Raw genomic sequence first — 917,188 nt, 5'->3', positions numbered from 1 at the left:
AAGATGGACGCCATCACCACCCTTGCTGAGGAACTCTTCCTGTTGCAGACAATAGGAGACGACAGGGCGATCGCCGAAACCTATGTCGCGGGAAGTCCGGTGAAATCCGGTGTGTAGGCGCGGCGGTCAGAAGCCGGTTGGCAGAAATCAACTCATATGTAATAAGAGCATTCATATTTGATGCGGGAGGAGCTCATGTTTTCAGAGCCGTTGACCATTGCCGACCTGAAGAAACGTGCGAAATGGCGCGTGCCGAAGATGTTTTTCGACTATGCCGACAGCGGCGCATGGACGGAAAGCACCTACCGCGCCAACGAGACGGATTTCGCCAGGATCAACCTGCGCCAGCGCGTGCTGGTCGACATGACCGACCGCTCGCTGGAAACGACGATGATCGGCCGCAAGGTCTCGATGCCCGTCGCGCTCGCCCCGACCGGGCTTTGCGGCATGCAGCATGCCGATGGCGAAATCCTGGCGGCGCAGGCGGCCGAAGAGGCGGGCGTTCCCTTCACGCTGTCGACCATGAGCGTCTGCTCGATCGAGGATGTCGCGGAAAACACGAAAGAGCCCTTCTGGTTCCAGCTTTACGTGATGAAGGATCGCGGCTTCGTCGGCGATCTGATCGACCGGGCGAAGGCCGCCAAGTGCGGCGCACTGGTGCTCACACTTGACCTGCAGATCCTCGGCCAGCGTCACAAGGACCTCGTCAACGGGCTGTCGACTCCGCCGAAATTCACGCCGAAACATGTCTGGCAGGTGGGCACGCGGCCCTTCTGGGCGCTGGAGATGCTTCAGACCAAACGCCGCACCTTCCGCAACATCGTCGGCCATGCGCCGGCCTCCTCTGACCTTTCCTCGCTTGCGGTCTGGACCGCCGAGCAGTTCGACCCGAAGCTCTCCTGGGCCGATGTCGACTGGATCAAGGAACGCTGGGGCGGACCGCTGATCCTGAAGGGCGTGCTCGATGCCGAGGACGCGAAGATGGCGGCAAAGACCGGCGCGGACGCGATCATCGTCTCCAATCACGGCGGCCGCCAGCTTGATGGCGCCCGCTCCTCGATCTCTGTCCTGCCGGAAATCGTCGATGCGGTTCAGGGCGATATCGAAATCCACATGGATGGCGGCATCCGCTCCGGCCAGGACGTGCTGAAGGCCCGCGCGCTCGGCGCCAGGGGCACCTATATCGGCCGACCCTATCTTTACGGCCTTGGCGCCATGGGCAAGAAAGGCGTCACCCGCGCCCTCGACATCATCCGCAAGGAACTTGACGTGACCATGGCTCTTTGCGGCAAGCGCGATATCGAGGAGATCAATCGGGATATCATTGCGAAGGTGGGGTTTTGAGACGAAAATGTTTCGGCGCGCAAAGAGATGCAACGCTTTTTCTGCGTCATCCTCGTGCTTGACACGAGGATCCAGGCGGACGCGCAAAACCTTAGCAACAATGCTCAGTGCTGAATGAACTGGGCAGAATGGATGCTCGGATCAAGTCCGAGCATGACACAAGAGGATGCGGCGAAACCTCCTTCTTCTCTTCAACAAACGGTCGCGCAACAGCGCCTATTCGACCCGCCCCGTCGCGATCACACGCGCCCAGTCCTCATACCCTGCGTTTCGCGCCAGCGCGGCCATGCGGGATGTATCGTAGCGGACCTGATGGAAGCTCGGCTGCCAGCCGGCGTCGGTCTTCTCGACGATCGCGTAGCAGGCAAAGGGATGTGCCGTTTCCAGCTTGTGGTCGACAGGGATGTGGTAGGTAAAACCGGGACAGCCGACGGAGCCGGGATTGACGAGGATCCGGTCGCCGGAAAGCATCACCGAACGGGCAATGTGGGAATGGCCGCAGAGGATCAGCGGATAGGCAATCCCTTGCGCGAGCGCCTCGATTTCCGCCTGCTCCTTCAACGCGAAATGGCCGGACGGCAGCAGTTCCTCGGTCCACATCACGTCGTCCTTCTGCGGCGTGGCGTGACAGAGATAGACCTCACTCTCGACAACCAGCGCGCTTGGCATGTCGCGGATCCATTTCAGATGTCTGGCTGAAAGCTGCCGGAAGGCCGGGGCCTCCCAGTCGCCCATCTCGCTTTCCGGACGGTCGACCAGCCAGCGGTCATGATTGCCGCGCACCGTCGGCAGCGACAGCGGCAAAAGCCGGTCGGCGGTTTCGCCGGCCGCGAGCGGCGATGACAGGCTATCGCCGAGATTGACGATCATGTCCGGCTTGTGGCGCTCGAGATCGGCCAGCACCGCCTCCAGCGCATCGATATTGCCATGGATATCGGCGATTGCCGCGATTTTCATGGGAGTCAGCTTCCGCGATAGGTGGAATAAGCGTGGGCCGAAAGCAGCAGCGGCACGTGATAATGCGCCGTCACGTCCGCGATGGCGAAACGCAGCGGAATATCTTCCAGAAAGGCCGGCTCCGTCAGCGTCGCGCCGCTGCGCCTGAGATATTCGCCGGCGTGGAAGACCAGTTCATACTGCCCGACCTCCAGGTCATTCCCGGCAATGATCGGCCCGCCGTCGACGCGGCCGTCATCATTGGTATAGACCGTCTTGATGAAGTCTCGCTTCTCGCCGTGCAGACGGTAAAGATCGATCTTCATCTCCGAAGCAGGCTGCCCAAGTGCGGTGTCGAGAACATGTGTTGTCAGGCCGGTCAAAACGCAGTCTCCTCGATGGTGAACAGGGCGGGATAGATATATTCCTCCAGATTGTCGCCGGGTCCGTCGCGATCGACAACCAGAAAATCGCTCGGCTTCCCAAGCGCCATCAGCGGATGATGCCAGACATTGGCGCGGTAATTGACCCCCTGCCCGTTCTCCGCGAGAAACACGCGCGGCTTGGCCGGCGTGCCGCCGTGATCCTCGGCGACGACGACGAGGAAGGGACGGGGCGAAAGCGGCGAAAAGCTCTGGCTGCCGAGCGGGTGCCGCTCCATCATGTCCACCTGATAGGGAAAACGCCGCGGGCTCCCCCGGAAGATGCTGATGATCACCGCCGCATCCGTGCCATAGGCCTCGCAGGTGGCCAGCGCATGGAAGCGCGTGGTCGTGCCGCCATTGATCGTTCTTGCCGTTGCGGGGTCCGGCGCGATCACCGTGCCGAAGGGCGCGAAGGCCTCCGGGGTGAGTTTCTCAACGGGCAAGCTGATGCTCATCCTAGGCCTTCACTCCGTATAGCCGCAGGCGGCTGACCCCGCCGTCCGGGAAGATCGCCAGTCGGACATGGGTCACCGGGCCGATATTGTGCACCGAAGCGCCGGAAAATTCGTGGATATTGTCCGCCTGAAGCTTGGTCTCGTCCAGGATCGGCGCCCAGTTTTCCGAAGCCGCGAGCTCTTCCGGCGAGAACACGTCATTCTGCTCCGGCAGGTTGGCGCCGAGCAGCATGCAGGTATCGGGAAAATTGCCCTTGAAATGGGCCGTATCGACGACGATGCGGCGAATGATGCCCGGATGGCCGAGCTTCAGGATCATCCAGTCATGGCCGGGGCCGCGCCGGCGGGCGGTTTCCCAGCCGTCGCCCATATTGACGCCGCGTCCGGGCGCAAGCGTGCGGTCGGGATGGCCGTAATGGGCATCCGACCAGTGCAGCGCATGGGTGCCACCGAATATATAGGCGAGATCGACTTCCTCGCCGTCGCCGACCTTGTCCCAGTTGAAATAGGCCGAGCCATAGGCCCTGAGCCGGGCAATCCCTCCGTCGGGATAGATATGGACTCTGAGATGGGTGAAAACCTTCTGGCGGGTATCCTGCTCCATCTCGAAGAAATGGTGGCTGTCCGGCCCGAGATCGCGCCTTGCCAGAACCTCCTGCCAGTCGGCATTCTCGTCCGGGTCGCCGCTCTCCATGTAGCAGCCTTCGATCGAGCATTGCGGCGGATAATTGCCGGTGAAATGCGAGGTATCGACATCGAAGCCGCGGATGCGGCCCGGCATGGCAAGACGGATGATCGCCCAGTCATGGCCGGGCACGCGCTTGCGGCGGCTTTCCCAACCGTCCATCCACTTGCCGTGCTCGTCATACTCCCCGGGCAGGAAGACGGGCGAATCATCCTTGAGCATGCGCGCCAGCGGCGCAAAGAACTGGTCGGTCGCATAAATCGCGCGCGCGCCAAGCCGCGCCGAGGCAAGGTTGATCGCACCCACGGCGAAATCGGGCAGGGCCACACTCGTTTCTTGTTCGGACATCAATTACTCCGCGAGAAGGGACTGCAAGCGGAACCCGGCGATCTTCTCGACCTGGTGACAGGCGGTAGCCAGCTCCTCCTCGGCGGAATTGTCGATCCGGCGTTTGAAGGCGGCGAGAATATCGTCCTTATTGAGCCCGCTGACTGCAATAATGAAAGGAAATTGGAATTTCTCTATATAGGCGGAATTGAGTCCCGTAAACTCCGCATGCTCTTCCGGGCTCAGCTGATCAAGCCCGGCGCCGGCCTGTTCGCGCCTGCTTTCCTCCGTCAGTTCTCCCGAAACGGCAAGTTTCCCGGCAAGATCCGGATGCTCGCGCAGCACGCCGAGACGCTCCTCGTCGCTTGCCGCACGGAACACCGTGCACAGCGCCTGATGCACGCCATCGGCCGTCAGCGGTTCTTCGACAAGGCCCTGATCATAGGCGCGTTCGGCGATGAAAGGCGAATATTCGAATACGCCGCCGAACCGGCTGACAAACTCTTCGCGTGCGATCATGGGGCGTCTTCCTTCGGCAGATGATGGTCGTACCAGTGGCGGGCAATGTCGATGCGACGGGGGATCCACACCCTGTCGTGCGTCTGAACATATTCAAGAAAGCGTTTCAGCGCCGCCGTCCGGCCCGGCTTGCCGACAATCCGGCAATGGAGGCCGACCGACATCATCTTCGGCACGCCCTGCCGGCCTTCCTCGTAAAGCGTGTCGAAGGCGTCCTTAAGATAGGCGAAGAACTGTTCACCGGAATTGAAGCCCTGCGGCGTGGCAAAGCGCATGTCGTTATTGTCGAGCGTATAGGGAATGCGCAGGAAGGGCTTGCCGTCCGGCGTCCGCACCCAATAGGGCAAGTCATCGGCATAGGTGTCGGAGGAATAGAGAAAGCCGCCCTCCTCCATCACCAGATCGAGCGTATTGACCGAGGGCTTGCCCTGGTAAAGCCCGTAGGGCCGCTCGCCGGTCAATTCGGTGTGCAGCCGCACCGCCTCGCGGATATGGGCGCGCTCGGTCTCGATATCGAAATCCTTGTATTCGAGCCAGCGCAGGCCGTGGCTGGCGATCTCCCAGCCCGCTTCCCTCATCGCGGCTACGGCTTCCGGATTGCGCTCCATGGCGCGCGTGACGCCGTATACGGTGACCGGGATCTTCAACCCCGTGAACAGACGGTACAGCCGCCAGAAGCCGGCGCGCGAGCCGTATTCGTAAAGCGATTCCATGTTGAGATTGCGCTGGCCGGGCCAGGGCTCGGCGCCGACGATCTCCGACAGGAGGTTCTCCGACGCGGGATCACCGTCGAGAATGCAGCTCTCGCCGCCTTCCTCGTAATTGATGACGAATTGCACCGCGATGCGGGCATCTCCCGGCCATTTGGGATCCGGCGCATTGCGCCCATAGCCGATCAGTTCGCGCGGATACCCGCTCGTTTCAGCACTCATGCAAGCCTCGTTCTCAGTATCGCCCGAGGCTACTCCACCGGCCCGGACACCGAAAGAGGAAAGCCGCAAAAGTCACAGAAATCAAGCATCTCAGGCTGTCCGCCGGGCCGGAAGCGCGCCCATGGGATGGAGGGAGTGAACGCAGAACGGCGCGCCCGGCTCCTCCTCGACGAAAAGCGCGATATTCTCGAACTCCACGGGTTCGGCCAGGATCGGGCCGAAGAATTCCAGCGCCGCGCGTTCCATCCGCTCCATGTCGCGCGGCCGCAGCGGGCCGGTGAGCGGCATATGAAACGCGAAGGCCGACATCACGTCCGGCTCCCCCCAGCGGTGGAGATTGGCAAACTGCACCGGCGACAAGGCGCCGGTATCGCGCCGCTCCAGTTCCGCCTCGCTCAGGGGCGCGCGGAACGGATCGAATTCGGAAACCACGGCGGCGGCGAGATCATCGAGCGCGGGCACGGCGACGGCCGGAGCGAAGGCCAGGCTGTCGCGCCGCCGCACGACCTTCAGCGGCGGCAGGAAGAACGGCTTCCAACCCGTGGCGAACCGCATCAGCGCGTTGAGCAGCAAAGCCTCGCTTGTGCCTTCGGCAAGATGAAACGGCGATTTCAGCATGCCCTGAAAACCGTAACGGCGCGGCAGGGCAGTGTGAAAGGCGATCTCCGACAGCGACATGCCGCCGATCATCGGCGGCTCGATCGGCTGGCCGGAATAGGCGTTGCGGCCGACCCAGTTGGCCCCGACAATGCCGAGCGCCTCATGCGGCGCCGGGGTGAAGCTGATGGCATAACGTGGCTTGTCGGAGGGCATCGGGGTCACACGGAGAAATACAGATGAACATGCCTTCCGATACGCGATTCCGATGACACTGATACGACGAGATGAAGGGTTTTACTCACTCAACCGAGGTTTTTATTGGCGCGCCTCAAGTAAATTTCGGGGTTATATATATCCGGCAGGTCCTGCACCGAAACGGTGTTACCGCTGGCAAGGCCGATCGCGTGACCGGCGAGCCGGTTGGCGATACCGAAGCTTGTCTTGAAGCCGCCGCCGAGCGCGATCACGTCGGGCATGTTCTCCAGCGCCCCGATCATCGGTTCGCGGTGGACGCCGCGCGGGCGAAGCCCCGCCCAGCGCTCGACGACCGGCGCATCACTGAGCGCGGGAACGGCAATGCAGGCGGCGGCGATCAGGGCTTCAAGCTTGTCATCCGTCGTGAAAGCGGCGTCGAATTCGTCTTCCGAGGTGGAGCCTATCGCGACCCGGCCGCCGGCATGGGCAATCACGTAAAGGCCGTTGTCGAAGAAGATTGGCAAAGCCGGATCGCAATCGGCGGCGAGCAGCGCCGCCTGCCCCTTGACCGGCCGACCGAGCGGCTGGCCGTCAGGCGCCCACAAAGGCTGCAATAGCGAAAAAGCCCCCACGCCGGCAGAGACGATGGCCTTGCCAAAGCCAATACGTTCCCCGTCCGAAAGCACGATGCCGTGCGCTCCGGCATCGATTGCGGCGACTTCTTCGCGGATGATCCGGACATGGCGGGCGGTCGCGAGAAAGGCCTCGAGAGCGGCAACGACGCCGCGCGGGGCGACGTGGGCGGCGAGCGTTTCATGGACGTAGGCGAGCGCTCCCTCGCTCCCTGACGGCCAGCCCACATCCGGCAGTTCCTCGACCACTTTCCATTCGAAGCATTGATCACCGAGCCGCCAGTTCCTCGCCGCCTCTTCGGCGCGAAGCTGCGCCGTCTTCAACTGCCGCTCCTGATAGAGCGGCATGACCCGGCCCGAGCGGCGATAACCCGTTTGCAGCCCCGTCTCCTCTTCCAGCAGCCGCAGCTGACCCTCAAGCGCCGCCAGCGCCTCGAACTGGAACTGCTTCTTCTCGTCCCACTGGTCCGGCATATAGGCCATCAGCGCGCCGAGAAGCCCGTTGCTTGCGCCGCTTCCCAGGGCGTCGCGATCGATCAGCAGCGTCTCGATGCCCGCCTTCTCCGCATGATAGGCCGCCCAGAGCCCCATGATTCCGCCGCCGATGACCACAAGATCTGCGGATGTCTTTTGACGCGCGGTCATATTCGTATTATCGCCATTCATCATGGGCGATGCGGACCACAAACACGACGCTGATGCAAGCAAAACCGGCGCGGAGACGCTTGTCTGGCACGAAAGCGACATGCCGTTTTCGAATGCCTTTCAGGACCATTTCTATTCGAAGGCCGACGGACGGGCCGAGTGCGATCACGTCTTCATCGCCGCGAACCGTCTGCCGGAGCGGTGGCAGGCGGGCGGAACCTTTTCCATCGGCGAACTCGGCTTCGGCACGGGGCTCAATTTCTGCGAAACCCTGCGCCAGTGGAAGCGCCTCCGCTCGGCTGACGCGCGGCTCTGCTTCTCCTCGTTTGAGCTATACCCGATGAAGACAGTCGAGATTGACCGCGCGCTCTCGCCCTGGCCGGAGATCGCGGAAGAACGGCGTGCGCTCGTCTCGCGCTGGCCGGACGAACCTTCGGATACGATCGAGATCGAGATCGACCCGCAGACGCGGCTTGTCGTCCATTGCGGCGACGCGCTCACCTCGCTCACCGCATCAGCCGGGCGCTTCGACGCATGGTATCTCGACGGCTTCGCGCCATCCCGCAATCCCGACATGTGGTCCGCCGCGCTGATGCAGGCCGTTTTCGACCATACCGGACCGGGTGGCACATTCGGCACCTACACGGCGGCCGGTTTCGTGCGCCGCAACCTTCAGGCGGCGGGCTTTACGGTCAACCGGCAGTCCGGTTTTGCCGGAAAGCGGGAGATGCTGGCCGGCAAACGGCCCGAAAAGCCCTGATTTCCGGCGCGACGAACTTGCCGCTTGACTTTTGCCAGACCAAGCCTCATTTACGGCAAAGGCTTTCCACCTGTTCGCATGCCGCGTGAGCATGCCCGCCAAGATGAACCCAAGCGGTTCGGGCAAGGTCAGGTCAAGCGCTTGATGAAAGACCGGGCTCCCGCCCGGCGCGCGGAAGGCATTTTCCACCCATAAGATCCCACTTCACGCGGGGTTCTTGAAACCGAAATCACCGGCTTTGGGCATGAGGGCCAGGCTCAGGTGGCGTTTCGGCATGCCTTGAAAGGCGCAATTGATTTGACAGATTTTTCCACACTCGGCCTCTCCGCCCAGCTCGTCTCCCGCATCGCCGGCGAAGGCTATGAAAAGCCGACCCCGATCCAGGAAAAGGCGATCCCGCTGGTGCTTGAGGGCCGTGATGTCATGGGCCTTGCCCAGACCGGCACCGGCAAGACGGCCGCCTTCGGCCTGCCGCTGATCGACATGCTGCTGCAAAACGGCAAAAAGCCCGATCCGAAGACGGTCAAGACGCTGATCCTCGCTCCGACGCGCGAACTGGTGAACCAGATCGCAGAAAACCTGCGCATCTTCGCCCGCAAGACGCCGCTGAAGGTCAACATCGTCGTCGGCGGCGCATCCATCAACCGGCAGCAGCACCAGCTTGCCGCCGGCACCGATATTCTGGTCGCCACCCCCGGTCGCCTGCTCGACCTCCTGGACCGCCGCGCGCTCCGGCTTGACGCCGTGCGCTTCCTCGTCCTCGACGAGGCCGACCAGATGCTGGACCTCGGCTTCATTCACGACCTGAAGAAGATCGCCTCGCTGGTTCCCGACGAGCGCCAAACCATGCTGTTTTCGGCCACCATGCCGAAATCGATTGCCGATCTGTCGCAGCGCTTCCTCACCAATCCGCAGCGCGTCGAGGTTTCGCCTCCCGGCAAGACCGCCGACAAGGTGGACCAGGCGGTTCATTTCGTTGCCGGCAAGGCTGACAAGGTCGAACTCCTGCGTCAGGAACTGACCAGCCATCCGGAAGGCCGCGCCATCGTCTTCCTGCGCACCAAGCACGGCGCGGAGAAGCTGATGAAGCACCTCGACAGCCGCGGCTTTGCCACGGCCTCGATCCACGGCAACAAGAGCCAGGGTCAGCGCGAGCGCGCGCTGAAGGCCTTCAAGACCGGCGAGATCAACGTGCTGGTGGCAACGGACGTCGCCGCGCGCGGCATCGACGTGCCCGGCGTTACCCATGTCTATAACTACGACCTGCCGGAAGTGGCGGACGCTTATGTCCACCGCATCGGCCGCACCGCGCGCGCCGGCAATGACGGCAAGGCGATCGCCTTCTGCACGCCCGAGGAATCGGGCCTGCTGCGCGATATCCAGCGCCTGACGGGCATCGAGATCGCGGTTGCCTCCGGCGAGCCGCACGCCCATGCCGACCGTCCCGCCAAGGGTCGCGGCGGTCGTGGCCGCAGCAATGCCTCCGGCAAGCCCGCGCGTCGCGCCCGGCCCTCCGGCAACGGCGGCCAGCGTCACGCGGGTGATGCCCGCGAGAACGGTCATCGCGAAGGCGCCAATCGCAACAGCCCGGCGAAATCGCGTCCGCGCCGCCAGCGCAACCGCCAGAATGATCGCCGCCAGAGCGCCTGATCGCGCGGCGAGGTACTGATGTGAGAACCCCCGACGGCCCTGCCGTCGGGGGTTCTTCGTTTTCGGGACGCGCCGAGCGGGACGGGCCTTATCCGGCGCGCCATAATAGCGAAGGCTTCAGGCCGCGCTCAGGGCCTGCCGCAGCACTGCTTGTATTTCAGGCCGCTGCCGCAGGGGCAGCGGTCATTGCGGCCCGGCCGCCCCGCAACGGCCGAAGCACCGGGAAGCCGCCCCGATCTTCGCAGTTGCATGATATCCGAAGCCGGACGTCCCGAACGCACGAGGTGGGCCATGACCTTCATGGCGGGGCCTGCATGCCTGTTGAACCGGGCCATCGACCGGCAGTAATAATTGAGCCCGGGTTCTCCATCCTTCGTTTTCAGGAAACGATGCTTCGGACAGCCGCCATTGCAGGCGAACCGGAGATCGCAGCTCCGGCACTGGGCGGGCAGCGCTTCGCGCTTGTCCAGCCCGAACTGACGTTGCGCGTCGGAGGCCATCATCTCGGCAATCGGGATTTCCATTACGTTGCCGAGGCGGTACTCCGGATACACATAGTGATCGCAGGCATAGAGGTCGCCATTGTGCTCAAGCGCCGGGCCCTGGCCGCAGGTCTCGGCAAACCAGCACATCGTCGCCGGAGCGCCCATCCACAGGCCAAGCTGAAGGTCGAAGAACTGGACGAAAACGCGGCCGACATCCCGGCTGATCCATGCGTCGAAGATGCCGCAGAGGAAATCGCCATAGGCCCGCGGCAGCACGCTCCAGGCCGTCACGTCATAGGTGACGCCGTCCTCGTCGATCTGCGGCGCAGGCGCCAGAGAATGACCGTCGGCGGTCCGCTCGACAATCGGAATGAACTGAAGATAGGTGGAGCCGATATCCTTGAGGAACTGATAGATTTCCTCCGGATAGGCGGCATTCTCGCGGTTGACGACGGTCAGCGTGTTGAATTCGACGCCGTGCGCCTTCATCCGCTCGATCCCCGCCATCACGGCAGCATGACTCGGCCGGCCGTTGCGATAGGTGCGGAAACGGTCGTGGAGTTCGCGCGGGCCGTCTATGCTGACGCCGACGAGGAAATCATTGTCCTTCAGAAAAGCGCACCATTCGTCGTCCAGCAGCGTGCCGTTGGTCTGGATCGTGTTGGCGATCGTCTTGCCGCGCGGCAGATGTTTCCGCTGCAGATCGACGATGCGGCGGAAATAGTCGAGGCCGAGCATGGTCGGTTCGCCGCCCTGCCAGTTGAATCGTATCTCCCGGGAGGGAAAGCCGGCCTGCGAGGCGAGGTAGTCGCGGATATAGGCTTCAAGCACCGCATCCGGCATGGTGAAGCGCTTGACGTCCGGATAGAGCTCTTCCTTTTCCAGATAGTAGCAGTAGGTGCAATCGAGATTGCAGCGCGGACCGGTCGGCTTGCCCATGACCTGAAATGGCAGATGTTCTGTCAATCGCCTCCTCCTCCGTCGCCAGACACCGGCGCGGCCGAAAACGCAACTGACGGGCCGCTCAAACGCCCGAATAGACCGTCGACGAGAGGCTTTCCTTGATCGACATCATTTCTGGAGGAGGACCCGCGCGGCTTCCTTGCGGGGTCGCTCCGCGAGGCGCCTCAGCGGAAGCTGTCAGGGTAGCGACGACGGGCTTCGCGCTGAATGTCCTGGTAAGTCTCGATGAAATCGTGAATGCCGTGGGCGAAACGAACAAACGGATTGCGCGCGCGAGCGGCCTTGTCCTGGGTACGTCCGAAAGACATGACGTCTGCTCCTTGGGCGAATTGTGCTTTTACGTAATATAGTCCGGTCGGCAGCGACGAATATTGACAATATCTCATCGCAGCCATGCGCCGCGGGTCTGCCTCACAGCCGCGCCTGTCCATGACATGCTTCCGTCAGTTCGCGAGTTTACCGACACTGCTCCGCGCTGCCCTCGGCGCTGTTGAGGAACCAGGCGATGAGTTCGGCAGTGTTGGCAAGACCAAGCGCCCGCGTCATGCGCAGGCGGTGCATCTCGATGGTCCGGCGCGAAAGCCCCAGCTCCTCGGCGATCGCGGCATTGGTCTTGCCCTGGGCGACCAGCGTCAGGATCTGGCGCTGGCGGCCGGTCAACCCCCTGTTTGCCGTCGAAACCGGCCGTGCGATCGGCTCGAAACAATAGACGGCGGCGGCGAATGGATCGTCCATATTGTGCGAGCGCCCCCTGACCCGGCACCAGAAACGGCGCCCGTCGGTCGCGGCCATGATGCGCTCGTCGTAATAGACCGCGCCGCCCGGCAGATTGTCCCGCCACATCTCGCCTGTGCGCACGAAATCGTCGATCGCCGGGTAAAGGCGCGCGAAGCTCTTGTTGACGAGGGTGGCACGATCATAGCCGAACAGCACTGCGAATTCCGCGTTGCAGTCGCGGATCACACGATGCGTGGCAAAGACCAGCGGCACCGGAAGCTCGGACAGGGTGAAGGTGGTTTGAGCAGTATTCATGTCGTATAAATACGACTCTGCCCTTCCCCGCCGCAAGCCTTATTCTGCATCTGACAAAGTGCAATTTCTCTGGGAGGAGGCAATGCGGAAAGTCTATCAATCGGCGGCCGAGGCGCTCGCCGGACAGTTGCGGGACGGCATGGTGATCATGTCGGGCGGCTTCGGCCTGTGCGGCATTCCCGAAGCGCTGATCGACGCGGTCCTGCAGTCGGGCGCGCGCGACCTGACGGTCATCTCCAACAATGCCGGCGTCGACGGGATCGGCCTCGGCCGGCTTCTGGAAACCCGGCAGATCCGAAAGATGATCTCGTCCTATGTGGGCGAGAACAAGCTCTTCGCCGAACAATATCTCGGCGGCGAGCTGGAACTCGAATTCAACCCGCAGGGCACGCTCGCCGAACGCATCCGCGCCGGGGGCGCGGGCATTCCCGCCTTCTTCACCAAGACCGGCGTCGGCACGATGATCGCCGAGGGTAAGGAGATCCGCAGCTTCGGCGGCGAGGACTATGTGATGGAGACCGGCCTTTTCGCCGATGTCGCCCTCGTCCATGCCTACAAAGGCGATCACGAGGGCAATCTCGTCTATCGCAAGACCGCGCGCAATTTCAATCCGGACATGGCGACAGCCGCCCGGTTGACGGTTGCCGAAGTCGAGCATCTGGTTGCCCCGGGCGAGATCGATCCCGATCATATCCACACTCCCGGCATCTTCGTTTCCCGCATCGTTCATGTGCCGGACCCGGTGAAGCACATCGAGAAGCGAACCGTGCGCGAACGCAATTCGGAGGAGGCGTGACATGGCCTGGACACGTGACCAGATGGCGGCCCGCGCCGCCCGCGAACTTGAAGACGGCTTCTATGTCAATCTCGGCATCGGCATTCCGACCCTTGTCGCCAATTTCATTCCCGACGACATGGATGTGCGCCTGCAGAGCGAGAACGGCATGATGGGCATGGGGCCCTTCCCCTACGACGGCGAAGAAGATGCCGACCTGATCAATGCCGGCAAGCAGACGGTGACCGCGCTTCCCGAAACCAGCTTCTTTTCGAGTTCGGAAAGCTTCGCGATGATCCGCGGCGGCCATATCGACCTGTCGATTCTCGGCGCCATGCAGGTGGCCGAAAACGGCGATCTCGCAAACTGGATGATCCCGGGCAAGATGGTCAAGGGCATGGGCGGGGCGATGGATCTCGTCGCCGGCGTCAAGCGCGTCGTCGTGGTGATGGAGCATGAGGCGAAGGGTTCACCGAAGCTCCTGCGCGAATGTACCCTGCCGCTGACCGGCACCCGCGTGGCCGACATGGTGATCACCGATCTTGGCGTCTTCACCATTGCAAGGCAGGGACCGGTGAAGATGGTCCTGACCGAACTGGCCGATGGCGTCACGCTCGACGAGATCACCGCCAAGACAGAAGCGCGCTTCGAGGTCGGCCTTGATCGGGAGAGCGGCCAATGAGCGACGTCGTCATTGTTTCCGCCGCGCGCACGGCCGTCGGCGCCTTCATGAAGTCCTTCGCCGCTGTGCCTGCCCATCAGCTCGGCAGCACGGCGATCGCCGCAGCGCTTCAGCGCGCTGCCGTGAGCCCTGACGAAGTGGACGAAGTCATCCTCGGCCAGGTGCTGACGGCGGGCGCCGGGCAGAACCCGGCCCGCCAGGCGGCCATTGCCGCCGGCATTCCCGATAGCGCGACGGCCTTTCTGATCAATCAGGTCTGCGGTTCCGGCCTGCGCACCGTGGCGCTCGGCATGCAGCAGATCGCCATGGGCGATGCCCGCATCGTGGTGGCCGGGGGACAGGAATCCATGTCGCTCTCGCCCCATTGCGCCCATTTGCGCAGCGGCCACAAGATGGGCACGGCGAGCTTCGTCGACACCATGGTCGGCGACGGCCTGACGGATGCCTTCGGCGGCATGCATATGGGCATCACCGCCGAGAACATTGCCCGGCAATGCGGCATCGACCGCGCCCGCCAGGATGAATTCGCGCTTTCCAGCCATCGCAAGGCGACCGCCGCGCGCGCGGCCGGACGGTTTGCCGAGGAGATCGTGCCTTTCGCCGTGAAATCGCGCAGAAGCGAAACCATCGTCGATACCGACGAGCAGATCCGCCCCGACGCCAGCGCCGAGACGCTGGCCGCCCTTCGCCCGGCCTTCGACAAGGACGGCACGGTGACGGCGGGCAATGCCTCGGGCCTCAATGACGGCGCGGCCGCTCTCGTCCTGATGCATGCAGATGAAGCCGCCCGCCGCGGCCTGACGCCGCTTGCCCGGATCGCCTCCTGGGCAACCGCCGGCGTCGACCCTTCCATCATGGGCACCGGCCCGATCCCGGCCTCGCGCAAGGCGCTGGAAAAAGCCGGCTGGTCCGTCGGCGACCTCGACCTTGTCGAAGCCAACGAAGCCTTTGCCGCCCAGGCCTGCGCCGTCAATGACGGGCTCGGCTTTGACCCGGAAAAGGTCAACGTCAATGGCGGAGCGATCGCTATCGGCCATCCGATCGGCGCCTCCGGCGCGCGTATCCTCGTAACATTGCTGCACGAAATGAAGCGCCGCGACGCCCGCAAAGGCCTTGCGACGCTCTGCATCGGCGGCGGCATGGGCGTCGCGCTCTGCGTCGAGCGGGGCTAGGCGTTCACGCCTGAAATCAGGGTGTCGCACTGAACAGTCGCTTGCGGATCGGCAGGAGTGCGGCCCCCAGAACGTTCGGATCGGTCTCGATCTCGCTGATCAGCAGTTCGGGACCGGGAAACGGCAGGTTGATCTCGTCGACCGTGCGCGGGTTTGCCGCGTGCGCCAGACGCACCCTCAGGTCACGCGGCGCCTCGCCGCCGAAGACGATGGCCGCCGGATCGAGAATGCCGGTCATCGCCCTGAGCATCTGGTCAAGCGCGGGGGTGACCCTTTCGATCCAGCGGTCGATTTCCGGCCAGGACGGGTCATAGTGCCGCTTCAAAGCATTGACGGAGCCGATATCGCGCCCGGCCTCGCGCAGCATCGCAATCAGCGTTCTGAGCGCCGGACGGCGCTCCTGCTCTTCCGGCGTGTAGATCGAGGAAATTTCCGCCGCGTTCATATGGTGGCCTAGATAGGGCGCGCCGTTGATGACGACGCCGCCGCCGAAACCGAGATTGATCGACAGATAGGCGAAATTGTCGAAGCGCAGGCCGGCGCCGACCCAGTTTTCCGCTTCCGCGCCAAGGGTCGCGTTGTTCTCCGCCATCAGCGGCAGGCCAAACGCGCCTGCGAAAATCTCGCCCACATCGCGGTCACGCCAGGCGGCAATCTTCGGCGGCGGCACGAAGGCCAGGGAGCGCGTGCGGCGATAGCCCTGCATGGAAATGCCGACGCCCGCGATCCTGCGCCGGTCAAGCTTCAGCCCCGCGACGATCTCCGGCACGCGCTCAGCCGCCTCGTCGCGCACGCGCTCGGGGTCGTTCGGCTCGACGTCGAGGATCACGAGATGGAGGATATCGCCGACAATATTGGTGACGGCGACGCGCACCTCTTCGGTGTCGACGGCAATCCCGATCCCGTATGCGCCGTCCGGCGAGAGCGCCAGCCGCGGGCTCGGTTTGCCGCGTCCGGCGATCTTCGGCGCTTCCAGCCTGAGGAAGCCCTTTTCCAGAAGGTCTTCGGCGAGGCGGTGCACGCTTTGCTGGGATAGCGGCGTGCGTTCGGTGAGATCCGAGCGGGCGACCGAGCCGCCGCGCCGGATGGCGTCGAGAACCAGCGCGCCGCTGCGGCCGATCTCAAAGACCGGATTTACCCCTTCCGCACCGCTCATCTCTTCCGCCGAGCCCATTGCACGCCTCTTCTCCTACCTACCGCCAGAAGCCTTTGAGCATGTTTGTGCGCCGGAATCCAGATTTGCGGCCCTGGCGCGAACCCGGCTGTCAGGAAAATGCAGCACCATTGTCATATTAATTTTACTTACAATGAGTAATAAACTATCACCTCAACAGGGGGAGACATGAATGACAGGCATTTCAGCGGACCATCTGGTCATGCGTTTCGACCGTTTCACGGCCGTCAACGACATCAGTTTCGATGTCGCGCCGGGCGAGTTCGTGACGCTTCTCGGACCATCAGGCTGCGGCAAGACCACTCTGTTGAAGATGATTTCCGGCTTTCTGAAGCCGTCGTCCGGCCGCATTTTCCTCGGCGAGGAGGATGTGACAGACAGACCGCCGGAGGCGCGCGATACCGCGCTCTGCTTCCAGTCCTACGCGCTCTTTCCGCATCTGAGCGTGAAGGAAAATCTCGAATTCGGGCTGAAGCAGAAGAAAATTCCGCGCAAGGATCGCACCCTTCGCGTCGGCGAGGTGGCGGAAAAGCTCGGGCTGGAACCGCAGCTTGAGAAGCTTCCGAACCAGCTTTCCGGCGGCCAGCAGCAGCGCGTCTCGCTCGGTCGCGCGCTCGTCATGCGCCCCGGCGTCATCCTGTTCGACGAGCCGCTGTCGAACCTCGATGCCAAGCTGCGCGATCAGGTGCGCATCGAGATCCGCCGCATCCAGCAGGATTTCGCCCTCACCGCCATCTACGTGACCCATGACCAGGCCGAGGCGCTGGCGCTTTCCGACCGGATCTTCGTGATGAATGCCGGCAGGGTGGAACAGGCCGACACGCCGGAAACGCTCTACCGCAAGCCCGCCACCCGTTTCGTCGCCGATTTCATCGGCGGTGCCAACATCCTGCCGGCGAAGCTCAAGCCGCGCGACGGCGGCAAGGACCGGCTCATCGATACGCCAGCCGGCATCTTTTCGGTCTCAGGCGAGGCTGCCCTTCCCGAAGGAAATATCTGTCTCTGCTTCCGCCCGGAAACCGCGCGCCTGCTGAGCGGTCCTGCAGACGGCGCGCTTTCGGGCACGGTCGTGACCCGCGCCTTCCAGGGGCACTTCACCGATCTTATCGCCGAGACCAACGGCAGCTCCTACCGTATCCAGGCCCGTGAAACGGACTTGAGAGAAGGCGATACCGTCTATTTCACCGTCGCTCCGGAAGACGTGATTCTGCTGGGAGCGGAGACATGACCGCCCGTCGCTGGCTTGTGGTCGCAGCCCTTCTGACGCCCGGCCTAGGTCTGATCCTGGCGCTGATCGGCACGGTCATCTACATGGCGATCGCCCAGTCACTCGGCTATTTCAGTTTCGGGGCGGAAGGCCAGTTCTCGTTTGAATATTGGGGCGAGGTTTTCGGCCGCAGGCTGTTTTCCCGCTCGGTACGCTATTCGCTTTATATCGGCACGGTCAGCGCCATCCTCTCGGTCGCCCTTGCCTACCCGCTGGCGATCTGGCTGAGAAAACCCTTTTCCGGCTCGATGACCATCGGCTCCATGCTGAAGGCGCCGATGCTGGTGCATGGCCTGGTCGCAGCCTTCCTGTTCCTGAACATCATTGCCTATCACGGGCCGCTGAACCAGCTGATGCAGGCGCTCGGTATCTGGAGCGAACCGCACCGGCTGCAGAATGACCGTCACGGCATCGCCGTCCTCATCCTTCAGGTGTGGAAGAACCTGCCCTTTGCGCTCCTGCTGCTGACGGGGGCAGTGCAGGGCATTTCCGACGACGTGCTGGATGCGGCCCGCGACATGGGCGCCGGCGCATGGTCGCGCTTTCGCAAGGTCATCGCGCCGCTCTCGGTTTCCGCGATGCAGGCCGCCCTCGTCATCATCTTCATCGGCGCACTCGCTGACTTCTCCTTTCAGACGGTTGTCGGCCCCACCAATGTCCAGTCGCTCGCCCAACTGATGGTGTTCTTCAAGGGCCGCGGCGACTGGCATTCGGCCGCCGTCGTCGGCGTGTCGCTGATGGTGCTGGCGCTCGCCGGCTCCACGCTCCTGGCGATCGCGGCGCGTTTCATCATGAAGGGACGGCTGAAATGACCCGCAGGAAGCTCGTTTTCGCCCTTCTGATCCTGCTCTCGGTGGTCTTCATCATCTGGCTGATCATTCCCTTCGCCATCGCGGTTCTGTGGTCACTGACCGACCCGGCGGAACCGTGGACAGCCGCGACGCTTCTACCGCCGGTCATGTCCTTTGCCCGCTGGTCGGACATGTGGCAGCATTCGGGCCTCAAGCAGGCGCTCGTGACGTCCTATACGCTCGCCCCGACGGCTGCCGTCACCTGCCTGCTTCTGTCGCTGCCGACGGCGCTGGCGCTCGGGCGCTTTGCCTTTCCGGGCCGCGAGGTCGCCAAGATCCTCTGCCTTCTGCCGCTCGTCGTGCCGCCCTTCGTCACCTCGATCTTCTTTACCGCGCTTCTGTTCACGCTCGGGCTGCAGAACTTCCGTTTCGGCGCGATCGTCTTTGCCCATTCGGTGCTGTTCCTGCCCTATGCGATCCGGATCATGACGGTGAGCTTCGAACAGGTCCGCCAGGATCATATCGATGCCGCGCGCGATCTCGGCGCAAGCCCCTGGGCGCGGTTTACCGCCGCCTACCTGCCGGCGCTGCGGCCCGGCATCTTCGCCACGCTCCTCATCGTCTTCATCCAGTCGATCGAGGAGTTCGCCATCGCCTATATCGTCGGCTCGCCGGAAATCGTAACGGTCCCGACCCTTCTTTACGCAGCACTCGGCCAGGACTTCGTCCGCCCCAATGCCGCCGTGCTGTCACTCATCCTCGTCGTCCCCAATGTTCTGCTGATGCTGATCCTCGAGAAGCTTCTGAAGTCGGCAAATCCGACGCTTGCATCAGGCAAGGGATAACGCGGTCGCATGCCCAGGAAGAACCCCAACGGAGAGACTGTCAAAATGCTGAAAACGCTTATTCTTTCGACCACCGCACTGGCGTTTGGCGCAAGCGCCGCATTCGCTGCCGACATCACCGCGATGAGCTGGGACGACATCGTCGCCAAGGCCAAGCAGGAAGGCGAGGTCAACTGGTATGTCTGGTATTTCCAGGACGATTTCCGCAAGGTCGTCGCGCCTTTTGAAGAAAAATACGGCATCAAGGTGAACATCCCGGCCGGCGGCTCCGCCTCCGGCAATGCCGACAAGCTTCTCGCCGCAAGCGCCAGCGACACCGGCGACATCGACGTCTTCGCCTGGGGCTATGGCGACATGTCGACGCTCGATTTCGCCAAGCTCTTCACCCCGCTTTCCATGCTGCCCAAGGACGCCGGCCGCATCAACACGGTCAACAATATCGACGGCGGCGACTATGTTTACGCCTATTGGGGCAACCAGACCGGCATTGCCTATGACCCCGCCAAGGTCGACGAGAATGCCCTGCCCCAGACGCCGGAAGACTTCTCCGCTTTCTGGGAAGACAATCCCGGCAAGTTCGGCTTCAACTACGAGAATGGCGGCTCCGGCCCGTCCTTCTATTCCAACATCCTGCGCGTCCTTTCCGGCCTCGACTTCAACGACGGCGATGATTCCGCCGCCCGCATCGAGGCGCTTGAGCCCGGCTTCACCTTCTTCAACGATTATGCCGACGACTATGTAATCACCACGTCCAACGCCGACAGCATCATCCGCATGTCCGATGGCGAGCTGTTCATGGCACCGGTCTGGGAAGACCATCTGGCAAGCCTGCAGAAGAGCGGCGAGGCCCGCAAGGACCTCAAGCTCTACATCCCGGAAATGGGCATGAACGGCGGCGGCAACGGCGTTGCCATTCCCAAAAACGCCCCGCATCCGGCCGCCGCCGCCCTTCTGATCGACTGGCTGACATCGCCGGAAACCCAGACCACGTTCAACGCCACCTTCGGCACGGCGCCGATGAACGCCAATGCCGATGACAGCAACGCGCTGATCTCCAACGACCAGCGTCAGTATTCGGTCGCCGGCGCGGCCCAGCCGTTCAAGACGGCGATGGAAGAGGCCTTCGTCGACAACGTCATCCTCGAGCGCTGATTTCCGCGAAACACCCGGCCCGGCGGTCGAACCGGTTGCCGGGCTTTTCTCATTCCTGAAAAGAAAAACAAGAAAAGGCATGCTCTCATGAGCCCCCGACACTTCCATTCCGCGCGCACCGAGGCTGAACACGACAACTGGCTCAACCGCATCGACGAAACCGGCAAGGCGGGCAAACCCCTGCCGAGCATCACGTCTGACAACGGCGGGGGAAAATTCGCGACGGATGGACGCGTCCTGCCCTATCCCGGCAATACCTTCATCTGCCATATCGACAAGTCATCGCGCGAATACACGATCCTTTGCGAATTGCAGGAAAAGCTGAAGACGCTGCCGACGGCGCGTTACTTCACCTTCCTGCCGCATGAGAGCTTCCACATGACCGTGTTCTGCGGCATTTCCGGCAATCCGCTGGATACCGACGGCTGGCCGGACGGCTTGGAGCGCGGATTGTCGCTAGCCGAGATGAACCGTCATTTTCTCGCGGCTTCTGCGGATATAGAGGGCTTTTCCGGCGTCACCGTGCGTGCCGACCACCTGAAGGCCGGTTACTCCATCCACGCCGAACCCGCAGACCGCAAAAGCTTCGACGAACTCTGGCGGATGCGTGACCGGCTTGCCGAGGCGACGGGCCTGAAGCGCGAGGATCACGACCGCTACCAGTTCCACATCTCGTTCGCCTATCGCATCCGGCGCATGCCGGCTGAAACCGCGAAAGCCCACATCGAGCACTCATCGGCCTTGTTCGAGGCGGTCTATCCGGAGCTGCAGGAGATCCGTCTCGGCCCGGTGGAATTCTGCTCCTTTGAGACCATGCACCATTTCCGCACGGAAAAACGGCTGATGCCGAAGGGCTGATATGGGGCGGCCGGGACTTCGCTTTCCGCCTAGCGAATGCCCGCGCGCGGGGCGGAGCAGGCAGCGCCGCTCCGGTTGCCGCTCATACCAGATCTCCCTCCGGATAGCGCAGATCGACGCCTTCTGCCTCGATCAGCGCCGCCATTTCCGGCGTCGGCGGCCCGTCGAGCACGAGAATGTCGGCATCGCCCAACCGGCCGCGCTTGGCCGGCGCGGGGCGCGAGAACTTGGAACGGTCGGCAACCAGGATCGAGGTGCGGCAACTCATGCGGATCGCTTCGCGCGCGGCCGCCTCCTGCTGGTCGAAATCGACAAGCGCGCCGTCGGGTTCAACGCCGGCAACGCCATAGATGCCGAAATCGGCTCGGTAGCCGTTGAACATGGCCTCCACTTCCTGACCGATCAGGTCGCGGTCGGGAAGCCGGATCATGCCGCCGGGAATGAAGATACGGTTGGAGCTGTTCGGGCTGAGCGCCATGGCAACGTTCAGATTGTTGGTGACCACCGTGAGATCGTCATGATCGACCATGGCGGCCGCCACCATTTCCGGCGTCGTGCCGATCGAAAACATCACCGAGGCCCGGCTCGGGATCATCTGGGCGACGAGCTGGCCGATCCGGCGCTTTGCTTCGGGGTGCGACAGGCGACGGCTGTCATAGGAGAGATTGACACCGGCGCTCATCCGTTCCACACCGCCATGGCTGCGACGCAGCTGGTCGGCGCGGCAGAGCATGTTGACGTCGCGGCGGATCGTCTGCGGCGAAACGGAGAACTCCTCCGCCAGCGCCTCGATGGTCATCGACCCATGGGCCTCAACCAGAGCCAGGATTTTCGTTTGACGATCACTTATGTTCATTAGCGCCACTGAATTGCGATTTCGATGCGCGAACGAACATCCACTCGGCAAGTGACAGGGTTTTGAACCTATGATGACGTTTGAATGAAAGTGGCAGCGAACTCAGATATTGTTGCCGCGGTCTGGCGCTTCAGTCAGCCAAGCTGCATCAACAGATCCATTGACGGCTCGCCCGTAACGGCGAGACCGTTTGCACGCTGATAGGCCGAGATCGCCGCGCGCGTCTGCGTGCCGAAAACGCCGTCCACCGTGCCGGCGTCATAGCCCCTGGCTTCCAATCCCGCCTGCAGCGCCTTGCGCTGGTCGGCGGTGAAGCCGTAGCGATCCGGCGGGAACGTCCCGGCGATCGGGCCGGCGCCGGCAATGCGGTCGGCAAGGTGGCCGACGCCGATCGCGTAACTCGTCGAATTGTTGTAGCGCTTGATGACATCGAAATTGGGCCCGACGACGAAAACCGGCCCGCCGTCGTGCGGCTGAATGCGGCGACCGCCGGCGACGGATGCCCCCGGAGAGCCTGCCTCCCCGCCCCAGGGCTCGCCCGTGCGCCATCCGGACCGGTTGAGATAGGCGGCCGTGCTTGCCAGCGCGTCGGTCGGATCGTCGCTCCAGATATCGCGCCGCCCGTCGCCGTTGAAATCGACGGCATAGCCGAGATAGGAGGTGGGGATGAACTGGGTGTGACCCATGGCGCCGGCCCAGCTTCCGATCATCCGCTGCGGGCTGATATCGCCGTTCTGAAGGATTTTCAGAGCCCCCAGCAACTGGCTTTCGAAGAAACTGCCGCGGCGTCCCTCATAGGCGAGCGTCGACAGCGCCGAGACGACCGGCACATCGCCGCGCCGCTCGCCATACATGCTCTCCAGCCCCCAGACGGCGACGACCACGGTTCCGTCAACCCCGTAGACCGCCTCGATCTGCTCCAGCACATTCCGGTAGCGGGCATAATTGGCGCGCCCCTTGGCCACCCGCTCGTCGGAGGCGGCGATGGCGAGGTACTCCTCGAGCGTGCGGTTGAACTCGGTCTGGTTCCGGTCCTGTACGATGACGTCGGGCGTATAGCCCGCGTTGGCAAACGCCGCGTTCAGCGTCTGCCGCGAAATGCCCTTCGCCTCGGCGCGGGTCCTGAAATCCTCCACCCAGGCGTCCCATCCGGCATTGGCAATCGCGCCGGGGGGCGTCGAACCCGACGGCGACCCGCCGAACAGACTACTCGAACAGGCCGAGAGCAAGGTCCCTAGCGCCATAAGAGAAAATGCGCGTCTCGTCGCATGCATGCGCTGATCCACTCCGCTGCGTGTTCAAGGAAAGATTCTAGCGCAGAATGCAACGGCGGCAAGTCGGCCGAAGGGTCTGGCCAAAGGTTCGATATCAAAATCTGTTGACGTCTCTGTCTTGCCCGAGCACGCGCCTCTGCAGCGCTCGCGCCGAAGATGCGCAAGCGCGACGAGCCGCCTGCCCATTTATTCGGCGCATTTTGAGGGGAACTGCCCGAATTTCAGCGCGTTGGTTGTATTGGACCATGCAAATGCCGCCTTCCGCAGGAAGGCATGGTCCTTGCATTACTTCAGATGTTGTATTGATATGCGATAATAACAATCGGGGGATGAACGCTTTGCCATTCGATGAAATGATGACCGCGGACAACCAGCCGCGCGACCCTTACAAGGACTACTATGACTGGTACAGTCAGCAGAACCCCGCATCCCTGATTGCGAAATCGCGCGATGCGGAAAACATTTTCCGCAAGACGGGCATCACCTTCGCTGTTTACGGCCATGCCGACAGTTCGGAAAAGCTGATCCCCTTCGACATCGTGCCGCGCATCATTTCCGGCCGGGAATGGCGCAAGCTGGCAGCCGGCATCGAACAGCGCGTCATCGCGCTGAACGCCTTTCTCAAGGACATCTACCACAAGCAGGAGATCATCAAGGCCGGTCGCCTGCCGCGCCGTCTGATCGAGGAGAATGACGCCTTCCTGCCGCAGATGATCGGCTTCGAGCCGCCCGGCGGCGTCTATACCCACATTGTCGGCACCGATATCGTGCGCACCGGCGAGGACCAGTTCTACGTGCTGGAGGACAATGCCCGCACGCCGTCGGGCGTTTCCTACATGCTGGAAAACCGGGAAACCATGATGCAGATGTTTCCCGAGCTGTTCTACAAGAACCGGGTGCGCCGCGTGGAGGACTACCCCCAGCTTCTGCGCCAGAGCCTTGCGACGCTTGCGCCTCCCGGCTTCTCCGGCACCCGGCCGCGCGTCGGCGTACTGACGCCCGGCATCTACAACTCCGCCTATTACGAGCATTCCTTCCTCGCCGACATGATGGGCGTGGAACTGGTCGAGGGCCAGGATCTGCGCGTCATCGACGGCAAGGTGAAGATGCGCACCACGCGCGGCTACGAGGCGCTGGACGTCATCTATCGCCGCGTCGACGACGACTTCCTCGATCCCCTCACCTTCCGCCCGGACTCCGCGCTCGGCATTCCGGGCATAATGGATGTTTACCGCGCCGGCCATGTCACCATCGCCAACGCGCCGGGCACCGGCATTGCCGATGACAAGGCGATCTATTCCTACATGCCGGAAATCGTCGAATTCTACACCGGCCAGAAGCCGCTTCTGGAAAATGTGCCGACATGGCGCTGCTCGGAGCCGGAAAGCCTCGCCTATGTGCTCGACAATATTGCGAACCTCGTGGTCAAGGAAGTGCATGGCTCCGGCGGCTACGGCATGCTGGTCGGTCCGGCGGCGAGCAAGAAGGAGCTGGAAGACTTCACCGCCAAGCTTCGCGCAAGGCCCGCGAACTACATCGCCCAGCCGACGCTTTCGCTCTCCACCGTCCCGATCCTCGTCAAGAAAGGCATCGCCCCGCGCCATGTCGATTTGAGGCCCTATGTGCTGGTGTCGGACCGCGTGCGGATCATGCCCGGCGGGCTCACCCGCGTCGCATTGAAGGAAGGCTCCCTGGTGGTCAATTCCAGCCAGGGCGGCGGAACCAAGGATACATGGGTGCTGGAGGACTGATGATGCTTGGAAAAACCGCAAACGGCCTGTTCTGGATGTTCCGCTATTTCGAGCGCGCCGAGAACATCGCCCGCCTGATCGACGCCGGCCAGCGCGTGGCGCTGACGCGCTCCAACGGCGCGGATGACTGGGACGGCATCCTGCAGAGCGCCGGCGTCCAGGAAGCCTATTTCGAGGTGCACAGCAAGCTGACGGCCGACAATGCCATCGACTTCCTGTTGCGTGACCGCCGCAACCCTTCGAGCGTCGTCTCGTGCATCGACGCGGGCCGCAACAATGCCCGCCTGGTGCGCACCGCGCTGACGCGCGAGACATGGGAAGCCACCAATGAATGCTGGATCGAAAGCCGGAGCCTGCTTTCGGCCAAGCTGAGGCCGGCCGACCTGCCCAAGGCGATCGACTTGGTCAAGCACAAGACGGCGCTGATCCGCGGCACCTTCCACGGCTCGATGCTGCGCAACGAGATCTACAACTTCGCCCATATCGGCACGTTCATCGAGCGCGCGGACAATACCAGCCGCATTCTCGACGTGAAATATTACGTGCTGCTGCCGTCAGTCCACCATGTCGGCACCTCGCTCGACAATCTGCAGTGGGAATCGATCCTGCGTTCGGTCTCGGCCCACCGGGCCTATGGCTGGGTGCATAACGGCGAGTACCGCCCGAGCCAGATTGCCGAATTTCTGATCCTCGACGTGCAATTGCCGCGCTCGCTCGCCTATTCCTACGAGAAGATCGTGCTCAATCTGGACTATCTCGCCGCCGATTACGGCGAGCGGCTGGAGGCGCACGACACCGCGCATGCCATCCGCAGCACACTTCGCAGCCAGAAGATCAAGACGATCATGGACAACGGCCTGCACCAGTTCCTCGAGGACTTCGTCAGCCGCAACAACAAGCTCAGCCAGCAAATCAGCGAGGGGTATCGCTTCTACGCATGAGGGTGCGGAAAGGCGTGAAGGGACAAACGCGATGCTTTTGAACATCAACCATGTGACTGAATACAGTTACGAGACCCCGGTTCAGTTCTCGCTGCAGCGGCTGCGGCTGACGCCGGTCGATTCGGCCGGCCAGACAATCCGCGACTGGGCGGTGACCATCGAGGGCGCCAAGAACGAGGTCGCCTATACCGACCAGTACGAGAACCATGTCCGGCTCGTCTCCGTCGAGGGGGAACATCCGAGCGTTCGCCTGATCGCCTCGGGGACGGTGGAAACCCGCGACACGGACGGCATTTTCGGCCCGGCCTCGCCGGACATCCCGCTCTGGCTGTTCCTGCGGCAGACGCCGCTGACAACCGCCGACAAGCCGATTGAGAAGCTCGTCGAAAAGCTCGAGGGCGACTCGGACCTGGCCAAGCTTCATAACCTGATGGAGCGGCTGCACAAGACCATGACCTTCAAGCCCGGCACGACCAGCGTCGCGACTACGGCCGGCGAGGCGCTGGAGGCCAAATCCGGCGTCTGCCAGGACTATGCCCATATCGTGATTGCCTCAGCCCGCAAGATGAAGGTGCCGGCGCGCTATGTCTCCGGCTATCTCTATATGCCCGATCTGGAAAACCAGACGGCAAGCCACGCCTGGGCGGAGTGCTATCTGGAAGGCCTCGGCTGGGTCGGCTTCGACGCCGCAAACAAGGTCTGCCCGGACGAGCGCTATGTGCGGGTTGCCTCAGGCCTGGATTACAGGGATGCCGCGCCCGTTTCCGGCATGACGATCGGCGGCGGCAGGGAAAGCCTTGCGGTCAAGCTATCCGTCGCCAGCCAGAGCCAGTCGCAAAGCCAGAGCTGAGTTTTACGCCGCCGCAAAGAGACGACTGCGGCGGCGCATTGCCTGCTTCAACGGGCGCTCTTCAGCACCGGCAGCCCCACGCCTTCGCGCCAGCGATCGATCACCCTCGCATTGAGGATGCTTTCCTCGCCGCTCAGTGCCGGCCATGGCGCCGTCTTCAGCCCGGCGAGAATGGCGTTCGTCGCCGCTTCCGCCTCGAAGGCGAAGAGCTGGCGCGGATCGCGCAGCCATTCCTCGCGCGTCCCGTCCTCCGTCTCGATCACGATTTTCGCGTCGGAAGGACCGGCATTGCGGCCAGGACGCCAGGGAACGGGAAGGCGGATCGTGCCTCTGGTGCCGGTGAGCACCAGCGTGTCCTCCATCTCCCGGCGCAGCGCGCAGGCGATGCTTGCCGTCAGCCCGTCGCCGAAATCAAGCTCGGCATCGGCGATCTCGTCAACGCCGGTCGGTCCGATCTCGCCGGATGCCTCAAGGGTCACCGGCTCGGCATAGGGCAGGCCCTTCGCCGCCCCGGCGATCAGGCGCACGGTCGTCACCGGATAGCAGCCGATATCGAGAATGCCGCCGCCGCCGAGGGCGGGATCGAAGAGCCGCGAAGACGGATCCCGCTCCCTGAACCCGCCGTTCTTCGCCTCGATATGGGTGAGCTTTCCGATCACGCCATCGCGCACCAGTTCAACAAGCCGGGCGGTCTGCGGATGGCTCCGGCACTTGTAGGCCTCCATGAAAAAGACATCGGCCTTGCGCGCGGCCTCGACCAGCGTTTCGACATCGCTTGCGCCAAGACCCGCAGGCTTTTCCACCATGAGTCCCTTGCCGGCCTCGATCGCCAGAAGCCCGTGCGCCAGATGGAAGGAATGCGGGGTGGCGACATAGATGACGTCGAGATCGGGATCGGCGACGAGTTCCTCATAGGAGCCGTAGAGCCGTTCCACGCCATGGCGTTCGCCGAATGCCGCCAATCGGTTCGGCGTGCGTCCGCCGGCAGCCAGGAGTTTCGCCGAGGGCGTCTGCGACAGGCCGACGGCGAAGTTGTTGGCGATGGCGCCGGGGCCGAGAATGCCCCAGCAAACCTGTCTTCCTGTCATGCTCATGCGGCGCCGCCCGGATAGTTCGGGCTTTCGCGGGTAATGGTGACGTCATGGGCGTGGCTTTCGCGCAGCCCCGCATTGGAGATTTGCACGAAAGTCGCCTTTTCCTGGAAATCGACGATATCCTTGCCGCCGACATAGCCCATGGCGGCGCGCAGACCGCCCGCGAGCTGGTGCAGGACGCCGCCGGTCGGGCCCTTGTAGGGCACCTGGCCTTCAATGCCCTCGGGCACCAGTTTCAGCGTGTCGCGCACTTCCGCCTGGAAATAGCGGTCCGCAGAGCCGCGCGCCATGGCGCCGACGGAGCCCATGCCGCGATAGGCCTTGAAGGACCGGCCCTGATAAAGGAAGACCTCGCCCGGGCTTTCATCCGTGCCGGCGAGAAGCGAGCCGACCATGACGGCGGACGCGCCGGCGGCGATCGCCTTGGCCATGTCGCCGGAGAACTTGATGCCGCCGTCCGCGATCACCGGAATGCCGGCATCGCGGGCTGCCTCGGCAGCGGCCATCACGGCTGCAAGCTGCGGCACCCCGACGCCCGCGACAATGCGCGTGGTGCAGATCGAGCCCGGACCGATGCCGACCTTGACCGCGTCCGCGCCCGCATCGATCAGCGCCTTGGTGCCGTCGGTGGTGGCGACATTGCCGGCCATGATGCGCACCGAATTCGACAGCGTCTTCACCCGGCCGACCGCATCCAGCACCTTCTGCGAATGGCCATGGGCGGTGTCGATGACGATCAGGTCGACGCCGGCATCGACCAGCATCTCGGCGCGCTGGAAACCGTTATCGCCGACGGAGATGGCGGCGGCGGCGCGAAGCCGGCCCTGCGCGTCCTTGGAAGCGTTGGGATTGAGCTGCGATTTCTCGATGTCCTTGACGGTGATGAGGCCGACGCAATGACCGCGATCATCGACGACGAGCAGCTTTTCGATGCGATGGTGATGGAGAAGCCTCTTGGCTTCCTGCTGGTCGACGGTTTCACGAACCGTGATCAGGTTCTCCCGCGTCATCAGCTCGTAGATGCGCTGCTCGGGGTTGGAGGCAAAGCGGACGTCGCGGTTGGTCAGAATGCCGACGAGGCGGCCGGAGGTGTGGCCATCGCTGGTGCCCTGCTCGACCACCGGAATGCCGGATATGTGATGTGCCTTCATCAGCGCCAGCGCTTCGGCCAGAGTCGCGTCCGGGCCGATGGTGACCGGGTTGACCACCATGCCGCTTTCGAATTTCTTCACCTGGCGAACCTGTTCGGCCTGCTCGTGCGGGGTGAGGTTGCGGTGGATGACGCCGATGCCGCCGGCCTGTGCCATGGCGATTGCAAGCCGGGCCTCGGTAACCGTATCCATCGCGGAGGAGAGGATGGGCAGGTTGAGATTGATGTCGCGGGCGATCGTGGTCGAAACATCGACCTGTCCGGGCATCACCTCTGAATGACCCGGCTGCAGCAGCACATCATCAAAGGTGAGCGCCTGCATGCCGGTAGCGGCCTGAATAATCTGAGCCATGGCCAATTTCCTTTTTCAAATACGAAATGGCCGGGCGGTGCGTTCCGTCCGGTCCCTTGCAGATAAGTCTGGAAGTTGGCGAGTGCTCGTAACACGAAGATGACGCGTTGGAAATACCCAATCCGAAATGCGCATTCCGGATCGGGCGGATTGTGAAGGCGGCGCAATTGCGCCGCGTGTTTTCAGACCTTGAACTGGTACGTCTTCGGCATGAATTTGTAGCCGTCTCCGACCTTTTCCACATAGCCGACGGCAGGGAACGGCATGTGATAGCCGAGGAAAGGAATCCGCTCGGCGGCCACCATGTCGAAGACCTGCCTGCGGGTCGCGGCAGCCATCTCCTTGTCCATGTCGAAGCGCACATGCCAGTCCGGGCGCTGCAGAGAAAGCACGTACTGATTCGCGGTGTCGGCCGTCAGCAGCAGCCTCTCGTCGCCCGAACTGAGCATGAAGATCAGATGGCCGGGCGTGTGGCCGAAGGCGTCCATTGCCGTGATGCCGGGCACGACTTCATCGCCGCCGCCGATGAAGGTCGCCTGATCGACAAGCGGCGTGACGAGCTTCTTCACGCTCTGGTGGCCGCCTTCGGCGGGCGTGCCCATGCGCGCATCATCGCTCCAGAAGGCATATTCCTTCTCGCCGAAGACATAGCGCGCATTCGGAAAAGCCGGGCCGTCCTCTTCCATCAGCCCGTTGATATGATCGCCATGCATGTGGGTGATGACGACGATGTCGATGTCCTCCGGCTGGTAGCCATTGGCAATCAGCCCCTCCCGCAAACGCCCAGCGCCCCAGGAGCGGCCCGCAGGCCCCATGCCGGTGTCGAACAGCACGGTCTCATTACCGGTATCGACAAGCACCGGCGCAAACCCGTTGATCAGCTTGTCCGGCGGCAGGAAATTCTCCTCAAGCAGGGCGGCAACGGTCTCCGGGTCCTGCCCGGTACCGAAGGTCTCGCCCGGATTTTCCATCAGCCTCGTGCCGTCCTCGACGACGAGCAGCTTGAAGTCGCCGAGATCAAAACTGTCGCTCGGCGGCGCATCGACCATCTTCATGCGGTCGCCTTCCGTGCTCTGCGACTGGGCGCTTGCCGCACCGGTCACGAAGGGCGTGGCGATGGCGGCCAGTCCCGCGCCGGCCATCAGACGACGGCGGTTGATACCAGTATTCTCAGTCATCAATCGTCCTCCTGGAATGAAAATTCAACACCTCTGACCTTGGGGAGGATGCGTCGGTTTCAAGTCGGATGCATGTATTTGCCCTGACTGAAGCGTCACATTTGCGTGAGCGGGAAAAGGGCTTGGGCCATTGGCTTTTGCGCGAGCGCCAGATAGAACGTCTGCTCTTGTCACATTTTCCGAGTTGCCGAGAGATGAACCCGATCGTTCCGCTGATCATGGCCGTTGCGCTCTTCATGGAGCAGATGGATTCGACCGTCATCTCGACAGCGCTGCCGGCCATTGCCGCCGATCTGAACGTCGGTCCGATCACGCTGAAGCTGGCGCTGACCACCTATATGGTGGCGCTTGCGATCTTCATTCCCGTTTCCGGCTGGACGGCCGACCGTTTCGGGGCCAAACGCGTTTTTCGCGCGGCGATCATCGTTTTTTTGATCGGCTCCGTGTTCTGCGCGATCTCGAGCAATCTGATCGAGTTCGTGGCCTCGCGCTTCCTGCAGGGCATGGGCGGGGCGATGATGACGCCGGTCGGACGCCTGGTGATCCTGAGGACGACAAACCGCTCCGAACTGGTGCGCGCCATGGCGTTGCTGACCATCCCGGCGCTTCTGGGCCCGATGGCGGGACCGCCGCTCGGCGGCTTCCTCACCACCTATTTCTCATGGCACTGGATATTTCTCATCAACGTTCCGATCGGCATTGTCGGCCTGATCATGGCCGGCATCTTCCTGCCGCTGATCGAGGATGAACCGCCGTCGAACCTCGACTGGAAGGGCTTTTTCCTGGTAGCGCTTGCCGCCTCCGGCATCGTCTTCGGCCTGTCGGTGATCAGCCTGCCGGCCCTGCCGCCGGCGACCGGCTTCATCACCACCGCGATCGGCTTCCTGTCGGGATTCTGGTATATCCGTCACGCGCGTCGGGTCGAAAAGCCGCTTCTCAACCTGTCACTGTTTTCCAATGCGAGCTTCGCCGTTGCCACGTCTGCGGCGACGTTCTTCCGCATGGCGACGGGCGCCTTCCCCTTCCTGATGCCGCTGATGTTGCAGCTCGGTTTCGGCCTCAACCCGTTCGAATCCGGCATGATCACCTTTATCGGCGCGGCCGGCGCGCTTCTGACCAAATTCGTCGCGCCGAAGGTATTTTCCGCCTTCGGCTTCCGCACCGTGCTGATCACCGCATCGCTGGGCGCAGCGGTGCTGACCGTCACCTTCGCCTTCTTCGAGGCGACGACGCCGCATCTCGTCATTCTGGCAATCCTGTTCTGCTCGGGCCTGTTCCGCTCCTTCTTCTTCACAGGCGTCAACGCGCTTGCCTATGCCGATATCGAAAACAGCCAGGCGAGCCAGGCAACGGCGATAAGCTCAATGTTCCAGCAGGCGAGTTTCGCCCTCGGCGTTGCCTTCGCCGCCGTGATCCTCGAGCTTGCCGGCCATTTCACCGGCGGCGAGTTGACGGTCGCCCATTTCCACATCGCCTTCGCCGTCGTCGCGATTCTCTCGCTCATCTCGGTCTTTCCGCTGATGCGCCTGAGAGCGGATGCGGGAGCGGCAGTGTCCGGCCACAGAGCCGCGCAGGCTGCGGAATGAGATCAGGCAAAACGAACATTTGCGATCATATAATTTGACATTCCGAAGATTTGCGCGCATTCTGCCTTGCTAAATATCAAGAGCAGACGGGAGCTATCGCGATGCCACGCGCCGAAAATCCAGCCGAGCCGGTGGACATTTTCGTCATCGGCGGCGGCGTCAACGGCGTCGGTATTGCCCGCGATGCGGCCGGCCGCGGTCTTTCCGTGGCGCTCGCAGAAATGCATGATCTCGCCTCGGCGACCTCTTCCGCCTCGACCAAGCTGTTTCACGGCGGGCTGCGTTATCTGGAATATTACGAGTTCCGGCTGGTGCGCGAGGCGCTGATCGAGCGCGAGGTGCTTTTGAAGGCGATGCCGCATATCTCCTGGCCGATGCGCTTCGTGCTGCCGCACCACAAGGGCCTGCGCCCCTGGTGGCTGATCAGGCTCGGCCTGTTTCTCTACGACCATCTCGGCGGCCGCAAGATCCTGCCCGCCACCAAAAGCGTCGATCTGACGAATGATTCCGCCGGAAAAGCACTCAAAAGCGAATATCGGCGCGCATTCGAATATTCGGATTGCTGGGTGCAGGATGCGCGCCTCGTGAGCCTGATGGCCCGCGACGCGGCCGAGCGCGGCGTCAATGTCATGGTCAGGACAAAGGTCACGCGGGCAGAACAGGTGGATGCCCCTGCCGGCGGTGACCGCCTGTGGAAAATCGAACTCGAGGACGAACACGGTCCGCTTCAGCCGGTCCTTGCCCGCGCGCTGGTCAATGCCGGCGGTCCCTGGGTCGCCGATATCATCGCTGGCGCGCTTGGCATCAACACGTCAGAGAAGGTTCGCCTCGTGCGCGGCAGCCATATCGTGACGAAGAAGCTCTACGACCACGACCGCTGCTATTTCTTCCAGGGCAGCGACGGGCGCATCATCTTCGCCATTCCCTATGAGCAGGATTACACCCTGATCGGCACCACCGACAAGGACCATCAGGGCCCGGCATCCTCGGCGAAATGCACCGATGAGGAAGCGGATTATCTCTGCCGCTTTGCGTCTGAATATTTCGAAAAGCCGGTCACCCGCGAAGACGTCGTCTGGACCTATTCCGGCGTGCGCCCGCTCTATGACGACGGCGCCTCCTCGGCAACGGCGGCGACCCGCGACTACGTGCTTTCGCTGCGCAAGGAAGGCGCGCCGCTTCTCAGCGTTTTCGGCGGCAAGATCACCACCCACCGCAAGCTTGCCGAGGCCGCTCTCCACAAGTTATCCCCATTCTTTCCACAGGCCGGCGAGGACTGGACGGCGGGCGCGACGCTGCCCGGCGGAGATTTTCCGGTGAGCGACGCAGCCGCGCTTCCCAGCCGCCTTCGCGAGGATTATCCGTTTTTGAGCGAGGCGCAGGCGTTGCGCCTCATCCGCACCTATGGCACCGATTGCTGGAAGATGCTCGGCCATGCCTCCGGCCCCGAGGACCTCGGGCAGGCCTTCGGCGCCGGACTCTATGAGGCAGAGGTGCGCTGGCTCGTGGAGAACGAATTCGCGCGCCGGGCCGAGGATATCGTTTTCCGGCGCACGAAATTCGGCTTGCGCATGAGCGGGGAAGAGATCGCGGCGCTCGATGACTGGCTTGTCGCGCAGCAGGCACGATAGACTTCGAACGGGGAGGAGAAGGGCATGAGCCACATTCTGGCGATCGACCAGGGCACGACATCGAGCCGCGCGATCATTTTCGACGCGAACATGAAATTGGTGGCCTCGGCGCAGGAGGAGTTCCGGCAGTATTACCCGGCCTCGGGCCTTGTCGAGCACGCGCCGGCGGATATCTGGTCGACGGTTGCCGCGACCTGCCGCGAAGCGATCGAGCGCGCCGATATCCATGCCGCCGACATTGCCGCGATCGGCATCGCCAACCAGCGCGAGACCGCGCTGATCTGGGATCGCAAGACCGGGCGGCCGATCCACAAGGCGATCGTCTGGCAGGACCGCCGCACGGCAGATACCTGTGCCAGGCTGCGCGAAGAGGGCCACGAGGCTTTCATCACCTCCGCTACCGGCCTCATCCTCGATCCCTATTTTTCGGCGACCAAAATCGCATGGATGCTCGACAATGTGGAAGGCGCAAGGACGCTGGCGAAAAAGGGACGGCTCGCTTTCGGCACGGTCGACACCTATCTTATCTGGCGGCTGACCGACGGCAAGTCCCACGTCACCGACGCCACCAATGCCGCCCGCACCATGCTATACAATATCCGCGAGGGAAAGTGGGACGAGGACATCTGCGCGCTGCTCGATATCCCGATGTCGCTTCTGCCTGAAGTAAAGGATTGCGCCGCCGATTTCGGCATGACGCGCGATGACCTGTTCGGCCGAGAGATTCCGATTTTCGGCGTCGCCGGCGACCAGCAGGCGGCAACCGTCGGCCAGGCCTGTTTCGAGCCGGGCATGATCAAGTCGACCTATGGCACGGGCTGTTTCGCGCTTCTCAACACTGGCGACAAGTTCGTAAAAAGCGAAAGCCGGATGCTTTCCACCATCGCCTACCAGATGGACGGCAAGCCGACCTACGCGCTTGAGGGCTCGATCTTCATCGCCGGCGCCGTCGTGCAATGGTTGCGCGACGGGCTGAAGGTGATCCGCCACGCCCGCGAGACCGACGCGCTGGCAAACAGCGCCGACCGCGAACAGACGCTTTACATGGTGCCTGCCTTTACCGGTCTCGGCGCGCCCTACTGGGATGCCGAATGCCGCGGCGCGATCTACGGGCTCACCCGCAATTCCGGCCCGGCGGAATTTGCCCGCGCCGCGCTTCAAAGCGTCGGCTACCAGACGCGCGACCTGCTGGAGGCCATGCATGGCGACTGGGGAAGCCATGATTCGGCGAATATCCTCAGGGTCGATGGCGGCATGAGCGCCAATGACTGGACCATGCAGTTCCTCGCCGACATTCTGGGCGTGCCGGTCGACCGGCCGCAGGTCGTCGAAACCACGGCGCTGGGCGCGGCCTGGCTTGCGGGAAGCCGCGCCGGCCTCTATCCCGGCCTGAAGGAATTCGCTTCAGCCTGGGCCGTCGATCGCCAGTTCAAGCCGGCCATGGAAGCGGCAACCCGCGAGAAACTCTACAAGGGCTGGAAGAATGCGGTTCAGCGGACCCTCGGTCCGATCTGATCAGTCACCAAACCTGTACTGCATCGTCACCAGATCGAGCCAGCGGCCGAATTTTGTCCCGACTTCCGGATAGCGTCCGACGTGGAAAAAGCCGAGGCGTTCATGCAGCGCGATCGAGGTGATGTTCTCGCCCTCGATCGCGGCGATCATGGCATGTACACCATTTTCGCGCGCATGGTCGAGCAGCGCTTCCATGAGCCTGCGCCCTGCCCCGCCGCCGCGGCAATCCCTGTGCACATAGACCGAATGCTCGACCGTATGGCGATAGCCGTCAAACGGTCGCCAGTCGCCATAGCTTGCATAGCCGATCACCGCGCCGTCACGCTCGGCCGCCAGGACCGGAAAGCCGCGCGCCGCACGCGCTTCGAGCCAGGCCTTGCGGTTATCCAGATCGACGAGGATATCGTTCCAGATCGCCGTGGAATTGAGAACGGCATCATTGTAGATTTCGAGGATGGCCGGCAGATCGGCCTCCCGCGCGTTGCGTATCAGCATGGCTCAGAGGATCCCGGGAAGAGGCGTTTTCCGATTGGAACACCGATACCAGAGACCCCTGCGGCCCGAAAGCGCTATTCGGCGATCATCGCATATTTGAGGAAGAGCGCCTGATCGGCGGTGGTCTGCTGCCTGCAGCCGGCGGCAAGCGTCTTGCCCATCGTCCCGCCCTGGGACTGGCTCTCGACGAAGGCGCATCGCGCATCGCGGTATTTTATCCAGTCGCGTTCCATGGCGAGCAGCGCCTCGGCGATCGACGAACCGGAGACCGCTTCGTCGAGCTTTTTCGCCTGTTTCATGACCTTCTCGTAGGTGGCGTTCAGCTGCTTGTCCCAGAAGGCCGTCTCGCTCGCCGTGCAACGCACCATGCCGGCGGAGGTCTGGCCGAAATCGTTGGCGTTGATGCATTTTGCCGTCGAAAGGCCGATGCATTTTTCTCCCGCATCCACCGAACTGGCCTTGGCAAGGCATTGCGCGGTCGCCGCATCGGAATAGATGATCTCGTCGGCATGGGCGGCGACAGGCACAATGAGCAGCGTCGAAAAGGCAAGAAAGGTCGGCAGGCGCATCAAATCCTCCTGATCCATCTGTTCCGATTTCATCAGGATCATACGACAATTATACGTTGATCGGCAAAACCTGACACTCCGTGGCCGGAAAGCGCTATTGCCGGCGTTCCTTCACGCGAGCGGGCAAGATTGCAGCCTCGCTCAATAGGTCGGCCAGGAATTGTCCAGATAGATCGCCTGATCCGCGGTCATTCGCAACAGGCAGCCGGCATAGACCGGTCCGGCGATCGTGCCGCCCTGATACTGGTTGGCCTCGTACTCACAAGTTGCATCGCGAAAATTGATCCAGATCCGTTGCATGTCGCGAAGACTTTCGGCGAGTTCGCCATTGGCGCGCGGATCGTTCTCGGCCTCTGCATCGGCCGCCTTGGCGCGGGCGAGCAGTTCGCGATAGGTCCGGTTCAGCCATTCATCCCAGAATTTGGTTTCAAGCGCCGCGCATTCCTGCAGGCCGATCGTGGTCGACCCGTAGTCCGAGGCATTCTGGCAGGCCTCGGCGGAGACGCCCGCGCAGGCCCGCATTTCGGCCTCGGTCCCGGCAAGGCTCACGCACTCAGTCACGAGATCGTTGGAATAAACCACTTCCTCATCCGCCAGAGCGGGCGATGCGGACAACAGAGCCGTCGCCGCCAGAGCTTTCACAATATGCATGTCTCTCTCCCCGATGCTTTTCGCCGGCCTCTTTGCCAAAGCCGCGACCGGTCGCTTGAGTTCCGCCGTCTGCCGGCGTCAGCCTGCAAGGCTGAAACAGGTCAGTACCGCCGCATAATGCACGGCGGCGGCGGCAACGACAAATCCGTGCCAGATCGCGTTCTGGAACCTGAGCTTCTCCCACACATGAAACAGCACCCCGGCGGAATAGATCACGCCGCCGACGACGATCAGTATGCTGGTGGCTAGCGGCAGCAGCGGGAAAAGCGGTCGCGCGACGAGGACCCCGCTCCAGCCCATGGCGAGGTAGAGCAGGATCGCCAGACGGTCATAGCGGCCCGGGAAGAACACCTTCAGCGCGATGCCGAGCGCGGCAATGATCCAGACTCCGACGAACAGCGCCATGATCAGCGGATCGCCCATGCCGCGCTGAAGAAAGGGCGTATAGGTCGCGGCGATCAGGATGAAGATCGAGCTGTGGTCGAGCCGTTTCCAGATTGCCTTGGTGCGACCGGCCTTCGGCGGCCAGAGATTATAGGAAAACGAGATCGACAGCGTCAGCACCAGCCCGGCGGAATAGACGGCGGCGGCGGCGATCTGGGCCGCGCTCGTCCACACCGCGGCGTAGAAGATCAGCACCGTGGCGCCGACAAGCGCCATCACCACGCCGACGCCATGGACGATGCCGTCGGCAATCAGTTCGGCAAGGTCGTAGGGGCTGCCGCGGCGCGCGAACTGCTTCATTCGGAAAATCGTCTCCGGCGTTTCATCATCAACAAACGAGGATGGGGAACAGGTCCCGGCGAACCCGTTTGCTGCAAGCCTAACGCCAAAATGCGACCGGCGAAAGGCCGCATTGCAATGCAACCTTCCGCCGGTCTTCATCCGGTGCTGCGCCAGGCTTCAGTGAAGATCGGCCGCGCAGGTTTTGCAGAAAGGCGTGTAGGGCACGGCGTCCAGCCTTTCCTCGGCAATCGCGTCGCCGCATTTCACGCAGACGCCGAACGTGCCGTCCGCAACGCGCTGCAATGCAGCATCGATCGCCTTGATCTCGTCCGAGCCGACATGGCCGAACTCCTCGAGCACCTCGTCGTTTTCGGCTTCCATCGCCCGGTCCTGACTGTCCGGGTTGCGGGACCGGCCGAGGTCGGTATCGATCTTCTGAAGCCGGGTCAGTATCTCGGCCTTGCGCCCCTCCAACAGGGCCTTGTAGCGCATCGCGTCCATGTTTTCCTCCCTTGTTGCCGTCGGGCGTTCTCAAACGTCAGCGGCGAACGAGAACGGAGCAGGCGGCGTGGCGAACCACGCGGTCGGCCGTCGAGCCGATGAGATAGTTCGAGAAATCGGGCCGATGGGAGGCCACCAGAATGAGGTCTGCCTTGTGGGCCTTGGCCGAAGCCAGGATTTCACGCGCCGGCGGGCCGGTGCGCAACTCGATCTCGGCATCCACCTTGGCGCGGGACCTCAGTTCCTGCAGCTTGTCGCGCGCATCGTCAACGGCGCTGTCCATCAGATCCACCGGCACATCGATCGCCAGATAGGACGGGATTTCCTCGACCACGTGGAGCAGAACGATCTCGCCGGCGGGATCCAGCAATTCGCTGGCCTTGGTCAGAATGTCGAGTCCCCTGTCGAGCACGGAAATGTCGACCGGTACGATGATTTTCTTGAACATTGTTTCCTCCTTTCCCGGTTCCCCCCGTGATTGAGAGGGTACTCGCCTTTCAAGAGCATGACTGGCGACCCGGGTCTACTGGCTGTTGACCCGACAGTCGCGCCGCCGGTCGCCTTCCGCATTGATCAAGGTCAATTTCAGATTTGATGATTGTTAGTTTTATAGCGCAAATCATCGAACGGCGCGATTGAAATATACGCTATTGCGTATCTTCATAGAAATACATATCTATAAGTCAATTGGCACTGACCGGGAGCGGCGGTGACCGGAGGTCCGGGCCGGGCCCGTTTCCGCTTCGCCGGACCTGATCTTTAAGGGAGGAAAACATGGCACATATCGTAGTATTGGGCGCAGGCCTTGGAGGCACCATCGTCGCCTATGAATTGCGCGAGAAGCTCGGCCGCGAACATTCGGTCACCGTCATCAACAAGGGATCCGTCTATTCGTTCGTTCCGTCAAACCCCTGGGTGGCTGTCGGCTGGCGCACCGAGGAGGACGTCCAGGTCGACCTGGCGCCGGTTTTCGCCAAACGCAACATCACGCTGAGGCCCGAGGGCGCTGCGAAACTCCATGCGGCGGAAAACCGGGTCGAACTGACCGACGGCAGCATGGTCGATTACGACTACCTGGTCATCGCCACCGGCCCGGAACTTGCCTTTGACGAGATCGAGGGATTCGGCCCCGGCACGGGCTTTTCACAGTCAGTGTGCGAGACCGGCCATGCGGGAAAGGCAAAGTCCGCCTTTGACGCGCTTGTCGAAAACCCGGGACCGGTCGTCATCGGCGCCGTTCAGGGCGCATCGTGCTTCGGTCCGGCCTATGAATTCGCCTTCATCCTCGACAAGGCGCTGCGCGATGCCAGGGTGCGCGACCGGGTGCCGATGACCTTCGTCACGCCCGAACCCTATATCGGCCATCTCGGCCTCGACGGCGTCGGCGACACCAAGGGCCTGATGGAAAGCGAACTGCGCGACCGTCACATCAAGTGGATCACCAACGCCCGCGTCGACCACATGACGCAGGAGAGCGTTGTGGCCGAAGAGATCGGAGAGGACGGCGCGGTCAAGGAACGACACGAACTGCCGGCGACGTTCAAGATGATGCTTCCGGCCTTCCGCGGCGTGTCGGCCATTCGCGGCATCGAGGGGCTGACCAATCCGCGCGGCTTCGTTGTCATCGACAAGCACCAGCAGAATCCGACCTTTCAAAACATCTTCGCCATTGGCGTCTGCGTCGCGATTGCGCCGACAGGCAAGACCGCCGTTCCCGTTGGCGTGCCGAAGACCGGCTTCATGATCGAGTCGATGGCGACCGCCACTGTCGGCAATATCGCCCGGCTGATCGCAGGCGAAAAACCCAATGTCCAGGCCACTTGGAACGCCGTCTGCCTGGCCGATTTCGGCGATGGGGGCGTCGCCTTCGTGGCCCAGCCGCAAATACCGCCGCGCAACGTCAACTGGGCCTCGGAAGGCCGCTGGGTGCATGCGGCGAAGGTCGGTTTCGAGAAATACTTCCTGCGCAAGGTGAGGACCGGCGTCAGCGAACCGTTTTACGAAAAGCTCGCGCTGCAGGCGCTGAAGATCGACAAGCTGAAGGCCGTCACCTTCGACTGAGCCTTGAACGCGGCCGCGCGGAATGACCCCGCCGGCCGCTTGTTCTCATGGGTAGAGATAGTTCCGTTCCCATTCGGAGCGCGGAATTTCCGTGCCGATCTCGAAGCTGAAGGCCGTGACGTTCAGCGCACTGGCATCGGTTACGCAATGATAGCGCAGGTGATACCAGTGTTCGTGAGAGCGAAAGACGGCGCCGTCGGCATCGATCGTGTGCCCCTTCACCTCGGGCGTCGCGAAAGTATAGGCGATCACCTTGTCCGGCGTCATGTCGTCGCGGGCGGCATCGATGCGTGAAAGCGCCTCGACGTCGCAGCGCTGCTCCAGCTCCTCTTCGGGCTCGAGGCGCTCAAGTTCAGCGGCGATGCGCTTGTTGAGCGCCAGGGCCTGAGAGCCTGCCATAACCACGAATGCGGCCACGAGAACAGTCCTGAACACATTTACTCTCCCGACTGACATGTAACACTATTACTCTTCATATGCACAATCCGGCCGCCGGAAGCAAGTCTTCGGCCATCTGCTTGATGTCGCGTGGCGGCAGACTTATGTTCCGGCGACCTGACAACAACAAGGCCCGCCATCGTGACCGCGTTCAAGAACCTCCCCGCCCCGCCGAAAGCCAAAGCCAAGCCCGTGACCGACACCCGCCACGGCAAGACCCGCACCGACGACTATGCCTGGCTGCGCGCTGCAAACTGGCAGGCGATGTTCAAGGACCCCTCCATTCTCGAGGCCGATATCCGCGCGCATCTGGAGGCTGAAAACGCCTATATGAAAGCCGCCATGGCCGACACGGAAGCGTTTCAGAAGACGCTGTTTGCGGAAATGCGCGGGCGCATCAAGGAAGACGACAGCTCCGTGCCGATGAAGGATGGCGCCTACGCCTATGGCACGGCCTACCGCACGGGCGGAGAGCAGCCCTATTTCTTCCGTATCCCGCGCGACGGCGACTTGCATGATCCGGACCTGCGCGCGGTTCTTCTGGACGGCGACCGGGAGGGCGAAGGCAAGGCCTATTTCGATCTCGGCGGCTTCTTCCACACCACCGACCACACTCGCGCGCTGTGGAGCTTTGACGACAAGGGATCGGAATTCTACACCATCAAGGTGCGCGACCTTGCCGGCGGCAAAGATCTTGAAGACGTGATCGAGAACACCGGCGGCAGCGGTGTCTGGGCGCCGGACGGCAGGAGCTTCTTCTACACGGAAGTGGATGAGAACCACCGCCCCTCCAAGGTCTATCACCATGTCGTCGGCACGGCGCAAAGCGAGGACCGGCTTGTCTATGAGGAGGCCGATCCGGGCTTTTTCGTCGGCATCGGCGGGTCCTTGCTCGATGATTTCATTTTCATCGATGTCCATGACCACCAGACCTCGGAAGTCCACATCATCCCGACCAACGCGCTGGATGCCGCGCCGCAGATGGTCGCAAAGCGCGAGACGATGGTGGAGTATGACGTCACCGAGGGCGGCGACGTGTTCTTCATCCTGACCAATGACGGCGGCGCCAAGGATTTCAAGATCGTTGAAGCGCCCGTTTCCGCTCCGGCCAAGGAGAACTGGAAAGAGATCGTGCCGCATCAGGAAGGCCGGCTGATCCTCTCCCATATGGCGTTCAAGGACCATCTGGTACGGCTCGAACGCCTCGGCGGCCTGCCGCGCATCGTCATCCGCGATCGGAAGAGCGGCGAGGAACACGCCATCGCCTTTGACGAGGAAGCCTATGCGCTCGGTCTTCAGGGCGCGCAGGAGTACGAGACGGACACCATCCGCTTTTCCTATTCCTCGATGACCACGCCGAGCCAGCTCTTCGACTACAATATGGCGACGCGCGAACGCACACTCTTGAAGACCCAGGAAGTGCCCTCCGGCCACAATCCGGACGATTACGTGACCCGCCGCATTCAGGCGAAGGCGGCAGACGGCGAACTGGTGCCGGTCAGCCTCGTCTACCGCAAGGATACGCCGCTCGACGGCTCCGCCCCCTGCCTGCTTTACGGCTACGGCGCCTACGGCATCTCCATTCCGGCGTCCTTCTCCACCAATTGCCTGTCGCTGGTCGACCGCAGCTTCGTCTATGCCATTGCCCATATTCGCGGCGGCAAGGACAAAGGCTTTGCCTGGTATGAAAACGGCAAGATGTTTTCGAAGAAGAACACCTTCTCCGATTTCGTCGCGGCCGCCGACGCGCTGGTGGCGGAGAACTTCACGTCCTACGGCAAGATCGTCGCCGAGGGCGGTTCGGCCGGCGGCATGCTGATGGGCGCGGTCGCCAACATGGCGCCGGAAAAATTCTCCGGCATCATCGCCGCCGTACCCTTTGTCGACGTGCTCACCACCATGCTGGACGACACGCTGCCGCTGACGCCGCCCGAATGGCCGGAATGGGGCAACCCGATCGCCTCCGAAGCCGCCTACGACTACATCGCCAGCTACAGCCCCTACGACAATGTGGCCGCAAAGCCCTACCCCGCCATTCTGGCGCTTGCAGGTCTGACCGATCCGCGGGTGACCTATTGGGAACCGGCAAAGTGGGTGGCGCGGCTGCGCGACTTTACCACAGCCGAAAACCCGATCCTGCTGCGCACCAATATGGATGCCGGCCATGGCGGCGCGTCCGGGCGCTTCCAGCGGCTGGAGGAAATCGCGCTCGAATATGCCTTCGCGCTGAAGGTTTCGGGCAAGGCGGAGCACTGAGGGCCGGCAGACTCGGGCATCTGCCCCCGACGGAACCGACAGGCTCTGCCGGACGTTTCATGTCATGGCTGGAAGGGGCGGGGCTGAATGAAATTCGAGATGTCAAAGACCTGGTGGATGGTGCTCCAGGCGATGCGGCAGGTGTGGTTCGTCGCTTCGCTCTATTGTGTCGCCGCCATCATGACGGCCCTGCTCGGCATCATGGCCGATCCCCTCATCCCCGATGACCTTCAGGACATTATCGGAAGCAGCGCGGTCAACAGCCTGCTGACCATCATCGCCACGAGCATGCTTTCCGTGCTGGTGTTCTCGCTGAACACGCTGGTGCAGGCCTCGACGGCGGCTGCCAGCAATGCCACGCCGCGCGCCGTCGGCACGCTGTTGCAGGACCGAATCGCCCAGTGGGCGCTTTCGACCTTCCTCGGCGCCTTCATTTTCAGCCTTGTCGGCCTGATCGCGCTTAACACCTCGCTCTATGGCGGCGGCGGCCGGCTGATCCTGTTCCTCGTCACCATCGCGGTCATCGTGCTGATCGTGGTAACGATGCTGCGCTGGATCAACTATCTCGGCCATCTCGGTCAGGTCACGAAAACGATCTCGCAGGTGGAATCCGCCTCCTGCCCCTCGATGGAGCATTATCGCCGCGCACCATATCTGCATGCCCGCCCGCAGGAAGGCCCCGTTCCCCATGGGCTTTCGATGATCGAGCATGACCAGATCGGCTATCTGCGGTTTATCGACGTTCCCGCGCTCGACGATATCGCGGATCGGCTCGAGGCGAATATCCACGTATTCGAGCGCCCCGGCGCCTTCGTGACGCCCGGCCGCCATATCGCCGGGATCGCGCTTCCAGACGGCAGCGCGATCGACGACGAAACCCGTGAGGCCCTGCGCGGCGCCTTTACTATTGGCAATGCCCGCAGCTACGACCAGGACCCGCTTTACGGTCTTACCGTGCTCTCCCAGATCGCCATGCGTGCGCTCTCCCCGGGCATCAACGACCCGGGCACGGCGATCGACGTGATCGGCAATATCGTGCGCATCATGGCCTCGGGCAAAAAGGCCGAAGCGGAGGTGTATCACGGCCGCGTCTTCATCCCGGCGATCGAAACCGACGATTTCTTCGACGCGGCCTTTACCGGCATTTCCCGGGACGGAGCGGACAAGGTTGAGGTGGGAATGCGGCTGCAGCACGCATTCGAATCCCTCTCGCTGCTTCCTTTTGTCGGTTACGGCGAATGCGCGCGGGACTATTCGGCCCAGGCGTTGGAACGCGCGCGGAAGATGCTCGATTTCGACAACGATATCAAACGCCTGGAAGCCTCCGCGCGAAAGGGCCGCCTGTCGCCCTGATCCCTGGCATTATCCTGTCAGGAACATTCCGCCGTACGCGTCGTTATGCCTAGGTCCGCCCCGACTGGGGCCGGCTTTCCATGTCCGCGGATGACGCCGGCGTCATCTGCTTGAGACACGTGCATATGGGGACATTTTCAATGATTATTTTCACGACATTCATCTTTGCCGTGATTGGCCTGTTTCTGGGCGGCGGCGGCATCTGGCTGATCATGCTTGGCGGCAGTTGGTTTTATCTCATTGCGGGCGCCGCATTTCTGGCGACCGCCTTTTTTGTATTCACCCGCTCCGCGCTTGCTTACTGGGTCTACGCCGCAACCATATTGGTGACGCTGGTCTGGGCGCTGCTGGAGGTCGGTTTCGACTGGTGGCAGCTCGGCGCGCGCGGCGGCCTCGTCGTGCTGCTCGGCCTTTGGCTGCTTCTGCCCTGGGTGCGCCGGCCGATCCTGCGCGATGACTATGGCTTTCCAGAAAAAGACAAACCCGCCCGCGCCGGCCCGTGGCCGCTGGTGGCAGCCGTTCTGGTATCGGTTGTGGTCGCGGTCATCTCGCTGTTCACCGACCCGCATGCGATCGATGGGTCTCTGCCCGGCGCCCGCAGCGCCAGCGCCGAAACGGCGGACGCTGTTCCCAGCGGCGAATGGCATGGCTATGGCCGTACCGAAAGGGGGCAGCGCTGGTCGCCGCTCGACCAGATCACGCCGGAAAATGTCGGCGACCTGGAGCTTGCCTGGCAGATCCAGACCGGCGACATGAAGGGGCCGAACGACGTCGTCGAGACCACCTACGAAAATACCCCGCTGATGGTCGAAGACACGCTCTATGTCTGCACCCCGCATAGCTGGGCGATGGCGTTTGACGCGAAGACCGGCGAGGAGAAATGGAAGTTTGACCCGAAGGTTCCGGTTGATGGCAACCGCCAGCACCAGACCTGCCGCGGCGTGACCTATTACGACGACCCCGACATTGCCGAGGGCGAACGCTGCAAGACCCGCGTCTACCTGCCGACATCGGACGCCCGTCTGATTGCGCTCAATGCCGAAGACGGCACGATTTGCGAGGACTTCGCCGACAATGGCACGCTGCAACTTCAGAGAAACATGCCTTACAAGACGCAGGGCTACTATTACTCGACATCGCCGCCGCTGGCGATAAACGGCAAGATCGTAGTCGGCGGCTCGGTCAACGACAATTACTCGACCGACAGCCCCTCCGGCGTGATCCGCGCCTATGACATCGACACCGGCGAACTGATCTGGAACTTCGATACCGGCAATCCGGACCAGACCGAACCGCTCGGCCCGGACGAAACCTATACCAAGAATTCGCCGAACAGCTGGTCGGTGATGTCCGGCGACAGCGATCTCGGCCTGATCTACGCCCCGATCGGCAACCGCACGCCGGACCAGATCGGCCTCAACCGCTCGCCCGCGGTCGAGAAGTATTCTTCCTCGGTGGTGGCTCTCGATGCCGAGACCGGCGAGCCCGTCTGGAATTTCCAGGGCGTCCACCACGACCTCTGGGACATGGACGTGCCGGCCCAGCCGGCCCTTCTCGACCTGACGATTAACGGTGAGAGCGTGCCGGCGCTGGTGCAGGCGACCAAGCAGGGCGAAGTCTTCGTGCTGAACCGTGAAACGGGCGAGCCGATCCTTCCCGTGAAGGAGGTCCCAGCACCCCAGGAGGGCGGACTTGAGGGCGAGAACCTGTCGCTGACCCAGCCCGTCTCGGCGCTTTCCTTCAACCCGCCGAAGCTTGAGGGCAAGGACATGTGGGGGGCAAGCCTGCTCGACCAGCTCGTCTGCCGCATCAAGCTGAAACAGTATAATTACGAGGGCCGCTACACGCCGCCATCCGTTGACGGCACAATCGTCTATCCCGGCAATTTCGGCACGCTCAACTGGGGTTCGGTCGCCGTCGATCCGGAGCGGCAGGTGATGTTCGCCATGCCGGTCTACATGGCCTACACCTCGACGCTGGTGCCGAAATCAAAGCCCGGCGTGCCGACCCAGGGCATCAACTCCAATAACGGCGCCGACTATGCCGTTGCCTTCTCCACCCTGCTCGGCCCGCTTGGCGTGCCCTGCCAGGCCCCGCCATGGGGCTATGTCGCGGGCGCGGACCTGACCACCGGCGAGATCGTGTGGAAGCACAAGAACGGCACCATTCAGGACATGACGCCGCTGCCGCTCAAGATCAAGATGGGCGTTCCCGGCATCGGCGGCCCGATCATGACCAGGGGCGGCGTCGCCTTCCTCGGCGCGACAATGGACAATTACATCCGCGGCTATGACGTGACCACCGGCGAACAGCTATGGGAGGCTCGGCTGCCCGCCGGCGGCCAGGCAACGCCGATGACCTACGAGACCGCGGATGGAACCCAATACGTGCTGATCGTCGCCGGCGGCCATGGCTCGGTGGGCACCGAGACGGGCGATTATATCCTCGCCTACAAGCTGCCGGAGGGCTAGGATAGACTGGCCGGCGGACCTTCCGCCGGGGCAAGGGCGTACCGGAATGCCGCCGAACGCCCTTTCCTTCCGGCAATTTGCCCGGATATTTCCGGGCCCGACGGTTGCCCTTCCCGGAAGGGCTTCCTATGTAACCCGCAAGCGTCAATTTATTAACTGAGGAGTATTGAACATGGCTTTTGAACTTCCGGAACTGCCTTACGCCTACGACGCGCTCGCCCCCTACATGTCGGCCGAGACGCTTGAATTTCACCATGACAAGCACCACAACACCTATGTGACCACCGGCAACAAGCTGGCGGAAGAAGCCGGCCTCGGCAACCTTCCGGTGGAAGAAGTCATGGTCAAGGCATACGGTTCCAACCAGCCGCTCTTCAACAACGCCGCACAGCACTTCAACCACATGCATTTCTGGAAGTGGATGAAGAAGGACGGCGGCGGCACCAAGTTGCCGGGCGCGCTCGAAAGCGCGATCTCGTCCGATCTCGGCGGCTATGACAAGTTCAAGGCCGATTTCATCGCCGCAGGCGTCGGCCAGTTCGGTTCAGGCTGGGCGTGGCTCGCCGTCAAGGACGGCAAGCTCGAGATCATGAAGACCCCGAACGGCGAAAACCCGGTCGTTCATGGCGCGAAGCCGATCCTCGGCGTCGACGTGTGGGAGCATTCCTACTACATCGACTACCGCAACGCGCGCCCGAAATATCTGGAAGCCTTCGTCGACAGCCTCATCAACTGGGACTATGTCCTGGAACTCTACGAAGGCGCCACGAAATAAGATTCAGTCTTTGACGGAATGCGAAAGCTCGGTCCTTGCGCCGGGCTTTTTGCTGCTCAGGCCTTGCCGGCAAGGCCCGGCAGCACCCGCGCCATCGTGCGTTCGATCACGTCCACCATCACCATCGTCTGGTGGTCGACCTCGATGTTGAGCCGGTCGCCCGGCCTGTAGCGGGAAAAGGTCGTCTGTCGCAACGTCTCGGGAATCAAGTTGATCGTGAACAGGTTGTCCTCCACGTCGGCAACGGTCAGGCTGCAGCCATTGACCGCCAGGTAGCCGCGCGGAAAGATGTATTTCGCCCAGTCCTGCGGCACGCGGAAGCGGATGAAGGCCTTTTCCTCGGCGGTCGAAATCTCTTCCAGAACCGCCGTGGTCGCCACATGGCCGGCGATCGCGTGCCCGCCGTTCTCGTCCGTCATTTTCGCCGAGCGCTCGACATTGACAGACTGGCCCGCCTCAAGGTTCCCAAGATTGGTGCGCTCCAGCGTCGCGTTCATCGCATCGAAGGTGACGTTCCCGCCGTCAATGCCGGTGACCGAAAGGCAGGTGCCCTCGATATTGACGCTGGCGCCGAGCTTCAGGTCGACCAGCAGCCTGTCAGTAAAGGCAACGGTGAAGGTCTTGCCGCCCGGATAGGCAGCGATATCCGCAAGCGGACGGACGGCCTGGACGATGCCGGTATACATGGGGAGAGCCTCCTGTCGGCGATTGGCGTCAGCGATGGCGGCAATATGGTCGGCGGAGACACCGAAGACAAGCCTCGCTCCGGACACGCACTGTCCACCGACGACGTCCTACGATTTCGGCGGCAGTGAAAAGGCATTCTCCAGCGCGATCGACACCCATTCGTCGAAAACCGGATCGGACAGGTCATCAGCATCGAGATAGTAGAAGCCGGTCATCTTCCTTCCGCCATGAACCATCGGCTGCGGATGGCCCAGACGCGCGGCGGCCTCGGCGTTGCCTTTTCCGACACGAAAGAGAAAGCGCCTCTCGCCGGCCTTGCTGCGGCTTGCGGCGGCGACCATGTGGCCGTTGACGAGGAAGCAGAGCCCGCCGAACATCTTCTTCTCGCTCACGCCTTCAAGGCCCTCCAGCCGGTGGCGCAGCCGCGCCGCCAGTTCCTCGTCAATTGCCACGGTCTCAGTCTTTCAGGTTCTTCGGCGTGCCCGACAGAAAATCGATGAAGGCGTGGTAGTAATCGGGGTGCCAGCGCGACAGCGGCGGACGGTTCTCCACGATATCGCCCATCGCCCACATCATCCGTTTTTCGTCCGTCTCGCGGTCAACCTCGCCGTCCGGGCAGAGAATGTAGAAATCGCCGGCTTCCAGGCTTTTCAGCATGAAGTCGACCGTCTGCTCCGGCGTCCAGGCGCCCTCCGGCTTCTCGGTGCGCCCGCCCGCCGTCAGCGGGGTGAAGACGAAGCCGGGGATCAGGAGGTGCGCCTCGACCTTGCAGTTCTCGCGGTTCCTCAGATCATGCTGCAGCGCTTCGGTGAAAGCCTTCACGCCGGCTTTCGAGACATTATAGGCCGGGTTGCCGGGTGGCGTGGTGATGCCCTGTTTTGAGCCGGTATTGATGATCAGCGCCGGTTCGCCATGCGCGATCATGCCGGGCGTGAAGATGCGCGTGCCGTTGATCACACCCAGAAGATTGACATCAATGATCCGGTCCCAGGGCATCTGCTTGCCGAGAATATCGGTCGCCGGCTGGATGCCGGCATTGTTCATCAGCACGTGCACCTTGCCGAAGGCCTGGACGGCGGCGCATTCGAGTTCTTCCAGGGCCGAAAGGTCGGAGACATCGGCGGCCTGCGCCAGCGCCTTCACGCCCTTCTTCTCGGCAAGGGCCGCCAGTTCCGCGCCCGCTGCCTTCAGCTTCTCGCTCTTCATGTCGGCGATCATCACATTCATGCCGAGATCAATGAAGGCCTTGGCAGCGGCAAAACCGATGCCCGAGGCGCCACCGGTGATGACGGCGGAATTGCCCTCCTCAAGAGCAGGATGCAACGCTTTCTTCTGGCTCATGGCCTTCCTCCCATCGTCGTCAGACGGTCTTTGCCGCCGCCGGACCAAGGTCGCCTTGCGGAAACACCCGGCCCTTTTCATTCGCGCATGCAGGCTTCGGCGAAGCACGCGCGTGTCCTTGACCGACTGTTTTCGAGTTGCACTGCCCTGTCAATCTGCAAATTGACACAAGGGGGGACGGAAAGTCATGTCCAGCACGGGTTTTCCTTGCGTGGCGCGGCAAAGCCGGTAAAACGGCAGCAAACATGCCAAACAGCAGATGGACTTGATTAAGACAATGGCAACGCACAAAGACGTCAAGAAGGTCGTGCTCGCCTATTCCGGCGGCCTCGACACCTCGATCATCCTCAAATGGCTCCAGACCGAATTCGGCGCTGAAGTCGTGACCTTCACCGCCGATCTCGGCCAGGGCGAGGAACTGGAGCCTGCGCGCCTGAAGGCCGAGCAGGCCGGCGTGAAGGAAATCTTCATCGAGGATGTGCGCGAGGAATTCGTCCGCGACTTCGTCTTCCCGATGTTCCGCGCCAACGCCGTCTATGAAGGCGTCTATCTGCTCGGCACCTCGATCGCCCGCCCGCTGATCTCCAAGCGCCTGATCGAGATCGCAAGGGAAACCGGCGCCGACGCGATTGCCCATGGCGCGACCGGCAAGGGCAATGACCAGGTTCGTTTCGAGCTCTCGGCCTATGCGCTGAACCCGGACATCAAGATCATCGCGCCCTGGCGCGACTGGACCTTCAAGAGCCGCACCGACCTTCTGGAATTTGCCGAACGGCACCAGATCCAGATCGCCAAGAACAAGCGCGGCGAAGCGCCCTTCTCCGTTGACGCCAACCTGCTGCATTCTTCCTCGGAAGGGCGCGTGCTGGAAGATCCGGCGATCGAGGCGCCGGAATATGTGCATATGCGCACCGTCTCGCCGGAAGCAGCGCCCGACAAGGCGACCATCATCAAGATCGGCTTTGAGAAGGGCGATGCCGTGTCCATCAACGGCGAAAGGCTGAGCCCGGCAACGCTGCTCGCAAAACTCAATGATTACGGCCGCGACAACGGCATTGGCCGTCTTGACCTGGTCGAGAACCGCTTTGTCGGCATGAAGTCGCGCGGCGTTTACGAAACGCCCGGCGGCACCATTCTGCTGGCCGCCCACCGCGCCATGGAAAGCATCACGCTCGATCGGGGCGCCGCGCACCTCAAAGACGAGCTGATGCCGAAATATGCGGAGCTGATCTATTACGGATTCTGGTTCTCGCCCGAACGCTACATGCTGCAGGCCGCCATCGACAAGAGCCAGGAACATGTGGAAGGCGAAGTGACGCTGAAGCTCTACAAGGGCAATGTGATCGTCACCGGCCGCGAAAGCGACAAGTCGCTCTATTCCGAAGCCCTCGTCACCTTCGAGGACGACCACGGCGCCTACGACCAGAAGGACGCTGCCGGCTTCATCAAGCTGAACGCGCTGCGCCTCAGGACCCTTGCCAAGCGCGACAACGGCTGATCTCGCGATCAGACGCCTGGATTTGCAGAAAGGCGGGGCCATCGGCTCCGCTTTTTTCTTGTTGCCAGGTGCCGTATCCAATCGGGCATTTGCCGCAATCGATCCTCACCGATCAGGCAAGCGGTTCGGAGGCCTGGATGTCACCTTTCGGCGTTTCGTGTTTGACCGCGAGATGCGGGCGTTCGGCAATGCACAGCGAGACATAGCTCAAGACCGCTATCGCACCCATTGTCGGCACCACAACCTGAAGGGCGAAGACGGGCGAGCCGATGGCCGCTGCAATGATGCCGGTGACAAGGCCCGCGCCCATCTGCATGAAGCCCATCAATGCCGACGCCGAACCGGCGATTGCCGGGAACGGCAGCAATGCCGCGTTCATCGTATAGGGCATGACGAAGGCGATGCCGAAGGCGAAACTTGCGACCGGAAGCATGACCGAGAGGTAGCTGATCGGCAGAAACTCGACGGAAAGGGCAATTGCGGAAGCGCCGAAAGCGATGAAGAGCAGCCCGACCCTGACGAGGGAACGGGAGGAAAAACGGCCAAGGGCAAAGCGGAACACCACGGAACCGACGAAATAGGATCCGGTCTGCAGCAGCATGCCCATGCCGTATTGCGACGGTGTGAGGCCGGCGACCTTGATCAGCACGAAAGGCAGGATCGAAGCGAGCGCGTAGAGGGTGCCGGCCGAGGAGGCAATCAGAAGCGATGCGGCCATGAACCGTCCGCTTGCGAGAAGGCGGCCATAGGCCTTCAGCAAAGGCAGTGGCCGCGCCTTCCGTCGATCGGGCACGACGGTTTCCGACATCATGGTGACGAGGATGGCAGTAGAGGCCGCGCCGAAACCCGCCATTGTCAGGAAGATCGCCTTCCAGTCGAAGACGGACAGGATGAGGCCGCCAACGGTGGGCGCGATGGCGGGGCCCACGGCGAGCACGATGCCGATCATGTTCATGATGCGGGCCGCGGGCTCGCCGGTAAACTGGTCGCGGACAATGGCGCGCCCGACCGTCAGCCCGGCCGAGGCGCCGATGCCCTGGACCAGCCTTCCGAGAAGCAGCGAATTCACATCCCAGGCGAAGACGGCGAGGAGGCTGCCGATCATGTAGACCATCAGGAAGCCGATCGCCGTCTTCCTGCGGCCGAAGGCGTCTGCAAGCGGACCGGCAACCAGCATCGCGAAGGCGAACCCGCCGAAGAAGACGGAGAGTGACAGCTTGATCGCGGCATCCGTCGTGTCGAAAGCGATCGCAAGCGTCGGCATGGCTGGGGTATAGATGGCGAGCGAAAACGGGCCGAGCATGGTCATCATCGCGCCGATCAGGCTGGAGCGCCGCTCGCTCATCTTCGGCGTCGGCTGGGTCATTCCGTCGGTCATGGTCATTCCTGCAAGCGCTGCGAGAAATTGCCGCGCATGGTCTTCAGTGCGGTTCGCAGCATCTGTTTTTCTTGGTCGGAAAGGCCCTCCTCAACCTCTTCGATCAGTTCATCGGAGTGGCGCCGGATCGCGGATAAAACCGCGCCCGCGCGCCTGGTGGTGTGAATGCATTTCGCCCGGCCGTCGCTTGGATCGGAACGCCTTTCGATCAGTCCCGCCTTTTCCAGCCGATCAAGGTAGCGCGAGAGCGTCATCGGCTCGATACCGAGTTCCTCGGCGATCTCGCTTTGCCTGGCGCCCTTGCGCGCGGCAATGCGCGAAAGCGCGCGCGCCTCGCCCGGCGTGACGCCAAGGCCCGCGGCGCCGATCCTGCGCTCGAAGGCGGCGCGGAACAGGCGTGCGACGTCCGTCAGGAGGAAGCCAAGACGGTCGGCGTTGATTTCGCTATCCATCGAAAATCCGGCAAATGCAATTTAATAAGCCTTGCTTACTATTTCCGCTGACGATCATCAAGCCCCGCTTTTTTCGATCGCAGCAAGACAGCCCCCTTGTCAGAAGACCGGTGATGGCTCACACATCGAAAAACCGCGCTTGCGGACAGGCATGAGAACGGGAATGACGGTTATGGCAGACGCAAAAGAACGCAATCCGGCACTGACGACCTGGGACGGGGCTTTGGGCCTGCCGCATTTCGACCGGATATCGGACGAGGACTTCGCGCCCGCCTTCGAGCAGGCCATGGCCGACCATCTCGCCGAGATCGATGCAATTGCGGACAATTCCGAGGCGCCGAGCTTCGTCAACACCGTGGAGGCCCTGGAAGTCGCCGGCGACGCGCTGTCGCGGGTGGCGGCCATCTTCTTCACCCGCGCCGGCGCCGATACCAACCCGGCGATCCAGGCGCTGGAGCGCGAGATCGCGCCGAAGCTTCCGGCGCATTATTCGAAGATCGGCGCCAACAAGGCGCTGTTCTCCCGCATCGACGCGCTCTGGCAGGAGCGGCAGACACTTGACCTGAGCGAAGAACAGACAATCGTGCTGGAGCGCCACTGGAAGGGGCTTGTGCGCAGCGGCGCCCAACTTGCCGGGGACGAACAGCAACGACTTGCCGCGATCAACGGACGCCTCGCCGAACTCGGCACCCAGTTCGGCCAGAACGTGCTTGCCGACGAGAGCGAATGGGTCATGTTCCTGACCGAGGACGACGAGCTTGCCGGCCTTCCTGATTTCCTCACCGACGCCATGGCGGGCGCCGCCGCCGAGCGCGGCCGGCCGGATGCCCATGCCGTGACGTTGTCGCGTTCGATCGTCGAGCCGTTTCTCACCCTCTCGTCGCGGCGGGACCTGCGCGAAAAGGCCTTCCACGCATGGACCGCCCGCGGCCTCTCCGGCGGCGAATATGACAACCGCACCGTCATGAAGGAAACGCTGGCGCTTCGGGCCGAAAAGGCGAAGCTGCTCGGCTACGAGAATTTCGCGGCCCTGAAGCTCGACAACACCATGGCGAAGACCGCAGACGCGGTTGATACGTTGTTGATGGATGTCTGGGAAAAGGCCGTGGGCGCTGCGGGCGAAGACGAGAAGGAGCTTCAGGCGCTGGTCGCCGAAGAGGGCGCCAACCACGATATCGAGGCCTGGGACTGGCGCTATTACGCCGAGAAGCTCAGGACCCGCAAATTCGCCTTCTCCGAGAGCGAGGTGAAGCCCTATCTGCAGCTGGAAAAGATCCTTGAAGCCTGTTTTGCGGTGGCCGGGCGGCTGTTCGGCATCTCCGCCGTTCACCGTCCGGATATCATCGCCTATCACCCCGATGTCCGCGTCTATGAGATCCGCGACGACAAGGACGAGGCTTTCGCGATTTTTCTCGGCGACTATTTCAACCGCGCGACCAAGCGTTCCGGGGCCTGGATGAACGCCCTGCAAAGCCAGCACAAGCTGACGCTGCCGAACGGCAGCAAGGGCGAGCTGCCGATCGTCATCAATGTCTGCAATTTCGCCAAGCCGGCCGAGGGCAAGCCGGCACTGTTGTCTCTCGATGACGCGCATACGCTGTTTCACGAGTTCGGCCACGCGCTGCACGGCATGCTGTCCGACGTGACCTATCCGTCCGTCTCAGGAACGGGCGTCGACCGGGATTTCGTCGAACTCCCCTCACAGCTTTACGAACACTGGCTGACCGTGCCCGAGATCCTGCGCGCCTACGCCCTCAATTACCGCACCGGCGAAGCCATGCCTGACGCCCTGATGGAGAAGGTGCTCAAGGCGGCAAACTTCAATCAGGCGTTCGCCACCGTGGAATACACCGCCTGCGCCCTCGTCGACATGCATCTGCACACCGCTGCGACGCCTCCGGCCGACCCCGTGGCCTTCCAGGACGGCGTGCTCAACGCGATCGGCATGCCGAAGGCGATTGCCATGCGCCATGCGATACCGCACTTCCTGCATATCTTCGCCGGCGACGGCTATGCGGCCGGCTACTATTCCTACATGTGGTCGGAGGTGCTCGACGCCGATGCATTCGAGGCATTCGAGGAGACGGGCGACGTCTTTGATCCGCAGAAGGCCGAACGCCTCAGAAAGGAGATTCTCTCCAAGGGCGGATCGGTTCGCGCGGAAGAGGCCTATCGCGGTTTCAGGGGAAAGATGCCGAGCCCGGATGCGATGCTGCGCGGGCGCGGGCTGCTAGGCTGAGAAGCGAGGCTATGCCTCAGACGATGCCGTGAGAGAAGCAGGGCTGTCGGCTGCGGCCGACGGCAGCAGAAGCTGGTCGAACTCGACGCCGAGAAGACCCAGCAGAATGATGACAGCGATCAGGGCGAGTACAATCCAGAATGGCTTGCGGTTGTAGATGGGAGTAGGCCTGAAACAGTAGGAACAGGTCTTGGTCCCGAACCTTAACTCATGATGGCATGAACATTCGAACAGTCTGAGATTTTTCAACGTCTGTAAACCCAATTCTGGCTTGACCGTCCCGCGGGCGGCACAAGCACTTCCATCCCTTGGCTGAACATGGCCGTCATTCACGCGGCTTCTTGTCAGCTACATTCAACTTTGAATAGTCATTTATGAACGGTAGCTGAAACGCCCGCCTACCACATTTGGTTCCCCGAAAAAAAGTGAAAATTGTCGTCTGACAACAAAGACTTCTTTGTTAGCGCTATCGAGCGGCTGCCCGAGGGTAAGCCAGCTTTTTCGCTCCAGAGCGCATCCTGCGACGCATACTAAATGCCGACTATAGATTGAAAGCGCTATTTTTCATGATCGAACGTAAATGCCGGACCATGCGCAACTAAGAAAACGCAAACGATGTTTTTTTGTAATATTGCTGCCTTCGCCGCAGGTCTTTCGGATTCCTGCGCTGCGCCAAGAGCTATCACGCCTTCCGAAATCAGGAATTTCACAAATACGTGATTAAATCGGGTGGCGATGTTTTTCTCGGAAGGTGGGAATGCAGCGACATTCCTGTCATTCGCCATTCTGGGCTTACCGCTGATCGGGTATAGGTCTTTGCAACAGGCAGCGCCGCTGTCGTCTCCTTGTTCTGGTCAGGCAATAAAAACATGAACGTTTCTCCGCAAAAGCGCCTCGTCATCGGAATCAGCGGCGCCTCCGGCATCATATACGGGCTTCGCGCCCTTCAGGTCCTGCGCTCGCTTGATATCGAGACGCATCTTGTCATGACGACGTCGGCAAAGGTGACGCTCGGTCACGAAACTGATCTCAGTCTCGCCGACGTCCATGCCATGGCCGACGTCGTTTACGCCCCGGATGATATCGGCGCGGCGATTGCCAGCGGATCCTTTCGCACGATCGGCATGCTGGTCGCCCCCTGCTCGGTCCGCAGCCTGTCCGAGATCGCCACGGGCGTGACGGCCGGGCTCCTGAGCCGCGCCGCCGATGTCATGCTGAAGGACCGACGCCGGCTCGTGCTCATGGTGCGCGAGACCCCGCTCCACCTCGGCCATCTGCGCGCCATGACGCAGGCGACGGAGGCCGGCGCGATCATCATGCCGCCCGTGCCCGCCTTCTACGCCCGGCCGGAAAGTCTCGATGACATGGTGACCCAGACCGTGGCCCGCGCGCTCGATCTCTTCGGCATTGACAACGATCTGGTTCGACGTTGGGGCGAATGAGATGGCGAAGCCGCGCGTTATCAGGCTTTCCTTGCCTTCGCGCCGGTCGTATGCTCCTACCGGAAACCCGGCGCGCGAAAGCGACGGGCCCCAGAACAGGACACCACCGCCATGCAGCCCGAAATTTGCGTCCTGGACCTAGCCGAAATCGAAACGCTTCTCGAATGGGCGGCCGCCGAAGGCTGGAACCCCGGCCAACGCGATGCAACCCCTTTCAGGACCGCAGACCCCGAGGGGTTCTTCGGCTGTTTTGTCGAGGGGGCCATGGTCTCCGGCATTTCAGCCATTGCCTACAGCGACGACTTTGGCTTCATCGGCCTTTACATCACCCGAAAGGACTTGCGCGGCAGGGGCTATGGGCGGCTCGTCTGGGAACGCGCAATGGCCTATCTCGGAGGGCGCACCATCGGGCTTGACGGCGTGCCGGAGCAGCAGCCGAACTACGCCCGGATGGGATTTGCCGCCGACTATGGCACCGCGCGCTGGAGCGGCGTGATCGATGCCGCGCACTGCGCCGGCCATGCCGAAACCCGCAATGCCACCGAGACGGACCTGGACCGCATCGCCGCTTTCGACCCTGCCTTCTTCCCCGCGCCCCGGAAGGCATTCCTCGGCGCCTGGCTTGCGGCGGCGACGAGCGCGCGGCTGATCGAGAAGGACGGCGAAATCTTCGGTTATGGCGCTGTGCGACAATGTCGGGATGGCTCGAAGATCGGCCCGCTCTTTGCCAAGACCCCGCAGGCCGCCAAGGCGCTTCTGGCGGGGCTTGTCGCCGATATCGGCAGCGGTCGGGTCGATATCGACGTGCCCCTCATCCAGCTTGGCTTCATTGCCTGGCTGGAGGCTGCCGGCCTTGCCCGCGGCTTCGAGACCGCGCGGATGTATCGCGGAACCGCCCCGGCGCTGCATATGGCCGGCGTCTTCGCCGTCACCAGTCTCGAACTCGGATAGTCCCTCAACAAGCGGAAGGGCGACGACCGCTTCAGCAGTCGTCGCCCCTTATTGGGGTGGGCCGAAATGGAACCCGCGCCTACCAGGCGGTAAACCCGCCGTCGACGACAACGTTCGAGCCGGTCATGTAAGACGAGGCATCCGAGGCGAGGAAGCGGATCACGCCGTTATATTCATCGACCTCGGCCTGGCGACCGAGCGGCACGCGCTCCAGAAAGGCATCGATGAATTCCTTGTCGTAGGAACCGGTCTTCACGCCGCCAAACGAGATGATGTTGCAACGGACTTTCTTGGGCGCCCAATAGGTCGCAAGATAGCGCGTCAGGTTCAACAGGCCCGATTTCGATGCCGCATAGGAGACAGCCTTGACGAAGGGTACGCCGTCGCGCTCCAGCCGGTAGGCATAAAGCGCCTGGTTGGGCGAGACCATGCCGTACATCGAGCCGACATTGATGATCGACCCGCGCTCCTTCTCGGCCATCTTGGTGCCGACGACCTGGCTGGTGAGCATCACACCGGTGAGATTGGTGTCGATGATCTCGTCCCAGTACTTCTGCGGGTATTCCTCGAAGGGGGCGTTCTGGTCGGCGGCGCCATCGGGCTTGGAATCGATGCCGGCATTGTTGACGAGCACATGCGGCACGCCCCAGTCGGCGATCAACTGGTCGGTCGCGGCCTGAAGCGCCGCCTTGTCGGTGACCGAGGCCTCGTAGACCCTGATCCGGTCCTCGAGACCCGGAAATTTTTCCGCGATCTGGGCCTTCGAGAAAGGTCGGCGCGAGTAGATGGCGACCTTGGCGCCGGCCTCTGCCAGCGATTTCGAAAACTGGGTGCCGAGCTGGCCCAGCCCGCCGGTGACGACGATGATACGACCTTCAACGGAGAACATCTTGTCCATGGTTTTTCGTCCTTTCAGAAGGGTGGTGTTTGAATTGGCGGCGCACCCGCCGGGATGGATTTATTGCGGGCTCTGCACCGCGTCTTTTTCGCCCGGCGCGCCGCGCCGGAAATAGAGGATCGAACGGACAGCGGTCGCGACCAGAATGAGGCAGACGACCACGCCGAGGAAGGCAGCGATGGGACGTTCGAAGAAGCCGAGAAGGTTGCCGCCCGATATCTGCATCGACATGATGAAGTTGCGCTCCAGCACCGGCCCCAGAACAAGGCCGAGAATGACGGGGGCAATCGGAAAGCCGTTGCGTTCCATCAGATAGCCGACCACGCCGGCAATCAGCATGACCCAGACGCCGAACAGCGTGTTGTTGACCGCGTAGGAGCCGAGGAAGCAGCACACCAGAATGATCGGCACGATCACCGAGCGCGGGATCGACAGAACATGGCGGGCGAGCTTGATCGCGGCAAAGCCGAGCGGGAACAGCAGCAGGTTGGCGACAAAGAAGCAGAGAATGATCGCCGTCGGCATGGACGGGTTTTCGACAAAGAGCCGCGGGCCGGGATTAACGCCCTTCATGAACAGAACGCCGACGGCAATGGCGGTGACGGCATCGCCGGGAATACCGAAGACGAGCGCCGGGATCCAGGCGCTGGAAAGCCCGGCATTGTTCGATGAGGTCGACTCGATCAGCCCCTCCGGATGACCGGTTCCGTATTTCTCCGGCGTCTTGGAGAAGCGCTTGGACATGCCATAGGCAATCCAGGCCGCAAGGTCGCCGCCAATGCCCGGCAGCGCGCCGACAGCCGTGCCGAGCGAGGCGCCGCGCACGAAGGAGAACGGATATTTGCGGAACAGGCCGAATATGCCCTGATACGGCACGATCTTTCCAAGCTTCGGCATTTCAGCGCCGCTGCCGGTCTGGCCGGTGGTGAAGCCGCGCAGGATCTCCGAAAAGGCAAACATGCCGATCATCACCGGAATGAAGGAAACGCCGCCCATCAGTTCCATCTGGCCGAAGACGAAGCGCGGCGCGCCGGTGGTGATGTCGAGCCCGACCGTGGAGATCAGCAACCCGATCAGAAGCGAGGTGAAACCGCGTGCCGCATCGCTGCCGGAGACCAGCGCGCAGGTCAGAAGACCGAGCACGGCCAGCCAGAAGAATTCGAAACTGGAGAAATTGAGCGAAATCTTCGCCAGCAACGGGCCGGTGACGAGCAGGACGGTGGCGCCGACAAGGCCGCCCATGGCGGAAAAGAAGAAGCCGATGGAAAGCGCGGTCGACGCCTTGCCCTTCAGCGTCATCTGATAGGATTCGTCGGTATAGGCGGCCGATGCCGGTGTTCCGGGAATACGTAGGAGCGTGCCCGGCATGTCGCCGGCCGAGATCGCCATGGCCGTCGATGAGACGATCAACGCGATCGCCGGCACGGGCGCCATGTAGAAGGTGACCGGCACCAGAAGGGCGGTCGACATGGTCGCCGTCAGCCCCGGCAACGCGCCGATGAAAAGCCCGTAGACAGCGCCGAGCAGGATGGCGAGCAGCACATCCACCTGGAAGACGATCGAAAGGGCCTGAAGCAGCGTATCGGCACTCATGACAATATCCCTCCCAGAAGGCCGGCGGGAAGCGGCACCAGCAGGCCTTTTGAAAAGCCGACATAGAGAAGAAGCACGACCGTCGGGCTGACGATTACCGTGACCATCCAGGACGCGCCCATCAGCAGCATCAATACGGCCATGTAGATGAAGGCGTAGAGCGGAAAGCCCACGGTTTCGAACAGGAAGATGCCGAGCAAGAGGCCGGCAAGCGTCCAGACGGCCGCCAGTTTCTTGCGCATCGGCACATGCCATTCGGAAAGGTCGATGAGTTTCTGCCCGCCGCCGGCGATGAAGGCGCCCATGCTGATGGCAATGCCGAGCCCGATAAAGCCGATACCCACAAGCATGGGCATGAGGTCCGCACCGAAGCGCACGCCCGGAACCGTGGGGAGCTTCGTCGCCCCCACGATCACGGCCGCTCCGAAGAGCGACAAAGCGGGCCCGGTAATCCGGTCGCTGATTTTCATGTCAGTTCACTCCGACGACGTTACTTCGCCAGACCCAGAACCTTCATGGTCTCGGCAAGACCTTCATAGTCATTGTAGACCGTCTGCTTGAAGGTCGCGGCGTCCTGATAGGCGACGGAGAAACCGCGCGACGACATGAACTTCTGGAACTCGGCATCATCGCAGATTTCCTGAAGTGCTGCTTCGAGCTTCTCGACGGTTTCGGCCGGAAGACCGGCCGGACCCGCAAGGCCGCGGAACGGCATCGGCGACCACTGGACGTCAAGCGCCTCGGTCGTGGTCGGGATATCGGGGAAGAGCGGGCTGCGCTCATCGGCGATCAGCGCCAGTGTCGCGACTTCGCCGGCCTCGACCAGCGAACGGGCTTCGGCGGGCGATGTGGAGACCACGTCGATGGCGCCGGCGGCAAGTTGTTGCAGCGCGGGCGCTGACCCGTCGGAAGCAACCCAGGGGCTGGCGTCCGGCGCGATGTCGAGCTTGTTGAGAAGCCCGGCCCAGGCAAGATGCGAAAGACCGCCGCGATTGGCGCCCGAGGCGGTGATCGTGCCCGGGTTGGCCTTCACGTCATCGATCAGCGCCTGAACACCGTCATAACCGGCGTCGGCCTGAACATTGATGCCGATCGCATCGGCATTGTAGCGGCCGATATAGTCGTAGCTGTCCGGATTGACGCCCGGCAGGCCCTGCGTTTCGTACATCGTGCTTTCGATGGTGATGACGCCGATCGTGTAGCCGTCCGCCTTGGCGTTGGCGATGGCCGAGTGGCCGACAAGACCGCCGCCGCCGGTGCGGTTGACGACATTGAAGGGCTGGCCGAATTTTTCTTCCAGGTCGGCGGCAACGGCGCGCGCGGTGGCGTCGGTTCCGCCGCCGGCGGACCACGGCACGATCACCGTAACGGCGCGCTCCGGCCATTCGGCATGGGCAGCGCCCGCAAGCCCGAGAAGAGCCGCAGCGGCAACCGTGGTGTGGACAAGTGTCTTCAGAGTGGATTTCATATCTACCTCCCGTTGTGAGTCTTTCTTCGAACCCGCTTCTTAGGCGACCCCGCAGTGACATAACACTTGACTTATGACTCATGACATAAGTATTGTCAACCGAGCGAAAAGGAAACGGAACGCATGATGAGAACCGAAGCCGAAAAGGCGAATGGTGGACTGCTGAAACGACGCGAGCGGCTGCATTCGGAAGTATCGTCCATTCTTGAGAGCCGCATTCTGAACGGCGAACTCAAGGTCGGCGACCGGCTCGATTCCGAAAGCGCCATCGCCAACGAATTCGGCGTTTCCACCCGGTCGGTGCGCGAGGCGATCCAGGTACTGGAGACAAAGGGGCTGGTGCGTCGCCGCCATGGCGAGCGCACGGAAGTGGTGCGTGACGACGTCGACGGCTATCTCGAAACGCTGGCCGTCACAGTGCGCCAGCGCTTTTCGACCGATCCCGACTATCTGCTCCAGCTCATGGCCGTGCGCCGGATGATCGAGGCCGAGGTTCTGGAAATCCTGACGGACCTTGAAAGCCCGGTGACGCCGGAGATCGAGGCTGCGCTTCAAGCCATGCGCACCGCGCGCGACGATGGCGATTTTTCCGGCTTCGTCAATGCCGACGCCGCCTTCCACCTGGCGCTGGTGCATGCGACCGACAATCAGGTGCTGCAGCACATCTATGACAATCTTTCCGGCCTCATCAATGAAGTGATGCACATCTCGAGCCGCGTGCCGACCAAATCGCTCGACGAGGCCTATGCCGAACACGCCAGCATTTTCGACCTGATCATGGCCCGCGACAAGGCCGGATCCAAGGCGCTGCTGCGCGCGCAGATCGACAATTCCGCGGATTACCTGCGGCAGGCGATCGAGAAATCAAACCAGAAAAAAGCCAGAAAAGAGGAATGAAATGGCCGACTTCGATTATTCGGACACCGACTGGGAGGCAATCGAGCGTCTGAAGAAATGGTATTCCGGGGATATCCATGACAGCATGGAAGCGCTCGGACTATGGGGCTGCCTGGAGGGCATCTCGCTGCTTGGCGCGCTGGAGCCCGGCGACGTGGTCTGCGGCCCGGCCGTCACCGTCCTGTTCGAGCCGTCCGACCGCAAGGGCGAGCCCCAGGACGTCTACCACAACGCCATCGACAATGCGCCCAAGGGCGGCATCATGGTCTGCGACGCCTCCTGCGCGCCGGGCTCCTGCTCGGGCGAACTGATGAGCACCGGCGCCAAGACCCATGGCTGCGCGGCAACCGTCGTCAACGGCACGGTGCGCGATCTCGCCCAGGTGCGGGCGCTCGGCTATCCGCTGTTCGGCACCATGCCGAGCCCGATCGGCGTGACCGGCAAGAAGGAACCGAAAAAGAGCCAGGTGCCGCTCAAGATCGGCAAGGCGACCGTCAAGCCCGGCGACGTGATCTTCGGCGACATCGACGGCGTGGTCGTCATTCCGAAGGAACACGTCAAGGCCGTTGCCGATCAGGCAGACGCGCTCGGAAAGGAAGAGGCAACCAATCGCGACCGCATTCTTGCGGGCGAAAAGCTGCAGGCCATCTGGCCTGCAGAATAAGAAAAGTCTCCCTCCCCCACTGGCCCCGCAACGCGCATGCATTGCCGTTTCGGGGCCTTTCTTGTTCTTGCCCTACCGGGCCCTCAGGCTGGCTCCCCGTCCGCCTCGTCCCTGTCATCGCTTGGCACGAGCCTGTCGGGGTCATCGGGCAGATCCGCCACGATCGTATAGATCACGCCGGTCGGGCGGTATTCGATCTTCGCCGTTCCATCCATGGAATGGGCGACGATCTCCTCAATCATGCGGGAACCGAAGCCGCGTTTCTTCGGCGGCTCGACCGGTGGCCCGCCCATCTCGCTCCAGTGGAAATGCAGCGTGCGGTGGCCGTTCTTGACGATTTCCCAATGGATCGTCACGGAGCCGCCGGGCACCGAAAGTGCCCCGTATTTGGTGGCGTTGGTCGCCAGTTCGTAGAGTGCCAGCGACAGCGCGGAAACCGCCTGTTCGTTAAGGATGACGCGCGGTCCGCCGACCCTGATATCAGCGCCCTTGAACGGCTCCATCACGTCGCTGACAAGCGCTCGCAGCTCGGCGGAATTCCAGCCTTCCTTGGTCAGAAGGTCCTGTGCCGTCGACATGGCCCGGATGCGGCCGAACGCGATGCTCTGCGCCTCCTCAAGTGACTTGGCAGACTTCAGCGATTGCGCAAAGATCGACTGGGCGATCGCCAGCGAATTCTTGACCCGGTGGTTCAGCTCGCGGGCAAGCAGCTTGCGGTGCTCCTCGGCTTCCTTGCGCTCGGTGATATCCTGGGTGATGCCGCTGATGAACTGGTTGCCGCCGGGCGTGCCGGAAAGCTGGCCGCGCGCCTCCAGCCAGCGCAGCTCGCCCTTCGGTGTGCGGATCCGATAGACCAGATGGAGATCCTCCTCGCCGCGGATCGTGCGTTCCAGCCCCTTGCTCCAGGTTTCGAAATCCGCCGGATCGACAGCCTTGCGGGCATCCTCGAAATTCAGCCTGTCGGCCGGCGCGAGGCCGTAATTGGCCTTGGCCTGGGCAGAGGTGATCAGTCGCTTTGTCCCGAGTTCGAGCGTCCACGAACCCATCTTGGCGGCCTCGAGGATGAAGCGCAGCCGGTTTTCGGATGCCCTCAGGTCATGGATGCGCTGCTCGATCTGCTCTTCGAGTTCCTCCTGCGAGACGTGCATTTCGGCGATCCGGCGCCGCTCCGGCGTGACATCGAATTGCGAGGCGAAGAAATAGATGAGCTTGCCGTCGCTATCAAAGACCGGCGAGATCAGCACGCGGTTCCAGAAGCTGGAGCCGTCCTTGCGATAGTTGAGCAGGTCGATCTCGATCGATTCCTGCCGCGCAATCGCGTCGCGCACCTTGGTCACATCGTCGGAATTGGTGCCCGTGCCCTGCAGGAACCGGCAGTTCTGCCCGAGAATCTCGTCCCGGCCGTAACCCGTGAGCCGCAGAAAAGCGTCATTGGCAAAAACGACCGGATTGTCGGGCTGCCCCGGATCGGTGATCAGCATCGGCATCCGGGTGGTGCGGACGGCTGCGGCAAAAGGATCGTTTGAGGCCGCAACACGATGGAGTTCATGTTCGATCCGGGCTTCGTCTGGTTGGTTCATCTATTGCTTCTGACACGAAAAAGGTGGGTACTTCCCGCACCATAGCCATAAGACCAGCGCGCCGCCATTAGTTTTGAGGGTAAGGGTTCTTTTCCTGAACCGGTCCGCTCCCTCGCGCCGGAGCCGCTCCGGCGACTCCGTTTCAGCCGGATAGTCCGAAGCGCTCCGCGAATTCATCCATTGCTGTCGGCCTGCCGAACAGGAAGCCCTGCGCCTTCCGGCAGCCCATCTCCAAAAGGGCCAGACGCTGCGCCTCGGTTTCCACGCCTTCGGCCAGACATTCGACGCCGAGCTTTTCCGACATCGCGACGATGACCGAGCAGAGGGAACGGTTCGCCGTTTCCCCGGAAAGGTCGCGGACAAAGCTGCGGTCGATCTTCACCAAGCTGATGGGCAGGGTGTTGAGATGACCGAAGGAGGAATAGCCCGTGCCGAAATCGTCCAGCGAGATGCAAAAGCCCCGCCGTGAAAGCAGTTCGACCTGGCGAATGGCGACGCGGCCGTGCATGGCGATCGCCTCGGTTACTTCGAATTCCAGCGTCTGCGGGCCAAGGCCCAGCGCATCGACCCGGCGACAGAGCCATGCGGCAAAGCCCGGCACGTTCAGATCGGCCATGGACAGATTGACGGCAACGCGCAGCGGCTCCGCGTCCTCGCGCATGTGGGTCCGGGACCAATCGGCAACCTGCCGCAGCACAAATCCGGTCAGCGCCCGCGTCATGCCGGTGCGCTCGGCGATCGGAATGAACTCGTCCGGGGAGATCGCCTCATCGGCGACCCGCCAGCGCAACAGCGCCTCCGCGCCATACACCAGGCCGGTATCGAGCATGACCTTCGGCTGCAGGACGACGAAAAACCCCCTGCCCGTCTCCACGCTTGCCTTCAGCGCCTCCTCCAGTCGCCCCTGCCTTTCCCAGGCCCTGCGCTCCGCCTTTCCGTACCGCACATGGGCGCCGTCCTCGACGCTCCTGATGTGAATAAGCGCCGCCGTCGCGACGCTGACGGCGCGCGAGCGGTCCTCCGGCAGGTCATCCATCGGGATCATCACCGAGGTGGGGCGCGGCGCGAGCTCGATGCCGTCCACAAGATAGGCCTTATCCAGCACGCGCGACAGGCCGTGGGTGGAAAGCACGCCCTCCGGATCAACGATTCCGAATGCCCCTTCGGCGATCAGAGCGATCGTGCATTTTCCCTGGCAGAGCTGGTGCAGGCGGGTATAGGCCTCCTGCATAACCTTGTTGGCGACCAGGCTGCCGAAGGAGGCGACCATGGTCTGGTAGTCGCAGACGTGAACCTTGACGATATGACCGGCACGGGAGACATCGAGCGCTGTGCCAAGGGCGTGCTCGAAGGCATTGAGGTTCGGCAGGTCCAGGAAAGCATCGCGAAAGGCCAGCCGGTCAAGCGCCTCGATGAGCGCGAGATTCTGGAAGCCGACGGCGATGTTGCTTGCAAAGAGCCGGAGGAGGTCAAGCTCCGGCTGGCCGACGGCCCGATCCGTCCTGAGGGCTGCGAAAAGGCGGCCGTCCTTTCCAGCGTCAAACCAAAGGCCCATATAGCCGCCGGAAAAGACCGGCTCCAGGTTCGGCTCGCCCTCTTCGAACAGATCGGCGATGTCCGGCGCCGCTTCGGCAAAGGCGAGCGGCCCCGTGGCCGAGTAGCGGCCTATGCCGGCAACCACGCGCAGCACATCCCCGCGGGGACCGGCTGCCGCGACAAGACCGTCCGCATCCACCCGCAGGAGCGCCGCAATCTGGGTGAGCACGCCCTCGGCGAACATTTCCAGATTCCCGCGCCGGAAGAGCTGTCGGGCGCTCCTGACGATGAGCTCAAGCCCCTCGCGGCTGCGCGACATGGCCCGGATGCTGTCATAGGCGCGGATGGATGTGGTCAAAAGCGAGATCAGCCGCGTGCGCGTCAGTTCATCCTTGGTGTGATAGCCGTCGATCTCGTAATCGGTCACCACGGCAAGCTCAGGCGCATAGCCGGGATAGCCGGTGCGGAGAACCAGCCGCATATCCGAAAACCCTTTGTTTCTCAGAGCCTTGACGAGCTTCATCCCGGCATCGTCCGTTTCCATGACGACGTCGATCATCGAAACCGCGATATCCTCGTGCTCCTCGGCGCGCACAATCGCCTCATCGACGGAATGCGCCGAGATGGTCTTGAGCGGCCGTCCGAAGATCGAGACATCCTTCAGCGCATAATCCGTGGCAGCGTGAACATCCGGGTTGTCGTCGACCACAAGCACCTTCCAAGGCCGACCGGCAAACGCAGCGCCGTCATCGGCCGCGTCGTCGAAGAGTTCGAGCTCCAGATCATTGTTCATGGGCCCTGCTCCTTCATCTGATAGGCATTTGCGTCGACGCCGGAACCGGGCGAGACAAGCGGAAGCAAAAGGGTGATCCGCGTTCCGTCGCCCGGCGCGCTGTCGACCTCGATGTCGCCGCCGAGCACGCCGGTGACGATGTTGTGGACAATGACGAGGCCCAGTCCGCTGCCGCCTTTTCCGAACGAGGTGGAGAAGAAAGGGTCGAAGATCCTGTCCCTGTTTTCCGGCAAGATACCGCAACCATCGTCGGCAACGCTGATGGCCACGCCGCGCCTGCCCTTCCGTTCCGCCGAAACGGTTATGGTCCCGGCCGCGCCGTGCGGAAAGGCATGAAGGCGGGCGTTGTTGACCAGGTTTGTGACCGCCTGCCCGAGCGGCCCCGGAAAGCTGTGCATGCGAATCTCGTCCATCGGACCGGCGACAAGTCGCACATCGCCCTTTGAGAACTGCGGTTGGAGCAGCGAGATCGTGTCGTGAAGGTAGCGCGCGAGCGAAAACCGTCGACGACGGTCGCTCGCCTGATCAACAGCGATCTGCTTGAAATTGCCGATGATCTCCGCAGCCCCTTCCAGCGCCTCGCGGGTCATCCGGGTGCCCTGGCGGATATCGTCGAGCGCCCGGGCGAAGGCGTTGCGGCCGATCCGGCCTTCCTGAAGCGACTCCTGAAGGCTTTCCGCGCGCCGGTCGATCGTGGTCGCAACCATCATGGCATTGCCGATCGGCGTGTTCAGTTCATGCGCGACGCCGGCCACCAGACCGCCAAGGCCTGCGAGCCGGTCGATGCGCACCATCCGCGCTTCCGCCGCGCGAACCCGTGCATCCGCCGTCCTGCGATAGGCGATCAGCCGCGCGCCGAGCGCCGCAAACGCGGCCGAGGCGATGAAAAGCACGGCGAGGCCCGGCAGGTTCTCCGATGACAGAAAACCAGGTCTTAGCGGATAGACGATCAGGAGGTACCAGGGCGCGTCAGCCGTTTCGACATGATCGAAACCGGTGTCCTCGGCGATCGTCTCGCCAACCGGCAGGCGGGCAAAGACATAGTCCTGTGCATCGCTCCGGTGTTCGACCCCGGCCTTCATGTCCGCAAAGAGCCCCGGCGCACGCTCGGCGAGCGTCGTGTTCTTGCCGAACATGAAACCCCAGCGATCGCGCCGCGCCACGCCGCCCATCCAGTAACCGTCCGCATTCAGGAGTTGAATTCGGCTGACGAAGGGAGAGGTCAAGAGATCAAGCTTGACCAGAATGCTTGAGGCATCGAGATTGACAACGAGCACGCCGCGGCGGGCGCCGTCCGGTGAAAAAACCGGCGCGGCCAGGCGCAGCATCGGTCTCCAGGGTTCCTCGATCACGCCATCCTCGACATTGAGGTCGAGCCGGGAGAGATAAAGCGAACCGGCCGGCAGTGTGTTGGCGGCCTGAAAGTAATAGCGCGGGGATTTGTCCTGCAGGTCGGTAGCGCCGACCGGAACAATCGCATCCCCGACGCGGTCGACGCGAACCTCTTCCGTGCCGTCGACTGCGATATAGCGTAATTGCGCAATGTCGGGCTTCGCCCGCACCCAGGCGGAAAAATCCTGGATCAACGCTGCGGTTGCGCCCTCGTCTTCAAGCCGCATGCCGAGGGCATAACTGTCTCCGATTACATTGAGGTACTGCGCATATTCGGCGATGAAACCGCTGACCCAGATATCCGCGAGGCGCAGAGCGCCTTCAGCCTGCAACCGGGTGCGCTGCGCCTGAAGGCGCTGTTCCACGGTATAGGAAACATACCAGATGAGAAGGACGGCAACGAACAGACCGGCGAAGAGCGCCAGCATGAGCCGCCACTCAACCAAGGTCGGCTTGCGCACAATTCTGCCCAGGAAACTCGTGAGGGCGCCTCGCATATGATGTTTCCGTGTCTGTTGCAGCTTCGCTGACGTCTAGCATCAGCTTTCACTAATGAATGTATCGCCGAATTCACGGTTTTGTAGCCACCACACGTTGAATTTCTGGTTTTTCAGGTTCAAACTGGTTTATATTCCGAGAACCGTCCTAAGGTATCTACCTTTTTGAATAAATTATACATGGTATTGCATTAGAATCTCCCTTCGTTTTATTTCGCAACCGCGATATGCGCATCGGACACACCCATAGATTGCTAACAGAGAGAAACTAAATCGTTTTGTTTGCTTTCGCCCGAGCCGAAGGGTGCTCGCCGCGGCATTGGTCGGGCGGCCCTCACCTGCGCTGAGGCAGCCCCTTCTCAGGGATGGTGAACAGCAAACGATAGCGGGCAAAGATCACTGCCGTAAGCACCGCAATCCACGCCCCGTAGAACAAGCCGGTCGAGATATCGCTCGGATAATGCGCGCCGACGGCGACGCGGGCAAAGGCGAAGAAGATGGCCATGCTGGCAAAGACCGGTCCCATCCGGGGAAACAGCAATGCCAGCGCGGCAAAGACGGCGCCGGATGTCGTGGCGTGACCTGAGGGAAAGCTCGCATAGTCATAGGCCCAGCCGCCGAACTGGAAATGGAAGTCGCCGACATTGTCGAAAAGCGACGGGCGCGCCCTGCCGATCAGCCGCTTCACGACATTGACCGAGGCGCTGGCGAACGCAACGGTGGAAAAGACATAAATCGCCTGATGGGCGACATGGACGGCACGATATCGCGCCGACGTCCTGCCGGCGCGGGCAAGAACCGCAAGCGCGCCAAGCGTCACCGCTCCGCTGGTCACGAGAATCCAGGGCGAAGTCGTCAGATCCGTCAATCGCGCGGCAAGGTCCTGGAATGACGCCGACATCGCGTCGCGGGCGGAGGCCACCGGGCCGTCAAGGGCCGCGAAGGAAAGAAGCGCCATCGTCGCGGCAGGCAGAAGGAACCACGGCCAGCAGGTGGCCGAGAGCGAGAAAGGCTTCTGCGTCTTTCTCCGTCTCCAGAAGAGACGGAGCCTGGTCCGGTAGAGTGCGGGAGGGAGCGGGTGTTTGTCTGTCATCCGCTTCCATCTAGGGCGTCATGCTGAAAAGTGGATAGTTTTCTGGCGGAACGATCTTGGCGGCAGACCGCCGCCAAGCCTCCATGCCGGCCCGTGAAAGACCGGCGCCGAAGGACATCAGGCGGCGAGTTTCTTCGCAAGCGCGGCAAGCACCGCATCGCCCATTTCCGCGGTTCCGACCTTCCTGCACCCTTCGGCCATGATGTCGCCGGTGCGGTAGCCATCCTCCAGCACATCGGCGATCGCCGCTTCCAGCGCCTCGGCCTCGGCAATCATGTTGAAGGAGTATCGCAGGCACATGGCGAAGGAGGCGATCATGGCCAGCGGGTTGGCAACGCCCTGCCCGGCGATATCGGGCGCCGAGCCATGAACGGGCTCGTACATCGCCTTGCGCTTGCCGGTTTCCGGGTCTTCCGCGCCGAGCGAGGCCGACGGCAACATGCCGAGAGAACCGGTCAGCATGGCGGCGACGTCGGAGAGCATGTCGCCAAAGAGATTGTCGGTGACGATCACGTCGAACTGCTTGGGCGCGCGCACCAGCTGCATGCCGCCGGCATCGGCCAGCATGTGCGATAGCTTCACATCGGAGAATTTCTCGTCGTGAACGCGGGTGACGACCTGGTTCCAGAACAGGCCGGATTTCATCACATTGCGCTTTTCCATCGAGCAGACGCGATTGTCGCGGGTACGGGCGAGCTCGAAGGCGACGGCGGCGATGCGCTCGATCTCGTAGGTATCATAGACCTGCGTGTCGATGGCGCGCTGCTGACCGTTGTCGAGATCGATGATCTCCTTCGGCTCGCCGAAATAGACGCCGCCGGTCAGTTCGCGCACGATCAGGATATCGAGGCCCTCGACCAGTTCCGGCTTCAGCGAGGAGGAGGCGGCAAGCGCGGAATAGCAGATGGCCGGACGCAGATTGGCGAAGAGCTGCATGTCCTTGCGCAGCCGCAGAAGGCCAGCTTCGGGGCGCACGTCATAGGGCACATTGTCCCATTTGGGGCCGCCGACGGCGGCGAGAATGACGGCGTCGGCCGCCATGGCCCGCGCCATGTCCTCATCGGAGATCGCCACGCCGTGGGCATCATAGGCCGAACCGCCGACGAGGCCCTTTTCGACTTCGAAGCCGGCGCCGGCCTTGTCGTTCATGAAGGCAATGATCTTTTCGAGTTCCGCGGTGATTTCCGGACCAATGCCGTCGCCGGGCAGAAGAAAGAGTTTACGCTGGCTCAAGGAGGCCTCCCGTGTTGCTGAAAACCCGCGCGCCCGCTCAACCCCGGGAAGCGCATCAATGGCGTGCCGGTCACCATCGCAACCGCCGCAATGGCGCCGGTTCTAGACCGCATATGCCCCGTTTTCAAGCCGGTTCGCGCGCTTGCGGTACGCCCCGGATGCGGCCTAATCGCGGCCGCGCGAAAGACGCGCCATCAGCGTTTCGGGCGCTTCCTCGGGCGGACGGCCGTATTTTACCGTCACCACCTTGTAGCCTTCCGCCTCCAGCCGGTCCAGAAGCGGCCCGATGGCGCGCGCCGTGCGCCCCTGCAGGTCATGCATCAAAACGATCCCGCCGCCGCGTCGGGCAAGCCCGGTCATGATCCGGTTCACCAGAACATCGGTCGAGGCCTGTTCATAGTCGCGCGAATCAATGTCGATGCCGACCGGGATCACGCCGCGTTCCTGCAGCGCGCGATCGAGCGCGGCGCTCTCCGCCAGATAGGGAAAGCGGAAGAAGCGCGGATTGATGCCCGTCGCCGTTTCGACGGCGGCGATACCACGATCGATATTCGCGACCGCAACGGCATGGGACAGCGCCGGCAGGTGCGGGTGGGAATAGGTATGGCTGCCGATGGTCTGGTCGCTTTTGACGACCAGCTCGGCGACCTCCGGATGATAATGCGCCATTTCGCCGACCATGAAGAACAGGCCCTTCACGCCGTGCTCCTCGAGAGCCTGCAGCACGGCAGGCGTCCTGGCGGGAACCGGACCGTCATCAAAGGTCAGCACGACCTCCTTGGGGGCCAGCGTGATGTCGCGGGTCTCATCGAGATAGATCGTACGCCCGGCAAGAGGAAAATCCTTCACCGGCTTGCTGGCGACAAGGCGGACGGGACGCGCTACGGCTTCCGCATCCGCGCCCTCGACGATCCGCGAACGGATCGAACTGATCTTGAGCGGAGCCGCTTCCGCCGCCGCCGATTTGTCGATCGAGCCCGTCATCATCACCTCGATGGCCTCGGGGCTGCCTGAACCAGCCTCCGTCGGCCTTTCGGTCGCCACCAGCGCCGTCTGCAGGGTCACTGTATCACGGTGTCCGGTGGAAGCGCAGGAGGCGAGCGCGAGAACGCCAAGGCCGAAAAGGCCGTTCAGCAAACGGTGCATTGGTAATCCAGTTCAGCCAGAGACTCGACAAAAGCGAGCGACGCATTTCGCCGCCCGGCCCTTGATCAAAAAATGTGGCAATATGGTTACCAAACGGTAAAGCGCCGCGCACAGAAGCGCTCTATGGTTGCATATTTCGTCTGCAAACAGACCTGCCGGCTTACAGAACGAGGATCGCCCTGAAATCATTGACATTGGTCAGGGTGGGCCCGGTGATCACCTGATCGCCAAGCGCCTCGAAGAAACCGTGGCCGTCATTGTTTTCAAGGGACGCCCGCGCATCGATGCCGGCCTCGCGCGCCCGTTTCAGTGTATCGGGGTCGATCACCGCGCCGGCGACCTCCTCCCGCCCGTCCACCCCGTCCGTATCGCCGGAAAGCGCATGGACGCCCGCAAGGCCGTTGAGATGGACCGCAAGCGACAGCAGGAATTCGACATTGCGCCCGCCGCGCCCGTCGCCCTTTACGGTCACACTCGTCTCCCCGCCCGAGAGGACGAGCGCGGGTTTGGCAATGGGGATATCGTGATGGTGTATCGCCTCGGCGATGCCGGCATGGACGATGCCGACCTCGCTGGCCTCTCCCTCGATCGTATCGCCCAGCACGAGCACGTTGAGACCGGCGGACCGCGCCTTTTCGGCCGCCGCCTCCAGCGACATCAGCGGTGTCGCGATGATATGGTTCCCGGTCCTTGCCAGACGCGGGTCGTCCGGCTTCACGCACGCGGCAAGCGGAGAATCAAGATGCTGCGCGACATGGTCCGGCAGGTCGATGCGGTAGCGCCTGATGATCGCCTTCGCATCCTCGGCCGTCGTGCTCTCGCCGACCGTCGGCCCGGAAGCGATGATCGCCGGATCATCGCCCGGCACATCGGAGATCATAAGCGTGTGACAGCGCGCCGGATGGATGGCGGCGGCCAGCCGCCCGCCCTTGATGGCCGACAGGTGCTTGCGCACGCAGTTGACCTCGTCGATCGATGCCCCGCATCTGAGCAGCGCCCTGTTCACCGAAATCTTGTCTTCGAGCGTCAGACCGTCCGGCGGCAGGGACAGCAATGCCGAGCCGCCGCCGGAGATCAGCACGATGACCAGGTCGTCCTCCGTAAGGCCGGAGACCGTTTCCAGAATGCGTTTGGCCGCGCGTTCGCCGGCGGCATCCGGCACGGGATGGGAGGCGGAGAGGATCTCGATCTTCTCGCACGGCGCCTCGTGGCCATAGCGGGTCACGACCACACCTTCCAGCGGACCGTCCCAGCAGGCCTCGAGCGCCTCGGCCATGCGCGCCGAGCCCTTGCCGGCGCCAACAACCACGGTGCGGCCTTTCGGCGGCTCCGGGAGATAACGGGATACCTGTTTCATCGGATCGGCGGCCGCCACCGCCGTATCGAACAGAAAACGCAGGAAGCCTTTCGGATCGTCATTGAACTGCATGGTTAGTCCTGTAGGGCATGAATTGTGTTTCGCATTGTTCACATAAATCGGGGCTCCTCAAGTTTCTTCGGAACCAAAGCGCGATTGATGCGTTAGTTGAACGCTGGGCGTGCGCCCTTTCGTTTCTTCTGTCTGGAGGTTTCACTTCAGTCGACCATCATGTTTGATACAGAAACCGACCGCTGCGCGATGACGCCCGACGTATTGCAAGGAAGGATCCATTATGGCTCACATAAACGAGTCCGATAAATTTCCCAGTATCGCTCTTGTTTCCACCCACGGCTATGTTGCGGCCGATCCTCCGCTTGGCGCTGCCGATACCGGCGGCCAGGTCGTCTATATTCTCGAACTGTCAAAAAAGCTCGCGCAACTCGGCTTCTCCGTCGACATCTATACGCGCAGGTTCGAGGACCAGCCGGAAATCGACGAAGTGGACGAGCGGGTTCGCGTCGTGCGCATTCCCTGCGGCGGCAAGGAGTTCATTCCCAAGGAATATCTTTACAAGCACCTGCTCGAGTGGAGCGAGAACGCGCTGCGCTACATGCGCGAGCATGATCTGAGCTATAATTTCATCAATTCGCATTACTGGGACGCCGGCTATGCAGGCCTTCGACTCGCCGAGGCGCTCCACATTCCCCATCTCCACACGCCGCATTCGATTGGCCTGTGGAAGAAGCGGACGATGGAAACCGACTACCCGGATCAGAAGGAGCAGTTCGAGAAGGACTTCAACTTCACCGAGCGTATCAAGCATGAAAACAAGATCTACCGCGCCTGCGACAGCGTGATCGCGACCACCCCGCTCCAGGTCGATATGCTGGTGGAGGATTACGGCATTCGAGAGGACCGGGTTTACATGATTCCGCCCGGCTATGACGACAACCGCTTCTATCCAGTCTCCGGCGCCACCCGCAACATGCTGCGCGAACAGTTCGGCTTCAAGGGCAAGACGGTGCTGTCGCTCGGCAGGCTCGCCACCAACAAGGGCTATGACCTGTTGATCGAAGCGTTTTCGGTGATGGCCGAGCGCGTTCCCGACGCAGAACTTCATCTCGCCGTCGGCGGCGAGGATATGGACGAGCTCGAGACGCGCATTCTCGGTGAACTGAAGGACCAGGTCAAAACGCTCGGGCTTGAGGAGAAGGTCCACTTCTCCGGTTATGTCTCCGACGAAGCGTTGCCCGATATCTACCGCGCGGCCGACATGTTCGTGCTTTCGAGCCGTTACGAGCCCTTTGGCATGACAGCGATCGAGGCGATGGCCTCCGGCACGCCGACGGTCGTGACCACCAATGGCGGGCTCTACCGCGCCATTTCCTTCGGCCGCCACGCCCTGTTTGCCGATACGTTCGACAAATACGACCTCGGCATCATGATGATGAAGCCGTTCAAGCACCAGAGGCTTTACAACCGCCTTGCCCGCATGGGCGCGCACAAGGCGCGCAGCCTGTTCACCTGGACCGGCATCGCCCAGCAGATGATCTCGCTGGTGGAAGGCCGTCCCATGCGCCAGTCCTTGACCGACAGCGACTGGGCAGAGCCCTGGAATGACGGCGACTGAGCATGGCAATCAGGCTTTTTTCCTCCGATCTCGACGGCACGCTTGTCGGCGACAATGGTTCAACGGCGAGCTTCCGGGAGGCTTTCGAGGCCATTCCGGAAGAACAGCGGCCGATCCTCGTCTATAACAGCGGCCGGCTGGTCGACGATATCCGGTCGCTGATCGGCGCGGCCGGGCTTCCCGAGCCCGACTTTCTGATCGGCGGCGTCGGCACCATGGTGCACGACCACAAGGCCGATCGCGCGGTGGACGGTTTCAACGATCATCTCCGCGCGGGCTTTGATGCCGTCAAGGTCGCCCGGATTCTCGGAGAGGTCCCCGACCTCAGCTATCAGCCGAAGCGCTATCAGCATGACTTCAAGTCGAGCTGGTATCTGAACGATGCCAAGAAGAGCAGGCTTTCGGCGATCAGGGAGACGCTGTCCGCCGAGGGCCTCGACGTTAAGCTCGTCTATTCGTCGAACCGCGACCTCGATGTCCTGCCGCGGGCGGCCGACAAGGGCGCCTGCCTCTCCTGGCTCTGCGACCGGCTGGGCATTGCCCATCACGAGGTGGCGGTCGCCGGCGACACCGGCAATGACGCAGCCATGTTCGAGGTTCCGGGCGTGCGCGGCATCATTCCGGCCAACGGCTTTGACGAGCTGCGCGAGCTTGCCCGCGGCAATGGCGATATCTACGAGGCAAAGGGCGAGATCGCCGACGGCGTGATCGAGGGCCTTCGCCATTTCGGCGTGCCGATCTGAAAGACGAGTGCCGGGCGATGGCTCCGCGCCCGGCATGATCGGCCGGAACTGCCTCAGTCCCTGATGGATGAAGGGCAATCGTCGTAGGTGTCTACTTTGATTTCCTTGGTCCAGCCGGCACAGTCGTAGATGCAAATCTTGTCGAAACCGTCATCGTCTTCGCTCTTGAACGCACAGGTAAAGGCGAGTTTGCCGCGCGCCCACTCGCCGAGAGAGGTCTGCGCGCCTTGAGGTGCCTGCGTTTCGGCGGGCGCAAAAGACATAAGCGTAACCAGGAAAGCCGGTAGTAGGAAAATCCGGTACGACATTCTGCACCCTCCAAGAGCATCATCACGCGTAAATACTATCAAAGATTGCACGCAGCGACAATACTATTGTTAGGCTGCATCACCTTCTGGCTGAGCCAGGAGGACAGCCGCAGCGCAACAAAAAGGCCGATCGCCATAGCATTTCGCAGTCAGGTGGTAACACCTGACGTCCGCGAAAATGCGTCAAACAAAGAGAAAGACCGGCCTTTCCAAGGCAATGCGTAATATCGTCGGGATAATCAGGCCCAGGGGCGCTCGGCGGCGAGCCTGTCTTCGTAACTTGCGATGCTGTCGGCCTTTTCCAGCGTCAGCGAAATGTCGTCGAGGCCGTTCAGCAGGCAGTGGCGGCGGAAGGGATCGATCGAGAACTTGACCGAGCCGCCGTCCGGACCGGTGATTTCCTGATTCTCGAGGTCCACCGTAACAACGGCGTTCGAGCCGCGCTCGGCATCGTCCATCAGCTTGTCGAGCTCGGACTGCGACACGATGATCGGCAGGATGCCATTCTTGAAGCAGTTGTTGTAGAAGATATCGGCGAAGCTTGTGGAAATGACGCAACGGATGCCGAAATCCGCCAGCGCCCACGGCGCATGCTCGCGCGAGGAGCCGCAGCCGAAATTGTCGCCGGCAACAAGGATCTTGGCATTCCGATAGGCCGGTTGGTTCAGCACAAAATCCGGGTTTTCCGTGCCATCCTGATGGTAGCGCGCCTCGGCGAACAGGCCCTTGCCAAGGCCGGTGCGCTTGATCGTCTTGAGGTAATCCTTGGGAATGATCATGTCGGTGTCGACATTGACCACGGGCAGCGGCGCGGCAACGCCGGTCAGCTTGACGAATTTTTCCATGCTTGATCCCTCAGCGCGATTGAAGCTTGTTTCGCGTCCTGATCTAAAGCGCTTTTCCGGCGATTTCAACGAAAAACGGTACCTTGTGGTACGCACCCGAAAGGCGGCCCAAGGCCGCCCGGAACAATTACGATCTGGTTCGGCCCTAGAGGTCGATGATCTTGCCGCGGCCATCGTCCCAGACGCGCATGCCGTCGCGCTTGCGACAGTCACGGGTCCTGACCGGCACGGTTGCATGGTTGAGCTTGACTGCGATCATCCGCGCGACCGTCAAAACGGCGAGCACGGCAATCAGGGCAAGGCCAATGGAAGCGGCAAACACAGTCACGAACGCCACGGCGGCCAGACCGACAATTGCCATGAAAACAGTGCGGATATTTTCCATCGTCAAGTTCCTTTCACATTTGCTAATCTGGCGCTTCGCAAGGGCTTTCGCAAGAGGCCGGAGCCATTTTGTCTCATTGATTGCCGGAACGAATTTTGAAAAGCTTCAATTCGATGTGACTTGAACGAGAATGAGTCCGGATATTGTTAGGAATAAGGCCGTGAAAGAGATCAAGCTTTGGCGCTCCGCGCTGTCGGTGCCCGCCGTGAACCGTCGCGCACTGGAAAAATCGAAAACGCTGGCCGCCGACGCCGTCATCTACGACCTCGAGGACTCTGTTGCGCCGGGCCGCAAGGCCGAGGCGCGCGAAAACCTGGAGCAGTTCTTCACCCAGAGCCGCCCCGCGAACGTGACCACGGCGATCCGGATCAACCCGCTCGATACCGAGACCGGCCAGGAGGACATGAAAACCGCGCTCGCCTGCCAGCCGGACGCGATCCTGCTGCCCAAGGTGGAAACCATCGCCAATGTGGCCGCCGCCAGCGCCATGCTGACCCGGAACGGCGCGCCGCTGCGCATTCGCCTCTGGGCCATGCTGGAAACGCCGGCGGGCATCGTCAACGCCGCCGCCATCGCCGGCGCCTATTCACAGGCCTCGGCCGGCGGCAGGCTCGAGGCGCTGATCGTCGGCGTCAATGATCTGAGATCGGCAACCGGCGTTGCCGCCGCGCCCGGCCGCGCCTATCTGGTTCCATGGCTGATGCAGGTTGTGCTTGCCGCACGCGCCTATGATATCGCCGTGATCGACGGCGTCTATAATGACTTCGCCGACAGCGAAGGCTTTGCGACTGAGTGCGAGGAGGCCCGCGCCATGGGCTTTGACGGCAAGATGCTGATCCATCCGAACCAGATCGAGCCGGCAAACGCCCTTTTCAGCCCTTCAGAAGCAGCCCTTGCCGAAGCACGCGCCATCGTTGAAGCCTTTGCGAAACCGGAAGCGGAAGGGCTGAACGTCATCGATCTTGACGGCCGCATGGTCGAGCGCCTGCATCTTGAACAGGCCGAGGCGCTTCTCGCCAAGGCACAGAAATCCGAACAGGAAACCAAATGAAACTCTACCGCTTTCTCACCGGCCCCGATGACTCCAGCTTCTGCCACAAGGTTACCGCAGCCCTGAACAAGGGCTGGGAGCTCCATGGCTCCCCCTCGCTCACCTATGACCCGGTTCTCGGCAAGACCTATTGCGGCCAGGCCGTGGTGAAGGAAGTCGAGGGCAAGGACTATGACCCGTCGATCAAGCTTGGCGAACAGTAGGGCGCGAGGCCCTACTTCGCGCCCCAGAGCAGCTTGAAGCGGGCGTTGCGGTATTCCTCGCCGCTCTTCTTGCAGTTTTCGGAAAGCACCTCCTCGTAAGGCAGGCCTCGATTGGCGACCAGCAACAGCCGGCCGCCAGGCTTCAACGCGGTCGCGGCAGCCTTGACCAATGCCTTGCCAAGCGACGGCTCGGCTGCCTTTCCGGTATGGAAGGGCGGGTTCATGATGATCAGGTCATAGCGGATCTTGACCGGTTCGGAGGCCAGGTCCTGCCAGAAGAAGCGGGTTGCGGGTGCCGCCGCCGCAAGGTTGACCTTCGCCCGCTCCAGCGCGCGCCAGTCCGCCTCATAGAGATCAATGCCGACCGTCCCCGGCGCCCGCTCCGCCAGCATGGCCGAGAGATACCCCCAGCCCGCGCCGAAATCGGCCGCGAGACCGGCAAAATCTTCCGGCAAACGTTCGGCCAGAATGCGCGAGCCTTCATCCACGCGATCATGCGAAAACAGACCCGGTACGGTGGTGAACCGGCCGTCGATCTCCACGGTCGGATGGGTGAATGCGGCAACTGCCTCGCTTACATCGTCTGGACGGGTGAACCACAGCGCAACGCCGTGATATTTCGGCATGGCCTCCAGATCGGCAAACATCTTGCCGAGACGCTTGCGCATGGACTGCACGCCGTCTTCCTTGGAGCCGGCGATGACGATGAGGCCGCCGGGCACGGTTTTTTCCAGCGCTTCGGCTACGCGGTTTTCGTTTTCGCCGCGATGCTTGGTGAGAAGGATCAGCGTCGCCGAATAGGGCCCCTCGCCCGCCTCCGGCGAAACGGAAGCGCCTGTCCGCTCAAGCGCGGCATAATGCGAGCGAAATGGCTGGACGGCCGAGATATCTTCGGAGAAGCCTTCCGGCAGGCGATAGCCGGCTTCAGCGCCGAGAAACAGCACGGGGCCGGCGACCGGCTCGACCGTGCCGCCTTCGAAGGGATGGAAGAGTGTTTTCAGCGTCTCGCGAGCCATGATGTCACCTGTGAAAAAGGCGTGAGCCACAGCTGCTCACGCCTGGAATTGTCGGTCTGCCGGGCCGTGTCTCTCACAATCTCTCCCCTTGAGGGAGAGATGCCCCGGCAGGGGCAGAGAGGGTGAACCCTATCGGCAAGTGCGGAGCATCGGGTCTATTCCCCTGCCCCTCTCTGTCGCTTTCGCGACATCTCCCCCTCAAGGGGGAGATTGAAGGGAGAATCACTGCTCCGCAGGTTGGCACCTGACAATTTGCCGCCTTATTCGGCGGCGTCGTCCTTCTTGCGTTCGGGTTTGGCCAGTTCCTTGCCGGTTTCCTGGTCGACGACCTTCATCGACAGCTTGACCTTTCCACGCTCGTCAAAACCGATGAGCTTGACCCAGACCTTGTCGCCTTCCTTGACCACGTCGGTGGTCTTGGCAACGCGCTCGGAAGCAAGCTGCGAGATATGGACCAGACCGTCACGCGGGCCGAAGAAGTTGACGAAGGCGCCAAAGTCGGCGGTTTTGACGACCGTGCCTTCGTAGATGGCGTTCAGTTCCGGCTCGTCGACGATGGAGTGGATCCACTTCTTGGCGGCCTCGATCTCCTTGCCCGAGGAAGACGCGATCTTGATCGTGCCGTCATCGTCAATGTTGATCTTGGCACCGGTCTTTTCAACGATTTCGCGGATGATCTTGCCACCTGCGCCGATCACGTCGCGGATCTTGTCGACGGCAATCGTCATCATCTCGATACGCGGCGCGTATTCGCCGAGCTGCTCGCGACCTTCGGTGATGGCCTTGGCCATTTCGCCGAGGATGTGCTTGCGGCCGCCCTGGGCCTGGCCGAGCGCGACCTTCATGATCTCCTCGGTGATCCCGGCGATCTTGATGTCCATCTGCAGCGAGGTGATGCCATCGGACGTGCCGGCAACCTTGAAGTCCATGTCGCCGAGATGGTCTTCGTCACCGAGAATGTCGGAGAGAACCGCGAAGCGCTCGCCTTCCAGGATCAGGCCCATGGCGATGCCGGCAACAGGCTTTGCCAGCGGCACGCCGGCGTCCATGAGCGCCAGCGAGGTGCCGCAAACGGTCGCCATCGAGGACGAGCCGTTGGATTCGGTGATTTCCGAGACGACGCGCAGCGTGTAGGGGAACTGTTCCACCGTCGGCAGCATCGGGCGGATGGCGCGCCACGCAAGCTTGCCATGACCGATTTCGCGACGGCCCGGGGAGCCCATGCGGCCCGTCTCGCCGACCGAATAGGGCGGGAAGTTGTAGTGCAGCAGGAAACGTTCCTTGTACATGCCGGTCAGCGCGTCAACGAACTGCTCGTCCTCGCCGGTGCCGAGCGTGGCGACGACGAGTGCCTGCGTTTCCCCGCGGGTGAACAGCGCCGAACCATGGGTGCGCGGCAGAAGGCCAACCTCGGAGACGATCGGGCGGACGGTCTCGAGGTCACGGCCGTCGATACGGCTCTTGGTGTCGAGAATGTTCCAGCGGACGATCTTGGCCTGGAGGTGCTTGAAGACGGCGCCAATTTCCTCGGCCGTGTACTTCGCCTCTTCGCCTTCGGCCGGGGCATAGCGCTCCTTGACCTTGGCCTTGCAGGCGTCGACGGCGGCGTAGCGGGCGGCCTTCTCGGTGATCTTGTAGGCGTCGCGCAGTTCGCCTTCGATGAAGGAGAGCATGTCGGCTTCAAGCGCGGAATGGTCTTCCGGCTCGAATTCGCGCGGCTCCTTGGCGGCGACTTCGGCGAGCTTGATGATCGCGTCGATGACCGGCTGGAACCCCTTGTGGCCGAACATGACGGCGCCGAGCATGACGTCTTCCGGCAGTTCCTTGGCTTCCGACTCCACCATCAGAACGGCATCGCCCGTGCCGGCGACGACGAGGTCGAGCGCGGTCTCCGGCATTTCGTCGATATGCGGGTTCAGCACATATTCGCCGTTGATGTAGCCGACGCGCGCGCCGCCGATCGGGCCCATGAAGGGAACGCCCGAAAGCGTCAGCGCCGCCGACGTCGCGACCATGGCCAGAACGTCCGGGTTGTTCTCAAGGTCGTGCTGCAGAACGGTGACGACGACCTGTGTGTCGTTCTTGTAGCCTTCCGGGAAGAGCGGGCGAATCGGACGGTCGATCAGGCGGGAGACGAGCGTTTCGTTCTCGCTCGGACGGCCTTCGCGCTTGAAATAGCCGCCGGGGATGCGGCCGGCCGCATAGGTCTTCTCCTGGTAGTTAACCGTCAGCGGGAAGAAGTCCTGGCCGGGCTTGGCTTCCTTGGCGGAAACGACGGTGGCAAGAACAGCGGTTTCGCCATAGGTCGCGAGAACGGCGCCGTCTGCCTGACGGGCAACCTTGCCGGTCTCAAGCTTGAGCGTGCGTCCCGCCCACTCGATTTCCACTGTGTGGGTGTTGAACATGTCTTGTCCTTCAATAAGTGCGCGCGCTGCCCTTTCCTCATGAAAAGAGCGCAACGCGATCTCGACGTTACATTCGACGCGTCACGGGCAAGACAGCGCGCCGCTTCCGGTATCGAAGCGGCCAGCAATCCTGCCCCATGACAGGTCCGTTACGGCTTGCGCGGAACCGGAATGCCATCATCCCGGCTTCGCCTTTCAGATCCCTTCGCCCGCCACGGCTTGGGACCGGCGCATGTGATGCGCGAAATAAAAGCGGCGGACGCGAGGCGCCCGCCGGTCATGCGGCTTAGCGGCGAATGCCCAGACGACCGATAAGGGTCGTGTAACGGCTTTCGTCGATGCGCTTCAGATAGTCGAGCAGCGAACGGCGGGTCGAAACCAGCGTCAGCAGACCACGGCGGGAATGGTTGTCCTTCTTGTGGTCCTTGAAGTGCTCGGTCAGGTTGGTGATCCGCTCGGTGAGGATCGCAACCTGGACTTCCGGCGAACCGGTGTCGCCTTCCTTGGTTGCGAATTCCTTGATGAGTGCGGCCTTGCGCTCGGCAGTAATCGACATCAGGTCATCCTTTCGAAATGAGGGTGTTTTGGGTCGCCCGGGCCGGGATGTCGTCCAGCAAGGGCCGTTTAAACGCATTTATTCCAATGCTGGCCGCCATATAGGGCAAAAGCGCGGGATTGTCGAGAGCCAAGCCCGGCCGGCCATTCCGCCATTCAGGCGGGCACGGGCCGGTCGGCCTCACCCGCAGCAACGGCGGACGGCAGCCGCGCGGTCCCGGCGGCATCGGCGTCATCAAGAACCACCTGATCGCGACCATGCAGCTTGGCCTGATAGAGGGCCCCGTCGGCAATATCGAAGGCCCTTCGCATCGCAATCGGAGACGGGGTCCAGCAGATGCCGATGCTCGTCGTCAGGCCGGGCGCGTCGGCGCTCTTGCCGACCTCGACAACCGCACGGCGCAGTCGCTGGGCAATCATCATCGCATCCTCCCGACCGGTGTCGGGCAGACAGACGGCAAACTCCTCGCCGCCGAAACGCGCGGTCAGATCGAAATCCCTCAGCCGCGCGACGAGCTTCTCGGCAACGCCGACCAGCACGCGGTCGCCGGTCGCATGGCCATAGGTATCGTTCACCTGTTTGAAATGATCGAGGTCGATCAGGAGGAACGCCACGCCGAGCGTGGCAGACTGCGGCAGCACGGTCGTCTCGTAGGCAGCCTCGAAGGCCCTGCGGTTCTTGAGACCGGTCAAAGGATCGACGGAGGCCTGATCCTTGAGATGGTCCTCGCGCAGCCTGCGTCGCCTTTCCCTCTCGAGAAAGCCGCCGAGGACCAGGGTGCCGATCACATTGGTCGTCGTCAGGAACGGGATGGCCGAGGAAAACACCGTCCCCCAGTTCTCGCGCGGCAAGAGGAAGGTGCAGACATAGGACAGGCTGATGCCGAGCCCGAGAAGCAACAGATGGACCGCCCCCACCTGCCCGCGATTCCAGCACAGGGACCGCCAGGCAAGGCCCGCCGCCGTTGCAAGAAACAGGGACAGCACGCAGACATAGGCGGATGGATCGCCCTCATAATAGCGTGTTGCCGCAGCGATGGCGAAACTGATGGCCCCGCCGAGAGGCCCCGCGAAGGCGCCGGCGCAGCCGACGAAGAGATTGCGCGGATCGATCTGCAGGCCGTTGACGAACATGATCGGCTGCAGCGAGACGAAGGCTGCGCCAAGCCCCAACACGAGGCCAAACAGCACCTGCTGTGCGGGACGGCCGGCAACCGATTTCAGCACCAGGCCGAAGGCGATCGCCGTCAGGGCCATCAAACCGGCAAAATTGACCGTCATGATGACGTATTGAGACATGAATGCGGGACCTCCTACCCGGCAACGCGCCTTACGGAACGTAGCTTACGTCAAGATAATTTAAAACGATTTTTCGACCAAGCCTCCCGGCCCCAGCTCACCACGCCGCGTTGCATGGCGAGGAACGGCATGCGACAGTCTGCACGCACTGGAAGGATCAACCCCTATGGCATTTCGCAACATCATCGCCGCCGGCGCAATGACGGCGCTCGCGACGGCAACGCAGGCAATCGCGGGCCCGGCCGAAATCAAGGCCATCGAGACGCTCTGGCAGAACCCGCAGGATGCGGGCGCGCTGGTCTCCGAAAGCTTCGCGCGGGCGGTACCGGACGCGCAGCTGACCGCTCTTGTCGACCGCCTCGTCGAGCAGACCGGTCCGGCGCTCTCGGTCACGGGCGACAAGGGCGCCTATATGATCCGTACGGAGACCCACGAAATCCCGGTCGAGATCTCGCTCGATGACGACGGCAAGATCCTCGGCCTGTTCTTCAGCCCGCCGGAGGCCCTGACCGCCGGCCCGGAAGCCACGCTTGCCGCCTTCGAGGCCATGCCGGGTACGGTCTCCTATCTCGTGACGTCGGACGGAAAGACGCTCTTCGACAGACACTCGGATGCGCCGCTTGCGGTCGCCTCGGCCTTCAAGCTCGGCATCCTCAAGGTTCTGCTCGAGGATATCGATGCAGGCGGAAGCGACTGGCGGGACATCGCCACTCTGCAGCCGCAGGACAAATCCCTGCCAACCGGCCGCCTGCAGAATTTTCCGGACGGATCGCCGCTGACGCTGCATACGCTGGCAACGCTGATGATCGCCGAAAGCGACAACACCGCGACCGATATGCTGATGCGCGTCCTCGGCGCCGATCGCGTCGCGCATGCCCTCGGCCTTCCGACCGTTCTCACCACCCGTCAGGCCTTCGCGCTGAAGGCCGATCCCGCGCTTGCGCGGGACTACAACGCTGCGCCCGACAACGAGAAGCCGGCGATTGCCGAGAAGGCAGCTTCGGGCCCGCTGCCGCCCGTCTCCGCCGTGACGGGGCCAATGGCGACCGGCGTCGAATGGTCTCTTTCCAACGAAAAACTGTGCGCGCTGATGCACGCGGTCGCCGCGGCGGATGTCTTTTCCGTCAATCCCGGCCCGGTGCGCGCCGGCGACTGGCAATCGGTCGCCTACAAGGGCGGCAGCGAGACCGGCGTGCTGAACCTGACGGCGGACCTGACGGCCGGCGACGGCAGCCGCTTCTGCCTCTCCGTGACCATAAACGACAAGGCCGCCATCGATGAAACGAAGGCGGCCGGCCTGTTCACGCGGCTGGCGCATCAGATCGCGACTTCGGGTAAATGATCAGCCGAATACCCGGCGCGGACGGAACTGCCCCTGCGCGATCTCGCCGATGGCAACCAGACGCCCGCCGACGGAAGCGTAGGCCTCCGGCTCTTCGACCGGGGCATGCGCGCCGCGCAGGATGATCGGATTGCCGAGCTTGAGGCGGCGCGCCTGTTCGTCGGTCACCGGCACATGCGGCAGGCTCGTCAGCGCTTCCGAGGTATCGACAAGGAATTCTTCCAATGCGGCAAAGCGCTCGGAATCATCCTCGATGTCCTCCAGCGCCGTCAATTCCGAGAGCGGAACCAGCATATCCTCGGAGAACGGGGCGACAAACGGACGGCGCAGCGCCGAGATATGGCCGAAACAACCGAGGTCGCGCCCCATGTCACGGGCAAGCGCGCGCACATAGGTGCCCTTGCCGCACTCGACCTCGAAATCCGCCGAGTTCTCGTCCGGGCAGCCGATCAGAGTCAGCCGGTGGATCTCGACCTCGCGCGTCGGGATCTCGACCGTCTCGCCCTCGCGCGCAAGGTCATAGGCGCGGGCGCCGTCGATCTTGATGGCGGAGAACTGCGGCGGCACCTGCTCGATCACGCCGGTGTATTTTTCAAGCAAGGCCTCGATGTCGGCCCGCGCCGGGCGCTTGTCCGAGCTTTCGGTGACATCGCCCTCAAGATCGTCGGTCGCCCGCTCCTCGCCCCAGGTCACGGTGAATTCGTAGATCTTGCGGCCTTCCATGACATAGGGCACGGTCTTGGTCGCATCGCCGAGGGCGATCGGCAGCATGCCGGAGGCCAGCGGGTCGAGCGTGCCGGCATGGCCCGCCTTCTGCGCCTTGAACAGCCACTTGATCTTGGAGACGGCCTCGGTCGAGCCGAAATCGACGGGCTTGTCGAGGATCAGCCAACCGGAAACGGGACGGCCCTTGGGTTTTCTCTGTCGTGCCATGTCCGGTCTTATTCTTTGTCTTCGTTGTCGTCGTCGTGATCGAGATCGCGCGCCACTTCCGGCGAATGCAGAAGCTCGTCGATCTTGCGGAAATTCTCGAAGCTCGTGTCGTCACGGAAGCGCAGCTCGGGCATGTATTTCATCTGCCGGAGTTCGCGCGTGATGCGGCCGCGGATGAACTTCGCATGATGGTTCAGCGCGCGCACCGTCGCGTCGTGGTCGCGGTCGCCGAGCGGCGTCACATAAGCGGTCGCGACCTTCAGGTCCGGCGACATCCGCACCTCGGAAATCGAGACGACGGTCGTCTCCAGCAGCGGATCGAGCACTTCGCCGCGCTGAAGAACCTTGGTAATGGCGGCGCGGACCTGTTCGCCAACGCGAAGCATGCGCTGGGAGGGCGCCGAAGAGGAAGCTCTCGTCATATCAACCTTGTCTAGATCGTTCGTGTTTGTCTCGTGCCCGACCGTTTGACGGGGTTCGAACCCGCGCGGACATGTTCGATGACTGGCGGCCCGTTTAGCGCTTCGGCGGCGCAACGTCAATCGCCGCGCCCTGTTACGACGCGGTTGGCGCGATCCACATTTTCTGATCAATCAAATGATCATCCGAAAATTCGACTTTTCGATCGTCGAGGATAAATCATTTGATTCAGCGCAAATCGCTGACACGCATTAGCGGCTACAAACAGTTCCAGACCGATGAGGCAGGCAACTGCCGACCACACGGAAAGGAAATTCAAAGATCAGGGCGTTTCACGATCTCCTCCTCCTTCAATAGCTGAAACGCTTTGTAAGGCCGTCCCGCAGGCCGATCTCCCTCCTCTCAATTGCGGGAAAAGAACGGATCGCCGCAAACGATCCGTTTCAGTTCCGGTCAAACCGGAAAAGCCCGGCGCGCTGCTCCTCAAGAGTTGTTCGCCGGGCTTTCTGATTCTGGAGACGCGGCAAAATCCGCGCATGAAAAAACCGGCCGAAGCCGGTTCTCCCAATTCGCTTCCGCACACTGAAATCAGAGCGTGCGGGTGATATGCTCGACGCGGAAGGCCTCGATGACGTCGCCGGCGCGGATGTCCTCGTAGTTCTCGAAGGCCATGCCGCATTCCTGGCCGCCCGGCACTTCGGACACTTCGTCCTTGAAGCGCTTCAGCGTCTTCAGCTTGCCTTCGTGGATGACCACGTTGTCGCGGATCAGGCGTACGCCGGCGCCGCGTTCCATCTTGCCTTCGGTGACGCGGCAACCCGCGACCTTGCCGACCTTGGAAATGTTGAACACTTCCAGGATCTCGGCATTGCCGAGGAAGGTCTCGCGCCGCTCGGGCGACAGGAGACCCGACATCGCCGCCTTCACGTCATCCACCAGATCGTAGATGATGTTGTAATAGCGGATCTCGATGCCTGCCTGCTCGGCGGCGCGGCGGGCCTGCGCGTTCGCACGCACGTTGAAGCCGATGATCGCCGCGTCAGATGCCTCGGCAAGCGAGATATCCGATTCGGTGATGCCGCCTGCCGCCGCATGAACGACGCGGGCGCGCACTTCGTCGGTCCCGAGCTTTTCGAGCGCGGCGTTGATTGCCTCGACCGAGCCCTGGACATCGCCCTTGATCAACAGCGGGAATTCCTTGAGGCCGGTATCCTGCAGCTGGCTCATCATCTGCTCGAGCGAACCGCGCGAGCCGGACTGACGGGCCGCCGCCTTGTCGCGGGCAAGCCGCTGGCGATACTCGGAGACCTCACGCGCCTTCGATTCGTTCTCGACGACGGCGAAGCGGTCACCGGCAGACGGCGTTCCGCCAAGACCGAGGATTTCCACCGGCATGGACGGACCGGCTTCCTTCACATGTTCGCCGTGATCGTTGATCAGTGCGCGCACGCGGCCCCACTGGTCGCCGGCAACCAGAACCTGGCCCGGCTTCAGCGTGCCCTTCTGCACCAGGACCGTTGCGACGGAACCGCGACCGCGGTCAAGCTGGGCTTCGATGACAACGCCCTCGGCCGTGCGGTCGGCATTGGCCTTGAGGTCGAGAATTTCCGCCTGCAGCAGGATCGCTTCCAGAAGTTTATCGAGGTTCTGGCCGGTCTTGGCCGAAACTTCGACTTCCAGGGTCTCGCCGCCCATGGTTTCAACGAACACTTCGTGCTGAAGCAGTTCGGTGCGCACCTTCTGGGCATCTGCGGCGGGCTTGTCGATCTTGTTGATGGCAACGATGATCGGCACGCCGGCCGCCTTGGCGTGATTGATGGATTCGATCGTCTGCGGCATGACGCTGTCGTCAGCGGCGACCACCAGAATAGCAATATCCGTCACCTCGGCGCCGCGGGCACGCATCGCGGTAAAGGCGGCGTGACCGGGGGTGTCGATGAAGGTGATCTTCTGGCCGTCCTGCTCAACCTGGTAGGCGCCAATATGCTGGGTGATGCCGCCTGCCTCGCCGGAAACGACATTGGCATGACGAATCGCGTCAAGGAGCGAGGTCTTGCCGTGGTCGACGTGGCCCATGATGGTCACGACCGGCGCACGCGGCTCGAGATCGGCCTCGTCATCGCTGACGTCGAAGATACCCTCTTCAACGTCCGATTCGGCAACCCGCTTTACGGTATGGCCGAATTCGGTGGCGATCAGCTCGGCAAGATCCGCATCGATCACGTCGCCGGGCTTCATCATCTGCCCTTCCTTCATCAGGTACTTGATCACGTCGACAGCCCGTTCGGACATGCGCTGCGACAGTTCCTGAATGGTGATGGTCTCCGGCAGCACGACCTCGCGCAGAACCTTCTCGCGCGGCTCCTGCATCTGGGCGCGGCGCATCTTTTCCTGGCGGCGGCGCATGGCCGAAAGCGAACGGCCACGCTGGCTGCCGCCCTCGTCGTCGCCGGTGACCGCGGTCACCGTCAGCTTGCCGCGGCGGCGCTCACCCGCGCCTTTCGGGCGCGAAGCGGGCTTGGCGGGCGCCTCCGGGCGCAACGCCTTGCCGCGGGCGGGCCCGCCGGCGTCTTCACCCTCGCGGCGCGGCTTGCGTCCGCGGCCGGCGTCGCCCTCCTCGTCAGTCTCGGTGCGGGCCTGCGGGCGGTGGCGCGGGGCGGCACGGCTCGGCTTGGCATCGTCGCCCGGAGGCAGTTCCGCAGCGGCAGGCGCCTCAGCGGTCGCCACGGCTTCCGGAGCCTCGGGCTCCTCTTCCTTGACCGGCTGCTTCTTGGCCTCTTCGGCCTCGCGCCTGGCCTTTTCCTCGGCCTCGCGCTTGGCGGCCTCCTCGGCCACGCGGCGCTCTTCCGCTTCGCGCTTGCGGCGTTCGGCCTCTTCGGCCTCGCGCTGCTGCGCCATCACCAGGGCACGGCGGCGGGCATCCATCTCGCCCTGGGAAAGGTCATGCAGCACATTGCCGCGCTGGCGATTCTGGCCGCCATTGCCGCGATCGGGCTGCTGGCCGCCGCGCTGGCGGTTCTGGCCGCCCGGACGCGAAGGCTGGCCCTTCGGCTGGTTCTGGCGCGGCTGCCGGTTGGCATCGTCGGCGCGGCGGGCCTGCTGGCCCTCGGGCTGACGGGCCTGAGCGGAAGCGGGGTTGCGCTGTCCTGCCGCAGGCGCCGATGTTGTCTCTTCGCTCGGCTTGTGCAGCCGGCGTTTGCGTGTTTCCACCACGACCGCCTTGCTGCGACCGCGCCCCATATCCTGGCGCACGGTGCCCTGGCTGACACCCGACGGCTTAAGCTTCAGTGTCTTCTTGCCCGTATCGTTGGATGTCTTGTCGTCTTTACTGTCCGTCATTCGGTTCCCGTTCCTTGGCGCGGGAACCGCCGTCCTCTTCAGACGGACACAATTCCCGCTTTGAAATTCATGCTCTGGCGCACGGCCAAATTCCGTGACGTCGTCATTTGTTCGTCATCGCGGCTTTTCCTTCAGTTCCGGGAGCGGCCCGGTACCTTTGAAGCATCATCGCGCGCTTCACTACACCTTCTCCGGCCTTTCCCGCAAGCGCCGCGGCATGTTTAAACGCATTCTCATGCAAAAGAGTGTCGATTTCCGCTGCCCCGAAAGGGACAAACGCCGGAATCGGCCCTTCGGCCTCCATCTGAAGCCAGAAAGCCTTGCGGGCCTGGTCAAGCTTGCGCCTGCCATCGGCGGCGGCATCGGCGGCATGAAAGGTGGCAAGAGCCACGCCGCTTCTCACCGCAAGATCGACCTTGGCCGACCCAGCGACGAACTCGCCCGCCTTGCGGGCCATGTTCATCATACCCGCAAGCTGGCGCGCCATCAACATGTCGACGGTTGCGCCGAGATCGGCCGGCGCAACGACCTTCTGCTTGAGCGCCCGGGCATAAAACCCCTTGGCCACGGCCTTGTCGACCGCCCAGCGCTCGGCCGTTACCCAGCACCCCCTGCCCGGCAGTTCACGTTTCAGATCGGGAACCACCTGGCCGTCGGGACCGGCGACGAAGCGGATCAGATCATCCGGTCCGCCGGTCTTGCGGGTCACGATGCAGGTCCGATCGTTCATCGCCGCCTCTTCAGCCGCTTTGCGGGGCGTGGTCACCGGTCCTTACGCGCTCTTGCCGGCTTCGTCATCGGACGAAGCGGCCTCTTCGACGACGCCTTCCTCGGCAACGCCGTCTTCCGCCAGGCCGTCCTCGTCCTCGCTCGCCTCTTCGGCAACCGCGAGGTCTTCCTCGTTGATCCAGCCAACAGCCAGACGCGCCTGCACGACCATGTTCTCGGCTTCCACCCGCGACAGGTCAAAGCCCGAGAGCGTGCCTTCGAAACGCTTGGTCTGGCCGTTCTGACGCTCGGTCCAGCCGACAAGATCGTCAGCGGCGCAACCGGCGAAGTCTTCCATCGTCTTGATATCGTCCTCGCCAAGCGCGACCATCATCGCCAGCGTCATGCCGTCGATCTGGCGCAGGTCGTCGGAAACGCCGAGTTCGCGGCGCTTCTCGTCAAGTTCGGCTTCCTGGCGCTCGAGGAATTCCTTGGCGCGCATCTGGATTTCTTCCGCCGTCTCCTCGTCGAAGCCCTCGATCGAGGAAATTTCGTCAAGCTCGACATAAGCGAGTTCCTCGATGGCCGCAAAGCCTTCGGACGCCAGAACCTGTCCGACCATCTCGTCAACGTCCAGCGCATCCATGAACAGCTGCGACCGTTCGTTGAATTCCTTCTGACGGCGTTCGGATTCCTCGTTCTCCGTCATGATGTCGATGTCCCAGCCCGTCAGTTGCGAGGCGAGACGGACATTCTGGCCGCGACGGCCGATCGCCAGCGACAGCTGGTCGTCCGGAACAACAACGTCAATGCGCTCGGCGTCCTCGTCCAGCACCACCTTGGCGACTTCGGCCGGCTGCAGCGCGTTGACGATGAAGGAGGCCGGATCCTCCGACCACGGAATGATGTCGATCTTCTCGCCCTGCAGTTCGCCGACAACGGCCTGGACGCGGCTGCCGCGCATGCCGACGCAGGCGCCGACCGGGTCGATCGACGAATCCGACGAGATCACGGCGATCTTGGCGCGCGAACCCGGATCACGGGCAACCGACTTGATGGTGATGATGCCGTCATAGATTTCCGGCACTTCCATGGTGAAGAGCTTGACCATGAACTGCGGATGGGTGCGCGACAGGAAGATCTGCGGCCCGCGCTGCTCGCGGCGCACATCATAGACATAGGCGCGGATGCGGTCGCCGTAGCGCGGCACTTCGCGCGGGATCATCTCATCGCGGCGGATAATGGCTTCGCCACGGCCGAGATCGACGATGACATTGCCATATTCGACGCGCTTGACCGTGCCGTTGACGATCTCGCCGATGCGGTCCTTGTATTCGTCGTACTGGCGGTCGCGCTCGGCCTCGCGCACCTTCTGGACGATCACCTGCTTGGCCGACTGGGCGGCGATGCGACCGAAATCCATCGGCGGCAGCGGGTCGGCGATGAAATCGCCGAGCTTGGCTTCCGGGTTTCGGTCAAGCGCCAGCGCCAGCGGGATCTGCGTGCTGTAATCCTCGGCTTCCTCGACCACTTCGAGCAGGCGCTGAAGATGGATCTCGCCGGTCTTGGGATTGATGTCGGCGCGGATATTGGTCTCCGATCCGTAACGCGACTTGGCCGCCTTCTGGATGGCGTCGGCCATGGCGGTCAGGACGATCTCGCGATCGATCGATTTTTCACGCGCCACCGCATCGGCGATCTGCAACAGTTCCAGCCGGTTCGCACTTACTGCCATTTTACGGGTCTCCGTCCTTGCAAGCGGAACCGCGCCGGTTCCGTCAATATCCTGAAATCGCATGCCGCCCGTTCCGGGGCCATGGCGTCTGTCTTAATTGTCGTCGCCGTCGGCGACATCTTCCTCGTCGTCGTTTTCGTTCGCCGCCTTCTGCTTGGCGAGCTTGTCGGCCCTCAGCGCCTCACGGATCAGTTCGTCGGTCAGCACCAGCTTGGCATCCGAGAGCGCGGTGAAGGGAATGGTCACCTCGGGCGGCTCGCCGTAGGCAACGCCGTCGCGCAGAAGCGTGATGCCATCGACATCGGCTTCGATGATGCGGCCGCGGAAGCGCTTGCGGTCGTTGACGAGAACCGACGTCTCGCACTTCACGAGGTGACCCTTCCAGCGGTAGAAATCTGATTTGCGCACCATCGGCCGGTCGATGCCCGGCGAGGACACTTCCAGATGGTAGGCCCGGTTAATCGGGTCTTCCACATCGAGCACCGGCGAAACGGCCTGCGAGACCTCCTCGCAATCCTCCACCGTCATGGTGCCGTCGAAACGCTCGGCCATGATCTGCAGCGTCAGTCCGTTCTGGCCGGAAAGCCTGACGCGCACGAGCTTGAAGCCGATATCTTCCAGAACGGGCTCGATCATGTCGGCGATCTTCTTGTCGATGCCCGTTTCCACGATCAGCCGCTCTTCTCTTGCTTTGTCCGCCATCTGTGTCAAATCTGTCAAAAGTTGCTCCCGGCGGCCGCGACCGCCTCCCGCGCCAAACAAAAAAGAGCGGGTCCGCGAGGCCCCACTCTTCATCTGACGATCAAGAATTTCAGCCGTAAATAATCCCTTGCCGCGCAAATTGCAAGTTTTATCGCCATGGTGCCGGACCGGACCCGCTGCAGTGCGTATAGGCAAGCGGCACCGCAAGGGCCTATAGTGCGCTGCCGGAGACGCCCGGCAGATGCCCGGCATTTGGAAACAGAGAACATTGATGCAGCCCGCGCCAGACCCGAAATCACTCTTCGCGCCCTTTTCCCATCCGACCTTCCGCTATATCTGGCTCGCCTCGGTTGCCTCCAATCTCGGCAGCATGATCCAGAATGTCGGCGCGGCGTGGATGATGACGTCGATTTCCGCTTCGGAAAGCATGGTGGCCCTGGTGCAGGCGTCAACAACGTTGCCGGTGATGCTGTTTGCGCTTCTGGCCGGCGCGATCGCCGACGGCTTCGACCGCCGCAGGGTGATTCTCTCGGCCCAGGCATTCATGTTCACGGTTTCCGTGCTCCTGGCGATCGTCGCCATCAGCGGACTGATCACGCCGTGGCTGCTTCTGGCGTTCACCTTCCTCATCGGCTGCGGCAACGCGCTCAACAACCCCTCCTGGCAGGCCTCCGTCGGCGATATGGTGCCGCGTTCGGACCTGCCCGGCGCGGTCACGCTCAACTCCGTCGGCTTCAATATTACCCGCAGCCTCGGCCCGGCCATCGGCGGCACCATCGTGGCCATCGGCGGCGGGGCGGCCGCCTTCACGGTCAACGCCTTTTCCTATCTCGGCCTTCTCACCGTCGTCTACCGATGGAAATTCCGCCGCCCGGAAAGCCCGTTGCCGCGCGAGAAGATGACGACGGCCATCGGCGCGGGCCTGCGCTATGTCGTGATGTCGCCGAACATCCTGAAAGTGTTGCTGCGCGCCTTTATCTTTGGCCTTGCCTCGGTTTCGGTGCTGGCGCTTCTGCCGGTCGTGGCGCGTGACGTGATCGCCGGCGGACCGCAGACCTTCGGCATCATGCTCGGCGCCTTCGGCATCGGCGCGATCGGCGGCGCCTTTGCCAACGCGCATGCCCGCGCCCGCCTTTCAAACGAGGCGATCGTCGCCGTCTCCTTTCTGATCTTCGCGGCAAGCGCCGTCGCGATCGGCCTGTCGACCTCGCTCGTGCTCGATTGTCTCGCCCTGCTTTTCGCGGGGGCCTGCTGGGTCCTCACGCTTTCGCTGTTCAACACGGTGGTGCAGCTCACAACCCCGCGCTGGGTGGTCGGCCGGGCGCTGTCCCTCTACCAGACCGCCTCCTTCGGCGGCATGGCGCTTGGCAGCTGGCTCTGGGGCCAGGTGGCCGAGAACTATTCGATCACGCTTGCCTTCGTCGCCGCCGCCGGCGTGATGGCGCTTGGCGCGGCGATCGGCCTGTTCCTGAAGATGCCCGCGCTTGAAAGCCTCAATCTAGACCCTCTGAACCGATTCCAGACGCCCGAAACCAAGGTCGACATGCTGGCCCGCAGCGGTCCCATCGTGGTCGAGACCCGCTTTATCATCAGCCCGGACGACACGGAGGAGTTTCTGCGACTGATGATCGAGCGGCGCCGCATCCGCAAGCGCGACGGCGCGCGCAAATGGGCGCTGATGCGCGATATCGCCGATCCGGAGGTGTGGATCGAGACCTACCACGCACCGACCTGGGTGGATTACGTGCGCCACAACCAGCGCCGCACCGTCGCCGACGCCGAAAACCTGGACCGCATCCGCGAACTGCATCGTGGCGAGGGAAGGCCGGAAGTCCGCCGCATGATCGAGCGGCAGGCGATCCCGCCGCGCGACGAGGTGTTCAACCGCCCCTACCACATGCATCACCAGCATCACTGACGCGGGACTGACGTCGGGCTTTTGCATCATTTGCTCGAAGCTTACCCGCAAATGCCGGATATTCGCCAGCATCCCGCCAGGGCCGTTTGCGCGGCCGCACCAAGGGCGAAACGCATTGGTTTGACCGGAATCAACGTATGGATCGCCCGATATTCGTATCGATAAACCATGGTAGCAGCGACGAACAAAACCGAATTGCTGGCCGTCTTCGACGGGGAACTGGCGCGATTGAGGCAGACACTTGCGTCAGTTGACGAACAGACCTCAACCTTGTCGTCTCCTGAAGACACGACCACGATCAAAGGCATCATCGCGCACCGCACCCATTGGATGGGCATGTTCCACCAATGGTTCGAAGACGGCGTTGCCGGACGGGAGGTATCCGTGCCGGCAAAGGGCTACAAGTGGAACCAGCTCAAGGCCTATAACGCACCGCTTTATCTGAAGGGCAACGATACGCCGTGGGCAGATTTACTCCGTGAGTTTGAAACCGCCTGCAAGAAGCTGCGGTCCTTCATTGCCTCCCGGGAAGATCATGACCTCTACGCGCAAGGCGTTTATGCCTGAACCGGAAAATGGACGCTTGGCCGGTATGCCGAAGCCTCCGGGCCATCGCATTTCCGGTCTGCAAACACCTACATCCGGAAAACGTTGAGGGCCGCGCGACAGCTATAATTCCCCGGGCAGGGTCGCCCTCATCCGGCGGCACCTTCAAAATCCCGAAAGGACAATACTCAGCCTATCCGCGATTACCGCAGCAATTCGTTCTTCAGCTCAGGCGTCGGCCAGCAGGTCTGGCTCACACGGTTGCGCATCTGCCAGTCGCCGATGGAGCGGCGGGTCTTGTAGCCGACGAGGCCGTCGGCGCCGCCGGTGTCGTAGCCCATGCCCATCAGCTTCTTCTGCATGGCCGCGACATCGGAGCGCAGAAGCGTGCCGGTGCGCTGCCAGGGCTGAACGAAAGCGCCCATGCCATACTGGATGCGGTCTGCGAGGTTGCCGACGAAGAGGGCGTAGAGATCGGAATTGTTGTATTTCTTCAGCACGTAGAAATTCGGCGTGACGATGAATTCCGGCCCGTAGCGGCCCTGCGGCACCAGCATCAGGCCGGGTTCGCGCAATTCGTCCGCCGGAAAGCTCTTTCCCTGGACGCGGTCGATGCCCTGCTTGACCCAGGCCGAGATCGGCCGGGCATTGTCCGGCCCTTCCTGCGCACAGGAGACATTGTCGGGAATGACGGCCTCATAGCCCCAGTCACGGCCGCGCTCCCAACCGTCGCTTGCCAGATGCTTGGCGATGGTCGCAAGCGAATCCGGCACCGAGTCCCAGACGTCGATGACGCCGTCGCCGTCAAAATCGACCGCATAGTTCTGGAAGTTCGACGGCATCAGCTGCGGCTGGCCGAAAGCGCCGGCCCAGGAGGCCTTGCGCTTGTCGAGGGGGGCGGCGCCGCTCTGGATGATCTGGAGTGCAGCGATGAACTCGCGCTGGAACATCTGCTGGCGCGAGCCGGTCATGAACGCCTTGGTGCCGAGCACCTGGAGAATGTCGTATTTTTCCTCCGCCGCGCCGTAGCCCATTTCCCGCCCCCAGATGGCGAGCACGATGCGTCCCGGCACGCCGTAGCGCGCCTCGATCTGATCGAGAACCGGCTTGTACTGGTTGTAAAGCTGACGTCCCTTGACGGCGAGATAGTTCAGATTGTTTTCGGAGAAATAAGGTCCCGGCTCGGAGAATTCCGGCTGGGTCTGCGCGCGCTTTTGCGGCGGAGTCGTGCCCGGCGGCACGAGATCGGGGAGCGACCAGTTGATCGAAAGGCCTTGCGTGACGCGGTCATAGACATTTGCCGAGACGCCCGAACGCAGGGCGGCGCTGCGCATGTCGGTCGCCAGCCAGTTCCGGAACTGGCGGTCGACCTGGCCGCGGTCATAGGCGTTGGCGACGCTGGAAACCCCCGCGCCCGCCGCGAAGGCAAGCATGAAGGCGGCAAGCGCACACACGACGCGGACGGCATTGAGCAGTCGGAACCTGGACATCGGACGTCTCCTTCTCGCGCGTGATTCTGGAGAAAGATGGTTACCGAATGGTAAACGCAAAGGGCCTCACGCCACGCAGAAGACCCGCCTGCGATCACAGTCCGGTGAACGGCCGCGAGCCCGTTCGAAGACATCCGCCTTCAAACGCGCCTTACTTGCAAATACGCTGCGCCTCAGCCCTTCCCGGCTTCGACATCGGGACCGAAATCATTGGTCTGCGCCTGTCCCGGCTGGACGTACCAGAAAAGCAGCAGCAGGATGCCGATGCCGGTGAAGACAAGAAGCAGCCACCAGCCACTGTGGTTGACATCATGCAGACGGCGCGCGGCAACCGCAATATTCGGCACCAGGATGGCAAGGCTCCAGATACCGCCAAGAAAGCCCGGCTGCGAACTGCCGAAAAGGACATAGTCGATGCCGGACAAAATCACGCTGACGATCGCGGTCCCGAGCACCCAGAACCAGAAGGCGCCGCGTGATGACCGCCCGCGAAACAATGCGTAATTGCTGAAACCAAGTCGGAGAGCCTCACCGAAACCCACATTGCGGTGCTCTCTGCCGATATAACCTGTCTCTGTCATTTTGATCCCCTGCTCCTCAGTGTGACCCTTTGAAGGACAGGATACGCGCTCTTTGCATATTGGCAAGCAACGGCGTTTCGATCTCCGGCACGGAAAGTCACCATTAGCGTTCGCCGGCGCCACACAGCTTCCCAATAGCGCCCTGTTCGGCTACTAATGCCTGGCGGTCGTGAAACCGGTTTTGAAGGACGGGCCGCCATTTTTTCAAGATCGCGTTTTCAGCTACAGTTTTTCAGTGAGCAGGGATTTTCAAGCGCATGGATATCGGTTGGATCGAAGCCGCCTTTCTCGGCCTGTTGCAGGGCCTCACGGAATTTCTTCCCATTTCCTCAAGCGCGCATCTGCGCATTGCCGGCGAGTTCCTGCCTTCGGGCGCTGATCCCGGCGCGGCGTTTACGGCGATCACCCAGATCGGCACGGAAACGGCGGTTCTCGTCTATTTCTGGTCCGACATCATGCGCATCGCCAGCGCCTGGCTGGCCAAGAACCTGAAGCTCGGCGACTATCCCGGACGCCATTCTCCGGCAGACGTGCGCATGGGCTGGCTGATCATCATCGGCTCGGTCCCAATCGTCGTTCTCGGCCTGCTCTTCAAGGACCAGATCGAGCATTCGCTGCGCAACCTCTATATCACCGCCACCATGCTGATCGTCTTCGGCCTGATCATGGGCTATGCCGACAAGGTGGGCGCCAAGAAGGTCACGCTCGACAAGCTGTCCTGGCGCGACGGCATTCTCTACGGTTTTGCCCAGGCCATGGCGCTGATTCCCGGCGTCTCGCGCTCGGGCGGCACGATCAGCGCTGGCCTGCTGCTCGGCTACACCCGCGAGGCGGCGGCCCGCTATTCCTTCCTGCTCGCTGTGCCGGCCGTGTTCGGTTCCGGCTTCTATCAGCTTTTCAAGAGCATCGGCGAGGACAATCCGGTCGGCTGGGGCGCGACAGCGCTTGCGACCCTGATTGCCTTCGTCGTCGGCTATGCGGTGATCGTGTTCTTCCTCAAGCTCGTTTCCACCCGCAATTACATGCCCTTCGTCTATTATCGCGTGATCCTCGGCGGCGCGCTTCTCGTGCTTCTGGCGATGGGCGTGATCAGTCCCGGCGGTTAGGCCGGTCACCCATCGTTAATCCTTCGGCGATAGGATGGGCCCACTCGAACACGAACGAACGACCGCGCCAAACCTCTTGTCCGCGCCTGAAAACCGGATCGGGGGCATGATCGCGCCCCGTTTCATGCGACGAAAGCCAGATGTCTACGCTCTACCATCACCCCATGTCCGCCGCATCGCGTTTCATTCGCCTGGTCATCGGCGAATATGCTTTCGACGTTGACCTGATCGAGGAACGGCCCTGGGAGAAACGCAAGGCCTTTCTCACCGCCAATCCGGCCGGAACGCTTCCGGTCTATGTCGACGACAATATGCGTGCGCTCTGCGGCCCCTTCGTCATCGCCGAATTCATGGACGAGACCCATGGCGTGCTGCAGCGCGAGCGCCGGCTTCTTGCCGAGGAACCCTTCCAGCGCGCCGAGATCCGCCGGCTGACCGAATGGTTCCTGTTGAAACTGGAACAGGACGTAACCTACCCGCTCTGCCGCGAACGGGTCTACAAGCTGCAGATGGGAAGCGAGCACGGCGGGGGCGCGCCCGATTCGCGCATCCTGCGGGCTGCGCGCGCCAATATCCGCCAGCATATGAAATATCTTGCCTGGCTTGCCGGCAACCGCGGCTGGCTTGCGGGCAAGCGCATGAGCTATGCCGACCTTTCCGCCGGCGGCGCCATTTCGGCCCTCGACTATCTGGGCGAAATCAACTGGGACGAGGCGCCCGCGGCCAAGGAATGGTACCAGCGGCTGAAATCACGGCCCGCCTTCCGCGCGTTGCTGGCCGACCGCGTGCGCGGAGTCGTGCCGGTTTCCCATTACGCCGATCTGGATTTTTGAGCCGCAAGACGCCACGTTTATCAGAACGGCGCAACAGAGCGGTGGATCAATGGCTGAACGCCGGGAAAAACTGAAACGCTTCCTGCAGGAAGAGGCGCGGGCGATCGGCTTCGATGCCTGCCGGATCGCGCGCGCCGAGGACCTGCCGGAATCTGCCGCAGCGTTGAGGGCTTTCGTCGAAAACGGATATCACGGCGAAATGGCATGGATGGAAGAGACGCTTGAACGGCGATCCTCTCCGCTTGGCCTCTGGCCCGATGCCCGCTCCGTCATCATGCTGGCCATGAACTACGGGCCGGACGAAGATCCACGCCCGCTGCTGGAACAGCGCGATCGCGCCAATATCTCCGTCTATGCCCGCAACCGCGACTATCACGATGTCATCAAGGGCAAGCTGAAGCAGATGGCGGGCCGGTTCGCCGCGCGTTCCGGAGCGGATGTGAAGGTCTTCGTCGACACCGCGCCGGTGATGGAAAAGCCGCTTGCCGAAAAGGCCGGCATCGGCTGGCAGGGCAAGCACACCAATCTGGTGAGCCGCGACTATGGCTCCTGGCTGTTTCTCGGTTCGATCTTCACCACCGAGGAACTGGACCCCGATGGCGCGGACAAGGATCACTGCGGCTCCTGCCGCGCCTGTCTCGACGTCTGCCCGACCGAGGCCTTTCCCGCGCCCTACAGGCTGGATGCCCGGCGCTGCATCTCCTACCTCACCATCGAGCATCACGGCGTCATCCCTGAAGAATTCAGAAGCGCCATGGGCAACCGCATCTATGGCTGCGACGACTGCCTGGCCGCCTGCCCCTGGAACAAGTTCGCCGAGACCGCCTCAGAGATGAAGCTCGCCGCGCGCGAGGATCTGAAAGCCCCGGACCTTTCGATGTTCCTGCGTTTTGACGATGCCGCCTTCCGAAAATTCTTTTCCGGTTCGCCGGTCAAGCGGATCGGGCGCGACCGTTTTGTCCGCAACTGTCTGATCGCCGCCGGCAACAGCGGTCATCCGCATCTCGCAGGGGAGTGCCGTCGGCTTCTTGACGACGACAGCGCAGCGGTGCGCGCCATGGCGGTGTGGGCGCTCGCCCGCCTGCTCTCGAAAGCGGAATTTGCCGCATTGGCAAAGTCACGCTTACATGACACTGATGAAGATGTTCGCCGCGAATGGGAACGCGAGGAGGAAGTGCTATGCATCTAGTTGTTTTCGGCGCCGGCTATTCCGGTCGCGCGATCGCCTCGGCCCTGGCGCCGGCGTGCCATCATGTCGCCGGCACGACGCGGACGGCCGAGAACGCCGCCATGCTTGGCGCGTGCGGCATCGAAACCTTCATCTTCGATGGCGAAACCATCGACCGGTCGCTTGCCCGCAAGCTGCGCCAGGCGACGCATGTCGTGCAGACCATTCCGCCCGGCGAGGAAGGTGATCTTCTTCTCAACATCGCCCGCCGCGTGGTGCATTTCGAACTGCCGTCGTTGCAGTGGGTCTGCTACCTCTCCACGGTCGGGGTCTATGGCGACCATGAGGGCGCCTGGGTCGACGAGACGTCGGAATGCCGGCCGACATCGGGGCGTTCCAGGCGACGGCTCGAGGTCGAGCGGCAATGGCTGGAAACAGGCGAGGAGCACGGCATTCCGGTGGCGATCCTGAGGCTTTCCGGCATCTATGGTCCGGGCCGCAATGCCTTCCGCCGGCTGATGGAGGGCACGCAGAAGCGCATCATCAAGGAAAACCAGGTCTTCAACCGGATCCGGGTCGAGGATATCGGTTACGCCACCGCCTTCCTGGCCGAGCATGGCTTCGGCGGCATCTTCAATGTCACCGACAACGAACCTTCGCCGCCGCAGGACGTGATCGTGGAGGCCGCCCGGCTGATGGGCATCGAACCGCCGCCGGAAATCGCCTTCGAGGACGCCGACCTCTCGCCGATGGCGCGCTCCTTCTGGGGCGAGAACAAGCGCGTCAGCAACGCCAAGCTGAAGAAGCTCGGCTACGAATTCGAGTTTCCGAACTACCGGCAATCGCTCAGGCAGATGTGGGACATGAAGGCGTATTGAGGGATGGAGAGCTTCGTCGATCTCTACTGCGAACGGACGGCGGCCGGGTTCTGGAACGAGCCCGTCAACGCGCTCACCAACCTTGCCTTCATCATCGCCGCGATGATTGCCTGGCCGAAGGCCTGGCGTCGTGCCGAGCGTTCACTGATCGAGCTGACCGTGATCGCGCTGGTCTTCGCCATCGGCGTCGGATCGTTCCTGTTCCACACGCTGGCAACGCCGCTTTCCGGCGCGCTCGACGTGATCCCGATCTGGCTGTTCTTCTTTGCCTATATCCTGCTGATCTTCATCCGCGTCACTGGCGGCAAGAGTTTCGACATCATCGGCTACATGGTGGCGACCCTGTTCGGCTTCGTGGCGGTGGTCTATCTCGTCGGGCTTTTGGGGCGTAACGGCGCCGCACTCAACGGCTCGCTGCAATATGCGCCGGCGCTGATCGCCATGGCGCTTGCCAGCGCGATCGCCGCTTATCGCGGCCATCCGGTGTGGCGCTATTTCGCCGGCGCCACGGCGATCTTCATCATCTCGCTGACCTTCCGCAGCCTGGACCAGGCCTCATGCGCGATCACCGGCGGGCTCGGCACGCATTTTCTCTGGCATATCCTGAATGCAACGGTACTCGGCATTCTGCTGATGGGCGCAATCAACGCCATGCCGCCCGGCCCTTCCGCCGATCAGAGCGAGAAGTAACCCGTCACCGGCACATGGTCGGAGGGTTTTTCCCATCCGCGCGCATCGGCGAGGATCTCGAAGCCGCTAAAGGCGGGAACGAGATCGGCAGAAGACCAGATGTGATCGAGCCTGCGGCCGCGATTGGCGGCCTTCCAGTCCTTGGCGCGATAGCTCCACCAGGTGTAGAGCTTTTCGTCCTCCGGTGTGACGTGGCGCATCAGGTCGGTCCAGCCGCCTGCGGTGATCAGGTCGCGCATGCCCTCGGTTTCCACCGGCGTGTGGCTGACGACCTTCAGGAGTTGCTTGTGCGACCAGACATCATGCTCCATCGGCGCGATGTTGAGATCGCCGACCAGAATTGAGCTGACGCCATCCTCGGCATCCGCCTTCAGCGCCTTCATCTCTGCCAGAAAATCGAGCTTGTGGCGGAATTTCGGATTGACCTCCGGATCCGGTTCATCGCCGCCGGCCGGTACATAGAAATTGTGCAGGCGGATCTTCCGGCCGCCGACATCGATCACCGCCGCGATGTGCCGGGTGTCGCCCATGGCGCAGTAATCGGTCGAGAACCCTTCGCCGAGCGGCAGGCGCGAAACGATGGCAACGCCATGATAGCCTTTCTGGCCATGGACCGCGATATGCTCGTAACCGAGTTCGCGCAGCGCCTTGTAGGGGAACTGGTCGTTCAGACATTTGATTTCCTGAAGGCAGAGAACATCCGGCGCGTGCTCGTCAAGAAACCTGCTGACGATCGGCAGGCGCAGGCGCACCGAGTTGATGTTCCATGTGGTAAGCTTCAGTTCCAAGTCGACGCCTTTCCTGCCTTTGCCGAAGGGGCATCAGCAATAGGCGATTCTCGAGGCGACCGGAAGGCCGTCAGTTGCTGGAGCTGGGGCTTGCCATGATCTGGTCGTAGGGGATGCGGAAAACGGAGCGGCCGAATTCGACGCCGGTGCGGACGTTGGAGAGGATCACGGTCGTGTCCTTGCCCTGGGCATCTGTAATGGTCCACTGACGCAGCTCATAGGTCTTGCTGTCGAACATCAGCGTGATCACCTGGTCGCCGAAGATCGACTTGTCGCCAAGCACGATGATCGTCAGCCCGCTCTGCTGGCGCACATCGCGCACCATCCGGTTCTCGAGGTCGATCTGGTCAGCCAGGAGCAGGCTGAGCGGCGTGCGTGACAGGGGGTAGAAGTCCCAGGTATCGAGCTCGCCATTGCCGACGGCGACATTGCGGCCATCGGCGATCACCTTCAGCGTCGACGGAGGATCATAGTCGAAACGCAGCTTGCCCGGGCGCTCCAGATAGAACTTGCCGCCGGCCTGGTCGCCGCGCGGGCCGAACTGCATGAACTCACCGGTCATCGTCTTGACCGAGGAAAAATGGTTGGCGATCTTCTGGGCGGCATCGGCCGGCGCCGCCGTGGTGGCCTGCGCGACCTGCTGCGACCCGTCGCGTTTCGTCGGCAACGGTACGGTCGATGTCTGCGCGAAGACCGGAGCGGCAGCGCAGAACAGCATTGCCGCGCCGCCCGCGATCCCGCCCATGAACTGCCGGCGCGACCGTGTGGCGTTTGGGGGCGTGGTCACGTTGCGGTCACTCATCTGTCAATATCCTGAAACTCTGTTAAAGCGCTTCCTGCCCGGCCAAGACGGCGATTTCTGGGCAGGCGCCGGATTGTTCGTGCACTCAAAGATGGGGCGTCAATTGGACCCTTCAATGATATCGCGCTCCGTCGGCACCAGAATTTCGCGTTTTCCCGCGTGGTTTGCCGGGCCGATCACGCCTTCGCCCTCCATCCGCTCGATCAGGCTTGCCGCGCGGTTATAGCCAATGCCAAGCCGGCGCTGGACGTAGGACGTCGAGGCCTTGCCGTCGCGCAGCACGATGGCGACCGCCTGATCATAGGGGTCATCCGATTTGGAGAGGTTGGACGCGCTGCTGCCGTCGGAATCGACCATGTCGTCGTCATCATCCGCAGTGATCGCGTCGAGGTAGTCGGGCGTTCCCTGCGTCTTCAGATAGGCGACGATCTCTTCCACCTCCGGGTCGGAGACGAAGGGCCCGTGGACGCGCTGGATGCGCCCGCCACCGGCCATGTGCAGCATGTCGCCCTGGCCGAGAAGCTGTTCGGCGCCCTGCTCGCCCAGAATGGTGCGGCTGTCGATCTTGGACGTCACCTGGAAGGAGATGCGCGTCGGGAAGTTTGCCTTGATCGTGCCGGTGATCACATCGACCGACGGCCTCTGCGTGGCCATGATGACATGGATGCCGGCCGCGCGCGCCATCTGCGCCAGACGCTGGACGGCGCCTTCGATATCCTTGCCGGCAACCATCATCAGGTCGGCCATTTCGTCGATGATCACGACGATATAGGGCATCGGCTCGAGATCGAACTCCTCCGTCTCGTAGATCGCTTCGCCGGTTTCGCGGTCGAAACCAGTCTGGACGGTGCGCGACAGCGTTTCGCCCTTCTCGGCGGCCTGGCGCACGCGGCTGTTGAAGCCGTCGATATTGCGCACGCCGAGCTTCGCCATGTTCTTGTAGCGCTCTTCCATCTCGCGCACGGTCCATTTGAGCGCGACGACGGCCTTCTTTGGGTCGGTCACGACCGGCGACAAAAGATGCGGGATGCCGTCATAGACCGAAAGCTCGAGCATTTTCGGGTCGATCATGATCAGCCGGCACTCATCCGGCGACAGCCTGTAGAGCAGCGACAGGATCATGGTGTTGACGGCAACCGATTTACCCGAGCCGGTGGTGCCGGCAATCAGGAGATGCGGCATCTTGGCAAGATCGACCGTAACGCTTTCGCCGCCGATGGTCTTGCCGAGCGCCATGGCGAGCTTCGCCTTGGACTTTTCAAAGTCCTGACTGGCGATGATCTCGCGCAGGAACACGGTCTCGCGATGGGGGTTCGGCAGTTCGATGCCGATGGCGTTGCGTCCGGGAATGACGGCGACGCGGGCCGAGATCGCCGCCATCGAGCGGGCGATATCATCGGCAAGGCCGATGACGCGCGACGACTTGATGCCGGGCGCAGGCTCCAGTTCGTAAAGGGTGACGACAGGCCCCGGCCGCACATGAATGATCTCGCCCTTGACGCCGAAATCCTCCAGCACCTTCTCCAGTGTGCGGGCATTGTCCTCCAGCACCTCCTTCGAAAGCGCCTTGTCGCGCGCAAGTCCCTTGGGTTCGGCAAGAAGGCTGTGGGAGGGCAGCTCGAAATGGCCGGCGCTGCGATGGCTGTCGCGGGCCGGGCGGCGCACCGTCTCGGCGCTTGCCGGACGCGGCGGCGGCGCAGGTGCCGCCACCACAGGCGCGCGGGGGGCTTCGCGGGTGACCGTGGCGCGGCTTCCCGCCTCCATGTCGCTCCGCCGCGCGCCGGGCATGTCGAAATCGGCGCTCAGCACGCCGTCGGGAAGATAGTCGTCGTCATCATCGTCATAGCCCGGATCGAAACCCCTGCCTGCCTCGTCATAGTCGAAGGGCGGCGGATCGACCGGCGCGTAGCCGCGTTCACGCCGTGCTTCCGGGTCAACGAGGCTTGGCTCGCCGCGACTCTGGTAGGACGGACGCTCCTCTTCGTCGAGACGTTCGAAACTGTCCTCGTTGAAGTCATAGGGCTCGTCGAACAGGTCGTCTTCTTCATCGGCGCGCTTGCGGGCGAAGAGACGATTGAGGCGCGCGCGCGTTATGTACCAGGAATGCGCCATATGACCGATGAGCGGCGCGAGCGAGAAGAAACCGTCGCGCTCCTCGGAAAGATCGGCGACGGAGGGCGCTCCCGGATCATGATCCGTCTGCCGGACAGCGGGCTTTTCGACAACAACCGGCGGCTGACGCACGATCAGGCCGGCGGCGTAAAGCTGCAGAAAGAGGGCCGGCACCGCGAAGATCGCGCCGACAATCATGGCGGCGACGCCTGCCGGATACTGACCGAGGAACAGCGCCGGAAAGCGCAGGATCAGGTCGCCGGCAACGCCGCCGAGCCCGTTCGGCAGCGGCCAGGTGGGCGGCGCGGGAAAGCAGCCGAGCACGGCCGCCGTCACGAGACCTGCGCCGAACCAGGCAAACAGCCGCGAGGGCTTGCGATGGATGGGCCGACCAGCCATCAGCGCCAGCGCCCAGGACAGCACCGGCAGAAGCGCGAATACGCTCGCCAGACCGAAGGACTGCATCATGATGTCGGCGAAATCGGCGCCGGGATAGCCGAGAATATTGGTCGGCAGGCGGCCGGTGGCGTGCAGGCCGCTTGGATCGTCCACGTTCCATGTCGCAAGCGCGGCGATCGCCAGGCAGAGGGCAACGAACAGCGCGAAGCCGAAAAGGGCCGCAACATAGCGTCGCACAAAACCGGTGAAGGAGAACTCCCCGCTGCTCTTTTCCCCGTATCGCTCTGCTCGTGCCGCCATGTCTGTCCGTTCCTGAAACTCTGTTCTGATTCGGCCGCCCTGAACGCCGGCGCCTGTTCGGCAGCCGGCACAATGGGCATCGCCGGCAGGCTAGCAGCGATGGGTTAAAGCCTCTTTAACCATCGAAAAACGACGGCCATACCCCAACAAAAAACCCGGGCCGCGGGGCCCGGGTTCGCGCGGCCCGCATGATACGGGCCGTAGCTCTGAAGCGGAATTACATGAATTCCGGATAGGCCTCGACGCCGACTTCCGACTTGTCGAGCCCGTCCGCTTCCTCTTCCGGCGAGACACGGATGCCCATGACGGCCTTGAGGATGAACCAGACGATCAGCGATGCTACGAAAGTGAAGACGCCGATCGAGACAATACCGATGATCTGCGTGCCGAAGGACGTGCCGTCATTGGTGAGCGGAACGATGAAGGTTCCCCAGATACCGGCGATCAGGTGAACCGGGATGGCGCCGACAACGTCGTCGACCTTCAGCTTGTCGAGCAGCGGGACGAAGACGACGACGATAACGCCACCGATACCGCCGATGAAGAGCGCGGCCGGAACGGACGGCGTCAGCGGTTCGGCCGTGATCGAGACCAGACCGGCAAGCGCGCCGTTGAGGACCATGGTGACGTCGACCTTCTTGTAGATGATCTGCAGCAGGATCATCGCAACGACGGCACCGGCAGCAGCAGCCAGGTTGGTGTTGACGAAGATCTTGGAGACGTCGCCGGCATCCGCGATCGAGCCGATGGCAAGCTGCGAGCCGCCGTTGAAGCCGAACCAGCCGAGCCACAGGATGAAGGTACCGAGAACGGCGAGCGGGATGTTGGAACCCGGCATCGGGTGAACGGAACCGTCAGCGCCGTATTTGCCCGCACGCGCACCGAGAACGAGCGCGCCGGCAAGAGCGGCCCAGCCGCCGACAGAATGAACCAGCGTCGAACCGGCGAAGTCGGAGAAGCCCATTTCAGCGAGCCAGCCGCCGCCCCACTGCCAGGAACCTGTGATCGGATAGAGGATACCGGTCAGGATGACGGTGAAGATGATGAACGGCCAGAACTTGATACGCTCGGCAACCGTACCCGAAACGATCGAGGCGGTCGTGGCGCAGAAGACCATCTGGAAGAACCAGTCGGAAGCGACCGAATAGCCGGCGGAACCATCATCCATGCCGGGGCCCGGGAAGACGTAGGGGCCGAACGAGCCCATGAAGCCGCCGTCGACGCCGGAATACATCAGGTTGTAGCCGGTGAACCAGAACATGATGCCGCCGACCGAATAGAGGGCGATGTTCTTCAGGCCCTGCATGGAGGCGTTCTTCTTGCGCACCAGGCCCATTTCGAGCATGGCGAAGCCCGCTGCCATCCACATGACCAGGAAGCCGCCGATGAGGAACAGCATGGTGTTGAGGATTTCAGCGGTTGCCGGCGAAACGCCGGTTGCCGTCGTCAGGTCGATCACAGTTTCGTCCTGAGCCAGCGCGGGAAAGGCAAAGGAAGCTGCCGCAACCGCCGTGACGCCCGCAAAGAGTTTGAGTTTGGAAGACATAGACTGATTACCCCCTGCTGTCTTACAGCGCTTCGGAATCGGTTTCGCCGGTGCGGATGCGCACGGCCTGTTCGATGGAATAGACAAAGATCTTGCCGTCACCGATCTGGCCGGTCTTTGCGGAGGAGGCGATCGCCTCGACAGCCTTCTCAACCACATCGGCAGCAACCGCGACTTCGACCTTCAGCTTGGGAAGAAAGCTGACGGCATATTCCGTGCCGCGATAAATCTCGGTGTGCCCCTTCTGCCGACCGTACCCCTTGACCTCGGTAACGGTCAGGCCCTGAATGCCGACAGCGGTGAGGGCCTCACGCACCTCATCCAGCTTGAACGGCTTTATGATGGCCATCACAATTTTCATCTGGTTTCCCATCCTTTGTTTACCCTCGGCTCCCGAAGGAACCGAATCTCCTTACCGCTTGGACAGGCGAATCCGTCAGCGGCCTATCAGAGACATACAAAGTCCGTGCCAGATTCGAAGTTTTCTTATAATCAATTGATTTTTATGATGATTTTATATCGCCAAACACATGGCGGCAAAACTGCGGCAGCATTCGCACGCAGATGTGCGCAAATCACGGCAATTGCCTAATTTTTATGCATATGGCTGAATGGGCTGCAAGACACAGTGTCCGAAACGATGAAACCGCGCCGTTCCGCGGGCAGGAACCGCGCGTTGCCCCAGGGCGTGCACACCCGCACGGAACTGCGGTGTGCCCTCCAGAATTCACTCGTAGAAAGGCCGGACATTCTCGTTGAGCCGGATCAGTCCCTCCTGGGCCACGGAGGCCACCAGCGTGCCGTCGCGGGCAAAGATCTTGCCATAGGCAAGCCCGCGCGCGCCGTTGGCCGAGGGGCTTTCATGCACGTAGAGAAGCCAGTCGGAAATGTCGAAGGGGCGGTGGAACCAGACCGCGTGATCGAGGCTCGCACCCTGGATGCCGTCGGAAAACACCGAGCTCTCATGCGGATAGAGCGTCGTATCGAGAAGCGTCATGTCCGACATGTAGGAGAGAAAGGCGGTCTGGTAGGCGCGGCCCTTGGGCGGCATGCCGTTGCCGCGGATCCAGATGCTCTGGCGCGGCGAGCGCTTCTTGCGCCACAGGAACTGCTCCAGGTCCACGGGGCGCAATTCGATCGGCCTTTCGCGCTTCCAGTAGTTGCGGATCGGCGCGGGCGCGTGTTCGGCATCGTTCATGATGTCGCTGGCGACCAGTTCCTCCGGCGGCGGCACGTCCGGCATCACGTCCTGATGCTCGAACCCCTCCTCCTCGATCTGGAAGGAGGCCGCCATGATGAAGATCGGCTCGCCGTGCTGTATGGCGCGGACATTGCGGGTGGAAAAGCTGCGCCCGTCGCGCAGGCGCTCCACCTGGAAGACGATCGGCACCTTGGTGTCGCCCGGCCGCATGAAATAGCCGTGCAGCGAATGGACGAAGCGGCCGGGCGGCACCGTGCGCTGGGCGGCGACGAGCGACTGCGCCACCACCTGCCCGCCGAAGACGCGTTGCCAGGTCGTGACCGGACTCTGCCCGCGATAAAGATTCTCCTCCAGCCGCTCCAGATCGAGCAGATCTGCAAGCACGCTGTCGCTTTGGGCAGGATTGGCCTGTGACATCCGGAACGCTTCCCTATATACCGCTTGACGTATTGCAATGCCGTATAGCAGCTTCGAAGGTGCTGATCGAGAGACCTGAAGCCAATGCCGGCACGACCGCAAGGGAGCGCGAAATGAAGGACATCATCATTGTCGGCGGTGGCTATGTCGGCCTCAGCGTCGCCGTTGCCGTCAAGAAGGCGGCGCCGCACCTCGATATCGAGCTGATGGAAGCCGCCCCCGAACATGTCTGGCAGAAGGACGAGCGCGCTTCGGCCATCATCGCCGCCGCGATCAACATGCTGAAGACGCTGGAGCTCTGGGACGACATCAAGGACGACGCCCAGCCGATCAACGACATGATCGTCACCGATTCGAAGACCGGCGAACCGGTGAAGCCGGTCTTCCTCACTTTCGCCGACCGCGCCGCGACGAACGAACCCTTCGCCTACATGATCCCGAACGTCTCCATGGTCCGCGCGCTCCGGCAGAAGGCAGACGAGCTTGGCATCACCATCCGCCACCGGGCTGCCGTCACGGCTTTCGAGAACAATGGCGGCCATGCGAAGATCACGCTTGCAGGCGGCGAGGAGGTTGCAACGCGGCTCGTCGTCGCCTGCGACGGCGTGCGCTCGCGGCTCAGAGACATGGCGGGCATCAAGACGGTGAAATTCGATTACGGCCAGTCCGGCATCGTCACCACCGTTTCCCATGAACGCCCGCATAACGGTCGCGCGGAAGAGCATTTCCTGCCGGCCGGCCCCTTCGCCATCCTGCCGCTCAAGGGCAACCGCTCCTCACTCGTCTGGACCGAACGCACCGACGATGCCAAGCGTCTGGTCGAAAGCGACGACATGGTGTTCGAGGTCGAGCTGGAGCGTCGTTTCGGACATCATCTCGGCAAGCTCGAACTTGCCGGCGGTCGGCGCGCCTTCCCGCTCGGCCTCACGCTGTCGCGCGCCTTCATTGCGCCGCGTCTGGCGCTGGCGGGCGATGCCGCCCACGGCATCCATCCGATTTCCGGCCAGGGCCTCAATCTCGGCTTCAAGGATGTCGCGGCACTCGCCGAAACCATCGTCGAGGCCGACCGCATGGGCCTCGATATCGGCGCGCTCGACACGCTGGAGCGGTACCAGAGCTGGCGCCGCTTCGACACGGTGCGCATGGGCATGACCACCGACGTCCTCAACCGACTTTTCTCCAACGATATAGGTCCGTTGCGCGTCGCCCGCGATTTCGGCCTCGGCGTGGTCGACCGCATGCCGGGCCTGAAGCGCTATTTCATCGAGGAAGCGGCAGGCCGCACCATGCATGACAAACCGAAGCTTCTGGCCGGCGAACCGCTCTGAATCGGGCCGGAGCAACAAGGCATCAAAGCGCCCGGGCACCTCGTCCGGGCGAACAGTTTCTCTAGAGCGCCGTGCGTCCATTCGGACGCACAAAGGACGCTCTAGCCTGTTGAATCTGCGCATCGTGCTTTCCGAAAATCAATTCCGATTTTCGGGCCGATGCGCCAGGGAGCGAGGCCATGACCAACAATCTGAAATTCTTCATCGACGGCGCCTGGGTGGACCCGATCGCGCCGAAAACGCTGGACGTGATCAATCCCGCGACCGAGGAGGTCTTCACGTCCATCTCCATCGGCGCTGAAGGCGATGTCGACCGCGCGGTGGCCGCCGCAAAGACGGCCTTCGAAACATTTTCACTGACAACGAAAGCCGAACGGCTCGCGCTGCTGAAGCGTATTCTCGAGGCCTATAACGAGCGCTACGAGGACATCGCCCAGGCCGTCAGCCGCGAAATGGGCGCGCCGATCGCCTTTGCCCGCGGCTCGCAGGCCGCCGCCGGCCGCGGCCATCTGGAGGCGACGATCAAGGCCTTCGAGGATTTCGAACTGGAGAAGCCGCGCGGCAAGGCGATGATCGTGCGCGAGCCGATCGGCGTCTGCGCGCTGATCACGCCGTGGAACTGGCCGCTGAACCAGATCGTCTGCAAGGTGGCGCCGGCAATCGCCGCCGGCTGCACCATGGTGCTGAAGCCTTCCGAGATCGCGCCAATCTCCGGCGTTATCTTCTCCGAGGTGATGGAAGCGGCCGGCACGCCGAAGGGCGTCTACAACATGGTGCAAGGGACCGGGCCGGATGTCGGCCAGGTCACGGCCGGGCACCGGGACGTGGACATGGTGTCCTTCACCGGGTCCACCCGCGCCGGCATCATCGTTGCCAAGACGGCTGCCGATACGGTCAAGCGCGTGGCGCAGGAACTCGGCGGCAAGTCCCCGAACATCATCCTGCCCGATGCCGATCTGGAGGCCGCGGTCCGCGCCGGCGTCGCCTCCTGCTTCGAGAATTCAGGACAGTCCTGCGACGCGCCGACCCGCATGCTGGTGCCCGCCGACCGCCACGACGAGGCGCTTGGCTACGCCAGGGCAGCGGCCGAGAGCCATGTCACCGGCGACCCAAAATCTGAGGACACCGTGCTCGGCCCGGTGGTCTCGAAACAGCAATATGACAAGATCCAGCGGCTGATCGAAACGGGCATTGCCGAAGGCGCGACGCTCGTCACCGGCGGGCCCGGCAGGCCCGAGGGTCTCGAGCGCGGCTATTACGTGCGGCCGACGGTCTTCGGCAATGTGAAGAACGACATGACGATCGCGCGCGAGGAAATCTTCGGGCCGGTGCTTTCGATCCTACCCTATGAGGACGAGGACGAGGCCGTCGCAATCGCCAATGACACGGTTTATGGACTTGGCGCCTATGTCCAGTCCGGCAATATCGAGCATGCGAGAGCCATTGCACGGCGCATTCGCGCCGGATCGGTCTATCTCAACTATCCCGACTGGGACACGATGGCCCCCTTTGGCGGCTACAAGCAGTCCGGCAACGGCCGCGAATATGCCGACTGGGCGATCGACGATTTCCTTGAAATCAAGGGTATTGTCGGCTGGCAGCCGTAAGCCGCCCTGCGCTCAAAGCGCTGCGCCGGTTTCCGCATCGAAAATGTGAACCCGTTCGGGATCGATCTTTGCCTCGAACGGGTCGTCGTGGTGGACCTCGCGCTCGCCATCGATGATCGCGGTAACCTGCTGGCCCCCGAGTTCGAAGACGACATGGCTTTGCGCGCCGGTCGGTTCCACCAGAAGCGCGGTCCCCTTGATCACCGCGCCATCGCCGATATCCGGGTTCAGATGTTCGGGGCGAAGTCCCACCGTCACCTTCTGGCCGCGGGCGATTCCGTGGTGGTTCTTGGAGATCGGCAGCAGCGTGCCGTCGGAAAAGCGCACCGAGGGCACGCCCTCGTCCGCCTCGATCACCGCCGGCAGAAGGTTCATCGCCGGCGAGCCGATGAAGGCGGCAACAAACAGGTTCGCCGGTTTCTTGTAGAGTTCGAGCGGCGTGCCCTGCTGCTCGATATGCCCCTTGTTCAGAACCACCACGCGGTCGGCGAGCGTCATCGCCTCGATCTGGTCGTGAGTGACATAGATGGAGGTGGTCTCGACGCGCTGGTGCAGCGTCTTGATCTCCGAGCGCATCTGCACCCGGAGCTTGGCATCAAGGTTCGACAGCGGCTCGTCGAACAGGAAAACGGCCGGATTGCGCACCACGGCGCGGCCCATGGCAACGCGCTGGCGCTGGCCGCCGGAAAGCTGCGAGGGCTTGCGGTCGAGCAGCGCCGTCAGGTCGAGCATGCGCGCCGCCTCCCCTACCCGTTCCTCGATCTCCGCCTTGGGACGTTTGGCAAGGCGCAGGTTGAAGCCCATGTTTTCGGCCACCGTCATGTGCGGATAGAGCGCATAGGACTGGAACACCATGGCGATATTGCGCTCGCGCGGCGTCAGGTCGTTGACGATCTCCCCGCCGATCGAAATGTCCCCGCCGGTGATTTCCTCAAGCCCGGCGATCATGCGCAACAGCGTGGACTTGCCGCAGCCTGACGGCCCGACCAGGGCAACGAACTCGCCATCCTTGATGTCAAGCGAGACGCCGTGGATCACCTCGAGCGCGCCGTAGGACTTTCTGACAGTGTTGAGGGTGACGGATGCCATTTTGAACAAGCTCCCCGGTTCACGACTTGACGGCGCCGGCGGTGAGCCCGGCAATGATGTGTTTCTGGGCGACGAAGAAGGCGATCACCGTCGGCAAGATGGTGAGCGTGATGAAGGCGAGCACGAGTTGCCACTCGGTCGCGAACTCGCCCTTGTAGACCATGATGCCGAGCGGCCAGGGGTAGCGGTTTTCCGTGTTCAGCATGATCAGCGGGATGATGTAGCTGTTCCAGCTCTGCACGAAGGCGATGATGCCGACGGTCGCAATGATCGGCCGCGACAGCGGCATGGTGACATGCCAGAAAAAGCCGATATAGCCGCAACCGTCCACAAAGGCGGCATCGAACAGCTCCTCCGGCAGGTTGCGGAAATAGTTGCGAAACAGAAGGATGCTCATGCCGAGCCCGAAAGCGACCTGCGGCAGGATCACGCCCCAATAGGTGTCGAGCAGGCCGAGGTCGCGGATGCGGATATAGAGCGGCAGAATGGCCGTCGCCGCCGGAAACATCAGGCCGATGAGGAAATAGTTGAGCAGATAGTCCGCGCCGAAGAACCGCACATGGGCGAAGCAGAAGGCGGCGCAGGCGGCGAAGACGATGGTCAGGAACACGGTCACCGCCGCGATCAGCAGCGAGTTGCCCATCTGCAGCCAGTAGCGCTGCGACAGGAGAATATCCGTATAGTTGCTCCATTGCCATTCGTTCGGCAGGCCGAAGGGATTTCCGCGCAGGTCCGGCAGGGTCTTGAAGCCGCCGAGCGCCGTGGTCAGAAGCGGCACGACGACGATGCCGGCGACGATCAGCAGCGAGACATAGACATAGGTCTGCGTGCTCACGGAGAGCTTTCGGCCCTCGCCGCCCGATTTCGCGGCATCGATCGGTGCACTTTCGGAGATCTCAGTCATTTTTCATGAATATCCGTTTGTAGCCGAAGGCCAGCGTGACGCAGATGACGAACAGGATGACGCCGACGGCGCTGCCGAAACCAACCTGCATGCGGGTAACCCCGAAATTGTAGAGAAAGGTCACCATGGTCTGGGTCGAGTTCGATGGGCCGCCGCCCGTCAGCGGCATGATCAGATCGAAGAGCTGCAGCGAGCCGATGACCGCGAAGAACACCGAGAGCCTGACGGTGGAGCCAAGCATCGGGAGCGTCACCAGCCGGAACTTCTGCCAGCCGGTCGCGCCGTCGACATCCGCCGCCTCCAAAATGCTGCGATCGATCGCCTGCAGGCCGGCAATGAACAGCATCATGTGAAAGCCGAAATACTTCCACACGACGACGGCGAGGATCGCGGGCATGGCGGTGTCGGGATCGGCCAGCAGGAACGGCGGCTCGGCGCCGAAGAAATGCCAGATGCCCGCGACCAGACCGAAATCGCCGTCGTAGACGAAGCGCCAGATCATGCCGGCGGCGACATCGGCAAGCACATAGGGCAGAAAGAAGATCAACCGAAAGAACAGGGCGCCCTTGATCCGTTTGGTCACCATGGTCGCCAGCCAGAGCGCCAGCGGCAGCTGAATGACGATCGAGACGAAGATGATGAGGAAGTTGTTGATCAGCGCCGTCTTGAAGGCGGCGTTGCGGAAAATGAGCTGATAGTTGCGCAGATCCACCCATTTCGAGGGAGCGCCGTAACCGTTCCAATGAAAGAAGGAGTACCAGGCCGCTTCGCCCATCGGCAAGATCACCAGAACGGTGAAGAGCAGCAAGGCCGGCGGCAGGAAGATGACCAGCACCGGCAGCTTGGTGTGGGCGAGCGAGCGCCGCCTTCTGGGTCTGCCCGGAGGCGCAGCGCCGACGGGCGGCGGCAGGATGGAGTCTGTCGTCGTCATATGGATGTTCCAGCGAGCTTTTTCGGCGGCGTGGAAGCGCCATTTTCCCTAGGCGTGACCATTGAAAGCCGCAGCGGAAAAGCGCGCCAATCCCGGTCACTGCAAGGCCGAGTTTGCAGGCTCCGCACAGGCGGAGCCCGCAGACCGGTCCTACATGTTTTCCAGTTCGAACGTGTCCTGGATCTGTCGCGCCGCATCTTCGGGCGAGATCTGTCCGGACATGATGGCCACGCTCATGTCGTTGACGACGGCGCCGACATTGGGACCGAGATCCTGGTCGAGATAGTTCTGGTGCCAGGTTTCCTTGGAAAGCGCCTCGGCGCTGACCTTCAGCAGGGGATCGGTGATGGTTTCCGCCACGCCCTTCGTGACCGGAATGGTTTTGGCGACGGCGCTCCAGCGCTTGGCGACATCGGGGCTGGTGAAGTATTCGAGGAAGCCTTCCGTTTCGGGCGGCGCATCCTTGGTTACGGCCCAGCCGGTCAGGCCGCCGAGATTGTCGGTGACAACGCCCGGCGCACCTTCGATCACCGGGAAGGGAAAGATGCCGATATTGTCTTCGGCCAGTCCCTTGCCGTCGGTCGAATTGCTTGCCTGCGTGCGGCCGGTGCTCTCGAAGGAGAGGATCATCGCCGCGCGGCCATCGCCATAAGCGGCAAGCGCATCATTCCAGGTGGCGCCGAGATAGCCGTTCTGGAACGGCTCGAGCGCGCCGAGTTCGGCGGCAAGCTCCCCGGCCTTGACAAAGGGCTCTCCGGCGAAACCGTTGCCTTCGCCGGCCTTGGCTGCGGCAAAGCCGTCCTGGCCCGCCTCGCGCATGGCGAGGTAGCTCCAGTAGAAATGAAGCGGCCACTTGTCGCCGCCGCCGCCGGCGATCGGGGTTATGCCGGCATCCTTGAGCGTCTTCACGGCGCTAATGAAGTCATCCCAGGTCTTGATCTGGGCGCCGTCCACGCCGGCCTTTTCGAAGAGTTCCTTGTTGTAGAAAAAGGAAACGACGCCCGTCTGCGTCGGCGCGGCCCAAACCTTGCCGTCGATCGTCATGCCATCGATGGACGAGGCATTGAGCTGGTTGCGCCACTTGCCGCCGTCGGCATCGAGCGCCGGCGTGATGTCGCGCAGCACGCCGGTTTCGCCCTGCGCCTTCAACACGCCGCCGCCCCAGGTATAGAACATGCTCGGCACTTCCGACGACTGCAGCAATGTCGGCAATTTGGCCTTGAAGGCCTGATTTTCGAGGAATTGCATGTCGATCGTGACGCCGGGATTGGCCTGTTCGTATTCGTCGACAATCTGGTTCCAGAGCTCGAGCACCGGCTCCTGGTTTTCCAGATGCAGCCATTTGATGGTAGTATCAGCGGATGCCGTCGCGCTGGTCGCTGCCAGAGCGGCAATGCTCACGGCAACGGCCGCGCTGTGGCGCAGCCATTTGCGTAGTCCTGACATTTGCACTCCTCCCAAAGCACTTTTTTTCAGTCTCCGGATTAAATAAACGGCCAGACTGGATTTTTGTCAACTCCCATTTTCCACGCCGCCCTCCGCTTCCCTCGCAATTGTCGGAAAATCGGCGAGAATTCCCTTGCGCGGCGAGGATAAACGGGACTAAAACTTCCGGCGATTTAATTCGCGATGCGGAAAAATAGAGCGCATTGGGAGGAACATGAAAACTGCCGACCCGGAACTCATGCGGGCCATCAACCGGCTGAGCGTATTGGATACGATCCGCCGCAACGGCCCGATTTCGCGCATCGAGATCAGCAAGCGCACGGAATTGTCGACCAGCACGGTCTCCGCCATTACCGCGTCGCTGATCGACGACGGCCTCATCCTTTCGCGCCATGAAGGCGACCTGCGCAACGCCGCGGCCCGCGGCCGACCGAGGGTGATGCTGGAACTCAACCCCGAGGCCTCGCGCATCGTCGGCGCAAAGATCGCCGCGACGCGCATGACCTTCGTGGTCGCCAATTTCTCCGGCGAGGTGCTGTCGGAATTCTCGCTGCCGGTGCGCATCGACCGCATGCCGATCGACGTGATTGCCGATCTGGTCGAGGACGGCGTGCGCGCCTGCGTGATGGATACGGGGTTGACGCTTTCCGAGATCGACATGATCTGCCTCGGCATTCCGGGCGTGGTCGAGCACCGCACCGGCGTGGTGCGCTCAAGCCCGATCTTCAGCGACGAGAACGTGGATTTCGCCGCGGTGATGTCGCCGCGCTTCGGCATTCGCACGATCGTGGAAAGCGACGTCCATGCCGTGACGCTCGCCCACCACTGGTTCGGCAAGGCGCGGCATCTGGACGACATGGTGCTGATCTCGCTGGAGCGCACGCTCGGCCTCGGCGTTCTGCACAAAAGGGAGCTTTTCCGCGGCGCGGGCGGGCTCAGCCACAATCTCGGCGACCTCGTCCTTGGCAGCAGCGCCGACGGCATTTCCCGGCTGGCAAGCCTCGCGGGCGAGAGCGCAATCCTGGGCGACGGCCCGCGCGGGGGGCTCTACGCCGATGCGATCAGGCTCGGCCGCGGCATTTCGCACGCCCAGACGCTGATTGCGGCAAAGGATACGCAGATCATCTCCGCGGCCGAACGCGCCGGCGAGGCCGTCGGCGTCACGGTCGCCAATATTGTTACCCTTTTCGCCCCGCCCCGCGTCATTCTGGTGGGCGCCAGCCTCGCCCTCGGCAAGCCCTTCATCGACCGGCTGACGGAAGGCTTCAATTGCGCGATCCCGCCGTCCCTCGCCGATGTCAGCGAACTGGTTTTCGATGACGCCGACGATTTCTTCTGGGCGCGCGGGGCAGCGGCCGTCGCCCTTTACGAGCTTTATGAATCGCCATGGAGCACAACCGGCCCCGCGCTTTGAGCGCTGCGGGGCGTTCTTTACTTTCGGGAGGAGTGAAAGATGGAAAAAGTCGGCATCGGCATCATCGGATGCGGCAATATTTCGGGCGCCTACCTGAAGGCGATGGCGGGTTTCGACATTCTCGACATCCGCGGCGTCGCCGACCTCAACCAGGCGGCGGCTGAAGCAAAGGCGGCCGAATTCAGCGTCCCCGTCAGCACGATCGATACGCTGATGGCGGATCCCAAGGTCGAGATCATCCTCAATCTCACCATTCCCCGCGCCCATGTGGAGGTGGGCCTGAAGGCGCTTGCGGCCGGCAAGCACGCCTATTCGGAAAAACCGCTCGGCATTAATTTCGCGGAAGGGAAAAAACTCGCCGAGGCGGCGGAGAATGCGGGCCTCAGGATCGGCGCGGCGCCCGACACCTTTCTCGGCGGCGGACACCAGACCGCGCGCAAGGTCGTCGACAGCGGCGCGCTCGGCCTCGCCGTTGGCGGCACGGCGAGCTTCATGCGGCCGGGACATGAATCCTGGCACCCGAACCCGGATTTCTATTATGATATCGGCGGCGGCCCGATGCTCGACATGGGTCCCTATTACATCACCGACCTTGTCAATCTTTTCGGTCCGGTCAGGAAGGTGGCGGGGTTTGCCACCATGCTGCGCAAGGAGCGGACGATCACCAGCGAGCCACGCCGCGGTGAGACGATTTCGGTGAAGGTGCCCACCCATATCGCCGGCGTGCTCTCCTTCGAGAACGGCGCGGTGGTGCAGGTGACGATGAGCTTCGACGTTGCCGGTCACAAGCACCTGCCGATCGAGGTCTACGGCACGGAGGGCACGCTTCTCGTGCCCGACCCCAATTTTTTCAAGGGGCCGGTCTCGCTGCTGAAGAAGGGCGGCGACTTCGAGGACTATCCCGTCGACCAGCCCTATGCCGATGGCAATTACCGCTCGATCGGCCTTGCCGATATGGCCTATGCGATCCGCAACAACCGGCCGCATCGCGCAAACGGCGAACTGGCGCTGCATGTGCTGGAAGTGATGGAAGCCTTTGAGCGCGCTGCCGAAACGGGACGGACGGTCGAGATCAGCACATCCGTCCGGCGTCCTGCGCCACTGTCAGAATCACTCGTCAACGGCGTGCTCGGCAAATAGGCCGAAGGCGACAGAAATTCAAACCGGCCGGCGCGGCGCCGGCTGATGCCAAGAGGAGAACAAACATGCGCGAAGCACTCATCGTCTGGGGCGGCTGGAGCGGCCACGAGCCGGAGGAATGCGCCCATATCATCCGCGACATGCTGCAGGAGGACGGTTTCAAGGTCTATGTGGAGCATTCCACCGAGGCCTTCGCCGACCCGCAGATCAAGGATTTGAGCCTGATCGTGCCGATCGTGACCATGTCGAAGATCGAGAAGGAGGAGGTAAAGAATCTTTCGGCCGCCGTCGAGAGCGGCGTCGGCATTGCCGGCTATCACGGCGGGGCGGGCGACGCCTTCCGCGATTCGGTCGATTACCAGTTCATCATCGGCGGCCAGTGGGTCGCCCATCCCGGCAACATCATCGACTACCGGGTGAATGTCACGAAACCGGACGATCCGATCATGGAAGGCATTTCGGATTTCCCCTACACTTCAGAGCAGTATTACATGCACGTCGATCCCTCGAACGAGGTGCTGGCGACCACCACTTTTGCCGGCGACCATGCCGAATGGATCGATGGCGTGGTCATGCCCGTGGTGTGGAAACGGCGTCACGGCAAGGGCCGGGTCTTCTATTCCTCGCTCGGCCATGTGGCGAGCGAGTTTGAGGTTCCGGAGATGGCCACCATCTTCCGTCGCGGCGCCAACTGGGCGGCGCGCTGATCGAGCAATCATGCGCAGAATAGTCTGCGCCGAAATAACAGGAGAAAATCATGGAATATCGCAGGCTTGGAAACAGCGGCACGGTCGTCACCAATCTCTGCCTCGGAACCATGACCTTCGGCGACGAGGCAGACGAGGCGACGTCCTTCCGCCTGATGGATGCCTATGTGGAGGCCGGCGGCAATTTCATCGATACGGCCAATGTCTATTCCACCGGCCTCTCGGAGGAAATCGTCGGCCGCTGGCTGAAGCAGAAGCCGGGGATCACCAGGGAACTGGTGATCGCCACCAAGGCTCGCTTTCCGATGGGAGACGGGCCGAACCGCATCGGTCTTTCGCGCAAGAACCTGGCCGAAGCACTCGATGCCTCGCTTGTCCGCCTCGGCGTGGAACAGATCGACCTCTACCAGCTTCATGCATGGGACGCGCTGACGCCGCTGGAGGAGTCGCTGCGGTTTCTCGATGACGCCGTTTCGAGCGGCAAGATCGCCTATTACGGCTTTTCCAACTTCATCGGCTGGCAGTTGACCAAGGCGGTCTGGATCGCCAGGTCGAGCGGCTTCGCCGCGCCGGTGACGCTGCAGCCGCAATACAATCTTCTGGCGCGCGGCATCGAACACGAGATCGTGCCCGCCTGCGAGGATGCGGGCATGGGCCTCCTGCCCTGGTCGCCGCTCGCCGGCGGCTGGCTTTCCGGAAAATACAAGCGCGACCAGATGCCGACCGGCGCGACCCGTCTCGGCGAAAATCCGGCGCGCGGCATGGAAGCCTACGACAAGCACAATGCCAAAACCGTGACCTGGGAAGTGCTGGGCGCGCTGGAAGAGATTGCGGACGCGCACAACGCCAGCATGGCGCAGGTGGCGCTCGCCTGGCTTGCCGCCCAACCGGCGGTCACCTCCGTCATTCTGGGCGCGCGCACGGAGGCCCAACTTGCCGACAATCTCGGCGCGGCAGACCTGAAGCTTTCAGACGCGGAAATCGGTCGGCTCACCGAGGTCAGCACCCAGACCATGCCGGATTATCCTTACGGCCCGGCCGGCGTCGCCCAGCGCTTCCGCAAGATCGAGGGCGGGCGGTAAGGATAAACAGAGCAGCAAGCGCGGCCGATGTTCTGAAAGACCTGCCCCTCCCTCTGCCTCATCCTCCGGCTTGACCGGAGGATCCAGGCGGAACGCTAGCGCATCGGCCCGAAAACCGGAATCGATTTTCGGGCCGATGCGTAGATAAAATAGGATAGAGCGTCATTTGTGCGTCCGAATGGACGCACGGCGCTCTATGCGGCCGGCGCCTTATCCTTCGAGAAACGGCGCGATCAGCGCCAGATCGGCCTTCGACAACCGGTCGGAGGCCGTCCAGGTCTGGTGCCAGTAAGGATAAATGAGCGGTGGCCGGCTGACGGCCTCGAGCCTCGCCATCTCCTCATCGCTCAGCGTCAGTTCGGCAGCGCCGAGATTGTCGGCAAGTTGCGCATCGGTGCGCGCGCCGACGATGAGGGAAGCAATGCCCGGACGCGCGAGCAGCCAGGCCAGCGCCACCTGCGCCGGCGTTGCGCCCTTGGCGGAGGCGATATCGATCAGCACCTCGACAATGTCATAAAGCGCCTCGATATCGCGCACCGGCGGCTCGTTCCATTCGGCGGCGCGGCGCGTGCCCTCGGGCTCCGGCTGGTTGCGGCGATATTTGCCAGACAACAGCCCGCCTGCAAGCGGCGACCAGACGACGATGCCGACTTCCTGATCGAGCGCGATCGGCATCAGCTCATATTCGGCCTCACGCGCCTGCAGCGTATAGTGGATCTGCTGCGCCACGGGCCGCACCAGCCCTTCCTTCTCGGCAGTACCAAGCGTCTTCATCAGGTGCCAGCCGGAGAAATTGGAAACGCCGACATAGCGGATCTTGCCGGCCCGCACGAGGTCGTCGAGGGCTGCGAGCGTTTCGTCAATCGGCGTCTGACCGTCCCACTGGTGCAGCCAGTACATGTCGATGTAATCGGTCTTCAGCCGCTTCAGGCTCGCCTCGCAGGCGCGCACCAGATGATGGCGCGAGAGGCCACGGTCGTTCGGCCCCTGCTCGAAGGCGGGGAAGCGGGCCTTGGTGGCAAGCAACAGGCGGTCGCGCTTGTCGGCGATCGCCTCGCCGACGATTTCCTCCGAAACGCCGGCGGAATAGACGTCAGCCGTATCGATCATGTTGACGCCGGCATCGACGCACATGTCGATCTGGCGTTTCGCGCCCTCAAGATCGGTGCTGCCGGTCTTGGAGAAGGCAGCCTTGCCGCCGAATGTCATGGTGCCGAGCGTGAGCGCGGAGACTTTCAGGCCCGAGCGGCCGAGTGTGCGATACTGCATAAGCTTTTCCTTTCCGGAGTTTTCGAGCGGCGTGCCCTTTGCGAGCATAGGCACGGAACCTGAAGGACGAAACGCTGTCGGCAAGAAATTTGTTCAGGCCATCAAAAGGCCGGCCGCCCCGTCGGGTTGATGCCGCTGTCGATCTCGGCGGGTCGCCCGGGCAGCGACAGGCTGGCAAGCTTCGGCGCGGTCTTCGCGATCACCCGGCCCGCGCGCAGCACGGCAAGCCGCGTCGGCTTCAGACGCAGCGCCTCCACCACGTCCTCGGCCTGAAGGATGACGAGGTTCGCCGGGTTGCCGGTCTCAAGACCATAGCCCTCAAGCCCCAGCGCCTTCGCCGAATTGACGGTGATGCAGTCAAAGATCGCCCGCTTGTCATCAACACCGGACATCTGCGCCACGTGGACCGCCATATGGGCGACTTCCAGCATGTCGCCGGAGCCCATGGAATACCAGGGGTCCATCACGCAGTCATGGCCGAAGGCGACATTGATGCCGGCTTCCAGCAATTCGCGCACCCGCGTCATGCCGCGCCGCTTCGGGAAGGTGTCGTGACGGCCCTGCAGCATGATGTTGATCAGCGGATTGGGAATGGCGTTGATTTTTGCCTCCGCCATCAGCGGGATCAGTTTGGAGACATAGTAATTGTCCATCGAATGCATCGAGGTCAGGTGCGAGCCGGCCACCCGCCCTTGCAGGCCGAAACGCACGGTCTCGGCGGCAAGCGTCTCGATATGGCGCGACATCGGGTCGTCGGTCTCGTCGCAATGCATGTCGACCGGCAGGCCGCGCTCGGCGGCAATGCGGCACAGCGCCTCCACCGATCTTGCGCCATCGGCCATTGTGCGTTCGAAATGCGGAATGCCGCCGACGACGTCGACGCCCATATCCAGCGCCCGCTCCAGCGATTTGACGCCGTCTTCGGCGCGGTAATAGCCATCCTGCGGGAAGGCGACGAGCTGCAGGTCGATATAGGGCGCGATCTTTTCCTTCAGCTCAAGCATCGCCTCGACGGTGACAAGCTTCGGATCGGAGGTGTCGACATGGGTGCGAATGTGCAAAAGGCCTTGGGCGACGGCGAGATCGCAATAGGCAAGCGCGCGCTCGATCAGCGCCTCTTTCGTCAGCGTCGGCCGCAACTCGCCCCAAAGCGCTATGCCTTCCAGAAGCGTGCCGGAAACATTCATGCGCGGCAGGCCGAGCGACAGCGTCGCATCCATATGGAAATGCGGATCGACGAAAGGCGGCGAGACCAGCCGGTTGGTCGCGTCGATGATTTCGCCGGCTTCTGCCGTGATGGATTTTTCGATCGCCGTGACCCTGCCGCCGGCAATGCCGATATCGATGCCCCTGCGACCGTCAGGAAGATTGGCGTTTTTGATGATGAGATCGAACATGGTCTTGGCCTTTGCGTATTGCAGGCGACGACGCTTTCACGGCCTCGCCATTCTTTCTTCCGTCATCCTCGGGCTTGACCCGAGAATCTAAGCACATATCAACACGACTGGCGTTTCGGATAGCAGGGAAACTACCCCGTAACCACTGCCTCCGCTCGCGCATCAGCGTGATTGGATCCTCGGGTCAAGCCCGAGGATGACGTCTGCGGGGTTGCAAAGCCCCTGTCAAACTGCGTCCTCCTCGGACAATCGTCCCCTCACCGTTCCCCGCGCCGGTAGGGCTGCATCAGCGCCTGCGGCACGCGCGCGCGCCGCGCCATGACGGCAAGCGCGGCGATTGAAAGGATATAGGGGATCATCAGGAAAATCTGATAGGGGACGGCGCCATCGAGCGCGGTCTGCAGGCGCAACTGGAAGCCGTCGAAAAAGGCAAACAGCAGCGCCCCGAACAACGCCCGCTCCGGCCGCCAAGAGGCGAAGACCACGAGCGCGATGCAGATCCAGCCGCGCCCCTGCACCATGGTCGGGAAAAAGGAGTTGAAGGCCGAAAGCGTCAGAAACGCGCCGCCCACGCCCATCAGCGCGCTGCCGACGATCACCGCGCCATAGCGCATCACCATCGGGTTGACGCCTTGGGCTTCCGCCGCATGCGGATTTTCGCCGGCCATGCGCACGGCAAGGCCCAGCGGGGTTTTCGCCAGGATATAGGCCAGAAGGATCGCCAGCGCGATCGCCAGATAGGTGGGCGCGGTCTGGGTGAAGAAGGCGGGACCGATGAAGGGCAGATCGGAGAGGCCCGGGATATCGATCGGCTGGAACGGCTCGATCGTTGGCGGCGAACCGGAAACCGGCACCATCAGCCGGAAGACGTAATAGGCAAAGCTGGAGGCAAACAGCGTGACCCCGAGGCCCGAGACATGCTGCGACAGCCCGAGCGTGACGGTGAGCACGGCATGCAGCGCGCCAAAGACCGCGCCGCCAAGCGCTGCCACCAGAAGCCCGGTCCACAGATCCGCGCCGTTGAAGACGGCGAGCCAGCCAACCATGGCGCCAAAGGTCATGATGCCCTCGATGCCGAGGTTCAGCACGCCGGAGCGTTCCGACAATAGCGCGCCAAGCGTGCCGAGGATCAGCGGCGTGGCGATACGCAGAACGGCGGCCCAGAGACCGGCAGAGGCCAGAATATCGACAATCGTGTTCATCGGCGCACCCTGTACTGCGTGAAGAAGACGGCGACCAGCATGGAAATCAGCGACAGCGCCACGGTGACATCGGCGATATAGGTCGGGATGCCGAGCGAGCGGCTCATGCCGTCCGCGCCGACGAACATGACCGCGGTGAACAGCGCGGCCAGCACCACGCCGATGGGATGAAGATTGGCGAGCATGGCGACAACGATGCCGGAATAGCCATAGCCGGGCGAGAGATCGGTGGTGACATAGCCCTTGACGCCCAGAACCTCGATACTGCCGGCAAGGCCTGCGAGCCCGCCCGACAGCATGGCGACAAGCACCAGCGTGCGCCCCAGCGGCACGCCGGCAAAGACCGCGCCCTTCGGGTTGAGACCGGCCGCGCGCGAGCGCATGCCGAACGTCGTCCGCGACTGGATGAAATGAACGATGAAGGCAAAGGCGACCGCAACGAGAAGGCCGATATGCAACCGCGAGCGGTCCACAAGCTTCGGCAGGCGAGCAGCGCGTTCCACCGCCTCCGACTGCGGCCAGCCGAAGGCCATCGGATCCTTCAGCACCGTATCGATCAGCATGGAGACAAAGAGGATGGCAACGAAGTTCAAAAGCAGCGTGGTCACCACTTCATCGACGGAGAAGCGCAGCCTCAGCCAGAGCGGCAGCAGAAGCAGGATCATGCCCGCGACAGCGCCTGACGCCATCAGGATCGGCATCTGCACGAAGCCCGGAAGGCCCGCCGTCAGATGCGCGCCGACGGCGGCGGTCGCGATCGCGCCCAAATAAAACTGCCCCTCCCCGCCGATATTCCAGAGCCGCGCGCGAAAGGCGACAGCTGCGGCAAGGCCGGTCAGGATCAGCGGCGTTGCCCGCGTCAGGGTCTCGGTGATCGACAGTTTCGAGCCGAAGGCGCCGACCAGGATCTTCCAGTAGGCTTCCAGCACCGGCGCGCCGGCTAGCGCGATGAGAATACCGGCTATTCCAAGCGCTGCCGCAACCGCAATCAGCGGCGTTGCGATGACGAGCGCCGTCGGGCGATGTTCGCGCCGTTCAAACCGCATCGGCGTTCTCCGTCCATTCACCGGCCATCATCAGGCCAAGCATCTGCGTATTGGCATTTTCAGCGGCAACCGGCGGCGACAGCCTGCCGCCGACGATCGCCTGAATGCGATCGGCAAGCGCCATCACCTCATCAAGGTCTTCGGAAATCAGCAGCACAGCCGTGCCGGCCCGCCGGGCTTCCAGAATGCGCTCGTGAACGGCAGCGACCGCGCCTTCATCCAGTCCGCGCGCGGGTTGCGCCGCCAGCAGGATCTTCGGGTGCTCGATCAGGTTCCGGCCCAGAATGAGCTTCTGCATGTTTCCGCCGGACAGAAGCCGCGTGCGGCTTGTCGGCGTGCCGCCGCGCACATCGAAAGTCTCTATGATCTGGCTGGCGAAGCTGATCGCCGCCCCGCGCTGCACCAGACCGTTTTTCGAATAATCGGAAATGCGCTCCAGAACGGCGTTTTCCCAGATCGCCATTTCGCCGATCGCGCCCTCGCCATTGCGGTCCTCCGGCACGCGGCCGATCCCTTCGGAAATGGCCTCGGCAACCGTCAGGTCGCCAACTCCCTTGCCGAAAAGCACGAGATCGCCCGACGCCCGCTTCGCCGTGCCGCTCAGAAGTGCGGCCAGCGTCGCCTGGCCATTGCCGGAAACGCCGATAATACCGAGCACCTCGCCGGCATGAAGGGTGAAGTCGACGGATTTCAGTCGGTCGACGCCTTCGACCCGAACCGTTATGCCAACGGCTTCGAGGACGACCGGACCGGGGGTCGCCGGCTCGCGCACGGGTCGTTCCACCTTGCGGCCAACCATGAGTTCGGCCAGTTCCGCCTTGCTGGTTTCAGAGGCCTTGCGCTCGGCCACCTGTCGCCCGCCGCGCAGCACCACAACGCGATCGGCCGCCGCCATCACCTCATCCAGCTTGTGGGAGATGAAGATCAGCGAAAGGCCCTGCGCCGCCATCTCCTTCAGCGTGGCAAAGAGTTTTTCGGCCTCCGGCCCGGTCAGCACCGCCGTCGGCTCGTCCAGTACGAGAATTTTGGCGTCGTTATAAAGCGCCTTCAGAATTTCGACGCGCTGCTGTTCGCCGACGGAAAGATCGCCGACGCGGGCATCCGGATTGACGGCAAGGCCGAAGCGGCCGGCGATGTCGGCAAGCTTGCGGCGGGCGGACTTCGTGTCGGAGGCGAAGGAAAACAGGCTTTCGGTTCCGGTCATCACATTTTCCAGAACCGTGAGATTGGGCGCGAGCGAAAAATGCTGATGCACCATGCCGACGCCTGCGCGGATCGCCGCGCGCGGGCTGCCGGGGGCAAGCGTCTCGCCGTGAACGCTGACCGTGCCGGTGTCCGGCACATAATGGCCGAAGAGAATGCTCATCAGCGTCGTCTTGCCGGCGCCGTTTTCGCCGAGCAGCGCCACCACCTCACCCTTGCCGAGCGTCAGCGAAATATCGTCATTGGCGAGCGTTTCGCCGAAGCGTTTGGAAACGCCGGAAATTTCGAGCACGGTTTCTCTCATGCGCAAACTCCTGGAATGGCAAAGCGGTGCTGCCAGCGGTTCTCGTTTTCCAGTTCTGCCGCAAGCTTCAGCAAGACCGCCTCGGCGCCCATCGGTGCGATTATCTGCAACGGCAGCGGCAGGCCGTCGCCATCCGACCCGTACGGCAATGTAATTGCCGGAAAACCGGAAAGGTTGGCAAGGGCGGCAAGCGGCGCAAAGGCCCTCATCCTCTCAAAATGCAGCGGCCAGTCATCATGATCGGTTGGAAAACTGCCCACCGGCTTCGGCTGATCGGTCAGCATCGGGCAGATCAGACAGTCGACATCTTCGAACAGCCGCCAGAGATCGCGGGCGATCAGCGCCACCTCGTTTGTCAGCGACCAGACCTCTTCCGGCCGCATCGCCCGGCCACGTTCAATGACGGCGCGCGTCATCGGTTCAACCATCTCAAGCTCGAGGCCGAAACGGCCGGATGTTTCGGCAAGATTGGCGGCCGCGATGTCGGCAAAGGCGGAAGCACTGGCGCGTGCCGGCGTTTCGACTTCGGCCCAGCCGACAGGGCGAAGACGGTGCCCCCTCGCCTCAAGCGCCTTCGCGGCATCTTCGAGCACGCCGAGACGCGCCGGATCGGCTCTGACATCGGTCTCGGTCAGAACGCCGATGCGCAGACTTCCCTCGGGCACGTCGGCAAAAGCCGGCGGCGGAAAGGGACCGCGCGCATTGCCGGAGATTGCGCGAAACACACTGGCCGCATCCCGAACAGAGCGACAAACGGCGAGTTCGGTGGCGATGCCGCCGAGGTAATTGCCGTAGCCAGGCCCGGCGGGCATTGCCCCGCGTGACGGCTTCAGCCCGACAAGGCCGCAGCAGGCGGCGGGCACGCGGATGGAGCCGCCCGCATCTGTCGCATGCGCGACCGATACAATGCCGGCGGCGACGGCGGCGGCAGCGCCGCCCGATGAACCGCCGGGCGAGCGGCTTTCATCCAGCGGATTGCGGCAGATGGGGCCCTTTTCCGGTTCGCTGGCGAGCGACAGGCCGAATTCGGGGCTCGTCGTCAGCCCGAAAACAGAGAACCCGGCGGCGCGAAAGCGGGCGGCGATATCGCTGTCAGCGCCGGCATCCCCGCCGGCAAGCGCGCGCGATCCGGCAGTAACGGCAAAGCCCGAGAAAGGCCCGCCGAGATCCTTGGCAAGCGTCGGCACGCCGCCGAAGGCCATCCCCGCCTTTTCGTCCGCTGAAAGACTGTCAAACCGATCAGCGGCCGCGAGCCCTGCTTCGGGGTCACGACCGGAAAGGGCGCCGAGATACGCCCAGGCATCAGAGGCTGCAAGCGATGCTTCCATCGCCTGCCGCGCCGAAACATCACCCTTGCCGATCGCGGCGGCGAGCGCTGTCGCGTCGGCCTGCATGGGCAATCCCTACTTCGGTTCGTCCATGTTGCGCGGAACCTCGAACGTGCCGTCGATGATTTCCTGACGCTTGGCCAGCATGGCTTCGACCGCCTCCGGCGAGGCAACGCCTTCAACGAAGGCGATGTCGCTGCCGCCTTCCTTCAGCATGCCGAAGGCCGTGTAATTCTGGCCGACCGGATTGCCGGCCTCGACATCGGCGATCGCCGCATCGACGATCGGGCGGAAGCCCCAGAGAGCGTTGGCAAAGACGGTATCGGGATAACGCGGCGTGTAATCGATGAGCGATCCGACGGCGAGAATGCCGCGCTCCTTGGCCGCGTCGGCCGTGCCGATGCGTTCGCCGAAAAGAATGTCCGCGCCCTGGTCGATCTGGGCGAGGCCGGCTTCACGGGCCTTTGGCGGATCAAAGAAGGTGCCGATGAAGGTGACATGATGTTCGGCGTCCGGATTGGTTTCCTTCACGCCTTCGGCAAAGGCATTGATCAGCATGTTGACTTCCGGGATCGGCATGGCGCCGACCGAGCCGACGACGTTGCTTTCCGTCAGCGTGCCGGCCAGCATGCCGGCGAGATAGGCGCCGTCATGGTTCCATGTGCCGAAAACGCCGAAATTGTCGCCGGACGGGCCGCCGGAGGACCCCATGACGAAGGGCGTATCCGGATAGTCTGCAGCCACTTCACGGGCTTCGGATTCAACGGCATAGGATTCGCCGATGATCAGATCGACGCCCTGCTCGGCATATTCCCGCATGGCGCGGGGGTAGTCCGTACCCGAAACGCTCTCGGAAAAGACATATTCGATCGCACCCTCTTCGGCGGCTTCCAGAAGCGCCTGATGGATGACCGAGTTCCAGGCATTTTCAACCGGCGAAGCGTGGATGGCAGCGACCTTCAGCGGCTCTGCGGCGCTGATGGCCGGCGCCATGGCAACGGCGCCGAGAACAAGCGTGGATGCCATGAGCGCGCGACGGCTCAGCGAAAAATCATTCTTCATGTGTAAAAAGACCCCTCTTTGACCATTTGGTCCAAAATTCTAGAAGCCGCTCAATCTTGTGTCAAGCTCAATGGATGCACAGGAAATGTGCAGTCTGCCCGTTTCCTTGTGTTTTTTCAAGCGGATGCAGCCGGTGGCCGAATCGCGACACCGTTTGTCAAATAAGGCAGACGAACCGAAGTCGGCGCAATCCCTGTTCAAAAGTTTGCACCAAATTGTGAATTGTCCGCCTTAAGCGGTCCCGGCACGCGCGGTGCTGCCACCGATATTTGACCGCGCCAAGAATCCTGATATGAACGTTTCCTGACACTGACCACCAGTAGAAAAGTTCTCCCATGCCGCGCAATTTTCTTGTCGTTGACCCGGAAAGGGACATGAATGTCATCAAGGGTCTGGCCGCGCCGGCGCGCATTGCCGTGCTCAAGCTTCTGCGCCGGAAGGGGCCGCTGAACGTCAAGGAGATCGGCGAACTCCTGAAGCTTCCGCAATCCACAGTGTCGCTCAGCGTGCAGCTTCTAGAAGAGGCCGGTCTGATCCACACGGAGAGCCAGCGCGCCCGCAAGGGCAACCAGAAGGTTTGCACCAGCATCTACGATGAAGTGCTGATCGTTTTCGCCGATGCAGCAGAGGAACGCCGCAGGGACGGGATCGAGGTGTCGATGCCGGTCGGCCTCTACACCGCCTTCGACGTCAGCGCGCCCTGCGGGCTATGCACGAATGAGGGCATTATCGGCCTTCTCGACGTGCCCGATTCCTTCCTCGATCCGGCGCGCATGAAGGCCGGGCTGATCTGGTTCACAAGGGGCAAGGTGGAATACCAGTTTCCCAACAATGCCCGGCTCGACAACCGTGGCGTCGAAGAACTCGAATTCTCCCTGGAGCTCTCCTCCGAAATGCCCGGCACCAACCCCGACTGGCCGTCCGACATCACCATCGGCATCAACGGCATCGATATCGGCCAGTGGACATCGCCGGGCGATTTCGGCGATCGTCGCGGCGTATTCACGCCGGACTGGTGGAAGCTCAAGGGCTCGCAATACGGCATGCTGAAGCGCTTCCGCGTGACCGGAAGCGGCGCCTATGTGGATGGCGTCAGGATGTCCGACGTCCGTCTCGCCGACCTCGGCCTTGAACGCCACCACTCCATCCGCCTTTCGATCAGCGTGCACGAGGACGCCCGTCATCCCGGCGGCGTCAATATCTTCGGCAAGGGCTTCGGCAATTACGACCAGGACATCGTCCTCAGGATCGCCACGAAGTAGCCTTGCCGTCGACCATCGAGTCTGCCAATGACCGGCCGCCCAAGCCGCGATGGCGCGCCCTCCGCACGGCGACACGCTTCGGACAAGGACCAGCAGCCGCGCAAAGGTCGGCGCGTCATCATCGCCGGAACGGTCAGCCCTCAACCTGACGGCGGGCGGCTTCCGCTTCAAGATCGAGGTGTCCGCGCAGACCTTCGGGCAGGTCCAGATGTCCGGACAACCGCTCAAGATAGGCCTTTTCCTGCGGCGTGTCGGGATCGACCGCAAGAGCGGAAGCCAGATAGAGTTCGGCTCCCTGCTCGCGCGAGCGCGCGAGCCCTGCGACCGCCGCAGGATCCGATGGCTGGGCGAAATAGTCGAAAAGCAGCGCTTTTTCCTCCGCGCCGAATCCCATCTTCTCGATCTGCTCGCGGATGCGGCCATGCTCAGCCTTGTCGATATGGTCGTCGCAATTTGCCGCCGCGATCATCGCCCGCATCAGCGCCAGCCGGAAATCCCGGCCGTCCTTGTCCGCGTCATGCTCGACATCAAAGCCGCTGTCTGCCGGCGGCTTCGGCAAATTGAGCGGCCTTTCCTCCTGACCGGAGGATTTGTTCTCCTGCCAGTCACGATAGGCCTTGTAGGCCAGTCCGCCGACGGCAGCCATGCCGCCGTATTTCAGCGCCTTGCCGCCCAGCTTGCGCCCGGTCTTGGTGCCGAGCAGAAGCGCGATCGCCCCGCCGGCCGCCGCGCCGCCGGCAAGCCCGCCCGGTAGGCCTGAGCCACCCGTTGTTCGCGCCGCATCCTGCCCGCCCGAGCCCGAGCCCGAGCCTGAACCGAGGAAGCCTTCCAGAAGCTTGTTGATGTCCATGCGTTCTTTCACCCGTATTGATTGCCCGAAGAAGATCGAACTGGTGCGGGGACAAGCCGTTTTCAAGGCATCCGGCGCCGTTTCGGCCACCTGAACACCCTATAAGCAGACGCTTACGGGCCCGCATTTCAGCACTTGCGCCATGGACGAGGGCAATTGTCTCCGTCCACATCGGCAGCGTCGCACTTCAAGGCGACCCAACAGACAGGAGCCGATATGAAACGCATTGCCATCCTCGCAGCCCTTACGCTCGTCTCGCCGCTTTCCGCCTTCGCCATGCCGGCCGTCGGCGACGTTGTCGGCACCAATCCAAAGGACGCCACCGCCGCCCTCGAAAAGGCCGGCTGTTCCGTCAGGGCATTCGAAGCCGAAGGCGGCATGATCGAGGCCAAGTGCACCGATCAGTCCAACAAGATGTGGGAAATCTATATCGATCCGGCCTCCGGCGCGGTAAAGAAGATTTCCGGGAACGACTGAGATGTCCGACAACGCAAATACAGGAGGAGGGGCGAAAGTCGCCCCTCCCGATCCGTGGGACCCGCTGGTGCGGATCAGCCACTGGACGATCGCCGCCGCCGTCATCATCAACGGGCTCTTGTCCAAACCGGGCGGCACGGTCCATGTCTGGGTCGGCTGGATCGCCATGTCGGTTCTGGCGATCCGGCTGGGCTGGGGGCTTCTCGGACCGCGCGAGGCGCGCTTTTCCGCCTTTCCGCCGGACCCGAAGGCCGCCGTCTCGCACCTGCTCTCGGTCATCCGGGGCAAGCCGCGCGAGTATCCCTCGCACAATCCCGCAGGGGCCATGATGGTCTATGCGCTCTGGGCGATGCTCGCCGTCGTGATCGCCACGGGCCTGATCATGACCGACGCCAAGAGCCCGATCACGATCGCGGAGGAACGGGCGGCCGTGGAACAGGGCGACTGGTCGAGCCTTGCCAATCGCAGCGCCGGGGACGATAGTGACGACAGTCTTGCCCAGAGCGACATCGTCAAGGGGGTTCATGAAACCGCCGCCAACCTGATGCTCATTCTGGCGCTCATTCACGTCGCAGGCGTCGCCGTCGAAAGCCACGCGCTTCGCCGAAACCTTGTCCGCCCGATGATCAAGGGTCCGCCGAAATGACGAACAGGCCGGAAGCACGAAGGCAGGGGCGATCGCAGACGATCGCCCTTGCTGCGTTCATGCTGATGCAGGCCGTCGCCGCCGTGTTTTTCGTCGCCGATGCGACCCGTGACCTCTTTGAAAAACCGCCCGGCGCCCATTCGATCATCGAGGCGCTGATCGCCGTCACGCTGGTCGCCGGCATTTTCCTTGCCGGCTGGCAGCTTCGTCTGACACTTGAACGCATGTATGCCCAGGAAAAGGCGCTCGACACGGCGCGCGGCGATTTCATCCGCATCATCGACACGCAGTTCGACGACTGGGGTTTGACGCCGGCGGAACGCGAAGTCGGGCTTCTGGCGCTGAAGGGGCTTGATATCTCGGAGATCGCCCGCCTGCGCGGCGCGGCGCAGGGAACCGTGCGCGCCCAGATGACGCGCATTTACGCCAAGGCCGGCGTCTCCGGCCGCGCCCAGTTTGCCGCGTGGTTCGTCGAGGATCTTTTGGGCGATGGCATCGGCAGGCCGGATGACGCTGCCTGAGAGGTCTCACTCCACCTCCGGCAGTCTTTCCCGCCAGATTTCCGCGTAAGCGTTGAGTTCAGCGAGACCCGACAGCGGTTCGGGATGGGGCCTGAAGGCGGAGAGCTTGACCCCGCCGACCGCGAGGCCTGCCGCGCCGGCGCTGGTGCCGCTGCCCGGGCTTTTCTCCACCGGACGGCCGGTCGCGGCCGAAAGCATGGAGAGATAGTCGTGGTTTTCGGCAAACGGGCCTTCCACGATTACCGGTCCAGAAGCCCCGGTCAGGTCAAGGCAGATCGCCGTCATCAGCGCCAGATACCAGGAAACGCCGAGAAGACGCATGCCGGGCGTCAGATGATGCTCGTCCACCGTCCAGCCGCCGATGATCCCCTGAAACGGCCCGGTATCGCCGAGCACCGACGGCATCATCATGATCCGGTTCTTCAGCATCGCCTTGCGGTCGTCTTCGGTGACGGCAACCTCGCCGCCGGGCGCCGCCACCTCGAAGACCCGTCCGCCCATGAACCGGGCGGAGGGCACCGGATCGCCATAGGCGTTGACGTTGATCAGCGTATCCCGGCTTTCATCCAGAGCCGGCGGATGCCCGCCAACCGCCATGGCAATCACCCAGGTGCCTGTCGAGACCACGGAGAAAGGTTGCGCCCTCGACCATAGATGCGGCAGCAGCGAGGCGTTGGAATCGTGAATGCCGGCGAAAACCGGGCAGTTTGGGGCAAGCCCGGTCTTCCTTGCGATTTCCGGCAGAACCTCACCCAGCTTGTCATCGGCTTTGACAAGCTCTCCCATCTTGCCAAAGAGACCGAGTTCACCCACCAGCGAGGAGAACGTCCTGGAGCGCGGCGACCACAGATCGGTGTGGCACCCCCAACTCGTTGCCTCGCCGGCGCGCCGGCCGGTCAGACGAAAGCCCCAATATTGCGGATAGGGCAACACGCAGTCGATCATCGCGAATTCATCGGGAAATTTTGTCTTCTGCCAGAAGAGTTGCGCGCCGATATTCAGCCCCATGGCGAGGCGCGGAGAGCCGGTTTCGGCAAAGGGCGGGCGGATTTCTTCGTAGTCAGCGCGGGTTTCGTCGGGGCCGGCATGCTCGTAGTCGAGCACCGGGAGCGCCAGCGTTCCGTCCCGCTTCAAAAGAGCCGCCGTCGCGCCATGGGTGGTCACGGAAATCGCATCGACGCCATGTTCCTTCTGAAATTCGGCAAGCGCTTCCAGAATGAAGTCGAACAGATCATCCACCTCGAAATGCGGATAGGGCGAATGGCCCGTCACTTCGTTTCGTTTCGACCGTGTGTCGATTTCGCTCGCCGCTTCGAGGTCATAGAGGATGACCTTGGCATTGGTCTTGCCGATATCGATGACCGCGACCTTGCGGATGTCACTCATTGCGCCTCACCCCGTCTGAACCGCCTTGCGATCCTCGTATAGAGCACAGGCAATGCGATGACGCCAATCAGCAGAAGACCGATGAAGATCGACATGACGATGCCCGGCACATTCATCAACCCGAAGCCGAAGGTGACGAGCCCCATGATGAAGGCGGCGAGCACAACGCCGATGATCGTGCCCGCGCCGCCGAGAATGTTGATGCCGCCCAGCACCACCATGGTGACGATCTCCAGCTCCCAGCCAAAGGCGATCGACGGCCGCGTCGAGCCGAGGCGCGAGGTCAGGCAGATTGCCGCCATGCCGGACATGGCCCCGGTCATCAGGAACAGCAGGAACTTCACCCGCCCGACCCGGATGCCGGAGAAGCGCGCGGCGGTGGCGTTGTTGCCGATCGCATAGACCATGCGGCCAAAGCTCGTCAGATGCAGCAGGATGCCGAACAGCACCGCCATGACGGCAAACAGCACGAATTCGAAGGAGATGACCCAGAAGACATAGCCCTGGCCGAAATAGGCGAAATCCGACGGGTAACCGGTAAAGGCTTTGTCCCCGAGCACCACATAGGAGAGCCCGCGGAAGAGGCTCATCGTACCGATGGTAACGACGATGGACGGCAGGCCGAGACCGGTGATCAGAAAGCCGTTGAAGGCGCCGCACAACAGACCGACGCCAAGGCCGATGGCCACCAGTTCCGGCGTTCCCATGCCAAACTGCGCGGCAAACCCCATGGCCGTTGACGCCAGCGCGATGATGGCGGCAACCGAGAGATCAATCTCGCCCGATATGATCACCAGCGCCATGGCAAAGGCGATCAGCGCCTTTTCGGTGAAGTTGAAGGTCGCATCCGACAAGTTCCACGCATCGAGGAAATAGGGCGAGGCGAAACTGTTGACGATGAAGATCGCGACCACCACCACGACCAGCAGGCTCTCCCAACTGCGGGCCATGCGGTGAGCGCGCCCATGTAGGCGATCGGGCACAAAGCGCGTTTCGCTGACACTCATAGCGCATGCTCCGCTTTTTTCAGGATGACGCGGCCCTTGACGCGCGAGGAGCGCGCATTGACGGCAACCGCGATGATGATGACCGTGCCCGAAATCGCCATCTGCCAGAAGGGCGAGACATCGATGACCGGCAGCGCATTCTTGATGATGCCGAGAAAGAGCGCGCCAAGCACCGCGCCGATCGCCGTCCCCGCGCCGCCGGCAATCGAGATGCCGCCGATGACACAGGCGGCGACCACGTCCAGCTCGAAACCGTTGGCGATATCGACATAGGCAACGGCGTAGCGCGCGGTCCAGAGATAACCGGCAAGACCGGCCAGCGCACCGGCAACCAGATAGGCGAAGAAATGCGTGCGACCAACGGAAATGCCGGTGTAGACGGCAGCATGCGGATTGCCGCCGACGGCATAGAAGGCGCGCCCCAGCCGGGTCATGACCAGCACCGCCATCATCACCACGATGACGGCGAGCGAGAACCAGGCGAGCACCGGAATGCCGAGAAACACGGCGCGCGGCACCGCCTTGAAGGCATCGGTCATCTCATGGGCATTGACCCAGGCACCGCCGGTCAGAAGAAAGATCGTGCCGCGATAGATGGTCATCGTGCCCAGCGTCACCACGATGGGCGGGATCGACAGGCGCCAGACCAGAAGTCCGTTGATCGCGCCCAGCACCGAGCCGCTGATGACGGCGGCAACCAGCAGAAAGATCACCGGTAAATCCGGGAAAGCGACGTTCAGGAGCGCTGCGATGGTGCCGGACAGCGCCAGATTGGCGGCGATGGAAAGATCGATGCCGCGCGAGAGAATAACGGCGGCTTGTCCCAGCGCCAGAATGATCAGGATCGCCGTGTCATTATAGATCGAAACGAGATTGCGCGGGGCGACAAAACCCGGAAAACGCAGCTCGATCGCGCCGACCAGCATCAATATGGCGACGAAGAGCAGCGCTTCGCGGTGTTTGAAGATGCGCGCCATCATGCCGCCGCCCCGATGCCGGCGGCCGCCCGCACCAGCTTCTCCGCCGACATTTCATCGCGGGCGAGTTCGGCGGCGATCCGCCCCTCGCGCATGACGATGACCCGGTCGGACATGCCGAGAATTTCCGGAATTTCAGACGAGACCATGATGATGGAAAGCCCCCTGCCCGCAAGCTCGCTCATGAAGGCATGAACGGCGGATTTAGACCCGATATCGATGCCCTTGGTCGGTTCATCGAGAATGATCACCTTCGGCTCGGTGGCCAGCCACTTGGCAATCACCACCTTCTGCTGGTTACCGCCGGAAAGGTTGCCGACCGGCTGGTCCAGCGACGCGGCCCTGAGATCCAGCCGCTCGGTATATTCCCGCGCCAGCGCAAATTCCTCGGCCATGCGGACAAAGCCCTTGTGCGAGACCTTGGCGAGCGACGGCAGCGTGACGTTTTCGAAGATCGGCATGGCCGTGATCGTGCCCTGCGTGCCGCGCTCTTCCGGCACATAGACGATGCCCTGCTTCACCGCTTCCGAGGGCGATCGGATGACGGCAATCTCGCCATCGATGCGCACAGCGCCCGCCGAGGGTTTTGTAATCCCGAACAGCGCCTGCATGAATTCCGACCGCCCCGCCCCGACAAGACCGTAAAAGCCGAGAATTTCACCGCGCCGGAGCGTGAAGTTTATATCCTCGAACTCGGTCGGATGGCGATAGCCGGCGACCGTCAGCACCGGCCCGCCGATTTCGACGTCCTGCTTGGGGAAGACCTGGTCGACCGGCCTGCCGACCATCAGTTCCACCAGCGAGTTTTCATCCGTCTCGGCGATCCTGCCCTCACCCACCATCTCGCCGTCACGAAAGACGGTATAGCGGTCGGCGATACGAAAAATCTCGTCGAACTTGTGTGAGATGAACAGGATCGCCTTGCCATCCGACTTCAGCTTCTCGACCAGTTCGTAAAGCTCCTCGATCTCCTTTTGCGACAGGGCCGCCGTCGGCTCATCCATGATCACCACGCGGGCATCGACGGAAAGCGCGCGGGCGACGGCGACCATGTGCCGGTTGGCGATGCCGAGTTCGGACAGGCGATGGCGCGGGTCGATGCGCGCGCCGATACTGTCGAGAATATCGCGGGCGCGATCATGGATCTGCTTCCAATCGATCAGGCCGAAACGGTTGGTCGGCGCGTGACCGATGAAGATGTTTTCGGCAACCGTCAGCGCGTCGAACAATACGGTTTCCTGGTGGATGGCGGTCACGCCATGCTCGCTTGCCGCTTCCGCCGTCGGGAAGCTGACCTTTTCGCCGTCCATCCTGATTGCGCCGCCGTCGGGCTGATAAATGCCCGTCAGGATTTTCACGAGCGTCGATTTTCCAGCGCCGTTCTCGCCCACAAGCGCGGTCACCTCGCCCGGATAGAGCCGAAGCGAGACATCCGACAGCGCGCGCACGCCGGGAAAGGTCTTGGTGATGCCGTCAAGCGCGATGGCGGCGTTCTGCTGTGCGTCTGGCATCTTTGGTCTGCCGTGTTGTTGGTTCGTCGGCCCGCCTGAAGGCGAGGCGGGGCTTTTGTGGCAAGGGCGGCTACCACGCGCGTTGAGGTAGATGTTCTCGTAAGCGCTGCCGCCACCAATCTCCTCCTTGAGGGGGAGATGTCGCGAAAGCGACAAAGAGGGGTAGAGGGCGCAAGCCCTCAAAGCCGCAATCTCCGTGCTACCGGATAGGGTTCACCCCCCTCTGCCCCTTTCGGGGCATCTCCCCCTCAAGGGGGGAGATCGATTTAGGTTTAAGCCCGACAGCGCCGAGGAAGCCGCCCGCAGCGGCGGGCTGCCGCATGGCCACTTTGCCTCTTTTTCATGTGAACTCGAGGCAGGGTGACCACGCGACAGCCCCGTCCCGGGAGGCTCAGAAGATGTCCTTGAACTTATCGATATTCGACTTGTCGTAGACGAAGGGATCGGCCATGGCGCCGGCATTGTCGTCATCCAGCGTCAGTTCGCCAAGGCGGCCCATGGAAAGCTCTGCCCCCGGTTCGGCTTTCGCGCCGTCGATCAGGTCGTTCGACAGCATGACGGCGGCATAGCCAAGGTCGATCGGGTTCCAGATGGCGAAGGATTTCGACGCGCCATTGTCGACATAAGCCGCCATCTCGGAGGGCAGGCCGAGGCCGGTGACGTTGATCTCGCCGATCTTGCCCTCGTCCGTCACGGCCTGGGCCGCGGCGACAATGCCGACGGAGGTCGGCGCGATGATCGCTTTCAGGTCCGGATAGGACTGGATCAGGCCCTGGGTCTCGCGATAGGACTTGTCGAACAGGTCATCGCCGTAAACCGTGGTAACGACGTCGATCCCCGGATAGTCGCCCTTCACCTTGTTCATTTCCTCGATCCAGGTGTTCTGGTTCGTGGCTGTCGCCGAAGCCGAAAGCACGGCGACCTCGCCGCCGTCCGGCAGGTTGTCGGCGGCCAGCTTTATGATCATGTTGCCGATCAGCGGGTTGGACGAAGGGTTCAGGTGCACCATGCGGCCCTCGGGTGCCACGCCGGAATCCCAGGAGACGACCTTGATGCCGCGCTGCATGGCGCGTTTCAGCGCCGGGACCAGAGCATCCGGGTCATTGGCCGAAATCGCAATCGCGTCGACCTTCTGGGCGATCAGCGAATTGATGACGTCGATCTGGCCTTCGGCGGTCGTATCGGTCGGGCCCGTGTAAATCAGTTCGACATCGCCGATTTCCTTGGCGGCCTCTTCCGCGCCTTCGGCAGCGGCCTCGAAAAAGCCGATGCCGAGCGCCTTCACCACCAGCGCGATCTTCTTGTCGGCGGCGTGTGCGCCTTGCGCAACGAGCGCGGTGGAGAGCAATGCTCCCACGAGAACTTTCTTCAAAATGCCCATCTTTCTCCTCCAGTTGATGAACAGGGTGCAGGCTGGCTCTTCTCCTCCAAGGCTCAGCCCGAACCGGTTTCCTCCATTGCCTGCGCATCGGCGATGATCACCGAAACGCCGGCCTCCTCCAGCATGCGGGCGTCGGACGCCTGCAGCCCGGAATCGGTAATCACGGTCGAGATTCTTTTCAGCCCGCAAAGGATCAGGCTCGACCGCTGCTTGAATTTTGACGAGTCGACCAGAACCACGAGTTCCTCAGCCTGGTCGATCAGCTTCTGTTCCGCCTGGATCAGCAGCGGATCGGCCTCCATCAACCCGAGCGGGCCGATCCCCTGCGCCCCCATGAACATGCGCTTTGCCCAGAAATTGCGGGTCACGTCGTTTTCGAAGGGGCTCAGAATGACGTTCTGCTCGCGGTAGATCACGCCCCCCGACAGCATCACCGTGTTCTTCGAATGCTTCAGCAGATGCTCCGCGATCGGAAAGGAATTGGTGAAGACCTGCAGCCGGCGATTAGCGAGGTGATGGACCATCTGAAACGTGGTTGTGCCGCCGTTGATGATGACGGAATCGCCGTCATCGCACAGCGCGACCGCCGCCTTGGCGATCGCCTGCTTCTGACGCGCGTTCATCGTCTGGTTGACGCTGAAAGGCCGGCCGGCAAGGCCGACGAATTGCGGCGGCCTGAGCGCCTCCGCCCCGCCGCGCACCCGGCGCAGGCGCTTGGCCACATGCAGAGCCGCGATATCGCGCCTGATCGTCGCCTCGGAGCTTTCCGTCAGATCGACGAGCTCCGCCACGGTGACAACCGGCTTTTCCTGTATCGCCGACAGGATGATGCGATGACGCTCTTTCTCGTGCATGGGGCCTCCCTTTTTGACAGAGTTCAGTGATTTTCCGTCAGTGTCAATCAAAAATAGTCATGCTGCATTGCGATAATGTTATTTTTGATCGAAATTGAGCGTTTCTGATTGACAAGACCAACGTTCGGAGGGATTTTGCCGGGGAAGAACCAGGCCGAGAGGCCGCGAAGGAGGAAACGATGGCGAATGAAACCCGGGCCGCCCGGCTTGAGAACCTGTGGGATGACGGCAAGGCTGCCGGGATGAGCGAATCCGAGCTTCTGCTCTATCGCTCCAATCTTCTGGGCTCCGACAAGCGCATCACCAATTACGGTGGCGGCAACACCTCCGCCAAGGTGATGGAAAAGGATCCGCTCACCGGTGATCAGGTCGAGGTGCTTTGGGTCAAGGGCTCCGGCGGCGATGTCGGCACCATCAGGATGGACGGCTTTGCCACGCTCTACATGAAAAAGCTCAACGCGCTGAAGGGCCTTTATCGCGGCATCGAGCATGAAGACGAGATGGTGGGCTACCTCCCCCACTGCACCTTCAACCTGAACGCCCGCGCGGCTTCCATCGACACGCCGCTGCATGCCTATGTGCCGAAAAAGCACGTCGACCACATGCACCCCGACGCGATCATCGCCATAGCGGCTTCCGCCGATTCCAAGGCGCTGACGCAGGAGATTTTCGGCGGCGAGATCGGCTGGCTGCCGTGGAAGCGTCCCGGCTATGAACTGGGCCTCTGGCTCGGGAAATATTGCGAGGAAAATCCGGATGCGCGCGGCGTGATCCTGGAAAGCCATGGCCTTTTCACCTGGGGCGATACGGCCAAGGAAAGCTACGAGACCACGCTGGAGATCATCAACAAGGCCATGGCCTGGCTCGACGCCAGGATCGAAGGCCCGGTTTTCGGCGGCCCGAAGGTGAAGACGCTGGCCGCTGAAGAGCGTCGCGCCATTGCCGAAAAGCTGATGCCGAAGATCCGCGGCATGATCTCCGAAACCGAGGGCAAGCTCGGCCATTTCGACGATCAACCGGCTGTGCTGGAATTCGTCGCCTCCAACCGTCTTCACGAACTGGCCGCGCTCGGCACCTCCTGCCCCGACCATTTTCTCCGAACGAAAATCCGCCCGCTGGTCGTCGATTTCGACCCGGAACACCCGGATATCGACGGGACGGTTGCCGGCCTGCCGGACGCAATCGCCGCCTACCGCGAGGACTACGCCGCCTATTACGAGCGCTGCAAGCACGACAATTCGCCGGGCATGCGCGACCCGAACGCGGTGATCTATCTGGTGCCCGGCGTCGGCATGATCTCCTTTGCCAAGGACAAGGCGACCGCCCGCATCTCGGCGGAGTTCTACGTCAACGCCATCAATGTCATGCGCGGCGCATCCTCGGTCTCGACCTATCAGGGCCTTTCAGAACAGGAGGCCTTTGATATCGAATACTGGCTTCTGGAAGAGGCAAAGCTGCAGCGGATGCCGAAACCGAAGCCGCTTGCCGGTAGAATAGCGCTCGTTACCGGCGGCGCCGGCGGCATCGGCAAGGCCACCGCCTTCCGGCTTGCGGGCGAAGGCGCCTGCGTGGTGCTGGCCGATATCGATGACGCCGCGCTTGAAACCGCCAAGGCCGAGCTCTCCTCCGTCTTCAGCAAGGATATCGTGCGCGGCGTGCACCTGAACGTCACGGACGAGGCCGAAGTCGCCAGGGGCTTTGCCGATACGGTGGTGGAATTCGGCGGGCTTGATATTCTGGTCTCCAATGCCGGTCTCGCCTCCTCCGCACCGATCGAGGAGACGACGCTCGATCTCTGGGACAAGAACATCGCCATTCTGGCAACCGGCTATTTCCTCGTCTCGCGCGAGGCCTTCCGCCTGTTCCGCTACCAGAATGCCGGCGGCAATGTCGTGTTCGTCTCCTCCAAGAACGGCCTTGCCGCCTCGCCCGGCGCATCCGCATACTGCACGGCGAAGGCCGCCGAAATTCATCTGGCCCGCTGCCTGGCGCTCGAAGGGGCAAGCGCCCAGATCCGCGTCAACACCGTCAATCCGGATGCCGTGCTGCGCGGATCGAAGATCTGGACCGGCGAGTGGAAGGAACAGCGCGCCGCCGCCTACAAGATGTCGACGGACGACCTCGAAGCGCATTACCGCGAACGCTCCATGCTGAAGCGCTCGGTGTTCCCGGAGGATATCGCGGAAGCCATCTACTTCCTTGCCTCCGACATGTCGGCGAAGTCGACCGGAAACATCATCAATGTGGATGCGGGCAATGCGGTGTCGTTTCCGCGGTAGAGGCAGAAGGGGCGCGGTCAGGTGGAATGTCGGAGTGCCGCCGTCGGCCCGGCGAGGACGACACGCCCTCCCCACCCTCTGCGTCATCTTCGGGCTTTTCCCGAGGATCCAAGCCCCCTTTACCACGAAAGGAGCGTGCGGGGTCTGGAGGCGTAAGCGCAAAAGCAGCGGACTCCGCTCGCGGCATATGTGGTTAGATGCTCGGGACAAGCCCGAAGATGACGGAAGAGAGGGGCGGACGCGGTGGAGCACCCTGCCTCGCCGCGCGACCGATCTCCCCCCTTGAGGGGGAGATGCCCGACAGGGCAGAGGGGGGTGAACCCTCCCGGAGAGCAAGGTATCTGCGGCTTACGCCCGATACCCCTCTCTGTCGCTTTCGCGACATCTCCCCCTCAAGGGGGGAGATTGGTGGCTGCAGGCTCTTGCGGCTCTCACAAATTCAGCAGGCCCTGCCGCCTGCAACGGGAGGAAACGATGGAAGAAATGATCGACAGCGGCGTGCTTTCCGCAGAGAATGACAAGCGCGCAAAAGACCTGGAGACGGACTACAACGCCCTCGGCGAAAAGCTCGCCCGTCGCGGAGTCAGCATTGATGACGTCACGGCCAAGGTTGCCGCTTACGGCGTCGCCGTGCCCTCGTGGGGGGTCGGCACCGGCGGCACGCGCTTTGCCCGCTTCCCCGGCGCCGGCGAGCCGCGCCACATCTTCGACAAGCTGGAAGACTGCGCTGTGATCCAGCAGCTGACGCGCGCCACCCCCACCGTCTCGCTGCATATCCCGTGGGACAAGGTGGACGACCTTTCCGAACTGCGCCAGCGCGGGGAAGCGCTCGGCCTCGGCTTCGACGCGATGAATTCCAACACTTTCCAGGATCAGGAAGGTCAGGAACACTCTTACAAATACGGCTCACTCTCCCACTCCGATGCGGCGACGCGGCAGCAGGCGATCGACCACAACATCGAATGTATCGAGATCGGCAAGGCGCTCGGCTCGAAGGCGCTGACCGTGTGGATCGGCGACGGTTCGAACTTTCCCGGCCAGAGCCATTTCACCCGGCAGTTCGAGCGCTATCTGGAGGCGATGAAGAGCATCTATACAGCCCTTCCCGACGACTGGCGCATCTTCTCCGAGCACAAGATTTTCGAACCGGCCTTCTATTCCACGGTGGTGCAGGACTGGGGCACGAACTACCTGATCGCCAAGGAACTCGGGCCGAAGGCCTTCTGCCTCGTCGACCTCGGCCACCATGCGCCGAACGTCAATATCGAGATGATCGTCGCGCGCCTCATCCAGTTCGGCAAGCTGGGCGGCTTCCATTTCAACGACAGCAAATATGGTGACGACGACCTCGACACGGGCTCGATCGATCCGTTCCGCCTGTTCCTCGTCTTCAACGAACTGGTGGATGCGGAAGGCGCCCCCGGTTTCAACCCCGCCCACATGCTCGACCAGTCGCATAATGTCACCGATCCGATCGAGAGCCTGATGCGCTCGGCGATCGAGGTTCGCCGCGCCTATGCGCAGGCGCTTCTCGTCGATCGGGCGGCTCTTGCCGGTTTCCAGAACGACAATGATCCGATGATGGCATCGGAAACGCTGAAGGACGCCTTCCGCACCGATGTCGGCCCGATCCTCGCCATGGCCCGCAAACGCGCCGGCGGCGCTGTCGACCCGATCGCCGCCTATCGCGCTTCCGGCTACCGGCGGAAGGTCGCAGGCGAACGCCCGGCCGTCACCGGCGCCGGCGGTGGCATCGTTTAAGCGGCAAAAAGGCGGGGATATCCCATGGAAACCATCGCATTCCGCATGAACCTCAATGCCGGTCAGGCGGCGGAATACAAGCGTCGCCACGACGCAATCTGGCCGGAGCTTGCCACTGTGCTGAGAGAGGCCGGCGTCTCGGACTATTCAATCTGGCTCGATGAGGAAACCCATCATCTGTTCGCGGTGCTGAAACGCACCGACGACCATACGATGGACAATATTCCGAAAACCGAGGTCGTGCGCCGCTGGTGGGACTTCATGGCCGATATCATGGCGACCAGACCGGATAATGCACCGGTCGAAGTCCCGCTCAGGAAGATGTTTCATCTGCCCTAGATCGCTTGCTTGTTTCTTTGTGTCATTGGCGGATGCAAGGACGCAGAAACCCGATGCTGTCTGGCGAGCCCGGACAGCATCGAAGCCTTTTCTGATCGCAAGCCTATTGAAATCAGGTCATTTCCCGCCCATCTCACAGGCGTATTCAAAACGCTCCCGCGCACGTAAAGTCCGGTCTTCCGCCGCGCCTTCCGTGTCGCATTTCTTGTTTCATCACCAAATATGGGAGGCCTTCATGGCTGATAAACTGGCTGACAAGGCAGGCACCTTTTCCATTGGCGGCGCGCTCACCGTAAACCGGCTCGGCTTCGGCGCAATGCGCATTACCGGCAAGGGCATCTGGGGCGAACCTGATGATCGTGCCGGCGCGATCGAAACGCTGAAGCGGCTGCCGGAACTCGGCATCGATTTCATCGACACCGCCGACAGTTATGGGCCGGACATTTCCGAATGGCTGATCAAGGAAGCACTGCATCCCTATTCCGCCGTGAAGATTGCCACCAAGGGCGGCCTCACCCGCACCGGCGCGAATGTCTGGTTGCCGGTCGGCCGCCCGGAATATCTCCGCCAGCAGGTCCACAAAAGCCTGCGCAACCTTGGCGTCGAGCAGATCGATCTCTGGCAGCTTCACCGTATAGACAGCAAGGTGCCGGCCGACGAGCAGTTCGGTGCGATCAAGGAATTCCTCGATGAGGGCCTGATCGCCCATGCGGGCCTCTCGGAAGTTTCGGTCGACGAGATCAAGGCTGCCGAGAAGGTGTTCAAGGTTTCGACCGTGCAGAACCGGTACAACCTTGTGGACCGCACCAGCGAGGATGTTCTCGACTATTGCGCGGAAAACAATATCGGGTTCATTCCATGGCATCCGCTGGCAGCCGGCAATCTCGCCAATCCGGGTTCGCTGCTCGATGACATTGCGAAACAGCACGATGCGGCGCCGAGCCAGATTGCACTTGCTTGGGTACTGAAGAGGAGCCCGGTCATGCTGCCGATCCCCGGCACCTCCAAGGTCAAGCACCTGGAGGAAAATGTCGCGGCGGCGAATATCACGCTGTCGGACGACGAATTTGCCGCCCTCGACGCCGAGGGCAAGAAGGCCTTCGCCGAAGCCGCCTGATGCCTCAAGCCGCCGGTCACCCCCGGCGGCTTTTCTCTTGGACACGCACATTCAGGACGAAACCCGATGGACTATGTGAAGCTCGGCCGCACCGGCCTCGATGTCTCCCGCCTTTGCCTTGGCTGCATGACCTACGGCGTACCGGAGGCTGGCACCCATCCCTGGTCGCTGCCGGAGGAGCAGAGCCGGCCCTTTATCCGCAAGGCGGTCGAGGACGGGATCAACTTCTTCGATACCGCCAATGTCTATTCCGCCGGAACGTCGGAGGAGATCGTCGGCCGCGCGCTGAAGGAATTCGCGCGGCGCGAGGAAATCGTCATCGCCACCAAGGTGATGAACCGCATGCATGAAGGCCCCAACGGCATGGGCCTGTCGCGCAAGGCGATCATGCAGGAGATCGACAATTCGCTCCGCCGTCTCGGAACGGATTACGTCGACCTCTACCAGATCCACCGCTTCGATTATGGCACACCGATCGAGGAGACGCTCGAGGCGCTCCATGATGTGGTGAAGGCCGGGAAGGCGCGCTATATCGGCGCTTCATCCATGCATGCCTGGCAGTTCGCCACCATGCTCGCCACCCAGAAGGCCAATGGCTGGGCAAAGTTCGTCACCATGCAGAACTATGTGAACCTGCTTTACCGCGAGGAAGAGCGCGAGATGCTGCCGCTCTGCAAAGCCGAAGGCATCGGCGTCATTCCCTGGAGCCCGATGGCGCGCGGCCGCCTGACGCGCCCCTGGGACACGACCACGGGCCGTTCGGAGACGGACGAATTCGGCAAGACGCTTTATGCCGAAACGGCCGAATCCGACCGAAAGGTGGTCAATGCCGTCGCCGCAATCGCCAATGAGCGCGGCGTGCCGATGGCCCGCGTGGCGCTCGCCTGGGTCCTGTCGAAGCCCGAGGTTTCCGCCCCGATCGTCGGCGCCTCTAAGCCGCATCATCTTGATGATGCCGAGGCGGCGCTGGCGCTGAAACTGACGGCGGAAGAGATCGAAAGGCTTGAGGCCTCTTACGTCCCGCATCGCGTGGTTGGGTTCAAGTAACGCCCGGCAAACACGGCAACCGGACAAGGCGGTCCGGTTTTGCCTAAACAAAACATAGGCCTGCGACATATTGTCTACTTCACCTCCGGCTCACGGTTGAGGCCGGGGGAACTTTCGTGTTAATGAAGCGTTCACTAAAAGTTGTGTCCCTGAAACGGGACACGGCGGGGAGGCCACTATTGCTTCTGTACGGGGAGGGTACAGCGGCAAATTCGTTTACGCCGGACGGCACATGCTGCGGTCCTGAGCGACGGGTGGCCCCCGCCAGCCAAGAAGCCGGACCGCTGATGCGGTCCGGCGGCCGGCCGCTCCCCGAGGCGCAAATTCCTCGTCTCTCCCTGGCCGGCCGAGCGCGACGGCGCCGATCAAGCCGTTGTCTGAATATCCCTCCCGACAGCCGTTTCCCGCGGGTGGTTCCTCCACTCGCCTTCCGCCTCCTCACCGAGGCCCGCACTGTTCAAATCGGAGGATTGACGATGAAGAGAACTGCCCTGGCCCTTGCCACACTGATGACGACCACCGCCCTGCCCGCCGGCGTCTTTGCCGCGACAGAGCTCTCCATGTGGTATCACGGCGCGGGCAACCCGACGGAATCGAGCATTCTCGAAGGGATCGTTGCCGATTTCAACGCAAGCCAGGATGACTGGGAGGTCGTGCTCGAAAGCTTTCCGGAGGATTCCTACAACGGTTCCGTCACCGCTGCGGCGCTTGCCGGAAACCTGCCGGACATCATCGACGTCGACGGGCCGATCATGCCGAACTGGGCCTGGTCCGGCTACATGCAGCCGCTGCCGATCGACGAAAGCGCGATCGAAGGCTTCCTTCCGGGCGCCATCGGCAAATGGGACGGCCAGATCTACTCGATCGGCCTTTGGGACGCCGCGCTGGCGATGATGACGCGCCAGTCCTACCTCGACGAATACGACATCCGCAAACCGACGCTGGACGATCCCTGGACGGCCGAGGAGTTCGACGACATCCTCGTCAAGCTGAAGGACAGCGGCGATTTCGATTATCCGCTGAACCTCGGCATGGCAGACAATGGCGAATGGTACACCTATGCCTTCCTGCCCTTCCTGCAGTCCTTCGGCGGCGATCTGGTCGACCGTTCCGATTACCAGACCGCGGAGGGCGTGCTGAACGGGGACGAGGCAATCGCCTTCGGCGAATGGTGGCAGTCGCTGTTCGAGCGCGACCTTGCGCCCGGCACCAGCCAGGACCCGGCCGACCACCAGAACGGCTTCATCGATGGCGATTATGCCATCGACTGGAACGGCAACTGGACGGCGCGCGCCAAGCTCGATGCCTTTGACGATGTCGTTTTCCTGCCGGCACCCGATTTCGGCAACGGCCCGAAGATCGGCGCGGCAAGCTGGCAGCTCGGCGTCTCGGCGGCGTCCGAACACCCCGAGGGCGCAGCGGCCTTCATCGAATTTGCCCTCCAGGACAAGTATCTCGCCGAGTTCTCCAACGCCATTGGCCTTGTTCCGGCAACCGAGGGCGCTGCCGCAATGTCGGAATACTACAAGGAAGGCGCGCCGCTCGCCGTCTTCTACGGCCTTTCCGACGCGCAGGGCACGCTTCGGCCCGTAACGCCCGGCTATGTGGTCGAAACCAGCGTGTTCCAGAAGGCGATTTCCGACATGGCCAACGGCGCCGATGTCGCCGATACGCTCGACGGCGCGGTCGACGAGATCGACACCGATATCGACCGCAACCAGGGCTACGGCCACGACTGATCAGGCGGGGTGAGAGGGGCCGGCTTCGGCCGGTCCTTTTGGTTCAAGAACGGACGGGCGGCACGCTCCAAACAATCTCCCCCCTTGAGGGGGAGATGTCGCGAAAGCGACAGAGGGGTAATGGGCACAAGCCGCCAGCGCCGTGCTCCCGGAAAGGGTTCACCCCTCTCTGCCCTGCCGGGCATCTCCCCCTCAAGGGGGGAGATTGAAACATGGCAAGGCGTCGTTCGATTCAAATGTGCGGCTTTTGAGGAGAGGCAGACCAGCCGACCCGCCGTCTCCTCGGCATAAGGACAGGACAGGCACATGAGCCGGAAACTGACGGAGAACAATGGAGCGGGCTGGGCCTTTGCCGCGCCGTCGATCCTGCTCATCGGCCTCTTCATCATCCTCCCGTTCTTTCTGGCCATCGGCTTCTCGCTCACCGACCAGCGACTGATCTCCCCCAATCCGACGCGCTATGTCGGCATGGAAAACTACCGCGACCTGCTCGGCCTCAACGTCATCAGGATCGAGCCCGAACGCGATGACAGCGGCCTGTTGGCGCGCGATGATGACGGCGCGCTGGAATATCCGCGCGTGCGCTCCTTCACCCGTTCCGACGATTATCCGCAATATCGCGGCATGCGCGAATGGTTCCGCGTCCATGCGGGCAATACCGCCTATGTGGTGGTGGCGCGCGACGTCGTGTTCATGAAGGCGCTGACCAACACGCTGATCTTCGTCGCCGTCACGGCGCCGGTGCAGGCCGGTCTCGCTCTCTGCCTGGCGCTTCTGATCAATCAGCGACTGCGCGGGGTGAATGTCTTCCGCGCCGTCTTCTTCATGCCGGTCGTGGTCTCTATCGTCGTCGTCTCGCTTCTGTGGCGCTTTATCTATGACGGCAATGACGGGCTCCTGAACAGCCTGCTGTCCGGGCTCACCTTCGGCCTGTTCCAGCCGGTCGACTGGCTCGGCAATACGCAGACGGCACTCGGTTCGATCATCGCCATGTCGATCTGGCAGGCGGTCGGCTTCCACATGGTGATCTGGCTTGCCGGCCTGCAGACCATCCCGCCAACACTCTACGAGGCGGCGGCGATCGAAGGCTCGTCGAAATGGCAGACCTTCCGCTATGTCACCTGGCCGGGGCTCAGAAACACCGCCGTCCTCGTGCTCGTCGTGATCACTATGCAGTGCTTCGCCGTCTTCGCCCAGATCGACGTGATGACCAAGGGCGGGCCGCTCGATTCGACCCAGACGCTGGTCTACCAGGCGGTCGAGCGCGGCTATGGACGGCAGGATATCTCCGGCGGCTCGGCAATCTCGGTCGTGCTGTTCGTGCTGGTGCTCGCGATTTCTCTGGCGCAGCGCTATTTCACCCGGGAAAGGAACTGAGCGATGGCGGCGATTTCCGGCGACAATCACGGCCTCAGGCTCGTCACCCGCTACCTTGTGCTGGTTCTGGTGGCGCTCGTCTTCCTGCTGCCTCTTCTGTTCATGGTGATGTCGTCGCTCAAGCCCGATGCCCAACTCCTGCGCGACACGTCGTCGCTCAGGGCTTTCCTGCCCGTCGGCGACATCAGCCTGCAGAACTATGCCGATGCCTTCGAGCGCGCGCCGATCGGCCTGTTCGTCTTCAATTCGGTGATGATCACCACGCTCACCGTTCTGGCCTCGCTGTTCCTGTGCTCGCTCGGCGCCTTTTCCTTCACCTTCGTGCGCTGGCGCGGCAATGCGCTGGTGCTTTCCATAGTACTTGCCACGCTGATCATCCCGTTCGAGACGATCGCCATTCCGCTTCTGCTGTTCGTCTCGCGGCTGCCATGGGTCGGGGTGGACGGGCTCACCTGGGGCTGGCTCAACACCTACCGCGTCCAGATCATCCCCTGGATCGCCGATGCGCTGACGGTCTTTCTGTTCGTGCAGTATTTCAAGGACCTGCCGCGCGAACTGATCGAGGCGGCGCGGGCGGAAGGGGCAAGCTGGTGGCAGATCTACCGCCGCGTGGTGATGCCGCTTTCGGGCCCGGTCATCGCCACCGCCGCCATCCTGAAGGCTCTGAAGATGTACAATGAACAATATCTCTGGCCGCTGATCGTGGTCCAGGACGAGGCGCACCGGCCGATCATGGTCGGGCTTGGCTATTTCTTCCAGCTCAACGTGCCCTGGGGCGAGGTGATGGCGTATCTGTCGATGATCACCATCCCGGTTCTCGTCTTCTATCTGGTGCTGCAGCGCGCCTTCATCGCATCCATCGCATCCACCGGCGTCAAGGGCTGAGGGGAGAAACAAAATGGCAGAACTGGCGCTCAGGGACGTCCGCAAATCCTTCGGCAGGGTCGAGGTCATCAAGGGCGTCGACCTTGAAATCAAAGACGGCGAGTTCGTCGTCTTCGTCGGGCCTTCGGGGTGCGGAAAATCGACGCTCCTCAGAATGATCGCGGGTCTCGAGGATATCACCGAGGGCACGCTCGAAATCGGCGGCATGCGCGTCAACGATCTGCAGCCGAAGGAACGCGGCATTGCCATGGTGTTCCAGACCTATGCGATCTTCCCGCATATGTCAGTGCGCGAGAACGTCGCTTTCGGGCTGACGATTGCCGGCGTCGGCAAGAAGGAAAAGGAAGAAGCCGTCCAGCGGGCGGCGCGCATCCTGCAAATGGAACATCTGCTTGACCGCCGACCCTCGCAGCTTTCCGGCGGCCAGCGTCAGCGCGTGGCGATCGGCAGGGCCATCGTGCGCAATCCGAGCGTCTTCCTCTTTGACGAACCGCTGTCGAACCTCGATGCGGCGCTGCGTATGGACATGCGCATGGAAATCGGCAAGCTGCACAACCAGCTCGGCGCGACGATGATCTATGTGACCCACGACCAGGTCGAGGCGATGACGCTTGCCGACCGCATCGTGGTGCTGAAGGACGGCGCGGTGCAGCAGGTCGGCAGCCCGATGGAACTCTACCACGAGCCCGCCAACCTGTTCGTCGCCGGCTTCATCGGCTCGCCCTCGATGAATTTCATGGATGTCGACATTGTCGAGAAGGACGGCGATGCGATGACCGTGCAATCGGCGGCGCTCGACCCAGTCACGATTTCAGCGACCTGGTTTGACTTTTCCGAATCCTCAAAGGCCAGGCTGGGGCTCAGGCCGCAATATCTCGATGTGGTCGAGGACGGCACGGCGGGCGGTCTGCACGGCACGGTCTCGCTGGTCGAGCGTCTCGGCACGGAGACGGTGGTCAATGTCGAGCTCACGCGCGGCGGCCGCATCGTCGCGGCGCTTTCGGAGGACCGCCCACTTGAAACCGGCAGCAAGATCACGCTCGTCTTCGAACCCGCCAGGGCACATCTTTTCCCGTTGGAAGAGTAAACGCCCCGACCGGCGGGCCGGGGCGCAATTGGCGGGCGCTGTTCAGTTTGCGATTTCCACCGCGCGCTGTTCGTTGACCGTGGCTTCCGCCTCGTCAACGGCCGCGGTGAAGCTGGCGAAGATGTCCTCGCCGCCCGGCACCGAAGACTTGAACCAGTCGAAAACCGGATCGACGGCGGCCTTGAACTCGGCCTTTTCTGCCTCGCTCGGCACGTAGATCTCGCCGCCGGCTTCAAGGAAACCTTCATAGGCGGCAATTTCCTTGCGCTTGGGGCTGGCAAAGGTTGCCTGCTGCAGCGCGTAGAAGGCGTCAGCCACGATCGTCTTCTGCTCGTCCGAAAGACTCTGGAACCGTTCATTCGACATCCACCAGAAGGCGGCCATGTAGGAATGGCGGTCGAGCGTGATGAATTTCAGCCCGGCATCGGTGAACTTCATGTTCATGATGTCGGTAATGCCGTTGGCCGTGCCCTGCACCACGCCGGTCTGAAGCGAGGTGAAGAGTTCCGGCCAGGCGATCGGCGTCGGCGAGGCGCCGAGCGCGCGCACCAGTTCCTGCGGCAGTTCCGCCGGCACGGTGCGCAGCTTCATGCCCTTCATGTCGGCGGGCGTTTTGATCGTGTGCTCGGTATTGGCGAAATTGCGCCAGCCGCCGGTATTGCCGATCGTCATCAGGCGGATCGTGTCGCCGCTGTCGGCAAGCGCCAGATCGCGCAGTTCCGCGGTGAAGGGGCCGGACAGCACCTCCTCGGCCACCCGGTCATCATTCATCAGATAAGGCAGGTCGAGAATCTGCAGATAGGGAAAAAGGCCCGCCGCGCCGCCCGAGGTCGACATGTAGATGTCGATCGTGCTGTCGGCGATGCCCTGCAGGCATTCCTCGCCCGTGGCGCAGATCTGGGTGCCCATGAAAATCTCGACCGCGATCGCGCCGTTGGAGGCGTTCTCGATATGGTTCTTGAAGACGACGAGACCGTCATAATCCTCGTCATTCTCGTTGGAATTGGCCGTGGCGCGCAAGGTGATGTCGGCGGCCGCCGCAATCTGGCCCGCCGAGATGGCGAGAGCGCCCGCGACGAGCGCCGTCTTGATAAAGTCCTTGAGCATGTCAGTCCTCCCTTTGCTTTGATTATAGCGCATGTTTACTCCAGAAATCCGAACAGCCGCGGCAGGGTCAGGCTGATCGCGGGAATATAGGTGATCAGAAAGATGATCACGGCCTCGACGGCGAGAAACGGCAGCACGGCGCGCGCCACGGTCTCGACGCTCAGGCGCGCGACGGATGAGGTAACGAACAATACCAGCCCCATGGGCGGCGTCAGCAGGCCTACCGTCAGGTTGACCGCCATGATGATGGCGAAATGAACCGGATCAACGCCCATATTGAGGAAAATCGGTCCCAGGATCGGACCCAATATGATGATCGCCGGACCGGCATCGAGAAACATGCCGACGACGAAAAGCAGGATATTGATCAGAAACAGCAGGATCAGCGGATTTTCCGTCAGGCCCAACAGGATCGAGGCGAGAAGCTCCGGCGTGTGCGAAAGTGAGGCCACCGTCTTGAAGGCCATGGCAGCGCCCACCAGCAGCAGCACGACCGAGGCGGTCAGTCCCGAGCGCATCAGGATGCCCGGGACATCGCGCACATGAAGCGAGCGCAGCACGAAAAAACCGATGAAGAAGGCATAGGCCACCGCGATCGCCGAGGCTTCCGTGGGCGTGAACACGCCACCCAGAATGCCACCCATGATGATGACCGGGGTAAGCAACGGCCAGAAGGCCTTCAGGCTCGCCTCGCCGCGCGTCTTCCAGCCGGCCCTTTCCGTCGCGGCAGGCAGGCCCTCGCGGTCGGCCATCAGTCGCACCAGCACCATCAGCGACACGCCGATCAGGATGCCCGGCACGATGCCCGCCAGAAACAGCGCGGCAACGCTTTCGCCCATCACATAGGCATAGATGATCATGATGCCCGAGGGCGGAATGATCGGTCCGATGATCGATGAGGCAGCGGTGACGGCCGCGGCGAATTTCCGGGAATAGCCCTGTTTTTCCATCGCCGGGATCATCATCGCGCCGAGCGCGGAAACATCGGCAACGGCCGAGCCCGAAAGGCCGGCGAACAGCATGGAGGAGAGGATGTTCACATGGGCAAGGCCGGCGCGGAAATGGCCGATGACCGCCTGGGAGAACTCCACCAGCCGTTCGGTGATGCCGGCGCGGTTCATCAGTTCGCCCGCCAGCATGAAGAAGGGCACCGCCATCAACGGGAAGGAGTCCATGCCGTTATAGACATTGCGGTACAGCAGAACGATGTCGCGCTCCTGGCCATTGAACCACAGAAGCAGCGCGGGTGCCGCGATCAGGGCAAAGAACACCGGCAGGCCACAGAACAGGAACACCAGAAAAAGCGGCAGAAACAGGCTCAGCATCATTCGCTCTCCAGCCCGACGGCCTGGGAAAGCGGCTTCAGCCGATCGCCCGCGCCGAAAAGGTCTGCGAGAAGCCGCAGCAAGAGCTCGACGTTGACGGAAAACATCATGGTGACGCCGGTTGCGAGCGACGCCATCATGAACGAGCGCGGCACCTTCATCCATGCGGAAAGATCGAGCGCGGCCGGAAGCATCAGCGATGGCATGGTGAAGCGTCCGCCAATGCCGGTCGTCTCGTTCCAGCCAATCGTCACGGCCCACCACAAAACCACGGCGGACACGAGCAGCAGGGCCAGATTGAGGAGCGCGGCCGGCCTGTCCGGCAGGAAGCGCCTGAGCGTGTCGATGCTGATGAAGCCGCCGTGCCGAAAGGCGGTCGGCGCCATCAGGCTGACCATCCACAGCATCAGGAAACGGGCGAGTTCCTCCGTCCAGGCAAGCGCGTCGTTCAGGACGTAACGGAAGAACACCTGCACCAGGATGACGATCACCATCAGGCCCATGAGGGCAGCGCCCGTCCACCGAGCAAGCGCCAGCAGCGGGCCGTTGACCCGCGAAAAGATTGAAACTGCGGCCAGCAGAAAAATCATCATTCACCCGTCACACGCCGTCGTCCGGGCCAACGGCAGGACAGCAATGCGTCCTCGCCGACTGAAGACCCCAGGGGCCCTGTCTAGCCCAGCACAATCGTCTCCGCACGGATTTTATGCAGAATTCGGCGATTGTGGCTTTATGCCGCCAATCCCGGCGTTTTTTTCTCCGGGAGAACCTGCCCGTTCGGCGGGCGGCGACAGGCCGGATCACCACTGTTTTACCAGAGTTGGTGCTGGACGAAGCTTCCGGCGGGCCTATACTTGTCACCAAGCGGAACCGGTGCACATGAGCGGACAAGGGATCTCGACCCGCGTCCCCGGATACGGTTCGGCAACAACGAAGCCAGAGCGTGGTCTGCCGGGAGGAGACGCGGTCGCCACCCCAGCGAAAAGGCCAACCACGATGAGCCGCCTGCCCCTCAGACTCGAACTCGACGGCCCTTCCGCCAACGGAGATACCCTCGATCTCATTCTCGAAACCGTGCGCACCCATTTCGACATGCAGGTTGCCTATGTGTCGGAAATCATCGACGGCAATTCCGTGTTTCGCGCCGTCAGCGCCCCGGGTTTCGAAGCGATTGCCTTCCCCGGCGCCGTTCTCAGCCTGCAGGAAGTCTATTGCCAGCACATTCTCGATGGACGCCTGCCAAGCGTGATGGCCGATACGGCGGACCATCCGCTGGCCGTATCCATGCCGATCACCGCGAACATTCCGATCGGCAGCCACCTGAGCGTTCCCGTCCACCGCGAGGACGGGTCGGTCTTCGGCATGTTCTGCTGTCTGCGCTCGACCCCCCATCCGACGCTCGGCGAGCGCGATCTGAAGATCATGGAAACCTTCGCCAACCTCGCCAGCCGGCAGATCAATGCCGGGCTGCGCCGACGAAGCGAAGCAGCCGCCGCCGCAAGCCGCATCGACAGCGCGCTGAAAGGCGACGCGCTGCGGATCGTGCTGCAACCGATCGTTTCGCTTGAAAGCGGCGCGCCGATCAAGTTCGAGGCACTGTCGCGCTTTGCCGGAGACCCGTACCGCCCGCCGAACATCTGGTATGAGGAAGCAGGCGCAATCGGACGTCGGGTGGAACTGGAATCGTTTTCGATCTCCAGGGCGCTCGCCCTTTTCAGCGACCTTCCGCAAGACGTGACGATCGGCGTCAACGCCTCGCCGGAAACCATCGCGACCGGCGTGCTTTCCGACATCATCCGTGCCGTCGACCCGAGCCGGGTGGTGGTGGAAGTGACAGAGCATGATATCGTCGAGGACCACGAGCGGCTGGGCTTCGAACTGGACCGGCTGAAAGCGCTCGGCGTCAGAACGGCGGTGGATGACGTCGGCGCCGGATTTTCCGGGCTCGTCGCTCTCCTCCGCATGAAGCCCGACATCCTGAAGCTTGACATCGAGCTGATCCGCGACATTGACGTGAACCCGGCCAAGCAGGCGCTCGTTGCAGGCATGGTCCATTTCGCCGAGCAGACCGGCGCCGCCACGATCGCGGAAGGCGTGGAAACGGAAGCCGAGCGGGCCATGCTGCTTCGGCTCAGGGTGCATCTCGGTCAGGGCTATCTCTTCGGCAGGCCGATGGAGGTCGCCGATGCCAGCGCCTGGCTTGCGGCGAAACGGAGTTAGATCCCGGTCGGGCCGAAAGGCGGCGAAAGGGGCAGGAAAGCCGCGGAACATGAAGATAGCTGCGGCCGGCGCCGGCCACAGGCGACGGATGGCCGTCAGATGGTGACGACGCGTTCTGCAATCCGGTCGAGAAGCGGCATGTCATGGCTGATGACGAGGACGCCAAGACGACGGCTCTCGGCCTCTTCGAGCAAGACGGACCATATCTGTGCCTGGGTCAGGGGATCGAGCTGCGCGGAAATCTCGTCGGCGATCAGATAGCGGGTTTGCGGGGCGAAGGCGCGCAAAAGGGCGACGCGCTGCAGCTCGCCGCCCGAAATCTCGTGGGGATAGCGATCAAGCCATGAGCGCGAAACGCCGAACGCCCGCCGCAGCTCCGCATCGGGCTGCCAGGCCTCCGCGAGAACCTTTCCGACCGTCCACCGCGGGTTGACGGCGAAGACCGGCGACTGATGCAGATACTGGACCGGGTTGAAACCCCGCGGGTGCCCGGCGCCATCGACGAGAACCTGACCCGACGCCGGGCGGTAATGGCCGGCCAGGATACGGCCAAGCGTCGATTTCCCCCCTCCGGACGGACCCGTCAGGCCAACGACCTCGCCCGGACGAAGGGCGAGACCGATCCCGTCCAGGACCGGCGACCGCGCGCGATAACGAAAATGGATATTCCTCGCCTCAAGCATCGTCGCCCACCCGAAAGTCGTTTTGCGGCAGCGCCTGCCAGAGGGCGCGCGCATAACCGGTACGCAGAAGCCTTCCGCTGTTTTCAAACGCGTCGGCGCGCTCCTCGCCTTCCACCATGCCGTTACGGACAAGACAGACGCTGTCGGCATAGGCAAGCGCGGCCGACAGCGAATGCGTGATCAGCAGTACGCCCTTTCCGTTTTCGGCCAGGTCTTTGAGCTTCGAAAGAACACGCGCGGCGTTGTCGTCATCAAGACCGCTGGTCGGCTCGTCGGCGACAATCAGGTCCGGGTCGCCAACCGTTGCGATGGCCATCAGCATGCGCCGCGCCATGCCGCCGGAAAGCTGATGGGGAAAGGCGCGCGCCGCATCCGCCCCGAGCCCGAATTGCGCCAACACCGCCATAAGCGCGTCATCCTTTGCGCCAAGCCCGGCGCGCCGCGCCGCCCAGCGCAGCTGCTGAAAGCAGCGCGCCAGGGGATCGAGATGGCTGACGGATTGCGGAACCAGTGCCATGCGCCGCCCGAGCAGCGCCGGCCGGCTGCCATCATCAACACGCTGCCCGTCAAAATGGATAGCGCCCCTGACCTGTGCGTTGGGCGGCAAAATGCCGAACAGCGCATGGGCAATGAGGCTCTTGCCGCCGCCGGAAGCGCCGATCAGCGCGACCACCTCACCGCGCTTCACCGAAAAGCCGATACGGCTGAGAACCGGCATTTCGCGGACCTTCAGCAGTCCGCAATAGCGGCGAAATGACACGTCGACGTCGTTGAAGGAAAGTAGGGTCACGTCTGGGCCGTCCGGGGATCGAGAACAAGACGCATGCCATTGCCGACAGCATCAAAGCTGAGCACGAGCAACAGCAGACACAACCCCGGAAACAGGCCAAGCCACCATTTGCCTGCCGTCAGATAGCGCATCGAATCGGACAGCATCACACCGATGGCCGGCCGGGTCGGGTCGAGGCCGAACCCCAGAAAGGTCAGGCTTGCCTCATGCAGAATGGCGTGTGGAAACATGAGCACCAGTCCGACCAGCATTTGCGGCAGGATCTGGGGCAGAATGTGCCCGAAGGTGATCTCCCCCCACGATTTGCCGAAATGACGCGCGGAGACAACATAATCGGCCTGCCTGACCTGGAGAATTTCGGCACGCAGGATGCGCGTCAGGCGCGGCCAATGCGTGAGCGCCACGGCAATCGTCACGGCAACGGGGCCGCCGCCCAGCGCAAAGCATATCAGGATGAGCAGGACGAGATGCGGAAGCCCGATCGTCGCGTCAACCAGAAGCGACACGACGGCATCCGCCCACCGGCCGCCGGTTGTTGCCGCGAGGGCAAGAGCGGTGGCGATGACAACGGAACAGCATGAGGCAAGCAGCCCCACCCATAGGCTCGTCCGAAGCCCCTTGATCGTGCGCGCCATGAGATCGTGTCCCATCTGGTCGGTTCCGAACCAGTGCGCCCAGTCCGGCGGCGAAAGCCTTGCGGCAAAATCCGTCGCCACGCCCGCCGGCCCCGTGAGCACCGCCACAACCGGTATCAGCAGTATCAGCATGAAGCCGAAAAGGGCGGCAGCCAGGGTCCAGATCCTGTTGCCCATCCGCGGCAGAACCAGGGGGGCAATGGTCTGTTGCTGCTCGAGTTCAGCCATGTTGTCCTCCAGCCGAAAGGGCCTCGTCGCGCAGCCGCGGGTCCACAAGCCGATAAAGCATGTCGGCGATCATGTTGCCGACCGATACAAACAGCGTGAGGAAAAGCGTCACGGCGAGAAGCAGCGGCACATCGCCCTTGATGCCCGCGGAAACGACGGCCTGTCCCAGCCCCGGATAGGCAAAAACCTGCTCCGCCAGTATCGATCCGCCAAACAGTTCCCCGAGCGAGGCAAAAAGAATGGTTACGGCGGGCAGCGCCGCGTTGCGGGCGCCGTGCCTGAGGGCCACGTCCCATTTGCCGGCCCCTTGCGCACGGGCGTAAAGCGCCGCATCGCGCTGCAGGATCTCGATGATTTTGGCGCGGGTGTGAAGCGCGATCTGGGCGACGCCGAAAAGCGTCAGCGCCGCAAGCGGCAGGGCAAGATGGCGCAGCCGGTCGGCGAAGGTGACGTCATCCGGCACCACGCCGAGAGGCCCCGCGCAGCAGACCGGCGCCCAGCCAAGCTGGACGGCAAAGATGATCAGCAGCAATATCGCGATCCAGAACGTCGGGGCGGATGCCAGAACATAGGCGTAAAGCCTGATCGCGCGATCGAGCAGAGTGCCCGAACTGGCGCCGGCGACGACTCCCAGCGCAAAGCCAAGCGCGCCGGAAAAGAGCCAGGCCAGGCCGACAAGCGGCAACGATACCCAGAAACGGCTGGCGATCACCTCGGCGACGGGAGCGTTGTAGATCATCGAGTAACCGAGATCGCCCTGAAGAAGGTTTCCGGCCCAGTGGAGGAACTGCACAAGCGGCGGCTGGTCCAGCCCCCAGCGCGCGGCAATCAGCGCTCTCTGCTCCGGGCCGACCCGTGCGATGTCGATCCCGAGATAGGCATTGACCGGATCGATGGGAGAGAGCTTGGCAAGGGTGAACGCCGCCGCCGCGACGATGACCAGAACGGCGGCGAGCCGTCCCAGCCGTTTCGTCAGCATGATGGCGGCGGAATGCAGCGAGAGTTCAGTCACACGTCCAGGTCCACTGCTCGATCATTGCCGTGATCGGCCATCCATGGCCATGCGGCTCGATCTGGGTCTCGCCGACGTTCAGGCATTCATTGACGAAATAGACGTGATCGAGGTTCACGAGCCAGGCCCACCCGGCCAGACCGCGCGCGGAAAACCCGGTCTTCCCGTCCCACTCGGCGGCTTGCCAGTGCGGATATGATTGCTCCAGGCTTTCGGCGTGCTGGGCGTCGCTGAAGTGACCGTCGACGGTGCTGTCGGCAAAATAGCCGGGATTATAGAAATCAATGCCGCCCCAGGCGGAATTGTAGAGGCTGTAGACCTCGACGGGGCTGTGACTGCCCCAGCCGAACATGACGGGTTGCTGATGATCGATCCGGCCGATCTGCTCCCATGTCACGCCCTTTGGCTGTGCAGCGATGCCGAGCGCCTTCAATTGCTCGCTGACCACGATGGAAAGCGCCTGGCGCACGGAGTCCGAAGCCGGAAAATAGACATCGAATGCGGCACGAACGCCGTCGCGGACCCGAATTCCGTCCGCACCGGGCACCCATCCCGCATCATCCAGCATGGCGCGGGCGGCATCGGGATCATAAGCAACGGTCGCATCGGGGTTCGACCAGGGCAGCCCGTCAGCCGGACCATAGGCCGGACGACCGTAGCCATTCAGCGCAACGTCGACGAGCTGCTCACGATCCACGCCGAGATTGATGGCGCGGCGGATGGCGAGATCGGAGGTGACCGCATTGCCGACAGGCTGCCCCTCGGCATTCACCTCGCCCGGTTGGGGGATCGGAAAAGACAGACCGCGATTGTCGACGGACGGTACGACGATCTTGTCAAAGCCCTGAATGCTGTCATCCGCCATCAAGGCAGGCACGGAAACCATGTCGACATCACCGGTCCGCGTGGCCGCGAGACTGGTATCCTCCCCGGAGAAAACGAAGGTCAGGCGGTCGAATGCCGGCCTCCTGCCGTAATATGCGCTGTTGGCCTCGACGATGAGCTGCTCTCCCTCCGTCCACGAAACCAGCCTGTAGGGGCCGGAACCGACCGGCCGGCGGGCATAACCAGGACCATATTCCTGCGACGGCACGATACCGAGCGAATAGAAATTTTCCGAAAATGTAACCCAGGGGCGTTCGAGATAGATTTTCACCGTGCTGTCATTGACGGCTTCGGCCCTGTCCATCACCGTCAGATCCAGCGTGCCGCCCGCGGTTGCCGCCTCGTTGAAGGTGAAGGCGACATCTTCCGCCGTCAGCGGCGTTCCATCGGAAAAGAAGACATCGGGGCGCAGTTTGATCGTCCACACCTTGCGGTCGTCGGAAAGCGCCCATTCGGTGGCGAGGTCCGGCACGGTGTTGAGACCGGCGTCGCGTTTCAGGAGGGTAGACTGGAACAGCGGATGACCGTAGCGGCCCCACCCGAGCAGGGGATCATAGCCATTGTCCGGCTCTCCGCCGATGGCAAGGATCAGTTCCGGCTTGGCGGATGCCGGTGCGCCGGCGGAGAACATCGACACGGCGGCTACCGCTGTCGCTGCAAGCCTTGCGGTGGTCTTACCGATCATCATTGCTCCTCTTCGACCGCTCATTGGCGCATACGCTATCATGAAGAAGTATGATATCAATGAAAGAATATCATACTCTTGCGTTCTAGCCCGGCCTCCGCGCCTCTGCCAACTGTCAACCCTGACGGTTTTCAAAAAGCACGGCAGCCACTAGACGGAAAAGCCGGAACGCCCTCCCTGTACCCCGCAGGGCTCCCATGCGACACGCGTCGGGATGCGGCCTCACCGACCTCGTCAAAGGCGGCATTCCCGGCAGGCGCGGAACCCGAAACCGAGACCATCGATGAATCCCCGCTCTGATCGAATGGCCGGCCTTCGCTCATCGACCGCAATGTCAAACTCCCGCCCTTTCTCCGCCTTGCCATCGGCGGTCAATGCCGTGCTACATTCCCGTTGTTCTCAGAGGACTGAAAACCTATGACCGTCTACTGGATAAATGCAGGGCTTCTGGGCGCCCTTCTCGCTGTCGCACTGGCCTGTAGCCTTGGAATGCGCAAAAGAGAGGCCTGGTCCCACAGCATCTCCCTTCACGCCCTCCTGTTCGCCGCGATCACGGGCTTTCTGCTGCTCCTCAACAGGACGATCGACCAGATCGCGGCGGCGGAGAAGTTCACCGCAATCAAGCCGGACATCATCGACGATATCACGCTGGTGGCGATCGGCCTGACGGCCATGCAGCAGTCCTTCCGATTGATCAACCGCCTGACCGCCGATCAGGTGACGAAGGGAAGCGACAAGACCTCCGCCACGAGCATCGCCCGTATTCTCAAAATGGCAATCGTCCTGTTGCTGCTGCTGCTGTTCGGCGAGCATCTGGGCCTGAGCCTCTCCGGCCTGATGGCCTTCGGCGGCTTCGGCGGCATCGCCATCGGCATTGCCGGGCGGGATGTCCTGAGCAACATGTTCTCGGGCGTGATGCTCTATTTCGACAGGCCGTTCCGGCTGGGTGACTGGATACGCTCGCCAGACCGCGACATCGAAGGCACGGTGGAGGAGATAGGCTGGCGCATGACCAGGATCACCACTTTCGACAAGCGCCCGCTTTTCGTGCCGAACTCCGTGTTTTCCTCGATCAGCGTCGAAAACCCCGGCCAGATGCGCAACAGGCGCATCGATACCACGATTGGCCTTCGCTACGAGGATGCCGACAAGATTGCCGCCGTCGTCGCCGATATCCGCGCCATGCTGCATCAAAGCGAGCATATCGATCTGAACCAGACGCTTCTTGTCTATTTCAACGACTTCGCCGATTCCTCACTGAACATCATGGTCTACTGCTTCACCAAGACGACCCGCTGGGCCGAGTGGCTGGCGATCCAGCAGGATGTTTACCTGAAAATCGTCGACATCGTTCATGCCCACGGCGCTGACTTCGCCTTCCCCTCGCAGACGGTCTATCTCGAAAAGGACAGCTGAGACGCGGCCATCGTCAGGTCAGAAGCGCGATCCAGGCGAGCGCGAGCACCATGCACAAAAGCGTGACGGGGACGCCGGCGCGGCAGAATTCGCCCATGCCGATCTTCACGCCCCGGTCCTTCGCCTGCTCGACCACGATGATGCCGGCGAGGCTGCCGAAGATGATCAGATTGCTGGAAAAGCCCGTGCCCAGCGCCAACGCCGCGCCCAGCGCTTCGGTGTTCGCCGCATGCGGCAGGAAGGGCGCGAGCAGCATGACCGCCGGATTGTTGCCGACAATATTGCTGAGCGCGGATGCGACGAGGAACAGGATCGAGGGATTGGCGAAATCGACGCCTGCGCCCTGAAGGTCGTGGACCACCTTCTGCGGCATTCCGGTCTGGGCCAGCGCCGCATTGACCACGAACAGGCCGGCCAGCAGCAGAAGAAGGTTGCCGTCGACCGTTCCGATGACCTCCTTCGACGACACCTGCCGGTTGACCAGCATGACGGCGGCGGCCGAAAGGGCCACCATTTCACGCGGCCAGTCCGTCAAGACAAAGGCGGCAACAACGGCGGTCGTGACGATGGCCGCCTTGACGGTCTCGGCGATATCGAGTTTCTGGGCAGGCGCGGCGACCGGGGCGGACGGGGGCTGTTCTTCAACCGAGGCAAGGTTCCAGCGCCCGCGATAGATCAGACATACCGCCCCCCAGACGACCGGCAGCGAGATCAGCGCCGGCACCAGCGCCACCTTCATGAAGCCTGTGAATGAAAGGCCGAGCGTCTGCGCCGCGATCATGTTTTGCGGGCTGCCGATGATCGTCGCCACCGAGCCGGTATTGGTCGCGAAACAGAAGCCGAGCAGGAAGGGAACCGGATTGAGGCCGCGCGACATGGTGATCGAGACCAGTAGCGGCGTCATCGCGACAATCACGACATCATTGGTCAGCAGGGCGGAAAGCCCGCCCCCGGTGACCACAAGGAACGCAAGCAGTTCCGGCGGCGAGACCTTCAGCGAGGCAACCCGCCCGGCCAGCCACTGATAGAAACCGGACACCGTGAAAGCCCCCGAGACGATCATCAGGCCGAACAGCAGTCCGACGGTCTGGTAATCGATCGCGTCCCAAGCCTGCTTGTCGGTGATCCGCCCGAAGCCGATCATCGCCAGCGCGCCGACAACCGCTGCGCCGGTCCGGTCAACGCGAAAACCCGGCAGATAGCCGAGCGCCAGCGCCAGATAGACCAGAAGAAAGATGATGACGGCGATATCCACGGCGGCTCCGGCGGTCTTCGGGAAATACAAAACGACAGCCGGGCAGCCTTGAGACCACCCGGCTGTCGTGATTGTAGCTTACTTGTTGATGTCGTTCTTCATGTTCCAGAGATTGAAGGCGCGTTCGCCGACCATGTCTTCATCGACGCCTCCTTCCTGAATATCGTCAGCCACCCGCAGATGGCCGAAGCCCGCGAGGATCTTTAGCAGGATCGTCGTGATGATCCACGAATAGGCGGCGACAATGAGGACGGCCAGCACCTGCACGCCAAGCTGCTTCACGCTCGCCGAAACGGCGTTGATATGCGAACTGGCCATGAAGCCGATCAGGATCGCGCCGGTCATGCCGCCGACGCCGTGGGCGCGCCAGACCTCCAGCGTATCGTCGATCTTCAGCCATTCCTGGACATATTTGGCGTTGTAGCAGACTGTTGCGCCGATCGCCCCGATCAGCAGCGCGGCCATCGGTTCGACATAGCCGGCGGCGGGCGTGATCGTGGCAAGGCCGGTCACCGCGCCGACGAGAACGCCGGAGAAGGAGACCCGCTTGTGCTCGCGCCATTCCCACAACATCCAGACCAGCATGGCAATCGCGCCAGCGAGCATGGTGTTGGTAAAGGCGTAGGCCGCCAGCGCATCCGCCGCATAGGCGCCGCCGGCATTGAAGCCGAACCAGCCGAACCACAAAAGACCCGCGCCGAGCGCCACCAGCGGCAGGCTCGCCGGCTGGCTTTCCGGGGCGCCGACCGCGACCTTGCGCTTGCCAAGGAAGCGTGCGGCGGCAAGGGCCGAGAAACCCGCGGCGGTGTGGATCACGATACCGCCGGCAAAATCGACGACGCCCATCTTGGAAAGAAATCCGCCGCCCCAGATCCAGTGCGCCGCCGGCAGGTATACCAGGATCGTCCACAAAGCGACGAAGAACAGGTAGGCCCCGAATTTGAAACGCCCGACAAAGGCGCCGGTCATCAGTGCCGGCGTGATGATCGCGAACATCATCTGATAGGCGAAGACCATCATGAAGGGAATGTGCGGCGCGTAGGTGTCATTCGGGCTGATGCCCACATGATACATCCCGAAATAGGGACGGATATCGCCGATGATCCCGCCGATCGACGGACCGAAGGCCAGGCTGAAACCGCCGAACACCCAGATGATGCTGACGATCCCGATGCAGACGAAATTCTGGATCATGATCGACAGCACATCGCGCTGCTTGACCAGGCCGCCGTAAAACAGCGCCAGTGCCGGGGTCATCATGCAGACCAGCGCCGTGCAGATCAGAACAAACGCGGTATCCCCCGCATTGATCGCTTGCATAACCTTCTCCTTTGAAAAGCTTGTTTTTGGCGCGACCGCCCCGGTCGCGCCGCTCTTTAGTTGTTGGTATCGGTGACCAGATGCTCTCCGACCGCGCTGTGCGGATGCGGCGCAAGCAGCTTCTTCGGCGCGATGAACAGATACATCGTCAGCACATAGGGGGCGGTGAAGGACGGCAGGCCGAGCGGCTCGGTCAGCACATCATAGGCGCCCTGCAAGAAGACGGTGACGATCGTGGCCAGCAGCGCGTAGACAACCACCCGCGGCGATGGTTTCAAAAAGATGACGCCGACCGCCATTGCCGTCAGCACCGCGCTGAAACCGTAGAGCCCCTGCACCACCGAATGCGGCTCCGCCCTGAGTGCGATCGCCGTCGCCATGGCGACCAGGGAGCCGCAAATGGCGGCAATACCGGCCGCGCGCGAGGCGATCAAAATGCCGAGAAGAATGATCGCGCCGCTGATCTCGTTGCCGAGAAGATAGACCTGGCCGATATTGCGGAAGAAGATCTGGACCAGTTCGATATGGGACGGGATCACCGTCACGCCCTTGATATAGTCCGAGACCAGTTCCGGATGGTCGCCGGAAACATCGAGCGCGCCGAACGTATAGGCGCCGGCCACCAGCAGCCAGCCGGTCAGCACGAACGGGCCGGTCGACCCCGGAATGCCCCAGCTTTTGGTGATCATCGCTCCGAGCGCCGCCGTCACCACCGTGCTCATGGCCGCGCCGATGACCACATAGAACCAGAGCTGCGGCGAGACGCTGATGAAGGTGGGAATGGCGACGCCGACGAGAATGCCGTTGAAGCCAAACAGGCCGGAGGTGATCGAATCGCCGTCGCAATCGAGAAGCCGGGCGGTCAGCGTGGCGACGATGAGGCCGACGACGGCGCCGATCGTGGTCGACCAGTTGCCGCCCGCATAGCTCGCATAGCCAATTGCAAGAATGAAAAGCGCGCCCGTAAGCGCGTTCTCCATGAAGAAAACCTGCCCCGCCCCGCGCAGGCATTGCGTTGCAAAGTCTTTGCGCTTCTCCGTCATATCCGCACCCCGTTTTAGTTTGTGATCAACGCCAGAGAAATTCTTCCGGCAGCGTTTTGCCGCGCGCTTCTTCCCTGACGACCTTCCAGAAGTTCCGAACCTCCGCGCGCACGTCGTAGCTTTCGATCCCGACCACGCGCAGCATCAGGCCGGCACCGTTGGGAAGCGTCGAAACGCCGGAGATCGCGCGCGGCCGTTCTTCGCCGAAATTGACGCCGACACGTTCGCGGATGCGTTCGGCAATGGCCGGCGGCGTGATGCAGAGAATGTTGGCAAAGGCATCGTAGCCGCCCATCACCGCGGGAAAATCGATCGTCTCGTTGCCCTTCTCGATCAGCACCTTCTCGGTGAACAGCTTGCGTCCGTCGGGCCGACGGGCATTGACGGTCATCGACAGGAGATCGAAGCCGAAGCGTTCGCTCTCATGGTGGTGCTTGCGGCCGGTCATCATCATCTCGCCATAGAGCAGCGTCGCGTCCTCGTGGACCACGAGATCGGTATCGTTGATGAAGCGCGAATCTCGATAGGGGATGGTGAAATCCGGAAGGAATTCGAGATAGGCGTCTTTCTCAAGCGTGACGGTCTGATGCTGCGAAGCGTAATTGGCGTCCATCTGGTGGATGCGGTTCGCGCCCTGGGAGGTCACCTGGGCGCATGCGCCCTCGCCCACCGAAATATCGATGGTGTAGCGATCGCCCTGCAATATGCCGCCGCCGATCGAGATGATCGAGCAGATCGGCAGTTCCGGCATCGCCTCGTCCCAGTAGAGCGCCTGCTGCACCAGAAGCGGCGTGGCCCGGTAGAGGTCGGACAGGACCGAGCGGCCGCCGCGCATCGAGAAACCGAGGCGCAACGCCCCGATCTTTCCCGGTCCGGCCGCGCGCATCTGCTGAGGCTCGGTCCGGAAACCGTTCAATTCCCGGTACTCGTCGATCCGGCGCAGGCGTTGATGAAGGCTCATCGGGTCACTCTGCGGCTTGCCCGGCGGGCGTCACGTCGAACAGCGCCATGTCCATGATCAGCTTCATCAGTTCGTCTACGCCCTCGCCGGTCTTGCAATTGGTGAACACGAACGGCTTCTTGCCGCGCATCAGCTTGGAATCGCGGTCCATGACGCCGAGGTCCGCGCCGACGTAAGGGGCGAGGTCGGTCTTGTTGATCACGAGGATATCCGACTGGCAGACGCCAGCGCCGTTCTTGCGCGGAATCTTGTCGCCGGCGGCGACGTCGATGACGTAGATGTAGAAATCGGCGAGCGCCGGGCTGAAGGTCAGCGTCAGGTTGTCGCCGCCGGATTCGATCAGGATGACGTCGCTGTCGGGATACTTTTCTTCCATCTCCTCGACCGCGGCGATGTTCATGGAAGGGTCCTCGCGCACCGCGGTGTGCGGGCAGGCGCCGGTTTCCACGCCGACGATCTTCTCCTCGACCAGCACGCCCTTCAGCGTGCGCCGGACCTGTTTTGCGTCCTCGGTGGTGACCACGTCATTGGTGATGATCAGCGGCTTGACGCCAAGCTCGATCAGCCGCGGGGTAATGGTTTCGATCACGGCCGTCTTGCCAGATCCGACCGGGCCGCCGATGCCGATACGCGTGATTTTCTTCATTGTGCCATTCCTTTTCCGCCGGTCAGTTCATGAACAGCCGGACATGGGTTTTCGTGTGATGGGCGACGAGGACATCGAAGACCGGCGCGAAGCCGGACATTTCGTCGAGTTCCAGCCCGCCGACGCGCGCGTAATCGTCCTCGACGCGGCCCTGCACGGCAAACAGGATGCGCTGGGTATCGAGATGATCAATCCGCATCAGCCGCACCGCCGCACTCATGATCATCGCCGCCACGCCGTACTGATGGACCACGAAGGCCTGCCTCTCATCGGCGCCCATATGGGCGAGCGCGACCGCCTGGCCGACCGGAAAGCAGCCGGGCGTCCTGCCGGCCTTGATATCCGCCAGCCAGCGTTCGAGAACGGGAAAGGCGCTGATCTTCAGGGACAGCTCCGCAAACTTGCGGCCCATGCGGGCGAGCATCATCTGCTGTTCCTCGCCCACGCGCCGGTTCCACAATTCGCGGTCCGCCTCGAGCACGGCGTCGTAGGCGCCGCGGCGGGCCGCGCGATGGGCATGAAGAAAGGCGATGCCGTCCATGCCGGAAGCCTGCCGCACCACCGTTTCGACGAACCGTTCCAGGCTTGCCGCATCGGCCACGACGCCGGTCTGGATTGCCGATTCCAACCCGTTGGAAAAGGCGAAAGCGCCAACGGGCAACGTCGAATCGGAAAACTGCAGAAGACGCGCGAGCAGAACCATGTCGTTTTCGCACCGCATCTGGACGCCGTTCGTGTCTGGCATTTCCGCCTCCGGCTCAGTGATGGTGGTGATGGTCGCCATGGCCGTGATCATGGTGGTGGTGCGGCGTCGCGTCCGCGCCGGCAAACAGCATCCGCACCTCGCGGGCGTCGAGCTTGGCGGCGATTTCCTCGCCCGGCGCGAAATGGCTTTTCACGCCCTCGAAGGCATGGGTCTTCATCACCGAGGCCATGACCTTCTGGTCGACCGAAAGCGGCACATAGACGGTGCTGCCCTTGATCACCGCAGGCCAGTGCTGGTTGCCAAGCCCGTGGCCCAGCTCGAAGCAGATCCTGAGGATTTCCTGCGGCGCGAGCGTTTCCAGCCCTTCGAGCTCGATGACCATGACCTCCTTCAGCGCGATGCGGGCGGCGATGATGGTGTTGCTGGCCTCGTCGTAGTGCAGGACATCGTCATTGTGGAGATGCTCCGATCGCGGCAGCGAGATCGCGAGTTCGGTTCCGCCCTCGCTCGCCTTGCGCAGGCGGTTCTTCGGCGCTTCCCACTGTTCGAGCGCGAGGTAATCGACCGTCGCTTCGTGGGAGCGTTTGTGCCAGTCGGCATCCTTGAGGTTGCCAAGGATTTTTTCGACAAGAATCATGATGTTCGCCGCATTCTGTGCGCCTTGAAAGAAGAGCCGAAACGCACCGGTGCCTACCTGGCCCTTGATGCCGCCTTCCGGCTGAACGTCCCCGGCGTCGTTGTTGTTGGACGGACCGGGCGAAGGTTTGCTTCGCCCGGCATCGCAATCAGCTAAAGAAGTGGAGCTGGTTCAGCGGGATCGTGGTCGCCGGCTCGACGGTCGCGTGCTTGCCGTTGACGGTCACCGCGAAGGTTTCCGGGTTGACCTCAATCTCCGGCAGCGTGCTGTTGCGCACCATCGAGCTCTTGCTGATCGTGCGCGTGCCATAGACCGGCATCACCTGCGAGCGGAGCTGGTAGCGGTCGACGATGCCGTCCTCATAGCCTGCCAGCGACGTGAAGGTCACGCGGGTCTTCGGCAGCGCCGAGCCGTAGGCGCCGAACATCGGACGGTAGAGAACCGGCTGCGGCGTGGGCAGTGAGGCGTTCGGATCGCCCATCAGCGCCCAGGAAATCAGGCCGCCCTTGATCACCATTTTCGGCTTGGCGCCGAAGAAGGCCGGCTCCCATAGCACGAGGTCGGCCATCTTGCCGACTTCGACCGAGCCGATCACATGACTGACGCCCTGCGCGATCGCCGGATTGATCGTGACCTTGGCGACGAAGCGCAGCACGCGTTCATTGTCATTGCCCGAGGTGTCGCCTTCATAGGCGCCCATGCGGTCCTTCATCAGATGCGCGGTCTGGATCGTGCGCGCCCAGTTCTCACCGACGCGGCCCATGGCCTGGCTGTCGCTGGACAGGATCGAGATCGCGCCGAGATCGTGCAGCACGTTTTCAGCGGCGATGGTTTCCGGGCGGACACGGCTTTCGGCGAAAGCGACGTCGGTCGGGATCTTCGGGCTGAGATTGTGGCAGATCATCGTCATGTCGAAGAGCTCGGCCTGCGAATTGATGCCATAGGGCAGCGTCGGGTTGGTCGAACTCGGGATGACGTTGGACTGGCCAGCCACACGGATAATGTCCGGCGCGTGACCGCCGCCGGCGCCTTCCGTGTGGTAGGTGTGGATGGTGCGACCCTCGAAGGCGGCAATCGTATTTTCGACGAAGCCGGCCTCGTTCAGCGTATCGGTATGGATGCAGACCTGAACGTCGAACTCATCGGCGGTCCGAAGCGCCGTGCGGATCGCTTCCGGCGTACTGCCCCAGTCCTCGTGGATCTTCAGACCCATGACGCCGGCGCGGAGCTGCTCCTCGATCGGCAGCCGGGCGGAGACATTGCCCTTACCCAGCACGCCGGCATTGACCGGCCAGCCGTCGAAGGAGCGCAGCATCATCTCGACATTCCAGGTGCCGGGGGTGATGGTGGTGCCGTTGGTGCCGTCGGTCGGGCCGATGCCGCCGCCGAACAGCGTGGTGACGCCGTTGGAAAGAGCCGCTTCCGCCTGCTGGGGCGAGATGAAGTGGACGTGGGCGTCGATGCCGCCAGCCGTCAGGATCAGGTGCTCGCCCGAGATCGCGTCGGTGCCCGGCCCGAGCGCCAATCCGGGCGTCACGCCCGACATGGTGGACGGGTTGCCGGCCTTGCCGATGGCGCAGATATTGCCGTTCTTGACGCCAACATCGGCCTTGATGACGCCCTGCACCGCGTCGAGAATGGTGACGTTGGTGATGACGAGATCGGGGGCGCCTGCAGCGCTGGTAAGCTCGTTGTCGTAACCCATCCCGTCGCGCAGCGTCTTGCCGCCGCCATAGACGGCTTCCTCGCCATAGACCCGGAGGTCCTTTTCGATCTCGATATAGAGATCGGTATCGCCGAGGCGGATCTTGTCGCCCGTTGTCGGACCATAGAGGTCTGAATACTGCTGTCTTGAAATCTTGGCCATTTCAGAAATCCTGTCGAATGAGGTTGTACCGGGCGGTCACTTGGACGACTTGAAGCCGTAGCGTTCCGCGCGCTCCATCGCGTCGACCAGCCGCGGCCGGCTGTCATTGTAGCTCTCGTCGCCGACCCAGCCGTTGACGAGGCCGTTGAAGCCGAGCACCCGCTGCTTGCCCTGGTAGGGAACAAGGGTGACCTCTTTCTCATCGCCCGGCTCGAAGCGCAGGGCGGTGGTTGCAGGAATGTTCAGGCGCTGACCGAATGCCTGTTCGCGATCGAATTCCAGCGCGGCGTTGACCTCGAAAAAATGAAAATGCGAGCCGACCTGGATCGGCCTGTCGCCGGTATTGCGCACCTTGAGCGTCGTCGTCGGATAGCCGGCATTGATCTCGATATCGCCCTTGCCGAGGACTAGGCCGCCGACCGGGGTTTTCTTCTCGTTCGTCATGTTCAAGCCCTCACTGAATGGGATCATGGATGGTGACGAGACGGCTGCCATCGGTGAAAACGGCCTCCACCTGCACGTAGGGGATCATGTCGACGACCCCTTCCATCACGTCGTCGCGCGTGATTTCCTTGCGCGCGATTTCCATGACCTCCTCGACGGTCTTGCCCGCGCGCGCGCCATTCAGGGCAGCCACGGAAATGAGCGAGACGGTTTCGGGGTGGTTGAGCTTCAGGCCCTGATCCTTGCGCTGCTGCGCGACCTGCGCGAGCGTGTAGATCATCAGCTTGTCGATCTCTCGAGGCGTGAAATGCATATAAGTCTCCCCTGTCAGAATGGCTGAACTTGCCGACCGTTCGTCGTCGTCAAAAACAGGCGGCGGGCGACATCCTGAATGTCGGCCGGCTCGCCGAACCCCTTATGCCCAGCCCCGCGAGGCGAGCGAGAGGATAGGCACATCGTACCCGCATGCGCCGACTGACCCTGCCGGCGCACGTCGATAAAAAAGGCAACACGTTTGACTTTTGTCAGTAACCTGAAACCGCCTGTTTTTTGAACTGTCAGGATTGACAGTTGTCATTTCCGGAAGACATGCTGCACCAATCATTGGCATATGACCGGGGACAATGCTCAAACACCTTGCAAAGGCTTGCGCCACAATCGCGAACGCGGAAAGCCTGCCTGATTTGGAGGCCTGCCTTACCAAGGCGCTCAATGAATTGGGGTTCATCAGTTACAATATCAGCCTGAACCGCAGCGATCCTTTGCAGTTCATGGAACGGCCGCTTTTGACGACATGGACGACGCGCGACCTCGATATCTATGTGATGACGGGTGGTTCGACCGTGATCCGCTGATGTCATACCTCAAGGCAAACACGGCCCCCCTCTTCTGGAAGCCCGGCATGTGGGATGGCACGCCCCGTCAGGACTATAGCGAATATGTACGTTACCAGGGCATTGCCGGCGGCGCGACACTGCCGCTGTTCGCCGCGCCGGGCAGGTTCAGCGCGATCACCCTGCTGACAATCGACAAGTCAGTTCATGTTCCCGATACGGCACATGCAATCTCCATCCTCACCAGCGTGGCGACCGCGCGGATGTCGGCCTTCACGGAAGGCCTGCCTTGCCAATACAATGTTCACGGTTTCAAGCTGCTTTCCGGATTGCAGGTGGAAATCCTCAGCTGGATTGCGAAAGGGAAAACCAACAGCGAGATCGCTCTGATTGTCGGGCGCACCGAACGCGCCGTCGCCTATCACGTGAGCGAGATACTGGCCAAGATCTCGGTCAGTTCCCGCGCGCAGGCCGCCGCATTCTACGCCGCTCTCGGATTGCGCGACTGAGCGTTCTCCGATCGATCAGCCGCCCAGCCGGTCCGCATCGGGCGAAGGCGGCAACAGCGGCAGCATCAGGCAGGCCACGCCAATGCCTGCGATCGTCAGAAGAACCCGGTTGGCGGCAATAGCCAGGGCCCCGGCTTCCGGCGAGAAGTTGAACGTCAGTGCGACAGCCGTCAGACAGAAGGACCATATGCCGTACCGTTTGGCGCCGATTACCAGCATCACGAAAACCAGCGCGCCGACCAGCAGGGCGTGAAGCCAGGGAGCGGGGGCAAGGAGGCCGAGCATCAATCCGCCGGCCGCCGCCCCGAGAAGCGTTCCAAGACCCCGCGCCTTCATCCGGTACAACGTCTCCCTGCGGGTCGGTTTTGTAACCCTGAGGCCTGCGGCGGCCAGCCAGCAGGGATGCGCGCCCGGGCTGAAACAGGCGGCGATGCTTCCCAGCAGAGATATCGAGGCAATACCGGCGAGGAAGCGCCTTTGGGCGGCGTTTTTCAACAGTTCGAGCCGCTCGGCGTCTACAGCTTTTTTCGCAACGGGAATGAAGAAGAGCACGAAAAGCAGAGCCCACAGCGTGCCGGCGAGAAAGGTCAACCCGTAGACCACGTCACCGCCGGCAGGAACCTGGCCGACAGACAGGAAGAACGCCAGCGCGGCAAGCGCAACCGGAAGCCGAAGGTAGCCGCCCCTCAGTTCTCCGGCGCCTTGCGCAAGGGCGGCCGCCAGCGCGCAGGCGAAGAAAGGACCGGAGCCCAGTTCGACGCGACCGCCGACCATCGCGAACAGGCTGATGACAAAAGCTGCCGATAGCAGCACTTTCGCTCTGCCCGCCTCGGGCAAGCGCGGAAACGAAACCATCATCAGATAGGCGCCGAACGACGCGATCGCGCCGTGCGCTGCCTGACCGGCCACAAGCCCGGCCATCCAGGGCAGCACGACCCCGAGAGCCATTGACAATGCGCCGAGGAGTTTCATCGGCGTGAGGTCAGGAGATGGTTTCAAAAGCATTGTGCCGGTTCGTGGGTTCAAAGACAGACGAATGCACATGATCGGGCCTGCAGCCTGCCGGGGCAAGGCCGCATTCACGATCACGAAAGTTGTCTGGCAACATGAAAACCTGAAAAAACGAAAACAAGCGAAACCAGCACGCTGACGAGTATATAGGCAACTGCAAGAACGGAGTCGCCCCGCGCCACAAGATTCATGTTGTCGAGGGAGAAGGACGAGAATGTCGTGAAGCCCCCGAGAAATCCGGTGACGACCAGCGCGCGGATTTCAGGTGAGCTGTCAAGCTTGTGGGTGATCAGTTCCACGGCGAAGCCGATGATGAACGAACCCAGGATATTCACGATCAGGGTCCCCCAGGGAAGATGATCGCTCCAAAGGCGGGTCGCAGCCAGACCGACCAGCCAGCGGCAGAGCGAACCGATGGCGCCGCCTGTTGCCGTTAGCAAGGCGAGAGACAGAAAGTTAACCAAAGATCACGCTCATCTTGTTTTGCCGTTCGGATGCGGTGGAAGAGTGCAGGTCCCGGCATCGAGAGCGCATCCCGGCCGGCATGGGTCAGGCGCTCCTGACAGCCCTGCTTTTCTGCTGCATCAAAACATATGCCGCCGTTTCGGCAACTGTCAGTTCTGACAGTCGCCGAAACGCGGCAAGGGAGCAGCGAGGGCGCGAACCGACTTGCCGAGAGACCGAAACGGCGACGGCGGCATGACCTGTCAAGCTTCCGGCGCCAGCGGCAAAACGCTCAACTGATCAAGACGATCACGATCCCGAGCAGGGTCAGGATCGTGCTGGATGTGGCATAGCCGACAGAATAGCCGATCGCGGGGATCTGGCTTCCGGCGCGGTCGGTAATCATGCTCAGGGCGGCGGCTGCCGTGCGCGAACCGGCGCAGCAGCCAAGCACGATGGCATCGTCAAACCGGAACAGGTATTTTCCGATGTAGAGCGACAGCAGCATCGGAAGAGCGGCGGCAAAAACGGTCCACGCGACAAACAAGACGCCAAGCTCCTTCAACCCCGCAATGATGCCGGGTCCGGCTGTCAGACCGACGACCGCAATAAACATGTTGAGGCCGATCGAGTTCATAAACCAGCTCGTCGCGCGCGGAACGCGACCGAAGGCGGGACGGATCGAGCGCAGCCAGCCAAGCAGCAGCCCAACCAGGAGAACGCCGCCGGCCGTCGAAAGCGTCAGCGGGACCTCGCCGATCTTCAGCGTCAGAGATCCGATCAGGGCGCCAATGACGATGGCCGCGCCGATGAAGGCAATGTCCGCGCGTTCCGTTTCGCGATCGAGGTAGCCGAACCTCCCCGCCGCGGCGCTGATGTCGGCCGGACGTCCCGTCACCCGGACCACATCACCGCGAAAAAGCTGCGTTTCGGGCAGGATCGGAATTGGGACGGACATCGCACCGCGGCGGATCTCGGTCAGAAATATTCCCCGGGTTTCCGGCATCTGCGCAAGCTCTCTCAGCGTTTTGCGATGAATGCTCCTTGCCGTGATCAGGATATCCGTGCCCTCGATCGAAACGCCGAGCAGTTCGGGATCATCAACCTCCCGGAGCGCCTTGCCGACCTCGTCCAGCAGAACCTCGCGCGCGCCCGCAATCGCAACGACATCGCCGGCCTCCAGCACCATATCGACCGTGGCCTCGACAACCGCGCCGTTTCGCCGGACCCGGCCGATATACATGCGGTGATTGTGGAAAAAGTGCTCGGTCTGCCCCACGGTGAGACCGGCTATTGCCGATTGGGGATCCACGAGAAAAGCGCGCGCGACATACTGGTGCCACGCCTTCGGGCTGCCGCGATCGTCGCCCGCGCCGCCGATCCGCCTGGCATAATCGCGGCAGGCCGCGGGAAGATCGATATTCAGGAGCCTTGGCCCCAGAATGCCGAGCATGACGACCGATCCGAACGTCCCGATAACATAGCTGATCGAAAAGGCCGCCGGCAGTATCTGCGCGCTCGCAGCTTTCGCGGAAGCAGCGAGCGAAGACTGCTCAATGGCGGTTTGCGAAAGGCCAAGCGCGGAAGACGTTGTCGTCGAACCGGCATAAAGACCCGCGGCAATACCCACGTCATATCCGGCCATCCTGACCGCAAGATAGACAGAACCAAGACTGAGACCGCAGACGAGGACCGCGAACAGGGCCTGTTGCAGGCCGCCGGAAAACAACCCGCGGACAAATTGCGGACCGGCGCTGTAGCCCACGGCAAAAAGATAGAACATGAAGAAAATGATCTTCACATCCGGAGAGACATCGATGCCGATCTGCCCGATCACAAGAGCCGCCAGCAGCGTGGCCGTCACATCTCCGAGGGAGATGCCGGCAATTTTCACGCGCCCCAGGGAATAGCCCAGCAGCAAGGACAGAAACAGCGGAATTTCGACGTTTGTCCGCAGCGTTGTGAACAGCCACTCCAGCATGAAAAGGATACTCCGTCATAACCGCGCCCCGGCACATCGTGCGTGCCGAAAACAGATCCCGTCTTCCGGGCCCGGCGCGCTGCAGCATTGCGGGGAAAGCCGGATCACCGCAAATGCTCCATCTCTTTGTTTTACGCAATTCCGGACGGAAACCGGCTCCCACTTTTGCTGGAATTGCGCCGGAGCGCCGTGCGTCCATTCGGATGCGCGGCGCTCCGGCCTATCGAATCTACGCATCGCGCTTTCCGGAAATCGATCCCGATTTTCGGGCCGAGGCGCTAGGCAAAGGACGCCGTCACGTCCTTCATACCCGCCAGCATTTGCGCCATTGGGCGCGAGCGGAACTCAGGCGTCTGCGCAAGCGCGCCGACATCGAGGCGGGTGTAGTTCATGCCGCCGCTATCGCGCAGGAAAAACAGCTTTCTGTCCAGATCGGAAAGGCTTGTCCATGTGGTGAACTCCGTCGCGATCTCCTCGCTGACCTGCCCCTGTACCTGCAGATGACTGCTCCCCTGGTCCGGATAATCGACGGCAATGCCGCGCGGGCGGTCGAAATTGTTCATGATATGCGCCACCATCTGCACCGCCCGGTCGGGCTCCGCCTGCTTCTCCGCGAATTCGGCATAGAAAGCAGCTCTGACGAAACGGTCCACGGATGTGTCCGAGGCAGGCAACCCGGCCTTCGCGATCCCCGCGCCGGACTGCTGTGCCGCGTAGGAGCCAAAATTTGCCTTCGAGCGGTCGATATTGTCAAGGAAGGTATAATTGTTGAGATTGGTGAGATGCCAGGAAAACTGCGGCGCGTTGGTCATGACGCCGACCGGGTTGTCATAGACGGTTCGCGCGCCATGATGAAACTCGATGACAATACTCTTGCCCCGGGCATCGTGGACGGCGAAATGAAACGGCATTCGCAGGCCGCCCAGGATCGGAACGCGCTCCAGCGCGACAGGCTGCGAGACGATAGCCGCCTTCACCTCTTCCACGGTCTCGAACTGACCAAGCACCCAGGCTCCCAGATCGGCGGCGGAGAGCGCGACTGTTTCGCCGTCAGGAATGCCATCCTCGCCTGCGGCCTGCGGATAGGACTGAACGCTGAAGGTCAGGCCTGCGCCGTTCAGGCCCTCGAGCACTTTCAGGCCCTCGGATGTGAACGGGGTGTCCTCGCGGGGGACGGCCGACGGCATGGTGACCGCAACAAAATGATGGGACGACGTCCATGTCACGGGTTTGCATCCCTCGACGACCGACGCCATGGCCAAACCTGCCGGAAAGACGGAAACCTGGTAGGGAAGATCGATGCTGAGTTCGAGCGTTCGGCCCAGATAGGCCCGGTTTTGAGCGTCGAAGTAAAGAAGCGACGTGCACATACCGTTATCCTCCGTTGTTCGCCTTGGGCCGGGAGCAGGAATGCGTGACCGGTTTCCCATGCACCCGACTGACCCGACTGAAATGCCGCGCGCCGAGGCGACCTCTCGTAAACGGAACCGGCGCCCTTTTGAACTGTCAGGGCTGACAGTTGCCGCCCCGGCGCGCAGCAGGGCGTCGTCTTTGCCGAGCCTCGCAATCGTCAACCCGCAGCCTGCAGCGCGTGCCGGACTGAACCTGTGGATCGGGACCATGGCCCATGGACCGGTGAAGTAACAGGCTGCAAGCGGACGGGAGGGGGGCGAAAACAAAAAAGCCCGGAAAACCGGGCTTTTTGCGGCTTTTCTGAACATCCACGACGTTCAGAAAAATGATTGGTGCCCAGAAGAGGACTCGAACCTCCACACCCTTGCGAGTACCAGCACCTGAAGCTGGCGCGTCTACCAATTCCGCCATCTGGGCAACGACCGCTCGTTTAAGAGACGCGGCGGGTTTCGTCAACGGGTATTTGACGTTTTGACGACAAAAATTTCGCCCGCCCGCCGTCGTCGTTCCGGTCTTCAGTCCGCGGCCTTCGGCGCCTTCACCCGGTCAACGTGGCCGAGATCGCGTTCAGGATCGATGACGTCGCGGACGAGCTGCTTCAGTTCCTTCGGCCCGGGAAAGCCGCCGTTGCGCTTGCGCTCCCAGACGAGCGCGCCATCGATCCGGATTTCGAAAATGCCGCCGGTTCCCGGCTTCAGCGTCACCGCGCCAAGTTCGTGCGAAAAGGTCGACAACAGTTCCTGCGCCATCCAGGCCGAACGCATCAGCCAGTTGCACATGCTGCAATACTCGATGGTCACCACCGGTTTCTCGCTCATCGGACGCTCCGCTGTTTCGCAATATCGCTTCCGCGTTCCTTAGGCGCATGACGGAACGCAAGGCAATACCGGCATACGGCAATTATCGTCATTTTCATTCTTTCCGCGATAGACTGGCCGCTCTGCACGAAAGGAGCGCATCATGACCGACGAAACCTTCGAGGGCGGCTGTTTCTGCGGCGCAGTGCGCTTTGCCATGCGCGGGCGACCGATGTTCATTCACGCCTGCCACTGCAAGGACTGCCGCCGGCAATCGGGCGGCCCCTTCGTGATCAATGGACTGATCGAGGCGGACCGGATTTCTCTTTCTGAAGGCGCGCCGGCCTGCCGCACGCTTGCCACCGACAGCGGCTATCCGCACGACCTGTTCTTTTGCGCGGATTGCGGCTCGCCATTGTGGAGCGATTACGGCCGGCGCGGCTGGATGCTTTTCGTGCGGCTGGCGGCGCTTGATGCGCCGGAGCGCTTCACGCCGGATGTCCATATCTACACGGTCTCGAAACTCCCCTGGGTGCCGCTGCCCTCCGGCGCCCGCACTTTTCCCCATTATTACGATATGAATGCCGAATGGCCGGCGGAAAGCACGGAAAGGCGACGTTCGGCGCGGGCGCGCGCGGCGAAGGCGGGCGGCAATCCGGCCTGATCTACGCTGCGGCGGGAACCAAAAGCCTGCTCAACGGTTGCCTTTTCAGGTAAAATAGGCCTTTCTAGCGCAAAGACAGGACCGCAGATGAGTACCAAAGTGAAACCGTTCCTCGCCACGACCTTTACCGCCTGCGCCCTGCTCCTGGCGGGTTGCACCACCTATGAGCAGCCGCGCAGCCTGCCCGCGCCCACCCAGCCGCAAGCCCCGCGCACGGCCGTCGACGGCCAGTGGCGGGACAAGGACGGCATTATCTCCAGCTTCTCCGCCGGCAAGTTCGAAACCCGCACGACGGATTCCAACCAGGTGCTCGCCGTCGGCAGCTACATCGTCAATGGTAATGTGGTCGAGATCGATGTCACCTCGGTGCTGCGACAGACCCGTTCACGCGTCAACTGCGCCATCGCCGCCCCCTATCTTCTGAACTGCACGCCGAGCCAGGGCGCCCGCTTCTCGCTCTACAAGCCGGCGGCAGCCCCGATCGGCTTCACCCTCGATGACGCGGCAGCCATGACGGCAAATGCGCCCCAGCAGCCGATCGCGCCCGGATCCGCCATGCCCCCCCAGCAGATGGGGTCGACCCAGCCGCAAATGGGTAGCCAGACCTATTCGACCGCCAATCCGTCAAGCACCTACCCGGCATCCACGACCCCCGGCGTCAACTTTTCCACGATGCAAAGTAGTTCCAACTACTAGCACCAGGCGCGTCAAAAAAAGCTCCTTGAGAGGCTGGCTGGCTGCAAAACGCCTCTCAACCATCAATTCGAGGCTTGACGACCAGCCTAAAATCATCGTCACATTCCATGGCTATACTCGGCATCGGGGCATAAGCGCCGCGCCCTTTCTTCGAACCAGGAGTCTGCCATGCATTCCCTTTCCAAAGCCGCCCTGCTCGCGGCTTCCGTGCTGTCGCTTTCCGCCGGCAGCGCCTTTGCCGATTTTCAGTTGAACATCCTCCATATCAACGACCTGCATTCGCGCATCGAGGCGATCAACAAATATGATTCGACTTGCTCGACGGAAGAAGCCGATGCTGGCGAATGCTTCGGCGGTATTGCGCGGGTCAAGGCAGCGATCGACGGAAAACGGACAGAGCTCGAGGGCGAAAACCTTCTGGTGCTTGATGCCGGTGACCAGTTCCAGGGCTCGCTGTTCTACACCGAATACAAGGGCGCCCCGATCGCCGAATTCATGAACGGCATCGGCTTCGATGCCATGGCGATCGGCAACCACGAATTCGATGACGGGCCGGAAGAACTGCTGAACTTCATCAACGCCATCGAATTCCCGATCCTTTCGGGCAACACGATCGCCGCGGATGACAGCATCGTTGCCGGCAAGTTCGATGACTATACGGTTTTCGATTTCAACGGCGAGAAAGTTGCGGTGGTTTCGGTTCTCGCCACGGATACCGGCGAGACATCCTCGCCCGGCGCGAAGATCTCGTTCGAGGACGAAATCGAATATCTGAAGAAGGCCGTCCCGGAAATCGAGGCGGAGGGCGTCAACAAGATCATCCTGCTCTCCCATGTCGGCTACAAGCGCGACCAGGAGATTGCGGCAGCGGTTGACGGCATTGACGTTATCGTCGGCGGCCACAGCCACACGCTCCTTTCCAGCACGGATGAAGATGCCGCAGGCCCTTACCCGACGATGGTCGCCAACCCGTCGGGCGAAGAGGTTCCGGTCGTCACCGCCTATGCCTACTCCAAATATCTCGGCGACCTCGCCGTAACCTTCGACGATGACGGCAAGGTAACGGATGTCTCCGGCGCTCCCATCCTGCTCGACGCATCGGTTACGCCCGACGAGGCTTTTGCCGCGCGCGTTCAGGAACTCGATGCCCCGCTTGAGGAACTGAAGCAGCAGGAAGTCGGCGAATCGACAGCTGTCATCATCGGCGACCGCAACGTCTGCCGCGCCGAGGAATGCCCGATGGGCAATCTCGTGGCCGATGCCATGCTGGAGCGCGTGGCCGACCAGGGCATTACCATCGCCATCCAGAACGGCGGCGGCGTGCGCGCCTCGATCGACGAAGGCATCGTCACCATGGGCGAAGTGCTGACCGTGCTTCCCTTCCAGAACACGATCGCCACCTTCCAGCTCAAGGGCTCCGACGTTGTTGCCGCGCTGGAGAACGGCCTCTCCAAAATCGAGGAGGGCGCCGGCCGCTACCCGCAGGTCTCCGGGCTGAAATACACCTATGATGCCGGCAAGGAACCCGGCAGCCGGGTGGTTTCGGTCGAAGTCGAAACCGGCGAGGACACGTTTGCCCCGATCGATCCCGACACGGTCTACGGCGTCGTCACCAACAACTACATGCGCGGCGGCGGCGACGGCTATGCGGTTTTCGCCGAGAAGGGCATGAACGCCTATGATTTCGGCCCGAACCTGGAAGAGGCCGTTGCCGAATATCTCGGCGAGAACAGCCCCTACACGCCCTATGTCGACGGCCGCATCACCAATGTGGCGAAGTAACTGAAGCCTCTCAACCCACAATCTCCCCCCTTGAGGGGGAGATGCCCCGGCAGGGGCAGAGGGGGATGAACCTTCTCAGCAAACTCGGGGTACGAGGCTTATGCCCTTACCCCTCTTTGTCGCTTTCGCGACATCTAACCCTCAAGGGGAGAGATTGTTTGCTGCCCTGCTTCCCGCCCTTCAATGTCAGCAGCAGACGGCATATCCTCCGATCCGCCTGCGACACCCTATAATCTGGCGAAGCCTTGTTTGCGTTGTTATATGAAACCCGACAACGACAACAATGGAAAGACTGCCGATGTCTGAAATGCATGCCGCCTGGCCGGATAACCACCCAAGCGTCGCCTTCGGCAAGGTCGGCGTTCTCCTCGTCAACCTCGGGACGCCGGACGGCACGGACAAGAAGTCCATGCGCCGCTATCTGGAAGAGTTCCTGACCGACAAGCGCGTGATCGAATGGCCGAAGGCGCTCTGGTATCCGATCCTCTACGGCATCGTTCTCAATCGCCGTCCGGCCAAGGTGGGCGAGGCCTATGAGCTGATCTGGAACAAGGAACAGAACGAGAGCTTTCTGCGCACCTATACACGGAGCCAGGCGGAAAAGCTCGCGGGACATTACGCAGGCACCGAGAACCTGGTGATCGACTGGGCGATGCGCTACGGCCAGCCCTCGATCCCTGCCCGCATCGAGGCGCTGAAGGCGGCGGGCTGCGAACGCATTCTCCTCTTTCCGCTCTATCCGCAATATGCCGCCTCGACGACCGCCACGGTCAACGACAAGGCGTTCCAGACATTGCTCGACATGCGCTGGCAGCCGGCGCTGCGTACCGTGCCCCCCTATCACGACGATCCGGTCTATATCGACGCGCTGGCGCAATCGGTGACCGACCATCTGGCGACGCTCGACTGGGAGCCGGAACTCATCATCACCTCCTTCCACGGCATTCCGCAGTCCTATTTCAAGAAAGGCGACCCCTATCACTGCCAGTGCCAGAAAACGGCGCGGCTTCTGCGGGAGAGGCTCGGTCTTTCCAAGGAGCGGCTGATGATCACCTTCCAGTCCCGCTTCGGCCCGGAGGAATGGCTGCAACCCTACACCGACAGGACGGTCGAGGGCCTGCCCAAGAAGGGGGTGAAGCGCATAGCCGTGATCAATCCCGGCTTTGTTTCCGACTGTCTGGAGACGCTGGAGGAAATCGGCGAACAGGCGCGCGAGAGCTTTCTCGAGCATGGCGGCGAGAAATTCACCCATATCCCCTGTCTCAACGACACGCCTCTCGGCATGCGGGTGATCGAGCATGTTGTAAACCGCGAGCTACGCGGCTGGCTGGAACCGGAAATCGCGCGAGCAGCAATAAACGACACGTAAAGCGCGTTTTCATATTATAAGAACGATAAGACACCACCAGTTTCGGCCGGTGAATAGGAGGAAACGACATGGACATACTGACCGGATTTTCCGTGACCATCATCATTCTGGTGGTCCTGATCCTCCTGACGCTCTTTGCCGGGATCAAGACCGTGCCGCAGGGCTACGGCTATACGGTGGAGCGCTTCGGCCGCTATACTCGCACGCTGCCCCCCGGCCTCAACCTGATCATTCCCTTCATCGACCGCATCGGCAAGCGCATCAACATCATGGAGCAGGTGCTCGATGTGCCGGAGCAGGAGGTGATCACCCGCGACAATGCCAGCGTCGAGGCCGACGCGGTCGCCTTCTACCAGATCCTCAATCCGGCAAGTGCGGCCTATCAGGTCGCCAATCTGGAGATGGCGATCCTCAACCTCACCATGACCAATATCCGTTCGGTCATGGGTTCGATGGATCTCGACGAACTGCTCTCCAACCGCGATTCGATCAATGAGCGGCTCTTGCGCGTCGTTGACCTTGCGGTCGAGCCCTGGGGCGTGAAGGTCACCCGTATCGAGATCAAGGACATTCGCCCGCCGAACGACCTCGTGGAGGCCATGGGCCGGCAGATGAAGGCCGAACGCGAGAAGCGCGCCCAGATCCTTGAGGCCGAGGGCAGCAAGACGGCGCAGATCCTGCGCTCGGAAGGCTCCAAGCAGTCCGCCATCCTGGAAGCCGAAGGCGAGCGCGAAGCCGCCTTCCGCGAGGCGGAAGCCCGGGAAAGACTGGCGGAAGCCGAAGCCAATGCGACCCGCTCGGTATCCCTTGCGATCGCCGAAGGCGATGTTGCCGCCATCAACTACTTCATTGCCCAGAAATATACCGAGGCCATGGCCTCGATCGGGACGGCGAAGAATTCCAAGGTGGTGTTGATGCCGATGGAGGCGTCATCGCTGATCGGTTCGCTCGGCGGTATCGGTGCGATTGCCAAGGAGGTCTTCGGCACTGATGGCGGTGGTTCGAATGAGCCGACGCCGCGCCGATCGACTCCCTCGGTCACGACCGGTTCCAGAAATCAGGAAAGCTGACCGACGATGGAGCCGATGCTTGACTTCTTCACCGCTGCAGGACCGTGGGGCTGGTTCATTGCCGGCCTGCTGTTGCTGGTCGCGGAGCTGATCCTGCCCGGCGTCTTCCTGATGTGGGTCGGCATCGCGGCGCTCATTCTCGGGGCGCTGTCCCTCGCCTTCTGGCCCTTTGGCTTCTGGGGCTGGCAATTGCAGTTGCTGCTCTTCGCCATCCTTTCCGTCGTCGCCATTCTGGCGGGACGGAAGATCCTGAAAAACCGGGAAACGACATCGGACGAACCGCTGCTCAACCAGCGCGCGGCAAGCCTTGTCGGCCGCACCGCCGTCGTTGTCGACGCCATTACCGACGGGCGCGGGCGCATCAAGCTCGATGATACGCTCTGGGTCGTGGAAGGGCCGGACCTGCCGGAAGGCGCGCATGTGCGCGTCGTTTCCGGCGACGGTCGCAGGCTGACGGTCGCGCCGCTCGAAACCCAGTGAGGCGCGTTAAGCCGCGCCGATCCTGAGAAAATCGTGGAAATGAACGATGCCGACCGGACGGTTGTCTTCGTCGACCACCATCAGCGCCGAGATATTGTGCTTGTGGATCAGCGCCAGCGCGCCGGAGACCATCATCGACTTCCTGACGGTTTTCGGGCCGGGCGTCATCACGTCATCGACGGCGAGCGCGCTCATGTCGCGGGAGAGATTGCGCGCCAGGTCACCATCGGTGACGATGCCCGCCAGACGCCCGTCATCGCCGACGACGCCGACACAGCCGAAGCGGCGCTTGGAAAGCTCCATGATCGCCTCCGGCAGGGGCGTGCCGGTGCGCACCAGCGGAATTTCCTCCCCCACATGCATGATGTCGGCCACATGCGAGAGCAGCGCGCCGAGCTTGCCGCCCGGGTGATAGACCTTGAAGTCGACGGCGGAAAAGCCGCGCGCCTCGAGGAGCGCGATCGCCAGCGCATCGCCGATTGCCAACTGCATGGTCGTCGAGGTCGTCGGCGCAAGTCCCAGCGGACACGCCTCCTCCGCCTTCGGCAGCGACAGCACGATATCGGCGGCGAGCGCCAAAGAGGATTGGGTGCCGGCCGTGATGGCGATCAGCGGAATGGCGAAGCGGCGGGTATAGGCGACGAGCGCGGTCAGTTCGCTGCTTTCCCCGCTCCAGGACAGCGCGACGACCGCGTCCTTCTGGGCAATCATGCCCATGTCGCCGTGATTGGCCTCGGCGGGATGCACGAAGAAGGCCGGCGTTCCGGTGGAGGCGAAGGTGGCGGCGATCTTGGTGCCGATATGACCGCTCTTGCCAACGCCCGAGACGATCACATGGCCCTGCGTTTCCCGGAGCAAGGCAACGGCCCTTTCAAACGGCTCGCCCAGCCCGTTTTCAAGCGCCTCGGCAAGCGCGTCGAGCCCCTTTTTCTCGAACGCCAGCGTTCTCAGGGCTGAAAGGGTCGCGTCACCCGCATGTGTCGTGTCGGTCGTCTCGTCCATGCACCGCTGTTAGCGCCTTTGGGTTTTGCAATCAATAGAACAATCGCTTCGGGCGAGCGGCAGGAGACGTCCATCATCCGGTGCCCGCAAGGTCCGCCTTTCGCCGCATCCAGTCGCCCGCCAGGCCGGGCCAGGCCGCTTGCGTGCCGTTGAGCGACCGCAGCGCGAAGCCGTGCGGCGCATCTGCAAAGACATGCAGGTCAACATCAAGTCCGAGGGCGGCCGCTGTCCAAACATAGTTGAGCGCGTGTTGCAGCGGAACCGAACGATCATGCGCCGCATAGGCGAGAAACACCGGAACCTTCGGCAGGCCGTGGGGGTGCTCGGCAAGCCCGATCGGCCAGGCGTCATAGAAGTCCTGTTTTTCGAGCGGGGGATAGTCCGGCTTGCCTTCGGGAAACTTGTGGGCGCGGTGGTTGGCGTTGATCGGCGCATAACAGATCAAGGCGCCAGCCGCTTTCAGTCGATGCGGCTGGCAGGCCATCACGCCCGCCAGATGACCGCCGGAGGACAGACCGAAATGGAAGAGCGGCAAGTCGCCCTGCTCCGCGGAAAGGTGATCAAGCGCGCGCATGCCGTCTTCAAGCGCGATGCCCCTCGGAAAGCGCCCGCCCTTGCCGTTATCGGCGCCGGGCAGCCGGTGAATGAGCAGATACACGTCGATCCCTAGCCCGTTCAGCCAGGCAGCAACCTCCGGCCCCTCCTTGTCATAGACGATCCTGGTATATCCGCCGCCTGCATAGAGCAGAACCCGCGCACGGGGTGCGTCCACGCGCCAGACATGCAATTCGGGGCGGCGAACCACGGTGAACTGACGGTCCGGGCGCTCGCCTTCGAGCTCGTTGCGGGGACCATCGTCAAGTGGAATGACCACAGGGTCGGACAGGCTGGATGATGACATGTTCATACTTTCGGCAACAAAAAAGCGGCGCTTTGAAGCGCCGCCCGGTATCGGTCGCAAGGCGCCGCAGCGCCTCCCGGAAGTCTCCCGTCATTTCAGCGCGGCGATCAGCGCCTTGAGCTCGTCCTCAACCTTCGGACGGATGTCGTCGCGCTTCAGTGCCAGCGCCACATTGGCGATGATGAAGCCTTCCTTGGAGCCGCAGTCGAAGGTCTGGCCGTCGAATTTGTAGCCGTAGAAATCCTGCTGCTGCGCCAGTTTCAGCATGCCGTCGGTCAACTGGATCTCGTTGCCGGCGCCGCGTTCGAGCACTTCGAGGATCGGGAAGATTTCCGGCTGCAGAATGTAACGGCCATTGATGAAATAGTTCGAGGGCGCAGTGCCCTTTTCCGGCTTCTCGACCATCTCGGTGATCCTGAAGCCGCTTCCGACAGCCTCGCCGACGCCGACGATGCCGTATTTGTGCGCAAGTTCGGGATCGCACTCCTCGACGGAAACGACATTGCCCCCGGCAACGTCATAGACTTCCATCATGCCCTTCAGGCAGGGCTTTTCGGCTTCCATCACCATGTCGGGCAGGATCAGCGCGAACGGCTCGGGGCCGACAATCTCGCGGGCGCACCACACGGCATGGCCAAGCCCGTGCGGTTCCTGCTGGCGGGTGAAGGTCGCAGTGCCCGCGGCCGGCAGCATGTCGGCGAGAAGGCTCAGTTCGGCATGCTTGTTACGCGCCTTCAACGTGCTTTCCAGCTCGTACTGAATGTCGAAGTAGTCTTCGATCACATGCTTGTTGCGGCCGGTGACGAAAACGAAATGCTCGATCCCCGCCTCGATCGCCTCATCGACGACATACTGGACGATCGGCTTGTCGACAACCGGGAGCAATTCCTTCGGCACGACTTTCGTGGCGGGCAGGAACCGCGTTCCCAGACCTGCAACCGGCAGAACCGCCTTGCGAACCTTCTTATGCTGAACCAAGACCCTCTCCTCTGATGACTAAAATAAACAAAGTTTCACTCAAGTATGGAATAGGTCTAACAAGATGCAATAGAGAGGGCAATCCGACAACCGCACCCGTGCCGCATTTTCCGGCGGGGGCCGCGACGTCGCGCCGCAACCCCCCATTTGTTCAGCGTTTTCAGCGCGGCAGCAGGGTCTCGCCCATCAGGGCGAGGTCGATCGAACGGGCGGCCTGGCGGCCCTCGCGGATCGCCCAGACAACGAGCGACTGGCCGCGCCGGACATCGCCGGCGGTCCAGAACCTGTCGATCGACGTCTTGTAGTCATCATCATTGGCGACCACGTTGACCGAACCGCGACGGTCCGTATTCAGCGTCAGCCGTCCTTCCAGATCGGACAGCACGCCGGTCTTCAGGGGGCCGCGGAAACCGATGGCGATGAAGGCCAGGTCGGCCTTGATGACGAACTCCGTGCCGGCGATCGGCTGGCGCTTCTCGTCCACATGGCAGCATTTGACGCCAGTGAGCACGCCCTCCTCGCCGACGAATTCCAGCGTCGCCACCTGGAACTCGCGGATTGCGCCCTCGGCCTGGGAAGAGGAGGTGCGCATCTTGGTGGCCCAGAACGGCCAGACGGCGAGCTTGTCTTCCTTTTCCGGCGGCTGCGGGCGAATATCGAGCTGCGTCACCTTGACGGCGCCCTGGCGGAAGGCCGTGCCGACGCAGTCGGACGCGGTATCGCCGCCGCCGACGACCACGACATGCTTGCCGCCGGCCAGGATAGGTTCCGAGGGCCAGCCGGTGCTGTCTATGCTCTCGCGGCCCACCCGCTTGTTCTGCTGAACGAGGAAGGGCATGGCATCGTAGACGCCGTGCAGATCGCCGCCGCCGATGCCGGAAGCGCGCGGCGTTTCCGAGCCGCCGCAATAGAGCACCGCATCATACTCGGCGAGCAGGTCGTCGACCTTCACATCCGCGCCGACATTGACGCCGCAGCGGAACTCGACGCCTTCGCCGCGCATCTGCTCGACGCGGCGATCGATGAAGTTCTTCTCCATCTTGAAATCCGGGATGCCGTAGCGCAGCAGTCCGCCGGGCTTGGCCTCCCGCTCGAACACAACGACATCATGGCCGGCGCGGCCAAGCTGCTGGGCCGCCGACATGCCGGCCGGCCCGGAACCGATCACGGCAACCTTCTTGCCGGTCTTGGTCGTTGCCGGCTTCGGCACGATGAAGCCCAGTTCATAGGCCTTGTCGGCGATCGCCTGCTCGATCGTCTTGATCGAGACAGGAATGTCCTCGAGGTTCAGCGTGCAGGCCTCCTCGCAGGGCGCCGGGCATACCCGACCGGTGAATTCCGGAAAGTTGTTGGTCGAATGCAGGTTTGCGATCGCCTCTTTCCAGTTGCCGCTATAGACCAGATCGTTCCAGTCCGGGATCTGGTTATGGATCGGACAGCCGGTCGGCCCATGGCAATAGGGAATGCCGCAGTCCATGCAGCGGGCAGCCTGTTTCTGCACTTCCGGGTCCGACATCGGAATGGTGAATTCGCGGAAATGGCGAATGCGGTCGGAGGCGGGCTGATACTTCGCCACCTGCCGGTCGATTTCCATAAACCCAGTAACCTTGCCCATTTCGTAATCCTGACTACTTCAAGCTGACGTTACGCGCTCGTGGCGCGCGCAAGAAGGCGTCCCGCACTCAAAAGCCGGGACGCCGACAGATGTCTGTTGCCTCTTATTCTGCCGCGACACCCATGCGCATGCGCTCCATCTCTTCCAGAGCGCGGCGATATTCGACCGGCATGACCTTGCGGAACATCGGGCGATAATGGGCCCAGTCGTCCAGGATCGCCTTGGCGCGGGTCGAACCCGTGTAGAGCAGATGGTTGGTGATGAGACGCACCAGACGCTCCTCGTCGTGCCGGGTCATGTCGCCGGAAACGTCGACGCGGCCCTTGTGCATGAGATCGCCGCCATGGTGGTGCAACTTCTCCAGCATGTCGTCTTCCTCCGGCACCGGCTCCAGCATGACCATGGCCATGTTGCAGCGATCGGCAAAACCGCCATCCTCGTCCAGCACATAGGCGACGCCGCCCGACATGCCGGCCGCGAAGTTGCGGCCCGTCGGGCCGAGCACGACGACAAGACCGCCGGTCATGTATTCGCAGCCATGATCGCCAACGCCCTCGACAACGGCAATCGCGCCGGAGTTTCTGACGGCGAAGCGTTCCCCGGCAACGCCGCGGAAGTAACACTCGCCGGACGTTGCGCCGTAAAGCACCGTATTGCCGACGATGATCGATTCCTCCGGCACGATCGGCGAGTTCTCCGGCGGACGGATGATGATCTTGCCGCCCGAAAGCCCCTTGCCGACATAGTCGTTGCCGTCACCGATCAGGTCAAAGGTCACGCCGCTTGCCAGGAACGCGCCGAAGGACTGTCCAGCCGTGCCGCGCAGCGTCACGGAGATCGTGTCCTCCTTCAGGCCCTTCTCGTTCCAGCGCTTGGCGACCTCGCCCGAGAGCATGGCGCCGGCGGAGCGGTCGACATTCTTGATCTCGACGTCAAAGGCGACCTTTTCCTTGTTCTCGAGCGCCGGCATGGCCTTTTCGATCAGCTTGCGGTCAAGAATATCGTCGATCGGATGCTTCTGGCGTTCGGTCCAGAAGGTTGCTTCCTTGGGTGCTGCCACCTTGTGGAAGATCTTCGAAAAATCGAGACCCTTCGACTTCCAGTGCGCGATCGCCTCGTCCTTGTCGAGCAGTTCGACGGAACCGATGACGTCGTTGAGGCTGGTGAAGCCAAGGGCCGCCAGCATCTCGCGCAGTTCCTCGGCAACGAAGAAGAAGTAGTTGACCACATGTTCCGGCAGGCCCTTGAAGCGCTTTCTCAGGACCGGGTCCTGGGTGGCGACGCCGACCGGGCAGGTATTCAGGTGGCACTTGCGCATCATGATGCAGCCGGCCGCAATCAGCGGCGCGGTGGAAAAGCCGAACTCATCCGCGCCGAGCATGGCGCCGATCAGCACGTCGCGGCCCGTCTTCAACCCGCCGTCGACCTGCAGCGCGATGCGCGAACGGAGCCCGTTCAGCACCAGCGTCTGCTGGGTTTCGGCAAGGCCGATCTCCCACGGGCTGCCGGCATGCTTCAGCGAGGTCAGCGGCGAAGCGCCGGTCCCGCCGTCGAAGCCGGAAATGGTGATGTGGTCGGCGCGCGCCTTGGCAACGCCGGCGGCAACCGTGCCCACGCCCACTTCGGACACCAACTTGACCGAGACATCGGCCGTCGGGTTGACGTTCTTCAGATCGTAGATCAGCTGTGCCAGATCCTCGATCGAATAGATGTCGTGATGCGGCGGCGGCGAAATCAGGCCAACGCCCGGCGTCGAGTGACGGGTCTTGGCAATCGTCGCATCCACCTTGTGACCGGGCAGCTGACCGCCCTCGCCGGGCTTGGCACCCTGGGCCACCTTGATCTGCAGCAGATCGGCATTGACCAGGTATTCCGTCGTCACGCCGAAACGGCCCGACGCGATCTGCTTGATGGCCGACCGCTCCCTCGGATAGGAGCCGTCGGGCAGCTTCAGATAGCGGTCGCTCTCCTCGCCGCCCTCGCCGGTGTTCGACTTGCCGCCGATCTGGTTCATGGCGATGGCAAGCGTGGTGTGGGCCTCGCGCGAGATGGAGCCGAAGGACATGGCGCCGGTGGAGAACCGCTTGACGATCTCCGAGGCCGGCTCGACCTCTTCGAGCGGCACCGGCTTGCGGCCGATCTCCTCGGCATTCCTGATCCGGAACAGCCCGCGAATGGTGTTCATCCGAAGCGTCGTCGCGTTTTCCATCTTGGCGAAGGCGTCGTAGCGGTCTCGCGCATTGCCGCGCACGGCGTGCTGAAGCTCGGCCACGGCATCCGGCGTCCAGGCATGGGCCTCGCCGCGCATGCGGTAGGCATATTCGCCGCCGATATCGAGCGTGGAGGCCAGCACCGGATCCTTGCCGAAAGCGGCGCGGTGGCGTGCGACGGTCTCTTCGGCGACTTCCGTGAGGCCAACACCCTCTATCATCGAGGCCGTGCCAAAGAAGAAGCGTTCGACGAATTCCGACGACAAGCCGATGGCGTCGAAGATCTGTGCGCCGCAATAGGACTGATAGGTGGAAATGCCCATCTTGGACATGACCTTCAGCATGCCCTTTCCGATCGCCTTGATATAGCGGTAGATCACCTCGCCGGCATCAACCTCCTCGGGGAACATCCCCTTGGCGTGCATGTCGGCCAGCGTATCGAAGGCGAGATAGGGGTTGATGGCTTCCGCGCCATAGCCGGCAAGACAGCAGAAATGATGCACTTCGCGCGGCTCGCCCGATTCGACGACGAGGCCGACCGAGGTTCTGAGCCCCTTGCGGATCAGGTGATGGTGAACGGCGGCGGTCGCCAGAAGCGCGGGGATCGCGATCCGGTCCGGGCCGATCTGGCGGTCGGAAAGCACGATGATGTTGTAGCCGCCCTTGACGGCGGCTTCAGCGCGCTCGCACAGCCTGTCGATCATCTCCGGCATGCCGGCTTCGCCCTGATCGGCGCTATAGGTAACGTCGAGCGTCTTGGTGTCGAACCGGTCCTCCGTATGACCGATGGAGCGGATCTTTTCCAGGTCGCCATTGGTCAGGATCGGCTGGCGCACCTCGAGGCGCTTCTCGCGCGAGGCGCCCTCATGGTCGAGAATGTTCGGACGCGGGCCGATGAAGGAGACGAGGCTCATCACCAGCTCCTCGCGGATCGGGTCGATCGGCGGGTTGGTGACCTGGGCGAAGTTCTGCTTGAAATAGGTGTAGAGCAGCTTCGACTTGTCCGACATCGCCGAAATCGGCGTGTCGGTGCCCATCGAACCAATCGCTTCCTGGCCCGTGGTCGCCATCGGCGACATCAGGATCTTGGTGTCTTCCTGGGTGTAGCCAAAGGCCTGCTGACGATCGAGCAGCGACACGTCGCGGCGGAGCGCGCGCGGCTCCACAGGCTTCAATTCCTCCAGAATAAGCTGGGTCCGGTCCAGCCAGTCCTGATAGGGGTGCATGCCGGCAAGCTCGGACTTGATCTCGTCATCGGAAATGATCCGGCCCTTTTCCATGTCGATCAGAAGCATGCGGCCGGGCTGCAGGCGCCACTTGGCCACGATGTTTTCTTCCTCGACCGGCAGAACGCCGGCTTCGGAGGCCATGATGATCCGGTCATCCTTGGTAATCAGGTAGCGCGCCGGACGCAGGCCGTTACGGTCAAGCGTGGCGCCGATCTGGCGGCCGTCGGTAAAGGCAACGGCAGCCGGGCCGTCCCACGGCTCCATCAGGGCCGCGTGATATTCGTAGAACGCTCTCGTCTGCGGCCCCATCGACATGTTGCCGGCCCAGGCTTCCGGGATCAGCATCATCACGGCATGGGCCATGGAATAACCGCCCTGCACCAGGAATTCGAGCGCATTGTCGAAACAGGCCGTATCGGACTGGCCCTCGTAGGAGATCGGCCAGAGCTTGGAGATATCGTCACCGAAGAGCGGCGAGGATACGGAGGCCTGACGGGCCGCCATCCAGTTGACGTTGCCGCGCAGCGTGTTGATCTCGCCGTTATGGGCGACCATGCGGTAAGGGTGCGACAGCTTCCAGGAGGGGAAGGTGTTGGTCGAAAAGCGCTGGTGCACGAGGGCGACGGCGGATTCGAAGCGCGGATCGGAAAGATCCTTGTAATAGGCGCCGACCTGGTAGGCGAGGAACATGCCCTTGTAGACGATGGTCGAGGACGACATCGAGACGATGTAGAAGTCTTCCGCCGCACCTTCCGATTCGGAAAAGATCGTGTTCGAGATCACCTTGCGAAGGATGAACAGGCGACGTTCGAAATCCTGCTGGGTATTGGCGCGCTCGCCGGCGCCGATGAAGACCTGCAGGTGATAGGGCTCGGTTGCGGCGATATCCTCCGCCTTCGACAGCGAGGAATTGTCGACCGGCACTTCGCGGAAGCCGATGAAGCGCTGGCCTTCGTCGGCGATCACCTTCTGGATGATGTCCTTGTAGTGGGCGATGCGCGCGGGATCGCGCGGCATGAAGAAATAGCCGACGGCATATTCGCCGACCTTCGGCAGCACGATGCCTTCGGCCGCCATTTCCTCACGGAAGAACCTGTCCGGAATCTGCATCAGCATGCCGGCGCCGTCGCCCATCAGCGGGTCGGCGCCGACCGCGCCGCGGTGGGTGAGATTTTCGAGAATGAACAGTCCGTCCTTGACGATCTGGTGCGACTTCTCGCCCTTCATATGGGCGATGAAGCCGACGCCGCAGGCATCGTGCTCGTTCCTCGGATCATAGAGCCCCTGACGTTTGTTGCGACGGCCGTCGGCAGCTTTATTGGCGGCAGGCGTCACGGTCATTTGCGTGAGCGGGGCACCACTGAGCGCGGATGGCGTCATCTTCGTCATACAAGATCTCCTTAAAACCTGCCGGAATGCAGGCGAAACCGGATCGTGGGGAGCAGGCAAATGCGTGAAGACGCTGTCGCGCCCCGCCGCCTGCAGACCTCTCTCTCATTTAAAACCGGGACGACCATACAACGGGCGCTCCAGCCGATGGCTCTTGTCGTGAGCGAGGCAGGAGCGCGGCCTTCCGCTTGTGCGGTCATTATAGACCAAAAAGCGGCAACGCGTCAGCCCCTTGCGACCGGCACACGACACAGCCGGACATAAAAATAGGACAGCATAACTGTCCTATCTGCCGTTCATGCCAGAAACCACGCAAAGTGGCAAGCAAATAATGAAATCGCGCGTCCGAAGGTGAGAGAAAATTACGCCGGATGACCGGCCAGCGCAACAAAGTTACCCATTTCAACGTTCTTTCGACAGACGTGAAAGAAAACGGCAATTTATAGGCAGAATCCACGCTCATCAAGCCGACAGGCGCAAGCTCCTGCGAAAACAGCGCCTGGCACCGGACATCCGGGAATGCCTCTTTACAGGCGGCGGCCTTTTCCCTGATATCCCGCTAACCGCATTTCCAGAACGCTTTTGAGGTCTTTATCCATGTTTTTTGCTTCCGACAACTGGTCCGGCGCCCATCCCGCAATCGGCGAAGCGCTGATACGCGAACAGTCGGGCTATGCCAATGCCTATGGCACCAGCCCTCTGGACCGGAAGATCGAGGCGCGGTTCGACGATCTCTTCGAGCGCGAGGTCGCCGTCTTCTTCGTCGGCACGGGCACGGCGGCCAATTCGCTGGCGCTTTCCTCCGTCGGGCGGCCGGGCGGCGTGGTCTTCTGCCACAAGGACGCCCATATCGCCAATGACGAGGGCGGCGCGCCGGAATATTTCACCGGCGGCGGCAGGCTTGCCACCGTTTCAGGCCCGGAAGGCAAGATGACGCCTTCAGAGCTCAGGCGGATCGCCGCGCGCTATCCGGCGGATTTCATTCATCACGGCCAGCCGATGGCGCTGTCGCTGACGCAATCGACCGAAGTCGGCACCGTCTACGGGCTTGACGAGATCGACGCCCTCACCGCTGTCGCCAAGGAAGGCGGCCTTCCCGTTCACATGGACGGCGCGCGCTTTGCCAATGCGCTCGTGGCGCTCGACACAACGCCCGCGGAAATGACATGGAAGCGCGGCGTCGACATCCTCTCCTTCGGCGGCACCAAGAACGGCTGCTGGTGCGCGGAGGCCATCGTGTTCATGAACCCGGCCCAGGCGCGGGAGATGCCCTTCATCCGCAAGCGCGCCGCCCATCTCTTCTCCAAGACCCGCTTCATCTCCGCCCAGCTCGACGCCTATCTGACCGACGACCTCTGGCTCGACCTTGCCCGCCACTCAAACGCCATGGCCGAGCGGATGCGCATCGCCTTTCGCAAATCGGCAAAGGCGCGGCTTGCCTGGGAGACCCAATCGAACGAGGTCTTCATCATCCTGCCGAAGTCAGCGGCCGAAGCCGCGCGCAAGGCCGGCGCGCAGTTCTACGACTGGCTGACGCCGGTCGACCAGCCCGGGCTGGTGGCCGAGGGCGAGGTTCTGGCGCGCTGCGTGACCAGCTTCGCCACGACAGAGGCCGAGGTCGACCGCTTTGTCTCCTTCCTCGAGGCCGAGCCGCTCACAAACGGGTAACGGCGCCTCACAGGCCGGTGACGCGGCGTGATGGCTGAGTGACGCTCCATTGATTTCCAAGTGAAGGCCGATTTTGCAAAACTCCTGCGTGCAAGGACAAGGCTTGCACAACAATCGAACCCGTCTCGATCAATGAGGAGAATAGCATGTCGAAGACCAACAAGATCAGCGCAGCAACGCTCGCCGGTGCGCTCGCCGTGGCTGTCGGCAGCCTTGCGGCCACCGCCCCCGCCCAGGCCGCCAACGTGAAGTGCTACGGCGTTGCCATGGCCGGCCAGAACGATTGCGCTGCCGGGCCGGGCACGACCTGCGCAGGCACGTCCAAGGTCGACTACCAGGGCAATGCCTGGAAATACGTGGCCGAGGGCTCCTGCACGGACATGAAGCTGCCGGGAGACCGGATGGGTTCGCTCGAGCCGCTCGATCGCGACCTTCCCGCAATGTGATTGCGCACCGCCGCCGGTGCCTCAGGGCACCGGCGGTCCTGCGTCATCCAGCGAGTGGGAGCGCTTTACATGTCCAGCGAAATGACTGCCTTGCTTGCGCGGCGACAAGTCCCGCAGCGTGCCGGCGCCGGCTTCAAGACCGCCCATGCCGACGCCATCCTGAACGATGAATACACAATCGGCTTTCTCGAGGTCCATGCAGAAAATTATATGGGCGCGGGCGGCCATCCGCACCGTATCCTGACGCGCATGCGCCTGGACTTCCCCCTGTCCGTCCACGGCGTCGGCCTGTCGATCGGCTCGCCGCGCGGGATTGACCCGGGCCATCTGGACCGGCTGGCAGGCGTTGTCGAGCGCTATGAGCCGGGCCTCGTTTCCGAACACCTGGCCTGGTCGACCCATGACGACGCCTATTACAACGACCTTCTGCCGCTGCCCTATACCGATGAGACGCTTTCCCATATCGTCGACCATGTCGACCGGGTGCAGAACAGGCTCAAACGGCCGATCCTGCTGGAAAACCCGTCCACCTATGTGGCCTTTTCCGAAAGCACGATTCCGGAGACGATCTTCCTCGATGAGATTGCGCGCAGGAGCGGCTGCGGCCTGCTGCTCGACGTCAACAATGTCCATGTGTCAGCGACCAATAACGGCTTTGACGCGCTGTCATACCTGAAGAGTTTTCCGCTGGAGCGGATCGGCGAGATCCACCTCGCCGGCCACGCAGAGGATGCTGACGATACGGGCGCGCCGCTTCTGATCGACGCCCATGACCGACCCGTCGATGACGCCGTCTGGGCGCTTTATGCCTTCGTCATCCAGAAGACCGGCCCGCTTCCGACGCTGATCGAATGGGACAATGACGTGCCCGAATGGCCGCTCCTGAAGCGCGAGGCGCAACTGGCCGAGGAGATCATGAACCGTGAGGGCGAGCGTTTTCTGCTCGGCAGCCGCCATGGCTGACCCTCGCTCCGCTGCCGCAACGCTCGAAGGTTTCGCGGCGGCCCTTCTCGGGCCGCCGGCCGAAACCGCGCCGGAAGGTGTCGCCAACCCATTCGGCGGGCCGGCCGTCAAACGCTTCGGCGTCTATCGCAACAATGTCGCTGTCGGGCTCAAAGGCGCGCTCGCGGATATATTCCCGGTAACGCGCGACCTTGTGGGGGAACGGTTCTTCTCCGCCATGGCCGGCGACTATATCGCCCGCGAGCCGCCGCGAACGCCTGTGATTGCCGAATACGGCCACGGCTTTTCCGACTTCATCGCCACGTTCCAGCCAGCGGAAAATCTGTTCTTCCTGCCCGATATTGCCCGTCTGGAGCGGGCGTGGCTCGATGCCTATCACGCGGAAGATGCCGATCCGCTTTCCCCGGACACGCTCCAGACGCTTTCGCCGGACGGCCTGATGGCGGCGGCACTCGTTTCGCACCCGGCCACCCGGCTGCGGCGCTTCGACAGCGCGGCGGTGAGCATTTTCCTGCGCGTCCGCAACGGAACCGGGCTCAGGGACTTCGACCCGTCACCGGCCGAGACCGCCCTGGTGACCCGGCCGCACTACGACGTTTCCGTGCTTGCGCTGGACGACGGCCAGGCCGTCTTCTTCGACAAACTGATCGAGGGCATGCCGATCTGCGAGGCGGCCGAGGCCGCGACGGCGCTCGACCCCGCCTTCGACCTCGGCGGCGCGTTTTCGATATTGATCACCTCGGGCGCCTTCACGCGCCTTTCGGCTGCACGGGAGTAGTCACCATGCATTTCATCTGCACAATAGCGCGTCTCCATGACCGTGTCTTTACACGCCTCCAGACCTTCCTGGCGCCATGGTTTCCGGGGCTTTTCGCCCGTCTGGTGTTTGCGTCCACCCTCTGGCTCTACTTCCTGAACTCGGCACTGACCAAGGTCGAGCCCGGCCTTGCCGGCTTCTTCATGGTTCGCAGCTCCGCCTATTACCAGATCGCGCTTCCCGCCGTGGAGGCCGCCGGCGGCGATGTCTCCTCGGTGCCCTTCCTGCCCTGGGGGCTGATCGTTCATCTGGGAACCTATGCCGAACTCGCCCTGCCGCTGCTGATCATCTTCGGCCTCGCCACGCGGCTGAGCGCCCTCGGCATGCTCGGCTTCATCGCAGTCCAGACCTTGGTGGACATCACGGTACATCGGGTCGGCGGCGAGACCATCGGCGCGCTGTTCGACCGCTTCCCCGACAGCGTCATCCTCGACCAGCGCCTCCTCTGGACGGTGCCGCTGGTCGTGCTGGTCATCTACGGACCCGGCAGAATTTCCCTGGATCACCTGGCCGCGCGAATCACGCGGCGCTGGCACGGATGAAAAAACGGCGCCCCGAGAGGCGCCGTTATAATTTCTGCTAGTGGGGGTCTGCCGTCAGGCGGCATCCATCTCCACATTCTTCTGCGCCGAAATCGTTTTCGGCTCGCCGGATCGCGTTTCGATTGCAATTCGGCGCGGTTTCATGGCCTCGGGAATGTTGCGCAGCAGCTCAACATAAAGTAGACCATTCTTCAGTGTTGCACCCTGGACTTCCATGTGGTCGGCCAGCTGGAAGCGGCGTTCGAATGCGCGCTTTGCGATACCCCGATAGAGGTATTCGCTGTTGCCTTCGTCATCTTCCTCGGCCTTCTCGCCTTTCACGGTCAGCACGTTGGCATGGGCCTCGATGGAAAGCTCGCTTTCGCTGAAGCCGGCGACGGCCATCGAGATGCGATAGGCATTCTCGCCGGTACGCTCGATATTATAGGGCGGATAGGCAGGCGCCTGTTCGGGCTGGCCCATCGAGTCGAGGAGATTGAAAAGCCGGTCAAAACCGACGGTAGAACGATAAAGGGGCGAAAAATCGACGTTACGCATAATGTCCTCCTTTGAGCGACGTATGGTTGCGATGACATTTCCCGGCAATCCCGAAACAGGCGATCGCGGAAAACGGTTGCGGACCCGATGGTCGGCGTCCACGTTTGAAGATTTGGGAAAAGTCTGCATCGATTTCAAGAGGGCCTGTGCTGGCAAAATCATCATCGCGCAATCGCACTGGCGAGGCGCGCTGTGGCACTTTTGTCCGCATTCGTCGCCACTATATTGAGAATGAACGCAGTATGAATGCACTATTGAACTCACGTTCAGGCGCAATGCGCCATTCAGCTTTTGCCGGGAACTACGGCGCACCCGTCCCGGCACCGTTGTCACTCTTGACCCAGTGATAGCGGTATCTTGGCCGGAGCCGAGACGCTTTTACCCCTGTTCAAGCGTCCGGTTCCGGTCCTTTTTACGCCCCAATTCACGAACAGGCCATTGCCTTTGCCGCCCGCGGGCGTCATCAGGGGCGGATCACGAGGCAATGGACGACAGGCAATGGACGCGAACCACACGATCGGCATGATGCGCGCCTTTGACGGCCTCATGCTGCGCTACGGGTTGTTCCCATGCGAAGACGCACGCGCCACGGTGCTCATCGTCGCGGGCCGGGCGGAGTTCATCGAGAAATATGCCGAGACCGCGGCTGATCTTCGCAGCGCCGGTTTTGCCGTCGCTATCCTGGACCTGCGCGGCCAGGGCGGCTCCGAACGCCGTCCCGAGGACGGCAATATGGGCCATATCGAACATTTCTCGGACTACCCACGGGACATTGTCGACTTCTTCGCCCAGAAGGTCGAGGGCAGAATGCCCGGGCCTTGTTTTCTTCTAGGGCATTCGCTTGGCGGACTGATCGCGCTTTCGGTTGCGGAACAGGCTTCCGGCCGGTTTGCGGGCCTTGTGCTTTCAGCGCCCTTTGTCGGCATCCGCCATGACCGCTACCCGGCCTTTGTGGTCCGCGCCATGGCCTGGCTCTTCAGCCGCACGGGCCGGGCCAGGCAGCGCACCGCGCGGCCGCGCAGCGAACCGGCGCGGTTCGAGGACCAGCCGCACACATCGGACCGCGCCCGCTACGCGCGCAATATCGCGGCGGCGAAAACCGACCCGCCCTATCTGCTGGGGCCGGTGACCTTCGGCTGGCTCTCGGCCTGCCTCGGCGCGATCCGCCGGCTCACCCGCCCGAAGGCGCTTGCCGCGATCGGCTGCCCGTCGCTTGTCCTCTCCGCCGGCCGCGATGCGTTGATCCCGGCCAAACCCCAAGCTCGGCTTGCCGCAAGGTTTGGCGCGCGCCATCTCGTCCTGCCCTCATCCGGGCACGAGATCCTGCAGGAGGTCGATGCCGTGCGCCGCCCTGCCCTGGACGCCATCCTCGGCTTTTTCGATGAATGCCTGGCCGCGCGCTGAAAAGCCTTATCCGGCGTTCAGTTCGGCAAGGGCCGCCTCGTGAAGTGCGGGCGTCGCTGCAGCGACGATATCGCCGCCATGCTCGGGCCGCTCGCCGGTCCAGGTGGAGATCACGCCGCCTGCGCCTTCGATGATCGCAATCAACGCCCCGACATCATAGGGCTTCAGGTCACTTTCGACGACGAGATCGGCAAAACCGGATGCCAGCAGGCAATAGGCATAGCAATCAATGCCGTAGCGCGCGAGCCGGACCTGCCGCTCCAGCCGGTCGTAGCGCGACAGCGCAGCCGTATCCATGATCCGCGGCGAGGTGGTAAACAGCACCGCCGCGCCGAGTTCCCGGCAATCGCGGGTTTTCAGCCGCCGCGGCCCGCCCGGCCCGGCAAACAGGCTCCCCCCCGGATCGGCAAAGAACCGCTCGCCGGTAAAGGGCTGGTCCATCAGTCCCATCACCGCACGGCCGTTCCGGTAAAGCCCTATCAGCGTGCCCCATACAGGCACGCCGGAGATGAAGGCCCGCGTGCCGTCGATCGGATCGATCACCCAGACATATTCGCGATCAAGCCCGCTTGCGCCATGCTCCTCGCCGAGGATGCCGTGATCCGGATAGGTCTCCTCGATCAGCCGCCTTATGGCGCTTTCGGCGGCCCTGTCGCCTTCCGTGACAGGATCGAAACCGCCGCTCAGCTTGTTGTCGACATCAAGGCCCGAGCGGAAACGCGGCAAGGTCTCGGCGGCGGCGGCATCGGCGAGCCTTGTGAAAAAGGCATGGTCGGGAAGCATGGCAAATCCTGTGGCAAGACGAGGAAACGTTTCCGCCAGTTTCTAGAGTCTTTCCGCCCTCAAGGGAATCGTCTCGGGCGAGAAAATACGCCGCGCGCCCCGAACGCGCGTCCCGACCGGAGATTTCCGCTCACCCATGCGGCAAAAGGAAATTAAAAAGCGGGCAATACGCGTAAAAATTAGACAGCATTACTTATTGCGCAAAATACAGGCAAATTAACTTGACAGGCCTCGCACGGTCATCTATTGTCTGAACTACAGTCTTTCGACTGTGAATACCCTCCTTGGGTGTTTCCTCCCTAGACTTAACCGCGCCCACGGCGCGGTTTTTTTTGAACGCCCCTCCGCACACCCGGACGAAACGCCTCACTCCGCAGCAAGGCCCGCACTGTCCTCGCTGCCGGCGAGAAACGCGGAGAATTGCTGGATGAACAGCGTCAGCGCCTGTTTCAGCGCGATGAATTCCGGCTTTTTCGCGTAGCTCTGCTCGTCGGCGTATAGTCTGCGCGAGACCTCGATCTGGAGCGCATGGCAATCGGCGGCGGGACGGCCGTAGTGCTCGGTGATGAAACCGCCCGCATAGGGCTTGTTGTAGGCGGTGACGAAGCCCATCCGCTCGAGGATCGAGATCGCCGCATAGGCGATGTCGCTCGAGGCGCTGGTGGAGAACCGGTCGCCGATGACGATATCGGGCTTCCGGCGGTGGCCGCCGACGGTCACGCTGCCGGGCATGGAATGGCAGTCGATCAGCACCGCCTGCCCGAACCGTCGCTTTGTCTCCTGCATCAGTTGCTTGAGGCTCCGGTGATAAGGCCGGTAGATTTCCTCGATCCGCCTGAGCCCCGCGCCCGCATCGATCGGGGCGTCATAGATCGGCATGTTCTCGGCGACGATGCGCGGGATCGTGCCGAGACCGCCGGCGACCCGCATGGAGGTCATATTGACATGCGACGGCAGGGCGCCGGAAAACATGCGCGGATCGAGCTCGAAGGGTTCGCGGTTGACGTCGAGGAAGGCGCGCGGAAAGAAAGCCCTTTGCAGCGGCGCACCGAAGGCCGGCGCCATGGCGAACAGTTCATCGACGTAGAGATCTTCCGAACGCCTGATCTCGTGGGCGTCAAGCCGCGTCTCGGACAGAAAGGCGTTGCTGTAGACCCGGCCGGAATGGGGCGAGTTGAAGACCAGCGGCAGCGTCTGCCGCTCGGGGCGGATCACCTCGAACCAACGCGCATCGCCGTCAAAACTCAGTTCATCCCTGCCGGTCACTGTCGCTCCCTTCATACCGGAGATTTACGCGCTCCGGCCTTGCCTGCCAAGGCCGCCGCCCGGGCGGCGGAAAGTTTGAGGCCCTCTTTATTGCTTGTTTACGACATAGGGTCTATCAGACCGGTAAACGCGAAAGCCCAATGCGCCGATATGGTTGAGCCGATGGTACTTAAAATTCTTCTGGCGGAAGATGACGACGACATGCGCCGTTTCCTGGTGAAAGCGCTGGAAAAGGCCGGCTATCAGGTCGCCGCTTTCGATAATGGCGCAAGCGCCTATGACAGGCTGCGAGAGGAACCTTTTTCGCTGCTTCTGACCGACATCGTCATGCCCGAGATGGACGGCATCGAGCTTGCCCGCCGGGCGACCGAACTCGACCCCGATCTCAAGGTGATCTTCATCACCGGCTTCGCCGCCGTCGCGCTCAACGCCGATTCGGCAGCCCCCAAGGACGCCAAGGTGCTTTCCAAGCCGTTTCACCTGCGCGATCTGGTCGACGAGGTGGAAAAGGTTCTCGGCGTATAGTCCGGCGCGCAGGAGCGAAAGCGACAGGCGACAAAAAAGCTTCAAAAAACCAGTTGACGCGACCGCCAAAGTTTGGAATACACCGCGCCACGGATGGGCGTGTAGCTCAGCGGGAGAGCACTACGTTGACATCGTAGGGGTCACAAGTTCGATCCTTGTCACGCCCACCATCCCATTCATTGATTTGCAAGGGCTTTCGCTAATGGCGGAGGCCCTTTTGATTGAAAGCCGGCCTTGCTGTGTCCGGCGAACCGGCCGGCTGTCGCGGGTTTTGACGCAACCGGCGGCACGGAAAACAACTTGCGGATGGTTGTACCTTTTTGCGCGGCGGCGTTTTAGTGAAACCGGGCAAAGGGAAGACGCGCCCTGTCGCGCGACCGCGGATGCTTCAACCGAAACGACGCCCGAGGCGCCCGCCTCGAGGTTCTTCCGGTCCAGCTACATACGGCCAAGACGCCCGGAAACATGGCCCGCTTGCAAATGAACGATCCCCGCAGGACGCATCGTTGAGGCGGCGCCGACATGAACCCGGCAAGCTTGCACGCCGGCGTGAAGACCGGCGAGATATCTGGAGACGACACGAATGGACGAGCAAATCAATACCGGAGCGGCAAGGCGATGGCTTCAGAGCCTTTCGCTCAGGGCCTGGCTCGTCTTCGGCTTTCTGCTCGCCCTGTTGCCGGTCCTTCTTTTCTCGGTGGTCTGGTACACGCAATACCGTCAGCAGGTCGCCGAACCGTTCCGCCACGTGCTCCACACCCAGCACAGGGTGCTCGTTTCGCTTGAGCGGATTCAGTCCAATCTCTGGGACATCGCCGCTTCGGTCAATGACTATGCCAACAGCGGCGATGAACACTACCGCAGCGCATTCGAGGCGGCCGAGCGCGATGTCGCGACGCATCTGCGCGATCTGGAACAGACGACCGCGGCCTATCCAGCCTTTGCCCCGATCCTTCAGGGCGTGGAGCAGCAATGGTCAGCCCTTCTCCAGGTCGCCGCCTCCGTGGAGCCCGAGGACGATGCCGTCAACCCGACGCTGATGCGCTTCGAAAGCGTGATCGCGGAAACCGGCAAGCGGGTCGAGGACATTGCCGAGACCATGCGTCTGATGAACGAAGAAAGCCATGCCCGCGCCCTCGAGGTGATGCGGCGGCTTGAAGTCTTCGCCATCATTGCGGGTCTTATGGCAATCATCTTCGCCGGCGCCGGCATCTATATCATCGATCAGGCGCTGATCCGCAGCACCGACAAGCTGGTCGAGGGCGCGATGCGCATCGCCGAAGGCGAACGCGACCGGGAGATCGACGTCCGCGTTCCGCCGGAGCTCGCATCGGTCGCTGCAGCCTTCAACGCCATGCTGAAGCAGATCATCCTGCAGGAGAACAAGCTCGCAGCCGCCGCGCGCGCCGACGGGCTGACGGGACTCGACAACCGCCGCGAATTCGACCGGGCCCTCGATGCCCGCATCCAGGCTTCGCGCGAGACCAACCAGCCCTTTGCCCTGCTCCTGATCGACGTCGACCATTTCAAGACCTTCAACGACACCTACGGCCACCTTGCCGGCGATGACGTGCTGCGCCAAGTCGCGGACGTGATTTCGAAAAACGCCCGCAAGGAGGATCGCGCCTACCGCTACGGGGGCGAGGAATTCGTGATGATCATGCCGGGCCTGCGCGCCTACGAGGCCGCGGCAATCGCCGAGCGGGTCCGAAAGGCAGTGGCCGAACAGGTGATGATCCTGCCGGACGGCGACGAACGCCACCTGACGATCAGCATCGGCGTCTCGGTGTTCAACCCGCAGGCAAGCCAGCCGGATATCGTTGATTTGGCGGACAAGGCGCTCTACACCGCAAAGACCGAGGGGCGCAACCGCGTGAAGGTCACCGCATAACCCCCTTGCCATTGAAGGGAGTTCGCGATGACCGACACGATCCTCTGTTTCGATATCGGCGGAACCGCAATCCGCGCGGCGACTGCGACGGGCGGTGCGCAACCGGGCAAGGTCGTCCGCTTCCCGACCCCCGCCGGCGATCGCTACGCCTTCCTCGCCCTGGTCTCCTCCATCATCGATGACCTGAAGCAACGCCCGGCTGCGCTCGCCATTTCACTCGCCGGCATCGTCAATCCGGAAACGGGCAATCTGGTTGTCGCCAATATTCCGGCAATCCACGGCACCAACCTCAAGGCCGACCTCGAGGACCGGACGCAGCTTCCCGTCATCATCGCCAATGACGCCGACTGCTTCGCCGTATCCGAGGCGGTTTACGGCGCCGGACGGGATCATGACATCGTTTTCGGAGTGATTTTCGGAACGGGCGTCGGCGGCGGCCTCGTCTCGGGAAAGCGGCTGATCAACCGGGCCGGCGGCTTTGCCGGCGAATGGGGGCATGGCCCCGTGGTGCCGCTTGTCGTGGGCGAACGGTCCATCCCACATTTTACCTGCGGTTGCGGCCTTTCGGGCTGCGTCGATACCGTCGCCGGCGCGCCCGGCCTGCAGCGCCTCCACGCCTTTCTGCATGGGGAGAAGAAGTCCGCACCCGCGATACTGTCAGCCTGGCACGCGGGCGAGGCGCGGGCCGCCGAGACGGTCGAAACCTGCCTTCAGCTCCTGGCCGGGCCGCTCGCCATGGCCATCAACCTGACCGGCGCCACAATCGTGCCGGCGGGCGGCGGCCTTGCCCGCGATCACGCGCTTGTCGCGGCGATCGATGAGACCGTGCGCCCGCTTACCCTGGCAAGGCCGCGGCACAGACTGGTCGTTCCGGCGACAAGCGGCGCGGAGCCCGGCCTTGCCGGAGCGGCGGCAATCGGCTTCCAGAGGCTGGGGATTGCCGCGCAACCGGCCTGATCCGGCCTATTCGTCGTAGCGGCCGAACCGGGTCAGCATCTGTTTGGTCGCGATGCCGAGCAGAACGGTGCCGATCACCAGCGCCAGCGAAAAGGACATGGTGTTGGTCGAAAACCAGTTGGTCAGCACCAGGCGGATATTGTTGACCGAGAACGGCGTGTCGAAGATGAACACAGTCGCGCCGATACCGATATTGTCGATCACCCCGGTATTGCGGTTATAGGTTGTTATGCGCCCCTGCACGGCATCCCAGTGCTGGCGCTTGGTCAGCGCCGTCATGCCGTTTTCCAGATTTTCATGGGTCGGGGCCGCGATCATCGTCCACGCCCCGTCGTCATTGGGGCTCGGTTCCTGCGCAATGATCATCGAAATCGAGTTGGGCGGCAGATAATCGGTGTCCGGCCGCGGCAGGAAGCGCAAGGTCTCGAAGGAGAGATCGTAATTGCGCTTTAAGTATTTTTCCACCTCGAAGATCCAGTTGTACCAGCCGGCCGTCACCGCCTCGTCCCATTCCTCGATCGTGGTTTCCGGCGCTTCGTTGTAATTGGCCTCGCCGCCGACCTGCTGCGTCCAGACGCTCCGGCTTGTCTGGGACACCTTGGTCTCGCGCAGCGCCTGAGCCGGCAAGGTGCCGATCGCGCCGAGAAAGATCGCGTCGCCGTCACCGACATCGTCGACGGAATGCACCACGTCGACCGGAATCTGGTGGCGAGCGGCGTTGGCGAGCTTGGCGACAAAGTCCGAGGCCGCGCTCATCGTGTCGCCGTTCAGGCTGTCCATATATAAGGGGATGCGGTCCTCGTGGCGCGAATAGGGAAAGCCCGTCCCGCTCGTCGCCCACAGATTGGGCACCTGCGCCACCCGGCCGAAATTGGGCATCTCGAATTCGCTGGTGTCGAAAACGGCGAATCGCGGCGTGTCGTCGGCGGTCTGGCCAGGCAGGCATGCGGCGTCCTCCTTGGTAAGAAGCGCGGCCTCGAGAACGATCTTGTTCACACCCGGACGCATGTGGCGCATGGTGAACCGGACCGGCGTGCGGCGCAGAACCGCGCCGTTGACCGTGCTGATCGGCCATGTCGCGGCGAGCTGATCGTTGACGAAGACATGCAGGCGGCTGCCGGGCAGCACGATCGGGCCGTAGGCGGCGTCAAGCAGAAGCCGTGCCTCGCCATAGGCGTCGGCATAGAAATCGGCGGGCAGGCCGATGGCGAATTCGGCGCGGAAAACGCGGCCGGAGAATTCCTGGGTCGGAATGCCGAGCTGCTCGAAGGTCAGCGTGCGGTGACCGGTCAGGAGCTGGGTGTCCTGCTTGCGCCACGAATGGGTGGAATAGGCCTCATCCTTCTGGGCGGCCGAGCGCGCCGCCGGCGCGGTGATGCCATCAATCAGCGGACCGATGCGCTGCCAGGACGGCGCCACCAGCACGAGCACGCTCTGGCCGAGCGCGTTGGTAGAGACGAAGCGCGCCGACTGGGTGGTGCCGATATCCGGAAGCGCGTCGCCGAGCAGCGGCCGCAGTTCGGCGGGCGTGCCGACATAAACCGGCAGGACGCCGGAGGCGAATTTCACCGGCTCGCTCTTCGAATAGGTAAACAGGGTGTTCGGCATGTCGGCCAGGAGCGCCAGTCCCTGTGCCAGTTCGAGGAGCGGATCGGCGGCGATCGTATCGGAGAGGCCCGGCGCGACGATATGGAACCGGGTGCGGCCGAGCGCATCGACGCCGACCGCGCGGATATCGTCGGTGGTCGACATCAACCCTGCATCGGGATTGTCGAACATCAGGAAGGTCCGTTCCGGATCGATATCCGTCCACAGATCATAGGTGGATTCGAGATCGCAGTCTGTGCGGTGGCGTTGCTTGATCTTGAAGGAGACGATGTTGTAGCCGGGCTTGAGCACGCCGTCAGGCACATCGAAGCGCAGGTCGGACTTGCGCTCGGACGACGACAGCGGCGGGCTTGCCACTTCGACATTGTTGAAGGAAATCGTCAGTCTCGAAAATTCGGGCGCAACGAAGATCGAGTTCTGGTAGCCGATGTTGAACTTGGCCGCAGAGCGCGCCTGCTCCTCGGTCAGATACATCGACCAGGACCGTTCGACATTCTCGCCCTCGATGCGCATCTCGTCGGCGGGGATGACATAGCGGAAGAAGGGCAGTCGCTCGGCGGTCTCCGGCGTCGCGGGCGCCGCCGTTGCCGGCTGCGGCGTTGCGGGATCGACCGCCTGCGGCGGCGGGCCCGAGCCGTCGGAGCCCATGTCGAAGGGAGCGGCGGCGCCCGGCGCGGTCTGCGCCGCGGCGATCGCCGGGCCGGCAAGCAGGAAAACAATGAAAAGCAGGATCCGTCCCATCAGCTCTTGCCCTTGCCCCTGACCACGACTCCGCCGGTATTCGGCTGGTATTTGCCGATAAAGTAGCTGAGGCCGCGCCCCATCTGCCGGATCGACATCTTGATGAACCAGAACGTGCCGCCAAGCGTTCCGGGGTCGTTCTTGCGCGACTGAAGCAACTGCTGCCAGCGCTCGGAATTGGCGAACATCAGATCCGAGACCATGGAATGATGCAGGCTGCAGACCGGCGCGTAGCGACAACCGACCATGGCGAGTTCGCCCAGAGACCGCGCATGGCGGATCATCACCGGCACCTCGCCCGGATCACCGCCCTTGTGCGGCTCGACCCGCAGGAGAGCGTGCGTGCCGGGGCGCAGCCTGTCAAGATCGCGCACCTGCACCTGCAGGCCGGCGCCGTCGGTCGAGACATCCTCGATGGTGCCGCGATAGACGCTGCCGCCGATCACCAGTTCGCAGCGCCGCGACATCTTCACCCGGCGCGCCTTCTGCCGCTCGCCGACCTCCGAGACCACACCGAGGGCCGCGGCCGTCAGGAACAGGTTGAGGAAGTTCCACCCGCCAACAACCCAGGTCACGCCCGCGAGATAGGGTTCCGCGTAGAGCCTGTAGGCCATCATCACCATGGCGGCGACGAAGATGAAAAAGATGATGAAGAACGGCCGGCTGATTTCGGACAGCCGGCTCTGCTCGATCGACTCGTCCTTCGCCGTCACCTTGAAGGACGGTTTCTTCGGATTGATGATGGCCGAGACCACGGCGGGCATCAGGTGGATGGTCTGGATATATTCGTAGAGCTCTGAGATCCACGGCCACCGGAACTGGCCGAAAAGGTAGTTCTGGATCAACATGTTCACGATCAGATAGGAGAGCGTATAGGCAAGAAACTCGCCGCCGGACGCATCGAATATCTGCAGGCCGAAGAACAGATAGCACAAGGGCGCAATCATGAACGAAGCGCGCGCGAAGGGAAACAACCAGAACAGGTTGGAGGACATGTAGCAAAGCCGCTGCGGCAGCGTCAGTCCGCGCAGCAGGATCGGGAACTTGAAGCGCAGGATCTGCATCATGCCCTGGGCCCAGCGGCTGCGCTGGCCGATGAAGCTCGAGAAGGTCGCGGGCTGCAGACCGGCAATCAGCGGCCGGTCGACATAGACGCTGTTCCAGCCGTTGGAGTGAAGTTCAACAGCGGTTTCGCAGTCTTCCGTGATCGAGACGCCGGAAAAGCCGTTCACGGAATTGAGCGCCTCGCGCCTCAGAACGGCGGCCGAGCCGCAGAAGAACGAGGCGTTCCACTTGTCGAGGCCGCGCTGGATGATGCCGTAGAACATCTCGTTCTCGCTCGGCATGATCTCGTAGGTCCTCAGATTGCGCTCCAGCGGATCCGGGTTGATGAAGAAGTGCGGGGTCTGGACGAGGAAGAGCTTGGGATCCTCCAGGAAATATCCCACCGTCTCCTGCAGGAAATCATTGGTCGGCGCGTGGTCGGCGTCGAAGACCACGATCAGGTCGCCCGTGGTGTATTGCAGCGCGTGGTTCATGTTGCCGGCCTTGGCGTGCTCGTTGCGCGGCCGGGTGATATAGCCGACGCCGAGCTCTGCGCAGATCTGCCGGAGCTCGCGGTGGCGCGTCTGGGCGAGGCTTGCCTCCACCAGGTTCTTCGAATTTCGCTTCTGTTCCGAACCGCCGTCATCGAGCAGGTAGACCTTCAGCTTCTCCGGCGGATAATCCATCGCCTTGGCGGCCGCCAGCGTGTTGGAGAGCAGCGTCGCGTCCTCGTTGTAGGAAGGCACGTAGACATCGACATAGGGAAGGTCGCCCTCAAGCTTGCCCCAGCGCGGACGCACCGGCAGCGGAAAGGAGACCACGAACAGGCTGAGCGCCAGCATGCAGACCGAGAACATTTCGGCGCAATAAAGCAGGACGCCCGGGATGAAATTCTGCAATTCGGTGATCGGTGGCAGAGTGCTGGTGGTGCGCCAGAAAACATAGCGCAACACGATCGAGGTGCCGAAAGCGAGCGCGATCAGCCGCCAGTTGCCCTCCGCATGCATCTGCTTGAGCACCATCATGACAGCGACGGCGACGACGCTGACGACGATCTGGGTGCGCAGGTCGATCGGCAGGGTGACGAGACCCAGGACGAAGATCGACGTGATCATCCAGGCGATGACGATTGCGGCCCTACGCATCAGGCGACACCCTTCCTAAAGGCTGGCATGGACTTCTTTCCACCCTAGGGCAAAGAACCCTAAGAATTGTTTTCCGTCGCGCCTTTTTTCCGGAAAATGACGGTGCGCGGCCCGGCCAGCCGGTTCCGTACCTCAATGAAAGCTGTCTGTGCAAGTTATCACCTGAAGGCACCCTTTCGTTTCTTGTGCGCCACTATGCACGCAACCCGGCCGCGCTCCAACCCGCACAGAATCTTGTTCGCCCGTGCGTGCGGCATTCGAAGCGCGCCTATTCGCAGCTCACGGTCGTCGAGCCGGGCAGAAGACGGCAGGGCGGTGACGGCACGGAGCGCGTGGCGGACGCAGGTGCGCGGGTGACGGCCGCAGGCGTGGCAGACCCGGCAGACGCGGCCGGGCGCGCCGGCACGGGAATGGAGCGTGTGGCGGCCGGTGTCGCCGCGGAAGAAGCCGCGGGCGTGGCGGCCGGCGCCCCGGAGGCTGCAGGCGTCTGGCGGCCGGGCGTCGGCAAGGAAGAGCCCGTTGCCGGCAATGCGCCGGGCCGCGCCGTGACGGACGAGGGCGAAAGCCCGGGAGCCGGCGGAACGTTGACATAACCGCCCGACGGCAGGCTTCCGGGAGGAAGACGCACGACATCGACGCTGATCTCGTCCCCGGTCGCGACCGGCGTGGTCGCGCGGGTCGTGGTGGTGGTGCGGGTTCTCGTCGTCGTTGGACGGGAGGTCGAGCCCGGCAGGACCTTTTCGGTGTCGGCAACGCGTTCGGCGCGGTCGTCATAGGCCCGGCGGGGATAGACCGGCGCGCCTGTCTCGCCAAGGAGCGGCGGCGGAGAGGCCTGTTCGCCATAGGGGTTCCACCCATAAGCCTCGACGGCCGCATTGACGGTATAGCCATACATGATGCCGAGCAGATCGTCCTCGCTGGCGCCGCTCTCGCAGAAACGAAGCCTGATCTGGATCGTGCCGGCCTGGCCGAAGGCGGCGCGCGTGTCGCGTCCGGGCCTGATCTGCTGCCAGCCATAAATGCAAAGATCGTCGCCGCGCCCGTAACCGAAGGCATAGCCGAACGGACCGTAATTGTTCTGCACGTAATAGGGCGACTGCACCATCTTCACGCCCGGCAGTTCCTCGCGCATCTCCTCATCGACGCGCAGATCGGTGACCGAGCGATAGTCGAGCGACCGGCCGTTCATCGGAGAATAGTTGCGGGTGCCGAAGAAGACGGCGTTGATATAGTTCTGGCCGGGGGTGCGCGCGTCGGTGCGCAACAGGATGCGCTGGTCGATGGCGTTCGAATACTGCGTTTCCAGAACGGAGATGATCGCCGGCCCGCCCGGCGGCGGCATGACCACCGCTTCCTCGGGCATGAGATTGCGCACATTCGACGTATAGGGCATGAGATTTCCGGCGCAGCCCGCGAGCAAGCCTACCCCAATGAGGGCCAGAGCCGTGCGGCATCCGGTCCTGATCTGATAGGCAATCGCGTTCATCATGGTACGGCACACCTCGGCTTCGGCGCGAGGCAGGCGGTTGCTGGACCTCATCGCGCAGGATTTCCCAACCATATTTTTCAGATTTAGGTAAACAAACGACTAACAAACCGCCTCAGCATTGGCGGTCGCCGACGCATGAAAATCCACATTTCACGCTCAAATGCGGCAAGCAGGCTCGATTTTTAATATTTCTTAACGACAATATGGATTTGTAGTGTCCCAAGCTGTGCTCTTCGGCGGGAACGCTTTATGCCGGACCTTTCTGCCGCAGTCGTAATCGGGCGCGACCGGCGAAGAACGGTCGTTCCGGGAAGGATTTGGAACAGCGGGCAATGATGAACGGGCGTGGTTGCGGGTCTTGGCGACCGTGTGCTTGGCCGGAGTAAGGATGTTATGAGACTGACTTATATTGCACTGACCGCCGGCGCGATCGCCCTGATCGGTGCAATCGGCATGAGCGGCCCCGGCCGGGAACTGCCCCTGACAAGGGCCAAGGCCCAGTCTGCCGACGACTTCCAGCAGGCCTACGACCAGATCGTCGAAAACGACACGCCCGCCGCGGCCCCGCCCGAGCCGCGCTTTACCCCCGTCCCAGAGGCGCAGGCCCAGGAGCCGTCCGAAAACCTCAGAAATCTTTCCAGCAACGCGCAGCCGCCGCAGGGCGACGCCGTCACCGAGATCACGCGCGGCCAGACCGAGACGGCCCCGCCGCAGGAACCGGCAACGCCGGCGGTGGATGAGAGCGCGCTTCGCTATTTTGCCCAGCAGGGCGACCTGCAGCGCCTGCAGGCCGAAATCTCGCGCCTGCGCTCGCTCTACCCCAACTGGACGCCGCCGGCCAATCCTCTGGCAGTCGAGGACGGTGAAGACGAGCAGCTGAACGCCATGTGGGCCGCCTACGCCAAGGGCGACTACGCCGAGGTTCACCAGTTGATCCGGGACCGCAGGGCCGAAGAGCCCGACTGGTCGCCGCCGGCCGACCTCCTCAATCGCCTGCACATTGCCGAGACCCGGACCAAGCTGCTCGCCGCAGCCGAGGACGGGAACTGGGAAGACGTCATCGATTACGCCTCGCAGGCGCCGAGCCTTCTGACCTGCGCGGAGATCAACGTCCTCTGGCAGGTCGGCGAGGCCTTTGCCCAGACCGACAAGCTCTCGCGGGCCATGGATGCCTACACCTATATCCTGAAAAATTGCGACAACCCGGAAGAGCGCCTGGCCACCATGCAGAAGGCCATGGCCTTCATGCCCTATGACGACATGAAGACCCTTCTGGGCTTCGAGCGCCAGGACGATGACGGCAAGGGCGAGTTTCAGGAAATCCGCGACGCATTGCTGCGCGACCGCTTCGCCCAGGCGGGAGAAGACAAGACGATCGTGGTCTCGCCCGATGACCTCGCCCATATGGAAAAGCTTGCCAATGACAGCCAGGATGCCAAGGATAGCGAACTCCTGGCTTGGTACTTCCTCGTGCGCGGCAGCGAGTCCGCTGCGGAGGAATGGTTCCGCAAGGCGCGATCGGAAGAGGATTCGGCCGAGATTTCGCAAGGCCTCGCCCTGATCCTGATCGAACAGGACAATGCCGAGGAAGCCGAGTCGGTGATGTATCCCTGGCGCAACTCCTCCGCCGAGGCGATGGACACCTATCTGAACGCCGTCGTCAACATGCTCGGCCGCATTCCGCGCAAGGACTACAGCCAGGAGGTGCTCTCGCGCATGGCCGACGTCGTCACCGAGGCCAAGAGCATGACCGCGGCACAGCAGTTCGGCTGGTATTCAAACGACTACGGCGATCCGCTGGCGGCCCTGCAATGGTTCGAGGCTGCCCTTTCGTGGGAACCCGATTACGAGCCGGCGGCCTATGGCGTGACCCTGATGCTCAACAGGATGAACTACAAGCCCGGCGTCTACCTGATGCAGCGCATCTGGGCTCCCTATTCGGAGCGCATCGCCTGGCTGAACGATCCGAACGCCCCGGTCACCACGATCGAAAACGTGATGGCGACCGTGTTCGAACTGACGGCGCTTGAGCAAACGGACGGCACGACACGCACCGTAGCGGTTCCCATTGCCGAAATCGACCTTTCCACCGGCCAGCAGACACCGCTCGGCGCCGCCGCTCCGGCGCCCGGCGCGCCGGGCCAGACCGGAACGGGCGTTTCGCTGACGGCCCCGCTCTACGGGCCCGGCATGCAGCCGCTCGCAGGCGCGGACGCCGAGACCGCGCCGGTCAATTACGTGCCGGAATACTACGAGTATTATTACGGCAACGCCGCAGCGGGAACGCCGCCGATCGCCGGCGACGGCACCGCGGCCTCGCGCATGCGCGCGATCGAGCGGCTGACCATACCGCGCTCCATGATCCAGACGGACCCGATCACCGGCGTTCAGACCGTCACGGTGCTGAACTCCGCGCTCGAGCCCGAGCAGACCCGTTTTAACGTCTCCGCGGCCCAGGTGCAGGCCGCGTTCTACACAACCGGTCAGCCTTCGGACAAGACCGTGATCTACCGCTTCGACGAGCAGGCCTATATCAACCGCGACTATCTGAGACAGTTCGAGATCACCTATTACCTCAATCAGGCAAACGCTGCCGGTGACAATATCACCATCTCGACCCTGCCGGCCGGCACGCAACTGCCTGCGGGGACGCAGGTCGCAACCGCAACGCCGGCAGCCACGACACGCACGGCAGCGTCTGCGACAACGACGACGCGGCGAACGACCACATCGTCATCCTCGTCCGGGGGGAGCTGCTGGAGCGGCCGGTCCGCCGTAGGGCTTTCGCCCGACGCGGCGCTCAGGCAGGGCTGGTGCCTGATGGACATGGAACGGCCGATGGAAGCCGCGCGCGCCTTCGAGACGGCGCTCGGCTCCAGCTCGGCGAAGAACCGCGAAGAAGCCGCCTACGGCCAGTCGCTTGCCTATCTGCGCATGGGCCTGACCAGCAAGGCCGCCGTCGCCGCCGCCGAAGAGCCGCTGAGTTCGGAACGGCAGCTCAACCTGCAGGTCCAGATCCTGACGAAGCGCGCGATCGCCGCCTACCAGGGCGGGCACTACCAGGATGCGCTGCTCATCCTCAACCAGCGCAGCCAGCTTGCGCCGGAAGAGACCGGTCTGATGGTCATCCGAGGCTACGCCTACTATAATCTCGGACGCTATTTCGACGCGCAGAAAGTGTTCGAGGCGCTGGCCGAAATGGGGAACCGCAAGGGTATGGAAGGCATCGCCCTTGTGCGCGGCCAGCTTGGCCTGCCGGGCAGCAACTAGAGCATTTCGCAGTCAGATGGAAACATCTGACACTCGCGAAAATGCGTCAAAACAAATAGATAGAGCGGATTCGCGCTTCCACCAAAGGCGGAACCGCTCTAGCGCATCGTGCTTTCGTCCGGTCCGAGGCCTGTCTGGTGACCGAAGCTGGGCACGGCAGCGGGCAGGAACAAGACACGGGGCAAAATCATCTGCAGAAGAACAGGCAACGGCGCGCGGGCCCGCTGCCTGCCTCCTCGGACCACGGCCGATGAAAAGGCCGCCAGTACGGACAGATCGGGCGGTCGTCCGGTCAGTCTCGGATGAGACCGACCTGCCTGAAGCCCGCCTTCGGAACGAACGCCGTAAAGCGCCTTGTTATTCCCCGGCTTTCCCGTCCAGCTTCGCCTCGAGCGCGTCGATACGGGCCCGCAGAGCGTCATTCTCGTCGCGGGCCTTGATCGCCATGTCGCGCACGGCGTCGAATTCCTCGCGCTGGACAACGTCCATGCTGTTCAGCCAGCGCTCCACCTGCGCCTTGACTGCCGTTTCAAGGTCTTTCCCGGCACTTTGAACCGAGCCGGCGGCATCGGTCATCAGTTTCGCCAGATCATCGAGGATGCGCGTGGTGCCGGATGTCATGTCGGTTTCTCCTTGGAAAATGCCCTAACGCACCATCTGCGGTGCTTTCCCCTGAGGTAGTGGGCCCGCGCTGAAGGCGCAAGTCCGGTTGCGGCGAATCTGCATGCGCCCTGGCCGCGGGCAAGCTTGACCGCGCCGGATTATGTCGCCATCTTCGCGCCGACCATAGAGGAATTAACGCCTTGCTGCCAGACCATATCATGCTCGCCGCCATGCCCTTCCCCGCCATCGATCCGGTGGCGGTGCGCCTCGGCCCCCTGCAGGTCCACTGGTACGGGCTTGCCTATGTCGCGGGCATTCTGCTCGGCTGGCTCTATGCCCGCTGGCTTTTGAGGAAGGAAGCGCTCTGGCCCGGCGGCCGGCAGCCGATGACGCTCGCGAAGCTCGACGACTTCATCACCTGGTCGGTGCTGGCGATCATCGTCGGCGGGAGGCTGGGCTATGCGCTTTTTTACGCCCCCGGCTTCTTCCTTTCCCATCCTCTGGCGCTCTTCAAGGTCTGGGACGGCGGCATGTCCTTCCACGGCGGACTGATCGGCATGATCGTCGCGATGATCGTCTTTTCGCGAAAACACGGCATCAACACCTGGTCGCTGCTCGACCTGGTCGCGACGGTGACGCCGGTCGGCCTGTTCTTCGGGCGCATAGCCAACTTCATCAATGCGGAACTCTGGGGACGGTCGAGCGACGTTCCCTGGGCGATGGTCTTTCCCGGCGCCGGACCGCTGCCGCGCCATCCGAGCCAGCTCTACGAGGCCGGCCTCGAAGGTCTTCTGACGCTTGTCATACTCTTCATCGCGACACAGGCCTTTCTGACGCTGAAGCGTCCGGGTCTGACCGGCAGCCTCTTCATCTGCCTTTATGCCCTGTCGCGCATCTTCGTTGAATTCTTCCGCGAGCCGGATCCGCAGATCGGCTATCTCTTCGGCGGCTGGTTGACCATGGGCATGGTGCTGTCCACGCCCATGCTGCTCGTCGGGCTCTGGGGCATCTGGTATTCCAGGCGCATGGCGGCGCGGAACGGCGCGGGCAAGGCATCGTGACGACGAGGCTCGCCGGCAAGATCCGGACGATCATCGAGACCGGCGGCCCGATGCCGGTCAGCACCTATTTCAACATCTGCCTCGCCGATCCCGATCATGGCTACTACATCACGCGCGACCCGCTGGGGCGCGCCGGCGACTTCACCACGGCGCCGGAAATTTCCCAGCTCTTCGGCGAACTCATCGGCATCTTCCTGGTGCAGGCCTGGCAACGCCACGGCGCGCCGGAGAAAACCGTGCTGATCGAGGGCGGACCGGGTCGCGGCACGATGATGGCGGACATCCTGAATGTCATTTCGAAGCTGGCCCCCGATCTCTATTCGGGGCTTGCCGTCTGCTTGATGGAGACGAGCCCCGCGCTCCGCGCGCGCCAGGCCGAAAGGCTTGAGCGGCACGACGGCAAGACCTGCTGGATCGACAATCTTGCCGAAGCGCCGGAAGGCTTTACCCTGTTCGTCGCCAATGAACTGTTCGACGCCATCGCGCCGCGCCAGTTCGTCAAGGCCAGGTCCGGTCTGTTCGAGCGCGTGGTCACGCTCGACGATGACGGCGCGCTTTGCTTCGGCATATCGCCGGCCAGGCTCGATCCGACCGCCCTTCCGCCGGACTGGCAGGCGCAGCCCGACGGCGCGATCTTCGAGACCGCGCCGGCGCGCGAGGCGCTGATGGCGCAACTCGCCGAGAGGCTGAAGGCCGAGGGCGGCAGCGCGCTGATCATCGATTACGGGCATCTGACAAGCGGCTTCGGCGACACGCTTCAGGCAATCCGCGATCACGCCTTTGATCCGCCCCTGGCGCATCCCGGCGAGGCGGACCTGACAAGCCATGTGGATTTCGCTGCCCTTGCCGCTGTCGCCCGGCAGGAAGGACTTCATGTTCATCCGATGATGATGCAGGGCGCTTTTCTGGCAGGACTCAGTCTTGGTCCTCGCGCATCCGCCCTCGGCCGTGGCAAGGATCTCGTCACCCAGCAGCAGATCGTCGCAGCCGCGCGCCGGCTGGCTGGTGACAATCAAGGAGAAATGGGTAATCTTTTCAAAGTATTATGTGTCTCCAACCGACCGTTGTCGCTCTTGCCCTTTGACGGCGAGGATTGACAAATGCGCTTCCCGCGCACCACCATCCGCCCAAACGCGAGACAGGATAGCCCGATGCTCCAGCCCGGCCACACAGCCGAGACCGCCGCAGACCTTACCCCGGTTCAAAGCCCGCTCCTTGGCGCAAGGCTCGCCGGCACGTCGGTGCGTCACGGTTTTTTCACGCGCCGGGGCGGCGTGTCCTCCGGCATCTACGAGAGCCTCAATTGTGGCGCGGGTTCGGACGATCGGGCCGAAGACGTTTCGGAAAACCGCGCCCGCGTCGCCGGCTGGTTCGGTGAAAAGGCCGCCCGGCTCGTCAATCTGCACCAGTGCCATTCGGCCGAGGCGATTGCCGTCAACACGTCCTTTGCCGGCGAGCGGCCGCGCGCCGATGCGCTGGTGACGAAAACGCCGGGTCTCGTGCTCGGCGTGCTGACGGCCGATTGCGGCCCGGTGCTCTTTGCCGACCCGGAAGCCGGCATCATTGGCGCTGCCCATGCGGGCTGGCGCGGCGCGCTCAACGGCGTTCTCGAGGCGACCCTTGCAGCCATGGCGAAGCTCGGCGCAAACCGCGAAACGACGATAGCGAGCCTTGGTCCCTGCATCGGCAGGCGCGCCTACGAGGTCGGTCCGGAATTCGTCGCCCGCTTCACCGAAACGGACACAGCGTTTTCGCGCTTGTTTTCGCCCTCCGAACGGGAAGGCCACGCCCTGTTCGACCTTGCCGGCTTCATAGGCCTCAGGCTTGACCGCGCCGGAATTGCGCACGACATCATCGGGCAATGCACCTATGAGAATGAGCAGGATTTCTTTTCCTATCGCCGTTCCACCCATCGCGGCGAGCCGGATTACGGCCGCCAGATCTCGGCGATCTCGATAACGGCTTCATGAGCCCTAAACGTCAATCGCGTGCCAGACACGCCCGGGGAGACAGATATGGCGCTGATCTTTGACAACGAGGAATATGCCGACAGGCTGGAGCGGCTGAAGAGCGCGATGGCCGCCAAGAAGCTCGATGCCGTGCTTCTGTTCGCGCAGGAAAGCATGTACTGGCTGACGGGCTACGACACGTTCGGCTTCGTCTTCTTCCAGTGCCTTGCGGTGACAGCCGACGGCAAGATGACGCTTTTGACCCGCTCGGCAGACGTCCGCCAGGCGCGCCAGACATCCAACATCTCCGATATCCGCATCTGGGTCGATCGCGGCCAGACAGATCCGAGCCGCGACCTGAAGGAGATGCTGGCCGATCTCGACCTGCTCGGCTGCCGCATCGGCGTCGAGTATGACACGCACGGCATGACCGGGCGCTCCGCCCATCTGCTCGACCAGCAGCTCTCCACGTTCTGCCAGCTCGAGGACGCGTCCTATCTCGTTTCAAATCTGCGCCTGATCAAGAGCCCGGCCGAGATCACCCATATCGAAAAGGCCGCAGTGCTTTGCGATGACGCCTTCGACGCGGCGCTGCCCCTGGTCAGGCCCGGCGCGGACGAAGCCGAAATCCTTTCGGCGATGCAGGGCGCCGTGCTTTCCGGCGGCGGCGATTATCCGGCCAACAACTTCATCATCGGCTCGGGCGAGAGCGCACTTTTGTGCCGCGCCAAATCGGGCCGACGCCGGCTCTCGGAAAACGACCAGTTGACGCTCGAATGGGCGGGCGTGTCCGGGCATTACCATGTTGCGGCCATGCGCACGCTGGTGATCGGCGAGCCGAGCGACCGTCATCACGCGCTGTTCGGCGCGGCGAAGGCGACGCTGGAGGCGATCGAGGAATTGCTACGGCCGGGACACAGTTTCGGCGACGTCTTCGACAAACACGCCGAGATCATGGATGCCCGCGGTCTTTCGCGCCACCGGCTGAACGCCTGCGGCTATTCGCTCGGCGCGCGGTTCGCCCCGTCCTGGATGGAGCACCAGATGTTCCATGCCGGAAACCCGAATCCGATCCTGCCGTCCATGTCGCTGTTCGTGCACATCATCATCATGGATTCAGACAGCGGGACGGCAATGACGCTCGGACGCACCTACCTGACGGGCGAGGACGATCCCAAACCGCTTTCCAGGCTTGGCCTCGACCTTTACGCAAAATAAAGCATGATCGTCGCCCGCGTTTGACAAACCAGCCCCCTCTCCCGAAAATCGCCAGTATTTTCAACGGAAAGGGCGTGGTCAGATGATGCGTATGGCAAGCATTCTCCTTGCTGCGGGCCTGCTTGCCGCCTGTTCCGCCACAGACGTGATGACGGTGGCGTCGACGCCCCCTGCCCCTGTCGGCGATGCCGCGCCGCAGGCCTATCAAAACCCGCCGCCGGTCGCCGCCGCACCGCAGACAAGCGTCGCCCGCCGGAGTCTTGCCGCTCCTGCCTCGCCCTCCTACGGCAATCCGGGCAGCAACCAGGTCACGACGGACGAGGCCGCCACCGCGCTTGATGCCACGCCCGGACGCGGCCGCGCGCCCTCCACCTTCGGCCAGCAGGCAGACCAGCTCGGCCTGGCGCCTTCAACAGCGCCTGCAGGGACGACGCCTGCAACGGCCGCGCCTCGGCAAGCGGCAATGACCCAACAGGCCCCGGCGCCCGAGACCATGACGCAACAGGCACCGCCGCAGCAGGTCGCATCCGCCCCGCCTGCCGCAAAGCAGCCGGCGTCGGTCACCACCGTCCAGTCAGTCCGCTTCCTGCCAATCATCGGCGCCCCTTCCGACAAGCTCGAGCCGCTCTCGGCCCGTCTCGGCGACAGCGTGCGCGCGGCCGGCCTCACCATCGTGCCGATGGGCGAGACGGCGGCAGACCTCTCGCTCAAGGGCTATTTTTCGGTCGTCAACGACGACGGCCGGGTCTCTGTCGTCTATGTCTGGGACGTGATCGGCTCGGACGGCCTGCGTCTTCACCGCATCCAGGGCAGCGAAGCCGCGCCGGCAGGCGGGTTTTCCGGAAGCGACCCCTGGGAGGCGGTGACGCCGGAGATGATGGCCGATGTCGGCCAGAGATCCGTCGGATCGCTGCTTGCCTGGCTCGACAGCCAGGGTTGATGCGCGCAGCCCTTTCCTTTTGGCCACATTGAAACGGTAAAGTCGGTTGAAACCGTCACAAGACCGTAACAACCGCCTTGCAATCACCAGCAGGCCGGTTAAAAAGCGGGCAGGAAGACGCAACGGGCGGTATGACATGAAGGTTTTCGCGGGCAATTCCAATCGACAGCTTGCCGAAGCGATCTGCAACTATCTCAATGTCCCGATGGGCAAGGCGAGCGTCAGGCGGTTCGCCGATCAGGAAATCTTCGTGGAAATCCAGGAAAACGTGCGCGGCGAGGACGTTTTCGTCGTCCAGTCGACGTCTTTTCCGACCAATGACCACCTGATGGAACTGCTGATCATGATTGATGCGTTCCGTCGCTCCTCGGCGCGCCGCATCACGGCGGTCCTCCCCTATTTCGGCTATGCACGACAGGATCGCAAGCCCGGCCCGCGCACTCCGATCTCGGCCAAGCTGGTGGCCAATCTGATCACCCAGGCCGGGGCCAACCGCGTGATGACGCTTGATCTTCATGCCGGCCAGATCCAGGGCTTTTTCGACATTCCCACCGACAATCTCTATGCACTGCCGATCCTCGCGCGCGACATCAAGGCGCGCCGCAATCTCGACAATGTCATGGTGGTCTCGCCCGATGTCGGCGGCGTTGTACGGGCCCGCGCGCTCGCCAAGCGGCTCGACTGTCTTCTCGCCATCGTCGACAAGCGGCGCGAGCGGCCGGGCGAATCCGAGGTCATGAACATCATCGGCGAGGTCGAGGGCAAGGAATGCATCCTGATCGACGATATCGTCGATTCCGGCGGCACGCTCTGCAACGCCGCCGAGGCGCTCTTGAACAACGGCGCGCTCTCCGTGACCGCCTACATCACCCACGGCGTCCTGTCGGGATCCGCCACCCAGCGCATCAGTTCCTCCAAGCTCGAAGAACTGGTGATCACCGACTCGATCCAGCCACGCGGGGAGATGGTCGCCGCCAGCAATATCCGGGTGATCTCGACAGCCGCGCTGATCGGCGAGGCGATCAACAGGACGAGCCACGAATCCTCCGTCTCGAGCCTTTTCGACTAGATGTTCGGTTCCGCCTTTCGCGGACGCGCGGAACCGCTCTATCTCTTTGTTGTGACGCATTTTCACAGACGTCAGATGTTCCGGTCTGTTGGCGAATTACTCTAGCCGAATACGTGGCCGAAGACCAAGGTGCCGATGACCACCGCTGAAGCCATCAGGCCCTGTCCCCAGCGCACCGCCCGGCAGCTCAACACCTTGATATCCAAAGGCACGCCGCCGGCGGCGCCGCTGTTTCGGGCAGCCTGGGCCAGGCTCACAAGCAAAGTCTGCCCCGCGCCGAGCGCCATATTGTTGTTGATGCAGAAGATTGCGTATGCGCCAGCAATGGCGATCACGCGGGCCGTGCTGAACCCATCGCCGCTGCTGTAGGAGATGACATAGCCGGCCACGGCCAGGCTGACGGCCGAGAAATAGGCCCACAGCTTGTCGACAGCGTTGTTTTGCGCCTGAAACGCGTCCAGCGCATCCTTGACGCTCAATGTCATCGCACCTCTCCTGTCCGGCCCGCCCTCCAAGAAGCGCATGTCGCCGGAGAAAACGCAAGTCCGACAGTTGCGCAAGACAGCGGAACCCGCAGGCGGAAGCCACGCCCGCCTTTCGGGACGTCCGGACCAACTGCCGTCAGCGACTCTGCACCGGCGAACGCCCGGGATCTCTCGCCGGCCCGCCAAAGGCGCCTTCATCAGTGACAATAGCTTCTATCTCGGCGCGCGGTTTCGGCTTGCCGAAATAATAACCCTGGGCGCGCGGACATCCCTCGCGCCGCAGGAATTCCAGCTGTTCTTCGGTTTCCACGCCTTCGGCGAGCACGCGCAGGCCGAGGCTTTCGCTGATGATGACGGTCGAGCGGACGATTGCGGCCGACAGAGTGTCATGCGGCAGGCCGGACACGAAGGAACGATCGACCTTGATCTTGTGGAAGGGAAACTGCTGCAGCGTCGCCAGCGACGAATACCCGGTACCGAAATCATCCATGGCGATCTTGACCCCGAGCGCCCGCAACCGGGCGAAGGTCTCATGGGCCCGGTGGACATTCTCGACGATGCCGCTTTCGGTGAATTCAAGCTCAAGCCGGTCGGCCGGAAGCCCGCTCTCGCGCAGGATATCGCCCACCTTTTCCGGAAAATGCAGATCCGCAAGCTGCTGGGGCGCGACATTGACCCCGACCTGATAAGGCTGTTTCCAGTGCACCGCATCCATACAGGCCTCGCGCAGCACCCACTCCCCGAGCGTAACGATGAAGCCGGTCCTTTCGGCAAGAGGAATGAAATCATCGGGCGGGATCAGTCCGAGATCCTTGTGGAACCAGCGCAACAGAACCTCGAAACCGAAAATCGAACGATCGTCCGTCAGGTGCTGTTGCTGATAATAGAGCCGGAACTCGCCGTCCTCCAGCGCACGACGCATGTCGAGCGCCAGCGCGTTCATCTGCCGCTCTCCATGGTCCAGCGCCTCGTCGTAGAAGGCCAGCGTCCCGGCCTTGCCCCGCTTTGCCCGCTGCAGCGCGGCATCGACCCTGGCCACGAGTTCATCTGCAATCCGACCGTCGCCCGGAAAAAGGGCGCAACCGCCATGAAGAATGATCTCGATCCGCTTGCCCTGCCATTCAAGCGGCTGCGCGATCTCGCTCATCACCCGGCGACAGACCTTCAGCACGTCCTGGCGATGCCGGTAGCCGCGCAGGAGAACCGCAAACTCGTCATTGCCTGCCCGCGCGACGAAGGCATCGCCCGGCAGGACGCCGACGATCTTCTGCGCGATAATGCCCAGAATGAAGTCGCCGGCGGCATTGCCGTGCACGACATTGATCTCCTTGAAGCCCTTGATGTCGAGAAATCCGACGGCGAACGACGTGTCGCTCTGGCTTTCCTCCAGCATGCGCTGCAATTCCTCGATCAGCGTGCGCCGGTTCGGCAGGCCGGTGAGCGCATCGTGCGCGCTGGCGCGGTGCAGTTGCGAGGAGACGATCTTGCGATTCTTCGCATCGAGCATCAACAGCCCGAGGCCGAGCACGATCACCATGCCCGCCGCCTGCGCGGCGAAGAAGGTCATTGTCTGCGGTTGCAGTCCATCGCCGGGAAAATGGATCGTGCCGTCGGGGACGACCGTGAGCCCGGCGAGGCTTACCATGTGGACGGCAAAGATCGCGAGCACCACGAGTGCGGTCGCCAAGGCCTGGTTCCAGCGCCCGGGAATGCGGTTCGCAGCGGAACTGGAAACCACGCCGATGATCGCTCCCAGGACAAGCGAGGCCACGACATAGTCCGCGGACCAGACGAATCGTCCTGGGACATCGAAACCCGCCATGCCAATGAAATGCATCAGCGCGATGCCGAGGCCGAAGACCGCGCCGCCCGCTTCAACCAGCAGGGTTTTGCCGCCGCTGCAGACGATCAGCATGCCGAGCGTGGTGGTGGCGATCGCCGCCCCGAGCGACAGGAAGGTCAGTACCGGGTCGTAGGCGTGCGGCTGATCAAGCCTGTAGCCGAGCATCGCGGCAAAATGCGTGCACCAGATGGTCATGCCGCCGACAATGCCGGCCAGAAGCAGCCACAGCCAGGAATGGACCAGCGGCAGGGAGCGAACCCGCCCGACGAGGCTTATCGCCAGATAGGATCCCACAAAGGCGATGATCAGCGCGGCCGCAAGCGAGCGGCGCGTATGCTCGACAACAAGGCACGAGATGAGTGCGTCCACACGGTCCCCTCGGGCAACAAACCCCTAAAACAACGTCACTACGTCTATTATTAGCCCTTTGGATTTCGCCTTAACAGCAAAAAGCTAAGGTTGAAGCGGACGTTGCATTCAATCGTCGCGCCGGCGCGCTCCAGCCTTGCCTTTTCGCCGGGCCTCCTATATAGCCACCCCGTTCGCGCAGACACCCTTGGAGGCAGCGCGAATGAGGGCCTGACCCTCCGTTTTGTCGGCGATAATGATTGCCGGCACAACGCTCCAGACAACCTGAAAGGAAATGCCATGAGCAACAACAGCTCTCTGCTCACGGCCGAAGCGCGCGAACGGGTCGGTAAGGGGTCCTCCCGCGAACTGCGCCGCAACGGCCTGGTGCCCGCCGTCATCTACGGCGACAAGAAAGCCCCTGTCTCGATCGCGGTCTCCCGCAAGGAAGTGACCAAGCGTATCTTCGACGGTGGCTTCATGACCACGACCTTCACGATCGAAGTCGGCAAGGACAAGTACATGGTCCTGCCGAAGGATTACCAGCTCGATCCGGTCCGCGACTTCGTCATGCATGTCGACTTCCTGCGGATCTCCGAAAAGAGCACCGTCACGGTTGCCGTCCCGGTTCACTTCATCAATGAAGACACCTGCCCCGGCATCAAGAAGGGCGGCGTTCTGAACATCGTCCGTCACGAGGTCGAGTTTCACTGCCCGGCAAACGCCATTCCCGACAGCATCACTGTTGACCTTGCGACGGTCAATGTCGGCGAATCGATCCATATCTCCGCCGTCGACCTGCCTGCAAAGGTGACCCCGGTCATCACCGACCGCGATTTCACCATCGCAACGATCGCCGCTCCGGCCGGCCTGAAGTCCGAGCAGGACGGCGCTGAGGCGGACGAGGCCGCCGAAAACGAGGGCGATGCCTCGGAAGAATAAACCTCCGGGCCCCATGTCTGCTGATGCCGAAGCCGCGGGCGTGCCCGCGGCTTCTTTTGTTTTCGAACGCAGGCAGAATGGCGGCGCAAGATACTCTATGCCGATCGTCTGTTGGCCGGATCCGGCTCGTTAGGTGTTTCTTATTGCGGGTCCGTTAAAAAGAAGGCATGTTTTACGGAAGTCAAAGCTTACATTCTATTGCGGCCCGGGCAGGCTCGTCCGCACTATCGAGACAGACCGTGGAAAAGGGACCACGTATACGCACATGATCAGACTGCGCTTCCAGAAAGACCTTCTGATCGCCCTCTCAGGAGCCTGCCTCGCCAGCCTGGCCCTGCTGACGGTCTCGCTCTATTCGCTCTGGACTATTCAAACGGATCACGTGCGGGTCTCGCGCCATGTCGCCCAGCTTGCAGAGATCAGCGCGCCGGGGCTCGCCGCGTCTCTGGCCGCGGCAGACTACGCGACAATCGAGAAAATTGCGGCTGCGATCAAGAACGCGCCCGACATCGAAAAACTGGAGATCCGCAACGAGACCGGGACGCTCGACCTGATGCTTCAGGACGGGAGCAGTGACGCCGACCTTGCCTCGCTTACCCGTCCGCTGGTCGCCGGTCCGGACGGGGACGCCGGGCAGATCGGCCGCATCCGGATCTATTTCCCCGACCGGACGGCAAGTCATGCCGGGTTCTGGTGGATATCGCTCGCGGCAGCGATGGCCGCCGGAACCCTGCTGTGGGGCATCTGGCGTCTGCGGCGCGCGCTCGAACGGGACATCGCGCACGGCAATCAATTGCCGTACGGAAAAGGGCCTGGCCGGGGACGCGGCGACAACCGCTCGCCCCAGCGGCGTGACGGCGCCGGACAAGAAGACATCCCGGCTCCTTTCGGCCATCTTTTCGACAGCGAGACCCACATGGCCAGCCTGGTCTCCGAAGAGGGGCATCTCGTTGACGTCAGCAAGGGCTGGCTTACGCGGAGCGGTTATCGCCGCGAAGCCGTCGTCGGCGTCAAGATTACCGAATTTCTCGCAGATCCTGACCGGGAAATGATCAGAAAACGCCTTTCGGACATGCGGACGGAGCAGAGACCGCAAAAGGGAACGCTTCGATTCCGGCGGGCTGATGGTTCCGTTTCAGACGTCTGGTTCTCGGCAACCGCTGTTTTCATGCCCGATGGAAAGGCCTACACGCTTTCGGTAATACAGGATATTTCGGAACTGACGGGCAAGAGCGGCAAGCCGATCACGGCGGAATTCTCAGACTATCTGACCGGCCTCGTGAACCGGGTCGGCTTCGAGAAAATGCTAGCAGACCTTGTGGCCGGTGCCGCGCCGGAAGACCGGATCGCCTGCCTGATCGTCGACCTCGATCGATTCAAGGCAGTCAACGATCACCATGGCTACGCCGCCGGCGAGGAGATTCTGCGCGCATTCGTCAAGCGCGCCGCGGGCGCGTTGCAAACGGCATCCCTTTCGGCCAGGTTGGGCGGCGACGAGTTCGCGGTCGCCGTGGCCGGCGCGGACGCGCCATCAACGGCAGCGTCGATCGCCCGGGCGCTTCATGCAGCCACCGCCGAGCCATTCCAGATAGGAGCGGCGGCGATTTCCGTTACCGTCAGCATCGGTATCGCCTTTAGTCCGGAAGATGCGACCGACAGCGAAGATCTCATCCGTTTTGCGGCCATCGCGGCGACCTCGCGCAAGGCGGAAGGCGGCAACGGCATTCGTAATTTCGAGCCGCAGATGCTTGCGAGCAGGAAGAGGCGAAGGGAGACGGAAGCCGACATTCTGCGCGGTATCGAGGAAAACCTGTTTGAACCGAACTTTCAGCCAATCACCTGCCTGAAAAGCGGCCAGATCATCGGTTTCGAGGCCCTGATGCGTCTCAACCACCCCGAGAAGGGCCTGATCCCGCCGGCCGAGTTCATCGCCATCGCCGAAGAGACGAAGTGGATCGATCGCGCAGGCCGGCAATTGTTCACCAAGTCCCTTTCGGGCCTCGGCGCGCTCAGCCGCGCGCGCGGCGACGACCGGCTGCATATCGCCGTCAACCTGTCGCCGGTGCAGTTGACGCCTCAGAAAGTCGCCTTCATGGCCGATGAGCTCAAAGCCCACGGCATTGACGCCGGCCGTCTCACCGTCGAAATCACCGAAGCCGTCTTCATGGAAGACAGCCGGCGGGTATCCGACAGCCTGCGCATGCTGAAGGAGATGGGCTGCAGGATCGCACTCGATGACTTCGGCACCGGTTACTCCTCGCTCTCCTATCTCACGCGCTTCCACGTCGATACGATCAAGATCGACCAGACCTTCACCAAGGGTTTGACCCACAGCGACGCCGTCCTCGCCGCCCGCAGCCGCAGGCTGATCGAAGGCATTGTTGCGATCGCCCGCAAAATGGACTGCACGATGGTTGCCGAAGGGGTGGAGGATGAGGAACAGGCAGAGCAGGTGCGCGCCATCGGCGTGGCATACGGCCAGGGTTACCTGTTCTCGCCGCCGCTGCCGCTGGAGGCGGCGCTGAAGCGCGTCTAGACCTATCGTGGTCAGATGGACGCACCTGGCATCCGCGAAAAAGCGTCAAGACAAACGGAGAGAGCGGTTGCGCCTTCCCCTGAAAGACGGAACCGATCCAGATCGCCCTTCGTCGGACGGGCGCATATTGACATCGACACGTAAACACTGTGGAACAAGGCCGATTTTCGAAAAGGACGGCGCATCATGTTCATCATCGCGGGTCTCGGCAATCCGGGCGGGCAATATGCCGGCAACCGCCACAATATCGGCTTCATGGCCGTCGATGCGATTGCCGACAAAAACGGCTTTTCGCCCTGGTCCGCCAAGTTCAAGGGGTTGATTTCCGAAGGAAGCCTTGCCGGCGAGAAGGTGCTGCTGATCAAGCCGCAAACCTTCATGAACCTTTCCGGCGAGAGCGTGGGCGAAGCGCTGCGCTTCTACAAGCTTTCCGTCTCGGATCTGCTGGTGATTTATGATGAGCTTGACCTGATCCCCGGCAAGGCCCGGATCAAGACCGGCGGCGGCTCCGGCGGGCATAACGGCATCAAGTCGATCGACGCCCATTGCGGCAAGGAGTACCGGCGCCTGCGGCTCGGCATCGGCCACCCCGGCGACAAGGCGCGCGTGCATGGCCACGTGCTCGGCAATTTCGCCAAGGCGGACAGCGAATGGCTGGAGCTCTTGCTGGAGGGCATTGCAAAAAACGCCGATCTTCTGGTGCGCGGCGAGGATTCGCAATTCATGAACAGAATTGCAACCGGCGGAGCGGCAGCGCCGGAAAAAACCGCACCCAAGCCCGCCAAGGCGCAATCGCATATCCACAAGGCCCGCCAGCGCGGACAGCAGACGATGCCCGAGAGCGGCCCGATGGCGGACATGCTGAAAAAAATGTTCGGCCAGAAGAAGGACTGACCAACGGGTTCCCGGGGCTCAGTTCTCCGGCTCGGTGATGAACATCAGCGGAAAACCCGCCTGTTTGGCAAGATCGATGGCTTCCTTGGCCTTGGTTTCGGCAATATCGCGGCTGTAGACCGCGACCACGCATTTGCCCTTCTGGTGCGCCGTCATCATCACGTTGTAGCCCTGTTCCTCGCTCATGCGGAAAACCGCCTTGAGGATCACCAGCACGAACTCGCGCGGGGTGAAGTCGTCATTGACGAGAATGACCTTGTAAAGGCGCGGCCTGGCCACCTTCAGCTTCGTGGATGTCTTGCGTTTCGTATCCGAGCCCGTGTCGCTCATGGCCGACCCGTCCATTGTTTGTCGTCGTCAGAAAAGAGGAATAGGCGGCCGGCGCAGGTGCGCATCGCGTCAGGAAATGACAAACCGCAACTCTCCTATCTTGCGCCCTAAGGTCCGATTTCGCAAGGGCGCCCCCTCAGAAAAGCCGCTCATTGCCGATGAGGCCTTGACCTCAGACGCCTTCATCGCCCATAGCCACGGGCCAGGAAACGAATTTAAAGCAGGATATCCCCATGGGCTTCAAATGCGGAATTGTCGGCCTGCCCAATGTCGGCAAGTCGACCCTCTTCAACGCGCTGACCAAGACCGCCGCAGCTCAGGCCGCCAATTATCCCTTCTGCACGATCGAGCCCAATACCGGCGAGGTCGCCGTGCCGGATCCGCGCATGGCGGAGCTCGCGAAGATTGCCGGCTCGAAGGAAATCATCCCGACCCGCATCTCCTTCGTGGATATCGCAGGCCTCGTGCGCGGCGCCTCCAAGGGCGAGGGCCTCGGCAATCAGTTTCTCGCCAATATCCGCGAGGTTGACGCCGTGGTCCATGTGCTGCGCTGCTTCGAGGATGACGACATCACCCATGTCGAGGGTCGGATCGACCCGGTGGCCGATGCCGATACGATCGAAACCGAACTGATGCTCGCCGACCTTGAAAGCCTCGAGCGACGCGTCGACCAGACCCGCAAGCGAGCGACCGGCAAGGACAAGGAGGCGCAGACCCTGCTGCCGGTCATGGAAGCCTCGCTGAAACTGCTTCAGGACGGCAAGCCGGTGCGCTCCCTGCTGAACGAGCTCGATGCGGAAGACGTCAAGATCCTCAAGGGGCTGAACCTTCTGACCTCGAAGCCGGTGCTCTATGTCTGCAATGTCGCCGAGGGCGATGCGGCCAAGGGCAATGCCGAGACCGAGAAGGTCGCTGCCATGGCTGCCGAACAGTCCGCCGGAACGGTCATCATCTCTGCGGCCATCGAGGCGGAAGTCGCCCAGCTCGATGCCGAGGAAGCGGAGATGTTCCTCTCCGAAATGGGCCTCGAGGAAGCAGGCCTCGACCGGCTGATCCGCGCCGGCTACGAGCTTCTGGAGCTGATCACCTATTTCACCGTCGGCCCGAAGGAGACGCGCGCCTGGACCATCCGCCGCGGCACCAAGGCGCCCGCTGCGGCCGGCGTGATCCATACCGATTTCGAACGCGGCTTCATCCGCGCCTTCACCATCGCCTATGACGACTTCGTCGCCTACAAGGGCGAGACCGGCGCCAAGGAAGCCGGCAAGGCTCGCGACGAAGGCAAGGAGTATGTCGTCCAGGACGGGGACGTCATCCACTTCCGGTTCAATACCTAGGCGAAAAGACATCAGGTCCATCGGGAAGGTCGGTCGCTCGCGAACCGGCCTTTCTTTTTCGCTTGAAGCGCGCGCGCCCTTGCCCCACCTATCTTCAACGATAGCAACAGGCGGGCGAACAGCATATGACCATCTACGATTTCTCAGCCAAGAGCATCGACGGCAAGACCGTCGACCTTTCCGACTACAAGGGCCATGTGCTCCTGATCGTCAACACGGCGAGCCAGTGCGGTTTCACGCCGCAATATGAGGGGCTTGAGGACCTGTACCGGAAATATCGCGAACAGGCCTTTTCCGTGCTCGGCTTTCCCTGCAACCAGTTCGGCGGGCAGGAGCCGGGGGACGAGGACGAGATCGACTATTTCTGCAAGATGCAGTACGACATCGATTTCCCGATGTTCGCCAAGGTCGACGTCAACGGCGACGACGCCCATCCGCTGTTTAAATATCTGAAGAAGGAAAGACCGGGCTTTCTCGGCTCCGGCATCATCAAGTGGAATTTCACGAAATTCCTGATCGATCGCGACGGCGTGCCGATCAGGCGGTTCGCGCCAACGGTCAAGCCCGAGGACATCCAGGACGACCTCAACGACGCGCTGGCTGTTGGCGTAGAGTAATGCTCCAGGAGCAAGGCCTCTATGGCCTCAGCGTGTTGACAAATTTATCCTCACACTCGGCGTCATCCTCGGACTTGATCCGAGGATCCAGGCAGCGTGGCGAGAACTCACAATAAGTCTTTGTCAGCTCAATGGCTCAAGTCGCCTGGATGCTCGGATCAAGTCCGAGCATGACTCTCGTGGGAAGGCATACGGCGGTATCAGCTTGCATTTTCATGGGCTTGTCAGCAGTCTGAGGCCTCAGTGGCCTTCGTACTGCACCAGCGAGCGAACCTCGACGCCCATGTCCTCAAGCTTCCTGCGGCCGGGCAGGTCCTTGAGATCAATGATGAAACAGGCCGAGACGATCTCGGCGCCGATCTGGCGCAAGAGCTTGACCGCGCCTTCGGCCGTGCCGCCGGTCGCAATCAGGTCGTCGACCAGGATGACCTTTTCGCCGGGTTTGACGGCGTCGACATGCATCTCCATCTCGTCCTCGCCATATTCCAGCGAATAGGTCATGGAGACGGTCTTGTCGGGCAGCTTGCCCTTCTTGCGGATCGGCACGAAGCCCGCGGAAAGCTGGTGCGCCAATGCGCCGCCCAGAATGAAGCCGCGCGCCTCGATGCCGGCGATCTTGTCGATCTTCATGCCCACATAAGGCTGAACCAGTTCGTCGACGGCGCGACGAAAGGCGCGGGCGTCGCCCAGAAGCGTGGTGATGTCGCGAAAGATGATGCCGGGCTTCGGATAATCCGGAATCGAGCGAATGGCTTTGAGCAATTCAGGATTGGCACTCATCTTCTGACGTCCTTCAATTGATCTTTCTTTCAGGCATGGCGCTCGGGCCGGGCATCAAAAAGGCGGCCTGGGCCGCCTTTCCTTGTTCACGTCCCGGCGCGAAAAATCAATCGTGCTTGCGGGCATAGACCGATTTTTTCGTGAGGAACACCAGAACCGCCATGATCACCAGGAACACCATAACCACGAGCCCCGTCTGCTTGCGCTCCTCAAGCTTCGGCTCGGCCGTCCACATCAGGAATGCCGCGATGTCCCGCGAGTACTGATCCACCGTCTCCGGCGCGCCGTCATCATAGGAAACGATCCCGTCTGAAAGCGGCGGCGCCATGGCAAGCGCGGCAGCGTTGGCGAAATAGGGATTGTAATAGGTGCCGGCTGGAATTTCCGCGCCTTCCGGCGGTTCCTCATAACCGGTCAGAAGCGCGTGGATGTAGTCCGGTCCGCCCTCCTGATACTGGGTGAAGATGTCGAAGACGAAAGTCGGGAAACCGCGCGTTATGCCGCGGGCTTTCGCCATCAGCGACAGGTCCGGCGGCGCGGCGCCGTTGTTGGACGCCGCCGCCTGCTCGGGATTTTCGAACGGCGCCGGGAAATAGTCCGAGGGAATGCCCGGCCGCATATACATGTTGCCGTCATTGTCGGGTCCGGCCTCGATCTCGTATTCGGCGGCAAAGGCCTTCACCTGCTCTTCGGAATAACCGAGATCGGAGAGCGTGCGGAAGGCCACCAGGTCGAGCGAGTGACAGGCCGAGCAGACGTCCTTGTAAACCTTCAGTCCGCGCTGCAGCTGGCCGCGGTCATAGGTGCCGAACGGACCGGCGAAGCTCCAGTCCATCTGCTCTGGATGTTCCAGCGGATAATGCGGCGTGCCGCCTTCCTCCCCGTCTTCCGCGGCAAGAGCCGTGGTGAGACAGAACGGCAAAAGAAGCGCCGAGAACAGAACCGTGGCGATAAGCTTTTTCATGGTTTTTCCCCTCTCGCCACGCATTACGTATTGCTCTCGGCCGGCTTCTTGCGCGCGGCCTCCTTTTCGAGGACCGCTTCGGTAATCGAATTCGGTATCCGGGTGGGTTTCTCGATCAGGCCGAGCACCGGCATCAGCACCAGGAAAAACGCGAAATAGAACAGCGTTCCAAGCTGCGACATGACCACGAACACGCCTTCCGCCGGTTGGGAACCGAGCCAGCCGAGCATGATCGCATTGGCGACGAACAGCCAGAAGAACAGCTTGAACCAAGGCCGGTAGGCGGCCGAGCGGACCTTTGACGTATCGAGCCAGGGCAGGAAGAACAGGATGATGATCGAACCGAACATCACCAGCACACCGCCAAGCTTCGAATCGATCGGGCCGACATCGAAGGTGATCGCCCGGAGCATCGCGTAGAAGGGCAGGTAATACCATTCCGGCACGATATGGGACGGCGTCTTCATCGAATCGGCCGGGATGTAATTGTCCGGATGGCCGAGGTAGTTCGGCATGTAGAAAATGAACCAGACATAGGCGATGAGAAAGATCGTCACGCCGAACGCGTCCTTCAGCGTCGCATAGGGCGTGAACGGCACGGTATCGCTCTTCTGCTTGACCTCGACGCCCGTCGGGTTGGTCTGGCCGGTTACATGCAGCGCCCAGATATGCAGCACGACGACGCCGGCGATCATGAAGGGCAGCAGGTAATGGAGGGCGAAAAAGCGCTGAAGCGTCGGTTCGCCGACGGCAAAACCGCCCAGCAGAAGCTGCTGTATCCAGTCACCGATCAACGGAAAGGCGGTGAAGAAGCCGGTGATCACGGTCGCGCCCCAGAACGACATCTGCCCCCACGGCAGGACGTAGCCCATGAAACCGGTCGCCATCATCAGCAGGTAGATCACCACGCCGAGCATCCACAGTATCTCGCGCGGCGCCTTGTACGAGCCATAATAGAGGCCGCGGGCGATATGCAGATAAACCGCGATGAAGAAGAAGGACGCGCCGTTTGCATGCATGTAGCGCAGCATCCAGCCGTAGTTCACGTCACGCATGATCTTCTCGACCGACAGGAAGGCGGCGGAAGTCGATGACGTGTAGTGCATGGCCAGGACGACGCCGGTCGCGATCTGTACCAGCAGCATGACCGACAGCATGGCGCCGAATGTATAGGCATAGTTCAGATTGCGCGGCACGGGATAGGAAACGAAGCTGTCATACAGCATCCGGGGCAGCGGCAGGCGCGCATCCATCCATTTCGCCATGCCGTTCTTGGGCACATAGCTCGAGTGTCCACTCATGATTCAGTCTCTCCCCCTCAACCGATCCTGATCACAGTGTCGGACGTAAATTCGTATAGCGGTATGGCAAGGTTCTGCGGCGCGGGGCCTTTGCGGATCCGGCCCGCCGTGTCGTAGTGCGAGCCATGACAGGGACAGAACCACCCGCCGAAATCGCCGGCCTGGCCAAGCGGAATGCAGCCGAGATGGGTGCAGGACCCGATCATGACGATCCAGTTCTCCTTGGCCTCTCCGGCTGAGCGGTCGACATCTGTCGCCGGCGATCCTGCCGGCAGGTTCTCGTTGCGCGCCTCCGGGTCCTTGAGCTCGGAGAGCGGCACCTCCTTCGCCTCCTCGATCTCGCGTTCCGTGCGGTTGCGGATGAAAACCGGCTTGCCGCGCCATTTCACCGTCAACGACATTCCAGGCTCGAGACTGGATACGTCCACTTCGACGGTCGAAAGGGCCAGCGTCGAGGCATCCGGCCGCATCTGGTCGATGAACGGCCAGGCAACGGCGGCCGCGCCCACGGCAGCGGCCACCCCGGTTGTCAGATACAAAAAATCGCGCCGGGTCGGTTCGCCGGAATGATCCGTCGAAACAGTCTCGTCTTGCACCGCTATCCCTCCATCAGCTGATGCCGTTGCCTGCGGTGACGTCCCTCCTTCGCCGTAACGAAAGCGCCTGGGCAACGTTCATATGATCGCCAAGTTTTATGCATGATTATTCAGGATGTCCAGTGTTTGACCGATTTCAATCACAGGCAATGGTTATCGCCGATGAACCGAGCGGAAACGGCCGGCCCGCCCCCTTGCCGTGCTGCAACCGCGAAACCGGAAAACGCCTACTCCCCGTCGTCGAGCTCGGGCAGGAAACCACCGGACTGTCGGGCCCAGAGCGAGGCGTAGAGCCCGCCCTTTTCGATCAGCGCCTCATGGGTGCCCTGCTCCACGATCCGGCCCTTGTCCATGACGATCAGCCGGTCAAGCGCGGCGATCGTCGACAGGCGGTGGGCGATGGCGAGCACCGTCTTGCCCTCCATCAGCTTCATCAGATTGGCCTGGATCGCGGCCTCCACCTCCGAATCAAGGGCCGATGTCGCCTCGTCGAGGACAAGGATCGGCGCGTCCTTCAGCATCACCCGCGAAATCGCGATGCGCTGGCGCTGGCCGCCGGACAATTTCACCCCGCGTTCGCCGACATAGGCATCAAGCCCCCTGCGTCCGCGCAAATCGACCAGATCGGCAATGAAACTGTCTGCTTCCGCCCGCTCGACCGCCTCCCAGAGCATGTCATCATCGGCGTTTTCATTGCCGAAACGGATATTGTCGCGGATCGGGCGATGAAGCAGGCCGGTATCCTGGGTCACCATGCCGATCTGGGCGCGCAGGCTCTCCTGGGTAACCTCGGCGACATTCTGGCCGTCGATCAGGATCCGCCCGCTGTCAACGTCATAGAAGCGGAGCAGAAGGTTGACGAGCGTGGACTTGCCCGCGCCCGACCGGCCGACGATGCCGACCTTTTCGCCCGCCCGAATGTCAAGGACAAGATCGCGGATCACGCCTTTGCCGCCGTCATAACCGAAGCTGACGTGATCGAAGCGGATTTCTGGGCTGCGCAGAACGAGCGGCACGGCATCCGGCTTGTCAACAAGGCCGATCGGCTGCGAAATCAGCTCTGCCGAGTTCTGGATGGTGCCGATGGCGCGCATGATGCCGTTCAGCTGCATCATCAACCGCCCGAGCAGCATGGACAGTCGAAGCGACAGGCCGAGCGTGAAGGCGACGTCGCCCGAGGTAATGTCGCTCGAGAACCACAAATGCACCGAGAACGCCGCGATGGCGGTGATCATCACCCCCGACAGCAGGCTGAGCGACGCCCTGACGCCGGTGATCAGCCGCGTAAAGGCCTGAACGCGCGCGATCAGGCGTTCAAAGCCGCCGCGCATATAGACGTCATTGCCCTCGTCGCTGCCGAAGAGCTTGAGCGTCAGGATATTGGAAAAGGAATCGACCATACGGCCGGACATCATCGAATTGGCTTCGGCCAGTTCACGAGCGTTCTCCCGGATGCGCGGCACGAAGAAGCGCGCCAGCACCGCGAAGATCGCGATCCACAGCGCAATCAGCGCCGCCAGCCGCCAGTCCAGCGCGGCCACCAGCGCCATGGTCGATATCGCGTAAATCGCCATGAACCAGACGACCTGCAGGAGCGACGACATCAGATCGCCGATCGACTGGCCGGCCGCCGTCACCTTGGTCACGATCCGGCCGGCAAAATCATTCTGGAAAAAGTCGAGCGACTGACGTGCGACATAGCGGTAGGACTGCCAGCGCACAAGATTATTGAACCCGGGAACGATCGTCTGTTCCTCGATCAGCATCTGCAGCGCGGTAAGTCCCACCCGGACGACAACCATGGCAAAGGCCATGCCGATGAGCGCCGCGCCGTGTTCGGCCATCAGCCCCGACCAGCCGGCTTCGCGCGACGTGCCGTCGAGTATGTCGATCAGCACGCCCATGAACCAGAAGGAAGCCGATTCCATGATCGCCACGCCCCCGCCGACGACAAGCATGGCGAAGAACGGCCATTTCGCCTGTCGCAGGAAGAACCAGAGAAAAGCCAACAGCTTCTCCGGCGGCTGCTCCGGCGCGCGGTCGGCCAGCGGGTCGATCCACCGCTCGAACAATGCTGCAATGCGCTGAAATATCATGACGGCAAGAGATACAGGGATTCGGCAGGCGCGCCAATGATCGTTCGATCAAAAGAAAGAGGCTCTCCATCCCGGCGGAGAGCCGTCTGGTCGGGGCGGCTTCCTCCCCTTGTCCCCGTGAATCAAAAACCTCCTGTCAAAGCCGGAAGCTGCCGGCAGTTTTGGGCGGCGGCGACCGCCTTTTTGCGCTTCGGGGGGAACTGAGGCAGCGAGAAGGCGTTTTTCCTGCATGAAACAAAGGAGAGTATCATGCTTTACTATGCCGCTGTCTTTCTGGTCATTGCCCTTGTTGCCGCCGCACTCGGCTTCGGCGGCATCGCCGGCGCATCCGCGGGTATCGCCCAGGTCCTTTTCTTCCTCTTCCTGCTGTTCTTCGCCGTTGCGGTGATCGTCAACTTCGCGCGCAGCCGGTGAGGTCGCCTCCCGAGCGGACCTCGAAGCGGGCCTTCTCCGGAAGGTCCGCTTTTCGTTTGTCGTCGCCTTGTCCGGAAGCGGATACGAAAAAAGCAGCGGCGTTTCCGCCACTGCCTTTTTTCGCTCCGTCGCTTTCGCGATCAGTTCATGCGCGACATCCACGTGTCGACGTCGCGTTCGGCCTCGTCACGTTCCTTGCCGTAACGCTCCTGAATCTTGCCGACGAGCTTCTCGCGATTGCCCGCGACGACGTCCAGGTCGTCATTGGTCAGCTTGCCCCACTGGGCCTGTGCCTCACCCGTAAACTGCTTCCAGTTGCCTTCGATACGATCCCAGTTCATAAGCCTGCTCCTTTCAGCTTGCTTTGTCGTTCGGTTGGGTAAACGCGCGACGGATCGCTGCGGTTCCGTGACGACGAGAGGTTTAGGCGGACCTCCGAAGGCGGCGGCAGGTTGATTGACAACATCTGAAAAACAGGGGATGTAAATCAAAGCGCTTCGTTTTTTTATTTCGGCAGGCGCTTACCCGCCACCTTGGCCGGACGTTTGCCAGCAAAGCGTTTTATCGGCGAAACATCATTGAAAAGAGACATTTTCGCCGGCCGGGCGAAATGGAACGGGAACGGCGTTCAAACCTGAAATCTAGGTCAGCCGCGAAAAAGCATGCGAAAGATTTTCGATAGAGTTGGAGCGGTCGGGTTTCCTTCGCCGAACCGGCTTTTGCCGGCGCTGGTATTCGTCGTCGTTGCCGCGATCGGTCTTGGCATGTCGTTTTCGATCTACCGGGCCTCCGAGGTCGAACGGCGCGCCAAGTTCGAGATGGTCGCCGGCGATGCCGTCGACCGCATCGTCTCGCGCTTCTACCAGCACATGTCGCTCCTGGAGGCGACCAAGGCCTTTTTCGAGGCGACCGACGGGATGGTCGACCGGGAGGCTTTCCGGACCTATGTCGAGGGCCTTGATACAGAAGGCCGCTATGACGGCATCCAGGGCATCGGGTTTGCCCGCATGGTCTACGCCGGCAACGAGGCCAAGGCCGAGGACATGATCGCGCGTTTTTACAGCGATGACATCGCAATCTGGCCGGAGACCGATCAGGATTACCGTGCCGCCATCGTCCTGCTCGAGCCGGAAGACGAGCGCAACCGTGCGGCGATCGGCTTCGACATGTACAGCGAACCGGTGCGACGGGAGGCGATGGCAGATTCCTTTGCCACGGACACGCCGCGCGCCAGCGGCCCGGTCGAGCTCGTCCAGGAGATCACCGCGCAGAAGCAGGCGGGCTTCCTGCTCTACCTGCCCTTCAAGATGGATGAGGGGCCGAACTCCGCCGACGGCAACCTGCCGCTCTCGGGCTTCATCTACGCACCGTTCCGCGCCGGCGATCTCTACCAGGCGGTGATGGACGACGGCCCGACCGTGCCGGTCGCGATCGAGGCCTACGACAAGGAGGCGCCCGGAACCCCGCTGTTCAGGTCATCGACCTTCGACGCCGCCCTGGAGCGCAGCGATCTCGAGGTCACACGCGAAGTCGATATCGCCGGGCGGACCTGGGTGCTGGAAATGGCGCCGAGCGCCGCCTTCGAGAAGGCCGAGTTCGACATCACGCCCTTTGTCGTCGGTTCCGTCGCCCTGCTGCTGGCAGTGGCGCTTGCCCTCGCCGCCCAATGGCAGATCAAGGCGCTGGCTGCGGCGCGGGAAGTCCAGCGGGTCACCCAGAAATCGCTGCAGGAACGGGAGCTGATGCTTCAGGAGATGAAGCACCGGATCAAGAACTCGATCGCCCGCATGCTCGCCATTGCCCGCCAGACTGCCTATCATGCAGAAAGCCTCGACCAGTTCATGGAATCCTACGCCGCACGGCTTCAGGCCATGTCCACGGCGCAGGATGTGCTCACCCGCTCGCGCTGGCAGAGGGCCGACCTCAGGGAGCTCCTCTCAAAGGAACTCGAGCAGGTCTTCGGCGACGCGGATGCCCATTACGAGGTTTCCGGCCCGGCTGCCGAGCTTGACGAGAAGGCCACACAGGCCTTCAGCCTGACCTTCCACGAACTGGCGACCAACGCGCTCAAATATGGCGGAATGGCGAATGACGGCGGCAGCCTGAACGTCACCTGGACCTATGAAGGAACCGGCGCGGGGCGCAAGTTGAGGCTCCTCTGGCAGGAAGGCGGCGCGCCCGTTGCCAAGCCCGAGCGCAAGGGTTTCGGCACCCGATTGATCGATGCCAACATCATCGGCGAACTGCAGGGTACGATCGAGCGGCACTATCGCGAGGATGGGCTTACCGTCGAAATCGCCTTTCCCAACCCGACGGAGACCGGCGGGCGCCGCCCGCGCTGGCGCCGCCGCCGTGCGAGAAAGTCCGCCGACCGCTAGCGCATCGGCCCGAAAATCGGAATCGATTTTCGGAAAGCCCGATGCGCCCTGTCACTCAGGCGAAAGGCGTCGAGACGGTCTTTTGAAATATCGATGCCGATGCTATCATTCATCATCTTCGCGTGTCCTATGCTTGTCATGCAGAGCCCAAAAGCTGCTGCGTATCCGTTCAGGCCTCATGCGAAGACGGTGGCCGATCACACTCTAACACGGTCCATGTTCCTTGCGGTTCACGACCAAGCCCCTACCGATCCGACCACCGCCACTGACCGCCGCGTGGAAGGCGGCAGTCAGTGGCTCTTCTTCGCAGAAAAGCCGGGAAAAATCATAAGACAAGCGCCGTGCTTCCGCCTGCTGGCTGACAGCGAGCCGAAAAGGTCAATCTTGGTCGCGCTTTACACCCATAAGAACTGTGCCGGGTCATTAGGTTTGAACTTTGCGATCCCTGTAACATATTGAAATAACTAGCATGAGAAAGTGAAACGTCCACGACTTTGGCCTTTTTCGTCACCCAGATTGATCCGAAACGGTAAAAATGGGCCCGTCGAAACGAGCCTTTTGATTAGTGCAGCCGTGTGATTGATCTCAAATGACGTCAGATCGCCTATAGAATCTGGTCCCCTTTTCCCAACGAAATGCCGGCAGCACTCCTTCAGCGGCAAGCTTTTGGGAAAGCGGGCCCTGGATCGTGTCCCGCCGCGTGGTGTAGCTGACGGGTGGTCACCAGTGTTTTTCCGGTAAGGTCGGGTTGTTGAAGCTCAACCTGATGGAAAGACCACCGATGACCAACGACATGATGAACCTGCGCTCACTCGTTGAGGCGGGCGAGACAGGCGAGAGCGTTCAGTCCTCGCTCTCGATCACCGCCAAGCCAGAGATCGACGACAGTTCGCTACGCAGCACGCTCGCCCTCGCCAACGCTCTTCGGTCTGCCCTCTCTGCGATCGATGTCGCCATCGGCGAAATTGCGCGGAAGGCCGACACCAAGCTCTCGCGCGAGATGAACCGAAACTTCTCTGACCATGGGGTTGCGCCGTAGCGCGCGACCTCAAGTGCCGCCGGGATCCAAAGCCGTAAAAGACCACCCGCGCTTCCCTGCCACCCTGCCGATGCCGGGAGCGACCATTTTCACATAGCGCTCATACTCGGTCGATTTCCATCCCCCTTCCGTCTTCAGCCGGAGAACATCTTTGGTCTGGTCGTAGAACCACGTCGCCCAACTATGCCGGCAGATATGCGGCGTGTAGCGGGCCGGGTCGAGCCCGGCGGTCTCGACCGCTCGCGAGAAAGGCTTCGATATCTGCCCTCCCCGGTTATTACCGTGATCGAACGAATGACCGTCAGCACATCGAAAAAGGCTGCCCGGTACGCCGATAGTCGGCAACCGAGACCATGCTGCGACGGTCCTGGACGTGAGCGAGATAATGCGCTCCTCGCCGTTCTTCGTGTTCCGGAGAATGGCATAACGATGGCTCAGGGAGACATCACGGCTGTCAAGCGTGATGGCCTCTCCCATGCGCATGCTTTGACCGAAAAGCCCTGTCACCAGGGTTACAAGGAACTGGTTTTGCTCGGCGGCGAGCGCAACAAGGACCGCGTCAGCCTCCTCAGGGGTGAAAAACTGAATCTTGCGCTTTCCACCCGACGGGGACACCAACCGCGGTGGAGCGCAAAGCTCTTCGTTGGCAGCGAAGTTCAGGACGGCCTTCATAGGGGTGTAGAGCCGGCGCCGGATGGTCGCCGGCGCGGCTTTGGGATAGATGGCGTTGGCCGCCGCCCGCATCTCGGCGTTTCGGATCTCCGCAACCGGCGTGTACTGAAAGTGCTTTTCGATCCGATCGAGGAAGCCCGCATCTCGCCCGGCCTGGCGGAAAAGGCTGATCACCTGCTGGACGGTCAGTTCTCCCTCAGGAACCGAATGGGCGTCTCCTGCGATAATTTCCGCGGCGATCCTTTCGCATTGCCGCTTTGCTGCGGCATAGGTTTTCTGACCGGTACTGCGCTCGATCCGCTTGCCGTTAATCGTACCCCGCGCGACGTAGAACGGGTTCTTCATGATTGCGGCAGAGAAGCACATTTCTTTGCTTGAAGGCTGTCTGCGCCACCAAGAAGTTCCTGGGGGCTTGCTCCGACAGGCGCCTCATCAGGCTTCGATACCGTTCTGAACTGCGCTTTCAGACCATTAGGATCGGGCTTGATCACATAGACGAAGCCGGCGTCGTCCTGCTCGCGCAGCAACACGATGCCGTCCTCGGAAGGCTTGATCCAGTCCAGGACATACGGATAAAAAAGCGGCATGCTCTCGGCATTGTCGCTGAAGCTGACAGTGGCGTATGGGCCGATGACGATGAAATCCGATGATCTGTCGGTGCATGACCTGCCATCGCTGATGGCCCATATGCCCTGAACCTCCTCGGGAACTGAGTTCATCTCCGATAACGGTTCAGACCAGGCTTGTCCTGACATCAGAAAACCGACAACGATTGCGCAGCCGGCCAACTTTCGATTCCTCAACATCGTCGCTCCCCCGCTTTGCCGAGCTGTCCGACAACCGTAACACCAAAGCAGCCTCGCCGCCTGCCTGAAATTCCAGCACCGAAGCGAACGCAAACGAGCGCTTTCGCGCCGACAGCCTTCCAGGGTTTATTTGCCCGGGAAAACACACAAGCGAGCGAGATATTGAGCACGCATAACCGGAAAAGCGCGGAAAATGCTTAAAAAGCAGGGAAATTCAGTCGCAACACGACGCAACACAACCATCGGGTGATTTTTCACTAAGTTTTTGATTTTGTTTGGCTGGGGAACCTGGATTCTCAGCCAAACTGGATCGAAATCCAAGCCTTTGAAATAAAAGAGCAAAAACGAACATCAATCTGCTGTGCTACAGCTTCATGCAACATAGATGCGACGCGGGTTCATTGCAATGGCAAATGAAGCTGTCCATGTGAGCAACATAGAGCCGGGCAATATCGCCGGCGACGAACTTGATTGAACACATCGGACTGGCAGCAGCGCGAGCAATCGCGCGCCGAAGCTGCCTTAATTGCTGGCCTTTCTCCCGAATAGCTTGAAACTCTGGATGGTTCGCTCTCCTTCGATCCTGCAATCTATCAAACACGATTTCACTGGTTTCGTTCCGCTCCAGAGGACTCTTGCGTAGTCGACCACTGTCATGTGCCGATGTCGGCTTTCCTGTTAATTACGGACAATGTCCGGCTTTCCGTGAAGTCACAATCTTTGCGCATAAGATCAGCGTGAACCGTCAAACGAACCTTTGATGGACAGCAGGATCGAGCCATCGCGCTCACGCATCGTCATAATTCAGCTTGCCGAGCGTGTTCGACGGCCCGTCGGGGCCGGCGCAGTTCATCTCGTAGATGCAATTGTCCTGCAGCACCTGATGGCCCTCGACCAGAAAACTGGACTTGTTTGATTGCGGCCGGCACCAGCCGACGTTGACGCCGGACGACACCCCGCCGCCGGTGCCCGGCTCGTTGCCAGTCACTTTCTGCGTGCGGCTTTCCATGGTGAAGGCCTGATCGCCGCCGAAGCCGGTACTGGAGATCGTCTTCGTGCTCCATTCCAGTTTCGAGACGATCATATAGGGCACCGGCACCATTTTCGGACCGCGAGGCGTCAGGCAAACGCAGGGCGAAAGACAGACGATACTGTTGGCCTTTCCGGTATTGCGGGCTGCACTCCGGCTCATGATGTCTCCTTTCTCAGCGCATGCGGCAGAACCTCGATCGCGGTCACATCATAACCATTATGCTGGCGCAGATGGGGCAGGCCTTTGCCCTTCAGCCAGACCGGCCTGCGAACGAGACCATTCACGAACTCAAGGAGTTGCAGATCGCGCGCACCGCTCTCGTCAAGGACCGGACTCGGCTGCTCAACCGCATCAAGACGCAAGCGCTTTCACTGACGGAGCGGCACTCAAAGGCGCGCCTCGCCCAGATCGAGCGCCAGCTCGCGGCAATCCAGACCGAGATTGAAACACGCCTGCGCGGGGATGACGGCAAGGCCAGAAAGGGCGGTTCCTGCGCGACGCCCTCTATATGCCTGCCCTCGTCGCCATGCGCCTCAACAAGCAGATGCAGGAAAAATACGAGGCGCTGAAAAGCGCCGGAAAACCCGCCAAAGTTGCCCTCACAGCGATCATACGAGAGTTTATCGAACTGGCAAACGCGCTCATCCGCGATGATCGAAAATGGTCACAAAGGCTTGATCAACACCGATGCTCTTAACGCCCAAAAGCTCAAGCCAAGTGACCGAAAAGGTCAAAGCCTGCACAAAAAGGTCAATCTATGTGACATTTTACAAGAACAGGAAATTGGTGGAGCTAAGCGGGATCGAACCGCTGACCTCCTGCATGCCATGCAGGCGCTCTCCCAGCTGAGCTATAGCCCCATTCTCCAGACCGCCTGAGCGGTGCGAAGCGACGTTGTTCGCGTCGGGTGGCGGCTTATTACTGTCGATTTTCGACGGATGCAAGCCTTAAAAAACATTGTCTGAAAAAAACTTGAACCGTCTCCCGCGCAGACACGCGGAGCCGCGTCGAACCGCATGCCTGACGAAAACCGAAGATATATCAAGCTACGGGCCATCGCCTGTTGCGGGCGGGCAAGATACGCCCATAAAAGGAAAAACCGCCGGTTCGTTCGAACCCGCGGCTTTAGATATCGGTCGCGACAACGCTATCGACAGAGAGGGTCAGTTGTCGTCGTCATCATCCGAAACGCCGATGATGTCGGAGACATCGTCATCATCGTCATCATCAGCTTCGAGGAATGTGTCGTCGTCATCGACATCCACGTCATCATCGTCGTCGCCGTCCACATTGGGAATGTTGTCGGAAGGGCTGTCATCGTCGGATGCCGCGATCGTGCCCATTTCGCCGTCGCCGTTTTCCGCGTCGACTTCCGCAACCTCGTTTTCCTCTTCCTCGCTTTCGACAACGGCGATGGAAGCCTCATCCTCAAAATAGCTCAGTGGCCAGGAATTGCCCGAATAGGGCGAAACCACCGGATCCTTGTTGAGGTCGTAGAATTTCTTGCCCGTGTCCGGGCATGTTCTTTTCGTGCCAAGTTCCGCTTTCGCCACGTTCAAACCCTCTCATGTTGCGGTTGAAGGCTGGCTTTCGCCGATCGAAATGCGCAGATCTTTGCGCTTCGTCTTCAGGCGGTCCCCTTATCGTCATGCCGCCCGTCTGTCAAAGACTAAGTTCAAGGAACTTCGCATTCCCGGAAATGCCTGCCCTGCGGGTCTTGCGGGGAGCGGCGGCGAGAAACATTCTCACCGTTAACCATTTTTAAAAACCCTTCCTTAAGGTCCGGCGCGTAGATCATGCCCCATGTCTATTTCGCGCTTGAAGATTGTCTTAGCAGTGCTCTGCCTGGCCGCTCTGGCGGGTTGCTCGACGACCGTCAGCAATGTTGGCAACAGCTGCGCGATATTCGCGCAGAAGAACGGAATATTCGAGAACTGGCGTCGCGATGCGGAACGGGCTTCGCGCGACTACGGCGTTCCCGTTTCCGTGCTGATGGCGACGATCTATGTCGAGTCCTCCTTCGACAGTCATGCCCGTCCGCCGCGCAAGAAAATCCTCGGCTTCATTCCAGGTCCCCGCGCCTCGAGCGCACTCGGCTACTCTCAGGCGCTTGACGGCACCTGGGCGGAATACAAGGCCCGCACCGGCCAGCGCGGTGTCTCCCGAACGGATTTCGGCGATGCGATCTACTTCATCGCTTGGTACCACCACCAGAGCCATCTCCGGAATGGCATCGCCCTCAACGACCCGTACAATCTCTACCTCGCCTATCACTCCGGCCATGCCGGCTACAGCCGCGGCGTGTGGAAAAGCCGGCCGGTGGCAAAAAGCGCCGCCGCCCGCGCCCAGAAGATGACGCAGATCTACGAGGCGCAGTTGCAACGCTGCCGCTGACGGCGCCGAACGGCCCTCTATTGCTCACCGCTCCTTGCTGTTTTCGGCGCAAAGCAGCCCGGCTGCATGGCCGGGTTGTTGCGATAGAGCAAGGTCAGGTCACCGCCAAGTTTGGAATTGGACAAGGGCCTGAGCGGCGCGAGCTTGCGATCAAGGGCCGCATCGCTTTCCAGACTGAGATAGGCCTCAAGGAAGGCGATCGAGAATGGCTCCTGGTTGTTCAGCCCCTGCCTGACCGTCTGCGGCTTGCCGGCAACCAGCGCGACCGCGCCCGGATCGGCAATTCCCTCAAGCGCGAAGGCGACGGCCCTTTCGATCGCCGCCTGCTCGTCTTCGGAATAGGCGTAGTCGCTATGGCAGATCAGCGCGGCCGAAGCCGTCAGCGGGGCCAGCGCGTGAAGCTGGTAGTGGAGCGCATAGGCGCCGCGCCGCATCTCGTAGGGCATGCTGCCGTTTTCATCCACGGTCGCGAGAATGGTGCGCTGGCTGTCGAGCGCCCAGTTGATATAGTCGGGCTCCCGCAGGATCAGCGCCGCTTCCGTCACGGCAAAGGCGGCCCAGAGCCTGAGGTTGCCCATCTTCGCCTTGGGCGGCGCGTCATTGCTCCAGTATTCGGTCAGGAAATCGGCATTCTTCCGCAACCAGGCCTCGATCGCCGTCTTCTCCTCGGAAAGGTCCTCGGTCTTGTCGCGCACCTGCCGGTAGGCGCTGGCAATGCCGCCCACCCGCGAGGCATAGGTCATTCTGGCGTTTTCCGTCTCAAGCGCGCTGAAGGCGCCGGCATTGGCCCAGACGGCGATGCCCGAGATGACGCAATCCGCCCTTGACTTGGCCAGCACCGGATTGACCAGCGCGTCATTGGCGAGCCCGTCCAGCTGCCGGATGAATTCATCGGCATCCTTGAGCGCCAGATCCACTTCCTCGTTGCCCGCCGAATCGAGCTCGGAACGGTCGCTGCTGCTTTCCTCGTAACGGCTGCCATAATCGAGCGTCACGGTCGGGGCGGGAAATACGGGACAGGCCTCGCTGTCGGCATCGGGCGCGGGCGGCTCGGCGGCGGCGGCAAGGATCATAGCGGCGCCTGCGAGAAAGAGGCTGCGACGAAACCTGCGAGGGCTGGAAAATATCCGGTTCGAGAGGCGTCCAAAGCCGGACTGCTCTCGCTCGCTGCTGAATTCGGCCAAATCGAGCTCCCCTTCGGTCGGTGCCATTGGTCAATGATATCTACTGTACGCGCATGATCGAGAGCAAGGTCACCGCCGTCTCGTCTCCCGCGCTTGCGGCGGCCTGCAGCCATTGCCGCGCCTTTTCCGCCGAGGGCTCCACGCCGAGGCCGAAGGCATAGGATTGCGCCAGCATCAGCATCGCCTCGGGGTCGCCGGCGGTCGCCGCGCCGGTGAGCCACTTTGCGGCCTCGTCCGGCGCCGAGCCGTCCTGCATAAGGAGCTTGGAGAGCTCGCGCATGGCGACCGGCTCTCCGGCGATTGCCGCGCCCCGATAGGCGTCCTTGAGATCGAATTTGGCGAGCACATTGTCGAACACGCTCTTCGGTGCGCTCTTCAGCTTTGCCACCACGCTGTAAAGCTCTGCCGGCCCGGCATTTCTCAGCTGGTGAAGCAGCACTTCCTCATGCAGCGCCTCGTCGTAAAACGGCCCGTCGCCGCTCGAGAACCAGTCGAGCAGACGCCAGACCGCCGGTTCGTACCCCTGGCGGAAGGCGGCAACATAAAGATCGTAGGCTTCTTTTCGGTCATCGATCGACCCGAGCGCCAGATAGATGTCGGCAAGCTTGACCTGCTGCCATGCCTGTTCCGGCGACAGCGCCAGCGCCGCGTCGAGCGCATTGAGCGCGTCGTCCGGCCTTCCGGCATCGAGCGCGTAGCGCGCCTTGCGCGCCAGCGCATTGAGGTCGCATGGCATGATGGAAAGCGCGCGGTCATAGTAGAAATTCGCCGTTTCCTCATCCGCCGAACGCGCGGCGGCAAACAGCATCGCCTCGAAGTCGCCGACCCTGGCGATCTCGGCCAGCATGGCGTCGGAAGGCTGGAACTGCTTCTTGCCCGCCGCACGATAGGCATCGTCCAGCCGCCAGAGGCTTGAGCCCTTGACGCTGCCGCCGACCGCCTCGATCAGGGCGGTCGCCTTCTCGAGCGTCTCGTCATCAATAACTTCGTCGGCCGGGACATCGGCCAGATAGATTTCCGCAAGCGCGGTCTTGGCGTAGGGTTCGCCGCCATCGGCAAGGGCCTTCAGCGCATCGAAGATAGCCGTGCGGCTGGCATCGTCCGGTGCGGCCGTATAGGCCGCCTGAAGCACGGAAGCCTCGCCGCCCGCGCTGACGGTCATCATCGCGCGCCAGTGGGCAACGATATTCTGGAACTGCGCGGGCTTGAGTTCGGAGAGGATCGTCGTCAGCCGGCCCGCCGCCTGGCCGCTGCCGCCGAGCGCCGCCGCCTGCAGGCGCGCCAGAGCGTCCGCGATCTCGGGTTTTGCCAGGTCCTCGGCTTCGATATGGTCGGGCAGTTCGGGAAGATTGTCGGGGTCGAGCGCCTGCCAGGGCGCCCACCGGTCCGTGTCGGGACCGTCCGGCGCACGGCACAGAAGCGCGTTTCTCAGATCATCGATGGCGAGCGACTTGCCGTCCTCGGCCACCAGATCCTCGAAAAGGGCGATCGCCTTCTGCCGGTCGGCCTCATCGCCGCGTTGAAGGTAAAGGCGGCCGAGCTGCAGCTTACCCTCCGGGTCGTCTCGTTTTGCCGCCTCCTGAAACAGGTTCTCGCGCGCGCTTTCCTGGGCAAACAGCCCGGATTCGTCCTGCAGCATCGTCCCGAGCCGGGAGAAGGGCCAGCCGGGGGCATCGGGAAAGCGCGCCAGCTTCACCAACCGCTCGCGATATTTCTGCTTGTCCTCTTCCGTGACAATGCCCTGCCTTTCCTGCAGCCTGATCGCGGCGATCAGCCCGTCCTCACTGCCGTCGGCGGCAAGCGCGTCATAGATGCGCATCGCCGCAACCGGATCCTGCGTCAGCAGCCGTCCCTGTTCGTAAAGCGATCCCATGGCAAGGCGCGCCGGAACGATGCCGGCCTCGTAGGCCTGGGTCAGGTATCGCATCAAAAGCGTATCGTCCTGCGCGAGCCCGTCGCCGGAAAGCTGATAGCGCGCGGCCTTCCAGGCCGCCTCCGGATCGCCGAGCTCGGCGGCGAAACGATACCACTCCTCCGCCAGCGCATGATCCTGGGCAATGACCTCGCCCGTTTCGAAAGCCCGGGCGATACGGCGCACGCGCTCGCATATGCCGCTGTCGAGATTGCCGAGGAGCGAGGAAAAGCCGAGGGTGAAGGCAAGCTTGGGCGGCATGTCCCAACCCGGCACGCTCTGCCCCATGGCCGTCCGCTCGGCAAGGTCGAGAACGGCGTTCGGATTGCCGTTATAGGCGGCCTGGAGCTTGCGCTGCAGGCCGCGCTGCTCGTTTTGCGGCACGGCGCGGCCTTCGAGATAGAGATCGCCGAGAAAGTTGACAGTCGCCGCCGAGGCAGCCGGTCCAGTCGCTTCCAGTTCGGCCACGAAACCGGTCTCGCGCAGGTCGGCGAAACGCTCGGCCTTCACATAGAGGGAGATCATGTCGAGCAGATAAGCCGTGCGGTTGTAGTAGGGATCAACCTTGGCCCGGAGGTTATAGGCCTTCTTGATGGTGTCGAAATACTTGTTCGCGTCGATATTGCGCAGCCGCGCCAGTTCAGCGTCGAGATCGCGATATTCGATGCCCGGGGGCAGGCGCTCCCCGTCCCAGGAGGACCATTGCAGTTTCAGCATGTCGTCGGATTTGCGCTGCGCGCAGACCTTGGCCGGCTGGATATCCGGCGGCCTAAAATCGATCGCCGGCTTTTCGGCATAGGCTGTCGAGAGGCCTGCAGCGAAGATCACGGCGCTCAGGAGGCTGGCGATGGCGATGCGGGAAAGCCTGCTGCCGGCGGTGTTGGCATGCTCCGTCATTCGTCCGCTCCGCTTTTGCCGCAGGTCGCGTGTTCGGCCGAGCAGTCACCGGCCGCGTTGGCGGAGAGCGTCAGCCAGGGCAGCGGGCCGAAACGGGCCAGGTTGGCGCCGGCCGGCACTTCCCAGATCAGGAACAGCGGTGGATGGCCCTGGAATTCCTGCGACTTCAGATAGGCGTCGATCGACTGGAACGGATAGGCATCCGCGCTTGCGCGATTGGCCACGTCAAGGCCGGTCGCCTGCTTCAGGAAGCCGTCGAAATGACTCTGGCCGCCGGCGGAAAAGCGCGACCCGACGAGAACCGCAGGCGCGGGCGCGTCGGAGCCCAGCACGTTGAACGGTCTGTCTGCGGCATAGGCCTCCTGGCCCGTCGTCTCGAACCGTTTCTCGCGGACCGCCGGCAGCGGCGCGCTGCAATGGGTCTGCAGCGCCGTGCGCAGGTCGGAGGGGCGCGAGATCTCGTCCTGTTCGGTGGTCTTGAACGTCATCAGGTTCGCCTTGTGGTAGGCCGGGAGCGCCTTGATCTCCGCTGCCATCGCCTCCGCCGCGAGCCGCGCGCCCTCCGGCGTCCACAGGGGATCGACCTTCTGAAACGGCGGCGTCGCCGGATCGGCCTTTCTGAGCGCCGACTGCAGATCAACCGCGACGACATTCGCCGCCTTCAGCCGCGACAAGGCCTGCACATAGATCTCCTCATTGACCGTCTCGTTGTATCCATAAACCCAGGCAGCATCCGGCACATCATCGGGCATGGCCTGGCTCTTGCTGGGGATGGGGACATAGACAAGCACCGTGCCGCGTTGGCGCAGACGCTTGGCCAGGTCGCTGATGCTCTCGACGAGAGCGGGATCGGCGACCTGCTGCATGGCGATATCGTCGATCACCGTGAAGAAGGTCCCGTTCGGGCCTTCGAGCACGGCCGGGTCAAGGCTTTCGAGACCGGTGCAGCCATAAAGCGAACCCGATGCGGCCTCAGACAAGGATGTCTCCTCTGCCGGCTGCTGTTGCGTGGATGGCGCTTGCTCGTCCTGTGCGATCTGTTCGTCGGCGACCGGCTCCTGCGCTGCCGGCTGCTGCGCGGGCGGTTGCTGCGCGGCTTGCGCGGCGGGCGCAGTCTGAGCCTCGGTCATCTGGAACGGCGGCTTCGGCGCGGCCTGGCTTGTCTCCTCCTGCGCCATTGCGCCGCCTGCCACCGCAATGGCCGCGATCAGACCTGCCATCGTCGAACCGGCCTTATTCATCGTCGTCCTCCACTATGGCCGTCCCCGGGTCCGGATAGGAACGCATCAGATTTTCGGCAGCCGTCCGCACGCTCAGATCCGGGCTTTCAAGCGCGATCGCGAGAAATCGCCGGATTTCCATGATCTCCGCCGGATCGCTGGGCTCCTTTGAAGCAAGCCAGAGCGCCGTCCGCAGGGCGAGAACGCTGTCATTGGAACCTGAAGCGCCAGCCTTCATAAGTTCTTCGGCCATATCGGGACGATAGCCGAAAGGCTGTCCCTGGAGATAGAATTTCGACAGGACATCAACCGCGTCCCTGTCGCCCTGGCTTGCCTGCAGCAGCAGCGCCCTTTCGATATTGTCGAGGCGGGCCTGCGGAATGACGGTCTGTCCGTCCTTCAGGATGTCGACGAGCGGATTGATCGCATAGCTGCGTCCCCTGGCAACGGCCACCGCGTAATAGAACGCCGCATCCGCCCTCAGTTCCGGCCGGCCGCTGTCGATGTAGCGCTCCGCCAGCGCATAGGCGGCAAGTCCGTCTCCGGCATTGGCCAGCACCCGAAGCTCCACCGTGGTCACCGGCTGGTCACTGACGAGCTTGTCGCGGATCGCTTTCAGGCCCGGCTGCCGGTCATAGCGCGTGTCAACGGTCGTGACGTGTCGTTGGCCCTCCAGCACGCGCGCGGAGGCGAATGCCGGTATTGAGATTCCCGCCTGCGCCGGCGGGACAAAGGCTGCGCATACGGAGAACGTGAAAAACAGAACGGCAGCCGAATGGCCGATGCTTGTGCGACGCCTCGCCATCTCACTTCAGCTCCTCGAAATGGCAGCCGGTCATGTCGGACAGGCGGAACATGCCGTTGCTGTCGCCCTGGAAGATCAGCGGCGATCCGCCCCGCGCCGACGAGATCTCGAAGACGGCCTCCGGATCATCCTCATGCGCGCGGACCCAGCCAAGGTAACGCGGCGTATCGTACTGAAGCGCGCCGCCGAAAAGGACCGGCAGTTGGTCGGAGAGATTGTTGCCGCTCAGCCGGATCGCGGAGAAGCGCTCGGCCGTGATGCCGACATTGTTGGCGACGAACCGGTTCTGCGTGACCTCGACGCTGTCTGCGGGCGAGATGCTGTCATTGATGGAAATCCCCGCCCCCTGATTGCGCACCAGAAGATTGCCGGCAAGGCGGACGCCGAGGCTTTGGGAAACGTTTATCCCGTCCCGGCGGTTGCGCAGCACGGCGTTGCCGCGGATATCGACGCAGGATCCGCCGGCGACCGCGACGCCCTCATCCTCATTGGCAACGAAGACGTTATCCGCGACGACAAGATGGCCGACGCCGTCGCGACCAAAAAAACCGCGCCCCCCGTTTTCCGCGGAGATATTGCCCGCCACCTCCAGGCCGGTGCTTCCGAGCGCCAGCATGCCATGCATGCCGCTCTTGATAATGACATTGTCCCGGATCGCGCCGCCCTTCAGCTTATCCAGCCTGAGACCGATCCCGCGCGCCTTCTGGATGCGGTTGCGGGAAAAGACGAAATCCTCGATGCCGGTGACCTCCACCGAGCGGACATTGTCGAAAACCGTGTCGCTGACCGTGCCCTGGCTCTTGAGCGACGCAAACGGGCTGGAACCGAAAGCAAGGCCGCTCATCAGCGGCCGCGTGTCGAAACCGAGATTTGAAAACCGGCTTCCCGTGATCGCTGCGCGGCCGCCGCGCGCGGTCAGGATGAAGGGGTGGAAATCAGACAGCCGAGGACGCGCATCGGAGCCCGTGACGGTCGCGTCGGTCACCGTCAAGGTTCCAAGATTGAGGATAAACGCCCCCCGGTCGGTAGCCATCTCCAGCCTATCGCCGGGTCCGATCACGAGCGTTCCGTCTTCCATGATCACCAGCGGAATGTTGAGGCTATAATTTCCGTCAGCGCCAGTGAGGAAATCCTGCCAGCCGCTGCTTTCGAGCGCATCAGGCAAGGCAGAGAGCGTCAGCGACCCGGCCTTGACCACCAGCACCTCGCCGCCCGACGGCGCGGCCGCTTCCATCAGTTCGCGGTGCCCCATGCTGCCGACCTCGAGCGCGACCTGCTGCAGGATCGGCGCGACAAGCGCCTTGCCGACCACGCCCTGTCTTGTGCTGCCCGCAGGCGCTGCGGCCGAGCCTGCCGGTCCGTCTTCGTTCGCTTTGGGACGGTCCTCTCCATGGTTCAGCAACCGATAGGCGGCATCAAGCGGCGCGTCGACGCCGTCCGCCGGATCGGCCTCCAGCGCCTCCATCATTGCGGTGTAGTTGCGGTTGATTACCTCGATACCCTCGCGGTCGAAGGCCCTTGCGGCGCCGGCAAGCGCCGGCACCAGCAGCAGCGCCAGGGCACTGCGCTTCCAAAGGCCGCCGACCACGCTCATTTTGCCTCTCCGCCCGAGACCATGCGCGGGCGCGCCTGAACCGGAACGCCAAGCGGCACAACCGGCGTGACCGCGTGGCGCACCTCGACCAGCCGGGCCGGCTCCCCGCCGCCATTCCGCAGCCTGCAGGCGCTGCCCGCAGCGACCCTGACGGTCTCGCCCGGCCATTTCCGGCCGATCTCGCTGCCGCCTTCCAGTTCAACGGCCCCGGCGCAGACCGTCAGCACGCGATGTTCGTCCTTGAGCGGGGCGAGCGCAACGACTTCGCCGGGGCGAATGTCGAGCGCGTAGACGCCGTAGCCGTCGCCGGAGCGAACCGGCCGTTCAAGCGGCTCAGCCACTTCACCGGCCGCGGTCCCACGCGACTTCAGCGCTTCAAGCACCATACGGACGTCCTGAGTGCGATCCAGCGAGGTCACGAGCAGAGCATCCTCGGTATCGACGATGGCGAGATTGTCGACGCCGACGGTCGCGACCAGACGTCCGGAGGACGCCCGCACATAGGAATTGCTGGTATCGACAGGCACGACATGGCCGGAAAGCACATTGCCGTCCCCGTCCTTGTCGCCGATCTCGTAGAGCGATCGCCAGCTTCCGACGTCGCTCCAGGAAATGGCGGCCGGCGCCAGAAGCACCTTGTCGCTGTGTTCGAACACCACGCTTTCCGTCGCTTCACCATGGGCGCGGCGGAAATGTGCCTCGCAAAGCTCGGTGCGGCCGGGCTTGCGGCCGGCATTGCGGACCGCCTCGCTGACCGCCGCGAATGTGTCCGGATCAAGCCGCTGATATTCCGCCATCAGCACATCGACGCGAAACAGGCTGACGCCCGAAGCCCAGTAGGCATGCCCCTCGGCAATCAGTCTTTCGGCGATCGGCCGCGCCGGCTTCTCGATGAAGTGCGAGACATCCCGCGCGCCAGGATAAAGCGCGCTTGGCCCGCTGTCGACGATATAGCCGTAACCGACCTCCGGGTAGGCCGGCTCGATGCCGAAAAGCACGATCCGGCCGTCGGCGGCGGGCGGGCGCATCTTCAACAGCACGCCGCTGAAATCCCCCTCGATCAGGTGATCGGACGGCAGCACGGCCATCAGCGCGCCGGGATCGCGCTCATTGATCGCGATGGCGCTCGCCAGCACGGCGGGCCCCGTCCGCCTGGCGGTCGGCTCGATCATCAGCTCGGCCGAGCGGCCGATCGCCGCAAGCTGGTCGCGCACCACATCCTCATAGCGCATGCCAACGCTGACATAGGGAGCATGAAAGCCTTCCCCGCCATGGCGCTCCACCGTCGCCTGGAAGAAGGTGAGCGAACTGTCGGGGCCGATCCTGTGAAACTGCTTCGGCGTGTTGAGACGCGAAAGCGGCCAGAGGCGCATGCCAACGCCGCCGCACATGACGAGAGGATAGATCGCACTCATTGCCCGTGCTCCTCGACCGTTCCGGCAAAGGCATTGCCGATCAGCGGCCAGTCATTGGCCCGTTGCGAGAGCGATTGCGCCCGACCCGAGAAAGGCAGCATGGCGCGAATCCTTGTCAGCAGATTGGCGTAGGGTTTGCTGGTAACGGTGAGCGCCACCGTCTTGCCGATGTCGCTGGCACCCAGCGCGCCGCTCGGCGCCGAAAGGCTGACGATGCTGCGCGAGCCGGAGCCGCCCTCTTCCGCCTTCACGTCGACAACGGTCAAGGGCAGCGTCTGTCCGTCCGGCAACCTGGCCTCCGCCTCGGCACCGAAGAGCAGCATTTTCGACAGATCGTCCGGCATCACCACCTTGATCGTCGGGCCGGCGTCGCCGGTTTTCACATAGGCGATCGGGGTGCCCGGAAGCACGGTCGCTCCGACGGTTCCGTTCGACGTCAGCATGATGTCGCAATTGCAGGGGTTGGAGAAATTCAGCACGCCGCCGCGCGCCGATTGCAGCGAGAACACCACCCCGCCCTCCGGCGCCTGGCCGTCGACATAGGCGATCTGCCCCGCCTCCGGCGCCGTCAGCGGCAGGCCGGCAGGCGTCACGGTCGCAAGCCCGGGCACCTTGTGGACGAAGATATGGTAGTGGATCGTCCAGACAGTCAGCGCAATGAGGGCCACGGTGAGCGCGCCGACCCAGAGCAGGCCGAAGACCTTGCGAAACCGCTCCCGGACAGTCGGCGGTCTCGGCGGCTCCAGTTGCTTCGGCTTCTTCTTGTATTCGGGCGGGATGCGCAGCACTTCGTTGATCTGGACGAGATCGCCCGCGAGATAGGCATTCATGAGATAGCGCAGATGCGCCAGATGCGGGCCGGTCGGATCAAGAAACACGAGCTTGTAGGCGCCGCTGCGGCGATCCTCGAGACCGGCGCGGACCTCGATCGGCAATACGATCGAATAGCCGTCGAACTGGAAGCTGAAACGGGCAATCAGATCGCGGCCGGCAAGATCGGCGCCGCCCCAGCCGCCGACATAGGCGGCAACAAGCGATATGCCGACGCCCTCCAGTTCCCGACCGTCGATGAAGACCGAAAACGGCATCCAGATCGAGGGGTGGTCGCTGTCATGGCCGTTGTCGGGCAGGTCGGGCGGCAGACGGATTTCCTGCTCGTTGCCGGCGTCGTCGGTGCGGTTTTCCTCAAGCATTGCCAAGCTCCTAAGCGCCCGAAATATCAACGAGCCAAACCATGCCCAGCACCAGCCATCCTACAGCAAGGGCATGCATATAAAAAGAAAATCGATCGGACGCCAGAATACCTCTCTTGGTATCGGTCTTGGTGGCGGCGGTCTGGCGGGTCCATTTCTGCCGGTCAAGGCGGAAAAGCACATAGGTCTTGACCATGGCGCCCACAAGCTGGCCGAAATACAGCAGAAACGGATAGGTGATGGGAAAGCGGCTCGCCCGGAACGTCGAGATCAACGCGCATGTCACGTAGCGCGACAGCATCACCCAGGAAAGATAGAACAGCAAAACGAAGGGATTGTATACCAAAGTGGCGATCAGCATGCCGCAGGGTCCGGCAAGCGACGTCCACATCGACATGCGCTGGTCGAGGATCGACCACCAGGTGAAATAGCCGATCCGGCTTGCCGGCAGCGCGAGCGCGCGGTTGCTGGTGCGCAGCGTATTGCCGAACCAGCGCCGCATCAGCACGATGGCGGAATCGATGAAGCCGTCGCGCGGCTGGGTTTCGACGGAGACCGTCTTGACGTCCGGCAGATAGCCCATCTTGTAGCCGCGCTGCAAAAGCCAGTACCAGGTCGACTTATCGTCGCCGGTCAGAAAATCGATGCGCCCGAAGCGCCAGTGGTCGATGAAGTCATGCTGGACGCTTTCGATGAAGGTCGGGTCGCTGGCAAGGTCGCCGCGAAAGGCGGACATGCGCCCGGTCAGCGTCAGCACGCGCTCGCTCAGGCCCATGGAGGACATCATCATCTGCCGCTGGGAGAAACGCAGCGCGAACCAGTCCTTGAACAGTCTGCCGCCGGAGGCCTCGGAAACTTCGTCCGTCGTCACCGCGCCCATGATCGGATCGGTGAAGAAGGGAGCCGCCTGCGCCACCACGTCCAGCGGAACGCGGGTGTCGCCGTCCACGAGGAAGATGACGTCCTGCCAGCCGGGATTGAGCCGCGCGATGGTGCGCATCGATGTGGCAAGCGCATCCCGCTTGCCTGTGCCGGGGATCCGGTCGAACTTCAGGCTGACGAGGCCGGACCTGCTCGCCTCAGACAAGGCGAAGATCGCCTTGATCAGCCGGACGTCGCTGGCATCGACGACAGAGGAGACGATTGTCGCGCCCCCTTCCGAACGCGCTGCCGCGTCGAAGATCGAGCGGTAGACCGGCCCCGTGATCGACGGGTCGATCTTGTAGGTGGTGACCAGGAAAAACGCGTGCGCGCGCCATTTCTGCTCCCGGTAGCGCTTCTCCGCGGCCTTGCGCCGGCGCGGAAAGACAAGATGGAGATAAATCTTCGCCCTGATGAAGTTGATGATCGCCCAGGAATAGCGCCAGATGCCGAGCGTGCCGATGGTGAGCGCCAGCCCCGTTGACTGGCCCACGACTTCAGGCGCCGCGAACAGCCCGATATTCAAACACACAAGCAGGTACAGAAGATGATACACAGTCTTTCCTACCAGCAGATTCCTTCATAGGCCGGGCCCGAGACCTTGCCCGGCTCGACGCGCGTCAGATCCACCATCGGCTTCTGCCCCAGGATGGCGGAAAGCGGTCCGACCGCCTCTTCATAGCGATGACCGACGACGATGATATCTGACAGCGCTATCAGGTCTGACATATCCCCGACGAGCTTTTCCGAGAGGTCTTCGATCTTGTCATTGCCTCGGCCGGCGCCGGCCATTCTGTCATCAAATGCCGATTTCACAAAGGGGTCATAGATCCTGATGCCGTATCCGGCGTCGATCAGCCTTCTGGCAAGGGCGGCAAGCGGGCTCTCCCTGAGGTCGTCGGTCGCCGGCTTGAAGCTGACCCCGACCATGCCCACTGTCTTTCCGTCAAACTTCCTGACCAGAGCCTCGGCGCGGGCCACCTGGTTTTCGTTTGCCGCCATGATGCCGTCGAGGAGCGGTGCGCCGACGCCCTTTTCATCCGCCAGAAACCTGAGGGCACGCACATCCTTGGGCAGACAGGACCCGCCGAAGGCGAAGCCCGGCCGCAGGAAATAGGGCGACATCGAAATCTTGTCATCGGAGCAGAGGATCTTCATCACCTTCTGGCCGTCAACGCCGACGCTCTTGGCGATATTGCCGATCTCGTTGGCGAAGGTGATCTTGGCCGCGCGCCAGCTGTTGCTGGTATATTTGATCATCTCGGCCGTCTTCATGTCGACGGCGTGATGCTCCACCGCGAAGGAGGCATTGAAGCCGGCGAGCATGGTCTGCGTCTTCTCGTCCATCGAACCGTAGACGACGAGGCAGGGCTCGAAATAATCCTTGATCGCCGAGCCTTCCCTGAGGAATTCGGGAAAATAGCCGACGCCGAAGGTCTTGCCGGCGACAAGACCGGACGCACGCTCAAGCTCCGGCACGCAGACGGTTTCCATCGTGCCCGGCACCAGCGTGGAACGCATGACGATGCTGTGGAACTCAGGCTTTTCAGCGATCGCCTGACCGATCGCAGTGCAGAGGGCCTTGACCTGGGAAAGGCCGATAGCGCCGTTCGGCTCGCTCGGGGTGCCGACGCAGACGATCGAAACGTCGCTGGAGGCGACGGCCGCGGCGATATCCGTCGTTGCCGAAAGCCGGCCGGCCTTCTGGTTGGAGGCGACGAGTTCGGCGAGCCCTTCCTCGACGATCGGGCTCTTGCCCTCGTTGATCGCCTCGACCTTGGCCGGATCGATATCGACGGCAATCACCTCATGGCCCTGTTCGGCCAGGCAGGCGGCGGATACGGTTCCCGTATAGCCGATGCCGAACACACTTACTCTCACCACATCTACCCCCTTGCGCCCGGGCGCGCGCACCGGGCCTTCAGAAACCCTCCGAAGAGAGCGCTATCATTCCTCGCCGCCTGAATGGCCGCAGGTTGCACCACGCTCAGAGGAAGCAGACGCAACTGCCGGCCGCGGCGTGCCCATGCGGTCCATTTGCCGCCATCGATTATGAACATCGCCTGAAATCCTAAACATATCGTATTCAGCGGGCATTTCGGGGCAACCCGGCCGGCGCAAGGCGGGAAAGTCCGCCCGCCGGCCGCTTGCCTAATGGTTATGCCGGGGCGGCCGCGAAGCGATGTCGCGAAACGTATCGGCCCCCGAAAGCGTCGCACCTTCGTCGATCTGCGTGACAGAATTGCGATAGATGCGCTGCCATGGTGTCGCATCCGGCGGCACTTCGGGAATGCCTTCCGCCTTTCGGCGCGCAATCTCGGCATCGTCAACCAGCATGTCGCAGCGGCCAGCATTGAAATCGATGCGGATGATATCGCCTGTGCGAAGATAGGCAAGACCGCCGCCGGCGGCACTTTCCGGCGAGGCGTGGAGAATAGAAGGGCTGTCCGCCGTGCCGGACTGTCGGCCATCGCCGATCGTCGGCAGGCTGGTGATCCCCTTCTGGATGAGGCGGTCCGGCGGCTGCATGTTGACCACCTCGGCCGAGCCTGGCCAGCCCAGCGGCCCTGCCCCGCGAATGGCAAGGATGGTGTTCTCGTCGAGATCGAGCGCCGGGTCGTTGATCCGGGCGTGATAATCCTCCGATCCGTCAAAGACGACCGCCCTGCCCTCGAAAATGCCTTCCCGGCCGGGAACCGAGAGATAGCGCTTGCGGAAATCCTCGGACACGACGCTCATCTTCATGATGGCGAAATCGAACAGGTTTCCCTTCAGCACCAGGAAGCCGGCGCGCTCCTGCAGCGGTTCGGCAAAGGGGCGGATGACGGCCCGGTCGCTTGCCTGCCTGCCTTCGAGGTTTTCGGCCATGGTCCTGCCGGTGACTGTCGGACAGCCGCCGTCAAGCCGCCCCGCCTGCAGGAGTTCCCACATGATGGCCGGCACGCCGCCGGCGCGATGGAAGCGCTCGCCGAGGAACTCGCCCGCCGGCTGGACGTTGGCGAGCAGCGGAATGTCAAAGCCATGCTCCTGCCAGTCGGACGGCTTCAACGCGACCCCGGCATGGCGGGCAATGGCGGACAGATGCGGCTGGGCGTTGGTCGAGCCGCCGATCGCCGAGTTGACACGGATCGCATTGATGAAGGCCTCGCGGGTCAAGATATCGAGCGGGCGGATGTTCTCGTTGACCAACTCCACGGCGCGCCGCCCGGTGCGATAGCCCATCTGTCCGCGCTCGCGGTAGGCAGCGGGAATGGCCGCGCAGCCCGTCAGCGACATGCCCAGCGCCTCGGCCATGGCATTCATGGTCGAGGCGGTTCCCATGGTGTTGCAGTGACCGACCGAAGGTGCGGAATCGAGCGCGGCCTCAAGAAATTCCTCGCGGGTGATCTCGCCTGCGGCGAGCTTGCGGCGCGAGCGCCAGATCACCGTGCCGGAACCGACCAGCTCGCCCTCGTGCCAGCCGTCGAGCATGGGGCCGCCGGAATAGACGATCGCCGGAATGTTGACGGTGGCGGCCGCCATCAGCGCCGACGGCGTGGTCTTGTCGCAGCCCGTCGTCAGCACCACGCCGTCGAAGGGATAGCCGTAGAGCAACTCGACGAGGCCAAGATAGGCGAGGTTGCGGTCGAGCGCCGCCGTGGGGCGCTTGCAGTTTTCAAAAAGCGGATGGGAGGGGAACTCGATCGGAATGCCGCCGGCATCGCGAATGCCGTCGCGCAGCCGACGGGCGAGCTCGAGATGGTGCCGGTTACAGGGATTGATATCGCTGCCGCTCTGGGCAATGCCGATGATCGGCTTGCCGGAGCGCAATTCCTCCGGCGTGGTGCCGTAATTCATGAAACGCTCCAGATAGAGCGCCGTCATATCCGCATGATCCGGATTGTCGAACCAGTCCTGAGACCTGAGGCGACGTTGCGACATGTGTCTTCTCCCATTCCTTTCGGGCCCGCAACCCGGCCGACCGCCGGAAGCCCGGCCGCATATGATCAGAAATCGACGGGCGATGCACGGCCTTTGGAAGAGAGCACGCCAGCGGAAAAAAGGCGATCCCTCGGAACGATCCCCCTTAGCGCCCGTTTAACAGGCATCGAATTCAAACGGAGCAGCAATTATGAACGGTATCATCTATCTGGTCGGCCTTGTCGTCATCGTCATGTTTATCCTGTCCGTCCTGGGCCTGGCATAAGGGTCCGGTCATGGCAGAACAGGAACATATTCCCAAAACCGCCGCGCCCAGGCCGGGCGTCTCCTACCTCGAATGGGGCGCGATCTTCGGCGGCGCGGCCGTTGCCGGCGCGCTGGCCACGGTTCTCTCCCAGTTCGGCGCGGGCATCGGCCTTGCCGCGAGCGACGCGCAACCCACGCAGGACGGCCTCAGCTGGGCGCTCTTTCTGATCGGTCTCTGGCTCATTCTCGTCGCCTTCGCCAGCGCCTCCGCCGGCGGCTATGTCGCCGGTCGCATGCGCTCGCATTTCGGTGACGGGACCGCAGACGAGAGCGAGTTCCGCGACGGCATCCACGGCATCGTCGTCTGGGCGCTGTCGACGCTTGCGCTCGGCGCGGGCGCCGCCCTCATCTCCGCCATTTCCAGCCTTGGCGCCTCATCGGCGAGCGGCGAGATGACGGATGAAATGATGCGCATGGCGCAGAATGCCTCGGTCATCACCGCATTCGGTTCGGCCGCCGGTGCTATCCTCGGCGCGGCCGGTGCGTGGTTTGCCGGCGTTGCCGGCGGCAAGCACCGCGATGAGGGACTTTCGGTCCACAGTTTCGTGCCGGCGGCGCTTCGTCGCAAGGCGTGACGAAATCGCGGCAATGCGAAATTTCAAGCGGGCCTCCTGACGCGGCCCGCTTTTGCCATTCCGACGGAACAATGCGCGTGTCATCAGACGCGCGCTTTGCGCTACAAGAGGGATGGATGGAGGGGACAGCCGGACATGAAAACGATACTCGCCCTGATCTTCTGCCTTCTCGCCCTTCCGGCGGGACTGGCGGATTCTGCCTTTGCCCAGACAACGAATGCCGGCATCGAGACGGATATCGCGGCCTCCTCCGATGCCGCGATCGAGGCGCGACTCTCAGGCATTTTCGACCAGATCGAGGGACTGGAGAATGTCGATGCGACCGTCCGATCGGGCGTGGTGACGCTGCGCGGCAAGGTGCAGGAGGCCCGCTTTGCAGCGCGTGCGGGCGAGCTTGCCGAACGGGTCAACGGCGTCGTTGCCGTCAACAACGAGATTGCCGAGGAAACCTCGGTCGGCGAGCGATTGGTGCCGGTCTTCGAACGCCTTGAGGCGCGCGCCCTGCAGACCTTGAGTTATGTCCCGCTGATCCTGGTTGCACTTCTCTCCTGGGTGCTTGTCGCGCTTTTCGGCGCCTTTCTGGCAAAGCGTCGGTGGCCCTTCCGCCAGGTCGCGCCAAACACCTTCATCGCCGATCTTCTCAGACAGGTGGTCAGGATCGCCTTCATGATCATCGGCGGCGTGCTGGCGCTCGATATCCTCGGCGCCACCGCGCTTCTCGGCACGCTTCTGGGTGCCGCCGGCATTGTCGGTCTCGCCGTCGGTTTTGCCGTGCGCGACACGGTGGAAAACTATATCGCCAGTATCCTTCTTTCCGTTCGCCAGCCCTTCCGCCCCCAGGATTTCGTCAGGATCGACAATTACGAGGGTTTCGTCATCAGCCTGACGGCGCGCGCCACCATTCTGATGGAGATCGACGGCAACCATATCCGCATTCCGAATGCCACCGTGTTCAAGAGCGTGATCATCAACTACACCGTCAATCCGCAGCGCCGCTTCACCTTCGAGGTCGGCGTCGACGCCAACAGCGATCTCGACCGGGCGCTGAAGATCGGACTCGAGACGGTGTCGCGCCAGAACTTCATCCTCGACGAGCCGGCAGCCGACGCCTGGATCCGGGAGCTTGGCGATTCCAATGTGGTTCTCGTCTTCGTCGGCTGGGTCGACCAGGCGGCAACCAATCTGCTGAAGGCGCGGTCCGAGGCCATGCGGCTGGTCAAACGGGCGCTGGAGACCAACGGTTTCTCGCTGCCAGAACCGACCTATCGTCTGCGCCTTGACGACGACATTCAGAGTGCGCTTTCACTCCCCGCAGCGAGCCTTTCAACCGGCGAGGAGCGCAAAGCGGCGCCGGTTTCAAGCGAACCCGAAACGGCGCAGGACACGGCGATTGATAGCGAACTGCAGAGACGGATAGCCGAGGAGCGCCATCAGAAGGGACGCGGAGACCTGCTGGATGAAAACGCGCCGAACGAATTCGGCAAGTCCTGAACGCTGGATCACGGGGCGGTTGATCTGAACGGGCCGAAGATCAAGCTCTTTGTTTTAGGCATCGGCTTGTCGAACACCGGACGCCACTTTTTCACCCGATGCTCTAGGCATCTTCGATATTGATTTCGCGCCAGATGGCCTCGGCAAAGGAATAGACAGCGAAGAGCATGACGCCGATGCCGAGCGCTGCCAGCAGGAATGCGCCGAACGGCAAGTCCTGGATATATTCGAGCGCGTCCTTGAGCCCCGGCGTATCGCCGCCCTCACCGCTCGAAAGTCCGCGCAGGACCAGCATCACCGCAAGGGTGGCAAAGACGCAGCTGCGCGCTGTGAGGCCCGTGATCGAGATAGGGTGCAACCATTCCATGACCGTTTCCGACGCCTTCAGATGATCGGCATATTTGCGCTTGCAGGCCTTGACCCAGTGGGCGATCGCCACGCCCAGGAAGATGGCGGCAAGCCCAAGCGAAACCGGGCGCGAACCAACGAAGGCAGCAAGCATCTCTGCCGGCGACGAGCCGCCGCCGCTTCCGCCGCCATTGGAGATGCCGACAAGCGACAACGCATAGAATGCGAGCAGGCCATAGGTGACGGCGCTGGAGAAAAGGCCGGCGCGAACGGCAAGCCCCTTCGCGCTGGTGCCATGATCATCCGGATCCATGACCGACTGAAACACGCGCCAGAGACCGTAACTGATCAGGCCGATGATGAGGATTGCGATCAGGACAGAGCCGAAGGGCTGCCCGAGAAGGGTCTGCAACGCGCCCTTGGTGTCCTTGCTTTCGGCAGCGCCGATCGCCGCCAGCACTGCGAACAGGCCGATGATCGTATAAACGAGGCCGCGGGCGAAATAGCCCGTGCGGGCCAGGTGTTTGATCCATCTTGAGCCTGTAGCCATTGAAGGTTCCCTTTTGTTCAGGTTCTCCAAGGCAACGTGCGGTTTAGGCCATTGTTCCTGCCGCAACGGCGCGCCGCGGCGGCAATTTCGTAAGCTCTATTCTACGAAAGTGGAACAGTGTGCAGGCGCAAACGCACCCCCTTGCCTTGACCGGTCCTCTGAAAGCGCTAAAGTTCTGACAGGCGGCGGCGCAGTCCTTGTGCCTTTTCAAACCGCTTCGGGAGGCTGATGGGAGGAGATCCATCGGTTTCAGATGCTTTCGGCGCCATGCGCCGGGAACGCGCGGCGGGCCGCATTGTCGACCTGCTTGTCTCGCCATCTGGCGGACGGGAAATCACGGGGACTGGCCCTGCTGCAGGGCTTTGGAGGAGAACCGATTTACGGTTTTCCATGGAAAGCTTTTGGAGGACATGATGAAAACACTGAAGACACTGACGGCGGCGCTCCTGCTTTCGGCGAGCGCGGCATCCATGGCGCAGGCCGACACGATCCGCTTCTGGACGACGGAAGAACAGCCGGAGCGGCTGGCCAAGCAGCAGGAAATCGCCGACGCCTTCAAGGAACAGACCGGCAACGAGGTTCAGGTCATTCCGGTGACCGAGTCCGAACTTGGCACGCGCGCCACCGCCGCCTTTGCCGCGGGCGACCTGCCCGACGTCATCTACCTCACTGTTCAGTATGTTCTGCCCTGGGCCGAGGCCGGCATTCTGGACGCTGAAATCAACGACGAGATCGTCAACGATCTCGGCATCGATACCTTTGCCCCCGGCGCTATCGAGATGGCGCAGTTCGAGGGCATGACGGCTGCCGTTCCGGTCGACGGCTGGACGCAGATGATCATCTACCGCAAGGACCTGTTCGACGAGGCAGGCCTTGCCCCACCGGATTCCTACGCAAACATCGCCGCCGCCATCGAGGCGCTGCACAATCCGCCGGAGATGTACGGTTTCGTTGCCGCGACAAAGATCGACGAGAACTTCATGAGCCAGGTTCTGGAGCACGTCTTCCTCGCCAATGGCGTGACGCCCGTCGATGAAAACGGCTTCAAGCCGCTGGATGAAGCCAAGACGATCGAGGTTCTCGACTTCTACAAGACGCTCGCCGATGCCTCTCCGGAAGGCGAGCTCTACTGGCAGCAGTCGCGCGCGCTCTATTTCGACGGAAAGGCGGCGATGATCATCTGGTCACCCTTCATCCTCGATGAGCTTGCCGGTCTGCGCGACAGCGCGCCGCCGACGATCAACGACGACCCGACCTCCACCGAACTGGCGCAGATGACCGATGTGGTCACCACCTTCTCCGGCCCGTCCAATCCGGATGGCGCGGCATGGGCGGATATCCGCTATCTCGGCGTGACGGCGGATGCGACCAATCTCGATGTCGCCGCAGACTTCATCAAGTTCTCCATGGACGAGGGCTATATGAATACGCTCTCCATGGCGCCGGAAGGCAAGTTCCCGGTCCGTCGCGGCACGGCGGACGAGCCGAGCAAGTTCGTCGACGAATGGGCGACGCTGCCGGTCGGCGTCGACCGCAAGGCCCCGCTTGCCGATCTCTACCCGGAAGAAACCGTGCAGAAGATCGTCACCGGGCTTGAGACCGCCAACCGCTGGGGCGTGAAGGAAGGCCAACTCGCGCTCGCCTCGAAGATGATCAACAGCCAGATCATCAATCAGGTCGTGCGTGAGTATATCGATGGCGAAATCTCCGGAGAGGAAGCCGTCGAGACGCTGAATTCGGAGCTTTCCGGGATCAATTGATCCCGAAGGCCGGACAAACCGCCGGGCGCTCTTCGTCAGCGCCCGGCCCGTTCATTTCCGAAGGCTTTTCAGATGTCCGACATGACCGACAAGGCTGAAACCACGCCGACGCCGCCAAGAACCTATGGCCGCATGGCCAAGCGCGAGATGCGCTTTGCCTATTCCATGCTGGCGCCGACCTTCCTGATCGTGCTGGCGATCGTGCTCCTGCCGCTGGTCGCCAATTTCTGGATCTCGTTCAAGCCGGTCACGCTTTCAGACCTGCGGCCGCCGGAACTGAACATCAACGAGCGTCTGCGCGGCGATCTCGTCGAGGCCGGAGACACGGCAGAGCTTGAATACAGGCTGCGCAATACCTCTCAGAAAGCCTCGATCTACGAGGCGGGCTTTGTCGATATCATCCCCGACGGCCTCGAAGTCACCGGACTTGACGAGCGCTGCACGCTCTCGGGCCGCGAACTGACCTGCACGCTCGGCGACCTGCCGGAAAAATTCCGCGACCGCATCCGCCTGCAGGTGATTGCCGATACCGCCTACCTGACCTCGCCTGTCGAGCCGCGCGACAACCCGGCCGAGGCCTTCGGAAGATCAGACAATATCCTCACCAATTTCCAGTTCACGCTGGACAATTTCTCGCGCATCTTCTCCTCGCCCGACTTCTGGAAAGTTCTGCGCGTCACCTTCTATTACACGGTGTTCGGCACGGCGAGCGCACTGGTGCTCGGGCTGTTCGCCGCCCAGCTTTTGAACCAGAGCTTCAAGGGCCGCTCGGTGCTGCGCGGGCTTTTCCTGTTTCCCTATGTGGCCCCGGTGATTGCCGTCGCCTTCACCTGGATCATCCTGCTCGACCCTTACTCCGGCACACTGAATGCGCTTCTGGTGCGCTCCGGCATGATCGGCGCGCCGATCGATTTCTTCGGCCAGCGCGATGTCGATATCTCGATTTTCGGCCTGACCTTCCAGTTCCCGGTGGCGCTGACCACGGTGATCGCATTCGAAGCATGGCGCTATTTTCCGCTGTCCTTCCTGTTCATCCTGGCGCGCATGCAGGCGCTTTCCACCGATGTCTACGAGGCAGCCGAGATCGATGGTGCGACGCCGCTGCAGCAGTTCTGGTACATCTCGCTGCCGCAGCTTGTCGGCATTCTGGCCGTGCTGTTCCTGCTGCGCTTCATCTGGACCTTCAACAAGTTCGACGACATCTTCCTTCTGACCGGCGGCGCGGCGGGCACGCGCACGCTGACGGTCGATGTCTATGAACAGGCCTTTGCCGTTTCCAATCTCGGCGCGGGCGCGGCGGTCGCCGTCGTCGTCTTCGTCGTGCTTCTGGTCTTCTCGCTGATCTTCTTCAAATTCTCACCGCAGGATGATGGATGATGCGCATCGGAACCGGTTTCATCGCCGCCATTCTCCTGGGCGCCTTCTGGGGCATCGTCTGGATGATCGTGGTCGGCCTCGTCTTCACCCTGTTTTCCGGGCAGTCGACAGCGCCGCCGCTTGCCATTGCCGCGCTTGCCGGGGCCGTGGGCGCTGCGATCTATGCGCTTTCGCCGGTCAAGACGCGCGACCGGCCGAAAAGCCGGGGCCCGCGCGTACAGGCGACCATGGTGATCGCCATCTTCGCCATCCTGATGCTGTTGACCTTTGGCGAGCCCTTCGGCCTATCGCTGGCCTATACGACCGGGCCGCAACTGATCGCCCTTGCCGTCTTCCTCGTGGCCCTCTGGTGGTCTATCGTCGCAGCGCTACATGACCAGTCCTCCGGCAACCTCGCGCGTTACCACCTGGAAGTGATCTTCCTGCGCTTCATGAAGGGTCTTGGTCTGACGATCTTCACCATCGTCGTTGCGCTCCCCTTCTACGTCATGGTGATGACCAGCTTCAAGAGCCAGCAATCGCTGATCTCCAATCCGCTCGACCTCTCGATCGACCTCAGCCAGGGGCTGTCCGGCCTGTTCAGTTCCTATATCGAGCTCTTCACCGTCTATTCCTTCGGCACCTTCCTGATGAATTCGGCGATCGTGTCTGTCGCCACCGTCATCATCACGCTCGCCTTCGCCGTGCCCGGCGCCTATGCGGTGGCGCGGCTCAATTTTCCCGGGCAGGCCTTCCTGTCGCGCTCGATCCTGCTGATCTACATGGTGCCGGCGATCGTACTGGTGATCCCGCTTTACTCTGTGTTCTCGCAGGTGGGTTTGAGAAACTCGCTGGTCGGGCTGATGATCGTCTATCCGGCCACCACCATTCCCGTTGCGCTCTACATGCTGCAGGGCTATTTCCGCGGCCTGCCCTCCGAACTGGAGGAAGCCGGCCTGATGGACGGGTTGAAACGGCCCGGCGTGATTCTCAAGATCACGTTGCCGCTGGCGCTTCCGGCGCTCGCCTCTGTCGCGCTCTATGTCTTCATGATCGCCTGGAACGAGTTCCTGTTCGCCTTCATGTTCCTCGATGACGTCAGCATGTTCACGCTCTCGCGCGGGGTCGTCTCGCTCAATTCATCGGAAGTGCCGAGACAGCATCTGATGGCGGGCGCGGTGATCGCGACCGTGCCGGTGCTGTTCATCTTCCTCTGGTTCGAACGCTTCCTGGTGGCGGGTCTGACCGCCGGCAGCGTGAAAGGTTGACAATGCATCGATCGCTGAAACAGCAGGCCATCGACATTCTGCGCATGAACGACCGGGGCGGCTATACCGTGCCGACGGCCAGGCTTTACCCCTATCAGTGGGAATGGGATTCCGTCTTTGCCGCGCTCGGCTTTGCCACCTTTGACCGCAACCGCGCCTGGGAAGAGATCGAGACGCTGTTTTCCGGCCAGTGGGATGACGGCATGGTGCCGCATATCATCTTTCACAAGACAGACCCGGACTATTTTCCCGGCCCGGAAATGTGGAAATCCAATACCGTACCGCCCTCCTCGGGCCATTCTCAGCCGCCGGTGGCCGCAAGCGCGATGCTGACGATGATGCAGACCGGCACGGATATGGACAGAGAGCGGGCAAAGGCGCTGTTCCACAAGCTTTATGCCTGGCACCGGTGGTTCCACACCTATCGCGACCCCGACGGCACAGGCGTCGTCGGCATTATCCATCCGTGGGAATCCGGCCGCGACAATTGCCCGGACTGGGATATCGGCATGGACCAGATCATTGTCCCCGATGATCTCGGCGACCTGCCGCGCCGCGACATCACCCATGTCGACCCGTCCGAACGGCCGACGGCGGAACAGTACAACCGCTATCTCGCCATCGTGAAATTCGGCCATGAGTGCAAATGGGACCATCTGGAGATCGCCCGCAACGGCCCGTTCTTCATGGTCGACCCCTGCGTTCAGTTCGCGCTGATGCGCGGCGACCGGGATCTCGCCGAACTGGCAACGGAGTTTGGCGAACCCGGCATCCGCAACGAGGCGGAGGCCTGGCTGAAACATTCAAAAACAGGCTGCGACAGTTTCTGGAGCGACGACGTCGACGGTCATGTGGCCAAGGATCTGCGCTCCGGCGCACTTTCAACGGCCTTCACCAACGCATCCGCAATGGCGCTTTATGCCGATGCCGGCTCGCCCGAGCAGCAAAAGCGGCTGACGGCGGAGATCGCAGCCATTCTCGACCATTGTTCCTTCGGCTTTCCGAGCTGGGATCCACGCCATGAACAGTTTGAAAGCCGCCGCTACTGGCGCGGGCCGATCTGGTCGGTGGTCAACTACATGATCGGCATCGGGCTTTCGGAAAAAGGCGAAACCGCCCTTGCCGAACGGCTGCGCAATGATACGCGCCGCGCCGTTGAGACATCCGGCTTCTTTGAATATTTCGACCCGCTGACCGGCGAGGGTCTGGGCGGCAAGCTGTTTACCTGGACAGCCGCCATCCACCTCGCCTGGGCAATGGGCGACGACATGTTGCAGGCAGGCTGAGGGGAGAGACACATGGGCGCGATCAAGCTCGAAAACGTGGAAAAATGGTTCGGCGACCTGCAGGTCATCAAGGGGATCGACCTCGAGATCGCGGACGGTGAATTCGTCATCTTCGTCGGCCCGTCCGGCTGCGGAAAATCGACGCTGCTCAGGATGATCTCCGGACTCGAGGAGACAAGCCGCGGCCGCATCCTGCTTGACGGCGACGACGTAACCGACCGTCTGCCATCCGAGCGCGGGCTTTCCATGGTGTTCCAGTCCTACGCGCTCTATCCGCATATGGATGTCCGCGACAATATGGGCTTTTCGCTGAAGACCGCCGGCAGTCCGAAAAAGGAAATCGAGGAGAAGGTTGGCCGCGCGGCCGAAATCCTGAAGCTCGAGGACTATCTCGACCGCCGCCCCAAAGCGCTTTCCGGCGGGCAGCGCCAGCGCGTCGCCATCGGCAGGGCGATCGTGCGCGAGCCGAAGGGGTTTCTGTTTGACGAGCCGCTGTCCAATCTCGATGCGGCGCTCCGGGTCGAGATGCGTTTCGAGATCGCCCGCCTGCATGAAACCCTTGGCACAACGATGATCTACGTGACCCACGATCAGGTGGAGGCGATGACGCTGGCAGATCGGATCGTGGTGCTGAAGGATGGCCGGATCATGCAGATCGGTTCACCGCGCGAGCTCTACGAAAAGCCCGACAACCTCTTCGTCGCCCAGTTCATCGGCTCGCCGAAAATGAACATCCTGCCCTGCACCGGCGCCGACGGCAGATATGAGATTACCGGACACGGCAGCGGCCCGTTGCCGGAAGGCACCGAGGGAACACCGGCGACGCTTGGCATACGGCCGGAACATATCGACATCGTCAAACCCGGCGAGGGACAGATTTCCGGCACGGTGGAGATCGTCGAATATCTCGGCTCCGACACCTTCCTCTATGTCGATTGCGGCGAAGCCGGACGGCTGATCGTGCGCGCGGACGAGGTCGAGGACAACATCCGCGGCCAGGACATCGGCCTTTCCTTCCGCGACAGGCACATCCATGTCTTCAACGAGGCCGGCCTTTCGCTTTGAGCCGCACCTTGACGGCGGCCGCCAATCGCGGGAAACCTCCGTCCGTCGAACAGGGAGACCGGACATGGCGGACGCAGACGGCATTTCGTGGGAAGAGAAAGACAGGGCCAGTGTGCTTCACGGCTTTACCGATTTTCCCTCGCTGAAGGAAAACGGACCCGTTATCCTCACCCATGGCGAGGGCATCCACGTCTTCGATGTTCACGGCAAACGCTATCTCGATGCCAATTCCGGGCTGTGGAACAACGTCGCCGGTTTCAACCACAAGGGCATCATTGAAGCGCTGACGGCCCAGGCAGAACGCTTTCCCGGCTATCACTCGTTCTTCGGCCGCATCGCCGATGTCACGGTCGAACTCTCCGAGCGTCTGGTCGGACTCTCGCCCTTTGCGAGCGGCAAGGTCTACTACACGAATTCCGGTTCGGAAGCGAACGACACCATGGTCAAGATGCTGTGGATGATCAACCGCCGCAAGGGCCAGCCGGAACGGCGCAAGATCATCACCCGCATCAATGCCTATCACGGCGTGACCATTGCCACCTCATCCATGACGGCTAAGCCCTATAATAGCGAATTCGGCCTGCCGCTGCCGGGCTTCCTTCATGCCGATTGCCCGCATTACTGGCGTTTCGGGCTGGAAGGCGAGACCCAGGAGGCGTTCACCGAGCGCATGGCGCGCAATCTGAAGGACCTGATCGAGCGCGAGGGGCCGGAGACGATCGCCGGCATGTTTGCCGAACCCGTCCAGGGCGCCGGCGGCGTCATTCCCCCGTCAAAGGGCTATTTCGCGGCGATCCGCCCGGTGCTCCGTGAGTATGACATTCCATTGATCGCCGACGAAGTGATCTGCGGATTCGGACGATTGGGCCAGATGTGGGGCAGCGACTATTACGACATGCAGCCGGACGCGATCATCGCCTCGAAATGCATCACCGCCGGCTATTATCCGATGGGCGCGGTCATTCTGGGCGAACGGCTTGCGACAGAGCTGCAAGCAGCCTCGGAAGCGGCGGAAGAGTTTCCACACGGCTTTACCGCCGCCGGCAGCCCGCTCGGTTCCGCCGTTGCGCTGAAGACGCTGGATGTGATCGAGAACGAGGGGCTGATCGACAATGTCCGGGCGCTGACGCCTTACTTCCTCAAGCGGCTGTCCCGGTTTGGCGACCATCCCCATGCGGGCGAAGTGCGCGGCGTTGGCTTCATGGGCGCGATCGAGATCGTCGCCGACAAGAAAAGAAAGACGCCCTTTGACGGCAAGCTGCGCATTTCCGAGCGCATCGCCAACAAGGCGCTGGAAAAGGGCCTCATCTGCCGCCCGCTCGGCGCCTCCGTCGTGCTCGCCCCGCCCTTCATCATCACGTGGGAAGAGCTCGATACGATGTTCGATCTTCTGGAAGAGACTTTTGCCGCCGTCTTCGCCGAGATCGGGTGACCCCCGACGGTTTTCACGCCTTAGCGTTGAGATGGACCAGCTCGGCATCCACGATCGTGCGCGTCCCCTCGGCAACAGGCTTGCCGCCGATCTGGGCCATGATCGAGCGGAAGGCGGTGCGCGCCAGCGCCGCCTCGTCCTGGCGGATGACGATGACTGTGTTGGGCAGAAGCTCGAGGAAGCCGTCATAGTCGAATGTGGCGATGATCATCTCAGGCGGCACGGCGGAACGGGCCTGTTTCAGACATTGCAGCGCCCCCTCGAGCACCAGCAGCGATGAACAGACAAGAGCCGAAGGCAGCTCTCCGCCGCCGGCAAGCAGCGCCTGCATCATGGTCTCTCCGGCTGCCGCGCTGTCGTCATCCGCCGTCAGCACCCGCGCATTCTCGCCATCACCGGCCGCCTCGCGGAAACCCGCGATACGCTCGACGATCGCAGGATTATCCGGGTGGCCGCAAAAGAACGCCATCCGTTCCGCGCCGGAGGCCATCACCGCCTCTGTGAGCAGCCTCGCATTTTCCCTGTGGTCGCTGGTGATCGCCTCGACGCTATCGCCCGGATAGTGCCGGTCGACCAGGACCATCGGCGGGCGCCGGCCACGTTTGCGGATCGCCGCCGCGGGACGCGGCGCGCAGGGCGCGAGCACCAGTCCATCGACCCCGCGTTCCATGAGGCTCTGCAGGGCGCGGGCCTCGAGCGCCGGATCCTCTCCGCTTGAAGTCGTGATCAGCACCAGACCTTCCGCCCGGCAACAGGCTTCAAGGCTCGCCATGAACCGGGCAAAGAACGGGTTGGCAATCTCCGGCGCGACAAACCCCACGGTGTGGCTGCGCCGCGTCTTCAGATTGCGCGCCGTCTGGTTGATCGTATAGCCGTGCTCGGCCACATAATCCTGAATGATCTTCTGCGTGCGCGCGCTGATCCGGTATTCGGAAGCGCGACCACTCAGAACCATGGTGATCGTGGTCCTCGAATAGCCGGTGTCCTCCGCAATCTCGGATATGGTTTTCGCCATTGCCTGTCTTTCGTCCTGCCTGCCCACGCCGCGTGCGGCCACAATAACGCGGCCCCGGCGCGAGCGCACGGGAAAAGGCCGCCATGTTTCTGCAGAACCAGACACTGCAGGAAACGGAAGACCTAACGCATCGGCCCGAAAATCGGAATCGATTTTCGGAAAGCACGATGCGTAGATAAAATAGGTTAGAGCGTCCTTTGTGCGTCCGAATGGACGCACGGCGCTCTAACGCTTCATCGCCGCCCTGATCTTGCGGTCTGTCTCCTGCAACAGCGCAAAGGCCGCGAACTTTGCTGCGTGGAGAGCCGCAACGGCGCCGCCGGCAGGTTCGATGATCTCCCTGATGGAGGACATCTGCCGCGCGCCCTGTTCCAGATCTCGGTGATGGCCGGACGCGACTGCGCCGATGATCGCACCGCCGAGCAGGACGGGCTCTGCCGTATCGGGCAACGCGACCTTCAGCCCCGTCGCGTCCGCCAAGATGCGCCGCAATAGCGCGCTCTGGGCAGCGCCGCCGCTGACCACGATGGTTTCGAGCGGCAGGCCCTTTTCCTTTTCCGCCTCGATGATCTGGCGGGTGCCGTAGCAAAGTCCGCAAAGGCCGGCGACGTAGAGCGACACGAGACCGTCCTCGCTCGTCTCGAGCTTGAGGCCGCTGACGACGCCGGTTGCCTGCGGGTCGGCATAGGGCGCACGGTTGCCGAGGAACTCCGGCACCACCTGGATATCGCGGCCAAGAAAGGCCGCCTGCTCGGCTGAACCCGCTTTTTCCACCGCGCGCTTTTCCAGATAGACGGGAAGCGGCAAGCCCGCCGCCGCCGCCTTCTCGCGCATGGCGGAATAGGCGGGATGGAGCGTGACCAGATGATCGAGCGCCGCGCCATAGGCTGACTGGCCGCCTTCAAGAAGCCAGAAGCCCGGCACCATGGCGCCGAAATAGGGGCCCCAGACACCATCGACGAAATTCGCGTCCTTCGCCAGCGTCATGGCGCAGGCCGAGGTTCCCATGATCAGGGCCATCTGCGTTTCCGGCGGCAGGTTTTCGCCGTTCGGCCCCGCGCAGGCAAAGGTGCCGACGCCGCCGCAATGGGCATCGATCAGCGACGCGCCGACCGGCGTTCCGGCGACAAGGCCGAGTTCGGCGGCCGCGGCTTCCGTGAGCCCGTCGCCGAGCGGCGTCGCGATATCGACCACATTTGAACCGATGCGGGCGAAGTCGTTCTCGGCGAGTTCCTCAAGGCCGATCGCCCTGAAATAGCCGGCGTCCCAACGCCCCTCATGGGCGAGATAGGTCCATTTGCAGGTCACCGTGCAGACAGAGCGCTCTGTCGATCCCGTCGCCCGAAAGGAGAGGAAATCGGCGAGGTCAAAGAAATGCGCCGCGGCGGCGAAGGTTTCGGGCCGGTTCTCCTTCAGCCAGAGCAGTTTCGGGGTTTCCATTTCCGGCGAAATCCGGCCGCCGACATAGCGCAGCACGTCATGACCGCCGGCATTGATGCGATCCGTCTGATCGATGGCCCGGTGGTCCATCCACACGATAACGTTGCGCTCGGCATCTTCCGACGGACCGACGGCAAGCGGTTTGCCATCGCTATCCAGCACGACGAGCGAGCAGGTCGCGTCAAAGCCGATCCCCTTGACGCTTTCGGGGGCAATGCCGGCTTCGGCGATCGCCGTCTTCGTCGAAAAGCAGATGGCGCTCCAGATGTCGTTCGACGACTGCTCGACAATGTCGCCCGCCTCCCGCCACAGCGCGAGATCCTTCTTGCCGACGCCGAGAAGACGTCCTTCTTCGTTGAAAACGCCCGCGCGGGCGCTGCCGGTTCCGACATCGATACCGATGAAATGACTGCTCATGCTTCTCTCCCTGCTCCGTCAGACAGGCGGAGCAACTCCGTTTTCTTGTCCGGACAGGGTGACCGCCTGCCGCCCGCCCAACCTTCGCAACGGACATTCACCGCGGTTGCGGCCTTGCTGTTACGAGTTAGCCATTCCTTGCTACATCTTTCTCCCGGCAAGCTCAAGCGCCAAGTCGCCACCATCCTGTCCGGATCGAACCGCTTTAGAAACGAAGAAGGCGCCGGAGATGCCCCGGCGCCTTCAAACACGGACTGGAATGAGCCGGCGCTCACGCGGCCGAGGTTTCGACCTTCCTGTTTTCCTCGATGCTGAGCAGCTTGAAAATGTCGACGCGGCGGCGCACCAGATCGTTGATCGTGTATTCGGCGAGCACGGAGAAGAACGCGTTCAGCGCCTTGCGCAGCGCCTCGTTGAAGCCGCAGCTGTCGACCAGCGGGCAATCCGTCTCGTTGGCGTCGTCGAAACATTCTGCCATGGAGAAGTTCTCTTCCGTGACGCTGACCACATCGAAAAGCGTGATTTCCGAGGCCGGACGTCCGAGGCGCACGCCGCCATTGCGGCCCCGCACCGTTTCCATGATGCCGGCCTTGTGCAGCGGCTGGATGATCTTGAACAGGAAGAGCTCGGACACGCCGTAAGCCTTGGCAATCTCGGGCACGCGGCTCAGCTTGCCGTCGTTGGCGGCGCAATACATGAGCATCCGCACTGCATAATTCGTCTGCTTGGTCAGGCGCATACCGGTTTCCTTTTTAGAATCTTTCCAGTTTTATAACGCATTTCTCAATTTGGAACAATTCCAAAAAGAAGAAATTTTTACTCAAGTCTAGGAGTCCGATCGGTTGACACCGCGCGCAGGATACCTGATGAATTAAATCAACTTAAAAGATCACAAGGAGGATACAATGACAAGGCTCAAGGCGCTTGCCGGTTCATTTCTGGCATTGGCGACGGCGGCTGCGGCGGAGGACGTCAACATCTATTCTTACCGCCAGCCGGAACTGATCGCCCCCCTGCTTGAAGCCTTCGAGGCCGAGACCGGCATCAACACCAATGTGCTGTTTCTCGACACGGGCCTTGTCGAGCGGGTGAAGGCGGAAGGTGCCAACTCGCCCGTCGACGTCATCCTGACCGTAGACATCGGCCGTCTGACAGAGGCCAAGGAGGCCGGCGTCACCCAGCCCGTCGAAAGCGCGGTCATCAATGCGGATATCCCCGCGCAGTTCCGTGACCCCGACGGCGACTGGTTTGCGCTGACCAAGCGCGGACGCGTCGTCTACGCCTCGAAGGACCGCGTCGGCCAGGTGCCGATCACCTATGAAGAACTGGCGGACCCCAAGTGGAAGGGCGCAATCTGCATCCGCGACGGCCAGCATCCCTACAATATCGCCCTGATCGCCTCGATGATCGCCCACCACGGCGCCGAGTACACCGAGGAATGGCTGAAGGGCCTGAAGGCGAACCTTGCCCGCCGCCCGAACGGCAACGACCGGGGTCAGGCCAAGGCCATCATGTCAGGCGAATGCGACATCGCGCTCGGCAACACCTATTATGTCGGTCTGATGATGACCAACGACAAGGAACCCGAGCAGAAAGAGTGGGCAGCAGCGATCGACATCCTGTTTCCCAATGCCGACGGGCGCGGAACCCACGTCAATGTCTCCGGCATGGCTATGGCCAAACACGCGCCGCATCCGGAGAATGCGCTGAAGCTGATGGAGTATCTCGCCTCGCCGGAAGCACAGGAAATCTATGCCGAACAGGTTTTCGAGTATCCGGTGATGCCCGGCGCGGAAGCCTCGGAAATCGTCCGGTCCTTCGGCGAGATCCATCCCGACGACCTGTCGCTGGCAGAGATTGCCGCTCATCGCACCGAGGCGTCGGAAATCGTGGACAAGGTCGGCTTCAACGACGGCCCCTGATCTTCAATCCTCTCACGCACGGCACGTTTCCCGGCCCGGCTCAAGAGCCGGGCCTTTTCGTTTCCGCAGCATCCACGCCATTCTCTCGACGGGTCGAGCAACACGGCAGACAACGGCCGGATTTTCGCTATGATGCGCGGCAGAACCAGTTGGGAGAAAAGACAATGGTCAAACTGATCAAAGCCGCCGCCTTTGCGGCCTTGGTAACGGTCGCCGGTTGCCAGACGGCTCCGCCCGAAACGCCGCTTGAGGAATTGCTGGACCAGGGCGCGCGCGCGGAACTCGCCGCCCAGCGCTGCGAAAGCTACACGAGCCTGCGCGGCGACAGAAAACTCAAGAACGCCTCCGAGACGATCTACGCGAAAGCGCGGGAAATGGGCGCCGATCAGTCCGATATCGATGCCGCCCGCCTGCGGGCCCGCCAGCAGGCCGGGATCAGGGATACGCTGATCGGCAACGAGGCGACCTGTGACGAGTTGTCGATCCTGCCGCCGGGCTATTGATCGGCGCCGGGGCTCCCCGAACATCTGACTGCATATGAGAAGGCCGGCCGCATCCGCGACCGGCCACTTTTGTTTCTCACTCTTTCGAGGCCTCCCAAAACGGCGTCCCGGAGCTTCGCGCCGAATCAAGGGCGGGCAGTAACGGAGCCGCGCTCAACGAGCGCATCGGCCCGAAAACCGGAATCGATTTTCGGGCCGATGCGCTGATTCGATAGGTCAGAGCGCGGCTCTTGCACCTCAGTCGAGGATGCCGTTGGCCGTGCCGAGGATCGAGATCGACGGCGTGATCTGCGAGATCAGGCGGTTCCAGTTGGTGATCGGCTGGCTGGCGACGAAGACGATATCGTTCGGCCGAAGCTGCAGCTCGGTTGCCAGAAGGAGGTTCGCGGTATTCTGCGCATCAAGCGCCCAAGCCGTGATCCCGAGAGGCTCGCCTGCCGCAATCCGGTTCTTGCGCAGAACATAGATGCGCCGCGGGTTGCCGGTGACGGGCTGGATGCCCCCCTGCTCGAACATCGCATCGGCAAGCGTGGCGTAACGGTCGAAGGGAAGCGGCCAACGGCCCTGCTGCTTGACCTCGCCGAAGACATAGACGTAGTCCCTGTCGATCGCATCCATCTGAACGCGTGTTTCGAAGATGTCCCGCTGCTCTTCCAGCACGTCGCGCTGGAACTTCGCGAGATCCAGCTCCTGACGCAGATAGCCTTCGGCCAGTTCGACCGAGTATTCGGTGTCGACGAACACGCGGTCCCCGTTCTGCAGCAGGACCTTTGGGATATCGTTCTTGGCAAAGAGCTTCGTCGCCGGGATCTGGTAGGTCTGGTCGTCGCGATAAAGGCGCACCGTCGCATATTCCGGATCGGTGGCAACGACGCCGCCTGCGGCAGTCACCGCCTCATCGAGATAAAGCGGCGTCAGCGTGATCGGCTCAAGCTGCGGCTGCGCCACGGCCCCGCCCACGGCGACGCGCTGGGAATTGAAGTCCGTGATCTCCAGATTGAAGTTCGGATCGATCTGGCTTTCAACAAGTCTCTGGAACAGAACGGACTGGGCCTCCTCCAGCGTCATGCCGCCAATGGTGACCCGGCCAACGGTCGGGATCGCGATCGCCCCGTCGTCCTGAACGGTGTAGCCCTGACGTGCGTTCTGCGCGGCAAGAAGGCCATTGATCTGGTTCAGCGTCGACGTCTCGGCCGTGGGCGTTGCCAGAAGCACCACGTCGCCGACGCCGATCCGGTAGGGCCTGGGCTGCTGCACCGGCGGCAATCTGGTCGGCACGGCTCCCGGTCTCGCCTGCGGCCTGTAGGCGGATATCCGCGGCACCGCGGACCCCTGCAATGTTGCCGTCTGGTCAAAGACAGGCGGCAGGGAGCGCGGCGTATAGGGCGTCATGGCATTCGCCATCATGACATTCTGGCTCGTTACCGGCACAACCTTGACCACGGACGTTTCGCCCACGACCGGGCGAACCTCCGAAACGTTGTACAACGCGCTGCACCCGGTCATGATGATCGCGGTGAGAATGACGGTAATGGCACGCAATTGAAACTCTCCGAATTGCTGTCACTTGCCCCTTAAACATAAGCCCAAAACGTATCACCCCGCAGGAGACAAGCAAAGCGCCTGGCAAGAATACATGGATACTCGAAAACGATTAAACAGAAATTGGTTCTGCTCCTTGGCAGTCGGCAATTCGACCGAAACATACGCTTTTTTTCTTCGTCCTGTGACTGATCGGCGACACGGGCTCGAATACGGACGCCGGATCAATTTGCACTTCCTTAATAAGCGAATCTCAACGTGAGTCCATACCGCGGCTCGTCCTGCGCAAGCATCGTGCCCAGTCCGTGGAGACCTGTTGCATTTGTGGCATAGACATCGGCGCTGAACGGCGTGCCATGGAGGTCATACCGGGCGCCGGCCGACCAGATGGTATCGCCGCCGTCCGAGACAGCCGTGACCTCGCCCAACAATTCAAGATCGCGGAACGGACGGACGGAGACACCGCCGCCGACCCCCCATATCCGCTCGGTGTGGTAGGCGGCAAACTTCGATTCCAGCGTCACGCTGGCCTTTTCCGAAAGTGCAAGGCTTGCCGGAAGCGCGCCATAAAGAACGCCCACGGTCGGCTTGCTGACGTCGCGCCCGGCCAGAACCTGCCCGGAAAGCGAAAACAGATCGCCATATTTCTGGTCCATCAGGCGCAACTTGCCGCCAAACATGTAGGACCATTCATCGTTCCACGGGCTTTGCGCATCTCCGACCGTCCCGCCTGCGGGATATTGCGTGAAGAAGGCGTCCAGCTGCAGATCCTGATCCGGACTGAAGGCGAGATGAAAGTCGCTGAAGTTCCTGTTGCCCATCCCGGCCTCGATCAGAATGCGGCCGGGGGTCAGCGTATCGGCGGCTCCTAGCGTGATCCCGCCGATCTGCTGCTGCAGTTCCAGCTCTGTGACCGGACTCAGCATATCCGCCCTGTAGCTGTCGAAATAGACATCGCGCGTCGCCTCGCCGACAAAGGGCGTGTAACTCAGCCGGATGCCATAGGCGATGTCATCCGATTTCGGAGGAAAGGCGATGATGCTGGTCGCCGGCGTCATGCCCCAGCCATTTGTCGCGAAGAGGTCCACGGCGGCCTTCGGCGTCACGGCAAGCTTCATGCCGGCCATCCAGACCGGCGTCGTCTCCAGGCCGCCGTTGCCTGAAATCGTGTTGCCGTCGGTCGCGTAGGGCAACGTCACCGTCGCATAGGACTGAAGCCCGGTGATCGGCTGCCATGTCAACCCGGCGCCGACATAGGGCACGGTCCCGAAATAGGGCTGGCCGTTGATGCTGTCGGGAAGAAAGGAAACGCCCGGCGTCACGTGGAACCGCAGGGAATCGGTCACCGTCAGGCTGATCGGCAGTTGAAGGCTTCCGGCAAGGTCCCATTCTCCGTTGCCGTCATTCTGATAGAGATCGCCCGACAGGAAGACGCCCTCGAGCGAGCCTGCGACCGCCATGTTCAGGCCGTAGCTGTCGATCAGACCGTATTTGATGCCGCCGCCGCCGGCCAGGAAGGTGAGATTTTCCTCACAAGCCGCCGTGCCGCATTGCGGCGGGTCGTCGAAGACATGGCCGAAGGCGCTGACCTGAAAGCGATCGCTGATCGCCCAGTCCGCCCGCCCCTCGTAGACCTGCGTGCCCGTCGCTTCGCCGCCCAGCGTCTGGTCGGAACCGAACTGAAGGTAGACCGCGCCCTTGGGCAGAAGATAGCCAGTTTCGAAACTGGAATAGTTGGACGCCATCATTTCGATCGGCGTCTGGTCGAGGAACAGGGCACCGGGTCCTTCAAGCACCTGAGCGTCGGCGGAGCGCGCGGCCGTCAGACTCAAAAAGCCTCCGCAAAAAACAGGCAAAAGAAAGAGACCGGCCAGGCTCGATACTCTGGACATAAACCGCCGCTTCCCGATCGTAAAACATCCTAAAAAATCGAGGAGACGATAGCCCATTAACAAATCCTAAACAAGCGGAGGTCCGCAACCGCACGCCATGCAAGAGCAACCGATAAACTGAGGGTAGAAAAAACATGGCAAATCAGGCGCGCAACGCTCGCTTTAGGCGATTTCAAGAAAACATATATTCTGAGCTTGGTCGTCTTTCCACAGCCTGAAGGCAGGAAGCTGCTGCCGGAACCCCCAATTTGCAGGGCTCAGGCCCGAACAGGCGTGATATTTTTGCAGCGCCTTAACCATATTTCCGCAAATTGAGCGGAAACGCAACCAAACCGCGAGGCGCGGCCGACCTTCGCAGTCGAAATCAGGCTAGCCTGAAGGGATTGCATGTCAGCACCGCAGGGCGTTACCGACGTCACAACAGCTTTGGCGACGTCGCTGTTCCGGCGAGCGTGAGCGAGCCCTCGGACCGGAGACACGCGCGCTAATCGCTTGCCGTATCGTCAACGATCCGGCGCAGCGGCGCTCGCGACAATTCATTGTTCGCGTCGGTCAGCTTGCGCAAAAGCACGAGAAACGTCTCCCGCTCTTCCGGCGAGAGTTCCTTCAGGATGACGTCCTGCGTCTCAAACACGGACGGCCGGACGGAATCGAGATATCGGGCGCCCTCATCAGTCAGCTTGAGTATGCGGGCGCGTCGGTCCGACGGACTGACGCGCCGCGCGACTAGGCCGCGCGCCTCCAGACGCGAAATGACGCCGCCGATTGTCACGCGGTCATAGGCAATCAGCCCGGCAAGCGTCGCCTGGTCAATTCCGGGATGGTTTGAAAGCTGCGCCAGAACGGCGAATTGCACCGGCGTCAGCTCAAAGCCGGCCGCGCCGGTCTCGGCCATGAAGGCCGATACGGCAATTTGCTGAAGCCGGCGGATCAGGTGCCCCGGCAAGTCGTCGAGATTCGTCATGTCTCCCCCAAACCTATCCATTGTCAAAACAGAATATCGTCGCCGTGGCAACTGGCCCTTACCTCCGCCCTCTGCTCTCCTGGCACGGGAACGGCAGCGCATGCGCCCCGAATATAATAAGCATACACATTATTTCTTGACGCCGGTCAATTTAATAAGTACACGTCCTATTAAATCGAGCCAAGGAGGAGCCGTTCGATGAACATGATGATGCCTGAAGACAGCGCCGAACTGCGCGCGCTTTACGCGGCCTTCAAGAAAAATCACCTCAATCCGCTCTGGACCCAGATCGGCGACCTGATGCCGGCGCACCCCAAGCCCAGGGCAAAGGCCCATGTCTGGAAATGGTCTGAGCTCTATCCGCTGGCGCAGCAATCCGGTGAACTGGTTCCCGTCGGCCGCGGCGGAGAGCGCCGCGCCATCGGCCTTGCCAATCCCGGGCTCGGCGGAGAGGCCTATGTCTCGCCGACGCTGTGGTGCGCGATCCAGTATCTTGGACCGAAGGAAACGGCGCCAGAACACCGTCACTCCCAGAACGCCTTCCGTTTCGTCGTCGAGGGAGAAGGCGTCTGGACCGTCGTCAACGGCGATCCGGTGCGCATGAGCCGCGGCGACTTCCTGTTGACGCCCGGCTGGAACTTTCACGGCCACCACAACGAGACCGACCAGCCCATGGCCTGGATCGACGGCCTCGATATCCCCTTTTCCTATCAGAACGACGTCGGCTTCTTCGAATTCGGCTCCGACCGCGTCACCGATTATGCCACGCCGGACTATTCGCGCGGCGAACGGCTCTGGTGTCATCCGGGCCTGCGTCCGCTTTCCGGACTTCAGAACACCGTGAGTTCGCCGATCGGCGCCTATCGCTGGGAATATACCGACCGGGCGCTCACCGAGCAGCTGCTGCTTGAGGAGGAAGGCCAGCCCGCCACTTTCGGGCAGGGTCATGCTGGCGTCCGCTACATCAACCCGACCACGGGCGGCGATGTCATGCCCACGATCCGGGCGGAGTTCCACCGCCTGCGTGAAGGCGTTGAAACGGCAACGCGCCGCGAGGTCGGCTCGACCGTCTTCCAGGTCTTCGAAGGCCGCGGCGCCGTCGTCATGAATGGCGAGCGCAAGACGCTGGAAAAAGGCGACATTTTCGTTATCCCGTCATGGGTTGCGTGGTCGCTCGAAGCCGAAACGCAGTTCGACCTCTTCCGCTTCTCCGACGCGCCGATCATGGAACGCCTGCACTTCAACCGCACGCTGGTCGAAGACGCGGACGCATGATGAGCCTTGAGGAAGCCCGCCGCGCGCTGATGGCGCGCCAGGGTCCCGGCGCACGATATGACGCGCCGGAGGCCCCCGCCGAAATGCTGCATCTCGCGCGCACCGGCACGGCCTATTTCGCCCGCTTTCTGAACCGGCTGGCGGAACAGGAACTCTATGCGCCGATGGGCGCGGACAACCAGACGGCCGCTCACGTGATCTGCGCGGTGTCCTACCAGGCCCGCGGCATTGCCCGTCAGGGCGAGGCGATCGCCGCGGGAGACACGGTTCCGCCGCTCTATGACAGCGAAGCCGAACTCAGGACGAAGATCGAACTCGGCGCCACATTGCCGGCCCGCGCGCTTCGCCACCTGTTCGACCACACCGCCGTGCACCTGAACGTGGTCTGGCGGGACCTCACCGGCGACGGCTGGCGGACGGAAGCGCCCGGCGAAGACGGCCTATGGCGCCCCTTTTCAGACAGTGCCCGGATGCGGGCCTGCTCCATCTGGGCGGCCGCGTTCGATCTCAACAACGGCGCGCGCAAACGCGACATCCCGGCCGCGCTCGCCGCCGCGAAATGCAGTGAATTTGCCATTTCACACGGCATACCGACATGATGAAAGGACTTTACCGATGACCAAAGAGGCTCTTTTCCCCTCCCCCGCATGGCCAACCATTCCGGTTGAAGGCGAATCCGCCGGATATCCGGTCCATCGGATTTTCTGCGTCGGTCGGAACTACGCGGCCCATGCAGCCGAGATGGGCGTCGAAGTGGACCGCGAGGCTCCGTTCTACTTCACCAAGTCGGCGTTGATGGCCCAGCCAAGCGACACGACGATCGCCTATCCGCCCGGCACGGAGAATTTTCACTATGAGATGGAACTCGTCATCGTCATCGGCAGCCCGGTCTTTCGCGCGGACAGGACGGCAGCTCAGGCAGCGATCTACGGCTATGCCTGCGGCCTCGATATGACCCGCCGCGACCTGCAGCTTGCCGCCCGCGCCAAGCAGCGCCCCTGGGATCTCGGCAAGGACGTCGAGCAATCGGCCGTCATCGCCGGCATCACCAAGGCGGATGCTTTCGGCGCGCTCGGCCCGCAGCGCATCCATCTCGAAGTCAACGGGGAGGTCAAACAGGACGCCCATCTGTCGGACCTGATCTGGAAGGTCAATGAGATCGTCAGCGACCTGTCGAAATTCTACCACCTCGCTCCCGGTGACGTGATCATGACCGGCACGCCGGCCGGCGTTGGTCCCGTGGTTGCCGGCGATGTCATCACCGGCGGCATCGACGGTCTTCAGCCCGTCAAGCTTTCGATCGGAGCGGCGGAATGATCCGCTTCTACGGCTATTTCCGCTCGTCCTCGGCCTATCGCTGCCGCATCGCCTTCAACCTGAAGGACGTCGACTACGATTTCGTTTCGGTGCATCTGCGAAAAGATGGCGGGCAGCAGAAGAGGCCTGACTATCGCGCGAAGAACCCGCAGGCGCTGGTCCCGGCGCTCGAGGATGGCGACTTAACCCTGACCCAGTCGCTCGCGATCATCGAGTGGCTGGACGAGTCCTTTCCCGAGAAGGCGCGCTTTCTGCCCGAGGACAAGGACACAAGGGCGAAGGTCCGCGCCTTTGCCCAGGCGATCGCGTGCGACACCCATCCGCTGCAGAACCTGCGCGTCCTCGACTATCTGAAAGCCGAATTCGGCGCCGACCAGGCAGCGCTCGACCGCTGGTGCGGCCGCTGGATCGGCGATGGTCTCGCCGCCTGCGAGGCGCTCCTGGAAAAGGAGCCGGCCTCCACATTCTGCTTTGGAGAAACGCCGGGGCTGGCCGATATCTGCCTCATCCCGCAGGTCTTTTCCGCAGAACGCTTCGGCGTCGACCTTTCCGCCATGCCGCGCCTTGTCGCGATCGCCGAGGCAGCCAACGCGCTTCCCGCCTTTGCCAACGCCCATCCGCGCAATCAACCGGACGCGGAGTGATCAAAATCGATCAGGCCGCACCGAGGAGGGCCGCCTGTGACAGCCAATTTCAACTGGAGGAGAAAACATGTCGTTTCAAAAATTCGGGCTGAAGGCCCTGCTTGCTTCCGCAACCATCATCGCCCTGCCCTTCGCCGCCGATGCGCGCGAACTGCGCATGGGCCTCATCACCCCGCCGAGCCATGTCTGGACCAAGGTTGCCGAACGTATGGCCGAAAGGCTGCCCGAGGCCACCGAGGGCGAGCTGACGCTGGCAATCTTTCCCGCCGGCCAGCTGGGCACGGAACAGGAAATGTTCCAGCAGATGTCGGCCGGGCTGCTTGACGCCGGGCTGATGACGGCAGCCATCACGTCGCTGCGCGCGCCTTCGCTCCAGGGCTGGTTCACGCCCTATCTTTTCCCCGACGTCTCCGCCGCGATCGATGCTGCCGATACGCCCGCGGCAGAACAGATGCTCGATGAGCTCAACCGCGCCGGCCTTCACGGCATGGGCTACACCTTTGCCGGCATGCGCCACATCCTGATGCGCGATGAGCCGGCCACGGATGTCGCAGCACTTCAGAACAAGAAGATCCGGATCGTCCCCTTTCCCGCCATGAAGGTCTGGTGGCAGGCCGTGGGCGCCGTTCCCACGCCGGTCAACCTCACCGAGGTCTACCAGGCGCTTCAGACCGGCCTTCTCGATGGCGTCGACATCGATCTCGACGCGCTGGTCGGATTGAAGTTCCAGGAGGTTGCCAACAACCTGACGCTCACCAGCCACATGCCCTTTCCGGCCGTGATGGTGGTCTCGGACATGACCTGGGCCACCCTGACGGACGAGGAGCAGGACGCCTTTCAGGCGGTCGTGGACGAGGCCCTCGCCTGGGGTTCGCAGCAGCAGATCGAAGCTGAGGCCACCAACCTGGCAACGCTGGAAGGTGAGATGGACGTCACAAGGCTGACGAACGGAAAGGAAGCCTTTGCCACCGCCAACGAAGCCGTGGATGCAAGCTTTGCCGCCTATCCGTTGATCGGTGAATTCCAGGCCCAGGTCGCGGAGCAGGCGCAGTGAACCCTTTGGGCAAGATATCTGCCGGGCTGGTCCAGCTTGAACGCTGGGCCAGCAGGTTTCTCGTGGTCGGGTTTGTCGGGCTGATCGTCGCCAATGTCGGCATGCGATACCTTGCCGGCCGGCCGATCATCTTCGCCGAGGAACTGGCAGCCATCATGCTGGTCTGGCTCGCCTTCATCGCGACATCGATTTCCATTCACACCCGCGCCCAGATCGGCGTCACCTTGCTGGTCGATAACTTCTCGGAGCCCTGGCGCAGGATCATCGACCTTCTGGTCTGGCTGCTGATCACGATCATGCTCGCCATCCTGCTGAAGGCCGGCATCGCCTGGGTCCGTTCGCCCGTGGTCGAATTCGAACAGGTGATCACCACCGGATGGGCGAAGGCCCCGTTCTTCACCATCTTCCCGATCTTCTGCGCCTCAGCGCTCGTCCATTCGCTGGCCCATGTGGCGCGCGCCGCGGGCGAAATCAGGGGGAAAAGAGCATGACCGGACTTTCGTTTCTCGTTCTGCTTCTGACCGGAATGCCCGTCGCCTTCGTGCTGATCGGCGCCACCCTCGTCTTCGTGTTCCTGTCGGGTCGCGAACAGCTGATCGCCGCTATTCCGCAGATCTCCTTCGGGTCCGTGGAAAATTTCGACCTACTGGCCATTCCTCTGTTCATCCTGCTGGGCGAGATCATGAATGAAAGCGGCCTGACGCGGCGCATCATCACATCCGTTCGGGTGTGGATAGCGCGCCTGCCGCACAATCTCGTCATCGTCAACCTGATCTCCAACCTGGCGCTTGCCGCGATCATGGGCTCGGCAACCGCCCAGATGGCGGTGATGAGCCGGGTCGTCGTTCCGGAGATGGAGCGCGACGGCTATGATCGCGGCTATGCCGCCAGCCTGACGGCCTCGGCCGGTCTTCTCGGGCCGATCATCCCGCCGTCCATGCTGCTGATCATCTACGGCGTGATCGCCCAGGTTTCGATCGCCGAGATGTTCATGGCCGGCATCGTTCCGGGTATTGCGCTCTTTGTGCTGATTCTGGTGCTGGCCTTCTGGCAGGCCACGTGCAACCACAAGCAGCAGGGCGGCACCGAGCGTCTGAACTTCTCGCAGAAGATCGCCGCAACGATCCCCGGTCTCGCCGCGATGCTGATCCCGCTTGTCATCGTCGGCGGCATTTCCTTCGGCGTTTTCACCCCGACGGAATCGGCAGCCGCCGCGATCGTCATCGCGCTCGCCTTCGCCGTTCTCGAATTCAAGGGCCAGACATTTAGGCGCATTGTCCCGATCATCGACCGGACCGTCGCCAACTCGGCGATCGTGCTGTTCCTGATCATTGCCGCGAAAATCTTCGGCTGGGTACTTACCTTCAATCAGGTGCCACAACATGTCGCCGCCTTCATCGTCTCGCTGACGGACGATCCGACGATCTTCCTCCTGTTGATCGTGGTCTTCCTGTTCATGGTCGGGATGTTCCTCGACGGCATCGCGGCACTGATCATCCTGACGCCGATCCTTCTGCCGGTGGCCATCAGCCAGTACGGCATCGATCCGATCCAGTTCGGGCTGATCCTTGCCATGACGCTGGTCCTCGGCCTTCTGACGCCTCCGGTCGGCACCGGGCTCTATATCGCGGCGGCACTGTCGAAGGTCTCGGTCATGCGACTGTCGAAACTGGTGCTGCCCTATGTGGCGGCGACGCTCGCCGTCATCCTCGCAGTGGTCTTCATACCCTGGATGGTGCACCCGTTCTGACGGACGGGTTCACCGGCGCCCCGATGAGGGCGCGCCGAACGCGTGAAGAACGCCGGTTCGCGGAAACGACCCCGCAAGGGGCGCCGGTGCCGGCAGCCGATAACTGAAACCGAGTTCAATGCCCCAGGTCTGACTTGCGGGCAAACAGAGGAGATTTGTCATGTCAAATGTCGCAAATGAAGCCGGCCCCATCCTGATTGCAGGCGGCGGCATCGGCGGTCTTGCCGCCGCCATCGGTCTGGCCAACAACGGGCTGAAATCGCTGGTGCTGGAGCGCGCGCCGAAGCTCGGAGAGATCGGCGCTGGCATTCAGCTCGGCCCGAACGCGTTTCATGCCTTCGACTATCTGGGCGTCGGAGACGCCGCCCGGGCGATTGCCGTCTATATCGACAATCTGCGCCTGATGGACGCCATTGACGGTGAGGAGATCACCCGCATTCCGCTGGACGATGCCTTCCGCGCCCGCTTCAAGAACCCCTATGCCGTGATCCATCGCGGCGACCTTCACAGCGTGTTCCTGAAGGCCTGCGAGGAGCATCCGCTTGTGAGCCTGCGCACCAATGCCGAAGTGGTCGACTACGATCAGGACGGAAGCGGCGTGACTGCGATCCTGAAGAACGGCGAACGGCTGAAAGGGTCTCTTCTGATCGGCGCAGACGGGCTGTGGTCCAATGTCCGCCAGAAGGTCGTCGGCGACGGCGCGCCGCGCGTTTCCGGCCACACCACCTATCGTTCTGTCATCCCGACGGAAGACATGCCGGAAGACCTGCGCTGGAACGCGGCCACGCTCTGGGCCGGGCCGAAATGTCACATTGTCCATTATCCGCTCAGAGGCTGGAAGCTCTTCAATCTCGTCGTGACCTATCACAATCACGCGCCTTCGCCGGAAGCCGGCGTGCCGGTTTCCCATGAAGAGGTCCGCAAGGGCTTCGAACATGTGGCGCCGGTCGCCCGCCAGATCATCGAACGCGGTCAGGACTGGAAGCGCTGGGTGCTGTGCGACCGCGACCCGGTGGAGAACTGGATCGATGGCCGCGTCGTCCTGCTGGGCGATGCAGCCCATCCGATGATGCAATATTTTGCCCAGGGCGCGTGCATGGCCATGGAAGATGCCGTGGCGATTTCCCATGTGCTCGGCGAGGAAGAGGGTCCGCTTGATGCGGCCCTGGCCCGCTACCAGGAACTGCGCGCTTTGCGCACCGCCCGCGTTCAGTTGCAGTCGCGCGAAATCGGCCAGCACGTCTATCACCCCGGCGGCGCGCATGCGGCACTCCGCAACGCGGTCATGCGCTCCAAGTCGCCGGATGACTGGTATGATATCGTTTCCTGGCTCTACGGCTCCACCGGTCTCGAAGGCGCGGTTTCCGCCTGAGAGTACGCCGGAGCCGGTCTTGACAGCCGGCTCCGGCGCGCATGTGACAGAACAGAAGCAACGGGATGCAAAACTTGCGTTCTTCGTGTAGATGACGCTTTCTGCCGTCACCTGCAACAGCCGAAGGGCCGGAACCATGAAAACCCGCAGCTTCGCCGTCATCGGTCTTGGAACATTTGGCAGCACGGTTGCCAGCGAACTCGCCCGGTTCGGCAATCCGGTGCTCGGCATCGATATCGACGGGCAATATGTCTCGCGACTGGCCGAAACACTGACCGAAGTAGTCATTGCAGACGGAAAGGACGAGGTCGCGCTCAAGGAAGCAGGCGTCGGCGGCTATGACGTCGCCGTTGTCGCGATCGGGGAAGATCTGGAGGCGAATGTGCTGTGCACCATGAACGTCAAGATGCTCGGCGTCGAGACGATCTGGGTCAAGGCCCTCAACCGGACGCACCACCGCATCCTGACCAAGCTCGGCGCCGATCGCGTGATCCTGCCCGAGCAGGAAATCGGACAGCACATCGCCCAGATGCTGCACAATCCGCTGGTGCGCGACTATGTCAGCCTCGGCAACGGCTATCATGTGGTCGATTTCAAGGTTCCCGCCGAGCTCGATGGCAAGATGGTCGGAAAGGCCGCCATCTTCGAAAAGTACAATGTCAGGGCCCTGGGCGCGATGCGGGACAATCACTATCTGTCCTGCGATGACGGCGACCTCAGGCTCAGGGAGGACGACAAGCTGCTGCTCCTCGGCAAGCGCGCGGACCTGCGCCACTTCGGAGACGATCTGCGTGACGGGAACTGACGCATGGCTCGCATCTACGCGAAACGCCAAAAGCCACATCTGGCTCCGCCGCTCCTCCTGATCCTCATCTATGCCGGCTTCATCGTTTTCGGCACGTTCGCGCTGAAGCTTCCGCTTGCGACGGCCAGCCCGATCACCTGGTGGGATGCCGCCTTCACGGCAACATCGGCGGTGACGGTGACGGGGCTCGTCGTCGTCGACACGGGCAGCCAATACACACTTTTTGGCCAGGCGGTGGTCATGCTGCTGATCCAGATCGGCGGGCTTGGCCTGATGACCTTCGCTGTCCTGATCCTGTCGATGCTCGGCCTGCCGGTCGGCTTTACCCATCGTCTTTACCTCAGGGAGGACCTCAACCAGACCTCCGCGACCGATCTTCTGGCGCTGACGCGCATCATCCTCAAGGTCGTCCTCTTGTGCGAACTGATCGGCGCAGGACTTCTGGCCACGGTGTTCGTGCCGGAGGCGGGCTGGCGCGAGGGCCTCTGGCAAGCCGTCTTTCACGCGGTTTCAGCCTTCAACAATGCCGGCTTTGCCCTGTTCCCCGACAGCCTGAGCCGCTGGGTCGGAAACCCTGTCATCAACCTGACGATCCCTGCCCTTTTCATCATGGGCGGGCTCGGCTTCACGGTCGCTTCCGACATCTGGCGCACGCGCAACTGGCGTCGCTTCTCGCTGCACACCAAGCTGATGCTGGCCGGCACGGCGGCGCTGCTCGTGTGGTCGACGGTCTCATTCGCGACGATGGAGTGGACCAACCCGGGGACGCTTGGAGCGCTTCCCTTGTCCGATCGCCTGTGGGCCAGTTGGTTTCAGGCCGCCACGACGCGCACGGCCGGGTTCAACACCGTCGAGATCGGCAATCTTTCCGACGGCACCGCGCTCATGTTCATGACCCTGATGTTCGTCGGTGCGGGCAGCACATCGACCGGCGGCGGCATCAAGGTCACAACCTTCATCGTCCTGTTGCTGGCCACAGTCGCGTTCTTCCGGAGCCGGGCCAATATCCATGTCTTCAACCGCGAACTCGGGCTGGAACAGGTGATGAAGGTCCTCGCCCTGACGACGATCAGCGTCCTGCTCATCCTTTGCGCGACCTTCGTGCTGCTTCTGTTTCACGAAGGCGACTTTCTCGCCATAGCCTTCGAAACGGTTTCGGCATTCGGCACGGTCGGCATGTCGCGCGGCATCACCGGCGATTTCGACACTGCCGGAAGGGCAGTCATCATGGCGGTCATGTTCATCGGTCGCGTCGGCCCCATGACACTGGGCTTCCTGCTCGCCACCCGCAAGCCAAGCCGGATCGGCTACCCGGCGGGCACGGTCTATCTCGGCTAGAGCGCCGTGCGTCCATTCGGACGCACAAAGGACGCTCTAACCTATTGAATCTACGCATCGTGCAAAAAGACGATGGCGACGCCGCGGAAAACGGCGCCGCCGCCGGTTTGGATACGAATGCAGGACCTGCAATGCCTGCCGGGTGCGAGCCTTAAGCCTTGACTCCCTGTCCGGCTCAGGCCGAACGGGCCTGGCGCGCAACCCGCGCCCATTCCGGGATCCAGTCATGATGGGCAATCAGCAGGTCGTCGACCAGCGACCAGATCTGGTCGAGGTCGAGTTCGGCGGCCGTATGCGGGTCCATCATCGCGGCGTGATAGAGATGTTCGCGGTTTTCGTTGACCAGCGCTGCCACCGTCAGTTCCTGCACGTTGATATTGGTGCGGATCAGCGCCGTCAGCTGCGGCGGCAGGTCGCCGATATAGGTCGGCTGAATGCCGGAGGCATCGACGAGGCACGGCACTTCCGCCGCGCAGTTTTCCGGCAGCGAGGTGATGCAGCCATTGTTGCGGACATTGCCGTAGATGACGGAAGGCTCGCCAGTCCAGACCGAATTCATGATCGAGGAGGCATATTCCTTGCTCTGCTCGACCTTGATTTCATCGGCCTTTCTGTATTCCTCCGCCTGATCCTTCCACCTTGCGATCTGTTCGACGCAGCGGACGGGGTATTCGTCCAGCGGAATGCCGAATTTCTCGATCAGGTCCTCGCGGCCTTCCTTGATGAAATAGGGCGTGTATTCGGCAAAATGTTCCGAGCTTTCGGTGACGAAATAGCCGAGCCGCGTCAGCATTTCATAGCGCACCTTGTTGGGGCAGCGCGGGTTCCAGCTTGACGGTTTCGGGAACCGGCCCTCACGGTAACCGCGCACCAGATCGGGGTAGAGGTCGCGGTAGCTGCCGTCTTTCTGGCGATGTTCGAATTTCAGGAAGAAGGCCATATGGTTGATGCCGGCCGAGCGATAGCGGATTTCCTCGTAAGGGATATCGAGGTCGCGCGCGAGTTCGCCGGCGGTGCCCTGCACCGAATGGCAGAGGCCGACCTGTCTGATCTTCGGATATTTTTCCGCAATCGCCCAGGTGTTGATCGCCATCGGGTTCACATATTGCAGCAGAATGGCCTCCGGGCAGACCTGCATCATGTCCTCGCAGATCGACCAGAGATGCGGCACGGTGCGCAAACCCCGCATGATGCCGCCGACGCCGAGCGTATCGGCGATCGTCTGGCGCAGTCCGTATTTTTTTGGCACCTCGAAATCGGTGACGGTGGCCGGCTCATAACCGCCGATCTGGAAGGCGACGACGACGAAATCGGCACCCTCCAACGCCGCGCGCTGGTTGGTATGCGTGGTAATCTCGGATTTCGAGCCAAGCGTGCGGGCGAGCTTGCCGGCAACGATCTCGCTTTCCGCCAGTCGCTCCGGATTGATGTCCATCAGGGCGATGGAGGCATCTTTCAATGCGGGACGCTGCAACGCGTCGCCGATGATGTTTTTCATGAAAACCGTGGAGCCGGCGCCGATGAAGGTGATCTTGGGTTGTCTTGCCATGTTAAAATTCCTCAAATTCAGGCGGCAACTTCGAAGGCGGCCTTGACCAGCCGCTTCGTGTAGTCTGTCTGCGGGTTTTCCAGCACATCGCGCACCGGCCCCTGTTCAACGATTTTGCCGTGCTGCATGACGCAGACACGGTGGCAGAGCGCCCGCACGACCTTCAGGTCATGCGAGATGAAGAGGTAGCTGAGCCCACGCTCGCTCTGCAGCTTGCGCAGGAGTTCGATGATCTGCGCCTGCACGGAGAGATCGAGCGCCGAGGTCGGCTCATCGAGCAGAATGAACTCCGGCTCCAGCGCTACGGCGCGGGCAATGGCAATGCGCTGGCGCTGCCCGCCGGAAAACTCGTGCGGGAACCGGTGGGTGATCGAGCCTGGCAGGCCGGCATCGACGAGGGCATCGCGCACCCGCTCGTTGCGGTCCTTGCCGGAGGAGCCGATATTGTTGACGATCAGCCCTTCCTCGATGATCTGGCCAATCGTCATGCGCGGATTGAGCGAGGAAAACGGGTCCTGGAACACGACCTGCATGCGCGAGCGCAGCGGCCTGAGCTGTTCGCGGGAAAGTCCTTCGATGTGTTTATCGTCGAAGAGCACCGTGCCGCCGTCGGAATGGATCAGACGCAGCAAGGCCTGGCCGAAGGTGGTTTTTCCCGATCCGCTTTCGCCCACCAGCCCCAGCGTTTCGTGCTTCTTGAGCGTGATCGAAAGATCGTTGACCGCCACGAGCTGGCTGTAGCTGGACTTGAAGAAGGTGCCGGTCTTCAGCGTGAAGGCGACCCGCACATCCCGGCCCTCCAGGATGGTCTGCGAGCCTTCCGGCAGCGGATTGGCCTCGCCCGAGGGCTCCGAGCCGAGAAGCTTCTTGGTATAGGGGTGCTGCGGGTCGGCGAAAAGCGCCCTGGTCGTGTTGTGCTCGCGTACAACACCCTCGCTCATGACATAAACATAGTCGGAGAAATGCTGAACCACGGTCAGGTCATGGGTGATCAGGATCACGGCCATGCCGAGTTCCAGCTGCAATTCCCTGATCAGGCCGAGGATCTGCGCCTGCACCGTCACGTCGAGTGCCGTGGTCGGCTCGTCGGCAATCAGCACGTCCGGCTTGTTGGCAAGCGCCATGGCGATCATCACGCGCTGGCGCTGGCCACCGGAAAGCTGGTGCGGATACTGCTTGAGCCGGGCCTCCGGTTCCAGGATTTGCACCTGCCGCAGAAGTTCGATGGTTTCCTCTTCCGCCTTCTTCTTGCTCACGCGGCGATGGGTCTGGATGGCTTCGACGATCTGCGAGCCGATCGTGTAGATCGGGTTCAGCGAACTCATCGGCTCCTGAAAGATCATCGAAATCCGCGCGCCGCGCATCTGCCGGCGCTTCTTGTCGGAAAACTTCAGAACATCCGCGCCGTCATAGGTGATTGTCGCGCTCTTGCCGACGCTCGCGCGCTTTGGAAGCAGCCCCATGACGGTGCGCGCCGTGACGGATTTCCCGGAGCCGCTCTCGCCGACGATGGCGATCGTCTCGCCGCGATAGAGCTGGAACGAGACATCGCGCACGGCATTGACCGTGCCGTCCTCGGCTTCGATATCAACGGCGACATTGCGGGCGTCGATGATCGGCTCGCCCTGCTGTTCGCCTTGGTCGCGACGCGTGGAAGGCGCCGTGTCATGTCTGAGGTCGTCAGTCATTGAAAGCGTCTCCTTCTCAATAGGGGTCGATGGCGTCGCGCAACCCGTCGCCGAACGCGTTGAAGGCGAAGACGGTCAGAAGCACGAAGGCAACGGGCGACAAAAGCCAGGGATAGGCGCCGATCACCGCATAATTGGAGGTGTCGCGCAGCATCAGCCCCCAGGAAATCATCGGCGGTTTGACCGCAAAGCCGAGAAAGCCAAGGAAAGCCTCGAGCAGCACGACCGTGGGGATGGCAAGCGTGACCGCGACGATCACATGGCTCATCACGTTGGGCAGGATGTGGCGGAAGATGATGCGTTTGTCGGTGGCGCCGACGGCGATGGCCGCGCGCACATAATCCATGCGCACCAGTCCCATCGTCTTGCCGCGCACCTCGCGCGACATCTGCGCCCAGCCAAGCGCCGACATCACCGCGATGACGAAGCCGAGAAACACCTTGGTCGGGGCGGTGACGGGAATGAGCGAGGCCAGCGCCAGATAGAAGGGCAGTTGCGGAAAGGCGAGCACCAGCTCGACGAAGCGCTGAATCCACGAATCCACCGGCCCGCCGAAATAACCGGACGTCATGCCGACGGATGTTCCGACAATGGTGACGACGGTGACCACGGTGAGCGCGATCAGAAGCGAAATCCGCGAGCCGTAGAGAATACGCGACAGCACGTCGCGACCCAGCTTGTCGGTGCCGAGAAAATGGATCACCGAGCCATCGGTCGCGCCGATGAAATGGCGGTTGGCCGGAATAAAGCCGAACAGCTTGTAGGGCGCGCCCTTCACGAACAGACCGATGATCTGCGGGTTGTCGTAATCCTTGCCGACAAGCGGCTGGAACGTGATCGGGTCCAGTTCGCCGGTATCACCGAGCGGGTAGACGCGCGGCGGAAACACGAATTCGCCGTCCTTGCCAAAAACAGTGACCATCTGCGGCGGCTGATAGGAATCGCCGGTAACGCGCGGATCGGCGGGCGACAGGAAATCGGCGAACACGGCGACGAACAGCAGGAAGACCACCAGGATCAGGCCCATCATGCCGGAAAACGAGCGCTTCAGCCTGCGCCACACCAGTGCCAGATAGGTTTCGTTCTTGTTGGCTTCCGGTTCTTTGACAGTGTCGATGGTTTGCAGGATGTTGTCGGTCATGCTGCGGCCCTCCCGGTCTGTCTGACGCGCGGATCGAGGGCCACGAGCAGAAGGTCGGCGATGATGTTGCCGATCAGCAGCATGGCCGAAAGCAACAGCATGAAGGTCGCTGTGACATAAACGTCGCCCACCTGCATGGAGCCGACGATGGCCGGGCCGACGGTCGGCAGCGCGAAGATGATGGCGACCTCGATCTCGCCGGTCAGCATGTAGGGCAGGACAACGCCCTGATACATGACGAGGGGATGCAGCGCGTTGGGCACGGCATGGCGCATAATCACCTTGCGTTCCGAAAGCCCCTTAGCGCGCGCGGTCTCGACATATTGCATGTTGAGCGTATCAAGCAGATTGCCGCGCATCACCCGCATATTGTAGGCGAGCCCGCCAAAAGTGGCTATCGCGACGACCGGCCAGATATGCTGCACGAGATTGACGAACTTGCCCCAGGACCAGGGCGCGCCGCCATATTGCGGCGAGAAGAAACTGCCCACTTCGTTGACGTCGAAATGGAAGACGAGGACGTAGACGATGATCAGCGCCATCAAAAAACGCGGCACCGTCATGCCGAGAAAGGCGACGCCCGAGAGCGCCGTATCGATCCAGCTATATTGGCGTGTCGCCGCAACAATGCCGAAGCCGATGCCGAGAATGGAAGCCAGGATATGGCAGGTCAGCGCCAGCGCCAGCGTGCGCGGCAGCCGCTGGGCGACGACGTCGGACACCGGCTTGTTGTAATAGAGGCTCTGGCCGAAATCGCCATGGAAGACGATGCCCTTCACCCAGTTGAGATACTGCACGGGAAGTGGATCGTTCAGGCCGTGGGTCTCGCGATAGGCCTCGGCCTGCCGGTCGGCCTGCTCGAAGGTCGCGCCGCCCTGATTGATCGCCTGCGAGCGGATGTAATCGCTGTAGTCGCCCGGCGGGGCCTGGATGATGACGAAGGTCACGATGCTGAGCACGAACAGCAGCATCAGCCCCGACATGATCCGGTTGAAGAGAAATCGCGCCATATTATCCTTGCGTCCCTTGTCTGTGCGGACCGGCAACTGGAGGAGAACAGGGTTGCCAGTCCGCGAGGTTGGCGGCGGCACTCTTGCAAGAGCCGCCGCGACGCTTTCGGGTGTCAGCCGCTGACCGGGCCGTCGCCGCCCAGCTTGCCGGGAAGCGTGTCCGGAAACAGCTGATAGTCCTGCTGCTCATCTGTCGGAACGAACATGCGCTCGCGGATAATGGCGTCTTCCGCCCAGTTGAACATGAAGATCGGCGCACCGGCGGCGACATTGTCGAACCGTTTGTTGACGATCAGCGCACCTGGATATTCCGTCAGCCCGACCATATCGACATTCTGCGTCACCACGGTCTGATACTGTTTCATCAGTTCGGCCCGCTCGGCATTGTCGTCGGTGGCGATGAACTGGTCGATGATGTCGACCATCTGTTCTTCATAGGGCATCAGGTCGACCGAGCCGTCCGGCCCGGCGCGGTGATGTTCGCTGGTGCGCGGCCCCACAGGCGCAAGGCCGGTGGTGCCCTGCACCACGGATGCCAGAGCCGGCGGATTGCGCAGGATCATCCAGTCGAACTTGCCTGCCCGCCGCTGGTTGTCGAACTGGTTGTTCTCGATGGCGTTCTGTACCACCCTGAGGCCCACCTGCTGCAACTGGCCGATCAAGCCCTCGGCGAGGCTGAGGTCGGTCGTGTAGTTGGAACTCAGCGAGACCACGATATCGACATCCTGCCCGTCCAGCGTGCCTTCCGGCCAGTTGACGAAGCCGTTGCCATCCGTGTCCTCAAGGCCGATCGATGCCAGCAGTTCTTTCGCTCCTTCCGGGTCATAGGGATAGTAATAGGTCGATTCCCGGTCATAAAAGCTGGTGCCGGAGTTCAGGCCGCCGGGATAGATCGCGGTGAAGGGGCCGCGGACCAGCGAATCGCCAAGCGCCTGGCGGTCGATCGCCATCGTTACGGCCTTGCGGAAGTCCGGGTTGCGGTTGAGCTCGCGTACGGCCTCTTCGCGTGCGTCCGGCTCGCCCCAGCCATTGCCGGAAAGGTTCATGCGCATATTGTAACCGATAAGGCGCGGGCCGAAGGCCAGCCTTGCCGGTGCATCCTCCTCGGCGGCGCGGCGCAGTGCCACGACGAAGTTTTCCGGCTGTTCGAGGTTGGAAAGATCGGCAGAACCCGCAATCGTCTGGATGTCGCGGTCGGCCCATGTCGAAAGCTTGTACTGCAGCTCATCAATGTAGGGCAGCTGATGGCCGTCCTCGTCGACTTTCCAATAATAGGGGTTGCGGCGCAGGACGATGATATCGTCGGGCCGGTATTCGACCGGCGCCCAGGCGCCCATGACCGGCCAGTTCATCATTTCCGGCGGAAAGCCGTTGCGATACTCGTCATAGGTCGTATCGGCATATTTCGGGTGCTTGGTCTTCAGGATATGCGCCGGGCCGGGGCAGAAATCGCCATAGGCCATGTTGAACAGATACTGGCGCGGGAAGGCTTCCGCAAAGGTCCATTCGACCGTGTAGTCGTCGAGTGCCTTCAGTGTCGTGTCGGAGCCGAAGGTTTCGCGCGTTGCGCCATTGAGCGGCGACACATTCGGGTCGACGATATTGTCTTCCCACATGAACATCACGTCTTCGGAGGTAAAGGGCTCGCCATCCGACCATTTCGCGCCCTCGATCAGGTGCATGGTCAGCGTGTGCCCGTCCTCCGACCACTCCCAGCTCTTCGCAAGGTTGGGCAAGGGCTCCATGTCGCTCGCCTCGACCTGATAGAGCGGCGCGGTGCGGGTGAGGCATTCATACATGCCAATATCGATGCCGCCCCATCCCTGCGCCTGGCCGGCCTGATAGTTCCAGCCTTCCGGCCGACCGCCGATCACATGGCGCAACGTGCCGCCGTAGACGCCCATGCCATCCGGCATGTTGCCGGTCTTGAAGACCAGCGGTTCTTTCGGCAGACGTTCCTCGACGGGCGGCAGCGCGCCGGTGTCGACAAATTGCTTCGTGACCCATTCCGGCTCGGAATAGGACGGCAGCGATCTGAATTCCTCGATCGCGTTGCGCGGTACATAGGTGATCTTGGCCTGGGCCGGGAAATCCGGCTGCGGCGGCACGACCGTCATTTCCGAAGCGAGCGCTCCGGAAACAAGGGCGAGGCTTGAAATCCCGGCGGCCAGGACACTGGCCAGATGTCGGGCAGAAAGGTGCGGTGTCATCGTGTCGTCCTCCCGTTTTGACACTGAATGCGAAGGCGCATGGCCATTCGCCGGTTGTTCCGCCGGCAAGGCTCCTACCCACAAGGCCGCCGGAACAGGAATGGCCGGCCCGGCATGAGGCCGGACCGGTCGAGATTAAAACGTCAGGCGTTGGCCGCCGCGCGCTCGGCTTCCTTTTCCGCGCGCATTTCATCCACCGAGCGGATATGGCGGCGGGCCGCCCCATCCCATTCGCGGGTTTTGACCGTGGCCCTGGAAAGCCGCTCTTTCGCGCCGTCGATGGCATGCGCATATTGCGGCAGCCATGCGGCCTGGGCGACAACCATCTCGTCCACCATCTGCCAGACCTCCTCCGGCGTGCAGACGGCGCCGACAAGGGGATCGTGCAGGACGGCCAGTTTCAAAAGATCGAGGTCGCCGGTCACGGCTGCATGAACCGACATGCGCTGCACGTTGATCGAGGCCATGCAGGTTGCAGCACAGGCTTCCGGCAGCGCGATGCCCGCCACCATGTTAAGGCCGAAACGGTCGACGAAGCCGGGCGATTCAATGATGCAGTCATCCGGCAGGTTGGTGATCACGCCGTTGTTCTTGCGGTTGAAATGGCCGCGATAGACCCGACCGGTCTCCAGCCCTTCGAGGATGTAGCTGGCATGTTCGCTCGAGCGCTTCTTCGGGTTGATCGGTTTTGCCGCATCTTCAAGGAATCCATCAAATTCGGTCTCGAACCAGTTGCGGTTTTCCGCCGTGTAGCGCAGATAACCGCCGGTTTCGCCATGGATCCAGTCGGACATGTCGATCCAGCGGGTAATTTCCTCCGGGCGCTTGCGATACCAGGGCAGGTATTCGGACAGGTGACCATTGCTCTCGGTCGAATAGACACCGAAACGCTTCAGCACGTCGATACGGACCTTTTCCTGCTTCGAGATCACCGGATGCGCCTCGAAGGCGGCGATCAGCTCGTCTTTACCGATTTTGCGGCCGTTGACGCGCAGATCGGTGAACCAGGTCTGATGGTTGATGCCGGAGCAGATATAGTCGAGTTCGTTCTGTTTTACGCCGAGCACTTCCGCAATCTGTTCCGCGCCGTGCTGGACGCCGTGGCAAAGTCCTATCGTATCGACCTTGCCGTATTCATTGGCGGCCCAGGTGTTCATGGCCATCGGGTTGGCATAGTTGAGGAAGCGGGCGCCGGGCTCGGCCACTTCGCGGATATCCTTGCAGAAATCCAGAATGACCGGAATGTTGCGCTGGCCGTAAAGAATGCCGCCGGCGCAGATCGTATCGCCGACACACTGGTCGACGCCGTATTTCAGCGGAATGCGGATATCGTCGGCGTAAGCCTCAAGCCCGCCGACGCGCACGCAGGAAATTACATAGCGCGCGCCCTCGATCGCCTTGCGGCGATCGGTTGTCGCGGTGATGGTGGTCGGCAGGCCGTTGGCCTCAACGATCTTCTCGAGGATGGTTTTGACCATCGTCAGGTTTTTTTCGCTGATATCGGTCAGCGCCACTTCGATATCCGCGAATTCCGGAACGCACAGGATATCCTTGAACAACGTCTTGGTGAAACCGACGCTGCCGGCGCCGATAATGGCTATTTTGAAAGCGCTCATAGCCGCCTCCCTGAATCAAGAACCAACAAACAGGGTAAAATCAAATGCAACAGACAACATCGACCTTGCCGGCAAGGTGTCACGAAAGACGTCACCCCGACAGTTGCGTTATGCCTGTATCATTTGTGTTTCAAACTCCCGGTCCGCATTATGCAGCAGTCGGGACGACATCACAGAGAGGGATTGTGCTTTCATGGGTAATTCTGTGCTACAGGAGCTGCGAGAAAAAGCGCCGATCGGGCGGCTGATTTCCCTGCCGCGCGGACATCAGGACCTGCATGCCATGCCGGTCAGCGCCGGGTATGAAATCCGCACGCGGCCCGACTACAGGTGGGACGGGAGGCGGCGCGGCCAGAGCCCTTTCTCGGTGATCCAGTACACGATTGCCGGCGCGGGAAATCTGCGTTTTGAGAACCAGACCTTCCGGATAAGGCCGGGCGAAACCATGCTCACCCTGATCCCGCACAATCACAGCTATTGGGTGGAGGAGGACGGTTACTGGGAATTCTTCTGGATCTCGCTCAATGGCGAAGAGGCGATGCGCATTCAGCGAGCGGTCCTGGCGACCTCCGGCCCGGTGCTCAAGCTGAAGCAGAAGACCGTTGATCAACTGGCGGATTGTCTGCGGCGCCTGCTTTCATCGGAAACCGAAACGCCGGCAAGAGCGTCCGCCGTTGCCTATGAAGTGACCATGCTGCTCTATGACGATGTGTTCGGCGCCCACACCATGCCGCCGGTGGAAAGCCGGGCGATGCAAAGGGTCACGCATTATATCGACGCCAATCTGGAAAAACCGCTCCCGGTCGACAGGCTGGCGGAGGTCTCCGGCTTCAGCCGGTCGCATTTTTCGCGCCTGTTTGCGCAATCGGAAGGCATGCCGCCCGCGGAATATGTTCTGCTCCGGCGGCTGAAACAATCGACGCGCCTGCTGGCAAGCGGTGATCATACGGTCAAGGAGGTCGCCGGCATGGCCGGATTTTCCGACCCGAACTATTTCGCCAAGGTTTTTCGCCGCTACTTCCGGGTCAGTCCGACGGAGTTCCGCAAGATCGGCCTTGCCGCCAGCATCATGACCATGAATACGGAAACCGTTCCGCCTGTGCTGCAGAAAGAGCCGGTCGAATACCCTGGCGTTCACCGAGACACGTCGTAAGCGCGATTGCGTATGATCCAGCGCAGTCTGCCGAAGCGGCGGCAACGCTTCCGCCCGCTTTCTGAGCGCCTGACGGTCACGAAAGAAGAAAAATGGTACGGTTGGGTGGGGTCGAACCACCGACCTCAGGTGCCACAAACCTGCGCTCTAACCAACTGAGCTACAACCGCACAAGGGCGATGCGTCTTGCATCGCGGCTCACTTAAAAGGCCTGACAGGAATTTGCAAGCCCCTTGATGGCCGATCAGCGAAAATCCTTTGACCCTGCGACCGGTCGCCGCGTTAACCGTCCGCCATGAAAAGACCGGACCTGATCTGGACCGCAATCGCCATTATTATTATTAAGAAAGCGTTAAGCCAAGGATGCGCGAAAGGCCTGCCGGGCACGCAACGCTTCCGAACGAACCCGAGCGGACCGAAGAGCCATGAGCACGGCAGTTCCACATTACCTCGCCTTTGCCACCCATCCGGCCTTGCGCGGACGTTTTCTTGACGGCAGGGCCATGCTGGCCGTCGATCCGGAGACAAGCACCGTCGCCTTTGCCAACGCGGCCGGCGCGAGGCTGCTCGGCCACGCGCGGATTGGTGAGGCGACCGGAACCAGGACCGACGCCTCCATTCTCCTGCGCCAGCTTGTGGCTGCGGCCGGCCCACTTTCGGAGCCCGGCGACAGCAGGGACTTCACCGTCAATATCGCGCAGCGCTTCCGAAGGGTGTCAAAACCGGCAACTGCGAGCCTCTTCGGTCTTGATGGTCGCCGCTACCTGCTGCTCGATTGCGAGAACCCGTCGGAAGGGAACCGCAGTGACGCGCTCGTGTCAGGTTTTGACGAGGACGAGGCGCACCTGGCTGTGGTCGGGGAGAACGGCGCGTGCATATCCGCCTCTTCCGGCTTCAGCCGCACCGCCCTTCAACCCGAGGACATCCGCCCGATCATCGAGAGCCTGACGGCAGGGCCCGAAAGCTATACGGAGCGGCTCGCAACCACCGGGACCGGCATCTGGCCGCTGGCGCTCGGTCGCCTTTCGAAACACCCCGTCCGGTTCCTGCTGTTCGTCTCCGAAGAACTCGCCGACGAAGTCAGCGCGACCGTTGGGGCGGCGGAGGAAGAAGAATCGATCGCGCCGGAGAGCGGCCGCTCGCCCCGCGAGGCGATTGCCGCCATCGACGAGAGCCTCGGCGCGCTCGCTGCGCACCACCAGCCGAACGAGAAGCCCGCTTCCCGGCAAGGCCCGGTCGTGCGCAAACAGCCGGCAAAGAGCGAGACGCACCCCGCCCAGGCCCGGGAAACCGAACATGCAGAGGCCGACACCCGCCGCCCGCTGCGCTTCGTCTGGCGCACCGACGGCGCCGGCCGGATCACCGACGTCTCCGGCGAACTTGCCGAGGCTGTTGGTCCCGCCATGGCGGAAATCACCGGCCTGCGTTTCACAGAGATCGAAACGCGGCTCGGCGTCAGAGGCGCGGGCGCGATCTCCCGGCTTCTCCAGAGCGCGGACACATGGTCGGGCCGCACGGTCGAGTGGCCGGTCTCCGGCACGGACACGGTCGTGCCCGTCGATATGGCGGCGCTGCCGACCTATACGCGCGAGCGCCGGTTCGACGGCTTCAGAGGCTTCGGCCTGGTCCGGCTCGGCGAAGAAAGCGCCAATCCCGATGCAACGCCGCCCGCCCGCCCGGCGGCGGCAAGCCAGACGAGGTCTGCCCCGCAACTGACGGAGGACGAGCGCCACGCGCTTGACGAGATCGCAAGCCAGCTTCGCTCCGCCGATGCCGGAACCGGGACGCCGGCAACGGCCCTTGAGCCCGCGGTCGCGCAGCACGAGCCATCGCCCGTCATCAAGCGGAAAACGCGGCCGCCGCAGCCAAGCGAAAGCGCGGAGGCGGAGGCGACATGGATCGACGCCAGCCGGGATGCCATTGTCATCCAGTCCGGCGAGCGCGTACTGCATGCCAATCCCGCCTTTCTTTCGCTTTCCGGCTACGGATCCCTTGATGCCGTGATCGACGCCGGAGGCCCCGATGCCTTTGTCGAACGCGACGATGACGACCGGCTTTTCCTGCGCACGGCCGATGGCGGTCGGCTGCCTGTGTCTTTCCACCTGCAGGCTGTCTCCTGGAAAGGGGGACGGGCGCTTGCGCTGACGCTTCGGCCCGAACATGCCGGCGGCGACGGTCTCGACGCGCCGATCACCCTTGAACAGAACACAGCTAAGGACGCCCCGTCGAAGCTTCCGAGCGACGGCGATGTCGCGGAGCTGCACGCGATCCTCGACACCTCCACCGACGGCATCCTAATCCTTGACGAGAAACGCCATATCCGCTCGATTTCCAGTTCCGCCTCAGCGCTCTTCGGCGTCGAGAGCCAGGATGTGATCGGCGAGGATGCCGGCATTCTGTTTGCCGAGGAGAGCCATGGCGATCTGGAAACCCAGGTCAGTCGCCTGCTTGAGCGACGCGGCGGCGATGTTGTGCCCGAAGGGCTCGAGGTGATCGGGCGGGAAGCGGGCGGCGGCCTCATTCCGCTGTTCATCACGCTTGGGCGCCTGCCGCAGTCGGGCGGCGTCTGCGTCATCCTGCGCGACATCACCTCGCTGAAACGCCGTGAGGAGGATCTGCGGGCTGCCCGGCGCGAGGCGAAAGAGGCGGAAGAGGAGCGGGACACCGTGCGCTCGGCGCTGCGCTATGAACTGCGTCAGCCGCTCGATGCCATCATCTCCCTGTCGGAGACCATGGATCACCAGCCCTTCGGCACGCTCGGGGACAACCGTTACCACGCCCTTGCCCGCGAAATCACCGCCAAAAGCCGCCAGGCGCGCTCCATCGTCGGACGGCTGCTCGGCGAGCCGGAACCGGAGCAGAGCGCGCCGCCACAGGCCGAGGCGGAAACGCCGCCGGGCCACGAACCCCGCAGACCCGCCCCGCTGGCCGAGTCCAGCGCGCATGAAACCGCGCAGATCAACGAGGCGGTGGCGGAGGCCGTAAGCCTGGTGCAACCGCGTGCCAATGCGCGCCGGATCATCATCCGCGCGGCCCTTTCGCCTGCGCTCGCCAAGACGCCGTGCGACACCGAGACGCTGAAGGAAATGGCCTCCGAGCTTCTCAACGGCGCCGTACAGTTCACGCCGGCAGGCGGCCAGGTGGTCGTTTCCACGGCGGCCTCGGCAAGCGGGGAGACCGTGCTGCGCTTTCGCGACAATGGCATCGCTCCGGGCCGGCGAAGGGCCGGCGCTCCCCGCGGCCAGGGCAGGGAAGCGGAAAACCAGCACCAGCAAAAGGCGCGCAAGCTTGCCGAAGGCCTCGGCGCGCGCTTTCTGGTGCATGCCGTTCCGAGCGAGGGCATGCTGGTCGAGGTTTTCCTGCCCGTGAAGGAAGCGCGGCCGTTTCACTACTAGCGCATGCCGTCTTCTGCGTCCCGACGAACAAGCGCGCTTCCGGCAGGCCTTCCTGTTGCCGCCCGGAAAAGCTGCGGCAAGCGGACATATTGCGCATTTTGACGGCAGGTCATAAAACCGGTCGGAACTTGTCAACTTTGGCGCTCGAGAGAGCCTCCATCAGCGATGACCGGACAGCATGGCCCTTGACCTCGCCGAAAGCGCGACCTCTTCTCGTCGATCGCGACGACGCGCGCTCCGCCCCCTGCCGCTAGCGGCCGGCCTTATCTGCGCGCTGATGCTCCTGCCGCTGGCGGCGATCGTCTGGCTCGCCTTCTCCTCGGATTTTTCGGCGATCACCCATCTTGCGGAAACCGTCCTGCCGCGGGCTGCGGGCCGCACCTTCTGGCTTCTCGTTTTCAACGGGCTCGCCACCGGCTCCATCGGCGTGGTCGCAGCCTGGCTGGTTGTCTCCTTTGATTTTCCCTTCAGGCGGTTCCTGTCGGTTGCGCTCGTGCTGCCGCTTGCCATGCCGATCTATCTTGCGGCCTATGCCTTCGGCGAATTCTTCGATTTCACCGGTCCGGTCCAGACGCTTTACCGGGCCGTCTTCGGCTTTCAGTCGGCGCGGGATTATTATTTTCCCGACATCCGGTCGCTCGGCGGCGCGGTGCTGGTCATGTCGGGGGTGCTTTACCCTTATGTCTATCTGACGGCGCGCTCGGTGTTTTCCATGCAGGGGCGGAACGCAGCCGAGGTGGCGCGCACGCTCGGCGCCGGGCGGTTTCGGGTGTTCCTTTCCGTGCAGTTGCCCATGGCGCGGCCGGCGATCGTGGTCGGCCTCACCCTGGTGATGATGGAAAGCCTCAACGATATCGGCGCCGTACAGTATCTGGGCGTCAACACGCTCACCTTCTCGATCTACGAGACCTGGCTCAATCGCGGCAACCTCGCCGGCGCTGCCCAGCTTTCGGCGATCATGCTGGTCTTCGTGCTGGCGCTGATCCTGCTGGAGCGGATCGCAAGGCGCAATCAGCGCTACAGCGCCGGTCGCTCGGTGACCGGCAGGAGCGAGCGTCAGCGCCTCTCGGGGTTTCCCGCGTTTCTGGCAAGCCTTGCCTGCCTGCTTCCCGTCATCATCGGTTTTGCCATTCCCGCACTGGTGCTGGCCGACTTCGCCCTCAAACGGCTGGAGGACTTTCTCTCGGAACGTCTGCTTCAGGCGCTTTTCACCTCGCTTGCCGTTGCCGGACTTGCCGCCGCGATCGCCGTCATGTTCGGTCTGACGCTCTCCTATGCGGTCAGAACCTATCCGGACGCAAAGATCCGTTCGGTCACGCGGCTGGCATCGCTCGGCTACGGCATTCCCGGAACGGTGCTCGCCATCGGCGTGCTGATCCCGCTGGCCGGGCTCGACAACGCCGTGGACGGCGCGCTGAGGACCCATTTCGGTATTTCCAGCGGACTGATCCTCTCAGGCAGCGGCTTTGCCATTGTCTATGCCTGCACGGTCAGGTTTCTTGCCATGGCCGAAGGCAGCGTTGATGCCGGTTTCCAGAAGCTTTCACCGAGCCTCGACATGGCCGCCCGCACGCTCGGCCGCTCACCGGCGAGGGCTCTGTTTTCCGTGCTGCTGCCGAACATGCGCCCGGCGCTGTGGACCGCCGTGCTTCTTGTGTTCATCGAGACGCTGAAGGAGCTCTCGGCAACCATCCTGCTGCGTCCATTCAACTTCAATACGCTGGCCACCCTCGTCTATGAGGACGCCTCGCGCGCCCAGGTCGAGAGCGCCTCCGTCCCGGCGATCATCATCATTCTGGCCGGCCTGATCCCAGTTCTGCTGGTCTCCCGCGCCATGGACCGGCGGGCCTGACGCCCTCACCCACGGATCGCAGATTCCGTCTGGGCATTGAAGACATGGATGTGGCCGGCATCGACGGCAAGCGTTATCGTCTCGCCGGCTTTGACCCGCATCTGGCCATCCAGCACAACACGCAGCCGCGGGGCCGAAATCGCTCCGTCATCCTCGCCATCATCGCCGATCTCGCGCAGGCTGCCATCGGCAGCGCCGATGTCGATATGGGCGAGAAGCGTGGAGCCCAGATCCTCGACGAAGATGATTTCGCCGGTCACGGTGTTGACCGCACTTTCGCCATATTCCACCGGAGTGAACATTTCAGGCCGGATGCCGAGGATCACGCGGTCGCCAGCAGAGCGGCCGAGGCCCGGCCGTGCCGCAAGATCATCCTCACTGAACAGGAAATCGAATGGCCCGACCCTCGCATCCATGCCGCCGTCGGTTGCTGCCAGATCGGCGGCCATGAAGTTCATCGAGGGCGCGCCGATGAAGCCGGCAACGAAAAGGTTCGCAGGCGTATCGTAGAGCGCGCGCGGCGTGTCGAGCTGCTGGAGAACGCCGTGGCGCATGACGGCGACCCGGTCGCCCATGGTCATCGCCTCCACCTGGTCATGCGTCACATAAACGGTGGTGACGCCGGTCAGCTTCTGCAGACGGGCGATTTCGGTTCGCATCTGCCCGCGCAGCCGCGCATCGAGATTGGAGAGCGGCTCATCCATGAGGAAGGCCTTGGGATCACGCACCAGCGCCCGGCCCATGGCGACGCGCTGCCGCTGGCCGCCGGAGAGCTGGCCGGGTTTGCGCTTCAGGTGTTCCGAGAGCTCCAGCAGTTCGGCCGTCTTGCGCACCTTCTCCGCCAGCGCCGTCTTCTCAGCGCCGCGCACCCTGAGGCCGAATCCGATATTCTCCTCGACATTCAGATGCGGATAAAGCGCATAGGACTGGAAGACCATGGCGATATCGCGGTCACGCGGGGCGAGATTGTTGGCGATCACGCCGTCAATGATCAGCCGGCCGTCGGTGATATCCTCAAGGCCAGCGATCATCCTGAGCGCGGTCGACTTGCCGCAGCCGGATGGACCGACGAGGACCAGGAACTCGCCGTCCCTGATGTGAAGATCGAGATTGGCGATCGCGGCGAAGCCGTCCGGATAGCGCTTGCCGATGCCGTCGAAGATGATGTCTGCCATGCGCTTTCCCGCTCGTTCGTCGTCAGTTCAGGCCTGTCCGCAAAGCGGGCTCACGTCATGTAGATGCCGCCGGTGACATTCACGCCCTGCCCGGTCATGAAGCGGGCGGAATTGCTGGATAGGAAGACGGCCACATCGGCGACGTCTTCCGCCGTTTCCAGCCTGCCAAGCGGCGTCTGCGCGATGTAGTCGGCGATCACCGCCTCCGGCGTCATGCCGCGCAATTCCGCTTCCCAGGCGACCTCACGGTCCTGCATCGATGTCTTGACTAGCCCCGGGCAGATGGCGTTGACGCGGATGCCGTCACCGGCAAGCTCTTTCGCCAGCGCCTGCGTCCAGCCGAGCACCGCAAATTTGCTTGCCGAATAATGGGCGAGAAACGGCGCACCCACCTTGGCGGCAAGCGAGGCCGTATTGACGATCACGCCCCTGCCATTGGACTTGAAACGGCGGCCTGCAATCTGGTTGGTCAGAAAGATGCCGCGCGTGTTGACGTCGAAATTGAAATCCCACTCCTCGTCGGTCAGTTCCAGCGCGGGCCGCATGGTCGAGACGCCGGCATTGGCGAACAGCATCTCGAGGCCGCCAAGCTTGTCTTCCGCCTCCGCAAAGGCGTCCTCAACCGAACTGCGCTTGCGCACATCAACCGGAACGGCAATGGAACCGGTCTCGGCGGCGGTCTTTTCGGCGGCTTCGGGATTGATATCGCACAGAGCGACATCGACCTTCTGGCGCCTCAGCGCCTGGACAATGGCGCGGCCGATACCGGTGGCGCCGCCGGTGACGACGGCCTTGCGGCCTTCGAGCTCCGGAAAGATCGGGTGAGTCATTTTTCGTTCCCCTGCTTGTTTCGTTCGATCATATATCAACAAAAACATACACAACAAGAGAAAATAATGTTTGAATTTGTTCGATCTTGCTGCTACTCATGAAGTTCAGAATGGATCGGCCCGCCGCAGCCAAAGCGGCGCTGGCCGGTATCGCGATCATCTCGAAAGGAGCCGTCTTGCAGGGTGGGCAGGGAGAAAAGACCAAGGTTCTCGCGCAGGTGCGTCATGCGCGCATCCTCGATGTTCTCGCCGAATTCGGCGCGCTGTCGGTCTCCGATGTTGCCGGGCAGCTCAATGTTTCCGAGATGACCATCCGCCGCGACCTTGCCGAACTGGAAAAGGAAGGCAAGCTTGCCCGCACCCATGGCGGCGCGGTGCGCTCCGAACAGGCGGCAGAGCCCGTGCCCGCGCCGGCCGCAGCCCTTCCCGGCGAACCGTCCTTCCAGCTCAGGACCGTGAAGAACGCGCTTGCAAAACAGGCGATCGCAGCGGAAGCCGAGGCGCTTTCCGCCGGTGCGCGCACGATAGCGCTCGATGTCGGCACCACGGCTTTGCTGCTGGCCCGCCGGCTTCAGGACCGCCAGCACACCAAAATCTTCACCAGTTCCGTGCGCAACGCCTTCTTCCTCGGCGAAGGACTTGCGGAAGTCTATCTTCCGGGCGGGCGCATGCGCGGCGACGAGATGTCGATCTCCGGACCTTCGGCAATCGCGGAATTCGAGGCCCTCTGGTTCGACATTGCCTTCATCGGCATTTCCGGCCTGACCGAACAGGGCATCTACGACTATTCCTTTGACGATGCGGAGATGAAGCGCGTCTTCCTCGCCCGCTCGACCCGCAAGGTGGTTCTCTGCGATGCCTCGAAATTTTCCTGCATGTCGCTCGTGCATGTCGCCGATCTCGAGCAGTTCGATGTGCTGATCACCGACGCCGAGCCGCCGGCGGATATCGCCAAGGCGCTCTCAAAGGCCGAGGTGGAAGTCCGTGTCGCCAGTCCCGCCCGCAAGATGGCCTCCTGACCGCAATTTCCGGGTCATGCCGGACTGTTTTATTGAATGGAGTTTTTCAATGATTTTCGAGTTCTTCGGCGCCAAAAAGAAGGCGGTCATCGCCATGGCCCATATCGGCGCCCTGCCCGGCTCGCCGCAATACGATAAGGATGGCGGGCTAGACAAGCTGATCGCCGATGTTCTCGCCGATATCGAGAAGCTGCAGGCCGGCGGCGTCGACGCGATCATGTTCGGCAACGAGAACGACCGCCCCTATGTCAGGAAAGCGCCCGTCGAGGGCATTGCCGCGATGACGGCCGTGGTGCAGGCGTTGAAGCCCGAGATCAAGGTGCCCTTCGGCGTCAATTATCTCTGGGACCCGGAAGCGAGCGTGGCGATCGGCTCGGTGACGGGCGCGCGCTTCGTGCGCGAAATCTTCACCGGCGTCTTTGCCTCCGACATGGGCGTCTGGGCCCCCGATTGCGCCACGCCGGCAAGGCTTCGCGCCAATCTCGGCTCCAAGGACATGAAGCTCCTCTTCAACATCAATGCAGAATTTGCCCATCCGCTCGACCAGCGGCCCATCGCGCTCAGGGCGAAAAGCGCCGTCTTCTCCTCCATGGCCGACGCCATTCTCGTGTCCGGCCCGATCACCGGACAGCCGGCAGACCAGTCGGACCTGAAAACCGTCTGCGAGGCGATCGAGGAGGTTCCGGTCTTTGCCAATACCGGGGTCAACATCGACAATGTCGCCGACATCATGTCGGTGGCCGACGGCTGCATCATCGGCACGCATTTCAAGGTGGACGGCGATACCTGGAACCCGGTCGATCAGGATCGCGTCAGCCGGTTCATGGACAAGGTCGCAACGCTGCGCTGACCCGCGCCCGGAGGCTTCCATGGCTCATGTGATCGGTCTCGATATCGGCACGACATCCACGATCGGAATCCTGATCGAACTGCCGGCCCGGGTCGTGGGACTGGCCAGCCGGCCCGTCACGCTTTCCTCGCCGCATCACGGCTGGGCGGAGGAAGCCCCCCTCCAGTGGTGGGAAAATGTGCAGGCGATCACGCAGGAGCTTCTCGCGCTCGAGAGCACGGACCCCGCCGACATCGGCGCTGTCGGCGTCACCGGCATGCTCCCTGCGGTCGTGCTCCTGGACGAGGCCGGCAATCTGCTCCGCCCCTCCATCCAGCAGAGCGATGGCCGGTCGGGCCGCGAGGTCGAGGCCATGCGCAGGGAGCGCGACGAGGCCGCATTCATCGCCAAGGCCGGAAACGGCATCAACCAACAGCTCGTCACCGCCAAGCTGCGTTGGCTCGAGAAGCACGAGCCGGAGGTCTTTTCAAGGATCGCCACGGTCTTTGGCTCCTATGATTTCATCAATTTCAAGCTCACCGGCAAGCGCGCGGTCGAGCAGAACTGGGCGCTGGAAGCCGGATTTGTCGATGTTTCCAGCGGCGAACTGGATGAAGACCTGATAGCCTGGGCACATCTTCCGACAGGCGCCATTCCGCCGAAAATCGCCTCGCATGAGGTGCTGGGCGGATTGACCGAGGAAGCGGCGGCACTGACCGGCCTTCGCGCAGGCACGCCGGTTATCGGCGGCGCGGCAGACATGGTGGCCTCGGCCTTCGGCGCGGGCGTGCAGGACGCGGGCGACGTGCTTCTGAAATTCGGCGGCGCCGTCGATATCCTGACGGCAACCGACAAGGCGCGCCCCGATCCGCGCCTCTTTCTCGATTATCACCTGATCCCGGGCCTCTACATGCCGAACGGGTGCATGTCGACCGGCGGTTCGGCGCTCAACTGGTTCATCGCGACCTTCGCCGGCCAGGAACGGCTTGCCGCCGAGGCCGAAGGCATTTCGGTCTATCGCTACCTCGACCGGCTGGCCGAAAACCGCTCCGCCGGCGCGGAGGGCGTGGTGATTCTGCCCTATCTCCTCGGCGAGAAGACGCCGATCCACGATCCCGACGCGCGCGGCGTGATCTCCGGCCTGACGCTCTCGCATGACATCGGCCATCTGTGGCGGGCGCTTCTGGAATCCTACGCCTATGCGCTCCGGCATCATATCGACGTGCTCAACGACATGGGTCTTGAGACCACGCGGTTTCTGGTCTCCGACGGCGGTGCGCAAAGCGCCATCTGGATGCAGATCGTGGCCGACGTGTTGCAGCAGCCGGTGCAGTGCCTTACCGGCCATCCGGGCTCCTGCCTCGGCGTTGCCTGGACGGCGGCGATGGGGGCAAGGCTTGCGGATGACTGGGCGGGCGTTTCGGCCTTTGTCGGCCGGGGCCCCACGATTGCGCCTTCCGCCGCGAACAAGGCGGTCTATGATGACGCCTATGCCCGCTTCCGCGCGCTCTATCGGCCGCAGTCGTGACGGCAGGACGGAGATATTCTCACCCCGTCCCGAGGACAAGATTTCGGCGGGCGAAAAGGATCAGGCTCTGCACGTGGTTGGCGACCGAAGACCGCGTCGCCTCTGGATGTGGGCTTTCAGGAGGTTGTCCATTCGGAGCGGAGCGAGGAGACTGGAGTTACCACGCTTCAGCACTCACCGGAGGCTCCGAATGAACATTCACAAGAATGCCCGACTGACCCCGCTGCGTCGAGAGGAGATGGCTGTTGCCGTTCTGTCTGGCGCGCTCACGAAAGCGCAGGCGGCTTTAGTCTATGCCGTTTCCCACAAGATCGTGTCTCGTTGGGTCGAGCGCTTCAGAAAGCCCACTCGTCGCGCACGACAATCATCAGGTCGACCGGCGATATCATGCTATTCAGCGCTTAACGGCTTGCCGATAGACGCGGCGGCAGGAGCAGGCATGCTATCGGCTTCAAAGATCACCGTTTTACACCCGGGACCATCGCTCGAGCGGTTTCCATTGATCCCTGCTATGTCGCCTTCTCGAAATGAACGACCTCCGACTCGGGTTCGTAAAGGACACTCAAGCCTGATGATCGTGCTGCCATCGCCAAATCCGATTCTTCGCAACAAGTTGGTTGGTCGCGTTCTTCAAAGCCGCCGATTGAACGCCAGAATGCACCACTCACCAGAAATGAGGCAGCGGTTGCATCAGGGCTGAGAAGTCCGCCACCCTCCTGAATCCGACCATCCGTATATAAAAGTTTCGAACCGACGATCGCTGCGTCTGATGCTGCAGTCATCCTCGAATAGAGGGCTTTCAGCCAGTTCGGCATCACGACCGTATTATTGGTCAGGAACAGAAGGTGTTCGCCTTTTGCGGTCTTTGCTGCATTGTTGCAATTGCCGAGAAAGCCCATATTCTGAGCTGCACGAGCAACGCGCAGCCCCGGAACCATCTCGGATGCGTGGACTGTCTCGTCGGTGGATCCATCATCTGCGAGAATGACCTCATAGGTGATACCGCTGGCTTTGCCAGCAAGCGCGACGGAGGCAAGACAGGCGCGGGTCAGAGACCATTTATTGTAGACGGGGACGATCACGGAAACACCAATCGTCTGATCTTCGTCATATTCTGGAAAAGATACGTCTGGCGCGTTCTGGCAATAGGAAACAATGAGATCGAGCGGCAGGACCTTCGCTTTATCAAGTGCCCGCAAATAGGATGACCTGTTCGCTTCGCAGCTGAAATTCTCCTCGACCAGGCGTCGCCCGTTCTTTGAAAACTTGTCCCAGAGTTCATGATCCGGGTATAGTTTGATGACAGCATCCGCAAAAGGACTTGGGGTATCTGCAACAAATGTGTGAATATCGTTTTCGATATGCATGCCTTCTGCTGCGATCGAAGTGCAGACCGTCGGTATGCCGCAGCCCATCGAAGCGCCGACCTTGCCCTTGATGCCAGCGCCATAGTTCAGTGGCGCCACGGCCAACCGATAGCGTGACATCGCGCTTTCGATATCCTCGACATAGCCGACGAATCTGACCCCTGGCTCATCTGCAAGGTCGATGATCTCCTGCGGCGCCTCGGAACCCAGAATATGGAACTCGACATCCGGCAGGGCGGCGTGAATGGCCGGCCATATCTTCGAAACGAACCAAATCGCAGCATCAACGTTCGGAGAATGACCGAAGCCGCCCAGAAAGAAGATATGCTTGCGCTCTGCAAAGCTCTTGGAATGCCGGTCGATCGGGCTATAGAGCGCAGGGAAGACCGAAAACCGTGCGGCGGGGATTTCGTTGACGAGATAGGGCAGCTCGGCGGGACTGACCAGGACATTGTGGTCAGCCTTCCTCATGACCGAAAGCTCACGCTGTTTGATATTCTTCGCACGTTTGAGCGCTTCGGAATCGCGGGAGAGTTCCGCACCCCTGAACTCTCGCAGGAAATTAAGATCGGGGGCATGGAAAATCACCCGCGCATTGGGGGACGCATTGCGAATGTGTTCAATTGTCTGCTCGAACACATCAATACGGAAAACGTAAAACACACCAAAACGATGGCCCTCAAGGCGCAAATAGTCGGAACCACGTTGGAACCCCCTTTCCCGGGTGATAACCCTTACACCCATGTCATCAAGATCTTGCAGGTACGGAGAGCGGGATTTCATATCGATCGGAATAAAGGTCACGTCGAAACCGATCATCACCAGATCCTTAAGTATTCCAAAGGTGGCCTTCTCGCCGGCGGAGACATTCGGTTGCGGAAAACGGGCATCGATAACAAGGATTTTTTTGGGGTCCATCAAAAAGGGAGGATCTTCTCTATGTGAGAGACTCGACAGACCTACAGCAGACATCGCTATGGATGCGCTGACTGCTTCTTTTACCTCATTCCATTCGGAAAGAATTGATCTTGGCGTGCATTTGCGAAGCGATCGTCTGAATTTCCTGATCCTCTTTTGGGAAAGAATAGGCTCTGCGGCAAGCGCGATATGCAGCAGTCGCCGGATTATCATAGACGTTATCGGCTGCAAGGGCCGTTGATAGGCTTTGTAGAGCCGCGATGCCAGAACGTCTGCAGTTTCCTGCATGAAAGCTGACCGGTGTTCTGCCAGTCCGAGTGCTTCGGCAAGGTTTTGAAGGTCTTCCTTGTATTTCTCATTCTCCTGTTCAAGAGCGGCCATTCTGTTTTGGGCCGCTGGCAAATGAACGAGGGCTTCCTCAACCGAAGTCCGTTCAAAATAGGCACTGCTGGGCAAAGCGGGCAGATGGTCATTCGAAACTATGGCTACGATGTTCAGGGAGCGTGCAAGGCCGGAACTTGCTTCGATACGGCCCTCGCCTTGACGGTCGAAACTCAGAAATTCTTGCCCGGCAGTCGTCGTTTCGCTGAGAATTACGGATCCGACTACAGACCTTTGACGGAACAAAATCGAATTCGAGAAATGTGTGGACAGCAGCGTTTCGAATTCATCGTTTGTCAACCTGCGCGCATGATTCGGATCTGGCGCGTCGCCGGGAGGCGAATAGATATCGTGGTTAGGTAGATTGATGAGAGCGAAACCACCCGGTCGCAGAACCCTCTTTATTTCATTCAAAAACTGCGCTTCGTCAGACAGAAATTCGATCGTTCCAAAAGAAACAACGCAATCGATGGAGTTATCATCAAGCGGGATATGCTCGACGCTCCCTAGTTTGAACTCCAGATTGTCCGCTTGATAGGTTGAGCGAGCGCGCTCGACCGAAATCTGATCAAGCTCAACACCGATGACGGAACGTGCGACCTGAGAGAGGCAGGCCGATCCATATCCACCCCTGGAGACGATATCGAGCACATCCCGGCCTCTGCAGAGCGCCCGCGCGAACAAGTAGCGATGGAGGTGCTCGACCTCCTGCTGCCCCTCTATTTCGGAGGAGTGTCGCTTATCGGCCCATTCAAGAACTCCGCCAACCTTCGGTTTCTCAAATACTTCACCCATTCGTCACACCCGATGTATTTCGCATACTTGCCAGAAATCGCGGATCAATGGTTGCTGACAGTCGACCCGTAAGGCGTCATCATGATCGAGACGACATTGTCGCGTCCAAACCGCTCGATGATTGCTTGCTGCACATCGTTGTCGGCCAGAAACAGCACAAATCCCCCGCCGCCGGCGCCAAGCAGCTTGCCGCCCCAGGCTCCCATTTCCTTACCGGTCAGGTAAATATCATCAATCGCCGAATTCGAGACCGTATTGCCAAGCTGTCGTTTCAGGTTCCAGCCATGATCAAGCAACTCGCCAAAGCGTTTGAGTGCAGCGACATCCTCTCCCGACGCCTCAAGTATACCGCCCCCTATACGAGTCATTTCATACATTTCCCGGAGGTAGGTTTCATTGGCGCCGGACTTGGTGCGGGTTTCCTGCGAAGCCAGGACCGCGCTGGCGCTTCTTTGTCCGCCCGTATAGACCAGCAGCATCGATGAATTGAGTAGGCTAAGGCGGCTGGTCGTCACCCTGAGGGGCTCAATGGATATTGTTTCCCCTGCAAACTCATACCGCGCCAAACCGCCGAATGCTGCATGGACCTGATCCTGGATGCCGACTTGCTCGTTGAGAATCGTCTGCTCCATATATATGGCCTGACGTGCGAGCTCGTACCGCGTCAGCTCAACGCCGCGCATTTGATGAAGAAGATTTATAAAACCGACGGTAAAGGCCGACGAGCTTCCCAGCCCGGTGCTGCCCGGAAGATCGGACATCGTCGCGATGTTCAACGGCCGGTCCCACTCATAATGCTTCAGGGACTCCCTGATAACCGGGTGCTTGATCTCTTCGACGTCGTCCACGCTTTCCGTCGTTCTGTAGGTCACCCGGAATCTCTGTTCGGCGATGCCTGCCAGAGGCAGCGCTTGAATGTAGATAAACTTGTCGATCGTACCGCCAAGAACCGCGCCCGGATACTTGCGAAAATACGCAGGATAATCGGTCCCGCCGCCGAGAAAGCTGGCACGCAGTGGTGTTTTGCTGATCCACATGAGATTTTAGTCCTGTTTCTTGAATTGCCGTGCCACCAGTTCGAGAAGAGATCCCCCCGGATAGTGAATTCCACGAATACCGGCCGCTTCGGCTGCGATGACGTCAGATTGCGCGTTACCAACCATCAGACTTGCTTCTTTTTTGACGGGGAAGGCTTCCACCAGATCAAGCAACATGCCTGGAGCCGGCTTACGCCGTGGGCTATTCTGCCTGTATTCAGCAAGGTCGGCCTGTGGATGATACGGGCACCATTCGATCGCATCGATATGAGCGCCGATTTCGAAAAGCGATGACTGCATCGCCCGATGAAAATCAAGGACGGCCTCTTCCGAATAAAGACCACGCGCGACGCCAGCTTGGTTTGTCACCACGAAAACATAATAGCCGGTTTCATTGGCAAGCTTGATTGCCTCCCGGGCACCGTCGATCCATTTCAGGTCAGTGACCTGGTGCGTGTAGCCGCTATCGTAATTCAAAGTGCCGTCGCGGTCCAGGAACAGCGCCGGCCGTCGTCGCGCTTCTTCGAGCTCTTGCTGGGCGCGGGAATAGCTCTCCGGAACGCCGATATCAATGAAATAGCGGCCTTTGGGCGCCAGATCCGCAGCGACGCGACCTGCAGCCACCAGGGGCGCCAATATATCAGTCTCTAGCGAGACAGCTTTATTAGCCGGGATCGCCTCTACGATATCCCTGCTGATGCAGTAGACGCCTGCATTGATATATCCCGGCTGAGCTCCTGACTGCGCATCTTTTTCGCGAAAGGCGACCACGCGACGCCCCTCAAATTCGACCCCCCCGAAGCGCGACATATCATCCACAAATTGCAGCAGGATCTGAACGCCGACATCAGGCTCCGCCTGTCTGATCTTTTCCCACTCAAAACTGAACCGGGTCAGATCGGCATCAATCCATGTGTCGCCATTCAACAGGAGGAAGCTCTCGGCTAGGTCAGGTAGCGCAAACCGAAGCGCGCCCCCGGTGCCAAGCGGAGCAGGTTCCACAAGGACCCTGAGCCGAGCCCCGAACAGATCCCTGCCATCATAACAATCCCTGATCTGCTCACCGAAGCGGCCTGCAAGCAGGAGGATTTCGGAAACGCCGTAACGTGCGACCTCCTGGATGAGCGTGTCGAGAAACGGTTTGCCGTTGACAGGCAGCATCGGCTTCGGCGTTGTTCGCGTCAGAGCTCCCAGCCGCGTCCCCAGACCGCCGCAGAGGATTATGGCTTGGTTTGACAAAGTTCTGCCTCGATGAATGCACAAATGAGATGACCAACTGCAATATGCACTTCCTGAATGTGATTGGTTTTGTCGTGCGGCACGGCTATCAGAACGTCCGAAAGCGGCTCCATCTTTCCGCCGCCGCGGCCCGTCAACCCGATCGTGGCGAGACCCAGGCTCCGCGCGGTCTCAAAAGCCTCCACGACATTCGCACTGTTTCCGCTTGTTGAAAGTCCGAAGACGACATCGTTTTTCTGTGCGAGACCGCGAAGTTGACGCGAAAACACCTTTTCGAAGCCGTAGTCATTGCCGATCGCAGTCAACGCGGATGTATCGACCGTAAGGGACAGAGCCGGAAGCGGATTCCTGTCGATGAGAAAACGCCCCATAAGCTCTGCTGCCAGATGCTGAGCATCCGCCGCTGAACCGCCATTGCCGCAAAAGATGATCTTGCCGCCGTTTCGCAGCGACGAAATGCAGAGTTCTGCGGCACGATCAATGTCGGCAGCAAGCACGTGAGAAGCCTGTATGGCTTTTTCTGTTTCAGAAAAATACGTCATGATGTCATCATGACGTCCTGATTGCTTAATCGGTTGATTCATATTAGCTATTCCTGATTCTGACAGTTTGTTCGAGCCCCGTTCCTTTAAAAGAAGCTTTTAAGGCGTGGGCGCCATAACTTCAATTGAGATAGAGCCGTTACCCTGCACTCCGAATGTCCATTCTTCAGCTAGAGTGGACGGGTTCTGAGCCGTTTTTTTTTCGGACCAACCGCGCCCCGCGACTCTTCTACTTTCTTGCCTTTCATGCAGCCCGCCAAGTCTTCAGTGTATTTCTTAAGCCAAAATACTTATTCGGCCTTGAAAATAAAACATCTACAGCGGCGAAAACGAAAATGGCGACCAGAAGCCGCATAATTCATGCAGATATTAGAGAATCGCGTGCAAAAAGTGGAGGTTGGTTCTGCATCCGGACGAGCGAGGAGCAGGCCACGCAATGATCCTTAAATTATAATCAAAGCCCCTGCAGCATTGCGTTTCGCTTATTCTTCCTTCGACGATTGAAGGGGAGCAGAATATAACCTGCCATTGTAAACCGCTCCGCCAGACTGCATCCACTGTTTGGACGGGTCGGCTCCTTCTTGTCTAGCAAATTACGACCCGTGTTGTTAAAGGCTCGTAAGGCTGCGGCCATCGAATGAAGCTTCTTCTTTCTTCTTTTATTGTAGGGTAAGACGATATAAGAAAGCGCAGATGCTCTGCCCTTCTTACGTTTATCAACGATGCCTTTAGACGTTGCCGATGAGCCAAATTTCCTTTTGCTTTCAAGACGCTGGATAGCAATTTCGAGATTGAATCTGTACTGATCCAGTTCTGCCTGAAGCGCCGTCGCACGCTGTTCCTTCAGCTGCGAGTTCTCTAAGGCCTGAACCAGTTGTCCACGCAGCTGTTCAAATTCCTCATTTTTTGAAGCGAGCACCGCACTAGACTGATCCAGCTCTGACTGAAGCTCCGCGACCAAGGTTGCTTTTTCGTCGATTTCCTTTTCGAGCGCTTCGTGCTTTGCGGCAAGCTCGGAATTTAGTTCGCTAAGTTTCTTGCGCTCTTCGGCTTGAGACATAAGCCGCTCAACTGCAGCCCAGCTCTCCTCGCCGATCTTCTTCTGCACATTATTGCCGGCAGAGGCTTCTAGGGCGGTGATTCCGTATCGGGCGATGTCAGCAGCAGCGATATTCAGCAAAGGCTGCTGGCGAATGGGAAAAGGAGCGACGCCTAGAACGGGAAGCAGAGGAGGGATTTTGATGCTTGGAGCAATACGGGAGGCATACTCGCCCTCGGCCTCTTGCACTGAGGTACAAAAGTTGCAGGGGATACCTATGCTCGCAGAAAAGTCACGCCACTTGAATTCCAGATCGATATCGCCGCTGTCCCAGTAAGCAAACGGTATGCCGTAGGCAACAGCCGCAATGGCGGCATGCAGAGAGGCTGCAAGTACGAAATCCGCAGAGGTCAACTCATCAATGAAAGCTTCCAGAGCCAAGCATGATTTCTCAATGGCGGGACGAAGCACAGAGTCACAGCCACTCTCATCTAGGAGTTCCTGATCGGTTTTAGTGCTGTTGAAATGAGGAACAAGCAGCCTCCGACCGGTTACGTTATGTCGTTTTTGGGGCGTATAAAGAGCCGGCAGGAGAAGGCCAGGATCCCCGATAGGAACGCTCGCTCCTAGCTGGAGGATAGAGCGACTGAGCGGCCCGCGCACGCTAAGTATCGTACATTCCTCTCTGGCGTTCAGCGACAAGCTTTCCTCGGAACGCATTCCGCAGCCCCACATGGCAACCATATCTCCATGCGTTCCCGTCATCGTGATGTCGCTCTGCTGGTCGCGGCCAATGTGATTATCATCGAGAGCGCTTCCGACTACGCGCACCAATTTTGCTGGAAGCCCTACACCGTAAAACAGCTTCTCCCTGAAGTACTCCGTCAGGAAATCGCCGAAATTTTGAGTCGCCTTGTCGTGGCGCCAGTAGGGCATGGCATCATTGATCATCTTGCTTTCTTCCGAAACTGAGCTTTAGGACGCTCCACGCAAGAGCGCCATAAGTTAAAGACCCAAATTTGTTTGCCATTTCAGAGCTAGCTCGCCTCTGACAACGAATCTATGCGTGATCTGTAGTAGCCATTCGCCACCTCTGCCGGGAGGCCAGACATAAGGCGGGCTAGGTTCTCCACACCGCTCGTTGAGTTGCCGACAAAGCCACGAATCCAAGTAAGGAATCCGTATAGTTGGCCATCATTCTCCAGACTGGAAACGGACTGAAGAAAGATCGAACCAACTGATGCCACCTCTGCGGCTACCCCGTCGTCACAACTATTGCTTTCTATTCGCCACACCATGTGTCCGAGCAATGCAATGGCGCATTCCTGTGTCAGAGATTGCAGAGAAAACCGCTCGATATTTCCCTTGAAAACCTCCCACATAGCCCCATAACGCCGAACTTGGGAAGACGACCATGACGAAGTCGAGATACTATCGGTTCTGTTTCGATATCCAACCACGATATTTGGCAAGAACAGAATATTGTTGGATGCCGAAAATAAAAATGGTGCATGGCACAAATCTTCGTGCTCTCCATTCGGATATTCAAGACCTGTTTCTTTATAGAAGGCATGGTCGATGAGCACGCCCCATGCGCGCATCGGCAGATAGTAATCGTCACTCACCCCCATCGCCGCCCGGAAGGCCTCCACTCCGCTGATAAAACCGCCACCAGCATTAAGCTTCTTGGCTGCGTATGCGGCGTCCCGCTCGGAAGTCGAGCCATCATTGAATACGTTCACACAGGACCCAATAACGATTTGAGCTTTAGACGCGAGGGCATTTTTCGTCAGCAAAGAAAGCGCTGACATATCGATCATGAAATCGTCAGAATCCAGGAAGAAAATATATTCCCCAAGCGCATGCTCAGCCCCCGTGTTTCGCGCCGGTCCCAGCCCTTGGTTTTGAGCATGCGTGATGATTCTGATACGGCTATCGGATTTCGCGAATCTCTCGGCAATCTTTCGGCTGTTGTCAGGTGATGCGTCATCAACCAGAATAATTTCAAGGTTGGGATAGTCTTGCTCGACAACACTCTTCAGACACGCTTCCAGATAGGCCTCAACTCCGTAAAAAGGGATTATGACAGAAATAAGGGGTGTGACGTCGGAAAGTGTCCGGCTCGCTGCCTCATCATTGGCCAGAGGGGGACCAAAGAGGTTGGCCATGGCCAGATGATTTTTTTCAACATAACGTTTCTGGACGAAGTCCGTCTCCTGACGCAATGTTTCAAGCAGTTCGGGGGTCGCGACCAATTCGTCGAGCAGCCCTACAAGGGCGTCAATTGTCTCAGCCTTGTGAAAACGGCTGTCTGTCTCAATGCCCGCTGCGCCAGCGCTGGTGCAAACAAAAGGCATGCCACTGATCATCGCTTCGACAGTTTTGATTTTGATGCCCGTTCCGCCGCGCTCGGGATTGATCACGACGTCACATTCGGCAAAGAAATCCGAAACATCACCGACGCGCCCTAACATGACGGGTTTGGCCGCTTTCAGTAGACGGGATCCGTCCTTCACCGTGCCAGCAAAATCATCACAAATACCGCCGGCGAGAACCACTTCGCTATGTTCTTTTAGCGCGGGACGTAACAGCCATGCCTTCAGAAACAGAGCGACATTCTGCTCGTTAATTCCGTTATGCGATCCCATATAGCCAATTCTCAGCTTCTGGTTTCGCTTGGGCGTCTTCTCAAAGGAAATGGCGGGCAATAGCGGCGGGACAATCGGGACCTTCCGGTCGTCGTCGACCAGCTTACGAAAAAAAGCGGCCTCCTGTTCCTGAAGGGCGACAACTACGTCCGAGCGAAGACATGCTTGCTTTTCGCCACGCCAGTCGAGACTCGCCCAGCCTTGCTCCCCATACCCCTCAGTCATCATCCGCCTGTTGCGGTCGGTGAAGGAATCGTGCGTAAAAAGGACTTTTTCGGTATAAGCTGACAGTCGATCAAAAACTGCAGACATGAATGGATAGTTTACGACGGCCACATCATACGCATAGCGCGAGGCCATATCCTCAACACTCTCTAGAAGCTCGACGCCGCACCAGTCATCAACATGAATGTTCAGGCCAGAACTGTTTACGCCATACATGCGTGAACGTAGCGGCACCTTGAGATAGAGATCGCAATAGGTTGCAGGTCTATTTTCGTCTTCGCCTGATACAATGCCCTCGTCAACGGCATAATATACGACGTGAATGCGATAGCCGGCTGAACGCAAGTAACGCAACCAGGCCCTCATATTTGTCGTGTTGCCTTCCTGTCGCTCAAGATGAAAGCTCGTTACGAAGAGAGCGGTTTTCTGCCGCTCTAACGTGAACTCTCCTTTGTCATCAAGGATGTCATCAGGTGTGATATTTGCCCGCGCTCCGTCAGGAGTGATCCAGCGCCAGCAATCTTTCTTCTTAACAGGGGAATCACGACAGATGTCATAGTATGGAATAAAATCAATTCTTTCTGATAAATTGTATTTATCTATATAGTTCCAAATGCTGAATTCGCTTTCAGGAGACCTGCATTCAAGTAAAATAAAATCAATATTATTATTTAATTCACAGATTTTATGAAGGCACTCGATAGTGTTTTCGATTGATTTTTTTGGGATTCCGCGACGTATATCTGCTAAAATTATTTTTTTAACTTCATCATTAGTCACTTTTATTCACCTCATATAGAAATTTAGTTATTTTTACTTTTGCTATCGAACGACATATGACGAAGTGCGATTTTATTTAAAACGCCGATTTGAATTCGTGATTTAGACGATGTTTGCTTGATGTTGCAAGCATGGGTTTTCAATCGTCTTTCCCTGAGCTTCTTCCACTGCTCCAGAATCTCATTTCCTCTGCCGGAGGAATCATCCGCCGAAAACAGATCTCCGAGGAACTCATGGTTAACCGCATCGCCTGCCAGAACAGCTCTGTCGCCGGCGCCATCCATGGCATTTCTGCGTGAAGCGCTGCAGCGATCTCATCAGCGCGTGCCTCGCTCCCGACCTCCAGCACCTGCACGCCGGCATTCAGTACTTCGATCGCCTTGCGGTCACACCCAGAGGATCGCGATCGCCAACATCATCACCGGCCGCGTCGGATGCGAGCAATGCGGCACATGCTGGTCCGCAGCACCGAGCGAGATCTATGTTCTCGCGTTTGAAGTGCCACACAAGGGCAGCTTCATCAAGCTTGGCTATTCGCGCGATCCGGAAAGCCGCTTGCGCTATCAGTTGGGCATTCCGGGTTCCGTTGAGGCCACGGTCCTGTATCGGTTTCCCATGCGGACCGGCCATATCGCCCAGAAAACGGAAAAGGCCATGCACGGCAAACTGAAGCAGCGTTTTCCGGATTGGGTCATCCCCTGCAACGAACTCGCAGACTGGATCAACGTCAAAACGGAAATCTATCGGGCAGACATACTCCCGCATGTGCTCACACATCTCAAAGCGGCAACCGCAAACCAGCAAACTTCGCCACGGTCAGGAAAGCCGAGATCTTCCGGATAGACATGCCATTCTGGAACAGTTTTCCAGGAATGGTTTCAAAACGCCCGCATGCCGGTTCCGATAACCAGATATGGGGCATTTTCTGGAATGTTATTCCAGAACAGCATTGCGTTGCGTCGCCGTCACCCGCCGTTCCGGATACCGCTTAGCGTTTCGGAACGAGGCCTTTGCGGGACCCTATGCTGAACATCCGGAATGAAAACCGGCAAGCGCCGACGCAACCGTAGTTCCGCTCCGAATGGACTACCGGAGAGCGCATCGCCGTCCTCCGTTTTCATCTTGCTTCGGTCCAATAATCACAAGGAGGATCCGCCATGACGGATCACGCACCACGCCCCGCATGGGCCGCATATGGCGAAGAGCTCATCCGCCGGCTCCGCCGAAACCCGCTGCTGGATCGCTACCCTGGTCGCTCGGTCAACAAATGGAACAGCGTTGGCCCGCATAGAACACAAGAGCATGCGCAGCCAGGTTTGCTCGATTTTCTCAACAAGCGCGCCCCGTCCTATGTGGACGAGGAAAGCGACGAGGCGAACTTCACCGGTTACCCTGATTTCGACGGTGATGCGCTTGATATTTCCATGTCTGAGGAGGACAGCCCATCACCGATGCAGCCGATTCCGCACCCGACACTCTCGTTGGCACTGAAACTTGCAGCCACTTTTGGCAGCGAGGATGCGTTCATCGCCTGCTTTGGCGCGGCCAGTTCTGTCGTCGTGTTAGGGAATATCGAGCCGCAGGAAGTGGCCCTCGCGCAGGATCTCCTGACACTGATCGTCATGCCACCCGGATGGATTGTGGCCTCCGAGGCGAGAATGCTCAAAGGCGAGCCGAACGCGCTCTGCCTGCTTGCTCCCGAGATCACCAATGGGCGGGTTGCTGAACGTGTACTCAATATTTTCGGATCCGACATCCGCACCGCATTATCGCTTCCTGATCGTCTGTTTGTCCTGCTTCCCAGCGGATGCGAGTTCCCGCCTGATCTGAAACAAGCCCTGCCTGCGCCAGTGCCGATCGCGCCACTGAGCCGGTCGATCTTTGGCGAACATCTGCGTTACAGCCACGGCCTTGCCGATGGAAAAGACCACGCCGCCTTACTTGAGCGGCTTCCGGATGAAAAGGCCCTCACGGAACTGCCTGGCTCGGTCCTGTCCGCTGCACTGCGTGCGCCAACGGCACGCGGGGTCGTGGACCGGCTGTCATCGGCAGCGGAGAAATCATCGAAGAGGCAAAAACCAGACGGTCCTCGGCTGGAGGATATGGACGGCAACAGTCCGGCCCTGCAGGCGGCGCGGCAGTTGGTCGCCGACCTCGCCGCATGGAAGGAGGGCACGTGCGAATGGTCGGAACTGACGCGATCCCTGATTCTCCACGGTCCTGCGGGAACCGGAAAAACCTGGCTGGCCCGCGCCATGGGCGCAAGCGCCGGGATTTCTTTCGTTCAGGGTTCCTTTGCCGAGTGGCAGAGCGCCGGGCATCTCGGGGACATGTTGGCGGCCATGCGCCGGGCGTTCGCGGGGGCGATTGCAAAGAAACCCTCGATTTTGTTCATCGATGAGGTCGACGCCGCCGGCAGCCGCTACGACACGGATAATCATAACAGTTCATACAGGCGGCAGGTCATCAACGCCGTTCTTGAGCAGATCGATCTGCTGATGCGCGAGGAGGGTGTTCTCCTGATCGGCGCCTGCAATGACATCGCCGGCCTTGATCCCGCCATCCTGCGTCCCGGACGTTTCGACCGCAAGGTCCAGGTCCCGCTGCCTGGAAAGGCCGAGATTGCGGGCATTCTCAGATCCCGGCTTCCGGCGGAATTCTCATTTTCAGATATCGATGACCTGGCGCGAGCCGCAATCGGCATGACCTGTGCCGATGTGGATGCCGCCGTCAGACAGGCAAAGTCGATCGCACGCGGCCAGAAAAGGGCGCTTGAGTTCCACGACCTCCGCACGCTCATCGGCTATTCCCACTCCGAGGCCGATCAGGCGCTCGATTGGCGCATCGCACTGCACGAGTGCGGTCATGCCATCGTCGCCACCGCGCTCGCGCTCGGCCCGGTCACGCGCATCATGCTGGAGCCGCTGGGCGGCGAAACCGTGACGCAGAACCGTCGCAATCAATCCCTGCTGCGTGATGTCCACGCTGAGATCGCGTGCCTGATGGCCGGGCGGGCGGCGGAGCGTCTCGTCCTCGGCGAGGTTTCGGCAGGTGCGGGTGGCAGCCGGCAGTCGGATCTTGCCCGAGCCACGAACATGGCCCTGCAGATCGACCATCAGCTGGGGCTTGGCGCCTATGGTCCGGTCTGGCGTGGTGATGCCGACGGACTTGCACTTCATGACCCCGCCCAGAGACAGCGTGTCCAGCAGCGTCTCCTGAACGCGGAGACGCTGGCCACCGGAATCCTTCAGCGCCATCAGCCCGAGCTGGAAGCAATGGCAAAAGCGCTGATTGAGGACCGCGAACTGGTCGGTAAACGTCTGGAGAAAATGCTCGAGAGGATCACGCCGGATACCGGCATCCTGGAAGTCAGTACGAGAGAAACGGCTAATGACAAGGAAACGAACCAGCCACGATAGCGAACGCCGGCTTCATCGGCTACGGTAGGAAAGGCAGAGTCGGAAAACCAGAACAAGAAAGCGCAGCCTCGACTTTCGTGCCAGAATGTACCTTGAAATGTACCTCAACCAATCCTGGAAAGAAAACCATGAATAAAATCATGATCTTGGGACGAGGTAATGGCGGACAGAGAGGGATTCGAACCCTCGATACGGTTGCCCGTATACACGCGTTCCAGGCGTGCGCCTTCGACCACTCGGCCACCTGTCCGTTCAATGCCTGCTTCGGCGAAGCCGAGCGGCGGGAACGGCGCGATATATACCGATGCCGTGGCGATGATCAACCCGATTCTGACAGATTTTTGAATTGTTTCCAAAGAGGCGCAAGGCATAGACGCAAAGTGCCGCAGGCATGGCGGCAGGGCTGAATGGCGCCGGGCGCGGCGAGAAAGCGCAGGCTGCGACCGGTCTGTCGCAAAGGCCGTCTTGTTGCGGCGCGTTTCGTTTCTTATCTGAAGACCAGGATTCGTGGCCTGCCGGGCTTCGGTTGCCCTTGTGGCGGGGAACCGGACGTTCGGTTTATCCGTTCCATCGGATCGGCGCAGAAAGCGCGTTTTCGCTGAAATGCCCTTTCGCTCCGTCCTTTTGTTGTTTGACGCATGTTCGCCAGGGCCGGGGAATGCCGCCTGTCGGCGAGATGTTCCAGGGAGACCTTCATGTTTCTTTCCGCCTTCAACAGGGAAAAAACCGTCATGCCGACGCCGGAAACCGCGCTGGCCGGCCGGCCGGCCCCCATCCCGACCGCACAACGCCATTTCGTCAACGGCCGTCCGCTTTCACCGCCTTTTCCGGCCGGCCTGAAGGAAGTGCAGTTCGGCATGGGATGCTTCTGGGGGGCCGAGCGCCTCTTGTGGCAGACGCCGGGCGTCTACGTCACCGTGGCAGGCTATGCAGGCGGACTTACGCCAAACCCGACTTATGAGGAGACCTGCACCGGCCTGACCGGCCATGCCGAGGTTGTGCGCGTCATCTATGATCCCGCCGAAGTCAGCCTCGAGAATCTTCTCATGCTGTTCTTCGAAGCCCATGACCCGACACAGGGCATGCGCCAGGGCAATGATATCGGCACCACCTACCGCTCGGCCATCTATCTTGAAAATGCAGACGAGCTTGAGCTTGCCAGGTCCGTGCGCGACCGCTTCCAGCAGGCACTTGAAGCGAATGGCCGCAATGACCGCATCACCACCGAAATTGCGGAAGCCGGGGCTTTCTACCCGGCGGAAGACTATCACCAGCAATATCTCGCCAAGAACCCGGCCGGCTATTGCGGCCTGAAGGGCACCGGCGTCTCCTGCCCGGTCGGCTGAGACGAACCGGCGAGAGAATGCCCATGCCAAGGGAGCGCCGCCGCGCTCCCTTTCGTTTTTTTGACACCCCCCTGCCCCGCTCTCCACCGTCATGCTCGGGTTGTCCAGGCCATCCGGGCACGTTTCAACGCGACGAACGCACCGGACGTAGAATATTTTAAATACAATACGTTACGAAACGCAGATGCTGCCTGTGCGGAATGTGCACGCCATTTTTGCCCAAGGGGTAAATTTTGTGATGAAATTTTGTCGAAGCCGTGCAACGATGACCTCCAATCCGGCCGGTCGCGGCCGGTCGTGTTCAGGAGGGGGCATCGCGCCTGCCGCCGAACAGGGTCCATGAGCACACTCAAAGGGAACAGAGCAGCGTTATGAAGAAAACTATCCTGAGCCTTATCGCCCTTGCCGCGATGTCGACGACCGCACTGGCCGATTTCAAGCCGGCGCTTGTCTACGGAACCGGCGGCAAGTTCGACAAATCCTTCAACGAGTCGGCCTATAACGGCGCCGAAAAGTTCAAGGCCGATACCGGCGTCGAATATCGCGACTTCGAGCCGACCGGCGACGCCCAGGGCGAGCAGGCGATCCTCAACTTCGCCTCCATGGGCTTCAACCCCGTCGTCGCCCTTTCCTTTGCCTGGAAATCCGCCGTCGAGAAGATCGCCCCGCAATTCCCCGACACCGAGTTCTACATCGTGGATGACGTGATCGATGCGCCGAATGTCCAGTCCGTGGTCTTCAAGGAAGAACAGGGGTCCTATCTCGTCGGCCTTCTGGCGGCGATGAAATCGGAAACCGGCGCGGTCGGCTTCGTCGGCGGCATGGATATTCCGCTGATCCACAAATTCGGCTGCGGCTACGCCCAGGGCGCCAAGGCCGCAAACGGCGACGTCACCATCCTGCGCAATTTCGTCGGCACCACCGGTGCCGCCTGGAACGACCCGGTCACGGCCGGCGAACTGACCAAGAACCAGATGGACCAGGGCGCCGACGTGATCTATGCGGCGGCCGGCGCCTCCGGCCTCGGCGTGCTGCAGGCTGCGGCCGATGCCGAGGAATATTCGATCGGCGTCGACAGCAACCAGAATTACGTCCATCCGGGCTCCGTCCTGACTTCGATGGTCAAGCGCGTCGACAACGCCGTCTATGACGCCTTCAAGGCCAGCCAGGACGGCAAGTTCGAGGCCGGCATCAATTCGCTCGGCGTTGCCGACAACGGCGTCGGCTGGGCCTATGACGAGTACAACAAGCCGCTGATCACCGAAGAGATGCTCGCCGCCGTCGAAAAGGCGAAGGAAGGCATCGTTTCGGGCGAGATCGAGGTGCATGACTACTCGGTCGACAACACCTGCCCCTACTGATCCCTTTCAGCGTCGCACGGGCGCAACGCGTTTGCGTCCGTGCGGATGAAGGTCCTTTGTTGCCTGCCCCGCGCAGAGCCTCTTCCGGCGCCATGAATGGCGCGCGATCCTCGTTTGGGAGTTGAAAAGTTTTTGAGCACACCGCCCGCAATCGAACTTATCGGTATAGACAAGAGCTTCGGGCCCGTTCACGCCAACAAGAATATCAATCTGAAGGTCGAAAAGGGCTCCATCCACGGCATTATCGGTGAAAACGGGGCCGGGAAATCGACCCTGATGTCGATCCTCTACGGCTTCTACCAGGCCGATCGCGGCGAGATCCGCGTTAACGGCAAGCCGCTTGAAATCGCCGACAGCGACGACGCCATTGCCGCCGGCATCGGCATGGTCCATCAGCATTTCATGCTGGTGGAGGACTTTACAGTGCTGGAGAATGTCATGCTCGGCGCCGAGGGCGGCTCGCTCCTCAACCAAGGCGAAAGCAAGGCCCGCAAGGAACTGAAGCGGCTGGAAAGCGAGTACGGCCTCGAGGTCGATCCCGACGCGATCATCGAACAGCTTCCCGTGGGCCTGCAGCAGCGCGTCGAAATCCTCAAGGCCATGTTCCGCGGGGCGGAGATCCTGATCCTCGACGAACCGACCGGCGTGCTGACGCCGGCGGAAGCCGACCATCTGTTCCGCATTCTCGGCATGCTCCGCGACCAGGGCCATACCGTCATTCTCATCACCCACAAGCTGCGCGAGATCATGGCGATCACCGACGAGGTTTCCGTCATGCGCCGCGGCGAGATGGTCGCCACCCGCAAGACCGCCGAGACGACGGTGGAGGAACTGGCCGAACTGATGGTCGGCCGCCGCGTGCTGCTGCGCGTGGAAAAGGGCGAGGCCAGGCCCGGCGATGTTGCCCTTTCGGTGCGCAATCTGACGGTTCACGACAATCGCGGCGTGCCGATGGTCAAGAACGTCTCCTTCGATGTGCGCGCCGGCGAGATCGTCGGTATTGCCGGCGTTGCCGGCAACGGCCAATCGGAGCTTCTGGAGGCGCTTTCCGGCATCCGCAAGCCGCATTCCGGCGAGATCTACGTGCACGGCAAGAAGATCGTCAACGCCAATCCCGCCACATACCGGAGGATCGGCGTCGCCCATATCCCCGAAGACCGGCACCATATGGGCCTGATCCTGCCGTTCGAGGAACGCGAAAACAGCATTCTCGGCTATCACCAGCTTGAGAAATACGGTCGCGGCGGCGTGCTGAACCGCCAGGCGATCCTCGATGACGCGCGCGAAAAGATCGAGAAATACGATATCCGCCCGCCGAATCCGCTTCTGAAAACCGCCAATTTCTCCGGCGGCAACCAGCAGAAGATCGTGGTCGCCCGCGAGATCGAGCGTGATCCCGACATCCTGCTTGTCGGCCAGCCGACGCGCGGCGTGGATATCGGCGCGATCGAATTCATTCACCGGCGCATCATCGACATGCGCGACAGCGGCAAGGCCGTGCTTCTGGTCTCCGTCGAACTCGACGAGATCCGCGCCCTTGCCGACCGCATCCTGGTAATGTTCGCGGGCGAAAATGTCGGCGAGGCAAAGCCGGATGCAGGCGAACAGCAACTCGGCCTGATGATGGCCGGCATAGCGTCTTGAGGTCGAAATGAGCGCTGCCAACACGCCCCTGCCCGGCTGGGTCACTTTCTTCCTGATGCCGCTCCTGAACCTCGTCACCGCCCTCGTCATTTCCGGACTGGTGATCTGGTTGATCGGCCAGAACCCCTTCGAGGCACTGGGTTACCTCCTCAACGGCGCGCTCGGCAACGGCATGGGCGTCGGCTTCACGCTCTATTATGCGACCAACTTCATCTTCACCGGACTCTCCGTGGCGATGGCCTATCATGCCGGTCTCTTCAATATCGGCTCGGAAGGCCAGGCCTATGTCGGCGGGCTCGGCTGCGCGCTGGTTGCGCTGGCGCTCGACCAGTATGTGCCGTGGTATGTAACGATGCCGTTCGCCATTCTGGGCGCCGGCATATTCGGCGCCGCATGGGCCTTCATCCCCGCATGGCTGCAGGCCAGGCGCGGCAGCCATATCGTCATCACAACGATCATGTTCAATTTCATCGGCGCAGCGCTGATGGTCTATCTTCTGGTGCATGTGCTGAAGCCCGCGGGCGCCATGTCGCCGGAAACACGCGGCTTTGGCCCCGGCGGCCAGCTGCCCAACCTTGACTGGCTGATGGCGATGTTCGGTTCCAGGCTCGGCCCCGCACCGCTCAACGTTTCCTTCATCATCAGCCTCGTCATGTGCGTTGCCGTCTGGTTCCTGATCTGGCGCACCAAGTTCGGCTATTCCGTGCGTGCGCTCGGCATGAGCAAGTCGGCCGCCACCTATGCCGGCATTCCCTATGCCCGCACGGTGATCGTCACCATGCTCCTTTCGGGAGGCCTTGCGGGCATGATGGCGCTCAATGTGGTGATGGGGTCCGCCGACCGGCTTCAGGTGGAATTCGTCGGCGGCGCCGGGTTCGTCGGCATCGCCGTGTCGCTGATGGGCCGCAACCATCCCCTCGGCATCCTTCTGGCGGCGATCCTGTTCGGTATTCTCTATCAGGGCGGCGCGCAGCTTTCCTTCATGATGCCGCAAATCACCCGCGACATGATCGTGATGATCCAGGGTCTCGTCATCCTGTTTGCCGGCGCGCTTGAGTTTCTCTACCGGCCGGCCCTTGTCAGGGTGTTTTCAAGACGACAGATGTTGGCGGAGGCCTGATCCATGCATACGGTTGATATCATTGTCGGCATGCTCGGCTCCACCATCAGGCTTTCCATTCCGCTGATCTTCACAGCCCTTGCCGGCCTGTTCTCGGAACGCTCGGGGATTTTCGACATCGGCCTTGAGGGCAAGATGCTGGCATCCGCCTTCGCCTCCGCCGTGGTGGCCTATTATACCGGCTCGCCCTGGCTCGGGCTTACGGGCGGCATCCTCGTCTCCATCCTCTTCAGCCTCGTTCACGGCTATGCCTCGATTACCGCGCGCGGCAACCAGATCGTCTCCGGCGTGGCGCTCAACTTCGTCGCCGCCGGGCTGACCGTCGTGCTCGGCAATGCCTGGTTCCGACAGGGCGGGCGCACCCCGCAACTCGCAAACACCGCGCGGTTTACCGAGATCGAGTTTCCAGGCGCGGAGGCGGCAAGAGAGATGGGCTTTCTCGGCAAATTCTATGCCGATGTGATCTCGGGCCAGAACATCCTCGTCTATCTCGCCTTCATCACCGTGCCGATCGTCTGGTGGGTGGTCTACAAGACCCGCTTCGGCCTGAGATTGCGCGCCGTCGGCGAAAATCCGGGCGCGGTCGACACCGCCGGCATATCGGTAGTCTGGCTGCGCTACCGCGCCGTCATCATCGCCGGCTTCCTCTGCGGCTTTTCCGGCACATATCTCGCGATCGCCCAGTCGGCCTCCTTCATCAACAACATGTCGGCCGGCAAGGGTTATATTGCGCTGGCGGCGCTGATCTTTGCCAAGTGGAAGCCGGTCCCCGTCATGTTCGCCTGCCTGCTGTTCGGTTTCCTCGGCGCGTTTTCGAACTTCATGCAGGGCAAGTCCATGCCGCTGATCGGCGAGGTTCCGGTCCAGTTCTACCAGGCCCTGCCCTATATCCTCACCTGCGTGCTTCTGGCCGGCTTCATCGGCACGGCGCGTCCGCCGAAGGCCGGCGGCATTCCCTACACCAAGGAGCGGTGAGACGATGGCAACGGCTGAAGAACTTTTCGAGACGGCCCGGGCGGCCAGCGCCAGGGCCTATGCGCCCTATTCGAAGTTTCCGGTGGGCGCTGCCCTGCTGACGGATGACGGGCAGGTCTTCGCCGGCGCCAATGTCGAAAATCTCGCCTTTCCGGAAGGCATCTGCGCCGAAGGCGTGGCCATCGGCCACATGGTGATGGGCGGCGCGCTGAAGATAAAGGCAGCTGCCGTCTATGCGCCGCGCCTTGCGCTCTGCCCGCCCTGCGGCGGCTGCCGGCAGAAGCTTGCCGAGTTTTCCGACCCCGACACCAAGGTCTACCTTTGTGACGATGGCGGCGTTCGCGAAACGGTGACCGTGGCCGAACTGCTGCCGCACGCCTTTGCCACCGGTGAGATCGGATGAGCGACGCTGCCCTTCTGCTGCGCGAGGCGCTTGGCGACCTGAAACCCCGCACCGCCATGGTTCTCGGCTCCGGCCTCGGCGGGCTGACGGATGCGCTTTCCGACAAACAGTATTTCGCCTTCTCCGAACTGCCCGGCTTTCCCATAAGCGCCGTCAGCGGCCATGAAGGCTCGGTCGTGATCGGCGGGCTTGCCGGCACGCCGGTGATCATGCTGTCGGGCCGGGTGCACTATTATGAACAGGGCGACGCGGCGGCGATGCGCGTTCCGCTCGAGACGCTCGCTGCTCTCGGCATCGAGGAACTCCTGTTGACCAACGCCGCCGGATCGCTGAAACAGGACATGCCGCCGGGCTCGGTGATGCTGATTACCGACCATATCAACTATTCCGGCATGAACCCGCTGGTCGGCGAGAAGTCCGACCGCCGCTTCACCGGCATGAGCCAGGCATATGACCTCGGCTTGGCGGAAGCGATGCGGCAGGCGTCCCGCGATTTGGATATTGAGCTTGCCGAAGGCGTCTATATGTGGTTTTCAGGTCCGAGTTTCGAAACACCGGCGGAAATCCGCATGGCCCGGACGCTGGGCGCCGACGCTGTCGGCATGTCCACTGTGCCCGAGGTCATTCTGGCGCGCTTTCTGGGTCTGAGGGTCGCTGCGGCTTCCGTCATCACGAATTTCGGCGCCGGCATGAGCCAGGGGGAACTCGGCCATGAGGAAACCAAGGAAATGGCGCCGATCGGCGGCCGCAAGCTGGCCGCCATTGTCAAACGCCTGATTGGCGAGGGGTAAGGCCATGAAACACCATACAGAGCAGGAAGCCGCTTCGGTTTCGCTTTCGCTCCTGGACCTGACGAACCTTTCCGACGATTGCACCGAGAAGGATATCGAGGCGCTGATCGCGCGCGCCTACACGCCCTACGGCACGCCGGCGGCGATCTGCATCTGGCCGCGCTTCGTGAGCCTCGCCCGACAGATGCTCGGGACCGACCACATGATCAAGATCGCCACCGTGGTCAATTTCCCCTCGGGCGACATGTCGATCAGCGCCGTGGAGGAAGAGACCGAACAGGCAATCCGCGACGGCGCGGACGAGATCGACCTCGTCATTCCCTACAACAAGCTGAAGGCCGGCAATGAATGGGCGGCGAGCGAAATGGTCCGCGCGATCCGCTTCCTCTGCCGCGAACCCGTCCTGCTCAAGGTGATCCTCGAAACGGGCGAACTGGCCGATGCGGCCCTCATCCGCAAGGCGGCCACGATCGCCATTGCCGAGGGCGCAGACTTCATCAAGACGTCGACCGGCAAGGTCAAGGTCAATGCCACGCTGGAAGCCGCCGACATCATGCTCGGCGTCATCCGCGAGGCCGGTCGCAAGGTTGGCTTCAAGCCGGCGGGCGGCATCTCCTCGGTGCGCGATGCGCAGCTTTACCTGAGCCTTGCCGAAACGGTGATGGGCGAAGGCTGGGTGATGCCGACGACTTTCCGCTTCGGCGCGTCCGGACTTCTGGACGACATCCAGGGCGTGCTCGCGGGCAAGCAGTCGACCGTCACCGGCAGCGGTTATTAGGGCAGCCGATGCTGGCGCCGGAGACGATCCGCAGGAAACGCGACGGCTTCGCGCTTTCGGCCGCAGAAATTACGGAATTCGTCCGCGCGCTGTCAGACGAGACGCTTTCCGAAGCGCAGGCTGCCGCCTTCGCCATGGCCGTCTATTTCCAGGGCATGGACGAAACGGAGACCGTGGCGCTGACCCTTGCCATGCGCGACAGCGGAGCGGTTCTCGCCTGGCCGGGCATCGATCGTCCGGTGGCCGATAAGCATTCGACCGGCGGGATCGGCGACAATGTCTCGCTGATGCTGGCGCCGATCGCGGCGGCAGCCGGCCTTGCCGTGCCGATGATTTCCGGCCGTGGGCTCGGGCCCACAGGCGGCACGCTCGACAAGCTGGAATCCATTCCCGGCTATGATGTCAGCCCCGACGAGGGAAGCCTGCGCCGCGCGATTGCCGAGGCCGGCTGCGCAATTGTCGGCCAGACCGGCGCGCTGGCGCCAGCCGACAAACGGCTTTACGCCATCCGCGACGTAACTGCGACGGTGGAGTCCATGCCGCTGATCGTCTCCTCGATCCTGTCGAAGAAGCTTGCCGCCGGGCTTCAGTCGCTGGTACTCGACGTCAAGGCCGGCAATGGCGCATTCATGCGGAATACCGACGATGCCGCCGCTCTCGCGCAACTGCTGGTCAAGGTTGCAAACGGCGCTGGCCTTGCCACGACGGCGCTGGTCACCGACATGAACGAGCCTCTGGCTGACGCCGTCGGCAATGCGGTCGAAATCGAAAACGCGCTTGCCTTCCTGAAGGGTGAAAAGGCGGGCACAAGGCTTGAGAGAGTCGTCCTGGAACTTGCCGCCGAGATGATATGCGGCGCGGGCCTTGCCGAAACGCACGCGGAGGCCAAGGCCTTTGCGGACGCGACATTGGCAAGCGGCGAGGCGGTGGAATGCTTCGGGCGCATGGTCGCGGCATTGGGCGGACCGGCTGATTTCGTCGAGAAATCCGCGGACTATCTGCCGAGGGCTCCCGTCATCCGCCCCGTCGCGGCGGCGCGGTCCGGCTACCTGGCAGCGGCGGACGCAAAGGCGCTGGGCATCGGCGTGGTCACGCTTGGCGGCGGACGCATCAGGTCCGACGCGCGCATAGACCATCGCGTCGGGTTCTCCGGGCTCCTGCCGCTCGGCACGTTTGTCGAGGCAGGCGCGCCGCTCGGCCTCGTCCACGCGGCAACTGAAGGCGATTGCGAGGCCGCAATGCTGGCATTGCGTGACGCCTATGCGATCGCGGATGAAGCGCCTGCCGACAGACCGCTGGTAATCGAGCGGATCGGCGAAGCCTGAGCGCGATCAGTGCAGCGTGATCTCGCCCGAAACCTGACGCCATTCATTGGGACCGATCAGCCGCTTGTGGGCATAGCGAACCGAGTGCAGCGGGCCGTCGAGGTTCTGCTTCCAGAAATCGAGAAATTTGTGCATTTGCGGAAAATCGGGCGCCAGATCGTAATCCTGCCAGAGATAGGTCTGCAGGAGGCTGTCGAAATCGGGGAGACGATAGAAAATATGGGCCGTGGTCAGCCCGTAGCCGGCAAGCTGCATTTCAAGTTCCGAAGCAAATCGCATGTTCCACCTCATTGTCGTTGACAATTCCAAAGGCTGACGTATTTTCGCGACGGCTTCAATCCGAAATTTGATTTTTGCGATATTTTTCAAAGACTTGGCAGCACTCCTCTGCAAGTGCTGCCAAGCCTGCTGTCGCTCAGTCCCAGTCCGGCGCCCATTCCGGGTCGATCAGCCGTTCGCCCTTGTCGAGGGCTCTCAAACGTCTGATCTCGTCCTGCGAGAGTTCGATGTCGGCGGCCGCAAGGTTCGACTTCACCCGTTCCGGCTTGCTCGAGGTCGGGATCACCACATGGGCTTCCGCCATCAGGAAGGCAAGCGCAATCTCGCCCTCGGACACGCCGTGGGCCGCGCCGATTGCCTTAAGTGTCGGATCTCCCGCAATCTTGCCCTGCGCCAGCGGCGAGTAGGCGGTGAAGGCGATGCCATGGCTGTCGCAATAATCGGCAACCAGCCGGTTCTGGTGGAAAACATGGCATTCCACCTGATTGGCAGCGATCTTGCGATCGCCGAGCAAACCGGCAGCCTTGTCCATCAGCCCGCGGGTGAAATTGGAAACACCGATCCGTTTGGCAAGGCCGGCATCATGCACGTCGGCCAGTCGGCCGATATAGTCCTCGAATGCCGGCCCGTCGGCGCGACCCGGCCAGTGCAACAGAAGGAGATCAATTTCCGCGCCGCCGAGCTTTTCGAAACTCTCCTCGACGCTCTTTCGGAAAGCATCCTCGCCGTAATTGTCGATCCACACCTTGGTCGTCACGAAAATCTCGTCCCGACCCACGCCGGAATCCGCGAGCGCGCGGCCAACCTCCGCCTCGTTGCCATAGGCCTGCGCCGTATCGATATGGCGATAGCCGGCCTCAAGGGCCGCGAGCACCGTCCGGTAGGCCTCGTCGCCACGCCTTTTCCAGGTCCCGAAACCGATCTGGGGGATACCGTTGATGGTTCTCATGCTTTCGTCTCCAGACTGCTTTTCGTCACTGCGTCTCAGGGGCGGGCGGGCCCGCTTCCGGCACCGGTCTTCTCGATCGCAGCGGCAATCGCGTCGAGGTCGTCATCATCAAGTTCCAGGCTGGCGGCGGCAATCCAGCCGTCGATCTGTTCGGGCTTGCGCGCGCCGACAATCGCGCCCGTCAGGCCCGGCCAGGCCAGAACCCATGCAACGGCAACCGCTGCCTGGCTGACACCATGGCGCTCGGCCACCGGCTTCAGCGCTTCGGCCAGCGCCAGATTGGCCGTCAGCGCCGAACCGTTGAAATTGGAACTGCCGCGCCGCCAGTCATCATCAGGCAAGGATGCGGCGCGTTCTTCCGTGAAACGTCCCGTCAGAAGGCCGGCCTGCATCGGACTGTAGCAGATGACGCCGGTTTCGTTGGCGCGGGCCCAGGGCAGGAGGTCGGCCGCCGTATCGCGGCGAATGGCGGAAAAGGGCGGCTGCAGCGTGTCCACGTGGCCGATCGACTCGGCCTCTTCGAGCTGGCCGATGTCGTGGTTGGAAAGGCCGATCGCCCGCACCTTGCCGGCCGCTTTCAGAGCACACATCGCACCCCAGTATTCCGCAAGCGGCACGTCGTTCGACGGCCAGTGGATCTGCATCAGGTCGATGACCTCGACGCCGAGCCGTCTCAGAGAAGCTTCCGTCTGCGCCTTCAGGCTGTCCGGATCGCCGACCCGCTTCGGCGTTTCCATCGGATCGTCATCGTTCCAGACCATACCGCATTTTGTGAAGATGAAGGGTCGCTCGGAGGACGACATGCCGGCAATCGCCCTGCCGACGACTTCTTCCGAATGGCCGAGGCCGTAAACGGAGGCCGTGTCGATCCAGTTGATCCCGGCATCGACCGCCCTGCGAATGGCGGCAACGGAATCGCTGTCGTCCTGCGCGCCCCAGCCTGCCGCCCAGCCCCCGCCGCCGATCGCCCAGGCGCCGAAGCCTGTGCGGGTAATCGCCATATCGGTGGTGCCGAGTTGCCGTTTTGGCAGATCGTATGATGCATGCGTCATGAAAAACGCCCCCAAGGAAAACGCGCCCGTGCAACAGGCGCCCTCGCGTCCTCCCGACGGGACTGCCGGGAGCATCAGATAGGCGACCTTGCGTCGCCGGTCCGGCAGGAAGCCGGCACTATTTTTTCTGGAACGCCCGCGCCAGAACGAAGGCAAGGCCCGCAACCGCCGTAAGCCCCGAGATCGGCTTTTGCCGCATCATCACAGGAACGACGCCAAGAACGCCTTCGAGCATTTCCTCGGTCGCGTATTTGGCGGCCCGGTAGCGCCGCCGCTCCGCGCGGTTCATCAGCATCGCATAGACAAGCACAAAGATCGCAAGCGTGAGCGAGGCAATGGCCACGGTCAGCGCCGCGCCGAGCGGACCGAAGACTTCGGCCAGATAGATCGCAATCGCAACGACGCCGCTCACATAGGCGGACATAAACAGAAAAATCAGGATGACAGCCAGCACGGCGTTGCGCCGTGCCGAACGCGCGACCGCGCTGCCATCAAGCGCCATGATGGCAGCTGTCAGGGAGATGAACCGGTCCATGCCTTAACGCCGCGTCAGCAGCGCGGCCAGAAAGCCGAAACCGGCGGCCATCAGTATGGATTGCAGCGGACGGCTGCGAATATGATCCTCGATATCCTCCTCGATGGACATCGCTTCCTCGCGCGCCCGGTCATAGGCCTCGTGCCCCTTCCTGGTCGCGTCGTCGCGGAACTTCTCGGCACGGGCCCGCGCGTCGGATGCCTTTTCATTGCCAAGCGTGCCGATCAGCTTCGTCAGGCCTGCGATGTCGTCACGCAATTGGTCGATCTGAGCCTGGATGTCGGCCTCGGTTGTCTTGCCAGCCTGGCCGCCGGTGCTTTTGCTTTCTGCCATAGTTGATCTCCCAAATTTGAGTTCGGACACTGAACGCTCCAACGCGACAGCGTCGTTTTTGTTCCGGTCGACCGTCCCCTGTCGGCGAACCCGCATCGGAGAAAATCTGAGGGCCGACGGCACAAGCTTACGCCCGGCATGCGGTCGGCACAATAGGCATCAAGGCGCGGGTCCGAGCCCGCCCGGTCGCCCAAAGAGTCTCCGCAGCGCACTAGCCCGCAGCGGCCACCCGGGCCTGATCGTCACCCGACCAGCGCGAGAGGTGATCCCGGATAGCAGCGCGCAACTCATCCATCGTGGCGTAAAGGCCGCCGTCCAAGGCATGGACGTGAAACTTGACGGCGACAAATCTGAGCCGCCCGTTTTCGGGAACGACAATCCCGACCGGCTGGCCGCCGAATTCAACCATCTGCTTTTTCATGACTACCAACTCCGGCCCGAAGATGACCGGCCAATCTGTTTCAACCCTTGTGTGCGGCCTTAACGGCCCTGTCGCTCGCGCGACAGCATCGGAGCACACCCGGCACGCATCCGGCTTCGTTCATGTTCATTGTTTTCAGCGCCTCGAAAGACATTGAACGCTCCCGCACTACGAAGGGTTGGACAAGTTTGCGACTGCGTGGGTTTTACCCGGAAACTCGAATCAAAACCAAGCTTATATTTTATTCATATCGCCGAAATTCTTCAAAAACATGTCAAAGAGCCGAGAATGTTGGAAACGAAGTTCCCGTCTCGCCGGCTTCCGCCCAGCGGCTTCCTCCTAGATAGAGAGCTGCCGGCGGCAGACAAGAGGGGCCGGCCGACAAATTCAGCCGCCCCACAAAATACAACCTGTGAATGCGCAATCCGGAGGAAAGGACTCCGATCACCCCATACGCTCGGAGGCGTAGGAACCGGCCGATGGCGGGAAGACAACCGTACGGTTGCCGTTGACGAAAACACGGTGGTGAATATGGGCGTGGATGGCGCGCGCCAGCACCAGCGCCTCGACATCGCGGCCAAGGGCGACATAGTCCTGCGGGCTTTGCGCATGGGTGATGCGCACCGTCTCCTGCTCGATGATCGGCCCTTCGTCGAGCTCCGGCGTAACATAATGTGCCGTCGCCCCGATCAGCTTCACGCCGCGCTGATAGGCCTGTTTGTAAGGGTTCGCGCCCTTGAAACTCGGCAGGAAAGAGTGATGGATGTTGATCACCTGCCCCACCATCTTGCGGCACAGATCATCCGAGAGGACCTGCATGTAACGCGCGAGCACCACCAACTCAGCCTCCGTCTGGTCGATGAGCTCGAACAGTCGCGCCTCGGCGGCGGGCTTCGTCTCCTTCGTCACCGGAATGTGGTAGAAGGGGATATCGTGATTGACGACGAGCTTCTGATAATCGAGGTGGTTCGACACCACGCCGACAATGTCGATGGGAAGTGCGCCGATGCGCCAGCGATAGAGAAGGTCGTTGAGGCAATGACCGAAGCGCGAGACCATGATCAGCGTCTTCAGCCGGTATTCGCCGTCATGAAAACTATAATCCATGTCAAAGGGGGCGGCGATCCCGGCAAACCCTTCCCTCAATGCATCGAGCCCGGTTCCGGTTTCGGAAATGAAGCTGATTCTGATGAAGAAGCGCCCCGTCTCCAGATCATCGAACTGGGAGCTGTCGATGATATTGCAGCCCTCCGCCGCCAGATAACCGGAAATCGCCGCGACAATGCCGCGCGTTGAAGGGCATGTTACCGTGAGCACGAAGTCTTTCATTGTGATTTCCCGTTTACTGAGCGCAGGCCGTCGCTTGTCCGGACAGCCGACCGGTCATAAAGGTTGGCGGGTGCGCTTTCAACCGCCCGATGGATCATCAGACTACGTCGAAAGGCCCGCTGCTGTAGCATCCACGACTCAAAGATGCGGATTGCCGCCAATCGCGCCTCTCCGTTTGTTTTCGTCCGCCCGTCCGCAGACTATTGTTGTGGCAAAAAAGGGGCGGCTTGACTTCAGCGACCCCAGACGCGCTATAGTTCGGCGACAGCTGTCATGACGGGGCCGACCCGCCCGAAGGCGGAAGGGATGATTGGAGTATCAGTATATGCGTCGCTTGAGGGAATCCGCGCCATGCCGGTCTTCTGCCGCTAACCTGAAGAGGCGGCTTTCAACCGTCGCCGTCGCGGCCACGACGCTGTCCCTCGCGCTGTCATCGACGGCGCTTGCCGCTCAGAACTGTGAAATGACGTTGCACGGCATCAATGTGGCCGGCGCCGAGTTCGGCCAGCCCGGCGATCCTTACGGCCAGGGCTATATCTACCCGTCGAAGGACACGATCGACTCGCTTGCCAAGGACAAGTTCAACGCCATCCGGCTTCCCTTCCTCTGGGAACGGCTCCAGCCTTCGCTGAACGGCGTGTTCGACGCCACGGAATTGTCGCGCATGCAGGCGACGATCTCAGCCGCGCGCGACAACAACATGGTCGTCATCCTCGACCCGCACAATTACGCGCGCTATCGCGGCCAGGTGATCGGCAGCCCGGATGTGCCGGTCGAAGCCTTTGCCGATTTCTGGAAGCGTCTCTCGGCCGTCTTCGCCAATGACGATGACATCATCTTCGGCCTGATGAACGAGCCGCACGACATCGAAGCGCCGGAATGGCTGACCGCCGCCAACGCGGCGATCGCGGCGATCCGCAATATCGGCGCCGGCAACCTGATTTTCGTCCCGGGCACCGCATGGACCGGCGCCCACAGCTGGGAACAGACCTTCTACGGTCCGTCGAACGCCTCGGTGATGACCGGCGTTGTCGACCCCCAGGACAATTTCGCCTTCGAAGTGCATCAGTATGCCGATGCCGATTATTCGGGCAAGGCCGATGACTGCAGCCATATCGACGGCGCCGTCGATGCCGTCCGGAGCTTCACCGACTGGCTGAACACCAACAATTATCAGGGTTTCCTCGGCGAATTCGGCACGACCGACCAGATCGATTGCCTGCGCGGCCTCAAGCAGATCGTGGACATCATCCAGAACGATCAGAAGGCCTGGATCGGCTGGGCTTATTGGGCGAGCGGCGACTGGTGGCCGAAAAACGCTCCGATGATCATCCAGCCGGACCTGAGAAACGGCGGCAGCGCGCAACTGCGCACGCTGCAGCCGATGCTCGCCGGCAATGACATGACCCGCCACGCCTGCAACGGCGACGGCAACTGAGCGTCACCCGGCAACGGGCGCCCAGAGCACGTCCTCGATCCGGCGCGCGCCGGTTGCAAGCATGACAAGCCGGTCGAAGCCGAGCGCGATGCCGCTTGCCGCCGGCATATGCCCAAGGGCTGCCAGAAAATCCTCGTCGATCGGATAGGTCTCGCCGTAGATGCGCTCTTTTTCCGCCATATCGGCTTCGAACCGGCGACGCTGTTCACCGGCATCCGTCAGCTCGCCGAAACCGTTGGCAAGCTCGACGCCGCAGACATAGAGCTCAAAGCGTTCGCTGACGCGCGGATCGTCTTCGCTCTTTCGCGCAAGAGCGGCCTCGGGCGCGGGATAGGCATCGAGCAGCGTGGCGCGGCCATGGCCGAGCCTTGGTTCGATCTTTTCGACAAGCACGCGCGAAAAAAGGTCCGACCAGCTGTCATCGTTGCCGTATCGAAACCCTTTCTCTCTCATCTGCCCGGAAAGGCCGTCGCGGTCGGTCGAGCCGTCAGCCGCGATCGTGGCGAGCAGATCGATCCCGGCAAAACGCGCGAAGGCCTCGGCCACGCTCAACCGCTCGATGGCGGCAAAGGGATCGCAATTCCCGTCCCGCCAGGCAAAACGCCCGGTTCCGGCGGCCCGCGCCGCAAGCGCCAGCAGGGCGGAGCAATCGGCAAACAGCTTCTCATAGGGTTCGCGCGCGCGATACCATTCCACCATGGTGAATTCCGGATGGTGCAGCGGCCCTCGCTCGCGGTTGCGATAGACACGGGAAAAGGCGACCAGCCGTTCCTCGCCGGCCGCCAGCAGTTTCTTGGCGGTAAATTCCGGCGAGGTGTGCAGGTACATCGCCTTCGCCGCGCCGTCATTGCCGATCATGTCCGTTGAAAACCCATGAAGATGGGTCTCGTTTCCGGGCGAGACCTGCAGCGCCGGAAGATCGGCCTCGATGAACGCCTCATCCGCAAACCAGGCGCGCATCGCCGCCATGATCCGGTTGCGGGCCAGAAGCGCCGGCCGCCGGTCACGGTGCCTGTCGGACAGCCACCAGGGCGATGACGGGGCAGCGGCGTTTTCGTCCGGCATTTTTCCTGAAGCCTTTCCTTCCCGTTCGTTGCAATCCGGCGTTTGGCACTGGAATTCAAAGCGGATTTGCGTTAGTCCCGCTCTCACGAATTGAATGGGAATGCGCGGTCTATAGATAGTCCCGACCGCCAAAGCAAGGAAGTCTCATGGTCAAGGTCATTGCCTCATCGCTGCGCAAGGGCAATGTCGTCGATGTCGACGGCAAGCTCTATGTCGTTCTTACCGCCCAGAATTTTCACCCCGGCAAGGGCACGCCCGTGACCCAGGTGGACATGCGCCGCATCGCCGACGGCACAAAGGTTTCGGAACGCTGGAAGACGACCGAGCAGGTGGAGAGGGCCTTCGTCGAAGACACCGACCACACCTTCCTCTACAACGACGCCGAAGGGTTCCATTTCATGAACCCTGAAACTTACGACCAGCTCACCATGAGCCCGGACGATGTCGGCGATGCCGCCAACTACCTGTCGGAAGGCATGACGGTGATCCTGTCGATCCATGAGGGCGTTGCCATTGCGCTGGAACTGCCGCGCCATGTCACGCTGGAAATCACCGAGACCGAACCGGTGGTCAAGGGCCAGACGGCGTCTTCCTCCTACAAGCCTGCCATGCTGTCAAACGGCGTGCGCACCATGGTGCCGCCGCATATCGATGCCGGCACCCGCGTGGTGATCCTCACCGAGGACGGCTCCTATGTGGAGCGCGCCAAGGACTGATGTCCCCTTGTTGCCGATATGAGAAAGGCGGGCCGCTGAGCCCGCCTTTTTTGTGTTTGCTACGCGATGCCGCCGAGGCAGATATATTTCAGCTCGGTATAGTCATCGAGGCCATATTTGGAGCCTTCCCGGCCGAGGCCGGACTGTTTGACGCCGCCGAAGGGAGCGACCTCGGTGGAAATGAGACCGGTATTGACGCCGACTATGCCGTATTCCAGCGCTTCGGCGACCCGGAAGATTTTCGCCACATCCGAGGAGAAGAAATACGAGGCGAGGCCGAATTCGGTGTCATTCGCCATGCGGATCACATCTTCCTCGGTCTCGAACCGGAACAGCGGCGCGACCGGTCCGAAGGTTTCCTCGCGCGCGCATTTCATCTCCGGCGTGACGCCGGTCAGAACCGTCGGCTGGAAGAACAGGCCGCCCTTTTCGTGACGCGCGCCACCGAGCGTGATTTCGGCCCCCTTGGTGACGGCATCCTGAATGTGATCCTGCACCTTCTTGACGGCGTTCTCGTCGATCATCGGGCCGATATCCATGCCTTCGGCCATGCCGTCGCCAACCTTCAGGCCTGCCACCCGTTTGGCCAGCTTTTCGGCGAAGGCGTCATAAACGCCGGACTGCACGTAAAGGCGATTGGCGCACACGCAGGTCTGTCCGGCATTGCGGTATTTGGAGGCGATCGCGCCTTCGACGGCGGCATCGAGATCGGCGTCGTCGAAGACCATAAAGGGGGCATTGCCGCCAAGTTCCAGCCCGAGCTTCTTGATCTGGTCGGCGCCCTGGCGCATGAGGATGCGGCCAACCTCGGTCGATCCGGTGAAGGTGACCTTGCGCACGCGGTCATCCTCGCTGAAGGCCTTGCCGACCATGGAGGAACTGGTCGCCGTGACCACCGAAAACAATCCCGCCGGCAGCCCGGCCTGTTCTGCCAGATAAGCCATGGCAAGTGCGGAGAGCGGCGTCAGCTGCGCCGGCTTGGAGATGATCGAGCAGCCGGCGGCGAGCGCCGGGGCCATCTTGCGCGCGAGCATGGCATTGGGGAAATTCCAGGGGGTGATCGCTCCCACGACGCCGACCGGTTGGCGGATGACCATGATGCGCTTGTCGGCCTGATGGCCCGGAATGATATCGCCATAGGCGCGCTTGGCCTCCTCGCCGAACCATTCGACATAGGCCGCGCCGTAAAGGATCTCGCCGCGCGCCTCGGCGAAGGGCTTGCCCATCTCGATGGTGAGGATCGTTGCCAGATCATCGGCATTGCCGACCATCAGGTCATAGAGCTTGCGAAGAACCGCAGCGCGCTCCTTGCCGGTCTTTTTCGCCCAGCTCTTCTGCGCCTCGTGCGCGGCTGTGATTGCCCTGTCGACATCCTCCCTGCCGCAATCCGGAAGGGTCGCGATCACCTCCCCGGTTGCCGGATTGGTAACGTCGAACGTCTTGCCGCCGGTGGCGGCCTCCGCCCATTCGCCGGCGATGAAAGCGCCGGAACGCGCCAGCGTCTTGTCCTTGAGGCGGTTTGTGAGTAGTTCCGATATGGGCATGAATGGTCTCCCTGTTTTCTCTTTCCACAACGCCGAAACCGGCGGTTATTGTTCCGTTCCCGTTCGCAGCCACGCAACTCGCCGATCAAAGGCCTCGCCAAAAGGCCTTCGGAAGCGCACGTCACCGGACATTTCTTTGTCCCAGGGCAACCGGCCCGGTTTTTGGCGAAACAGGAGGCTTGCGCCTCGCCCGCCAAGCGGCTACGCGCCTTCCCGCTATACGCAAGACGATCTTCATATAATTATATATAATGGAATATTGTATCAATATAATAAACTCGTGAGATCGACCGATTTGCGATGCGGGCGATTCTCCGCTAGATGACTCCTGTTTCAACAGCCGCGGTCTCGGCCCCTTGCCGCCCGCGCCGGCGACACCCGTCAGGACAAACCATGCAGACCATATTCGTGCAGTTCAAATGCCACCCCGGCCAGGCCTATGATGTAGCGGACGTTGTCGTGCGCACCCTTGAGGAAACCTCGGAAATCTATTCGACCTCCGGCCACTACGACCTCCTGGCGAAATTCTACCTGCCGGCCGAGGCCGACATCGGCCACTTCGTCACCAGCCAATTGCAGACGATCGAGGGTGTGAAGGACACCTTCACCCTCGTCACCTTCAAGGCTTTCGGCTGACGGCCGCCGCCGTCCAGCGGCTTACCAGGAAAAGTGGATAAAGGTTCTTCGTCCGGAAACGCGCAAAAACAAAGAGATAGAGCACTTCCGCGAGCCTCGGAAAGGCGAGAGTGCATTAGAAACGCGGTGCCTCAAGCCCTGCCGCGCGATAAGCGGCAATCACCGTATTGGCCATGAGCATGGTGATCGTCATCGGCCCGACGCCGCCGGGAACCGGCGTGATCGCGCCTGCAATCTTCTCGCAGGCCGCGAAATCGACGTCGCCCAGAAGTCGGGTCTTGCCCTCGCCGCGCTCCGGCGCAGGAACGCGGGTGATGCCGACATCGATGACTGTTGCCCCGGGCTTGACCCAATCGGCCTTGACCATTTCCGCCCTGCCCGTGGCCGCCACCAGGATATCGGCGTTTCGGCAGACGGCCGCCAGATCGGCGGTGCGCGAATGCGCCATGGTGACCGTGGCATTGGCCTGCAGCAGCAGCCGGCCCATGGGTTTGCCGAACAGGTTCGAACGCCCGATGACGACGGCGCTGAGGCCTGAGAGGTCATCGCCGTGGATCGAACGAACAAGGATCATCGCGCCGGCCGGCGTGCAGGAAATCAGGCCGGTTTTCAGGTCGCCCACGGCAAGCTTGCCGGCATTGACGATCGAAAGCCCGTCGACGTCCTTTTCCGGGCGAATCATCTGAATCACCGGAAACTCCTCGAGATGGCCGGGGAGCGGAAGCTGCACGAGGATGCCGTGAATTGACGGATCGGCATTGAGTTCGCCCACGACCCTTTCAAGCTCTTCCTGGCTGGTATCCGCATCGAGCGTCACCTGCACCGAATGAAAACCGCATTCCTTGGCGCGCTTGCCCTTGGCCGCCACATAGGTATGGCTCGCCGCATCATCGCCGACGATAACGACAGCAAGCCCCGGCACAACGCCCTTGGCGCTGTGAAGCTCAGCCGTCGCCGCCTTGATCTTCTCGATCACCCCTGCGGCAATCGCCTTGCCGTCAATGCGTTCTGCCATCTGGTCACTCCTGGATTGAGGATGCTGCGGCCCTGTCAGCTTGCCGCAAACAAAAACGGCAAGCGCCGAAGCGCTTGCCGATATTCTTCTTCAAAAAGGCATATGCGCCCTCAGTTGAGCCGCGTCTTGACCGAGTCGACGGACTTCGAAAACAGCTTCGACTGAACGGCAGGCGTTGCCTTCTTTTCCAGAACGATGCGCGCCGCTTCCACGGCAACATCGACGGCAGCGCCACGCACGGCTTCGATGGCATCGTGCTCGGCCTGCCGGATCTTCTGCTCGGAAAAGGCGGTGCGGCGCTCGACATATTCTTCAGTCTTGCGGCGGGCCTCTTCCTTGATCGCCTGGGCCTCGCGTTCGGCCGCGGCGACGATATCCTTGGCTTCTTCCTCGGCCTCGCGGCGCTTGCGCTGATAATCGGCCAGCACGTGCTGAGCCTCCTCGCGCAGGCGCTTGGCTTCCGCCAGTTCGTCGCGAATCTCGTCCGCGCGCGAATCAAGCGAGCGAAGCATGATGCCGGGGACCTTGAAGTAGGCCACGACGATGAAAAACAGGATCAGGCCGACAAAGGCATAGAATGTCGCGTCAAGTGCCATGATCAGCCCTCCTTGGCCGATGAAACGGCCGCCTCTACGTCGCCCTTGGCAACGCGCCCGCCGATAAGGTGGGTCACGATCTGGGCGGCAGTGTCTTCGGCAATGGTGCCGACTTCGGCCAGCGCCTCGGAACGCACCTTTTCGATCCTGGCATTGGCTTCGGAAAGCTTCTTGCCAAGCTGGCTCTCGAGCTCGGCCCGCTCGGCTTCGGCCTCGGCACGGGCCTTTTCGGCGGCGGCCGCCGAAATCGCACGCGCTTCGTCGCGCGCCCGGGCAAGTTCCTTCTCATAAGCGGCAATCGCGGCATCGGCCTCGTTGCGCAGCCTTTCGGCTTCATCGAGGTCCTGGGCGATCCGGTCATGCCGGTCTTCCAGGATGGAGCCGACGCGCGGAACGATCACCCTCTTCATCACCAGATAGAAAATGCCGAACGTGATGGCCAGCCACAGGATCTGCGACGGAAAGGTCACAAAATCGAATGGCGGGAACACCTGTTCCTCGTGATGCTCGATTTCGGCCAGCGTCGTCTCGGTATGCGCGTCAGCGCCTTCCGATGTCTGCGCCAGAGCCGGTGTCACAATCATGCTCGCCTCCAGAGGTCTTCGATAACGATGTCACGGCGTTATAAGCAAACGCCGTGACCAAAACGTCAGACCGTTTAAACTTAAACGGCGAAGAGCAGGAGAAGAGCGACGAGCAGCGAGAAGATGCCGAGCGCTTCGGTCACGGCAAAGCCGAAGACCAGGCGACCGAACTGGCTGTCGGCTGCAGAGGGGTTACGCAGGGCGCCGGTGAGGTAGTCACCGAAGATACGGCCCAGGCCCATGGAGGTTGCACCCATGCCGAGGCATGCAATACCGGCACCAATGAACTTTGCTGCTTCCGCTTCCATAAAAGAACTCCTTCGAAAGAATGGGTTATTGCGGCTTAATAGCGATGCCGGTCCGCGCTGTCCAGCCGAACCGACAGTGTTTATTCCCTAGTGTTCGCCTGCGTTGACGGCATCGTTGAGATACATGCAGGTAAGGACTGCAAACACATAGGCCTGCAGGAAGGCCACCAGGAATTCCAGCGCCGTCAGAGCGACGGTCATGGCCAGGGGCAGGATCGCGCCCCCGGTTCCGATCGTGCCGATCGCGCTCAACGAGACGACGAAGCCGGCAAAAACCTTGAGCGTGATGTGACCGGCCAGCATATTGGCGAAAAGACGAACCGACAGGCTGATGGGACGCGAGAGAAACGAAACGATCTCGATCAGCGTCACCAGCGGCAGCAGGGCGGCCGGCACGCCGGACGGCACGAAGACCTTGAAGAAGCCGAAGCCGTGCTTGTAGACGCCGTAGCCCACAACCACGCTCATCACCAAAATGGCGAGCGCGAAGGTCACGACGATCTGGCTGGTCACGGAGAAGAAATAGGGGAACATGCCGATCAGATTGGCTGTCAGCAGGAACAGGAAGAGCGTCAACACGAAGGGGAAGAACACCATCCCCTTTGTCCCCGCGCCTTCCCTCAGCATCGAGGCCACGAACTCGTAAAGCAGTTCGGCGATCGACTGGGTGCGCGAAGGAATAAGGCCGCGCTTGGAGGTCGCCAGATACATGAAGCCAGCCGCAGCGCCCACCGTGATCGCCATGAACAGCGATGCATTGGTGAAGGAAAAGTCCAGTCCGCCGACATTGATCGGAACGATATTGTGGATCTGAAACTGATGGGTCGGATCGTTTGCCACCTGTGCTCTCTCTTCTCACCTTGCGCGGACCCGCTTGGGGCGGTCATGCGCGCAGAACCAAACTCTATTTCCCGTCCTTCTTCAGACGGTCCTCCGGCTCAGCCACATAACCGACGGAGCGCAACACATTCAAGACCCCGGCGCCAAAACCGAGAAGAAGAAAGCCGATCATGCCCCAGGGGCCGGTTCCGGCAAACTTGTCGAGGAGAAAGCCGATCATGAAACCGACGAAAATGGCGGCCATGAATTCGCTCGAAAGCTTCAGCCCCTTCGACATTTCACGCCGGTCATTGGCGGAGCTTTCCGCCTTCCTGTCGCTCTCTCCATTCTGGCCCTTCCGCAGCGCGCCCAGTTCGCTGGCCAGCCGCTTGCGGCGTTCTTCCAAGTCCTCCTGCCCGTCCTCAGCCATCAAATCCGCTTTCCCAAAAATCCTCGACCGCGCGACCGGCGCTCGGCGGATGTTTCAGCGATGCGATAAAGCCTTTGGGACCCCCCGGTCAAGTCGGGCGCACCATAGTTTTCACCGCCATGCTAGTCAAGCTTCGAGGCAACCGCAATTGCGCAACCGGATTTGTTCGACCAAAGCCCTAGAACCAGCCGCGCGAGCGCAGCCAGTAGATAGCGAGAACGCCCGTCAGGAGCATTGCGGCAACGGCGGCGGGATAACCGTATGCCCAGTGCAGTTCGGGCATGCGGTCGAAATTCATGCCATAGATGCCGGCGATCAGCATCGGCGGCGCAAAGACCACCGAAACGACAGAGAACAGCTTCATGATGTTGTTCTGTTCGAGATTGACGAGACCGAGCGACGAATCGAGCAGGAAGGAAATATTGGAAGAAACGAAACTGGCGTGCTCGGACAGCGACTGGATGTCGTGGGCGACGATGCGGCAGAGATCCTTGGTCGGCTTGTCGTCCCGCACCCGGCCAAGCGCCTGCACGTAGGTGGAAAGGCGTGCCAGCGTGATCAGGCTGTCGCGCGTCTTGCTGACGAGGCGGTGGTAGGTCGAGATCTCGATCAGCCGCTCCTCGAGTTCGGCCGGAGGGCGTCGGCGTCCGCGCACGCCCTCCCCGAAAACGGCGATCGAGATATTATCGATCTTGGCAACCGCCAGTTCCAGGATCTCGGCCGTGCGGTCGACGATCGTGTCGAGCAGGTGGGCGAGAACCCGTACGCCCTGCCCGGGCCCGATATCGAGACGCTTCATGTCGGCGGCGAAGAGAAAGAACGGCTTCGGCTCGGCGTGGCGGATGGTCACAAGCCTGCCTTCGGCGAGGATGAAGCCGACATCGGTCAGCTGGGCCAGACCGAAATCCACGTTCATGACGATCGACGCCGTCATGTATACGGCGTTGCCCTCGGTATAGTAACGGCTGGAAGGTTCGATGTTCTTCAGCGTCTCGCGGGTGGGGAGCATCACGCCCAGGAGCGATTCCATATGCTGCATGTCGGCCTCGGTCGGATCGAGCATGTCGATCCAGACGACGTCCTCGCCAAGCGGTTCCGCCGCGCCTGACGACGGCAAGGCGGTCTTGACACCGCCGACCCTGTAGAGATGGATCATCTGAACCCCGCCTTCTGACCTCGCGCTTGCCTCTACTGGCTACCCAAGCATAATAGACAGGGCAAGTGTGTTTTTTTGACCTCGCGTCGCCGGACAGCACCCCCTCCAGGGCTGCGCTGGAAAACACGCCCAGCCCTCGATCAGGACATGCCAAGATGCAACCTCATGATTTCTGGCAGGAATTTCTGCCCCCTCGGACATTCGATCCGCATGCGCCGCTCGCCGCCGCCTACCCGGCAACCCTTGCCGATGGCCGGCAATTGCTGCTGCCGATCCGCAAGGCGGGCGACGGTGGCCTTGCGTCGCTCATCATCAATCAGGCTTCATTTGCCGTCTGCGATACGCTGGCCGAAGACCTTGCCGGACGCCTGGCGGCAGACTCGCCGGATATCATCGTCGGCCTGCCCACCTTGGGACTTACGCTTGCCTCTGGCGTCGCCAGGGCGCTGGGTCACGCCCGCTTCGTTCCGCTCGGCAATTCCCGCAAGTTCTGGTACGAGGACGCGCTGTCAATGCCCATGAACTCGGTAACGACGCCGCATCAGGACAAGCGCCTGTTCATCGACCCGCGCATGCTACCGCTCCTTTCCGGAAAGCGCGTCGCCCTCGTCGATGACGTGATTTCCTCGGGACGCTCGATCCTCGCCGGCCTGTCTCTGCTCGAAAAATGCGGCATCCGCCCCGTCACGATCGGCGCGGCCATGCTGCAGACAGCGCGATACCGCGCCCCCCTCGACGAATACGAGGACGGGCTCTCGAAAAAAATCCACGCCTGCTTTTCAACGCCCCTGCTTCAGCGCGGCGAGGGCGGCAAATGGCGCGAAAAAACCGGCCATTGACCGGTTCTCCGCGCAACGAAAACCCGCGATCCGAAGATCGCGGGCCTATCGCAACGCACTGCTTCCGGAGTTATCAGTTCAGAAGAACGGCATCCGGATTTTCATTCAGCGCCTGTTCGGAGAATTCCGGCTGATTTTCCAGCGTTTCCCGGTCAAACCGCGTCTTGACGACATAGACGTCGCCGTCGCTCATGACCGTCGCCGCATCGGCGGAGATCGCCACGGGCTTCTCGCCGATACCCAGGAAACCGCCGACGTCAACGATCAGGATGTTCTGGCTCTGATCGCCATGGGTCATGATGTTCGATACATCGCCCATGCTGTCGCCTTCAGCGCTCAGCACGGTGGCGCCGTCAAGCTGGTCGAAGGAGATCGACGCCATGTCGACCTCGGACATGCCCTCCAGCATCGGATTTTCCGCATTCATCGTCTCTGCGGCGTTCTCGCCCATGCTGTTCACGCCGGCCACCATGTCGTCCATGGCGTTGCCCGCGGCCTCTCCGGCCTGGTTCATGGCGTTGCCGGTGGTATTGGCGAGGTCCTGCGTCTCGCTTGCAACGTTGTTGGCGGCGTCATTGGTCGCCGTGCGAAGCTGGCCGGCCTCCTCGCGGATCGCCGCCGTGCCGCCCTCGATCAGATTCGGATCGTCATATTCGAATGACGGGGCGTTCTCGAGTTCCTCGATGGTCGCGTCGATCGTCAGCCAGTTGCCGTTCTCGCCCTGCTGCCAGCCGAGACGGTCGAAGGACACGGCGACATCCTTTTCGCCGATGCCGAGAAAACCGCCAACGCCGATGACGGCAGCAGTCGCGTTGCCGTTCGAGCCCATTACGATGTCATTGATGTCGCCGATCTGCTCGCGGCCCTGATCATCGGCATCCTGGCCATAGACGGGCCAGCCGAGGAGCGAGCTTGCGAGAACCTGCTGGTCGGTTGCGCCGAAGAAGCTCTGAGCGTCGTCAGAAGCAGCCTGACGTTCGGGAAAGACCGGCGTTGCGCCCGTTTCCATGCCAGCTTCCATGCCGGTCGTCGCGGCGGGCTTGTTGTCCATCGTGTCGGTATTGGTAGCGTCCTGAGCATAGGCCGCGCCCGTGGAAACGACTGCTACCAATGCCGTAGTCGAAAGAATCTTGCGAAGCATATCAATACTCCTCTTTTCCTGAATGTTTCTTTGCGAGCCGATTTAATATTTGTTTTAATCTCGTTTTATTCTCACTCGCTGCACACCAACAAAACGTGCTGCCGGACACCTTGTTCCTGCGTCGATACGTTTTTTTCGATCAGGGAAGGCAAAAAAAACCGCCCGGCCTTCCGGCGGCGGGCGGGGTCCGGCGGAGGGCGCGGCGAAAGACCTCAGCAGAAGCGCAACGGCATGCGGATATGGACCCTGAGGCCGGTGCCGGCAAATTCAACATCGACCTTGCTGCCGATAACCTTGTCGAGACTGCGCTCGATCAGAACGCTGCCGAAGCCGCGCTCTTGCGGCGGCGTGACCGGCGGGCCGCCGACCTCCACCCAGTCGAGCTCGAGATGGGACGCGCCATTATCGTCCTCGCCGCAGGCAACCGAGATATCGACGACGCCGGCGCGCGTGGAAAGCGCCCCGAACTTCGCGGCATTGCTCGCCAGTTCGTGGATAACGAGACCAAGCGCCAGCGCCTCGTCGGGATCGAGGAAGACAGCGCTACCGTGAATATCGACCTGCCGGCTGGCGCTGTCGATATACGGCGCCACCTGGGAACGCAGCAAGCGGTCAAGCGCGATCGCCCCCCACTGCTCGTCGGAAAGCAGGGTGTGGGCGGCCGACAAGGCCTGAAGGCGGCCGGAAAAGGCCATGTTGAACTCTGCCGAACTGCGCGAGCGCCGCAGTGTCTGGCCGGCGATCGACTGGACGATCGCCAGCGTGTTCTTGACCCGATGATTGAGCTCGCGCAGGAGGAGCCGCGTCTTCTGCTCCGACTCCTTGGTTGTCGAGATATCGACAACGACGCCGAAGACCGGCCCGCTCTGCTCGGCCGACAGCGCGCTTTCATAGGCGCCGCCGAGCGACAGCAACCACTTGCCCGTTGCGGCGGCCTTGAATTCGCACTGGTACTCTTCGCCGCGATCGAGCGCCGACTTGAAGCGGCGCAGAAGCGGAAAGCGCGTCTCCGGCGCGATGGCTGCAAGAAGGCTGCGGCAAGTCACCGGCTCGCCGGCCGGCAGGCCGAGCATTTCCCTCAGCGCATTGTCGCACTCGACCATATTGCTTTGGCGGTCCCAGCTCCAGGCTGCGATGTTGCCGGCGCGAAGCGCCATGGAGTGACGCTTCTGGGCGCGCGACAGCGCTATATCGGCGGAAGCCTTGCCGCGCGCGGCATCCTTCAATTCGTAGAGCGAGCCGGCCAGATTGGCGAGACGGCGCAGCGCCGCGGCATCCTCATCGGAAATGTCGCGATGATTGATCCCGTCGATGACGCAAAGCGAGCCGGCATTGATGCCGTGCACCTTGATTGGCGCGCCGGCGAAAAACCTGACGGGCTTACCGCCATAGTTCGGAACGGAAGGCGCGATATCGTGCTGGTCGGCCGGATTATTGAGGATCAGTGCCGGGTCCTGCTTGAGCGCGATCGGATAGACGAAAAGGCCGGAGCGGGTCGGAACGGTCTCCAGCTGCATGCCGTGAACCGCCTGTACCCAATTTTCGTCATAGTCAGCTATCAGGATAAGTGCTGCCGGGCAGGCGAAGCGCAAGGCCGCCGATTCGACGATTGCGACGAAGTCTTCGTCGACCTCGGCGGCACGCATGATTGTCTGCGATAGGGTGTTTAGCCTGTCCCGATCCTTGATCGCATCGACAATATCGCTCGGCAAATGTTCCACGGACTATAAGGCTCTTCATTCTGAGGCGAAAGCAAGGGATCTTCCGCGCAATTTCGGATGACCGCATCGACCGGCGGAATATCAATCACGCTCAAGAACGCCTGACCAGTGCTTAGGTTCCCTTGCGCGCCGAATTTCGTTCCGAAGACGCAGAAAACGCCGTGCGTCCGAATGGACGCACGGCGATTTTCGATCGGAAGCAGGAGAACGGTCGCGGCTTGTCCTCATGCCGGGCGCGTAACGAACGCGCTGCTGACGACGGCGGCGGAATTCGCATCCGGCCCGAAGTCGACCTCTCCCTGGATATCCAGAAGCTCCTGCAGCTTGCCGCGCGCACGCGCGATGCGGCTCTTGATCGTGCCGATGGCGCATTGGCAAATCTCGGCCGCCTCCTCATAGGAAAAGCCGGAAGCGCCGACGAGAATGATCGCCTCGCGCTGATCGTCAGGCAGCCGGTTCAACGCCTTGCGGAAGTCGCGCAGGTCCATCGCGCCATACTGTGCGGGATGCGTCGACAGCCGTTCGGTGAAGACATTGTCGGAATCCTGTATTTCGCGACCGCTCTTGCGCATCTGACTGTAGAACTCGTTGCGCAGGATCGTGAACAGCCATGCCTTGATGTTCGTGCCCTCGGCAAAACTGTCCTGCTTGGCCCAGGCCTTCATGATCGTGTCCTGAACGAGATCGTCCGCCATATCCTGGTGCCCGCACAGCGATACCGCAAAGGCGCGCAGGCTGGGCACCGTCTTCAGCATATCGCGCTTGAAGCTCGTATCATCATCCCTGACCAAGGCCGTCACCCCTTTGCTTTGCGCGTCGAAGCGGACTCTGCCGCATCAAGACGTTCGAGCAGGTCGAGAAACCGATCCGGGATCTCCTCCTGTTCAACGGCATTGTAAAGGGCCTTGAGGCGACGGCTTATCGCCTCTTCCGGGCTCTTTGCCGTGCCGGGCAGAGCTTCCCCTTTTCCCAGACTGCTATTGCTTTTCACCAGTTTAATCCCGTTTGTACCCAATTGCATGTTCAAGCCGAAAACGCCGGGTCTGTTAAAAAGTTCCTTCGATGCCGGAACTTTTTTTTGACTGACGCATTTGGTCATTTTGATAGCGCTCTTTGAGCCTACCCAACAGATTTACCGAGGCAGGAGACTGTATAATATGTCGCTTTCAACCCGTATCGCTGCCCATTTGCCATATCTCAGGCGGTACGCTCGTGCCGTGACCGGATCGCAAACCTCCGGCGATGCCTATGTTGCCGCCGTCCTTGAAACGCTGATCGAGGATGTCTCTCTTTTTCCCGAGGACGGCGACGACAAGGTTTCACTCTACAAACTCTTTTCACGCCTGTTCAGTTCCACAACGATCGAGATCGAGGACATCGAATCGCCCTATTCATGGGAAAAACGCGCCGCGGCCAATCTGATGGCGCTTCCGGCCAAGCCTCGGCAGGCCTTTCTGCTGATCTCGCTCGAAAATTTCTCACATGAGGAAACGGCCGCGATCCTCGAGGTCGAGCCCGACGCGATCCCCGGCCTCGTTGACGAGGCCTCGGCAGAGATCGCCCGCCAGGTGGCCACCGACATCATGATCATCGAGGACGAGCCGCTGATCGCCATGGATATCGAGCAGATGGTCGAAAGCCTCGGTCATCGGGTGACCGGCATCGCGCGCACCCACAAGGAAGCGGTCGACCTCTACAACAGTTCCAAGCCAGGCATGGTGCTCGCCGACATCCAGCTTGCCGACGGCAGCTCCGGTATCGACGCGGTCAACGACATCCTGGAGCATGACTCCATTCCGGTGATCTTCATCACCGCCTTCCCCGAGCGCCTCCTGACCGGCGAACGACCCGAGCCGACCTTCCTGGTCACCAAGCCGTTCAACCCGGACATGGTCAAGGCGCTGATCAGCCAGGCCCTGTTCTTCCAGGAACGACACCAGGAAGCGGCCTGAAGAGGCCGGGCAACCTCGCATAAACAAAGAAAGGCGGCCACGGCCGCCTCCCAGACTGCTGACAAACCCGTCGGTTTTTCGGCGGGCCCGCCGTCTCCGGCGGGCCCGCCCGTTCTTACTCGGCAGCCTCTCCGGCAAGCGTCTCGTCCTCGGCGAGAAAGCCGCCGGACTGGCGTTTCCACAGATCGGCATAGATGCCGCCGGCCTCCACGAGTTCCTGATGCGTGCCCGTCTCGATGATCTCGCCCTTGTCGAGGACAACGAGGCGATCCATCTCCGTCAGCGTCGACAGGCGGTGGGCGATCGCGATCACGGTCTTGCCCTCCATCAACCCGAACAGGCTTTCCTGAATGGCCGCCTCGACCTCTGAATCGAGCGCCGAGGTCGCCTCGTCCAGCACCAGGATCGGCGCGTCCTTCAGGAACACGCGGGCGATCGCGATGCGCTGGCGCTGGCCGCCGGAAAGCTTCACCCCGCGCTCGCCGACATGGGCGTCAAGCCCGGTGCGTCCCTGCATGTCGGAAAGCCCTTCGATGAAGTCCCAGGCATTAGCGCGTTTTGCCGCGGCAACAACCTCCTCGTCCGTTGCGCCCGGACGGCTATAGGCGATGTTGTCGCGGATCGAGCGATGCAGCAGGGAGGTATCCTGCGTCACAACGCCGATCATCGAGCGCAGGCTGTCCTGCGACACTTTCGAGACATCCTGGCCGTCGATGGTGATCTTCCCGCCTTCAAGATCGAAGAAGCGCAGGAGCAGGTTCATCATCGTCGTCTTGCCCGCGCCGGAACGTCCGACCAGACCGACCTTCTCGCCCGGCCTGATGGTGAGCGACAAACCGGAGATGACGCCGCCCGCCTTGCCGTAATGGAAGGAAATATCATCATAGACGATCTCGCCTTTCTTCACGTCCAGAGCCTGCGCGTTGTCAACATCGACCAGCTCGTGCTTCTTCGCCATCATCGACATGCCGTCATAGACCGTGCCGATGTTCTCGAAGAGCCCGGTGACTTCCCACATGATCCACTGCGACATGCCGCCGATGCGCATAACCAGACCGAGAGTCAGCGCAATTGCGCCGACGGTGATGCTGCTTTCCAGCCAGAAGCGGATCGCCAGCGCCGCCACGGCAAAAAGCGCAACCGCGTTGTTGACATAGACGAGCGCCTGGAACTGGGTCACGCGCCGCATCTGGCGGTAGACGGTATCCAGAAATCCGTCCATGCCCTCGCGCGCGAAAAGCTCCTCGCGGCCGGCATGCGAGAACAGCTTGACGGTGGCGATATTGGTGTAGCTGTCGACCACCCTGCCCGTCATCAGAGAGCGCGCGTCGGCCTGCTCGGCCGAGATCTTGCGCAGCCGCGGGATAAAGTACCAGAGCAGCATGGCATAGATGACGATCCAGACCAGAAGCGGAATGACGAGACGCCGGTCGGCTGCGGCAACGATGAAGATCATCGAAACGAAATAGGTGATGACGTAGACGAACATGTCGAGCGCCTTCATCACCGTTTCGCGGATGGCAAGCGAGGTCTGCATGACCTTCTGCGAAACCCGTCCCGCAAACTCGTTGGCGAAGAAGTTCATCGAGTGGCGCAACACATAGCGATGCATCTGCCAGCGGCTGATCATCGGCAGATTGCCCAACAGCACCTGATGGATCAGCAGCGAGGAGAAAATCGTCAGGCCCGGCAGCAGCACCAGAACCAGCGCGCCCATGAAGGCGAGCCGCCAGCCCTCGTCCGCAAGGAAGGTCTCGCGGTTGGCCGTCGACAGCCAGTCGACGATATCGCCGAGGAAGCGGAACAGATAGACTTCCCCGAAGGCAACCAGCGCCGCAATGAAGGCCATCAGCGCGAGATAGGGCGCTGCGGGCTTCGAATAGTGCCACAGGAAGGGAATAAGGCCCGTGGGCGGCGCCGTGGGCTCCTCCACGGGGTAGGGATTGAGGCGGTTTTCAAACCAGCGAAACATGATCTCACTCCAATGCCTCCCGGCAGCTCTCCGGAAAAGAGCACACTATGCCCGACAGACGGACCCGGGACTGGAACAGCGACCGGTTCACGCGGTCGCGTTAATTCGGATGATTAAATAGGAAAGAAGAAGGAGGTGTGAAAGGTCACACGGTCCGGCGCGGTGGAACGTGGAGCACTACAAAGCCAGTGATGTTCATCATGCCATGCTCCTTTCGCCGGTTAGAGAAAACGCGGGACTTATAGACCCACCGCATCCGGATGGCCATAGCCGTCAACCGCAAAAAAGACATTTCACGCGGATATGTTGCCGCTCGGCAACGCCTGGGCGCCGCCGGCGAGGCATCGGCGATACAATGTGGCCTTGTGCTGCCCGGAGGGGGCCGTGCTAGAAGGGCCGGGCAACAGACTTAGAAGAGGAACCAGGTGTCGCGCAAAACCGACTGGCTTCACAATCTCGCGCTGCTGAAGCCCACGCCATACCGGCCTTGGCGGCATGCGATCCGCCTCTCGCTCGGCACCGGCCTGCCGCTGCTGATCGGAGAACTGACCGGCCATCAGGGCCCAATGCTCTATGTGGCGCTGGGCGGCTTCCTTGCCGCCGTCACCGTTCGGCTCGACCCCTATCGTGAACGGTTCCGGCAATTGGGCATTTCCGCGCTGATCGGCGCGACCGGCTGCCTGATCGGGCCGGAGGTTGGCGGGCACGGGCTTGTGACGATCGGGCTCTTGATGCTGGTCGGCCTGATATCGGGCCTCATCAGCGGCTATGGCGCGGCCTTTTCCACCGGCGCGCTCAACATGCTGGTGCTTGCCGTGGTCAACGCCCATGCGCCCTCGGCCGTGCCCTCATGGCTGGTGTTCGTGAACTTCCTCGCCGGTGCCGCCTTTGTCGCCTTTATGCTCGGGATCGGCGCACTGTTCGAACGCGACAGACCCGAACGGCGCATGCTGTCCGACATTGTCGGCCTGCTCGCGGAGCTAGCCCGTTTATCTGACGCCGTCGGCAGGGCTCCGACGCCGGAAAACCGGCTGCGCATGATCGACACGCGACGAAAGCTGACGGATGCCACCAAGACCGCCTATGCGACGCTGATCGAAAAACGCAGCCACGGCCGCGCCCGCACCCGCTCCGTGCTGCGAACCGCCGCCATTCTTTCGCTGGTCAACCAGCTCTCCCTGGCGATCATCACCGCGCGCGGAAACGGCGGCCTGACGCCGACGGCTGAACAGCTCGACGCCATGGCGCGCGCTTACATGGCGCGCGCCAGACAACCACCGCAAGCGCGCAGCGAGGAGCGCGAGGGCGACGAGCCCAGGCGCCTTGCCGACCGTCTCGCCGCCGCCATATGGCCGGCCGCGTCCGCCCGCGAGGTTCCGGAAGAGGGCGAACAGGAAAAAACGGACGACGCAGTATTTTCCGCAGGTCTCGGCACTCGCCTTGCCCGCCGTCTTGTTCTCGGCCGCGAGGTCGTGGTCTCCGCCCTCAGACTTTCCCTGTGCATGGGCCTTGCCGTCGCCATCGGCCGCCTGATCCCCGGCGATCACTCCTACTGGCTGCCGATGACGGTCGCAATCGTGCTGAAACCCGATTTCGGCTCGGTCTTTCTGCGCGCCATCCATCGCAGCCTCGGCACGCTTGTCGGCGTGGGCATCGCCCTTGCCATCGGGGCGCTGGTGCCGCGCGGGGTCGCGCTCGTTCCGGTCATCATGGCCCTCAGCGCCATCATTCCCTTTGCCGGCCTGCGCAGCTATGCGGTGATGGTGAGCTTCCTCACCCCCGTCATCCTGCTGATGATCGCCATGGTGGCGCCGGGCCCGGCTGAGAGCTACGACATTCAGAGGCTCGCCGACACGCTGGCCGGTTCGGCGATCGCGCTCGTCTTCGGCTATCTGATCTGGCCGCGATCGCAGGAGGAAAATCTTGAAAAGGCCTTCTCGGCGGCCATGGAAAAGGTCGGCGCCTATCTGGCTGCGGCAACGGCTGCAAAGCCCGATGACGAGGCCGGACTTGCGAAGATGCGCCAGACGCTCACCAATCGCGCATTCGCCGCCTCGCGGGCGCTGTCCGACCTGCGCACCGTTCTGGGGCGTCTGGTCGCCGAACCGCCGCCGGCCGGACGCGAGGCGGCCGCCTGGTTTCCTGCCATCGCCGGTGCGGAGCGGCTTTCCGACGCCATCACCGTCTATGCCGAGGGCCGCAGGCTCGGCGATCCGCCGCCCGACAAGGACCGCGCCGCCAGGGCGGAAGAGGCACTTTCGGCGATCACCGGCGGCGATGCCGCCGGACACAGGCCGGGCGGCCGCGAAAAGGACGACCGCTTCGGCGATGTCGAGGCGGAAATTGCCTGGATCCGGACCTATCTCAGACGTCGCCCGGGCCGAAAGCCTGTTCAGCCGTCCTCTGCCGACCCGACTTTCAGATAGGATTGCGGCGGCACTCCGAAACAGCGCCCGAAGGCGGCAACAAAGGCGCTGGCGCTGCGATAACCGAGCAGGCCGGCGATCTCGACGCTGCTCTTGCCGTGGCTCAGATGATTGACGGCCTCCATCAGACGCAGCCGGTTGCGCCATTCGGAGAAACTGAGGCCCGTCTCACGCTTGAACAGACGTTCCAGCGTGCGGGCGCCGGCGCCGGCGAAGCGCGCCAGTTCCTCCAGATTGGCGCGGTCGTCCGGCCGCTCGAGCAGCCGGTTGGTCACCCGTGCAAGGCGCGGATCGCTGCCGGCAGGCAGGCTGAGCGGCGCCGTCGGCAGAACGGCCAGCTCGTCGATGATGACGCCGGAGAGCCGCGAGAGGCGCTCCCGGTTTCCCGTCGGGCCGAGAGCGCGGAACCGCAGGAGGAGCTGACGCATGAGCGGCGTCATGTAGAGCACCTCGCAATGCCCGCCGCGAAGGTTTGTCACTGAAGGGTCGATGTAGATAAAACAGGCCGAGACATCTGTCTCCATAACCACTTCATGGGTAATATTGCCTGGTATCCACACCGCGTGACTGGTGGGCGCAAGCCAGTGTGCGCCGCAGGAATGCACCCTGAGGATACCTTCCTCCGCCCAGAGAAGCTGCCCGCGCGGATGGGCATGCGGCGCGCGGCCGATCTCGCCGGCGCGCCAGCGTTGCGCTCTTGCCGTGACCGGACGTGCCGGATCAATGATCCAGCCCGGGTTGTCTTCGGGCATGATGAATGACGCAAATTCGATATCGTTTGGCATCATATAGCTGTTCCGTAACAGTCTCCGCACGCATAATATGGCATCAGCCAATTTCCAACACCGCCGATTGAACGCCATGCTGACCTACAAGAAGATCATCGTTGCCGGCCTTGCCGCGCTTGCGCTTGCGCTTGCCCTTTACCCGCATTCCCTGATGACAGCCGAGCAGGCGCGCACGCTCGGTCTCGTCCTGGTGACGCTCAGCCTGTGGGCGACTTCCCTGGTGCCCGCCTATCTCGCGAGCCTGATCTTCATCGCTTTCGCGCTGCTGTTCAAGCTGGCGCCCCCCGCCGTGGTGTTTTCCGGCTTTCACTCCTCGGCGATGTGGCTTGTGTTCTCCGGGTTCCTGATCGCCGCCGGCGTGCGCAAGGCGGGGCTCAGCGAACGCATCGGCTCGGCGCTCACGGTAAGGATTTCGCACAATTTCACACTTCTGATCAGCGGCATCTTCGCCGTTGCAGTCGTCCTCGCCTTCGTTATGCCGTCCTCCCTCGGCCGGTTTTTCCTGCTCTGGCCGATCGCCCTGGCGCTCGCCGAAAAGCTCGGCTTCGCCGAAGGCTCGAACGGACGGGCGGCGGTTTCCCTTGCCACGGTCTTCGCCTGCCACATGCCGGGCTTCGCCCTGCTGCCGTCAAACGTCCCCAACCTCATCCTCGCCGGGGCCGCGCAAACGATCTACGGCGTGGACCTCACCTATGCCCGGTATATGGCGCTGCATTTCCCGGTCCTGGGCCTGCTCAAGAGCCTGATCCTCATCGCCCTGATCCTGCGCTTCTTCCCGGACACGCCGCAACCGCTCGCCGCCGGGGAAAGGCAGAATCAAAATGAAAAGCCGCTCGACTGGCGGCAATGGTATGTGATCGCGGTGCTGGTCATCACGCTTGCCTTCTGGATGACCGATACTTTCCACGGAATCAATCCGGCCTGGATCGGCATCTGCGCCTCGATCGCGCTGCTGATGCCGGGTCTTGGCCCGGTGGGACCGGAGGACTTCGACAAGAACGTCAATTTCGGCGTCTTCCTTTTTATCGCGGGCTTCCTCGCCGTCGGCGCCGTCGTCAACGAGACCGGGCTTGGCGTCGTCATCGCACACGGCATGGAACATGTCCTGCCGCTCAGCCCCGGGCGGGACTTCGTCAATTTCCTGTCGCTGTCGCTGATGGGCTTCGTGGTCGGCATCATCTCGATCCTGCCGGGCGTGCCGGCGGTGCTGACCCCGATGGCCTCGGAGCTTTCCGCGCTGACCGGCCTGTCGCTGACGAGCGTGCTGATGACGCAGGTGATCGGCTTTTCGACCATCCTCTTTCCCTACCAGTCCGCGCCGTTGATGGTCGGCATGCAGGTCACCGAACAGCCGGTCGGCAACATGATGAAGGTCCTGTTTCCGCTGACGCTGATCACTGCCTTCATTCTCGTGCCGCTCGATTTCCTGTGGTGGCGTCTCCTCGGAGTCATCTGACGGCCGGCAAGGCTTGAGCGGAGGAGCGGCGAAGCGTAAGGAAGGCCATGACCTTGCGCATCGCCCTCTACCAGCCGGATATCGCCGGCAATACCGGCACGATCCTCAGACTTGCCGCCTGCCTCGGGCTTGCCGTTGACATCATCGAGCCGGCAGGCTTTGCGCTGTCCGACAGGAACCTGAAACGGGCCGGTATGGATTATATCGCCAAGGCGGTCATGACCCGTCACGTCGACTGGGAGGCGTTCGAGACCTGGCGGCAGGAAAACGGCAGGCGGCTGGTGCTGGCTTCCACCAAGGCAAGCCTCGCCTATACCCGATTCCCGTTTGAAGCCGACGATATCCTGCTGTTCGGCCGCGAAAGCGCGGGCGTGCCGGATATCGTTCATGAAAGCGCGGATCATCGTGTCCGCATTCCGATGGCCGAGGGCGAGCGCTCGATCAACCTCGCCGTTTCCGTCGGCATGATGGCGGGAGAGGCGCTGAGGCAGACAGGCGGCTTCGACGCCCTCTCGTGAGCGCGCTCAGTCGGCGGAAGACAGCCGGCGCATGGTGAACTCGATCCGGTCGCCGCTCAGGACGCGCCAGCTTTCCACCTCGGTCCAGTAGGCGGCCTTGGGATAGCTTGCGAACCACTCGCGCGCCTTGGCGCGGGCCTCCTCGCGCGAGAGGCAATAGCGCTCGCGCACGAAGCCGCCATCATTCTGGCGGTGTTCCCTGATCCGTTTTTTAAGCCCGTCCATGGACGGCGGCTTTGGAAGATTGGCCATCCCGCTATCCTTCACGTTTCAAAGAAGATAAGGTTTTCACATCGCATTTGCGAGTCAAATCAAGAGCCCGGAAAACGGGCGCATGCATTTCAAGCGGAGCGCATCATATGGAACGGCCGAAACTGCCTGTTGGCCTGCCGGAGGATATCGAGGCTAGGAAAAGCGCGGCCAGGGCCTGGTTCGAGAGCCTGCGCGACACGATCTGCTCCGGCTTCGAGACACTGGAAAAGGAACTGACGGGGCCGTTGAGCGACCTTGAGCCGGGGCAGTTCGAAGCCAAGGACTGGAGCCGCGATAACGGCGAGGGCGGCGGCCGCATGTCGGTCATGCACGGCCGCGTTTTCGAGAAGGTCGGCGTCCACACCTCAACCGTCGAAGGCGAATTCTCCGAGGAGATGGCGAAGACCATGCCGGGCGCCGAAGAGAACGGGCGCTACTGGGCAAGCGGCATCTCGCTGATCGCCCACCCCGTCAACCCGAACGTTCCGGCCGTGCACATGAACACCCGCATGATTGTTACCGGAAGCTGGTGGTTCGGCGGCGGCGCCGACCTTACCCCGGTGCTCGGCAGGAGGCGTCGCCAGGAAGACCCGGACACGATCCTCTTCCACCGCGCCATGGAGATCGCCTGCAACAGGCACCAGGCTATCATCGACTATCACAAGATGAAAAAATGGTGCGACGACTACTTCTACCTGCCCCACCGCAAGGAGCCGCGCGGCGTCGGCGGCATCTTCTTCGACTGGCAGCACTCCCCGGATGACAAGGGCGGCATGGAAGCCGATTTCAGGTTCGTTCAGGATGTCGGCCGAGCCTTTAACCTGGTCTATCCCCGGCTGGTGCGCTCCAACTTCAACCATGAGTGGACGTCAGCCGATCGCGACGAGCAATTGGTGCGCCGCGGACGCTATGTGGAGTTCAATCTTTTGTACGATCGGGGCACCGTTTTCGGGCTCAAGACCGGCGGCAATGTCGAGGCGATCCTGTCATCCCTGCCGCCCGTCACAAGATGGCCTTAATCTAAATCGTTATAGTTAATTTTTCTTCAAATATCGGCCTTGTTTGCATTGCAAAAAGGGGTTCTACTTACCAAGTCGGATACAGACTTTAACCCCAATACCAGTCCGAGAGGAGCGGGCAAATGGCAGACAAAGTCAAGATCACCGAAACCAAGGCCGCACGGAAAGACTACAAGCCCAACCCCAAGAAGGTCGCGGGCACCGATGACAGCAAATATGCCGCGGAGATGGCTTACAAACACGGTCGTCCGTGCGAATCCTCCGCGGTGTTTGAAACCTGGGCCCAACACTGAGGTTCCAACCGGGCCCGGCTTTGTTCTGAGGCCCTGTCCACCTGACTGCGGCAACCCTTTCCGCGTCGGTGAGCCCGGTTTTTCGATCACGACCGCCCGGCGCTTCCTGGTGCCGGGTCGGCAATCGGTCTCTGGCCAGACAGCCAGCTGAAAAAAGCCGTCTCCCCTGCCGGTTTAGCGCGAACAAATCATCCCTGCCGGCGTTTAACCTGAAGACGGAAAACAAAGGAGGAAGACATGAAACGTTTTGATTGCGGAACGCTCGTGCCCGGCTGCCCCTGGCACACCAGCGCAGAAGACGAAGCAGAAGTTGTCCGCCGCTCCGTCGAGCATCTGCGCACGACCCACGGCGAAACCATTATCCGCGAGAACATGGTCGACAACATCAAGGCGCGGATCAAGGACGAGGAAAAGGCCTGAGGGCTCAGTCCTCACCTTTCATCAACGCATCAAGCCGGGCGGCAAGCGCTGCCCGGTCCAGTTCGAAATCGCCCTCCACCCATTGCCTTTCCAGGCTTGCCAGAATTCGCCCCACCTCGGGGCCCGCCAGCACGCCGGCATCGACGATATCGCCTCCGGAAATCGGCATTTCGGGCTTTTCCCAGAGCTCGGCCGCCTCGATCAGGCGCACGTATCCCGCTGCCTCTGCAACCGCTTCTGCATCGCCGCCCGCAGCCTTGGACCGCGCGTCGGAAAGCGACAGCTTCAGCCGCATCATCAAGCCCTGCTTGCCGTGCGTGTAAAGCAGCCGGCGCAGGCGCGCCGCCGATGTCGACGCCGTGACCACCGGCGCGGCGGCAAAGGAGAGTATGAGGTCTCGTTCGGCATTGGAGAACTTCAGCCGCTCGGCCATTTCCTTCAGCCGCACGTCATAAGGCGGCACGATCGCGGCAAGCCTCAGAAGCGAATCTGGCCTCCAGCCGAAATGCGTCTCCGCGTCGATCAGCCCCGGGACAGCGTCGATCCCCCATTTTTCGCTCTCCGGCAACACGATCGTGAGAACGCCGGTCTGGCGCATCCACAATAGCGCGCGCGAGGGATCGCCAGCGGCAAGAAGCTTTTTCATCTCCGCCCAGATGCGCTCGGCAGACAGGGTCTTCAACCCCTCGCGGTGGCGCACGCTTGCCTTCAGACCTGCCGCATCGGGCCTGCCGCCGCCATACCAGGCAAAAAAACGGAAGAAACGCAGGATCCTGAGATAGTCCTCGGTGATCCGGGTCTCCGCCTCTCCGATGAAACGGACGGTGCGGGTTTCGATATCGGCAAGGCCGCCCACGAGGTCGATCACGCGACCGTCCCTGTCGGCGTAGAGCGCGTTGATCGTCAGGTCGCGGCGCGCCGCGTCCTCGGCCCAGTCGGTCCCGAACCGCACCGTCGCGTGCCGCCCGAATGTCTCAACATCGGCGCGCAGCGTCGTCACCTCGAAGGGCTTGCCCTCGCACACCACCGTCACCGTGCCATGCGCGATGCCCGTGGGCACAGGTTTCATCCCGGCGTTCTTCGCCCGCGCGGCCACCTCTTCCGGCACAAGCGTGGTCGCCATGTCGATGTCGCCAACCGGCATGCCCATCAGCGCGTTGCGCACAGCTCCTCCGACGATCCGCGTTTCGCCGCCATCGCCGTTGAGCACATCGAGAACCTTCTGAAGCCGGTTTTCCCGAAACCATGGATCGTCCTTGACCGTCTTCACGCGTAAAGCCTTTCATAGATTGTCCTGACGATGCCGGCGGTAATGCCCCAGATCCGGTAGACGCCGTAATTGATCTCGTAGTAGTGCCGCGTCATGCCGCCAAGCACGCCGCTGCGATGCTGGTGATTGAGCGGATCCATGATGAAACCGAGCGGCACCTCGAAAATATGGTCGACCTCGTCCGGATTGGCCGAAAGGGAAAAACCCGGCCGCACCACGGAAAGGACCGGCGTGATCCTGAAACCGGTTCCGGCGAGATAATCCGGCAGGCGCGCGACCGGTTGGACGAAGTGGCGGTCAAGGCCGATCTCCTCCTCGCATTCACGCAGCGCCGCATCTTCCGGCGAGCGATCGTCCGGATCGATCGACCCGCCCGGAAAGGCGATCTGGCCGGAATGCTTTCTGAGCTTCGTGGTCCGCCGGGTGAAGATCACCCGCGCCTCGTCGCCATAGTCGACAACCGGAACCAGAACGGCAGCCGAACGCATGTCGAGATCTTCGTAATAGGCGAAGAGATCCGGGTTGAGCGCGTGGTCGCCATGATCGCGCCAGGCATGTTCCAGCGGCTTGCCGCGCTGGGCGAGCGCGCGTTGGCGGAAGCTTGCCGCCGCAAAACGTGGGTTCACAGCATTCACAGCAAGGTCTCCAGCCTGGCCATTTCCATCACGGGAAAGAGCAATTCGCCGGAGCGGATGACAAACATGGACTTTCCTTCAACTTCCGCTTCCTCGCCGAGCGCCACGAGATCATAGGCGAGCGCCCGCGAAAACAATGCTTCCAGACGCCCCCTGACCCGAACATAGGGTTTCAGTTCGGCGTTATCCCCGGAAATCTCGAACCGCAGAGGGTGCGTCGCGCCGACCTCCACGATATCGCCCATATTGGTGCGCACCGAGAGGTTCCGCTCTTCTCCCTTGCCCGAGACCGTCATCGCGACGGCGACGAAGGGGGCATCCTCGACGCGGATGCGAACCTTCTCGACGGGCGTCACCAGATAGGTCTCGCCATCGTCGTCCTTGCGCAAGACCGTCGAGAACAGATGCGCGAGCGCCGCCCGGCCGATCGGCGTCCCTTGGTAGAACCAGGTGCCGTCGCGGCGGATTTCCATGTCGAGGTCGCCGCAAAACGGCGGATCCCATTTTTCCACCGGCGCGGGCGCGCGCTTTCCCCCGCCCTCAAGCTGGCGCGCGATCGCAGAGGCCAGCCCCGAGGCGTCGCCTGTCGATGGTTGTGTCCCGTCCGTCATCTTTCCGTCCCAGTTTCGGGTCGAATATTGTTCGCTCTCGAAATAGTCATTCCAAACCGGCTTGTCAGCCGCCGGCAGGTGATTATCCTTTTCGAATGACGAACCGGCAACCGCCCGGAAACCCCGAACTGGCCCGAGGCCGCGGAGACATGTGCATGGATGCGACTGACACGAATACGGCTCAGGAGATCGTGGCAGAGGCCGAAAAGGCGCTTGAGGACATCCAGAAGGTGAAGGCCGAGGTCTCCAAGGTCATCTACGGTCAGGAGAATGTCGTGGAAAGCGTGCTCCTGGCCGTGCTCTCCGGCGGGCATGCGCTGCTCGTCGGCGTGCCGGGCCTTGCCAAGACCAAGCTGGTCACCACGCTCGGCACCGTTCTCGGCCTGGCCGGCAACCGCATCCAGTTCACGCCCGACCTGATGCCGTCGGATATTCTCGGCTCCGAAGTGCTCGAGGAAAGCGAGACCGGGCGCCGCTCCTTCCGCTTCATCAAGGGACCCGTCTTCGCGCAATTGCTGATGGCCGACGAGATCAACCGCGCCTCGCCGCGCACCCAGTCGGCGCTTTTGCAATCCATGCAGGAATATTCCGTCACCATTGCCGGCCAGCATTACGACCTGCCGCGCCCCTTCCATGTGCTCGCCACCCAGAATCCGCTGGAACAGGAAGGCACCTATCCCCTGCCAGAAGCCCAGCTCGACCGTTTCCTGCTGCAGGTCAATGTCGGCTATCCCGACATCGCCTCGGAACGGCGCATTCTGCTCGAGACGACGGGGGCCGTGGAGGAAACCGCAAGCCCCGTCATTACCGGGGAACGGCTGATGGAAATCCAGTCGCTGATCCGCAAGATGCCGGTCAGCGAGAGCGTGCTCGAAGCCATTCTTGACCTGGTGCGCGCAGCCCGCCCCGGCGAAGGTTTTGAGGAGACCGACCGCAATGTCGCCTGGGGGCCGGGTCCCCGCGCCGGCCAGGCGCTGATGCTGACGGCGCGCGCCCGCGCACTTTATCAGGGCCGGCTCGCGCCCTCGGTGGACGACGTGAAGGCGCTGGCCGCGCCGGTGCTCCAGCACCGCATGGCGCTGACCTTTGCCGCCCGTGCCGAAGGCATCACCGTCACCGACGTCATTGCCACCATCGCAAAGCGCGACTTCAACTGACAGGCAGCCGCCCTTGGCCCCGATCGGACAAACGACACCGCCAACCGCCCGCAATTCGGCCCTTGCCGAAGGCAAGCGGCGCGCAAGCCTGCTGCCCGACTGCCTGATCGAGGCGCGCCGGATCGCCAACACCGTGATTGCCGGCTGGCATGGCCGCAGGCGGCGGGGACCGGGCGAGAATTTCTGGCAGTTCCGTCCCTATGCGCCCGGCGAATCGCTGATGCGAATCGACTGGCGGCGCTCGGCGCGCGACGACCACACCTATGTGCGGGACATGGAATGGGAGGCGGCCCATACCGTCTGGCTCTTCGCCGACCTTTCGCCCTCCATGCAGTTCCGCTCCGAAGCGGCCCCGGTTTCCAAGGAACACCGCGCCCTCGTGCTGCTGCTGGCCATTGCCGAAACCCTGCTGCGCTCGGGCGAACGTGTCGGCTATCCCGGACTGATGGAGCCGGTGGCCAGCCGCAACGGCGCCGAAAAACTCGCCCATCACTTGGCCGCGGCAACCGAAATCCCTGCGGTCCTTCCAGATACGCAGATGATGCGCGGCCCCTCCGAACTCATCGTCATCGGCGATTTCCTCGATGATCCGGAAGCGCTGTTTTCAAGGATAGCGCCGCTTTCCGAACGCGGTCTGAAGGCCCACCTAGTGGAAGTCGCAGACCCGGCTGAGGAAAATTTTCCCTATAACGGCCGCACCGCCTTCGCCGATCCGGAAACCGGACGGGAACTGACGCTCGGCCGCGCCGAGAGCCTGCGGGAGGCCTATCTGGAGCAGTATCTCGCCCGCCGCGACCTGATTTCGCAGACGGCGCGGCGTTCTGGCTGGAGCTTCTTCACCCACCATACGGACCGGCCTGCCTCCGAAGCGTTGACGGCGCTGCATATGCGCCTTTCCGGCATCAGCGGGGGACAGCGCTGATGGGCGGTTTTGAATTCCTGAGCCCGTTCGTGCTTGCGGCCCTCGTCGTTCTGCCGGCGATCTGGTGGCTCCTCAAGCTGACGCCGCCGCGCCCGCGACGCGAGGTGTTTCCGCCGCTCGCCATCCTTCTCAGACTGGCAAAGCGCGACGAGACGCCGGCCAAGAGCCCGTGGTGGCTGACGTTGCTGAGGATGGCTCTGGCCACGTTCGTCATCCTCGCCATCGCCAATCCGGTGATCAATCCGGACCGCACCGAGATTTCCGCTGATGGCCCGCTGGCGCTTCTGATCGACAATGGCTGGGCAAGCGCCGAAGATTGGGAAGCGCGGACGGCTGCCGCCGATGCTTTGATCGAGGCGGCGGGCCGCGCGGACCTGCCCGTGGCCCTCGCCTTCACCGCCGACCGGGCCGGCGATCCGCACCCGGTCTCGGCAAGCGAGGCGCGCCAGAGGCTTGCCGCCGCCGAACCGCAGGCCGCCCGCCCCGACCGGCTGCCTGCAGCTATGGGGTTTGTCGAGGCTCTGGACGGAACGACGCCCGGCACCATTGCCTTCCTTGCCGACGGATTGTCGGGACCGGATGACCAGGCTGCCTTCGACGTGCTGAACAGCGCCGGCGCCGACGACCTTCTTGTGTTGCGCGCAAACCGCGCCCTTCCCGCTGCTCTCACCGCCGTCGACAATGGCGCTGCGGCAAGCAGGATCACTGCCGCGCGCGCGGAAGCCGGGCCGCGCGCCGAACTCTCCGTCAATGCCTATGACCTTCAGGGGCGCGTGATCGCGACCAGCCCGCTGGTCTTCGAAGACGGGACGAAGGCGGCGACCGCCGAGATCCGCGCGCCCTTTGAGGTGCGCAATGACTTTGCCCGCATCGCAATCGACGGCGCGGCCAATGCCGGCGCGGTCCAGCTTCTCGACGACGGCTTCCAGCGCCGGCGCGTCGCGCTTGTCTCGGGAAGTCCGTCCAATGAGGCCCAGCCGCTGCTGTCGGCGGTCTATTACCTGCGCCAGGCGCTGTCCCCCTATGCCGACCTGATTTCGAGCGACGCCGCCACGCTGCCCGAACAGCTCGACGCGCTGATCGAGCAGAACCCTTCCGTGGTGATCCTGAGCGATGTCGGGACGCTTGGCGATGACGTCCATGCGCTTCTGCGACAATGGGTAGAGGCCGGCGGCACGCTGGTCCGTTTTGCCGGGCCGCGCCTTGCGTCATCCGAAGGCGAAGACCCGCTGCTGCCGGTCCGGCTGCGCTCCGGCGCGCGCGCCTTTGGCGGGGCGATGAGCTGGAGTGAGCCGCAAAACCTCGCGCCCTTCCCGCAGGAAAGTCCGTTCTACGGCCTGCCCGTGCCGGACGGCATCACCGTCTCCCGCCAGGTGCTGGCCGAGCCGGCGCCCGATCTTGCCGATCACACCTGGGCGAGCCTTGAAGACGGCACGCCATTGGTGACCGAAAACATGCTTGGCGACGGACGACTGGTGCTGTTCCACACCTCGGCCGACCCGAACTGGTCGAATCTGCCGATTTCCGGCTATTTCGTCGAAATGCTGCGTCGGATCGTCAATCTTTCCCGAGCGAGTGCGGCGGCCGACGGAGAAAACGGCTCTTCGCGCCTCCTGCCCCCCTACCGCCTGCTGGCGGCCAACGGCACGCTGTCAGCCGATGTCAGCGGCGCCAATCCGCTTTCCGATGCCGGGGGACAACCAATCGCAACGCGGGAGAACCCGCCTGGGCTTTACGGCTCGGCCGACGGCTTCACCGCCGTCAACCTCTTCGGCCCCGAGGACACGCTTGCGCCGCTTGATGTCGCGGCCCTTGAGAGGAGCCGCCTGCAGCCGATCGGCGAGACCCGCGCCTTCAGCCTCAAGCCGTTGCTCTTGGCGGCCGCCATGCTGCTCCTGATTTCCGACGGCGTCATCATGCTGGCGATGAACGGCGCTTTCTCGAATCTCAAGTCACGCCGTGCCGCCTTGCCCCTCATTCTTGTGGCCGCTCTTGCCGCCGCCCTGCCCTTCACGCCCGGCCCTGCTGGAAATGCCCATGCCCGGATGAGCGACGCGGAAATCACCGATCTGCTCTACGAGACCCATCTCGCCTATGTCGTCACCGGCGAGGATGACGTCGACCGCATCTCGGAGCGCGGGCTGAAGGGGCTTTCCGACTATATTTCATACCGCACCGCGCTGGAACCGGGCGATCCGGTCGGCATCGACCCGGCGGAAGACGAACTGGCCTTCTATCCCCTGATTTACTGGCCGATTTCGGCCTCCGCGCCGATGCCGTCGCAGGAGGCGATTGCCGGCATCGAAGCCTATATGCGCAATGGCGGCACGGTGCTGTTTGATACGCGCGACCAGTATTCGCCGCTCGGACAGGAAGCGGTCAGCGCCAACACGGCGCGGCTCAGGGCGATCCTCGACAATATCGACGTGCCGCCCCTGGAACCCGTGCCCGAGGGCCATGTGCTGACGCGCTCCTTCTATCTGCTTTCCGATTTCCCCGGCCGGTATGACGGTTCACCGCTCTGGGTCGAGGCGCGGTCGGGCGCGAGCTCCGACATGGTGACGAGCGGCGGCGACGGCGTTTCGCCGATCATCATCACCGGCAATGATTTCGCCGGCGCCTGGGCCACCAATCCGGATATGACGCCGATGCTGCCGACCGTTCCGGAAAGCCCGCTTCAGCGCCAGTTCGCCTATCGCACCGGCGTCAACATCGTGATGTACATGCTGACCGGCAATTACAAGGCCGACCAGGTCCATGTTCCAGCACTTCTCGAAAGGCTGGGGCAGTAATGGACCTGACTTTCGCCCCCCTCCTGCCGCTGACGGCGCTCTATGCCGCCCTTGCCGCCATCCTCGCGCTGATGGTGCTCGGCTACCTGACCCGCATGCGCGGCACCACGCTGCGCGCGGCGGCCGGGCTTCTTCTGCTTGCAGCGATCGCCAACCCGACCATTAGCCGCGAGGAGCGCTCACCGCTTTCGACCATCGTGCCGATCGTCGTCGACCGCTCCCAGAGCCAGCTTTCCGAAGACCGCGCCAGCCAGACCGATGCCGCGCTCGAGCGGCTTCAGGCCCGACTTGCCGAGGACCCGACGCTCGAACCCCGCATCGTCGAGGTCGCGACCGCGAATGAAAACGGCCGCGCCGAGACGCTGGCTTTTCAGGCCCTTGCCGATGCCGTGCGCGACGTACCCCCGAGCCGGATGGGCGCCGCCTTCTTCATCACCGACGGCCAGATCCACGACATTCCGGAGGATGCTTCCGCCCTTCCCGCCGACATTCCCGTCAATGCGCTGGTGACCGGCACGGCGGAAGAATATGACCGGCGGATCGAGATCAACGAGGCGCCGCGTTTCGGCCTTGTCGGCGAAAGCCTGCCGGTGGAATTCACCGTGGTCAATGACGGTCCGGTGAGCGAGGCAGAGGGCGGCGCGGACCCGGCGATGGTGACGGCGCGCCTCAACGGCGCCATCGTCGCGCAGATGATGGTCGCGCCGGACATCTCGACCCGCTATGTCTTCGACCTCGACAATGGCGGCGAGAACATTCTCGAACTATCCGTCGACCCCGTGCCCGGCGAACTGACGCAAGTGAACAACCGCGCGGTCCAGATCGTCGAGGGCATTCGCGAGAACCTGCGCGTGCTGCTCGTTTCCGGATCGCCGCATTCGGGCGAGCGGACCTGGCGGAACCTGTTGAAATCCGATCCGTCCGTCGATCTCGTCCACTTCACCATTCTGCGCCCACCGGAAAAGCAGGACGGCACGCCGATCAACGAATTGTCGCTGATCGCCTTCCCGACGCGGGAATTGTTCATCGACAAGATCGACGATTTCGACCTGATCATCTTCGACCGTTACCAGAACCGCGGCGTCCTGCCGCTGCTCTATTATGACAATATCGCGCAATATGTGCTGAACGGCGGTGCGCTGCTGGTGGCCGCCGGCCCGGAGATCGCCGGACCGGAATCGATCGCCGTGACGCCGCTTTCCGCCGTGCTGCCGGCAATCCCGACGGGCGAGCTGTCAGAGGGCGCGTTTTATCCGGACATCTCCCCGACTGGCGAGATGCACCCTGTCACCCGGGACCTGCCGGGGGGCGGCGAGGAGCCTCCGGCCTGGGGCCGCTGGTTCCGTTCCATCCCCGTCGGCGACGCGCGCGGGGAAACGGTGATGACGGCAGACGGCGCGCCGCTTCTGGTGCTCTCGCGCGAGGGTCAGGGCCGCGTTGCCGAGTTCCTGTCGGACCAGGGCTGGCTGTGGGCGCGCGGTTTTGAAGGCGGCGGCCCCTATGTGCCGCTCTACCGGCGCATCGCCCACTGGCTGATGCAGGAACCGGCGCTGGAGGAGGAGGCGCTGGCGGCAACAACCGATGGCGAGCAGTTGGAAATCACCCGCCAGACCATGGGCGACGCCCCGCGCGAGGCGACCGTGAGCACGCCATCGGGACGTTCGCTGACCGTCCCGCTCGATGAGGTCGAGCCCGGTCTGTTCCGGGGCAACGTACCCGTCAGCGAAATGGGCCTGTTTTCGATCGAAAACGGCGACCTGCAACGGCTCGTCAATATCGGCGATCCGGACGCGCCGGAGTTCAAGGCAATGATCTCGACCACGGAAAGCCTTTCGCCGCTTGCGGGCGAGACCCGCGGACTGGTGCAGCGGATTGCGGACGGCATGCCGCCCGTCCGGGTGACGTCCGGGCCGCTCAGGGCCGGCAATGACAGCTTCATGCCGATCGTGGCCACGTCTGATACGCGGCTTGAAAGCATCCGCTCGCTGCCGCTCTTCAGCGGCCTGCTCGGGCTTGCCGCCCTTCTGGCGCTGATCTCGGCCACATGGTGGCGCGAGGGGCGGACAAAATCCTGAAAGCTCACATCTAATCGGTCCGGAACCGCATCATGCCGACGAGCCTGGCTTCCACGCCGTCCACCAGCGGATCGGCAAGGATGCGCTTCGGATCGACCGGGCCTGGCAAAAGCAGGGTCGGCGGCACGATGGGGCGGAAGCCGAGCGGCCCGTAATAGGGCGCATCGCCGATCAGGATCACCACCTCGGAGCCAGCCCCTGCGGCGGCTTCGACGGCAATGCGCACCAGCTTGCGGCCGATGCCCCGGTTCTTGTGGGAAGGACGGACGGCGAGCGGGCCGAGCATGTGGCCGGCAGCATTGCCGGCCCAGACCGGGGTCAGCCGCACCGAGGCAATCACTGCGTCCCCATCCAGGCAGACAAAGGACAGGGTGCGATCATGCGGGCCCTGCTCGCGGATTCGGCTTGCCGTTCGCGCGAAACGCCCGGGCCCGAAAGCCTCGTCGTTGATCTCTTCGATCGCGTTGTCATGGGAAACCTCTTCGGGGAGGTAGCACAGTTCGCTTGTCATGGTTTTGTGAGCCTGTCGGAATTACGCAAATGAAAGCCGCCGGAGAGGTTCTCCGGTTTTCGATCTTCAATCAGCGTCGTCGCAGGATCCGCATGACAAATTCCAGTTTCAGGGCAGAACGCCACTAGCAGGAAAAAACGGCCCCGTCCAGCCGATGGACCTCAAGAGCGCGATTTCCGTTGAACCATGACACAGTGTCAAACGTTTCGGGGCTGGCAATGCTTCAGCCGAAACGTATGTAAGGGTCGAGAGAGGAATGAAAGGAGCATCCCATGGGCATGCTGGAAGACGGCGTCTGGAAGGACGTCTGGTACGACACCGACAAATCCGAGGGTCATTTCAGGCGTGAAAGCTCGCAGTTCAGGAACTGGATCACGGCCGATGGCAGCGCCGGGCCGCAGGGAAAAGGCGGTTTTGCGGCCGAAAAGGACCGCTACCACCTCTATGTCGCGCTCGCCTGCCCTTGGGCGCACCGAACCCTGATCTTCCGCAAGCTCAAGGGACTAGAGGATTTTATCGACGTTTCGATCGTCGACCCGCTGATGCTGGAAAACGGATGGGAATTCAGGAACCGCGACGGCGGCACCAACGACCCGATCAATGGCGCAGACTATCTCTGGCAGGTCTACACCAAGGCCGACCCGCACTATACCGGCCGCGTAACGGTTCCGGTGGTCTGGGACAAGAAGCGCGGGACGATTGTCTCGAACGAGTCCGCCGAAATCATCCGGATGTTCAATTCAGCCTTCGACCACCTAACGGGCAATAGTCTCGATTTCTACCCGAAGGAGCTTCGCGGCGAGATCGATGACATCAATGCAACCGTTTATGACACGGTCAACAACGGCGTCTACAAATCCGGTTTCGCCACCACGCAGGAAGCCTATGGCGAGCATGTGACCAAGCTGTTCGAAACGCTCGACATGCTGGAGGAACGGCTCGGCGAAAACCGCTACCTTGCGGGCGACACGCTGACGGAGGCGGACTGGCGGCTGTTCACGACGCTGGTGCGTTTCGACCCGGTCTATGTCGGGCACTTCAAGTGCAATCTGAGGCAGATCGCGGACTATCCGAACCTCCAGGGCTATCTGCGCGAGCTCTACCAGATGCCGGGCATCGCCGAGACGGTCAATTTCGACCACATCAAGCGCCACTACTACGGCTCGCACAAGAACATCAATCCGACGGGCATCGTGCCTGAAGGACCGATCCTCGATCTCGACGCGCCGCACGGTCGATAAGCAGAACGAAGCGCGGATCGGCTATCCCGTGCCGCTTCGCTCCGTCAGCCAGTGGCGGGTCGCCTCGTAAAGCTCGGGGCCGAGCCCCTCGACGACTTCAGGCGCGAGGTCGGCAAGGCTTGTTTCGGCAAGCGAGGCCCGCCAGGCCCTGTCTGCGCGCAGCATGACCTTTGCCACGGGGCACATGTCCTTCGGGCAATAGCCTTCCGGCAGGCACGGGTTGTTGGCGCGAATATCGCGGCACAGAAACAAGGGCGCCTTGCCTTCGACCGCTTCGACAATGTCAAGAAAAGAGATGTCTTCAGGCGCGGCGGCGAGCCTGTAGCCGCCGCCAGGCCCAAGCGAGCTTTCCACGTGCCCGGCCTGGGAGAGCGCCTGCAATGCCTTCGAAAGATATTCCTTCGGAATGCCGTGGAAAGTCGCAAGCACCTTGGTGGGCAAATAGCGTCCTGGCGGAAGTCCGGCCAGCACGGCCGCCGCGTGAAGGACCCATTCGACCTGATTTCTAAGCTGCATCCGCTTCCAAGCCGGCCCTGTCGAGGCCGTAAACCCTGTCCAGCGAGCCAGGACGGCTCTGATAGGCAATCGCCAATCTGTTCCACCCATTAATCGACACGATCACATAGGTCAATTCGGCGATCTCCCGGGCACTGAAATAGGACGCTAGCGCCTCGCGCGCCGAAACGACCCTTTGGTTGTCTATCGCGCCGGTGAGCGCCTCGGCATAGGCGAGTGCAGCCTTTTCCGTGTCGGAGAACAGCGGCGATTCGGCAAAGACGGCGACATGGTAGAGACGCAACTCCCTTTCGCCGGCAATCTTGGCTTCCTTGTGATGCATGTCGAGACAGAAGGCACAGCCATTGATCTGCGACACGCGGATATCGACGAGATGTCTCAGCCTTGCATCAAGGCTGTTCGTCCCGAGTGTTTCGGAGAAAGCGATATAGGCCTCGGCAAGAGCAGGCGCGAACCGGGCATAGGGCGGTGTAGTCATGGCGTGTATCCTTTCATCATATTAAGGATATTTCTTATCCTTGAGGATATTTAATATCCTTAATATGAGCGGAGTCAAGATCGCCGTGCACGGAGGCTGTTCGTACCGGAGATTGCTTGCGGCATGGGGCGGGCCCGTCTATGACATCTTCATGTTCAAGCTCGCTCATATTTCAGATGTCCACCTTGGGCCGCTGCCGCAGCTCTCGCCGCGAGAGCTGGTCTCCAAACGCATCACCGGTTTCTTGAACTGGCACCGCAACCGGCGCAAGCATCTCGGCAAAAACACGCTGGAGAACCTGCTTCTGGCGATCGCCGACGAGGCGCCGGATCACCTTGCAATCACCGGCGATCTCGTCAACCTTGCCACCACCAAGGAGATCGAGAACGCCGCCGAATGGCTGAAGAGCGTCGGGCCGGCAAAGGACGTCTCGCTGGTGCCCGGCAACCACGACGCCTATGTGGGCGGGGCCTATGCCAAGGTCGCCAGGGCCTGGCGCGACAATATGCAGGGCGATGAACACCGGCCGCTCAGCAACACCTCGGAGGCCCTCACCTTTCCCTACCTGCGCCGGCGCGGGCCCGTTGCGATTATCGGCTGTTCTTCGGCCATCGCCTCGCCACCGTTCATGGCGATCGGCAACTTCGAGAAGAAGCAGGCGCGCGCGACGGCGGAGTTGCTCAGGAAGGCCGGCGAGGAAGGCCTGTTCAGGATCGTGATGATCCACCACCCGCCGGTGCGCGGGGCGGCCGCGCGTCACAAGCGGTTGATCGGCATCAGGCGGTTCCGCGCCGCTGTGTCAACCGGAGGATGCGAACTGGTGCTGCACGGGCACACCCATCTCAACACCGTCAATTTCATCGAAACGCCGCACGGCAAGACGCCGGTCATCGGCATTGCCGCAGCCGGACAGGGAACCGATGGCAAGAAGCCGCCGTCTGCCTTCAATCTGATCACGGTCAGGGGGAAGCCCGGCAGGTGGGAAATGCACTGCCAGCGCCATGCGCTCGATGCTGCAAGCGGCCTCATAGAGCCGGAAAGCGCATTTGCCTATTCCTACGCGGAAGCCGCAGCGGAATAGGCGTCGATCAGCCCGTTGATGCTCAGAGACAGCGCTGTCGCAACCTTCGCGCATTCGCCGCCGCCAAGGCCGTTCCAGCCCATGGCGTTCTTTACCGCGTCCGGACAGATCCGGAAATACATCGATTGCCCCATGATCGCGAAGCTGAGCACCTTGGTCTCTTCGGCATCAGGATCTCTCCCGCTCGCGCGGCCGAGCAACTGCCCGATATGTCTGTGCAAGGGCGCCGTGACCTGCGCGTAAAGCAGGTCGAAGGCTTCGCTGCGCTGGGTGATATAGCGCATCATGAAAGCGGAGATCGCCTCGGCGTCACTTCGCCCCGAGATCGGCGTCACCATGCGAAGCGCGATCTCCAGGAGCTCCTCGCGGGCGGCCTCGGGCGCGACGTCGTCAGGCACCGGCTGAAGGACATCGCTTCCGAGCCGCTCCGAAATCGCGTCGATCACATAATGCGCGCAGGCGATCAGAAGCCCGGGCTTGCCGCCGAAATGATAGGCGATGCTGCCAATATTGGCCCCGGATCGTTCCGCGATCTTGCGTGTGGAGACGGCGTTGTAACCAAATTCCGCGAACAGGCGCAAAGCGGTCGAAATGATCGCCTGACGCGTGGCTGCTGCTCCCTGCAGATTATCACTCATGACGTGTTAAATTTGCCCTCGGTTGGGCGGCGAGCCGCCCGGTTCTCGTTCTTCTTCAACGTCATTGTTCACTTGATTGATCCATACCGCAAGGCCCCTTTCCGCTTGAGCCACATTTCTGCCGTAATTTTTCCTCAGCGAAACCGGAATGCGGAGCGACCATAGTCAGTCGCAAATAAGTCGGTTCCGCGTCGGTTCGACAAAGTGAACGCAGCCCCTTGTTTCCGACCTTTACAAGGGGCAATATCGCGCGAACTTCGCGCTACGGGGCATCAGGTCCGGTTCCGGTCGCCATTCATATTTTCAAGGAAACGATGGACATCTCCGTCAAAACCAACAAATCAGCCGATGTCAGCGGTCGGAAGCGCGTGAAACGCTGGCTGCCGGCCCTGGCCTGTTGCGGCTTTCTCGGCATTGGCATCGCCATCGGCGCGATCCTGTCGCGGGATACCTCGAGCGCGACGGAAACGGTTGACCTGTCTCTGGAACAGTCGACCGACTGGATCGATGACGTCTGCGCCAATTTCCGCATCTTCGGCAGAAAGTATCAGCCGATAACGGATATCGGGCCTCAGGATACCGCAGCCGTTGCCGACCTCGTGCAGCGCACGACCGGCCTCGACGTGAGCGTTCCGAGCTTCGAGGAGGGCGCGCGGATCTTTGAAGGCGCACGCATCGTCGCCGTCGACCGCACGCCGGGCGTGGAACTCTTCTATCGCAACAATGCGGGCGACCTGCTTTCGGTCTTCATCCTCGCGCGCCCGGCAACGCTCGACAACGAGATCACCGATGTCCAGGAGACCATCCGCGACAATCTCACCGTCGCCTGGTGGCAGGGCGAACGCGCGCTTGTCGCGATCGTCGGCCCGTCCTCGGACACCGACATGCCGGCGCTCGCACAATCGGCCTATCTGAAACTGTAAGATTGCAATTGAGGGACGGACGGCGCCAACCCTGCCGGCGCCGTCATGATGTGTCTACGCGCCCTTGGCGAGGATCTGGTTCGCCGCCGAGACGATCGCCTCCAGCGATGCCGCAACGATATTGGTGTTGATCCCGGCGCCGAACATGCGGCCGCCGTCATATTTCACCTCGACATAGGCAATCGCCTTTGCGTCCGAGCCGTGGTGGAGCGAGTGTTCTGAATAGTCCTCTACCGTCAGCTTGATACCGAGATAGGCCGACAGCGCATTGACGAAGCCGTCGACCGGGCCGTTGCCCTTCGCATCGATCCGCTTTTTCTCGCCATTGTCGGTGATCTCGGCCGTCACAACGCGCACGCCCTTTTCCGCGCCCTGCGGATAGGTGTGGTGATCGACGAACTTGATGCGGCCGTCCGGCTGGTCGACATAGTGCTCCATGAACACGTCATAGATGCGCTTCGACGGCAGCTCGCGGCCTTCCTCGTCGGTGATCTTCTGGATCAACTCACGGAAGGCCACCTGCAGGCCGCGCGGCATGTTGATGCCGTAGTCGCTCTGCATGATATAGGCGATGCCGCCCTTGCCCGATTGAGAATTGATGCGGATGATCGCCTCATAGGTGCGGCCCACGTCCTGCGGGTCGATCGGCAGGTAGGGCACTTCCCAGACCGGCTTGTTGGCGACCCGGATCGCCTTCATGCCCTTGTTGATCGCATCCTGGTGCGAGCCGGAGAAGGCCGTATAGACCAGTTCGCCGACATAGGGGTGGCGTTCCGGGATCGTCATCTGGTTGGAATATTCGTAGACGTCCTTGATGCGCTCGATCTCGGAACAATCCAGTTCCGGATCAACCCCTTGCGTGAACATGTTGAGCGCCATGGTGACGATATCGACATTGCCGGTGCGCTCGCCATTGCCGAACAGCGTGCCCTCGACGCGGTCGGCGCCGGCGAGCAGGCCCATCTCGGCAGAGGCAATGCCCGTGCCGCGGTCATTATGCGGATGGACCGAGATCAGCAGGTTTTCGCGATTGTCGAGATTGCGGCACATCCATTCGATCTGGTCGGCATAGATGTTGGGCATCGACATTTCGACGGTCGACGGCAGGTTGATGATCAGCTTGTTGTCCGGCGTCGGCTTCACCTCGGCGATCACCGCGTTGCAGACCTCAAGCGCCACTTCCAGCTCCGTCCCGGTAAAGCTCTCCGGCGAATATTCGAAGCGATAGCCGCCGCCGGCCTTTGCCGCCATGTCGGTGATCATCTTGGCCGCGTCGACGGCGATCTGCTTGATGCCGGCGACATCCTTGCCGAACACCACGCGCCGCTGCAGTTCACTTGTCGAATTGTAGAAATGCACGATCGGCCGATGAGCGCCTTCCAGCGCCTCGAAGGTGCGGGTGATCAGTTCCGGGCGGCACTGCACCAGCACCTGCAGAGAGACGTCCTTGCCGACATTGCCGTTTTCCACGCACCAGCGGGCAAAGTCAAAATCCGTCTGCGAGGCTGACGGGAAGCCGATCTCGATTTCCTTGAAGCCCATGTCCAAGAGCAGCTGGAACATGCGCGCCTTGCGGTCATGGCCCATGGGATCGACCAGCGCCTGGTTGCCGTCGCGCAGATCGACGGAGCACCAGATCGGCGCCTTATCGATGCGCTTGCCCGGCCATTGCCGGTCGGAAAGATCGATCTGCGGATAGGGCTGGTACTTGGTGGCGGCCAGCGGCATGCCCTTGGCATTGGTGGAGTGTTTCGCGTCCATTGTGGTCCTCATATCCGGCCCGCCTTCTGCCGCCTTTGAGGCGCAGTCAGGCTTCGGCCATTCTCGTTGTCATAAACTGTTCGGGAATGAAGGAGCGCTTGGTGCCAAGCGGCTTTCCGGCCGCCGGGCGCTCCTCAAAGGACCCGGCAACCGCTGTTAAGGCCGAGAAGAAGGAGCGAGTTTGGCGCGCGCATGACGGCGGCGGCGGCGCTTGCGCCACCCGAAAACCTGCCCTGCCGATATGCGTCCAACGTAATCATGACGATTTCCATAGCGGCAACAGCCGCCGATTGCAATTCAAAAAACGCGTCAGCCCCCGGCATGCCTTTTCTGCGCCAGACGTTTGATGCCGGTGATGGCGAGCCCAGCTGCCAGCCCCCAGAAAGCGCCGGAAATGCCGAAGAAGCCGACGCCGGAGGCGGCAACCAGGAAGGTGATCGCGGCTGCCTCGCGCGCGTCCGGCTGCTTGAAGGCGGCAAGGGCGGCGGCGGCGAAGGCGCCGATCAGGGCAAGGCCCGCAACCGCCTCGATCAGAATCGGCGGCGCAAGCGAAACCAGCGCGACGACCAGCCCGCTCATCAGTCCGAAGACCACATAGCCGATGCCGGCGACGATCGCGGCCCAGTAGCGTCGTTTCGGGTCGGCATGGGCGTCCGGCCCCGCGCACATGGCCGCCGTGATCGCGGCCAGATTGACGCCGTGCCCGCCAAAGGGGGCGGCAACAAGCGAGAACAGGCCGGTCAGCGAGAACATCCGGCCGGCCGAGGGGCGGTATTCGTTGATGGCAAGGATGGCGACTCCGGGAATGTTCTGCGAGGCCATGGTGACGATGAACAGCGGAAGCGCCACGGAGATGGCGGCCTGCAGGCTGAACACCGGCGTAACCCAGACGGGCATCGGCGGCGCCTCGCGCCAGACATTGCCCCAGCTGCCTGCGGGAAGATCAACACCGAAGACCAGAACCAGCACGAAGGCGCCGAGGGCGGCCGGCACGGCAAGAAGCCGGTTGAAGGCGCCGGCAACGACGAAAGCGACGATGATCGGCAGGCCCAGCAGCGGATCGAACTTCACCGCCTCGACCGGCGCGAAGCAGAGCGCAAGCAGCACGCCGGCCAGCATGGCATTGGCAAGCGGCGCGGGAATGGAGGAAATCGCCCGGCCGACCGGCTTCAAAAGGCCGGCGGCAATGATCATCAGATTGGCGATGATAAAAGCGCCGACCGCCTCGGCAAAACCACCCGGCAGCGTTCCCGCCGTTGCCAGGAGCGCCGCCCCCGGCGTCGACCAGGCGATGGAAACCGGCATGCGCGTGATGGCCGAAATAACGATGCCGGCGATACCCATCACGATCGACAGCGCCATGAGCCCGGAGGCCGATTGCGCCGGGCTCGCGCCGATGCCCTCAAGTCCCTGCAGCACGACGGAAAACGAACTGGCAAAGCCGACAAAGGCGACCAGCAGCCCCATGAACAGGCTCTGCGCCGAAAATTCCCTCAGCATGTCCCCTCCGAGCTGCGGCATATGATTGAAGAACTGCAAGCACGAAAAAGCCGGGCGAAGCAAGCCCTTCGCCCGGCCTATCGGTTCTCAATCAATGGCCGAAAATCAGATCTCGTCCTGCGCGGTGACGATCCGCGATACGAGACCGTATTCGATTGCCTCCTGGGCGGAGAGCCAGTAGTCGCGATCGATATCCTTGGCGATCTTTTCCGAGGGCTGGCCGGTGGCGTCGGAGAAGATCTTGATCAGGCGCTCGTTCATCTTGATGATCTCGCGGGCCTGGATCTCGATATCGGACGCCGGACCGCGCGTGCCGCCGGAGGGCTGATGCAGCAGGAAGCGCGTGTTCGGCAGGCAGATGCGCTGCTCGGCAGGCGCTGCCGCATAGATCAGCGCGCCGGCTGAGGCAACCCAGCCCGATCCGATCATGATGACCCTCGGCTTGATGAACTTGATCATGTCGTGGATCGAATCGCCCGATTCCACATGCCCGCCCGGCGAATTCACGAAGACGCGGATGTCGTCATCGGAGACGGCGGCCATGGCTACCAGTTGCGAGCAGACGCGCTGGGCGAGTTCCTGCGTAATCGGGCCGTAGATGAAGATCGACCGCGACTTGAACAGATTGGCTTCCGCCTCCTTGCCCAGGGGCAGTTCGGTCTTCTTGTCGTCTTCTTCGTCGCTCATTCGGCATCTCCAAGGGTAAATGTTCTGTTCCCCGACTTAATGCGAATATCGCGCCAATACAATGTCCCCCGCTTTCCGGCCGCCCAGCAAAACGGTCGAGCGCCTTGAAAGGCCGCCGGGCAGCCCCCACGTCAGTTCGGTCAATACACGATCCGGCCCCTCGGTCCGGCAGCTATCCTTGGTTTTTGCACGGCCCGGCAGAGGCCGGATGCTTGAAGACCATCAATCATTTTAAATCCGAAAAGGCAGAACCATGCGTTACAACCGACTTGGGAATTCCGGCCTGAAAGTATCCGAGCTCTGTCTCGGCACCATGACCTTCGGCGGCAAGGGCTTTTGGACGGCAATCGGCGCGCTCGACCAGGCCGCCTCCGAAGAACTCGTCAAGATGGCGATCGATTCCGGCATCAACTTCATCGATACCGCCAATGTCTATTCCGAGGGGCTTTCGGAGGAGATCACCGGCCAGGCGATCAGGAATCTCGGCATACCGCGCGACGAGGTGGTCATCGCCACCAAGGTGTTCGGCGGCATGGGCGAAGGGCCGAACAGCCGCGGCTCCTCGCGCTACCACATCATGGAACAGGTGAAGGGCAGCCTTTCCCGGCTGCAGACCGACCATATCGACCTCTACCAGCTTCACGGCTTCGACAACACGACCCCCATTGAGGAAACGCTCGAGGCGCTCGACACGCTCGTGCGCCACGGCCATGTGCGCTATGTCGGCGTCTCCAACTGGGCGGCCTGGCAGATCGCCAAGGCGCTCGGCATCTCCGAGCGCAAGGGCCTTGCATCCTTCCAGTCGCTACAGGCCTATTACACCATTGCCGGCCGCGATCTCGAACGCGAGATCGTGCCGATGCTGAAGTCCGAAGGCGTCGGGCTGATGGTCTGGTCGCCGCTTGCCGGCGGGTTCCTCTCCGGCAAATATGACCGCGACAACCAGACGGACGGCGAGGGCCGCCGCGTCAATTTCGATTTTCCACCGGTCGACAAGGAGCGCGGTTTCGCAACAATCGACGTGATGCGGGAGATTGCCGAAGCCAAGGGCGTTTCGGTGGCGCAGATCGCGCTCTCGTGGCTGCTCTACCAGCCCGCGGTCACCAGCGTCATCGTCGGCGCGAAACGGCCGGACCAGCTGAAGGACAATATCGAGGCGACCGACGTGGAGCTGACGGCGGCAGACATGGAACGTCTCGACGCGGTCTCGGCCCTGCCGCGCGAATATCCCGGCTGGATGCTGGAGCGCCAGTCCGGCGGCGAAACCGTTTCGCCGCCGCGCGTGCCGAAATAGGCGCCGGCAAAGGCCTGTCCGGATGCGGGCATCGCCCGCATCCACTCCGCCGCCGATCAATTGATCCGGACGCGCACCCCATGCGGCTTGACGCCTTCCGGCTCCACGTGGATGGCAAGCGTTGAGCCCGGGATCGCCTTCTTGATCGCGCCTTCCAGCCGGTCGCAGATGTCGTGCGCCTCGCCCACAGTCATGTCCTCGCTGACGACGAGATGGAAATCGATGAAGGCGGCGGAGCCCGCGCGGCGGGTCTTCAGGTCGTGGACGTCGGATGACCCGTCGGCATTGTCGTAGATCGCCTTGCGGATCGCGTCCTCCTCGTCGCCCGTCAGGGCCGCATCCATAAGCCCGCCGACCGATTCAGCAATCAGCTGCCAGCCGGCATAGAGAATGTGCGCGGCAACGGCGAGCGCGATCAGCGGGTCAAAGATCGGATAGCCGGTCGCTAGCGCGATGCCGAGACCAATGACGACGCCGACCGAGGTGACGACGTCGGTGCGGATATGCTTGCCGTCGGCCACAAGCGCCGGCGAGCGCATCGACCGCCCGGCCGAAATCAGCACATAGGCCCAGACGCCGTTGATCAGACTTGCGAAGATGTTGACGCCAAGGCCCAGGCCGACGTCGGTCGGCATGGACGGGTCAAACAGTTCGCCGATGGCTTCCTTGAAGATCAGGAGCGCGGCAACGACAATCGCCACGCCTTCGATGACGGCGGAGATATATTCGGCCTTGTGGTGGCCGAACTGGTGATCGTGATCGGCAGGCTTCGCGGCGTAGACGATGGCGATAAAAGCCGCGATCGCGGCCACCACATTGACGATCGATTCGAGCGCATCGGACAGCAGCGCCACGGAACCGGTCAGATGCCAGGCGAGAAGCTTGATCCCGAGCACGAGAAGAGAGAGCGGTATCGTCCAGAATGCCAGTGTCCGCGTCCGGCTTGCGCCGCCGCCTTTTGCCTGCCCACCAGTCATCGGAAATTCCCGTCTTGCTCAACGACAGGCCGGATCAGCCGTCCGGCGCTGTCGATCTGCTACCCCCTCAACGCGACAATGGCAAGACAGACTTCAGCCTGCCGCCTTTTTGTCTCCCAAAGCCTCGCCGGAGCGGTCGACCAGCTTGCCCACTACGTTCTCGATGATCCGCATGCCGGCATCGCCGCCCAGCGTCATGATCGATTCGGGATGGAACTGCACGGCGGCAACCGGTTCATGCGCATGCTCGATGCCCATGACGATGCCGTCATCGGTCTCCGCCGAGATGGCGAATTCGCTCGGCAATTGCACCGCATCGGCGAAGATCGAGTGATAGCGGCCGACGGTGATCTCCTTCGGCAACCCGTCAAACAGACGTCCCGGTTCGAGGATACGGATACGCGACGGCTTGCCATGCATGGGCACAGCGAGTTGCCTGAGCGTGCCGCCATAGGCTTCCGCCAGCGCCTGCAGGCCGAGGCAGACGCCGAAGATCGGCAGGTTTCGGCCGCGCGCCTTCTTGATCGTCCCCTTGCAGTCGAAGTCCTTCGGCATGCCCGGTCCCGGAGACAGGACGACGAGGTCCGGCGCGATCCGGTCGAAGGTCTCGTCCGCCACCGGCGAGCGCACGGTCGCCACTTCCGCGCCCGTCTGGCGGAAGTAATTGGCGAGCGTGTGAACGAAGCTGTCCTCGTGGTCGACGAGCAGGATCTTCAGTCCCGCGCCGATCTTCGACACCGGCCGCGTGGCAGGCGCAAGTTTCTCCGCATCCGCCTCGCGGATCGCGGCAAGCATGGCTGAAGCCTTCAATTCGGTCTCCGCTTCTTCCTCATGGGGATCGGAATCATAAAGCAGGGTGGCGCCGGCGCGCACTTCCGCCGTGCCGTTCTTGACCCGGATCGTGCGCAGCGTCAGGCCGGTATTCATGTCGCCGTTGAAACCGACCATGCCGATGGCGCCGCCATACCAGGCGCGCGGGCTCTTCTCGTGGTTTTCGATGAAGCGCATGGCCCAGAGTTTCGGCGCGCCGGTCACCGTCACCGCCCAGGCATGGCTGAGAAACGCATCGAAAGCGTCCATGTCGGGGCGCAGACGGCCTTCGATATGGTCCACCGTATGAATGAGGCGCGAATACATTTCGATCTGGCGGCGGCCGATGACCTTGACCGAGCCCGGCTCGCAGACCCGGCTCTTGTCGTTGCGGTCGACATCGGAACACATGGTCAGTTCGGATTCGTCCTTCTGCGAGTTAAGCAGTTTCAGGATCTGCTGGCTGTCCGCAATCGGGTCCTCGCCGCGCTTGATCGTGCCGGAGATCGGGCAGGTCTCGATCCGACGGCCTGTGACGCGCACGAACATTTCCGGCGACGCGCCGATCAGATATTCCTGGTTGCCGAGATTGATGAAGAAGGAATAGGGCGACGGGTTGGTCGCCTTCAGCCGCTTGGAGATCGCCGAGGGCTTGCTGGCGCAGCGCTCCATGAACTGCTGACCGGGCACGACCTCGAACAGGTCGCCGCGCACGAAGCTTTCCTTCGCCTTGGTGACGAGTTCGGCATATTCGCCCTTGTGATGGTCGCTGCGGGGCGGCAGGCTATTGGAGGGTCGGAACGGATCGGACGCGATGTCCTCGCCCTTGCCCTCCGTCGTAATCCCGTCCTTCGCAAAGTCGTAACGATCGATCCAGGCCTTGGCAGCATGGTTGTCGACCATCAGCACCTCGTCGGGCAGGAACAGCACCATGTCGCGCTGGTCGGCCGGGCGCTCCAGCTTCAGCTTCACGGCGTCGAACTGGAAGGCAAGGTCGTAGCCGAAGGCGCCGTAGAGCCCGAGGCTCGCATCCTCGTCGGAATGGAAGAGATCGACGATGGCGCGCAGGACCGTAAACACGGTCGGGGCCTTGGAGCGCTCTTCCTCGGTGAACTGACGGTCGGGTTCCGCCACCTGAAGGTCGATCCGGCGGGACGCGCGGCCGATGATCGTCACCGGTTCCAGCGCCTCGACGACCGGCAGTATCAGCGAAAGCAGCGCCTCGCCGCGTCCGTTGAAAGCCTCGATCCACATGGTGCGGCCATTGCAGGAAATGGCGGCCGGCGGATCGATGATGGCGGTGTCCCAGCGCGTATAACGGCCCGGATATTCGTAGTTGGACGAAAAGACCGCGCCGCGGCGCTCGTCCAGCCGGTCGATATAGCTCGATACGGAATCGCCATAGGGCACGAAACGGCGGGTTCGCGTGATCGTCACGCCGCCCTTCGTCTCATAGCTCGCCCCGCCATCCGGCCGTTCATGAAGGCTCATTGTCCCTGCTCCACCTTTTGTGTCGCGAAACGGCATCCCGCGTTTCGCAATTTTCTTCGTTAACCCCGCAAAGGCGGCGACAATACAAAAAAAGCCGCCTCGGTTTGAGGGCGGCTTTGTCAGATCATCCGGACATGCGTGATCGTGGCCGCCTTTAGCGAGCCCACCACCAGTTTGCAATGTTCATGGTCGTGATCATCATGGGCTTTTTCTACCCCAGCTTGGCCTGACTGGCAAGCAGCAAGAAGAGCGACGGCGAATCCGGCTATTCAAGCCTTTTCATAGGCACACGGATGAAAAGCCCATTTCATGCGTATGCGCTTGCCCTCGCGCCCGCGCGGACATAATCCGGGATCAGAAACGCATTGAAAAACAAGCAACAAGGGAGGCAGACATGCCGCAGCCCGCGCAAAGCAGACACTGGTGGAAAGAGGCCGTCGCCTACCAGATCTATCCCCGCTCCTTCGCCGATTCCAATGGCGACGGCATCGGCGACATACCGGGCATCATCGAGAAGCTCGATCATGTGGCGGACCTCGGCATCGACGTCATCTGGCTGTCACCGCATTTCGACAGCCCGAACGCCGACAATGGCTATGACATCCGCGACTATCGCAAGGTGATGGCCGAATTCGGCACCATGGCCGATTTCGACCGCCTGCTCGCCGAGATCAAGAAACGCGGCATGCGGCTGATCATCGACCTCGTGGTCAACCATTCGAGCGACGAGCATGAATGGTTCGTGGAGAGCCGGTCGTCACGCGACAATGACAAGCGCGACTATTACATCTGGCGCGACGGCTCGAAGGGCGTGCCCAACAATTTCGTATCCTATTTCGGCGGCTCGGCCTGGGAAAAGGACGATGCCACCGGCGACTACTACCTGCACTATTTTGCGAAGAAACAGCCGGACCTCAACTGGGACAACGAGAAAGTCCGCACGCAAGTCTATGACCTGATGCGCTTCTGGCTCGACAAGGGCGTCTCGGGTTTCCGCATGGACGTGATCCCGTTCATCTCGAAGAATTTCGCCTTCCCCAACCTGACCGAGGAAGAGATGAAGGATCCGGGCCGGGTCTATGCCTCCGGGCCGCGTCTGCACGAATACCTGCAGGAAATGAACCGCGAAGTGCTGTCGCATTATGACTGCATGACGGTTGGCGAGGCTGCCGGCGTTTCCGACGCGCAAACACCGCTCTTCGTCGATGAGGCCCGCAACGAACTCAACATGATCTTCAACTTCGCCGTCGTCATGCTCGACCGCGACGGCTGGCGCTGGAAGCCGCGCAAGCTCACCGACATGAAGGCCACCTTCGATCGGCTCGACAAGGCCGTCGGCATGACGGGGTGGAACACCGTCTTTCTCGGCAATCACGACCAGCCGCGCGCCGTCAGCCATTTCGGAGACCCCGCCCCGGAATACCGCGTGCTCTCGGCCAAGGCGCTGGCAACGATGATGCTGACCATGCGCGGCACGCCCTTCATCTACCAGGGCGAGGAGATCGGCATGGTCAACTATCCCTTCACCGATCTCGACCAGTTCGACGATATCGAGGTGCGGGGCCTCAGGCAGGACCATGTCGAGACCGGCAGGGTCAGCGCCGGGGAGCTTCTTGAGAACCTCAACAGGGTGAGCCGCGACCATGCCCGCACGCCGATGCAATGGGATGCTTCAACGAATGCCGGCTTCACCACGGCGCAAAAGCCCTGGCTTGCGGTCAATCCGAATTACTTGGAGATCAACGCCGCGGCCGCGCGGGCGGATCAAGGCTCAGTCTACCATCATTACCGGCGGCTGATTGCGCTGCGCCATGAAACGCCTGCGCTCGTCTACGGCACCTATGAAGATCTTGCGCCCGATCACGAGACGGTCTTCGCCTTCGAGCGCAGGCTTGATGACGCCCGTCTGGTCACGGCCATCAACTTCTCGCGCGAACCGGTGACCTGGCGTCATGCGGCGCTGAAGGGGGCGTCCGGTCTCGTCAGCAACGATGAGGATCGTGGCGCGGCTATCGCCGATGACGCGCTGACGCTTCTGCCCTGGGGGGCAGTGGTGCTCAAGCCCGCGACCTGACGGGGAGCGGACAAAAATGCCGGCGGCGCCCGCCGGGTGCCCTCCCTTCTCGGCCTCGCAACCCTTGACGTTCCGCCCGTTCCGGGGCCTTCTCACCCTGCGCGGAAATGTTTCGACAGTTTCAGGCCCTGGGCCTGGTAGTTCGAGCCGAGACCGGAACCGTAGAGCGCCGTCGGCGGATCCATCATGCGCTCGTAAACCAGGCGGCCGACGATCTGGCCGTGTTCCAGGATGAAGGGCACCTCGTGGCTTCTGACCTCGAGCACCGCGCGCGCGCCCCTGCCGCCGGCCTCCGCATGGCCGAAACCCGGATCGAAAAAACCCGCATAGTGGACGCGGAATTCGCCGACCAGCGGGTCGAACGGCGTCATCTCGGCGGCGAAAAGCGGCGGCACGTGCACGGCCTCGCGCGAGACAAGAATATAGAACTCGTCCGGGTCGAGGATCAGTTCGCCCTTGCCGCGTCCCTGGATCGGCTCCCAGTAATCAAGAATGTCGTAGCCGGCCTTGCGGTCGACATCGATGACCCCGGTATGGTGCTTGCCGCGATAGCCGACCAGCCCCTCGCCTTCGAGATCGATCGACAACGCAATGCCGCCGTCGGAAATATTGGGCATGTCGCTGGCAACCAGCGTTTCGGCGCGATGCAGCGCCATCAGCGCGTCTTCGGCGAGCACCGAATGCCCGGAGCGAAAGCGGATCTGCGAGAGACGCGAGCCCTGGCGCACGATCACCGGAAAGGTGCGCGGCGAGATTTCCAGATAGAGCGGTCCCCGATAGCCCGAAGGAATGACATCGAACTCCTGCGCGAAATCCGGGATCACGCGGGTGAAGATATCGAGCCTGCCGGTCGAGCTTTTCGGGTTGGTTGAGGCGGAGAGATGCTCCGGCAGGGCGAGCCCCTCCATCAGTTCGACGATATAGACGCAGCCCGTTTCAAGAACCGCGCCCTGCGAGAGGTCGATCTCGTGCATGGAAAGCCGCGAAAGCTTGTCGGCAACGCTGTGGCGCGGACCGGGCAGGAAACTGGCGCGCACCCGGTAGGCTTTTGCGCCAAGGCGCAAGTCGAGGCTTGCGGGCTGGACCTGGTCGTGATCCAGCGGCTTCATCGTGGTCAGATTTTTCTGCTCGAGCAGTGCGGCAATGGCGTGATCGGGCAGGATTCCGGGCGTCTTGGACATGTTTTGCTCCTGTTGGCCGACAAAACCAATCTTTCAGAATTGACGCAAGCGCTTATAGGGATTATGCCGCCTTATCCCTGTGGTGATTTGGCCGGTCGGCTTGCAGCCACGTTAAACAAGTAGCTAAAAGGCCGGGTAACCGGTCCCTTCGCGACCGGTTTTTTTGTTTGGAGAGATGAAATGAAGAAGTCCTGGCGTCCGCAAACCAAGCTCGTTCATGCAGGAAGCCTGCGGTCGCAGTATGGCGAGATGTCCGAAGGCATCTTCATGACGCAAGGCTTCCTCTACGAGAATTCGGCCGCCGCCGAGGCCCGTTTCAAGGGCGAGGACGACGGTTTCATCTATGCCCGCTACGGCAGCCCCACCAATGACATGTTCGAAAAGCGTATGTGCGCGCTCGAGGGAGCGGAGGACGCCCGCGCCACGGCCTCCGGCATGGCTGCCGTTTCCGCCGCCATCCTCTGCCAGCTGAAGGCCGGCGACCATATCGTCGCCGGCCGCGCGCTCTTCGGCTCCTGCCGCTGGGTCGTGGAAACGCTCGCGCCGAAATACGGCATCGACTGCACGCTCGTTGACGGGCGCGACCTCGCCGCCTTCGAGGCCGCCATCCGTCCGAACACAAAGCTGTTCTTCATCGAGAGCCCGACCAATCCGACGCTGGAAGTGGTCGACATCGCCGGCGTTGCCGATCTCGCGCACCAGGCCGGCGCCCGCCTCGTCGTCGACAATGTCTTCGCCACCGCGCTTTACCAGAAGCCGCTGGAACTCGGCGCCGATGTTGTCGTCTATTCGGCGACCAAGCATATTGACGGACAGGGCCGGTGCCTCGGCGGGGTCATCCTGTCGTCGAAAAAGTGGATCGAGGAGGAACTGCAGGACTACTTCCGCCATACCGGCCCTGCCCTTTCGCCCTTCAATGCCTGGCTGTTGATGAAGGGGCTGGAGACCTTCCCGCTGCGCGTTCGCCAGCAGACGGAAAGCGCCGGAAAGATCGCGGATTTCCTCGCCGACCAGAAACAGGTCGCCCGCGTGATCTATCCCGGCCGCGCAGACCACCCCCAGGCCGACATCATCAGCAAGCAGATGACGGCGGGGTCATCGCTCATCGCCTTCGAACTGAAGGGCGGCAAGGATGCGGCCTTTGCGCTGCAGGATGCACTCGAAATCGTCTCGATTTCCAACAATCTCGGCGATGCCAAGAGCCTGATCACCCACCCGGCGACGACGACGCACAAGAACCTCTCCGACGAGGCGCGCGCCGAGCTCGGCATTTCCGGCGGCACGATCCGGTTTTCCGCCGGCATCGAGGATACCGACGACCTGGTCGACGATTTTGCCCAGGCCCTTGCAAAACTGCCGGCATAAGCGCCAGAATTGCAGACCGGCCGGAGGCGAAAGGTCCCGGCGGAGAGGCCAGCGGGAGCCCGCTTTTGCAAAGCGTGACGACGGACGAGATCGAGGTCAGGGTGGAAACCCGCTTTCTGGACGAACATTCCGCTCCGGCGGAGAACCAGTTCGTCTGGGCCTATGACATCGAGATCGTCAATCACGGCGCGGTCGATGTCCAGATCGTCGCCCGTCACTGGACCATCACCAATGCCGATGGCGTCGTCGAAATCGTCAACGGGCCCGGCGTTGCCGGCAAGCAGCCGGTTCTGGCCAGCGGCGAACGGTTCTCCTACCAGTCGGCCGCCCCGCTCGACACCGCGTCCGGCATCATGGTCGGCCATTATGTGGCCCGCACCGGCGACAACCGCCTGCTGCAGGTGGCCATTCCGCCCTTCTCGCTTGATTCCCCCTATGAGGACCGCTCCCGTCATTGAGGACGGCGGGAAGAAGCCGCCCTCCCCGCTCAAGGAAAGGGCGGCGTATGAAAGCCATTCGGCAGGTGCCTGGATTACTCGCGCGTCATGACATCCTCGACATCGGCGCCGCCATATTCCTGCAGCTCGATATCGTGCTGTTCGCGGCGGAAGCGGTCGAAAATGTCCTGCGAGATCCGTCCGCGCACCGCCATCAGGAAGACGGCAAGCGAGAACAGGGCCGCCACGATCGAATCGACCGGATGCGGAATGACGCCGAGCCCGCCGCCATAACCGCCGAGATAGGAGATGATAGCGACGCCGGCCATGTAGACCCCGAACCACGCGGCGCTCGTCGGTTCCAGATCCTCCCGGCCGATCACCGCCAGGCGCAGGAAAAACAGCGCCGCGCCGATGAACAGCAACACAAGCAGAACCCAGATCGTGCTCCAGCCCGACCAGTAGATCATCAGCGTGGCGATCATGAAGGCAAGCGCCCCAATGACGCCGGCCGCAGGCACCACGAAGGGACGGCGGGCATTCGGCGCGAGATAGCGGAAGGCCACCATGGACACCGGGCCGGCGATGAAGGACAGCACCACCGCCGCGCTGTTGAGCGCCAGGATTTGCTGGAAGGGCAGGATGATCAGCATCAAAAGCGCGACCACATAGTTGAGGATCAGGCCCCAGAGCGGCACGCCGTATTCGTTCAGCTTGGCGAACAGGCGCGGGAACACGCCGTTGTTCGACATGGCAAGCGCCAGGCGGGCATTCGAACTGACCGAGACGAGCCCGCTGCCGGCCGGCGAGATCACGGCGGCGACATTCAGCATGCTGAGCAGCCACAAGACGCCGATGGAGGTAGCAAGCGCGCCGAGCGGACCGAGTTCATGACTGGATTCGATCGTGTGCCAGCCGTTGGCAAGCGAGGTCGGGTCGATGGCGCCGACAAAGGCGATCTGCAGGCCGAGATAAATCGCAAGGCAGATCAGGACGGAGAGGATCAGCGCGAGCGGGATCACCCGCTGCGCGTTCTTCACCTCGCCCGCAAGGTCGATGGCGTGACGGAAGCCGATGAAGGCGAAAACCACGCCGCCTGTCGAAACGGCTGCGAAGATGCCGGGAACGCCATAGGGCGCGAAGCCGCCGGCGGCGGTGAAGTTTGACGGTTCGAACCGCGCGGCGACCACGACGACGATGAAGATCACCGGCACGATCAGCTTGAACCAGGTCATCGTCGTGTTGATGCGGGCGAACCAGGCAACGCCGAACACGTTCACCACCGTGAGCACGGCAAGGAAGATCGCGGCCGCGATGTAGCCCGAAAAGGTCAGGCCGCCAGTGGCGTTGGTCAGCCACGGAAGATAGGACGAGGCATAGCCGAGAGAGGCCTTCACCTCGATCGGCGCCGTCGTGCAGTATCCGACCCACGCGCTCCACCCCATGGCCAGCGCCAGAAGCCGGCCGTGGGAGAACTGCGGAATACGGGCGATACCGCCCGCGATCGGAAAGAGCGTGGAATTTTCCGCATAGGTCAGGGCGATCAGCAGCATCGCCACTGCCCCGATCAACCATGAGATAATGGAGGCCGGTCCCGCCAGTTGCGCCGTATCGAGCGGCGCAAAGAGCCATCCCGATCCCAAAACGCCGCCCACGGCGACAAACGTCAGGCCGATCAGGCCGATTTCGCGTCGCATTGCCATTTTTTATGTTCCCCTAGCTGAACGCGCTTCACTGAATGCAGCCGGCCACCCCTGCTGGCACACCGCAGCGAATGTATTTACTCACAATCTTAAGTATTCATGCGCACGCCGTTTCAAGTCAATCGCTTTGCGCGCCGTTCCGTTAGTTTCTGGCGCTGACGTGAAGGCGCGGATCAACCCGTATGAAAGAGAGAATTCTCCTCCATTGCGATAAAAGAATGACCACACATTCTCAGCCGTTGTTCGCCCTGATGCGAACGAGGTCCTCCACGGGACGGAAACTGTCGGAACTTGCCGCGCGCCACCAGTCGGCATAGATCGTCGAGTCCGGATCCGACAACAACACGCCTTCGGCGAGGAAAGGATGAAGCTTGTCGAGCGGCACGGAATCATGCGAGCCGACGCGGTGCATGATGTGGTGCGGCTGAAGATCCTGGGGATGGACAAAGCCGCAGGCGGCAACGATATCGGCCAGCGCCTCGAGCGTCTTCTTGTGGAACCGGGCGGCGTGGTGCCCCTGTTCCTCCGGCACGAGCGCGCGCTGGCGCCACTTGTCCTGGGTGGTCACGCCGGTAGGACAGGTGCCGGTGTGACAGCGCTGGGCCTGGATGCAGCCGACGGACATCATGAAGGCGCGCGCGGCGTTGCACCAGTCCGCGCCAAGGGCGAGGTTGTGGGCGAGCCCCATGCCGGAGAACACCTTGCCGCTGGCGGCAAGCCGCACATGTTTCTTGACGCCCGCGCCGACGAGCGCGTTGCGCATCAGCACCAGCCCGTCCCAGAGCGGCATGCCGACCCAGTCGGCAAGTTCCAGCGGCGCGGCGCCCGTGCCGCCCTCCGCGCCGTCGATGACGATGAAGTCGGGATAGATGCCGGTCGTCAGCATCGCCTTGACCAGCGCGAAGGGCTCGTGCGGCTGGCCCACGCAGAACTTGATGCCAACCGGCTTGCCGCCGGAGAGCTCGCGCATTGTGGCGGCAAAATGCAGCATCTGCGCCGGCGTCGAAAAGGCGGAATGACCACGCGGCGACAGACAGTTCTGATAGACCGGAACACCGCGAACCTCGGCGATTTCGGGCGTCACTTTGGAGCCCAGAAGCATGCCGCCATGCCCGGGCTTGGCGCCCTGGCTGACCTTGATCTCGGTCATCTTCACCGCGTCGTTCGCCGCCTTGTCGCGGAACATTTCCGGATCGAACCGGCCGTCCTTGTCGCGCGCGCCGAAATAGCCCGAACCGATCTCCCAGACGAGATCGCCGCCATGCTCCAGGTGATGACGGCTCAGACCGCCCTCGCCGGTATCCTGATAAAAGCCGCCGTCGCGCGCGCCGATGTTCATCGCCTTGACGGCATTGGCCGACAGCGCGCCGAAACTCATCGCCGAGATGTTGAGGATCGAGGCCGAATAAGGCTTCGACGCCTGCGCATTGCCGACCATGATGCGCGGTGAGAGGTCCGGATTGCGCTCCGGCGCCATGGAATGGGAAATCCAGTGATGCGGATCGGAATAGAGCTCGAGTTCCGTCCCGAAGGGAATGGTATCGGGAAGCCCGTGCGAGCGCGTCTTGATCAGTTCGCGCGCCGCATAGGAATAGGGCGTCCCATGGGTATCGTCCTCAACCGCATAGGCGCGGATGAAGGGACGCAGCGAAAGAGCCATCCAGCGGATGCGACCCAATACGGGATAGTTGCGGGTAATTGTCCATGACGACTGGAACCAGTCATAAGCCGAGACCGCCAGAGCCGGAACCGTGAACAAGAGGATCCAGAACCATCCCGTCGCGAGCGCCACAACCGTGAAGAAAGCGGCCGCGATCGGCACGATGCACCGCAAAAGCATGTCAACCATCGAGACTTCCCCCTTTTCCTTATGTCATGCGCTAGCAGAACGCTTACGTTATGGCTAGCCGGTCTCTGCAATTTCAGGTGTTGTCTCAAGGCGGGTTCGGCAGGTCGATCGGAGCGTCCCAGAGCGCCGTGCGTCCATTCGGACGCACAAAGGACGCTCTTACCTATGGAATCTACGCATCGTGCTTTCCGAAAAGCGATTCCGGTTTTCGGGCCGATGCGCTAGCGCTCCCAGGGCTTTTTCCTGCGCGGCGCTAGGGGCTTCATCGGATGGCTGGCGTAGAGGGTCGGCTTGCCGAGCGCCTGGGCCACGATGCGGTAGGCGCGGCGATAATTGAGCAGGCCGCCGATGAAGAACAATCCGCTTCCGACGAGATACTGCCAGGCGAGAAAACCGTCGATCCTGACCTCGTCGGCAGGGCTCGAAACCTCCCAGAGATAGGGGATCGAGGCGACGGCAAAGAGTGTCGATCCGACGACGAAGGCGACCGCGGTCAGGTTCATCATCTGAAGCGTCACGAGATCGTCGGCCTGGACGATCTGGATGACGTTGATGACCGCGCCGACGACGAACAGAACACTGCCGATGATGAAACACCAGGCGCCGGCCGTTTCCCAGCCGACGGACGACAGGAAGAAGATGCTGCCGGCGACGAAAAGCAGCGTGCCGGCGACATAGGTCCACGCCGCCCAGAACTCCAGGCGGTCCCAAAGCGTGGCAATGCTCTCGCGCTCGCGGGCATGAATGAACACCTCGATCAGGTCGTGACCGGTGACCAGGAGATAGAGCAGCGAACCGAAAAAGAAGGTCCAGGCGCCGAGATCGACGTAGGCGGAAAGCGCCGGGAAGAAACAGATACTGCCGAAGATGAACACCAGCCCGCCCAGTTGATAGGCGGCGGCATTGATGGTCTCCCAGCGGAAGTTCTTTCTGTTGTCGGGATCGTCAGCGACAAAATCATGAATACGCGGTCGGTTGACGAACATATGCGGCATGGCGGACCGGGCTCCCTCTTTCGCCGCCGATCATGGCCCCGGCGCAGGCCCAGGAACAACCCCCGGGATGCAAAAACCCTGAAAAGCGGGAAGACAGGCCGCCGCAGTTGCGTTGACAAAGCTTGCCTCACGCCCCGCCGTCATGCTCGGGCCTGTCCCGAGCAACCAAGCACGACTCAACGCGAAAAGCCTCTCGGGCGGGAAATGACTTCAATATGTTATGAAACCCGGCGCTGCCCCTGCACAACGGTAGCCAGCTCCTCTGCACAGGGCCAAGGACGCCCGTAAAAAGGAGAGGTTTGCAAGCGAAGCGAGGCGGCGGGAAAAATCCGCCGCCGAATTCTCTCTGCTACAGCTTCAGCGATAGACAATCCCGCCATCGGTCAGAAATGACTGACCAGTAATGTAGTCGGAGTCACTGCTTGCAAAGAAAGCGACCAGCGCCGCAACATCTTCAGGCGTCTGCGCGCGTCCAAGCGCAATGCCATCGACATATTTCTTATAGGTTTCGCCCTTGGGCGCGCCGGTAAGCTCCGAAAAGCGCTCGTCGATCTCGACCCACATGTCGGTGCCCACAATACCCGGGCAATAGGCATTCACCGTGATGCCCTGGCTTGCATATTCCTTGGCGGCGGCCTGCGTCAGAGCCCGAACAGCGAACTTCGTTGCGGAATATATGCCAAGCATTTCAAATCCATCATGTCCCGCAATGGAAGAGGCATTGACGATCTTGCCCTTCTGGCCGCGCGCGATGAATTTCTTCGCTGCCGCCTGAATACCCCAGAGCACGCCGTCAACATTGATGCGGAAGATGCGGTCCGTGTCTTCCGGCGTGACATCGGCGAGCGGCTTCACTTGAGCGATGCCGGCGTTGTTGACCATCACATCAAAGCCACCCAGCTTTTGCTCGGCATGATCAATGGCGGCATAGACCTGGTCGCGCTTGCTCACATCGGCTTCAAACGTTGTGGCCTTCACCCCGAGCGCTTCGACCTCGGACTTGACCGCTGCAAGCTTCTCGGCCTGAATGTCGACCAGAGCGATATCCGCGCCATCCGCTGCCAGACGCAACGCGATACCGCGCCCGATACCCTGACTTGATCCCGTGACCAACGCGACTTTACCTTTGAGGGACATGATAACCTTCCTTTGCATTCTGCGGCATGACAGTGAGAAACTGGTCACACGCATGGTTCGGTTCCTGCTTCCGCACACGAGAGCAGAACGGCGTTCCCCAAAAGCCCGCCGGTTCTGCGCGCCGGCTTGGTTTACTCACTTGATTAGTGAGCCACTTTTCCATGTGGTAACGCATAGGCGGAATTGCGATACCGCGTTTGATTTTCGAGAGGTGTTTTCTCCAGATCGGAGCTTTCCACTGTCGCAACTCAACGAATAATATCGGTATGAGATTTAAGTGAGCCGGAGCTTATGGCCAAGAAGACAACGCTAAACGCGAAGAACCTGGAAGCGCTCGGCGCAAAGCGGCTGGCGGAGCTCTTGATCGAAATCTCGACCGGAAGCGCTGCCCATAAACGGCGGTTGCGCCTGGAACTTGCAGGCGAACAGAGCAGTGGCGAGATGGCCCGGGAGATCCGCAAGCACCTCACCCGCTTACAGCGCGCCCGCAGCTTCATAGACTGGAGGAAGGTCAAGAAGCTGAAAGCGGACCTCGAGACCCAACGTTCGGCAATCATCGAGAAGCTTGAACCTCAAGACCCTGATGAGGCGCTGGAGCTGATCTGGCGCTTTCTGCACCTGGCCGACTCCATCTTTGCACGCTCGGATGATGGCAGCGGTTCGCTCGTCGAGAGCTTTCATCTCGCCTGTGTTGATGCCGGGCGCATCGCAAAGGCATCGGAAACGTCGCCCGAAACATTGGCGGAAAAGGTATTTCAGGCGCTGCGCGACAACGGCTACGGTCAATATGATCCGCTGATCGAGGCAATGCTACCGGCGCTCGGCGCCGACGGACTCGCACGCCTGAAAGAACTTTCCACTCAATGGCTCGACGAAACCGTACAGGAAAAGCCCAGGCGCGAAGGCCGGATCATCGGCATGAGCCAGAACGGGCCACTTTACGAGGATGAGGTCTATAGCCGTCACGATGATCTGTCCGCCCGCATCGCGCTGGAAGTCATTGCCGACGCCGAGGGCGACGTCGATGCCTATATCGCGCTGCAGACCGAAGAAGCCATGCGCTCGCCGATGATCGCCGCGAAGATAGCGGAACGGCTGCTTGAAGCCGGCAGAGCCGGAGAAGCGCTGACGCGGCTCGACCAGGCTGCACCGAAGAAAGACCGGCTTTTGCCGGTTCTGGAATGGGAACGTGCACGCGCCGATGCGCTTGAGGCACTGGGCCGCGCAGACGAGGCGCAGGACTTCAGATGGCAGTGTTTTGAAGCATCGCTCGAACAGCAGCATCTCCAAGACTATCTGAAACGCTTGCCCGATTTTGACGACATCGAGGCAGAAGAAAAAGCGATGTCCTGGGTCGCGACGTATCCGAACGTGCATCAAGCCCTGCTGTTTTTTATGGAATGGCCGGCGCTTCGCGAAGCCAATGCACTAATCCTCGACCGTAGTGGTGAAATCGACGGCAATTATTACGAACTTCTGACACCGGCCAGCGAAACCCTGAAGGAAAAATACCCGCTTGCGGCGACATTGCTGCTCAGAGCCATGATCGACTTCAGCCTGAACAGCGCCCGTTCCAGCCGCTACAAGCACGCGGCCAGACATCTGATCGAGTGCGAAGCACTTGCGGTGCATATTGACGGTTTCGGATCAGCTGACTCACACCATAGCTATCTGACAAAGCTGCAACGCGACCACGGCAGAAAAACAGGCTTTTGGGCAGCCGTGGAGCGACTTTATTGATTCTGTCTCTGCGAAAAATGCTCATCAGGCATCTCATCAGCCTCAAGGAAGCGCCCTGGCCGTGGCCCTCGCTCGTGCCCGGCTAAAACCGAGCACTCCTGGGCGCATCAAACGGCGCAAAAAAGCCGCAACGCACATCATTAATCTTTATATTGAAAAACTGGCGGAGAGGGGGGGATTCGAACCCCCGATACGGTTGCCCGTATGCCGCATTTCGAGTGCGGTGCATTCGACCACTCTGCCACCTCTCCAGGAACCATGTGGTCTGCGCTCTTGGCGCGGGGTGTCTCTTAGCTGGCAAAGGGCGTTCTTGCAAGAGCATGGCGCAAGCTTTTTTGCGGTGATTTATTGACTTTGCGGCGGCTTCATCGTAAGCACCCTGCCGGATGCGTGTGTCCTGCGGCATGCGCGAAATTCTCCCGCAAGGGAGACTTCACCGGCAGACCGGGTTTGACAAGAATTTTTCTTTGCAACTCCCTGCTTTAACCAGGCTGATAAAAAGACGGCCGTTCTCTTTCAAGCCAAAGAGAGCAGAGCCGGATTGAGAACATGAAAGGTAAAAAAATGTTCGCAGTCATCAAGACCGGCGGTAAGCAGTACCGCGTGAATGCCGAAGACACGCTGCGCATCGAAAAGCTCGATGCCGAAGCAGGCGCTACGGTTGAGTTTTCCGACGTTCTCGTTGTCGGCGAAGGCGCTGACGCCAAGATCGGCGCTCCCTTCGTCAAGGGCGCCGTCGTCAAGGCGGAAGTCGTCGAGCAGACCCGTAACCGCAAGGTTATCGCCTTCAAGAAGCGTCGTCGTCAGAACTCCAAGCGTTCGCGCGGTCATCGCCAGCACGTCACGGTCGTGAAGATCACCGACATCGTCGCCGGTTGATCTGAAAGCAGAAGTTTCGAAGGTTTAAAGGAGAACTCCAATGGCACATAAAAAAGCTGGCGGTTCGTCGCGCAACGGTCGCGATTCTGAGTCCAAGCGCCTTGGCGTGAAGAAGTTCGGCGGCGAGAACGTCGTTCCGGGCAACATCATCATTCGCCAGCGCGGCACCAAGTGGCATCCCGGCGACAATGTCGGCATGGGCAAGGACCACACGATTTTCGCCAAGATTGAAGGCAATGTTACGTTCCGTGCGCGCGCCAACGGCCGCATGTACGTGTCCGTGGCGCCGAAACAGGCAGAAGCAGCGGAATAAGCCGGACCGCTCATTTAAAAGCCGGCGTCACATCGACCCGGCTTTTAAATATCAGGTTACCGGACCTGGAATTTGAAAAAGAAGGGAAGATGGGACGCCACCATCTTCCCTTCTTTCGTTTCAAACCCAGGAAAGGACCTGACAATGCAAAGGGATCTACAAAGGGAGAGCCAATCCCGGCTTTCCAGAGAGCGGCTGAGGCCGGATTTGCAAAGGCGGGATTGCCCCGTTCTTCTGTCGCAAAGGCTCGTTCTGCGCGCCCCGCACGAAGATGACATTGACGCCATTGCCCATCTCGCCAACAACGACAAGATCGCGACCATGGTGTCGCGCATGCCGCATCCCTATACGATCGATGATGCCGCCAAGTTCGTGGAGCGAACCAAAGAGGGCGCGATCGGCAATTGCGTCTATGCCATCACGAAAGCCGAAAACGGCGAATTCATCGGTTGCTGCGGCATCGAGAACACGCCCGATGACGAAAGCGTCGTCGAGATCGGCTACTGGCTGGGCGAACCCTATTGGGGCAAGGGTTACACCACGGAAGCCGCCCAGGTTCTGATCGACATGGTCTTCCGCACGAGAAACGAGGTCGACCATATCGACGCACGTTGCCGGGTCGTCAACCCGCGCTCGCGGCGTGTGCTGCACAAGTGCGGCTTCCAGTTCCAGGGGCCAGGCATGGTCCAGTCGCTCGCCATCGGCGGGTCGGTCGCGGTCGAATGGTACCGGCTGGAACGGCGCAACTGGATGTCGCTGAAGAGCTGGGGAGGACAGAGATGAGCCTTGACCTGCAAGAGCGACAGAAGACCGCGACCATCGACACCGAGAGGCTTTGCCTGCGGCCGCTTCGTGCTGAAGATGCTGAGGCGATTACCGGCGTGCTCTCCGATTTTTCGGTAACCCGCATGCTGTCGCGTCCGCCCTACCCGTTCACGCTCGATGATGCCGAGGACTGGCTTGAGGCCAACGCCGACAGCAGCGACCGGGCATGGTCCTTCGCCATCACCCAGCCGGCAGACCGGGTGCTGATCGGCCTCGTCTCCATCGAGCTCAGGCAGGGCGGCTATCACCTCGGCTACTGGCTGAACCGCTACTACTGGGGCCGTGGCTTCATGAGCGAGGCGGCGTCCGCCCTTGTGGCCCGCTTCTTTGCCGAGAAGGGCGCGTTCACGCTGAATTCCGGCGCCATGGCCGAAAATGCTGCTTCGCTGAAGGTGCAGCAGCGTCTCGGCTTCCAGGTCACCGGCTTGCGAGACATCTATGCCGCAAGCCGCGGAGCCATGGTGCAGGAGGTGACGACGGCGCTGACGCCGGACTATTTCCGCCCCTATCACTTCGGCTGATGATCAAGGGCCGGGCCAGCGCAAGCGGCCCGGCCTTTTCTTTGTGAAACCCGGCGCACATCCATGGGGATGGCCATGGTTCCGACATGAATTTTGGTTGTCATTGGCGCCCGCATCGCTACCTTCCGCGACCAGAGACAATGAACCGGACAGACCTGCCCCATGAGTGACACCAAGATTGCCCGCATCGTCGCCGATGAAATCAAGGCCCGGCCCGACCAGGTGAATGCGGCGCTCGCGCTGCTGGATGGCGGTGCGACCGTGCCGTTCGTGGCGCGCTACCGCAAGGAGGCGACCGGCGGGCTGGACGATACGCAGCTGAGGCAATTGTCGGAGCGGGTGACCTATCTGCGCGAGCTCGAGGCGCGGCGGACGACGATCACGGAATCGATCGCAGGCCAGGGCAAGATGACGGATGAGCTGGCGGGCAAGATCGCCGCCGTCACCACCAAATCCGAGCTTGAGGACCTTTACCTCCCCTATAAGCCCAAGCGCCGCACAAGGGCGATGATTGCGCGCGAAAACGGCTTGCAGCCGCTGGCAGACGCGATCTTCGAAGACCGTGCGGCCGATCCGGAAAGCCTCGCGGCCGCCTATCTCAACGAAAATGTCGGCGATATCCGCGCCGCCCTTGACGGCGCCCGCGACATTCTCTCCGAACAGTTCGCCGAAAACGCCGAACTCGTCGGCCGTCTGCGCCAATACATGCGCGACAACGCGATGCTCTACGCCAAGGTGGTCGACGGCAAGGAAGAGGCCGGCGCGAAATTCGCCGACTATTTCGAGCACGCGGAAAAATTCGCCACCGCGCCGGGCCACCGCGTGCTTGCCATGCTGCGCGGCTGGAACGAGGAGGTGCTGACGGTGGCGATCGAGGCCGACCGCGACAATCCCTCGCCCGTCAAGCCCGCCCAGCAGATGATCGCCCGCTTCTTTGATATCGGCAGCAAAGGCAAGGCGGATGAGTTCCTGATGCAGGTTGCCGGCTGGTGCTGGCGGGTGAAGCTGTCCACCTCGCTCTCGCTCGACCTGATGCGCGAGATGCGCGAGCGGGCCGAGGACGAGGCGATCCATGTGTTTGCCCGCAACCTCAAGGACCTGCTGCTCGCAGCCCCCGCCGGCTCGCGCGTCACGCTCGGCCTTGATCCGGGCATCCGCACCGGCGTCAAGGTGGCCGCCGTCGACGGCACCGGCAAGCTTCTGGACACGGCCACGATCTACCCCTTCCAGCCGCGCAATGACGTTCAGGGATCAATGGCCGTGCTGAAGGCGCTGATTGCCCGTCACAAGGTGTCGCTGATCGCCATCGGCAACGGCACGGCAAGCCGCGAGACCGAAAAGCTCGTTGCCGACCTGCTGAAGGAAATCCCCGAGCCGAAACCGGTCAAGGTGATCGTCTCGGAAGCCGGCGCCTCGGTCTATTCGGCTTCCGAAACTGCGGCGAAGGAGTTTCCGGGCCTCGATGTCTCGCTGCGCGGCGCGGTGTCGATCGCGCGGCGCCTGCAGGACCCGCTGGCCGAACTGGTGAAGATCGAGCCGAAGTCGATCGGCGTCGGCCAGTACCAGCACGATGTCGACCAGATCAAGCTGTCGCGCTCGCTCGACGCCGTGGTCGAAGACGCGGTGAACGGCGTCGGCGTCGATCTCAACACGGCCTCCGCCCCGCTTCTGGCGCGCGTCTCCGGCCTCGGCCCCGCGATTGCCGAGGCGATCGTGGTCCATCGCGACGCCAATGGCGCATTCCAGAGCCGCAAGGAACTGCTGAAGGTCGCCCGCCTCGGTCCGCGCGCCTTCGAGCAATGCGCCGGCTTCCTGCGCATCCGTGACGGCAAGGAGCCGCTCGATGCCTCCGCCGTGCATCCGGAAGCCTATGACGTTGCCAAGAAGATCGTCGCCGCCTGCGGCCGCGATCTCAGATCCCTGATGGGCGACAGCGCGGCGCTGAAGTCCGTCGATCCGCGCGCTTTCGTCGACGAACGCTTCGGACTGCCGACGGTGCGCGACATTCTGGCGGAGCTGGAAAAGCCCGGCCGCGACCCGCGCCCGGAATTCAGGACCGCAAGCTTTGCCGATGGCATTGACGAGATCTCGGACCTGAAGCCGGGCATGATGCTGGAAGGCACCGTGACGAACGTCGCCGCCTTCGGCGCCTTCGTCGATATCGGCGTGCATCAGGACGGGCTTGTCCACGTCTCCCAGCTTGCCGACCGTTTCGTCAAGGACCCGCACGAGGTGGTCAAGGCCGGCGATGTGGTGAAGGTGCGCGTGGTTGACGTCGATGTGAAGCGCAAGCGCATCGGCCTGTCGATGAAGAAGGATGACGGCGCGCCCGCTGCCCGGGGACCGCGCGGCGGCGACCGCAAGCCCCAGCGTGACAACAAGCGGGAAGACCGGCCAAGCCAGGGCGCCTTCGGCGCGGCGCTGGCCGATGCCATGCGCCGGAAGTAGCGCTCAGTCGGTGTCGAACCGGTTGCCGTATATGTCGTAACCCCGGCTTTCATAGCCCAACCGATAGCCGGTGGTAACGACCGCAAGCCCGGCGACGATGGTGAAGAACGAGGTCGCCGTATCAAAGAACGTGGCAACGACCGTGACGAAGGCGCCAACCGTCGGCGCCAGAGCCGCCGGCGCCACCGTTAGGTAGAGCGCGGCCAGCGCGGCAACGCCAAACTGCAGAGCGAGCGACAGGAGCGCTACAAGAAGCGCGATCACGACATTGGTGATCGCCATGGGAAGGCCGAAGCCCTCGCCGCGCCAGAACGCGCCGCCGAGACCAAAATCCTGGTCGATCGCCGTTGCCGGCAAGATGAGCGAATAGCGCATGGCCACTGAAATGATGGTGAAATAGCCAACGAGGCCGGCAATCGCGAGCACTGCGACTCCGAAGCCGCCCGAATGGGAAAGAATAGCCGTCAATATACCGAAGGCCAGCCCAACCGGCAGGCCAATCAGGAACATCACCAGGCCGACAAGGATGCCCTGCCCGAGAAAGCGCAGCTCTCGTCGGGCAAATCGGATCGGAAACGGCTTCGGCATCTCACCGAGAAGCCCATGTAGATGCCAGGCAACGGCGACGGAGGCAAAGGCGATCGCATAGATCGCCGCCATGACGACAAAGCCGATGATGAACAGAAGAGCCTGCGGCGTGGTGACCGTCTCGACTTCGAAATGCTGCGGCTCGGCCGGCGCGAACAGGCTGACGAGAAAGACCAACAGCCCCCAGGGCCAGGCGATTCTCAGCGCGACCACGATGTTTGAGAAGAACAGGCCCAGCGATCCGCCCATGACCGCCTTCAGCCGTCCGCCAAATGTCATCGTTCACGCCTCCGGCACCCGAATCAATTCGCACAAAAGTCTTTCCGTCACACATTTTCAAACACGTCGGCACGTCGCAACCAAAAATTGTGAATTCTACAAGTCTTTGAAATAAAGGCCGGAAGTCAAGGCGCGGGAGATGGCCGAACCGCCTTGTTTCTTGTTTCAAAACGAATATTGTACGCTTAATAATATGTGACATTAGCAGGCATTCAGGGGATTGAGATGGCTTCACCGCTGTTCGACCTGATCGACAAGATCATTAAAACCGGAACACTGAGGGTCAAGACGGAAACGGGGGAGGTCACCACATTCGGGGACGGCACGGGCGACCCCGTGGCGATCCGCTTCACCGACAGGCAGGCACAGGATCTCATTGCCAAGGACCCGGCGCTCACTCTCGGAGAGATGTATATGCAGGGCCGCTTCCTGATGGAAGAAGGCGATATCTACGATTTTCTCTCGCTTGTCCGGCGCAACACGCTCGATATCGTCTTCAATCCGTTTATGGCTATGAAACTGTTCTGGCGCATCGGCCTGGCGCAGGTCGGCACCCGCCTGCCGATCAACAGGAACCGCAAGAATGTCTCCCACCACTATGATCTGACGCCGCCGCTCTTCAGCCTGTTTCTGGACGAGGACTGGCAGTATTCCTGCGCCTATTTCGACCCTCCGGACATTTCGCTCGACGAGGCCCAGCTCGCCAAGAAGCGCCATATCGCCGCCAAGCTCAGACTGAGCGAAGGCCAGCGCGTGCTCGAGATCGGTTCAGGCTGGGGCGGGCTCAGCATGTATCTCGCCGAAATGGCCGGCGTCGACTGCACCGGCATCACGCTCTCCCATGAACAGCATGACATTTCCGAGGACCGCGCGGCAAAGCGCGGGCTTTCCGACAGGGTGCGCTTTCAGCTGCAGGACTACCGGACGATGAAGGCCAAGCCCTTCGACCGGATCGTCTCGGTCGGCATGTTCGAACATGTGGGCATCGGCCGCTACAGGAACTTTTTCGACAAGTGCTTCGAGCTCCTCGATGACGATGGCGTCATGGTGCTGCACTCGATCGGGCGCGACATCGCCGGCCATGGCCACACCAACCCCTTCATCGAGAAATACATCTTCCCCGGCGGCTACATCCCCTCGCTTGCCGAGGTCCTGCCGGCGGTGGAGAAATCCGGCCTTTTGGTGCGCGACGTCGAAATCCTGCAGATGCATTATGCCTACACGCTCCGTGCCTGGCGCGAACGCTTCGTCGCCCGCAAGGAAGAGGCTATCAAGCTCTATGACGAGCAGTTCTTCCGCATGTGGGAATTCTATCTGGCGGGTTCGGAAATGGCCTTCGAATGGGACAAGATGTTCGTGTTCCAGATGCAGCTCTCCAAGAGCCAGTTTGCCACGCCGAACAACCGTCGTTATATGTTCGAGGCCGAGGAGAAGCTCAAGGCCGCGGAAGCGACCAGGGCGCCTCTCGAACCGGTCGAATTCGACTGAAGCCTGCCTTCTTCAGGTATCAAGGCTTGAAGTCGACGGCTGACCGGCCGGCAGATCAGACGCTTTGATGCACCGAGGATTTATGGGCACGACCACAGAGGATAACGGCCGCGTTTTCGACGCTCCGTCGGATAATTTCGTCTACAACCTTTTGCCGCGCCGGCTTTGGCCCTATGCCCAGCTTGCCCGCTGGGACCGGCCGATCGGCTGGCAATTGCTGATGTGGCCGTGCTTCTGGTCGGCGGCTATGGCGGCGGCCGTGACGGCCGAGGCCAACGCCTTCCGGCCCGGCCAGTTCATCGCCCATCTTCTGCTGTTCTTCATCGGCGCGGTTGCCATGCGCGGGGCGGGCTGCACCTATAATGACCTCGTCGACCATGACATCGACAATCAGGTGGCGCGCACGCGCTCGCGGCCCCTGCCGTCCGGCCGCGTCACCCGGCGTCAGGCGAAGATCTTCATCTTGTTACAGGCACTGACCGGGCTTGCCGTGCTGTTGTCGTTCAATCTTTTCACGGTTCTGCTCGGCTTCGCATCGCTCGCCTTCGTGGCGATCTACCCGTTTGCCAAGCGGTTCACCGACTGGCCGCAACTGTTCCTGGGGTTGGCTTTTTCCTGGGGTGGCCTTGTCGGCTGGGCGGCGGTATTCGGCTCGCTTTCACTGCCGGCCGTGCTGGTCTATCTCGCCGCGATCGTCTGGACCATCGGTTACGACACGATCTATGCCCATCAGGACAAGGAGGATGACGCGCTCATCGGCGTGCGCTCCACCGCGCGGCTGTTCGGGGAGAGGACGAAGCCGTGGCTCATCCTCTTCTACGGCGCCATGCTGACCCTGCTTGTCGTCGCCTATCTGGTCGCCGGCCTCGGCTGGGCCGCGTTCGCCGGCCTTCTGGCGGCAGGTGCCATGCTGTTCTACCAGATCGCGGTGCTCGACATCGATGACGGCGCGCAGTGCCTCAAACTGTTCAAGTTCAACAGCCGCGTCGGGCTGGTCGTCTTTCTCGGCCTTGTGGCAGCGATCTTCATCGGCTGAGCCGCGGCTCAGGCAGCGACCGCGCGGCCCTTGACCGTCATCTTCACGCCGATCGGGCAGTCGCTGAGCCGCATGGCAAGGCGCTTGATGCTGCGGGCGGCAGCGCGGCGGGCGGGACCTGCGGCATCATCATTGGCGGCAACGGCCTGGTGTGGCTTGAAATCCACCGGACGGGCAATGCCGTCGGCTTCAACCATCATCATCGGAATATCGTAGAGCAGCGCCCAGTCCTGCCAGTCGGCCACAATTTCGCTCAGGTCATGGGCGACAAGCAGCGGAATGCAGAGTTCCGGATCTGCGTGGTGCAGTTCCAGCGTCACCGTGATCCCGCCATCGGCATGGGCAACGGCGCGGGCGGCAACGCCCTTGAAGGCGCGGCCCGGAAGCGCGATGGAGAAGGGCAGGTTGCTGGAAGGCAGGTTGCGGCGGACAACGGCGCCGCGCTGATCGAGCTTGACGCCGATACGGGTTTCCGCCCCCTTGGCGACATAGGAGAACTTCTGCGGGAAGTGCGCCGGATCTATCCTGAGAACCGGTTCCTCATTGCCCCTCTTGACCTGCGAATTCGTCATCTGATCACCCTTTGGCTCTGTCGCCGGTATCCGGCTTTTTTCTCTGCGAACTTTCCGTCCGTCTGAAGGCCATCCTAGGCGAGGTTCTTACCAGCCGCCTTAACAAGCAGGGTTAAGAAAATCCAACCCGGATGAATGGTTATCAAAATCCGATCCGTAAGGGTTGAGAGAGCGTGAAGGCCCGGGCAAGGATGGGTTAACCTTGGATGCCGCGAGCGGCCCGCGTCGGCTGCGCCTGTCCGGCAGATGTTCTCGGCAAGACCGCAGACACCTTGCCTGCCCTCAGACAGGCAAGGCCGGCCGACAGCCGCATCGGGATCATCAGCGATAGATCGCGGTAACCGCCTCCTCGCCCGCGCGGACATGGCCGCGATACATGCCTTCCGAATTGAACGGCAGGGCGATGTTACCTTCGCGGTCGACGGCGATGACACCGCCGGAGCCGTCGTTTTCACCGAGATCGACCATCACGACATGGCGCGCCGCGTCTTCCAGGCTTTCGCCCTTGTAGCGCATGCGGGCCGCGATCTCGGAGGCCGCCGTCCAGCGGATGAAGATTTCGCCATGGCCCGTGCCGGAAACAGCGCATGTGGCATTGTCGGCATAGGTGCCGGCGCCGATCACCGGCGTATCGCCGATTCGGCCCTTGGCCTTGCCGGTCCAGCCGCCGGTGGAGGTGGCGGCAGCCAGATTGCCGTCATTGTCGCAAGCCACCGCGCCGACCGTGCCGTGACGGCGCGCCGGGTCGGCGTCATCCTCGCCCTTGGCCTTCATCTTCAGGGTTTCCTGAAGCGCATTCCAGCGGGCCTCGGTGAAGAAATAGTCCTTGTCGCCGAATTCCAGGCCGGCCTTGCGGGCAATTTCCAGCGCGTTCGGGCCGGTCATGCACACATGGACGGTGTTTTCCATCACCGCGCGGGCCGCGCGCACCGGGTTCTTCGGCCCGAAAATGCCGGCGACGGCGCCGGCCCTGCGGTCACGGCCGTCCATGACGGCAGCATCCATCTCCTGTTCGCCGTGATCGGTAAAAACCGCGCCGCGTCCGGCATTGAACAGCGGCTCATCCTCAAGCGCGCAAACGGCTGCGGTGACAGCATCGAGGGCCGGTCCGCCATCCTTCAGCACCGCCTCGCCCGCTTCGAGCGCGCGACGCAGGCCCGCGTGATAGGCCGCTTCCTTCTCCACCGTCATCTTCGATTTCAAAATGGTTCCGGCCCCGCCATGGACCGCCAGAGAATAGCGCATGTCTTACTCCTTCAGCCCGGCTTCCCGGGCGCAGTAGCGGGCGATATCCGCATGGGTGGCAATCCAGCAATCGCCCTTTGCCGTGATGTGGGACAACAGTTCTTCCAGAATGAAGATGCGCGACCGATAGCCGGTAATATGCGGATGCATGGTCAGCAGGAACATGCCGCCTTCCGCATAGGCGCCGTCGAACTCACGCCGGAAGATGTCGAGAACATCGGCAGGCGGGGTATAGGGCCGCTGCGCGCCGAACCGGTTCATCATGAAATAGACGGCGTCATCGCGGATCCACTCGACCGGCAGTTCGACAATGCCGGTAGCCTCGCCATTATCGAGGATTTCATAGGGATCGTCATCGGCAAAGAGCGAACTGTCATAGAGAAGGCCGAGTTCGCGGGCGATCTTCAGCGTCGCATCGGAATAGTCCCACGAGGGCGTGCGCATGCCGACTGGCCGACTGCCCGTGATCTTCTCCAGCGTATCGCCGGAACGCAGCATCAGTTCGCGCTCCTTATCGGCCGGCACCTGGGCATTGCGCTCGTGGATCCAGCCGTGGAGGGCGATCTCGTGGCCGTCATCAGCAAGGGACCTCTGCTCTTCAGGATGCAGGAGCGCGGAGACGGCTGGCACGAAGAAACTCGCCTTCGCGCCAAAGCGATCAAGCACCTTGCGGATGCGCGGGATTCCGCGCCGCGCGCCGAACTCGCCCCAGCTGAGGCGGGCGGGCGATTCGCCGCCGTCGCGCAGCTCATTGGTCTCGTGGTCGCTGTCGAAGCTCAGCGCCACGGCGCAGCGCGCGCCGTTCGGCCAGGCTTTCGGCAGCAGGCTTCTGCCCGCGCGCACCTGGTTGACCCGGCCGCGCCAGGTCGCTTCGTCCCATTCATAGGGTTCGCTCATGCATGGCCTCCATCGACCGAAAGGATTTGTCCGCTGATCCAGCCTGCTTGCGGCGAAGCCAGAAACGTCACTGCGTTCGCGATATCGGCCGGCGCGCCGAGACGGCGCATGTGAATGCCGGCGACAACCGCTTTCTGCCGCTCCGGCCCGAAGGCCTGCCACTGCTTATGCGTCGAAGGGTTGGAAAGAATGAAGCCCGGCGCCACGGAATTGACCGTGATGCCGAAGGGGCCGAGCTCGAGCGCCAGCTGTTTCGTCAGCCCCACAAGCGCGTGTTTTGCACTGGCATAGGCCTGGATGCCGGTGAGGCTCGGCCGCAGGCCCGCGCCTGAGGAAATTGTGATGATCCGGCCCCCGCCGTTCTGCTTCATGCCCGGCGCCACGGCCTGAGCGCACCACATGGCGGCATCGACATTGGCCTGGAAGATCACGCGCCAGTCATCCTCGCCGATCTCTTCGATCGGGCGGCCTGCCTGTCCGCGCACCCCGCCGGCCGACATCACAAGACCGTCGACCCGGCCATGTTGCGCAAGCACCGACCGGATGGCGGCATGGGCGCCCTCGCGGCTGCCGAGATCGGCCTGATGCAGGCTGATGCCCTCCGCCTCCAGGGACATCATGCCATCGCCGTCGATATCGATGGCCGCGACGTCGGCGCCCGAAGTCCTCAACTGGCGGACAATGGCCACGCCGATGCCCTGCGCCGCGCCGGTGACGGCGAAGATTCTTCCGGAAAGATCTAGCTGCACAGCGGCACCATCTCATCGACAAGGGCCGCCGATTGTTCGCGCTTCCCGTCTTCGATAGCATGAATGAGGTCGACCATCCTGGCGAGCGCGGGAACGGCAAGACCGTGCGAGGCGGCAAGCGGGATCATCGTGCCGATCTGGGCATCCACCTCCGTCTTGCGCTTGCGCACGGCCAGATCGCGCCAGATGCCGGAATGGGTCTTTGCGGTCTTGCGGTTATGCGCCACCATCTTCTCGATCGCGATCCGCATACCCTCCGGATCGGCCGCCAGAAAGGCCGCCGGATCAAATCCATTGAAGCCGAGCGGGTTGGCGCCTTCCGCTGCCGCAAGCGTCATCACCTCATGGCCGAGCCTTTCATAAACGACGCGGTGTTCCGGACGCGCCATCGCATCCGACATGGAAAGAGGCGTCAGCGCGGTGCAGAACAGAAGCGCGCCGTAGCCCATCTTGCCCCAGAGATAGCCCCAGATATTGTCGGTCGCCACCGCGTCCGGTTCGACCAGCGACAGGAGCCTGTGAACTTCGGCGACACGCGGCGTCATCCGGCCGTCGAGCTCTCCGACGGCAACGGCAGCGCGGTTGCCGTACAGAATACGCCCCGGCTCCAGCCAGTCTGCGCCGAAGTTGACGAAACAGCCGACGGTATTCTCGGCGCCGATCCTCTCGGCGATCACCTTTTCGTTGAGGCCGTTCTGGGCAGAGACGACATAGCCGCCCGGCGCCAGATGCGGGATAAGCATCTCCAGCGCTTCGGCCGTGTGATGCGCCTTGACCGCCAGGAACACGCGCTCGAACTGCCCTTCCAGTTCGTCGGGCGTGCTTGCCGGCAACACATGCGTGAACGCCTCCACCGGCCCCTCGATCCTCAGGCCCGCGGTGCGCATCGCCTCGACATGGTCCGGAACGATATCGACCATATGCACGTCATGACCGGCCCGGGCGAAACAAGCGCCGAGGACGCCGCCGATCGCGCCGGCGCCCCAGATCAGAACAGGAGAATTGCTCATGCCCAGTCACCCTCGATCAGGCTGCGCGTCTCTTCGACGGCGACGGACCATATCCGGTCCATGTCCTCGTCGGGTCGTTGATAAAGACCACCGTAATTGCCGTCGCCGATCAGTTCGCGCACACCTTGCGAATTGCGGTCGCGCAGCCGGTCGAAATCGACGTAGGGCTTCTGCTCGGCCGGCATCTCGCGGCCCGGCAGCCGGGTCCAGGGAAAGTTCTCCATCCAGCTTGCATGGCTGGCGACGGGGTCGATCTCGCGCACGGCCGCAAACGTCTTCGGCGCCCTCCACCAGTCATGAAAGCGGCAGCGCGCGCCGTCATGGCGTTCCATCCACTCCATGGTCACCGGCTGAACCGGCGTGTTGCCGCCATGGCCGTTGACGATCAGAATGCGACGAAAGCCGGTCGCATAAAGACTGTCGAGAATATCGGAAACGAGCGCCGCATAGGTCGAGAGCTTCAGGGTTACCGACCCCGGGAAAGCCATGAAATAAGGCGTCAGCCCGTAGGCGACGGCCGGAAAGACCGGCACGCCCAGCGGCTCGGCGGCATCGGCCGCGACCTTCTCGGAAAGAATACTGTCGACCGAAAGGCTGAGCCAGGCATGCTGCTCGGTGCTGCCAAGCGGCAGGACGCAGCGGTCGTCCGTCTTCAGATACGCCTCGATCTCAAACCAGTTGCTTTCGGAAATTTTCAACGTTGCCCCTCCGTTTCTTGAGGATTTTTGTTCTGTAGGCTTCGATCGTCGGAAGCAGTTCCTTCCGCACGGAATGGATATCGGGCGTGTGCCGGTACTCGAAGGCGCGCTGGTCGGGCCTCAGCATCTCGAGCAGGTATTCGGCGCCGGTCGCGTAGACGAGGACGTCGGCACGGGCGATTGCCTCCTCGGCACCCGGCTCGCCGCGCACCACCATGGTAAGTTCGGTTAAGTGTGGGCCGAAACGGCGGATGCCCGCCTTCATCAGCGTCACAAAAGTGTCGAAATAGGAATAGCCGACGACCCCGGCATCGGTCGCGAGCGAGGCAAGCGCCACCCGCGTGGCCTCGTCCGGTATCAGCGTGACGCCGGTGATCGGCGTATCGGCGAAATGATCGCGCGCCGGCTTCAGCAGGCTGCGCGGCGAGATCACCAGGTCGACGCTGCCGGGGGCGATCTCCTTCAGCATGTCCATGGTCGCGACCGAAAGCGTGTCGCCATGGGCAAGGAGCGGGCGCAGCGCCGCCGCATAGGCCTCGGTCGCCTCGATGAAATTGCCGACGATCAGAAGACGCATCGTCATGTCGGGGCGGCTCGGGGCCATGGATACGCGCGTTGCAAGCTCGCTCGGCGACAGGCCGCAGTCGCGGCCAAGCTCCACCAGATCGGCGATCCGCATGTCGAGCTCGCGCAGGCGCGCCTGGTTGCCGGGAACCGAGATGCTCTTGACGAAGGTGCCGGAACCGACGCGCCCTTCCGTATGCCCGACCTCCCGGAGCGCTGCGTAAACGGTACTGACCGTGACCGGCGAGATGCCGAGCCTTGCCGCCAAAGCGCGCACCGACGGCATGCGCCCTCCTGCCGGAAGTTCGCCGGAGGCAATGCCGAACTCCAGCGCTCCGCGCAGCTGCACCGAAACGGGAACCGAAGATGAGCGATCAATGGCATCGATGATGCGATCCATTGCCTGATCGAATTGCACCTGTGTGTCTGTCATAGTGTTATAATGAACAAAAACACCAAGCCTGCCAAGCCTTTGAAGGCGCTGTTTTTATGATTTCAAAATCATTTTTGTGACAAATCAGGGTTGACCGTATCAAAAATCCGGGACTATCGTATCAATTATCTGAAACAAAGGGGAACAATCCTGATGAACAAAGCCCTTCTTCGCTCCGCCGTCACCGCGCTCGCGCTGATGGCAGCCGCGCCGGCCGCACTTGCCGACGACCTGATCATCGGCCTGCGTGCCGGCCCCGATTCCATCGACCCGCACTGGTCGACGCTCGGCAGCCAGGCCGAAGCGCTCCGCCACATCTACGACACCGTCGTCGACGTCGATGACAAGCTGCAGCTGAAGCCCGGCCTTGCCGTCAGCTGGGAGCCGATCGACGACACGACCTGGGAGTTCAAGCTGCGCGAAGGCGTGAAATTCCATGACGGCTCGGACTTCACCGCCGAGGACGTCAAATTCTCGATCGAGCGCATTCCGGAAGTCACCGGCCCGATGCCGATGACGCTCTACACCAAATATGTCGACAGCGTGGAAGTGGTCGACGACTATACGCTGCGCGTCCACACCAAGGGCACGGCGCCGGCGCTTCCCAACGACTTCACCCGTCTTTTCGTCGTGCCGTCCGAGACCGGCATGGAAGCCCGCAACGAGGAGTTCAACTCCGGCGAGGCCGCGATCGGCACCGGGCCCTACAAGTTCGTCTCCTGGGAGCCCAAGGGCGACCTCGTGCTCGAGCGCTTCGACGGCTACTGGGGCGAGGAACCGGCCTGGGACAAGGTCATTCGCCGCGAAATTCCGGATGATGCCGCCCGCGTCGCGGCGCTGCGCTCGGGCGATGTCGACCTGATCAACTACGTTCCGGCCTCCGACTATCTGGCCTTCCAGAACGACGACAGTCTGGAGACCTTCATCTCCGACTCGATCTACATCCTCAACATCGCGCCGAGCGTGAAGGACGAGGAGCCGCAGCCGATCACCGTCAACGGCAAGCCGGTCGACGGCAACCCGCTGCAGGATCTGCGCGTCAGAAAGGCGCTCGACCTTGCGATCAACCGCGACGTCCTCGTCAATGTCGTGCTCGAAGGTCTCGGCAACCCGGCCAACCAGCTCATGCCGGAGGGCTTCTTCGGCTACACCGACGAGCTCGGCCCGCGCGAATACGACCTCGAACAGGCCAAGGCGCTCCTGGCCGAAGCCGGTTATCCGGACGGTTTCGAGATCGATTTCACCTGCACCAACAACCGCGTTCCCGGCGATGCCGTGGTCTGCGAGGCGCTGGCGCAGATGTGGGCCCGGCTCGGCCTGAAGGTCAACGCCCAGGCGCTGAACGGCACGGTCTTCTTCCCCGCCGCGGCGCGCGAGGAATACACAATGACCATGTCGGCCTGGGGCACGCTGACGGGCGAGGCCGCCTATACCTACGGCGCCCTGACGCACACCAAGGACGCGGAAAAGGGCTTCGGCAACTTCAACCGCACCGGCTATTCCAACCCGGAATTCGACAAGGTGTTCGACGAAGGCACGCAGACGCTTGACGCCGACAAACGCCGCGAGCTCTATGAGCAGGCCTCCTTCATCGCCATGGATGACCGCGCCCTGATCCCGACCGTCATCCTGCAGACCGTCTGGGCCGCCGATGCCGACACGCTCGACATCACGCCGCGCGTCGACCAGGAAACGCGCGCCTACGAAATCACGCCCGCCCAATAAGGCGTGGCACGAACGCTCTTGCGCCAGGGCGTTCACGGGCTGCGACCGGTTCGGCCGCAGCCCTTCATCGGCGAATGATGCCCGGCCGGATGCCGGATGATCCTGTTCGTGCGATATTCAGCGCGTCGCGCAGATGCGCATGCTTAATTCCAAGAGGCTCGGATGCTTGGTTTTCTTGTCCAGCGGTTTCTGCAGGCCGTTGTCGTCATCTTCGCCATGTCGGTTATCGTCTTTCTCGGCGTCTACGCGATCGGCAATCCGATCGACGTGATGATCGATCCCGGCGCGACCCAGGCGATCCGCCAGAAGCTGATCGAGCAATACGGCCTCGACCAGCCGCTCTGGCAGCAATATCTGACCTTCTTGTCCAATGTCGTCCATGGCGATCTCGGAACGTCGATGGTCTACAACGTTTCCGTCATCAAGCTCGTCTTCTCCAGACTTCCGGCAACCGTGGAGCTGGTTTTCGTCGCCGTGATGATCGCGACGCTGATCGGAATTCCGGCCGGCATCTATGCGGGCTACCGCCCGAACAGCATCCCCGCCAAGGCGATCATGGCGCTGTCGGTTCTCGGCTTCTCCGTCCCCACCTTCTGGATCGGCATGCTGCTGGTCATGGCCTTTGCCGTCAATCTCGGTTGGCTGCCATCGGGCGGGCGCGGCGATGTCGGCTCGTTCTTCGGCCTGCAGACCTCGCTTGCCACCGCCGACGGCTGGCGGCACGTCATCATGCCGGCCTTCAACCTGTCGCTGTTCATGATGGGCCTGCTCATCCGCCTGACCCGGGCCGGCATGGTCGAGGCCATGCAGACGGATTATGTGAAGTTCGCGCGGGCCCAGGGCCTTCCCGACCGGCAGATCGTGTTCCGCCATGTGCTGCGCAACATCTCGATCCCGATCGTCACCGTCTTCGGCCTCGAACTCGGCTCGACGCTCGCCTTCGCCGTCGTCACCGAAAGCGTCTTCAATTGGCCGGGCGTCGGCAAGCTGATCATCGACAGCATCCTCCAGCTCGACCGCCCCGTCATGGTCACCTATCTCATTCTCGTGGTGATCCTGTTCGTGCTCATCAATCTCGTCGTCGACATCATCTACGCCCAGCTCGACCCGCGCGTGCGGCTGAAGGGAGGCAAGTGATGGCTGATACAGCGCCCGCCGCAGCACCGGTAGAAACCCGCCCTGCACGCTTCCGCAATTTCTGTTCCGACTTTGCCCGTTCCCCGGTCGCCGTCGTCTCGCTGATCATGATCGTCCTCCTGCTGTTCGTCTCCTTCGCCGCGCCGCTGGTTTCGCCGCAGGACCCGTATGACATGGCGAAGCTCGATTGGCTGGACGCCTTTCTGAAGCCCGGCACGGTCGGCTCGGGCGGCTATACCCATATTCTCGGCACGGACAATGTCGGCCGCGACATGCTGTCGGCGATCTTCTACGGGTTACGCACCAGTTTCGTCATCGGTCTTTCCGCCGGCGCTCTGGCGCTTCTCGTCGGCATTTGCGTCGGGCTTTCGGCGGCCTATTTCGGCGGCCGGGTCGAGGCGTTTCTGATGCGCATCGTCGACCTGCAACTGTCGATGCCGGCGATCCTGCTGGCGCTGGTGCTGGTTGCCGTTCTCGGACAGGGCGTCGGCCAGATCATTCTGGCGCTGGTGATCGCCCAATATGCCTATTTCGCCCGCACCACCCATGGCGCGGCCACCGTCGAACGCGGCAAGGACTATATCGAGGCGGCGCGCTCGACTCCGCTTCCGACCGGCCGCGTTCTCTTCCGCCATCTTCTGCCGAACGTGCTGCCGCCGCTGATCGTCGTCGCAACGGTTCAGGTCGCAAGCGCCATCGCGCTTGAGGCGACGCTGTCCTTCCTCGGCGTCGGCCTGCCGCTGACCGAACCCTCGCTCGGCTCGCTGATCGCCAACGGCTTCAAATACATCCACACGGATCGCTACTGGTTGTCGATCTACCCGGGCCTGTTCCTGATGGTGACGGTGGTAACGATCAATCTCGTGGGCGATCAGGTCCGCACGGTTCTGGACCCGAGGCGCAGCCGATGACCAAAGCACTGGATGTCCGGGGCCTCACCACCCGGTTTGAAACCCGTCGCGGCGATGTCACCGCCGTCAACAATGTCAGCTTTGCCGTCGAGCGCGGCCGCATCATGGGCCTTGTCGGCGAAAGCGGCTCGGGCAAGAGCGTCACTGGCTTTTCCATCCTCGGCCTCGTCGAGGAACCGGGCCAAATCACCGGCGGCGAAGTCCTGGTCGACGGCCAGGATCTAAGGGCGCTGAAGCCCGAGACGCTGCGCAAGCTGCGCGGCGCCAAGGTCGCCATGGTGTTTCAGGACCCGATGATGACGCTGAACCCGGTTTTGCGGATCGGCGACCAGATGGCCATGGCCGTGCGCGTGCATGAAAAAATATCGAAACGCGATGCCTGGGAGCGCGCGCGGCAGGCGCTCGAGACTGTCGGCATCCCGGCCGCCCGCGAAAGGCTGAAGGCCTATCCGCACCAGCTTTCCGGCGGCATGCGCCAGCGCGTGGCGATCGCCACGGCACTGCTCCACCGCCCGGCGGTGATCATCGCCGACGAACCGACGACGGCGCTCGACGTTTCGATCCAGAGCCAGATCCTTGCCGAGGTGCGACGGCTTGCCGACGAGACCGGCACGGCGATTGTCTGGATTACCCATGATCTTGCCGTGATCTCCAGCCTCGCCGATGATATCTGCGTGATGTATGCCGGCAGGATCGTCGAGCGCGGCGCGGCCGAGGAAGTGATCGCAGCCCCCCGCCACCCCTATACTGTGGGCCTGATCGGCTCGGTGCCCAGCCTGCACGAGCCGGGCGCGCATCTGCCGCAGATCCCCGGTTCGACGCCGCAACTCGCCAACCTGCCGTCCGGCTGCCCGTTCAGGCCGCGCTGTCCGCGCGCAACCGACATCTGCGCCACCGAGCCGCCCTTGCATGAGGACGGAACGCATTCGGTTTCCTGTCATCACCCGATGGAGGCCCCATGAGCAAGCCGCTTCTGACGATCGAAGGCGTTCACAAGCGCTTCACCCGCAAGCCCGGCCTCGTCATCCAGGGCATCAACAGGATCGCCGGCAGGCCGTCGGGCGAAACCGTCCATGCGCTTTCCGATATCTCGCTGGAGGTCGCCGAGGGCGAAGTGCTCGGCCTTGTCGGAGAATCGGGCTGCGGCAAGTCCACGCTCGGCCGCATCATCTCGGGCATCTACACGCCGAGCGAGGGCCAGGTGCTTCTGAACGGGGCGCCCGTTGCCCGTAAGCACGGCAATAATGTCGACAAGCTCACCACCAAGGTGCAAATGATCCATCAGGATCCGTTCGCAAGCCTCAATCCGCGCATGAAGGTAGGCGAGACAATCGCCGAGGGCCCGCGCATCCACCATATCGTCAAGGCCAATGAAGTCCGCGCCCGGGTGCGCAGTCTGCTTGAGCAGGTGGGCCTGGAGGGCGCCTATGCCGACCGCCTGCCGCACCAGTTTTCCGGCGGTCAACGCCAGCGCGTCGCCATTGCCCGCGCGCTCGCCATGGAGCCGGAGCTGCTGGTGCTGGACGAAGCGGTGGCCTCGCTGGACGTCTCGATCCAGGCGCAGGTGCTGAACCTGTTCATGGATCTGCGCCGCGAACTCGATCTTACCGCCATTTTCATCAGCCACGACCTTTCGGTCGTGCGCCATGTGTGCGACCGTGTGGCGATCATGTATCTGGGTCGCATCGTCGAACTAGCTTCGGCGGAAGAACTTTACGCCACGCCGCGCCATCCCTACACCAAGGCGCTGTTCGCCTCGATCCCGAAACTTGGGGCCGGGCGCGGTTCGTTCCAGCCGATCGAGGGCGAGATCCCCTCGCCGCTCGATCCGCCGAAAGGCTGCGCCTTCCATCCGCGCTGCCCGATGGCCGGCCCCAGGTGCAAGGCCGAACTGCCGCGCCTGAAACCGGCGCAAGGCGGAACGGCATCGGTTGCCTGCCACCTCAATGACGGCGGAACGGGCGCCACAGCAAAACCGGAGGCCGCATGAACGCGTTTTCAAGCCGCATCGCCGAAATCAACGACATACTTTCGGCCGTCAACCTGCTGCAATGGGATGCGCGGGTGATGATGCCGCCGGGCGGGGCCGCAACCCGCGGCCAGCAGATCGCCACACTGAAGGCCAAGGCGCGCGAGCTTTTGCTGGAGGCGTCTACGGAGGATGCCGCCGAGACCGTGATGGCAACGTCCGGCGACGAGCGCGAGCGCCGCGCCGCCGGCGACGTGCTTGCCGCCCGCAAATGGCATCTGAGCGTGCCGCCCGCCCTGCTGCGCCGCCAGGACGAAATTTCGATCCTGGCCGGTCGGGCCTGGGAGAAGGCCCGCGCGGAGGGCGATTTCACCCTGTTCCGTCCGCACCTCGCCGAGATCGTCTCGCTGGCCCGCCAGATGGCCGGTGCGATCGGTTATGACTCCCACCCCTATGACCCGATGGTACAGATATACGAACCCGGCGAAACCGCCGCCTCGCTGAAGGCGTTGTTCGATGACTTGCGCGAGGGCATCAAGCCAATTCTCGCCGCCGCGCTCAACCGTCCGAAACCGCGCACGGATTTTCTGTATCGGACCTATCCGGTCGAGGAGCAGAAAGCGCTCTGTACGGAGCTTGCCGAAATTCTCGGCCTCGATTTTGCCCGCAGCCGGCTTGATACCGCCGTCCACCCCTTCGAGATTTCCTTTACCCGCCAGGATGTCCGCATCACCTCGCGCTGGAACCCGAACTACCTGCCGATGTCGATCTTCGGCACGATGCACGAGACCGGCCATGCGCTCTACGAACAGGGCGTCGACCCGGCGCTCACCCGCTCTGCCCATGCCACTGATCTGATCGGCCTTTACGCCGTCGGGGGCAGCAGTTTCGGCATGCATGAGAGCCAGTCACGACTATTCGAGAACCATATCGGCCGGTCCGCCGATTTCTGGGCATTGCACTTCGAACGGCTCAAGGCGCATTTCCCGGACCAGCTGGCCGATGTCAGCGAAGAGGAGTTCGTCCTGGCCGTCAACCGGACGGAGCCCGGCCTTGTCCGCGTGGAAGCGGACGAACTGACCTACGATCTGCACATCATGCTGAGGGTGCGCATCGAAATGGCGCTGATGGATGGCGCGCTTGCCGTCGATGACGTGCCTGCGGCCTGGAACGAGGCCATGGGCGAGGACCTCGGCATCGCGGTGCCGCATGACGGGCTCGGCTGCCTCCAGGACGTGCACTGGTCGAGCGGCTATATCGGCTCCTTCCCGACCTACACGATCGGCAACGTCACCGCCGCCCAGATCATGGCCCGGCTCGATGAAACCGAGCCTCGGCTCCGCGATGCAGCCAGGGCTGGCGATCTTGCGCCGCTGCGGCAAAAACTCGGCGAGATCGTCTGGCGGCACGGCCGCTCGAGAGGCCGCCGCGCGGCGCTTTCGGCCATCGGCGCGGAAGCTGGAGATTGCAGCGCCTACCTGAACTATCTGAGCGGGAAATTCGGATAAGCCGTCCTGACCACCGTGCATATCGCCATCCCCGCGGTCAATCCCGGCTCGCAAAGGCAAGCTATATCTTACCTATTTGCATTGAAAAGATAATACCAGTATAAGTCCAGATGATTTTTTTTCGCATTCACTGGAATCGCATATGGCGACGTCGGACATCATAAAGCGCGTGCGCGCGGAACTCGCCGGAAGCGCAACGGATATTCCTCTGTACAAACGCCTGAAAACGGCGATTGAGACGGTCATTCTTTCCAATGAACTGCACGCCGGCGAGAGGTTGCCGGGCGAGCGCGCTCTGGCCGAATCGCTCGGTCTTTCGCGCGTGACGGTTCGCAAGAGCTTCGCGCTTCTGGAGGAGGACGGGTTGCTCGCCAGGCGCCATGGCGCGCGAACCGAAGTTGCATCGAAAGTCGAGAAGACGCTGTCGAACCTGACCAGCTTTTCCGAGGACATCCGTTCGCGTGGCATGGAACCTGGATGTATCTGGCTTTCCAAGCAGATGAGCCGCCCGTCCCCGACCGAAATGATGGCCCTCGGGATCGGCAGCAGCGAGAGCATATTGCGCATGCAGCGCATCCGGACCGCGGACGGAAAGCCGATCGCCGTCGAGATCGCCAGCGTGCCCCAACGCTTTCTTCCCGCACCCGAGTTGGTCGGCCATTCGCTCTATGACGCGCTGGAAAAAAGGGGTTACCTGCCGCAACGTGCCATTCAGCGCATGCGGACGCGCTCCGCCTCGCAGGAAGACAGCGACCGCCTGTCCTGCCCGCCTCTCACCCCGCTTCTGGTCACCGAGCGCAGGTGCTTCCTGCCACAAGGCGACGTGGTCGAGTATTGCGAGACGCGCTACCGCGGCGATGTCTATGATTTCGTTTTCGAGCTGAGACGATAATACCAGTTATAAACTGGTTGCATTCTGGTCTTTCTTGGGCTGCTATATCGCAAAAAGCAGCGAGGGTTCCGGTGCGTCCAGACATTCTGAAAAACAGCCTAATCGTATCCTGTCAGCCGGTTCCCGGCGGCCCGATGGACGAGCCGGTTTTCGTCGCAGGCTTCGCCATGGCTGCCGTCGCGGCCGGCGCTGCCGCTCTCAGAATCGAATCCGAACGCTATGTTCGCGCGGTGCGCCCGAAGGTCAGCGTGCCGATCATCGGCATCGCCAAGCGCGACCTGGAAGACAGTCCGGTGCGTATAACCCCGTTTCTTTCGGACGTGGACGAACTTGCCGCCGCCGGCGCGGATATCATTGCCTTTGATGCAACCCGCAGGCCGCGTCCGGTCGAACTGGCCGCGCTTGTAGCCGCCGCCCGCGCCCACGGCAAGCTGACCATGGCGGACTGTTCGTCGCTTGAGGATGCCCGAAACGCGCTTGAATGCGGCATCGATTTTGTCGGCACCACCCTTTCCGGCTATGTCGAGGGTCCTGAGCCCGACGACCCGGATATCGCCCTCATCGCCGAAATGGCCGCCCTGACGCCCTATGTCATCGCCGAGGGCCGCATCCGGACGCCGCAGCAAGCAGCCGCTGCCGCGCGGGCGGGCGCTTATGCGGTCACCGTCGGCTCCGCCATCACCCGCACGGAACACACCACGGCTTGGTTCCGCGATGCACTCGCCGGCGCATACCGGGCCGCCGGCGACAGCCCGGTTCTCGCCATCGATATCGGCGGCACGAAATCGATGGCGGCTCTGATCTCCGCCGGCGCGATTATCGAGAAGGTTCAGGTGCCGACCGCCGCAGGCGGCAATCCCGACGGCTGGCTGGCGGCAATCGCGGCCGCAACCCGCGCCTGGAACGGCCGCTACGGCTGCGTCGGCATCGCGGCGACGGGCCTTGTGGAAGATGGCTGCTGGCAGGCCCTGAACACGGCGACCCTCAATATTCCCGGCGCCTATCCCCTGGCAGAGCGCGCCGCAAGCTTCTTCAAGGCGCCCGTCTTTGCCCTCAATGACGCCCAGGCGGCCGCGTGGGGCGAATATCGCGCTGCCAAGGAAGCCGTCAACTCCGTCGTTTTCCTGACGATCTCGACCGGAATCGGCGGCGGCGTCGTTAGCAACGGCAGGCTGATGACCGGGCTTGCCGGACATTTCGGGCTGACGCGCGGCGCATCGGGCGGGGCGGGACCTCTGGAGGACCGGGTTTCCGGCAAGTTTATCGCGGGCGAAGCCGCCCGGCTCGGACACGACGCCGACACGCCCTCGGTGTTCGCGGCTGCGACCAGAGGCGAGGCATGGGCCGCCGGCATCGTCGACGGCTCGGCGGCAAAGGTTGCGACGCTTTGCGCCGATATCAAGCTGATGTTCGATCCCGACGTCGTCATCATCGGCGGCGGCATCGGCCTGGCTGACGGCTTCCTGCCGCGGGTTTCGCAAAACCTTGCAGCGCTGCCCGCACGCCTGAGGCCGGACATCCGGGCGGCGCGCTGCGGCGCTCAGGCCGGCCTGATCGGAATTGCCGATCTGGCGCGCTCCGCAGCAGGAGAAGGCAAGCCCTAACCGGATACGTGACTGACTGAACAAATGCCAAAAAGAGAAGGGAACTCGACATGATCAAGAAAACGACAATTATGGCCCTTGCCGGGCTTCTGGCCGGCACGGCCATGCCGGGCATTGCCAATGCAACCGTAACCGTGCTCGGCTGGCCGGGCGGCTCGGAGGAAGCCGCGCTGCGGGCGGCAACGGACGTCTACAACGAAACCGCGCGCGAAGACGACAAGGTCGAACTGATCTTCTTCAGCCGCGACGGCTTCTTCGACAAGCTCCAGGCCGACCTTGCGGCCGGCTCCGATGCTTTCGACATCAACCTGATCGCCGCCTATTCGATCGGTCGCTACGCGCCGTACATGGAGCCCATCGACCTTGGCGACGACGCCGAAACGGTGTTCGGCAAGGCCGTTCTGGAAACCATGCAGTATGAGGGCCGGCAATACGGCGTTCCGACGGACCTCTCCCTCCACTTCATGTATTACCGCACCGACCTTCTCGACGCGCTGCTCGGCGACGCGGATGCCAGGGCCGAATATTCGAAAATCGCGGAGGAGTATCTCGGCAAGCCGATGGAGCCGAAGCCGGCGGACGAATGGACCTGGGATGACTGGGCGGCAACGGCGCTCTATTTCACCAAATCCATCAACCGGGCAAGTCCCGTGCGCTACGGCACGGTGCTGCAGATGAAGAACCTCCTGTTCAACATGATGGTCTTCCAGTCCCTGCCGCGCTCCTACGGCGCCGACTGGCGGGACGCGGAGGGCAACATCACGATCGATTCCGAAGGCTATCGCAAGGGTCTCGAACTCTACAAAACGCTCTACGACGCGGGCGCTACGCCGAAGGATTCGCTCTCCTACGAATATGCGGAAACCAATGCCGCCTTCGCTGCCGGCCAGGTCGCGACGGCCCTTCAGTGGAATGCGGCCGCGGGCGAACTGACCGATCCGGAAAAGACGCCTGCCGTCGCCGAGGTGACCGGCGTGGTCGCGCCGCCTGCCGGTCCGAACGGCCGGGCGGACCATATCCACGGTCTCGGACTTGGCCTCAACAAAAACGCAAAGAACAAGGAAGGGGCGCTCAGGTTCCTGCAATGGCTTGCAACCGAGGACGCCGCCCTGCTTTACGCCGAAAATGGCGGCTCTCCGGCCCTCATGCCTGATGTGGTCGCGAAGATCGCGGATGACCGACCGGACCTGGTGGACCTCGGCAACTTCGCCAGCCAGTATGGCTATGTGATGGATGGCGGGACATCCGCCAACGCGCTGTCGATCTACGAGGTACAGGCCCGCGAGTTCACCGGCTACTGGTCGGGCCAGCAAAGCCTCGACGAGGCGCTGGCCAATACCGAGGCCGAGATGCGGGACCTGCTGAACCCGTAAGGCGGAACGGCAAGGAGCCAGCCGCGATCGCGGCTGCGCCGGATTGCTCCCGGACCGGCCCATACGGCGGCGCCCGGGAGCTTCTTCCGGGTCAAAAGCCTTCTGTATTCCGGCATGACCGGACGAACCACGGCGGCGAACCATATGCAACTTGTAAATCGCGGCGAAGGGCGGCTGTTCCTGTCCCCGCTCGTCATATTCCTGCTGCTCTTTCTGGGCTTCCCGGCGATCGTCAACCTGGTCTATTCGATATCGACGGTCACCTTCGAAACCCTGCGCGCGCCGGAATTGAGCGGATACGGCAACTATCTCGACGTGTTGAGCGACCGCTATTTCTGGCAGGCATCCTGGTTTTCGCTGCGCTTCGGCATCATCACCGCGCTCGCCGAATGCCTGATCGGCCTGTTCCTGGCGATCTTCCTCAACCCGCTTCTCGGCAAGAGACCCTATCTGATGGCGCCGCTGATGCTGCCCCTGATGGTGGCTCCCGCCATGGTCGGCCTCATGTACCGTCTGGTCCTGCACGAGTTCGCAGGCCCCGTTCCCTACTATCTCTGGATGTGGTTCGGCGACAGCCCGGCCTTTCTCGACGCCGACAACGCCTTCAGGACGCTGGTCGTCATCGAGACGCTTCAGTGGACGCCCTTCGCCTTCCTGCTGTTCCACACGGCCTATTCCGCCATCCCAAGCGATGTGCGGGAGGCCGCCGCGCTCGATGGCGCAGGCGGATGGACGCTGCTGACGAAGATTGAGCTCCCGCTGATCAAGCCGACGCTGATCATCGCGTTTTTCATCCGCTTCATCGACGGCTTCCGCGTGTTCGACAATATCTATGCCCTCACCGGCGCGGGTGCAGGCGGCTCCACGACGTCGCTCTCGATCTATATCTATCAGGCCTTCTTCAAACAGGGTGCCATCGGCAAGGCGGTTGCCGCCTCGGTCGTTCTCTTCATCGCCTCGCTCGTCGTGCTCTATGCCCTGACGGCGCTCGGCAGCCGCAGGAAGGAGAAGACATGATGACGAGGACATTACGCTGGATCGTGTTTGCCATTGCCGCGATCGCGATGAATTTTCCGGTGATCGTGACGCTCATCACCTCCTTCAAGAGCGCGCGCGAAATCAGCTCCAATGCCGGCCTCTGGATCAACGCTCCGACACTTTCGAACTACCTGTCGGTGCTGACGGACACGACCCGGTTCAACATCTGGCTCTATCTCTTCAACAGCACGATGGCGGCCCTGATCGGAACGCTGCTGGCAATGGCCCTCGCCTTCCCCGCCGCCTACGCCATTGCCCGCTCAGAGACCGGGCGCCGGGTGCTCTTCCCGATGGTTGTCAATCTGAGGGCCGTGCCGCTCATCATCTTCGCGATCCCGCTCTACATGATGTATCAATGGCTGGGGCTGCTCGACACCAGGATCGGCCTCGGCCTCATCCTCACCATCGTCAACATTCCCCTGGCGCTCGTCATTTTCGTCAATGCCATTGCCGATGTTCCCGTAGAACTCGACGAAGCCGCCAAGGTGGACGGCGCGTCGACGCTTGAAACCCTTCGACGCGTGATCTGGCCGGTCGTCAGACCGGCAATGCCGACAACCTTCATCTTCGGCTTCATCACCGCCTGGAACGAGTTCCTGTTCGGCCTGATGCTGACCACCAGCAAGGCCGTACCGATGACGGTGGGCGCGTCATTCTTCTTTGCGGCGTCGGGCGGCGGCGTAAACTGGGGCACGGCTTCCGCCGTCATGATCATCGGCGCACTGCCGCCGGCCGTCATCGGCCTGATGATGTACAAGCAGATTTTCGGCTCCATGACGGCGGGCGCGGTGAAGGGCTAAAAGCCCCGCGACTGTCGACAGGAACGGCTTGCGAGCAGGAGGAAGCCATTTCAGAGGTTGACGCACGCTCGTCCATTGACGGAACCGATCATTTAGATTATACGCTTAATCAACGCCATTTTAGGAGGATGATCGGTGACGACCGGGCAAAAGCGCGCGAAGCGCGTAACCCAAAGCGATGTTGCGGTGATGGCCGGCGTCTCCACCGCCGTCGTCTCCGCCGTGATCTCGCCGAAGCCCGGCAAGACCATCCGTGTCGGCGAGGAGGCCGAAAAGCGCGTGCGCGCCGCCATGGAAACACTGGGCTATGCGCCGGATATCGTGGCGCAGTCGCTGGCAGGCGGAAAACGCAACATCATCGGCGTCTTCACCTATGAAGCCGTCTTCCCCTCCGACCGCGAGAACTTCTTCTATCCCTTCCTTCTCGGCATCGAACGCGGCGCCATGAAAACTGGGCAGGATCTCCTGCTGTTCACCTCATCCTCGCTCGACAAGGGGCCGCGCAGCATCTTTCCCGCGGGCACAAACCGCATGGGCGTTGCCGACGGCGCGATTCTGCTGGGCGAGGAGCCGGAAAAGAGCGAGTTGAAGCGGCTTTACGAGACCGGTTTTCCCTTCGTCACCGTCGGTCGGCGCGTGGCCAATGGCGCAGAACTCAATTGGGTCGCGGCCGACTACGCTGCAGCGGTCGAGGATGTTGTTTTCCGCTGCGCCGCTCTCGGGCACCGCAAGGTGAAGTTCCTGGGTAATAGTCGCGTGCGCGAACAGAACGAGGACCGCGAACAGGGGTTTATCCAGAGCCGGCGGCAAGGCCTTGATCTTTCCGTCGAGCGGTTCGACGCGGATGCGCTCGACGCGGCATGGACAAGAAGGTGCCTGGCGGACGGGTATTCCGTGGTGCTGACGGAAACCTTCGCCCATGCAACCGCTCTGGAACGCCAGGTCGCGGCCTGCGGCGGCAGCATACCCGAAACCCTTTCGGTTGTTGCGCTCGCAGCCCCGCTCACCATGACCGCGGATGTGGAGCGCTGGACGCGGATATCGGTCCCGCGCGAAGCCATGGGCGAGCAGGCCGTGGAAAAGCTGATTGCCCGCATCCGCAAACCCGAGGCCGAAATAGCCAACACCACCTTGCCCTGCGGTTTCGTGCCGGGGGAGACACTGAAAGCCATCTGATCTGACAACGGGAGGAATGAGATCATGACACACCAAATGATTAAGCGGTTAATCGTCGCAACGGCGCTGTGCGGCGCGATGGGTACGGCGGCAAGCGCGGAAAATCTGCGCTTTACCGTCTGGACCGGCAGCCAGGCCCATCTCGATATGTTGAACGGCATCGCCGAGGGTTTCGCCGAAACCCATCCGGACGTCACCGTCCAGTTCGACACTATCCCCTTCGGCGACTATGTGCAGAAGCTGACGCTGCAGCTTGCCGGCGGCAACCCGCCCGATCTCGGCTGGCTTCTGGAGAACTCGGCGCCCGCCTTCGTCGAAGCCGGCGTGCTGGCCGATGTCGGCGATACTCTGAACGGTACGGACGGTTACGACTATGGCGACCTTTCCGAACCGGCCATGGGCCTCTGGGTCAAGGATGACGCCGTCTACGGCGTGCCGTTTTCGACCTCGCCCTTCATCGTCTACTACAACAAGTCGCTTTACGACGCTGCTGGCCTTGAGACACCCACCGAACGCGCCGCAGACGGCTCGTGGACATGGGACCAGCTCAAAAGCGACGCCGCCGCACTGCGCGATGCCGATGCCGGCGTCTGGGGCTACGAGACGGTCGATGGCCAGGGCTATGGCGCACGCGTCTGGCACAACCTGATCCCCATCATCCGCGCTCATGGCGGCGATGCCTGGACGGACGGCACCTGCCGGCTGGACAGCGAACAGTCGGTCGAAGCGGTCAAGCTGTTCCACGATATGGTCTATGCAGACGGCTCCGCCGTACCGCCCGGCGAACAGGGCGACTTCTTTTCCGGCAACGCAGCGCTGACGGTCGCGCAGATTTCCCGCGTCTCGAAGCTTGCCGATGTCGATTTCGACTGGGGCATCGCGCCGCTGCCCGCCGGCCCCGCCGGCGAAGCCGCCACCATCGGCCAGGCCGGCGTCGTTGCCTTTGCCCAGGGCAAGAACAAGGAACTTGCGGCAGAATTCCTGGCCTACATGACCAACAAGGACAATGTCGCGATCATGGCCGCCTTCTTCCCGCCGGCGCGCAAATCCGTGCTGGAAAGTGAAAGCTTTCTTTCGAGCAACCCGGCCGTGACGCCGGAACAGATGGAAATCGTTGCCGAAGGCATCGAGACCGGATCGGTTCTGCCGAGCCATGAGCGCTTTCCGCAGATCGAAGCTGAGGCGCGGCCGGATTTCGATGCGCTGTGGTCGGAGGACGCCGATATTCAGGCGACCATGACCAAGCTGTGCAAGGATATCCAGCCGCTGCTCTGAGAGGGCGCAATACCTTCCGGAAAGACAATTCTCGCCGCCGGCACTCCCGGCGGGGAGAAGAGAACTGCATTCAACACCGCCCGCAAAGGAAGCGACCATGTCCGCTGCCAGAACGGGGCCATCCCTGACGCTCAGAACGCGCGAGGCAATCGCGGGATGGCTCTTTGTAAGCCCGATACTGACGGGTTTTCTGATCTTCTTCGTCGGCCCGCTGATCGCCGTGTTCTACTATTCCACCACGGAATGGAACCTGCTCAGCCAGCAATCCCGCTTCGTCGGCATGGACAATTACGTCGACGCGCTGACCGCGAACGACACGTTCTGGCACGTGCTCGGCAATTCCCTGGTGTTCGCGGCCGGCCTCGTGCCGCTCAATATGGCGCTGGCGCTCGGCCTTGCCCTGGCGCTGTCGAAGCCGATGCGCGGCGTCGTCATCTTCCGCACCGTGTTCTTCGCGCCCGTCATCACCTCCGCCGTCGCCTGGGCAATCATCTGGACCTTCCTGCTCCAGCATGAATCGGGCGCGGTCAACCAGGCGCTTTCGGTCGTCGGCGTCGACGGGCCGAACTGGCTGCACGAACCGAACTGGGCGATGGCCTCCGTCATCGTCACCCGCGTCCTGAAGACTGTCGGGCTCAACATGATCCTCTATATCGCGGCGCTGCAAACCATCCCGCGCGACTATGAAGAAGCGGCACGGCTCGAAGGCGCCAATGGCTGGGAGATCTTCCGCCGCATTACCTGGCCGCTTCTGGCGCCAACGACGCTGGTGATTATGGTGATCACCGTCGTCGGCTCGCTGAAGGTTTTCGACCATATCTACCTGATGACCGGCGGCGGACCGCAGAACGCCACGCTGGTGCTCGCCTTCTACATCTACGAACAGGGCTTCAAGTTCTTCAACACCGGCTATGCCTCGGCGCTCGCCGTCGTGCTCTTCGTGCTGATCCTGGCGCTCACCATCCTGCAGATGCTCTTGAAGGCGGCGCGCAAATGAATTACCGGCTGGAACAGAAAATCACCCGCATATGCTGGGTCGTCGGCCTCGCCGCCCTCGCCATCCCCTTTGTCTTTCCCTTCATCTGGATGCTCTCCGGCGCGCTAAAGGGACAGGCGGACGTGTTCTCCTCGGCCTCGCTCATCCCGCAAACCGCGCACTGGTCGAACTTTTCCGAGGTTTTCGCCTACCAACCTTTCGCAAGGCAGTATTTCAACTCGCTCTATATCGCCGTCCTCGTGACCGGTCTGACGCTTTTCCTGTCTTCGATGGCGGGCTACGCGCTGGCGCGGCTGCGCTTTGCCGGAAGCGCGCTCGTGCTGCTGCTGCTGATCTCGGCGCTGATGATGCCGGAGGAGGTGACGATCATTCCGAACTTCTTCCTGATGCGCGAACTTGGCCTGATGAACACCCATATGCCGCTGATCCTGCTGCCGCTCTTCGGCTCGCAGGGCGTGATGGCAACCTTCCTGATGCGCCAGTATTTCCTGGCGCTGCCGAAGGAGCTGGAAGAGGCCGGCCGGATGGACGGGCTCACCCGCTTCGGGGTCTATTTCAAGGTGGCGTTGCCGCTGTCGAAGCCGGCGCTCTCGGCTGTCGGCATCATCACATTCCTGTTCTCGTGGAACCTCTTCCTCGAGCCGCTGGTCTTCGTGAACGACATCAAGCTCTTCACGCTTCCCCTGGCGCTCGCCAACTTCACCGACACCTACGGCCTGCCGCTCTGGCACCTGCAGCTTGCGGCCACCGCGCTTGCCGTCATTCCCATGCTCATTGTCTACATTCTGGCCCAGCGCCAGATCGTCGAAAGCTTCGCCCTGTCAGGCGTGAAAGGATAACAAAATGAAGGAACTCACCAGCGATATCGTGATCATCGGCGGCGGTCTCGGCGGGGTGGCCGCAGCGCTTGCGGCACTCAAGCTCGGCCGCAGCGTCATCCTGACGGAGGAGTTCAAATGGCTTGGCGGCCAGCTCACCACCCAGGCTGTGCCGCCGGACGAAAACCCATGGATCGAAAGCGACGGTTCGACGGCAAGCTACCGGCAACTGCGCGCGGAAATGCGCGACTACTACAGGCGCAACTACCCGCTGACCGACGAGGCGCGCGCGGATGAAAACCTCAATCCGGGCAGCGGCAATGTCTCGCCGCTCTGCGCCGAGCCGCGCGCGGGCGTCGCCGCGATCGAGGCGCTTCTGGCGCCATGGTTTGCGACCGGTCGGCTGACCGTGCTGATGTCGGCAAAGCCGGTCGCGGCAGAGACCGACGGCGACCGCTTCACGGCGGTCACCGTGCGCTCTTTCGAATATGGCGAGATGGTCCTGACCGGCCGCTATTTCATCGATGCCACAGAACTCGGCGATCTTCTCGCGCTCGGCAATGTCGAGCACGTCATCGGCGCGGAAAGCCAGGCCGAGACCGGCGAGCCCGCAGCGCTTGCGGGGGCTGCCAATCCGTTTGACCAGCAGGCGGTCAGCTGGTGCTTCGCGATGAGCTATCATCCGGAGGAGGACCACACGATCGCGCGGCCGCGCGACTATGATATCTGGCGCGACTTCAAGCTCGATTTCTGGCCGGACCGGCAGCTCTCCTTCATCGGCCCCAACCCGGTGACGCTCGAGCCCGACAACCGGCCGCTCTTCGTCGGCGACAGCGATGCGAAATTCGCGCCCGACAACTGGCACTACCGCCGGATTTTTTACCGCAGGCACCATGTCGGTAACCGCTATAACTCCGACATCTGCCTCGTCAACTGGCCGCAGATCGACTATTGCGGCGGTCCGCTGGTGGGCGTTTCAGCGGAAGAAGCGGAGAAACACCTGGAGGGCGCGCGGCAATTGTCGCTGTCGATGCTCTACTGGATGCAGACCGAGGCCCCGCGCCATGACGGCGGCTACGGCTATCGCGGCCTAAAGCCGGCGGGCGCCGTGATGGGTACGCTCGACGGCCTGACCATCGCCCCCTACATCCGCGAGAGCCGCCGCATCAAGGCGCTGTTCACGGTCACGGAAAACCATGTCGGCATCGATGCCCGCAAGGGTCTCACCGGCGCCGAACAGTTTGCCGACTCCGTCGGCGTCGGCTCCTACCGCATCGACCTGCACCCCTCGACGGCGCCGCGCAACTACGTCGACATCGCCAACTGGCCGTTCCAGATCCCCCTTGGCAGCCTGATTCCGAAACGGGTCGAAAACCTCCTCCCGGCCTGCAAGAACATCGGCACCACCCATCTTACCAATGGCTGCTATCGGCTTCATCCGGTGGAATGGAACATCGGCGAAAGCGTCGGCGCACTGGCCGCCTATTGCATCGAGAACGATATCCGCCCGCGCGGCGTGCGCGAGACGGCCGATCGGCTTGCCGATTTCCAGCATCTCCTGACGAGCCGTTTCGAGGTGCCGCTCGCATGGCCGCAGCATATTCGTGAAACCCCGAGGCTCGAGCTCTTCGGGCGCGTGGAGTAAACCTATGGCGAAGCTTGAACTGAAAGACATCCGCAAATCCTACGGTTCGGTCGAGATCATCAAGGGCATCGATCTTGCCGTCGAGGACGGCGAATTCTGCGTCTTCGTCGGGCCGTCGGGCTGCGGCAAGTCCACGCTTCTCAGGATGATCGCCGGCCTTGAGGACATCACCGGCGGCACGCTCGAGATCGGCGGCACGCGCATGAACGACATCGCCCCCGCCAGGCGCGGGGTCGCCATGGTGTTCCAGTCCTACGCGCTTTATCCGCACCTGACGGTGAAGGAGAACATCGCCTTCGGCCTGAAGGTTCGCAAGGTGGCGGCCGACAGGATCGAGGAACTGGTGAGCGAAGCCGTTACCATGCTGCAGCTCGAAAAGCTCACCGAGCGCTATCCGCGCGAACTCTCCGGCGGCCAACGCCAGCGCGTCGCCATCGGCCGCGCCATCGTCGGCGAGCCGGAAACCTTCCTGTTCGACGAGCCGCTGTCAAACCTCGATGCAGAGCTCAGGGTCCATATGCGCACCCAGATCTCGGAACTGCACGAGCGACTGAAACGCACGATGATCTACGTGACCCATGATCAGGTCGAGGCGATGACGCTCGCCGACAAGATCGTGCTTTTGCGTGATGGCCGGATCGAACAGGTCGGCACGCCGCATGATCTTTACGAGCGTCCGCAAAATCTCTTCGCCGCGCAGTTCATCGGAGCACCGAAGATGAACATCTTCGAACTGACCGGCAGCTTCGAGGGTTTGCGCGCGGCCTTTCGGCTGGACCGTTCCGCCCGCTACTGCGGCATTCGCCCGGACAGCCTGACGATCGCGCCGGATGGAGAAGGCGCGCTGGCAGCCCGTGTCAGGCTTACCGAATATCTGGGCAATGCACGGCTGGTTCACGCCGACGTCGAGGGCCATGGGTCAGTCATACTGGAACAGCCGGCCGGCGCCGAGATCGCGACGGGTTCCCGGATTGCCCTTTCGGCCCGCCGGGACAGTATCCACGCCTTCCGGGAGAACGGAAACCGGATAGAATAGGCAGCGCTGGAGGGCGCGCAGGATCAGCCGGGGAGCAGCGAGGCTCCCGACTCCGTTTCCGCCCGATGCCGTTTCAGCCCGGAAGTCGAACCAGGATTGAATAGTGTTTTCCGGCATCGATGCGTTCGATCCTGTTGCCGCCAAGCGTCTCGGCGTCCACGACCATGACAGGACTGTCCAAGGTCGCATCCTTTTTGACCTCGACGTCAAACGTTGCGCCCCGGAAGGTCCGGCTGAACTGGTAGGACTCCCACTCGGCCGGCGGTTGCGGCGCAATGACGACGCCGTCGCCGTCGCCGCGCAGACCGCAGAGCCGTTCGATGACCAGGCGGTAATACCAGGAGGCGGTCCCGGTGTTGAACAGGTTGCTTGAGCGGCCGGCCGTGCGCGGATACTGGTAATAGGCGCCGCGATAATAATTCGGCAGGTAAAGCGGCAGCTGTCCGCGGGTTGCAATGTCCTTTGCCTCCGGGCGCGTCAGCATTTTGGACAGCACGGCATAGGCGCGGTCATTCTCGCCGATATGGTAGAGCGATGCCGCATAGAAGGCGGCGGCGTGATTATAGACCGCGCCGTTCTCGCCATTGCCGGGCCATTTCTGCGTCACCCGGCCGACATCGTCGCGCATTGCCGTGTAGGCGGGAGCGAACATGGCTGCGCCATAGGGCGTGTCGAGCTGCTCATCGATCGCCCGAAGCATGCTGGCCCGCTTGTCTCCGTCCGCCGCCCCGGCGAGAAAGGCCCAGCTCTGGGCGTTCAGATAAATCCGGCCCTCGCTGTCGGTCTGAACGCCGAACGCAACGCCGTCATCGGTGATGCCGCGGGCATACCACTTTCCATCCCAGAGATAATGATTGATGCTGTCGTTGAGCTTCCCGGCTTCCCGTTCCAGCCAGTCCGCAGCCTCGCTGTCGTTTTCAGCGCGGCACATATCGGCCCAGGTCGTCATCGCATAGCTTGCGGCTTCGGCCAGCCAGCCGGAAACGCCCCTGCCCTTGTAGCCAACCATGTTCATCGGGTCGCACCAGTCGCCCTGTGCGATATAGGGCAGATTGCGCTCGTCGACCTCGCCGGCGAGAAAGCGTAGCGCCCGCGTCACATGCTCATAAAACGTCGCCTCCTCCTCGCTATCGGCCCAGGCGATGCTTTCGGCGAGGACTGCCCGATCCCCGGTTTCCTCGATATAGGCCTTGGCGGCGATAACCAGCCAGACGGCGTGATCGGTGTGCGGGATCTGGTTGATGTATTTCAGCTCCGTATCGGGCCTGAGCAGGATACCGTCCGGAACCTTGCCGGAAAAGAACTGCTGTCTGGCGGTCCTGAGGAGCGCCGCACGCGTTCTCTCCGGCGCGATGAAGATCATCCCGAGCCCGTCCTGGAGATAGTTGCGGGTCTGCGGATCCGTGGTCAATCTGTGGGTGTCTCCGTGATAGAAGACCTGGCGCGGCAGCCAGTAATTGACGAAGTGATTGAAGTCGTCATCGGGCGAGCGAAGCGCGAGAGTGCCGAGGCCGGAGCGGATATAGCAGTCATACTCCTGCCGCACCGGCTCGAGAGCGCCCCAGAGATAGTTCGCCGTCAGGGCCGATATCTCGGCTTTGTCGAAGGCCGGGCCGAAGACGAAGCGAAAATCCTCGGTCGCACCGGCGTCCAGAGCAAGATCCCATTGCATGATACCGGCCGGATTCTCATAGCTGGCATCCCCGCCGGCGAGATGGCCGCCATCCTGAAGGGCGGAGGGATTGTGCAGCCCGCCCTCGCCCTCGAAAGCAAACTGGGCGACCTCGAAATGGTCGGGCCTTCGGTCTGCGGCAAAGAAGGTAATATCCTTCAAGTGCTTGTTCTTGAAGTATTGTTCGACCTTTTGATAGGGCGTCACGCTGGTGCAGACGATGGCGTTTAGGTCAGCGTCGAAATGTCCGCCCCGGTTCATCCATGAAGAATAGCCGACAGGGAAAAACGGAACGAAGGAAAGCGTTTTCTTTCCGTCCGTCAGGTTGGTGATCCGCACGGACCAGATTTCCGCGACGTCCTCGACCGGAAGATCGAGCCGCAACTCGACGCGCACGCCATCCTTCTCGATCACCCATCTAATGTCCGAAAGGCCGGGCTCGAAGCTGAAGCGGTCGAGCTTCGCCCGCACCGGCTCGTAGGGTGCTGAAAACAACTTCCCCGTCTCATTGTCGCGGATATAGAAGAAGCGGCCAGGGTGATGCGGAAAATAATCCTGTTCCGGCTGCATGAAGGTCTGCGCGGCGATGGTGGGAACATGCGCGTATTTGCGCGGCTCGGGATCCATATATTGGCTCACGGCGTAGCCGCGCGCACTCATCTGGATCATCATTTTGCGGTTCCAGAGATAGCTGGCGGCGTTGGGCGCCAGCGTCGGATCGGTCAGGCGGAAGCGTTGTCCGTTCTCGATGAAGGAAGTCATCCTGCACTCGTGCGTTGGTGTTGGTATTGCGCCTTCAGTCCGGTGCGGCCGTCGAGCGCCTGACTGAGAGCGAGGGCTCGAACCGCTCCTGAAACGGAAGGTCCATGTCGTAGGTGAGATTGAGCAGTTGCCGACAGGCCGAACGGGCCATCTCCTCGATCGGCGCATGAATAGTGCTGAGCGGCGGGGCTGTGTAGGCGGCGAAATCGACATCGTCGTAACCGAGGACCGAAACCTCGCGCGGAACCGAGCGGCCGCGATTGTTCAGTTCCGAAATCAGCAGCATGGCCACCTTGTCGTTTCCGCAGAACACGGCCGTGAAGTCGAGATTCATGTCGAGGAAGGAACGGACCAGCCGTTCTGCGGCGGCATAGCTGAAAGCGCCCTCGACCACATAATCACTCGGGATGGAGCGGCCGAGCTTGCCCATCTCGTCCAGGAATCCGTCATGGCGCTGGCGGGCATCCTGCGCGGAAAGCCGTCCGGTGATCACCGCGATCCGTTCGTGGCCAAGCTCGACAAGATGCCGCGCGGCCAGCCGCCCGCCCAGTTCGTGATCGATAAAGAAGCACTGACCGGCCAGAGCATCGGCCTGATGGTTGAGCAGCACCAGATTGGCAAAATGCTCGGATGTCCGCGCCAGCTCGAACGTTCCCTGAAGCGAACAGGACATCAGGATGCCGTCGCAGTCGCGGTTGACCAGATAGTCAAAATGCGCGCGACGGTCGGCATCGGACTGGGCGTCCTCCGCATTGGCGAGAATCATGTGCTTGTTGTGAAGCCTGAGCTCCTGCTCCACCGCGCGGATGATCATGTGGTAATAGGGGCCCTCGAGGGAGGGCACCCAGACCCCGATCAGATCGGACCGGCGCGACGACAGCGACCGCGCCATGCTGTTGGGCCGGTAGTTGAGCTGCTTGATCGCACGTTCGATTTTCTCTGCCGCCTTACTTGAAACGGAACCGTTTCCAGAAATATACCGGGAGACCGTGCCCGAACCAACGCCGGCCAGCCTCGCAACGTCTTTCACTGTCGCCATACCTGAACTCCCCTCCACCCTTTCTGCCCGGCGATAACGCCATATCATGTTATTATTCAACGGGTTTTGGTCAAAAACAATATCTTCAAGGTCGAGCTCTCATCTTTTTTTGCAGGAACCATTGACAAAATCAAGTGCCTGCCGTTGTAATTGGAACCGATCCCATTTTGAGATCGAAGCACTTTTGACCGGACCATCTGGTCCCTCAGACGACCCTTTGGGGAGGACATATGTTTATTCTGAAGAATGCGGTGACCGCATCGGCCGTAGCGCTGACCGTGGCAATGTCCGGCGCTGCCGGCGCCCAGGAACCGCTTGATGCCGAAGTCATCCACTGGTGGACATCGGGCGGCGAATCCGCCGCGATCGGCGTTTTCGCCGACGCCTACAACGCCAATGGCGGCAACTGGCAGGACAGCGCTGTTGCCGGCGGCTCGGCCGCGCGCAGCGCCGCCATCAACCGCATCATCGGCGGCGACCCATCGACGGCGGCGCTCTTCAACACCTCGCAGCAGTATCACGAGATCGTCGAGGAAGGCCTGCTCAACGACATCGACGCCGTGGCTACCGAAAACAACTGGGATGAGATCCTGCCTGCGCCGATCGTCAACGCCGTGAAGATCGACGGCAAGTACTACGCCGCGCCGGTGAATATCCATATGCCGCTGTGGTTCTGGTATTCCGTCGACGCGCTGGAACAGGCCGGCGTCGAGAACCCGCCCGAAAGCATGGACGAATTCTTCGCTGCGCTCGACAAGCTTCAGGAAGCCGGCATCACGCCGCTGGCACTTGGCGGCCAGCGCTGGCAGGAAAACTCCCTGTTCTCGGCGATGCTGACCAATGTCGGCGGCGGCCAGCTCTGGGAGGCGGTCTACGCCGACAAGGACGAGGACGCCATCCATTCGCCGGAATTCCGCGAGGTCATCGAAACCTTCATCGCGCTGAAACCCTATGTCGACGCCGCATCGCCGGGGCGTAACTGGAACGACACGACCGCCATGCTGATCAATGACGAGGCCGGTTTCCAGGTAATGGGCGACTGGGCCAAGGGCGAGTTCAAGCAGGCCGGCAAGGAAATCGGCACGGATTACGGCTGCATTCCGGGCCTGCGTCCCGACAGTCCCTACGTTCTCGGCGGCGACGTCTTCGTCTTCCCGAAAACCGACGATGCCGAACAGATCAAGGCACAGCGCCTGCTCGTCGAAGTCATGACGGATCCGGAAACCCAGGTCGAATTCAACAACCTGAAGGGCTCCATCCCGATCCGATCCGACGTCGATGCCTCCAAGCTCGACGCCTGCGCCCAGCTCGGCCTTGAGATCATGTCCGATCCCAGCCGCCAGGCGCCCGACGCTTCGCAGATGATGGCCGAATACATCTACGGCTCGGTCCAGGATGTCGTGACCGAACTGTGGAACACCGACATGTCGGTCGACGAGGCCGTCGAACGCTTCGACCAGGCCCTCAACGGCTGATCCATCCATCTGGAACAATCATGCGGGAAGGGGACCCTTGCGGTTTCCTTCCCGTTTTCAAGGGAGGTTCCGTTGCACGCCGCCGCCTTCACCCGGCATATCAGGCGCAACCTGTTTGCCTATATCGCCCTGCTGCCGATGGCCATCGTCGTCGTCTTTGCCTATCTGGGCACGATGCTTTGGTCCGTCCGGCTGTCATTTTCCAGTTCGCGGCTTCTGCCCAAGGACGACTTTGTCGGCTTCGCCCAGTATACGAGGCTTTTCGAAACCTCACGCTGGATCACGTCTCTGGAAAACCTGGCGGTCATCGCCTTCTTCTTTCTTCTGATCTGTTTCGTTCTCGGCACGCTGCTGGCCATTTTCATCGACCAGAATGTGCGCGCCGAAAGCCTGTTCCGGACTGTTTTCCTTTACCCCTATGCGATGTCCTTCGTTGTCGCGGGCCTGATCTGGCAATGGATCCTCAATCCCGACCTCGGCATCCAGGCGACCATGCGCGATCTCGGCTTCCCGAACTTCGTGCTCGACTGGACGGTCAATCCGGACAAGGTGCTCTACGCCATCATTCTGGCCACGGTCTGGCATGGCTCCGGGCTGGTGATGGCGCTCATTCTGGCGGGTCTGCGCGGCATCGACACCCAGATCTGGTCGGCGACCCGCATCGACGGCATTCCGCCGTGGCGCGTCTATCTTTCGATCATTTTGCCCATGCTCCGGCCGATGATCATCACCTCGCTGGTGCTTCTGTCGATCTCGATCGTGAAAATGTACGACGTTGTCGTCGCCATGACCAATGGCGGACCGGGCACGGCGAGTGAGGTGCCGGCCAAGTTCATCATGGACAACCTGTTCGAGCGCGCCAATATCGGCCTTGCGACCGCCGCCTCGACCGTACTCCTGATCACCGTTCTGCTGATCATGGTCCCGGTTCTCTATTCCCAGTATTTCCGCAGGAACGGGAGGGCGTCATGACGCAGAAATCCGTCTCAAAGCGACCGGTGAAGGCAGAACGCGTCTGGGGACGCTTCGGCGTCTATGGCTTTCTCTTCTTCGTCGCGTTGTTCTTCCTGCTGCCGCTCTATGTGATGCTCGTGACCTCGTTCAAGAGCATGGACGAGATCCGCCTCGGGCTGATCTTCGCGCTGCCGCAGAATTTTTCGCTCGATGCCTGGATCAAGGCGTGGACGAGCGCCTGCACCGGGCTCGACTGCACCGGCCTTCAGGTCGGCTTCTTCAACTCGGTGAAGATCCTGATCCCGAGCGTGATCCTCTCCATCCTGCTCGGCGCGGTCAACGGCTATGCCCTGTCCTTCTGGCGGGTGAAGGGGGCGAATGTTCTGTTCGCCTGCCTCCTGATGGGCTCGTTCATTCCCTACCAGGTGTTCATCTACCCGCTGGTGCGGTTTTACGCGCAGGCCGGCATCTATGGCTCGCTCCCGGGCATCGTGCTCACCCACATCATCTTCGGCATGCCGGTGATGACGCTGCTGTTCCGCAATTACTACATGGGCCTGCCGATGGAGCTGTTCAAAGCCGCCCGCATCGACGGCGCCGGCTTCTGGAGGATTTTCCTTTCGATCATCCTGCCCATGTCTGTGCCGATCACCATCGTCGCGGTCATCATGCAGGTCACGGCGATCTGGAACGACTTCCTGCTCGGCCTGGTCTTTGCCGGTCGCGACAACCTGCCGATGACGGTCCAGCTCAACAACATCGTCAACACGACCACGGGCGAGCGCGCCTATAACGTCAACATGGCGGCAACTATTCTGACCTCGCTGGTCCCGCTTGTCGTCTATCTGGTTTCCGGCCGCTGGTTCGTGCGCGGCATCGCCTCCGGCGCCGTAAAAGGATAAGTCCCATGAGTTCTGTAGCCATTCAAAACCTCGACATCCGCTATGGCAGCGTGCATGTCGTCAAAAGCCTCGACCTTGAAATCAGGGACGGCGAATTCCTGGTCCTGCTCGGCCCCTCGGGCTGCGGCAAGTCCACGCTGCTGAACGCGATCGGCGGCCTAACCGATGTCAGCGGCGGAACGATCCGTTTCAATGAAAAGGACGTGACCTGGGTCGATCCCAAGGACCGCGGCATCGGCATGGTGTTCCAGTCCTATGCGCTCTATCCGACGATGAGCGTCGAACGGAACATGTCGTTCGGGCTGAAGATTGCGGGTGTGCCGAAAGCCGACATCGAAAAGAAGGTAGCGTGGGCCGCCGAACTTCTGCAGATCACGCACCTGCTCGACCGCAAGCCATCGGCCCTTTCTGGAGGCCAGCGGCAGCGCGTCGCCATCGGCCGGGCGCTGGTGCGCGACGCCGATATCTTCCTTTTCGACGAGCCGCTCTCGAACCTTGATGCCAAGCTTCGCGCCGAACTGAGGCTCGAGATCAAGAAACTGCACAAGGCGCTGGGCTCCACGATGATCTACGTGACCCACGACCAGATCGAGGCGCTGACGCTTGCAGACCGGATCGCGGTGATGAAGGACGGCATCATCCAGCAGCTCGATACGCCGCTCAACGTCTACAACAAGCCGGCCAACGAGTTTGTCGGCACCTTCCTCGGCTCACCGGCGATGAACAAGATTGCCGGCGCCTTTGCAGCGGAGAATGGCGGCCTGGTGTTCCGGTCCGGCAGCTTCCGCCTCGATGTCGGCGCATATCCCTTCGCAGGCGCGGTCAAGGACGGCCAGAAGGCGACGCTCGGCCTGCGCCCGGAACATCTGCGTCTTGCCCGGGAGGGTGATGCGGCCTGGACCGGAACGGTCTCGCTGGTCGAGCCCATGGGCAGCGACATTCTCGCCTGGTCGGATTTCGAGGGCGTCACGCTTTCCCACAGACTGAGCCAGGAAGATCATTGCGACGTCGGCGAAACCGTTTCCGTCACCGTCGATGTCGCCAAGGCCTCCTTCTTTGAGGAAAGTACAGGGGCCCGCCTCTAGAGTAGCCGTGCGTTCATTCGGACGCACAAAGGCCGCTCTAGCCTATTGAAGCGGCGCGTCGGGACGCAACAGCCCGGTTCCTTCTTCAGCCCGGCGCGGCGGACCGCGCCGGGGCTTTCGGCAGCGGAACGTACGGTGTGAGAAAATATGAGTTTTTTTATCTTGATTTGAGAAGTCGGCGATCCTAGAACGCGGTCCAATGTTTGCAAGCGCACTGGACCCGAAATGAACACGACCAAAAGACTTGGCCTGCTTGGCTTCATGATCACCGGATTTGCGGGGGTTCCGGCCTTCGCCGCCCCCACATCCTATCCGCTTGAGATCGAGAATTGCGGCGAAACGGTCGTCTTCGAGAAAGCGCCGGAGAACGCCGTGGCACTGGGCCAGAACAGCGCGGAAATCATGCTGCTGCTTGGCCTTGAAGACCGGATGGCCGCAAGCGCCTTCTGGCCGAATGATGTTCTGCCCGAACTGGCGGAGGCCAACGGCAAGGTCGAGACGCTGACCGTCGAATTCCCGACGCTTGAAGCGGTTCTGCAGCAGCAGCCGGATTTCGTCGCGGCGATGCTGACAACGCTGATGGGTCCCGACAGCCGGGTTGCCAAGCGCGGCGATTTCGAGGACCTCGGCATCCCGACCTACCTCGCCCCCAGCGCCTGCTCCACATCACTGGATACGGGCGATGCCTATGGCAGCCGGGATCAGCTGTGGAACATGGACCTTCTCTACAAGGAGATCGACGATCTCGCCCGCATCTTCGACGTTCAGGAACGCGGAGACGCGGTGATTGCCGACTTCAAGGCGCGCGAAGCCGCGCTGCGCGAGCAATTTCCGAAGAATGACGATCTGACCTTCCTGTTCTGGTTCTCAAGCGCTTCGGCGGCCGACGACGCCTATCTCGGCGGCGGCAACGGCCCCTCCGGCTTCATTGCCGATCTTCTGGGCGGCCGCAACGCGCTCGATACCAAGGCGGAATGGCCGACGCTCAACTGGGAAGGCATCATGGCCGCCGATCCGACCATCATCGTCGCCACCCAGGTCGACCGCAACCGCTGGGATCTCGACAAGGCCGAGAACAAGATCGCGTTCCTTGAGAACGACCCGACGGTGAGCCAGATGGAGGCCGTCCAGAATGGCCGGATCGTGGTCATGAGCGGCGCTGCGATGAACCCCAGCATCCGCACGCTCTACGGCGCGGAAGAGATCGCCCGGCAGATCAAGGCGTTCGACAGCGGCGAATGAGAACGGCCACGGACATCGGCGCCGGAATGCGGCTTTTCCTGCTTCTGGCCGTCTCCGCGCTTGTGCTTGTCGTAGCGATCGCGGCGGCAACCGCGATCGGCGAGTATAATATTCCGGTGAGGACCGTTTTGCTGACGGTCGCCAACGAGTTCGGGCTGACGGCTGCGGATGTGCCGAAGATCGAGGCGAGCGTGGTCTGGAACCTCAGGCTGAGCCGCAGCCTCGTCGCCGCACTGTGCGGCGCGGGGCTCGCGATCTGCGGGACGATCCTGCAGGCCTTGCTGCGCAACCCGCTGGCCGAGCCCTTCGTGCTCGGCGTCTCCGCAGGCGCCTCGACCGGCGCCGTTGCCGTCCTCGTTCTGGGTATCGGCGCCGGTGCCGTTTCGCTTTCGCTCGGCGCCTTCGTGGGCGCCTTTGCCGCCTTTGCGGTGGTCGCCCTGCTTTCCAATGGCGCAACCAGCGGTCCCAACCACACTATTCTTGCCGGGGTCGCGGCCTCGCAGCTCTTCAATGCGCTGACGGCCTATATCGTCACAACGTCTGCCAGCGCCCAGCAGGCGCGCGGCGTGATGTTCTGGATGCTCGGCAGTTTCGGCGGCGTGCGCTGGCCGCAATTCCACCTTCTGGCGATCGTGCTCCTGCTCTGCCTTGCGATCTGCTTTCTGATGGCGCGGGCGCTCGATGCCTTCACCTTCGGCGATGAGGATGCGGCGGCGCTTGGCATCCCGGTCGCACGCACCCGGCTGGTCCTGTTCGCCGTGACCGCACTGATGACGGCCACCATCGTCAGCCAGGTCGGTGCCATCGGATTCGTCGGTCTGGTGGTTCCCCATGCCGCGCGCTATGTCGTCGGCCCGGTGCATATGCGGCTCTTGCCGGCCTCCGCCGTTCTCGGCGCGGTCTTCATGGTGATCGCCGACATTGCCTCGCGCGTCATCGTCGCGCAGCAGACCGTACCGATCGGCGTCGTCACCGCGCTGGTCGGCGTCCCCTTCTTCGCGATCATCCTCTATCGCGCGAGGCCGCAGACATGACCGTTATTGCCAGGAAACTTTGCTGGGGCGTGAAGCGAAAGACCATCGTCAGGGATGTCAGCCTTGCTGTTCGCGCGGGCGAAACCCTCGGCCTGATCGGCCCGAACGGCTCGGGAAAATCGTCGTTGCTGAGGCTGCTTGCGGGGCTGAAGCAGCCGCTGAGCGGCCAGGTGGAAATTCAGGGCCGCGATATCGCCAACGTGCCGCGCCGCGAAGTGGCGCGCAACGTCGCCTTCGTCCAGCAAAGTGCTGCGACTGACACCAATGTCAGCGTGCGCGATGTCGTTAGGCTCGGGCGCACGCCGCACCGCTCGGCGCTTTCCGGCTGGCGCGCAAGCGATCAGGAGGCGGTGGACGGAGCCTTGCGGCAGGTGGGCATGACCCATCTTCAGCACCAGTCCTGGCAGACGCTTTCCGGCGGCGAGCGGCAACGCGTCCACATCGCCCGGGCGCTGGCACAAAGCCCGCAGGTTCTGTTCCTCGACGAACCAACCAACCATCTCGACATTCATCACCAGATCGAGATCCTGCAGACCGTGCGTCAGTTGAACCTCACCAGCATCGTGGCGCTTCACGATCTCAATCTCGCGGCGATGTTCTGCGACCGGATCATCGTGTTGAAGGACGGCGCGCTGATCGCCTCCGGTGCGCCGGAGACCGTTCTGACGGAAGAGCTGATCGCGAGCGTTTTCCGCGTCGCTGCCGCTGTCAGCATCTCGCCCCATCACGGTCACCCGCAGGTCCATTTCCGCACGGGCGACAACGCTGCGGTCTGAATCGCCGTCTCCCGGCGTAGCGTCCCGGTTTCTCGCGGGTTACGGGATAATGCCGTTCATTTTCCGCGGCGCAAGCGGTCAGAGCCAGGCCAGCGGGTCGACGCCGATCAGCAGGCGGTGGCCCTGCAACAGGAACCAGACATAGAAGGCCAGCCCCAGGCCGGTCCAGAGCCAGAAGTTACGGTCCGCATGCAGATGCGCGCGCCCTTCAAGCACTGCCAGAAAGGGCACGATGGAGGTTTGCGCGCGGATAGCCGCCCATTCGGCATCGCCGAGCCGACGCCGCGTCCGGCGGTCGAGCACTGCCGTTCCGGCGAGGGCAAGCAGCCCCATGCCGCCGAACAGGATCAGCGACACAACATCCCCGTTCGGCGGAATGTGCGCGAGCGACCAGATCAGAAAACCGACGAGCACGGGGTGGCGGGTGATGGCGGTGATCGGGCCTTGCGAACCCGCTTCGCCACTGCGCCGGAAGGTGATGGAAAGCCGGTTTTGCGCCGCAAGCCCTGCGGCGATGAACCAGAAGGCGAACGGCATCGCGATCACCGGAACAAGGGCCTGCCAGGGCGCGGGATACCAGAGGAAAATCAACGGCGCATGTCGCGCCGCATCGATGATCCAGACCAGAAGCAGGATCGACACGAGAGAATAAAGCGTGAGATAGACACGGCGCCCGAAGAGGGCGATCAACCGGGCGCGCACGGGCGGCGCCGGCGGAACCACATGAGCCAGAAGGAAAGCAAGGATCGCGAGCAGAAAATTCGTCATGTCCTGGGTCCCGTCTCCCGACGAAAGATGAGATTCATCGCCGACGGGGGTGATACCGGCGGCAGGGCCACCATTTCCCCCCACACAAGGCGCCTGGAGGCGAGCGCATCGCCCCCGCCTCCTCGATCGCCAACCTGTGACCGGTGCATCATTCGCTTTCAATGCCGCGCTGGCGAAGCCATGCGCGCATCGCGTCGATCTCCTTCTGCTGCTCCGCAATGATATGCTGCGCCAGCGCCATATTGGTGCGATCCGATCCGGCGACGAGCTGGATGCGGGCCATGTCGATCGCGCCCTGGTGATGCGGTATCATGCCGAGCACGAAGGCCACGTCCGGATCGTCATGACGCAGGCCTTCCATCATCTCTTCATGCATGCCCATCATCGACTGTTCATAGGCTTCGCTCACCGTCAGGGTGCCGGCGTCCGGGGCTTCACCCCCCTGCCCGCTATCGTCCCCGCTCATATCCGGGGAAGCGATTGGTCCGTGCGGATGCTCAAGCGAGAAGGTGTGGGTTGCCATCTCGGCCTGTTCGGTGCGCAACTCCGCCATGGTCTGCGCGTCCGGGCCGAAGAAGGCGGCATGAAGGCCCCAATAGGCGGTTGCGAAAATCACCAGCGCCGAGGCAAGGCCGAGCGGGACGCCGATGAGCGAGCGCCGGATCCAGCCCCAGAAATGCAGCTCCCGGGTATGGTCGACCGCGATTGCGACGATAATCGCCATGATCAGCGCGTGGCCGATAAGGTCGATCCGACCGAAGGGGAAGACGGCGGCATTGAAGATCACGAAAAGCGCAATCGCCGAAAGCCTGCGGATGAGCGGCGTCGCCAGCAGTCCGAAGCCCATGGTGAACTCTGCAATGCCGGCCATCGGGATGAACATGTCGCGCGGAATGCCGAATGTCAGGAAGGGCTTTTCAACCACCAGCGGGTAGAACCATTCCGGATAGGCGAATTTTTCGAGGCTCGACCACATGAGCGCGATAGCCACGCCCCATCGCAACAGTTCGAAACGATGCTTGCGCCATTCCGGCTGGCTGGAACTCTCCAGCACCAGATAGCCCGCAACCGCGACGCCGAGCGCCAGATAGTCGAGCAGGTGGAAAAACTCGTAATCACGCAGCGCGAGGACCCACAGGAAGATGATGCCCGCTGCGGACAGCGGCATGGTCTTGCGCGATACGATGCCGGCGGCGATCAGAAGCTGCAGCCAGCTGACCCACTCGGCAGGCGTCTGCAGATCGGGCGTCAGATAAATACCACCGACCGCGAAGATCGCCACGAAGAAGCCGGCAACCACGATGCGGACAAAGGCGTCGAGGCGCTGCCAGAGCGGATCGGTAACCCGGTCCATCGCATCCAGCGTGGCGGCACCGGCCGCACTGCGCTCGATCAGTCGCGCGGCGATGAAAAAGACGAGGACCAGCGCTATCCCGGTCCAGAAATAGGGATCGCTCAGCGTCCGCGTGAGCGGCGCCGGCGCCGCGTCGACGATATAGGGCGCAAACCACTTCACATGGGCCGAGGCCGCGACCGGAACCAGTGCGGCGCACAGCCCGAGGAGCCCCGCAAGGATCCGGCTTGTTCGTTGGTTGAATGAGAACATTCTGTGCCTCCTTTAGTCAGGCAATTGCCGGCTTCGAGGCCGGCAGGGCAATGTCGGCGAGTGTCTTGCGATCACACTCGGCCAGAAAAGCTGCCTCGGCGGCAGCAAGCGTATGCTTGAGGCGACAGACCGGCGTGACACTGCAATCGCCGGTCGGCGAAAAGCACTCGACGAGAGACTGATCTTCCTCGAGAAGCCGAATGATTTCGCCAAGTCCGATGTCGGCGGCGGGACGCGCCAGCACCGCGCCTCCGCCCGTCCCCCTTCGGGTATCGACGATCCCGCGATGGGCAAGCCGCTGCATGATCTTGTTGAGATGGTTGCGGGAGACGTTGAACTCTTTGGCGATCTCCGCCGTCGAGAACACCCGGCCAGGGTCGCTTGCCATCCGCATGAGAGCGCGAAGTCCGTAATCCGTGAAGCTTGTCAGACGCATGGACGATCATAACCTGCAATTGTCATTTAAAATACCAATTACAGGTTATGACGGTTGTTGACAACAAGACTCTTTGACAGCCCTCATATGTGCTCAGGACATACCTCGCGCCGAGAAGATGTTCGAGGGACCGCAATCACCGGTCCTGATCCGCGAGGCGGAAGCACTGAAGGCGCTGGGGAGTTGACCGATATGGCGGGTCAGATCGGAAAGATGTTCGGGTCGCCCGGACGCGCCGACAATCTCCGATCCTGCGGACATGGCCCCGAGGGAAGCGGGCGCGCTCCGGCCATCGCGCTATCCATGACGGCGGCGTTCGGGGGCAACCAGACCGATACGCCCGACCGGAACCGGGCAGCCGGCAGGACGGCGCGGGTTCTTCCGCGCCGCCTCACAAGAATTGTCAGCCGTTCCAGGCGATGGTCTTCTGGCTCTGTTCGCCGAGGCCTTCGATGCCAAGCTTCATCGTCTGGCCCTCCTTCAGATAGACCGGCTCAGGCTTGATGCCCATGCCGACGCCGGGCGGCGTGCCGGTGGTGATGATGTCACCGGGCTGCAGGCTCATGAACTGCGACAGATAGCTGACGAGGTGCGAGACGCCGAAGATCATCGTCTTGGTCGAGCCATCCTGGTAGCGGTGACCGTCAACCTCCAGCCACATGGCGAGGCTCTGCGGGTCTTCCACCTCATCCCGCGTCACCAGCCAGGGGCCGATCGGCCCGAAGGTGTCGGCGCTCTTGCCCTTCACCCATTGGCCGGAGCGCTCGATCTGGAACTCGCGCTCTGACAGATCGTTGACGACGCAATAGCCGGCGACGTGGTCCATGGCGTCGGCTTCATCCACATAGGATGCTTCCTTGCCGATGACGACGCCGAGCTCGACTTCCCAGTCGGTCTTCTTCGAATTGCGCGGAATCCGCACATCGTCGTTCGGACCGATAATGGCGCTGGTCGCCTTCATGAATACGATCGGCTCCTTCGGAATATCGGCGCCGGTCTCGGCCGCGTGGTCGGCATAGTTGAGGCCGATGCAGATGAACTTCCCGACCTTGCCGACGCAGGGACCGATACGGCTTGACTGCGGCAGGACCGGCAGGCTGCCGATATCGGCGGCGGCAATGCGCGCCAGCCCGGCGGCCGTCAGCGTGTCGCCGGCGATGTCGACAACGACGGAGGAAATGTCGCGGTAGGTTCCATCGGAGTGCAGGATGGCGGGCCGTTCGGCGCCCCTGGCGCCAAGGCGAAGCAGTTTCATGTCAATTCTCCCGTTTTCGACGCCTGAGACGTCGGATGCGCGTAGTTATGAAGCGTTTCCGGCTTCATCTCAATCGAAAAGCCCGGCATCTCCGGCGGCATATAGGCTGCCCCTTCGATCCGGCAGGGATCGATGAAATGCTCGTGCAGATGATCGACATATTCGATGACGCGGCCATCCTTGGTGCCGGAGACCACGAGATAATCGATCATCGACAGGTGCTGGACATATTCGCAAAGGCCGACGCCGCCGGCATGCGGCCAGACCGGCAGGCCGTATTTCGCCGCCATGACCAGAACCGACATCACTTCGTTCAACCCGCCGATGCGGCAGGCGTCGATCTGGACGATATCGATGGCGCCGCCGGCGATGAACTGCTTGAACAGGATGCGGTTCTGGCACATCTCGCCGGTCGCAACCTTCACCGGAGTCACGGCCTCGCGGATTTTCCTGTGGCCGGCGACATCATCGGGGCTTGTCGGCTCCTCGATGAAATAGGGCCTGAAGGGCGCAAGCGCCTTCACCCAGTCGATCGCCTGATCGACCTCCCAGACCTGATTGGCATCGATCATCAGCGTGCGGTCCTCGCCGATCACCTCGCGCACGATCTTCAGCCGGGCGATGTCCTCGTCACGGTCCTGCCCGACCTTCATCTTGATGAAGGTGAAACCGCTATCGACCGCTTCCTGCGCCAGACGACGCAGCTTGTCATGGCTGTAGCCGAGCCAGCCGGCAGAGGTCGTGTAGCAGGGATAGCCGTTTTTCTTCAGCTCCGCGATCCGCTCCGCCTTGCCTGCCTCCGCCTTGCGGAAGATTGCGAGCGCCTCGTCCGGCGTGATCGCGTCGGTCAGGTAACGGAAATCGATGATCGAGACGAGCTGTTCCGGCGTCATCTCGGCGACGAACTGCCAGACCGGTTTTCCCGCGGTCTTTGCCATGAGGTCCCAGACGGCATTGACCACGGCGCCGGTTGCCAGGTGCATCGCGCCCTTGTCAGGCCCGATCCAGCGCAGCTGGCTGTCGCCGGTGACATGCCGCCAGAAACGGCCCGGGTTTTCGGCGACCCAGTCGAGCCTCAGCCCCTTCACGCGGTTTTCAAGCGCGGCGATCGCGGCACAGACCACTTCATTGCCCCGGCCGATGGTGAAGGTCAGGCCGTGGCCTTCATGGTCGCCATCCGTCTTGAGCACGACATAGGCGGCGGAGTAATCGGGATCGGGGTTCATGGCATCCGAACCGTCAAGCTTGGCGGAGGTCGGAAAACGCAGGTCGTGGACGGATAGTCCTGTGATGGTGGTCATGTCTTGCACTCGGTCTTGCGTCGGTTCGGGCGACAGTCAGCAGGTCCAGCCGCCGTCGATGGCGTAGGCCTGGCCGGTCGTATAGGTCGCACCGGCAAGGTAGACGGCAAGATCGGCGATCTCCTCCGGCGTGCCGATGCGGCCGATGGGCTGGCGGGCGATGAAATCGGTCCGCGCCTTTTCATAATCGCCGGTCGCCTTCAGGCGTTCCTGAAGCGAGGGGCTGTCGACCGTGCCCGGGCAGATGGCGTTGCAGCGAATGCCTCTGGAGACAAAGTCGGCGGCGACCGATTTGGTCAACCCGAGAACGGCGGCCTTGGTGGTCGTGTAGGCGAAACGGTTGGGAACGCCCTTCATGCTGGAAGCGACCGAGGACATGTTGATGATGGCCCCGTCGCCCCGCTCGACCATGCCGGGCAGGAAGGCCCGGATGGTGCGCACCATGGCCTTGACGTTGAGATCATAGGCAAGGTCGAGATCGCTTTCCTTGCCCTCCAGGATAGAGCCGTTGTGGACGATGCCGGCGCAGTTGAACAGGATATCGACCTGGCCGATTTCCTGCGCGGCGATGGTGACCGCCTCGTCCGACAGCACATTCAAGACCCGTGTCGAAATGTTCTCGATGCCCTCAAGTTCCTTGAGCTTTTCAGCATTGATGTCGGTCGCAATCACCGTGGCGCCCGCTTTGGCGAAGGCCCTGGCCGATGCCGCCCCGATGCCCTGCGCGGCGGCGGTGATGAAACAGGTTTTTCCGGAAAGGTCGGTCATGATCGCTCCCTTGAACGTCAGTTGATTGTCTTTTGCGAGCCCTCGACGGCCATGCGGCCGATCGCATCGAGATCCCATGCGATGCCAAGGCCCGGCGCGGAAGACGGAATGGCGCGTCCGTCGCGGATGGTCATGCCCTCAAGCGTGATCGCGTCAAGCTGCGGAATATACTCCACCCAGCGCGCATTGGGCACCGCCGCGCACAGCGAAACATGCAGTTCCATCAGGAAATGCGGCGCCACGGCGACATTGAAGCACTCGGCCATATGCGCGACCTTGAGCCAGGGCGTGATACCGCCGATGCGGCCGACATCGACCTGAATGACGGAACAGGCCCGCCGCTCCAGATATTCACGGAAATGGAGTGCCGAATAAAGGCTCTCGCCGACGGCGACCGGTACGCTTGTGTGCCTCGAGAGCACGGCGTGACCCTCGATATCATCAGCCGGCAGCGGCTCTTCCAGCCAACCGATATCGAGCCGCTGATAGGCGGCGGCCCGGCGCACGGCTTCGTCCACGGCAAAGGCCTGGTTGGCATCGGTGAATATTTCGAAAGCCGGCCCCACAGCCTCGCGCACTGCCGATATCCGCGCGACATCTTCGGCAAGCGGGCGGCCAACCTTGAGCTTGCAGCCGGCAAAGCCGTTTGCCTTCGCCGCAATCGCGTCAGCCACCAGTGCCTCGGTTTCCAGATGCAGCCAGCCGCCTTCCGTTGTGTAGAGCGGTATCTCGTCCTTCGCCCCGCCAGCCAGCTTGTGGAGCGGCAGGCCGAGCTTCACGGCTTTCAGATCCCAGAGCGCGGTATCGATGGCGGCAAGCGCGATCGCGGTGATGGCGCCGACCGTGGTCGCATGGGTGAGGAACGAGAGATCCCGCCAGATCCGCTCGATATCGAAGGCCTCGCGGCCGATAACCGCCGGCAGCAGGGTCTTTTCCAGAAGCGCCATGACGGACGGGCCGCCAGTGCCGATCGTATAGGAATAGCCGGTGCCGATCACCCCGTCGGCGTCGGTGATGCGCACGATCGGGGTTTCCTGGGAAACGAAGGTCTGGATCGCGTCGACCCGCGTCACCTTCGGCTTCAGGTCCACCATCACCAGCTCGGCGCGGACGATCTTCGCCATCGTCAGGCCCTCAGGCTCTTGCCGGTCTCGCCGTCAAAGACGTGAAGGCGTTCGAGGTCCAGCGTGAAGGTCAGCGTTTCGCCATCTTCAAGCGGGCGTGGGTCGAGCATCTTGGCCTGCACTTCCTTGCCGCCGAATTGGGTGAAGATGATGGTTTCGGTTCCGAGCGGCTCGGAGATGATGACAGGCGCCTCGATCTCGACCGAGCGGTCTTCCGGATGCAGCGAGTGGCCTTTGGGCGCAAAAGCGTCGGGGCGGAACCCGACCACGACCTTCTGGCCGTCGGAAAGCTTCGCGGCGATATCGTCCGGCAGCGGCACCACCGTACCGTCGGCAAGACGTGCGGCGCGATCGGCCACCACGCCGTCAAGCTGGTTCATCGGCGGCGAGCCGATGAAGCCGGCAACGAAGGTGTTGGCCGGGTTCTCGAACACCTCCGTCGGGGTCCCGACCTGCTCGACATAACCGTCGCGCATGATCACGATCCGGTCCGCCAGCGTCATCGCCTCCACCTGGTCGTGGGTCACATAAATCACGGTGGTCTTCACCCGCTGATGCAGCTTCTTGATCTCGACGCGCATCTGGCCGCGCAGCTTCGCATCGAGGTTGGAGAGTGGCTCGTCGAACAGGAAGACGTCCGGGTGGCGCACGATGGCGCGGCCCATGGCGACGCGCTGGCGCTGGCCGCCGGACAGGTTGGCGGGCAACCTGTCCATGAAGGGTTCAAGCCCCAGAATGCCGGCGGCCTCATCGACGCGCGGCTTGATATCCCCCGGCGTCATGCCGGCGATCTTCAGCCCGAAGCCGAGGTTTTCGCGCACGGTCATATGCGGATAGAGCGCATAGGACTGGAACACCATGGAGATATTGCGCGATCTGGGCGGCAGGGCATTGACGACGCGGTCGCCGATCTTCAGTTCGCCGCCGGAGATTTCCTCCAGGCCGGCGATCATCCTGAGTGTTGTCGACTTGCCGCAGCCGGACGGGCCGACGAGAACGACGAATTCGTTATGCGCGACTTCAAGATCGATGCCGTGAACGACTTCCAGCGATCCGTAACGCTTGACGATTTTGGAAAGGTGCACTTCGGCCACGGGATTATCCTTTCACACCGCCGAACGTCAGTCCGGCAATCAGATGCTTTTGTACGATGAAGGTGAGAATGAGCGCGGGAATGATGATCAGCACCGCCATGGCGCTCATCCCGGTCCAGTCGACGGTGAACTGGGCGGTGAAATCCATCAGCCCGACCGGCATGGTCTTCGAGGCGGTGGTCCGGGTGAGCTGGCTTGCGAGCGCGAACTCGTTCCATGCCGTCAGAAAGGCGAAGATGCCGGCTGAGGCCAGACCGGAACGGGCGAGCGGAAACTCGACCTTCCAGAAAGCCTGCCAGCGGGTGCAGCCGTCAATCTGGGCAGCCTCGGAAAGGTCGGCCGGGATCTGGCGGAAGAAGCCGTCCGTCAGCCAGATGGTGAAGGGGATGTTGATCGCCATATAGACGAGGATCAGCCCGAACTTGGTGTCGATCAGCCCGATCCTGCTCCAGAGAATGAAGAGCGGCAGCGACAGCGCCACGCCGGGCACGGTGCGCGACAGCATGAAGGAGAGGAACAGCGCCCCCTTGCCCCTGAACCGATAGCGGGCAAAGGCATAACCGCCCATCATGCCGATCAGGATGGCGACAAAGGTGGAGGTGAGCGAGATCACCAGCGAGTTGATGAAATAGCTTGGAACCGGCAATCCCTGCTGGCGATCGGGCAGAAAGCCGAAAATGCCGAGAAAATTGTTGAGCGTCCACTGCTGCGGGATCCAGACCGGCGGACGCGCCATGACCTCGACATTGGGACGGAAGGCGGTCAGAACCACCCATGCGCCGGGCACGACGAGAATCATCATGGCGATGAACAGCGTGATCCTGAGCAGCCAGCGCTGCCAGGGCCTCTCGATGGTCATGGCGTTGCTCATTGTGCGCCTCCCATGAACAGCCGCGACTTGGAGAGATTGCGGTAGAAGATGATGGTGAAGGCGATCGACAGCAGGATGGAGACGTAGCCCATGGCGTTCGCCATGCCCATCTGCGAGTTCTGGTAGCCGGTGCGCGTCATCAGCGTCCAGATGAGTTCCGTGCGGCCCGCCGGCCCGCCATTGGTCATGATCTTCACCATGTCATAGGCGCGCGCGACGTCGAGCGAGCGGATGGTCATCGCGATCCAGATGAACGGCATCAGGAAGGGCAGCGTGATGTGGCGGAAGACCTGAATGGCGTTGCAGCCATCGACCTTGGCCGCTTCGATCGGCTCCTTCGGCATGGCCAGCAGGCCGGCCATCAACAGGATGGCGAAGATCGAGGTCGACATCCACATTTCCGCGACGATGATCGAGAAGTTGGCGAGCCAGCCATTGACCAGCCACGGGATCGGTTTTTCGATCAGGTTCAGCGCGAACAGCGCGTTGTTCACCAGACCGACGGAATCGTTGAACAGGTATTTGAACTGAAAGCCGACGAGGATCGGCGAGAACATCATCGGAAACATCATGATGGTTCTGAGCGTCCGCTGGCCCCAGGTGATGCGGTTGACCAGAAGCGCAAGCCCCAGCCCCATGACCATTTCGAGGTTGAGCGCGATGGTGATGAACACGACAGTGCGCCCGAAGGCCCACCAGAAATCGTCATTGCCCATCAGCCGTTCGTAATTGCGCAGCCCGACGAAATTGTAGAGGGAATCGGGACGCACCAGGTTGTAGCTGGTGAAGCTCGTCCAGAACGACACGAGAAGCGGCACCAGCACGACCGCCAGGATGACGATGATGGCCGGCAGCAGCAGAAGATAGGGCGTCGCCTGCGGAGACCTGAAAAACTTCATGTCGCGCCTTCGAGAATTGAAGAGAATGGGAGGAATATCCGGCACCGGGGCCGGTCAAATGCCGCCGGCCCGAAGGCCGGCGACGTCATGCCTTGGGAGGAAGCGGGATCAGTAGTAGCCCGCGTCTTCCATGATGTAGGTCGCTTCTTCGGCTGCATCGTCGAGGGCTTCCTGCGCCGTTTTCTCGCCGACGATTGCGGCCTGCAGTTCCGGCCACAACACGTTCGAGACCTGGATCCACTCCGGAATGAGCGGCGGCGTGCGGGCGTCGTCAAGCGAGCCCTTCCACACCGTGAACATCTCGGCGAGGTTTTCTTTGCCGTTTTCGTTGAACCACTTGACGACTTCGTCATAGGTCGCCGTGCGGGTCGGCAGATTGCCGGCCATGGCTTCCATCATTTCGCTCTCGTCATTGGTCATGAACACGGCGAAGGACACGCCGGCGTCCTTGTTGTCGCAATCCTGCGTGACAGAGAAGGAATGCGAGCCGGACCAGCCGCCGCGCTTGCCCGACGAACCGACGGGCGAGACCGCATAGCCGAGATCATCGGCGATCTTGGAGGCTTCCGGATCAGCGAAGAAGGCGGCCCAGCCCGGCCAGTCGAGGTCGACGGCAAGCTGACCGGCGGCCATGGCCTGGCCGATATCGTCCCAGGTGTAGTTGACCGTACCGGCAGGAACCGCACCGGCCTCGTAGATGTCGATGAACCACTGCAGCGCTTCGACGCCGGCTTCGGAATTGAACACCGGCTTCATGTCCTCATCAAACATATCGCCGCCATTGGCGCGGAGGATTTCCATGAAGCGGCCCGACATGCCCTCATCCTTGCCGGCAAAGGCCGTGCCGTAGAGGTTCGGCGGGTCGGCGAAGAAGATCACCTGATCGCGGAACTCGTCGAAGGTCTTCGGCGGCGCCAGCTCGGTGCCATACTTCTCTTTCCACGCGGCCTGGTTTGCCGGATCGGCATAAAGGCTCTTGCGGTAGTAGATGTTGGAAACGTCGGTAACGCGCGGCAGCTGCACCAGACGGCCATCGACCGTGGAAGCCTTCAGCGTGCCCTGGACATATTTGTCGAGCTCGGACTGCGGGATATGTTCGGCAAGGTCGATATAGAGATCGCCATATTGCGGGGCGAAGCTCGTATGGTTGGAGCCGACGCACCAGGAAATGTCGCCGGCGGCAATGTCCTGCTTGATCTCGCGGTCAAGATCGAAGTGGTTCTTCGAGGAAACGATCTCGACCTTGGCGCCCGTCATTTCTTCCCATTCGGGGATACGGGTATAGAGCTTCTCATACTGGGTGCCGCCGATCAGCTTCACCTTCAGCGTATAGTCCGGGAAGCTGCCATAGTCGAAATCATCGGCCTGCGCCGATGCGGCAAGGCCGCCGACGGCGCAGCACGCAATGAGCGACGCCTTCAATAACTTCAGTCGCATATTTGTCCTCCTCAATTTCAAGTCCAGAAAAGACTTGATCCTCCATATTTGAAAAGTCTATTTGTATATAAGCATCATTTCGGCGAAGCCGTCAACGCCGCTCTTGATATTGGACAGGAACACCGGCAGTTTCGCAGCATTTTCAGGGTGAAAAGGATCACCCGCCGCTTGAGGATCGACCATGGCAACAGATGACTCCGACCGCTACCGCGCTCCGGCGCTCGACAAGGGACTCGATATTTTCGAGCTGCTGGCGGAAACGGACGGGGCGCTCAGCCAGGCGGAGATCGCCAAGTCGCTCGAACGCACGCCAAACGAGATCTACCGCATGCTCGACCGGCTGGTGCGCCGCGAATATATCCGCCGCACGCCGGAGGACCGCTACGAGATCACACTGAAGATGTTCGAACTGGTCCATGCCCGTCCGCCGCTGCGGCGGCTTGTCAACCAGGCGATGCCGTTGCTTCAGCAGGTCGCGCAGGATGCCGGGCAGTCGTGCCATCTCGTGGTCTTCGACCGCAACGCCGCCGTCGTCGTCGCCCAGGTGGATGCGCCGAGCTACTGGTCGCTCGCCGTGCGCGTCGGCACCCAGCTCAAGCTCACCTCGACCGGCTCCGGTCTCGTCTTCCTGGCTTTCTCATCGCCTGAGAACCGGGCGCTGATGCTGAGGGGCGCGGGCGAGACGATGTCGCCGCAGGTCGAGGCGATGCTCGAGACCATCCGCAGGGACGGACACACCATGATGCCGTCGGAACAGATCGCCGGCGTCACCAACCTGTCGGCCCCCGTCATCGGCCCGCTCGGCTCGGTGATGGCGGTCGTCACCTCGCCCTATACGGAACGGCTCGACCGCGATGGCCGCGAAGACCGCGCCCATACGCTTGAACTGGTACGCGCGGCCGCCGCCAGCCTGTCGAAGGGACGGCCGGAGGATTGAGATCAAGACCGCCCGCACCGAAAAGGCCGGGCAAACCGAGGCAATACGCCCGCGCGCGGGCCATGGGAGGACCACATGCGCATCATCGATACCCATCTCCACCTCGTCTACAAGGACCGCTTCTCCTATCCCTGGCTGAAGGACGCCCCTGCCCTTGACCGCCAGACAACAGCGGAAGACTTTTTCGCCCGCGCCGAAGACCTCGGCATCGAAAAGGCGCTGCACATGGAGGTCGATGTCGCGGAGGGCGACATGGAAGCCGAGAGCGCCTTCATCGTCGGCGCTCATGAGAGGATTGCCGGCGCCATTGCCGCCGGCCGGCCGGAAAGCCCCGATTTCCCCACCTATCTGGAGCGCATCGCCGCGATCAAGGGCGTGAAGGGCCTGCGCCGCGTGCTGCATATCATGCCCGACGAACTCTCGCAGTCGGAGATTTTCGTCGAGAATATCCGTCGGCTTGCCGCCCATGACATGACATTCGATCTCTGCGTGCTGGCCCGCCAGCTTCCGCTCGCCATAGACCTGGCGCGGAAATGCCCGGAAGTGCAGTTCGTGCTCGACCATTGCGGCGTGCCGGACATCGAGAATGACGGACTGGCCCCCTGGCGCGATCATATCGGCGAGATCGCAAGGCTCGCCAATGTCACGGCAAAAATCTCAGGCGTGATCGCCTATGGCGGCGCGGACTGGAGCGTTGAGGGTCTGCGTCCCTATGTCAGCCACGTCATCGACACCTTCACCTTCGACCGCGTCGTCTGGGGTTCGGACTTTCCTGTGTGCACGCTATTCGCGAGCCTTGAGGACTGGGTCGCGGCCTCGAAGGAACTGGTCGCCGACGCCAGTCCCGACGAGCAGAAGAAACTGTTCAGCGTCAATGCGGAGAAGGTCTACCGGCTTTAGAAGGCATCGACGCGACCTCATCTTATTGCTGAAACAGGGAGGAACCCATGCAGCGCATCGGAATGGTGATCAAGCTCAACGCCGACAAGATTGAAGAGTACAAGCGACTGCACGCCAATGCCTGGCCGGACGTGCTGGACATGATCAAGGCGTGCAACATCCAGAACTACACGATCTTTCTGCGCGAGCCGGAAAACCTGCTGTTCTCCTATTACGAATATACCGGCGACGACTATGAGGCGGATATGGCGAAGATGGCCGCCGATCCGAAGACGCAGGAATGGTGGTCGGTCTGCATGCCCTGTCAGAAACCGCTCGACACCGCTAAGGACGGCGAATGGTGGATCGAAATGGAAGACGTTTTCCATCTCGCCTGAGGGCTGCAACGGACCAGGCTGTTCGAAGCCGCGGTCATGCGTCGCCATTGCCGAATCGGAAGCAATGGCGGCTGAGGCATCAAGAAACTGAGGCCTTTTCCGGAGCGGGCCTCAGATCTTCTTCACGAATTCCGATTTCAGCTTCATGGCGCCAAATCCGTCTATCTTGCAGTCGATATTGTGATCGCCTTCGACAAGACGGATGTTCTTCACCTTGGTGCCGACCTTGAGAACCTGGCTTGAGCCCTTGAGCTTCAGGTCCTTGATGACGGTGACCGTATCCCCGTCGGCCAGCAGATTGCCATTGGCGTCCTTGAATTCCTTCTCGCCGTTCTCTTCCGTCCCCGGCGTCCATTCGTTCCCGCATTCGGGGCAAATCAACAGCGCTCCGTCTTCATATGTGTAAACGGACTGGCATTTGGGACAGGGCGGCAATTCGCTCATGATCATCCTCCTGATTGCTGGCGCTGCGATGAGCCGGACTGGCGCCACGAAGACCACACGGCGCAATGTTGCGTTGGTCGGAAAAACAAGGCTTCGTAGTGCGAAAAGGAACGCCTGTCGAGCGTAGACGCGTGGTTGCGCGACAACGCGCTCAAAGACCGCGACCGGAAGGAAAACACATGGAGCCGCATGCGCCCCCTTGAATTCCGCCCAAATTTGAATAATCTCTTCACATAAGAATGACGCTCTCACCTGAAGGAGGAGCAGGTTGTCAAAAACGTCTCGCAGCCCGGCGCAAAGCTGGGCAGCGGCAGGTTCGCCGCGCCCAATCGTCATCATCGGCGGCGGCTCGATCGTAGCCGATGCCCATCTTCCCGCCTATCGCATGGCCGGCCTGCCGGTCGCCGGCCTGTTTGATCTTGATGCCGAGCGCACCGCCAAGGTTGCCGCCGAATGGGGCATCACGCCCTTTGCCAGCCTTGAGGAGGCGATCGCGACGGAAAACGCCGTCTTCGACCTGGCGCTGCCGCCGGTCGCCCATCGAGGCGTGATCGAGAAGCTGCCCGAAGGGGCGCCCGCCCTTCTGCAAAAGCCGATGGGCCGCGACCTTGCCGAGGCGACGGCGATCCTCAAGGCCGCCCGCGAGAAGAAGCTGACGGCCGCCGTCAATTTCCAGCTTCGTTTCTCGCCGATGATGCTGGCGATCCACGACCTTTACAAAAGCGGTGCGCTGGGCGAACTCGTCGATGTCGAACTGCACGCCAACATCATGACCCCCTGGCATCTCTGGCCGTTCCTGAAGGGCATGGAGCGCGTCGAGATCCTGCTGCACTCGATCCACTATCTGGACCTGATGCGCCATTTTCTGGGCAATCCGCGCGGCATCCATGCCAAAACGCTCGGCCATCCGGACACCACGGTCTCGCAGTCACGCACATCGGCGATCCTCGACTATCCCGATCCCGTGCGTGCGGTCATGTCGGTCAACCACACCCATGACTTCGGCCCGAAATTCCAGGATTGCTATTTCCGCTTCGAGGGCACCAGGGGCGTGGCCATCACCACGCTCGGCGTCAATCTCGACTACCCCAAGGGCGTTCCGGACGAGCTCTGGTTCTGCGAAAAGGGCGGCGACTGGGAAGAAATCCCGCTTTCCGGCACCTGGTTTCCCCACGCCTTCATCGGCGTGATGAACAATCTCCAGCGTTTCATCGCCGGCGAGGACGACACCCTTCTGACAAGCGTCGAGGACGCCTGGAACACCATGGCGCTGGTCGAGGCCGCTTATCAGAGCAGCGCCCAACCCGCCACCCCGATCAAGGAAAGACCATGACCGCAGATACGTCCGACCTGCCGCTCGAAGGCGTGCTGGTTCTCGACATGTGCCAGTTTCTCTCCGGCCCCTATTGTTCGCTGCGCCTGCAGGACCTCGGCGCACGCGTGATCAAGATCGAGCGGCCCGGCCTCGGCGACCTTTCCCGCAGGCTTTATCTCTCCGACACCGAGATCGGCGGCGATTCCACGATTTTCCACGCAATCAACCGGTCCAAGGAAAGTCTCGCGCTGGACATGAAGGACCCGGACGACCTTGCCGCGCTGAAAAAGCTGATCGGCAAGGCGGATGTGGTGCTGCAGAATTTCCGCCCCGGCGTGATTCAGAGGATCGGGCTTGATTACGAGACGCTGAAACAGGATTTTCCGCGCCTCGTCTACGGCTCGATCACCGGCTATGGCGACGGCGGGCCCTGGGTCAGCCGGCCGGGCCAGGACCTTCTGGCGCAGGCGCGCTCCGGCGTGATGTGGCTGAACGGCGACGACGGCCAGGGCCCGGTGCCCTTCGGCCTCGCCATTGCCGATATGCTGGCGGGCGCGGCACTGGCGCAGGGCGTTCTCGCGGCGCTGGTGAGGCAGGGCCGCACCGGCAAGGGCGCGCATGTGGAAACGAGCCTGCTGGAGGCGATGATCGACTTCCAGTTCGAGGTTCTGACGACGCATCTCAATGACGGCGAACGACCGCCGAAACGCGCCGCCTTCCGCTCGGCCCACGCCTATCTCTCCGCCCCCTACGGCGTCTATCAGACCGCCGACGGCTGGCTGACGCTTGCGATGATGCCGATCGACCAGTTGACCGATGTGCTGAAGCTCGATGATCTGGCGCCCTATCGCGGCAAACCGGATCTCTGGTTTACCGCGCGCGACGACATCAAGCGCATCATTGCCAAACACCTTGCCACCAAAACGACGGAACACTGGCTCTCCATTCTCGAACCCGCCGATGTCTGGTGCGCCAGGGTGCTCGACTGGCCCGAACTGATGAACCATGCCGGTTTCAAGGTGCTCGACATGCTGCAGACGGTGACGCGCGAGGACGGGGTCTCGATCCGCACCACGCGTTCACCACTGAGGATCGACGGCAGGCGCATGCAGACCGGCCGCGCCGCGCCGAAAATCGGCGAGCAGAGCGAAGCCATACGCGCGGAGTTCGGCCTGTGACGATCAAACTGAAAGGCATGACCTGGAGCCATCCGCGCGGCTATGACCCGATGGCGGCAAGTGCTGCCGAATGGCGAAGGAAGACCGGCGTCGCGATCGAATGGGACAAGCGCAGCCTGCAGGATTTCGAGAGCTTTCCGGTCGAGGAACTGGCCCGGCAGTATGACCTGATCGTCATCGATCACCCGCATGTGGGCCAGATCACGGCGGAGAACTGCCTGGCGCCGCTGGATGTGCCGGGTCGCGAGGACGAGCGGGATGCGCTTGCAAAAGGCTCCGTCGGCGCGTCCTACCCGAGCTATGGCTATCATGGACGTCAATGGGCATTCCCTCTGGATGCCGCTGCCCAGGTCATGGCCTACCGGGCGGACCTGGTTTCGGCGCTGCCGCAGGACTGGGACAGCCTGATCGCGCTTGCCTGCGAAGGCCGCCTCATGCTGCCGCTGCGCCCGCCGCACAATCTGATGACGTTCTATACGCTCGCCGCCAATACCGGCACGCCCTGCCAGACGGAAGGGGCCGGCCCGCTGATCGCCGTTGACGACGGCATTGCCGTCTATGAAAAACTCGCAGAACTGGCGAGCATGGTCCCTGCGGAAAATTTTGCCATGGACCCGATCGCCGTGCTCGAGGCGCTGGCAGAACCCGAGCCGAAGGCCGCTCTTTCACCTTATATCTACGGCTATGTGAATTACGCCATGGACGGCTTCCGTTCGCATCGCCTGACCTTCACCGACATCCCGTCACTTGGCGATAACGGCCCCTGCGGTTCCGCGCTGGGCGGCACCGGCATTGCCGTCTCGGCCTTTTCCGGGAACCGGGAAGCGGCAATCGATTACGCCTACTGGGTCGCAGGCGCCGCGGTTCAGTCGGGGCTTTATCCCGAAGCCGGCGGCCAACCCGGTCACGATGCCGGCTGGACCGACGATGCCGTCAACGCCAAAACCCACGATTTCTATCGCAACACACGGCAGACGCTGGAAACAGCATTCCTGCGTCCGCGCCACAACGGCTATATGCGCTTCCAGGCTGCGGCCTCCGATGCGCTAAACGCCGCCCTCCGGGATGGCACAAACGCGCGTGCCGCCATTGCCCGGATCAACACACTGTTTACGGAGAGTTTCTGATGGAACGGCCACGCCATTTCGAGGACATCAAGGTCGGCGAGGAGCGCCGCACCTATGGCCGGACGATCACCGAGACGGATTTCGTCGTCCATGCGGGCCATACGGGCGATTTCTTTCCCCATCACATGGATGCGGAATTCATGAAGGATCACCCCTTCGGCCAGCGCATCGCCCACGGCACGATGACCTTTGCCATCGGCATCGGCCTGTCGGCGTCGGAAATCAATCCGCTCTCCTTCACCTATGGCTATGAGCGCCTGCGCTTCCCCAAACCGGTCTTCATCGGCGACACGATCCACACCGTGCTGACGATCGCGCGCTGCGAGGACGATCCGAAGCGACCGGGCCATGGCCGGGTCATCGAGGAGGTTCGCGTTCGCAACCAGCGCGAAGAGGTCGTGATGGCCTGCGACCATGTCTATCTGGTCGAGCGGCGGGCGAAGTAGCGCTCTCACCCCCAGCTGAGCGGCGGGCCGTCTTCCCGGAAGCGGTCGAACTGTTCGATGGCGCGGATCGAGCGGCCATTGTCGATGGCTGCAAGATCGAGGATCACGGTGTTGGCAACCGTCATCGGAATGACGAGGGACTGCGACTGGCCGAGCGATCCGCGCGAAATGGTGATCTGATGATCCGGCGGCGGGGAAAACCGTCCGCCGCGCACGTCGGTCACGGCAAGCGTTTTCGCGCCCCGATCCGCGGCGACGGTGCGGATATCCTGCACCAGAGGCGGAAGCTTGCGGAAGGCGAAAAGCCAGAGCACGTCGTCGGCCGTCATCGTCATCAGCTTCTCGCGCATCTGGTTCGGCGTCGCCGTCAGGTCGACGGCATCATAGCCCGAACGATTGAGCCTGAGCCCCAGAAGCTGGGCAAGCGCCCCGGCGTGACCCGTGCCGATGATGAAGACCTTGCGACAATCCCGCACCGTTTCGGCAAACTTTCGAATCTGCCGGTCATCAACACTGTTGCGCGCCGCTTCCAGCGCTGCGATCTCGCTGTCGATGACGGAGGAGACCAGGTGGCCCTCATCGGCCCGCAGGAGGCGGGCGGCGACGCGGGCAGCGCCGTTGTCGAAATCCTCGTCCTCGCCCGCGAGACTGTTCTGCAGGAATGTGCGGAATTCCGGATAGCCTTCAAAACCCAGACGACGCGCCAGACGAACGGCGGAAGACGGATGAAGGCCGGCGCGGGTGGAGATTTCCTTGCCGTTCTCAAGGGCTGCGCGCAGCGGATTCTGAAGAAGCACGTCGAGAAGTCGCGTATCCGCCTGGGTCAGTCGCTCGGAGTTCAGCGCGACGAGATCGCTCAGGTGCTGGGGAATGCCATCGGGTATGTTCATGTCGGCTCTGTCGTCTTCCTCAGTCCTGCACAACAAGCTGTTGCTGTGTTTCAACCCGCGCGCCCGTCTCCGTATCGAAGAAATGCGCCGCGTTCATGTCGCAGGCAATCCAGCAGTCGGAAAGATCGCCCGGAAGCGCGCCGCGGTGCGCCGTGAGCGTAACCCGGCCCGCCGGCGTTTCGCAATGGAGCACGACATCCGACCCCGTCATTTCGCTCAACGTAACGCGCGCCGGCAGCGCCACGCCGGCCGGCCGCGTTGCCGTGATCGTCAAAGCGTCGGAGCGCAGCCCCACCGTGAGCCCTCCCGCGACAATGCCGCCGGGTATGGCGCCGGCATCGAGAAAGTTCATCTCCGGCGCGCCGATGAAGGAGGCGACGAAGCGGTTGGCAGGTCGGTCATAGATCGCCTCGGGCGTGTCGAACTGCTGCAGACAGCCGCCCTTCATCACCGCAATCCGGTCGGCCAGCGACAGCGCCTCGGTCTGATCGTGGGTGACGTAGACGATGGTCGCCCTCAGCGCCCTGTGCAGTTCCTTGATCTCTCGGCGCATGACGACGCGCAGCGCATTGTCGAGATTGGACAAGGGCTCGTCCATCAGGAAGGTCGAGGTGTCGCGCGCAATCGCCCGCCCCATGGCAACGCGCTGGCGCTGGCCGCCGGAAAGAGCGGCGGGCTTGCGGTCGAGATAGGGAGTGAGCTGCAGCGTGGCGGCAACCTCTTCGGCGCGCCGGTTGCGCTCCTTCTTAGCCACGCCGCGCAGTTCCAGCCCGAAGGCGATGTTCTCGCGCACGCTCATGTGCGGATAGAGCGCATAGTTCTGGAAGATCATCGCGATATCGCGGTCCTGCGGCGAGACGTCATTGGCGCGCCTGCCGTCGATCTCGATGTCGCCCTCGCGGCAGTCCTCAAGCCCCGCAATCAGGCGCAGAAGCGTCGACTTGCCGCAGCCGGAGGGACCGACGATAACGATGAACTCGCCGGGACGGATATCCATCGAAACGCCATGCAGTACCGTCGGGCCGTTATCATAGGCCTTGCGGATGTTTTTCAAGGAAATGCTGCTCATCGCGCGGCCTCCTTTGTCCGTTGATCACGTATGTCGATGGCCAGGCGGGGCCGATCAGTGGTGAACACCTTGAGGCCGAGATCGAAGGCCCTGGTGATCTGCTGGGTGGTGTGGGCCGCCCAGGCGCCGAAGGCGAGGCCTGTGTCTTCCGCCTGCTGTTTCAGCAAGGCATCGGCCATGTCGATATTAACGGAGATTTCGCCAATGCTGCGGCTGCGGGCGATCTCGATCACGCCGCGACTGCCAAGCTGGGTCAGAACCGGCGGGCTGACAAGCCAGAGCGCGGGCCGCTCGGTTGCCTCACTCAGAGCATCGAGACTTTCCAGCAGGAAGGACGAAAACACCGTGGTTTCCAGCCGACCGGCCCTGTCGAGCGCGGCAATCACCTGCGGCACGAAGTTCTCATAAGGCCGGCCATCGGCGCCGGGCTTGATCTCGCAGCGGAAGACGACCTTGCTCAGCCTGAAGATGTCGCAAAGCTCCTCGATGAAGAGAGGGTGACGAAATCCGTCGCCGGCATGATTGACAATCGCCGCACGCACATCCGCTGCCTTCATCTCGGCGATCACGCCGGTGCGGTCGGTGGTGCGGTCCAGCGTTGCGTCGTGATTGACGATGATGCGGCCGTCGGCAGTCGGGTGGAGGTCGAATTCCACCTCGTCGACATCCATCGCCGCCGTTGCGGAAAAGCCCGCAAAGGTGCTGTCGCCATAGTCCAGGGTTCCGCCGCGATGGGAGGCAATGCGTGTCACAGTCTTTTCCTTTTTATGAAATGTCGCGTCATTTGACAGCGCCCATGGTGATGCCGCGCACCAGATGCCGTTCGACCAGAACAAAACCGGCAATGACCGGCAGCATGGAAATGGCCGATGCCGCCATCACCAGCGGCCAGTTGATCAGCCCCTCGCCCGGATTGATCCGGTAGAGCCGGGCAAGGCCGACCTGCAGTGTGTAAAGGTCATCCCGGCTGGTGGCGACGAGCGGCCAGATATAGTTGTTCCACTCGGTGATGAAGATGTAGAGGCCCATGGAGAGAATGGCCGGTTTGGCGATCGGCACGATCACCCGCCACAAGACCTTCAGCGGCGATGCGCCATCCATATAGGCGGCCTCGTCCAGCGCGCGCGGAATGCCGCGGATATATTGGCGCAGGAAGAAGGCGGCAAAGCCGTTCGAGATCGCCGGCAGGATGAGGCCCGCATAGCTGTCGAGCAGACCGACCTTCGCCAGCGTCAGATAGTTCGGGATGAGGCTGATATGGCTCGGGATCATCAGCGTCGCCACCGTCGCCGCAAACAAGAGGTTCGAGCCGAAGAAACTGTAGCGGGCAAAGGCATAGGCGGCCATGGTGGCAAAGCTGATGCCGATGAGCGTGACCGCGCCCGAGACGATGAGGCTGTTCAGCAGATAGCGGGCGAAATTATACTGGCCGATGGCGAGCCGGTAATTGCCGAGCGTGAAATCGACCGCGCCGGTGTAGTACGCCGTCGAAGTCTGGAACGACATCCAGATCGAGTAGAGAACCGGCGACAGAAAGATGAGCCCGGCCAGGAGTGCCAGCCCGGCCAGAATGGGATTGTCAGGCTTCATAATGCACCTTCCGGCCGAGAACGCGCGACTTGATGACCGCGAGCGCGATGAGGAGGATGAAGAGCAGCACGGCAAGCGCCGAGCCCTGTCCGATGTCGAAGAAGGTGAAGCCGATCCGGTAAAGCAGGTTGACCAGAAGATCGGTCGCGCCAGCCGGACCGCCCTCGGTCATCACCGAGACAAGGGTAAACACCTGAAACGCCTCGATCACCGAGATCACCAGCAGGAAGTAGGTCGTCGGCATGACAAGCGGGATGGTGACGCGGCGGAAGACATGCCGTCGCTTTCCGCCATCGACGGCCGCCGCATCGTAAAGCTCCTGCGGAATAGCCTGCAGGCCGGCAATATAGATGACGATGTCATAGCCGAGCTGTTTCCAGGTGTTGATGAAAATCAGCACGCCGAGCGCGAGATCGGGACGCTGCATCCAGCGGATTTTCTCGACGCCGAATAACGAGAGCAGGCCGTTCGCCATGCCGTAATCGGTGGAAAAGACCCAGGAAAAGACGACCGCAATCGAGACCGTTGACGTTACCGAGGGCAGGAACAGCGCGCCGCGCAGGATGCGTCGCGAAAAGGTCTCGCGCGTGAGCGCGCTTGCGATCAAAAGCGCCAGCATGAGGCGGATCGGCACGGAGACGAAGGCGAAGATCACCGTAACCCGCACAGAATTCCAGAACTCGCGGGAATTGAACAGGATCCGGTAGTTCTCAAACCCGACAAACGGCTTGTCGGCGGTCATGAAATCCCATTGCCGGAAGCTCAGATCGATACTGGTGACAATCGGAATATAGGTAAAGACCGCGATGAAAGAGATCAGCGGCAGGACGAAGAGATAGGGCGTCAGCTTGCGCGGCATGGGGCGGACTCTCGCACAGGCGCCGGAAATGCGCTTGTCATTGGAAGATGCCCGCGCAGCGTGAACACCGCGCGGGCCGTTGTTTTCGGCAGATCAATCAGTTGGAAAGGCGCTGGGCTTCCTGACGGGTGCGCTCGGCAAAGTCGGACAGCGCTTCCTCGGCGCTGCGCTGACCGAGAGCGATCGACTGCCAGACATCATATTCGTTGGCGCGCATCCAGGTGACGACGACCGGGCGCGGACGGCCACGGGCAAAGTCGAGCTGTTTGATGGCGACATCGATGCCTTCTGCGTTGGCAAGCGCTTCGGCAGCGCGCGGCTGTTCCGCCGTATGACGGTTGATCGGCATGTAGCCGGTTCCGGCAAACCAGATGGCGTTCGATTCCGGCGAGGCGGCAAAGGAGATGAACTTGTAGGCGGCGTCCTTCACTTCCGGCTCGGCCGAGGAGAGAATTCCGATACCGGCGCCGCCGATCGGAACCGCGCAGGTCTTGTTGCAGGGCATCGGGCGAACCAGAAGGTCATCGCCGAGCGCTTCCTTGGCATCGCCGTAATTGCCGGTCGAGTTCATCATCATGCCGGCATTGCCCGAGAGAAAGAACTGCTTGTCCTTCTTCTCGTCGGTCACGCCATCCGGCGAGGCAACCTTGTATTCGTCGACGAGCGAGGCCATCCATTCATAGGCCTCGACCGTGTTCGGCGCATCAATCAGGATTTCGCCGGTCTTCGAGTCGATCAGGTCGCTGTCATTCGACATGATCAGGCCCCAGCGGGCGAACTGGCCCGGCGCCGTCATACCCATGATACCTTCGTCACCCAGAGTATCAGTGATCTGCTGCGCGGCAGCCAGGATATCGTCATAGGTCTCAAGCTTCGGCTCTTCCTCAAAACCGGCAGCGTCGAAGACGGCCTTGTTGAGATAGAGAACCGGCGTCGAGGAATTGAAGGGTACGATATAGTTCTTGCCCTCATAGACGCCGACCTCGCGGGCAAAGTCGAACAGATTGTCGGCAAGCGGGTCATTGGCGAGACGCTCGGAGAGATCATCGAGCACGCCGCGATCGGCGAAAAGACCGTAGCGGGTGACTTCCATGATCACCGCATCGGGCGCGCGGCGCGCGGGGATTGCGGCCTGCAGCTTGGCGACGATGTCGTTGTAATTGCCGATGAACTGGGAATCGATGGTGATGCCAGGATTGGCGGCTTCGAAATTGTCGATGATTTCTGCCAGCGCTGCGCCATTGGCGCTGGTGTCGGAGAAGCTGTGCCAGAATTCGACAGTGGTATCGGCAAAGGCGGCAGACGCGGAAAGCGCGACGGAGCCGGCCAGAAGATAGGCGGAAAGTTTCATCATTCGAAAAATCCTTTTCGCAACAAAAATTGCAATGTGATGGCAACATGCAATTAAACTTGCAAAACGACACTTCGTTGAACGAATGATGAAGAATTCATAACAGGCGACAACAATGCCGGGCGCACGCTACCGCGTCCCGGCTGTCTTCAGGGGCGAGAGCCGCGAAGGCTCAACAGGGGCCGGGAAGGATCAGAGCGGACCGCCGCGCTCCTGCACGAGGGTGCGCAGGCGGCGGAAGACTTCCGGGCTCTGGCGCAACCCGTCATGCTCGTATTCATTGGTGACCCAGGCTTGGCAATTGCCGAGCCTCCCAGCCGTTTCCAGCGAAAGCCCGGCATCCACATACATGTCGTCGTGATAGACGGCGGCGGCAACGGGAATATCATTGGCAAAAAGCCGCGTCGCATCGTAAAGCGGCGGATAGCCAGAATGCGCTGCAAGTGCCTCGGCCGCGTCCCGGAACGGGCGCAGGGACCGTATCTCCTCGAACATCCAAGGATAAACCATCTCGCCGGTCATCATCAGCGGCCGCTGATCGGGATGAAAGCGCGGAAACTCGGCGCGGATGCGCTCGGCCGCCCAGTTCGTCGGCGCGCTTCCCTGCCCGTAAATGCTCTCCTGCAGAAGGGCGTAGAGCGGATTGGAATCAAAGCCGGTCGCCGCCATGACGGAAAAGAGGAAGCTGTCTGAAAGGCGCGTTTCATCCGGATCGGCAAAGGCCTCGTCCATCAGCCAGTGCACGCTTTCGAAGCCGGCCCCTCCCCCGAATGCGATCCCCAGCGTCTGCAGCCGGCGCACCGTGAGCCGGTCGCCATCGGGCAGGCGGACATCATTTTCCGCAACATGATCGGCAATGCGCGAGAACAGACCCGCATCATGCGGATAGCGCTTGTGATACTGCCGGTTCTTGACGGCCACGCGCGGATAGGTGCGGCGGTAGACCTCGTCCGCGGAGGCCGAAAGGCCGGACAGCCCCCCGGTCACGTAGCAGGCGGCGAGCCCTTCGGGGGCCTGCGAGAGATAGGTGAGCGTGATGAAGCCGCCGAAGCTCTGACCGAGCGTCTCCCACTTGCGATCGCCCATCAGGTTCTTGCGCACATGTTCGCAGTCGGCAACGATGCTGTCGGCGCGAAAATGCATCAGATAGTCGGCCGCCGCCTCGCCATTCTCGAAGCGCGACATGGTTTCCGCCTCGATGCGGCTGCTGCGGCCGGTGCCGCGCTGATCGATCAGGATCACGCGATGGGTCTTCAACGCCTCGGCAAGCCAGGACGGACCGCCGCCCACGGGCCTTGGCGATTTGCCGCCCGGCCCGCCCTGCAGAAAGGCAAGCGTCGGCAGGTCGTCACGCCGTTTCACCGGATCGACAATCTCGCGCACGAAAATCTGGATGAAGGCGCCATCGGGTTTCGTCCAGTCGAGCGGCACCGGAACCAGCATATCCCGGATCATCATTCCGGGAATGATATATTGTTTCGGCATCATCGCGCATCATCCTGACCAGTCGGTTATTACCGGGCCTTGGAGCATGTCCGCGTTTTCTTGAATCGCGAACACGCTCTCACCCTTCGTTTTTCCGCGCGTCCGGACGGAAGACCGGTCTCCCCTTTTCCTGGGCGCGCTAGAGCATCGGGCGAAAAAGTGGTTACCGGTTTTTTCGATAACCCGATGCGCCTAAACGAAGAGATGGATCATCGGACGGTTCAGATTAGCCGCCCGATAGTCTAGCCTTTCCCGAGCCCTATCCGCTTTTGCGTCCGACGAAAAGGGCGGGCCCGCGGAAAGGCCGCGAAAGGAGGACGCGAATGCCGCCGCGCGTGTCCCGATGAACCGCGGATGTCGGCATTCTCGCTGCTGCCCGAAATCGCGGCCCTCTTTCACAGACGATCGACTTCCGCCACGCCTGCCCTGACTTCGGACGGCGAACAGCCCCTTTGCGCATCGGCCTTGACCGGAATGAGCGCCCTGGCCCAGGACAGTGCCGGCGCGCCGCCCGGACAGCCCGACATCATGTTCATCATGTCAGACGCTGTCGGCTACATGCAGTGTTCCCGCGCGAACTCGGCTACACCGCCGAATTCCTGCCCACGGCTTCGAGGAATTCCGGGGCTATCTCTACGATCTCGACCGGTGCCCTTCTTCGGCTGGTGAAATCAGGCGCTCCTGCACATTGCCAACGTGCCGTCCGACAAATACGACGACATGGCGGGCACCAAGGGCCGTGCGCCGCCGGCAGAGCACGATACCGGCACATCCTTTGACGCCTCCGGCAAGGCCGCCTTTCGGGCAAAAACCCGGCCGACGCCGAACAAAACGGGGTTGTCGTAGCCGATTTCTTTCATGCCCTCGGCCAGGCCAGCGAGCGTTCCGTGCCAGCGTCTTTCATCCGGTCGGCTGATATTGGCGGCGATCAGGACCGGGGTTTCCGGCGGCAGGCCTTCAGCGATCAGCCGTGCGCTGATTTCGCCGGCGGTGCGGCCGCCCATGTAGAACATCGTTGTCGTCGTCGGGTCGGCGATGGCGCGCCAGTCGATATCCTCCGGCAACACGCCCTTTTTCGAGTGCCCGGTGACGAAGCGCACCGATTGTGCGCAGTCGCGGTGGGTGAGCGAAGTCGTCGTGCCGGCGGCAAGCGCGCTTGCGGCGGTAATGCCGGGGATGACGGAGACCGGAATGCCCGCATCGCGAAGGGCGGCAATTTCCTCGCCGGAGCGTCCGAAGACCGAGGGGTCGCCAGATTTCAGCCGGACGACGCGCTTTCCGGCCCGCGCCAGATCGAGCATCATCCGGTTGATATCCTCCTGCCGGCAGCTTGTCCGCCCGCCGCGTTTGCCGACCAGCATGCGCTTCGCCTCGCGCCGCGCCAGTTCGAGGATGTCCGGCGATATCAGGTCGTCGAACAGGATGACGTCGGCCGATTGCAGCGCCCGCATGGCCTTCAGCGTCAGGAGTTCCGCATCGCCCGGCCCGGCGCCGACGAGCGTGACGCTGCCGGTTTGCGGCGCTGCCGCAATCTGCCTCGCACGCGCCAGAAGCCGGTCGGCTGCATCCTCGTCAGGGCCGGACTGTCCGGCAAAGCTGAGATCGACAAAATGCTCCCAGAAGGCCCGGCGCGCGCCGCCCGGTTTCAGTCTGGCATTCACCCCGTCGCGCAAACCGGCCGCAAGCCCGGCCCAGCCTTTCAGCGATTTCGGCAGCAACGTTTCGATCCGCCGCCTAATCGCCTGGCCCAAAATGGGCGCGGCGCCGTCGGTGGAAATGCCGACGACGACCGGCGAGCGGTTGACGATCGAGCCGAACTGGAAGTCGCAATAATCCGGTTTGTCGATGACGTTGACCGGCACGCCTTCCGCCTTCGCTCTTGCCCGGAAGGCCTGCGCCGCCGCGTCGTTCCCGCAATCGCCCAGCGCCAACTCAAACCCCGTCCAGTCGGCAGTCGACCAGTGCGTGTCCGAAAGGCGCAAACGGCCATCGGCCTCCAACGCAAGCAGCGCCTCGTCGGCAGCCTCGCGGCCCAGAAAGACCGTGACGTCCGCCCCGGCAGCCGCCATAAGCTCTGCCTTCCAGGCGGCGGCCTCACTGCCGCCGGCGACCAGCACCGCCTTGCCCTTCAGCCGGAAGAACAGCGGCAGGACGGAAAGGTTCTCCATGCGGGCGGGCGTTTTTGCGCGTCCGGTGGCCATGGGTCCGCCTCCCCTATTCCGCCGCCATCGGCAGGGCCGAAAGCGCGATAGAGAGGCGGCCGTTTTCGACACGAACAGGATAGGTCTGCACCTCGCCCTCATCCGCGCCTTGCGCCGTACCGCTTTCCAGCGAAATCACCATGTTGTGCAAGGGGCACGTCACGGCCCTGCCATGCACCATGCCCTCCGATAACGGCCCGCCCTTGTGCGGGCAGCGGTCGTCGATGGCGAAGACCTCGTCCTCCGCGGTGCGGAACACCGCGATGCGGCCGAAAGCGGTGTTCACGCAGCGCGCGCCGCGCCGCGGGATATCTTCAATACGGCCGATGGCAATGAAATCGTTGCTCATGATGGGCTCCTCACTCCGCCGGCTCGGGATGTCCGACCACGGCCATCGGCTTGAATTCATGCTTGTCCTTGCCGGAAACGCGCTCCGACCACGGGTCGACCTGGGCATATTTCTGGCTCTCGACGAAGCGGTCGAAATAGGCTTTCCGCTTTTCGGCATTGTCCATGATCTGGGCGCGGACCTCGTCATAGCCGATGCGCTTTGCCCATTTGTAGATGCGCTCCAGATAGCGCGCCTGTTCGCGATACATCTGGGTGAGCGCCACGATATGCTCCAGCGCCTCGTCCTCGGTCTTCACCATGCCGAGCACCTCGGTGCCCCGGATTTCGAGCCCGGCCGCACCCGCGAAATGGATTTCGAAGCCACTGTCGACGCAGATCACGCCGATATCCTTGCAGGTTGCCTCGGCGCAGTTGCGCGGACAGCCGGAAACGGCGAGCTTGAGTTTTGCGGGCGTCCACGAGCCCCACATGAATTTCTCGAGCCTTATGCCGAGGCCGGTGGAATCCTGCGTGCCGAAGCGGCACCAGTCGTTGCCGACGCAAGTCTTCACCGTGCGCAGGCCCTTGGCATAGGCCTGGCCGGAAACGAAGCCGGCCTTACCGAGATCGGCCCAGACCGCCGGCAGGTCTTCCTTTTTCACGCCGAGCATATCGATGCGCTGGCCGCCGGTGCATTTGACGGTCGGGATCTCGTATTTGTCGACGACATCGGCAATCGCGCGCAGCTCCTTCGACGAGGTGACGCCGCCCCACATGCGCGGCACCACCGAATAGGTGCCGTCCTTCTGGATATTGGCGTGGACGCGCTCGTTGATGAAGCGCGACTGGTAATCATCGGCATATTCGCCGGGCCAGTCGCAGACGAGATAGTAGTTGAGCGCCGGCCGGCATTTGGCGCAGCCGCAGGAGGTTTTCCACTCGAGTTCCTGCATCACGGCGGGAATGGTCTTCAGCCCCTTGGCGCGGATCAGGCGGCGCACATCGTCATGGCCGAGATCGGTGCAGCCGCAGACCGGCTGGACGGCCGCGGGGTTATAGGCATCCCCCAGCGTCAGCGCCATCAGCTGTTCGACGAGCCCGGTGCAGGTGCCGCACGATGCCGAGGCCTTCGTGTGGGCGCGGACATCGTCGAGCGAGGTCAGGCCCTTGTCCTTGATCGCGGTTACGATCCTGCCCTTGCAGATGCCGTTGCACCCGCAGATTTCCGCGTCATCGGGAAGTGCTGCCACGGCGGCCGCCGGATCGGCCGCGCCACCGCCCTGATAGGCCTGGCCGTAGATCAGCGTTTCGCGCATTTCGGAAACGTCCGTCCCGCGCTTCAGCATGTCGAAATACCAGGCGCCATCGGCGGTGTCGCCATAAAGCACGGCGCCGATCACGCGGTTATCCTGCAGGATCACGCGCTTGTAGACGCCGCGCGTGGCATCGCGCAGCACCACTTCCTCACGGTCCGGCCCTTCGGCAAAATCCCCGGCGGAAAACAGCTTGATGCCGGTGACCTTCAGCTTGGTGTTGACATGCGAGCCCTTGTATTCCGCCGCGCCGCCGGCAAGCCGGTCGGCAAGCACGGAAGCACTTTCGTAAAGCGGCGCGACCAGCCCGTAGCAGGTGCCACGATGCTCGGCGCATTCACCGAGCGCGAAGATCGCCGGATCGGAGGTCGCCATGCCGTCATCGACGACGATGCCGCGATTGACCTCAAGCCCGGCATCCTTTGCAAGGCCCGCCGCCGGACGGATGCCGACCGCCATCACCACCATATCGGCGGAGATGATGCGGCCGTCCTCCAGCTCGACGCCTTCGACCCTGCCCTCTCCGAGGATCCTTTTGGTATTGGCCTTGGTGATGATCTCGATGCCGCGATCGTCGAGCGCCTTTTCCAGGAGATAGGCCGCTGCCGGGTCGAGCTGCCGCTCCATGATCGTGTCCATCAGGTGCAGCACGGTGACGCTCATGCCTCGTTGCTTCAGCCCGTAGGCCGCCTCAAGCCCCAAAAGCCCGCCGCCGATAACGACCGCATGGCCCTGCCCTTCGGCGATCTTCAGCATCCGGTCAACGTCATCCAGATCGCGATAGGCCAGAACGCCGGGCAAATCGTGGCCGGGTACGGGAATGATGAAGGGCGAAGAACCGGTGGCGATCACCAGCCGGTCATAGGGTGCGGTGACGCCATTTTCGGCGGTGACGGTCTTCGCCTCCCGATCGATCTTCGCGACCTTTGCGCCGCGATGCAGCGTCACGCCGTGTGCTTCATACCAGTCATCGCCATGGATGATGATGTCTTCATAGGTCTTTTCGCCGGAAAGCACCGGCGACAGCATGATGCGGTCGTAGTTTACCCGCGGCTCGGCGTTGAAAATGGTGACGTCATAGAGACCGGGGGCGCGCTCGAACAGGTCTTCGAGCATGCGGCCGGGGGCCATGCCGTTTCCGATGATGACGAGTTTCTGGGCCATGATATCTACTCCGCTGCGACGCGTTTGTTGCAGGTCTGCCGGCTGATGCGCTGGTCGCGCTTCTGCCTGATGGCGGCGAGCTGTTCCTCGGCGGGCGAGGCCCCGCCCTCATAGGCTTCGAGAAACTCCAGCAGTTCCTCGCGATAGGCGTAATAATCCGGGTGGTCGAGCAGCGCTTTTCTGGAGCGCGGGCGCGGCAGGTCGACCTCCATGATATTGCCGATGCGGGCATTCGGCCCGTTCGACATCATCACCACCCTGTCAGCCAGGAGAATGGCCTCGTCGACGTCATGGGTGACGCAGATGGCGGTCACCTTGGTGCGCGACCAGACTTCCATCAGCACCTCCTGCAGCTCCCAGCGCGTCAGGCTATCGAGCATGCCGAAGGGTTCATCGAGCAGGAGAAGCTTCGGCGAAAGCGCGAAGGCGCGGGCAATGCCGACGCGCTGACGCATGCCGTTCGACATGTCGGCTGCCGGCCGATGCATGGCGTCGCCAAGGCCGACGCGCTCGAGATAATATTCGACGATATCGCGGCGTTCGGCGGGGCTTGCCTTCGGATAGACCCGGTCAACGCCGAGGGCGACATTCTCGCGCGCCGTCAGCCATGGCATCAGCGAAGGGGCCTGAAACACCACGGCGCGATCCGGCCCGGCGCCGGAAATCTCGCGGCCATCGAGGATCACGCCCCCGGCATTGATCGGGTTCAGACCCGCCGCCATGGAGAGCACCGTCGATTTTCCGCAGCCGGAGTGGCCGATCACGGAAACGAACTCGCCCTTCTTCATCTTCAGATCGAAGCCGTCGACAACGGTCAGCGGGCCTTTCGGCGTCGGATAGATCTTGGTGACGTTGGAAAATTCGACATAGCCACTCTCGATGGGCGATTGCGCCTTTTCGCGATAGGCGGCGGGCAGAGGCTTCGAGGTCGACTTGATGGAAATCGGGACGACATTGGGAAGCGCTTCGACACGGCTCGTTTCCGGTTTGGCGCTGAGGCCGACATCCATCAGATATTCGGTAATCGACGCGCGCAGGCGGATAAAATCGGGATCGGAATTCATCGCCGCGCGCTCTCGGGGCCGCGCGATATTCACATCGAAAGACGGGCCGAAGGTGGCGTCGGGACCGGGGGTCAGCGGCACAATCCGGTCGGCCAGCAGAATGGCCTCGTCGACATCATTGGTGACGAGGATGATGGTCTTCTTCTCTTTCTGCGAGATATCGGCAAGCTCGTCCTGCAGCTTGGCGCGGGTCAGCGCATCGAGCGCCGAAAGCGGCTCGTCGAGCAGCAGCAGGTCCGGCTGCATGGCAAGCGCGCGGGCGACCGAGACGCGCTGGCGCATGCCGCCTGACAGTTCCGACGGCTTGCGGTCGCGGGCGTGTTTCAGGCCCACCATCGCCACATACCAATCAACGAGTGCGGCCCGCTCCTTTGCCGACTTTCCCTGATGCACCGCGTCGACGGCAAGCCGCACATTGGCCTCCACCGAAAGCCAGGGCATCAGCGCATAGTTCTGGAACACGATGCCGCGCTTCGGCGACGGGCCTTCTACCGGTGCGCCGCGAAACAGGATTTCGCCGCTGTCCGGCCTTTCGAGACCGGCGAGCATCGACATCAGCGTCGTCTTGCCGGCGCCGGAAAAGCCGAGGATGGCGATGAATTCGCCTTCCTGTACATCAAGCGAGATATCGGAAAGGACGGGGTTGCGTTTGACGCCTTCGCCAAAGCCCTTTTCGACGTTTCTGAGCTGAAGAATGGTGTTCATCATGCCCTCCTTACCGGTTCGCCGAATAGGTGAAGGCGGTCTGCAGCGCGAACATCACCCGGTCGAGGAAGAAGCCGATCAGGCCGATGGTGATCACCGCGACCATGATGCGGGCGAGCGAATCCGAGGACCCGTTCTGGAACTCGTCCCAGACGAACTTGCCGAGACCGGGGTTCTGCGCCAGCATTTCCGCGGCAATCAGCACCATCCAGCCAACACCGAGCGAAAGCCGCATGCCAGTGAAGATAAGCGGCAGCGAGGACGGCAGCACCAGCTTGCGGATCGTCGTCCAGGTGGAAAGCTGCAGCACCTTGCCGACATTGACGAGATCGCGATCGATCGAGGCGACGCCGAGCGCCGTGTTGATGATCGTCGGCCAGATGGAACAGAGCGTCACTGTGACCGCGGAAATCACCATGGATTTCGGCAAGAGGTCGCTCGGGTTCTGGTAAAGGGCTGCCACCACCATGGTCACGATCGGCAGCCAGGCGAGCGGCGAAACCGGCTTGAACAGCTGGATCAGCGGATTGATCGCACCCTCGAAGGTCTTCGACAACCCGCAGGCAATGCCGACGGGGACGGCGATCACCGTGCCGATGAAAAAGCCGAGCGCGACCGTCAGCAGCGAGGTCCAGATCTGGTCGAGATAGGTCGGCTTGCCGGTATAGGGCCGCACCTTCACGCGGTCGGCATAGCCTTCGGCAATCAGCATCTGATTGCGCTCGTCCTGACGGGCGTAGAATGCCTCGGCCTTCTGCCGCTCGGCGAAATGGTCGTCCATCAGCACTTCCGCCTGCTGGAACACCGCTGCCGGTCCTGGGATCGCGCCAAGCGAGGTCTGCACCTTCGGCGCGAGATACGCCCAGGCGGCGAGAAAGGCGAGAATGCCGATGAGCGGCACCAGCAGCATCTGCTTCAGATCCGCCCATTGTTCCGAGGGCGTGTCGCCGGCGGCAAGCTTTAAAAGCGGTACCACGAAGCCGAGGCCGAAGGGGGCGAGCACCTTGCCCGCCCGGTTGATCCGGGCGATGCGCCGTTCGCGGCGGGCGGCGATTTCAGGGTCCAGAATGTCCGTTGCAATGGTCATGGCGCCTTCCTTGTCCGTGCTCGTTTCAATCGCGCTCAGCGGCCGGCGATCTTGTTGCCGTCGATCACCTCATCGCCCTTCAGGCCGATCGGGAAGCTTTCGAGATAGGCGTTCGGATGGCGACCGTCATAGGTCACGCCGTCGATGAACTCGCTTGTCGCGGGCTTGTAGCCGTCGGTGTCGAAGGGGAAGTCCGCTTCCGTGGCGTGGCCCTCGTCGATCAGCTGGCGAGCGGCCTCCAGATAGATATCCGGCAGGTAGACCGAGCGGGCGACCTCGTCATACCAGCCATCTTCCTGCGGCTCGGCGATTTGGCCCCAGCGGCGCATCTGGGTCAGGTACCAGACGGCATCGGAATAATAGGGATAGGTGGCAAAGTGGCGGAAGAAGACGTTGAAGTCTGCGGCCGGGCGCTTGTCGCCCTTCTCATATTCGAACGTGCCGGTCATCGAATTGGCGATCACCTCGGCATCGGCGCCGACATATTCCGGCCGCGACAGGATTTCGACCGCTTCCTCGCGATTGGCGTTGTCATTCTCGTCGAGCCAGATCGCGGCACGGATCAGGGCCTTGGTGAGCCCCAGCGTGGTCTGCGGGTATTTCTCGGTGAACTCCTTCGTCAGGCCGAAGACCTTTTCCGGATTGTTCTTCCAGATGTCGTAATCGGTGACGACCGGCACGCCGATGCCCTTGAACACGGCCGCCTGGTTCCACGGCTCGCCGACGCAATACCCCTCGATGGTGCCGGCCTCCATCGTCGCCGGCATCTGCGGCGGCGGGGTGACGGACAGAAGCGCACCGGCCTGGATCTGGCCGGAGATGTCGCCCGGTGAATAATAGCCCGGATTGATGCCGCCGGCGGCCAGCCAGTAGCGCAGCTCGTAATTATGGGTGGAGACCGGGAAGACCATGCCCATCTTGAACGGCTTGCCCTCGGCCTTGTAGGCCTCGACCACCGGCTTCAGCGCATCGGCCTTGATCGGGTGTTGCGGCTTGCCATCGGGACCAACAGGAATATTTTCCTTCATCCGATCCCAGACCGCGTTCGAGACCGTGATCGCATTGCCGTTCAGATCCATCGAGAACGGCGTGACGATATGCGCCTTGGTACCATAACCGATGGTCGCAGCCAGCGGCTGACCGGCCAGCATATGCGCGCCGTCGAGCTCCCCGGTGATCACCCGGTCGAGCAGGACTTTCCAGTTCGCCTGCGCCTCGAGCGTCACGTAGAGGCCCTCATCCTCGAAGAAATGCATCTCCTTGGCGATTGCCAGCGGCGCCATATCCGTCAGCTTGATGAAGCCGATGGTGAGCTCGTCCTTTTCCGGAAACAGCATTTCGGCATGGGTGGCCGTCGCCGCGAAGGTCAGCGAACAGAGCATGGTGACGGAGCAAAGGAAATGGCGCATGGCGTTCTCCTGATGGATAAGGAATGTCGGATAAAAACGAAAAAAGCCGCCTAACGGTCATCGTGCCAGTTGTGGCGCGAATGCGTTGGCGGCGTTGCCTGGCACCCTCCATTGGGCGCCGAATTCTTGAGACTTATGGAAACACACAATGCCGCATCAGACAAGCGGCATCGGCGGATTTTTGCATAAAAAATATCTTCAGCATAGTATTGCCTATATTTTATGCATTTGCATTTGAGAAGAGCATACTGAGGCCTCGGCTGAACAAACCCCACCCTACCCATACCGGGTCATCCTCGCGCTTGACCCGAGGATCCAGACCGTACGGCAAACGGCAGAAAAACGTTCATTAATTCAATCGCTTGCATCGCCTTAATGCTCGGGTCAAGCCCGAGCATGACGCGGGTGGAGGGTGGAGCGGGTTTTGTCAAAAGGCTGCTCAGATCGCCGCCTTCTGCTGTTCGATATAAGCGCCCACCTGATCGGGATCGAAGGTCTGTCCGTCAAAAAAGCCATCGGGACCGAGGATGAGGCCGCCGGCGCTCGCGCCCACCGGCGTCGGCGCCTTGAGCGCGCCTTCCACCTTCAGGCTCGCCCCTGGCAGCGGCGTGTGCAGCGGCTGCAGCGCCTTGCGGTAGATATCCGGCCGATAGCTCGTTTTCGCGATCTCGGCGTTTTCGGCCGAGTGATCGCAGAGCCCCCAGCGCACGATCTGGCTGTAGAACCACAGCGCATGGCTCTGCCAGGGAAAGGTCGCGGCCTTGGCGGAGGTCAGGAAAAAATCCTCGACCGTGGTTTGCGCCTCTTCGCTGATCGAGAGCGTTCCGGAGAACAGCGGCTCGAGCATCGCCCGGTCGACATCGAGATGGCCCGGCTCGGCGAGGATCGCGGCCAGTTCCGAGTGGTTTTCCGGCGCGGCCGCCCATTGCGAGGCCCGGTAGAGCCCGCGCAGCAGCGCTGCCACGGTCTCCTCGTTGGCATCCACGAAATCGGCCGGCAGCGCCAGCACCTTTTCCGGGCTGGAGCGCCAGATCTTCGCCTTCACGGTGACGATCCGCGCCGCCCCGCGCCGCGCGGCAATCGTGTTCCACGGTTCGCCGGCGCAATAGCCGTCGATCCGCCCGGCTTCCACCGCATCCGGCATGAACGGCGGCGGCAGCACCACGATCTCGATATCCCGGTCGGGATCGATGCCGTTGGCGGCAAGCCAGTAGCGCAATTCGAGATTGTGCCCGGAAAACACATAGACGACCCCGAAACGCAGCGGCGGCAGGCCTTCAGCCTTTCTCGCCGCAATCACCCGTTTCAGCGCAGCGCCGGCCTTGGCCGGATCGAGATCGCTTTCATCGCCCTCCACTTCCATCGCAGCGCCAAGGGCCGCCGAAACCGTCACCGCATTGCCGCCGAGGCCGAGCGCGATCGGCGCCACCAGTTTCGGCGCCAGCGGAAACAGGCCGAGATTGGCGGCAATCGGCATTGGCGCCAGCACATGGGCGGCCTGCAGGCTGCCGACGGCCAGCCGGTCGCGGATCGCGCTCCACGAGGTTTCCCGGGTGAGGCGCACCTTGAGCCCTTCCTCGATGAAAAAGCCCTTCGCCTCCGCCGCCAGAACGATGGCGCTGTCGAGAAGCGGTACAAATCCGATTGAAAGGTCCTGCATCTTCATCTCTCCAGCATCTCGAACGTCATGATCAGGCTTTGCGCCACATCGACAATCTTGCGGTTCTGATCCATCGCCGTGCGCCGCAGCAGCGCATAGGCCTTTTCCTCATCCATGCCGCGCGATTTCATCAAAAGCGCCTTGGCGCGATCGACCACCTTACGGTTCTCAAGCTGGCTTTTCGCCGCCTCCAGCTCCTGCGCCATGCGCGAAAACGCGTTGAAACGGGAAATCGCCATGTCGAGGATCGGCTTGACGCGCTCCTGCTTCAGCCCGTCGACGACATAGGCCGAAACCCCGGCCTCGACGGCCGCATGGATGGTTTCGGCATCGGAGCGGTCGACGAACATCGCGATCGGCTTTTTCACCGTACGCGACAGCACGAACAGGCTTTCGAGCATGTCTCGATTGGGGTTTTCGATATCGATCACGATCACATCCGGCGACAGACGCTCGATCGTCCGGGCGACGCCGACCAGTTCCTCCACCACGGTGACATTATGGTGGCCAGCCTTGAGCAGGCCGTCCCTGATAATGGCGGCGCGGATCGCGTTTTCATCGATGACAAGGATCGCCAGATCACTGGTGTTCATGAGGCGGCTTCCGCAAAAGGTTCAGTAGACATCGCGCATATAGCGTTTTTCCCGGACGAGCGTCTTAACGTAGCCCTCGGCGGCCGCTTGCGAAAGCCCGCCATGGGTCTCGGCAATCGCCCGAAGTGCTGCATCCACATCCTTCGCCATGCGGCTGGCATCGCCGCAGACATAGAAGTGCGCGCCGCCCTCCAGCCAGTTCCAGATTTCGCGCCCGTTTTCCGCCATGCGGTGCTGGACATAGATTTTTTGCGCCTGGTCGCGCGAAAAGGCGGTGTCGAAGCGGGTCAGCAACCCACCCTTCAGCCAGGCTTCGATTTCGTCGCGATAATAATAGCCGCTGTCGCGGGATTGCTCGCCGAAGAACAGCCAGTTCGGCCCGCCCGCGCCCGCCGCCTCCCGGTCCTGCAAAAAGGCGCGGAACGGCGCGATGCCGGTGCCCGGCCCGACCATGATCGCCGGGGTGTCCGGATCGGCGGGCGGGCGGAAATGCGCCTGTTTCTTCACAGAAACGCGCACCGGCGCCTCCGCCGCTCTATCCGCCAGAAACGCTGAGGCCACGCCCTTGCGGCTCTTTCCGTGTCGGGCATGGCGCAGCACCGAAACCGTCAGGTGGATTTCATCCGGGCTCGCCTTCGGGCTGGAGGCAATCGAATAGAGCCGCGGCTTGAGCTTTTTCAGATGGTCGCAGAACACCTGCCCGTCGACGGGTTTCGGCGCGATGGCGACAATGTCCGCGATCTGGCGACCCCACAGCCAGTCATTGAGGGCTTTCCGGTCCGCGGCGCCTATCAGCGCCTTCAGCGTTTCATGGCCGCTGACATCCGCCCACCATTTGAGGAAATCCGGATTCGGCTGACCGATCTCGAAATGATCGCGCAACGCCTCGCCGATGCCGATGTCATGGCCGTTGATGCCGGAAATCGGCGTTTCCGCCGGCAATTGCAGAGAGGTCAGGATTTCATCGACAAGCTCGGGACAGTTGCGCGGCATGATGGAAAGCGCGTCGCCCGCCTCGTAATCCGCCGCGCCATCGACCCGGAGACCGAACTGGCGCACCTCTTTGGCGCTGCCGGACCCGCTCAAAAGCCGGTTGACGCTGAGCCTGGCCGCAACGGTTTGCGGCGGTTTGCGCCCATTGGATAGGACGGCGCTTTCAGCCGAAGCCGTCGCGCCATTCGAAGGCCCGGAAAGCGCGGCCATCGCCGCCGCAACCGCGTCCCCCTCCTCGCCCGCATCCAGCGTGCGGCAGGCCGCCAGACGCGCCGCGCCGAGCGCCTCGAGCCGGGCATCCAGTTTCCGGCCGAAGCCGCAGAACTGGTCATAGGAACTGTCGCCCATCGCCACGACGGCATAACGCAACCCCTCAAGACGGGACGCATCCTCCCGCAAGAGCGCCGCCCAGAAATCGGCGGCATGATCCGGGGGATCGCCATCGCCGAAGGTGCTGACGATGAAGAGCACCGGATCCTTTGTCGCAAGGTCATGCGGCGAGACCGTGTCGAGCGGGCGCAACGCGGCGCGATAGCCCGCCTCGGCAAGCGCATCACAGAGATCGGAGGCCACTATTTCCGCAGTCCCCGTCTGCGAGGCGAAGAATACGGAGACACCGGGCTTTGTCGGGTCCGCGTCCTTGCCCTCCGCCAACACCGGCACGGCCTCGACCTTGCCCCGCGCAACCACCGGCGCGTCGGGTTCCGCCGCCGCCACGCGGGCGAGTGCGACCGCCGTCACCTTGAACTCCGGCTGGAGCGATATCGGATCGACGGCATCGCCGGTCACTGCATTGACCGCCAGTTGATCGCCGAACACGTCGTTCCAGTGAAACGGCGCGAACAGCGTGCCCGGCGAGACCCGGTCGGTGATGATGGCGGGCAGCACCGCGCTACCGTGGCGCGAGGTCACCGAAACTCGGTCACCGTCGCCGATCCCGAGCGCTGCCGCATCGGCCGGGTTGATCTCGACGAAGGGCGCGGCATTGAGCTTGTTCAGCCGGGCGACCTTGCCGGTCTTGGTCATCGTGTGCCACTGGTGCTGCAGTCGGCCGGTGTTGAGAATGAACGGATAGTCGCCATCCGGCATTTCGCGCGGGCCGACGTGCGGCCGCGGCCAGAACTTCGCCCGGCCGCTTTCGGTGGCGAATTTCAATTCTGCATCAGGCGCGCGATAGCGGATCGGGTTGCGCGTGGTCTGCAAAGCCTCGGGTGCCGGCCACTGGATGCTGTTTCCTCGCAAACGTTCATGCGTGACCCCGGAAATATCGTAGCCGGTCGCGGGATTGGAAAACAGCCGGATTTCCTCGAAGACCTCCGCCGCGCTCTCATAGCTGAAGGCATGTTCATAGCCCATGGCGCAGGCGACTTTCGCGATGATCTGCCAGTCCGGCAGCGCCGCGCCCGGCGCCTTCACGGCCGCAACCGTCAGCGCCATGTTGCGCTCGGAATTGACCATGACGCCATCGGCCTCGAAGGAAACCGCAGCCGGCAGAAGAATATCGGCATAGGGCGTGGTTTCGGTCTCGGCATAGGCATCCTGCACCGCGACGAATTCGGCCCGTTGAAGCGCCGCCGTCACGGTACTCCTGTTGGCAACGCTTGCCACCGGATTGGTGCAGATGATCCAGGCGGCCCGGATCGCGCCCGCCGCCATCGCCTCGAACATGGCGATGGTGCCGATGCCTTCTTCCGCCCGGATGGCTCCGGGTTGAAGCCCCCACTGCGCTTCGCAAAAGCGCCGGTCTTCCGCTACCAGCGCCGAACGCTGCCCCGGCAGGCCGGGCCCCATATAGCCCATCTCGCGCCCGCCCATCGCATTCGGCTGGCCGGTCAGCGAAAACGGCCCGCTGCCGGGGCGACAGATCTTGCCCGTGGCCAGATGCAGATTGCAGATCGCGTTGGTGTTGAACGTGCCCTGGACGGACTGATTGAGCCCCATGGTCCAGAACGTCATGAATTCGCCGGCGGCGAGCAGCATCTCGGCCGCCGCCCTGATGTCCGCAACCGTCAGGCCGGTGATCGCCGCGACGCGCTCCGGCGGATAGTCGGCGAGAAAGGCCGGCATAGCGTCCCAGCCCTCGGTATGGGCCTCGACAAAGGCCTGATCGATGCCGCCCGCTTCGACGATCAGATGCAGGATGCCGTTCAGCAGCGCGAGGTCGGATCCGGGTTTCGGCGCGAGATGCAGATCGGCCTTCTCGGCGGTGGCCGTGCGGCGCGGATCGACGACGATCAGCTTCGCGCCCGCTTTCACCCGGTCCATCATCCTGAGAAACAGGATCGGGTGGCAATCGGCCATGTTCGAGCCGATCACCAGAAACAGATCGGCCTTCTCGATATCGTCATAAGACCCCGGCGGCGCGTCGGCCCCGAGAGAGAGTTTGTAGCCGGACCCGGCGCTGGCCATGCACAGCCTGGAATTGGATTCGATATGGCGGGTGCGCAAAAACCCCTTGGCGAGCTTGTTGGCGAGATACTGCGCTTCCATCGACATCTGGCCGGAGACATAGAGCGCAATGGCGTCAGGCCCGTGTTCATCGGCGATGGCGCGCAAGCGCTTCGCCGTCTCGGCGATAGCGGTCTCGACAGACGTGGTTGCGGGCACAACATCCGCATCCGTCCGGACCATCGCGGTTTCGAGACGTCCCTCCGACGCGATCGTCTCATGCGCGGTCTTGCCCTTGGTACAGAGCCGCCCGCGATTGGCCGGACGGTCCTTGTCACCCGAAAGTCGGACAATCCGCCCGTCCTCGACATCAAGCACTACGCCGCAGCCGACGCCGCAATAGGGACAGACGCTTTTAACACGCTCTAATCCCATCGCCGTCTCCCACCTTGAGAAGGGCAGACGATTGACGGGTACCGGAGATGACGCGCAGAATGGATCATAGGCCGGGGTGGCATCGGCTTTCCTCGCTGTCTAAAATGAAAACAAAAAAGCCGCGGCATCGTTCGAAGCGCTCCCTTGAAGGAAACGGTTCTCGGATCCGCAGCTTTGCGATGGAATGCCCGCCATTGGACATTGATAGGTTCAACGATAGTCCGACGCGCGGCGACTTTCAAGCCCGACCGCTGAATTGTGGAGGCGGGCTGCCACAAGGGAGGATGACAGCGCGATGCCGGTAAAGATCAAACGGGTCTATGCCGAACCCGACCAGGCGGACGGCCTGCGCGTTCTCGTCGACCGTCTCTGGCCGCGCGGCCTTGCGAAGGACAAGGCCTGCGTCGATCTCTGGGCCAAGGAGGTCGCGCCCTCAGGCGACCTGCGCAAATGGTTTGCGCACAGGAAAGACCGGTGGGAGGATTTTCAACGGCGCTACCGCGCGGAGCTTGTGGAAAACGCCGCGCTTGATGCGCTTTGCGCAAAGAGCGAGAAACACACCGTGACCTTGCTCTATGCCGCCCGCGACGAATGCATCAACCACGCGCGGGTCCTCGCGGCCGTCATCGCCGAAAGGAGCGGCCGCCGCGCCGAGACGGATCATCCGGACGAAGGCGCGGTGGAGGTGTCGTCCCCGCCCTGCTTTCTGCACGAACTGGACCCCGCCTGGCTGGGAACGGAAAGCCGCGACGACAGCGGCGAGACCGTCGACCGCGAAGCCGACGACCAGCCCTCGCACAAGAAAACCGGCGGCCCGGAATAGCGCTCAGGCCGAACGCCCGCCGGAGGTGACGATGCTGAATTCGTCGTCTTCGATCATGCCATCCTCGCGCACGGTCAGCCGCCAGCGGCGGTTGCCGATGCGGAAGGAAAGACGCCAGCGCCCCGCATCCTCGCCGTCGCCGCGCTCCACCGACGACCGCACCTGCCCGCGCGCCGTCATCGCGCGCAGATCATCGACGCCGAGGCCGAAGCGGCGGGCGAGCCGCTCCGCGCCGATTTCGAACTGGCCGTCCGGGTTGCGTTCGATGAAGGTCCCGGTTTCCTGAGCACTCATGGTCCCTCCCCGTCTGTCGTCTGATCTTCCGGGCGGGCAAGGTCGGCATGACCGATCGGGCATAGTCCCGCCGTATCCTCGCCGCGATGAAAGCCGATGGCGAGGCGGAAGGAATGGGCAATGCGCATGGCCCGGTCGAGAAACAGCGACGCCACCTCCTTCGGGCAGATCGCGTCCACGGTTTCGGCAAAGAGCTGCAGCCAGCGGCGGAAATGCCGCTCCTCAATCTCGGGGATGGCCAGATGCGGCGGCAGCGGGCGGCCCTGATAGCGCGCCGTGCGCAACAGCGTCGCCGACCAGAAATCGCACATCCGCCCAAGATGGCGGGGCCAGTCATCGGCGGCGATGCGGCTCTCGAAAACCGGCCCGAGCAGCGCGTCCCCGCGGATCCGGTCGTAAAAGCCGTGCACGACATCGCGGATCATCGCCTCGTCCAGAACCTCGGGAAGCGGTTTGCCGTCGATGATCACGGTGCGCTCCGGCGCGGGACGTCCTCTCATGTCCAAAACTCCTTCTTGCAAACCACGACCGACCTCAGCCCGGTGGCCGATGGGCCTTGACCCGTGCTGGGTCGGTCTCGATCCGGCCGGCGCCGATCAGGTCGAGACAATAGGGGATCGCCGGGAAAACCGCATCGAGGCAAAGCCTTATCGAGGCCGGGCGGCCCGGCAGGTTGACGATCAGGCTCTTTCCGCGCACGCCGGCGGTCTGGCGGGAGAGGATGGCGGTCGGCGCCTGTTCCAGGCTGATGCGCCGCATCAGTTCGCCAAAGCCCGGCAGCTCTTTCTCCATCACCGCCTGCATCGCCTCCGGCGTCTCGTCGCGGGGCGCAGGTCCCGTGCCGCCGGTGGTCAGGATCAGGTCGGCGCGAACATTATCGCACAGCTCCGTCAGCGTATCCCGCACCGAGGCGACGCCGTCCGGGATGATGACGCGGTTCAGGGCATAGGGTGACGTGACGGTCTCCGCCAGCCAGGTTTCGATCATGGCCCCGCTCTGGTCCTCATATTCGCCGCGGCTGGCGCGATCGGAAATGGTCAGTGCGACAATCAGCATTTTAACCTCCAAGCACGGACATCGTCCGCCCGATGCCCTCAACTCGGGTATTCGCAATCGAAAATGCATGTCCCTCGGGCTTCATCGCCACCGCGCGCGAGATCAGCGCATCGACCGGCGCGTCGTCCTCGCTCGCCCGCAACGTCTCCCTGAGGCCGACCCGGCCTTCATCGCCCATGCAGGTGTAAAGGTCGCCGGTGGCGCTGACGCGCAGACGGTTGCACGCGGCGCAGAAACCGCACGAAAGCGGCGTGATGAACCCCAGAACGCCGCCGGTTTCCGCGACCCGCATATAACGCGCCGGGCCGCCGCTTTTCAAGGCAAGCGGCTGAAGCGTCCATCGCGACGAAAGCGTGTCGCGGAGCTGCGAGAGCGACAGAAAACTCTCCCGGCGGTCATGCCGCCCCTCGCCAAGCGGCATTTCCTCGATCAGCGTCAGGTCCATGTCCTGTTCATGGGCAAAGCGGATCAGGTCGTCCACCTCCTGCTCGAATGCGCCGCGCATGGCAACCGCATTGATCTTGACCCGAAGGCCCGCCGCCTGCGCCGCCGCGATGCCGGCGAAGACCCGTTCGATCCGGCCCCAGCGGGTGATCGCCTGATAGCGCTCGGGATCGAGCGTGTCGAGCGAGACATTCACCCGGCGCACGCCATGGGCAAACAGCGCATCCGCATGGCGATCCAGCAGCGTACCGTTGGTCGTCAGCGTCAACTCATCGAGTTCGCCCGTTTCAAGATGGGCGCCCAGCATGGAAAACAGCGCCATGATGTTCTTACGCACCAGCGGCTCGCCGCCGGTGATCCGGATCTTGCGCACCCCGCGGGCCATGAAGATGCGGGAAAGCCGATGAAGCTCCTCGAGGTCAAGAATTTCCCGGCGCGGCAGAAACGTCATGTTCTCCGACATGCAATAGGTGCAGCGCAGATCGCAGCGATCCGTCACCGAAAGCCGGAGATAGGTCGCTGTGCGGCCGAACCCGTCGACCAGCGGACGCGGAACGGCCTGCCTTATCGCGCGTTCATGCCGCATCGCGCACCTGCCTCGCCCGAGCGATGGCTTCACAACACCATTGCAGGACAGCATCGGTTTCGGGCAGCAGAGGTTCTGAAAGTCCGCCTGAGAATTCATGCCAGCCCTCGAGATAAGGCTGCTTCACCGAGGTCAGGATCGGCACGCCCGCCACAAAGGCGGCCTCGAAAACCGAGCGCAACCCGCCGCCCTGCTCTTCCCCTTTGCCGAAACGGTTGAGGATAAGGAGGTCTGGTTGTGTCCTGATCCGCGTTTCGGCGAAAACGGCGGCCTCGGAAAGCGCGTTGAAGTCCAGCCTGCAGCCGCGCGCATGGACCCCGAGCGCCTGCATGATCTGCCAGCGTTTGCCCGTGGCGATGTCTTCCAGATCGACTGCGCCGCAGCACTGGCCCTCATCCTTTTCGGCATGTTGAATAAAACCTTCGACCCGATACCCCTTGGCAACGAGCCGCCGGGCGACCGCTTCGAGAACGCGGTCGGCGGCGTCATCCTGCATGAACGGGATGAAGCCCAGCGGCTTGCATTCACCCGTCGCTCCTTTTCCGTCCGCCATCACAAACCCCTTGCCTTACTGCACCAGCGGCCCATCGGCGCCGGTGATCTCGATACCCTCGATTTCGGCTTCCGCCGCCAGCACCGCGATGAACTGCGCGACCGCCTTCGACCAGGCCGCCGCCTCCAGCCAGGCGGCGATGCGCGGCTGGACCGCCTCGAATGGCAATTGCGCGCCCTCGATCCGGCGATCCATGCGGATGATGTGGAAGCCATAGCGGGTTTCAACTGGCGAGGTGACCATCTCCCCCTCCGGTAACCGCATCAGCACTGCCTCGAATTCCGGCACGGTGCTGCCCGGCGAAAGCTGGCCGAGATTGCCGCCCTGTTCCGCCGACGGGCAGGCCGAGCGCGCCCGCGCCAGCTCACTGAAACCAACGGCACCAGTCGAAAGGTCGGCAATCATCTGCTCCGCCTCGGCGCGCGCCTGCCGCCGGACGGCCTCGTCGGTCGGGTCCGCGGCAAGCAGGATATGGCGCGCCTCGAAGATCGGCTCCGAGCGGAAACGGGCCCGGTTGTTGTCGTAGAACCGGCGGCATTCCGCGTCACTGGCAGAGGGCACATCGACCAATATGTCGATCAGCGCCCGGATTGCCGCATCCTCGGCGGTCTCGGTCTTGCCGTCGGCGGTTGCCTGCGGCGTGCCGGTCACCTGTTCGTCTGCGGCCTTCTGCAGCAGCAGTTCACGGATGACGAGTGCTTCGGCGGCGGCCCTCAGCGCCGCGCCGGGATTGTCGGCCGGGTGGTTCTGGGCTTCGGCAAGGATGGCGTTTTCGGCAATCGTGACGCCGTTAACCGAGATTTCGGAAAACACCGGCCGCGCCTTGGGCGGTATTTTCGTGTCGACGGCCTGATAGCCGCTGCCCGGTTCCGGTCCGGCGCCGGACGTTTTCGGCTGTTGTGGTGTGAAAAGGTTGACCATTTCTCGTCACTCCGCCGGTGTGCCGTTGATGCGCGACCCGTCGCCCTTCTGGCGGGCGACCTGATAGCCCGGCCGCCAGATATAGCGCACCGGAACGCTCAGCATGTGCACCAGCCGGGTGAAGGGGAAGACGAGCAGGATGGTGAGGCCCAAAAAGATATGCGCCTTGAAGATCCAGGCGGCATCGGCGACGTGCGACGAGGCGGCGAAGTTGAAGGTGAAGATGCCCTGCGCCCAGCTCATGAATTTCACCATTTCATGGCCGTCGAGATGGTGCAGCGATACCGGGATCGTGCCGAGACCCAGCAGAAGCTGCAGCCAGAGCAGGATGATGATCATCGTGTCGCTGAAGGTCGAGGCGGCGCGCACCCGCGCATCGAACAGCCGGCGATGGACGAGCAGCGTCGCGCCGACAATGCCCATCACCCCGGCAATGCCGCCGGCGACAACGGCCAGCAACTGCTTGGCCCCGTGGCTGATGCCGAGCGCATCGAAAACCCAGATCGGAGTCAGAAGCCCGACGAGATGGCCGACGAAGATAACCAGAACGCCGACATGAAACAGCACCGAACCCCAGATGAGTTGCTTGCGCCGCAGCAATTGCGACGAACCCGAGCGCCACGAATAGGGCTCGCGATCATAGCGAATGACCGTTCCCAGGATCAGCACCGTGAGCGCTATATAGGGATAGATGCCGAAAACGAGGGCGTTGAGATAGGCTGACATGGTCTGTCTCCTAATTCGAAACGGAACCGGCGACATCGCCGGGTTGGCGGTCTGCCGCGCGCATACGAGTTCGAAGCCGGTCCGGCCCGCAGGCGCCCTCGCCGGCATTGCCGCCGAACGTGACGGCTTCTTCCTCCCAGATGCGGTCGAGCGCCTTCAGGTCGTCGGGGTCGTCTTCGGGTGTCGCCATCAGCTCCTTCAGGAGCTTCTGATCGGCCTCGGCCGATGACAGCGGGGAGAGCGCGGCGAAGGCCGAGGCATAGACGGATTCCCGCTTCCTCAGCCGCTCGCCGATCGCCTCGGTGATATGCGCCGTCTGGCCGAGCAGGTCTTCCGCTTCGGCGCTCGGGCGGGTGGAGAGAAACTCCAGAAACAGCGGCAGATAGTCCGGCAATTCCTTCGCATCGATTTCGAAACCGCCCGCCTCGTAAAGCGCCATCAGATCGACCATGGCCTGGCCGCGATCCCGGCTTTCGCCATGGACATGCTCGAAGAGATGCAGCGACAGCGCGCGAGTGCGGTCGAACAGGTGGACATAGCGTTCCTGGGCCTCGTAGAGATCGCGGCCCGCAAGATCGTCGATCAGCCTGCCGAGCGCGACGGCAACCGCTTCTGGCGCCGCCGAGGAGGCCAGCGCGGCCTTCAGTTCCGGCAGGTCGTCCAGCAGTTCCCGCTCCGGGTAGGACAGAAGCAGGGAGGTGATTTTCAGCGCGATGTTCATCAGACCTGCTCCTTGAAAATATCGGTGGGCGTCTGCACCACCTTGCGCCGGCCTGCGCCGAAGAGTTCCGTTTCGGAATTGCCGCCCGAACAGCCATTGCCGAAGGAAAAGCCGCAGGAGCCGCGGACGTCGTAAGCGTCCTCGGAGACCTCGCGATGGGTCGTCGGGATGACGAAACGGTCCTCGTAATTGGCAATCGCCATCACGTGGTACATGTCCTCGATCATCTGGCCGGTGAGGCCGACGCGTTCGGCAATCGCGTTGTCATCGACGCCATCGACGGTTTTCGAACGCATATAGGCGCGCATGGAGAGCATGCGTTCCAGCGCATTCACCACCGGCTCTTCCTTCCCCGCCGTCAAAAGGTTGGCGAGATAGCGCACCGGGATGCGCAGCGACTTCACATCGGGCATATCGCCATCGAGACCGAGCTTGCCGGCCTCGACGGCGGACTGGACCGGCGAGAGCGGCGGCACATACCAGACCATCGGCAGGGTGCGGTATTCCGGATGCAGCGGGAAGGCCACCTTCCAGTCGATCGCCATCTTGTAGACGGGCGAATTCCGCGCCGCCTTCAGCCAGTCTTCCGGCACGCCGTCCCTGCGGGCCTGTTCGATGACCGCCGGATCGTTCGGATCGAGGAACACCTTGAGTTGTTCTTCATAGAGATCCTGCTCGTTTGCCGTCGAGGCGGCTTCCGAAATCCGATCGGCATCGTAGAGAATGACGCCGAGATAGCGGATACGGCCGACGCAGGTTTCCGAGCAGACCGTCGGCTGTCCGGCCTCGATGCGCGGATAGCAGAAGATGCACTTTTCCGATTTTCCGGTATTCCAGTTGTAATAGATCTTCTTGTAGGGGCAGCCGGACACGCACATGCGCCAGCCGCGGCATTTTTCCTGGTCGATCAGGACGATGCCGTCATCCTCGCGCTTGTAGATCGCGCCCGAGGGACAGGCGGCGACGCAGGTCGGGTTCAGACAGTGCTCGCAAAGGCGCGGCAGATACATCATGAAGGTGTTTTCGAACTGGCCGTAGATTTCCTTCTCCACGCCTTCGAAATTCACGTCCTTCGACCGCTTCTCGAATTCGCCGCCGAGGATTTCCTCCCAGTTCGGGCCCCATTCGATCTTTTCCATGCGCTCGCCGGTCAGCTTCGAGCGCGGCCGTGCCGTCGGCATGGTCTTGCTTTCGCCGGCAGCCTGAAGATGGCCATAGTCGAAATCGAAGGGTTCGTAATAGTCATCGATTTCCGGCAGGTCGGGATTGGCGAAGATCTTGGCGAGGATGCGCCATTTCGCGCCCATTTTCGGCTCGATCCGGCCGTTCTTCTTGCGGACCCAGCCGCCATTCCACTTCTTCTGGTTTTCCCATTCCTTGGGAAAGCCGATCCCCGGCTTGGTCTCGACATTGTTGAACCAGGCGTATTCAACGCCCTCGCGGTTCGTCCAGACATTCTTGCAGGTGACGGAGCAGGTGTGGCACCCGATGCATTTATCGAGATTGAGCACCATGCCGATCTGTGCGCGGACCTTCATTCTGCGGCCTCCTTTCCTGCAAGGCTTGGGGTCTCGTCCATCCAGTCGACATTTTCGAGCTTGCGGACGACAACGAATTCATCGCGGTTGGCGCCAACGGTTCCGTAGTAGTTGAAACCATAGGACTGGTGGGCGTAACCGCCGATCATGTGGGTGGGCTTCGGGATCACGCGGGTGACGGAGTTGTGAATACCGCCGCGCTGGCCCGTCAGCGGCGAGCCGGGTGTGTTCACGATCTTCTCCTGCGCGTGGTACATGAAGATCGTGCCGTCCTTCATGCGCTGCGAGACGACCGCGCGGGCGACCAGCGCGCCATTGGCGTTGTAGACCTCGACCCAGTCATTATCGACTATGTCGGCGCGGGCGGCATCGGGCTCGGAAATCCACACCACCGGACCGCCGCGATTGAGCGTCAGCATCAACAGGTTGTCGGTATAGGTGGAGTGGATGCCCCATTTCTGGTGCGGGGTGATGAAGTTCAGCACCAGATGCGGCTGGCCGTCGAGGCGTGCCTCGATCGCCGGCGTCACGGTTCCGGTATCGATCGGCGGACGGTAGACGCAGAAGGCCTCGCCAAAGGCCCGCATCCACAGATGGTCCTGATAGAGCTGCTGACGTCCGGAGAGCGTCCGCCACGGGATCAACTCGTGGACATTGGTGTAGCAGGCATTGTAGCAGACCTTCTCCGATTCCAGACCCGACCATGTCGGCGAGGAAATGATCTTGCGCGGCTGGGCGACGATGTCGCGGAAGCGGATCTTTTCGTCTTCCTTCGGAAGGGCAAGATGGGTGTGGTCGCGCCCGGTGATCGCCGAAAGCGCTTCCCAGGCCTTGACCGCAACCTCGCCATTGGTTTCCGGCGCCAGCGACAGGATCACCTCGGTGGCGTCGATATCGGTCTCGATCTTCGGACGGCCTTTCGAGGCGCCCTCTTCCGTCACCGTGCCGTTCAGCTTGCCGAGCAGGCCGACTTCATGCTCGGTGTTCCACGAAATCCCCTTGCCGCCATTGCCGAGCTTTTCGAGCAGCGGACCAACGGAGGTGAAGCGCTTGTAGAGATTGGGGTAATCCCGCTCGACCACGGCAATCGTCGGCATGGTCTTGCCCGGCACCGGATCGGTCTCGCCCTGTTTCCAGTCCTTGACGTCGAAGGGCTGGGCCAGTTCGCCGGGGGTGTCGTGCAGGGTCGGCACCAGCACAACGTCCTTTTCAACGCCCAGCACTTCCGGCGCGACTTCGGAGAACGTCTTTGCGATGCCCTTGAAGATGTCCCAGTCCGAGCGCGACTGCCAGGCCGGATCGGCCGCGCTGGTCAGCGGGTGGATGAAGGGGTGCATGTCGGAGGTGTTGAGATCGTTCTTCTCGTACCATGTCGCCGTCGGCAGCACGATGTCGGAATAGACGCAGGTGGTCGACATGCGGAAGTCGAGGGTCACCAGCAGGTCGAGCTTTCCCTCCGGCGCCTCGTCATGCCAGACGGCTTCTTTCACCTCCTGACGGCCCTCGTCGCCGAGATCCTTGCCGAGCAGGCCATGGGATGTGCCGAGCAGGTGCTTGAGGAAGTATTCGTGCCCCTTGCCCGAAGAGCCGAGCAGGTTGGAGCGCCAGACGAACATGTTGCGCGGCCAGTTCTCCTCCGCATCCGGGTCCTCGCAAGACATGGAAAGCGTGCCGGATTTCAACGCTTCGGCGACATAATCGGCAGGCTTCTTTCCCGAGGCCTCCGCCGCGCGGGCGACCTCCAGCGGGTTGGTGCGCAATTGCGGCGCTGAGGGCAACCAGCCCATCCGTTCGGCGCGGATGTTGTAGTCGATCAGCGTTGCATCCCAGGGCCCTTCCGGCGCGGTGGGCGACAAAAGCTCATCGACCTTCAACGTCTCGTAGCGCCACTGATCGGTGTGGGCGTAGAAGAACGAGGTCGAGTTCATGTGGCGCGGCGGGCGCTGCCAGTCGAGCCCGAAGGCGAGCGGCAGCCAGCCGGTCTGGGGCCGCAGCTTCTCCTGGCCGACATAGTGGCTCCAGCCGCCGCCGGACTGGCCGATACAGCCGCACATCACCAGCATGTTGATGATGCCGCGGTAGTTCATGTCCATGTGGTACCAGTGGTTCAGACCGGCGCCGAGAATGACCATGGAGCGGCCATTGGTCTTTTCCGCGTTGCCCGCAAAAGCGCGGGCGGTGGCGATGATCTGCTCGCGCGGAACGCCGGTGATCTTTTCCGCCCAGGCCGGCGTATAGGGCGTTCCATCATCAAACGAGCTTGAGACGTTCTCGCCGCCGAAGCCGCGGTCGAGCCCGTAATTGGCGACGAACAGGTCGAACACCGTCGCGACCACCGCCTCGCCCTCTGCTAGCGCCACACGGCGGACCGGCACCTTGCGCGCCAGAACGCTGTCGTGGTCGGTGCCTTCGAAATAGTCGTGGGCCCGGCTGCCGAAATAGGGGAAGGCAACGTCCTCGACGCCGTCATGCTTGTCGGCGAGGCTCATGACCAGATCGATGTCGCTGCCCGCGCCATCCTTCTGCTCAAGGTTCCACTTGCCCTTTTCGCCCCAGCGATAGCCGGCCGATCCGCGCGGCGCGACGACATCGCCGGTCTTCGCGTCGAAGCCGACCGTCTTCCATTCGGGATTGTTCCCCTCGCCGAGGCCATCCCTGAAATCGGAGGCGCGAAGGAAGCGTTCCGGCACGAAGCGGCCGTCTTTCTTCACCAGCCGCACCAGCATCGGCATGTCGGTGTAACGGCGACAGTAGTCGTCGAAATAGCCGACCTTCCGGTCGAGATGGTATTCGCGCAGGATCACGTGGCCGAGCGCCATGGCGAGCGCCGCGTCGGTTCCCTGTTTGGGATGTAGCCAGAGATCGGAGAACTTTGCCGCTTCCGAATAGTCCGGCGAGACGACCACCGACTTCGTGCCCTTGTAGCGCACTTCCGTGTAGAAATGCGCATCCGGCGTGCGGGTCTGCGGCACGTTGGAGCCCCAGAGCATCAGGAACCCAGCATTGTACCAGTCGGCCGATTCCGGCACGTCGGTCTGTTCGCCCCAGGTCATCGGCGAGGCCGGCGGCAGGTCGCAATACCAGTCATAAAACGACATGCAGGTGCCGCCGAGCAGCGACAGGTAGCGGGACCCGGCCGCGTAAGAGACCATCGACATCGCCGGGATCGGCGAAAATCCGATGACGCGGTCGGGCCCCCACCTCTTCGCGGTATAGGCGTTGGCCGCCGCGATGAGCTCGTTGACCTCGTCCCATGTGGCGCGCACGAAGCCGCCGAGGCCACGCACCTTGATGTATTCGGCGCGCTTTGCCGGATCGTCCTGAATGGCCCTCCAGGCGGCGACCGGGCTCTTGTCGGCGCGTTCCTTGCGCCAGAGCTTCAGGAGCCGCGCCCGGATCAGCGGGTATTTCACCCGGTTGGCCGAGTACATGTACCAGCTGTAGCTGGCGCCGCGCGAACAGCCGCGCGGTTCGTGGTTGGGCATGTCCGGCCGGGTGCGCGGATAATCGGTCTGCTGGGTTTCCCAGGTGACGATCCCGCCCTTGACGTAGATCTTCCACGAGCAGGAGCCCGTGCAGTTCACGCCGTGGGTGGAGCGCACGATCTTGTCGTGCTGCCAGCGCTTGCGATAGGCGTCTTCCCAATCGCGGTTTTCATTCGTGGTCACGCCGTGACCGTCGGAGAATGTGTCGACATTCTTGCGCGCCAGAAAGTTGAGGCGGTCGAGGAGAAGAGACATGATCCGTTCCTTTGTTTCGGGCGATTAGCAGGGCACCGGCGCGTTGCGGCGGGTGTAGTAGAAGAAGGTGAGCAGGGCGCAGAGCACGTAGAAGATGCCGAAGCCCCACAGCGCCATGTCCGGTCCGCCGGTCATCGAGATCGAGGTGCCGTAGGATTTCGGGATGAAGAACGCGCCGTAAGCTGCGATTGCCGAGGTGAAGGCGATGATGGCCGCGCTCTCGCGGTCCGTCTGCTTCTGCAGCGCGCCCGCATCCAGCTCCGGCATCAGCCGCGGCACTTCCTGGCGCATGATCGCCGGGATCATCTGGAAGGTCGATGCATTGCCGACGCCGGTGAGGAAGAACAGCGCCATGAAGCAGGCGAAGAAGGCCCAGAAATTGCCGCCCGCCCCGTCCTGCGGCAGGAATTGCAGCACGCCGACCACAGCGACGAACATGCCGACGAAGGTCCAGAAGGTCACCCGCCCGCCGCCGAAACGGTCGGAAATCCAGCCGGTACCCGCCCGGCTGAGCGCGCCGACCAGCGGGCCGAGGAAGGCGTAGGAGAGCGCATTGACCTCCGGGAACTGGGTTTTCATCAGCAGCGGGAAACCCGCCGAATAGCCGATGAACGAGCCGAATGTGCCGGTATAGAGAATGCACATGATCCAGTTGTGGAAGCGGGAGAAGATCACCGCCTGATCGGCAAAGGAGGCCTTGGCCGAGGCGATGTCGTTCATGCCGAAATAGGCGGCGATGGTAGCCGCGATGATGAACGGCACCCAGACGAAGCCGGCATTCTGCAGCCACAGCCGTCCGCCATCGGTCAGTGCCTGCGGTTCGCCGCCGAGGGCGCCGAAGACGCCCATGGTGATGACGACCGGCACCAGGAACTGCATGACCGAGACCCCGAGATTGCCAAGCCCTGCATTCATGGCGAGCGCATTGCCCTTTTCGGCCTTGGGGAAGAAGAAGCTGATATTGGCCATGGACGAGGCGAAATTGCCGCCGCCGAGACCGCACAGAAGCGCCAGAACGAGGAAGATCAGATAGGGCGTTTCCGGGTTCTGCACGGCATAGCCGATGCCCATGGCCGGCAAGAGCAGCGAGGCGGTGGAGAGCGTGGTCCACAGCCTGCCGCCGAAGATCGGCACCATGAAGGAATAGAAGATCCTGAGCGTCGCGCCCGAAAGCCCCGGCAGCGCCGCCAGCCAGAACAGCTGGGCGTCGGTGAAGTCGAAGCCGATCGCGGGTAGCCGCGCAACCACGACCGACCAGACCATCCACACCGAAAAGGCCAGAAGCAGCGCGGGGATGGAAATCCAGAGATTGCGCTTGGCGATCTTCCGCCCGGTCTGTTCCCAGAAGGACTTGTCCTCCGGGTTCCATTCGGTGAGCGTCGCTGCCGACGTCTTCGGCGTCATGCCCTCGAATTCCGGCAGTTCAGGCAGGGTGTCGGTCGTCGTCCGGTTGCGGCGTTCCATCTGGCGGATGGAAAGATGCATCCAGGTCAGGGCGACCAGCACCAGCAGGAACAGGAAGGCGAAACAGGTGGTGTAGACCCCGGTCAGGTCCAAGAGCGTGCCGAACACGATCGGCAGGACGAAGCCGCCGAGCCCGCCGATCATACCGACAAGACCGCCGACCGAGCCGACATTGTCGGGATAATAGACCGGGATATGCTTGTAGACCGCCGCCTTGCCGAGGCTCATGAAGAAGCCGAGGCAGAAGATCATCAGCACGAAGGCGCCGAAGCTCATGGCGGTCGTAAAGACGATGTCGCCGCCCTTGGCGTGGATCGTGTAGCTGGTCGGCGGGTAGGACAGCATGAACAGCAGCAGCAGCGCAAAACCGAAGGTCCAGTACATCACCGAGCGCGCGCCGAACCGGTCCGAAAGATGGCCGCCATAGGCGCGGAACAGGCTGGCCGAGAGCGAGAAGGCGGCCGCCGCCATGCCCGCGGTGCGGATATCGACGCCATAGACATCGACGAGGTAATGCGGCAACCACAGCGCCAGCGCGACGAAGGCGCCGAAGACGAAGAAATAGTAAAGCGAGAAGCGCCAGACCTGCAGGTTCTTCAGCGGCGCGAGCTGGGCCGCGACCGTAGTGGCCTTCGCGCCGGAACGACGGCGGGCCTCGAACACCGGATCATGCTTGGAAAACACGAAGAAGATGACGGCAATGGCGGCAAGCGCGAAGGCCCAGACATTGGCGACCGCCTGCCAGCCGAAAGCCACCATGACGAAGGGCGCGCCGAATTTGGTCACCGCCGCGCCGACATTGCCGGCGCCGAAAATGCCAAGCGCCGTGCCCTGCTTTTCCGGCGGATACCAGTGCGACACATAGGTGACGCCGACGGCAAAGGAGCCGCCGGCAAGGCCGACGCCGAGGGCTGCGAGCAGAAACAGCGGATAGGTCGTGGCGCTGGTCAGGAGAAAGGTCGCCGCGGCGGCCAGCAGCATCTGCAACGGAAACACCAGCCGCCCGCCATATTGCTCAGTCCAGATGCCGAGCATCAGCCGCGACAGCGAGCCGGTCAGCACCGGCGTCGCCACCAGAATGCCGAACTGGGTTTCGGAAAGGCCGAGTTCGCCTTTGATCTCGACTCCGATGATGGCGAAGATCGTCCAGACCGCGAAACAGACCGTGAAGGCCACCGTGCTGAGACAGAGCGCCCGACGCTGGTCGTTTCGCGAAACACCGTCAATTGCAGACATGACTTGCCCCCTAAGGCTTAAGCGGAAGCCCGCTCATTCACAAATTCTGCCTGAGAGCTAGAGGGCTTTGCAGCCCCGCGAAGTTGACCTAAGTCAAGCTTGACGGGTGGCGCGGGACAAACAAGAAGTGGACGTGAACTTGCCTTCCCGCGCTGAAATCATCGTCAAATCGGCCTGTTGCGGATGCCGTTCGTTGCTGCTAAATTTATCAATTGAAGACACGAAAAAAATCAAGGCACAGTGATGCGGTCATCCGATTTGCCACAGGTGCGGGCACTCGGCCTGTTCAACAGCATGGGCGAGGAGAATTTCGAGGCGCTGATGCAGGCGGCCTATCTGCAGACCTTCCCGCCACAGCTGGACCTCGTGCATGAGGGCGACCCAGCCGATTTCCTCTATGTCGTCATCGAGGGCTGCGTCGAGCTTTATGCCAATGCCAACCGCCGCGAGGCGACCATGGCGATGGTGCATCCGGTCAGCGCCTTCATTCTGGCCGCCGTGCTGAAGGATGCTGTCTATCTGATGTCGGCACGCACGCGGGCGCGCTCGAAAATCCTGCTGATCCCCTCGGAAAACGTCCGTTCGATCTTCGAGCTTGACGACGCCTTCGCAAGGGCGATGGTGCTGGAGATGGCCGGCAGCTATCGCTACGTCATCAAGGAGCACAAGGGCCTCAAGCTGCGCAGTTCCGTCGAGCGGCTGGCGAACACGCTGCTGCGCCAGGACCATGAGTTCGGCGGTGGCACCGGCACATTCGAGCTGCCCTACGACAAGCGCACGCTCGCCTCGCTGCTCGGCATGACGCCGGAAAACCTGTCGCGCGCCTTCAACACGCTGAAGCCCTACGGCGTCGAGGTCGACGGAACGTCGATCCGGCTTACCGACATCGCGTCCCTGAAGACACTCGCCAAACCCACGCCGTTGATCGACGACCCGAAGACCTGACGATACCCTTGTTCCGATCGCGCGCCAGATCTCGGGCACAGGACGCAGGCTTGTCCCATCCGGTCGATGGTCCGCTCGAGGCCGCAGCCATGGCAAAGACGGCGCTCAAGGCAATGCCGGCGTCGACTCTCTCCAGCCGACCGACTTTTCGGCGCCGGAAACGCAGACCCCCGGCGAGACGCCGCAAACCACGATGCCCCCCTGCGTAACAGCCCCCAGAGAGGCATAAAGCCACTCGTACAAACCATTGAAGCAAGTGCTGAAAAATGGTGATCCCGACGCGATTCGAACGCGTGACCCTCAGATTAGGAATCTGATGCTCTATCCTGCTGAGCTACGGGACCACTTGCCTCTCAATACAAAAGCCGAGGCCTCGTGAAAAGCCCCGATTTGCATCAATGCGGCGATGTTTCTCAGCCGGCGAGGCGCGCCTCGGCAAGTCGGACCCAGTAGGACATGCCGTAGGGAAGCGCTTCGTCGTTGAAATCATATTCGGCATTGTGCAGTTCGGCCGTGTCGCCGTTGCCGATCAGGATGAAGGCGCCGGGCCGCGCTTCGAGCATGTAGGAGAAATCCTCCGCCGCCGTCCACGGCGCGAAATCGTCGGCCACCTTGTCCTCGCCGGTGACGGATTTTGCCGCGGCAAGGGCGTGAAACGTTTCCTCCGGGTGATTGACCGTCGGCGGGTAGTTGCGCGTGTAGGTCACCTCCGCCAGTCCCCCGTGGGAAAGCGCCGTCATCTCGGCAATCTCCCTGATCCGGCGCTCGGCGAGATCACGGTTTTCCGGCGTGAAAGAGCGGACCGTTCCGCCCAGTTCGGCCTCGCCGGAAATGACGTTATGGGCGAAGCCTGCGTGAAATTCCGTAATCGAGACGACGAGCGGGCTCACCGGATCGGCGTTGCGCGAAACGATCGTCTGCATCGCATTGACGATCTGGCTGCCGATGATGATCGGGTCGACCGATTTCTGCGGCTGGGCCGCATGGCCGCCATCGCCCCTGATGAGGATCCTGAACTCGTCCGTCGCCGCCATGATGGGCCCGACGCGGGAGGCAAACCGGCCAACCGGCATGCCGGGATAGTTGTGCATGCCGTAGACTTCCGCGATAGCGAAACGTTCCATCAGCCCGTCGTCGATCATCGCCTTGCCGCCGCCGCCGCCCTCTTCCGCCGGCTGGAAGATCAGCGCGATGCGGCCGGCGAAATTACGGGTTTCCGTGAGCAGTTTCGCAGCGCCCAGAAGCATGGCCATGTGGCCGTCATGGCCGCAGGCATGCATCCTGCCGTTTACCTTCGACGTCCAATCCCTGCCGCTCTTCTCGACGATCGGCAGCGCGTCCATATCGGCCCTGAGGCCGATCGTCCGGTCGCCTTCGCGGCTGCCGCGGATCACGCCCACGACGCCCGTCCCGCCGATCCCCTCGACAACCTCGTCCACGCCGAAGGACCGCAACTGCGCAGCGACGAAGGCAGCCGTATTTTCGACATCATAGAGGAGTTCGGGATGCTGATGGAGAAACCGCCGCCATGTCGTGGCCTCGTCACGGATCTGGGCGGCACTGTTCAACACCGGCATTAAGCATACCCCTGCAATTTTCTAAAATTCATTGTAAAAGACGGTAATACATGTGGGACCGCGAAAGCGCGCGCACAAGGATTTCATCCTTCAAGGCGTATATCGATAGAGCGCATCAGGCAAGTGGAGACAGTTTCGTGTTGCAGATGACAAGCCCCGCACAACGGCGGCTCCAAGGCCGGTTCCTAGGTCCGTTTCAGGCCCTGATCGCCCTATGGCTGGTTGCGATAACGCTCGCGCTCGCGGCGGCGGCAGGTCCTGCGCGCGCCAGCCCCTATATCGTGGTCGATGCCAATACTGAGCGCGTGCTCGCGGCTGAGGAACCGTTCAAGCGCTGGTATCCGGCTTCGCTCGCCAAGCTGATGACCGCCTATCTTGTATTCGAGGACATGAAGGCCGGCCGCCTCGATCCGCAGGCCGCGATCACCTTCTCGGCGGCGGCGGCAAACGAGCCCGCCTCGAAGATGTATTTCGCGCCCGGCACGCGGGTCACCGTCGACACCGCGCTGAAGATGATGCTGGTGCATTCGGCCAATGATGCCGCGCGTGCGGTCGCCGAACACGCAATCGGCGGGCGCGAGGCCTTCGTCAGGCGGATGAACGAAACGGCAAAGGCGCTCGGCATGACGGACACGCATTTCGTCAACGCCAACGGCATGAACTCGATGAGCAACCCTCAACCCGGCCAGTACACGACCGCGCGCGACATGGCGGTCCTTGCCATCGCCATCGAGAAGACCTTTCCCGAGTATCTCTATTATTTCACCATTCCCGGCATTGCCAGCGACAGCGGCAAATACCGCAACACCAATCTCCTCATCGGCAATTTCGACGGCGCAATCGGCATGAAGACGGGCTTCGTCTGCGCTTCCGGCTACAATCAGGTCTCGTTCGCAAAGCGCAATGGCCGCGAGGTGGTCGCCGTCGCCTTCGGCGCGCCAAGCGTGCCCGCCCGCGCGGAAAAGGCCGCGGAACTGCTGCAGACCGGACTAACCACGGGCGACCGCGACGGGCCGCGGCTTGACAGCTACCTGCCGCCGGCCGCGCCCGACCGGCCTGTCGCCGACGTCACCAGCCAGATATGCAGCGCGGAAGCAGCCGAAAACCGGGTGATCCTGCGCGACGACGACGGCAATCTGATGTTCTCCTCGCCCTATCTGAAGCCGCTTGTGAAAGAGTATCCGACCGTCGATGCCTATCGCCTGCCCAATGATACGGAAATGGCGGCGTCGTCGCTCGAAAACCTGAGTTCCGTTCCCCTCCCCTATGCCCGCCCCGTCCGCTAGCCGCATCCATGTATAATCCCCCGTCCCCCATTCCCGTCTCGGTCGTCACCGGCTTTCTCGGCGCCGGCAAGTCCACGCTGCTCAACCGCCTGCTGAAGGACCCGGCGCTCCAGGATGCCGCCGTCATCATCAATGAGTTTGGCGAGGTCGGCATCGATCATCTTCTGGTCCAGAGTTCCGGCGATTCGATCATCGAGCTGTCCAACGGGTGTCTTTGCTGCACGGTGCGCGGCGAACTGATCGACACGCTCGCCGATCTCCTCGACAGGATCCAGACGGAGAAGGTGAAGCCGGTCAGCCGGGTGATCATCGAAACCACGGGCCTCGCCGATCCTGTGCCCGTGCTGCTTGCCATCATGGCCCATCCGGCGATTGCCGCCGCCTTCCGCATAGACGGCGTCGTCACCCTCGTCGACGCTTTGACGGGCCCCGAGACCCTTTCACGCCATGAAGAGGCCGCGCGCCAGGCAGCCGTCGCCGACCGGCTGGTCATCACAAAGACTGATCTTTCAAGACCCGAAGCGCGTGGTGATCTCGTGAAGAGCTTGAAGAAGCTGAACCCGATGGCCGAGATCATGGATGCTTCCGACGCGGCCGCGTCCACGCCCGCGCTGCTGGTCAGCGGGCTTTTCGACGCTGCCCGCAAGAGCGCTTCCGTCGGCGAGTGGCTATCTGCGGAAAGGGATGGCGGTGCCCATCACCACCATCACCACGACGTCAACCGGCATGGCGCGCATATCCGGGCCTTTGCGCTTTCGGCGGGCAGGCTGGCATCGCCGGCGGTCATCGCGGCTTTCCAGCACCGGCTCGCCGCCGAATACGGCGAAAGCCTACTGCGGCTGAAGGGCGTGGTGGCGATTGCCGACGACGACCGGCCGCTCGTGGTTCACGGCGTGCGCGACACGGTCTATCCCGCAACCCGGCTTGAGGCATGGGAGGAGGAGCCGGCAACGCGTCTTGTCGTGATCACCAGCGATCTCGCGGAAACCGCGGTGCAGGAGCTGTTCGAGACCTATCTCGACCGGCCGGGCATCGACCGGCCAGACCGGACGGCGCTCGAAGACAACCCGCTTTCGGCCTTCGGCTTCAAATATTAGAGCGCCGTGCGCCCATTCGGACGCACAAAGGACGCTCGAACCTATCGAATCTACGCATCGTGCTTTCCACGTTCGATCACAAAGCGGTGGCCGGTTTGCGTCGTTTCCGAAGCGATCAACCGGTGGCCGTTCTCGTTGCACAAATGCGGGATATCGATCACGGCCAGCGGGTCGCTGGTCTCGATCGCCAGCACCGCGCCCGGCGCAAGTCGGGCCAGACGCTTCCCGGCCTTCAACGCAGGCAGCGGGCATTTCAGCCCGCGAAGATCATAGACATCCGCTGTCCGTCCGGCCGCGCTCACCAGAACTTCCAGAAGGGCTTGTCCTTCTTCTGCGGTTCCTCCGCATAGGCCGCCATCGGGCTTCTCTGCGGGATCGGCACCTCGGAGACGGCCGGCATCTCGGCCGGCGCGTCAGGGATGGCGGCGGTCTGGGTCGCGGTATCGACTTCAGGCGTTTCCAGCGGGCCGTATTTCGTCAGACGGTACTGCTCGATCGTGACGTAGCGACCGGCCTCGAGCGAGGAGCCAGTCGGCTGGTAGAGCGGATCGGTCGGATCCTCGCGCTTGTCGGCAACGAGGGCCTTGCGCTCCGCCTCGCTCGGATCAAGCCAGACCTTGTCATCATTCTTCGCCAGCGCCTTTTCGAAGGCATCCTGGTAATCGGTGCGGTAGTCGGCCAGCGCCATCATGTAATGCGAGGGGATATTGGAGGCAAGCGCCGGGCAGGACTGGTCGGAGGCAAGCGAGCCGCCATTGGCGGGATCCTTGTTGAAGACGTATTTGCCGCCGCAGACATCGACGTCGGGGACCTGCCTGGTCACTTCGAAATAGTCATAGCCCTCCTTCAGCATCTGCCAGAAGGGATAGTTCTCGTTGAAGCGGTGGCGCACCATGTTTTCCGCGGTCATGCGGAAGGGATAGGCCTGCAGCATGATCGCCTGCTGGCCGCCGGAAAAGGCGTCGCGGGCAAAGGCGAAGATCTCGAGGATTTGCTCGTCGGTCATCGAATAGCAGCCGCGCGAGGAGCAGGCGCCGTGGATCATCAGATCGGAGCCGGTCAGGTTGTTGGCGCGGTCGTAGCGGTTCGGATATCCGGTATTGATGGCGAGGAAATACTGGGAATAGGGGTTGAGAAGCCCCTTGGACAGAGGATAGAAACCCTCGGGCGCCTGGCGGTCGCCTTCCTTCTTCTTCGGGCCGAGCTTGCCGGACCAGGCGCAGATCTCGTAGGTTTCGAGCTCGCCATAGGTGCCGTCGCGCTTCTGCTTCCAGATTTCGAGAATGCCCTCTTCCTTGAAGATACGGATGGTGATCGGCGCGAGCTTGTCCATGTCCTGGGCCCGCATCTTTGCGACCATGGCAGACGGCAAAGCATAGTTCATCTTCTCCTGCACTGTGGAGAAGTCGGTACTGTCAAAAAAGCTGTTGCAGCCCGTCAGCGCCAGTGTGGCGAAAACCATGGGGGCCAGGACGTTCAAACGCATGGATAGAACCTGCCGGATTTTGCCTCAAAACGCAACGTCTCGGCCGTTGCGCGATCAATGATCATAATGCACAGCCAAACTTCAAGAAAGCGTTAACCGTTTCAGAGGCCCCGCGCAACCGGGCGTCTCCTCACCTTTCCGGCATTGCCGCAAGGGTCTAGAGATTGCGTCCGATCGCGAGGAACTTCTGCCGCCGCTCGTTGCGGACCTCATCCGCCGACATGCCGTCGAATTCTGCGAGCCCTTCGGCGATCTGGTCGCCCGAGGCGTCGATTACCGTTTCCGCGTTGCGGTGCGCGCCGCCCACCGGCTCGGCAACGATCTCGTCGACCACGCCGAAGTCCTTGAGGTCGTGTGCGGTGATCTTCATGTTCGTCGCCGCTTCCTTGGCGCGGGCGGAATCGCGCCACAGGATCGAGGCGGCCCCCTCGGGCGAGATTACCGAATAGATTGCGTGCTCCAGCATGTAGACGCGGTTTGCGGCGGCAATGGCGATCGCGCCGCCGGACATGCCCTCGCCGATCACCAGCGTGATCATCGGCACGCCGATCCGCAGGCACATCTGGGTCGAACGGGCGATCGCCTCGGCCTGGCCGCGCTCCTCGGCGCCGATGCCGGGATAAGCCCCCTGGGTGTCGACCACGGAAATGACCGGCAGGTTGAACCGGTCGGCAAGCTCCATCACCCGGATCGCCTTGCGATAGCCTTCCGGACGCGGCATGCCGAAATTGTGCTTCAGCCGGCTTTTGGTGTCATGGCCCTTCTCCTCGCCGATGACGGCGACGGGGCGTCCGCGAAAACGCGCGAGACCGGCCTGGATGGCGGCGTCCTCTCCGAAATTGCGGTCGCCGGCGAGCGTCGTGAAGTCGGTGAACAGGCGCTTGGCATAGTCGACAAAATGCGGGCGCTGCGGATGGCGGGCAACCTGCGCCTTCTGCCAGGGCGAAAGCTTTGCGTAGATGTCGTTCATCGCCTCGCTGACGCGGGTTTCGAGACGCGCGATCTCCTCGGAGGTGTCGATGCTCTCGCCTTCGGAAGCGAGCTTCTTCAACTCGATAATCTTGGCTTCCAGATCGGAAATCGGCCTTTCGAAATCGAGATAGCTGTACATTGTCGAACTTTCCGTGGGTTAACTGACGCGCCCGGGCCGCCGCCCTTGAGGCTTCCTCTTTCAATTTAGTGCCGCTTATTCCCGTTTTTTAGCGTGTTTTGCAAGGGGGTGATGCATTTCCACCAGTTCGCGCAACCGTTCTTCCAGTACATGAGTGTAGATCTGCGTGGTCGAAATGTCGGAATGGCCGAGCATTTCCTGCACCGCGCGCAGGTCGGCGCCGTTTTGCAGAAGATGACTGGCAAATGCGTGGCGCAGCACATGCGGGGAGATTGTCGTGGTCCTCAGCCCGGCCCTTGCGGCAAGCCCCTTGAGGTCGCGGGCAAAGACCTGACGCGGCAGATGACCGCTCGCACTCCGTGAGGCGAAAAGATGGGGATTGTCATCGCCCGTCTCCTCCGCGCGCGCCTTGCGCTCGGCATCGAAGGCCATCAGCGCTGCGTGGGCGCGCATAGAGAGCGGCACTGCGCGCTCCTTGTTGCCCTTGCCGCGAATGGTCAGGAACCGCTGGCCGGGCTTCAGCGCGCCGGCCGGCAGCGTCACCAGTTCGGAGACCCGCATGCCGCTGGCATAAAGCGTTTCCAGAAGGGCGGCCATGCGCATGCGCTCGAACTGGCCAGGCCCCGGCTCGCTGGCCTCGCGCTGAGCCTGCTCCAGAAGCCTGTCGACATCGGCAACCGAAAGCGTCTTCGGCAGGGCCTGCGCCTTCTTCGGTGCATCGATCACGCCGGTCGGGTCGTCGTCGCGCAGGCCTTCGCCATAGAGGAACTGGTAGAACTGGCGGAGCGCCGAAAGCCTGCGCGACTGGGAACTGGCAGCAAAGCCGCGTTTGCCGAGGGCCGAGAGATAAGCGGTGATGTCTGCGCTCGAGGCAGCATCGGCGGCAACGCCGCGATCGATCAGGAAATCGCGAAAATCGTCGAGGTCGCGCTGATAGGCGGCAAGCGTGTTGGTGGCCGCGCCGCGTTCGGCGCTCAGCATTTCGATGAAGGCTTCGATGTGGGCGCCCGAAAGGTCCAATGATGTAATCCGTGTTGAAACCCTAAATATTCGACGCTCGGCTTGACGCCCTTCCGGCATTTGCCGATACGTGACTGAAAAGAATGGGCGCAATATGAACGCAAAGCAAGATACGGGCAAAACGGGACTGAGGGACAGGGCGCTTGCCGGGCTTGCCGGCCGCAACCTGATCCTCGTCGGCCTGATGGGCGCGGGCAAGAGCGCGATCGGCAAACTTGTCGCCAATGCGCTCGGCCTGCCCTATGTCGACACCGACCACGAAATCGAGGCGGCCGCGCGCATGACGATTTCCGACCTCTTCGCCCAATATGGCGAGCCGGAATTCCGCGCGCTGGAAACCAGGGTGATCGAACGCATTCTCGCCGAGGGGCCGGCGATCGTATCAACCGGCGGCGGCGCCTTCATCAATCCCGACAACCGCGAACTGATTTCCCGTTCCGGCCTTTCCATGTGGCTGAAGGCGGACCTCGAGACGCTATGGGACAGGGTGCGACGCCGCCAGACAAGGCCGCTTCTGAAGACCGAAAACCCGAAGCAGACACTTAAAGACCTGATGGACAAGCGCTATCCGGTCTATGCCGAGGCGGACATGACCGTTCTTTCGCGTAATGTCCGCAAGGAAACGGTGATGCGCGACGTGCTGAAGGCCCTTGCGGCCCTTGACGGAGGAAATACGCGTGAAGAGTAAAGAGACAACCGACAAGCGGATCGTTCGCGTTGATCTTGGCGATCGCTCCTACGACATATTGATCGGGCCCGGCCTGCTGCAAAGCGCCGGCGGCGAGACGCTCGCCCGGCTTGACTGCCGCAAGGCGGCGATCATTACCGACGCCCATGTCGCGCCCCGCTATCTCGACATGCTCACCGAGAGCCTGCAGACCGACGGCATCGAAACCTTCTCGCTGACGCTTGCCGCAGGAGAGAAGACCAAAAGCTTCGAAAACCTCCACACCGCCGTCGATTTCATCCTCGATGCCCGGATCGAGCGCTCGGACGCCGTGATCGCGCTCGGCGGCGGCGTGATCGGCGATCTGGCGGGCTTTGCAGCGGCGATCGTGCGCCGGGGCGTGCATTTCGTCCAGGTGCCGACGTCGCTTCTCGCGCAGGTGGATTCCTCGGTCGGCGGCAAGACCGGCATCAACACCCGCCAGGGAAAGAACCTCGTCGGCGCCTTCCACCAGCCGCATCTGGTGCTCGCCGATACCGATACGCTGGACACGCTCTCGCCGCGCGAATTTGCAGCCGGTTATGCCGAGGTGGTCAAATACGGGTTGATCGACCAACCCGATTTCTTCCACTGGCTGGAAAAGAACCGGAAGGCCGTCTTCGCAGGCGGCGCGGAGCGGGCGGAGGCGATCGCGCGGTCCTGCGCGGCAAAAGCCGCCGTCGTTGCCGCCGATGAACATGAGAACGGCGTGCGCGCGCTGTTGAACCTCGGTCATACATTCGGCCACGCGCTGGAGCGGGCAACCGGCTATGACAGCGCCCGGCTTGTCCATGGCGAGGGCGTTGCCATCGGCATGGTGCTGGCGCACGAATTCTCCGCGCGCATGAACCTGGCAAGCCCGGACGACGCCAAACGGGTGACCGCGCATCTGAAGGATGCCGGACTTCCCGCCGCTCTCGGTGATATTGACGGCGAGCTACCGCCGCCCGATATATTGATGGATGCAATCGGGCAGGACAAAAAGGTAAAGGGCGGGAAACTGACCTTCATTCTGACGCGCGGCATCGGCGAGGCCTTTATCGCCGACGATGTGCCGCCGTCCGAGGTGCTGGCATTCCTGACGGAAAAACAAGCGCAATGACGTTGAGCGATCTATCGCATTTCTTTGCCGACTACTGGGGACTGATGGCCACGATCGTTGGGCTGATCGTCGTTTCGGCATTTTTCTCCGGCTCGGAAACGGCTCTGACGGCCGTTTCCAGGGCTCGGATGCACACGCTGGAGCAGCAGGGCGACCGCCGGGCGGGCTTCGTCAATGTGATGATCAACCGCCGCGACCGGCTGATCGGCGCGCTCCTGATCGGCAACAATCTCGTCAATATCCTCGCCTCGTCGCTGACGACGACGCTTTTCCTCGGCATTTTCGGCGCCAACGGCGTGGCCTATGCAACGCTGATCATGACCGCGCTTCTGGTCGTCTTCGCCGAAGTTCTGCCGAAGAGCTGGGCGATCTCCGCGACGGACCGGTTCGCGCTCGCCGTTGCGCCGCTGGTGCGCGTTCTGTTCTTCGTCATCGGCCCGCTGTCCAGTCTCGTCAACATGATCGTGCGTGCGATCCTCGGCGTCTTTGGCGTAACGCTGACCAAGGGCACCGAAATGCTGACCGCCCATGACGAGATCCGCGGCGCCGTCGACCTGCTGCACCGCGAGGGCTCCGTGATCAAGGCCGACCGCGACCGGCTCGGCGGCGTGCTCGACCTCGGCGAACTCGAGGTCTCCGACGTGATGATCCACCGCACGGCCATGCGCGCGGTCAACGCCGACGACCCGCCGGAAGCGGCGGTCAAGACCGTGCTGGAAAGCCCCTATACGCGTCTTCCCGTCTGGCGCGGGTCGATCGACAACATTATCGGCGTGGTTCACTCCAAGGATCTGTCGCGGGCGCTCGCCGAACCGCATGCGGCGCCCTCGACGATCGACATCGTCAAGGTGGCGCAGAAGCCGTGGTTCGTGCCCGACAGCACCAATCTGAAGGACCAGCTCAACGCCTTTCTGCGCCGCAAGGTGCATATCGCCGTCGTCGTCGACGAATATGGCGAGGTGCAGGGCATCGTCACGCTGGAAGACATTCTGGAGGAAATCGTCGGCGACATTTCCGACGAGCACGATCTGGAGATTTCCGGCGTGCAGCAGGAGGCCGACGGCTCAATCGTCGTGGACGGCACGGTTCCGATCCGCGACCTCAACCGCGCACTCGACTGGACGCTGCCGGACGAGGAGGCGACCACCATTGCCGGTCTCGTCATCCACGAGAGCCAGACGATCCCGGAAGAACGCCAGTCGTTCACCTTCTACGGCAAGCGCTTCATCGTGATGAAGCGCGAGAAGAACCGGATCACAAAGCTCAGGATCCGCCCGCTCGGCGGGGCGGCCGCGGCAACACCGCCGGCGGAGTGAGTTTGGGGGATGGCTGAACACCGTCAGCGTCTTGGCGAACCTCTAGCCCCTCTCCGCGTCATCCTCGGGCTTGTCCCGAGCATGACGGAAGAAAGTGGAGTAGGCTTTGTCCATAAGAACACGGCGCCGGCTGGCCCAACCCTTACCACCGCGTCTTCTCGCCCGGCGCGGCCGCCTCGATGGCGAGTGCATGCAATCCGTTCTCGATTTCGCCGGCAAGCGCCTCATTGACGGCACGATGACGTGCGAGACGATTCATCCCCTGAAACTTGTCGGAGACGATCCGAATTCTTAAATGGGTGACTTCGGGGGCGTCCGGCTCATCATAGTGCCCGGCATGCTGGGCGCTTTCATCCATCAGCACCAGCCGCTCGGGATTGAAGAGGCTTCTCAGCCTGGTTTCGATTTCGGCGGTTGACGACACTGTCTGCTCCTGATTTGTCCCTGCTTCGCGCGTCAGCGCGTTAACGGTTCAGGAAGCCAGTAAGAAATCCCGTTGTCAATTCTTGTTGTGGCGGGATCACAAGGTCATAATCGAGCGCCATGAATCTTGACTCCAAATATTTCGATCGTCTGCGCACCAAACGCAAGCGCCCGGCATCTGCCAAGGCCGAGTCCGAAGCCGCTGCCGCCGTCTGCCAATGGGACGGCTGCAACAAGCCCGCAAAACACCGCGCACCCGTCGGCCGCAATGCCGAGGGGCAGTTCTTCATGTTCTGCTTCGAGCATGTGAAGGCCTACAACAAGGGCTACAATTATTTCGACGGCCTGTCAGACGGCGAGATCGCCCGCTACCAGAAGGAAGCGCTGACCGGCCATCGTCCCACATGGACCGTCGGCGTCAACGGCGCGGCGCGCAAGACGCCGCTCAACGGCTCGAAAAAGGCAGGCAACACCGCGTCATTTTCGCGCATGCGCGATCCCTTCGGCTTTGTCGATGACGGCAAGGACGGCGCGCCCAGACGGCCGCGCCATCAGCGCAAGCTGAAAACGCTGGAATCGAAAGCCTTCGACACGCTGGGCCTCACCGCGGAGGCGACGCCCGACGACATCAAGAAACAGTACAAGGCTCTGGTCAAGAAGCACCACCCCGACGCAAATGGCGGCGACCGGGGCTCGGAGGAAACTTTTCGTGCCGTGGTGCAGGCATACCAATTGTTAAAGCAGTCCGGCTTCTGCTAGACCGTTTTTGACCGAAAGAGCAGCACAGACGTTTGAGCGGCGCTTTTTGAAAAAGGCCGCGCTGGAGACATGATGAGCAAGATTGAACTGGACTATTCCAACGCACCGGATACGACGGTTTCGGTTCGCGAAACATTTGGTATCGATGTCGACCTTCAGGTTCCCGCCTATTCGACCGACGACCCCTACGTGCCGGACATCGACCCCGACTATCTTTTCGATCGCGATACCACGCTCGCCATTCTCGCAGGCTTTGCCCATAACCGCCGCGTCATGGTCTCCGGCTATCACGGCACCGGCAAGTCCACCCATATCGAACAGGTCGCCGCGCGCCTCAAATGGCCGTGCGTGCGCGTCAATCTCGACAGCCATGTCAGCCGTATCGACCTTGTCGGCAAGGACGCGATCGTCGTGCGCGACGGTCTGCAGGTCACCGAGTTCAAGGACGGCATCCTGCCCTGGGCCTATCAGCACAATGTCGCGCTCGTCTTCGACGAATATGACGCCGGCCGCCCGGACGTGATGTTCGTGATCCAGCGCGTGCTGGAAAGCTCCGGCCGCCTGACATTGCTCGACCAGAGCCGCGTCATCAGCCCCCACCCGGCCTTCCGCCTGTTTGCCACCGCCAACACGGTCGGCCTTGGCGACACGACCGGGCTCTATCACGGCACGCAGCAGATCAACCAGGCGCAGATGGACCGCTGGTCGCTGGTGACCACGCTCAACTATCTGCCGCATGAGCAGGAAGTCGCGATCATCCTCGCCAAGGTGAAGAGCTTTGCCAAAACCGAAGAAGGCCGCGAAACGATCTCCAACATGGTGCGCGTTGCCGATCTTACCCGTTCGGCCTTCGTCAATGGCGATCTTTCCACCGTCATGAGCCCGCGCACCGTGATCAACTGGGCGGAGAACGCGGAAATCTTCGGCGATGTCGGCTTTGCCTTCCGCGTCACCTTCCTCAACAAGTGCGACGAACTCGAGCGCACGCTGGTCGCCGAGCAGTATCAGCGCGCCTTCGGCGAGGAGCTGAAGGAAAGCGCCGCCAACGTCGTCGTCAGCGCCTGAGGAAAAACCCATGGCCGGCCCCGGCGACAATCGAAAGACCAACCCGCACGCGCCTGTGGATCTCGAACCGCTGCACCGCGCCGTTTCCGGCTGCGTGCGCGCCGTCTCCGGCGACAAGGAGGCGGAGGTCGTCTTCTCCCGCGACCGGCCGGGCATGAGCGGCAGTCAGATCCGCCTGCCGGAATTCTCCAAGCGCCCGACGGCGAGCGAGCTTGCCGTGGTGCGCGGCCTTGGCGATTCCATGGCGCTCAGGATGGCCTGCCACAATCCGGTGACGCATGCGCAGATGGCGCCGAGCGGCAGCGATGCCCAGGCGATCTTCGACGCGGTCGAACAGGCCCGCGTCGATTCCATCGGGGCCAAGCGCATGCCGGGCATGGCGCGCAACCTTGCCGCCATGCATGCTGAGAAATACGACAAGGCCAATTTCGCCGCGATCGACCGCAAGGAGGACGCCCCGGTCTCCGAGGCCGTGGCGATGTTGGTGCGCGAGAAGCTTTCGGGCGAAAAGCCGCCGGAATCGGCCGGACAGGTGTTGGACTTCTGGCGCGATTTCATCGAACAGAAAGCCTCCGTCGATCTCGACAGGCTTGCCGAGACAATCGACGACCAGCATGCCTTCGCCCGCACGATCCGCTCGATCCTCTCCTCCATGGAACTCGCCGACGACTATTCGGACGAGGACATGGAAAGCGAGAACGAGGAGGAAAACATCTCTGACGAGGAGCAGCCCCGTTCCGAACGCCAGAATGACGAGCAGTTCGACGAGGATGCCGGCAATGATTCGGCGCCTGCCGATGAAAGCGACGACAGCGACGAGGAGATGGACCAGGGCGAACTCGACGGCGCGGAAGTGGCCGATACCGAGCTCGACGAGGATGCCGACCCCGACAGCGAGGTCGCCGGCGAGACGAAGCGCCCGAACACGCCATTCGACGATCTGAACGAGAAGGTCGACTACAAGGTCTTCACCGATGAATTCGATGAGGAGATCCGGGCCGAGGAACTTTGCGACCAGGAAGAGCTGCAGCGCCTGCGCGGCTATCTCGACAAGCAGCTTGCTCATCTTCAGGGCGCCGTCGGAAGGCTCGCCAACCGCATGCAGCGCCGGCTGATGGCCAAGCAGAACCGCTCCTGGGATTTCGATCTCGAGGAAGGCTATCTCGATACCGCCCGCCTGCCGCGCATGGTTATTGACCCGATGCAGCCGCTCTCCTTCAAGATGGAGCGCGACACGCAGTTCCGCGACACGGTGGTTTCGCTGCTGATCGACAATTCCGGCTCGATGCGCGGCCGCCCGATCACGGTTGCCGCCACCTGCGGCGACATTCTGGCGCGCACGCTGGAACGCTGCGGCGTCAAGGTCGAGATCCTCGGCTTTACGACAAAAGCCTGGAAGGGCGGACAGAGCCGCGAGAAATGGCTGGAGGAGGGCAAGCCGGCGACGCCCGGTCGCCTCAACGACCTGCGCCACATCATCTACAAATCCGCCGACACCCCCTGGCGGCGCTCGCGCGCCAATCTCGGCCTGATGATGCGCGAGGGCCTTCTGAAGGAAAACATCGACGGCGAGGCGCTGATCTGGGCCCACGACCGACTGATGGGCCGGCCGGAACAACGCCGCATTCTGATGATGATTTCCGACGGCGCGCCGGTGGATGATTCCACGCTTTCGGTCAATCCCGGCAATTTTCTCGAAAAGCACCTGCGCGCGGTGATCGAGCACATCGAGACCCGTTCGCCGGTTGAGCTTCTGGCGATCGGCATCGGCCATGACGTGACGCGCTATTATCGCCGCGCCGTGACCATTGTCGATGCCGACGAACTGGCCGGCGCCATGACCGACCAGCTTGCCGGGCTGTTCGAGGAACAGGCCGCCGGCATTTCCCAGGGCAGAAGACGCGCCAGATGAGGGCAGCCTTCGCTTGTCTGGCGCTCGCGCTGGTCGCTACGCCGGCCGTTGCGGTCTCCGTCGACGCCGTGCCAATCGAGACATTCGCTCCCGAAAAGGAAACGGATCGTTTCGGCCGTCTGGAATTCATCGGCGGACTGACGCTGACCTCGCCTGATCCCGATTTCCAGTCGCTTTCCGCAATCCGCTTCCTGCCCGACGGCAAGCGCTTCATCGCCGTGGCCGATACCGGCGAATGGATCGACGGACGGGTGACGCGCGATGCATCGGGCCGGCTTTCCGGGCTTGAAGATGTCACTGTCACGCCGATGAAGAACGCGAAGGGTGCGCATGCCGGCAAGAGCGGCATGGATGCCGAAAGCCTCGCCATTGCGGGCAACCGCATCTATGTGGGCTTCGAGGGGCGCCACCGCATCGACAGCTATCCGCTTGCCGGCCATGCGCAGGCGAATGCCGCACCGGGGCCGGATTTCCTGATCCCGCCCTATGAGCTCCGGCGCAACGGCAGTTTCGAGGCGCTCGCGGCTGACGATGCCGGCCGCATGGTGGTGATTGCGGAGAAAAGCATCGACACGCACGGCAATCTCTTCGCCGCCGTCATTCGCGGGCCGCAAAAGGGCATTTTCAAGGTCGTGAAACGAGAGGGCTATGACGTCACCGACGCGGCCTTTCTGCCGGATGGCGATCTTCTGGTGCTGGAGCGGCGTTTCTCCCTGCTTGCCGGCGTGGCCATGCGTATTCGGCGCTTTGCCGGAGAAGCGATCCGGCCGGGCGCCACCGTGGACGGTCCGGTGATCATGCAGGCCTATGGCGGCACGCACCGGATCGACAACATGGAGGGTATGGATATCATCCGCGCGGATGACGGCGCGCACCATCTGATCATCGTTTCCGATGACAACAATTCCCCGCTGCAGAATACGCTGATGCTGGAATTCAGGCTGGCGAATTGAAGCCGTCCTGCGGCGCGACCATGGCCCGAAGCATGGCGAGCCCCTCAAGGTTGATGCGCTGCGCGTCTTGCGGTGCGAGCTCGGACCAGTTTTCCGCAAACCAGCGGTCAAGAGCCCGAGCAGCTGCAAACAACATGTCCACGATGAGGCTCAGCGGCAGGTCGGTCCGGATCGCGCCCAGCCTCTGGCCGTGTTCCGCCAACATGGCGGCTCCCGCCCTGAGGCGGCCGAGCGGCGCTTCCAGGGCCTTTTCGGTCTCCGGTCCCTCATACATCGTTCGTCCAAGCGAGGCCGTTGCGGGTTCGGCGATCAAAAGCGCGCCCAATTGCTCGAACGCAGCCCTGAGCGCATTCCAGAAACCAGCCCGATCCACCGCCTCGGCAACGCGCGAGAAGTCGATCTGTCCGGCAAGACGGTCAAGCGCGCGTTCAATCACCGCGCAATAAAGGTCAGCCTTGTCGCGGACATAATAATAGGCTTGCCCCTTGCTCATGCCCGACTCCTTCAGGATGGCGTTGAGCGAAGCGCCGGCCAGGCCGTGTTGGGCAAAGGCCGCTGTCGCCGCAGCGAGCAGCCTTTCTCGACGTTCAGGCGCCAGCGTCTCCAGCCGCTCCAATGCCGAAGTTCCTTCCGCCATCGGCTTCTCGTTTTTGCGCGATGCCATTTCCATGCTTTCGTTGACGATTTTAGACCAGTGGTCTAAAAATCACAGTAACCAATTTCCGGCGGGCCTTCCACCGCCGCACTGGAAAAGGAGATGGCCGATGCGCTGGCGCGGTGTCAATCATGTGGAATTCTCGGTGATCCAATACGAAAAGTCGGTCGCCTTCTACGACAGAATGTTCGGCTGGCTCGGTTACAAGAGTTTCTGGACCATGGATATCGGCTATCGCTCGACCTATTACATGGCGCGCTTCCCTTTCCCCCACAGCTATATCGGCATCCAGCCGGCAAAGACCGGCGGCAAGCTCGACCACGAAGCACGCGCCACGGGCATCCACCACATCGCGCTCTGGGCGAAAAGCCGGCGCGAGGTCGACCGTTTCCACAAGGAGTTCCTCGTCCGGAATTCTGTCCCCGTCACCGAGACGCCGGCCGAATATCCGGTCTATGCGCCCGGCTATTACGGCGTCTTTTTCGACGATCCGATCAACGGCATCCACTGGGAACTGGCGCATATTCCGAAGATCGCCTCGTCTGGCGCCTATCTGCGCAGCAGGCGCGCCTGGAAAGACGCGGAAATGCAGCATCCCGAGTGGGACGGCTCGCCCGCGAAGAAGGCTTTCCGCACACTGCCGCGCAGGTGATGCTCAAAGACTGTCCTCGCGCACCCAGACGCTGACGCTGCCGGCATTGACGGGAAAGGCCGCCCGACCTTCCTCGTCCGTTTCAACCGCGTCTTCCCGGTGACCGAGGAAATCGCGGAAAGTCGCATTGGCGTGCGCTTCGCCAAGGTCCACGTCCTTTGTCGTCTCATCGCCATTGGTCAGCACCGTCACGGATCCGGGCGCCTCGCCAGTCCCCTCACGGACGACCGCCAGACAGTTCGGATCATCGAAGAGAATGGTCTCTGCGCCATTGGCGAAGCGTTTGCGTGCCTCGATCAGCTTCGGCAGGCATTCGATCCTCGGCATGTCAATATCGTATTCCTCGCCGTCCGACCCCTTGTCGCGATACTGAGCACCGTAAAGATCGGCATAGAAGACGCTCGGCACGCCCTGTTCGCGCATCAGGATCAGCGCGTAGGCAAGCGGCTTGAACCAGGGTTCGACAGCGGCCTCCAGTGATTGCAGAGGCTGCGTATCGTGGTTTTCAACCAGCGTCACGGCATGGTCCGGCACCTCTGCCGCCAGCGTGCCGTCGAAAATCGTGCGCATGTCGAAGTCGCCGCCCGCCACCGAGGCCTCGTGGAAGCGGTAATGCAGCCCGACATCGAACAGCATCAACTGCCGGTCGACCAGATCAAGATAAGCTTTCAGCGCGTCGATTTCCGGATGCCAGTATTCGGCAACGACAAACATGTCCTCCTTCACGGTCTCGCGCATATGGGCGATCCAGTCGCGGAAGAACCAGGCCGGAATGTGCTTGGCGGCGTCCAGACGAAAGCCGGCAACCGGCACCTGCTCTGAAAACCACCGTCCCCAGTATTTCAGTTCCTCGAAAACGGCATTGTTGCGGAACTCCACATCGGCGCCGATCAGATAGTCGTAATTGCCGAGCTCCTGATCCACCTCGTCATGCCACTCCCCCTCGCCATATTCGTTGACCAGGCGGAAGACGCCGGTCTCGTCCGGATCCTCGATATAGTCGACGCCGGTGAAGCATTTGTGCGTCCAGACAAATTCGGAATAGGCCCCGTTGCGGCCCGGAAAGGTGAAGCGGGTATAGGCCAGCGCCTCAAAGGCCTCGTCCTCGATCTCTGTACGATCCTCAGGGTCGGCGCGGCGCACCTTCACCCGTTCCTTCTCGTCCGCCCCCAGCTTGTGGTTGAAGACAACATCGTGGATGACGCCAATGCCGTGACCGGCAAGCGTGTGGCAGGCGTTTTCAAGAGCACCGCGATCACCGTATTTGGTGGCAACCGTGCCCTTCTGGTCGAACTCGCCGAGATCGAAGAGGTCATAAGTATCGTAGCCGACGGAATAGCCGCCCGCAGCCCCCTTATAGGCAGGCGGCAGCCAGACATCGGTGACGCCCATGCCGGCCAGTTCCTCCGCCTTTTGCGCCACCTCGTCCCAGAGCGTCCCGCCTGATGGATAGTACCAGTGAAAAAACTGAAGCAGTACGCGTCCGGCCATGCTGTCCTCGCGGTTTGGGTGAGCCGACCTTAAACGGGCGGTGATGGTGAAAGTTCCGCGCCGAGCGGTTTCGGGACGGCGGCGATCTTTGCGCCTGCCGCCGAATTATGCAAACAAGACTTGACGGCTGTCACCCGCCGCGCCGATATCCTCCCCATGACGGCGACCAGAAGGAAGACCCCATGCAAGAGACCATCATCCGCGCCAATCCGGAATTTGCCAAGGATGAGCTTCGCCCGCGCATCCTGCATATTGGCTTCGGCGGTTTCGCCCGCGCCCATCCGATGGTCTACCTGCAGGAAGGCATGAACAAGGCCGGCGGCGATTTCGGCGTCGTTGCGGTGCGCCTGAATTCGGGCATGGAGGAACTGACCGCGCTGGACGAAGCCGGCCATGACTACCTGATCGCCGAAATGGATGCGGAAACGGTGACCGCGCGCAAGATCGGCGTGGTCACCGGCACCTGTCATCCCAAGCGCGACGGCATCGATACGCTTCTCGACCTTATCGCGTCCGAACCCATGGCCGTGATCAGCCTGACCATCACCGAGAAAGGCTATTGCGTCCGGAACGGCCATCTGGATCTCGAGAACAAGGGCATCATCGCCGATCTCGCCAACCCGGAAGAGCCAGGCACGGCCATCGGCGTCATCGTCGAGGGCCTGAACCGCCGCCGGAAAGCAGGCCGTAACGGGCTGACCGTGCTGTCCTGCGACAACCAGCCGGACAATGGCAAGCTTGCCCGCGCCGCCGTGCTCTCCTACGCTCACCAGCGCGACGGAAAGCTGGCCGACTGGATCGACGCCAACGTCTCCTTCCCCTCCACCATGGTCGACCGCGTGGTTCCCGCGCTCGACGATTACGGTCGCGGCGTCCTTCGCTCGCTCAATGACGGCAAGGAGGACGACAACGGCATTGTCTGCGAACCCTTCCGCCAATGGGTGATCGAGGATGATTTCGCTACCGCCCGCCCGCCCTTTGCCGAAGGCGGCGCGATGATGACCGATGACGTGCGCCCGTTCGAGATGATGAAGCTCAGGATGCTCAATGGCGCGCATACCTTCCTTGCCATGCTCGGCAGCCTTTCCGGTCTCGAAACCGTTTCGGCCTGCATGGAGGACGACGTGTTCCGAAGGGCCGCGCGACAGATCATGATGGACGAGCAGCGCCCGACGCTGCCGGAGATTGAGGGCGTGAGTTTCGAGGAATATGCCGACGCGCTGATCCACCGCTTCGCCAATCCGAAGCTGAAGCACCGGACCTCGCAGATTGCCTGGGACACCAGCCAGAAATTGCCGCAGCGCCTTCTGCACGGCATCGAGATCAACATCCGGAACAACCACCCATGGCCGCTTCTGGCGCTCGCGGTTGCCGGCTGGATCCGGTTCGTAAAGGTGACGGCGGAGAATGGCGGCAAGCTGACGGACCCGCTTTCCGAAGAGCTTCTGGCAGAAGCAAGGGCCTATGACGGCGACCAGCTTGTCGACCGCATTCTCTCAAACGAATCGATCTTCGAGGAAGACCTGCGCCGCGAACCGGCCTTCCGCTCGGCCATTACCGGCGCCTACCGCTATATCGTGGAAAAAGGCCCGCGCGCGGCGGTCGAGGCGGTGCTGAAGGCGTGAGGTTTTCTCGTCTTCGCAGGGACGAAATGTATGTCTCTCGATCTCCCCCCTTGAGGGGGAGATTGTTTTTGATGCGCTGCCGTTGAAGACCCTGTCAGGGACATCAGCTCCGATCAGGCATTCACCGGCCGCATCGGCCTCAGCCAGGTCATCAGCGCGCCATAGGGCAGCAGCATGACGAGGCTGAAGACCAGCTTGACCGAAAGGTCGCCGAGCGCCCAGGAAACCCAGCGCGGCACCTCCATGAACGAGAAGACGCCGAAGAGCGGGGCGATGCCGAGGGCGAATTCATCATTGGCGCCGATAAAGGCGAAGATGGCGGCGAAGCTGATCGAGAAGAACAGCACCGTATCAAGGATCGAGCCGAACAGCGAGCCGACAAGCGGCGCCTTCCACCAGCTCTGACGGCGCAGGCGATTGAACAGCGTGATGTCGAGGAACTGGCCCACCAGAAACGCCGTGCCGGAGGCGATCGCGATGCGCGGCACCGAGGCATAAAAGGAAAAGGCGACGCCGACGACGAAGCCGGCAACCACCACCTTGCGCGCGGCGGCCGGGCCGAACTGACGGTTGGTCAGGTCGTTGACGAGAAAGGCAAGCGGATAGGTGAACGCGCCCCAGGTCAGAAGGTCGGCAAGCGAAATGCCGTAAACCATGCCCTGAACGGGATACTGGACCAGAATGTTGGAGGCGAGAACGACGCCTGCCATGAGCAGGCTGTAGATAATGACGGATTGCGACTGTCGCATTTTTTTATCCTGGGTGATGCCACCAGTTGGAGGACAAATAAAGAAAGCCTTACTGCCGGGCAGCAAGGCTCTCCAGTTTCAAAGCTGCCTGACGATCAGGCGGCGGCCTGTTCAGCCGTCTTCTTGATGATTTCCTTGCGGATCAGGCGGGCGCGCGGCGAAAGTTCGCCCTCGCCGGACTTGATCAGGAATGCGTCGAGGCCGCCACGATGCTCAACCGAGCGCAGCGCCGCGGCGGAAACGCGCAGACGATAGCTCTGGCCGGTGGCTTCCGACATCAGGGTCACGCGGCACAGGTTCGGCAGGAACTTGCGGCGGGTCTTGTTGTTGGCATGGCTGACATTGTTGCCGGACAGCACGCCCTTGCCAGTCAATTCACACATGCGGGACATGATTTCACCTATACTCGTCTTCAGCCAACGGCTTACAACGGGACGGCCTAGTCCCGCGATCCAATTGGCGGCTAATTGGAAAGTTGCGGTTCTATAATCGCGCGGCACGCAAAGGTCAAGGCGAGATGCCGGTTTTTCACGGGGACGCTGAAATTTACCGCTGTTTTTTTCAGCCCGCCTGAGACATAAACAGGTGAGCAGGAACGACCATATCACAGGTGCGAGAGAGCGACATGAGAAAAACCGTCATTTATCAGACTGTAATCGCTATGGTTTTTCTTTTTGCGTCGGCCACGGCCAGGGCCGAGGACATCAAGCAGCAGACCGTCTATACCATCGCCTTCTCCGGCATCAAGATCGCCGATGCAGTGTTCAACACCACGGTCAATGACGGAGATTACCGGATCAACGCCGATATCAAGGCGGCGGGTATAGGCAATCTCTTCACCTCAATCGCGGTCAAGGTCGATGCCAAGGGCGACTGGAAGGACGGCCGCCCGGAAACGCGTGAATTCGAGTTGAGCTACCGCGACGGCGATTACGCACGCGACTACGGCGCGGAATTCGCCCGCAAGCGCGTCGTCTCTTCGACGATCGAACCTGATCCGGGCCCGCGCGGCGACGATTGGGTTGACGTCACGGCGAGACATCTGCGCGGGGTCATCGACCCGATCTCGGCGCTGCTTCTGCCGCCGTCACCAAATCCCTGTCAGGACAAGATCGCCATCTTCGACGGCGAGACGCGGCTGAACCTGGAACTGGCGCCCGCGGGCACGAAACCGTTCTCCACCAAGGGCTTTTCCGGCCGGGCCGTCGGCTGTGCGATCCGCTTCCGCCCGATCGCGGGCTATGAGCGCATGGATGACGACATCGAATATCTCGCCAATACCCGCGAGCTCGTCGTCTGGTTCGCTTTCAACGAGGAGCTGAACGTCTATGCCCCGGTCACGGCCCAGATCCCGCTGAAGATCGGCAAGCTGACGATCTACGCCTCGAAATTCGGCGTCTGACACCAGGATTTCATTTCAAATGCGCGCAACCCTGATCGGCTTTTCTGCCGTCATCATGTGGTCGTTTCTGGCCCTGTTCACGGCCGCCTCCGGCGATGTGCCGCCGTTCCAGCTTTCGGCCATCGCCTTTCTCATCGCGAGCCTGCCCGGCATTGCGGTGCTGATCGCCCGGCCGGAACGCCGCAGAGCGCTGCGCCAGCCTGCAAAGGTGTGGATCGCCGGCATTGCCGGCCTCTTCGGCTACCACTTCCTCTATTTCACCGCGCTGCGCAACGCGCCCGCCGTCGATGCGGGTCTGATCGCCTATCTCTGGCCGCTGCTGATCGTTGTCGGCTCGGCGCTTCTGCCGGGCGAAAAGCTGAAGGGCCATCACATCGCAGGCGCGATAGCAGGCTTTGCCGGAACGGCGTTGCTGATCACGCGCGGCGGCGGGCTGACGATCAGCAGCGAATATGCGCTCGGCTATATCGCCGCCTTCCTCTGCGCCTTTACATGGTCGGGTTATTCGCTGGTCTCACGCTCCTTTTCCAAGGTCTCGACCGATGTGGTGACCGGCTTCTGCCTCGCGACCTCGGTGCTCTCGCTTTTCTGCCACCTTGCGCTTGAGACGACGGTCTGGCCGCAGACGGCAAGTCAATGGCTGGCGGTCGCGGGCCTCGGCCTGTTTCCGGTCGGTATCGCCTTTTATGCCTGGGACTACGGGGTGAAGAAGGGCAATATTCAGGTGCTGGGGGCGGCGAGCTATGCCGCGCCGCTGTTGTCGACCATCGTGCTCCTCGTCGCCCGCTTCGGCGAGCCGGGATGGCGCGTGATCGTCGCCTGCCTGCTGATCACCGGCGGCGCGGTTCTCGCAGCGCGCGATATGATCGTCCGGAAGAAGGCCTGAGGCGTTTTCAGCCGACAGGCGCCCAATCCGGAGCAGCGAGTTCGAAATCATCGAAGATAAAGCCGGGGGCAACGGTGCAGCCCACCAGCGTGAAGTCACCCGTGCTTTCCGCCGCCTGCCAGTGGCCGGCGGGGATGACGCCCTGCGGACGTTCGCCGGCCATGATATCCGGCCCGAGCGTCATCGTCTCGGTTGCCCTGCCGTCGGGCGAGACCATCAGCTTCAGCGGAGCGCCGGCATAATAGTGCCAGACCTCGACGGTCGTCAGCAGCCGGTGCCAGTGCGAGCGCTCGCCCGCTTTCAGCAGAAAATAGATCAGCGTTGAAGCGCCGCGCCCCGCTTCGCCGGCGGCATCGCGAAACGTTTCCGCAAACCAGCCGCCTTCGGGATGAGGCTTCATGTCGAGCGCATCAATGATCGCTTCGGCCGTGATCGCGCCCGCCATCAGAAATTGTCCTTCAGCCGGCGGATTTCGCCGAGAACCTCGTCGTCCCTCGCCTCCGCCATGCCGAGCTTCGCACGGATCGCGGGATCGGCCACCCGCAGGAAGGGATTGGTTTTCTTTTCAAGTCCGATCGTCGTCGGAATGGTGAAATCGCCGGCGTCGCGCAGCGCGGCCACCGCCTCGGCGCGTTCCTTCAGCACCTGATTGTCCGGGTCGACCGAGAGTGCGAATTTGGCATTGGCGAGCGTGTATTCGTGGCCGAAATAGACTTCCGTCTCGTCCGGCAGCGCCAGAAGCTTTTTCAGCGACGGCCACATGTCGGAGGCGGGCCGTTCGAACAGACGGCCGCAGCCCATGGCAAACAGCGTGTCGGCGGCAAAGAGCAGGCCGTCATCGACGAAATGGTAGCAAACATGCCCCGCCGTATGGCCGGGCGTCTCGATGACGTCGACCTTGTGGCCGGCAAAATCCAGTTCGTCGCCCTCGCCGACGGCAAGGTCAAGGCCGGGGATCACCACCGCCTCCTCGACCGGCCCGACGATCCGGCAGTCGTAACGCTCTTTCAGCGGCAGGTTGCCCTCGACATGGTCCTTGTGATGATGGGTGGCAAAGACGTCGGTAATCACCCAGCCGCGCTTTTCGGCTTCCGCGATCACCGCCTCGCCATCAGGCGCATCGATGCTGAGCGTCTTCTTGGTTTCCGGATCATGGATCAGAACCCCGTAATTGTCCGAACGACACATGAAGACGGCGATTTGAAGTGAAGTCATCTCAAGCCTCGCGATTGCTTACCCAGTCGTCTTCAATGTAGTACTGTGCGATCTCAAGTCCAACCGGGGCCGTCTGAACTTCGCTCATGAACGCCGATATCGTTGACCTTCGCGCCTTCTACCACACCAGGCTTGGACGCCTCGCCGCCCATTCCATCGCCATGGCGCTCGTGCCTGTCTGGCCGAAACTCCCGGACGAACGCCTGGTGGGGCTCGGCTACTGCCTGCCCTATCTCGACAGGCTCGGCACGGATGCGGAACGGGTCATGGCCTTCATGCCTGCCTCCCAGGGCGCGATCAACTGGCCGGCCCATGCGGCGTCGGCAACCGCGCTGGTCATGGACGAGGAACTGCCGCTGCCCGATGCCTCCATCGACCGGGTGCTGATGGTGCACGCGCTGGAATTCACCGAAAGCCCGCGCGAGACCCTGAGCGAGCTCTGGCGCATTCTCGCGCCCGGCGGACGTCTCGTCATCGTCGCGCCCAACCGGCGCGGCGTCTGGGCACGGCTCGAGCATACGCCCTTCGGCAACGGCCGCCCCTATTCCAAGAGCCAGATCACCGAACTGCTGCGGGAGACCAATTTCACCCCCGGCGCCTTTGCCGAGGCGCTGTTCTTCCCCCCGTCGAGAAGCCGGACGGTGCTGAAATTCCGCGCCGGTTTCGAACGGTCCGGCCACACATTCTGGCCGGCCTTTTCCGGCGTCAATATCGTCGAGGCGCAGAAGCGGCTTTATCAGGGCCTGCCGGTGGCCGCCCGTTCCGCGCGCAAGGTTCTGGTGCCCGCCCTTGCGCCCCAGGGCGTACCGACCACGCGCAGCCGCTTCTGATGGTCTTGCCGCTGCGGGGCGGCCGCCCTCGACAAAGCGCCCAATCCTCATTATTGCTTCTCCCGTTCAAACGGCTCTTGCGGCCACACGTTGTTTTCGAGGTTTCCTATGCCTGATCAGTCGATGAAGCCGACACCCCGCCCCGGTGTCATGGATATTGCCGCCTATGTCCCCGGCAAGGACCATGTCGAGGGTGTTGCGAAGGTGTACAAGCTGTCGTCGAACGAGACGCCGCTCGGCCCCAGCCCGAAGGCGATCGAGGCGATGCGCAATGCGGGCGAGAATCTGGCGCTCTATCCCGACGGTCAGGCAACCGCCCTGCGGGAGGCAATCGCGGCGAAATACGGCCTCAACACGAAGAACATCATCTGCGGCAACGGTTCGGACGAACTGCTCGGTCTGCTTGCCCACGTCTATCTCGGGGAAGGCGACGAGGCGATCATCACCGAGCACGGCTTCCTCGTCTACAAGATCCAGATCATGGCTAATGGCGCGACGCCGGTTACCGTGAAGGAAAAGAACGCGACCGTCGATGTCGACGCGATCCTTGCCGCCGTCACCGACAAGACCCGCATCGTCTTCATCGCCAATCCGGGCAATCCGACCGGCACCTATGTGCCCTTCTCCGAGATCCGCCGCCTGCATGCGGGGCTGCCGAAGAATGTCATTCTCGTGCTGGACGCGGCCTATGCCGAATATGTCCGCCGCAATGATTACGAGGCAGGCCTCGAACTGGTCGCCGAGAACGCCAATGTGGTGATGACCCGGACCTTCTCGAAGGTTTACGGGCTGGCTGCATTGCGCGTCGGCTGGCTTTACGGCCCGCTGGAGATTGTCGGCGCGATGGACCGCGTGCGCGGCCCTTTCAACCTCAATGCTCCGGCCATTGCCGCGGCAACGGCTGCGATCAAGGATGACGGCTTCACCCAGAAAGCCGTCGAATTCAACGCGGAATGGATCGAAACGCTGACGCGGGAGCTGACCGCGCTCGGCCTTGATGTCACGCCATCCGTCACCAACTTCATCCTGATCCACTTCCCGGATGAAGACGGCCTGCGCGCGCCGGATGCCGACCGCTTTCTGTCATTGCGGGGCTATGTGCTGCGCATGGTTGCCGGCTACGGCTTTCCGAACGCGCTGCGCATGAGCGTCGGCACGGACGAAGCCAATCGCGGCGTGATCGCGGCGCTGAAGGAATTCATGGCCGGCAAAGCCAAAACGGATGCGGCATGAGCGGTTTTATGTTTGAACGCATCGCCCTGATCGGCATCGGGCTGATCGGCTCCTCTCTTGCCCGCGACATCCGCGCCAGGGGGCTTGCCCGCGAGATCATCGTCTCCACCCGTTCTCCCGAAACGCTCAGGCGCGCCGAGGAACTCGGGCTGGGCGACCGTTATACGGCTGCGGCCGAAGATGCCGTCCGGGGCGCCGATCTGGTGATCGTCTCCGTTCCCGTCGGCGCGTCCGGCGCGGTGGCGGAAAAAATCGCGCCCAATCTGAAAAAGGGCGCGATCCTGACCGATGTCGGCTCCACCAAGGCCTCGGTCATCGCCCAGATGACGCCCTTCGTGCCCGAAGGCGTGCATTTTATTCCCGGTCACCCGATTGCGGGCACGGAACATTCCGGTCCGGATGCCGGATTTGAGGGCCTTTTTGCGGAACGCTGGTGCATTCTCACCCCGCCGGAAGCCGTTGACGAGGATGCGCTCCAGAAGCTTACGGCATTCTGGCAGGCGCTCGGCTCGAAGGTCGACCGGATGGCGCCGGAGCACCACGACAAGGTTCTCGCCATTGTCTCGCACCTGCCGCACATCATTGCCTACAACATCGTCGGCACCGCCGACGACATGGAAACGGTAACGCAGTCGGAAGTCATCCAGTATTCCGCCTCGGGCTTCCGCGACTTCACACGCCTTGCCGCCTCCGATCCGACCATGTGGCGCGACGTCTGCCTGCACAACAGGGACGCCATACTGGAAATGCTGGCGCGGTTTTCCGAAGACCTCGCCTATCTGCAGCGCGCGATCCGCTGGGGCGAGGGCGACAAGCTGTTCGAACTCTTCGCCCGCACGCGCGATGTCCGCCGCTCGATCATCGAGGCAGGTCAGGATGTGGACGTGCCGGACTTCGGCCGGCATACGCTCGACAAGAAGGGTTGAGGCCCATCCGCGATCCCGTCAGACCGGCGGGATCTGGCCGAGCGGGATGAAGCCCAGCATTGCCCTGCCCTGGTTCACCCGGACGTCGAGCGCCATGGTGCGCTGTCCGCCGGTAAACGACTTGATCAGCCCGGTCACCGTCTCGACCGGTCGCGCGACCTGCGGAAAGGCAAGCTGGAGAACCTGCGAAATGCCGTCGATCCCGGTCAGCTCGACGCTGAAGCGCCCGTCCAGGTAGCCCTCCTTGTTGAACGAGAAACGGCCGGAAATCGCGATATGCGAGGCGCGATCGCCGATGGCAAGCGTTGCCTGGTTGAGAATGCCGCTCTTGCCGCGCAGCCCGTGGGAGCGGATCTGTTTGTTGGCCAGAAGCGCCCCGCCGTCGTCGATGGTCGCGAGAAGGTTGACGGAGACGGCCGGCAGAGCTTCCGCGTTGTTCTGCGGCCGAAGGACGCCGTTGGTGACCGTGAAGGCAAGATCGAGATCGCCGTCATCATCGCGCACAAGGCCTTGCGCATATTCGGCCGTCAACGTGCCCTGGCGACCTTCCGGAGCGGCAAAACGCGCCGTCAGCCCTTCGATATCATAGGAGATCAGACGCGGACCGGCGCGGCCGTAGATCAGCTTGCCGCCGAGATGTTCCCATTCCGAACGCAGGATCATGCCGGCATCATTGTCGAGCGTTGCCGGCCCCGTCACCGTCGCCATCACCGACCACGGTGCATAGACGGGCGCTTCGGCAAGCAGGCGCGGCGTATCGAAGACGGCGTCGGTCTTCCGGTCCCGAACATGCAGGCTGTCACAGAAAAAGCCGAAGCTTGCGGGAAAGCCCTGATAGCCGATATCCTCGCAGCTGACGACGGTCTCATTGCCGCTCTGGCCCTCCAGGAGATCGAAAATGCGGGCCTTGACCGTGCGCGCGATGAAGAACCAGCCAAGTGCATAGGCCAAAAGGAGGATGACCAGCACGACCAGCGACCATTTCAGATATTTGCGCGTGCGGGTTGAACCTGCCATGGTGGCTTCCCATTCTGTCCTACGTTTCAATCGGAGTCTGGCATAGCATATGGACGAATTCTGGGTCTTTGGCTACGGCTCGTTGATGTGGAACCCGGGTTTCCCGAACCACAAGCGCGTCAACGCCCGTCTTTCCGGCTATCACAGAAGCCTCTGCGTTTATTCCTACGTTCATCGCGGAACGACCGAAATGCCCGGCCTCGTTCTGGGTCTGGACCGCGGCGGCTTTTGCGAGGGCGTCGCCTTCGCCGCGAGGAATGATGACGAGGAGGCGGTGATGGCCTATCTGCGCGCGCGCGAACTGGTGACGAGGGTCTATCGCGAACTCGTCCTGCCGGTCCGGCTCGACAATGGCAACACCGTTCCCGCCGTCACCTATGTGGTCGACCATTCCCACAAGCAATATGCGGGCAAGGTGGATATCGACAGGGCGGCCGATATCGTGCGGCGCGGCCACGGCCAGTCGGGTCCGAACCGCGACTATGTGCTGAACACCGTAGACCACCTGAAACAGATGCGCATCGGCGATGCGGCGCTGGAATCGGTCGCCAGGCTCCTGCTCAACGAGCAACCGCGCCCCAGGCACGGCTGAGCGACCTCAAAGCCCTTCTGCTGCCTTCAGTTCCGCGACGCGCTTTCGCGTCACCTCGGGAAGATCCAGATGAGGGTTTTCGGCGACGGTCTCCAGAAGCAGCCGGTTGCTTTCCCGCTCCATGGTCTCGACGAGTTCGGCAAAGAAGGCTTTCGGCGGCTTGCCCGGCGGGATCGCCGGCAGGACCCGCACCTTGAAATGTCCCTTCTGGCGGCGAAAATTGCCGCGCGGCCAGAACAGACCCGGATGCATGACCACCGGCACGACCGGCACGGCAAGGCCGCTATAGATCATCTGGATGCCGCGCTTGTAGTCCGGCTCCGCGCCAGGCGGACGTCGCGTGCCTTCGGGAAAGATGATCAACTGCCGGCCGGTTTCAACCTCGGCCTTCGTCCGCTTGATCGCATCCGCCATCGCCCGGCCGCTTGCCGCGCGATCGACCGCGATCTGCCGCTGTTTCTTCAGATACCAGCCGAAGAGCGGCATCTGGATCAGTTCGCGCTTCAGCATGAAGACGGAATCCGGGATCCACGGGAGCAGCATGATGGTGTCCCAGGCGGACTGGTGTTTCGGCGTGATGATGCAGGGTCCGTCGGGAATATTCTCCAGCCCCTCGATCTCGAAGGTCGTGCCGACCCAGAAGCGCATCTGCCGGTTGACGAAACGCCCCCAGCCCTGGACGACGACGCGATAGGCGTTTTCGCGCGAGGTCGAGAAATAATAGGGAGACTGCACGATCATCCTCAGCGCCGTGCCGACGTAAAAGGCCGTATTGAAAGCAAGGGAGCGGAGGACGCCCATGGTTTTCATGTTTCCTGCTCTGCCGGGCGAAGCACCCGAAGTCCGGTCACCGCGCGCACATGCGCGCCCAGGAATTTGAGATATTCCGAGCCCAGCACCTTCACATAACGCAGATTCTCATACCATGGGCCGCTCCCCTCGCCCAGTGGCACCGGATAGCCGACGAACACCGTGTCGGGATCGATATGGCGCAGTTCGAACAGACCGCGCGGCAGGTGATAGGCGCTGGTGACGACCAGGACGCGCCGGTATCCGTGCTCCTCGATCCATTTGCGGGTCTCCACCGCATTGCCATAGGTGTCGAGCGCCTCGTAGCCGACATCGACGCAGCATTCGAACAACTGGCTGTCGCCGCCCGTGGTCTTGCGAATGCTTTCCGAGGTTGTCGAGGGATTGACCCCGGAAATCAGAAGTCGCTCCCCTGCGCCCTCGGCCAGCAGAAGAAGCGCCTCATCGATACGGCGCGCGCCGCCGGTGAGCACCACGATCGCATCGGTCTCGTAGATCGGCGGCGGCCTTTCGGTGAGAACTCTGACGGTAAACCAGGCGAAGCCACCGCCAAAAGCCATCAGCACGGCAAGGGCTGCGACCAGAACGGCGCGCAGCACAAAGCCGCGACGCGTGACGCTCCGTCCTCGCGCACCATCCCCGTTGCCGCTCTTTTCCGGCGGCTTGCCGAGTTCGTTTCCCATCGTCCTTCCATTCCGGATCGCTGACGGCCGCAAACTTCGCGCACTCCGAATCAGCGGCCGGCCGAATCATTCCGCCGCCCTTCATACAGTACAGACGATATAGCTGAAATTCGGGCCGGAGCACGACGACGAATAAGTTGAATATCCAAACGGACTAAAGCGTGTCCGTGCGTGCCGGATCCGAGCGGATGCGATCGATCTCCCTGATCGTACGCATCACCGTCAGCCTGGCTGTCAGCGTGGTGAGGACCGCGATGATAACGATCGTCAGAAGGATCCCCCCATAGGCGCCCCAGCCAATCGAAATCTTGCCGAACAACGCCGTCGTCTGATCGGCGCCGGGCGTTGCAAGAAACCGCGCCTGCCAGAAACGCGCGATCACGAAGAACAGGCAGGCAAGCCCGCCGCCCAAAGACGCGCCTTTGAGCGCCACGTTGAGAAAATGGTTCTGGAACTGGCGGGCGACAAAACTGCCCTCCGCGCCGACGAAATGCAGTACTTCGACAATGTCTCGACTGCCGGAAAGCGCGCCGCGCGTGGCAAACACCACGGTCAGCACCATGGCCGAGAACACCAGGGCCATGATCGAGACGCCGATCGTCGTCGTCGCATCGGCCATGGCCGAAAGCCGGTTCACCCAGGCGCGGTGATCATCCAGATAGGCACCAGGAACGGCGAGCTCGAGCGCCGTCGCCATGGCGGCGAAATCAGGCGGATTGTTTTCATCGATGGTCACGATCACCAGGCGCGGCACCGGCAGTTCATCGAAATCCAGCCCGGTCCCGAGCCAAGGTTCGAGCAGCCGCTCGGTTGCCGCCTCATCAACCACCTGACCATCGATCGTGCCGACGAATTGCAGCGCCACGTCCCGCGCGGTCAGGAGCGCCTGGTTCATGTCGCGCCCTTCGGCAGGTTTGATCTGGATGGTAACCTCGCGGGAGATGCCGCCCTGCCAGCTTGCCGCCGTGGCGCGCACCATGGAGACGCCGCCGAGCGTCAGGCAGGCAAGAAAGGCCATGATCGCGATCACCGCCATCAACGCCCGCGACTGGACATTGGCGGGCGGAACGATCGGCGTCGGCTTGCCGCGGTTCCGGCTGGCGGCAGGGGGCCTTCGCACACTGCGACCATCTGTCGAGCCGCCCTGTTCCGCCTTGAGAGCCGACCCCGGAGGCGACCCGGCATCGGCACGCGACGCAGGTCGCTCGGGCTTCGGGGTCGCGCGGTTTCTGGCCTGCGGCAGCGGCGGGCGGTCGTCTCCGGCAAGCGCCCGTTGCGCTCGCGCCTGGCGTTCGCCTTCGCCGAGTCCTGCCGCAACCCTCTGACGTTCGGCCTGCGCCACCCTTTGTCGTTCCGCCTTTTCCTGCTTGCCGCGCCTGAGTTCAGCCTCGCGCGCTGCGGCTTCCTGCTGCATCTGCCGCTTGCGCGCGGCCTCGGCCTCATGCACGCGGATCTCCTCGCGACGGCGCTCCTCGAGAATCCGCTCTTCGAGCAGACGCTCCTCGCGGGCGCGCGCTTCCGCACGGCGGCGCTCTTCCTCGCGCTCACGCTGAAGACGCTCCTCCTCCAGGCGGGGATCGCGGATCGAACGGGGCGGCCTAGTCATAGATATCGAGCCTTCCCTCCGACAGGATCATCCGCCTGGCGTCATAGCGGTCCATCAGCGCAATATCGTGGGTGGCGATCACCACAGCCGTTCCCATCCGGTTCAGTTCGACAAGCAGGCTCAGGATGCGCCGCGCCATCGGCGGGTCGACATTGCCGGTCGGCTCGTCGGCAAGCAGCACTTCCGGCTGGTCGATCAGGGCGCGCGCGATCGCCACGCGCTGTTTCTCCCCGCCCGAAAGCACAGGCGGGCGCACATTGAGCCTCTCGCCGAGTCCGACCCATTTCAACAATTCGATCACGTCATTGCGGTAGGAAACCTCCTCCTTGCCGCGCACGCGCAGCGGCAGGGCAACATTCTCATAGGTCGTCATATGGTCCAGCAGGCGAAAATCCTGGAACACGATTCCGACGCGGCGTCGCAACATCGGCATTTCCCTGTGAGGGATGACGGCAACATCACGCTCGAACAGACGGATGAGACCGCGCGTCGGCTGCAACGCCATCAGCATCAGCCGAAGAAGCGTCGTCTTGCCCGCGCCCGACGGGCCGGTCAGAAACTGGAAGGAGTGTTTCGGTATGTCGAACGTCATGTCCCGCAGGACTTCCGGACCCATCCCGTATCGCAACCCCACATTTTCAAACTGGATCAGTGTCATGGTCAGCGGACAGCCTTCGTTCTATTTCGGCGCCATCATCGCCGATTATGCATAACAGGTGGTGAACAGAGGGCAAAGCCGGCACGCGTCGCCGGCATTATCCACGAAGAAATGCGGCCCGTCCCGCGCCCTTTCCGGCGTTTTGATTGCCGCCCGGTTGCAAAGCCATTAAAACCGGAAGTTCCCGATAGGCAATGAACGCGGCGCCCCGGCGCACCGCAGAAAATGAGGAGCGCCCCTATGCACGTCGTGCGCGGCAAGAATATCGAAGTGCTGTTCTCGACCGAGGACATCGCCAGGCGCAATGAGGAACTCGCCAATGAAATCGCGAGCGGCCCCGCCAGGGACCTGCTCGTCATCGCCATTCTGAAGGGCTCCTTTGTCTTCGCCGCAGACCTGATCCGCGCGTTGCACAAGGTGGGACTGGCACCGGAGGTCGAGTTCATGACGCTTTCGAGCTACGGCACAGGCACCGTCAGCCGCGGCGTGCGCCTGGTCAAGGACATCGACAGTGTCGTGGAGGGCCGAGACGTGCTGCTCGTCGATGACATTCTCGAATCCGGCCGCACGTTGAGATTTGCGCGCAACCTGATGCTGGAGCGCGGCGCATCCAATGTCTCGATCGCCGTGCTGCTCGACAAGCAGAACAAGCGCGAAGAGGTTCTGGAGGCCGACTATGCAGGCTTCCACTGCCCGGACCGCTTCGTCGTCGGCTACGGCATGGACGTCGCCTATGCCTTCCGCGAGCTTCCCTTTGTGGGTGTTATCACCGGTGATGCTTAACCAAGGTTAAATCGCGGTAACAGAGCTTGTTAACTACATAAATTGCCATTTTTCGATGTTTACTTCTCGCTAGGAAAGTTCTGGTGATCTCTACGGCAACAAGGCCCGGAACAACGGGCATGCCGCAAGGGTTTTGAAAAGACAGAAAGAACTGGACAGCGCCATGGCTAGGATTTTGATCACGGAAGACGAAGCATCGCTCAGGGCATTCGTCGCGCGTGCGCTCAGGCTCGACGGGCACGAAACGGTCGAGGCCTCGGACGGCGCGGAGGGGCTGGAACGCCTGGCGGAGAGCAATTACGACCTGCTTCTCTCCGATGTGCGCATGCCGATCATGGACGGCATCGCCCTTGCCCACCAGGCGGCCAGCACCCATCCGGGCATGAAGATCCTGCTGATGACCGGCTTTGCCGAACAGCGCGAACGCGCCGACGACCTGATGGAAAAGATCGTCGACGTGGTGCCGAAGCCCTTCGCCCTGCCGGATATCCGAAAGGCCGTCGCCCGCGCGCTGGCCGCGTAAGTATCTGCCTCGATCATGCCGGGTTGAACGTCCAGGGGCAGCGCATCTCTGCGTCGGCATGACGATCCGGCGGGGTCAATTCCCCGTCTCAGGCTCTAGCAAGCGCTCCAGATAAGGCGGCTCTGAGGGAAGCGGAGCATCCTCGTTCAACCGTTCGCGGATGGCGTCGAGGATTTCGCGGGCGCGCTCCACCGTAAATTCGTCCGGCACCTGAACATCATCGCCAAAATCAAGTCCGTCCGAACCCTGATTGCGGCCAAGCGGATCGCGACCGGTCTGGCTGCCCCAACCGGTCTGGCCGTTCGGGCCCTGCTGGCCTTGTCCCTGGCCCTGCGCCATCATCGAATTCATCATCTGCTGGGCGCCCTGACGCAGGGCCTCCAGCGCATTGCCCTGCCCGTCCAGCGCGCCTTCCCCCTCGCCCTCGCCGAGTGACTCGGCGGCGCCGTCCATCGCCTCTCCGGCGCGGTCGAAACCCTCGGCAGGCGGCATGCCGAGCTCGGAAAGCTTCTGCTGCATCTCTCCGAGCTGTTCTGAAAGCGCCTGCTGGCGCTCGCGAAGCTGGCGCAGCGCCTCGCGCAGTTCCTCCGCCGTCATCTCCTGCGGGGGACGCTCGCCACCATTCTCACCCTGCTGTTCGCCGTCCTGACGCGGCGGCGGGTCGCCCCACTGCTCGCGATCGCGCAGTTGCTGATCGAGTTCGAAGGTCTCGTTCATCAACCGCTGCTGTTCCTGGATCAGTTCCCCGAGCTTGTCGATCTGTTCGCGCATTTCCGAATTCGGCTGCCCGCCCTGCTGAGCCATGGAAGACGGCGGCTGGATATTGTTCATCATCCGCTGCAGTTCGGACAACAGTTGTTGAGCGGCAGCGCGATCGCCGGAGCGGGCAAGGTTTTCGAGCTGGTTCAGGAGGTTGTCGAGATCGCGCTGGCGCAGCGCCTGCTGCGCGCCCTGCTGCATCTCGGACGGCTGCATGCGCTCTGCCATTTCCGACAGATATTCCTGCATCGCCTGGCGCAATTCTTCCATCAACCGGGCGATCTCCGCATCGGAAGCGCCGTCGCGCAGCGCCTCGCTCAAGGCATCCTGCGCCTCTCTGAGACGTCGCTCGGCATCCGACAATGCGCCGTCTTCGATCCCGGTCGCGATCGCCCAGAGATAGTCCGCCGTATCGAGATAGCTCTCCTCGTCATGGGCAAGCAGCATGCGCGTCTGGGCCGATTTGATCAGCAGGAACTGCGTGAGATCGGGTATCGTCTCCTCCGGACGCAGCGTGATCGCTGCGCTGTATTGCAGCGCTTCCGGCATGGCACGGGTATCAAGTGCGAAGATCTGCCGCTGTTCGGCGACGGAACCTGCCAGCAGATTGTAGAAGTTGCGCGCCGGCAGCACCATTTCAAGCGGCGCGCTGCGCGCGACATGGCCGGCTGCGTCTTCCGCGATCAGCGTGATCGTGACCGGCTTGCCCGACAGCGGATGCTCGGTGAGGTTGCGGCTGGTGAATGCCGAATGATCCTCGCTTGAGCGAGACGGCATGTTGAGCGGAAATTCCGGCGGGGGATAAAGCGGCGTCGCATCCGCGTCGACATCGCCGGACGGGGTGATCTCGGCGCGCGCTGCCGTCACACCGTAATCATCGGAGACGGTATATTCCAGCTCCAACGCGCCGTTTGCCGCCGCCTTCGGTCTGCCCTTGAAGGCGATGACCGGCATTTCATCCGGCACGACGCCGATCACCCATTGCCGCCCGGCCGCTTCCAGCAGACCGCTTGATGACAGCGTAAAACTTGCGCCGCGCATCATCGCGCCCTCTTCGGCCTCTTTCGGCGCCTGCGGTGCGTCTGCGTTATCCGGCTGGAAGGAGATCGGAGCATCGGCCCCCTCGCCGGAAAGGCGCACGGTCAGCACCGAGCCTTCGGGAATGTTCTCGACCTGATCGACGCCGTCGGCCTGGAGATAGACCGGCGCCTGACGGGTATAGGGCGGCGGGGAGATCCAGGCATCGAACCGGAGCGCCAGCGCCGTCTCGCTTTCTTCCGCCGGCGGCAGGAAGGCATCGGCAAGCCGGCCAGAGCCCGTCGCCCCGGCATAGAAGAAGGCGACGAACAGCAACAGCGCGGGTACGGCGCGCAGGCCGTACGGATCAACGGCAGAAAAGTCCGCCCGGGCATGGCCGGAGTCGAGACTGCCAAGCTTTTCGGCCATGCGGCGCTGGTGGGCATGCCACAGGGCAAGCGCCTCCGGCGTCTCCCGCGCCGGCCTGTCGCCCGCAACGGAAACGGCCTGATGGGCAAGCCCGTTCTCCCGTTCCAGCCGCCGCTCGGCGTCTGCCCGGGTTGGCATTTTGAACCGCCGCAGCGGCCAGAACCCCGCAAAAAAGCCGCCGACAAGCAGCAGAAGGAGAACGACCCTCAGGGCAAACGGCACCGCGTGAAACAGGCCGAGCCAGGAAAAGGAAAGGTAGAGCGCAAGAGCACAGGCGGGCCAGACGAGGCCCGGGGCCAGGCGTTCAACGACAAGGTTGAAGCGGGCAAAGGCGCGACCGCGGGCAATGCGCCGCATCAGCGCCCTGCCTTGTCTGCCCTGGTCCGGGTCTTGCGTGCCGGTGTCTTGCTGTCGCGCGGTCATGGGTCCCGTTTGTCGCGCCTTTCGGCGGCGGCGTGAGCGATACGAAAACCATAGCACGGTTTATGACGATAGCGAGGAGACGAAGACGAATTTGGAGAAATCCGTCTTCAAGACTTTGCGAGCAGGGTCACATCCAGTCCGGCACGGAATCAAGCCCGATCAGCTCTTCGTAGCTGCCACGCGGGCGGACGACATGGTAGCGGTCGCCGTCAACCAGCACCTCCGGCACCAGAAGGCGGGTATTGTAGGTGCCGGCCTGCACCGCGCCATAGGCGCCGGCCGTCGAGACCGCCAGAAGATCGCCCGGTTCGGGCCGTCCCATCTCGCGCGCAAGCGCCAGATAGTCCCCCGTCTCGCAGACCGGGCCGACGACATCGGCCGTCAGCCGCTTGGCCTTCGGATTCAGCACCACGGGACGGATGGCATGATAGGCGTCGTAAAGCGTCGGGCGGATCAGGTCGTTCATCGCGCCGTCAACGATGACGAAGCTTTTCGCCTCCGCGTCCTTCACATAGATCACTTCGGTGACGAAAATCCCGGCATTCCCGGCGATCATCCGCCCCGGTTCGGCGACGATCCGGCAATCAAGGCCGGCCAGTTCCTCGCGGATGACGGCCGCGTAAGCCGTCGGCTCCGGCGGCGGGTTGTTGTCGAACTGATAGGGAATGCCGAGCCCGCCGCCGACGTCGACATGATCGATCGCATGGCCCTTTGCCCGCAGAGCCGAAACCAGCGTCTTCATCAGCCGGAAGGCATCGCGGAAGGGCGAGAGTTCGGTAATCTGGCTGCCGATATGCATGTCGATCCCGGTGACGCGGATGCCGGGCAGTTCCGCCGCGCGGGCATAGACGGCCTCGGCGCGCGAAAAGGCGATGCCGAACTTGTTTTCCTTCCTGCCCGTCGAAATCTTGGCATGGGTCCTGGCATCCACATCCGGATTGATGCGGAAGGAAACCGGGGCCTCCAGCCCCTTGGCAGCGGCGCGCGCGCTCAAAACCTCAAGTTCCGGCTCGGATTCGACATTGAAGCAGTAGATGCCGGTCTCCAGCGCGAAATCGATTTCCCGCACCGTCTTGCCGACGCCGGAAAACACGATCTTTTCCGGAGCGACGCCAGCGGCCAGCGCGCGGCGCAATTCGCCCTCGGAGACCACGTCCATACCCGCCCCGAGACCGGCCAGAAGCTTCAGGATCGCCTGGTTGGAATTGGCCTTCACGGCATAGCAGACAAGCGCGTCCGAACCGGCAAAGGCCTCGGCGAAGACCTTGTAGTGGCGCGTGAACGTGGCCGTGGAATAGCAATAGAAAGGCGTGCCGACGGCCTCGGCGATTGCCGGAATGGAAACGCCCTCGGCAAAGAGCACGCCGTCGCGATATTCGAAATGGTTCACGAGAAAGGACCCGCCTAGTTGAGAAGGGAATCGAGGAAGAAGGGTTCGCCATCGACGGCCGCATCCGGCCCGGCATTGATGACATTGTCGCCGGAGCCATCAAGGATGACCGGTTTGTCGTTCGGCGCGATGCGGATGGCAGGCGTATTGGCATTTTTCGCCTCGCGCTCGGCCTGTTTCGGCGTTGCCGGCGGCACTTCCAGCGGGCCACGCCGCCCGCAAGCGGTCAACACCAGTGCGCTCGCCAATAATGCCGCAACGGCGATCCTGTCTTTTCTCATGGCACTTTCCACCGCAAGCCTGAACAAACCCGATGCCTCTCCTGATAGCCGATCAGGCGAGGCTTGTGCACCCTCAAACGCGCGAATTCAAACGCGCTCGCGCCACCAGGCGATCTGTTTTCTCACCTCGTCCGGCGCCGTGCCGCCGAAGCTCTTGCGGCTGGCCACCGAGGCCTCGACCGTCAGCACATCGAATATGCCGGCCGTAATCGCCGGGTTAATCTCCTGAAGCTCTTCAAGAGACAGTCCGGCAAGGTCACAGCCCTTTTTCTCGGCGAGCGCCACCGCATGACCGGTCGCGTGATGGGCATCGCGGAAGGGCAGCCCCGCCTCGCGCACCAGCCAGTCGGCGAGGTCGGTCGCGGTGGAGAAACCGGAGCCTGCGGCAGCCTTCATCGCGGCCACATTGATGGTCAGGTCGCCGATCATGCCGGTCATGGCGGCAATCGCCAGATCGAGGCTTTTCGCGGCGTCGAAGACCTGTTCCTTGTCTTCCTGCATATCCTTGGAATAGGCGAGCGGCAGGCCCTTCATCACCGTCAGAAGTGCGACCAGCGCGCCGTTGACGCGACCGGTCTTGGCGCGCACCAGTTCGGCGGCATCCGGGTTCTTCTTCTGCGGCATGATCGAGGAGCCGGTGGAGAAACTATCCGACAGCCGGACGAAATTGAACTGCGGCGTCGACCAGATGACGATCTCTTCGGCGAGGCGCGAAAGATGCGTCGAGCAAATGGCAGCGACCGACAGAAACTCCAGCGCAAAATCGCGATCCGATACCGTGTCGATCGAGTTGCGCGTCGGACCGCCGGAAAAGCCGAGCGCTTCGGCCGTCATGTGGCGATCGATGGCAAAGCCCGTGCCGGCCAGCGCCGCAGCGCCGAGCGGGCTTTCGTCCAGATGTTCGATCGCGTGGCGCACGCGCTTGCGGTCGCGGCCAAACATTTCGACATAGGCCATGCAATGATGACCGAAAGTGACGGGCTGGGCGGTCTGCAAATGGGTAAAGCCCGGCATCACCGTTTCGGCATGTTCCTCGGCACGCATCAGGAACACGCCGATCAGGCGCGTCAGCGCCGCTTCCGTCTTGATCAGTTCCTTCTTCACCCACAGACGAAAATCGAGCGCCACCTGATCATTGCGCGAGCGCGCCGTGTGCAGTCGTCCGGCGGCGGCGCCGATCAGTTCGCGCAGGCGCGATTCGATATTCATGTGAATATCTTCGAGCTGGCGCGAGAAGGTGAAACGTCCCTCCTCGATCTCACGACGAATTGTTGAAAGCCCCTCCAGAATTGAGGCCTTGTCCTCTTCCGAAATGATGCCCTTTTCGGCAAGCATGGTGGCATGCGCAATCGAGCCGTCGATATCCTCGTTATAGAGAGCCTTGTCGAAATCGATGGAGGCATTTATCTCCTCCATGATCGCGTCGGGGCCGGAGGCGAAACGCCCGCCCCACATTGTGTTCGAGGTGCTGTTGTCGGAAGCCATGACGTGCCTATCTGGAGAGTGACATGACGAAGAAGAGCCGCAAGAGCCCCATCTCCGCCAGACTTGTTCTTATCGCGCTTGTTGCCGGGCTCATCGCCGGCGCTGTGGCGGTATACGTGAAAAATACGTTCACTGGCAATGGCGCGGGTGAACTGGCGACGGCAGGCCAGTGTGAAATGGCGGTTGAGACCGCAGCCAAGCTCAAACCGCTGTCAAAAGGCGAGGTCGCGGCCTTCATTCCCGCCGAAGAACCACGCCCGATGCAGAACCTCGCCTTCAATTCCGACGCCGGAGAGACATCGCTCTCCGCCTTCAAGGGCAAGACTGTGCTGATGAACCTCTGGGCCACATGGTGCGTGCCCTGCCGCGAGGAAATGCCGGCGCTCGATGAGCTCGAAGCCGAAATGGGCAGCGACGGTTTCGAGGTCGTCGCCGTCAACATCGACACGGGCTCGGATGAAAAGCCGAAGAAATTTCTTGACGAGATCGGCATCTCGTCACTGGCCTTCTACCGCGACGGAACCATGGGCGTGTTCAACACGCTGAAAAAGGACGGCCTCGCCTTCGGCCTGCCCTCCACCCTCCTGATCGACGAGAACGGCTGTCTGCTCGGCTCCATGAACGGCCCGGCCGAATGGGCAAGCGACGATGCCAAGGCGCTGGTGAGGGCGTCGCTCGCAAGGTGACGCCGATTAAAACCCGATCGCCCGCAGCAGCAGGAAACAGCCGGCGGACAGAAGCGCAGCCGCCGGTACCGTAATCACCCAGGCGGCGATGATCGTCATGAAATGCGAGCGCCGCACGAGCTTGCGGCGCGCGCGCTCCTGGCCGGGAATGCGGCGGGCCACCGGCCGCTCCATCTCGACGCGCCGGGCGCGGCGTTCCATGTACCATTCGCGGAAGAAGCCGACGCCGAAGACGCCGCCGACGGCGATATGGGTGGAGCTCACCGGCAGGCCGAGCCATGAGGCGGCGATCACAGTCACGGCAGCCGACAGCGCGACGCAATAGGCGCGCATCGGGTTGAGCTTGGTGATCTGGCTGCCGACCATGCCGATCAGCTTCGGTCCGAACAGCACGAGGCCGAAGGAGATGCCGAGCGCGCCGATCATCATCACCCAGAGCGGGATGGCGACCTCGCCGGCGACTGCAGAAGACTTCTGCACATAGGCGATCGCCGCCAGCGGGCCGACGGCATTGGCCACGTCGTTGGCGCCATGGGCGAAGGACAGAAGCGCTGCCGAGACCACCAGCGGCAGGCGGAACAGCGACTTCAGCGAGCGGTTGCGGTTTTCCAGCCCCGCCGCCTGCCGCCGGATGAACGGCACCGACAGGAGCCACATGGCGATCCCGGCGACAAGGCCGATCAGAAGCGCCGTGCCGAGATCGATGGAAATGACCTTCTTCAGGCCCTTCATTGCCAGATAGGCGGCAAAGGCGGCGCTCATCACCCCGATCAGCACAGGCACCCAGACCCGCGCGGCGGCAATCTTGTCCTCGACATAGATCACCCGCCACTTGATGAAGGCGAGCATGGCCGCCGCAATAACGCCGCCAAGCAGCGGCGAGATCACCCAGCTTGCCGCGATCGCCCCCATGGTCGGCCAGTTCACCGTTGCCAGTCCCGCCGCCATGATGCCGGCGCCCATGACGCCGCCGACCATGGAATGGGTGGTTGAGACCGGCGCGCCGATCCATGTCGCAAGATTGACCCAGACCGAGGCCGCCAGAAGGGCCGCCATCATCGCCCGCACGAACACAGCCGTGCTGGCAAGGGCCGAGGGATCGATAATGCCCTTGGAGATGGTGGAGACCACGTCGCCGCCGGCCAGCAGCGCGCCGGCGCTTTCACAAACAGCGGCAATGGCGATGGCGCCGAGCAGCGACAGCGCCTTGGCGCCGACGGCCGGCCCCATATTGTTGGCGACGTCATTGGCGCCGATATTGAGCGCCATATAGGCGCCGAAGGCCGCTGCCACGACCACCGCCAGGCTCTGCGGCTCGCCGCCGGTAAAGATCGCCGCTGCCACCACGGTCAGCGTCACGAAAACGAGGCTGACGCCGACGCCCACCAGCGGGCGGGCGGTATACATGGTGGCCTCTTCCAGACGCGTCAGACGATTGAGGTCCTTGTCGAGCGTCTTCCAGTGCGGCGTGGCATCATCAGTCACTGTGCATGTCCTTGCAGTCCAAAGGTCCTTCCGGACGGTCCCACGCCGGTTAGCCGCGCCGCGCCGCGCCGATGCGCTTCGGGAAATCCTTCAGGATCGTCTTGAGCTCCGGTTCCTGCACGGCGCGGGCCGCGTCTTCAGGCGTCATCCAGGCGCGCTTGCGCTCGTCCATCTCCGGAAAGCTGTCGAGAAGCGTCTCGACCCGCACCGCATAAACATGGACGTCGGTCGTCACCGGCAATTCGCCGCCGACAATCTTCTTGTAGCGATAGCGCCCGAGCCAGCGGTGGTCCCTGTCTGCGGGTTTCACCCCGGCCTCTTCCCAGGCTTCCTGCAGCGCCGTGCCGGCGCCGTCGGTGCCTGTGACCGGCCAGCCCTTGGGGATGATCCAGCGCCTCGTCGTGCGCGAGGTGATGAGCAGAACCTGCGGGCCGTCTACTCCTTCGCGGTGGCAAAGGGCTGCGATCTGCACGCGCGCGGGCCGACCCAGAAGGGGGGCGAGGTAATTATTCCAGAAACGGGAAAGCATTCATAAAACCGTCATAAAGCGGAAAAGTGGGGCTTGTTTAGTGAAAAAAGCGTCGATACTCAAGTCGCAATTGAGGTGTGGACTGCGGCGCGGCGCGTTCTGCAGGCCAGTCTTGACTGACGAAAAGCCGTTCAGCCAAGCCGCCTCTCGAGCTTGTCGATCACCGCCTTGGCGAGCGTCTGCGGCTTGACGGCCAGCGCCGGCTCTTCCTGCCCCAGCCGTTCGGCCATGTCCTTCAAGCCGAAAGCGGCGGCCGACTTCAGCTCCTTCAGTTCGTCCCAGGTGACGGGGGTGGCCACAGGGGCGCCGGGCCGGGCGCGGACGGAATAGGGCAGGATCGCGGTCGCCCCGCGTTCGTTGCGCAGCCAGTCGATGAAGATCTTCCCCTTGCGCTTGTCCTTCGTCATGGTGGCAGTGAAGCGATCCGGCTCCCGCTCCGCCATCAGGTGGGCGAGCGTCTTGGCGAAGGATTTGAGCGTCTCCCAGCCAACGGTGCGCCGAAGCGGCACGACAACGTGGATGCCCTTGCCGCCGGTCGCCATCGCATAGGCCTCAAGCCCGATATCTTTCAGCAGGGCCTTCAGGTCGAAAGCCGCCTGCTTCGTTTCGGCAAAGCCAAGCTTCTCGTCGGGATCGAGATCGAACACCATCCGGTCAGGTCGTTCCAGCCGGTCGGCGCGCGCCGCCCAGCCGTGAAACTCAATCGTGCCCATCTGGGCGGCGGCGACATAGCCTTCCGCGCCCGAAGCATAGAGATATTCTCCCGTCTCTCCGTCCTTTTCCGCAATGTCGATCCGGGTCAGCTCATCGGGAAAGCCCTTGCCAGCGTGTTTCTGGAAAAAGCACTCCCCCTCGATGCCGGCGGGGCAGCGCAGCAGCGAAATCGGGCGTTCGCCGCAGATTTCGACCATGCGTTCGCCGACGAGACCATAATGCCGGGCGATATCGAGCTTGCTCACCCCGGCCTTCGCAAAGAGTTCGCGGTCCGGATGGGTTATCGTGATGCCTTCGACCTTGACGTCGCTGCGCGTCTCGTTTTCCGGTGTCACCTCTTCCGCCTCCTTGTCGCCGCGCAGGCCGAGATAAGCGCCGTGGCGCACATGCCCTTCGGCGGTCAGCTCCGCGAACTCGATTTCCGCCACAAGTTTCGGCGTAACCCAGGCAGCATCCCGCGCGATCGCCCCCGGCACATCTTCGAAAGGAGCGGTCTTGCGGGAAAGGCTCTTCAGCTTGCCGCCCAACCGGTCGAGTTCATTCGCCGAAAACCCTGTCCCGGCGCGGCCACGATAGCACAGACGTCCGTCATCCGCATATTGTCCGAGCAACAGCGAGGCGAAGGCGCGGCCTCTTTTCGAAGAGGGCGAATAGCCGCCGATGACGAACTCCTGCCGCTTGCCGCACTTGACCTTGCGCCAGCTTTTCGTGCGGCTGTGGCGATAGGGCGCATCGGCCTTCTTGGAGACGATGCCCTCGCCGCCGGCCTTGCAGATCTTCTCGAGAATGTCGCCGCCATTGCCCTCGACCCAGGCCGAAACCCGCACCTTGCCCTCTTCGAGGTCAAGCGGCGCAAGCGCCTCCTCCAGCGCCGCCTTGCGCTCAAGAAGCGGCCGGTCGGTAAGCGTCCTGCCATTGCGCTCAAGGATGTCGAACACATAATAGAGGAGCGGCGCACCATCATGAAGCGCCGCCTGCAACGCGGAAAAGGCCGAGCCGTTTTTGGGAACATCGGCCGCCATGATCTCGCCGTCCAGCAACAGGCTCTCGCCTTCCAGCGCGTCAAAGGCATCGGCAAGCGCCTGGTATTTGTCGGTCCAGTCCTGGCCCGAGCGGGTGAAGAAGCGCGGCCCGCCCTTGCCCACGGCGGCTATGCAGCGATAGCCGTCAAATTTGGTTTCGTGGATCCAGCTTTCGCCTTCCGGCACCGCGTCGTAGAGCGTGGCCAGTTGGGGCTTCCTGAATTTCGGCATTTTCCCGCCGGAAGATCCTGACTTCGACCCGGTCCTTTTCGGCTTCCCATCCTGTTCGATCGCGTCGAGCAAGCGCCCGGTCTTGACGCTGGTCTCAAAGGTGCCCGTCAGATGATCGGCCTCGTCGCCGGCCATGCCGTCGCGCTCCTTGATCAGCAGCCAGTTCTCGCGCCTTTCGCTCTTCCTGCCGCGCATGCGCACCAGCGCCCAGCCGCCGTTCATGCGTTCGCCCTTGAGGCGGAATTTCAGTTTGCCCTCGGAAAGCCCCTGTTCGGGGTCCCCAACCGGTTCCCATGTGCCGCGATCCCAGACCATGACCGTGCCGCCGCCATACTGGTCCTTCGGGATCGTGCCTTCGAAGCCGGCATAGTCGAGCGGATGGTCCTCGGTGCGCACCGCCAGCCGCTTTTCCCGCGGATCGTCGCTCGGTCCGCGCGTCACCGCCCAGCTCAGGAGCGTGCCGTCCCATTCCAGCCGAAAGTCATAGTGAAGTCGGGAGGCATCGTGTTTCTGCACCACGAAGGAAAGCTTGTCCTTGCGGCTTTTCCTGCGGGTTCCGCGCCCAGGCTCCCCGGTTCGCGAAAAATCGCGGCGCGTCACGTATTCTGCAAGTCTGTCGACCTCGACCATGTCATGATGCCTTTTTTGCGCGTGCCGGTTTTCGGCTTGGCTTTGCCCTTCGCTCCGGATGAGGATTTTCCGCCGCCGGTTTTCGTTCCCTCAAGGCTCTTCTTCAAGGCGCCCATCAGGTCCACCACGTTTTCGCCGCTGCCGCCGCCGTCGTCGTGATCTGCCTTTGCGCGCGGCGTGCGGCGGTTCTTCTGCTTCTTCGCGAGCAGATCCTCCAGCGCCTCGCGGTAATGATCCCGGAAATCCTCCGGGCTGAAAGCGGCGGTCTTCTTATCGATCAGCGAGGTTGCCACATCGAGAAGCTCGTCGTCGCTCGCCTCGTCCTCGATCGCGCTGAACAGCGGATCGGCATTGCGGATTTCGTCGGCATAATGCAGCGTCTCGAGCAGAAGTCCGTCGCCGCAGGGACGGACGGCTGCCAGATATTCCTTGCCGCGCATGGTCAGTTGCCCAAGCGCCGTCTTTTCCGAGCGCCGCAGCGCATCGCGGATCACGCGATAGGCATCTTCCGCCAGTTCGTCGGCCGGAACGATGTAGTAAGGCTTGTCGAAATAGATCGGCGGAATCTCGCAGGTGCGGACGAACTGGACGAGTTCGAAGGTCTTTTTCGTCTCGAGCCTGATTGCATCGATCTCTTCGGGGTCAATCAGCACATATTCACCGTCCTGCTCATATCCCTTGACGATATCGTCCGGATCGACAGGCCCCACACCTTCGGCCACCTTCTCGTAGCGGATGCGCTTTCCGGTCGGCTCGTGAATCTGGCGGAAGGACACATTGGCCGAGCGTCGCGTGGCGGAGTGAAGCTCCACCGCGATCGACACCAGCGAAAGTCGCATCTGCCCTTTCCATATTGCCCGTGATGCCATGCCAGTCTCCCCAGCTCTTTGGCGATTCAACGGCCAGGCCGCGGCAATGTTCCCGGCAGCGAGACGACGGTGCTGCGCGCCGGTTTGCTTCTGATGCGCAGGGCCTATGTGAAAGCGGCGGGTTGCCGGAGACCGACGCGTCCGGCTCAGCCCCTGCAGCGGCAATAACGGGTGCTCGCGGCGCGAGACGCGCGGCTCAAACAGCGCATCACCGGCATCAATCACCGCCGTCCAGCCATATTTTGCAGCGCAAACCTTGCCCTCCAGCACCCAAATCCGTATTGACTGTCGTCAATGAACCCCGGACCCGGTGAAAACCCGGGTGGCTCTTCCGGCCGCCGATCCGCCGGACAACCATTGAAACTGTTTTACGATCCTCCCGGCCGCCTCTGTCTGCCGGCCGCAAACAGATTTTCAGGGACCATTGATGAACCCCAGACATTTCTCACTCTCCCAGTACCGGCAGGAGTGGTTCGGCAATGTGCGCGCCGACACGCTTTCCGGCCTTGTCGTCGCCATGGCGCTCATTCCCGAAGCCATTGCCTTTTCCATCATCGCCGGCGTCGACCCCAAGGTCGGCCTGTTCGCGTCTTTCTCGATCGCCGTCATCATCGCCTTTGTCGGCGGCCGGCCCGGGATGATTTCCGCCGCGACGGCGGCAACGGCCGTGCTGATGACCCCGCTGGTCGCCGGCCACGGGCTGGAATATCTGCTGGCGGCCACCGTGCTGGCCGGCGTCATTCAGGTTGTTTTCGGCCTCTTGAAACTCGGCGCCCTCATGCGTTTCGTCTCGCGCTCGGTGATGACCGGTTTTGTCAACGCGCTGGCGATCCTGATCTTCATGGCGCAATTGCCGGAACTGACGGACGTGACCTTCATGACCTATGTGCTGGTCGCAGGCGCGCTGGCGATCATCTACCTCCTGCCGCGCGTCACCAATGCCGTCCCCTCCCCGCTCGTCGCCATCGTCGTCATCACCGTGTTGACCATGATCTTCCAGTTCGACGTGCGCAATGTCGGCGACATGGGCGAACTGCCGGATGCTTTTCCGGTCTTCCATCTGCCGATGGTGCCGCTGACGCTTGAAACGCTGATGATCATCCTGCCCTATTCGCTGGCGGTGGCCGTCGTTGGCCTCCTGGAAAGCCTGATGACGGCGCAGCTGATCGACGATCTGACGGATACACGCTCCAACCGCAACCAGGAATGCGCCGGCCAGGGCATCGCCAATTTCTGCACCGGCTTCATCGGCGGCATGGCCGGCTGCGCCATGATCGGCCAGTCGATGATCAACGTGAAATCCGGCGGGCGCGGACGGTTTTCGACCTTCATTGCCGGCGTCGTTCTTCTCATCCTCGTCGTCGTGCTGGACCAGTGGGTGCGCCAGATCCCGATGCCGGCGCTCGTCGCCGTGATGATCATGGTTTCGATCGGCACCTTCTCCTGGTCATCGATCAAGAACCTGAAGGACCACCCGCGCTCTTCGTCCGTCGTCATGATCTCGGTCGTCGCCGTCGTCGTCGCCACGCACAATCTCGCGATCGGGGTGCTGGTCGGCGTGCTTCTCTCCGGTATTTTCTTCGCCTGGAAGATCGCCCAGCTCTTCGGCGTGCGCTCCGAGCTTTCCGAGGACGGAACAGCGCGGACCTATCATGTCGAAGGCCAGCTCTTTTTCGCCTCGGTGGAGGATTTCAACGCCGCCTTCGATTTCCGCGAAGCGCTGGAGAAGGTCGTCATCGATGTCTCGCGCGCCCACATTTGGGATATATCAAGCGTCGGAGCGCTCGATATGGTAGTGATGAAATTCAGGCGCGAGGGCGCCGAGGTCGAGATCGTCGGCCTCAATGAGGCGAGCGCGACCATTGTCGACCGGCTTGCCGTACACGACAAGCCCGACGCGCTCGAAGACTTCATGAAAGAGGGGCATTAGGGAGATCAATCATGGATAAGTTGACAGCCTTTATCGATAGTTCGAACTATGCCGAAAGCGTATGCGATCACGCTGCCTGGATTGCCGGCCAGCTCGGCCTTTCCGTGGAGCTCGTTCATGTGCTGGAGCGCAAGCAAGGCCATCATGCGCCGGCCGACCTTTCCGGCTCCATCGGCCTTGGCGCCCGCACCGCGCTGCTTGAGGAACTCGCGGAACTCGATGCCCAGAACGCCAAGGTGGCGCAGAAACGCGGACGCCTGCTGCTCGAAGGCGCGCTCGAGCGGCTCGCTGCCGAGGGCGTAACCGAGGTCAAGACCCGGCTGCGCAACGGCGATTTCGTCGAGGCGGTCGAAGATGTCGGTGCGGATTCCCGCGTGATCGTCATCGGCAAGCGCGGCGAAGGGGCGGATTTTGCATCCGGTCATCTCGGCTCCAACCTGGAGCGCGCCGTCCGGTCCGCAAAGCAGCCGGTTTTCGTCGCCGCCCGCGCCTTCAAACCGATCCACAAGGTTCTGGTCGCCTATGACGGCGGCCCGAGCGCCGACAAGGCGGTGGAGCGCGTGATCGGCAGCCGCATCCTCAAGGAAACGGACGCGACGCTTCTGACCGTCTGCAAGGAAGGCGATCCCATGGCCGGGAAGGCCGGGACCGCGCTGAAGCGGTTGCAGGATGCGGGCGTGACGGCGAAGCTCGTCATGCGCCCGGGCCATGCGGAAAAGGTCATCGAGGATGTGACGGCCGAGATTGGCGCCGACCTTCTGGTCATGGGCGCCTACGGGCATTCGCGAATCCGCGCGCTCGTCATCGGTTCGACCACAACGGCGGTCTTGCGCGCCTGCAAGATTCCCGTCTTCCTGGTGCGCTGACGCGCAGATCGCCATATATCGCCGACACGAAAAACCCTCCGGAACGCACGCTCCGGAGGGTACTTTTCTTTCGCGGTCGCTGGTGACCGGTCGCGCGAAGCGAAATCAGGCGGCGCTGAGGTTTTCAGCGGCGCTCTTGCCGGTGCGGCGATCGGCGACGACTTCGAAGTTGACCTTCTGGCCTTCGGCCAGGGTGGTCATGCCGGAGCGCTCAACGGCAGAAATGTGAACGAAAACGTCCTTGCCGCCGTCTTCCGGTTCGATAAAGCCGTAGCCCTTGGTGGAGTTGAAGAATTTTACAGTGCCGACGCTCATAACGATTTCCTTTCAAATCGTGCGTTCCAAGATCACATGATATCCATCATGCAGTGTCGTTCGATTTTGATAGGAAGACCGTTTCCAGCACTTTCGCGCAGACGTAACTTAGCAAACCAATTCGATGGGACTTTTGTTACGCGACAATCATGACCGGAGCAAGACGCTAAATTTTTATTTTTCGGTACGGTTCCCGCCGCGTATTGCATCGCCGCCGGCGTTTGTCGCGACGGAGCCCGGACAAAAAAAGCCCTCCGTCCGGGAGGAAGGACAGAGGGCGATGCGGATTTTTCGCGTTGAGGCGGGGCCTTCATACCCTCGCGTCACCGACTTCTTTCGGGGTCTGCCGGCTGCCTCGCTCCTGCGAAGCGGCGGACCCGCGCGCGGCTTCTTACTTTGCAGCCTTGCGGGCAACCCGGCGGATGTCCTCGCGGTTGATGCCGAGATCGGCCAGTTCGCGGTTGTTCATGCGGTTCAGTTCGCTGACCGTCTGACGATACTTCATCCAGTTGTTGAAGCTATGTGCCATGCTCATATCATATCTCCCTTCGCTTGAAGGTCTCGGCGCCGCATCCGCGCGACGCATCTCTGTTCCTGACAGTGCGAGATATAGAGGCTTGCACCGCTGTGAGGCAGAGGGTTTGCGTCAACAGTCCTATGCATTCAATGCAAAGCTTGAAACGTCCGCCTCAAATTTGACCAGAAAACCGGCACTGCAGCCGGCGGCGTTCATCGACTGGCGACAGCGCAAAAAAATAGCGCTCACCGGGGGAGGAGGATCCGGTGAGCGCCATTTGATGTGGCCGGTGACTGGGAGGAGGAGGAGTATCACCGACCTATCGAAGGGCATTTTGGGAGGAGGAGGAGAATGCCCTTCGAATTCCTGTAATTCTTATGCTGCGCCTAGAATGCGGCCCGGCGTGCGATGCGGCGGATATCTTCGCGATTGATGCCGAGGTCGGACAGTTCGCGGGTCGACATGCGATCCAGTTCACTCACGGTGCGGCGGTATTTCATCCAGTTGTTGAAGCTGCGGGTCACGTTCATGTGTCTATCTCTTCGGTCGGGCGTCGTTTCTGAGGGACGCTCATCATCCTGTGTTGACCCTGATATAATCGTTTCAGTCCGATTGAGGCAGACCTTTTTGAGCAATGCCCCTATGCAAAAAACGCAAGGCTTGCGCAGCACATGCCGCCGTGCCGTCTGCCCGCGAGAGCAGGTCCCCGAAGGCGGGTCCGGGCGGGACCACCGAACGGCCCCGCCTTCGCTGCAGTGTCTGCAACGCCTACCGCGGCGACGCCAGCGCCCGGGCAATGCCGCGCACTTCCGAAAGGCCGCGCAGGCGGCCGATCAGCGGATAGCCCGGATTGGTCTTGCGCGACTGATCGTCGAGGATGGCGTGCCCGTGGTCCGGCCGGAAGGGAAGCTGGACGCCCCTGGCCTTCTCGACGTCGAGTGCCGCCCTGACCACGGCGACCATATCGACATCGCCTTCAAGATGCGGTGCCTCGTGGAAGCTCAAACCGTCTTCCTCGCGCTTGGTGGCCCGCAGGTGCAGGAAATGCACTCGCTCGCCGTGCCTTTTCAGCATCGCCGGCAGGTCGTTGTCCGCCCGCACGCCGTAGGAGCCGGTGCAGAAGGTAAAGCCATTGGCAAGGCTCGGCACGCGTGCGGCGATCCGGTCCATGTCCTCAACGGTGGAAACGACGCGGGGCAGGCCGAAGAGCGGACGCGGAGGATCGTCGGGATGGATCGCCATCACGGCGCCCGCGTCTTCCGCCATCGGCACCACGATTTCGAGAAAGCGGGAGAGCTGTTCGGCGAGCGCTTCGGCATCGATCGCATCGTAGCGGGCAAGCTGGGCGCGGAAATCGTCCAGCGAATAGCTTTCCTCCGCGCCCGGAAGGCCGGCCAGCACGGTGCCCGTGAGCTTGGCGATGGCATCTTCGGAAAGCGCCTTGAAACGGGCCTCGGCCTTTTCAATCACGTCTGCGGGATAATCGGCTTCCGCACCCTTGCGACGCAGAATGAAAAGGTCGAAGGCCACATAGAGCAGATAGTCGAACCGCAGCGCCAGCGCGCCGTCATCCAGCGGATAGGTCAGGTCCGTGCGCGTCCAGTCCAGCACGGGCATGAAATTGTAGCAGATCGTCTTCACGCCCTCGCGCGCAAGGTTTTGCGCGGAACGGCCCCAGGTCTCGGCCAGCTTCTCCCATCCGGGTTCGGCCGTCTTGATCTTCTCGTGAACGGGAATGCTCTCGACCACGGACCAGGTGAGACCGGCTGCGGCAATCATGTCGCGCCGCTCGGCGATCTTGTCGCGCTCCCACTCGACGCCGTTCGGCAGCTCGTGCAGCGCGGTGACAATATCGGTCGCGCCCGTCTGGCGCACCTCGGCCAGGGAAATCGGATCATTGGGTCCGAACCAGCGCCAGCTTTCCTTCATCGTATTCTCCTGTCATTTTCAAAAGCAGTCCGGGAACGCCGCGTGCGGGGAAGCCGGAGGCGCGCGTTCCTGACGGCCAGAACTGTTGATTGGGACGCCTTTCGGCACCGGAGGCAACTAACCCACGATCCGTCCCAGTTCGTGCGAGCCGAACACGTAGCCGTCGAAAGCCGGGTCATCGACATCCGAGAGCTCCATCAGGGTCTCCCGCACATTCTGAAGATGGGTCCACATCGCCTGGCGTGCGCGCGCCGCATCCTTTTTCTGCAGCGCCTGCAGAATCTCCTGATGGTCCTGAAGCCAGCGGCGGCGATAATCCGTGTCGAACACGCGGGTATGAAGCTGCGCCCACATGCGGCTCTTCTTGCGCTTGCCCCAAAGTTCATCGAGAAGATCGACGAGCACCGCATTCTGCGTGGCAACGGCGATCAGCCGGTGGAAGAGCTCGTCCGCCTCATAGCCGTCATCGGTCCCCTTCTCGATCGCCTCGCGCTCCATGTCGAGCGCCTCGCGCATCCTGCGGATATCGGCCATGGAGACCATTTCCGCGGCAAAGGCGGCAATGGTCGATTCCAGAAGCTGACGGGCCTGCAACAGTTCGAACGGGCCGAAATCATCCGGCAGGTCCTCCAGCCGCGGTTCATTCTGCTCGATACCCTGCGGCGGCGTCGCCAGATAGATGCCGGACCCTTTGCGCACGTCGACCAGGCCTTCGAGCTCCAGCGTGATCACGGCCTCGCGCACCAGAGAGCGGCTGACGCCCAGCTCCTCGGCCATCTGACGTTCCGTCTTCAGGCGATCGCCCGGCTTGTAATCAGAATGCGCGATCAGGTCGCGAATTTCAGCGGCCACCTCCTGATAGCGACGTTTTACTGTTTCTCCCATTCTTCAACCTCCTCTGCGGCGACCGCCCGATAGAACTCCTGCAGCACAGCGAAGGATTTTTTCCTGGTGACCTTGTCTGCAGCAACCAGACCCTTTCTGTTGAAGCCGCGCTGGAAGATGCCCTGCCGGCGTTCCGTCCTGAAATCATAGAGAATCCAGGGCGACATGCCCTTCACGAAATCAAGGTCTCGCAGCGTGCTGATCTGTCTTTCGTAGACTTCCGCCTGGTAGTCCTCTGAAAAGAGTCCCGCTTTCGGCCCTTTCTCGGTGATATCCGCATCGGCGCCGGTCTCGGAGATGACGACGGGCCGGTCGGGCCGGGAATTGGCCAGGATTTTCGGCAGTTCGGAGAAATCCTCGTCATACCAGCCGTAATATTCATTGATACCGATGATATCGAGATGAGCGGCAAGCCGGTCCTCGATCTTCAGCTTCGCATGATTGACGAGGCAGGCGGCCGCGATCAGCCGGGTCGGGTCCTCCGCGCGCGCCGTTTCGGCAAGGCCTTTCATAAAGGCCAGCCGCGCATCGGTATCGGCGTTTTCGTTGCCCACGGACCAGATCACGACACTGGCGCGGTTGCGGTCGCGGCGGATGAGTTCCATGAGCTGGTTCCGCGCATCCCGCTCGGTTGCCGGATTGGCGAAATCGATCGCCCAGTAGACCGGGATCTCCGCCCAGACCAGAAGGCCGGCCTCATCGGCCAGCTCCACCGCGCGCTCGTGATGGGGATAATGCGCAAGCCGCACGAAATTGCAGCCCATTTCTTTCGCATCGGCATAGCGCCGGCGCAGGTCGTCTTCGGTGACGACCTTTCCAAGTTTCGCATCGTCCTCATGCACCGAGATGCCGCGCAGCCAGAGCGGCTTGCCGTTCAGCAGGAGTTCGCGGCCCTTGCGGACAATCGTACGAAAGCCGACGCGATCATTCACCCGATCTTGGCCCGCCATAACGGTCACGTCGTAAAGCTTTGGCTTATCCGGCGACCAGAGGATCGGCCCGGCCTCGATGACGCTCTCGCCCTTGCCGTCCGTCAGAGGAATATTTTCCTTAATGCCCAGCTCGGGTATGGAGACCGTTGCCGTGTCGGCGCCTTCCGCCTCGACGTGAACCCGCAGCGCGTTGTTGCGGCTTTCCGGATCGAGATAGATGAAGAAGTCGCGGATCAGGCTTTCCGGCGTCTCGACCAGCGAGACCTCCCGGTAGACGCCGCCGTAATTGAACCAGTCGGTATTGCGCATCGGCACGCGATCCGTGGTACGCACATTGTTGACGCAGAGCATCAGCCAGTTGCGGCCATCCTTCAACTGATCGGTCAGTTCGGCGAAGAAGGGCGTCGAGCCGCCATAGTGATTGCCAATGAATGCGCCGTTCAGAAACACCTTGCAGTCATACTGCGCCGCTCCGACGCGCAGAAAGGTGCGCTTGCCGGGCTTCGGCGAAAAATCAACGGCGCGCGTGTACCAGGCGCTGCCTTCGAAAAAATACCATTTCTCCTTCAGCATCTGCCAGCAGGAGGGCACGGGCACGGTCTCGCCCATATAGGGGTCGTAGTCCCAGGGCTCGTCGCGGTCCTCCGGCGCGGCCGGCTCCATGGCAAACCATTTCTGGCGCAGGCCTGTGTCCAGGAGGTCGACACAGAAATTCCAGTCGCCATTGAGCGAGACCTGCTCGCGGTCGCCCATGAAGATCATCGTGGTGTGGTTGAGGTTCTGCGGATTGAAGGGACGGTCATAGTCCTCGTCATGCAGCGCCTGCAGCGCATTTTCCGCCAGTTCTGATCGCTCGAGCATGGTGAACCTCCACCGGTACCTGTCAAATTGCCTGAACCGGCCGGCCACCCGGGGCGGCCGACCAATTTGTCAAACGACTTAGTTGTCGCTGTAGTTGGCGCCTTCAGCCTGGATACGGTCGACCAGGTCGGCGACAGCCGGAGAGCTGCCCTTGACTTCGTCATACATCGGCTGAACGGCCTCGATGAAGGGCGCCTTGTCGACGGTGTTGACCGTCACGCCCATTTCCTCAATCTCGCCCATCGTCTTGGAAACGATCGCGTCCCACTGCTCGCGGTGGAACTGCATGGCCTCGCCGGCGGCCTCGCGGAAGGCGGCCTTGTCGTCATCGGACATGGAATCCCAGGCGCAGTTCGAGATCACCACGACCGAGGGGATCATGGTGTGTTCGTCGAGCGAGAAATAGTCCGCCACTTCGCCGTGACGCACGGTGGTGAGCGCGGTCGGGTTGTTTTCCGCGCCGTCGACCACGCCCTGCTGCAGGGCGCTGTAAAGTTCGCCATAGGCGAGCGGCGTCGGGCTGCCGCCGAGAAGCTCGACCATGCGGATCGCCGAGGGGCTCGGCTGAACGCGGATCTTCATGCCCTGGAGGTCGGCCGGGGTGTTGATCGGCTTGTTGCCGTAGAATGAGCGCGCGCCTTCGATCAGGAAGGCGATGCCCTGAAAGCCCTTGTCATGGGACGCATCCAGGATTTCCTGGCCGATCTCGCCGGTCAGCACATCAAACTGATGGTCTTCGCTGAGGAAGAGATAGGGCAGGTTCAGCGCCGAATAGGTCGGTTCGAAGGCTTCGAGTTCGCTGGCATTGCTCTTGGCCATGTCGAGCACGCAGCTCTGGACGAGCTCCATCGATTCGCGCTGATTGCCCAGCTGGCCGTTCGGGAAGACCTGGATGTCCCAGGCGCCGTCGGTCAGCTCGGAGAGGCGATCGCCCATGAATTCCATGGAGATGTGCAGTGGATGGTCCGGCGGGTTGTTGTGGTTGAGGCGAAGCGTGCGCGCCTCGGCGGTTGCGGCAAAGGCGACAGCGGCGACGCCCGTCATCAAAGCGACTTTGGAAAAGATCTTCATATCTTCCTCCCGGCACCCGTTCGTTTGAGGAGAGGTTATCGGACCGCCGCAGAGTGCCTTGTTGCAGCGGATGCGTTTATGGTTGACCAAATTATTTTATGTGTCAACCAAAATAGATAAATTGGTTGACCAATTTTTTGTTTTGGTTCATGCTCCGACCATCAGCCAAAGGTATCGACCACAGGGCTGCGCAAAGAACTCACTCAAGGGAGGGTCGGATGTCCGAACAAGGAAAACCCGACACGATCAGCCGTCTCGTCGACGGCCTTGCCAATATGATCGACGCCGTCCTGCGCGTCATTATCGTCGCCGGCTTCTCCGGCATGGTCGTCTGCGTGGTGTGGCAGGTGATGAGCCGCTACATCCTGCGCGCGCCGTCCATCTATACCGACGAAATCGCCCGTTTCCTGTTCATTTGGATGGCGCTGATCGGCGGCGCCTACACCTTCGGCAAGGGCCGCCACCTCGCCATCGAGATCCTGGCGCCGGCGCTTTCGGGCTGGCGCAAGCAGCTTGCCCAGCTTCTGGTTGTCGCCGTCATCGCCTTCTTTGCCATCGCGGTCATGATCAATGGCGGCGGCGCGCTCGTTGGCCGCACGCTTGCAAACGGCCAGGTCTCGCCCGCGCTGCAAATGCCGATGGGCTACATCTACGTCGCCATTCCGGTCTCCGGCGCCGTCATTCTCTTCTACTGCCTGCAGATGGCGATCCGCCTTTTCCACGGCAAGACGCCCGTTGAAGCCGCGCCCGCCGAAGCCGGCGGACCTCTGAACTAAGGGGAGTTCCTTTCATGCTTATGTCCTACGCCCCGCTGGTCCTGTTCGGCAGTTTCATCCTGCTGATGGTGCTCGGCGTTCCGATCGCCTTCGCCATCGGCGTTTCGGCTGCCGTCACCTTCGCGCTCTTCGTCGGCATCGACCAGTCCTTCTTCATCGTCGCCCAGCAGATGTCCTCGGGCCTCGACAGCTTCACCCTTCTAGCTATCCCCTTCTTTATCCTGGCCGGCAACATCATGAACCGCGGCGGCATCGCCCGCCGGCTCATCGATTTCGCAAAAGTGCTCGGCTTTGCCCTGCCCGGCTCGCTCGCCCATGTGAACGTGCTCGCCAACATGATGTTCGGCGCGCTTTCGGGTTCCGCCGTGGCCTCCGCTGCGGCGGTCGGCGGCGTCATGGCGCCGCTGCAGAAGAAGGAAGGCTATGACCCGGCCTATTCGGCTGCCGTCAACATCTCCTCCTGCACCACCGGCCTTCTCATCCCGCCGAGCTCGACCTTCATCGTCTTCTCGCTGATTTCCGGCGGCACCTCGGTCGCGGCCCTCTTCGTGGCCGGTTATGTGCCCGGAATCCTGATGGGCGTCGGCATCATGATCGTCGCCGGCATCATCGCCAAGAAGCGCGGCTATCCGACCCAGCCGCGTCCGACCGCCGGCGAATTCGTCAGGAAGGGCCTCGACGCGCTCCTGCCGCTTGGCCTGATCGTCGTCGTCATGGGCGGCATCATCGGCGGCATCTTCACCGCGACCGAAGCCTCGGCGATTGCCGTCGTCTACACCCTGCTTCTGGCCTTCGTCTGGTATCGCGAGACCTCGCTCAAGCAGCTTCCCTCGATCATCCTCGAATCGGCGATCACCACAGCCGTGGTGCTGCTGATGATCGGCTGCTCGATCGCCATGTCGCGCGCCATGGCCTTCGGTAACATCCCGAACATGATCTCGGATTTCATGCTCGACCTCTCCGACAACCCGATCATGATCCTCTTGATACTGAACGTCGTCCTTCTGGTTGTCGGCACCTTCATGGACATGACGCCGGCGCTTCTGATCTTCACCCCGATCCTGATGCCGGTGGTTCAGCAGCTCGGCATGGACCCCGTCCAGTTCGGCGTGATGATGACCCTCAACCTCTGCGTCGGCATCTGCACGCCACCTGTCGGATCAGCCCTCTTCATCGGCTGCTCGGTCGGCGACACCACGATCCCGAAGGTGATCAAGCCTCTGATCCCCTTCTTCCTGACCCTGATCGCGGTCCTGATGCTCGTCACCTACGTCCCTGCAATCAGCCTCGGCCTGCCGCGCCTGCTTCTGGGCTACGGCGGCTAACGAAACGGGAATACGAATATGCGTACCCTCAAATCCTGGGCGCTCGACGCGCGTGACGCCAATGGCGTCACGCTCACCGTCGACGGCTCCCACACCCTGCAAATCACCGTTCTCGAAGAAGCGCTCTTCCGCATCTCTCTGAAGAAGTCCGGCGACTGGCGGCTTGACCGAACCTGGTCGATCGCGCCGGCAGAGGATGTGCCCTTCGAAGGTCGCGCCCGCGACGATCTTTCCGGCTTCTCCCTGCCTGAATTTTCCTGTACCGAAGGCGAAGCGCTCACCCTCGAGACCGCCACCCTCAGGCTCACCGTCGAAAACCCGCTGACCATGCGCTGGGACGCGAGACAGGCTGACGGCACATGGAAGCTGGTGGCCGAAGAGCGCCCCACCGGCGCCTACATGCTCGGCATCCGCGACCACCGCAACAGCCACTTCCTGCTCAGAAAACCCGGCGAGAAGGTCTACGGCCTCGGCGAGAAGGCGGGCGATCTCGAACGCTCCGGCCGCCGCTACGAGATGCGCAATCTCGACGCCATGGGCTATAACGCCAGGACCACCGATCCGCTCTACAAGCACCTGCCCGTCACCTTCACCGTGACGCCGGATGCAGGCGCCTTTTCGGTCTTCTACGACAATCTTGCCTCCTGCTGGTTCGATCTCGGCAACGAGTTCGACAACTACCACAAGCCCTTCCGCGCCTACCGCGCGCTCGATGGCGATCTCGACTACTATTTCGCCTGGGCGCCGGAAATGCTGGACCTGGTGAAGGGCCACACACGGCTGACCGGCGGCACGGCCTTCATGCCGCGCTGGGCGCTCGGCTATTCCGGCTCGACCATGGCCTATACTGATCGGCCCAATGCGCAGGAAGAGCTGGAAGGTTTCCTCACCAGGCTCGCCGAGCACGATATCCCCTGCGACAGTTTCCAGATGTCCTCCGGCTATACCTCGATCGGCCCGAAGCGCTACGTCTTCAACTGGAATTATGAAAAGTTCCCGGATGTCGAGGGCATGACGAAAAAGTTCGCGGATGCGGAACTGACGCTGATTGCCAATATCAAGCCGGCGCTTTTGCAGGACCACCCGCGCTTCAACGAGGCGCTCGACGCCGGCCTGTTCATCACCGACAGCGAGACGAACTCCTATGCGGATGCCGTCTACTGGGACGACAGCGGCGCCCATCTCGATTTCACCAATCCGGCCTCCGTGGCCTGGTGGCAGAAGGGTGTCACCGAGCAGCTCCTGAAAAAGGGCATTGCCTGCACCTGGAACGACAATAACGAGTATGAAATCTGGGATGACGAGGCCCGCTGCAACGGCTTCGGCAAGGAAATCCCGGTCGCGCTGATCCGTCCGCTGCATTCGCTTCTGATGAGCCGCGCCTCGAAAGAAGCACAGGAAGCATTCGATCCCGATCACCGCCAATATCTGATCTCGCGCGCTGGATGCCCGGGCATCCAGCGCTACGCGCAGACCTGGTCGGGCGACAATTACACGCGCTGGGAAACGGTGCGCTACAATATCCGCATGGGTCTCTCCATGTCGCTCTCCGGCATCTACAATGTCGGCCACGACGTCGGCGGCTTTTCCGGCCCGAAGCCGGAGCCGGAACTCTTCGTCCGCTGGGTCCAGAACGGCATTTTCCACCCGCGCTTCACCATCCATTCGTGGAATGATGACGGCACGGCCAATGAGGCCTGGATGTATCCGGAGGTCCTGCCGCTCATCCGCGCGGCGCTTGCCTTCCGCTACCGGCTGACGCCCTATCTCTACACGCTGACCTGGCTAGCGACGACCATGCACGAGCCGATGCTGCGGCCGACCTTCCTCGACCACCCGCACGATCCCCGGACATTCGAGGAAACCGATGACTTCATGCTTGGCCGCGATCTCCTGGTCGCCAATGTCGTCGACGAGGGCGCTGCCGAGCGAACGGTCTATCTGCCGAAGAATGAAACCGGATGGTGGGACTTCTGGTCGGGCGAATATCATGCGCCCGGAACGGAGGTGAGGCTGCCGGTTAACCTTGCCAGCATGCCGCTTTTTGTCCGCGCCGGTGCGGTGATCCCGCTCTCGGACGGCGCAAACCGCACCAATGCCGGGGCCGACACGGCCCGCACGCTCGCCGTCTTTACTGTTCCCGGCCGCTTCGAAGCGACATCGGTGGAATATGAAGATGACGGCGACACGGTGACCTGGCGCGAGGCCGCAGGCCACAGCCTGACGCATTACGCCCTTTCCGGCGATGACGCCGGTCTTACCCTCAACTGGCAGCATGAAGGCGACTACAAGCCGCCCTACGAGACTGTCCGCATACTCCTGCCCGAAGGCGAAGGACGCAAGATTGCCGCAAATGGCATGGCCGATGCCAACGGCAAGACTGTCGGCCGCTGACCGGCGCTTCGGGAGAGCTCAGGCTCTCCCGCTTTTTTTTCACACACCCCATTGCCGTCGGCGCCAGCCCAGATGCGCCGTTTTACGGAAGGAACAGCCATGTCTTCCAACCCGCTCCTTGATCAGGCCGCAGCCGATGTTCTGCGCCCGGATTACGATCGCTCGAAGGTCGAAGCCCGCATGTGCCATATCGGCTTCGGCGCCTTTCACCGCGCCCACCAGGCCGTCTATACCGATGACGTTCTGCGCGCCGGCGGCACCTGGGGCTACCGAGAGATCGAGCTCAGAGGCCCGTCCGCACCGTTGCAGGCGCTCGCCGAGCGCGACTATCTCTACAGCGTCGTCGAAAATGCCGCCGACGGGCAAAAGGCGCGCATTTCAGGCGCGGTTGTCGATCACCGGCACATGGAAGAATGCAGCCCCGAGGGCATCATCGCCGCCATTGCCGATGAAAAGATCGCGCTCGTCTCCATCACCGTCACGGAAAAGGGCTATACGCTCGGCGCCGATGGCGGGCTTGATTTCGACAATCCGGCGATCAAGGCCGATCTCGAAAACCCCGATCAGCCGCAAACAGTCGTCGGCACGCTGGTGGCGGCCCTCGCCGCCCGCAAACAGGCCGGGCAGAAGCCCTTCACCGTTCTCTCCTGCGACAACCTGCCTTCAAACGGCAAGCTTGCCCGCCGCGCGGTGATCGATTTCGCCCGGGCCCGCGACAGCGCGCTTGCCGACTGGATCGAGGAGCATGGCCGCTTCCCCTCCACCATGGTCGACCGCATCGTTCCGGCGATGACCGAGGAAAGCTATCGGCTTCTTGCCCAGCGGATCGGCACCGAGGATCCCGCAGGCATCGTCTGCGAGCCCTTCCGCCAATGGGTGATCGAGGATGATTTTGTTTCCGGCCGCCCGGACTGGGACCGCGCCGGCGCCACCTTCACCGATGATGTCGTGCCCTATGAAAACATGAAGCTCCGCATGCTCAACGGTTCGCACTCCTTCCTCGCCTATCTCGGCTATCTCGGCGGCTATGAAACCATCGCCGAAACCATGCAGGATCCGACCTACCGCAAGGCCGCCCGCGACCTGATGGGCAAGGAACAGATCCCGACGCTTGAGGCCCCCGATGGCATCGACCTCGATGAATATGCCGATGCGCTGATCACCCGCTTCGAAAACCCCGCAATTCGCCATCGCACCTGGCAGATCGCCATGGACGGCAGCCAGAAACTGCCGCAGCGCGCGCTCGAATCAATCGCGCATCACCTGAAGAACGGAACCCCGTGCCCCCGCCTCACCCTGCTGGTCGCCGGCTGGATCCGTTATGTCGCCGGCACCGATGACAAGGGTGCTCCGATCGATGTGCGCGACCCGCTGGCGGACAGGCTGAAGACGCTCGCCAATGGCGGGTCATCGCGTGAAAAGGTCGAGCGCATCCTCTCAGGCTCCGGCATTTTTCCAGCCGCGCTCAGGGAAAGCGTCGGCTTCAAGGAAAGCCTCGCCGAAAGCCTCGAAGGCCTTGGCAAAAACGGCGCACGGAAAATGGTTGCCGATCTCCGATAGATATTTTCGGACATTAAGAGGCCTGTAAGAACGGACCGTTCCGGTGTTTTCGCCGGAACGGCCTTTGTCTGTCCGACGCATACTCAAACGCAAGAGGTATCGCGTCGTTCGGTGAAGACCGCGGTGGACCGCTGAACGCGACGGATCGACGCCGCCAGCAGTTCTTCGAGGAGCGATACGGGGAAAATGGTGCTGCTAGAGAGATTTGAACTCTCGGCCTCTCCCTTACCAAGGGAGTGCTCTACCCCTGAGCTATAGCAGCCCGACTTCGGCCTTGCGAAGCGTGCCCGGCACTGTTTGGTGCAGGCAAGCGGCCTATTGCCATAGCTCCGCTTCAAGTGCAAGACGGGAAACACATTTCTTTTCTCTTATCCGCATTTCGGCGGAAACCAGGCTTTGCGAGAAGGTGGCGAGATGGACAATGCCGATCCACAGAAGAAAAAACCGGACGCCGCGGCGCAGCGCCGGGAGCGCGCGGCCGAGAAACTGCGCGAGAACCTGATGCGGCGCAAACAGCAGTCGCGCGCACGGCGCAAGGGCGCCGCCGACGAGACTGATGGCCTCCCCGCCTCCCGTCAGAAGGACGAGGGCTGACAACAGCGACCGCTGGACTGCCGGTATTTTAGCGTCCCGGAACATAGACATGCCATTTTTCGCTGCTTTGACCGGAGCGGTTCAACGACTTGTCAACCATTGCGATTGATCATGGCCGACGTTTCGTTTAGACGCGCCTGAACTTTCAAGAAGAGGCCGGGTTTTCCCGGAAAATGTGGAATGGATCAAATCAGAGTCGTCGGCGGCAATCCCCTGAAGGGCGTCATTCCCATTTCCGGCGCGAAGAATGCGGCGCTTCCCCTGATCATCGCCTCGCTTCTGACCAGCGACACGCTGACGCTCGAGAACGTGCCGCACCTGGCCGATGTCGAGCTCCTGATGCGCATTCTCGGCAATCACGGCGTCGACATCTCCGTCAACGGCCGGCGCGAGCGCCAGCAGGACGGCTATGCCCGCACCATCCATTTCAACTGCCCGACGATTACCGACACAACGGCCTCCTATGACCTGGTGCGCAAGATGCGCGCCTCCTTCTGGGTCATCGGCCCGCTTCTGGCGCGCGAGGGCATCGCCCGGGTCTCGCTGCCGGGCGGCTGCGCCATCGGTACCCGCCCCGTCGATCTCTTCATAGACGGGCTGAAGGCGCTCGGCGCGGAAATCGAGATCGAGCAGGGCTATGTCGAGGCCAAGGCGCCGAAGGGCGGTCTCGTCGGCCGCCATTATGTGTTCCCCAAGGTCTCCGTCGGCGCCACCCACACGCTGATGATGGCGGCAACGCTCGCCAACGGCACGACCGTGCTGGAAAACGCCGCGCGCGAGCCGGAAGTCGTCGACCTTGCCAATTGCCTGAAGGCCATGGGCGCCAAGATCGAGGGCGCGGGAACGCCGACGATCACCATTGACGGCGTCACCTCGCTTTCCGGCGCCCGCCACACCGTGCTTCCGGACCGGATCGAGACAGGCACCTATGCCATGGCCGTCGCCATGGCCGGCGGCGAGGTGACGCTTGAGAACACCGATGCCGCGCTTTTGAGCTCCGCCATCGAGGCGATCCGGGCCGCCGGCGCCGAGATCACTCCGACGGAAACCGGCATCCACGTCATCGGCCATGGCGACGATATACGCCCGGTCGATATCACCACCGAACCCTATCCGGGCTTTCCGACCGATTTGCAGGCGCAGTTCATGGGCCTGATGACGCGGGCCAAGGGCACGTCGCGCATCGTCGAGACGATCTTCGAGAACCGCTTCATGCATGTGCAGGAGCTTGCCCGTCTTGGCGCCGACATCTCGCTCTCCGGCCAGACGGCGACCATCAGGGGCGTGAAGGAACTGCACGGCGCGCCTGTGATGGCGACCGACCTGCGCGCCTCGGTCTCGCTCGTCATCGCCGGCCTTGCGGCCAGGGGCGAGACGACCGTGTCGCGCGTCTATCACCTTGATCGCGGCTTCGAGCGGCTGGAAGAAAAGCTCACGCGCTGCGGCGCGGTCGTCGAGCGGATCAGCGACTGAGGCCGTTCGCGGCATCATTTTCCTGTCGACACGGGCATTCCCGGCGCGCCAATGGTTGCGCAACGGCTTCTATCGCCTTATCTCGGTAAAAAACCTCGAACCCGCCGGGAAATTTGTCATGTCCACCGATCAGCTGAAACTCATGGCGCTGGATGAAGAAGACCTCGCCATCATCTCGGCGCATGTCCAGGATGCCGTGTTTCTGTCGAAGGACGTGACCTTCTCCAGGGTTGCGGGCCAGTTTCAGCTTCTGTGCAACCGTTTCGTCTGGGAGAAGAAGCGCGGCTTCTTCACGAAGCCCGAACGGCGGCGCGCAGCGCTCGTGTTCAAGCGGGTTACCGCCGTACGCAGCATCGGGCTTGACCGAAAGGCCGACGACGAAGTCTCCAACCTGCTTTCGGTGACATTCGAGAAAACCGGAGACGGGCCGGAAGGCTCCCTGATCATCACCCTTTCGGGCGGCGGCGAGATCGTCGCGGATGTGGAATGTATCGAGGTGCTGCTGGCCGATCTCTCGCCAAGCTGGGAAGCGCGCGGCAAGCCGCATCATCCGCGCTGAGGCAATGTCTGTTTCTGTGACCGGAATGAATTCCTACCTGATTGAGTGAGGCAACCATGGCCATCTGGCTTGATACAGCCGCCGACGACTTTGAAACCGCCTTTACGGCGCTCTTGTCGATGAAGCGCGAAGTCTCCAAGGATGTCGGCGATACCGTCGATGCGATCATCGCCGATATCCGCGCAAACGGCGATACTGCCCTTGCCACCTATTCGGCGCGTTTCGACGATGTCGATTTTTCCGATCCCGCCACGCCGATGAAGGTTGGCACGGAGGAGATTGAGGCCGCAATCGCCGCCGTCGACCCGAAGGTCATCGACGCGTTGCGGCTTGCCGAGGAACGCATCCGCAAGCATCACGCCCGCCAGCTGCCGCCGGATGATACCTATGAGGACGAGATCGGCGTCACCCTCGGCCATCGCTGGACGGCCGTCGAGGCGGTCGGGCTCTACGTGCCGGGCGGGACTGCGAGCTATCCAAGTTCGGTGCTGATGAATGCGGTTCCGGCCAAGGTCGCCGGCGTCGAGCGCGTCGTCATGGTCGTGCCGGCGATGAAGGGCAAGATCAACCCGGCGGTGCTGGCGGCGGCGAAGATCGCCGGCATCACCGAGATCTACCGGATCGGCGGCGCGCAGGCGGTGGCCGCCCTCGCCTACGGCACGGAAACGATCGCCCCGGTCTCCAAGATCGTCGGCCCCGGCAATGCCTATGTCGCGGCTGCCAAGCGCGCCGTCTTCGGCACGGTCGGCATCGACATGATCGCCGGTCCTTCGGAAGTGCTGGTAATTGCCGACGGCGAGAACAATCCGGACTGGATCGCCGCCGACCTTCTGGCCCAGGCCGAGCATGACGCCGCCGCCCAGTCGATCCTGATCACCACCGACAAGGCGCTCGGCGAAGCCGTCGAGCAGGCGGTCGAGCGGCAGCTGAAGACCCTGCCGCGCGGCGAGATCGCCGGTGCGAGCTGGCGCGACTATGGTGCGATCATCACTGTTTCCGATCTCGACGCCGCGCTTTCGCTCGCCAACCGCGTGGCGCCTGAACATCTGGAGCTTGCGGTCGATGATCCCGAAGCGCTGATCCCGAAAGTGCGCAATGCCGGCGCGATCTTCGCCGGGCACTATACGCCCGAGGCAATCGGCGATTACGTGGGCGGCTCCAACCACGTTCTGCCGACCGCCCGTTCGGCGCGCTTTTCTTCGGGTCTCGGCGTTCTCGATTTCATGAAACGCACCTCCATCCTTCGTCTGGGGCCCGAACAGCTGAATAGACTTGCGCCATCGGCCATCGAGCTTGCAGAATGCGAAGGTCTGGGCGCGCATGCACGATCGGTTGCCATCCGCCTCAATCGCAAGGAATAGACATGACGACGGGCGAATACAGGCTGAGTGACGTTGTTCTCGATGAGAGCATCGGCCGCGCTTCGCCCGATGTCGAGCATGAACGCGCCGTCGCCATCTTCGACCTGCTCGAGGATAACCACTTCCACCCTGTCGGTCATCCGGGCGGCCCTTACAAGCTGACGCTCTCGATCATCGAAAAACGGCTGATCTTCGACATCACGCTCGAAAACGGCGACAAGGTTGCGACCCACATCCTGTCGCTGACCCCGTTCCGGCGGATCGTGAAGGATTATTTCATGATCTGCGAGAGCTATTACGAGGCGATCAAGACGGCGAGCCCAAGCAAGATCGAGGCGATCGACATGGGCCGGCGCGGGATCCACAATGAAGGCTCGCAGACCCTTCAGGACCGCCTCAAAGGTAAGATCGAACTCGATTTCGATACGGCGCGGCGCCTGTTCACGCTGTTCTGCGTGCTCTACTGGCGCGGCTGAGCCGTTCTGCGTCAGGGTTTCGAACGTCACGTGAACAAAAAACGACGGCGGGAGCAAACATGGTTCACAAACGTTGAACTATTGTGTAGGTTTCGCCGCAATTCAGCAGCGCCGCGCGCTTGTTTTCAAGCGCAGCCGATACGCTGCAGATCATTGAAGCAACAGTGTCCCCGTCTGTCATGCCGGCAATCGGCCGGGCGGGGATTGAAGCGTTCGGGCCGATCCCGGACGCAGAGAAGAAAAGAAACGAACTAAATGGCTAAAGAAGAAGTACTGGAATTTCCGGGCGTCGTCGTCGAGCTTCTGCCGAATGCGACATTCCGGGTGAAGCTTGAAAACGACCACGAGATCATCGCCCACACCGCCGGCCGCATGCGCAAGAACCGTATCCGCGTTCTCGCCGGCGACAAGGTGCTGGTGGAAATGACCCCCTACGACCTGACCAAGGGCCGGATCACCTATCGCTTCAAGTAGAAGCGCTTGCCTCCTCTCAAGCGTTCGGGAACGGGTTTGACCGTGGCAAAGACAAAACTTGTCCTGGCATCGGCTTCTCCGCGCCGGGTGGACCTTCTGGCCCAGATCGGCGTGACGCCGGACCGCATCCTGCCCGCCGATATCGACGAGACCCCGCTTGCAAAAGAAACGCCGCGGCTCCTGGCCGGGCGGCTTGCCTGCGGCAAGGCCGGCGTGGTGGCCGGGATGCTCGACGACGATGCGGCCTGGCGCGGCGCGGCCATTCTGGCCGCCGATACGGTGGTTGCCGTCGGCAGGCGTATCCTGCCCAAGGCTTCAAGCCAAGACGAGGCGATGTCCTGCCTTTCGCTCCTTTCCGGTCGCAATCATCGGGTTTTCACCGGCCTTTGCGTCAGGATTGCCGGGGATGCTGAGGAAAGCCTGCGCGTTGTCGAGACGCGCGTTACCTTCAAACATCTCTCCAAGAAAGAGATCGAGGCTTATCTCGCGTCCGGCGAATGGCACGGCAAGGCGGGGGCCTATGCCGTCCAGGGCCGCGCAGCCGCCTTCATCGCGCGCCTTGTCGGCTCCTACTCCGCCGTGGTCGGCCTGCCGCTCTACGAAACACAGACGCTACTTTCCGGCCGCGGCTATGACATTTGCCAAGAATGGAGCAAAGATGGGCAATGACAGCGACGCCCGCGTCGAACCGTTAAGAAAACCCCGCAGATGCCCCGAATGCGGGCGTCCCTCGACGCGGGAGAACTATCCCTTCTGCTGCGACCGTTGCCGCCAGCTTGACCTCTCCCGCTGGTTGACCGGGTCCTATGCGATTCCCGTCACCGAGGACGAATCGAAGCCCGGCGGCGAGGAGCAATAGAAACAACTTTTGGTAGCGCAATCTCGGAAAATCTGCGTTTCCCGGTGGATCACCGCGCATTTCTGCACCTTGGATTGCAATTTATGATCGTTTTTTGAACGAACTGCTCTATACTTGTTGGTTGGGAGGTTTTCGTCCGACGGGCGGAAACAGGACATACAAGGGAGCAAGGCAGTGAGACGACACATCTCCAGCCGCCGGAATTCCGTCGCCACGACAGCGACGGCCGATGCGATCGAGGAGCCGGAGTTCATATTCACCGGTCGACTGCGCGCGATGGCCAGTTGGGACGCGGACGACGCCCGAATCATCTATCTTTCAAAACACGCGCGCGGAAAGAGCACAAACTGGGCCTTGTGGCTGACCATTGTCGGCAGCCTCGTCTTCTTTGCGGCCAGCCTTGCCGGCGTCTACGCGCTTGCAGGCCTCATCATACGCGCTGTGTCCTGAGACTAGATCGTTTCCGCCTTCCATGGAAAGGTCGAAACGATCTATCTGTTTGTTTTGACACATTTCCGCGGCCGTCAGATATTTCCATCTGACTGCGAGCCCTTCAGGCGCGCTCCCCGCCGCGATCACATGACGGACTGTTGTCCGCCCGCGCCGACGGCATACCGTTCCCAGGCGCCGCCGGGAGCGGTCGCGGCCTGGAGCGCCGCAAGGTTGGCCTGGGCCTCTTCGGCCGAAACACCCGCCGTTGCCACCCGCTCGGCTTCCTGCTGCTTGCCCTGAAGCGCCAGCACCAGCGCCAGATTGACCCGGACCTCAGGGCTGGCATCGCGCTGGGCGATTGCCTCGCGCAGATAATTTTCCGCCGTCGCCAGATCATGGGTCAGCACGTAGGAAACCGCCATGTTGGACAGCACTTCCGGGTTCTTCGGCGACAATGTGAGCGCCTGACGGTAGCGCATGCGCGCCTCCACCGGCTTGCCCATCTGGTCGAGAATCAGCCCCTCCTGCGAGAAGGTTCGCCAGTCGCGCGGCGACGCGGCTTCCGCATTGCGGATCGTGCGCAGCGCATCGGGGTAGTAGCCAAGCGCTGCCTGCGTTTCGGCATAGTGAAGCAGCGCATCGCCGGAATCGGGATTGCGCGCGGCGACTTCGCGCATCACCTGATTGGCCTCGCCGTAGCGCCCCTCCGCCTTCAGATACTCGGACCAGGCGATGCCCGACTTGACGCTTCCGGGCCTGGAAAGATATGCCGTTTCAAGCCGATAGCTCGCCATCTGGCGCTGCGACGGCGAGAGGCCGGCAATTTCCTCGGCGGACATGTATTGCGCCGTGGTCATCGGCCTGCGCACGCTGGCGCAAGCTGAAACCGTGATGGCCGCAATGACGAGCGCCAGCGCCGCCTTTCTCGAAAGCCCGGTCGGATTGGTCATTTTAAGGCAAACTCCGTCTGTTCTCCGCGCCCCGATCAGCGTAAGGAATCAGTTCCGAGGCTTTCAGACACTTTACAGAAAGTTTTTTCCCGCGAAAGTAGGCGGGACAACACTGACAAGCGAACACAGATGCCCAGTTTCCAGTTCTTCGAACGCCCTTCGCCGTTTTGCCCAGCCGGTCCAGAGACAAAACCGCTCTTTGCGGTGACGCCGGCCGACCTCGAAAGACCGGACATCCTCCCGGACAATATCCGCCGGTTTGGCCGCGCGGCCGGCTTCTCCGCCCGCGAGGGCGAGTTCCTGCTCGTTCACGGCGAAAATGGCGGTGTTGCCGGCGCGCTTTTCGGCCTCGGCAAGGATGCCTCTCCCTTCGCCACCGGTCGTCTTTCCAGGCTTCTGCCGGCCGGCGACTGGCATCTTGCGGGCTTTGAGGGTGATCAGGGCCAGGCGCTGATCGGCTTTGCCGCAGGCGATTACCGGTTCGAGCGTTACCTCAAGCCTTCTTCGGCCGGCAAGGTTCGCCTCGCCCTGCCGGAGGACTGCGACAGGGCCGCGATCGAACGGACGGTTGCGGCGATCTTTCTCGCCCGAGACCTGATCAACACGCCTGCAAACGACATGCAGCCGGACCATCTGGAGAAGGCCTTCGAGAGCCTGGCCCGCCATTATGGCGCTGATTTCAGCGCGATCCACGGCGACGAGCTGCTGAAGGCCGGCTTTCCGCTGATCCATGCGGTCGGCCGCGCCGGGGAGAAAGCACCACGTCTGATGGAGCTGCGCTGGGGCCGCAAGGGCGCAAGGAGCGTCGCCCTTGTCGGCAAGGGCGTCTGTTTCGACACCGGCGGTCTCGACATCAAGTCGGCCGCCGGCATGGGTCTGATGAAAAAGGACATGGGCGGCGGCGCCAATGTCATGGCGCTGGCGCTGATGATCATGGATGCCGGCCTCGACGTCGACCTGCGCGTGATCGTCCCGAGCGTCGAGAACGCGATCGCCGGCAATGCCTTCCGCCCGGGCGACATCTACCGCTCGCGCAAGGGGCTTACCGTGCAGATCGACAACACCGATGCCGAGGGACGCCTCATCCTTGCCGACGCGCTGACCTATGCGGACGAGGAGCTTCCCGACCTTCTGATCGACATGGCGACGCTGACAGGGGCCGCCCGCGTGGCGCTCGGCCCGGACATCGCGCCGTTCTTCACCGACAACGACGCCTTTGCCGACAAGCTTCACAAGAGCGGCGAGACGCTCTCCGATCCGCTCTGGCGCATGCCGCTCTTCGCCGGCTATGACGCCAGGCTGAAAACCGCGATCGCCGACCTCACCAACGCGCCGGGCGGCGGCATGGCCGGCTCGATCACCGCGGCGCTCTTCCTGAAGCGGTTTGTCGGGCGGGCGCGAACGTGGGCGCATTTCGACATCTATGGCCACGCCCCGGCCGATCGCGATTTCGGCCCTGCCGGCGGCGAGGCGCAGGCGATCCGCGCCCTCTTCGAAACGATCCGGACGAGCTGATGGTGATGGAACTCGATCGAAGGCTCCATGCCTTCCGGCCCGATCTCGCCGATGCCCGGCTTTCCGGCATCGTCCATGCGGATCGCTTCGCCGTGCCGACGCCGGCCCAGATCATCGCGCCCGTCGCGCCCTTGCGGCCAAAGCCCTCGGAAGCCGCCTTCATCGACAGCCAGCTTCTCTTCGGCGAAACCGTCGACATCTTCGAACGCAGATCCGGCTGGGCCTGGGTGCAGTCGCGCTTCGACGGCTATGTCGGCTACCTGCCGGAGGCGATGGTGGCCGAGGGCGAGCGCGAGGCGTCCCATGTCATCTCGGTGCCCCGGACTTTCCTTTATCCCGAAGCCGAACTCAAGGCCGGGCCGGTCTGCGCGCTCTCCATGGGTTGCCGGCTGACCTTCGTCGACGAGGCGGAAACGCGCGGCAGCCGCTATTATCTCTGCTCGGACGGCACGGCGGTCTTTGCCGATCATTGCTTTCCGCTCGGCCGCGCCTTCGAGCGCGATCCGGTGAAGACGGCGCTGCGCTTCCTCGAGACGCCTTATCTCTGGGGCGGCAGGTCCGGTTTCGGCCTCGACTGCTCGGCGTTGATACAGATGGCGATGATGATGGCGGGCATCGCCGTGCCGCGCGATTCCGACATGCAGGAGCTGATGGAAGGCGAGCCGGTGACGCGCCGGGCGCTGAAACGCGGCGACCTCGTCTTCTGGAAAGGCCATGTCGGCATCATGGAAGACGCCAAGACCCTCGTCCACGCCAATGGCGCGACGATGCGGGTCACCCGTGAAAACCTCGACCACGCGATCACCCGCATCGCATCCGTCTACGGCAACCCGACGTCGTATCTGAGGCCGCAAAGTAACCCGGTTTGAAGCCAAACTGAAAACGCCGCCCGGAGGCGGCGTTTCTCATACGTTTCAGTGACGCAAATTACTTGCGGGCGCTGAGCGGCACGACCGAACCCTTGTCTTCGGCTGCCGCCGGCTCGTTGACGACGCCTTCTTCGTAGGCGCGGCCGTAATAGCTGTCGAGCAGGACCTGGCGGATTTCCGAGATCAGCGGGTAGCGCGGGTTGGCACCGGTGCACTGGTCATCGAAGGCCTTTTCGGCAACCGCGTCGAGATGGTCGAGGAAGTCGGCTTCGCCGACGCCCGCAGCCTGGATCGATTCGGGGATATCGCAGGCCTTGTTGAGGCTCTCGATCCACTTGACCAGGTTTTCGACCGACTCTTCGTCGCTCTTGCCGCCAAGCTCGAGATGGCGGGCGACTTCTGCATAGCGGCACAGCGCCTTCGGCCGGTCATACTGGCTGAAGGTTGCCTGCTTGGTCGGATTGTCGACCGCGTTGTAGCGAACCACATTGGCCAGAAGCAGGGCGTTCGACAGGCCGTGCGGCAGGTGGAACTGCGCGCCGATCTTGTGCGCCATCGAGTGGCAGACACCGAGGAAGGCGTTGGCAAAGGCCATGCCGGCGATCGTTGCGGCGTTATGAACCTGCTCGCGAGCCTTCGGATCGGCAGCGCCTTGTCTGTAGGCCGAGGGCAGATATTCCTTCAGAAGCTTCAGAGCCTGAAGCGCCTGACCGTCCGAATACTCGTTCGCCATGATCGAGACATAGGCTTCCAGAGCATGGGTCACCGCATCGATGCCGCCATGGGCCGTCAGCGACTTCGGCATGTTCATGACGAGGTCGGGATCGACGATTGCCATGGTCGGCGTCAGTTCGTAGTCGGCGATCGGATACTTCACGCCGGTCTTCTCGTCGGTGACGACGGCGAACGGGGTGACTTCCGAACCGGTGCCCGAGGTCGTGGGCACGGCGACAAACTTGGCTTTGATGCCGAGCTTGGGGAAGTGGTAGATGCGCTTGCGGATATCCATGAAGCGCAGCGCCAGATCGGCGAACTCGACCTCCGGATGCTCATACATCACCCACATGATCTTGGCCGCATCCATCGGCGAACCGCCACCCTGTGCAAGGATGATGTCCGGCTCGAACGAGCGGGCCAGTTCCCAGCCCTTGCGGACAACGGCGAGCGTCGGGTCGGCCTGGACATCGAAGAAGGTTTCGACTTCCATGCCGAGGCCCTTCAGAACGCGGACCGTATCGTTGACATAGCCGTTTTCGAAGAGGAAACGGTCGGTGACGATCAGGCAACGTTTGTGGCCCTTCAGTTCTTCCAGAGCGAAGGGAAGCGAACCGCGACGGAAATAGATCGACGGGGGAAGCTTGTGCCACAGCATGTTTTCTGCCCTCTTGGCCACGGTCTTCTTGTTGATCAGGTGCTGCGGGCCAACGTTTTCCGAGATCGAGTTGCCGCCCCACGAACCGCAGCCAAGCGTCAGCGACGGCGCCAGGCGGAAGTTGTAAAGGTCGCCGATGCCGCCCTGCGAGGCCGGGGTGTTGATAAGAACGCGGGCCGTCTTCATGCGTTCGCCGAAGGTGGTGACGCGTTCGGGCTGCAGGTCCTGGTCGGTGTAAAGCACCGAGGTGTGGCCGATGCCGCCGAGCGCCACCAGTTCCGATGCGATCCGGCTGGCATGGTCGAAGTTCTTGGCCTTGTACATGGCCAGCGTCGGCGACAGCTTTTCGTGGGCAAAGACCTCGTCCTCGCCCGTGCTTTCGACTTCCGCGATCAGAACCTTGGTGCGCGGCGGCACGGTGATGCCGGCCATGGCCGCAATCTTCTCGGCCGACTGGCCGACGATCTCGGCATTCAGCGTGCCCTTCTTGTTCATGATGATGTCGCGAACGGCGCCGGCCTCATTGCCCGACAACACATAGCCGCCATGGCTGATGAAACGCTCGCGGACCTTGTCATAGACCTTGTCGACGGCGATCACCGACTGTTCCGATGCGCAGATAACGCCGTTGTCGAAGGTCTTCGACATCAGGATCGAGGCGACGGCGCGCTTGATGTCGGCATATTCGTCGATCACGGCAGGCGTATTGCCGGCGCCGACGCCGATCGCGGGCTTACCCGACGAATAGGCGGCCTTCACCATGCCGGGCCCGCCGGTGGCGAGAATGAGGTTGATGTCCGGGTGGTGCATCAGCGCATTCGAGAGCTCCACCGAGGGTTCATCGATCCAGCTGATGATGTCCTTCGGCGCGCCGGCCTTGACGGCGGCTTCGAGAACGACCCGGGCGGCCTCGCAGGTCGAGCGCCTGGCGCGCGGGTGCGGCGAGAAGATCACCCCGTTCCTGGTCTTCAGGCTGATCAGCGCCTTGAAGATTGCGGTCGAGGTCGGGTTGGTGGTGGGCACGATGGCGCAAATCAGGCCGACAGGCTCGGCAACCGTGAAGATGCCGTATTCCGGCTCTTCCGAAAGGATGCCGCAGGTCTTGTCGTCCTTGTATTTGTTGTAGATGTATTCCGAGGCAAAGTGGTTCTTGACCACCTTGTCTTCCATGACGCCCATTCCGGTTTCCTCATGCGCCATACGGGCAAGCGGAATGCGGGCATCGGCCGCGGCAAGGGCGGCGGAACGGAAAATGAAGTCGACCTGTTCCTGGGTATAGGTCGCAAACTTCTGCTGCGCTGCCTTCGTCCGGGCAACGAGCTGGTCAAGTTCGGTCGTGCTGATGGCCGGCATGGGACTACTCCTGCGCTATTTGCCGGAACGCCCGGCGGTTTCAGTGGTTGGCGGACGGCACGGGCCGGTCTTGGGGGCGACCCAGCAGTCTTCTTGGCCAGTCTCGCGCCGCAATTCGTCACCGGTATGACGCCGGCGGGGCTCCAAAAACTATCCCGGAAGAAGACCGTCCAATCTCACCGGAGGCAGATTTAAGCCTCTTTAAATCGGTTTGTATTGATCGTGATCAAAGGCCCGGGGAATCTCGGAATTCACTTCGTACCAACTGCGGGCGGCTGGAACCCATAATAGGGCGGCAGGCGGCGAATGGAAAGCCGCCGCCCGCGTTATTTGCATTGACCGGAGGGGAGGCCCGGACCTCTGCTCAGCCAATCGCCCGGAACCGCTTCAGCCGGAGCGCGTTCGACAGAACGAAAACGCTGGAAAGCCCCATGGCGGCCGCCGCCAGCATGGGAGACAAAAGCATGCCGTTGACCGGATAGAGGATGCCGGCGGCAACCGGGATGAGCACGGCATTATAGGCAAAGGCCCAGAACAGGTTCTGCGCGATATTGCGCATGACCGCCCGCGACAGGGCGATAGCATTGACGACGCCCGACAGCGCGCCCGACATCAGCACCACATCCGCCGTCTCGATGGCGATGTCGGTGCCCGTGCCGATGGCGATGCCGGTATCGGCGGCGGCCAGCGCCGGCGCATCATTGATGCCGTCGCCGGCAAAGGCGATTGCGCCGTACTGTTGTCTGAGCGCCTCAAGCGCCTCAACCTTGCCGTCCGGCAGGACATCGGCGACCACCGTATCGATCCCGACATCTGCGGCTATGGCTTCGGCCGTCTTGCGGTTGTCGCCGGAAATCATCGCGGTCTTGAGTCCCGCCGCATGAAGCGCAGCGATCGCCGCCCTTGCTGACGGCTTGACCGGGTCGGCGACGCCGATGATGCCGGCAAGCCGGCCATCGACGGCAACAAACAGAAGCGAGCGCGCCTTTGCGGAAAGCGCTTCGGCGGCTTCATCCGGCATCGCGACATCCGCGCCAAGCGACTCCATGAACCGTCGAGCACCAACGGCGACCGCCTTGCCATCGACATTCGCCGTCACGCCGAAACCGGGGACGGCCTCGAAGGCGTCCGCCTTGCTCACGGTGATCGTCTTCTCCGCTGCATATCCCGCCACCGCCTCGGCAAGCGGGTGCTCCGAGCCGGCCTCCACCGCGGCGGCAAGGGCGATCAGCCTCTCTTCGTCGAACCCGTCTGCGGCAATGATGTCGGTCACCTGCGGCCGTCCCTCGGTCAGCGTGCCGGTTTTATCGAAGGCAATGATGGTGGTATCGCGCAGCGTCTGCAGCGCCTCGCCGTTCCTGAACAGCACGCCGGTTTCCGCCGCTCTGCCCGTGCCGACCATGATCGAGGTTGGCGTGGCAAGCCCCATGGCGCAGGGGCAGGCGATGATCAGCACCGCGACGGCGTTCACCAACGCGAAGGAAAAGGCTGGCGCCGGGCCGACGAAGAGCCAGATCAGGAAGGTGATCGCGGCCGCCGCCAGCACCGCCGGCACGAACCATGCCGTCACCTTGTCGACCATGGCCTGCACCGGAAGCTTCGCCCCTTGCGCGGTCTCGACCATCTTCACGATCCGCACGAGCACCGTGTCCGAACCGATCGCCGTTGCCCTGAAGGTGAAGGACCCGGTCTTGTTGATCGTGCCGCCGGTGACGTCGTCGCCCTCGCCTTTTTTAACCGGAAGCGGCTCGCCCGAAATCATCGCCTCGTCCACATGCGAAGAGCCGGAAACGACCGTGCCGTCGACGGCGATCTTCTCGCCCGGCCGCACGATCACCAGATCGCCGCGTTTGACCTCGTCGATCGGAATATCGACGGTCGCGCCATCGCGCTCGACGCGCGCGGTCTTCGGCTGCAGGCCCATCAGATGGGTAATGGCGGCAGACGTCCGCCCCTTGGCCCTGGCTTCGAGATAGCGGCCGAGAAGGATCAGCGTGATGATGACGGCAGAGCTTTCGAAATAGACCTGGGCGGCGCCCGCCGGGAAGACCTGCGGCAGGAAGGTCGCGACCGTGGAATAGGCCCAGGCGGCGCTCGAGCCCAGCATCACCAGCGCGTTCATGTCCGGCGACAGCCTGCGGAAAGAGGCAATGCCGTGGCTGTAGAACCGCCGGCCGGGACCAAACTGCACGATCGTCGCCAGCGCGAAATAGAACACATGCAGCGGAAACATTCCGACCGTCGCCATCACCTGGCGGCCGAGGGCGGGGATGACGTGCGACCCCATTTCCAGCACGAAAAGCGGCAGGGTGAAGGCGAAGGCGGTGATCAGATCACGTTTGAGCGCCGCCTGTTCTTTCGCCCTGCGATCCTCATGGCTTTCGCTTTCGGCGCGCTGATCCTCAATGCGGCGCGCCTTAAAACCGGCCTTTTCAACCGCGCCTTCCAGAACGGCAAGGTCGAGGGAAGGCAGAACGGAAAGCGTTGCCCGTTCATTCGCCAGATTGACATGAGCCGAAACAACGCCGGGCACGCGGGACAGCGACCGCTCGACGCTTGCCACACAGGAGGCGCAATGCATGCCGAGAATGCCAAGTTCGACGGTCGACAGCGGCACGCCATAGCCGCCTTTCTCGATCGCCGCCACCACGGCGCCCGTCGCTTTCCTGTCGGAAAGCGTCACCTCGGCGGTTTCGGTCGCCAGATTGACGGCGACGGCCTCAACGCCCTCGACCTTGCCGACAACGCGCTCGACGCTGCGCACGCAGGATGCGCAGGTCATGCCTGTCACCGGCACGGAGAGGGTTTGGGCCCTGCGGCTGGTAGAGATCGTCTGTTCCATGGGTAACGCCTTCCGGAAGTTGATTGCCCTTCGCAATCTCAGGCCACGACGTCGTAGCCGGCGTCCTCGACAGCCTCGACCGCCTGATCGCGGGTGGCAGGCGCGGCAAGCTCAAACGAGGCGGCGTTGTCGTCCAGGCTGACGGCGACATCGGAAATCCCGTCAATGCCGCCAAGCGCCTTCGTCACCTTGTCGCTGCATTTGCTGCAGCCCATGCCTTCGATCTTCAGCGTCACTTTCTCGCCCATCGTCATGCTCCTTGTTGCATTGGCTTTGATGCTGACGGAGGAGATAGGGTTTCCAGTCACTGGAAGGTCAAGCGGTTTTCGCATTTTTGATCTACGGCCCCCTTGCCGAAGGCTGCAGAACCTGTCTTTGCTGATGAAAACGCGAGGCATCCAAGGACATAAACATGGATTTCCATCTCTGGCTCGCCTTCGCGGCGGCGTCGACGGCACTGCTTCTCATTCCCGGCCCTTCCGTTCTTCTCGTGCTGAGCTATGCGCTCAGCCAGGGTCGGCGCGTGGCGCTGGCCACCGTCGCCGGCGTCGCGCTCGGCGATCTCATCGCCATGAGCGCCTCGCTCGCCGGTCTCGGCGCGCTTGTCCTCGCCTCGGCCAAGCTGTTCATCATCCTCAAATGGGTCGGGGCGGCCTATCTTGTCTATCTCGGTATCCGGCTTTTCAGAAGTGCCGGAAAGGGCGAGACCCCGGCCTCCTCTGCCACGCCTCCTCTCGCGGCACAGCGGATTTTCTTTCATGCCATGGCGGTCACCGCCCTGAACCCGAAATCGATTGCCTTCTTCATCGCCTTCGTGCCCCAGTTCATCGTACCGGCCGAACCACTCCTGCCGCAATTTGCGGTCCTCACGCTCACCTTCGTCGCGTTGGCGGCCATCAATGCCCTGGCCTACGCCCTGATGGCCGACCGACTGCGGACAAGGCTTTCCTCTGCCGCCGCAACCGTGCTGCTGCCGCGCCTCGGCGGCAGCGCGCTGATCGCCATGGGGGTGACCACGGCAGCGCTGCAACAGTCAACGTCCTGAAACAGGCAAGCGCAATGACACCGGATGCGGAAAAAGTGCTCATCTATGCACGACGGGACTGCAGGATACTCGTCTTCGATGAGCCGGACTTCCCGGAGGTTCCGCTTCAGGTGCCCGGCGGAACGCTTGAACATGGGGAAGTCCCGCTTGAGGCAGCAAAACGGGAATTTCATGAGGAGACCGGACTGTTCCTGCACGAAGGCTGGTCTGCGCTTGGCAGTATCGACTATCACTTCAGAAAAAACGGCGCCCGGCTATGTCACCGGCGCCACATATTCACCGTTCCCATGCCGGAGGGCGCTCCCGAAAACTGGCTTCACACAGAGAAACACTCTTCCGACGGCGGCGGACCGATCCGCTTTCGACTGTTTTTTCTTGATTGGAAAGAAGCCGTTGCAAGGGTTGGACTTGGCATGGAGCTGCCGCTTTCGTGGCCGGCGTTAAGAATATTTTTCGCCTGAAGCCGCGGCTCGGCGGTACGTTGCCTTTCGCACCGCGATTGACGTCCGGCAATTGCGGCGTTATCTAGCTTTTCCTCGTGGTGATTTGGCCGGCCGGCTTGCAGCCACGTAAAACAACTCGCTAAAGGGCCGAAGCGAGCGGAAAATTCCTGCCCATTCGGACCGGCTGCGTGTTGACGACGGCCGGTTTTTGTTCGGGATTGGAATGAGACATGCCTATCAAGATTCCTGATACGCTGCCCGCCTACGAAACGCTTCTTTCCGAAGGCGTGCGGGTCAAGACGGAAACGGTTGCCGAGCGGCAGGATATCCGCCCGCTCCATTTCGGTCTGCTCAACCTCATGCCGAACAAGATCAAGACCGAGTTGCAGTTCGCACGGCTTTTGGGCGCCTCGCCGCTGCAGATCGAGCTTTCGCTGGTGCGCGTCGGCGGCCACAAGGCAAAGAACACGCCGATCGACCATCTCCTCTCTTTCTACCAGACCTGGGACGAGGTGGCGGAGCGCAAGTTCGACGGTTTCATCATCACCGGCGCGCCGGTGGAGACGCTCGATTTCGAGGAAGTCACCTATTGGGATGAGCTGAAGGAGATCCTCGACTGGACCACGACCCATTGCCACTCGACGATGAACATCTGCTGGGGCGCGATGGCGGCGGCCTATCATTTCCACGGCGTGGAGAAGCATCTTTTGAACAAGAAGGCGTTCGGCGTCTACCGTCACCGCAACCTGAAACCGGCGTCCGTCTATCTCAACGGCTTTTCGGACGATTTCCAGATCCCGGTGTCGCGCTGGACGGAGGTGCGCCGCGAGGATTTGGAACAGGTGCCGGGCATGGAGCTGCTGATGGATTCCGACGAGGTCGGCCCCTGCCTGGCGCAGGAGAGCTTCGCCAACCGGCTCTACATGTTCAACCATATCGAATATGATTCCGGCTCGCTCGGCGACGAATACCGGCGCGATATCGACGCCAATGTGCCCGTCGATCTGCCGTTCAACTATTTCCCGGCCGATGATCCCGGCCGCACGCCGCTCAACCGCTGGCGTTCGCATGCCCATCTTCTGTTCGGCAACTGGATCAACGAGGTCTACCAGACGACGCCTTATCACCTGGAAGAAATCGGCGAGGAACGGACGGGCGCTTGAAGCGCCCGCCATTCCGGCGCAATATCCGCCCCGCAATGCAACATTCCAGATGCGGAGGATAAGAACAATGGGTGCGCCACAACCGGAAGCCTTCGGCCAGACAAAGGACGGCAAGACCGTCAGCCGGGTCACGATCACAGGCGGCGGACTGACCGCAAAGATCATCAACTGGGGCGCGGTCGTGCAGGATCTGCGCTTGGAGGGCCACGACCATGCGCTGGTCCTCGGCTTCGATAGTTTCGAACCCTATCCGGACCACTCCCCCTATTTCGGCGCCACGCCGGGACGCTCCTCCAACCGCATCGCCAATGGCCGCTTCACGATCGATGGCACGGAATACCAGGTCGACTGCAACGAAAACGGCATCACCAATCTTCACGGCGGCCGCGACGGCATCGGCGTCAGCCTGTGGGAATTCGAGGAGATTGCCGAAGACCGGGTGACGCTGAAGATCGTCGACAAGGACGGGCGCGGCGGCTTTCCGGGAAATTGCGAAATCCGCGCACATTTCCGGCTGAAGCCGCGCGGCGTGTTCTCGGTCGTCTACGAGGCGACGACCGACAAGCCGACGGTCGCCAATATGTGCAACCACTCCTATTTCAATCTCGGCAACGGCACGGATACGCTGGAACACACGCTGATGATCGCCGCCGACCATTATCTGCCAACGGATGAACGTCAGATCCCGACCGGCGAGATCAGGCCGGTTGTCGGCACGCCCTTCGACTTCCGCAAGCCGCATCCCTTGAAGCGCGAGGACGAGAACGGCCGGCAGGTTCTGTTCGACCACAATTTCTGCCTATCGCCCGGCCGAACCGAAAAGCGGCCCGTGATCAGCGTCTATGCCCCTTCCTCGAAGGTGACCATGGATGTGCTGACGACGGAGCCAGGCGTTCAGCTCTACACCGCCTTCAAGCTCGACGAGACGCCGGAGGGCCTCAACGGCTTTCCCTATGGGCCGTTCGCCGGCTTCTGCCTGGAAACGCAGGTCTGGCCGGACGCCATCAACCAGGACGGATTCCCCAATGCCATCCTCCGCCCCGGCGAAACGCTGCGCCAGGCGACCGAATACGTCTTTCGCAAGGGCTGAGATCCGCCGGCACCGAAGGAAGGCTTGATGTTCGTTCTCTCCAAGCTGTTCTGGTTCATCGTGCAGCCGCTGGCCTTCGCCTTCCTGTCCATGCTCGCCGTCTTGGCGTGTCTCGCCTTTTCAAGAACCGGCGCGGCAGCCGTCTTTGCCATGCTTGCCGCGCTGACGCTCGGGGTAACGAGCTTTACCAATCTGGGCGCCGTGCTTCTGGCCGATCTCGAGACCCGCTTTCGGCGGCCGGCGCTTGCCGAACCGCCGGCCTGCGCCATCGTGCTCGGGGGCGGCATCAACACCGGGGCCTCCGCACGGCGGGGCATTTACGTGTTCACCCGCGCGGCCGACCGCTATATCGAGGCGCTGAGGCTTGCCCGGCTCTACCCGGACATGACCATTTTGGTGACCGGCGGCGACAATGCCCTGACGGGCGCCAGAAACGGCGAGGCCGAGCCGGCCGCCCGCTTCTTCGCCGATCACGGCATTTCACCCGAGCGCCTGCTCTATGAACCGGATGCCCGCAACACGGCGGAAAATGCCGCCCATACGGCCGCGCTGTTGAAGGATCGCGCCATGGACGGCCCGTGCCTGCTGGTGACATCGGCCTATCACATGCCGCGCGCCTTTGCGCTTTTTGAGGCGGCGAGCGTCGAGGTCCAGCCCTGGCCGGCGGACTATCGAACCGATGGTCGGCCGCGTCTTTCCGCAAGCCTCGACCGGCCGATGACCAATGCCGCAATGCTCACCACCGCATTGCGCGAATGGGCCGGACTTGCGGCGGCGCGCCTGCGCGGCCACACGGCAAGGCTCTCGCCCCGACAGGTGGACTGAAGATCAGGATTTCTTCGGGCGAAGGCGAACGACCACGTCGATATGGGAAATTTCCATGCCCTCAGGCGGCGTCGGCAGGCCGTTCAATGCAATGCCGTCGGCGGGCATGTCGATCACCTCGTTCTCGCCTTCGACGAAGAAATGGTGATGGTCCGAGGTATTGGTGTCGAAATAGGTTTTCGCGCCCTCGACGGCGAGAACGCGGATCATGCCGGCATTGGTGAACTGGTGCAGCGTATTGTAGACGGTTGCCAGAGACACCGGCACGCCGGCGTCCTGCGCCTCGCCGTGCAGTTCCTCGACGGTCACATGGCGGTCACCCTTGGCAAACAGCAGATCGGCCAGCGCAACGCGCTGGCGCGTCGGCCTCAGGCCGCTTGCGCGAAGCTTTTCTTCCGAAATGCGATGTCCCGCTGTCATATCCACTTTCAGGGCGTCATCTAACAAAATGCAAATATAGCACCGTATAACGACATTGAGAATCGCTTTCAATAGGACGAGGGCTTGCGAGGATTGAAATTAAACTGCAAATAGCCCACACCGATGCGTTTCGCTCTGGCCGCGGAAGTCGGCTTCCTGTATGGCCTCGGTGAACGGAATGACAGTTGATTTTCGGGTTTTCCGGCCCAACTGGCACAAGGGCGCATTGCTGCGAGCGACATACGCCCTTATCTTGGGCCGGATACCGGAAACCCCTCGCTGAACGAAGGGAAGCAGAGTTTTAATGAGCACAAGACAATCGCATTTCGATTACGAGGACATCATCAAGTGCGCCGAGGGCGAGCTTTTCGGCCCCGGCAATGCGCAGCTTCCGATGCCCCCCATGCTGATGTTCAACCGCATCACCGAGATCTCGGAGGATGGCGGCGCCAATGGCAAGGGTCATGCCCGCGCCGAATTTGACATCACGCCCGACCTCTGGTTTTTCGATTGCCACTTCAAGGGCGACCCCGTCATGCCGGGTTGCCTGGGCCTTGATGCGCTCTGGCAGCTCACCGGATTTTATCTCGGCTGGCTCGGCGAGCCCGGAAAGGGCCGCGCCATCTCCACCGGCGAGGTGAAGTTTTCCGGCATGGTCACGCCGAAGAACAAGCTGGTGGAATACGGCGTCGACTTCAAGCGCGTCATGCGCGGCCGTCTGGTTCTCGGCATCGCCGATGGCTGGGTGAAGGCCGATGGCGAGGAAATCTACAAGGCCTCCGATCTGAGGGTCGGCCTGTTCAAGGAACAGTAGGGCGCGGCCCGCGCCATCAGGACCGCCGGGCCCGGAGGAGAAAGAGAAGGATCGAACATGAGACGTGTTGTCGTTACGGGATTGGGAATCGTATCCTCGATCGGGAACGATGCCGCCGAAGTCACCGCTTCGCTGCGCGAGGCAAAATCAGGCATCTCTTTCTCGCCGGATTTCGCCGAGCACGGCTTCAAGTGCCAGGTCTGGGGGCGGCCGACGCTCGACCCCACGGACCAGGTCGACCGTCGCGCCATGCGCTTTCTGTCCCAGGGCGGCGCCTGGAACCATGTGGCCATGAAGCAGGCCATTGCCGATTCCGGCCTCGAAGAGGGCGACATCACCAATGAGCGCACCGGCATCGTCATGGGTTCCGGCGGCCCCTCGACCCGCACGATCGTCGAGGCCGCGCTGACGACAGAGAAGAACGGCTCGCCGAAGCGGATCGGCCCGTTCGCCGTGCCGAAGGCCATGTCCTCGACTGCTTCCGCCACGCTCGCCACATGGTTCAAGATCCATGGCGTCAACTATTCGATCTCGTCGGCCTGCTCGACCTCGGCGCACTGCATCGGCAATGCGGCGGAGCTTATCCAGTGGGGCAAGCAGGACGTGATGTTCGCCGGCGGCCACGAGGACCTCGACTGGACCATGTCCAACCTTTTCGACGCCATGGGCGCGATGACAAGCGACTTCAACGAGGACGCGCCGCGCGCCTCGCGCGCCTATGACGCCGCCCGCGACGGCTTCGTCATTGCCGGCGGCGCCGGTGTCGTCATTCTGGAAGAACTGGAACACGCCAAGGCCCGCGGCGCCAAGATTTACGGCGAGATCATCGGTTACGGCGCGACCTCCGACGGCTACGACATGGTCGCGCCCTCCGGCGAAGGGGCCGTGCGCTGCATGCGACAGGCGCTTGCTGATATCGACGGAGAGATCGACTACATCAACACCCACGGAACCTCGACGCCGGTCGGCGACAGCCGCGAGATCGGCGCGATCAAGGACGTCTTCGGCGACAAGATTCCGCACATCCAGTCGACCAAGTCGCTCACCGGCCATTCCCTGGGCGCGGCCGGCGTTCAGGAATCGATCTATTCGCTGCTCATGATGCAGGAGGGCTTTATCGGCGAGAGCGCCCATATCGACCTCCTCGATCCCGAATTCGAGGGCGTGCCGATCGTGCGTGAGCGCATTGACAACGCCAAGATCGACACCGTTCTTTCAAACTCGTTCGGCTTCGGCGGCACGAACGCCACGCTGGTCTTCCGGCGTTACAATGGATAATGTGCAGATGACCGGACTTATGCAGGGCAAACGCGGCCTGATCATGGGCGTTGCCAACAATCACTCGATTGCCTGGGGCATCGCCAAGGCGGTTCATGCCGAAGGCGCGGAACTGGCTTTCACCTATCAGGGCGAAGCGCTCGGACGGCGGGTTCATCCGCTGGCGGCCGAAGTCGGCTCGGATTTCGTCGTTCCCTGTGATGTCGAGGATATCGGAAGCGTAGACGCTGTTTTCGACGCGATCAGGGAGCGCTGGGGCAAGCTCGACTTCGTCGTGCACGCCGTCGGTTTTTCCGACAAGAGCGAGCTGAAGGGGCTCTATGCGAACACCACTCGGGAAAATTTCGTCCGCACCATGGTGATTTCGTGCTTCTCCTTTACCGAAGTGGCCAAGCGCGCGGCAGAGCTGATGCCTGACGGCGGTTCGATGCTGACGCTCACCTATGGCGGCTCCACGGCCGTGGTGCCGAACTACAATGTCATGGGCGTGGCCAAGGCCGGACTTGAGGCCTCGATGCGTTATCTCGCGGGCGACTACGGCCCGCGCGGCATTCGCGTCAACGCCATCTCCGCCGGTCCCGTGCGCACGCTTGCCGGCTCTGGCGTTGGCGATGCGCGCCTCGTCTATGCCTGGCAGCAGCGCAATGCGCCGCTTCGGCGCTCAACCACGATCGAGGATGTCGGCGGCTCGGCGCTCTACCTGCTGTCCGACCTCGCCTCCGGCGTCACCGGCGAAATTCATTTCGTCGACAACGGCTACAATATTCTCTCCATGCCGATCCCGGAAATGATGCGCAGGGGCGACCCGGAAACCTGACGGTTTTCCCTCCGCTCACGAATATGCAACCTAAAATAGAGAATGGCGTGGCCGGATTTTCGGCCGCGCCTTTGTTTTTTGATGCCGGCAACCGACGTCCGGGATAAACCGCAGCGACCGAACTGTAAAATTCCGCACGCCGTTTTTCCGGTTGCGAAGCCGGGTAGCCCGCCTTCCACTATATTAATCAAACGATTGATTTTATTATAATATATGCCCTGCAGTCAGACGAAAAAGACGGCGAAGCGCCGCGAAGACAACCAACGGAAGGCCGATTTTCTCTTTATTTCTCATAGGATTATCGTTGCAGAACGGCAACAGAAGCATCTTAATCATTCGATTGATTTAGCATTCCACCGAAGGTTTATTGTTCCCGACGGCCTCTGCGGGTTTGATGCGGATGGATGCAACGCAACCAACTGCTTCCAGCCCAGGGCACTGCCCCGTTCAATTCAACGAGGAGTTATCTTCATGAACCTCAAAAGCCTCTTTCTTGGCTCCGCTGCCGCGCTTGCAGCCACAACCGGCGCGCAAGCCGCCGATCCGGTCGTCGTCATCGAACCGGTCCAGAACAACTATGTCGAAGTTTGTGACGCTTTCGGGGCCGGCTACTTCTACATTCCCGGCACCGAGACCTGCCTGAACGTCGGCGGTTACATCCGTTTCCAGGTTGACGCCTCCAACGGCGGCAATGTTCCGGATGCCTGGAACGTCTTCACGCGCGGCCAGCTTGAGATCTCGTCCAAGACCGATTCCGAACTCGGCACGGTCAACGGCATGATCGCGCTCCGCAGCGAAGCCTATTCCAACGACGGGTCGACCAAGACCTACATCGACGAAGCCTATCTCGGCCTCGGCGGCTTCCAGGCCGGTCGTTTCCTGAGCTACTGGGATGAAGGCCTCATCGGCGAAATCGACGACCTCGCCGGCAACACGCGTTTCAACTCGATGCGTTACGTCTTCGCCGGCGAAGGCTTCGTGGCAGGCCTCTCGCTCGACGCGCTCGAAGCCGACATGGTTGGCCTTTCCAATGACGACATGCCGAAGCTCGGCGTTTCCGGTCGCATCGGCTTCCAGGCCGGCGGCGTTGGCGCCAAGTTCGATGTCGGCTACGACACCTACAACGAAGAAGCTTCGCTGCGTCTTATGACCTCGTTCGCAATCGGCCCGGGCCAGCTGGACCTCGGCGCGAACTATTCCAGCGGCTGGAACGCATACGCCAACACCTTCGACGATGAGTTCTACGACTACTCGCTGGCAACCCCGACGGCTCTGCCGGGCGTCTATGCCGAATGGGCACTGGCCGCCGGCTACCAGCTCGACGTCACCAACAAGTTCTCGATCACGCCGGCCTACCAGTGGACCTCCGCAAAGGTTCCGGGCGCCGACAACGAAGACTTCTGGTCCGCAGGCGTTCTGTTCGACTACACCATCGTTGACGGCCTGAGCGCCAAGCTCAATGTCGGCTATACCGACCTGCCCGATACCTACTCGAACGACGACTACTGGGCCGGCTGGTTCCGCCTGCAGCGCGACTTCTAATCCAAGTTGCCCGAGAAGAGGCCCCGAAACGGGCCTCTTTTTCTTCGCCCGGAATGCGGCTTACCGCCGGATCCCGGGCTTTTTGTGCCTGATGGCTTCAGTCGGCGCGAAACTCAACCAGATGGGGTCCGCCGCGATCAACCGCAACCGCGATCGCCCCAACAAGCGCATCCTCGTCCGCGGTCGTTGAGAAGCCGAGCCCGTAGGCAGCGGCGATCTTCTCCATGTCGGGCGGCGTCGGCCTCACGCCCTCCGGCATGACGCCGGCCTCTTCCATATAGGTCTCGATCTCGCGGTAACCGTGATTGTTCCAGACGAGGAAGACGATATCCGCCTTCTCGTCGGCGGCCGTACCTAGCTCGGAAAGCGAAAACTGCAGGCCTCCATCGCCGACAACCGCGATGACCGGCCGGTCCGGCTCTGCGATCGCCGCGCCGATCGCGCCGGGCGGCACATAGCCGAGAGCGCCGTAGCCGGTGGCGGAATTGAACCAGCGTTTGGGCGCGGCGGCGTCGAAGTAAAGATTGGCCGCATAAACAAGCTGCGTGGAATCGCCGATGAAGCGCGCGCCGGGAACGGCGTCGCGCAGGCGGTGCAGAAGCGTCACTTCGCCCCTGATCTTGTCCGAGAGCGCGTTCCAGGCCGCTTTCCGCGTCTCGGCGGCACGCTCTGCGCCCTTCACCCGTCGCGCGTCGATGCGCCTCAGAAGTGCCTCAAGCATTGCCGCGCTGTCGCCGACGATCGCCCCGGCGGTTTGCGCACCTGCAGCGATACGCTCGTGATCAACGTCGATGCGGATGAGTTTCTTCAGCGCCGGGAAACCGCCGTCGACATAAACGTCGTAGTCGGTCCGGCCGATTTCCGTTCCCACCGCGATCACGAGATCGCTTGCGGCAATCAGCGCGCGCACCGGCTCAAGGCTGGCGCTGGCCGGCACCTGCAGCGCGTGTCCCGCCATCAGCCCGCGCGCATTGGCCGTCAGCACGACGGGCGCATCGATGCGTGCGGCAAAGGCCGTCAGCGCCGCATCCGCCCGGCATGCGCCGCCGCCGGCCAGAATGACGGGAGCCTTCGCGCCATTGATCAGAGCGGCCGCCTTTTCCAGCGCGGTCTCGTCGGCGACCGCGGCCGCATCGTGCGAGACAACCGGCGCAGGCGGCGCAATCGTCTCGACCATCACATCTGTCGGGATCTCCAGATGCACAGGCCCCGGCCGGCCGGACGTCGTCAGCGCGAGGCAACGGGCGAGCTCACGGGCAAGGTCCGCGCCGTTCATCAGCGTGACGGAGGCCTTGGCAAAGCTCTTCATCAAGGCCTGCTGGTCCGGCAGTTCGTGCAGGCATCCCTCCCCCTTGCCGAGCGTCCTGCGGGCGTTGACGCCGGAAATCACCAGCATCGGCACACTGTCGGCCCGCGCCTGCGCCATGGCCGTGATCGTGTTGGTGAGCCCCGGCCCGGTGATGACGAAGGCAACGCCCGGCTTGCCGGTGACGCGGGCATAGCCATCGGCCATGAAGCCCGCGCCCTGTTCATGGCGCGGCGTGACGTGACGGATCTTCGAGGTGGCAAGACCGCGATAGAGTTCGGCCGTATGCACGCCGGGAATGCCGAAGACGACCTCGACGCCATGCGCTTCCAGGAGGCGCACAAGCGCCTCGCCGACCGTGATGGTCTCGCTCATGCCTGCGCCGCCTTCTTCCCGACCGTAAGGCCCGCGGCAAAGCGGCAGATGCGACGCGCCGCCTCCGCGATATCCTCATCCGGCACCGTCAGGCTGATACGGATAAAACCGTCCGCCTCAACCCCGAAAGACGAGCCGGGCATGACCGCCAGATGCTCGGCATCCAGAAGACCAAGCGCGAAGGCCTCGCCTGAAAGCCCCGTGGCCGAGACATCGACAAAGGCGAACATGCCTGCCTCGGGCATGGCGCAGATGATGCCCGGCGCGGCCGAAAGCGCCTCCACCAGAAGGGCAGCCCGCCTTCCCAGCGAGGCGCGCAGGGCGGCGGAAACGCCGCTCGGCCTTTCGATGGCTGCGGCCGTCGCATCGGCGATAAAGGGCTGGTTGCCAAACAGCATGGTTTCGGCAACCGGCAGGAGCCGCGCGCAGAATTCCGCCGGACCGATCGCCCAACCGCTGCGGAAGCCCGGCGCTGCATGGGACTTGGAGATCGAGGAGACGGCGATGGTGCGACCGGCCAGGTCGGCATTGTCCAGCGGCGAGGCAAAATCGCCCTCGAAGATCAGTTCCTCATACACCTCGTCGGCAATGATCCAGAGGTCGTGCCGGCGGCAGACGTCGCCGATTTCGGCAAGCTCTTCGGCCGTCAGCACCGCGCCCGTCGGGTTGTGGGGCGTATTGAGCAGGAGAACGCGGGAATTTTCCGTGATCGCCTGTTCCAGAATATCGGGGCGCATGTGGAACCCGTCTGCGGGTTTGAGCGGCACCGGCACCATCTCCGCGCCCGTGGAGCGGATCACGCCCTCATAGGTCGCATAGAGCGGATCGCCGACAAGCACGGCATCGCCGTCTTCCACAAGCGTCAGCATCACCGCGAAAAGCGCGGTCTGCGTGCCGGGAAAGCAGACGACATTTTCCGGCCCGATGGCACGGCCTGTGCGTGCGGCATAGCGTGCGGACAGCGCCTTGAGCAGTTCCGGTTCGCCGCGCCCGTTGGAATAGCCGATCCGGCCTTGTTCAAGGGCCGATGCCACAACTTCCGCCAGTACGGGGTCAGGCGCGACATCGGGTTCGCCGATCGTCAGTTCCAGGATGGGGGTTCCGGCCGCCTGCATGGCGCGCGCTTTCAGATGGACGGCCCACTTGTCGGAACCGAGGCCGCCGAGACGGTTGGATATCCTGGCGTAATGCATGTCTGTCATCCTTCAAAATCTTCAAGCCGAAGGCCGGTGATCGCCCCCACCGAATGAAGTCCCGCTTTCAGCAATTCCCTGTCTTCGAAAATGTCGTCGGCAAGCGAGCCCTCGAGCCAGAGCCCGTCGAGGACGGCGTTGATCTCGATCGCCAGCTGGCGGATATCAGCTGCGGCAACGTCGCGTCCGGCCTCGCGAAAGGCGCCGGCCAGAAGGCGCTCGATCAGCGCCCGGTATTCCAGATAGCTTTCCCGGTGGATCGCGCCCATGGCGGGATCGATCCGCGCCATGGCGATGAAGGCCGCCCAGAGTGAAAGCCGCCTTGCGTCGATCATCGGCGGCATCAGGCAGGCGGCGACAAAGCCCGCCAGCTTATCCCGCGCGCTCTTGTCGTCCGCCATGCCCGCCGCGGCGGATATCTCGGTCATCGCCGCCATGGTCTGGCGATAGGCTGCGTGAAGCAGCTGTTCCTTGGTCTCGAAATAATGGCGGATCAGCCCGCCGGAGACGCCCGCCCGCTCCGCCACTTCCCTGACCGTTGCGTTCTGGATGCCGCCCTCGGCGATGCAATCGAGCATCGCCTCGATCAGGTCGGCACGCCGTTCGGCGTCAGAGGCGCGGCGGAAGGGCTTGCGGCTCATCTCAGCCTCGAAGGATCGGCCGCGTCAGGCAGGTCGGTCCGCCCTCGCAGGCGATGCAGAGCGCATCGGCCTCGAATGTCGCGACGGTGCAGCCGGCCTTTTCCATCGCTGCCTTCGTCTTGTCGAAACCGGCGACGGCGATCACATCGAGCGGCTTTGTCGGCAGAACATTGAGATTGAGGCCGTTGGACGCCATGAACTCGTCTTCCGGCGCCTCCACCAGCGTATAGCCCTTCTCCTTCAGCAACTGATAGAACGGCGCGGGCAGAAGCGGCGCATAGACCAGCGCCAGCTTGTCGGCCAAGGGCGAGATCACGCTCATCAGATGCAGGCAGGCCTCTTCGCCCTGCCACAGCGGCAGATCGAAGCTCAGAACAGAAATGCCATGTGGTGCCAGAAGCCTGCGCACCTGGTCGATGCCTTCGGCATTGGACCGCACGCCGCGGCCGATGCAGAGCGTGCGTTCGTCAACCCAGACGCAATCCCCACCTTCCACCGTGCCGGACCCGGTCAGTCGCCCGAGGATCGGAATGCCGGCCGCGCGATAGATCGCTTCATGGCCGTCGACCTCGCCCTTGCGCAGGGGCTTGCCCATGTTGAGCAGGATCGCGCCGCTATCGGCAACCAGCGAGGGATCGTGGGTGAACATGGCATCGGCAAGCCCATCGCCCTTGTCCTCATACCAGAGGATTTCGGCGCCCGAGGCCGCCACAAGATCGGCAAATGCCGCGTATTGGCCGATCGCGCGCTCGGCGTTGAAGGCCTTGCCGTAATGCCAGACGGCGGGATCCGCCCGCAAAAGGCTTTCGCCGGGCCGGCGCATGATCACCCGCCTGATGGGCTGCGCCATGGTTTGCGCTCCGAAACTCATTCCATTCTTCTCCACGCTTCTGCGAAATCTCCGCTAGTTATACACTTGCATAATAAGCTCGCAAGTGTAGTAATAAAGCCAAGGAACGATTTTTGATCGCCGGCGTGATCGCACCGCAAGACGTGTCTGACCGCCGGCCCACCGGGAACGGCAAAGCGTTTTAATGAAGGCTGAAAACAATCCGCAGGATGGCGACCCCGCAGAAGCGGTCACCGTCGACGATCTCCATAAATCCTTCGGAGATTTCGAAGTGCTCAAAGGCGTGTCGCTCAAGGCCCGTCAGGGCGAGGTCATCGCCATTATCGGCGGTTCCGGATCGGGAAAATCCACCCTGTTGCGCTGCATCAATATGCTGGAATGGCCGACGCGCGGCCGCATCTGCGTGCATGGCGAGGAAATCGCCATGAAGGCTGATGGCCATGGCGGGCTGATGCCGGCCGACCGCAAGCAGATCCAGCGCATCCGCACGCGTCTTGCCATGGTGTTCCAGAGCTTCAATCTCTGGCAGCACATGACGCTGATGCAGAATGTCATCGAAGTGCCGGTGCATGTGCTCGGCGTCAAACGCGATGCGGCTGTCGCCGAGGCGGAAAGGCTTCTGCGCCGCGTCGGGCTCTACGAAAAACGCGACGCCTATCCGGCCTTCCTGTCCGGCGGCCAGCAGCAGCGGGCGGCGATAGCCCGCGCGCTTGCCATCCAGCCGGAGGCCATGCTGTTTGACGAGCCGACCTCCGCACTCGACCCGGAACTGGTCGGCGAGGTGCTGACGGTCATCCGCGATCTTGCCGAGGAAGGCCGCACCATGCTGCTGGTCACCCACGAGATGGGCTTTGCCCGCGAGGTCGCCAGCGAAATCGTCTTCCTGCATGACGGCCGGGTGGAAGAACAGGGCGCGCCGCAAACCGTCTTCGACAATCCGGAATCCGAACGACTGAGGAAATTCATCAGTTCCGTGCAATAGCCGTTCGCAGGACGATTACCCGATACGTTCCGGCAATGGCCCAACCTAAAACAGAGGGAACCGAAACCATGAAAAAACTGACTTCCGCACTTCTCGGCGCCGCAGCCTGCCTTGCGCTTTCTGCCGGCGCCGCTTCCGCCGAAACCGTCAAGGTCGGCGTTGCCGCCGAGCCCTATCCGCCCTTCACCGTGCCGGACGCCGCCGGCAACTGGACCGGTTGGGAAATCGACCTGATGGATGCCCTCTGCAAGGAAGCCGCGCTTGACTGCGTCATCACGCCGATCGCCTGGGACGGCATCATTCCGGCGCTGACCGCCGGCAAGATCGACGCCATCATGGCCTCGATGTCGATCACGCCCGAGCGCGAGGAGCAGATCGCCTTCTCCGACAAGTATTACAGCACTCCCGGCGCCATTGTCGCCGAGGCCGGTTCGGGCATCGAGCCGACCAATGAAAGCCTGTCGGGCAAGGTGCTCGGCGTGCAGGTCTCGACCACGAACCAGGATTATGCCGAAAAGCATTTCCCCGATGCCGAGATCAAGACCTACCAGACCCAGGATGAGGTCAACCAGGATCTTTATGCCGGCCGCATCGACGCCGAGATCGCAGACCTCGTAACGCTTCAGCCCTTCCTCGAAAGCGACAACGGCAAGGCGTGCTGCGAGATGATGGGCACAGTCGCGCAGGATGTTGAAATCTACGGCCCCGGAATCGGCGTCGGCCTGCGGAAGGACGACACCGAACTGCGCGAAAAGTTCAACGCCGCAATCGCCGCCGTCCGCGCGGACGGCACCTATGAAGAGATTACGAAGAAGTATTTCGACTTCGACATCTACGGCGATTGATCAAAGCATGAAAGGACGCCGCCGCAGGCGCCGGCGCTCCTTTGATGTTTGGGCCCTCTGCGCAAGTCCATCTCTCCCTTGAGGGAGAGGTGTCGCGAGAGCGATGGAGAGGGCTGAACCCTCGCAACGGACAGAAAGCTTCGGGCTGATACTTCACCCTCCTCCGCCCGGCCGGGCATCTTCCCCTCAAGGGGAGATTGACCGCGAGGCCATGGCATTAGCAAGCAGGATGGCGCATTGAACGGGCCAGACAGGGAAACGGAATGAACTGGGAATTGCTCGCCTTGTCACCGCCCGGATGGGGCGGCGCGCTGCTTCGCGGCCTCGTCACCTCGCTGCAGGTTGCCGCCGGCGGTTTCGCGCTCGGCCAGGTGATCGGCATTCTCGGCTCGGCCGGCAAGCTCTATGGCGGCCCGGTGATCAGGGATCTCATGGAGATCTACACCACGGTGGTGCGGGCCATTCCTGAACTGGTGCTGATCGTCCTGCTTTATTATGCCGGTACGGCAGCTCTCAACAATCTGATGGGCGCGGTCGGTTTTTCCTCCGTCGACATTTCCGGCATGCTGGCGGGCATTCTCGTCATCGGTCTGGTCCAGGGCGCCTATTCCACCGAAGTGCTGCGCGGGGCGATCCTAGCCATCCCGCCGGGCCAGATCGAGGCGGCCCGCGCCTATGGCATGCCGCCGGCCATGGTGATGCGGCGCATCACGCTGCCGGCCATGCTGCCGCACGCCATTCCCGGCCTTGCCAATCTCTGGCTGGTCACCACCAAGGATACCGCCCTTCTCGCCGTCGTCGGCTTTACCGAACTGACGCTTGCCACCCGCCAGGCCGCCGGCGTGACGCATGAATATTTCCTGTTCTTTTCAGCTGCCGGCGTGCTCTATCTGGCGGTCACTCTGGTCTCAAACGTCGCCCTGCAGTTTCTCGAGCGCCGCGCCAGCCGCGGCATGGCGAGGCAGCGGACATGACCGATCAGCAGATACCGGAGGACATCGAAACCCCGCCGCCGCTGCCGAAGCTTTCCGCGCTGATGCGACCGCACAGGCTCGCCATCATGGCCGTGGCGCTCGGCCTTCTCATCCTGATGATCGTGAAGATGCAATGGGACTGGCTGCCCGACTATGCCGGCATGCTGTTGGCCGGGCTCTGGATCACGATCGTGCTCCTGGTCTCCTCCACCATCCTCGGCTTCCTGCTCGCTGTCCCGCTCGGCCTCGTTCAGGTTACGGGACCAAAAATCCTTGCCTGGCCGGCGCGCATTTTCTGCACCATCATTCGCGGCACGCCGCTGCTGCTGCAGCTCTGGCTGCTTTATTACGGCCTCGGTTCGCTGTTTCCCGGCATTCCCGAAATCCGCCAATCCTTCCTGTGGCCCTACCTGCGCGAGGCCTGGCCCTATGGTCTGCTTGCGCTCACGCTTTCCTATGCCGGCTATGAGGGCGAGGTGATGCGCGGCGCCTTTGCCGGCGTACCGCATGGCGAACTGGAGGCCGCCCGCGCCTACGGCATGGGTCGATGGAAGGTTCTGACCCGCATCTGGCTCCCGCGCGCCGTGCACCGGGCGCTGCCGACCCTTGCCGGCGAAACCGTGGTACAGCTGAAATCGACGCCGCTTGTGGCAACCATCACCGTGATCGATCTTTACGCCGTCGTCGGCGACATCCGCCAGTCGACCTACCTCACCTATGAGCCACTGCTGTTCCTCGCCTTCCTCTATCTCTGCCTCACCGGCATTCTGGTGACGACCTTCCGCCACTTCGAAAAGAAAATCCCGACGCGGGGGATGTGAGCCGGGCCGCGAAAGGCGGCCCGACAGGGTTCATAGCCCGGAAAAACGCGCAATGGCCTCAATGATCCGGTCATGAACCTCCGCCCGATCGGCGCCCTCGGGATCGTCGCAGACCGGATCGTCCTGTTCTTCGGCCAGCAGGGCCGCACCGTCTGGCGTGCATTCGGCCAGAAAGGTGAAGTGATGCGCGGGCGCGATGACGACCCGTTCGGCCTCAGGCAGGCGCGCGATAAGATTGCTGCCGGCTTCGGAAACATCCGCCGCCCGCATGAGGTTTTCCTCACCGAGATTGATCACCAGAACAGGCATATCGGTCGCTTCAATACTATCCCCGGTTGCCGCATAGGTAAAACCGGGATCAATGGCGATGGCCCGGCTAATCCGTTCATCGCGGGCATCTGCAGAAAACCCGCTCGGCATATGGTCAAGGTCAAGATTGCCCTTTGACATGAAGACGCAGTCAGCCTGCGCCGGTTGCGCCCTGCAATAGTCAGCAAACGCATCACCGCTGAACCGCAGGCCGGCAAGATTGAGCGCCGTTCCCCCGCCCAGCGAAAACCCCACTGCGGTAACGGCCGACTGGTCAACATGCGGACCTAAAACAGGATCTGTCAGAAGCATATCGAGGGCGGCGGAAAGATCGCCGGCCCGTGTGTCCAGAAAGGCGGAGGCACGCGGAGACGAATCGCCCGTCGTACTGCCCGGATGGTTGACCGCCAGCACCATCGCCCCGCGCGCGGCAAGTGCCCCCATCAGCCAGGCGCTGTTATCCATATTGCCGCCGGAACCATGGGAAAACAGGATCAACGGAAACTGACCATCGGCGATCCGCGCGCCCATCAGCCCGGATGTGCCCTCGAAGACGGCATTGCCGCCGACAATGCCGCGATAGCTCCTTGTTTTTGCAGGATACCAGAGCGTTGCCGACAGCAGAGTGGGTCGCTCAGCGCTTTCAACGGCCATGCGCTCATAGCCCGGCAGCAGGGGCTCGGCAGCAAGCCCGGGAACAGCGGTTGTCAGGACAGACAGAAAAGAGAGAAGAAGACGCTTCATCGGAGAAACCTTTCGATGTGTTTGAGACGGTTTCTTCTTTCGTTTTCCGCCGCAAACAGCGTCCTCTTTCCGGTTTGAGGTCGCCGGAAACCGGTTTTTGCACTATGCGGGGACTAATTCGAGGGATGAAATGATGCTGGTTCTACCGGTTCCGATGGTCACCGCACTGGTGCTGGGCTTTATGGTTTTGCGTATGCTTGCAGGCGAAAGGCGGCCGCTCGCCATCGCCGTTTTTCTTTCGGCATGCGCGCTTCAGGGGCTCGTCGTCGCGCTGGTGCAATATTATGGCGTAGCCTTTCTTCGGCCGGTGCAGCCGGTAACAGCCAGCCTCGTGCCCGTCTGCGCCTGGCTTGCATTCCGTTCCTCCTTCATCGAACCGATACGCCCGGGGCGGGATTTTATCCATCTGGCAGCTCCCGCCTTCACCCTGTTTAGCGTGCTGTTCGCGCCGGTAACCGTGGATGCGATCATTCCGCTGGTATTTCTTGCCTATGGCGCACGGATTCTGCTGGCGCTGAAGGCTGGCGGAGACGCCCTGCCGCTTGCCCGGCTGGAAGCCGGTCGGCAGCCGCAATGGCTGTGGGCGGGGATTGCCGCAAGTCTCGTGCTCTCGGCCGTCAGCGATACACTGATCGCCACTGTCATTCTTGCCGGAGCGCCTGCGCTCAAGCCAATGATCGTCAGCATCTTCACCTCGGCGGCACTTCTGGCTGCGGGCCTTCTCGGCCTTTCGCCGAATGCCTTCGGAGAAGGCGATCAAAAGGAAACGCCGCGTGCCGAACCGCCCGAAGCCACAGAGGCGGATACCGAAATCATGGCGCGTCTTGATGCGCTGCTCGCTTCAGAGACGCTTTATCTCGACCCGGCGCTGACGCTCTCGCGGCTTGCGCGCCGGCTCAGAATACCCGCCAAGACTCTCTCGTCAGCCGTCAATCGCGCCACCGGCGACAATGTTTCACGCTACATCAACCGCTATCGCATCCTGCATGCATGCGACCGCCTGAAGGCCGGCGACACCGTGACAGCGGCCATGCTTGCCAGCGGCTTCAACACCAAATCGAACTTCAACCGTGAGTTTTCCCGCTTAACCGGCAAAAGCCCCACGGCTTGGCTGAAGGAGAAAGCGTAGGCTGTTCGGCTTCACCCTGCAAACAGATCCGCCTGCGGCGGCTCCTCCCAGGCATTCTCGAGCTTCAGCAGAAATTTCTTGGTCGGCAACCCGCCGCCGAAGCCCGTCAGCGCGCCATTGGCGCCGATGACGCGGTGGCAAGGCAGCAGGATCGGCAGCGGATTGTTGCCATTGGCGGTGCCCACCGCCCGGCTTGCATTCGGATCGCCGAGCGCCCTGGCGATCGCGCCGTAAGTGGTCGTCTCGCCATAAGGGATCGTCGCCAGATATTCCCAGACGCGGTTCTGAAAGCTGGCACCCGAAAGATGATAGGCAAGGTCGAATTGTTTCAGTTCGCCCGCGAAATAGGCATCGAGCTGACGCCGCGCCTCGGCAAACGGCGCATCATCGCGCCGCCAGTCGGATCGCGGCCCGAAGGCCTTGTGGCCGGTCGGAAACGAGATGAAATGCAGCCGGTTGCCATCGCCCGCCACCAGCAGATCGCCGACCGGACTTCCGACAATGGTGTAGAACAGTCCGGTCATTGCACCGGCCTCCGAATCGCGGAGGGCGGCCGTCCGTATAGGCTCGAGAACGCCGCATGGAACCGCCGGATACTGCCGAAGCCCGCCTGAAGCGCCACCGCGCTGATCGGCAGCGCCGTCTCGTCAAGCAGCCGCTTGGCCCGGCCGATCCGCATCGTCTGCGCCGTCTGCAATGGCGAGGCCCCGACATGGACGGCAAAAAGCCGCGCCAGATGCCGCGCGCCGACGCCAAGTCGTTCGGCCAGTTCATCGACGGAACCGGTGTCGAGCGCGCCTTCATTAATGAGCTTCAGCGCCCGTTCCACCGTGGTGCGCGTCCCGTTCCAGGCCGGTGAAAATGGCGCGGTCTCCGGCCGGCAGCGCAGGCACGGCCGGTAGCCCGCCCGCTCGCAGGCGGCCGCCGTCGGATAATAACTGACATTCTTCGCCAAAGGCTGTTTCACCGGGCAGACCGGCCGGCAATAAATCATCGTCGTGCGAACAGCGGTAAAGAACCTGCCGTCATACCCCGGATCACGCACCTGCCGCGCCTTCTCGCATGTGTCGAAATCAAGCATGGGCGGATTTTAGCAGTGCGCGCGCAGAGAGGCGAGCGGGATCAGATTATGAGGTCCGGAAATGACCATGCCATGCCGGCGGGAGGCGCCGCTCCGCTGCTCCGCTGCTCCGAACAATATTTCAGCACCGGCTGTTCTCACAAATTTGTTCCCTTTTCATTCTCATCCGTTCCGCTGTATCATCCGTCCATGCAGGATGATTTCGCGACCATATTTCCGCTTCAGCGCGGCCGGGTGCATGATGCTTCCGGTCCCGGCGCGCCTTTCTTTGCCGCGGCGCTTTCCGGCGTCACCGGCGGCACGGTGCTGTGGATCAAGCCGGCATGGTTTGCCGAGGAGATCAATCCGGTGGCGTTTTCGGCTTTTTTCGATCCGCGCGACATCATTCTCGCGCGCACCGCAGACCAGACGGAGACGCTGGCCGCCGGCGAAGAAGGCCTGCGCTCCGGCGCGGTCGGCCTCGTCATCATGGAGGTGGACAAGCCGGTCGAACTCACCCCCGGCCGCCGGCTGCAGCTTGCCGCCGAAAGCGGCCGCAGCATCGGGCTTTCGCTGCATCCCGAAGGCACGGGCAATCAGGCGGCGACCACGCGCTGGCTCTGCAGACCGCTGTTTTCCGCTTCCGACTCGACTCTGCAGGAATGGTCGATTATAAAGAACAAAACAGGAACAAATAACAGTTGGGCAGTGCGTTGGGATGAAACGGCGCGTCGTATCCATATGGTTTCAGAGACTGCCGAGCGAGCGGGTTTTAAGGGCCCGCCCGGTTGACGGCCCTTTCGCCGTCACGCTGAGCGAGGGCAATCATGACCGGCTTCACGACCTCAACAGGGAGGCCGAGAGCCAGGGACTGGAGCGCGGCATGGGGCTTGCCGATGCCCGCGCCTATGTGCCGGATCTCGTCACCCGCCCCGCCGATATCGACGCGGACCGGCGCTTCCTCGTGATGCTGGCCCGCTGGGCGACGCGCTACACGCCCCATGCCGGGCTCGACGGCGAGGACGGGCTGGTGCTCGACATCACCGGCGCATCCCATCTTTTCGGCGGCGAGGCGGCGATGCTTGAGGACATGAAGGCCCGGCTTTCCCGCGCCCGGCTTTCCTCGAAGATCGGCATCGCCGATACCCGGGGCGCGGCCTGGGCGCTTGCCCATTTCGCCCCCGGCATTGCGCCGGAAGGCAAGACCAGCGCAGCACTCGGCCCGCTTTCGGTCTCTGCTCTGCGCATCGATGAAAAGACCGCGACGGCGCTGAAGCGCCTCGGCCTCAACACCATTGCCGACATGACGGCCCTGCCCCGCGCCACGCTCGCCCGCCGCTTCGACATGGCGCTGATCGCGCGGCTCGAACAGGCGCTCGGCACGCGCGGCGAGGCCATCTCGCCGCTTTCCGAACCGCCGCATTATGGCGTGCGGATGAGTTTTCCAGAGCCGATCGGCCTTGTCGATGACGTGATGGCCGCCCTTTCCCGCCTGTTGGACACGCTTTGTCTGCGGCTGAAGAACCGGGAGGCCGGCGCGCGCGCCATCACGCTTTCGGTGGAGCGCGTTGATCAGACCCGCCAGACCGTCACGCTCCGCCTCGCCCGGCCGATGCGCGATGCGACGCGCATTCTCCGCCTGTTCGAGCGCCCTGTCGGCGAGATCGACGCCGGTTTCGGCATCGAGCGGATCCGGCTCGAGGCGCGCGGCGTGGAAGGCCTGCCCGCCGAGCAGATCGGCGAAGGCGGGCTGGTGGAGGGCGAGGCGCTGGACGATCTCGTCACACGGCTCGGCGCCCGCATCGGGCTCGACAACATCGTCCGTTTCCAGCCGGTCGCAAGCCATATTCCCGAACGCGGCTTTACCGAAAACCCCGCCGCCTATGGCCGGGTGGATGCCGAGTGGCGTATGGATCATCCCCGCCCCTTGCGCATGTTCCCGCCCGAGCCGGTGACGAGCGACGCCGCCCGCCGCCCGCCCTCGCGCTTTTCCTGGCGGCGCATGCGGTTCGAGACGGCTGCAAGCAGCGGCCCGGAGCGAATTGCGCCGGAATGGTGGCGGCCGGACGAGGCCTGGCGTTCGGGCCTTCGCGACTACTGGCGGGTGGAAACCCGGCAGGGGCTGAGGCTGTGGATGTTCCACACCCCGCAGGCCCCCGGCTGGTTCGTCCATGGCCTCTTCGCCTGAGGTCCGGCCATGGATTATGCCGAGTTATGCGTCACCACCAATTTCACCTTCCTCACCGGTGCCTCGCATCCGGAGGAGATGGTGATCCGCGCCGCCGAACTCGACCTTGCGGCCATCGCCATCACCGACCGCAATTCGCTCGCCGGCGTGGTGCGCGCCTTCCGGGCGCTGAAGGAAATCAGGCGCAAGATCGAAAAGCAGGCCGAGGAGCAGTCGATCCGGCTTTCGACCCATATCGACCCCTCCTCGCGCCAGCCGGCCGGCGACGCCAAATCCATTGCCCTGCCGCCAATCCGCCGCCTGCCCCGCCTGATCGTCGGCTGCCGGCTGGTGCTGGCCGACAGCCCCGTCGATTTCGTGGCGCTGCCGAAGGACAAGCCGGCCTATCAGAAACTCGTGCGGCTCCTGAGCCTCGGCAAGCGCCGCGCGCAGAAGGGCGAATGCCTGCTTTACCTGCGCGACATGCTGGAATGGGCCGATGGCTCCATTCTGATCGCGCTGCCGCAGGGGCTGAAGCAGAAGGCGGAAGCGACAGACCATATCACCCAGGCGCACCGCCGCTTTCCCGGCCATGTGTTCACGGGTGCGGCCCCGCGCTATGACGGTTCAGATGCCGCCTGGTTCAAAACCCTCACCGCCCTTTCGCACAAGGCCGGCGCGCCGATGGTCGCCGTCGGCGATGCGCTGATGCATCACGCCAGCCGCCGCCAGCTTGCCGACGTGCTGACCTGCATGCGCCACCGCATCACCATCGACGCGATCGGCCACCTTGCGCTGCCGAATGCCGAGCGGCGGCTGAAGCCAGCCACAGAGATGGCGCATATCTTCCGCGACCATCCCGCCGCCATCCGCCGCACGCTGGAGATCGCCGCGCGCCTCACCTTCGATCTCACCGAGCTTTCCTTCAACTACCCGGCCGAAGTCGCCCATGGCGAGGCGCCGCAGGCCCGCCTTGCCCGCCTCACTTGGGAGGGGCTGAAACGACGTAATCCCGAAGGCATTCCGGCACGCAACCGGGAGCTTGCGGAAAAGGAACTGGCGCTGGTCGGCGAGCTCGGCTACGCCGCCTATTTCCTCACCGTCCACGACATCATCGCTTATGCCCGCAGCAAGGGTATCCTGTGTCAGGGCCGCGGCTCGGCGGCCAATTCCATCCTCTGTTATGCGCTCGGCATCACCGATGTCAGGCCGGATATGATCGGCATGGTGTTCGAGCGCTTCGTCTCCCGCCATCGTGGCGAGCCGCCCGATATCGACGTCGATTTCGAGCACGAGCGGCGGGAGGAGGTAATCCAGCACATCTACAAGACCTATCGTCGCGAGCATGCCGGGCTCTGCGCCACCGTCATCCATTTCCGCTCGCGCGCGGCGATCCGCGAGGTCGGCAAGGTGATGGGGCTTTCGAACGATGTCACCGCCGCCCTTTCCGGCCAGATCTGGGGCATTTCCAGCAAGGGCGCCGAACCCGAACGGCTGAAGGAGGTCGGCCTCGACCCCTCCGATCTGAGGCTTGCCCAGACCGTGCGTCTGATCGGCGAGATCATCGGCTTTCCCCGACACCTGTCGCAGCATGTCGGCGGCTTCGTCATTACCGAGGACCGGCTGGACGAGCTCTGTCCGATCGAAAACGCGGCGATGGAAGACCGCACCGTGATCGAATGGGACAAGGACGATATCGACGCGCTCAACATCCTCAAGGTCGATGTGTTGAGCCTCGGCATGCTGACCTGCCTGAAAAAATGCTTCGAGCTCACCGCCCGCCATTACAACCGTCCGCTGACTATCGCCGCCGTGCCGCAGGAGGATGAAGCGACCTATGACATGCTGCAAAAGGCCGACGCCATCGGCGTGTTCCAGGTGGAAAGCCGGGCGCAGATGAACTTTCTGCCCCGCATGAAGCCGGCAACCTTCTACGACCTCGTCATCGAAGTGGCGATCGTGCGCCCCGGCCCGATCCAGGGCGGCATGGTGCAGCCCTATATCCGGCGGCGGCTGGGACTGGAAAAAGTCACCTACCCGAAGGAGGAACTGCGCGGCGTTCTCGAAAAGACCAAGGGCGTGCCGCTGTTTCAGGAACAGGCGATGCTGATCGCCGTGGTCGCCGCCGGATTTTCGGCCGAAGATGCCGACCGGCTGCGCCGCTCGCTCGCAAGCTTCCGCCAGATGGGCACGATCGGCGAATTCGAGGCGCAGTTCGTCAATGGCATGCTCGACAACGGCTATGAGCGCGATTTCGCCGAACGTTGCTTTGCCCAGATCAAGGGCTTTGCCGATTACGGCTTTCCCGAAAGCCATGCGGCGGCCTTTGCCATGCTCACCTATGTCTCGGCCTGGCTGAAATGCCATTATCCGGCGGCCTTCGCCTGCGCGCTGCTGAACTCCCAGCCCATGGGTTTCTACGCTCCGGCCCAGATCGTCCGCGATGCCCGCGAGCATCAGGTGGAGGTGCGGCCGATCTCGGTCAATCACAGCGCCTGGGACTGTACGCTGGAGCGCCGCGCCGACGGCGCCTATGCCCTGCGCCTCGGCTTCCGCCAGATCAAGGGGCTGAAGAAGGAGGATGCCGTCTGGCTGGAGAACGCGCGCGGCAATGGCTACCAGACCCCGGAAGATGTGTGGCTTAGGGCCGGGCTGATGCCGGCGGTGCTGGAGCGTCTTGCCGAGGCCGACGCCTTCGCCGATGCCGGCCTGTCGCGCCGCGATGCGCTCTGGCGGGTGAAGGCGATCCGTGCGCCGAAACCGCTGCCGCTCTTTTCCGACCCGATCGACGGCGAGCACATAAGCGAACCGGATGTGATCCTGCCGACGATGAATCTCGGCGAACAGGTGGTGGAGGACTATGTCGCCACCCGCATGAGCCTGCGCGCCCATCCAATGGAGCTGCTCCGCCCGAAAATGCCCGGCCTGACGCTACATTCGGCGCTGGCGACAACTGCGGAAAAACGCGTCAGCGTCGCGGGCCTCGTCATCACCCGCCAGCGCCCCGGTACGGCCTCCGGCGTCATCTTCCTGACGCTGGAAGACGAAACCGGCGTCTCCAACGTCATCGTATGGAAAAAGGTCTATGAACGCTTCCGCCGCACGGTGATGGGCGGCCGCCTGCTCAAAGTCACCGGAAAGCTGCAGCGCGAAGGCGTGGTCGTCCATGTGATCGCGGAGACCATTGAGGACTGTTCCTGGCGCCTCTCGGAACTCGGCCACCCGATGGACGACGCCATCGGCATCACCGACCCGAAGGCCGACGACACGCCCAGACGCCCGAAACTCCAGCCCCGCGCCCACCACCCGCGCGAACAGGCCAAGAAGCTGTTCCCGAGCCGGGACTTTCATTGAGCCATGCTGCCTGGCGAACCAAGGGCGACCACCTCCCGAAATGACACAGGAACCGGCGCGGCTCAAAGCTGCCCCTGTGTCATCTGAAACACTTCCCAAGACGTAAAGATGCTTCGGTTCGGACAACGGTTCAGGTTCGCCTTGTGCGGCGATGCGCCTTTGCGCATAGTTTTCGTCCCGAATACGATGATCGGCTTCGACAATGAATAACAAAAGACAGGTAAAAAGCCGCTCTCGGTTTCTCCTGACGCGCGCAGCGCCCGCCCTGGGGCTCACGCTGCTGATCGGCCTCGGCGTTCTCGCCCTGCTGAACTGGGCCGGGAAGGAGGCGGATAAGGCGTCCCATGAACGGCAGGCGCGGCTCGTCCGGCTCGTGATCTCCCAGTTGCAGTCCGAAGTGGCCCATGACCAGGAAAGCGCGACGGTCTGGGACGATGCGGTCATCGAGGTCCGTGCCGGCAATTTCACCTGGATCGACGAAAATCTCGGCACCTGGATGCACGACTATTTCGGCTTTGACGGCGTCTATATCCTCGACTCTTCCGACCGGGCGCTTTACGCCTTCACCGATGGCGCCATGGCGAGCCAGTACGCCTATGACGCCATTCAAAGCGAGGTCGAGCCCCTTGCCGAAGAACTTCGGGCCAAGCTGATCGCCGGCGACGACGGCCAGATCAACGAACTGGACCTGACACCGGGCGTCTCCGATCTGGCCGTGATCAGAGAGCATCCCGCCGTGGTCAGCATCAAGCCGATCGTTCCCCATTCCGAATTCGTGCAACAGGAGCCGGGCCAGGAATATCTTCATGTCGCCATCCGGTTTCTCGACGGCAGCCTGATCGAGGAGCTCCAGAACGATTACATGTTCGAGGCCCTCCACTTTTCATGGACGCCGGACGGCTCCAACCAGCCACTCACAACCAGCGAAGGCAGAACGATCGGCTATTTCGTCTGGCAGCCCTACCGGCCCGGATCCGCGGTCATGGCGCGCGTGATACCGGTGCTGATCGTCCTCATCGTTATCGCGCTCGCCGCGATTACGATCTTCCTGACGATCCATGACAGCCGGTCGCGCAGACTTGAGGAAAGCGAGGAACGCATCCGTCACCTGGCGCTGCATGACCCGTTGACCGACCTCCCCAACCGGCTGTCCTTCAACGAGAACGTCGACCGTCGCCTGGCCGAGAGGCCGGTCGCACCACTGGCGCTTCTCTACCTCGATCTCGACAGGTTCAAGCAGGTCAATGATACGCTCGGCCATCCGGCGGGCGACGCGCTGATCAGGGAATTCGCCCTGAGGCTGCAGGCGATCGTTCGACGCGACGACCTTGTCGCCCGCGTCGGCGGAGACGAATTCACCGTCATGCTGAACGGAAAGGGCGGCGACGAGGAGATCGGCGCGCTCTGCCGGCGCATGGTGGAAGCCGCGCGCGAACCGTTCCATATTGCGGGAAATACGGTTTTCCTCGGCGTCAGCATCGGCGCCGCAATTTTCCCGCGCGACGGGGCTGACCGCGTCAACCTGCAGCGCAAGGCGGACGTGGCACTCTACTATTCGAAGATCGCCGGCCGGGGGCGCTGTTCCTTTTTCTCCGACGCGATGGACAAGACGCTGGGCCTGCGGCGAAGAACCGAGATGGATCTGAGAACCGCGCTCCTCGGCCAGAATCAGCTCTCGGTCTATTACCAGCCGGTCCAGTCCGCGCTCACGCGCCGGATCGTCGGCTGCGAGGCGCTGCTGCGCTGGCACCATCCGGAGATCGGATGGGTATCGCCGGAACTGTTCATTCCGATTGCCGAGGAAGCCGGGCTGATCGAGGATATCGGCCGGTTCGCGCTGACGAAGGCATGCGCGGCCGCGGCGAAGTGGCCTGGCCTTTCGATCGCCGTCAATGTATCGGGCGTCGAACTCTCCGATCCTGCCTATGCCGGAAAGGTCGAGCAGGTCCTGCTCTCAAGCGGGCTCGCGCCGGCGAGGCTCGAACTCGAGATCACCGAGTCCGTGGCGACCGAGGTAACAGGGGCCGTGGCCGAAAACCTGGTTGCGCTGCGCGAGCGCGGCGTGCGCATCGCCATCGATGATTTCGGCACGGGCTTCTCATCGCTTGGTCGCCTGAAGTCGCTGAATGTCGACAGGATCAAGATCGACAGGTGCTTCGTCGAGGGCTTGAAGGAAAACGCCAAGAGCAAGGCCGATGACAAGGCCATCATTCGCGCGATCATCGATCTTGCCCACGCCCGGAACCTGCGGACCACGGCAGAAGGCGTGGAGACGCGCGCGCAGGACGATGCGCTGACCGCGATGGGATGCGACGAACTCCAGGGGTTCCTCTACGCAAGGCCGATGCCGCTCAAGGACATGGACCTGCTGCTCGGCATTCATCGCAACGCGACGGGACGCGGCACGGCCGCCTCAGACGGAACGGATTCCGGCGCGTCTGTTTAACGGCCGGGCCGCCGCCAGGCGAAGCACGTCGTGACCGTCAGGCCTTTGCCAGCGCCTCCAGCGCCTCAACGCAGGCGGCCGCCGCCTCGCGGCCCTTGTTGTGTTCGTCATCGGCGGAGCGCTCGAAGGCCTGGATCGCGGTATAAGTGGTCAGGATGCCGAAGGAGACCGGCATGCCGGTCTCAAGCTGAACCTGCATCAGCCCGTGGGCGGCGGCCTCCGAGATGTATTCGAAATGGGCCGTCTCGCCCTTGATGACCGCGCCGATGCACACGATGCCGTCATAGTTTCCGCTTTTGGCAAGCTTCCTGGCGACCAGCGGCGCCTCGAAAGCGCCCGGCACGTCAAATATATCGGTCTCGGCGAGCGTGACGCCGCGCTCGGCAAGCTCGGCCTTTGCGCCGTTCAGAAGGCCGCTGGTGACCTTCTCGTTGAAACGGGAGATGACGATGGCGATACGGTGGGACACGGAATAATTTCCTTTGTGGCTCAAATGGAGGCTTACGGGAGAGTCGGCGCGGCGTTCACGGCAGGAGATGGCCGAATTTCTCGCGCTTTGCCGAAAGATAGGTTTCGTTGAAGGGGTTCGAGGCGGTAATCAGCGGCACGCGCTTCTCGACATGCAGGCCTGCCTTTTCGAGCGCCTCGGGTTTTTCCGGATTGTTGCTGAGAAGCCTGAGACGCGCGATGCCCAGGCTTTTCAGGATATGGGCCGCGGCATGATAGTCGCGGGCATCCGCCGGCAGGCCGAGCGCGACGTTGGCGGCATGAGTGTCGAGGCCTTGCTGCTGCAGTTCATAAGCGCGGATCTTGTTGGCAAGGCCGATACCGCGCCCTTCCTGGCCCTTCAGATAGACAATCACGCCGCCCTCCGCGCCGATCAGCGTCATCGCCTGCTGAAGCTGTTCTCCGCAGTCACAGCGCAGCGACCCGAAGACATCGCCGGTCAGGCATTCGGAGTGGACGCGCACCAGCGGCCGGTCTCCGAGCGGCCCCTTGACCAGCGCCAGATGCTCCGTCCCGTCGATCAGGCTCCTGAAGGCATGCGCCTCAAAACCGGCAACCGCGGTCGGCAGCGACGCCCGGGCAACCTCCTCGACCAGGATTTCGGTGCGCAGCCGGTATTCGGCGAGCTCCCGGATCGTCAGAAGCGGCATGTCGTGGGTTTTAGCGAAGACCTCGAGATCGGGCCGGCGGGCCATTTCGCCGTCATCGCGCATCACTTCGCAGATCACGGCCGCCGGATTGAGGCCGGCAAGGCGGGCGAGATCGACGGCACCTTCCGTGTGCCCGTCGCGGGCAAGCACCCCGCCGTCCGCCGCGCGCAGCGGAAACATGTGGCCGGGCGAAACGATGTCGGCGGACGTCGCTTGCGGATTGGCGGCGGCGGCAATGGTCAAGGCGCGCTCGGCCGCCGAAATGCCGGTGGTGATTCCCTCGGCCGCCTCGATCGAGACGGTAAAGGCCGTGGAATGCCGGGCACGGTTGTCGGCCACCATCGGCTTCAGGCCGAGCCGGTCGACCTGCTTGCCGGTCAGCGTCAGACAGATCAGCCCGCGGGCGTGTTTGGCCATGAAGTTGACGGCCGCCGGCGTGGCGAAGTCGGCGGCAACGACGACGTCGCCCTCGTTCTCGCGGCCCTCGTCGTCAACCAGCAGCACCATGCCGCCGGATTTCAGGGTTTCGATCGCCTTCTCGACGGAAGAGGCGGTCAGATTGCGTTCCATTCTTGTCATTCTTCTTCTCCGGGCAGAAAATCCGCCTCGTCCGTTTCGTCAAATTCGGGATTGCGATGGACGATGCGCACGCGGTCGGGATGGCCCTTCTGGATGACAACATGTTCGTCCCAGAGACCGCCGTCGAGCATGGACGCAGCCAGCGAAGGGCCGGCTTCCACCAGCACTTCCAGCACGCCGCGACGTCCAAGTTCAACGAGCGCCTCTTCCAGCGTCCCGGGCCGGATGATGGAAAAGCCACGCGCGCCGGCCTCGGCCATATAGGCCTCCGGCACACGGCCACGCCGGTCGAGAATGGCGAGGACGCGCTCCTTGCCGGGAAAATCGCGCACGCGCCGGACGGTGAGTTGTGGGTTGTCGGCAAGGACGGTGCCGGAACCGGTGAGGATCGCGTCGGCGCGGCGGCGCAGGCGGTGGGCAAGCGTGAGCGAGGCGGCCGAGGTAAAGGTCTTCGCGCCGGCAGGCGGCGCCATGCCGCCCGTCTCGTCGAGCGCCTGTTTTACGGTCACCCAGGGCAGACCCGTGAACGCGCGTTTGGTAAAGGGCGCGACCAGCCGGCTGGCGCGAAGCGCGAGTTTTCGGGAGCGGCCATCCGGCAAATCGGCCGCGAAGGTGACGGAAAGCCCGGCGCCGGCAAGGCGCGCGGCCCCGCCGCCGACGACCGCGGGGTTCGGGTCCGGCCAACCGATGACGACGCGCCGGGCAGACGTTGCCAGAATGGCATCGGCGCAGGGCGGCGTGCGGCCGTGATGATTGCACGGTTCGAGCGTGACGACGACGGTGTGGATGCGGTCGGCAACGCCCGCCGCGCGCGCGGCAGCGATCGCTTCCGCTTCCGCATGCGGCATGCCGGCCTTTCTGTGAAAGCCCTCCGCAATCACCATGCCGCCTGCATCGAGCAGCACGCAGCCGACCGGCGGGTTGGGCGCCGTCGCCCCGGCAAAGCGTTGCGCCCCATCCAGTGCGCGCGTCATCGCCGCCGCAAGAACGGCCGCATTCAAACTGTCTGTGGCGGGGTGAATGCCCATGCCTTCGCCTCATCAATCAAACAAGACGCCATGCAGGGCAAAAAGCGAAGAACGAAACGCGGACTGCGCCCGCAGTGCGGGATACAGGACACACGTCGCCATGCGCTGTTCTCTTCCATCCGGACTCTAACCGTCGGCTCCGGAGTCACACCGGATCTGCTGACCCTTGATCTTCCGGGAAATCCCTTCGATCAAGGCGCTCGCGGGCTGATGCACAAAGGCAATTACCGCCGGTGGGGAATTTCACCCCGCCCTGAGAACGTCGCCGACCGGACTTCCGATCGACGCGATGAATTTAGGCAAGCGATCCGGAAATGACAAGCGCCAATTTCGCCGACAGTCCGTCACCCGGTCTCGCCCGTCATTGCGACGGGCCCGTTTTCGGAGAAGAAGAGGTCGAACCCGCCATAGATCATCCGCGACCCGTCAAACGGCATTTCGGTCATCTCCGGATCGTTCATCAGCGCGCCCCAGGCTGCGTTGCGGATATCCTTCGACGGCCAGACGACCCAGCTGAACACCACGGCCTCGCCCTCTTCCTTCTTCAAGGCCATGTTGAACGAAGTCACCTTGCCGTCCGGCACATCCTCTTCCCAGCACTCGACGTAGGAAAGCGCGCCATGCGCCTTGAACTTCGCCGCCGCCTTCTGGCACAAGGCGTAATAGGCCTCTCTGTTGTTCACCGGCACCGGGGCCAGGAAACCGTCCACATAGGTCATGCGCATTCCTCCCGTGTCTTGACTCAGTCGCAAACGGATTTTACGTTGATATCAACATAAGGCACATCGATGCGCGAAAGTCTACCCCTGTCCGTAACGCTCGAGGTTCGTGACCGCTGCCTGTGCCTCTACCTGCAGCGGGCGGCACGGGCGGTTGGCCGGCATTTCGACGAGGTGCTGCGCCCGCTCGGCCTGACGAACGGTCAATATTCGCTGCTGATGGCGCTGAACCGGCCCGAGCCGCCGCGGATCGCCGAAGTGGCGATGGTGCTCGCCATGGACCGCACCACATTGACGGCGAGCGTCAAGCCGCTGGAGCGGCGCGGCCTGCTGAAGAGTTTCCAGGACCCCGAGGACAAGCGCGTCAGGCGGCTGAAGCTGACGGAGGCGGGACTGGATCTGCTCGAGCGCGCCGTGCCGGTCTGGCGCGAGACCCATGACCGGCTCGATGCGGTGGTGGTCGATGACCTGCCCCGGCTGCGCGAAAACCTGCTCGCGCTGACTTTCGCGCTGCCGGAGGATGACGTCAGCGGCTGAGGGCGGCGGCGATGCCGCGCAGCTCGGCAAGCCCTTTCAGGCGGCCGATCGCCGGATAGCCCGGCTGGGCCTTTCGGTTCAGGTCGTCGAGAATGTCGAGGCCGTGATCGGGACGGAACGGAATGTTCCAGTCGGTCCGCCCCGCCTCGCGGCGCCGCTTCTCCTCCGCAAGTGCTGCGGCAACGAGCGCCACCATGTCGGTGTCGCCGCCCAGATGTTCCGATTCGTAGAACGATCCCTTGATGTCGCCGGTCTCGCGGTGAACATTGCGCAGATGCAGGAAATGCACCCTGTCCCCCAACCGCTCCATCATGCCTGGCAGGTCGTTGTCAGGCCGCGCGCCAAGCGAACCGGAACACAGCGTGATCCCGTTTGCCGGGATATCGACCGCCTCCATCATCGCCTTGTAGTCGGCTTCCGTCGACATCACGCGCGGCAGGCCGAGCAGGCCGAAGGGCGGATCATCCGGATGGCAGCAAAGCCTGAGACCGAGTTTCTCGGCAACGGGCGCGACCTCTTCAAGGAAGGCGATGAAGTTGCTACGCAGCCCGTCCGGCGACATCGCGGCATATTCTGCGAGATGATGGCGGACATCTTCCAGCGTAAAACTCTCGGCAGCCCCCGGCAGACCGAAGACGATGTTCTTCGCAAGCGCCTGCCGGCGCTCTTCATCCATACTGGCAAATCGGCGCGCGGCCTCCTCGCGGATATCCTCGGGAAAGTCTTCCGCCGCCCCTTCGCGCTTGAGGATGTGAATGTCGAAGGCGGCGAAATCGGCATAGTCGAACCGCATGCATGTCGCCCCCGTCGGCAGGCGAAAGGCGAGATCGGTGCGGGTCCAGTCCAGCACCGGCATGAAATTGTAGCAGATCGTCTCGATCCCGGCGGCGGCGAGGTTCCGGAGGCTGACCTTGTAGTTGTCGATATGCGCGCGCCACTCGCCTTTCTGTTTCTTGATCTCTTCAGAAACCGGCAGACTTTCGACCACCTCCCATTTGAGGCCGGAGGGGCTTCCGTCGGCCATGACGGACAGCTCACGCTGACGTCCGGCAATCTCTTCCGGCGTCCAGACCGCGCCGGTGGCCACATGATGGAGCGCGGTCACGACGCCCTCGACACCCGCTTGCAGCATGTCATCGATCGACACGCGGTCCAAAGGCCCGAACCAGCGCCACGTCTGCCTCATTGTTCTCTCCCTGAGCGAATTCGTTACCTGGAACGAACCTAAACGAAAAGGCCCGTCCGTCTGAAAGAGATCACTAGCACCAAAACAAAGTGTTGACTAGTATGGAAGTATGGTGCACGATAAAAACATCGGGAGGGCAAGCCATGCTGCCAGAAACAATCGCCACAAAGATTGCACCGGGCGCACCAGTCGGGTCGCAACTGCACGGCATTTTGCGTGAGCTGATCATCCACAATGAGTTGCCTCCGGGCTCGCGCCTTTCGGAATCGGAACTGGCGGCCCGCTTTGCTGTCAGCCGCCAGCCGGTGCGCGAGGCGTTCATCAAGCTCTCCGAGGAAGGCCTGCTGGAAATCCGTCCGCAGCGCGGCACCTTCGTGCGCCGCATTTCGCAGGCGGCGGTAATGGACGCCCGCTTCGTGCGCGAGGCGATCGAGGCAGACATCGTCAAACTCCTCGCCGAAAAGCCCGATGCCGGGCTCGTCGAGGAACTGAGATTGCAGCTTCAGGAGCAGAGAGAGGCGGCGACCACGGATGCCGACCGCTTCATCACGCTCGACGAGCTGTTTCACAAGACCCTTGCCGATGCCGCCGGCAAGGCAAGGGCCTGGGCGCTTATCGAGGGGCTGAAAGTGCAGATGGACCGGGTTCGCTACCTGAGCCTTCTGCGCTTCCCCATGGTCAAGCTGACCGCCCAGCACACAGCCATTGTCGACGCCATCGGCGCCGGCGATCCTAAGGCCGCCGAACGCGCCGTTCGCGGCCACCTCAGGGAGATCCTCAGCGATCTTCCGGAAATCTTCGAAGAAAAGCCTGAGTTTTTCGACCCACCGGGGCGTTAGGCCCCAAACCCTTGAACGTCTGATTGGGAGGACGACATGACGCATTTTTCCAAACTGGGCAGCATCGCGCTTGCGGGTCTCGCCGCAAGCCTTCTCGCCGGATCGGCCCTTGCCGCCGATTACACACTGAACGTCAATACGGCGCTCGCCACCAACGATCCGCTCTACAAGGGCCTTGAAGCTTTCCGCGACAATGTCGCCGAAGCCTCCGACGGCGCGCTTGAAGTCCGCCTGTTCCCGAACTCGCAGCTCGGCCCCGATGAGGACGTGCTCGAACAGGCCCGCGCCGGCGCGCCAGTCGCCGTCGTCGTCGATGGCGGTCGCCTCGCCGTCTTCGTCAACGAGTTCGGCGTCCTTGGCGCGCCGTATCTCGCCAATGGCTATGAGGGCATCCGCAAGGTCGTCACCTCGGACATGTTCGACGGCTGGGCCGAAAAGCTCCATAACGATGCCGGCCTCGATGTCCTGAGCTTCAACTGGTGGCAGGGTGAGCGTCACCTTCTGACCAAGAAGCCGATCAACGGGCCGGATGACCTTTCCGGCGTGCGCATGCGCACCCCCGGCGCGCCGGTCTGGACCGGAACGATCGAGGCCATGGGCGCGACGCCGACCCCGATGCCCTGGGGCGAGGTCTATTCGGCGATCTCCTCCAACGTCATCGACGGCGCAGAAGCCCAGCTTCCCGCCGTTGTCGGCGCCAAGCTCGACGAGGTGATCACCAACATCACGCTCACCGGCCATATCAACCTGATCACCGGTCTGATTACGTCCGCCGCCTGGGTCGATTCGCTGCCGGAAAACCTGCAGACGGTCCTGCATGAGGAAGCGCTGAAGGCCGGCGACATCGCCTCCTACGGCACGCAGGACGCACTGGCGAGCCTGCAGCAGCAGCTGATCGACAATGGCGTCGCTGTCGAGGAAATCGACGTCGCGCCGTTCAAGGAAGCCACCGCCGTCGTCTATGACGACCTCGGTTATGGCGATCTGCGCGACCAGCTTCAGGCCATCGCCGCGCAGTAGAAGGCCTCAAGGCCAACTCGCCGATGACGGATCGCGGCATGCCGCGATCCGTCCGCCCGGAAAATGCCGGCGCACGCCGCAAAGACGGCAGCGCTCGCAAAACAAGCAAAACAACCGCGCGCGAGCATTCAGGGCGGATCAAAGCCTCAATGCTCCCAACCCTGACTGGAGGGGCCACCATGCCCGGTTTCCTCGCAAAAATCGAATTCGTCGCCGGCGCGATCCTGCTCGCTGTGATCACATTTCTGGTGTTCATCGCCGCGACCATGCGCTTCTTCGGCCATCCGCTGATCTGGTCGGTCGACCTGGCGCAGCTTCTGTTCATCTGGCTGTGCTTCATCGGCGCAACCCGCGCCATGCGCGAACGCGGGCATCTCGGCGTGGACTATCTCGTCCGCCCCTTCCCCTATCGCTACCGGCTCGCGCTTGAAACTGCCCTTTCAGTCCTTTTTGTCTCCTTTCTGCTGCTTCTGGCGGTCGAGGGCTATGATCTGACCATGCTCAACAAGGAACGCCAGTTCGGCGATTCGGGTCTTTCCTATGCCTGGGTCACGATCGCCGTTCCCGCCGGCTGCGTCATGCTGACGATCTCGATCATCGGCAATCTGGTCCAGGCATGGCGAAGCGCGAAGGGCGAGCGAATGCTCGTCTTCACCCGGACCGCCGCCGAGGAAGAAGCGGTCATCGAAACCGGCGCGGCGGAGTAACCACCATGGCCCTTATCGGTATTGTCTTCTTTGCGCTGATGCTGCTTGGCGCGCCCATTGCCTTCGCCATCGGCATTTCGGGCTTCACCTTCTTCCTGACCTCCGACATCATGCCGGTGTCGATCGGCGTGCAGAAGATCGCCACCGTTTCCCAGAGCTTTCCGCTTCTGGCGGTGCCCTTCTTCGTGCTTGCCGGCCACCTGATGAACGAGAGCGGCATCACCGACCGGCTGTTCACCTTCTCCAAGGTCGCCGTCGGCTGGATGGCGGGCGGCCTCGCCCAGGTCTCGATCATCCTTTCCACCCTGATGGGCGGCGTGTCCGGCTCCGCGGTCGCCGATGCGGCCATGGAAGCGCGCGTGCTCGGCCCGCAGATGATCTCGAACGGCTATTCCAAGGGCTACTCCTCCGCCGTCATCGCGATCTCCTCGCTGATCACCTCGACCATTCCGCCGTCGATCGGCCTCATCCTCTACGGTTATGTCGGCCAGGTCTCGATCGGCCGCCTGTTCATGGCCGGCATCGTTCCCGGCATCCTGATGATGACCTTCCTGATGGTCGCCGCCTGGCTTGTTGCCCGCAAGCGCGGTTATGTCATGAAGGAAATGCGCAAGCCGACCGCGCGCGAACTGGGCGCCGCGGCATGGGGCGCCAAATGGGCGCTGCTCTTTCCCGTGCTCCTGATCGGCTCGATCCGCGGCGGGCTGTTCACGCCGTCGGAAGTCGGCGCCTTTGCCGTGGTTTACGCGATCCTGATCGGCGTCTTCGCCCACCGGGTGATGACCTTCGAGGCGATCAAGCGCGCCTTCGGTCACGCCATCTCGGACATCGGCCTGATCATGCTGATCATCCTGATGTCGGGCATGGTCGGCTTTGCCATCATCTTCCTGCAGGTGCCGCAGTCGGTTGCCGGCTTCATGCTGGAAAGCCTCGCCAATCCGGTGCTGATCGTCGCCGTCATTCTGATCGGCCTGTTCATTGCCGGCCTGTTCTTCGAAAGCACGATCCTGGTGCTGCTGCTGACGCCGATCCTCGTGCCCGTGGTCGTCAAGGCAGGCGTCGATCCGGTCCATTTCGGCATCCTGATGATGACCATCGTCACCTTCGGCTCGATGACGCCGCCGGTCGGCGTGGCGATGTTCACGGTCTGCAGCCTGCTCGACACCAAGGTGGAGGAATATGTGAGGGAATCGCTCCCCTTCATCGCCGCCGTCTTCGCGCTCATCTGCCTGCTGCTGTTCGTGCCGGGGATCGTCCTGTTCCTCCCGAACCTCATGTATGGCGGATAGCCTCATCCGCCCTTGAGGAAGACCGCTGACCGCGCCGGAAACGGCGCGGCTTTTTTTATCGGCCTAAAGGGTCTCCGGCCGCGCGACCCAGCGGCCGTTGTCGCCCGGTTTGAATTGCGGAATATGGGCAAGGCCGCGCACCAGGGCCGCGTCGGGTCCCAACACACCCTCCCACTCCCGCGCCTCCGTCAGGATCACGCCGAGCCCGACGACGTCTCCGCCGGCCTTGCGCACCAGTTCGACCGAACCCTTCAGGCTCGAGCCGGAGGCGACCACATCATCGACAACCACAACCCGCTTGCCCTTGAGCAACGGTACGGCGCGGTCATCGAGAAGCAGGCGCTGCTCACCCTTTGACGTGATCGAGGTGATCTTCTGCTCGAGCGCGGACCCCAGATGCACCTTGGGCGATTTCTGCAGGATGACATAGCGATCGAGCCCGAGCGCGCGGGTCACCTCGATGGCGACCGGAATGCCGAGCGTTGCCGCGCCGACGACGATATCGGGTTCCATCGGCGATAGTTGCGCCGCAAGCTTCTTGCCGCAATGTTCGCCAAATCGGACGCCAAGGTCGATCACCATCATCAGCGATATGGCAAGGTCCGGCTTGATCGCAACAAGCGGCAGCGTGACAGTAAAGCCTGACACCGAAACGGCGTGGGTCTGCTCGGTAACGACAGGGGCAAAGGATTGGGTCATGAGAACTCCGGGAGGCATCTGAAAACCCGGTTTTACGCCAGCTTCGGTCTCAGGACGAGGGGCAGAGGAAGTCCGGCTTGCGTCCGCCATCGTAGGAAACGGCAAAACCGCCTTCGAGAAGCAGGCTGGAAAGGTCGCGGTCATCCGGCAGGGCCACGTCGGCGACCACGCGGCCGAAATACTTGTCGCCCGCTATCTGTCGAAGCTGGACGGTCTCGCCTGCACGAAGAAGCGAAATGACATAATCCTTGGCGATTGATGCCGCCTGACGTTCGGCCGCGCAGGACGACCTGAGCTCCGGCGTGTCCACGCCGCGGATCCTCACCGAGGTTTCCACGATCTGCCCGGGCCAGGGTCGCGCCTCGACCACGATCGTGTCCCCGTCGATGACGCGCACGATCTCGGCCCGCACCGGCCCGGCATAAATGTCCCCCGCGCGGCCAGCGGCAGGCGCGATCAGGCAGGCGACAAGGACCGCCGTCAGGAGTGAGCGTACAGAATGATTCATAAAAAGGAATTTATTCCTTTATACAGAGGATGGCAATAGGAATTACCACCTACATCAGAAGTCGATCGCGCGACCCTTGATTTCCCAGTCGCCGTAGCGGGCCGGATCGAGGCCGCCGCGCCCGCCATGTTCCTTTGCCGGACGCGCTTCTGAAGAGGCGGCGCGGCGACGCTCCTCCGCCTCGGCCAGCGCCCGCTTCGCCGCCTCCGGCAGATTGGCGCGGCGCTTTTCCTCTGGATCGACGGCCGGCAACTCAGAACCCGCCGTAAGCGCCGCCAGTTCCGCCGCAGAGGGCGCTGCCTCGCCGCGGGTTTCTGCTTTGGCTTGGGTCTTTCCGGTCTTGTCGTCGTGGCTCATGTCACATTCTTCCTGCCATGCCTGCAAACGGATGCGGCGCAATATTGATATGCAATCAAACCTGCCCCATCTATTGTCCAGTCCTGCATATAAGCGGACTTTGCGGAAAGTTTAAGGTCCCTTCGCTCCCGGAGACAGAGAAATGAACCTCGTTCGCACTGCCATGCTGATAGCCTTCATGACGGCGCTGTTCATGGCGATCGGCTTCATGATCGGCGGCCGCGGCGGCATGATGATCGCGCTGATGATCGCGGCCGGCATGAACATGTTTTCCTACTGGAATTCGGACAAGATGGTGCTGCGCATGTATGGCGCGCGGGAAGTCGACGCTTCGACCGCGCCGGAATATTACAATCTCGTGCGCGAGCTCTCTGAGCGCGCCGGCCTGCCCATGCCAAAGGTCTATCTCTACGACAACCCGCAGCCCAATGCCTTTGCCACGGGCCGCAACCCGCAAAACGCCGCCGTCGCCGCCTCGACCGGCATCCTCAAGATGCTCTCGCGCGAGGAACTGGCCGGCGTCATGGCCCATGAGCTCGCCCATGTGCAGCATCGCGATACGCTGACCATGACGATCACGGCGACGCTCGCCGGCGCGATCTCCATGCTCGGCAATTTCGCCTTCTTCTTCGGCGGCTCGCGCGACAACAACAACCCCTTCGGGTTCGTCGGCGTGCTGGTCGCCATGATCGTGGCGCCCCTGGCCGCGGCGCTGGTGCAGATGGCCGTCAGCCGCACGCGGGAATATTCCGCCGACAAGCGTGGCGGCGAGGTGTGCGGCAACCCGCTGTGGCTCGCCTCGGCGCTGAAGAAGATCGCCCACGGCAACGAGGTGATCCATAACGAGCGGGCCGAGCGCAATCCGGCAACGGCGCACATGTTCATCATCAATCCGCTCTCCGGGCAGAACATGGACAACCTGTTCTCCACCCACCCGAACACGGAAAACCGCATAGCGGCGCTTCGCGAACAGGCCGCCCGCATGGGCCGGACCTCGACGGCGGCCCCGGAGCCTGCTAAGGCGACCCGCAGATCGCGCTCGGTTCCCGAAACCGGCCGCAACACCGGCGGCGACCCGCCCATCAAAGGTCCCTGGAATTGAATGATGAAGTGAAACGGCCGGGCCGGAACACGGCCCGTCCGAAAGACGCCGCCTCCCCCGCTCCGGAAAAGAAGCCGGGTTATGCCCCGCGCGCGGCAGCCACGAAAATCCTCGCCGCCGTTGTCGACCGGAAAACGCCGCTGGACGGCATGCTCGACAACGAGCACGGCAACGGCGCCTATCGCGGCCTTTCTGTTGCAGACCAGTCGCTCTGCCGGGCGCTCGTGCTGACGTCGCTGCGCCACAAGCCGATGCTCGATGCCGCGATCACTCGCCTGCTCGAACGGCCGCTGCCTTCGGGCGCACGCGCGCTGGCGCACGTTCTGACGATTGCGGCGGCACAGATCCTCTATCTCGATATCCCCGACCATTCCGCCGTCGATATCGCCGTGGAACAGGCCAATGCCGACCCGCGCAACAGGCGCTTCGCCGGCCTCGTCAATGCGGTTTTGAGACGACTTTCGCGCCGCAAGGACAAGACGCTCGCTGAACTCGAAGCCGTCTCGCCGGTCCCCGACTGGTTCCGAGAACGGCTCGTCGAGATCTACGGCGCGGAGAAGGCATTCGCCATCGGACGCGCGCAGCTTTCGCCGCCGAGCATCGACATCTCGGTGAAGTCGGACCCGAAGGGCTGGGCCGAGAAGCTTGGCGGCACGGTGCTGTCAACCGGGACGATCCGCCTCGACAAGCCGTCCGGCGCGGTGACCGCCATGGAGGGTTTCGATACCGGGGAGTGGTGGGTGCAGGACGCCGCCGCCGCCATTCCGGCCCGGCTTTTCGGCGATCTTTCGGGCAAGCGCGTGATCGACCTTTGCGCCGCCCCCGGCGGCAAGACGGCGCAACTCGTTCTCCAGGGCGCGGAGGTCACCGCGCTGGAGCGCTCGAAGAGCCGGTTGAAACGGCTTGAGCAGAACCTCGCGCGGCTGCAGCTTACGGCCGAAACCGTCTGCGCCGACATGATGGAATATACGCCCGAGACGCTTTTCGACGCCGCTCTCGTCGATGCGCCCTGTTCCTCCACGGGCACGGTGCGGCGACACCCGGACGTCTTGTGGACCAAGGATTTCTCCGACATCGGGAAGCTGGCGGAGGTGCAATATGCGATGCTGGAGCGCGCCCTGTCCATGGTGCGTCCGGGCGGCATCGTGATCTTCTCCAACTGCTCGCTCGACCCTCTGGAGGGCGAGGAGAATGTCGCACGGCTCTTCGCCGAGCGGCACGATATCGAGCGGACGGATTTCGCGCCGGCGACCATCGGCCCGCTTGCCCATCTGCTTGACCGCGAGGGCGCCATCCGCACCACGCCCGCCGACAGCATCGGCGGCATCACCGGCCTCGACGGCTTCTACGCTGCGGCAATCCGGAAGCGCTGACACCTATTTCATGCCAGGTTCTTGAACTAGACGCCGTAATCGTGCATTCCGGCTGCTAATAAAAACAATGTCTTCACGCGTTAACAAAGCATTCAGCCTATCCGGCTAGACCGGTAGTTTGGTCGGAAATGCATCAACGCGGGTCAAAACAACGGGCAGGGTGCACCTTTGAGCCTTCCGGTTCCGGAAATCTGGCGTTCGGCCTTCCTCTACTGTCGGGAATCGTTTGCGCGCGCCTGTCGCCTGCTGCGCTCGGCGACGCCGCCATTGCCGGGCTTCCTGTCCGGCCGCCGCGCTTCAAGGCTTCTCGTCGCCCCGACCGATCTCAGGATCGCCGACCCGCTTGAGGGCGAAGATCTGCTGGAAGGCCGTTTCGCGCTCGCCGGCGCGGTGCTCGAGACCAACGGTCGCCCGCTATTTTCGTTCGAGATGCCGAGCCTTGCCTTCGAACGGGAACTTGCCGGCTTCTCCTGGCTCCGCCATCTGCGCACGCAGCGCGGCGAGGACGCCAACATCTTCGCGCGCGCCGCCGTCCTGAGCTTTATGCGCCGCCACCGCGCGGCAAGGGGCACAGGCTGGCAGACCGAGATCGCGGTGCGGCGGCTGAACGCCTGGCTCTGCCACTCGACCGTGATCCTCAAGGGCGCGGACACCGGTTTCTATCGCCGCTTCGTCGACCAGATCGCCCGGCACGAGCGCATTCTCAGACGCCGCTACGCGGCGCTGCCGCGCGACGCGGTGCGCCTGCAGACCGCGATCGCCCTTGCCATGGCAGCCATCAGCCTCGATCTTTCCGACCACCGCAAGCGTGAGGCAGCGCGCCGGCTCGATGACGAGTTGGAAAAGCAGATCCTGCCCGATGGCGGTCACATCTCCCGCAGTCCGGACGCGCTGGTGAGCCTGCTGCTCCGCCTTCTGCCGCTGCGCCAGACCTATATCAACCTCGACCAGACCCTGCCGAAGCGCCTCGTCGCCAGCATTGACCGCGCCTATGCGGCAGTCAATTTCTTCCGCCACCGCGACGGCGATCTTGCCCTGTTCAACGGCACGGGCCTGGTGCCGGGCACGGCGCTTTCCGCGCTGCTGCGCTATGACGAGACCGGCGGATCCGTGTTCAGGGCCCTGCCGCATTCGGGCTTCGACCGGCTGCAGGCAGGCCGGACGACGCTGATCGCCGACACCGGCAGACCGTTTTCCGTCCATCTGTCAAAAACCGCCCATGCGGGCGCGCTATCGTTCGAGATGTCGGCCGGGCAGAACCGGTTCATCGTCAATACCGGCGTGCCGCTTGAGGCCGACGCGGCGACGATCCGCATGGCGCGCACGACCGCCGCCCATTCCGCCGTCACCGTCAACGATCACTCGGCGATGCGCTTCTCGCGCTCCTCCTTCCTCGGCCCCGTTGTCACCGGCGGCATCACGAAGGTTACGCACGAGCGCGATACGGACGAAAACGGCCATGACCGCCTGGCCATGCGCCACGACGGCTATCTCGCGCGCTTCGGCCTGCTGCTGGAACGCACGCTCACACTTTCGCCGGACGGCGCCGAGATCACCGGCACGGATGGCTTTCGTCTGAAGGACGGCAGCGTGCCGGCGGATAACGACGCAACCGTCGCCATCGCCCGCTTCCATCTTCATCCCGCGATCTGGACGATGCAGGAAGACGACGACACGGTCTTCATGACCGCGCCCGACAATGAAAGCTGGTTGTTTTCGGCGCCCGGCTGCGCACCGGTTCTGGAGGAAGGCGTGTTTTTCGCCGCAAGTGCGGGAAAAACCGCCGCGCGCCAGATCGTGATTGCCTGGACGATCGGCGAACGACCCGATATCCGCTGGCGCCTCAGCCGGCTCGGCTGACGGTTTCACATTTTCCGAAGGCGTGCTAGAGCGGGCCATCCGCAACCAACCTTGCAGATCAGTTGTTGCCCTGCGCTTGCAGCCGCGGTTTCCCGCCCGCTGGAGGCGCCTTCTGAAGGACCTTGTCATGGCCGTCGCCTCGAAGAAAATTCCCGCTCCCGATCTCGTTGAAATCAGAACCGCGCTCCTTTCCGTCTCCGACAAGAGCGGCATCGTCGAATTCGCCAGCGCCCTTGCCGCGCGCGGCGTGCGCCTGCTTTCCACCGGCGGCACCCACAAGGCGCTGGCCGAGGCGGGACTTCAGGTCACCGACGTCTCGGCGATCACCGGGTTTCCGGAGATCATGGACGGACGGGTGAAGACGTTGCATCCGAAGGTTCACGGCGGGCTTCTGGCCATTCGCGACGATGAGGACCATCAGGCGGCCATGCGCGAGCACGGCATTGACGGCATCGACCTTGCCGTCATCAACCTCTACCCCTTCGAGGACGTCCGCGCGGCCGGCGGCGACTATCCGACCACGGTCGAGAACATCGATATCGGCGGCCCGGCTATGATCCGCGCAGCGGCCAAGAACCATGCCTATGTCGCCGTCGCCACCGATCCGGAAGATTATGGCGCGATCACCGAGGCGCTGGAGGCCGGCAACGGCACCCTGCCCTATGCGCTGCGTCAGCAGCTTGCCGCCCGCGCCTATGCCCGTACGGCCGCCTATGACGCAGCGATCTCCGGCTGGTTTGCCGAGGCGCTCGCCATCGAGAATCCGCGTCACCTGACGCTCGGCGGCACGCTGCGTCAGGAAATGCGCTATGGCGAGAACCCGCACCAGGCCGCCGCCTTCTATGTCACCGGCGACAAGCGGCCGGGCGTTGCCAATGCGGTCCAGCACCAGGGCAAGCAGCTTTCCTACAACAATATCAACGATACCGACGCCGCCTTCGAGCTGGTCGCGGAATTCTCGCCGGAGATTTCGCCGGCCTGCGCCATCATCAAGCATGCCAATCCCTGCGGCGTCGCCCGCGCGGACACGCTGCTGGAAGCCTATCGCCGCGCGCTCGCCTGCGACAACCAGTCGGCCTTCGGCGGCATCGTCGCGCTGAACCAGACCCTCGACGGCCAGACGGCGAGCGAAATCGTCAAGCTCTTCACCGAGGTCATCATCGCGCCTGAGGCTGACGAGGAAGCCAGGGCGATCATCGCTGCGAAGAAAAACCTGCGCCTGCTCACCACCGGCGGCCTGCCCGATCCGCGCGCAAGGGGCCTCAATTTCAAGACGGTAGCCGGCGGCTTCCTGGTGCAGGGCCGCGACACCGCGATGATCGACGAGATCGAACTGAAGGTGGTCACGGAACGCGCGCCGAACGAGCGGGAACTGGAAGACCTGAAGATGGCCTTCGCCATTGCCAAGCATGTGAAGTCGAACGCCATCGTCTACGTCAGGGACGGCCAGACGGCGGGCATCGGCGCCGGCCAGATGAGCCGCATCGACTCGGCCCGCATCGCCGCGCTGAAGGCCGAGGACGCGGCGAAGGCTGCCGGCTGGCCGGAACCGATGACGCGCGGCTCCGCCGTTGCCTCGGAAGCCTTCTTCCCCTTTGCCGACGGTCTTCTGTCCGCTGTTGCCGCCGGCGCGACGGCCGTGATCCAGCCCGGCGGCTCGATCCGCGACCAGGAGGTGATCGATGCGGCCAATGCGAACGGCGTGGCCATGGTGTTCACCGGCACCCGCACCTTCCGCCACTAGAGCGCCGTGCATCCATTCGGATGCACAAAGGACGCTCTAACTTATTGAATCTACACATCGTGCTTTCCGAAAATCAATTCCGATTTTCGGGCCGATGCTGAAGAAACGCGTGATTATGCGGCGGCGATTATTGCCGCCGCTCGGCGCTTCCCATCGCCGGCACGAACAGGACGAGGCCGGCGATGAGAAAGACGAGCAGGCTCGCCATGCCGATATTGGGCGAGCCGGTCCAGCCGGTCAGCAACGCAAAGGCGCCGGTTGCCATGAAACTCGTCATCCGACCGGTCAGCGAAAACAGGCCGAAGAAACGTCCCGCCTCTTCCGGAGAAACACGCGTTGCCAGAAAGGCCCGCGAGCCCGCCTGCACCGGCCCGAAGGCAAGGCCGATCACCAGCCCGTAGGCGAGAAACGCCTTCTCCGCGCCGGCAGCGAAAAGCCCGCTCCCTGTCGCCGACCCGAATTGCAACAATCCGAAGAGCGTCGCCTCCTCCGTGGTCGAGACGATGCCGAGCGTCGCCGCCACCAGCATCAGGAGCGCCACGAGCACCACGCCGCCCGCCGAGACGCCGCGCCCGAGACGCGGGGCCAGAAAACAGCCGAAGATCGCCGCGATATTGAGGATGATGCCGAAAATGCCGATCTCCATGGTCTTCCACCCGAACATGCCCGCCGCGAACGCGCCGCCGAGGATGAGAATGCCGTTGACGCCGTCCATGTAGAGCATGCGGGCAACGAGAAAGCGGATCAGCACCGGTCGGCCCTTGAGCGCGACAAGCGACGCCTTGAGGTCTTTCACCCCGTCGACAATGGCACGTCCGGCAGGCTTCAGTGGCGGGCGGTCGGGCGTGAAGATGAAGAACGGCACGAGGAAAAGGAAATACCAGCCGGCTGCAAGCGGACCTGTCAGCCTTGCCGCAGAACCGGTCTCTGGATCAAGCCCGAAGAGCGGCGGCAGGCCGAGCATGGTCAACCCGCTCTCGGGATCGGCGGAAAGAAACAGCACCACGGTAATCAGGAAGATCATGCCGCCGAGATAGCCAAGCCCCCAGGCCTCGTTGGAAACCCGGTTCATCCGCGCGGGCCGGACCAGATGTGGCAGCATGGCATCGTTGAAGACCACCGAGAGCTCGGCCATCACCGTCGCCGCGATGATCAGCGCCGCCGGCCAGACATAGCCGGTTCCGGGCACGGCAAACCATAAGAGGGCGAGGCTTGCCGCCTGGACGACGGCCATCGTTCCGATGAAACGCTTGTTGCGCCCGGCCGAATCCGAAAGCGCGCCGGCAAATGGCGCGCCGACGGCGACAAAGAGCCCGGCAATCGTCGCCGCATGCGCCCATGCCGTCTGCCCGGCAACGGGATTGCTTCCGAGCTCGGAGACGAAATAGGGACCGAAGATGAAGGTGATGATGACCGTGAAGAAAGGCTGCGCCGCCCAGTCGAACAGCATCCAGCCGACAACGCCGGAGCGCGGCGTCGAAGCGCGTCCGGCCGATGCCGTGACATTTTCCTCAAGAAGCGACAATGCGATCCATCCCGTTTAAACAGGATCGAGATTGCCGCTTCTGGCCGCTTTGTCAAACCCCGACCGGCATCAGCCCAGATCGCGGGCCAAGTCGTTCAGGAGGCCGGCGGCGACCGTGGTCTTGGCAATCGACGGGTCGCCCGAGCGGGCAAGCCGTTCCAGCTGCTCGGCAATCTGCTGAACGCGCGCGGCATGCGCCTCGCGCCAGGCGACGACGGCGTTCTCCGCCTCCCCATGGCCGAGAAGCGCGTTGGCGGCGAGATCGCGCCGGCTGGCCGAAATCTGGTCCATGGAGCGGGCGAGCGCAAGCGAATCGTAGAAATCGCTCGGCTTCATCCGCGCGGCGACGCTCAGGAGCGGCGACACATGGAAGAGCTTGGTGACGCTGAAATAGGCGTCCGCCGCCCGTTCCAGGCTGTGGCCGCTGCGTCTTGCAATCTGCAGGGCCTCCGGCACGAACATCATGGCGAGGTGACGGGCGAGGCTTGCGGCGAGATCGTCCGGCACCCCGGCCTTGCGCCACCCCTCCTCCTGCCCGGCAAGCCACTCGGCTCTCGCATCGGGCAGGAGATCGGCAATCCCCGCCTCGAACGTGCCGAAGGCGCCTTTGAGCCGCGCGACTGCGTTTGCGATTTCGCCCTCGGCAAGCCCGTTGCGGATCAGCAGGTGGGTCAGAATGCTGAAGAGGTAGCGAAGCTGCGTGTAGATTGCATTCTGCGTCCGGCCGTCGATCGACCCGTCAAGCGCGTGCACGGCGTGCCAGAGGTTCTCCATGCCGAAGCCGTCGCGGGCGATGATCGCCGCCTTGACCACCTCTGCCGGCGTCGCCGCCGTCATGTCGCAGGCATTGATGACGAATTCCGGCCCGCCGCGATTGATCACATCATTGGCGAGCCGCGTGGCGATGATCTCGCGCCTGAGGCGATGGCCGCCGATATCCTCGGCAAAGGTCTCGCGCATGCGCTCGGGAAAATAGCCGTAGAGCAGCGGCTCCATATAGGGATCGTCCGGCAGGTCGCTTTCCAGCAACTGGTCGAACAGAACGATCTTGCCGTAGGAGAGCAGCACGCCGATTTCCGCGCGTGTCAATCCGCGGTCGGACTGGCGGCGCGAACGCAGCGCCTCGTCATCCGGGAGCGTTTCAACCGTGCGGTCGAGATGTCCGTCCTTTTCCAGAACCTCCATCATCCGCGACAGGGACAGCATGCTGGCAAGACCCGCCTCATTGCTGAGCGAGATGGCGAGCGTCTGCAAGTAGTTGTTTTCCAGAACGATGCCGGCGACCGCCTCGGTCATCTCGGAGAGCAGGACATCGCGATCAGCACGCGAAAGCCGGCCGGAACGCATGGCGGAGGCCAGCGCGATCTTGATATTGACCTCGACGTCCGAGCAGTTGACGCCGGCGGAATTGTCGATCGCGTCGGAATTGCAGCGACCGCCTTTCAGCCCGAAGGCGATGCGACCCTTCTGGGTGACGCCCAGATTGGCGCCCTCGCCGATCACCTGAACGCACAGGTCTTCGGCATTGATGCGGATCGGGTCATTGGCGCGGTCGCCGACCTCGGCATTGGTCTCGCCGCGCGCCTTGACATAGGTGCCGATGCCGCCGAACCAGAGCAGGTCGGCCTTGGCCTTCAGGATCGCGGACATGATGTCGAAGGGCGTATATTCCCCTTGGGCAAGACCGATCGCCGCGGCGGCCTCAGGGCTCAGCTTCACCGCCTTTTCACGCCGAGAGATGATCATCCCGCCTTGCGACATCAGGCTCCGGTCGTAGTCCTGCCAGCTGGAGCGCGGCAGGTCGAACAGCCGCTTGCGCTCGGCAAAGCTCTTTGCCGTATCGGGGTCGGGATCGATAAAGATGTCGCGGTGGTCGAAGGCCGCCACCAGCCGGATCTGTTCCGACAGGAGCATGCCGTTGCCGAAGACGTCACCCGACATGTCGCCGACGCCGACGACGGTGAACGGCGTCGTCTGGATATCGATGTTCATCTCGCGGAAATGCCGCTTCACCGCCTCCCAGGCGCCGCGCGCGGTAATGCCCATCTTCTTGTGGTCATAGCCCGCCGAACCGCCGGAAGCAAAGGCATCGTCCAGCCAGAAATCGGCCTCCTGCGCCAGGGCGTTCGCGGTATCGGAAAAGGTCGCCGTGCCCTTGTCGGCGGCAACGACAAAATAGGGATCGTCGCCGTCGCAGCGCACCGTATCGGCGGGCGGGATGACCTTGCCGTCCTCGATATTGTCGGTGATCGACAGAAGCGTGCGGATATAGCTCTTGTAGGCCTCGCGCCCGGCGTTGAAGACCTCCTCGCGGCTGCCGCCGGAAGGCAGGGCCTTCGGATAGAAGCCGCCCTTGGCGCCGACGGGCACGATGACGGCGTTCTTGACCTGCTGCGCCTTGACGAGGCCGAGCACTTCCGTGCGGTAGTCCTGTCCGCGATCCGACCAGCGCAGCCCCCCGCGCGCCACCTTGCCGAACCGCAGGTGAACGCCTTCGACCTCCGGGCCGTAAAGGAATATCTCGCGGAAGGGCCGCGGCTCGGGCAAGATGGCCAGCGAGCGCGAGGCGAACTTGAAGGCGAGGTTCGGCCGCGGCGCGCCGCTCTCGTCGGTCTGGAAATAATTGGTGCGCAGTGTCGCGTCGACGAGCTTGACGAAGAGCCGGAGGATCCGGTCGTCGTCGAGGTTCGGCACGCCTTCCAGCCCCTCGGTGATGGTGCCGCGCGCGCTCTTCAGCCCCTCGGCGCGGTCCGCGTCGGAAAGCGCGGGATCGAAAGCGGTGCGGAACATCAGGAACAACGCGCGCGCGATCACCGGATAGAGGCAGAGCGACTGGGCCACATAGTCGGCAGTGAAATTGACGCCCGCCTGGCGCAGATAATGCGCATAGGCGCGCAGAACGTTGACCTGGCGGGCATCGAGACCGGCAAGCAGGACCAGCCGGTTGAAACTGTCATTGTCGACGCTGCCGGTAAAGGCGGCGGCAAAGGCCTCCTCGAGGCGGTCGCCGTCGGCCTCAAGGTCAAAGGCCGGCGAGCCGTCGACCAGAAGCTCCATGTCATGGAGAATGACCTCGACGGGCCCGGCGCCGCCTTGCTCCAGCGTCAGGTCGAAGGTGCGTTCGGAAATCACGGTGAAGCCGAGGTTTTCCAGAAGCGGCACGCGCCGCGACAGGGCCAGATGACCGCCGGCGTGGAAAATCTTGAGCCGCAGCTCCTCCTCGCCGTCATCATTGACGGGGCGGTAGAAGGCGATGCGAATGCCGCTTTCGGCCGCGGTTTCAATCAACGGCAGGTCGGCAACGGCCTCCTCCGGGGAAAATGCCTCGTGGTAGGCCTCGTTTGCATCGAAATCGGGCGCTCCGGGGCCGGCGAGCGAACGGAAATGCTCCGACCAGTCGGCTGCGAGCCTGCGGACGGCCGCTTCCAATTCGACCTGCGGCACCTCGGGCGTCTTCTCCTCGCTGTGGCGGCCGATGATGAACTGGACGCGGGCCGAGCGGCCTTCCGGAAACGAGGGATAATAGGCGGAGACATGGCCCTGATAGACCTCGGCGAGATATTCCCCGACCTTCTCCCTCAGGCGCGCGTCATAAAGATTGCGCGGAATATAGACGAGCACGGAGACGAAACGGTCAAAACCGTCGATCCGGCTCAACACGCGAATACGCGGCCGCTCGGCCACATCCATGATCTGTTCGGCAAACTCGGTCAGCTGCGGCACCGGCACCTGGAACAGTTCGTCGCGCGGATAGGATTCAAGGATATTCTGCAGCATGCGCCCGGCATGGCTCTTGGGCTCGAAGCCGAAATGACGCGAGACCTCGGCAAGCTTGGCGCGCAGCAGCGGAATGCGCGCGGCAGACTGGGTATAGGCGGTGAAGGTGAAGAGGCCGACAATGCGCAGTTCGCCCACGACCCTTCCATCCTCGCCGAAGCGCTTGACGCCGATATAGTCCATATAGGTGCGCCTGTGGACGATCGAGGTCGTATTCGCCTTGGTGACCAGAAGAAGCTCCGGGCCTTCCAGAAAGGCGAGGATCTCCGGCGTGGAGACAACCGGGTTCGTCCCGCGCCGCAGGACCCGCATCTCGGGATCGGAGAGAATGCCGATGCTGGAGCCGGCCACATGCTCGACCCGTCCGGAGCCGCCCTCGTCGATATAGGCCAATTCGCGCATGCCGAGAAAGGTGAAGTTGCCGTCGCGCAGCCATTCCAGGAAGTGTTTTGCCTCCTCGGCGCCCGCTTTCAGGCCCTCCGGCGCGCGCGCGTCCATCTCATCCATGGCCGTCTTCAGCTTCTCGAGCATCGCCGGCCAGTCGTTGACGGCAAGCCGCACATGCGCCATCACATAGTCGAGCCTCTCCTTCAGCCGTGCGCGCGTCTCCGGCGAAAGCGCGGCCACATGCACCTGCACATGGCTGATGCGATCTTCGGGCGCGTGCTGGATTTCCGGCGAGAACGCGGTGACGGAACGACCGGATCCGGCAATCAGGATCGGATGGACGGCAAGCAGGATATCGTTGGTGAACTCGCCGATCTCGGCCATCACCGAATCGTAGATGAAGGGCATGTTCCGGACTGTCACGGTGATCACATCGGTTGCGATGCCCGAAGGCGCGATGCCGGAGACCGGACCGACGGTGACGCGGGCCTCTGCGCCATCGAAGGCGCCGACCTCGCGCGCGGCGTGCACGGCCGCCTGTGCCAGCATTGCCGCATCATAACGCGCAAGGTCCTCGGGGCTTGCCCGCTTGAACATGGAAAAAGGATTGATGAAGGGCTGATCGGCCGCAAGCGCTGCCTTTTCGGCGGCGGCCATCATGCCCTTGCGCATCTGATCGGATTTGTTTTCCATGTTTCCTCCAGCGTGTTCTTGTTTGTCAGTCGCCGGGAACGGCATTTGAAGCCGCCTTGTTGTCCCGGCCCTCTTCGACCTTTAACGTCGCCGTCATGACACTGGCTTGACAGCGCCCTCCAATAGGCGATTTAGAGCGTAAATGAGGCAAATGGCAAAACATTTCCGCTTTTTTGATCGCAATGGTTGCAAACCCGACAGAGGATTTGAAATGACAGCAAAAACCGGCGCCGTCATCGCCATATCCAGCCATGTCATGCGCGGCGCCGTCGGCAACCGGGCGATCGTCTTCGCTCTCGAAACGCTTGGGCTTGCAACCTGGTCCGTCCCCGCCATCGTCCTGCCCTATCATCCCGGCCACGGGGCGTCCACCCGGCTGACATTCGATGATGCCGGCTTTGCCCGGGCGCTCGCGGAGCTCGGCTCAAGCCGCTGGCGCGGCGAGATTTCCGCCATCATCAGCGGCTATATCGCCGGCCCGCGACAGGCCGAGGCGATCGCCGCGCTGGTTGAACGGCTCAAGGCGGACAATCCCGGGGTCACCTATCTCTGCGATCCTGTGAGCGGCGACGAGAGGGGGCTCTACGTGCCGGAGGAAACCGCCGCCGCCATCCGCGACCGTCTTCTGCCGCTCGCCGATATCGCCACGCCGAACCGGTTCGAACTCTCCTGGCTGACTGGCCGGTCGATCGACGACAACAGCGCGGCGGTGGATGCCGCGCTTGCGCTTGGCCCCCGCGAGGTGGTCGTGACCTCCGCCCATGCCTTTATCCGGGACGGCGTGGCGGCGCTTTACGTGGACGACCGCCAGGCGGTGCTGGCCGAGCACGGACGGCTGGAAAACCCGCCCAACGGACTGGGCGACCTGTTCTCCGCGCTCTATCTTGCGGCACGGCTTGCCGCACTTTCTCCCGCACAGGCACTGGAGAAATCAACGGCGTCGGTCTACGAGGTCCTGGCGCGCGCCGTTCGCGAGGGCGCCGACGAGCTGCAGCTTGAACGCAACACGTCCGGTTTTACGGCCCCTTTTGCAAAAGTTGGCCTTCGTCAATTGATGCATCCGGCCAGGCACCGTAGAAGAAAATGATGCGCGGCGATGCGCAAAAGCATGAGGATCAAGACAGATGGACGCGTTTCCCAAACCCCTTCTCGACGGCTACAGGAGCTTCATGTCAGGACGCTATGTCGAAGAGCGCGCGCGCTACAGGACACTGGCCGAGGAAGGACAGAAGCCGCAGACGCTGGTGATCGCCTGCTGCGATAGCCGCGCCGCGCCGGAAATGATCTTCAACGCCCGCCCGGGCGAGCTTTTCGTGGTCCGCAACGTCGCCAATATGGTGCCGCCCTATGAGCCGGACGGCCAGTATCACGGCACCTCGGCGGCGCTGGAATTCGCTGTCGAAGGGCTGAAGGTGAAAAATATCGTCGTGCTCGGCCACGGTCGCTGCGGCGGCATCCACGCCGCCCTTTCTCCGGAAGCCGAGCCTCTGACGCCCGGCGATTTCATCGGCAAGTGGACGACGCTGCTCAAACCTGCGGCCGAACAGATCAATGCCAACTCGGCCATGACAGCCGGCGAGCGGCAAACGGCGCTGGAACGCATCTCGATCCGCAACTCCCTCTCCAATCTGCGTTCCTTCCCAAATGTCGCCGCGGCGGAGAAACAGGGCAAGCTGAAGCTCTGCGGTGCATGGTTCGACATTTCCTCCGGCGAATTGTGGGTGATGGACAACAAATCCGGCGATTTCGCCCGGCCCGACTGAGCACTCCGGCAAAGCCTGTCCAGCCGTCATTCATCGAGCCGTTTTTTGCTTGCAAGCGTCTTCAAGGGTGGATCAGGGCGCCAGATCGGGTCGGGCGCGATGCATCTCAGAGAAGAACGACGGCGCCGCTCAACGCCGGACGTCGTCCGCGTCGGCGCTTTCCTCGATCCGCTCCATATCGTCATCCGACAGGCCGAAATGATGCCCGATCTCGTGAATCAGGACATGGGTGACGATGTCACCGAGGGTTTCCTCGTTCTCCGCCCAGTAATCGAGGATCGGGCGGCGGTAAAGCGTGATGCGGTTGACCATCTCGCCGGTTTCCATGGTGAACCGCTCGGAAATGCCGCGCCCTTCGAAAAGTCCCAGCAGATCAAAAGGCGTTTCCAGCGCCATGTCCTCGAACACGTCATCGCTTGGAAAATCCGCGATCTCGACGACGAGATCACCGGTCAGCGCGCGGAAAGGCTCGGGCAATTTGGCATAGGCCTCGATTGCCAGGGCTTCGATTGCCTCAAGGCTCGGAGCATGCCGCCCCTGCCAGTCTTCGCTTTTGTTCATACGCGCCATTTCTGCTCCTTCGTCCGGCCCATATAGGCCTTTTTTAAGCGCATTTCGAGAAAAGAATACCGGGCCCCGCCGACGCGCTGAAGGAGGCGAAGGGTCCGGGCGCCGCAGGCCTTGCCGTGCAGCGACAGCGGCGGCAGGCTTCAGGCGGCCGCATCGACCGGCCGGCCCTTGAATCCGGGCTCCGTCCACCCCCTTTTGCACGCCCCGAAAATTGCGCCAAACCTGCTTGACACGCATTGGCGAAGGCCCTAAGAACGCCCCGTCCCGCGCGGTCAAGCGCTGCCCGGGAACATCGTCCTTCACGCTGGCCCAAGCGGCAGAGCAGATATGAAGGTCCGGTTTGGCGGGGTAGCTCAGGTGGTTAGAGCAGCGGAATCATAATCCGCGTGTCGGGGGTTCAAGTCCCTCTCCCGCTACCAGAACCCTTTTTATACAGCCCGAAGACATAGGTAACGGATTGTCCCCAAGACATGGGTGACAACCTCGTGTCGAACGGGTTGTCGACGGTTTGCACGGTCCTCCGCTTCAGGACACGATATTCGAGATAGACCGCGCAGGGCCGGCGTGCCGGGTGCCTTTGCCACTTGCGAGACGCAGGACGGGCGCGCTCTTTGAACATCGCCCTTCTCACCGGCGCATCGGCCCGAAAGCAGGAAAAGCTTATCGGCACGCACGATACCGAAACGCAATATGTGGGCGCCTCCCGTGCGGGTGCGGATGGATGCCCGGCGCTCCAGCCAAGCCCGTTGCCCGCGCCGTCCCCGCCGAGATCGACAGGCTCTTGAAACCGCCGCGGCAAGGCCGCCTCAGAATTGCCATGACCACGGCAGAAAAGGCACGCATGGGTTGTTTTCATGCGCCTTGCCTATCGTCATGGTAAAAATCCCGCCCGGCCGCTAAACCCTTCCTTCATCGTCGGCGGAACGAAGGACGGGAACGCCATCAAGACGGAGCGCGGGACTGTTCTCAAGACGGCATCGCTGGCGCAGTCGGCTCTCCCATAACGAGAGGATGTGTCGATGTTGAACAAAAAAGGCAATAAAAACAGAGAACTTCTGGCCGCTATCGGTATCTCCTGCAAGGCGCTTGGCGGCGTTGCCGTCTTCAGCGCCGTGGTGAACATTCTTGCCCTGACCGGCACGCTTTTCATGCTGCAGGTCTATGACCGCGTCATTCCCAGCCATTCCGGGGCAACGCTGCTGGCGCTCTTCGCGCTCGTTGTCCTGCTCTATCTCATGATGGGCATTCTCGATAATGCCCGCAGCCGGGTCCTCGCCCGCGTCGGCGCCCGATTTCAGGATCGGCTGGACGAACGAGCGTTCCGGATCGTCCTCAAGCAGTCGCGGCTGCCGTCGGAACGGCAAAAGCCCGCCGTGGCGCTCAACAGCCTTGGGACGATACAGGGATTTCTCGCCTCGCCCCTGCCGGGAGCGATCTTCGATCTGCCCTGGGTTCCGTTCTTTTTGACCATCATGTTCGCCTTCAGCGTCTGGCTCGGGCTTCTGGGCCTTGCCGGAGCGCTCGTCGTCACCGCGCTGGCGGTCGCCAACCAGTGGCTGACCAGGCGGAAAAACGCAGACGCACATGCGATCAGGCTTGAAGCGGATGCGGAAACGGAACGTACGCGCAAGCAGCTTGAAACCATTCTCGGCCTCGGCATGGTCGATCCCTTTCTGGCGCGCTGGAAGCGCCTTCGCGCGGCCTCGCTCGAAGCCAATCTTGCGACCTCGGACATTTCCGGCCGGCTGACGTCGGCCTCCAAGGCGGTTCGCCAGCTGCTGCAGTCCGCGGCCCTGGGTCTCGGCGCAGTCCTCGTTCTCGCGGGCCATTTTCAGGCCGGCGCAATGATTGCCTGTTCCATCCTGCTCGGCCGGGCGCTCGCGCCGATCGAGCAGGTAATCGGCCAGTGGGGCCTGATCCAGCGCGCATGGGAGGCCTGGAAGAACCTCTCGGTCCTGTTTGAAGCCATCGAGGATGAAACACAGCATATGCCGCTGCCGCGACCCGAGGCGCGGATCGACGTCGAGGCGGCAAGCGTCGTGCCGCCCGGCGAGCGCAAACCGGTTCTGCAGGCGATCACCTTCTCGCTTACGCCCGGCAAGGCGCTGGCCGTGATCGGGCCCTGCGCCGCGGGCAAGTCCTCTCTGGCGCGGGCGCTCACCGGCGTCTGGCCGGCAGCGGCAGGCATCATCCGGCTGGGCGGCGCCGATATCAATGAATATCCGCCGGACACGCTCGGCCGCTATCTGGGCTATCTGCCGCAGACCGTGACGCTGTTTCCGGGAACCGTGGCGCAGAACATTGCCCGTTTCGACGAGAACCCCGATCCCGACACGGTCGTGCGCGCTGCGCAGAAGGCGGGGGCCCACCAGATGATCCTCGATCTGCCCATGGGCTACGACACCCTCCTGACGGAGGGCGAGAGCCTGCTTTCCGGAGGGCAGCGCCAGAGGCTCGGCCTTGCGCGCGCGCTCTACGGCAATCCGCTGGTTCTCGTGCTCGACGAGCCGAATGCCAGCCTCGACGATGACGGGTTGCGGGCGCTGAACGGCGCCATCGCCGAAGCCAAGGCCGATGGCCGTGCCGTCATCCTCATGTCCCACCGCCCGTCTGCGCTGGCGGAATGTGACTCGGTGCTTGTGCTCGAGAAGGGACACGTGCGCGCCTGCGGCCCGCGTGACGAGGTGTTGAGCCGCATCGCCGGCGCGCGCATGCCGAACGTCGTTGCCGGAGGGGGGCATTGAGATGTCCGACAGATTGTCACCGAAAAAATTCCTCGTCACGGGTTTCGTCGCGCTCGCGCTCGGTCTCGGCGGCATTGCCGCCTGGGGCGCCGCCACGCGGATCAACGGCGCGGTCATCGCCGCCGGTCAGGTCGAGGTGCAGGCGCGCCGCCAGGTCATCCAGCATCAATATGGCGGCATTGTCGCCGAGATCGACGTGCACGACGGCGAGGCGGTCAAGGCCGGCCAGCAGCTTGTCCGCCTCGATGACAGCGAGCTCAACGGCCAGCGGAAGATCCTCTCCCGCCAGATCTTCGAGGCCAGGGCCAGGCTTGAGCGGGCGCGCGCGCAGGTGCAGAGCGCGGGCGAACTCGCCTTCTCTCCCGGTCTCGTCGCCGAGGCACAGGCAAATCCCGACTACCAATCCGTTCTGGAGGATGAACGCAAGGTGTTCGACGTTCAGGCGGAATCCAATGCCCTGATGGAACAGCAGCTTGCCGAACAACAGACGCAGGCCAATGCCGTCATCGCAGCCAACCGCGAACAGATCGCCGCGTTCGAGAAGGCGCTTGCCATCGATGATCAGGAGATCGACCGCTATCAGGGGCTCCTCGACCGTGGTCTGGCCCAGGCGAACAGCCTTTCCAGCATGAAGCACGAGGCGGCAATGGTGGAGGCCGAGATCGCCGACCTCAAGGCCGAAATCGCCGACGTCAACGGCAAGCTCGCCGGCTATGCCGTGCAATTGCTGAGAGTGAAGGCCGACGCGCGCCTTGCCGCGCAGCAGGAATATGCCGAAACCCAGCCGCAGCTCGCGCAAATGGAAGAGAAACTGAATGTCATCGAAAAGGAATATGGCAGGCTTTCGCTGCGCGCGCCCATGGACGGGACGGTCTATGACCTGAAGGTTTTCACCATTGGCGGCGTCATTCAGCCCGGCGCGGAGGTGGCGGCGATCGCCGCGGACGACGAGCCGCTCACGCTGGCGCTTCGGGTCCCGCCCGCCGAGATTGATCGGGTTTCGGTCGGACAGGAGGCGATCGTCAAGTTTCCGAACTTCGACAGCCGCTCGACGCCCGAACTCTTCGGCACCGTGCTGACCGTTTCCGCAGACGTGCTGACGGAGGAGAGGACCGGAGCGCCCTATTTCCGCGTCGAGGCCACGCTTGCCCCGGCCTCCGAAGACGAGGCGGAAAAGCTTGGCATCAAGCCGGGAATGCCGGTCACCGCCTTTATCCAGACCGGCGCGCGCAGCCCGGTCTCCTACCTGCTGAAGCCGATGACCGACTATTTCGACATGGCTTTCCGCGACGATTGAGCGAATTTCCGCGAAAACCGAGGGCCGCACCCCTTCGGCGCCGCCCGGCGGTGTCCGGCTTTGACCGTTGGGACGAAGATGCCAGAAGTGCTGATGAGGCGGCCCGGGTGCCCGGTTCGAACGGATGCCGGGCGCGACCGTCACGACCCGAAACTCCCGTTTGCGGCCAAAGCCGCAACACTTTCAAGCCGGACCCGTGAGATGGACCCGAAGGGCGAACACGGCACAGGTCACCTTCCATGCAAAGCGGCGCGGATCGAAGGCCGATCCGCGCCGCCATTTCCCTAGATCATCGGGCGATTAGTTGGCATCGCGCGATGATCTAGTTTCTCTTTTTTGGGCGCATCGGGTTATCGAAAAACCGGATTCCACTTTTTCGCCCGATGCTCTAATCCCCGCCGTCAGGCGAAGATGAAATCGCTTTCGGCAAGATGCTGGCCGGCGGCAAGCGCGATATCGATCTCGTTGCCAGAGCCGTCCGTGATCACCGCGCAATAGCCGAGGCCTTTGACGTCGGTGTCGTAACCGAGATGACTTTGCAGCTCGCTCCAGCTGTCGAGCTCGGCAATCTGGCTCAGGTCGATCTTGTCCTCCGACAGGGCAAAGTCGAGGATCTTGTCGTGGCCGAAACCCTTGTCGAAGACGAACGTGTCTGCGCCCGAGCCGCCGTAGAGCTTGTCGTTTCCCTCGCCGCCGTAAAGGCGGTCATTGCCGCCGTTTCCGTAGAGCGTATCGTTACCGCCATCGCCCGATAAGCGATCGTACTGACTGCTGCCGTGGATTTCGTCGTCGCCGGCATCGCCGTGGACAATAGTGTTCTTGTCCAGGTAGAAACCCTCACTGAGGTATATCGTGTCGTTGCCATCACCACCGCTGATCGTGTCGCTGCCGCCGCCATGCGCGTAAATGGTATCATCGCCGGCATCGCCGTAAACAACTTCGTCTCGTCCGTAACCGCAGTTAATGATGTCGTTGCCGTCACCGCCGTGGATGACATCATCGCCCTCATCGCCATAAATGGTGTCATTCCCTTCACCACCATCAATGACATCATTGCCTGATCCGGCATAGATCTTGTCGTGGCCGCGTGAGCCGACGATTCTGTCATGTCCTCCCAGCCCGAAAACATCGCTCGACCAGGGATCGACGGGATGTTCCGCAGTGGGATCCAAAGCGGCTCTTCTGCCGGCGTAGATGATGTCACTATGCTCGGTTCCCAGGGCTATGGAATGTCTCTCGTAGCCTGCCCCACCCTGGATGACGCCGCTGTTGCCGAAGGCGGCAAAGAAATCGCCATTTGACATCGAGCTGTACAGGTCGTTCCAGCTGTCATAGGCATCCGAACGACGCAAAAGATCCATGACGTCTGAATTTCCATTGAATGTTTTTCCATCTTCAGAATTCACGTCATCAGACCACATCCTGAATACATTATTGTTCTTCTCATAATATACAGCTGAAGCCACAATTGAATTTAGAAGCGCCATCTTAGCTGTCTTTAGGTCAAAATCACCTGAAGATAAGTGTTCATGATGATCATTTGCAATCTTTATCAGATCATTTAAAACAGTATTATCAATATAAATTTCCGCAATAGTCGATTTTCCATCGTTAATACGAACGTACTGATAAGGAGAATTGCTAACATAAATATTAATGCTCTTTCTGTTGGAATTTTGATTTTGAGCCCATTGAATGAAACTGTCCTCCCTTGGATCAAAATCGTTAATTCTGAGAAAGGAATCGACGTTGAGTTGGGAGTAATAGTCACCTCCATGGCGTACGCCGTTGATAATAAATTCGCCCACGCGGATCAATTGACGCATTCCCATGGTTATAATGCCCATTCCAGCGCAGGAGCCGAGCAGGTCTTGCAGCGCGTAGGCGCCGGTTATCATCATCCAGTTCGATGCAGGGGCAGATGATTCCACGATCACATCCTTGCCGGTCCTCTGCATCGAGACGAAAGTGTCGGCTCCGTCCCCTCCCCAGGCTTCCACGATACCGGACCGTTGTCCGTTGCCGAATGAGAATGTCAGGAAATCGTCTCCCCCATCAGCAAAAATTCTGACGTTGCCGCCGTCTTCATAGGAGATCCGGTCGTTTCCGTTTCCGCCACGTACGACGACATTCGAGAAATAGTAATTGCCGCCATTTGAAGGCTTGGAATCGACACCCGTGATGACCGCAGCATCGTTTCCGTCGCCGAGGTCGAAATAGGCAAATGGGAGTCCCTTTGCCTCCTCGCTGCGAACCCAGTCATCTCCTCCGCCCATATAGGCGCAAACACCGCCATCTGTCGTACCCCTGACGCGGAGCCAGTCGTAATCCGAGCTAAGGTCCAATCTCAGGGCATATGTATGTTCCTTGTCATAGTCACAACTATACTTCCAGATTCGACTGTCATAGGATCCAAGATTATTAGAACTGTAATATATCTCAAGTCTGTGTTCAATTAAGCTCGACTTGAAGAATGCAATGTTATTTAAATCCACGAAAGTCTGGGTTGACCTATTCCAATGGATGACTGCATCCGGCACAGGGTACCACTCGTATGAATACGCTGCTCTCGTCACTGCGGACGTGTCATCAGCGCCACCAGCCGCCTGAGCGCTGTTGTAGACAGTGGGCGTCATGGCTTCGACGGATGCAGGAAGCGCCAGATCGCCTGTGCCGGTCTGAAACGCGATGCGGGACCTGTCCTCGAAGGTAAACGTATCGGGTTGCGCCGTCAGCACTGAACCATCGACGGGGACGACATGCCAGGACTTTTCATCATAGCCATCCGCATTCGACGGAAGCGCCGCCGGATCGGGGGTAAACAGGTCGCGGGCGTGATGCTGCCGGACCTCATCATCTTGCGCGGCGGAAGCATTCCCCTCGGCATCGCCGATCAACTCTAGATATTGGGTCTTGTCCCTGCCCTGAGTCGTCTTGGTCTGATCTTCGCCAAGAACATCAATCCAGAACTGGTTTCTCATTTTCGTCTCCTCCCGAGCCCGCCAGGGGTTCGGCTATCTTGTTCCGCTTTTGCATCCAGCCCCTTTTCCAGCTTCCAGGGAGATGCGGGCGGTTGTTCTCCAGGGAACGAGGCCCTGTCCCCCTGCGGTCTCCAGAGGGGCGCGGTCTTTTCCGCGTGCCGGACGGGCGATCGCAGCAGCCCGCCCCCGAAAGCGCCTTTCAAGGCGCTGCCGGATTTTCAATCCACCGTTTCGCAGTTATGCGGAATGGTCGGCAGGCGCGACGACGGGCTGCGCTGCAGGTGACCGTCCGGGCCGGTGCCAGGGGTTTCGCTTGGCCGTCGCCGACGAGGGTCTCAAAGCCCCGCGGCGGCCGCCCGCGCGCATCACGGTGCGCTAGGGAAAATCGGCATTCGGTCTTCTGGTTGAACGCGTGCAGGAAAACACGGCGTTGCCACAACTTGCGGGAAAAACGAGGGAAAGATCACAAAGGACTTTGTAGGCCGAACCACGATCGGCAACGATACGAGGATTGCTCATCTCAAGCCTGCCTTCGGAAGGCGAGGTCGCAGGGAAACCGGGCATTTCCTCGCACTTCCAGTCGCCTCGCAGGCGCGGGCAGCATGTCCATAACGGCTTCTGCCGCGCTCCCGGCTTTCCGGAGCCGGATGAATACCAGGTCACCCGCCTTCGCCGAGGTTGCAATCATAAGTTTATAAAACTTTTACCTGATGGTCAAACATTTTCTCTGCGGACGCCGGATTCGGCCCCGCGCGGCCTTTCCCTTCCGGGCGGCCCGCAGGTGTTTCGCCTTGCGGCGCGCCCGCCGTCTGCCTAAGCTTGTCGTGCTCGGCAGTCTGCCGAGAATCCACCCGCTGGGCGAGATCCGTTCGATCAGGCCGTCAGGCACGCCGGCATCCGCAACCCAAACCGGCGAAAGGAGCATGATGTCCGGCGACGAAACCACGATCACGCGCGAGGCGGCAACAAGACTGGGCGAGGAGGTGATGCGCCTTGCGGGCTATGACCCCGACCATGCGCGCGCCATCACCGCGTCAACGGTGCGCGCGCAGGGCGACGAGTGCCATTCCCACGGGCTCTACCGCCTGCTTTCCTGCGCGGACCTCGCCGAGAAGGGCAAGGTCGACCCGAAGGCGACGCCGGTGGTTGACGACCGGGCGCCGGCGATCGTGCGCGTCGATGCGCGTCGCGGCGTCTCGCTGACGGCCTTCGAGGCGGGTCTGCCGCGTCTTGTCGAAAAGGCGAAGACGGCGGGTCTTGCGGCATTGGCGATCAACAACTGCTATCATTTCTCCGCCCTCTGGCCGGAGATTGAAGCGATCACGGACAAGGGGCTGGTGGCGCTTGCCATGACGGTCAGCCATGCCTGGGTGGCGCCTGCCGGCGGCGCGCGCCCGGCCTTCGGCACCAACCCCATCGCCTTCGGCTGGCCGCGGCCCGGCAAGCATCCCTTCGTCTTCGATTTTGCCACCTCGGCCATTGCCCGCGGCGATCTTGAACTGCACCGCCGGTCCGGAACGCCGCTGCCCGAAGGCGTGGCCGTCGATGCGGACGGCAGGCCGACCACCGATCCGCTCGAAGCCATAAACGGCGCCATGCTGACATTTGGGGGACACAAGGGCTCTGCGCTTTCGGCCATGATCGAGCTTCTCGCCGGCCCGCTGATCGGCGACATGACAAGCGCGCAGTCCCTTGCCCATGATGAAGGCGCGGGCGTGGTTCCCATGCATGGCGAGCTGATCCTGGCCTTCGACCCGGCTTCCTTCCTCGGCGGCGCGGTTGCCGAGAGTAGCGCACAGGCGGAAGGGCTTTTCGATTCGATAACCGGCGCGGGCGCCCGCCTGCCATCGGCCAGGCGTTATGCCGCCCGCCGCCGCAACGCGGACAGACCCATGCCCGTGCGCCGCGCCGTGCTGGAGGATATCGAGGCGCTGCGCGAACGGCTGCGACGATAGGGCGACAAAAAACGGCGCCGGTTTCCCGACGCCGTTTCGCTATTTTCGGAATTTCTGGATCGATCAGGCGGTCGCGCGCGGCTTGACCAGGTTGCGCTCGACCAGAAGCTCTGCGATCTGGACGGCATTCAGCGCCGCGCCCTTGCGCAGATTGTCGGAGACCACCCACATGGCCAGGCCGTTTTCGACAGTCGCATCCTCGCGGATACGGGAAATATAGGTGACGTCCTCGCCGGCGCATTCGACCGGGGTGACGTATCCGCCATCCTCATGCTTGTCGACGACAAGGCAGCCGGGGGCTTCGCGCAGGATCTCGCGGGCTTCCTCGGCCGTGATTTCCTTTTCGAATTCCAGGTTCACCGCTTCGCCATGACCGATGAAGACCGGCACGCGCACGGCGGTGCAGGTAACCTTGATCTTCGGGTCCAGCATCTTCTTGGTTTCGGCCAGAACCTTCCATTCCTCCTTGGTGTAGCCGTCCTCCATGAAGACGTCGATATGGGGAATGACGTTGAAGGCGATGCGCTTGGTGAACTTCCTGTTCTCGATCGGATCGGCTACGAAGACGGCGCGGGTCTGGTTGAACAGCTCGTCCATGCCGTCCTTGCCGGCGCCGGAAACCGACTGGTAGGTGGAGACCACCACGCGCTTGATGGTCGCCGCGTCATGCAGCGGCTTCAGCGCGACAACGAGCTGGGCGGTCGAGCAGTTCGGATTGGCGATGATGTTGCGCTTGGTATAGCCCTCGATGGCATCGGGATTGACCTCCGGCACGATCAGCGGCACGTCGGCGTCGTAACGCCAGGCGGACGAATTGTCGATCACGACGCAGCCCTGGGCGCCGATCTTCGGCGACCACTTCTGCGAGATCGACCCGCCCGCCGACATCAGGCAGATATCGGTGTCGGAGAAATCGTAATTTTCCAGGTTCTTTACCTTCAGCGTCTTGTCGCCGAAGGAGACTTCCTTGCCGACGGAACGGCTGGAAGCGAGCGCGACGACCTCATCGGCCGGGAAACCGCGCTCTGCGAGGATGGACAGCATTTCGCGCCCGACATTGCCGGTGGCGCCGGCGACTGCAATCTTGAAACCCATGATGATTTAGCTCTCTTTCGTTTCTCTCCTCCTGGTGGGCGGGAGCGGAAGAGCGGCCTTGACGGCGCCTTCCCGTCCCCGGCCGGGCCGGGGAGAGAGCGGCAGGGCCAGAGACGTCAGACGGTTTTCGTCGTCGTTTTCTTGGCCGTTTTGGTGAGAATTGCGGATGCATGAACGCCGCCGGCGCTCAGCGCCAGGGTGACATCGCCCGATCTTTGACGTATCGACTGCAGCATGCATGCGTGTCCTTTAACCGCGAAGGCTAATGGCCCTTTTGCGCCCGCAAGTCAAGGTCTGTTTGCCCGGAAGCGGGTGGATGGCGGTGTTGCATGAACGCCGGTTTCAGCGCCCTGATGCTGTTGCGCGGAACCGGCCAGCCGCCGTCATCGATCCTGAACACCAGGCGATAACGCGAGAAAAAGATCGCGACGAGATAGGTGCACCACGCGCCGAAGGCAAGCCCGGCGATGACGTCGCTCGGATAGTGCGCGCCGACAATCGTGCGGCACATGGCGAATATGACGGCGAGGCTGAAGAACATCACGCGGTGGCGCGGCATGAAAAAGGCGGCACAGGTGAAGATCGCGGCGATCGTGGTCGAATGGCCCGAGGGGAAGCTGGCGAAATCAGCATCGAACTGCATCGGACTGAAGGCGAACGGGCCGATCTCGTGATAGAGCATGTTGGGGCGCGCGCGGCCGATCATGTTCTTGATGAGAGCGACGGCGATGCCGGAAAAGGCGATGGCCGCGAAGACGAAGCTGGAGGCCTGGGCGAGGAAGACGCCCTTGGCCCGCGTGCGCCGGTCGCCTGTGCCGGCAGCGCCGAGACCGACGACGATGGCGAGGAAACTGACGATCAGGATCCAGTCCGACTTGCCGAAATCGGTGAGCAGACTGCCGTACTGGTGCAGGAGCGGGTCAAGCTGCTTGCTCATGACGCCGACCGGATAGTCGAGGATCGCGAAGGCGACGAGAACCATGCCCAACGTCCCGACGAGGAAACCGCGCCAGTGATTGCACGGCCAACTCCGGTCTTTCACTTTCCGCCGCTGGCTGAACCAGCGATAAGGCACTGTCATTCTATCCCCGCATCTCCCCCGCCCGAGCCTGCGCTCACCGCCATGCAGCGAAAACCGTAACCGAAAAACGAGGCGAACTCAACGCCGACAGGGGTCTCGCAGGCCGTTTCCGCCGAAAGGCGCGGGATGCCGGACCGCGAACCCGTTTCGCGCCCGCAACAGCGCGAACAGGGCGGTTGCATTCAGCGCCGGCGGCTGCGTAACCGATAATTAACCATGACCTCCTAAAAATCATATCGAAGAATATCAGTATTGCGCCGCTGCGCCGGTTCGGCCGGCAGTCCCGGGGGCATCGCCGGCCGGGGTCCCCATCCGAACCGGATGCAGGACACGGAGATCGCGGCGGGCCGGGCATCTAAGGAATTCGTGTTGTGAAAGTTCTCTGCGTATTCGGCACCAGACCGGAAGCGATCAAGATGGCCCCGGTCGTCAACGCGATCGCGCGCGACAGCGCTGTCACCGGCGTGACCTGCGTCACCGGCCAGCACCGCGCGATGCTGGACCAGGTGCTCGATCTGTTCGACATTACGCCCGATTACGACCTTGCCGTCATGGCCCCGAACCAGACGCTGAACAGCCTTTCCTGCCGTGTCATCGCCGGGCTTGACGCGGTTCTGGAAGAGGTGCGGCCCGATTGCGTGCTGGTTCACGGCGATACCACATCGGCGATGGCGGCGAGCCTTGCAGCTTTCCACCGCGGCATAAAGATCGGACATGTGGAGGCGGGGCTCAGGACCTATGACCTTTCAAGGCCCTGGCCGGAGGAAATGAATCGCCGGGTGATCGACGTTGTGTCCTCGCTCTCCTTCGCGCCAACGGCTTCGAGCGCCGAAAACCTCGAACGCGAGCATCTCGGCGGCCGCATCATCGTCACCGGCAACACGGTTATCGACGCGCTGAAGGAGACGGCCGGGCGCATCGGTGAGGACGCAAGCCTTCGACACAGGCTCGAGGCGCGATTCACCTTCCTCAATCCCGGTCGTCGGCTGGTTCTGGTCACGGGGCACCGGCGCGAAAGCTTCGGCGGCGGTTTCGTCAATATCTGCAAGGCGCTGGCACGGCTTGCCGAGCGCGACGACGTCGACATCGTCTATCCGGTCCACCTCAACCCGAATGTCTCGGGGCCGGTGCGCGAACTGCTCGGCACGCTTGACAATGTCCATCTCATCGACCCGCTGGCCTATCTCGACTTCGTTTATCTGATGACGCGGTCCGATATCATCCTCACGGATTCCGGCGGCGTGCAGGAGGAGGCGCCCTCGCTCGGCAAGCCGGTTCTGGTGATGCGCGACGTCACCGAGCGGCCGGAGGCCGTGGCCGCCGGCGCCGTCATCCTGGTGGGGACGGAGGCGGAGCGGATCGTCACGGAAACCGAAAGGCTTCTGGACGACGCGGCGCATTATCAAGGCTTTTCCCGCGTCATCAACCCGTACGGAGACGGCAAGGCCGCCAGACGCATCGCCGATGCGCTGGCGGGACGGCCGGTTTCTCCTTTCGACACGAAGGCGGCGCAATGACGAAGCGAAATGCCGAAAGCGCCGAAGGGAGCTGACGATATGACAACTCGCAGAAACAGTGCTGGCCGCAAAGCCACATTGTCCGTCGCTGTCGGGAGCCTCTTCCTGTTGTCAAGCCAGGGAACGACCGAGGCCGGCGAGGTGGCCGATGCGCTCCGCGCGCTCGGCGAAAGCGACATCGTCACCCGGACAGTCACACTGAGCGACCTCGGCATCACCGAACCGCTCTCGTTCTCGGCGAACCGGGTCAACCGCGAAATCTTCATCCCGGTTCCGGCCGGCGTGCCGCTGATCGAACCGAACCTCTTCTTCGACGGCACCTATCTGCGGGGCGACGGCGGCAAGACGACCTATATCCTCTCGCTCGACGGCTATGCCGTTGCCGCCCGTTCGCCGGAGGGCGAAAGGGGAAAGACCCAATTCGACATCGGCGTTGACGGATCGGCGCGCGAGGACGGCTTCGTGCGCCTTGGCATCGCCTGGCAACCCCTGGTCGGGCAGTTCTACTGCTACGGCACCGGGCCGGACAGCAACCGGCTCCTCATTCACCCCGATACCTATCTCGAATACAGCTACAACGCCGCCGACCTCAAGACCGTCTCCAGCGCGTTTTCCGCATTCAAGCAGACCGTGACGCTGCTGGTCGCCGGCAACGCACTTGACAGCGAGAGTTACGACGCGGCCTGGCGGCTTGGCGTGGCGCTGGAAAGAGCGGGCAAGGCCCTGCAACTGAAGGCGCTTCCCGCGCGCGGCGATACGGTCGACGCTTCCGCCATCACCGTGCCGGCGGCGCTCGCCAGCGTCCCTGGCTTTGCCGCGTTCTCGAACGGCGGTGTGGTCGAGATCGACGACCCGGCGCAGATCGGCGCGCTTCTCGTTCTTGGCGCGACCGACATGCAGGCCGATATCGCCATTGCCGGGGCAGGCCTTTCCGAGGAAATCGACACCGCGCTGAAGGCGATCGGCGCAGAACTCGCATCTGCCGACCCGGATGCGGAAGAAGCATTCAAGGCGCTTGTCGCGGCGCGCGAGACATTGTCGCTTCCCGTCGAGGCGGGTTCCTACAGCGTGCGTCTCGTCGGCGGCGAGCCGGTGATGGCGGTTCAGCCGGACGGAGCCAGGGAAGCCGCCGGCCTGTTCAGCACCTGGTGGCGACGCACGGCGACCAGCGGCGACATGGTTATACGCGCGGCGCGGTTGCCGATGGCCGACGGAGACGCGATGGCGCTGCTTCCGCCGGGGGATTCCGACAGCAATTTCAGCGTCGTCGGCCTCGGCGAATGGTCGACGACAGCCGATCTCGGCGGCGACATTCCGCCTGGCATGGTGCCGTCGGAGATCCACGTCTTCGTTTCCGCCGCACCCGGCGCCACCGCGACTCGACCGGTGGCATCGGTCTTCCTCAACGACATGCTTCTGGGCGCCAAGCAGCTGGAGGCCGATGGCACGCCGGAGGCGATTTCGGTTCCCGTTCCCGCCTATACACTGCTGCCGAGCAATACGATCGTTGTGCGGGTCCAGCGCCAGCCGGCGCCCGGCGATTGCCAGGAACTGCCGCAGGGCTACCCCGTTTCGATCTCGCCAGACAGCTATGTCGAACTCGCGCCCGCCCCGGAAGCGGTCGACTTCTCGAGCGTCTCCGCCAGGCTTGCCGGCGACAGCCTCGTCGTCGTCAACAAGAGCTGGCTCGAAGACGCGCTGACGACCCTGCCGAATGTCATCGCGCTGGCCGATGCCAGCGGCATCGCGCCCGAGCGCGCCGACTTCAGCGTAGCCGACCGGGCCACCTATCCGGAGCCGGACAAGCCTTTCCTCTTCTTCGACGTGGCGGTGGAGGGCGTGCGCAAGCGCGCGAGCGTCGACGGCAATACCGTCCAGATCACGACCGCGAAGGGCACGACGCTGTTCGACGCTACCGGCCTGTCCAACATCGCCCTGTTGCAGGCGGAAACCGGCGGAGGCGAGCCGGGCCTTACCTATTCGGCGGACGGCGTCGGGCCGCTGATCGAAAAGCCGCTGCGGCTCAGACATGGCGATGTCGCCGTTATCGGGGCCGACGGCGTTCTGGCCGAGGTCCGGACCAGCGGCCGGCCGCTGCCGAGCAATACCGAGCCCGATCGCCTGACCAAGAAGCCGTTCAGCTTCTCCTGGCGCTTGCTTACCGATACCGATTTCTGGTTCCGCCAGGTGCCGGTCCTGATGACGGCGCTGATCCTCGGCGGCTTCGTCCTGCTCATGCTGCTCGCCCGCATCGCCAAGCGGCGCAGGCGAGACGACAAGAGCTGAGCGGGCCGGGGAGGAAGCATGGAGCTCTACTGGCCCTACCTGATCGCCGACTACTACCGGGTGCTGGAATATCTGACGGCGGCCGTCGCCGTCATCATCCTCGTCTCCTGCGTCGACGACCTGTTCATCGACGCCGTCTTCTACCTGCGCGCGATCAAGCGGCGCCTCACCGTCGAGCGCCGCTACAAGCCGCTGACGCCGGACCAGCTTATGGGCCGGCCGGAACAGCATATCGCCATCATGGTGCCGGCCTGGCTTGAAAGCGACGTGATCGCGGCGATGATCGAGGGCATGGTCGGCACGCTCGACTACCGCCATTACACGGTCTTCGTCGGCACCTATCGCAATGACGCGGCGACCATCAACGAGGTCGAGCGCATGCGGCGGCGCTATCGCCAGCTCGTGCGCGTGGAGGTGCCGCATGACGGGCCGACCTGCAAGGCCGACTGCCTGAACTGGGTGGTGCAGGCGATTTTTGCCCATGAGGAGCGGCACAACATCTCGTTTGCCGGCGTCATCCTGCATGACAGCGAGGATGTGCTGCACCCGCTCGAGCTTCGCTTCTTCAACTATCTCCTGCCGCGCATCGACCTCATCCAGATCCCGGTCAACTCGCTGGAGCGCCACTGGGCCGATCTCGTCGCCGGCGTCTACATGGATGAATTCGCCGAATGGCACGGCAAGGATATCGTCGTGCGCGAGGCGCTTTCCGGCATGGTGCCATCGGCCGGCGTCGGCACCTGCTTTTCGCGCAAGGCCCTGCTGACGCTTGCCGCCGAAGACAGCAACCAGACCTTCAACACCCAGACGCTGACCGAGGACTACGATATCGGCATGCGGCTTGCCGAACACGGCATGCGCTCGATCCTCGCCCGCTTTCCGGTCGACTATCAGGTCAAGCGCAAGACCTGGTTCGGCTTCGGTCCCGAAAAGGACATGACCGTGCGGATGGCGCTGTGCGTTCAGGAATATTTTCCCAACACCTTCCGCACCTCATACCGCCAGAAGGCGCGCTGGTCGCTCGGCATCTGCTTTCAGGGCTGGGCCTATTTCGGCTGGCAGGGTTCGCTGATCGACCGCTATTTCATGCTGCGCGACCGCAAGGGCATGGTCACCACCTTCGTGACCGTTTTCGCCTATGTTCTCGCGCTTCAATATATCCTGTTCCAGCTTGGCTTCACCCTCGGGCTTCTCCCGGGCGGCTATCCGCCGCTTCTTGCCGTCGAAGGCTGGGTCGGCGTCGTCCTGATCCTGAACGCCGTGGCCCTTTTCCTGCGCATCTCGCAGCGCTTCTATTTCACCGCGCGCACATTCGGCTGGGAACACGGCCTCCTGTCCATCCCGCGCATCATCGTCGGCAATTTCGTGAACTTCATGGCGATGGCGCGGGCGTGGAACCAATATCTCAATCACCTTTTCACCGGAAAACGCCTGGTCTGGGACAAGACCATGCACGACTTTCCGACCGGCGACGGGCTGGTGGACCGCAAGACGAAACTGGGGGACCTGCTGGTCTCCTGGCACGCCATCAACGCCGCCCAGCTGGAAACATCGCTTGTGGCGCAAAAAGCCAGGCGCGTGCCGTTGGGCCGCATTCTGCTGGACGAAGGCTGGCTGGAGGAAGACGTGCTGGCCGAGGCCGTCGCCTTCCAGTCCGGCCTCGACCTGATCACCGTGACGGAAGAGGAGCTGATTGCCGCGCGCGACCGGTTCCGGCCCGACTTCCTGTTTGCCTACCGGGTTCTGCCGGTGGTCGACGAGGAGAGCGACAGGCTGGCGCTCGCCACATCCTTCCCGCTTGCCGAGGACGCACTGGCTGCGATCGCCAGACGACTCGGCTATGAGCCGCGCTGCTTCGTGGTGCGCGACCGGGTGCTTGCCGGGGGCCTGCGCCTGCTCGCATCGAAAGGCCGCGACAGGGAACCCTCAAGAGAAGAACGTATCGAGGCCAATATTCCCCTGCTTGGCGAAATCCTGGTGGAAAACGGCGCGGTCTCCAACGAGGCGCTGCAGAAGGCGCTTGTCGACTACCAGCCCGAGCGTGATGGGCTGATCGGCTCCTATCTCGTCGACCGGGACGTCGTCTTCAGGGAGGCGATCGAAAACGCGCTCGAGGAGCAGCGCGCCCGCATAGCCCGGGCCCGGGAAAGACAGGACGCCAGGCCGGACGCGGCCGAGAGCGAAGAGGAGGCCCGGTCATGAAGGCTTTCCGTCCCTTGCCCCTACTGATTGCCGCAGTCATGGTCGTGCAGTCCGTCGCGTCCGTCGCGGCGCAGGAGACGACAGCAGGCGCTGCCACCGTCAGGATCGAATATCTGCCGCTTGCCGGCCCGCCGCTTCTGCTTTACCAAAACGCCAGGCAGGCGCTTGCGGATGGCAATGCCGAACGGGCGATCGCGGACCTCCGGGAAGCGGTCCGGCAGAGGCCGGATGCCGGCGAGCTGAGGCTGGCGCTGGTGGAGGCGCTCCTCGCCGCAGGCCGTGACGGCGAAGCGCGGGAGACCGCGCTTTTCGCCGCCGCCGACCCGGATGTCGATGCCGAGACCCGTCGTCAGCTCGCCGCCGAGGCCGAGGCGATCGAAGAGGAACCCGTTGCTGCGACGCCGGGTCCTGCCATCGAGGCCTATCAGGCTGCCGACGCGGCGGCAGCCTCCGAGGCGACAATTGATCCCGAGCTTGACGACGATGCCATTCGCCTCCTCGCCGAACGGGCCGCCGCCATCCGCGAAGGCCGCACGCAAGAGGAAGGGGACGAAGAAGAAGGTGAGATCGCGGCGGAAGATGCCCAGGACGCGCCCCTTTCCACCGACGACCCCGCCTACAAGGCCGCCGACACGGCTTACCGCGCTTTTGAACGCGGCCAGTATGCCCAGGCCGTTGCCGCCGCCGAGGAAGCCGTCAGGCTGGCGCCCCAAATCGATGATTACCGAACACTGCTCGACAATGCGAGAACCGCCCTTGCCGAGGACAGGGCAAGACAGGCAGCTGCCGCCAAAGAAGCGGCGGAGGTCGAACCCACGCCGCCGGAACCGGCCGCCGAACCGGGCCTCGACGCCGAGGCCATCCGCCGCCTTTCCGAGCGCGCTGCCGGCATCAGGCAGGAGCGGGACGGACAGACGGCGCAGGCGGCGGAAAGCCCTGTTGCGGCAGCGGCGGAAGAGCCCCCAGAAACAACCCTCCCCTCCACCGAGGACCCCGCATACAAGGCTGCGGATGCCGCCTACCGCGCCTATGAAGCCGGCGAATTCCGCAAGGCCGTCATCAATGCCGGAGAGGCCGTCCGGCTTGCGCCCGACAATGATGACTATCGCGCGCTTCTCGACAATGCCGGAAAGGCCCTGGCGGAGATGAAGGCGAGAACGGCCGCCGCCTCGCCGGCAGCAAGAGCCGCCGAAATGGCCTATGCGGCACTCAGGCGCGACGATCCGCAAGCAGCACTTGAGCCCGCATGGCAGGCGGCCCGCCACGCGCCCGACAACCGCTCCTACCAGGTGCTGCTGGTCGATGTGCTCAATCGCAACGGTGATCGGGAGGACGCGCTGCGCGTCGTCGATGCGGCGATCGCCCGCTTCGGTCCCGACCGCACCCTTCTCAGCCAGCGCGGCGTCATCCGGCAGGCGCTTGGCGACCAGACCGGCGCGCTCGCCGATTTTCAACAGGCGCTTGCCTTGCCGGGCGAAACCGCGGACGAGACCGGTCTCCGGCTTAGCCTCGCCGCGGCGGCCATGGCGACGGATGCGCCCGAAACCGCCTACGAGGCGCTCATGCCCCTCGGCGACAGCCCGGATGCCGCCGTCTGGCTGGCGCGGGCAAAGGCGCTGACCGCGATGGAGACCTTCACCGCCGCCGCGACCGCGCTTGAGCAGGCGGAGATGCTGGCAAAGGGCGAGAGGCAGCAGGCGGATGTCGCCATTGCCGGGCTCGACCTGTTGTTGGCCGAAGGCGAAAACCGACGCGCCCGCGCGGGCCTGCGCGCTGCCGCCGAGGACGGCGTCCTCGCGTCGATCGGCCCGACGGAAACGGCTTATCTCGCTGCCCGCCTCGGCGACCGCGCGCTCGCCTATGACGCCTTCAGCGAGGCCTATCAGGCGGGCGACCTTGACGGCAACCAGCTGATTGATGCGGCCTATGCGGCAAGGCGGGATTACCACAATGAGGATGCGGTCTCCTGGCTGAAACGGGCCATCGATGAGGTGGATGCCGGCAGGCTCTCCCTGTCGCCGGAAGGGCTTTTCGGCCTCCGGCGCGAGGTTTCGGATATCTCCCGGCGCTGGGGCGCCAATATCGGTCTTTTCTACGGCAGCACCGGCATTTCCGACGGCTACATCACGCCGCCGGCTTCTGCCGGGCGCAGCATGCAGCTCGGCTCGGAGGTCTTCTGGCGGCCGCCGGTCATCGGTTACCGGGACGGACGCACGGTCGATCTCTTTGTCCGCCAGTTCACCACGCTTTACGATTCGCTCGGCGGCGCTGTCGGGCTATCGACCATGCAGGGGGCGGCGGGCGTGCGCGTCAAGCCGTTTACCAATCTCAACCTGGCGCTGGAGGCCGCGCGCTACTTCAAGATCGGGCGCTACAGCCGCGACGACACGCTGGTGCGGGCGGCCATCTCGGACGGGTTCAACACCGACCTGATGCCCGGCTCGGATGCCTGGTGGACGGGCTGGTATTATGGCGAGGCCGGACGCTATTTCGACAGCGACGAGGATTTCGCGCTCGCAAATGCGAGCCTTGGCCGCAGCTTCGCGCTCAACGACGACGGGACCCTCATCGTCACACCCTATATCGGCATCGCGGCGGACTACAACGACACCTATGCGACGGAATTCGCGCTGGGCGCGGGACCGGGGATCAATCTGCGCTATTGGTTCCGGCAGACGAAGTACGAAGCGCCGATGTCGCATATCGATATCAACGGCCAGTACCGGGCAAGGCTCGGCGGCGATGACAGGGCGCGCGGATGGTTCGCTTCCCTCAATCTCATGATATGACCCGCCGCCTGCTCAGGGTCCTGCCGGCCGTGCTCTTGCTGGGCGGCGCCTTTCTTCTGGGGCGCTTTCTCATCCTGTCGCCCGGCCACCGCGAGGCGCTTGTCGACGGGCCGGTCACCGGCATCGTCTGGCAGGTCGATGATGCGACCGCAAAGCCCGAAGGCGAATGGCAGCGTCTCGGCGCGGACCATCTGCTCATCCAGTGGATCCTTGTCGACGATATCGGTTTTGCCCGCGGCACCGGCGGGAAGGCGCCCACGCAGATGCCCGACTGGCGGCGCATCGCCAGGGAGCCCTGGGCCCGGCATGTCACGCTCGGCCTTGCCGGCGATTTCGACGAGAAGAAAGCGCGGGAGAATGTGCTGCAATTGGCAAAGACCTCGGCCGCCATTGCAGGCAGGAAACCGCCGATTGAGATCGAAGGCTATTACTTTCCGGTCGAGGTCGATCCGACATGGAAGAAGGCGGCGGAGGTGATGCCGAAGGCGCTTGCCCTTCTGCCGCGCCCGCTCTGGATCAGCGTCTACGACAACAGCGACATGGGCGGCGCGGCCCTTGCCGACTGGCTTTCGACCTGGCTGCCGGCAGATGTCGGCGTCTTCTTCCAGGACGGCGCCGGCGTCACTGCGCGTTCCCCGCAGACGGCGCGCGACTATGCCGACGCGCTCGCCGCCAGTCTCGGCAAGGATCGCCTGCGGATCATCACCGAAGCCTTCCGTCCTCTGCCCAACGGCGGCTTCCGGCCGGCGACGGCCGAGGAGCTCATGCCCCAGATCACCCTCATGCAGGGCTACGACCTCTACCTCTTCGACGGCCCGCATTACCTCGACGACACGCTCGTCGACGCGCTTGTAAAACGCATCGACGAGCGTGATTGAGCATGAACAGACGCTGCAAACCCGGCGCCGGCCATCTGCCAACAGTCTGAACGACCGATGCTTCCTGCCGCTAGAGCGCCGTGCGTCCATTCGGACGCACAAAGGACGCTCTAACCTATTGAATCTACGCATCGTGCTTTCCGAAAATCGATTCCGATTTTCGGGCCGATGCGCTAGAGGAATACCACCTTCTGCGGCGCCTCCGACGCACTGCCCTCAGCCGAGAACCGCCGTCACCGCCTTCTTCGTCGCGGCGACGATCCGGTCGGCCTCTTCATGGGTCAGGCACAGCGGCGGGGCATAGCCCAGAATATCGCCTTCCGGCATGGCGCGGGCGATGACGCCTTCCGACAGGAGCGCGGCGGCGAGCTTGTAGCCGATCTTTTCCTCCGGGTCGAAGAAAGTGCGGCTCTCGCGATCCCTGACGAATTCGACGGCCAGCAGCATGCCTTCGCCGCGCACATCGCCGACATGGGCATGGTCGCCGAGCGCATCCTGCATCGCGGCGCGGAAATAGGCGCCGGTCTCACCGGCGTTCTTCACCAGGCCCAATTCGTCGATCAGCTTCAGATTGGCAACGCCGGCGGCAGCCCCGAGCGGGTGGGCGGAATAGGTCCAGCCATGGCCGATCGGGCCGTTCTCGTCGGTCCCCTGTTCCAGAACCTTCCACATCTTCTCCGAGACGATGGATCCGGACAGCGGCGCATAGGCGGACGTCAGCCCCTTGGCGATGGTGATGAGATCGGGTTTCAGGCCGAAATGCGCCGAGCCGAACATCGAGCCGAGACGGCCGAAGCCGGTGACGACCTCATCGGCGATCAGCAGGATGTCGTGCTTTTCCAGAACGGCGGAAATCGCCTCCCAATAGCCTTCGGGCGGGGGCACGAGGCCGCCCGTGCCCAGCACCGGCTCGCCGATGAAGGCCGCGATCGTATCGGCGCCCTCGCGCTCGATCCGATGTTCGAGTTCGGCCACGCAATAGGCCACGAAATCGGACTCGCTCATGGCGAGATCCTTGCGGCGGTAATAATAGGGCGCTTCGGTGTGGAACACGCGTTCCAGCGGCAGGTCGAATTTTCTCTGGAAGCCGGGAAGGCCGGTCAGCGAGCCGGTCATCAGCCCGGAGCCGTGATAGCCGCGCCAGCGGGAGATGATCTTCTTCTTTTCCGGACGGCCGAGGATGTTGTTGTAGTACCAGACGAGCTTGATGTTGGTCTCGTTGGCATCCGAGCCTGACAGGCCGAAATAGACCTTGGACATGTGCTCCGGCGCGCGGTCGATCACCATCTTGGCCAGGTTGATCGCCGCTTCCGTGCCGTGGCCGGCATAGGCGTGATAGTAGGCAAGCTCCTTCGCCTGCTCGGCGATCGCCTCGATAATGCTCTCCTGTCCATAGCCGACATTGACGCAGTAAAGCCCGCCAAAGGCGTCCAGCAGCTTCTTGCCGTCGCGGTCCTCGATGAACACGCCCTTGCCCGTCTTGACGATACGGCTGGGGCTTTCGCCGCGCGCATGCTGGGCGAGATGGGTCGAAGGGTGGAAGAAGTTCTCGCGGTCGAAACGGTCGAGCTGGTCGTTGGTGAGCATCATTATCCTCGCGGTGCGGGTGTTTGAAGAACTGCATCGTCCGGGTGTTTTTGACGTTTGAAACCTGTTGCACCGGACACGGAAAACGTGTTGTATACAACACGGCGACAAGACATGAAAGTCAACCCGGAATCCGGTCTAAATTTGTCGATTTTTGTTTCTTTTTACGCTTATTTCCGATCACCTGCGTCTGTTGTGCACAAATAATATGAGGGAACCATGCCAGCGCTGCCTTTTTCCAGATCCGAATATGACCGCCGCCTGGCGCTGACCCGCAAGGCCATGGAAGCCGCGGGCCTCGATGTGCTGGTCGTCACCGCCCCTGCCGGCATGAACTGGCTGACCGGCTATGACGGCTGGTCCTTTTACGTCGACCAGGCCGTTCTGGTGACCCCCACCGGCATGCCGTTCTGGTGGGGCAGGCTGATGGATGCCAACGGCGCGCGCCGCACCTCCTATATCGATGAAGACCATATCATCTATTATGCCGACCGCTATGTGCAGGCCGCCGACTGCCACCCGATGGACGACCTTGCCGACAAGATCCGGGAACTCGATCATGGCAAAAACCGCATCGGCGTGGAGATGACCGCCTATTACTATTCAGCGGCCGGTCACAAGGCGCTCGTCGCAGGACTTCCCGACGCGACGATCATTGACGCTTCCGGCCTTGTCGACTGGCAGCGCGTGGTCAAGTCGGACGAAGAAATCGCCTTCATGCGCAAGGCGGCGAGGATCTCCGACAAGGTGATGTCGCACGCCATGGAGATCGCCGAGCCGGGCATGAAGAAAAACCGCTTCGTCGGCGAACTGATGAAGGCGGCAATCGACGGCGTTGATGACGCCTGGGGCGACTATCCCGCCATCATGCCGCTTCTGCCCTCCGGCGCCGATGCCTCCGCCCCCCACCTCACCTGGAACAGCGATGAATTCCGCATGGGCGAGGCGACCTTCATCGAGCAGGCGGGCTGCTATCGCCGTTACCATGCTCCGCTGTCGCGCACGATCTTCTTCGGCGCGCCGCCGGACCACATGAAGGCCGCCGCCGATGCCGCCGTTGCCGGGCTCAATGCGGGCATCGAGGCGGCCAAGGCCGGAAACCGCGCCGGCGATATCGCCGCCGCCATGGAACGGGAACTCTGGAAGGTCGGCATCGAGCGGCCGAACCGCTGCGGCTATGCCACCGGCCTTGCCTATCCGCCCGACTGGGGCGAGCACACGGTCTCCATCCGCACCAGCGATGACACGCTTCTGAAGCCCGGCATGACGCTGCATTTCATGCCGGGCCTGTGGATGGATGACTGGGGGCTGGAGATCACCGAGACCATCCTGATCAAGGAGGACGGCCCGGCCGAGGCGCTCTGCAATATCGAACGCAAGCTGTTCGTGAAAGGCTGAAGACCCCATGTCCGAACTTGCCGCCTGCCGCGACATTCTGGCCGATCTCATCGCCTTCCCCTCGGTCTCGTCGGAAAGCAACCTGCCGGTGATCGCCTATATCGCCGACAGGCTGGCAGATGTCGGAGCGCGGGTGGAGATCTTCACCGACGAGACGGGCACCAAGGCCAATCTCTTCGCCTCGCTCGGCCCCGAGAAATCCGGCGGGCTGATGCTTTCCGGCCATACGGATGTGGTGCCGGTCGACGAACATATGTGGGCGAGCGACCCCTTTGAACTCGCCGAGCGCGACGGCCGGCTTTACGGACGCGGCACGGCGGACATGAAGGGCTTCATAGCCTGTTGCCTTGCCCGCCGTGAAGAACTGGCGACCGCCGCCGAGAAGAGGCCGATCCACTTCGCCTTCACACATGACGAGGAGGTCGGCTGCATCGGCGCGAAGAACCTGGTCGAGCACCTGAAAGACCGCGACATCCAGCCGGGCCTTGCCATCGTCGGCGAGCCGACGCTGATGCGAGTGATCGAGGGCCACAAGGGGTGCTGCGAATATACCGTGACCTTTACCGGCCGCTCCGGCCACTCCTCCGCGCCGGATGCCGGGGTCAACGCCGTGGAATATGCCGCCCGCTACATCGCGCGCCTTCTGGAACTGCGTGACGGGCTGATCGCGCGGACGCCCGTCGGCTCGCGCTACGAACCGCCCTATGCCACGCTCAATGTCGGCGGGCTGGAGGGTGGCATGTCGCACAACGTGATTGCCCCGCGCGCGGTGTTGAAATGGGAAACGCGACCGGTGGTGGCAGAGGACCTTGGCTATGTGAAGCAGGAAATCGCCGAATACTGCCGCACCAGGCTTCTGCCCGAAATGCGCCGGCACACGCCCGAAGCGGGAATAGAGACGGAGGTAATCGGCGAGGCGGCCGCGCTCTTTCCTAAAAACGCCAACAGCGCCCGCGACCTTGCCTTTGCGCTCACCGGCGAGAACCGGGCCGACGTCGTGCCCTTCGGCACGGAAGCCGGCTTCTTTCAGGAGATCGGCATGGATGTCGTGGTCTGCGGACCGGGCTCGATCGACCAGGCGCACAAGCCGGATGAGTTCATCAGCGCCGAGCAGCTTTTCCAATGCCTTGCCATGCTCGACCGGCTGGCGGAGCGCTGGACATGAGCGAGGAGGACATCATCGAGGCGCCGACCGGCCGCGACCGGCTGGAGCAGATCCACGATATCATCCGAGAGCGCATCTGCATGCTCGACTATCCGCCCGGCGAAAAGCTGTCCGAGACGGCTTTGGCGGAAGAATTCGGCATGTCGCGCACGCCGCTGCGCCGCGTGCTGGCGCGGCTGGAGGATGAAGGCCTGTTGCAGTCGGTCCATGGCGTCGGCACCATCGTCACCGATGTCGACCTCGATGAGCTGGCCCAGGTCTACCGCCTGCGCATGGAACTGATCGTGCTGGCGACGAGCCTTGACCCGGCGGAGCTGACGCCGGACCTGATCAACGCCTTCAGGGTGATGCATGCCCGCGCCGAGGCGCTGCGGCGCAATCCGTCACCCCGTGACTTTGCCGTGCTCGACCGCGACATGTTGCTGCAACTGCTTCAACTGACGGAGAATCTCCCGCTGCGGGAAGCAAGCGAGCGGCTTTATTTCCGCACCGCCCGCATCTGGCTGCAGGCCATCACAGCATCCGACATCGATCTGGAAAAAGAGGCCGAGATCTACTGCCGCGAGACCGCCGATATTCTCGCCGCGCTCGAGAGCGGCAATCTCGACGCCGTCGGTCACATGCGCCGCGCCCATATCTCGATGAGTTTTCAGCGGATGCGTTAGGGCAGGCGCGACCGAACGCCTCGGCCGCCTGTCCGCGTTTAGCGGGAATCGCCTGCCATGTCTCGCTGAAAAATCCTCGCCCTTATTCTGCAGCATCCCCACTCTCGACCGCAGGGCGACCGTATATGGCCTCGCGGCTTGCTCCCAATACTCTCTCCCGCCTGCGGGAGAGATGCCCCGACAGGGGCAGTGAGGGTGATGCGGCATTTCCAAACGTGAGAGCGTCCGAGTGGATAGACTCCCCCCTCACTGTCGCTGTCGCGACATCTCCCCCTCCGGGGCGAGATGATTTTGGGGGCTATGCGGTAACGCCTCGGATTCGACCGAAGGATGCGCAACGAGCCCCGAACCGCACCTGTAAGGTCTGTCTCTGATTGTCCTGCCGCCACGAGTTGACGCCCGCCCGGTTTTTGATTACTAACGTTACGTTATAACGTTTAGAGGCCAAACGAAGACTGTTCGATTGGGATCTTCTCTCACCGCCAGGACATAACGCCATGCTCCAGACCAACGACACCCGTCTTCCCGTTACCGTGCTTTCAGGCTTTCTCGGCGCGGGCAAGACGACCCTGCTCAACCATATTCTCAACAATCGCGAGGGACGGCGGGTCGCGGTGATCGTCAACGACATGAGCGAGGTGAACATCGACGCCGACCTCGTGCGCGAAGGCGGTGCCGATCTGTCGCGCACGGAGGAAACCATGGTGGAGATGACCAATGGCTGCATCTGCTGCACGCTGCGCGACGACCTTCTGACCGAGGTGCGGCGGCTCTCGGAGGAGAAGCGCTTCGACTACCTCCTGATCGAAGGAACGGGCATCGCCGAGCCGCTGCCGGTGGCCGCGACCTTTTCATGGCGCGACGAGCGCGGCGAGAGCCTGTCGGATCTCGCCCGGCTCGACACGATGGTGACCGTGGTCGACGCGGTGAACCTGCTTCGCGAATATGGCGGCCACGAATTCCTGAAGGATCGCGGCGAAGTGGCTGGCACGGCCGACGAACGCACGCTGGTCGATCTCCATGTCGAACAGATCGAATTCGCCGATGTCGTCGTCGTCAACAAGGTCTCTGATGTCACGCCCGAGGAACGTGAAAATGTGGTCAAGATCGTGCGGGCGCTGAACGCCGACGCGAAGATCATCGAGACGGATTTCAGCCGCGTTGATCTCGACGAACTGCTCGACACCGGCCTTTTCAGCGAGGACAAGGCCAGCCAGCATCCGCTCTGGGCCAAGGAACTCTACGGCTTTGCCGACCATGTGCCGGAAACCGAGGAATACGGCATTTCGAGCTTCGTCTACCGGGCGCGCGCGCCGTTCGACCCTTTGAAATTCGATGCCTTCACGCGGATGAATTTTCCCGGCCTGATCCGCGCCAAGGGTCATTTCTGGCTGGCGACGCGGCCGGACTTCGCCGGAGAATTCTCACTTGCCGGAGCGATCGTGCGCAACGGTCCGCTGGGGCGCTGGTGGGCGGCCGTGCCGAAGAGCCGCTGGCCGAACGCTCCGGAGCTTCGGCAGATGATTGATGATTGCTGGGACGAGGTCTATGGCGACCGCCGCCAGGAAATCGTCTTCATCGGCGCCGGCATGGACAAGGCGGCGATCCGGGAGGCGCTTGACGATTGCCTGATCGACACGGGTCCGGTCTTCAACGAGCGCGCTTTCGAAGGCCTCATCGATCCGTTTCCCTCCTGGACGCGCGGTTGAGGCAGGTGCTTACCCCCACAGCGCCGGATCGGCCGGGTGCATGACGGAGCCTTCGAAACGGATCGGCGCGTCGCGGTCGCTGGCGAGCAGAAGCGGGCCGTCGAGATCGACGAAGGGGGCGCCGTCGGCCACCAGCATGGCCGGCGCCATGGCGAGCGAGGTGCCGAGCATGCAGCCGGTCATGATCTGAAAGCCGGCCGCCATTGCTTCCTTCTTCAACAGGAGCGCTTCCGTCAGACCGCCGGTCTTGTCGATCTTGATGTTGATGGCGTCATACTTGCCCTTGAGGCTCTCGAGCGAGGGGCGCGCATGGCAGCTTTCATCGGCGCAGACCGGCAGCGGACGGTCGATCTCGGCAAGGGCCGCGTCATCGCCGGCCGGCAGCGGCTGTTCCACCAGCGCCACGCCGAGCCGCACCAGTTCGGGCGCAAGCTTCTGATAGGCCTCCACCGTCCAGCCTTCATTGGCATCGACAATGATCGTTGCGTCAGGCGCGCCGGCGCGCACGGCCTCGATGCGGCCGCGATCGTCATCCGTACCGAGCTTGACCTTGAGCAGAGGGCGATGGGCATTCGCGGCCGCCTGCGCCTGCATCGTCTCCGGCGTTCCGAGCGAGATCGTGTAGGCGGTGACGAGCGGCTCGGGCTTTGAAAGCCCTGCAAGCTGCCAGACCGGCTTGCCGGCGCGCTTGGCCTCCAGATCCCAGAAGGCGCAATCGAGCGCGTTGCGCGCCGCGCCCGGCTTCATCCGCTGCTGCAGCGCAATCCGGTCGAGCCCGCCGGCAATCTCGCCCTCAAGCGCCAGAATATCGGCGATCACGCCATCGACCGTTTCGCCATAACGGGCATAGGGCACGGATTCGCCGCGCCCGCTATGTTCGCCGTCCGAAAGAGTGACGGTAACGACGCGAATCTCCGTGCGCGAGCCGCGCGAGATGGTGAAGCTGCCGGCGACGGGGAACACATCCTCCCGCGCGGTGACGGTGATGCCGGTCATAGCGCGGCAAGCGCCTCTGCGAGCCGCTTCGCGCCGTGGCGGAAGGGATCGACCGTCGGCAGGCCCATGCGCGCTTCCGTTTCGCGGCAATAGGCGAGCGCTTCCTCATCCGACATGGCGGAGGTGTTGACGGAGATGCCGACGACCTTGCAATCCGGATTGACGATGCGGGCGACCTGCAGGGCGAGGTCCTGTAGCATCTCGAGGCTCGGCAGCTGGTAGTCGGGCAGGCCGCGCATATGCGGACGGTTGGGCTCGTGGCAGAGCACCAGCGCGTCCGGCTGGCCGCCATGGACGAGCGCCATGGTGACGCCGGAATAGGACGCGTGGAACAGGCTGCCCTGCCCCTCGATCAGATCCCAGTGGTCGGGCTCGTTATCGGGCGTCAGATATTCGACCGAGCCGGCCATGAAATCGGCGATCACCGCATCGAGCGGCACGCCCTCGCCGGTGATCAGGATGCCCGTCTGGCCGGTGGCGCGGAAGGTGGCCTTCAGGCCCTTTTCCCGCATCGCCTTTTCAACGCAGAGCGCGGTGTACATCTTGCCGACGGAGCAATCGGTGCCGACGGCGAGCATGCGCTTGCCGGCGCGCTTCTTGCCGTTTGCGATCGGATATTGCACGGCGGGAATGCGGACATCATGCAGGGTGCGGCCAAGTTCCTTGGCCTTTGCGGCAAGGTCGGGCTCGTTGCGCAGCAGGTTGTGCAGGCCGGAGGCAAGGTCGAGGCCGGCCTCGAGCGCCTCGATCAGCACGGACTTCCAGGCCGGCGAGATCACCCCGCCGCGATTGGCAACGCCGATGACCAGCGTCTTCACGCCCTTCTCCACCGCTTCTTCAATGGTGAGGTCCGGCAGCTTCATGTCGGCCTTGCACCCCTCGAGACGAAACTGGCCGATGGCATATTCCGGCCGCCAGTCCTTGATGCCCTGGGCAACCTTGGCGGCCAGCGCATCCGGAGCATCTCCGAGAAACAGAAGATAAGGTGTTTCGATCATGTTGCCGTGCCCTTCGAGACTGAATGAGGGGTTCCGCGCCCGGTCTGAGGCGCAGTCCGGCAACGATATAGCGGGAGAGGCGGGCCGGTCAAGAGCAGCCGCCGCATCATTGCGCCAGAAGCCTCTTCCGTCGCCTATAGTTGCGCGATGGAAAATCCATGCGAAATTTCTGACGATGAATCGTCATTTCTGCACAATAAAGCCCGGCATGACATGGGTCAGCCGGGCCTCGCTGTCTTTCCTGTCGCAGGGATCAGCCGCGACCGAAATCATCGACGATGCGGATGATGTCGTCCTCGCCGAGATAGGATCCGGTCTGCACCTCAATGAGTTCCAGCGTGATCTTGCCCGGGTTGGCGAGCCGGTGCACGGCGCCGAGCGGGATATAGACCGACTGGTTCTCCGTCAGCATCTTCACATCCTCGTCGACGGTCACCTCGGCCGTGCCCTTGACCACGATCCAGTGCTCGGCGCGGTGATGGTGCTTCTGCAGCGACAGTTTCTTGCCGGGCTTGACAAAGATGCGCTTGGCCTGGAAACGCTCGCCCTTGATGATGGAGGTATAGCCGCCCCACGGACGATAGGAGGTGGGGTGCTCCTCGGCGAGCGCCTTGGTCTCTTTCTGCGCCTTCAGCATCTTGACGATATTGCCGACATTCTGGCTGTCGGAAAGCCTGCCGACATAGACGGCGTCTTCCGAGGCGATCACGGCCATGCCATCGAGCCCCTGCATGGCGACATGCAGGTCGCGCGAGATCACCAGCGAGTTCTTCGTGTCGATGAGCGTCGCATCGGCGGCGATAACATTGCCGTCGGCGTCCTGCTCGCCGTCCTTCCAGACCGCGTCCCAAGAGCCGAGATCCGACCAGGAGAAGGAGGAGGCGACGACGGCCGCCGCATCGGTCTTTTCCATCACCGCATAGTCGATGGAGATATCCGGGCATTTTTCAAAGGCGTTCTTGTCGAGACGGATGAAGTCGAGCTCGAGGTCGCTTTCATCCTTCAGCACGGCCTGTTCGGCGTACTGCATGACCTCGGGCGCATAGGTTTCGAGCTCGCGCACCAGAACGGCGATCGGAAACATGAAGATGCCCGAATTCCAGGTGAAGTTCCCGGCAGCAAGCATCTCCTCGGCCTTCGCCAGTTCAGGCTTCTCCACGAAACGGGCGACGGAGCGCGCGCCCGACGGCAGTTCATCGCCGGCTTCGATATAGCCGTAACCGGTGGCAGGCTCCGTCGGCTCGATGCCGAAGGTCACGAGCTTGCCGGATTTGGCGGCGGCAAAGGCCGTATCGATGCAGGCGAAATAGTCGGGCCCGGCCTCGATCTCATGGTCGGAGGCAAAGACCTGCATGATCGCGTCCTCGCCGAAATTGGCGCGCACCAGGGCGGCGGCGGCGGCAACGGCGGGCGCGGTGTTGCGCGCGATCGGCTCCAGGATGATGCCCGTCAGATCCATGTCGATCTCGCGCGCCTGCTCGGCGGCGAGAAAGCGGAAATCCTCGTTCGTCAGGATGATCGGCGCCTCGTAGCGGTCGCTGTCGGATACGCGCTCGAGCGTCTTCTGGTAAAGCGTCTTGGGGCCGAGAAAACGGATAAACTGTTTCGGCGCGGTTGCACGCGACAGCGGCCAGAGCCGCGTGCCCTTGCCGCCGGCCATGATGACGGGAACGATCTTGCTGGTCATAGTCTTGTTACTCCAATGAATTCTTCAAATGACTTGCGAAAATGCGAACGGATCAGGCAGATTGGAACCCTTCGATCAGGGAGAGCCCCTGTTTCAGAAGATTGCGCGCCGCCTCGGCGGTCTCGGCCTCGACATAGCAGCGCATCTCCGGCGCGTTGCCGGAGGGGCGGAAATGGATGATGCGGCCATCCTCGAGCGTCACCCTCAGGCCATCAATGTCGCTCTTGTCCGCGACGCTGCCGATCGGGGCGAGAAAGGCGGCCAGGTTTTCCGCGCTTGCCCGCAGATGGGCCATCAGCGCGGCGCTGCGCTCCTGGGCGAAATCCTTGATGCGGTCGGCGTCTGCGACAGGCAGGCTGTAGGCGCTCGCCAGTTCCGACATCGCCCGCTTGTCCTTGGCCGCGAGATAAAGCGCCGACAGGATCGGCAGGAAGCAGTCGCGCGTCGGCAGCGCGGCGATCGTGTCATCGGCAGGGCGGAAGGGCGAAGCGGTCAAGAGCCCGCCATTGGCCTCGAACCCCATCACGCCCTCCTTGCCGGCAGACAGCGCCTCCATCATGCCGGCGATGACAAAGGGCGATCCGACGCGGGTGCGCACGACCTCGAAATCGCCGTTCTTTTCAATGCCGGAATTGGAAGTGACGGGCGTGACGACCACCTTTGCATCGAGGAAATTCGCCGTCATCAGGCCGACCAGGTCACCGCGCAGCGGCGTCCCGGTCTCGTCCGCCACCAGCGGGCGGTCGGCATCGCCATCGGCGGAAACCAATGCATCAAGGCCGTGCTCCTTCGCCCAGCCTTTCAGAAGATCGACGGTCTCCTGCGAAACCGCCTCGGTATCGACCGGAATGAAGCTCTCGGAGAAACCCAGCGGGACGACATCGGCACCATATTCTTCCAGAACGGCGATGAACAGGTCGCGCGCAACGGTGGAATGCTGGTAGACGCCGATCTTCATGCCGGAAAGCGCATCCTCCGGCAGGATCGAGGTGCAGCGCGCGGCAAACAGCGCCAGCGCCTCGCTCGCCATGTCCTCGCCTTCGGCGTCGCCGGCCTCCGCCGCTCCCTTCAGCTTCTCCGCCCAGGCTGAAATCGCCTGTTCATCCTCCTTGGTGATCTCGCCGTCGGCGCGGTAGAACTTGATGCCGTTGCGATCGGCGGGGATGTGCGACCCGGTGATCATGATCGAGGCGGCATTCTTCTTCTGACCGAAGAAAGCGAGCGCCGGCGTGGGCAGCGCGCCGCAATCGACCGGCTTGAAACCCGCAGCCGCGATCGCGCCCATGCAGCGCTCCGCGATCGCCGGGCTCGATTCGCGATAGTCCCGCCCGACCAGAACGGTTGCGCCCTTCTCCGCCTGTCCCGTTTCCAGGAGGTGACGGCAGAACGCCGCTGAATAAAGAGAGGATGGTTCGCCCAGTAGATCCACCGAGAGGCCGCGCAGCCCGCTGGTTCCGAATTTCACACTCATTGATACAATCAATCCCTTTTTTGGCGCAATCAACGGCCAGAATGAAGCGGCCGACACAGTTTAAAAAACCGGCACTCCCTTCGCTGCGTCGCTTTCGACAGGCGACTGGGGAGGACGGGTGCATTAATACAAAACAGTCGGCGCACGATACTATGACCCATTACCAACGCGCAACGCGCCGAACCGTTCCATTTTCAATAAAGTTTGGTTGTTTGCCGAAATGCCGGGTCCGTTCTTATCACAACATCCCCTCCTTGCCAGCGCCTTGCCAGCGGCGGTCGAAGACGTGCGGCGAAACCCTTCAAAAAAGTTTCAACAAGCGCTTGCCGAACACCGCATGCTGTTTTATAGAGCAGCCGCTGGTCACGGAGTGTAGCGCAGCCTGGTAGCGCACCTCGTTCGGGACGAGGGGGTCGCAAGTTCGAATCTTGCCACTCCGACCACCAATTTCCCGAGATTTCTTCCCCCACCTTTTGATCGCATGCCTGCAAAAGCTGCCGAGCCCCGGCAAGCGCGACCTTGTGCGCACGCACGGCTTCGCTCAGGGCTCGACCGCGTCAGGCGTGACGTCTTCGACAACGCGACCGTATTCGCGGATTGGCCTGAAGCTCCGGCGGTGGAGCGGACATGGCCCGGCTTCGGCAATCGCCGAAAGATGGCGGGCGGTTCCGTATCCCGCATGGGCGTCAAAGCCATAAGCCGGATAGAGCAGGCCGGCGGTCTCCATCATCCTGTCCCGCGTTACCTTGGCGACGATCGAGGCGGCGGCGATCGACAGCGATCGTCCGTCGCCCTTGATGACGGCCTCCGCGCCGCAGGCAATGCCCGGCGGACGATCGCGCCCGTCGGCGAGAACGAGCATCGGCGCGCGGGCGAGGCCGCAGACGGCGCGGCGCATCGCATCAAGGCTCGCGGCGAGAATGTTGATGCGGTCGATGAGGGCGGGACTGCTCGAGGCGACGGAGACGACGGCATCGGCCATGATGATTTCGAACAGATCCTCGCGCCGCTTCGCCGTCAGCTTCTTCGAATCGTCGAGGCCCTCGGGAATGCGGTCGGGATCGAGAATCACGGCGGCGGCCACCACCGGGCCCGCCAGGGGACCGCGTCCGGCCTCATCGCACCCTGCGACCGGCCAGAGCCCCCTTAGCCGCGCGCGCTGTTCGAGCACGAAATCGGGTCCGGCCGGCGGCAGATCGAAAAGGGCAGGAGAATCGGCTGGATCGCTGAATGACATGCCGTCATTTGACACGACCCGCCGATCTCCCGCAAGTCTCCTCCCGGGCGATCCTTTTGAGATGACCCGTGTGCGGCGGCGAAGGAGACTTCTTCGGCATCGGCCCAGGGAAGGCCGGCCGGAAAGTCCGGCAGCCAGCGCCAGGGCGGCATCGCCCGGGCCCGGCGCCGTCGTCAGAATAGGTTGAGCTGCGTGCCCGCGCCGTCGGGCGGCCGGAACAGGTCCTCCCTCAGCGCGAAGCCGCGCCGCTGAAGTCCGAGACGCTTTGCCGCAAGCTCGAAGCGACGGGCGATCTGCCAGGCATAGGGGCCGCTGCCCTTCATCCGCTTGCCGAACTCGGCATCATAGTCCTTGCCGCCGCGCATCGAGCGGATCAGGCTCATCACATGGCGGTAACGCTCGGGGTGATGCTCCAGCAGCCAGTCCTTGAACAAGGGCGCCACTTCGAGCGGCAGGCGCAGCAGGATATAGCTCGCCTCGCGCGCGCCGGCTGCCTGGCCGCTGTCGAGAATGCGCTCGATCTCATGATCCGTCAGCGCCGGAATGACAGGCGCCACGGAAATGCCGACGGGAACGCCATGCTCGGCGAGCGCGCGAATGGTCTCCAGCCGGCGCGGCGGCGTGGCTGCCCTTGGCTCCATCGCCCGGGCAAGCTTGCGGTCGAGCGTCGTCACCGAGACCATGACCTTGACGAGATGCTTCTCCGCCATCGCCGAAAGAAGGTCGAGATCGCGCAGCACGAGCGCCGATTTGGTGGTGATCGATACGGGATGGTTGGCCTCCGCCAGAACCTCCACCACCTGGCGCATGATCCGCCAGGTCTTCTCCACCGGCTGATAGGGATCGGTATTGGTGCCGATCGCGATCGTCTTCGCCCTGTAGCCGGGCTTTGCCAGTTCACGGGCAAGCTGGCGGGCCGCATCCGGCTTGGCAAACAGTTTCGTCTCGAAATCAAGCCCGGCGGAAAGCCCCATGAAGCCGTGGGTCGGCCTTGCGAAGCAATAGATGCAGCCATGCTCGCAGCCGCGATAGGGGTTGATCGACCGCTCGAAAGGCACGTCCGGCGAGGTGTTGCGGGTGATGATCGTTTTCGCCTTTTCCACCTGCACGTCCGTTGCAAGCGCCGGCAGGTCCTCATCGAGATCCCAGCCATCGTCGAAGCGCTCGCGCGAGACCTTCTCGAAACGACCGTCGGGATTGGCGGTCGCGCCCCTCCCGCGCCGCGTCTCGCGCATCACCGGTTCGAAATGGGGCTCCGGCACGGGGTTTGCTGCAAAATCGGTAATGAAGGCATCATCCATGATCGAACCTCATCGGCGGTTTGCGGCCCCCGCAAAAGGGACCGACGGCAACACATCATCGCAAACTTAATGCAATCGCAAGAACAAAACAAGAACATATATCGTTCCCCTTTGCAACAGGCCCTTACTTTTGCAATAAGTACCGTCATGCTGAGCGTCGTTATCGAAACCAACAATCACGAGGCGGAACTCGCCCATACGCTTTCGACGCTGGTTGTCGGCGCGGTCGAAGGGCTTGTCAGCGATGTCATCGTGCTTGATCGCGGCAGCGACGACGGAACCGAGCGCGTTGCCGAGGCGGCCGGCTGCCGCTATCTGCGCGCCTGGGACCTGCCGGAGGTGATACGCCAGGCCCGCGGCGACTGGATTCTCGTCCTGGAACCCGGCGCGCGTCCCCTGTCAGGCTGGGTCGAGGCGATTTTCGAACATATGGCGCTGGAGACGCGGCCGGCGCGCTTTTCCCGCTCGCGCAGGCATCGCCGGTCGCTCCGGCATGTCCTGTTCAAGCCGCGCTGCCCGCTTGAAGTGGGCGTTCTCCTGCCAAAGCCGCTCGCGGTGGAAAAGGCTGAAGCCTGCGGCGCGTCGCCCTTTGCGCTCGCCCGCCGGCAGATGACGCGCAAACTCTCCTGCGAGATCATTCCCGCCTGGGCCTCCGTCAGGGTCTGAATACGCGCGTTCAGCCGCGCTTCAGGTGTTCATCGAGACGCGGCATGATTTCCACGAAATTGCAGGGCGTGTGGCGGTAGTCGAACTGCTTTTCGAGGATGCCGTCCCAGGCATCGCGGCAGGCGCCCGGCGAGCCGGGCAGAACGAAAACGAAGGTCTGGTTGCAAAGCCCTGCGGTTGCCCGCGACTGCACCGTGGACGTGCCGATCTTCTCGAAGGATATCCGGTGGAAGAGGGCGGAGAAGCCGTCCATGCGCTTCTCGAACATCGGCTCGAGCGCGTCGGGCGTCACATCCCGTCCGGTAAAGCCCGTGCCGCCCGTCGTCAGCACCACATCCACCGCCTGGTTCCAGCACCAGTCCTTGACGATGGCCGTGATCGCCGCGCGGTCATCCCCGACGATGCGGCGGTCGGCGAGCGTGTGGCCGGCCCCGGCGATGCGCTCGGCAAGCGTGTCGCCCGAGCGGTCATCGTCGAGCGTACGCGTGTCCGAGACGGTCAACACGGCGAAGCGGACGGGAATGAAGGGGCGTTCAGTCATGATCGTCGTCTCCTTCGGCAAGGGTTGTCGTTGCCGCCACGAACCAGTCCGGACGGGCATGGGCAAGCCGGTCGGCAGCCGCCTTCGCGCTATCGACATCGGCAAACAGGCCGAAACAGGTCGCGCCCGAACCCGACATGCGGACAAGCGAGGCGCCCGCCGACGACAACGCATCGAGCACGCCATGAACGGCGGGTGCGATCCGGCTTGCCGGCAGTTGCAGATCGTTGCGGCTTTCCCGCACGAGGGCGGTCCACTCCGACGCATCCGCCGGGGCCTGCGCCTCGATGGATAGCGGCGGATTGTGGCGGTTCTCCAGCGCCGCAAAGACGGCGGGCGTCGCGAGCGGCAAGAGCGGGTTCGCGAGCACCAGATCAAGTCTGGGAAATCCGGTCGCCGGCACGATGATATCGCCGATCCCGCGCGCAACCAGCGGGCGCGAGGCGAGACACATGGGCACGTCGGCGCCGAGCGAAAGGGCGACGCGGGCCAGCGCCTCCGCGTCAAGACCAGGCTGCCAAAGCCGGCCAAGCCCGCGCAGCACCGCGGCGGCATCGGCCGAGCCGCCGCCGATGCCTGCGGCAGGCGGCAGGTTCTTTTCCAGGTGGATATGGACCGGCCCGGCGGCAGCGCCCGCGCCGACGGCCTCCTCGCGCAGTCGATTGCGCGCCTTCAGCACCAGATTGCCGGTCCGGATATCATCGTGATGCGGCAGGTCATCGCCAAAGCGGCCGGAGAGGGTGAAACGGTCGGTATCGGACGGCAGAAAGGTCAGCCGATCGCCGATATCCGCGAAGGTCACCAGCGAATCGAGCAGATGATAGCCATCGCCGCGCCGCCCGGTGACATGCAGCGCCAGATTGATCTTCGCGGCGGCGAATTCAAAAATCGCGCCGCCGTCAGGCGCGTCCTTCACTGCGCACTGTCCCCGTCGCCCCCGGGCGACTGTGCCAGCGGGCTGTCATCGTCCTGCGTCTCGGCGGGAAGGCCGTGGGCGATCTTCGCCTTGATCTCGGGAATGAGGTCCTCGTCCGGCTCGGCGGCCAGCGCCTTGTTCCACTGATAGATCGCCTCGAGCTTGCGGCCGACCTGCCAGTAGGCATCGCCCAGATGATCGTTAATGGTCGGATCGCCGGTATCGAGCGCGACGGCCCGCTCGAGCTCGCGCAGCGCATCCTCGTAGCGGCCGAGCCGGTAATAGGCCCAGCCGAGCGAATCGACGATGTAACCGTCATCGGGACGCTGGTCGACGGCCTGGTTGATCAGGTCGAGACCCTCCTCAAGGTTCATGCCCTGGTCGATCCAGGAATAGCCGAGGTAATTCAACACCTGCGGCTGGTCGGGATAGAGTTCAAGCGCGCGCAGGAAATTGGGCTCGGCCTTCTCCCATTCCTTCAGCCGCTCATAGGCAATGCCGCGACGGTAGAAAATGCTCCAGTCTTCCGGCGCCGCCACCGGGCCGATGCGGTCTGCCGCGCGGTCCAGAACCTCGGCCATTTCGACAAACCGGCTCTCGCTGGACAGGACGCCCGCGAGCGCCAGATAGCCGCGCCGATCATCGGGCGCGTCCTCGACCATGGCATAGAGCATGTCGATCGCCTCGTCCTTGCGGTCGAGTTCGGCAAGGGCGATCCCCTGCTGCAGCTCGGCAAGGCGATACTGCGTCGCATCTTCCGGAATGCGGGAAAAATAGGAGAGCGCGCGTTCCGGCCGGTCATTCGCCGCTTCCACGACGCCGCTCAGGTAGAGCACGTCCGGCGAGCCAGGATTGAGCGCCTCGGCAAGTGCGAGATAGAGCGAGACGATATCGTCGGCGGTGCCCTGGTTGAGCGCGGCGGCAATCTCGAACAGCACGCCGGCCGCTCCGGCCCTTGCCGTTTCCGGCAGGCCCATGACCGGCGCGCCTGCCTCGATCCGCTCGCGGATCGGTTCCAGCACGGCGGCATTGAGGCCGTAGGTCTCCGCGACGGAAACCGTGTCCAGCGCCTTGCGCGTATTGCCGGCCTGCTGCTCGATCGCGGCCAGGCCGATGACTGTCGCCAACATGGTATCCGGCGCGGTCACCCCGCCCTCGCGGTCGGCAAGCGCGGCGTTGAGATGGGTCCGGGCCTTCGCGGTATCGCCGGAAAGGGCAGCAATCGCGCCGGCATTGTAGTTGACGAAGAGATCGTACCAGGGCGGACCGGAAAGCGCCTCCAGCCCGGCCAGCGCGGCATCGGGCTCGCCCTTGCCCGTCAGCGCCCAGGCCTTCAGCAGCTCCGAGACGAGCTCATCGAGCGCGCTGCCGCCGAAATCATCCAGCATGGTTATGGCGTCGTCGTAGCGCTCCTCGGAAAGGGCGGCGAGCGCCAGCGAAAGCTCGCGCAGGGGCACGAGCTGCGGCTCGTCCGTGGTCTTTGCCGCCTGGGCCTCGGCGCCTTTCAGGTCTCCGTTGAAGATCAGCGCGATGAACAGCTGATTGTTGGTTCCGGCATCGTCCGGCCGGTACTGCAGCGCGCGGCGGAAATAGGCAACCGCCCGGTCGAGATCGTTGTCGAAGGCGGCGGTCTGACCGGCGAGCAGCGCGCCGGCGAAGCTTTCCGCGCTCACTGCCTCCATGGCGGCATCCAGGGCCGCCTCGCTGGCGCCGTCGGTCTCTGCAGAAGCCGAAAGGGGCAACGCCAGCATGGCGGCAAAGGCTGCCGTCGTCAGAAGCCGTTTCATCGGGATCGTTTTTGTCATCCGGAACCTTTCATCGGCGATACGGTGCGAAAGGCGGGCGCGCCCGCCACCGGCGTCAACTGATGCGGGCGATGCAGTAATCGATCACTTCTTCAAGCGCATGCCGGCCGGCCGACATGGGCAGCGGCGCCAGCGCCGCGCGCGCGGTCTCGCCATAGGCAAGCGCGCGGGAAATCGAATCGGAAAGCGCGTTGTGCCGGGCAATCAGCCGGCGCGCCTTCTCAAGCGCGGCATCGTCGTTTTCGCCATCCTCGATGGCGGCGCGCCAGAAGGCCTTCTCCTCGGCATCGCCGCGCTGATGCGCGAGGATCACCGGCATGGTCACCTTGCCCTCGCGGAAATCATCGCCGACATTCTTGCCGAGATCGGCGCTGGAGCCGCCATAATCAAGCACGTCATCGACAAGCTGGAAGGCAAGGCCGAGCGCCATGCCATAGTCGCGCAACGCCATGCGTTCGGCGTCAGACGCTCCGGCGATGATCGGGCCAACTTCGGCGGCGGCGGCGAAAAGCTCGGCCGTCTTGCCGCGGATGACGGCGATGTAGTCGTCCTCGGTCGTCTCCATCTTCTTGGCGACGGAGAGCTGCAGCACCTCGCCCTCGGCAATCACGGCGGCGGCATTGGAGAGCACCTTAAGCGCCTCCATCGAACCGGTCTCCACCATCATGCGGAAGGCCTGGCCGAGCAGGAAATCGCCGACGAGCACGCTCGCCTGGTTGCCCCAGATCATCCGCGCCGACGACTTGCCGCGCCGCATGTCGCTCTCGTCAACGACATCGTCATGCAGAAGGGTCGCGGTATGCATGAACTCGACGCTGGTGGCGAGATAGACGTGATGGTCGCCGCGATAGCCGAACATTGCGGCCGTCGCCAGCGTCAGCATCGGACGCAGGCGCTTGCCGCCCGAGGAAATCAGGTGATTGGCAACTTCCGGTATCATCTCGACATCGGAGCCGGCCTTTGACAGGATAAGCCTGTTGACGCGCTCCATATCTGCGGCGGTCAGGTCCACGATGGGCTTGACCGAGCCTGATGGTTTGTTCTCTTTTGCCAGCGGTGTAACGGCGCCCAAAGCAGCACGCTCCTGTTGAATTCTGTCAGCCGACAATAGGGAGCGGCGGCGGGAGCGACAAGGGGCAAATTGTTCCTTTTCAATGAAATTCGGGAGTTTGACATGGGCCTGACCAATCTGATGCGGACCAATGACGCGGTGGTTCTGGGCCTTGCCGAGAGCCTGCTGAAGGACGCCGGCATTCACTTTTTCGTGGCCGACCGGTCGATGAGCGTCATGGAAGGCTCGCTCGGCCTCCTGCCGCGCCGTTTGATGGTGGAAGAGGATCAACTGGCCGAAGCCCGCGCGATCCTGACCGAGGCGGGGCTTGGCAAGGAGCTGAAGCCTGAATGAGCACGGCGCCGGAAAAGACGATCGATGCCTTCCATCGCGGCCGCTTTCACCTCGTCCAGCCGAAGGGCCGGGGCCACCGGGCCGGCATGGACGCCATGCTTCTGGCCGCGATGGTGGAAGGCGACGGCCGACTGAGGGTCGCCGACCTCGGCGCCGGCGCGGGCGCTGCCGGCCTTGCCGTTGCCGCGCGCCTGCCGCAAGCCGAAGTGCGCCTCTACGAGATTTCCGCCGAAATGGCGGATTTCGCCCGGCAGACGCTGGCCCTTGCGGAAAATGCCGCGTTCTCCGGTCGCGTGTTCGTGCATGAAGCCGATGTGACGCTGAGAGGCGCGGCCCGCAACGCCGCCGGCCTCACCGATGACGCGTTCGACCATGTGATCATGAACCCGCCCTTCAACTGGACGGCCGACCGCCGCACGCCCGATGCGCTGAAGGGCGTCGCCCACGCCATGACGGACGGGCTTTTCGAGGACTGGATCCGCACTGCCGGCGCTATTTTGAAACCCGGCGGCGTGCTCTCGCTGATTGCAAGACCGCAGTCGATCGCCGAGATCATCGCGGCATGCGGCAAGCGCTTCGGCGGGATCGAGATCACGCCGGTTCATGCGCGGAAGGACGAGGAAGCGTTCCGCATTCTCGTCTCCGCCGTCAAGGGATCGCGCGCCAGGCTTTGCCTGCGCCCTGCCCTCGTCATGCACGCAAGCGACAGCCACGCCTTCCTGCCGCTCGTCGATGACCTCAACAACGGCCGCGCATCCTATCCGCGCAACAGCGTGACGCGGCGCGCGAATCTTTGAGCCGCGCCCTTGTCTTTGCCGTGGCTGCGCATACATGCGTTGAAACGATTTTTGCGAGGCGAGGACAGGATGAAGAAGCTGGTTTCCGGGTTGATCCCCAAGCGGTTCCGCAAGGACAAGACGATCATTCCGGTGGTGCGGCTTTCGGGCGCGATCATGGCCGGCGGCTCCCCCGGACGGCGCAGTCTCAACCTCGCCTCCGTCTCTGCCGCGCTCGACAAGGCGTTTTCGTTGAAGGCAAGCCCCTGCGTTGCCATCTCGCTCAATTCGCCCGGCGGCTCTCCCGTGCAGTCGCGCCTGATCTTCAGCCGCATCCGCGCGCTAGCGGAGGAGAAGAACAAGAAGGTGCTGATCTTCGTCGAAGATGTCGCAGCTTCCGGCGGCTACATGATCGCGCTGGCCGGCGACGAGATCTTTGTCGACCCGACCTCGATCGTCGGCTCCATCGGCGTCGTCTCCGGCGGCTTCGGCTTTACCGGCCTGATCGAGAAGATCGGCGTGGAGCGACGCGTCTACACCGCCGGCGAGAACAAGGTGATGCTCGACCCCTTCCAGCCGGAGAAGGAAAAAGACATCGCCTTCCTCAAGGACCTGCAAGGCGAAATCCACCAGGTCTTCATCCAGATGGTGAAGGAACGGCGCGGAGACAAACTCGCCGACGACCCGGACCTCTTTTCCGGCCTGTTCTGGAGCGGCATCAGGGGCGTGGAGCTCGGCCTCGTCGACGGCATCGGCGAGATGCGCGCGACGCTGAAGGCGCGTTACGGCGACAAGGCGGAGATGAAGCTCGTCTCGACGCCGACCAACCTTCTCGGCCGCGCCAAGCCGGGAGTCGCCGGCCTCGGCCTTTCCGCTGCCGAAATCGGCGCGAGCCTTGCTTCGGGGCTTGCCGAAACGGCGGAAGAACGCGCATTATGGGCGCGCTACGGTTTGTGAGGAGAGCGATATGGGACGGCTTATGGTTCTCGCCGCGATTGCGGGCGGCGGATATATGCTCTACCGCAAGTTCATCAACGACGCGGAAGCCGTGACCGCGCGCGGCGAACAGAAGCGCGCCGAGCAGAAGAACGGCGCCACCGGGACGCTGGTGAAGGACCCGGCGACCGGCGAATATCATGTGAAGAAGACCGACACGCCCTGAAGCGGGCGCTTTCAGTCCGCAACGCCTAGCGGGCATCGGAAGGCCGGAGCCGCCCTCCGCCGCATAATTGACATTTTTCAACCGACTTGCCGCCACTTTCATCAAAGTGTTACACTTTGCTCGTGAACGGCAAAATCCAATCGCCGACAAGCTGCGAACCGTTCACGCGGAGTTGCGCGATGCGCCGATTCTGCCGGGCTCGTGCCTCCTTGCCATTTCCCTGGCTTGCGGGCTTTCCGGACAGGCAACTCCCCGGAAAACGGAAGGCGCGGCGGCATGGGGCTCCCGCGATTCCCCTCGAGGAACCGGACCGGTTCAGACCTTCAGCAAGGGAACCTGCCATGAGCTTCGGCGTCACAGTCAGCCTGACACTCTATTTCGTCCTGATGATTGCCATCGGCATTTATGCCTGGCGCAAGTCCACATCCAACTCCGAGGAATACATGCTCGGCGGACGACAGCTTTCGCCGGCTGTCGCCGCGCTTTCGGCCGGTGCATCCGACATGAGCGGCTGGCTGCTGATGGGCCTTCCCGGCGCGCTCTTCGTGTCCGGCCTGACGCAGAGCTGGATCGGCGTCGGCCTTGTCATCGGCGCCTTCTTCAACTGGATCATCGTCGCGCCGCGCCTGCGTGAACAAACGGAGCGCTACGACAACAGCCTGACCATTCCGGAATTCCTGTCGAAACGCTTTCCGAGCAAGGCGATGGCGCTTCGAAGCGTGTCGGCGATCGTCATCGTCGTTTTCTTCGCGGTCTATACCGGTTCGGGCCTTGTCGCCGGCGGCAAGCTTTTCGACACCGCCTTTCCCGACCTCATCCACATCGGCAGTCTCAGCGCCTACCAGACCGGCATCATCCTGACGATGGGCATCGTTCTGGTCTACACGCTGATCGGCGGTTTTCTCGCCGTCAGCCTGACCGATTTCGTCCAAGGCTGCATCATGATGCTGGCGCTCGTCATCATGCCGCTCGTCGTCGTCTACAAGGCCGGCGGCATCGGCGTATCGGAGGCGCGGATGCTGAGCGTCGATCCGAACTTCCTGTCGATGTTCCACGGACTGACGGTTGTCGGCTTCCTTTCGGCGGTCGCATGGGGGCTCGGCTATTTCGGCCAGCCGCACATCATCGTCCGATTCATGGCCGTGCGTTCGGTGGAAGACGTGCCGAAGGCGCGCAATATCGGCATGGCCTGGATGATCATCTCGCTTGCCGGCGCCGTCGGGCTCGGCATTTTCGGCCGCTCCTATGTGGTCGGCAACAATATCGACATCGCCGACCCGGAGACCATCTTCATCGTCCTGGCCAACCAGCTTTTCGTTCCGCTGGTGACCGGCTTCCTGCTGGCGGCCCTTCTGGCGGCGATCATGAGCACGATCTCGAGCCAGCTTCTGGTGGCCTCGTCCTCGCTGACGGAGGATTTCTATCGCCTGTTCCTGCGCCGCCATGCAAGCGAGCGGGAAATGGTCAATATCGGCCGCTTCTTCGTGCTGGTCGTTGCCATCGTCGCAGCCGTCATCGGCTGGGATCCGGATTCGAAGGTTCTCGGCCTCGTCTCCAATGCCTGGGCCGGCTTCGGCGCGGCCTTCGGCCCTCTGATCATCCTGTCACTGACATGGCGCGGCATGTCGGGCGCAGGCGCGGTTGCCGGCCTTATCGCCGGCGCGCTGACCGTCATCATCTGGATTTCGCTCGGCTGGGGCTCGAGCTTCCTCGGCGGTCCCGGCGTCTACGAGATCATTCCGGGCTTCATCGTCGCCTTCATCGCCATCTGGGTGGTGAGCCTGATGACGCCGACCAAGGACGAGTTCCGCCCGCTTTCGCCAGTTGCGGAATAACGGCTGTTGATCAAGAAGCCGGGCCCGGCGGGCCCGGCCGCCCGACCTGCCGCCACTTGACCCTTCGCCGCTTTAGTGGCACTTCACCGGTCATTCTTCCAGAGAGACCGAATGCCATGTCCGAGATGCCCGAAATAAAGCCGCATATGCACCCGAAGCGTTCCTTCCAGGGCCTGATCCTGACGCTGCAGGCCTATTGGGCCGACAAGGGCTGCGCCATTCTCCAGCCCTATGACATGGAAGTCGGCGCCGGTACGCTGCATCCCTCGACGACGCTCAGGGCGCTCGGACCGAAGCGCTGGAACGTGGCTTATGTGCAGCCCTCGCGCCGGCCCGCCGACGGTCGCTACGGCGAAAACCCCAACCGTCTGCAGCATTATTACCAGTATCAGGTGCTTCTGAAGCCCTCGCCGCCGGACCTGCAGGAGCTCTATCTCGGCTCGCTGAAGGCGATCGGGCTTGATCCGCTGCTGCACGATATCCGCTTCGTCGAGGACGACTGGGAAAACCCGACGACGGGCTCCTGGGGCCTTGGCTGGGAATGCTGGTGCGACGGCATGGAGGTCTCGCAGTTCACGTATTTCCAGCAGGTCTGCGGCATCGAATGCGCGCCGGTTGCCGGCGAACTGACCTATGGGCTGGAGCGGCTTGCCATGTATGTGCAGGGCGTCGACAATGTCTACGACCTCAACTTCAACGGCCGCGAGGGCGACGAGAAGGTCACCTATGGCGATGTCTTCCTGCAGACCGAGCAGGAATATTCGCGCCACAATTTCGAATACGCCAATACCGAGATGCTGCACCGGCATTTTCTCGATGCCGAGGCCGAATGCCGGGCGCTGCTCGCAGCCGGCGCCCCCGGCGAAGCGGCAAGCCTGCACAAATGCGTCTTCCCGGCCTATGACCAGTGCATCAAGGCCTCGCATCTCTTCAATCTTCTCGATGCGCGCGGCGTGATCTCGGTCACCGAGCGCCAGAGCTATATCCTGAGGGTTCGCACTCTGGCCAAAGCCTGCGGAGAAGCCTATCTTCTGACGGAAGCGGGCGGGTTCCAGCCGGAAGCGGCCTGATCTGATCGAGGGGTGTTCTTGACCGCGCCCCGTCGCTGAGCTTGGGAGGCGCGCATGCTGACAACCCTTATCATCCTGATCGTGATCATCGGCGCGATCGCGGGCTTCGTGATTTCGCTCTACAACGCGCTGGTGCGCGCGCGCCAGACGGCCGAAGAGGCCTGGTCCGGCATCGACGTGCAGCTCAAACGCCGCGCCGATCTCATCCCGAACCTGGTCGAGACCGTCAAGGGCTATGCGAGCCACGAGCGCGGCACGCTGGAAGAGGTTGTCGAAAAGCGCAACAAGGCGCAGTCGGTCGCCGCCAATGATGTTACCGGCCGCGCCCAGGCCGAGGGCGAGCTGACGCAGGCGCTCGGCCGTCTCTTCGCGCTTTCGGAAGCCTATCCGGATCTGAAGGCCAACCAGAACTTCGCCGATCTGCAGGCCTCGCTCGAAAAGACCGAAAGCGAGATCCAGATGGCGCGGCGGTATTACAACGGCGCGGCCCGCGAGCTGAACGTCAAGGTCGAGAGCTTCCCGAGCAACATCATTGCCGGACAGTTCGGCTTTGAGAAGCGCGACTATTTCGAGATCGAAGAACCCGCCGACCGGGCGGTTCCCAACGTCTCGTTCTGATTTTTTTCGCGCGTCCGGACGGAAAACCGGCATCCACTTTTCCTGGACGCGCTCTGGTTTGTTTTACGCGCGTCCGGACGGAAAACCGGCATCCACTTTTCCTGGACGCGCTCTGTATGAAAGTCTTACGCATGAACAAGGACAGGCTCACCGTCATTCCGCCCGGCCATGCCCTTTCCGGCAAGGTCAGTCCGCCCGGCTCCAAGTCGATCACCAACCGCGCGCTGCTGCTCGCAGGCCTTGCCCGCGGCACCAGCCGGCTGACGGGCGCGCTGAAGAGCGATGACACGCGCTACATGGCCAATGCGCTGCGCGCCATGGGCGTTTCCGTGGACGAGCCCGACGAGACGAGCTTCGTCGTGACCGGAACGGGACGGCTGGAAGCGCCGTCCGGCCCGCTCTTCCTCGGCAATGCGGGCACGGCGACGCGGTTTCTGACGGCAGCCGCCGCCTGCGTTGAGGGCACGGTGATCGTCGATGGCGACGAGCATATGCGCAAGCGCCCGATCGGACCTCTGGTCATTGCCCTGCAAAGCCTCGGCATCAAGGCGGAGGCGCCGACCGGCTGCCCGCCGGTGACGGTTTCAGGCGAGGGCCATTTCGGAACGGGTCGGGTCGAAATCGACGCCGGACTGTCCAGCCAGTATGTCTCCGCACTTCTGATGGCGGCCCCGCTTGCGCCGCAGGGCACGAGCGAGCCGGTGACGATCGCGCTGACCGGAAAGGAAATCGGCGCGCGCGGCTATATCGGCCTCACGCTCGATGCCATGGCCGCCTTCGGCGCCAAGGTCGAACAGGTGGACGAGGCGACGTGGACGGTTCTGCCGACCGGCTACCGCGCGGCCGATTTCCACATCGAGCCGGATGCTTCTGCCGCCACCTATCTCTGGGCGGCGGAAAAGCTCACCGGCGGCGCCATCGACATTGGTACGCCGGCTGAAAAATTCACCCAGCCCGATGCCAAGGCCTATGGCGTGATCGCGTCCTTCCCGCATATGCCGGCGGAGATCGACGGCAGCCAGATGCAGGACGCCGTGCCGACGCTCGCGGTGCTCGCCGCCTTCAACGAGACCCCGGTGCGCTTTACCGGCATCGAGAATCTGCGCGTCAAGGAGTGCGACCGCACCCGGGCGCTGTCGCTCGGTCTCAACGCAATCCGCGAGGGACTGGCGGAGGAAGATGGCGATGACCTCATCGTCCATGCCGACCCCGCCCTTGCCGGGCAGCATCTGCCCGCAGAGATCGACACCTTCGCCGATCATCGCATCGCCATGTGCTTTGCGCTTGCGGGCCTGAAGATTTCCGGCATCACCATTCTCGATCCCCTTTGCGTCGGCAAGACCTATCCGGGATACTGGGACGCGCTTGCTTCGCTTGGCGTCGAATACGAAGACTGAGGAGAAGCACCATGGCGACAGCAAAGCCGACGATGTCAGATTTGCGGACGCTTGCCATGCGGTGGGTCTTGCGGGTCCGGTCAGCCCTTGCAGCGGCACTCCCTTCAATCTCCCCCCTTGAGGGGGAGATGCCCCGACAGGGGCAGAGAGGGGCGCAGCGAAAGCCGCGCACTCTGAGTCCGATTGAGAGGGTTCACCCCCCTCTATCGCTTTCGCGACATCTCCCCCTCAAGGGGGGAGATCGGCGCGCGCGCGGCATCGCCGTGCTTCTCGCAACGCTCCTTCTTGCCGTAACCCCCGTTCACGCGGCCGAGGTCATCAACAGCTTCACGTCCGACGTCACCGTCGAGAAATCCGGCCTCTACGACGTCACCGAGACCATTGCCGTCCATGCCGAGGGCGACCAGATCAGGCGTGGGATCTTTCGCGACTTTCCGTTGCGGTTCAGGACGGATGATGGCCGCACGGGCGATGTGACCTTTGACCTTAAGTCCGTCACCCTCGACGGCAAGCCGGTGGGCCATCATACCGAAAGCATCACCAACGGCATCCGCATCTATATAGGCTCCGCCGATACGGTGCTGCCGCCCGGCAATCACACCTATCGGCTCACCTACGAGACCGACCGTCAGGTCCGTTACTTTGACGACCACGACGAAATCTACTGGAACGCCACCGGCAATTTCTGGGCCTTTCCGATCGAGAAGGCGAGGGCCGTTATCACGCTGCCCGACGGCGTGACGCCGACGGACGCGTCGTTCTACACCGGCGCTTACGGCTCTCGCGACAAGAACGCCACTGTCTCGACCGATGGCAATGTCGTGACTTTCGAGACCACGCAGGCGCTCGGACCGAAGGAAGGTCTCTCCGTCGTCGTCGCCGTGCCCAAGGGGGCCATCGATGCCCCCTCGGGCGCTGAAAGCGCGACCTGGTTTTTCAGCGACTACCGCAATTACTTCATCGGCTTCGGCGGTCTGCTGCTGGTCTTCCTCTATTACCTCCTGTCGTGGCGCAAGGTTGGCCGCGATCCGCCGGCCGGCATCGTGGTGCCACGCTGGGACCCGCCGGAGGGCCTTTCACCGGCGCTCGTCTCTTATGTCGAGAACCAGGGCTTCGGCTCCAGCCGGTTTGACGCGATTGCGGCAACGGCGATCGACCTCGCGGTCAAGGGCTTCCTGATCATCGACGAGCCGAAAAAGGGCATGACGCTGAAGCGCACGGACAAGCCTTTCGATACCGCACTGCCGCCCGGCCAGAAGGCGCTTTTGAAAGCGGTGGACGACGCCGGCGGCGTCTTCATCGTCGACAAGGCCCACGGCAAATCGGTCGCCTCCATGGCAAGCGCCTTCACCTCCGCCATTACGCGGGAGCACAGGGGCGAGTATTTTGTCCGCAATATCGGCTATTCGGTCGGCGGGGTCGCGCTTTCGCTGCTCGCGGGCCTTGCGTTGCTGGTATTCGGCTTTATCTCGAACGCCGTCATCCCTGTTCTGTTCTTCTCGGTCTTCATTTCCGTGTTCATCGCCCTGTTTGCCTCGATGCTCGGCAAGGCGTTCCGTCGGCGCGGGCGCTCGATGTCTTCCGCAATCGGAACACTGGTTGCCGCCGCGTTCATGGGGTTCTTCCTGCTGCAGGCCGTCGGCGGCATGGCGGTCACGCTGCTCAGCGATCATATCGACGCGGCCGATTGGGCTGTGATCGTTGCCTTTGGCGGGATCGTGCTCATCAACCTCGTCTTCTTCTTCATCATGAGCGCGCCCACCACCTCAGGCCGCAGAAAGATGGACGAGATCGCGGGGCTCAAGCAATATCTGACCCTTGCCGAGGCGGGCCGCATGAACCTTGCGGGCGCGCCGGAAATGTCGCCGCAGCACTTCGAGACGCTGCTGCCCTATGCCGTGGCGCTCGGCGTTGAAAAACCGTGGTCGAAGACCTTCGACACATGGCTGACGGCGGCAATCGCGGCGGGCACGGCAAGCTATTATTCGCCCTACTGGTATTATGGCGATTTCCGCCATCAGAACCTGTCCGACCAGATCGGCAGTTTCTCCTCCTCGATGGCCTCCACCATGTCGTCCTCCATGCCGACACAGAACACTTCGTCCTCCGGATTTTCCGGCGGCGGCGGGTTTTCCGGCGGCGGCGGCGGCGGCGGTGGCGGGGGCGGCTGGTAGGCCGCTCAGTCGCTCACGCGGACAAAGTCTATCGAAGACGATGTCTCCGGAAAGCCGCCATCGGCTTCATTCTGCCAGCTGAGCGGGAGATGGCCGAAGGAAATCCGGTCGCCCTTGATCCAGAGCCGGTCCTTCAGCCTGGAGCCGACCTCCGGAAAGGTGTAGGGCGCACAGGTTTTCCCGGAGACATCGCGCGGCACGCCGGTTTCCCAGCCGTCCAGCGCGCAGCCGGCGGAATCCACATTGGCGTTGTAGTAGGTCGTCACTTCGGGCAATAGCAGCGTATAGACAAAGGGACCGGTTCGCTGGACGAAGTCGATATGATTCTCCTGCCGGCGCGCCTCCTCGATCGCCCCGCGATAGTCGACCTCTACGGTCGGGACATCGCAGTCGTCATGCGCATAGGACTGCGCGGTGGCGGAGAGGACCGACCCTTCGATAACAACCTCGGCGATGAAGCCGTGGCGGTCATTCTTGCCGATCGGCAGGCAGGCGGTTTTGTAGCGACCTTGCGGCAGCGAGGTCTGCGCCGCAACAGGGAGAGCCGGGACAGCGGTGAGCGTCAGAAGGGCAAGCGCTGACAATGGAAAGGCGATATTCTTGTTCATGCCGCACCATGGGGTCCGAATTCCGGCAATTGCGTGGCGCGAAGAGGCTTCCGGGTCCTCATCGCCTCCAAAAACTCTATTCCCGGATGACTTTTGCCGCCGGGCTTGCTAACACGCCGTCACCGACATTCAGACCACGATAGAAGCTGTCCCATGCCCGACCTTTTGCTTGAACTCCGTTCCGAGGAAATCCCCGCCCGCATGCAGCGCCAGGCGGCAAGCGAACTGAAAAAGCGCGTCACCGATGCGCTGGTGGATGCGGGTCTGACCTATGAGGGCGCACGCGAATATTTCACCCCGCGGCGGCTCGCGCTCGACATTCACGGGCTGACTGCGCGTTCGGCCGATGTGCGCGAGGAGCGCAAGGGACCGCGCGTCGGCGCGCCGGAAAAGGCGGTCGCGGGCTTTCTGCGCGGCGCGGGCCTTGACGATATCTCTGAGGCGAAGATCCAGACGGACCCGAAGAAGGGCGATTTTTATGTCGCCGTTATCGAAAAGCCCGGCCGCGATGCCGAAGAGATCATCCGCGACGTGATGCCCGGCATCATCCGCAACTTCCCATGGCCAAAGTCGATGCGCTGGGGCGCCGCGTCATCCGAGCCGGGCGCACTGCGCTGGGTTCGGCCGCTGCAGTCGATCGTCTGCACATTCGGCACGGAAATCGAGGAAACCAAGATCATCGATTTCGAGATCGACGGCATTGTCGCCTCGAATGTCACCTATGGTCACCGTTTCCACGCGCCCGAACCCTTCGAGGTCAGGCGATTCGCCGATTATGCGGCGGGCCTGGAAAAGGCCTGCGTCATTCTCGACGCCGACCGGCGCAAGGACATCATCCGCGATGACGCCGCCAATCTGGCATTCGCCAACGGGCTCGACGTGGTCGAGGACGAGGGGCTGCTGGACGAGGTCGCCGGGCTTGTCGAATATCCGCAGGTTCTGCTCGGCGAATTCGAGGAAGCCTTCCTCGAAATTCCCGACGAGATCATCCGGCTGACGATCAAAACCAACCAGAAATGCTTCGTCGTCCGCAAGCATGGCGAGGAAAGCCTCACCAACAAATTCATCCTGATCGCCAATATCGCGGCAAGCGACGGCGGCAAGGAAATCTGCTACGGCAACGGCAAGGTCGTGCGCGCGCGCCTCTCCGATGCCCTGCATTTCTGGCACATGGACCAGCGCGATCTGCCGGACCTTGCGACGCTTAAGAAATCGGCGGCGCAGTTCGGCCTCGACCTGAAGAAGCCGCTCGACCAGCGCATGGCCAAGCTCGATGCGCTGAACGTGACCTTCCATGCCAAGCTCGGCAGCCAGGGCGCCCGCGTCGACCGCATCCGCAAACTGGCAGGAGATCTGGCCCCGATCGTTGGCGCCGATGCGGCCGATGTCGACCGCGCCGTTATTCTGGCAAAGGCGGATCTTCGCACCGAGGCCGTCGGCGAATTCCCCGAGCTTCAGGGCGCCATGGGCCGCAAATATGCGCTTCTGCAGGGCGAGAGCGAAGACGTGGCGGCGGCGATCAAGGAGCACTACAAGCCGCTAGGCCCCTCCGACGTCGTGCCGCGCAACAAGGTCTCGCTGACGGTGGCGCTTGCCGACAAGCTCGACACGCTGACGGGCTTCTGGTCGATCGACGAAAAGCCGACCGGCTCGGGCGACCCCTATGCGCTGCGCCGCGCCGCCCTTGGCGTGATCCGCATCATACTGGAGCGCGGCGTGCGCCTGCCGCTGCTGTCGGTCTTCGATGATCGCGACCTGCTCTCCTTCTTCCACGACCGCTTCAAGGTCTATCTGCGCGACATGGGCGCGCGCCACGATCTGATCGACGCGGTGCTGTCGGCGGATTCGGATGATCTGGAAGTCGTTGCCCGCCGGGTGGAGGCGCTGACGAAGTTCCTCGATTCCGAGGACGGCAAGAACCTTCTTTCGGGCGAAAAGCGCGCCGGACAGCTGCTGGCGGCGGAAGAGAAGAAGAAGACGCGGGTTGCCGAAAAGGTCGATCCGGCGCTGTTTGAGACCGATGCCGAAAAGGCGCTCCACGACGCCATCCTTGCTGCCGCGAAGAAGGCGCGGGAAGCCTCGAAGCGGGAAGACTACTTCGCCGCCATGGAGGCGCTTTCGGCGCTGCGCGCGCCGGTCGACGCCTTCTTCGAGGATGTGCTGGTCAATGCCGAGGACGAGGCCGTGCGCGCAAACCGCTTGGCGTTGCTGGCGATGATCCGTGAAGCGACCGGGGCTGTCGCCGATTTCTCGAAGATTGCCGGCTAGAGCGCCGTGCGTCCTTTCGGACGCACAAAGGACGCTCTAACCTATTGAATCTGCGCATCGTGCTTTCCGAAAACCGATTCCAATTTTCGGGCCGATGCGCTGAGGGCCGCCGCCCTCTTCCGGCGCCGCTCAATCATGGCTGATCACATGCCGGACAAAACGCAGCACCAGATGCAGCGCCAGAAGCAGGGCGCCGACCAGGAGGACGAGATGGGCGAGCGGGGTCAGGAGGCTGCCCTCGATATCGCCAGCGACATCGCCATAGTGATAAAGGCCGAAACGGAAGGTCAGGGTGGCAAGGCCGATCACCACCAGCACCAGGCCGGCTAGTTTCATGTTCCGATCTCCCTGAGGCTGAAAAGCGCATGTTCGAGATCGGTCTTCCTCGGGACGGCGCGCCGCCGTCCGTCTTTCAACTTAAAAAAAGACCGAAACGCGAAAGACGGCCAGCGGCCGCCTTCCGGTATTTCGGTCCTTCTAACCCGGTTTTGTGGCGATTTGAGGCCGGAAAGGCCTATCCCCCGTAAAGCGAAACCGAGATGTCCGAAACCTCGGGCGCCTCCTCGATCAGTCCGTTTTCCGCCATGAATGCGCCGAACCGCTGGTAGCGGCCGGCATCGAACGCGGCCGGGCTCTTGGCAAAGCGTGCGATGGTGTCGGCAAAGGCCGTGCGGTTCAGTTCGTCGTCGAGATCGGGATAGGCCTCGGCGAACAGGGCCCAGGCCTCTTCCGGGTGGTTGGTGATGAAGATCGTTGCCCGCTCCACCGCATCGAGAAAACGCGGCAGCCGGTCATCGTCAATGAGTTCGCTGCGGGTCACATAGATCAGTTCGTCATAGACCGGAACGCCGTTTTCCTCCGGGAAGAAGGCCTTGCCCTCCTCGCCCTCGATCGCCATCTGGGTCAATTCGAAATTGCGGAACGCGCCGATTGTGGCATCGACCTGGCCCGACAGCAACGACTGGGTGAGGGCGAAATTGACATTCACCAGCGTGATGTCGTCCCGCGTGAGGCCGGCGCTCGCAAGCATGGCGGAGACGACCGCCTCCTCGATGCCGGCGACCGAAAAGCCGATCTTGCGGCCCTTGAGATCGCCAAGTGACTGCACCGGTCCGTTTGCCATCACCGTCAGCGTGTTGAGCGGTGTGGAGACCAGCGTGCCGAAGCGTTTGATGTCAATGCCGGCGGCATGGTCGAGATAGAGGTTCGGCTGGTAGTGAACGCCGATATCGGCCCGACCGGAAGCGACCATGCGCGGCACCATGGACGGATCGGCCGGCGGCACGAGGTCCACGTCGAGCCCCTCGTCGGCGAAATAGCCGTTCGCCTCGGCAATCACCATCGGCGCATGATCCGGGTTCACATACCATTCGAGGATGACGCTAAGCTTGTCATTGGCGGCGGCAAGGCCGGGCAGAAGCGTCAGAGCGGCGATAAGGGTAAGTTTCTTGAGCATTCATTCCTCCGTGAAAAACAGGTTGGCCGCTCATTGATGCGGCGACCAGCGGGTGAAAAAGGGCGCGGCGAGATCCACCGCCTTGCGAAACAGGACGGCCTCCAGCGCCAGAATGAACATGGCGGCAAACACCGTATCGGCCTGCATGCGGGCATTGGCCTGCACCATGACGAAGCCGAGACCGCCGGCAGCGCCCACCCATTCGCCGACGACGGCGCCAAGAGGGGCAAGCGGTGCGGCGATGCGCAGGCCCGAAAACAGTTGCGGCATGGCAAGCGGCAGCCGGATGAGAACGAGAAGCTGCCAGTGTCCGGCGCCATCGAGATGCGCGGCCTTGACGATGGCGCTGTCGGTGCGCGACAGCCCGTCGGCGAAATTGGAGGCGACCGGAAAGAAGACGATGATCATCGTCATCACCACCTTGGACGTGATGCCGAAGCCGAACCAGAGCACCAGCATGGGCGCGATGACGAAGACCGGGAACGACTGCAGCACGACGAGCGCCGGCCAGACGAGACGCCCGAAGCGCGGAAATCCGGCAAGCAGGAAGGCGGCGCCGGCGCCAAAAGCCGCGCCGGCGGCAAAGCCGGCGATGATCTCGCGCAGCGTGATGAGGGCGTTCGAGAGGAGGTAGGCATGGCCGGTCCACAGCCTTGCGGCGACGGCAGAGGGCGCGGGCAGGATATAGCGGGGGAGCGCAAACAGCGTGACGACCGCCTGCCAGAGCAGGAGGAGCGCAGCAATCACCATCAGGGATTTCAAAACGGCGAAAAGGCTTTGTCTCAAGTCCCCTCTCCCGGGCGCGGCCGGGCAGCGGACGTAACAAAACAGGCTGATTTTATGGGCGTATCGCTCAACACCAAACTCCGTTCCTACGCCGGCATGACCCGGATCAGGTTCAAGGGTTCGGCTTCAAGCCATCTCAGCATCTTCGCAAAGAAGATCGCACCCCTCGGATGGGCTTATCTATGCCTGCGCAGGACGGTCCGGTCAAGGGGCGCTGACGCAGCTTCCGGCCGCGGAAAGGGAATAGAGTTGACAAGCAGGGTGGTTTTCATCTTCAAGTTGTCATGAAGGCATGGCTACAGACGGAATTTTCAGCTAGCGTTCACAAAAAAAGGCTAAGGGTCAGGGACAGAAAGACACTGACCGGCGTACCGGCACCCCGGCTGCGCCCGAAATGCGGAGGAAACCCAATGCTTATCGCCATCGTCATCGTGGCGGCGCTTTTCGGCATGCTCTTCGGCTTTGACCAGGGCGTGATCTCCGGCGCGTTGCCGTTCATCAAACAGGACTTCACGATCACGCCCTTCATGGAAGGCGTGATCACCTCGGCCGTGCCGCTCGGCGCGGTGGCGGGCACATTGCTTGCCATGATCACCACCGACCGCTACGGCCGAAAGCCGATGCTGATCCTCGGCGCCGTGATCTTCCTCGTCGGCTCGCTGATTTCCGCCTTCGCCTTCAACCAGTATGTGCTGACGCTCGCCCGCCTTCTGATCGGCGTCGGCATCGGCGCATCGGCCATGACCGCCCCTATGTTCCTGGCGGAAGTGGCGCCGGCACGCATTCGGGGCACCATCGTCTCGGCCTTCCAGCTGATGATTACGATCGGCATCATGATTTCCTACATGTCGGACGCGGCCTTCGGCGGCACCGGCGACTGGCGCTGGATGATCGGCGTTGGCGTGTTCCCGTCGATCATCGCCCTTGTCGGTATCCTTCTGTCGCCGGAAACGCCGCGTTGGCTGACGCTGAATTCGAACGCCGACAAGGCGCGCGACATCATCGCCAAGCTGCAGCCGGAGTGTTCCGACGCCGAAATCGATGAAATCATCGCCGAGATCAAGGAAAGCGCAAAGGACGAGGAGGCCGCCCCCGCCTGGAGCACCTTCCTGAAAAAGGGCATCCTGCCGGTCACGAGCTTTGCCATGATCGTGTTCGTGCTGCAGCAGCTCTCCGGCATCAACGCGATCATCTATTACGCGCCGGAAATCTTCAAGAGCGCCGGCTTCTCCGGCACCATGACCCAGCTTCTGGCCACCGTCGGCATCGGCGTCGTCAATGTGGCGCTGACGATCGTCGCCATGTATCTGGTTGAATCCATCGGCCGGCGCAAGCTGCTGATCCTGGGTTTCATCGGCACCGCCGCCTCGATGGCGCTGGTAACCGTCGCGACCATGATGGATGTCGCCGCGACCCCCTATCTGGCCATGATCGGCATCTTTGCCTTCATCGCCTTTTTCGCCGTCAGCCTCGGTCCGTTGCCCTGGCTCTACATGGCGGAACTCTTCCCGCTTCGGCTGCGACCGCGCGGGATGGCTCTGGCATCGATCGCCAACTGGTTCTTCAACTTCGTCGTCGCCCTGCTCTTTCCCGAGCTTCTGGCAGGGATCGGCATCGTCGGCACCTTCGGGATCTTCACCGGCTTCTGCGTGATCGGCATTTTCTACGCCATCGCGGTGGCGCCGGAAACCAAGGGCATCACGCTCGAGGAGATCGAGCAGCGCACCGTTGCGGCGGACTGATCCATCCGCACTCCCTGACATTCGACGGCCCGCCATGCGCGGGCCGTTTTGCGTGCAGCCGCCAAATTGCCTAAGACTAATGGCTGCATTGTCGCCGATGGACAATCGGCGCCAAACAGAGGAAAACGGCGTTGGCATTGAAGCGGGAGGAGACGTCATGCTCGATCACAAGGTGCGCACCCACAAATCATCGGAAAATCTCAAACGCGAAGACCAGCTTGCCTGGAAGATCGCCTCGGTCGCGACGGACCCCGTGGCGCTCGACGATGACGTGGTGGAGATGATCGGCAACCGGATCATCGACAATGCCGCCGTGGCCGCCGCCTCCATTGCCCGCAGGCCAGCCGTGAGCGCCCGCGCGCAGGCAACCGCCCATCCGTTTACCCCCGGCGCGACGATCTTCGGCCTGGCTGCCGACAAGCGCTTTTCGCCGGAATGGGCTGCCTGGGCCAATGGCGTCGCCGTGCGCGAGCTTGACTATCACGACACCTTCCTTGCGGCCGACTATTCCCATCCCGGCGACAATATTCCGCCGATCCTGGCCGTCGCCCAGCATTGCGGGCTTTCCGGCGAGGCCCTGGCGAGAGGCATTGCCACCGGCTATGAAATCCAGGTCGATCTCGTCCGCGGCATCTGCCTGCACGAGCACAAGATCGACCATATCGCCCATCTCGGCCCGTCGGCGGCTGCCGGCATCGGCACAGCGCTCGGGCTCGATACCGAGACCGTCTACCAGGCCGTGCAGCAGGCGCTGCATGTCACGACCACGACGCGCCAGTCGCGCAAGGGCGAGATCTCGAGCTGGAAGGCCTATGCACCCGCCTTTGCCGGCAAGATGGCGGTCGAGGCCGTCGACCGAGTGATGCGCGGCGAAGGCGCGCCCTCGCCTGCCTGGGAGGGCGAGGACGGCTTCATCGCCTATCTTCTCTCCGGCCCCGCCGCCGAATATACCGTGCCGCTGCCGGAAAAGGGCGAAGCAAAACGCGCCATCATGGACACCTATACCAAGGAACATTCGGCCGAATACCAGAGCCAGGCGCTGATCGACCTTGCCCGCCGCATGGGCCCCGCAATCGGCGATCTGTCAAAGGTCAAGTCGATCCTGATCGAAACCAGCCACCACACCCACTATGTGATCGGCACCGGCGCCAACGACCCGCAGAAGATGGATCCGAACGCCAGCCGCGAGACGCTTGACCACTCGATCATGTACATCTTCGCCGTGGCGCTTGAGGACGGCGGCTGGCACCACGAGCGCTCCTATGCGCCGGAACGGGCCAAACGCCCGGAAACCGTAGCGCTGTGGCACAAGATCACCACGGCCGAGAACCCGGAATGGACGCGACGATATCACAGCCATGACCCTGCGGAGAAAGCCTTCGGCGGCCATGTGATCGTCACCATGGAAGACGGACGGATCATCGAGGACCAGTTGGCCATTGCCGATGCCAACCCGCTCGGAAGCCGGCCCTTCTCGCGGCCGGACTATGTGAAGAAATTCCGCATGCTGGCCCATAGCGTGGTGTCGGCCGGCGAACAGGACCGTTTCCTCGCCACCGTCGAGCGACTGACCTCGCTTGCACCGGAGGAGCTTTCCGGGCTGAATTTCGTCGTCTCGCCCGACAAGCTCGGCGCGCCGGCAAGGACGGGCATTTTCGACTGGAAATGAGAACAGAGCCGCAGCGCCGGCCTTTGAGGAGGGCCGACGCCGCGCGGCGCATGATCGGGAGGAGAGATCATGACTGAAGTAAGGAAACCGAAGAAATCCGTGGCCCTTTCCGGCGTCGTCGCCGGCAATACGGCGCTTTGTTCCGTCGGCCAGAGCGGCAACGACCTGCACTACCGCGGCTATGACATTCTCGATATCGCCGACACCTGCGAGTTCGAGGAGATCGCCTATCTTCTGATCTATGGCGCACTGCCGAGCGCCGCCACGCTTGCCGCCTACAAGGCGAAGCTCTCCGCCCTTCGCGGCCTGCCGTCCGCCGTGCGCGGCGCTCTGGAGCTTTTGCCGGCGGCCACCCACCCGATGGACGTGATGCGCACCGGCGCTTCCGTGCTCGGCTGCGTGCTGCCGGAGGCTGCGGACCACAACAAGGCGGGGGCGCGCGACATCGCCGACCGGCTGATGGCCTCGCTCGGCTCGATGCTCATCTACTGGTATCACTTCTCCCATAATGGCCGGCGGATCGATGTTGAGACCGATGACGCCTCGATCGGCGGGCACTTTCTGCATCTCCTCCACGGCAAGGCGCCGAGCGAAAGCCATGTGCGAGCGATGCACACCTCGCTCATTCTCTATGCCGAGCACGAGTTCAACGCCTCGACCTTCACCGCCCGCTCGATCACCGGCACCGGCACGGACTTCTACTCCGCCGTCTGCGGCGCGATCGGGGCCTTGCGCGGGCCGAAGCATGGCGGCGCAAACGAATTCGCCTTCGAGATCCAGAAGCGTTACGACACGCCGGAGGAGGCCGATGCCGATATCCGCGAACGCGTGGCGCAGAAACAGGTGATCATCGGTTTCGGGCACCCGGTTTATACGGTCTCCGATCCGCGCAACAAGGTGATCAAGGAAGTCGCCCGCAGCCTCTCCGAGGAAGCCGGTTCGATGAAGATGTTCGACATTGCCGAACGGATCGAGACGACCATGGCGGATGCGCGCGGCATGTTCCCCAATCTCGACTGGTTCTCTGCCGTTTCCTACCACATGATGGGCGTGCCGACGGCGATGTTCACGCCGCTCTTCGTGATTGCCCGCATGGCCGGCTGGGCGGCCCACACTATCGAGCAGCGCGAGGACGGCAAGATCATCCGCCCCGCCGCCAATTACACCGGCCCGGACAACCGGCCATTCGTGCCGATGTCCGAGCGAACCTGACAGGATTACAGCCATGCCCTATCTGATTTCCGCCGATCTTCCGCAAGAGCCCGCAGGCCTGCGCCTCCGCCGCCAGGTGGAAGCGGGCGGCATCGTCACCATGCCCGGCGTGCACAACGGCATGGCAGCGCTTCAGGCGAGGAAGGCCGGCTTTGACGCGCTCTATCTCTCAGGCGCGGCGATGACGGCCTCGATGGGTATTCCCGATCTCGGGATGATCACGGTCGACGAGGTTGCCTTCTTCATCCGCCAGATCACCCGCGCCAGCGGGTTGCCGCTGCTTGTCGACGGCGACACCGGCTATGGGGAGGCGCTGAACGTCATGCACATGGTTCGCACCTTCGAGGATGCGGGGGCGGCGGGCGTCCATATCGAGGACCAGTTGCTGCCGAAAAAATGCGGGCATCTGAACGACAAGAAGCTTGCCGACCCGCACGACATGGCCGCCAAGATCGCCGCCGCCGCGAAAGCCCGCCGCAATCTCTACATCGTCGCCCGCACGGATGCGGCGGCGAGCGAGGGGATCGACGGCGCGGTGGCGCGGGCGAAACTGTTCATGGAAGCCGGCGCCGACGCGATCTTCCCCGAGGCGCTGACCACTGTCGACATGTTCCGCGAATTTGCAGCCCGCATGGAAGGCGTGCCGCTTCTCGCCAACATGACCGAGTTCGGCCGCACGCCCTATTTGACGGCCTCCGAATTCGAGGCGATGGGCTACCGTATGGTGATCTTCCCGGTTTCCTCGCTGCGGGTCGCCAACAAGGCGCAGGAGCGGTTGTTTTCGACCCTGAAGGAAACCGGTTCGACCAAGGGGATGCTGGACGACATGCAGACCCGCGCCGAGCTCTACGAGACGATCGATCTTGCCGCGTATGAAAAGCTCGACGCCTCGATCGTGGCGACGGTGCTGCCGACGATGGACAAGGAATAGGGCGAAGGCGCTGTGTTGGGCACAGCCTTGCGCCCGGTCCCCGTCAGCCCGGCCTTGCCGATGGCGCGAACTGGGCGACAAGCGTGTGCATGTCGCCGGGATAGGTCAGATCGACCTGCGTGATCGAGCCCGAGGCGTTCCAGGTGCGCCTTTCGATGACGAGGCAGGGCGCGCCCTCGGCAAGGTCGAGGATATCGGCCGCATCACGGTCCGCGCCGGTGGCGCGAATGCGATGTTCGGCGGCGCTCCACGGCACCTGTTCCAGGAGCCAGGCGCCCGGCGGGTTACGCGCGAAATCCGTCTCCCGCGCCTGCGGCACCTCTTCAAGGCTGACCAGCCGGTCTTCAAGGCAGAATGGTCGGCGGCCGGCGGTGTGCAGGCCCTTCAGGCTCAACACCCTGCCCGACCGAGCAAGGCGGAGCCGTTTCCGGTCGCCTTCATCCGCCATCCGTTCTTCGCGTTCGATCAGCCGAAAATCGTAAGCCAGCCCGAGCGCCCGCACCTCCCGCTCCAGCTGATGGATTTCGAGAACGGCGGAAAGCACTTCCGGCTGGCGCACATAGGAGCCGGACTTGCGGCGGCGCTCGATGAGGCCCTTCTTGACGAGTTCCGACAGCGCCTTGTTCACGGTCATGCGCGAACAGCCATATTCGGCGGTCAGCTCGTGCTCGAAGGGGATGCGCGTGCCCGGCGGCCATTCTCCCGACACGATCCGGTTTTCCACATCGCGCTGGATGCGGGCGTGAAGCGCCAAAGGCTTGGTCGGCTCCTTGCCAGGAGCGCGCGCGGGTGTCTCGTCAGGCATGGCGTCCTTCTTACCCCCGGCTGACGGCGGCAACCACCTCGGCGCGGATTTCCTCCGTCAGCTTCATGCGAAGCCGGGCGAATTCGGGATCGGCCTTCAGGTGATAGTCGCGCGGATGCGGGAAATCGACAGGCGTGATCGACGAGATGCGCCCAGGCCGCGCCGACATGGTGACGACGCGGGACGCCATGAACACGGATTCCTCGATATCGTGGGTGACGAAGATCACCGTCTTCTTCTCCCGCTCCCAGATACCGAGCAGCAATTCCTGCATCAGTCCGCGCGTCTGGTTGTCGAGCGCGCCGAAGGGCTCGTCGAGGAGCAGGATTTTCGGATCGTTGGCAAGGGCGCGGGCGATCGCCGTGCGCTGCTGCATGCCGCCGGAAAGCTGTTTGGGCCAGTGTTCGGCAAAGCCCGTCAGCCCGACGCGATCGAGGTAAAGATCGACGATCTCGCTGAGCTCCTTGTCGCGCACCCCCTTTTCGCGCAGGCCGAAGCCGACATTCTCACGGATGGTCAGCCAGGGGAAGAGGGTATAGGACTGGAACACCATGCCGCGATCGGCACCCGGTCCCTTGACCGCCTTGCCCTCGAGCAGAACCGCGCCGGTGGTCGGCCTGTCGAGCCCGGCGACGATGCGCAGAAGCGTGGACTTGCCGCAGCCGGACGGACCCAGAATGGTGACGAAGTCGTTCTTTTCCAGCGTCAGGTCGGTCGGCGCGAGCGCTTCGATGGGCGCGCCGCCCTTGCGGCCGGGAAAGACGCGCGAGACGCCCCTGATTTCAAGTTCCGGCGCGCTCACGCGAACCTCCAGGCGAACAGGACGCGATTGACCATCTTGAAGGCGAAGTCCGAGATCAGGCCGATCACGCCGATGACGATGATGCCGAAGATGATCTGGCCGGTCGCCATCAGCGCCTGCGAATTGATGATCATGTAGCCGATGCCGGACGATGCGCCGATCAGTTCGGCGACGATGACATAGGTCCAGGCCCAGCCGAGCACGAGACGCAGCGTCTCGGCGATATCAGGCGCGGAGGCCGGCAGCAGCACGCGCCGGACGATGCCGTGATGCGAGGCGCCGAGCGTATAGGCGGCCTCGACCAGATCACGCCTGGTATTGGCGACATAGACGGCGACCATGAGGATGATCTGGAATACCGCGCCGATGAAGATGACGAGCAGCTTCTGCATTTCGCCGATGCCGGCCCAGAGGATCAGGAGCGGCACGAAGGCGGAGGCCGGCAGATAGCGGGCGAAGGACACGAAAGGCTCCAGAAGCGCCTCGATGGGTTTGTACGCCCCCATCGCGATGCCGAGCGGCACGGCGATGACGGAGGCCAGTACGAAGCCGCCAACCACACGCCAGACTGTGATGCCGATATCACCGAGAAAGCCACGCTTCGAGAGCAGCCACCAGCCGTCCTTCATCATAGTGATCGGATCGGCCAGAAACGTCTTCGACACGAACCCGCCAAAAGTCGCAAACGACCAGCCAGCAAAAAAAATCACGAAGAACAGGATGCCAAGCGACAATCTGAGCTTCGGACTGATAGGCTCAAGCGGTTTCATCGGGTCTCCGTATTTGGATGGCGGCAGATTGCGAATTTTGTTGCTCTGAAAGGGCCTGTCCCGCAGTCCCCACAATCTCCCCTCTTGAGGGGGAGATTGATCGGGGGCTATGCGGCTTGCCTTATTCCTGGATAAACGACGGATCGGCGAGCGTCGAAAGGTCCGGAATCTCGCGGATAACGCCGGCATCGAGCAGCAACTGGGCCGCATCGGCGGAGAAGTCGTTGAACTCGCCGCCGAAGAAGGCAATGGCCGCATCGCGGTCTTGCCATTCGAGATACTGCGCGGAACCGGCGAACTGTTCTGCCGACTGGTTAACATCCGCGCCCATGATGCCATAGGCCTCTTCCGGGCTCTCGGCGATCATGTCGAGCGCCTCGTAATAAGACGTCGCAAGCGCCTTGGCGGCGTCCGGGTTTTCTTCCAGGAAGGCCGGGGTGCAGCCGAACGTGTCCATGACAGCCGGGTAGTCGAGCGTGGTGGCGATGATCTTGCCGGCGTCAGGCGCTTCGCGCACCGACGACAGGTAAGGCTCATAGGTCATCGCGGCATCGTTCTGGCCGGCGATGAAGGCCTGGGCGGCCGGGCCCGGCTCCAGATTGACGACCTTGACATCATCCATCGTCATGCCGTTTTCCTTGAGTATCCAGGCGAGGTAGAAATAGGGCGAGGTGCCCGGCGCGGAAGCCGCGACGGTCTTGCCCTTCAGGTCGGCGATCGTCCCGATATCGGAGCGCACGACCATGCCGTCAGCGCCGTGGGACTTGTCGAGCTGGAAGATCTGCGTGGTCGGCACGCCGGCAGCGGCCCAGACGATCCAGGTCTCGACCGTCGTTGCCGCGCACTGGATATCACCGGACGCCAGCGCCAGATGGCGGCTTGCCTGCGGGATCTTGACGAGATCGACATCAAGCCCGTTCTTTTCAAAGATGCCCGCTTCCTTGGCCAGCGTCAGCGGCGCGAAACCGGTCCAGCCGGAAAGGCCTACGGCGACCTTGGTTTCCTGCGCATATGCGGCAGTGGAAAGCGCCACGGCGGCCATGGCGGTTACTGCAAGCCATTTCATCTGATGATCCCCTTTTGTACGGGCGTCCTGGCCCTTGTTGCGAGGATGCCAGTGTAGACGGGATTTGATTTTGTTGTCTAGACATAACAGACACCGCAAACGTTGTTCTCCGCGTTGAAAGACCCTCATCCGGCCTTCGGCCACCTTCTCCCCGAGGGGAGAAGGGGACGCCGGCTAAGCGGTGCCTTGCGGCTTGCGCGGGCGATAGCTGCGCGCTCCCCCTCGCCCCGCAGGGGAGAGGGTGGCGCGGATGCGCCGGGTGAGGGGCGGAACCCCGGCGCTTGTTATTGTCCCTCAAACCAATACCAGTCAGTTCCGGAGAATACCCGGCAGACGCAGTCCGTTTTCCTTCGCGCATTCGATAGCGATGTCGTAGCCGGCATCGGCATGGCGCATGACGCCGGTGGCCGGGTCGTTCCAGAGCACGCGGCCGATGCGCCTTGCCGCATCATCGGAACCGTCACAGCAAATCACCATGCCGGCATGCTGGGAAAAGCCCATGCCGACGCCGCCGCCATGATGCAGCGACACCCATGTAGCGCCCGAGGCGGTGTTAAGCAGCGCGTTCAGCAGCGGCCAGTCGGAAACGGCATCCGAACCGTCCTGCATCGCTTCGGTCTCGCGGTTCGGCGAGGCGACAGAGCCGGAATCGAGATGATCGCGGCCGATAACGATCGGGGCCTTCAGCTCGCCATTCTTCACCATCTCGTTGAAGGCGAGGCCAAGCCTGTGACGGTCGCCGAGGCCGACCCAGCAGATGCGCGCCGGCAGGCCCTGGAAATGGATGCGTTCCTTCGCCATGTCGAGCCAGTTGTGCAGGTGGGTGTTGTCCGGCAGCAGTTCCTTGACCTTCTGGTCGGTCTTGTAGATGTCCTCCGGATCGCCGGAAAGGGCGGCCCAGCGGAACGGTCCAACGCCCTTGCAGAACAGCGGGCGAATATAGGCCGGCACGAAGCCCGGAAAATCGAAGGCGCGCTCGCAGCCTTCTTCCTTGGCCATCTGGCGGATATTGTTGCCGTAATCGACCGTCGGAATCCCTAAGTCCCAGAAGGCGAGCATGGCTTCCACGTGGGTGCGCATCGAGGCGCGCGCGGCCTTTTCGACAGCCTTGGGATCACGCTCCGCCTTGTCGCGCCATTCGCCGAGGCTCCAGCCGGCCGGCAGATAGCCATTGACCGGGTCGTGCGCCGAAGTCTGGTCGGTGACGATATCGGGAAGGACGCCGCACTTGACGAGTTCGGGAAGAACTTCCGCCGTATTGCCGAGCAGGCCGACGGATTTAGCCTCGCCCGCCTTGGTCCAGGCGTCGATCATGGCAAGCGCTTCGTCCAGCGTCTCGGCCTTTTCATCGACATAGCCGGTGCGGATGCGGAAATCGATGCGGGTCGGATCGCATTCGACGGCGAGGCAGGAGGCGCCGGCCATGACGGCGGCGAGCGGCTGCGCGCCGCCCATGCCGCCAAGCCCGCCGGTGAGTATCCACTTGCCCTTGAGGTCGCCGTTATAGTGCTGGCGGCCCGCCTCCACGAAGGTCTCGTAGGTGCCCTGCACGATGCCCTGCGCTCCGATATAGATCCACGAACCGGCCGTCATCTGGCCGTACATCATCAGGCCCTTCTTATCGAGTTCGTGGAAATGGTCCCAGTTGGCCCAGTGCGGCACGAGGTTGGAATTGGCGATCAGCACACGCGGCGCATCCGCGTGGGTGCGGAACACACCGACCGGCTTGCCCGACTGCACCAGCAACGTTTCGTCCTCTTCCAGCGTCTTCAACGTCTCGACGATCCGGTCGAAATCACCCCAGGTGCGCGCCGCCCGGCCGATGCCGCCATAGACCACCAGCTCATGCGGCTTTTCGGCGACATCCGGGTCGAGATTGTTCATCAGCATGCGGAGCGGCGCCTCCGTGAGCCAGCTCTTGGCGGTGAGCTCCGTGCCGGTCGGGGCGTGGATTTCGCGAGTATTGTGTCGCGGGTTGTCGGTCATTGTCGTTCCCTCTCTTACATGCGTGCGGAGAACGACAGGCGTTCGATCCGCTCGAGAATATCCTGCAAATGGCTTCGCAGCTTTTCGGCCTTCGCCTCGTCATAGGCAAAGGGCGGCGCTTCGGTTGTCAGGTGCGTTGATTGCGCCAGCTCCATCTGTATCGCGTGGACGCCGGTCGCAGGCTGGCCGTAGTGCCGTGTCGTCCAGCCCCCCTTGAAGCGGCCGTTGACGGCATGGTCGTATCCAGGCGCATGAGCGACCACACTTTGGGCCGCCGCCTCGAATTCGGGCGCGCAGGTGACGCCGAGATTGGTGCCGATGTTGAAATCCGGCAGCTTGCCCTCGAACAGGAAGGGAATGTGCGAGCGGATCGAGTGGCAGTCATAGAGAATGGCGATGCCGTGTTCCCGCCGCACCCGTTCGATCTCTGCCGCCAGCGCCGCGTGATAAGGGGCATGGAAAGCCTCGATCCGCTCCGCGATATCGGCCTCTGTCGGTTCTTCACCTTGCCTCCAGATCGGCTTGCCGTCGAAATCCGTCCTCGACACAAGGCCGGTGGTGTTCTGGCCGGGATAAAGGCTCGCCCCCGAGGGATCGCGGTTGGCATCGATGACATAGCGATGGAAGGTCGCCTTCACCGTGGTCGCATCGGCAAGCAAGCCGTCATAGAGCCGGTCGACATGCCAGTCGGTATCGGCGAGCAGACGGCCGTTGTCGTTCAGGCGCGCCTCGATTTCTGGCGGGACATGGGTCCCGGTGTGGGGAAAACCGAGAATGACGGGGGACGCGCCCTGTTTGACGATGACGGGGTCGGTCATGGGGAAATATTCCTCTGTCTGGAGTTTCGGCAAACGCCGTTTACCCTCATCCGGCCTTCGGCCGCCTTCTCCCCAAGGGGAGAAGGGGACGCCGGCGACGCCCTGCCTATCCGCTCGTTCCAGCGATGGCTGCTTCTCTCCCCCTCGCCCCGAAGGGGAGAGGGTGGCGCGGATGCGCCGAGTGAGGGGAGGAACCCCGGCGTGGGCGATACTGCCCCTTTCCTTTCCACAAGCGCCATCAAACCTTCAACTCCGGCAACACCCCTGCCCCAACCGCATCGATCAGCACGCCATCGCACACCGCCACCGCAGCCTTTTCGAGATCGCCGGCCATGTAGCGGTCGTCTTCGAGCGTCGTCACCAGCGCGCGAAATGCGGAAATGACCCGGCGCAGAACCGGGCTTGTGGCGAGCGGCGCGCGAAGCTCGACGCCTTGCGCGCCGCACAGCGCCTCAATGCCGATGATATGGGCGAGATTGTCGGTCATCGCCAAAAGCCGCCGCGCACCGTGGCAGGCCATCGACACATGGTCTTCCTGATTGGCCGAGGTCGGCGTCGAATCGACGGAGGCCGGGTGCGCCATCTGCTTGTTCTCGCTCATCAGCGCGGCAGAGGTGACCTCGGCAATCATCAACCCTGAATTCAGCCCCGGCTTTCTCGACAGGAAGGCGGGCAGACCGAAGGAGAGCGCCGGGTCGACCAGCAAAGCGATCCGGCGTTGGGCAATCGCGCCGATCTCGCAGACGGCGATGGCGATCTGGTCGGCGGCAAACGCCACCGGCTCGGCATGGAAATTGCCGCCGGAAACGACGCTGTCGTCGGAAAGCACCAGCGGGTTGTCGGTGGCCGCATTGGCCTCGATTTCCAGCGTGCGGCCGGCCTGGCGCAGAAGATCGAGGCAGGCGCCATCGACCTGCGGTTGGCAACGGATGCAATAAGGATCCTGCACCCGCTCGTCGCCCTCGATATGGGAGACGCGGATTTCCGAGCCTTCGAGCAACGCCCGCAGGCTGGCCGCCGCATCGATCTGGCCCTGATGGCCGCGCAGCGCGTGGATATCCGGATGGAAGGGCGCCGGCGAGCCCATGGCCGCGTCGGTGGACAGCGCGCCGGTGACGAGCGCCGTCTGGGCGCAGCGGAAAGCGCTAAACAGCCCGGCAAGCGCCAGTGCCGTGGAGACCTGCGTGCCGTTGATCAGCGCAAGCCCTTCCTTGGCTGCCAAAGTGACCGGCGTGAGCCCCGCCCTCGCCAATGCCTCAGCGCCGGAAAGCCGTTCGCCGGCGAAAAAAGCCTCGCCCTCGCCCATCATCACCGCGGCCATATGCGCGAGCGGGGCAAGATCGCCGGAGGCCCCGACCGAGCCTTTTTCCGGAATGACGGGGGTGACGTCCTTTGCCAGCATATCCTCGATCAGGCGCACCAATTCCGGCCGCACGCCGGAGGCGCCGCGGCCGAGCGAGATCAGCTTCAGCGCCATGATCAGCCGCACGACGCTGCCATCTAGCGGCGCGCCGACGCCGCAGCAATGCGACAGGATGAGATTGCGCTGCAGGGTGGCGGTATCGGCGGCATCGATCCTGATCGAAGCCAGTTTTCCGAAGCCGGTGTTGATGCCGTAGACCGGTTCATTGCCAGCCGCGATCGCGGCAATGCGGGCGGCGGCCTTTTCGATGGCAACGTCGCAGCCGGGGTCCAGCCGCACGGCGTCATCGCCGCGATAGATTTTTTCCAGCGCGGCCAGCGTCACGCTGCCGGGGGTGAGAACAAGCGTCATCGCGTCACCTCGTGGCCGTCGACATAAAGCCGGGAAAGCGGATTGAAACCGATGCGGTAGACAAGCTCGGCCGGCGCATCGACATCCCAGATCGCGATATCGGCCGCCTTGCCGGCTTCCAGCGTACCGGTTTCCTCCGCAAGACCGAGCGCGCGGGCGGCATTGCGAGTCACGCCGGCAAGGCATTCGGCAACGGTCATACCGAACAACGTCGCGCCCATATTCATGGTCAGAAGCAACGAGGTGAGCGGCGATGTGCCGGGATTGCAATCGGTCGCGAGCGCGATCAGCGTGCCGGCCTCGCGCAGGGCTGCGACCGGCGGAAGCTGCTGTTCCTTCAACGTGTAGAATGCTCCGGGTAGCAGCACCGCGACCGACCCGGCCTCAGCCATTGCCTTTGCGCCAGCCTCGTCGAGATATTCGAGATGGTCGGCGGAGAGCGCACCATAAGACGCCGCCATTTCCGCGCCGTGCAGATTGGAAAGCTGTTCGGCGTGCAGCTTCACCGGCAGGCCAAGTGCTGTTGCCTTTTCAAACACCGGCTTCAGTTCGTCGGGCGAAAAGGCAATGCCCTCGCAGAATGCGTCAACGGCATCGACAAGGCCTTCCGCATGGGCCGCTTCAAGTCCGGGCAGCACCACCTCCGTTATGTAATCGCCGTTGCGGCCCTTGTATTGCGGTGGCGTGGCATGGGCAGCCAGATAGGTGGTCTTGATGCGCACCGGGCGCAGTGTCGCCAAGCGTCGGGCAGCGCGCAGTATCTTCAGTTCGGCCTCGACATTGAGCCCGTAACCGGACTTGATCTCGATGGTCGCGACGCCTTCGGCAATCAGCGTGTCGAGGCGCAGCAGAGCCGTTTCGACCAGATCATCTTCCGAAAGCGCATTGGTGGCGGATACGGTCGAGACGATTCCGCCGCCGGCGCGGGCGATCTCCTCGTAAGGAGCGCCCTCAAGCCGCATCTCGAATTCCTTCGCGCGACTGCCGCCATAAACGATGTGGGTATGGCAATCGATCAGCGCGGGCGTGACCAGCCTGCCGCCGCAATCGACCGTCTGGAAACCGGCGCAGTCCGCTGGCAGCGCCTCTTCCGCGCCGACATAAGCAATCCGCCCGTCGCGAACGGCCAGAACGCCGGAAACCGGCGCAATGTCATTGCCGGTCATGGCGCAAAGGCGGGCGTTGGTAAAAAGCGTGTTCGGCGCAGAACGCATCTCTTTCCCCTTATTGTCTTGGTTGATTATTATGTATATACATATCGAAACGATCGGCAAGAACAAATTTCGAGGCGGAACCGACCAGATGCCAATGACGATCTTCGCAGAAAACGTGCTGACACCGGAAGGCTGGCGCTCGAATGCACGCTTTTCGCTCGCAGCGGGCCGCATTTCCGGCCTCGCCTTCGATCAGGCGCCTGAGCCTGGCGACGAGCGCCACGGGATCATCGTGCCCGCTGTGGCCAATCTCCATTCTCATGCCTTCCAGCGCGCCATGGCCGGCCTTGCCGAGCGCCGCGGCCCGGCCAGCGACAATTTCTGGAGCTGGCGCGAGGTGATGTACCGCTTCACCTTCGCCATCGAACCGGACGAGGTCGAGGCGATCGCGGCGCAGCTTTACATGGAGATGCTGGAAGCGGGCTTTTGTCGCGTCGGAGAATTCCACTATTTGCACAATGACAAGGACGGCAGCCATTACGGAAACATCGGCGAGATGGCCGAACGCATTGGCGCTGCCGCGTCCGAAACCGGCATCGGCCTGACGCTGCTGCCGGTCTTTTACGCCCATTCCAATTTCGGCGGCGCGGAACCGAACAATGGCCAGCGCCGCTTCATCCATGATCGCGACAGCTTTTCCCGCCTGATGGAAGCCTCGGCAAAAGTGGTTGCCGGGCTGGAAATCGCCGTTCTCGGCGTTGCCCCGCATTCGCTGCGCGCCGTGACACCCGAGGAGTTGGAATTTGCCGCAGGCCTGACGGACGGTCCGGTTCACATGCATATCTCCGAGCAGACGAAGGAAGTCGACGACTGCCTTGCCTGGAGCGGCAAGCGCCCGGTTGAATGGCTGCTCGACAATACCGGCGTCGATGCTCGCTGGTGCCTGATCCACGCCACCCACATGACCGAAGCGGAAACCGACGGGTTGGCGAAATCCGGCGCGGTCGCGGGCCTCTGCCCCGTGACCGAGGCCAATCTCGGCGACGGTATTTTCCCCGCAAGCCGGTTCCTGAGCTCCGGCGGCGCTTTCGGCATCGGCTCGGATTCCAACGTTCTGATCGGCCTTTCCGACGAGCTGCGCCAGCTCGAATATGCCCAGCGTCTCGGCGAGCGGGCCCGTAACGTGATTGCCGAACCCGGCGGCACGACCGGCCGCAAGCTGTTTGACGGTGCGCTTACCGGCGGGGCGCAGGCCATGGGGATTGAAGCCGGTATTGCGGAAGGCAGACCCGCAAGCTTCTTCTCGCTTGATGACAGCGCCGCGCCATGGCTGAAGGAGGATCAGGCCCTCGACGGGTTCATCTTTGCAAACCAGATCAGACCGGATTGCGTCTGGGTAAATGGAAAGAGGCAGGTCGAAGGCGGACGTCACCTGAAACGCGCGGCGATTTCGGCGCGTTTCCGCAAGGCTATGACGGCGCTGATGGATCGCTCCGCATAAGTCTTTGGCAAGCCTTTCCGGCGTGGTAGGAAAGCTCCAAATTCTTTCCTCTCCCCTCCCAAGGAGCGCACCATGCCCGATGAAATGCCTCGCCCCAAAGCCCACGACCTCCCCTACCGCCCGAATGTCGGCGTCATGATTCTGAACCCCGAAGGCAAGGTCTGGCTTGGCCGGCGACTTTCGGAGGGCAATTCCGAATCCGATGGCTCGCCGCAGCTCTGGCAGATGCCGCAGGGCGGCATCGATCCCGGCGAGAACCCGCTTGAGGCAGCCAGACGCGAGCTCTACGAGGAGACCGGCATGAAGACGGTCGAGCTTCTCGGCGAGACAAAAGGCTGGATCAATTACGACCTGCCCGAGCACCTGATCGGCATCGGGCTCAAGGGCCGCTATCGCGGCCAGACCCAGCGCTGGTTCGCCTTCCGCTTTCTCGGATCCGACAACGAAATCGCCATCAATCCGCCGCCGGACGGACACATGCAGGAGTTCGACGCCTGGCAGTGGACCGATATCGACGAACTTGCCGGCCTGATCGTGGATTTCAAACGCGCCGTCTACGCGCAGGTCACCGCCGAGTTCCGACATTTCGCAAAGGGATGACCCGGAACGCGAGAAGACCCGGACCTCTGCGGCCCGGGCCTTCTAAATACAAAAGCGAGAGCGCCTTTACTCGGCTTCGTCGGTCGCGCCAGCGTTCAGCTGGGCGTATTTCTTCTCGCCGAGCGATTCCAGGAGTTCGAGCTGGGTCTCGAGGAAGTCGATATGGCCTTCTTCGTCGATCATCAGCTCCTCGAACAGCTTCATGCTGACGTAATCGCCGGCCTCGTGACAGATATCACGGGATTCCTTGTAGGAATTGCGCGCCTCATACTCGCCGGCGAGATCGCTTTCGAGCACTTCCTTCACCGTCTGTCCGATGCGCAGCGGCGCCACGGTCTGGAGGTTCGGATGGCCTTCGAGGAAGATGATGCGATCGGTGAGCTTGTCGGCGTGGTGCATCTCTTCGATGGACTCGGCACGCTCCTTGGACGCCAGCTTGGTCAGGCCCCAGTCCTGCAACAGACGGTAATGCAGCCAGTACTGGTTGACGGCGCCGAGCTCAAGAAACAGCGCTTCGTTCAGCCGCTCGATTACTTTTTTGTCGCCTTTCAACGTCCGTTCTCCTTTTTTCTTCCTGGAACTTCTTCAGGCGGCTCAAAAAATCACAAAACTCGGCGCCGGTCGAGTCGCGATTGACGTGATACTGCTCGGAGGTACGGACGATGATATCGATGACGTTCGGAAAGCAGCCGCAGCATCGGCCGCGCTTTTTCATGCGGTTATAGACCGTGCCGGGAACGATGATGCGCCAGCAATCCTCGTCGAGGAGCTCGTTCACCACGTCCACGATTTCTTTCTCGGTCACAAAATTGCAGCTGCAGACAAGCATGCCCTTCACCATTGACGTTCGTCAGCGATCGTCTCCTATTTGCAAAAGGAGAGGTTCGTTGTCAAGAATAAACGCTGTCACCAGCGCTCACGTCACGTTGAAGCAGCATCCGCCGCCGGTAGGTCTTTATTTGATGGAGGCCATGGCGCAGGGGTCAATGCCATAGGCAGGCGCGCAGCCCGGCTTGCCCGCCGCGATACTGCCGGGCGCGGCCAGAGAAGCCGCCATGATGATCAAAGCCGCGCCTGCAAACAGAACAGCAATCGACTTACCCATTTTCAAAGACACCTTGTTTCAGTGGGACCGGCAAGGCCATCTTCCCGATGACCTTTCAATAATTGGTAAAGACGTAAGCCATGTGACGGGTTCCATCGAAACCCGGGAATTTGCCATAATTCAGCCAAAAACCTGACGGCGGAAAACCTTGATGTGTTCAGGCGGTTCGACCGAACTGACCGTGCTGGCGGTATTGCACGAGATAGGTCGGCAGGATCGCGTCAAGCTGCGCGGGGCGAATGCCGAGACCTGCAAGCGTGCGGCCCTCGGCTGCAGCCTCTTCGGAGACGACATTGTCGGATTTCAGAAGCCTTACCTGATCGGCCGTCAGCGGCGGCGTGATCAACGGCACGGAGCCCGCTATGCCGCCGAAGAACGAAGCGAGGCCGAAGGGCAGCGACACAAGGCCGCGCTTGCGGCCTGTCACGCGCAGCACTTCTTCGAGACATTCGCGGAAGGTCAGCACATCGCGGCCGCCGAGCTCATAGACCTTGCCGCCTTCGACCTTGCCGTCGACGGCGCGCGCGATCACCTCGGCGACATCGCCGACATAGACGGGCTGGAACTTCGTCCTGCCGCCGCCAATCAATGGCAGAACCGGCGAGATCAGCGACATCTTGCCGAACTTGTTGAAGAAATCATCCTCCGGCCCGAAGATGATCGAGGGACGGACGATCACGGCTTCCGGCAGGATTTCCCGGACGGAAGCCTCAGCCTTGGCCTTGGAACGGGCATAGTGCGATTCGCTTTTCTCGTCGGCGCCAATGGCGGAAACATGGGTCAGCGTCGCGCCGGCATCGCGCGCGCATTCGGCCACCAGACGCGCGCCGTCGGCCTGCACTGCGTCGAAACCGTTCTTGCCGCTCTCAAACAGGATGCCGACGCAGTTGACGACGTGATCGGCGCCTTCCACAGCCCGGCGCACCGAGTCGGGATAGCGCAGATTGGACTGGAAGAAGGTGATCTGACCGACATTGCCGAGCGGCTGCAGGAACAGCGCGAGATCGGGCCGGCGCACGGCAACGCGGATGCGATAGCCCCTCTTGGCAAGCGCACGAACGACATAGCGCCCGACGAAACCCGACCCGCCGAAGACCGTGACCAGCGGAGGAATGTTCGATAGCGTCATGCCTAGCTCCTGAAATCGCCGAAAGCCGAATTGATTACCCGAGTGCAATAGCCCAAACAGGGCTGAAGGTGAAGGGTCAAGCTGACGCAGTTCACGCCGCCGCCGCCCGCCTCATGAAATTTCGCCCCTGGCGTGTCGAAAGTGACACATCGCCCTTTATGCGGACCCTGTTTCCTGTGACATAGCGCTTTCGATATCGGCGACAATGGCCTCTGCCGCCGCCTTCGGGTCTTCCGCGCGGAGGATCGGCCGGGCGACGACGAGGTGGGACGCGCCGGCGGCAATGGCGTGTGCCGGCGTCATCACCCGTTTCTGATCGTCCGCGGACGTCCCCGCCGGGCGAATGCCGGGCGTGACGATCGCGCGTTCCGGCCCGATGATGTCGCGCACCAGAACCGCTTCGGCCGCCGAGCACACAATGCCGCCCATGCCCGCTTCCGCCGCCTGCGCGGCGCGGCGTTTCACCAGCGCCTGCGCATCGCCCGGATAGCCGGCCTCGGCAAGGTCGGCGTCATCCATCGAAGTCAACACAGTGACGCCGAGAAGGCAGAGCCCGGAGCCCTCGGCAGCCTCCACCGCCGCGCGCATCGCCTTGGGATAGGCATGCAGCGTCAGCATCGACATGCCCATCTTGGCGATGTTCTCGACGCCCTTGGCAACCGTATTGTCGATGTCGAGCAGCTTCATGTCGAGGAAGACCTGCTTGCCGTCGGCGGCCAGTTCGCGGGCAAAGGAAAGCCCGCCGGCAAAGGCAAGCTGGTAGCCGATCTTGTAGAACGAGACGCTGTCGCCGAGCCGCGCAACCATCTGCGCCGCCTCGTCCACACTCGGGACATCCAGCCCCACGATCAAGCGTTCGCGTGCACTCATGCCACAACTCCTTCCCGCCAAGAGCCCTGTTCGCGCTCCATGTCGCACAAAACCCAAAAAATGGGAAGGAAAAAGGCCGGATCAGACCCGCATCGGCATCAGCACATAAAGCGCGTTCTCGCTGTCGGTGTCGCGCACGAGCGTCGGCGAGCCGGCGTCCGCGAACAGGAAGATCGCCTCGTCGCCGGTGAGCTGCGAGGTGATGTCGAGCAGATATTTGGCGTTGAAACCGATATCCATCGCCTCGCTGTCATAGCCGACGGCGAGTTCATCGGTGGCGCTGCCCGAATCGGGGTTGTTGACGGTGAGCGTCAGCTGGCCTTCGGCAAGCGACAGTTTGACGGCGCGGCCGCGCTCCGACGAAACGGTCGAGACGCGATCGACCGCCTTGGCGAAGGCATCGCATTCGATCCGCATTTCGCGGTCGTTATTGGCCGGGATCACGCGCTGGTAATCCGGAAAGGTGCCGTCGATCAGCTTGGAGGTGATCACCACCGAGCCGATGGTGAAGCGGATCTTGGCGTCGGAGACCTCGACGTTCACGATGATTTCGGGGTCATCGACGAGCTTCTGCAATTCGCCGACGGTCTTGCGCGGAATGATGACGCCCGGCATGTTCTCGCATCCCGAAGGCGCATCGATCTCGGCCCGCGCCAGGCGGTGACCGTCGGTGGCGACCGCCCGCAACTTCAGCTCGGAGCCTTCGGTCATGGCGTGGAAATAGATGCCGTTCAGATAGTAGCGCGTTTCCTCGGTCGAGATCGCGAACTGGGTGCGGTCGATCAGCATCTTCAGATCGGCGGCCTTCAGCTTGAAGGCATGGCTGAACGTGCCCGCGGTCAGGTCCGGGAAATCCTCCTGCGGCAGGCACTGCAGCGAGAACTTGGACTTGCCGGAGGCGACCGAAATGGTCTGGCCGTCTGAGGCCGTTGCCAGCGAAACCTCGGCGCCGTCGGAAAGCTTGCGCACGATCTCGTAGAGCAGATGGGCCGGAACGGTTGTCGCGCCCGCCTGCTCGACCATGGCCGGCGTCTTCTCGGTGATCTCGAGGTCAAGGTCGGTCGCCTTCATCTCGAGATCATTGCCCTCGGCCTTCAACAGAACGTTGGAGAGAATCGGAATGGTGTTGCGGCGCTCGACCACGCGGTGAACATGGTTCAGGGACTTCAGAAGGTCGGATCTTTCGAGCGTGATACGCATGACTTTCGCTTTCACTCTTTCGCACGGGTCAAATGCCGGACGGCAGTCGAACGGGGCCTCGCGTCCCAAAAGGCCGCGGGCGGGGAGACAAAATGACAGCAAATTCGTGCCGATTGCAAGAGCCGGCAGCAAGCCTCCACCCATATTCCGGTTGCCTACGGGGTCTGGGAGGCACCCTCGCCCCTTGTCGCGGGATGACGGCCATGATCAAAGAGGGAAACCGGGGACGTGAGATGAGCGACGGCAACAGATTTGAAATCGCGGGACATTCAATCGAGGCCCGGCCGCTTTCGCCCGGCCTCTACCTTGTCGCCACCCCGATCGGCAATCTCGGCGATATCACCGTGCGTGCGCTCGAGACCCTTGCCGGCGCGGACGTCCTCGCCTGCGAGGATACGCGCGTCACCCGCAAGCTGCTCGACCGTTTCGCCATTGCCAGGCGCCCCTTCGCCTATCACGAGCACAATGCGGAAAAGGCCGGGGAGCAGCTGATGTCAGCCCTTCGCGCTGGGAAGAGCGTCGCCCTCGTCTCAGATGCCGGAACGCCGCTCGTCTCCGACCCCGGCTACAGGCTCGCAGGCCTGGCGATCGCCGAGGACATCAAGGTTGTCCCGATCCCCGGCGCTTCCGCGCCGCTGGCAGCCCTTGTCGGCGCGGGGCTTCCCAATGATGCCTTCTTCTTTGCCGGTTTCCTGCCGCACAAGGACAAGGGCCGCCGTGATCGGCTGGCGGAGCTTGCCGAAATTCCGGCAACGCTGATCTTCTTCGAATCGCCCCATCGCATCGGCGCGACGCTCGAGGCGGCAAGCGCCGTGCTCGGCGAAAGCCGGCAGGCCGCCGTCTGCCGGGAACTGACCAAGACCTATGAGGAATTCCGGCGCGGCACGCTTGGCGAATTTGCGGAGGCCTATCGCCAAGCGGAAGTCAAGGGCGAGATCGTGCTCGTCATCGGCCCGCCGCCCAAGCCGGAAGCCCCGGGCGAGGCGGATGTCGACGCGCTGCTGCAGGCGCTTGTCGCCGATATGCCTGCGGCGAAAGCGGCGGCGCAGGCCGCAAGGGAGACCGGCCTTGCGCGCAAGGACCTCTACCAGCGGCTTCTCAACCTGAAGCACGGCGATGGGGCGTGAGGCGAAAAGGCGGCGGGAGGCGGAACGACGCGGGCGGCGCGCCGAAAGCCTTGCCGCGCTTTATCTTCGCCTCAAAGGCTACCGCATCCTCGCCATGCGCTTCAAATGCCACGCCGGCGAAATCGATATCATTGCCCGCAAAGGCGACCTCGCCGTCTTTGTCGAGGTCAAGGCGCGGACGAGCGAAAGTGTGGCGGTCGACGCCGTGACCGCCATGGCCCAAAGACGCATCCGCGCGGCCTCCGATGTCTGGCTGTCGCGCCAGCTAGACGCCCATCGCCTGTCGCAACGCTACGACATCCTCGCCTTTCTGCCCCGCCGCCTGCCCCGGCACTTCCCGGATGCCTTTTGACGATACGAACACCGGGAGTGCGCAAATGAAAACATCCGCGCGCTCGGTTTTATAAATTTGAAACAAAATCGTCGTTCGGACGTCACGTAGGCGCGATACCCCGCTTCCATCATCCACCGCGATGATTACTCAGATTCTGAACGGGGACTTTCATCATGAAGAAATTTGTTCTGGCCGCGCTGACAGTCGGCCTTTCGACCTCGACCGCCTTCGCCGCCACCGACATCACCTGGTGGCACGGCATGGGCGGCAACAACCAGGCCGTCATCAACGAGATTTCCAAGCGCTTCAACGAAAGCCAGGATGCCTGCAACCTGACGCCGGTTTCCAAGGGCACCTATGAAGAAGCGCTCGCTTCCGGCATCGCTGCCTTCCGCTCGGGCGAACAGCCGAACATTCTGCAGGTGTTCGACGCCGGCGCCGCCACGATCATGAACGCCAAGGGCGCCGCCATTCCGGCCGAAGACCTGATCAATAACGCCGGCTACGACTTCAACCGCGAAGACTTCATCGAAGGCGTGCGTTATTTCTACGCGGACAGCGATGGCAAGTTCGTCGGCATGCCGTTCAATTCCTCGGCGCCGATCATGTACATCAACACCGAAGCCTTCGAAAAGGCCGGCGTCGAAGCGCCGAAGACCTGGGAAGAGTTCGAAGAGATCGCCCCTGCCCTGAAGGACGCCGGCTATGTCCCGCTCGTCCAGTCGCAGCTCACCTGGGAAATGACCGAGAACTTCTTCTCGCGCAACAATCTCCAGTTCGCCACCAACAATAATGGCTATGACAGCGTCGACGGCACCGAGATTCTCGTCACCACGCCCGAGCACGTCATGATGTACGAAAAGCTCAAGGACTGGTACGACAACGGCTATTTCGGCTATTATGGCGCCGGCTGGTCCGACAACCAGAAACCCTTCGAGGAAGACAAGGTCGCGCTCTGGGTCGGCTCCTCCGGCTCCTTCGGCGGCCTGCAGAAATCCGCCCAGATGCCTTTCTCGGCAACCTTCCTGCCCTACTGGGACTCGATCGAAGGTGCGGGTACCAACTCCTTCATCGGCGGCGCCGCCCTCTTCGCGCTTTCCGGCAAGGATGACGCGCAGAACCAGTGCACGGCCGATTTCTTCCAGTTCCTGACCTCGCCGGAAATCCAGTACTTCTGGCACAAGTCCACCGGCTATGTTCCGGTCACGACTGCCGCTTACGAGCTGGCCAAGGAAGACGGCTGGTACGAAGAGCAGCCGGTTGCCGAAGTCGGCATCCAGCAGCTTTCGCTGCCGGGCGGCGAATGGTCCAAGGGCTACCGCATGGGCTTCTACCCGCAGATCCGCGAAGTCATGGAACGCGAATACAACAAGATCTTCGCCGGCGAGACCTCCGTTGAAGACGCCATGGCGACGATCCAGGAAGAGGGCAACGCCCTTCTCGCCCGCTTCGCCAAGACGGCTTCCAACTAAAGGCCCTCGCACCGAAACAACCGATCCGGGGGCTAACGCTCCCGGATTTTGGCGTGTTTGGAAAATGTAGTCCCGCCGCAAATGGCGGTCGCGTTTGCCCGAGTGACGGAACTTGCTCCCGATACTCTCTCCCGCTTGCGGGAGAGATGCCCCGAAAGGGGCAGTGAGGGTGAAGCAGCGTATCTGATCGCAAGGGCACCCGAGGGAATAGATTCCCCCCTCACTGTCGCTGTCGCGACATCTCTCCCCTCCGGGGCGAGAAGACCTGGGGGCTATGCGGCATGGGCGGAGCTGTCGCCCCGACCGCAACAGGAAACAGAAAATGAAGCGCGTCCAGTTCAATTCGCCCCTGCTGCCCTATCTCTTCGTGCTGCCGCAGATGGCCATCATCGTGATCTTCTTCTACTGGCCGTCGGTGCAGGCGATCCAGTCGTCCTTCTATCTGGAAGATCCCTTCGGCTTCAGCGCGAGTTTTGTCGGCTTCGACAATTACGTCGATGCGCTGACATCGAGCTATTATCTGCGCGTCGCCCAGTTCACCGTGATCTTCACGGTTCTGGTGACCTTCTTCTCGCTCGCGCTCGGCCTGCTGCTTGCCTCCAAGGCCGATGATGTCATTCGTGGTTCGAGCAGCTACAAGACGCTGCTGATCTCAGTCTATGCGATCGCGCCTCCGGTCGCAGGCCTGATCGGCATGATGTTCTTCGACCAGCATATCGGCCCCTTCGTGAAGATGGCCGCGTGGTTCGGCTGGGACATGAAGGTCGGCATCAATTATTTCGACACCGCCTTTGCGATGATCACCGTCGCCGTGTGGAAACAGATCCCCTATAATTTCATCTTCTTCCTGTCCGGCCTGCAGTCCATTCCCGTTTCCGTGCGCGAGGCGGCGGCAATCGACAACCGTTCGCGCCTTGGCCGGTTCTGGACCGTCACCCTGCCGCTCCTGGCGCCGACCGCCTTCTTCCTCCTGATCATCAACATGACCTATTCGCTGTTCGACACGTTCGGCATCATCGACGTGATCGTCAAGGACAAGGCCGCCAACAACCCGATCACCCTGGTCTACAAGGTCTATATGGACGGCTTCCGCGGCAATGACATCGGCGGCTCGGCGGCGCAATCGGTGATCCTGATGCTGATCGTGCTGGTGCTCACCTTCTTCCAGTTCCGCTTCATCGAGCGGCGCGTGCACTACAATTGAGGAGCCGGACCGATGCATAGAACAAATTTCTGGGACCATCTCATCCTGCTCTTCGGCGTCTTCATCATGGTCGGCCCGATCTTCGTCGCCTTCATGACCTCGACCCATGAAGCGGTCGACGTTCACATGAAAGGCCTCCAGGTCACCTGGGGCGATGATTTCGTTGACACCTACAAGGAGGTGCTGACCACGCGCGGCGGGTTTACCGGCGACGTGACCGGCGCCCGCATGGTGATGAACTCCTTCATCCTCGGCATCGGCTTTGCCGTCGGCAAGATCGTGCTTTCGATGATGGCGGCCTATGGACTGGTCTATTTCCGCTCGCGGTTTTCGACGCTGTTCTTCTGGATGATCTTCACCACCCTGCTTCTGCCGCTTGAGGTGCGCATCCTGCCCTCCTACGACGTCATGACCAAGCTCGGCCTCGTCAACACCTATACCGGCCTGATCGTGCCGCTTCTGGCATCGGCCACCGGCACCTTCTTCTTCCGCCAGTTCTTCAAGTCGGTTCCCGACGAACTGCTGGAGGCCGCCCGCATCGATGGCGCCGGGCCGTTCAAGTTCTTCATCGACATTCTCGTGCCGCTGTCGAAGACGATGATGGCGGCGATCTTCATCATCATGTTCGTTTATGGCTGGAACCAGTATCTGTGGCCGATGATCATGACCAACGAGGAAACATTCTACACTCTGGTGCGCGGCATCAAGCAGATCCTCCTCGTCTGGGTCGGAAGCCAGATCCCCGAATACAACCAGGCCTTCGCGCTGGCGGTTCTCGCCATGCTGCCGCCGGTCCTGATCGTGGTGATCTTCCAGAGCTGGTTCATCAAGGGCCTGACGGAAAGCGACAAATAGGAAGAATAAAATGGCTGCTATCGAAATTTCAAAGGTCTCCAAGATCTATTCCGGCGATGCCCGCGCGGTCGACAATGTCGATATCCACATCGAGGACGGCGAGTTCATCGTCCTTGTAGGCCCGTCCGGCTGCGGCAAGTCCACGCTTCTGCGCATGGTGGCTGGCCTCGAAGCGATCACCGAGGGCGAGGTGAAGATCGGCGGAAAGATCGTCAACAGGAAGGATCCGGCCGAGCGCGATATCGCCATGGTGTTCCAGAACTACGCGCTCTATCCGCATATGACGGTCTACAACAACCTGGCCTATGGCCTGAAAAACCGGGGCACGCCGAAGGCCGAGATCGCGGCGCGGGTGAAGGAAGCCGCCCGCATGCTGGAGCTGGAACCCTATCTGGAGCGAAAGCCCCGCGCCCTTTCCGGCGGCCAGCGCCAGCGCGTCGCCATGGGCCGGGCGATCGTGCGCAAGCCCGCCGCCTTTCTCTTCGACGAACCGCTTTCGAACCTGGACGCAAAGCTGCGCGTCTCCATGCGCGGCGAGATCAAGCATCTGCAGAAGCGCCTCGGCACCACCTCCATCTATGTCACCCACGACCAGCTCGAGGCGATGACGCTCGCCGACCGGCTGGTCGTGCTGAATGCGGGCCGCATCGAGCAGATCGGCACGCCGCTCGACGTCTACCACAAGCCGGCCTCGACCTTCGTCGCCAATTTCATCGGCTCGCCGGCGATGAACCTCGTTTCCGGCGAACGGAACGGCGACCGTCTGGCGATCGGCTACAATGTGCTGACCATGACGCGCGACCTGCCGGTCTCCGGCGCGCTCACCGTCGGCATCCGCGCAGAAGATCTGCAGGTTGCCGAGGATCCGGCCGCGCACACGATCACCGCCAAGCTCGATTATGTGGAGGAACTGGGCGCAACGCGTCTTGCCCATTGCCTGATCGGCGAGCAGAGCCTGACCGCCGCGCTTTCACCCGCCATTCCGCTTGCAGACGAGATGCGCTTTTCGATTGATCCGGCAAAGCTGCATTTCTATGATCGGGAAACCGGCAAGCGGATCCATTCCCGGAGCGCAACGGTTACAGCCTGAAGCAACGCCCATGCCGGAACTTTTCACCGATTGCGTCCATGCCCTGGAAGGACCCGGTCGCGCCGAACGCGAGCGCATTCTGGGGCTGGAAAAATCAGCGCATGTTCACGACCGCTACCGGCAGGAACTCTCCTGTCTGCAGACGCTCGAGACCGGCGGGGCCCCGTCGGCGATAGACCTGCTGGGCTTTCCCTTCCAGGCCGCCGCCTGGAACCTGCAGCGCGGGCTGTTCCCCGAAAGGAGCGCCGAAAAGCTTGCCGGCGAACAAGCCAGTCTGGTGATGCTTTCGGAAATGGACAACGGCATGGCGCGCACGGCCCAGCGCCACCCGACCGCCGAGATCGCCAACGCGCGCAAAATGGCCTATGCCTACGGCGTCGAGTTTCTCGAGCTCGGCCTCGGCAATGAGGCCGAGCGGCCCTATTGCACCGATGACTTCAATGCGAAAGGCTTTCACGGCAATGCTCTTCTTGCCGCCACGGCGCTGCAGACCCCTTTCATGCTGCCGCTTTCCGGGCCGCCGATCTGGTTTTCCGACGACAACGACCAGCCGCGCATCGGCGCGCGCATGGCGATCGGCGCGAAGATCGAGACCACCGGGGGCCCGATCGTCGCGCTCTCGACCCACCTGGAAAGCCATGGCGACATTGAACTGCGCGAACGCCAGATGGCCGACATCTTCAACCTGATCGACTGGCATTTTTCCGACCTGCCCGTGCTGATCGGCGGCGATCTCAACACCGGCAACCGCACCGGCGGCGATGCCGATGCCGAAACGCTTTTCGATCTGGCGCGCGACAGGGGCTATCAGCGCCATGGCGGCCCGAAAGACAGGATCACCACGCGCCCCAGCCTGATCTCCGGAACGGATCCGCAACCGATGAAGCTCGACTGGTTTCTCTCGCGCGGGCTTGTGATCGCCGAAAGCCGCGTGGTCGACGCGCTGGATGACGAGGGCACGCCCCTTTCGGATCACGATCTGCTGATCTGCACGGTCTCGGGCATCTCCGACTGACGCAAGGCGATTGCCAACGGCTCATGCGGTGACTACATATCGAGGCGCTTCAAACCAGACCGGGGGCTCCAGTTTCATGGCCGCAATCAAAAAAGTCGCCGTCCAGATGGACCATATCTCCACCGTGAAGATTGCGGGCGATTCCACCTTCGCCATGTCGCTGGAGGCGCAAAACCGTGGCTATGAGCTCTATCACTACACCCCCGACCGGCTGACGTTGCGGGACGGCAAGGTGATTGCCGCCGTGGAACCGATGACGCTGCGCGATGTGGAAGGCGACCATTACACGCTCGGCCCCGCCGAGCGCACCGACCTTTCGACCATGGATGTGGTGCTGCTGCGCCAGGACCCGCCCTTCGACATGGCCTATATCACCTCGACCCACATGCTGGAGCGCATCCACCCGAAAACGCTGGTGGTCAATGATCCGGCCTGGGTGCGCAACTCGCCGGAGAAGATCTTCGTCACCGAATTTGCCGATCTGATGCCGCCGACGCTGATCACCAAGGATGTCGGCGAGATCGCGCGCTTCCGCGAGGAAATGGGCGACATCATCCTGAAGCCGCTCTACGGCAATGGCGGCGCGGGCGTGTTCCATTCCACCCGCGACGACCGCAACTTCACCTCGCTTCTGGAAATGTTCGAGCAGATGTTCCGCGAGCCCTATATTGCCCAGGCCTATCTGCCGGCCGTGCGCAAGGGCGACAAGCGGATCATCCTCGTCGACGGCGAATTTGCCGGCGCGATCAACCGTGTGCCGGCAGAGACCGACAGCCGCTCCAACATGCATGTCGGCGGACGCGCCGAACCCTCCGAACTGACGGCGCGCGAGGAAGAGATCTGCGCGCGCATCGGCCCGTCACTGAAGGAGCGCGGCTTCATTCTCGTCGGCATCGATGTGATCGGCGACTATATGACGGAAATCAACGTCACCTCTCCCACCGGCATTCGCGAGGTGAAGAAGTTCGGCGGCGCGGACATCGCCGCACTCATGTGGGACGCGATCGAGAAGAAGCGCGGCTGAGCCCTATTTGTTTTGTGAGACGAGCGCCTGCTGCGTGAGCGAATTGCGCAGCTCGCTCTTCTGGGCGTCGATCATGCCCGAGATGAGGAACAGGTCGACCAGCCACCAGATGCCGAAAATGGCGAGAAACAGAAAACCGACAACGAAGACGGCGGTGAGCCAGCCGACGACATTGAGAAGCAGCATGGCGATCGCCGATCCGTGCCGGCCAAGATAAAACCGGTGCGCGCCGGCCCAGCCGACGAAAAACCACAGAAGATAGGCGGCCGCCGGCGATTTCGCGCCATTGGTCACGCGCTGCTCGATCAGGATCTGCTCTTCGGTCGAAAGACCCATATCACTCTCCGCCATATTGTTCCGGCACGCTTCGTGCCCTGTTTACGGTGACGGCGTCTTGGATGTCCATCCCACAGGCGCCGGTGTGATACTGAATGAAGGAGGTTCATCTTTTGTTCTTGCGTATCGGCGCGCATTGTGGAATCCTTGCAACCACTGGGTTTGATGAGACGCTGTTCTTGAGGGGACGCCGGGTGGGGCCGGCGCGGGGCTTTACATGGTATCCAGGGTTCAAACGGTTGCATTTCAGGGGATCGAGGGTGTGCCGGTCGATGTTCAGGTGATGGTCGCGCCCGGCAAGATCGGCATGCAGATCGTCGGCCTGCCCGACAAGGCCGTTGCCGAAAGCCGCGAGCGGGTGCAGGCCGCGCTCCACGCGACGGGCCTCGCCTTGCCGGCCAAACGCGTGACAGTCAATCTTGCGCCCGCCGACCTGCCGAAGGAGGGCTCGCATTTCGACCTCGCCATCGCGCTCGGACTGATGGCCGCGCTTGGCGCGGTTCCGGCCGACGCGCTGACGGGCTACGTGGTCATCGGCGAGCTCAATCTCGACGGCACGATCGCCGCCGTGGCCGGGGCGCTGCCGGCGGCGATGACCGCCAATGCCATGGACAAGGGGCTGATCTGCCCGGCCGAATGCGGGCCGGAAGCGGCCTGGGCCGGGTCAGAGATCGACGTGCTGGCGCCGAAAAGCCTGATTGCGATCGCCAATCATTTCAAGGGAACGCAGGTGCTCTCCCGCCCCGTCCCCGCCGTGCGCGCCGCAGCGCACGACCTGCCGGACCTTTCGGAGATAAAGGGGCAGGAAAGCGCCAAGCGCGCGCTCGAGGTGGCGGCCGCGGGCGGCCATAACCTTTTGATGGTCGGCCCGCCCGGCGCCGGAAAATCGATGCTGGCCGCGCGCCTGCCCTCCATCCTGCCGCCGCTGATGCCGCAGGAACTGCTGGACATGTCGATGGTGCATTCGATTGCCGGCAAGCTCGCCGGCGGGCGGCTTTCCGACCGGCGACCCTTTCGCGCGCCGCATCATTCCGCCAGCATGGCCTCGCTCGTCGGCGGCGGTATCAAGGCAAGGCCCGGCGAGGCCTCGCTTGCCCATCACGGCGTGCTGTTTCTGGATGAACTGCCGGAATTTTCGCCGCAGGTGCTCGATGCGCTGCGCCAGCCGCTGGAAAACGGTGAGTGCGTGATCGCCCGCGCCAATCATCGCGTCTCCTATCCCGCCGCTTTCCAGCTTGTCGCCGCCATGAACCCATGCCGCTGCGGCATGGCTGGGGAACCGGGCCACAGCTGCGCGCGCGGGCCACGCTGCGCAAGCGAGTACCAGGCGCGCATTTCCGGGCCGCTGATGGACCGGATCGACATCCGCATCGACGTGCCGGCCGTTTCCGCCATCGACCTCATCGGCGCAAGCGCCACCGGCGAGACGAGCGCCGCCATCGCCCGCCGCGTCGCCCGCGCCCGCGAGGCCCAGCGCGAACGCTTTGCGCGCCTTGGCGAGAGCGCGGCGGCCGTCAACGCCCGCGCATCGGCCAACATGATCGAGACGCTCGCCGAACCCGACGCGGCAGGCCTCGCGCTCTTGCGGGAAGCGGCGGAAAAGATGCGGTTTTCGGCGCGCGGCTATCACCGCATTCTGAAGGTCGCCCGCACGATCGCCGATCTCGACGGCAAGGCGACGGTCGGCAGGGTCCATATCGGCGAGGCCATCGCCTACCGGGTCTCGGCGACCGAGCGGATCATCACGGCGGCTTAGCGCATCGGACCGAAAAGCCGGAATCGATTTTCGGAAAGAACGATGCGTGGATCCAACGGGTTGGAGCGCCCTTTGTGCCTCCGAACGGACGTACGGCGCTCCAAGCGGCCTGCCCCGAAGAGGGATCATCGACTATCGATTGAAATTCGCGTCCGGCGAGGGAGGGGTTCGCTGCAGTGCGGAGAGATCCATGATGAAGCGCCGGACGGGCCAGGCCGGCGAAGCGAAAGCCCCTGTCGGCAGGCAGCCGGGCGCGGCAATCCGGCGGGCGAGGGAGCCCTGCATCTGCGCGCCGGCCCTGTCTGTCCTTTTAGGCCTCGCAGCCCTGCTGATGCCGGCGCGGGCGCGCGATCATTGAGAAAACACTCCTGACGCACCTTTCTCCGGGCATGCGGGCGCGGCTCCATCGCGGCCCACCCTTTTCCCCGTCGCTTCCGGCAGGGCTAGGCTTGACGCATCAGGTCCAGCGACCAAGCAAAGGAAGTTTCTCATGTCGGATCAGACGACCAGGCTCGGCCTCCCCTTCATTCTGCCCGCCCAGGCGCAAAAACACGTCACCCACAACGAGGCGCTGCAGCGGCTCGACGCAATCGTTCATCTCGCCATTTCCGGCGAGGACAGCACCCCACCTTCAAGCCCCGGCGACGGCGCCTGCCATCTGGTTGCGGCAAGCCCGACTGGCGAATGGGCGGGCCATGCGGGCGCGCTCGCGCTGTTTCAGGATGGTTACTGGCAGTTCATTGCGCCGGTCGCCGGATGGTCGGCCTGGTTCGTGTCGGAAAACGCGGTTCGCGTCTTTGACGGCAGCGCCTGGATTTCTCCGCCGCCCGGTCCGAACCTCGAACTCTTAACGCTCGGGATTAACGCTGCGGCTGACGCCACCAACCGGCTTTCGGTTTCCGCGCCCGCAACGCTTTTCAACAATGCCGGCAGCGGGCATCAGCTGAAGATCAACAAGGCCACGGCCGGCGATACGGCATCCCTGCTCTACCAGACCGGCTGGTCCGGCCGCGCGGAGATGGGCCTTTCCGGTTCCGACAGTTTCGCGATCAAGACGAGCCCCGACGGCGCAAGCTGGCACGAAGCGGTGAAGATCACCCCGGAAGGCGCCGTCAGCATGCCGTCGCGCCCTCTGGCCCGCGCTGCGGCGCCGGCCGGTTCGGCGGTGATCGCCGGTCCTGCAAACCGCGGCTTCGGCACGCTTCATGTCGGTGAAGGCGGTTTCACGCTGGGCGCTGCGGTGACCGGCGGCGGAAACCGGCTGGTCTTTCCCGCAAGCGGCTATTACGCGGTGAGCCTCACCGTCACCGCCACGGCGGCGGGAAGCTACTGGGTCGCGCTTGAAAAGAACGGTTCGGATAACTGCGTGACCCTCAGCGGCATTGCCACCGGCGGCAATCCGCTGACGCATTCCGCCTCCGCGATCAGCTATTTTTCGGCCGGTGACCATGCCCGCCTCGCCTTTTCCGGCACGGCAACCTATGCGTTCGGCTACGGCCAGACGGAAATGACGGCCATGCTTCTTTGAAGCCCGACTTGCCATCGGTCGCCGTTCCCCGCTATGCCTATCCGGACGAGAAAACCCTGGAGGCGGCCCATGGCAGGCAAGATCGACTGGCGCGAGAGCTTCAATCTCAAACACCCATCGCTGAAACCGCTCTGGGTCCGCATCCTTGCCGTCGCGCTATGCGGCGGATGGGCGGTCGCCGAGATCTTTATCGGCTCGCCCTTCTGGTCGATCCTGTTCGGGGCGGCTGCGGCCTATATGGCCTATGTCTTCTTCATTTCGCCCGACCGCGCCTATTTCAACAGCCACGACGACAAGCCGGAAGAGTAGGATCGAAATTCAGTGCGGGTAATTGCCGGAAAAGGTCCTGTCCGCCAGTTTCGGCAGCATGAAGCGGAAGGCGACCGAGCGCACGCCCTGAAACAGGAGCATGGCGATCCACAGGCCGTGATTGCCGAAGAGCGGCTGCAGCACGGCCCAGGCGGCGAAATAGCAGGCAAGCGAAAACAGCATCAGCGTGCGCATCTCGCGTGACCATGTGGCGCCGATGAAGACCCCGTCCATCTGGAAGGCGATGACCCCGACCAGCGGCATGATCGCGGCGTAGGGCAGATAGACATGCGCCAGCGTCTGTGTCTCGGCGATCGGCGCAATCAGCGCCACCACGTAAGGCCCGGAGATGAAGAAGGCCGCGGACACGAAAACGGCCATTGCCACGCCCCAGAGCGTGGTGAGCCGGATCACGCGGTCGAAGGCCGGGCGGTAGAAGGCGCCGACGGCGCGGCCCGCAAGCTGTTCGGCCGCGGTGGCAAAACCATCGAGAAAGGCGACGCCGAAGAAATAATAGCGCAGCAGCACCGTGTTGGCGGCGAGCACGTCAATGCCCAGAACGCCCGATTGCCGGGTGAAAAAGGAAAGCCCGATCAGAAGCGCAAAGGAACGGATCATCATGTCGCGATTGACCGAGAAAAGCCGCTTGACGGTGGAAATATCCGGCACTTCCCATTTGTGCCGGTCCGTGCGCCGCAGGATCAGGATGACGCCGGCAATCGCCGTAACGCCCTCGGCAACCAGGCTTGCCGCCCCCGCGCCGGCAAGACCGTAATTCAGCCACAGCACCCAGAAAAAGGCGAAGAACAGGTTGAGCGCGTTGAGCGCCACCTGCAGCAACAGCGCCGTCACCGCCTCGCCGCGACCGATGACCCAGCCGAAGACGACGAAATTGAACAGCGCAAAGGGCGCCGACCACACCCGCCAGGCATAATAGGTCCAGGCCGCCTCCCCCACCGCGCCATCGGCGCCGAGTACGTAAAGGCCGAGCCGGCCGATCGGCACATGCAAAAGCATGATCAAAAGGCCCGAGCCGACCGCGATCAGGATGCCGCCGAGCAGCATGCGCTGTTCGGCCCAGCGGTCTTCCGCGCCGACGGCCTGAGCCGTGAAGCCGGTCGTTGCGCCGCGCAGGAAGTTGAACGTGGTGAACAGCACGTCGAAGATCACCGCCGCCAGCGCCACGCCGCCGATCAGCACCTCGTCGCGCAATTGCCCGACCACGCCGGTCGCCGCAAGGCTCACCAGCGGGGTGGAAAAATGCGCGATCATCATCGGCAAAGCGATGGTGAGCACCTGCCGATGCGTCACCGAAAAGGGGCGCGGAACGCGGCCGGCGGTGGTTTCCAAAATGACCTAGTCCTTGATGTGCGGCTCGCCCAGCGTGTGCATCAGCCGGTTGGCCCAGCCGAAAATGGCGATGGCATGGATTAGGTCGAGGATCTCCAGGTCGTCAAGGCCCGCCTCGCGCAAATGATAGAACTGGTAGACCCCGACATTGTCCGGGTGCGCTGTCAGATCGACGCCGAAATTGAACAACGCCTGGTCATAGTCCGGCAGATCCGCCTCGAGCCCCTTCTCGTAGATCGCCTCGATGACCTCCGGTCGTTTTTCCAGCTGGATATGGCGGTTTGCGTGCACGGCGGCGCAATAGATACACTTGTTGACGAAGGACGCGGCAAGCGCCCCCATCTCCCGGCCGGCGCGCGAGAGGCCCTCCTTGGAATACATGATGTCGTTGAAGAGCGGCGAACGCTCCTTCAGCGTTTCCGGCTCCTGCGCCAGCACCAGAACATAGTCGGAGACCTTGGTGTTGGACGGCGTGATCTGCAGCGCGTCGCGCTGTTCGTCGGTCGCGGTTTCGAGGTCGACGGGTTTCACGTAGGGATGCCAGTCGAGCGGTTTCAGGGTGAATTCGTGAACGGGTTCGGACATGTCAGTGGTCCCTCAGCATTTTCAGCCCGGCAACGACCAGGATCTGGTAATTGACGAAGGCCGTCAGGCTTGCCAGCGTCACGATGCCCCGGTCATCAAGGCCGGCGGCATAGAGTTTTTCCACATCGGCGCGGGTCGCCTCCTTCGGCGTCAGCGTCACCTTGTCGACCCGCTCGAGGATGGCATCGAGCTTCGCATCGGCCTTTCCGGGCCGGAAGCTCGTGTCGAGGATCGCGTCGAAGGCGGTCTCACCATAGCTCTCCAGCAGATCGCGGTAATGCGCCTCAAGCTCGGCGGCCCTCCACAGCGCGCACATGCGCGCGGCAAGGGCTGCGCGCAACGCAAAGCTGAAATTGCCGGGCTCCTTCGGCACCAGCGCAGCCTCGTAGCTCGCCTGTGTCTTCTGTTTCAACAGTTCGCGCCGGTTTCTGAGCGCGATCATGTCGGCATCATCGCCGAGCACCTTGTCGATCACATCGACCATTGCAGTCTCCCTTCAGTCTTCCGACAGCGCCTCATCGAGGAAATCAAGCCGGTCCTGCCCCCAGTAGAGCACGTCCTTGTAGATCCACGTCGGCGTGCCGAACACGCCGCGCGCGGTCGCTTCGGCATGGCTGTCATGCCAGGCCTGAACGATTTCGGGCTCCTCTTCCATCGCCTGCAGCGCCGTGCCGTCAAGGCCGATGCGGTTGGCAACGTCGATGCGTACTTCGGGCTGGGTGACATCCAGTTCCTCACTCCACAACGCATGCAGGAGCGAGTGAGAAAGCTCAAGCGCCGGCAGCCCCTCGCGATCGGCGGCAATCACCATGCGGGCGGAAAACTCGTTATTGGTCGGATAATGGGCGGGCTTAAGCACCAGCGGCATGTTGAGACGCTTGCGCCAGCGATCAAGCTCCACGGCGTGGTAATCCTGGCGCGGCTGCGGGCGCGAGCGCAGCGGCACGCCGCCATTGTCCGGCACGATCCGGGTCGGACGGACGACGACATCGAGGTCATGCTTTTCGATCAGCGCCTTGAACTGCGGCCAGCCGAGATAGGCCCAGGGAGACGAGAGCGCGTGATAATAATAGACGGTCTTTTTGGTCATGGTCTTGTCCTTCAGGCCTGCTCGGCGGCCACGGCGTCGGCATCGGTCCATTCGCTGCCGTCAAGCTCCGGGCTCTCGTAGCTGAGCAGATCTTCCCAGTGCTGATCCAGATCCTTGCGGAACAGGCTGGAGGCAACCCCGCGCGCAAGCCACAGCGCGCCCTCGCTGATCGCCGGAATATCGCCGGAGACCTTGCCGAGGCTCATGGCCGAACTGTAGTTGAAGCTGTGAATGTCCGCGAGGAAGGGTGCGGTGCCTTCGCTCTTTTCCGAAAAGGAGAAATCGGAGTTCAGCCAGGGGAAGCGGCCGAGACCGGGGTTCTGTTCTTCCGGCGGCGGCGTGTAGCGGTCTTCCCAGCAGGCGATCTCGGCGTTGAAGGGCTCAAATTCCGGCCGCGCCATCGGGTCGACGGTGAAGCCCGTCCCCAGGATCAGGAAATCGCAGCGGAATTCGCGGCCGGTCACTGTGGTGATCACCACGTCCGCCCCATCGCGCTCAACTTTGGCAATGCCGCAGTTGAAATGAAAGTAGGCGTTCTCGTGGCGGCTCACCCTGAGGGTGGATCCGTGTGGGGCCGGCGTCTGCTGCTTGTCGCCATAGTCCATGATGCGCCAGCGCCATTCGGGAGATAGATCCGGCAGGCCGGCCGTCACGCCATAGGAACCGATGCCCATCAGCTTGTTGATTGTCGGCATTTTCTTGCGCCGCGCCAGAAGCCTGACTTCCCCCGCGCCATGTTCCAGCGCTTCTGCGGCGTTGTCGACGGCGGACGCGCCGACGCCGATGACGACGACGCGCTTGCCTTTCCACGTGTCGAAATCGATCTCGTCGGCGGAATGCGCCCAGCTTTCACGCGGCAGGCCGGAGACGAAGCCCGGAACCGTGCCCTTGCCGAGCCCGTCGCGACCGGTCGCCCAGATCAGCTTGCGGGTGATGATGGTGTCGCCGTCGGCCATTTTCAGGGCCAAAAGCCCGTCGTCGCGCGGGATCACGCGCTCGACCTTCATGCCGTTTTCAACCGGCGCGCCGGTCACCTTGCGGTACCAGACGAGGTATTCCTGCCACATCGGCCGGGGAATGCGGTAGAGTTCGTCCCAGGCCTTTGTGCCGAATTGCGCGCGATACCAGGCCTGGAAGGTGAGCGAGGGAATGCCGAGCGCTGGGCCGAGCAGGTTTTTCGGCGAGCGCAGCGTTTCCATGCGTGCATAGGTGAGCCAGGGACCTTCCTTGCCTTCGGGCGCCATGTCGATGATGCGGGTATTGTGCATGCCCTGTCGCTTCAGCTGCAGCCAGGCGGCAAGCCCGCACATGCCGGCGCCGACGATAACGATATCGCTCACCGGCGTGCCGTCGACCGGGCCGACCGGTTTGACCCAGTTGGCGGAGGGAAAGTTCAGATAATCGAGATCCTGGCGAACCCGTTCGTTCAGCGCTTCCAGCGCTTTTTCATTGGTCATGTCTTCAGTCCTTCACGAATTCCAGGGCCTTCAATCGGCCAGCACCACGGCGTCTTCCTCGCGCCAGCCGATCCAGACATCGTCGCCCTCCAGATGGGCAAGCGCCACGGGGTCAAGCTGGGCCACAAGCGACTGGCCCTCGTTGAGACCCACGGTGAGCGCGGTGAAATTGCCCTTGAACAGCCGGTTGGTGATCCTGCCGGGAAGCGCAATCCTGCGGTCCGGCTCGCGGCTGACCGCATAGATTGCTTCCGGCCTCAACGCCACGGTGACATGGCTGCCGACCGTGGGGGCGGGTCCGGTGAGCGTGGCGTGGATGATGTGGCCGCACCAGTCGAGCGTGGCGATATTGCCGTCGACCGACCGCAACTCCGCATCAAGAAAATTCGATTCGCCGATGAAGGTAGCGACGAAACGGTTGACCGGGCGGGCGTAGAGCGTGTGGGGATCGCCCATCTGCTCCACCCTGCCATTGTTCATCACGACGATGACATCCGACATGGTCAGCGCCTCTTCCTGGTCATGGGTGACGAAGAGGAAGGTCTTGCCGGTCTTTTCCTGAATGCTCTTCAGCTCGATCTGCATCTGGTGGCGGAGCTTCGCGTCGAGCGCGGAGAGCGGTTCGTCGAGCAGCAGCACGTCCGGATCAGGTGCGAGCGCGCGCATCAGCGCCACGCGCTGGCGCTGGCCGCCGGAAAGCTGATCGGGCATGCGGTCGGCATAATCCTGCAGTTCGACCAGCGCCAGAAGCTCCATCACCCGGGCGTGGATCTTCTCCGACGGCATGCCCTTCAGCTCGAGCCCGAAGGCGATGTTGCGGCCGACCGTCAGGTGCGGAAACAGCGCATAGTCCTGGAACACGATATTGACGTTGCGCCGGTGCGGCGGCAGGTGCGTCACATCCTTGCCGTCGAGCAAGATGGAACCCGAGGACGGGTCCTCGAAGCCGCCCAGCATGCGCAGCGAGGTCGATTTTCCGCAACCCGACGGCCCGAGAAGGGTGACGAACCTGCCGCGCTCGATCTGAAGGTCGAGATTGTTCACGGCGAGCGATTTGCCATAATATTTGTTGACGTTCTTGAAGTGGACGAGCGGTTGCATTTCAGTTCCTTGAACGGCGGACGCGGCGTTCGGCATAAAGCCCGATGGCGCCGGTGGCGATGAGGACGAGTGTTGCCATGGCGTTGATCTCCGGCGACATGCCCCCCGAAATCTTGGCGAAGATCAGCATGGGAAGGGTGGTCTGGTAGCCGCCGAGGAAGAATGTGCGGACGAAATCGTCGATACTCGTCAGCGCGCAGAAGATCATGCCGCCGACCAGCGCCGGGCCGAGATAGGGCAGCGTGACGCGAAAGAAGGCGATGAAATTGTCGGCGCCGAGATCACGCGCGGCGTCGACGAGGCTGGACGGCATCGAGCGCAGCCTGGTCATCGCCATGATCACCACGAAGGGTACGGCATGCACCGTATGGCCGAGGATGATGGCAAAGGTGCCGGTCGGCACATCGATGGCGCGGATGAAGATGCGCATCGAGATGGCCTGGATCATGCCCGGCACGACGGCAGGCAGACAGGCGAGCGCGAAGATGATGGCCTTGCCCCAGATTGCCTCGTTGGAAGCGAGAAGCGCAATCCACACCCCGACCGCCGTCGCAACGATCGTGACGATGAAGGCGATCATCAGCGAATAGCCGACGGCGCTCAGGAACTGCTCATCCTGCACCACCTGGACATACCATTTCATCGTGAAGCTATCGATCGGGAACGAGATGAAGTTCGAATCCTTGAAGCTCATCGCCGTCATCAGCATCAGCGGCACGAAGAGATAGGCGACGAAAGCCCAGTAGAAGCCGGTGAGGAAAACGTTCTGGGGGTTTTTCATGTAAAAACGCATCGTCGGTCCCTCACATCAGTTTCACGTTGCGCCCGCCGACAACCCGCATGAACAGGCCGACCGTGGTGAGCGAGATCAACAGCATGATGATTGAGAAGGCAGCGCCCGCCGGCCATTTGTCGTTGGAGCCGTGGAACAGCTGGGCGATGATTTCCGGGAAGATCACCGTATTCGGCCCGCCGAGCAGAAGCGGCGCGGCGAAGACGCCGATCGAGGTGAGGAAGACCAGGCTGCAGCCCGAAACGATACCGTCACGCGAGAGCGGCAGGATCACGCGGCGGAAGCGCTGCAACGGACCGGCGCCAAGATCGGCTGCGGCATCGAGCAGGCTGTTCGGGATCTTCTCGATCGAGGAATAGAGCGGCAGCAGCATGTAGAGGGCGATCAGGTAGACGACGCCGAAGCTCAGCGAGAAATAGGTATAGAGCATCGGTATCGGTCGGTCGATCATGCCGAGCTCGCGCAGGAGCGCGTTGACGGCGCCGCGGTTGGCCAGAAGCATGATTACGGAAAAGACGCGGATGATCTCACCCGCCCAGAACGGCGTCAGCAGCAGCAAGAGCGCCTTGTTGCGCGAGGCGGGGCGGATGACCTTGCCGATATAATAGGCGACCGGATAGACCACGACGAGCGTTGCCGCCGTCACCACCAGGGAGAAGACGAGGCTGCGCAGGAAGGGCACGAAATAGAGGCTCTCCTGGAAGAACAGCGCGTATTGCGCGAGGGTATAGACCGGCTCGTCGCCGTCCATCAGCGGATAGTTGGCAAGGAGCGAAATATTGCCCATCTGCAGGATCGGACCGATATTGAAGAAGGCGATCCAGGCGAGCGGCACGGCCAGCAGGACGACAAGCCGGGCGACGCGGTTTTCGGCAAGAAGACCGATCGTTCCGCGGTAGAACGGCGAGCGGGCGACCTTGCCGATCCAGCTTGAATAGCGCGCCCGTGACGTCCTCGCGCCCTGACCGCCACCGGTCAAAACATCATTGGTCATAGTCAGAAAATCCATAGATTACAAAGGCTGCGGCGTAGCGCAGTCGACCGGGCGAAACGCTGCCGCCCGGCCGGGGCATTGATCAGGCCGCCTTGATTTCGGCAACGGCCCTGTCGATCATCTCGTTCTTCATGTCGCGGTTTTCTTCCGCGAAGAACTGGATGCGGGCGATCTGCTCTTCCGGAAGCGCGATCGCCGCGCGCTCGCGGTCGGTAAGCAGCTTGTCGACGCCGGAAAAGGCGCTGGCAAAGCCGGACTGGCGCGTCATCGCCGCGCCGACTTCCGGATTGGCGAGGAGCGCGGAGAAGAACTTGTAGGCAGCATCCACGTTCGGTGCATGGTTGACCAGGTTGAAGGAATAGAGGAAGCCGTAGGTGCCTTCCTTCGGGATCGACAGTTCGATCGGGAAGCCGTCCATGATCAGCTTGGCGGCGGGGCCCGACCAGGTCTGTGCGACATAGACGTCTTCATTGACCAGCATCTGCTGCACTTCGGCGCCGCCGTCATAGAATTTGCGGACCATGTCCTTGTGCTCGATGAGGAAATCGCGCGCCGCGTTGACCGCGGCCTGGGCCTCCTCAGGCTTGTCGACATAGGCGACGAAATCGCCGTCATAGCCCAGATATTTCATGGTGATCGAAACGAAGTCGGAGATGATGTAGGTGGTGAAGCCCTTGTATTCCGGATCGAACATCAGGCCCCAGCTATCGGAGGGCTTGGTGTAGTCGGTGTTGCGGACCATGCCTTCAAAACCGGCAAGCAGCGGCACGCCATAGACCTCGCCCTTGCGGACGAGCTGCGGCGCGCCCTTGTAGGGACCCGCAAGATTGTCCCAGGTGGAGATCCTGGCGGGATCGATCGGCTGGAGGAGATCGGAAGCCATGAACTGGCTGAGACGGTGACCGGCGACCGTGACGATATCGGTGGTCGGATCGGCGCCTTCGGCCGCGAGCAGATTGTACTGCTTGCCCTGGTCGTCTGTCAGGCGGATGCGCACCTCGATGCCGGTATCCTTCTCGAACTGCTCGACGAAGCCCTCGGGGAGGAACTTGTCATAGGTCGTGATGTTGAGGACATTGTCCTGGGCATAGGCCGGACGGATGATGGACGGCGCGGCGATGAGCCCCGCGCTTGTCCCCATCATCTTCAGGGTCGTGCGCCGTGTCGGATTGCGAAGTGTCATTCTCGATCTCCTGGTTTGTCTGTCCCGCGTCCGGTCCCTCTCGGCCGGAGCGCGGGCTTTTCCTCGCCGACCTAATGGACTGGAAGAGGACGGCTTTCTTTCCCCTCCGCTGAAAGCTCGTCTTCCAGGGAGAACCTGACCGCCGCCTCGGCATGAAGCAGCGTTGAATCGAAGCAGGGCAGGTCGAAATCCTCCGGACGGACCAGAAGCCCGACCTCGGTGCAACCGAAAATGATGCAGTCGGCGCCCCTCAGTTTCGCCCGCTCGGCGATCTCGACATAGCGTTCGCGCGATGCGCGGCTGATCACCCCGCAGCATATCTCCTCGAAGATCACGTCATGGACAGTTGTCCTGTCGTCCTCTTCCGGAATGACCGGATCAAGGCCGAAACGGTCCCTGAGGTAGCCGACATAGAACGGCTTCTCCATCGTGTAGCGTGTGGCCAGAAGCAGAGGCCGGTCCAGGCCCTTCTTCTTCACCGCAGCGCCGGTCACTTCCGCGATGTGAATCAGCGGAACCGTGATCGCCGCCTGCACCTCATCGGCGAGGATATGCATCGTATTGGTGCAGATCAGCACCATGGCGCAGCCGCACTGCTCCAGTTCGCGCGCGGCCGCGATCAGCGTCTCGGCCGCAAGGTCCCAGCGCCCGGCCTTCTGATGCGCGACAATCTCGGAGAAATTGACGGAGCGCAGGCAAAGATCCGCCGAAGCCAGGCCGTCGCCCATCAGGCGCCGGACCTCCTCGTTGATGTGCTTGTAATACACTGCGGTGCTCTCCCAGCTCATGCCGCCGATCAGACCTATCCTTTTCATTGTCTCATTCTCAATTCTGTTTCAGGTACGAACATAATCAGCGTAGCGGACCTGACAGAAGAGAGTTTTCTTATTTTTGCACGAACATGGGATTTAAAGAGACTCTATCCTACGAGAACACGCCGAATGCGGATATTTTATCCACCAGACGAACTTGACATGAATCCCATACTAGTGCACAAATTTTACTCAAAAGATACAATTTACCAAAACTTGGGCAAAGCATGCGGAATTTTCTGCATTTTGACAAGGGTCAACCTGCGAATTAAGCCATATCCGCAAGTCTATTTCGGCGTCATATTTTGTCGAAACGGAAGAGCAGACGAAAAATCCGTCTCGATTTTCAGTGAGTTCTGAGAATTTCGTCCCCTCTGCGGGACATCAGGGGAGCGTCAGGAAATGTTTGACCAGATCGACCGCAAGATCGTCGATATCCTGCAGCGCCAGGCAGACCGGACGGTGAGCGAGATCGCCGAGGAGGTCGGCCTTTCGCACACACCCTGCTGGCGGCGGATCAAGCGCATGGAAGACCTCGGCTTCATTCGCGCCCGGGTGGCGTTGATCGACCGCAAGATGGCCAATATTCCGATGACCATCTTCATCGCCGTCAAGGCGCCGCGCCACGCCATCGAATGGCTCGACGAGTTCCGCAAGCAAATCAGGGACATTCCCGAAGTGACCGAGGCCTATCGGCTGACCGGCGATACGGATTACCTGCTGAGAATTGTCGTTCCCGACATCGAGACCTATGACCAGGTCTACAAGAACCTGATTTCGCGGCTGGAATTCTCCGACATCAACTCCTCGATCGCGATGGAGGAGCTGAAGTTCACCACGGCGCTGCCGACCAATTACATGTGAAGAGACAAAGGCTAGAAGACCCATGAAAATCGCAATTCTCGGCGCAGGCAACAATGCCTACGGCCTTGCCGCCTTCATCGCCGATGCCGGCCATGCGCCCGTGCTCTGGTCGCCGTCTGGCTCAAACGCCGTGGAGCTTGCCCGAGGCACGGCGCTGATGGCCACGGGCGCGGTGGAATTCGAGGGTCCCGTCGGCGTGGCCGCCTCATGCGCGGATGCCGTCGGCAACGCCGACCTGGTGATGATCGCCATGCCGGTGAACGGCCACCGGTCAGCCATCGATGCCATGACGGACCATCTGAAGCCCGGCACGCCGGTGATCATTTCCTCCCACAGTTCCTTTGCCGCGCTCTATCTCGCGCGCGCGCTGAAAGAGGCTGGCAAGACCCTGCCGATCATAGCCTGGGGCACGACCCTTCTGACCGCGCGGAAAAACGGCGACAGCGCCGTCGTGGTCAACACCGTGCGCCAGAAGGTGGACATGGCAACCGTTCCCTTCAACGCCATGGACGAGGGCCACGCGCTCTGCACCGAATTGTTCGGCGACCGTTTCGTCAGGCGCGACGGGCTGATGGCCATCGCGCTGTCCAACCTAAACCCGCAGAACCATCTGGGCATTGCGCTGATGAACCTGACGCGGATGGAAAAGGGCGAGACCTGGGGGCAGGGCGAGAACATCACCCCGGCCGTCGGCCGCTTCATCGAGGCGCTCGATGCCGAGCGCCTGGCGATCGCGGAGAAGTTCGGCCTGCAGGTGAAGACGGTGCGCGAGCACTTTTCTCTGTCTTTCCACGTGCCGCTCGCCTCGGTCTCGGAGATGAACCAGGAGATGCATGCGCAGGGCCGCGGCGGCTTCGGGCCGTCGACGATCGAGAGCCGTTACATTCTGGAAGACGTGCCCTTCGGCCTCGTCGCCACCAGTGCGCTTGGCCGTCTGGTCGGCGTTCCCGCGACATTGCACGAGGCCGGCACGGCGATCTTCTCGGCCGCCTATGGCCATGATCTTGCCGCCGACAACGACCTTCTGCCCGCCCTCGGTTTTGCCAGCCTCGACAGGCAAGAGCTCGAGCGGCTTTGCCGGGACGGCTACGCCGGTTGACCCAGCCGGAGCCTCGCAGCGCTACTCGTCACAGCTCAGCGAATGGAAATAGTCGCCCCAGCTGTTGATGCGGATGTCGAAATAGCGGCCGTCCTCGAACACCCGGCCGCCATCCCAGACGAGCGCGCCATCTTTGGCAGTCCCGCGCATATAGACCACGCCATTATCCGTCATCAGGTCGACGAAGCGGCGCTGGCCGGACTCGATCCGACCGGAAACGGTGGTGAAATCGCCGCCGCCGCCGACCGGACGGTAGCGCAGGCTGTAGTCGATCGGCGCGTCGCAGCGATTGCTCAGGACGAATGTGATGGAAAGATCAGGCGTCGCTTCGATGGCGCGGAAGAAGGGTGAACCGGCCCCGGTGACGACCCGGCCGATCGCCTCGATTTCGGCATTGCCGATATAACGTCCCGCACCCGGATAAAGATAGAGCCCGGTAATCCCGGAGGTCACGCGAATTGCCGCGCCGGAAGCCCCTTCCGGCAGATCGCAGTTCATCGCCATGATGTCGCCTGGCGCGATGGAAAGCGCCACGCAGGCCGATGTCGTCATCTGGCCGCCTGTCGCACGGTCGTAGAACCGGATCGTCAGAATGCCGTCGTCGCCTCCCGTCTCCCGCCGGTCGAAAGCCGCCTCGTCGGTCTCGGCGCTGAAGGGCGGATGCTCGACAAGTTCGGCGGTCTCGACAATGGCGAGCTTGCCTTCGAAACGGTCAGACGGACCGAAGGGCGCCCCGTCCACCGGCACGAACACGCGCCGGATGAAGCGCCGCGCGGTTGGAATATAGCCGTCATCGAGATCGACGCGCGGCATCACCTGCCGGTCGGCCAAAACCTGGCCCGTATCGGGGTCGATCACGCAGGCTGCTGCCGTCAGCACGTGACGCGGACCGATCACGGTCGCGCTGCAGACAATGTCGTTGACGCCCGTCACGATGGCCGCCATGGCCCGGTCCGGCGCATCAAGCGCCTTGACGGGTTCCACGGGCGTTTGCGCGGATACGGGCAGCGCAACAAGGCTGAGAAGGAGCGCAGAAAACCCCGAGGCAAGACGGCGGAACGGCTTCAATGGAAAACGGCTCACATCACTCTCCCTGCGGCGCTTCGGCGAAGACCAGAAGCGACGCCGTTTCGCCGGCCCTGAGGCTGTATTCCTGCTCCCCCGGCCCCTTCACGATCCGCGAATGGACCTGGATCGTGCAGGTGTTCTGCCCGAGCGCGCCCTCGCTCAGCGCCTTCACGGCAATCCGCACGGGACCGGGCGCAACCGACGGTTCGAAACGTGTGCCGCCGTTGAGAAGATCGACAACCTCGGACGACACGACCCCGGTACTGTCGCTGATCGTCAGTTCCACGCGGTCGACGTCCTCACGTCCATTGTCGGTCAGCGTGAAGGCAAGCGGCAATTCGACGAAGACCGGCTGCAACGCGCCATCGTCAAAAACCATCTCGGCACCGCCCGGAAGCTCATTGCGGGGCGGACCGGGCTCCGCGTAGGACGCCGCATCGTCCTCCATCATTGCCATGATCGCGCGCGCTTCCTCCCGCGCCTCGTCATAGGCCGTCCGGTCGCCGTCCTGCAGGCTGTGCGGCAGGCTCAACAGCCGTTCATACTTGCGCAGAAGCCGGAGCGATATCCGGGGCCTGAAGGCCGGCTGATAATAAGCTTTCGGATCCTCGCGCAGCGCCGCAACCTCGTAGCCGAAGCTGCGGGCGGCCCCCGAGAGCAGGCGGTTGACCGCCTCGGCCGTAGCGATCGCGCGGTTGCGCAGATTGTGCTCGGCAAGATAGGCCATCAAATCCGCCGTTGACCAGCTGACAGCGTCAAGCCGCGCGCCTTCGGCCCGCAAGTCCCCGGTCCAGATCGCCTTCGCCGTTTCCGCCTTCACCCAGTCGCCCTTGGCAATGCCGCTTTCCCAGACAAAGGTCCGCCCCCAGTCGGGGCTTGAGGGCATGTTGAAGGCCCATTCGCCGGAAAGGCCGGGTGCCTCGACGTCCTGCACCAGTCCGACATAGGCATTCTGGCTCGGGGCATAGAAGCGGAACACCAGCCTCACGGCATAGGGCTGGACAAGCGGCGCGCCTTCCGGCAATGCCGCGCCGCCGCCCGCGCCCTGCGGCGACCAGAGCTGGACCGCGCCGGGACCAAGGGTGGGCAATTGAAGGCGGTAGTCGGTCACGTCATAGCGAAAACGGGTGGAAAGCACGGGCTCGCCGTAAAGAAGGCCCATCTTCAGTTCGACCTCCCAGTCGATCGTCACGGTCGAGGCGGGCGCCAGGTCTTCGCCGACGAGCGGACTGCGGAAGCGCGCCTCATATTGGTCGCCCCCGGCCTCGACAAGGCGCACCTGGTCCTGCGCCAAGGCCGCTGCCGGCAGGGTCAGCAGAACCAGAAAAACCAGCGCCAGCATGCCGTGGGCGGCCTTTGCCCGTGGCCCCATGTCGCCGGTCGCGGACCTGCCGGAAATCAGGAATCGAGCCATGACTCAAATTCCCTCTGCTGTTCATCCGAAATGAAAAGCCGGCGTTTTCCGCCAAGCGGACCGCCGTTGACACGCTGGCCGTAATAGCTGTCGCCATAGGCCTCATCCAGCTCGTAAGGCACAAAGCTCAGCACATACCAGCCTGCGACCGCAATTATGGCGATCACGCACAGTCCCGCGAGAAAACCGATCCTCCACCAGCGGTGCGACCGTCTTTCGGACAACGGGACGGCCGCCGCCCGCGCCTCGCTGTATTCGGCCTCCTCGTCGCCGCCTGCCTGCACGCCGCCGGCAAGCAGATAGACGCCGCCGGCGGTTCCGAGAGCGGCAGCCAACGGATCGTCCTCATCGGGCTCGATCACCGCGATGGCGCGCTGACGCGTCAGGTTGCGGGCATCATTGGACGACAGGATGCGACCGGCAAGCGGAGCCTGAAGCTCGACCACCTGTCCGCTCGCTGCTTCGATCGTGTAAAGCACGCTGTGGCGATCGACCCGCCCGCCCGGTTCGGCATGCACCTTGATGACGCTGGCCGGATAGAGCTCGCTGTCGACGGGCGTGTGAAGATCGACGCGCCTTGAAGAGGAACGCTGCGGCGCGGGAGCGACGATTTGCGGAGCAGACCGCGCTTCTTCCGGCTCCATTACCTCGATCTCGAGCAGGCTCTCGCGTTGGAGAAGCGTCGCGCCGACGGCAAGCGGAGCGGAAACGGCCTTGCCGCTCTCGCCGGCGCGCACATGAAAAGGCCGGCCGTTTGCCGTCTCCAGATCGTAAAGCGGGTCGCCGCTGACAATCGGATCGCCCAGCCTGAAATAGGCCCTTTCCACCCTGGCCGGATAGAACTCGTCTCCGGCCGGGCTCTCGATACTGACACGCGCCATCGTCTTCACCACCCCTGCTGCGATCGAAACTAGTCGAGCGCCCGGCTCTCAGCAAGTGGCGAAGCGGTTCTGTTAAAACCAGGCTTTCCGAATGCTTAAACCTCGATCGGTCTGGCCTCGGATGCGAGCATGATCGGCACGCCGTCACGAATGGGATAGGCAAGCCGCGCCTTCCGCGAGACGAGCTCCTGGCGCTCGGCATCATAATCGAGCCTGCCCTTGGTCACCGGGCAGACGAGAAGCTCCAGCATTTTCGGATCGATCCCGGCATCCTTCTTGGCCATGGCCGGTCGCCTATTGCAGCTTGTCGCCGGGATCGCCGGCAAGCGCGAATTCGATGATCGCCACGAACAGCTCGGCCCGGGTCTTCAGGTCCGGCGCTTCCAGAAGCGCCTGCTTCTCCGCCGGGCCAAAGGGCGCCATCATGGAGAGCGAGTTCACCAGCGTCAGATTGCCCGCCTGTTCGATATGCGCCCACTCCGTCTCCAGCCCCTCCGCCTCGAGATAATCCCTGAAGGCTCCCAGAAGGGCGGCGCGGTCGACGCTTTCCTCCTGCGCCTCCAGATTGAGATCGCCCATGAAGGGGGCGATCTCGAAACTGCGGAAGGGTTTTGCCGTGCGCACCTCCTCGATCAGCCGGACCCGGCAGATTCCGGTCAGGGCCACGAGATAGCGCCCGTCGCCGGTCTCGGCAAACGAGGTGACCCGGCCGACGCAGCCGATATTGGAAAGCGGCGTGGCGTCATTGACGCTCAGCGTCTCGTCGTGGTGGGCGGGCTGGACCATGGCGATCAGCCGGTTGCCCGAGATCGCTTGGTCGACCATCGCCAGATAGCGCGGCTCGAAGATGTTGAGCGGCAATTGCCCCTGCGGCAGCAACAATCCGCCCGTCAGCGGAAACACCGGAACCACTTCCGGCAAGTCTTTCCGCGTCAGATATCGGGCATTGCCAACCTGCATGGAACGTGTCCCTCTAAAGCGCGTCCAGGAAAAGTGGAAACCGGTTCTCCGTCCGGACGCGCGGAAAAACAAAAGCTTAGAGCGTGTTCGCGATTCACGTCAACGCGGACATGCTCTAAGAAAACAGGATCGTCGACAGCCTGCGGCGCGCGGTGATCGTCGCCGGATCCTTCGGACCCCAGGCTTCGAAGAAGGCGATCAGCTGCTTGCGCGCGCCGTCGTCCTCGAATTCGCGATCCTTGCGCATGATCGTCAGAAGGTGTTCGGCCGCCTCGTCACGCTTGCCTTCGGCATTGCGTACCTTGGCAAGCTTCATGCGGGCGGCGTGATCATCGGCATTGAGCGCAAGCGCATGCTCAAGCTCTGCCGGATCGCCGAACTTGCGGGCTTCCTCGATCTGCGCGATGCGGGCGGAAAGCGCCTTGATGGCGTCGTCGTCCTTCAGTTCTTCCGGCACCTGGTCGAGCACCTGCTTGGCGCGATCGATCTGACCGGCGGCCACCATGCAGCGGCCGATGCCGGCAAGCGCCTTCGGATTTTCCGGATCGGCCTGCATGACGGCGGCAAAAAGCTGGCCTGCCTCCTGCAGCTTTTCTTCCGCCAGAAGCTGTTCGGCCTGATCAAGCGCCGAGGCGATTTCGGCCTTGCGGTCCTGTTCGGACGGGCTTTTGTCGGAGAGCTTGTTGATGAATTCGTTCACCTGGCTTTCCGGCACCGCGCCCATGAAACCATCGACCGGCTGGCCGTTGGAAAAGGCAATGACGGCGGGAATGGACTGGATGCCGAGCTGGCCGGCGATTGCCGGATGATCGTCGATGTTCATCTTGACGAGCTTGACCTTGCCGCCGGCAGCCGTCACGGCCTTTTCGATGACCGGACCAAGTTGCTTGCAGGGGCCGCACCAGGGCGCCCAGAAATCCACCAGCACAGGCTGGGTGCGCGATTCCTCGATGACATCCTTGCCGAAATCGGCCGTGGTCGTGTCCTTGATCAGCCCGCCGGGCGGCGTTGCGCCATTGGAGGCGCCATTGGCCGATACGTTCATCTGGCCGCCGAAGGAACCGCCATATGGATTGTCAAAACCGCTCATCACTATCTCCCCGTCTGGCCCGAAGGGCCAATTCCTGTCTTCGTTTGTAGATCGTGTGTCACGCCGTCACTTTCAAGACAAGCGGCTCGTGCCCGGTCGCCCGGATGAAGCGCAGCAGATCATCGCGCCCGATCGAGGTCGTCGCCGTATTGCGCAAGGGATGGCAATTGATGGTCTCGTTTTCCATCAGGTCGGCATCGAGGATGAAGGTGACCTGACGCGCCGTATCGTTGATCGCGCCAAGCGCGGTGACCGACCCCGGCTCGACGCCGAGATAGTCCATCAACGCGTCCGGCTTGCCGAAGGAGACCCTGCCCGATGCGCCGATCAGATTATGCACCTGTTTCAGGTCAACCGTCGCATATTCCTCGACGGTGAGCAGGAAATATCGGCTTTTCTTGTCCTTGACAAACAGGTTCTTGGTGTGGCCGCCCGGAATTTCCGCGCGCAGATCATCGCCTTCGGCAACGGTGAAGACCGCGCGGTGCTCGCGGTTCTCGTAAGTGATCCCGAGTTCATCGAGGAAGGCGAAGAGATCATCGGCAGTCTTGGTCTCGGTCATGGCGGCTGGCACTTCGAATGGGCGTGAAAACGTGTCGCGCCTTTTCACCACCATTCGCCGCCGAATGCAACAATGGCCCCGCAAACGCGGTGCCATCGCAATAATGTCAGGCGAGGCAGATCAAACGCCGCAAAGGCTGACCGTCATGCCCATCTTCGCCGCCAGAGCCGCCTTGGCCATCATCGCCGTGTCGGCCTCCTCGGCGGAAAGCGCGTAAGCCACCTGGATGTGGTTGGCCTTGTGGCGGGCCATCATCTGGTCGCGCGAAACGCCGGTCAGCACCGCATTCATGATCGGCCAGGGATAATCCGTGGCGCGGCTGCGGCGCTCGCACTCTTCCGGCGGCAGCTTGACCGCCTGGCCTCGCCCGATATCCATGTGAAGCGCGCCGTCCTTGACGAAAATGCGGCTCCAGACGATCTCGCCGGGTTTGGCATAGCCCTTCAACGTGCCGCCGCCGAAGGGGAAGAACATGGACGGCTGACGATAGCTTTCGGAACCGGCCCAGCCGCCCTCGTGATGAGCAGGCGGCGCGGCGCCGGAGATCTCGAATACCCAGACGAAATCGTCACGCGAGCCGGACTTGTCGGCGTCGCCCCAGCGCAGATCGTGCAGCGTCGTTTCCACCGGCTGACCGAGCGCGCGGTGCAGGCGGTTGGTCAGCACCGCATCAAGCCCGGCGCATTCATCGACCTCGTTGAAATGCACGATCGCACGGCCATCGCGGATGATCGATCCGTCAGCGCGCGCAACCGGCGGGCGCTCGTCATTGTTGAGCATGCCCTCGACCAGATCGGAGGCCGGCAGCAGGTCCTTCAGCCCCTGCTGGTACTGGATGCCGATCGCCTCGCAGCCGAAGAAATCGGCAAGCCGGACCGCGGCGATATACATGCGGCACTGGTCGATGACCTGATCCTCGGTCAGTTCCTCCTTCGGGTCCGCGCCGAAATGGAAGGTCATGCCCTTGTCGAGCATCCATTGATAGGCCGCGCGCGCTTCCTCTTCGGGAACCTGTTTGGTCGCGTGATAGAGCGCTGACTGCGACAGCCGCTCCTTGAACACGCCGAGCGGCATCAGCATCTCGTCGGGGATGATGGCATTGTACATGCCCATGCAGCCCTCGTCGAAGACGCCCATGATCACCTTGTTGCCGGCCATATCGGCGGCGATGTCATCGGCAAGGCCTGCAAGCTCGGCGGGCACCTTCGCCGCATCGAACGCGCGAACATGGCTTTCGTCGTGGGCAATCGCGCCGCTCTCGAGCCAGCTTTTGAGGCCGTTGCGGAAGAAATCGTCCTCGAAAGTCTCGCTCCAGAGCGAGGAATAGGCGATGCCGGCCTTGGTCAGCGAACCGTTGAGGTTCAGGAGGCCGACGAGGCCCGGCCACTGTCCCGACCAGTTGGCGACCGTCAGGATCGGCCCCTTGTGCGAGGAAAGCCCCGGCAGGACGTGATGCGAATACTGCCAGACGGCCTCCGCCACGATGACCGGAGCATTCGGGTCGATCGTCCTGAAAACATCCATGCCCTCGCGCTGGGTGGCGATGAAGCCGTGACCCTCGGGCTTCACCGGATGGGCGCGCTTCAGCGTGTGCCCCATCTCGGCGACGACGGCGGCAAGCTTGTCCTCCATCGCCTTTTGCGTTGGCCAGCATTTGGTATTGGCGCTCTCGCGCAGGTCGCCGCTGGCCACCAGCATGATCTCGGTCATGTTCTTGTCCTCCCGATTGTTCCTGAAAACGTAGTCTTGCCGCACCTTGGCTGATTGGGCTCGACAGCAAATGTCGAAATTGCAGAAAAACCGCATTTTTCGCTTGCAGTTTCGTGTCAGCAACCTTGTTATCGCCGAAAAAGCCACTTGTCCAGACAGAAAGGGACGGTCTGGCGCTGCGCTTCCGGCAGCCTCTGGCGGCCGCTGGAATCTCTTCTCGGCCACGATGCGCGAGCGGAGGCGCGCCAGCGAAACGCGTCTCCGCTCGCTGCATATCCGGCAGGCCGGCTCAGGCCCTTCCCCGCCGGTGGCGGAACCCCTACTACTAAGCCACTGAAATGAATGCGTTATTTTCCAAATGCAAAAAAAACCAGAAATCCGTCATTTGCCTGTTGCATTTGAAATCGGGTTAGGCCATATACGCCCTCGTCGCCGACATGGTGACACCGCCGGTCACAGCCTTACCCCCGACCGGTGTTATGAGCGGGTGTAGCTCAGGGGTAGAGCACAACCTTGCCAAGGTTGGGGTCGAGGGTTCGAATCCCTTCGCCCGCTCCAGTTTCTCAGCATGTTATTTTCTCTTTTGTCTGCAAACATCAAGCCGGACCGGCAGAAGTCAGGCGAGATTCCGATGGCTGAGCTATGCTGGCATGCAAGTCTGCCTTTCGCCAGCCGCATGGCTGGGCCTGAACGGAGGCGGCCGCCGCTTTTCGAAAAGCTTGACAAAATCCAAAAAGAACAATAAATCCAGCACTATACAAATAAATTACTGCGAGGCCCCGGGAGAAAGACTGTGCGCTCCAGTTAACGTCAAGTTCCGCCTGTCTCGTTTGCGGCGAAAACAGACCAAAAAAGCGGCATCAGCTAATGACTTTTTTGCGGAGACGAGTTAGAACAGGATACATTCAATTCATCTTAACAATATAAGCGATTGCAAACACAGAGGGTGCTTCAGTGAGCGCGGCGGATTTTCAGGCCTCCCCCACGGCCCATATTCAGGAACTGACCTCATTGCCCCGTCGGGCATTTGGCCACGAGCTTGTTTTTTCTGACAATTCCAGAAAACGAAAACTGCAACTGGCGCTGAAGCGCCTGTTCGATATCGCCATTTCCTTTGGTGCGCTGGTTGCGCTTGCACCGCTTTTTCTGGTCGTGGCGATCCTCATCAAACTTGACAGCCCCGGCCCGGTCTTTTTCAGCCAGGTGCGCTGGGGCCGTTACGGAAAGAAGATCAACATCTTCAAGTTCCGCTCCATGCGCAACGATCTCGGCGACAAGACAGGCGTGAAGCAGACGGTCGAAAACGATCCGCGCATCACCAAGATCGGCGCTTTCCTGCGAAGGTCGAATATCGACGAGCTGCCCCAGCTCTTCAACGTCCTGCGCGGCGACATGTCGTTGATTGGCCCGCGCTGCCACGCCGTCGGCATGCTGGCGAGCGGCATGCTGTTCGAGGAACTCGTGCCGGAATACCACCAGCGCCACGTCATGCGCCCTGGACTGAGCGGCCTTGCCCAGATCCGCGGATGGCGCGGCCCGACGACCCGGCGCGGCGAGGCGCGCGCCCGCATCATGTGCGACCTTTATTACGTGTCGAACTACAGCTTCATGCTCGACATGCAGATTCTCCTGGCGACGATCCGCTCGGAAGTCGGTCGCGGCACCGGTTTTTGAGCCGCGTCGGGCCCGGGCGAAAATCCGACCCGACCCGTTGACCCTGTCACTTGCGAAAACGAGCCGCCAGCGTCTCGCGCCGGCGGTTTTCGGCTGTCGAGAGGGCGGGCGGAACGTTTTGCCCTACCAGCTTTTCAGCGCCCTCAGTTCCGGCGTCTTCTTGAACATGTGCTCGTCCATACGGGCAAGCAGGGTGTCGAGCGTGGAGACCCCCTCGCCCACTGCCGGCCCCTTGTTCAGCATCACGCATTCGGCGCGCGCGCCCATGGCCGCATCGGTCATCTCGCCGCGCGATGGCACGCCGGTCCTGACCAGATTTTCGAGCACCTGCGTCGCCCAGATCACCGGAATGCCTGCCGCCTCGCAGATCCACAGAATCTCCTCCTGCATTTCTGCCAGCCGCTCGAAACCGATCTCGGCGGCAAGATCGCCGCGCGCGATCATGACGGCGAACTCCCTTTTTCCGGCGGCGCGCGCGATCAGCGCCGGCAGGTTCTTCACCGCTTCCGGCCGCTCGATCTTGGCAACGACGCCGAGACCAGGGTTGCCGTTGCCGCCGGCGCCGAGTTCCCGATCGAGCAGGTCGAGGTCTTCCGGGCGCGAGACGAAGGAATAGCCGACCATATCGGCGCATTCGACCACGGTCGAAATATCGCCCTCGTCCTTGGCCGTCAGCGGCGAAAGGCCAAGCGCTGTATCGGGCAGGTTCAGCCCCTTTTCCGGCTTCAGCCGCGCGCCGTTGGCCTTGGCGCGTTCGACCCTGATCACCGCCATGCCGTCGCCAACCTCCGTCACCACGGTCTGCAGCTTGCCGTCATCATAGAGCACGCGGTCGCCGACCTTCAGCCGCGTCACCATTTCCGGCAGCGATACGCTGACGGCGAAGCGGACATCATCGAAAAGCGATGGTTCGCCCGAGGCCACCAGGCGGATGCGGTCGCCGACATTGGCCTTCAGCTTGCGTTCCGCGAGCAGGACCTGTTGGGTGCGGATCTTGGGGCCGGCGATATCCATCAGAACGGTGATGCGCCGCCCGGCCGCATCGCCCGCCGCCCGCGCATGCTTCGCCATGGCCCGCCAGGCCTCCGGTCCGTCATGGGCGCAGTTGATGCGGACGATATCCATGCCGCGGCGCACGAGATCGGCGACGAAGGCCGGGTCTTCCGCCGCCTCGCTCGCCAGCGTCACCATGATGCGGCTGCGCCGGTGCGCCGGCGGCGGACCGAACATCAGGTCGGTGGCCTGTTCCAGTCGCGCTTCGCCGGCGAAGAACGCCTCCGACGATGGCAGCGGCACGGGGCTCTGCCGTCCGGACCGCGCCGCAAGGGCGACAAGCACGGCATCGAGCGTCGGCAGGACCCGGCTTTCCAGCCGGCCGAGCGAGGAAAGCCCGTGGCGCATCAGCGCGCGCTGCAGCGGGCGCACGTCGTGGTGGCGCAATGCCAGGTAATGCGCCAGATTGACGATGCCCGGCAGCGACGCGGCCTCCGGACCGAAACCCTGCAGGATCGGGCGTGCCTCGTTTGCCACCAGGTCGCGCAGGCTTTCCACGCGCTCGGTCAGGCCCCAGACATCGTCCATGTCGGCAAAATGCTCGAAGGCAACCATGACCTTCTCCTCCCTTTCTCTCACCGTCACCAGATAGACCGATTTTCACGACCATTCCATGACAGGGATCATAAAGGGGCCGGCTTGCGCGAAGCGGACGGGCGGGTCTATGGAAGGGCGACCGGTTTTCCGGCTTTTGAATGCAAGGCAGGAGTTTCACATCATGCATGGCGAATACAAGGTTCCCGGCGGCAAGCTGGTGGTCGCCGACGTCGAATTGCGCGACGACAGGCTTTCCAGCGTCCAGATCGCCGGCGACTTCTTCCTCGAGCCGCCGGAGGCGCTTTCCGACCTCTGCGCCGCCCTTGAGGGCCTGCAGGCGACGAGTTCGGCCGAGGCCATGGTGGCGGCGCTGAAGGCAAAGCTCAGGCCCGATGCCGCCCTGATCGGCTTCAGCCTGGAATCGGTGGCGATCGCCGTGCGCCGGGCGCTGGGCGTTGCCAAGACCTGGCGCGATTTCGAATGGGAGATCATCGATACCGGCGCGGAGACCCCGGCCATGCATCTCGCCATAGACGATGTCCTGGCGCGCGCCGTTGCCGAAGGCCGTCGCGCGCCGACGCTGCGCTTCTGGGAATGGGAGCGCCCCGCCATCATCATCGGCGCGTTCCAGTCCCTGAGGAACGAGGTGGACCTGGAAGCAACCGAAAGGCTCGGCGTTCAGACCGTGCGCCGGGTGACCGGCGGCGGCGCGATGTTCGTCGAGCCGGGCACGGCGATTACCTATTCGCTCTACGCGCCGGGCGAACTGGTCGACGGCATGAGCTTTGCCGACAGCTATGCCTTTCTCGACAACTGGGTGCTGAAGGCGCTCAATGATCTGGGCGTCGATGCCTTCTACAAGCCGCTCAACGACATTGCGAGCTCGAAGGGCAAGATCGGCGGCGCAGCGCAGAAGCGCTATGGCGGCGGCACCGTGCTGCACCACGTGACCATGGCCTATGACATGGATGCCGACAAGATGATGCAGGTGCTCCGGATCGGCCGGGAAAAGCTCTCCGACAAGGGCACCAAGAGCGCGGCCAAGCGGGTCGATCCCGTCCGCAGCCAGACCGGGCTCGACCGCCGGGCGGTGATCGACCGGATGAAGGCGACCTTCATGGAACTGAACGGCGGGCGCGACGGCAAGGTGACGCCGGACGAATACAGGGCTGCCGGGGCGCTGGCGGACGAGAAATTCGCAACGCCGGAATGGCTGGCTTCGATCCCGTAAAGGCTTGCGACGATGGGCGGTTTCTTCCTCGGATGCGATATCGGCGGCACGGGCGCCCGCTTCGTCGTGGTCGATGCTGAGGGAAGCCCCGTCAGGCGCGGCACCGCTGCGGGCGCGAGCGCGCTCCTTGCCGCGCCGGGCGACCGGGCCCGCCTCGAGGCAAGTTTCACCCGCATCGGCGTAAGCCTGCCGCATCCTCTCAATGCCGCAATGATCGGGCTTTCCGGCTACGGACCGGAGGCCTTTGACGACATCGCCGGGCTCTTCACGCGAACAACCGGCATCGTGGCCGACAGCCTTACCTTGGTCGATGATATCGAACTCGCCTACCGCGTTCTCTTTGCGCCCGGCGAAGGCCATCTGGTTTCGGCCGGCACCGGTGTGATCGGCAGCCATTTCAGGGCTGACGGATCGCGGCTTCGCATCGGCGGGCGCGGGCTGATGATCGATGATGCGGGCTCGGGCGGCTGGATTGCACTGGCTGCCATCCGCGCGCTCTACCGAAGGCTGGACGAAGTCGGCGCCTATGGCGATATGGCGGTACTTGCCGCACAGGTCTTCGAGATGATCGGTAGCGCTGCCTGGGCGGACGTCAAGCGCCTTGTCTATGGCGGCGACAGGGGACGGATCGGCGCGCTTTCGCTGGCCGTCGCCAAGGCCGCTGATGCCGGCGACCCGTATGCGCAAGACCTTCTGCGAGAGGCAGGCCGCGAGATCGCACGGCTTGGCAATATCCTGATTGCCCGCGCCGGAAACCTACCCGTCGCCTTTGTCGGCGGCGTTCTGCGTCTCTCGCCGGTGACCGGAGAGACGATTGCGACAAATCTCGACGGCCGCGCACTGTTTCCCGAAGCCGATGTCGCAGAAGGCGCGGCGGAACTGGCGCGCCGGGCTTTTCAGCGCCAGTCGGAATAGCGGTGGCGCACGCCCTGGTAATCCTCGACCTGATAATCGCCCGCATCCAGCTCTTCCAGATAGACCGGCCCGACCGGCACCTTGCCGTGGCCGCCCGGGATATCGAGAACATAGGTCGGCAGGCAAAGGCCTGAGACACGCCCACGCAAGGCGCGCATGATGGCCTGTCCGCGCGTGATCGGCACGGCGAAATGGCTGACGCCCTTCGCATGGTCGAGATGGTGGAGGTAATAGGGCTTGACTCGGTTCGTCAGAAGCGCTCGAAACAGTGCGGCAAGCGTCTCGGCATCATCGTTGACGTCCTTGAGCAGCACGGTTTGCGAGAACAGCGGAATGCCGTTGTCGGCGAGCCGGGCCAGCCCCGCCTTCACGGCATCCGTCAGCTCGCGCGCATGGTTGACGTGGATGACGATGTTGACCGTCTTTCCCGACCGTTTCAGCGCCGCGATCAGCCCTTCGCTCACGCGTTCGGGGGAGACCAGCGGGGCGCGGGTGTGAAAACGGATCACGCCCACATGGGCGATATCACCCAGTGCTTGCATCAGTGATCCGAGCCGCCGGTCGGAGAGCACCAGGGGATCGCCGCCTGAAAGAATGACCTCGAAGATTTCCTCATGCGTACGGATATAATCAAGCGCGGTCTCCAGCTCCGCGCCATCAAGCGCGGCCTCCGGCTTGCCGACGCTTTCGCGGCGAAAGCAGAAGCGGCAATAGACCTGACAGCTATGGGTCGGCTTCAGCAGCAGGCGATCCGGATAGCGATGGGTAATGCCCTTTTCGCGCTCGAACACCTGATCGCCGATCGGATCCTCGCTTTCATCCTCATGATGATCGCGTTCGCGCGCATCCGGCACATACTGGGCGCGCAACGGATCGTCTGCGGCAGCACCGTCAAGCGCCTCCAGCACATGGGCGGGAATGCGGATGCGGAAGTTTTCCGCCACAGCCTCGAGCGCCGCACTGTCATCCGGATGGGCCAGGCCGTGGCGCACAAGGCCAGCCGCACTCACCACCGCTTTTGCACCGCTCTTCGCCATCTCAGCCGCACCGCCCGTCGCTCTGCAAGGTCCTGCCTTTTCCGACCCGCCTTCTACGCCATCCGACCGTCAAAACAAAGGGTGCGTTCGTGTCGCCAATAAATTCATATATCACTACATAATTGCGCTTGGCAGAATTAAATGGATGATCTAGTTTGCGGGGACGATTGGGAGGACATCCATGAAAACCAATGAAGGCGTCATCAAAACGTTCATCGAGGCCGGCATCACGCGCGGCTTCACCCTGCCGGGCCTCGGCATCACCTGGTCGCTGCCGGCCTTTTTCGACCGCAAGGACGAATTCGAACTGGTGCTGGCGCGCTCGGAGCAATCGGCCTCGGTCATGGCCCAGGTCGCCGGCAAGCTCACCGGCCGCCCCGGCCTGCTGATGGCACAGGGACCGTTTGCCTCTTCGACCGGCGCCTTCGGCATTCTGGAGGCCTATTTCTCGTCCTCGCCCATGGTCGTGCTCACCGATACGTCCTGCTATGACGGCTTTGCCCAGCACGGCGTCTACCAGACCATGACCGGAGACTATGGCGCGGGCGACGCCTTTGCCGTGATGAAGACGATGACCAAATACGCCACCTATGCGACGACCCCGCAGGAGGCGATCTACGGCACCCAGCTTGCCGTCAAGCACGCTTCCACCCCGCGCCAGGGGCCTGCCGCCGTGGTCATGCGCACCAATATCATCAAGGAAGACGTGCCCGACCATCCGCGCGCGAAACTCTATCCGACCGAAGGTTATCTGCGTTCGACCCCGATGAAGCCGGACGGCGATGCGCTTGCCGCCATCGCGGAAGCGCTGAAAACTGCCGAGCGACCTGTGATCATCGCCGGCAACGGCATCTATATGAGCCGCTCGGGCGAGACGCTGTCGCGCCTTGCCAATCGCGAGGGCATTGCGGTTGCCTCCAGCTATCACGGCAAGGGCACGATCGACGAGACCACGCCCGTCGCCGTCGGCATGATGGGCAACTGGGCGGCAAAATCCGCCAACCGCATGGTCCAGGCCGCCGACCTGATCCTCGTGCTCGGTTGCAGCCTCGGGCCCGAATACACCCGCTTCCGCGACGAAAAGATGATGAGGCCGGGCGAGCAGAAAATCATCCAGGTCGATATCGATCCGCTGCAGGCGGGCTGGGTCCTGCCGGTGGACATGGCAGTGACCGCCGATGTCGCCGACGTCGTCTCCTTCCTTCTCGACCGCCCCGGCGTCGACCAGGCGACGGCCGAGCGGCGCAAGGATTTCATCTCCGCGCTGAAGACCGAAAACCGCTATGGCGCGTTGCCGCATTACAAGACCCGACCCGGCACGGTGCATTACGCCGATATCATGCGCGGCCTCGACGGCTTCCTGACGCCAGACGACCTCCTCACGCTCGATGCCGGCACCAACCGTATCTGGGCAACGTCATCGCTGCCGCTGCGTTCCCCGCACCAGCTCGTCGCCCCCGGCGGGATCGGCGGCATGGGCTGGTCGACGCCGGCGGCAACCGGGGCCAAGGTCACCTGCCCGGAAAAGCGCGTGACCGGCGTCATTGGCGACGGCGGTTTCGTCATGACCATGGACGCGATCGCGACGGCTGCCGAACAGAACCTCGACGTCGTCTATGTCGTCGCCAACAATGCCGGCCTCGGCATGGTCCGCGACAATCTCGGCAACAAGGCCATCGGGGTAAACTTCGGCGATCATGACTTTGCCAAGGTGGCCGAGGGTCTCGGCGGCTCCGGCATGACGGTGACGGACGCCGACCAGATCGGCGATGCACTGCGGGAAGCGCATGCGCGCGGCGGCCCGGTGGTGCTCGACGTCAAGGTCGATCCGGCGGCCAGCCATCGCGACTGCTCCGACTATGACGACCTGCCGGACAATGTTTCGCTGAAATAGAAAAGCCAGCGCATGCAGCCCTGAAACCCAATGACAGACAGGCATGTGATGGGCTAAACAGGCACAATGAGCGAGGAAAACGACAATAGCGGCCAGCCGGTCAAGCGGCGCGGCCGCCCCCGGCAGGATATCGGGGCCGCCGCCATCAACGAGGAACGTCCCTTCGTCAGCTCGCTGGCGCGGGGACTGTCCATCCTGCGCGCCTTCCGGGCCGAGGACAAGGTTCTCGGCACCCAGGCGCTTGCCGAGCGCACCGGCCTGCACAAGACCACCGTGTCGCGCCTGCTCGGCACGCTGACCAAGCTCGGCTATCTGCGCTACATGCCCGAATACGGCAAATATGCCGTCTCCAACGAGGTGTTGACGCTCGGCTATGCCGCGATCGGCCGGTTCGGCTTCGGCGAGCTGGTGCGCTCGCACATGGATCAGCTTGCGGCCAATGGCGATTGCGTCGTCGCGCTTTCCGTGCGCGACGGGGCGGAGATGATGTTCGTCGAACTGGTGCGCCGGCCGACTGCGGTGGCGCTCAACCTCAATGTCGGCTCCCGCATTCCGCTTGCCGAAAGCGCGCCGGGCCGGGCCTATCTCTTCGCGCTTTCCGGGGAGGATCGTGAAGCGGCCTTCACGCTGCTGAAGGGCGTTCACGGCAAGGCCTGGGAGGCGCAGAAAAAGCCGGCGCTTGAGGCCGCGCTCGAGCGCATGGCCCAGACCGGCTATTCGGAATCCTTCGGCGAATGGGTGCCCGACCACAATGCCATCGGCGTGGTGCTGCATGCCCCGATGACCGGAGACATCTACACGCTGAGCGTCGGCGGCAATGCCCGCAACCTGCCGGAGGAAAAGCTGAAAGCCACGCATCTGCCGATGCTGATGCGCGCCGCCCAGGAGATATCCGCCCTGTCCGGCGTCAATTTCTGAGGCCCGGCCTCAGTCGTCCCAGCCGATCTCGGTGAGTTCCGGGCAATTCGCAAATCCTTCGCCAGACCCGGCAGGAAACCTGACAATTGCGCACACCGGCAGGAGGTGCGTGGGGTTTTCGCCGAAGTTTCAGCATCGGCATCCTGACAGCTGTCAAATGGGCTTGAAGTTGCTTCGCCTTTGCCGAAAAGCAGTCGTAACAAAACGAAAAATCTTCGAAAATTTCACTTGAAACGGCCGCATTGCGGGTCTTTCCTGAGGCTGTGACCGGCAGCGCCTGTCGGCGCGTCCGATCATCATGTGCGCGGATCAACCGCGGCAAAGATTGGAGGCTCACAATGATCTCGACAACCATTTTTCCCGGACGTTATGTCCAGGGCGCCGATGCCATCGGCCAGCTTGACGCGGAAATCGCCCGTCTGGGCACCAAAGCGCTCGCCATCATCGACAAGGGCGTGATGGCGCTGGTGCGCGATGCCGTCAGCGACGGCGGACAGGCAACGGTCGCCGTGGAGGCATTCAACGGCGAATGCTCGGACGAGGAAATCGCCCGTATCGGCCAGCGCGTCGCCGCCGAAAATGCCAATGTCATCGCCGGCATCGGCGGCGGCAAGGCGCTTGATACGGCCAAGGCGGTGGCCCACGCGGCGGGACTTCCCGTCGTCATCGTGCCGACGCTCGCGTCCACCGATGCGCCCTGCTCGGCGCTTTCGGTGATCTACACCGCGGAAGGCGCCTTCAAGCGCTATCTGGTTCTCCCGAAAAACCCCGATGTCGTTCTGGTCGACACCAAGTTGATCGTCGGCGCGCCGGTGCGGCTGTTCGTCGCCGGCATGGGCGACGCGCTGTCCACCTGGTTCGAGGCCGAGGACTGCCGCCATACGCAAAGCCCCAACATGACCGGCCGCGTCGGCTCGATGACCGCCTACGGTCTTGCCCGCATGTGTTTCGACACGCTGCTGGCCGATGGCGCGGCGGCAAAGGCGGCGGCCTCGCAGAAGATCGTGACGCCCGAATTCGAGCGGGTGGTGGAAGCCAATACGCTGCTCTCCGGGCTCGGCTTTGAAAGCGGCGGCCTTTCCGGCGCGCACGCGATCCATAACGGCCTCACGGCGCTTCCAGGCACGCATGCCTACTGGCACGGCGAGAAGGTCGCGATCGGCACGCAGGCGCTCGTGATGCTGACGAAACGCCCGCGCGAGATCGTCGAGGCCGTCTACGGCTTCTCGGAGGCGATCGGCCTGCCGATGACGCTTGCGGATATCGGCATCGGCGAAGCCAGTGACGCCGATCTTCTCAAGGTGGCAAAACTGGCCTGCGACCCGGCCGACACCATGGGCAACGTGCCCGGCACCGTTAGGCCCGAAGACGTCGTTGCCGCCATCAAAGCCGCGGACGCCGAAGGGCGAAGCCGCAAGGCAAAGCGGCTTGCCGCGTGAAAAGCGGTTGCGGAGATCTCGAGGGCCTGGCCGCGCGCCCGGCCCTCAATGCCTGATCCGGTTGCCGTGCGAAAACACCGAGAACCCGTCGCCGCGGGCGCTGGCGACAAGCGTTATGCCGGCCCTTTCAGCCGTCTCGACCGCAAGCGCGGTCGGCTGAGAAACGGCGATCAGCACCGGCGCGCGGGCGAAGGCCGCCTTCTGCACCATTTCCACGGACAGCCGGCTGGTGACGACGAGAGCGCCGCTGCCGGCCGTCTCCCCCTTGCGCATGAGCGCCCCGATAAGCTTGTCGAGCGCGTTGTGGCGGCCGACGTCTTCGCGCACTGCCGGCATGCCCGCGTCCGGCCGGAAGATGCCGGCCCCATGCACGGCGCGCGTCTTCTCAAAAACCGGTTGACGACCGGAAAGCGCCGTTACCGCCCGGTCGACGTCGCTGAAGGTCATCGTAAAGTCATCGCCTTCGAGCGCTGGCACAGGCCGCATCGCGGCATCGATGCTTTCCAACCCGCACAGCCCACAGCCGACCGGCCCTGCCATCGAGCGGCGGCGTGCGGCAAGCGCGGCAGAGCGGTCTTCCACGAGTGATATCTGCAGGTCGATTCCGGTCTCGAAGTGAACAGCCTCTACGCCGAGGATCTCGTCCGGATGACGGACAATGCCTTCCGTCAGACTGAAACCATAGGCGAGATCGGCAAGGTCGGCAGGGGTGGCCATCAATACGGCGTGGGACGAGCCGCCATAGCTGAGGGCCACAGCCGTTTCGGCGGCAAGCGCCTCCGGAGTGCGCGCCTGGCTGCGGCTTCCGACGCAAAAAAGCGGCGCTCGTGCAAGCGCGGCAGGCGGCATCCCGTCAGCCATTGTCCATCACCGCTGCGACACGGCGCGTCCTGCTTTCGTCCCGAAACATCGTTGCAATCAGCGCAAGGGAAGACGAAAGTTCGATTTCGGAGGACGCAGCGAGCGCCACGCGGATTGCCGGGGCGGAAGGCTCGCGCCCGGCGCGGAACGTGGCTCCGGCGGCAACGGCGACGCCGCGCTGGCGCGCGCGATCGACGAAGGCGGCCTCGTTCGTGCCTTCGGGCAGCGGGATCCACACATGAAGCGCGCCCGGCGTCATGGCGCAGTCAATGCCCGCCAGTTCCTTCTCGGCGATCGCCCGGCGGCGCTTCAGCGCCATACGTTGCCAGTTGACCAGTTCCATCGCCGTGCCGTCGACGATCCAGCGGCTGGCGATCTCGGCCATCACCGGGGTCGCGATCCAGTTGGCCGCGAGATAGCGGTTGGAAACGGCGGCCGCATACCGGTCCGGGGCGACTAGGAAACCACATCTGAGGCCGGGAATCGTGTTCTTCGACAGGTCGGTCATGTAGAGCGTGCGCTCCGGCGCGAAGGCGGCGACCGGCGGCGGCCGGTTTTCCACCAGCGGGCCGAGCACGTCGTTTTCGATGACGGCGAGGTCGAACCTGCGCGCGATTGCCGAGATCGCCCGGCGGCGCGGCGCGCTCATCAGCGTGCCCCGCGGGCCGGCTGCCGAGGGTTGCAGGAAGATCGCCTTCAGGCGTTTTCGCGCCGCCAGCGCCTCGAGCGCGGCGGGCACTATTCCATCGGAATCGACATCGACCGGCTGCAGATCGATGCCGAGATAGCCGGCAAGCGGTCTCGCCATCGGATGGGTCAGATCTTCTGCCGCCATGGCCGAGCCCGGCGGCGCGACGCTCATGAAGGCCGCCGTCATCGCATCGCTCGAACCGTTGGTGACGGTAATTCCGTGCGGCGGAGCCTTCAGGCCGCAGGCCGCGAGCCAGTTGACGCCCGCCATGCGGTAACGCCGGAAAAGCGCGTTCGGTATCATTGAAAAGGCAAGGTCCGGCGGCATGGTGGCGCCGAGTTCGGCAAAGGCATTGCGGAAACGGGCAAGACTGCGGCTCTCGCACACCGGTTTCAGGATGGAGAGATCAACGACGCCGGATGTCCCTTCGGTCAGATGCGGCCGCTCGGGCGCATTCGACGCCGCCTTGATATAGGAGCCGCGCCCGACCTCGCCGGTGACGAGCCCCCGTCGGGAAAGCTCCTCATAGGCGCGGGAGACGGTCTGGACGGAAATCTTCAGGTCAGCCGCCATCTGCCGCTGCGGCGGCAGCCGCATTCCGTCGATCAGCAGGCCGTCGCGGATGGCGCCGGCGATCTGTTCGGCAATGGAGAGATAGGCCGGTCGCTTGATCAGCCTCGGATTGGGACGCCATTTGGTCATGCCCCATCGTGCGGCAAATCATATCAATTGACAATGGGTCAACCGGGACGGTGGAGACGCGATGGCGTCACAAGTCATTGAAACAGGAGTGTCTTTACCACCGTCCGGGTGAGGCCGGCGGCCAAAATCAGTGCAATTGGTTAAGGCAATGTGAAAGCCGGTCAGGTGCCGAGGCTCTCGATCTTGGTACAGAGCCAGTCCGACAGCTTCAGCGAGGCAGCGGCAGCCGCCACCATCTGCGGCAAGGTCAGCCACTCCAGCGTCCACGCCGCGCCCGAGCGCTCCTGCTCATGCACCAGCGCCATGTGCATGGCCGAAAGCTGCGCGGCGTTGAAGCGCGACAGCGACACCAGCACCTCGGCCGTCACCGGATTGCGCTTGCCTTCGATATCGGAGGATTCCCCGCCGCCGGAAAGCTCGATTTCCTCGCCCATCTCGGCAAGCAGCGCAATGTCGAGGCCGAATTTGCCGAGGCTTCCGGTGATCTGCGACATGGCGGAGGCGAATTCGGCGATCACATTGCGCTGGTTCTGCCACTGCGGCGCGTCGATCAGTCCGAGAAGGTCGGCCAGCATGGCCCGCACCTCCACAGCCTGCTCCGGCAGCCTGTGCAGCGTGCCAACCGCGCCGCCGAATTGTACGGCGAAGAGCTGCCCGTCGAGCCTCAGGAGAAACTGCCTCAAATACAGCACCGGCTCGCGCCAGGATCGCAGCCGGTCGGAAACGGAGATCGGCATGGCCGGCTGCATGCGGGTGCGCCCCATCAGCGTGCGTTCGCCAAAGCGTGAATCGAGCGTTTCCATGCGCTGGAACAGGTGATCGAGCCGGTCGATCAGGAGCGTCGACACTGCCGACAGCCGCATCATCAGCGAGGTATCGATGACATCCTGGCTGGTCGCGCCGAAATGCACATGGTCCGCCGCATCCGGTCCCACGGCCGCGCGGAGCTGGCGCACAAGATCGGGCACGACAATGCCGTCGCGGCCGGTCGCAATCTTCAGCGCCTCGATATCCGGTGAAAAGGAGGCACAGACCTCGCCAATGCGCGCCGCTGCCGCTTCCGGAATGACGCCGGCACGGGCCTCGGCCTCGGCGAGCGCCGCCTCGAAGGCCAGCATGGCCTTGATTTCCGCGTCGAGTGAAAAGAAGGCGGCAACCTCGTCGTCGCCCACCAGGCCCGAAAGCACGGGATGATCAAATGCAGAATAACTCATGGATTGCGATCGCTTGCTACTGGAAACAGCAGGAGGGCGGAACCATCCCGACCGACACGGGTGCCGTAACGACCGGCACCGGCCTCACATTGCGACAATGAGGCGGCGAGCGCAAGACCAGAGCCCCGTTTTCGCCCGCGCAGACAAAGAAGGCGGCCAGTGGCCGCCTTCCGATACGATGCTGTCGCGCGGGTTACTTCCAGTCGCGAATATCGACGAAGCGACCTTCGATGGCGGCGGCGGCGGCCATTGCGGGCGAGACCAGATGGGTGCGGCCCTTGTAGCCCTGGCGGCCTTCGAAATTGCGGTTCGATGTCGAGGCGCAGCGTTCTTCCGGCTTCAGCCGGTCGTCATTCATGGCAAGGCACATGGAGCAGCCCGGCTCGCGCCATTCGAAACCGGCCTCGAGGAAGATCTTGTCGAGGCCCTCGGCTTCCGCCTGTTCTTTCACCAGGCCCGAGCCCGGCACGACCATGGCGTTGACGCGATCAGAAACCTTGCGGCCCTTGGCGACGGCAGCAGCGGCGCGGAGATCCTCGATGCGGCCATTGGTGCAGGAACCGATGAAGACGCGGTCGAGTTCGATATCGGTGATCTTCGTCCCGGGCGCCAGGCCCATATATTTCAGCGCCCGCCATTTGGAGGCGCGCTTGGTCTCGTCGGCGATATCGTCCGGGTTCGGCACTTCGCCGGTCACCGCGATCACGTCTTCCGGCGAGGAACCCCAGGAGACGATCGGCGGCAGGTTGGCGGCATCGAGCGTGACGACGCGGTCATATTCCGCACCCTCGTCCGTCGTCAGCGATTTCCAGTATTCGACGGCCCGGTCCCAGGCCTCGCCCTTCGGCGCGCGCGGGCGTTCCTTGATATAGGCGAAGGTCTTTTCGTCCGGCGCGATCAGGCCGGCGCGGGCGCCGCCCTCGATGGTCATGTTGCAGACGGTCATGCGGCCTTCCATGGAAAGATCGCGGATAGCCTCGCCGGCAAATTCGATGACGTGGCCGGTGCCGCCGGCCGTGCCGATCTCGCCGATGATCGCCAGGATGATGTCCTTGGCGGTGACGCCTTCCGGCGCCTTGCCGTCGACGCGCACCAGCATGTTCTTGGCCTTCGACTGGATCAGCGTCTGGGTGGCGAGCACATGCTCCACCTCTGACGTGCCGATGCCATGCGCCAGCGCGCCAAATGCGCCGTGCGTCGAGGTGTGGCTGTCGCCGCATACGATCGTCATGCCCGGCAGGGTGAAACCCTGTTCCGGCCCGACGATGTGGACGATTCCCTGGCGCTTGTCCTTCTCGGAGTAATATTCAACGCCGAAATCAGCGGCATTCTGGGCAAGGGCCGCCACCTGGATGCGGCTTTCCTCGTTCTTGATGCCGTTGACGCGGTCCGGCGTGGTCGGAACGTTGTGGTCGACGACGGCCAGCGTCTTCAGCGGCGCATGAACCGTGCGGCCGGCGAGCCTCAACCCCTCAAAGGCCTGCGGGCTGGTCACTTCATGGACCAGATGACGGTCGATATAGATGAGACAGGTGCCGTCATCCTGGCTGTCCACCAGATGATCGTCCCAGATCTTGTCATAGATTGTGCGAGCCTTGCTCATGATTTCTTAAACCCATTTTTCGATGAACAGGAAAGGGCGCGGTTGCCCGCTGCCGGCATTGCTTTTCAACAAGCGTCAGCTAAGTCGGGCGTTGAGCGCGCCGGAAATCATCGCAAAGAAGCGGCTCGGCAGGCGCTTTCTGTCCTGCAGCACGAAGGGCCTGAAGGAAACGGCCGCGCTCTTTCTGTCAATGATCCTCATGGGCCGGTCTTTACCAGCTTTCTCGGGCTCCGGCAATCATTTACGAGAATGGTTCAAAACTGGCCCCGGACGTGACTCGCACGCGCTTTCAGAAAGACGAGAAGGGGGTCGGCCGACATCCCGCGGCTTTCGTGCCACTCCGCCACGTCTTCATCGTCAAAGACGAAGCGGTCTCGACCCTTGGCGGTCGAGGCGAGCACGGGTGTGGCAATGGAACCCAGGATCATCGGGTTGCCGGCGCCTGCCACAATGGCGCGTGTAAGAGACATTTCTACTCCGTATAACCACAACCGGAAAAAGATGATTGCAGCTTCACAATTCAAGGGAGCACGGAGATAGGAAGCGATTCCGGCTTTTTCTTGTCAAACCCGGCGGATGGATCGCAAAACGCAAAGAAGCCGCCCGAAGGCGGCTTCCCGAAACGATTTCAAAAGCGAAAATGGCTTATTCGCTCTTGGCTGCCGCTGCAGCTTCCTTCTCCGCCTTGGCGGCGGCGCGGGCGGCGGCTGCTGCCTCGCGGGCCTCGTCGTTGAGGCGGCGCGAACGAACGGAGGTGTTTTCGGCGATACGGGCCGACTTGCCGCGACGGTCGCGCAGGTAGTAGAGCTTCGCGCGGCGAACCTTACCGCGGCGGATCACTTCGACGCCCTCGACCTGGGGGGAGTAAACGGGGAATACGCGCTCGACGCCTTCGCCGTAGGAAATCTTGCGAACGGTGAAGTTCTCGTGGATGCCGCCGCCGGAGCGGGCGATGCAGACGCCTTCGAAGGCCTGCACGCGGGTGCGGGTGCCTTCCGTAACGCGGACGTTAACGCGCACGGTGTCGCCGGCTTCAAACGGGGGAAGTTCGCGCTGTTCGGCAATACGCGCGGTTTCTTCAGCTTCGAGCTGCTCGATGATGTTCATCGGTCTAACCTCTTGATATCTTGCTTTAACGGCCAGAGCGCTCGACAATCATCCTTCGGTCAATGCCTCCGGATTTGCCTTGTCTTCAAGGCAGGAGCGTTACGCGGTTCTTCATTTGGGCAACCGGAAACACCGGTCAGGGCGGGCCTATAGACGTTTTTTTGGCCTTTGTCACCCCTTATTGCGGGGTTTTACGGCCGCAAACGCATCGGATTACGCCCACTCGGTCCGCAACAGCCCCATCATCACGGTGTCCCAGCGCTCATTGTCATAGCGCGCCGAGGAACGGCGTATGCCTTCCTTTGCGAAGCCAAAGGCGAGATAGGCGCGGATTGCCGCGGCGTTGTTGTCATAGACATTGAGTTCGACCCGCATGATGCCGGGCTCCCTGAAGGCTTCCTCCACCAGAAGGGCAAGCAGCGGCCGGGACAAGCCCTTGCCCCGGAATTCGGGGGCAATGGCGATGCGGCAGAGCCTGGCGACGCCGTTCAGCCGGTCGAAGACGATCTGGCCGTGGCCCGCGACGGTGTCTGCGGTTCTGGCTGTAAAGCACACAAGCGCAGGCTTTGAGCCCAGCATGTCTGCGGACCCTTCGCAAAGCTGGTCATAGCAGAAGGGAAAGGGAAGCTGCGTGCCGCCCCAAAGGGCGGCCCCCCGGGCATCCGCAAACCAGCCGGCCACGGTGTCGAAATGCGAGCGAGAGAACGGTTCGAGCTGCAGGTCTTCAGTCGGCATCCTTGCCACTCCCATCGAGAAGATCGGGCCGCCGCTCAGCCGTCAGCCGCAACGCCTCATCATGGCGCCATTTGTCGATGGCCGCGTGATTACCGGAAGTAAGAACCTCCGGGATCCCCTCCCCTTCCCATTCCGCAGGACGGGTATAATGCGGGTGCTCCAGCAGGCCGTTCTCGAAACTCTCATGCGTGCCGGAAAGCGCATTACCCATCACGCCCGGCAGCACCCGGACCACGGCATCAAGCAGAACGAGCGCCGCCGGCTCGCCGCCGGAAAGGACATAGTCGCCGATGGAGACCTCCTCGAGGCCGCGCTTGTCGATCACACGCTGGTCGACGCCTTCGAAGCGGCCGCAGACGATGACCGCGCCCGGCCCTTCGGCCAGTTCGCGCACCCGCGCCTGGGTCAGCGGCTTTCCGCGCGGGCTCATCAGGAGGCGCGGACGGCCATCATTGGCGGAGACGGCGTCGATCGCGCGCGCCAGGATGTCCGGCCGCAGCACCATGCCCGCGCCGCCGCCCGACGGTGTATCGTCGACGCTGCGGTGACGATCCTCGGCAAAATCGCGGATGTTCACGGCTTCCAGCGACCATTGCCCGCGCTCGGCCGCCCGGCCCGCAAGCGATGTGCCGAGATGACCGGGGAACATCTCCGGATAGAGCGTCAGAACGGTGGCCTTGAAGGACATCGCGGCGTTACCGGTCGTCCGGATTGGGAAAGTCCGGCGCATCGTCATCGCCGTCGTCGACGAGACCGGCGGCCACCGGATCGATCAGCACGCGGCGGTCCTCGAAGTCGATCTCCAGCACGGCGCTCTCGTTGAACGGGATCAGCACCGGGCGACGGCCCGGCCCCTTCAGCTCCAGAAGATCGCCAGCGCCGAAATCGAAGATCGCACTGATCGCGCCATAGCTGTTGCCGGCGTCGTCGAAGACATCGAGGCCTTCGAGGTCGGCGTAGAAATATTCCTCGTCCTCAAGTTCGTCATCGGGCAGGTTGTCGCGCTCGATATAGAGATTGAGGCCGCGCAGCGCTTCCGCTGCCGTGCGGTCGTTCACGCCGCGAAAGCGGATGACGATCATGTTGTTCTTGCCCGGGCGCGTCTCGAGGATCTCGAACACGCGGCCGTCCTCGGCATGGAGATTGCCATAGTCGCCGACGGTCAGGGGGTTTGCGGTAAAGCAGCGCACCCTGACATCGCCGCGCAGTCCCTGGGCCGCGCCAATGGTCGCCATCAGGATCGGGTCATTGAGCTTTGCCATCGTCATTCTTTCCTGCCGTTTATGGCTATCTATGCCCTTTTGACGCAAAGGAAAAGGCCGGACGCAGGCGTCCGGCCTCAGATCAATGCCTGAGAGCCGCTCTTCCCCCCGAGGGGGCGTCAAACGGCTGACGGCAATCCCGCTTATTCCGAAGCTTCGGCAGCGGCTTCAGCGGCAGCGGCGGCTGCTTCCTCGGCCTTCTGCTTCTTCTCGGCAACGCGCTCTTCGGCCTTCTTGCCGGGCTTCGCCTTGTTCGGGTTGTTGCGGGCCTTGCGCTCGGCAATGCCGGCTTCGGCGAGGAAGCGCAGCACGCGGTCGGTCGGCTGGGCGCCGGTTCCAAGCCAGTACTTCACGCGCTCTTCATCGAAGACGACGCGGTCTTCCGCATCCTTCGGCAGCATCGGGTTCCAGTGGCCGAGCTTCTCGATGAAGCGGCCGTCACGGGGCGAACGCTCGTCGGCGGCAACGATGTGGTAGTAGGGGCGCTTCTTGGAACCGCCACGGGCGAGACGAATCTTGATTGCCATTTTGTTTTCTCCTTAAAGGCATTTCTGTCGGACCGCAGTCCATTCGTTTGTGGTTCCCGCTGCCTGCAACCACGCTCTGGCCGGCGCACGGGGCATTCTCAATGACCGGAGGACCGGCCTATTTCTCCTGACCGCCATGCTGGGCGGCGATCTGCTCATGATGCCGGATGACTTCCTTGATGATGAAGTTCAGGAAGGTCTCGGCAAAATCGGGGTCGAGATCGGCGCTTTTGGCCAGGTCCCTCAACCGCGAAATCTGTTGTTCCTCTCGCGCCGGATCGGCCGGCGGCAGGTCGTGTTCGGCCTTCAGGTGCCCCACCGCCTTGGTGCAGCGGAACCGTTCGGCCAGAATGTGAACCAGCGCGGCATCGAGATTGTCGATCGACTGGCGATACTGAAGAAGTTGCTCCTTCGGGGTCATGCCGTTTTCTCCAGCAGCATCTCGGGCGGCAGGTGACGGTAGACGACCGCGTCCCTGCCATAGATTTCGAGCCTCTTCTCGGCCGTCGCGCCGAGGCGCTCCGCCAGGCGAATGGACGGCGCGTTGTCCGGCTCGATCAGGCTCATCACCGTCGGCCATTTCAACGCGTCATAGACATAACGGAGCGCCCGCGACGCCGCCTCGAAAGCATAACCCTTGCCGTAATGCTCAGACAGCAGCGCCCAGGCAATCTCGGGCTCGGGCATGTCGGCGGGATGCCAGGGGCCGCAAAAGCCGACAAAACGTCCCGTATTCTTCTCTTCCAGAGCCCATTCGCCGAAACCATTCAGGACCCAGTGCCCCGCATAGGCGGCAAGCCTGCGCCACGCATCGCCCTTCGAAAGCGGTCCGCCATAGTAGAACGACCGCTCATCGGCGAAGAAAGCCGCCATCGGCTCAAAATCTTCGCGCTGAAAGGCGCGCATGACCAGTCTTTCGGTTTCCAGAACAGGGACGACAGTCACTTCTTCTTGCCCTTTCCGAAACCGCCGAAGCCGCCGCCGAGACCGGGAAGCTTCGGCCCGCCAAGGCCCGGCAGACCGCCCGATGGCATGCCGCCTGCGCCGCCGAGGCTGCCGGCCTTCTTCTCGAGTTCGGCCAACTGGTTGGCATCGAGCTTGGAGAGGTCGGGCATGCCGCCCATGCCTCCGGGCATGCCGCCGCCGCCCATCATGTTCATCATCTGCTTCATCTTGCCCTTGCCCTTGCCGCCCATGGCTTTCATCATGTCGGACATCTGGCGGTGCATCTTCAGAAGCTTGTTGATATCGGCAGCAGAGGTGCCGGAGCCGGCGGCAATGCGCTTCTTGCGCGAGTTCTTCAGGACATCGGGGTGGGCGCGCTCATACTTCGTCATCGAGGAGATGATCGCGAGCTGGCGCTTGAACACGCTGTCGTCCATGCCGGCGGCGGCCATTTTTTCCTTCATGCCGCCCATGCCGGGCATCAGGCCCATAATGCCGCCCATGCCGCCCATGTTCTGCATCTGCTTCAGCTGCTCGGCCATGTCGTCGAGGTCGAACTTGCCCTTGGCCATCTTCTCGGCCATGGCTTTCGCCTTTTCGGCGTCGATCGTCTCCGATGCCTTTTCCACCAGCGAGACGATATCGCCCATGCCGAGAATGCGGTCGGCGATGCGCTTGGGGTGGAATTCCTCCAGCGCATCCATCTTTTCGCCGGTACCGATCAGCTTGATCGGCTTGCCGGTGACCGCGCGCATGGAAAGCGCCGCACCGCCGCGCCCGTCGCCATCCATACGGGTCAGGACGAGGCCGGTAATGCCGACGCGTTGATCGAAATTGCGGGCGAGATTGACGGCGTCCTGACCGGTCAGGCTGTCGGCCACCAGAAGGATTTCGTGCGGATTGGCCTGTTTGCGAATATCCGCCATCTCGACCATCAGCGGCTCGTCGATATGGGTGCGGCCGGCGGTATCGAGAATGACGACGTCATGGCCGCCGAGCTTTGCCGCCTGCACGGCGCGCTTTGCGATGGCGACCGGATCCTGGCCCTTGATCACCGGCAGCGTGTCGACCGAAGTCTGCTCGCCGATCTGCTTCAGCTGCTCCTGGGCGGCCGGACGGCGCGTGTCGAGCGAGGCCATCAGCACCTTCTTGCGGTCGCGATTGGTCATCCGCGCCGCGATCTTGCCGGTGGTCGTCGTCTTGCCCGAGCCCTGCAGGCCGACCATCATGATGACGACCGGCGCGGGGGCGTTGAGATCGAGCGTGACGCCCTCCGAGCCGAGCATTTCGACCAGCTCGTCATGGACGATCTTGACGACCATCTGGCCGGGCTTGATCGATTTCAGCACTTCCGCGCCGACGGCCTTTTCGCGCACGCGGGCGGTAAAATCGCGCACAACCTCCAGCGCGACGTCAGCTTCCAGAAGCGCGCGGCGAACTTCGCGCAGCGCAGCCGAAACATCGGCTTCCGAAAGCGAGCCGCGGCCGGTTAGTCCCTTGAGGACGGAACCAAGGCGGTCCTGGAGGTTTTCAAACATAGCCCAATCCCTTTTCGTTTCGCATTTCGCGAAACGTTGGCACCTCTGCCGGCAAATGCAAGACGCAAAGCAAAATTCCATCCGAGGGCGCGTCGCGCTGTCGGATGTTGACCTCCGGGCTCTCTTTATACCTTTGCGGGGCCCGGTCGGCGGCTGAACGTCTTCACTGTCAGCAGATTTGGGGCGATAAACCCCAAGATTGCGGCAAAGTCAAGCCTTTGTGAGTCCTTTCGCCGATTTCAGGGTCTGGAACTTTTTACGGCCCGGCGCATATATCCGATGATATCCATGTCGACAATCAATGGTGGCCGGCGAACGCCGGATCAACCGAAAGGGCCTTTCATGATCCCCACGCGCGTGCGTCTGCAGAAGAAGAACCGCTATTATACCGGACCGAAAAGCGATCATTTCGACGGCACACTGTTCTTCAACCCCGACGGCATGAACCCGCCCGGCCTTGCCGAGGTCGTCAAATGGCAGCTTGCCCACAAGCGCACGCCCTGGCCGAAGGAAGTCTCCTGCCGCTATGCGCCGCACAAGCCCGACGCGCTTGTCACCGGCAAGGGGATGCGCGTGACGATGATCGGCCATGCGAGCCTCTTGATCCAGGTTGCCGGCGTCAACATCCTGACCGACCCGGTATTTACCAAGCGCGTCAGCCCGTTTGACTCCGTCGGTCCGAAGCGCGTCTGCCCGCCGGGCGTCCTGCTCGATGACCTGCCGAAGATCGATGTCGTGCTGATCACCCACAACCACTACGACCATCTGAGTCATGCCTGCCTGAAACGCCTTCAGGCCGATCACGCGCCCCGGATTATCGCGCCGCTCGGCAATGACACGGTGATCCACCAGAAGGTGCCGGATGCGGATGTGACCGTGCTCGACTGGGGAGATCAGGCGCCGCTTCCCGGCGGCGTCAATGTGTTTGCCGAGCCCTGCCACCACTGGTCGGCGCGCGGCGTCACCGATCGGCGCATGGCGCTCTGGGCCGCCTTCGTGCTGGAGACGCCCGCAGGCCGCATCTATCACATCGGCGACACGAGCTTTCACGAGGGGCGCAACTACCGCGCGGCGGCCGAGAAATACGGCGGCTTCCGACTCGCCAACCTGCCGATCGGCGCCTATGAGCCGCGCTATTTCATGAAGAACGAGCATCAGGACCCGGTGGAAGCGGTCAAGGGGTTCGAGCTCTCCAAGGCCGCCTATGCCGCAGGCCACCATTTCGGCACCTTCCAGCTCACCGATGAAGGCCATGACGATCCGGTCAGGCTGTTGAAGGCCGCCCTTTCCGATGCCGGCATCGATGAGGACCGCTTCCGTCCGCTGGAGCCCGGCGAGGCTTTTGACGTGCCGGAGGTCGATTGACCCCCTTACGGTTTCAGCCGCGCGATCCGTTTCGGATCGGTCATATAGCGCACCGCATCTCGCCCGACCCAGGCCTTCGCGCGGTCGTCGCTGGCCGCGAGTTTCTCCGCAAGCGCCAACGCAGCCCTGTGGCAGCGGGTATTGCGCATGCCGATATTGCGCAGCGCCCAATTGACCGCCTTCTTCACGAAGTTCCGCCCGTCCGCGGCATGCGCTTCGATCAGCGGGAAGAGCGCCAGGAAGCTTTCGTCCGGCTCCTTCTTCCGGTGGACGGCCGCGCCCGCGATCATCGCAAAAGCGGTCCGGCGCACGAATTCACGGTCATCCTCGGCGAAGGCGGAGACAAGGGCCGCGTCAAACCGCGCCTCGACAAACAGATCGGCTGCAAGATCGACCATTTCCCAGGAGGCAAAATCGCCGGCGAGCGCAAGCATGTCCTCCTGCGTCAGTTCAGCCGGATCAAAGGTCAGCAAGGCCAGCATCCTCGCCTCGCGCACCGGGCTTTGCCAGAGCGCCGCCGCCCGCGCATGGTTCACGCCGACAGCCTTGGCGATCTGCCGCAGTTCGGGGTTGGAAAGGCCGATGGCCGTGTCGGTCCTGATGCCGACGCGCTCCATCTCCGCAAGCCGCGCGGGATCGGCCGTGGCTTCAAGGACTGCGACAACATCTTCCGCCGATGACTGTGGCGTCAATTCCATCCTCATCTCCCTGTTGCAGACTCACCGCCCAGCAAGCGACGCTTCCGTCGATGACGCGCCCTCGCGCTTTTTCAGCGCGTGTTCGCGCCAGATGGTGAAGACGCCGGCGCCGACGACGGTGAGTCCGCCGGCAATCATATGCACGGTCAGTTGTTCCTTGAACACCAGAACGCCGAACAGCGAACCATAGACGAGCTGCATATAGGTGATGGTCTGCACCGTCACGGCTTCGGTCACCGCAAGCGCCCGGATGAGGAGATAGTGCCCTGAAATACCGGTGAAACAAAGCGCGACAAGCCAGCCCCAGTCGGCAAGCGGCACATCCTCCCAGAAGAACGGGCCGATGAGGCTTGTCAGCACCATGCCCACCACGCCGGTATAAAACAGGCTCACCTCCGGCGCGTCATAGCGCCCGGCAAGGCGCGTATAGAGCGAATAGAGCGCGAAGGTGAAGCAGCAGCCGACCGGCACGAGCGTTACCAGCGAGAACTGTTCGCCCAAGGGATCGATGACGATCAGCACGCCGAACAGGCCGACGATGATCGCGAGCCAGCGCCGCCAGCCGACACGCTCGCCGAGTAGCGGCACCGAAAGGAGCGCCACCACCAGCGGCGCCGCCATGAATATCGCCTGGCTCTGGGCAAGGCCGACAAGGGCAAAGGAGACGATCGAGACCAGGATTTGCGCCACCAGAAGAAAGCTGCGCCATATCTGCAGGACGGGATGACGGGTCACCGCCCCCGCCCTGAAACCGCCCGGCGCGCGGGCCGCCAGGATGATCACGAACAGGCCGAAGGCCCAGAAGCGCACCATGGCGATGAAGAACGGCGAATAGAGCGGGCCGAGATGACGGGTGATCGCGTCCTGGATCGCAAAGATCGAGACCGCGCCGAAGGCAAGAACTGCGCCGGAAAGCTTCATGTGGCCGCTCCCTCGCGGCAGCGATCAACAGGAGCGACGGGCCGGCCGGCCGGCAAACCGGCCACCTTCGCGGCAAAAACAGGAACTGGCATCTTCAGAACTTTCGAGAGGCATGGCGCCGGCATGTGTCCGGTCCATGGCTGGCGCAAGGATATTTCGGGAAACGCAAGGGGTAGCCGAAACGTTCACTTCCGGGGGAGGATTTTCCCGACACTACACATCAACGGGGCCGGCGCAAAGGCCGCCTTGGACCTATAGCGTTCGGTGCGCGCGTTTTTTCCCGATCCGCAGCCGCACGGACTGGTGACGGCCGCGGATTTGCCCCATATAACGCCAGAAACAATGACGGAGCCCTTCGATGGCGGACAGCACGAACACGGTGCGCATGGAGCGCATGAACGGTCTTGGCAACAAGATCCTCGTCATCGACATGCGCGGCCGCGCCGACAAGGTGACGCCGCAAGCCGCGATCCGGCTTGATGCCCATCCCGATACCGAGTTCGACCAGATCATGGCGCTTTACGATCCGCGCGAGGACGCGCCGGACGGCTGGATCGACATCCTCAATTCCGACGGTTCGATGGCGCAGGCCTGCGGCAACGGAACGCGCTGCGTGATCGATTACCTTTCACGCGAAACCGACGAGGATCGTTTTGCCTTCCGCACCATTGCCGGCGCGCTCCTTGCAGAGCGGCTTTCCGACGGGCTGATCTCCGTCGACATGGGCGCGCCGATCTTCGACTGGGAGAAGATCCCGCTTGCAGGCCCCGCCGCCGACACGACCCATGTCGCGCTTCCCGAACCGCATGAGGCCGACCCGGCGCTGCAGCGCTTTTCCGCCGCCTCCATGGGCAATCCCCATGCCGTGTTCTTCGTGCCGCGCGCTGTCGACAGCTACGACATTCTTGCCTTCGGGCCCCGCTACGAGCGTCATCCGCTGTTTCCCGAACGCGCCAACATCTCGCTGGCGCAGGTCACCTCGCCTTCCTCGCTGTCGCTGAAGACCTTCGAGCGCGGCGCCGGCCTGACGCTCGCCTGCGGCTCGGCCGCCTGCGCCGCCGCCGTCTCAGCCGCCCGCACCGGCCGCACCGGCCGCAAGGTCACCGTCTATCTGCCCGCCGGCGCGCTGGAAATCGACTGGCGCGAGGATGACGACCACGTGGTCATGACGGGCCCGGCGGAACATGAATGGTCCGGCAGGGTGGATCCGGCAACGGGCGAATGGGAGCGCTGAGGAACTCAGCTTTGCTCCTCGACACGCCTAGCCACATCCTGCTTTGACCCCTGCCCTTTCAATCGCCGGCCTTTTGCGCCATATAGCCGTCAAACCGGAACAACAGCGCCAGCAATGACCCTGAAAACCCTGACCTTCGGCTGCAGGCTGAACACCTATGAGAGCGAAGTCATGCTCAAGGCGGCGCAAGAGGCGGGCCTTGGCGATGCCGTTCTGGTGAACACCTGCGCGGTGACGGGCGAGGCGGTGCGCCAGGCGCGCCAGGCGATCCGCCGGGCTCGGCGGGAAAACCCGGATGCGCGCATCATCGTCACCGGCTGCGCGGCGCAGACGGAGAAGGAAACCTTTGCCAATATGGCCGAGGTCGATGCCGTGCTCGGCAATGCCGAGAAACTGACGGCCGAGAGCTACCGGGCCCTGCCGGATTTCGGCGTTTCGGCGGAAGAAAAGGTCGTCGTCAACGACATTATGAGCGTGACGGAAACCGCGCCGCAGATGGTCGAAAGCATTGACGGGCATGTGCGCGCCTTCCTGCAGGTGCAGAATGGCTGCGACCACCGCTGCACCTTCTGCATCATTCCCTATGGCCGCGGCAATTCCCGCTCCGTGCCGATGGGCGCCGTGGTCGAGCAGGCGCGCAAGCTTGCAGAGCAAGGCTATCGCGAAATGGTGCTGACCGGCGTCGACGCCACCTCCTATGGCGCGGACCTTCCCGGCCAGCCGACGCTCGGCCTTCTGGCAAAGACGCTGCTGAAACAGGTACCGGAGATTGCCCGGCTGAGGCTTTCCTCGATCGACAGCATCGAGGTCGACCGGCACCTTTTTGATCTGATCGCCGACGAGCCGCGCTTCATGCCGCATCTGCACCTGTCGCTGCAGCACGGCGACAACCTGATCCTCAAGCGGATGAAGCGCCGGCATTCGCGCGACGACGCGCTCGCCTTCATGGCCGAGGCAAGGCGACTGCGCCCGGACATGGCCTTCGGCGCGGATTTCATCGCCGGCTTTCCCACCGAGACCGAAGAGCATTTTGAAAACACCGTGCGGCTGGCCGAGGACGCCGGGATCGCGCATCTCCATGTCTTCCCCTACAGCCCCCGGCCCGGAACGCCGGCCGCCCGCATGCCCCAGCTTGACCGTGCGCTGGTGAAGGAACGGGCAAGGCGGTTGCGCGAGACAGGAGACGCGCTCAGGGCGCGCCATCTCGACGGGCTGGTCGGCACGACCCAGACCGTGCTCTCCGAGCGCGGCGAAACCGGCCATGCGGAAAACTTCGCAGCCGTGGTCATGCCGGGGTTCAAGCCCGGCCGTTTCGTCAGCGCCCGCATGACCGGCCATGACGGCAGAAGGCTTCAGGCAACATTCGCGGACGCTTGAGGCCTTGCGCCCTGCCGGCTTGCGTTGACTGTGCGTTGACAAGGTGCTTCGGGGCACGGGATAAGGAACCGCACAACGGCAAGAACAGGACAGTATTCCCATGGCCCTCGGCTTCATGAAAAACGTCTTCACCTTCGGCAAAAAGGAACAGAAGCCGCAGGAAGATCAGGTCGTCGCGCCTGAGGAGGAAACCGAAGCGCCCGAGACCGCGACGACGGAACCGGAAGAGGCCGAAGGCGCCATCACCGAGGCCGTAAGCAGCGATCCCTGGGATGATGACAGCATTGTCGGCGGTGTCGTCGGCCGGTCTTCCGAGGAGCCGGAAAAAGAGCCTGCCGGCGAAGCCCCCGAGACCTCCGCCCAGGCAGAAGAGCCTGTCGCCGCGACGCCGGTCGAGGCACCGCCTGAGGCCGCGGAAGAGCCGGTCCCCGCCCCGAAAAAGAACCAGGGCTTCGAAATCACCGCCGGTCCGACGCCCGAAGCGCCAAAGCCGCAGCCGACGAAGAAACTCTCCTGGTTCCAGCGATTGAAGGCCGGTCTGTTCCGCACCTCGCAACAGCTTTCCGGGCAGATCACCGCACTCTTCACCAAGCGCAAGCTGGACGAGGAGGCGCTGGAGGAACTGGAAGACCTGCTGATCCAGGCCGATCTCGGCATCGAGACCGCGATGCGCATCACCGATACGCTTTCGGCCGAACGCTATGGACGCGATGTCACCGGCAAGGATGTGACCCGCATCATGGCCGACGAGATCACCAAGGTGCTGCAGCCGGTGGCAAGGCCGCTGGCGCTTGACCTGTCAAAAAAGCCGCATGTCATTCTCGTCGTCGGCGTCAACGGCACCGGCAAGACCACCACGATCGGCAAGCTTGCCGCCAAGCTGACGCGCGCCGGCCTCAAGGTGACGCTCGGCGCCGGCGACACGTTCCGGGCCGCGGCCATCGAACAACTGAAGATCTGGTCGGACCGCACGGGCGCCGAATTCGTCGGCACCAAGTTGGGGGCCGATGCCGCCGGCCTTGCCTATGACGCCCTCAAGCGCGGCCAGGAAAACGGCTCGGACGTCGTCATCATCGATACGGCGGGACGGCTTCAGAACAAGGCCGAACTGATGGACGAACTGGCCAAGATCGTCCGCGTGCTCGGCAAGCTCGATCCGGACGCGCCGCACACCGTGCTGCAGACGCTCGATGCCACCACCGGCCAGAACGCCATGAGCCAGGTGGAGATCTTCCGCAATATCGCCGGCGTATCCGGTCTCGTCATGACCAAGCTCGACGGCACGGCCCGCGGCGGCATTCTGGTGGCGATCGCGGCAAAGCACAAACTGCCGGTCTATTTCATCGGCGTCGGCGAGGGGATCGACGACCTCGAACCCTTCGAGGCGGAGGAGTTTGCCCAGGCCATTGCCGGCACCCCGGAAGAAGAAGAGGCATAAAACGCGCGCGCCCGTAAAATGGCCGCTTTTGGGGTTGAAGGGACGCCGCTCCCATATGATATGAGCCGACGATGCCATCCATGAGAAACGACAGGTTATGAGCGACAGCAGCCCTAAAAAACTGACGACCGAACAGAAGGAAGAGCCGTTCCTGAAGCTTGTCTTCGAGCTCGGGCCGCTGATGATCTTCTTCTTCGCCAATCTGCGCGGCGAATGGCTGATGAAAACCGTCCCGGCTCTTGCTGCCTTCGGCACCCCGCTTCTGGTGGCAACCGCCCTGTTCATGGCGGCAACCGTGATCTCGCTCGTCGCCTCGCGCATCTTCATGGGCAAGGTGCCGATCATGCCGCTCGTCTCCGGCGTCGTCGTGCTGGTGTTCGGGGCGCTGTCGATCTGGCTGCAGGACGAGACCTTCATCAAGATGAAGCCGACCATCGTCAACGGGCTTTTCGCCGCCGTCCTGCTCGGCGGCCTTGTTTTCGGCCGCTCGCTGCTCGGCTACGTGTTCCACTCCGCCTTCAGGCTGGATGACGAGGGCTGGCGCAAGCTGACGCTCAGATGGGGCCTGTTCTTCGTCTTCCTGGCAATCATCAACGAGGTTGTCTGGCGCAATTTTTCCGCCGATGTCTGGGTCAACTTCAAGGTCTGGGCGACGATGCCGATCACCATCGCCTTCACCCTTGCCCAGATGCCGCTGATCATGCGTCATTCGGTCGAGCCGATCGGCGAGGAAAAGAAGGACGAGGGCTAGCGCATCGGCTCACAGCGCCGGCGCCGATCACAGCCGTCGGCCGGCCAGATCGTTTTCCGTATTGTCCACATAGGCGCCGACATCGCGGTCGGCGGGATAGAAGTCGAGATAGCGCCGCCAGACCGCAAGCGCGGCCTCGGGCCGCCCGGTGCGGTCGAGGATCGTCGCCATCAGGCCAAGCCCGCCGAAATCGCGCGGTTCCAGCGCCAGCGCGCTGCCGATATCGTCCATCGCCCGGTTCAGGTCTCCATGGGTATAGTGGATGACGGCGCGCTTGCGGTAGGCCGCGGGCTCGTCGGGCCGAAGCGCGATCGCCTCCGACAGGAAGTCAAGAGCCGCCGCCGTGCGGCCATCGGCCTCCGCCGCGTCCGACCATTCGATCAACAGCGAGACCGTGGCGCTTGGCGAACGGTCGAGATAATCGTCAATCTCCTTGGCAAAGGCCGCCGCCTCGTCGGAATCCCGGGTACGGGCAAGCCGACGATACATCGCGTCGAGCGGATCCGCCGGCGCTTCGACTGCCGCCTCGCCGCCATCACGCGCTTGCGCGGGGGCAGCTGGCGCCGCCAAGGGCGCAAGCGAAAACAGCATCAGGAATACAGGCATAAAAAAGCGCATGACGGGATGGTATCCCGTCATGGCGAAAATTCAAACAGATATTGCCCCGGCCCCATCACGGACCGGTGAACGCAATCAGCCCTGGCGGGCCTTGAAGCGCGGGTTCTGCTTGTTGATGATGTATACTCGGCCCTTGCGGCGCACCAGACGGTTTTCCCGGTGACGGGACTTGAGCGCCTTGAGCGAATTCTTGATCTTCATGTTTTCGATCCGCTGTTTGTGCCGCTCTCGACTGATCAGTAAAGGCGGTCTGTTTCAACATTCAAAAGCGCGCCGGAATGGGGCGCGCTTGGCTGTGGCCGGTTCCTAGCGAAAGGCCGGGCGAAAGTCAACCGTTCCGGCCGTTTTCGTGGCGTTGAAGCACGGTGACGTGGCCCATCTTCCGCCCCGGCCGGGTCTCGGCCTTGCCGTAGAGGTGGACGAGCGCGCCCGGCGTCATCATGTAACGCGGAATATCATCCATATCGTCGCCGACGATGTTGTACATCACGCAGTCACTGTGGCGCGCCGGATCGATCAGCGGCAGGCCGCAGACGGCGCGGATATGCTGCTCGAACTGCGAGGTGACGCAGGCCGCCTCGCTCCAGTGGCCGGAATTGTGCACGCGCGGGGCAAACTCGTTTGCCAGCAGCCGTCCGTCGCGGGCGACGAAAAGCTCCAGTCCGGCAACGCCGACATATTCCAGCGCCGAGAGCAGCTTTTCGGCGACGATCTTTGCCTTTTCGATCACGTCATCGTCAACCCGCGCCGGTACGCGCGAGACCCTCAGAATGCCGCCGCTGTGCTCGTTTTCCGCCGGATCGAACGCGATGAAGCCGCCATCCATGCCGCGCGCGGCGATGACCGAAATCTCGCAGGCAAAATCGATCCATTCCTCGAAGATCGCCGGCGCGCCGCCAAGAGCTTCAAAGGCGGCTCCGGCATCGTCTCCCGCACCGGCGAAGACCCACTGTCCCTTGCCGTCATAGCCGAAGCGGCGCGTCTTCAACACGCCGCGCCCGCCGAAGCGCTGCAACGCGGCATCGAGATCGGCGCGGGTATCAACCGCGTGGAAACCGGCCGTCGGAATGCCGCACTCATTGAGAAAGGACTTTTCGGCCAGCCGATCCTGCGAGATCGACAGCGCGCGGGCCGGCGGGTAGACCGGTCGCTCGGCGGCAAGAAGGGCGGCGCTCTTTTCCGGCACATTTTCGAATTCATAGGTGATGACATCGCAATGGGACGCAAGCTCGCCAAGCGCGCGCTCATCGTCATAAGCCGCGACGATATGGTCGTTTGCCACCTGAGCCGCCGGGCAATGCGGATCCGGCTCCAGAATGACGGTGCGGATCGAAAGCCGGGCTGCGGCCATGGCCAGCATGCGGCCGAGCTGGCCGCCGCCGATGATGCCGATGGTTCTCATGGGCCTATTCGTCCTTGTCGATGGGATATTCTGCGACATGGGCCGCCTGGCGGGCGCGATAGTCATCGAGCCTTCCCGCAAGCTCCGGATCCGTCAGCGCCAGCACGGCGGCGGCCAGAAGCGCCGCGTTGACCGCGCCCGCCTTGCCGATCGCCAGGGTTCCGACAGGAATGCCCGCCGGCATCTGCACGATCGAAAGCAGGCTGTCCTGGCCGGAAAGCGCGCGCGACTGAACCGGAACGCCGAAGACCGGCAGCGGCGTCAGCGCGGCCAGCATGCCCGGCAGATGCGCCGCCCCGCCCGCGCCGGCAATGATGATCTGGAAGCCTTCTGCGCGCGCGCCGCGCGCGAAATCGTAAAGCCGGTCCGGCGTGCGGTGCGCGGAGACGATACGGGCATCGTAGTCGACATCGAGAATGTCGAGCGTGTCGGCGGCATTCTTCATCGTTTCCCAGTCGGACTGGGAGCCCATGACGATGGCGACTTTTGGGTTCATGATCGGGCTCATCGGCTTCCGTTTCGGTCGTGGTTCCAATTATGGCGAAACCGGGCCGGGGTCTTTGCGCGTCGGGGTTTGAAACCGGTCCACGCCTTTCACACCCGACGCTCCGGGCTACGGTCAGTTGCGGCAAAAGCCTGCCCGCAAAGGCCTTAGCATCATTCGATTTCGGTGAAAAGCAAGCGATTGCCGCGTGACAGCGCAGACATTGAAAATGCCGCCGGAAAATCACATTTCCGCCTTCGACAAGCGTCACGAAACATGGCATGATTTTTTTGCAAATTGATGACGAGGCGCCGCATCCTGCGGCGATAAACGAAGGAAGGACGTGCGAAAATGACAGTTCAGACCCACCTTGCCGCCCTGGAGGAAAAACACTCCGCGCTCGAAAAAGAGCTGCAGAGCGTGATGTCCTCGCCGTCAAGCCATGATGAGGAAATCAACGAACTCAAACGCAAGAAGCTTCAGCTCAAGGACGAGATCGAGCGCCTTCAGCACTCGGCGAACTGATCAGCTGGCCTTTCCGTGAAATGCAAAGCGCCCCGGTTTATCAACCGGGGCGTTTTTTTGTGAACGGCTTTGCGAAAGGGCCTCGGGGCCGTCGCCGCCTCAGGTCTTTTCCGCCTTTTTCATGACGCCGACGCGCAGCATCACCTCGCGGGGAATATCATAGGTCGATGTCAGGTGATGGTCGGTCCTGAGCCCGAGATAGTCACGCTGGATGAAGAGCGCGAAGGCGCGATCGGCCGCCTCCTGCACCAGTTCATCTCGATCCTGGTTGGAGCCCGGCGTCTCGTCATGCCGCTTCAGGGCGGCGAGCGCCTCTTCCAGCCTGCGCCCGATCCGCCCCAGCGCCTGCGCGGTCTCCTGCATGATCTCGTATTGCAGGGCATCCATCCTGGGATCGAGCGGCTTGCTGTTCGTCCCGGGCAGTATGGGCGTCTTCTTTTCCATGGTCTTTTCCTTTGCCGCTTCCTCTTCCCAACATCGGAAGGCAGGCCGCCATCGTCAAGTTTGACGGCCAAAAAGAAAAACCGCCGGGCGTTGCCACCCGGCGGCTCGAACTTCAGTCGGTGCAAGCGGAACGCTTACTGGTCGTCGCGGTTCTTCAGAGCCGCGCCCAGGATGTCGCCGAGCGAAGCGCCACTGTCGGACGAACCGAACTGTGCCACGGCTTCCTTCTCCTCGGCGATTTCAAGCGCCTTGATGGAGAGCATGACCTTGCGGTCGCGCTTGGAGAAGTTGGTGACGCGGGCGTCGAAGACCTGGCCGACGGAGAAACGCTCGGGGCGCTGCTCGTCGCGGTCGCGGGCGAGGTCCGAACGACGGATGAAGGCCGAGATGTCGTCGTGGTTGACGAGCTTGACCTCGACACCGCCGTCGTTGACGGCAGTGACTTCGCAGGACACGACAGCACCCTTGCGCAGATCGCCGGAAGCGGCGGCTTCCGTCAGCGAATCCTTGCCGAGCTGCTTGATGCCGAGCGAGATGCGTTCCTTGTCGATATCGACATCGAGAACGACAGCCTTGACGACGTCACCCTTGTTGTACTCCTCGATGACCTGCTCGCCCGGACGGTTCCAGTCGAGGTCGGAGAGGTGCACCATGCCGTCGACATCGCCTTCGAGACCGATGAACAGGCCAAATTCGGTCTTGTTCTTGATCTCGCCTTCGACAACCGTGCCGGACGGATGCGAGAAGGAGAAGGCTTCCCACGGGTTTTCGAGCGTCTGCTTGAGGCCGAGCGAAATGCGGCGCTTGGCCGGATCGACTTCGAGCACGACGACATCGACGTCCTGCGTGGTCGACAGGATCTTGCCGGGGTGGACGTTCTTCTTGGTCCAGGACATTTCCGAGATGTGGATCAGGCCTTCGATGCCCGGCTCCAGCTCGACGAACGCGCCGTAATCGGTGATGTTCGTGACCGTGCCGGAAATCTTCTTGCCTTCCGGATACTTGGCCTGGATGCCATCCCACGGGTCCGCTTCAAGCTGCTTCATGCCCAGGGAAATGCGGTGCGTTTCCTGGTTGATGCGGATGATCTGAACCTTGACGTTCTGGCCGATGGACAGAAGCTCGGTCGGATGGTTGACGCGACGCCATGCCATGTCGGTGACGTGCAGCAGACCATCGATACCGCCGAGATCAACGAAGGCGCCGTAATCGGTGATGTTCTTGACGACACCCTCGACAACCTGGCCTTCTTCGAGGTTCTGGACGATTTCCGAACGCTGTTCCGCACGGCTTTCCTCAAGAACGGTCCGGCGCGAAACGACGATGTTGCCGCGGCGCTTGTCCATCTTCAGGATTTCGAACGGCTGCGGCGTGTGCATCAGCGGGGATACGTCGCGGATCGGACGAATGTCCACCTGGGAACGCGGCAGGAAGGCGATCGCACCGTCGAGATCGACCGTGAAGCCGCCCTTGACCTGGTTGAAGATCATGCCTTCGACGCGCTCGCCGGCCTCGAACTTGGCCTCGAGCTTGACCCATGCTTCCTCGCGGCGGGCCTTCTCACGCGACAGGACAGCCTCGCCCAGCGCGTTCTCGATGCGCTCGACATAGACTTCGACTTCGTCGCCGACCTTCAGCTCGCCATCCTTGCCGCGCGCGCCGAATTCCTTCAGTGGTACGCGACCTTCGACCTTCAGGCCGACGTCGATGATGGCCATGTCCTTTTCGATGGACGTGACCAGGCCCTTGGCAACATAGCCTTCGGCAAGATCATTGTTCGCGCCGAAGGATTCCTCGAGCATTGCGGCGAAATCGTCGCGCGTGGGGGTTTGTGCAGTCATGAAAACTCCTGGATCGTGTCCGTTCTCTTGAACCGAACACGCGTTGCGCCGGTGGCTGGTGTTGATCTTCGGCTGTCACCGCACCCCTCTTCGCCTTTTCGGGAAAGACAAAGAGCATTCCGGCGCATGGATGCAGTGAAAACCTTGATTTGCGGAGCCTCCTCCGCATGCATTACGGGTCAAGCCGCTGGTCCACGAGAGCCCGCGCGGCCTGAAACGCGGCCTCTATACCCATTTTGGACGTATCAAGCAAGTGCGCATCGTCCGCGGGGCGCAAGGGACTGTCCTTTCGCCCCATGTCCCGCGCGTCGCGGCGGCGGACATCGTCGAGGATCGCATCGAAATCGGCCGACTCCCCCTTGGCGACGATTTCGTCACAGCGGCGCCTGGCGCGGATCTCGGCATCGGCCGTCACATAGAGCTTCACCGGCGCCTCCGGGCAGACCACAGTGCCGATATCGCGGCCGTCGAGCACCGCGCCCTTGCCGGCCGCGGCGAACCGTCGCTGGGCCTCCACCAGCGCCACGCGCACGGCGGGCATGGCGGCCACCTTCGAGGCAGCCTCGCCGATGTCATGGGCCGAAAGCACCGCGCGGTCGAGATTGCCGAGATCGACGCGGGCCGCCATCTCGGCGGCGACCGCTTCATCATCCAGCGGTTTTCCCGCATCGATAAGCGCCTTCGCGGTTGCACGGTAGGTCAGCCCGGTATCAAGGTGCGGCAGGCCGTAATGCGCGGCAAGCTTTCTCGCCAGCGTTCCCTTGCCGGCCGCCGCCGGTCCGTCGATTGCGATGACAAAGCCCATGACACCCATTCCGTTCCGTTTGACGCTGACATAGCGCATCCGCCCGAAAATCGGAACAACCGGATCCAACGAAAAAGGCCCGGCTGAAAAACCGGGCCCGATGTTCGAATAACGTGAAAGCCTATTCCGAGGCGCTGTCGGCAAGCGCGGGGGCCTTGTCCTTCTTGGCAGGCTTGGACGACGCGTCCTTGCCCTCGTCGCCTTCGGCCTCGGCCTTCGGTGTGCGGCGGCGGCGCGCCGGCTTTTTCGGAGCCTCGGCTTCTGCGCCATTCTCGCCGGCGGAAGCGGCGCTTTCCTCCTCGCCAGAATTCTCGGCAGCGGCGCGCTTGGTGCGGCGCGGACGGCTGGCGGCTGGCGAACGACGGCGGGATTTCGCCGCCGGCTGGCCCTCGGCCTCTTCGGCCGCAACCTCGGCGGGCGTTCCGTCGATCACCGGCTGCGGGCCGTCGGCATCCACCTGGGGTTCCTGCTTGCGCTGCTGTTCCTTGCGCTCGCCGCGCTCGTCGGACGACGACTGGTTATTGCCGTTATTGCCCTTTTTGGCCGCAACATCGTCATTGTCCTCGTCGGAGCGGTCGTCGCGCTGATGGCGCTCCTGAAGCTGCGACTGGGCTGCGGCAATGATGCGGTTATAGTGCTCGGCGTGCTGGAGATAGTTCTCCGCCATCACCCGGTCGCCCGCCCCTTGCGCATCGCGCGCAAGCGACATGTATTTTTCCGCGACATGCTGCGCGGTGCCCCGCACCTTCACATCAGGACCGGTACTGTCATAAGTGCGGGTCAGCGGGTTGGCGCCCTTACGGTTGAAGTTATTATTGCCGCCGCGCCCCCGGCTGCGCTTATTCTGCTGTCCTGACCTCATGGAGTATTCACCTGAATTTTCTGTCAATGGTCGAGCTACGCCTTGGCCGTTCCCGCATCAGCGAAACACGGCGGCATAGCCCCGTTGGCAGGGCAAACGACCCTCTGCCATTCGTGGAATCCAAATACCTGAATCACGCAAAAGACGGTATGTCACAATGAACCAACATTGGACGAAAAACCTTGAGACTGTTGCCTGGCGACGAATCGCCCGTTTCGTTCAGTCACCGTTTTGCGTGGCTGCAACCTATCGTGCTTGTCTAAAAATTCCAAGCCCTTTCTTCGCCTGTTTTGAAAAAGGCCGGAACCGGCTTGATTTTCAGCTTTTCCGGGCGCTTGCAAAAATGACAACGCGGTCATTTCCGCCAAAATCCCTGTGCGATTGTGCAAGTGCGAACCCTTCTTCGGAAAAGATCGCGGTCACCACGTCCTTCTGGTCAAAGCCGATCTCAAGCGCGACAATGCCGTCTTCGGCCAGATGGTCCGAGGCTTTCGCCGCGATCGCGCGGTAGGCGTCAAGACCGTCCTTGCCTCCGTCCAGCGCGCGGACGGGATCATGCTCCCTGACCTCGGGTGCCAGTGTATCGATCACGTCCGAGACGATATAGGGCGGATTTGACACGATCATGTCGTATCGCCCCTTCGTCACATCGAGCCATGGTCCGCGCGCCGTCTCGAAACGATCCGCGACACCGTTTATCAAGGCATTGGCGCGCGCGGTTTCAAGAGCCCCGTCGGCAATATCCGTGGCAAGCGCGGTCGCTCCGGCGCAATTTTTCAACAGAGCGACCGCAATCGCGCCGGTTCCGGTGCCAAGATCGACGAAACGGGCCGCGCCTTTTAGCCGAACCGTCTGCTTGAGAAAGGCAAGCGCATGCTCGACCAGAATTTCCGTGTCCGGCCGCGGCTCCAGCGTTTCGGCGGACAGCATGAAATCGAGGCCGAAGAATTCGCGCGCGCCGAGGATGCGGTAGACGGGTTCGCGCGCAAGCCGCCTCTCCATGGCGGACGATACGGCGATCTCTTCATCCGGCTCGATCACGCGGGCGCCCTCGGTCATCATCTCCGTCAGGGACAGGCCGAGCACGCCGCTGACCAGATGACGTGCATCCTCCGCCGGCGTTTCAAGACCTCCCGCCGCGAAGGCGGCAACGGCCTTGCGATAGAGCGCTGAAAGCGTCGTCACGCCCGTATCCTCAATTGGCCTTCGCGCCGAGAAGCGCGAGCTGGCCGGCCTGGTAATCGGCGACGAGCGCATCGACGATCTCGTCGAGATCGCCGGCGATCACGGCATCGAGCTTGTAGAGCGTCAGGTTGATACGGTGGTCGGTGACGCGCCCTTGGGGAAAATTATAGGTGCGGATACGTTCCGACCGGTCGCCGGAGCCGACCTGGGCCTTGCGGTCGGCAGACCGCTCGCTATCGGCGCGCTGGCGCTCCATGTCGAACAGCTTGGCGCGCAGCACCTGCATGGCCTTCGCCCGGTTCTGATGCTGGGATTTTTCCGATGAGGTGACGACGATGCCGGTCGGGATATGGGTAATGCGCACGGCCGAATCGGTGGTGTTGACGTGCTGGCCGCCGGCGCCCGAAGAGCGCATCGTGTCGATGCGGATATCTTCCTGGCGAACCTCGATGTCGATGTCCTCCGCCTCGGGAAGAACGGCGACCGTTGCCGCTGAAGTATGAATGCGACCGCCAGCTTCGGTTTCCGGCACGCGCTGCACGCGGTGCACGCCGGATTCGAATTTCAGCCGCGAGAAAACGCCGCGCCCCGAAACCGAAGCGATGATTTCCTTGTAGCCGCCGGCATCGCCCTCGCTTGCGGAAAGCACCTCGACCTTCCAGCCCTTGTCGGAGGCGTAGCGCTCATACATGCGGAAGAGGTCGCCGGCAAAGAGCGCCGCCTCGGAACCGCCGGTTCCGGCGCGGATCTCCAGCACCGCACTTTTCTCGTCGGCCGCATCGCGCGGCAGCAGCAGAAGCTGGATTTCCCCGGTCAGCGCCTCGATGCGTTCCTCAAGCTCAGGCACTTCCATTTCGGCGAGTTCGCGCATCTCCCGGTCGGTCGCGCGGTCGGAAAGCAGGCTTTCGAGGTCGGCAAGCTCGCGTTCGGCGGACTGATAGGCGCGGATCTTGGCCACCACCGGCTCGAGCTCGGCATATTCGGAGGCGAGCCTCACATAGGTCTCGGCGTCGGGGCCGGACGACATGCGCGCCTCGACCTCGGCAAAACGCCGTTCCAGTTCCCGCATCTTTTCCTGTGGTAGCATCGCCACGGGTCATTCTCTCCGCTTGTTGTTGGTCTTTTTTGCCGCCTGCGTTTTTGAAAACGCCGCTAAAGCGGAATATTGTGCTCGCCGGCAAAGCGCTCCAGAAGGGCGCGCACCGGCGTCAGGTTCGCCGGATCGTCGAGCGCCGCGTTCACGACATCGCTGACGGCCGAGATATCAAGCCCGAGCAGCATCGCCTTCACCGGACCGATCGCTGTCGCGGACATCGATACCGAGCGATAGCCGATGGCAAAAAGGGCCAGCGCCGAAATGGGCTTGCTGGCATATTCGCCGCACAGCGTCACCGGGACATTGTTGCGCTCGCCCGCCCGAACGACATCGCGCAACATCCTGAGAAAGGGCTTGCTGATCGTGTCATAACGGTCGGAAACGCGGGCATTTCCGCGATCGATCGCCATGAAGAACTGGTAAAGATCGTTGGAGCCGACCGAGACGAAATCGACCTCGGCCATCAACTCGTCCATCTCGTAGATCAGCGCCGGCACTTCCAGCATCGCGCCAAGTTCGATCTTTCGCGGCACCTGATGGCCGAAGCGGGCCATGTGCTGCACCTCCTTGGCCATCAGCGCACGGGCCTCGCGGATCTCGCCGACCTCGGAAACCATCGGCACCATGACCCTGAGCGTCTCACCGGCCGAGGCCTTCATCAGCGCGCGCAACTGCATGCGCAGGAGATAGGGCCGGTCGAGCGCCAGACGGATCGCGCGCCAGCCCATGGCCGGGTTTTCCTCTTCCTGCGCGCGGAAATAGGAGACCATCTTGTCGGAGCCGATGTCGAGGGTGCGGAAAGTGACGGGACGATTGCCCGCATGGTCGAGCACCTGGCGATAGAAGCTCTCCTGCTCGGCCGCCTTCGGCATGCGCGAGGCGATCATGAACTGCAGTTCAGTGCGGAACAGGCCGATTCCTTCCGCACCCGAATCGTCAAGCTGCGGCAGGTCGACCAGAAGCCCGGCATTCATCATCAGCTTGAAGCGCACGCCGTCGGCGGAGACCGGATCGACGGACCGGAGCGCCCGGAACTGCTCCTGGCGGCGCGCCCTGAGCCTCAGCTTTTCCTCATAGGCGGTGACGACCGCATCGAGCGGGCGCACATGCACCTCGCCATCATCTCCGTCGACAATGATCGCATCGCCGTTCTCCACCTGGGCGGCAACGCCGGTCGCCTGGCCGATGACCGGAATACCCATGGCGCGCGCGACGATGATGACGTGGCTGGTCGCCGCTCCCTCCTCGAGCACCAGGCCGCGCAGTTTCTCGCGCGGGTAATCGAGAAGCTCGGCCGGGCCCATGACGCGGGCGACGACCACGGCGTCCTCGGGAAAATTCTCCCCGTCCGTATCGACCGCATGGCCGGTCAGCTGACGCAGCAGCCGGTTGGCAAGGTCATCGAGATCATGCATGCGGTCGCGCATGAAGGGGTCGGTGAGGCGGATCATCCGGGCCTTGGTGTCGCTCTGCACCTTTTCCACGGCGCCCTCGGCCGTCAGCCCCAGCATGATCGCTTCTTCAAGCCGCCGGACCCAACCGCGGTCATGGGCGAACATGCGGTAGGTTTCCAGCACCTCGCGGTGCTCGCCCTCCGAAGGCACGTCATTGCGCTGAAGAAGCTCGTCGATCGAAAAACGCAGCTTCTCGATCGCCGCGCGCAGCCGCGCAATCTCGGCGTCGCTGTCCTCGTTGACGAGGTTGTTGATCATGATTCGCGGTTCGTGCAGCACGGCATGGCCGAGCGCGATGCCCTCGCCATAGGCATCGCCCGAGAGCGACACCGAGCGGGTCAGGTCGAGCTCCATGCCCGGCCGGGTGATCTTCTTCAGATCACCGGAGGCGATCAGTTCGGCAAGCAGCATCGCCGCCGTCTGCAGCGCCTCGACCTCCTCCTCGCTATAGGCATGCTCGTCGGTGTTCTGCACCACGAGAACGCCGAGCGTGCGGCCGGCGCGCAGGATCGGCACGCCGAGGAAGGAGTGATAGATCTCCTCGCCCGTTTCCGGCAGATAACGGAAGGCGGGGTGGGACTGGGCGTCGGAAAGGTTCAGCGGCCGCGCGGAAGCCGCGATCGTGCCGACAAGACCCTGGCCCATGCGCAGGCTCGCCAGGTGAACCGCATCGCGCTTCAGGCCTTGCGTCGCATAAAGCTCAAGCACGCTGTCGGCTCTGAGCACATAGACCGAACACACGGCCGCGACCATGTTGTCGGCAATCTGGCCGACGATGCGGTCAAGGCGGTCCTGCGGCTCCAGCGGCTCGGCCATCAGTTCCCTGAGCCGCTTCAGCAGGATACGCGGGCTCGGTGCTTGGTGGTTCATAGCAGTCTGTCCCCGGTGGAGAAACCGTCTAGGTTTCAGTCGGACCGTTCCGAAACGAGGGGTTTGCGGACAATCCGTTACGGCTTATTTATCGAGACCGTAGCAGGAATGCAAAGTTCTGACAGCAAGCTCGGCATAGGCGCCGTCGATCAGGATGGAAATCTTGATCTCCGATGTAGTGATCGCCTTGATGTTGATGCCCTTCTGCGACAGCGCCTTGAAGGCCGATGCGGCAACGCCGGAATGCGAGCGCATGCCGATGCCGATGACCGAAATCTTGGCAAGCTCGGTCTCGCTCTGGATCACGTCATAGCCGATTTCGGATTGCTTGGCGGCAAGCGCCGCCTTGGCCTTCTCCACGTCCGACGCCGGCACGGTGAAGGTCATGTCGGTGTGCGTGCCCTCTTCCGAGATGTTCTGCACGATCATATCGACATTGACATGAGCCTCGGCAAGCGGGCCGAAGATGGCGGCGGCAACGCCTGGGCGATCTTCCACGCGGCGCAGCGAAATCTGCGCTTCATCCTTGGCATACGCGATGCCGGTCACGACTTCCTGTTCCAAAATCTCATCCTCGTCGCAAATCAGGGTCCCGGGCGGATTGTCGAAGTCGCCCATGCCCGGCGCATCCGGCGCCTCGAAACTCGAACGCACGAATGTGCGCACTTTATGGACCATGGCCAGTTCGACGGAGCGCACCTGCAGCACCTTGGCGCCGAGCGAGGCCATTTCCAGCATTTCCTCGAAGGCCACCTTCTTCATGCGTTTCGCCTTCGGCTCGACGCGCGGGTCGGTGGTGTAAACGCCATCGACATCGGTGTAGATGTCGCAGCGATCCGCCTTGACCGCAGCAGCGATGGCAACGGCGGAGGTATCCGATCCGCCGCGGCCGAGCGTCGCGATCCGGTTGTCCGGACCGATGCCCTGGAAACCGGCGCAGACGGCAACCTGCCCCTCGCCCATGCGCTTGACGATATCCGAACCGTCGATATCTGCAATGCGGGCCGCGCCATGGGTGCTGTCGGTCCTGATCGGCACCTGCCAACCCTGCCAGGAGCGGGCGTTGACGCCCATGGACTGCAGCACGATGGCCAGAAGACCCGAAGTCACCTGCTCGCCAGAGGAAACGACCACATCATATTCGCGCGCATCATGCATCGGCGAGGCTTCGCGGGTCCACTCGACGAGCTCGTTGGTCTTGCCGGCCATGGCGGAAACGACGACGGCAACCTCGTGGCCGGCATCGACCTCGCGTTTGACATGGCGCGCCACATTGCGGATACGCTCGATATTGGCGACGGAAGTGCCGCCGAACTTCATGACAATGCGGGCCATATTCCAACACTCGAATTTTCTGGCGTCCGAAAGCGATGGCGGACGCGACACCACGGCCGTCCCCTGGAAACCCGGTTGGCGGCCGGACCGGTCGCAACCGGACTCACGCAGCCGGGAAAGCTGCGGTTTCTTAGCGAAATCGGACCCCGCGCGCAATGGCGCTTGGCAAGAGTTTGACAGGCGCGCGGCCGGCCGAAGCGCTATTTTTTCGAAAGGCCTGTGGGCATGACCACCGGCCCGCCGCCGGCGTGGCCGAAAAACGCCTCGACGCCGTAAACGCGCCGAAGGTTTTCAGGCGTCAGCACAGCAGAGGGCGGCCCGTCGGCGACGATGCGTCCCTCCGACAGCATCACCAGCCGCGTGCACCAGCGCGCGGCCAGGCCCAGGTCATGCAGCGAGCAGACAACCGACCGTCCGTCGTGAAGGAGCGAGCCGAACACCTCCATCAGAGCAATCTGGTGGGCCGGATCGAGCCCCGCCACCGGCTCGTCAGCAACGAGCAACGGCGCTGCCTGGGCCAGAGCCCGGGCAATCAGCACCCGTGCGCGCTCCCCGCCGGAAAGCGTGTCGGCGCGCCGGTCCGCAAGCGCGTCGACGCCCATGCATTCCATGGCGCGGGCGATGACATGGCCGCCGGCATAATCCCCGAAGGCCGACGCTTCGCGCCAGGGCTGGCGGCCGAGGCCGACGATATGCCGCACCGCCACCGCCCAGGCGATTTCATGATCCTGCGGCAGGTAGGCGACGGCGCGGGCGCGCTCGAGCGGCGTCATGGCCGCAAGCGGCCTGTCCGCCAGGTGCACGTCGCCGGAGGCGCGGGCAAGGCCGAGACAGGCCTTCAGAAGCGTCGTCTTGCCGGCGCCGTTCGGCCCGATCAGGCCCACGAGCTCGCCATGACCGACCGAAAGGGTGACATTGTCGATGATGGCGCGCCCGCCGATGCGGACAGTGAGATTATCGACGCCGAGCAGCATCAGATCAGCTCCCGTCGCGTCTTGAAGATCAGCCACAGAAAGAACGGCGCGCCGATGAGCGCCGTCACGACTCCGATCTTCAGGTCCCGCTCGGGCGCAACCAGCCGCACGGCCACATCGGCCGCCAGAAGCACCGCCGCACCGCCCAGCGCGCTTGCCGGCAGGAGGCGGGACGGCACGGCGCCGACCAGCGGGCGCAGAAGATGCGGCACCACCAGCCCGACAAAGCCGATCGCGCCGGAGACGGCGGTCGCCGCCCCGACGCTTGCCGCGACACCCCAGATTACCAATCGTTCGGTGGTTTTCGGCGATATACCAAGGCTTTCCGCCGCGTCATGGCCGATCGTCATCGCGTCAAGCGCGCGCGCTGATGAAAACAGCAACGCCCAGCCGAGCGCCATGAACGGCACCGCCAGCCAGAACTGCAGCATGGACCGATCGGCCAGCGAGCCCAGCATCCAGAACATGATTTCCATGGCGGCGAAGGGATTGGGCGAAAGATTGAGCGCCAGCGCCGTCATCGCGCCGGCAAAGCTCGTAACGGCGACGCCCGCGAGAATGATCGACAGGCTGCGCGCCCCGCCGCCCGCCAGAAAACGCACCAGAACGACCGAGAGAACGGCAAAGACCAGCGCCAGAACCGGCAGCGCCAGCGCGAAAAGCGCTGACAAGCCCGTGTAGATCGCGATCACCGCGCCGAGCGAGGCCGAGGCCGTGACCCCGAGGAGGCCCGGTTCGGCCAGCGGGTTGCGCAGATAGCCCTGCAGCACCGCGCCCGACAGACCGAGCGTCGCGCCGATCGTCAGCCCCAGAAGCGCGCGCGGCAGCCGGATTTCCTTCATGATCAGCGCGATCGCGCCGGCATCATCGCTGAAAAGCCCGGAAAGCGCCGCACGGAAACCGAAGCCCGCCGGACCGACGGTGAGCGAGGCCATGAACAGCACCGCCACCAGAAGGCTAAGGCCGGTGAGAAGCAGGACGTAGCGGCGGCGTTCCGTCATGGCGCGTTTCCGGAACGCAGTTCCCAGCCGATGAAACGGGCGCCTGCACCGCCATCGTCGGGAAGGCTCCTGGCGGCGGCGCGGGTTTTCAGCCGTGCCACGGCCTCAAGATTGAAAGGCCCGCCGCAGATCGTCAGGCGACTGGGCAGGTCGACAAGGTCCGCCTTGGCGGCGGCCGCGCGGAAGGCAGGATGGGCAAAGGGCGCTTCCGCCAGCGCCGGCGCGTCATAGCCGCTGTCTCCGCCGATGATGACCTCCGGCGCGGCCATGATCAGGCGCTCGAGCGGCAGGCGGCCGAGCCCGTCGACACCGGCTGATCTTCCGATATTGGAAAGTCCCGACCTGGCGACAATATCGCCGGCCAGCGTCTCCTCGCCCGACGTGTAGCCATTGGCAAAGTAGAGCGCTGCCGTCTTGCCGTTGGCAGGCATCGCCTCAAGGTCTTCGAGCGTTTCGTCCATGTCCGCGACAAGCCTTCCGGCCGCGTCTTCACGGCCAAGAAGATGGCCCATGCGAAGCAGGTTCTCGCGCACGTCGTCAAGCGAGGTTTCGGGGTCGAATTCGGCCACCGGTATGCCGAGCCGCTTAAGGAGGTCCACCGTCTCGCGCGTGGTGTAGCTGCCGGCGAGCACCAGGTCCGGCTTCATCAGGAAGACTTCCTCGGCAAGGCCGTGATTGAGCCTGTAGCCCCTGGCCTCCTCCGCCATCGCCGAAACCGCCGGATCGGCGGAAAGGTTCGACACCGAGACGAGCTGGCCGTTGCCGGCAAGCAGCATCGCCATCTGGTCGGTGCACAGATTGATCGAGACGACACGGGCCGGCGCGAAGCTCTGGTGACGGGCGAAAGCCATGCCTGGAACCAGCAAGGCAGGAAGGAGGCCGGCGCAGAGGCTCGCGAGCTTCATAAGATTTCGAGCCGAAAGCGCCGACCGCAGCATCTAGAAGGTCCTTTGGTAGGAAAGCGTCACCGTTGTGCCGGGCGCCCTGTAGCCATAGGTGGTCTCATAATCCTCATCGAACAGATTCTCCACCGCGAATTTGACGCGCGCGGCCGGGTCGATATCGTAGAGCGCCGAGACATTGACCAGCGTGTAGTCGCCAAGCTGCGGATTATAGCTCGATTCATTGGTCCAACGGCTGCCGACATATTCGATATCGGCGTTCAGATTGAGCGCTTCGGTGGCCTGCCAGCTTGCCGCCGCCGTCAGTTTCAGCCGGTTCTGGTCGGCGATGTAGACATCATCCGTCTCGTTCTTCGGCAGGCGGTATTCGAAACCGAAATCGAGCCCGAGCCGGTCGTCCATCAGAGACTCGGACCAGACGGCCCGCACGCCGGAGATCTTCGCCCTGTCGATGTTTTCCATCGTGCCGATATAGGACGGCGGCGCGGAGACATAGGCGATCATGTCGTCGATATGGTTTTCATAATAGACGAGATCGATGACCGTGCCGGTTCCCGAATCCCAGTTGATGCCGGCTTCCCAGTTCTTCGAGGTTTCGGCATCGAGATCCGGATTGCCCTCATAGGTGCCGTCGAAGGCCCAGTAGAGATCGTTGAAGGTGGGGGCGTTGAAGCCGGTGGAATAGGAGGCCCGCGCCGTCAGCCCCGGAAGGAGTTCATAGCCGAGGCCGATATTGTAGGTGAGCGCGCCGCCGAACTGCTCGTCCGCATCATAGCGCAGGCCGGCGTTCAGCGTCAGCGCCTCATATTCGAGGCCGTACTGGCCGTAGACCGCGCCGACATTGCGCCCGGTGTCGGTGTAGTCGACGGAACTGTCCACCGTTTCGCGATAGGCCTCGCCGCCAAGGGTGAAGCTGTTAAGCGCGTCGCCGGCGATCACCTCCTTCGTGCTCGAGGCCGAAAGGCCGAAACGGTTGGTATCGTAATGCGTTTCGGCTTCCGGATGGTCGTCGCGGAAGTTCTTCTGGTAATCGAAGGCCGAATAGACTTCGACGACAGAGGACCAGTCGTCGGCATGATCGAGCTCGGCGCCGAGCTTGAAGGCGGCATTGGTTTGGATCGACTGGTTGGCGCCGTAGACCATGGCGCCGGTCATCCAGTCGGCATAGGGCGCCGCGTCGAAATGGGGGTTGGAGCGGGCGTAAAAACCTTCCGAATAAAGCCGGCCCCAGGTGAAGTCCTTGCCGATCGCATAATTGAACGAACCCTGCAGGAAACCGTCGCGGCCCGCCTCATGCACGGAGTTCTGTGGCGTGGTGAAGTCATACCCCTCGGTTCCCAGAAGCGACAGGCCGAGGTTGAAATCAACGCCATTGTTCGTAATCCCGCGGGTCGCCACCGTGCCGAAGCCGCCCCAGGGCCAGGTCACGCCGGTCTCGACCGTGGTGCAGATTGCCTGGCCGTTGGCGCAGGTCGAGCCGTCCCTGGTGATGATGTTGACGACGCCGCCGATCGCATCGGCGCCCCATTCGGCGGAGTGCGCGCCTTCCGCGATCTCGACCCGCTCGATCGCCGACAACGGAATATTGGCGAGATAGGCCGAACCGCCGGTGGCGGAGGCCACCCGCATGCCGTCGACAAGCACCAGCGTCTGCGACGCGCTGGCGCCGCGCAACGTGACCGTCGCCTGCGCGCCCTGCCCGCCATTGGCGGTAATGTTGACGCCCGGATACTTCCTGAGCAGCGACGGCAGGTCGGGCGCCGCCGATCTTTCGATATCCTCCTCGTCGATCAAGGTCACGGTCGAGGTCGACTGCAGGATCGTGGAGGGGCGGCGCAGCGGCGTCGTCACATAGACCGGCTGCAGGTCGATCACGTCATCTTCAACGAGCCCGGCATCCTGGGCGAGCCCCACCTGCGCAGGCGTCAGGATCAAAAGCGCGGCCGAGGCCGCAAGCATGGATTTGTTCATGTCATATCCCCAAGCCGACCGGTTTCATGCCGGCCGAAAAAGCCCGTCGGGGAAGAAGTGACACGGAAAAATACCCGGTCGCGGTCCTGTCCCGTCGGCGGCAACATCGTTTCGAAATGTCACCGCGACGGCAGACCGCGCCAAAACAAGAACCCCGTGTTCCGGCATGGGTGACGGGACCGGGCAGGTCTCCTGGCTTCCGCGTCATCGCCATTGTTTCCGTCTTCCCGGATTGCTCCAGTGACATTTGGAAACGGCTCAGCGGCTACAGTTGCGGGGGCAGCCACGGATGGAGCAAAAAACCCTGTCCCGTGTTCCCTTTTCATCCGTCCTTTCGAACGGAACCTGATCCGCGCGCAATCTATGCGGCGGCATGCCGCCAAGTCAACGACGCCTGACATGCGAAATGTTGAGACAATTTCAACCAGTTGCGCTTGTGTCACAGGCCGAAGGCGTGGGAAATCGCCCGTCATCAGCCATGCGGAATGACGCTCAGGGAACCGTCGGTCTCGAGGATGACGGCGGCAATCGCGTCAAGATCATCCTCGCCGCTCGCGCGGACCGCTGCCCGCACCTCGTCCTCGGTCAGCCTCTGGCGCAGCATGGCGCGCTTGAGAAACTTGCCGTCGGAAAGAACCAGAGCCGGCTCGCTCTTGACCAGACGGTCCACGACAGGAAAGCGGACCGACATCCAGGTGATGGCGAACTGCAGGACAATCAGCAGAGCCAGCGCCGTGACGCCTTCGGCCAAGGGGACGGACCGGCTCAGCATCACCGTTGCCAGAACGGAGCCGAGTGCGACGGTGACGACGAGATCAAAGGCGTTAAGCTTGGAAAGTGTTCTCTGCCCGCTGACGCGCAGCATCAGGACCAGGGCGACGTAGCCGAGTCCGCCAATGGCGATGACCCGGAATATTCCTGTGAAGCTTTCGAAAAGCATCCTGTTTCTCCCTCTTCTTACCAGAGGGAACGCAACAGACGGAAAAAGGTCCCGCCCGGCTTCGGACCAGTGACAGGCTCAGACCAGGACCGGCTGCTCGTGCATGTCTTCCGAGCCGAAGAACTTCAGGTAGCGCTCGACTTCCTTCGGGTCTCCGGTCGCCTTTTGCGGATTGTCGGAAAGCTTGACCGCCGGGCGGCCGTTGGCGTCGGAAACCTTGCAGACGATCGAGATCGGCTTCAGCCCGCCGACGCGGTGCGGCGCGCAGCCGATGAAGTCATTGGTGAGATTGGTGCCCCAGCCGAAGCTCATGCGCACCCGGCCCTGGAAATGCTTGTAGGCCTCGATGATGGCGTCGACATCGAGCCCATCGGAAAAGATCAGGATCTTCTCGCGCGGATCGCGGCCCATCTTCTTCCACCAGTCGATGATCTTCTCGCCGCCCTCGATCGGCGGGGCGCTGTCGGGGCGGAAACCGGTCCAGTCGGCAACCCAATCCGGCGCGTTGCGCAGGAACGCTGTCGTGCCATAGGCATCGGGCAGCGCGATCAGCAGATTGCCGCCGTAAAGCTTGTTCCAGTCCTGCATCACCTTGTAGGGCGCTGCCGCAAGCTGCTCGTCGGTTTCGGCGAGCGCTGCTGCGACCATCGGCAGTTCATGCGCATTGGTGCCGACGGCCTCCAGATCGGTATCCATGGCCAGAAGCACGTTGGAGGTGCCGGTAAAGGCCGGGCCAATCCCTTCCTTAAGCGCTTCCACGCACCAGCGCTGCCAGAGGAAGGAATGCCGCCGCCGCGTGCCGAAATCGGAGATCCGAAGCCCTTCGAGCGCGGCCAGCCGCTCCACCTTCGCCCACATCTTCGCCTTGGCGCGGGCATAGGTGACGTCGATGGTGAAGAGACCGAGGTCCTTCATCGCCGCACGTGAGCGCAATTCATTGATGATGCACAGCGCCGGGATCTCCCACATCGTGGTTTCCATCCAGGGACCGTGAAAATCGAGTTGATACTGGCCGTCGCGCTTGGTCAGTTCATATTCGGGCAGGCGGAAATTGGCGAGCCAGGTCAGGAACTCCGGCTCGAAGATCTGCGATCGTCCGTAAAACGAGTTACCCGCAAGCCAGATCATCTCCTTCTTGGAGAGCTTGATTTGGCGTGCGTGGTCAAGCTGCTCGCGCAGCTCCCCTTCGTCGATCTCCTCGGCAAGGCGCACCGAGGTCGTGCGGTTGATCACCGAGAATGTCGCGTTGACGTCCGGATAAAGCTTCCAGATCATCTGCAGCATCAGGAGCTTGTAGAAATCGGTATCCAGCAGGCTGCGGATGATCGGGTCGAGTTTCCAGCTATGGTCGTAGACCCGTGTTGCAATATCGGTCTTCGGCATCGCTCTTCGGCCTTTCGAGCCGCCTCTCAGGCGAAAAAAACGCTGGAAAGGGCCGCCATGCCGCCCTTTCGGGCCCATGACTTAGCTGTAAAGGCGATGAAAAGTCCAGAGTCGTTTTGCTCGAATTGAGCTTTACTGGGCCGGCGCCTGTTCCGTCTGGGCGGCATCCTCGGTCACGGTCTCGACCGCTGGGTCGCCGCCGCGCGGAGCAAAGAGTTCCACGGCGCCCCAGACCAGAAAGGCCAGGACCAGACCGCCGGCCAGGATGGCGAGCACCGGTCGTCCGCGTTCGGAGTGGCGTGCTTCGGTCGGGGTCACGTCGACCTCGACATCCTCGGGACGGTTTCCCGTCTTCCTTTTCTCAACCATTGTCTACCTCCCGTATCGTTTCTCCCGCGGGAAGGATCAGCCCGCGCCTGGCGCGCCGAACAGCCACGAGGCACCGCCCCAGATCAGCACCACGGCGACCATGATGGCGATGATGACCATGATCACGGTCTGGCCGCGATTGAGGTGCCGCTTCTCGGTCTCGGGCACGCGGGTGTCGTCCTCGTTCTTCTGCGGGTAATTGTCCTCGCCCGGATAGGTGACAGGGCGGCCTTCCTTCGGATCGAAATGCGTCGTCATGTCGTTCTCCCTGGCCTCCGCACGAGGATCGGCGGAGGGTTTTCTTCAGGGAAGAAACGTAAGGCCGCGGGTCTTTGTTCCCCCGGCTCAGTAGCCGGCGGCGCGGTTGACCACATGCTGCAGCGGCTCGCCCGCCTCGAAACGGGCGATCTGGCGTTCCACATGGGCAAACAGCGCCCTGACATCGGTATCGGAGGCCACATGCGGCGTGACGACGACCCGCTCATGCGCCCAGAGCGGACTTGTTGCCGGCAGCGGCTCGGTTTCGAATACGTCGAGCGAGACGCCGTGAAGCAGGCCCTCATCCAGAGCAGCGAGAAGATCGGCCTCGACCTGCGAGCCGCCGCGTCCGGCATTGATGAAGACGGGGCTCCCAAGCGGACCGGACCGGCGGAGCTTTTCAAAAAGCGCCCGATTGAAGATGCCGGCCGTCTCATCGGTCAGCGGAAGAAGGCCGACCAGAATGTCCGTCCTGGCAAGAAAATCATCAAGGCCTCTGGCATCAAAACATTCAACGCTATCGATTTCCTTCTTTCTCCGCGACCAGCCGATCACGTTGAAGCCCATGATCTTCAGCTTCGCCGCCGCATCCCGCCCCAGGACGCCGAGCCCCATGATGCCGACGGTGAAGTCTCCGGCTTCGGCAGGCGGCAGCGGTTGCCAGTCTTTCTCGGCCTTCAGACGGGCATAGTCCGGCATGCGGCGGGCATGATGGAGACATTGCAGCACCACATACTCGCTCATCCGCCGGGTCAGCGAGGGATCGACGAAGCGCACGAGGGGGATATCCGGCAGCCCCTGAAGCGCCAGCACCCGCTCGACGCCCGCCCCGCCGGAAAAAAGCACTTCCAGGTTGGGCGCGCGCGAAAACAGATCGTCGTCCGGCTTCCACAAGACGGCATAGCGGCAATCGGAAAGATCGCGGCCCTTCGTTTGCGGATCAGCGAGATCGATCACCGGCCGGTCGGAAAAGAAAGATCCAAGCGCTTCGACGATCATGGCGCGGCCGGAGAATTTGAGGTCGACAAGGACGGGGGCTTTGGGCATCGGGGCTTCCTTTGGGCTCGGCGTAATGGTCAAGCTTGCGTCGTGAGCAAAAGCGCTCAATCCGCTTCCACCGGCTCGATATCGAAGGCGGCGGCAAGCAGCGCCCTGGTATAATCAGCCTTCGGGTTTTCGAAAACCTCCGCCGCCGGGCCGCGCTCGACCACTTCGCCGAAGCGCATGACGATGATCTCGTTGGCGAGCGCACGCACAACCTTCAGGTCATGCGAGATGAACAGATAGGCGAGATTGTGCTTCTTCTGCAGGTCGGAGAGAAGGTCCACCACCTGCGCCTGTACGCTCATGTCCAGCGCCGAGGTCGGCTCGTCCAGCATGACGAAGCGGGGTTTGAGCACCATGGCGCGGGCAATCGCGATCCTCTGGCGCTGGCCGCCGGAAAACTCGTGCGGATAGCGCCAGCGGGTCGCGGCGTCGAGGCCGACCTCTTCCAGCGCCGCGCCCACCCGCGCCTCGCGCTCGGCGACCGTAAGCGAGCGCTCGTGGATCTTCAGCCCCTCGGCGACGATTTCGCCCACCGACATGCGCGGCGACAGCGAACCATAAGGGTCCTGAAACACAATCTGCATCGCCTCCCGGAGCGGCTTCATCGCCTTGAAGGAATAGGCGTCGATATCCTTGCCGACAAAGCCAATCCTGCCTTCCGAGGCGATCATCCGCGTCAGCGCCAGACCGAGCGTCGTCTTTCCGGACCCCGATTCGCCGACAACGCCAAGCGTCTCGCCGGCGCGCAGCTTCAGCGAAATGCCGTTGACCGCCTTCACGTGGTCGATCGTCTTGCGCAACAGTCCCGTTTTCACCGGAAACCAGACCTTGACGTTTTCGGCCTCGACCACGACCTCGCGGCTCGGATCATGCGCCGGCGGCTCGCCCTTCGGCTCGGCGGCGAGCAGGTGCCTTGTGTAGGCATGCTGCGGATTGTCGAAGATCTCGGCAACCGGCCCGTGCTCGACGATCTTGCCGTCGGTCATCACGCAGACCCGGTCGGCGAACTTGCGCACGATGCCGAGATCATGGGTGATGAACAACATCGACATGCCGTGATCGCGCTGCAGGCTTTTCAGAAGTTTCAGAATCTGCGCCTGCACCGTCACGTCCAGCGCCGTGGTCGGCTCGTCGGCGATCAGCAGCTTCGGCCGGTTGGCAAGCGCCATGGCAATCATCACGCGCTGGCGCTGGCCGCCGGAAAGCTCGTGCGGGAAGGCGCCGAGCCGTCTCTCCGCCTCGCGGATGCCGACCTCATGCAGCAGTTCCAGCACGCGCCTGCGGGCGTCCGCCCCGGTCATGCCGGCATGCAGCGCCAGCGTCTCGCCCACCTGTTTTTCCACCGTATGCAGCGGGTTCAGCGAGGTCATCGGCTCCTGGAAGATCTGGGTGATATCGCCGCCGCGCACCTGCCTGAGCGTGTGGTCATCGGCCTTCAGCAGATCGCGGCCTGCAAACAGGATCTCGCCGCTCGGATGACTCGCAGCCGGATAGGGCAGAAGGCGCAGCACCGAGGCCGCCGTCGCGGACTTGCCGGAGCCCGATTCGCCGACCAGCGCCACCACCTCGCCCGGCAGGATGTCGAAGGAGATCCGGTCGACGGCGAGATTGTCGGCCTCGCCCTGACGAAAGGCGACGGACAGGTCCTTCACGGAAAGAAGAGGCGTCTGGTTCATTGGAAGGTCTTCCTCGGGTCAAACGCATCGCGCACCGCCTCGCCGACGAACACCAGAAGCGACAGCATGATCGAGAGCGTGAAGAAGGCGGTGATGCCAAGCCACGGCGCCTGCAGATTGCTCTTGCCCTGATTGACCAGTTCGCCGAGCGAGGGTGAGCCGGGCGGCATGCCAAACCCTAAGAAATCCAGCGAGGTCAGCGTCACGATCGCGCCCGAAAGGATGAAGGGCACGAAGGTGAGCGTGGCGACCATGGCATTGGGCAGAAGATGGCGGAACATGATGGTGCCATTGCCCACGCCGAGCGCACGCGCCGCCCGCACATATTCGAAATTGCGCGCCCTGAGGAACTCGGCCCTGACGACGGCAACGAAGCTGACCCATGAGAAAACCAGCATGACGCCGAGCAGCACGAAGAAGCCGGGCGGAAGGATCGCCGCGATGATCAGCAGGATGTAGAGCGTCGGCAGCGACGACCAGATTTCGATGAAGCGCTGCATCAGAAGGTCGACCCAGCCGCCGAAATAGCCCTGCACCGCGCCGGCGGTGACGCCGATAACGGCGGAAAATCCGGTGAGCAGCAGCCCGAACAGCACCGAGATGCGGAAGCCGTAGATCACCCGGGCCAGCACGTCGCGGGCAAGGTCGTCGGTTCCGAGCCAGTCCATGTTGCCGAGATTGCAGCCCGGATCATCCACGCCGTCAGGGTAACCGGCACAGCGCTCTTCCTTGGTCATCAGCCAGAAGGGCGGGGTTGGTGCCGAATAGGGCACGTTGGAGTTGATGGTGCGGTAGGAATAGCGGATCGGCGGCCAGATCATCCAGCCATTGGCCTCGATCTCCTCCTGGATGAAATCGGAGCGATAATCAGTGACCGCGAGAAAACCGCCGAACTTCTCCTCCGGATAATCGACGACGACGGGAAACAGGATCTCGCCCTTGTAGGAGGCGATGATCGGCTTGTCGTTGGCGACGAATTCGGCGAACAGGCTGATGATGAACAGGAACAGGAAGATCCACAGCGACCAGTAACCGCGCCGGTTGGCCTTGAAATTCTTCCACCGTCGCGCGTTCATCGGGGTGAGCCAGCCGGTCTTCGGGCGCTTGACCATGTCCTCGGATGCGAGATCGCTCATGTCACACATCCCTCTTTTCGAAGTCGATGCGCGGATCGATCCAGGTGTAGATCAGGTCGGAGACAAGGCCGATGAACAGCCCGAGAAGCGAGAAGATGTAGAGCGTGGCGAAGACCACCGGATAGTCGCGGTTGACGAGCGAGAGATAGCCGAGGCGGCCGAGCCCGTCGAGCGAGAACACGTTTTCGATCAGAAGCGAACCGGTGAAGAAGGCAAGAATGAAGGAACCGGGAAAGCCGGCAATGACGATCAGCATGGCATTGCGGAAGACGTGGCCGTAAAGCACCTTGCGTTCCGAAAGCCCCTTGGCGCGGGCGGTGATAACATATTGCTTGCCGATCTCGTCGATGAAGGAGTTCTTCGTCAGAAGCGTTGTCGTGGCGAAGGAGGAGACCGAAAGCGCGATCAGCGGCAGGGTCAGGTGCCAGAAATAGTCGAGCGGCTTCTGCCACCAGGGCAGTTCGGCAAAATTGTCGGAGACGAGGCCGCGCAGCGGAAACCAGTCGAAAAAGGAGCCGCCGGCAAACAGGATGATCAGCAGGATGCCGAGCAGGAAGCCCGGAACGGCAAAGCCGATGACGATGATGCCCGAGGTCCAGACGTCGAAACGCGAACCGTCCCGCACCGCCTTGCGGATGCCGAGCGGAATGGAGACGCCGTACGACAGCAGCAAGACCCATATGCCCAGCGAGATCGACACCGGCAGCTTGTCGATGATGAGGTCGATGACGGAAGAATTGCGGAAGAAGCTGTCGCCGAAATCGAAGGTCAGATAGTCGCGCATCATCAAGAGAAAGCGCGTCAGCGGCGGCTTGTCGAAGCCGAACTGGGCCTCCAGATCGGCGATCAGCTCCGGATCGAGCCCCTGGGCGCCGCGGTAGTTCGATGACGAGGCGCTGTCGAACCCGTCCATCGACATGCCGGCGTCCGAACCGCCGGACATGCGGCTTTCCGCGCCGCCGCCCTGGCCGTTCAGCTCCGCGATCACCTGTTCCACCGGGCCGCCGGGGGCAAACTGCACGATGATGAAGGAAATCGTCATGATGCCGACCAGCGTCGGGATCATCAGCAGCAGGCGGCGAAGGATATAGGAGCCCATTACAATGGTACCCTTGCAGAGAAAGAAGCAGACCGCATAGCCCCCTCCAATCTCCCCCCTTGAGGGGGAGATGCCCCGACAGGGGCAGAGGGGGGTAAACCGTTTCGGCAAATTCGGAGCGAGCGGCTTATGCCCATTTCCCCTCTCTGTCGCGTTCGCGACATCGCCCCCTCAAGGGGGGAGACTGTTTGGAAGTCTTGGATGTTCTTGCGCAAGAAAGCCACTACGCCGCCGCCAAACCGCACCGTCATTCCGCCTCCGTCGACCACCAGGCGGCCGGGAAATCAAGGCCGTATTCTGGAAAGCCGGGATGCGCGATCGTGTTCCAGTAGGCGATGCGGTAGTCCTTGGAATAATAAAGCGGGATGACGAAATCATGGGCCAGAAGAACGCGGTCGAGCGCCTTGGTGGCGGCCACCAGCGTATCCCGGTCATCGGCGAACACGATCTTCCCGATCAGCGCGTCGACGCCGGGGTCCGAAACACCGGCATAGTTTTCCGAACCCGGCTGATCCACGGAGCGTGACCCCCAGTAATTGAACTGCTCGTTGCCGGGGCTCAGGGACTGGGCCCATAATTCCCAGATCATGTCATAGTCGAAATCATTGACCCGGTTCTGGTACTGAGACGTGTCGACCACGCGGACGGATGCATCGATGCCGAGTTTGCGCAGGTTCTCGACATAGGGGAGCACGACGACCTGAAGCGAAGGATTGTCGAGCAGGATCTCGAAGGAGAACGGCTCGCCGGTCTTGGCATTGACCATCTGGCTGCCGCGGCGCTCGAAACCGGCCTCTTTCAAAAGCTGGAAGGCCTTCTGCAGATTGGCCCGCGATTCGGCCTCCGTGCCGCCGACGGGCAGCTTGCTGGCGGTGTTGAAAACTTCCGGCGGCACCAGATCGCGCACGCTCTCCAGAATCTGAAGCTCTTCGCCCTGCGGCAGGCCGGAAGAGGCGAGATCGGTTCCGAACCAGTAACTGTTGTTGCGCGAATAGGCATCGCTCAGCTGGTTCTTGTTGATGGTCTCGAAATCGAAGGCGTAGATCAGCGCCTCGCGCACCCGCTCGTCATCAAAGGGCGCGCGGCGGTTGTTGGGCACCAGCGCCTGCATGATGCCGGTCTTGCGCAGGGGATTGGGCACCGCCTCGCGCTTGACCTGGCCGTCCTTGACCGCCGGGAAATTATACCCCGTCGCCCAGCGCTTGGCCCGCGTCTCCACCCAGAAATCGAAGGTGCCGGCGCGAAACGCCTCGAAGGCGACATCGAGATCGGCGAAATAGAGAAAGTTCACGGAACCGAAATTGTTGCGGCCGACATTGACCGGCAGGTCCCGGCCCCAGTAATCGTCCCGGAGACGGTAGGTGATCGAGGAGCCGGGATTGACCTCCGCGATCTCGTAAGGCCCTGATCCGACGATCTTGTCGAGCGTGCTTGCGGAAACGTCGCGGCCGTCCTCGAACCAGTGTTTCGGCAGCACCATCAGCTGGCCGACGATCTGCGGCAGTTCCCGGTTTCCCGTTTCGTCGAAGCTGAAGGTCACCTCGCGCTCGCCCGTCACTTCCGCGCTGACCACGTGGCGGTAGTAATTGGCATACATCGCATTGAGTTCCTTCAGCCGTTCGAAGGAAAACACCACGTCCTCGGCCGTCACCGGCTCCCCATCGGAAAAACGGGCCTCGGGATTGAGGCTGTAGGTGACGAAGGAAAGATCCTCCGGAACGCGGAACCCCTCGGCGAGCAGGCCGTATTGGGCATCGATCTCATCTTCGGCCGGCGTCATCAGGGTCTCGAAGACAAGGCTGAGGCCGGCGGCTTTCGAGCCGCCATAGGGTATGGGATTGAGCGAATCAAAGGTGCCGGTGGCATAGTATTTGAGTTCGCCGCCCTTCGGCGCATCCGGATTGACATAGTCGAAACGGGAAAAATCCGGCCGGTACTTCGGCGTTCCGGTCAGCGCCGAGGCATGTTGCCATTCGCCCCCGCTTTCCTGAGAAAATGCCGCCGGCGCGAGGCCGAACGCGCCTGCGATAACCCAGGCAGCAACCGAGATCGTTTTCCACATGGTTTCAGCCTTTTCCGTTCTTGCTTTTCTCGTTATCGCGACAAGAATAAGCAAATATCGACCCGGGTGCACAAGTGTCGTTTTCGTAAGGCGGCAACGGGGAAGGTCGCAGGGCACGCCGGGAAAGCGCCAACACGCCGGCTTGAGGGAGCTCATGATGCACTGGATGAAGGGATTTGCCGCCGCCCTGGCGCTTGCGGCGTCGGCCCCTTTGGCCGCAGCCCAGGATTTTCCGCCGCCTGCGAAAATCCTGTTCGCCTCCGAAACCGCGCCGAGCGCCGGTCCGCCGCAATCCTTCGGTTTTTACACGAAAGGCTGCATCGCCGGGGCCGAGGCTCTGCCGATCGACGGGCCGAACTGGCAGGCGATGCGGCTTTCGCGCAATCGCCGATTCGGTCATCCTGATACAATCGCCCTGATTGAGAGGCTGGCAGGCGATGCCGCTCAATATGACGGCTGGCCGGGCCTTCTGGTCGGCGACATCTCGCAGCCGCGCGGCGGACCGATGCTTTCGGGCCATGCCTCCCACCAGGTCGGGCTCGATGCGGACATCTGGCTGAACCCGATGCCGGACCGGCGGCTGACATTGCGCGAGCGCGAGGATATTTCGGCCGTTTCGGTCCTGAAGAATGACGGAACGCTTTTTGTCGATCCGGAAAAATTCACGCCCGCTCACGCCCGGCTGATCATGCGGGCGGCGAGCTATCCGGAAGTCCAGCGCATCTTCGTCCATCCGGGCATCAAGAAGGCGATCTGCGACGGCTGGACCGGCGACCGCTCGAATCTGGCCAAGGTGCGGCCCTATTACGGCCATCACTACCACTTCCACATCCGCCTGTTCTGCCGCGATGGCTCGCCCGAGTGCAAGGCGCAAAACGCCGTCGACATGAAGGATGACGGCTGCGGCGAAAACCTCGCCTGGTGGCTCTCCGACGAACCCTGGGCGCCGGCGGAGCCCGCCCCGCCGGCAAAGAAGCCGGAACAACCGGCGCCCAAGCCGACGCGGCCAGCCTATACCATCCTCTCCGACCTGCCAGCGGCCTGCACCGGCGTGCTGGAAGCGCCTGCTCCCTCGCCCCTGCCGACGGCAGCCGTCACGCCGAAAATTCCCTTGCCGCCCCTGGCGCCCTGGCCGGAGATCGGGCCGGTTCCGCAGCCGCGCCCGGCGGGGTGACGAAGGCTGCGGTCAAAACTGCGTTACCTGCCTGCCGGCAGCGGCTTTCAAAGCGCTTTGAGTTATTGTATGAAACGACGGGCCGTCCGCGCTTCGATGACCAGATTGCAGAAAACAAGCCGGCGGCCTGCGATTGCCCTTCCGATTTGACGGATGCCGTTGCAAAATCGCCAAACTGAATGCACAGACTGCGCCAGACATTGATAAAGCCCGGGACAGGGCGGAACGCGGAAACATCATGGCCAAAACCCTCAGCACCTCGGACCCTCTCTCCTTCCCCATCCTGATCGGCGATATCGGCGGCACCAATGCGCGGTTCTCGCTGCTGGTCGACGCCTATGCCGAGCCGCGCGAGTTCCCGATCGTGCACACAGCCGATTTCCCGACCGTCGACGCGGCCATACAGGCAGGCGTCATGGACAAGACCGCGCTGCAGCCGCGCAGCGCCATCCTGGCCGTCGCCGGGCCCATTCGCGGCGATGAAATTCCGCTGACCAATTGCGACTGGGTGATCAAGCCGAAGGACATGATCAGCGCGCTCGGGCTCGAGGATGTGGTGATCATCAACGACTTCGAGGCCCAGGCGCTCGCGATCGCCAACATGCCCGATGAGTTCCGCGAGCCGATCGCGCCGCGACCGGACACGATGGTCGCCTCGCGCGTCGTGCTCGGCCCGGGAACCGGCCTCGGCGTCGCCGGTCTCGTCCATGCCGAGGAACGGTGGATTCCGGTTCCAGGCGAAGGCGGTCACATCGATGTCGGCCCGCGCACGGAGCGCGATTACCAGATTTTCCCGCACATCAAGACCATCGAGGGCCGGGTGGCCGCCGAGCAGATCCTGTGCGGGCGCGGCATGGTCAACCTCTATAACGCTATCTGCGCTGCCGACGGGATCGAGGCCAAGCCCTATGAGCCGAAGGACGTCAGCCATGCGGGCCTTGACGGTTCCGACCCACAGGCCGTTGAAACGCTGTCGCTGTTTTCGACCTATCTCGGCCGCATCGCCGGAGATATGGCGATGGTGTTCATGGCGCGCGGCGGCGTCTACCTTGCCGGCGGCATCTCGCTGAAGATCCTGCCGGCGCTGAAGAAGCCGGAGTTCCGCGCCGCCTTCGAGGACAAGGCCCCGCACAACGCGCTGATGCAGTCGATCCCGACCTATGTCGTCACCCACCCGCTCGCGGCCCTTGCCGGCCTTGCCACCTATGCCCGCACGCCGCTGCGCTTCGGCCTCGCCCTTGACGGCCGCCGCTGGCGCGACTGAGCGGAGCGCGGACCAAGATCAACCTTTTCTTCCTCATGCGCTTCCAATAAGGTCTCACTGCCTTCGCGACACGCTGCGTGTCGCGGATATCCGATCTGAAGCAATACCAGGAAGAAGCATGACCAGTCCGGCAATGAAACTCGTCGTCGTGGGCGCCAGCGGACGGATGGGACAGACACTCATCCGCGTGATCAGCGAAACCGAGGGCGCGGTTCTCCACGCCGCCATCGACCGCCCGGAAAGCCCTGTTCTGGGCAAGGACGCCGGGGAACTCGCCGGCGTCGGCGCGCTCGGCGTGCCGGTCACCGACGATCCGCTGAAGGCCTTTGTCGATGCCGAGGGCGTGCTCGATTTCACCGTGCCGGCGGCCTCCGTCGAATATGCCGAACTTGCCGCGCAGGCGCGCATCGTCCACGTGATCGGCACGACCGGCTTTTCGGAGGATGACGAGACCCAGATCAAGGCGGCCGCCCGCCATGCCCGTATCATCAAGTCCGGAAACATGTCACTGGGCGTCAACCTGCTTGGCGAACTGGTCAAGCAGGCAGCCGCAGCGCTTTCGGCGAAGGGCTGGGATATCGAGGTTCTCGAGATGCATCACCGCCACAAGGTCGACGCGCCATCCGGCACGGCCCTTCTTCTGGGCGAGGCGGCGGCGGAAGGCCGCGGCATTTCGCTGAAGGAGAATGCCGTGAAGGTGCGCGACGGGCATACCGGCCCGCGCGCGGAAGGCACGATCGGCTTCGCCACGCTGCGCGGCGGCTCCGTGGTGGGCGAGCATTCCGTTCTCCTTGCCGGCGAAGGCGAGACGGTGAGCCTCTCCCACAAGGCGACCGATCGCTCGATCTTCGCCCGCGGCGCGGTTCAGGCCGCCCTTTGGGGCCGGGCCGAGAAACCAGGACTTTATTCCATGCTCGACGTGCTCGGGCTTTCGAAAACACATTAACCCAAGATCTGACGAAGGAAGACTGTCATGAGCGGAACACTGGTTCTCGTGCGTCACGGCCAAAGCGAATGGAATCTGAAGAACCTTTTCACCGGCTGGAAGGACCCGGACCTGACCGAGCTCGGCGTCAAGGAAGCCACCGCCGGCGGCAAGGCGCTCGCCGAAGCGGGCATGAAGTTCGATATCGCCTTCACCTCGGCTTTGACGCGCGCCCAGCACACCTGCAAGCTGGTCCTCGACGAGGTCGGCCAGGCCGATCTCGAAACCATCAAGGATCAGGCGCTGAACGAGCGCGACTATGGCGATCTCGCCGGTCTCAACAAGGATGACGCCCGCGAGAAATGGGGCGAGGAACAGGTCCATATCTGGCGCCGGTCCTATGACGTGCCCCCGCCCGGCGGCGAAAGCCTGAAGGACACCGGCGCGCGCGTCTGGCCCTATTACATGCAGGAAATCCTGCCGCGCGTTTTGCGCGGAGAAAAGGTGCTGGTCGCCGCCCACGGCAACTCGCTGCGCGCCCTCGTCATGGTGCTCGACCGCCTGAGCCAGGAGGAGATCCTGAAGCTCAACCTCGCCACCGGCGTGCCGATGGTCTACACGCTGAACGCCGATTCCACCGTCGCCAGCAAGGAAGTGCTCGGCGACATGTCCGGCGCGCACTGATTCACCGGACGGATTTCGGACAGAATGGAGGGCGGTCTTCGGATCGCCCTTTTTGTTTTTCAGGAAATGTCTGCAAGGGAACCCGCGGCCCGGCCTTGGCATTGATTGATTTGAGGGGCCGATCCGCTTGCAAAGGCTGGCGAATCCCGTCACGTTCGACTTCCCACACAAGGTCTTGCGCAAGGAAACCGGTTTGCGATACGCCATCTACTTCACGCCGCCTGCAGACGATCCGCTGACCGTCGCCGCCAGCCGCTGGCTTGGCTATGATGCCTTCTCCGGGGAGGAGCGCCCCTACCCCGAAAATATCGCGCTTCCTGCCGGACGCATGAGCGCGGTGACGGCGGCTGCAGCCCGCTACGGATTTCACGCCACCATGAAGGCGCCGTTCCGTTTGGCGGAAAACATTTCGCCGTCGGCGCTTGAGGCGACCTTCGATGTGTTCTGCCGCAACCGCAGGCTCTTCACCATCCCCGAGATCACGCTTGGGCAACTCGGCAAGTTCTACGCGCTTATTCCCGCAGCCGAATATGACGAGTTGCAGGCTTTTGCCGCCGATGTCGTCGAGCATTTCGAACCGATGCGCGCGCCGCTGCTGAATGACGAGATCGCAAGACGCAAGCCCGAAACGCTGACCGAGGCCCAGCGCGACAACATGATCCGCTGGGGCTATCCTTACGTCTTCGACGAATTCCGCTTTCACATGACGTTGACCGGTCCGGTGACCGGCACCGATGCGCATGTGATCGAGACGGCGGTTCAGGATTATTTTGGCCCCTTTACCGGCAAGCCGCTCGCAATCGGCGGCCTTGGCCTATTTGTCGAGGAGCGGCGCGGCGCGCCCTTCACCATCAAGCGCTGGCAGCCGCTTTCCGGCGCGGAAGAACAAGAAACATGAGCACCGAAACCGTTTTCACCAATGCCCGGATCGTGCTTGAGGACAGGATTGTCGATGGCACGCTTGTGATCCGCGACGGAGAGATCGCCGAGATTTCCGAAGGCAATGTCGGCGCCGGGGAGGATTTCGGCGGCGACCTGCTGATCCCTGGTCTTGTCGAGCTTCATACCGACCACCTTGAAGGCCATTACGCGCCGCGTCCCGGGGTGCGCTGGAACAAGACCGCCGCGATCCAGGCGCACGACGCGCAGGTCGCGGCCTCGGGCATCACAACCGTCTTCGATTGCCTGCGCATGGGCTCCGACGACACCGACGGCTTCGAGGCGGGCGAGATGCGCGCCATGGCGGACGCGATCATCGGCGCCGAACGGGAAGACCGGCTCAAGGCGCAGCACTTCCTGCATTTGCGATGCGAGGTCTCCGCCGCCAATGTCATGGAACATTTCGCCGCCTTCGAGGATGAGCCGCATGTGCGCCTGGCCTCGATGATGGACCACGCGCCGGGTCAGCGGCAGTTTGCCGACATCCAGCAGTACCGGCGCTATTACAAGCCCAAGCGCGATCTTGACGACGACGCCTTCGAGCGCTTCATCGCCCGCCGGCAGGCCGCCTCCGAGGCCTATGCCGACAAGCATCGCCGGATGATCGCCGATCACTGTTCGAAGAACGGCATCTCGATCGCCAGCCATGATGATGCGACGGTCGCCCATGTGGATGAGGCAATCGGGCTCGGTGTGCGGATCGCGGAATTTCCGACAAGCTTCGAAGCGGCAAAGGCCTCGCACGCAGCCGGGCTTTCGGTGCTGATGGGTGGGCCGAATGTCGTGCGCGGCAAGTCCCATTCCGGCAACATCGCCGCGCGCGACCTGGCGGCAGCCGGCGTACTCGACGTGCTGTCGTCGGATTACGTGCCCTTCAGCCTGTTGCACGCGCCCTTCATCCTTGCCGGCGACGAGGAAGCCGGGGTCTCGCTGCCCCGGGCCATTGCCATGGTGACGGCAACGCCGGCGAAAGCCGCCGGTCTTGACGATCGCGGCCGCATTGCGCCGGGCCTGCGCGCCGACCTCGTCCGCGTCAAACGCACCGAGGACGTGCCGGTGGTGCGCGCCGTCTTCTCTCTCGGAAAGCGCGTGGCGTAAGGTATGGGCAAAGCCGGCAGGATCATCGTTGTCGTCGGCCCGAGCGGGGCAGGAAAGGACAGCCTGATCGGCTACGCGAAAGCCGCCTTCTCCGGCCATCCGAATGTCCGCTTCGTCCGCCGGGTCATCACCCGTCCCTGCGATGGCACGACGGAAGACCATGCCTCGATGACGCCGGAAGCCTTTGCCGCGGCCAAGGCGGCGGGCGGGTTCGCCGTGACCTGGGCCGCCCACGGACTGGAATACGGTATCCCCGCCGAGCATCGCGTCTTAGTGGAGTCAGGCGGCGTCGCCATTGCCAATGGTTCACGCCCGGCGCTGTCGCTGTTTGACAAGGCCTTTGCCGCGATGACCGTGGTCAATGTCACCGCAAGGCCGGAAATTCGGGCCGAACGCCTTCAAGCGCGCGGACGCGAGAGCCGTGAGCAAATTCTGGAACGCCTCGCCCGATCGACCATGGACGTCCATGGCGATTTCGATGTCGTCAACATCGACAATTCGGGCGCGCTGGAAGATGCCGGAGAGGCGCTGGTGCGGGTGATCAGGGACAGCCTCGCCTGAAGCCTTCAGTGCCCGGCGGCGTTTGAGAACAGGTTCATCACAACCACGCCGCCGACAATCATCGCGATCCCGACCCAGGCGGCGATATCGAGGTTCTGGCGCAGGACGAGCACGCTGACGGCGGCCGTCAGCACGATGCCGAGACCCGCCCAGATGGCATAGGCCACGCCGAGCGGGATCGTCTTCAGCGCCTGCGACAGGCAGAAGAAGGCGATGAGGTAGAACACCGCCACGCCGATCGTCGGCAGAAGGCGGGTGAAGCCGTAGGATTTCTGCAGAAGCGTCGAACCGACCACCTCGCAGACGATCGCAATTCCAAGAGCGCCATAGGCGGCGAGCGCCGGGTTCATCTGATATCCTTTTCCATAAACGAGCCTGGTCCGCGGACTCAGTGCGCCTCGTCCCAGTTGTGGGCGGCGCGGGCATCGACCTTGAGCGGCACGGCCATGGAGACGGCCGGCATCGCTGCATTTTCCATGACGTCGACAATCAGCTTCGTCGCGTCGTCCACCGCCTCATCCTCGACCTCGAAGATCAGTTCGTCATGCACCTGCAGCAGCATCTTCGCTTTTTCAGCAAGACCGGCGGCGGCCAGTTCCGGCTCGATGCGGATCATCGCGCGGCGGATCACATCCGCGGCCGAGCCCTGGATCGGCGCATTGATGGCGGCGCGTTCGTTGAAGCTGCGGACCTGATGGTTCGATGACTTGATTTCGGGGTAATGAATGCGCCGGCCGAAGATCGTCTCGACATAGCCCTTGTCGCGCGCCTGGGCCTTGGTCTCCTCCATATAATCCCGGATGCCCGGGAAGCGCTCGAAATAGCGCTTGATGTACTCGCCCGCCTCCGAGCGCTCGATGCCGAGCTGGTTGGCGAGGCCGAAGGCGGAAATGCCGTAGATGATGCCGAAATTGATGGCTTTCGCCCGTCGGCGCACTTCGCCCGGCATGCCTTCCACCGGCACGCCGAACATTTCCGATGCCGTCATCGCGTGAATGTCGATGCCATCGGCAAAGGCCTGCTTCAGCTGCGCGATATCCGCCACATGGGCAAGCACGCGCAATTCGATCTGGCTGTAGTCGGCGGACAGCAGCTTGTGGCCCGGACTGGCGATGAAGGCGGTGCGGATCTTGCGGCCTTCCGCCGTTCTCACCGGAATATTCTGCAGGTTCGGCTCCGATGAGGCAAGCCTTCCGGTCGTGGTCGCGGCCAGCGAATAAGAGGTGTGGACGCGCTTGGTCTGAGGGTGGATATAGCCCGGCAGCGCATCCGTATAGGTCGATTTCAGCTTGGTCATCTGCCGCCAGTCGACAATCCGGCTTGGCAGCGGAATGCCCTGGGCGGCAAGATCATCGAGCACCTGAACGGCGGTCGACCATTGTCCTGACTTGGTCTTCTTGCCGCCGGGAAGGCCCATCTTGCCGAAGAGAATATCGCCAAGCTGCTTGGGCGAGCCGATATTGAATTTTTCCCCCGCCAGTTCGTAGATCTCGTCCTCCAGGGCGGCGGCCTTTTGCGCCAGTTCCCCCGAAAGCCGGGAGAGGATCTGCCGGTCAACGGAGATGCCGCGCTCCTCCATGCGCGAGAGCACCGGCAGAAGCGGGCGCTCCAGCCGCTCATAGACGGTCGCGACATGTTCGGCGGCGAGGCGGGGCTTCAGCACAAGCCAGAGCCTCAGCGTCACATCGGCATCTTCGGCCGCATAGGCCGTCGCCCTGTCGATCTCCACATGATCGAAGGTGACCATATTGCGCCCCGAGCCTGCGACCTCCTTGTAGGGGATCGGCTGGTGCCCGAGCCAGCGTTCCGAAAGCGCGTCCATGCCATGCGCGCCCATACCGGAGTCGAGCGCGTAGGAAATCAGCATGGTGTCGTCGAAATTCTTCACCGTGATGCCATGGCGCAGCATCACCAGATAGTCATATTTGAGGTTCTGGGCGATCTTCAGCACGCCCTCGTCCTCGAGCAGGCCCTTGAGCGCCGCCAGCGCCGTGTCGAAATCGATCTGGCCATCGGCAAGCCCGCCGCCGAGAAGATCGTCCTGGCCGGCCTTGTGGGCGAGCGGGACATAGGCCGCACGCACCGCCTTGCCGGCATCGGGCTGATCCTCGTCGTAAAGCGCCAGCGAAAAGCCGACCAGTTCGGCCTGCATGGCATCAAGCGAGGTGGTTTCGGTGTCGAAGGCGCAGAGCCCTTTTTCGCGCGCGGCCGCAATCCAGCCCTCAAGCGTTTCGGGATCGCGGATCGTCTCGTAGGAGGAGCGGTCGACGGGAACTGCGGCAAAGCGGGCGGCGCGGGCGGCGGCGAGCGCAGCCGGCCCGGTCACAGCGCCATCCGGCGATGGCTTCGCGCTTTCCTCCGAAGCAGCCTCGCCCGGATCTAGATCGGGTCCGTGGGCCTTCTCGCCCCACTCCACAGTGACGGAGACCGGTTCGATCTCCGCGGCTTCCGCGCCCGTCGCCTCGGCGACGCGCCGCGTCAGCGAGTTGAACTCCATGGCCTTGAGGAAGGAGACGAGCTTCGGCCCGTCCTGTTCTTCCAGCACCAGCGCATCAAGCGGCAGCTCCACCGGGCAATCGCGCTTCAGCGTCACCAGCTTGCGCGAGACCAGCACGAGCTCCCTGTTGGCGATGATGTTTTCGCGGCGCTTCTTCTGCTTGATGGTCTCGGCATTTTCGAGAAGATTGTCGAGATCGCCGAATTCCTCCAGCAGGGTCGCCGCCGTCTTCGGGCCGATGCCCGGAACGCCCGGGACGTTGTCGACCGAATCACCGGTGAGCGCCTGCAGGTCGATCATCTTTTCCGGCGGCACGCCCCATTTCTCGATCACTTCCGGCACGCCGATCTGCCGGTCCTTCATGCCGTCATACATGTGCACACTCGGCCCGACGAGCTGCATCAGATCCTTGTCTGAAGAGATGATGGTGGCATCGCCGCCGGCCTCCACCGCCATCTTCGCATAGGTGGCGATGATGTCGTCGGCCTCATAGCCCTCGATCTCGATACAGGGCAGGTTGAAGGCCCGCGTCGCCTCGCGGATCAGCGAGAACTGCGGCACCAGATCCTCCGGCGGCGGCGGACGGTGGGCCTTGTATTCGGGATAGATTTCCTTGCGGAAGGTCTGCGAGGAGAAGTCGAAGATCACCGCGAGATGGGTCGGCGTCACGCCAACCGATGTGTCGCGCGCCGAGGTGAGCAGCTTCCACAGCATGTTGCAGAAGCCGGACACGGCGCCGACCGGCAGCCCGTCGGACTTGCGCGTCAGCGGCGGCAGGGCGTGAAAGGCCCGGAAGATGAAGCCGGAACCGTCGATAAGGAAAAGGTGATCGTCTTTTTTCATGCTGGAATGCATAGCCCGGACGGCAAAAAAGGTCCATCGCCAAGCCGGATTTCACCGCTGAATCGCAAAGCTTCGCGCGGGAGGATCATCGGAAAAAGCCCGGTCGTTTATTCAGATTACCGATTTGTAACGAAATGCACGGCGGTTTCCCTTGAATCGACACATTTCGAGGTACAAATACGTCTCAGCGGCGCACGTTAGCGCCGATGCCTGATGGAGGCTCGTCCCCCGCCTCGTCAGACAACAGGACAAAGGCTCCATCCCCCCTCTCCGGCCTTTGTCCCAAAAAGCAGCCGCCATGGCCAGCCCCCCTCCAGGCCATGGCGGCTTATTTTTTGCCCCGTTTCCAACCCCGCGCCGCATTCCTGCAATCGTGTATTTCCAAACTGCCCCGGCTTGGCCTATGGTCCGCGCACATCATTCGTGAAAGACCGAGGACCTCCCATGACCGAACTTGAAACGCTCCTGAAGCGCGCTGACGACAACCTGCCCTCCAGCCTCGACAAGCTGTTCGCGCTCCTGCGTATTCCCTCGATTTCCACCGACCCGGCCTACCGGAAGAATTGTGCCGAAGCCGCCGACTGGCTGGTGGGCGAGTTGAAGACACTCGGCTTTTCCGCCACCGCCTACACCACCAAGGGTCACCCCATGGTCGTCGGCACCTCGGAAAACGCGCCGGAAGGCGCGCCGCATGTGCTGTTTTACGGCCATTACGACGTCCAGCCGGTCGATCCGCTGGAGCTTTGGGAAAGCGATCCGTTTACGCCGGAAATCCGCGATGCCGGCAATGGCCGCAAGATCATCACCGGGCGCGGCACCAGCGATGACAAGGGCCAGTTGATGACCTTCCTTCAGGCTTGCCGCGCCTATCGCGAGGAAAATGCCGAGCTTCCGGTGAAGATCACCGTGATGTTCGAGGGCGAGGAGGAATCCGGTTCACCGTCGCTTCCGGCCTTTATCGAGGAGCATGGCGACCTGATCAAGGCCGATTTCGCGCTTGTCTGCGATACCGGCATGTGGGACCGCGACACGCCGGCGATCGCCGCGACGCTGCGCGGCCTCGTCGGCGACGAGGTGGTGATCACCGCCGCCGACCGCGACCTCCACTCCGGCTTTTTCGGCGGCGCGGCGGCGAACCCGATCCACATCCTCGCCGATATCCTTGCCGGTCTTCACGACGAGACCGGCCGCGTGACCCTTCCAGGCTTTTATGACGGCGTCGAGGAAACGCCGGAAGAGATCAAGAAGAGCTGGGAGCAGCTCGGCGAATCAGATCAGCGTTTTCTGGGCGAGATCGGCCTTTCCAAGCCTGCCGGCGAAAAGGGCCGCTCCGTGCTGGAACTGACCTGGACGCGGCCGACGGCCGAAGTCAACGGCATTACCGGCGGCTATACCGGCGAAGGCTTCAAGACGGTGATCGCGGCCAGGGCCTCGGCGAAGGTCTCCTTCCGCCTCGTCGGCACGCAGGACCCGGCAAAGATCCGCGACAGTTTCCGCAGCTATGTCCACTCCAAAATTCCGGAAGACTGCAAGGTCGAGTTCCATCCCCATGGCGGTTCGCCGGCCATTCATCTCGATTACAACGCCCCCTTCCTGAAGAAGGCGCAGAAAGCCCTTTCCGAGGAATGGCCGAACCCCGCCGTCGTCATCGGCATGGGCGGGTCGATCCCGATCGTCGGCGATTTCCAGAAGAAGCTCGGCATGGATTCGCTCCTCGTCGGCTTCGGGCTCAATGACGACCGCATCCATTCGCCCAACGAGAAATACGAGTTGACCTCCTTCCACAAGGGCATCCGCTCCTGGATCCGCATTCTCGACGCGTTGGCGAAGTAAGCGACGGTGACGGCGTTCAGCTTGCGTTAACGTTGCTTTTGATCTGTTGGCCCGGGGGCATTGCACCGGAGCGGTCTTTCACGCGACCTTAACGGCACTCGGCTAGCCTCTTAAGCGAACACGGAAGGTGAGCAGCTCCACCGCCATGGCCGGAAGCAAGAAAAAGCGCAGCAGGAAAGACCCAACCCTGGGCGGCTCGACCGCCGGGACGGGCAGGAAACCTGCGAAACGGAAAACCACCGCGAAGGGCAAGAACGCCCGGTCCCGCGCATCCGAGCGGGGCCTTCTGGCGCGCGCGCTGCGCTTTGTCTTCTACTGGGGCATGGTCGCCGCCGTCTGGGGCGGCGTCGTGGTCATCGGCATCGTCATCTATTACGGCGCCAAGCTGCCGCCCGTCGATGAATGGGCGGTGCCCGACCGCGCGCCCAACGTCAAGATCATCGCCAATGACGGTTCGCTGATTGCCAATCGCGGCGCGACCGGCGGCGAGGCGCTCTCGATCGACGAGATGTCGCCCTTCATCCCAATGGCGGTCGTCGCCATCGAGGACCGGCGCTATTATTCCCATTTCGGCGTTGATCCGATCGGGCTCGCGCGCGCCATGGTGACCAATATCCAGCACGGCGACGTCGTGCAGGGCGGCTCGACGCTGACCCAGCAACTGGCCAAGAACGTTCTGCTCTCTCACGCCCAGACGCTGGAGCGCAAGGTGCAGGAAGCGCTGATGGCGCTGTGGCTGGAGCACAAATACACCAAGGACCAGATCCTTGCGATGTATCTAAACCGGGTCTATTTCGGCTCCGGCGCCTATGGCGTGGAGGCCGCTTCCCGACGCTATTTCAACAAGTCCGCGCGCGACGTGACGCTCGGCGAAGCAGCACTTCTCGCGGGCCTGCTGAAAGCGCCGTCCAGGCTGTCTCCAGCGCGCGACCCGGAGGCTGCGGAAGCGCGCGCGCAGGTGGTTCTGGCCGCCATGCACGACCAGGACATGATCGACGACAGCGACATGGCAACCGCGATGGCGCGCGAACCGACGCGGGCGCCGAGCTACTGGTCGGGCGCGGAACATTATGTCGCCGACATGGTGATGGCCCGCCTCGAACCGATGATCGGCGAGATCACCACCGATGTGGTCGTCCATACCACGATCGATCCCGGCCTCGAACGCGACGCCGAGGAGAGCCTGAAGTCTGCTCTCGATGCTTCGGGCAAGAAGGACCGCGTGGAACAGGGCGCGCTGGTGGCCGTCGATGCGACGGGCGCGGTCAGGGCGCTGGTCGGCGGGCGCGACTATTCCAAGAGCCAGTTCAATCGCGCCGTGACGGCGAAGCGCCAGCCCGGCTCCGCCTTCAAACCCTTCGTCTATGCCGCGGCGCTTGAAATCGGCGACCGGCCAAGCTCGGTGCGCAATGACGCGCCGATCACCATCGACGACTGGACGCCGGAAAACTACGAGAAAACCTATTCCGGGCCGATGACACTGACGAACGCGCTTGCCCATTCGGTGAATACCATTGCCGCGCAGCTGGTGATGGAGGCAAGTCCCGGCGGGGTGGCCGATATGGCGCGCAGGCTCGGCATCACCTCGGATATCACCGCCAACGCCTCGATCGCGCTCGGCACCTCGGAAGTCTCGCTGATCGAGCTGACAGGCGCCTATACCGCCTTCATGAATGGCGGGTTCAGAGCAACGCCCTATGTGATCGAGAAGGTGGAGACGACCGGCGGCAAGACGCTCTACCAGGCCGACCAGGCCGGCCAGCCGCGCGTGCTTTCGCCCCAGATCGCCGCCAATATGAACGCCATGCTGATGCGCGTGGTGACCGAGGGCACCGGCAGCGCGGCGCAGATCCCGGGCTGGCAGGTCGCCGGCAAGACCGGGACGACGCAATCCTCCCGCGACGCGCTCTTCGTCGGCTTCACCGCAAACCTGACCACCGGCGTCTGGGTGGGCAATGACGACAATTCGCCGATGCGCAATGTCACCGGCGGCAAGCTGCCGGCAAAAATCTGGCACGATTTCATGGCGCGCGCGCACAAGGGCCTTTCGCCCGAACCGCTTTACGGCGGCGGCAGGCTGATCGAGCCGAAACCCCGGCGGGCACCGGCGGCGGGGGAAGACGGCAACCCCAAAACGCTGGTCGAATTGCTTGGCCGCCTCGGCGAGAGCGAAAGCGCCCCGCCCGCCGATGTGGGCGAGGCGAAACCGCAGCCTGCAGAACACAAGCGCCGCACGATCATGCAGATTCTCGGCGGGGGCTGAGGCAGTCCCGCGTTCAGGATGATTTGATGCGTTTCTCGAAGCGGCGGTCGGGCGCCCTCAGCCAGCGGCGAACACGCTGGATCAGCCTGCGTTTGATCTTGTGTCCGGTGCTTTCAGCCCAGGGCGTCTGGTTTCGATAGTCCCAGTAGAATTCGGTGAAGGGGTGGGTACATTTGGTGTGCCACGGCTTATTCGCGTCCATGAAGTGCACGATTGCCGGAAAGCGCGCCGCTTCAAAAGCCTCCTCCGCGCTATAGGCCGGTTCCAGCGCGTTTGAACGATAGATGCGGGTGCCGGCATTCCAGGCCAGCGGCAGTTCCTTGGTGTCATTGCAGAACAGGATGTTGAGAATGTCCTGGTCCTGCGAAATGATATAGGGACCCTGTCGGCGAAAGATCTCTAGGATCGCGTCGGCCAGCGCCATTTCGCGAAAGCGCGCGACATCAAACACCATGACCCCGGCGTTGAAATAGCGATGCTCAGCGTTAAGCCTCAGCCGGCGGGCCTGGGGCAGACCGGCGTCATCGGCGGCGCCGGCAACGGGATGCCCTTCCAGGTCGATCGCCCACAACTTCTCCAGCGGCTCGATGATGACGGTATCGGCGTCAAGATAGATCACCTTTTGCACTTCGGAGGGAAGATAGTGGTGCATCACCAGACGGTAATAGGTGGCGATCGAGATGTAGTCACGGTTGAGCGGCAGCCAGCGCAAGTCTCGGTCATCGATTTCGATGAAATCGATACGCCCGCCCGCGCCCTTGACAAGTCCCTCGAGCCTTTCGCGATTGCCGGCGGAGATATTGTGTCCGTTCAGGACAAGAAAACGCAGGCGCGAAGGCCTTGTGCTCGTCGTGAGGGCCGAGAGTATGGTGACGGCGGCGTGCGGCACATAGTTATCGTCCACCGCGAGCGCGACATTGATATCATCATCAGCGTCGCTGCCTCCCCGATCGGCGACGCGCACCCGATCCCGTTTCTGCCGCGCCTCCAGAAGGACTTTTTGAGGAGAGACCGGCGGGCGCGCCCTGATGCCCCAGGTCAGCGGAAGTTCCCGCACCCTGGCCCCGTGGACGGATTTCGCATATGCGACATAAGCACAGGTCAGGTATTCAGCCAGGAACCCGCCGAGGCGGGACTGGTATGAATCATAGCCGGAGACGTCCATCCTCTGCTGTGAAGCCTCGAGGATGTCGATCAAGAAATCGGCATATTCCAGAAAGAACGGTCGCCGCATCACCGAGATCGAATTGAAGAACAGCTTTCGTCCGGTCAGGATCTGCACGAGATAGGGATAGATGTGCGGTGCGCGCTCCTTGACGATATCCTCCAGCACGGCCATGTCTCCTGCATGGTGTTGATGCGCAAAGAAATCCGAAGCGGTCATAATCACATCCGGCAGGCCCGGAACATAGAGCGTTCGCGCCGGCGGCGTCAGGATATCCACGCTCTCACAGGCTTTCTCGATCAGGTCGTCGCGCCACCCATATTTCTCATAGATTTCATCCGAAATCTCTTCGAATGAAAGGCCGCGCGGCTTCTTCTCGGCAAAGGCAAGGAGCCTGCGATAGTGCATCTGACCGTAATATTCGGCCTCCACATTGTGGCGCATCCAGTAAAGCGCGGTCAGCTCGCTCCAGAACAGGTTCTCGCGTGAATTGTTCTCGCCGGTATCGTCCCCGATCGCGCCCTCGACATGAAACCGCCCGAGCGCCCGGCCGGCCTGAATCGGGGTGAGATACGCGGTCTTTACCAGCGGAGCCGGTTTGAAATAGACGACCGAGATGAAGATTTTCCTGGAGATCATGCTTTGGTCTGGCCATGGTTTCAGCGAAGCGGCTCGCCCGAACCACGATCCGGTCCCGGCATGCGGCGACGAGGCTCATGTCCTGACAAACGCATCAAAACTGTGCGGAAGATAGCCCGGACCTCCTGTTCTGAGAACCCCCTTAATCCAGCCGGACCCGGTTTGAGGCTCGCAAGGCACGGTGAGATGACACCGGGCAAAGAAAACGCCGTCCGACCCTAGTCAAGGCCGGACGGCGGTATGGCGTATTTCGCTGTCAGATGGAGACATCCGACGTTCAGCGAAAACGCGTCAAAACGAATAGCTCGTGCGTATCTGCCTTGGGAACCGCTTACGCCGCGCGACGTTCGTGACGGCCTTCCTCGACCTCCTCGACGATCTTGGCGACGAAAGCTTCGAGATCCTTCGGCGAACGCGAGGTGATGATGCCGTTGTCGGTGACGACCGCGCTGTCCGTCCAGTTGGCGCCGGCATTCCTCATGTCGGTCTTGATCGAGTGATAGGACGTGGCGTCGCGACCTTTAAGAACGTCGGCTTCGACCAGAAGCCACGGGCCGTGGCAGATGGCTGCGACGACGCGCCCCGACGAGACGAATTCCTTGACGATCGAGACGGCTTTTTCCGAGGTGCGCAGCACATCCGGATTGATCTGGCCGCCGGGCAGCACGATCGCGTCATAGTCGGCGACCGAGACGTCCTCGAGCGCCAGTTCAGCCTCGACGCTGTCGCCCCAGTCCTTTTCGTCCCAGCTCTTGACCGGGCCCTTTTCCAGCGAGGCCACGGTGACCGCGGCGCCGCGCTTCTTCAATTCGTCCAGCGGCACCCGCAGTTCCGAGCGCTCATATCCATGGGTGGCCATGATCAGGATTCTGGACTGATTGATGGCAGGCATGGCATCCTCCTGTCGCTGATGATGGTTTGGCGCGACAGCGCTCCGCTGCCGCCTTCCCCATGGAAACGCGCGGAAGCCGGCCGCGTTCCCTCCACCGCGAAAGAACGCACGGCCGCAGAGAACCCGTCCTCCAGACGGACGGCGGAAATCACAGCAACGAGACAAAGGAAGTGGTGCCCAGACGCGGATTCGAACCACGGACACGCGGATTTTCAATCCGCTGCTCTACCAACTGAGCTATCTGGGCAGGCGCCCGATAATCGATAGCGGGCTGCCTTTGCGGGCAGCTCGGCCCGCGAATGAGCGCGTTTATAGCATCTTGTTTTTTCAAGTCCAGCGGCAATTTTCCGTTTTTTCAAGAAAATTTGCGGGCCTGTCGCAACCGCCGGAGGCACGGGCCCCGCACGGCAAAACCGCTGCAGGCGCCGTCGAAAGGCCTGGCGGGAAAGCGTCGCCGCGCCTCCCGGCAGGCCACCCGACATGCGCATCGCCGCTCGGCCTCTGGCACCGCCAGCGGCCGTTTCAGCACGCCGAATGGCACGAACGAGAGCCGGACAGTTCCTCGGCAAGCAGGATAACCTCCCCGAGCCGGGGATGGGCGAGTTCATAGACCGTTTCGCTGCCCTGTCGCAGCGCCAGGATCAAGCCATGGGCGACGAGCGAAGCCATCGCGGCGGCAACCTCAATGATGGAAAGGCCGGTCATCCGGCAGACGTCGAGCCGGCTCAGCCCGCCCGCCTCCAGCGCCCTGGCAATCTGGAAACACTCGGTCCTTGCGAGCGCGGCAAGCGCACAGGCATGGGCGATGAGACGCTGATCGGGCTCTTTGTGCTTTGGCAGAAAATGAATATTCGCGTTTAATTCACGCATGATTAACCTTCAATATTAAATATTACTAATACAACATAATTTATCAAATTCGGATAGCGCTAATTTTTCTCTGTATATATAATAAAAATTGCGTTTTGACTACCACAAGCGAAAGCATCTTGAAAGCTCTTCTTTTGGCGCAAGTCCGCGCCGGACCATCGCTCCCTCCCGGCTCTGCAGGCGCGCCGCTTTGCGGCGAGACGCCGGAGAAGGCCCTTCCCACGCGATCATGCCCGCATCCACGCGCATGCGGCATTGCAACAAAACCGGCCGGGAAAGCGCGGTTTTGTCCTTGATAGGCGATTGCCAATCAAGACCGACATGCTAACCTTGGCGTGTGGGGAAAGAAGGACAAGAATGACGACAGTTTCTGAGACGCCGCAAAAAAGCATGGTGATTTCCAGGCGGCTGCGGGAAAGCATCCGGCTTCATCTGGAGTGCATCTATCCGGAAAAGGATTCCCGCGCGCTGACGCGGCAGGTGCTCGAGGCCTATTGGGGCGATGGCGTCGTCCCGCGCAAGCGCGGCCGCGTGGCCGGCAACAACATGTGGAGCGCCGACAACACCTATGTGATCACCTACGGAAATTCGATCATCGACGGCGAGCACAAGCCGCTGTCGCTGCTGCAGGATTTTCTCACCGAAAACCTGAAAGGTGTGATCAAGGGCGTGCACATCCTGCCCTATTTTCCCTACACCTCCGATGACGGTTTTGCCATAACCGATTATCGCGCGGTGGATTCGGGCCTTGGCGGCTGGGAGGATATCGAACGCATCGGCCGCGAGTTCCGGCTGATGTCGGATCTGGTGCTCAATCACTGTTCCAGCCAGAGCAACTGGTTCAACGAGTTCCGCATGGGCCACGAGCCCTACAGGGACTTCTTCTTTACCGCGTCGCCCGAAGACGATCTCTCGTCCGTGGTTCGCCCGCGCGCGCATCCGCTGCTGCGCAAGGTGGAAACCGCCGACGGAGAGAAGCATGTGTGGTGCACTTTCAGCCACGACCAGGTGGATTTCGACTTCTCCAATCCGGAGGTCCTGCTCGAATTCCTGCGCATCATGCGCTTCCATATCAATCGCGGCGTGCGCACCATCAGGCTCGATGCCTGCGCCTTCATCTGGAAGGAGGTCGGCACCTCATGCATCCATTTGCCGCAAACGCACGAGATCATCCGGCTGATGCGGGTGCTCGCCGACTACAGCGAGGAAAGTATCGTCCTCATCACCGAGACCAATGTGCCGAATGTCGAAAACCTCAGCTATTTCGGCAATCGCAACGAAGCGCACATGATCTACAATTTCTCGCTGCCGCCGCTGATCGTGCATGCGCTGATGACGGGAACGTCGCAGTTTCTCAATGCCTGGCAAATGGCGATGCCGCCGGCGCAGATGGGCTGCGCCTATTTCAACTTCACCGCCTCCCATGACGGGATCGGCCTCAGACCCGCCGAAAGCCTGCTGTCCGACGAGGCGATCGGCGAGATGGTCGAGACGGTGAAGAGCTTCGGCGGCAGGGTTTCCATGCGCCAGCTCTCCGATGGATCGATGCGACCCTATGAGATGAATGTCTCGCTGTTCGACGCGCTGAAAGGCACGGTGAAGGGCGAGGACGAACACAACATCGCCCGCTTCCTCTGCAGCCAGACGATCGCCATGGCGCTGGAAGGCATTCCCGCCTTCTACATCCACTCGCTGCTGGCGACGAGCAACGACTACGAGGGCGTGGAGAAGTCCGGCCATAACCGGGCGATCAACCGCCACCGCTGGAACTATGACGCACTGCAGGAAGCCCTTGCCGACGAGACCACACAGCACGCCAGGGTGTTCAATGCCATGCGCGAACGGATCGGCATCCGCACGCGGCAGCCGGCCTTCCACCCGAACGCAACGCAGTTCACCCTGCATCTCGGAGAGAAACTGTTCGGGTTCTGGCGACAGAGCGTCGACCGCACCCAGAGCATTTTCGCGATCAACAACGTGACCGACGAGACGCTCGAAATCCCGGCCATGGCGCTCAATCTCATCGGCGGCGAACGCTGGATCGATCTGATCACCGGCGAGACGGTCGACGGGGCCAGGATCGGCTTCGCTCCCTACCAGTGCCGGTGGATCACCAACCGCGCCTGACCGACCGCGATCCGGGGCCCGTGATCCCTGTCGGAAAATCCGATGCAAGTCGATCGGTCGCGATCGCATCTGCCATAATAAATTCATATTTGCGTAGATACGAATTATGCGCTAATAATTTGCCGCACCAAACCCGAGGAGCCCCCGAGATGACCCTGCCCTTTACGCCCGCGCCCGACCTCAAGCCGGAGGTCCACGGCTTCTTCGATCCGGCCACGAACACGATCTCCTACATCGTGCGCGACCCGGGATCGGACGCCTGCGCCGTGATCGACAGCGTCATGGACATCGACTACGCGGCAGGACGCATCACCCACGAGAGCGCCGACCGGATGATCGCGATGGTCCGCGAGAAGGACTGGCGGCTGGAATGGCTGATCGAAACCCATGTCCATGCCGACCATCTGTCGGCGGCGCCCTACATCCAGGAGAAGCTCGGCGGCCGCATCGGCATCGGCGAGAATATCGTGATCGTCCAGGACACGTTCGGCAAGGTCTTCAACGAAGGCACGGAATTCGAGCGCGACGGTTCGCAGTTCGACCGGTTGTTTGTCGATGGCGACAGCTACGCAATCGGCGGCATGACCGCGCATGTCATGCACACGCCCGGCCACACGCCCGCCTGCATGACCCATGTGATCGGCGACGCGGCCTTTGTCGGCGATACGCTGTTCATGCCCGATGGCGGCTCCGCGCGCGCCGATTTTCCCGGTGGCGATGCCCGTACGCTCTACCGCTCCACCAAGCGCGTCCTCGAACTGCCGGAGGAAACGCGGCTGTTCATGTGCCATGACTACGGCCCGAACGGCCGCGACATCGCGTGGGAGACCACAGTCGGCGAGGAGCGTCGCCACAACATTCACCTGCATGACGGCATCAGCGAGGATGAATTCGTGGAGATGCGCGAAAAGCGCGACGCCACGCTCTCCATGCCGCGGCTGATCCTGCCCTCGCTACAGGTCAATATGCGCGCCGGCGCCGTGCCGAAGGACAAGGACGGCCGGCTGATGCTGAAAGTGCCGGTCAACGCGCTCTGACGCGCCGACCTCCCCATCCGAAACCAGGAAGACACGCATGCATACCCGTGCAATCAACAACAACTACCACGTGGCCGGCCAGTTGAAGGCCAGGGACATGCCGGAAGTGGCGAAAGCGGGCTTCGCCGCCGTCATCTGCATGCGGCCCGACGGCGAGGGCTTTTTCCAGCCGAAATATGCCGAGATCGAAGTCGCCGCTCAGGAAGCCGGCATTGCCTGCTACTATGTGCCGGTCGGCGGCGGCCACCAACCGATCACCCAGGCATCGAAACTGAAGCAGATCCTGAAAGAGACCGAGGGACCGGTGCTGGCCTTCTGTGCCTCCGGCGGGCGCTGCGTCAGCCTCTACCAGCTTGCCCTGCAGGCCGGCTGACCGCCTCACCCCCTCCGGGCATAGGCGATGGTCTCGAAACGGGCGGAAAGCCCGTCATAGAGAAGAAGCCTGCCGATGAGCGGTTCGCCGGCGCCGGTGACAAGCTTGATCACCTCCATCGCCATCAGTGTTCCGATGACGCCGGTGACGGGCCCGACGATGCCGGCCTCGGCGCAAGACGGCACAAGGCCTTCGGGCGGACGCTTGGGATAGAGGTCGCGGTAACGCGGATTGGCCTTGCCGCCCGCTCCGTTCGCATAGGGCTTCAGCACCGTCAGCGATCCGTCGAAGCGCCCCACGGCGCCGGTCACCAGCGGCACCTCGGCCCGTTCGGCCGCATCGGCAGCCATGTAGCGCGTGTCGAAATTGTCCGAGCCATCGACCAGAAGGTCGAAGCCTGAAAGAAGATCGCCAATCGTCGACGCGTCCAGCCGTTCGTGAAACCGACGGCAGACCACATGCGGGTTGATGCGCGCGATCGCCCGGGCGGCGCTCTCCGTCTTCGCCGCGCCGACAGAGCCGGTGTCGTGAATGATCTGGCGCTGCAGGTTGGAGAGGCTGACGCCGTCATCGTCGGCGATGCCGAGCGTTCCGGTGCCGGCGGCGGCCAGATAGGACAGGACCGGACTGCCGAGCCCGCCGGCGCCGATGACCAGAACCCGGGCGCGCTTCAACGCCTGCTGGCCCGCGCCGCCGATCTCCGGCAGCACGATGTGGCGGGCGTAGCGTTCGATTTCTTCCGAGGAAAAGGCTTGGCTGTCAGTCATGGCCACCTTGTAACACGGAAAACCGGCGGCATCCTTCAAAAATCAGTGCCGCCGTCCTGTCTCTCTCAAAGCGCCTTGGTCGCGACGAGGAAGGTCGCCTTGTTCTTGCCGGGGCGCCACTGGTGGACAACGGAGAACCCGGCGCGGGCCATTTCGTTGATCAGCTCTTCCTGGGTGAAACTGCCCACATAGGGCGCCTTGCCGATCAGCTGCATCACCGGGATCGCGGCCTTGATATAGAAAGAGAAGTCGCGAAGGCAGGCGGTGGAGGAAATGAACACGCCGCCCGGTTTCAGCATGGCGTGAACTTTTTCCAGAACTCTCTCGCGGTCTTCCAGCAGATGCAGCAGCGAATGGGCCATCACTGCGTCATATAGCCCGTCCGAGCCGTTCATCGCGGTCACGTCACCCTGGTGGAAGTGAACATTGGTGGCCGCGGCGTCCTCAGCCTTCCGTTTTGCAATCGCGATCATGGTGTCGGAAAGATCAAAGGCGTCGATTCGGGCGACGGCGGGCGCGTGATAGAGAGCGGTCGAGCCCGTGCCGCAACCGATTTCCAGCACCCGCATGTCGGGTTGAAAATACTCGCGCGTTATATCGAGCTTGATCTGGTAGGACTGCGGATCGGCGATGGGGTCGCGGGAATATTTCTCCGCGATCTTGTCCCAGAACTTTTTCTTGTCGGCTGCCATTGTCGGGCTCCTGCGTGGCGTGTTGCGGCGCGGTTCAATTTGTGGCTGAACCGCCGTGATGTTGTGCGCAGTGATAGAGATTTTCAGACTATGCGGGAATTGCCTAAATTCCTTGAGCTGTTATACGCAAATGGATGATATGGGACGCTGTCAGATATGACTGGAACCAGGTCCGCGCCTTTCTGGCGACGGCCGAGGAAGGCTCTTTGTCGGCAGCCGCGCGCGCGCTCAAGGTCACTCAGCCGACGCTGAGCCGCCAGGTGGCGGGCCTTGAGGAGAGTCTCGGCGTCACCTTGTTCGAGCGCGGCACCCGGTCGATGACGCTGACGGCGGCCGGACGCCAGCTTCTCGGCCACGCGCGGGACATGAACAATGCCGCCAACAGTATTTCCCTTGCCGCCTCCGGCCATTCCCAGGCCGTGGAAGGCGAGGTTTGTCTGGCGGCAACGAACGCAATGGCCACCTACCACCTGCCGGGCGTGGTCGCGAAGATCCGCATGGCCGCGCCCGGCATCGTGCTCGACATCAAGACCTCCAACGCCCTTTCCGACCTGATCCGCCGCGAGGCCGATATCGCCATCCGCCATGCGCGCCCGACCGAACCGGAACTGATCGCCAAACAGGTCGGCGTCACCTCCGCGACGATGTATGCGTCAAAGAGCTATCTCGACCGTCTCGGACGACCGGTGACGATCGAGAAGCTGAAGTCGGCGGACTTCTTCGGCTTCGAGTTCCGCGAGCAGCTCCTTCCTCTGTTTGCCGAGGAGGGCATCACGCTGACCGTCGATAATTTCCCGGTGACCACCGAAAGCGGCACGCTGGTGATGGAAATGATGCGCGCGGGTCTCGGCATCGGGCTTTTGCTGAGGGAGGACGTTGCGCTGTTTCCCGATCTGGAAGAGGTGTTTCCGGCCTTCCGGTCGATCACCGTGCCGATCTGGCTGGTGACCCATCGCGAGCTTCATTCCAGCCGTCGCATCCGCGTGGTCTACGATATTCTCGCCGACCATCTCGCACAACTTTCGACCGGCAGGCGGTGATAGCCCCGATTAACTCCATATCGGAAACAATATTTCAAATTCGCGCCGAATTGACCTCGTCGCTCGCGGCGCTACAGTGACGGCAGACATTTCATCCGAAAAGGCGTTTCCCATGGCTCGCATCGACAAACACGGCCTTCAATTCGACAAGACGCTCCATGATTTCCTCACCGAAAAGGTGCTTCCGGAAACCGGGGTCGACCCCGAGGCCTTTTTTGCCGGTTTTTCGGAGATCGTGCACGAGCTTGCGCCGAAGAACCGCGCCCTCTTGAAAACCCGCGATGCCATGCAGGAACGACTGGACGCCTGGTACAAGGAAAACGGCGCGCCGTCCGACATGGCGGCCTATGAGGCCTTCCTGCGCGAGATCGGCTATATCCTTCCCGAGGGCGAAGACTTCTCGGTTGAAACCGACAATGTCGATCCGGAGATTGCCACGATCGCCGGCCCCCAGCTTGTCGTCCCGGTGATGAACGCGCGCTATGCGCTGAACGCGGCGAACGCCCGCTGGGGCTCGCTCTATGACGCGCTTTACGGCACGGATGCGATTGCCGAGGATGACGGCGCGGAAAAGGGCAAGGGCTATAACCCGAAGCGCGGCGAAAAGGTGATCGCCTGGGCCAAGGCCTTTCTCGATGAGAACATCCCGCTTGCCGCCGGAAAATGGGCCGATGTCACCGGCTTCGGCTACAGCGACGGTGTGCTGATCGTCAAGACCGCGGCCGGCGAGACCGGACTTGCCGATCCCGGCCAGTATGCCGGCTTCGACGACAGGGACGGCGATGCATTCCGGCTGATCTTTTCCAACCACAATCTGCATGTCATTATCGACGTTGACCAGAACGGCATGATCGGCAAGACCGACCCCGGCCATATCAACGACGTCGTGCTGGAATCGGCGATCACAGCGATCATGGACTGCGAGGATTCCGTTGCCGCCGTCGATGCCGAGGACAAGGTGCTCGCCTATGCCAACTGGCTCGGCCTGATGAAGGGCGATCTCACCGAAGAGGTCACCAAGGGCGGCAAGACCTTTACCCGCAAGCTGTACCCCGACATCGCCTTCAGCGCGCCGGACGGCACGCCCGCCAGCCTGAAGGGCCGTTCGCTGATGCTGGTCCGCAATGTCGGTCACCTGATGACCAACCCGGCGATCCTCGACCGCGACGGCCGCGAAGTGCCGGAAGGCATCATGGATGCGGCGATCACCGCGCTGATCGCGCTTTACGACATCGGCACGAACGGCCGGCACATGAATTCGCACTCCGGCTCCATGTATGTGGTCAAGCCGAAGATGCACGGGCCGGAGGAAGTCGCCTTCGCCAACGAGCTTTTCGGCCGCGTCGAGAAGATCGTCGGCATGAAGCCGAACACGATGAAGATGGGCATCATGGACGAGGAGCGCCGCACCACGGTCAACCTCAAGGAATGCATCCGCGCGGCCAAGGACCGGGTCGTCTTCATCAATACCGGCTTCCTCGACCGCACGGGCGACGAGATCCATACCTCGATGGAGGCGGGCCCGATGATCCGCAAGGGCGACATGAAGTCGGCCCCCTGGATTGCGGCCTACGAGGACTGGAATGTCGATATCGGGCTGGAATGCGGCCTTGCCGGCCACGCGCAGATCGGCAAGGGCATGTGGGCCATGCCGGACCTGATGGCGGCCATGCTGGAAGCCAAGATCGGCCAACCGAAGGCCGGCGCCAATACGGCCTGGGTCCCCTCCCCGACGGCGGCCACGCTGCACGCCACGCATTACCACGCCGTCGACGTGGCCAAGGTGCAGGAGACGCTGAAGGACCGGCCGCGCGCCAGCCTCACCAATATCCTGTCGGTTCCCGTCGCGGTGCGTCCGAACTGGTCGGAAGAGGAGATCCAGGCCGAGCTCGACAACAATGCCCAAGGCATTCTGGGTTACGTCGTGCGCTGGATCGACCAGGGCGTCGGCTGCTCCAAGGTGCTGGACATCAATGACATTGGCCTGATGGAGGATCGAGCGACCCTTCGCATTTCCTCCCAGCACATGGCCAACTGGCTCTACCACGGCGTCTGCACCGAGGAACAGATCGTTGCGACCATGAAGAAGATGGCCGCCGTGGTCGATCGCCAGAACGAGGGCGACCCCGCCTACCGGCCGATGGCCGCGGACTTCGACGGATCCGTCGCTTTCCAGGCGGCGCTGGACCTGGTGCTGAAGGGGCGTGAACAGCCGAACGGCTATACGGAACCGGTGCTCCATGCCCGCAGGCTGGAGCGCAAGGCGAAGGACGCCGCCTGAGAGGGCAGGTCTTGCGGCATTGCGTCCGCATAAAATGACGTCTTATCAATGGCTTGATTGTGCCCGGCTTCGGCCGGGCATTTTGTTTTCCCGATCTCGGCGAGTTCTGTCCCAACCAACCCCCCGAGACGTCGGGGCTTTCGCCAAGTCCTTAAATTCCCGTAATATTTTGCGTAAATTCACGCCACAATTTTGACGGGAATCATTGGCTTCTTCCCCTCGCTGTCAACATGCAGAAAGGAAGACGTTCATGAGGATGCGTAAAATCGTCTATGCGGGTCTGGCCGCGACAGTCATTGGTGTTGTCTCTCTTCAGACCGCTGCCTCGGCCGCGGAAATGTTTGATTCCGGGGGCACGTGGAACGCGGCCTGCGACAGTGCGATGACCTGCCGTCTGACCACCAGCCAGATGCCGGCCGATGACGGCGGGCTCGCGATCCCCTCCTTCGTCAAGGCCGACAAGCCCCATGCGCCGGTGATGATGGTGCTGCCGACGATCACCGGGATGGAGACGCTCAATCGCGACGGCGTGTTCACGATCGCCGTCGATGGGCATGACATCGTCTCGATCATGGTCAAGGACCTGAAGAAGGACGATGCCGAAGGCGGTTACGTGACCCGCGACCAGGCGATCGTCCAGCCGGTGCTGGCGGCCGCCCGCGTCGGTCGCGACGAGATCATGGTCAGCTATCTGGGCCCCGACACCCAGGAGGTGGCGACCGCCGACCTGACCGGGCTCCACGCCAGCCTTGACTGGCTGTCCCAGCAGCAGCAGCCGGGCTCCGACTCCTGACAAACGGCCAGCGCCTGTATCGCGGGCGTCCGGTTTTCGCGATGCAGGCGCTCCCTTCGGCACCACCCCCGTATTCTTCGCCGCCGCACCATGCTAGGTCTGCGCCAGACAAGAATAATGTAGGGGTCAAGATGGCTATTACGGTTGAAGAGGTTCTCGCTCTCGGCGAGCGATGGTGCGACACGCTGCGCGAGGGCGGGGAGATCGCCGAGCGCGAGGCGTTCTTTCTTTATCATCCCGCCCGCATCTATGTGCAGGAGAGCGGCGCGTCGATGACGCTTGAGGACCATCACGCCTATCACGAACAGTTCGCCTTCCAGCGGCTGGAGCTCGGCGATTTCGTCATCGCCCAGTTGTCGAGCGAACCGGAGCGCGCCCGCGCCATCGGCTCGCTCTACTGGGAGGCGCATTTTCCCGAGGAGGACGGCAGACCGCCGCTGCGCGCGACGGTTGGCGAGGACTGGATCGTCGAACGCATGCCCGACGGCGAACTCAAATTCGTCCTCTGGCTCAACACCTCGCACCATTTCCTGCCAGACAGCGCCGTCGACCGTCTGAAGCTCGACTAGCGCATCGTCCTTTCTGCGCCCGAATGGACGCACTGCGCTCCAGGCGGGCGCTTGCAGGGCGGCGGTCGGTGACCTAAATCGAGAGGGAAGGCCCGCGCAGCGGGCGCCAAGCCCGGGATATTGCCGATGCTTTTGAGTGCGGCGCGTCAAGCGCTTCTGGACCTGATCGATCCCAAGATGCGCGGCATCCTGTGGAAGGTGCTGGGCCTTTCCCTGCTCTGCCTCGTCGCGCTGTGGTTTGCCATCCGCTCGCTTTTCCTGTGGCTGGCCTTCCCCTTCCTTGCCAACCTGTTTCCGACGATGCCGGAATGGACGGGCTGGATCACCTTCGTGCTGCTGATCTTCGCTGCCGTGGGCCTGGCGCTCGGGATCGCGCTTCTGATGGCGCCGGTCTCCGCCTTTGTCGCCGGCATCTTTCTCGATGACGCGGCCGAGCATATCGAGCGCCTGCACTACCCGGATGACCCGCCCGGCACCGCCCTGCCGGTGTTCACGGCGATGAAGGAAGCGCTGAAATTCCTCGGCATCGTCATCCTCGGCAATATCCTCGCGCTGCTGCTGTTGCTCGTCCCCGGCGTCAATCTGGTCGCCTTCTTCCTGGTCAACGGCTATCTTCTCGGCCGGGAGTTCTTCGAATTCGCGGCAATGCGTTTCATGGGGCCCGCCGCCGCCCGCGCATTGCGGCGCGAAAGAGGCCTCACCGTGTTTCTCGCCGGCCTCGTCGTTGCCGGGTTTGTCGCGATCCCGATCGTCAACCTGGCGACGCCGCTGTTTGCCACGGCCTTCATGGTGCATATCGTCAAGCGGATGAGGGAAGACGCAGTGGTTTGATGCGCTGAAATCAATATTTTCGCAACGAACGACGAAGAATACGGCCTTGAATCGAAGACCCGACAAGGTTATGACCAATTCATGGTGAAAAGGGCGAACAGGAGCTTAGAAATGGGGCGCATCGTTTATCTGAACGGGGAATGGCTGCCGGAGACAGAAGCCAAGGTGTCGATCTTCGACCGCGGCTATGTCTTTGCCGATGCGATCTATGAGGTCACCTGCGTGCTCGACGGCAAGCTTCTGGATTACCCCGGCCACGCCGCCCGCCTGAAACGCTCCACCGATGCAATCGGCATAAAACTGCCTGTCGATGACGATGGACTGCTGGCGCTGCACCGGGAGATCGCCGAACGCAACGACATGCGCGAAGGCCTGATCTATCTTCAGGTCTCGCGCGGCAACCCCGGCGATCGCGACTTCATGTTCGAAAAGGACATGGCACCGACCTTCTCCATGTTCACCCAGAAGAAGAACGTGATAGAATCCGCCTCGGCGAAAAAGGGCATTACCGTGGTCACGCTCGAGGACCTGCGCTGGGGGCGCTGCGATATCAAGACGGTTCAGCTTCTTTACCCGAGCCTTGCCAAAATGGAAGCCCATGACAAGGGCGCAGACGATGCCTGGCTGGTGAAGGACGGTTTCGTCACCGAGCAGACCTCCGCCACCGCCTATATCGTCACCGCCGACGATGTCATCGTCACCCGCCCGCTGTCGCGCGTGGTCCTTCCCGGCATCACCCGCGCCTCGGCGCTGGAGATCGCCGCCCGCAACGGCTTCAAGGTGGAAGAGCGCCCCTTTTCCGTTGATGAGGTCAAGGCGGCAAAGGAAGCCTTCTTTACCTCGGCCAGCAATTTCGTGACGCCCGTCGTCGCCATTGACGGCGAGAAGATCGGAGATGGCAAGCCGGGCGAAATCAGCCTGAAACTGCGGGAGCTCTATATCGAAGACCGCCGGGCGAATGCGATCTGAGCGTTAGGCGTCACACCAAAGGCGCCAGCGGCGCAGGCATCTCCGACGTCTTTTCCGCCGCCTTGCAGATGTCGGCGATGACGCAGGCCGGACAGTCCGGCTTGCGGGCCTTGCAGACATAGCGGCCGTGCAGGATCAGCCAGTGGTGGGCGTGGAAAAGGTAGTCGGGCGGAATGATCTTTTCCAGTTTCGCCTCCACCTCATCCGGCGTCTTGCCCGGCGCAAGGCCGATGCGATTGGCGATGCGGAAGATGTGGGTGTCGACCGCGATCGTCGCTTGCCCGAACGCCATCGACATCACCACATTGGCGGTCTTGCGGCCGACGCCGGGAAGGCTCACCAGTTCCTCGCGCGTCTTCGGCACCTCGCTGCCGAAATCGGCGATCAGACGCTCGCTGAGCGCAATCACGTTCTTCGCCTTGTTGCGGTAAAGCCCGATGGTGCGAATATAGGAGGCAAGCTTCTCCTCGCCGAGCGCCGCCATCTTTTCCGGCGTGTCGGCCACCGCAAACAGCGCCCTTGTCGCCTTGTTGACGCCCACATCCGTCGCCTGGGCTGACAGCACCACGGCCACCAGAAGGGTGAAGGGATTGGTGTGCTCCAACTCGCCCTTCGGTTCCGGCCGCTGCACCGAAAACCGCCGGAATATCTCGCGGATTTCGTCTTTCGAATAGGCCGAGCGGGCGGGCGGACGCTTGCCGGTTGACGCCGGATTTGACTTTTTCGCCCTTTGGGTGCTCACTTGTGGCTTGGCTTTTGTCATCTTTTTCTGATCGCTGACGCTATGACCGATGTGAATGCGTTCGAGGACCGGCCGGTGTTTTCGGCTGAACTTTTCCCCCATCGCTCTCTGGGGCGCAAGGGTTTTCGCGTGCTGCTCGCCATTGCCGCGCTCGGCTTCTTCCCGAATGCGCTATGGTTCGCCGCCCATGGGGCCTGGCCGATCGCGCTTTACTGCGGCCTTGCCTTTGTCGCGCTCTACATCGCTTTCCGGCTTTCCTATCGGTCGGCAAGGGTGCGCGAACATGTCTCCGTCTCCAGGCTTTCCGTCTCCGTGCGCAAGATCACGCCCTCGGGCCAGATGAGCGAGACCCATTTCAACCCCTTCTGGACGCGGTTTGCCGTCGACCGTCACGAAGAATTCGGCATTACCGGCATGCGGCTCTTGAGTCGCGACGAAAGGCTCGAGATCGGCGCCTTTCTCAATCCGGATGACCGGGAGAGTTTCGCCGCCGCCCTCAAGCAGGCTCTGGCCACCGTCAAACAGCGCATTTGAGCGCCCCGCGCAAGTTTCGGGTGGCGGCGTGACGCCGAAGCGTGTTTCCTTCATCTTCCGAAGGAGGCCAGGACGATGAACGCCATTCTTGAAACCATGACCGAAGAGCCCATCGAGATAACGCCCTCAGGCGCGGATTATGACGTCGTGCGCAAGGTCATCGCGATGATCAGCGAAGAGTACCGCGAGCAGCCAGGGCTCGAGACCATCGCACGGCGGCTCGACATGTCGCCGACCAGCCTGCAGAAGACCTTTACCCGCTGGGCGGGGCTTTCGCCCAAGGCCTTTCTCCAGGCAATCACGCTCGACCACGCCAAGCGCCTGCTCGGCGAGGAGAAGCTGCCGCTACTGGACACTTCCTACGAACTCGGACTTTCCGGCCCGGGCCGCCTGCACGACCTGTTCGTGACGCATGAGAGCATGTCGCCCGGCGAATGGAAGGCGGGCGGCGGCGGGCTCGTCATCCGCTACGGGTTTCATGCCTCCCCCTTCGGCACGGCGCTGGTGATGGCGACCGATCGCGGGCTGGCCGGCGTCGCCTTTGCCGATCCGGGCGAGGAGAAAGCGGCGCTTGCGGACATGACCGCGCGCTGGCCCGAGGCGCGCTATGTCGAGGACGAGCCGATGACGGAAGCCTATGCCCGCCGCATTTTCGATCCGGCCGAATGGGCGGCGGACCGACCGCTCAAGGTCGTGCTCATCGGTACGGACTTTCAGGTCCAGGTCTGGGAAAGTCTTCTGAAGATCCCCTTCGGCAAGGCCAAGACCTATTCCGAGATCGCCTGCGAGATCGGTCGTCCGAAGGCCTCGCGCGCGGTCGGCGCCGCGATCGGCCGCAATCCGGTCTCCTTTGTCGTGCCCTGCCACCGCGCGCTCGGCAAGTCGGGGGCGCTCACCGGCTATCACTGGGGCCTCACCCGCAAGCGCGCCATGCTCGGCTGGGAGGCGGGACGCGCCTGACCCGCCCTCGGCAATGCCTCACGCCGGCGCCGACAAATTTCTCGGGGTCGTTTGCGCACGGTCAAATCCTTGTCTAAATCGATTGATATCTTGCCTTGACTTGAAAAGCGGCAGCTTGCGATAGTCGCGGGCGAATATCAGCGGATGTCGGCGCTTGCGTCCGGCGCCGATGTTTGCCAACAGTCATTGAAAGATCACCGCGGCGCGTTAGCCTTGGCAGCAGACGGCGCCGAAAAGGCGCGAATGCTGTTCGGCTTAAGAAATCGAGAGCGGTTCGCCGGCTGTTTGCCGCGAGCCCGGAAAACGAAGGATGAGGATCATGGCTTCCAAACTTGACCAATTGCGCGAGATGACAACGGTCGTCGCCGATACCGGCGACATCAAGGCCGTCGCCAAGATCAAGCCGGTCGATTGCACGACCAACCCCAGCATCGTGCTGAAGGCGCTGTCGACGGACATGTTCGACGAGCAGTTCGCCGCCGCGATCAAATGGGGCAAGTCCCAGTCCGGCGACAGCGATGCTGTTGTCGACGCCGTTGCCAGCCGTCTGGCGATCGATGTCGGCGCGGCGCTCGTCGATCTCGTGCCGGGCCGGGTTTCCACCGAAGTGGACGCCGACCTGTCGTTCAACACCGAAGGCTCGATCAAGAAGGCGCATGAGATCATCGCGGCTTACGAGGAACGCGGTATCGGCCGCGAGCGCATCCTGATCAAGCTCGCGTCGACCTGGGAAGGCATCCGCGCCTGCGAAGTGCTGCAGAAGGAAGGCATCGACTGCAACCTGACCCTTCTGTTCTCCAAATGCCAGGCGATCGCCTGCGCCGATGCCGGCGCCTTCCTGATTTCGCCCTTCGTCGGCCGTATCCTTGACTGGTACAAGAAGGCCACCGGCGAGGACTACACCGCCGAGACCGATCCGGGCGTCCTGTCGGTGCGCTCGATCTACAACTACTACAAGTCCAACGACATCAAGACCGTGGTCATGGGCGCATCCTTCCGCAACACCGGGGAAATCGAAGGCCTTGCCGGATGCGACCGGCTGACGATCTCGCCGAACCTGCTCGAAGAGCTCGAGGCCGACCAGGGCAAGCTGGAGCGCAAGCTCTCACCGGACGCCTTCGAGCCGGAGCCCAAGGTGGAGATGGACGAGCAGACCTTCCGCTGGATGATGAACGAGGACGCGATGGCGACCGAAAAGCTTGCCGAAGGCATCCGCAACTTCGCCGCCGACCTCGGAAAACTGCGCACGCGCGTCGCCAAGGAACTCAACGCCTGATCACAAAAAAGTCAGGCTGCCTAAAAATCAGACCCGGCCCTCGCGGCCGGGTCTTTTTGTTTCCGTCGGCGCCGCGCTTTTGAAAGCCGCCGAAAAATATCTATCTTTTTGATTTTATTTAAAAATTCATGCCACCCGCCGCCGGCGCCTTTTACAGGATCGTTTTCGCCACCGATTTTTCAAGACCGCCAGCGTCAACATTTAAGCAACGCTCCGGTTCTCATTCGGCGACTTGTTGATCGATTGATTAAACCCTAATTCCCGGTCATCGAACGCAACAATGATGACACAGGAGTTCATCGCCATGTCCAAGTTTACCGCATCCGCCGCACTGGTTTCCATTCTCGCCGCCGCTCCGGCCGCCTTTGCGCTGCAGCCCTCCGCCATCCCGGAAACGGGCAAGGTCACCAAGGCTCCCGTCGGCAGCACGGTCACCATCGAATCGACCGGCAAGTTCGGCAACCGCTACCAGAACTATTTCCGCGTCGGCGAAGACGGCGAACTGGAATTCGTGTTCCAGGATTCGGCCAACTGATTTTGCCGCAAACAAGAGGCCGGCGCCTCTGAGCTTCAGGGACAACGCGCCGGGTAGGCCGAAAAAACAGCTTCTCCCAGCTTTCAGCCTCTTGTTAATCAAATGATTAAACCTACATCTGCCCCATCAGAGAAATTCAGTCAGGAGACTGTCATGAACAAGATTTTTGCATCCGTCGCCATCGTTTCCGCACTCGCCGCAGCGCCGGCCGCCTTCGCGATCCAGCCGTCGGCCATTCCGGACACCGGCAAGGTCACCAAGGCCCCCGTCGGCAGCACGGTCACCATCGAAACGACCGGCAAGTTCGGCAATCGCTACGACAACTACTTCCGCGTCGGCGAAGACGGCGAACTCAAGTTCGTCGATCAGTACCGCACCAACTAGTCAGACATCCCGGAGGCCGTGGAGCAAAGGACGATCATCCTTCTTTCTCCAAACGCCGTAATCCGGGCAGATCAGCCAACCCACACAAATTCCAATAAGGAGACTATCATGAACAAGATCTTCGCATCCGCCGCCCTCGTTACCGTTCTCGCCGCCGCGCCGGCCGCCTTCGCGATCCAGCCTTCGGCCATTCCGGAAACCGGCACCTTCAACAAGGCGCCTGTCGGCAGCACGGTCACCATCGAATCGACCGGCAAGTTCGGCGATCGCTACCAGAACTATTTCCGCGTCGGCGAAGACGGCAAGCTCGATTTCGTCGATCAGGTCCGCGAAAGCAACGACTGATCGCTTCCTCGTTTTCCTGGGCGAAGCAGAAAGGGCGACCGCAATCAGCGGCCGCCCTTTTTTTTCATGCCTGAAAAGCTGAACTCAGTTGGCGGCCGAAAGAAGTGCGGCGACGAGCCCCCTGGTCGAGGAATCGTGCCCTTCCGCGCTTTCGCTGCCCGAGACCACCGGCAGAAGACCGGTCGCGAGTTCCTTGCCGAGCTCGACGCCCCACTGATCGAACGAATTGATGCCGAAGAGCACGCCCTCGACGAAGACGCGGTGCTCGTAAAGCGCGATCATCCGGCCGAGCGCATAGGGCGTCAACGCATCGTAGACGAAGGTGATCGACGGCCGGTTGCCGGGAAAGACGCGGTGCGGCGCGATCTTGTCGGCCGTCGCGGCATCCATTCCCTTGTCGAGAAGCTGGGCTTTTGCCTCTTCCAGCGTCCGCCCCTTCATCAGGGCTTCCGACTGGGCCAGGCAATTGGCCATCAAGAGCTGGTGCTGGTGGCGCAGATCCGCCTCGTGGCCGTTCGCGGCGATCATGAATTCGATCGGGATGATGTTGGTGCCCTGGTGCAAGAGCTGGAAGAAGGCGTGCTGGCCGTTCGTGCCGGGCTCGCCCCAGACGATCGGTCCGGTCGGCGTCGTCACATCCTCAGACTCCACCGTTACCGACTTGCCGTTGCTCTCCATGTCGAGCTGCTGGAGATAGGCGGCAAAGCGCGACATGCGCTGGTCATAGGGAATGACGGCGCGCGAGGGATAGCCGAGCACGACGCGCTGGTAATAGCCGATGAGGCCGAGCATGAAGGGCAGGTTCTCCGTAACCGGCGCGTCCTGGAAATGCTTGTCCATCGCATGGGCACCGTCGAGAAAGGCGCCGAAATTCTTCGGCCCGATGGCGATCATCAGCGGCAGGCCGATCGCCGACCAGATCGAGTAGCGGCCGCCGACCCAATCCCAGAATCCGAAGACGCGCGACGGATCGATGCCGAAATCGGCGACCTTGTCGAGGGCTGTCGAAACGGCTGAGAAATGATGACCGACCGCGTCTTCGCCGAGCGCGCCGGCAATGAACTTGCGCGCCGTCTTGGCGTTGGTCATGGTCTCGATTGTGGTAAACGTCTTGGAGGCGACGATGAACAGCGTTGTTTCCGGGTAGAGCCCCGCAATCGTATCGGCGATATGGGCGCCGTCGATGTTGGAGACGTAGTGAAGCCGCGGGCCGTCGTGATAGGGCGCGAGCGCGAGCGTGGTCATGGCCGGACCGAGGTCCGAACCGCCGATACCGATATTGACCACATCGGTGAAGGCCTTGCCGGTGGCGCCCTTGATGGAACCGGAGCGGATGCCGTCGGAGAAATCGCCCATTGCATCCAGCACTTCGTTGACAGCAGGCATCACATCCTCGCCGTCAACCATCACCGGCGTGTTCGCGCGGTTGCGCAGCGCTGTGTGCAGGACCGCGCGGTCTTCCGTTATGTTGATCTTCTCGCCGGAAAACATCGCCGCCCGCTTTTCCTCGACGCCCTTCTCCCCGGCAAGTTTGACGAGCCCGGACAGGACCTCGTCATTGACGGCGATCTTGGAGAAATCCATGAGCAGGTCTTCAAACCGGAGGCTGAACCGGTCAAACCGGGCCGCATCGGCGGCAAAGGCCGCGCGCAGATCCGTGGCGTCGGTGCGCGCCGCAGTATCCTTGAGGGCATTGATGAGGGCATTCATGTCGATGGCTCCCTGAAAAGACTTGGAGATACGCTTATAGCGCCATTTTAAAACGATTGAATATGATTGTGTTCAATCATGTCGACGAAATCGAACGCTTTTTTGACATTGAAGGCGGGCGGAGCCTGAAAATCAACCGCCGGAATGCGAATTACCCAGACATCCCTGTCAGCGTGCGACGCCTCAAACAGAAAACCGCGCACCGAATGGCGCGCGGTCGGTATGGCAGTCCGTCTTCTTGCTCAGCCGGCGGTGCGCGGCGAGGCATGATGCTCGCGCTTGTGAGCGACCAGCATGAAATAGATGAACACGAAGGGGATCGCGCTCCAATAGGCGACCGACTTGTCGTGGCCCATATTGCGGGCACGAAACGCGGTGAAGCGGCCGAAGGCGAGACCCGGAACAACGGCGTAGATCGACAGGCCCATATAATAGGCGGTGGAAAGCGCCATGCCCTCGCTGCCGACGGCCTCGCGCGGGAAGGCGTATTCCAGAAGGTAGGAAATCACCAGATTGATCACGAAGATGAAGCAGGCGCGCAGGAAATAATCCCGGCGGTCATACTCCCGCAGTTCATTGGTCAGATAAACCCCGAGCAACACGCCGATGGCGCTCGTCACATAGGGAAAGAAAAACAGGCCTGACATCTCGTCTCCTCCTCGAAACGGTTGTGCGCAGTTTGTCACATGTGGCGTATTGTCGCATATATTCACGCGACTGCGCAACTCCTGAAAATGCGTTGCTGTCCAACGGATCGGAGGTCGTTGAGACGCATCGTGTGGGGATAACGCACGAGCCCCCTTTTGCGTTGCAATATCAGCGCCGCCTGACACAGTTCCGGAAGTCGGCGGGCTTGAGTCAGATCAATGAAAGCTGCAATCGGCGCCCCCGCGGACGTTGTTCCAACCTGCCAATTGCCAATTTTCGTGGCATAATTCACGCATCGCGGGCAAAAAGCATGGCGCCAAGGTGACGCGAATGCGGCCTTGTGCCAAAATGCCACAGGACGGACACGTTTCATTTCTGGTCTAAATATGCGTATGAGACCGCCATGATGAGGCAGCCGTCCGGCAAGTCAGGGGGCTGTCTTCAGGAAATGCCTGCACTTAAGCGTTCGGTCGCCGCGGGGACGATGGGCCAGGGCCGGCGGGCATGTCATCGACAATCAAGTCCGGATTATCCGCGCAATCCGGCGTCATTTTAGAGAATGAAGGCGATTGTGAACCTATACAAGCTTTTGAAACCGGCGCTGCTTTTGCCGCTTGCGCTTCTCTTGTCGGGCTGTCAGCTCATTCTTCTCGACCCGGCCGGCTGGGTCGCCAACCAGGAGCGCGACCTCCTGATCGCATCGACGGTGCTGATGCTCGTCATCATCGTTCCGGTGCTGGTGCTCGCGGTCTACATCCCCTGGCGCTACCGCGACGGCCGCAAGACCACCGATGACTACGACCCGGAATTCGAACATTCCTCGCTGTTCGAGGCGTTCATCTGGGGCGTGCCGGTCATGATCATCATCGCGCTCGGCGCGCTGACCTGGATCTACACCCACAGGCTAGACCCCTACAAGCCGCTCGACCATATCGCCGGCGAGCCCCTGGAGATCGACGTCGTCTCGCTCGACTGGAAATGGCTGTTCATCTACCCCGAACAGGACATGGCCGTGGTCAACCAGCTGGTGATCCCGACGGACCGTCCGGTCAACCTGAAGCTCACCTCAAGCTCGGTCATGAACACATTTGCCGTGCCTGCCCTTGCCGGCATGATCTACACCATGGCCGGCATGGAGACGAAGCTGCATCTGGTCGCCGAAGAGGCCGGCCAGTACTACGGCCGCTCCGCCAACTATTCGGGCCCGGGCTACGCCCATATGGATTTCGAGACCTTCGCCGTTTCCGAGGACGAATTCTCCAACTGGGTCAACACGGTCAAGGCTTCTTCCAACACGATGAGCGACGAGACCTATCTCCAGCTCGCAAAGCCGACGGTCGCCGATGGCGTCTCCTATTATAACGGCGTTGCCGACAACCTCTTCGGCAGGATCGTCGGGCTCTGCGTCGAGCCGGGCAAGGTCTGCGTCGGCGAGATGATGATGCAGGACATGATGGGCGGCGGCGGCCTTCAGGGCGTGAAGACCAAGGACAGCTATCTTTATGACGAGTTCCCGCCCGGCGAGGGCTTCGACCAGCATCAATTCGACGGTGTGCTCCACGCCAATCCCGATGAGCCGCGACGCGGTCCGGTCAATATCAAGAACCCGAACCAGACCGTGACCCATATTCCCGGCGACGACAGCGCGTCGAACGCTTCTGAACCCGTGAGGCACTAATGAGATCTGAATTCTGGAACATCATATTCGGTAAGCTCAGCTGGGATGACATTCCCTATGACGTTCTCATTCTCGACGTCACCTTCGCTGCCGTCGTCATAGCGGCGCTGACCGTTTTCGGCCTGATCACCTATCACCGCAAATGGGCCTATCTGTGGAACGAGTGGTTTACCTCGGTCGACCACAAGAAGATCGGCGTGATGTATATCGTTCTGGCGCTGGTGATGCTGTTCCGCGGCTTCACCGACGCCTTCATGATGCGCACCCAGCAGGCGATCGCCGCAGGCGGCGCGCAGGGCTATCTGCCGCCGCACCATTTCGACCAGATCTTCACCGCCCATGGCACGGTCATGATCTTCTTCTTCGCCATGGCCTTCCTGGTCGGGGTGATGAATATCGCCATGCCCCTGCAGATCGGCGCGCGCGACGTCGCCTTCCCCTGGCTCAACAATTTCTCCTTCTGGATGACGGTGGCCGGCGCGATCCTGCTCAATGTGTCGCTGTTCATTGGCCTGCTCGGCCGCACCGGCTGGCTCGCCATGCCGCCGCTTTCTGGGATCGCATACTCGCCCGATGTGGGGGTCGACTATTACATATGGTCGCTGCAGATCGCGGGGATAGGCACGACGCTGTCCGGCGTCAACATGGTCGCCACGATCCTGAAGATGCGCGCGCCCGGCATGACCATGATGCGCATGCCGGTTTTCACCTGGACCACGCTTGCCGCCAACGTACTGATCGTCGCCGCCTTCCCGGTGCTGACGGCAACGCTCGCCATGCTGGCGCTCGACCGCTATCTCGGCATGCACTTCTTCACGAATGACATGGGCGGCAACCCCATGCTCTATGTGAACCTGATCTGGATCTGGGGTCACCCGGAAGTCTATATCCTGATCCTGCCGTGCTTCGGCATCTTCTCCGAAGTGGTCGCAACCTTCTCCGGCAAGCCGCTCTTCGGTTATCGCTCGATGGTCTATGCGACCTCATGCATCCTGGTGCTGTCCTTCGTCGTCTGGCTGCATCACTTCTTCACCATGGGTTCGGGCGCCAGCGTCAACACCTTCTTCGGCATTGCCACGATGATCATCGCCGTGCCGACGGGCGCGAAGATCTTCAACTGGCTGTTCACCATGTATCGCGGACGGATCCGGTTCGAGACGCCGATGTACTGGACGGTCGGCTTCCTGTTCACCTTCACCATCGGCGGCATGACCGGCGTCATGCTCGCCGTGCCGCCGGCGGACTTCCAGCTGCACAACTCGCTGTTCCTGATCGCCCATTTCCACAACGTCATCATCGGCGGCGTGGTCTTCGGCCTGATGGCGGGATACCAGTACTGGTGGCCCAAGGTCTTCGGCTTCAAGCTCGATGACAAATGGGGCCGCCGCTCCTTCTGGTTCTGGTGCATCGGCTTCTACATTGCCTTCATGCCGCTTTACATACTCGGCCTGATGGGCGTGACCCGCCGGCTGCAGAGCTATACCGATGTCGGCTGGCAGATCTACTTCGTCATTGCCTGCATCGGCATGCTGACCATCGGCGCCGGCATCGCCTGCACCGTCATCCAACTCGTGGTCTCGATCAGGAACCGTGAGAAGCTGAAATGCGGTCCCGACCCGTGGAACGGCCGCACGCTGGAATGGGCCACCCTCTCGCCGGTCCCGGCCTACAACTTCCCGCAGGATATCGTCGTGACCGGCCGTGACGCCTGGTGGCAGATGAAGAAGCAGGGCTTCAAGTGGTCGACGGACTACCAGCCGATCCACATGCCGAAGAACACCTGGGCCGGCATCGTCCCCGCCTTCTTCGCGCTCGCGCTCGGCTTCGCCCTTGTCTGGCACATCTGGTGGCTGGCGATCGTCAGCTTCCTCGCGGCTATCGGCACGATCATCTACCACACCTTCGATTTCGACCGCGACTACTACATTCCTGCCGAAGAGGTCGCCCGTGACCAGGAAAAGGCCAAGGAGGCTTATGCATGACGATCGCTGATCAGACGGGCGATACGCATCACGACGAACACGCCCATCACAGCAGTCCGACACAGCTCGGCTTCTGGATCTACCTCATGAGCGACTGCCTGATCTTCGGCACGCTCTTTGCAACCTACGCCGTTCTGGGCCGCTCCTATGCGGGCGGCCCCTCGCCGGCCGACCTTTTCGAGCTCGACTTCGCCCTTATCGAGACGGCGCTTCTGCTGTTCTCCTCGGTCACCTTCGGCATGGGCATGCTGCGGATGGACAAGGGCGACAAGGCAGGCCTGATGAAGTGGCTGATCGTCGCCGGCCTTTTCGCCGTCGGCTTCCTGGCGATGGAGATTTATGAATTCCATCACTTCATCGAACTCGGCGCCACGCCGGACCGTTCGGCCTTCCTTTCGGCCTATTTTACCCTGGTCGGCACGCACGGCCTGCACGTCACCTTCGGCACGATCTGGCTGATCGTTCTTCTGTTCCAGTTGTCGCGCAAGGGACTGACGGAAGCGACCCGCCGCCGCACGGCGACCCTGTCGATGTTCTGGCACTTCCTCGATCTGGTCTGGATCGGCGTGTTCTCGCTTGTCTATCTTACGGGAGTGGTTCTATGAGTTCAGCCAACGAACATGCATCCCGCGACGGTCACGGCCACGAAAGCCACGGTCACGGCAGCTTCAAGTCGCTGATGACCGGCTTTGTCCTGGCGGCCGTCCTCACCATCATTCCCTTCGGTCTGGTGATGGCCGACGCGATCTCCAGCAAGGGTTTCCTGATTGCCGTGATCATGATCTGCGCCGCAGCGCAGATCCTGGTGCATCTGAAATATTTCCTGCTCCTGAGCAGCCACCAGGAAGAAGGCTGGACCATGGCGTCCTCGCTTCTGGCCCTGATCCTGCTCCTGATCGTGCTCGCCGGCTCGCTCTGGGTCATGCACAACATGAACAAATACATGATGCCCCTTCCGGAAAGCGGCTACACCTATCTCGACGACGGCACGATCGTCTGCGCCACGCCCGAGATCGCACAGCAGCTGCGCGATGCCGGCGTGACGGGCAACATCATCGTCCAGGGTCAGCAGTAAGCCTTTGCCCTGCCAAGTCTTCCGCCTCCCCTCGGCTCCCGCGGGGAGGCATTTTTTTGTTTCAAGAGCCGTTGACGGCGCATCGTGCTTTCCGAAAACCGATTCCGATTCTCGGGCCGATGCGCTAGAGCATTTCGCAGTCAGATGGAAACATCTGACGTTAAGCGAAAATGCGTCAAAAAAATAGATAAAGCGGTTGCGCGTTTCCAAGAAAGGCGGAACCGCTCTAGAACCCGCGACAGGCCGCTGCATTCCGGCGGTCGGGAAGGAAATTCGCCATGGTCGCCTCCTCCAGAAAACGTCTGATCGCCATCACCGCCGTCGCGGCCGTGATCTTCGCCGGCTTTGCTGCGCTCGGCATCTGGCAGGTCTATCGCCTGCAATGGAAGCTTGACCTGATCGCTGCCGTCGAGGCGCGGGTGGAAGCCCCGGCCGTGCCGGCGCCGGGGCCCGCCGATTGGCCTGAAATCACCCGCGCGAAAGATGCCTACCGCCACGTGACCGTCACCGGCAAGCTCATCAACAGTCAGGAAGTGCAGATCTACTATCCGACCGAACTCGGGCCCGGCTACTTCGTGATGACGCCGCTTTTGCGTCCGGACGGCAGCTATGTGCTGATCAACCGGGGCTTCGTGCCCGAGGAAAAGCGCGCGCCCTCGACCCGCGCGGCGCCGGAGGGCGAAGTGACCATAACCGGCCTCCTGCGCATGTCGGAGGACAAGGGCTGGCTGTTCTCGCGCGCCAACGATCCGGAGAAGGGGAACTGGTACCGCCGCGACGTGGCCTCGATCATGGCGACCAAGGGGCTCCGACCCTTTGCCCCCTATTTCATCGACGCCGACAGCACCGTCAATCCGGGCGGCTACCCGATCGGTGGACTGACGGTGGTGAAGTTCCGCAATGCGCATCTGAGCTACGCGCTGACCTGGTTCGCCATGGCGCTCGGCACGCTTGCCCTTTATGCGCTGGTGCTGCGCTATGAGGGCGTATGGGGCACGCGGCCGCCGCCGGAAGAAGACGAGGAATAGGCCGTTCCTGAGCGGCGCGCGCTTCGGCGGCACTGCGGATAGGGCCGAGCTTGGTCGTCACCTTTTTCCACCTGTGGAAAGCGAGAAAGAAATCGCGCCAGCATGCGAGTTCTACCGCAGGTTGGTAGCCGATGCGGGTGGCGAGCAGTCATCTTCCGCCATATCGACATTTCGGCGAGTGCGATTCGTCCGGCCCGCGCGCCCCGGCTCACGGGGCCGCAGACGCTCCCTGTGCCATTTCCCCAGTCATATTGCGTTAACTGTGAATATGGAATTCATGCGTGCGAAACACTATATATGGTGAGTTCGGGCATTTCAGTTCGCAGATATTGTGTTATGGTGATTCTATCGAATCAAGCTGATGCGTCAGCGGCGTCCGGTCTTCAAGGTTTTGAGTCCTCATAAGCATGTGCCGAAGTGATGTTCCCCGTGGACAGCGCGCGCCGTGCCGACTTCTGGGGAGGAAAAATGCCAGTCCGGTCAATGCGTTCGAGGAGACTGTTGAGAGAGAGAATGGCGGTGACGACTTGCAACCGCCGCGCTTTCCCCGGCTTTCGGCCGGCAATGGTCCGGTCCGGAGCGGAACCTGTTGATGATCAACATGGCCGGCTCCGCAAGATGCGCGGAAAAGCGCCGGTCACATCGCCGGCGCTTTTTGAGAACAATGATTATGCGAGGATAACGATGAAGATCACTGTCTACTCCAAACCGGCTTGCGTGCAGTGCAATGCGACAACCCGCGCGCTCGAGCGCAAGGGCCTCGACTATGAAGTCGTCGACGTGTCGGTGGACAACGAAGCCTATGACCATGTCGTCGGCATGGGCTATCGCCAGGTGCCCGTCGTCGTTGCCGGCGAACAGCACTGGTCTGGCTTCCGCCCGGACATGATCGGCACCCTCGCCTGACCGTGTGATGCCGGCCCGAGGGCCGGCGCGCGCCCGCGCGGCAAGACGCGGCGGGCGCAGCAAGGACAAGACGGCGCGTCGAAGGACGCGCCGTGCTGGTGAAGAGGGAAAGGGATGACGGGCATGCTCGTCTATTATTCCAGCGCCACGGGCAATACGCACCGTTTCGTGACCAAGACCGGGCTTGAGGCAAGACGCCTCGGCCCCCAGGGGGATACGGAAACGGTGGATGCGCCCTATGTCCTCGTCGTGCCGACCTATGCCGGCGGCGACGGACGCGGCGCAGTGCCGAAGCCGGTCATCCGCTTCCTCAACAATCCGGAGAACAGGGCGCTGATCCGCGGCGTCATCGCTTCCGGAAACACGAATTTCGGAGAGACCTACGGCATTGCCGGCGACATCATCTCCGCGAAATGCAAGGTACCGTACCTCTATCGTTTCGAACTGCTCGGGACGGAAGAGGATGTCATCAACGTCAGACAGGGACTGGAAGAGTTTTGGAAACGGCAGAATTGAGGGTGGCCACAAGCGCCGAGGACGAAACCGTTCAGGAAACGGGTAGCGAGAAAAGCGCCGAAAAGGGTGCGGAGAAGACCTCCGCCAAGACCAAGGCGGCGACGCTCGACTATCACGCGCTGAACGCGATGCTCAATCTCTATGACGAGAACGGGCACATCCAGTTCGACAAAGACCGGATGGCGGCCAAGCAGTATTTTCTGCAGCATGTGAACCAGAACACCGTGTTTTTCCATAACCTCCGGGAAAAGCTCGATTATCTGGTCGATGAAGGCTATTACGAGCAGGAGGTGCTCGACCAGTATTCCTTCAACTTCGTGCGCGACCTGTGGGACCATGCCTTCGACAAGAAGTTCCGCTTCCAGACCTTCCTCGGCGCCTTCAAATATTATACCGCCTATACGCTGAAGACGTTTGACGGCAAACGCTATCTGGAGCGCTATGAGGACCGCGTCTGCATGGTGGCGCTGGCGCTGGCCAAGGGCGACGAGCAGCTTGCGACCGCCCTGGTCGATGAAATCATCGCCGGCCGTTTCCAGCCGGCGACGCCGACCTTCCTTAATGCCGGCAAGAAGAGCCGCGGCGAACTGGTCTCCTGCTTCCTGCTGCGCGTCGAAGACAACATGGAGTCTATCGGCCGCTCGATCAATTCGGCGCTGCAGCTTTCCAAGCGCGGCGGCGGCGTGGCGCTTTCGCTCACCAATATTCGCGAGCACGGCGCGCCGATCAAGAAGATCGAGAACCAGTCCTCCGGCGTCATCCCGGTGATGAAGCTGCTCGAGGACTCCTTCTCCTACGCCAACCAGCTTGGCGCGCGCCAGGGCGCCGGCGCGGTCTATCTCAACGCGCATCATCCCGACATCATGCGCTTCCTCGACACCAAGCGCGAAAATGCCGACGAGAAGATCCGCATCAAGACGCTGTCGCTCGGCGTGGTGATCCCCGACATCACCTTCGAGCTCGCCCGCAACAATGAGGACATGTACCTGTTCTCGCCCTATGACGTGGAGCGCGTCTACGGCAAGGCGATGACCGAGGTGGAGATTTCTAAGCACTATCGCGAGATGGTCGACAACCCGGAAATCCGCAAGAAGAAGATCAATGCCCGCGCCTTCTTCCAGACGCTGGCCGAGCTGCAGTTCGAGAGCGGCTATCCCTATATCCTGTTCGAGGATACGGCCAACCGCGCCAATCCGGTCGAAGGCCGGATTTCCATGAGCAATCTCTGCTCGGAGATCCTGCAGGTTTCGGAAGCCAGCGAATTCAACGAGGACCTGTCCTACAAGCATATGGGCAAGGACATTTCCTGCAATCTCGGCTCGATGAACATCGCCATGGCGATGGATTCGGAGGATTTCGGTCGTACTGTCGATACCGCGATCCGCGCGCTGACGGCCGTGTCCGACATGAGCCACATCTCCTCCGTGCCGTCGGTGGAAAAGGGCAATGACGAGAGCCACGCCATCGGGCTTGGCCAGATGAACCTGCACGGCTATCTCGCCCGCGAGCGCATCTTCTACGGTTCGGAAGAAGGCGTCGACTTCACCAATATGTATTTCTACGCCGTGACCTATCACGCGCTGAAGGCATCGAACCGGATCGCCGTCGAACGCGGCGTCTCCTTCGCCGGCTTTGAAAAATCGAAATATGCCAGCGGCGAATATTTCGACAAATATACCGAGAAGGATTGGGCGCCGGCGACCGAGCGCGTGCGCGAACTCTTTGAAGAGGCCGGCATCGACCTGCCGACCAAGGAAGACTGGCTGGCACTGAAGGACGCGGTGATGAAGGGCGGTCTTTATAACCGCAACCTCCAGGCCGTGCCGCCGACCGGCTCGATCTCCTACATCAACAATGCAACGGCCTCCATCCACCCGATCGTCTCCAAGATCGAGATCCGCAAGGAAGGAAAGATCGGCCGCGTCTATTATCCGGCGCCGTTCATGTCCAACGACAATCTCGAATATTACCAGGACGCCTACGAGATCGGCCCGGAAAAGATCATCGACACCTATGCGGCTGCCACCCAGCATGTCGATCAGGGCCTGTCGCTGACGCTGTTCTTCCGCGACACGGCGACCACCCGCGATGTCAACAAGGCGCAGATCTACGCCTGGCGCAAGGGCATCAAGACCATCTACTACATCCGTCTTCGGCAGATGGCGCTTTCGGGCACCGAGGTCGAAGGCTGCGTCTCCTGCAGCCTGTGATGAAGGGCAAGAAAACCATGAACATGCAGAAGAAACCCACCATCGCCGTGCCGCGCGCCGTCAACTGGAACCGCATTGTCGACGAGAAGGACCTCGAGGTCTGGAACCGTCTGACGGGCAATTTCTGGCTGCCGGAAAAGGTGCCGCTGTCGAACGACATTCCGTCCTGGTCGACGCTGAAGGAAAACGAGCAGCAGTTGACGATCCGCGTCTTCACCGGCCTGACGCTGCTCGACACCATCCAGAACACGATCGGCTCCATCAGCCTGATGCCGGATGCGGTCACGCCGCATGAAGAGGCGGTGCTGTCGAACATTTCCTTCATGGAAGCCGTGCACGCGCGCTCCTATTCCTCGATCTTCTCGACGCTGTGCTCGATGGCCGAGGTCGACGACGCCTATCGCTGGTCGGAGGAAAATGCGTTTCTCCAGGAAAAATCGCGCCTGATCCTGCACGAATACCGCGCGACCGACCCGCTGCGCAAAAAGATCGCCAGCGTTTTCCTCGAGAGCTTCCAGTTCTATTCGGGCTTCTATCTGCCGATGTACTGGTCGAGCCGCGCCAAGCTGACCAACACCGCCGATTTGATCCGGCTGATCATTCGCGACGAGGCGGTTCACGGCTATTATATCGGCTACAAGTTCCAGCAGGGCCTGAAGAAGGTCTCCGAGGACGAACGGCAGGCGATCAAGGATTTCGCCTTTGGCCTTCTGTTCGAGCTTTACGAGATCGAATCGAAATATACCGAAGCGCTTTATGACAGCGTCGGCCTGACCGAGGACGTGAAGGCCTTCCTGCACTACAACGCCAACAAGGCGCTGATGAATCTCGGATACGAGGCGCTGTTCCCGGCGGAAGCCTGCAAGGTCAATCCGGCGATCCTGTCGGCGCTGTCGCCGAATGCCGACGAGAACCACGACTTCTTCTCCGGCTCCGGCTCCTCCTATGTCATCGGCAAGGCGGTCGCAACGGAAGATGACGACTGGGATTTCTGATCGCTTGCAGACCATCCGCATGACCAGAGGCGGCTCCGCATGGAGCCGCCTTTGCTTTGTTGACAGGGACGGCAAACATTCCTACCTCGCAACCATGCGCTGGCAATGAAGCGCCGCATAACCCCGGAAAACATGGAGGCTGATATGACTGAAGAGCGCATTGTCCGTCTTGAAGAAACCGTCGCCTACCAGACCAAGACCATTGACGAGCTGTCCGACCAGGTGGCTCAACAGTGGAAAATGATCGAGGGGCTCGAGAAAAAGTTCGAACTTCTGACCGACCGCTTTCTCGAGCTTGAGGAAAGCGCCGGCGAACGGCCCGCCGTCACCAAGCCGCCGCATTACTGAGGGGCATCTCAGTCGGCGCGAATTTTGCCGTCAGACACGTTGAAGAACTGGCCGTCATCGCCGAGCGCTGAAAACAGCGAGCGGTCAGTCCCTGTCATGAAGGCCTGGCCGCCGATTTCGGCAATGCGGGCGAAAAGGGCAGCGCGCCGCCCCTCATCCAGATGGGCGGCGACCTCATCAAACAGCATCACCGGCGGGTAACCGCTGATCCGCCGCGTCAGCCGCGCATGCGCCAGCACAAGGCCGAGCAGCAGCGCCTTCTGCTCGCCCGTCGAGCAAAGTGCGGCGTCCATCTCCTTCTGCGCATGGCGCACCGCCATCTCACTGCGGTGCGGGCCTTCCAGCGTGCGTCCGGCTGCTGCATCGCGAAAGCGTTCCTCCTCCAGCATCGCCCGGTAACGGTCCTCCAGATCGATTGCCGGCGCATCCGCCGCGTCGGCGAAGAAGCCGGCAAGCGCGATCTCGGGTGCGGGAAAGGGCGAACCGGCCTCGCTTTCGGCAATCAGCCCGGAAAGAAGCGACAGCAATTCGCGCCGCGCCAGCGCCATGGCAACGCCGAGCCCGGCCATCTGCTCCTCAAGGCCCGAAAGCCATGCGGGCTCCATCCGCCGCTCGGACAAGAGCCGGTTGCGCGAGCGCATGGCGCGCTCGAAATCGGCGACGCGGCGGCCATGCGCCGGATCGATCGACAGCACCATCCGGTCGAGAAACCGCCGGCGATCCCCCGCCGGTCCGGTGAAAAGCCCGTCCATGGCCGGCGTCAGCCAGATCACGCGGACATGGTCGAGCAGTTCGTCGCCGGAGGCCGCTTGCGTGCCGTTGATGCGCACCCTGCGGCCGGTCCCGTCCGCGCCATCCGTTCCCGTGCCGATGGCGACGCTGCCTTCCATGCCCTCCAGCTCAGAGAAAACAGTAAAGCCAGCTTCGGCGCCCTTGCGAACAACCTGCGCATAGGAAGCCCGCCGCATGCCGCGCCCAGGCGAAAGGAATGAAACGGCCTCCAGAAGATTGGTCTTGCCGGAACCATTATTGCCCGCCAGCACCACGTGCCGTCCATCCAGAGCGAGCGATGCCTGCGGATAATTGCGGAAATCGGTAAGCTTCAGCGCGGTGAGGAAGATCGAGGGCAGCATGGCGGCTTCTGTTCAAATCGGTTCGCTCGTTATGGGCCAAAAGCGCCGGCGGTGAAAGACCACATATCCGGTCTCCGGGCCGCTCTTCCTCCGTCATTGCGGACTTGAACCGGGACGACGGGACAGGAGAGAGCACAAACCAAAAAAGCGTCGAGCAAAACCCGACGCTTTCAGTGCATTGAGACCTTTCAGGCCGCTCACTCCGTCCCGAAAAACTCCTTCATCCGGGCGAAGAAGCCGTTGGATTCCGGATTGTTCTCGTTGGAGGAGAGTTCGTCGAATTCCTGCAGCAGCTCGCGCTGGCGGCGCGTCAGTTTCTGCGGGGTCTCGACGCGCACCTGGATATAGAGGTCGCCCTTGTGCGAGGAGCGGAGCACCGGCATACCCTTGCCCTTCAGGCGGAACTGCTTGCCGGTCTGGGTGCCTTCGGGAACCGAGACGCGTGACTTGGTACCGTCCAGCGTGGTCACCTCGAACTTGCCGCCAAGCGCCGCCTGGGTCATGGAGATCGGCACGGAGCAATGCAGGTCCGCCCCGTCGCGCTGGAAGAAGGGGTGCGGCTTCACCGAGAGGAAGATGTAGAGGTCGCCCGAAGGTCCGCCGCGCAGTCCGGCCTCGCCCTCGCCCTGAAGGCGGATGCGGGTGCCGTCCTCGATGCCGGCGGGTATATTGACCGAAAGCGAACGCTCCTCGACTGTGCGGCCCTCGCCGCGACATTTCGGGCAAGGATCGGAAATCGTCTCGCCGCGGCCGTGACAGGTCGGGCAGGTGCGCTCCACGGAGAAAAAGCCCTGTGCCGCACGCACCCGGCCGGAACCGTGGCAGGTCGAACACGTCGTTGGCGAGGAACCGGGCTTGGCGCCGGACCCCGTGCATTCGTCGCAGACCACGGAGGTCGGAACCCTGATCTGCGCCGTCTTGCCCTCGAAGCTTTCTTCGAGGGTGATTTCCATATTGTAGCGAAGGTCCGCCCCGCGCTCGCGTCCGCCGGAGGAGCGACGACCACGGGCGCCGCCCATCATTTCGCCAAAAATGTCCTCGAAGATATCGGAGAAGCCGCCTGCACCGCCGAAACCGCCGGCTGCGCCGAAGCCGCCGGCGCCCGGTCCGCCATTCTCGAAGGCGGCATGGCCGAAACGGTCATAGGCGGCACGCTTCTGCGGGTCCTTCAGCGTTTCATAGGCCTCGTTGATTTCCTTGAACTTCTTCTCGGCTTCGCTGTTATCCGGGTTGCGGTCCGGATGGTACTTCATCGCAAGTTTGCGGAAGGCGCTCTTGAGCTCCTTTTCGTCAACCGAACGGCTGACGCCGAGTGTCTCGTAATAGTCCGCTTTTGCCATGGAGTCTGCCAACCTCTTGAACAGAGTTTTCCGGCCGCCGAAGCGACGGCCGGATGTTTGGTTTCAGGAATGATCGGGAGCGACGCTCAGATCAAGCCGATTTCTTCTTGTCGTCGTCATCGCTGACATCTTCGAAGTCGGCATCAACCACGTCGCTTTCGGCGTCCTTGGCGGCATCCGCGGAGGCAGCCGCGTTCTCGTCCGCCTGCTGGGCCTCATAGACGGCCTGGCCGAGCTTCATCGAGACTTCCATCAGCGTCTGCGTCTTGGCCTGGATGTCATCGCCATCCGGCTCCTCGGCGCCGACCGCCGTCTTCAACTCCTCGATCGCCGTCTTGATGGCGTTGCGGTCTTCCTCGGACACCTTCTCGCCATGCTCCTCGAGCGACTTCTCGGTCGAGTGGATCAGGCTTTCGGCCTGGTTCTTCGCTTCGACCGCGGCGCGACGCTTCTTGTCTTCCTCGGCGTGGCTTTCGGCATCCTTGACCATCTGCTCGATGTCGCTGTCGGAAAGACCGCCGGACGCCTGGATGCGGATCTGGTGCTCCTTGCCGGTGCCCTTATCCTTGGCCGAGACGTTGACGATGCCGTTGGCATCGATGTCGAAGGTGACCTCGATCTGCGGCACGCCGCGCGGGGCCGGCGGAATGCCGACGAGGTCGAACTGGCCGAGCATCTTGTTGTCGGCCGCCATTTCACGCTCGCCCTGGAAGACCCGGATGGTCACGGCGGACTGATTGTCCTCGGCCGTCGAGAAGGTCTGGCTCTTCTTCGTCGGGATCGTGGTGTTGCGGTCGATCAGACGGGTGAACACGCCGCCGAGCGTTTCGATGCCGAGCGACAGCGGCGTCACGTCGAGCAGCAGAACATCCTTGACGTCGCCCTGCAGCACGCCGCCCTGGATGGCAGCGCCAAGGGCCACGACTTCATCCGGGTTGACGCCCTTGTGCGGGTCCTTGCCGAACAGCTGCTTGACGGTTTCCTGAACCTTGGGCATGCGGCTCATGCCGCCGACGAGCACGACCTCATCGATCTCGCTTGCAGAAACGCCGGCATCCTTCAGCGCCGCCTTGCAGGGGCCGACAGTGCGCTTGACGAGATCGTCGACCAGGCTTTCGAACTTGGCGCGCGTCAGTTTCAGCGTCAGGTGCTTCGGACCGGTCGCGTCCGCCGTGATGAAGGGCAGGTTGATTTCGGTCTGCGAGGACGACGACAGCTCGATCTTGGCCTTTTCGGCGGCTTCCTTCAGGCGCTGCAGGGCAAGCTTGTCGGCGCGCAGGTCGATGCCGTTTTCCTTCTTGAACTCGTCGGCGAGATATTCGACGAGACGCATGTCGAAGTCTTCGCCGCCGAGGAAGGTATCGCCGTTCGTCGACTTCACTTCGAAGACGCCGTCGCCGATTTCGAGGATCGAGACGTCGAAGGTGCCGCCGCCAAGGTCGTAGACCGCGATGGTCTTGCCTTCGTTCTTGTCGAGGCCATAGGCGAGAGCGGCAGCCGTCGGCTCATTGATGATGCGCAGCACTTCAAGGCCCGCGATCTTGCCGGCGTCCTTGGTGGCCTGACGCTGGGCGTCGTTGAAGTAGGCCGGCACCGTGATGACGGCCTGCTCGACCTTTTCGCCGAGATAGCTTTCGGCGGTTTCCTTCATCTTCTGCAGGACCATCGCGGAGATCTGCGAGGGCGAATAGGACTTGCCGGCAGCCTCGACCCAGGCGTCGCCATTGTCGCCCTTGACGATGCCGTAGGGCACCAGGCCCTTGTCCTTGGTCACGGTCGGGTCTTCGTAGCGGCGGCCGATCAGGCGCTTGACGGCGAAGAGGGTATTGGTGGGATTGGTCACGGCCTGGCGCTTGGCCGGCTGGCCGACGAGACGTTCACCGTCGTCGGTGAAGGCCACCATGGAAGGGGTGGTGCGGGCGCCTTCGGCGTTTTCGATGACCTTGGCATCCTTGCCATCCATGATGGCGATGCAGGAATTCGTCGTTCCGAGGTCGATACCGATTACTTTAGCCATTTTCGCGTGTCTCCTTTTAAGCAGGCCATCCGAACCCTTCAGGCATTCTGTGACGGCCCCTTGAGCTATGGTCTTGATTTGATTTTAGCGGCGATAACGCCGTTGTGAGCGCTATATAATGAGCGCCAAATGGCTCTGCAAGGCGCTCTTTGAAGCTTCTGAACGCATTTGCGCGCCTGTCTGGCGGCTCTCCGCTTCGATTCTCCGTCGCCGCATACCATCTTTCGACCGGCGCGATGGCGCCCGTCTTCGACGCACCTCAAGAGGATACGGCCAGACACGACGGATTTGCGGTCTGCCGCGCCGGATACCAACCCCTTGAAGATTAACCATCGCGCGAATTCCGGCGAAGACGGCTCACGCGCTATCACGCCGGGACATGGACCGAAGATCCGGCCCGGCGGTTTCCAGAGAGCTTTCAGGCCGGATCGGGGCAGGCGCGCTCCCAGACGGCGCGCGGCAGGAGATGAACGCCCTGCCGAGCCGCCTCGCCTTCACCGACGATGTGGCCGATGCCCTCGGCCATCACCGCGAGCGTCATGTCGAAGGCATTGAGGCTGTCGCCCTCCCCGCCCGTCAGGTTGGCCATGGCGCCGCCGACGAAGAGATGAACGCGGTTGCCGGATGAAAGCCAGTGGGTGGTGACGGCCGGCAGCGCCTGTTCGCTCGGGCGCGCCAGAAGCGGCGACAGCTCGATCTCGTCAATGCGATGGCCGGAATTCAGGAGGAAACAGCCGTCTCTCAGCTGCTCGATGACCTCGAAGGGCAGGACGTGATGGCCGCCGGTGCCCGTGACGATGACATCGGCCTCGGGCGCGAGTTCGGCGACGCTGCCGGTCCGCCAGCCGTCATAGCGCGCCTGCAGAAGGCGGGCGGGGTCGATCTCGGCCACCATCACCGTGCCGCCGAAAGCGCGGGCGCTGGCCGCAAGCCCTTGGCCGACCGAGCCATAGCCGACGACCAGCACATTCTTTTCATGCAGGCTCAACAGCGTGCGGGTGAAGAAGGCGTTCCAGGTGGTGAGACCCACCATGTGGCGATTGTGAAGGCCCTCCTTTACCGGCAGATCGTCCCAATTGAAGATCGGCCAGGGCGGAAGCTCGCCCTGAAGCCGGCTGATGCCGGAGCCCGTCGCCTCCAGCCCTGCCTTCACATCGGGCCATTCCAGACCGCGCGACAGAAGAAAATGGGTATAGTCCGAACCCATCTCGCAGAGATGCGTCGGCGCCCAGTCGAGACCATTCTCGATCGCCCGCTGCCAGTCGTCCTCCGGCATGTCCTTGAAGGCATCGACCCGTGCGCCCGCCGCCCGCATCGCGTCGACCACCTCGTTGCGCACTGTCGCCGGATTGCAGGTGGTGATGAAGAGCGCCGCGCCGCGCCCGGCAAGCCCTTCCACCAGCGGCAGCATCTTCATGTCGAGATGCATGCTCATGGCAAGCCTGACGCCGGACATGTCCGGCAGGTGGGAAACGGCGCGGACAACGCGCGGCATCTGCGCCCTGGCCCAGGCGGGTGTGATCTCGGTCATTGTCATAGGCTCCTGCCGGAAAATCTGCGGTCAGCGTCCATGGCGGCGCTGGTAACGGCCTCTCAGCCAGAAAATGACAAAGACAGCCAGAACGAACAGTATGCCGACGCCGATCGCAAGCCATGGCGAAAACAGCGCGACATAGTTGATGATGTCCGGCAGAAAATAGCCGCCGATCAGAAGTCCGCCGAAGATGATCGCCGCCGCGATGATGGTCGAACGGCTGGTCTGCTCGCTCATGGTCTGCTTGCCTCCCTGATGGATTTGAGATCCCGCACTTGGCGGCCCTCCGCATCGAAATTCGCGGGCGCGAGCCAGGTCTCGAAAGCGGCCCTGATCGCAGGCCATTCGCTGTCGATCATCGAAAACCAGGCGGTATCGCGGTTCTTGCCCTTGGCCACCATGTGGTTGCGGAAAATGCCCTCGAAGGTGAAGCCGAGCCGGTCCGCCGCCGCCCGGCTGACGACATGCTCGCTGTTGCATTTCCACTCATAACGCCGGTAACCGAGATCGTCGAAAACGTGGCGCGCCATCAGATACTGCACCTCTGTCGCGATCGGCGAGCGTTGCATGGCTGGGCCGTGGGCGACCGAGCCGATCTCGATCGCACCATTCGCCTCGTCGATGCGCATATAGCTCGCCATGCCGACGACCGCCCCGTCACCCGCCCTGCGAAAGACGCGCGTCACCCAGTTGCCCGAGGCGTTCTGCTGGTCGAGCCACGCATAGAAATCGGCAGGGCCGGAAAAATCGGGTTGGGGGAAGAAGCGCAGGAGGACATTGACGGCGTCTGCGGAACCGCCAAGCGCCTGCCAGAGCGCCGCGCCGTGCTCGCCCTCGTCATAAGGTTCGACCGTGCCGTAAAGGCCGCGCTGATGAACGGGCTGCGGCCTCAGCCGCGGGACAAAACCGGAAAGATCGGACATGACGGCCTCCCTCGAGAAGCGGGCAAAACCGCAAGGCTTCGAATGTGAAAAAAAGCGCCCGCGCCTTCCGGCCGGGCGCCTTGTCCGTTGCTTGATCAGTATTTGCCGAGGGTCGCGCAGGCATCCTCGGCGAGTTTCTTGATGCCAGCCCAGTCGCCCCTGGCAACCAGATCCTTCGGCGCAACCCAGGAGCCGCCGACGCAGATGACATTGGGCAGCTTCAGGTAATCCGGCGCATTGGCGAGCGATACGCCACCGGTCGGGCAGAATTTGATGTCGGCGAGCGGGGAGGAAAGCGCCTTGAGGTAGGGCGCGCCGCCAGCCTGTTCGGCGGGGAAGAACTTCATCACGCGGTAGCCTTCCTCGCGAAGCGACAGCACTTCGCTGGCCGTCGCCGTGCCGGGAAGAAGCGGCACTTCGCTGTCATCGGCGGCGTCCAGAATATCGCCATTGATGCCGGGCGAGACGATGAACTTGGCGCCCGCCTTTTCGGCTGCCGCATAGTCGCGCGCCGAAAGGATGGTGCCGGCGCCGATGACCGCGCCTTCGATCTCCTCGGACATGGCCTTGATGACGTCGAGCGCCGCATCGGTGCGCAGCGTGATCTCCAGCGCCTTCAGCCCGCCCTCGACAAGCGCCCGCGCCAGCGGGACGGCATGTTCGACGGATTCCACGATCAGCACCGGAACGACGGGCTGGGCGGTAAGGGCATCGAGGAGGTTTTGGGTTTTTGCATCCATGGTCGCACTGGCCTTTTGCACTTTTTTGTCGAACTGCGTTTGAAATACCCCGGCACAGGCATCAAGTCGAGACCGGAAGGGATTATAAATCGACTGGAATCATTGCCCGCGACAGTGGCCGTGTTATGACCTTATTCCTGTCATCGGGGTTTGATCTCGATTAACGCGGCTTCGCCCCGAGAAGGGCATCAAAAGGGCTCGACATGGCCAGGGAAATCGAACGGAAGTTTCTCGTTGATGGCGACGGCTGGAAGGACGGCGCGGAAAAGGGCGTGCGGCTGAAACAGGCCTATCTGCTCGGCGCAACAGACCGCTCCGCCCGCGTCCGGATATTCGATGGCGCGCGCGCCCGCATCACGCTGAAATTCGGTGCCGGCGCGATGAGCCGCGACGAATTCGAATATGACGTGCCCCTCGACGACGCGCTGGAAATGATCGCCTACGCCCTCGGCACCGTGATCGACAAGACGCGCTACCGCGTTCCCGCCGGCGATTTCGTGTGGGAAATCGATGTCTATCACCAAGACCTTGCCGGCCTCGTCGTTGCCGAGGTCGAACTACCGAACGAGGCGGCAAGGCCGCATCTTCCCGACTGGCTCGGCCGCGAGGTGACCGGCGACGGGCGCTACACCAACCAGGCGCTTGCCGAGACCGGCACCATTCCCGAAGAGGACGGCTGACATGGCTTTCACGCTTGACCCGGAGAAACCGTTTGACACGGCCGTCAAGAAAGCGGCTGTGTCGCAGCTCGAGGACGCCATCAAGGCGCTGAAGAAACAGCCCCGGGGCCTTGATGAGGCGATCCACGACGCCCGCAAGAAGTTCAAGCGCGTGCGCGGCCTGTTGCGGCTGATCCGCCCGGCGGCGAAGGATTTTTCGCGACAGGAGAATGCGCGCATTCGCGACATGGCGGCAGGCCTTTCGGGCGGACGCGATGCGACCGCGCTGATCGAATGCGCGGCCTATCTGCGCGGCCTTGTCCCCGACGGAACGCGTGACATGGCGCTTTCCCGGCTGGAAACGGCGCTGCGCGAACGCCGCGACAGCGCCGCCGTTTCCGACGCGGCGCTCAAGAAAAAGGCCAAGGAGGCGATCCACATCTGCCGCGACGCGATCGCCGCGATCGAGGAGGCCGACTTCAGTGAGGACCCGTCGGCGGCGGCGAAACGCCTTGGCAAGGCCTGGAAGAAGGAGCTCGCCAATGCCCAGGTCGCGCTGATGACGGTCCAGGCCGAGGGCGGGGACGACGACTTTCACGAATTGCGCAAGAAGAGCCAGACCTACTGGATGTTCTCGGCGCTCCTCTCGCCGGCCTGGCCCTCTGCGCTGAAGGCCAAGCGCAACGACGCCAAGGCGCTCGCCGATCTGCTTGGCCACGAACATGATCTCAGCATGCTGCTGCAGCTTCTGGACAGCCCCGATGCGCCCGGCCTCGATGCCGGAACGCTTGCGACCTGCAAGGATGCGGCTCTTGAGACCCGCGCGCAACTGCGCCGACGGGCGATCAAAAACGCGCGCAAGACATTCGGCGACGAGCCCGATGTCGAGGCGCGGATCATCCGGACCTTGTGGAAGAAACGGGTTCGCGCGCATGACGGCGAATAATTGCCAAAAACCGCCGATCCGTGTATTGGCCAGCGCAATATTCGTGAATAGCCCGAGATTGAAGAAAGCGGAGAGAGACCATGCAAGCGTCCTATCTGGTCGCAGCCCTCTATCACTTCACGCGGTTTGCCGATTTTCAGGCGTTCCGCGCGCCGCTCTTCGCCTGCTGTGAGGAAAACGGCGTGCGCGGCACGCTGCTGCTTGCCCATGAGGGGATCAACGGCACGATAGCCGGCAGCCATGAGAGCATTGCCAATGTGCTCGCCTTCATCCGCGCGCGCCCCGAATTCGCGGGTCTCGAGCACAAGGAAAGCCACGCCTCGAAAATGCCCTTCAACCGCCTCAAGGTGCGGTTGAAGAAGGAAATCGTGACGATGGGGGTCGAGAATATCGATCCGTTGAAGACGGTCGGCACCTATGTCGATCCGAAGGACTGGAACGACCTGATTTCAGACCCCGACACCATCGTCATCGATACCCGCAATGACTATGAGACGGCGATCGGCATCTTCCGCGGCGCGGTCGACCCGCATACCAAGACCTTCCGCGAATTTCCGCGCTGGGTGGAGGAAAACAGGGGCCTGCACAACAAGCCGAAGATCGCCATGTACTGCACCGGCGGCATTCGCTGCGAAAAGGCGACCGCCTATATGAAGGCGCAGGGCTTCGAGGAGGTCTACCACCTGAAGGGCGGCATCCTGAAATATCTCGAGGACGTGCCCGAGACCGAAAGCCTGTGGGACGGCGCCTGCTTCGTCTTCGACGAGCGCGTTTCCGTCACCCATGGCTTGAAGGAAGGCGAGCACGAACTCTGCCACGCCTGCCGCCATCCGGTCACCCCGGAAGACAAGCGCTCCGCCGATTACGAGGAAGGCGTCTCCTGCCCGCACTGCGCCGAGACCTATTCCGACGCCGACCGCGCCCGCTTCCGCGAGCGCCAGCACCAGATCGCGCTGGCCAAGGCGCGCGGCGAGCGGCATCTGGGGGCGTAAAGCGTTTCTTCCCGAGAGAGAAGAAACGGCGCCCCGGACGCCCCCTCGACGAAAAACCTCTCCCTTTTACGGACGTCATCCTCGGCCTTGTGCCGAGGATCTAACCACTTTGCCCTACGAGCAGAGCTCCTGTTTTTCAACAGGCTGATTTATCGCTCCGCTCCATCTGAAACGTCTATCGCGTTGATACGTGTTTAGATGCTCGGGACAAGCCCGAGCATGACGGCGGAGAGTGGGGCAGGCATGTGTCAGCAGCCTGAAGGCGTCCCGAACGTGGCGTCCAGAATGACCGAACCCGCCAAATCATCAATGGTGGAAGCCGGAGGCCTCGTCCTCGGTCAGCGGCTTGGTGATCGGGTGCGCCCTGAAATAGGCAACCGCCGCCTTTATATCCTCGATCAGCAGCGAGCAGAGGTCGATCGACACGCCGTTCCGCACCAGTATCCGCTGGATCGCCTGATCCTCGCAATTGGCGGGCAGCGTATAGGCCGGCACCTGCCAGCCGCGCGTGCGCAGCCGGTCGGCGAGATCAAACAGGGTGTAATTGGTTTTAAGGCCGTCCTTGAGCTTCCACGAGACGGCCGGAATGCCCTTCTTCATGTCGCCGTCGAAGACGATATCGACGAGGCCGGTCTTCTCCAGCTCCTCCGCCAGAAAGGCGGCGCTGCGGTAGCAGGCCTCGTGCACCTTGCGATAACCCTGACGGCCAAGCCGCAGGAAATTGTAGTACTGGCAGATCACCTGGCCGCCGGGGCGGGAGAAATTGAGCGCGATGTCGCGCATGTTGCCGCCCAGATAATTGACCCAGAAGACCATTTCCTCGGGCAGGTCCTTGTCCTCGCGCCACAGCACCCAGCCGACGCCGAGCGGAGAGAGGCCGAACTTGTGACCCGACGCATTGATCGACTTGACCCGCGGCAGGCGGAAGTCCCATTCCAGTTCCGGCGCGCAGAAGGGCGCAAGAAAACCGCCGCTCGCCCCGTCCACATGGATCGGGATATCGAGTCCCGTGCGCGCCTGAAGATCATCCAGCGCATCGGAAACCGCCTTCACCGGCTCGTATTCGCCCGTATAGGTGACGCCGAGCGTCGGCACGACGCCGATCGTGTTTTCGTCGCAGAGCTTCAGCACCTCTTCCGGCGTCATCAGCAGGCGGCCGTTTTCCATCGGGATCTCGCGATGCTCGACATCCCAGTAACGGGTGAACTTGTGCCAGCAGATCTGTACCGGGCCGGTGATCAGGTTGGGCTTGTCGGTCGGCTTGCCCTCTGCCTTGCGCCTCGCCTCCCAGCGGCGTTTCATCGCAAGTCCGCCGAGCATGGCAGCTTCGGACGAGCCGGTGGTCGACGTCCCGGTGACCGGGCCTTCCGGCGCATGCCAGAGATCGCCCAGCATCCGCACGCAGCGCGCCTCGATCTCGGCCGTCTGCGGATACTCGTCCTTGTCGATCATGTTCTTGTCGATGCAGTCATCCATCAGCTTGTGGATCTCGGGCTCCTCCCATGTCTGGCAGAAGGTCGCGAGATTTTGCCGGGCATTGCCGTCAAGCAGGAGTTCGTCATGGATCGCCGCATAGGCAAGACGCGGCGCGCGCTCCTTCTCGGGAAAGCCGGACTTTGGCAGGATCGCCGAAAGATCGGCAGCGCCGTAGGTCTCGTCATTGGGATCAAACAGACCGTCCTGTTCGCGTTCTTCCGCCATCGACTTCATCTCCCTTTGTCGCAGGTCCTTGTCAAACAAGTATCGGCTCGTTCTCGGACGGTCAAGGCAAGCTGCGTAAGCGCAAACTTTCGTGAAGAGGCGCCGGCAGAAAGCCCTCCTGCACTTGATTTCCGATTCGCCCGCCCGTAGAGATCATTCAACAGGGCGACAGCCCGCGCAGACCCGGGGCGAGAATATTCGGATCATGCAGATCACGCTTACCCATCCTGCAGACGATGCGCGCGCGCCGCGCAAGCGGTTCTTCCCGCTTGGCCTTGCCTTCGGCCTTCTGCTCGTTCTTCTGGTTTCCGCCTGCGGGCAGCGCCCCGGACCCGAGGTCATCTATCCGCATCCGGCGACCGTGGAGGGCGCGCGCACCGTCACCGTCTATGTGGCGACCACGCGCGAACGGGCCGAAGAGCCGATTGACGGCTTCACTCCGGAACGCGAGGACGACCTGAGCTATGCCGAGTTCGTGATCTCGATCCCGCCCGGCCACGATCCCGGTGAAATCGAATGGCCCTATTCGCGCAAGGCCAGGCCCGAGGAGCATTTCACGGTTCTCAAGCACACCGCGCTGTCAAAGGCGGCCTTTGACGCGCGCATCGGAAGGGCTGCGCGCGCAACAGGCAATGGCGTTGCCGGCGTCTTCGTGCACGGCTTCAACGTCTCCTTCCAGGAGGGGCTGTTCCGCATGGCCCAGCTTGCAGCGGACACCAATGTCTCGGGCGTGCCGATCCTGTTTTCCTGGCCGTCGCAGGCGCGCCTTCTCGACTACGCGACCGACAAGGAATCCGCCACCTTCTCCCGCGACGGGCTGACCGATGTGCTCGACCAGGTCACGGCGCTTTCCAGCGTGCGCTCGGTCATGCTTTTCGGCCACAGCATGGGCGGCTGGCTGACCATGGAAGCGCTCAGGCAGCTGAGCCTGGAGGACAACCGCAGGGCGCTCGGCAAGCTCAATGTCATCCTCGCCGCTCCCGATATCGACGAGGACGTGTTCGCCGCACAGGTGGACGTGATCGGCCCGCTTGATCCGCCACTTCTGGTGATGGTCTCCGGCGACGACCGCGCGCTCGGCTTTTCCCGCTTCATCCAGGGCAACCGCCAGCGCGCCGGCCAGCTCGACATTACCGATCCGGAGGTGCTGGAGATGGCCGAGAGGAAGAATGTCGCGCTCGTCGACATTTCCTCGGTTTCGTCGCGCGATGCGCTCAACCACAGCCGCTATGCCGCCCTTGCGGCGATCTATCCCGAGCTCGACGAGGATACCGAACTCGGCAGCATGGCAAGGCGTCCCGGCGCCCGCTTCCTCGATGCCGTGGGCCGCACGGCCAACCCAGCCGCGACCGCCGAGACCCGGGGCGCCGCCGGGCAATAGCCGGTCGCAAAAGCCCGTTTCCGGCCGAAAGAACGGGCAAATCTCACGGAACCGTTCCTTGCAAACGCGGCCATGACCTTTAAGGGTTGGGACGATGACCGCGAGCGAAAGGAGGATATGATGCGCGCAGGCTCAAGATACCAGCACCTCGTCCACGGCGCGGGCTGTCCGTGCCACACGCCGGAATTTGCCCGCCTCAACCGACGCCTGATGGACGGCTTCAGCCGGCGCTCTGTGCTGAAGGGGGCGGCCGCAACGATTGCCGCCGGCGCGCTTGCCTCCATGCCGTCGCTTGCCGAGGCGAATGATCGTTCCGTCCTTCTGACCAATGTGCGCATCTTCGACGGCCTTTCCGACGCACTCATCGAAGGCAGGAACGTGCTTGTCAGCGGCGGCCGGATCAAGGCCCTCGTTCCTCTCGCGGAAGATGTCGCAGACGCCGATATCGTCGATTGCGGCAACCGCGTGCTGATGCCGGGGCTGATCGACGCGCATTGGCATTCGCTGCTCTGCGCCATCCCGATGCAGACGGCAATGACCGCCCAGGTGCCCTACGTCCACCTGGTGGCGGCCGCCGAATCGGAAAAGACGCTGATGCGCGGCTTCACGACAGTGCGCGATGTCGGCGGCCCCGCCTTTGCGCTCAAACGCGCGATCGACGGCGGCAAGGCCATCGGCCCGCGCATCTACCCGGCCGGCGCGATGATCACCCAGACCTCCGGGCACGGCGATTTCCGCTTGCCCTATGAGATACCCGCCTCCGACCAGACCAATCTCAGCCATGCGGAGGAGGCCGGCATTTCCTCGATCGCCAACGGCGTGCCGCAGGTCCTGAACCGGGTGCGCGAGCAACTGATGCTCGGCGCCAGCCAGATCAAGATCATGACCGGCGGCGGCGTGTCCTCGCAATACGACCCTATCCCGAGCCTGCAGTTCACGCCGGAGGAAATCCGCGCCGCTGTTCAGGCGACCAGGGACTGGGGCACCTATGTCTGCGCCCATGTCTACACCGCCGAAGGCATCAGGCGTTCGATCGAAAACGGCGTCGCCTGCATCGAGCACGGCCAGCTCGCCGACGAGGAGACCGTGCGCATGATCATCGACACGGGAACGTGGTGGAGCATCCAGCCCTTCCTCGCCGACGAGGATTCCAACCCGCAGGGCACAGAACAGCAACGCCAGGACCAGCGCAACATCGCCGAGGGCACGGTGCGTTGCTTCGAATGGGCCGAGAGGTTCAACATCGAGCGGATGGTCTGGGGCACGGATATCCTGTTCAATCCGGCCAAGACGAGTTCGCAGGGGCGTCAGCTCGCCAAGCTCGCCGAGTGGTTCTCCCCCGCGAAGGTGCTGAAAATGGCCACCAGCCGGACCGGCGAACTCCTGCAGCTCTCCGGCGAGCGCAATCCCTATCGCGGGCGGATCGGCGTGATCGAGGCCGGCGCCTTTGCCGACATGCTGCTGATCGACGGCAATCCGCTCGAGGATATTTCGCTGATCGCCGATCCCGACAACATGGCGGTCATCATGAAGGACGGCCGCTTCTTCAAGAACACGCTTGCCTAGGAGCACAGCATGCGCGCACCTGCCGTAACTCTCCTTCTCGCAGCCGCGGCGGCAGCCGGCCTTACCGGCAAGACATTCGCGGCCGACCCGGTCGCGCCCCCGGCCCCGCAGCCGGCGATACCCGCGCTTGCCAACGGCTGGTCGTTTGAACTGACGCCCTACATCTGGGGGGCGGGCCTTTCCGGTAAGGTCTCGCCTTTCAGCAGCGCGCCGACCGTCAGGGTCGAGCGCAGCTTTTCCGAAATCCTGGAGGAGCTCAACCTTGCCGGCTTCGTCAATTTCCATGCGACAAACGGCAGGTTCGGCGCCTATGCGGACGTGATGTATGTCGACACCCGCGAAGACCACGCCACCGGCCCGGTCACGCTTCCGGGCTTCGGCCCAGTGCCGGGCGTCAACGTCAACCTCGACACCAAGCTCTTCAATGCCGCGCTGTTCGGCACCTACCGCCTGGCCGACACGGAACGCCTCGCCCTCGACGCGCTTGCCGGCGTCCGCGTCTTCAGGGCATGGGCCGATGTTTCGGCCGCCATCCCCGGCACGCCCAATGCCTACCGGGCAAAGAGCGATTTCGGCTGGGTGGATCCGGCCGTCGGCGCGCGCCTGGAATATGATTTCGGCAAAGGATTGGGGTTTGTCGGCCAGGCCGACGTCGGAGGCTCCTCCTGGGGTTCGGATCTCACCTGGCAGGCCATGGGCGCGGTCACGTACGACGTGTCCTCTGCCACGGCCGTGTCGCTCGGCTACAAATACCTTTCCGTCGATTATGCCCGGGACGGACATCTGCTCGACGTCGATATGCAGGGACCGACGCTCGGACTGACTTTCCGGTTCTGATCCGGGACGGCTGTTAAGCCTGACAGCCGGTCTTGGTTGACACCGGCTGTCGCTGTAAGGGACACTGCCCGCCGAAGCCGGGATGGAAAACGACAAACAAAGAGGGTCAAGTGCGGGGCGTGCGTGTGTTGCGTAAAGCGGGTTTTGTTCTGTTTGGGCCATTGCTGCTCGCGTCCTGCGGCATGAGCGAACGCGGTCCGGTCATTCCCTTCTTCGGGGCCTATTTCCCCTCCTGGATCGCCTGTTCGCTGATCGGCATTTTCGGCTCCGTCATCATTCGGCTGATCTTCATCAAGGCCGGCATCGATGCGGTGATGCCGCTTCGGGTCGTGGTCTACCTGTTCCTGGCGATCGCCATCGGTCTTGCCTCGTCAATCCTTCTGTTCGGGCGCTAAACCATGTTGAGCACCAAGGCCAAGCTTGTCGCCCTCATCCCGGTCATCGTCATCGGCGCGACCCTCTATCTCGGATGGACGCATATGACGCGGATGGACGCGAACATCCTGTCGCAGGACGCGACGCTGACCGCGCCGATCACGCAGATATCGGCCACCGTGCCGGGCCGGATCGCCGAGATCCATGTGTCGGAAAACGAGGCGGTGAAGAAGGGCGACCTTCTCTTCACGCTGGAAGATGACTCCTACCGTCTTCTGGTGGCCCAGGCGGAAGCAGAACTGAAGGCGGCGGAGGCCCTCTACGATAGTCAGCAGCGCAGCATCGCCGCCGAGACCGCCAACGCCCAGATCGCCGTCCAGCAGATCGAACGCGCGCGCGCCAATCTGGAACTGGCCAACGAAACGCTGGAGCGCCTGTTGCCGCTGCAGCCCAAGGGCTATGTCACCGACCAGCAGGTGCAGGACGCGCGCACGGCAAAGCGCGACGCGGAGGTTTCCCTTGAACAGGCCCTGCAGCAATCCAAGGCCGCCGACGCGCTGATCTCCACGCCGGAGGAGACGCTTGCGGTGATCGAGGCCCGCCGCGCTGCGCTCGACCTCGCCAAGCACAACCTCGCCAATACGAAGATCTTTTCGCCGCATGACGGAAGGGTGGTCGGGCTGAAGTTCTCGAGCGGCCAGTTCGTCGTTTCCGGCGCGCCGCTCTTCACCCTCGTCAATACCGGCCAGTGGTTCGCGACAGCGCTCTACCGCGAGGCGGAACTGAAGAACCTGCCCGCGGGCGCCTGCGCCTCCGTCTATGTGATGGCCGACCGTTCCGTCGAGATCAAGGGACGGGTCCAGGGCATCGGCTGGGGCGTCGCCACCGAAAGCATGATCGAGCTGCCGAGCGCGCTACCCTATGTGCCGAAGGAACTCGACTGGGTGCAGATCGCGCAGCGCTTCCCGGTGCGCATCGAACTGATCGACCCGCCGGAAAACCTGATGCGCATCGGCGCATCCGCCTCGACAGTGGTTCGCCATGGCGACGATTGCTGAAAGCGCGCTGAGGCGAAAATCGCACCGGCTCTTCGATGACCTGAGGCCGTTTCCCGGCCGCTTGCGCCTTTCGCTTTCGATCGGCGCCATCTGCGCCATCTCGACCGTCATTTCGATGATGTATCATTTCCCGGAAGCGGCCATCGGCTGCTATCTGGTGATCTTCCTGATGCGCGCCAATGCGGCGGAAAACGTCGTCACCGGCATCGGCATCATCGTCGCCGTCTCCCTCGTGGTCGTGCTTTTGATCGGCATCATCAACCTGACGATCGACCATCCGCCCGCCCAGATCGCGGCCATCGTGCTGGCTTCCTTTGTCTTTCTCTATCTCGACTCGGCCACCAAGGCAGGCGAACAGGCGGGCATCGTCGCGCTGGTGATCGCCTTCGTGCTGACCTTGCTGGGCAATATCCCCCTCGGCGAGATCGCTACCCGCGCCGTGCTCTATGCCTGGGCCATGGTGTTCGTGCCGATGGCCGTGATGGCGGTTTACAACCTTCTCTTCGGCATTTCCCCGCAAAAACTCCTGCGCCAGACGGTCGCCGAACGGCTGGAGCTTGCGGCCAGCCGCCTGGAACGGCCCGAAAGCGCAGACGACCTCGCCTTCATGGACGCGCTCGGCGAGGGGATGGCCGAATCCGACAAGCGACTGTTGCTGACAAAACTCCTGAACCTCGTCTATGGCAGGGCCTATGATTTTCTCGAGCGCGGCCAGGCGCACAGCTACCGGCTTCTGCTTGCCGTCTCGGCCATGCCGGCGGATGCGGAAGGCAACAGCCGAGAAGAACTCGCCGACATCTGCCGTGAAATGGCCGAGGCCGTTCTCCAGAAGAAGGACCTGCCTGATTTCAGCGCGGACCGGTTTGAAGCCATCCCCGTCTTTGCGAACATCGCGCGCGCGCTGGACGATCTCAGCCATATGGCGCCTTTGGAAAAGGGAGCGCCGGTCGACGATCCGGCTGTCTCGCCGGACATCTTCTCCAACCCCGTCCACCTGCAGTTCGCGCTGAAGACGACGCTGGCCGCCGTCACCTGTTTCTTCATCTACACCGCCATAGACTGGCAGGGCATCCATACGGCGATGATCACCTGTTACGTCGCGGCACTCGGCACCACGGGAGACACGGTGCACAAGCTGGTGCTGCGCATCACCGGCTGTCTTATCGGCGCGTTTTTCGGTCTTGTCGCGATCCTCTTTGTCATTCCGCAGCTTGAATCGGTTGGCGGGCTTGCCTTTCTGGTTTTTGCCATCGTCTCGCTCGCCGCCTGGGTTTCGACCGGCAATGAGCGGATCTCCTATGGCGGCGTGCAGATCGCGCTCGCCTTTTTGCTGACCGTGCTGCAGGGGTTCGGACCGAGCACGGATCTCAGCGCGGCGGGCGATCGCATCATCGGCATCCTGCTCGGCAATGCCGTCGTCTACGTGATCTTCACCAATATCTGGCCGGTCAGCGTCGGCGACGAGGTGAGACGACGCGTCGGTCTTGCCACAGCGAAGCTGAAGGCGCTCGCCGGCCTTGACTTTGCAACCCGCCGCGCCTCGACCGCGCTGGTCGCCTCGGTGCAGAGCGACATCGGCGTGATCCGCAATGCGGTGGAAATGGCGTCTTACGAGCCGCGCCATATGCGCCCGTCGCTTGAGGCGCGCGGCGACTATGCCGCAAGGGCGCGAGCGCTGAATGACCTTTCGCTTGCCCTTTATTTCCGGCCCGATCCGCCGCCCGTTCCCGAACCGGACCCGATCACAAGCCCCGCCGAACCGGCGGACTTTTCGAACATCGCCCAACCGGGAGAAACGACGTGACGCGAAACCTCCTTTCCGGCATGGCCCGGATCATGGCCGTGATCATCCTCGCCGCTCTTGGCGGCTGTGCAGCCGATTCCCTGTCGCTCGCCCCGCCCTCGCCGGAGCAGCCCTGGCAGCCGACGGCGGAAAACACCAATGCGGACGACCTGAAGACCGCGGCCGAAGGCGGCACGGAACTGGCGCTCTCGAAGCCTGTCGTCGACACGCAGAAAACCTATACGCTGCCGGAACTGATCGACCTTGCCCAGCGCACCAATCCGGGCACGCGGGCGGCGTGGGAAGAGGCACGACAGGCGGCGCTTGCTGTCGGCATGGCGGAGGCCACCTACCTGCCGGTGATCACCGCCAATGTGATTGCCGGCACCAACCGGAACGCAGCCGAGCTGCCGATCCCGATCGGCGGCTCGGCCTATTTCGACAGCAATATCCAGGGCGTGGTGCCGTTCATGGCGCTGCAATGGCTGGCGCTTGATTTCGGCGGCCGCAGCGCCGTCGTGGAGGCGGCAAAGCAGATGTCCCTGGCGTCGAACTACCAGTTCAACGCCATGCACCAGAAGCTGGTTTTCGCCGTCACCGGCGCCTATCACGACTACAACGCCGCGCGCGCCCATCGGCGGGCGGCAAGCCAGGCGCTTGCAAACAGCCGCACGGTTTTCGATGCCGTGCGGGCCCGGCGCGAACGCGGCCTTGCCACTTCCGTCGACGAGGCCCAGGCCAAACAGATCGTCGCCCAGGCGGAACTGGGGCTTGTGCAGGCAAAGGGCGGCGAGCAGGACAGCTACCAGGCGCTTCTCGGCGCGCTCGGCATCTCGCCGATGTCGAAGCTCACCGTTCAGGACACCGCCGGACGCGGCCTGCCGTCTTCTTCCCGGGCGCCGGTCGACACCATGATCGAGATTGCACTCTCCAACCGGCCCGACATTCTGGCGGGCTATGCGACGCTCGAGGCAAGCCGGGAGGGCGTGAAAAAGGCGAAATCCGACTTCATGCCGAAAATCGGCGTATTCGGCACGCTCTCATCATACGAGACCGGCGTGACGGCGGGTGGCCTGCCGACCATCGACAATAACGGGCTCAACGGCAACGTCATGATCGGCGCCACCATTCCGCTCTATGATGCCGGCATGCGCGACGCCAATCTGAAACAGGCCGAAAGCCGGGTCGAGGCCGCAAAGCGCAATTTCGAGCAGTTGAAGGACGCCGCCGCCCGCGAGATCGTGGTCGCCTCGAATGCGCTGACGACGGCGCTTCAGGCCAATGCCTCGTCGGTCAAACTCCGCCAGGCCGCCTACAAGACCTATGATTCGGCGCTTGAGGCCTATCGGAACGGCGTCGGCACGATCTCTGCGCTGGCGACCGCCCAGACCGGCCTGCTCGAGGCGCGGCTTGCCGAAAGCGATGCGCGCGAGGCCGCCTTCACCGCCGCCGCCAATCTTGCCTTCGTGCTCGGCACCTCGACATCGGCCGCCGTTCCCCGCTAAGAGTTTCGCTGCAATCATCGCAACGCCATTCGACGTTTCGTTTTCAGGAGAGAGCATGCACAGTCCGCGTTCGATACCAAGATGGAGCGTGCTGCTGCCGTTTCTGGCGGCGGTCGTCGTTGCGCTCGAGATCGTCGGCCTGTTGCATGACACATCGGTGGTCTTCCTGGTGCCGGCGGTCCTGCTGCTCGGCGGCTCGGTCTTCGCCTCGGTGCTACATGCCGAAATTCTCGGCGCCAAGGTGGGAGAGCCGATGGGCTCGATCATTCTTGCCGGCTGCGTGACGCTGATCGAGGTGGCGCTGATCGTCTCGATCATGCTGTCGGGCGCAGAAGGCACCGATGCCGTGGCGCGCGACACGGTGTTTTCCGCCGTGATGATCGTGCTGAACGGCATTATCGGGCTCTGTCTCGTGGCCGGCGGGCGAATCTACCACGAACAGAGCTTCAAGCTTGCCGCCGCCACCGCCGCCCTCGCCGTGCTCGGCACATTGTCGACGCTTGCCTTCGTGCTGCCGAACTTTGCGATCTCGGGCCCGGCGCGGCAATATTCCTGGGCCCAGCTTCTCGTCGTCAGTATCTGCTGCCTGGTGCTCTACGGCGTGTTCCTGTTCGTCCAGACGGTGCGCCACCGCAACTATTTCACCGAGGAGACGGATGACGAGGAGGGCGACTTCTTTCCGGACCACCATGCGCCGTCAAGGCGGATGACGGCGACAAGCGCCGTGATGCTGCCCTTTTCACTGCTGATGGTCATCCTGCTCGCCGAAATGCTGTCTGCGCCGCTTGACCGGGGCATAGCGGCGGCCGGGCTGCCGCAGACGCTTGTCGGCGTGATGATCGCGGCGCTGGTGCTGTTGCCGGAGGGCATCTCCTCGGTGCAGGCGGCGTTCAAGAACAGGATCCAGCAGAGCATCAACCTGGTGCTCGGCTCGGCGCTCGCCAGCATCGGCCTGTCGATCCCGATCGTGGCGCTGATTTCGATCGCGCTCGGCAGACAGATGACGCTCGGGCTCGAACCGGAGCAGATGGTGATGCTCATTCTGACGCTGTTCGTCAGCACGATCACGCTCGGAACGGGCCGCACCACCGTTTTGCAGGGCGCGGTCCATCTGGTGATCTTCGCCGTCTTCGTGCTCCTGACGCTGGTGCCCTGACGCCGGTCAGCGCGCGGCGCGGATCACGGTTTCGCCATCGGCCGTCAGGAGAAGGTCGCCGTTTTCGGCGATATTGAAACCATTGACCACGTCGATCGCCCGGAAGAAATCGCGTTCCAGCGCCATCAAGGGTTCCTCGCACGCCATGTTGGTCGCGGCCAGCGGACCGATCTCAAGACCGCCCTCGCCGCCAAGCTTCACCGCGCCCATAAAGCGGTTGCAGCCGGCGGAGCCTGAAATCCGGCCGTCGGCGCTGACCGAAATCGTCACCTCGCCGCTGTCGCTGACGCTCTCCGGGCCAATCTCAGAAACGGTCCATTCCGGCCCGGCAAGAAGCGACATCGTGTCGCCGCCGCAGCCTTTGAGAACGCCCGTTGCCGTTTCCAGCTCGACCTCCTGCGGGAAAAGCCGTCCGCTCATGTCGTCGCGGCACAGCCGATCGCTGAGGGCGAAGGACAGACCGAAGGCAGCGAAGTCGTAATGATAGGCGCCTTCCGAGATTTCCGCTTCGGGAAGGCGCAGATCAAGCCGGTCGTCTCCGTAGTTGAGATCGAGGCGGAAACGCCCATTCGCCATAACCGCGCGCCAGCCGGGCTCGTTGCCCTGCGCCGTCCAGCTGTTGTCATCCTCAACCATCTCGCACTCTGGCAAGGTCACGCCGTCAAGCGTCAGCGTCGCCTTGTCGCCCTTGCCCCAGAACTCGTTCCGACCGTCCTCGCTCGCAAACCGCGCGCCATCGGCCGAGATCGCCTGGGGAAGCTCGAAAATCCTCTCCTCCGTCTCGATAACGGCCAGATTGTCGCGGAATCCGATGGTGAAGCGGTCATCGCCACAAGCCCAGGTGGACTGGAAACCGGAGGGCGTGAAGCCCGAGAGCCAGATGGTGCCGATATCGACATCCGCCGTTCCCGCCGCGACCTCCACCGGATCGCTGACGAAGCGAAGCGCGTCATCGATCATGATTGCTGCGGTGAGTTCGCCCTTGAACCCGCCGGGCACGGAAAACGAAAACGGCAACGGCACCTGCCGCCCATCCGCCGCTTCGCTCATGCCGCCAAGTTCGTTGCCCTGAAAGCCCGTCAGGAAGACGATCAGTTCGGCATCATCCGGCAATGCCATGCGTTCACGGTAGGTCGCCTCGCCCGAGACCGTCCGCGTCTCCTGGGCGAGAGCAGACGATGATGCCAGCGCGGCAATGAGAGCGATCAGGGTTTTCGACATGGTGACCTCCGGTTTCTGACGATTTTGGCCCAAGCCTAACCGCGTCACGCAACAGGTCAATGTCGGCTGACCAAGATCAGCCGTCGCTGGCAAACATCGGCCCGCCCTTGTGGCGCGGAAAGCCATAGCCATGGATTTCGACAAGGTCGATATCAGCCGGCTTTTCGGCGATGCCTTCGGCGAGGATCGCGCGGCTCTCTTCCGCCATTGCCTTCACAAGCCGATCGGCGATCGCCTCGAGGCTCAGCCGCGAAGAGCCCGCGATCCGGCCTTTCAAGAGGGCATGCACCGTATCGGAAACGATCGGCATCCGGTTTCCGGTCTCGTAGTCATACCAGCCGCCGCCGGACTTCTGCCCCTTGCGCCCGGCGCGCACGAGAATGTCGCCGAGCGTTTCCGGCACAGCCTCGCCTGCCGCCCGCGCGCCCTCACGCTGCAGGAAGGCGATGTCGAGGCCGCCGAGATCCTGCGCCTCGAACGGGCCCATCCTGAAGCCGTAGCCGCGCATGGCCGCGTCGATATCGGCGATTGCCACGCCCTGTTCGACCAGTTCCTCAGCCGCAGCGCGGTAACGCTTGAGAATACGGTTGCCGATGAAGCCCTCGCAGATGCCGGCGCGCACCGGGATCTTGCCGAGCCTTTTCGCAAGCGCAAAACCTGTCGCAAGCACGGTTTCGGAGGTCTCCGGTACCGGCACGATTTCAAGAAGCTTCATCACATGGGCGGGCGAGAAGAAATGCAGGCCGATGAAGCGTGCGGGGTTCGCCAGGCCTTCGGCAATCAGCCGCGGATCGAGATAGGAGGTGTTGGTTGCCAGCACCGCATCGGCGCGGCAGACCTGGCCCAGCTTTTCAAAGACAGCACGCTTGACCGAAATCTCCTCGAACACCGCCTCGATCACCAGATCGCAATCGCCGAGCGCCCTGTATTCCGTCGTGCCGCCCAGAGACGCCATCAGCTCGACGCGGCCCGCCTCGGTGAGCTTGCCTCGCTTGACCGAGCCCGCCAGGATGCCGTCGATCGTGCGGATGCCGCGCGCGACAGCCTCCTCGTCGCGCTCGATCAGGGTGACGGAGAACCCGGCCGTGAGCGCCGCGACCGCAATCCCCGCCCCCATCGTGCCGCCGCCGATGACGCCGACGGCAGAGACGGCAAGCGGCTCGATGCCCTTCAGGCTTTCAGGACGGGACGCAGCGCGTTCGGCAAAGAAAACGTGGCGAAGGGCTGCGGCCTCCTTCGAGGCGCGCAGTTCCAGAAAGATTTTCCGTTCATGCTCCATCGCCGCGTCGAACGGGTTTTCGACGGCAAAGCGGATGGATGCCAGAACGTCCAGCGGCGCGCGATAGCCGGGCTTTCTCGCGTCCTTTTCGGCCGCTGCCCAGAAATCCTCCGCAGGCGCTGCGACCGGGCGCTCCCGCGTCTTCGGCGGCAACGATGTCTCCATTGCCTGTTCGGCGAAGGCGACGGCCTCTTCGACCAGATCGCCATCGGCGATCGCATCGATCAGCCCCGCCTCAAGCGCGGGTTTCGCCTTCATCGGACGACCCGAGACCGCAAGCTTCACCGCCGTCTCGACGCCCGCAAGGCGCGGCGTGCGCACTGTTCCCGAAGCGCCGGGGATGAGGCCGAGCGTGACTTCGGGGAGGCCGACAGAGGCCTTCGCATCGGCAATGCGGAAGCGACAGCCGAGCGCGATCTCGAACCCGCCGCCAAGGGCCGAACCGTGGATGGCAGCCACCCAGGGCTTTTTCGCGTCCTCGATCGCGGCCACCACGTCGGGCAGAAGCGGCTCCCGCGGCGGCAGGCTGAACTCGCGCACATCCGCGCCGGCGATGAAGGTGCGTCCGGCGCAGGCGAGCACGACCGCCTTGACCTTATCATCGGCATCCAGCGTCTCGACGGCGGATAGAAGCGCCGCACGCACCGCATTCGACAGCGCGTTGACGGGCGGATTGTTGATGGTCACCACGGCGATTGCGCCGCGATGGGCGATGGTCATCACAGTCTTCATGTCAGATTCCAAGATAGGCCTCGCGCACCTGCGGATCGGCGATCAGCGCCGCCGCCGCGCCTTCCATGGTGATGCGGCCGGTTTCCATCACATAGCCGCGATCGGCGATCTTCAGCGCCCCGTAGGCATTCTGTTCAACGAGAAGCACGGTCACGTCGCGCGCCTTCAGGGCCTTCACCACATCGAAGATCTGCGCCACCAGCAACGGGGCCAGCCCCATGGACGGCTCGTCCAGCAGCAGACAGGCGGGCCGGCCCATCAGCGCGCGGGCGATCGCCAGCATCTGCTGCTGGCCGCCCGAAAGCCCGCCTGCGGTAAGGTTCCGCTTTTCCTTCAGGATCGGGAACATCTGAAAGGCGTCTTCCATGTCCCGTTCGACGCGATCATCGGTGAACAGAAATGCGCCGAGCCTGAGGTTTTCCTCGACCGAGAGATTGGTGAAGATCTGCCGGCCTTCCGGAGACTGGGCAAGGCCCTGCTTCAGCCGCCTGAAGGCAGGAACATTTGTCATCACCTCGCCGCGAAAGATCATCTCGCCATCGGTCACCGGCTGCAGGCCGGAGAGACATTTCAGCAGCGTCGTCTTGCCTGCGCCATTGGCGCCGACCACGGTGACGATCTCGCCGGATGTGACCTCGAGATCGATGCCGTGCAGCACCTCGATGCGGCCATAGGCCGAACGCAGGCCCTTAACCGTCAGCATCGGCGGCCTCCTCTTCGGTTCCAAGATAGGCGGCGATCACCGCCTTGTTGCGCGACACGGTTTCCGGATCGCCCTCGGCGATCTTCTCGCCGTGATCGAGCACCACGATATGGTTGGAAATGCGCATCACCATCTTCATGTCGTGCTCGACGAGAAGGATGGCGATTCCGGTTCTTGCCAGTTCGGCAATCAGCCGGTCGATTTCCTCCGTTTCCACCGCGTTGCAGCCCGCCGCCGGCTCATCAAGCAACAGGACGCGCGGGGAGACGGCGAGCGCCCGGGCGATTTCCAGCCGCTTCAGCGCGCCATAGGACAGATTTCCGGCCTGGCGTTCGGCGGCCTTCTGCAGGCCGACGCGGGCGAGCAGTTCCTGCGCGCCTTCCCTGGCCTCCGCCGCCCGTTTCTTCGAGGCCGGAAGCGACAGAAGATCGGCGACCAGCGCGCCGCGTTCCTGCAGGTGAAAACCGGCGATCACATTTTCCAGAACCGTCATCTCCTGGAATATCTGCAGGTTCTGGAAGGTGCGGGTCAGGCCGAGGGTCGCCAGCCGGTCGGGCCGTTTTGCGGTAATGTCGCGGCCGTCGAGCGTCACCTTGCCTTCGCCCGGCAGATAGACGCCGGAGATCATGTTGAACAGCGTGGTCTTGCCCGCGCCGTTCGGCCCGATCACCGAGACGATCTCGCCGGCGCTCGCCGAAAAGCTGACATTGTTGACGGCGCGCAGGCCGCCGAAGGAAATGCCGAGGCCCTGAACATCAAGAAGGCTCATTCGTCCCTCCCCTTCAGTTTGTTTGCGATCGAGGGCAGAAGCCCGCGCGGCAGGAAGATCATCACCGAGATCATGATCGCGCCGAGAACGAGCTGCTCATATTCGGCAAAGACAGTGAGCACCTGCGGCAGAAGCGTGAGGATCGCAGCCCCCAGCATGGCCCCGAGAATGGAGCCGACGCCGCCGAGCACGGCCATCGACACCATCTCGATCGAATGCATGAAGCCGGCCACATCCGGCGTGATGAAGCGGTTTTGCAGTGCCAGCAGCGAGCCGGCGACCGAGGCATAGACGGCGGAAATGATGAAGGCCTGCAGCTTGACGCGGGCGACATCGATGCCAACCGTGCGGGCGGCGACTTCAGACCCGTGCAGCGCGCGCATGGCGCGGCCCGTCGGGCTCATCGCCAGATTGAGCGCGATCCAGACGCCGATGACGAGCACGATGCCGGAAACGCCATACCAGAACTCGCCGCCGGAGACGCGCCAGCCCATGTCGCGCAGAAGATCGCGCAGACCAAGCTCCGGCACGGCCATGCCGTCCGGGCCGCCCGTCAACTGCCGCTCATTGGTGAGCACGAGAGACACGAGAATTCCGAAGCCGAGCGTCGCCACCGCCAGGTAATAGCCCTTGAGCTTGAGGATCGGCCGGCCGATGAGGGCAGCCACGCCGCCGGAAATAACGGCGCCCAGAAGGGCGGCAAGGGCCGGGTGCAGTCCCAGATATTCCGGTGCCAGAGCGCAGGAATAGGCGCCGATACCGGCAAAGCCCGCATGGCCGAGCGAGATCTGCCCGGCATAGCCGATGAGGATGACGAGGCCGATCACCGAAAGCGCGTTGACGAAGATCAGAGCGCCGACGCGGTAGTAATAGCCCGAGGGAAAGAAGAAGGGCAGAATGGCGACAAGGGCTGCGACGATCGCGATCTGGATCCATTTCGAATGTGCTGACATGGCTTCAGACCCTTTCCGTCGACTTGGCGCCGAACAGGCCCTGGGGCATGACGAACAGAACGGCAAGGATGACGACGAAGGCGACGGCTTCCTTGTATTGCGAGGAGATATAGCCGGCCGTCAGCGCCTCCATCAGGCCAAGCGCGATGCCGCCGACCAGTGCGCCCTTCGGATTGCCCATGCCGCCGAGCATGGCAGCGGCAAAGCCTTTCAGCGCCAGCGCCACGCCGACATCGTAGCTCACCAGGGTGATCGGCGTGATCAGCACGCCGGCAAGGGCGGCGATCGCCGCCGACAGCGAGAAGGAGAGCGTCATAACCCAGTTTGTGTTGATGCCAACAAGCTGGGCGGCGAGCCGGTTGTTGGCGGCCGCCAGCACGGCCTTGCCGGTCAGCGTCTTGGTGAAGAAGGCCCACAGACCGACGAAGACAAAGACGGCGCCGCCGATCACCCACAGGCTCTGCGGCAGGATGGTCGCGCCGAGAATGTGGATCGGATCGTCGCCGGAAAAGGCGGGAAAGCGATGAAGCTGCTTGTCGAAGACAAGCTGCGCCACGCCGCGAATGAAGATCGAGGCGCCGATGGTGATGATCACCAGCGAGACCACCGGCGCGCCGCGCGCGGGTTCGATCGCAAGCTTGTTGAGCGCGACGCCGACGGCTGCGGTGATGACGATGGCAAGTAGTCCTGCCAGCGGCAGCGGCAGGCCGGCGGCATAGGTAAAGGCGGTGATCATGCCGCCCAGCATGACGAATTCGCCCTGCGCGAAATTCACCACGTCGGAGGCGTTGTAGATGATCGTGAAGCCGAGCGCGACCAGCGCGTAGACCGCGCCGACCGTAAAGCCCGACAGAATGAATTGCATCAATGCGTCCATGGATGGATCCCGAAGGGTGACAGCGAAGGAGCGGGCAGACAACACCCGCGGCGACCGCCCCGCGCCTTTCACCGGCGCGGGGCGTCTTTCAAATCGTCAATCGATCGATGTCCAGCCGCCATTCTCGATTTCAAGCATGCGGAAGGCGGAAAGGTCGAGGCCGAGATGGTTGTCCGGGCCCATGGTGTAGACGCCGGTGGTGCCGACGAGACCATCGGTCGCCTCCAGCGCGTCACGGATGGCGTCCGGGTCTTCGCCGCCGGCTTCGGTCATGGCGTTGACCATCAACAGGAAGGCATCATTGGCATAGCCGCCGAAGGTCGAAACGTTCTGGCCGTACTTATCCTCATAGGCGGTCTTGTACTCCATCACCACGTCGCGCTGGATATCGTCTTCCGGCAGGATATCGGCGATCAGAAGCGCCGTGCCCGGCAGGCGAACGCCTTCGGCGGCTTCCGGACCCACAAGCTCGATGAAGCTGTCGGAGGCCACGCCGTGGCTCTGGTAGAACGGAAGCTCGATGCCGAGCTGGCTGGCATTGCGGGTGACGATCGCCGGACCCTGGCCGAAGCCGGGATTGAGGATCGCCTGAACGCCCTCAGTGTTCTTGATCTTGGTGAGCTGCGGCGTCATGTCGGCGTCGCTCGGGCCATAGATCTCGTCGGCGAGGATCTCGATGTCATAGCCGCCGGCAACATCCTTGCACTGCGCCTGCATCGATGCGCCGAAGCCGTCCGTGCCGGAGATCATGCCGATCTTGGTGATGCCGTTCTTCTGCATGTTGTCGAAGATCTTCTCGCAGGCCATGCGGTCGGTATGCGGCGTCTTGAAGACGTAGTCCTTGACCGGATCGATGATCTGGATGGCGCCGGCGAGCGAGATGAAGGGAATGCCTTCGTCCTCGGCAACCGAGAGGATCGACATCGAGGTGCCGGTGGTGGTGCCGCCGATGATGGCGACCACTTCGTCATCCTCGATCAGGCGGGTGGCGAAGGTGCGCGCCTTGTTCGGATCGCCGCCGTCATCATAGAGCGTCAGATCAATCTTCTCGCCATTGATGCCGCCCTTGGCGTTCAGTTCCTCGACCAGCATCTCGATGGTCTTGGCTTCCGGATCGCCGAGAAAGGCGGCAGGACCCGTGGCCGAAAGGCTGGCGCCGAGCTTGATCTCGGCGCTTGCGGCCGTTGCGAGACCGAGCGTGGCGAGCATCGCCAGAGCCGTTGTTGTCATCAATTTCATTGGATTCTCCTCCCTGATGTATCCAAAACGAGCTGTCAGGCCGCCTTTCAGGCGGCTCTGGGCCAGCGGATCATGACGCGCCGGAAACGCGGCGCGACAAAGGCCGTATCGGTGAGGCTTGCATTGCCCGAAGGGTTCGCTCCCGTGACATGATAGTCCGAGAAAGCCGCCGACTGATTGACATAGATATTGCCGGTGAGGTTCACCGAGAGATTGACGCCGGCCTTCGAAAAGGCGTTTGCGGCCTCCTCGATCAGCGCGCCGTCGGTAGCGTAGAGCGCCGCCGTGATCGCGCCCTTTTCCGCCGCAATGGCAGACGCCCTGGCGATGGCGTCATGCGCATCGTCGCAGGCGATGAAGAAGGACACCGGGCCGAAGCATTCGTCACGCTCAAGGCCGCCTTCGCGGCCATCGGCCACAACAAGAAGCGGCGTCGCCGAAGCGCCGAGCCCGGTCTCGCGGCTTTCGCGCACGACGCGGCCGGCATGGCGGGCTTTTTCGATGCGCTCGAAGGTCGCGGCATTGGCGATCGCACCGCAGATGGAAGAGGCCTGCGCGCCGTCTTCAAGCAGACTGTCGATAGCAGCGACGATGCCGCCGACGACCTCAGCGAAGCTCTTGTGGCCCTCATCCGTCTCGATGCCGCCCTTCGGCAGATAAAGATTCTGGGGCGAGGTGCACATCTGGCCGGAATAGAGCGACAGCGAAAAGGCGATGTTGTCGCACATGCCGGCAAAATCATCTGTGCCGGTGATGGTGATCGAGTTGACGCCGGTCTCCTCGGTAAAGACGAGGGCGCCGTCCGCATTCTTCCGCAGCCAGGCGGCAAAGACGGAAGAGCCGGTATAGTCGATGATCGAAAACGCCCGGGTTTCGACCAGCGCCTTGGTGATTTCCGCGCCCGGCTCGTCTGCGGCGAGCAGAACCACATCCGGCGAGAAGCCTTCTTCCGCCAGAACTTCACGCAAAACCTTGACGGTGAGCGCCAGCGGCAGGATCGCGCCCGGATGCGGCTTGACGATCACCGTGTTTCCGGTGGCAAGGCTGGCGAACAGGCCCGGATAGCCGTTCCAGTTCGGGAAAGTCTGGCAACCGATCATCAGCGACAGGCCGCGCGGGACAATGCGCCAGCGCTTTTCCACCGTAATCGGCTCGCGCTTGCCCTGCGGCTTTTCCCATGTGGCGGCGGTGGCGCTGCCGGTCATTTCCGCATAGGCCGCGGCAACCGCCTCAAGCCCGCGATCCTGCGCATGCGGGCCGCCGGCCTGGAAGGCCATGGGAAAAGCCTGGCCCGTGGTGTGCATGGTGGCGTGGCCGATGAGGAAGCTCATGGCGTTGAGGCGGGTGAGCGCCTCCAGAAGAATGCCGGCACGGGTTTCCGGATCGGCGGAGGCCCAGGGCTCGGCAGCCTTTTCGGAGGCCGCGATCAGCGTTGCGGGATCGGCGGCAGGATAGGTGATGGAAAGGCTCTTGCCCCATGGCGCGTTCTCGCGGCCAACGCGGCGCGTCTCGGGATGAGCCGGCATATCGAAAGCATTGCCGACAAGCGCCTCGAAGGCGGCAATGCCGTCCGCCTTGGCGGTTCCGCCATAGACCTTGCCCGACGGCACTTCCGGAAACGGCGTCCAGAAGGCGCGGGCCCTCAGCGCTTCCACCGCCCGCGCCAGCAGCGCGGAATGGCGATCGTACAGGTTCGTCATGTCTCCTCCCAAATTCCGGAGACTATTATTGACCGACCGGACGGTTTATGCAACAACAATTATCAACCGCGCTTGAGGAGAGCGCGACGGGAGGCAAGAATGACCGATAATGAAAGCGTGCTCGTCACGTTGAAAGATGGCGTGTTGGGCGTAACGCTCAATCGTCCCGACAAGCTGAATTCCTTCAATGTCGACATGCACCTTGCGCTGCGGGCAGCGCTGCAGCGCGCCCGTGACGAGGCCGAAATCCGCGCCGTTCTTCTGACCGGCGCCGGCCGCGCCTTCTCCGCCGGCCAGGACCTCGGCGACCGCGACCCGCGCAAGATGACGGAAAAGCCGGACCTCGGCGAAACGCTCGAGACCTATTACAATCCGACGCTGCGGCTGATCCGTTCGCTGGAGAAGCCGGTGATTGCCGCCGTCAACGGCGTGGCCGCCGGCGCCGGCGCCAATATCGCCTTTGCCTGCGATATCGTGTTTGCCGCCAAATCCGCGAAATTCATCCAGGCCTTTTCGAAGATCGGCCTCATCCCCGATGCAGGCGGCAGCTGGTCGCTGACGCGCGCGCTCGGCGAGCCGCGCGCCAAGGCGCTGGCGATGACTGCCGAGCCGCTTCCGGCGGAGAAGGCCGAAGACTGGGGCCTGATCTGGAAGACTGTCGAAGATGAAAAGCTGATGGAAGAGGCAAGCGGCCTTGCAACCAGGCTCGCAAATGGCCCGACGAAAGGTCTGGGACTGACCAAGCGCCTGATCCAGGCCGCCTCCGAACACGACCTCTCCACCCATCTGGACATGGAGCGCGACTGCCAGCGTGAGGCAGGCCGCACGGATGATTATGCCGAAGGCGTGACCGCCTTTCTGGAAAAGCGCACGCCTGTCTTCAAGGGAAAATGAGCATGGACGCTACCATCAACGCGATGAGCCCGCAGGAACTGGCCGAAGCCTGTGCGAAGGCCATGTGGAACGACGACAATGCCTCGCGGCATCTCGGCATGACGATCGAGCATATTGCCCCCGGCGAGGCGACGCTTTCCATGACGCTGACGGAGACGATGACCAATGGCCACGGCAATGCCCATGGCGGCTATCTGTTCACCCTTGCCGACAGCGCGTTTGCCTTTGCCTGCAACACCTACAACCAGCTGACCGTCGCCCAGCACTGCTCCATTACCTATACCGCGCCGGGTGCGCTCGGCGACCGCCTGACGGCATGCGCGCGCGAGGTTTCGCGCAGGGGCCGGTCCGGCATCTATGATATAAGCGTGACACGGGAGGACGGAACGGTGATCGCCGAATTCCGCGGCCATTCGCGCACAGTCAACGGCACGCTGCTGCCCGCCTGACCGGCAGCCGTTTTCGAGGAGGAAGACATGAACGCCATCAACAACCTGAAACCGTCCCGCGAGATCCTCGATCCGATCGAGGTGGCAAGCCGTGACGAGATTTCCGCGCTTCAGCAAAAGCGCATGGCCTGGTCGCTGAACCACGCCTATGAGAACTCGCCCTTCTACCGCAAGCGCTTCGATGAGAGCGGCGTGCACCCGTCGGATTTCAGGACGCTTTCGGATCTTTCGAAGTTCCCCTTCACCGTGAAGACCGACCTGCGCGACACCTATCCCTTCGGCATGTTCGCCGTTCCGCGCGAAAAGCTTGCCCGCGTACACGCCTCCTCCGGCACCACCGGGCGCCCGACCGTTGTTGGCTATACCAAGAACGATATCGATGTCTGGGCTGATGTCGTGGCCCGCTCGATAAGGGCGTCCGGCGGTCGCGCCGGCGATATCTGTCATGTGGCCTATGGCTATGGTCTTTTCACCGGCGGCCTTGGCGCGCATTACGGCGCCGAACGTCTCGGCTGCACCGTGGTGCCGATCTCCGGCGGCATGACCGAGCGGCAAGTGACGCTGATGAGCGACTTCAAGCCGCAGATCATCATGGTCACGCCCTCCTACATGCTGTCGATCCTCGACGAGTTCCGCCGCCAGGGCATCGACCCGCGCGAAAGCTCGCTGAAGGTCGGCATTTTCGGCGCGGAGCCCTGGACCAACGCGATGCGGGCCGAAATCGAGGACGCCTTCGACATGCACGCCGTCGACATTTACGGCCTTTCGGAAATCATGGGCCCCGGCGTTGCCAATGAATGCGTGGAAACCAAGGACGGGCTGCATGTCTGGGAAGACCATTTCTATCCCGAAATCATCGATCCGCAGACCGGCGATGTGCTTCCCGACGGCGAGATGGGCGAACTGGTCTTCACCACGCTGACCAAGGAAGGCCTGCCGATGGTGCGCTACCGCACCCGCGACCTGACCCGCATCCTGCCCGGCACGGCGCGCTCCATGCGCCGTATCGAAAAGATCACCGGTCGTTCCGACGACATGATCATCCTGCGCGGCGTCAACGTCTTCCCGACCCAGATCGAGGAAATGATCCTGAAATGCGATGGCCTCAGCCCCCATTTCCAGATCGAACTGACCCGCAAGGACCGCATGGACGTCATGACCGTGCATGTGGAGTGCACGCCGGATCAATCCTCTGCCGAAGCGCGGATGGCATCGGCGAAGGAGCTGGCGCACCACATCAAGTCGGTGATCGGCGTTTCAACGAAGATCGACATTCGCGATCCGGAAAGCGTCGCCCGTTCGGAAGGCAAGGCCAAGCGCGTGGTTGACAATCGCCCGAAATAATCACCGGCCGGTTGGTCAATTGATTAGACAGTGCTAGAAGGGGCGAAACCGCCCCTTTTTACCCCATCATCAGGATTTTCTGGAAAGACCATGGCGAGAACACGGGCCAATGATTTCGAGGAAAAGCGGCACGGACTGCTTTTGAACGCCGCCCATGTGTTCGCCACGCAGGGCATGGAAAAGGCGTCGATGTCGCAGATCGCGCGCGAGGCCGGCGTGTCAAAGGCGCTGCTCTACCACTATTACCCGTCCAAGGAGGCGTTGATCTTCGCCATCATCGCCTCGCATCTGGAGGCGCTCGATGCAGCGCTCGCGGAAGCCGACGACCCCGGCCTCGAACACAAGGCCCGGCTTGAGAAACTGGTGATGACGGTGCTGAACGAATATCGCGGCGCCGACGACCAGCACAAAGTGCAGCTCAATGCGGCGCCTGCCCTTACCGCCGAGCAGACCAAGCAGATCCGCGCGCTGGAACGCAGCATCGTCGGCCGTTTCTCTGCCGTCATCCGCGAGATCCATCCCGAGCTCGACCGCCCGGAGCGTCCGCTCCTGATGCCGGTCACCATGTCGCTGTTCGGCATGATGAACTGGGTCTATATGTGGTTCCGCGACGGCGGCAAGATCACCCGCGAAGACTATGCGGCAATGGCGACGACGCTGCTCCTGGAAGGCGTAAAGGCTGTCCGGTAGGACGGCAGGCAAGCCGCAAGGACCTTCGGTTCAATCGGACGGTCGAGGCGGAGACAGGTGTATCGTCGTAATACTGTAACGAAGACTTGCTAAGTCGCCTCCAGAGCCAATACAGACTGGAGAGCCAATATGCGCAGTATGCTTCTTGCCGCCACTGCCCTGATCGCGATGTCCGTTCCGGCCCTTGCCGATTTCACACTGGATAGCCGCTACACCGACGCCGATGGCGATCTGATTGCCGACATCCCGTCCGATCCGGCCGACCTTGTGGACCCGTCCGTCCTGATCTTCGCCTACACGCCGGTTGAAGACCCGGCCGTCTACGCCGAGGCCTGGGCCGATTTCCTGGCCCATATGGAAGAGGTCACCGGCAAGAAGGTCCAGTTTTTCCCGGTCGATTCCAACGCCGCCCAGATCGAGGCCATGCGCGCCGGCCGTCTGCATGTCGCAGGCTTCAACACCGGCTCGAACCCGCTGGCCGTTGCCTGCGCCGGCTTCCGCCCCTTCACCATGATGGCGGCCGAGGACGGCTCGTTCGGCTATGAAATGGAACTGATCACTTATCCCGGCTCCGGCATCGAGGACGTGGAAGACATCAAGGGCAAGACGCTTGCCTTCTCCTCGGAAACCTCCAATTCCGGTTACAAGGCTCCGTCCGCCATCCTGAAATCCGAATACGGCATGGAAGCCGGCACCGATTTCGAGGCAACCTTCTCCGGCAAGCACGACAACACCATTCTTGGCGTTGCCAACAAGGATTATCCGGCCGGCGCCATCGCCAATTCGGTGCGCAAGCGCATGCTCGCCCGCGACGTGATCTCCGATGACCAGATCGAGATCATCTATACCTCGCAGACCTTCCCGACGACCGGTTACGGCGTTGCACACAACCTGACGCCCGCGCTTCAGGACAAGATCAAGGAAGCCTTCGCCTCCTTCGAATGGGAAGGCTCCTCGCTTGAGGAAGAATTCTCGAAATCCGGCGAAGCGCAGTTCATCCCGATCACCTTCAAGGACAACTGGGCCGTGATCCGTCAGATCGACGAAGCCAACGGCGTTTCCTACGACTGCCAGTAAGTCAGCCGAAATCCCATTCGGACGGACGGGCGGATCTCATCCGCCCGTCCATCTTTTCGTGGAACACGACATGCTTGAACTGAAATCGCTCACCAAGACCTACAAGACCGGCGACAGGGCTCTGGTCGATGTCAGCCTTTTGGTGCCTGAGGGGCAGATCGTCGGGCTGATCGGGCCCTCGGGCGCGGGAAAATCCACGCTCATCCGCTGCATCAACCGTCTGGTCGAACCGACCGATGGCGCCGTACTCCTGTCGGGCAGCCCGATCACCGGTCAGGACCAGCGCAAGCTGCGCGCCATGCGCCGCCGCATCGGCATGATCTTCCAGGAATATGCGCTGGTCGAGCGCCTGACGGTGATGGAGAATGTGCTCTCCGGCCGCCTCGGCTATGTCGGGTTCTGGACCAGTTTCACCCGCCGCTACGGCGCAGACGATATCAGCCGCGCCTATGGCCTTCTCGACCGCGTCGGCCTGCTTCAGCATGCTGACAAGCGCGCGGATGCGCTTTCCGGCGGTCAGCGGCAACGCGTCGGCATTGCCCGCGCCCTCGCCCAGGAACCGGAACTGCTTCTGGTCGACGAACCGACGGCCAGCCTCGACCCAAAGACCAGCCGGCAGATCATGCGGCTTCTGATCGAGATCTGCGCCGAGCGCAATCTTCCGGCGATCGTCAATATCCACGACGTGCCCCTTGCCCGCCAGTTCATGCAAAGGATCGTCGGTTTGCGCGCCGGCGCGGTCGTGTTCGACGGCGCGCCCGATGCGCTGAACGAAACGGTTCTGACCGAAATCTACGGCGCGGAAGACTGGAACGCGATGCGCAGGAACGCCGAGGACGACAACACCGCCGAGGCCGAAGCCGCTGCGCTGATGGCGGGCATCGAAAGATGAGCAGCTACCCGACAACATGGAAACGCCCACCGCAGATCTTCACGCATCGCGGCTGGCGCATCGTCATTCAGGCCGGCTTCGCCGTGTGGCTGGTGCTGGCGCTTGCGACGCTTGACCCGAACTGGGCGCGCATTGCCGAAGGCTGGACGCGCGGCGCGCGCTTCCTTGCCGGCTTCCTCCAGCCCGATTTCACCAGCCGCTGGGGCGATATTTCCAAGGGCCTGGTGGAAAGCCTGACCATGACGCTGACCTCGACGGTCGCCGGCGTCATCATCTCGGTTCCGATCGGCATCGGTGCGGCGCGCAACGTCTCGACGCCCGCCATCTACATGATCTGCCGGACCATTATCGCCGTCAGCCGCTCGCTGCAGGAGATCATCATCGCGATCTTCTTCGTTGCCATGTTCGGCTTCGGCCCCTTCGCCGGGTTCCTGACGCTCTCCTTCGCGACGATCGGCTTCCTATCCAAGCTCCTGGCCGAGGACATCGAGGACATTGACGAGGCACAGGCGGAAGCCGTCCGCGCCACCGGCGCTTCATGGCTGCAGATGATCAACTACGCCATCCAGCCGCAGGTGATGCCGCGGCTCATCGGCCTGTCGCTTTACCGGCTCGACATCAATTTCCGCGAGAGCGCGGTGATCGGCATTGTCGGAGCCGGCGGCATCGGCGCGACGCTGAACACGGCGATCGACCGCTACGAATATGACAGCGCCGGCGCGATCATCCTGATCATCATTCTGCTGGTGATGGTGGCCGAGTATGGCTCGAGCTACATCCGGAAGCGACTGCAATGACCGATCCCGCCTATCCCGAAATCTGGCGCCGCAGGACCGCGCGGCAAACGCTCCTGATCTGGGCCGGCTGGTTCTTCCTCGTTGCGTTGACCGTCTGGTGCTGGCAGTTGATGACCCGCGACACGATCTGGGCCTTCGTCAGCGACGCGCCCGTCCAGGCTGCCGATATCGGCAGCCGCATGTGGCCGCCGCGCCTTTCCTACATGAGCGAGTTGTGGGGGCCGCTCTGGGACACGCTGAACATGGCGACGCTCGGAACCATACTGGGGGTTATCCTTGCCGTCCCGGTGGCGTTTCTCGCCGCGCGCAACACAACCCCGTCGGCATTGATCCTCAGGCCTGTTGCGCTGTTCATCATCGTTGCCAGCCGCTCGATCAATTCGCTGATCTGGGCCTTGTTGCTGGTGGCCATCATGGGGCCCGGGCTTCTGGCCGGCGTCATCGCCATCGGCCTGCGTTCGATCGGCTTCATCGGCAAGCTGCTCTATGAGGCAATCGAGGAGGTCGACAGCGCGCCCGTCGAGGCCGTCACCGCAACGGGCGCCAGCCACGCGCAGATTCTCGACTACGCCATCGTGCCGCAGGTCCAGCCCGCCTTCTGGGGCATTACCGTGTTCCGCTGGGATATCAACATTCGCGAAAGCGCGATCCTTGGCCTTGTTGGCGCCGGCGGTCTCGGGCTGAAGCTGCAATCATCGCTCAACGTGCTGGCATGGCCGCAGGTCACCATGATCCTGATCGTCATTCTGGCGACGGTCATCATGTCGGAATGGGTATCGGCCCGCGTCCGCCGGGCAATCATCTAGCGCATCGTGCTCTATAAGGATTTGTTTTTTTCGGATGTGTTTCCGGCAGAAATAATTCCTGAAGAAAAACCGACCTTTTTCCGTTTAGCACCGGACCGGAAAAGCACTCTGTTGACCCAGATCAAAGCACGAACCGAAGCGCAGGAGCGTATTGCAGATATAAAGTTGAGAATTGATTTCATGTTTTCCGGGTGCCGACCATGTCCGACCTCACCATTGGCTTTGGTTCAAGCTTCGCTCTCCCGCCTGCAGGGACGCGAAAGACCGAAGACCCGCTGACAAGCCGCTCAACCCGCGATGCCTTCTCCTCAAGGCCGTGCCCCCTGGCCTCAGCGGATGAAGCAACCTGGCTCCGGGTCGTTGCGCTGAAGGCCGGCGACCGGTTTCGCAGAAAGCTTGGCGCGCTCGGGATACAGCCCGGCAGCAACATCCGGATCGTCTGCCGCACGCAAGGTGGGCCGCTGGTTGTCGCCCTTGGCGGCGTCGGGGAAGCCCGCATCGCGATCGGCGGGGGCATGGCCGCCAGGATCACGGTCGTGCCGACAGAGGATTTTTGCAAACAGGGAGCACCAAGACAATGACGTCCGAAGAGCTGCAGGTTGGCGCAAGGATACGCGTGACCGGATATCATCGCGGCGAACGGGCTGGTCGCCAGCGCCTGCTCGCCATGGGAATCACGCCGGGAACCGATTTTCTCGTGACCCGGATCGCCCCGTTCGGCGATCCCGTCGAAATCCGCATCCGTGATTTTTCCCTTTCTCTGCGCCGCGCCGAGCTCTCCGCATTCCGGGGCGAAAGGGTGCCGTCATGACGTCGATCACGATCGCGACGGCAGGCAACCCGAACTGCGGCAAGACCACGCTCTTCAACGCGCTGACCGGCGCGCGTCAAAGGGTCGGCAACTGGCCCGGCGTCACGGTCGACCGCAAGGAAGGCCGCTTTTTGCACAAGGGTACCACCGTCAATGTGGTTGACCTGCCCGGCACCTACTCTCTCGGCGATGGCAGCGAGGCCGGCCTCGACGAGACCATCGCCCGAGACTACATCCTCTCCGGCGAAGCCGATATCGTGCTCAACATCGTCGATGCCTCGAACCTGGAGCGCAATCTCTACCTGACTGCCCAGCTCATCGAAATGCAGGTTCCCGTCATTGTCGCGCTCAACATGATGGACATGGCCGCGGAGAGTGGCCTCAGGATCGATTGCGACAAGCTGGCAAGCCTGCTCGGCTGCCCGGTCGTGCCGATTATTGCAAGGCGCGGCAAGGGCATCGATGCGCTGAAGGACGCCATCATTGTCGCGGCAGATGCCGCCAAGGCGTCCACCGCGCGCCTGTCCTACCAGCCGGAGGTCGAGGCCGCGATTGCGGCGCTTTCAGGTCCCGCCGCCGCACTGGCCAGGAAACGGGGCGTCAAACCCTATTGGCTTGCGGCCCGCCTGCTTGAGGGCGATGCGGCTCTGGAAGCCTTGTGCGACAGCGCTCTCGCGCGACAGGCAGAAGAGGCCCGAGAAAATGTCGAGGACGCGCTCGACGAGGACATCGACATTCTCTTTGCCGACATTCGCTACGGCTTTGCCAACAGCATTGCCCGTTCGGCTGTCAAGCGCACGCACCGGGTGTCGCGCACATTGTCGGACCGGATCGACGCGATTGTTCTCAACCGCATGCTCGGAATTCCGATCTTTCTGGCGGTCATGTATGTGATGTTTCTGTTTGCCATCAACTTTGCCAGCGCCTTTATCGATTTCTTCGACATTCTGACAGGAACGCTGCTGGTCGACTGGCCGAGCGCGGCGCTGACGGCCATCAGCGCGCCGGGTTGGCTGATTGCCATCCTGCCGCAGGGCGTTGGCGCAGGCATCCAGACCGTGTCGACCTTCATTCCGGTGATCGGCTTCCTGTTCCTGTTCCTCACATTCCTGGAGGATTCGGGCTATATGGCTCGCGCCGCCTTTGTGATGGACCGGTCGATGCGCGCCATCGGCCTGCCCGGCAAGTCCTTCATCCCGATGGTGCTCGGCTTCGGCTGCTCCGTGCCGGCCGTCATGGCAACCCGAACGCTCGACAATCGCCGCGACCGGATCATGACGGTGATGATGTCGCCATTCATGTCCTGCGGGGCAAGGCTCCCGGTCTACGCGCTGTTTGCGGCCGCCTTCTTCCCCGTCGGCGGGCAGAACGTGGTGTTCGCGCTCTATCTGATCGGCATTCTGGCCGCGATCGCGACCGGGCTTCTGCTGAAGAACACCCTGCTGCGCGGTCCCGTCTCTCCCTTCATCATGGAGTTGCCGCCCTACCACATCCCGACAGCCAGGAGCCTTCTCAGAACGACATGGGACAGGCTGAACGCCTTCATGTTCAAGGCCGGCAGGGTCATCATCGCCGTCGTCGTGGTTCTTGGTTTCCTCAATTCGCTCGGAACGGACGGATCCTTCGGCAATGACGACACGGAAGCCTCGGTTCTCTCGGCCATTGGCCGCAGCATTACGCCGGTTGTCGAGCCTATGGGTATTCAGGAAGATAACTGGCCGGCAACCGTCGGCCTGTTCACCGGAATCTTCGCCAAGGAAGCGGTGGTCGGCACGCTGAACGCACTTTATGGCCAGATCGCCGAGAACGAGGCTGCCGGAGAAGAAGCGCAAGAGACGTTCAGCGTCGTCGCCGGTATCAGCGAGGCCTTCGCCTCCATTCCGGCCAATCTCGCAGACGCTGCGGCAAGCCTCGCCGATCCGCTCGGCCTCGGCGTCGGCGACATCGCCGATCAGGCTGTCGCAGCCGAGGAACAGGGCGTTTCGACCGGCATCTTCGGCGCCATGGCCGCCCGTTTCAACGGCAGGATCGGGGCTTTCGCCTATCTCCTGGCGATCCTGCTCTATATGCCCTGCGTTGCTGCAACGGCCGCCATATGGCGTGAAAGCGGGACCCGCTGGACGCTGTTTGCCTTAACCTGGACAACCGGGCTCGCCTACGGATCGGCCGTGCTGGTCTATCAGCTCGGAACGTTTTCGGACCACCCCGCAGCCTCCAGTCTGTGGGCCGCCGGCATCCTCGGCCTCCTGGCGGTCGTGATCGCCGCAATGCGCCTTCTTTCCAGTCCCAAAGCCACCGTGCCGGATCGCCCGCGCGGCGTAACCGCATAAGGAAGTCAGGCATGCTGCTCGCAGATATCAGGCTCCATCTCGCCCAGAACGGGAGCGCGTCCATCCAGGAACTTTCCAACCGCTTCGATACCGATATCGAAGCGGTTGAGAACATCATGTCTGTTCTGAGACGAAAGGGTTCCGTGCGTCAGATCTCGGGCGAACCGCCGGCCTGCGCCAGGGCAGGATGCGGTTGCGGCTGCGCATGCTCGTCGGCCGCGCAGAAAAGCGCCGATGTCTATGAATGGGTCGGCAGATCGAAACGGGCGCGACAAGCGCCGGGCTGATTGCTCAACCGGCCGGATGGGCTGCGAGGCTGCCGAACTGCCCCGCGTGATAAAGAAGAGGGACTGCGTCCGGATCGCGATCCAGATGCCGGACATGACCGATGAGAAGCATATGGTCGCCGGCCTCGACCTGCTTGACCACGTCGGCCACGATCACCGCTGCCGCCTCTCGCAGGACGGGCAGCCCGTCGCGGTGCTCCAGGAACAGGTCCGTCAATGTTCCATCCTGTCGCCCGGCAAAATGCAAGGCATGCGCGCGCATCGCCTCCGTCAGGATATTCACGGCAAAACGGCGCGCGCTCAAAACCCTGCCCAGCATCCTCGACCGGCGATCGAGAGAGATTGCGATCAATGGCGGATCGAGCGAGACTGACATGAACGCACTGGCCGTCATGCCGTGGTCGCCCTCGCCTGAACGCGTGGTGATGACCGTGACGCCGGTGGCAAACCGGCCGCAGCAATCGCGCAGGTCGCGAGGGTCGATCCTGTCGACAAAGGCGGTTTCAGACATCGGGATCTTTTTCCTGTTGAAGCCTCTCATGCCTTCTCGGCACCCGCCTCCGCCCTGCGGGTATAACATGACCAGGCGGACCGGTTTCGGGGCCGGTTATGCGGCCGCGAGCTCCTGTCGGACGATTGCCGCACCGGCGCTCAACGCTTCGAGTTTTCCTCTGGCAACGCTGCGCGAAAGCGGCGTCATGCCGCAATTGGTGCAGGGGTAAAGCTTGTCCGCATCGACAAACCGAAGCGCCCTGCGCAGGGTCGCGGCGACCTCCTCCGGCGTCTCGATGGTGTTGGACGCAACATCGATCGCGCCGACCATCACCTTCTTGCCGCGAATGAGCTCGATCAGCTCCATCGGCACATGCGAGTTGTGGCATTCCAGCGAAACCAGATCGATATTGGATGCCTGAAGCTTGGGGAAGGTCTCCTCATACTGGCGCCACTCAGAGCCCAGCGTCTTCTTCCAGTCGGTATTTGCCTTGATGCCGTATCCATAGCAAATGTGAACCGCCGTCTCGCATTTGAGCCCTTCGATCGCCCTTTCCAGAGCGGCAATGCCCCAGTCGTTCACCTCCTCGAAGAACACGTTGAAGGCCGGCTCGTCGAACTGGATGATGTCGACGCCGGCGGCTTCAAGCTCGCGGGCTTCCTGATTGAGAATTCCGGCGAACTCCCACGCAAGCTTTTCGCGGCTTCTGTAATGGGCATCGTAAAGCGTATCGATCATCGTCATCGGGCCGGGCAGCGCCCATTTGATCGGACCGTCGCTCAGGCTGCGGAGGAACTTCGCGTCTTCGACAAAGACCGGCTTTTCGCGCGACACCGCGCCGACGACGGTCGGGACGCTGGCGTCATAGCGATTGCGGATCCTGACGGTCTCGCGTTTCTCGAAATCGACGCCATCAAGATGCTCGATGAAGGTCGTGACAAAATGCTGGCGCGTCTGTTCTCCATCACTGACGATATCGATGCCGGCGCGCTGCTGCTCGGCCAGCGTCACGCGCAGGGCATCCCGTTTGCCCTCGGCAAGTTCCAAGCCTTCAAGCTTCCAGGGGGACCAGAGCTTTTCGGGTTCTGCGATCCATGCGGGCTTGGGCAGGCTGCCGGCAGTCGATGTGGGGAGAAGTTTTTCCATGAACGGCAATCCTGTCATTGTGCGTATTGCGCGGACCAGTCGTTGAGAATGGCCCGGTAGGGCTTGATGAAGTTTTCCTCGGCAAACCGACCCTGCTCGCTCGCCAGACGCGTCCGCTCGACGCGGTCATAGACGATCCGGGTGAGCGAGTGATCGCCATGCCCGAGGTTCGGCTTGTAGCGCTCGCCGGCGGCGGAATTGGCGTTGTAGATCTCGGGACGATAGATCTTCTGGAATGTCTCCATCGTCGCGATGGTGCCGATCAGTTCGAGATCGGTGTAATCCAGGAGCAGATCGCCGAAGAAATAGAAGGCGAAGGGCGCGGCGCTGCCGGGCGGCATGAAATAGCGAACCTCCATCCCCATTTTCCGGAAATACTGCTCGGTGAGCGATGTCTCATTCGGCCGGTACTCAAAGCCCAGAACCGGATGCAGATTGGCCGTGCGATGATAGACCTTGCTGTCCGACACGCTGAGGCAGATCACCGGCGACTTGCGGAAGTGCTTTCTGTAGGTCTGCGAGTTGACGAAGGCCTTGAACAGCTTGCCGTGCAGTTCGCCGAAATCATCGGGAATGCTGAAGCCGGCCCTTCCCTTGTTGTGCTCTGGAAGCACGACGCTGAAATCATAGTCGCGCACATAGGAGGAGAAATTGTTGCCGACAATGCCCTCGATGCGCGCGCCCGTCCTGTGGTCGACGATCGTCGTCTTGAGCACCTCGATGGCCGGGAAGCTGTTGCCGTCGCCCTCGACATCGAGTTCGACGGAAATGATGTCGAGTTCGACCGAATAGCGATCACTTTCGGGATTGTCCCACTGCGCCAGGCTGTTGCAGCGATTGTCGATCATCCGCAATGCGTTGCGCAGGTTGTCCCGACGGCTCTCGCCTCTGGCAAGATTGGCGAAGTTGGTGGTGATCCGCGTGCCATCGGACGGCGTGTAGTCTTCGTCGAAGCGAATGCTCTTGATCGTGAAGGTGAAATCTTTGGTCATCGTGATCTGCTGTCCTGGCTTCCAGGGCAAGGCCCGAGTCCGTTTCTTGCGTGTTCGTGGTTTCTTGCTCTTCGTTTCAGGCCCGCCCGGTCGGCGCATTTTCCGTATCGACGAACAAGCCAATGCCTGTTCTATGTCAGAGCCAATTCATGAATGAAAATGATTTTATTTCAGGAAAACATGACAGAAACTCATAGTGAATGCTGCCAGTCTTGATGAACAGCAAATCTGCGTGCTTCTTAGCCGCCCGGATTGCACGCTCAAACGCAGCGGCCGGTTCAGATTCTGACGGTTTCGGCAAGCGTCATGAAGCCATCCAGATAGTCGGGACGCTCGCCACTCCGGTGGCCGAGATGAATCGACTTTGCGATCCCCTCGCCAATCCGCACGCCCTTCACCCCTTTGGCTTCGCGCAGGAGCCAGTCGGGGGTCGCGCTGACGGCGCGGCCGGATGCCACCAGTCGCAACATCAGATCGGTCGTTTCCACCGTGCGGTGACGGCGCGGCAGGGCGTGGGCGGGCACGAGGAAGCGGGTGTAGATATCGAGCCTCTCACGCGAGACCGGATAGGTGATCAGGGTTTCGCCCGCCAGATCCTCCGGCGCGATCCGTTGCTTTTGCGCCAGCGGGTGGTTCCCGGCCACCGCCAGAACCAGTTCGTAATCGAAGACAGGCCTGTATTCGAGCCCCGCACGTTCGATCGGATCGGGCGTGACGAGAATGTCGATCTCGTGGCTCAGAAGTGCTGCCAGACCGCCGAACTGGAAGGCCGTCGTCACATCCAGCTCGACATCCGGCCATTCCGCCAGGAACGGGTCGACCACCCGCATCAGCCAATCCTGGCAGGGGTGGCATTCCATCCCCACCCGGATCGCGCCGCGTCGCCCGCGCGCATAATCATCAAGAACCGCCGCGCCATGTTCGAGTTGCGGCAACACACGCATTGCCAGGCCAAGGAGATAGTTCCCCGCAAGCGTCAGGCGCAGCTTGTGTCCCTCACGCTCCCACAATTTGACGCCGTGCCGCTCCTCAAAGCGGCGGATCGCATGGCTGACGGCCGATTGAGTCAGATTCAACTGCTCGGCCGCCTGGGTCAGGCTGCCGGTGCGGTCAATCTCGCGCAGGATGGAGAGCGGCTGGATATCGATCATTGAGCATGAAGCCTTGTCATGAATTTAGTTTTCTTGTCGAAGCCACGTCATGATAGACAACCGATACCGTCTTACCAAGGGACCGATGCATCTGGCGGCAAGACCACCGGATGCGGATAGGCAGAACGGCACCGCTCAGCCGAGCCGCAGAAGGAAGATGATATTGTCCTTCACCTGCGCGGTTTGACCTTCCGGCCCTTTTGCCGCGCGCTCGATCCGGCAGACGCAATTGCGCTGCCAGTCATCCGGGGCAAGATGCATCGCGCGAAACGTCTCCTCGGCGGTAGGCGGCGGCGTCTCATTCGATGACCATGACCACGGCGCGTAGGAGCCATGCTCGACAATCAGAAGATGTCCGCCCGGCCTGACGACGCTGGCGGCGCGGGCCAGAACCTTGGTGCGCGGCCAGTCGTGCGGCGAATGCAGAAAGCTCGCCGTCACCAGGTCATAGTCGCCCCCGGGGAAAGAAACGGCGAGATCGTGCGCCTCGAAGCGCATGCGGTCCGCCACGCCGGCGCGGCGCGCATTGTCCGCCGCATATTCAAGCGCGACGGAAGAAATATCGACTGCGGTGACCGCCCAGCCGCGCCGGGCGAGCCAGACGGCGTCGTCACCCCTGGCGCAGCCGAGCTCCAGCGCGGTGCCCGCAGCAAGCGGACCGGCAAACTGGGCAAGGGCCTGCCCCGGCCTCCCTGAAGACATCGGCGAGGCCCTGGAATAGAGATCGTTCCAGAATTCGCCCTGTGCAGCCGCCTGCATCACGATGCCCTCCCGTCGTGCTGTCTGAGATCGGGGTCGAAGATCAGCGAGCGATGCGCAGAACCGCCGGCCATCGTACCGGCCGCGGCCGCAAGGGTTGCGTTCGGCATCGGGCTTGCCAGATCGCCGGCGGCAAAGACACCGGCAACCGTCGTCGCCTGCGTCTGGTCGACGGCAACATAGGGACCGGTCGGCCCCTCCCGCATTTCGCAGCCCAGTTGGGCAGCGATGTCGCAGGAAGGCGCGGTAATCGGCGCGAGGAACAGGCCGGCAAGCGCAACCGTTCGGCCGTCTTCAAGACGCACCGCTTCAAGCGCCGTTCCGGAACCGACGAGCTCCGCCACCGGCGTTTCCTCGATCCGCACACCACGGCTTTGCAGCGATTGCGTTTCATCCGGCGAAAGCCGAACCAATCCTTGCGTAAACAGCGTCGTCGGCCCCCAGTCGGGCAGCAGCATCGCCTGATGCAGGGCCATCTCGCCGCGCGCCAGCACCCCGACGGGCTGCCGGTTGAGTTCATAGCCATGGCAATAGGGGCAATGCAGCACGCTCGCGCCCCAGCGCTCGGCAAGACCGGGAAGATTGGGCAGGCTGTCGCGCACGCCATAGGCGAGGACGATCCGCCGAGCGGCAACATCGCCGCCGTCGGCCAGAGACACGCGGAAACCACTGCCTTCACGTTTGGTCGAAACGGCCGCCCCGTCGCGAAAACGAACGGTCGGATAGGCGTTCAGCTCTTCGCTGAACCGCGCCTTGATATCGGCCGGGCTTTGCCCGTCCTGGCCCGGAAACCCGTGCGACGCCGCCGCAAACCGGTTTCTGGGCATGCCGGTATCCAGCACCAACACCTGTTTTCGCGCCCGCGCCAGCTGCATGGCGGCTGACGTGCCGGCAAAACTGCCGCCGATAATAAGAACATCATGATCCATAGCCTGATCCTGTGTTTGGCTTAATGTATTTTTATGAGTTACATGAAATACCGAGCCGAAGCAAGACATGAAACTTTCATTGTTTCATGATCACTGCTAGAGAGGAGGCATCCGAAAGTCAGGAGCCCATTTGATGCCGCGCGACCTCCGCCTGTCCCGTATGCTGCACGTGCTGATCCATCTCGACCGGCATGTCGAACGCGCGACGTCGGATCAGATCGCCGGGATGATTTCGACGAATCCTGTCGTGGTGCGGCGGATGATGGCGGGCCTCAGGGACAAGGAAATCCTGATCTCGGAAAAGGGCCATGGCGGCGGCTGGCAACTGGCGCGCCCCTTGAGCGCAATATCGCTGCTTGATGTCTACGAGGCGATCGGCAGCCCGCCACTGTTCAACATCGGCCCCGGCGCCGAACCCGCCGACTGTCTGGTGGAAAAGGCCGTCGACGCCCGGCTTGACCTGGCGATGCAGGAGGCTGAACGCCGCCTGTTGCAGCAGTTCTCCGAGATCTCGGTGGAAGACCTTGCGCAGGATTTCGAGTACCGGTTTGCCGCCCTTCACGGGGACGCCGACAGTAATACGGCAGCCGCTTTCTCGCATGCCAAGAGCTGATCTTCGGACCCCGTCCAGTTTGAAGTGATCGGGCGCTGCGCCCAGTCGCCGGGCCAAGTCTCCGGCCATGACGGTCCATCACGACGCTGTATTCAAGGCCGGATATCGAAACGATTTTCAGGCGCGAGCAGAAAAGTGGTTGCCATCAAAATCGGCTTCCATTAAATGTAACGTTATTACATTACCAATCTGTCCCTGACTTGAGTGAAAGCCCTTTGATGGCTGAGGCCTGCCTGACCTTTCGCGATCTGACGCTTGGATATGACCGGCATCCGGCTGTGCACCACCTGAACGGCGTTGTCGGCAAGGCCAGCCTGACGGCGGTGGTCGGCGGCAATGGCTCGGGCAAATCGACGCTGATGAAAGGCATTGTCGGGCTGCTGCGGCCGCTTGGCGGCAGTTGCGCGGTGGCGCCCGGCACGCGCCTCGCCTATCTGCCGCAGCTCTCGGAGCTCGACCGCAGTTTTCCCGCGCGGGTCGTGGACCTCGTCTCGCTGGGCCTCTGGCCCCGCCGCGGTCTTCTCGGGCGGCATCGCGCCGAGGACCGGCGAGCGGTCAGCGACGCTCTGATGGCCGTGGGTCTTGAAGGCTTCGAGAAGCGTCCCGTCGACAGCCTCTCCGGCGGCCAACTGCAAAGAGCGCTGTTTGCGCGGGTTCTGGTGCAGGACGCCGATCTCATTCTTCTGGACGAACCGTTCAACGCGGTCGATGCACGCACGATCACCGATCTCGTGGCGCTGATCAAGAACTGGCACGGGGAACGACGCACGGTCATGGTTGTCGTCCATGACCTCGATCTTGTGCGCGAACACTTTCCCCAAGCGCTGCTGCTGGCCAGACGGCCCATCGCCTGGGGCGACGTCCACGGCACGCTTTCGGCGGAGAACCTGCTGCGCGCCCGCGATTACAGCGAGCCTTTCGATGAACATGCGCCGTGGTGCGCGCCCGGTGGCGATGCAGGCCTGCGGCAGGTCTCGGGGGGAGCGCGATCATGATCTACGACGCTCTGGTGCTGCCCTTCGTCGAGTTCGCCTTCATGCAGCGAGCCCTTGCCGGCGCGCTGATGCTTTCGCTGAGCGCCTGCCCGGTCGGCGTGTTCCTGATGTTGCGGCGCATGAGCCTGACCGGCGACGCGATGGCGCATGCGATCCTTCCGGGCGCGGCCGCCGGCTTCCTGCTTTATGGCCTTGAGATCGTCCCGATGACCATCGGCGGGCTTGTCGCCGGCATCTTCGTGGCGCTCGGCGCGGGCGCCATCGCCCAGCTCACGGTGCAGAAGGAGGATGCCTCGATGGCCGCCTTCTATCTGATTTCGCTGGCGCTTGGCGTGATGATGGTGTCGATGCGGGGCTCCAGTGTCGATCTGATGCATGTCCTGTTCGGCACGGTTCTGGCGCTGAACGACGATGCGTTGACATTGATCGCGCTGGTTTCCGCTACATCGATTGTTCTTGTCGGCCTGTTCTGGCGGGCGCTGGTGGCCGAATGCATGGACCCGCTGTTCCTGCGCTCCGTCTCCCGCCTTGGCTCGCCGGTTCACTTCATCTTCCTCGGCCTCGTGGTCATCAATCTGGTGGCGGGCTTTCAGGCGCTGGGAACGCTTCTGTCCGTCGGGCTGATGGTGCTGCCGGCAGCCGCCGCCCGCTTCTGGACGCAACGCGTTTCGACCATGTGCGCACTCGCCATCGCCATCGGCGTTGTTTCCTCCATCGTCGGCCTGCTGCTGTCCTATCACGCCTCGCTGCCTTCCGGCCCGGCGATCATCCTGTCGGCCGGCGCGATCTATTTCGTTTCGGTCGTCGCAAGCCCGCGCGGCCTTCTTCTGTCGCGCCTGCCGAAATCGCTGCATCGCGCGTCCTGATCAAGCAACCTACCGGAATTCAACATGAAGACACTGACAGCCCTTTTCGCAAGCCTGATCGTCATCGCCGCATTCTGCGCTCCCGCCCACGCCGAGGAGGACAAGCTTGCCGTGGTCGCCAGTTTCTCGATCATCGGCGATTTCGCCGAGCAGGTCGGTGGCAACCGCATCACGCTTCGAACGCTGGTCGGACCGGACAGCGACGCCCATGTCTATGAGCCGCGCCCGGCCGACGCCATGGCGCTGGCGCGGGCCGACGTCGTCCTCGTCAACGGCCTGCAGCTCGAGGGCTTCATGGACCGCCTGATCGAGGCCAGCCAGACGGATGCGTCGATCACCACCGTGACCGATGGCACCGATATTCTGAACGACCCCAATGGCGGCCATTATCACTACATCGACGGCAAGGCGATTTTCCACGCCGCGCCGAACGACCCGCATGCCTGGCAGTCGGTCAAAAATGCCAAGGTCTATGTCGAGAAAATCGAACAGGCCTTCTGCGCCGCCGACGCGGAGGGCTGCCCGACCTATCAGGCCAATGCCGAGGCCTATCTCGACGATCTGACGGCGCTCGACGCGGAAATCCGGGCCACGGTCGACGCGATCCCTGAGGACCGCCGCGTCGCCGTCGTCGCCCATAATGCCTTCCGCTATTTCGAGCGCGATTACGGGATAACCTTCCTGTCGCCGCAGGGGATTTCGACGGAATCCGAAGCCTCCGCCGCGGATGTCGCCTCGCTGATCCGTAAAATCCGGGAAAAGCGCGCGGCGGCCGTCTTTGCCGAAAACATTTCCGACGCCCGCCTCGTCGAGCAGATCGCGTCCGAAGCCGGACTGGAACTTGGGGGAACGCTCTATTCGGACGCGTTGTCTTCAGCCGATGGCCCCGCGCCTAGCTATATCGACATGATGCACTACAACGTCGAAACGCTCGCCGCCGCCATCAACAACGGCTGACACCAACAAAAAGGCGAGGCCGAACCTTGCCCACCGTTGTTACGTTATACCATCAAGGAGAGCATTATATGAAACGATGGATCCTGGGTGCATCCGCACTCGCGATTTCACTTGGCGCGCCTGCTGCCTTTGCCGAAGACCATGAGGACAGCGTCACCCTCTACCGCGTCTTCGTCGGCGACCATGCGGATGCGAAAATCACGGCCTTCGACCTTGCCGAACCCGGCCATCGCTGGTCCTTCGACACCACCGGCCAGAACAAGCTCTACGCGGTCAACGGTGGCGCGGCCATCGTCGCCGTGCAATCCGACGATGATGCGGTTCACTTCATCGACAGCGGGATTTCGCTGCATTCCCATGGCGATCATGCCGATATCGACATTGAAGAGCCCACCGCCATCGAGGGCAGCCTCACCGGACCGCGCCCGTTCCACATCATCGATCATGACGGCAAGGTGGTCATCAATTTCGACAAGGGCGGCTATGCCGCAATCGTCGATGCTCCCGAGCTTTCCCACGGCGAGATTGAAACCAGCGAACTGAAGCAGGAACGCGCCCATCACGGTTTTGCCGCCCCCGTCGGTCAATACTGGGTCACGACCGTTGCCACCGACACGCCGGTCGCCGGCACCCGCATCGGCTTGCGCGCCGTCACCGAAGACGGCGAGCCGACCGGCGATGTCGCGACCTGCACCGGCATCCATGGCGAAGCCTTCTCCGGCGCCTTTCTTGCCGCCGGTTGCCAGGAAGGCGTGCTGACCGTGACCGCTGGAGAAGACGGCCCGGTTTTCGAGATGCTGATGTACCCCGACGATCTGCCGGAAGGCGAGACCACGGGCACCCTGCTCGGCGCGAAAAGCATGCAGGTCTTTCTCGGCGATTACGGCTCCAACGGCCTTGTCGTCGTCGATCCCGCCGACGAACCGCATTTCCGTTACATCGAACTGCCCTTCCGTCGCATCGATTTCGCGCTCGATCCGGCCAATGCCCGTTTCGGCTACGTCCTGACCGAGGATGGCAGCCTGCACCGGATCGATATCCTGGACGCCAGCCTCACGGAAAGCGCCAGGGTCACCGAACCCTATTCGATGGACGGCCACTGGAACGACCCGCGTCCGCGCATCGCCATGGCCGGCGATGAAATCGTCATGAGCGACCCGAATGCCGGCCTCGTCCGCCGCATCGCCAAGGACGGCCTCACGGAAGTCGGTACGATCGACGTCGGCGGCATGCCCTACAATATCGCCGTCGCCGGCGGCAGCGGCATGGTTCACGAAGGCGAACATGACCACGAAGGCCATGATCACGCGCATACGCACGATCATGGCGATCCACAGATCTACAAGGGCTATTTCGAGGACAGCCAGATCGCGGATCGTCCGCTTTCCGACTGGGAAGGCGACTGGCAGTCGGTCTACCCCTATCTTCAGGACGGCACGCTCGATCCGGTAATGGCGCACAAGGCCGAGACCGGCAGCATGACCGCCGCAGAATACAAGGCCTATTACGACACCGGCTACAAGACCGATGTCGAGCGCATCACCATCGAAGGCGACGTGGTCACCTTCTATCGGGATGGCGAGGCCGTTGAAGGCCGCTACGAAAGCGACGGCTATGAAGTCCTGACCTACGCCAAGGGCAACCGCGGCGTCCGCTTCATCTTCGAGAAAACCGGCGGTGACGCGGCAGCCCCGCGGTTCATCCAGTTCTCCGACCACCGGATCGCACCGGCAGATGCCGATCACTATCACCTCTACTGGGGCGACGACCGCGCGGCCTTGCTGGAAGAGCTCACCAACTGGCCGACCTACTACCCATCATCGCTCGACAGCGACCAGATCGTCGACGAGATGCTCGCGCATTGAGCCTTGGCACGAAAGGCAGAAACAGGCGTCCGGCCTCCCAGGGCCGGACGCACCGAATGTTCAGGACAGCGCATGAAATCGGCGCGCCCGACCCCGCATTTCGCTTGCGTCAAATTGACAAGTTGCAATAACGTGTCGCATCCATTCTTGTTTGGCCGACATGCTGCAGCTGCAGCGGAACAGCAGAACGATGGGGAGGTCTTGGGGTTGCGGGGATTGAAGGCAGCGATGCGGGAGCTGGCGGCGGCACTGGCCGTAATCGCCGTCTTTGCGCTTGCCTTTGTTTATCAGCCCTACATGCCGGCCTTGACGCATCATGATGCCGGTTCGCTCCTGGCATCGTCCCAGAGCGTTCTCTGCGGCAGCGGCCCCGGCGATGACGGGGCCGCAAGCCATGGCCCCTGCCATGCCTGCCGCCAGGACGCCGCCATCCTGCCGCCGCCGCCGGACGAGGCCGTCCCGGCCTATACCTGCCTCTTGGCGCATGATCTCGCATTTGAAGATGAGACCCCGTCCCGCGTCGTCTACACAAGCCATTACAATCCGCGCGCTCCGCCGTTCGCTGTCTGATTTTTTATGACCCGGGCTTCTGCCAGCCCGAAAAATCAAGACAATTCCAAACGGAGTATTTCCATGACCACGTTCATGAACCGTCTCGCATGGGCCGGTGCAATCAGCCTTGCCAGCCTTTCCGCCGCCAGTGCCCATATGACGCTCGAAACGGCCGAAGCGTCGGCCGGCGGCAGCTACAAGGCCGTGATCCGCGTGCCGCACGGCTGCGATGGCGCGGCGACCAGCGAAATCCGCGTCAAGGTGCCGGAGGGCTTCTACAGCGTGAAGCCGATGCCGCATGCCGGCTGGCAGCTCGAAACCGTCACCGGCTCTTACGCCGAAACCTATATGAACCATGGCACGCCGGTCAGCGAAGGCGTGACCGAGGTGATCTGGAAGGGCGGCGAACTGCCCGACGCCTACTATGACGAGTTCGTGATGCGCGGCTCGCTTTCGGCCGATATCGCGCCCGGCACGGTGCTCTATTTCCCCGCCGTCCAGCTCTGCGCCGATGGCAGCGCCAACCACTGGACCGCCACGGGCGAGACCGGCGACGGCGAGCCTGCGCCGAAACTGACAGTCACCGCTGCCAAGGGCGGCGACGACCATCACGGCCACGACGACGCCATGGCGCAGGAACACGTGACGCTCGGCGATCTCGCGATCGACGGCGCATTCGCACGCGCCACGCTTCCGGGAGCCCCCGTCGGCGGCGGCTTCATGACGATCACCAATAATGGCGATGCCGACGATCGCCTTATCGCCGCCGCCTCGGATGCAGCCGGCGAGTTGCAGCTTCACAACATGCGCATGGATGGCGAGGTGATGAAGATGTACCGGATGACCGACGGCATTCCGGTTCCCGCTCATGAAACCGTGACGCTTGAGCCCGGCGGCATGCATGTGATGTTCATGCAGCTCAACGGCCCGCTTGCCGAAGGCAGCGTCGTCGATGTCGAGCTGACCTTCGAAAAGGCTGGCACCGTGACCGTGCCCTTCGCCGTAAGAAGCATCGCGGCACAAGATGCCGGCCACGACATGCATGACATGAACCACGCCGACATGAAGGCCAATTGAGCTTTCGCGCATCGTGAAGCCCAATGGAGGCACGATGCTCCAAGGCTGCCCAATTGCCGTCCCGCACCGGCTTTCTTCCGGTGCGGGCGATGCCCCTATGCAACGCGAAACGGACTGGAGCCTGCTGACAGGAGCCGCTCCGCGCCGGGACTTCAGGAACAGATGACATGAAGAACTTCAGACGGGCCCTATGGGGATCCATTGCAGCAATCTGCGTGGTCATTGTCTGGCTGGTCTATGAGATCGGTGAGACCAACAAAGAGATGATGCATATTCCGATGGGCCCGGCATTCGCCCTGACGGCCGATGACGGGTCGGAAATCACCGAAACGGCCTTCCGCGAGGGGCCGACCGCGATCTTTTTCGGCTTCACCCACTGCCCCGAAGTCTGCCCAACGACGCTTTACGAACTCAATGGCTGGCTGCACGAGGTCGATCCCGATGGCGACAGGATCGACGCCTACTGGATAACGGTCGATCCGGAACAGGACACGCCGGAGATGATGCGGCGCTACCTGTCCAACGTCACCGACCGCGTCATCGGCATCGCCGGCGATCCGGACAAGGTTCGCGCCATGGCGGACGGCTTCGGCGTCTACTACGAAAAGGTGCCGCTCGACCCGAACGACCCTAAGGGCGACTACACGATGAACCACACGGCCTCGGTATTCCTCCTGAATGATGGCGGCGTACTGCAGAGCACCATCGCCTATCAGGAGGACCACGATACGGCCATCGAGAAGCTGAAAAGGCTGATCAAAACCGACAATGACTGATCTGTGCCGCAGGCTGCTATTCCATCTTCAGCCTGCGGATCCGGGCCTTCAGTGGATCATCGTGCGAATACTGGACAGGAACCGGCGGGTTCTCTTATCTTCCGGCGCATCGAAGAACTGATCCGGGGCGGCGGTTTCGACAATCCCGCCGGCTTCCATATAGACGACGCGGTCGGCGACCTGGCGAGCGAAGCCCATTTCATGGGTCACGACCACCATGGTCATGCCGTCATCGGCGAGCTCCACCATCACGTCGAGGACCTCCCGGATCATTTCCGGATCGAGCGCCGATGTCGGTTCATCGAACAGCATGATCCGCGGGCGCATGCAGAGAGCGCGCGCGATGGCGACGCGTTGCTTCTGCCCGCCGGAAAGCTGGCCGGGAAACTTGGGCGCCTGATCGAGAATCCGGACGCGCTTCAGGAAGGTTTCCGCCGCCGCCTCCGCTTCGGCGCGCGGCGTACGCCGCGACAGGATCTGCGGCAGAACGCAGTTTTCGAGCACCGTCAGATGCGGAAACAGGTTGAAGTGCTGGAACACCATGCCGGCATCGCGACGCACGGCATCGAGATTGCGCAGATCGTCGCCAAGCTCGACGCCGTTGACGACGATCCGGCCCGCCTGGTGTTCCTCGAGCCGGTTGATGCAGCGGATCAGCGTCGACTTGCCAGAGCCCGACGGCCCGCACACCACCACTTTCTCGCCGGCCGCAACCATCAGCGATACGCCCTTGAGCACATGGAAATCGCCGTAGAATTTGTCGATGTTATCGATTTCGATCGCAGGTTTCATCCGTGTGTCCTTGCGGCTACGCCCTGTTCGAGATGGCGCGAATAGATTGAAATGGAAAAGCAGATGATGAAGTAGATCGCAGCGACGAACAGATAGGCCTCGGTGGAAGGTGCAGGCCATGCCGGGTCGGTACTGGCGCTGCGCGCCGCGCTCAGCATGTCGAACACGCCGACGATCAGCACCAGCGAGGTGTTCTTGATCATCACGATGGCGGTGTTCGTCAGCGGCGGGATCACGTTCTGGATCGCCTGCGGCAGGACGATGTGCCAGATCATTTTCCAGTAGGGAATGCCGAGCGCCTCGGCCGCCTCGATCTGCCCGTCGTCCAGCCCCTGCAGGCCGCCGCGAATGACCTCCGCCAGATAGGCCGCAGCGAAGATCGTCAACGCGGCAAGCGTGCGGCCCAGCTTGTCCACCGTCCATTCCGGCGGCAGGAGCAGCGGCAGCAGGATCGCCGCCACGAACAACAGGCCGACCAGCGGAAGACCGCGCACAAGCTCGATCACGAAAAAGCTGATCGCGCGCGCCGCGGGCAGCTTCCCGCGCCGCCCCAGCGCCAGCAGCACGGCCAGCGGAAAGGCAAGGCCGAGCGACAGCACCGCCAGAAGCAGCGTCACCGGCAGGCCACCCCATTTCGACGTCGGCACGTAATCGAGCCCCAGCACGCCGCCGCCCATCAGCACCAGCATGGCGGCAATGGCGAGAGCCCAAACCAGCAACAGCCGCGCATTCCACAATTTCGGCGACAGCGAAACAAGCACCATGGCGACGATCAGCACGATCACGATGGTGGCCCGCCATTGCGCCTGCGGCGGATAGAGGCCGAACAGGATCAGCCGCGCCTTGGCGCCGATAAAGGTCCAGCAGGCCCCGCCCCCCTGGCAGGCGGCCGGGCCGCCCACCCAGTGCGCGTCCAGTACGGCCCAGTTGAAGGCCGGGATGAGCCCGAGAAGGATCAGGACGGCCAGAACCGTGAGGAATGCCGACAGCAGATCGCCGAATAAGAGCTTCAGAAGCGGCTTGCGCTTTGCCCTGGGCGGTTTCTGCGGCGCATCGGCAGCGGTGTTGAAGGTAATATCGGTCATCAGCGCACCACCAGCGCAACGCGCGCATTGTACCAGTTCATGAAGGCGGAAACGGAGAGCGAAATGCTGAGGAAGACCGCCAGCATGATCAGGATGCTCTCGATGGCCTGACCGGTCTGGTTGATCACGGTGTTGACCACGAGACCGAGTTCGGGATAGCCGACCGCCACGGCAAGCGTGGTGTTCTTGACGGTGGAGAGATATTGCGACGTCATCGGCGGCACGATGATCCTGAGCGCCTGCGGCAGGATGATCCGGAACATGATGTGGCGTTCGCCGAGCCCCAGTGCGCGCGCGCCTTCCCACTGGCCCTTTTCGACGGCGTCGATGCCGCCGCGGATGATCTCGCCGATGAAGGCGGAGGTATAGATCGTCAGGCCGGTGATGATCGCGGCGAATTCGGGAGAGAGCACCATGCCACCCCTGAAATTGAGCCCCTTCAGGGCCGGCGCCTCGAGGCCGATCGGATGACCGAGCATGCCGGAGAGCCAAACGACGGCTCCCGCCCAGACGCAGACAGAGAGGCCGACGCTCGCGGCTTTTACCGGCAGGCGCTTTCCGGCGGAAAGCTTGAAGCCGGCGACGATCGCAATGACCAGCAGGATCGCCGCGACGATCAACAGCATGCTGGCGCCCGGTCCGAGCGTCAGGGCCGGCGCATAGACGCCGCGAATGGACAGGAACACGCCGGGCAGCGGATTAAGCGCCTCGCGCGGAACCGGAAACAGCGACGTGGCGATCGCATACCAGAAGAGAAGCTGGACGATGAGCGGAACGTTGCGCAGCACGGTGACATAGACGCCGGCAAAACGCGACAGCAGCGGGTGGGCGGAGCGGCGCGACAGCCCGACCGCCAGCCCGAGCACGGTTGCAAGCAGGATCGACAGGAACGACAGCCACAGCGTGTTGGCAAGGCCGACGACATAGGCCCAGAAGAAGCTGTCCGATGCATCATAGCGAATGATGCTTTCGGAGATCGGAAAGCGCGCCGGCCGCCAGAGATAGTCGAAGCCGGTGCGGATTCCGCGTTCCGTCAGGTTCTCATGCGTATTGCCCGCAAGCCACCAGACGAACAGGACCAGACCGCCCAGAAGGGCGATCTGCATGGCCCAGGATCGGGCCCGTTGGGAATACCAGAGCGACAGCATGACCGGCTTTACTGAAAGGCCAGCGGGAACATCAGCCCGCCGTCGTTGAACAGCGCGTTATAGCCTCGCTCCAGCTTCAGCGGGCTGTCCATGCCGACATTGCGGTCATAGACCTCGGCATAATTGCCGACGGATTTCACGATGCGATAGGCGAAATCGTCGCTGAGGCCGAGGGCCGCGCCATTGCCCGGATCCGTGCCCAGAAAGCGGCGGATTCGCGGATCGTCGCTGTCGAGATAGTCGTCGATATTCTCGCTGTTGAGCCCGAATGCCTCGGCTGCGATCATCGCCTGGATCGACCATGTCACGATATCGAGCCACTGATCATCGCCATGGCGGACGGCGGGCGTCAGGGCATCCATGTAGGGCGTTGCCGGGAAGATCACGTAATCGTCCGGATTGTCTGCCATCGTCGCGCGCACGGAAGCGAGCGCCCCGGCATCGGTGATCAGCGCATCGCAGCGGCCCGAGAAGAAGGCTTGACGGCCGGCGGTGGTGTTGTCGAAGACCACCGGCTGAAGGTCGAGATCGTTCTTGGTCGAGACATCGTTGACGACAACCTCGGTGGTCGAACCGGTCTGCACGCAGACGGAAGCGCCCGCCATGTCCTCGACGCTGGTGATGCCGAGTGATTTCGGCATCATGAAGCCGGTATATTCGTAATAGTTCGGCGTTGTGAAGTTGATGCCGTTGGCGTCGCGCTGCAGCGTCCAGGTGAGCGTGCGCGGCAGCATGTCGATTTCACCCGTCTGAAGCGCCGGAATGCGCTGCTGGCCGGACAGCGGCACGAAATCGACCGCATCCTTGTCGTCAAGCACCGCAACCGCGACGGCCCGGCAGGTCTCCACATCAAGGCCGCGCCAGTAGCCATTATCATCCGGCGCGCCGAAACCGGGTGTGCCCTGGCTGGAGCCGCAGATCAGCCGCCCCCGCTCCTTCACGGTATCAAGCGTCGAGGTCGATTGCGCCATTGCCGGCGCAGTCAGCGCGGCGATCATCGCCATTCCGGTCAATGTGGTCTTGCAGTTCATGTTCCCGTCTCCTTGTTGGATTTTATATGCTGCATTTGTCTTTTCAGCCTGCGAGCGCAGTGAAGAAGCCGTCGAGGTCTTCCCTGAGATCGGAGGGGTCTTCCACGCCGATATTGACGCGCAGAATGATGCGGTCCTTGTGGGGGTGCGGCATCTGCCGCGATGTCTTGACGCTCATCGGCGCGATCAGGCTGCGGGTGCCGCCCCACGATGCGCCGATCGCGAAATAGCGCAGACCATTGAGCGCGGCATCGAGGCGTGCTTCATGCGCGGCCGGCAGGACGACCGAAAACAGGCCGCTCGCGCCGGTGAAATCGCGCTTCCAGATGGCGTGTCCGGGACTGGAGGCGAGGGCCGGAAACAGCACCGGTCCGACATCACGGCGTTCCAGCTCCGCCGCGATGTCGCCTGCCACGCGACCGACATGGGCAAGACGCACCGCCATGGTTTCCAGTCCGCGCAGCACCAGTTGCACGGCATCCGGCGATACGCCGAAACCCAGCATGCGCATCGTGTCGCGCAAGGCCTTGCGCAGGTCCAGATCGTTGACGCTGACCGAGCCCATCAGCAGGTCGGAGTGACCGCCCGGATATTTGGTCAGCGCCTGCATCGAAAAGTCGACGCCATAGTCGAGCGGCTTGAACAGAAGCGGCGTCGCCCAGGTATTGTCGATGCCGGTCAGGATGCCGCGCCGTTTCGCAACCGCGGTGATGGCCGGCACGTCCTCGATTTCCATGGTCGTGGAACCCGGCGATTCCATCCAGATCAGCCGTGTGTTTTCGCGCACATCGCCTTCGATACCCGCTCCAATACCCGGCTCGAACACCGACCATTCGATGCCACGCGGCTCCAGGAAATTGCGGCAAAGGCCGATCACGGGCGGATAAGCGTTGTCGGCCACCAGAACATGGTCGCCGGGCTTCAGGCACGAGAGCAGCACAACGGCAATCGCAGCCTGGCCGGAGGGCAGAATGACCGTCTTCAACCCGTTTTCCAGCGCCGAAAGCTGCGCCTCCAGCACGCGCTGGGTCGGCGTGCCGTGCAGGCCGTAGGAATAGCCGTCGAGGTCCCGCTGCGAGCGCGTCGCGTAGGCTTCCGCATCCGGAAAGACGATGGTGGATGCCCGGTGGGTCGGAACGCCGAGAGCGGCATAGCCCTCTTCGCTGATCTTCGGGTGATGAACGCTTCTTGTTGCGTCGCGCATGTGAACTCCTGAAATAACGACGCCATCATTGCCTTTTGTTGGCAGCAGGAATACTGATCAGGACACATAGTTCTATGCGGAAACCTTATAGACATGAATTTTCGCCAGCTCGAAGCCTTCAACGCCGTCATGATCTCGGGCTCGACCGTCAGGGCCGCCGAACTGATGGGCGTCACTCAGCCGGCCGTCTCGCGTCTGATCGCCGAGCTGGAAGCGGCGGTGCGGTTTCCGCTGTTCGACCGGGTGCGCGGTCGGCTGATCGCGACGCCCGAGGGAACGTTGTTTTTTCGCGAGGTCGAGGTCAGCTTCAAGGGGCTGGACCGACTGCAGGCCACCGCAGCCAGCATCCGCGACTACGGGGCCGGCACGCTGAAGATCGCCTCGCTGGCGGCGGCCGGGGCCATTCTGGCGCCTGCGGCCATCCGCGCCTTCCGGAAACAGAATCCGGGCGTGAGGATTACCTTCCACATCACCTGGTCGTCAGCGATCCGGAACGGCATCACCGACGGGCAGTACGATCTGGGGCTGGCAGCCGACGAGATCGACCGATCGGGCATCGACAGCCAGTTGTTCGGCAGCTTTCCGGGCCTGGTCGCCATGCCGAAATCCCATCCGCTGACCCTTCACAAGTCGATCACCCCCGATCTGATCGCGCAATGGCCGCTGATCGGACTCAGCCCGGAGGATCGGGCAAGGCAACGTTTTGACGAGACCATGAAGAATGCTGGGCACGAGCCGAAATATGTGATCGAGACCCCGAACGCCGCCACCATCTGCGCACTGGCGCAGGAGGGAGACGCCGTGGGACTGGTGAACCCGCTGGTCATCGGCGACGCAGAAAGCAGAACCGTCAGCCTCCGCCCCTTCACGCCCGAGGTGATGTTCCGCGTCTACCTTCTCTTTCCCGCCGACATCCAGAAATCCGCCCTCGTCCGCGGCTTCACCGCCGAGCTTTTCCGGCTGCGCAACCGGTTCGAGATGCCGACGGCGTAGAGTGCCATGCGTCCATTCGGACGCACAAAGGACGCCTTCATCCATCGAATCCAGGCATCGCGCTTTCCCGATCTCCGCTACCAACCTGCGTCAACTTGACCCGCCGGACGGACGGACATTGACCGAGCCGGACTAAAAGATGTATATAAAATACATCTTTTAGTCCGGCTCGGTCGCCACCAGGCGGCCCACACTGACCGGTGTGCCCATGTTCCGCTCAACCCGTACTCAACCAACATGATTGCCGAGACGAACAATGACCACAATGACAAGACTGCGCGCCTGGCACGGACCGGCGATTTTCAGCTATGGCTTCAGGCCGTTCTTCTTCTTCGGCGCGCTTGACGCCGCCCTGCTGATCGCGCTGTGGGTCCCTTGGTATCTGGGCTTTATCCAGGTGCCGAGCATGTTCACACCCGTCTCATGGCATGTCCACGAACTGCTTTACGGCTATGTACCGGCGATCATCGCGGGCTTTCTTCTGACGGCCGTTCCCAACTGGACGGGCCGCCTGCCGGTCGTCGGCCGGCCGCTTGCGGGCCTGTTCGGCCTCTGGCTTGGCGCGCGGGCTATCGTCGCCTTCTCCGCTTCGCTCCCGCCAGCACTTGTCTATCTTGCGGCTCTCGCCTTTCAGCTGTCGCTGATCGGTTTTCTGACGCGGGAAATCCTCGCCGGGCGCAACTGGCGGAACCTGAAGGTGATCGTGATCCTTTCGCTGTTTACCGCCACGCAGATCCTGTTTTACTACGAAAACATCCGCTACGGCACGTCGGTCTATGCCGAACGCGCCGCCATTGCCCTTATCATCATGCTGATCCAGATCATCGGCTGCCGGGTGGTTCCGAGCTTCACCCGCAACTGGCTCAAGAAGCAGGGTTCTCCGGCTCTGCCGCCCGCTTTCGGCGAATTCGACCGGTTCGTGATGGTGATGAGCGCCGCCGGTCTTGGCGCATGGATCGCGTTTCCCGCATTTGACATAGAAGAGCCGATGCTGGGCATGCTTCTGATCGCCATCGGTGCCGTCAACCTGTTCCGGCAATGGCGCTGGCGACCTCTGAAAACGCTGGCCGAACCGCTGGTCTTCATCCTGCATCTTGCATTCCTGCCGGTCAGTCTCGGCTTCGTCTTCGCCGGCTATGCTGCCTTTACGGGAAGCACCGGCGCGGAAAGCGCCGCCATACACTGCTGGACCGTCGGCGCCATCGGCGGCATGACGCTTGCGATCATGACCCGCGCCAGCCGCGGCCACACCGGCCAGCCGCTCACCGCACCGCCGGCAACCGTGGCAATCTATCTGGCGATCATGACCGCACTGGTCCTGCGTCTTGTGGCTGCCTTCAATCCTGACTGGACGTTCTCGTTGATGCCTTTAGCAGGACTGGCATGGGTTCTCGCCTTTGCGGGCTTCTGCGTGGTTTACGGTCCAATGCTGTTCAGGCCCCGCAACTGAAACGGTTTGAGCCGACCCAGCGACGGAAAGGGCGTGATGGCGGTTGCACGCGGATCTCGAGCAGAAAACTCGTCATGGTTTGATCCGACTCCCGACGAAAGACATCGCCGATATATGATAATACCGACACAGGCAGCGCGTGCGGATGCGGAAAGTTCTCCGCGTTCAGCCGCCACAGCCTCCGGGGAGCGCGCCGATGCGTCTGACAACCTTTTCCGATTATGCGCTGCGCGTACTAATGTACGCGGCATCCGCCGGTGACCGGCTGATCACGATCGAGGAGACGGCGGCCGCTTATTCGATCTCGAAGACGCATCTGATGAAGGTCGTGAATGTGCTGACCCGAAACGGATACCTGGTCAGCATTCGGGGTCGCTCCGGTGGCTTCCGGCTGGCGCTGCCGCCCGAGCGGATCAATCTTGGCGCTGTCATCCGCGCGACAGAGGCCGATTTCGCGCTTGTCGAATGCTTTGCGACCGGAAATCAGTGCGTGGTCACGAAGGCCTGCAAGCTGCCAACGATACTGAACGAAGCGCTCACATCCTTCCTCGGCGTCTTCGATCACTACACCCTTGCCGATATCGTCCTGTCGCCTCAGGTCTTCGGGCCGGGTTCACCGGAACGGACCTCCCCGTCATAAGGCCAAACGACAAGATGGCTTTCATATCCGTCGCGTCACCTTGAGGGACAGGAGGCCGGCGCACTTCCGCCTGTCCGTCGAAGCTGGCGGGCTGCGCCGATGAATGGCGTCACCAAGCGCCGCCGATCGCCGCGTGAGGCAATCTTCCGCCCCCGCCATCACGGCTCCGCGCCGCGCGGGCGGGAGCTGCTTGCGGTACGGCTCCGCCCTTTATTGCGTTGCGGGTTTTTGGGAGATCACATGCCCAAGCGAGGGTGCGGACTGTTCGAGCGCCGCGCGGCTCTGCGTCCAGGCATCCGGATCGACGCCAAGGGCAGTCCGGAGCCAGGCGAGCGTGAGGCGTTTCAGCGCTTCCAGCACATCGGGCGCCTCGGTCTCCGTCTCCTTCGCGTCCAGGCCCGCTATGCCGCCAAGCCCGTGGCCAACGCCATGGAGCGTCAGGAGATCGCCGTCCGTTCGCCTGGCGTCATGAAAGGCGTCGGCGTGCCATTCCGGGCCGCGCGGCGTGAAATGCGGATTGTCCGCATCGCCGCAAACGACGAGGGTTCGGGCCGCAATCGTTGAGAAGTCTAAGTCGAAGAACGGGAAACGCGCGGCGTTTTCCTCCGTGAGGTCGTTGCCGCCACGCCCGGGCGCGGCCAGCAGCATTCCGGCGGAAATCCGCGGGTCGGAGAAATCCTCGCCTTGCAACTTCGCGCCTAGCAGCAGTGAAACGGTGTGTCCGCCGAAGGAATGGCCGACCGCCGCGATGCGCTCCCTGTCCAGCTTGCCGGCAATGCCGGCTGCCTGTTGCTCCACGTCGTCCAGACGATCGAGAATGAGCTGAAGTTCCGCCACCCTCTCGCGCCAGAAGAACGGCGCCCCATCTGCGTCCGCCGGCAGGCCGCCGACGCGGGAGCTGGCATGGGTCGGCTGGATCACCGCAAAGCCGCGTTCCGCCCAGAATTGTGCAAGCGGCGCATAGCCATCCTTCGAGGGGATGTAGTTCGACGGGCCAAAGCCATGGGACAGGAGCACAATGGGAAGCCTGTTCCCGCTCGCATGGGCCGTCAGCCGCAATTCCAGCGGCTGGCGGCCCGCCATTGCGAGGCGGATGGGCGTATAGGCGACGGTCAGCGCCGCCTCGGGCGCGGGGAGGCGCCGCGCGAGATCGATCAGATTGTTCATGGATCAAGCTCCTGAATGGGCTGCGTGGAAGACGGGCTCAAGCTGTGGTGCGAACTTCTTCGTTGAACAGCGCGCGCGCGTCCGCGCCTGCGGGGATCATCATCGGCGCGTTCTCGTCCGTCACGGCCAGCCAGACGGCCGCGGCGACATCTTCCGCCGTCGTGACCAGGGTGCCGGAGCGAAGCGTTGCCAGATAGTCGTGAACGAAGGCGGTATAAGGCTCGGGGATGTCCATGCCCATGCGCGCCACGGCATTCTTGCCAAAGTCCGTGGTTGGCGCCGAGCCCGGCAGGACCAGGCGCGCGCGCGCGCCGAAGAGACCCGCCTCGAGGGCGAGGCTCTCGGTAAAGGCATTCAGCGCCGCCTTGCTGGCACTATAGACCGACAGGGCAGGCAACGGCTTCAGTGTGACGCTGGAACTGATATTGACGATGACGCCCGCGCCGCGCATCCGCAATTGCGGCAGAACCGCCCTGGTCACAGCGAACGCGCCGAAAACATTGGTCTCGAACAATTCCCGGACCTTCTCCATGTCCGAGCCCTCAAGCACATTCAGCATGCCGACGCCGGCATTGTTGACCAGTGCGTCGAGCGGTCCTGCCGCGGCGACAGCGCGCTCGATGCTCTTCGCATCGGTTACGTCGAGCGGCAGAACCTGAAGCTTGTCCGAAACGGGCAATTGATCGGATTTCGGGTCGCGCATGGTCGCCGCGACGTCCCAGCCTCTGGAAAGGAAGGACCGGGCGATGGCGAGTCCAAATCCGGAAGAGGCGCCGGTCACGAGTATCCTGGGCATTCTCATATCTCCTGATAATGATGTTGCGCCAAGATGGACATGCCTCTCCGGACATTCTATATCTATATGTCCATCGTCTTTTATCAAAAGTCCGAAATCGTGATCGATCCCGTCGCAGAAGTCGTCTCGTTGCTCAAACCGATGCCCTCTATCGCCAAGCAGGTGACGGGCGGCGGGCAGTGGCTTGTGGAACGCACCGATCTTGGCAGCCCGTTCTATTGCGCCGTGATCGATGGCGAATGCCGTCTCACCGTCGCCGGCAGGATGCCCATGGTGCTGGGGGCCGGCGACTTCGTCCTCATTCCGGAGGCTTACGCCTTCACGATGAGCAGCCTCCAGCCGCCACCGCGCGGGGCGCTTGCGCAACGTCTTGAGACCAGCCCCGGTGTCTTCAGGCTGGGCGATCCCGCAGCGCCTGTCGAAATCCAGGCAATGGTCGGCCATTGCGCCTTCCGCGCCAACGACAAGGCGCTTCTCGTCTCGCTGCTGCCCGACCTCATCCATGTGCGCGGTTCGGAGAGGCTGATACTTCTGGTGCGGATGATCAACGAGGAAACCGGCGCCAGACGAACCGCGCGCTCAATTGTGCTTTCGCATCTGCTGGAAGTTCTTTTTATCGAGGCGCTGCGATCGGCGGGCGGCGGCTATGCCACGCCGGGTCTTCTGCGCGGCATGGCCGATCCCCAGCTCGCCCCGACGCTTCGGCGCATCCATGAGGATCCGGCCCGCGGCATCAGCGCCGGAAGCCTTGCGAAAGACGCCGCAATGTCCCGGTCGACTTTCTATGCCCGCTTCCAGCGCGAGATTGGCGTGACACCGATGAACTATGTCACGGGCTGGCGCATGGCACTTGCAAAGCAGCTTTTGCACCAGAAGGTCGCAAAGGCGGAAATCGCCCAACGGGTCGGTTATGCTTCGGTCAGCGCCTTCAACACAGCCTTCCGCCGTCATGTCGGCATGTCACCCGGAGCCTATCAGCGGAGTTGATGCCCGGCCAACTGGCCCTTCCCGCGTGGCGCGGTGCATCGAGCGAAACGAATGCGCCATCCGCGGTGAAGCCCGTGTCATCCCGATGGTCGATATGCGTGCCGGTGAACTGGGTCGGTTCCTAGCCTGGACGAAGCGGCAAGCCCTTTGCGAGTCTAGAAGAACGACAAAACCCGCCGCTGTTGCGACGGGTTTGTTTGTCTTGTTGGTTGCGGGGGCAGGATTTGAACCTGCGGCCTTCAGGTTATGAGCCTGACGAGCTACCGGGCTGCTCCACCCCGCGTTATGTTTGCGGCAACAAAAAAGCCGCCTTTTGCGGCGGCTTGTTATCGGCAGTCGCCGTATTGTTGTGAGAAGATATTCTTTGCTCAGCGCGACCGCGCGTCGCCGATTGTTCGGCGCGCCGTGTGCAGCGTGGCCGAAGGCCACGATAGCGTGAACACATAAACAATGTTGCATTTGGCAGACCTGGCAGCGACTTACTCTCCCGTGCCTTAAGACAAAGTACCATCAGCGCTGGGGCATTTCACGGCCGTGTTCGGAATGGGAACGGGTGTTAAGGACCCCGCCATAGCCACCAGGTCGGCCAAATGCAGCATGTTTTCGAGAAGCTGGAAGGGTTTGTTTTGTCCTCACGCTGTCGCGGCTTGCGCCGCTTCGCTCCGGACGGGGCGGCGCATGAGCGCCGGCGGCCGGTCGGCCTTGCGAAGCCTTTGGCTTCGGCCTTCCCCCGCGATGCAGGAGCAAGGATACAAGGACGTGAGGTCTGTTGTTGTATTGGCGCTTCGTCAGTCAGCAGTCGCAATGCCTGTCGAGGGACGACCCTCAGCAGCTTGCCTGCGTCGCGAAGCGGCCCGTCGGAGCGCAGCGGCGAAGCCGCGACAGCGTCAGGACAAAAAGATCGTGTTCATCGCGTTGCGATGAACATGAACAATGAGAACGATCAAGCCGATCGAGCGATTAGTACCGGTAAGCTTCACACATTGCTGCGCTTCCACACCCGGCCTATCAACGTTGTCGTCTACAACGGCTCTGATAGGGAACACTCGTTTTCAGGTTGGTTTCCCGCTTAGATGCCTTCAGCGGTTATCCATTCCGTATATAGCTACCCTGCTATGCGGCTGGCGCCACAACAGGTCCACCAGAGATACGTCCATCCCGGTCCTCTCGTACTAGGGACAGATCCTGTCAATATTCCTACACCCACGGCAGATAGGGACCGAACTGTCTCACGACGTTCTGAACCCAGCTCACGTACCGCTTTAATTGGCGAACAGCCAAACCCTTGGGACCTGCTCCAGCCCCAGGATGCGATGAGCCGACATCGAGGTGCCAAACAACCCCGTCGATATGGACTCTTGGGGGTCATCAGCCTGTTATCCCCGGCGTACCTTTTATCCGTTGAGCGATGGCCCTTCCACGCGGGACCACCGGATCACTATGACCGACTTTCGTCTCTGCTCGACTTGTCAGTCTCGCAGTCAGGCGGGCTTATGCCATTGCACTCGACGACCGATTTCCGACCGGTCTGAGCCCACCATCGCGCGCCTCCGTTACTCTTTAGGAGGCGACCGCCCCAGTCAAACTACCCACCATACACTGTCCCGGATCCGGATCACGGATCGCGGTTAGACATCCACGAAGATAAGGGTGGTATTTCAAGGATGGCTCCACAAGAACTGGCGTCCCTGCTTCAAAGCCTACCACCTATCCTACACATGCCTTGGCGAATGCCAGTGTAAAGCTATAGTAAAGGTGCACGGGGTCTTTCCGTCTGACCGCAGGAACCCCGCATCTTCACGGGGAATTCAATTTCACTGAGTCTGCGTTGGAGACAGCGGGGAAGTCGTTACGCCATTCGTGCAGGTCGGAACTTACCCGACAAGGAATTTCGCTACCTTAGGACCGTTATAGTTACGGCCGCCGTTTACTGGGGCTTCGATTCAATGCTTGCACATCTCCTCTTAACCTTCCAGCACCGGGCAGGCGTCAGACCCTATACGTCGTCTTAAAGACTTCGCAGAGCCCTGTGTTTTTGATAAACAGTCGCTACCCCCTGGTCTGTGCCACCCTCCGATACTTGCGTATCAAAGGGTCACGCTTCTTCCGAAGTTACGCGTGCAATTTGCCGAGTTCCTTCAACGCAGTTCTCTCAAGCGCCTTGGTATACTCTACCTGACCACCTGTGTCGGTTTCGGGTACGGTCTCACGACGGGGCTATTTCCTGGAACCGCTCCACCGCACACTCAATCCAATAAGAATGTACGATTTGTGCAATCCGTCACCACCGCCTGGCCCACGAATATTAACGTGGTTCCCATCGACTACGCGTTTCCGCCTCGTCTTAGGGGCCGGCTAACCCTGCTCAGATTAACTTTAAGCAGGAACCCTTGGTCTTTCGGCGAGAGGGTCTCTCACCCTCTTTATCGTTACTCATGTCAACATTCGCACTTCCGATACCTCCAGGAGCCCTCACGGGTCTCCCTTCATCAGCCTACGGAACGCTCCGCTACCACGTGGATAAATCCACATCCTCAGCTTCGGTGCATGGCTTGAGCCCCGGTACATTTTCGGCGCAAAGACCCTTATTTAGACCAGTGAGCTGTTACGCTTTCTTTAAATGATGGCTGCTTCTAAGCCAACATCCTGGTTGTTTTGGGATCCTCACATCCTTTCCCACTTAGCCATGACTTGGGGACCTTAGCTGGAGGTCAGGGTTGTTGCCCTTTTCACGACGGACGTTAGCACCCGCCGTGTGTCTGCTGAACAGTACTCCTCGGTATTCGCAGTTTGGTTAGGATCAGTAAGACGGTGAGTCCCCATAGCCCATCCAGTGCTCTACCCCCGAGGGTATTCATTCAACGCTCTACCTAAATAGATTTCGCGGAGAACCAGCTATCTCCGAGTTTGATTGGCCTTTCACCCCTAGCCACAAGTCATCCCAATCTATTGCAACAGATGCGGGTTCGGTCCTCCAGTTGGTGTTACCCAACCTTCAACCTGCTCATGGCTAGATCACTCGGTTTCGGGTCTAATGCATCTAACTCAATCGCCCTATTAAGACTCGCTTTCGCTGCGCCTCCACCTACCGGCTTAAGCTTGCTAGATACACTAAGTCGTTGACCCATTATACAAAAGGTACGCCGTCACCCGCTCATCAAATGCTTCGCATTTGTTCGCCGTATCTTCTGTCCTCACGCTGTCGCGATCCTAGATCGCTTCGCTCCGGACGGGGCGGCCAATAATGGCCGACGCGCGGTCGCGCTACAACGACGCCAATTGGCGCCCGTAGGCCGACCGGCCGTCGCCGCTTATGCGGCGCGCCGTCGCAGCCCCAGCAGGTCGAAGACCTGCGGTACGGGGCGCGAGACATAAAAAACGTTCTCAAATTCGAAGAATTTGAAGAACGGGCTCCGACTGTTTGTAGGCATCCGGTTTCAGGTTCTCTTTCACTCCCCTTGTCGGGGTGCTTTTCACCTTTCCCTCACGGTACTGGTTCGCTATCGGTTATGCACGAGTACTTAGGCTTGGAGCGTGGTCGCCCCATGTTCGAACAGGATTTCACGTGTCCCGCCCTACTCAAGGACAATGACTGTTCTACGCATACGGGGCTATCACCCATCTCGCCAGGCTTCCCAACCTGTTCTGCTTCATTCATCATTGCCACTGGCCTCATCCGCGTTCGCTCGCCACTACTTGCGGAGTCTCGATTGATGTCCTTTCCTACGGGTACTTAGATGTTTCAGTTCCCCGCGTTCGCTTCTTAACCCTATGTATTCAGATTAAGATACCTTTTAGCGATATCTAGAAACCATTCCGGTTGCCTATCGGCAACCCGACTGATCTGTTTTGTCCTCACGCTGTCGCGATCTTCGATCGCTTCGCTCCGGACGGGGCGGCCAAAAATGGCCGACGCGCAGTCGCGCTTGCCTCAGGAGCGTGGCTCCTTCGGATTTCATTTCCCAAACCAACGTGGAAAAAGAATTCGGTGCTAAGCACCGCAAGGCCGACCGGCCGTCGCCGCTGATGCGGCGCGCCATCGCAGCCCCAGCAGGTCGAAGACCTGCGGTACGGGGCGTGAGATCAAATAATTCCAGACAAATCATTCCAACCGGAATGATTTTCTAGATATCTAAGGTGGGTTTCCCCATTCGGATATCCATGGATCAAAGCTTATTCG

823 protein-coding genes, 13 tRNA genes, 2 rRNA genes, 2 pseudogenes, 5 riboswitches and 1 other annotated feature (2 of these 846 only partly in view) are annotated in these 917,188 nt (G+C 62.5%); of the genes and pseudogenes, 391 read left to right on the top strand and 449 right to left on the bottom strand.

Annotated elements, in window-relative coordinates:
• Positions 1-117, top strand: partial view of a guanine deaminase gene (guaD, locus tag JET14_RS04900; RefSeq protein WP_200337057.1) — the end only. The gene continues 1,194 nt to the left of window position 1, outside the view; the window shows 117 of its 1,311 coding nt (coding positions 1,195-1,311); the start codon falls outside the window, past its left edge; it ends in the stop codon at positions 115-117.
• A 78-nt stretch (positions 118-195) separates the two neighbouring features.
• Positions 196-1,344 (top strand): alpha-hydroxy acid oxidase, encoded by a 1,149-nt coding sequence (locus tag JET14_RS04895; RefSeq protein WP_432443064.1) that lies wholly within the window; start codon positions 196-198, stop codon positions 1,342-1,344.
• A 216-nt stretch (positions 1,345-1,560) separates the two neighbouring features.
• On the opposite strand, the gene JET14_RS04890 is transcribed toward JET14_RS04895, so the two are convergent.
• The 8 genes from JET14_RS04890 to JET14_RS04855 all read right to left on the bottom strand — a co-directional run bounded on the left by JET14_RS04890 (position 1,561) and on the right by JET14_RS04855 (position 7,695).
• Positions 1,561-2,301 (bottom strand): metallophosphoesterase family protein, encoded by a 741-nt coding sequence (locus JET14_RS04890; RefSeq protein WP_200337055.1) that lies wholly within the window; start codon positions 2,299-2,301, stop codon positions 1,561-1,563.
• Between the two features lie 5 nt (positions 2,302-2,306).
• Positions 2,307-2,663, bottom strand: coding sequence for a hydroxyisourate hydrolase (uraH, locus tag JET14_RS04885; protein WP_200337054.1), 357 nt, complete (start codon positions 2,661-2,663; stop codon positions 2,307-2,309).
• A complete protein-coding gene (locus JET14_RS04880) occupies positions 2,660-3,160 on the bottom strand; it encodes an ureidoglycolate lyase (RefSeq protein WP_200337053.1) in 501 nt (166 codons plus the stop codon). Before JET14_RS04880 ends, uraH begins: the two co-directional genes overlap by 4 nt.
• 1 nt (position 3,161) lies before the next feature.
• Positions 3,162-4,193 carry an allantoicase gene (gene alc / locus JET14_RS04875; protein ID WP_200337052.1) on the bottom strand — a complete coding sequence of 344 codons (1,032 nt, stop codon included), beginning with the start codon at positions 4,191-4,193 and terminating at the stop codon, positions 3,162-3,164.
• Between the two features lie 3 nt (positions 4,194-4,196).
• A complete protein-coding gene (gene uraD, locus JET14_RS04870) occupies positions 4,197-4,691 on the bottom strand; it encodes a 2-oxo-4-hydroxy-4-carboxy-5-ureidoimidazoline decarboxylase (protein WP_200337051.1) in 495 nt (164 codons plus the stop codon).
• Positions 4,688-5,623, bottom strand: a complete 936-nt coding sequence (gene puuE, locus JET14_RS04865; protein WP_200337050.1) for an allantoinase PuuE — start codon at positions 5,621-5,623, stop codon at positions 4,688-4,690. The genes uraD and puuE overlap by 4 nt, the downstream gene beginning before the upstream one ends.
• Before the next feature lie 90 nt (positions 5,624-5,713).
• Positions 5,714-6,436, bottom strand: coding sequence for a DUF1045 domain-containing protein (locus JET14_RS04860; RefSeq protein ID WP_200337049.1), 723 nt, complete (start codon positions 6,434-6,436; stop codon positions 5,714-5,716).
• A gap of 89 nt (positions 6,437-6,525) precedes the next feature.
• Complete coding sequence (locus JET14_RS04855; protein WP_200337048.1) at positions 6,526-7,695, bottom strand: NAD(P)/FAD-dependent oxidoreductase; 1,170 nt, start codon at positions 7,693-7,695, stop codon at positions 6,526-6,528.
• Between the two features lie 22 nt (positions 7,696-7,717).
• Between JET14_RS04855 and mnmD the strand changes: the two genes are divergently transcribed.
• Together mnmD and JET14_RS04845 are read left to right on the top strand one after the other, a co-directional pair.
• Complete coding sequence (gene mnmD, locus JET14_RS04850) at positions 7,718-8,455, top strand: tRNA (5-methylaminomethyl-2-thiouridine)(34)-methyltransferase MnmD (RefSeq protein WP_200337047.1); 738 nt, start codon at positions 7,718-7,720, stop codon at positions 8,453-8,455.
• A gap of 297 nt (positions 8,456-8,752) precedes the next feature.
• Positions 8,753-10,105 (top strand): DEAD/DEAH box helicase, encoded by a 1,353-nt coding sequence (locus JET14_RS04845; RefSeq protein ID WP_200337046.1) that lies wholly within the window; start codon positions 8,753-8,755, stop codon positions 10,103-10,105.
• 128 nt (positions 10,106-10,233) lie between these two features.
• Here the strand turns inward: JET14_RS04845 and JET14_RS04840 are convergent, their stop codons facing one another.
• From JET14_RS04840 to JET14_RS04830, 3 genes are all read right to left on the bottom strand, one after another.
• Entirely contained in the window at positions 10,234-11,556 is a 1,323-nt protein-coding gene (locus tag JET14_RS04840; protein ID WP_200337045.1) for an anaerobic sulfatase maturase, read from the bottom strand.
• Between the two features lie 161 nt (positions 11,557-11,717).
• Positions 11,718-11,861, bottom strand: coding sequence for a hypothetical protein (locus JET14_RS04835; RefSeq protein WP_200337044.1), 144 nt, complete (start codon positions 11,859-11,861; stop codon positions 11,718-11,720).
• Positions 11,862-12,009: 148 nt separating this feature from the next.
• On the bottom strand, positions 12,010-12,585 hold the full coding sequence (locus JET14_RS04830; protein WP_200337043.1) for a helix-turn-helix transcriptional regulator: 576 nt from the start codon (positions 12,583-12,585) through the stop codon (positions 12,010-12,012).
• Between the two features lie 82 nt (positions 12,586-12,667).
• Between JET14_RS04830 and JET14_RS04825 the strand changes: the two genes are divergently transcribed.
• The 3 genes from JET14_RS04825 to JET14_RS04815 are packed head-to-tail and all read left to right on the top strand — an operon-like array spanning position 12,668 to position 15,214.
• On the top strand, positions 12,668-13,381 hold the full coding sequence (locus tag JET14_RS04825; protein ID WP_200337042.1) for a CoA transferase subunit A: 714 nt from the start codon (positions 12,668-12,670) through the stop codon (positions 13,379-13,381).
• 1 nt (position 13,382) lies between these two features.
• Complete coding sequence (locus JET14_RS04820) at positions 13,383-14,042, top strand: 3-oxoacid CoA-transferase subunit B (RefSeq protein ID WP_200337041.1); 660 nt, start codon at positions 13,383-13,385, stop codon at positions 14,040-14,042.
• Positions 14,039-15,214, top strand: coding sequence for an acetyl-CoA C-acetyltransferase (locus JET14_RS04815; RefSeq protein WP_200337040.1), 1,176 nt, complete (start codon positions 14,039-14,041; stop codon positions 15,212-15,214). The genes JET14_RS04820 and JET14_RS04815 overlap by 4 nt, the downstream gene beginning before the upstream one ends.
• Before the next feature lie 16 nt (positions 15,215-15,230).
• On the opposite strand, the gene JET14_RS04810 is transcribed toward JET14_RS04815, so the two are convergent.
• On the bottom strand, positions 15,231-16,388 hold the full coding sequence (locus JET14_RS04810; RefSeq protein ID WP_200337039.1) for an ROK family transcriptional regulator: 1,158 nt from the start codon (positions 16,386-16,388) through the stop codon (positions 15,231-15,233).
• A 172-nt stretch (positions 16,389-16,560) separates the two neighbouring features.
• Between JET14_RS04810 and JET14_RS04805 the strand changes: the two genes are divergently transcribed.
• The 5 genes from JET14_RS04805 to JET14_RS04785 all read left to right on the top strand — a co-directional run bounded on the left by JET14_RS04805 (position 16,561) and on the right by JET14_RS04785 (position 21,301).
• Positions 16,561-17,616 (top strand): ABC transporter ATP-binding protein, encoded by a 1,056-nt coding sequence (locus JET14_RS04805; protein WP_200337038.1) that lies wholly within the window; start codon positions 16,561-16,563, stop codon positions 17,614-17,616.
• On the top strand, positions 17,613-18,467 hold the full coding sequence (locus JET14_RS04800; RefSeq protein ID WP_200337037.1) for an ABC transporter permease: 855 nt from the start codon (positions 17,613-17,615) through the stop codon (positions 18,465-18,467). The genes JET14_RS04805 and JET14_RS04800 overlap by 4 nt, the downstream gene beginning before the upstream one ends.
• On the top strand, positions 18,464-19,291 hold the full coding sequence (locus JET14_RS04795) for an ABC transporter permease (protein ID WP_200337036.1): 828 nt from the start codon (positions 18,464-18,466) through the stop codon (positions 19,289-19,291). Before JET14_RS04800 ends, JET14_RS04795 begins: the two co-directional genes overlap by 4 nt.
• Positions 19,292-19,336: 45 nt before the next feature.
• The gene (locus JET14_RS04790; RefSeq protein WP_200337035.1) at positions 19,337-20,443 is read left to right on the top strand and encodes an extracellular solute-binding protein; all 1,107 of its coding nucleotides are present in this window, start codon (positions 19,337-19,339) and stop codon (positions 20,441-20,443) included.
• 87 nt (positions 20,444-20,530) lie between these two features.
• Positions 20,531-21,301, top strand: a complete 771-nt coding sequence (locus JET14_RS04785; protein ID WP_200337034.1) for a DUF1868 domain-containing protein — start codon at positions 20,531-20,533, stop codon at positions 21,299-21,301.
• Between the two features lie 82 nt (positions 21,302-21,383).
• Here the strand turns inward: JET14_RS04785 and JET14_RS04780 are convergent, their stop codons facing one another.
• Together JET14_RS04780 and JET14_RS04775 are read right to left on the bottom strand one after the other, a co-directional pair.
• Complete coding sequence (locus JET14_RS04780) at positions 21,384-22,157, bottom strand: DeoR/GlpR family DNA-binding transcription regulator (protein WP_200337033.1); 774 nt, start codon at positions 22,155-22,157, stop codon at positions 21,384-21,386.
• Between the two features lie 134 nt (positions 22,158-22,291).
• Positions 22,292-23,431, bottom strand: a complete 1,140-nt coding sequence (locus JET14_RS04775) for a lytic murein transglycosylase (protein WP_200337032.1) — start codon at positions 23,429-23,431, stop codon at positions 22,292-22,294.
• Positions 23,432-23,760: 329 nt separating this feature from the next.
• Here JET14_RS04775 and JET14_RS04770 point away from each other — a divergent pair, with 329 nt between their 5' ends.
• Genes JET14_RS04770 through JET14_RS04760 form a run of 3 tightly spaced genes read left to right on the top strand, consistent with a single transcriptional unit; the run spans position 23,761 to position 26,973 of the window.
• On the top strand, positions 23,761-25,182 hold the full coding sequence (locus tag JET14_RS04770) for a circularly permuted type 2 ATP-grasp protein (protein ID WP_200337031.1): 1,422 nt from the start codon (positions 23,761-23,763) through the stop codon (positions 25,180-25,182).
• A 2-nt stretch (positions 25,183-25,184) separates the two neighbouring features.
• Complete coding sequence (locus tag JET14_RS04765; RefSeq protein WP_024709781.1) at positions 25,185-26,123, top strand: alpha-E domain-containing protein; 939 nt, start codon at positions 25,185-25,187, stop codon at positions 26,121-26,123.
• Positions 26,124-26,154: 31 nt separating this feature from the next.
• Positions 26,155-26,973 (top strand): transglutaminase family protein, encoded by an 819-nt coding sequence (locus tag JET14_RS04760; RefSeq protein ID WP_200337030.1) that lies wholly within the window; start codon positions 26,155-26,157, stop codon positions 26,971-26,973.
• A 47-nt stretch (positions 26,974-27,020) separates the two neighbouring features.
• Here the strand turns inward: JET14_RS04760 and JET14_RS04755 are convergent, their stop codons facing one another.
• From JET14_RS04755 to JET14_RS04745, 3 genes are all read right to left on the bottom strand, one after another.
• Entirely contained in the window at positions 27,021-28,067 is a 1,047-nt protein-coding gene (locus JET14_RS04755) for a Gfo/Idh/MocA family protein (RefSeq protein ID WP_200337029.1), read from the bottom strand.
• Complete coding sequence (guaB, locus tag JET14_RS04750; protein ID WP_200337028.1) at positions 28,064-29,569, bottom strand: IMP dehydrogenase; 1,506 nt, start codon at positions 29,567-29,569, stop codon at positions 28,064-28,066. Before guaB ends, JET14_RS04755 begins: the two co-directional genes overlap by 4 nt.
• A gap of 182 nt (positions 29,570-29,751) precedes the next feature.
• Entirely contained in the window at positions 29,752-30,747 is a 996-nt protein-coding gene (locus tag JET14_RS04745) for an MBL fold metallo-hydrolase (protein WP_200337027.1), read from the bottom strand.
• Between the two features lie 194 nt (positions 30,748-30,941).
• Between JET14_RS04745 and JET14_RS04740 the strand changes: the two genes are divergently transcribed.
• The 3 genes from JET14_RS04740 to glpK all read left to right on the top strand — a co-directional run bounded on the left by JET14_RS04740 (position 30,942) and on the right by glpK (position 35,479).
• On the top strand, positions 30,942-32,333 hold the full coding sequence (locus JET14_RS04740) for an MFS transporter (RefSeq protein ID WP_200337026.1): 1,392 nt from the start codon (positions 30,942-30,944) through the stop codon (positions 32,331-32,333).
• Between the two features lie 101 nt (positions 32,334-32,434).
• Complete coding sequence (gene glpD, locus JET14_RS04735; protein WP_200337025.1) at positions 32,435-33,964, top strand: glycerol-3-phosphate dehydrogenase; 1,530 nt, start codon at positions 32,435-32,437, stop codon at positions 33,962-33,964.
• 24 nt (positions 33,965-33,988) lie between these two features.
• Positions 33,989-35,479: a glycerol kinase GlpK gene (glpK, locus tag JET14_RS04730; protein ID WP_200337024.1), complete on the top strand. Its 1,491-nt coding sequence runs from the start codon at positions 33,989-33,991 to the stop codon at positions 35,477-35,479.
• Here the strand turns inward: glpK and JET14_RS04725 are convergent, their stop codons facing one another.
• From JET14_RS04725 to JET14_RS04700, 6 genes are all read right to left on the bottom strand, one after another.
• On the bottom strand, positions 35,480-35,974 hold the full coding sequence (locus tag JET14_RS04725) for a GNAT family N-acetyltransferase (RefSeq protein WP_200337023.1): 495 nt from the start codon (positions 35,972-35,974) through the stop codon (positions 35,480-35,482).
• 74 nt (positions 35,975-36,048) lie between these two features.
• Positions 36,049-36,543 (bottom strand): lysozyme inhibitor LprI family protein, encoded by a 495-nt coding sequence (locus tag JET14_RS04720; RefSeq protein WP_200337022.1) that lies wholly within the window; start codon positions 36,541-36,543, stop codon positions 36,049-36,051.
• A gap of 141 nt (positions 36,544-36,684) precedes the next feature.
• Positions 36,685-37,194: a lysozyme inhibitor LprI family protein gene (locus tag JET14_RS04715; RefSeq protein ID WP_200337021.1), complete on the bottom strand. Its 510-nt coding sequence runs from the start codon at positions 37,192-37,194 to the stop codon at positions 36,685-36,687.
• 78 nt (positions 37,195-37,272) lie between these two features.
• Positions 37,273-37,938, bottom strand: a complete 666-nt coding sequence (gene trhA, locus JET14_RS04710; RefSeq protein WP_200337020.1) for a PAQR family membrane homeostasis protein TrhA — start codon at positions 37,936-37,938, stop codon at positions 37,273-37,275.
• Positions 37,939-38,097: 159 nt separating this feature from the next.
• A complete protein-coding gene (locus JET14_RS04705; RefSeq protein WP_200337019.1) occupies positions 38,098-38,421 on the bottom strand; it encodes a TraR/DksA family transcriptional regulator in 324 nt (107 codons plus the stop codon).
• A 37-nt stretch (positions 38,422-38,458) separates the two neighbouring features.
• Positions 38,459-38,869, bottom strand: a complete 411-nt coding sequence (locus JET14_RS04700) for a universal stress protein (RefSeq protein WP_024709793.1) — start codon at positions 38,867-38,869, stop codon at positions 38,459-38,461.
• Positions 38,870-39,195: 326 nt separating this feature from the next.
• Between JET14_RS04700 and JET14_RS04695 the strand changes: the two genes are divergently transcribed.
• Complete coding sequence (locus JET14_RS04695) at positions 39,196-40,482, top strand: NAD(P)/FAD-dependent oxidoreductase (protein WP_200337018.1); 1,287 nt, start codon at positions 39,196-39,198, stop codon at positions 40,480-40,482.
• Positions 40,483-40,527: 45 nt separating this feature from the next.
• Here the strand turns inward: JET14_RS04695 and JET14_RS04690 are convergent, their stop codons facing one another.
• Positions 40,528-40,917 carry a DUF930 domain-containing protein gene (locus tag JET14_RS04690; RefSeq protein WP_024709795.1) on the bottom strand — a complete coding sequence of 130 codons (390 nt, stop codon included), beginning with the start codon at positions 40,915-40,917 and terminating at the stop codon, positions 40,528-40,530.
• Between the two features lie 144 nt (positions 40,918-41,061).
• On the opposite strand from JET14_RS04690, the gene JET14_RS04685 reads away from it, so the two are divergent.
• The 4 genes from JET14_RS04685 to JET14_RS04670 all read left to right on the top strand — a co-directional run bounded on the left by JET14_RS04685 (position 41,062) and on the right by JET14_RS04670 (position 47,775).
• A complete protein-coding gene (locus JET14_RS04685; protein WP_200337017.1) occupies positions 41,062-43,176 on the top strand; it encodes a S9 family peptidase in 2,115 nt (704 codons plus the stop codon).
• Between the two features lie 87 nt (positions 43,177-43,263).
• Entirely contained in the window at positions 43,264-44,529 is a 1,266-nt protein-coding gene (locus JET14_RS04680; protein ID WP_200337016.1) for a DUF2254 domain-containing protein, read from the top strand.
• A 140-nt stretch (positions 44,530-44,669) separates the two neighbouring features.
• A complete protein-coding gene (locus JET14_RS04675) occupies positions 44,670-47,000 on the top strand; it encodes a membrane-bound PQQ-dependent dehydrogenase, glucose/quinate/shikimate family (RefSeq protein WP_200337015.1) in 2,331 nt (776 codons plus the stop codon).
• Positions 47,001-47,172: 172 nt separating this feature from the next.
• Entirely contained in the window at positions 47,173-47,775 is a 603-nt protein-coding gene (locus JET14_RS04670; RefSeq protein ID WP_024709636.1) for a superoxide dismutase, read from the top strand.
• 56 nt (positions 47,776-47,831) lie between these two features.
• Here JET14_RS04670 and JET14_RS04665 read toward each other — a convergent pair whose 3' ends face one another.
• The 3 genes from JET14_RS04665 to JET14_RS04655 form a co-directional block, all read right to left on the bottom strand.
• Positions 47,832-48,461 (bottom strand): riboflavin synthase, encoded by a 630-nt coding sequence (locus tag JET14_RS04665; RefSeq protein WP_024709637.1) that lies wholly within the window; start codon positions 48,459-48,461, stop codon positions 47,832-47,834.
• A 108-nt stretch (positions 48,462-48,569) separates the two neighbouring features.
• Entirely contained in the window at positions 48,570-48,914 is a 345-nt protein-coding gene (locus tag JET14_RS04660; protein ID WP_200337014.1) for a TfoX/Sxy family protein, read from the bottom strand.
• 4 nt (positions 48,915-48,918) lie between these two features.
• Positions 48,919-49,803 (bottom strand): SDR family NAD(P)-dependent oxidoreductase, encoded by an 885-nt coding sequence (locus tag JET14_RS04655; protein WP_200337013.1) that lies wholly within the window; start codon positions 49,801-49,803, stop codon positions 48,919-48,921.
• 277 nt (positions 49,804-50,080) lie between these two features.
• On the opposite strand from JET14_RS04655, the gene JET14_RS04650 reads away from it, so the two are divergent.
• On the top strand, positions 50,081-51,301 hold the full coding sequence (locus JET14_RS04650; protein ID WP_200337012.1) for an argininosuccinate synthase: 1,221 nt from the start codon (positions 50,081-50,083) through the stop codon (positions 51,299-51,301).
• A gap of 112 nt (positions 51,302-51,413) precedes the next feature.
• On the opposite strand, the gene JET14_RS04645 is transcribed toward JET14_RS04650, so the two are convergent.
• Both JET14_RS04645 and JET14_RS04640 read right to left on the bottom strand, forming a co-directional pair.
• On the bottom strand, positions 51,414-52,679 hold the full coding sequence (locus JET14_RS04645; RefSeq protein ID WP_246750520.1) for a multidrug effflux MFS transporter: 1,266 nt from the start codon (positions 52,677-52,679) through the stop codon (positions 51,414-51,416).
• Positions 52,680-52,681: 2 nt separating this feature from the next.
• Positions 52,682-53,131, bottom strand: a complete 450-nt coding sequence (locus JET14_RS04640) for a MarR family winged helix-turn-helix transcriptional regulator (RefSeq protein WP_200337011.1) — start codon at positions 53,129-53,131, stop codon at positions 52,682-52,684.
• A 172-nt stretch (positions 53,132-53,303) separates the two neighbouring features.
• Between JET14_RS04640 and JET14_RS04635 the strand changes: the two genes are divergently transcribed.
• Complete coding sequence (locus JET14_RS04635) at positions 53,304-55,370, top strand: M3 family metallopeptidase (RefSeq protein WP_432443063.1); 2,067 nt, start codon at positions 53,304-53,306, stop codon at positions 55,368-55,370.
• A 557-nt stretch (positions 55,371-55,927) separates the two neighbouring features.
• On the opposite strand, the gene JET14_RS04630 is transcribed toward JET14_RS04635, so the two are convergent.
• Positions 55,928-56,155, bottom strand: coding sequence for a hypothetical protein (locus JET14_RS04630; protein ID WP_200337009.1), 228 nt, complete (start codon positions 56,153-56,155; stop codon positions 55,928-55,930).
• An 84-nt stretch (positions 56,156-56,239) separates the two neighbouring features.
• Between JET14_RS04630 and JET14_RS04625 the strand changes: the two genes are divergently transcribed.
• Positions 56,240-56,812 carry a UbiX family flavin prenyltransferase gene (locus tag JET14_RS04625; protein WP_200337008.1) on the top strand — a complete coding sequence of 191 codons (573 nt, stop codon included), beginning with the start codon at positions 56,240-56,242 and terminating at the stop codon, positions 56,810-56,812.
• A 111-nt stretch (positions 56,813-56,923) separates the two neighbouring features.
• Positions 56,924-57,763: a GNAT family N-acetyltransferase gene (locus JET14_RS04620; RefSeq protein ID WP_200337007.1), complete on the top strand. Its 840-nt coding sequence runs from the start codon at positions 56,924-56,926 to the stop codon at positions 57,761-57,763.
• A 79-nt stretch (positions 57,764-57,842) separates the two neighbouring features.
• On the opposite strand, the gene JET14_RS04615 is transcribed toward JET14_RS04620, so the two are convergent.
• The 4 genes from JET14_RS04615 to JET14_RS04600 are packed head-to-tail and all read right to left on the bottom strand — an operon-like array spanning position 57,843 to position 61,722.
• Positions 57,843-58,661: an SDR family oxidoreductase gene (locus JET14_RS04615; protein WP_200337006.1), complete on the bottom strand. Its 819-nt coding sequence runs from the start codon at positions 58,659-58,661 to the stop codon at positions 57,843-57,845.
• A gap of 60 nt (positions 58,662-58,721) precedes the next feature.
• Complete coding sequence (locus tag JET14_RS04610) at positions 58,722-60,254, bottom strand: tripartite tricarboxylate transporter permease (RefSeq protein ID WP_200337005.1); 1,533 nt, start codon at positions 60,252-60,254, stop codon at positions 58,722-58,724.
• Entirely contained in the window at positions 60,251-60,724 is a 474-nt protein-coding gene (locus JET14_RS04605; protein WP_200337004.1) for a tripartite tricarboxylate transporter TctB family protein, read from the bottom strand. Before JET14_RS04605 ends, JET14_RS04610 begins: the two co-directional genes overlap by 4 nt.
• Before the next feature lie 20 nt (positions 60,725-60,744).
• Positions 60,745-61,722, bottom strand: a complete 978-nt coding sequence (locus JET14_RS04600) for a tripartite tricarboxylate transporter substrate binding protein (protein ID WP_183485120.1) — start codon at positions 61,720-61,722, stop codon at positions 60,745-60,747.
• A 123-nt stretch (positions 61,723-61,845) separates the two neighbouring features.
• On the opposite strand from JET14_RS04600, the gene JET14_RS04595 reads away from it, so the two are divergent.
• The gene (locus tag JET14_RS04595; RefSeq protein WP_200337003.1) at positions 61,846-62,619 is read left to right on the top strand and encodes a FadR/GntR family transcriptional regulator; all 774 of its coding nucleotides are present in this window, start codon (positions 61,846-61,848) and stop codon (positions 62,617-62,619) included.
• 1 nt (position 62,620) lies between these two features.
• Positions 62,621-63,283, top strand: coding sequence for an RraA family protein (locus JET14_RS04590; RefSeq protein ID WP_138747315.1), 663 nt, complete (start codon positions 62,621-62,623; stop codon positions 63,281-63,283).
• A gap of 83 nt (positions 63,284-63,366) precedes the next feature.
• On the opposite strand, the gene JET14_RS22890 is transcribed toward JET14_RS04590, so the two are convergent.
• The 7 genes from JET14_RS22890 to JET14_RS04555 form a co-directional block, all read right to left on the bottom strand.
• Positions 63,367-64,863 (bottom strand): PAS domain-containing protein, encoded by a 1,497-nt coding sequence (locus JET14_RS22890; RefSeq protein WP_200337002.1) that lies wholly within the window; start codon positions 64,861-64,863, stop codon positions 63,367-63,369.
• 142 nt (positions 64,864-65,005) lie between these two features.
• Positions 65,006-67,192, bottom strand: a complete 2,187-nt coding sequence (locus JET14_RS04580; RefSeq protein ID WP_200337001.1) for an EAL domain-containing protein — start codon at positions 67,190-67,192, stop codon at positions 65,006-65,008.
• Positions 67,189-69,081 carry a sensor histidine kinase gene (locus JET14_RS04575; RefSeq protein WP_200337000.1) on the bottom strand — a complete coding sequence of 631 codons (1,893 nt, stop codon included), beginning with the start codon at positions 69,079-69,081 and terminating at the stop codon, positions 67,189-67,191. Before JET14_RS04575 ends, JET14_RS04580 begins: the two co-directional genes overlap by 4 nt.
• Positions 69,082-69,415: 334 nt before the next feature.
• Entirely contained in the window at positions 69,416-70,174 is a 759-nt protein-coding gene (locus JET14_RS04570; protein WP_200336999.1) for a phosphatase PAP2 family protein, read from the bottom strand.
• 117 nt (positions 70,175-70,291) lie between these two features.
• Positions 70,292-71,407, bottom strand: a complete 1,116-nt coding sequence (gene leuB / locus JET14_RS04565; RefSeq protein WP_200336998.1) for a 3-isopropylmalate dehydrogenase — start codon at positions 71,405-71,407, stop codon at positions 70,292-70,294.
• A gap of 165 nt (positions 71,408-71,572) precedes the next feature.
• On the bottom strand, positions 71,573-72,553 hold the full coding sequence (locus tag JET14_RS04560; protein WP_200336997.1) for a polysaccharide deacetylase family protein: 981 nt from the start codon (positions 72,551-72,553) through the stop codon (positions 71,573-71,575).
• A 160-nt stretch (positions 72,554-72,713) separates the two neighbouring features.
• A complete protein-coding gene (locus JET14_RS04555) occupies positions 72,714-73,982 on the bottom strand; it encodes a glycerate kinase type-2 family protein (protein ID WP_200336996.1) in 1,269 nt (422 codons plus the stop codon).
• A gap of 223 nt (positions 73,983-74,205) precedes the next feature.
• Here JET14_RS04555 and JET14_RS04550 point away from each other — a divergent pair, with 223 nt between their 5' ends.
• Both JET14_RS04550 and JET14_RS04545 read left to right on the top strand, forming a co-directional pair.
• Positions 74,206-75,543 (top strand): glycosyltransferase, encoded by a 1,338-nt coding sequence (locus JET14_RS04550; RefSeq protein WP_200336995.1) that lies wholly within the window; start codon positions 74,206-74,208, stop codon positions 75,541-75,543.
• A 2-nt stretch (positions 75,544-75,545) separates the two neighbouring features.
• The gene (locus JET14_RS04545) at positions 75,546-76,286 is read left to right on the top strand and encodes an HAD-IIB family hydrolase (RefSeq protein WP_200336994.1); all 741 of its coding nucleotides are present in this window, start codon (positions 75,546-75,548) and stop codon (positions 76,284-76,286) included.
• Positions 76,287-76,339: 53 nt separating this feature from the next.
• On the opposite strand, the gene JET14_RS04540 is transcribed toward JET14_RS04545, so the two are convergent.
• From JET14_RS04540 to JET14_RS04530, 3 genes are all read right to left on the bottom strand, one after another.
• Positions 76,340-76,594 carry a hypothetical protein gene (locus JET14_RS04540; RefSeq protein WP_200336993.1) on the bottom strand — a complete coding sequence of 85 codons (255 nt, stop codon included), beginning with the start codon at positions 76,592-76,594 and terminating at the stop codon, positions 76,340-76,342.
• Positions 76,595-76,833: 239 nt separating this feature from the next.
• Complete coding sequence (gene leuD / locus JET14_RS04535; RefSeq protein WP_200336992.1) at positions 76,834-77,439, bottom strand: 3-isopropylmalate dehydratase small subunit; 606 nt, start codon at positions 77,437-77,439, stop codon at positions 76,834-76,836.
• A 145-nt stretch (positions 77,440-77,584) separates the two neighbouring features.
• On the bottom strand, positions 77,585-77,824 hold the full coding sequence (locus JET14_RS04530; RefSeq protein ID WP_200336991.1) for a hypothetical protein: 240 nt from the start codon (positions 77,822-77,824) through the stop codon (positions 77,585-77,587).
• Positions 77,825-77,954: 130 nt separating this feature from the next.
• On the opposite strand from JET14_RS04530, the gene JET14_RS04525 reads away from it, so the two are divergent.
• Positions 77,955-78,875 (top strand): HpcH/HpaI aldolase/citrate lyase family protein, encoded by a 921-nt coding sequence (locus JET14_RS04525; RefSeq protein WP_200336990.1) that lies wholly within the window; start codon positions 77,955-77,957, stop codon positions 78,873-78,875.
• Positions 78,872-79,078 (top strand): DUF1737 domain-containing protein, encoded by a 207-nt coding sequence (locus JET14_RS04520; RefSeq protein ID WP_200336989.1) that lies wholly within the window; start codon positions 78,872-78,874, stop codon positions 79,076-79,078. The genes JET14_RS04525 and JET14_RS04520 overlap by 4 nt, the downstream gene beginning before the upstream one ends.
• 11 nt (positions 79,079-79,089) lie before the next feature.
• On the opposite strand, the gene JET14_RS04515 is transcribed toward JET14_RS04520, so the two are convergent.
• From JET14_RS04515 to JET14_RS04500, 4 genes are all read right to left on the bottom strand, one after another.
• Positions 79,090-80,094: a class I SAM-dependent methyltransferase gene (locus JET14_RS04515; RefSeq protein WP_200336988.1), complete on the bottom strand. Its 1,005-nt coding sequence runs from the start codon at positions 80,092-80,094 to the stop codon at positions 79,090-79,092.
• Positions 80,095-80,354: 260 nt separating this feature from the next.
• A complete protein-coding gene (gene pnp / locus JET14_RS04510; RefSeq protein ID WP_200336987.1) occupies positions 80,355-82,499 on the bottom strand; it encodes a polyribonucleotide nucleotidyltransferase in 2,145 nt (714 codons plus the stop codon).
• 286 nt (positions 82,500-82,785) lie between these two features.
• Entirely contained in the window at positions 82,786-83,055 is a 270-nt protein-coding gene (rpsO, locus tag JET14_RS04505) for a 30S ribosomal protein S15 (protein WP_024708918.1), read from the bottom strand.
• Positions 83,056-83,210: 155 nt separating this feature from the next.
• Positions 83,211-84,353 carry a diguanylate cyclase gene (locus tag JET14_RS04500; RefSeq protein ID WP_200336986.1) on the bottom strand — a complete coding sequence of 381 codons (1,143 nt, stop codon included), beginning with the start codon at positions 84,351-84,353 and terminating at the stop codon, positions 83,211-83,213.
• Between the two features lie 166 nt (positions 84,354-84,519).
• Here JET14_RS04500 and JET14_RS04495 point away from each other — a divergent pair, with 166 nt between their 5' ends.
• Positions 84,520-85,695 carry a serine hydrolase gene (locus tag JET14_RS04495; RefSeq protein ID WP_200336985.1) on the top strand — a complete coding sequence of 392 codons (1,176 nt, stop codon included), beginning with the start codon at positions 84,520-84,522 and terminating at the stop codon, positions 85,693-85,695.
• Here the strand turns inward: JET14_RS04495 and truB are convergent, their stop codons facing one another.
• The 6 genes from truB to rimP all read right to left on the bottom strand — a co-directional run bounded on the left by truB (position 85,696) and on the right by rimP (position 93,532).
• On the bottom strand, positions 85,696-86,628 hold the full coding sequence (gene truB, locus JET14_RS04490) for a tRNA pseudouridine(55) synthase TruB (protein WP_200336984.1): 933 nt from the start codon (positions 86,626-86,628) through the stop codon (positions 85,696-85,698).
• 8 nt (positions 86,629-86,636) lie between these two features.
• Entirely contained in the window at positions 86,637-87,050 is a 414-nt protein-coding gene (gene rbfA / locus JET14_RS04485; RefSeq protein WP_200336983.1) for a 30S ribosome-binding factor RbfA, read from the bottom strand.
• Positions 87,051-87,636: 586 nt separating this feature from the next.
• Positions 87,637-90,387, bottom strand: a complete 2,751-nt coding sequence (gene infB / locus JET14_RS04480) for a translation initiation factor IF-2 (protein WP_200336982.1) — start codon at positions 90,385-90,387, stop codon at positions 87,637-87,639.
• A 103-nt stretch (positions 90,388-90,490) separates the two neighbouring features.
• Entirely contained in the window at positions 90,491-91,117 is a 627-nt protein-coding gene (locus JET14_RS04475) for an RNA-binding protein (RefSeq protein ID WP_246750519.1), read from the bottom strand.
• Between the two features lie 42 nt (positions 91,118-91,159).
• The gene (gene nusA / locus JET14_RS04470) at positions 91,160-92,830 is read right to left on the bottom strand and encodes a transcription termination factor NusA (RefSeq protein WP_200336980.1); all 1,671 of its coding nucleotides are present in this window, start codon (positions 92,828-92,830) and stop codon (positions 91,160-91,162) included.
• Positions 92,831-92,923: 93 nt separating this feature from the next.
• Positions 92,924-93,532 (bottom strand): ribosome maturation factor RimP, encoded by a 609-nt coding sequence (gene rimP / locus JET14_RS04465; RefSeq protein ID WP_432443062.1) that lies wholly within the window; start codon positions 93,530-93,532, stop codon positions 92,924-92,926.
• A 271-nt stretch (positions 93,533-93,803) separates the two neighbouring features.
• Here rimP and JET14_RS04460 point away from each other — a divergent pair, with 271 nt between their 5' ends.
• Entirely contained in the window at positions 93,804-95,450 is a 1,647-nt protein-coding gene (locus JET14_RS04460) for an MFS transporter (protein ID WP_246750518.1), read from the top strand.
• 168 nt (positions 95,451-95,618) lie between these two features.
• Positions 95,619-96,017, top strand: a complete 399-nt coding sequence (locus tag JET14_RS04455; RefSeq protein WP_200336977.1) for a ClbS/DfsB family four-helix bundle protein — start codon at positions 95,619-95,621, stop codon at positions 96,015-96,017.
• Positions 96,018-96,199: 182 nt separating this feature from the next.
• On the opposite strand, the gene JET14_RS04450 is transcribed toward JET14_RS04455, so the two are convergent.
• Together JET14_RS04450 and JET14_RS04445 are read right to left on the bottom strand one after the other, a co-directional pair.
• Complete coding sequence (locus tag JET14_RS04450; RefSeq protein ID WP_246750516.1) at positions 96,200-97,486, bottom strand: lytic murein transglycosylase; 1,287 nt, start codon at positions 97,484-97,486, stop codon at positions 96,200-96,202.
• A 173-nt stretch (positions 97,487-97,659) separates the two neighbouring features.
• Positions 97,660-98,067: a DUF805 domain-containing protein gene (locus JET14_RS04445; RefSeq protein ID WP_200336976.1), complete on the bottom strand. Its 408-nt coding sequence runs from the start codon at positions 98,065-98,067 to the stop codon at positions 97,660-97,662.
• A 257-nt stretch (positions 98,068-98,324) separates the two neighbouring features.
• Here JET14_RS04445 and JET14_RS04440 point away from each other — a divergent pair, with 257 nt between their 5' ends.
• From JET14_RS04440 to JET14_RS04420, 5 genes are all read left to right on the top strand, one after another.
• Positions 98,325-99,173: an undecaprenyl-diphosphate phosphatase gene (locus JET14_RS04440; protein ID WP_200336975.1), complete on the top strand. Its 849-nt coding sequence runs from the start codon at positions 98,325-98,327 to the stop codon at positions 99,171-99,173.
• A 140-nt stretch (positions 99,174-99,313) separates the two neighbouring features.
• Positions 99,314-100,006, top strand: a complete 693-nt coding sequence (locus tag JET14_RS04435; protein WP_024708932.1) for a glutathione S-transferase family protein — start codon at positions 99,314-99,316, stop codon at positions 100,004-100,006.
• Between the two features lie 49 nt (positions 100,007-100,055).
• The gene (gene queG / locus JET14_RS04430; RefSeq protein ID WP_200336974.1) at positions 100,056-101,195 is read left to right on the top strand and encodes a tRNA epoxyqueuosine(34) reductase QueG; all 1,140 of its coding nucleotides are present in this window, start codon (positions 100,056-100,058) and stop codon (positions 101,193-101,195) included.
• Positions 101,186-102,052: an SDR family oxidoreductase gene (locus tag JET14_RS04425; protein ID WP_200336973.1), complete on the top strand. Its 867-nt coding sequence runs from the start codon at positions 101,186-101,188 to the stop codon at positions 102,050-102,052. The genes queG and JET14_RS04425 overlap by 10 nt, the downstream gene beginning before the upstream one ends.
• Before the next feature lie 3 nt (positions 102,053-102,055).
• Complete coding sequence (locus tag JET14_RS04420; RefSeq protein WP_200336972.1) at positions 102,056-102,742, top strand: ceramidase domain-containing protein; 687 nt, start codon at positions 102,056-102,058, stop codon at positions 102,740-102,742.
• Here the strand turns inward: JET14_RS04420 and xth are convergent.
• From xth to tesB, 6 genes are all read right to left on the bottom strand, one after another.
• Positions 102,727-103,530, bottom strand: a complete 804-nt coding sequence (gene xth / locus JET14_RS04415; RefSeq protein ID WP_200336971.1) for an exodeoxyribonuclease III — start codon at positions 103,528-103,530, stop codon at positions 102,727-102,729. The genes JET14_RS04420 and xth overlap by 16 nt on opposite strands.
• 70 nt (positions 103,531-103,600) lie before the next feature.
• Positions 103,601-104,332 carry an outer-membrane lipoprotein carrier protein LolA gene (locus JET14_RS04410; RefSeq protein ID WP_246750515.1) on the bottom strand — a complete coding sequence of 244 codons (732 nt, stop codon included), beginning with the start codon at positions 104,330-104,332 and terminating at the stop codon, positions 103,601-103,603.
• Between the two features lie 99 nt (positions 104,333-104,431).
• A complete protein-coding gene (locus tag JET14_RS04405) occupies positions 104,432-107,143 on the bottom strand; it encodes an FtsK/SpoIIIE family DNA translocase (protein ID WP_200336970.1) in 2,712 nt (903 codons plus the stop codon).
• Positions 107,144-107,360: 217 nt separating this feature from the next.
• Complete coding sequence (locus JET14_RS04400; protein WP_200336969.1) at positions 107,361-108,689, bottom strand: ammonium transporter; 1,329 nt, start codon at positions 108,687-108,689, stop codon at positions 107,361-107,363.
• Between the two features lie 22 nt (positions 108,690-108,711).
• Complete coding sequence (locus JET14_RS04395) at positions 108,712-109,062, bottom strand: P-II family nitrogen regulator (protein WP_200336968.1); 351 nt, start codon at positions 109,060-109,062, stop codon at positions 108,712-108,714.
• 354 nt (positions 109,063-109,416) lie between these two features.
• Complete coding sequence (gene tesB / locus JET14_RS04390; protein WP_200336967.1) at positions 109,417-110,307, bottom strand: acyl-CoA thioesterase II; 891 nt, start codon at positions 110,305-110,307, stop codon at positions 109,417-109,419.
• Positions 110,308-110,420: 113 nt separating this feature from the next.
• Here tesB and JET14_RS04385 point away from each other — a divergent pair, with 113 nt between their 5' ends.
• Together JET14_RS04385 and JET14_RS04380 are read left to right on the top strand one after the other, a co-directional pair.
• Positions 110,421-111,635, top strand: a complete 1,215-nt coding sequence (locus JET14_RS04385; RefSeq protein ID WP_200336966.1) for a ubiquinone biosynthesis hydroxylase — start codon at positions 110,421-110,423, stop codon at positions 111,633-111,635.
• A gap of 179 nt (positions 111,636-111,814) precedes the next feature.
• Positions 111,815-113,242, top strand: coding sequence for an aldehyde dehydrogenase family protein (locus tag JET14_RS04380; RefSeq protein WP_200336965.1), 1,428 nt, complete (start codon positions 111,815-111,817; stop codon positions 113,240-113,242).
• A gap of 12 nt (positions 113,243-113,254) precedes the next feature.
• Here JET14_RS04380 and JET14_RS04375 read toward each other — a convergent pair whose 3' ends face one another.
• The 4 genes from JET14_RS04375 to JET14_RS04360 form a co-directional block, all read right to left on the bottom strand.
• Entirely contained in the window at positions 113,255-114,331 is a 1,077-nt protein-coding gene (locus JET14_RS04375) for an ABC transporter ATP-binding protein (protein ID WP_200336964.1), read from the bottom strand.
• Positions 114,332-114,350: 19 nt separating this feature from the next.
• A complete protein-coding gene (locus JET14_RS04370) occupies positions 114,351-115,235 on the bottom strand; it encodes a carbohydrate ABC transporter permease (RefSeq protein ID WP_200336963.1) in 885 nt (294 codons plus the stop codon).
• Positions 115,228-116,166 carry a carbohydrate ABC transporter permease gene (locus JET14_RS04365; protein ID WP_200336962.1) on the bottom strand — a complete coding sequence of 313 codons (939 nt, stop codon included), beginning with the start codon at positions 116,164-116,166 and terminating at the stop codon, positions 115,228-115,230. Before JET14_RS04365 ends, JET14_RS04370 begins: the two co-directional genes overlap by 8 nt.
• 150 nt (positions 116,167-116,316) lie before the next feature.
• The gene (locus JET14_RS04360; RefSeq protein WP_200336961.1) at positions 116,317-117,612 is read right to left on the bottom strand and encodes an extracellular solute-binding protein; all 1,296 of its coding nucleotides are present in this window, start codon (positions 117,610-117,612) and stop codon (positions 116,317-116,319) included.
• 214 nt (positions 117,613-117,826) lie between these two features.
• On the opposite strand from JET14_RS04360, the gene JET14_RS04355 reads away from it, so the two are divergent.
• From JET14_RS04355 to JET14_RS04340, 4 genes are all read left to right on the top strand, one after another.
• Positions 117,827-119,026, top strand: a complete 1,200-nt coding sequence (locus JET14_RS04355; protein ID WP_200336960.1) for an ROK family transcriptional regulator — start codon at positions 117,827-117,829, stop codon at positions 119,024-119,026.
• Between the two features lie 39 nt (positions 119,027-119,065).
• Positions 119,066-120,166 carry a Gfo/Idh/MocA family protein gene (locus JET14_RS04350; protein ID WP_200336959.1) on the top strand — a complete coding sequence of 367 codons (1,101 nt, stop codon included), beginning with the start codon at positions 119,066-119,068 and terminating at the stop codon, positions 120,164-120,166.
• A 65-nt stretch (positions 120,167-120,231) separates the two neighbouring features.
• Complete coding sequence (locus JET14_RS04345) at positions 120,232-120,873, top strand: ThuA domain-containing protein (RefSeq protein ID WP_200336958.1); 642 nt, start codon at positions 120,232-120,234, stop codon at positions 120,871-120,873.
• 50 nt (positions 120,874-120,923) lie between these two features.
• Complete coding sequence (locus JET14_RS04340) at positions 120,924-121,955, top strand: aldo/keto reductase (protein WP_200336957.1); 1,032 nt, start codon at positions 120,924-120,926, stop codon at positions 121,953-121,955.
• Between the two features lie 210 nt (positions 121,956-122,165).
• Here the strand turns inward: JET14_RS04340 and JET14_RS04335 are convergent, their stop codons facing one another.
• From JET14_RS04335 to JET14_RS04305, 7 genes are all read right to left on the bottom strand, one after another.
• Entirely contained in the window at positions 122,166-123,224 is a 1,059-nt protein-coding gene (locus JET14_RS04335) for an aldo/keto reductase (RefSeq protein ID WP_200336956.1), read from the bottom strand.
• A 101-nt stretch (positions 123,225-123,325) separates the two neighbouring features.
• Positions 123,326-124,621: an amidohydrolase family protein gene (locus JET14_RS04330; RefSeq protein ID WP_200336955.1), complete on the bottom strand. Its 1,296-nt coding sequence runs from the start codon at positions 124,619-124,621 to the stop codon at positions 123,326-123,328.
• 257 nt (positions 124,622-124,878) lie between these two features.
• Positions 124,879-125,823 (bottom strand): ABC transporter permease, encoded by a 945-nt coding sequence (locus JET14_RS04325; RefSeq protein ID WP_200336954.1) that lies wholly within the window; start codon positions 125,821-125,823, stop codon positions 124,879-124,881.
• Positions 125,820-126,869: an ABC transporter permease gene (locus JET14_RS04320; RefSeq protein ID WP_200336953.1), complete on the bottom strand. Its 1,050-nt coding sequence runs from the start codon at positions 126,867-126,869 to the stop codon at positions 125,820-125,822. The genes JET14_RS04325 and JET14_RS04320 overlap by 4 nt, the downstream gene beginning before the upstream one ends.
• Positions 126,859-128,376: an ABC transporter ATP-binding protein gene (locus JET14_RS04315; RefSeq protein WP_200336952.1), complete on the bottom strand. Its 1,518-nt coding sequence runs from the start codon at positions 128,374-128,376 to the stop codon at positions 126,859-126,861. Before JET14_RS04315 ends, JET14_RS04320 begins: the two co-directional genes overlap by 11 nt.
• Complete coding sequence (locus JET14_RS04310; protein WP_200336951.1) at positions 128,373-129,770, bottom strand: amidase; 1,398 nt, start codon at positions 129,768-129,770, stop codon at positions 128,373-128,375. Before JET14_RS04310 ends, JET14_RS04315 begins: the two co-directional genes overlap by 4 nt.
• Before the next feature lie 9 nt (positions 129,771-129,779).
• Positions 129,780-130,766 carry a BMP family protein gene (locus JET14_RS04305; protein ID WP_200336950.1) on the bottom strand — a complete coding sequence of 329 codons (987 nt, stop codon included), beginning with the start codon at positions 130,764-130,766 and terminating at the stop codon, positions 129,780-129,782.
• Between the two features lie 335 nt (positions 130,767-131,101).
• On the opposite strand from JET14_RS04305, the gene JET14_RS04300 reads away from it, so the two are divergent.
• A complete protein-coding gene (locus tag JET14_RS04300) occupies positions 131,102-132,028 on the top strand; it encodes an ArsR/SmtB family transcription factor (RefSeq protein WP_024708781.1) in 927 nt (308 codons plus the stop codon).
• Positions 132,029-132,161: 133 nt separating this feature from the next.
• Here JET14_RS04300 and JET14_RS04295 read toward each other — a convergent pair whose 3' ends face one another.
• Positions 132,162-132,878 (bottom strand): tellurite resistance TerB family protein, encoded by a 717-nt coding sequence (locus tag JET14_RS04295; RefSeq protein WP_200336949.1) that lies wholly within the window; start codon positions 132,876-132,878, stop codon positions 132,162-132,164.
• Positions 132,879-133,094: 216 nt separating this feature from the next.
• Here JET14_RS04295 and JET14_RS04290 point away from each other — a divergent pair, with 216 nt between their 5' ends.
• From JET14_RS04290 to JET14_RS04280, 3 genes are read left to right on the top strand one after another with little or no spacing between them, the layout of a single operon-like run.
• A complete protein-coding gene (locus JET14_RS04290) occupies positions 133,095-133,355 on the top strand; it encodes a PepSY domain-containing protein (RefSeq protein WP_200336948.1) in 261 nt (86 codons plus the stop codon).
• 1 nt (position 133,356) lies between these two features.
• A complete protein-coding gene (locus JET14_RS04285; protein WP_200336947.1) occupies positions 133,357-134,001 on the top strand; it encodes a cytochrome b/b6 domain-containing protein in 645 nt (214 codons plus the stop codon).
• Entirely contained in the window at positions 133,998-134,522 is a 525-nt protein-coding gene (locus JET14_RS04280; protein ID WP_200336946.1) for a helix-turn-helix transcriptional regulator, read from the top strand. The genes JET14_RS04285 and JET14_RS04280 overlap by 4 nt, the downstream gene beginning before the upstream one ends.
• 6 nt (positions 134,523-134,528) lie before the next feature.
• Here JET14_RS04280 and JET14_RS04275 read toward each other — a convergent pair whose 3' ends face one another.
• From JET14_RS04275 to JET14_RS04250, 6 genes are all read right to left on the bottom strand, one after another.
• Positions 134,529-135,908 carry an FGGY-family carbohydrate kinase gene (locus JET14_RS04275; RefSeq protein ID WP_200336945.1) on the bottom strand — a complete coding sequence of 460 codons (1,380 nt, stop codon included), beginning with the start codon at positions 135,906-135,908 and terminating at the stop codon, positions 134,529-134,531.
• Positions 135,905-136,915, bottom strand: coding sequence for an ABC transporter permease (locus JET14_RS04270; protein WP_200336944.1), 1,011 nt, complete (start codon positions 136,913-136,915; stop codon positions 135,905-135,907). The genes JET14_RS04275 and JET14_RS04270 overlap by 4 nt, the downstream gene beginning before the upstream one ends.
• Positions 136,912-137,895, bottom strand: coding sequence for an ABC transporter permease (locus tag JET14_RS04265; protein WP_200336943.1), 984 nt, complete (start codon positions 137,893-137,895; stop codon positions 136,912-136,914). The genes JET14_RS04270 and JET14_RS04265 overlap by 4 nt, the downstream gene beginning before the upstream one ends.
• A complete protein-coding gene (locus JET14_RS04260) occupies positions 137,892-139,403 on the bottom strand; it encodes a sugar ABC transporter ATP-binding protein (RefSeq protein WP_200336942.1) in 1,512 nt (503 codons plus the stop codon). Before JET14_RS04260 ends, JET14_RS04265 begins: the two co-directional genes overlap by 4 nt.
• Positions 139,404-139,794: 391 nt before the next feature.
• On the bottom strand, positions 139,795-140,784 hold the full coding sequence (rhaS, locus tag JET14_RS04255; protein ID WP_200336941.1) for a rhamnose ABC transporter substrate-binding protein: 990 nt from the start codon (positions 140,782-140,784) through the stop codon (positions 139,795-139,797).
• A gap of 53 nt (positions 140,785-140,837) precedes the next feature.
• Positions 140,838-141,638 (bottom strand): DeoR/GlpR family DNA-binding transcription regulator, encoded by an 801-nt coding sequence (locus tag JET14_RS04250; protein ID WP_200336940.1) that lies wholly within the window; start codon positions 141,636-141,638, stop codon positions 140,838-140,840.
• Positions 141,639-141,817: 179 nt separating this feature from the next.
• Between JET14_RS04250 and JET14_RS04245 the strand changes: the two genes are divergently transcribed.
• From JET14_RS04245 to JET14_RS04205, 9 genes are all read left to right on the top strand, one after another.
• The gene (locus JET14_RS04245) at positions 141,818-143,917 is read left to right on the top strand and encodes a bifunctional rhamnulose-1-phosphate aldolase/short-chain dehydrogenase (RefSeq protein WP_200336939.1); all 2,100 of its coding nucleotides are present in this window, start codon (positions 141,818-141,820) and stop codon (positions 143,915-143,917) included.
• Between the two features lie 474 nt (positions 143,918-144,391).
• Positions 144,392-145,678 (top strand): L-rhamnose catabolism isomerase, encoded by a 1,287-nt coding sequence (gene rhaI, locus JET14_RS04240; RefSeq protein WP_200336938.1) that lies wholly within the window; start codon positions 144,392-144,394, stop codon positions 145,676-145,678.
• 24 nt (positions 145,679-145,702) lie between these two features.
• Positions 145,703-146,017, top strand: a complete 315-nt coding sequence (gene rhaM, locus JET14_RS04235; protein ID WP_200336937.1) for an L-rhamnose mutarotase — start codon at positions 145,703-145,705, stop codon at positions 146,015-146,017.
• A gap of 235 nt (positions 146,018-146,252) precedes the next feature.
• Positions 146,253-147,134 carry an aldo/keto reductase gene (locus JET14_RS04230; RefSeq protein WP_200336936.1) on the top strand — a complete coding sequence of 294 codons (882 nt, stop codon included), beginning with the start codon at positions 146,253-146,255 and terminating at the stop codon, positions 147,132-147,134.
• A 66-nt stretch (positions 147,135-147,200) separates the two neighbouring features.
• A complete protein-coding gene (locus tag JET14_RS04225) occupies positions 147,201-148,181 on the top strand; it encodes an aldo/keto reductase (RefSeq protein ID WP_200336935.1) in 981 nt (326 codons plus the stop codon).
• 476 nt (positions 148,182-148,657) lie between these two features.
• Positions 148,658-149,920 (top strand): extracellular solute-binding protein, encoded by a 1,263-nt coding sequence (locus JET14_RS04220; RefSeq protein ID WP_200336934.1) that lies wholly within the window; start codon positions 148,658-148,660, stop codon positions 149,918-149,920.
• Between the two features lie 306 nt (positions 149,921-150,226).
• The gene (locus JET14_RS04215) at positions 150,227-151,297 is read left to right on the top strand and encodes a carbohydrate ABC transporter permease (protein ID WP_200336933.1); all 1,071 of its coding nucleotides are present in this window, start codon (positions 150,227-150,229) and stop codon (positions 151,295-151,297) included.
• A gap of 3 nt (positions 151,298-151,300) precedes the next feature.
• Complete coding sequence (locus JET14_RS04210; RefSeq protein WP_200336932.1) at positions 151,301-152,182, top strand: carbohydrate ABC transporter permease; 882 nt, start codon at positions 151,301-151,303, stop codon at positions 152,180-152,182.
• A 13-nt stretch (positions 152,183-152,195) separates the two neighbouring features.
• On the top strand, positions 152,196-153,269 hold the full coding sequence (locus JET14_RS04205; protein ID WP_200336931.1) for an ABC transporter ATP-binding protein: 1,074 nt from the start codon (positions 152,196-152,198) through the stop codon (positions 153,267-153,269).
• Positions 153,270-153,311: 42 nt separating this feature from the next.
• On the opposite strand, the gene dctP is transcribed toward JET14_RS04205, so the two are convergent.
• From dctP to JET14_RS04190, 3 genes are read right to left on the bottom strand one after another with little or no spacing between them, the layout of a single operon-like run.
• On the bottom strand, positions 153,312-154,376 hold the full coding sequence (dctP, locus tag JET14_RS04200; RefSeq protein WP_200336930.1) for a TRAP transporter substrate-binding protein DctP: 1,065 nt from the start codon (positions 154,374-154,376) through the stop codon (positions 153,312-153,314).
• A 35-nt stretch (positions 154,377-154,411) separates the two neighbouring features.
• Positions 154,412-155,701 (bottom strand): TRAP transporter large permease, encoded by a 1,290-nt coding sequence (locus tag JET14_RS04195; RefSeq protein WP_200336929.1) that lies wholly within the window; start codon positions 155,699-155,701, stop codon positions 154,412-154,414.
• The gene (locus tag JET14_RS04190; RefSeq protein ID WP_246750512.1) at positions 155,701-156,294 is read right to left on the bottom strand and encodes a TRAP transporter small permease; all 594 of its coding nucleotides are present in this window, start codon (positions 156,292-156,294) and stop codon (positions 155,701-155,703) included. Before JET14_RS04190 ends, JET14_RS04195 begins: the two co-directional genes overlap by 1 nt.
• A gap of 403 nt (positions 156,295-156,697) precedes the next feature.
• On the opposite strand from JET14_RS04190, the gene JET14_RS04185 reads away from it, so the two are divergent.
• A complete protein-coding gene (locus tag JET14_RS04185; RefSeq protein ID WP_200336928.1) occupies positions 156,698-157,921 on the top strand; it encodes a sensor domain-containing phosphodiesterase in 1,224 nt (407 codons plus the stop codon).
• Between the two features lie 95 nt (positions 157,922-158,016).
• Here the strand turns inward: JET14_RS04185 and JET14_RS04180 are convergent, their stop codons facing one another.
• The 5 genes from JET14_RS04180 to JET14_RS04160 are packed head-to-tail and all read right to left on the bottom strand — an operon-like array spanning position 158,017 to position 162,839.
• On the bottom strand, positions 158,017-158,604 hold the full coding sequence (locus JET14_RS04180) for an ABC transporter ATP-binding protein (protein ID WP_200336927.1): 588 nt from the start codon (positions 158,602-158,604) through the stop codon (positions 158,017-158,019).
• Positions 158,597-159,394 carry an ATP-binding cassette domain-containing protein gene (locus JET14_RS04175; RefSeq protein WP_200336926.1) on the bottom strand — a complete coding sequence of 266 codons (798 nt, stop codon included), beginning with the start codon at positions 159,392-159,394 and terminating at the stop codon, positions 158,597-158,599. Before JET14_RS04175 ends, JET14_RS04180 begins: the two co-directional genes overlap by 8 nt.
• Positions 159,391-160,257 (bottom strand): ABC transporter permease, encoded by an 867-nt coding sequence (locus JET14_RS04170; RefSeq protein ID WP_200336925.1) that lies wholly within the window; start codon positions 160,255-160,257, stop codon positions 159,391-159,393. The genes JET14_RS04175 and JET14_RS04170 overlap by 4 nt, the downstream gene beginning before the upstream one ends.
• The gene (locus tag JET14_RS04165) at positions 160,250-161,269 is read right to left on the bottom strand and encodes an ABC transporter permease (protein WP_246750511.1); all 1,020 of its coding nucleotides are present in this window, start codon (positions 161,267-161,269) and stop codon (positions 160,250-160,252) included. Before JET14_RS04165 ends, JET14_RS04170 begins: the two co-directional genes overlap by 8 nt.
• Complete coding sequence (locus JET14_RS04160) at positions 161,262-162,839, bottom strand: ABC transporter substrate-binding protein (protein WP_246750510.1); 1,578 nt, start codon at positions 162,837-162,839, stop codon at positions 161,262-161,264. The genes JET14_RS04165 and JET14_RS04160 overlap by 8 nt, the downstream gene beginning before the upstream one ends.
• Before the next feature lie 417 nt (positions 162,840-163,256).
• Here JET14_RS04160 and JET14_RS04155 point away from each other — a divergent pair, with 417 nt between their 5' ends.
• Positions 163,257-164,255: a mechanosensitive ion channel family protein gene (locus JET14_RS04155; RefSeq protein WP_200336924.1), complete on the top strand. Its 999-nt coding sequence runs from the start codon at positions 163,257-163,259 to the stop codon at positions 164,253-164,255.
• A gap of 13 nt (positions 164,256-164,268) precedes the next feature.
• Here the strand turns inward: JET14_RS04155 and JET14_RS04150 are convergent, their stop codons facing one another.
• From JET14_RS04150 to JET14_RS04105, 10 genes are all read right to left on the bottom strand, one after another.
• On the bottom strand, positions 164,269-165,510 hold the full coding sequence (locus JET14_RS04150; RefSeq protein WP_246750509.1) for an SLC13 family permease: 1,242 nt from the start codon (positions 165,508-165,510) through the stop codon (positions 164,269-164,271).
• Between the two features lie 78 nt (positions 165,511-165,588).
• On the bottom strand, positions 165,589-166,830 hold the full coding sequence (locus JET14_RS04145; protein ID WP_200336922.1) for an ammonium transporter: 1,242 nt from the start codon (positions 166,828-166,830) through the stop codon (positions 165,589-165,591).
• A gap of 56 nt (positions 166,831-166,886) precedes the next feature.
• Entirely contained in the window at positions 166,887-167,873 is a 987-nt protein-coding gene (gene yut / locus JET14_RS04140; protein ID WP_200336921.1) for an urea transporter, read from the bottom strand.
• A gap of 25 nt (positions 167,874-167,898) precedes the next feature.
• Positions 167,899-168,834: an urease accessory protein UreD gene (locus JET14_RS04135; protein WP_200336920.1), complete on the bottom strand. Its 936-nt coding sequence runs from the start codon at positions 168,832-168,834 to the stop codon at positions 167,899-167,901.
• A gap of 4 nt (positions 168,835-168,838) precedes the next feature.
• Positions 168,839-169,480 (bottom strand): urease accessory protein UreG, encoded by a 642-nt coding sequence (gene ureG / locus JET14_RS04130; RefSeq protein WP_024709029.1) that lies wholly within the window; start codon positions 169,478-169,480, stop codon positions 168,839-168,841.
• A gap of 22 nt (positions 169,481-169,502) precedes the next feature.
• Positions 169,503-170,225 (bottom strand): urease accessory protein UreF, encoded by a 723-nt coding sequence (locus JET14_RS04125; RefSeq protein WP_246750508.1) that lies wholly within the window; start codon positions 170,223-170,225, stop codon positions 169,503-169,505.
• Positions 170,226-170,238: 13 nt separating this feature from the next.
• The gene (gene ureE / locus JET14_RS04120) at positions 170,239-170,823 is read right to left on the bottom strand and encodes an urease accessory protein UreE (protein WP_200336919.1); all 585 of its coding nucleotides are present in this window, start codon (positions 170,821-170,823) and stop codon (positions 170,239-170,241) included.
• 148 nt (positions 170,824-170,971) lie between these two features.
• Positions 170,972-172,690 carry an urease subunit alpha gene (locus JET14_RS04115; RefSeq protein ID WP_200336918.1) on the bottom strand — a complete coding sequence of 573 codons (1,719 nt, stop codon included), beginning with the start codon at positions 172,688-172,690 and terminating at the stop codon, positions 170,972-170,974.
• Positions 172,691-172,726: 36 nt separating this feature from the next.
• Positions 172,727-173,134 carry an urease subunit beta gene (locus JET14_RS04110; protein WP_200336917.1) on the bottom strand — a complete coding sequence of 136 codons (408 nt, stop codon included), beginning with the start codon at positions 173,132-173,134 and terminating at the stop codon, positions 172,727-172,729.
• Between the two features lie 10 nt (positions 173,135-173,144).
• A complete protein-coding gene (locus JET14_RS04105; RefSeq protein WP_026173120.1) occupies positions 173,145-173,447 on the bottom strand; it encodes an urease subunit gamma in 303 nt (100 codons plus the stop codon).
• 403 nt (positions 173,448-173,850) lie between these two features.
• On the opposite strand from JET14_RS04105, the gene JET14_RS22650 reads away from it, so the two are divergent.
• Both JET14_RS22650 and JET14_RS04095 read left to right on the top strand, forming a co-directional pair.
• On the top strand, positions 173,851-173,988 hold the full coding sequence (locus JET14_RS22650) for a hypothetical protein (RefSeq protein WP_210342050.1): 138 nt from the start codon (positions 173,851-173,853) through the stop codon (positions 173,986-173,988).
• Positions 173,988-174,476: a LuxR C-terminal-related transcriptional regulator gene (locus JET14_RS04095; RefSeq protein ID WP_200336915.1), complete on the top strand. Its 489-nt coding sequence runs from the start codon at positions 173,988-173,990 to the stop codon at positions 174,474-174,476. The genes JET14_RS22650 and JET14_RS04095 overlap by 1 nt, the downstream gene beginning before the upstream one ends.
• Before the next feature lie 15 nt (positions 174,477-174,491).
• Here JET14_RS04095 and JET14_RS04090 read toward each other — a convergent pair whose 3' ends face one another.
• The 6 genes from JET14_RS04090 to JET14_RS04065 all read right to left on the bottom strand — a co-directional run bounded on the left by JET14_RS04090 (position 174,492) and on the right by JET14_RS04065 (position 180,143).
• Positions 174,492-175,424, bottom strand: coding sequence for an FUSC family protein (locus tag JET14_RS04090; protein ID WP_200336914.1), 933 nt, complete (start codon positions 175,422-175,424; stop codon positions 174,492-174,494).
• 137 nt (positions 175,425-175,561) lie between these two features.
• Entirely contained in the window at positions 175,562-175,939 is a 378-nt protein-coding gene (gene crcB / locus JET14_RS04085) for a fluoride efflux transporter CrcB (RefSeq protein ID WP_200337980.1), read from the bottom strand.
• A gap of 284 nt (positions 175,940-176,223) precedes the next feature.
• On the bottom strand, positions 176,224-177,912 hold the full coding sequence (gene aspT, locus JET14_RS04080; RefSeq protein WP_200336913.1) for an aspartate-alanine antiporter: 1,689 nt from the start codon (positions 177,910-177,912) through the stop codon (positions 176,224-176,226).
• Between the two features lie 278 nt (positions 177,913-178,190).
• On the bottom strand, positions 178,191-179,282 hold the full coding sequence (locus JET14_RS04075) for a linear amide C-N hydrolase (RefSeq protein WP_200336912.1): 1,092 nt from the start codon (positions 179,280-179,282) through the stop codon (positions 178,191-178,193).
• A gap of 373 nt (positions 179,283-179,655) precedes the next feature.
• Positions 179,656-179,742, bottom strand: a tRNA-Leu gene (locus JET14_RS04070).
• 98 nt (positions 179,743-179,840) lie between these two features.
• Positions 179,841-180,143 carry a SelT/SelW/SelH family protein gene (locus tag JET14_RS04065; RefSeq protein ID WP_200336911.1) on the bottom strand — a complete coding sequence of 101 codons (303 nt, stop codon included), beginning with the start codon at positions 180,141-180,143 and terminating at the stop codon, positions 179,841-179,843.
• A 142-nt stretch (positions 180,144-180,285) separates the two neighbouring features.
• On the opposite strand from JET14_RS04065, the gene JET14_RS04060 reads away from it, so the two are divergent.
• From JET14_RS04060 to JET14_RS04035, 6 genes are all read left to right on the top strand, one after another.
• Entirely contained in the window at positions 180,286-180,786 is a 501-nt protein-coding gene (locus JET14_RS04060; RefSeq protein WP_200336910.1) for a GFA family protein, read from the top strand.
• An 87-nt stretch (positions 180,787-180,873) separates the two neighbouring features.
• Positions 180,874-181,482, top strand: a complete 609-nt coding sequence (locus JET14_RS23025; protein ID WP_246750506.1) for a hypothetical protein — start codon at positions 180,874-180,876, stop codon at positions 181,480-181,482.
• A 168-nt stretch (positions 181,483-181,650) separates the two neighbouring features.
• Entirely contained in the window at positions 181,651-183,264 is a 1,614-nt protein-coding gene (locus JET14_RS04050; protein ID WP_200336909.1) for a bifunctional metallophosphatase/5'-nucleotidase, read from the top strand.
• 298 nt (positions 183,265-183,562) lie between these two features.
• Positions 183,563-184,633 carry a ferrochelatase gene (hemH, locus tag JET14_RS04045; protein ID WP_200336908.1) on the top strand — a complete coding sequence of 357 codons (1,071 nt, stop codon included), beginning with the start codon at positions 183,563-183,565 and terminating at the stop codon, positions 184,631-184,633.
• A 68-nt stretch (positions 184,634-184,701) separates the two neighbouring features.
• Positions 184,702-185,703, top strand: a complete 1,002-nt coding sequence (locus JET14_RS04040; RefSeq protein WP_200336907.1) for an SPFH domain-containing protein — start codon at positions 184,702-184,704, stop codon at positions 185,701-185,703.
• A 15-nt stretch (positions 185,704-185,718) separates the two neighbouring features.
• Positions 185,719-186,183: an NfeD family protein gene (locus tag JET14_RS04035; protein ID WP_432443077.1), complete on the top strand. Its 465-nt coding sequence runs from the start codon at positions 185,719-185,721 to the stop codon at positions 186,181-186,183.
• Positions 186,184-186,189: 6 nt separating this feature from the next.
• On the opposite strand, the gene JET14_RS04030 is transcribed toward JET14_RS04035, so the two are convergent.
• The 5 genes from JET14_RS04030 to gltB form a co-directional block, all read right to left on the bottom strand.
• Positions 186,190-187,185 (bottom strand): KpsF/GutQ family sugar-phosphate isomerase, encoded by a 996-nt coding sequence (locus tag JET14_RS04030; RefSeq protein WP_200336905.1) that lies wholly within the window; start codon positions 187,183-187,185, stop codon positions 186,190-186,192.
• A 73-nt stretch (positions 187,186-187,258) separates the two neighbouring features.
• Positions 187,259-188,086, bottom strand: coding sequence for an alpha/beta hydrolase family protein (locus tag JET14_RS04025; RefSeq protein WP_200336904.1), 828 nt, complete (start codon positions 188,084-188,086; stop codon positions 187,259-187,261).
• Between the two features lie 90 nt (positions 188,087-188,176).
• Positions 188,177-189,064 carry a UTP--glucose-1-phosphate uridylyltransferase GalU gene (galU, locus tag JET14_RS04020; protein WP_200336903.1) on the bottom strand — a complete coding sequence of 296 codons (888 nt, stop codon included), beginning with the start codon at positions 189,062-189,064 and terminating at the stop codon, positions 188,177-188,179.
• Between the two features lie 160 nt (positions 189,065-189,224).
• Positions 189,225-190,679: a glutamate synthase subunit beta gene (locus JET14_RS04015; protein WP_200336902.1), complete on the bottom strand. Its 1,455-nt coding sequence runs from the start codon at positions 190,677-190,679 to the stop codon at positions 189,225-189,227.
• Positions 190,680-190,782: 103 nt separating this feature from the next.
• Positions 190,783-195,459, bottom strand: coding sequence for a glutamate synthase large subunit (gene gltB, locus JET14_RS04010; RefSeq protein WP_246750606.1), 4,677 nt, complete (start codon positions 195,457-195,459; stop codon positions 190,783-190,785).
• A 645-nt stretch (positions 195,460-196,104) separates the two neighbouring features.
• On the opposite strand from gltB, the gene JET14_RS04005 reads away from it, so the two are divergent.
• The 5 genes from JET14_RS04005 (at position 196,105) to JET14_RS03985 (ending at position 199,943) form a co-directional block, all read left to right on the top strand.
• Positions 196,105-197,175 (top strand): threonine aldolase family protein, encoded by a 1,071-nt coding sequence (locus JET14_RS04005; RefSeq protein WP_200336900.1) that lies wholly within the window; start codon positions 196,105-196,107, stop codon positions 197,173-197,175.
• A 146-nt stretch (positions 197,176-197,321) separates the two neighbouring features.
• Positions 197,322-197,621, top strand: a complete 300-nt coding sequence (locus tag JET14_RS04000) for a BufA1 family periplasmic bufferin-type metallophore (RefSeq protein WP_024709005.1) — start codon at positions 197,322-197,324, stop codon at positions 197,619-197,621.
• Positions 197,622-197,690: 69 nt separating this feature from the next.
• Complete coding sequence (gene bufB / locus JET14_RS03995; protein ID WP_200336899.1) at positions 197,691-198,584, top strand: MNIO family bufferin maturase; 894 nt, start codon at positions 197,691-197,693, stop codon at positions 198,582-198,584.
• Positions 198,577-199,362, top strand: coding sequence for an HvfC/BufC N-terminal domain-containing protein (locus JET14_RS03990; protein ID WP_200336898.1), 786 nt, complete (start codon positions 198,577-198,579; stop codon positions 199,360-199,362). The genes bufB and JET14_RS03990 overlap by 8 nt, the downstream gene beginning before the upstream one ends.
• A 5-nt stretch (positions 199,363-199,367) precedes the next feature.
• The gene (locus JET14_RS03985) at positions 199,368-199,943 is read left to right on the top strand and encodes a DoxX family protein (protein ID WP_200336897.1); all 576 of its coding nucleotides are present in this window, start codon (positions 199,368-199,370) and stop codon (positions 199,941-199,943) included.
• Positions 199,944-199,997: 54 nt separating this feature from the next.
• On the opposite strand, the gene JET14_RS03980 is transcribed toward JET14_RS03985, so the two are convergent.
• Complete coding sequence (locus JET14_RS03980) at positions 199,998-200,480, bottom strand: Hsp20 family protein (protein WP_024709001.1); 483 nt, start codon at positions 200,478-200,480, stop codon at positions 199,998-200,000.
• A 498-nt stretch (positions 200,481-200,978) separates the two neighbouring features.
• Here JET14_RS03980 and JET14_RS03975 point away from each other — a divergent pair, with 498 nt between their 5' ends.
• Complete coding sequence (locus JET14_RS03975; protein ID WP_200336896.1) at positions 200,979-201,884, top strand: alpha/beta fold hydrolase; 906 nt, start codon at positions 200,979-200,981, stop codon at positions 201,882-201,884.
• 6 nt (positions 201,885-201,890) lie between these two features.
• On the opposite strand, the gene hisN is transcribed toward JET14_RS03975, so the two are convergent.
• Together hisN and JET14_RS03965 are read right to left on the bottom strand one after the other, a co-directional pair.
• Positions 201,891-202,667 carry a histidinol-phosphatase gene (gene hisN, locus JET14_RS03970; protein WP_200336895.1) on the bottom strand — a complete coding sequence of 259 codons (777 nt, stop codon included), beginning with the start codon at positions 202,665-202,667 and terminating at the stop codon, positions 201,891-201,893.
• A gap of 366 nt (positions 202,668-203,033) precedes the next feature.
• Positions 203,034-203,948, bottom strand: coding sequence for an N-formylglutamate amidohydrolase (locus JET14_RS03965; protein WP_200336894.1), 915 nt, complete (start codon positions 203,946-203,948; stop codon positions 203,034-203,036).
• A 147-nt stretch (positions 203,949-204,095) separates the two neighbouring features.
• Between JET14_RS03965 and cpdR the strand changes: the two genes are divergently transcribed.
• The 4 genes from cpdR to JET14_RS03945 all read left to right on the top strand — a co-directional run bounded on the left by cpdR (position 204,096) and on the right by JET14_RS03945 (position 207,306).
• A complete protein-coding gene (gene cpdR, locus JET14_RS03960) occupies positions 204,096-204,458 on the top strand; it encodes a cell cycle two-component system response regulator CpdR (RefSeq protein WP_024708997.1) in 363 nt (120 codons plus the stop codon).
• Positions 204,459-204,553: 95 nt separating this feature from the next.
• Positions 204,554-204,628: transfer RNA gene (locus JET14_RS03955), tRNA-Val, on the top strand.
• A gap of 413 nt (positions 204,629-205,041) precedes the next feature.
• Positions 205,042-206,349: a GGDEF domain-containing protein gene (locus JET14_RS03950; RefSeq protein ID WP_200336893.1), complete on the top strand. Its 1,308-nt coding sequence runs from the start codon at positions 205,042-205,044 to the stop codon at positions 206,347-206,349.
• A gap of 27 nt (positions 206,350-206,376) precedes the next feature.
• The gene (locus JET14_RS03945) at positions 206,377-207,306 is read left to right on the top strand and encodes an ROK family protein (RefSeq protein WP_200336892.1); all 930 of its coding nucleotides are present in this window, start codon (positions 206,377-206,379) and stop codon (positions 207,304-207,306) included.
• Between the two features lie 6 nt (positions 207,307-207,312).
• Here the strand turns inward: JET14_RS03945 and JET14_RS03940 are convergent, their stop codons facing one another.
• From JET14_RS03940 to bcsN, 3 genes are all read right to left on the bottom strand, one after another.
• Positions 207,313-209,655 (bottom strand): cellulose biosynthesis cyclic di-GMP-binding regulatory protein BcsB, encoded by a 2,343-nt coding sequence (locus JET14_RS03940; RefSeq protein ID WP_200336891.1) that lies wholly within the window; start codon positions 209,653-209,655, stop codon positions 207,313-207,315.
• The gene (gene bcsA, locus JET14_RS03935; protein WP_200336890.1) at positions 209,655-211,844 is read right to left on the bottom strand and encodes a UDP-forming cellulose synthase catalytic subunit; all 2,190 of its coding nucleotides are present in this window, start codon (positions 211,842-211,844) and stop codon (positions 209,655-209,657) included. Before bcsA ends, JET14_RS03940 begins: the two co-directional genes overlap by 1 nt.
• Before the next feature lie 268 nt (positions 211,845-212,112).
• Entirely contained in the window at positions 212,113-213,237 is a 1,125-nt protein-coding gene (gene bcsN, locus JET14_RS03930) for a cellulose biosynthesis protein BcsN (RefSeq protein ID WP_200336889.1), read from the bottom strand.
• A gap of 489 nt (positions 213,238-213,726) precedes the next feature.
• Here bcsN and JET14_RS03925 point away from each other — a divergent pair, with 489 nt between their 5' ends.
• Positions 213,727-216,603 carry a tetratricopeptide repeat protein gene (locus tag JET14_RS03925; RefSeq protein ID WP_200336888.1) on the top strand — a complete coding sequence of 959 codons (2,877 nt, stop codon included), beginning with the start codon at positions 213,727-213,729 and terminating at the stop codon, positions 216,601-216,603.
• Positions 216,604-216,960: 357 nt separating this feature from the next.
• Here the strand turns inward: JET14_RS03925 and JET14_RS03920 are convergent, their stop codons facing one another.
• Positions 216,961-217,224 carry an accessory factor UbiK family protein gene (locus JET14_RS03920; protein WP_024709324.1) on the bottom strand — a complete coding sequence of 88 codons (264 nt, stop codon included), beginning with the start codon at positions 217,222-217,224 and terminating at the stop codon, positions 216,961-216,963.
• Between the two features lie 200 nt (positions 217,225-217,424).
• On the opposite strand from JET14_RS03920, the gene lgt reads away from it, so the two are divergent.
• The 6 genes from lgt (at position 217,425) to JET14_RS03890 (ending at position 223,443) form a co-directional block, all read left to right on the top strand.
• The gene (gene lgt / locus JET14_RS03915) at positions 217,425-218,267 is read left to right on the top strand and encodes a prolipoprotein diacylglyceryl transferase (RefSeq protein WP_200337979.1); all 843 of its coding nucleotides are present in this window, start codon (positions 217,425-217,427) and stop codon (positions 218,265-218,267) included.
• Positions 218,264-219,364: a class I SAM-dependent methyltransferase gene (locus JET14_RS03910; RefSeq protein WP_200336887.1), complete on the top strand. Its 1,101-nt coding sequence runs from the start codon at positions 218,264-218,266 to the stop codon at positions 219,362-219,364. The genes lgt and JET14_RS03910 overlap by 4 nt, the downstream gene beginning before the upstream one ends.
• A 54-nt stretch (positions 219,365-219,418) precedes the next feature.
• The gene (gene pgeF / locus JET14_RS03905; RefSeq protein WP_200336886.1) at positions 219,419-220,237 is read left to right on the top strand and encodes a peptidoglycan editing factor PgeF; all 819 of its coding nucleotides are present in this window, start codon (positions 219,419-219,421) and stop codon (positions 220,235-220,237) included.
• A 45-nt stretch (positions 220,238-220,282) separates the two neighbouring features.
• The gene (locus tag JET14_RS03900) at positions 220,283-221,434 is read left to right on the top strand and encodes a M24 family metallopeptidase (RefSeq protein ID WP_200336885.1); all 1,152 of its coding nucleotides are present in this window, start codon (positions 220,283-220,285) and stop codon (positions 221,432-221,434) included.
• Between the two features lie 91 nt (positions 221,435-221,525).
• On the top strand, positions 221,526-222,374 hold the full coding sequence (locus tag JET14_RS03895) for a hypothetical protein (RefSeq protein ID WP_200336884.1): 849 nt from the start codon (positions 221,526-221,528) through the stop codon (positions 222,372-222,374).
• A 136-nt stretch (positions 222,375-222,510) separates the two neighbouring features.
• The gene (locus JET14_RS03890; RefSeq protein ID WP_024709318.1) at positions 222,511-223,443 is read left to right on the top strand and encodes a ribose-phosphate pyrophosphokinase; all 933 of its coding nucleotides are present in this window, start codon (positions 222,511-222,513) and stop codon (positions 223,441-223,443) included.
• A 101-nt stretch (positions 223,444-223,544) separates the two neighbouring features.
• Here the strand turns inward: JET14_RS03890 and JET14_RS03885 are convergent, their stop codons facing one another.
• A complete protein-coding gene (locus JET14_RS03885; protein WP_200336883.1) occupies positions 223,545-223,928 on the bottom strand; it encodes a hypothetical protein in 384 nt (127 codons plus the stop codon).
• Positions 223,929-224,064: 136 nt separating this feature from the next.
• Positions 224,065-226,140, bottom strand: coding sequence for a putative bifunctional diguanylate cyclase/phosphodiesterase (locus JET14_RS03880; RefSeq protein ID WP_200336882.1), 2,076 nt, complete (start codon positions 226,138-226,140; stop codon positions 224,065-224,067).
• 279 nt (positions 226,141-226,419) lie between these two features.
• Between JET14_RS03880 and JET14_RS03875 the strand changes: the two genes are divergently transcribed.
• The 3 genes from JET14_RS03875 to pth all read left to right on the top strand — a co-directional run bounded on the left by JET14_RS03875 (position 226,420) and on the right by pth (position 230,491).
• Positions 226,420-227,061, top strand: coding sequence for a 50S ribosomal protein L25/general stress protein Ctc (locus JET14_RS03875; protein ID WP_200336881.1), 642 nt, complete (start codon positions 226,420-226,422; stop codon positions 227,059-227,061).
• Between the two features lie 265 nt (positions 227,062-227,326).
• Positions 227,327-229,597 (top strand): putative bifunctional diguanylate cyclase/phosphodiesterase, encoded by a 2,271-nt coding sequence (locus JET14_RS03870; RefSeq protein WP_200336880.1) that lies wholly within the window; start codon positions 227,327-227,329, stop codon positions 229,595-229,597.
• A 186-nt stretch (positions 229,598-229,783) separates the two neighbouring features.
• Positions 229,784-230,491 (top strand): aminoacyl-tRNA hydrolase, encoded by a 708-nt coding sequence (pth, locus tag JET14_RS03865; protein WP_200336879.1) that lies wholly within the window; start codon positions 229,784-229,786, stop codon positions 230,489-230,491.
• Between the two features lie 18 nt (positions 230,492-230,509).
• On the opposite strand, the gene clpS is transcribed toward pth, so the two are convergent.
• On the bottom strand, positions 230,510-230,821 hold the full coding sequence (clpS, locus tag JET14_RS03860) for an ATP-dependent Clp protease adapter ClpS (RefSeq protein ID WP_200336878.1): 312 nt from the start codon (positions 230,819-230,821) through the stop codon (positions 230,510-230,512).
• 233 nt (positions 230,822-231,054) lie between these two features.
• Here clpS and ychF point away from each other — a divergent pair, with 233 nt between their 5' ends.
• Positions 231,055-232,158, top strand: a complete 1,104-nt coding sequence (gene ychF / locus JET14_RS03855) for a redox-regulated ATPase YchF (protein ID WP_200336877.1) — start codon at positions 231,055-231,057, stop codon at positions 232,156-232,158.
• Between the two features lie 125 nt (positions 232,159-232,283).
• Positions 232,284-232,775, top strand: coding sequence for a glutathione peroxidase (locus tag JET14_RS03850; protein WP_200336876.1), 492 nt, complete (start codon positions 232,284-232,286; stop codon positions 232,773-232,775).
• 240 nt (positions 232,776-233,015) lie between these two features.
• Here JET14_RS03850 and JET14_RS03845 read toward each other — a convergent pair whose 3' ends face one another.
• From JET14_RS03845 to JET14_RS03825, 5 genes are all read right to left on the bottom strand, one after another.
• Positions 233,016-233,555, bottom strand: a complete 540-nt coding sequence (locus tag JET14_RS03845) for an adenine phosphoribosyltransferase (RefSeq protein ID WP_024710225.1) — start codon at positions 233,553-233,555, stop codon at positions 233,016-233,018.
• A 106-nt stretch (positions 233,556-233,661) separates the two neighbouring features.
• Positions 233,662-234,519 (bottom strand): cytochrome c1, encoded by an 858-nt coding sequence (locus JET14_RS03840; RefSeq protein ID WP_200336875.1) that lies wholly within the window; start codon positions 234,517-234,519, stop codon positions 233,662-233,664.
• 23 nt (positions 234,520-234,542) lie between these two features.
• Positions 234,543-235,820: a cytochrome b gene (locus JET14_RS03835; RefSeq protein ID WP_200336874.1), complete on the bottom strand. Its 1,278-nt coding sequence runs from the start codon at positions 235,818-235,820 to the stop codon at positions 234,543-234,545.
• 17 nt (positions 235,821-235,837) lie between these two features.
• Entirely contained in the window at positions 235,838-236,416 is a 579-nt protein-coding gene (gene petA, locus JET14_RS03830) for a ubiquinol-cytochrome c reductase iron-sulfur subunit (RefSeq protein WP_024710222.1), read from the bottom strand.
• Between the two features lie 227 nt (positions 236,417-236,643).
• Positions 236,644-238,512, bottom strand: coding sequence for an ABC transporter ATP-binding protein (locus JET14_RS03825; RefSeq protein WP_200336873.1), 1,869 nt, complete (start codon positions 238,510-238,512; stop codon positions 236,644-236,646).
• Between the two features lie 249 nt (positions 238,513-238,761).
• Between JET14_RS03825 and JET14_RS03820 the strand changes: the two genes are divergently transcribed.
• Positions 238,762-238,926, top strand: a complete 165-nt coding sequence (locus JET14_RS03820) for a DUF1328 domain-containing protein (protein WP_200336872.1) — start codon at positions 238,762-238,764, stop codon at positions 238,924-238,926.
• A 140-nt stretch (positions 238,927-239,066) separates the two neighbouring features.
• On the opposite strand, the gene JET14_RS03815 is transcribed toward JET14_RS03820, so the two are convergent.
• Positions 239,067-239,267 (bottom strand): CsbD family protein, encoded by a 201-nt coding sequence (locus JET14_RS03815; protein ID WP_024710219.1) that lies wholly within the window; start codon positions 239,265-239,267, stop codon positions 239,067-239,069.
• A 321-nt stretch (positions 239,268-239,588) separates the two neighbouring features.
• On the opposite strand from JET14_RS03815, the gene JET14_RS03810 reads away from it, so the two are divergent.
• Both JET14_RS03810 and JET14_RS03805 read left to right on the top strand, forming a co-directional pair.
• Complete coding sequence (locus JET14_RS03810) at positions 239,589-241,304, top strand: CHASE domain-containing protein (RefSeq protein ID WP_200336871.1); 1,716 nt, start codon at positions 239,589-239,591, stop codon at positions 241,302-241,304.
• Between the two features lie 781 nt (positions 241,305-242,085).
• Positions 242,086-242,343, top strand: coding sequence for a hypothetical protein (locus JET14_RS03805; RefSeq protein ID WP_200336870.1), 258 nt, complete (start codon positions 242,086-242,088; stop codon positions 242,341-242,343).
• A 9-nt stretch (positions 242,344-242,352) separates the two neighbouring features.
• Here JET14_RS03805 and JET14_RS03800 read toward each other — a convergent pair whose 3' ends face one another.
• From JET14_RS03800 to JET14_RS03790, 3 genes are all read right to left on the bottom strand, one after another.
• On the bottom strand, positions 242,353-243,360 hold the full coding sequence (locus JET14_RS03800) for a tyrosine-type recombinase/integrase (RefSeq protein ID WP_200336869.1): 1,008 nt from the start codon (positions 243,358-243,360) through the stop codon (positions 242,353-242,355).
• On the bottom strand, positions 243,357-243,803 hold the full coding sequence (locus JET14_RS03795; protein WP_200336868.1) for a hypothetical protein: 447 nt from the start codon (positions 243,801-243,803) through the stop codon (positions 243,357-243,359). Before JET14_RS03795 ends, JET14_RS03800 begins: the two co-directional genes overlap by 4 nt.
• Before the next feature lie 805 nt (positions 243,804-244,608).
• Positions 244,609-245,013, bottom strand: a complete 405-nt coding sequence (locus JET14_RS03790) for a PAAR-like domain-containing protein (RefSeq protein WP_200336867.1) — start codon at positions 245,011-245,013, stop codon at positions 244,609-244,611.
• 59 nt (positions 245,014-245,072) lie between these two features.
• Between JET14_RS03790 and JET14_RS03785 the strand changes: the two genes are divergently transcribed.
• Positions 245,073-245,423: a hypothetical protein gene (locus JET14_RS03785; RefSeq protein WP_200336866.1), complete on the top strand. Its 351-nt coding sequence runs from the start codon at positions 245,073-245,075 to the stop codon at positions 245,421-245,423.
• A 215-nt stretch (positions 245,424-245,638) separates the two neighbouring features.
• Here JET14_RS03785 and JET14_RS03780 read toward each other — a convergent pair.
• A tRNA-Ala gene (locus JET14_RS03780) sits at positions 245,639-245,714 on the bottom strand.
• A 303-nt stretch (positions 245,715-246,017) separates the two neighbouring features.
• Positions 246,018-246,407, bottom strand: a complete 390-nt coding sequence (locus tag JET14_RS03775; RefSeq protein ID WP_200336865.1) for a TIGR02300 family protein — start codon at positions 246,405-246,407, stop codon at positions 246,018-246,020.
• 250 nt (positions 246,408-246,657) lie between these two features.
• On the opposite strand from JET14_RS03775, the gene JET14_RS03770 reads away from it, so the two are divergent.
• Positions 246,658-247,248, top strand: a complete 591-nt coding sequence (locus JET14_RS03770) for a transglycosylase SLT domain-containing protein (RefSeq protein ID WP_432443061.1) — start codon at positions 246,658-246,660, stop codon at positions 247,246-247,248.
• A 17-nt stretch (positions 247,249-247,265) separates the two neighbouring features.
• Here the strand turns inward: JET14_RS03770 and JET14_RS03765 are convergent, their stop codons facing one another.
• From JET14_RS03765 to JET14_RS03720, 10 genes are all read right to left on the bottom strand, one after another.
• On the bottom strand, positions 247,266-248,321 hold the full coding sequence (locus JET14_RS03765) for an alginate lyase family protein (protein WP_200336864.1): 1,056 nt from the start codon (positions 248,319-248,321) through the stop codon (positions 247,266-247,268).
• Positions 248,322-248,472: 151 nt separating this feature from the next.
• Positions 248,473-251,241, bottom strand: a complete 2,769-nt coding sequence (locus tag JET14_RS03760) for a tetratricopeptide repeat protein (protein WP_200336863.1) — start codon at positions 251,239-251,241, stop codon at positions 248,473-248,475.
• The gene (locus tag JET14_RS03755; protein WP_200336862.1) at positions 251,238-252,482 is read right to left on the bottom strand and encodes an alginate O-acetyltransferase AlgX-related protein; all 1,245 of its coding nucleotides are present in this window, start codon (positions 252,480-252,482) and stop codon (positions 251,238-251,240) included. The genes JET14_RS03760 and JET14_RS03755 overlap by 4 nt, the downstream gene beginning before the upstream one ends.
• A complete protein-coding gene (locus tag JET14_RS03750) occupies positions 252,475-253,266 on the bottom strand; it encodes a hypothetical protein (protein ID WP_200336861.1) in 792 nt (263 codons plus the stop codon). Before JET14_RS03750 ends, JET14_RS03755 begins: the two co-directional genes overlap by 8 nt.
• Before the next feature lies 1 nt (position 253,267).
• A complete protein-coding gene (locus tag JET14_RS03745) occupies positions 253,268-254,860 on the bottom strand; it encodes a right-handed parallel beta-helix repeat-containing protein (RefSeq protein ID WP_200336860.1) in 1,593 nt (530 codons plus the stop codon).
• Positions 254,857-256,275: a mannose-1-phosphate guanylyltransferase gene (locus tag JET14_RS03740; protein WP_200336859.1), complete on the bottom strand. Its 1,419-nt coding sequence runs from the start codon at positions 256,273-256,275 to the stop codon at positions 254,857-254,859. The genes JET14_RS03745 and JET14_RS03740 overlap by 4 nt, the downstream gene beginning before the upstream one ends.
• Positions 256,272-257,468 carry a hypothetical protein gene (locus tag JET14_RS03735; RefSeq protein ID WP_200336858.1) on the bottom strand — a complete coding sequence of 399 codons (1,197 nt, stop codon included), beginning with the start codon at positions 257,466-257,468 and terminating at the stop codon, positions 256,272-256,274. The genes JET14_RS03740 and JET14_RS03735 overlap by 4 nt, the downstream gene beginning before the upstream one ends.
• 10 nt (positions 257,469-257,478) lie before the next feature.
• Entirely contained in the window at positions 257,479-258,945 is a 1,467-nt protein-coding gene (locus tag JET14_RS03730; protein WP_200336857.1) for a glycosyltransferase, read from the bottom strand.
• A gap of 8 nt (positions 258,946-258,953) precedes the next feature.
• Entirely contained in the window at positions 258,954-260,273 is a 1,320-nt protein-coding gene (locus tag JET14_RS03725) for a nucleotide sugar dehydrogenase (RefSeq protein ID WP_246750505.1), read from the bottom strand.
• A 267-nt stretch (positions 260,274-260,540) separates the two neighbouring features.
• Positions 260,541-262,310, bottom strand: a complete 1,770-nt coding sequence (locus tag JET14_RS03720) for an IlvD/Edd family dehydratase (protein ID WP_200336856.1) — start codon at positions 262,308-262,310, stop codon at positions 260,541-260,543.
• 275 nt (positions 262,311-262,585) lie between these two features.
• Here JET14_RS03720 and JET14_RS03715 point away from each other — a divergent pair, with 275 nt between their 5' ends.
• Positions 262,586-263,191 (top strand): hypothetical protein, encoded by a 606-nt coding sequence (locus tag JET14_RS03715; RefSeq protein WP_200336855.1) that lies wholly within the window; start codon positions 262,586-262,588, stop codon positions 263,189-263,191.
• Positions 263,192-263,326: 135 nt separating this feature from the next.
• Complete coding sequence (locus JET14_RS03710) at positions 263,327-264,682, top strand: mechanosensitive ion channel family protein (protein WP_200336854.1); 1,356 nt, start codon at positions 263,327-263,329, stop codon at positions 264,680-264,682.
• 103 nt (positions 264,683-264,785) lie between these two features.
• Here the strand turns inward: JET14_RS03710 and JET14_RS03705 are convergent, their stop codons facing one another.
• Complete coding sequence (locus JET14_RS03705) at positions 264,786-265,580, bottom strand: DUF1206 domain-containing protein (RefSeq protein ID WP_200336853.1); 795 nt, start codon at positions 265,578-265,580, stop codon at positions 264,786-264,788.
• A gap of 413 nt (positions 265,581-265,993) precedes the next feature.
• Here JET14_RS03705 and JET14_RS03700 point away from each other — a divergent pair, with 413 nt between their 5' ends.
• The 6 genes from JET14_RS03700 (at position 265,994) to JET14_RS03675 (ending at position 273,747) form a co-directional block, all read left to right on the top strand.
• Positions 265,994-267,340, top strand: coding sequence for an ABC transporter substrate-binding protein (locus tag JET14_RS03700; protein WP_200336852.1), 1,347 nt, complete (start codon positions 265,994-265,996; stop codon positions 267,338-267,340).
• A gap of 72 nt (positions 267,341-267,412) precedes the next feature.
• Positions 267,413-268,717: a carbohydrate ABC transporter permease gene (locus tag JET14_RS03695; RefSeq protein WP_246750500.1), complete on the top strand. Its 1,305-nt coding sequence runs from the start codon at positions 267,413-267,415 to the stop codon at positions 268,715-268,717.
• Positions 268,717-269,964: a carbohydrate ABC transporter permease gene (locus JET14_RS03690; RefSeq protein ID WP_246750498.1), complete on the top strand. Its 1,248-nt coding sequence runs from the start codon at positions 268,717-268,719 to the stop codon at positions 269,962-269,964. Before JET14_RS03695 ends, JET14_RS03690 begins: the two co-directional genes overlap by 1 nt.
• 2 nt (positions 269,965-269,966) lie before the next feature.
• Entirely contained in the window at positions 269,967-271,250 is a 1,284-nt protein-coding gene (locus JET14_RS03685) for an MGH1-like glycoside hydrolase domain-containing protein (protein WP_246750496.1), read from the top strand.
• A 12-nt stretch (positions 271,251-271,262) separates the two neighbouring features.
• Positions 271,263-272,315: an ABC transporter ATP-binding protein gene (locus JET14_RS03680; protein ID WP_200336849.1), complete on the top strand. Its 1,053-nt coding sequence runs from the start codon at positions 271,263-271,265 to the stop codon at positions 272,313-272,315.
• A 64-nt stretch (positions 272,316-272,379) separates the two neighbouring features.
• A complete protein-coding gene (locus tag JET14_RS03675) occupies positions 272,380-273,747 on the top strand; it encodes an aminotransferase (protein ID WP_200336848.1) in 1,368 nt (455 codons plus the stop codon).
• A 13-nt stretch (positions 273,748-273,760) separates the two neighbouring features.
• On the opposite strand, the gene JET14_RS03670 is transcribed toward JET14_RS03675, so the two are convergent.
• From JET14_RS03670 to rirA, 3 genes are all read right to left on the bottom strand, one after another.
• Complete coding sequence (locus JET14_RS03670; protein WP_200336847.1) at positions 273,761-274,762, bottom strand: substrate-binding domain-containing protein; 1,002 nt, start codon at positions 274,760-274,762, stop codon at positions 273,761-273,763.
• 225 nt (positions 274,763-274,987) lie between these two features.
• Complete coding sequence (locus tag JET14_RS03665; RefSeq protein ID WP_200336846.1) at positions 274,988-276,619, bottom strand: FGGY-family carbohydrate kinase; 1,632 nt, start codon at positions 276,617-276,619, stop codon at positions 274,988-274,990.
• A 271-nt stretch (positions 276,620-276,890) separates the two neighbouring features.
• Positions 276,891-277,358, bottom strand: a complete 468-nt coding sequence (gene rirA, locus JET14_RS03660; protein ID WP_024706082.1) for an iron-responsive transcriptional regulator RirA — start codon at positions 277,356-277,358, stop codon at positions 276,891-276,893.
• Between the two features lie 166 nt (positions 277,359-277,524).
• On the opposite strand from rirA, the gene JET14_RS03655 reads away from it, so the two are divergent.
• A complete protein-coding gene (locus tag JET14_RS03655; protein ID WP_200336845.1) occupies positions 277,525-278,541 on the top strand; it encodes a Fe(3+) ABC transporter substrate-binding protein in 1,017 nt (338 codons plus the stop codon).
• Between the two features lie 164 nt (positions 278,542-278,705).
• Complete coding sequence (locus JET14_RS03650; RefSeq protein WP_200336844.1) at positions 278,706-279,044, top strand: hypothetical protein; 339 nt, start codon at positions 278,706-278,708, stop codon at positions 279,042-279,044.
• 237 nt (positions 279,045-279,281) lie between these two features.
• On the opposite strand, the gene JET14_RS03645 is transcribed toward JET14_RS03650, so the two are convergent.
• The 3 genes from JET14_RS03645 to JET14_RS03635 form a co-directional block, all read right to left on the bottom strand.
• Complete coding sequence (locus JET14_RS03645) at positions 279,282-280,586, bottom strand: polysaccharide biosynthesis/export family protein (RefSeq protein ID WP_246750494.1); 1,305 nt, start codon at positions 280,584-280,586, stop codon at positions 279,282-279,284.
• A gap of 239 nt (positions 280,587-280,825) precedes the next feature.
• Complete coding sequence (locus JET14_RS03640) at positions 280,826-282,418, bottom strand: hypothetical protein (protein ID WP_200336843.1); 1,593 nt, start codon at positions 282,416-282,418, stop codon at positions 280,826-280,828.
• Between the two features lie 544 nt (positions 282,419-282,962).
• Positions 282,963-283,442 (bottom strand): MarR family winged helix-turn-helix transcriptional regulator, encoded by a 480-nt coding sequence (locus tag JET14_RS03635; RefSeq protein ID WP_200336842.1) that lies wholly within the window; start codon positions 283,440-283,442, stop codon positions 282,963-282,965.
• Positions 283,443-283,640: 198 nt separating this feature from the next.
• Here JET14_RS03635 and JET14_RS03630 point away from each other — a divergent pair, with 198 nt between their 5' ends.
• The 10 genes from JET14_RS03630 (at position 283,641) to JET14_RS03585 (ending at position 292,997) form a co-directional block, all read left to right on the top strand.
• A complete protein-coding gene (locus JET14_RS03630; protein WP_246750492.1) occupies positions 283,641-284,717 on the top strand; it encodes a cupin domain-containing protein in 1,077 nt (358 codons plus the stop codon).
• Positions 284,717-285,316: a maleylpyruvate isomerase N-terminal domain-containing protein gene (locus JET14_RS03625; RefSeq protein ID WP_246750490.1), complete on the top strand. Its 600-nt coding sequence runs from the start codon at positions 284,717-284,719 to the stop codon at positions 285,314-285,316. Before JET14_RS03630 ends, JET14_RS03625 begins: the two co-directional genes overlap by 1 nt.
• Positions 285,317-285,332: 16 nt before the next feature.
• Positions 285,333-286,034 carry a fumarylacetoacetate hydrolase family protein gene (locus JET14_RS03620; protein WP_200336840.1) on the top strand — a complete coding sequence of 234 codons (702 nt, stop codon included), beginning with the start codon at positions 285,333-285,335 and terminating at the stop codon, positions 286,032-286,034.
• Positions 286,034-286,678: a maleylacetoacetate isomerase gene (gene maiA / locus JET14_RS03615; protein WP_200337973.1), complete on the top strand. Its 645-nt coding sequence runs from the start codon at positions 286,034-286,036 to the stop codon at positions 286,676-286,678. The genes JET14_RS03620 and maiA overlap by 1 nt, the downstream gene beginning before the upstream one ends.
• 67 nt (positions 286,679-286,745) lie before the next feature.
• Positions 286,746-287,732: a TRAP transporter substrate-binding protein gene (locus JET14_RS03610; RefSeq protein WP_200336839.1), complete on the top strand. Its 987-nt coding sequence runs from the start codon at positions 286,746-286,748 to the stop codon at positions 287,730-287,732.
• Positions 287,729-288,223: a TRAP transporter small permease gene (locus JET14_RS03605; protein WP_200336838.1), complete on the top strand. Its 495-nt coding sequence runs from the start codon at positions 287,729-287,731 to the stop codon at positions 288,221-288,223. The genes JET14_RS03610 and JET14_RS03605 overlap by 4 nt, the downstream gene beginning before the upstream one ends.
• On the top strand, positions 288,220-289,482 hold the full coding sequence (locus tag JET14_RS03600; RefSeq protein ID WP_200336837.1) for a TRAP transporter large permease: 1,263 nt from the start codon (positions 288,220-288,222) through the stop codon (positions 289,480-289,482). Before JET14_RS03605 ends, JET14_RS03600 begins: the two co-directional genes overlap by 4 nt.
• A gap of 160 nt (positions 289,483-289,642) precedes the next feature.
• Positions 289,643-290,854 (top strand): 3-hydroxybenzoate 6-monooxygenase, encoded by a 1,212-nt coding sequence (locus JET14_RS03595; protein WP_200336836.1) that lies wholly within the window; start codon positions 289,643-289,645, stop codon positions 290,852-290,854.
• Between the two features lie 136 nt (positions 290,855-290,990).
• Complete coding sequence (locus JET14_RS03590) at positions 290,991-291,659, top strand: potassium channel family protein (protein WP_200336835.1); 669 nt, start codon at positions 290,991-290,993, stop codon at positions 291,657-291,659.
• A 3-nt stretch (positions 291,660-291,662) separates the two neighbouring features.
• Positions 291,663-292,997 (top strand): TrkH family potassium uptake protein, encoded by a 1,335-nt coding sequence (locus tag JET14_RS03585; RefSeq protein WP_200336834.1) that lies wholly within the window; start codon positions 291,663-291,665, stop codon positions 292,995-292,997.
• A gap of 175 nt (positions 292,998-293,172) precedes the next feature.
• On the opposite strand, the gene JET14_RS03580 is transcribed toward JET14_RS03585, so the two are convergent.
• The 6 genes from JET14_RS03580 to JET14_RS03555 all read right to left on the bottom strand — a co-directional run bounded on the left by JET14_RS03580 (position 293,173) and on the right by JET14_RS03555 (position 302,211).
• A complete protein-coding gene (locus JET14_RS03580) occupies positions 293,173-294,546 on the bottom strand; it encodes an alpha-glucosidase/alpha-galactosidase (RefSeq protein ID WP_200336833.1) in 1,374 nt (457 codons plus the stop codon).
• A gap of 17 nt (positions 294,547-294,563) precedes the next feature.
• Positions 294,564-296,234: an ABC transporter ATP-binding protein gene (locus tag JET14_RS03575; RefSeq protein WP_200336832.1), complete on the bottom strand. Its 1,671-nt coding sequence runs from the start codon at positions 296,232-296,234 to the stop codon at positions 294,564-294,566.
• A gap of 16 nt (positions 296,235-296,250) precedes the next feature.
• Positions 296,251-297,375: an ABC transporter permease gene (locus JET14_RS03570; protein WP_200336831.1), complete on the bottom strand. Its 1,125-nt coding sequence runs from the start codon at positions 297,373-297,375 to the stop codon at positions 296,251-296,253.
• Positions 297,372-298,385: an ABC transporter permease gene (locus JET14_RS03565; RefSeq protein ID WP_024706063.1), complete on the bottom strand. Its 1,014-nt coding sequence runs from the start codon at positions 298,383-298,385 to the stop codon at positions 297,372-297,374. The genes JET14_RS03570 and JET14_RS03565 overlap by 4 nt, the downstream gene beginning before the upstream one ends.
• 113 nt (positions 298,386-298,498) lie before the next feature.
• Positions 298,499-300,595 carry an ABC transporter substrate-binding protein gene (locus tag JET14_RS03560; RefSeq protein ID WP_200336830.1) on the bottom strand — a complete coding sequence of 699 codons (2,097 nt, stop codon included), beginning with the start codon at positions 300,593-300,595 and terminating at the stop codon, positions 298,499-298,501.
• Positions 300,596-300,738: 143 nt separating this feature from the next.
• Positions 300,739-302,211 (bottom strand): alpha-glucosidase/alpha-galactosidase, encoded by a 1,473-nt coding sequence (locus tag JET14_RS03555; RefSeq protein WP_200336829.1) that lies wholly within the window; start codon positions 302,209-302,211, stop codon positions 300,739-300,741.
• A 193-nt stretch (positions 302,212-302,404) separates the two neighbouring features.
• Here JET14_RS03555 and JET14_RS03550 point away from each other — a divergent pair, with 193 nt between their 5' ends.
• Entirely contained in the window at positions 302,405-303,364 is a 960-nt protein-coding gene (locus tag JET14_RS03550; protein WP_200336828.1) for an AraC family transcriptional regulator, read from the top strand.
• A gap of 93 nt (positions 303,365-303,457) precedes the next feature.
• On the opposite strand, the gene JET14_RS03545 is transcribed toward JET14_RS03550, so the two are convergent.
• A tRNA-His gene (locus tag JET14_RS03545) sits at positions 303,458-303,534 on the bottom strand.
• Between the two features lie 255 nt (positions 303,535-303,789).
• On the opposite strand from JET14_RS03545, the gene JET14_RS03540 reads away from it, so the two are divergent.
• Both JET14_RS03540 and JET14_RS03535 read left to right on the top strand, forming a co-directional pair.
• Positions 303,790-306,759, top strand: coding sequence for a PAS domain S-box protein (locus JET14_RS03540; RefSeq protein ID WP_200336827.1), 2,970 nt, complete (start codon positions 303,790-303,792; stop codon positions 306,757-306,759).
• Between the two features lie 277 nt (positions 306,760-307,036).
• Positions 307,037-308,611, top strand: a complete 1,575-nt coding sequence (locus JET14_RS03535) for an ABC transporter permease (RefSeq protein ID WP_246750604.1) — start codon at positions 307,037-307,039, stop codon at positions 308,609-308,611.
• A 5-nt stretch (positions 308,612-308,616) separates the two neighbouring features.
• On the opposite strand, the gene JET14_RS03530 is transcribed toward JET14_RS03535, so the two are convergent.
• Both JET14_RS03530 and JET14_RS03525 read right to left on the bottom strand, forming a co-directional pair.
• Entirely contained in the window at positions 308,617-309,786 is a 1,170-nt protein-coding gene (locus JET14_RS03530) for an ABC transporter ATP-binding protein (protein WP_200336825.1), read from the bottom strand.
• Between the two features lie 50 nt (positions 309,787-309,836).
• Positions 309,837-310,616 (bottom strand): SDR family NAD(P)-dependent oxidoreductase, encoded by a 780-nt coding sequence (locus JET14_RS03525; protein ID WP_200336824.1) that lies wholly within the window; start codon positions 310,614-310,616, stop codon positions 309,837-309,839.
• A gap of 110 nt (positions 310,617-310,726) precedes the next feature.
• Between JET14_RS03525 and JET14_RS03520 the strand changes: the two genes are divergently transcribed.
• From JET14_RS03520 to JET14_RS03505, 4 genes and pseudogenes are all read left to right on the top strand, one after another.
• The gene (locus JET14_RS03520) at positions 310,727-311,635 is read left to right on the top strand and encodes a DeoR/GlpR family DNA-binding transcription regulator (RefSeq protein ID WP_246750486.1); all 909 of its coding nucleotides are present in this window, start codon (positions 310,727-310,729) and stop codon (positions 311,633-311,635) included.
• Between the two features lie 49 nt (positions 311,636-311,684).
• Positions 311,685-312,485 (top strand): BtpA/SgcQ family protein, encoded by an 801-nt coding sequence (locus tag JET14_RS03515; RefSeq protein WP_200336823.1) that lies wholly within the window; start codon positions 311,685-311,687, stop codon positions 312,483-312,485.
• A 19-nt stretch (positions 312,486-312,504) separates the two neighbouring features.
• Positions 312,505-313,992, top strand: a complete 1,488-nt coding sequence (locus JET14_RS03510) for an FGGY-family carbohydrate kinase (protein WP_200336822.1) — start codon at positions 312,505-312,507, stop codon at positions 313,990-313,992.
• 190 nt (positions 313,993-314,182) lie between these two features.
• Positions 314,183-314,371: pseudogene (locus JET14_RS03505) on the top strand (leucine zipper domain-containing protein); the annotation flags it as partial.
• A 130-nt stretch (positions 314,372-314,501) separates the two neighbouring features.
• Here the strand turns inward: JET14_RS03505 and JET14_RS03500 are convergent.
• The 7 genes from JET14_RS03500 to JET14_RS03470 form a co-directional block, all read right to left on the bottom strand.
• On the bottom strand, positions 314,502-317,453 hold the full coding sequence (locus tag JET14_RS03500) for a glycosyltransferase (RefSeq protein ID WP_200336821.1): 2,952 nt from the start codon (positions 317,451-317,453) through the stop codon (positions 314,502-314,504).
• A gap of 44 nt (positions 317,454-317,497) precedes the next feature.
• A complete protein-coding gene (locus tag JET14_RS03495; protein WP_200336820.1) occupies positions 317,498-318,490 on the bottom strand; it encodes a galactokinase in 993 nt (330 codons plus the stop codon).
• Positions 318,491-318,496: 6 nt separating this feature from the next.
• Complete coding sequence (locus JET14_RS03490; protein ID WP_200336819.1) at positions 318,497-319,729, bottom strand: HAD-IIIA family hydrolase; 1,233 nt, start codon at positions 319,727-319,729, stop codon at positions 318,497-318,499.
• On the bottom strand, positions 319,711-320,313 hold the full coding sequence (gene gmhA, locus JET14_RS03485) for a D-sedoheptulose 7-phosphate isomerase (RefSeq protein ID WP_200336818.1): 603 nt from the start codon (positions 320,311-320,313) through the stop codon (positions 319,711-319,713). The genes JET14_RS03490 and gmhA overlap by 19 nt, the downstream gene beginning before the upstream one ends.
• Before the next feature lie 412 nt (positions 320,314-320,725).
• The gene (locus JET14_RS03480; RefSeq protein ID WP_200336817.1) at positions 320,726-322,261 is read right to left on the bottom strand and encodes a polysaccharide pyruvyl transferase family protein; all 1,536 of its coding nucleotides are present in this window, start codon (positions 322,259-322,261) and stop codon (positions 320,726-320,728) included.
• Positions 322,262-322,347: 86 nt separating this feature from the next.
• A complete protein-coding gene (locus JET14_RS03475; protein WP_200336816.1) occupies positions 322,348-324,963 on the bottom strand; it encodes a glycosyltransferase in 2,616 nt (871 codons plus the stop codon).
• A 23-nt stretch (positions 324,964-324,986) separates the two neighbouring features.
• On the bottom strand, positions 324,987-325,247 hold the full coding sequence (locus tag JET14_RS03470) for a hypothetical protein (RefSeq protein ID WP_200336815.1): 261 nt from the start codon (positions 325,245-325,247) through the stop codon (positions 324,987-324,989).
• On the opposite strand from JET14_RS03470, the gene JET14_RS03465 reads away from it, so the two are divergent.
• Positions 325,246-325,806, top strand: a complete 561-nt coding sequence (locus tag JET14_RS03465; protein ID WP_200336814.1) for a GIY-YIG nuclease family protein — start codon at positions 325,246-325,248, stop codon at positions 325,804-325,806. The genes JET14_RS03470 and JET14_RS03465 overlap by 2 nt on opposite strands.
• Before the next feature lie 314 nt (positions 325,807-326,120).
• Positions 326,121-328,382, top strand: a complete 2,262-nt coding sequence (locus tag JET14_RS03460; RefSeq protein WP_200336813.1) for an AAA family ATPase — start codon at positions 326,121-326,123, stop codon at positions 328,380-328,382.
• Positions 328,383-328,542: 160 nt separating this feature from the next.
• On the opposite strand, the gene JET14_RS03455 is transcribed toward JET14_RS03460, so the two are convergent.
• A tRNA-Ser gene (locus tag JET14_RS03455) sits at positions 328,543-328,632 on the bottom strand.
• Positions 328,633-329,077: 445 nt separating this feature from the next.
• Between JET14_RS03455 and msrA the strand changes: the two genes are divergently transcribed.
• From msrA to deoA, 9 genes are all read left to right on the top strand, one after another.
• Entirely contained in the window at positions 329,078-329,728 is a 651-nt protein-coding gene (msrA, locus tag JET14_RS03450) for a peptide-methionine (S)-S-oxide reductase MsrA (RefSeq protein WP_200336812.1), read from the top strand.
• A 371-nt stretch (positions 329,729-330,099) separates the two neighbouring features.
• On the top strand, positions 330,100-331,089 hold the full coding sequence (locus JET14_RS03445) for a BMP family lipoprotein (protein ID WP_200336811.1): 990 nt from the start codon (positions 330,100-330,102) through the stop codon (positions 331,087-331,089).
• Between the two features lie 132 nt (positions 331,090-331,221).
• Positions 331,222-332,733 carry an ABC transporter ATP-binding protein gene (locus JET14_RS03440; protein WP_200336810.1) on the top strand — a complete coding sequence of 504 codons (1,512 nt, stop codon included), beginning with the start codon at positions 331,222-331,224 and terminating at the stop codon, positions 332,731-332,733.
• A 7-nt stretch (positions 332,734-332,740) separates the two neighbouring features.
• Positions 332,741-333,853 (top strand): ABC transporter permease, encoded by a 1,113-nt coding sequence (locus tag JET14_RS03435; RefSeq protein WP_200336809.1) that lies wholly within the window; start codon positions 332,741-332,743, stop codon positions 333,851-333,853.
• Between the two features lie 3 nt (positions 333,854-333,856).
• Entirely contained in the window at positions 333,857-334,828 is a 972-nt protein-coding gene (locus JET14_RS03430; RefSeq protein ID WP_200336808.1) for an ABC transporter permease, read from the top strand.
• Between the two features lie 4 nt (positions 334,829-334,832).
• Positions 334,833-335,231 (top strand): cytidine deaminase, encoded by a 399-nt coding sequence (cdd, locus tag JET14_RS03425; RefSeq protein WP_138747482.1) that lies wholly within the window; start codon positions 334,833-334,835, stop codon positions 335,229-335,231.
• Positions 335,228-336,022 (top strand): purine-nucleoside phosphorylase, encoded by a 795-nt coding sequence (locus tag JET14_RS03420; protein WP_200336807.1) that lies wholly within the window; start codon positions 335,228-335,230, stop codon positions 336,020-336,022. The genes cdd and JET14_RS03420 overlap by 4 nt, the downstream gene beginning before the upstream one ends.
• A 4-nt stretch (positions 336,023-336,026) precedes the next feature.
• Positions 336,027-336,800, top strand: coding sequence for a deoxyribose-phosphate aldolase (gene deoC / locus JET14_RS03415; protein WP_200336806.1), 774 nt, complete (start codon positions 336,027-336,029; stop codon positions 336,798-336,800).
• An 8-nt stretch (positions 336,801-336,808) separates the two neighbouring features.
• The gene (gene deoA, locus JET14_RS03410) at positions 336,809-338,125 is read left to right on the top strand and encodes a thymidine phosphorylase (protein WP_200336805.1); all 1,317 of its coding nucleotides are present in this window, start codon (positions 336,809-336,811) and stop codon (positions 338,123-338,125) included.
• Between the two features lie 6 nt (positions 338,126-338,131).
• On the opposite strand, the gene JET14_RS03405 is transcribed toward deoA, so the two are convergent.
• From JET14_RS03405 to purU, 7 genes are all read right to left on the bottom strand, one after another.
• Positions 338,132-338,404 (bottom strand): usg protein, encoded by a 273-nt coding sequence (locus JET14_RS03405; RefSeq protein ID WP_138747486.1) that lies wholly within the window; start codon positions 338,402-338,404, stop codon positions 338,132-338,134.
• Between the two features lie 136 nt (positions 338,405-338,540).
• Positions 338,541-339,353 carry an aldo/keto reductase gene (locus tag JET14_RS03400; protein WP_200336804.1) on the bottom strand — a complete coding sequence of 271 codons (813 nt, stop codon included), beginning with the start codon at positions 339,351-339,353 and terminating at the stop codon, positions 338,541-338,543.
• Positions 339,354-339,388: 35 nt separating this feature from the next.
• Positions 339,389-340,405 (bottom strand): aldo/keto reductase, encoded by a 1,017-nt coding sequence (locus JET14_RS03395; protein ID WP_200336803.1) that lies wholly within the window; start codon positions 340,403-340,405, stop codon positions 339,389-339,391.
• 118 nt (positions 340,406-340,523) lie between these two features.
• Positions 340,524-340,940 (bottom strand): hypothetical protein, encoded by a 417-nt coding sequence (locus JET14_RS03390; protein WP_200336802.1) that lies wholly within the window; start codon positions 340,938-340,940, stop codon positions 340,524-340,526.
• A gap of 3 nt (positions 340,941-340,943) precedes the next feature.
• Entirely contained in the window at positions 340,944-341,273 is a 330-nt protein-coding gene (locus tag JET14_RS03385; protein WP_024706038.1) for a DUF883 family protein, read from the bottom strand.
• A gap of 211 nt (positions 341,274-341,484) precedes the next feature.
• Positions 341,485-341,694 carry a hypothetical protein gene (locus JET14_RS03380; RefSeq protein ID WP_200336800.1) on the bottom strand — a complete coding sequence of 70 codons (210 nt, stop codon included), beginning with the start codon at positions 341,692-341,694 and terminating at the stop codon, positions 341,485-341,487.
• 444 nt (positions 341,695-342,138) lie between these two features.
• A complete protein-coding gene (purU, locus tag JET14_RS03375; protein WP_200336799.1) occupies positions 342,139-343,023 on the bottom strand; it encodes a formyltetrahydrofolate deformylase in 885 nt (294 codons plus the stop codon).
• Positions 343,024-343,348: 325 nt separating this feature from the next.
• Between purU and JET14_RS03370 the strand changes: the two genes are divergently transcribed.
• On the top strand, positions 343,349-344,461 hold the full coding sequence (locus tag JET14_RS03370) for a glycoside hydrolase family 5 protein (RefSeq protein ID WP_200336798.1): 1,113 nt from the start codon (positions 343,349-343,351) through the stop codon (positions 344,459-344,461).
• Between the two features lie 3 nt (positions 344,462-344,464).
• Here the strand turns inward: JET14_RS03370 and epmA are convergent, their stop codons facing one another.
• Positions 344,465-345,526: an EF-P lysine aminoacylase EpmA gene (epmA, locus tag JET14_RS03365; RefSeq protein ID WP_200336797.1), complete on the bottom strand. Its 1,062-nt coding sequence runs from the start codon at positions 345,524-345,526 to the stop codon at positions 344,465-344,467.
• A gap of 146 nt (positions 345,527-345,672) precedes the next feature.
• Between epmA and efp the strand changes: the two genes are divergently transcribed.
• Entirely contained in the window at positions 345,673-346,242 is a 570-nt protein-coding gene (efp, locus tag JET14_RS03360) for an elongation factor P (protein WP_024706033.1), read from the top strand.
• Positions 346,243-346,301: 59 nt separating this feature from the next.
• Here efp and JET14_RS03355 read toward each other — a convergent pair whose 3' ends face one another.
• The gene (locus JET14_RS03355) at positions 346,302-347,786 is read right to left on the bottom strand and encodes an NAD-dependent succinate-semialdehyde dehydrogenase (protein ID WP_200336796.1); all 1,485 of its coding nucleotides are present in this window, start codon (positions 347,784-347,786) and stop codon (positions 346,302-346,304) included.
• 393 nt (positions 347,787-348,179) lie between these two features.
• Between JET14_RS03355 and JET14_RS03350 the strand changes: the two genes are divergently transcribed.
• Positions 348,180-348,422 carry an Lrp/AsnC family transcriptional regulator gene (locus JET14_RS03350; RefSeq protein WP_200336795.1) on the top strand — a complete coding sequence of 81 codons (243 nt, stop codon included), beginning with the start codon at positions 348,180-348,182 and terminating at the stop codon, positions 348,420-348,422.
• 115 nt (positions 348,423-348,537) lie between these two features.
• On the opposite strand, the gene JET14_RS03345 is transcribed toward JET14_RS03350, so the two are convergent.
• From JET14_RS03345 to JET14_RS03315, 7 genes are all read right to left on the bottom strand, one after another.
• The gene (locus JET14_RS03345; RefSeq protein WP_200336794.1) at positions 348,538-349,437 is read right to left on the bottom strand and encodes a bifunctional methylenetetrahydrofolate dehydrogenase/methenyltetrahydrofolate cyclohydrolase; all 900 of its coding nucleotides are present in this window, start codon (positions 349,435-349,437) and stop codon (positions 348,538-348,540) included.
• 110 nt (positions 349,438-349,547) lie between these two features.
• Positions 349,548-350,033, bottom strand: coding sequence for a F0F1 ATP synthase subunit B (locus JET14_RS03340; protein ID WP_024706029.1), 486 nt, complete (start codon positions 350,031-350,033; stop codon positions 349,548-349,550).
• Between the two features lie 2 nt (positions 350,034-350,035).
• Entirely contained in the window at positions 350,036-350,617 is a 582-nt protein-coding gene (locus JET14_RS03335) for a F0F1 ATP synthase subunit B (protein ID WP_200336793.1), read from the bottom strand.
• 80 nt (positions 350,618-350,697) lie between these two features.
• Positions 350,698-350,925, bottom strand: a complete 228-nt coding sequence (locus JET14_RS03330) for a F0F1 ATP synthase subunit C (protein WP_018063478.1) — start codon at positions 350,923-350,925, stop codon at positions 350,698-350,700.
• Positions 350,926-351,012: 87 nt separating this feature from the next.
• Positions 351,013-351,765 (bottom strand): F0F1 ATP synthase subunit A, encoded by a 753-nt coding sequence (locus JET14_RS03325; RefSeq protein WP_024706027.1) that lies wholly within the window; start codon positions 351,763-351,765, stop codon positions 351,013-351,015.
• A 64-nt stretch (positions 351,766-351,829) separates the two neighbouring features.
• Entirely contained in the window at positions 351,830-352,174 is a 345-nt protein-coding gene (locus JET14_RS03320) for an AtpZ/AtpI family protein (protein ID WP_024706026.1), read from the bottom strand.
• A 178-nt stretch (positions 352,175-352,352) separates the two neighbouring features.
• Positions 352,353-353,330 (bottom strand): magnesium transporter CorA family protein, encoded by a 978-nt coding sequence (locus tag JET14_RS03315; protein ID WP_200336792.1) that lies wholly within the window; start codon positions 353,328-353,330, stop codon positions 352,353-352,355.
• Between the two features lie 155 nt (positions 353,331-353,485).
• On the opposite strand from JET14_RS03315, the gene JET14_RS03310 reads away from it, so the two are divergent.
• Positions 353,486-354,169, top strand: coding sequence for a phosphoribosyltransferase (locus JET14_RS03310; RefSeq protein ID WP_200336791.1), 684 nt, complete (start codon positions 353,486-353,488; stop codon positions 354,167-354,169).
• Positions 354,170-354,242: 73 nt separating this feature from the next.
• Here the strand turns inward: JET14_RS03310 and JET14_RS03305 are convergent, their stop codons facing one another.
• The 4 genes from JET14_RS03305 to JET14_RS23020 all read right to left on the bottom strand — a co-directional run bounded on the left by JET14_RS03305 (position 354,243) and on the right by JET14_RS23020 (position 358,130).
• Positions 354,243-355,310, bottom strand: a complete 1,068-nt coding sequence (locus tag JET14_RS03305) for a PRC-barrel domain-containing protein (protein ID WP_200336790.1) — start codon at positions 355,308-355,310, stop codon at positions 354,243-354,245.
• 212 nt (positions 355,311-355,522) lie between these two features.
• The gene (locus JET14_RS03300; protein ID WP_200336789.1) at positions 355,523-356,956 is read right to left on the bottom strand and encodes a sensor histidine kinase; all 1,434 of its coding nucleotides are present in this window, start codon (positions 356,954-356,956) and stop codon (positions 355,523-355,525) included.
• A gap of 299 nt (positions 356,957-357,255) precedes the next feature.
• Positions 357,256-357,822: an RNA polymerase sigma factor gene (locus JET14_RS03295; protein ID WP_256389183.1), complete on the bottom strand. Its 567-nt coding sequence runs from the start codon at positions 357,820-357,822 to the stop codon at positions 357,256-357,258.
• A 5-nt stretch (positions 357,823-357,827) separates the two neighbouring features.
• On the bottom strand, positions 357,828-358,130 hold the full coding sequence (locus JET14_RS23020) for a NepR family anti-sigma factor (RefSeq protein ID WP_432443060.1): 303 nt from the start codon (positions 358,128-358,130) through the stop codon (positions 357,828-357,830).
• A gap of 58 nt (positions 358,131-358,188) precedes the next feature.
• Here JET14_RS23020 and JET14_RS03285 point away from each other — a divergent pair, with 58 nt between their 5' ends.
• Positions 358,189-358,983: a response regulator gene (locus JET14_RS03285; RefSeq protein WP_200336788.1), complete on the top strand. Its 795-nt coding sequence runs from the start codon at positions 358,189-358,191 to the stop codon at positions 358,981-358,983.
• Positions 358,984-359,098: 115 nt separating this feature from the next.
• On the opposite strand, the gene JET14_RS03280 is transcribed toward JET14_RS03285, so the two are convergent.
• Positions 359,099-360,955, bottom strand: coding sequence for an ABC transporter ATP-binding protein (locus JET14_RS03280; RefSeq protein ID WP_200336787.1), 1,857 nt, complete (start codon positions 360,953-360,955; stop codon positions 359,099-359,101).
• 425 nt (positions 360,956-361,380) lie between these two features.
• On the opposite strand from JET14_RS03280, the gene JET14_RS03275 reads away from it, so the two are divergent.
• Positions 361,381-363,381, top strand: a complete 2,001-nt coding sequence (locus JET14_RS03275) for an FUSC family protein (protein ID WP_200336786.1) — start codon at positions 361,381-361,383, stop codon at positions 363,379-363,381.
• On the opposite strand, the gene JET14_RS03270 is transcribed toward JET14_RS03275, so the two are convergent.
• Positions 363,348-364,169 (bottom strand): AraC family transcriptional regulator, encoded by an 822-nt coding sequence (locus JET14_RS03270; RefSeq protein ID WP_200336785.1) that lies wholly within the window; start codon positions 364,167-364,169, stop codon positions 363,348-363,350. The two genes, JET14_RS03275 and JET14_RS03270, sit on opposite strands and share 34 nt — an antisense overlap.
• A gap of 73 nt (positions 364,170-364,242) precedes the next feature.
• Between JET14_RS03270 and JET14_RS03265 the strand changes: the two genes are divergently transcribed.
• Together JET14_RS03265 and JET14_RS03260 are read left to right on the top strand one after the other, a co-directional pair.
• Positions 364,243-365,625 (top strand): SLC13 family permease, encoded by a 1,383-nt coding sequence (locus JET14_RS03265; protein WP_200336784.1) that lies wholly within the window; start codon positions 364,243-364,245, stop codon positions 365,623-365,625.
• Positions 365,626-365,672: 47 nt separating this feature from the next.
• Positions 365,673-366,143 carry a tRNA (cytidine(34)-2'-O)-methyltransferase gene (locus JET14_RS03260; protein ID WP_200336783.1) on the top strand — a complete coding sequence of 157 codons (471 nt, stop codon included), beginning with the start codon at positions 365,673-365,675 and terminating at the stop codon, positions 366,141-366,143.
• A 6-nt stretch (positions 366,144-366,149) separates the two neighbouring features.
• Here JET14_RS03260 and JET14_RS03255 read toward each other — a convergent pair whose 3' ends face one another.
• Entirely contained in the window at positions 366,150-366,395 is a 246-nt protein-coding gene (locus tag JET14_RS03255) for a hypothetical protein (protein WP_200336782.1), read from the bottom strand.
• Positions 366,396-366,502: 107 nt separating this feature from the next.
• On the opposite strand from JET14_RS03255, the gene hemF reads away from it, so the two are divergent.
• From hemF to JET14_RS03240, 3 genes are all read left to right on the top strand, one after another.
• A complete protein-coding gene (gene hemF, locus JET14_RS03250) occupies positions 366,503-367,414 on the top strand; it encodes an oxygen-dependent coproporphyrinogen oxidase (protein WP_200336781.1) in 912 nt (303 codons plus the stop codon).
• A 122-nt stretch (positions 367,415-367,536) separates the two neighbouring features.
• Complete coding sequence (locus JET14_RS03245; RefSeq protein ID WP_156484716.1) at positions 367,537-367,707, top strand: hypothetical protein; 171 nt, start codon at positions 367,537-367,539, stop codon at positions 367,705-367,707.
• Between the two features lie 237 nt (positions 367,708-367,944).
• Complete coding sequence (locus tag JET14_RS03240; protein WP_024707314.1) at positions 367,945-368,127, top strand: DUF1059 domain-containing protein; 183 nt, start codon at positions 367,945-367,947, stop codon at positions 368,125-368,127.
• A 4-nt stretch (positions 368,128-368,131) separates the two neighbouring features.
• Here the strand turns inward: JET14_RS03240 and JET14_RS03235 are convergent, their stop codons facing one another.
• From JET14_RS03235 to JET14_RS03225, 3 genes are read right to left on the bottom strand one after another with little or no spacing between them, the layout of a single operon-like run.
• Positions 368,132-369,397, bottom strand: a complete 1,266-nt coding sequence (locus JET14_RS03235; RefSeq protein ID WP_200336780.1) for a CCA tRNA nucleotidyltransferase — start codon at positions 369,395-369,397, stop codon at positions 368,132-368,134.
• Positions 369,394-370,032 carry an NUDIX hydrolase gene (locus JET14_RS03230; protein WP_200336779.1) on the bottom strand — a complete coding sequence of 213 codons (639 nt, stop codon included), beginning with the start codon at positions 370,030-370,032 and terminating at the stop codon, positions 369,394-369,396. Before JET14_RS03230 ends, JET14_RS03235 begins: the two co-directional genes overlap by 4 nt.
• Complete coding sequence (locus JET14_RS03225) at positions 370,029-370,643, bottom strand: DUF1285 domain-containing protein (protein ID WP_200336778.1); 615 nt, start codon at positions 370,641-370,643, stop codon at positions 370,029-370,031. The genes JET14_RS03230 and JET14_RS03225 overlap by 4 nt, the downstream gene beginning before the upstream one ends.
• Positions 370,644-370,798: 155 nt before the next feature.
• Here JET14_RS03225 and JET14_RS03220 point away from each other — a divergent pair, with 155 nt between their 5' ends.
• From JET14_RS03220 to JET14_RS03205, 4 genes are read left to right on the top strand one after another with little or no spacing between them, the layout of a single operon-like run.
• Positions 370,799-371,800 (top strand): AAA family ATPase, encoded by a 1,002-nt coding sequence (locus JET14_RS03220; protein ID WP_200336777.1) that lies wholly within the window; start codon positions 370,799-370,801, stop codon positions 371,798-371,800.
• 13 nt (positions 371,801-371,813) lie between these two features.
• Positions 371,814-372,722, top strand: a complete 909-nt coding sequence (locus JET14_RS03215; RefSeq protein WP_200336776.1) for a DUF58 domain-containing protein — start codon at positions 371,814-371,816, stop codon at positions 372,720-372,722.
• Complete coding sequence (locus JET14_RS03210; RefSeq protein WP_200336775.1) at positions 372,722-375,514, top strand: DUF4159 domain-containing protein; 2,793 nt, start codon at positions 372,722-372,724, stop codon at positions 375,512-375,514. The genes JET14_RS03215 and JET14_RS03210 overlap by 1 nt, the downstream gene beginning before the upstream one ends.
• A complete protein-coding gene (locus JET14_RS03205) occupies positions 375,514-377,589 on the top strand; it encodes a hypothetical protein (protein WP_200336774.1) in 2,076 nt (691 codons plus the stop codon). Before JET14_RS03210 ends, JET14_RS03205 begins: the two co-directional genes overlap by 1 nt.
• Positions 377,590-377,599: 10 nt before the next feature.
• On the opposite strand, the gene JET14_RS03200 is transcribed toward JET14_RS03205, so the two are convergent.
• A complete protein-coding gene (locus JET14_RS03200) occupies positions 377,600-378,100 on the bottom strand; it encodes a GNAT family N-acetyltransferase (protein ID WP_200336773.1) in 501 nt (166 codons plus the stop codon).
• 272 nt (positions 378,101-378,372) lie between these two features.
• Between JET14_RS03200 and JET14_RS03195 the strand changes: the two genes are divergently transcribed.
• Positions 378,373-379,341 carry a glutathione S-transferase family protein gene (locus tag JET14_RS03195; RefSeq protein WP_200336772.1) on the top strand — a complete coding sequence of 323 codons (969 nt, stop codon included), beginning with the start codon at positions 378,373-378,375 and terminating at the stop codon, positions 379,339-379,341.
• 21 nt (positions 379,342-379,362) lie between these two features.
• On the opposite strand, the gene JET14_RS03190 is transcribed toward JET14_RS03195, so the two are convergent.
• A complete protein-coding gene (locus JET14_RS03190; protein WP_200336771.1) occupies positions 379,363-379,857 on the bottom strand; it encodes an RrF2 family transcriptional regulator in 495 nt (164 codons plus the stop codon).
• Positions 379,847-380,335 carry a carboxymuconolactone decarboxylase family protein gene (locus tag JET14_RS03185; protein ID WP_200336770.1) on the bottom strand — a complete coding sequence of 163 codons (489 nt, stop codon included), beginning with the start codon at positions 380,333-380,335 and terminating at the stop codon, positions 379,847-379,849. The genes JET14_RS03190 and JET14_RS03185 overlap by 11 nt, the downstream gene beginning before the upstream one ends.
• A 151-nt stretch (positions 380,336-380,486) precedes the next feature.
• Between JET14_RS03185 and JET14_RS03180 the strand changes: the two genes are divergently transcribed.
• A complete protein-coding gene (locus JET14_RS03180; RefSeq protein WP_200336769.1) occupies positions 380,487-381,416 on the top strand; it encodes a metallophosphoesterase family protein in 930 nt (309 codons plus the stop codon).
• Here the strand turns inward: JET14_RS03180 and JET14_RS03175 are convergent.
• Entirely contained in the window at positions 381,392-382,054 is a 663-nt protein-coding gene (locus tag JET14_RS03175) for a CerR family C-terminal domain-containing protein (protein WP_200336768.1), read from the bottom strand. The genes JET14_RS03180 and JET14_RS03175 overlap by 25 nt on opposite strands.
• Positions 382,055-382,368: 314 nt before the next feature.
• Between JET14_RS03175 and JET14_RS03170 the strand changes: the two genes are divergently transcribed.
• Positions 382,369-382,977 (top strand): hypothetical protein, encoded by a 609-nt coding sequence (locus JET14_RS03170; RefSeq protein WP_200336767.1) that lies wholly within the window; start codon positions 382,369-382,371, stop codon positions 382,975-382,977.
• A gap of 54 nt (positions 382,978-383,031) precedes the next feature.
• On the opposite strand, the gene leuA is transcribed toward JET14_RS03170, so the two are convergent.
• The 3 genes from leuA to JET14_RS03155 form a co-directional block, all read right to left on the bottom strand.
• Positions 383,032-384,738 carry a 2-isopropylmalate synthase gene (gene leuA, locus JET14_RS03165; RefSeq protein WP_200336766.1) on the bottom strand — a complete coding sequence of 569 codons (1,707 nt, stop codon included), beginning with the start codon at positions 384,736-384,738 and terminating at the stop codon, positions 383,032-383,034.
• A 309-nt stretch (positions 384,739-385,047) separates the two neighbouring features.
• A complete protein-coding gene (locus tag JET14_RS03160) occupies positions 385,048-386,238 on the bottom strand; it encodes a benzoate/H(+) symporter BenE family transporter (protein WP_200336765.1) in 1,191 nt (396 codons plus the stop codon).
• Between the two features lie 105 nt (positions 386,239-386,343).
• Positions 386,344-386,925, bottom strand: a complete 582-nt coding sequence (locus JET14_RS03155; RefSeq protein ID WP_200336764.1) for an ATP-dependent Clp protease proteolytic subunit — start codon at positions 386,923-386,925, stop codon at positions 386,344-386,346.
• Positions 386,926-387,178: 253 nt separating this feature from the next.
• Here JET14_RS03155 and JET14_RS03150 point away from each other — a divergent pair, with 253 nt between their 5' ends.
• A complete protein-coding gene (locus tag JET14_RS03150) occupies positions 387,179-388,219 on the top strand; it encodes an aldo/keto reductase (protein WP_200336763.1) in 1,041 nt (346 codons plus the stop codon).
• Positions 388,220-388,275: 56 nt separating this feature from the next.
• Here the strand turns inward: JET14_RS03150 and JET14_RS03145 are convergent, their stop codons facing one another.
• Positions 388,276-389,196 carry a cation diffusion facilitator family transporter gene (locus JET14_RS03145; protein WP_200336762.1) on the bottom strand — a complete coding sequence of 307 codons (921 nt, stop codon included), beginning with the start codon at positions 389,194-389,196 and terminating at the stop codon, positions 388,276-388,278.
• A gap of 93 nt (positions 389,197-389,289) precedes the next feature.
• A complete protein-coding gene (locus tag JET14_RS03140; protein WP_200336761.1) occupies positions 389,290-391,497 on the bottom strand; it encodes an anthranilate synthase in 2,208 nt (735 codons plus the stop codon).
• Between the two features lie 394 nt (positions 391,498-391,891).
• Between JET14_RS03140 and JET14_RS03135 the strand changes: the two genes are divergently transcribed.
• Complete coding sequence (locus tag JET14_RS03135) at positions 391,892-393,571, top strand: alpha-glucosidase (RefSeq protein WP_200336760.1); 1,680 nt, start codon at positions 391,892-391,894, stop codon at positions 393,569-393,571.
• Between the two features lie 92 nt (positions 393,572-393,663).
• Here JET14_RS03135 and JET14_RS03130 read toward each other — a convergent pair whose 3' ends face one another.
• Positions 393,664-394,752: a 2'-deoxycytidine 5'-triphosphate deaminase gene (locus tag JET14_RS03130; RefSeq protein WP_200336759.1), complete on the bottom strand. Its 1,089-nt coding sequence runs from the start codon at positions 394,750-394,752 to the stop codon at positions 393,664-393,666.
• Between the two features lie 69 nt (positions 394,753-394,821).
• Positions 394,822-394,899, top strand: a riboswitch (SAM riboswitch).
• 33 nt (positions 394,900-394,932) lie between these two features.
• On the opposite strand from JET14_RS03130, the gene JET14_RS03125 reads away from it, so the two are divergent.
• Together JET14_RS03125 and apaG are read left to right on the top strand one after the other, a co-directional pair.
• Positions 394,933-396,117, top strand: coding sequence for an O-succinylhomoserine sulfhydrylase (locus JET14_RS03125; RefSeq protein WP_200336758.1), 1,185 nt, complete (start codon positions 394,933-394,935; stop codon positions 396,115-396,117).
• 74 nt (positions 396,118-396,191) lie between these two features.
• Entirely contained in the window at positions 396,192-396,575 is a 384-nt protein-coding gene (gene apaG / locus JET14_RS03120) for a Co2+/Mg2+ efflux protein ApaG (protein ID WP_246750603.1), read from the top strand.
• A gap of 74 nt (positions 396,576-396,649) precedes the next feature.
• On the opposite strand, the gene JET14_RS03115 is transcribed toward apaG, so the two are convergent.
• The 4 genes from JET14_RS03115 to JET14_RS03100 all read right to left on the bottom strand — a co-directional run bounded on the left by JET14_RS03115 (position 396,650) and on the right by JET14_RS03100 (position 402,238).
• Entirely contained in the window at positions 396,650-398,257 is a 1,608-nt protein-coding gene (locus tag JET14_RS03115) for an APC family permease (RefSeq protein ID WP_200336756.1), read from the bottom strand.
• A gap of 232 nt (positions 398,258-398,489) precedes the next feature.
• Positions 398,490-400,106: an FMN-binding glutamate synthase family protein gene (locus JET14_RS03110; RefSeq protein ID WP_200336755.1), complete on the bottom strand. Its 1,617-nt coding sequence runs from the start codon at positions 400,104-400,106 to the stop codon at positions 398,490-398,492.
• A 221-nt stretch (positions 400,107-400,327) separates the two neighbouring features.
• Positions 400,328-401,101, bottom strand: coding sequence for a YrhK family protein (locus JET14_RS03105; RefSeq protein WP_200336754.1), 774 nt, complete (start codon positions 401,099-401,101; stop codon positions 400,328-400,330).
• A 357-nt stretch (positions 401,102-401,458) separates the two neighbouring features.
• Positions 401,459-402,238, bottom strand: coding sequence for an acetoin reductase (locus JET14_RS03100; RefSeq protein WP_200336753.1), 780 nt, complete (start codon positions 402,236-402,238; stop codon positions 401,459-401,461).
• A 291-nt stretch (positions 402,239-402,529) separates the two neighbouring features.
• On the opposite strand from JET14_RS03100, the gene JET14_RS03095 reads away from it, so the two are divergent.
• On the top strand, positions 402,530-403,978 hold the full coding sequence (locus tag JET14_RS03095; RefSeq protein ID WP_200336752.1) for a DUF6880 family protein: 1,449 nt from the start codon (positions 402,530-402,532) through the stop codon (positions 403,976-403,978).
• Between the two features lie 161 nt (positions 403,979-404,139).
• Here the strand turns inward: JET14_RS03095 and JET14_RS03090 are convergent.
• A tRNA-Ser gene (locus JET14_RS03090) sits at positions 404,140-404,229 on the bottom strand.
• A gap of 313 nt (positions 404,230-404,542) precedes the next feature.
• Between JET14_RS03090 and rplU the strand changes: the two genes are divergently transcribed.
• From rplU to JET14_RS03065, 5 genes are all read left to right on the top strand, one after another.
• Positions 404,543-404,857: a 50S ribosomal protein L21 gene (gene rplU / locus JET14_RS03085; RefSeq protein WP_024706187.1), complete on the top strand. Its 315-nt coding sequence runs from the start codon at positions 404,543-404,545 to the stop codon at positions 404,855-404,857.
• A 40-nt stretch (positions 404,858-404,897) separates the two neighbouring features.
• Positions 404,898-405,170: a 50S ribosomal protein L27 gene (gene rpmA / locus JET14_RS03080; protein ID WP_138746465.1), complete on the top strand. Its 273-nt coding sequence runs from the start codon at positions 404,898-404,900 to the stop codon at positions 405,168-405,170.
• Positions 405,171-405,314: 144 nt separating this feature from the next.
• Positions 405,315-405,953 carry a GNAT family N-acetyltransferase gene (locus JET14_RS03075; protein ID WP_200336751.1) on the top strand — a complete coding sequence of 213 codons (639 nt, stop codon included), beginning with the start codon at positions 405,315-405,317 and terminating at the stop codon, positions 405,951-405,953.
• A complete protein-coding gene (locus JET14_RS03070; RefSeq protein WP_200336750.1) occupies positions 405,950-406,516 on the top strand; it encodes a GNAT family N-acetyltransferase in 567 nt (188 codons plus the stop codon). Before JET14_RS03075 ends, JET14_RS03070 begins: the two co-directional genes overlap by 4 nt.
• 162 nt (positions 406,517-406,678) lie before the next feature.
• A complete protein-coding gene (locus JET14_RS03065; protein ID WP_200336749.1) occupies positions 406,679-408,964 on the top strand; it encodes a Tex family protein in 2,286 nt (761 codons plus the stop codon).
• A gap of 3 nt (positions 408,965-408,967) precedes the next feature.
• Here JET14_RS03065 and JET14_RS03060 read toward each other — a convergent pair whose 3' ends face one another.
• The gene (locus JET14_RS03060) at positions 408,968-409,831 is read right to left on the bottom strand and encodes a hypothetical protein (RefSeq protein ID WP_200336748.1); all 864 of its coding nucleotides are present in this window, start codon (positions 409,829-409,831) and stop codon (positions 408,968-408,970) included.
• 225 nt (positions 409,832-410,056) lie between these two features.
• On the opposite strand from JET14_RS03060, the gene JET14_RS03055 reads away from it, so the two are divergent.
• Entirely contained in the window at positions 410,057-411,319 is a 1,263-nt protein-coding gene (locus tag JET14_RS03055) for an SAM-dependent methyltransferase (protein ID WP_200336747.1), read from the top strand.
• Between the two features lie 82 nt (positions 411,320-411,401).
• Positions 411,402-412,355: a 4-hydroxybenzoate octaprenyltransferase gene (ubiA, locus tag JET14_RS03050; protein WP_200336746.1), complete on the top strand. Its 954-nt coding sequence runs from the start codon at positions 411,402-411,404 to the stop codon at positions 412,353-412,355.
• Positions 412,356-412,363: 8 nt separating this feature from the next.
• Here ubiA and JET14_RS03045 read toward each other — a convergent pair whose 3' ends face one another.
• The 7 genes from JET14_RS03045 to JET14_RS03015 form a co-directional block, all read right to left on the bottom strand.
• A complete protein-coding gene (locus JET14_RS03045; RefSeq protein WP_138746472.1) occupies positions 412,364-412,927 on the bottom strand; it encodes a DUF6101 family protein in 564 nt (187 codons plus the stop codon).
• Positions 412,928-413,248: 321 nt separating this feature from the next.
• Positions 413,249-414,172 (bottom strand): isoaspartyl peptidase/L-asparaginase family protein, encoded by a 924-nt coding sequence (locus tag JET14_RS03040; RefSeq protein ID WP_200336745.1) that lies wholly within the window; start codon positions 414,170-414,172, stop codon positions 413,249-413,251.
• 3 nt (positions 414,173-414,175) lie between these two features.
• The gene (locus JET14_RS03035; protein ID WP_200336744.1) at positions 414,176-415,069 is read right to left on the bottom strand and encodes a polysaccharide deacetylase family protein; all 894 of its coding nucleotides are present in this window, start codon (positions 415,067-415,069) and stop codon (positions 414,176-414,178) included.
• Positions 415,066-415,818 carry an SDR family NAD(P)-dependent oxidoreductase gene (locus JET14_RS03030; RefSeq protein ID WP_200336743.1) on the bottom strand — a complete coding sequence of 251 codons (753 nt, stop codon included), beginning with the start codon at positions 415,816-415,818 and terminating at the stop codon, positions 415,066-415,068. The genes JET14_RS03035 and JET14_RS03030 overlap by 4 nt, the downstream gene beginning before the upstream one ends.
• Complete coding sequence (locus tag JET14_RS03025; RefSeq protein WP_200336742.1) at positions 415,809-416,828, bottom strand: ketopantoate reductase family protein; 1,020 nt, start codon at positions 416,826-416,828, stop codon at positions 415,809-415,811. The genes JET14_RS03030 and JET14_RS03025 overlap by 10 nt, the downstream gene beginning before the upstream one ends.
• Entirely contained in the window at positions 416,825-417,526 is a 702-nt protein-coding gene (locus JET14_RS03020) for a creatininase family protein (protein WP_200336741.1), read from the bottom strand. Before JET14_RS03020 ends, JET14_RS03025 begins: the two co-directional genes overlap by 4 nt.
• Positions 417,498-418,490 (bottom strand): GntR family transcriptional regulator, encoded by a 993-nt coding sequence (locus tag JET14_RS03015; RefSeq protein WP_246750485.1) that lies wholly within the window; start codon positions 418,488-418,490, stop codon positions 417,498-417,500. Before JET14_RS03015 ends, JET14_RS03020 begins: the two co-directional genes overlap by 29 nt.
• 186 nt (positions 418,491-418,676) lie before the next feature.
• Between JET14_RS03015 and JET14_RS03010 the strand changes: the two genes are divergently transcribed.
• The 17 genes from JET14_RS03010 to JET14_RS02930 all read left to right on the top strand — a co-directional run bounded on the left by JET14_RS03010 (position 418,677) and on the right by JET14_RS02930 (position 438,427).
• A complete protein-coding gene (locus JET14_RS03010) occupies positions 418,677-420,248 on the top strand; it encodes an ABC transporter substrate-binding protein (RefSeq protein WP_024706202.1) in 1,572 nt (523 codons plus the stop codon).
• A 162-nt stretch (positions 420,249-420,410) separates the two neighbouring features.
• Entirely contained in the window at positions 420,411-421,385 is a 975-nt protein-coding gene (locus tag JET14_RS03005) for an ABC transporter permease (RefSeq protein WP_200336739.1), read from the top strand.
• The gene (locus JET14_RS03000) at positions 421,385-422,296 is read left to right on the top strand and encodes an ABC transporter permease (RefSeq protein WP_200336738.1); all 912 of its coding nucleotides are present in this window, start codon (positions 421,385-421,387) and stop codon (positions 422,294-422,296) included. Before JET14_RS03005 ends, JET14_RS03000 begins: the two co-directional genes overlap by 1 nt.
• Entirely contained in the window at positions 422,293-423,258 is a 966-nt protein-coding gene (locus tag JET14_RS02995) for an ABC transporter ATP-binding protein (RefSeq protein ID WP_200336737.1), read from the top strand. The genes JET14_RS03000 and JET14_RS02995 overlap by 4 nt, the downstream gene beginning before the upstream one ends.
• Positions 423,255-424,286: an ABC transporter ATP-binding protein gene (locus JET14_RS02990; RefSeq protein WP_200336736.1), complete on the top strand. Its 1,032-nt coding sequence runs from the start codon at positions 423,255-423,257 to the stop codon at positions 424,284-424,286. The genes JET14_RS02995 and JET14_RS02990 overlap by 4 nt, the downstream gene beginning before the upstream one ends.
• Positions 424,283-425,773: a carboxypeptidase M32 gene (locus JET14_RS02985; protein ID WP_200336735.1), complete on the top strand. Its 1,491-nt coding sequence runs from the start codon at positions 424,283-424,285 to the stop codon at positions 425,771-425,773. Before JET14_RS02990 ends, JET14_RS02985 begins: the two co-directional genes overlap by 4 nt.
• A gap of 142 nt (positions 425,774-425,915) precedes the next feature.
• The gene (locus tag JET14_RS02980) at positions 425,916-426,665 is read left to right on the top strand and encodes a GntR family transcriptional regulator (protein ID WP_200336734.1); all 750 of its coding nucleotides are present in this window, start codon (positions 425,916-425,918) and stop codon (positions 426,663-426,665) included.
• Between the two features lie 134 nt (positions 426,666-426,799).
• Positions 426,800-428,269 carry a putative N-acetylmannosamine-6-phosphate 2-epimerase gene (locus tag JET14_RS02975; protein WP_246750483.1) on the top strand — a complete coding sequence of 490 codons (1,470 nt, stop codon included), beginning with the start codon at positions 426,800-426,802 and terminating at the stop codon, positions 428,267-428,269.
• A 50-nt stretch (positions 428,270-428,319) separates the two neighbouring features.
• The gene (locus tag JET14_RS02970; RefSeq protein ID WP_200336732.1) at positions 428,320-429,642 is read left to right on the top strand and encodes an ABC transporter substrate-binding protein; all 1,323 of its coding nucleotides are present in this window, start codon (positions 428,320-428,322) and stop codon (positions 429,640-429,642) included.
• A gap of 144 nt (positions 429,643-429,786) precedes the next feature.
• The gene (locus JET14_RS02965) at positions 429,787-430,659 is read left to right on the top strand and encodes a carbohydrate ABC transporter permease (RefSeq protein WP_200336731.1); all 873 of its coding nucleotides are present in this window, start codon (positions 429,787-429,789) and stop codon (positions 430,657-430,659) included.
• Positions 430,659-431,480, top strand: a complete 822-nt coding sequence (locus JET14_RS02960; RefSeq protein WP_200336730.1) for a carbohydrate ABC transporter permease — start codon at positions 430,659-430,661, stop codon at positions 431,478-431,480. Before JET14_RS02965 ends, JET14_RS02960 begins: the two co-directional genes overlap by 1 nt.
• A 135-nt stretch (positions 431,481-431,615) precedes the next feature.
• The gene (locus tag JET14_RS02955) at positions 431,616-432,656 is read left to right on the top strand and encodes a LacI family DNA-binding transcriptional regulator (protein ID WP_200336729.1); all 1,041 of its coding nucleotides are present in this window, start codon (positions 431,616-431,618) and stop codon (positions 432,654-432,656) included.
• A 36-nt stretch (positions 432,657-432,692) separates the two neighbouring features.
• Positions 432,693-433,931 carry an ABC transporter substrate-binding protein gene (locus tag JET14_RS02950; RefSeq protein WP_200336728.1) on the top strand — a complete coding sequence of 413 codons (1,239 nt, stop codon included), beginning with the start codon at positions 432,693-432,695 and terminating at the stop codon, positions 433,929-433,931.
• A 97-nt stretch (positions 433,932-434,028) separates the two neighbouring features.
• Complete coding sequence (locus tag JET14_RS02945) at positions 434,029-434,928, top strand: carbohydrate ABC transporter permease (protein ID WP_200336727.1); 900 nt, start codon at positions 434,029-434,031, stop codon at positions 434,926-434,928.
• The gene (locus JET14_RS02940; protein WP_200336726.1) at positions 434,925-435,767 is read left to right on the top strand and encodes a carbohydrate ABC transporter permease; all 843 of its coding nucleotides are present in this window, start codon (positions 434,925-434,927) and stop codon (positions 435,765-435,767) included. Before JET14_RS02945 ends, JET14_RS02940 begins: the two co-directional genes overlap by 4 nt.
• Positions 435,768-435,771: 4 nt before the next feature.
• Positions 435,772-437,391 (top strand): FAD-dependent oxidoreductase, encoded by a 1,620-nt coding sequence (locus JET14_RS02935; protein ID WP_200336725.1) that lies wholly within the window; start codon positions 435,772-435,774, stop codon positions 437,389-437,391.
• A 4-nt stretch (positions 437,392-437,395) separates the two neighbouring features.
• Entirely contained in the window at positions 437,396-438,427 is a 1,032-nt protein-coding gene (locus tag JET14_RS02930) for an ABC transporter ATP-binding protein (protein WP_200336724.1), read from the top strand.
• Between the two features lie 73 nt (positions 438,428-438,500).
• Here the strand turns inward: JET14_RS02930 and JET14_RS02925 are convergent, their stop codons facing one another.
• Together JET14_RS02925 and JET14_RS02920 are read right to left on the bottom strand one after the other, a co-directional pair.
• Positions 438,501-440,861: a GH36-type glycosyl hydrolase domain-containing protein gene (locus JET14_RS02925; RefSeq protein WP_200336723.1), complete on the bottom strand. Its 2,361-nt coding sequence runs from the start codon at positions 440,859-440,861 to the stop codon at positions 438,501-438,503.
• A gap of 34 nt (positions 440,862-440,895) precedes the next feature.
• Positions 440,896-441,900 carry a LacI family DNA-binding transcriptional regulator gene (locus tag JET14_RS02920; RefSeq protein WP_024706220.1) on the bottom strand — a complete coding sequence of 335 codons (1,005 nt, stop codon included), beginning with the start codon at positions 441,898-441,900 and terminating at the stop codon, positions 440,896-440,898.
• Between the two features lie 230 nt (positions 441,901-442,130).
• Here JET14_RS02920 and JET14_RS02915 point away from each other — a divergent pair, with 230 nt between their 5' ends.
• The 7 genes from JET14_RS02915 to JET14_RS02885 all read left to right on the top strand — a co-directional run bounded on the left by JET14_RS02915 (position 442,131) and on the right by JET14_RS02885 (position 449,368).
• Entirely contained in the window at positions 442,131-443,375 is a 1,245-nt protein-coding gene (locus JET14_RS02915) for an ABC transporter substrate-binding protein (protein ID WP_024706221.1), read from the top strand.
• Between the two features lie 138 nt (positions 443,376-443,513).
• Complete coding sequence (locus tag JET14_RS02910; protein WP_200337971.1) at positions 443,514-444,347, top strand: carbohydrate ABC transporter permease; 834 nt, start codon at positions 443,514-443,516, stop codon at positions 444,345-444,347.
• Positions 444,344-445,231: a carbohydrate ABC transporter permease gene (locus JET14_RS02905; RefSeq protein WP_200336722.1), complete on the top strand. Its 888-nt coding sequence runs from the start codon at positions 444,344-444,346 to the stop codon at positions 445,229-445,231. Before JET14_RS02910 ends, JET14_RS02905 begins: the two co-directional genes overlap by 4 nt.
• A gap of 5 nt (positions 445,232-445,236) precedes the next feature.
• The gene (locus tag JET14_RS02900) at positions 445,237-446,316 is read left to right on the top strand and encodes an ABC transporter ATP-binding protein (protein WP_200336721.1); all 1,080 of its coding nucleotides are present in this window, start codon (positions 445,237-445,239) and stop codon (positions 446,314-446,316) included.
• Between the two features lie 225 nt (positions 446,317-446,541).
• Entirely contained in the window at positions 446,542-447,558 is a 1,017-nt protein-coding gene (locus JET14_RS02895) for an ABC transporter substrate-binding protein (RefSeq protein ID WP_200336720.1), read from the top strand.
• Positions 447,555-448,592 (top strand): FecCD family ABC transporter permease, encoded by a 1,038-nt coding sequence (locus JET14_RS02890; RefSeq protein WP_200336719.1) that lies wholly within the window; start codon positions 447,555-447,557, stop codon positions 448,590-448,592. Before JET14_RS02895 ends, JET14_RS02890 begins: the two co-directional genes overlap by 4 nt.
• Entirely contained in the window at positions 448,589-449,368 is a 780-nt protein-coding gene (locus JET14_RS02885) for an ABC transporter ATP-binding protein (RefSeq protein ID WP_200336718.1), read from the top strand. Before JET14_RS02890 ends, JET14_RS02885 begins: the two co-directional genes overlap by 4 nt.
• 78 nt (positions 449,369-449,446) lie before the next feature.
• Here JET14_RS02885 and JET14_RS02880 read toward each other — a convergent pair whose 3' ends face one another.
• The 12 genes from JET14_RS02880 to JET14_RS22885 all read right to left on the bottom strand — a co-directional run bounded on the left by JET14_RS02880 (position 449,447) and on the right by JET14_RS22885 (position 461,110).
• Positions 449,447-450,136 carry an NnrU family protein gene (locus JET14_RS02880; RefSeq protein ID WP_200336717.1) on the bottom strand — a complete coding sequence of 230 codons (690 nt, stop codon included), beginning with the start codon at positions 450,134-450,136 and terminating at the stop codon, positions 449,447-449,449.
• Positions 450,137-450,284: 148 nt separating this feature from the next.
• The gene (gene copM / locus JET14_RS02875; protein WP_200336716.1) at positions 450,285-451,742 is read right to left on the bottom strand and encodes a CopM family metallochaperone; all 1,458 of its coding nucleotides are present in this window, start codon (positions 451,740-451,742) and stop codon (positions 450,285-450,287) included.
• 16 nt (positions 451,743-451,758) lie between these two features.
• Positions 451,759-452,178, bottom strand: a complete 420-nt coding sequence (locus JET14_RS02870) for an RrF2 family transcriptional regulator (RefSeq protein ID WP_200336715.1) — start codon at positions 452,176-452,178, stop codon at positions 451,759-451,761.
• A gap of 403 nt (positions 452,179-452,581) precedes the next feature.
• The gene (locus tag JET14_RS02865; protein WP_200336714.1) at positions 452,582-453,433 is read right to left on the bottom strand and encodes a fumarylacetoacetate hydrolase family protein; all 852 of its coding nucleotides are present in this window, start codon (positions 453,431-453,433) and stop codon (positions 452,582-452,584) included.
• Entirely contained in the window at positions 453,430-454,734 is a 1,305-nt protein-coding gene (locus tag JET14_RS02860) for an L-fuconate dehydratase (protein ID WP_200336713.1), read from the bottom strand. The genes JET14_RS02865 and JET14_RS02860 overlap by 4 nt, the downstream gene beginning before the upstream one ends.
• Before the next feature lie 36 nt (positions 454,735-454,770).
• On the bottom strand, positions 454,771-455,502 hold the full coding sequence (locus JET14_RS02855) for an SDR family oxidoreductase (protein ID WP_432443059.1): 732 nt from the start codon (positions 455,500-455,502) through the stop codon (positions 454,771-454,773).
• Between the two features lie 17 nt (positions 455,503-455,519).
• Positions 455,520-456,626, bottom strand: coding sequence for a mandelate racemase/muconate lactonizing enzyme family protein (locus tag JET14_RS02850; protein WP_200336712.1), 1,107 nt, complete (start codon positions 456,624-456,626; stop codon positions 455,520-455,522).
• Positions 456,627-456,628: 2 nt separating this feature from the next.
• Complete coding sequence (locus tag JET14_RS02845; RefSeq protein ID WP_200336711.1) at positions 456,629-457,720, bottom strand: ABC transporter ATP-binding protein; 1,092 nt, start codon at positions 457,718-457,720, stop codon at positions 456,629-456,631.
• 4 nt (positions 457,721-457,724) lie between these two features.
• Positions 457,725-458,591 carry a carbohydrate ABC transporter permease gene (locus JET14_RS02840; RefSeq protein WP_246750482.1) on the bottom strand — a complete coding sequence of 289 codons (867 nt, stop codon included), beginning with the start codon at positions 458,589-458,591 and terminating at the stop codon, positions 457,725-457,727.
• Positions 458,588-459,490: a carbohydrate ABC transporter permease gene (locus JET14_RS02835; protein WP_024706237.1), complete on the bottom strand. Its 903-nt coding sequence runs from the start codon at positions 459,488-459,490 to the stop codon at positions 458,588-458,590. Before JET14_RS02835 ends, JET14_RS02840 begins: the two co-directional genes overlap by 4 nt.
• Positions 459,491-459,598: 108 nt before the next feature.
• Positions 459,599-460,921 (bottom strand): sugar ABC transporter substrate-binding protein, encoded by a 1,323-nt coding sequence (locus JET14_RS02830; RefSeq protein WP_432443076.1) that lies wholly within the window; start codon positions 460,919-460,921, stop codon positions 459,599-459,601.
• 63 nt (positions 460,922-460,984) lie between these two features.
• Positions 460,985-461,110, bottom strand: coding sequence for a hypothetical protein (locus JET14_RS22885; RefSeq protein WP_281435279.1), 126 nt, complete (start codon positions 461,108-461,110; stop codon positions 460,985-460,987).
• Between JET14_RS22885 and JET14_RS02825 the strand changes: the two genes are divergently transcribed.
• The 3 genes from JET14_RS02825 (at position 461,109) to JET14_RS02815 (ending at position 463,141) form a co-directional block, all read left to right on the top strand.
• On the top strand, positions 461,109-461,864 hold the full coding sequence (locus JET14_RS02825) for an IclR family transcriptional regulator (protein WP_200336709.1): 756 nt from the start codon (positions 461,109-461,111) through the stop codon (positions 461,862-461,864). The genes JET14_RS22885 and JET14_RS02825 overlap by 2 nt on opposite strands.
• A gap of 75 nt (positions 461,865-461,939) precedes the next feature.
• The gene (locus JET14_RS02820; protein WP_200336708.1) at positions 461,940-462,764 is read left to right on the top strand and encodes an amidohydrolase family protein; all 825 of its coding nucleotides are present in this window, start codon (positions 461,940-461,942) and stop codon (positions 462,762-462,764) included.
• Between the two features lie 47 nt (positions 462,765-462,811).
• Positions 462,812-463,141 carry an L-rhamnose mutarotase gene (locus JET14_RS02815; protein WP_200336707.1) on the top strand — a complete coding sequence of 110 codons (330 nt, stop codon included), beginning with the start codon at positions 462,812-462,814 and terminating at the stop codon, positions 463,139-463,141.
• A gap of 111 nt (positions 463,142-463,252) precedes the next feature.
• Here JET14_RS02815 and JET14_RS02810 read toward each other — a convergent pair whose 3' ends face one another.
• On the bottom strand, positions 463,253-463,585 hold the full coding sequence (locus JET14_RS02810) for a zinc ribbon domain-containing protein YjdM (RefSeq protein ID WP_200336706.1): 333 nt from the start codon (positions 463,583-463,585) through the stop codon (positions 463,253-463,255).
• A gap of 268 nt (positions 463,586-463,853) precedes the next feature.
• Here JET14_RS02810 and JET14_RS02805 point away from each other — a divergent pair, with 268 nt between their 5' ends.
• The 4 genes from JET14_RS02805 to JET14_RS02790 are packed head-to-tail and all read left to right on the top strand — an operon-like array spanning position 463,854 to position 467,651.
• The gene (locus JET14_RS02805; RefSeq protein WP_200336705.1) at positions 463,854-464,918 is read left to right on the top strand and encodes a Gfo/Idh/MocA family protein; all 1,065 of its coding nucleotides are present in this window, start codon (positions 463,854-463,856) and stop codon (positions 464,916-464,918) included.
• Complete coding sequence (locus tag JET14_RS02800) at positions 464,915-466,078, top strand: CaiB/BaiF CoA transferase family protein (RefSeq protein ID WP_200336704.1); 1,164 nt, start codon at positions 464,915-464,917, stop codon at positions 466,076-466,078. Before JET14_RS02805 ends, JET14_RS02800 begins: the two co-directional genes overlap by 4 nt.
• A gap of 17 nt (positions 466,079-466,095) precedes the next feature.
• Complete coding sequence (locus tag JET14_RS02795; protein WP_200337968.1) at positions 466,096-467,205, top strand: extracellular solute-binding protein; 1,110 nt, start codon at positions 466,096-466,098, stop codon at positions 467,203-467,205.
• Positions 467,205-467,651 (top strand): MaoC/PaaZ C-terminal domain-containing protein, encoded by a 447-nt coding sequence (locus JET14_RS02790; RefSeq protein ID WP_200336703.1) that lies wholly within the window; start codon positions 467,205-467,207, stop codon positions 467,649-467,651. The genes JET14_RS02795 and JET14_RS02790 overlap by 1 nt, the downstream gene beginning before the upstream one ends.
• A 5-nt stretch (positions 467,652-467,656) precedes the next feature.
• Here the strand turns inward: JET14_RS02790 and JET14_RS02785 are convergent, their stop codons facing one another.
• The 17 genes from JET14_RS02785 to JET14_RS02705 all read right to left on the bottom strand — a co-directional run bounded on the left by JET14_RS02785 (position 467,657) and on the right by JET14_RS02705 (position 490,237).
• On the bottom strand, positions 467,657-468,541 hold the full coding sequence (locus tag JET14_RS02785; RefSeq protein ID WP_200336702.1) for a MurR/RpiR family transcriptional regulator: 885 nt from the start codon (positions 468,539-468,541) through the stop codon (positions 467,657-467,659).
• A gap of 19 nt (positions 468,542-468,560) precedes the next feature.
• Positions 468,561-469,610, bottom strand: a complete 1,050-nt coding sequence (locus tag JET14_RS02780) for an ABC transporter ATP-binding protein (protein WP_200336701.1) — start codon at positions 469,608-469,610, stop codon at positions 468,561-468,563.
• Positions 469,607-470,362, bottom strand: coding sequence for a glycerophosphodiester phosphodiesterase family protein (locus JET14_RS02775; protein ID WP_200336700.1), 756 nt, complete (start codon positions 470,360-470,362; stop codon positions 469,607-469,609). The genes JET14_RS02780 and JET14_RS02775 overlap by 4 nt, the downstream gene beginning before the upstream one ends.
• A gap of 28 nt (positions 470,363-470,390) precedes the next feature.
• Positions 470,391-471,200, bottom strand: coding sequence for a carbohydrate ABC transporter permease (locus JET14_RS02770; protein WP_200336699.1), 810 nt, complete (start codon positions 471,198-471,200; stop codon positions 470,391-470,393).
• Entirely contained in the window at positions 471,190-472,059 is an 870-nt protein-coding gene (locus tag JET14_RS02765; protein WP_200336698.1) for a carbohydrate ABC transporter permease, read from the bottom strand. Before JET14_RS02765 ends, JET14_RS02770 begins: the two co-directional genes overlap by 11 nt.
• A gap of 97 nt (positions 472,060-472,156) precedes the next feature.
• Entirely contained in the window at positions 472,157-473,413 is a 1,257-nt protein-coding gene (locus JET14_RS02760) for an ABC transporter substrate-binding protein (RefSeq protein WP_200336697.1), read from the bottom strand.
• A gap of 189 nt (positions 473,414-473,602) precedes the next feature.
• Positions 473,603-474,895, bottom strand: a complete 1,293-nt coding sequence (locus JET14_RS02755) for an alpha/beta fold hydrolase (RefSeq protein ID WP_200337967.1) — start codon at positions 474,893-474,895, stop codon at positions 473,603-473,605.
• 395 nt (positions 474,896-475,290) lie between these two features.
• On the bottom strand, positions 475,291-475,434 hold the full coding sequence (locus tag JET14_RS02750; RefSeq protein WP_200336696.1) for a hypothetical protein: 144 nt from the start codon (positions 475,432-475,434) through the stop codon (positions 475,291-475,293).
• 132 nt (positions 475,435-475,566) lie between these two features.
• Positions 475,567-477,096 carry a siroheme synthase CysG gene (gene cysG, locus JET14_RS02745; RefSeq protein WP_246750480.1) on the bottom strand — a complete coding sequence of 510 codons (1,530 nt, stop codon included), beginning with the start codon at positions 477,094-477,096 and terminating at the stop codon, positions 475,567-475,569.
• A gap of 13 nt (positions 477,097-477,109) precedes the next feature.
• Positions 477,110-477,445, bottom strand: a complete 336-nt coding sequence (gene nirD / locus JET14_RS02740; RefSeq protein WP_200336695.1) for a nitrite reductase small subunit NirD — start codon at positions 477,443-477,445, stop codon at positions 477,110-477,112.
• 10 nt (positions 477,446-477,455) lie between these two features.
• A complete protein-coding gene (gene nirB, locus JET14_RS02735; RefSeq protein ID WP_200336694.1) occupies positions 477,456-479,903 on the bottom strand; it encodes a nitrite reductase large subunit NirB in 2,448 nt (815 codons plus the stop codon).
• Between the two features lie 5 nt (positions 479,904-479,908).
• Entirely contained in the window at positions 479,909-481,675 is a 1,767-nt protein-coding gene (locus JET14_RS02730) for an ABC transporter ATP-binding protein (RefSeq protein ID WP_200336693.1), read from the bottom strand.
• A gap of 7 nt (positions 481,676-481,682) precedes the next feature.
• Positions 481,683-482,759 carry an ABC transporter permease gene (locus JET14_RS02725; protein ID WP_200336692.1) on the bottom strand — a complete coding sequence of 359 codons (1,077 nt, stop codon included), beginning with the start codon at positions 482,757-482,759 and terminating at the stop codon, positions 481,683-481,685.
• Between the two features lie 35 nt (positions 482,760-482,794).
• On the bottom strand, positions 482,795-484,168 hold the full coding sequence (locus JET14_RS02720) for a CmpA/NrtA family ABC transporter substrate-binding protein (RefSeq protein ID WP_200336691.1): 1,374 nt from the start codon (positions 484,166-484,168) through the stop codon (positions 482,795-482,797).
• A gap of 439 nt (positions 484,169-484,607) precedes the next feature.
• Entirely contained in the window at positions 484,608-485,828 is a 1,221-nt protein-coding gene (locus JET14_RS02715) for a CmpA/NrtA family ABC transporter substrate-binding protein (protein WP_246750478.1), read from the bottom strand.
• 2 nt (positions 485,829-485,830) lie between these two features.
• Positions 485,831-486,421 (bottom strand): ANTAR domain-containing response regulator, encoded by a 591-nt coding sequence (locus JET14_RS02710; protein WP_200336689.1) that lies wholly within the window; start codon positions 486,419-486,421, stop codon positions 485,831-485,833.
• A gap of 21 nt (positions 486,422-486,442) precedes the next feature.
• A complete protein-coding gene (locus JET14_RS02705) occupies positions 486,443-490,237 on the bottom strand; it encodes a bifunctional nitrate reductase/sulfite reductase flavoprotein subunit alpha (protein ID WP_200336688.1) in 3,795 nt (1,264 codons plus the stop codon).
• A 295-nt stretch (positions 490,238-490,532) separates the two neighbouring features.
• On the opposite strand from JET14_RS02705, the gene JET14_RS22945 reads away from it, so the two are divergent.
• On the top strand, positions 490,533-491,060 hold the full coding sequence (locus JET14_RS22945; RefSeq protein ID WP_200336687.1) for a DUF488 domain-containing protein: 528 nt from the start codon (positions 490,533-490,535) through the stop codon (positions 491,058-491,060).
• A gap of 3 nt (positions 491,061-491,063) precedes the next feature.
• Here the strand turns inward: JET14_RS22945 and JET14_RS02695 are convergent, their stop codons facing one another.
• Genes JET14_RS02695 through JET14_RS02645 form a run of 11 tightly spaced genes read right to left on the bottom strand, consistent with a single transcriptional unit; the run spans position 491,064 to position 504,339 of the window.
• The gene (locus tag JET14_RS02695) at positions 491,064-491,354 is read right to left on the bottom strand and encodes a DUF6522 family protein (RefSeq protein ID WP_200336686.1); all 291 of its coding nucleotides are present in this window, start codon (positions 491,352-491,354) and stop codon (positions 491,064-491,066) included.
• Positions 491,351-491,854: a group III truncated hemoglobin gene (locus tag JET14_RS02690; protein ID WP_200336685.1), complete on the bottom strand. Its 504-nt coding sequence runs from the start codon at positions 491,852-491,854 to the stop codon at positions 491,351-491,353. Before JET14_RS02690 ends, JET14_RS02695 begins: the two co-directional genes overlap by 4 nt.
• 34 nt (positions 491,855-491,888) lie before the next feature.
• Positions 491,889-492,410, bottom strand: coding sequence for a molybdopterin adenylyltransferase (mog, locus tag JET14_RS02685; protein WP_200336684.1), 522 nt, complete (start codon positions 492,408-492,410; stop codon positions 491,889-491,891).
• Position 492,411: 1 nt separating this feature from the next.
• Positions 492,412-493,440 (bottom strand): GTP 3',8-cyclase MoaA, encoded by a 1,029-nt coding sequence (gene moaA / locus JET14_RS02680; protein WP_200336683.1) that lies wholly within the window; start codon positions 493,438-493,440, stop codon positions 492,412-492,414.
• The gene (locus JET14_RS02675; RefSeq protein WP_200336682.1) at positions 493,430-493,993 is read right to left on the bottom strand and encodes a DUF2478 domain-containing protein; all 564 of its coding nucleotides are present in this window, start codon (positions 493,991-493,993) and stop codon (positions 493,430-493,432) included. The genes moaA and JET14_RS02675 overlap by 11 nt, the downstream gene beginning before the upstream one ends.
• A gap of 15 nt (positions 493,994-494,008) precedes the next feature.
• Complete coding sequence (locus JET14_RS02670) at positions 494,009-494,914, bottom strand: peptidylprolyl isomerase (RefSeq protein ID WP_200336681.1); 906 nt, start codon at positions 494,912-494,914, stop codon at positions 494,009-494,011.
• Between the two features lie 6 nt (positions 494,915-494,920).
• Positions 494,921-495,640: a respiratory nitrate reductase subunit gamma gene (gene narI / locus JET14_RS02665; RefSeq protein WP_200336680.1), complete on the bottom strand. Its 720-nt coding sequence runs from the start codon at positions 495,638-495,640 to the stop codon at positions 494,921-494,923.
• A 10-nt stretch (positions 495,641-495,650) separates the two neighbouring features.
• Entirely contained in the window at positions 495,651-496,361 is a 711-nt protein-coding gene (gene narJ / locus JET14_RS02660) for a nitrate reductase molybdenum cofactor assembly chaperone (protein WP_200336679.1), read from the bottom strand.
• The gene (narH, locus tag JET14_RS02655; RefSeq protein ID WP_200336678.1) at positions 496,361-497,899 is read right to left on the bottom strand and encodes a nitrate reductase subunit beta; all 1,539 of its coding nucleotides are present in this window, start codon (positions 497,897-497,899) and stop codon (positions 496,361-496,363) included. Before narH ends, narJ begins: the two co-directional genes overlap by 1 nt.
• The gene (locus tag JET14_RS02650; protein ID WP_200336677.1) at positions 497,896-501,639 is read right to left on the bottom strand and encodes a nitrate reductase subunit alpha; all 3,744 of its coding nucleotides are present in this window, start codon (positions 501,637-501,639) and stop codon (positions 497,896-497,898) included. The genes narH and JET14_RS02650 overlap by 4 nt, the downstream gene beginning before the upstream one ends.
• Positions 501,640-501,663: 24 nt before the next feature.
• A complete protein-coding gene (locus JET14_RS02645; RefSeq protein WP_200336676.1) occupies positions 501,664-504,339 on the bottom strand; it encodes a nitrate/nitrite transporter in 2,676 nt (891 codons plus the stop codon).
• A gap of 243 nt (positions 504,340-504,582) precedes the next feature.
• Here JET14_RS02645 and JET14_RS02640 point away from each other — a divergent pair, with 243 nt between their 5' ends.
• Positions 504,583-505,284: a cyclic nucleotide-binding domain-containing protein gene (locus tag JET14_RS02640; protein WP_200336675.1), complete on the top strand. Its 702-nt coding sequence runs from the start codon at positions 504,583-504,585 to the stop codon at positions 505,282-505,284.
• Positions 505,285-505,551: 267 nt separating this feature from the next.
• Here the strand turns inward: JET14_RS02640 and JET14_RS02635 are convergent.
• Both JET14_RS02635 and JET14_RS02630 read right to left on the bottom strand, forming a co-directional pair.
• Positions 505,552-505,628 (bottom strand) — tRNA-Arg (locus tag JET14_RS02635).
• 69 nt (positions 505,629-505,697) lie between these two features.
• Positions 505,698-506,861 (bottom strand): M20 aminoacylase family protein, encoded by a 1,164-nt coding sequence (locus JET14_RS02630; protein WP_200336674.1) that lies wholly within the window; start codon positions 506,859-506,861, stop codon positions 505,698-505,700.
• 146 nt (positions 506,862-507,007) lie between these two features.
• Between JET14_RS02630 and JET14_RS02625 the strand changes: the two genes are divergently transcribed.
• Positions 507,008-508,147 (top strand): D-alanyl-D-alanine carboxypeptidase family protein, encoded by a 1,140-nt coding sequence (locus tag JET14_RS02625; RefSeq protein WP_246750599.1) that lies wholly within the window; start codon positions 507,008-507,010, stop codon positions 508,145-508,147.
• A gap of 8 nt (positions 508,148-508,155) precedes the next feature.
• Positions 508,156-509,244, top strand: coding sequence for a CobW family GTP-binding protein (locus JET14_RS02620; protein ID WP_200336672.1), 1,089 nt, complete (start codon positions 508,156-508,158; stop codon positions 509,242-509,244).
• A 50-nt stretch (positions 509,245-509,294) separates the two neighbouring features.
• Here the strand turns inward: JET14_RS02620 and JET14_RS02615 are convergent, their stop codons facing one another.
• From JET14_RS02615 to JET14_RS02600, 4 genes are all read right to left on the bottom strand, one after another.
• Positions 509,295-509,546, bottom strand: coding sequence for a sulfurtransferase TusA family protein (locus JET14_RS02615; RefSeq protein ID WP_024707812.1), 252 nt, complete (start codon positions 509,544-509,546; stop codon positions 509,295-509,297).
• Positions 509,543-510,730, bottom strand: coding sequence for a L,D-transpeptidase family protein (locus JET14_RS02610; RefSeq protein WP_200336671.1), 1,188 nt, complete (start codon positions 510,728-510,730; stop codon positions 509,543-509,545). The genes JET14_RS02615 and JET14_RS02610 overlap by 4 nt, the downstream gene beginning before the upstream one ends.
• Before the next feature lie 157 nt (positions 510,731-510,887).
• A complete protein-coding gene (locus JET14_RS02605; RefSeq protein ID WP_200336670.1) occupies positions 510,888-511,841 on the bottom strand; it encodes an acetyl-CoA carboxylase carboxyltransferase subunit alpha in 954 nt (317 codons plus the stop codon).
• Between the two features lie 75 nt (positions 511,842-511,916).
• Complete coding sequence (locus JET14_RS02600; RefSeq protein WP_246750598.1) at positions 511,917-512,822, bottom strand: site-specific tyrosine recombinase XerD; 906 nt, start codon at positions 512,820-512,822, stop codon at positions 511,917-511,919.
• Between the two features lie 133 nt (positions 512,823-512,955).
• Between JET14_RS02600 and JET14_RS02595 the strand changes: the two genes are divergently transcribed.
• Genes JET14_RS02595 through JET14_RS02585 form a run of 3 tightly spaced genes read left to right on the top strand, consistent with a single transcriptional unit; the run spans position 512,956 to position 515,985 of the window.
• A complete protein-coding gene (locus JET14_RS02595) occupies positions 512,956-513,549 on the top strand; it encodes a shikimate kinase (RefSeq protein WP_024707808.1) in 594 nt (197 codons plus the stop codon).
• Complete coding sequence (aroB, locus tag JET14_RS02590; RefSeq protein ID WP_200336668.1) at positions 513,539-514,669, top strand: 3-dehydroquinate synthase; 1,131 nt, start codon at positions 513,539-513,541, stop codon at positions 514,667-514,669. The genes JET14_RS02595 and aroB overlap by 11 nt, the downstream gene beginning before the upstream one ends.
• Positions 514,666-515,985: an HlyC/CorC family transporter gene (locus JET14_RS02585; protein ID WP_200336667.1), complete on the top strand. Its 1,320-nt coding sequence runs from the start codon at positions 514,666-514,668 to the stop codon at positions 515,983-515,985. Before aroB ends, JET14_RS02585 begins: the two co-directional genes overlap by 4 nt.
• A gap of 142 nt (positions 515,986-516,127) precedes the next feature.
• On the opposite strand, the gene JET14_RS02580 is transcribed toward JET14_RS02585, so the two are convergent.
• Positions 516,128-516,409 carry a BolA family protein gene (locus JET14_RS02580; protein WP_200336666.1) on the bottom strand — a complete coding sequence of 94 codons (282 nt, stop codon included), beginning with the start codon at positions 516,407-516,409 and terminating at the stop codon, positions 516,128-516,130.
• Positions 516,410-516,528: 119 nt separating this feature from the next.
• Between JET14_RS02580 and JET14_RS02575 the strand changes: the two genes are divergently transcribed.
• From JET14_RS02575 to JET14_RS02560, 4 genes are all read left to right on the top strand, one after another.
• Positions 516,529-517,167: a J domain-containing protein gene (locus JET14_RS02575; protein ID WP_200336665.1), complete on the top strand. Its 639-nt coding sequence runs from the start codon at positions 516,529-516,531 to the stop codon at positions 517,165-517,167.
• Positions 517,168-517,239: 72 nt separating this feature from the next.
• Positions 517,240-518,232 (top strand): cobaltochelatase subunit CobS, encoded by a 993-nt coding sequence (cobS, locus tag JET14_RS02570; protein ID WP_200336664.1) that lies wholly within the window; start codon positions 517,240-517,242, stop codon positions 518,230-518,232.
• Positions 518,233-518,242: 10 nt separating this feature from the next.
• Positions 518,243-520,144: a cobaltochelatase subunit CobT gene (gene cobT / locus JET14_RS02565; RefSeq protein WP_200336663.1), complete on the top strand. Its 1,902-nt coding sequence runs from the start codon at positions 518,243-518,245 to the stop codon at positions 520,142-520,144.
• Entirely contained in the window at positions 520,141-521,097 is a 957-nt protein-coding gene (locus JET14_RS02560; RefSeq protein ID WP_200336662.1) for an esterase-like activity of phytase family protein, read from the top strand. Before cobT ends, JET14_RS02560 begins: the two co-directional genes overlap by 4 nt.
• Here the strand turns inward: JET14_RS02560 and JET14_RS02555 are convergent.
• Positions 521,081-521,761 (bottom strand): TetR/AcrR family transcriptional regulator, encoded by a 681-nt coding sequence (locus JET14_RS02555; protein WP_200336661.1) that lies wholly within the window; start codon positions 521,759-521,761, stop codon positions 521,081-521,083. The two genes, JET14_RS02560 and JET14_RS02555, sit on opposite strands and share 17 nt — an antisense overlap.
• 100 nt (positions 521,762-521,861) lie before the next feature.
• Between JET14_RS02555 and JET14_RS02550 the strand changes: the two genes are divergently transcribed.
• The gene (locus tag JET14_RS02550; protein ID WP_200336660.1) at positions 521,862-522,404 is read left to right on the top strand and encodes a VOC family protein; all 543 of its coding nucleotides are present in this window, start codon (positions 521,862-521,864) and stop codon (positions 522,402-522,404) included.
• A 3-nt stretch (positions 522,405-522,407) separates the two neighbouring features.
• On the opposite strand, the gene amyA is transcribed toward JET14_RS02550, so the two are convergent.
• Positions 522,408-523,895 (bottom strand): alpha-amylase, encoded by a 1,488-nt coding sequence (gene amyA / locus JET14_RS02545; RefSeq protein WP_200336659.1) that lies wholly within the window; start codon positions 523,893-523,895, stop codon positions 522,408-522,410.
• Between the two features lie 182 nt (positions 523,896-524,077).
• Here amyA and JET14_RS02540 point away from each other — a divergent pair, with 182 nt between their 5' ends.
• The gene (locus tag JET14_RS02540; RefSeq protein ID WP_200336658.1) at positions 524,078-525,520 is read left to right on the top strand and encodes a mannitol dehydrogenase family protein; all 1,443 of its coding nucleotides are present in this window, start codon (positions 524,078-524,080) and stop codon (positions 525,518-525,520) included.
• Between the two features lie 113 nt (positions 525,521-525,633).
• Here JET14_RS02540 and JET14_RS02535 read toward each other — a convergent pair whose 3' ends face one another.
• Positions 525,634-526,269, bottom strand: coding sequence for a VUT family protein (locus JET14_RS02535; protein ID WP_200336657.1), 636 nt, complete (start codon positions 526,267-526,269; stop codon positions 525,634-525,636).
• Positions 526,270-526,364: 95 nt separating this feature from the next.
• Positions 526,365-526,661: a 50S ribosomal protein L28 gene (gene rpmB, locus JET14_RS02530; RefSeq protein ID WP_024707795.1), complete on the bottom strand. Its 297-nt coding sequence runs from the start codon at positions 526,659-526,661 to the stop codon at positions 526,365-526,367.
• 269 nt (positions 526,662-526,930) lie between these two features.
• Between rpmB and JET14_RS02525 the strand changes: the two genes are divergently transcribed.
• Together JET14_RS02525 and yddG are read left to right on the top strand one after the other, a co-directional pair.
• On the top strand, positions 526,931-527,671 hold the full coding sequence (locus JET14_RS02525; RefSeq protein ID WP_200336656.1) for a DUF3108 domain-containing protein: 741 nt from the start codon (positions 526,931-526,933) through the stop codon (positions 527,669-527,671).
• Between the two features lie 19 nt (positions 527,672-527,690).
• A complete protein-coding gene (yddG, locus tag JET14_RS02520) occupies positions 527,691-528,557 on the top strand; it encodes an aromatic amino acid exporter YddG (protein WP_200336655.1) in 867 nt (288 codons plus the stop codon).
• 7 nt (positions 528,558-528,564) lie between these two features.
• Here the strand turns inward: yddG and JET14_RS02515 are convergent, their stop codons facing one another.
• Complete coding sequence (locus JET14_RS02515; RefSeq protein ID WP_200337966.1) at positions 528,565-528,990, bottom strand: cupin domain-containing protein; 426 nt, start codon at positions 528,988-528,990, stop codon at positions 528,565-528,567.
• Positions 528,991-529,001: 11 nt separating this feature from the next.
• Complete coding sequence (gene gloB / locus JET14_RS02510; RefSeq protein WP_200336654.1) at positions 529,002-529,772, bottom strand: hydroxyacylglutathione hydrolase; 771 nt, start codon at positions 529,770-529,772, stop codon at positions 529,002-529,004.
• Positions 529,773-529,858: 86 nt separating this feature from the next.
• On the opposite strand from gloB, the gene JET14_RS02505 reads away from it, so the two are divergent.
• From JET14_RS02505 to JET14_RS02495, 3 genes are all read left to right on the top strand, one after another.
• Positions 529,859-530,602, top strand: coding sequence for a class I SAM-dependent methyltransferase (locus JET14_RS02505; RefSeq protein ID WP_200336653.1), 744 nt, complete (start codon positions 529,859-529,861; stop codon positions 530,600-530,602).
• A 108-nt stretch (positions 530,603-530,710) separates the two neighbouring features.
• Complete coding sequence (gene hisC, locus JET14_RS02500; protein ID WP_200336652.1) at positions 530,711-531,835, top strand: histidinol-phosphate transaminase; 1,125 nt, start codon at positions 530,711-530,713, stop codon at positions 531,833-531,835.
• Positions 531,832-532,761: a prephenate/arogenate dehydrogenase family protein gene (locus JET14_RS02495; RefSeq protein WP_024707788.1), complete on the top strand. Its 930-nt coding sequence runs from the start codon at positions 531,832-531,834 to the stop codon at positions 532,759-532,761. The genes hisC and JET14_RS02495 overlap by 4 nt, the downstream gene beginning before the upstream one ends.
• An 18-nt stretch (positions 532,762-532,779) precedes the next feature.
• Here the strand turns inward: JET14_RS02495 and JET14_RS02490 are convergent, their stop codons facing one another.
• Positions 532,780-533,778 carry a DUF2125 domain-containing protein gene (locus tag JET14_RS02490; protein ID WP_200336651.1) on the bottom strand — a complete coding sequence of 333 codons (999 nt, stop codon included), beginning with the start codon at positions 533,776-533,778 and terminating at the stop codon, positions 532,780-532,782.
• 49 nt (positions 533,779-533,827) lie between these two features.
• On the opposite strand from JET14_RS02490, the gene JET14_RS02485 reads away from it, so the two are divergent.
• Positions 533,828-534,370 carry a gamma-glutamylcyclotransferase gene (locus tag JET14_RS02485; protein WP_200336650.1) on the top strand — a complete coding sequence of 181 codons (543 nt, stop codon included), beginning with the start codon at positions 533,828-533,830 and terminating at the stop codon, positions 534,368-534,370.
• A 6-nt stretch (positions 534,371-534,376) separates the two neighbouring features.
• Here the strand turns inward: JET14_RS02485 and JET14_RS02480 are convergent, their stop codons facing one another.
• From JET14_RS02480 to ftsE, 4 genes are all read right to left on the bottom strand, one after another.
• Positions 534,377-535,171 carry a lysophospholipid acyltransferase family protein gene (locus tag JET14_RS02480; protein ID WP_200336649.1) on the bottom strand — a complete coding sequence of 265 codons (795 nt, stop codon included), beginning with the start codon at positions 535,169-535,171 and terminating at the stop codon, positions 534,377-534,379.
• 5 nt (positions 535,172-535,176) lie between these two features.
• Positions 535,177-535,863: a YdcF family protein gene (locus tag JET14_RS02475; protein WP_200336648.1), complete on the bottom strand. Its 687-nt coding sequence runs from the start codon at positions 535,861-535,863 to the stop codon at positions 535,177-535,179.
• 154 nt (positions 535,864-536,017) lie between these two features.
• Positions 536,018-536,899 (bottom strand): cell division protein FtsX, encoded by an 882-nt coding sequence (locus JET14_RS02470; RefSeq protein WP_200337965.1) that lies wholly within the window; start codon positions 536,897-536,899, stop codon positions 536,018-536,020.
• A gap of 562 nt (positions 536,900-537,461) precedes the next feature.
• On the bottom strand, positions 537,462-538,121 hold the full coding sequence (ftsE, locus tag JET14_RS02465) for a cell division ATP-binding protein FtsE (protein ID WP_200337964.1): 660 nt from the start codon (positions 538,119-538,121) through the stop codon (positions 537,462-537,464).
• Between the two features lie 246 nt (positions 538,122-538,367).
• Between ftsE and hpt the strand changes: the two genes are divergently transcribed.
• Both hpt and JET14_RS02455 read left to right on the top strand, forming a co-directional pair.
• The gene (gene hpt / locus JET14_RS02460) at positions 538,368-538,910 is read left to right on the top strand and encodes a hypoxanthine phosphoribosyltransferase (protein ID WP_200336647.1); all 543 of its coding nucleotides are present in this window, start codon (positions 538,368-538,370) and stop codon (positions 538,908-538,910) included.
• A gap of 163 nt (positions 538,911-539,073) precedes the next feature.
• Positions 539,074-539,433, top strand: a complete 360-nt coding sequence (locus JET14_RS02455; RefSeq protein WP_024707780.1) for a response regulator — start codon at positions 539,074-539,076, stop codon at positions 539,431-539,433.
• 75 nt (positions 539,434-539,508) lie between these two features.
• Here the strand turns inward: JET14_RS02455 and JET14_RS02450 are convergent, their stop codons facing one another.
• The 4 genes from JET14_RS02450 to argH form a co-directional block, all read right to left on the bottom strand.
• Complete coding sequence (locus JET14_RS02450) at positions 539,509-542,061, bottom strand: TIGR02302 family protein (RefSeq protein ID WP_200336646.1); 2,553 nt, start codon at positions 542,059-542,061, stop codon at positions 539,509-539,511.
• Between the two features lie 127 nt (positions 542,062-542,188).
• Positions 542,189-543,451, bottom strand: a complete 1,263-nt coding sequence (gene lysA / locus JET14_RS02445; protein ID WP_200336645.1) for a diaminopimelate decarboxylase — start codon at positions 543,449-543,451, stop codon at positions 542,189-542,191.
• 14 nt (positions 543,452-543,465) lie between these two features.
• Positions 543,466-543,732: an LPS translocon maturation chaperone LptM gene (lptM, locus tag JET14_RS02440; RefSeq protein WP_200336644.1), complete on the bottom strand. Its 267-nt coding sequence runs from the start codon at positions 543,730-543,732 to the stop codon at positions 543,466-543,468.
• Between the two features lie 87 nt (positions 543,733-543,819).
• Positions 543,820-545,217, bottom strand: coding sequence for an argininosuccinate lyase (gene argH / locus JET14_RS02435; protein ID WP_200336643.1), 1,398 nt, complete (start codon positions 545,215-545,217; stop codon positions 543,820-543,822).
• Positions 545,218-545,240: 23 nt separating this feature from the next.
• Here argH and tlpA point away from each other — a divergent pair, with 23 nt between their 5' ends.
• Positions 545,241-545,903, top strand: a complete 663-nt coding sequence (gene tlpA, locus JET14_RS02430) for a thiol:disulfide interchange protein TlpA (RefSeq protein ID WP_200336642.1) — start codon at positions 545,241-545,243, stop codon at positions 545,901-545,903.
• A gap of 6 nt (positions 545,904-545,909) precedes the next feature.
• Here the strand turns inward: tlpA and JET14_RS02425 are convergent, their stop codons facing one another.
• From JET14_RS02425 to JET14_RS02410, 4 genes are all read right to left on the bottom strand, one after another.
• Positions 545,910-547,388 (bottom strand): inorganic phosphate transporter, encoded by a 1,479-nt coding sequence (locus JET14_RS02425; protein ID WP_200336641.1) that lies wholly within the window; start codon positions 547,386-547,388, stop codon positions 545,910-545,912.
• A gap of 49 nt (positions 547,389-547,437) precedes the next feature.
• Entirely contained in the window at positions 547,438-547,917 is a 480-nt protein-coding gene (locus JET14_RS02420; RefSeq protein WP_200336640.1) for an NUDIX hydrolase, read from the bottom strand.
• A 131-nt stretch (positions 547,918-548,048) separates the two neighbouring features.
• Complete coding sequence (gene ligD / locus JET14_RS02415) at positions 548,049-550,514, bottom strand: DNA ligase D (protein ID WP_200336639.1); 2,466 nt, start codon at positions 550,512-550,514, stop codon at positions 548,049-548,051.
• Positions 550,481-551,383 (bottom strand): Ku protein, encoded by a 903-nt coding sequence (locus JET14_RS02410; RefSeq protein ID WP_200336638.1) that lies wholly within the window; start codon positions 551,381-551,383, stop codon positions 550,481-550,483. Before JET14_RS02410 ends, ligD begins: the two co-directional genes overlap by 34 nt.
• 300 nt (positions 551,384-551,683) lie before the next feature.
• Positions 551,684-551,739: a sequence feature (sul1 is cis-regulatory element that is thought to sense ions involved in sulfur or methionine metabolism; They are found in Alphaproteobacteria), on the top strand.
• 71 nt (positions 551,740-551,810) lie between these two features.
• On the opposite strand from JET14_RS02410, the gene JET14_RS02405 reads away from it, so the two are divergent.
• Together JET14_RS02405 and JET14_RS02400 are read left to right on the top strand one after the other, a co-directional pair.
• Complete coding sequence (locus JET14_RS02405; protein ID WP_200336637.1) at positions 551,811-553,313, top strand: SulP family inorganic anion transporter; 1,503 nt, start codon at positions 551,811-551,813, stop codon at positions 553,311-553,313.
• Positions 553,314-553,324: 11 nt separating this feature from the next.
• On the top strand, positions 553,325-554,179 hold the full coding sequence (locus JET14_RS02400; RefSeq protein ID WP_200336636.1) for a universal stress protein: 855 nt from the start codon (positions 553,325-553,327) through the stop codon (positions 554,177-554,179).
• 105 nt (positions 554,180-554,284) lie between these two features.
• Here the strand turns inward: JET14_RS02400 and JET14_RS02395 are convergent, their stop codons facing one another.
• From JET14_RS02395 to JET14_RS02365, 7 genes are all read right to left on the bottom strand, one after another.
• Complete coding sequence (locus tag JET14_RS02395; protein WP_024707768.1) at positions 554,285-554,494, bottom strand: cold-shock protein; 210 nt, start codon at positions 554,492-554,494, stop codon at positions 554,285-554,287.
• A gap of 391 nt (positions 554,495-554,885) precedes the next feature.
• A complete protein-coding gene (locus JET14_RS02390; protein ID WP_183491246.1) occupies positions 554,886-555,029 on the bottom strand; it encodes a DUF1127 domain-containing protein in 144 nt (47 codons plus the stop codon).
• 368 nt (positions 555,030-555,397) lie between these two features.
• Positions 555,398-555,541, bottom strand: coding sequence for a DUF1127 domain-containing protein (locus tag JET14_RS02385; RefSeq protein WP_081725756.1), 144 nt, complete (start codon positions 555,539-555,541; stop codon positions 555,398-555,400).
• 238 nt (positions 555,542-555,779) lie between these two features.
• The gene (gene uxuA / locus JET14_RS02380) at positions 555,780-556,940 is read right to left on the bottom strand and encodes a mannonate dehydratase (protein WP_200336635.1); all 1,161 of its coding nucleotides are present in this window, start codon (positions 556,938-556,940) and stop codon (positions 555,780-555,782) included.
• A gap of 117 nt (positions 556,941-557,057) precedes the next feature.
• Positions 557,058-557,825, bottom strand: a complete 768-nt coding sequence (locus JET14_RS02375; protein WP_024707766.1) for an FCD domain-containing protein — start codon at positions 557,823-557,825, stop codon at positions 557,058-557,060.
• Positions 557,810-559,618 carry a glycoside hydrolase family 2 protein gene (locus tag JET14_RS02370; RefSeq protein WP_200336634.1) on the bottom strand — a complete coding sequence of 603 codons (1,809 nt, stop codon included), beginning with the start codon at positions 559,616-559,618 and terminating at the stop codon, positions 557,810-557,812. The genes JET14_RS02375 and JET14_RS02370 overlap by 16 nt, the downstream gene beginning before the upstream one ends.
• A gap of 78 nt (positions 559,619-559,696) precedes the next feature.
• Positions 559,697-560,689, bottom strand: a complete 993-nt coding sequence (locus JET14_RS02365; RefSeq protein ID WP_081725755.1) for a TRAP transporter substrate-binding protein — start codon at positions 560,687-560,689, stop codon at positions 559,697-559,699.
• 218 nt (positions 560,690-560,907) lie between these two features.
• Between JET14_RS02365 and JET14_RS02360 the strand changes: the two genes are divergently transcribed.
• From JET14_RS02360 to JET14_RS02345, 4 genes are all read left to right on the top strand, one after another.
• Complete coding sequence (locus JET14_RS02360; protein WP_200336633.1) at positions 560,908-561,465, top strand: TRAP transporter small permease; 558 nt, start codon at positions 560,908-560,910, stop codon at positions 561,463-561,465.
• Positions 561,466-561,479: 14 nt separating this feature from the next.
• Positions 561,480-562,790 (top strand): TRAP transporter large permease, encoded by a 1,311-nt coding sequence (locus tag JET14_RS02355; RefSeq protein ID WP_200336632.1) that lies wholly within the window; start codon positions 561,480-561,482, stop codon positions 562,788-562,790.
• 18 nt (positions 562,791-562,808) lie between these two features.
• Positions 562,809-565,184, top strand: a complete 2,376-nt coding sequence (locus JET14_RS02350; protein ID WP_200336631.1) for a glycoside hydrolase family 31 protein — start codon at positions 562,809-562,811, stop codon at positions 565,182-565,184.
• 99 nt (positions 565,185-565,283) lie between these two features.
• Positions 565,284-566,744, top strand: coding sequence for a mannitol dehydrogenase family protein (locus JET14_RS02345; RefSeq protein ID WP_200336630.1), 1,461 nt, complete (start codon positions 565,284-565,286; stop codon positions 566,742-566,744).
• Positions 566,745-566,931: 187 nt separating this feature from the next.
• On the opposite strand, the gene JET14_RS02340 is transcribed toward JET14_RS02345, so the two are convergent.
• Positions 566,932-567,006 (bottom strand) — tRNA-Thr (locus JET14_RS02340).
• Between the two features lie 152 nt (positions 567,007-567,158).
• Here JET14_RS02340 and JET14_RS02335 point away from each other — a divergent pair.
• The 9 genes from JET14_RS02335 (at position 567,159) to JET14_RS02295 (ending at position 572,990) form a co-directional block, all read left to right on the top strand.
• On the top strand, positions 567,159-567,338 hold the full coding sequence (locus JET14_RS02335; RefSeq protein WP_138749880.1) for a hypothetical protein: 180 nt from the start codon (positions 567,159-567,161) through the stop codon (positions 567,336-567,338).
• Positions 567,339-567,518: 180 nt separating this feature from the next.
• On the top strand, positions 567,519-568,811 hold the full coding sequence (gene murA / locus JET14_RS02330) for a UDP-N-acetylglucosamine 1-carboxyvinyltransferase (RefSeq protein ID WP_200336629.1): 1,293 nt from the start codon (positions 567,519-567,521) through the stop codon (positions 568,809-568,811).
• A 118-nt stretch (positions 568,812-568,929) separates the two neighbouring features.
• Positions 568,930-569,370, top strand: coding sequence for a DUF2948 family protein (locus JET14_RS02325; protein ID WP_200336628.1), 441 nt, complete (start codon positions 568,930-568,932; stop codon positions 569,368-569,370).
• Positions 569,371-569,426: 56 nt separating this feature from the next.
• Positions 569,427-570,731, top strand: coding sequence for a histidinol dehydrogenase (hisD, locus tag JET14_RS02320; RefSeq protein WP_200336627.1), 1,305 nt, complete (start codon positions 569,427-569,429; stop codon positions 570,729-570,731).
• A 2-nt stretch (positions 570,732-570,733) separates the two neighbouring features.
• Complete coding sequence (locus JET14_RS02315; RefSeq protein ID WP_200336626.1) at positions 570,734-571,207, top strand: UPF0262 family protein; 474 nt, start codon at positions 570,734-570,736, stop codon at positions 571,205-571,207.
• 255 nt (positions 571,208-571,462) lie between these two features.
• The gene (infA, locus tag JET14_RS02310; protein ID WP_024708546.1) at positions 571,463-571,681 is read left to right on the top strand and encodes a translation initiation factor IF-1; all 219 of its coding nucleotides are present in this window, start codon (positions 571,463-571,465) and stop codon (positions 571,679-571,681) included.
• A gap of 36 nt (positions 571,682-571,717) precedes the next feature.
• Positions 571,718-572,350 carry a Maf family nucleotide pyrophosphatase gene (locus tag JET14_RS02305; protein WP_200336625.1) on the top strand — a complete coding sequence of 211 codons (633 nt, stop codon included), beginning with the start codon at positions 571,718-571,720 and terminating at the stop codon, positions 572,348-572,350.
• Positions 572,340-572,540 (top strand): DNA gyrase inhibitor YacG, encoded by a 201-nt coding sequence (gene yacG, locus JET14_RS02300; RefSeq protein WP_246750475.1) that lies wholly within the window; start codon positions 572,340-572,342, stop codon positions 572,538-572,540. The genes JET14_RS02305 and yacG overlap by 11 nt, the downstream gene beginning before the upstream one ends.
• A 174-nt stretch (positions 572,541-572,714) precedes the next feature.
• On the top strand, positions 572,715-572,990 hold the full coding sequence (locus tag JET14_RS02295; RefSeq protein ID WP_200336623.1) for a hypothetical protein: 276 nt from the start codon (positions 572,715-572,717) through the stop codon (positions 572,988-572,990).
• A 125-nt stretch (positions 572,991-573,115) separates the two neighbouring features.
• Here JET14_RS02295 and JET14_RS02290 read toward each other — a convergent pair whose 3' ends face one another.
• Positions 573,116-573,922, bottom strand: a complete 807-nt coding sequence (locus JET14_RS02290; RefSeq protein WP_200336622.1) for a tetratricopeptide repeat protein — start codon at positions 573,920-573,922, stop codon at positions 573,116-573,118.
• 129 nt (positions 573,923-574,051) lie between these two features.
• Here JET14_RS02290 and JET14_RS02285 point away from each other — a divergent pair, with 129 nt between their 5' ends.
• Positions 574,052-575,437, top strand: coding sequence for a leucyl aminopeptidase family protein (locus JET14_RS02285; protein WP_200336621.1), 1,386 nt, complete (start codon positions 574,052-574,054; stop codon positions 575,435-575,437).
• A gap of 5 nt (positions 575,438-575,442) precedes the next feature.
• Positions 575,443-576,306 (top strand): C40 family peptidase, encoded by an 864-nt coding sequence (locus JET14_RS02280; protein ID WP_200337963.1) that lies wholly within the window; start codon positions 575,443-575,445, stop codon positions 576,304-576,306.
• Positions 576,307-576,364: 58 nt separating this feature from the next.
• Here the strand turns inward: JET14_RS02280 and adhE are convergent, their stop codons facing one another.
• The 3 genes from adhE to JET14_RS02265 form a co-directional block, all read right to left on the bottom strand.
• The gene (adhE, locus tag JET14_RS02275) at positions 576,365-579,031 is read right to left on the bottom strand and encodes a bifunctional acetaldehyde-CoA/alcohol dehydrogenase (RefSeq protein ID WP_200336620.1); all 2,667 of its coding nucleotides are present in this window, start codon (positions 579,029-579,031) and stop codon (positions 576,365-576,367) included.
• Positions 579,032-579,395: 364 nt separating this feature from the next.
• Positions 579,396-581,873 (bottom strand): heavy metal translocating P-type ATPase, encoded by a 2,478-nt coding sequence (locus tag JET14_RS02270; protein WP_200336619.1) that lies wholly within the window; start codon positions 581,871-581,873, stop codon positions 579,396-579,398.
• Between the two features lie 38 nt (positions 581,874-581,911).
• The gene (locus JET14_RS02265) at positions 581,912-582,121 is read right to left on the bottom strand and encodes a heavy-metal-associated domain-containing protein (protein WP_200336618.1); all 210 of its coding nucleotides are present in this window, start codon (positions 582,119-582,121) and stop codon (positions 581,912-581,914) included.
• Between the two features lie 164 nt (positions 582,122-582,285).
• Between JET14_RS02265 and JET14_RS02260 the strand changes: the two genes are divergently transcribed.
• From JET14_RS02260 to JET14_RS02240, 5 genes are all read left to right on the top strand, one after another.
• Positions 582,286-582,918, top strand: coding sequence for a LysE family translocator (locus JET14_RS02260; protein ID WP_200336617.1), 633 nt, complete (start codon positions 582,286-582,288; stop codon positions 582,916-582,918).
• A gap of 14 nt (positions 582,919-582,932) precedes the next feature.
• Positions 582,933-583,379 carry an NUDIX domain-containing protein gene (locus tag JET14_RS02255; protein WP_200336616.1) on the top strand — a complete coding sequence of 149 codons (447 nt, stop codon included), beginning with the start codon at positions 582,933-582,935 and terminating at the stop codon, positions 583,377-583,379.
• Between the two features lie 67 nt (positions 583,380-583,446).
• A riboswitch (SAM riboswitch) is annotated at positions 583,447-583,524 on the top strand.
• A gap of 67 nt (positions 583,525-583,591) precedes the next feature.
• On the top strand, positions 583,592-584,524 hold the full coding sequence (locus tag JET14_RS02250; protein WP_200336615.1) for a homoserine O-succinyltransferase: 933 nt from the start codon (positions 583,592-583,594) through the stop codon (positions 584,522-584,524).
• Positions 584,525-584,591: 67 nt separating this feature from the next.
• Positions 584,592-585,614, top strand: a complete 1,023-nt coding sequence (locus JET14_RS02245) for an aldose epimerase family protein (protein WP_200336614.1) — start codon at positions 584,592-584,594, stop codon at positions 585,612-585,614.
• Between the two features lie 27 nt (positions 585,615-585,641).
• The gene (locus tag JET14_RS02240) at positions 585,642-586,439 is read left to right on the top strand and encodes a YdcF family protein (RefSeq protein ID WP_200336613.1); all 798 of its coding nucleotides are present in this window, start codon (positions 585,642-585,644) and stop codon (positions 586,437-586,439) included.
• A gap of 3 nt (positions 586,440-586,442) precedes the next feature.
• Here JET14_RS02240 and irrA read toward each other — a convergent pair whose 3' ends face one another.
• On the bottom strand, positions 586,443-586,859 hold the full coding sequence (irrA, locus tag JET14_RS02235) for an iron response transcriptional regulator IrrA (RefSeq protein WP_024708531.1): 417 nt from the start codon (positions 586,857-586,859) through the stop codon (positions 586,443-586,445).
• 304 nt (positions 586,860-587,163) lie between these two features.
• Here irrA and fabA point away from each other — a divergent pair, with 304 nt between their 5' ends.
• The 4 genes from fabA (at position 587,164) to JET14_RS02215 (ending at position 591,310) form a co-directional block, all read left to right on the top strand.
• Complete coding sequence (fabA, locus tag JET14_RS02230; RefSeq protein WP_024708530.1) at positions 587,164-587,673, top strand: 3-hydroxyacyl-[acyl-carrier-protein] dehydratase FabA; 510 nt, start codon at positions 587,164-587,166, stop codon at positions 587,671-587,673.
• A gap of 57 nt (positions 587,674-587,730) precedes the next feature.
• On the top strand, positions 587,731-588,951 hold the full coding sequence (gene fabB, locus JET14_RS02225) for a beta-ketoacyl-ACP synthase I (RefSeq protein ID WP_200336612.1): 1,221 nt from the start codon (positions 587,731-587,733) through the stop codon (positions 588,949-588,951).
• A gap of 7 nt (positions 588,952-588,958) precedes the next feature.
• Positions 588,959-589,768, top strand: coding sequence for an enoyl-ACP reductase FabI (fabI, locus tag JET14_RS02220; protein ID WP_200336611.1), 810 nt, complete (start codon positions 588,959-588,961; stop codon positions 589,766-589,768).
• 471 nt (positions 589,769-590,239) lie between these two features.
• Positions 590,240-591,310, top strand: a complete 1,071-nt coding sequence (locus tag JET14_RS02215) for a porin (RefSeq protein ID WP_200336610.1) — start codon at positions 590,240-590,242, stop codon at positions 591,308-591,310.
• Between the two features lie 97 nt (positions 591,311-591,407).
• Here the strand turns inward: JET14_RS02215 and JET14_RS02210 are convergent, their stop codons facing one another.
• Genes JET14_RS02210 through JET14_RS02195 form a run of 4 tightly spaced genes read right to left on the bottom strand, consistent with a single transcriptional unit; the run spans position 591,408 to position 595,675 of the window.
• A complete protein-coding gene (locus JET14_RS02210) occupies positions 591,408-592,991 on the bottom strand; it encodes a 5-guanidino-2-oxopentanoate decarboxylase (protein WP_200336609.1) in 1,584 nt (527 codons plus the stop codon).
• Positions 592,988-594,184 carry a pyridoxal phosphate-dependent aminotransferase gene (locus JET14_RS02205; protein WP_200336608.1) on the bottom strand — a complete coding sequence of 399 codons (1,197 nt, stop codon included), beginning with the start codon at positions 594,182-594,184 and terminating at the stop codon, positions 592,988-592,990. Before JET14_RS02205 ends, JET14_RS02210 begins: the two co-directional genes overlap by 4 nt.
• A 5-nt stretch (positions 594,185-594,189) precedes the next feature.
• The gene (locus JET14_RS02200) at positions 594,190-594,825 is read right to left on the bottom strand and encodes a TetR/AcrR family transcriptional regulator (protein WP_200336607.1); all 636 of its coding nucleotides are present in this window, start codon (positions 594,823-594,825) and stop codon (positions 594,190-594,192) included.
• Position 594,826: 1 nt separating this feature from the next.
• The gene (locus JET14_RS02195) at positions 594,827-595,675 is read right to left on the bottom strand and encodes a dimethylarginine dimethylaminohydrolase family protein (RefSeq protein WP_246750473.1); all 849 of its coding nucleotides are present in this window, start codon (positions 595,673-595,675) and stop codon (positions 594,827-594,829) included.
• Positions 595,676-595,859: 184 nt separating this feature from the next.
• On the opposite strand from JET14_RS02195, the gene JET14_RS02190 reads away from it, so the two are divergent.
• The 4 genes from JET14_RS02190 (at position 595,860) to JET14_RS02175 (ending at position 599,297) form a co-directional block, all read left to right on the top strand.
• Positions 595,860-596,657 carry an ABC transporter ATP-binding protein gene (locus JET14_RS02190; protein ID WP_200336605.1) on the top strand — a complete coding sequence of 266 codons (798 nt, stop codon included), beginning with the start codon at positions 595,860-595,862 and terminating at the stop codon, positions 596,655-596,657.
• Between the two features lie 68 nt (positions 596,658-596,725).
• Entirely contained in the window at positions 596,726-597,502 is a 777-nt protein-coding gene (locus JET14_RS02185) for a transporter substrate-binding domain-containing protein (protein WP_024708521.1), read from the top strand.
• A 263-nt stretch (positions 597,503-597,765) separates the two neighbouring features.
• Positions 597,766-598,476 (top strand): ABC transporter permease, encoded by a 711-nt coding sequence (locus JET14_RS02180; protein WP_200336604.1) that lies wholly within the window; start codon positions 597,766-597,768, stop codon positions 598,474-598,476.
• Positions 598,473-599,297: an ABC transporter permease gene (locus JET14_RS02175; RefSeq protein WP_200336603.1), complete on the top strand. Its 825-nt coding sequence runs from the start codon at positions 598,473-598,475 to the stop codon at positions 599,295-599,297. Before JET14_RS02180 ends, JET14_RS02175 begins: the two co-directional genes overlap by 4 nt.
• A 30-nt stretch (positions 599,298-599,327) precedes the next feature.
• Here JET14_RS02175 and JET14_RS02170 read toward each other — a convergent pair whose 3' ends face one another.
• Positions 599,328-600,350 (bottom strand): alpha/beta hydrolase family protein, encoded by a 1,023-nt coding sequence (locus JET14_RS02170; RefSeq protein WP_200336602.1) that lies wholly within the window; start codon positions 600,348-600,350, stop codon positions 599,328-599,330.
• Between the two features lie 97 nt (positions 600,351-600,447).
• On the opposite strand from JET14_RS02170, the gene JET14_RS02165 reads away from it, so the two are divergent.
• The gene (locus tag JET14_RS02165) at positions 600,448-601,479 is read left to right on the top strand and encodes a helix-turn-helix domain-containing protein (RefSeq protein WP_246750471.1); all 1,032 of its coding nucleotides are present in this window, start codon (positions 600,448-600,450) and stop codon (positions 601,477-601,479) included.
• 11 nt (positions 601,480-601,490) lie between these two features.
• Here the strand turns inward: JET14_RS02165 and JET14_RS02160 are convergent, their stop codons facing one another.
• Both JET14_RS02160 and JET14_RS02155 read right to left on the bottom strand, forming a co-directional pair.
• Positions 601,491-602,003, bottom strand: coding sequence for a methylated-DNA--[protein]-cysteine S-methyltransferase (locus JET14_RS02160; RefSeq protein WP_200336601.1), 513 nt, complete (start codon positions 602,001-602,003; stop codon positions 601,491-601,493).
• Positions 602,000-602,560, bottom strand: coding sequence for a bifunctional transcriptional activator/DNA repair enzyme AdaA (locus JET14_RS02155; RefSeq protein WP_200336600.1), 561 nt, complete (start codon positions 602,558-602,560; stop codon positions 602,000-602,002). The genes JET14_RS02160 and JET14_RS02155 overlap by 4 nt, the downstream gene beginning before the upstream one ends.
• A gap of 189 nt (positions 602,561-602,749) precedes the next feature.
• On the opposite strand from JET14_RS02155, the gene JET14_RS02150 reads away from it, so the two are divergent.
• The 4 genes from JET14_RS02150 to JET14_RS02135 all read left to right on the top strand — a co-directional run bounded on the left by JET14_RS02150 (position 602,750) and on the right by JET14_RS02135 (position 610,506).
• A complete protein-coding gene (locus JET14_RS02150; protein WP_200336599.1) occupies positions 602,750-603,331 on the top strand; it encodes an ImuA family protein in 582 nt (193 codons plus the stop codon).
• Positions 603,258-604,727: a Y-family DNA polymerase gene (locus JET14_RS02145; RefSeq protein ID WP_200336598.1), complete on the top strand. Its 1,470-nt coding sequence runs from the start codon at positions 603,258-603,260 to the stop codon at positions 604,725-604,727. The genes JET14_RS02150 and JET14_RS02145 overlap by 74 nt, the downstream gene beginning before the upstream one ends.
• Before the next feature lie 9 nt (positions 604,728-604,736).
• On the top strand, positions 604,737-608,060 hold the full coding sequence (locus JET14_RS02140) for an error-prone DNA polymerase (protein ID WP_200336597.1): 3,324 nt from the start codon (positions 604,737-604,739) through the stop codon (positions 608,058-608,060).
• Between the two features lie 202 nt (positions 608,061-608,262).
• On the top strand, positions 608,263-610,506 hold the full coding sequence (locus JET14_RS02135) for a putative bifunctional diguanylate cyclase/phosphodiesterase (protein ID WP_200336596.1): 2,244 nt from the start codon (positions 608,263-608,265) through the stop codon (positions 610,504-610,506).
• A gap of 37 nt (positions 610,507-610,543) precedes the next feature.
• On the opposite strand, the gene ribH is transcribed toward JET14_RS02135, so the two are convergent.
• From ribH to JET14_RS02115, 4 genes are all read right to left on the bottom strand, one after another.
• On the bottom strand, positions 610,544-610,975 hold the full coding sequence (gene ribH, locus JET14_RS02130; protein ID WP_200336595.1) for a 6,7-dimethyl-8-ribityllumazine synthase: 432 nt from the start codon (positions 610,973-610,975) through the stop codon (positions 610,544-610,546).
• Between the two features lie 55 nt (positions 610,976-611,030).
• The gene (ribB, locus tag JET14_RS02125; protein WP_246750469.1) at positions 611,031-612,242 is read right to left on the bottom strand and encodes a 3,4-dihydroxy-2-butanone-4-phosphate synthase; all 1,212 of its coding nucleotides are present in this window, start codon (positions 612,240-612,242) and stop codon (positions 611,031-611,033) included.
• The gene (ribD, locus tag JET14_RS02120) at positions 612,239-613,270 is read right to left on the bottom strand and encodes a bifunctional diaminohydroxyphosphoribosylaminopyrimidine deaminase/5-amino-6-(5-phosphoribosylamino)uracil reductase RibD (RefSeq protein WP_200336594.1); all 1,032 of its coding nucleotides are present in this window, start codon (positions 613,268-613,270) and stop codon (positions 612,239-612,241) included. Before ribD ends, ribB begins: the two co-directional genes overlap by 4 nt.
• A 103-nt stretch (positions 613,271-613,373) precedes the next feature.
• Positions 613,374-613,535, bottom strand: a riboswitch (FMN riboswitch).
• Between the two features lie 79 nt (positions 613,536-613,614).
• Positions 613,615-613,989 carry a DUF1428 domain-containing protein gene (locus tag JET14_RS02115; protein WP_200336593.1) on the bottom strand — a complete coding sequence of 125 codons (375 nt, stop codon included), beginning with the start codon at positions 613,987-613,989 and terminating at the stop codon, positions 613,615-613,617.
• 69 nt (positions 613,990-614,058) lie between these two features.
• Between JET14_RS02115 and JET14_RS02110 the strand changes: the two genes are divergently transcribed.
• The gene (locus JET14_RS02110) at positions 614,059-614,526 is read left to right on the top strand and encodes a MarR family winged helix-turn-helix transcriptional regulator (RefSeq protein WP_200336592.1); all 468 of its coding nucleotides are present in this window, start codon (positions 614,059-614,061) and stop codon (positions 614,524-614,526) included.
• Here the strand turns inward: JET14_RS02110 and uxuA (JET14_RS02105) are convergent.
• Positions 614,516-615,712: a mannonate dehydratase gene (gene uxuA / locus JET14_RS02105; protein WP_200336591.1), complete on the bottom strand. Its 1,197-nt coding sequence runs from the start codon at positions 615,710-615,712 to the stop codon at positions 614,516-614,518. The genes JET14_RS02110 and uxuA (JET14_RS02105) overlap by 11 nt on opposite strands.
• A 143-nt stretch (positions 615,713-615,855) precedes the next feature.
• Here uxuA (JET14_RS02105) and JET14_RS02100 point away from each other — a divergent pair, with 143 nt between their 5' ends.
• The 4 genes from JET14_RS02100 (at position 615,856) to JET14_RS02085 (ending at position 619,567) form a co-directional block, all read left to right on the top strand.
• A complete protein-coding gene (locus tag JET14_RS02100) occupies positions 615,856-616,551 on the top strand; it encodes a GntR family transcriptional regulator (protein ID WP_200336590.1) in 696 nt (231 codons plus the stop codon).
• 36 nt (positions 616,552-616,587) lie between these two features.
• Entirely contained in the window at positions 616,588-617,571 is a 984-nt protein-coding gene (locus JET14_RS02095; RefSeq protein WP_200336589.1) for a C4-dicarboxylate TRAP transporter substrate-binding protein, read from the top strand.
• Between the two features lie 179 nt (positions 617,572-617,750).
• On the top strand, positions 617,751-618,278 hold the full coding sequence (locus tag JET14_RS02090) for a TRAP transporter small permease (protein ID WP_138749834.1): 528 nt from the start codon (positions 617,751-617,753) through the stop codon (positions 618,276-618,278).
• Between the two features lie 5 nt (positions 618,279-618,283).
• Positions 618,284-619,567 (top strand): TRAP transporter large permease, encoded by a 1,284-nt coding sequence (locus JET14_RS02085; RefSeq protein ID WP_200336588.1) that lies wholly within the window; start codon positions 618,284-618,286, stop codon positions 619,565-619,567.
• Between the two features lie 63 nt (positions 619,568-619,630).
• Here the strand turns inward: JET14_RS02085 and JET14_RS02080 are convergent, their stop codons facing one another.
• The 3 genes from JET14_RS02080 to JET14_RS02070 are packed head-to-tail and all read right to left on the bottom strand — an operon-like array spanning position 619,631 to position 621,026.
• The gene (locus tag JET14_RS02080; protein WP_200336587.1) at positions 619,631-620,266 is read right to left on the bottom strand and encodes a phosphoribosyltransferase family protein; all 636 of its coding nucleotides are present in this window, start codon (positions 620,264-620,266) and stop codon (positions 619,631-619,633) included.
• 49 nt (positions 620,267-620,315) lie between these two features.
• Positions 620,316-620,774, bottom strand: a complete 459-nt coding sequence (locus tag JET14_RS02075) for a thermonuclease family protein (RefSeq protein ID WP_200336586.1) — start codon at positions 620,772-620,774, stop codon at positions 620,316-620,318.
• 54 nt (positions 620,775-620,828) lie between these two features.
• Positions 620,829-621,026: a DUF1674 domain-containing protein gene (locus tag JET14_RS02070; RefSeq protein WP_246750597.1), complete on the bottom strand. Its 198-nt coding sequence runs from the start codon at positions 621,024-621,026 to the stop codon at positions 620,829-620,831.
• Between the two features lie 247 nt (positions 621,027-621,273).
• On the opposite strand from JET14_RS02070, the gene htpX reads away from it, so the two are divergent.
• The 4 genes from htpX to purH all read left to right on the top strand — a co-directional run bounded on the left by htpX (position 621,274) and on the right by purH (position 627,210).
• Positions 621,274-622,233 (top strand): zinc metalloprotease HtpX, encoded by a 960-nt coding sequence (gene htpX / locus JET14_RS02065; RefSeq protein WP_200336584.1) that lies wholly within the window; start codon positions 621,274-621,276, stop codon positions 622,231-622,233.
• Positions 622,234-622,241: 8 nt separating this feature from the next.
• The gene (locus JET14_RS02060) at positions 622,242-623,606 is read left to right on the top strand and encodes an RsmB/NOP family class I SAM-dependent RNA methyltransferase (RefSeq protein ID WP_246750467.1); all 1,365 of its coding nucleotides are present in this window, start codon (positions 622,242-622,244) and stop codon (positions 623,604-623,606) included.
• A 168-nt stretch (positions 623,607-623,774) separates the two neighbouring features.
• Positions 623,775-625,466 carry a heparinase II/III family protein gene (locus tag JET14_RS02055; protein WP_200336583.1) on the top strand — a complete coding sequence of 564 codons (1,692 nt, stop codon included), beginning with the start codon at positions 623,775-623,777 and terminating at the stop codon, positions 625,464-625,466.
• A gap of 127 nt (positions 625,467-625,593) precedes the next feature.
• Positions 625,594-627,210 carry a bifunctional phosphoribosylaminoimidazolecarboxamide formyltransferase/IMP cyclohydrolase gene (gene purH / locus JET14_RS02050; protein ID WP_200336582.1) on the top strand — a complete coding sequence of 539 codons (1,617 nt, stop codon included), beginning with the start codon at positions 625,594-625,596 and terminating at the stop codon, positions 627,208-627,210.
• Positions 627,211-627,337: 127 nt separating this feature from the next.
• Here purH and JET14_RS02045 read toward each other — a convergent pair whose 3' ends face one another.
• Positions 627,338-628,660: an MFS transporter gene (locus tag JET14_RS02045; protein WP_200337959.1), complete on the bottom strand. Its 1,323-nt coding sequence runs from the start codon at positions 628,658-628,660 to the stop codon at positions 627,338-627,340.
• Between the two features lie 144 nt (positions 628,661-628,804).
• Entirely contained in the window at positions 628,805-633,592 is a 4,788-nt protein-coding gene (locus JET14_RS02040) for an NAD-glutamate dehydrogenase (RefSeq protein WP_200336581.1), read from the bottom strand.
• A gap of 211 nt (positions 633,593-633,803) precedes the next feature.
• Between JET14_RS02040 and pdxY the strand changes: the two genes are divergently transcribed.
• Together pdxY and JET14_RS02030 are read left to right on the top strand one after the other, a co-directional pair.
• Positions 633,804-634,679, top strand: a complete 876-nt coding sequence (pdxY, locus tag JET14_RS02035; protein WP_200336580.1) for a pyridoxal kinase — start codon at positions 633,804-633,806, stop codon at positions 634,677-634,679.
• Positions 634,680-634,716: 37 nt separating this feature from the next.
• Positions 634,717-635,355 (top strand): carbonic anhydrase, encoded by a 639-nt coding sequence (locus JET14_RS02030; protein WP_200336579.1) that lies wholly within the window; start codon positions 634,717-634,719, stop codon positions 635,353-635,355.
• A 129-nt stretch (positions 635,356-635,484) separates the two neighbouring features.
• Here JET14_RS02030 and JET14_RS02025 read toward each other — a convergent pair whose 3' ends face one another.
• Entirely contained in the window at positions 635,485-635,925 is a 441-nt protein-coding gene (locus JET14_RS02025; RefSeq protein ID WP_024708489.1) for a metallopeptidase family protein, read from the bottom strand.
• A gap of 342 nt (positions 635,926-636,267) precedes the next feature.
• On the opposite strand from JET14_RS02025, the gene JET14_RS02020 reads away from it, so the two are divergent.
• The 3 genes from JET14_RS02020 (at position 636,268) to JET14_RS02010 (ending at position 639,966) form a co-directional block, all read left to right on the top strand.
• A tRNA-Met gene (locus tag JET14_RS02020) sits at positions 636,268-636,344 on the top strand.
• A gap of 600 nt (positions 636,345-636,944) precedes the next feature.
• A complete protein-coding gene (locus tag JET14_RS02015; RefSeq protein WP_200336578.1) occupies positions 636,945-638,669 on the top strand; it encodes a type I secretion system permease/ATPase in 1,725 nt (574 codons plus the stop codon).
• A gap of 1 nt (position 638,670) precedes the next feature.
• Positions 638,671-639,966 carry an HlyD family type I secretion periplasmic adaptor subunit gene (locus JET14_RS02010; RefSeq protein WP_200336577.1) on the top strand — a complete coding sequence of 432 codons (1,296 nt, stop codon included), beginning with the start codon at positions 638,671-638,673 and terminating at the stop codon, positions 639,964-639,966.
• Between the two features lie 401 nt (positions 639,967-640,367).
• On the opposite strand, the gene JET14_RS02005 is transcribed toward JET14_RS02010, so the two are convergent.
• Entirely contained in the window at positions 640,368-642,947 is a 2,580-nt protein-coding gene (locus tag JET14_RS02005) for a calcium-binding protein (protein ID WP_200336576.1), read from the bottom strand.
• A 926-nt stretch (positions 642,948-643,873) separates the two neighbouring features.
• Between JET14_RS02005 and JET14_RS02000 the strand changes: the two genes are divergently transcribed.
• Complete coding sequence (locus JET14_RS02000; protein ID WP_200337958.1) at positions 643,874-644,902, top strand: Ldh family oxidoreductase; 1,029 nt, start codon at positions 643,874-643,876, stop codon at positions 644,900-644,902.
• Between the two features lie 63 nt (positions 644,903-644,965).
• On the opposite strand, the gene JET14_RS01995 is transcribed toward JET14_RS02000, so the two are convergent.
• Together JET14_RS01995 and JET14_RS01990 are read right to left on the bottom strand one after the other, a co-directional pair.
• The gene (locus tag JET14_RS01995) at positions 644,966-645,997 is read right to left on the bottom strand and encodes an aspartate-semialdehyde dehydrogenase (RefSeq protein ID WP_200336575.1); all 1,032 of its coding nucleotides are present in this window, start codon (positions 645,995-645,997) and stop codon (positions 644,966-644,968) included.
• A 262-nt stretch (positions 645,998-646,259) separates the two neighbouring features.
• Positions 646,260-647,078: a phosphatase PAP2 family protein gene (locus JET14_RS01990; RefSeq protein ID WP_200336574.1), complete on the bottom strand. Its 819-nt coding sequence runs from the start codon at positions 647,076-647,078 to the stop codon at positions 646,260-646,262.
• A gap of 371 nt (positions 647,079-647,449) precedes the next feature.
• Here JET14_RS01990 and wecB point away from each other — a divergent pair, with 371 nt between their 5' ends.
• From wecB to JET14_RS01965, 5 genes are read left to right on the top strand one after another with little or no spacing between them, the layout of a single operon-like run.
• Positions 647,450-648,595: a non-hydrolyzing UDP-N-acetylglucosamine 2-epimerase gene (wecB, locus tag JET14_RS01985; RefSeq protein ID WP_200336573.1), complete on the top strand. Its 1,146-nt coding sequence runs from the start codon at positions 647,450-647,452 to the stop codon at positions 648,593-648,595.
• A gap of 39 nt (positions 648,596-648,634) precedes the next feature.
• Positions 648,635-650,881, top strand: coding sequence for a hypothetical protein (locus JET14_RS01980; RefSeq protein ID WP_200336572.1), 2,247 nt, complete (start codon positions 648,635-648,637; stop codon positions 650,879-650,881).
• A gap of 18 nt (positions 650,882-650,899) precedes the next feature.
• A complete protein-coding gene (locus JET14_RS01975) occupies positions 650,900-653,083 on the top strand; it encodes a glycosyl transferase family protein (protein WP_200336571.1) in 2,184 nt (727 codons plus the stop codon).
• Entirely contained in the window at positions 653,080-655,872 is a 2,793-nt protein-coding gene (locus JET14_RS01970; RefSeq protein WP_200336570.1) for an NfrA family protein, read from the top strand. The genes JET14_RS01975 and JET14_RS01970 overlap by 4 nt, the downstream gene beginning before the upstream one ends.
• Positions 655,869-656,750: a hypothetical protein gene (locus tag JET14_RS01965; RefSeq protein WP_200336569.1), complete on the top strand. Its 882-nt coding sequence runs from the start codon at positions 655,869-655,871 to the stop codon at positions 656,748-656,750. Before JET14_RS01970 ends, JET14_RS01965 begins: the two co-directional genes overlap by 4 nt.
• A gap of 216 nt (positions 656,751-656,966) precedes the next feature.
• Here JET14_RS01965 and JET14_RS01960 read toward each other — a convergent pair whose 3' ends face one another.
• The gene (locus JET14_RS01960; protein WP_432443058.1) at positions 656,967-658,337 is read right to left on the bottom strand and encodes an aspartate aminotransferase family protein; all 1,371 of its coding nucleotides are present in this window, start codon (positions 658,335-658,337) and stop codon (positions 656,967-656,969) included.
• Positions 658,338-658,556: 219 nt separating this feature from the next.
• On the opposite strand from JET14_RS01960, the gene JET14_RS01955 reads away from it, so the two are divergent.
• The 4 genes from JET14_RS01955 to JET14_RS01940 all read left to right on the top strand — a co-directional run bounded on the left by JET14_RS01955 (position 658,557) and on the right by JET14_RS01940 (position 663,274).
• Complete coding sequence (locus JET14_RS01955; protein WP_200336567.1) at positions 658,557-659,735, top strand: M24 family metallopeptidase; 1,179 nt, start codon at positions 658,557-658,559, stop codon at positions 659,733-659,735.
• A 7-nt stretch (positions 659,736-659,742) separates the two neighbouring features.
• The gene (gene argE / locus JET14_RS01950; protein ID WP_200336566.1) at positions 659,743-660,900 is read left to right on the top strand and encodes an acetylornithine deacetylase; all 1,158 of its coding nucleotides are present in this window, start codon (positions 659,743-659,745) and stop codon (positions 660,898-660,900) included.
• A complete protein-coding gene (locus JET14_RS01945) occupies positions 660,897-661,565 on the top strand; it encodes a GntR family transcriptional regulator (RefSeq protein ID WP_200336565.1) in 669 nt (222 codons plus the stop codon). The genes argE and JET14_RS01945 overlap by 4 nt, the downstream gene beginning before the upstream one ends.
• 497 nt (positions 661,566-662,062) lie before the next feature.
• Complete coding sequence (locus JET14_RS01940) at positions 662,063-663,274, top strand: GTP-binding protein (protein WP_200336564.1); 1,212 nt, start codon at positions 662,063-662,065, stop codon at positions 663,272-663,274.
• A 9-nt stretch (positions 663,275-663,283) separates the two neighbouring features.
• On the opposite strand, the gene dgcA is transcribed toward JET14_RS01940, so the two are convergent.
• The 4 genes from dgcA to JET14_RS01920 form a co-directional block, all read right to left on the bottom strand.
• Positions 663,284-664,270 (bottom strand): N-acetyl-D-Glu racemase DgcA, encoded by a 987-nt coding sequence (gene dgcA / locus JET14_RS01935; RefSeq protein ID WP_200336563.1) that lies wholly within the window; start codon positions 664,268-664,270, stop codon positions 663,284-663,286.
• On the bottom strand, positions 664,267-665,268 hold the full coding sequence (dgcN, locus tag JET14_RS01930; protein WP_200336562.1) for an N-acetyltransferase DgcN: 1,002 nt from the start codon (positions 665,266-665,268) through the stop codon (positions 664,267-664,269). Before dgcN ends, dgcA begins: the two co-directional genes overlap by 4 nt.
• 253 nt (positions 665,269-665,521) lie before the next feature.
• On the bottom strand, positions 665,522-666,955 hold the full coding sequence (locus JET14_RS01925; RefSeq protein WP_200336561.1) for a mannose-1-phosphate guanylyltransferase/mannose-6-phosphate isomerase: 1,434 nt from the start codon (positions 666,953-666,955) through the stop codon (positions 665,522-665,524).
• A 52-nt stretch (positions 666,956-667,007) separates the two neighbouring features.
• Positions 667,008-668,426, bottom strand: a complete 1,419-nt coding sequence (locus JET14_RS01920) for a phosphomannomutase (protein WP_200336560.1) — start codon at positions 668,424-668,426, stop codon at positions 667,008-667,010.
• Positions 668,427-668,792: 366 nt separating this feature from the next.
• Between JET14_RS01920 and JET14_RS01915 the strand changes: the two genes are divergently transcribed.
• Positions 668,793-668,869: transfer RNA gene (locus JET14_RS01915), tRNA-Pro, on the top strand.
• Positions 668,870-668,967: 98 nt separating this feature from the next.
• Here JET14_RS01915 and JET14_RS01910 read toward each other — a convergent pair.
• Positions 668,968-669,663 (bottom strand): ribonuclease HII, encoded by a 696-nt coding sequence (locus JET14_RS01910; RefSeq protein ID WP_200336559.1) that lies wholly within the window; start codon positions 669,661-669,663, stop codon positions 668,968-668,970.
• Between the two features lie 173 nt (positions 669,664-669,836).
• Positions 669,837-670,898, bottom strand: a complete 1,062-nt coding sequence (locus JET14_RS01905) for a PA0069 family radical SAM protein (protein WP_246750595.1) — start codon at positions 670,896-670,898, stop codon at positions 669,837-669,839.
• A 213-nt stretch (positions 670,899-671,111) separates the two neighbouring features.
• Between JET14_RS01905 and JET14_RS01900 the strand changes: the two genes are divergently transcribed.
• Positions 671,112-671,630: a glycosyltransferase gene (locus JET14_RS01900; RefSeq protein ID WP_200336557.1), complete on the top strand. Its 519-nt coding sequence runs from the start codon at positions 671,112-671,114 to the stop codon at positions 671,628-671,630.
• Between the two features lie 10 nt (positions 671,631-671,640).
• Here the strand turns inward: JET14_RS01900 and moaB are convergent, their stop codons facing one another.
• Genes moaB through JET14_RS01880 form a run of 4 tightly spaced genes read right to left on the bottom strand, consistent with a single transcriptional unit; the run spans position 671,641 to position 675,964 of the window.
• Complete coding sequence (moaB, locus tag JET14_RS01895; RefSeq protein ID WP_200336556.1) at positions 671,641-672,171, bottom strand: molybdenum cofactor biosynthesis protein B; 531 nt, start codon at positions 672,169-672,171, stop codon at positions 671,641-671,643.
• The gene (locus tag JET14_RS01890; RefSeq protein ID WP_200336555.1) at positions 672,164-673,087 is read right to left on the bottom strand and encodes a 4-(cytidine 5'-diphospho)-2-C-methyl-D-erythritol kinase; all 924 of its coding nucleotides are present in this window, start codon (positions 673,085-673,087) and stop codon (positions 672,164-672,166) included. Before JET14_RS01890 ends, moaB begins: the two co-directional genes overlap by 8 nt.
• On the bottom strand, positions 673,084-674,892 hold the full coding sequence (locus JET14_RS01885; protein WP_200336554.1) for a tetratricopeptide repeat protein: 1,809 nt from the start codon (positions 674,890-674,892) through the stop codon (positions 673,084-673,086). Before JET14_RS01885 ends, JET14_RS01890 begins: the two co-directional genes overlap by 4 nt.
• A 55-nt stretch (positions 674,893-674,947) precedes the next feature.
• The gene (locus tag JET14_RS01880; RefSeq protein WP_246750465.1) at positions 674,948-675,964 is read right to left on the bottom strand and encodes a polyprenyl synthetase family protein; all 1,017 of its coding nucleotides are present in this window, start codon (positions 675,962-675,964) and stop codon (positions 674,948-674,950) included.
• A gap of 108 nt (positions 675,965-676,072) precedes the next feature.
• Between JET14_RS01880 and JET14_RS01875 the strand changes: the two genes are divergently transcribed.
• The 9 genes from JET14_RS01875 to JET14_RS01835 all read left to right on the top strand — a co-directional run bounded on the left by JET14_RS01875 (position 676,073) and on the right by JET14_RS01835 (position 685,329).
• Positions 676,073-676,297 carry a DUF2007 domain-containing protein gene (locus JET14_RS01875; RefSeq protein ID WP_187326781.1) on the top strand — a complete coding sequence of 75 codons (225 nt, stop codon included), beginning with the start codon at positions 676,073-676,075 and terminating at the stop codon, positions 676,295-676,297.
• Positions 676,294-677,094, top strand: a complete 801-nt coding sequence (locus JET14_RS01870) for a tRNA1(Val) (adenine(37)-N6)-methyltransferase (protein WP_200336553.1) — start codon at positions 676,294-676,296, stop codon at positions 677,092-677,094. Before JET14_RS01875 ends, JET14_RS01870 begins: the two co-directional genes overlap by 4 nt.
• A gap of 69 nt (positions 677,095-677,163) precedes the next feature.
• Positions 677,164-678,030, top strand: coding sequence for a S49 family peptidase (locus tag JET14_RS01865; protein ID WP_200336552.1), 867 nt, complete (start codon positions 677,164-677,166; stop codon positions 678,028-678,030).
• Between the two features lie 10 nt (positions 678,031-678,040).
• Complete coding sequence (locus tag JET14_RS01860) at positions 678,041-678,235, top strand: hypothetical protein (RefSeq protein ID WP_200336551.1); 195 nt, start codon at positions 678,041-678,043, stop codon at positions 678,233-678,235.
• Between the two features lie 341 nt (positions 678,236-678,576).
• The gene (gene putP, locus JET14_RS01855) at positions 678,577-680,070 is read left to right on the top strand and encodes a sodium/proline symporter PutP (protein WP_200336550.1); all 1,494 of its coding nucleotides are present in this window, start codon (positions 678,577-678,579) and stop codon (positions 680,068-680,070) included.
• A 125-nt stretch (positions 680,071-680,195) separates the two neighbouring features.
• Positions 680,196-681,140 (top strand): glycine--tRNA ligase subunit alpha, encoded by a 945-nt coding sequence (locus JET14_RS01850; RefSeq protein WP_200337956.1) that lies wholly within the window; start codon positions 680,196-680,198, stop codon positions 681,138-681,140.
• A 54-nt stretch (positions 681,141-681,194) separates the two neighbouring features.
• A complete protein-coding gene (locus JET14_RS01845) occupies positions 681,195-681,758 on the top strand; it encodes a LemA family protein (RefSeq protein ID WP_200336549.1) in 564 nt (187 codons plus the stop codon).
• Between the two features lie 131 nt (positions 681,759-681,889).
• Positions 681,890-683,155, top strand: coding sequence for a 3-phosphoshikimate 1-carboxyvinyltransferase (aroA, locus tag JET14_RS01840; RefSeq protein ID WP_200336548.1), 1,266 nt, complete (start codon positions 681,890-681,892; stop codon positions 683,153-683,155).
• A 263-nt stretch (positions 683,156-683,418) separates the two neighbouring features.
• Positions 683,419-685,329 (top strand): DUF2207 domain-containing protein, encoded by a 1,911-nt coding sequence (locus JET14_RS01835; RefSeq protein ID WP_246750464.1) that lies wholly within the window; start codon positions 683,419-683,421, stop codon positions 685,327-685,329.
• Positions 685,330-685,334: 5 nt separating this feature from the next.
• Here JET14_RS01835 and JET14_RS01830 read toward each other — a convergent pair whose 3' ends face one another.
• Positions 685,335-685,937, bottom strand: a complete 603-nt coding sequence (locus JET14_RS01830; RefSeq protein ID WP_200336546.1) for a hypothetical protein — start codon at positions 685,935-685,937, stop codon at positions 685,335-685,337.
• A gap of 153 nt (positions 685,938-686,090) precedes the next feature.
• Between JET14_RS01830 and glyS the strand changes: the two genes are divergently transcribed.
• Positions 686,091-688,205: a glycine--tRNA ligase subunit beta gene (gene glyS / locus JET14_RS01825; RefSeq protein WP_200336545.1), complete on the top strand. Its 2,115-nt coding sequence runs from the start codon at positions 686,091-686,093 to the stop codon at positions 688,203-688,205.
• A 129-nt stretch (positions 688,206-688,334) separates the two neighbouring features.
• Here glyS and JET14_RS01820 read toward each other — a convergent pair whose 3' ends face one another.
• From JET14_RS01820 to JET14_RS01810, 3 genes are all read right to left on the bottom strand, one after another.
• On the bottom strand, positions 688,335-688,541 hold the full coding sequence (locus tag JET14_RS01820; RefSeq protein WP_200336544.1) for a hypothetical protein: 207 nt from the start codon (positions 688,539-688,541) through the stop codon (positions 688,335-688,337).
• Between the two features lie 178 nt (positions 688,542-688,719).
• On the bottom strand, positions 688,720-689,661 hold the full coding sequence (locus JET14_RS01815) for an ABC transporter substrate-binding protein (protein WP_200336543.1): 942 nt from the start codon (positions 689,659-689,661) through the stop codon (positions 688,720-688,722).
• A gap of 30 nt (positions 689,662-689,691) precedes the next feature.
• A complete protein-coding gene (locus JET14_RS01810; RefSeq protein WP_200337955.1) occupies positions 689,692-690,411 on the bottom strand; it encodes an ABC transporter permease in 720 nt (239 codons plus the stop codon).
• 102 nt (positions 690,412-690,513) lie between these two features.
• Positions 690,514-690,624: riboswitch (TPP riboswitch) on the bottom strand.
• A gap of 233 nt (positions 690,625-690,857) precedes the next feature.
• Between JET14_RS01810 and JET14_RS01805 the strand changes: the two genes are divergently transcribed.
• The 4 genes from JET14_RS01805 to prpB all read left to right on the top strand — a co-directional run bounded on the left by JET14_RS01805 (position 690,858) and on the right by prpB (position 696,001).
• A complete protein-coding gene (locus tag JET14_RS01805; protein WP_200336542.1) occupies positions 690,858-692,189 on the top strand; it encodes a sugar porter family MFS transporter in 1,332 nt (443 codons plus the stop codon).
• Positions 692,190-692,346: 157 nt separating this feature from the next.
• Positions 692,347-693,858 carry an MmgE/PrpD family protein gene (locus JET14_RS01800; RefSeq protein ID WP_200336541.1) on the top strand — a complete coding sequence of 504 codons (1,512 nt, stop codon included), beginning with the start codon at positions 692,347-692,349 and terminating at the stop codon, positions 693,856-693,858.
• 69 nt (positions 693,859-693,927) lie between these two features.
• Positions 693,928-695,070, top strand: coding sequence for a bifunctional 2-methylcitrate synthase/citrate synthase (gene prpC / locus JET14_RS01795; protein ID WP_200336540.1), 1,143 nt, complete (start codon positions 693,928-693,930; stop codon positions 695,068-695,070).
• A 13-nt stretch (positions 695,071-695,083) separates the two neighbouring features.
• A complete protein-coding gene (gene prpB / locus JET14_RS01790; protein ID WP_200336539.1) occupies positions 695,084-696,001 on the top strand; it encodes a methylisocitrate lyase in 918 nt (305 codons plus the stop codon).
• Between the two features lie 43 nt (positions 696,002-696,044).
• Here the strand turns inward: prpB and hutC are convergent, their stop codons facing one another.
• From hutC to hutI, 8 genes are all read right to left on the bottom strand, one after another.
• Positions 696,045-696,806, bottom strand: coding sequence for a histidine utilization repressor (gene hutC, locus JET14_RS01785; protein WP_200336538.1), 762 nt, complete (start codon positions 696,804-696,806; stop codon positions 696,045-696,047).
• Between the two features lie 10 nt (positions 696,807-696,816).
• Positions 696,817-697,608: an ABC transporter ATP-binding protein gene (locus JET14_RS01780; RefSeq protein WP_024708853.1), complete on the bottom strand. Its 792-nt coding sequence runs from the start codon at positions 697,606-697,608 to the stop codon at positions 696,817-696,819.
• Positions 697,605-698,378 carry an ABC transporter permease gene (locus JET14_RS01775; protein ID WP_200336537.1) on the bottom strand — a complete coding sequence of 258 codons (774 nt, stop codon included), beginning with the start codon at positions 698,376-698,378 and terminating at the stop codon, positions 697,605-697,607. The genes JET14_RS01780 and JET14_RS01775 overlap by 4 nt, the downstream gene beginning before the upstream one ends.
• Before the next feature lie 121 nt (positions 698,379-698,499).
• Positions 698,500-699,444 (bottom strand): ABC transporter substrate-binding protein, encoded by a 945-nt coding sequence (locus JET14_RS01770; protein ID WP_200336536.1) that lies wholly within the window; start codon positions 699,442-699,444, stop codon positions 698,500-698,502.
• Between the two features lie 309 nt (positions 699,445-699,753).
• On the bottom strand, positions 699,754-701,430 hold the full coding sequence (gene hutU, locus JET14_RS01765) for a urocanate hydratase (protein ID WP_200336535.1): 1,677 nt from the start codon (positions 701,428-701,430) through the stop codon (positions 699,754-699,756).
• A gap of 14 nt (positions 701,431-701,444) precedes the next feature.
• On the bottom strand, positions 701,445-702,248 hold the full coding sequence (gene hutG / locus JET14_RS01760) for an N-formylglutamate deformylase (RefSeq protein WP_200336534.1): 804 nt from the start codon (positions 702,246-702,248) through the stop codon (positions 701,445-701,447).
• A 238-nt stretch (positions 702,249-702,486) separates the two neighbouring features.
• On the bottom strand, positions 702,487-704,022 hold the full coding sequence (gene hutH / locus JET14_RS01755; RefSeq protein ID WP_200336533.1) for a histidine ammonia-lyase: 1,536 nt from the start codon (positions 704,020-704,022) through the stop codon (positions 702,487-702,489).
• Positions 704,019-705,236, bottom strand: a complete 1,218-nt coding sequence (hutI, locus tag JET14_RS01750) for an imidazolonepropionase (protein ID WP_200336532.1) — start codon at positions 705,234-705,236, stop codon at positions 704,019-704,021. The genes hutH and hutI overlap by 4 nt, the downstream gene beginning before the upstream one ends.
• Positions 705,237-705,324: 88 nt before the next feature.
• On the opposite strand from hutI, the gene JET14_RS01745 reads away from it, so the two are divergent.
• Positions 705,325-706,677, top strand: coding sequence for a formimidoylglutamate deiminase (locus tag JET14_RS01745; RefSeq protein WP_432443075.1), 1,353 nt, complete (start codon positions 705,325-705,327; stop codon positions 706,675-706,677).
• Positions 706,678-706,749: 72 nt separating this feature from the next.
• Entirely contained in the window at positions 706,750-707,277 is a 528-nt protein-coding gene (locus tag JET14_RS01740; protein ID WP_246750462.1) for an RNA pyrophosphohydrolase, read from the top strand.
• Positions 707,278-707,343: 66 nt separating this feature from the next.
• On the opposite strand, the gene bfr is transcribed toward JET14_RS01740, so the two are convergent.
• Together bfr and JET14_RS01730 are read right to left on the bottom strand one after the other, a co-directional pair.
• A complete protein-coding gene (bfr, locus tag JET14_RS01735) occupies positions 707,344-707,829 on the bottom strand; it encodes a bacterioferritin (RefSeq protein WP_024708862.1) in 486 nt (161 codons plus the stop codon).
• The gene (locus JET14_RS01730; RefSeq protein ID WP_200337952.1) at positions 707,777-708,106 is read right to left on the bottom strand and encodes a (2Fe-2S)-binding protein; all 330 of its coding nucleotides are present in this window, start codon (positions 708,104-708,106) and stop codon (positions 707,777-707,779) included. Before JET14_RS01730 ends, bfr begins: the two co-directional genes overlap by 53 nt.
• Positions 708,107-708,332: 226 nt before the next feature.
• On the opposite strand from JET14_RS01730, the gene JET14_RS01725 reads away from it, so the two are divergent.
• Positions 708,333-708,518 (top strand): hypothetical protein, encoded by a 186-nt coding sequence (locus JET14_RS01725; RefSeq protein ID WP_200336531.1) that lies wholly within the window; start codon positions 708,333-708,335, stop codon positions 708,516-708,518.
• Positions 708,519-708,539: 21 nt separating this feature from the next.
• On the opposite strand, the gene JET14_RS01720 is transcribed toward JET14_RS01725, so the two are convergent.
• The 3 genes from JET14_RS01720 to dnaN form a co-directional block, all read right to left on the bottom strand.
• A complete protein-coding gene (locus JET14_RS01720; RefSeq protein WP_200336530.1) occupies positions 708,540-709,511 on the bottom strand; it encodes a complex I NDUFA9 subunit family protein in 972 nt (323 codons plus the stop codon).
• A 156-nt stretch (positions 709,512-709,667) separates the two neighbouring features.
• Positions 709,668-710,381 (bottom strand): orotidine-5'-phosphate decarboxylase, encoded by a 714-nt coding sequence (gene pyrF, locus JET14_RS01715; protein ID WP_200336529.1) that lies wholly within the window; start codon positions 710,379-710,381, stop codon positions 709,668-709,670.
• A gap of 81 nt (positions 710,382-710,462) precedes the next feature.
• On the bottom strand, positions 710,463-711,581 hold the full coding sequence (gene dnaN, locus JET14_RS01710) for a DNA polymerase III subunit beta (protein ID WP_200336528.1): 1,119 nt from the start codon (positions 711,579-711,581) through the stop codon (positions 710,463-710,465).
• A 233-nt stretch (positions 711,582-711,814) separates the two neighbouring features.
• Between dnaN and rsmI the strand changes: the two genes are divergently transcribed.
• The 8 genes from rsmI (at position 711,815) to gshB (ending at position 719,702) form a co-directional block, all read left to right on the top strand.
• A complete protein-coding gene (gene rsmI / locus JET14_RS01705) occupies positions 711,815-712,708 on the top strand; it encodes a 16S rRNA (cytidine(1402)-2'-O)-methyltransferase (protein ID WP_200337951.1) in 894 nt (297 codons plus the stop codon).
• On the top strand, positions 712,698-713,060 hold the full coding sequence (locus JET14_RS01700) for a YraN family protein (protein ID WP_200336527.1): 363 nt from the start codon (positions 712,698-712,700) through the stop codon (positions 713,058-713,060). Before rsmI ends, JET14_RS01700 begins: the two co-directional genes overlap by 11 nt.
• 155 nt (positions 713,061-713,215) lie before the next feature.
• A complete protein-coding gene (locus JET14_RS01695; RefSeq protein ID WP_432443056.1) occupies positions 713,216-714,514 on the top strand; it encodes an extracellular solute-binding protein in 1,299 nt (432 codons plus the stop codon).
• A gap of 322 nt (positions 714,515-714,836) precedes the next feature.
• Positions 714,837-715,718 (top strand): ABC transporter permease subunit, encoded by an 882-nt coding sequence (locus JET14_RS01690; protein WP_200336526.1) that lies wholly within the window; start codon positions 714,837-714,839, stop codon positions 715,716-715,718.
• Positions 715,719-715,730: 12 nt separating this feature from the next.
• Positions 715,731-716,573: an ABC transporter permease subunit gene (locus tag JET14_RS01685; protein WP_183487210.1), complete on the top strand. Its 843-nt coding sequence runs from the start codon at positions 715,731-715,733 to the stop codon at positions 716,571-716,573.
• 10 nt (positions 716,574-716,583) lie between these two features.
• A complete protein-coding gene (gene ugpC / locus JET14_RS01680; RefSeq protein WP_200336525.1) occupies positions 716,584-717,663 on the top strand; it encodes a sn-glycerol-3-phosphate ABC transporter ATP-binding protein UgpC in 1,080 nt (359 codons plus the stop codon).
• A gap of 10 nt (positions 717,664-717,673) precedes the next feature.
• The gene (locus tag JET14_RS01675; protein WP_200336524.1) at positions 717,674-718,678 is read left to right on the top strand and encodes an endonuclease/exonuclease/phosphatase family protein; all 1,005 of its coding nucleotides are present in this window, start codon (positions 717,674-717,676) and stop codon (positions 718,676-718,678) included.
• Between the two features lie 76 nt (positions 718,679-718,754).
• Positions 718,755-719,702 carry a glutathione synthase gene (gene gshB, locus JET14_RS01670; RefSeq protein ID WP_200336523.1) on the top strand — a complete coding sequence of 316 codons (948 nt, stop codon included), beginning with the start codon at positions 718,755-718,757 and terminating at the stop codon, positions 719,700-719,702.
• 3 nt (positions 719,703-719,705) lie between these two features.
• On the opposite strand, the gene JET14_RS01665 is transcribed toward gshB, so the two are convergent.
• Positions 719,706-720,038, bottom strand: a complete 333-nt coding sequence (locus JET14_RS01665) for a TM2 domain-containing protein (protein ID WP_200336522.1) — start codon at positions 720,036-720,038, stop codon at positions 719,706-719,708.
• A 217-nt stretch (positions 720,039-720,255) separates the two neighbouring features.
• Here JET14_RS01665 and JET14_RS01660 point away from each other — a divergent pair, with 217 nt between their 5' ends.
• From JET14_RS01660 to JET14_RS01650, 3 genes are all read left to right on the top strand, one after another.
• Positions 720,256-721,794 (top strand): YifB family Mg chelatase-like AAA ATPase, encoded by a 1,539-nt coding sequence (locus tag JET14_RS01660; protein ID WP_200336521.1) that lies wholly within the window; start codon positions 720,256-720,258, stop codon positions 721,792-721,794.
• A 490-nt stretch (positions 721,795-722,284) separates the two neighbouring features.
• Positions 722,285-723,322, top strand: coding sequence for a DUF2793 domain-containing protein (locus JET14_RS01655; RefSeq protein ID WP_200336520.1), 1,038 nt, complete (start codon positions 722,285-722,287; stop codon positions 723,320-723,322).
• Between the two features lie 69 nt (positions 723,323-723,391).
• Positions 723,392-723,631: a hypothetical protein gene (locus tag JET14_RS01650; protein WP_200336519.1), complete on the top strand. Its 240-nt coding sequence runs from the start codon at positions 723,392-723,394 to the stop codon at positions 723,629-723,631.
• 9 nt (positions 723,632-723,640) lie between these two features.
• Here the strand turns inward: JET14_RS01650 and JET14_RS01645 are convergent, their stop codons facing one another.
• From JET14_RS01645 to JET14_RS01600, 10 genes are all read right to left on the bottom strand, one after another.
• Positions 723,641-724,981: an MATE family efflux transporter gene (locus JET14_RS01645; protein WP_246750461.1), complete on the bottom strand. Its 1,341-nt coding sequence runs from the start codon at positions 724,979-724,981 to the stop codon at positions 723,641-723,643.
• Positions 724,982-724,987: 6 nt separating this feature from the next.
• Positions 724,988-725,566, bottom strand: coding sequence for a peroxidase-related enzyme (locus tag JET14_RS01640; protein WP_200336518.1), 579 nt, complete (start codon positions 725,564-725,566; stop codon positions 724,988-724,990).
• A 1-nt stretch (position 725,567) separates the two neighbouring features.
• On the bottom strand, positions 725,568-726,050 hold the full coding sequence (locus tag JET14_RS01635; protein ID WP_200336517.1) for a CMD domain-containing protein: 483 nt from the start codon (positions 726,048-726,050) through the stop codon (positions 725,568-725,570).
• Between the two features lie 12 nt (positions 726,051-726,062).
• Positions 726,063-726,656: a 2-hydroxychromene-2-carboxylate isomerase gene (locus JET14_RS01630; protein WP_200336516.1), complete on the bottom strand. Its 594-nt coding sequence runs from the start codon at positions 726,654-726,656 to the stop codon at positions 726,063-726,065.
• 11 nt (positions 726,657-726,667) lie between these two features.
• Positions 726,668-728,113, bottom strand: coding sequence for an NAD(P)-binding domain-containing protein (locus JET14_RS01625; protein WP_200336515.1), 1,446 nt, complete (start codon positions 728,111-728,113; stop codon positions 726,668-726,670).
• Between the two features lie 30 nt (positions 728,114-728,143).
• Positions 728,144-729,214 carry an ABC transporter ATP-binding protein gene (locus JET14_RS01620; RefSeq protein ID WP_200336514.1) on the bottom strand — a complete coding sequence of 357 codons (1,071 nt, stop codon included), beginning with the start codon at positions 729,212-729,214 and terminating at the stop codon, positions 728,144-728,146.
• Position 729,215: 1 nt separating this feature from the next.
• Positions 729,216-730,007, bottom strand: a complete 792-nt coding sequence (locus JET14_RS01615; protein ID WP_200336513.1) for an ABC transporter permease — start codon at positions 730,005-730,007, stop codon at positions 729,216-729,218.
• A 10-nt stretch (positions 730,008-730,017) separates the two neighbouring features.
• Positions 730,018-731,001 carry an ABC transporter permease gene (locus tag JET14_RS01610; protein WP_200336512.1) on the bottom strand — a complete coding sequence of 328 codons (984 nt, stop codon included), beginning with the start codon at positions 730,999-731,001 and terminating at the stop codon, positions 730,018-730,020.
• An 82-nt stretch (positions 731,002-731,083) separates the two neighbouring features.
• Positions 731,084-732,184, bottom strand: a complete 1,101-nt coding sequence (locus tag JET14_RS01605) for an extracellular solute-binding protein (RefSeq protein ID WP_200336511.1) — start codon at positions 732,182-732,184, stop codon at positions 731,084-731,086.
• A gap of 71 nt (positions 732,185-732,255) precedes the next feature.
• Positions 732,256-732,999, bottom strand: a complete 744-nt coding sequence (locus JET14_RS01600; protein ID WP_200336510.1) for an aspartate/glutamate racemase family protein — start codon at positions 732,997-732,999, stop codon at positions 732,256-732,258.
• Positions 733,000-733,398: 399 nt separating this feature from the next.
• Between JET14_RS01600 and JET14_RS01595 the strand changes: the two genes are divergently transcribed.
• Together JET14_RS01595 and JET14_RS01590 are read left to right on the top strand one after the other, a co-directional pair.
• Positions 733,399-733,860 (top strand): Lrp/AsnC family transcriptional regulator, encoded by a 462-nt coding sequence (locus JET14_RS01595; RefSeq protein WP_200336509.1) that lies wholly within the window; start codon positions 733,399-733,401, stop codon positions 733,858-733,860.
• Positions 733,861-733,882: 22 nt separating this feature from the next.
• A complete protein-coding gene (locus JET14_RS01590) occupies positions 733,883-734,959 on the top strand; it encodes an NAD/NADP-dependent octopine/nopaline dehydrogenase family protein (RefSeq protein WP_200336508.1) in 1,077 nt (358 codons plus the stop codon).
• A 21-nt stretch (positions 734,960-734,980) separates the two neighbouring features.
• Here JET14_RS01590 and JET14_RS01585 read toward each other — a convergent pair whose 3' ends face one another.
• The 8 genes from JET14_RS01585 to JET14_RS01550 all read right to left on the bottom strand — a co-directional run bounded on the left by JET14_RS01585 (position 734,981) and on the right by JET14_RS01550 (position 742,644).
• Entirely contained in the window at positions 734,981-736,042 is a 1,062-nt protein-coding gene (locus tag JET14_RS01585; protein WP_200336507.1) for a hypothetical protein, read from the bottom strand.
• Between the two features lies 1 nt (position 736,043).
• Positions 736,044-737,441, bottom strand: a complete 1,398-nt coding sequence (locus JET14_RS01580; protein WP_200336506.1) for a hypothetical protein — start codon at positions 737,439-737,441, stop codon at positions 736,044-736,046.
• Positions 737,426-738,322 (bottom strand): hypothetical protein, encoded by an 897-nt coding sequence (locus JET14_RS01575; protein ID WP_200336505.1) that lies wholly within the window; start codon positions 738,320-738,322, stop codon positions 737,426-737,428. Before JET14_RS01575 ends, JET14_RS01580 begins: the two co-directional genes overlap by 16 nt.
• A 95-nt stretch (positions 738,323-738,417) precedes the next feature.
• Positions 738,418-738,606: a Trm112 family protein gene (locus tag JET14_RS01570; RefSeq protein WP_200336504.1), complete on the bottom strand. Its 189-nt coding sequence runs from the start codon at positions 738,604-738,606 to the stop codon at positions 738,418-738,420.
• A 10-nt stretch (positions 738,607-738,616) separates the two neighbouring features.
• Entirely contained in the window at positions 738,617-739,282 is a 666-nt protein-coding gene (locus JET14_RS01565) for an LON peptidase substrate-binding domain-containing protein (RefSeq protein ID WP_200336503.1), read from the bottom strand.
• 115 nt (positions 739,283-739,397) lie between these two features.
• A complete protein-coding gene (gene trxA, locus JET14_RS01560; RefSeq protein ID WP_200336502.1) occupies positions 739,398-740,372 on the bottom strand; it encodes a thioredoxin in 975 nt (324 codons plus the stop codon).
• Positions 740,373-740,430: 58 nt separating this feature from the next.
• Positions 740,431-740,934 carry a prolyl-tRNA synthetase associated domain-containing protein gene (locus tag JET14_RS01555; protein ID WP_200336501.1) on the bottom strand — a complete coding sequence of 168 codons (504 nt, stop codon included), beginning with the start codon at positions 740,932-740,934 and terminating at the stop codon, positions 740,431-740,433.
• A gap of 120 nt (positions 740,935-741,054) precedes the next feature.
• Positions 741,055-742,644, bottom strand: coding sequence for a fucose isomerase (locus tag JET14_RS01550; protein WP_200336500.1), 1,590 nt, complete (start codon positions 742,642-742,644; stop codon positions 741,055-741,057).
• A gap of 483 nt (positions 742,645-743,127) precedes the next feature.
• Between JET14_RS01550 and JET14_RS01545 the strand changes: the two genes are divergently transcribed.
• Both JET14_RS01545 and JET14_RS01540 read left to right on the top strand, forming a co-directional pair.
• Positions 743,128-743,202, top strand: a tRNA-Gly gene (locus JET14_RS01545).
• A gap of 513 nt (positions 743,203-743,715) precedes the next feature.
• Positions 743,716-744,318, top strand: coding sequence for a sugar transferase (locus tag JET14_RS01540; RefSeq protein WP_024708899.1), 603 nt, complete (start codon positions 743,716-743,718; stop codon positions 744,316-744,318).
• 123 nt (positions 744,319-744,441) lie between these two features.
• Here JET14_RS01540 and JET14_RS01535 read toward each other — a convergent pair whose 3' ends face one another.
• Positions 744,442-745,926, bottom strand: coding sequence for a pyruvate kinase (locus tag JET14_RS01535; RefSeq protein ID WP_246750457.1), 1,485 nt, complete (start codon positions 745,924-745,926; stop codon positions 744,442-744,444).
• 163 nt (positions 745,927-746,089) lie between these two features.
• Here JET14_RS01535 and JET14_RS01530 point away from each other — a divergent pair, with 163 nt between their 5' ends.
• Together JET14_RS01530 and JET14_RS01525 are read left to right on the top strand one after the other, a co-directional pair.
• Positions 746,090-747,139, top strand: a complete 1,050-nt coding sequence (locus tag JET14_RS01530) for a lipoate--protein ligase family protein (RefSeq protein WP_200336499.1) — start codon at positions 746,090-746,092, stop codon at positions 747,137-747,139.
• 12 nt (positions 747,140-747,151) lie between these two features.
• Complete coding sequence (locus tag JET14_RS01525; protein ID WP_200336498.1) at positions 747,152-748,054, top strand: N-acetylglucosamine kinase; 903 nt, start codon at positions 747,152-747,154, stop codon at positions 748,052-748,054.
• On the opposite strand, the gene JET14_RS01520 is transcribed toward JET14_RS01525, so the two are convergent.
• Positions 748,036-749,091 carry a lysine-2,3-aminomutase-like protein gene (locus JET14_RS01520; protein WP_200336497.1) on the bottom strand — a complete coding sequence of 352 codons (1,056 nt, stop codon included), beginning with the start codon at positions 749,089-749,091 and terminating at the stop codon, positions 748,036-748,038. The genes JET14_RS01525 and JET14_RS01520 overlap by 19 nt on opposite strands.
• A 181-nt stretch (positions 749,092-749,272) precedes the next feature.
• Here JET14_RS01520 and JET14_RS01515 point away from each other — a divergent pair, with 181 nt between their 5' ends.
• The 3 genes from JET14_RS01515 to JET14_RS01505 all read left to right on the top strand — a co-directional run bounded on the left by JET14_RS01515 (position 749,273) and on the right by JET14_RS01505 (position 753,342).
• Positions 749,273-750,985: a thiamine pyrophosphate-binding protein gene (locus JET14_RS01515; RefSeq protein ID WP_200336496.1), complete on the top strand. Its 1,713-nt coding sequence runs from the start codon at positions 749,273-749,275 to the stop codon at positions 750,983-750,985.
• 66 nt (positions 750,986-751,051) lie between these two features.
• Positions 751,052-751,903: an IclR family transcriptional regulator gene (locus JET14_RS01510; protein ID WP_200336495.1), complete on the top strand. Its 852-nt coding sequence runs from the start codon at positions 751,052-751,054 to the stop codon at positions 751,901-751,903.
• Between the two features lie 338 nt (positions 751,904-752,241).
• The gene (locus JET14_RS01505) at positions 752,242-753,342 is read left to right on the top strand and encodes a glycerol dehydrogenase (protein ID WP_200336494.1); all 1,101 of its coding nucleotides are present in this window, start codon (positions 752,242-752,244) and stop codon (positions 753,340-753,342) included.
• Positions 753,343-753,387: 45 nt separating this feature from the next.
• On the opposite strand, the gene fdhD is transcribed toward JET14_RS01505, so the two are convergent.
• From fdhD to ffh, 14 genes are all read right to left on the bottom strand, one after another.
• Positions 753,388-754,203 carry a formate dehydrogenase accessory sulfurtransferase FdhD gene (gene fdhD / locus JET14_RS01500; RefSeq protein WP_246750456.1) on the bottom strand — a complete coding sequence of 272 codons (816 nt, stop codon included), beginning with the start codon at positions 754,201-754,203 and terminating at the stop codon, positions 753,388-753,390.
• Positions 754,196-755,596 carry a PLP-dependent aminotransferase family protein gene (locus JET14_RS01495; RefSeq protein WP_200336493.1) on the bottom strand — a complete coding sequence of 467 codons (1,401 nt, stop codon included), beginning with the start codon at positions 755,594-755,596 and terminating at the stop codon, positions 754,196-754,198. The genes fdhD and JET14_RS01495 overlap by 8 nt, the downstream gene beginning before the upstream one ends.
• Before the next feature lie 161 nt (positions 755,597-755,757).
• Positions 755,758-756,810, bottom strand: a complete 1,053-nt coding sequence (locus JET14_RS01490; RefSeq protein ID WP_200336492.1) for a 3-carboxy-cis,cis-muconate cycloisomerase — start codon at positions 756,808-756,810, stop codon at positions 755,758-755,760.
• Between the two features lie 193 nt (positions 756,811-757,003).
• Complete coding sequence (gene leuC, locus JET14_RS01485; protein ID WP_200336491.1) at positions 757,004-758,413, bottom strand: 3-isopropylmalate dehydratase large subunit; 1,410 nt, start codon at positions 758,411-758,413, stop codon at positions 757,004-757,006.
• A 75-nt stretch (positions 758,414-758,488) separates the two neighbouring features.
• On the bottom strand, positions 758,489-758,614 hold the full coding sequence (locus JET14_RS22880; protein ID WP_281285213.1) for a hypothetical protein: 126 nt from the start codon (positions 758,612-758,614) through the stop codon (positions 758,489-758,491).
• 53 nt (positions 758,615-758,667) lie between these two features.
• The gene (locus tag JET14_RS01480) at positions 758,668-758,883 is read right to left on the bottom strand and encodes a hypothetical protein (protein WP_200336490.1); all 216 of its coding nucleotides are present in this window, start codon (positions 758,881-758,883) and stop codon (positions 758,668-758,670) included.
• Positions 758,884-759,058: 175 nt separating this feature from the next.
• Positions 759,059-759,520 carry a 50S ribosomal protein L19 gene (rplS, locus tag JET14_RS01475; RefSeq protein WP_024710089.1) on the bottom strand — a complete coding sequence of 154 codons (462 nt, stop codon included), beginning with the start codon at positions 759,518-759,520 and terminating at the stop codon, positions 759,059-759,061.
• A 213-nt stretch (positions 759,521-759,733) separates the two neighbouring features.
• A complete protein-coding gene (locus tag JET14_RS01470) occupies positions 759,734-760,255 on the bottom strand; it encodes a GNAT family N-acetyltransferase (protein ID WP_200336489.1) in 522 nt (173 codons plus the stop codon).
• Complete coding sequence (trmD, locus tag JET14_RS01465) at positions 760,245-760,943, bottom strand: tRNA (guanosine(37)-N1)-methyltransferase TrmD (protein WP_200336488.1); 699 nt, start codon at positions 760,941-760,943, stop codon at positions 760,245-760,247. Before trmD ends, JET14_RS01470 begins: the two co-directional genes overlap by 11 nt.
• A gap of 7 nt (positions 760,944-760,950) precedes the next feature.
• Positions 760,951-761,517: a ribosome maturation factor RimM gene (rimM, locus tag JET14_RS01460; RefSeq protein ID WP_200336487.1), complete on the bottom strand. Its 567-nt coding sequence runs from the start codon at positions 761,515-761,517 to the stop codon at positions 760,951-760,953.
• 143 nt (positions 761,518-761,660) lie between these two features.
• Positions 761,661-762,044, bottom strand: a complete 384-nt coding sequence (rpsP, locus tag JET14_RS01455; RefSeq protein ID WP_183487081.1) for a 30S ribosomal protein S16 — start codon at positions 762,042-762,044, stop codon at positions 761,661-761,663.
• A 118-nt stretch (positions 762,045-762,162) separates the two neighbouring features.
• On the bottom strand, positions 762,163-762,465 hold the full coding sequence (locus tag JET14_RS01450) for a chorismate mutase (RefSeq protein ID WP_183487079.1): 303 nt from the start codon (positions 762,463-762,465) through the stop codon (positions 762,163-762,165).
• Entirely contained in the window at positions 762,462-762,989 is a 528-nt protein-coding gene (locus tag JET14_RS01445) for a GNAT family N-acetyltransferase (RefSeq protein WP_200336486.1), read from the bottom strand. Before JET14_RS01445 ends, JET14_RS01450 begins: the two co-directional genes overlap by 4 nt.
• Positions 762,986-764,527, bottom strand: a complete 1,542-nt coding sequence (ffh, locus tag JET14_RS01440; protein WP_200336485.1) for a signal recognition particle protein — start codon at positions 764,525-764,527, stop codon at positions 762,986-762,988. Before ffh ends, JET14_RS01445 begins: the two co-directional genes overlap by 4 nt.
• Positions 764,528-764,869: 342 nt before the next feature.
• Here ffh and JET14_RS01435 point away from each other — a divergent pair, with 342 nt between their 5' ends.
• Positions 764,870-765,892 (top strand): MBL fold metallo-hydrolase, encoded by a 1,023-nt coding sequence (locus JET14_RS01435; RefSeq protein ID WP_200336484.1) that lies wholly within the window; start codon positions 764,870-764,872, stop codon positions 765,890-765,892.
• A gap of 5 nt (positions 765,893-765,897) precedes the next feature.
• Here JET14_RS01435 and JET14_RS01430 read toward each other — a convergent pair whose 3' ends face one another.
• Both JET14_RS01430 and JET14_RS01425 read right to left on the bottom strand, forming a co-directional pair.
• Positions 765,898-766,590 (bottom strand): DNA alkylation repair protein, encoded by a 693-nt coding sequence (locus tag JET14_RS01430; RefSeq protein WP_200336483.1) that lies wholly within the window; start codon positions 766,588-766,590, stop codon positions 765,898-765,900.
• Between the two features lie 21 nt (positions 766,591-766,611).
• On the bottom strand, positions 766,612-767,511 hold the full coding sequence (locus tag JET14_RS01425) for a DMT family transporter (protein WP_200336482.1): 900 nt from the start codon (positions 767,509-767,511) through the stop codon (positions 766,612-766,614).
• A 358-nt stretch (positions 767,512-767,869) separates the two neighbouring features.
• Between JET14_RS01425 and dapF the strand changes: the two genes are divergently transcribed.
• The 4 genes from dapF to JET14_RS01405 all read left to right on the top strand — a co-directional run bounded on the left by dapF (position 767,870) and on the right by JET14_RS01405 (position 772,311).
• Positions 767,870-768,745, top strand: a complete 876-nt coding sequence (gene dapF, locus JET14_RS01420; protein ID WP_246750450.1) for a diaminopimelate epimerase — start codon at positions 767,870-767,872, stop codon at positions 768,743-768,745.
• Positions 768,746-768,859: 114 nt separating this feature from the next.
• Positions 768,860-770,122 carry a tRNA (N(6)-L-threonylcarbamoyladenosine(37)-C(2))-methylthiotransferase MtaB gene (gene mtaB / locus JET14_RS01415; protein ID WP_200336481.1) on the top strand — a complete coding sequence of 421 codons (1,263 nt, stop codon included), beginning with the start codon at positions 768,860-768,862 and terminating at the stop codon, positions 770,120-770,122.
• A gap of 100 nt (positions 770,123-770,222) precedes the next feature.
• Entirely contained in the window at positions 770,223-771,560 is a 1,338-nt protein-coding gene (gene ftsY / locus JET14_RS01410) for a signal recognition particle-docking protein FtsY (RefSeq protein WP_200336480.1), read from the top strand.
• Between the two features lie 97 nt (positions 771,561-771,657).
• A complete protein-coding gene (locus JET14_RS01405) occupies positions 771,658-772,311 on the top strand; it encodes a septation protein A (RefSeq protein WP_200336479.1) in 654 nt (217 codons plus the stop codon).
• 27 nt (positions 772,312-772,338) lie between these two features.
• On the opposite strand, the gene JET14_RS01400 is transcribed toward JET14_RS01405, so the two are convergent.
• The 4 genes from JET14_RS01400 to purE form a co-directional block, all read right to left on the bottom strand.
• The gene (locus JET14_RS01400; protein WP_200336478.1) at positions 772,339-772,929 is read right to left on the bottom strand and encodes a tetratricopeptide repeat protein; all 591 of its coding nucleotides are present in this window, start codon (positions 772,927-772,929) and stop codon (positions 772,339-772,341) included.
• Positions 772,930-773,004: 75 nt separating this feature from the next.
• The gene (gene ykgO / locus JET14_RS01395; protein WP_018064355.1) at positions 773,005-773,130 is read right to left on the bottom strand and encodes a type B 50S ribosomal protein L36; all 126 of its coding nucleotides are present in this window, start codon (positions 773,128-773,130) and stop codon (positions 773,005-773,007) included.
• A gap of 127 nt (positions 773,131-773,257) precedes the next feature.
• Positions 773,258-774,331 carry a 5-(carboxyamino)imidazole ribonucleotide synthase gene (locus JET14_RS01390; protein ID WP_200336477.1) on the bottom strand — a complete coding sequence of 358 codons (1,074 nt, stop codon included), beginning with the start codon at positions 774,329-774,331 and terminating at the stop codon, positions 773,258-773,260.
• A 4-nt stretch (positions 774,332-774,335) separates the two neighbouring features.
• On the bottom strand, positions 774,336-774,827 hold the full coding sequence (gene purE / locus JET14_RS01385) for a 5-(carboxyamino)imidazole ribonucleotide mutase (protein WP_200336476.1): 492 nt from the start codon (positions 774,825-774,827) through the stop codon (positions 774,336-774,338).
• A 339-nt stretch (positions 774,828-775,166) separates the two neighbouring features.
• Between purE and JET14_RS01380 the strand changes: the two genes are divergently transcribed.
• Positions 775,167-775,340, top strand: coding sequence for a YdcH family protein (locus tag JET14_RS01380; RefSeq protein ID WP_200336475.1), 174 nt, complete (start codon positions 775,167-775,169; stop codon positions 775,338-775,340).
• 99 nt (positions 775,341-775,439) lie between these two features.
• Here JET14_RS01380 and JET14_RS01375 read toward each other — a convergent pair whose 3' ends face one another.
• The 21 genes from JET14_RS01375 to JET14_RS01275 all read right to left on the bottom strand — a co-directional run bounded on the left by JET14_RS01375 (position 775,440) and on the right by JET14_RS01275 (position 800,050).
• Complete coding sequence (locus tag JET14_RS01375) at positions 775,440-775,784, bottom strand: DUF6665 family protein (protein WP_200336474.1); 345 nt, start codon at positions 775,782-775,784, stop codon at positions 775,440-775,442.
• Positions 775,785-775,918: 134 nt separating this feature from the next.
• On the bottom strand, positions 775,919-777,625 hold the full coding sequence (rpsA, locus tag JET14_RS01370; protein WP_024707000.1) for a 30S ribosomal protein S1: 1,707 nt from the start codon (positions 777,623-777,625) through the stop codon (positions 775,919-775,921).
• A 172-nt stretch (positions 777,626-777,797) separates the two neighbouring features.
• Positions 777,798-778,430, bottom strand: coding sequence for a (d)CMP kinase (gene cmk / locus JET14_RS01365; protein ID WP_200336473.1), 633 nt, complete (start codon positions 778,428-778,430; stop codon positions 777,798-777,800).
• Between the two features lie 121 nt (positions 778,431-778,551).
• On the bottom strand, positions 778,552-779,292 hold the full coding sequence (locus JET14_RS01360; protein ID WP_200336472.1) for a DUF4167 domain-containing protein: 741 nt from the start codon (positions 779,290-779,292) through the stop codon (positions 778,552-778,554).
• A 318-nt stretch (positions 779,293-779,610) separates the two neighbouring features.
• Positions 779,611-780,477, bottom strand: coding sequence for a peptide chain release factor N(5)-glutamine methyltransferase (gene prmC / locus JET14_RS01355; RefSeq protein ID WP_246750448.1), 867 nt, complete (start codon positions 780,475-780,477; stop codon positions 779,611-779,613).
• 10 nt (positions 780,478-780,487) lie between these two features.
• Entirely contained in the window at positions 780,488-781,570 is a 1,083-nt protein-coding gene (prfA, locus tag JET14_RS01350; RefSeq protein ID WP_200336470.1) for a peptide chain release factor 1, read from the bottom strand.
• A 59-nt stretch (positions 781,571-781,629) separates the two neighbouring features.
• A complete protein-coding gene (gene ptsP, locus JET14_RS01345; RefSeq protein ID WP_200336469.1) occupies positions 781,630-783,897 on the bottom strand; it encodes a phosphoenolpyruvate--protein phosphotransferase in 2,268 nt (755 codons plus the stop codon).
• A gap of 84 nt (positions 783,898-783,981) precedes the next feature.
• Positions 783,982-785,232: an aspartate kinase gene (locus tag JET14_RS01340; RefSeq protein ID WP_024706994.1), complete on the bottom strand. Its 1,251-nt coding sequence runs from the start codon at positions 785,230-785,232 to the stop codon at positions 783,982-783,984.
• Between the two features lie 200 nt (positions 785,233-785,432).
• Positions 785,433-786,206, bottom strand: a complete 774-nt coding sequence (locus tag JET14_RS01335) for an ABC transporter ATP-binding protein (protein WP_432443055.1) — start codon at positions 786,204-786,206, stop codon at positions 785,433-785,435.
• The gene (locus JET14_RS01330; protein WP_200336468.1) at positions 786,206-787,207 is read right to left on the bottom strand and encodes a FecCD family ABC transporter permease; all 1,002 of its coding nucleotides are present in this window, start codon (positions 787,205-787,207) and stop codon (positions 786,206-786,208) included. Before JET14_RS01330 ends, JET14_RS01335 begins: the two co-directional genes overlap by 1 nt.
• On the bottom strand, positions 787,204-788,058 hold the full coding sequence (locus JET14_RS01325; RefSeq protein WP_246750446.1) for an ABC transporter substrate-binding protein: 855 nt from the start codon (positions 788,056-788,058) through the stop codon (positions 787,204-787,206). Before JET14_RS01325 ends, JET14_RS01330 begins: the two co-directional genes overlap by 4 nt.
• Before the next feature lie 87 nt (positions 788,059-788,145).
• On the bottom strand, positions 788,146-790,080 hold the full coding sequence (locus tag JET14_RS01320) for a TonB-dependent receptor domain-containing protein (RefSeq protein WP_200336466.1): 1,935 nt from the start codon (positions 790,078-790,080) through the stop codon (positions 788,146-788,148).
• 165 nt (positions 790,081-790,245) lie between these two features.
• A riboswitch (cobalamin riboswitch) is annotated at positions 790,246-790,444 on the bottom strand.
• A 108-nt stretch (positions 790,445-790,552) separates the two neighbouring features.
• A complete protein-coding gene (locus tag JET14_RS01315; protein WP_200336465.1) occupies positions 790,553-791,020 on the bottom strand; it encodes a DUF421 domain-containing protein in 468 nt (155 codons plus the stop codon).
• 78 nt (positions 791,021-791,098) lie between these two features.
• Entirely contained in the window at positions 791,099-792,403 is a 1,305-nt protein-coding gene (pncB, locus tag JET14_RS01310; protein ID WP_200336464.1) for a nicotinate phosphoribosyltransferase, read from the bottom strand.
• Positions 792,404-792,535: 132 nt separating this feature from the next.
• On the bottom strand, positions 792,536-792,772 hold the full coding sequence (locus JET14_RS01305) for a hypothetical protein (protein ID WP_200336463.1): 237 nt from the start codon (positions 792,770-792,772) through the stop codon (positions 792,536-792,538).
• Positions 792,773-792,808: 36 nt separating this feature from the next.
• A complete protein-coding gene (locus JET14_RS01300) occupies positions 792,809-793,030 on the bottom strand; it encodes a hypothetical protein (RefSeq protein ID WP_200336462.1) in 222 nt (73 codons plus the stop codon).
• An 87-nt stretch (positions 793,031-793,117) separates the two neighbouring features.
• Positions 793,118-794,077 (bottom strand): 2-hydroxyacid dehydrogenase, encoded by a 960-nt coding sequence (locus tag JET14_RS01295; protein WP_200336461.1) that lies wholly within the window; start codon positions 794,075-794,077, stop codon positions 793,118-793,120.
• A gap of 56 nt (positions 794,078-794,133) precedes the next feature.
• The gene (locus tag JET14_RS01290) at positions 794,134-795,753 is read right to left on the bottom strand and encodes an ABC transporter ATP-binding protein (RefSeq protein ID WP_200336460.1); all 1,620 of its coding nucleotides are present in this window, start codon (positions 795,751-795,753) and stop codon (positions 794,134-794,136) included.
• Positions 795,750-796,889 carry an ABC transporter permease gene (locus JET14_RS01285; RefSeq protein WP_200336459.1) on the bottom strand — a complete coding sequence of 380 codons (1,140 nt, stop codon included), beginning with the start codon at positions 796,887-796,889 and terminating at the stop codon, positions 795,750-795,752. Before JET14_RS01285 ends, JET14_RS01290 begins: the two co-directional genes overlap by 4 nt.
• Before the next feature lies 1 nt (position 796,890).
• The gene (locus JET14_RS01280) at positions 796,891-797,988 is read right to left on the bottom strand and encodes a microcin C ABC transporter permease YejB (protein WP_200336458.1); all 1,098 of its coding nucleotides are present in this window, start codon (positions 797,986-797,988) and stop codon (positions 796,891-796,893) included.
• A 247-nt stretch (positions 797,989-798,235) separates the two neighbouring features.
• Positions 798,236-800,050 carry an extracellular solute-binding protein gene (locus tag JET14_RS01275; RefSeq protein ID WP_200336457.1) on the bottom strand — a complete coding sequence of 605 codons (1,815 nt, stop codon included), beginning with the start codon at positions 800,048-800,050 and terminating at the stop codon, positions 798,236-798,238.
• A 154-nt stretch (positions 800,051-800,204) separates the two neighbouring features.
• On the opposite strand from JET14_RS01275, the gene mepA reads away from it, so the two are divergent.
• The 7 genes from mepA (at position 800,205) to phnN (ending at position 806,695) form a co-directional block, all read left to right on the top strand.
• Positions 800,205-801,224: a penicillin-insensitive murein endopeptidase gene (mepA, locus tag JET14_RS01270; protein ID WP_432443054.1), complete on the top strand. Its 1,020-nt coding sequence runs from the start codon at positions 800,205-800,207 to the stop codon at positions 801,222-801,224.
• Between the two features lie 238 nt (positions 801,225-801,462).
• On the top strand, positions 801,463-802,488 hold the full coding sequence (locus JET14_RS01265; protein WP_200336455.1) for a glucokinase: 1,026 nt from the start codon (positions 801,463-801,465) through the stop codon (positions 802,486-802,488).
• A gap of 118 nt (positions 802,489-802,606) precedes the next feature.
• Entirely contained in the window at positions 802,607-803,434 is an 828-nt protein-coding gene (dapB, locus tag JET14_RS01260) for a 4-hydroxy-tetrahydrodipicolinate reductase (protein ID WP_200336454.1), read from the top strand.
• Between the two features lie 27 nt (positions 803,435-803,461).
• Positions 803,462-804,097, top strand: coding sequence for a 2,3-bisphosphoglycerate-dependent phosphoglycerate mutase (locus JET14_RS01255; protein ID WP_200336453.1), 636 nt, complete (start codon positions 803,462-803,464; stop codon positions 804,095-804,097).
• 193 nt (positions 804,098-804,290) lie between these two features.
• On the top strand, positions 804,291-804,995 hold the full coding sequence (locus JET14_RS01250; RefSeq protein ID WP_200336452.1) for a DUF1045 domain-containing protein: 705 nt from the start codon (positions 804,291-804,293) through the stop codon (positions 804,993-804,995).
• Positions 804,992-806,134, top strand: a complete 1,143-nt coding sequence (locus tag JET14_RS01245) for an alpha-D-ribose 1-methylphosphonate 5-triphosphate diphosphatase (RefSeq protein ID WP_200336451.1) — start codon at positions 804,992-804,994, stop codon at positions 806,132-806,134. The genes JET14_RS01250 and JET14_RS01245 overlap by 4 nt, the downstream gene beginning before the upstream one ends.
• 3 nt (positions 806,135-806,137) lie before the next feature.
• Positions 806,138-806,695, top strand: coding sequence for a phosphonate metabolism protein/1,5-bisphosphokinase (PRPP-forming) PhnN (phnN, locus tag JET14_RS01240; RefSeq protein WP_200336450.1), 558 nt, complete (start codon positions 806,138-806,140; stop codon positions 806,693-806,695).
• A gap of 5 nt (positions 806,696-806,700) precedes the next feature.
• Here phnN and JET14_RS01235 read toward each other — a convergent pair whose 3' ends face one another.
• Entirely contained in the window at positions 806,701-807,045 is a 345-nt protein-coding gene (locus JET14_RS01235; RefSeq protein ID WP_200336449.1) for a DMT family transporter, read from the bottom strand.
• 38 nt (positions 807,046-807,083) lie between these two features.
• Positions 807,084-810,035 (bottom strand): DNA polymerase I, encoded by a 2,952-nt coding sequence (polA, locus tag JET14_RS01230; RefSeq protein ID WP_200336448.1) that lies wholly within the window; start codon positions 810,033-810,035, stop codon positions 807,084-807,086.
• Positions 810,036-810,479: 444 nt separating this feature from the next.
• On the opposite strand from polA, the gene JET14_RS01225 reads away from it, so the two are divergent.
• A complete protein-coding gene (locus tag JET14_RS01225) occupies positions 810,480-811,868 on the top strand; it encodes a dipeptidase (protein ID WP_200336447.1) in 1,389 nt (462 codons plus the stop codon).
• A 145-nt stretch (positions 811,869-812,013) separates the two neighbouring features.
• Positions 812,014-814,131, top strand: coding sequence for a transglycosylase domain-containing protein (locus JET14_RS01220; protein ID WP_200337944.1), 2,118 nt, complete (start codon positions 812,014-812,016; stop codon positions 814,129-814,131).
• A gap of 13 nt (positions 814,132-814,144) precedes the next feature.
• Here JET14_RS01220 and JET14_RS01215 read toward each other — a convergent pair whose 3' ends face one another.
• The 4 genes from JET14_RS01215 to JET14_RS01200 form a co-directional block, all read right to left on the bottom strand.
• A complete protein-coding gene (locus JET14_RS01215) occupies positions 814,145-815,935 on the bottom strand; it encodes a DUF4422 domain-containing protein (RefSeq protein WP_200336446.1) in 1,791 nt (596 codons plus the stop codon).
• 331 nt (positions 815,936-816,266) lie between these two features.
• Positions 816,267-816,827: a type 1 glutamine amidotransferase domain-containing protein gene (locus JET14_RS01210; protein WP_200336445.1), complete on the bottom strand. Its 561-nt coding sequence runs from the start codon at positions 816,825-816,827 to the stop codon at positions 816,267-816,269.
• A 171-nt stretch (positions 816,828-816,998) separates the two neighbouring features.
• Positions 816,999-817,074, bottom strand: a tRNA-Phe gene (locus JET14_RS01205).
• Positions 817,075-817,349: 275 nt separating this feature from the next.
• Positions 817,350-817,697 carry a hypothetical protein gene (locus tag JET14_RS01200; RefSeq protein WP_200336444.1) on the bottom strand — a complete coding sequence of 116 codons (348 nt, stop codon included), beginning with the start codon at positions 817,695-817,697 and terminating at the stop codon, positions 817,350-817,352.
• 357 nt (positions 817,698-818,054) lie between these two features.
• On the opposite strand from JET14_RS01200, the gene JET14_RS01195 reads away from it, so the two are divergent.
• The 3 genes from JET14_RS01195 to JET14_RS01185 all read left to right on the top strand — a co-directional run bounded on the left by JET14_RS01195 (position 818,055) and on the right by JET14_RS01185 (position 821,234).
• Complete coding sequence (locus tag JET14_RS01195; RefSeq protein ID WP_200336443.1) at positions 818,055-819,824, top strand: sugar phosphorylase; 1,770 nt, start codon at positions 818,055-818,057, stop codon at positions 819,822-819,824.
• 149 nt (positions 819,825-819,973) lie between these two features.
• Entirely contained in the window at positions 819,974-820,861 is an 888-nt protein-coding gene (locus JET14_RS01190) for an MBL fold metallo-hydrolase (protein WP_200336442.1), read from the top strand.
• A 37-nt stretch (positions 820,862-820,898) separates the two neighbouring features.
• Positions 820,899-821,234: a TIGR01244 family sulfur transferase gene (locus tag JET14_RS01185; protein ID WP_200336441.1), complete on the top strand. Its 336-nt coding sequence runs from the start codon at positions 820,899-820,901 to the stop codon at positions 821,232-821,234.
• 5 nt (positions 821,235-821,239) lie between these two features.
• On the opposite strand, the gene JET14_RS01180 is transcribed toward JET14_RS01185, so the two are convergent.
• Positions 821,240-822,001, bottom strand: a complete 762-nt coding sequence (locus JET14_RS01180) for a molybdopterin-synthase adenylyltransferase MoeB (protein ID WP_200336440.1) — start codon at positions 821,999-822,001, stop codon at positions 821,240-821,242.
• Positions 822,002-822,066: 65 nt separating this feature from the next.
• Positions 822,067-822,693, bottom strand: a complete 627-nt coding sequence (locus tag JET14_RS01175; RefSeq protein WP_200336439.1) for a class I SAM-dependent methyltransferase — start codon at positions 822,691-822,693, stop codon at positions 822,067-822,069.
• Between the two features lie 134 nt (positions 822,694-822,827).
• Here JET14_RS01175 and JET14_RS01170 point away from each other — a divergent pair, with 134 nt between their 5' ends.
• The 6 genes from JET14_RS01170 (at position 822,828) to JET14_RS01145 (ending at position 829,176) form a co-directional block, all read left to right on the top strand.
• On the top strand, positions 822,828-823,733 hold the full coding sequence (locus JET14_RS01170; protein WP_200336438.1) for a LysR family transcriptional regulator: 906 nt from the start codon (positions 822,828-822,830) through the stop codon (positions 823,731-823,733).
• Positions 823,734-823,845: 112 nt separating this feature from the next.
• A complete protein-coding gene (locus JET14_RS01165) occupies positions 823,846-826,014 on the top strand; it encodes a malate synthase G (RefSeq protein ID WP_200336437.1) in 2,169 nt (722 codons plus the stop codon).
• 250 nt (positions 826,015-826,264) lie between these two features.
• A complete protein-coding gene (locus tag JET14_RS01160) occupies positions 826,265-826,807 on the top strand; it encodes a hypothetical protein (protein ID WP_200336436.1) in 543 nt (180 codons plus the stop codon).
• Positions 826,808-826,938: 131 nt separating this feature from the next.
• Positions 826,939-827,376, top strand: coding sequence for a hypothetical protein (locus JET14_RS01155; RefSeq protein ID WP_200336435.1), 438 nt, complete (start codon positions 826,939-826,941; stop codon positions 827,374-827,376).
• A gap of 126 nt (positions 827,377-827,502) precedes the next feature.
• The gene (locus JET14_RS01150) at positions 827,503-828,207 is read left to right on the top strand and encodes a sulfate transporter family protein (RefSeq protein WP_200336434.1); all 705 of its coding nucleotides are present in this window, start codon (positions 827,503-827,505) and stop codon (positions 828,205-828,207) included.
• Positions 828,208-828,318: 111 nt separating this feature from the next.
• Entirely contained in the window at positions 828,319-829,176 is an 858-nt protein-coding gene (locus JET14_RS01145; RefSeq protein WP_200336433.1) for a D-amino-acid transaminase, read from the top strand.
• 10 nt (positions 829,177-829,186) lie between these two features.
• On the opposite strand, the gene nth is transcribed toward JET14_RS01145, so the two are convergent.
• Positions 829,187-829,939 carry an endonuclease III gene (gene nth / locus JET14_RS01140; RefSeq protein WP_200336432.1) on the bottom strand — a complete coding sequence of 251 codons (753 nt, stop codon included), beginning with the start codon at positions 829,937-829,939 and terminating at the stop codon, positions 829,187-829,189.
• A gap of 21 nt (positions 829,940-829,960) precedes the next feature.
• On the opposite strand from nth, the gene JET14_RS01135 reads away from it, so the two are divergent.
• The 6 genes from JET14_RS01135 to JET14_RS01110 all read left to right on the top strand — a co-directional run bounded on the left by JET14_RS01135 (position 829,961) and on the right by JET14_RS01110 (position 833,952).
• Entirely contained in the window at positions 829,961-830,452 is a 492-nt protein-coding gene (locus JET14_RS01135) for a DUF2244 domain-containing protein (protein ID WP_200336431.1), read from the top strand.
• A 75-nt stretch (positions 830,453-830,527) separates the two neighbouring features.
• Positions 830,528-831,412 carry a methylated-DNA--[protein]-cysteine S-methyltransferase gene (locus JET14_RS01130; RefSeq protein WP_200336430.1) on the top strand — a complete coding sequence of 295 codons (885 nt, stop codon included), beginning with the start codon at positions 830,528-830,530 and terminating at the stop codon, positions 831,410-831,412.
• 319 nt (positions 831,413-831,731) lie between these two features.
• Positions 831,732-832,688: a transaldolase gene (gene tal / locus JET14_RS01125; protein ID WP_200336429.1), complete on the top strand. Its 957-nt coding sequence runs from the start codon at positions 831,732-831,734 to the stop codon at positions 832,686-832,688.
• Between the two features lie 304 nt (positions 832,689-832,992).
• Positions 832,993-833,223, top strand: a complete 231-nt coding sequence (locus tag JET14_RS01120; protein ID WP_200336428.1) for a hypothetical protein — start codon at positions 832,993-832,995, stop codon at positions 833,221-833,223.
• Positions 833,224-833,376: 153 nt separating this feature from the next.
• Entirely contained in the window at positions 833,377-833,607 is a 231-nt protein-coding gene (locus JET14_RS01115; protein ID WP_200336427.1) for a hypothetical protein, read from the top strand.
• Positions 833,608-833,715: 108 nt separating this feature from the next.
• Complete coding sequence (locus JET14_RS01110; protein ID WP_200336426.1) at positions 833,716-833,952, top strand: hypothetical protein; 237 nt, start codon at positions 833,716-833,718, stop codon at positions 833,950-833,952.
• Between the two features lie 84 nt (positions 833,953-834,036).
• Here JET14_RS01110 and pgi read toward each other — a convergent pair whose 3' ends face one another.
• A complete protein-coding gene (gene pgi / locus JET14_RS01105; RefSeq protein WP_200336425.1) occupies positions 834,037-835,662 on the bottom strand; it encodes a glucose-6-phosphate isomerase in 1,626 nt (541 codons plus the stop codon).
• 242 nt (positions 835,663-835,904) lie between these two features.
• Positions 835,905-836,309, bottom strand: a complete 405-nt coding sequence (locus JET14_RS01100) for a hypothetical protein (RefSeq protein WP_200336424.1) — start codon at positions 836,307-836,309, stop codon at positions 835,905-835,907.
• 572 nt (positions 836,310-836,881) lie between these two features.
• Between JET14_RS01100 and cyoA the strand changes: the two genes are divergently transcribed.
• The 10 genes and pseudogenes from cyoA (at position 836,882) to JET14_RS01050 (ending at position 847,048) form a co-directional block, all read left to right on the top strand.
• The gene (cyoA, locus tag JET14_RS01095) at positions 836,882-837,988 is read left to right on the top strand and encodes a ubiquinol oxidase subunit II (protein WP_246750445.1); all 1,107 of its coding nucleotides are present in this window, start codon (positions 836,882-836,884) and stop codon (positions 837,986-837,988) included.
• On the top strand, positions 837,988-839,970 hold the full coding sequence (cyoB, locus tag JET14_RS01090; protein WP_200336423.1) for a cytochrome o ubiquinol oxidase subunit I: 1,983 nt from the start codon (positions 837,988-837,990) through the stop codon (positions 839,968-839,970). The genes cyoA and cyoB overlap by 1 nt, the downstream gene beginning before the upstream one ends.
• On the top strand, positions 839,967-840,575 hold the full coding sequence (gene cyoC, locus JET14_RS01085; protein ID WP_024706300.1) for a cytochrome o ubiquinol oxidase subunit III: 609 nt from the start codon (positions 839,967-839,969) through the stop codon (positions 840,573-840,575). Before cyoB ends, cyoC begins: the two co-directional genes overlap by 4 nt.
• On the top strand, positions 840,572-841,045 hold the full coding sequence (gene cyoD / locus JET14_RS01080) for a cytochrome o ubiquinol oxidase subunit IV (protein ID WP_200336422.1): 474 nt from the start codon (positions 840,572-840,574) through the stop codon (positions 841,043-841,045). The genes cyoC and cyoD overlap by 4 nt, the downstream gene beginning before the upstream one ends.
• Positions 841,046-841,323: 278 nt before the next feature.
• On the top strand, positions 841,324-842,073 hold the full coding sequence (locus JET14_RS01075) for an SURF1 family protein (RefSeq protein WP_200336421.1): 750 nt from the start codon (positions 841,324-841,326) through the stop codon (positions 842,071-842,073).
• 684 nt (positions 842,074-842,757) lie between these two features.
• Positions 842,758-842,979, top strand: a complete 222-nt coding sequence (gene nrdH, locus JET14_RS01070; protein WP_024706748.1) for a glutaredoxin-like protein NrdH — start codon at positions 842,758-842,760, stop codon at positions 842,977-842,979.
• Positions 842,980-843,093: 114 nt separating this feature from the next.
• Positions 843,094-843,495 (top strand): class Ib ribonucleoside-diphosphate reductase assembly flavoprotein NrdI, encoded by a 402-nt coding sequence (nrdI, locus tag JET14_RS01065; RefSeq protein ID WP_024706749.1) that lies wholly within the window; start codon positions 843,094-843,096, stop codon positions 843,493-843,495.
• Between the two features lie 95 nt (positions 843,496-843,590).
• Positions 843,591-845,705 (top strand): annotated as a pseudogene (nrdE, locus tag JET14_RS01060) (class 1b ribonucleoside-diphosphate reductase subunit alpha); the annotation flags it as partial.
• A gap of 17 nt (positions 845,706-845,722) precedes the next feature.
• Positions 845,723-846,700: a class 1b ribonucleoside-diphosphate reductase subunit beta gene (nrdF, locus tag JET14_RS01055; RefSeq protein WP_200337942.1), complete on the top strand. Its 978-nt coding sequence runs from the start codon at positions 845,723-845,725 to the stop codon at positions 846,698-846,700.
• Positions 846,701-846,844: 144 nt separating this feature from the next.
• A complete protein-coding gene (locus JET14_RS01050; protein WP_200336419.1) occupies positions 846,845-847,048 on the top strand; it encodes a SlyX family protein in 204 nt (67 codons plus the stop codon).
• 8 nt (positions 847,049-847,056) lie between these two features.
• Here the strand turns inward: JET14_RS01050 and recF are convergent, their stop codons facing one another.
• The 7 genes from recF to JET14_RS01015 form a co-directional block, all read right to left on the bottom strand.
• Positions 847,057-848,181 (bottom strand): DNA replication/repair protein RecF, encoded by a 1,125-nt coding sequence (recF, locus tag JET14_RS01045; RefSeq protein ID WP_200336418.1) that lies wholly within the window; start codon positions 848,179-848,181, stop codon positions 847,057-847,059.
• Between the two features lie 197 nt (positions 848,182-848,378).
• On the bottom strand, positions 848,379-849,521 hold the full coding sequence (dnaJ, locus tag JET14_RS01040; protein ID WP_200336417.1) for a molecular chaperone DnaJ: 1,143 nt from the start codon (positions 849,519-849,521) through the stop codon (positions 848,379-848,381).
• Positions 849,522-849,612: 91 nt separating this feature from the next.
• A complete protein-coding gene (dnaK, locus tag JET14_RS01035; protein WP_200336416.1) occupies positions 849,613-851,538 on the bottom strand; it encodes a molecular chaperone DnaK in 1,926 nt (641 codons plus the stop codon).
• Between the two features lie 418 nt (positions 851,539-851,956).
• Positions 851,957-853,069, bottom strand: coding sequence for an adenosylhomocysteinase (locus JET14_RS01030; protein ID WP_200336415.1), 1,113 nt, complete (start codon positions 853,067-853,069; stop codon positions 851,957-851,959).
• Between the two features lie 30 nt (positions 853,070-853,099).
• Complete coding sequence (locus JET14_RS01025) at positions 853,100-853,309, bottom strand: hypothetical protein (protein WP_200336414.1); 210 nt, start codon at positions 853,307-853,309, stop codon at positions 853,100-853,102.
• Positions 853,306-853,995 carry a GNAT family N-acetyltransferase gene (locus JET14_RS01020; protein WP_200336413.1) on the bottom strand — a complete coding sequence of 230 codons (690 nt, stop codon included), beginning with the start codon at positions 853,993-853,995 and terminating at the stop codon, positions 853,306-853,308. The genes JET14_RS01025 and JET14_RS01020 overlap by 4 nt, the downstream gene beginning before the upstream one ends.
• Positions 853,996-854,090: 95 nt before the next feature.
• Complete coding sequence (locus tag JET14_RS01015; protein WP_200336412.1) at positions 854,091-854,735, bottom strand: 2-dehydro-3-deoxy-phosphogluconate aldolase; 645 nt, start codon at positions 854,733-854,735, stop codon at positions 854,091-854,093.
• Between the two features lie 203 nt (positions 854,736-854,938).
• Here JET14_RS01015 and JET14_RS01010 point away from each other — a divergent pair, with 203 nt between their 5' ends.
• The 3 genes from JET14_RS01010 to JET14_RS01000 all read left to right on the top strand — a co-directional run bounded on the left by JET14_RS01010 (position 854,939) and on the right by JET14_RS01000 (position 857,332).
• A complete protein-coding gene (locus JET14_RS01010; protein ID WP_200336411.1) occupies positions 854,939-855,415 on the top strand; it encodes a CYTH domain-containing protein in 477 nt (158 codons plus the stop codon).
• A gap of 1 nt (position 855,416) precedes the next feature.
• Positions 855,417-856,340 carry a CHAD domain-containing protein gene (locus JET14_RS01005; RefSeq protein ID WP_200336410.1) on the top strand — a complete coding sequence of 308 codons (924 nt, stop codon included), beginning with the start codon at positions 855,417-855,419 and terminating at the stop codon, positions 856,338-856,340.
• Between the two features lie 80 nt (positions 856,341-856,420).
• Positions 856,421-857,332 (top strand): rhodanese-related sulfurtransferase, encoded by a 912-nt coding sequence (locus JET14_RS01000; RefSeq protein ID WP_200336409.1) that lies wholly within the window; start codon positions 856,421-856,423, stop codon positions 857,330-857,332.
• A 306-nt stretch (positions 857,333-857,638) separates the two neighbouring features.
• Here JET14_RS01000 and JET14_RS00995 read toward each other — a convergent pair whose 3' ends face one another.
• Complete coding sequence (locus tag JET14_RS00995) at positions 857,639-859,033, bottom strand: glutamate decarboxylase (protein ID WP_200336408.1); 1,395 nt, start codon at positions 859,031-859,033, stop codon at positions 857,639-857,641.
• A 205-nt stretch (positions 859,034-859,238) separates the two neighbouring features.
• On the opposite strand from JET14_RS00995, the gene JET14_RS00990 reads away from it, so the two are divergent.
• The 8 genes from JET14_RS00990 (at position 859,239) to JET14_RS00955 (ending at position 868,694) form a co-directional block, all read left to right on the top strand.
• Entirely contained in the window at positions 859,239-860,414 is a 1,176-nt protein-coding gene (locus JET14_RS00990; RefSeq protein ID WP_200336407.1) for an alpha/beta hydrolase, read from the top strand.
• Between the two features lie 120 nt (positions 860,415-860,534).
• A complete protein-coding gene (locus tag JET14_RS00985) occupies positions 860,535-861,980 on the top strand; it encodes a metal-dependent hydrolase family protein (RefSeq protein ID WP_200336406.1) in 1,446 nt (481 codons plus the stop codon).
• Between the two features lie 9 nt (positions 861,981-861,989).
• A complete protein-coding gene (locus tag JET14_RS00980) occupies positions 861,990-862,817 on the top strand; it encodes a hypothetical protein (protein ID WP_200336405.1) in 828 nt (275 codons plus the stop codon).
• A 182-nt stretch (positions 862,818-862,999) separates the two neighbouring features.
• Complete coding sequence (locus JET14_RS00975) at positions 863,000-863,212, top strand: YtcA family lipoprotein (protein WP_051423990.1); 213 nt, start codon at positions 863,000-863,002, stop codon at positions 863,210-863,212.
• Between the two features lie 3 nt (positions 863,213-863,215).
• Positions 863,216-864,250, top strand: coding sequence for a multidrug transporter subunit MdtN (gene mdtN, locus JET14_RS00970; protein WP_200336404.1), 1,035 nt, complete (start codon positions 863,216-863,218; stop codon positions 864,248-864,250).
• Positions 864,234-866,054: an FUSC family protein gene (locus JET14_RS00965; protein ID WP_200336403.1), complete on the top strand. Its 1,821-nt coding sequence runs from the start codon at positions 864,234-864,236 to the stop codon at positions 866,052-866,054. Before mdtN ends, JET14_RS00965 begins: the two co-directional genes overlap by 17 nt.
• The gene (locus JET14_RS00960) at positions 866,051-867,538 is read left to right on the top strand and encodes a TolC family protein (RefSeq protein ID WP_246750443.1); all 1,488 of its coding nucleotides are present in this window, start codon (positions 866,051-866,053) and stop codon (positions 867,536-867,538) included. Before JET14_RS00965 ends, JET14_RS00960 begins: the two co-directional genes overlap by 4 nt.
• A 55-nt stretch (positions 867,539-867,593) precedes the next feature.
• Positions 867,594-868,694 carry a calcium:proton antiporter gene (locus tag JET14_RS00955; RefSeq protein WP_200336402.1) on the top strand — a complete coding sequence of 367 codons (1,101 nt, stop codon included), beginning with the start codon at positions 867,594-867,596 and terminating at the stop codon, positions 868,692-868,694.
• Between the two features lie 6 nt (positions 868,695-868,700).
• On the opposite strand, the gene JET14_RS00950 is transcribed toward JET14_RS00955, so the two are convergent.
• The 8 genes from JET14_RS00950 to paaN all read right to left on the bottom strand — a co-directional run bounded on the left by JET14_RS00950 (position 868,701) and on the right by paaN (position 878,167).
• Positions 868,701-869,915: an META domain-containing protein gene (locus tag JET14_RS00950; RefSeq protein ID WP_200336401.1), complete on the bottom strand. Its 1,215-nt coding sequence runs from the start codon at positions 869,913-869,915 to the stop codon at positions 868,701-868,703.
• 76 nt (positions 869,916-869,991) lie between these two features.
• On the bottom strand, positions 869,992-871,926 hold the full coding sequence (locus JET14_RS00945; RefSeq protein ID WP_200336400.1) for a 3-hydroxyacyl-CoA dehydrogenase NAD-binding domain-containing protein: 1,935 nt from the start codon (positions 871,924-871,926) through the stop codon (positions 869,992-869,994).
• Position 871,927: 1 nt separating this feature from the next.
• Positions 871,928-872,629: an ABC transporter ATP-binding protein gene (locus JET14_RS00940; protein WP_200336399.1), complete on the bottom strand. Its 702-nt coding sequence runs from the start codon at positions 872,627-872,629 to the stop codon at positions 871,928-871,930.
• Positions 872,616-873,398 (bottom strand): ABC transporter ATP-binding protein, encoded by a 783-nt coding sequence (locus JET14_RS00935; protein WP_200336398.1) that lies wholly within the window; start codon positions 873,396-873,398, stop codon positions 872,616-872,618. Before JET14_RS00935 ends, JET14_RS00940 begins: the two co-directional genes overlap by 14 nt.
• Positions 873,395-874,351 (bottom strand): branched-chain amino acid ABC transporter permease, encoded by a 957-nt coding sequence (locus JET14_RS00930; protein ID WP_200336397.1) that lies wholly within the window; start codon positions 874,349-874,351, stop codon positions 873,395-873,397. Before JET14_RS00930 ends, JET14_RS00935 begins: the two co-directional genes overlap by 4 nt.
• 4 nt (positions 874,352-874,355) lie before the next feature.
• Positions 874,356-875,228, bottom strand: a complete 873-nt coding sequence (locus JET14_RS00925; RefSeq protein ID WP_200336396.1) for a branched-chain amino acid ABC transporter permease — start codon at positions 875,226-875,228, stop codon at positions 874,356-874,358.
• Between the two features lie 96 nt (positions 875,229-875,324).
• The gene (locus tag JET14_RS00920) at positions 875,325-876,467 is read right to left on the bottom strand and encodes an ABC transporter substrate-binding protein (RefSeq protein ID WP_200336395.1); all 1,143 of its coding nucleotides are present in this window, start codon (positions 876,465-876,467) and stop codon (positions 875,325-875,327) included.
• 47 nt (positions 876,468-876,514) lie between these two features.
• The gene (gene paaN, locus JET14_RS00915; protein WP_200336394.1) at positions 876,515-878,167 is read right to left on the bottom strand and encodes a phenylacetic acid degradation protein PaaN; all 1,653 of its coding nucleotides are present in this window, start codon (positions 878,165-878,167) and stop codon (positions 876,515-876,517) included.
• 99 nt (positions 878,168-878,266) lie between these two features.
• Between paaN and paaG the strand changes: the two genes are divergently transcribed.
• The 12 genes from paaG (at position 878,267) to JET14_RS00855 (ending at position 888,544) form a co-directional block, all read left to right on the top strand.
• On the top strand, positions 878,267-879,061 hold the full coding sequence (paaG, locus tag JET14_RS00910) for a 2-(1,2-epoxy-1,2-dihydrophenyl)acetyl-CoA isomerase PaaG (RefSeq protein ID WP_200336393.1): 795 nt from the start codon (positions 878,267-878,269) through the stop codon (positions 879,059-879,061).
• Positions 879,062-879,063: 2 nt separating this feature from the next.
• A complete protein-coding gene (gene paaI / locus JET14_RS00905) occupies positions 879,064-879,510 on the top strand; it encodes a hydroxyphenylacetyl-CoA thioesterase PaaI (protein WP_200336392.1) in 447 nt (148 codons plus the stop codon).
• A gap of 27 nt (positions 879,511-879,537) precedes the next feature.
• A complete protein-coding gene (gene paaK, locus JET14_RS00900) occupies positions 879,538-880,854 on the top strand; it encodes a phenylacetate--CoA ligase PaaK (RefSeq protein ID WP_200336391.1) in 1,317 nt (438 codons plus the stop codon).
• 90 nt (positions 880,855-880,944) lie between these two features.
• Entirely contained in the window at positions 880,945-881,544 is a 600-nt protein-coding gene (locus JET14_RS00895) for a TetR/AcrR family transcriptional regulator (RefSeq protein WP_200336390.1), read from the top strand.
• Positions 881,545-881,673: 129 nt separating this feature from the next.
• Positions 881,674-882,621, top strand: coding sequence for a phosphate/phosphite/phosphonate ABC transporter substrate-binding protein (gene phnD, locus JET14_RS00890; protein WP_200336389.1), 948 nt, complete (start codon positions 881,674-881,676; stop codon positions 882,619-882,621).
• A 70-nt stretch (positions 882,622-882,691) separates the two neighbouring features.
• Positions 882,692-883,513: a phosphonate ABC transporter ATP-binding protein gene (phnC, locus tag JET14_RS00885; protein ID WP_200336388.1), complete on the top strand. Its 822-nt coding sequence runs from the start codon at positions 882,692-882,694 to the stop codon at positions 883,511-883,513.
• On the top strand, positions 883,510-884,310 hold the full coding sequence (phnE, locus tag JET14_RS00880; RefSeq protein WP_200336387.1) for a phosphonate ABC transporter, permease protein PhnE: 801 nt from the start codon (positions 883,510-883,512) through the stop codon (positions 884,308-884,310). The genes phnC and phnE (JET14_RS00880) overlap by 4 nt, the downstream gene beginning before the upstream one ends.
• Positions 884,307-885,116, top strand: coding sequence for a phosphonate ABC transporter, permease protein PhnE (gene phnE, locus JET14_RS00875; RefSeq protein ID WP_200336386.1), 810 nt, complete (start codon positions 884,307-884,309; stop codon positions 885,114-885,116). Before phnE (JET14_RS00880) ends, phnE (JET14_RS00875) begins: the two co-directional genes overlap by 4 nt.
• 200 nt (positions 885,117-885,316) lie before the next feature.
• A complete protein-coding gene (locus tag JET14_RS23015; RefSeq protein ID WP_200336385.1) occupies positions 885,317-885,697 on the top strand; it encodes a FeoA family protein in 381 nt (126 codons plus the stop codon).
• On the top strand, positions 885,694-885,927 hold the full coding sequence (locus tag JET14_RS00865) for a FeoA family protein (protein WP_200336384.1): 234 nt from the start codon (positions 885,694-885,696) through the stop codon (positions 885,925-885,927). The genes JET14_RS23015 and JET14_RS00865 overlap by 4 nt, the downstream gene beginning before the upstream one ends.
• A complete protein-coding gene (gene feoB / locus JET14_RS00860; protein WP_200336383.1) occupies positions 885,924-888,257 on the top strand; it encodes a Fe(2+) transporter permease subunit FeoB in 2,334 nt (777 codons plus the stop codon). Before JET14_RS00865 ends, feoB begins: the two co-directional genes overlap by 4 nt.
• Before the next feature lie 11 nt (positions 888,258-888,268).
• Entirely contained in the window at positions 888,269-888,544 is a 276-nt protein-coding gene (locus JET14_RS00855; protein WP_200336382.1) for a FeoC-like transcriptional regulator, read from the top strand.
• 4 nt (positions 888,545-888,548) lie between these two features.
• Here JET14_RS00855 and JET14_RS00850 read toward each other — a convergent pair whose 3' ends face one another.
• The 6 genes from JET14_RS00850 to JET14_RS00825 form a co-directional block, all read right to left on the bottom strand.
• Complete coding sequence (locus JET14_RS00850; RefSeq protein ID WP_200336381.1) at positions 888,549-889,055, bottom strand: flavin reductase family protein; 507 nt, start codon at positions 889,053-889,055, stop codon at positions 888,549-888,551.
• A 96-nt stretch (positions 889,056-889,151) separates the two neighbouring features.
• Positions 889,152-890,183 carry a methionine synthase gene (locus JET14_RS00845; protein WP_200336380.1) on the bottom strand — a complete coding sequence of 344 codons (1,032 nt, stop codon included), beginning with the start codon at positions 890,181-890,183 and terminating at the stop codon, positions 889,152-889,154.
• A gap of 14 nt (positions 890,184-890,197) precedes the next feature.
• Complete coding sequence (locus JET14_RS00840) at positions 890,198-891,175, bottom strand: DUF1852 domain-containing protein (protein ID WP_200336379.1); 978 nt, start codon at positions 891,173-891,175, stop codon at positions 890,198-890,200.
• Positions 891,176-891,453: 278 nt separating this feature from the next.
• Positions 891,454-892,326: a LysR family transcriptional regulator gene (locus JET14_RS00835; protein WP_200336378.1), complete on the bottom strand. Its 873-nt coding sequence runs from the start codon at positions 892,324-892,326 to the stop codon at positions 891,454-891,456.
• A 135-nt stretch (positions 892,327-892,461) separates the two neighbouring features.
• Positions 892,462-893,085 carry a class I SAM-dependent methyltransferase gene (locus tag JET14_RS00830; protein ID WP_200336377.1) on the bottom strand — a complete coding sequence of 208 codons (624 nt, stop codon included), beginning with the start codon at positions 893,083-893,085 and terminating at the stop codon, positions 892,462-892,464.
• The gene (locus tag JET14_RS00825) at positions 893,085-894,014 is read right to left on the bottom strand and encodes an NAD(P)/FAD-dependent oxidoreductase (protein ID WP_200336376.1); all 930 of its coding nucleotides are present in this window, start codon (positions 894,012-894,014) and stop codon (positions 893,085-893,087) included. Before JET14_RS00825 ends, JET14_RS00830 begins: the two co-directional genes overlap by 1 nt.
• A 133-nt stretch (positions 894,015-894,147) precedes the next feature.
• Here JET14_RS00825 and JET14_RS00820 point away from each other — a divergent pair, with 133 nt between their 5' ends.
• The 8 genes from JET14_RS00820 to JET14_RS00785 all read left to right on the top strand — a co-directional run bounded on the left by JET14_RS00820 (position 894,148) and on the right by JET14_RS00785 (position 901,715).
• The gene (locus tag JET14_RS00820; RefSeq protein ID WP_200336375.1) at positions 894,148-894,627 is read left to right on the top strand and encodes an RrF2 family transcriptional regulator; all 480 of its coding nucleotides are present in this window, start codon (positions 894,148-894,150) and stop codon (positions 894,625-894,627) included.
• A gap of 218 nt (positions 894,628-894,845) precedes the next feature.
• Complete coding sequence (gene aztA, locus JET14_RS00815) at positions 894,846-895,622, top strand: zinc ABC transporter ATP-binding protein AztA (RefSeq protein ID WP_200336374.1); 777 nt, start codon at positions 894,846-894,848, stop codon at positions 895,620-895,622.
• Positions 895,619-896,488 carry a zinc ABC transporter permease AztB gene (aztB, locus tag JET14_RS00810; protein ID WP_200336373.1) on the top strand — a complete coding sequence of 290 codons (870 nt, stop codon included), beginning with the start codon at positions 895,619-895,621 and terminating at the stop codon, positions 896,486-896,488. The genes aztA and aztB overlap by 4 nt, the downstream gene beginning before the upstream one ends.
• Before the next feature lie 24 nt (positions 896,489-896,512).
• A complete protein-coding gene (gene aztC, locus JET14_RS00805) occupies positions 896,513-897,445 on the top strand; it encodes a zinc ABC transporter substrate-binding protein AztC (protein ID WP_200336372.1) in 933 nt (310 codons plus the stop codon).
• Between the two features lie 1,265 nt (positions 897,446-898,710).
• Positions 898,711-899,310, top strand: a complete 600-nt coding sequence (locus JET14_RS22665; RefSeq protein WP_246750593.1) for a ZinT family metal-binding protein — start codon at positions 898,711-898,713, stop codon at positions 899,308-899,310.
• Between the two features lie 228 nt (positions 899,311-899,538).
• Positions 899,539-899,880 carry a hypothetical protein gene (locus tag JET14_RS00795; RefSeq protein ID WP_200336370.1) on the top strand — a complete coding sequence of 114 codons (342 nt, stop codon included), beginning with the start codon at positions 899,539-899,541 and terminating at the stop codon, positions 899,878-899,880.
• A 63-nt stretch (positions 899,881-899,943) separates the two neighbouring features.
• Entirely contained in the window at positions 899,944-900,939 is a 996-nt protein-coding gene (locus tag JET14_RS00790; RefSeq protein WP_200336369.1) for a DUF1775 domain-containing protein, read from the top strand.
• 167 nt (positions 900,940-901,106) lie between these two features.
• Positions 901,107-901,715, top strand: a complete 609-nt coding sequence (locus JET14_RS00785) for an SCO family protein (protein ID WP_200336368.1) — start codon at positions 901,107-901,109, stop codon at positions 901,713-901,715.
• A gap of 48 nt (positions 901,716-901,763) precedes the next feature.
• Here the strand turns inward: JET14_RS00785 and JET14_RS00780 are convergent, their stop codons facing one another.
• The 5 genes from JET14_RS00780 to JET14_RS00760 are packed head-to-tail and all read right to left on the bottom strand — an operon-like array spanning position 901,764 to position 906,975.
• On the bottom strand, positions 901,764-902,507 hold the full coding sequence (locus JET14_RS00780) for an amino acid ABC transporter ATP-binding protein (RefSeq protein WP_200336367.1): 744 nt from the start codon (positions 902,505-902,507) through the stop codon (positions 901,764-901,766).
• Positions 902,504-903,592 carry an amino acid ABC transporter permease gene (locus JET14_RS00775; protein WP_200336366.1) on the bottom strand — a complete coding sequence of 363 codons (1,089 nt, stop codon included), beginning with the start codon at positions 903,590-903,592 and terminating at the stop codon, positions 902,504-902,506. Before JET14_RS00775 ends, JET14_RS00780 begins: the two co-directional genes overlap by 4 nt.
• Positions 903,592-904,740, bottom strand: coding sequence for an amino acid ABC transporter permease (locus JET14_RS00770; protein ID WP_246750442.1), 1,149 nt, complete (start codon positions 904,738-904,740; stop codon positions 903,592-903,594). Before JET14_RS00770 ends, JET14_RS00775 begins: the two co-directional genes overlap by 1 nt.
• Before the next feature lie 8 nt (positions 904,741-904,748).
• Positions 904,749-905,771, bottom strand: a complete 1,023-nt coding sequence (locus tag JET14_RS00765; protein WP_200336365.1) for an amino acid ABC transporter substrate-binding protein — start codon at positions 905,769-905,771, stop codon at positions 904,749-904,751.
• A gap of 43 nt (positions 905,772-905,814) precedes the next feature.
• Positions 905,815-906,975: a trans-sulfuration enzyme family protein gene (locus JET14_RS00760; RefSeq protein ID WP_200336364.1), complete on the bottom strand. Its 1,161-nt coding sequence runs from the start codon at positions 906,973-906,975 to the stop codon at positions 905,815-905,817.
• A gap of 93 nt (positions 906,976-907,068) precedes the next feature.
• On the opposite strand from JET14_RS00760, the gene JET14_RS00755 reads away from it, so the two are divergent.
• From JET14_RS00755 to JET14_RS00745, 3 genes are all read left to right on the top strand, one after another.
• The gene (locus JET14_RS00755) at positions 907,069-907,968 is read left to right on the top strand and encodes a LysR substrate-binding domain-containing protein (protein ID WP_200336363.1); all 900 of its coding nucleotides are present in this window, start codon (positions 907,069-907,071) and stop codon (positions 907,966-907,968) included.
• Between the two features lie 256 nt (positions 907,969-908,224).
• On the top strand, positions 908,225-909,418 hold the full coding sequence (locus tag JET14_RS00750) for an NnrS family protein (RefSeq protein ID WP_200336362.1): 1,194 nt from the start codon (positions 908,225-908,227) through the stop codon (positions 909,416-909,418).
• A gap of 196 nt (positions 909,419-909,614) precedes the next feature.
• The gene (locus JET14_RS00745) at positions 909,615-910,058 is read left to right on the top strand and encodes an RrF2 family transcriptional regulator (RefSeq protein WP_200336361.1); all 444 of its coding nucleotides are present in this window, start codon (positions 909,615-909,617) and stop codon (positions 910,056-910,058) included.
• Between the two features lie 210 nt (positions 910,059-910,268).
• On the opposite strand, the gene JET14_RS00740 is transcribed toward JET14_RS00745, so the two are convergent.
• Positions 910,269-911,225 (bottom strand): alpha/beta hydrolase family protein, encoded by a 957-nt coding sequence (locus JET14_RS00740; protein WP_200336360.1) that lies wholly within the window; start codon positions 911,223-911,225, stop codon positions 910,269-910,271.
• Positions 911,226-911,262: 37 nt separating this feature from the next.
• Positions 911,263-912,021: an SDR family oxidoreductase gene (locus JET14_RS00735; RefSeq protein WP_200336359.1), complete on the bottom strand. Its 759-nt coding sequence runs from the start codon at positions 912,019-912,021 to the stop codon at positions 911,263-911,265.
• Between the two features lie 99 nt (positions 912,022-912,120).
• Between JET14_RS00735 and JET14_RS00730 the strand changes: the two genes are divergently transcribed.
• Positions 912,121-913,008, top strand: a complete 888-nt coding sequence (locus JET14_RS00730; protein WP_200337939.1) for an AraC family transcriptional regulator — start codon at positions 912,121-912,123, stop codon at positions 913,006-913,008.
• Between the two features lie 206 nt (positions 913,009-913,214).
• Here JET14_RS00730 and JET14_RS00725 read toward each other — a convergent pair.
• The 3 genes from JET14_RS00725 to JET14_RS00715 all read right to left on the bottom strand — a co-directional run.
• Positions 913,215-913,291 (bottom strand) — tRNA-Met (locus JET14_RS00725).
• Between the two features lie 183 nt (positions 913,292-913,474).
• A 5S ribosomal RNA gene (gene rrf, locus JET14_RS00720) occupies positions 913,475-913,590 on the bottom strand.
• A gap of 357 nt (positions 913,591-913,947) precedes the next feature.
• Positions 913,948-917,188: ribosomal RNA gene (locus JET14_RS00715) — 23S ribosomal RNA — on the bottom strand (it continues 89 nt past the right edge of the window).

Source organism: Martelella lutilitoris (genome assembly GCF_016598595.1).
Lineage (GTDB): Bacteria > Pseudomonadota > Alphaproteobacteria > Rhizobiales > Rhizobiaceae > Martelella > Martelella lutilitoris_A.
Note: the sequence above shows the minus strand (reverse complement) of the source record. Positions and strands in the feature narration are given on the sequence as shown.

What these genes read in the sequence shown, in the direction of transcription:
- JET14_RS04895 (WP_432443064.1), top strand. Translation starts at nt 196, where the DNA reads ATGTTTTCAGAGCCGTTGACCATTGCCGACCTGAAGAAACGTGCGAAA.
- JET14_RS04890 (WP_200337055.1), bottom strand. Translation starts at nt 2,301, where the DNA reads ATGAAAATCGCGGCAATCGCCGATATCCATGGCAATATCGATGCGCTG.
- JET14_RS04880 (WP_200337053.1), bottom strand. Translation starts at nt 3,160, where the DNA reads ATGAGCATCAGCTTGCCCGTTGAGAAACTCACCCCGGAGGCCTTCGCG.
- alc (WP_200337052.1), bottom strand. Translation starts at nt 4,193, where the DNA reads ATGTCCGAACAAGAAACGAGTGTGGCCCTGCCCGATTTCGCCGTGGGT.
- uraD (WP_200337051.1), bottom strand. Translation starts at nt 4,691, where the DNA reads ATGATCGCACGCGAAGAGTTTGTCAGCCGGTTCGGCGGCGTATTCGAA.
- puuE (WP_200337050.1), bottom strand. Translation starts at nt 5,623, where the DNA reads ATGAGTGCTGAAACGAGCGGGTATCCGCGCGAACTGATCGGCTATGGG.
- JET14_RS04860 (WP_200337049.1), bottom strand. Translation starts at nt 6,436, where the DNA reads ATGCCCTCCGACAAGCCACGTTATGCCATCAGCTTCACCCCGGCGCCG.
- JET14_RS04855 (WP_200337048.1), bottom strand. Translation starts at nt 7,695, where the DNA reads ATGACCGCGCGTCAAAAGACATCCGCAGATCTTGTGGTCATCGGCGGC.
- mnmD (WP_200337047.1), top strand. Translation starts at nt 7,718, where the DNA reads ATGGGCGATGCGGACCACAAACACGACGCTGATGCAAGCAAAACCGGC.
- JET14_RS04835 (WP_200337044.1), bottom strand. Translation starts at nt 11,861, where the DNA reads ATGTCTTTCGGACGTACCCAGGACAAGGCCGCTCGCGCGCGCAATCCG.
- JET14_RS04830 (WP_200337043.1), bottom strand. Translation starts at nt 12,585, where the DNA reads ATGAATACTGCTCAAACCACCTTCACCCTGTCCGAGCTTCCGGTGCCG.
- JET14_RS04825 (WP_200337042.1), top strand. Translation starts at nt 12,668, where the DNA reads ATGCGGAAAGTCTATCAATCGGCGGCCGAGGCGCTCGCCGGACAGTTG.
- JET14_RS04820 (WP_200337041.1), top strand. Translation starts at nt 13,383, where the DNA reads ATGGCCTGGACACGTGACCAGATGGCGGCCCGCGCCGCCCGCGAACTT.
- JET14_RS04815 (WP_200337040.1), top strand. Translation starts at nt 14,039, where the DNA reads ATGAGCGACGTCGTCATTGTTTCCGCCGCGCGCACGGCCGTCGGCGCC.
- JET14_RS04810 (WP_200337039.1), bottom strand. Translation starts at nt 16,388, where the DNA reads ATGGGCTCGGCGGAAGAGATGAGCGGTGCGGAAGGGGTAAATCCGGTC.
- JET14_RS04805 (WP_200337038.1), top strand. Translation starts at nt 16,561, where the DNA reads ATGACAGGCATTTCAGCGGACCATCTGGTCATGCGTTTCGACCGTTTC.
- JET14_RS04800 (WP_200337037.1), top strand. Translation starts at nt 17,613, where the DNA reads ATGACCGCCCGTCGCTGGCTTGTGGTCGCAGCCCTTCTGACGCCCGGC.
- JET14_RS04795 (WP_200337036.1), top strand. Translation starts at nt 18,464, where the DNA reads ATGACCCGCAGGAAGCTCGTTTTCGCCCTTCTGATCCTGCTCTCGGTG.
- JET14_RS04790 (WP_200337035.1), top strand. Translation starts at nt 19,337, where the DNA reads ATGCTGAAAACGCTTATTCTTTCGACCACCGCACTGGCGTTTGGCGCA.
- JET14_RS04785 (WP_200337034.1), top strand. Translation starts at nt 20,531, where the DNA reads ATGAGCCCCCGACACTTCCATTCCGCGCGCACCGAGGCTGAACACGAC.
- JET14_RS04780 (WP_200337033.1), bottom strand. Translation starts at nt 22,157, where the DNA reads ATGAACATAAGTGATCGTCAAACGAAAATCCTGGCTCTGGTTGAGGCC.
- JET14_RS04775 (WP_200337032.1), bottom strand. Translation starts at nt 23,431, where the DNA reads ATGCATGCGACGAGACGCGCATTTTCTCTTATGGCGCTAGGGACCTTG.
- JET14_RS04770 (WP_200337031.1), top strand. Translation starts at nt 23,761, where the DNA reads ATGAACGCTTTGCCATTCGATGAAATGATGACCGCGGACAACCAGCCG.
- JET14_RS04765 (WP_024709781.1), top strand. Translation starts at nt 25,185, where the DNA reads ATGCTTGGAAAAACCGCAAACGGCCTGTTCTGGATGTTCCGCTATTTC.
- JET14_RS04760 (WP_200337030.1), top strand. Translation starts at nt 26,155, where the DNA reads ATGCTTTTGAACATCAACCATGTGACTGAATACAGTTACGAGACCCCG.
- JET14_RS04755 (WP_200337029.1), bottom strand. Translation starts at nt 28,067, where the DNA reads ATGAGCATGACAGGAAGACAGGTTTGCTGGGGCATTCTCGGCCCCGGC.
- guaB (WP_200337028.1), bottom strand. Translation starts at nt 29,569, where the DNA reads ATGGCTCAGATTATTCAGGCCGCTACCGGCATGCAGGCGCTCACCTTT.
- JET14_RS04745 (WP_200337027.1), bottom strand. Translation starts at nt 30,747, where the DNA reads ATGACTGAGAATACTGGTATCAACCGCCGTCGTCTGATGGCCGGCGCG.
- JET14_RS04740 (WP_200337026.1), top strand. Translation starts at nt 30,942, where the DNA reads ATGAACCCGATCGTTCCGCTGATCATGGCCGTTGCGCTCTTCATGGAG.
- glpD (WP_200337025.1), top strand. Translation starts at nt 32,435, where the DNA reads ATGCCACGCGCCGAAAATCCAGCCGAGCCGGTGGACATTTTCGTCATC.
- glpK (WP_200337024.1), top strand. Translation starts at nt 33,989, where the DNA reads ATGAGCCACATTCTGGCGATCGACCAGGGCACGACATCGAGCCGCGCG.
- JET14_RS04725 (WP_200337023.1), bottom strand. Translation starts at nt 35,974, where the DNA reads ATGCTGATACGCAACGCGCGGGAGGCCGATCTGCCGGCCATCCTCGAA.
- JET14_RS04720 (WP_200337022.1), bottom strand. Translation starts at nt 36,543, where the DNA reads ATGCGCCTGCCGACCTTTCTTGCCTTTTCGACGCTGCTCATTGTGCCT.
- JET14_RS04715 (WP_200337021.1), bottom strand. Translation starts at nt 37,194, where the DNA reads ATGCATATTGTGAAAGCTCTGGCGGCGACGGCTCTGTTGTCCGCATCG.
- trhA (WP_200337020.1), bottom strand. Translation starts at nt 37,938, where the DNA reads ATGAAGCAGTTCGCGCGCCGCGGCAGCCCCTACGACCTTGCCGAACTG.
- JET14_RS04705 (WP_200337019.1), bottom strand. Translation starts at nt 38,421, where the DNA reads ATGGACGCGATGCGCTACAAGGCCCTGTTGGAGGGGCGCAAGGCCGAG.
- JET14_RS04700 (WP_024709793.1), bottom strand. Translation starts at nt 38,869, where the DNA reads ATGTTCAAGAAAATCATCGTACCGGTCGACATTTCCGTGCTCGACAGG.
- JET14_RS04695 (WP_200337018.1), top strand. Translation starts at nt 39,196, where the DNA reads ATGGCACATATCGTAGTATTGGGCGCAGGCCTTGGAGGCACCATCGTC.
- JET14_RS04680 (WP_200337016.1), top strand. Translation starts at nt 43,264, where the DNA reads ATGAAATTCGAGATGTCAAAGACCTGGTGGATGGTGCTCCAGGCGATG.
- JET14_RS04675 (WP_200337015.1), top strand. Translation starts at nt 44,670, where the DNA reads ATGATTATTTTCACGACATTCATCTTTGCCGTGATTGGCCTGTTTCTG.
- JET14_RS04670 (WP_024709636.1), top strand. Translation starts at nt 47,173, where the DNA reads ATGGCTTTTGAACTTCCGGAACTGCCTTACGCCTACGACGCGCTCGCC.
- JET14_RS04665 (WP_024709637.1), bottom strand. Translation starts at nt 48,461, where the DNA reads ATGTATACCGGCATCGTCCAGGCCGTCCGTCCGCTTGCGGATATCGCT.
- JET14_RS04655 (WP_200337013.1), bottom strand. Translation starts at nt 49,803, where the DNA reads ATGAGCCAGAAGAAAGCGTTGCATCCTGCTCTTGAGGAGGGCAATTCC.
- JET14_RS04650 (WP_200337012.1), top strand. Translation starts at nt 50,081, where the DNA reads ATGGCAACGCACAAAGACGTCAAGAAGGTCGTGCTCGCCTATTCCGGC.
- JET14_RS04645 (WP_246750520.1), bottom strand. Translation starts at nt 52,679, where the DNA reads ATGACCGACGGAATGACCCAGCCGACGCCGAAGATGAGCGAGCGGCGC.
- JET14_RS04640 (WP_200337011.1), bottom strand. Translation starts at nt 53,131, where the DNA reads ATGGATAGCGAAATCAACGCCGACCGTCTTGGCTTCCTCCTGACGGAC.
- JET14_RS04635 (WP_432443063.1), top strand. Translation starts at nt 53,304, where the DNA reads ATGGCAGACGCAAAAGAACGCAATCCGGCACTGACGACCTGGGACGGG.
- JET14_RS04630 (WP_200337009.1), bottom strand. Translation starts at nt 56,155, where the DNA reads ATGGCGAATGACAGGAATGTCGCTGCATTCCCACCTTCCGAGAAAAAC.
- JET14_RS04625 (WP_200337008.1), top strand. Translation starts at nt 56,240, where the DNA reads ATGAACGTTTCTCCGCAAAAGCGCCTCGTCATCGGAATCAGCGGCGCC.
- JET14_RS04620 (WP_200337007.1), top strand. Translation starts at nt 56,924, where the DNA reads ATGCAGCCCGAAATTTGCGTCCTGGACCTAGCCGAAATCGAAACGCTT.
- JET14_RS04615 (WP_200337006.1), bottom strand. Translation starts at nt 58,661, where the DNA reads ATGGACAAGATGTTCTCCGTTGAAGGTCGTATCATCGTCGTCACCGGC.
- JET14_RS04610 (WP_200337005.1), bottom strand. Translation starts at nt 60,254, where the DNA reads ATGAGTGCCGATACGCTGCTTCAGGCCCTTTCGATCGTCTTCCAGGTG.
- JET14_RS04605 (WP_200337004.1), bottom strand. Translation starts at nt 60,724, where the DNA reads ATGAAAATCAGCGACCGGATTACCGGGCCCGCTTTGTCGCTCTTCGGA.
- JET14_RS04600 (WP_183485120.1), bottom strand. Translation starts at nt 61,722, where the DNA reads ATGAAATCCACTCTGAAGACACTTGTCCACACCACGGTTGCCGCTGCG.
- JET14_RS04595 (WP_200337003.1), top strand. Translation starts at nt 61,846, where the DNA reads ATGATGAGAACCGAAGCCGAAAAGGCGAATGGTGGACTGCTGAAACGA.
- JET14_RS04590 (WP_138747315.1), top strand. Translation starts at nt 62,621, where the DNA reads ATGGCCGACTTCGATTATTCGGACACCGACTGGGAGGCAATCGAGCGT.
- JET14_RS22890 (WP_200337002.1), bottom strand. Translation starts at nt 64,863, where the DNA reads ATGAACCAACCAGACGAAGCCCGGATCGAACATGAACTCCATCGTGTT.
- JET14_RS04580 (WP_200337001.1), bottom strand. Translation starts at nt 67,192, where the DNA reads ATGAACAATGATCTGGAGCTCGAACTCTTCGACGACGCGGCCGATGAC.
- JET14_RS04575 (WP_200337000.1), bottom strand. Translation starts at nt 69,081, where the DNA reads ATGCGAGGCGCCCTCACGAGTTTCCTGGGCAGAATTGTGCGCAAGCCG.
- JET14_RS04570 (WP_200336999.1), bottom strand. Translation starts at nt 70,174, where the DNA reads ATGACAGACAAACACCCGCTCCCTCCCGCACTCTACCGGACCAGGCTC.
- JET14_RS04560 (WP_200336997.1), bottom strand. Translation starts at nt 72,553, where the DNA reads ATGCACCGTTTGCTGAACGGCCTTTTCGGCCTTGGCGTTCTCGCGCTC.
- JET14_RS04555 (WP_200336996.1), bottom strand. Translation starts at nt 73,982, where the DNA reads ATGCAGTTCAATGACGATCCGAAAGGCTTCCTGCGTTTTCTGTTCGAT.
- JET14_RS04550 (WP_200336995.1), top strand. Translation starts at nt 74,206, where the DNA reads ATGGCTCACATAAACGAGTCCGATAAATTTCCCAGTATCGCTCTTGTT.
- JET14_RS04545 (WP_200336994.1), top strand. Translation starts at nt 75,546, where the DNA reads ATGGCAATCAGGCTTTTTTCCTCCGATCTCGACGGCACGCTTGTCGGC.
- JET14_RS04540 (WP_200336993.1), bottom strand. Translation starts at nt 76,594, where the DNA reads ATGTCGTACCGGATTTTCCTACTACCGGCTTTCCTGGTTACGCTTATG.
- leuD (WP_200336992.1), bottom strand. Translation starts at nt 77,439, where the DNA reads ATGGAAAAATTCGTCAAGCTGACCGGCGTTGCCGCGCCGCTGCCCGTG.
- JET14_RS04530 (WP_200336991.1), bottom strand. Translation starts at nt 77,824, where the DNA reads ATGGAAAATATCCGCACTGTTTTCATGGCAATTGTCGGTCTGGCCGCC.
- JET14_RS04525 (WP_200336990.1), top strand. Translation starts at nt 77,955, where the DNA reads ATGAGTCCGGATATTGTTAGGAATAAGGCCGTGAAAGAGATCAAGCTT.
- JET14_RS04520 (WP_200336989.1), top strand. Translation starts at nt 78,872, where the DNA reads ATGAAACTCTACCGCTTTCTCACCGGCCCCGATGACTCCAGCTTCTGC.
- JET14_RS04515 (WP_200336988.1), bottom strand. Translation starts at nt 80,094, where the DNA reads ATGGCTCGCGAGACGCTGAAAACACTCTTCCATCCCTTCGAAGGCGGC.
- pnp (WP_200336987.1), bottom strand. Translation starts at nt 82,499, where the DNA reads ATGTTCAACACCCACACAGTGGAAATCGAGTGGGCGGGACGCACGCTC.
- rpsO (WP_024708918.1), bottom strand. Translation starts at nt 83,055, where the DNA reads ATGTCGATTACTGCCGAGCGCAAGGCCGCACTCATCAAGGAATTCGCA.
- JET14_RS04500 (WP_200336986.1), bottom strand. Translation starts at nt 84,353, where the DNA reads ATGTCTCAATACGTCATCATGACGGTCAATTTTGCCGGTTTGATGGCC.
- JET14_RS04495 (WP_200336985.1), top strand. Translation starts at nt 84,520, where the DNA reads ATGGCATTTCGCAACATCATCGCCGCCGGCGCAATGACGGCGCTCGCG.
- truB (WP_200336984.1), bottom strand. Translation starts at nt 86,628, where the DNA reads ATGGCACGACAGAGAAAACCCAAGGGCCGTCCCGTTTCCGGTTGGCTG.
- rbfA (WP_200336983.1), bottom strand. Translation starts at nt 87,050, where the DNA reads ATGACGAGAGCTTCCTCTTCGGCGCCCTCCCAGCGCATGCTTCGCGTT.
- infB (WP_200336982.1), bottom strand. Translation starts at nt 90,387, where the DNA reads ATGACGGACAGTAAAGACGACAAGACATCCAACGATACGGGCAAGAAG.
- JET14_RS04475 (WP_246750519.1), bottom strand. Translation starts at nt 91,117, where the DNA reads ATGAACGATCGGACCTGCATCGTGACCCGCAAGACCGGCGGACCGGAT.
- nusA (WP_200336980.1), bottom strand. Translation starts at nt 92,830, where the DNA reads ATGGCAGTAAGTGCGAACCGGCTGGAACTGTTGCAGATCGCCGATGCG.
- rimP (WP_432443062.1), bottom strand. Translation starts at nt 93,532, where the DNA reads ATGGCGGACAAAGCAAGAGAAGAGCGGCTGATCGTGGAAACGGGCATC.
- JET14_RS04460 (WP_246750518.1), top strand. Translation starts at nt 93,804, where the DNA reads ATGCAGCCCGCGCCAGACCCGAAATCACTCTTCGCGCCCTTTTCCCAT.
- JET14_RS04455 (WP_200336977.1), top strand. Translation starts at nt 95,619, where the DNA reads ATGGTAGCAGCGACGAACAAAACCGAATTGCTGGCCGTCTTCGACGGG.
- JET14_RS04450 (WP_246750516.1), bottom strand. Translation starts at nt 97,486, where the DNA reads ATGTCCAGGTTCCGACTGCTCAATGCCGTCCGCGTCGTGTGTGCGCTT.
- JET14_RS04445 (WP_200336976.1), bottom strand. Translation starts at nt 98,067, where the DNA reads ATGACAGAGACAGGTTATATCGGCAGAGAGCACCGCAATGTGGGTTTC.
- JET14_RS04440 (WP_200336975.1), top strand. Translation starts at nt 98,325, where the DNA reads ATGGATATCGGTTGGATCGAAGCCGCCTTTCTCGGCCTGTTGCAGGGC.
- JET14_RS04435 (WP_024708932.1), top strand. Translation starts at nt 99,314, where the DNA reads ATGTCTACGCTCTACCATCACCCCATGTCCGCCGCATCGCGTTTCATT.
- queG (WP_200336974.1), top strand. Translation starts at nt 100,056, where the DNA reads ATGGCTGAACGCCGGGAAAAACTGAAACGCTTCCTGCAGGAAGAGGCG.
- JET14_RS04425 (WP_200336973.1), top strand. Translation starts at nt 101,186, where the DNA reads ATGCATCTAGTTGTTTTCGGCGCCGGCTATTCCGGTCGCGCGATCGCC.
- JET14_RS04420 (WP_200336972.1), top strand. Translation starts at nt 102,056, where the DNA reads ATGGAGAGCTTCGTCGATCTCTACTGCGAACGGACGGCGGCCGGGTTC.
- JET14_RS04410 (WP_246750515.1), bottom strand. Translation starts at nt 104,332, where the DNA reads ATGAGTGACCGCAACGTGACCACGCCCCCAAACGCCACACGGTCGCGC.
- JET14_RS04405 (WP_200336970.1), bottom strand. Translation starts at nt 107,143, where the DNA reads ATGGCGGCACGAGCAGAGCGATACGGGGAAAAGAGCAGCGGGGAGTTC.
- JET14_RS04400 (WP_200336969.1), bottom strand. Translation starts at nt 108,689, where the DNA reads ATGTCTTCCAAACTCAAACTCTTTGCGGGCGTCACGGCGGTTGCGGCA.
- JET14_RS04395 (WP_200336968.1), bottom strand. Translation starts at nt 109,062, where the DNA reads ATGGGAAACCAGATGAAAATTGTGATGGCCATCATAAAGCCGTTCAAG.
- tesB (WP_200336967.1), bottom strand. Translation starts at nt 110,307, where the DNA reads ATGTCACAGGCCAATCCTGCCCAAAGCGACAGCGTGCTTGCAGATCTG.
- JET14_RS04385 (WP_200336966.1), top strand. Translation starts at nt 110,421, where the DNA reads ATGAAGGACATCATCATTGTCGGCGGTGGCTATGTCGGCCTCAGCGTC.
- JET14_RS04380 (WP_200336965.1), top strand. Translation starts at nt 111,815, where the DNA reads ATGACCAACAATCTGAAATTCTTCATCGACGGCGCCTGGGTGGACCCG.
- JET14_RS04375 (WP_200336964.1), bottom strand. Translation starts at nt 114,331, where the DNA reads ATGGCATCCGTCACCCTCAACACTGTCAGAAAGTCCTACGGCGCGCTC.
- JET14_RS04370 (WP_200336963.1), bottom strand. Translation starts at nt 115,235, where the DNA reads ATGACTGAGATCTCCGAAAGTGCACCGATCGATGCCGCGAAATCGGGC.
- JET14_RS04365 (WP_200336962.1), bottom strand. Translation starts at nt 116,166, where the DNA reads ATGACGACGACAGACTCCATCCTGCCGCCGCCCGTCGGCGCTGCGCCT.
- JET14_RS04360 (WP_200336961.1), bottom strand. Translation starts at nt 117,612, where the DNA reads ATGTCAGGACTACGCAAATGGCTGCGCCACAGCGCGGCCGTTGCCGTG.
- JET14_RS04355 (WP_200336960.1), top strand. Translation starts at nt 117,827, where the DNA reads ATGAAAACTGCCGACCCGGAACTCATGCGGGCCATCAACCGGCTGAGC.
- JET14_RS04350 (WP_200336959.1), top strand. Translation starts at nt 119,066, where the DNA reads ATGGAAAAAGTCGGCATCGGCATCATCGGATGCGGCAATATTTCGGGC.
- JET14_RS04345 (WP_200336958.1), top strand. Translation starts at nt 120,232, where the DNA reads ATGCGCGAAGCACTCATCGTCTGGGGCGGCTGGAGCGGCCACGAGCCG.
- JET14_RS04340 (WP_200336957.1), top strand. Translation starts at nt 120,924, where the DNA reads ATGGAATATCGCAGGCTTGGAAACAGCGGCACGGTCGTCACCAATCTC.
- JET14_RS04335 (WP_200336956.1), bottom strand. Translation starts at nt 123,224, where the DNA reads ATGCAGTATCGCACACTCGGCCGCTCGGGCCTGAAAGTCTCCGCGCTC.
- JET14_RS04330 (WP_200336955.1), bottom strand. Translation starts at nt 124,621, where the DNA reads ATGTTCGATCTCATCATCAAAAACGCCAATCTTCCTGACGGTCGCAGG.
- JET14_RS04325 (WP_200336954.1), bottom strand. Translation starts at nt 125,823, where the DNA reads ATGAACACGATTGTCGATATTCTGGCCTCTGCCGGTCTCTGGGCCGCC.
- JET14_RS04320 (WP_200336953.1), bottom strand. Translation starts at nt 126,869, where the DNA reads ATGCGGTTTGAACGGCGCGAACATCGCCCGACGGCGCTCGTCATCGCA.
- JET14_RS04315 (WP_200336952.1), bottom strand. Translation starts at nt 128,376, where the DNA reads ATGAGAGAAACCGTGCTCGAAATTTCCGGCGTTTCCAAACGCTTCGGC.
- JET14_RS04310 (WP_200336951.1), bottom strand. Translation starts at nt 129,770, where the DNA reads ATGCAGGCCGACGCGACAGCGCTCGCCGCCGCGATCGGCAAGGGTGAT.
- JET14_RS04305 (WP_200336950.1), bottom strand. Translation starts at nt 130,766, where the DNA reads ATGAAGAATGATTTTTCGCTGAGCCGTCGCGCGCTCATGGCATCCACG.
- JET14_RS04300 (WP_024708781.1), top strand. Translation starts at nt 131,102, where the DNA reads ATGCCGCGCAATTTTCTTGTCGTTGACCCGGAAAGGGACATGAATGTC.
- JET14_RS04295 (WP_200336949.1), bottom strand. Translation starts at nt 132,878, where the DNA reads ATGGACATCAACAAGCTTCTGGAAGGCTTCCTCGGTTCAGGCTCGGGC.
- JET14_RS04290 (WP_200336948.1), top strand. Translation starts at nt 133,095, where the DNA reads ATGAAACGCATTGCCATCCTCGCAGCCCTTACGCTCGTCTCGCCGCTT.
- JET14_RS04285 (WP_200336947.1), top strand. Translation starts at nt 133,357, where the DNA reads ATGTCCGACAACGCAAATACAGGAGGAGGGGCGAAAGTCGCCCCTCCC.
- JET14_RS04280 (WP_200336946.1), top strand. Translation starts at nt 133,998, where the DNA reads ATGACGAACAGGCCGGAAGCACGAAGGCAGGGGCGATCGCAGACGATC.
- JET14_RS04275 (WP_200336945.1), bottom strand. Translation starts at nt 135,908, where the DNA reads ATGAGTGACATCCGCAAGGTCGCGGTCATCGATATCGGCAAGACCAAT.
- JET14_RS04270 (WP_200336944.1), bottom strand. Translation starts at nt 136,915, where the DNA reads ATGAGTGTCAGCGAAACGCGCTTTGTGCCCGATCGCCTACATGGGCGC.
- JET14_RS04265 (WP_200336943.1), bottom strand. Translation starts at nt 137,895, where the DNA reads ATGATGGCGCGCATCTTCAAACACCGCGAAGCGCTGCTCTTCGTCGCC.
- JET14_RS04260 (WP_200336942.1), bottom strand. Translation starts at nt 139,403, where the DNA reads ATGCCAGACGCACAGCAGAACGCCGCCATCGCGCTTGACGGCATCACC.
- rhaS (WP_200336941.1), bottom strand. Translation starts at nt 140,784, where the DNA reads ATGGGCATTTTGAAGAAAGTTCTCGTGGGAGCATTGCTCTCCACCGCG.
- JET14_RS04250 (WP_200336940.1), bottom strand. Translation starts at nt 141,638, where the DNA reads ATGCACGAGAAAGAGCGTCATCGCATCATCCTGTCGGCGATACAGGAA.
- JET14_RS04245 (WP_200336939.1), top strand. Translation starts at nt 141,818, where the DNA reads ATGGCGAATGAAACCCGGGCCGCCCGGCTTGAGAACCTGTGGGATGAC.
- rhaI (WP_200336938.1), top strand. Translation starts at nt 144,392, where the DNA reads ATGGAAGAAATGATCGACAGCGGCGTGCTTTCCGCAGAGAATGACAAG.
- rhaM (WP_200336937.1), top strand. Translation starts at nt 145,703, where the DNA reads ATGGAAACCATCGCATTCCGCATGAACCTCAATGCCGGTCAGGCGGCG.
- JET14_RS04230 (WP_200336936.1), top strand. Translation starts at nt 146,253, where the DNA reads ATGGCTGATAAACTGGCTGACAAGGCAGGCACCTTTTCCATTGGCGGC.
- JET14_RS04225 (WP_200336935.1), top strand. Translation starts at nt 147,201, where the DNA reads ATGGACTATGTGAAGCTCGGCCGCACCGGCCTCGATGTCTCCCGCCTT.
- JET14_RS04220 (WP_200336934.1), top strand. Translation starts at nt 148,658, where the DNA reads ATGAAGAGAACTGCCCTGGCCCTTGCCACACTGATGACGACCACCGCC.
- JET14_RS04215 (WP_200336933.1), top strand. Translation starts at nt 150,227, where the DNA reads ATGAGCCGGAAACTGACGGAGAACAATGGAGCGGGCTGGGCCTTTGCC.
- JET14_RS04210 (WP_200336932.1), top strand. Translation starts at nt 151,301, where the DNA reads ATGGCGGCGATTTCCGGCGACAATCACGGCCTCAGGCTCGTCACCCGC.
- JET14_RS04205 (WP_200336931.1), top strand. Translation starts at nt 152,196, where the DNA reads ATGGCAGAACTGGCGCTCAGGGACGTCCGCAAATCCTTCGGCAGGGTC.
- dctP (WP_200336930.1), bottom strand. Translation starts at nt 154,376, where the DNA reads ATGCTCAAGGACTTTATCAAGACGGCGCTCGTCGCGGGCGCTCTCGCC.
- JET14_RS04195 (WP_200336929.1), bottom strand. Translation starts at nt 155,701, where the DNA reads ATGCTGAGCCTGTTTCTGCCGCTTTTTCTGGTGTTCCTGTTCTGTGGC.
- JET14_RS04190 (WP_246750512.1), bottom strand. Translation starts at nt 156,294, where the DNA reads ATGATGATTTTTCTGCTGGCCGCAGTTTCAATCTTTTCGCGGGTCAAC.
- JET14_RS04185 (WP_200336928.1), top strand. Translation starts at nt 156,698, where the DNA reads ATGAGCCGCCTGCCCCTCAGACTCGAACTCGACGGCCCTTCCGCCAAC.
- JET14_RS04180 (WP_200336927.1), bottom strand. Translation starts at nt 158,604, where the DNA reads ATGCTTGAGGCGAGGAATATCCATTTTCGTTATCGCGCGCGGTCGCCG.
- JET14_RS04170 (WP_200336925.1), bottom strand. Translation starts at nt 160,257, where the DNA reads ATGGCTGAACTCGAGCAGCAACAGACCATTGCCCCCCTGGTTCTGCCG.
- JET14_RS04160 (WP_246750510.1), bottom strand. Translation starts at nt 162,839, where the DNA reads ATGATCGGTAAGACCACCGCAAGGCTTGCAGCGACAGCGGTAGCCGCC.
- JET14_RS04155 (WP_200336924.1), top strand. Translation starts at nt 163,257, where the DNA reads ATGACCGTCTACTGGATAAATGCAGGGCTTCTGGGCGCCCTTCTCGCT.
- JET14_RS04145 (WP_200336922.1), bottom strand. Translation starts at nt 166,830, where the DNA reads ATGCAAGCGATCAATGCGGGGGATACCGCGTTTGTTCTGATCTGCACG.
- yut (WP_200336921.1), bottom strand. Translation starts at nt 167,873, where the DNA reads ATGACGGAGAAGCGCAAAGACTTTGCAACGCAATGCCTGCGCGGGGCG.
- JET14_RS04135 (WP_200336920.1), bottom strand. Translation starts at nt 168,834, where the DNA reads ATGAGCCTTCATCAACGCCTGCGCCGGATCGACGAGTACCGGGAATTG.
- ureG (WP_024709029.1), bottom strand. Translation starts at nt 169,480, where the DNA reads ATGAAGAAAATCACGCGTATCGGCATCGGCGGCCCGGTCGGATCTGGC.
- JET14_RS04125 (WP_246750508.1), bottom strand. Translation starts at nt 170,225, where the DNA reads ATGCCAGACACGAACGGCGTCCAGATGCGGTGCGAAAACGACATGGTT.
- ureE (WP_200336919.1), bottom strand. Translation starts at nt 170,823, where the DNA reads ATGATTCTTGTCGAAAAAATCCTTGGCAACCTCAAGGATGCCGACTGG.
- JET14_RS04115 (WP_200336918.1), bottom strand. Translation starts at nt 172,690, where the DNA reads ATGGCCAAGATTTCAAGACAGCAGTATTCAGACCTCTATGGTCCGACA.
- JET14_RS04110 (WP_200336917.1), bottom strand. Translation starts at nt 173,134, where the DNA reads ATGACGAACGAGAAGAAAACCCCGGTCGGCGGCCTAGTCCTCGGCAAG.
- JET14_RS04105 (WP_026173120.1), bottom strand. Translation starts at nt 173,447, where the DNA reads ATGCATTTCACGCCTCGAGAGATCGACAAGCTGATGATCTACACGCTC.
- JET14_RS04095 (WP_200336915.1), top strand. Translation starts at nt 173,988, where the DNA reads ATGTCATACCTCAAGGCAAACACGGCCCCCCTCTTCTGGAAGCCCGGC.
- JET14_RS04090 (WP_200336914.1), bottom strand. Translation starts at nt 175,424, where the DNA reads ATGGCTCTCGGGGTCGTGCTGCCCTGGATGGCCGGGCTTGTGGCCGGT.
- aspT (WP_200336913.1), bottom strand. Translation starts at nt 177,912, where the DNA reads ATGCTGGAGTGGCTGTTCACAACGCTGCGGACAAACGTCGAAATTCCG.
- JET14_RS04075 (WP_200336912.1), bottom strand. Translation starts at nt 179,282, where the DNA reads ATGTGCACGTCGCTTCTTTACTTCGACGCTCAAAACCGGGCCTATCTG.
- JET14_RS04065 (WP_200336911.1), bottom strand. Translation starts at nt 180,143, where the DNA reads ATGAGCGAGAAACCGGTGGTGACCATCGAGTATTGCAGCATGTGCAAC.
- JET14_RS04060 (WP_200336910.1), top strand. Translation starts at nt 180,286, where the DNA reads ATGACCGACGAAACCTTCGAGGGCGGCTGTTTCTGCGGCGCAGTGCGC.
- JET14_RS23025 (WP_246750506.1), top strand. Translation starts at nt 180,874, where the DNA reads ATGAGTACCAAAGTGAAACCGTTCCTCGCCACGACCTTTACCGCCTGC.
- JET14_RS04050 (WP_200336909.1), top strand. Translation starts at nt 181,651, where the DNA reads ATGCATTCCCTTTCCAAAGCCGCCCTGCTCGCGGCTTCCGTGCTGTCG.
- hemH (WP_200336908.1), top strand. Translation starts at nt 183,563, where the DNA reads ATGTCTGAAATGCATGCCGCCTGGCCGGATAACCACCCAAGCGTCGCC.
- JET14_RS04040 (WP_200336907.1), top strand. Translation starts at nt 184,702, where the DNA reads ATGGACATACTGACCGGATTTTCCGTGACCATCATCATTCTGGTGGTC.
- JET14_RS04035 (WP_432443077.1), top strand. Translation starts at nt 185,719, where the DNA reads ATGCTTGACTTCTTCACCGCTGCAGGACCGTGGGGCTGGTTCATTGCC.
- JET14_RS04030 (WP_200336905.1), bottom strand. Translation starts at nt 187,185, where the DNA reads ATGGACGAGACGACCGACACGACACATGCGGGTGACGCGACCCTTTCA.
- JET14_RS04025 (WP_200336904.1), bottom strand. Translation starts at nt 188,086, where the DNA reads ATGTCATCATCCAGCCTGTCCGACCCTGTGGTCATTCCACTTGACGAT.
- JET14_RS04015 (WP_200336902.1), bottom strand. Translation starts at nt 190,679, where the DNA reads ATGGGCAAGGTTACTGGGTTTATGGAAATCGACCGGCAGGTGGCGAAG.
- gltB (WP_246750606.1), bottom strand. Translation starts at nt 195,459, where the DNA reads ATGACCGTGACGCCTGCCGCCAATAAAGCTGCCGACGGCCGTCGCAAC.
- JET14_RS04005 (WP_200336900.1), top strand. Translation starts at nt 196,105, where the DNA reads ATGTTTTTTGCTTCCGACAACTGGTCCGGCGCCCATCCCGCAATCGGC.
- JET14_RS04000 (WP_024709005.1), top strand. Translation starts at nt 197,322, where the DNA reads ATGTCGAAGACCAACAAGATCAGCGCAGCAACGCTCGCCGGTGCGCTC.
- bufB (WP_200336899.1), top strand. Translation starts at nt 197,691, where the DNA reads ATGTCCAGCGAAATGACTGCCTTGCTTGCGCGGCGACAAGTCCCGCAG.
- JET14_RS03990 (WP_200336898.1), top strand. Translation starts at nt 198,577, where the DNA reads ATGGCTGACCCTCGCTCCGCTGCCGCAACGCTCGAAGGTTTCGCGGCG.
- JET14_RS03985 (WP_200336897.1), top strand. Translation starts at nt 199,368, where the DNA reads ATGCATTTCATCTGCACAATAGCGCGTCTCCATGACCGTGTCTTTACA.
- JET14_RS03980 (WP_024709001.1), bottom strand. Translation starts at nt 200,480, where the DNA reads ATGCGTAACGTCGATTTTTCGCCCCTTTATCGTTCTACCGTCGGTTTT.
- JET14_RS03975 (WP_200336896.1), top strand. Translation starts at nt 200,979, where the DNA reads ATGGACGCGAACCACACGATCGGCATGATGCGCGCCTTTGACGGCCTC.
- hisN (WP_200336895.1), bottom strand. Translation starts at nt 202,667, where the DNA reads ATGCTTCCCGACCATGCCTTTTTCACAAGGCTCGCCGATGCCGCCGCC.
- JET14_RS03965 (WP_200336894.1), bottom strand. Translation starts at nt 203,948, where the DNA reads ATGAAGGGAGCGACAGTGACCGGCAGGGATGAACTGAGTTTTGACGGC.
- cpdR (WP_024708997.1), top strand. Translation starts at nt 204,096, where the DNA reads ATGGTACTTAAAATTCTTCTGGCGGAAGATGACGACGACATGCGCCGT.
- JET14_RS03950 (WP_200336893.1), top strand. Translation starts at nt 205,042, where the DNA reads ATGGACGAGCAAATCAATACCGGAGCGGCAAGGCGATGGCTTCAGAGC.
- JET14_RS03945 (WP_200336892.1), top strand. Translation starts at nt 206,377, where the DNA reads ATGACCGACACGATCCTCTGTTTCGATATCGGCGGAACCGCAATCCGC.
- JET14_RS03940 (WP_200336891.1), bottom strand. Translation starts at nt 209,655, where the DNA reads ATGGGACGGATCCTGCTTTTCATTGTTTTCCTGCTTGCCGGCCCGGCG.
- bcsA (WP_200336890.1), bottom strand. Translation starts at nt 211,844, where the DNA reads ATGCGTAGGGCCGCAATCGTCATCGCCTGGATGATCACGTCGATCTTC.
- bcsN (WP_200336889.1), bottom strand. Translation starts at nt 213,237, where the DNA reads ATGCCCTATACGTCGAATGTGCGCAATCTCATGCCCGAGGAAGCGGTG.
- JET14_RS03925 (WP_200336888.1), top strand. Translation starts at nt 213,727, where the DNA reads ATGAGACTGACTTATATTGCACTGACCGCCGGCGCGATCGCCCTGATC.
- JET14_RS03920 (WP_024709324.1), bottom strand. Translation starts at nt 217,224, where the DNA reads ATGACATCCGGCACCACGCGCATCCTCGATGATCTGGCGAAACTGATG.
- lgt (WP_200337979.1), top strand. Translation starts at nt 217,425, where the DNA reads ATGCTCGCCGCCATGCCCTTCCCCGCCATCGATCCGGTGGCGGTGCGC.
- pgeF (WP_200336886.1), top strand. Translation starts at nt 219,419, where the DNA reads ATGCTCCAGCCCGGCCACACAGCCGAGACCGCCGCAGACCTTACCCCG.
- JET14_RS03900 (WP_200336885.1), top strand. Translation starts at nt 220,283, where the DNA reads ATGGCGCTGATCTTTGACAACGAGGAATATGCCGACAGGCTGGAGCGG.
- JET14_RS03895 (WP_200336884.1), top strand. Translation starts at nt 221,526, where the DNA reads ATGGCAAGCATTCTCCTTGCTGCGGGCCTGCTTGCCGCCTGTTCCGCC.
- JET14_RS03890 (WP_024709318.1), top strand. Translation starts at nt 222,511, where the DNA reads ATGAAGGTTTTCGCGGGCAATTCCAATCGACAGCTTGCCGAAGCGATC.
- JET14_RS03885 (WP_200336883.1), bottom strand. Translation starts at nt 223,928, where the DNA reads ATGACATTGAGCGTCAAGGATGCGCTGGACGCGTTTCAGGCGCAAAAC.
- JET14_RS03875 (WP_200336881.1), top strand. Translation starts at nt 226,420, where the DNA reads ATGAGCAACAACAGCTCTCTGCTCACGGCCGAAGCGCGCGAACGGGTC.
- JET14_RS03870 (WP_200336880.1), top strand. Translation starts at nt 227,327, where the DNA reads ATGATCAGACTGCGCTTCCAGAAAGACCTTCTGATCGCCCTCTCAGGA.
- pth (WP_200336879.1), top strand. Translation starts at nt 229,784, where the DNA reads ATGTTCATCATCGCGGGTCTCGGCAATCCGGGCGGGCAATATGCCGGC.
- clpS (WP_200336878.1), bottom strand. Translation starts at nt 230,821, where the DNA reads ATGAGCGACACGGGCTCGGATACGAAACGCAAGACATCCACGAAGCTG.
- ychF (WP_200336877.1), top strand. Translation starts at nt 231,055, where the DNA reads ATGGGCTTCAAATGCGGAATTGTCGGCCTGCCCAATGTCGGCAAGTCG.
- JET14_RS03850 (WP_200336876.1), top strand. Translation starts at nt 232,284, where the DNA reads ATGACCATCTACGATTTCTCAGCCAAGAGCATCGACGGCAAGACCGTC.
- JET14_RS03845 (WP_024710225.1), bottom strand. Translation starts at nt 233,555, where the DNA reads ATGAGTGCCAATCCTGAATTGCTCAAAGCCATTCGCTCGATTCCGGAT.
- JET14_RS03840 (WP_200336875.1), bottom strand. Translation starts at nt 234,519, where the DNA reads ATGAAAAAGCTTATCGCCACGGTTCTGTTCTCGGCGCTTCTTTTGCCG.
- JET14_RS03835 (WP_200336874.1), bottom strand. Translation starts at nt 235,820, where the DNA reads ATGAGTGGACACTCGAGCTATGTGCCCAAGAACGGCATGGCGAAATGG.
- JET14_RS03825 (WP_200336873.1), bottom strand. Translation starts at nt 238,512, where the DNA reads ATGATATTTCAGCGCATTGCAGCATTGTTCGAGCGGTGGATCGACCCG.
- JET14_RS03820 (WP_200336872.1), top strand. Translation starts at nt 238,762, where the DNA reads ATGCTTTACTATGCCGCTGTCTTTCTGGTCATTGCCCTTGTTGCCGCC.
- JET14_RS03815 (WP_024710219.1), bottom strand. Translation starts at nt 239,267, where the DNA reads ATGAACTGGGATCGTATCGAAGGCAACTGGAAGCAGTTTACGGGTGAG.
- JET14_RS03810 (WP_200336871.1), top strand. Translation starts at nt 239,589, where the DNA reads ATGCGAAAGATTTTCGATAGAGTTGGAGCGGTCGGGTTTCCTTCGCCG.
- JET14_RS03805 (WP_200336870.1), top strand. Translation starts at nt 242,086, where the DNA reads ATGACCAACGACATGATGAACCTGCGCTCACTCGTTGAGGCGGGCGAG.
- JET14_RS03800 (WP_200336869.1), bottom strand. Translation starts at nt 243,360, where the DNA reads ATGAAGAACCCGTTCTACGTCGCGCGGGGTACGATTAACGGCAAGCGG.
- JET14_RS03790 (WP_200336867.1), bottom strand. Translation starts at nt 245,013, where the DNA reads ATGAGCCGGAGTGCAGCCCGCAATACCGGAAAGGCCAACAGTATCGTC.
- JET14_RS03785 (WP_200336866.1), top strand. Translation starts at nt 245,073, where the DNA reads ATGCTGGCGCAGATGGGGCAGGCCTTTGCCCTTCAGCCAGACCGGCCT.
- JET14_RS03770 (WP_432443061.1), top strand. Translation starts at nt 246,658, where the DNA reads ATGTCTATTTCGCGCTTGAAGATTGTCTTAGCAGTGCTCTGCCTGGCC.
- JET14_RS03765 (WP_200336864.1), bottom strand. Translation starts at nt 248,321, where the DNA reads ATGATCCTTGCCGCCGCCGCCGAGCCGCCCGCGCCCGATGCCGACAGC.
- JET14_RS03760 (WP_200336863.1), bottom strand. Translation starts at nt 251,241, where the DNA reads ATGACGGAGCATGCCAACACCGCCGGCAGCAGGCTTTCCCGCATCGCC.
- JET14_RS03755 (WP_200336862.1), bottom strand. Translation starts at nt 252,482, where the DNA reads ATGAATAAGGCCGGTTCGACGATGGCAGGTCTGATCGCGGCCATTGCG.
- JET14_RS03750 (WP_200336861.1), bottom strand. Translation starts at nt 253,266, where the DNA reads ATGGCGAGGCGTCGCACAAGCATCGGCCATTCGGCTGCCGTTCTGTTT.
- JET14_RS03745 (WP_200336860.1), bottom strand. Translation starts at nt 254,860, where the DNA reads ATGAGCGTGGTCGGCGGCCTTTGGAAGCGCAGTGCCCTGGCGCTGCTG.
- JET14_RS03740 (WP_200336859.1), bottom strand. Translation starts at nt 256,275, where the DNA reads ATGAGTGCGATCTATCCTCTCGTCATGTGCGGCGGCGTTGGCATGCGC.
- JET14_RS03735 (WP_200336858.1), bottom strand. Translation starts at nt 257,468, where the DNA reads ATGCTTGAGGAAAACCGCACCGACGACGCCGGCAACGAGCAGGAAATC.
- JET14_RS03720 (WP_200336856.1), bottom strand. Translation starts at nt 262,310, where the DNA reads ATGTCGCAACGTCGCCTCAGGTCTCAGGACTGGTTCGACAATCCGGAT.
- JET14_RS03715 (WP_200336855.1), top strand. Translation starts at nt 262,586, where the DNA reads ATGGCAGAACAGGAACATATTCCCAAAACCGCCGCGCCCAGGCCGGGC.
- JET14_RS03710 (WP_200336854.1), top strand. Translation starts at nt 263,327, where the DNA reads ATGAAAACGATACTCGCCCTGATCTTCTGCCTTCTCGCCCTTCCGGCG.
- JET14_RS03705 (WP_200336853.1), bottom strand. Translation starts at nt 265,580, where the DNA reads ATGGCTACAGGCTCAAGATGGATCAAACACCTGGCCCGCACGGGCTAT.
- JET14_RS03700 (WP_200336852.1), top strand. Translation starts at nt 265,994, where the DNA reads ATGAAAACACTGAAGACACTGACGGCGGCGCTCCTGCTTTCGGCGAGC.
- JET14_RS03695 (WP_246750500.1), top strand. Translation starts at nt 267,413, where the DNA reads ATGTCCGACATGACCGACAAGGCTGAAACCACGCCGACGCCGCCAAGA.
- JET14_RS03690 (WP_246750498.1), top strand. Translation starts at nt 268,717, where the DNA reads ATGCGCATCGGAACCGGTTTCATCGCCGCCATTCTCCTGGGCGCCTTC.
- JET14_RS03685 (WP_246750496.1), top strand. Translation starts at nt 269,967, where the DNA reads ATGCATCGATCGCTGAAACAGCAGGCCATCGACATTCTGCGCATGAAC.
- JET14_RS03680 (WP_200336849.1), top strand. Translation starts at nt 271,263, where the DNA reads ATGGGCGCGATCAAGCTCGAAAACGTGGAAAAATGGTTCGGCGACCTG.
- JET14_RS03675 (WP_200336848.1), top strand. Translation starts at nt 272,380, where the DNA reads ATGGCGGACGCAGACGGCATTTCGTGGGAAGAGAAAGACAGGGCCAGT.
- JET14_RS03670 (WP_200336847.1), bottom strand. Translation starts at nt 274,762, where the DNA reads ATGGCGAAAACCATATCCGAGATTGCGGAGGACACCGGCTATTCGAGG.
- JET14_RS03665 (WP_200336846.1), bottom strand. Translation starts at nt 276,619, where the DNA reads ATGAGCAGTCATTTCATCGGTATCGATGTCGGAACCGGCAGCGCCCGC.
- rirA (WP_024706082.1), bottom strand. Translation starts at nt 277,358, where the DNA reads ATGCGCCTGACCAAGCAGACGAATTATGCAGTGCGGATGCTCATGTAT.
- JET14_RS03655 (WP_200336845.1), top strand. Translation starts at nt 277,525, where the DNA reads ATGACAAGGCTCAAGGCGCTTGCCGGTTCATTTCTGGCATTGGCGACG.
- JET14_RS03650 (WP_200336844.1), top strand. Translation starts at nt 278,706, where the DNA reads ATGGTCAAACTGATCAAAGCCGCCGCCTTTGCGGCCTTGGTAACGGTC.
- JET14_RS03635 (WP_200336842.1), bottom strand. Translation starts at nt 283,442, where the DNA reads ATGACGAATCTCGACGACTTGCCGGGGCACCTGATCCGCCGGCTTCAG.
- JET14_RS03630 (WP_246750492.1), top strand. Translation starts at nt 283,641, where the DNA reads ATGAACATGATGATGCCTGAAGACAGCGCCGAACTGCGCGCGCTTTAC.
- JET14_RS03625 (WP_246750490.1), top strand. Translation starts at nt 284,717, where the DNA reads ATGAGCCTTGAGGAAGCCCGCCGCGCGCTGATGGCGCGCCAGGGTCCC.
- JET14_RS03620 (WP_200336840.1), top strand. Translation starts at nt 285,333, where the DNA reads ATGACCAAAGAGGCTCTTTTCCCCTCCCCCGCATGGCCAACCATTCCG.
- JET14_RS03610 (WP_200336839.1), top strand. Translation starts at nt 286,746, where the DNA reads ATGTCGTTTCAAAAATTCGGGCTGAAGGCCCTGCTTGCTTCCGCAACC.
- JET14_RS03600 (WP_200336837.1), top strand. Translation starts at nt 288,220, where the DNA reads ATGACCGGACTTTCGTTTCTCGTTCTGCTTCTGACCGGAATGCCCGTC.
- JET14_RS03595 (WP_200336836.1), top strand. Translation starts at nt 289,643, where the DNA reads ATGTCAAATGTCGCAAATGAAGCCGGCCCCATCCTGATTGCAGGCGGC.
- JET14_RS03590 (WP_200336835.1), top strand. Translation starts at nt 290,991, where the DNA reads ATGAAAACCCGCAGCTTCGCCGTCATCGGTCTTGGAACATTTGGCAGC.
- JET14_RS03585 (WP_200336834.1), top strand. Translation starts at nt 291,663, where the DNA reads ATGGCTCGCATCTACGCGAAACGCCAAAAGCCACATCTGGCTCCGCCG.
- JET14_RS03580 (WP_200336833.1), bottom strand. Translation starts at nt 294,546, where the DNA reads ATGGCAAGACAACCCAAGATCACCTTCATCGGCGCCGGCTCCACGGTT.
- JET14_RS03575 (WP_200336832.1), bottom strand. Translation starts at nt 296,234, where the DNA reads ATGACTGACGACCTCAGACATGACACGGCGCCTTCCACGCGTCGCGAC.
- JET14_RS03570 (WP_200336831.1), bottom strand. Translation starts at nt 297,375, where the DNA reads ATGACCGACAACATCCTGCAAACCATCGACACTGTCAAAGAACCGGAA.
- JET14_RS03565 (WP_024706063.1), bottom strand. Translation starts at nt 298,385, where the DNA reads ATGGCGCGATTTCTCTTCAACCGGATCATGTCGGGGCTGATGCTGCTG.
- JET14_RS03560 (WP_200336830.1), bottom strand. Translation starts at nt 300,595, where the DNA reads ATGACACCGCACCTTTCTGCCCGACATCTGGCCAGTGTCCTGGCCGCC.
- JET14_RS03555 (WP_200336829.1), bottom strand. Translation starts at nt 302,211, where the DNA reads ATGAGCGCTTTCAAAATAGCCATTATCGGCGCCGGCAGCGTCGGTTTC.
- JET14_RS03550 (WP_200336828.1), top strand. Translation starts at nt 302,405, where the DNA reads ATGGGTAATTCTGTGCTACAGGAGCTGCGAGAAAAAGCGCCGATCGGG.
- JET14_RS03540 (WP_200336827.1), top strand. Translation starts at nt 303,790, where the DNA reads ATGAGCACGGCAGTTCCACATTACCTCGCCTTTGCCACCCATCCGGCC.
- JET14_RS03535 (WP_246750604.1), top strand. Translation starts at nt 307,037, where the DNA reads ATGCTCCTGCCGCTGGCGGCGATCGTCTGGCTCGCCTTCTCCTCGGAT.
- JET14_RS03530 (WP_200336825.1), bottom strand. Translation starts at nt 309,786, where the DNA reads ATGGCAGACATCATCTTCGACGGCATCGGCAAGCGCTATCCGGACGGC.
- JET14_RS03525 (WP_200336824.1), bottom strand. Translation starts at nt 310,616, where the DNA reads ATGACTCACCCGATCTTTCCGGAGCTCGAAGGCCGCAAGGCCGTCGTC.
- JET14_RS03520 (WP_246750486.1), top strand. Translation starts at nt 310,727, where the DNA reads ATGGATCGGCCCGCCGCAGCCAAAGCGGCGCTGGCCGGTATCGCGATC.
- JET14_RS03515 (WP_200336823.1), top strand. Translation starts at nt 311,685, where the DNA reads ATGATTTTCGAGTTCTTCGGCGCCAAAAAGAAGGCGGTCATCGCCATG.
- JET14_RS03510 (WP_200336822.1), top strand. Translation starts at nt 312,505, where the DNA reads ATGGCTCATGTGATCGGTCTCGATATCGGCACGACATCCACGATCGGA.
- JET14_RS03500 (WP_200336821.1), bottom strand. Translation starts at nt 317,453, where the DNA reads ATGGGTGAAGTATTTGAGAAACCGAAGGTTGGCGGAGTTCTTGAATGG.
- JET14_RS03495 (WP_200336820.1), bottom strand. Translation starts at nt 318,490, where the DNA reads ATGTGGATCAGCAAAACACCACTGCGTGCCAGCTTTCTCGGCGGCGGG.
- gmhA (WP_200336818.1), bottom strand. Translation starts at nt 320,313, where the DNA reads ATGAATCAACCGATTAAGCAATCAGGACGTCATGATGACATCATGACG.
- JET14_RS03480 (WP_200336817.1), bottom strand. Translation starts at nt 322,261, where the DNA reads ATGATCAATGATGCCATGCCCTACTGGCGCCACGACAAGGCGACTCAA.
- JET14_RS03465 (WP_200336814.1), top strand. Translation starts at nt 325,246, where the DNA reads ATGGCATTTCTGCGTGAAGCGCTGCAGCGATCTCATCAGCGCGTGCCT.
- JET14_RS03470 (WP_200336815.1), bottom strand. Translation starts at nt 325,247, where the DNA reads ATGGATGGCGCCGGCGACAGAGCTGTTCTGGCAGGCGATGCGGTTAAC.
- JET14_RS03460 (WP_200336813.1), top strand. Translation starts at nt 326,121, where the DNA reads ATGACGGATCACGCACCACGCCCCGCATGGGCCGCATATGGCGAAGAG.
- msrA (WP_200336812.1), top strand. Translation starts at nt 329,078, where the DNA reads ATGTTTCTTTCCGCCTTCAACAGGGAAAAAACCGTCATGCCGACGCCG.
- JET14_RS03445 (WP_200336811.1), top strand. Translation starts at nt 330,100, where the DNA reads ATGAAGAAAACTATCCTGAGCCTTATCGCCCTTGCCGCGATGTCGACG.
- JET14_RS03435 (WP_200336809.1), top strand. Translation starts at nt 332,741, where the DNA reads ATGAGCGCTGCCAACACGCCCCTGCCCGGCTGGGTCACTTTCTTCCTG.
- JET14_RS03430 (WP_200336808.1), top strand. Translation starts at nt 333,857, where the DNA reads ATGCATACGGTTGATATCATTGTCGGCATGCTCGGCTCCACCATCAGG.
- cdd (WP_138747482.1), top strand. Translation starts at nt 334,833, where the DNA reads ATGGCAACGGCTGAAGAACTTTTCGAGACGGCCCGGGCGGCCAGCGCC.
- JET14_RS03420 (WP_200336807.1), top strand. Translation starts at nt 335,228, where the DNA reads ATGAGCGACGCTGCCCTTCTGCTGCGCGAGGCGCTTGGCGACCTGAAA.
- deoC (WP_200336806.1), top strand. Translation starts at nt 336,027, where the DNA reads ATGAAACACCATACAGAGCAGGAAGCCGCTTCGGTTTCGCTTTCGCTC.
- deoA (WP_200336805.1), top strand. Translation starts at nt 336,809, where the DNA reads ATGCTGGCGCCGGAGACGATCCGCAGGAAACGCGACGGCTTCGCGCTT.
- JET14_RS03405 (WP_138747486.1), bottom strand. Translation starts at nt 338,404, where the DNA reads ATGCGATTTGCTTCGGAACTTGAAATGCAGCTTGCCGGCTACGGGCTG.
- JET14_RS03400 (WP_200336804.1), bottom strand. Translation starts at nt 339,353, where the DNA reads ATGAGAACCATCAACGGTATCCCCCAGATCGGTTTCGGGACCTGGAAA.
- JET14_RS03395 (WP_200336803.1), bottom strand. Translation starts at nt 340,405, where the DNA reads ATGACGCATGCATCATACGATCTGCCAAAACGGCAACTCGGCACCACC.
- JET14_RS03390 (WP_200336802.1), bottom strand. Translation starts at nt 340,940, where the DNA reads ATGGACCGGTTCATCTCCCTGACAGCTGCCATCATGGCGCTTGATGGC.
- JET14_RS03385 (WP_024706038.1), bottom strand. Translation starts at nt 341,273, where the DNA reads ATGGCAGAAAGCAAAAGCACCGGCGGCCAGGCTGGCAAGACAACCGAG.
- JET14_RS03380 (WP_200336800.1), bottom strand. Translation starts at nt 341,694, where the DNA reads ATGAAAAAGCAGATGGTTGAATTCGGCGGCCAGCCGGTCGGGATTGTC.
- purU (WP_200336799.1), bottom strand. Translation starts at nt 343,023, where the DNA reads ATGAAAGACTTCGTGCTCACGGTAACATGCCCTTCAACGCGCGGCATT.
- JET14_RS03370 (WP_200336798.1), top strand. Translation starts at nt 343,349, where the DNA reads ATGCGTCGCTTGAGGGAATCCGCGCCATGCCGGTCTTCTGCCGCTAAC.
- epmA (WP_200336797.1), bottom strand. Translation starts at nt 345,526, where the DNA reads ATGCCGGACGAAAACGCCGCTGCCCCGTCATCGCCCTGGTGGCTGTCC.
- efp (WP_024706033.1), top strand. Translation starts at nt 345,673, where the DNA reads ATGGTCAAGGTCATTGCCTCATCGCTGCGCAAGGGCAATGTCGTCGAT.
- JET14_RS03355 (WP_200336796.1), bottom strand. Translation starts at nt 347,786, where the DNA reads ATGCCCATATCGGAACTACTCACAAACCGCCTCAAGGACAAGACGCTG.
- JET14_RS03350 (WP_200336795.1), top strand. Translation starts at nt 348,180, where the DNA reads ATGCAGACCATATTCGTGCAGTTCAAATGCCACCCCGGCCAGGCCTAT.
- JET14_RS03345 (WP_200336794.1), bottom strand. Translation starts at nt 349,437, where the DNA reads ATGGCAGAACGCATTGACGGCAAGGCGATTGCCGCAGGGGTGATCGAG.
- JET14_RS03340 (WP_024706029.1), bottom strand. Translation starts at nt 350,033, where the DNA reads ATGGCACTTGACGCGACATTCTATGCCTTTGTCGGCCTGATCCTGTTT.
- JET14_RS03335 (WP_200336793.1), bottom strand. Translation starts at nt 350,617, where the DNA reads ATGATTGTGACACCGGCTCTGGCGCAGACATCGGAAGGCGCTGACGCG.
- JET14_RS03330 (WP_018063478.1), bottom strand. Translation starts at nt 350,925, where the DNA reads ATGGAAGCGGAAGCAGCAAAGTTCATTGGTGCCGGTATTGCATGCCTC.
- JET14_RS03320 (WP_024706026.1), bottom strand. Translation starts at nt 352,174, where the DNA reads ATGGCTGAGGACGGGCAGGAGGACTTGGAAGAACGCCGCAAGCGGCTG.
- JET14_RS03315 (WP_200336792.1), bottom strand. Translation starts at nt 353,330, where the DNA reads ATGATCCATCTCTACAGGGTCGGCGGTGTCAAGACCGCCTTGCCGTCG.
- JET14_RS03310 (WP_200336791.1), top strand. Translation starts at nt 353,486, where the DNA reads ATGCAACCTCATGATTTCTGGCAGGAATTTCTGCCCCCTCGGACATTC.
- JET14_RS03305 (WP_200336790.1), bottom strand. Translation starts at nt 355,310, where the DNA reads ATGCTTCGCAAGATTCTTTCGACTACGGCATTGGTAGCAGTCGTTTCC.
- JET14_RS03300 (WP_200336789.1), bottom strand. Translation starts at nt 356,956, where the DNA reads ATGCGTGCCGCCGAGGTCGACGAAGACTTCGTCGCAATCGTCGAATCG.
- JET14_RS23020 (WP_432443060.1), bottom strand. Translation starts at nt 358,130, where the DNA reads ATGACCAAATGCGTCAGTCAAAAAAAAGTTCCGGCATCGAAGGAACTT.
- JET14_RS03285 (WP_200336788.1), top strand. Translation starts at nt 358,189, where the DNA reads ATGTCGCTTTCAACCCGTATCGCTGCCCATTTGCCATATCTCAGGCGG.
- JET14_RS03280 (WP_200336787.1), bottom strand. Translation starts at nt 360,955, where the DNA reads ATGTTTCGCTGGTTTGAAAACCGCCTCAATCCCTACCCCGTGGAGGAG.
- JET14_RS03270 (WP_200336785.1), bottom strand. Translation starts at nt 364,169, where the DNA reads ATGATGCCAAACGATATCGAATTTGCGTCATTCATCATGCCCGAAGAC.
- JET14_RS03265 (WP_200336784.1), top strand. Translation starts at nt 364,243, where the DNA reads ATGCTGACCTACAAGAAGATCATCGTTGCCGGCCTTGCCGCGCTTGCG.
- JET14_RS03260 (WP_200336783.1), top strand. Translation starts at nt 365,673, where the DNA reads ATGACCTTGCGCATCGCCCTCTACCAGCCGGATATCGCCGGCAATACC.
- JET14_RS03255 (WP_200336782.1), bottom strand. Translation starts at nt 366,395, where the DNA reads ATGGCCAATCTTCCAAAGCCGCCGTCCATGGACGGGCTTAAAAAACGG.
- hemF (WP_200336781.1), top strand. Translation starts at nt 366,503, where the DNA reads ATGGAACGGCCGAAACTGCCTGTTGGCCTGCCGGAGGATATCGAGGCT.
- JET14_RS03245 (WP_156484716.1), top strand. Translation starts at nt 367,537, where the DNA reads ATGGCAGACAAAGTCAAGATCACCGAAACCAAGGCCGCACGGAAAGAC.
- JET14_RS03240 (WP_024707314.1), top strand. Translation starts at nt 367,945, where the DNA reads ATGAAACGTTTTGATTGCGGAACGCTCGTGCCCGGCTGCCCCTGGCAC.
- JET14_RS03225 (WP_200336778.1), bottom strand. Translation starts at nt 370,643, where the DNA reads ATGACGGACGGGACACAACCATCGACAGGCGACGCCTCGGGGCTGGCC.
- JET14_RS03220 (WP_200336777.1), top strand. Translation starts at nt 370,799, where the DNA reads ATGGATGCGACTGACACGAATACGGCTCAGGAGATCGTGGCAGAGGCC.
- JET14_RS03210 (WP_200336775.1), top strand. Translation starts at nt 372,722, where the DNA reads ATGGGCGGTTTTGAATTCCTGAGCCCGTTCGTGCTTGCGGCCCTCGTC.
- JET14_RS03205 (WP_200336774.1), top strand. Translation starts at nt 375,514, where the DNA reads ATGGACCTGACTTTCGCCCCCCTCCTGCCGCTGACGGCGCTCTATGCC.
- JET14_RS03200 (WP_200336773.1), bottom strand. Translation starts at nt 378,100, where the DNA reads ATGACAAGCGAACTGTGCTACCTCCCCGAAGAGGTTTCCCATGACAAC.
- JET14_RS03195 (WP_200336772.1), top strand. Translation starts at nt 378,373, where the DNA reads ATGGGCATGCTGGAAGACGGCGTCTGGAAGGACGTCTGGTACGACACC.
- JET14_RS03190 (WP_200336771.1), bottom strand. Translation starts at nt 379,857, where the DNA reads ATGCAGCTTAGAAATCAGGTCGAATGGGTCCTTCACGCGGCGGCCGTG.
- JET14_RS03185 (WP_200336770.1), bottom strand. Translation starts at nt 380,335, where the DNA reads ATGACTACACCGCCCTATGCCCGGTTCGCGCCTGCTCTTGCCGAGGCC.
- JET14_RS03180 (WP_200336769.1), top strand. Translation starts at nt 380,487, where the DNA reads ATGTTCAAGCTCGCTCATATTTCAGATGTCCACCTTGGGCCGCTGCCG.
- JET14_RS03175 (WP_200336768.1), bottom strand. Translation starts at nt 382,054, where the DNA reads ATGAGTGATAATCTGCAGGGAGCAGCAGCCACGCGTCAGGCGATCATT.
- JET14_RS03170 (WP_200336767.1), top strand. Translation starts at nt 382,369, where the DNA reads ATGGACATCTCCGTCAAAACCAACAAATCAGCCGATGTCAGCGGTCGG.
- leuA (WP_200336766.1), bottom strand. Translation starts at nt 384,738, where the DNA reads ATGGACGCGAAACACTCCACCAATGCCAAGGGCATGCCGCTGGCCGCC.
- JET14_RS03160 (WP_200336765.1), bottom strand. Translation starts at nt 386,238, where the DNA reads ATGCTGAGGGAATTTTCGGCGCAGAGCCTGTTCATGGGGCTGCTGGTC.
- JET14_RS03155 (WP_200336764.1), bottom strand. Translation starts at nt 386,925, where the DNA reads ATGAGCGACGAAGAAGACGACAAGAAGACCGAACTGCCCCTGGGCAAG.
- JET14_RS03150 (WP_200336763.1), top strand. Translation starts at nt 387,179, where the DNA reads ATGCGTTACAACCGACTTGGGAATTCCGGCCTGAAAGTATCCGAGCTC.
- JET14_RS03145 (WP_200336762.1), bottom strand. Translation starts at nt 389,196, where the DNA reads ATGACTGGTGGGCAGGCAAAAGGCGGCGGCGCAAGCCGGACGCGGACA.
- JET14_RS03140 (WP_200336761.1), bottom strand. Translation starts at nt 391,497, where the DNA reads ATGAGCCTTCATGAACGGCCGGATGGCGGGGCGAGCTATGAGACGAAG.
- JET14_RS03135 (WP_200336760.1), top strand. Translation starts at nt 391,892, where the DNA reads ATGCCGCAGCCCGCGCAAAGCAGACACTGGTGGAAAGAGGCCGTCGCC.
- JET14_RS03130 (WP_200336759.1), bottom strand. Translation starts at nt 394,752, where the DNA reads ATGTCCAAGACGCCCGGAATCCTGCCCGATCACGCCATTGCCGCACTG.
- JET14_RS03125 (WP_200336758.1), top strand. Translation starts at nt 394,933, where the DNA reads ATGAAGAAGTCCTGGCGTCCGCAAACCAAGCTCGTTCATGCAGGAAGC.
- JET14_RS03115 (WP_200336756.1), bottom strand. Translation starts at nt 398,257, where the DNA reads ATGGCAATGCGACGCGAAATCGGCCTGATCGGCCTGACGTTTGTCGCC.
- JET14_RS03110 (WP_200336755.1), bottom strand. Translation starts at nt 400,106, where the DNA reads ATGGTTGACATGCTTTTGCGGTGCATCGTGCCGATCGCGGCCGCTTTC.
- JET14_RS03105 (WP_200336754.1), bottom strand. Translation starts at nt 401,101, where the DNA reads ATGCCGCATATGTTCGTCAACCGACCGCGTATTCATGATTTTGTCGCT.
- JET14_RS03100 (WP_200336753.1), bottom strand. Translation starts at nt 402,238, where the DNA reads ATGTCCCTCAAAGGTAAAGTCGCGTTGGTCACGGGATCAAGTCAGGGT.
- JET14_RS03095 (WP_200336752.1), top strand. Translation starts at nt 402,530, where the DNA reads ATGGCCAAGAAGACAACGCTAAACGCGAAGAACCTGGAAGCGCTCGGC.
- rplU (WP_024706187.1), top strand. Translation starts at nt 404,543, where the DNA reads ATGTTCGCAGTCATCAAGACCGGCGGTAAGCAGTACCGCGTGAATGCC.
- rpmA (WP_138746465.1), top strand. Translation starts at nt 404,898, where the DNA reads ATGGCACATAAAAAAGCTGGCGGTTCGTCGCGCAACGGTCGCGATTCT.
- JET14_RS03075 (WP_200336751.1), top strand. Translation starts at nt 405,315, where the DNA reads ATGCAAAGGGATCTACAAAGGGAGAGCCAATCCCGGCTTTCCAGAGAG.
- JET14_RS03070 (WP_200336750.1), top strand. Translation starts at nt 405,950, where the DNA reads ATGAGCCTTGACCTGCAAGAGCGACAGAAGACCGCGACCATCGACACC.
- JET14_RS03065 (WP_200336749.1), top strand. Translation starts at nt 406,679, where the DNA reads ATGAGTGACACCAAGATTGCCCGCATCGTCGCCGATGAAATCAAGGCC.
- JET14_RS03060 (WP_200336748.1), bottom strand. Translation starts at nt 409,831, where the DNA reads ATGACATTTGGCGGACGGCTGAAGGCGGTCATGGGCGGATCGCTGGGC.
- JET14_RS03055 (WP_200336747.1), top strand. Translation starts at nt 410,057, where the DNA reads ATGGCTTCACCGCTGTTCGACCTGATCGACAAGATCATTAAAACCGGA.
- ubiA (WP_200336746.1), top strand. Translation starts at nt 411,402, where the DNA reads ATGGGCACGACCACAGAGGATAACGGCCGCGTTTTCGACGCTCCGTCG.
- JET14_RS03045 (WP_138746472.1), bottom strand. Translation starts at nt 412,927, where the DNA reads ATGACGAATTCGCAGGTCAAGAGGGGCAATGAGGAACCGGTTCTCAGG.
- JET14_RS03040 (WP_200336745.1), bottom strand. Translation starts at nt 414,172, where the DNA reads ATGCGCTATTCTCTGGCGGTCCATGGCGGGGCCGGAACCATTTTGAAA.
- JET14_RS03035 (WP_200336744.1), bottom strand. Translation starts at nt 415,069, where the DNA reads ATGAGCGAACCCTATGAATGGGACGAAGCGACCTGGCGCGGCCGGGTC.
- JET14_RS03025 (WP_200336742.1), bottom strand. Translation starts at nt 416,828, where the DNA reads ATGAGCAATTCTCCTGTTCTGATCTGGGGCGCCGGCGCGATCGGCGGC.
- JET14_RS03015 (WP_246750485.1), bottom strand. Translation starts at nt 418,490, where the DNA reads ATGGATCGCATCATCGATGCCATTGATCGCTCATCTTCGGTTCCCGTT.
- JET14_RS03010 (WP_024706202.1), top strand. Translation starts at nt 418,677, where the DNA reads ATGAACAAAGCCCTTCTTCGCTCCGCCGTCACCGCGCTCGCGCTGATG.
- JET14_RS03005 (WP_200336739.1), top strand. Translation starts at nt 420,411, where the DNA reads ATGCTTGGTTTTCTTGTCCAGCGGTTTCTGCAGGCCGTTGTCGTCATC.
- JET14_RS03000 (WP_200336738.1), top strand. Translation starts at nt 421,385, where the DNA reads ATGGCTGATACAGCGCCCGCCGCAGCACCGGTAGAAACCCGCCCTGCA.
- JET14_RS02995 (WP_200336737.1), top strand. Translation starts at nt 422,293, where the DNA reads ATGACCAAAGCACTGGATGTCCGGGGCCTCACCACCCGGTTTGAAACC.
- JET14_RS02990 (WP_200336736.1), top strand. Translation starts at nt 423,255, where the DNA reads ATGAGCAAGCCGCTTCTGACGATCGAAGGCGTTCACAAGCGCTTCACC.
- JET14_RS02985 (WP_200336735.1), top strand. Translation starts at nt 424,283, where the DNA reads ATGAACGCGTTTTCAAGCCGCATCGCCGAAATCAACGACATACTTTCG.
- JET14_RS02980 (WP_200336734.1), top strand. Translation starts at nt 425,916, where the DNA reads ATGGCGACGTCGGACATCATAAAGCGCGTGCGCGCGGAACTCGCCGGA.
- JET14_RS02975 (WP_246750483.1), top strand. Translation starts at nt 426,800, where the DNA reads ATGGACGAGCCGGTTTTCGTCGCAGGCTTCGCCATGGCTGCCGTCGCG.
- JET14_RS02970 (WP_200336732.1), top strand. Translation starts at nt 428,320, where the DNA reads ATGATCAAGAAAACGACAATTATGGCCCTTGCCGGGCTTCTGGCCGGC.
- JET14_RS02965 (WP_200336731.1), top strand. Translation starts at nt 429,787, where the DNA reads ATGCAACTTGTAAATCGCGGCGAAGGGCGGCTGTTCCTGTCCCCGCTC.
- JET14_RS02960 (WP_200336730.1), top strand. Translation starts at nt 430,659, where the DNA reads ATGACGAGGACATTACGCTGGATCGTGTTTGCCATTGCCGCGATCGCG.
- JET14_RS02950 (WP_200336728.1), top strand. Translation starts at nt 432,693, where the DNA reads ATGATTAAGCGGTTAATCGTCGCAACGGCGCTGTGCGGCGCGATGGGT.
- JET14_RS02945 (WP_200336727.1), top strand. Translation starts at nt 434,029, where the DNA reads ATGTCCGCTGCCAGAACGGGGCCATCCCTGACGCTCAGAACGCGCGAG.
- JET14_RS02940 (WP_200336726.1), top strand. Translation starts at nt 434,925, where the DNA reads ATGAATTACCGGCTGGAACAGAAAATCACCCGCATATGCTGGGTCGTC.
- JET14_RS02935 (WP_200336725.1), top strand. Translation starts at nt 435,772, where the DNA reads ATGAAGGAACTCACCAGCGATATCGTGATCATCGGCGGCGGTCTCGGC.
- JET14_RS02930 (WP_200336724.1), top strand. Translation starts at nt 437,396, where the DNA reads ATGGCGAAGCTTGAACTGAAAGACATCCGCAAATCCTACGGTTCGGTC.
- JET14_RS02925 (WP_200336723.1), bottom strand. Translation starts at nt 440,861, where the DNA reads ATGACTTCCTTCATCGAGAACGGACAACGCTTCCGCCTGACCGATCCG.
- JET14_RS02920 (WP_024706220.1), bottom strand. Translation starts at nt 441,900, where the DNA reads ATGGCGACAGTGAAAGACGTTGCGAGGCTGGCCGGCGTTGGTTCGGGC.
- JET14_RS02915 (WP_024706221.1), top strand. Translation starts at nt 442,131, where the DNA reads ATGTTTATTCTGAAGAATGCGGTGACCGCATCGGCCGTAGCGCTGACC.
- JET14_RS02910 (WP_200337971.1), top strand. Translation starts at nt 443,514, where the DNA reads ATGGCCATCGTCGTCGTCTTTGCCTATCTGGGCACGATGCTTTGGTCC.
- JET14_RS02905 (WP_200336722.1), top strand. Translation starts at nt 444,344, where the DNA reads ATGACGCAGAAATCCGTCTCAAAGCGACCGGTGAAGGCAGAACGCGTC.
- JET14_RS02900 (WP_200336721.1), top strand. Translation starts at nt 445,237, where the DNA reads ATGAGTTCTGTAGCCATTCAAAACCTCGACATCCGCTATGGCAGCGTG.
- JET14_RS02895 (WP_200336720.1), top strand. Translation starts at nt 446,542, where the DNA reads ATGAACACGACCAAAAGACTTGGCCTGCTTGGCTTCATGATCACCGGA.
- JET14_RS02890 (WP_200336719.1), top strand. Translation starts at nt 447,555, where the DNA reads ATGAGAACGGCCACGGACATCGGCGCCGGAATGCGGCTTTTCCTGCTT.
- JET14_RS02885 (WP_200336718.1), top strand. Translation starts at nt 448,589, where the DNA reads ATGACCGTTATTGCCAGGAAACTTTGCTGGGGCGTGAAGCGAAAGACC.
- JET14_RS02880 (WP_200336717.1), bottom strand. Translation starts at nt 450,136, where the DNA reads ATGACGAATTTTCTGCTCGCGATCCTTGCTTTCCTTCTGGCTCATGTG.
- copM (WP_200336716.1), bottom strand. Translation starts at nt 451,742, where the DNA reads ATGTTCTCATTCAACCAACGAACAAGCCGGATCCTTGCGGGGCTCCTC.
- JET14_RS02870 (WP_200336715.1), bottom strand. Translation starts at nt 452,178, where the DNA reads ATGCGTCTGACAAGCTTCACGGATTACGGACTTCGCGCTCTCATGCGG.
- JET14_RS02865 (WP_200336714.1), bottom strand. Translation starts at nt 453,433, where the DNA reads ATGAAACTGCTTCGCCTTGGCGCCAGGGGCGCCGAACGGCCCGCCATC.
- JET14_RS02860 (WP_200336713.1), bottom strand. Translation starts at nt 454,734, where the DNA reads ATGACCACCATCACAGGACTATCCGTCCACGACCTGCGTTTTCCGACC.
- JET14_RS02855 (WP_432443059.1), bottom strand. Translation starts at nt 455,502, where the DNA reads ATGACCGACCTTTCCGGAAAAACCTGTTTCATCACCGCCGCCGCGCAG.
- JET14_RS02850 (WP_200336712.1), bottom strand. Translation starts at nt 456,626, where the DNA reads ATGGCGAAGATCGTCCGCGCCGAGCTGGTGATGGTGGACCTGAAGCCG.
- JET14_RS02840 (WP_246750482.1), bottom strand. Translation starts at nt 458,591, where the DNA reads ATGAGCAACGCCATGACCATCGAGAGGCCCTGGCAGCGCTGGCTGCTC.
- JET14_RS02835 (WP_024706237.1), bottom strand. Translation starts at nt 459,490, where the DNA reads ATGAAGTTTTTCAGGTCTCCGCAGGCGACGCCCTATCTTCTGCTGCTG.
- JET14_RS02825 (WP_200336709.1), top strand. Translation starts at nt 461,109, where the DNA reads ATGGCAACAGATGACTCCGACCGCTACCGCGCTCCGGCGCTCGACAAG.
- JET14_RS22885 (WP_281435279.1), bottom strand. Translation starts at nt 461,110, where the DNA reads ATGGTCGATCCTCAAGCGGCGGGTGATCCTTTTCACCCTGAAAATGCT.
- JET14_RS02820 (WP_200336708.1), top strand. Translation starts at nt 461,940, where the DNA reads ATGCGCATCATCGATACCCATCTCCACCTCGTCTACAAGGACCGCTTC.
- JET14_RS02815 (WP_200336707.1), top strand. Translation starts at nt 462,812, where the DNA reads ATGCAGCGCATCGGAATGGTGATCAAGCTCAACGCCGACAAGATTGAA.
- JET14_RS02810 (WP_200336706.1), bottom strand. Translation starts at nt 463,585, where the DNA reads ATGAGCGAATTGCCGCCCTGTCCCAAATGCCAGTCCGTTTACACATAT.
- JET14_RS02800 (WP_200336704.1), top strand. Translation starts at nt 464,915, where the DNA reads ATGACCGCAGATACGTCCGACCTGCCGCTCGAAGGCGTGCTGGTTCTC.
- JET14_RS02795 (WP_200337968.1), top strand. Translation starts at nt 466,096, where the DNA reads ATGACCTGGAGCCATCCGCGCGGCTATGACCCGATGGCGGCAAGTGCT.
- JET14_RS02790 (WP_200336703.1), top strand. Translation starts at nt 467,205, where the DNA reads ATGGAACGGCCACGCCATTTCGAGGACATCAAGGTCGGCGAGGAGCGC.
- JET14_RS02785 (WP_200336702.1), bottom strand. Translation starts at nt 468,541, where the DNA reads ATGAACATACCCGATGGCATTCCCCAGCACCTGAGCGATCTCGTCGCG.
- JET14_RS02780 (WP_200336701.1), bottom strand. Translation starts at nt 469,610, where the DNA reads ATGAGCAGCATTTCCTTGAAAAACATCCGCAAGGCCTATGATAACGGC.
- JET14_RS02770 (WP_200336699.1), bottom strand. Translation starts at nt 471,200, where the DNA reads ATGAAGCCTGACAATCCCATTCTGGCCGGGCTGGCACTCCTGGCCGGG.
- JET14_RS02765 (WP_200336698.1), bottom strand. Translation starts at nt 472,059, where the DNA reads ATGCCGCGCAAGCTGACGCCCTATCTCTTCGTCCTGCCGCTGATCTCT.
- JET14_RS02760 (WP_200336697.1), bottom strand. Translation starts at nt 473,413, where the DNA reads ATGATGAAACTTTCCGCCTATCTTCTGGCCGGCTCCGTCGCGCTTTCC.
- JET14_RS02755 (WP_200337967.1), bottom strand. Translation starts at nt 474,895, where the DNA reads ATGCCGAAACAATATATCATTCCCGGAATGATGATCCGGGATATGCTG.
- JET14_RS02750 (WP_200336696.1), bottom strand. Translation starts at nt 475,434, where the DNA reads ATGATGAACATGATGTCGGGCTGTCCGGGCGGCGCGCCGGCACTGTCC.
- cysG (WP_246750480.1), bottom strand. Translation starts at nt 477,096, where the DNA reads ATGGCCACCGGACGCGCAAAAACGCCCGCCCGCATGGAGAACCTTTCC.
- nirD (WP_200336695.1), bottom strand. Translation starts at nt 477,445, where the DNA reads ATGAGCAACGATTTCATTGCCATCGGCCGTATTGAAGATATCCCGCGG.
- nirB (WP_200336694.1), bottom strand. Translation starts at nt 479,903, where the DNA reads ATGGCCCAGAAACTCGTCATCATCGGAAACGGCATGGCCCCCGGCCGC.
- JET14_RS02730 (WP_200336693.1), bottom strand. Translation starts at nt 481,675, where the DNA reads ATGATGAACACCATTCTTCAGCTCAGAAACGTCGAAAAGGGCTTTGGC.
- JET14_RS02725 (WP_200336692.1), bottom strand. Translation starts at nt 482,759, where the DNA reads ATGACCATTGCAACGGACATTCTGGACCCTGAAATCGCCGCCCGCCGC.
- JET14_RS02720 (WP_200336691.1), bottom strand. Translation starts at nt 484,168, where the DNA reads ATGCGCCATTTCCTTTGCTCCGTCACCATGCTCTGTTCGCTGACCTTC.
- JET14_RS02715 (WP_246750478.1), bottom strand. Translation starts at nt 485,828, where the DNA reads ATGCAGGACCTTTCAATCGGATTTGTACCGCTTCTCGACAGCGCCATC.
- JET14_RS02710 (WP_200336689.1), bottom strand. Translation starts at nt 486,421, where the DNA reads ATGAACACCAGTGATCTGGCGATCCTTGTCATCGATGAAAACGCGATC.
- JET14_RS02705 (WP_200336688.1), bottom strand. Translation starts at nt 490,237, where the DNA reads ATGGGATTAGAGCGTGTTAAAAGCGTCTGTCCCTATTGCGGCGTCGGC.
- JET14_RS22945 (WP_200336687.1), top strand. Translation starts at nt 490,533, where the DNA reads ATGCCGGTAAAGATCAAACGGGTCTATGCCGAACCCGACCAGGCGGAC.
- JET14_RS02695 (WP_200336686.1), bottom strand. Translation starts at nt 491,354, where the DNA reads ATGAGTGCTCAGGAAACCGGGACCTTCATCGAACGCAACCCGGACGGC.
- JET14_RS02690 (WP_200336685.1), bottom strand. Translation starts at nt 491,854, where the DNA reads ATGAGAGGACGTCCCGCGCCGGAGCGCACCGTGATCATCGACGGCAAA.
- mog (WP_200336684.1), bottom strand. Translation starts at nt 492,410, where the DNA reads ATGCTGATTGTCGCACTGACCATTTCCGATCGCGCCAGCCGCGGCGAA.
- moaA (WP_200336683.1), bottom strand. Translation starts at nt 493,440, where the DNA reads ATGCGGCATGAACGCGCGATAAGGCAGGCCGTTCCGCGTCCGCTGGTC.
- JET14_RS02675 (WP_200336682.1), bottom strand. Translation starts at nt 493,993, where the DNA reads ATGGCGGACGGAAAAGGAGCGACGGGTGAATGCAAGCCGCTGGGCTTC.
- JET14_RS02670 (WP_200336681.1), bottom strand. Translation starts at nt 494,914, where the DNA reads ATGGTCAACCTTTTCACACCACAACAGCCGAAAACGTCCGGCGCCGGA.
- narI (WP_200336680.1), bottom strand. Translation starts at nt 495,640, where the DNA reads ATGTCAGCCTATCTCAACGCCCTCGTTTTCGGCATCTATCCCTATATA.
- narJ (WP_200336679.1), bottom strand. Translation starts at nt 496,361, where the DNA reads ATGAACATCGCGCTGAAAATCACCTCCCTGCTTCTGTCCTACCCGGAG.
- narH (WP_200336678.1), bottom strand. Translation starts at nt 497,899, where the DNA reads ATGAAGGTCCGCGCACAGATCGGCATGGTGCTCAATCTCGATAAATGC.
- JET14_RS02650 (WP_200336677.1), bottom strand. Translation starts at nt 501,639, where the DNA reads ATGTCTCTTCTCCTCGACCGCCTCAACTTTCTGGCGCGCAAGAATGTC.
- JET14_RS02645 (WP_200336676.1), bottom strand. Translation starts at nt 504,339, where the DNA reads ATGTCTGCAATTGACGGTGTTTCGCGAAACGACCAGCGTCGGGCGCTC.
- JET14_RS02640 (WP_200336675.1), top strand. Translation starts at nt 504,583, where the DNA reads ATGCGGTCATCCGATTTGCCACAGGTGCGGGCACTCGGCCTGTTCAAC.
- JET14_RS02630 (WP_200336674.1), bottom strand. Translation starts at nt 506,861, where the DNA reads ATGCCGGTGTTGAACAGTGCCGCCCAGATCCGTGACGAGGCCACGACA.
- JET14_RS02625 (WP_246750599.1), top strand. Translation starts at nt 507,008, where the DNA reads ATGACAAGCCCCGCACAACGGCGGCTCCAAGGCCGGTTCCTAGGTCCG.
- JET14_RS02620 (WP_200336672.1), top strand. Translation starts at nt 508,156, where the DNA reads ATGTATAATCCCCCGTCCCCCATTCCCGTCTCGGTCGTCACCGGCTTT.
- JET14_RS02610 (WP_200336671.1), bottom strand. Translation starts at nt 510,730, where the DNA reads ATGCGTTTGAACGTCCTGGCCCCCATGGTTTTCGCCACACTGGCGCTG.
- JET14_RS02605 (WP_200336670.1), bottom strand. Translation starts at nt 511,841, where the DNA reads ATGTACAGCTATCTCGATTTCGAAAGGCCGATTTCCGATCTGGAAGCC.
- JET14_RS02600 (WP_246750598.1), bottom strand. Translation starts at nt 512,822, where the DNA reads ATGCTGAGCGCCGAACGCGGCGCGGCCACCAACACGCTTGCCGCCTAT.
- JET14_RS02595 (WP_024707808.1), top strand. Translation starts at nt 512,956, where the DNA reads ATGAACGCAAAGCAAGATACGGGCAAAACGGGACTGAGGGACAGGGCG.
- JET14_RS02585 (WP_200336667.1), top strand. Translation starts at nt 514,666, where the DNA reads ATGACGTTGAGCGATCTATCGCATTTCTTTGCCGACTACTGGGGACTG.
- JET14_RS02575 (WP_200336665.1), top strand. Translation starts at nt 516,529, where the DNA reads ATGAATCTTGACTCCAAATATTTCGATCGTCTGCGCACCAAACGCAAG.
- cobS (WP_200336664.1), top strand. Translation starts at nt 517,240, where the DNA reads ATGAGCAAGATTGAACTGGACTATTCCAACGCACCGGATACGACGGTT.
- cobT (WP_200336663.1), top strand. Translation starts at nt 518,243, where the DNA reads ATGGCCGGCCCCGGCGACAATCGAAAGACCAACCCGCACGCGCCTGTG.
- JET14_RS02560 (WP_200336662.1), top strand. Translation starts at nt 520,141, where the DNA reads ATGAGGGCAGCCTTCGCTTGTCTGGCGCTCGCGCTGGTCGCTACGCCG.
- JET14_RS02555 (WP_200336661.1), bottom strand. Translation starts at nt 521,761, where the DNA reads ATGGCATCGCGCAAAAACGAGAAGCCGATGGCGGAAGGAACTTCGGCA.
- JET14_RS02550 (WP_200336660.1), top strand. Translation starts at nt 521,862, where the DNA reads ATGCGCTGGCGCGGTGTCAATCATGTGGAATTCTCGGTGATCCAATAC.
- amyA (WP_200336659.1), bottom strand. Translation starts at nt 523,895, where the DNA reads ATGGCCGGACGCGTACTGCTTCAGTTTTTTCACTGGTACTATCCATCA.
- JET14_RS02540 (WP_200336658.1), top strand. Translation starts at nt 524,078, where the DNA reads ATGCAAGAGACCATCATCCGCGCCAATCCGGAATTTGCCAAGGATGAG.
- JET14_RS02535 (WP_200336657.1), bottom strand. Translation starts at nt 526,269, where the DNA reads ATGCGACAGTCGCAATCCGTCATTATCTACAGCCTGCTCATGGCAGGC.
- rpmB (WP_024707795.1), bottom strand. Translation starts at nt 526,661, where the DNA reads ATGTCCCGCATGTGTGAATTGACTGGCAAGGGCGTGCTGTCCGGCAAC.
- JET14_RS02525 (WP_200336656.1), top strand. Translation starts at nt 526,931, where the DNA reads ATGGTTTTTCTTTTTGCGTCGGCCACGGCCAGGGCCGAGGACATCAAG.
- yddG (WP_200336655.1), top strand. Translation starts at nt 527,691, where the DNA reads ATGCGCGCAACCCTGATCGGCTTTTCTGCCGTCATCATGTGGTCGTTT.
- gloB (WP_200336654.1), bottom strand. Translation starts at nt 529,772, where the DNA reads ATGACTTCACTTCAAATCGCCGTCTTCATGTGTCGTTCGGACAATTAC.
- JET14_RS02505 (WP_200336653.1), top strand. Translation starts at nt 529,859, where the DNA reads ATGAACGCCGATATCGTTGACCTTCGCGCCTTCTACCACACCAGGCTT.
- hisC (WP_200336652.1), top strand. Translation starts at nt 530,711, where the DNA reads ATGCCTGATCAGTCGATGAAGCCGACACCCCGCCCCGGTGTCATGGAT.
- JET14_RS02495 (WP_024707788.1), top strand. Translation starts at nt 531,832, where the DNA reads ATGAGCGGTTTTATGTTTGAACGCATCGCCCTGATCGGCATCGGGCTG.
- JET14_RS02490 (WP_200336651.1), bottom strand. Translation starts at nt 533,778, where the DNA reads ATGGCAGGTTCAACCCGCACGCGCAAATATCTGAAATGGTCGCTGGTC.
- JET14_RS02485 (WP_200336650.1), top strand. Translation starts at nt 533,828, where the DNA reads ATGGACGAATTCTGGGTCTTTGGCTACGGCTCGTTGATGTGGAACCCG.
- JET14_RS02480 (WP_200336649.1), bottom strand. Translation starts at nt 535,171, where the DNA reads ATGGGCGTCCTCCGCTCCCTTGCTTTCAATACGGCCTTTTACGTCGGC.
- JET14_RS02475 (WP_200336648.1), bottom strand. Translation starts at nt 535,863, where the DNA reads ATGGGAAACGAACTCGGCAAGCCGCCGGAAAAGAGCGGCAACGGGGAT.
- JET14_RS02470 (WP_200337965.1), bottom strand. Translation starts at nt 536,899, where the DNA reads ATGGCGGTGATCGCGATCATGGCCTTTCTTGCCTGCCTGACGCTCGGC.
- hpt (WP_200336647.1), top strand. Translation starts at nt 538,368, where the DNA reads ATGCACGTCGTGCGCGGCAAGAATATCGAAGTGCTGTTCTCGACCGAG.
- JET14_RS02455 (WP_024707780.1), top strand. Translation starts at nt 539,074, where the DNA reads ATGGCTAGGATTTTGATCACGGAAGACGAAGCATCGCTCAGGGCATTC.
- JET14_RS02450 (WP_200336646.1), bottom strand. Translation starts at nt 542,061, where the DNA reads ATGACCGCGCGACAGCAAGACACCGGCACGCAAGACCCGGACCAGGGC.
- lptM (WP_200336644.1), bottom strand. Translation starts at nt 543,732, where the DNA reads ATGAGAAAAGACAGGATCGCCGTTGCGGCATTATTGGCGAGCGCACTG.
- argH (WP_200336643.1), bottom strand. Translation starts at nt 545,217, where the DNA reads ATGGCTTCCGACAACAGCACCTCGAACACAATGTGGGGCGGGCGTTTC.
- tlpA (WP_200336642.1), top strand. Translation starts at nt 545,241, where the DNA reads ATGACGAAGAAGAGCCGCAAGAGCCCCATCTCCGCCAGACTTGTTCTT.
- JET14_RS02420 (WP_200336640.1), bottom strand. Translation starts at nt 547,917, where the DNA reads ATGCTTTCCCGTTTCTGGAATAATTACCTCGCCCCCCTTCTGGGTCGG.
- ligD (WP_200336639.1), bottom strand. Translation starts at nt 550,514, where the DNA reads ATGGTCGAGGTCGACAGACTTGCAGAATACGTGACGCGCCGCGATTTT.
- JET14_RS02410 (WP_200336638.1), bottom strand. Translation starts at nt 551,383, where the DNA reads ATGGCATCACGGGCAATATGGAAAGGGCAGATGCGACTTTCGCTGGTG.
- JET14_RS02405 (WP_200336637.1), top strand. Translation starts at nt 551,811, where the DNA reads ATGAACCCCAGACATTTCTCACTCTCCCAGTACCGGCAGGAGTGGTTC.
- JET14_RS02400 (WP_200336636.1), top strand. Translation starts at nt 553,325, where the DNA reads ATGGATAAGTTGACAGCCTTTATCGATAGTTCGAACTATGCCGAAAGC.
- JET14_RS02395 (WP_024707768.1), bottom strand. Translation starts at nt 554,494, where the DNA reads ATGAGCGTCGGCACTGTAAAATTCTTCAACTCCACCAAGGGCTACGGC.
- JET14_RS02390 (WP_183491246.1), bottom strand. Translation starts at nt 555,029, where the DNA reads ATGAGCATGGCACATAGCTTCAACAACTGGATGAAGTATCGTCAGACG.
- JET14_RS02385 (WP_081725756.1), bottom strand. Translation starts at nt 555,541, where the DNA reads ATGAACGTGACCCGCAGCTTCAACAACTGGATGAAATACCGCCGCACC.
- uxuA (WP_200336635.1), bottom strand. Translation starts at nt 556,940, where the DNA reads ATGAAGGAAAGCTGGCGCTGGTTCGGACCCAATGATCCGATTTCCCTG.
- JET14_RS02375 (WP_024707766.1), bottom strand. Translation starts at nt 557,825, where the DNA reads ATGGGAGAAACAGTAAAACGTCGCTATCAGGAGGTGGCCGCTGAAATT.
- JET14_RS02370 (WP_200336634.1), bottom strand. Translation starts at nt 559,618, where the DNA reads ATGCTCGAGCGATCAGAACTGGCGGAAAATGCGCTGCAGGCGCTGCAT.
- JET14_RS02365 (WP_081725755.1), bottom strand. Translation starts at nt 560,689, where the DNA reads ATGAAGATCTTTTCCAAAGTCGCTTTGATGACGGGCGTCGCCGCTGTC.
- JET14_RS02360 (WP_200336633.1), top strand. Translation starts at nt 560,908, where the DNA reads ATGTCCGAACAAGGAAAACCCGACACGATCAGCCGTCTCGTCGACGGC.
- JET14_RS02355 (WP_200336632.1), top strand. Translation starts at nt 561,480, where the DNA reads ATGCTTATGTCCTACGCCCCGCTGGTCCTGTTCGGCAGTTTCATCCTG.
- JET14_RS02350 (WP_200336631.1), top strand. Translation starts at nt 562,809, where the DNA reads ATGCGTACCCTCAAATCCTGGGCGCTCGACGCGCGTGACGCCAATGGC.
- JET14_RS02345 (WP_200336630.1), top strand. Translation starts at nt 565,284, where the DNA reads ATGTCTTCCAACCCGCTCCTTGATCAGGCCGCAGCCGATGTTCTGCGC.
- JET14_RS02335 (WP_138749880.1), top strand. Translation starts at nt 567,159, where the DNA reads ATGGACAATGCCGATCCACAGAAGAAAAAACCGGACGCCGCGGCGCAG.
- murA (WP_200336629.1), top strand. Translation starts at nt 567,519, where the DNA reads ATGGATCAAATCAGAGTCGTCGGCGGCAATCCCCTGAAGGGCGTCATT.
- JET14_RS02325 (WP_200336628.1), top strand. Translation starts at nt 568,930, where the DNA reads ATGTCCACCGATCAGCTGAAACTCATGGCGCTGGATGAAGAAGACCTC.
- hisD (WP_200336627.1), top strand. Translation starts at nt 569,427, where the DNA reads ATGGCCATCTGGCTTGATACAGCCGCCGACGACTTTGAAACCGCCTTT.
- JET14_RS02315 (WP_200336626.1), top strand. Translation starts at nt 570,734, where the DNA reads ATGACGACGGGCGAATACAGGCTGAGTGACGTTGTTCTCGATGAGAGC.
- infA (WP_024708546.1), top strand. Translation starts at nt 571,463, where the DNA reads ATGGCTAAAGAAGAAGTACTGGAATTTCCGGGCGTCGTCGTCGAGCTT.
- yacG (WP_246750475.1), top strand. Translation starts at nt 572,340, where the DNA reads ATGGGCAATGACAGCGACGCCCGCGTCGAACCGTTAAGAAAACCCCGC.
- JET14_RS02290 (WP_200336622.1), bottom strand. Translation starts at nt 573,922, where the DNA reads ATGACCAATCCGACCGGGCTTTCGAGAAAGGCGGCGCTGGCGCTCGTC.
- JET14_RS02285 (WP_200336621.1), top strand. Translation starts at nt 574,052, where the DNA reads ATGCCCAGTTTCCAGTTCTTCGAACGCCCTTCGCCGTTTTGCCCAGCC.
- JET14_RS02280 (WP_200337963.1), top strand. Translation starts at nt 575,443, where the DNA reads ATGGAACTCGATCGAAGGCTCCATGCCTTCCGGCCCGATCTCGCCGAT.
- adhE (WP_200336620.1), bottom strand. Translation starts at nt 579,031, where the DNA reads ATGCCGGCCATCAGCACGACCGAACTTGACCAGCTCGTTGCCCGGACG.
- JET14_RS02270 (WP_200336619.1), bottom strand. Translation starts at nt 581,873, where the DNA reads ATGGAACAGACGATCTCTACCAGCCGCAGGGCCCAAACCCTCTCCGTG.
- JET14_RS02265 (WP_200336618.1), bottom strand. Translation starts at nt 582,121, where the DNA reads ATGGGCGAGAAAGTGACGCTGAAGATCGAAGGCATGGGCTGCAGCAAA.
- JET14_RS02260 (WP_200336617.1), top strand. Translation starts at nt 582,286, where the DNA reads ATGGATTTCCATCTCTGGCTCGCCTTCGCGGCGGCGTCGACGGCACTG.
- JET14_RS02255 (WP_200336616.1), top strand. Translation starts at nt 582,933, where the DNA reads ATGACACCGGATGCGGAAAAAGTGCTCATCTATGCACGACGGGACTGC.
- JET14_RS02250 (WP_200336615.1), top strand. Translation starts at nt 583,592, where the DNA reads ATGCCTATCAAGATTCCTGATACGCTGCCCGCCTACGAAACGCTTCTT.
- JET14_RS02245 (WP_200336614.1), top strand. Translation starts at nt 584,592, where the DNA reads ATGGGTGCGCCACAACCGGAAGCCTTCGGCCAGACAAAGGACGGCAAG.
- JET14_RS02240 (WP_200336613.1), top strand. Translation starts at nt 585,642, where the DNA reads ATGTTCGTTCTCTCCAAGCTGTTCTGGTTCATCGTGCAGCCGCTGGCC.
- irrA (WP_024708531.1), bottom strand. Translation starts at nt 586,859, where the DNA reads ATGACAGCGGGACATCGCATTTCGGAAGAAAAGCTTCGCGCAAGCGGC.
- fabA (WP_024708530.1), top strand. Translation starts at nt 587,164, where the DNA reads ATGAGCACAAGACAATCGCATTTCGATTACGAGGACATCATCAAGTGC.
- fabB (WP_200336612.1), top strand. Translation starts at nt 587,731, where the DNA reads ATGAGACGTGTTGTCGTTACGGGATTGGGAATCGTATCCTCGATCGGG.
- fabI (WP_200336611.1), top strand. Translation starts at nt 588,959, where the DNA reads ATGACCGGACTTATGCAGGGCAAACGCGGCCTGATCATGGGCGTTGCC.
- JET14_RS02215 (WP_200336610.1), top strand. Translation starts at nt 590,240, where the DNA reads ATGAACCTCAAAAGCCTCTTTCTTGGCTCCGCTGCCGCGCTTGCAGCC.
- JET14_RS02210 (WP_200336609.1), bottom strand. Translation starts at nt 592,991, where the DNA reads ATGAGCGAGACCATCACGGTCGGCGAGGCGCTTGTGCGCCTCCTGGAA.
- JET14_RS02205 (WP_200336608.1), bottom strand. Translation starts at nt 594,184, where the DNA reads ATGCATTACGCCAGGATATCCAACCGTCTCGGCGGCCTCGGTTCCGAC.
- JET14_RS02200 (WP_200336607.1), bottom strand. Translation starts at nt 594,825, where the DNA reads ATGAGCCGCAAGCCCTTCCGCCGCGCCTCTGACGCCGAACGGCGTGCC.
- JET14_RS02195 (WP_246750473.1), bottom strand. Translation starts at nt 595,675, where the DNA reads ATGGCGCAGCCCATCAGGCGGGTGATCATGCGCCGGCCCGGCGAAAGC.
- JET14_RS02190 (WP_200336605.1), top strand. Translation starts at nt 595,860, where the DNA reads ATGAAGGCTGAAAACAATCCGCAGGATGGCGACCCCGCAGAAGCGGTC.
- JET14_RS02185 (WP_024708521.1), top strand. Translation starts at nt 596,726, where the DNA reads ATGAAAAAACTGACTTCCGCACTTCTCGGCGCCGCAGCCTGCCTTGCG.
- JET14_RS02180 (WP_200336604.1), top strand. Translation starts at nt 597,766, where the DNA reads ATGAACTGGGAATTGCTCGCCTTGTCACCGCCCGGATGGGGCGGCGCG.
- JET14_RS02175 (WP_200336603.1), top strand. Translation starts at nt 598,473, where the DNA reads ATGACCGATCAGCAGATACCGGAGGACATCGAAACCCCGCCGCCGCTG.
- JET14_RS02170 (WP_200336602.1), bottom strand. Translation starts at nt 600,350, where the DNA reads ATGAAGCGTCTTCTTCTCTCTTTTCTGTCTGTCCTGACAACCGCTGTT.
- JET14_RS02160 (WP_200336601.1), bottom strand. Translation starts at nt 602,003, where the DNA reads ATGACCGGACTGTTCTACACCATTGTCGGAAGTCCGGTCGGCGATCTG.
- JET14_RS02155 (WP_200336600.1), bottom strand. Translation starts at nt 602,560, where the DNA reads ATGCTTGATTTCGACACATGCGAGAAGGCGCGGCAGGTGCGTGATCCG.
- JET14_RS02150 (WP_200336599.1), top strand. Translation starts at nt 602,750, where the DNA reads ATGCAGGATGATTTCGCGACCATATTTCCGCTTCAGCGCGGCCGGGTG.
- JET14_RS02145 (WP_200336598.1), top strand. Translation starts at nt 603,258, where the DNA reads ATGAAACGGCGCGTCGTATCCATATGGTTTCAGAGACTGCCGAGCGAG.
- JET14_RS02140 (WP_200336597.1), top strand. Translation starts at nt 604,737, where the DNA reads ATGGATTATGCCGAGTTATGCGTCACCACCAATTTCACCTTCCTCACC.
- JET14_RS02135 (WP_200336596.1), top strand. Translation starts at nt 608,263, where the DNA reads ATGAATAACAAAAGACAGGTAAAAAGCCGCTCTCGGTTTCTCCTGACG.
- ribB (WP_246750469.1), bottom strand. Translation starts at nt 612,242, where the DNA reads ATGACAAGAATGGAACGCAATCTGACCGCCTCTTCCGTCGAGAAGGCG.
- ribD (WP_200336594.1), bottom strand. Translation starts at nt 613,270, where the DNA reads ATGGGCATTCACCCCGCCACAGACAGTTTGAATGCGGCCGTTCTTGCG.
- JET14_RS02115 (WP_200336593.1), bottom strand. Translation starts at nt 613,989, where the DNA reads ATGACCTATGTGGACGGTTTCCTGGCCCCGGTGCCGGTGAACAACAGA.
- JET14_RS02110 (WP_200336592.1), top strand. Translation starts at nt 614,059, where the DNA reads ATGCGCGAAAGTCTACCCCTGTCCGTAACGCTCGAGGTTCGTGACCGC.
- uxuA (WP_200336591.1), bottom strand. Translation starts at nt 615,712, where the DNA reads ATGAGGCAGACGTGGCGCTGGTTCGGGCCTTTGGACCGCGTGTCGATC.
- JET14_RS02100 (WP_200336590.1), top strand. Translation starts at nt 615,856, where the DNA reads ATGCTGCCAGAAACAATCGCCACAAAGATTGCACCGGGCGCACCAGTC.
- JET14_RS02095 (WP_200336589.1), top strand. Translation starts at nt 616,588, where the DNA reads ATGACGCATTTTTCCAAACTGGGCAGCATCGCGCTTGCGGGTCTCGCC.
- JET14_RS02090 (WP_138749834.1), top strand. Translation starts at nt 617,751, where the DNA reads ATGCCCGGTTTCCTCGCAAAAATCGAATTCGTCGCCGGCGCGATCCTG.
- JET14_RS02085 (WP_200336588.1), top strand. Translation starts at nt 618,284, where the DNA reads ATGGCCCTTATCGGTATTGTCTTCTTTGCGCTGATGCTGCTTGGCGCG.
- JET14_RS02080 (WP_200336587.1), bottom strand. Translation starts at nt 620,266, where the DNA reads ATGACCCAATCCTTTGCCCCTGTCGTTACCGAGCAGACCCACGCCGTT.
- JET14_RS02075 (WP_200336586.1), bottom strand. Translation starts at nt 620,774, where the DNA reads ATGAATCATTCTGTACGCTCACTCCTGACGGCGGTCCTTGTCGCCTGC.
- htpX (WP_200336584.1), top strand. Translation starts at nt 621,274, where the DNA reads ATGAACCTCGTTCGCACTGCCATGCTGATAGCCTTCATGACGGCGCTG.
- purH (WP_200336582.1), top strand. Translation starts at nt 625,594, where the DNA reads ATGGCCGTCGCCTCGAAGAAAATTCCCGCTCCCGATCTCGTTGAAATC.
- JET14_RS02045 (WP_200337959.1), bottom strand. Translation starts at nt 628,660, where the DNA reads ATGCTGTTCGACTGGGCGGCGCAGCCTTTCTTCACGGTCATCATCACC.
- JET14_RS02040 (WP_200336581.1), bottom strand. Translation starts at nt 633,592, where the DNA reads ATGGAAAACAAATCCGATCAGATGCGCAAGGGCATGATGGCCGCCGCC.
- pdxY (WP_200336580.1), top strand. Translation starts at nt 633,804, where the DNA reads ATGACAGCAAAAACCGGCGCCGTCATCGCCATATCCAGCCATGTCATG.
- JET14_RS02030 (WP_200336579.1), top strand. Translation starts at nt 634,717, where the DNA reads ATGGACGCGTTTCCCAAACCCCTTCTCGACGGCTACAGGAGCTTCATG.
- JET14_RS02025 (WP_024708489.1), bottom strand. Translation starts at nt 635,925, where the DNA reads ATGGCGCGTATGAACAAAAGCGAAGACTGGCAGGGGCGGCATGCTCCG.
- JET14_RS02015 (WP_200336578.1), top strand. Translation starts at nt 636,945, where the DNA reads ATGTTGAACAAAAAAGGCAATAAAAACAGAGAACTTCTGGCCGCTATC.
- JET14_RS02010 (WP_200336577.1), top strand. Translation starts at nt 638,671, where the DNA reads ATGTCCGACAGATTGTCACCGAAAAAATTCCTCGTCACGGGTTTCGTC.
- JET14_RS02005 (WP_200336576.1), bottom strand. Translation starts at nt 642,947, where the DNA reads ATGAGAAACCAGTTCTGGATTGATGTTCTTGGCGAAGATCAGACCAAG.
- JET14_RS02000 (WP_200337958.1), top strand. Translation starts at nt 643,874, where the DNA reads ATGTCCGGCGACGAAACCACGATCACGCGCGAGGCGGCAACAAGACTG.
- JET14_RS01995 (WP_200336575.1), bottom strand. Translation starts at nt 645,997, where the DNA reads ATGGGTTTCAAGATTGCAGTCGCCGGCGCCACCGGCAATGTCGGGCGC.
- JET14_RS01990 (WP_200336574.1), bottom strand. Translation starts at nt 647,078, where the DNA reads ATGACAGTGCCTTATCGCTGGTTCAGCCAGCGGCGGAAAGTGAAAGAC.
- JET14_RS01980 (WP_200336572.1), top strand. Translation starts at nt 648,635, where the DNA reads ATGACAACTCGCAGAAACAGTGCTGGCCGCAAAGCCACATTGTCCGTC.
- JET14_RS01975 (WP_200336571.1), top strand. Translation starts at nt 650,900, where the DNA reads ATGGAGCTCTACTGGCCCTACCTGATCGCCGACTACTACCGGGTGCTG.
- JET14_RS01970 (WP_200336570.1), top strand. Translation starts at nt 653,080, where the DNA reads ATGAAGGCTTTCCGTCCCTTGCCCCTACTGATTGCCGCAGTCATGGTC.
- JET14_RS01965 (WP_200336569.1), top strand. Translation starts at nt 655,869, where the DNA reads ATGACCCGCCGCCTGCTCAGGGTCCTGCCGGCCGTGCTCTTGCTGGGC.
- JET14_RS01960 (WP_432443058.1), bottom strand. Translation starts at nt 658,337, where the DNA reads ATGCTCACCAACGACCAGCTCGACCGTTTCGACCGCGAGAACTTCTTC.
- JET14_RS01955 (WP_200336567.1), top strand. Translation starts at nt 658,557, where the DNA reads ATGCCAGCGCTGCCTTTTTCCAGATCCGAATATGACCGCCGCCTGGCG.
- argE (WP_200336566.1), top strand. Translation starts at nt 659,743, where the DNA reads ATGTCCGAACTTGCCGCCTGCCGCGACATTCTGGCCGATCTCATCGCC.
- JET14_RS01945 (WP_200336565.1), top strand. Translation starts at nt 660,897, where the DNA reads ATGAGCGAGGAGGACATCATCGAGGCGCCGACCGGCCGCGACCGGCTG.
- JET14_RS01940 (WP_200336564.1), top strand. Translation starts at nt 662,063, where the DNA reads ATGCTCCAGACCAACGACACCCGTCTTCCCGTTACCGTGCTTTCAGGC.
- dgcA (WP_200336563.1), bottom strand. Translation starts at nt 664,270, where the DNA reads ATGACCGGCATCACCGTCACCGCGCGGGAGGATGTGTTCCCCGTCGCC.
- dgcN (WP_200336562.1), bottom strand. Translation starts at nt 665,268, where the DNA reads ATGATCGAAACACCTTATCTTCTGTTTCTCGGAGATGCTCCGGATGCG.
- JET14_RS01925 (WP_200336561.1), bottom strand. Translation starts at nt 666,955, where the DNA reads ATGACCAGCAAGATCGTTCCCGTCATCATGGCCGGCGGCAAGGGCACG.
- JET14_RS01920 (WP_200336560.1), bottom strand. Translation starts at nt 668,426, where the DNA reads ATGAGTGTGAAATTCGGAACCAGCGGGCTGCGCGGCCTCTCGGTGGAT.
- JET14_RS01910 (WP_200336559.1), bottom strand. Translation starts at nt 669,663, where the DNA reads ATGTCATTCAGCGATCCAGCCGATTCTCCTGCCCTTTTCGATCTGCCG.
- JET14_RS01905 (WP_246750595.1), bottom strand. Translation starts at nt 670,898, where the DNA reads ATGCGCGAGACGCGGCGCGGGAGGGGCGCGACCGCCAATCCCGACGGT.
- JET14_RS01900 (WP_200336557.1), top strand. Translation starts at nt 671,112, where the DNA reads ATGCTGAGCGTCGTTATCGAAACCAACAATCACGAGGCGGAACTCGCC.
- moaB (WP_200336556.1), bottom strand. Translation starts at nt 672,171, where the DNA reads ATGACTGAACGCCCCTTCATTCCCGTCCGCTTCGCCGTGTTGACCGTC.
- JET14_RS01885 (WP_200336554.1), bottom strand. Translation starts at nt 674,892, where the DNA reads ATGACAAAAACGATCCCGATGAAACGGCTTCTGACGACGGCAGCCTTT.
- JET14_RS01870 (WP_200336553.1), top strand. Translation starts at nt 676,294, where the DNA reads ATGAGCACGGCGCCGGAAAAGACGATCGATGCCTTCCATCGCGGCCGC.
- JET14_RS01865 (WP_200336552.1), top strand. Translation starts at nt 677,164, where the DNA reads ATGAAGAAGCTGGTTTCCGGGTTGATCCCCAAGCGGTTCCGCAAGGAC.
- JET14_RS01860 (WP_200336551.1), top strand. Translation starts at nt 678,041, where the DNA reads ATGGGACGGCTTATGGTTCTCGCCGCGATTGCGGGCGGCGGATATATG.
- putP (WP_200336550.1), top strand. Translation starts at nt 678,577, where the DNA reads ATGAGCTTCGGCGTCACAGTCAGCCTGACACTCTATTTCGTCCTGATG.
- JET14_RS01850 (WP_200337956.1), top strand. Translation starts at nt 680,196, where the DNA reads ATGCCCGAAATAAAGCCGCATATGCACCCGAAGCGTTCCTTCCAGGGC.
- JET14_RS01845 (WP_200336549.1), top strand. Translation starts at nt 681,195, where the DNA reads ATGCTGACAACCCTTATCATCCTGATCGTGATCATCGGCGCGATCGCG.
- aroA (WP_200336548.1), top strand. Translation starts at nt 681,890, where the DNA reads ATGAACAAGGACAGGCTCACCGTCATTCCGCCCGGCCATGCCCTTTCC.
- JET14_RS01830 (WP_200336546.1), bottom strand. Translation starts at nt 685,937, where the DNA reads ATGAACAAGAATATCGCCTTTCCATTGTCAGCGCTTGCCCTTCTGACG.
- glyS (WP_200336545.1), top strand. Translation starts at nt 686,091, where the DNA reads ATGCCCGACCTTTTGCTTGAACTCCGTTCCGAGGAAATCCCCGCCCGC.
- JET14_RS01820 (WP_200336544.1), bottom strand. Translation starts at nt 688,541, where the DNA reads ATGAAACTAGCCGGCCTGGTGCTGGTGGTGATCGGCCTTGCCACCCTG.
- JET14_RS01815 (WP_200336543.1), bottom strand. Translation starts at nt 689,661, where the DNA reads ATGCTCAAGAAACTTACCCTTATCGCCGCTCTGACGCTTCTGCCCGGC.
- JET14_RS01810 (WP_200337955.1), bottom strand. Translation starts at nt 690,411, where the DNA reads ATGGTGATTGCTGCGCTCCTCCTGCTCTGGCAGGCGGTCGTCACGCTG.
- JET14_RS01805 (WP_200336542.1), top strand. Translation starts at nt 690,858, where the DNA reads ATGCTTATCGCCATCGTCATCGTGGCGGCGCTTTTCGGCATGCTCTTC.
- JET14_RS01800 (WP_200336541.1), top strand. Translation starts at nt 692,347, where the DNA reads ATGCTCGATCACAAGGTGCGCACCCACAAATCATCGGAAAATCTCAAA.
- prpC (WP_200336540.1), top strand. Translation starts at nt 693,928, where the DNA reads ATGACTGAAGTAAGGAAACCGAAGAAATCCGTGGCCCTTTCCGGCGTC.
- prpB (WP_200336539.1), top strand. Translation starts at nt 695,084, where the DNA reads ATGCCCTATCTGATTTCCGCCGATCTTCCGCAAGAGCCCGCAGGCCTG.
- hutC (WP_200336538.1), bottom strand. Translation starts at nt 696,806, where the DNA reads ATGCCTGACGAGACACCCGCGCGCGCTCCTGGCAAGGAGCCGACCAAG.
- JET14_RS01775 (WP_200336537.1), bottom strand. Translation starts at nt 698,378, where the DNA reads ATGAAACCGCTTGAGCCTATCAGTCCGAAGCTCAGATTGTCGCTTGGC.
- JET14_RS01770 (WP_200336536.1), bottom strand. Translation starts at nt 699,444, where the DNA reads ATGAAATGGCTTGCAGTAACCGCCATGGCCGCCGTGGCGCTTTCCACT.
- hutU (WP_200336535.1), bottom strand. Translation starts at nt 701,430, where the DNA reads ATGACCGACAACCCGCGACACAATACTCGCGAAATCCACGCCCCGACC.
- hutG (WP_200336534.1), bottom strand. Translation starts at nt 702,248, where the DNA reads ATGACCGACCCCGTCATCGTCAAACAGGGCGCGTCCCCCGTCATTCTC.
- hutH (WP_200336533.1), bottom strand. Translation starts at nt 704,022, where the DNA reads ATGACGCTTGTTCTCACCCCCGGCAGCGTGACGCTGGCCGCGCTGGAA.
- hutI (WP_200336532.1), bottom strand. Translation starts at nt 705,236, where the DNA reads ATGCGTTCTGCGCCGAACACGCTTTTTACCAACGCCCGCCTTTGCGCC.
- JET14_RS01745 (WP_432443075.1), top strand. Translation starts at nt 705,325, where the DNA reads ATGCCAATGACGATCTTCGCAGAAAACGTGCTGACACCGGAAGGCTGG.
- JET14_RS01740 (WP_246750462.1), top strand. Translation starts at nt 706,750, where the DNA reads ATGCCCGATGAAATGCCTCGCCCCAAAGCCCACGACCTCCCCTACCGC.
- JET14_RS01730 (WP_200337952.1), bottom strand. Translation starts at nt 708,106, where the DNA reads ATGCTTGTCTGCAGCTGCAATTTTGTGACCGAGAAAGAAATCGTGGAC.
- JET14_RS01725 (WP_200336531.1), top strand. Translation starts at nt 708,333, where the DNA reads ATGATGATCAAAGCCGCGCCTGCAAACAGAACAGCAATCGACTTACCC.
- JET14_RS01720 (WP_200336530.1), bottom strand. Translation starts at nt 709,511, where the DNA reads ATGACGCTATCGAACATTCCTCCGCTGGTCACGGTCTTCGGCGGGTCG.
- pyrF (WP_200336529.1), bottom strand. Translation starts at nt 710,381, where the DNA reads ATGAGTGCACGCGAACGCTTGATCGTGGGGCTGGATGTCCCGAGTGTG.
- dnaN (WP_200336528.1), bottom strand. Translation starts at nt 711,581, where the DNA reads ATGCGTATCACGCTCGAAAGATCCGACCTTCTGAAGTCCCTGAACCAT.
- rsmI (WP_200337951.1), top strand. Translation starts at nt 711,815, where the DNA reads ATGAGCGACGGCAACAGATTTGAAATCGCGGGACATTCAATCGAGGCC.
- JET14_RS01700 (WP_200336527.1), top strand. Translation starts at nt 712,698, where the DNA reads ATGGGGCGTGAGGCGAAAAGGCGGCGGGAGGCGGAACGACGCGGGCGG.
- JET14_RS01695 (WP_432443056.1), top strand. Translation starts at nt 713,216, where the DNA reads ATGAAGAAATTTGTTCTGGCCGCGCTGACAGTCGGCCTTTCGACCTCG.
- JET14_RS01690 (WP_200336526.1), top strand. Translation starts at nt 714,837, where the DNA reads ATGAAGCGCGTCCAGTTCAATTCGCCCCTGCTGCCCTATCTCTTCGTG.
- JET14_RS01685 (WP_183487210.1), top strand. Translation starts at nt 715,731, where the DNA reads ATGCATAGAACAAATTTCTGGGACCATCTCATCCTGCTCTTCGGCGTC.
- ugpC (WP_200336525.1), top strand. Translation starts at nt 716,584, where the DNA reads ATGGCTGCTATCGAAATTTCAAAGGTCTCCAAGATCTATTCCGGCGAT.
- JET14_RS01675 (WP_200336524.1), top strand. Translation starts at nt 717,674, where the DNA reads ATGCCGGAACTTTTCACCGATTGCGTCCATGCCCTGGAAGGACCCGGT.
- gshB (WP_200336523.1), top strand. Translation starts at nt 718,755, where the DNA reads ATGGCCGCAATCAAAAAAGTCGCCGTCCAGATGGACCATATCTCCACC.
- JET14_RS01665 (WP_200336522.1), bottom strand. Translation starts at nt 720,038, where the DNA reads ATGGGTCTTTCGACCGAAGAGCAGATCCTGATCGAGCAGCGCGTGACC.
- JET14_RS01660 (WP_200336521.1), top strand. Translation starts at nt 720,256, where the DNA reads ATGGTATCCAGGGTTCAAACGGTTGCATTTCAGGGGATCGAGGGTGTG.
- JET14_RS01655 (WP_200336520.1), top strand. Translation starts at nt 722,285, where the DNA reads ATGTCGGATCAGACGACCAGGCTCGGCCTCCCCTTCATTCTGCCCGCC.
- JET14_RS01650 (WP_200336519.1), top strand. Translation starts at nt 723,392, where the DNA reads ATGGCAGGCAAGATCGACTGGCGCGAGAGCTTCAATCTCAAACACCCA.
- JET14_RS01640 (WP_200336518.1), bottom strand. Translation starts at nt 725,566, where the DNA reads ATGTCCGAACCCGTTCACGAATTCACCCTGAAACCGCTCGACTGGCAT.
- JET14_RS01635 (WP_200336517.1), bottom strand. Translation starts at nt 726,050, where the DNA reads ATGGTCGATGTGATCGACAAGGTGCTCGGCGATGATGCCGACATGATC.
- JET14_RS01630 (WP_200336516.1), bottom strand. Translation starts at nt 726,656, where the DNA reads ATGACCAAAAAGACCGTCTATTATTATCACGCGCTCTCGTCTCCCTGG.
- JET14_RS01625 (WP_200336515.1), bottom strand. Translation starts at nt 728,113, where the DNA reads ATGACCAATGAAAAAGCGCTGGAAGCGCTGAACGAACGGGTTCGCCAG.
- JET14_RS01620 (WP_200336514.1), bottom strand. Translation starts at nt 729,214, where the DNA reads ATGCAACCGCTCGTCCACTTCAAGAACGTCAACAAATATTATGGCAAA.
- JET14_RS01615 (WP_200336513.1), bottom strand. Translation starts at nt 730,007, where the DNA reads ATGCGTTTTTACATGAAAAACCCCCAGAACGTTTTCCTCACCGGCTTC.
- JET14_RS01610 (WP_200336512.1), bottom strand. Translation starts at nt 731,001, where the DNA reads ATGACCAATGATGTTTTGACCGGTGGCGGTCAGGGCGCGAGGACGTCA.
- JET14_RS01605 (WP_200336511.1), bottom strand. Translation starts at nt 732,184, where the DNA reads ATGACACTTCGCAATCCGACACGGCGCACGACCCTGAAGATGATGGGG.
- JET14_RS01600 (WP_200336510.1), bottom strand. Translation starts at nt 732,999, where the DNA reads ATGAAAAGGATAGGTCTGATCGGCGGCATGAGCTGGGAGAGCACCGCA.
- JET14_RS01595 (WP_200336509.1), top strand. Translation starts at nt 733,399, where the DNA reads ATGTTTGACCAGATCGACCGCAAGATCGTCGATATCCTGCAGCGCCAG.
- JET14_RS01590 (WP_200336508.1), top strand. Translation starts at nt 733,883, where the DNA reads ATGAAAATCGCAATTCTCGGCGCAGGCAACAATGCCTACGGCCTTGCC.
- JET14_RS01580 (WP_200336506.1), bottom strand. Translation starts at nt 737,441, where the DNA reads ATGGCTCGATTCCTGATTTCCGGCAGGTCCGCGACCGGCGACATGGGG.
- JET14_RS01575 (WP_200336505.1), bottom strand. Translation starts at nt 738,322, where the DNA reads ATGGCGCGTGTCAGTATCGAGAGCCCGGCCGGAGACGAGTTCTATCCG.
- JET14_RS01570 (WP_200336504.1), bottom strand. Translation starts at nt 738,606, where the DNA reads ATGGCCAAGAAGGATGCCGGGATCGATCCGAAAATGCTGGAGCTTCTC.
- JET14_RS01565 (WP_200336503.1), bottom strand. Translation starts at nt 739,282, where the DNA reads ATGCAGGTTGGCAATGCCCGATATCTGACGCGGAAAGACTTGCCGGAA.
- trxA (WP_200336502.1), bottom strand. Translation starts at nt 740,372, where the DNA reads ATGAGCGGTTTTGACAATCCATATGGCGGTTCCTTCGGCGGCCAGATG.
- JET14_RS01555 (WP_200336501.1), bottom strand. Translation starts at nt 740,934, where the DNA reads ATGACCGAGACCAAGACTGCCGATGATCTCTTCGCCTTCCTCGATGAA.
- JET14_RS01550 (WP_200336500.1), bottom strand. Translation starts at nt 742,644, where the DNA reads ATGACCGAGATCATGCTGGTGGCCAGCGGCGACCTGCGCGAGAGCGCC.
- JET14_RS01535 (WP_246750457.1), bottom strand. Translation starts at nt 745,926, where the DNA reads ATGGTTGCCTTCGAGCATTTTGCCGACATGGACGATGTCTGGGGCCTG.
- JET14_RS01530 (WP_200336499.1), top strand. Translation starts at nt 746,090, where the DNA reads ATGCATGGCGAATACAAGGTTCCCGGCGGCAAGCTGGTGGTCGCCGAC.
- JET14_RS01525 (WP_200336498.1), top strand. Translation starts at nt 747,152, where the DNA reads ATGGGCGGTTTCTTCCTCGGATGCGATATCGGCGGCACGGGCGCCCGC.
- JET14_RS01520 (WP_200336497.1), bottom strand. Translation starts at nt 749,091, where the DNA reads ATGGCGAAGAGCGGTGCAAAAGCGGTGGTGAGTGCGGCTGGCCTTGTG.
- JET14_RS01515 (WP_200336496.1), top strand. Translation starts at nt 749,273, where the DNA reads ATGAAAACCAATGAAGGCGTCATCAAAACGTTCATCGAGGCCGGCATC.
- JET14_RS01510 (WP_200336495.1), top strand. Translation starts at nt 751,052, where the DNA reads ATGAGCGAGGAAAACGACAATAGCGGCCAGCCGGTCAAGCGGCGCGGC.
- JET14_RS01505 (WP_200336494.1), top strand. Translation starts at nt 752,242, where the DNA reads ATGATCTCGACAACCATTTTTCCCGGACGTTATGTCCAGGGCGCCGAT.
- fdhD (WP_246750456.1), bottom strand. Translation starts at nt 754,203, where the DNA reads ATGGCTGACGGGATGCCGCCTGCCGCGCTTGCACGAGCGCCGCTTTTT.
- JET14_RS01495 (WP_200336493.1), bottom strand. Translation starts at nt 755,596, where the DNA reads ATGACCAAATGGCGTCCCAATCCGAGGCTGATCAAGCGACCGGCCTAT.
- JET14_RS01490 (WP_200336492.1), bottom strand. Translation starts at nt 756,810, where the DNA reads ATGAGTTATTCTGCATTTGATCATCCCGTGCTTTCGGGCCTGGTGGGC.
- leuC (WP_200336491.1), bottom strand. Translation starts at nt 758,413, where the DNA reads ATGAGCAAGGCTCGCACAATCTATGACAAGATCTGGGACGATCATCTG.
- JET14_RS22880 (WP_281285213.1), bottom strand. Translation starts at nt 758,614, where the DNA reads ATGAGGATCATTGACAGAAAGAGCGCGGCCGTTTCCTTCAGGCCCTTC.
- JET14_RS01480 (WP_200336490.1), bottom strand. Translation starts at nt 758,883, where the DNA reads ATGTCTCTTACACGCGCCATTGTGGCAGGCGCCGGCAACCCGATGATC.
- rplS (WP_024710089.1), bottom strand. Translation starts at nt 759,520, where the DNA reads ATGAACATCATCGAGCAGCTCGAAGCTGAAGAAACCGCGCGTATTGCC.
- JET14_RS01470 (WP_200336489.1), bottom strand. Translation starts at nt 760,255, where the DNA reads ATGCCGACTGAAGACCTGCAGCTCGAACCGTTCTCTCGCTCGCATTTC.
- trmD (WP_200336488.1), bottom strand. Translation starts at nt 760,943, where the DNA reads ATGTCCTTCAAGGCCACCGTTCTGACGCTCTATCCGGAGATGTTCCCC.
- rimM (WP_200336487.1), bottom strand. Translation starts at nt 761,517, where the DNA reads ATGGCAAAGCTCAATGACCCGATCCTGATGGCGACCATTGGCGCGGCC.
- rpsP (WP_183487081.1), bottom strand. Translation starts at nt 762,044, where the DNA reads ATGGCAATCAAGATTCGTCTCGCCCGTGGCGGTTCCAAGAAGCGCCCC.
- JET14_RS01450 (WP_183487079.1), bottom strand. Translation starts at nt 762,465, where the DNA reads ATGACCCCGAAGGAGCAACTTCTTCAGTATCGCCAGTCGATCGACAAT.
- ffh (WP_200336485.1), bottom strand. Translation starts at nt 764,527, where the DNA reads ATGTTTGAAAACCTCCAGGACCGCCTTGGTTCCGTCCTCAAGGGACTA.
- JET14_RS01435 (WP_200336484.1), top strand. Translation starts at nt 764,870, where the DNA reads ATGATCCCCACGCGCGTGCGTCTGCAGAAGAAGAACCGCTATTATACC.
- JET14_RS01430 (WP_200336483.1), bottom strand. Translation starts at nt 766,590, where the DNA reads ATGGAATTGACGCCACAGTCATCGGCGGAAGATGTTGTCGCAGTCCTT.
- JET14_RS01425 (WP_200336482.1), bottom strand. Translation starts at nt 767,511, where the DNA reads ATGAAGCTTTCCGGCGCAGTTCTTGCCTTCGGCGCGGTCTCGATCTTT.
- dapF (WP_246750450.1), top strand. Translation starts at nt 767,870, where the DNA reads ATGGCGGACAGCACGAACACGGTGCGCATGGAGCGCATGAACGGTCTT.
- mtaB (WP_200336481.1), top strand. Translation starts at nt 768,860, where the DNA reads ATGACCCTGAAAACCCTGACCTTCGGCTGCAGGCTGAACACCTATGAG.
- ftsY (WP_200336480.1), top strand. Translation starts at nt 770,223, where the DNA reads ATGGCCCTCGGCTTCATGAAAAACGTCTTCACCTTCGGCAAAAAGGAA.
- JET14_RS01405 (WP_200336479.1), top strand. Translation starts at nt 771,658, where the DNA reads ATGAGCGACAGCAGCCCTAAAAAACTGACGACCGAACAGAAGGAAGAG.
- JET14_RS01400 (WP_200336478.1), bottom strand. Translation starts at nt 772,929, where the DNA reads ATGCGCTTTTTTATGCCTGTATTCCTGATGCTGTTTTCGCTTGCGCCC.
- ykgO (WP_018064355.1), bottom strand. Translation starts at nt 773,130, where the DNA reads ATGAAGATCAAGAATTCGCTCAAGGCGCTCAAGTCCCGTCACCGGGAA.
- JET14_RS01390 (WP_200336477.1), bottom strand. Translation starts at nt 774,331, where the DNA reads ATGAGAACCATCGGCATCATCGGCGGCGGCCAGCTCGGCCGCATGCTG.
- purE (WP_200336476.1), bottom strand. Translation starts at nt 774,827, where the DNA reads ATGAACCCAAAAGTCGCCATCGTCATGGGCTCCCAGTCCGACTGGGAA.
- JET14_RS01380 (WP_200336475.1), top strand. Translation starts at nt 775,167, where the DNA reads ATGACAGTTCAGACCCACCTTGCCGCCCTGGAGGAAAAACACTCCGCG.
- JET14_RS01375 (WP_200336474.1), bottom strand. Translation starts at nt 775,784, where the DNA reads ATGGAAAAGAAGACGCCCATACTGCCCGGGACGAACAGCAAGCCGCTC.
- rpsA (WP_024707000.1), bottom strand. Translation starts at nt 777,625, where the DNA reads ATGACTGCACAAACCCCCACGCGCGACGATTTCGCCGCAATGCTCGAG.
- cmk (WP_200336473.1), bottom strand. Translation starts at nt 778,430, where the DNA reads ATGGGCTTTGTCATCGCAATCGACGGACCGGCGGCGGCCGGCAAGGGA.
- JET14_RS01360 (WP_200336472.1), bottom strand. Translation starts at nt 779,292, where the DNA reads ATGAGGTCAGGACAGCAGAATAAGCGCAGCCGGGGGCGCGGCGGCAAT.
- ptsP (WP_200336469.1), bottom strand. Translation starts at nt 783,897, where the DNA reads ATGAACCACCAAGCACCGAGCCCGCGTATCCTGCTGAAGCGGCTCAGG.
- JET14_RS01340 (WP_024706994.1), bottom strand. Translation starts at nt 785,232, where the DNA reads ATGGCCCGCATTGTCATGAAGTTCGGCGGCACTTCCGTCGCCAATATC.
- JET14_RS01335 (WP_432443055.1), bottom strand. Translation starts at nt 786,206, where the DNA reads ATGCTGCTCGGCGTCGATAATCTCACTGTCCGCATCGGCGGGCGCGCC.
- JET14_RS01330 (WP_200336468.1), bottom strand. Translation starts at nt 787,207, where the DNA reads ATGACGGAACGCCGCCGCTACGTCCTGCTTCTCACCGGCCTTAGCCTT.
- JET14_RS01325 (WP_246750446.1), bottom strand. Translation starts at nt 788,058, where the DNA reads ATGGCTTTCGCCCGTCACCAGAGCTTCGCGCCGGCCCGTGTCGTCTCG.
- JET14_RS01320 (WP_200336466.1), bottom strand. Translation starts at nt 790,080, where the DNA reads ATGAACAAATCCATGCTTGCGGCCTCGGCCGCGCTTTTGATCCTGACG.
- JET14_RS01315 (WP_200336465.1), bottom strand. Translation starts at nt 791,020, where the DNA reads ATGCTTTTCGAAAGCTTCACAGGAATATTCCGGGTCATCGCCATTGGC.
- pncB (WP_200336464.1), bottom strand. Translation starts at nt 792,403, where the DNA reads ATGCCGAAGACCGATATTGCAACACGGGTCTACGACCATAGCTGGAAA.
- JET14_RS01305 (WP_200336463.1), bottom strand. Translation starts at nt 792,772, where the DNA reads ATGGTTGAGAAAAGGAAGACGGGAAACCGTCCCGAGGATGTCGAGGTC.
- JET14_RS01300 (WP_200336462.1), bottom strand. Translation starts at nt 793,030, where the DNA reads ATGACGACGCATTTCGATCCGAAGGAAGGCCGCCCTGTCACCTATCCG.
- JET14_RS01295 (WP_200336461.1), bottom strand. Translation starts at nt 794,077, where the DNA reads ATGCCCAAAGCCCCCGTCCTTGTCGACCTCAAATTCTCCGGCCGCGCC.
- JET14_RS01290 (WP_200336460.1), bottom strand. Translation starts at nt 795,753, where the DNA reads ATGAACCAGACGCCTCTTCTTTCCGTGAAGGACCTGTCCGTCGCCTTT.
- JET14_RS01285 (WP_200336459.1), bottom strand. Translation starts at nt 796,889, where the DNA reads ATGAGCGATCTCGCATCCGAGGACATGGTCAAGCGCCCGAAGACCGGC.
- JET14_RS01280 (WP_200336458.1), bottom strand. Translation starts at nt 797,988, where the DNA reads ATGGGCTCCTATATCCTTCGCCGCCTGCTGCTGATGATCCCGACGCTG.
- JET14_RS01275 (WP_200336457.1), bottom strand. Translation starts at nt 800,050, where the DNA reads ATGTGGAAAACGATCTCGGTTGCTGCCTGGGTTATCGCAGGCGCGTTC.
- mepA (WP_432443054.1), top strand. Translation starts at nt 800,205, where the DNA reads ATGATGCACTGGATGAAGGGATTTGCCGCCGCCCTGGCGCTTGCGGCG.
- JET14_RS01265 (WP_200336455.1), top strand. Translation starts at nt 801,463, where the DNA reads ATGGCCAAAACCCTCAGCACCTCGGACCCTCTCTCCTTCCCCATCCTG.
- dapB (WP_200336454.1), top strand. Translation starts at nt 802,607, where the DNA reads ATGACCAGTCCGGCAATGAAACTCGTCGTCGTGGGCGCCAGCGGACGG.
- JET14_RS01255 (WP_200336453.1), top strand. Translation starts at nt 803,462, where the DNA reads ATGAGCGGAACACTGGTTCTCGTGCGTCACGGCCAAAGCGAATGGAAT.
- JET14_RS01245 (WP_200336451.1), top strand. Translation starts at nt 804,992, where the DNA reads ATGAGCACCGAAACCGTTTTCACCAATGCCCGGATCGTGCTTGAGGAC.
- phnN (WP_200336450.1), top strand. Translation starts at nt 806,138, where the DNA reads ATGGGCAAAGCCGGCAGGATCATCGTTGTCGTCGGCCCGAGCGGGGCA.
- JET14_RS01235 (WP_200336449.1), bottom strand. Translation starts at nt 807,045, where the DNA reads ATGAACCCGGCGCTCGCCGCCTATGGCGCTCTTGGAATTGCGATCGTC.
- polA (WP_200336448.1), bottom strand. Translation starts at nt 810,035, where the DNA reads ATGAAAAAAGACGATCACCTTTTCCTTATCGACGGTTCCGGCTTCATC.
- JET14_RS01225 (WP_200336447.1), top strand. Translation starts at nt 810,480, where the DNA reads ATGACCGAACTTGAAACGCTCCTGAAGCGCGCTGACGACAACCTGCCC.
- JET14_RS01220 (WP_200337944.1), top strand. Translation starts at nt 812,014, where the DNA reads ATGGCCGGAAGCAAGAAAAAGCGCAGCAGGAAAGACCCAACCCTGGGC.
- JET14_RS01215 (WP_200336446.1), bottom strand. Translation starts at nt 815,935, where the DNA reads ATGATCTCCAGGAAAATCTTCATCTCGGTCGTCTATTTCAAACCGGCT.
- JET14_RS01210 (WP_200336445.1), bottom strand. Translation starts at nt 816,827, where the DNA reads ATGCCTGCCATCAATCAGTCCAGAATCCTGATCATGGCCACCCATGGA.
- JET14_RS01200 (WP_200336444.1), bottom strand. Translation starts at nt 817,697, where the DNA reads ATGCGTGAATTAAACGCGAATATTCATTTTCTGCCAAAGCACAAAGAG.
- JET14_RS01195 (WP_200336443.1), top strand. Translation starts at nt 818,055, where the DNA reads ATGACGACAGTTTCTGAGACGCCGCAAAAAAGCATGGTGATTTCCAGG.
- JET14_RS01190 (WP_200336442.1), top strand. Translation starts at nt 819,974, where the DNA reads ATGACCCTGCCCTTTACGCCCGCGCCCGACCTCAAGCCGGAGGTCCAC.
- JET14_RS01185 (WP_200336441.1), top strand. Translation starts at nt 820,899, where the DNA reads ATGCATACCCGTGCAATCAACAACAACTACCACGTGGCCGGCCAGTTG.
- JET14_RS01180 (WP_200336440.1), bottom strand. Translation starts at nt 822,001, where the DNA reads ATGACTGACAGCCAAGCCTTTTCCTCGGAAGAAATCGAACGCTACGCC.
- JET14_RS01175 (WP_200336439.1), bottom strand. Translation starts at nt 822,693, where the DNA reads ATGGCAGCCGACAAGAAAAAGTTCTGGGACAAGATCGCGGAGAAATAT.
- JET14_RS01170 (WP_200336438.1), top strand. Translation starts at nt 822,828, where the DNA reads ATGATATGGGACGCTGTCAGATATGACTGGAACCAGGTCCGCGCCTTT.
- JET14_RS01165 (WP_200336437.1), top strand. Translation starts at nt 823,846, where the DNA reads ATGGCTCGCATCGACAAACACGGCCTTCAATTCGACAAGACGCTCCAT.
- JET14_RS01160 (WP_200336436.1), top strand. Translation starts at nt 826,265, where the DNA reads ATGAGGATGCGTAAAATCGTCTATGCGGGTCTGGCCGCGACAGTCATT.
- JET14_RS01155 (WP_200336435.1), top strand. Translation starts at nt 826,939, where the DNA reads ATGGCTATTACGGTTGAAGAGGTTCTCGCTCTCGGCGAGCGATGGTGC.
- JET14_RS01150 (WP_200336434.1), top strand. Translation starts at nt 827,503, where the DNA reads ATGCTTTTGAGTGCGGCGCGTCAAGCGCTTCTGGACCTGATCGATCCC.
- JET14_RS01145 (WP_200336433.1), top strand. Translation starts at nt 828,319, where the DNA reads ATGGGGCGCATCGTTTATCTGAACGGGGAATGGCTGCCGGAGACAGAA.
- nth (WP_200336432.1), bottom strand. Translation starts at nt 829,939, where the DNA reads ATGACAAAAGCCAAGCCACAAGTGAGCACCCAAAGGGCGAAAAAGTCA.
- JET14_RS01135 (WP_200336431.1), top strand. Translation starts at nt 829,961, where the DNA reads ATGACCGATGTGAATGCGTTCGAGGACCGGCCGGTGTTTTCGGCTGAA.
- JET14_RS01130 (WP_200336430.1), top strand. Translation starts at nt 830,528, where the DNA reads ATGAACGCCATTCTTGAAACCATGACCGAAGAGCCCATCGAGATAACG.
- tal (WP_200336429.1), top strand. Translation starts at nt 831,732, where the DNA reads ATGGCTTCCAAACTTGACCAATTGCGCGAGATGACAACGGTCGTCGCC.
- JET14_RS01120 (WP_200336428.1), top strand. Translation starts at nt 832,993, where the DNA reads ATGTCCAAGTTTACCGCATCCGCCGCACTGGTTTCCATTCTCGCCGCC.
- JET14_RS01115 (WP_200336427.1), top strand. Translation starts at nt 833,377, where the DNA reads ATGAACAAGATTTTTGCATCCGTCGCCATCGTTTCCGCACTCGCCGCA.
- JET14_RS01110 (WP_200336426.1), top strand. Translation starts at nt 833,716, where the DNA reads ATGAACAAGATCTTCGCATCCGCCGCCCTCGTTACCGTTCTCGCCGCC.
- pgi (WP_200336425.1), bottom strand. Translation starts at nt 835,662, where the DNA reads ATGAATGCCCTCATCAATGCCCTCAAGGATACTGCGGCGCGCACCGAC.
- JET14_RS01100 (WP_200336424.1), bottom strand. Translation starts at nt 836,309, where the DNA reads ATGTCAGGCCTGTTTTTCTTTCCCTATGTGACGAGCGCCATCGGCGTG.
- cyoB (WP_200336423.1), top strand. Translation starts at nt 837,988, where the DNA reads ATGAGATCTGAATTCTGGAACATCATATTCGGTAAGCTCAGCTGGGAT.
- cyoC (WP_024706300.1), top strand. Translation starts at nt 839,967, where the DNA reads ATGACGATCGCTGATCAGACGGGCGATACGCATCACGACGAACACGCC.
- cyoD (WP_200336422.1), top strand. Translation starts at nt 840,572, where the DNA reads ATGAGTTCAGCCAACGAACATGCATCCCGCGACGGTCACGGCCACGAA.
- JET14_RS01075 (WP_200336421.1), top strand. Translation starts at nt 841,324, where the DNA reads ATGGTCGCCTCCTCCAGAAAACGTCTGATCGCCATCACCGCCGTCGCG.
- nrdH (WP_024706748.1), top strand. Translation starts at nt 842,758, where the DNA reads ATGAAGATCACTGTCTACTCCAAACCGGCTTGCGTGCAGTGCAATGCG.
- nrdI (WP_024706749.1), top strand. Translation starts at nt 843,094, where the DNA reads ATGACGGGCATGCTCGTCTATTATTCCAGCGCCACGGGCAATACGCAC.
- nrdF (WP_200337942.1), top strand. Translation starts at nt 845,723, where the DNA reads ATGAACATGCAGAAGAAACCCACCATCGCCGTGCCGCGCGCCGTCAAC.
- JET14_RS01050 (WP_200336419.1), top strand. Translation starts at nt 846,845, where the DNA reads ATGACTGAAGAGCGCATTGTCCGTCTTGAAGAAACCGTCGCCTACCAG.
- recF (WP_200336418.1), bottom strand. Translation starts at nt 848,181, where the DNA reads ATGCTGCCCTCGATCTTCCTCACCGCGCTGAAGCTTACCGATTTCCGC.
- dnaJ (WP_200336417.1), bottom strand. Translation starts at nt 849,521, where the DNA reads ATGGCAAAAGCGGACTATTACGAGACACTCGGCGTCAGCCGTTCGGTT.
- dnaK (WP_200336416.1), bottom strand. Translation starts at nt 851,538, where the DNA reads ATGGCTAAAGTAATCGGTATCGACCTCGGAACGACGAATTCCTGCATC.
- JET14_RS01030 (WP_200336415.1), bottom strand. Translation starts at nt 853,069, where the DNA reads ATGACCGAGATCACACCCGCCTGGGCCAGGGCGCAGATGCCGCGCGTT.
- JET14_RS01025 (WP_200336414.1), bottom strand. Translation starts at nt 853,309, where the DNA reads ATGAGCGAGCAGACCAGCCGTTCGACCATCATCGCGGCGGCGATCATC.
- JET14_RS01020 (WP_200336413.1), bottom strand. Translation starts at nt 853,995, where the DNA reads ATGTCCGATCTTTCCGGTTTTGTCCCGCGGCTGAGGCCGCAGCCCGTT.
- JET14_RS01015 (WP_200336412.1), bottom strand. Translation starts at nt 854,735, where the DNA reads ATGGATGCAAAAACCCAAAACCTCCTCGATGCCCTTACCGCCCAGCCC.
- JET14_RS01010 (WP_200336411.1), top strand. Translation starts at nt 854,939, where the DNA reads ATGGCCAGGGAAATCGAACGGAAGTTTCTCGTTGATGGCGACGGCTGG.
- JET14_RS01005 (WP_200336410.1), top strand. Translation starts at nt 855,417, where the DNA reads ATGGCTTTCACGCTTGACCCGGAGAAACCGTTTGACACGGCCGTCAAG.
- JET14_RS01000 (WP_200336409.1), top strand. Translation starts at nt 856,421, where the DNA reads ATGCAAGCGTCCTATCTGGTCGCAGCCCTCTATCACTTCACGCGGTTT.
- JET14_RS00995 (WP_200336408.1), bottom strand. Translation starts at nt 859,033, where the DNA reads ATGGCGGAAGAACGCGAACAGGACGGTCTGTTTGATCCCAATGACGAG.
- JET14_RS00990 (WP_200336407.1), top strand. Translation starts at nt 859,239, where the DNA reads ATGCAGATCACGCTTACCCATCCTGCAGACGATGCGCGCGCGCCGCGC.
- JET14_RS00985 (WP_200336406.1), top strand. Translation starts at nt 860,535, where the DNA reads ATGCGCGCAGGCTCAAGATACCAGCACCTCGTCCACGGCGCGGGCTGT.
- JET14_RS00980 (WP_200336405.1), top strand. Translation starts at nt 861,990, where the DNA reads ATGCGCGCACCTGCCGTAACTCTCCTTCTCGCAGCCGCGGCGGCAGCC.
- JET14_RS00975 (WP_051423990.1), top strand. Translation starts at nt 863,000, where the DNA reads ATGAGCGAACGCGGTCCGGTCATTCCCTTCTTCGGGGCCTATTTCCCC.
- mdtN (WP_200336404.1), top strand. Translation starts at nt 863,216, where the DNA reads ATGTTGAGCACCAAGGCCAAGCTTGTCGCCCTCATCCCGGTCATCGTC.
- JET14_RS00965 (WP_200336403.1), top strand. Translation starts at nt 864,234, where the DNA reads ATGGCGACGATTGCTGAAAGCGCGCTGAGGCGAAAATCGCACCGGCTC.
- JET14_RS00955 (WP_200336402.1), top strand. Translation starts at nt 867,594, where the DNA reads ATGCACAGTCCGCGTTCGATACCAAGATGGAGCGTGCTGCTGCCGTTT.
- JET14_RS00950 (WP_200336401.1), bottom strand. Translation starts at nt 869,915, where the DNA reads ATGTCGAAAACCCTGATCGCTCTCATTGCCGCGCTGGCATCATCGTCT.
- JET14_RS00945 (WP_200336400.1), bottom strand. Translation starts at nt 871,926, where the DNA reads ATGAAGACTGTGATGACCATCGCCCATCGCGGCGCAATCGCCGTGGTG.
- JET14_RS00940 (WP_200336399.1), bottom strand. Translation starts at nt 872,629, where the DNA reads ATGCTGACGGTTAAGGGCCTGCGTTCGGCCTATGGCCGCATCGAGGTG.
- JET14_RS00935 (WP_200336398.1), bottom strand. Translation starts at nt 873,398, where the DNA reads ATGAGCCTTCTTGATGTTCAGGGCCTCGGCATTTCCTTCGGCGGCCTG.
- JET14_RS00930 (WP_200336397.1), bottom strand. Translation starts at nt 874,351, where the DNA reads ATGTCAGCACATTCGAAATGGATCCAGATCGCGATCGTCGCAGCCCTT.
- JET14_RS00925 (WP_200336396.1), bottom strand. Translation starts at nt 875,228, where the DNA reads ATGGACGCATTGATGCAATTCATTCTGTCGGGCTTTACGGTCGGCGCG.
- JET14_RS00920 (WP_200336395.1), bottom strand. Translation starts at nt 876,467, where the DNA reads ATGAAATTGATGACAACAACGGCTCTGGCGATGCTCGCCACGCTCGGT.
- paaN (WP_200336394.1), bottom strand. Translation starts at nt 878,167, where the DNA reads ATGACGAACCTGTACGATCGCCATTCCGCGCTGCTGGCGCGGGCGGTG.
- paaG (WP_200336393.1), top strand. Translation starts at nt 878,267, where the DNA reads ATGACCGATAATGAAAGCGTGCTCGTCACGTTGAAAGATGGCGTGTTG.
- paaI (WP_200336392.1), top strand. Translation starts at nt 879,064, where the DNA reads ATGGACGCTACCATCAACGCGATGAGCCCGCAGGAACTGGCCGAAGCC.
- paaK (WP_200336391.1), top strand. Translation starts at nt 879,538, where the DNA reads ATGAACGCCATCAACAACCTGAAACCGTCCCGCGAGATCCTCGATCCG.
- JET14_RS00895 (WP_200336390.1), top strand. Translation starts at nt 880,945, where the DNA reads ATGGCGAGAACACGGGCCAATGATTTCGAGGAAAAGCGGCACGGACTG.
- phnD (WP_200336389.1), top strand. Translation starts at nt 881,674, where the DNA reads ATGCGCAGTATGCTTCTTGCCGCCACTGCCCTGATCGCGATGTCCGTT.
- phnC (WP_200336388.1), top strand. Translation starts at nt 882,692, where the DNA reads ATGCTTGAACTGAAATCGCTCACCAAGACCTACAAGACCGGCGACAGG.
- phnE (WP_200336387.1), top strand. Translation starts at nt 883,510, where the DNA reads ATGAGCAGCTACCCGACAACATGGAAACGCCCACCGCAGATCTTCACG.
- phnE (WP_200336386.1), top strand. Translation starts at nt 884,307, where the DNA reads ATGACCGATCCCGCCTATCCCGAAATCTGGCGCCGCAGGACCGCGCGG.
- JET14_RS23015 (WP_200336385.1), top strand. Translation starts at nt 885,317, where the DNA reads ATGTCCGACCTCACCATTGGCTTTGGTTCAAGCTTCGCTCTCCCGCCT.
- JET14_RS00865 (WP_200336384.1), top strand. Translation starts at nt 885,694, where the DNA reads ATGACGTCCGAAGAGCTGCAGGTTGGCGCAAGGATACGCGTGACCGGA.
- feoB (WP_200336383.1), top strand. Translation starts at nt 885,924, where the DNA reads ATGACGTCGATCACGATCGCGACGGCAGGCAACCCGAACTGCGGCAAG.
- JET14_RS00855 (WP_200336382.1), top strand. Translation starts at nt 888,269, where the DNA reads ATGCTGCTCGCAGATATCAGGCTCCATCTCGCCCAGAACGGGAGCGCG.
- JET14_RS00850 (WP_200336381.1), bottom strand. Translation starts at nt 889,055, where the DNA reads ATGTCTGAAACCGCCTTTGTCGACAGGATCGACCCTCGCGACCTGCGC.
- JET14_RS00845 (WP_200336380.1), bottom strand. Translation starts at nt 890,183, where the DNA reads ATGGAAAAACTTCTCCCCACATCGACTGCCGGCAGCCTGCCCAAGCCC.
- JET14_RS00840 (WP_200336379.1), bottom strand. Translation starts at nt 891,175, where the DNA reads ATGACCAAAGATTTCACCTTCACGATCAAGAGCATTCGCTTCGACGAA.
- JET14_RS00835 (WP_200336378.1), bottom strand. Translation starts at nt 892,326, where the DNA reads ATGATCGATATCCAGCCGCTCTCCATCCTGCGCGAGATTGACCGCACC.
- JET14_RS00830 (WP_200336377.1), bottom strand. Translation starts at nt 893,085, where the DNA reads ATGCAGGCGGCTGCACAGGGCGAATTCTGGAACGATCTCTATTCCAGG.
- JET14_RS00825 (WP_200336376.1), bottom strand. Translation starts at nt 894,014, where the DNA reads ATGGATCATGATGTTCTTATTATCGGCGGCAGTTTTGCCGGCACGTCA.
- JET14_RS00820 (WP_200336375.1), top strand. Translation starts at nt 894,148, where the DNA reads ATGCCGCGCGACCTCCGCCTGTCCCGTATGCTGCACGTGCTGATCCAT.
- aztA (WP_200336374.1), top strand. Translation starts at nt 894,846, where the DNA reads ATGGCTGAGGCCTGCCTGACCTTTCGCGATCTGACGCTTGGATATGAC.
- aztB (WP_200336373.1), top strand. Translation starts at nt 895,619, where the DNA reads ATGATCTACGACGCTCTGGTGCTGCCCTTCGTCGAGTTCGCCTTCATG.
- aztC (WP_200336372.1), top strand. Translation starts at nt 896,513, where the DNA reads ATGAAGACACTGACAGCCCTTTTCGCAAGCCTGATCGTCATCGCCGCA.
- JET14_RS22665 (WP_246750593.1), top strand. Translation starts at nt 898,711, where the DNA reads ATGGTTCACGAAGGCGAACATGACCACGAAGGCCATGATCACGCGCAT.
- JET14_RS00795 (WP_200336370.1), top strand. Translation starts at nt 899,539, where the DNA reads ATGCGGGAGCTGGCGGCGGCACTGGCCGTAATCGCCGTCTTTGCGCTT.
- JET14_RS00790 (WP_200336369.1), top strand. Translation starts at nt 899,944, where the DNA reads ATGACCACGTTCATGAACCGTCTCGCATGGGCCGGTGCAATCAGCCTT.
- JET14_RS00785 (WP_200336368.1), top strand. Translation starts at nt 901,107, where the DNA reads ATGAAGAACTTCAGACGGGCCCTATGGGGATCCATTGCAGCAATCTGC.
- JET14_RS00780 (WP_200336367.1), bottom strand. Translation starts at nt 902,507, where the DNA reads ATGAAACCTGCGATCGAAATCGATAACATCGACAAATTCTACGGCGAT.
- JET14_RS00775 (WP_200336366.1), bottom strand. Translation starts at nt 903,592, where the DNA reads ATGACCGATATTACCTTCAACACCGCTGCCGATGCGCCGCAGAAACCG.
- JET14_RS00770 (WP_246750442.1), bottom strand. Translation starts at nt 904,740, where the DNA reads ATGCTGTCGCTCTGGTATTCCCAACGGGCCCGATCCTGGGCCATGCAG.
- JET14_RS00765 (WP_200336365.1), bottom strand. Translation starts at nt 905,771, where the DNA reads ATGAACTGCAAGACCACATTGACCGGAATGGCGATGATCGCCGCGCTG.
- JET14_RS00760 (WP_200336364.1), bottom strand. Translation starts at nt 906,975, where the DNA reads ATGCGCGACGCAACAAGAAGCGTTCATCACCCGAAGATCAGCGAAGAG.
- JET14_RS00755 (WP_200336363.1), top strand. Translation starts at nt 907,069, where the DNA reads ATGAATTTTCGCCAGCTCGAAGCCTTCAACGCCGTCATGATCTCGGGC.
- JET14_RS00750 (WP_200336362.1), top strand. Translation starts at nt 908,225, where the DNA reads ATGACCACAATGACAAGACTGCGCGCCTGGCACGGACCGGCGATTTTC.
- JET14_RS00745 (WP_200336361.1), top strand. Translation starts at nt 909,615, where the DNA reads ATGCGTCTGACAACCTTTTCCGATTATGCGCTGCGCGTACTAATGTAC.
- JET14_RS00740 (WP_200336360.1), bottom strand. Translation starts at nt 911,225, where the DNA reads ATGAACAATCTGATCGATCTCGCGCGGCGCCTCCCCGCGCCCGAGGCG.
- JET14_RS00735 (WP_200336359.1), bottom strand. Translation starts at nt 912,021, where the DNA reads ATGCCCAGGATACTCGTGACCGGCGCCTCTTCCGGATTTGGACTCGCC.